This window comes from Bradyrhizobium sp. JR3.5, from assembly GCF_054057015.1.
The window spans coordinates 4,470,623-5,393,368 of the sequence record NZ_JBSRYV010000002.1; the positions used below are offsets into that span (position 1 = coordinate 4,470,623).

Annotated in this window: 734 protein-coding genes, 2 tRNA genes, 150 pseudogenes and 1 other annotated feature (2 of these 887 only partly in view); of the genes and pseudogenes, 494 read left to right on the forward strand and 392 right to left on the reverse strand. The window is 60.6% G+C overall.

Annotation, left to right across the window (positions count from 1 at the left end):
- From ACVWW1_RS38350 to ACVWW1_RS38365, 4 genes and pseudogenes are all read left to right on the forward strand, one after another.
- On the forward strand, positions 1 to 168 hold the end of the coding sequence (locus ACVWW1_RS38350) for a TetR/AcrR family transcriptional regulator (protein WP_456659460.1). The gene continues 579 nt to the left of window position 1, outside the view; only the last 168 of its 747 coding nucleotides appear in the window; its start codon lies off the left edge, out of view; the stop codon is at positions 166 to 168.
- A 19-nt stretch (positions 169 to 187) separates the two neighbouring features.
- A complete protein-coding gene (locus ACVWW1_RS38355) occupies positions 188 to 1,057 on the forward strand; it encodes an ABC transporter substrate-binding protein (protein WP_456659461.1) in 870 nt (289 codons plus the stop codon).
- A 5-nt stretch (positions 1,058 to 1,062) separates the two neighbouring features.
- A pseudogene (locus tag ACVWW1_RS38360) lies at positions 1,063 to 1,269 on the forward strand (NAD(P)-dependent oxidoreductase); the annotation flags it as partial.
- Between the two features lie 74 nt (positions 1,270 to 1,343).
- A complete protein-coding gene (locus ACVWW1_RS38365) occupies positions 1,344 to 2,126 on the forward strand; it encodes an SDR family NAD(P)-dependent oxidoreductase (RefSeq protein ID WP_456659462.1) in 783 nt (260 codons plus the stop codon).
- A 285-nt stretch (positions 2,127 to 2,411) separates the two neighbouring features.
- On the opposite strand, the gene ACVWW1_RS38370 is transcribed toward ACVWW1_RS38365, so the two are convergent.
- Positions 2,412 to 3,224 carry an enoyl-CoA hydratase gene (locus ACVWW1_RS38370; RefSeq protein ID WP_456659463.1) on the reverse strand — a complete coding sequence of 271 codons (813 nt, stop codon included), beginning with the start codon at positions 3,222 to 3,224 and terminating at the stop codon, positions 2,412 to 2,414.
- A gap of 510 nt (positions 3,225 to 3,734) precedes the next feature.
- Entirely contained in the window at positions 3,735 to 4,439 is a 705-nt protein-coding gene (locus ACVWW1_RS38375) for a hypothetical protein (RefSeq protein ID WP_207835546.1), read from the reverse strand.
- Between the two features lie 185 nt (positions 4,440 to 4,624).
- On the opposite strand from ACVWW1_RS38375, the pseudogene ACVWW1_RS38380 reads away from it, so the two are divergent.
- From ACVWW1_RS38380 to ACVWW1_RS38410, 7 genes and pseudogenes are all read left to right on the forward strand, one after another.
- Positions 4,625 to 5,246 (forward strand): annotated as a pseudogene (locus tag ACVWW1_RS38380) (class I SAM-dependent methyltransferase).
- 23 nt (positions 5,247 to 5,269) lie between these two features.
- Positions 5,270 to 5,680: a DOPA 4,5-dioxygenase family protein gene (locus ACVWW1_RS38385; RefSeq protein ID WP_456659464.1), complete on the forward strand. Its 411-nt coding sequence runs from the start codon at positions 5,270 to 5,272 to the stop codon at positions 5,678 to 5,680.
- Between the two features lie 146 nt (positions 5,681 to 5,826).
- Positions 5,827 to 8,208 (forward strand): putative bifunctional diguanylate cyclase/phosphodiesterase, encoded by a 2,382-nt coding sequence (locus ACVWW1_RS38390; protein ID WP_456659465.1) that lies wholly within the window; start codon positions 5,827 to 5,829, stop codon positions 8,206 to 8,208.
- Positions 8,209 to 8,416: 208 nt separating this feature from the next.
- A complete protein-coding gene (locus ACVWW1_RS38395; protein ID WP_456659466.1) occupies positions 8,417 to 9,457 on the forward strand; it encodes a DUF2778 domain-containing protein in 1,041 nt (346 codons plus the stop codon).
- A gap of 240 nt (positions 9,458 to 9,697) precedes the next feature.
- Positions 9,698 to 10,747: an aromatic ring-hydroxylating dioxygenase subunit alpha gene (locus ACVWW1_RS38400; protein ID WP_456659467.1), complete on the forward strand. Its 1,050-nt coding sequence runs from the start codon at positions 9,698 to 9,700 to the stop codon at positions 10,745 to 10,747.
- 8 nt (positions 10,748 to 10,755) lie between these two features.
- Positions 10,756 to 11,502: a GntR family transcriptional regulator gene (locus tag ACVWW1_RS38405; RefSeq protein WP_456659468.1), complete on the forward strand. Its 747-nt coding sequence runs from the start codon at positions 10,756 to 10,758 to the stop codon at positions 11,500 to 11,502.
- 12 nt (positions 11,503 to 11,514) lie between these two features.
- Complete coding sequence (locus ACVWW1_RS38410; protein ID WP_456659469.1) at positions 11,515 to 12,495, forward strand: PDR/VanB family oxidoreductase; 981 nt, start codon at positions 11,515 to 11,517, stop codon at positions 12,493 to 12,495.
- Between the two features lie 22 nt (positions 12,496 to 12,517).
- Here the strand turns inward: ACVWW1_RS38410 and ACVWW1_RS38415 are convergent.
- Positions 12,518 to 14,481 (reverse strand): annotated as a pseudogene (locus tag ACVWW1_RS38415) (putative bifunctional diguanylate cyclase/phosphodiesterase).
- Positions 14,482 to 14,748: 267 nt separating this feature from the next.
- On the opposite strand from ACVWW1_RS38415, the gene ACVWW1_RS38420 reads away from it, so the two are divergent.
- Together ACVWW1_RS38420 and mhpA are read left to right on the forward strand one after the other, a co-directional pair.
- Entirely contained in the window at positions 14,749 to 15,744 is a 996-nt protein-coding gene (locus ACVWW1_RS38420; RefSeq protein ID WP_456659470.1) for a VOC family protein, read from the forward strand.
- A 37-nt stretch (positions 15,745 to 15,781) separates the two neighbouring features.
- Complete coding sequence (gene mhpA, locus ACVWW1_RS38425) at positions 15,782 to 17,377, forward strand: bifunctional 3-(3-hydroxy-phenyl)propionate/3-hydroxycinnamic acid hydroxylase MhpA (protein WP_456659471.1); 1,596 nt, start codon at positions 15,782 to 15,784, stop codon at positions 17,375 to 17,377.
- On the opposite strand, the gene ACVWW1_RS38430 is transcribed toward mhpA, so the two are convergent.
- The 4 genes from ACVWW1_RS38430 to ACVWW1_RS38445 are packed head-to-tail and all read right to left on the reverse strand — an operon-like array spanning position 17,367 to position 20,941.
- Positions 17,367 to 17,840: a GlcG/HbpS family heme-binding protein gene (locus ACVWW1_RS38430; RefSeq protein WP_456659472.1), complete on the reverse strand. Its 474-nt coding sequence runs from the start codon at positions 17,838 to 17,840 to the stop codon at positions 17,367 to 17,369. The genes mhpA and ACVWW1_RS38430 overlap by 11 nt on opposite strands.
- 40 nt (positions 17,841 to 17,880) lie before the next feature.
- Positions 17,881 to 19,377, reverse strand: coding sequence for an aldehyde dehydrogenase family protein (locus tag ACVWW1_RS38435; protein ID WP_456660776.1), 1,497 nt, complete (start codon positions 19,375 to 19,377; stop codon positions 17,881 to 17,883).
- A gap of 20 nt (positions 19,378 to 19,397) precedes the next feature.
- Positions 19,398 to 20,123 carry a hypothetical protein gene (locus tag ACVWW1_RS38440; RefSeq protein ID WP_456659473.1) on the reverse strand — a complete coding sequence of 242 codons (726 nt, stop codon included), beginning with the start codon at positions 20,121 to 20,123 and terminating at the stop codon, positions 19,398 to 19,400.
- Complete coding sequence (locus tag ACVWW1_RS38445) at positions 20,045 to 20,941, reverse strand: hypothetical protein (RefSeq protein WP_456659474.1); 897 nt, start codon at positions 20,939 to 20,941, stop codon at positions 20,045 to 20,047. Before ACVWW1_RS38445 ends, ACVWW1_RS38440 begins: the two co-directional genes overlap by 79 nt.
- 310 nt (positions 20,942 to 21,251) lie before the next feature.
- On the opposite strand from ACVWW1_RS38445, the gene ACVWW1_RS38450 reads away from it, so the two are divergent.
- From ACVWW1_RS38450 to ACVWW1_RS38485, 8 genes and pseudogenes are all read left to right on the forward strand, one after another.
- Positions 21,252 to 22,019, forward strand: coding sequence for a TenA family transcriptional regulator (locus ACVWW1_RS38450; RefSeq protein WP_173641155.1), 768 nt, complete (start codon positions 21,252 to 21,254; stop codon positions 22,017 to 22,019).
- 20 nt (positions 22,020 to 22,039) lie between these two features.
- Complete coding sequence (locus ACVWW1_RS38455; RefSeq protein WP_456659475.1) at positions 22,040 to 22,384, forward strand: 2Fe-2S iron-sulfur cluster-binding protein; 345 nt, start codon at positions 22,040 to 22,042, stop codon at positions 22,382 to 22,384.
- 3 nt (positions 22,385 to 22,387) lie between these two features.
- Entirely contained in the window at positions 22,388 to 22,684 is a 297-nt protein-coding gene (locus tag ACVWW1_RS38460) for a ferredoxin (protein WP_092124473.1), read from the forward strand.
- 12 nt (positions 22,685 to 22,696) lie between these two features.
- The gene (locus ACVWW1_RS38465; RefSeq protein WP_456659476.1) at positions 22,697 to 23,026 is read left to right on the forward strand and encodes a 2Fe-2S iron-sulfur cluster-binding protein; all 330 of its coding nucleotides are present in this window, start codon (positions 22,697 to 22,699) and stop codon (positions 23,024 to 23,026) included.
- A gap of 127 nt (positions 23,027 to 23,153) precedes the next feature.
- Positions 23,154 to 23,306, forward strand: a pseudogene (locus ACVWW1_RS38470) (GntR family transcriptional regulator); the annotation flags it as partial.
- Between the two features lie 34 nt (positions 23,307 to 23,340).
- Positions 23,341 to 23,832 carry a GntR family transcriptional regulator gene (locus ACVWW1_RS38475; protein WP_456659477.1) on the forward strand — a complete coding sequence of 164 codons (492 nt, stop codon included), beginning with the start codon at positions 23,341 to 23,343 and terminating at the stop codon, positions 23,830 to 23,832.
- Positions 23,822 to 23,965: a hypothetical protein gene (locus ACVWW1_RS38480; RefSeq protein ID WP_456659478.1), complete on the forward strand. Its 144-nt coding sequence runs from the start codon at positions 23,822 to 23,824 to the stop codon at positions 23,963 to 23,965. The genes ACVWW1_RS38475 and ACVWW1_RS38480 overlap by 11 nt, the downstream gene beginning before the upstream one ends.
- Positions 23,966 to 24,143: 178 nt before the next feature.
- Positions 24,144 to 25,775, forward strand: coding sequence for a GMC family oxidoreductase (locus ACVWW1_RS38485; protein WP_456659479.1), 1,632 nt, complete (start codon positions 24,144 to 24,146; stop codon positions 25,773 to 25,775).
- 155 nt (positions 25,776 to 25,930) lie between these two features.
- Here the strand turns inward: ACVWW1_RS38485 and hemE are convergent, their stop codons facing one another.
- Complete coding sequence (gene hemE / locus ACVWW1_RS38490) at positions 25,931 to 26,977, reverse strand: uroporphyrinogen decarboxylase (protein ID WP_456659480.1); 1,047 nt, start codon at positions 26,975 to 26,977, stop codon at positions 25,931 to 25,933.
- Positions 26,978 to 27,098: 121 nt separating this feature from the next.
- Here hemE and ACVWW1_RS38495 point away from each other — a divergent pair, with 121 nt between their 5' ends.
- The gene (locus ACVWW1_RS38495) at positions 27,099 to 27,284 is read left to right on the forward strand and encodes a hypothetical protein (RefSeq protein WP_456659481.1); all 186 of its coding nucleotides are present in this window, start codon (positions 27,099 to 27,101) and stop codon (positions 27,282 to 27,284) included.
- A 224-nt stretch (positions 27,285 to 27,508) separates the two neighbouring features.
- Here the strand turns inward: ACVWW1_RS38495 and ACVWW1_RS38500 are convergent, their stop codons facing one another.
- From ACVWW1_RS38500 to ACVWW1_RS38510, 3 genes are read right to left on the reverse strand one after another with little or no spacing between them, the layout of a single operon-like run.
- Entirely contained in the window at positions 27,509 to 27,799 is a 291-nt protein-coding gene (locus ACVWW1_RS38500; RefSeq protein ID WP_456659482.1) for a PilZ domain-containing protein, read from the reverse strand.
- Between the two features lie 35 nt (positions 27,800 to 27,834).
- The gene (locus tag ACVWW1_RS38505; protein WP_456659483.1) at positions 27,835 to 29,493 is read right to left on the reverse strand and encodes a pilus assembly protein TadG-related protein; all 1,659 of its coding nucleotides are present in this window, start codon (positions 29,491 to 29,493) and stop codon (positions 27,835 to 27,837) included.
- Position 29,494: 1 nt separating this feature from the next.
- Positions 29,495 to 29,908, reverse strand: coding sequence for a TadE/TadG family type IV pilus assembly protein (locus ACVWW1_RS38510; protein ID WP_456659484.1), 414 nt, complete (start codon positions 29,906 to 29,908; stop codon positions 29,495 to 29,497).
- Between the two features lie 398 nt (positions 29,909 to 30,306).
- Here ACVWW1_RS38510 and ACVWW1_RS38515 point away from each other — a divergent pair, with 398 nt between their 5' ends.
- Complete coding sequence (locus ACVWW1_RS38515) at positions 30,307 to 31,194, forward strand: LysR family transcriptional regulator (RefSeq protein ID WP_456659485.1); 888 nt, start codon at positions 30,307 to 30,309, stop codon at positions 31,192 to 31,194.
- A gap of 28 nt (positions 31,195 to 31,222) precedes the next feature.
- On the opposite strand, the gene ACVWW1_RS38520 is transcribed toward ACVWW1_RS38515, so the two are convergent.
- Together ACVWW1_RS38520 and trhO are read right to left on the reverse strand one after the other, a co-directional pair.
- A complete protein-coding gene (locus ACVWW1_RS38520) occupies positions 31,223 to 31,438 on the reverse strand; it encodes a SlyX family protein (protein ID WP_456659486.1) in 216 nt (71 codons plus the stop codon).
- A pseudogene (trhO, locus tag ACVWW1_RS38525) lies at positions 31,431 to 32,184 on the reverse strand (oxygen-dependent tRNA uridine(34) hydroxylase TrhO). The gene ACVWW1_RS38520 and the pseudogene trhO overlap by 8 nt, the downstream one beginning before the upstream one ends.
- A 195-nt stretch (positions 32,185 to 32,379) precedes the next feature.
- On the opposite strand from trhO, the gene ggt reads away from it, so the two are divergent.
- The 5 genes from ggt to ACVWW1_RS38550 all read left to right on the forward strand — a co-directional run bounded on the left by ggt (position 32,380) and on the right by ACVWW1_RS38550 (position 36,882).
- Positions 32,380 to 33,966, forward strand: coding sequence for a gamma-glutamyltransferase (ggt, locus tag ACVWW1_RS38530; protein WP_456659487.1), 1,587 nt, complete (start codon positions 32,380 to 32,382; stop codon positions 33,964 to 33,966).
- Between the two features lie 129 nt (positions 33,967 to 34,095).
- A complete protein-coding gene (locus ACVWW1_RS38535; RefSeq protein WP_456659488.1) occupies positions 34,096 to 34,389 on the forward strand; it encodes an FAD-dependent oxidoreductase in 294 nt (97 codons plus the stop codon).
- A complete protein-coding gene (locus tag ACVWW1_RS38540; RefSeq protein ID WP_456659489.1) occupies positions 34,349 to 35,305 on the forward strand; it encodes an NAD(P)/FAD-dependent oxidoreductase in 957 nt (318 codons plus the stop codon). The genes ACVWW1_RS38535 and ACVWW1_RS38540 overlap by 41 nt, the downstream gene beginning before the upstream one ends.
- Positions 35,306 to 35,369: 64 nt before the next feature.
- Positions 35,370 to 35,828, forward strand: a complete 459-nt coding sequence (locus ACVWW1_RS38545; protein ID WP_173641166.1) for an FKBP-type peptidyl-prolyl cis-trans isomerase — start codon at positions 35,370 to 35,372, stop codon at positions 35,826 to 35,828.
- Positions 35,829 to 35,874: 46 nt separating this feature from the next.
- Positions 35,875 to 36,882 carry a D-2-hydroxyacid dehydrogenase family protein gene (locus tag ACVWW1_RS38550; protein WP_456659490.1) on the forward strand — a complete coding sequence of 336 codons (1,008 nt, stop codon included), beginning with the start codon at positions 35,875 to 35,877 and terminating at the stop codon, positions 36,880 to 36,882.
- A 66-nt stretch (positions 36,883 to 36,948) separates the two neighbouring features.
- On the opposite strand, the gene ACVWW1_RS38555 is transcribed toward ACVWW1_RS38550, so the two are convergent.
- Both ACVWW1_RS38555 and ACVWW1_RS38560 read right to left on the reverse strand, forming a co-directional pair.
- Positions 36,949 to 37,164 (reverse strand): CsbD family protein, encoded by a 216-nt coding sequence (locus ACVWW1_RS38555; protein ID WP_176533220.1) that lies wholly within the window; start codon positions 37,162 to 37,164, stop codon positions 36,949 to 36,951.
- A complete protein-coding gene (locus ACVWW1_RS38560) occupies positions 37,157 to 37,381 on the reverse strand; it encodes a hypothetical protein (RefSeq protein WP_456659491.1) in 225 nt (74 codons plus the stop codon). Before ACVWW1_RS38560 ends, ACVWW1_RS38555 begins: the two co-directional genes overlap by 8 nt.
- On the opposite strand from ACVWW1_RS38560, the pseudogene ACVWW1_RS38565 reads away from it, so the two are divergent.
- Positions 37,319 to 37,831, forward strand: a pseudogene (locus tag ACVWW1_RS38565) (cupin domain-containing protein); the annotation flags it as partial. The gene ACVWW1_RS38560 and the pseudogene ACVWW1_RS38565 sit on opposite strands and share 63 nt — an antisense overlap.
- Positions 37,832 to 37,885: 54 nt before the next feature.
- Positions 37,886 to 38,623: an enoyl-CoA hydratase/isomerase family protein gene (locus ACVWW1_RS38570; protein ID WP_456659492.1), complete on the forward strand. Its 738-nt coding sequence runs from the start codon at positions 37,886 to 37,888 to the stop codon at positions 38,621 to 38,623.
- Positions 38,624 to 38,732: 109 nt separating this feature from the next.
- Here the strand turns inward: ACVWW1_RS38570 and ACVWW1_RS38575 are convergent, their stop codons facing one another.
- Complete coding sequence (locus ACVWW1_RS38575; RefSeq protein WP_456659493.1) at positions 38,733 to 39,296, reverse strand: hypothetical protein; 564 nt, start codon at positions 39,294 to 39,296, stop codon at positions 38,733 to 38,735.
- Positions 39,297 to 39,300: 4 nt separating this feature from the next.
- Between ACVWW1_RS38575 and ACVWW1_RS38580 the strand changes: the two genes are divergently transcribed.
- From ACVWW1_RS38580 to ACVWW1_RS38590, 3 genes are all read left to right on the forward strand, one after another.
- The gene (locus tag ACVWW1_RS38580; RefSeq protein WP_456659494.1) at positions 39,301 to 40,314 is read left to right on the forward strand and encodes a hypothetical protein; all 1,014 of its coding nucleotides are present in this window, start codon (positions 39,301 to 39,303) and stop codon (positions 40,312 to 40,314) included.
- Positions 40,315 to 40,476: 162 nt separating this feature from the next.
- Complete coding sequence (locus tag ACVWW1_RS38585) at positions 40,477 to 41,493, forward strand: alpha/beta hydrolase (RefSeq protein ID WP_456659495.1); 1,017 nt, start codon at positions 40,477 to 40,479, stop codon at positions 41,491 to 41,493.
- A gap of 58 nt (positions 41,494 to 41,551) precedes the next feature.
- A complete protein-coding gene (locus tag ACVWW1_RS38590; RefSeq protein WP_456659496.1) occupies positions 41,552 to 42,037 on the forward strand; it encodes a VOC family protein in 486 nt (161 codons plus the stop codon).
- Positions 42,038 to 42,114: 77 nt separating this feature from the next.
- Here the strand turns inward: ACVWW1_RS38590 and ACVWW1_RS38595 are convergent, their stop codons facing one another.
- Both ACVWW1_RS38595 and ACVWW1_RS38600 read right to left on the reverse strand, forming a co-directional pair.
- Complete coding sequence (locus ACVWW1_RS38595) at positions 42,115 to 43,287, reverse strand: sensor histidine kinase (RefSeq protein ID WP_456659497.1); 1,173 nt, start codon at positions 43,285 to 43,287, stop codon at positions 42,115 to 42,117.
- Positions 43,288 to 43,560: 273 nt separating this feature from the next.
- Positions 43,561 to 44,232 (reverse strand): response regulator, encoded by a 672-nt coding sequence (locus tag ACVWW1_RS38600; protein ID WP_050401724.1) that lies wholly within the window; start codon positions 44,230 to 44,232, stop codon positions 43,561 to 43,563.
- Positions 44,233 to 44,701: 469 nt separating this feature from the next.
- Between ACVWW1_RS38600 and ACVWW1_RS38605 the strand changes: the two genes are divergently transcribed.
- The 3 genes from ACVWW1_RS38605 to ACVWW1_RS38615 all read left to right on the forward strand — a co-directional run bounded on the left by ACVWW1_RS38605 (position 44,702) and on the right by ACVWW1_RS38615 (position 47,306).
- Positions 44,702 to 46,471: a glycosyltransferase family 39 protein gene (locus ACVWW1_RS38605; protein ID WP_456660777.1), complete on the forward strand. Its 1,770-nt coding sequence runs from the start codon at positions 44,702 to 44,704 to the stop codon at positions 46,469 to 46,471.
- A 196-nt stretch (positions 46,472 to 46,667) separates the two neighbouring features.
- Positions 46,668 to 46,910 (forward strand): helix-hairpin-helix domain-containing protein, encoded by a 243-nt coding sequence (locus ACVWW1_RS38610; RefSeq protein ID WP_207835571.1) that lies wholly within the window; start codon positions 46,668 to 46,670, stop codon positions 46,908 to 46,910.
- 66 nt (positions 46,911 to 46,976) lie between these two features.
- A complete protein-coding gene (locus tag ACVWW1_RS38615; protein WP_456659498.1) occupies positions 46,977 to 47,306 on the forward strand; it encodes a hypothetical protein in 330 nt (109 codons plus the stop codon).
- A gap of 65 nt (positions 47,307 to 47,371) precedes the next feature.
- Here the strand turns inward: ACVWW1_RS38615 and ACVWW1_RS38620 are convergent.
- Both ACVWW1_RS38620 and ACVWW1_RS38625 read right to left on the reverse strand, forming a co-directional pair.
- Positions 47,372 to 48,473 (reverse strand): annotated as a pseudogene (locus tag ACVWW1_RS38620) (hypothetical protein).
- A 47-nt stretch (positions 48,474 to 48,520) separates the two neighbouring features.
- Positions 48,521 to 49,231 (reverse strand): FecR family protein, encoded by a 711-nt coding sequence (locus ACVWW1_RS38625; RefSeq protein WP_176533210.1) that lies wholly within the window; start codon positions 49,229 to 49,231, stop codon positions 48,521 to 48,523.
- A 237-nt stretch (positions 49,232 to 49,468) separates the two neighbouring features.
- Between ACVWW1_RS38625 and ACVWW1_RS38630 the strand changes: the two genes are divergently transcribed.
- Positions 49,469 to 50,773, forward strand: coding sequence for a phospholipid carrier-dependent glycosyltransferase (locus ACVWW1_RS38630; protein WP_456659499.1), 1,305 nt, complete (start codon positions 49,469 to 49,471; stop codon positions 50,771 to 50,773).
- Between the two features lie 153 nt (positions 50,774 to 50,926).
- On the opposite strand, the gene ACVWW1_RS38635 is transcribed toward ACVWW1_RS38630, so the two are convergent.
- Positions 50,927 to 51,559: an OmpA family protein gene (locus ACVWW1_RS38635; RefSeq protein WP_456659500.1), complete on the reverse strand. Its 633-nt coding sequence runs from the start codon at positions 51,557 to 51,559 to the stop codon at positions 50,927 to 50,929.
- 162 nt (positions 51,560 to 51,721) lie between these two features.
- On the opposite strand from ACVWW1_RS38635, the gene ACVWW1_RS38640 reads away from it, so the two are divergent.
- The 22 genes from ACVWW1_RS38640 to ACVWW1_RS38745 all read left to right on the forward strand — a co-directional run bounded on the left by ACVWW1_RS38640 (position 51,722) and on the right by ACVWW1_RS38745 (position 79,424).
- Entirely contained in the window at positions 51,722 to 51,964 is a 243-nt protein-coding gene (locus tag ACVWW1_RS38640) for a hypothetical protein (protein WP_456659501.1), read from the forward strand.
- 310 nt (positions 51,965 to 52,274) lie between these two features.
- Positions 52,275 to 53,438, forward strand: coding sequence for a winged helix-turn-helix domain-containing protein (locus tag ACVWW1_RS38645; RefSeq protein WP_456659502.1), 1,164 nt, complete (start codon positions 52,275 to 52,277; stop codon positions 53,436 to 53,438).
- Positions 53,439 to 53,686: 248 nt separating this feature from the next.
- Positions 53,687 to 55,009 (forward strand): MFS transporter, encoded by a 1,323-nt coding sequence (locus tag ACVWW1_RS38650; protein WP_456659503.1) that lies wholly within the window; start codon positions 53,687 to 53,689, stop codon positions 55,007 to 55,009.
- 356 nt (positions 55,010 to 55,365) lie between these two features.
- Entirely contained in the window at positions 55,366 to 56,472 is a 1,107-nt protein-coding gene (locus ACVWW1_RS38655; RefSeq protein ID WP_456659504.1) for an efflux RND transporter periplasmic adaptor subunit, read from the forward strand.
- A gap of 134 nt (positions 56,473 to 56,606) precedes the next feature.
- Entirely contained in the window at positions 56,607 to 59,744 is a 3,138-nt protein-coding gene (locus ACVWW1_RS38660; RefSeq protein ID WP_176533202.1) for an efflux RND transporter permease subunit, read from the forward strand.
- Positions 59,745 to 59,765: 21 nt separating this feature from the next.
- Entirely contained in the window at positions 59,766 to 60,374 is a 609-nt protein-coding gene (locus tag ACVWW1_RS38665; RefSeq protein WP_173641186.1) for a TetR/AcrR family transcriptional regulator, read from the forward strand.
- A gap of 162 nt (positions 60,375 to 60,536) precedes the next feature.
- Entirely contained in the window at positions 60,537 to 61,160 is a 624-nt protein-coding gene (locus ACVWW1_RS38670) for a flavin reductase family protein (RefSeq protein ID WP_456659505.1), read from the forward strand.
- A gap of 232 nt (positions 61,161 to 61,392) precedes the next feature.
- Positions 61,393 to 62,658, forward strand: a complete 1,266-nt coding sequence (locus tag ACVWW1_RS38675) for an SMP-30/gluconolactonase/LRE family protein (protein ID WP_456659506.1) — start codon at positions 61,393 to 61,395, stop codon at positions 62,656 to 62,658.
- A gap of 380 nt (positions 62,659 to 63,038) precedes the next feature.
- Positions 63,039 to 65,306 carry an acyl-CoA dehydrogenase gene (locus ACVWW1_RS38680; protein ID WP_456659507.1) on the forward strand — a complete coding sequence of 756 codons (2,268 nt, stop codon included), beginning with the start codon at positions 63,039 to 63,041 and terminating at the stop codon, positions 65,304 to 65,306.
- Entirely contained in the window at positions 65,306 to 66,589 is a 1,284-nt protein-coding gene (locus ACVWW1_RS38685) for an acetyl-CoA C-acetyltransferase (RefSeq protein ID WP_456659508.1), read from the forward strand. The genes ACVWW1_RS38680 and ACVWW1_RS38685 overlap by 1 nt, the downstream gene beginning before the upstream one ends.
- 2 nt (positions 66,590 to 66,591) lie before the next feature.
- The gene (locus tag ACVWW1_RS38690; protein ID WP_456659509.1) at positions 66,592 to 68,688 is read left to right on the forward strand and encodes a 3-hydroxyacyl-CoA dehydrogenase NAD-binding domain-containing protein; all 2,097 of its coding nucleotides are present in this window, start codon (positions 66,592 to 66,594) and stop codon (positions 68,686 to 68,688) included.
- A gap of 89 nt (positions 68,689 to 68,777) precedes the next feature.
- A complete protein-coding gene (locus ACVWW1_RS38695) occupies positions 68,778 to 69,131 on the forward strand; it encodes an acyl-CoA thioesterase (protein ID WP_224924806.1) in 354 nt (117 codons plus the stop codon).
- A 165-nt stretch (positions 69,132 to 69,296) separates the two neighbouring features.
- Positions 69,297 to 69,491, forward strand: coding sequence for a hypothetical protein (locus ACVWW1_RS38700; protein WP_176533195.1), 195 nt, complete (start codon positions 69,297 to 69,299; stop codon positions 69,489 to 69,491).
- 82 nt (positions 69,492 to 69,573) lie between these two features.
- Positions 69,574 to 70,248 (forward strand): HAD family hydrolase, encoded by a 675-nt coding sequence (locus ACVWW1_RS38705; protein ID WP_456659510.1) that lies wholly within the window; start codon positions 69,574 to 69,576, stop codon positions 70,246 to 70,248.
- 145 nt (positions 70,249 to 70,393) lie between these two features.
- Entirely contained in the window at positions 70,394 to 71,224 is an 831-nt protein-coding gene (locus ACVWW1_RS38710; protein WP_092124510.1) for a DeoR/GlpR family DNA-binding transcription regulator, read from the forward strand.
- Between the two features lie 343 nt (positions 71,225 to 71,567).
- Positions 71,568 to 73,112, forward strand: a complete 1,545-nt coding sequence (gene glpD / locus ACVWW1_RS38715; protein WP_456659511.1) for a glycerol-3-phosphate dehydrogenase — start codon at positions 71,568 to 71,570, stop codon at positions 73,110 to 73,112.
- Positions 73,109 to 74,248: an ABC transporter ATP-binding protein gene (locus ACVWW1_RS38720; RefSeq protein WP_456659512.1), complete on the forward strand. Its 1,140-nt coding sequence runs from the start codon at positions 73,109 to 73,111 to the stop codon at positions 74,246 to 74,248. Before glpD ends, ACVWW1_RS38720 begins: the two co-directional genes overlap by 4 nt.
- Positions 74,249 to 74,260: 12 nt before the next feature.
- Positions 74,261 to 75,346, forward strand: a complete 1,086-nt coding sequence (locus ACVWW1_RS38725) for an ABC transporter ATP-binding protein (protein WP_176533190.1) — start codon at positions 74,261 to 74,263, stop codon at positions 75,344 to 75,346.
- Positions 75,346 to 76,248: a carbohydrate ABC transporter permease gene (locus ACVWW1_RS38730; RefSeq protein WP_092124514.1), complete on the forward strand. Its 903-nt coding sequence runs from the start codon at positions 75,346 to 75,348 to the stop codon at positions 76,246 to 76,248. Before ACVWW1_RS38725 ends, ACVWW1_RS38730 begins: the two co-directional genes overlap by 1 nt.
- Complete coding sequence (locus ACVWW1_RS38735; RefSeq protein ID WP_021075985.1) at positions 76,248 to 77,054, forward strand: carbohydrate ABC transporter permease; 807 nt, start codon at positions 76,248 to 76,250, stop codon at positions 77,052 to 77,054. The genes ACVWW1_RS38730 and ACVWW1_RS38735 overlap by 1 nt, the downstream gene beginning before the upstream one ends.
- Before the next feature lie 192 nt (positions 77,055 to 77,246).
- Complete coding sequence (locus ACVWW1_RS38740) at positions 77,247 to 77,573, forward strand: DUF2160 domain-containing protein (RefSeq protein WP_456659513.1); 327 nt, start codon at positions 77,247 to 77,249, stop codon at positions 77,571 to 77,573.
- Positions 77,574 to 77,681: 108 nt separating this feature from the next.
- Positions 77,682 to 79,424, forward strand: a complete 1,743-nt coding sequence (locus tag ACVWW1_RS38745; protein ID WP_171948230.1) for an ABC transporter substrate-binding protein — start codon at positions 77,682 to 77,684, stop codon at positions 79,422 to 79,424.
- Here the strand turns inward: ACVWW1_RS38745 and ACVWW1_RS38750 are convergent.
- Positions 79,417 to 79,596 (reverse strand): hypothetical protein, encoded by a 180-nt coding sequence (locus ACVWW1_RS38750; protein ID WP_456659514.1) that lies wholly within the window; start codon positions 79,594 to 79,596, stop codon positions 79,417 to 79,419. The genes ACVWW1_RS38745 and ACVWW1_RS38750 overlap by 8 nt on opposite strands.
- On the opposite strand from ACVWW1_RS38750, the gene ACVWW1_RS38755 reads away from it, so the two are divergent.
- Positions 79,595 to 80,305, forward strand: a complete 711-nt coding sequence (locus tag ACVWW1_RS38755) for a hypothetical protein (protein WP_456659515.1) — start codon at positions 79,595 to 79,597, stop codon at positions 80,303 to 80,305. The two genes, ACVWW1_RS38750 and ACVWW1_RS38755, sit on opposite strands and share 2 nt — an antisense overlap.
- On the opposite strand, the gene ACVWW1_RS38760 is transcribed toward ACVWW1_RS38755, so the two are convergent.
- The 5 genes and pseudogenes from ACVWW1_RS38760 to ACVWW1_RS38780 all read right to left on the reverse strand — a co-directional run bounded on the left by ACVWW1_RS38760 (position 80,294) and on the right by ACVWW1_RS38780 (position 85,564).
- Positions 80,294 to 81,115, reverse strand: a complete 822-nt coding sequence (locus tag ACVWW1_RS38760; RefSeq protein ID WP_456659516.1) for a tetratricopeptide repeat protein — start codon at positions 81,113 to 81,115, stop codon at positions 80,294 to 80,296. The genes ACVWW1_RS38755 and ACVWW1_RS38760 overlap by 12 nt on opposite strands.
- Before the next feature lie 278 nt (positions 81,116 to 81,393).
- Positions 81,394 to 82,500: pseudogene (locus ACVWW1_RS38765) on the reverse strand (alkene reductase).
- A gap of 88 nt (positions 82,501 to 82,588) precedes the next feature.
- A complete protein-coding gene (locus tag ACVWW1_RS38770) occupies positions 82,589 to 83,449 on the reverse strand; it encodes an SDR family NAD(P)-dependent oxidoreductase (RefSeq protein WP_456659517.1) in 861 nt (286 codons plus the stop codon).
- Positions 83,450 to 83,556: 107 nt separating this feature from the next.
- On the reverse strand, positions 83,557 to 84,060 hold the full coding sequence (locus ACVWW1_RS38775) for a DUF1993 domain-containing protein (protein WP_456659518.1): 504 nt from the start codon (positions 84,058 to 84,060) through the stop codon (positions 83,557 to 83,559).
- Positions 84,061 to 84,246: 186 nt separating this feature from the next.
- A pseudogene (locus tag ACVWW1_RS38780) lies at positions 84,247 to 85,564 on the reverse strand (lytic murein transglycosylase).
- A 216-nt stretch (positions 85,565 to 85,780) separates the two neighbouring features.
- Here ACVWW1_RS38780 and ACVWW1_RS38785 point away from each other — a divergent pair.
- Positions 85,781 to 87,433 (forward strand): ATP-binding protein, encoded by a 1,653-nt coding sequence (locus ACVWW1_RS38785; protein WP_456659519.1) that lies wholly within the window; start codon positions 85,781 to 85,783, stop codon positions 87,431 to 87,433.
- A gap of 231 nt (positions 87,434 to 87,664) precedes the next feature.
- Complete coding sequence (gene htpX / locus ACVWW1_RS38790) at positions 87,665 to 88,597, forward strand: zinc metalloprotease HtpX (protein ID WP_456659520.1); 933 nt, start codon at positions 87,665 to 87,667, stop codon at positions 88,595 to 88,597.
- Between the two features lie 206 nt (positions 88,598 to 88,803).
- Here htpX and ACVWW1_RS38795 read toward each other — a convergent pair.
- Both ACVWW1_RS38795 and ACVWW1_RS38800 read right to left on the reverse strand, forming a co-directional pair.
- Positions 88,804 to 89,761: pseudogene (locus ACVWW1_RS38795) on the reverse strand (aldo/keto reductase).
- Positions 89,762 to 90,011: 250 nt separating this feature from the next.
- Complete coding sequence (locus ACVWW1_RS38800) at positions 90,012 to 90,437, reverse strand: cupin domain-containing protein (protein WP_224942881.1); 426 nt, start codon at positions 90,435 to 90,437, stop codon at positions 90,012 to 90,014.
- A 370-nt stretch (positions 90,438 to 90,807) separates the two neighbouring features.
- On the opposite strand from ACVWW1_RS38800, the gene ACVWW1_RS38805 reads away from it, so the two are divergent.
- Complete coding sequence (locus tag ACVWW1_RS38805) at positions 90,808 to 91,143, forward strand: GYD domain-containing protein (protein WP_176533180.1); 336 nt, start codon at positions 90,808 to 90,810, stop codon at positions 91,141 to 91,143.
- A gap of 264 nt (positions 91,144 to 91,407) precedes the next feature.
- On the opposite strand, the gene ACVWW1_RS38810 is transcribed toward ACVWW1_RS38805, so the two are convergent.
- A complete protein-coding gene (locus ACVWW1_RS38810; RefSeq protein WP_456659521.1) occupies positions 91,408 to 91,881 on the reverse strand; it encodes a nuclear transport factor 2 family protein in 474 nt (157 codons plus the stop codon).
- A 129-nt stretch (positions 91,882 to 92,010) separates the two neighbouring features.
- Here ACVWW1_RS38810 and ACVWW1_RS38815 point away from each other — a divergent pair, with 129 nt between their 5' ends.
- The 3 genes from ACVWW1_RS38815 to ACVWW1_RS38825 all read left to right on the forward strand — a co-directional run bounded on the left by ACVWW1_RS38815 (position 92,011) and on the right by ACVWW1_RS38825 (position 94,008).
- Positions 92,011 to 92,889, forward strand: a complete 879-nt coding sequence (locus tag ACVWW1_RS38815; protein WP_456659522.1) for a S1 family peptidase — start codon at positions 92,011 to 92,013, stop codon at positions 92,887 to 92,889.
- Positions 92,890 to 92,967: 78 nt separating this feature from the next.
- A complete protein-coding gene (locus ACVWW1_RS38820; protein ID WP_176533178.1) occupies positions 92,968 to 93,399 on the forward strand; it encodes a hypothetical protein in 432 nt (143 codons plus the stop codon).
- A gap of 351 nt (positions 93,400 to 93,750) precedes the next feature.
- Complete coding sequence (locus ACVWW1_RS38825; RefSeq protein WP_456659523.1) at positions 93,751 to 94,008, forward strand: high-potential iron-sulfur protein; 258 nt, start codon at positions 93,751 to 93,753, stop codon at positions 94,006 to 94,008.
- 32 nt (positions 94,009 to 94,040) lie between these two features.
- On the opposite strand, the gene ACVWW1_RS38830 is transcribed toward ACVWW1_RS38825, so the two are convergent.
- On the reverse strand, positions 94,041 to 95,483 hold the full coding sequence (locus ACVWW1_RS38830) for a helix-turn-helix domain-containing protein (RefSeq protein ID WP_456659524.1): 1,443 nt from the start codon (positions 95,481 to 95,483) through the stop codon (positions 94,041 to 94,043).
- 241 nt (positions 95,484 to 95,724) lie between these two features.
- Between ACVWW1_RS38830 and ACVWW1_RS38835 the strand changes: the two genes are divergently transcribed.
- The 3 genes from ACVWW1_RS38835 to ACVWW1_RS38845 all read left to right on the forward strand — a co-directional run bounded on the left by ACVWW1_RS38835 (position 95,725) and on the right by ACVWW1_RS38845 (position 97,637).
- On the forward strand, positions 95,725 to 95,934 hold the full coding sequence (locus ACVWW1_RS38835) for a DUF4170 domain-containing protein (RefSeq protein WP_016839740.1): 210 nt from the start codon (positions 95,725 to 95,727) through the stop codon (positions 95,932 to 95,934).
- 288 nt (positions 95,935 to 96,222) lie between these two features.
- The gene (locus ACVWW1_RS38840; RefSeq protein WP_176533175.1) at positions 96,223 to 96,798 is read left to right on the forward strand and encodes a hypothetical protein; all 576 of its coding nucleotides are present in this window, start codon (positions 96,223 to 96,225) and stop codon (positions 96,796 to 96,798) included.
- A gap of 74 nt (positions 96,799 to 96,872) precedes the next feature.
- Positions 96,873 to 97,637 carry a glycine-rich domain-containing protein gene (locus ACVWW1_RS38845; RefSeq protein ID WP_456659525.1) on the forward strand — a complete coding sequence of 255 codons (765 nt, stop codon included), beginning with the start codon at positions 96,873 to 96,875 and terminating at the stop codon, positions 97,635 to 97,637.
- Here ACVWW1_RS38845 and ACVWW1_RS38850 read toward each other — a convergent pair.
- Positions 97,634 to 98,521: a metallophosphoesterase family protein gene (locus tag ACVWW1_RS38850; RefSeq protein WP_456659526.1), complete on the reverse strand. Its 888-nt coding sequence runs from the start codon at positions 98,519 to 98,521 to the stop codon at positions 97,634 to 97,636. The genes ACVWW1_RS38845 and ACVWW1_RS38850 overlap by 4 nt on opposite strands.
- A 147-nt stretch (positions 98,522 to 98,668) precedes the next feature.
- Here ACVWW1_RS38850 and ACVWW1_RS38855 point away from each other — a divergent pair, with 147 nt between their 5' ends.
- The 3 genes from ACVWW1_RS38855 (at position 98,669) to ACVWW1_RS38865 (ending at position 100,141) form a co-directional block, all read left to right on the forward strand.
- Positions 98,669 to 99,157 carry an NUDIX domain-containing protein gene (locus tag ACVWW1_RS38855; protein WP_456659527.1) on the forward strand — a complete coding sequence of 163 codons (489 nt, stop codon included), beginning with the start codon at positions 98,669 to 98,671 and terminating at the stop codon, positions 99,155 to 99,157.
- Between the two features lie 39 nt (positions 99,158 to 99,196).
- Positions 99,197 to 99,709, forward strand: coding sequence for a GNAT family N-acetyltransferase (locus tag ACVWW1_RS38860; RefSeq protein WP_207835642.1), 513 nt, complete (start codon positions 99,197 to 99,199; stop codon positions 99,707 to 99,709).
- A 114-nt stretch (positions 99,710 to 99,823) separates the two neighbouring features.
- A complete protein-coding gene (locus ACVWW1_RS38865) occupies positions 99,824 to 100,141 on the forward strand; it encodes an EthD family reductase (RefSeq protein WP_092124536.1) in 318 nt (105 codons plus the stop codon).
- Positions 100,142 to 100,298: 157 nt separating this feature from the next.
- On the opposite strand, the pseudogene ACVWW1_RS38870 reads toward ACVWW1_RS38865, so the two are convergent.
- From ACVWW1_RS38870 to ACVWW1_RS38895, 6 genes and pseudogenes are all read right to left on the reverse strand, one after another.
- Positions 100,299 to 102,666, reverse strand: a pseudogene (locus ACVWW1_RS38870) (TonB-dependent receptor).
- Between the two features lie 112 nt (positions 102,667 to 102,778).
- Complete coding sequence (locus ACVWW1_RS38875) at positions 102,779 to 103,201, reverse strand: DUF2946 family protein (protein ID WP_456659528.1); 423 nt, start codon at positions 103,199 to 103,201, stop codon at positions 102,779 to 102,781.
- Between the two features lie 163 nt (positions 103,202 to 103,364).
- Positions 103,365 to 105,428: a hypothetical protein gene (locus ACVWW1_RS38880; protein WP_456659529.1), complete on the reverse strand. Its 2,064-nt coding sequence runs from the start codon at positions 105,426 to 105,428 to the stop codon at positions 103,365 to 103,367.
- Position 105,429: 1 nt separating this feature from the next.
- Positions 105,430 to 108,240, reverse strand: coding sequence for a DUF4159 domain-containing protein (locus ACVWW1_RS38885; RefSeq protein ID WP_176535178.1), 2,811 nt, complete (start codon positions 108,238 to 108,240; stop codon positions 105,430 to 105,432).
- Entirely contained in the window at positions 108,240 to 109,181 is a 942-nt protein-coding gene (locus tag ACVWW1_RS38890) for a DUF58 domain-containing protein (RefSeq protein WP_207835647.1), read from the reverse strand. The genes ACVWW1_RS38885 and ACVWW1_RS38890 overlap by 1 nt, the downstream gene beginning before the upstream one ends.
- Positions 109,181 to 110,185: an AAA family ATPase gene (locus tag ACVWW1_RS38895; protein WP_176533166.1), complete on the reverse strand. Its 1,005-nt coding sequence runs from the start codon at positions 110,183 to 110,185 to the stop codon at positions 109,181 to 109,183. Before ACVWW1_RS38895 ends, ACVWW1_RS38890 begins: the two co-directional genes overlap by 1 nt.
- Before the next feature lie 229 nt (positions 110,186 to 110,414).
- Between ACVWW1_RS38895 and ACVWW1_RS38900 the strand changes: the two genes are divergently transcribed.
- The 5 genes and pseudogenes from ACVWW1_RS38900 to ACVWW1_RS38920 all read left to right on the forward strand — a co-directional run bounded on the left by ACVWW1_RS38900 (position 110,415) and on the right by ACVWW1_RS38920 (position 114,014).
- The gene (locus ACVWW1_RS38900; RefSeq protein ID WP_456659530.1) at positions 110,415 to 111,071 is read left to right on the forward strand and encodes a DUF1285 domain-containing protein; all 657 of its coding nucleotides are present in this window, start codon (positions 110,415 to 110,417) and stop codon (positions 111,069 to 111,071) included.
- Positions 111,072 to 111,103: 32 nt separating this feature from the next.
- Positions 111,104 to 111,739 carry a CoA pyrophosphatase gene (locus ACVWW1_RS38905; RefSeq protein WP_456660778.1) on the forward strand — a complete coding sequence of 212 codons (636 nt, stop codon included), beginning with the start codon at positions 111,104 to 111,106 and terminating at the stop codon, positions 111,737 to 111,739.
- Positions 111,736 to 111,999 carry a DUF6111 family protein gene (locus ACVWW1_RS38910; RefSeq protein WP_212315578.1) on the forward strand — a complete coding sequence of 88 codons (264 nt, stop codon included), beginning with the start codon at positions 111,736 to 111,738 and terminating at the stop codon, positions 111,997 to 111,999. Before ACVWW1_RS38905 ends, ACVWW1_RS38910 begins: the two co-directional genes overlap by 4 nt.
- Positions 111,996 to 113,252 (forward strand): CCA tRNA nucleotidyltransferase, encoded by a 1,257-nt coding sequence (locus ACVWW1_RS38915; protein ID WP_456659531.1) that lies wholly within the window; start codon positions 111,996 to 111,998, stop codon positions 113,250 to 113,252. Before ACVWW1_RS38910 ends, ACVWW1_RS38915 begins: the two co-directional genes overlap by 4 nt.
- A pseudogene (locus ACVWW1_RS38920) lies at positions 113,249 to 114,014 on the forward strand (TSUP family transporter). Before ACVWW1_RS38915 ends, ACVWW1_RS38920 begins: the two are co-directional and overlap by 4 nt.
- 71 nt (positions 114,015 to 114,085) lie before the next feature.
- Here ACVWW1_RS38920 and ACVWW1_RS38925 read toward each other — a convergent pair.
- From ACVWW1_RS38925 to ACVWW1_RS38950, 6 genes and pseudogenes are all read right to left on the reverse strand, one after another.
- Positions 114,086 to 114,343, reverse strand: coding sequence for a DUF2158 domain-containing protein (locus ACVWW1_RS38925; RefSeq protein WP_456659532.1), 258 nt, complete (start codon positions 114,341 to 114,343; stop codon positions 114,086 to 114,088).
- A 138-nt stretch (positions 114,344 to 114,481) separates the two neighbouring features.
- Positions 114,482 to 115,223: pseudogene (locus ACVWW1_RS38930) on the reverse strand (HAD family hydrolase).
- On the reverse strand, positions 115,214 to 116,110 hold the full coding sequence (hemF, locus tag ACVWW1_RS38935) for an oxygen-dependent coproporphyrinogen oxidase (RefSeq protein WP_456659533.1): 897 nt from the start codon (positions 116,108 to 116,110) through the stop codon (positions 115,214 to 115,216). The pseudogene ACVWW1_RS38930 and the gene hemF overlap by 10 nt, the downstream one beginning before the upstream one ends.
- A gap of 2 nt (positions 116,111 to 116,112) precedes the next feature.
- Positions 116,113 to 116,478 carry a 6-pyruvoyl trahydropterin synthase family protein gene (locus tag ACVWW1_RS38940; protein WP_456660779.1) on the reverse strand — a complete coding sequence of 122 codons (366 nt, stop codon included), beginning with the start codon at positions 116,476 to 116,478 and terminating at the stop codon, positions 116,113 to 116,115.
- 34 nt (positions 116,479 to 116,512) lie between these two features.
- Positions 116,513 to 117,145 (reverse strand): 7-carboxy-7-deazaguanine synthase, encoded by a 633-nt coding sequence (gene queE / locus ACVWW1_RS38945; RefSeq protein WP_456659534.1) that lies wholly within the window; start codon positions 117,143 to 117,145, stop codon positions 116,513 to 116,515.
- Between the two features lie 10 nt (positions 117,146 to 117,155).
- Positions 117,156 to 117,656, reverse strand: a complete 501-nt coding sequence (locus ACVWW1_RS38950; protein ID WP_456659535.1) for a tRNA (cytidine(34)-2'-O)-methyltransferase — start codon at positions 117,654 to 117,656, stop codon at positions 117,156 to 117,158.
- 277 nt (positions 117,657 to 117,933) lie between these two features.
- On the opposite strand from ACVWW1_RS38950, the gene petA reads away from it, so the two are divergent.
- The 3 genes and pseudogenes from petA (at position 117,934) to ACVWW1_RS38965 (ending at position 121,450) form a co-directional block, all read left to right on the forward strand.
- On the forward strand, positions 117,934 to 118,464 hold the full coding sequence (petA, locus tag ACVWW1_RS38955) for a ubiquinol-cytochrome c reductase iron-sulfur subunit (protein WP_092124547.1): 531 nt from the start codon (positions 117,934 to 117,936) through the stop codon (positions 118,462 to 118,464).
- A gap of 72 nt (positions 118,465 to 118,536) precedes the next feature.
- A pseudogene (locus tag ACVWW1_RS38960) lies at positions 118,537 to 120,610 on the forward strand (cytochrome c1).
- A gap of 165 nt (positions 120,611 to 120,775) precedes the next feature.
- Complete coding sequence (locus tag ACVWW1_RS38965; protein ID WP_456659536.1) at positions 120,776 to 121,450, forward strand: dienelactone hydrolase family protein; 675 nt, start codon at positions 120,776 to 120,778, stop codon at positions 121,448 to 121,450.
- Between the two features lie 145 nt (positions 121,451 to 121,595).
- On the opposite strand, the gene ACVWW1_RS38970 is transcribed toward ACVWW1_RS38965, so the two are convergent.
- Positions 121,596 to 122,594 (reverse strand): VOC family protein, encoded by a 999-nt coding sequence (locus ACVWW1_RS38970; RefSeq protein WP_456659537.1) that lies wholly within the window; start codon positions 122,592 to 122,594, stop codon positions 121,596 to 121,598.
- Between the two features lie 331 nt (positions 122,595 to 122,925).
- Between ACVWW1_RS38970 and ACVWW1_RS38975 the strand changes: the two genes are divergently transcribed.
- Positions 122,926 to 125,091: an anthranilate synthase component I gene (locus ACVWW1_RS38975; RefSeq protein ID WP_456659538.1), complete on the forward strand. Its 2,166-nt coding sequence runs from the start codon at positions 122,926 to 122,928 to the stop codon at positions 125,089 to 125,091.
- A gap of 114 nt (positions 125,092 to 125,205) precedes the next feature.
- A pseudogene (locus ACVWW1_RS38980) lies at positions 125,206 to 125,746 on the forward strand (adenine phosphoribosyltransferase).
- Positions 125,747 to 125,758: 12 nt separating this feature from the next.
- On the opposite strand, the pseudogene ACVWW1_RS38985 reads toward ACVWW1_RS38980, so the two are convergent.
- The 9 genes and pseudogenes from ACVWW1_RS38985 to ACVWW1_RS39025 form a co-directional block, all read right to left on the reverse strand.
- Positions 125,759 to 126,700: pseudogene (locus tag ACVWW1_RS38985) on the reverse strand (IS630 family transposase).
- A gap of 144 nt (positions 126,701 to 126,844) precedes the next feature.
- Complete coding sequence (locus ACVWW1_RS38990; RefSeq protein ID WP_176533153.1) at positions 126,845 to 127,513, reverse strand: P-loop NTPase family protein; 669 nt, start codon at positions 127,511 to 127,513, stop codon at positions 126,845 to 126,847.
- Positions 127,514 to 127,618: 105 nt separating this feature from the next.
- Positions 127,619 to 128,363: pseudogene (locus ACVWW1_RS38995) on the reverse strand (hypothetical protein).
- A gap of 163 nt (positions 128,364 to 128,526) precedes the next feature.
- Complete coding sequence (locus ACVWW1_RS39000; protein WP_456659539.1) at positions 128,527 to 129,759, reverse strand: M48 family metallopeptidase; 1,233 nt, start codon at positions 129,757 to 129,759, stop codon at positions 128,527 to 128,529.
- A gap of 34 nt (positions 129,760 to 129,793) precedes the next feature.
- Positions 129,794 to 130,358 (reverse strand): annotated as a pseudogene (locus ACVWW1_RS39005) (LemA family protein).
- A gap of 246 nt (positions 130,359 to 130,604) precedes the next feature.
- Positions 130,605 to 131,570: a small ribosomal subunit Rsm22 family protein gene (locus tag ACVWW1_RS39010; RefSeq protein ID WP_456659540.1), complete on the reverse strand. Its 966-nt coding sequence runs from the start codon at positions 131,568 to 131,570 to the stop codon at positions 130,605 to 130,607.
- A 122-nt stretch (positions 131,571 to 131,692) separates the two neighbouring features.
- Positions 131,693 to 135,157 carry a chromosome segregation protein SMC gene (smc, locus tag ACVWW1_RS39015; RefSeq protein ID WP_456659541.1) on the reverse strand — a complete coding sequence of 1,155 codons (3,465 nt, stop codon included), beginning with the start codon at positions 135,155 to 135,157 and terminating at the stop codon, positions 131,693 to 131,695.
- Between the two features lie 347 nt (positions 135,158 to 135,504).
- Entirely contained in the window at positions 135,505 to 136,161 is a 657-nt protein-coding gene (locus ACVWW1_RS39020; protein ID WP_456659542.1) for a DsbA family protein, read from the reverse strand.
- 123 nt (positions 136,162 to 136,284) lie between these two features.
- A complete protein-coding gene (locus ACVWW1_RS39025; protein ID WP_456659543.1) occupies positions 136,285 to 136,764 on the reverse strand; it encodes a DUF721 domain-containing protein in 480 nt (159 codons plus the stop codon).
- Between the two features lie 141 nt (positions 136,765 to 136,905).
- Here ACVWW1_RS39025 and mutY point away from each other — a divergent pair, with 141 nt between their 5' ends.
- Both mutY and ACVWW1_RS39035 read left to right on the forward strand, forming a co-directional pair.
- Positions 136,906 to 138,018: an A/G-specific adenine glycosylase gene (mutY, locus tag ACVWW1_RS39030; RefSeq protein ID WP_456659544.1), complete on the forward strand. Its 1,113-nt coding sequence runs from the start codon at positions 136,906 to 136,908 to the stop codon at positions 138,016 to 138,018.
- 68 nt (positions 138,019 to 138,086) lie between these two features.
- Positions 138,087 to 138,506, forward strand: a complete 420-nt coding sequence (locus tag ACVWW1_RS39035) for a PaaI family thioesterase (RefSeq protein ID WP_456659545.1) — start codon at positions 138,087 to 138,089, stop codon at positions 138,504 to 138,506.
- Positions 138,507 to 138,668: 162 nt separating this feature from the next.
- On the opposite strand, the gene ACVWW1_RS39040 is transcribed toward ACVWW1_RS39035, so the two are convergent.
- Positions 138,669 to 139,937, reverse strand: a complete 1,269-nt coding sequence (locus tag ACVWW1_RS39040; protein ID WP_456659546.1) for a flavin-dependent oxidoreductase — start codon at positions 139,935 to 139,937, stop codon at positions 138,669 to 138,671.
- Between the two features lie 172 nt (positions 139,938 to 140,109).
- Here ACVWW1_RS39040 and ACVWW1_RS39045 point away from each other — a divergent pair, with 172 nt between their 5' ends.
- Entirely contained in the window at positions 140,110 to 140,730 is a 621-nt protein-coding gene (locus ACVWW1_RS39045; protein WP_456659547.1) for a glutathione S-transferase family protein, read from the forward strand.
- A gap of 68 nt (positions 140,731 to 140,798) precedes the next feature.
- Here the strand turns inward: ACVWW1_RS39045 and ACVWW1_RS39050 are convergent, their stop codons facing one another.
- On the reverse strand, positions 140,799 to 141,713 hold the full coding sequence (locus ACVWW1_RS39050) for a LysR family transcriptional regulator (protein ID WP_207840733.1): 915 nt from the start codon (positions 141,711 to 141,713) through the stop codon (positions 140,799 to 140,801).
- A 152-nt stretch (positions 141,714 to 141,865) separates the two neighbouring features.
- Here ACVWW1_RS39050 and ACVWW1_RS39055 point away from each other — a divergent pair, with 152 nt between their 5' ends.
- Complete coding sequence (locus tag ACVWW1_RS39055) at positions 141,866 to 142,309, forward strand: nuclear transport factor 2 family protein (protein ID WP_207835685.1); 444 nt, start codon at positions 141,866 to 141,868, stop codon at positions 142,307 to 142,309.
- Between the two features lie 249 nt (positions 142,310 to 142,558).
- Positions 142,559 to 142,735 (forward strand): DUF1127 domain-containing protein, encoded by a 177-nt coding sequence (locus ACVWW1_RS39060; protein ID WP_456659548.1) that lies wholly within the window; start codon positions 142,559 to 142,561, stop codon positions 142,733 to 142,735.
- Between the two features lie 67 nt (positions 142,736 to 142,802).
- Here ACVWW1_RS39060 and ACVWW1_RS39065 read toward each other — a convergent pair whose 3' ends face one another.
- The 3 genes from ACVWW1_RS39065 to ACVWW1_RS39075 all read right to left on the reverse strand — a co-directional run bounded on the left by ACVWW1_RS39065 (position 142,803) and on the right by ACVWW1_RS39075 (position 145,397).
- Positions 142,803 to 143,489 carry a glutathione S-transferase family protein gene (locus tag ACVWW1_RS39065; protein ID WP_176533140.1) on the reverse strand — a complete coding sequence of 229 codons (687 nt, stop codon included), beginning with the start codon at positions 143,487 to 143,489 and terminating at the stop codon, positions 142,803 to 142,805.
- Between the two features lie 133 nt (positions 143,490 to 143,622).
- Entirely contained in the window at positions 143,623 to 143,949 is a 327-nt protein-coding gene (locus ACVWW1_RS39070; RefSeq protein WP_092124568.1) for a hypothetical protein, read from the reverse strand.
- A 314-nt stretch (positions 143,950 to 144,263) separates the two neighbouring features.
- A complete protein-coding gene (locus ACVWW1_RS39075; protein ID WP_173641249.1) occupies positions 144,264 to 145,397 on the reverse strand; it encodes a site-specific DNA-methyltransferase in 1,134 nt (377 codons plus the stop codon).
- Positions 145,398 to 145,777: 380 nt separating this feature from the next.
- Here ACVWW1_RS39075 and ypfJ point away from each other — a divergent pair, with 380 nt between their 5' ends.
- Positions 145,778 to 146,710 (forward strand): KPN_02809 family neutral zinc metallopeptidase, encoded by a 933-nt coding sequence (ypfJ, locus tag ACVWW1_RS39080; protein WP_229164855.1) that lies wholly within the window; start codon positions 145,778 to 145,780, stop codon positions 146,708 to 146,710.
- 123 nt (positions 146,711 to 146,833) lie between these two features.
- Positions 146,834 to 147,397, forward strand: coding sequence for a molybdenum cofactor biosynthesis protein B (gene moaB, locus ACVWW1_RS39085; protein ID WP_456659549.1), 564 nt, complete (start codon positions 146,834 to 146,836; stop codon positions 147,395 to 147,397).
- A 62-nt stretch (positions 147,398 to 147,459) separates the two neighbouring features.
- On the opposite strand, the pseudogene ACVWW1_RS39090 reads toward moaB, so the two are convergent.
- Together ACVWW1_RS39090 and ACVWW1_RS39095 are read right to left on the reverse strand one after the other, a co-directional pair.
- Positions 147,460 to 148,402, reverse strand: a pseudogene (locus ACVWW1_RS39090) (bifunctional helix-turn-helix transcriptional regulator/GNAT family N-acetyltransferase).
- Between the two features lie 93 nt (positions 148,403 to 148,495).
- Positions 148,496 to 149,065, reverse strand: coding sequence for a glycosyltransferase family protein (locus ACVWW1_RS39095; RefSeq protein WP_173641253.1), 570 nt, complete (start codon positions 149,063 to 149,065; stop codon positions 148,496 to 148,498).
- 163 nt (positions 149,066 to 149,228) lie between these two features.
- Between ACVWW1_RS39095 and ACVWW1_RS39100 the strand changes: the two genes are divergently transcribed.
- From ACVWW1_RS39100 to ACVWW1_RS39120, 5 genes and pseudogenes are all read left to right on the forward strand, one after another.
- A complete protein-coding gene (locus tag ACVWW1_RS39100) occupies positions 149,229 to 150,407 on the forward strand; it encodes a PA0069 family radical SAM protein (RefSeq protein ID WP_456659550.1) in 1,179 nt (392 codons plus the stop codon).
- A 120-nt stretch (positions 150,408 to 150,527) separates the two neighbouring features.
- Positions 150,528 to 151,678: pseudogene (locus tag ACVWW1_RS39105) on the forward strand (IS110 family RNA-guided transposase).
- A 529-nt stretch (positions 151,679 to 152,207) separates the two neighbouring features.
- The gene (locus ACVWW1_RS39110; protein ID WP_456659551.1) at positions 152,208 to 152,654 is read left to right on the forward strand and encodes a VOC family protein; all 447 of its coding nucleotides are present in this window, start codon (positions 152,208 to 152,210) and stop codon (positions 152,652 to 152,654) included.
- A 79-nt stretch (positions 152,655 to 152,733) separates the two neighbouring features.
- A pseudogene (locus tag ACVWW1_RS39115) lies at positions 152,734 to 153,511 on the forward strand (ribonuclease HII).
- 325 nt (positions 153,512 to 153,836) lie between these two features.
- The gene (locus ACVWW1_RS39120; RefSeq protein WP_456659552.1) at positions 153,837 to 155,342 is read left to right on the forward strand and encodes a glycosyltransferase family 39 protein; all 1,506 of its coding nucleotides are present in this window, start codon (positions 153,837 to 153,839) and stop codon (positions 155,340 to 155,342) included.
- Positions 155,343 to 155,435: 93 nt separating this feature from the next.
- Here ACVWW1_RS39120 and ACVWW1_RS39125 read toward each other — a convergent pair whose 3' ends face one another.
- A complete protein-coding gene (locus ACVWW1_RS39125; RefSeq protein ID WP_456660780.1) occupies positions 155,436 to 156,245 on the reverse strand; it encodes a uracil-DNA glycosylase in 810 nt (269 codons plus the stop codon).
- Between the two features lie 192 nt (positions 156,246 to 156,437).
- On the opposite strand from ACVWW1_RS39125, the pseudogene ACVWW1_RS39130 reads away from it, so the two are divergent.
- The 8 genes and pseudogenes from ACVWW1_RS39130 (at position 156,438) to ACVWW1_RS39165 (ending at position 166,376) form a co-directional block, all read left to right on the forward strand.
- Positions 156,438 to 158,097: pseudogene (locus ACVWW1_RS39130) on the forward strand (electron transfer flavoprotein-ubiquinone oxidoreductase).
- A gap of 317 nt (positions 158,098 to 158,414) precedes the next feature.
- Complete coding sequence (locus ACVWW1_RS39135) at positions 158,415 to 158,798, forward strand: hypothetical protein (RefSeq protein ID WP_456659553.1); 384 nt, start codon at positions 158,415 to 158,417, stop codon at positions 158,796 to 158,798.
- A gap of 46 nt (positions 158,799 to 158,844) precedes the next feature.
- Complete coding sequence (locus ACVWW1_RS39140) at positions 158,845 to 159,804, forward strand: hypothetical protein (protein ID WP_456659554.1); 960 nt, start codon at positions 158,845 to 158,847, stop codon at positions 159,802 to 159,804.
- A 305-nt stretch (positions 159,805 to 160,109) separates the two neighbouring features.
- A complete protein-coding gene (locus tag ACVWW1_RS39145) occupies positions 160,110 to 160,595 on the forward strand; it encodes a type I restriction-modification system subunit M N-terminal domain-containing protein (RefSeq protein WP_456659555.1) in 486 nt (161 codons plus the stop codon).
- Between the two features lie 16 nt (positions 160,596 to 160,611).
- Positions 160,612 to 161,568 (forward strand): HsdM family class I SAM-dependent methyltransferase, encoded by a 957-nt coding sequence (locus ACVWW1_RS39150; protein WP_456659556.1) that lies wholly within the window; start codon positions 160,612 to 160,614, stop codon positions 161,566 to 161,568.
- 32 nt (positions 161,569 to 161,600) lie between these two features.
- The gene (locus ACVWW1_RS39155; protein ID WP_456659557.1) at positions 161,601 to 162,794 is read left to right on the forward strand and encodes a restriction endonuclease subunit S; all 1,194 of its coding nucleotides are present in this window, start codon (positions 161,601 to 161,603) and stop codon (positions 162,792 to 162,794) included.
- Positions 162,791 to 165,118 (forward strand): EcoAI/FtnUII family type I restriction enzme subunit R, encoded by a 2,328-nt coding sequence (gene hsdR / locus ACVWW1_RS39160; protein ID WP_456659558.1) that lies wholly within the window; start codon positions 162,791 to 162,793, stop codon positions 165,116 to 165,118. The genes ACVWW1_RS39155 and hsdR overlap by 4 nt, the downstream gene beginning before the upstream one ends.
- A gap of 31 nt (positions 165,119 to 165,149) precedes the next feature.
- Positions 165,150 to 166,376, forward strand: coding sequence for an HNH endonuclease (locus tag ACVWW1_RS39165; protein ID WP_456659559.1), 1,227 nt, complete (start codon positions 165,150 to 165,152; stop codon positions 166,374 to 166,376).
- A 428-nt stretch (positions 166,377 to 166,804) separates the two neighbouring features.
- Here ACVWW1_RS39165 and ACVWW1_RS39170 read toward each other — a convergent pair whose 3' ends face one another.
- The 4 genes from ACVWW1_RS39170 to ACVWW1_RS39185 form a co-directional block, all read right to left on the reverse strand.
- Positions 166,805 to 167,068: a hypothetical protein gene (locus ACVWW1_RS39170; RefSeq protein ID WP_456659560.1), complete on the reverse strand. Its 264-nt coding sequence runs from the start codon at positions 167,066 to 167,068 to the stop codon at positions 166,805 to 166,807.
- A 389-nt stretch (positions 167,069 to 167,457) separates the two neighbouring features.
- A complete protein-coding gene (locus ACVWW1_RS39175) occupies positions 167,458 to 168,168 on the reverse strand; it encodes a hypothetical protein (RefSeq protein ID WP_456659561.1) in 711 nt (236 codons plus the stop codon).
- Positions 168,169 to 168,238: 70 nt separating this feature from the next.
- Positions 168,239 to 168,445 (reverse strand): hypothetical protein, encoded by a 207-nt coding sequence (locus ACVWW1_RS39180; RefSeq protein WP_456659562.1) that lies wholly within the window; start codon positions 168,443 to 168,445, stop codon positions 168,239 to 168,241.
- Positions 168,442 to 169,143: a hypothetical protein gene (locus ACVWW1_RS39185; RefSeq protein ID WP_456659563.1), complete on the reverse strand. Its 702-nt coding sequence runs from the start codon at positions 169,141 to 169,143 to the stop codon at positions 168,442 to 168,444. Before ACVWW1_RS39185 ends, ACVWW1_RS39180 begins: the two co-directional genes overlap by 4 nt.
- A 380-nt stretch (positions 169,144 to 169,523) precedes the next feature.
- On the opposite strand from ACVWW1_RS39185, the gene ACVWW1_RS39190 reads away from it, so the two are divergent.
- Positions 169,524 to 170,048 (forward strand): hypothetical protein, encoded by a 525-nt coding sequence (locus tag ACVWW1_RS39190; RefSeq protein ID WP_456659564.1) that lies wholly within the window; start codon positions 169,524 to 169,526, stop codon positions 170,046 to 170,048.
- Between the two features lie 74 nt (positions 170,049 to 170,122).
- On the opposite strand, the gene ACVWW1_RS39195 is transcribed toward ACVWW1_RS39190, so the two are convergent.
- From ACVWW1_RS39195 to ACVWW1_RS39230, 8 genes are all read right to left on the reverse strand, one after another.
- Positions 170,123 to 170,566 (reverse strand): hypothetical protein, encoded by a 444-nt coding sequence (locus ACVWW1_RS39195; protein WP_456659565.1) that lies wholly within the window; start codon positions 170,564 to 170,566, stop codon positions 170,123 to 170,125.
- Positions 170,566 to 171,036: a hypothetical protein gene (locus ACVWW1_RS39200; protein ID WP_456659566.1), complete on the reverse strand. Its 471-nt coding sequence runs from the start codon at positions 171,034 to 171,036 to the stop codon at positions 170,566 to 170,568. Before ACVWW1_RS39200 ends, ACVWW1_RS39195 begins: the two co-directional genes overlap by 1 nt.
- Positions 171,037 to 171,137: 101 nt before the next feature.
- The gene (locus ACVWW1_RS39205) at positions 171,138 to 171,920 is read right to left on the reverse strand and encodes a hypothetical protein (RefSeq protein ID WP_456659567.1); all 783 of its coding nucleotides are present in this window, start codon (positions 171,918 to 171,920) and stop codon (positions 171,138 to 171,140) included.
- Between the two features lie 265 nt (positions 171,921 to 172,185).
- On the reverse strand, positions 172,186 to 173,721 hold the full coding sequence (locus ACVWW1_RS39210; RefSeq protein ID WP_456659568.1) for a hypothetical protein: 1,536 nt from the start codon (positions 173,719 to 173,721) through the stop codon (positions 172,186 to 172,188).
- Positions 173,722 to 173,816: 95 nt separating this feature from the next.
- Positions 173,817 to 174,905: a hypothetical protein gene (locus ACVWW1_RS39215; protein WP_456659569.1), complete on the reverse strand. Its 1,089-nt coding sequence runs from the start codon at positions 174,903 to 174,905 to the stop codon at positions 173,817 to 173,819.
- A gap of 59 nt (positions 174,906 to 174,964) precedes the next feature.
- Positions 174,965 to 175,210: a hypothetical protein gene (locus ACVWW1_RS39220; protein WP_456659570.1), complete on the reverse strand. Its 246-nt coding sequence runs from the start codon at positions 175,208 to 175,210 to the stop codon at positions 174,965 to 174,967.
- 90 nt (positions 175,211 to 175,300) lie between these two features.
- Positions 175,301 to 176,437, reverse strand: coding sequence for a hypothetical protein (locus tag ACVWW1_RS39225; RefSeq protein WP_456659571.1), 1,137 nt, complete (start codon positions 176,435 to 176,437; stop codon positions 175,301 to 175,303).
- Between the two features lie 119 nt (positions 176,438 to 176,556).
- Entirely contained in the window at positions 176,557 to 177,717 is a 1,161-nt protein-coding gene (locus tag ACVWW1_RS39230) for a tyrosine-type recombinase/integrase (protein ID WP_456659572.1), read from the reverse strand.
- A gap of 623 nt (positions 177,718 to 178,340) precedes the next feature.
- On the opposite strand from ACVWW1_RS39230, the pseudogene ACVWW1_RS39235 reads away from it, so the two are divergent.
- The 5 genes and pseudogenes from ACVWW1_RS39235 to ACVWW1_RS39255 all read left to right on the forward strand — a co-directional run bounded on the left by ACVWW1_RS39235 (position 178,341) and on the right by ACVWW1_RS39255 (position 184,962).
- Positions 178,341 to 180,129 (forward strand): annotated as a pseudogene (locus ACVWW1_RS39235) (tetratricopeptide repeat protein).
- Positions 180,130 to 180,398: 269 nt separating this feature from the next.
- Positions 180,399 to 181,287 (forward strand): annotated as a pseudogene (locus tag ACVWW1_RS39240) (4-(cytidine 5'-diphospho)-2-C-methyl-D-erythritol kinase).
- Between the two features lie 338 nt (positions 181,288 to 181,625).
- On the forward strand, positions 181,626 to 182,552 hold the full coding sequence (locus ACVWW1_RS39245; protein ID WP_456659573.1) for an SMP-30/gluconolactonase/LRE family protein: 927 nt from the start codon (positions 181,626 to 181,628) through the stop codon (positions 182,550 to 182,552).
- 143 nt (positions 182,553 to 182,695) lie between these two features.
- Positions 182,696 to 183,289 carry a GNAT family N-acetyltransferase gene (locus ACVWW1_RS39250; protein ID WP_456659574.1) on the forward strand — a complete coding sequence of 198 codons (594 nt, stop codon included), beginning with the start codon at positions 182,696 to 182,698 and terminating at the stop codon, positions 183,287 to 183,289.
- A gap of 28 nt (positions 183,290 to 183,317) precedes the next feature.
- Positions 183,318 to 184,962, forward strand: a pseudogene (locus tag ACVWW1_RS39255) (GMC family oxidoreductase).
- Between the two features lie 168 nt (positions 184,963 to 185,130).
- On the opposite strand, the pseudogene ACVWW1_RS39260 reads toward ACVWW1_RS39255, so the two are convergent.
- From ACVWW1_RS39260 to ACVWW1_RS39275, 4 genes and pseudogenes are all read right to left on the reverse strand, one after another.
- Positions 185,131 to 186,634: pseudogene (locus ACVWW1_RS39260) on the reverse strand (flavin-containing monooxygenase).
- 72 nt (positions 186,635 to 186,706) lie between these two features.
- Positions 186,707 to 187,549, reverse strand: a complete 843-nt coding sequence (locus ACVWW1_RS39265) for an AAA family ATPase (RefSeq protein WP_092124583.1) — start codon at positions 187,547 to 187,549, stop codon at positions 186,707 to 186,709.
- A gap of 105 nt (positions 187,550 to 187,654) precedes the next feature.
- Positions 187,655 to 187,900, reverse strand: coding sequence for a GlsB/YeaQ/YmgE family stress response membrane protein (locus tag ACVWW1_RS39270; RefSeq protein WP_176533122.1), 246 nt, complete (start codon positions 187,898 to 187,900; stop codon positions 187,655 to 187,657).
- Positions 187,901 to 188,014: 114 nt separating this feature from the next.
- Positions 188,015 to 189,913, reverse strand: a complete 1,899-nt coding sequence (locus ACVWW1_RS39275) for a diguanylate cyclase (protein ID WP_456659575.1) — start codon at positions 189,911 to 189,913, stop codon at positions 188,015 to 188,017.
- Between the two features lie 182 nt (positions 189,914 to 190,095).
- Between ACVWW1_RS39275 and ACVWW1_RS39280 the strand changes: the two are divergent.
- The 3 genes and pseudogenes from ACVWW1_RS39280 (at position 190,096) to sseA (ending at position 192,746) form a co-directional block, all read left to right on the forward strand.
- Positions 190,096 to 191,272 (forward strand): annotated as a pseudogene (locus ACVWW1_RS39280) (vWA domain-containing protein).
- A gap of 55 nt (positions 191,273 to 191,327) precedes the next feature.
- Positions 191,328 to 191,741, forward strand: coding sequence for a rhodanese-like domain-containing protein (locus tag ACVWW1_RS39285; protein WP_016847778.1), 414 nt, complete (start codon positions 191,328 to 191,330; stop codon positions 191,739 to 191,741).
- Positions 191,742 to 191,888: 147 nt separating this feature from the next.
- Positions 191,889 to 192,746, forward strand: a complete 858-nt coding sequence (gene sseA / locus ACVWW1_RS39290; protein ID WP_456659576.1) for a 3-mercaptopyruvate sulfurtransferase — start codon at positions 191,889 to 191,891, stop codon at positions 192,744 to 192,746.
- Between the two features lie 10 nt (positions 192,747 to 192,756).
- Here sseA and ACVWW1_RS39295 read toward each other — a convergent pair whose 3' ends face one another.
- Positions 192,757 to 193,599: a hypothetical protein gene (locus ACVWW1_RS39295; protein ID WP_456659577.1), complete on the reverse strand. Its 843-nt coding sequence runs from the start codon at positions 193,597 to 193,599 to the stop codon at positions 192,757 to 192,759.
- 328 nt (positions 193,600 to 193,927) lie between these two features.
- Between ACVWW1_RS39295 and ACVWW1_RS39300 the strand changes: the two are divergent.
- A pseudogene (locus ACVWW1_RS39300) lies at positions 193,928 to 195,171 on the forward strand (L,D-transpeptidase family protein).
- A gap of 75 nt (positions 195,172 to 195,246) precedes the next feature.
- Here ACVWW1_RS39300 and ACVWW1_RS39305 read toward each other — a convergent pair.
- Positions 195,247 to 196,209 (reverse strand): D-2-hydroxyacid dehydrogenase family protein, encoded by a 963-nt coding sequence (locus tag ACVWW1_RS39305; protein WP_456659578.1) that lies wholly within the window; start codon positions 196,207 to 196,209, stop codon positions 195,247 to 195,249.
- 127 nt (positions 196,210 to 196,336) lie between these two features.
- Complete coding sequence (locus tag ACVWW1_RS39310) at positions 196,337 to 196,579, reverse strand: hypothetical protein (RefSeq protein ID WP_456659579.1); 243 nt, start codon at positions 196,577 to 196,579, stop codon at positions 196,337 to 196,339.
- Between the two features lie 271 nt (positions 196,580 to 196,850).
- On the opposite strand from ACVWW1_RS39310, the pseudogene ettA reads away from it, so the two are divergent.
- Positions 196,851 to 198,501: pseudogene (ettA, locus tag ACVWW1_RS39315) on the forward strand (energy-dependent translational throttle protein EttA).
- A gap of 166 nt (positions 198,502 to 198,667) precedes the next feature.
- Positions 198,668 to 199,252 (forward strand): TIGR00645 family protein, encoded by a 585-nt coding sequence (locus tag ACVWW1_RS39320; RefSeq protein WP_456659580.1) that lies wholly within the window; start codon positions 198,668 to 198,670, stop codon positions 199,250 to 199,252.
- 30 nt (positions 199,253 to 199,282) lie between these two features.
- Here the strand turns inward: ACVWW1_RS39320 and ACVWW1_RS39325 are convergent, their stop codons facing one another.
- Positions 199,283 to 200,395: a toll/interleukin-1 receptor domain-containing protein gene (locus ACVWW1_RS39325; RefSeq protein ID WP_456659581.1), complete on the reverse strand. Its 1,113-nt coding sequence runs from the start codon at positions 200,393 to 200,395 to the stop codon at positions 199,283 to 199,285.
- Positions 200,396 to 200,638: 243 nt separating this feature from the next.
- Between ACVWW1_RS39325 and ACVWW1_RS39330 the strand changes: the two genes are divergently transcribed.
- The gene (locus tag ACVWW1_RS39330) at positions 200,639 to 201,871 is read left to right on the forward strand and encodes a lytic murein transglycosylase (RefSeq protein WP_456659582.1); all 1,233 of its coding nucleotides are present in this window, start codon (positions 200,639 to 200,641) and stop codon (positions 201,869 to 201,871) included.
- An 87-nt stretch (positions 201,872 to 201,958) separates the two neighbouring features.
- On the opposite strand, the gene ACVWW1_RS39335 is transcribed toward ACVWW1_RS39330, so the two are convergent.
- Together ACVWW1_RS39335 and ACVWW1_RS39340 are read right to left on the reverse strand one after the other, a co-directional pair.
- On the reverse strand, positions 201,959 to 202,243 hold the full coding sequence (locus tag ACVWW1_RS39335; RefSeq protein WP_029084043.1) for a hypothetical protein: 285 nt from the start codon (positions 202,241 to 202,243) through the stop codon (positions 201,959 to 201,961).
- Positions 202,244 to 202,481: 238 nt separating this feature from the next.
- Positions 202,482 to 202,787 (reverse strand): hypothetical protein, encoded by a 306-nt coding sequence (locus tag ACVWW1_RS39340; protein ID WP_050422015.1) that lies wholly within the window; start codon positions 202,785 to 202,787, stop codon positions 202,482 to 202,484.
- Between the two features lie 385 nt (positions 202,788 to 203,172).
- Between ACVWW1_RS39340 and ACVWW1_RS39345 the strand changes: the two genes are divergently transcribed.
- The gene (locus tag ACVWW1_RS39345) at positions 203,173 to 203,445 is read left to right on the forward strand and encodes a (2Fe-2S)-binding protein (RefSeq protein WP_016843730.1); all 273 of its coding nucleotides are present in this window, start codon (positions 203,173 to 203,175) and stop codon (positions 203,443 to 203,445) included.
- 228 nt (positions 203,446 to 203,673) lie between these two features.
- Positions 203,674 to 204,162 carry a bacterioferritin gene (bfr, locus tag ACVWW1_RS39350; RefSeq protein ID WP_050406821.1) on the forward strand — a complete coding sequence of 163 codons (489 nt, stop codon included), beginning with the start codon at positions 203,674 to 203,676 and terminating at the stop codon, positions 204,160 to 204,162.
- 97 nt (positions 204,163 to 204,259) lie between these two features.
- Here the strand turns inward: bfr and ACVWW1_RS39355 are convergent, their stop codons facing one another.
- From ACVWW1_RS39355 to ACVWW1_RS39375, 5 genes are all read right to left on the reverse strand, one after another.
- Positions 204,260 to 204,673: a hypothetical protein gene (locus tag ACVWW1_RS39355; protein WP_456659583.1), complete on the reverse strand. Its 414-nt coding sequence runs from the start codon at positions 204,671 to 204,673 to the stop codon at positions 204,260 to 204,262.
- 177 nt (positions 204,674 to 204,850) lie between these two features.
- Positions 204,851 to 205,204, reverse strand: a complete 354-nt coding sequence (locus ACVWW1_RS39360) for a hypothetical protein (RefSeq protein ID WP_050406823.1) — start codon at positions 205,202 to 205,204, stop codon at positions 204,851 to 204,853.
- 154 nt (positions 205,205 to 205,358) lie between these two features.
- A complete protein-coding gene (locus tag ACVWW1_RS39365; protein WP_456659584.1) occupies positions 205,359 to 205,706 on the reverse strand; it encodes an MmcQ/YjbR family DNA-binding protein in 348 nt (115 codons plus the stop codon).
- Between the two features lie 17 nt (positions 205,707 to 205,723).
- Positions 205,724 to 206,785, reverse strand: coding sequence for an alpha/beta fold hydrolase (locus tag ACVWW1_RS39370; RefSeq protein ID WP_456659585.1), 1,062 nt, complete (start codon positions 206,783 to 206,785; stop codon positions 205,724 to 205,726).
- A 110-nt stretch (positions 206,786 to 206,895) separates the two neighbouring features.
- Positions 206,896 to 207,297, reverse strand: a complete 402-nt coding sequence (locus ACVWW1_RS39375) for a nuclear transport factor 2 family protein (protein ID WP_456659586.1) — start codon at positions 207,295 to 207,297, stop codon at positions 206,896 to 206,898.
- 139 nt (positions 207,298 to 207,436) lie between these two features.
- Here ACVWW1_RS39375 and ACVWW1_RS39380 point away from each other — a divergent pair, with 139 nt between their 5' ends.
- Positions 207,437 to 208,126 carry an ArsR/SmtB family transcription factor gene (locus tag ACVWW1_RS39380; RefSeq protein ID WP_456659587.1) on the forward strand — a complete coding sequence of 230 codons (690 nt, stop codon included), beginning with the start codon at positions 207,437 to 207,439 and terminating at the stop codon, positions 208,124 to 208,126.
- A gap of 17 nt (positions 208,127 to 208,143) precedes the next feature.
- Here ACVWW1_RS39380 and ACVWW1_RS39385 read toward each other — a convergent pair whose 3' ends face one another.
- The gene (locus tag ACVWW1_RS39385) at positions 208,144 to 208,389 is read right to left on the reverse strand and encodes a DUF2188 domain-containing protein (protein WP_173641286.1); all 246 of its coding nucleotides are present in this window, start codon (positions 208,387 to 208,389) and stop codon (positions 208,144 to 208,146) included.
- A 119-nt stretch (positions 208,390 to 208,508) separates the two neighbouring features.
- Here ACVWW1_RS39385 and ACVWW1_RS39390 point away from each other — a divergent pair, with 119 nt between their 5' ends.
- Together ACVWW1_RS39390 and ACVWW1_RS39395 are read left to right on the forward strand one after the other, a co-directional pair.
- The gene (locus ACVWW1_RS39390) at positions 208,509 to 208,775 is read left to right on the forward strand and encodes a DUF2277 domain-containing protein (protein ID WP_173641287.1); all 267 of its coding nucleotides are present in this window, start codon (positions 208,509 to 208,511) and stop codon (positions 208,773 to 208,775) included.
- A gap of 98 nt (positions 208,776 to 208,873) precedes the next feature.
- Positions 208,874 to 209,101: a hypothetical protein gene (locus ACVWW1_RS39395; RefSeq protein WP_456659588.1), complete on the forward strand. Its 228-nt coding sequence runs from the start codon at positions 208,874 to 208,876 to the stop codon at positions 209,099 to 209,101.
- A 56-nt stretch (positions 209,102 to 209,157) separates the two neighbouring features.
- Here the strand turns inward: ACVWW1_RS39395 and ACVWW1_RS39400 are convergent, their stop codons facing one another.
- Positions 209,158 to 209,685 (reverse strand): collagen-like protein, encoded by a 528-nt coding sequence (locus ACVWW1_RS39400; protein ID WP_456659589.1) that lies wholly within the window; start codon positions 209,683 to 209,685, stop codon positions 209,158 to 209,160.
- A 129-nt stretch (positions 209,686 to 209,814) separates the two neighbouring features.
- Between ACVWW1_RS39400 and ACVWW1_RS39405 the strand changes: the two genes are divergently transcribed.
- The gene (locus tag ACVWW1_RS39405) at positions 209,815 to 210,801 is read left to right on the forward strand and encodes a GNAT family N-acetyltransferase (protein WP_456659590.1); all 987 of its coding nucleotides are present in this window, start codon (positions 209,815 to 209,817) and stop codon (positions 210,799 to 210,801) included.
- Between the two features lie 3 nt (positions 210,802 to 210,804).
- Here ACVWW1_RS39405 and ACVWW1_RS39410 read toward each other — a convergent pair whose 3' ends face one another.
- Together ACVWW1_RS39410 and ACVWW1_RS39415 are read right to left on the reverse strand one after the other, a co-directional pair.
- Positions 210,805 to 211,065, reverse strand: coding sequence for a helix-turn-helix domain-containing protein (locus ACVWW1_RS39410; RefSeq protein WP_021076090.1), 261 nt, complete (start codon positions 211,063 to 211,065; stop codon positions 210,805 to 210,807).
- 169 nt (positions 211,066 to 211,234) lie between these two features.
- Positions 211,235 to 212,002 carry an SDR family NAD(P)-dependent oxidoreductase gene (locus tag ACVWW1_RS39415; protein ID WP_456659591.1) on the reverse strand — a complete coding sequence of 256 codons (768 nt, stop codon included), beginning with the start codon at positions 212,000 to 212,002 and terminating at the stop codon, positions 211,235 to 211,237.
- Between the two features lie 126 nt (positions 212,003 to 212,128).
- On the opposite strand from ACVWW1_RS39415, the gene ACVWW1_RS39420 reads away from it, so the two are divergent.
- Positions 212,129 to 212,602 carry a hypothetical protein gene (locus tag ACVWW1_RS39420; protein WP_456659592.1) on the forward strand — a complete coding sequence of 158 codons (474 nt, stop codon included), beginning with the start codon at positions 212,129 to 212,131 and terminating at the stop codon, positions 212,600 to 212,602.
- 85 nt (positions 212,603 to 212,687) lie between these two features.
- Here ACVWW1_RS39420 and ACVWW1_RS39425 read toward each other — a convergent pair whose 3' ends face one another.
- Positions 212,688 to 212,942, reverse strand: a complete 255-nt coding sequence (locus tag ACVWW1_RS39425) for a hypothetical protein (protein ID WP_456659593.1) — start codon at positions 212,940 to 212,942, stop codon at positions 212,688 to 212,690.
- Between the two features lie 272 nt (positions 212,943 to 213,214).
- Between ACVWW1_RS39425 and ACVWW1_RS39430 the strand changes: the two genes are divergently transcribed.
- The gene (locus tag ACVWW1_RS39430) at positions 213,215 to 213,655 is read left to right on the forward strand and encodes a lipid-binding SYLF domain-containing protein (RefSeq protein WP_176533100.1); all 441 of its coding nucleotides are present in this window, start codon (positions 213,215 to 213,217) and stop codon (positions 213,653 to 213,655) included.
- Between the two features lie 407 nt (positions 213,656 to 214,062).
- Here the strand turns inward: ACVWW1_RS39430 and ACVWW1_RS39435 are convergent, their stop codons facing one another.
- The 4 genes from ACVWW1_RS39435 to ACVWW1_RS39450 form a co-directional block, all read right to left on the reverse strand.
- On the reverse strand, positions 214,063 to 214,644 hold the full coding sequence (locus tag ACVWW1_RS39435) for a GDP-mannose pyrophosphatase (RefSeq protein WP_456659594.1): 582 nt from the start codon (positions 214,642 to 214,644) through the stop codon (positions 214,063 to 214,065).
- Positions 214,645 to 214,663: 19 nt separating this feature from the next.
- Complete coding sequence (locus tag ACVWW1_RS39440) at positions 214,664 to 215,104, reverse strand: GNAT family acetyltransferase (RefSeq protein WP_456659595.1); 441 nt, start codon at positions 215,102 to 215,104, stop codon at positions 214,664 to 214,666.
- Between the two features lie 14 nt (positions 215,105 to 215,118).
- A complete protein-coding gene (locus ACVWW1_RS39445; RefSeq protein ID WP_456659596.1) occupies positions 215,119 to 216,549 on the reverse strand; it encodes an FAD-binding oxidoreductase in 1,431 nt (476 codons plus the stop codon).
- Between the two features lie 102 nt (positions 216,550 to 216,651).
- Positions 216,652 to 217,647, reverse strand: a complete 996-nt coding sequence (locus tag ACVWW1_RS39450; protein ID WP_456659597.1) for an L-threonylcarbamoyladenylate synthase — start codon at positions 217,645 to 217,647, stop codon at positions 216,652 to 216,654.
- Between the two features lie 79 nt (positions 217,648 to 217,726).
- Here ACVWW1_RS39450 and ACVWW1_RS39455 point away from each other — a divergent pair.
- A tRNA-Pro gene (locus ACVWW1_RS39455) sits at positions 217,727 to 217,803 on the forward strand.
- An 8-nt stretch (positions 217,804 to 217,811) separates the two neighbouring features.
- On the opposite strand, the gene ACVWW1_RS39460 is transcribed toward ACVWW1_RS39455, so the two are convergent.
- The 8 genes and pseudogenes from ACVWW1_RS39460 to ACVWW1_RS39495 all read right to left on the reverse strand — a co-directional run bounded on the left by ACVWW1_RS39460 (position 217,812) and on the right by ACVWW1_RS39495 (position 222,853).
- Positions 217,812 to 219,059 (reverse strand): tyrosine-type recombinase/integrase, encoded by a 1,248-nt coding sequence (locus ACVWW1_RS39460; RefSeq protein ID WP_456659598.1) that lies wholly within the window; start codon positions 219,057 to 219,059, stop codon positions 217,812 to 217,814.
- 444 nt (positions 219,060 to 219,503) lie between these two features.
- A pseudogene (locus ACVWW1_RS39465) lies at positions 219,504 to 219,860 on the reverse strand (PIN domain-containing protein).
- Entirely contained in the window at positions 219,854 to 220,069 is a 216-nt protein-coding gene (locus tag ACVWW1_RS39470; protein WP_456659599.1) for a ribbon-helix-helix protein, CopG family, read from the reverse strand. Before ACVWW1_RS39470 ends, ACVWW1_RS39465 begins: the two are co-directional and overlap by 7 nt.
- Positions 220,053 to 220,211: a hypothetical protein gene (locus ACVWW1_RS39475; RefSeq protein ID WP_456659600.1), complete on the reverse strand. Its 159-nt coding sequence runs from the start codon at positions 220,209 to 220,211 to the stop codon at positions 220,053 to 220,055. Before ACVWW1_RS39475 ends, ACVWW1_RS39470 begins: the two co-directional genes overlap by 17 nt.
- A 241-nt stretch (positions 220,212 to 220,452) precedes the next feature.
- Positions 220,453 to 221,229, reverse strand: coding sequence for a bestrophin-like domain (locus ACVWW1_RS39480; RefSeq protein WP_456659601.1), 777 nt, complete (start codon positions 221,227 to 221,229; stop codon positions 220,453 to 220,455).
- A gap of 381 nt (positions 221,230 to 221,610) precedes the next feature.
- The gene (locus tag ACVWW1_RS39485; RefSeq protein ID WP_456659602.1) at positions 221,611 to 221,961 is read right to left on the reverse strand and encodes a hypothetical protein; all 351 of its coding nucleotides are present in this window, start codon (positions 221,959 to 221,961) and stop codon (positions 221,611 to 221,613) included.
- Positions 221,962 to 222,020: 59 nt separating this feature from the next.
- Positions 222,021 to 222,542 carry an AAA family ATPase gene (locus ACVWW1_RS39490; RefSeq protein ID WP_456659603.1) on the reverse strand — a complete coding sequence of 174 codons (522 nt, stop codon included), beginning with the start codon at positions 222,540 to 222,542 and terminating at the stop codon, positions 222,021 to 222,023.
- Positions 222,500 to 222,853 carry a hypothetical protein gene (locus ACVWW1_RS39495; protein ID WP_456659604.1) on the reverse strand — a complete coding sequence of 118 codons (354 nt, stop codon included), beginning with the start codon at positions 222,851 to 222,853 and terminating at the stop codon, positions 222,500 to 222,502. The genes ACVWW1_RS39490 and ACVWW1_RS39495 overlap by 43 nt, the downstream gene beginning before the upstream one ends.
- Positions 222,854 to 222,987: 134 nt before the next feature.
- On the opposite strand from ACVWW1_RS39495, the pseudogene ACVWW1_RS39500 reads away from it, so the two are divergent.
- Together ACVWW1_RS39500 and ACVWW1_RS39505 are read left to right on the forward strand one after the other, a co-directional pair.
- Positions 222,988 to 223,341 (forward strand): annotated as a pseudogene (locus ACVWW1_RS39500) (ATP-binding cassette domain-containing protein); the annotation flags it as partial.
- 24 nt (positions 223,342 to 223,365) lie between these two features.
- Complete coding sequence (locus ACVWW1_RS39505; RefSeq protein ID WP_456660781.1) at positions 223,366 to 224,331, forward strand: acyl-CoA dehydrogenase family protein; 966 nt, start codon at positions 223,366 to 223,368, stop codon at positions 224,329 to 224,331.
- 293 nt (positions 224,332 to 224,624) lie between these two features.
- On the opposite strand, the gene ACVWW1_RS39510 is transcribed toward ACVWW1_RS39505, so the two are convergent.
- The 5 genes from ACVWW1_RS39510 to ACVWW1_RS39530 all read right to left on the reverse strand — a co-directional run bounded on the left by ACVWW1_RS39510 (position 224,625) and on the right by ACVWW1_RS39530 (position 227,462).
- Positions 224,625 to 224,879, reverse strand: a complete 255-nt coding sequence (locus tag ACVWW1_RS39510; protein WP_456659605.1) for a hypothetical protein — start codon at positions 224,877 to 224,879, stop codon at positions 224,625 to 224,627.
- Positions 224,872 to 225,996, reverse strand: a complete 1,125-nt coding sequence (locus ACVWW1_RS39515; RefSeq protein WP_456659606.1) for a styrene monooxygenase/indole monooxygenase family protein — start codon at positions 225,994 to 225,996, stop codon at positions 224,872 to 224,874. Before ACVWW1_RS39515 ends, ACVWW1_RS39510 begins: the two co-directional genes overlap by 8 nt.
- A 92-nt stretch (positions 225,997 to 226,088) precedes the next feature.
- Entirely contained in the window at positions 226,089 to 226,496 is a 408-nt protein-coding gene (locus ACVWW1_RS39520; protein ID WP_456659607.1) for a hypothetical protein, read from the reverse strand.
- A complete protein-coding gene (locus ACVWW1_RS39525) occupies positions 226,387 to 226,974 on the reverse strand; it encodes an acyl-CoA dehydrogenase family protein (RefSeq protein WP_456659608.1) in 588 nt (195 codons plus the stop codon). Before ACVWW1_RS39525 ends, ACVWW1_RS39520 begins: the two co-directional genes overlap by 110 nt.
- Positions 226,938 to 227,462 carry a hypothetical protein gene (locus tag ACVWW1_RS39530; RefSeq protein ID WP_456659609.1) on the reverse strand — a complete coding sequence of 175 codons (525 nt, stop codon included), beginning with the start codon at positions 227,460 to 227,462 and terminating at the stop codon, positions 226,938 to 226,940. Before ACVWW1_RS39530 ends, ACVWW1_RS39525 begins: the two co-directional genes overlap by 37 nt.
- A gap of 291 nt (positions 227,463 to 227,753) precedes the next feature.
- On the opposite strand from ACVWW1_RS39530, the gene ACVWW1_RS39535 reads away from it, so the two are divergent.
- The 10 genes and pseudogenes from ACVWW1_RS39535 (at position 227,754) to ACVWW1_RS39580 (ending at position 237,379) form a co-directional block, all read left to right on the forward strand.
- Positions 227,754 to 229,175, forward strand: coding sequence for an LLM class flavin-dependent oxidoreductase (locus ACVWW1_RS39535; RefSeq protein WP_456659610.1), 1,422 nt, complete (start codon positions 227,754 to 227,756; stop codon positions 229,173 to 229,175).
- A 6-nt stretch (positions 229,176 to 229,181) separates the two neighbouring features.
- The gene (locus tag ACVWW1_RS39540) at positions 229,182 to 229,952 is read left to right on the forward strand and encodes an ABC transporter ATP-binding protein (RefSeq protein ID WP_456659611.1); all 771 of its coding nucleotides are present in this window, start codon (positions 229,182 to 229,184) and stop codon (positions 229,950 to 229,952) included.
- Positions 229,953 to 229,959: 7 nt separating this feature from the next.
- Positions 229,960 to 230,841 carry a branched-chain amino acid ABC transporter permease gene (locus tag ACVWW1_RS39545; RefSeq protein WP_456659612.1) on the forward strand — a complete coding sequence of 294 codons (882 nt, stop codon included), beginning with the start codon at positions 229,960 to 229,962 and terminating at the stop codon, positions 230,839 to 230,841.
- A 3-nt stretch (positions 230,842 to 230,844) separates the two neighbouring features.
- Complete coding sequence (locus ACVWW1_RS39550) at positions 230,845 to 231,903, forward strand: branched-chain amino acid ABC transporter permease (protein ID WP_456659613.1); 1,059 nt, start codon at positions 230,845 to 230,847, stop codon at positions 231,901 to 231,903.
- Positions 231,904 to 231,980: 77 nt separating this feature from the next.
- Positions 231,981 to 233,330, forward strand: coding sequence for an ABC transporter substrate-binding protein (locus ACVWW1_RS39555; protein ID WP_456659614.1), 1,350 nt, complete (start codon positions 231,981 to 231,983; stop codon positions 233,328 to 233,330).
- A gap of 20 nt (positions 233,331 to 233,350) precedes the next feature.
- The gene (locus ACVWW1_RS39560) at positions 233,351 to 234,142 is read left to right on the forward strand and encodes an ABC transporter ATP-binding protein (protein ID WP_456659615.1); all 792 of its coding nucleotides are present in this window, start codon (positions 233,351 to 233,353) and stop codon (positions 234,140 to 234,142) included.
- A gap of 16 nt (positions 234,143 to 234,158) precedes the next feature.
- Positions 234,159 to 235,163, forward strand: a pseudogene (gene sfnG, locus ACVWW1_RS39565) (dimethylsulfone monooxygenase SfnG); the annotation flags it as partial.
- Between the two features lie 14 nt (positions 235,164 to 235,177).
- Positions 235,178 to 235,444: pseudogene (locus ACVWW1_RS39570) on the forward strand (transketolase-like TK C-terminal-containing protein); the annotation flags it as partial.
- A 36-nt stretch (positions 235,445 to 235,480) separates the two neighbouring features.
- A pseudogene (locus tag ACVWW1_RS39575) lies at positions 235,481 to 235,681 on the forward strand (glyceraldehyde 3-phosphate dehydrogenase NAD-binding domain-containing protein); the annotation flags it as partial.
- Positions 235,682 to 235,933: 252 nt separating this feature from the next.
- Positions 235,934 to 237,379 carry a sigma-54-dependent transcriptional regulator gene (locus ACVWW1_RS39580; protein WP_456659616.1) on the forward strand — a complete coding sequence of 482 codons (1,446 nt, stop codon included), beginning with the start codon at positions 235,934 to 235,936 and terminating at the stop codon, positions 237,377 to 237,379.
- A 419-nt stretch (positions 237,380 to 237,798) separates the two neighbouring features.
- Here the strand turns inward: ACVWW1_RS39580 and ACVWW1_RS39585 are convergent, their stop codons facing one another.
- Complete coding sequence (locus ACVWW1_RS39585) at positions 237,799 to 238,314, reverse strand: methyl-accepting chemotaxis protein (RefSeq protein WP_456659617.1); 516 nt, start codon at positions 238,312 to 238,314, stop codon at positions 237,799 to 237,801.
- A gap of 297 nt (positions 238,315 to 238,611) precedes the next feature.
- Between ACVWW1_RS39585 and ACVWW1_RS39590 the strand changes: the two genes are divergently transcribed.
- From ACVWW1_RS39590 to ACVWW1_RS39625, 8 genes are all read left to right on the forward strand, one after another.
- Positions 238,612 to 239,574 carry an NADH-quinone oxidoreductase subunit B family protein gene (locus ACVWW1_RS39590; protein ID WP_456659618.1) on the forward strand — a complete coding sequence of 321 codons (963 nt, stop codon included), beginning with the start codon at positions 238,612 to 238,614 and terminating at the stop codon, positions 239,572 to 239,574.
- A gap of 59 nt (positions 239,575 to 239,633) precedes the next feature.
- Entirely contained in the window at positions 239,634 to 241,232 is a 1,599-nt protein-coding gene (locus ACVWW1_RS39595; protein WP_456659619.1) for a nickel-dependent hydrogenase large subunit, read from the forward strand.
- A 99-nt stretch (positions 241,233 to 241,331) separates the two neighbouring features.
- Positions 241,332 to 241,643, forward strand: coding sequence for a hypothetical protein (locus ACVWW1_RS39600; RefSeq protein ID WP_456659620.1), 312 nt, complete (start codon positions 241,332 to 241,334; stop codon positions 241,641 to 241,643).
- 43 nt (positions 241,644 to 241,686) lie between these two features.
- Positions 241,687 to 241,896, forward strand: a complete 210-nt coding sequence (locus ACVWW1_RS39605; RefSeq protein WP_456659621.1) for a hypothetical protein — start codon at positions 241,687 to 241,689, stop codon at positions 241,894 to 241,896.
- Between the two features lie 242 nt (positions 241,897 to 242,138).
- Complete coding sequence (locus tag ACVWW1_RS39610; RefSeq protein ID WP_456659622.1) at positions 242,139 to 242,624, forward strand: hydrogenase maturation protease; 486 nt, start codon at positions 242,139 to 242,141, stop codon at positions 242,622 to 242,624.
- Positions 242,624 to 242,932: a hypothetical protein gene (locus ACVWW1_RS39615; protein ID WP_456659623.1), complete on the forward strand. Its 309-nt coding sequence runs from the start codon at positions 242,624 to 242,626 to the stop codon at positions 242,930 to 242,932. The genes ACVWW1_RS39610 and ACVWW1_RS39615 overlap by 1 nt, the downstream gene beginning before the upstream one ends.
- A 105-nt stretch (positions 242,933 to 243,037) precedes the next feature.
- Positions 243,038 to 244,051, forward strand: coding sequence for a hypothetical protein (locus ACVWW1_RS39620; RefSeq protein WP_456659624.1), 1,014 nt, complete (start codon positions 243,038 to 243,040; stop codon positions 244,049 to 244,051).
- Between the two features lie 28 nt (positions 244,052 to 244,079).
- Positions 244,080 to 244,289, forward strand: coding sequence for a hypothetical protein (locus ACVWW1_RS39625; protein ID WP_456659625.1), 210 nt, complete (start codon positions 244,080 to 244,082; stop codon positions 244,287 to 244,289).
- A 26-nt stretch (positions 244,290 to 244,315) separates the two neighbouring features.
- Here the strand turns inward: ACVWW1_RS39625 and ACVWW1_RS39630 are convergent, their stop codons facing one another.
- Positions 244,316 to 244,477: a hypothetical protein gene (locus ACVWW1_RS39630; protein WP_456659626.1), complete on the reverse strand. Its 162-nt coding sequence runs from the start codon at positions 244,475 to 244,477 to the stop codon at positions 244,316 to 244,318.
- Between the two features lie 95 nt (positions 244,478 to 244,572).
- On the opposite strand from ACVWW1_RS39630, the gene ACVWW1_RS39635 reads away from it, so the two are divergent.
- The 13 genes and pseudogenes from ACVWW1_RS39635 (at position 244,573) to ACVWW1_RS39695 (ending at position 258,551) form a co-directional block, all read left to right on the forward strand.
- Entirely contained in the window at positions 244,573 to 245,427 is an 855-nt protein-coding gene (locus tag ACVWW1_RS39635; RefSeq protein WP_456659627.1) for a NifU family protein, read from the forward strand.
- A gap of 2 nt (positions 245,428 to 245,429) precedes the next feature.
- Complete coding sequence (locus ACVWW1_RS39640) at positions 245,430 to 246,632, forward strand: NHL repeat-containing protein (RefSeq protein WP_456659628.1); 1,203 nt, start codon at positions 245,430 to 245,432, stop codon at positions 246,630 to 246,632.
- A complete protein-coding gene (gene hypF, locus ACVWW1_RS39645; RefSeq protein ID WP_456659629.1) occupies positions 246,629 to 249,088 on the forward strand; it encodes a carbamoyltransferase HypF in 2,460 nt (819 codons plus the stop codon). The genes ACVWW1_RS39640 and hypF overlap by 4 nt, the downstream gene beginning before the upstream one ends.
- Complete coding sequence (locus tag ACVWW1_RS39650) at positions 249,058 to 249,339, forward strand: HypC/HybG/HupF family hydrogenase formation chaperone (RefSeq protein ID WP_456659630.1); 282 nt, start codon at positions 249,058 to 249,060, stop codon at positions 249,337 to 249,339. The genes hypF and ACVWW1_RS39650 overlap by 31 nt, the downstream gene beginning before the upstream one ends.
- A gap of 13 nt (positions 249,340 to 249,352) precedes the next feature.
- A complete protein-coding gene (locus ACVWW1_RS39655; protein ID WP_456659631.1) occupies positions 249,353 to 250,045 on the forward strand; it encodes a D-sedoheptulose-7-phosphate isomerase in 693 nt (230 codons plus the stop codon).
- Complete coding sequence (gene hypD / locus ACVWW1_RS39660; RefSeq protein ID WP_456659632.1) at positions 250,042 to 251,169, forward strand: hydrogenase formation protein HypD; 1,128 nt, start codon at positions 250,042 to 250,044, stop codon at positions 251,167 to 251,169. The genes ACVWW1_RS39655 and hypD overlap by 4 nt, the downstream gene beginning before the upstream one ends.
- Positions 251,166 to 252,233, forward strand: coding sequence for a hydrogenase expression/formation protein HypE (hypE, locus tag ACVWW1_RS39665; protein ID WP_456659633.1), 1,068 nt, complete (start codon positions 251,166 to 251,168; stop codon positions 252,231 to 252,233). Before hypD ends, hypE begins: the two co-directional genes overlap by 4 nt.
- An 8-nt stretch (positions 252,234 to 252,241) precedes the next feature.
- Positions 252,242 to 252,583, forward strand: a complete 342-nt coding sequence (locus ACVWW1_RS39670; RefSeq protein ID WP_456659634.1) for a hydrogenase maturation nickel metallochaperone HypA/HybF — start codon at positions 252,242 to 252,244, stop codon at positions 252,581 to 252,583.
- Positions 252,583 to 253,749 (forward strand): hydrogenase nickel incorporation protein HypB, encoded by a 1,167-nt coding sequence (gene hypB / locus ACVWW1_RS39675; protein WP_456659635.1) that lies wholly within the window; start codon positions 252,583 to 252,585, stop codon positions 253,747 to 253,749. Before ACVWW1_RS39670 ends, hypB begins: the two co-directional genes overlap by 1 nt.
- 114 nt (positions 253,750 to 253,863) lie before the next feature.
- A complete protein-coding gene (locus ACVWW1_RS39680; RefSeq protein ID WP_456659636.1) occupies positions 253,864 to 254,577 on the forward strand; it encodes a HoxN/HupN/NixA family nickel/cobalt transporter in 714 nt (237 codons plus the stop codon).
- 446 nt (positions 254,578 to 255,023) lie between these two features.
- Positions 255,024 to 256,848, forward strand: a pseudogene (locus tag ACVWW1_RS39685) (TonB-dependent receptor); the annotation flags it as partial.
- Positions 256,849 to 257,118: 270 nt separating this feature from the next.
- Entirely contained in the window at positions 257,119 to 257,370 is a 252-nt protein-coding gene (locus ACVWW1_RS39690) for a helix-turn-helix domain-containing protein (RefSeq protein WP_456659637.1), read from the forward strand.
- Positions 257,370 to 258,551: a HipA domain-containing protein gene (locus ACVWW1_RS39695; RefSeq protein ID WP_456659638.1), complete on the forward strand. Its 1,182-nt coding sequence runs from the start codon at positions 257,370 to 257,372 to the stop codon at positions 258,549 to 258,551. The genes ACVWW1_RS39690 and ACVWW1_RS39695 overlap by 1 nt, the downstream gene beginning before the upstream one ends.
- A gap of 247 nt (positions 258,552 to 258,798) precedes the next feature.
- On the opposite strand, the gene ACVWW1_RS39700 is transcribed toward ACVWW1_RS39695, so the two are convergent.
- The 3 genes from ACVWW1_RS39700 to ACVWW1_RS39710 all read right to left on the reverse strand — a co-directional run bounded on the left by ACVWW1_RS39700 (position 258,799) and on the right by ACVWW1_RS39710 (position 260,944).
- A complete protein-coding gene (locus tag ACVWW1_RS39700) occupies positions 258,799 to 259,272 on the reverse strand; it encodes a hypothetical protein (protein ID WP_456659639.1) in 474 nt (157 codons plus the stop codon).
- Positions 259,273 to 259,623: 351 nt separating this feature from the next.
- Positions 259,624 to 260,565: an ImmA/IrrE family metallo-endopeptidase gene (locus ACVWW1_RS39705; protein ID WP_456659640.1), complete on the reverse strand. Its 942-nt coding sequence runs from the start codon at positions 260,563 to 260,565 to the stop codon at positions 259,624 to 259,626.
- Complete coding sequence (locus tag ACVWW1_RS39710; RefSeq protein ID WP_456659641.1) at positions 260,552 to 260,944, reverse strand: helix-turn-helix domain-containing protein; 393 nt, start codon at positions 260,942 to 260,944, stop codon at positions 260,552 to 260,554. The genes ACVWW1_RS39705 and ACVWW1_RS39710 overlap by 14 nt, the downstream gene beginning before the upstream one ends.
- A 163-nt stretch (positions 260,945 to 261,107) precedes the next feature.
- Here ACVWW1_RS39710 and ACVWW1_RS39715 point away from each other — a divergent pair, with 163 nt between their 5' ends.
- The 6 genes and pseudogenes from ACVWW1_RS39715 to ACVWW1_RS39740 form a co-directional block, all read left to right on the forward strand.
- A complete protein-coding gene (locus ACVWW1_RS39715) occupies positions 261,108 to 261,449 on the forward strand; it encodes a multiubiquitin domain-containing protein (RefSeq protein WP_429033582.1) in 342 nt (113 codons plus the stop codon).
- Between the two features lie 3 nt (positions 261,450 to 261,452).
- Positions 261,453 to 261,854 (forward strand): E2/UBC family protein, encoded by a 402-nt coding sequence (locus tag ACVWW1_RS39720; RefSeq protein WP_429033585.1) that lies wholly within the window; start codon positions 261,453 to 261,455, stop codon positions 261,852 to 261,854.
- Positions 261,851 to 263,269, forward strand: coding sequence for a ThiF family adenylyltransferase (locus ACVWW1_RS39725; RefSeq protein WP_456659642.1), 1,419 nt, complete (start codon positions 261,851 to 261,853; stop codon positions 263,267 to 263,269). Before ACVWW1_RS39720 ends, ACVWW1_RS39725 begins: the two co-directional genes overlap by 4 nt.
- A gap of 191 nt (positions 263,270 to 263,460) precedes the next feature.
- Positions 263,461 to 263,640, forward strand: a complete 180-nt coding sequence (locus ACVWW1_RS39730; protein WP_244443473.1) for a DUF6527 family protein — start codon at positions 263,461 to 263,463, stop codon at positions 263,638 to 263,640.
- Positions 263,641 to 263,806: 166 nt separating this feature from the next.
- Positions 263,807 to 264,097 (forward strand): annotated as a pseudogene (locus tag ACVWW1_RS39735) (TrbI/VirB10 family protein); the annotation flags it as partial.
- Positions 264,094 to 264,246, forward strand: a pseudogene (locus ACVWW1_RS39740) (DUF2274 domain-containing protein); the annotation flags it as partial. The pseudogenes ACVWW1_RS39735 and ACVWW1_RS39740, both read left to right, overlap by 4 nt.
- Positions 264,247 to 264,313: 67 nt before the next feature.
- On the opposite strand, the gene ACVWW1_RS39745 reads toward ACVWW1_RS39740, so the two are convergent.
- The 10 genes and pseudogenes from ACVWW1_RS39745 to ACVWW1_RS39790 form a co-directional block, all read right to left on the reverse strand.
- On the reverse strand, positions 264,314 to 265,231 hold the full coding sequence (locus ACVWW1_RS39745) for a LysR family transcriptional regulator (RefSeq protein ID WP_456659643.1): 918 nt from the start codon (positions 265,229 to 265,231) through the stop codon (positions 264,314 to 264,316).
- Positions 265,232 to 265,682: 451 nt separating this feature from the next.
- Complete coding sequence (locus tag ACVWW1_RS39750) at positions 265,683 to 267,059, reverse strand: aminotransferase (RefSeq protein ID WP_456659644.1); 1,377 nt, start codon at positions 267,057 to 267,059, stop codon at positions 265,683 to 265,685.
- Between the two features lie 28 nt (positions 267,060 to 267,087).
- Positions 267,088 to 268,582 (reverse strand): annotated as a pseudogene (locus ACVWW1_RS39755) (NAD-dependent succinate-semialdehyde dehydrogenase).
- A gap of 158 nt (positions 268,583 to 268,740) precedes the next feature.
- Positions 268,741 to 269,238, reverse strand: a complete 498-nt coding sequence (locus ACVWW1_RS39760; RefSeq protein ID WP_456659645.1) for an Lrp/AsnC family transcriptional regulator — start codon at positions 269,236 to 269,238, stop codon at positions 268,741 to 268,743.
- Between the two features lie 855 nt (positions 269,239 to 270,093).
- Positions 270,094 to 271,608 (reverse strand): porin, encoded by a 1,515-nt coding sequence (locus tag ACVWW1_RS39765; RefSeq protein ID WP_456659646.1) that lies wholly within the window; start codon positions 271,606 to 271,608, stop codon positions 270,094 to 270,096.
- 492 nt (positions 271,609 to 272,100) lie between these two features.
- Positions 272,101 to 272,916: a Crp/Fnr family transcriptional regulator gene (locus ACVWW1_RS39770; RefSeq protein ID WP_456659647.1), complete on the reverse strand. Its 816-nt coding sequence runs from the start codon at positions 272,914 to 272,916 to the stop codon at positions 272,101 to 272,103.
- A 580-nt stretch (positions 272,917 to 273,496) separates the two neighbouring features.
- Positions 273,497 to 274,808: pseudogene (locus ACVWW1_RS39775) on the reverse strand (glutamine synthetase).
- Positions 274,798 to 275,667: a MurR/RpiR family transcriptional regulator gene (locus ACVWW1_RS39780; RefSeq protein WP_456659648.1), complete on the reverse strand. Its 870-nt coding sequence runs from the start codon at positions 275,665 to 275,667 to the stop codon at positions 274,798 to 274,800. Before ACVWW1_RS39780 ends, ACVWW1_RS39775 begins: the two are co-directional and overlap by 11 nt.
- A 304-nt stretch (positions 275,668 to 275,971) precedes the next feature.
- Positions 275,972 to 276,583, reverse strand: coding sequence for an enoyl-CoA hydratase-related protein (locus ACVWW1_RS39785; RefSeq protein WP_456659649.1), 612 nt, complete (start codon positions 276,581 to 276,583; stop codon positions 275,972 to 275,974).
- 359 nt (positions 276,584 to 276,942) lie between these two features.
- Positions 276,943 to 278,625: an AMP-binding protein gene (locus ACVWW1_RS39790; protein WP_456659650.1), complete on the reverse strand. Its 1,683-nt coding sequence runs from the start codon at positions 278,623 to 278,625 to the stop codon at positions 276,943 to 276,945.
- Positions 278,626 to 279,283: 658 nt separating this feature from the next.
- Here ACVWW1_RS39790 and ACVWW1_RS39795 point away from each other — a divergent pair.
- The 12 genes from ACVWW1_RS39795 to ACVWW1_RS39850 all read left to right on the forward strand — a co-directional run bounded on the left by ACVWW1_RS39795 (position 279,284) and on the right by ACVWW1_RS39850 (position 289,990).
- Complete coding sequence (locus tag ACVWW1_RS39795) at positions 279,284 to 280,165, forward strand: N-formylglutamate amidohydrolase (protein ID WP_456659651.1); 882 nt, start codon at positions 279,284 to 279,286, stop codon at positions 280,163 to 280,165.
- Positions 280,152 to 280,817, forward strand: coding sequence for an isochorismatase family cysteine hydrolase (locus ACVWW1_RS39800; RefSeq protein WP_456659652.1), 666 nt, complete (start codon positions 280,152 to 280,154; stop codon positions 280,815 to 280,817). Before ACVWW1_RS39795 ends, ACVWW1_RS39800 begins: the two co-directional genes overlap by 14 nt.
- A 130-nt stretch (positions 280,818 to 280,947) precedes the next feature.
- The gene (locus ACVWW1_RS39805; RefSeq protein WP_456659653.1) at positions 280,948 to 282,075 is read left to right on the forward strand and encodes an ABC transporter substrate-binding protein; all 1,128 of its coding nucleotides are present in this window, start codon (positions 280,948 to 280,950) and stop codon (positions 282,073 to 282,075) included.
- 232 nt (positions 282,076 to 282,307) lie between these two features.
- Positions 282,308 to 283,267, forward strand: a complete 960-nt coding sequence (locus tag ACVWW1_RS39810; protein ID WP_456659654.1) for a M20 family metallopeptidase — start codon at positions 282,308 to 282,310, stop codon at positions 283,265 to 283,267.
- Entirely contained in the window at positions 283,176 to 283,628 is a 453-nt protein-coding gene (locus ACVWW1_RS39815; protein ID WP_456659655.1) for a M20/M25/M40 family metallo-hydrolase, read from the forward strand. The genes ACVWW1_RS39810 and ACVWW1_RS39815 overlap by 92 nt, the downstream gene beginning before the upstream one ends.
- A gap of 32 nt (positions 283,629 to 283,660) precedes the next feature.
- Positions 283,661 to 284,896 (forward strand): ABC transporter substrate-binding protein, encoded by a 1,236-nt coding sequence (locus tag ACVWW1_RS39820; RefSeq protein ID WP_456659656.1) that lies wholly within the window; start codon positions 283,661 to 283,663, stop codon positions 284,894 to 284,896.
- 73 nt (positions 284,897 to 284,969) lie between these two features.
- Positions 284,970 to 285,725, forward strand: a complete 756-nt coding sequence (locus ACVWW1_RS39825) for an ABC transporter ATP-binding protein (RefSeq protein ID WP_456659657.1) — start codon at positions 284,970 to 284,972, stop codon at positions 285,723 to 285,725.
- Positions 285,722 to 286,219, forward strand: a complete 498-nt coding sequence (locus tag ACVWW1_RS39830; RefSeq protein WP_456659658.1) for an ATP-binding cassette domain-containing protein — start codon at positions 285,722 to 285,724, stop codon at positions 286,217 to 286,219. The genes ACVWW1_RS39825 and ACVWW1_RS39830 overlap by 4 nt, the downstream gene beginning before the upstream one ends.
- On the forward strand, positions 286,143 to 286,454 hold the full coding sequence (locus tag ACVWW1_RS39835; RefSeq protein ID WP_456660782.1) for an ATP-binding cassette domain-containing protein: 312 nt from the start codon (positions 286,143 to 286,145) through the stop codon (positions 286,452 to 286,454). Before ACVWW1_RS39830 ends, ACVWW1_RS39835 begins: the two co-directional genes overlap by 77 nt.
- The gene (locus tag ACVWW1_RS39840) at positions 286,451 to 287,335 is read left to right on the forward strand and encodes a branched-chain amino acid ABC transporter permease (protein WP_456659659.1); all 885 of its coding nucleotides are present in this window, start codon (positions 286,451 to 286,453) and stop codon (positions 287,333 to 287,335) included. Before ACVWW1_RS39835 ends, ACVWW1_RS39840 begins: the two co-directional genes overlap by 4 nt.
- A complete protein-coding gene (locus tag ACVWW1_RS39845) occupies positions 287,335 to 288,420 on the forward strand; it encodes a branched-chain amino acid ABC transporter permease (RefSeq protein WP_456659660.1) in 1,086 nt (361 codons plus the stop codon). Before ACVWW1_RS39840 ends, ACVWW1_RS39845 begins: the two co-directional genes overlap by 1 nt.
- A gap of 262 nt (positions 288,421 to 288,682) precedes the next feature.
- Positions 288,683 to 289,990 carry an aspartate aminotransferase family protein gene (locus ACVWW1_RS39850; RefSeq protein ID WP_456659661.1) on the forward strand — a complete coding sequence of 436 codons (1,308 nt, stop codon included), beginning with the start codon at positions 288,683 to 288,685 and terminating at the stop codon, positions 289,988 to 289,990.
- Between the two features lie 1,018 nt (positions 289,991 to 291,008).
- Here the strand turns inward: ACVWW1_RS39850 and ACVWW1_RS39855 are convergent.
- The 4 genes and pseudogenes from ACVWW1_RS39855 to ACVWW1_RS39870 all read right to left on the reverse strand — a co-directional run.
- A pseudogene (locus ACVWW1_RS39855) lies at positions 291,009 to 291,253 on the reverse strand (transposase); the annotation flags it as partial.
- A gap of 431 nt (positions 291,254 to 291,684) precedes the next feature.
- Complete coding sequence (locus tag ACVWW1_RS39860; RefSeq protein ID WP_456659662.1) at positions 291,685 to 292,605, reverse strand: hypothetical protein; 921 nt, start codon at positions 292,603 to 292,605, stop codon at positions 291,685 to 291,687.
- Between the two features lie 879 nt (positions 292,606 to 293,484).
- A complete protein-coding gene (locus ACVWW1_RS39865; protein ID WP_456659663.1) occupies positions 293,485 to 293,766 on the reverse strand; it encodes a hypothetical protein in 282 nt (93 codons plus the stop codon).
- A gap of 377 nt (positions 293,767 to 294,143) precedes the next feature.
- The gene (locus tag ACVWW1_RS39870) at positions 294,144 to 294,446 is read right to left on the reverse strand and encodes a hypothetical protein (RefSeq protein WP_456659664.1); all 303 of its coding nucleotides are present in this window, start codon (positions 294,444 to 294,446) and stop codon (positions 294,144 to 294,146) included.
- A 358-nt stretch (positions 294,447 to 294,804) separates the two neighbouring features.
- On the opposite strand from ACVWW1_RS39870, the gene ACVWW1_RS39875 reads away from it, so the two are divergent.
- The 4 genes from ACVWW1_RS39875 to ACVWW1_RS39890 all read left to right on the forward strand — a co-directional run bounded on the left by ACVWW1_RS39875 (position 294,805) and on the right by ACVWW1_RS39890 (position 300,883).
- On the forward strand, positions 294,805 to 296,634 hold the full coding sequence (locus ACVWW1_RS39875) for a hypothetical protein (protein WP_456659665.1): 1,830 nt from the start codon (positions 294,805 to 294,807) through the stop codon (positions 296,632 to 296,634).
- 617 nt (positions 296,635 to 297,251) lie between these two features.
- Complete coding sequence (locus ACVWW1_RS39880; protein ID WP_456659666.1) at positions 297,252 to 297,965, forward strand: hypothetical protein; 714 nt, start codon at positions 297,252 to 297,254, stop codon at positions 297,963 to 297,965.
- Positions 297,966 to 298,248: 283 nt separating this feature from the next.
- Entirely contained in the window at positions 298,249 to 298,935 is a 687-nt protein-coding gene (locus tag ACVWW1_RS39885; RefSeq protein WP_456660783.1) for an isochorismatase family cysteine hydrolase, read from the forward strand.
- A 1,714-nt stretch (positions 298,936 to 300,649) separates the two neighbouring features.
- Positions 300,650 to 300,883 (forward strand): hypothetical protein, encoded by a 234-nt coding sequence (locus ACVWW1_RS39890; RefSeq protein ID WP_456659667.1) that lies wholly within the window; start codon positions 300,650 to 300,652, stop codon positions 300,881 to 300,883.
- 125 nt (positions 300,884 to 301,008) lie between these two features.
- Here ACVWW1_RS39890 and ACVWW1_RS39895 read toward each other — a convergent pair whose 3' ends face one another.
- The 6 genes and pseudogenes from ACVWW1_RS39895 to ACVWW1_RS39920 form a co-directional block, all read right to left on the reverse strand.
- Entirely contained in the window at positions 301,009 to 301,134 is a 126-nt protein-coding gene (locus ACVWW1_RS39895; RefSeq protein ID WP_456660858.1) for a hypothetical protein, read from the reverse strand.
- A 320-nt stretch (positions 301,135 to 301,454) separates the two neighbouring features.
- A pseudogene (locus ACVWW1_RS39900) lies at positions 301,455 to 302,751 on the reverse strand (glutamine synthetase).
- Between the two features lie 4 nt (positions 302,752 to 302,755).
- Complete coding sequence (locus tag ACVWW1_RS39905; protein WP_456659668.1) at positions 302,756 to 303,625, reverse strand: MurR/RpiR family transcriptional regulator; 870 nt, start codon at positions 303,623 to 303,625, stop codon at positions 302,756 to 302,758.
- Between the two features lie 493 nt (positions 303,626 to 304,118).
- The gene (locus tag ACVWW1_RS39910) at positions 304,119 to 305,129 is read right to left on the reverse strand and encodes an IS481 family transposase (RefSeq protein ID WP_456659669.1); all 1,011 of its coding nucleotides are present in this window, start codon (positions 305,127 to 305,129) and stop codon (positions 304,119 to 304,121) included.
- Between the two features lie 552 nt (positions 305,130 to 305,681).
- Positions 305,682 to 307,064 (reverse strand): annotated as a pseudogene (locus ACVWW1_RS39915) (MFS transporter).
- Between the two features lie 1,388 nt (positions 307,065 to 308,452).
- On the reverse strand, positions 308,453 to 308,719 hold the full coding sequence (locus ACVWW1_RS39920) for a hypothetical protein (RefSeq protein WP_456659670.1): 267 nt from the start codon (positions 308,717 to 308,719) through the stop codon (positions 308,453 to 308,455).
- A gap of 97 nt (positions 308,720 to 308,816) precedes the next feature.
- On the opposite strand from ACVWW1_RS39920, the gene tnpA (ACVWW1_RS39925) reads away from it, so the two are divergent.
- The 14 genes and pseudogenes from tnpA (ACVWW1_RS39925) to ACVWW1_RS39990 all read left to right on the forward strand — a co-directional run bounded on the left by tnpA (ACVWW1_RS39925) (position 308,817) and on the right by ACVWW1_RS39990 (position 332,218).
- Positions 308,817 to 309,137 (forward strand): IS66-like element accessory protein TnpA, encoded by a 321-nt coding sequence (tnpA, locus tag ACVWW1_RS39925; RefSeq protein WP_456659671.1) that lies wholly within the window; start codon positions 308,817 to 308,819, stop codon positions 309,135 to 309,137.
- 75 nt (positions 309,138 to 309,212) lie between these two features.
- Positions 309,213 to 309,560: an IS66 family insertion sequence element accessory protein TnpB gene (gene tnpB / locus ACVWW1_RS39930; RefSeq protein ID WP_247356782.1), complete on the forward strand. Its 348-nt coding sequence runs from the start codon at positions 309,213 to 309,215 to the stop codon at positions 309,558 to 309,560.
- A 45-nt stretch (positions 309,561 to 309,605) separates the two neighbouring features.
- Positions 309,606 to 311,258 (forward strand): IS66 family transposase, encoded by a 1,653-nt coding sequence (gene tnpC, locus ACVWW1_RS39935; protein WP_456659672.1) that lies wholly within the window; start codon positions 309,606 to 309,608, stop codon positions 311,256 to 311,258.
- A 187-nt stretch (positions 311,259 to 311,445) separates the two neighbouring features.
- Entirely contained in the window at positions 311,446 to 311,661 is a 216-nt protein-coding gene (locus tag ACVWW1_RS39940) for a hypothetical protein (RefSeq protein WP_456659673.1), read from the forward strand.
- A 1,299-nt stretch (positions 311,662 to 312,960) separates the two neighbouring features.
- On the forward strand, positions 312,961 to 316,332 hold the full coding sequence (locus ACVWW1_RS39945) for an autotransporter outer membrane beta-barrel domain-containing protein (protein ID WP_456659674.1): 3,372 nt from the start codon (positions 312,961 to 312,963) through the stop codon (positions 316,330 to 316,332).
- A 1,684-nt stretch (positions 316,333 to 318,016) separates the two neighbouring features.
- Positions 318,017 to 325,659: pseudogene (locus ACVWW1_RS39950) on the forward strand (shikimate kinase); the annotation flags it as partial.
- A 408-nt stretch (positions 325,660 to 326,067) separates the two neighbouring features.
- On the forward strand, positions 326,068 to 326,337 hold the full coding sequence (locus tag ACVWW1_RS39955) for a hypothetical protein (protein ID WP_429034129.1): 270 nt from the start codon (positions 326,068 to 326,070) through the stop codon (positions 326,335 to 326,337).
- Between the two features lie 472 nt (positions 326,338 to 326,809).
- The gene (locus tag ACVWW1_RS39960; protein ID WP_456659675.1) at positions 326,810 to 328,039 is read left to right on the forward strand and encodes a hypothetical protein; all 1,230 of its coding nucleotides are present in this window, start codon (positions 326,810 to 326,812) and stop codon (positions 328,037 to 328,039) included.
- A 636-nt stretch (positions 328,040 to 328,675) separates the two neighbouring features.
- Complete coding sequence (gene tnpA, locus ACVWW1_RS39965) at positions 328,676 to 329,149, forward strand: IS66-like element accessory protein TnpA (RefSeq protein ID WP_456659676.1); 474 nt, start codon at positions 328,676 to 328,678, stop codon at positions 329,147 to 329,149.
- Positions 329,130 to 329,360 carry an IS66 family insertion sequence element accessory protein TnpB gene (tnpB, locus tag ACVWW1_RS39970; protein ID WP_456659677.1) on the forward strand — a complete coding sequence of 77 codons (231 nt, stop codon included), beginning with the start codon at positions 329,130 to 329,132 and terminating at the stop codon, positions 329,358 to 329,360. The genes tnpA (ACVWW1_RS39965) and tnpB (ACVWW1_RS39970) overlap by 20 nt, the downstream gene beginning before the upstream one ends.
- A 179-nt stretch (positions 329,361 to 329,539) precedes the next feature.
- Positions 329,540 to 329,719: pseudogene (locus tag ACVWW1_RS39975) on the forward strand (IS66 family transposase); the annotation flags it as partial.
- A 527-nt stretch (positions 329,720 to 330,246) separates the two neighbouring features.
- Positions 330,247 to 330,516, forward strand: a complete 270-nt coding sequence (locus tag ACVWW1_RS39980) for a hypothetical protein (protein WP_429034127.1) — start codon at positions 330,247 to 330,249, stop codon at positions 330,514 to 330,516.
- A 148-nt stretch (positions 330,517 to 330,664) separates the two neighbouring features.
- Entirely contained in the window at positions 330,665 to 331,306 is a 642-nt protein-coding gene (locus tag ACVWW1_RS39985) for a hypothetical protein (RefSeq protein ID WP_429034126.1), read from the forward strand.
- Positions 331,307 to 331,393: 87 nt separating this feature from the next.
- Positions 331,394 to 332,218, forward strand: coding sequence for a hypothetical protein (locus ACVWW1_RS39990; protein WP_429034125.1), 825 nt, complete (start codon positions 331,394 to 331,396; stop codon positions 332,216 to 332,218).
- 569 nt (positions 332,219 to 332,787) lie between these two features.
- Here ACVWW1_RS39990 and ACVWW1_RS39995 read toward each other — a convergent pair.
- The 6 genes from ACVWW1_RS39995 to ACVWW1_RS40020 form a co-directional block, all read right to left on the reverse strand.
- A complete protein-coding gene (locus ACVWW1_RS39995; protein WP_456659678.1) occupies positions 332,788 to 333,072 on the reverse strand; it encodes an EscU/YscU/HrcU family type III secretion system export apparatus switch protein in 285 nt (94 codons plus the stop codon).
- Positions 332,957 to 333,844: an EscU/YscU/HrcU family type III secretion system export apparatus switch protein gene (locus ACVWW1_RS40000; RefSeq protein WP_456659679.1), complete on the reverse strand. Its 888-nt coding sequence runs from the start codon at positions 333,842 to 333,844 to the stop codon at positions 332,957 to 332,959. The genes ACVWW1_RS39995 and ACVWW1_RS40000 overlap by 116 nt, the downstream gene beginning before the upstream one ends.
- A 5-nt stretch (positions 333,845 to 333,849) precedes the next feature.
- Positions 333,850 to 334,638 carry a type III secretion system export apparatus subunit SctT gene (gene sctT / locus ACVWW1_RS40005; protein ID WP_456659680.1) on the reverse strand — a complete coding sequence of 263 codons (789 nt, stop codon included), beginning with the start codon at positions 334,636 to 334,638 and terminating at the stop codon, positions 333,850 to 333,852.
- 106 nt (positions 334,639 to 334,744) lie between these two features.
- Positions 334,745 to 335,668, reverse strand: a complete 924-nt coding sequence (gene sctR, locus ACVWW1_RS40010) for a type III secretion system export apparatus subunit SctR (RefSeq protein WP_456659681.1) — start codon at positions 335,666 to 335,668, stop codon at positions 334,745 to 334,747.
- A complete protein-coding gene (locus ACVWW1_RS40015) occupies positions 335,665 to 336,651 on the reverse strand; it encodes a FliM/FliN family flagellar motor switch protein (protein ID WP_456659682.1) in 987 nt (328 codons plus the stop codon). The genes sctR and ACVWW1_RS40015 overlap by 4 nt, the downstream gene beginning before the upstream one ends.
- Positions 336,648 to 337,124 (reverse strand): hypothetical protein, encoded by a 477-nt coding sequence (locus ACVWW1_RS40020; protein ID WP_456659683.1) that lies wholly within the window; start codon positions 337,122 to 337,124, stop codon positions 336,648 to 336,650. Before ACVWW1_RS40020 ends, ACVWW1_RS40015 begins: the two co-directional genes overlap by 4 nt.
- 1,101 nt (positions 337,125 to 338,225) lie before the next feature.
- On the opposite strand from ACVWW1_RS40020, the pseudogene ACVWW1_RS40025 reads away from it, so the two are divergent.
- A pseudogene (locus tag ACVWW1_RS40025) lies at positions 338,226 to 339,346 on the forward strand (IS630 family transposase).
- Positions 339,347 to 339,523: 177 nt separating this feature from the next.
- Here ACVWW1_RS40025 and ACVWW1_RS40030 read toward each other — a convergent pair.
- Positions 339,524 to 340,867: an IS1380 family transposase gene (locus tag ACVWW1_RS40030; RefSeq protein ID WP_456659684.1), complete on the reverse strand. Its 1,344-nt coding sequence runs from the start codon at positions 340,865 to 340,867 to the stop codon at positions 339,524 to 339,526.
- A 645-nt stretch (positions 340,868 to 341,512) separates the two neighbouring features.
- Between ACVWW1_RS40030 and ACVWW1_RS40035 the strand changes: the two genes are divergently transcribed.
- Positions 341,513 to 342,355, forward strand: a complete 843-nt coding sequence (locus tag ACVWW1_RS40035) for a phosphatase domain-containing putative toxin (protein ID WP_429034287.1) — start codon at positions 341,513 to 341,515, stop codon at positions 342,353 to 342,355.
- 282 nt (positions 342,356 to 342,637) lie between these two features.
- On the opposite strand, the gene ACVWW1_RS40040 is transcribed toward ACVWW1_RS40035, so the two are convergent.
- The 7 genes from ACVWW1_RS40040 to ACVWW1_RS40070 all read right to left on the reverse strand — a co-directional run bounded on the left by ACVWW1_RS40040 (position 342,638) and on the right by ACVWW1_RS40070 (position 348,389).
- Positions 342,638 to 344,077 (reverse strand): secretin N-terminal domain-containing protein, encoded by a 1,440-nt coding sequence (locus ACVWW1_RS40040; RefSeq protein ID WP_456659685.1) that lies wholly within the window; start codon positions 344,075 to 344,077, stop codon positions 342,638 to 342,640.
- On the reverse strand, positions 344,052 to 344,657 hold the full coding sequence (locus ACVWW1_RS40045; protein ID WP_456659686.1) for a hypothetical protein: 606 nt from the start codon (positions 344,655 to 344,657) through the stop codon (positions 344,052 to 344,054). Before ACVWW1_RS40045 ends, ACVWW1_RS40040 begins: the two co-directional genes overlap by 26 nt.
- Positions 344,658 to 344,865: 208 nt before the next feature.
- Positions 344,866 to 345,408, reverse strand: coding sequence for a hypothetical protein (locus ACVWW1_RS40050; protein WP_456659687.1), 543 nt, complete (start codon positions 345,406 to 345,408; stop codon positions 344,866 to 344,868).
- Between the two features lie 47 nt (positions 345,409 to 345,455).
- The gene (locus tag ACVWW1_RS40055) at positions 345,456 to 346,559 is read right to left on the reverse strand and encodes a hypothetical protein (RefSeq protein ID WP_456659688.1); all 1,104 of its coding nucleotides are present in this window, start codon (positions 346,557 to 346,559) and stop codon (positions 345,456 to 345,458) included.
- A gap of 42 nt (positions 346,560 to 346,601) precedes the next feature.
- Positions 346,602 to 347,573 (reverse strand): hypothetical protein, encoded by a 972-nt coding sequence (locus ACVWW1_RS40060; RefSeq protein ID WP_456659689.1) that lies wholly within the window; start codon positions 347,571 to 347,573, stop codon positions 346,602 to 346,604.
- Between the two features lie 19 nt (positions 347,574 to 347,592).
- Positions 347,593 to 348,084, reverse strand: coding sequence for a SycD/LcrH family type III secretion system chaperone (locus ACVWW1_RS40065; RefSeq protein ID WP_456659690.1), 492 nt, complete (start codon positions 348,082 to 348,084; stop codon positions 347,593 to 347,595).
- Positions 348,085 to 348,116: 32 nt separating this feature from the next.
- Complete coding sequence (locus ACVWW1_RS40070; RefSeq protein ID WP_456659691.1) at positions 348,117 to 348,389, reverse strand: hypothetical protein; 273 nt, start codon at positions 348,387 to 348,389, stop codon at positions 348,117 to 348,119.
- Between the two features lie 781 nt (positions 348,390 to 349,170).
- Between ACVWW1_RS40070 and ACVWW1_RS40075 the strand changes: the two genes are divergently transcribed.
- From ACVWW1_RS40075 to ACVWW1_RS40165, 19 genes and pseudogenes are all read left to right on the forward strand, one after another.
- On the forward strand, positions 349,171 to 349,653 hold the full coding sequence (locus ACVWW1_RS40075) for a hypothetical protein (RefSeq protein WP_456659692.1): 483 nt from the start codon (positions 349,171 to 349,173) through the stop codon (positions 349,651 to 349,653).
- Entirely contained in the window at positions 349,653 to 350,087 is a 435-nt protein-coding gene (sctI, locus tag ACVWW1_RS40080) for a type III secretion system inner rod subunit SctI (protein ID WP_456659693.1), read from the forward strand. The genes ACVWW1_RS40075 and sctI overlap by 1 nt, the downstream gene beginning before the upstream one ends.
- Positions 350,084 to 350,869, forward strand: coding sequence for a type III secretion system inner membrane ring lipoprotein SctJ (gene sctJ, locus ACVWW1_RS40085; protein ID WP_456659694.1), 786 nt, complete (start codon positions 350,084 to 350,086; stop codon positions 350,867 to 350,869). The genes sctI and sctJ overlap by 4 nt, the downstream gene beginning before the upstream one ends.
- Complete coding sequence (locus ACVWW1_RS40090; protein WP_456659695.1) at positions 350,866 to 351,591, forward strand: hypothetical protein; 726 nt, start codon at positions 350,866 to 350,868, stop codon at positions 351,589 to 351,591. Before sctJ ends, ACVWW1_RS40090 begins: the two co-directional genes overlap by 4 nt.
- A complete protein-coding gene (locus ACVWW1_RS40095) occupies positions 351,570 to 352,196 on the forward strand; it encodes a FliH/SctL family protein (protein ID WP_456659696.1) in 627 nt (208 codons plus the stop codon). Before ACVWW1_RS40090 ends, ACVWW1_RS40095 begins: the two co-directional genes overlap by 22 nt.
- The gene (gene sctN / locus ACVWW1_RS40100) at positions 352,193 to 353,572 is read left to right on the forward strand and encodes a type III secretion system ATPase SctN (RefSeq protein WP_456659697.1); all 1,380 of its coding nucleotides are present in this window, start codon (positions 352,193 to 352,195) and stop codon (positions 353,570 to 353,572) included. Before ACVWW1_RS40095 ends, sctN begins: the two co-directional genes overlap by 4 nt.
- 11 nt (positions 353,573 to 353,583) lie before the next feature.
- Positions 353,584 to 353,997, forward strand: a complete 414-nt coding sequence (gene sctO, locus ACVWW1_RS40105; RefSeq protein WP_456659698.1) for a type III secretion system stalk subunit SctO — start codon at positions 353,584 to 353,586, stop codon at positions 353,995 to 353,997.
- Positions 353,998 to 355,178: 1,181 nt separating this feature from the next.
- Positions 355,179 to 357,272, forward strand: a complete 2,094-nt coding sequence (sctV, locus tag ACVWW1_RS40110; protein WP_429033824.1) for a type III secretion system export apparatus subunit SctV — start codon at positions 355,179 to 355,181, stop codon at positions 357,270 to 357,272.
- Positions 357,269 to 358,651, forward strand: a complete 1,383-nt coding sequence (locus ACVWW1_RS40115; RefSeq protein WP_456659699.1) for an FHA domain-containing protein — start codon at positions 357,269 to 357,271, stop codon at positions 358,649 to 358,651. The genes sctV and ACVWW1_RS40115 overlap by 4 nt, the downstream gene beginning before the upstream one ends.
- A complete protein-coding gene (locus tag ACVWW1_RS40120) occupies positions 358,648 to 358,902 on the forward strand; it encodes an EscE/YscE/SsaE family type III secretion system needle protein co-chaperone (protein ID WP_429033820.1) in 255 nt (84 codons plus the stop codon). The genes ACVWW1_RS40115 and ACVWW1_RS40120 overlap by 4 nt, the downstream gene beginning before the upstream one ends.
- A gap of 1 nt (position 358,903) precedes the next feature.
- On the forward strand, positions 358,904 to 359,122 hold the full coding sequence (locus tag ACVWW1_RS40125) for an EscF/YscF/HrpA family type III secretion system needle major subunit (protein WP_429033819.1): 219 nt from the start codon (positions 358,904 to 358,906) through the stop codon (positions 359,120 to 359,122).
- A 126-nt stretch (positions 359,123 to 359,248) separates the two neighbouring features.
- Positions 359,249 to 359,605 (forward strand): LysR family transcriptional regulator, encoded by a 357-nt coding sequence (locus tag ACVWW1_RS40130; RefSeq protein ID WP_456659700.1) that lies wholly within the window; start codon positions 359,249 to 359,251, stop codon positions 359,603 to 359,605.
- Between the two features lie 8 nt (positions 359,606 to 359,613).
- A complete protein-coding gene (locus tag ACVWW1_RS40135; RefSeq protein WP_456659701.1) occupies positions 359,614 to 360,288 on the forward strand; it encodes a LysR substrate-binding domain-containing protein in 675 nt (224 codons plus the stop codon).
- A gap of 12 nt (positions 360,289 to 360,300) precedes the next feature.
- Positions 360,301 to 360,452: pseudogene (locus tag ACVWW1_RS40140) on the forward strand (IS110 family transposase); the annotation flags it as partial.
- A 346-nt stretch (positions 360,453 to 360,798) separates the two neighbouring features.
- A complete protein-coding gene (locus ACVWW1_RS40145) occupies positions 360,799 to 361,173 on the forward strand; it encodes a radical SAM protein (RefSeq protein WP_429033815.1) in 375 nt (124 codons plus the stop codon).
- Positions 361,174 to 362,537: 1,364 nt separating this feature from the next.
- The gene (locus ACVWW1_RS40150; RefSeq protein WP_456659702.1) at positions 362,538 to 365,231 is read left to right on the forward strand and encodes a hypothetical protein; all 2,694 of its coding nucleotides are present in this window, start codon (positions 362,538 to 362,540) and stop codon (positions 365,229 to 365,231) included.
- Between the two features lie 26 nt (positions 365,232 to 365,257).
- Positions 365,258 to 365,740: a hypothetical protein gene (locus ACVWW1_RS40155; RefSeq protein WP_456659703.1), complete on the forward strand. Its 483-nt coding sequence runs from the start codon at positions 365,258 to 365,260 to the stop codon at positions 365,738 to 365,740.
- Between the two features lie 45 nt (positions 365,741 to 365,785).
- Positions 365,786 to 367,222 (forward strand): hypothetical protein, encoded by a 1,437-nt coding sequence (locus tag ACVWW1_RS40160; RefSeq protein ID WP_456659704.1) that lies wholly within the window; start codon positions 365,786 to 365,788, stop codon positions 367,220 to 367,222.
- 67 nt (positions 367,223 to 367,289) lie between these two features.
- Positions 367,290 to 369,539 carry a di-heme-cytochrome C peroxidase gene (locus ACVWW1_RS40165; protein ID WP_456659705.1) on the forward strand — a complete coding sequence of 750 codons (2,250 nt, stop codon included), beginning with the start codon at positions 367,290 to 367,292 and terminating at the stop codon, positions 369,537 to 369,539.
- Between the two features lie 106 nt (positions 369,540 to 369,645).
- Here the strand turns inward: ACVWW1_RS40165 and ACVWW1_RS40170 are convergent, their stop codons facing one another.
- From ACVWW1_RS40170 to ACVWW1_RS40190, 5 genes and pseudogenes are all read right to left on the reverse strand, one after another.
- Positions 369,646 to 369,804: a hypothetical protein gene (locus ACVWW1_RS40170; protein ID WP_456659706.1), complete on the reverse strand. Its 159-nt coding sequence runs from the start codon at positions 369,802 to 369,804 to the stop codon at positions 369,646 to 369,648.
- A gap of 698 nt (positions 369,805 to 370,502) precedes the next feature.
- Positions 370,503 to 371,036, reverse strand: a complete 534-nt coding sequence (locus ACVWW1_RS40175; RefSeq protein WP_429033808.1) for a hypothetical protein — start codon at positions 371,034 to 371,036, stop codon at positions 370,503 to 370,505.
- Between the two features lie 1,315 nt (positions 371,037 to 372,351).
- Positions 372,352 to 373,621: pseudogene (gene ectB, locus ACVWW1_RS40180) on the reverse strand (diaminobutyrate--2-oxoglutarate transaminase).
- A 491-nt stretch (positions 373,622 to 374,112) separates the two neighbouring features.
- Complete coding sequence (locus tag ACVWW1_RS40185; RefSeq protein ID WP_456659707.1) at positions 374,113 to 374,769, reverse strand: hypothetical protein; 657 nt, start codon at positions 374,767 to 374,769, stop codon at positions 374,113 to 374,115.
- Between the two features lie 485 nt (positions 374,770 to 375,254).
- Positions 375,255 to 375,764 carry an avidin/streptavidin family protein gene (locus tag ACVWW1_RS40190; RefSeq protein ID WP_456659708.1) on the reverse strand — a complete coding sequence of 170 codons (510 nt, stop codon included), beginning with the start codon at positions 375,762 to 375,764 and terminating at the stop codon, positions 375,255 to 375,257.
- A 1,360-nt stretch (positions 375,765 to 377,124) separates the two neighbouring features.
- On the opposite strand from ACVWW1_RS40190, the gene ACVWW1_RS40195 reads away from it, so the two are divergent.
- The 3 genes from ACVWW1_RS40195 (at position 377,125) to ACVWW1_RS40205 (ending at position 380,256) form a co-directional block, all read left to right on the forward strand.
- Entirely contained in the window at positions 377,125 to 377,283 is a 159-nt protein-coding gene (locus ACVWW1_RS40195; RefSeq protein WP_456659709.1) for a hypothetical protein, read from the forward strand.
- Positions 377,284 to 377,543: 260 nt separating this feature from the next.
- Complete coding sequence (locus ACVWW1_RS40200) at positions 377,544 to 378,449, forward strand: TauD/TfdA dioxygenase family protein (protein ID WP_456659710.1); 906 nt, start codon at positions 377,544 to 377,546, stop codon at positions 378,447 to 378,449.
- Positions 378,450 to 379,161: 712 nt separating this feature from the next.
- Positions 379,162 to 380,256, forward strand: a complete 1,095-nt coding sequence (locus tag ACVWW1_RS40205) for a KamA family radical SAM protein (RefSeq protein WP_456659711.1) — start codon at positions 379,162 to 379,164, stop codon at positions 380,254 to 380,256.
- A 295-nt stretch (positions 380,257 to 380,551) separates the two neighbouring features.
- Here the strand turns inward: ACVWW1_RS40205 and ACVWW1_RS40210 are convergent, their stop codons facing one another.
- Together ACVWW1_RS40210 and ACVWW1_RS40215 are read right to left on the reverse strand one after the other, a co-directional pair.
- Positions 380,552 to 380,977, reverse strand: coding sequence for a GNAT family N-acetyltransferase (locus tag ACVWW1_RS40210; RefSeq protein ID WP_456659712.1), 426 nt, complete (start codon positions 380,975 to 380,977; stop codon positions 380,552 to 380,554).
- 957 nt (positions 380,978 to 381,934) lie between these two features.
- On the reverse strand, positions 381,935 to 382,144 hold the full coding sequence (locus ACVWW1_RS40215; RefSeq protein WP_456659713.1) for a hypothetical protein: 210 nt from the start codon (positions 382,142 to 382,144) through the stop codon (positions 381,935 to 381,937).
- A gap of 716 nt (positions 382,145 to 382,860) precedes the next feature.
- On the opposite strand from ACVWW1_RS40215, the gene ACVWW1_RS40220 reads away from it, so the two are divergent.
- The 7 genes from ACVWW1_RS40220 to ACVWW1_RS40250 all read left to right on the forward strand — a co-directional run bounded on the left by ACVWW1_RS40220 (position 382,861) and on the right by ACVWW1_RS40250 (position 391,103).
- Entirely contained in the window at positions 382,861 to 383,532 is a 672-nt protein-coding gene (locus ACVWW1_RS40220; RefSeq protein ID WP_456659714.1) for an iron-containing redox enzyme family protein, read from the forward strand.
- 15 nt (positions 383,533 to 383,547) lie between these two features.
- Positions 383,548 to 384,504 (forward strand): 2-hydroxyacid dehydrogenase, encoded by a 957-nt coding sequence (locus ACVWW1_RS40225; protein WP_456659715.1) that lies wholly within the window; start codon positions 383,548 to 383,550, stop codon positions 384,502 to 384,504.
- Positions 384,505 to 384,509: 5 nt separating this feature from the next.
- Complete coding sequence (locus ACVWW1_RS40230) at positions 384,510 to 385,112, forward strand: hypothetical protein (protein ID WP_456659716.1); 603 nt, start codon at positions 384,510 to 384,512, stop codon at positions 385,110 to 385,112.
- Positions 385,113 to 385,247: 135 nt separating this feature from the next.
- A complete protein-coding gene (locus ACVWW1_RS40235; RefSeq protein WP_456659717.1) occupies positions 385,248 to 387,815 on the forward strand; it encodes an SUMF1/EgtB/PvdO family nonheme iron enzyme in 2,568 nt (855 codons plus the stop codon).
- Position 387,816: 1 nt separating this feature from the next.
- Positions 387,817 to 388,536, forward strand: a complete 720-nt coding sequence (locus tag ACVWW1_RS40240) for a class II aldolase/adducin family protein (RefSeq protein WP_456659718.1) — start codon at positions 387,817 to 387,819, stop codon at positions 388,534 to 388,536.
- Positions 388,533 to 389,540, forward strand: coding sequence for an FAD-dependent oxidoreductase (locus tag ACVWW1_RS40245; RefSeq protein ID WP_456659719.1), 1,008 nt, complete (start codon positions 388,533 to 388,535; stop codon positions 389,538 to 389,540). The genes ACVWW1_RS40240 and ACVWW1_RS40245 overlap by 4 nt, the downstream gene beginning before the upstream one ends.
- Before the next feature lie 726 nt (positions 389,541 to 390,266).
- Positions 390,267 to 391,103 carry a Crp/Fnr family transcriptional regulator gene (locus tag ACVWW1_RS40250; RefSeq protein ID WP_456659720.1) on the forward strand — a complete coding sequence of 279 codons (837 nt, stop codon included), beginning with the start codon at positions 390,267 to 390,269 and terminating at the stop codon, positions 391,101 to 391,103.
- A gap of 189 nt (positions 391,104 to 391,292) precedes the next feature.
- Here ACVWW1_RS40250 and ACVWW1_RS40255 read toward each other — a convergent pair.
- Together ACVWW1_RS40255 and ACVWW1_RS40260 are read right to left on the reverse strand one after the other, a co-directional pair.
- Positions 391,293 to 392,968: pseudogene (locus ACVWW1_RS40255) on the reverse strand (MFS transporter); the annotation flags it as partial.
- A gap of 612 nt (positions 392,969 to 393,580) precedes the next feature.
- Complete coding sequence (locus tag ACVWW1_RS40260) at positions 393,581 to 394,057, reverse strand: Lrp/AsnC family transcriptional regulator (protein ID WP_456659721.1); 477 nt, start codon at positions 394,055 to 394,057, stop codon at positions 393,581 to 393,583.
- Positions 394,058 to 394,213: 156 nt separating this feature from the next.
- On the opposite strand from ACVWW1_RS40260, the gene ACVWW1_RS40265 reads away from it, so the two are divergent.
- The 6 genes and pseudogenes from ACVWW1_RS40265 (at position 394,214) to purU (ending at position 402,969) form a co-directional block, all read left to right on the forward strand.
- The gene (locus ACVWW1_RS40265; RefSeq protein ID WP_456659722.1) at positions 394,214 to 395,728 is read left to right on the forward strand and encodes an NAD-dependent succinate-semialdehyde dehydrogenase; all 1,515 of its coding nucleotides are present in this window, start codon (positions 394,214 to 394,216) and stop codon (positions 395,726 to 395,728) included.
- A 10-nt stretch (positions 395,729 to 395,738) separates the two neighbouring features.
- Positions 395,739 to 397,139, forward strand: coding sequence for an aminotransferase (locus tag ACVWW1_RS40270; RefSeq protein WP_456659723.1), 1,401 nt, complete (start codon positions 395,739 to 395,741; stop codon positions 397,137 to 397,139).
- Between the two features lie 454 nt (positions 397,140 to 397,593).
- Positions 397,594 to 398,530, forward strand: a pseudogene (gene folD, locus ACVWW1_RS40275) (bifunctional methylenetetrahydrofolate dehydrogenase/methenyltetrahydrofolate cyclohydrolase FolD).
- Positions 398,531 to 398,811: 281 nt separating this feature from the next.
- Positions 398,812 to 399,013: pseudogene (locus ACVWW1_RS40280) on the forward strand (Hsp70 family protein); the annotation flags it as partial.
- A gap of 525 nt (positions 399,014 to 399,538) precedes the next feature.
- Positions 399,539 to 402,050 (forward strand): annotated as a pseudogene (locus ACVWW1_RS40285) (GcvT family protein).
- A 70-nt stretch (positions 402,051 to 402,120) separates the two neighbouring features.
- Positions 402,121 to 402,969 (forward strand): formyltetrahydrofolate deformylase, encoded by an 849-nt coding sequence (gene purU, locus ACVWW1_RS40290; protein ID WP_456659724.1) that lies wholly within the window; start codon positions 402,121 to 402,123, stop codon positions 402,967 to 402,969.
- Positions 402,970 to 403,419: 450 nt separating this feature from the next.
- Here the strand turns inward: purU and ACVWW1_RS40295 are convergent, their stop codons facing one another.
- Entirely contained in the window at positions 403,420 to 403,896 is a 477-nt protein-coding gene (locus ACVWW1_RS40295; RefSeq protein ID WP_456659725.1) for an Lrp/AsnC family transcriptional regulator, read from the reverse strand.
- Positions 403,897 to 404,110: 214 nt separating this feature from the next.
- On the opposite strand from ACVWW1_RS40295, the gene ACVWW1_RS40300 reads away from it, so the two are divergent.
- The 3 genes from ACVWW1_RS40300 to ACVWW1_RS40310 are packed head-to-tail and all read left to right on the forward strand — an operon-like array spanning position 404,111 to position 405,315.
- Positions 404,111 to 404,482 carry an FAD-dependent oxidoreductase gene (locus ACVWW1_RS40300; protein WP_456659726.1) on the forward strand — a complete coding sequence of 124 codons (372 nt, stop codon included), beginning with the start codon at positions 404,111 to 404,113 and terminating at the stop codon, positions 404,480 to 404,482.
- On the forward strand, positions 404,403 to 404,981 hold the full coding sequence (locus tag ACVWW1_RS40305) for an NAD(P)/FAD-dependent oxidoreductase (protein WP_456659727.1): 579 nt from the start codon (positions 404,403 to 404,405) through the stop codon (positions 404,979 to 404,981). The genes ACVWW1_RS40300 and ACVWW1_RS40305 overlap by 80 nt, the downstream gene beginning before the upstream one ends.
- Positions 404,950 to 405,315, forward strand: coding sequence for an FAD-dependent oxidoreductase (locus tag ACVWW1_RS40310; RefSeq protein ID WP_456659728.1), 366 nt, complete (start codon positions 404,950 to 404,952; stop codon positions 405,313 to 405,315). Before ACVWW1_RS40305 ends, ACVWW1_RS40310 begins: the two co-directional genes overlap by 32 nt.
- Here the strand turns inward: ACVWW1_RS40310 and ACVWW1_RS40315 are convergent.
- The 6 genes from ACVWW1_RS40315 to ACVWW1_RS40340 form a co-directional block, all read right to left on the reverse strand.
- Positions 405,291 to 405,959, reverse strand: coding sequence for a tyrosine-type recombinase/integrase (locus ACVWW1_RS40315; RefSeq protein ID WP_456659729.1), 669 nt, complete (start codon positions 405,957 to 405,959; stop codon positions 405,291 to 405,293). The genes ACVWW1_RS40310 and ACVWW1_RS40315 overlap by 25 nt on opposite strands.
- The gene (locus ACVWW1_RS40320; RefSeq protein ID WP_456660784.1) at positions 405,956 to 406,324 is read right to left on the reverse strand and encodes a tyrosine-type recombinase/integrase; all 369 of its coding nucleotides are present in this window, start codon (positions 406,322 to 406,324) and stop codon (positions 405,956 to 405,958) included. Before ACVWW1_RS40320 ends, ACVWW1_RS40315 begins: the two co-directional genes overlap by 4 nt.
- Positions 406,222 to 406,548, reverse strand: a complete 327-nt coding sequence (locus ACVWW1_RS40325) for a tyrosine-type recombinase/integrase (protein WP_456660785.1) — start codon at positions 406,546 to 406,548, stop codon at positions 406,222 to 406,224. Before ACVWW1_RS40325 ends, ACVWW1_RS40320 begins: the two co-directional genes overlap by 103 nt.
- A gap of 194 nt (positions 406,549 to 406,742) precedes the next feature.
- Entirely contained in the window at positions 406,743 to 407,186 is a 444-nt protein-coding gene (locus ACVWW1_RS40330; RefSeq protein ID WP_456659730.1) for a hypothetical protein, read from the reverse strand.
- Between the two features lie 300 nt (positions 407,187 to 407,486).
- Positions 407,487 to 408,227, reverse strand: a complete 741-nt coding sequence (locus ACVWW1_RS40335) for a tyrosine-type recombinase/integrase (RefSeq protein ID WP_456659731.1) — start codon at positions 408,225 to 408,227, stop codon at positions 407,487 to 407,489.
- Positions 408,224 to 409,309 (reverse strand): site-specific integrase, encoded by a 1,086-nt coding sequence (locus ACVWW1_RS40340; RefSeq protein ID WP_456659732.1) that lies wholly within the window; start codon positions 409,307 to 409,309, stop codon positions 408,224 to 408,226. Before ACVWW1_RS40340 ends, ACVWW1_RS40335 begins: the two co-directional genes overlap by 4 nt.
- A gap of 263 nt (positions 409,310 to 409,572) precedes the next feature.
- On the opposite strand from ACVWW1_RS40340, the pseudogene ACVWW1_RS40345 reads away from it, so the two are divergent.
- The 8 genes and pseudogenes from ACVWW1_RS40345 to ACVWW1_RS40380 form a co-directional block, all read left to right on the forward strand.
- Positions 409,573 to 409,725 (forward strand): annotated as a pseudogene (locus tag ACVWW1_RS40345) (transposase domain-containing protein); the annotation flags it as partial.
- A 116-nt stretch (positions 409,726 to 409,841) separates the two neighbouring features.
- Positions 409,842 to 409,988, forward strand: a pseudogene (locus ACVWW1_RS40350) (UPF0149 family protein); the annotation flags it as partial.
- A 112-nt stretch (positions 409,989 to 410,100) separates the two neighbouring features.
- On the forward strand, positions 410,101 to 410,358 hold the full coding sequence (locus ACVWW1_RS40355) for a hypothetical protein (RefSeq protein ID WP_456660859.1): 258 nt from the start codon (positions 410,101 to 410,103) through the stop codon (positions 410,356 to 410,358).
- A gap of 496 nt (positions 410,359 to 410,854) precedes the next feature.
- Positions 410,855 to 412,078 carry a M81 family metallopeptidase gene (locus ACVWW1_RS40360; protein WP_456659733.1) on the forward strand — a complete coding sequence of 408 codons (1,224 nt, stop codon included), beginning with the start codon at positions 410,855 to 410,857 and terminating at the stop codon, positions 412,076 to 412,078.
- Between the two features lies 1 nt (position 412,079).
- Positions 412,080 to 412,325, forward strand: coding sequence for an MlrC C-terminal domain-containing protein (locus ACVWW1_RS40365; protein WP_456659734.1), 246 nt, complete (start codon positions 412,080 to 412,082; stop codon positions 412,323 to 412,325).
- Positions 412,326 to 412,594: 269 nt separating this feature from the next.
- The gene (locus ACVWW1_RS40370) at positions 412,595 to 412,795 is read left to right on the forward strand and encodes a hypothetical protein (protein ID WP_456659735.1); all 201 of its coding nucleotides are present in this window, start codon (positions 412,595 to 412,597) and stop codon (positions 412,793 to 412,795) included.
- Positions 412,792 to 413,607 carry an amidase gene (locus ACVWW1_RS40375; RefSeq protein ID WP_456659736.1) on the forward strand — a complete coding sequence of 272 codons (816 nt, stop codon included), beginning with the start codon at positions 412,792 to 412,794 and terminating at the stop codon, positions 413,605 to 413,607. Before ACVWW1_RS40370 ends, ACVWW1_RS40375 begins: the two co-directional genes overlap by 4 nt.
- On the forward strand, positions 413,513 to 414,139 hold the full coding sequence (locus tag ACVWW1_RS40380; RefSeq protein WP_456659737.1) for an amidase family protein: 627 nt from the start codon (positions 413,513 to 413,515) through the stop codon (positions 414,137 to 414,139). The genes ACVWW1_RS40375 and ACVWW1_RS40380 overlap by 95 nt, the downstream gene beginning before the upstream one ends.
- An 80-nt stretch (positions 414,140 to 414,219) precedes the next feature.
- On the opposite strand, the gene ACVWW1_RS40385 is transcribed toward ACVWW1_RS40380, so the two are convergent.
- Entirely contained in the window at positions 414,220 to 414,402 is a 183-nt protein-coding gene (locus tag ACVWW1_RS40385) for a hypothetical protein (protein ID WP_456659738.1), read from the reverse strand.
- 546 nt (positions 414,403 to 414,948) lie between these two features.
- Entirely contained in the window at positions 414,949 to 415,296 is a 348-nt protein-coding gene (locus ACVWW1_RS40390) for a hypothetical protein (protein WP_456659739.1), read from the reverse strand.
- 65 nt (positions 415,297 to 415,361) lie between these two features.
- On the opposite strand from ACVWW1_RS40390, the gene ACVWW1_RS40395 reads away from it, so the two are divergent.
- The 4 genes from ACVWW1_RS40395 (at position 415,362) to ACVWW1_RS40410 (ending at position 418,738) form a co-directional block, all read left to right on the forward strand.
- Entirely contained in the window at positions 415,362 to 415,505 is a 144-nt protein-coding gene (locus ACVWW1_RS40395; protein WP_456659740.1) for a hypothetical protein, read from the forward strand.
- A 78-nt stretch (positions 415,506 to 415,583) separates the two neighbouring features.
- A complete protein-coding gene (locus ACVWW1_RS40400) occupies positions 415,584 to 416,825 on the forward strand; it encodes an ABC transporter permease (protein WP_456660786.1) in 1,242 nt (413 codons plus the stop codon).
- Positions 416,822 to 417,661, forward strand: a complete 840-nt coding sequence (locus ACVWW1_RS40405; protein WP_456659741.1) for an ABC transporter permease — start codon at positions 416,822 to 416,824, stop codon at positions 417,659 to 417,661. The genes ACVWW1_RS40400 and ACVWW1_RS40405 overlap by 4 nt, the downstream gene beginning before the upstream one ends.
- A 357-nt stretch (positions 417,662 to 418,018) precedes the next feature.
- Positions 418,019 to 418,738 (forward strand): SDR family oxidoreductase, encoded by a 720-nt coding sequence (locus ACVWW1_RS40410; protein ID WP_456659742.1) that lies wholly within the window; start codon positions 418,019 to 418,021, stop codon positions 418,736 to 418,738.
- Between the two features lie 658 nt (positions 418,739 to 419,396).
- Here the strand turns inward: ACVWW1_RS40410 and ACVWW1_RS40415 are convergent.
- From ACVWW1_RS40415 to istA (ACVWW1_RS40430), 4 genes and pseudogenes are all read right to left on the reverse strand, one after another.
- Positions 419,397 to 419,582, reverse strand: a pseudogene (locus ACVWW1_RS40415) (ISNCY-like element ISBva1 family transposase); the annotation flags it as partial.
- Position 419,583: 1 nt separating this feature from the next.
- Positions 419,584 to 419,847, reverse strand: a complete 264-nt coding sequence (locus ACVWW1_RS40420) for a DUF6788 family protein (protein WP_456660787.1) — start codon at positions 419,845 to 419,847, stop codon at positions 419,584 to 419,586.
- Positions 419,848 to 420,224: 377 nt separating this feature from the next.
- Positions 420,225 to 420,995, reverse strand: a complete 771-nt coding sequence (gene istB / locus ACVWW1_RS40425; RefSeq protein WP_456659743.1) for an IS21-like element helper ATPase IstB — start codon at positions 420,993 to 420,995, stop codon at positions 420,225 to 420,227.
- Positions 420,996 to 421,182: 187 nt separating this feature from the next.
- Positions 421,183 to 422,788: pseudogene (gene istA / locus ACVWW1_RS40430) on the reverse strand (IS21 family transposase); the annotation flags it as partial.
- A 424-nt stretch (positions 422,789 to 423,212) separates the two neighbouring features.
- Here istA (ACVWW1_RS40430) and ACVWW1_RS40435 point away from each other — a divergent pair.
- The 3 genes and pseudogenes from ACVWW1_RS40435 to ACVWW1_RS40445 all read left to right on the forward strand — a co-directional run bounded on the left by ACVWW1_RS40435 (position 423,213) and on the right by ACVWW1_RS40445 (position 426,842).
- Positions 423,213 to 424,433 (forward strand): IS701 family transposase, encoded by a 1,221-nt coding sequence (locus ACVWW1_RS40435; protein WP_456659744.1) that lies wholly within the window; start codon positions 423,213 to 423,215, stop codon positions 424,431 to 424,433.
- A 300-nt stretch (positions 424,434 to 424,733) separates the two neighbouring features.
- A complete protein-coding gene (locus tag ACVWW1_RS40440) occupies positions 424,734 to 425,594 on the forward strand; it encodes a tyrosine-type recombinase/integrase (protein ID WP_028153988.1) in 861 nt (286 codons plus the stop codon).
- Between the two features lie 56 nt (positions 425,595 to 425,650).
- Positions 425,651 to 426,842: pseudogene (locus ACVWW1_RS40445) on the forward strand (IS91 family transposase).
- A 913-nt stretch (positions 426,843 to 427,755) separates the two neighbouring features.
- Here the strand turns inward: ACVWW1_RS40445 and ACVWW1_RS40450 are convergent.
- Positions 427,756 to 427,887 (reverse strand): hypothetical protein, encoded by a 132-nt coding sequence (locus ACVWW1_RS40450; RefSeq protein ID WP_456659745.1) that lies wholly within the window; start codon positions 427,885 to 427,887, stop codon positions 427,756 to 427,758.
- Here ACVWW1_RS40450 and ACVWW1_RS40455 point away from each other — a divergent pair.
- The 4 genes from ACVWW1_RS40455 to ACVWW1_RS40470 all read left to right on the forward strand — a co-directional run bounded on the left by ACVWW1_RS40455 (position 427,874) and on the right by ACVWW1_RS40470 (position 430,345).
- Complete coding sequence (locus ACVWW1_RS40455; RefSeq protein ID WP_456659746.1) at positions 427,874 to 428,287, forward strand: hypothetical protein; 414 nt, start codon at positions 427,874 to 427,876, stop codon at positions 428,285 to 428,287. The two genes, ACVWW1_RS40450 and ACVWW1_RS40455, sit on opposite strands and share 14 nt — an antisense overlap.
- A 152-nt stretch (positions 428,288 to 428,439) precedes the next feature.
- Entirely contained in the window at positions 428,440 to 428,712 is a 273-nt protein-coding gene (locus ACVWW1_RS40460) for a hypothetical protein (protein ID WP_456660788.1), read from the forward strand.
- A 353-nt stretch (positions 428,713 to 429,065) separates the two neighbouring features.
- Positions 429,066 to 430,094 carry a M20 metallopeptidase family protein gene (locus tag ACVWW1_RS40465; RefSeq protein ID WP_456659747.1) on the forward strand — a complete coding sequence of 343 codons (1,029 nt, stop codon included), beginning with the start codon at positions 429,066 to 429,068 and terminating at the stop codon, positions 430,092 to 430,094.
- Positions 430,088 to 430,345 (forward strand): hypothetical protein, encoded by a 258-nt coding sequence (locus ACVWW1_RS40470; RefSeq protein WP_456659748.1) that lies wholly within the window; start codon positions 430,088 to 430,090, stop codon positions 430,343 to 430,345. The genes ACVWW1_RS40465 and ACVWW1_RS40470 overlap by 7 nt, the downstream gene beginning before the upstream one ends.
- A gap of 513 nt (positions 430,346 to 430,858) precedes the next feature.
- Here ACVWW1_RS40470 and ACVWW1_RS40475 read toward each other — a convergent pair.
- Positions 430,859 to 431,152, reverse strand: coding sequence for a hypothetical protein (locus ACVWW1_RS40475; protein ID WP_456659749.1), 294 nt, complete (start codon positions 431,150 to 431,152; stop codon positions 430,859 to 430,861).
- Positions 431,152 to 431,535, reverse strand: a pseudogene (locus ACVWW1_RS40480) (IS66 family transposase); the annotation flags it as partial. The pseudogene ACVWW1_RS40480 and the gene ACVWW1_RS40475, both read right to left, overlap by 1 nt.
- On the opposite strand from ACVWW1_RS40480, the pseudogene ACVWW1_RS40485 reads away from it, so the two are divergent.
- A pseudogene (locus ACVWW1_RS40485) lies at positions 431,534 to 432,052 on the forward strand (IS5/IS1182 family transposase); the annotation flags it as partial. The pseudogenes ACVWW1_RS40480 and ACVWW1_RS40485 sit on opposite strands and share 2 nt — an antisense overlap.
- Before the next feature lie 42 nt (positions 432,053 to 432,094).
- Here the strand turns inward: ACVWW1_RS40485 and ACVWW1_RS40490 are convergent.
- The gene (locus ACVWW1_RS40490) at positions 432,095 to 432,577 is read right to left on the reverse strand and encodes a MarR family winged helix-turn-helix transcriptional regulator (protein WP_456659750.1); all 483 of its coding nucleotides are present in this window, start codon (positions 432,575 to 432,577) and stop codon (positions 432,095 to 432,097) included.
- Positions 432,578 to 433,044: 467 nt separating this feature from the next.
- On the opposite strand from ACVWW1_RS40490, the gene ACVWW1_RS40495 reads away from it, so the two are divergent.
- The 3 genes from ACVWW1_RS40495 (at position 433,045) to tnpB (ACVWW1_RS40505) (ending at position 435,793) form a co-directional block, all read left to right on the forward strand.
- On the forward strand, positions 433,045 to 434,577 hold the full coding sequence (locus tag ACVWW1_RS40495) for a porin (RefSeq protein WP_456659751.1): 1,533 nt from the start codon (positions 433,045 to 433,047) through the stop codon (positions 434,575 to 434,577).
- 581 nt (positions 434,578 to 435,158) lie between these two features.
- A complete protein-coding gene (gene tnpA, locus ACVWW1_RS40500; RefSeq protein ID WP_456659752.1) occupies positions 435,159 to 435,551 on the forward strand; it encodes an IS66-like element accessory protein TnpA in 393 nt (130 codons plus the stop codon).
- Complete coding sequence (gene tnpB / locus ACVWW1_RS40505) at positions 435,548 to 435,793, forward strand: IS66 family insertion sequence element accessory protein TnpB (protein WP_456659753.1); 246 nt, start codon at positions 435,548 to 435,550, stop codon at positions 435,791 to 435,793. The genes tnpA (ACVWW1_RS40500) and tnpB (ACVWW1_RS40505) overlap by 4 nt, the downstream gene beginning before the upstream one ends.
- Here the strand turns inward: tnpB (ACVWW1_RS40505) and ACVWW1_RS40510 are convergent.
- The gene (locus ACVWW1_RS40510) at positions 435,764 to 437,881 is read right to left on the reverse strand and encodes a recombinase family protein (RefSeq protein WP_456659754.1); all 2,118 of its coding nucleotides are present in this window, start codon (positions 437,879 to 437,881) and stop codon (positions 435,764 to 435,766) included. The two genes, tnpB (ACVWW1_RS40505) and ACVWW1_RS40510, sit on opposite strands and share 30 nt — an antisense overlap.
- Entirely contained in the window at positions 437,878 to 438,180 is a 303-nt protein-coding gene (locus ACVWW1_RS40515) for a hypothetical protein (RefSeq protein WP_456659755.1), read from the reverse strand. Before ACVWW1_RS40515 ends, ACVWW1_RS40510 begins: the two co-directional genes overlap by 4 nt.
- Positions 438,181 to 438,251: 71 nt before the next feature.
- Between ACVWW1_RS40515 and tnpC (ACVWW1_RS40520) the strand changes: the two are divergent.
- A pseudogene (tnpC, locus tag ACVWW1_RS40520) lies at positions 438,252 to 439,241 on the forward strand (IS66 family transposase); the annotation flags it as partial.
- Positions 439,242 to 439,385: 144 nt separating this feature from the next.
- Here the strand turns inward: tnpC (ACVWW1_RS40520) and ltrA (ACVWW1_RS40525) are convergent.
- From ltrA (ACVWW1_RS40525) to ACVWW1_RS40535, 3 genes and pseudogenes are all read right to left on the reverse strand, one after another.
- Positions 439,386 to 440,561 (reverse strand): group II intron reverse transcriptase/maturase, encoded by a 1,176-nt coding sequence (gene ltrA / locus ACVWW1_RS40525; protein ID WP_456659756.1) that lies wholly within the window; start codon positions 440,559 to 440,561, stop codon positions 439,386 to 439,388.
- Positions 440,542 to 440,865 (reverse strand): hypothetical protein, encoded by a 324-nt coding sequence (locus ACVWW1_RS40530; protein WP_456659757.1) that lies wholly within the window; start codon positions 440,863 to 440,865, stop codon positions 440,542 to 440,544. The genes ltrA (ACVWW1_RS40525) and ACVWW1_RS40530 overlap by 20 nt, the downstream gene beginning before the upstream one ends.
- Positions 440,866 to 441,591: 726 nt before the next feature.
- A pseudogene (locus ACVWW1_RS40535) lies at positions 441,592 to 441,738 on the reverse strand (transposase domain-containing protein); the annotation flags it as partial.
- 245 nt (positions 441,739 to 441,983) lie between these two features.
- Here ACVWW1_RS40535 and tnpA (ACVWW1_RS40540) point away from each other — a divergent pair.
- Complete coding sequence (gene tnpA, locus ACVWW1_RS40540) at positions 441,984 to 442,397, forward strand: IS66-like element accessory protein TnpA (RefSeq protein WP_456659758.1); 414 nt, start codon at positions 441,984 to 441,986, stop codon at positions 442,395 to 442,397.
- Here tnpA (ACVWW1_RS40540) and ACVWW1_RS40545 read toward each other — a convergent pair.
- Both ACVWW1_RS40545 and ACVWW1_RS40550 read right to left on the reverse strand, forming a co-directional pair.
- Positions 442,300 to 444,717, reverse strand: coding sequence for a recombinase family protein (locus ACVWW1_RS40545; protein WP_456659759.1), 2,418 nt, complete (start codon positions 444,715 to 444,717; stop codon positions 442,300 to 442,302). The two genes, tnpA (ACVWW1_RS40540) and ACVWW1_RS40545, sit on opposite strands and share 98 nt — an antisense overlap.
- Positions 444,718 to 444,749: 32 nt before the next feature.
- On the reverse strand, positions 444,750 to 445,088 hold the full coding sequence (locus ACVWW1_RS40550; protein WP_456659760.1) for a hypothetical protein: 339 nt from the start codon (positions 445,086 to 445,088) through the stop codon (positions 444,750 to 444,752).
- Between the two features lie 201 nt (positions 445,089 to 445,289).
- Between ACVWW1_RS40550 and ACVWW1_RS40555 the strand changes: the two genes are divergently transcribed.
- The 3 genes and pseudogenes from ACVWW1_RS40555 to ACVWW1_RS40565 all read left to right on the forward strand — a co-directional run bounded on the left by ACVWW1_RS40555 (position 445,290) and on the right by ACVWW1_RS40565 (position 447,145).
- Positions 445,290 to 445,451, forward strand: a complete 162-nt coding sequence (locus tag ACVWW1_RS40555; RefSeq protein WP_456659761.1) for a hypothetical protein — start codon at positions 445,290 to 445,292, stop codon at positions 445,449 to 445,451.
- A gap of 250 nt (positions 445,452 to 445,701) precedes the next feature.
- The gene (locus tag ACVWW1_RS40560) at positions 445,702 to 446,067 is read left to right on the forward strand and encodes a hypothetical protein (protein WP_456659762.1); all 366 of its coding nucleotides are present in this window, start codon (positions 445,702 to 445,704) and stop codon (positions 446,065 to 446,067) included.
- Between the two features lie 339 nt (positions 446,068 to 446,406).
- Positions 446,407 to 447,145 (forward strand): annotated as a pseudogene (locus ACVWW1_RS40565) (IS5 family transposase).
- A 132-nt stretch (positions 447,146 to 447,277) separates the two neighbouring features.
- On the opposite strand, the pseudogene ACVWW1_RS40570 reads toward ACVWW1_RS40565, so the two are convergent.
- The 3 genes and pseudogenes from ACVWW1_RS40570 to ACVWW1_RS40580 all read right to left on the reverse strand — a co-directional run.
- Positions 447,278 to 448,521: pseudogene (locus tag ACVWW1_RS40570) on the reverse strand (IS701 family transposase).
- 194 nt (positions 448,522 to 448,715) lie between these two features.
- Positions 448,716 to 449,891, reverse strand: coding sequence for a M24 family metallopeptidase (locus tag ACVWW1_RS40575; protein WP_456659763.1), 1,176 nt, complete (start codon positions 449,889 to 449,891; stop codon positions 448,716 to 448,718).
- 242 nt (positions 449,892 to 450,133) lie between these two features.
- Positions 450,134 to 450,301: pseudogene (locus tag ACVWW1_RS40580) on the reverse strand (aspartate aminotransferase family protein); the annotation flags it as partial.
- A 420-nt stretch (positions 450,302 to 450,721) separates the two neighbouring features.
- Between ACVWW1_RS40580 and ACVWW1_RS40585 the strand changes: the two are divergent.
- Positions 450,722 to 450,976: a hypothetical protein gene (locus ACVWW1_RS40585; RefSeq protein WP_456659764.1), complete on the forward strand. Its 255-nt coding sequence runs from the start codon at positions 450,722 to 450,724 to the stop codon at positions 450,974 to 450,976.
- 230 nt (positions 450,977 to 451,206) lie between these two features.
- Here ACVWW1_RS40585 and ACVWW1_RS40590 read toward each other — a convergent pair whose 3' ends face one another.
- The 3 genes from ACVWW1_RS40590 to ACVWW1_RS40600 form a co-directional block, all read right to left on the reverse strand.
- A complete protein-coding gene (locus tag ACVWW1_RS40590) occupies positions 451,207 to 451,485 on the reverse strand; it encodes a M20/M25/M40 family metallo-hydrolase (protein WP_456659765.1) in 279 nt (92 codons plus the stop codon).
- A 1,090-nt stretch (positions 451,486 to 452,575) separates the two neighbouring features.
- Complete coding sequence (locus ACVWW1_RS40595) at positions 452,576 to 453,664, reverse strand: IS630 family transposase (RefSeq protein WP_456659766.1); 1,089 nt, start codon at positions 453,662 to 453,664, stop codon at positions 452,576 to 452,578.
- 319 nt (positions 453,665 to 453,983) lie between these two features.
- Positions 453,984 to 454,358: an aminotransferase class III-fold pyridoxal phosphate-dependent enzyme gene (locus ACVWW1_RS40600; RefSeq protein ID WP_456659767.1), complete on the reverse strand. Its 375-nt coding sequence runs from the start codon at positions 454,356 to 454,358 to the stop codon at positions 453,984 to 453,986.
- A gap of 806 nt (positions 454,359 to 455,164) precedes the next feature.
- Here ACVWW1_RS40600 and ACVWW1_RS40605 point away from each other — a divergent pair.
- Positions 455,165 to 456,055: a 3-keto-5-aminohexanoate cleavage protein gene (locus ACVWW1_RS40605; RefSeq protein WP_456659768.1), complete on the forward strand. Its 891-nt coding sequence runs from the start codon at positions 455,165 to 455,167 to the stop codon at positions 456,053 to 456,055.
- 34 nt (positions 456,056 to 456,089) lie between these two features.
- On the forward strand, positions 456,090 to 456,644 hold the full coding sequence (locus ACVWW1_RS40610) for a thioesterase family protein (RefSeq protein WP_456659769.1): 555 nt from the start codon (positions 456,090 to 456,092) through the stop codon (positions 456,642 to 456,644).
- Positions 456,645 to 456,917: 273 nt separating this feature from the next.
- On the opposite strand, the pseudogene ACVWW1_RS40615 reads toward ACVWW1_RS40610, so the two are convergent.
- Positions 456,918 to 458,041: pseudogene (locus tag ACVWW1_RS40615) on the reverse strand (IS630 family transposase).
- A gap of 636 nt (positions 458,042 to 458,677) precedes the next feature.
- Here ACVWW1_RS40615 and ACVWW1_RS40620 point away from each other — a divergent pair.
- A complete protein-coding gene (locus tag ACVWW1_RS40620; RefSeq protein WP_456659770.1) occupies positions 458,678 to 459,703 on the forward strand; it encodes an NAD(P)-dependent oxidoreductase in 1,026 nt (341 codons plus the stop codon).
- A 298-nt stretch (positions 459,704 to 460,001) separates the two neighbouring features.
- On the opposite strand, the gene ACVWW1_RS40625 is transcribed toward ACVWW1_RS40620, so the two are convergent.
- Positions 460,002 to 460,253, reverse strand: a complete 252-nt coding sequence (locus tag ACVWW1_RS40625; RefSeq protein ID WP_456659771.1) for a hypothetical protein — start codon at positions 460,251 to 460,253, stop codon at positions 460,002 to 460,004.
- A gap of 5 nt (positions 460,254 to 460,258) precedes the next feature.
- Entirely contained in the window at positions 460,259 to 460,846 is a 588-nt protein-coding gene (locus tag ACVWW1_RS40630) for a transposase (RefSeq protein ID WP_456659772.1), read from the reverse strand.
- 478 nt (positions 460,847 to 461,324) lie between these two features.
- Here ACVWW1_RS40630 and ACVWW1_RS40635 point away from each other — a divergent pair, with 478 nt between their 5' ends.
- Complete coding sequence (locus tag ACVWW1_RS40635) at positions 461,325 to 462,203, forward strand: CmcJ/NvfI family oxidoreductase (RefSeq protein ID WP_456659773.1); 879 nt, start codon at positions 461,325 to 461,327, stop codon at positions 462,201 to 462,203.
- A 124-nt stretch (positions 462,204 to 462,327) separates the two neighbouring features.
- Positions 462,328 to 463,257: a CmcJ/NvfI family oxidoreductase gene (locus tag ACVWW1_RS40640; RefSeq protein WP_456659774.1), complete on the forward strand. Its 930-nt coding sequence runs from the start codon at positions 462,328 to 462,330 to the stop codon at positions 463,255 to 463,257.
- A gap of 306 nt (positions 463,258 to 463,563) precedes the next feature.
- Here the strand turns inward: ACVWW1_RS40640 and ACVWW1_RS40645 are convergent.
- Positions 463,564 to 463,704 (reverse strand): annotated as a pseudogene (locus ACVWW1_RS40645) (transposase domain-containing protein); the annotation flags it as partial.
- Positions 463,705 to 464,206: 502 nt separating this feature from the next.
- Here ACVWW1_RS40645 and ltrA (ACVWW1_RS40650) point away from each other — a divergent pair.
- Positions 464,207 to 465,508 (forward strand): group II intron reverse transcriptase/maturase, encoded by a 1,302-nt coding sequence (gene ltrA / locus ACVWW1_RS40650; RefSeq protein ID WP_456659775.1) that lies wholly within the window; start codon positions 464,207 to 464,209, stop codon positions 465,506 to 465,508.
- A 141-nt stretch (positions 465,509 to 465,649) separates the two neighbouring features.
- On the opposite strand, the pseudogene tnpC (ACVWW1_RS40655) reads toward ltrA (ACVWW1_RS40650), so the two are convergent.
- The 5 genes and pseudogenes from tnpC (ACVWW1_RS40655) to ACVWW1_RS40675 all read right to left on the reverse strand — a co-directional run.
- Positions 465,650 to 467,167 (reverse strand): annotated as a pseudogene (gene tnpC, locus ACVWW1_RS40655) (IS66 family transposase); the annotation flags it as partial.
- Between the two features lie 47 nt (positions 467,168 to 467,214).
- A complete protein-coding gene (gene tnpB, locus ACVWW1_RS40660; RefSeq protein ID WP_456659776.1) occupies positions 467,215 to 467,562 on the reverse strand; it encodes an IS66 family insertion sequence element accessory protein TnpB in 348 nt (115 codons plus the stop codon).
- Positions 467,559 to 467,960 carry an IS66-like element accessory protein TnpA gene (tnpA, locus tag ACVWW1_RS40665; protein ID WP_456659777.1) on the reverse strand — a complete coding sequence of 134 codons (402 nt, stop codon included), beginning with the start codon at positions 467,958 to 467,960 and terminating at the stop codon, positions 467,559 to 467,561. Before tnpA (ACVWW1_RS40665) ends, tnpB (ACVWW1_RS40660) begins: the two co-directional genes overlap by 4 nt.
- 105 nt (positions 467,961 to 468,065) lie before the next feature.
- The gene (locus tag ACVWW1_RS40670) at positions 468,066 to 468,212 is read right to left on the reverse strand and encodes a hypothetical protein (protein WP_456659778.1); all 147 of its coding nucleotides are present in this window, start codon (positions 468,210 to 468,212) and stop codon (positions 468,066 to 468,068) included.
- A 60-nt stretch (positions 468,213 to 468,272) separates the two neighbouring features.
- Entirely contained in the window at positions 468,273 to 468,518 is a 246-nt protein-coding gene (locus ACVWW1_RS40675) for a hypothetical protein (RefSeq protein ID WP_456659779.1), read from the reverse strand.
- Positions 468,519 to 468,895: 377 nt separating this feature from the next.
- On the opposite strand from ACVWW1_RS40675, the gene ACVWW1_RS40680 reads away from it, so the two are divergent.
- The 4 genes and pseudogenes from ACVWW1_RS40680 to ACVWW1_RS40695 all read left to right on the forward strand — a co-directional run bounded on the left by ACVWW1_RS40680 (position 468,896) and on the right by ACVWW1_RS40695 (position 472,302).
- Complete coding sequence (locus ACVWW1_RS40680) at positions 468,896 to 470,203, forward strand: ABC transporter ATP-binding protein (RefSeq protein ID WP_456659780.1); 1,308 nt, start codon at positions 468,896 to 468,898, stop codon at positions 470,201 to 470,203.
- Complete coding sequence (locus ACVWW1_RS40685) at positions 470,200 to 471,267, forward strand: ABC transporter substrate-binding protein (RefSeq protein WP_456659781.1); 1,068 nt, start codon at positions 470,200 to 470,202, stop codon at positions 471,265 to 471,267. Before ACVWW1_RS40680 ends, ACVWW1_RS40685 begins: the two co-directional genes overlap by 4 nt.
- Before the next feature lie 127 nt (positions 471,268 to 471,394).
- Positions 471,395 to 471,605 (forward strand): annotated as a pseudogene (locus ACVWW1_RS40690) (IS630 family transposase); the annotation flags it as partial.
- A 559-nt stretch (positions 471,606 to 472,164) separates the two neighbouring features.
- Positions 472,165 to 472,302, forward strand: coding sequence for a hypothetical protein (locus ACVWW1_RS40695; RefSeq protein WP_456659782.1), 138 nt, complete (start codon positions 472,165 to 472,167; stop codon positions 472,300 to 472,302).
- Positions 472,303 to 472,598: 296 nt separating this feature from the next.
- Here ACVWW1_RS40695 and ACVWW1_RS40700 read toward each other — a convergent pair whose 3' ends face one another.
- Together ACVWW1_RS40700 and ACVWW1_RS40705 are read right to left on the reverse strand one after the other, a co-directional pair.
- On the reverse strand, positions 472,599 to 473,339 hold the full coding sequence (locus tag ACVWW1_RS40700; RefSeq protein ID WP_456659783.1) for a helix-turn-helix domain-containing protein: 741 nt from the start codon (positions 473,337 to 473,339) through the stop codon (positions 472,599 to 472,601).
- The gene (locus ACVWW1_RS40705) at positions 473,336 to 474,721 is read right to left on the reverse strand and encodes a recombinase family protein (protein ID WP_456659784.1); all 1,386 of its coding nucleotides are present in this window, start codon (positions 474,719 to 474,721) and stop codon (positions 473,336 to 473,338) included. Before ACVWW1_RS40705 ends, ACVWW1_RS40700 begins: the two co-directional genes overlap by 4 nt.
- A gap of 370 nt (positions 474,722 to 475,091) precedes the next feature.
- Between ACVWW1_RS40705 and ACVWW1_RS40710 the strand changes: the two genes are divergently transcribed.
- The 7 genes and pseudogenes from ACVWW1_RS40710 to ACVWW1_RS40740 form a co-directional block, all read left to right on the forward strand.
- Positions 475,092 to 475,301 carry a hypothetical protein gene (locus ACVWW1_RS40710; protein ID WP_456659785.1) on the forward strand — a complete coding sequence of 70 codons (210 nt, stop codon included), beginning with the start codon at positions 475,092 to 475,094 and terminating at the stop codon, positions 475,299 to 475,301.
- 135 nt (positions 475,302 to 475,436) lie between these two features.
- On the forward strand, positions 475,437 to 475,901 hold the full coding sequence (locus tag ACVWW1_RS40715) for a hypothetical protein (RefSeq protein ID WP_456659786.1): 465 nt from the start codon (positions 475,437 to 475,439) through the stop codon (positions 475,899 to 475,901).
- Between the two features lie 260 nt (positions 475,902 to 476,161).
- Positions 476,162 to 477,588 (forward strand): annotated as a pseudogene (locus ACVWW1_RS40720) (IS701 family transposase).
- Positions 477,589 to 477,656: 68 nt separating this feature from the next.
- Positions 477,657 to 478,988, forward strand: a pseudogene (locus ACVWW1_RS40725) (IS1182 family transposase).
- A gap of 246 nt (positions 478,989 to 479,234) precedes the next feature.
- Positions 479,235 to 480,513 (forward strand): annotated as a pseudogene (locus tag ACVWW1_RS40730) (aminotransferase class I/II-fold pyridoxal phosphate-dependent enzyme).
- Positions 480,514 to 480,896: 383 nt separating this feature from the next.
- Positions 480,897 to 481,757 (forward strand): MaoC/PaaZ C-terminal domain-containing protein, encoded by an 861-nt coding sequence (locus ACVWW1_RS40735; RefSeq protein WP_456660789.1) that lies wholly within the window; start codon positions 480,897 to 480,899, stop codon positions 481,755 to 481,757.
- Between the two features lie 449 nt (positions 481,758 to 482,206).
- Positions 482,207 to 483,100, forward strand: a pseudogene (locus tag ACVWW1_RS40740) (IS630 family transposase); the annotation flags it as partial.
- A gap of 954 nt (positions 483,101 to 484,054) precedes the next feature.
- On the opposite strand, the gene ACVWW1_RS40745 reads toward ACVWW1_RS40740, so the two are convergent.
- Complete coding sequence (locus ACVWW1_RS40745) at positions 484,055 to 484,306, reverse strand: hypothetical protein (RefSeq protein WP_456659787.1); 252 nt, start codon at positions 484,304 to 484,306, stop codon at positions 484,055 to 484,057.
- 407 nt (positions 484,307 to 484,713) lie between these two features.
- On the opposite strand from ACVWW1_RS40745, the gene ACVWW1_RS40750 reads away from it, so the two are divergent.
- Complete coding sequence (locus tag ACVWW1_RS40750; protein ID WP_456659788.1) at positions 484,714 to 485,604, forward strand: crotonase/enoyl-CoA hydratase family protein; 891 nt, start codon at positions 484,714 to 484,716, stop codon at positions 485,602 to 485,604.
- A gap of 503 nt (positions 485,605 to 486,107) precedes the next feature.
- Here ACVWW1_RS40750 and ACVWW1_RS40755 read toward each other — a convergent pair.
- Positions 486,108 to 487,230, reverse strand: a protein-coding gene (locus ACVWW1_RS40755; RefSeq protein ID WP_456659789.1) for an IS630 family transposase whose coding sequence is annotated in 2 segments (ribosomal slippage) — positions 486,108 to 486,557 and positions 486,559 to 487,230 — 1,122 coding nt in all. Because the reading frame shifts where the segments join, the coding sequence is not laid out codon by codon here.
- Here ACVWW1_RS40755 and ACVWW1_RS40760 point away from each other — a divergent pair.
- The 3 genes from ACVWW1_RS40760 (at position 487,229) to ACVWW1_RS40770 (ending at position 492,724) form a co-directional block, all read left to right on the forward strand.
- The gene (locus ACVWW1_RS40760) at positions 487,229 to 487,570 is read left to right on the forward strand and encodes a LexA family protein (RefSeq protein WP_456659790.1); all 342 of its coding nucleotides are present in this window, start codon (positions 487,229 to 487,231) and stop codon (positions 487,568 to 487,570) included. The two genes, ACVWW1_RS40755 and ACVWW1_RS40760, sit on opposite strands and share 2 nt — an antisense overlap.
- 598 nt (positions 487,571 to 488,168) lie before the next feature.
- Positions 488,169 to 489,821, forward strand: a complete 1,653-nt coding sequence (locus ACVWW1_RS40765; protein WP_456659791.1) for a class I adenylate-forming enzyme family protein — start codon at positions 488,169 to 488,171, stop codon at positions 489,819 to 489,821.
- Between the two features lie 2,144 nt (positions 489,822 to 491,965).
- On the forward strand, positions 491,966 to 492,724 hold the full coding sequence (locus ACVWW1_RS40770; protein WP_456659792.1) for an alpha/beta hydrolase: 759 nt from the start codon (positions 491,966 to 491,968) through the stop codon (positions 492,722 to 492,724).
- Positions 492,725 to 493,503: 779 nt separating this feature from the next.
- Here ACVWW1_RS40770 and ACVWW1_RS40775 read toward each other — a convergent pair.
- Both ACVWW1_RS40775 and ACVWW1_RS40780 read right to left on the reverse strand, forming a co-directional pair.
- On the reverse strand, positions 493,504 to 494,379 hold the full coding sequence (locus ACVWW1_RS40775; protein WP_456659793.1) for a phosphoribulokinase: 876 nt from the start codon (positions 494,377 to 494,379) through the stop codon (positions 493,504 to 493,506).
- 448 nt (positions 494,380 to 494,827) lie between these two features.
- Entirely contained in the window at positions 494,828 to 495,040 is a 213-nt protein-coding gene (locus ACVWW1_RS40780; protein WP_456659794.1) for a hypothetical protein, read from the reverse strand.
- Between the two features lie 939 nt (positions 495,041 to 495,979).
- Between ACVWW1_RS40780 and ACVWW1_RS40785 the strand changes: the two genes are divergently transcribed.
- Positions 495,980 to 496,294, forward strand: a complete 315-nt coding sequence (locus ACVWW1_RS40785; RefSeq protein ID WP_456660790.1) for a tyrosine-type recombinase/integrase — start codon at positions 495,980 to 495,982, stop codon at positions 496,292 to 496,294.
- Here the strand turns inward: ACVWW1_RS40785 and ACVWW1_RS40790 are convergent.
- The 5 genes and pseudogenes from ACVWW1_RS40790 to ACVWW1_RS40810 all read right to left on the reverse strand — a co-directional run bounded on the left by ACVWW1_RS40790 (position 496,249) and on the right by ACVWW1_RS40810 (position 498,917).
- Positions 496,249 to 497,115, reverse strand: a complete 867-nt coding sequence (locus tag ACVWW1_RS40790) for a tyrosine-type recombinase/integrase (RefSeq protein ID WP_456659795.1) — start codon at positions 497,113 to 497,115, stop codon at positions 496,249 to 496,251. The genes ACVWW1_RS40785 and ACVWW1_RS40790 overlap by 46 nt on opposite strands.
- Positions 497,115 to 497,722: pseudogene (locus ACVWW1_RS40795) on the reverse strand (tyrosine-type recombinase/integrase). The gene ACVWW1_RS40790 and the pseudogene ACVWW1_RS40795 overlap by 1 nt, the downstream one beginning before the upstream one ends.
- A complete protein-coding gene (locus tag ACVWW1_RS40800) occupies positions 497,631 to 498,317 on the reverse strand; it encodes a hypothetical protein (protein WP_456659796.1) in 687 nt (228 codons plus the stop codon). Before ACVWW1_RS40800 ends, ACVWW1_RS40795 begins: the two are co-directional and overlap by 92 nt.
- Before the next feature lie 172 nt (positions 498,318 to 498,489).
- Positions 498,490 to 498,714: pseudogene (locus tag ACVWW1_RS40805) on the reverse strand (transposase zinc-binding domain-containing protein); the annotation flags it as partial.
- A gap of 95 nt (positions 498,715 to 498,809) precedes the next feature.
- Positions 498,810 to 498,917, reverse strand: coding sequence for a tyrosine-type recombinase/integrase (locus ACVWW1_RS40810; RefSeq protein ID WP_456659797.1), 108 nt, complete (start codon positions 498,915 to 498,917; stop codon positions 498,810 to 498,812).
- A 253-nt stretch (positions 498,918 to 499,170) separates the two neighbouring features.
- Between ACVWW1_RS40810 and ACVWW1_RS40815 the strand changes: the two genes are divergently transcribed.
- The 6 genes and pseudogenes from ACVWW1_RS40815 (at position 499,171) to ACVWW1_RS40840 (ending at position 507,582) form a co-directional block, all read left to right on the forward strand.
- A complete protein-coding gene (locus ACVWW1_RS40815; protein WP_456659798.1) occupies positions 499,171 to 500,061 on the forward strand; it encodes a 3-keto-5-aminohexanoate cleavage protein in 891 nt (296 codons plus the stop codon).
- A 13-nt stretch (positions 500,062 to 500,074) separates the two neighbouring features.
- Positions 500,075 to 501,079 carry a 3-hydroxyacyl-CoA dehydrogenase NAD-binding domain-containing protein gene (locus tag ACVWW1_RS40820; protein ID WP_456659799.1) on the forward strand — a complete coding sequence of 335 codons (1,005 nt, stop codon included), beginning with the start codon at positions 500,075 to 500,077 and terminating at the stop codon, positions 501,077 to 501,079.
- Between the two features lie 19 nt (positions 501,080 to 501,098).
- Complete coding sequence (locus ACVWW1_RS40825; RefSeq protein ID WP_456659800.1) at positions 501,099 to 501,548, forward strand: thioesterase family protein; 450 nt, start codon at positions 501,099 to 501,101, stop codon at positions 501,546 to 501,548.
- Between the two features lie 1,729 nt (positions 501,549 to 503,277).
- Positions 503,278 to 504,138, forward strand: coding sequence for an acyl-CoA thioesterase II (gene tesB / locus ACVWW1_RS40830; protein ID WP_456659801.1), 861 nt, complete (start codon positions 503,278 to 503,280; stop codon positions 504,136 to 504,138).
- 815 nt (positions 504,139 to 504,953) lie between these two features.
- Positions 504,954 to 506,193, forward strand: a pseudogene (locus tag ACVWW1_RS40835) (IS701 family transposase).
- A gap of 164 nt (positions 506,194 to 506,357) precedes the next feature.
- Positions 506,358 to 507,582: pseudogene (locus ACVWW1_RS40840) on the forward strand (IS701 family transposase).
- A gap of 171 nt (positions 507,583 to 507,753) precedes the next feature.
- On the opposite strand, the pseudogene ACVWW1_RS40845 reads toward ACVWW1_RS40840, so the two are convergent.
- The 3 genes and pseudogenes from ACVWW1_RS40845 to ACVWW1_RS40855 form a co-directional block, all read right to left on the reverse strand.
- Positions 507,754 to 508,492, reverse strand: a pseudogene (locus tag ACVWW1_RS40845) (IS5 family transposase).
- A 423-nt stretch (positions 508,493 to 508,915) separates the two neighbouring features.
- Positions 508,916 to 510,105: pseudogene (locus ACVWW1_RS40850) on the reverse strand (IS91 family transposase).
- Positions 510,106 to 510,161: 56 nt separating this feature from the next.
- On the reverse strand, positions 510,162 to 511,022 hold the full coding sequence (locus ACVWW1_RS40855) for a tyrosine-type recombinase/integrase (protein ID WP_028153988.1): 861 nt from the start codon (positions 511,020 to 511,022) through the stop codon (positions 510,162 to 510,164).
- A 132-nt stretch (positions 511,023 to 511,154) separates the two neighbouring features.
- Here ACVWW1_RS40855 and ACVWW1_RS40860 point away from each other — a divergent pair.
- The 3 genes and pseudogenes from ACVWW1_RS40860 to tnpB (ACVWW1_RS40870) form a co-directional block, all read left to right on the forward strand.
- Positions 511,155 to 511,753, forward strand: a pseudogene (locus ACVWW1_RS40860) (transposase); the annotation flags it as partial.
- Between the two features lie 79 nt (positions 511,754 to 511,832).
- The gene (locus tag ACVWW1_RS40865) at positions 511,833 to 512,171 is read left to right on the forward strand and encodes a transposase (protein ID WP_456659802.1); all 339 of its coding nucleotides are present in this window, start codon (positions 511,833 to 511,835) and stop codon (positions 512,169 to 512,171) included.
- 94 nt (positions 512,172 to 512,265) lie between these two features.
- A pseudogene (tnpB, locus tag ACVWW1_RS40870) lies at positions 512,266 to 512,415 on the forward strand (IS66 family insertion sequence element accessory protein TnpB); the annotation flags it as partial.
- 30 nt (positions 512,416 to 512,445) lie between these two features.
- On the opposite strand, the gene ACVWW1_RS40875 reads toward tnpB (ACVWW1_RS40870), so the two are convergent.
- From ACVWW1_RS40875 to ACVWW1_RS40900, 6 genes are read right to left on the reverse strand one after another with little or no spacing between them, the layout of a single operon-like run.
- Positions 512,446 to 513,381 carry a GGDEF domain-containing protein gene (locus tag ACVWW1_RS40875; RefSeq protein ID WP_456660791.1) on the reverse strand — a complete coding sequence of 312 codons (936 nt, stop codon included), beginning with the start codon at positions 513,379 to 513,381 and terminating at the stop codon, positions 512,446 to 512,448.
- A complete protein-coding gene (locus tag ACVWW1_RS40880) occupies positions 513,378 to 513,854 on the reverse strand; it encodes a hypothetical protein (protein ID WP_456659803.1) in 477 nt (158 codons plus the stop codon). The genes ACVWW1_RS40875 and ACVWW1_RS40880 overlap by 4 nt, the downstream gene beginning before the upstream one ends.
- A 4-nt stretch (positions 513,855 to 513,858) precedes the next feature.
- On the reverse strand, positions 513,859 to 515,154 hold the full coding sequence (locus tag ACVWW1_RS40885) for a recombinase family protein (RefSeq protein ID WP_456659804.1): 1,296 nt from the start codon (positions 515,152 to 515,154) through the stop codon (positions 513,859 to 513,861).
- A gap of 48 nt (positions 515,155 to 515,202) precedes the next feature.
- Positions 515,203 to 515,496 carry a recombinase family protein gene (locus ACVWW1_RS40890; protein WP_456660792.1) on the reverse strand — a complete coding sequence of 98 codons (294 nt, stop codon included), beginning with the start codon at positions 515,494 to 515,496 and terminating at the stop codon, positions 515,203 to 515,205.
- Between the two features lie 13 nt (positions 515,497 to 515,509).
- Positions 515,510 to 515,725 carry a hypothetical protein gene (locus ACVWW1_RS40895; protein ID WP_456659805.1) on the reverse strand — a complete coding sequence of 72 codons (216 nt, stop codon included), beginning with the start codon at positions 515,723 to 515,725 and terminating at the stop codon, positions 515,510 to 515,512.
- Positions 515,703 to 515,894, reverse strand: coding sequence for a hypothetical protein (locus tag ACVWW1_RS40900; RefSeq protein ID WP_456659806.1), 192 nt, complete (start codon positions 515,892 to 515,894; stop codon positions 515,703 to 515,705). Before ACVWW1_RS40900 ends, ACVWW1_RS40895 begins: the two co-directional genes overlap by 23 nt.
- A gap of 883 nt (positions 515,895 to 516,777) precedes the next feature.
- Between ACVWW1_RS40900 and ACVWW1_RS40905 the strand changes: the two genes are divergently transcribed.
- Positions 516,778 to 517,482, forward strand: a complete 705-nt coding sequence (locus tag ACVWW1_RS40905; RefSeq protein WP_456659807.1) for a hypothetical protein — start codon at positions 516,778 to 516,780, stop codon at positions 517,480 to 517,482.
- Between the two features lie 83 nt (positions 517,483 to 517,565).
- Here ACVWW1_RS40905 and ACVWW1_RS40910 read toward each other — a convergent pair.
- Positions 517,566 to 518,516, reverse strand: a pseudogene (locus ACVWW1_RS40910) (IS481 family transposase); the annotation flags it as partial.
- A gap of 332 nt (positions 518,517 to 518,848) precedes the next feature.
- Here ACVWW1_RS40910 and ACVWW1_RS40915 point away from each other — a divergent pair.
- From ACVWW1_RS40915 to ACVWW1_RS40930, 4 genes and pseudogenes are all read left to right on the forward strand, one after another.
- A complete protein-coding gene (locus tag ACVWW1_RS40915; protein WP_456659808.1) occupies positions 518,849 to 519,064 on the forward strand; it encodes a DUF6788 family protein in 216 nt (71 codons plus the stop codon).
- Positions 519,065 to 519,069: 5 nt separating this feature from the next.
- Positions 519,070 to 520,472: pseudogene (locus ACVWW1_RS40920) on the forward strand (ISNCY family transposase).
- Positions 520,473 to 520,644: 172 nt separating this feature from the next.
- Positions 520,645 to 521,814, forward strand: coding sequence for an IS110 family RNA-guided transposase (locus tag ACVWW1_RS40925; protein WP_456659809.1), 1,170 nt, complete (start codon positions 520,645 to 520,647; stop codon positions 521,812 to 521,814).
- Positions 521,815 to 522,418: 604 nt separating this feature from the next.
- Positions 522,419 to 522,753 (forward strand): annotated as a pseudogene (locus ACVWW1_RS40930) (AMP-binding protein); the annotation flags it as partial.
- Between the two features lie 69 nt (positions 522,754 to 522,822).
- Here the strand turns inward: ACVWW1_RS40930 and ACVWW1_RS40935 are convergent.
- A pseudogene (locus ACVWW1_RS40935) lies at positions 522,823 to 523,002 on the reverse strand (SDR family NAD(P)-dependent oxidoreductase); the annotation flags it as partial.
- A gap of 251 nt (positions 523,003 to 523,253) precedes the next feature.
- Here ACVWW1_RS40935 and ACVWW1_RS40940 point away from each other — a divergent pair.
- On the forward strand, positions 523,254 to 523,406 hold the full coding sequence (locus ACVWW1_RS40940) for a hypothetical protein (protein WP_456659810.1): 153 nt from the start codon (positions 523,254 to 523,256) through the stop codon (positions 523,404 to 523,406).
- Positions 523,407 to 523,461: 55 nt separating this feature from the next.
- Here the strand turns inward: ACVWW1_RS40940 and ACVWW1_RS40945 are convergent, their stop codons facing one another.
- The gene (locus ACVWW1_RS40945; protein ID WP_456659811.1) at positions 523,462 to 523,647 is read right to left on the reverse strand and encodes a hypothetical protein; all 186 of its coding nucleotides are present in this window, start codon (positions 523,645 to 523,647) and stop codon (positions 523,462 to 523,464) included.
- Positions 523,648 to 524,341: 694 nt separating this feature from the next.
- On the opposite strand from ACVWW1_RS40945, the gene ACVWW1_RS40950 reads away from it, so the two are divergent.
- Complete coding sequence (locus tag ACVWW1_RS40950; RefSeq protein WP_456659812.1) at positions 524,342 to 525,391, forward strand: alpha/beta hydrolase family protein; 1,050 nt, start codon at positions 524,342 to 524,344, stop codon at positions 525,389 to 525,391.
- A 337-nt stretch (positions 525,392 to 525,728) separates the two neighbouring features.
- Here the strand turns inward: ACVWW1_RS40950 and ACVWW1_RS40955 are convergent, their stop codons facing one another.
- Positions 525,729 to 526,064 (reverse strand): hypothetical protein, encoded by a 336-nt coding sequence (locus tag ACVWW1_RS40955; RefSeq protein ID WP_456659813.1) that lies wholly within the window; start codon positions 526,062 to 526,064, stop codon positions 525,729 to 525,731.
- Positions 526,065 to 526,262: 198 nt separating this feature from the next.
- Between ACVWW1_RS40955 and ACVWW1_RS40960 the strand changes: the two genes are divergently transcribed.
- Entirely contained in the window at positions 526,263 to 526,433 is a 171-nt protein-coding gene (locus ACVWW1_RS40960; protein ID WP_456659814.1) for a hypothetical protein, read from the forward strand.
- Between the two features lie 55 nt (positions 526,434 to 526,488).
- Here the strand turns inward: ACVWW1_RS40960 and ACVWW1_RS40965 are convergent, their stop codons facing one another.
- From ACVWW1_RS40965 to ACVWW1_RS40990, 6 genes are all read right to left on the reverse strand, one after another.
- Entirely contained in the window at positions 526,489 to 526,983 is a 495-nt protein-coding gene (locus tag ACVWW1_RS40965; RefSeq protein ID WP_456659815.1) for a 3-keto-5-aminohexanoate cleavage protein, read from the reverse strand.
- 13 nt (positions 526,984 to 526,996) lie between these two features.
- A complete protein-coding gene (locus ACVWW1_RS40970; RefSeq protein ID WP_456659741.1) occupies positions 526,997 to 527,836 on the reverse strand; it encodes an ABC transporter permease in 840 nt (279 codons plus the stop codon).
- Entirely contained in the window at positions 527,833 to 529,074 is a 1,242-nt protein-coding gene (locus ACVWW1_RS40975) for an ABC transporter permease (RefSeq protein WP_456660786.1), read from the reverse strand. The genes ACVWW1_RS40970 and ACVWW1_RS40975 overlap by 4 nt, the downstream gene beginning before the upstream one ends.
- A gap of 78 nt (positions 529,075 to 529,152) precedes the next feature.
- Positions 529,153 to 529,992, reverse strand: coding sequence for an ABC transporter substrate-binding protein (locus tag ACVWW1_RS40980; protein WP_456659816.1), 840 nt, complete (start codon positions 529,990 to 529,992; stop codon positions 529,153 to 529,155).
- A gap of 19 nt (positions 529,993 to 530,011) precedes the next feature.
- The gene (locus ACVWW1_RS40985; RefSeq protein WP_456659817.1) at positions 530,012 to 530,221 is read right to left on the reverse strand and encodes a hypothetical protein; all 210 of its coding nucleotides are present in this window, start codon (positions 530,219 to 530,221) and stop codon (positions 530,012 to 530,014) included.
- A gap of 78 nt (positions 530,222 to 530,299) precedes the next feature.
- Entirely contained in the window at positions 530,300 to 531,394 is a 1,095-nt protein-coding gene (locus tag ACVWW1_RS40990) for an ABC transporter ATP-binding protein (protein WP_456659818.1), read from the reverse strand.
- A 595-nt stretch (positions 531,395 to 531,989) separates the two neighbouring features.
- Here ACVWW1_RS40990 and ACVWW1_RS40995 point away from each other — a divergent pair.
- The 3 pseudogenes from ACVWW1_RS40995 to ACVWW1_RS41005 all read left to right on the forward strand — a co-directional run.
- Positions 531,990 to 532,304 (forward strand): annotated as a pseudogene (locus tag ACVWW1_RS40995) (IS66 family transposase); the annotation flags it as partial.
- A 96-nt stretch (positions 532,305 to 532,400) separates the two neighbouring features.
- Positions 532,401 to 533,660 (forward strand): annotated as a pseudogene (locus tag ACVWW1_RS41000) (IS256 family transposase).
- A 6-nt stretch (positions 533,661 to 533,666) separates the two neighbouring features.
- A pseudogene (locus ACVWW1_RS41005) lies at positions 533,667 to 533,838 on the forward strand (IS66 family transposase); the annotation flags it as partial.
- A 378-nt stretch (positions 533,839 to 534,216) separates the two neighbouring features.
- Here the strand turns inward: ACVWW1_RS41005 and ACVWW1_RS41010 are convergent.
- From ACVWW1_RS41010 to tnpC (ACVWW1_RS41025), 4 pseudogenes are all read right to left on the reverse strand, one after another.
- Positions 534,217 to 535,086, reverse strand: a pseudogene (locus tag ACVWW1_RS41010) (IS91 family transposase).
- 52 nt (positions 535,087 to 535,138) lie between these two features.
- Positions 535,139 to 535,402 (reverse strand): annotated as a pseudogene (locus ACVWW1_RS41015) (transposase zinc-binding domain-containing protein); the annotation flags it as partial.
- Positions 535,403 to 535,433: 31 nt separating this feature from the next.
- Positions 535,434 to 535,727, reverse strand: a pseudogene (locus ACVWW1_RS41020) (tyrosine-type recombinase/integrase); the annotation flags it as partial.
- Positions 535,728 to 535,731: 4 nt separating this feature from the next.
- Positions 535,732 to 536,461 (reverse strand): annotated as a pseudogene (tnpC, locus tag ACVWW1_RS41025) (IS66 family transposase); the annotation flags it as partial.
- 1,086 nt (positions 536,462 to 537,547) lie between these two features.
- Between tnpC (ACVWW1_RS41025) and ACVWW1_RS41030 the strand changes: the two are divergent.
- From ACVWW1_RS41030 to ACVWW1_RS41050, 5 genes and pseudogenes are all read left to right on the forward strand, one after another.
- The gene (locus ACVWW1_RS41030) at positions 537,548 to 538,630 is read left to right on the forward strand and encodes a carboxyl transferase domain-containing protein (protein WP_456659819.1); all 1,083 of its coding nucleotides are present in this window, start codon (positions 537,548 to 537,550) and stop codon (positions 538,628 to 538,630) included.
- Positions 538,630 to 541,176: a CaiB/BaiF CoA transferase family protein gene (locus ACVWW1_RS41035; protein ID WP_456659820.1), complete on the forward strand. Its 2,547-nt coding sequence runs from the start codon at positions 538,630 to 538,632 to the stop codon at positions 541,174 to 541,176. Before ACVWW1_RS41030 ends, ACVWW1_RS41035 begins: the two co-directional genes overlap by 1 nt.
- A 946-nt stretch (positions 541,177 to 542,122) precedes the next feature.
- On the forward strand, positions 542,123 to 543,013 hold the full coding sequence (locus tag ACVWW1_RS41040) for a crotonase/enoyl-CoA hydratase family protein (protein WP_456659821.1): 891 nt from the start codon (positions 542,123 to 542,125) through the stop codon (positions 543,011 to 543,013).
- Between the two features lie 653 nt (positions 543,014 to 543,666).
- On the forward strand, positions 543,667 to 544,431 hold the full coding sequence (locus tag ACVWW1_RS41045) for a hypothetical protein (protein WP_456659822.1): 765 nt from the start codon (positions 543,667 to 543,669) through the stop codon (positions 544,429 to 544,431).
- 425 nt (positions 544,432 to 544,856) lie between these two features.
- A pseudogene (locus tag ACVWW1_RS41050) lies at positions 544,857 to 546,204 on the forward strand (aspartate aminotransferase family protein).
- Between the two features lie 399 nt (positions 546,205 to 546,603).
- On the opposite strand, the pseudogene ACVWW1_RS41055 reads toward ACVWW1_RS41050, so the two are convergent.
- A pseudogene (locus ACVWW1_RS41055) lies at positions 546,604 to 546,787 on the reverse strand (transposase); the annotation flags it as partial.
- Between the two features lie 257 nt (positions 546,788 to 547,044).
- On the opposite strand from ACVWW1_RS41055, the pseudogene ACVWW1_RS41060 reads away from it, so the two are divergent.
- From ACVWW1_RS41060 to ACVWW1_RS41075, 4 genes and pseudogenes are all read left to right on the forward strand, one after another.
- A pseudogene (locus ACVWW1_RS41060) lies at positions 547,045 to 548,339 on the forward strand (aminotransferase class I/II-fold pyridoxal phosphate-dependent enzyme).
- Positions 548,340 to 549,153: 814 nt separating this feature from the next.
- On the forward strand, positions 549,154 to 549,948 hold the full coding sequence (locus ACVWW1_RS41065) for an SDR family NAD(P)-dependent oxidoreductase (protein ID WP_456659823.1): 795 nt from the start codon (positions 549,154 to 549,156) through the stop codon (positions 549,946 to 549,948).
- An 86-nt stretch (positions 549,949 to 550,034) separates the two neighbouring features.
- On the forward strand, positions 550,035 to 551,012 hold the full coding sequence (locus ACVWW1_RS41070; RefSeq protein WP_456659824.1) for a CoA transferase: 978 nt from the start codon (positions 550,035 to 550,037) through the stop codon (positions 551,010 to 551,012).
- Positions 550,909 to 552,050: pseudogene (locus ACVWW1_RS41075) on the forward strand (CaiB/BaiF CoA transferase family protein). Before ACVWW1_RS41070 ends, ACVWW1_RS41075 begins: the two are co-directional and overlap by 104 nt.
- A 1,623-nt stretch (positions 552,051 to 553,673) precedes the next feature.
- On the opposite strand, the gene ACVWW1_RS41080 reads toward ACVWW1_RS41075, so the two are convergent.
- Positions 553,674 to 553,955 carry a helix-turn-helix domain-containing protein gene (locus ACVWW1_RS41080; RefSeq protein ID WP_456659825.1) on the reverse strand — a complete coding sequence of 94 codons (282 nt, stop codon included), beginning with the start codon at positions 553,953 to 553,955 and terminating at the stop codon, positions 553,674 to 553,676.
- A 105-nt stretch (positions 553,956 to 554,060) separates the two neighbouring features.
- On the opposite strand from ACVWW1_RS41080, the gene ACVWW1_RS41085 reads away from it, so the two are divergent.
- The 4 genes from ACVWW1_RS41085 (at position 554,061) to ACVWW1_RS41100 (ending at position 555,851) form a co-directional block, all read left to right on the forward strand.
- Positions 554,061 to 554,555, forward strand: a complete 495-nt coding sequence (locus tag ACVWW1_RS41085; RefSeq protein ID WP_456659826.1) for a hypothetical protein — start codon at positions 554,061 to 554,063, stop codon at positions 554,553 to 554,555.
- 56 nt (positions 554,556 to 554,611) lie between these two features.
- The gene (locus tag ACVWW1_RS41090; RefSeq protein WP_456659827.1) at positions 554,612 to 554,887 is read left to right on the forward strand and encodes a DNA -binding domain-containing protein; all 276 of its coding nucleotides are present in this window, start codon (positions 554,612 to 554,614) and stop codon (positions 554,885 to 554,887) included.
- A 243-nt stretch (positions 554,888 to 555,130) separates the two neighbouring features.
- Positions 555,131 to 555,259, forward strand: a complete 129-nt coding sequence (locus tag ACVWW1_RS41095; protein ID WP_456660793.1) for a transcriptional regulator domain-containing protein — start codon at positions 555,131 to 555,133, stop codon at positions 555,257 to 555,259.
- Positions 555,260 to 555,317: 58 nt separating this feature from the next.
- Complete coding sequence (locus tag ACVWW1_RS41100) at positions 555,318 to 555,851, forward strand: DUF2285 domain-containing protein (protein WP_456659828.1); 534 nt, start codon at positions 555,318 to 555,320, stop codon at positions 555,849 to 555,851.
- 310 nt (positions 555,852 to 556,161) lie between these two features.
- Here ACVWW1_RS41100 and ACVWW1_RS41105 read toward each other — a convergent pair whose 3' ends face one another.
- Both ACVWW1_RS41105 and ACVWW1_RS41110 read right to left on the reverse strand, forming a co-directional pair.
- Positions 556,162 to 556,515: a hypothetical protein gene (locus ACVWW1_RS41105; RefSeq protein ID WP_456659829.1), complete on the reverse strand. Its 354-nt coding sequence runs from the start codon at positions 556,513 to 556,515 to the stop codon at positions 556,162 to 556,164.
- Between the two features lie 533 nt (positions 556,516 to 557,048).
- Positions 557,049 to 557,330, reverse strand: a complete 282-nt coding sequence (locus ACVWW1_RS41110) for a helix-turn-helix domain-containing protein (RefSeq protein WP_456659830.1) — start codon at positions 557,328 to 557,330, stop codon at positions 557,049 to 557,051.
- An 897-nt stretch (positions 557,331 to 558,227) separates the two neighbouring features.
- Between ACVWW1_RS41110 and ACVWW1_RS41115 the strand changes: the two are divergent.
- Positions 558,228 to 559,734, forward strand: a pseudogene (locus tag ACVWW1_RS41115) (porin).
- Between the two features lie 596 nt (positions 559,735 to 560,330).
- Here ACVWW1_RS41115 and ACVWW1_RS41120 read toward each other — a convergent pair.
- The 6 genes and pseudogenes from ACVWW1_RS41120 to tnpA (ACVWW1_RS41145) all read right to left on the reverse strand — a co-directional run bounded on the left by ACVWW1_RS41120 (position 560,331) and on the right by tnpA (ACVWW1_RS41145) (position 566,327).
- Positions 560,331 to 561,244 (reverse strand): annotated as a pseudogene (locus tag ACVWW1_RS41120) (LysR family transcriptional regulator).
- Positions 561,245 to 561,630: 386 nt separating this feature from the next.
- Complete coding sequence (locus ACVWW1_RS41125; RefSeq protein ID WP_456659831.1) at positions 561,631 to 562,503, reverse strand: isocitrate lyase/phosphoenolpyruvate mutase family protein; 873 nt, start codon at positions 562,501 to 562,503, stop codon at positions 561,631 to 561,633.
- Between the two features lie 11 nt (positions 562,504 to 562,514).
- Positions 562,515 to 563,714 carry a pyridoxal phosphate-dependent aminotransferase gene (locus ACVWW1_RS41130; protein WP_456659832.1) on the reverse strand — a complete coding sequence of 400 codons (1,200 nt, stop codon included), beginning with the start codon at positions 563,712 to 563,714 and terminating at the stop codon, positions 562,515 to 562,517.
- Between the two features lie 181 nt (positions 563,715 to 563,895).
- Complete coding sequence (gene tnpC, locus ACVWW1_RS41135) at positions 563,896 to 565,467, reverse strand: IS66 family transposase (RefSeq protein ID WP_456659833.1); 1,572 nt, start codon at positions 565,465 to 565,467, stop codon at positions 563,896 to 563,898.
- A 52-nt stretch (positions 565,468 to 565,519) separates the two neighbouring features.
- Positions 565,520 to 565,873 (reverse strand): IS66 family insertion sequence element accessory protein TnpB, encoded by a 354-nt coding sequence (tnpB, locus tag ACVWW1_RS41140; protein WP_456659834.1) that lies wholly within the window; start codon positions 565,871 to 565,873, stop codon positions 565,520 to 565,522.
- Complete coding sequence (gene tnpA / locus ACVWW1_RS41145) at positions 565,854 to 566,327, reverse strand: IS66-like element accessory protein TnpA (protein ID WP_456660794.1); 474 nt, start codon at positions 566,325 to 566,327, stop codon at positions 565,854 to 565,856. Before tnpA (ACVWW1_RS41145) ends, tnpB (ACVWW1_RS41140) begins: the two co-directional genes overlap by 20 nt.
- Positions 566,328 to 567,412: 1,085 nt before the next feature.
- On the opposite strand from tnpA (ACVWW1_RS41145), the pseudogene ACVWW1_RS41150 reads away from it, so the two are divergent.
- A pseudogene (locus ACVWW1_RS41150) lies at positions 567,413 to 567,545 on the forward strand (ATP-binding cassette domain-containing protein); the annotation flags it as partial.
- Between the two features lie 326 nt (positions 567,546 to 567,871).
- Here ACVWW1_RS41150 and ACVWW1_RS41155 read toward each other — a convergent pair.
- Positions 567,872 to 569,434 carry a phospholipase D-like domain-containing protein gene (locus ACVWW1_RS41155; RefSeq protein ID WP_456659835.1) on the reverse strand — a complete coding sequence of 521 codons (1,563 nt, stop codon included), beginning with the start codon at positions 569,432 to 569,434 and terminating at the stop codon, positions 567,872 to 567,874.
- A gap of 58 nt (positions 569,435 to 569,492) precedes the next feature.
- Entirely contained in the window at positions 569,493 to 569,915 is a 423-nt protein-coding gene (locus tag ACVWW1_RS41160) for a hypothetical protein (RefSeq protein WP_456659836.1), read from the reverse strand.
- A 759-nt stretch (positions 569,916 to 570,674) separates the two neighbouring features.
- On the opposite strand from ACVWW1_RS41160, the gene ACVWW1_RS41165 reads away from it, so the two are divergent.
- Both ACVWW1_RS41165 and ACVWW1_RS41170 read left to right on the forward strand, forming a co-directional pair.
- A complete protein-coding gene (locus ACVWW1_RS41165; RefSeq protein WP_456659837.1) occupies positions 570,675 to 571,880 on the forward strand; it encodes a tyrosinase family protein in 1,206 nt (401 codons plus the stop codon).
- A 14-nt stretch (positions 571,881 to 571,894) separates the two neighbouring features.
- Positions 571,895 to 572,911, forward strand: a complete 1,017-nt coding sequence (locus ACVWW1_RS41170; RefSeq protein WP_456659838.1) for a hypothetical protein — start codon at positions 571,895 to 571,897, stop codon at positions 572,909 to 572,911.
- A 354-nt stretch (positions 572,912 to 573,265) separates the two neighbouring features.
- Here the strand turns inward: ACVWW1_RS41170 and ACVWW1_RS41175 are convergent.
- Positions 573,266 to 574,269 (reverse strand): annotated as a pseudogene (locus ACVWW1_RS41175) (tyrosine-type recombinase/integrase); the annotation flags it as partial.
- Positions 574,270 to 575,043: 774 nt separating this feature from the next.
- On the opposite strand from ACVWW1_RS41175, the gene ACVWW1_RS41180 reads away from it, so the two are divergent.
- Entirely contained in the window at positions 575,044 to 575,361 is a 318-nt protein-coding gene (locus ACVWW1_RS41180) for a hypothetical protein (protein WP_456659839.1), read from the forward strand.
- Here ACVWW1_RS41180 and ACVWW1_RS41185 read toward each other — a convergent pair.
- The 4 genes and pseudogenes from ACVWW1_RS41185 to ACVWW1_RS41200 all read right to left on the reverse strand — a co-directional run bounded on the left by ACVWW1_RS41185 (position 575,358) and on the right by ACVWW1_RS41200 (position 579,248).
- Positions 575,358 to 576,465, reverse strand: a pseudogene (locus tag ACVWW1_RS41185) (IS3 family transposase). The gene ACVWW1_RS41180 and the pseudogene ACVWW1_RS41185 sit on opposite strands and share 4 nt — an antisense overlap.
- Before the next feature lie 121 nt (positions 576,466 to 576,586).
- Positions 576,587 to 576,967: a hypothetical protein gene (locus ACVWW1_RS41190; RefSeq protein WP_456659840.1), complete on the reverse strand. Its 381-nt coding sequence runs from the start codon at positions 576,965 to 576,967 to the stop codon at positions 576,587 to 576,589.
- Between the two features lie 14 nt (positions 576,968 to 576,981).
- Positions 576,982 to 578,442: a nucleotidyl transferase AbiEii/AbiGii toxin family protein gene (locus ACVWW1_RS41195; protein WP_456659841.1), complete on the reverse strand. Its 1,461-nt coding sequence runs from the start codon at positions 578,440 to 578,442 to the stop codon at positions 576,982 to 576,984.
- The gene (locus ACVWW1_RS41200) at positions 578,439 to 579,248 is read right to left on the reverse strand and encodes a type IV toxin-antitoxin system AbiEi family antitoxin domain-containing protein (protein ID WP_456659842.1); all 810 of its coding nucleotides are present in this window, start codon (positions 579,246 to 579,248) and stop codon (positions 578,439 to 578,441) included. Before ACVWW1_RS41200 ends, ACVWW1_RS41195 begins: the two co-directional genes overlap by 4 nt.
- A gap of 270 nt (positions 579,249 to 579,518) precedes the next feature.
- Between ACVWW1_RS41200 and ACVWW1_RS41205 the strand changes: the two genes are divergently transcribed.
- From ACVWW1_RS41205 to ACVWW1_RS41215, 3 genes and pseudogenes are all read left to right on the forward strand, one after another.
- Complete coding sequence (locus tag ACVWW1_RS41205; RefSeq protein ID WP_429034108.1) at positions 579,519 to 580,163, forward strand: hypothetical protein; 645 nt, start codon at positions 579,519 to 579,521, stop codon at positions 580,161 to 580,163.
- A gap of 240 nt (positions 580,164 to 580,403) precedes the next feature.
- Positions 580,404 to 580,663: pseudogene (locus tag ACVWW1_RS41210) on the forward strand (transposase); the annotation flags it as partial.
- Between the two features lie 1,212 nt (positions 580,664 to 581,875).
- Positions 581,876 to 582,952, forward strand: a pseudogene (locus ACVWW1_RS41215) (IS630 family transposase).
- A 423-nt stretch (positions 582,953 to 583,375) separates the two neighbouring features.
- Here ACVWW1_RS41215 and ACVWW1_RS41220 read toward each other — a convergent pair.
- From ACVWW1_RS41220 to ACVWW1_RS41230, 3 genes and pseudogenes are all read right to left on the reverse strand, one after another.
- Positions 583,376 to 583,672 (reverse strand): annotated as a pseudogene (locus ACVWW1_RS41220) (UDP binding domain-containing protein); the annotation flags it as partial.
- Positions 583,554 to 584,687, reverse strand: a complete 1,134-nt coding sequence (rfbF, locus tag ACVWW1_RS41225) for a glucose-1-phosphate cytidylyltransferase (RefSeq protein ID WP_456660795.1) — start codon at positions 584,685 to 584,687, stop codon at positions 583,554 to 583,556. The pseudogene ACVWW1_RS41220 and the gene rfbF, both read right to left, overlap by 119 nt.
- Positions 584,687 to 585,070, reverse strand: a complete 384-nt coding sequence (locus ACVWW1_RS41230; protein WP_456660860.1) for a hypothetical protein — start codon at positions 585,068 to 585,070, stop codon at positions 584,687 to 584,689. The genes rfbF and ACVWW1_RS41230 overlap by 1 nt, the downstream gene beginning before the upstream one ends.
- A 755-nt stretch (positions 585,071 to 585,825) precedes the next feature.
- Here ACVWW1_RS41230 and ACVWW1_RS41235 point away from each other — a divergent pair.
- Both ACVWW1_RS41235 and ACVWW1_RS41240 read left to right on the forward strand, forming a co-directional pair.
- Positions 585,826 to 586,038, forward strand: coding sequence for a hypothetical protein (locus ACVWW1_RS41235; RefSeq protein ID WP_429034012.1), 213 nt, complete (start codon positions 585,826 to 585,828; stop codon positions 586,036 to 586,038).
- Positions 586,039 to 586,387: 349 nt separating this feature from the next.
- Entirely contained in the window at positions 586,388 to 586,765 is a 378-nt protein-coding gene (locus tag ACVWW1_RS41240) for a hypothetical protein (protein WP_456659843.1), read from the forward strand.
- A 41-nt stretch (positions 586,766 to 586,806) separates the two neighbouring features.
- Here the strand turns inward: ACVWW1_RS41240 and ACVWW1_RS41245 are convergent, their stop codons facing one another.
- A complete protein-coding gene (locus tag ACVWW1_RS41245) occupies positions 586,807 to 587,046 on the reverse strand; it encodes a hypothetical protein (protein ID WP_456659844.1) in 240 nt (79 codons plus the stop codon).
- Between the two features lie 675 nt (positions 587,047 to 587,721).
- On the opposite strand from ACVWW1_RS41245, the gene ACVWW1_RS41250 reads away from it, so the two are divergent.
- The 5 genes from ACVWW1_RS41250 to ACVWW1_RS41270 all read left to right on the forward strand — a co-directional run bounded on the left by ACVWW1_RS41250 (position 587,722) and on the right by ACVWW1_RS41270 (position 592,739).
- Positions 587,722 to 588,195, forward strand: coding sequence for a hypothetical protein (locus tag ACVWW1_RS41250; RefSeq protein ID WP_456659845.1), 474 nt, complete (start codon positions 587,722 to 587,724; stop codon positions 588,193 to 588,195).
- A gap of 107 nt (positions 588,196 to 588,302) precedes the next feature.
- Positions 588,303 to 590,333 (forward strand): NACHT domain-containing protein, encoded by a 2,031-nt coding sequence (locus ACVWW1_RS41255; RefSeq protein ID WP_456659846.1) that lies wholly within the window; start codon positions 588,303 to 588,305, stop codon positions 590,331 to 590,333.
- Entirely contained in the window at positions 590,281 to 591,831 is a 1,551-nt protein-coding gene (locus tag ACVWW1_RS41260) for a hypothetical protein (RefSeq protein ID WP_456659847.1), read from the forward strand. Before ACVWW1_RS41255 ends, ACVWW1_RS41260 begins: the two co-directional genes overlap by 53 nt.
- A gap of 444 nt (positions 591,832 to 592,275) precedes the next feature.
- Complete coding sequence (locus tag ACVWW1_RS41265; protein ID WP_456659848.1) at positions 592,276 to 592,545, forward strand: hypothetical protein; 270 nt, start codon at positions 592,276 to 592,278, stop codon at positions 592,543 to 592,545.
- On the forward strand, positions 592,542 to 592,739 hold the full coding sequence (locus ACVWW1_RS41270; protein WP_456659849.1) for a hypothetical protein: 198 nt from the start codon (positions 592,542 to 592,544) through the stop codon (positions 592,737 to 592,739). The genes ACVWW1_RS41265 and ACVWW1_RS41270 overlap by 4 nt, the downstream gene beginning before the upstream one ends.
- Positions 592,740 to 593,018: 279 nt before the next feature.
- Here the strand turns inward: ACVWW1_RS41270 and ACVWW1_RS41275 are convergent, their stop codons facing one another.
- The gene (locus tag ACVWW1_RS41275) at positions 593,019 to 594,092 is read right to left on the reverse strand and encodes an IS630 family transposase (protein ID WP_456659850.1); all 1,074 of its coding nucleotides are present in this window, start codon (positions 594,090 to 594,092) and stop codon (positions 593,019 to 593,021) included.
- 30 nt (positions 594,093 to 594,122) lie between these two features.
- Here ACVWW1_RS41275 and ACVWW1_RS41280 point away from each other — a divergent pair, with 30 nt between their 5' ends.
- Positions 594,123 to 594,434, forward strand: coding sequence for a hypothetical protein (locus ACVWW1_RS41280; RefSeq protein ID WP_456659851.1), 312 nt, complete (start codon positions 594,123 to 594,125; stop codon positions 594,432 to 594,434).
- Between the two features lie 66 nt (positions 594,435 to 594,500).
- Positions 594,501 to 595,076, forward strand: coding sequence for a hypothetical protein (locus ACVWW1_RS41285; RefSeq protein ID WP_456659852.1), 576 nt, complete (start codon positions 594,501 to 594,503; stop codon positions 595,074 to 595,076).
- Positions 595,077 to 595,565: 489 nt separating this feature from the next.
- On the opposite strand, the pseudogene ACVWW1_RS41290 reads toward ACVWW1_RS41285, so the two are convergent.
- Positions 595,566 to 595,895: pseudogene (locus ACVWW1_RS41290) on the reverse strand (transposase); the annotation flags it as partial.
- Between the two features lie 763 nt (positions 595,896 to 596,658).
- Here ACVWW1_RS41290 and ACVWW1_RS41295 point away from each other — a divergent pair.
- From ACVWW1_RS41295 to ACVWW1_RS41330, 8 genes and pseudogenes are all read left to right on the forward strand, one after another.
- On the forward strand, positions 596,659 to 597,219 hold the full coding sequence (locus tag ACVWW1_RS41295) for an aminotransferase class I/II-fold pyridoxal phosphate-dependent enzyme (RefSeq protein WP_456659853.1): 561 nt from the start codon (positions 596,659 to 596,661) through the stop codon (positions 597,217 to 597,219).
- Positions 597,116 to 597,805 (forward strand): aminotransferase class I/II-fold pyridoxal phosphate-dependent enzyme, encoded by a 690-nt coding sequence (locus tag ACVWW1_RS41300; RefSeq protein ID WP_456659854.1) that lies wholly within the window; start codon positions 597,116 to 597,118, stop codon positions 597,803 to 597,805. The genes ACVWW1_RS41295 and ACVWW1_RS41300 overlap by 104 nt, the downstream gene beginning before the upstream one ends.
- Positions 597,805 to 599,289 (forward strand): alkaline phosphatase family protein, encoded by a 1,485-nt coding sequence (locus ACVWW1_RS41305; protein WP_456659855.1) that lies wholly within the window; start codon positions 597,805 to 597,807, stop codon positions 599,287 to 599,289. The genes ACVWW1_RS41300 and ACVWW1_RS41305 overlap by 1 nt, the downstream gene beginning before the upstream one ends.
- A 999-nt stretch (positions 599,290 to 600,288) precedes the next feature.
- Positions 600,289 to 601,467: an ABC transporter ATP-binding protein gene (locus tag ACVWW1_RS41310; protein WP_456659856.1), complete on the forward strand. Its 1,179-nt coding sequence runs from the start codon at positions 600,289 to 600,291 to the stop codon at positions 601,465 to 601,467.
- Between the two features lie 158 nt (positions 601,468 to 601,625).
- Positions 601,626 to 602,438 carry a carbohydrate ABC transporter permease gene (locus ACVWW1_RS41315; protein WP_456660796.1) on the forward strand — a complete coding sequence of 271 codons (813 nt, stop codon included), beginning with the start codon at positions 601,626 to 601,628 and terminating at the stop codon, positions 602,436 to 602,438.
- Positions 602,435 to 603,284: pseudogene (locus tag ACVWW1_RS41320) on the forward strand (carbohydrate ABC transporter permease). Before ACVWW1_RS41315 ends, ACVWW1_RS41320 begins: the two are co-directional and overlap by 4 nt.
- A 120-nt stretch (positions 603,285 to 603,404) precedes the next feature.
- Positions 603,405 to 604,673, forward strand: a complete 1,269-nt coding sequence (locus tag ACVWW1_RS41325) for an extracellular solute-binding protein (protein WP_456659857.1) — start codon at positions 603,405 to 603,407, stop codon at positions 604,671 to 604,673.
- The gene (locus tag ACVWW1_RS41330) at positions 604,674 to 605,789 is read left to right on the forward strand and encodes an alpha/beta fold hydrolase (protein WP_429034040.1); all 1,116 of its coding nucleotides are present in this window, start codon (positions 604,674 to 604,676) and stop codon (positions 605,787 to 605,789) included.
- A gap of 461 nt (positions 605,790 to 606,250) precedes the next feature.
- Here ACVWW1_RS41330 and ACVWW1_RS41335 read toward each other — a convergent pair whose 3' ends face one another.
- Together ACVWW1_RS41335 and ACVWW1_RS41340 are read right to left on the reverse strand one after the other, a co-directional pair.
- The gene (locus ACVWW1_RS41335; protein WP_456659858.1) at positions 606,251 to 606,556 is read right to left on the reverse strand and encodes a hypothetical protein; all 306 of its coding nucleotides are present in this window, start codon (positions 606,554 to 606,556) and stop codon (positions 606,251 to 606,253) included.
- On the reverse strand, positions 606,543 to 607,076 hold the full coding sequence (locus tag ACVWW1_RS41340) for a class I SAM-dependent methyltransferase (RefSeq protein ID WP_456659859.1): 534 nt from the start codon (positions 607,074 to 607,076) through the stop codon (positions 606,543 to 606,545). Before ACVWW1_RS41340 ends, ACVWW1_RS41335 begins: the two co-directional genes overlap by 14 nt.
- 997 nt (positions 607,077 to 608,073) lie before the next feature.
- Here ACVWW1_RS41340 and ACVWW1_RS41345 point away from each other — a divergent pair.
- Entirely contained in the window at positions 608,074 to 609,102 is a 1,029-nt protein-coding gene (locus ACVWW1_RS41345; RefSeq protein WP_456659860.1) for an aminotransferase-like domain-containing protein, read from the forward strand.
- 265 nt (positions 609,103 to 609,367) lie between these two features.
- Here the strand turns inward: ACVWW1_RS41345 and ACVWW1_RS41350 are convergent, their stop codons facing one another.
- Positions 609,368 to 609,637: a DUF3551 domain-containing protein gene (locus ACVWW1_RS41350; protein ID WP_429034044.1), complete on the reverse strand. Its 270-nt coding sequence runs from the start codon at positions 609,635 to 609,637 to the stop codon at positions 609,368 to 609,370.
- Between the two features lie 746 nt (positions 609,638 to 610,383).
- Between ACVWW1_RS41350 and ACVWW1_RS41355 the strand changes: the two genes are divergently transcribed.
- The 6 genes and pseudogenes from ACVWW1_RS41355 (at position 610,384) to ACVWW1_RS41380 (ending at position 615,071) form a co-directional block, all read left to right on the forward strand.
- Positions 610,384 to 610,707 (forward strand): Kazal-type serine protease inhibitor family protein, encoded by a 324-nt coding sequence (locus ACVWW1_RS41355; protein ID WP_429032543.1) that lies wholly within the window; start codon positions 610,384 to 610,386, stop codon positions 610,705 to 610,707.
- A 113-nt stretch (positions 610,708 to 610,820) separates the two neighbouring features.
- A complete protein-coding gene (locus ACVWW1_RS41360) occupies positions 610,821 to 611,516 on the forward strand; it encodes a hypothetical protein (protein WP_456659861.1) in 696 nt (231 codons plus the stop codon).
- Positions 611,517 to 612,083: 567 nt separating this feature from the next.
- Entirely contained in the window at positions 612,084 to 612,506 is a 423-nt protein-coding gene (tnpA, locus tag ACVWW1_RS41365) for an IS66-like element accessory protein TnpA (protein ID WP_456659862.1), read from the forward strand.
- The gene (gene tnpB, locus ACVWW1_RS41370) at positions 612,500 to 612,853 is read left to right on the forward strand and encodes an IS66 family insertion sequence element accessory protein TnpB (RefSeq protein WP_456659863.1); all 354 of its coding nucleotides are present in this window, start codon (positions 612,500 to 612,502) and stop codon (positions 612,851 to 612,853) included. Before tnpA (ACVWW1_RS41365) ends, tnpB (ACVWW1_RS41370) begins: the two co-directional genes overlap by 7 nt.
- Positions 612,854 to 612,904: 51 nt before the next feature.
- Positions 612,905 to 614,471: pseudogene (gene tnpC, locus ACVWW1_RS41375) on the forward strand (IS66 family transposase).
- Positions 614,468 to 615,071, forward strand: a pseudogene (locus ACVWW1_RS41380) (plasmid pRiA4b ORF-3 family protein). Before tnpC (ACVWW1_RS41375) ends, ACVWW1_RS41380 begins: the two co-directional pseudogenes overlap by 4 nt.
- A gap of 341 nt (positions 615,072 to 615,412) precedes the next feature.
- On the opposite strand, the gene ACVWW1_RS41385 reads toward ACVWW1_RS41380, so the two are convergent.
- The 5 genes from ACVWW1_RS41385 to ACVWW1_RS41405 are packed head-to-tail and all read right to left on the reverse strand — an operon-like array spanning position 615,413 to position 618,565.
- Positions 615,413 to 616,036 carry a hypothetical protein gene (locus ACVWW1_RS41385; protein ID WP_456659864.1) on the reverse strand — a complete coding sequence of 208 codons (624 nt, stop codon included), beginning with the start codon at positions 616,034 to 616,036 and terminating at the stop codon, positions 615,413 to 615,415.
- Positions 616,033 to 617,013, reverse strand: a complete 981-nt coding sequence (locus ACVWW1_RS41390; RefSeq protein WP_456659865.1) for a hypothetical protein — start codon at positions 617,011 to 617,013, stop codon at positions 616,033 to 616,035. Before ACVWW1_RS41390 ends, ACVWW1_RS41385 begins: the two co-directional genes overlap by 4 nt.
- Before the next feature lie 23 nt (positions 617,014 to 617,036).
- On the reverse strand, positions 617,037 to 617,693 hold the full coding sequence (locus ACVWW1_RS41395) for a hypothetical protein (RefSeq protein WP_456659866.1): 657 nt from the start codon (positions 617,691 to 617,693) through the stop codon (positions 617,037 to 617,039).
- Entirely contained in the window at positions 617,690 to 618,055 is a 366-nt protein-coding gene (locus tag ACVWW1_RS41400; RefSeq protein WP_456659867.1) for an HNH endonuclease, read from the reverse strand. Before ACVWW1_RS41400 ends, ACVWW1_RS41395 begins: the two co-directional genes overlap by 4 nt.
- Before the next feature lie 42 nt (positions 618,056 to 618,097).
- Positions 618,098 to 618,565: a mobile mystery protein A gene (locus ACVWW1_RS41405; protein WP_456659868.1), complete on the reverse strand. Its 468-nt coding sequence runs from the start codon at positions 618,563 to 618,565 to the stop codon at positions 618,098 to 618,100.
- Between the two features lie 179 nt (positions 618,566 to 618,744).
- Here ACVWW1_RS41405 and ACVWW1_RS41410 point away from each other — a divergent pair, with 179 nt between their 5' ends.
- Both ACVWW1_RS41410 and ACVWW1_RS41415 read left to right on the forward strand, forming a co-directional pair.
- Positions 618,745 to 619,848, forward strand: a complete 1,104-nt coding sequence (locus ACVWW1_RS41410; protein ID WP_456659869.1) for a type IV toxin-antitoxin system AbiEi family antitoxin — start codon at positions 618,745 to 618,747, stop codon at positions 619,846 to 619,848.
- A 1-nt stretch (position 619,849) separates the two neighbouring features.
- On the forward strand, positions 619,850 to 620,743 hold the full coding sequence (locus ACVWW1_RS41415; protein WP_456659870.1) for an antitoxin: 894 nt from the start codon (positions 619,850 to 619,852) through the stop codon (positions 620,741 to 620,743).
- Between the two features lie 20 nt (positions 620,744 to 620,763).
- On the opposite strand, the gene ACVWW1_RS41420 is transcribed toward ACVWW1_RS41415, so the two are convergent.
- The 10 genes and pseudogenes from ACVWW1_RS41420 to ACVWW1_RS41465 form a co-directional block, all read right to left on the reverse strand.
- A complete protein-coding gene (locus tag ACVWW1_RS41420; RefSeq protein ID WP_456659871.1) occupies positions 620,764 to 621,756 on the reverse strand; it encodes a hypothetical protein in 993 nt (330 codons plus the stop codon).
- A 46-nt stretch (positions 621,757 to 621,802) separates the two neighbouring features.
- Entirely contained in the window at positions 621,803 to 622,531 is a 729-nt protein-coding gene (gene istA / locus ACVWW1_RS41425) for an IS21 family transposase (protein ID WP_456659872.1), read from the reverse strand.
- Positions 622,532 to 622,950: 419 nt separating this feature from the next.
- Positions 622,951 to 624,157: pseudogene (locus ACVWW1_RS41430) on the reverse strand (IS91 family transposase).
- A gap of 11 nt (positions 624,158 to 624,168) precedes the next feature.
- Positions 624,169 to 625,053: a tyrosine-type recombinase/integrase gene (locus ACVWW1_RS41435; RefSeq protein ID WP_456660797.1), complete on the reverse strand. Its 885-nt coding sequence runs from the start codon at positions 625,051 to 625,053 to the stop codon at positions 624,169 to 624,171.
- Positions 625,054 to 625,348: 295 nt separating this feature from the next.
- Positions 625,349 to 626,344 (reverse strand): tyrosine-type recombinase/integrase, encoded by a 996-nt coding sequence (locus ACVWW1_RS41440; protein ID WP_456659873.1) that lies wholly within the window; start codon positions 626,342 to 626,344, stop codon positions 625,349 to 625,351.
- Entirely contained in the window at positions 626,334 to 627,278 is a 945-nt protein-coding gene (locus tag ACVWW1_RS41445) for a tyrosine-type recombinase/integrase (RefSeq protein WP_456659874.1), read from the reverse strand. The genes ACVWW1_RS41440 and ACVWW1_RS41445 overlap by 11 nt, the downstream gene beginning before the upstream one ends.
- Positions 627,275 to 628,498: a tyrosine-type recombinase/integrase gene (locus ACVWW1_RS41450; protein ID WP_456659875.1), complete on the reverse strand. Its 1,224-nt coding sequence runs from the start codon at positions 628,496 to 628,498 to the stop codon at positions 627,275 to 627,277. The genes ACVWW1_RS41445 and ACVWW1_RS41450 overlap by 4 nt, the downstream gene beginning before the upstream one ends.
- Positions 628,499 to 628,586: 88 nt before the next feature.
- Positions 628,587 to 628,958 carry a hypothetical protein gene (locus tag ACVWW1_RS41455; RefSeq protein ID WP_456659876.1) on the reverse strand — a complete coding sequence of 124 codons (372 nt, stop codon included), beginning with the start codon at positions 628,956 to 628,958 and terminating at the stop codon, positions 628,587 to 628,589.
- A gap of 235 nt (positions 628,959 to 629,193) precedes the next feature.
- Positions 629,194 to 630,456: a type II toxin-antitoxin system HipA family toxin gene (locus tag ACVWW1_RS41460; protein ID WP_429032519.1), complete on the reverse strand. Its 1,263-nt coding sequence runs from the start codon at positions 630,454 to 630,456 to the stop codon at positions 629,194 to 629,196.
- A gap of 17 nt (positions 630,457 to 630,473) precedes the next feature.
- Positions 630,474 to 630,788, reverse strand: coding sequence for a hypothetical protein (locus ACVWW1_RS41465; protein WP_456659877.1), 315 nt, complete (start codon positions 630,786 to 630,788; stop codon positions 630,474 to 630,476).
- 330 nt (positions 630,789 to 631,118) lie between these two features.
- Between ACVWW1_RS41465 and ACVWW1_RS41470 the strand changes: the two genes are divergently transcribed.
- Complete coding sequence (locus ACVWW1_RS41470) at positions 631,119 to 635,384, forward strand: HTH domain-containing protein (protein WP_456659878.1); 4,266 nt, start codon at positions 631,119 to 631,121, stop codon at positions 635,382 to 635,384.
- Positions 635,371 to 637,194 carry a hypothetical protein gene (locus ACVWW1_RS41475; protein WP_456659879.1) on the forward strand — a complete coding sequence of 608 codons (1,824 nt, stop codon included), beginning with the start codon at positions 635,371 to 635,373 and terminating at the stop codon, positions 637,192 to 637,194. The genes ACVWW1_RS41470 and ACVWW1_RS41475 overlap by 14 nt, the downstream gene beginning before the upstream one ends.
- Before the next feature lie 232 nt (positions 637,195 to 637,426).
- Here ACVWW1_RS41475 and ACVWW1_RS41480 read toward each other — a convergent pair whose 3' ends face one another.
- Positions 637,427 to 637,717, reverse strand: a complete 291-nt coding sequence (locus ACVWW1_RS41480) for a hypothetical protein (RefSeq protein WP_429032512.1) — start codon at positions 637,715 to 637,717, stop codon at positions 637,427 to 637,429.
- A gap of 497 nt (positions 637,718 to 638,214) precedes the next feature.
- Here ACVWW1_RS41480 and ACVWW1_RS41485 point away from each other — a divergent pair, with 497 nt between their 5' ends.
- The 3 genes and pseudogenes from ACVWW1_RS41485 to ACVWW1_RS41495 all read left to right on the forward strand — a co-directional run.
- Entirely contained in the window at positions 638,215 to 638,424 is a 210-nt protein-coding gene (locus ACVWW1_RS41485) for an antitoxin MazE-like protein (RefSeq protein ID WP_429032510.1), read from the forward strand.
- Complete coding sequence (locus tag ACVWW1_RS41490) at positions 638,405 to 638,740, forward strand: type II toxin-antitoxin system PemK/MazF family toxin (protein ID WP_456659880.1); 336 nt, start codon at positions 638,405 to 638,407, stop codon at positions 638,738 to 638,740. The genes ACVWW1_RS41485 and ACVWW1_RS41490 overlap by 20 nt, the downstream gene beginning before the upstream one ends.
- Before the next feature lie 215 nt (positions 638,741 to 638,955).
- Positions 638,956 to 639,198, forward strand: a pseudogene (locus ACVWW1_RS41495) (IS66 family transposase); the annotation flags it as partial.
- 110 nt (positions 639,199 to 639,308) lie between these two features.
- Here ACVWW1_RS41495 and ACVWW1_RS41500 read toward each other — a convergent pair.
- From ACVWW1_RS41500 to aepX, 6 genes are all read right to left on the reverse strand, one after another.
- Positions 639,309 to 641,270 carry an FAD-dependent oxidoreductase gene (locus ACVWW1_RS41500; protein ID WP_456659881.1) on the reverse strand — a complete coding sequence of 654 codons (1,962 nt, stop codon included), beginning with the start codon at positions 641,268 to 641,270 and terminating at the stop codon, positions 639,309 to 639,311.
- Between the two features lie 51 nt (positions 641,271 to 641,321).
- Entirely contained in the window at positions 641,322 to 642,869 is a 1,548-nt protein-coding gene (locus tag ACVWW1_RS41505; protein WP_456659882.1) for a hypothetical protein, read from the reverse strand.
- A 209-nt stretch (positions 642,870 to 643,078) separates the two neighbouring features.
- The gene (locus ACVWW1_RS41510) at positions 643,079 to 643,684 is read right to left on the reverse strand and encodes a CDP-alcohol phosphatidyltransferase family protein (RefSeq protein ID WP_456659883.1); all 606 of its coding nucleotides are present in this window, start codon (positions 643,682 to 643,684) and stop codon (positions 643,079 to 643,081) included.
- 10 nt (positions 643,685 to 643,694) lie between these two features.
- Entirely contained in the window at positions 643,695 to 644,486 is a 792-nt protein-coding gene (locus ACVWW1_RS41515) for a phosphocholine cytidylyltransferase family protein (RefSeq protein ID WP_429032496.1), read from the reverse strand.
- Positions 644,487 to 644,531: 45 nt separating this feature from the next.
- Entirely contained in the window at positions 644,532 to 645,725 is a 1,194-nt protein-coding gene (locus tag ACVWW1_RS41520) for an aminotransferase class I/II-fold pyridoxal phosphate-dependent enzyme (RefSeq protein ID WP_456659884.1), read from the reverse strand.
- Positions 645,726 to 646,035: 310 nt separating this feature from the next.
- Positions 646,036 to 646,896 (reverse strand): phosphoenolpyruvate mutase, encoded by an 861-nt coding sequence (gene aepX, locus ACVWW1_RS41525; RefSeq protein WP_429032548.1) that lies wholly within the window; start codon positions 646,894 to 646,896, stop codon positions 646,036 to 646,038.
- 717 nt (positions 646,897 to 647,613) lie between these two features.
- Between aepX and ACVWW1_RS41530 the strand changes: the two genes are divergently transcribed.
- The 8 genes from ACVWW1_RS41530 to ACVWW1_RS41565 all read left to right on the forward strand — a co-directional run bounded on the left by ACVWW1_RS41530 (position 647,614) and on the right by ACVWW1_RS41565 (position 653,564).
- Positions 647,614 to 648,126 carry a type VI secretion system ImpA family N-terminal domain-containing protein gene (locus ACVWW1_RS41530; RefSeq protein ID WP_429032492.1) on the forward strand — a complete coding sequence of 171 codons (513 nt, stop codon included), beginning with the start codon at positions 647,614 to 647,616 and terminating at the stop codon, positions 648,124 to 648,126.
- Positions 648,127 to 648,608: 482 nt separating this feature from the next.
- Positions 648,609 to 648,800, forward strand: a complete 192-nt coding sequence (locus ACVWW1_RS41535; RefSeq protein WP_429032490.1) for a transcriptional regulator domain-containing protein — start codon at positions 648,609 to 648,611, stop codon at positions 648,798 to 648,800.
- A gap of 58 nt (positions 648,801 to 648,858) precedes the next feature.
- Positions 648,859 to 649,380, forward strand: coding sequence for a DUF2285 domain-containing protein (locus ACVWW1_RS41540; protein WP_429032487.1), 522 nt, complete (start codon positions 648,859 to 648,861; stop codon positions 649,378 to 649,380).
- A 120-nt stretch (positions 649,381 to 649,500) separates the two neighbouring features.
- Entirely contained in the window at positions 649,501 to 650,019 is a 519-nt protein-coding gene (locus ACVWW1_RS41545; protein WP_429032484.1) for a hypothetical protein, read from the forward strand.
- Between the two features lie 253 nt (positions 650,020 to 650,272).
- Entirely contained in the window at positions 650,273 to 651,151 is an 879-nt protein-coding gene (locus ACVWW1_RS41550) for a radical SAM protein (protein ID WP_456659885.1), read from the forward strand.
- On the forward strand, positions 651,111 to 651,299 hold the full coding sequence (locus tag ACVWW1_RS41555) for a hypothetical protein (RefSeq protein ID WP_456659886.1): 189 nt from the start codon (positions 651,111 to 651,113) through the stop codon (positions 651,297 to 651,299). Before ACVWW1_RS41550 ends, ACVWW1_RS41555 begins: the two co-directional genes overlap by 41 nt.
- A gap of 130 nt (positions 651,300 to 651,429) precedes the next feature.
- A complete protein-coding gene (locus ACVWW1_RS41560; protein WP_456659887.1) occupies positions 651,430 to 652,809 on the forward strand; it encodes a hypothetical protein in 1,380 nt (459 codons plus the stop codon).
- A 233-nt stretch (positions 652,810 to 653,042) separates the two neighbouring features.
- Positions 653,043 to 653,564, forward strand: coding sequence for a hypothetical protein (locus ACVWW1_RS41565; protein ID WP_456659888.1), 522 nt, complete (start codon positions 653,043 to 653,045; stop codon positions 653,562 to 653,564).
- A 182-nt stretch (positions 653,565 to 653,746) separates the two neighbouring features.
- On the opposite strand, the gene ACVWW1_RS41570 is transcribed toward ACVWW1_RS41565, so the two are convergent.
- From ACVWW1_RS41570 to ACVWW1_RS41585, 4 genes and pseudogenes are all read right to left on the reverse strand, one after another.
- Complete coding sequence (locus tag ACVWW1_RS41570) at positions 653,747 to 654,475, reverse strand: hypothetical protein (protein WP_456659889.1); 729 nt, start codon at positions 654,473 to 654,475, stop codon at positions 653,747 to 653,749.
- A gap of 222 nt (positions 654,476 to 654,697) precedes the next feature.
- Complete coding sequence (locus ACVWW1_RS41575; RefSeq protein WP_456660861.1) at positions 654,698 to 654,871, reverse strand: hypothetical protein; 174 nt, start codon at positions 654,869 to 654,871, stop codon at positions 654,698 to 654,700.
- Positions 654,872 to 655,626: 755 nt separating this feature from the next.
- Positions 655,627 to 657,637 (reverse strand): annotated as a pseudogene (locus ACVWW1_RS41580) (acyltransferase family protein).
- A complete protein-coding gene (locus ACVWW1_RS41585) occupies positions 657,627 to 658,622 on the reverse strand; it encodes a hypothetical protein (protein ID WP_456660798.1) in 996 nt (331 codons plus the stop codon). Before ACVWW1_RS41585 ends, ACVWW1_RS41580 begins: the two are co-directional and overlap by 11 nt.
- 421 nt (positions 658,623 to 659,043) lie before the next feature.
- On the opposite strand from ACVWW1_RS41585, the gene ACVWW1_RS41590 reads away from it, so the two are divergent.
- Together ACVWW1_RS41590 and ACVWW1_RS41595 are read left to right on the forward strand one after the other, a co-directional pair.
- Complete coding sequence (locus ACVWW1_RS41590; protein ID WP_456659890.1) at positions 659,044 to 659,655, forward strand: hypothetical protein; 612 nt, start codon at positions 659,044 to 659,046, stop codon at positions 659,653 to 659,655.
- Positions 659,656 to 659,844: 189 nt separating this feature from the next.
- On the forward strand, positions 659,845 to 660,273 hold the full coding sequence (locus ACVWW1_RS41595) for a DUF736 domain-containing protein (RefSeq protein ID WP_456659891.1): 429 nt from the start codon (positions 659,845 to 659,847) through the stop codon (positions 660,271 to 660,273).
- Here the strand turns inward: ACVWW1_RS41595 and ACVWW1_RS41600 are convergent, their stop codons facing one another.
- Positions 660,274 to 660,843: a UPF0149 family protein gene (locus ACVWW1_RS41600; protein ID WP_456660799.1), complete on the reverse strand. Its 570-nt coding sequence runs from the start codon at positions 660,841 to 660,843 to the stop codon at positions 660,274 to 660,276.
- A 29-nt stretch (positions 660,844 to 660,872) separates the two neighbouring features.
- A pseudogene (locus ACVWW1_RS41605) lies at positions 660,873 to 661,127 on the reverse strand (transposase domain-containing protein); the annotation flags it as partial.
- Positions 661,128 to 661,534: 407 nt separating this feature from the next.
- On the opposite strand from ACVWW1_RS41605, the gene ACVWW1_RS41610 reads away from it, so the two are divergent.
- From ACVWW1_RS41610 to ACVWW1_RS41630, 5 genes are all read left to right on the forward strand, one after another.
- Positions 661,535 to 662,347 carry a HipA domain-containing protein gene (locus tag ACVWW1_RS41610; protein WP_456659892.1) on the forward strand — a complete coding sequence of 271 codons (813 nt, stop codon included), beginning with the start codon at positions 661,535 to 661,537 and terminating at the stop codon, positions 662,345 to 662,347.
- A gap of 464 nt (positions 662,348 to 662,811) precedes the next feature.
- On the forward strand, positions 662,812 to 663,054 hold the full coding sequence (locus ACVWW1_RS41615; RefSeq protein WP_429032456.1) for an MATE family efflux transporter: 243 nt from the start codon (positions 662,812 to 662,814) through the stop codon (positions 663,052 to 663,054).
- Between the two features lie 17 nt (positions 663,055 to 663,071).
- Entirely contained in the window at positions 663,072 to 663,443 is a 372-nt protein-coding gene (locus tag ACVWW1_RS41620) for a type II toxin-antitoxin system RelE/ParE family toxin (protein ID WP_429032453.1), read from the forward strand.
- Positions 663,419 to 663,706: a Fis family transcriptional regulator gene (locus ACVWW1_RS41625; protein ID WP_429032450.1), complete on the forward strand. Its 288-nt coding sequence runs from the start codon at positions 663,419 to 663,421 to the stop codon at positions 663,704 to 663,706. Before ACVWW1_RS41620 ends, ACVWW1_RS41625 begins: the two co-directional genes overlap by 25 nt.
- An 87-nt stretch (positions 663,707 to 663,793) precedes the next feature.
- A complete protein-coding gene (locus ACVWW1_RS41630; protein ID WP_456659893.1) occupies positions 663,794 to 664,213 on the forward strand; it encodes a hypothetical protein in 420 nt (139 codons plus the stop codon).
- 326 nt (positions 664,214 to 664,539) lie between these two features.
- On the opposite strand, the gene ACVWW1_RS41635 is transcribed toward ACVWW1_RS41630, so the two are convergent.
- The 4 genes from ACVWW1_RS41635 to ACVWW1_RS41650 all read right to left on the reverse strand — a co-directional run bounded on the left by ACVWW1_RS41635 (position 664,540) and on the right by ACVWW1_RS41650 (position 666,042).
- A complete protein-coding gene (locus tag ACVWW1_RS41635) occupies positions 664,540 to 665,100 on the reverse strand; it encodes an AbiU2 domain-containing protein (RefSeq protein ID WP_456659894.1) in 561 nt (186 codons plus the stop codon).
- Complete coding sequence (locus tag ACVWW1_RS41640) at positions 665,042 to 665,254, reverse strand: hypothetical protein (RefSeq protein ID WP_456660862.1); 213 nt, start codon at positions 665,252 to 665,254, stop codon at positions 665,042 to 665,044. The genes ACVWW1_RS41635 and ACVWW1_RS41640 overlap by 59 nt, the downstream gene beginning before the upstream one ends.
- 72 nt (positions 665,255 to 665,326) lie before the next feature.
- Positions 665,327 to 665,674: a helix-turn-helix domain-containing protein gene (locus ACVWW1_RS41645; protein ID WP_429032441.1), complete on the reverse strand. Its 348-nt coding sequence runs from the start codon at positions 665,672 to 665,674 to the stop codon at positions 665,327 to 665,329.
- Complete coding sequence (locus tag ACVWW1_RS41650) at positions 665,671 to 666,042, reverse strand: type II toxin-antitoxin system RelE/ParE family toxin (RefSeq protein WP_456659895.1); 372 nt, start codon at positions 666,040 to 666,042, stop codon at positions 665,671 to 665,673. Before ACVWW1_RS41650 ends, ACVWW1_RS41645 begins: the two co-directional genes overlap by 4 nt.
- Positions 666,043 to 666,199: 157 nt before the next feature.
- Between ACVWW1_RS41650 and ACVWW1_RS41655 the strand changes: the two are divergent.
- From ACVWW1_RS41655 to tnpA (ACVWW1_RS41695), 9 genes and pseudogenes are all read left to right on the forward strand, one after another.
- A pseudogene (locus ACVWW1_RS41655) lies at positions 666,200 to 667,054 on the forward strand (tyrosine-type recombinase/integrase).
- 23 nt (positions 667,055 to 667,077) lie between these two features.
- A pseudogene (locus tag ACVWW1_RS41660) lies at positions 667,078 to 667,858 on the forward strand (IS91 family transposase); the annotation flags it as partial.
- A 395-nt stretch (positions 667,859 to 668,253) separates the two neighbouring features.
- Positions 668,254 to 668,571, forward strand: a complete 318-nt coding sequence (locus tag ACVWW1_RS41665; RefSeq protein WP_456659896.1) for a hypothetical protein — start codon at positions 668,254 to 668,256, stop codon at positions 668,569 to 668,571.
- A gap of 210 nt (positions 668,572 to 668,781) precedes the next feature.
- Positions 668,782 to 669,142 (forward strand): annotated as a pseudogene (locus tag ACVWW1_RS41670) (transposase); the annotation flags it as partial.
- 47 nt (positions 669,143 to 669,189) lie between these two features.
- Entirely contained in the window at positions 669,190 to 669,456 is a 267-nt protein-coding gene (locus tag ACVWW1_RS41675; RefSeq protein ID WP_456659897.1) for a hypothetical protein, read from the forward strand.
- 177 nt (positions 669,457 to 669,633) lie between these two features.
- On the forward strand, positions 669,634 to 670,155 hold the full coding sequence (locus tag ACVWW1_RS41680) for a hypothetical protein (RefSeq protein WP_456659898.1): 522 nt from the start codon (positions 669,634 to 669,636) through the stop codon (positions 670,153 to 670,155).
- Positions 670,070 to 670,675, forward strand: a complete 606-nt coding sequence (locus tag ACVWW1_RS41685) for a hypothetical protein (RefSeq protein WP_456659899.1) — start codon at positions 670,070 to 670,072, stop codon at positions 670,673 to 670,675. Before ACVWW1_RS41680 ends, ACVWW1_RS41685 begins: the two co-directional genes overlap by 86 nt.
- Positions 670,557 to 671,777, forward strand: a complete 1,221-nt coding sequence (locus ACVWW1_RS41690) for a hypothetical protein (RefSeq protein WP_456659900.1) — start codon at positions 670,557 to 670,559, stop codon at positions 671,775 to 671,777. The genes ACVWW1_RS41685 and ACVWW1_RS41690 overlap by 119 nt, the downstream gene beginning before the upstream one ends.
- 146 nt (positions 671,778 to 671,923) lie before the next feature.
- Positions 671,924 to 672,436 carry an IS66-like element accessory protein TnpA gene (gene tnpA, locus ACVWW1_RS41695; protein WP_456659901.1) on the forward strand — a complete coding sequence of 171 codons (513 nt, stop codon included), beginning with the start codon at positions 671,924 to 671,926 and terminating at the stop codon, positions 672,434 to 672,436.
- A 178-nt stretch (positions 672,437 to 672,614) separates the two neighbouring features.
- Here tnpA (ACVWW1_RS41695) and ACVWW1_RS41700 read toward each other — a convergent pair.
- Positions 672,615 to 673,085: pseudogene (locus ACVWW1_RS41700) on the reverse strand (transposase); the annotation flags it as partial.
- A 729-nt stretch (positions 673,086 to 673,814) separates the two neighbouring features.
- Between ACVWW1_RS41700 and ltrA (ACVWW1_RS41705) the strand changes: the two are divergent.
- On the forward strand, positions 673,815 to 675,116 hold the full coding sequence (gene ltrA, locus ACVWW1_RS41705) for a group II intron reverse transcriptase/maturase (RefSeq protein WP_456659775.1): 1,302 nt from the start codon (positions 673,815 to 673,817) through the stop codon (positions 675,114 to 675,116).
- A 93-nt stretch (positions 675,117 to 675,209) separates the two neighbouring features.
- A complete protein-coding gene (locus tag ACVWW1_RS41710; RefSeq protein WP_456659902.1) occupies positions 675,210 to 676,097 on the forward strand; it encodes an ImmA/IrrE family metallo-endopeptidase in 888 nt (295 codons plus the stop codon).
- Here ACVWW1_RS41710 and ACVWW1_RS41715 read toward each other — a convergent pair.
- Positions 676,072 to 676,296, reverse strand: coding sequence for a hypothetical protein (locus ACVWW1_RS41715; protein ID WP_456659903.1), 225 nt, complete (start codon positions 676,294 to 676,296; stop codon positions 676,072 to 676,074). The two genes, ACVWW1_RS41710 and ACVWW1_RS41715, sit on opposite strands and share 26 nt — an antisense overlap.
- 122 nt (positions 676,297 to 676,418) lie before the next feature.
- On the opposite strand from ACVWW1_RS41715, the gene ACVWW1_RS41720 reads away from it, so the two are divergent.
- The 6 genes and pseudogenes from ACVWW1_RS41720 (at position 676,419) to ACVWW1_RS41745 (ending at position 683,853) form a co-directional block, all read left to right on the forward strand.
- The gene (locus ACVWW1_RS41720) at positions 676,419 to 678,881 is read left to right on the forward strand and encodes a type IA DNA topoisomerase (RefSeq protein WP_456659904.1); all 2,463 of its coding nucleotides are present in this window, start codon (positions 676,419 to 676,421) and stop codon (positions 678,879 to 678,881) included.
- Positions 678,871 to 679,167: a hypothetical protein gene (locus ACVWW1_RS41725; RefSeq protein ID WP_456659905.1), complete on the forward strand. Its 297-nt coding sequence runs from the start codon at positions 678,871 to 678,873 to the stop codon at positions 679,165 to 679,167. Before ACVWW1_RS41720 ends, ACVWW1_RS41725 begins: the two co-directional genes overlap by 11 nt.
- A gap of 49 nt (positions 679,168 to 679,216) precedes the next feature.
- Positions 679,217 to 679,558: a hypothetical protein gene (locus ACVWW1_RS41730; protein ID WP_456659906.1), complete on the forward strand. Its 342-nt coding sequence runs from the start codon at positions 679,217 to 679,219 to the stop codon at positions 679,556 to 679,558.
- A 494-nt stretch (positions 679,559 to 680,052) separates the two neighbouring features.
- Positions 680,053 to 681,600 carry a Fic family protein gene (locus ACVWW1_RS41735; protein ID WP_456660800.1) on the forward strand — a complete coding sequence of 516 codons (1,548 nt, stop codon included), beginning with the start codon at positions 680,053 to 680,055 and terminating at the stop codon, positions 681,598 to 681,600.
- Positions 681,601 to 682,371: 771 nt separating this feature from the next.
- Entirely contained in the window at positions 682,372 to 682,989 is a 618-nt protein-coding gene (locus tag ACVWW1_RS41740) for a type IV toxin-antitoxin system AbiEi family antitoxin domain-containing protein (RefSeq protein WP_456659907.1), read from the forward strand.
- A 160-nt stretch (positions 682,990 to 683,149) separates the two neighbouring features.
- Positions 683,150 to 683,853: pseudogene (locus ACVWW1_RS41745) on the forward strand (nucleotidyl transferase AbiEii/AbiGii toxin family protein).
- A 41-nt stretch (positions 683,854 to 683,894) separates the two neighbouring features.
- Here the strand turns inward: ACVWW1_RS41745 and ACVWW1_RS41750 are convergent.
- Positions 683,895 to 685,116 (reverse strand): annotated as a pseudogene (locus tag ACVWW1_RS41750) (IS701 family transposase).
- Between the two features lie 819 nt (positions 685,117 to 685,935).
- On the opposite strand from ACVWW1_RS41750, the gene ACVWW1_RS41755 reads away from it, so the two are divergent.
- Positions 685,936 to 686,691: a hypothetical protein gene (locus ACVWW1_RS41755; protein WP_456659908.1), complete on the forward strand. Its 756-nt coding sequence runs from the start codon at positions 685,936 to 685,938 to the stop codon at positions 686,689 to 686,691.
- A 152-nt stretch (positions 686,692 to 686,843) separates the two neighbouring features.
- On the opposite strand, the gene ACVWW1_RS41760 is transcribed toward ACVWW1_RS41755, so the two are convergent.
- Positions 686,844 to 687,143 (reverse strand): hypothetical protein, encoded by a 300-nt coding sequence (locus tag ACVWW1_RS41760; RefSeq protein ID WP_456660863.1) that lies wholly within the window; start codon positions 687,141 to 687,143, stop codon positions 686,844 to 686,846.
- Between ACVWW1_RS41760 and ACVWW1_RS41765 the strand changes: the two genes are divergently transcribed.
- The 5 genes from ACVWW1_RS41765 to ACVWW1_RS41785 all read left to right on the forward strand — a co-directional run bounded on the left by ACVWW1_RS41765 (position 687,058) and on the right by ACVWW1_RS41785 (position 692,320).
- Positions 687,058 to 687,969, forward strand: a complete 912-nt coding sequence (locus tag ACVWW1_RS41765) for a glycoside hydrolase family 18 protein (protein WP_456659909.1) — start codon at positions 687,058 to 687,060, stop codon at positions 687,967 to 687,969. The two genes, ACVWW1_RS41760 and ACVWW1_RS41765, sit on opposite strands and share 86 nt — an antisense overlap.
- A gap of 1,645 nt (positions 687,970 to 689,614) precedes the next feature.
- The gene (locus ACVWW1_RS41770; RefSeq protein WP_456659910.1) at positions 689,615 to 690,088 is read left to right on the forward strand and encodes a glycosyltransferase; all 474 of its coding nucleotides are present in this window, start codon (positions 689,615 to 689,617) and stop codon (positions 690,086 to 690,088) included.
- 102 nt (positions 690,089 to 690,190) lie between these two features.
- Positions 690,191 to 691,459 carry an MFS transporter gene (locus tag ACVWW1_RS41775; RefSeq protein WP_456659911.1) on the forward strand — a complete coding sequence of 423 codons (1,269 nt, stop codon included), beginning with the start codon at positions 690,191 to 690,193 and terminating at the stop codon, positions 691,457 to 691,459.
- Positions 691,456 to 692,082 (forward strand): alpha/beta fold hydrolase, encoded by a 627-nt coding sequence (locus tag ACVWW1_RS41780; RefSeq protein ID WP_456659912.1) that lies wholly within the window; start codon positions 691,456 to 691,458, stop codon positions 692,080 to 692,082. The genes ACVWW1_RS41775 and ACVWW1_RS41780 overlap by 4 nt, the downstream gene beginning before the upstream one ends.
- Before the next feature lie 34 nt (positions 692,083 to 692,116).
- Complete coding sequence (locus tag ACVWW1_RS41785) at positions 692,117 to 692,320, forward strand: hypothetical protein (RefSeq protein WP_456660864.1); 204 nt, start codon at positions 692,117 to 692,119, stop codon at positions 692,318 to 692,320.
- A gap of 156 nt (positions 692,321 to 692,476) precedes the next feature.
- On the opposite strand, the pseudogene tnpB (ACVWW1_RS41790) reads toward ACVWW1_RS41785, so the two are convergent.
- Positions 692,477 to 692,923: pseudogene (gene tnpB / locus ACVWW1_RS41790) on the reverse strand (IS66 family insertion sequence element accessory protein TnpB); the annotation flags it as partial.
- 327 nt (positions 692,924 to 693,250) lie between these two features.
- Here tnpB (ACVWW1_RS41790) and ACVWW1_RS41795 point away from each other — a divergent pair.
- Entirely contained in the window at positions 693,251 to 693,439 is a 189-nt protein-coding gene (locus tag ACVWW1_RS41795) for a hypothetical protein (protein WP_429034270.1), read from the forward strand.
- Between the two features lie 237 nt (positions 693,440 to 693,676).
- Complete coding sequence (locus ACVWW1_RS41800) at positions 693,677 to 693,949, forward strand: Wadjet anti-phage system protein JetD domain-containing protein (RefSeq protein ID WP_429034271.1); 273 nt, start codon at positions 693,677 to 693,679, stop codon at positions 693,947 to 693,949.
- 789 nt (positions 693,950 to 694,738) lie between these two features.
- On the opposite strand, the gene ACVWW1_RS41805 is transcribed toward ACVWW1_RS41800, so the two are convergent.
- A complete protein-coding gene (locus ACVWW1_RS41805; RefSeq protein WP_429034272.1) occupies positions 694,739 to 695,101 on the reverse strand; it encodes a hypothetical protein in 363 nt (120 codons plus the stop codon).
- A gap of 1,460 nt (positions 695,102 to 696,561) precedes the next feature.
- Between ACVWW1_RS41805 and ACVWW1_RS41810 the strand changes: the two genes are divergently transcribed.
- From ACVWW1_RS41810 to ACVWW1_RS41825, 4 genes are all read left to right on the forward strand, one after another.
- Positions 696,562 to 697,941 carry an outer membrane beta-barrel protein gene (locus ACVWW1_RS41810; protein ID WP_456659913.1) on the forward strand — a complete coding sequence of 460 codons (1,380 nt, stop codon included), beginning with the start codon at positions 696,562 to 696,564 and terminating at the stop codon, positions 697,939 to 697,941.
- 785 nt (positions 697,942 to 698,726) lie between these two features.
- The gene (locus ACVWW1_RS41815) at positions 698,727 to 699,647 is read left to right on the forward strand and encodes an outer membrane protein (protein ID WP_456659914.1); all 921 of its coding nucleotides are present in this window, start codon (positions 698,727 to 698,729) and stop codon (positions 699,645 to 699,647) included.
- A gap of 137 nt (positions 699,648 to 699,784) precedes the next feature.
- Entirely contained in the window at positions 699,785 to 700,432 is a 648-nt protein-coding gene (locus ACVWW1_RS41820; protein WP_456659915.1) for a hypothetical protein, read from the forward strand.
- 210 nt (positions 700,433 to 700,642) lie between these two features.
- On the forward strand, positions 700,643 to 701,062 hold the full coding sequence (locus ACVWW1_RS41825) for a hypothetical protein (RefSeq protein ID WP_456659916.1): 420 nt from the start codon (positions 700,643 to 700,645) through the stop codon (positions 701,060 to 701,062).
- 94 nt (positions 701,063 to 701,156) lie between these two features.
- Here ACVWW1_RS41825 and ACVWW1_RS41830 read toward each other — a convergent pair whose 3' ends face one another.
- The 3 genes and pseudogenes from ACVWW1_RS41830 to ACVWW1_RS41840 form a co-directional block, all read right to left on the reverse strand.
- On the reverse strand, positions 701,157 to 701,996 hold the full coding sequence (locus ACVWW1_RS41830) for a Crp/Fnr family transcriptional regulator (RefSeq protein WP_456659917.1): 840 nt from the start codon (positions 701,994 to 701,996) through the stop codon (positions 701,157 to 701,159).
- Positions 701,997 to 702,865: 869 nt separating this feature from the next.
- A protein-coding gene (locus ACVWW1_RS41835; RefSeq protein WP_456659918.1) for an IS3 family transposase occupies positions 702,866 to 704,097 on the reverse strand; the annotation gives its coding sequence in 2 pieces (ribosomal slippage) (positions 702,866 to 703,806 and positions 703,806 to 704,097; 1,233 coding nt in all).
- Positions 703,697 to 703,813, reverse strand: a sequence feature (AL1L pseudoknot). It overlaps the preceding gene by 117 nt.
- 40 nt (positions 704,098 to 704,137) lie before the next feature.
- A pseudogene (locus ACVWW1_RS41840) lies at positions 704,138 to 704,589 on the reverse strand (Lrp/AsnC family transcriptional regulator); the annotation flags it as partial.
- 2,916 nt (positions 704,590 to 707,505) lie between these two features.
- On the opposite strand from ACVWW1_RS41840, the gene ACVWW1_RS41845 reads away from it, so the two are divergent.
- A complete protein-coding gene (locus tag ACVWW1_RS41845) occupies positions 707,506 to 708,753 on the forward strand; it encodes a glycoside hydrolase family 18 protein (protein ID WP_456659919.1) in 1,248 nt (415 codons plus the stop codon).
- A gap of 563 nt (positions 708,754 to 709,316) precedes the next feature.
- On the forward strand, positions 709,317 to 711,182 hold the full coding sequence (locus tag ACVWW1_RS41850) for an alpha,alpha-trehalose-phosphate synthase (UDP-forming) (RefSeq protein WP_456659920.1): 1,866 nt from the start codon (positions 709,317 to 709,319) through the stop codon (positions 711,180 to 711,182).
- A gap of 141 nt (positions 711,183 to 711,323) precedes the next feature.
- Here the strand turns inward: ACVWW1_RS41850 and ACVWW1_RS41855 are convergent, their stop codons facing one another.
- Positions 711,324 to 711,806: a hypothetical protein gene (locus ACVWW1_RS41855; RefSeq protein ID WP_456659921.1), complete on the reverse strand. Its 483-nt coding sequence runs from the start codon at positions 711,804 to 711,806 to the stop codon at positions 711,324 to 711,326.
- 48 nt (positions 711,807 to 711,854) lie between these two features.
- On the opposite strand from ACVWW1_RS41855, the gene ACVWW1_RS41860 reads away from it, so the two are divergent.
- The 6 genes and pseudogenes from ACVWW1_RS41860 (at position 711,855) to ACVWW1_RS41885 (ending at position 717,147) form a co-directional block, all read left to right on the forward strand.
- On the forward strand, positions 711,855 to 712,622 hold the full coding sequence (locus tag ACVWW1_RS41860) for an acyltransferase family protein (protein ID WP_456659922.1): 768 nt from the start codon (positions 711,855 to 711,857) through the stop codon (positions 712,620 to 712,622).
- Positions 712,606 to 713,475: a hypothetical protein gene (locus tag ACVWW1_RS41865; protein WP_456659923.1), complete on the forward strand. Its 870-nt coding sequence runs from the start codon at positions 712,606 to 712,608 to the stop codon at positions 713,473 to 713,475. The genes ACVWW1_RS41860 and ACVWW1_RS41865 overlap by 17 nt, the downstream gene beginning before the upstream one ends.
- A 222-nt stretch (positions 713,476 to 713,697) precedes the next feature.
- Positions 713,698 to 713,904 (forward strand): cold-shock protein, encoded by a 207-nt coding sequence (locus tag ACVWW1_RS41870; protein WP_429034158.1) that lies wholly within the window; start codon positions 713,698 to 713,700, stop codon positions 713,902 to 713,904.
- A gap of 651 nt (positions 713,905 to 714,555) precedes the next feature.
- Positions 714,556 to 714,972: a hypothetical protein gene (locus tag ACVWW1_RS41875; protein ID WP_429034159.1), complete on the forward strand. Its 417-nt coding sequence runs from the start codon at positions 714,556 to 714,558 to the stop codon at positions 714,970 to 714,972.
- A 1,569-nt stretch (positions 714,973 to 716,541) separates the two neighbouring features.
- Positions 716,542 to 716,864 (forward strand): annotated as a pseudogene (locus tag ACVWW1_RS41880) (type II toxin-antitoxin system RelE/ParE family toxin).
- 61 nt (positions 716,865 to 716,925) lie between these two features.
- Entirely contained in the window at positions 716,926 to 717,147 is a 222-nt protein-coding gene (locus ACVWW1_RS41885; protein WP_429034161.1) for a helix-turn-helix domain-containing protein, read from the forward strand.
- A gap of 21 nt (positions 717,148 to 717,168) precedes the next feature.
- Here ACVWW1_RS41885 and ACVWW1_RS41890 read toward each other — a convergent pair.
- Both ACVWW1_RS41890 and ACVWW1_RS41895 read right to left on the reverse strand, forming a co-directional pair.
- Positions 717,169 to 717,734 (reverse strand): annotated as a pseudogene (locus ACVWW1_RS41890) (IS5/IS1182 family transposase); the annotation flags it as partial.
- Positions 717,735 to 718,590: 856 nt separating this feature from the next.
- Positions 718,591 to 719,055 carry an Lrp/AsnC family transcriptional regulator gene (locus ACVWW1_RS41895; protein ID WP_456660801.1) on the reverse strand — a complete coding sequence of 155 codons (465 nt, stop codon included), beginning with the start codon at positions 719,053 to 719,055 and terminating at the stop codon, positions 718,591 to 718,593.
- 164 nt (positions 719,056 to 719,219) lie between these two features.
- Here ACVWW1_RS41895 and ACVWW1_RS41900 point away from each other — a divergent pair, with 164 nt between their 5' ends.
- Complete coding sequence (locus tag ACVWW1_RS41900; RefSeq protein ID WP_429034163.1) at positions 719,220 to 719,969, forward strand: aspartate/glutamate racemase family protein; 750 nt, start codon at positions 719,220 to 719,222, stop codon at positions 719,967 to 719,969.
- Positions 719,970 to 720,250: 281 nt separating this feature from the next.
- On the opposite strand, the pseudogene ACVWW1_RS41905 reads toward ACVWW1_RS41900, so the two are convergent.
- Positions 720,251 to 720,313, reverse strand: a pseudogene (locus ACVWW1_RS41905) (hypothetical protein); the annotation flags it as partial.
- A 324-nt stretch (positions 720,314 to 720,637) separates the two neighbouring features.
- Between ACVWW1_RS41905 and ACVWW1_RS41910 the strand changes: the two are divergent.
- Both ACVWW1_RS41910 and nolL read left to right on the forward strand, forming a co-directional pair.
- On the forward strand, positions 720,638 to 720,967 hold the full coding sequence (locus ACVWW1_RS41910; RefSeq protein WP_456659924.1) for a hypothetical protein: 330 nt from the start codon (positions 720,638 to 720,640) through the stop codon (positions 720,965 to 720,967).
- A 1,212-nt stretch (positions 720,968 to 722,179) separates the two neighbouring features.
- Positions 722,180 to 723,296: pseudogene (gene nolL / locus ACVWW1_RS41915) on the forward strand (nodulation factor fucose acetyltransferase NolL).
- A 146-nt stretch (positions 723,297 to 723,442) separates the two neighbouring features.
- Here the strand turns inward: nolL and ACVWW1_RS41920 are convergent.
- A complete protein-coding gene (locus ACVWW1_RS41920; RefSeq protein ID WP_456659925.1) occupies positions 723,443 to 724,033 on the reverse strand; it encodes a carbohydrate porin in 591 nt (196 codons plus the stop codon).
- A gap of 17 nt (positions 724,034 to 724,050) precedes the next feature.
- Complete coding sequence (locus tag ACVWW1_RS41925; RefSeq protein ID WP_456659926.1) at positions 724,051 to 724,977, reverse strand: hypothetical protein; 927 nt, start codon at positions 724,975 to 724,977, stop codon at positions 724,051 to 724,053.
- A gap of 1,262 nt (positions 724,978 to 726,239) precedes the next feature.
- Between ACVWW1_RS41925 and ACVWW1_RS41930 the strand changes: the two genes are divergently transcribed.
- Entirely contained in the window at positions 726,240 to 726,752 is a 513-nt protein-coding gene (locus tag ACVWW1_RS41930) for a hypothetical protein (RefSeq protein ID WP_456659927.1), read from the forward strand.
- 375 nt (positions 726,753 to 727,127) lie between these two features.
- On the opposite strand, the gene hemN (ACVWW1_RS41935) is transcribed toward ACVWW1_RS41930, so the two are convergent.
- Together hemN (ACVWW1_RS41935) and ACVWW1_RS41940 are read right to left on the reverse strand one after the other, a co-directional pair.
- Positions 727,128 to 728,462 carry an oxygen-independent coproporphyrinogen III oxidase gene (hemN, locus tag ACVWW1_RS41935; protein WP_429032881.1) on the reverse strand — a complete coding sequence of 445 codons (1,335 nt, stop codon included), beginning with the start codon at positions 728,460 to 728,462 and terminating at the stop codon, positions 727,128 to 727,130.
- A gap of 255 nt (positions 728,463 to 728,717) precedes the next feature.
- A complete protein-coding gene (locus ACVWW1_RS41940) occupies positions 728,718 to 728,972 on the reverse strand; it encodes a hypothetical protein (protein WP_456659928.1) in 255 nt (84 codons plus the stop codon).
- 15 nt (positions 728,973 to 728,987) lie between these two features.
- Between ACVWW1_RS41940 and ACVWW1_RS41945 the strand changes: the two genes are divergently transcribed.
- On the forward strand, positions 728,988 to 729,146 hold the full coding sequence (locus ACVWW1_RS41945) for a hypothetical protein (protein ID WP_456659929.1): 159 nt from the start codon (positions 728,988 to 728,990) through the stop codon (positions 729,144 to 729,146).
- Between the two features lie 109 nt (positions 729,147 to 729,255).
- Here ACVWW1_RS41945 and ACVWW1_RS41950 read toward each other — a convergent pair whose 3' ends face one another.
- The 6 genes from ACVWW1_RS41950 to ACVWW1_RS41975 all read right to left on the reverse strand — a co-directional run bounded on the left by ACVWW1_RS41950 (position 729,256) and on the right by ACVWW1_RS41975 (position 733,643).
- The gene (locus ACVWW1_RS41950; protein WP_429032886.1) at positions 729,256 to 729,567 is read right to left on the reverse strand and encodes a hypothetical protein; all 312 of its coding nucleotides are present in this window, start codon (positions 729,565 to 729,567) and stop codon (positions 729,256 to 729,258) included.
- Positions 729,568 to 729,948: 381 nt separating this feature from the next.
- On the reverse strand, positions 729,949 to 731,601 hold the full coding sequence (gene tnpC / locus ACVWW1_RS41955; protein ID WP_456659672.1) for an IS66 family transposase: 1,653 nt from the start codon (positions 731,599 to 731,601) through the stop codon (positions 729,949 to 729,951).
- Positions 731,602 to 731,646: 45 nt separating this feature from the next.
- Positions 731,647 to 731,994: an IS66 family insertion sequence element accessory protein TnpB gene (gene tnpB, locus ACVWW1_RS41960; RefSeq protein WP_247356782.1), complete on the reverse strand. Its 348-nt coding sequence runs from the start codon at positions 731,992 to 731,994 to the stop codon at positions 731,647 to 731,649.
- A complete protein-coding gene (tnpA, locus tag ACVWW1_RS41965; RefSeq protein ID WP_456659930.1) occupies positions 731,991 to 732,386 on the reverse strand; it encodes an IS66-like element accessory protein TnpA in 396 nt (131 codons plus the stop codon). The genes tnpB (ACVWW1_RS41960) and tnpA (ACVWW1_RS41965) overlap by 4 nt, the downstream gene beginning before the upstream one ends.
- A 22-nt stretch (positions 732,387 to 732,408) precedes the next feature.
- Positions 732,409 to 732,900, reverse strand: coding sequence for a hypothetical protein (locus tag ACVWW1_RS41970; RefSeq protein WP_456659931.1), 492 nt, complete (start codon positions 732,898 to 732,900; stop codon positions 732,409 to 732,411).
- 491 nt (positions 732,901 to 733,391) lie between these two features.
- Entirely contained in the window at positions 733,392 to 733,643 is a 252-nt protein-coding gene (locus ACVWW1_RS41975) for a hypothetical protein (RefSeq protein ID WP_456659932.1), read from the reverse strand.
- Here ACVWW1_RS41975 and ACVWW1_RS41980 point away from each other — a divergent pair.
- The 3 genes from ACVWW1_RS41980 to ACVWW1_RS41990 all read left to right on the forward strand — a co-directional run bounded on the left by ACVWW1_RS41980 (position 733,642) and on the right by ACVWW1_RS41990 (position 737,312).
- Positions 733,642 to 733,827 carry a hypothetical protein gene (locus ACVWW1_RS41980; RefSeq protein ID WP_456659933.1) on the forward strand — a complete coding sequence of 62 codons (186 nt, stop codon included), beginning with the start codon at positions 733,642 to 733,644 and terminating at the stop codon, positions 733,825 to 733,827. The genes ACVWW1_RS41975 and ACVWW1_RS41980 overlap by 2 nt on opposite strands.
- Positions 733,828 to 735,838: 2,011 nt before the next feature.
- Positions 735,839 to 736,087 (forward strand): hypothetical protein, encoded by a 249-nt coding sequence (locus tag ACVWW1_RS41985; RefSeq protein WP_456659934.1) that lies wholly within the window; start codon positions 735,839 to 735,841, stop codon positions 736,085 to 736,087.
- Positions 736,088 to 736,586: 499 nt separating this feature from the next.
- Positions 736,587 to 737,312 carry a LuxR family transcriptional regulator gene (locus tag ACVWW1_RS41990; protein WP_429032987.1) on the forward strand — a complete coding sequence of 242 codons (726 nt, stop codon included), beginning with the start codon at positions 736,587 to 736,589 and terminating at the stop codon, positions 737,310 to 737,312.
- Between the two features lie 2,052 nt (positions 737,313 to 739,364).
- Here ACVWW1_RS41990 and ACVWW1_RS41995 read toward each other — a convergent pair.
- The 11 genes and pseudogenes from ACVWW1_RS41995 to nodD1 all read right to left on the reverse strand — a co-directional run bounded on the left by ACVWW1_RS41995 (position 739,365) and on the right by nodD1 (position 750,824).
- Positions 739,365 to 739,610 (reverse strand): hypothetical protein, encoded by a 246-nt coding sequence (locus ACVWW1_RS41995; protein WP_456659935.1) that lies wholly within the window; start codon positions 739,608 to 739,610, stop codon positions 739,365 to 739,367.
- A gap of 1,005 nt (positions 739,611 to 740,615) precedes the next feature.
- Positions 740,616 to 741,221, reverse strand: a pseudogene (locus ACVWW1_RS42000) (LLM class flavin-dependent oxidoreductase).
- A gap of 432 nt (positions 741,222 to 741,653) precedes the next feature.
- Positions 741,654 to 742,922, reverse strand: coding sequence for an IS256 family transposase (locus tag ACVWW1_RS42005; RefSeq protein WP_456659936.1), 1,269 nt, complete (start codon positions 742,920 to 742,922; stop codon positions 741,654 to 741,656).
- A 63-nt stretch (positions 742,923 to 742,985) separates the two neighbouring features.
- Positions 742,986 to 744,045: pseudogene (locus tag ACVWW1_RS42010) on the reverse strand (IS630 family transposase).
- 62 nt (positions 744,046 to 744,107) lie between these two features.
- Positions 744,108 to 744,362, reverse strand: a pseudogene (locus ACVWW1_RS42015) (transposase); the annotation flags it as partial.
- An 842-nt stretch (positions 744,363 to 745,204) separates the two neighbouring features.
- A complete protein-coding gene (locus ACVWW1_RS42020; RefSeq protein WP_456659937.1) occupies positions 745,205 to 745,426 on the reverse strand; it encodes a hypothetical protein in 222 nt (73 codons plus the stop codon).
- Between the two features lie 422 nt (positions 745,427 to 745,848).
- On the reverse strand, positions 745,849 to 746,562 hold the full coding sequence (locus ACVWW1_RS42025) for a MerR family transcriptional regulator (protein ID WP_429032990.1): 714 nt from the start codon (positions 746,560 to 746,562) through the stop codon (positions 745,849 to 745,851).
- Positions 746,563 to 746,683: 121 nt separating this feature from the next.
- Positions 746,684 to 746,893, reverse strand: a complete 210-nt coding sequence (locus ACVWW1_RS42030) for a hypothetical protein (RefSeq protein ID WP_456659938.1) — start codon at positions 746,891 to 746,893, stop codon at positions 746,684 to 746,686.
- A gap of 1,053 nt (positions 746,894 to 747,946) precedes the next feature.
- A pseudogene (locus ACVWW1_RS42035) lies at positions 747,947 to 748,703 on the reverse strand (IS5 family transposase).
- 138 nt (positions 748,704 to 748,841) lie between these two features.
- Positions 748,842 to 749,806 (reverse strand): annotated as a pseudogene (locus tag ACVWW1_RS42040) (IS630 family transposase).
- 73 nt (positions 749,807 to 749,879) lie between these two features.
- Entirely contained in the window at positions 749,880 to 750,824 is a 945-nt protein-coding gene (nodD1, locus tag ACVWW1_RS42045; protein WP_429032904.1) for a transcriptional regulator NodD1, read from the reverse strand.
- Positions 750,825 to 751,647: 823 nt separating this feature from the next.
- Here nodD1 and ACVWW1_RS42050 point away from each other — a divergent pair.
- From ACVWW1_RS42050 to ACVWW1_RS42110, 13 genes and pseudogenes are all read left to right on the forward strand, one after another.
- Positions 751,648 to 752,280, forward strand: coding sequence for a NodA family N-acyltransferase (locus tag ACVWW1_RS42050; RefSeq protein WP_429032992.1), 633 nt, complete (start codon positions 751,648 to 751,650; stop codon positions 752,278 to 752,280).
- Complete coding sequence (gene nodB, locus ACVWW1_RS42055; protein ID WP_429032906.1) at positions 752,277 to 752,936, forward strand: chitooligosaccharide deacetylase NodB; 660 nt, start codon at positions 752,277 to 752,279, stop codon at positions 752,934 to 752,936. Before ACVWW1_RS42050 ends, nodB begins: the two co-directional genes overlap by 4 nt.
- 17 nt (positions 752,937 to 752,953) lie before the next feature.
- The gene (gene nodC / locus ACVWW1_RS42060) at positions 752,954 to 754,330 is read left to right on the forward strand and encodes a chitooligosaccharide synthase NodC (RefSeq protein ID WP_429032909.1); all 1,377 of its coding nucleotides are present in this window, start codon (positions 752,954 to 752,956) and stop codon (positions 754,328 to 754,330) included.
- Positions 754,331 to 754,341: 11 nt separating this feature from the next.
- Positions 754,342 to 754,971: a nodulation methyltransferase NodS gene (gene nodS, locus ACVWW1_RS42065; RefSeq protein ID WP_456659939.1), complete on the forward strand. Its 630-nt coding sequence runs from the start codon at positions 754,342 to 754,344 to the stop codon at positions 754,969 to 754,971.
- Between the two features lie 13 nt (positions 754,972 to 754,984).
- A pseudogene (gene nodU, locus ACVWW1_RS42070) lies at positions 754,985 to 756,696 on the forward strand (nodulation protein NodU).
- Between the two features lies 1 nt (position 756,697).
- Positions 756,698 to 757,619, forward strand: a pseudogene (nodI, locus tag ACVWW1_RS42075) (nodulation factor ABC transporter ATP-binding protein NodI).
- A gap of 3 nt (positions 757,620 to 757,622) precedes the next feature.
- The gene (locus ACVWW1_RS42080; protein ID WP_429032921.1) at positions 757,623 to 758,411 is read left to right on the forward strand and encodes an ABC transporter permease; all 789 of its coding nucleotides are present in this window, start codon (positions 757,623 to 757,625) and stop codon (positions 758,409 to 758,411) included.
- A gap of 303 nt (positions 758,412 to 758,714) precedes the next feature.
- The gene (locus ACVWW1_RS42085; RefSeq protein WP_456660802.1) at positions 758,715 to 760,754 is read left to right on the forward strand and encodes a carbamoyltransferase family protein; all 2,040 of its coding nucleotides are present in this window, start codon (positions 758,715 to 758,717) and stop codon (positions 760,752 to 760,754) included.
- A 54-nt stretch (positions 760,755 to 760,808) separates the two neighbouring features.
- Entirely contained in the window at positions 760,809 to 761,924 is a 1,116-nt protein-coding gene (locus tag ACVWW1_RS42090; protein WP_456659940.1) for a nodulation protein NodZ, read from the forward strand.
- Between the two features lie 954 nt (positions 761,925 to 762,878).
- Positions 762,879 to 763,715, forward strand: coding sequence for an SDR family NAD(P)-dependent oxidoreductase (locus ACVWW1_RS42095; RefSeq protein ID WP_456659941.1), 837 nt, complete (start codon positions 762,879 to 762,881; stop codon positions 763,713 to 763,715).
- 245 nt (positions 763,716 to 763,960) lie between these two features.
- Positions 763,961 to 765,719 (forward strand): annotated as a pseudogene (gene nifA / locus ACVWW1_RS42100) (nif-specific transcriptional activator NifA).
- A gap of 872 nt (positions 765,720 to 766,591) precedes the next feature.
- Positions 766,592 to 767,429, forward strand: a pseudogene (locus tag ACVWW1_RS42105) (electron transfer flavoprotein subunit beta/FixA family protein).
- A gap of 2,008 nt (positions 767,430 to 769,437) precedes the next feature.
- Positions 769,438 to 769,818 carry a hypothetical protein gene (locus ACVWW1_RS42110; protein ID WP_456659942.1) on the forward strand — a complete coding sequence of 127 codons (381 nt, stop codon included), beginning with the start codon at positions 769,438 to 769,440 and terminating at the stop codon, positions 769,816 to 769,818.
- A gap of 266 nt (positions 769,819 to 770,084) precedes the next feature.
- Here ACVWW1_RS42110 and tcuC read toward each other — a convergent pair whose 3' ends face one another.
- A complete protein-coding gene (gene tcuC, locus ACVWW1_RS42115; protein WP_456659943.1) occupies positions 770,085 to 771,437 on the reverse strand; it encodes a tricarballylate/proton symporter TcuC in 1,353 nt (450 codons plus the stop codon).
- 1,101 nt (positions 771,438 to 772,538) lie between these two features.
- Here tcuC and ACVWW1_RS42120 point away from each other — a divergent pair.
- Both ACVWW1_RS42120 and ACVWW1_RS42125 read left to right on the forward strand, forming a co-directional pair.
- On the forward strand, positions 772,539 to 773,789 hold the full coding sequence (locus ACVWW1_RS42120) for a GFA family protein (protein WP_456659944.1): 1,251 nt from the start codon (positions 772,539 to 772,541) through the stop codon (positions 773,787 to 773,789).
- Positions 773,782 to 774,447, forward strand: coding sequence for a 2OG-Fe(II) oxygenase (locus tag ACVWW1_RS42125; RefSeq protein ID WP_456659945.1), 666 nt, complete (start codon positions 773,782 to 773,784; stop codon positions 774,445 to 774,447). Before ACVWW1_RS42120 ends, ACVWW1_RS42125 begins: the two co-directional genes overlap by 8 nt.
- A gap of 380 nt (positions 774,448 to 774,827) precedes the next feature.
- Here ACVWW1_RS42125 and ACVWW1_RS42130 read toward each other — a convergent pair whose 3' ends face one another.
- The 10 genes from ACVWW1_RS42130 to ACVWW1_RS42175 form a co-directional block, all read right to left on the reverse strand.
- Positions 774,828 to 775,013 carry a hypothetical protein gene (locus tag ACVWW1_RS42130; protein WP_456659946.1) on the reverse strand — a complete coding sequence of 62 codons (186 nt, stop codon included), beginning with the start codon at positions 775,011 to 775,013 and terminating at the stop codon, positions 774,828 to 774,830.
- Positions 775,014 to 775,732: 719 nt separating this feature from the next.
- Positions 775,733 to 777,031, reverse strand: a complete 1,299-nt coding sequence (locus ACVWW1_RS42135) for a preATP grasp domain-containing protein (protein ID WP_456659947.1) — start codon at positions 777,029 to 777,031, stop codon at positions 775,733 to 775,735.
- 174 nt (positions 777,032 to 777,205) lie between these two features.
- The gene (locus ACVWW1_RS42140) at positions 777,206 to 778,741 is read right to left on the reverse strand and encodes a class I adenylate-forming enzyme family protein (protein ID WP_456659948.1); all 1,536 of its coding nucleotides are present in this window, start codon (positions 778,739 to 778,741) and stop codon (positions 777,206 to 777,208) included.
- Positions 778,742 to 778,894: 153 nt separating this feature from the next.
- Complete coding sequence (locus ACVWW1_RS42145) at positions 778,895 to 779,158, reverse strand: hypothetical protein (RefSeq protein ID WP_456659949.1); 264 nt, start codon at positions 779,156 to 779,158, stop codon at positions 778,895 to 778,897.
- A 968-nt stretch (positions 779,159 to 780,126) separates the two neighbouring features.
- On the reverse strand, positions 780,127 to 781,251 hold the full coding sequence (locus ACVWW1_RS42150) for a M20 family metallopeptidase (protein WP_456659950.1): 1,125 nt from the start codon (positions 781,249 to 781,251) through the stop codon (positions 780,127 to 780,129).
- A 359-nt stretch (positions 781,252 to 781,610) separates the two neighbouring features.
- Positions 781,611 to 782,177, reverse strand: a complete 567-nt coding sequence (locus tag ACVWW1_RS42155) for a flavin reductase family protein (protein ID WP_456659951.1) — start codon at positions 782,175 to 782,177, stop codon at positions 781,611 to 781,613.
- Positions 782,178 to 782,397: 220 nt separating this feature from the next.
- Positions 782,398 to 782,532, reverse strand: coding sequence for a hypothetical protein (locus tag ACVWW1_RS42160; protein ID WP_456659952.1), 135 nt, complete (start codon positions 782,530 to 782,532; stop codon positions 782,398 to 782,400).
- Positions 782,533 to 782,829: 297 nt separating this feature from the next.
- On the reverse strand, positions 782,830 to 783,846 hold the full coding sequence (gene trpD / locus ACVWW1_RS42165; protein ID WP_456659953.1) for an anthranilate phosphoribosyltransferase: 1,017 nt from the start codon (positions 783,844 to 783,846) through the stop codon (positions 782,830 to 782,832).
- A 536-nt stretch (positions 783,847 to 784,382) separates the two neighbouring features.
- Entirely contained in the window at positions 784,383 to 785,990 is a 1,608-nt protein-coding gene (locus ACVWW1_RS42170) for an acyl-CoA carboxylase subunit beta (RefSeq protein WP_456659954.1), read from the reverse strand.
- Positions 785,960 to 786,175, reverse strand: a complete 216-nt coding sequence (locus tag ACVWW1_RS42175; RefSeq protein ID WP_456660803.1) for a biotin/lipoyl-containing protein — start codon at positions 786,173 to 786,175, stop codon at positions 785,960 to 785,962. The genes ACVWW1_RS42170 and ACVWW1_RS42175 overlap by 31 nt, the downstream gene beginning before the upstream one ends.
- Between ACVWW1_RS42175 and ACVWW1_RS42180 the strand changes: the two genes are divergently transcribed.
- Together ACVWW1_RS42180 and ACVWW1_RS42185 are read left to right on the forward strand one after the other, a co-directional pair.
- Positions 786,096 to 786,266, forward strand: a complete 171-nt coding sequence (locus tag ACVWW1_RS42180; protein WP_456660865.1) for a hypothetical protein — start codon at positions 786,096 to 786,098, stop codon at positions 786,264 to 786,266. The genes ACVWW1_RS42175 and ACVWW1_RS42180 overlap by 80 nt on opposite strands.
- A gap of 32 nt (positions 786,267 to 786,298) precedes the next feature.
- Positions 786,299 to 786,448 carry a hypothetical protein gene (locus ACVWW1_RS42185; protein ID WP_456660866.1) on the forward strand — a complete coding sequence of 50 codons (150 nt, stop codon included), beginning with the start codon at positions 786,299 to 786,301 and terminating at the stop codon, positions 786,446 to 786,448.
- Positions 786,449 to 786,497: 49 nt separating this feature from the next.
- On the opposite strand, the gene ACVWW1_RS42190 is transcribed toward ACVWW1_RS42185, so the two are convergent.
- Positions 786,498 to 787,967, reverse strand: a complete 1,470-nt coding sequence (locus ACVWW1_RS42190; RefSeq protein ID WP_456659955.1) for an acetyl-CoA carboxylase biotin carboxylase subunit — start codon at positions 787,965 to 787,967, stop codon at positions 786,498 to 786,500.
- Between the two features lie 3,526 nt (positions 787,968 to 791,493).
- On the opposite strand from ACVWW1_RS42190, the gene ACVWW1_RS42195 reads away from it, so the two are divergent.
- Both ACVWW1_RS42195 and ACVWW1_RS42200 read left to right on the forward strand, forming a co-directional pair.
- Positions 791,494 to 791,664 (forward strand): hypothetical protein, encoded by a 171-nt coding sequence (locus ACVWW1_RS42195; protein WP_429164942.1) that lies wholly within the window; start codon positions 791,494 to 791,496, stop codon positions 791,662 to 791,664.
- Positions 791,646 to 792,065, forward strand: coding sequence for a DUF7694 domain-containing protein (locus ACVWW1_RS42200; protein WP_456659956.1), 420 nt, complete (start codon positions 791,646 to 791,648; stop codon positions 792,063 to 792,065). The genes ACVWW1_RS42195 and ACVWW1_RS42200 overlap by 19 nt, the downstream gene beginning before the upstream one ends.
- 767 nt (positions 792,066 to 792,832) lie before the next feature.
- On the opposite strand, the gene groL is transcribed toward ACVWW1_RS42200, so the two are convergent.
- Entirely contained in the window at positions 792,833 to 794,473 is a 1,641-nt protein-coding gene (gene groL, locus ACVWW1_RS42205) for a chaperonin GroEL (protein ID WP_456659957.1), read from the reverse strand.
- An 85-nt stretch (positions 794,474 to 794,558) separates the two neighbouring features.
- Positions 794,559 to 794,873 (reverse strand): co-chaperone GroES, encoded by a 315-nt coding sequence (gene groES, locus ACVWW1_RS42210; protein ID WP_429032979.1) that lies wholly within the window; start codon positions 794,871 to 794,873, stop codon positions 794,559 to 794,561.
- 279 nt (positions 794,874 to 795,152) lie between these two features.
- Here groES and ACVWW1_RS42215 point away from each other — a divergent pair.
- A pseudogene (locus ACVWW1_RS42215) lies at positions 795,153 to 795,411 on the forward strand (FkbM family methyltransferase); the annotation flags it as partial.
- Between the two features lie 1,155 nt (positions 795,412 to 796,566).
- On the opposite strand, the gene ACVWW1_RS42220 reads toward ACVWW1_RS42215, so the two are convergent.
- The 3 genes from ACVWW1_RS42220 to ACVWW1_RS42230 all read right to left on the reverse strand — a co-directional run bounded on the left by ACVWW1_RS42220 (position 796,567) and on the right by ACVWW1_RS42230 (position 800,246).
- Complete coding sequence (locus ACVWW1_RS42220) at positions 796,567 to 796,692, reverse strand: hypothetical protein (RefSeq protein WP_456659958.1); 126 nt, start codon at positions 796,690 to 796,692, stop codon at positions 796,567 to 796,569.
- 1,743 nt (positions 796,693 to 798,435) lie between these two features.
- Positions 798,436 to 798,738, reverse strand: coding sequence for a hypothetical protein (locus ACVWW1_RS42225; protein ID WP_456659959.1), 303 nt, complete (start codon positions 798,736 to 798,738; stop codon positions 798,436 to 798,438).
- Between the two features lie 284 nt (positions 798,739 to 799,022).
- The gene (locus ACVWW1_RS42230; protein WP_456659960.1) at positions 799,023 to 800,246 is read right to left on the reverse strand and encodes an IS701 family transposase; all 1,224 of its coding nucleotides are present in this window, start codon (positions 800,244 to 800,246) and stop codon (positions 799,023 to 799,025) included.
- A 105-nt stretch (positions 800,247 to 800,351) separates the two neighbouring features.
- On the opposite strand from ACVWW1_RS42230, the gene ACVWW1_RS42235 reads away from it, so the two are divergent.
- Positions 800,352 to 800,528: a hypothetical protein gene (locus ACVWW1_RS42235; protein ID WP_429032981.1), complete on the forward strand. Its 177-nt coding sequence runs from the start codon at positions 800,352 to 800,354 to the stop codon at positions 800,526 to 800,528.
- 658 nt (positions 800,529 to 801,186) lie between these two features.
- Here ACVWW1_RS42235 and ACVWW1_RS42240 read toward each other — a convergent pair.
- The 5 genes and pseudogenes from ACVWW1_RS42240 to ACVWW1_RS42260 all read right to left on the reverse strand — a co-directional run.
- Positions 801,187 to 801,363: pseudogene (locus tag ACVWW1_RS42240) on the reverse strand (branched-chain amino acid ABC transporter substrate-binding protein); the annotation flags it as partial.
- 88 nt (positions 801,364 to 801,451) lie between these two features.
- Positions 801,452 to 802,213: an IS21-like element helper ATPase IstB gene (istB, locus tag ACVWW1_RS42245; RefSeq protein ID WP_429032526.1), complete on the reverse strand. Its 762-nt coding sequence runs from the start codon at positions 802,211 to 802,213 to the stop codon at positions 801,452 to 801,454.
- Between the two features lie 15 nt (positions 802,214 to 802,228).
- Positions 802,229 to 803,767, reverse strand: coding sequence for an IS21 family transposase (gene istA / locus ACVWW1_RS42250; protein ID WP_429032529.1), 1,539 nt, complete (start codon positions 803,765 to 803,767; stop codon positions 802,229 to 802,231).
- A 165-nt stretch (positions 803,768 to 803,932) separates the two neighbouring features.
- Positions 803,933 to 804,893, reverse strand: a pseudogene (locus tag ACVWW1_RS42255) (branched-chain amino acid ABC transporter substrate-binding protein); the annotation flags it as partial.
- Positions 804,894 to 805,936: 1,043 nt separating this feature from the next.
- Positions 805,937 to 807,649, reverse strand: a complete 1,713-nt coding sequence (locus ACVWW1_RS42260; protein WP_456659961.1) for an MFS transporter — start codon at positions 807,647 to 807,649, stop codon at positions 805,937 to 805,939.
- A gap of 689 nt (positions 807,650 to 808,338) precedes the next feature.
- Here ACVWW1_RS42260 and ACVWW1_RS42265 point away from each other — a divergent pair.
- Positions 808,339 to 808,726: pseudogene (locus ACVWW1_RS42265) on the forward strand (Glu/Leu/Phe/Val dehydrogenase dimerization domain-containing protein); the annotation flags it as partial.
- 301 nt (positions 808,727 to 809,027) lie between these two features.
- Positions 809,028 to 810,171: pseudogene (locus tag ACVWW1_RS42270) on the forward strand (8-amino-7-oxononanoate synthase).
- 820 nt (positions 810,172 to 810,991) lie between these two features.
- On the opposite strand, the pseudogene ACVWW1_RS42275 reads toward ACVWW1_RS42270, so the two are convergent.
- The 3 genes and pseudogenes from ACVWW1_RS42275 to ACVWW1_RS42285 form a co-directional block, all read right to left on the reverse strand.
- Positions 810,992 to 811,746, reverse strand: a pseudogene (locus ACVWW1_RS42275) (carbonic anhydrase).
- A gap of 11 nt (positions 811,747 to 811,757) precedes the next feature.
- On the reverse strand, positions 811,758 to 812,468 hold the full coding sequence (locus ACVWW1_RS42280) for a thermonuclease family protein (protein ID WP_456659962.1): 711 nt from the start codon (positions 812,466 to 812,468) through the stop codon (positions 811,758 to 811,760).
- A 1,630-nt stretch (positions 812,469 to 814,098) separates the two neighbouring features.
- A complete protein-coding gene (locus ACVWW1_RS42285; RefSeq protein ID WP_456659963.1) occupies positions 814,099 to 814,947 on the reverse strand; it encodes a nodulate formation efficiency C protein in 849 nt (282 codons plus the stop codon).
- Between the two features lie 575 nt (positions 814,948 to 815,522).
- On the opposite strand from ACVWW1_RS42285, the pseudogene ACVWW1_RS42290 reads away from it, so the two are divergent.
- Positions 815,523 to 815,854, forward strand: a pseudogene (locus ACVWW1_RS42290) (5-methyltetrahydropteroyltriglutamate--homocysteine S-methyltransferase); the annotation flags it as partial.
- A gap of 730 nt (positions 815,855 to 816,584) precedes the next feature.
- On the opposite strand, the gene hemN (ACVWW1_RS42295) reads toward ACVWW1_RS42290, so the two are convergent.
- From hemN (ACVWW1_RS42295) to ACVWW1_RS42325, 7 genes are all read right to left on the reverse strand, one after another.
- Positions 816,585 to 817,943 (reverse strand): oxygen-independent coproporphyrinogen III oxidase, encoded by a 1,359-nt coding sequence (gene hemN / locus ACVWW1_RS42295; RefSeq protein WP_456659964.1) that lies wholly within the window; start codon positions 817,941 to 817,943, stop codon positions 816,585 to 816,587.
- 707 nt (positions 817,944 to 818,650) lie between these two features.
- The gene (locus tag ACVWW1_RS42300; protein WP_456659965.1) at positions 818,651 to 819,280 is read right to left on the reverse strand and encodes a hemerythrin domain-containing protein; all 630 of its coding nucleotides are present in this window, start codon (positions 819,278 to 819,280) and stop codon (positions 818,651 to 818,653) included.
- Between the two features lie 163 nt (positions 819,281 to 819,443).
- On the reverse strand, positions 819,444 to 820,127 hold the full coding sequence (locus ACVWW1_RS42305) for a helix-turn-helix domain-containing protein (protein ID WP_456659966.1): 684 nt from the start codon (positions 820,125 to 820,127) through the stop codon (positions 819,444 to 819,446).
- A gap of 865 nt (positions 820,128 to 820,992) precedes the next feature.
- Positions 820,993 to 821,826, reverse strand: a complete 834-nt coding sequence (locus ACVWW1_RS42310) for a universal stress protein (protein WP_456659967.1) — start codon at positions 821,824 to 821,826, stop codon at positions 820,993 to 820,995.
- A 1,120-nt stretch (positions 821,827 to 822,946) separates the two neighbouring features.
- Positions 822,947 to 823,552 (reverse strand): response regulator FixJ, encoded by a 606-nt coding sequence (fixJ, locus tag ACVWW1_RS42315; RefSeq protein WP_456659968.1) that lies wholly within the window; start codon positions 823,550 to 823,552, stop codon positions 822,947 to 822,949.
- 9 nt (positions 823,553 to 823,561) lie between these two features.
- Positions 823,562 to 824,980 carry a PAS domain S-box protein gene (locus ACVWW1_RS42320; RefSeq protein ID WP_456659969.1) on the reverse strand — a complete coding sequence of 473 codons (1,419 nt, stop codon included), beginning with the start codon at positions 824,978 to 824,980 and terminating at the stop codon, positions 823,562 to 823,564.
- A 341-nt stretch (positions 824,981 to 825,321) separates the two neighbouring features.
- Positions 825,322 to 825,663: a hypothetical protein gene (locus ACVWW1_RS42325; RefSeq protein ID WP_456659970.1), complete on the reverse strand. Its 342-nt coding sequence runs from the start codon at positions 825,661 to 825,663 to the stop codon at positions 825,322 to 825,324.
- Between the two features lie 545 nt (positions 825,664 to 826,208).
- Between ACVWW1_RS42325 and ACVWW1_RS42330 the strand changes: the two genes are divergently transcribed.
- The 24 genes and pseudogenes from ACVWW1_RS42330 to ACVWW1_RS42445 all read left to right on the forward strand — a co-directional run bounded on the left by ACVWW1_RS42330 (position 826,209) and on the right by ACVWW1_RS42445 (position 851,895).
- Entirely contained in the window at positions 826,209 to 826,478 is a 270-nt protein-coding gene (locus ACVWW1_RS42330) for a hypothetical protein (protein ID WP_456659971.1), read from the forward strand.
- A gap of 255 nt (positions 826,479 to 826,733) precedes the next feature.
- Positions 826,734 to 826,961 (forward strand): hypothetical protein, encoded by a 228-nt coding sequence (locus ACVWW1_RS42335; protein ID WP_456659972.1) that lies wholly within the window; start codon positions 826,734 to 826,736, stop codon positions 826,959 to 826,961.
- Positions 826,962 to 827,371: 410 nt separating this feature from the next.
- A complete protein-coding gene (locus ACVWW1_RS42340) occupies positions 827,372 to 827,728 on the forward strand; it encodes a hypothetical protein (protein WP_456659973.1) in 357 nt (118 codons plus the stop codon).
- 68 nt (positions 827,729 to 827,796) lie between these two features.
- The gene (gene ccoN, locus ACVWW1_RS42345) at positions 827,797 to 829,449 is read left to right on the forward strand and encodes a cytochrome-c oxidase, cbb3-type subunit I (protein WP_456660804.1); all 1,653 of its coding nucleotides are present in this window, start codon (positions 827,797 to 827,799) and stop codon (positions 829,447 to 829,449) included.
- 8 nt (positions 829,450 to 829,457) lie between these two features.
- The gene (gene ccoO, locus ACVWW1_RS42350; protein WP_456659974.1) at positions 829,458 to 830,192 is read left to right on the forward strand and encodes a cytochrome-c oxidase, cbb3-type subunit II; all 735 of its coding nucleotides are present in this window, start codon (positions 829,458 to 829,460) and stop codon (positions 830,190 to 830,192) included.
- 14 nt (positions 830,193 to 830,206) lie between these two features.
- Positions 830,207 to 830,371 carry a cbb3-type cytochrome c oxidase subunit 3 gene (locus ACVWW1_RS42355; protein WP_429033336.1) on the forward strand — a complete coding sequence of 55 codons (165 nt, stop codon included), beginning with the start codon at positions 830,207 to 830,209 and terminating at the stop codon, positions 830,369 to 830,371.
- A 6-nt stretch (positions 830,372 to 830,377) separates the two neighbouring features.
- Entirely contained in the window at positions 830,378 to 831,250 is an 873-nt protein-coding gene (gene ccoP / locus ACVWW1_RS42360; protein WP_456659975.1) for a cytochrome-c oxidase, cbb3-type subunit III, read from the forward strand.
- A gap of 78 nt (positions 831,251 to 831,328) precedes the next feature.
- The gene (gene ccoG / locus ACVWW1_RS42365; protein ID WP_456659976.1) at positions 831,329 to 832,798 is read left to right on the forward strand and encodes a cytochrome c oxidase accessory protein CcoG; all 1,470 of its coding nucleotides are present in this window, start codon (positions 831,329 to 831,331) and stop codon (positions 832,796 to 832,798) included.
- 23 nt (positions 832,799 to 832,821) lie between these two features.
- Complete coding sequence (locus tag ACVWW1_RS42370; RefSeq protein ID WP_456659977.1) at positions 832,822 to 833,322, forward strand: FixH family protein; 501 nt, start codon at positions 832,822 to 832,824, stop codon at positions 833,320 to 833,322.
- Positions 833,323 to 833,334: 12 nt separating this feature from the next.
- A complete protein-coding gene (locus tag ACVWW1_RS42375; RefSeq protein WP_456659978.1) occupies positions 833,335 to 835,521 on the forward strand; it encodes a heavy metal translocating P-type ATPase in 2,187 nt (728 codons plus the stop codon).
- Complete coding sequence (gene ccoS, locus ACVWW1_RS42380) at positions 835,521 to 835,688, forward strand: cbb3-type cytochrome oxidase assembly protein CcoS (protein WP_429033348.1); 168 nt, start codon at positions 835,521 to 835,523, stop codon at positions 835,686 to 835,688. The genes ACVWW1_RS42375 and ccoS overlap by 1 nt, the downstream gene beginning before the upstream one ends.
- A gap of 1,294 nt (positions 835,689 to 836,982) precedes the next feature.
- Complete coding sequence (locus tag ACVWW1_RS42385) at positions 836,983 to 837,168, forward strand: hypothetical protein (protein ID WP_429033351.1); 186 nt, start codon at positions 836,983 to 836,985, stop codon at positions 837,166 to 837,168.
- Between the two features lie 859 nt (positions 837,169 to 838,027).
- A complete protein-coding gene (cysD, locus tag ACVWW1_RS42390; protein WP_456659979.1) occupies positions 838,028 to 838,927 on the forward strand; it encodes a sulfate adenylyltransferase subunit CysD in 900 nt (299 codons plus the stop codon).
- A pseudogene (gene cysN, locus ACVWW1_RS42395) lies at positions 838,927 to 840,812 on the forward strand (sulfate adenylyltransferase subunit CysN). Before cysD ends, cysN begins: the two are co-directional and overlap by 1 nt.
- 753 nt (positions 840,813 to 841,565) lie before the next feature.
- Positions 841,566 to 841,821, forward strand: a pseudogene (locus ACVWW1_RS42400) (hypothetical protein); the annotation flags it as partial.
- 868 nt (positions 841,822 to 842,689) lie between these two features.
- Positions 842,690 to 845,131, forward strand: coding sequence for a 2-aminoethylphosphonate--pyruvate transaminase (locus tag ACVWW1_RS42405; RefSeq protein ID WP_456659980.1), 2,442 nt, complete (start codon positions 842,690 to 842,692; stop codon positions 845,129 to 845,131).
- Positions 845,128 to 846,187: pseudogene (gene rtxC, locus ACVWW1_RS42410) on the forward strand (dhydrorhizobitoxine desaturase). The gene ACVWW1_RS42405 and the pseudogene rtxC overlap by 4 nt, the downstream one beginning before the upstream one ends.
- Positions 846,188 to 846,216: 29 nt before the next feature.
- A complete protein-coding gene (locus ACVWW1_RS42415; protein ID WP_456659981.1) occupies positions 846,217 to 847,005 on the forward strand; it encodes a gamma-glutamyl-gamma-aminobutyrate hydrolase family protein in 789 nt (262 codons plus the stop codon).
- 129 nt (positions 847,006 to 847,134) lie between these two features.
- Positions 847,135 to 848,037, forward strand: a complete 903-nt coding sequence (locus ACVWW1_RS42420; RefSeq protein ID WP_456659982.1) for an EamA family transporter — start codon at positions 847,135 to 847,137, stop codon at positions 848,035 to 848,037.
- Positions 848,034 to 849,320 carry an ATP-grasp domain-containing protein gene (locus ACVWW1_RS42425; protein WP_456659983.1) on the forward strand — a complete coding sequence of 429 codons (1,287 nt, stop codon included), beginning with the start codon at positions 848,034 to 848,036 and terminating at the stop codon, positions 849,318 to 849,320. Before ACVWW1_RS42420 ends, ACVWW1_RS42425 begins: the two co-directional genes overlap by 4 nt.
- A 333-nt stretch (positions 849,321 to 849,653) precedes the next feature.
- The gene (locus ACVWW1_RS42430; protein ID WP_456660805.1) at positions 849,654 to 850,658 is read left to right on the forward strand and encodes a glutamine synthetase family protein; all 1,005 of its coding nucleotides are present in this window, start codon (positions 849,654 to 849,656) and stop codon (positions 850,656 to 850,658) included.
- Between the two features lie 89 nt (positions 850,659 to 850,747).
- Complete coding sequence (locus ACVWW1_RS42435; RefSeq protein WP_429033376.1) at positions 850,748 to 850,942, forward strand: hypothetical protein; 195 nt, start codon at positions 850,748 to 850,750, stop codon at positions 850,940 to 850,942.
- A gap of 25 nt (positions 850,943 to 850,967) precedes the next feature.
- Positions 850,968 to 851,267, forward strand: a pseudogene (locus ACVWW1_RS42440) (ParB/Srx family N-terminal domain-containing protein); the annotation flags it as partial.
- Positions 851,268 to 851,604: 337 nt separating this feature from the next.
- Positions 851,605 to 851,895, forward strand: a complete 291-nt coding sequence (locus tag ACVWW1_RS42445) for a hypothetical protein (RefSeq protein WP_456659984.1) — start codon at positions 851,605 to 851,607, stop codon at positions 851,893 to 851,895.
- Positions 851,896 to 852,053: 158 nt separating this feature from the next.
- Here ACVWW1_RS42445 and ACVWW1_RS42450 read toward each other — a convergent pair whose 3' ends face one another.
- Positions 852,054 to 852,722 (reverse strand): hypothetical protein, encoded by a 669-nt coding sequence (locus ACVWW1_RS42450; protein ID WP_456659985.1) that lies wholly within the window; start codon positions 852,720 to 852,722, stop codon positions 852,054 to 852,056.
- Positions 852,723 to 852,969: 247 nt separating this feature from the next.
- On the opposite strand from ACVWW1_RS42450, the gene ACVWW1_RS42455 reads away from it, so the two are divergent.
- The 3 genes from ACVWW1_RS42455 (at position 852,970) to ACVWW1_RS42465 (ending at position 855,770) form a co-directional block, all read left to right on the forward strand.
- Complete coding sequence (locus ACVWW1_RS42455; RefSeq protein ID WP_456659986.1) at positions 852,970 to 853,899, forward strand: ABC transporter substrate-binding protein; 930 nt, start codon at positions 852,970 to 852,972, stop codon at positions 853,897 to 853,899.
- A 54-nt stretch (positions 853,900 to 853,953) separates the two neighbouring features.
- A complete protein-coding gene (locus tag ACVWW1_RS42460; RefSeq protein ID WP_429033383.1) occupies positions 853,954 to 855,186 on the forward strand; it encodes an MFS transporter in 1,233 nt (410 codons plus the stop codon).
- Between the two features lie 89 nt (positions 855,187 to 855,275).
- Positions 855,276 to 855,770 (forward strand): PaaI family thioesterase, encoded by a 495-nt coding sequence (locus ACVWW1_RS42465; RefSeq protein ID WP_429033385.1) that lies wholly within the window; start codon positions 855,276 to 855,278, stop codon positions 855,768 to 855,770.
- A 33-nt stretch (positions 855,771 to 855,803) separates the two neighbouring features.
- Here the strand turns inward: ACVWW1_RS42465 and ACVWW1_RS42470 are convergent, their stop codons facing one another.
- Complete coding sequence (locus ACVWW1_RS42470; protein WP_456659987.1) at positions 855,804 to 856,445, reverse strand: TetR/AcrR family transcriptional regulator C-terminal ligand-binding domain-containing protein; 642 nt, start codon at positions 856,443 to 856,445, stop codon at positions 855,804 to 855,806.
- Between the two features lie 230 nt (positions 856,446 to 856,675).
- On the opposite strand from ACVWW1_RS42470, the gene ACVWW1_RS42475 reads away from it, so the two are divergent.
- The 4 genes and pseudogenes from ACVWW1_RS42475 to ACVWW1_RS42490 all read left to right on the forward strand — a co-directional run.
- Positions 856,676 to 857,674: a fumarylacetoacetate hydrolase family protein gene (locus ACVWW1_RS42475; RefSeq protein ID WP_456659988.1), complete on the forward strand. Its 999-nt coding sequence runs from the start codon at positions 856,676 to 856,678 to the stop codon at positions 857,672 to 857,674.
- A gap of 39 nt (positions 857,675 to 857,713) precedes the next feature.
- A complete protein-coding gene (locus ACVWW1_RS42480; RefSeq protein ID WP_429033393.1) occupies positions 857,714 to 858,247 on the forward strand; it encodes a cupin domain-containing protein in 534 nt (177 codons plus the stop codon).
- Between the two features lie 21 nt (positions 858,248 to 858,268).
- Complete coding sequence (locus ACVWW1_RS42485) at positions 858,269 to 859,144, forward strand: 3-keto-5-aminohexanoate cleavage protein (RefSeq protein WP_456659989.1); 876 nt, start codon at positions 858,269 to 858,271, stop codon at positions 859,142 to 859,144.
- Between the two features lie 257 nt (positions 859,145 to 859,401).
- Positions 859,402 to 860,025 (forward strand): annotated as a pseudogene (locus ACVWW1_RS42490) (integrase core domain-containing protein); the annotation flags it as partial.
- 484 nt (positions 860,026 to 860,509) lie between these two features.
- Here the strand turns inward: ACVWW1_RS42490 and ACVWW1_RS42495 are convergent.
- Genes ACVWW1_RS42495 through ACVWW1_RS42510 form a run of 4 tightly spaced genes read right to left on the reverse strand, consistent with a single transcriptional unit; the run spans position 860,510 to position 864,011 of the window.
- A complete protein-coding gene (locus tag ACVWW1_RS42495; protein WP_456659990.1) occupies positions 860,510 to 860,902 on the reverse strand; it encodes a hypothetical protein in 393 nt (130 codons plus the stop codon).
- A complete protein-coding gene (locus ACVWW1_RS42500) occupies positions 860,877 to 862,067 on the reverse strand; it encodes a helix-turn-helix domain-containing protein (protein ID WP_429033400.1) in 1,191 nt (396 codons plus the stop codon). The genes ACVWW1_RS42495 and ACVWW1_RS42500 overlap by 26 nt, the downstream gene beginning before the upstream one ends.
- On the reverse strand, positions 862,060 to 863,439 hold the full coding sequence (locus ACVWW1_RS42505) for a 7-cyano-7-deazaguanine synthase (RefSeq protein WP_456659991.1): 1,380 nt from the start codon (positions 863,437 to 863,439) through the stop codon (positions 862,060 to 862,062). Before ACVWW1_RS42505 ends, ACVWW1_RS42500 begins: the two co-directional genes overlap by 8 nt.
- Positions 863,436 to 864,011, reverse strand: a complete 576-nt coding sequence (locus ACVWW1_RS42510) for a hypothetical protein (RefSeq protein WP_429033406.1) — start codon at positions 864,009 to 864,011, stop codon at positions 863,436 to 863,438. The genes ACVWW1_RS42505 and ACVWW1_RS42510 overlap by 4 nt, the downstream gene beginning before the upstream one ends.
- 296 nt (positions 864,012 to 864,307) lie before the next feature.
- On the opposite strand from ACVWW1_RS42510, the gene ACVWW1_RS42515 reads away from it, so the two are divergent.
- The 5 genes from ACVWW1_RS42515 to ACVWW1_RS42535 all read left to right on the forward strand — a co-directional run bounded on the left by ACVWW1_RS42515 (position 864,308) and on the right by ACVWW1_RS42535 (position 867,024).
- Positions 864,308 to 864,586 carry a hypothetical protein gene (locus ACVWW1_RS42515; protein ID WP_456659992.1) on the forward strand — a complete coding sequence of 93 codons (279 nt, stop codon included), beginning with the start codon at positions 864,308 to 864,310 and terminating at the stop codon, positions 864,584 to 864,586.
- The gene (locus ACVWW1_RS42520; protein WP_456659993.1) at positions 864,555 to 865,121 is read left to right on the forward strand and encodes a type IV toxin-antitoxin system AbiEi family antitoxin domain-containing protein; all 567 of its coding nucleotides are present in this window, start codon (positions 864,555 to 864,557) and stop codon (positions 865,119 to 865,121) included. Before ACVWW1_RS42515 ends, ACVWW1_RS42520 begins: the two co-directional genes overlap by 32 nt.
- Positions 865,121 to 866,260: a nucleotidyl transferase AbiEii/AbiGii toxin family protein gene (locus ACVWW1_RS42525; protein WP_456659994.1), complete on the forward strand. Its 1,140-nt coding sequence runs from the start codon at positions 865,121 to 865,123 to the stop codon at positions 866,258 to 866,260. Before ACVWW1_RS42520 ends, ACVWW1_RS42525 begins: the two co-directional genes overlap by 1 nt.
- A 304-nt stretch (positions 866,261 to 866,564) precedes the next feature.
- Entirely contained in the window at positions 866,565 to 866,687 is a 123-nt protein-coding gene (locus tag ACVWW1_RS42530) for a hypothetical protein (protein ID WP_429033414.1), read from the forward strand.
- A gap of 127 nt (positions 866,688 to 866,814) precedes the next feature.
- Positions 866,815 to 867,024, forward strand: a complete 210-nt coding sequence (locus tag ACVWW1_RS42535; protein WP_429033416.1) for a hypothetical protein — start codon at positions 866,815 to 866,817, stop codon at positions 867,022 to 867,024.
- A 549-nt stretch (positions 867,025 to 867,573) separates the two neighbouring features.
- On the opposite strand, the gene ACVWW1_RS42540 is transcribed toward ACVWW1_RS42535, so the two are convergent.
- Complete coding sequence (locus ACVWW1_RS42540) at positions 867,574 to 868,071, reverse strand: hypothetical protein (protein WP_456659995.1); 498 nt, start codon at positions 868,069 to 868,071, stop codon at positions 867,574 to 867,576.
- Positions 868,072 to 869,186: 1,115 nt separating this feature from the next.
- Between ACVWW1_RS42540 and ACVWW1_RS42545 the strand changes: the two genes are divergently transcribed.
- A complete protein-coding gene (locus ACVWW1_RS42545; protein ID WP_429033421.1) occupies positions 869,187 to 869,813 on the forward strand; it encodes a hypothetical protein in 627 nt (208 codons plus the stop codon).
- A gap of 90 nt (positions 869,814 to 869,903) precedes the next feature.
- On the opposite strand, the pseudogene ACVWW1_RS42550 reads toward ACVWW1_RS42545, so the two are convergent.
- The 7 genes and pseudogenes from ACVWW1_RS42550 to ACVWW1_RS42580 form a co-directional block, all read right to left on the reverse strand.
- Positions 869,904 to 871,167 (reverse strand): annotated as a pseudogene (locus tag ACVWW1_RS42550) (IS256 family transposase).
- A gap of 904 nt (positions 871,168 to 872,071) precedes the next feature.
- Positions 872,072 to 873,109 carry a hypothetical protein gene (locus tag ACVWW1_RS42555; protein WP_456659996.1) on the reverse strand — a complete coding sequence of 346 codons (1,038 nt, stop codon included), beginning with the start codon at positions 873,107 to 873,109 and terminating at the stop codon, positions 872,072 to 872,074.
- A 1,507-nt stretch (positions 873,110 to 874,616) separates the two neighbouring features.
- Positions 874,617 to 875,120 carry a hypothetical protein gene (locus ACVWW1_RS42560; RefSeq protein ID WP_429034275.1) on the reverse strand — a complete coding sequence of 168 codons (504 nt, stop codon included), beginning with the start codon at positions 875,118 to 875,120 and terminating at the stop codon, positions 874,617 to 874,619.
- 258 nt (positions 875,121 to 875,378) lie between these two features.
- The gene (locus tag ACVWW1_RS42565; RefSeq protein WP_429034274.1) at positions 875,379 to 875,600 is read right to left on the reverse strand and encodes a hypothetical protein; all 222 of its coding nucleotides are present in this window, start codon (positions 875,598 to 875,600) and stop codon (positions 875,379 to 875,381) included.
- A 182-nt stretch (positions 875,601 to 875,782) separates the two neighbouring features.
- A complete protein-coding gene (locus tag ACVWW1_RS42570; RefSeq protein ID WP_456659997.1) occupies positions 875,783 to 876,901 on the reverse strand; it encodes an IS630 family transposase in 1,119 nt (372 codons plus the stop codon).
- A gap of 1,148 nt (positions 876,902 to 878,049) precedes the next feature.
- A complete protein-coding gene (locus ACVWW1_RS42575) occupies positions 878,050 to 878,979 on the reverse strand; it encodes a COG3904 family protein (protein WP_429034277.1) in 930 nt (309 codons plus the stop codon).
- A 1,263-nt stretch (positions 878,980 to 880,242) separates the two neighbouring features.
- Positions 880,243 to 881,587, reverse strand: a pseudogene (locus ACVWW1_RS42580) (IS1380 family transposase).
- Positions 881,588 to 882,172: 585 nt separating this feature from the next.
- On the opposite strand from ACVWW1_RS42580, the gene ACVWW1_RS42585 reads away from it, so the two are divergent.
- The 4 genes from ACVWW1_RS42585 to ACVWW1_RS42600 all read left to right on the forward strand — a co-directional run bounded on the left by ACVWW1_RS42585 (position 882,173) and on the right by ACVWW1_RS42600 (position 886,695).
- Positions 882,173 to 884,092: an esterase/lipase family protein gene (locus ACVWW1_RS42585; RefSeq protein ID WP_456659998.1), complete on the forward strand. Its 1,920-nt coding sequence runs from the start codon at positions 882,173 to 882,175 to the stop codon at positions 884,090 to 884,092.
- A 196-nt stretch (positions 884,093 to 884,288) separates the two neighbouring features.
- Entirely contained in the window at positions 884,289 to 884,609 is a 321-nt protein-coding gene (locus ACVWW1_RS42590; RefSeq protein WP_456659999.1) for a hypothetical protein, read from the forward strand.
- Positions 884,587 to 885,390: a hypothetical protein gene (locus tag ACVWW1_RS42595; RefSeq protein WP_456660000.1), complete on the forward strand. Its 804-nt coding sequence runs from the start codon at positions 884,587 to 884,589 to the stop codon at positions 885,388 to 885,390. The genes ACVWW1_RS42590 and ACVWW1_RS42595 overlap by 23 nt, the downstream gene beginning before the upstream one ends.
- 12 nt (positions 885,391 to 885,402) lie before the next feature.
- On the forward strand, positions 885,403 to 886,695 hold the full coding sequence (locus ACVWW1_RS42600) for a hypothetical protein (RefSeq protein WP_456660001.1): 1,293 nt from the start codon (positions 885,403 to 885,405) through the stop codon (positions 886,693 to 886,695).
- On the opposite strand, the pseudogene ACVWW1_RS42605 reads toward ACVWW1_RS42600, so the two are convergent.
- Positions 886,598 to 886,900, reverse strand: a pseudogene (locus ACVWW1_RS42605) (IS5 family transposase); the annotation flags it as partial. The gene ACVWW1_RS42600 and the pseudogene ACVWW1_RS42605 overlap by 98 nt on opposite strands.
- 152 nt (positions 886,901 to 887,052) lie before the next feature.
- Here ACVWW1_RS42605 and ACVWW1_RS42610 point away from each other — a divergent pair.
- The 4 genes and pseudogenes from ACVWW1_RS42610 (at position 887,053) to ACVWW1_RS42625 (ending at position 893,826) form a co-directional block, all read left to right on the forward strand.
- Positions 887,053 to 887,146 (forward strand) — tRNA-Gln (locus ACVWW1_RS42610).
- A 291-nt stretch (positions 887,147 to 887,437) separates the two neighbouring features.
- Positions 887,438 to 890,549, forward strand: a pseudogene (locus ACVWW1_RS42615) (DEAD/DEAH box helicase).
- Between the two features lie 807 nt (positions 890,550 to 891,356).
- Positions 891,357 to 892,929, forward strand: a pseudogene (locus tag ACVWW1_RS42620) (porin).
- A gap of 585 nt (positions 892,930 to 893,514) precedes the next feature.
- Positions 893,515 to 893,826, forward strand: coding sequence for a hypothetical protein (locus ACVWW1_RS42625; protein WP_456660002.1), 312 nt, complete (start codon positions 893,515 to 893,517; stop codon positions 893,824 to 893,826).
- A gap of 332 nt (positions 893,827 to 894,158) precedes the next feature.
- On the opposite strand, the gene ACVWW1_RS42630 is transcribed toward ACVWW1_RS42625, so the two are convergent.
- On the reverse strand, positions 894,159 to 894,518 hold the full coding sequence (locus tag ACVWW1_RS42630; RefSeq protein ID WP_456660003.1) for a hypothetical protein: 360 nt from the start codon (positions 894,516 to 894,518) through the stop codon (positions 894,159 to 894,161).
- 241 nt (positions 894,519 to 894,759) lie between these two features.
- Between ACVWW1_RS42630 and ACVWW1_RS42635 the strand changes: the two genes are divergently transcribed.
- Positions 894,760 to 896,334, forward strand: coding sequence for a porin (locus ACVWW1_RS42635; RefSeq protein WP_456660004.1), 1,575 nt, complete (start codon positions 894,760 to 894,762; stop codon positions 896,332 to 896,334).
- A gap of 511 nt (positions 896,335 to 896,845) precedes the next feature.
- Here the strand turns inward: ACVWW1_RS42635 and ACVWW1_RS42640 are convergent.
- The 5 genes from ACVWW1_RS42640 to ACVWW1_RS42660 form a co-directional block, all read right to left on the reverse strand.
- Positions 896,846 to 897,880 carry an LLM class flavin-dependent oxidoreductase gene (locus ACVWW1_RS42640; RefSeq protein ID WP_173641427.1) on the reverse strand — a complete coding sequence of 345 codons (1,035 nt, stop codon included), beginning with the start codon at positions 897,878 to 897,880 and terminating at the stop codon, positions 896,846 to 896,848.
- Between the two features lie 224 nt (positions 897,881 to 898,104).
- A complete protein-coding gene (locus ACVWW1_RS42645; RefSeq protein ID WP_456660806.1) occupies positions 898,105 to 898,554 on the reverse strand; it encodes a glutathione S-transferase C-terminal domain-containing protein in 450 nt (149 codons plus the stop codon).
- The gene (locus ACVWW1_RS42650) at positions 898,479 to 899,030 is read right to left on the reverse strand and encodes a glutathione S-transferase N-terminal domain-containing protein (protein WP_456660005.1); all 552 of its coding nucleotides are present in this window, start codon (positions 899,028 to 899,030) and stop codon (positions 898,479 to 898,481) included. Before ACVWW1_RS42650 ends, ACVWW1_RS42645 begins: the two co-directional genes overlap by 76 nt.
- 112 nt (positions 899,031 to 899,142) lie before the next feature.
- Positions 899,143 to 899,901 carry an SDR family NAD(P)-dependent oxidoreductase gene (locus tag ACVWW1_RS42655; protein WP_456660006.1) on the reverse strand — a complete coding sequence of 253 codons (759 nt, stop codon included), beginning with the start codon at positions 899,899 to 899,901 and terminating at the stop codon, positions 899,143 to 899,145.
- Between the two features lie 37 nt (positions 899,902 to 899,938).
- The gene (locus ACVWW1_RS42660; protein ID WP_176532891.1) at positions 899,939 to 900,508 is read right to left on the reverse strand and encodes a TetR/AcrR family transcriptional regulator; all 570 of its coding nucleotides are present in this window, start codon (positions 900,506 to 900,508) and stop codon (positions 899,939 to 899,941) included.
- A 103-nt stretch (positions 900,509 to 900,611) separates the two neighbouring features.
- Here ACVWW1_RS42660 and ACVWW1_RS42665 point away from each other — a divergent pair, with 103 nt between their 5' ends.
- Together ACVWW1_RS42665 and ACVWW1_RS42670 are read left to right on the forward strand one after the other, a co-directional pair.
- Positions 900,612 to 901,400, forward strand: coding sequence for a crotonase/enoyl-CoA hydratase family protein (locus tag ACVWW1_RS42665; protein ID WP_456660007.1), 789 nt, complete (start codon positions 900,612 to 900,614; stop codon positions 901,398 to 901,400).
- A gap of 211 nt (positions 901,401 to 901,611) precedes the next feature.
- Positions 901,612 to 902,463, forward strand: coding sequence for a division plane positioning ATPase MipZ (locus ACVWW1_RS42670; protein ID WP_456660008.1), 852 nt, complete (start codon positions 901,612 to 901,614; stop codon positions 902,461 to 902,463).
- A 114-nt stretch (positions 902,464 to 902,577) separates the two neighbouring features.
- Here the strand turns inward: ACVWW1_RS42670 and ACVWW1_RS42675 are convergent, their stop codons facing one another.
- From ACVWW1_RS42675 to ACVWW1_RS42690, 4 genes are all read right to left on the reverse strand, one after another.
- Positions 902,578 to 904,035, reverse strand: coding sequence for a hypothetical protein (locus ACVWW1_RS42675; protein ID WP_456660009.1), 1,458 nt, complete (start codon positions 904,033 to 904,035; stop codon positions 902,578 to 902,580).
- 109 nt (positions 904,036 to 904,144) lie between these two features.
- Positions 904,145 to 905,005 carry a sugar phosphate isomerase/epimerase family protein gene (locus ACVWW1_RS42680; RefSeq protein ID WP_456660010.1) on the reverse strand — a complete coding sequence of 287 codons (861 nt, stop codon included), beginning with the start codon at positions 905,003 to 905,005 and terminating at the stop codon, positions 904,145 to 904,147.
- Between the two features lie 3 nt (positions 905,006 to 905,008).
- On the reverse strand, positions 905,009 to 906,355 hold the full coding sequence (locus ACVWW1_RS42685; RefSeq protein WP_456660011.1) for an MFS transporter: 1,347 nt from the start codon (positions 906,353 to 906,355) through the stop codon (positions 905,009 to 905,011).
- Between the two features lie 77 nt (positions 906,356 to 906,432).
- The gene (locus tag ACVWW1_RS42690; RefSeq protein WP_456660012.1) at positions 906,433 to 907,305 is read right to left on the reverse strand and encodes a phytanoyl-CoA dioxygenase family protein; all 873 of its coding nucleotides are present in this window, start codon (positions 907,303 to 907,305) and stop codon (positions 906,433 to 906,435) included.
- Positions 907,306 to 907,403: 98 nt separating this feature from the next.
- Here ACVWW1_RS42690 and ACVWW1_RS42695 point away from each other — a divergent pair, with 98 nt between their 5' ends.
- Positions 907,404 to 908,414, forward strand: a complete 1,011-nt coding sequence (locus ACVWW1_RS42695) for a LacI family DNA-binding transcriptional regulator (protein WP_456660013.1) — start codon at positions 907,404 to 907,406, stop codon at positions 908,412 to 908,414.
- Positions 908,415 to 908,568: 154 nt separating this feature from the next.
- Here the strand turns inward: ACVWW1_RS42695 and ACVWW1_RS42700 are convergent, their stop codons facing one another.
- The 8 genes and pseudogenes from ACVWW1_RS42700 to ACVWW1_RS42735 form a co-directional block, all read right to left on the reverse strand.
- On the reverse strand, positions 908,569 to 909,102 hold the full coding sequence (locus ACVWW1_RS42700; RefSeq protein WP_207835934.1) for an NADH-quinone oxidoreductase subunit B family protein: 534 nt from the start codon (positions 909,100 to 909,102) through the stop codon (positions 908,569 to 908,571).
- A 12-nt stretch (positions 909,103 to 909,114) separates the two neighbouring features.
- Positions 909,115 to 910,627 (reverse strand): annotated as a pseudogene (locus ACVWW1_RS42705) (hydrogenase large subunit).
- A gap of 17 nt (positions 910,628 to 910,644) precedes the next feature.
- Positions 910,645 to 912,093 (reverse strand): hydrogenase 4 subunit F, encoded by a 1,449-nt coding sequence (locus ACVWW1_RS42710; protein WP_456660014.1) that lies wholly within the window; start codon positions 912,091 to 912,093, stop codon positions 910,645 to 910,647.
- Entirely contained in the window at positions 912,090 to 912,755 is a 666-nt protein-coding gene (locus ACVWW1_RS42715; RefSeq protein ID WP_456660015.1) for a hydrogenase-4 component E, read from the reverse strand. Before ACVWW1_RS42715 ends, ACVWW1_RS42710 begins: the two co-directional genes overlap by 4 nt.
- Positions 912,755 to 913,711 carry a respiratory chain complex I subunit 1 family protein gene (locus ACVWW1_RS42720; protein ID WP_176532880.1) on the reverse strand — a complete coding sequence of 319 codons (957 nt, stop codon included), beginning with the start codon at positions 913,709 to 913,711 and terminating at the stop codon, positions 912,755 to 912,757. The genes ACVWW1_RS42715 and ACVWW1_RS42720 overlap by 1 nt, the downstream gene beginning before the upstream one ends.
- Positions 913,702 to 915,718 (reverse strand): annotated as a pseudogene (gene hyfB / locus ACVWW1_RS42725) (hydrogenase 4 subunit B). Before hyfB ends, ACVWW1_RS42720 begins: the two are co-directional and overlap by 10 nt.
- Positions 915,715 to 915,987 carry a helix-turn-helix domain-containing protein gene (locus ACVWW1_RS42730; RefSeq protein ID WP_176532878.1) on the reverse strand — a complete coding sequence of 91 codons (273 nt, stop codon included), beginning with the start codon at positions 915,985 to 915,987 and terminating at the stop codon, positions 915,715 to 915,717. The pseudogene hyfB and the gene ACVWW1_RS42730 overlap by 4 nt, the downstream one beginning before the upstream one ends.
- Positions 915,988 to 916,150: 163 nt before the next feature.
- Complete coding sequence (locus ACVWW1_RS42735; RefSeq protein WP_456660016.1) at positions 916,151 to 917,041, reverse strand: CHAD domain-containing protein; 891 nt, start codon at positions 917,039 to 917,041, stop codon at positions 916,151 to 916,153.
- A 286-nt stretch (positions 917,042 to 917,327) separates the two neighbouring features.
- On the opposite strand from ACVWW1_RS42735, the gene ACVWW1_RS42740 reads away from it, so the two are divergent.
- The 3 genes from ACVWW1_RS42740 to ACVWW1_RS42750 all read left to right on the forward strand — a co-directional run bounded on the left by ACVWW1_RS42740 (position 917,328) and on the right by ACVWW1_RS42750 (position 919,606).
- On the forward strand, positions 917,328 to 917,762 hold the full coding sequence (locus ACVWW1_RS42740) for a MarR family winged helix-turn-helix transcriptional regulator (RefSeq protein ID WP_176532877.1): 435 nt from the start codon (positions 917,328 to 917,330) through the stop codon (positions 917,760 to 917,762).
- A 77-nt stretch (positions 917,763 to 917,839) separates the two neighbouring features.
- Entirely contained in the window at positions 917,840 to 918,607 is a 768-nt protein-coding gene (locus ACVWW1_RS42745) for an enoyl-CoA hydratase-related protein (RefSeq protein ID WP_456660017.1), read from the forward strand.
- A 108-nt stretch (positions 918,608 to 918,715) separates the two neighbouring features.
- The gene (locus ACVWW1_RS42750; RefSeq protein WP_456660018.1) at positions 918,716 to 919,606 is read left to right on the forward strand and encodes an aldose 1-epimerase family protein; all 891 of its coding nucleotides are present in this window, start codon (positions 918,716 to 918,718) and stop codon (positions 919,604 to 919,606) included.
- Positions 919,607 to 919,618: 12 nt separating this feature from the next.
- Here ACVWW1_RS42750 and ACVWW1_RS42755 read toward each other — a convergent pair whose 3' ends face one another.
- The 3 genes from ACVWW1_RS42755 to ACVWW1_RS42765 form a co-directional block, all read right to left on the reverse strand.
- Positions 919,619 to 919,819 (reverse strand): hypothetical protein, encoded by a 201-nt coding sequence (locus ACVWW1_RS42755; protein WP_176532874.1) that lies wholly within the window; start codon positions 919,817 to 919,819, stop codon positions 919,619 to 919,621.
- A gap of 184 nt (positions 919,820 to 920,003) precedes the next feature.
- The gene (gene trpS, locus ACVWW1_RS42760; protein ID WP_456660019.1) at positions 920,004 to 921,005 is read right to left on the reverse strand and encodes a tryptophan--tRNA ligase; all 1,002 of its coding nucleotides are present in this window, start codon (positions 921,003 to 921,005) and stop codon (positions 920,004 to 920,006) included.
- Positions 921,006 to 921,319: 314 nt separating this feature from the next.
- Positions 921,320 to 922,054: an SDR family NAD(P)-dependent oxidoreductase gene (locus ACVWW1_RS42765; RefSeq protein WP_456660020.1), complete on the reverse strand. Its 735-nt coding sequence runs from the start codon at positions 922,052 to 922,054 to the stop codon at positions 921,320 to 921,322.
- A 199-nt stretch (positions 922,055 to 922,253) separates the two neighbouring features.
- Between ACVWW1_RS42765 and ACVWW1_RS42770 the strand changes: the two genes are divergently transcribed.
- Together ACVWW1_RS42770 and puuE are read left to right on the forward strand one after the other, a co-directional pair.
- On the forward strand, positions 922,254 to 922,670 hold the full coding sequence (locus tag ACVWW1_RS42770; protein WP_456660021.1) for a DUF3830 family protein: 417 nt from the start codon (positions 922,254 to 922,256) through the stop codon (positions 922,668 to 922,670).
- Between the two features lies 1 nt (position 922,671).
- Positions 922,672 to 922,746, forward strand: the 5' portion of a protein-coding gene (gene puuE, locus ACVWW1_RS42775; RefSeq protein WP_456660022.1) for an allantoinase PuuE. 864 nt of this gene lie beyond the right edge of the window; the window shows 75 of its 939 coding nt (coding positions 1-75); its start codon is at positions 922,672 to 922,674; its stop codon lies off the right edge, out of view.

Consider the following 922,746-nt stretch of genomic DNA (forward strand, 5'->3'; position numbering starts at 1 on the left):
CGCGTCTCGCGCCTGTCGCGCGGCAGCGCCGACGGCACCGATGCCGGCCATGCGATCGAAGAGCTGGTGCGCGCGACGGTCGCCGCGCTGCAAGCCGCGCCGCTCGATCAACCAGCGCCTGTGCCGCGCAAGGCCGCAAGCGTGAATCCAGGGCGCGCGCTGACCTGACCCCGCGGAGTTCGTCGCCATGGAGAAACTTCGGCTGCGCTCGGTGCTTGGCAATCACCCGCACGTCCAGGCGGTGAAGAGCGGCGAGCTGCGCTCGGAGCTGTTCGATCTCGACTTCACCGAGTTCACGCCGACCAACGCGGCGTTCAAGCCGATGGTGCGCGAGCAGGCGTTCGACGTCTGCGAGATGGCGATCGTGACCTATTTGATGGCAAGGGCGCACGGCAAACCACTGGTGCTGTTGCCGGCTGCGATGGTCGGCCGCTTCCAGCATGGCCACGCGCTATACCGCGCCGACCGCGGCACGCTGATACCTGCCGATCTCGAAGGCAAGCGGGTCGGCATCCGCTCGTTCACGACCACGACCGGCGCATGGATGCGCGGCATCCTCGCCAACGATCATGGCGTCAACCTCGACCGTATCGACTGGGTCACGTTCGAGGACCCGCATGTCGCCGAATATGTCGACAGCACTGAACGGGCGCCGAAGGGCAGGGCCATCATCCAGATGCTGAAGGACGGCGAGCTGGATGCCGTGCTGGGCGAGACCTCGAGCGATCCGGCGCTCAGGCCGTTGTTCGCCGATCCGACCGCAGAGGCGGCGCGGTGGTACGCGCGGCATGGCGTCGTGCCGGTCAATCATCTGGTGGTGGTGACGACGCAGCTTGCGACATCGCGCCCGGACGTGGTGCGGAGCCTCTACGAACTCTTCAAGCGCGCCAGGGCGAACGCCGGTCCGCCTGATGTGCCGGACCTGCTGCCGTTCGGCGTCGAAACGAACCGCAAGCCGCTCGAACTGATGATCGACTATTGCGTCCAGCAGGCGTTGATCCCCCGGCGGATCGCGGTCGATGAGCTGTTTGACGACACGACACGGGACTTGAACTGATGACAATCTCCAGCGATCCGCGGCAGTGGCAGGTCGGCATGCTCGGCTATGGCGAGGTCGGACGCATCCTTGCCGAAGACCTGCGCAAGCGGGACGTCAAGGTCGCCGCCTACGATATCAAGCTGGACCGCGAGGAGGGCGCGCCGCTGCGTGCGCACGCGGCGGAGACCGGTGTCGCGCTTGCGCAGTCCCACACCGATCTCGCGACGCGGGGAATCCGCCGCGTTCCCTGCCGACGCGCAATGCGCTATTGCTCCGTGAACAGTTTTGGTCTGGAGGCACTCCCATGAAGAATTCCGGCAAGGTCGTCGTCATCACCGGAGCGGCGCGCGGTATCGGCAAGGCCTGCGCCGCGCGGTTCCTGTCCGATGGCGCCAGGGTTGTGATCTCGGATGTCGACGCTGCGGGGCTCGTCCACGCCGCCCAAGAACTCGGACATGAGGATCGGTTGCGGGCCGTCGAGGCCGACGTCAGCAAGCGCGCCGATGTCGATGCCATCGTGGCTCACGCGGTGAAGGAGTTCGGCCGGCTCGACGTCATGGTCAACAATGCCGGCGTCGCGCGCAACCGCGACTTCCTCGATATCAGTGAGACCGAATTCGACGACGTGATGGGGATCAATCTCAAGGGCGCGTTCTTCGGTGTTCAGGCCGCGGCGCGCCAGATGATCGCGCAGGGCGGTGGCGGCGTCGTCGTCAACATGTCCTCGGTCAACGCGCTGCTCGCGATCCCCTCGCTTGCGACCTATGCGATGTCCAAGGGCGCGATGAAGCAGCTCACCTCGGTGGCCGCGGTGGCGCTCGCGCCGCACGGCATTCGGGTCGTGGCGGTCGGGCCCGGCACGATCCTGACCGAGATGGTGGCGACGGCGATCTTCTCGTCGGAGGACGCGCGGCGCAGCGTGCTGTCGCGCACCCCGGCCGGCCGCTGCGGCGAGCCGAGCGAGGTTGCCTCCGTCGTGGCGTTCCTCGCCAGCGACGACGCCTCCTACATCACCGGCCAGACCATCTATCCCGACGGCGGGCGGTTGATCCTCAACTACACGGTACCGGTCAACGAGAGGAAGTAGGGCGCAGGTTCAATCGCGAGCACACTGCCAAAATATCGAAAACAACCCCATGCAAAGTAGCCGGCGGCTGCCGGCGTTCGACCAGGCTACTTGACGCGTCGGGCAAATCAGGGATATTCTTCTAATATCCAGAAATTGCTCGACATCATCATCTGTCATCGCCCGGTTTAACCGGGCGATGAGTGTATTGCGTGGCAACGACGATGGCGGGTTGGACCACCGCTGTTACCGCACTCTCAGCTGCCACTACCCGCGAAGGCGTGCGCGGGTGATGACACGGGATGGCTACCGGCCCTTGAACTGCGGCTTGCGCTTTTCCATGAAGGCGTTGCGGCCTTCGCGGAAATCCGCGCTGTCCATGCAGTCGATGCCGATCTGCTTGATCGCGGCCATGTCGCGATCGGCGGGATCCTTCAGCACCTGCGCGATGGTGATCTTGGCGGCCTTGATCGCCAGCGGCGCGTTGCCCGAAATGGTGCGCGCGATCTCCATGGTCGCATCCCACAACTCGGCATCCGGCAGCACGCGATCGACGAGGCCGATCCGCAGCGCTTCCGCGGAGTCGATCCGCATGCCCGTGTACATGATCAGCCGCGCCCAGGACGGGCCGACCAGCGACACCAGGTGGCGCAGCCCGTCATAGCCGTAGGCGATGCCGAGCTTGGCGGCAGGAATGCCGAACTGCCCGCTGGCGCCGGAGATGCGGATATCGGTCAGCATCGCGACCTGCATGCCGCCGCCGAGGCAGAAGCCGCGGATGCAGGCGATGGTCGGCTTCGGGTAGTCGGCGAGCAAGGCGCGCTGGGCGGCGCTGCGCCGTGAATATTCCTCGGAGGCTTCCGCGTTGTGGCGGGTCTTCTCGAACTGGCTGATATCGGCGCCGGACACGAAGGCCTTGTCGCCAGCGCCGACCAGGATCACGACACGGACAGCCGGATCGTCGCGCAAGGCGGTCAGCGCCTCGCCGAGCCCCTCCCACATCTCCAGCGACATCGCATTGCGCTTGTCGGGATTGTTGAAGGTGATGACGCCGACGCCGTCGATCACGCCTTGCAGGATCTTGCCGTCGGCAAGCGACTTGTCTGAAAGGTTTGGCATATGAGGATCCGGTCTGATTTCGGCCAAGGCTGGCATCAAAAGGCTGGCATCAAGGTTGAGGCTGGCACCAAGGCTAGCACCGGATTGAGCGGGCCGCGGCAGGCGGTTTAGGGCACTGCGCGATTGCAACGGCGTGCGGCAACTCTCCCGGTGGTTGTACGGCTCGCAAAATAAACCGACGCGACGTGCCTGTCGTCGGCAAGGTCGGCGACCGCCGTATTTCGAGGAGTTTCGGCAAGCTCGAAGGCTGCATCTCGACACGATGAGCGGCAGCTCCCTGCTCGAGCTAAGAATAACGCCTGCAATGCGCGAGAAGGTCGCCGACAAGCTGGCCTGCGTCGATTTGCGCAGCAAATCGGGTGAGGGGTTACGGTTTATCGAGAGAGCAAGAGCCTCACCCGGATTGCACCGGACGATGCTTCGCATCGCCGAGAGCAATCCGACCTCTCCCCGACGGGGAGAGGTGAACCGAAACCGCGCCAAGCCGATTCAACCAAACCTCATCCCGCTTTACGTCAGCTGTTCCGGATCTTCGGCCGCGCGCATCCGCGCGATACTGTCTTCTGTCGCCGCCGCGCCGGCCGCCGCGATCGCGATCTCGCGCGCCAAATTGGTGCATTCGGCCCACAACAGGAAGAACACCAGCGGCGGCCGCTCGCGCGCCTCCAGCATCTGCCGGCAGCGCTCCGCGGCGCCGTCGAGCGCCCACCACTGCCGGGCGACGACCATGACCTTGCGGAAGCTGCGCAGTGTGCCGGAGAATTTCTGCGGATCGGCACCCACGGTGGCGCCGCAATGGTTCAGCCAGTTCAACGCCGCATAGATCGCGATGCCGTAGTCCTCGATCGCCGTTCCCGTGAAATCGATGACGGTGTTGTCGTGCGCGCGCTGGCGCAGGAAAGCGTCGATCATCTCGGTCTGGCGCGCCGGATCGACCAGCAGCGAGGTGTCTTTCCGCGGCACCATCGGGACATAGCGCATCGCCTCGAGCCGCGTGTGCTCCCAGATCGCCCTGCTATCGCCGAGCAGGTCGCCGGGCTTGCGCTTGCAAGCCGGATAGACCAGCACGCCGTTGTCGGCGAGATCGAGATAGCGCGGCACCACCTTGTCGAGTGCGGCGAGAAACGCGCAGGGATCGGTGAGGCCGCGCAAGTCGCTGGCGGCGTCGTCCGTCTGTGCAGGCTTGTTGCCGCGTGTCCAGCCGAAATTGGCCATCCCCGGACGCCCCGATCTCAACCTCGCCATCAGGTTAAATGGAAAATGTGGCGATGCAAATGTGGCATTTGCTGCTGCGCGGCCGTGTGTGTCGGCTGCTGCCGGTTGACGCGGGAGACCGCCGCGCCTAGCTCATGGTTAATGGTGCGCAACGTGGGTTGCTGCCGCTTTCGGGACCTATCGCCGTGACCGCTCCTGATCGCCAGTCGCATTGGCAGACCGTCTATTTGACCAAGGGCGAGCAGCAGGTGAGCTGGTCGCAGGCCGATCCGCAGCCATCGCTGGGCTTGATCGAATCCGTCGCGCCCGGCCGCGATGCGTCGATCATCGACATCGGCGGCGGGGCCTCGCGCCTCGTCGATGCGCTGCTGGCGGAGGGGCTTTCATGATCTGACCGTGCTCGATCTCTCCGAAGCGGCGCTGGCGAGCGCGCGGGAACGGGTCGGCGCGCCCGGCGCGGCGGTGCGCTGGGTGGCCGACGATGTGACGGTCTGGCAGCCGCAGCAGCCTTTCGACATCTGGCACGATCGTGCGGCGTTTCATTTTCTCGTCGCGGAGAGCGACCGCGCGGCCTATCTCGAGAGACTGCATCGCGGCGTCAAGGCAGGTGGCCACGCCGTGATCGGCACCTTCGCGCTCGACGGTCCGGAAAAATGCAGCGGCCTGCCGGTGCAGCGCTATGATCCGGCAACGCTCAGCCGGACCATCGGTCCGGCATTCGAGCTGATCGCGCATGAGGCGCACCGGCACGTCACGCCCTGGGGCGCGACGCAGTCGTTCCAGTTCAGTGTACTGCGGCGGAAGTGACCGGCCGTGGAAGGAGAGGCGAGATGACGGACGGGCCACGGACGATCGGCGAGATCGCGAGCTATCACGCCCATGTCTATTACGACCCCACCTCCGGCCGTGGCGAGGCCGAACGCCTGCGCAACTGGATGGGCGAGCGTTTCCTGGTCACGCTCGGGCGTTGGCACGACGTCAAGGTCGGCCCGCACGACCAGGCGATGTATCAGGTGGCGTTTGCGGCCGAGCTGTTTCCGACCCTGGTGCCGTGGCTGATGCTGAACCATGGCAGCCTGAGCATCCTGGTCCATCCCAACACGACCAATCCGCGCCGCGATCATCGCGACGATCCGCTCTGGATCGGCACACCGCTTGCCGTCCATGCCGACAAGCTGCCCGAGGAGGCCGAAATGGAGCAGGCGCCGACCCCGAACACGTCGCCGACATTGCGACCCTGAGCGCGAGCTCCGGTCGACGCGATGAGTAAAGTTTGACGCAATTGCGTTACAGCCAAGTCGTTTCAAACTCGTCGCGTTTTGCAACGTGAGGTTAAGCCGGCATTCCTAGGCTTACCCGACATTTCAGGGTCGGTCGCGCATTGGGCATGTTCTTTTCGTTTCGAAGCTGGTCACTGTGGCGGGTGGTTGGCCCTCTGCTCGCGATCGTGTTGCTGCTTGGCGGTCTGTCGGCCGGCAGCCTGCAGGTGATGTCCGCGGTGCGGGCCTATGTGGCGGGCGAGAGCCTGTGGTCGAAGGGACAGAAGGACGCCATTCACGACCTCCAGATCTATGTCAGCACCGGCGCGCCGCTCTATCTGCAGAAGTTCGATGCCGCGATCGCGGTGCCGCTGGCCGATCGCACGGCGCGGCTCGCGCTGGAAGCGCCGGGCAACAACGACGCCGTGGCCCGAGCCGGCTTCGCCAAAGCGGGCAATCATGACGACGACATCGGCGGCCTGATCTGGCTGTTCAAATATTTCCGCACGATGCATCACGTGGCCGGCGCGGTGACGGCCTGGCGGAATTCGGATGCCCTGCTCGATCAGCTGATCGAAATCAGGAACGAGGCCGCCAACGACGTCGCGCTGCATGATCCCTCGGCTGCGACCATCAAACACTGGGCGGAGCGGATCGGTGCGGTCGACGCCGCACTGAGCACGCTCGCCGTCGATTTCTCCGACCATTTGGGGAAGGCGTCGCGTCAGGTCTCCGCGCTGCTGTTGCTGGTCAATCTCGTGATCGCGGCCTGCCTTGCCGGCATCGTCCTGTTCCATACGCGACGGATGCTGTGGCGGCGCTGGCTCGCCGAGACCGCGCTCGCCGTCGAGAAGGAGCGCGCTCAGCTCACGCTGGCCTCGATCGGCGACGCGGTCATCGTGACCACGCAGGACGATCGCGTCGGCTACATGAACGGCGCCGCGCAGCGGCTGATCGCGTCGGGGCAGGACGTAACCGGATGGCAGCTCTCGTCACTATTCAACATTGCCGAGCAGCCGGTGCGGGGATCGTTCCAGAGCGCCGATTCCGACGACGAGAGCCGGCCGCAGCAGCGGCTCCTGGTGCGGCCGGACCATTCCAGCGTGCCGGTCTCGGTGGTCGAGACCCCGATCGTGCATGCCGGCGAACCGGCCGGCCGCGTCATGATCATTCACGACATGACGGCCGAGCGGCGGCTGGTCGAGGAACTGGCGTGGGCCGCCTCCCATGACGCACTCACCGGCCTTGCGAACCGCCGGCAGTTCGAGTTCGAACTGCACAAGGCGATGTCGGGCTCGCCGGCCACAGGCGCCGATCTGATGCTGATCGACCTCGATCAGTTCAAGGTCGTCAACGACACCTGCGGCCACATGGCGGGCGACCGGCTGCTGAAACAGGTAGCGAGGCTATTGGCGGCTGAAGTCGGCGGCAGCGGGCTGGTCGCGCGTCTCGGCGGCGACGAGTTCGGCATTCTGCTCCACGATGACGGCTCCACCGCGCATGACGTCGCCACCGACGTCGCGGAGCGGATCAGGGCAGTGATCGAGCAGTCGAACTTCGTCCATGAGGGCTCGAGCTTCCGGATCAGCGCGAGCATCGGTCTGGTCGCGTTGGCCGACAGCGCCGGCGTGCAGGACGCGTTGCGCCTCGCTGATGTCGCCTGCTTCCTCGCCAAGGACAAGGGACGCAACCGCGTCCAGGAGCACCGTCCGTCCGATACCGGCATGGCGGTGCGTGTCGCCGAGATGAGTTGGGTCAATCGCATCCGCAAGGGATTGGACGAGGGGCGCTTCTGCCTCTACGAGCAGGAGATCCGTCCGATCAACGGTGCGCTGAAGGGCAATGAGCGGCGCGAACTGCTGCTGCGGCTGCGCGACGAGAGCGGCGCGCTGGTGCCGCCCGGCAGCTTCCTGCCTGCGGCCGAACGTTATGGGTTGATGCCGCTGATCGACCGCTGGGTGGTTCGCCGCGCCTTCGAGATCATCGCCGAGCGCAAGCATCATCCGCGCAGGATTGCGAGCTACGCCATCAATCTCTCCGGCGCCACGATTGGCGACAGCGATTTCGTCGACTTCGTCGCCGAGCTGTTCGCGCAGCATGATTTTTCGCCGGCATTGGTGTGTTTCGAGATCACCGAGACCAGTGCAATCTCGAATCTCGACGAGGCGCAGACATTCATCGCGCGGCTGCGCAAGATCGGCTGCAGTTTCTCGCTCGACGATTTCGGCACCGGCATGTCCTCGATCGCGTATCTGAAGCACCTGCCGGTCGACACCATCAAGATCGACGGCTCGTTCGTGAAGGAGATCCTGAACAGCAAGGTCGATCGCGCGATGGTCGAGATGATCACCAAGACCGCGAAGATCATGCAGAAGCAGGTGGTCGCCGAATTCGTCGAGAGCCTCGCGATCCTGGACGAGCTGCGCCAGATCGGGGTCGACTACGCGCAAGGTTACGCCATCGGGAAGCCGGTCCCGGTGCTCACCCTCCGGGAAGAAAAGATCGCCTGAGTCGCCGAAATTGTCCCGAATCGGGACTTTTTCGGCCATTTCAGCTCGTCCAAGGCTGATTCTCTGGCACTTTCCATCCGAAAAACGTTTAAAAATCCTGTCGTTGCCCGCTCCGTCTCGATTATGCCTTACTCTAATTCCCTGATATGATGAGCGAACGGTGAATTCACGTGGGCCGGGTAACAGGCCCCAGAGCACCGACTTGGGGATGATGGGTCAACGTACGACGAAAGCAGCCGCGCGCAAGTCGAACCGCGGCGTGTCTCTGGTGGGCAGCACGGCGTTCGCCGTGAGCGCGCTCGTCCTGTCGTCTGGCCTTGCCGCCTGGATGGTTGGCATCGACCCTACCGCATGGCTGCATGGACCGGCACTCGCCAACACCACCGCCTCGTTGAATTTCGACGATCGCTTCGGCTCTCGCTCCACGATCAACACGGCTTCGCTCTATTATCCTCTGCGCCGCGGGTTCCGTTCGAGCCGCGGCGATTTCAATTCCGAGTTCGGTCAGATCGAGGACGCGCTGGCCGGCCAGCTGCGTGACACCCAGACCGAACTGCCGGCCAGCCAGCCGGCGTCGGCATCCGTCGCGGCCACGACCACGACCGCAGCATCTGCCGTGCCGATGCCGCGATCGCGACCGGCCGAAGCCAATCTGCTTGCGCGCAACGATCAGCCGCTGCCGCCACAGGCGCCGGTCCAGCAGGGCGACAACCGGACGTTCCTGCAGAAGATCGCCGACATGATGCCGGGCAAGCTGCAGCTTGCCTCGATCGATCCGAATGATGGCTTGTTGTCCGGCCCTAGCCCCAATCTCGGTGCGCTCGGTTATGACAGCACCACGGCGGTCTACGACATCAGCGGCCGCATCGTGTACATGCCCGACGGCACGAAGTTCGAAGCGCATTCGGGGCTCGGCAATCTGCTCGATGATCCGTCGCATGTGAACGCCCGCAACGCCGGTGCGACGCCGCCCGGCGTCTACGAGATGAAGCCCCGCGAGAAGCTGTTCCACGGCGTGCCTGCGCTGCGCATGACCCCGGTCGATGGCAGCGACACGTTCGGGCGTGTCGGTCTGCTCGTGCACAGCTACATGCTCGGGCCGAATGGCGACTCCAACGGCTGCATCTCGGTCAAGCACTACGACAAATTCCTGCAGGCCTATCGCAGCGGCACGATCAAGCGCATCGCCGTCGTGGTCAGCATCAAGGACGTCAAGTCGGCCTCGACCCGCGCGGCGTCGAACTCGTAAGCCGCACACCGGCGCCGCCGGTTCAGCGAATCCGTCAATCACAGTGAGTCTCCGGCGCGAAAGCGCCGGGCGATGCGCGGTTGGCGTGGCGGAATGCGCCGGAAAAATCTCGCGGCTTCTTATCCCTTCAGGGTTGTATACATAAATCCACCTCGTGGCGGACTATAATACCTTTAATTGCTAATCTTGGGAGAATGATGTATACGTCAGGTATCCGAACCGAACCCGAGAGGGCGACCGATGCCAAGACCTTTTCCGATGAACGCGTGGTACGCGGCCGGCTGGGACGCCGAGATCAAGCACGCGCTGTTGCCGCGAACGATCTGCGGCAGGCATGTCGTGATGTACCGGAAGGGCGACGGCGAGGTCGTGGCGCTCGAGGATGCCTGCTGGCATCGCCTCGTGCCGCTGTCCAAGGGCAGGCTCGACGGCGATACCGTGGTCTGCGGCTATCACGGCCTGAAATACAATGCGCAGGGCCGCTGCACCTTCATGCCCTCGCAGGAGACGATCAATCCGTCGGCCTGCGTGCGCGCCTATCCGGTCGTCGAGCGCCATCGCTTCATCTGGCTCTGGATGGGCGATCCCGCGCTGACCGATCCCGCGCTGGTGCCCGACATGCACTGGAATCACGATCCGGCATGGGCCGGAGACGGTAAGACCATTCACGTCAAATGCGATTACCGCCTCGTGGTCGACAATCTGATGGACCTGACCCACGAGACCTTCGTGCACGGCTCGAGCATCGGCAATGATGCGGTCGCCGAAGCGCCGTTCGACGTCACCCACGGCGAGAAGACCGTGACCGTCACGCGCTGGATGAGGGGCATCGAGGCGCCGCCGTTCTGGGCCAAGCAGCTGCAGAAGCCGGGCCCGGTCGATCGCTGGCAGATCATCCGCTTCGAGGCGCCGTGCACCGTCAATATCGACGTCGGCGTCGCGCCGGCCGGGTCGGGCGCGCCGGAGGGCGATCGCTCGCAGGGCGTCAACGGCTATGTGCTCAACACCATCACGCCGGAGACCGAGAAGACCTGCCATTATTTCTGGGCCTTCGTCCGCAATCACCGCATCACCGAGCAGCGCCTGACCAGCGAAATACGCGACGGCGTCGCCGGCATCTTCCACGAGGACGAGGTTATCCTGGAAGCGCAACAGCGCGCGATGGACGAGAATCCGGACCGCGTATTCTACAATCTCAACATCGATGCCGGCGCGATGTGGGCGCGGCGCGTCATTGACCGCATGGTGGCGAAGGAAAATCCGCCACAGCAGTTGCAAGCGGCGGAGTAGGCCGAGCCATGGCGGAACGCGAAGCCGATCGCTCAGTATCGCACACCGTGCGGGCGCAGCTCGCGCTGCGTGACCTGGTTCTCTCCGGCCGGCTGCGGCCCGGCGAGCGCATCTCGGAGCTGCAGGCGGTCGAGATCACCGGGGTGTCGCGCACGCCGGTGCGTATGGCGCTGGTTCGGCTGGAGGAGGAGGGCCTGCTGGAGGCGATCCCGTCCGGCGGCTTCATGGTCAAGGCATTTTCCGAGCGCGACATCCTCGATTCGATCGAGCTGCGCGGCACGCTGGAGGGCCTTGCCGCGCGCTTTGCCGCCGAGCGCGGCGTCTCGTCGCGCGATCTCGAGCCGCTGAAGGAGTGCCTCAGCGAGATTGACGGCTTGGTGCGGCAGGATCCGATCTCCGTCGAAGCCTTTTCGTCCTATGTCGCGCTCAACGCACGCTTCCACGCACAGCTCACCGAGCTGTCGCGCAGTCCGCCGCTGATCCGGCAGATCGACCGCGCCTCGGCGCTGCCGTTCGCCTCGCCGAGCGGCTTCGTGATGGCGCAATCGGCCTTGCCCGAGGCGCGCCAGATCCTGCTGATCGCGCAGGACCATCATCGCGTCGTGGTCGACGCCATCGAGAACCGCGAGGGCGCGCGTGCCGAAGCCGTCATGCGCGAGCATGCCCGGCTTGCGGCACGCAATCTGCGGCTGGCGCTGCGCAACCGCACGCACCTTGATCTGCTGCCGGCGCTGGCGCTGGTCACGGCCGGCTGAACGGAGCGCGCCATGCGATTCATCGAGACCTGGACATCCGCCACGCTGCTTGCGACGCGCGACCTCACGCCCGGCATCCGCGAATTCCTGCTGCGGCCGGACGATTTCACCGCCGCGCCTTATCCCGTCGGCAGCCATATCGATGTCGGCGTCACCATCGAAGGCCAGCCGCAGACCCGGTCCTATTCGCTGGTCGGCGAAGTCGATCCGCAAGGCTTCCGGATCGCGGTGCGGCACGCAGCGGATTCCCGCGGCGGCTCGCGCTATATGTGGTCGCTTATGCCGGGGGCGCGGCTCTCCGTCACGCTGCCGACCTCGCTGGTGCAACTCGACTGGACGCGGCGGCATTTCTGCCTGATCGCGGGTGGCGTCGGCATCACGCCGATCGTCGGTGCGGCACAGGCGCTGGTCCGCCGCGATGCCGGCGTGACATTGCACTATGCCGTGCGCGCGCGCGGCGACGCGGCCTACCTCGAACCGCTCGAGCGTCTGCTTGGCGACCGCCTCATCGTCCATGCCGGCGACGAGGGCAGACGGCTCGACCTCGACGGCGTCTTCGCAGGCTTGCCGCAGGATACGATGACGTTGTTCTGCGGCCCGATGCGGATGCTGGATGCCGCGCGGCGCGCCTGGGAAGCGTCCGGCCGCCCGATCACCGATCTGCGCTACGAGACCTTTGGATCGAGCGGCTTGCTGCCGACCGAGGCGTTCCGCGTGCGGCTCAGGGGTGAGGGGACCGAGTTCGTGATCCCGCGCGACCGCTCGATGCTGGACGTGCTCAACGAAGCCGGCCATGAGGTGATGAGCGACTGCCGGCGCGGCGAATGCGGTGTCTGCGCGCTTGACGTGGTCGATGTCGATGGCGAAATCGACCATCGCGACGTCTTCTTCAGCGATCATCAGAAGCAGGAGAGCCGCAAGATCTGCGCGTGCGTCTCGCGGGCCCGCGGCACCATCACGGTCGACACCTTGCATCGCGCCGACGCGCCGTGATGTGCGCGGCGCCTGATCGGCGCTACGCCGCGTGCACCGAATGCTGCGGATTGTGATCGAGCAGCGCGGAGATATCGCTGCCCGACATCGGCCGGCCGATCAAATAGCCCTGCACCTCGTCGCAGCTGGTCTGGCGCAGGTATTCGAGCTGATCCGCGGTCTCGACGCCTTCGGCCACGACGCCGATCTGCAGGTCCTGCGCGAGGCCGATCACCGATTTGACGATCGCCGCGCAATCCGGCTGGGTCAGCATGTCCCGGATGAAGGATTGATCGATCTTGATGCGGCTGAACGGCAGCTTGCGCAGATAGGTCAGCGGACGAGAAGCCGGTGCCGAAATCGTCGAGCGCGACCGTCAGGCCGAGTTCGAGCAGCCCGTTCAGGATCGCCGGCGCCGAACCGTATTTCGAGATCAGCATCGATTCGGTGATTTCGATCTCCAGCCGGTTCGGCGCGACATTCGCCTCGGCAAGCGCCTCGACGATCGTCTGCAGAATGCCGACGTTCTGGAACTGGACCGCGGAGAAATTCACCGCGATCCTGATGTCGTCCGGCCAGCGCGACAGCATCGCGCAGGCGCGGCGGATCACCCACTCGCCGAGCTGGTGGATCAGTCCGCTCTCCTCGGCGATCGGAATGAAGACGCTGGGCGGGATCAATCCACGTGTCGGATGCTGCCAGCGTAGCAGCGCCTCGAAGCCGGTGACGCGGCCTTTGCGGATGTCGAGGAACGGCTGGTAGACCAGAAACAGCTGGTCCGCTTCGATGGCCTGCTCCAGGTCGCGCTGCAGGGCGCGGCGGTCGCGCGCCGATTGGTCGTCGCTGGCCTCGAAGAAGCGGATCGTGCCGGGACCGGATTTCTTCGCCCGGTAGAGCGCGATGTCGACATGCTTGAGCAGATCGTGGGAGGTGTTGCCGTCCCGCGGCGCGAGCACGATGCCGATGCTGATCGCGCTGGTGATCTCGAACCCGTCGATCGGGAATGGATCGGCAAAGGCCGCGACGAACCGTTCGGCGATTGCTAGCGCGTCGTCGGGCCGCGTCAAATTGGACATGATCAGCGCGAACTCGTCGCCGCCGATCCGCGCGACATGCTCGGCCGCGCGCGTGCAGCGCTGCAACCGGGCCGCAAGCTGCACCAGGAGCTCGTCGCCTGCCGGATGGCCGAACCTGTCGTTGATCTCCTTGAAGCGATCGAGATCGAGCAGCAGTACCGCGAATTCCTCGCCCGAGCGCTCCAGCCGGCTCAGCGCACCATTGAGCGCCTCGTTGAAGGCGACGCGGTTCGGCAGATGCGTCAACGGATCCTGCCGCACCGTTTCGTTCGGCCTCGTGCTGGGCGATGATGCGGCGCCTGAACTCGAATGCATTGACGAACACGCCGCGCAGCAGCACGGAGCCGTAGACCAGGACGAGCACGACCATCAGCAGATAGACGAAGTCGCCGTCCCTGCCGAGGCAGATCGCGGTGCCGACGAAGATCGGCCCGGTGAAGGCAATGGCGGCGATCGGGATGGTGGAGAATGCGAAGGCGCCGCCAGCCAGCATGCCTGCGCAAAGACAGGTGATCACCAATTGCGCGCCGCTCGATGCGTTCGCGAAGAAGGCGACCGGGACGACGCCCCAGGCGGCGCCGAGCGCCAGCGCATTGCGCACCAGCCGGTACATGGTTCGGCGCGACACGAATTGCGGCTTGGCGATGCGGCGCGACGCGCGCACCTGCATGCCGAAGAACAGCGCCGCGCTGCTCACGGCAGCGGCCCACACCAGCGCGAAGGCCCAATCCGGCGATTGCCACAGCGCAACCGCGAGCACGAGCGCGTTGCAGGCGTTGGCCAGCATGATGCCGAAGGAATAGCCGAGCACGAGCGAAACCTGCTCGGCGCGGATGTGGCCGGCAAGCGCTTCGTCCGTCGGTGGTGCGCCGAAGGCCGCGAGGTCACCCGCGAACAGGGCCGCGAAATATGATCTGAGATCGATACGCATCTCACTACGTTGCCTGCATGGTCCGGCCATCGCGCGGTGCCGAAGAATTCTCTGCAAACCTTTGACAAACTATGAACTATTGGACCGGACCGTGCCACCGCGGGCGCCCGCTTCGGTTTCACCGGGAGGCATTGCTAACAAATCGATACAAATGCGTGATGTGACGTCACGGACCGGCAGAGAGGGCCCAGCGCCGCGCTGCTTGATCGCCCGCCAGTTTTTCGCAATGAGTTGGGTTCCCGCGAACGGCAAAACCAGAAGGTGCACATGAGCTTGCCGACCACGAACCACGATCCCGGGTTTCGGATCACGCGGGCCAGCCACGTGGTCCTGACCGTCCGTGACCTCGCGGCAAGCCGGCAGTTCTACGAAAACGTGATCGGGCTGATCCTGACCGCGGAAGAGGGCGATGCGCTCTATTTCCGCGGCGTCGAGGAGGCCTGTCATCACAGCCTTGTGTTGCGCAAGGGCGAAGGCGCCGTCTGCGCGCGGCTCGGCTTGCGGGTGTTCCAGGACGCTGACCTCGACCGGCTCAAGGCCTTCTTCGAAGCGCATGGCTGCGAGGCCGGCTGGGCCGAGGTGCCCTACCAGGGCCGCACGCTGCAGGCGACCGATCCGGCCGGCACGCCGCTGGAGTTCTGCGCGACCATGCCGGTCGAGCCGCGCATGATCACCCGGTTCACCCGCCATGCCGGCGGCTCGGCGCTGCGGCTCGATCATTATCAGGTGCTGACGCCCGACGTGCGCAAGGCGTGCGAGTTCTACACCGCGGCCGGCTTCCGGCTGAGCGAGTATATCGCGCCCGCGGGCACGTTCGATCTGCGCGGCGTGTTCCTGCAGCGCAAGGGCAACCCGCACGACATCGTGTTCTTCAACGGCGCGGGACCGCGGCTGCATCATTTCGCGTTCCTCGCGCCCGAGGTCCATCATCTGCTGAACGCATGCGATCTCGCCGGCGAGCTGGGCCATGGCGCGGCGGTTGAACGCGGACCCGGGCGGCACGGGCCAGGCCATGCGATGTATGTCTATATGCGCGATCCCGACGGGCACCGCGTCGAGCTGTTCAACACGCACTACCAGATCATGGACATCGAGAACGAGCCGATCGGCTGGGATCCGTCCGACCACAAGATCTCGTTTCCATGGGGACTGCCGGCGCGGCGGGCCTGGTTCGAGGAGGCGACGCCGTTCGAAGGTGTCGCGATCCGCGCGCCGCAAATGAAGCCGAAGCCGTTGACGCTCGAGAGCTACCTCGCGAAGTAGTATGCCAATGTCTCTCGCGAACCCCGGGCATGGTCCGATGTATGACGTGGCAATCGTCGGCCTCGGGCCGGTCGGTGCCATCTTCGCCAATCTGCTCGCGAAAGCCGGCCTGAGCGTCGCGGTCGTCGAGCGCACTGCCGCCATCTACGACAAGCCGCGCGCGATCACGCTCGATCACGAGGCGCTGCGCGTGCTGCAGGCGATAGGGCTCGCCGATTTCATGGAGCAGGCGATCGCCCCGCATAACGGCTCGCATTATCTCGGCGTCGACGGCGAGATCATCAAGATCTTCGACCCGATGCCGCCGCCGTATCCGCTCGGCTGGATTCCGAACGTGACGTTCGTGCAGCCTGACGTCGAGCAGGCGCTGCGCGACAAGCTTGCCGGCTATCCGCAGGTCGACGTTTTCCTTGCGGTCGCCGGCGTGGCGCTCGAACAGGACGAGCGCGCGGTGACGTTGACGGCGCGGCGCGAGCAAGGCGACGAGTTCCTGATCCGCGCGCGCTATCTGGTCGGCTGCGACGGCGCCAACAGCTTCGTGCGCAAGCAGCTCGGCATTGGCCTGGACGACCTTGCCTTCGATGAATGGTGGATGGTGGTGGACACGCTGACCAGCGACCCCGCCAAGCGGCCGGCCAGGAGTTTTCAATATTGCTGGCCGTCGCGTCCCGGCACCTTCGTGCCGGGGCCGCGCAATCTGCGGCGCTGGGAGATCAAGCTGTTGCCCGGTGAGGATCCCGAGGTGGCCGGCGCACCCGACAACGTTGTGAAGCTGCTGAAGGGCTTCACCGACATTTCCGACCTCACGATCTGGCGCTCGGCGGTCTATCGCTTCCACGCCTTGCTCGGCCAGCGCTGGCGCGACCACCGTGTGCTCCTGATGGGCGATGCCGTGCACCAGACGCCGCCGTTCCTCGGCCAGGGGCTGTGCGCCGGCATCCGCGATGCCGTGAACCTGGCCTGGAAGCTGAGGCTGGTGCTGCGCGGTGACGCCGGCGAGGCGCTGCTCGACGCTTACGAGATCGAGCGCAAGCCGCATGTCCGTGCCGTCGTCGCCAGCGCCAAGGAGTTCGGCAAGATCATCGGCGAACTCGATCCGGAGGCTGCCGCCGAACGCGACGTCCGGCTGCGCGCCGACCTGAAGGCCGGCAAGGCCGAAACCATCAGGCAGAAATTCATCCCCGATCTCGTCTCCGGTCTGATCGCGCGCGATACTGTTCTGGCCGGGCGGCTGTTCGTGCAGCCGCATGTGCGTGCGCCGGATGGGTGGACGTGCCGGCTCGACGATCTGCTGAGGCCGGAATTTGCGATCGTGACGTCGGCGGCAGAGCCGATGGCGTGGCTGTCGGACGCGTCCCGTGCCGCCTGGCAGCATCTCGCCGGCGAACGTCTCGTCATCACGACATCAGGTGAAAGCGCCGATGCCAATGGTATTCTGAGCGTGGTCGAGCGCGACGGGCTGTTCGCCGACTGGATGCGGCAACATGGCGCCGCCGCGGTCATCGTGCGGCCCGACCGCTACGTCTTCGGTGCCGCCGGCAGCGCCGACGAGCTCAATATGCTCGTCGGGCAACTGCTCGACAGTCTCGGTGCGAGACATCGGTCGTTCCCGGCGACATCAGTCACTTCTTGATGTCGGCTGCGACTAGCACGCGATGGCCGTGCAGCAGCTCTTGCAACGCCTGCAGGGCAGCGACGCCGCATTGGGTGTCCTGCTCGCCGTTGCCGCCGCTCAACCCGATGCCGCCGACAACCTCGTCGTCGACGACGATCGGAAAGCCGCCGACGAACACGGCAAATTTTCCGTCAAAACTCCACTGGATGCCGAAGGCCTCGTTGCCGGGCAGGGCAGGTCCGTTCGGTGGCTGGTTGAACAGATGGGTGGAGCGCTTGTGTCCGGCCGCCGTGAACGCCTTGTTCCAGGCGATCTGCGGGCCGGTGACCCGCGCGCCATCCATCCGCTCCAACGCCAGCGGATAACCGCCGTCGTCGGTCACGCAGACCGTCTCCGCAACGCCGATCTCGGCGGATTTGCGGATCGCGGCCGCGATCATGTGGCGGGCTTCGGCAAGTTCGAGTTTGAAAGACTGTCTCATCGCTTTGGTCCAGGATTGGAGTGAAGTCGTCGACCGCGGCTCAGGTGCCGCGGTAGACCGTCTTGATCTGGGTGTAGAATTCGAGGCCGGTGCGGCCGGACTCGCGGAAGGTCGAGGTGCTCGACCGCTTCAATCCGCCGAACGGCGCGTTGATCAAATTGCCGGTGGTGGTGCGGTTGATCTTGACCGTTCCGGACTGGATGTCATTGGCGAAATCATGCATCGCGCGCGGGTCGCGCGTCACGATCGCGGCCGACAGGCCGTACTCGCTGGCATTGGCCTTGGCGATCGCGTCAGTATAGCTGTCGACCTCGATGATCGCGATGACCGGGCCGAAGATTTCCTCGCGTGCGATCGTCATGTCCTGGGTCACATCGGTGAAAATCGCGGGCGAGACGAAGTAGCCGCCGTCATAGGCGGCACCGGTGAGCCGGTCGCCGCCATGGAGGTGCGTCGCTTCTTCTTTCCCGATCGAGACATAGCGCAGCACCGTTTCGAGCTGCCTGGCTGTGGCGAGCGGCCCCATCTCCATCCCGCCGGCGAGGCCGCTGCCGATCTTGATCGCCTTCACCTTGGCGAGGAGCCGTGCGGTGAACTCGGCTCGCACCGGCTTCATGACCAGGACGCGGCTGGTGCCGGTACAGGCCTGGCCGGCCAGCGACAGGCCGCCTTTGACGGTCAAATCGACCGCCAGATCGAGGTCGGCGTCGTCCATGACGATCAGCGGATTCTTGCCGCCGAGCTCCATCTGCGTGCGGGTCGTGAAGCTGACCGCGCGGCAAATCTGTTCACCGGCGGACGTCGACCCGGTGAAGGAAATCGCGCGAATGACCGGCGGCTCGGTGATCGCAGGCCCGATCTCGCCGGCCTTGCCGGTGATGAAGTTGAGCGCACCGTTCGGCAGGCCCGCCGCAACCAGCGCCTCCGCGAGGCGATAGCCGCTGAGCGGCGCATCGGACGATGGTTTGAACACCACCGTGTTGCCGGTGATGAGGGCCGGCGCGATCTTGCGCGCCGGGATGGAAATCGGAAAATTCCAGGGCGTGATCACCGACACGACGCCGAGCGGCTCGCGCAACGTATAGACCGTCATCTCTGCATCGTCGTTCGGAAACACCTCGCCGGTGAGCGACTGTCCCTCCACGGCATAGAACCGCAGGGTCTGCGCCGAGCGCAGCACCTCGTCGCGGGCGAGGCCGAGCGACTTGCCCATTTCCCGCGTCATCTCCCGCGCGATGTGATCTGCGCGCGCCTCGAGATGATCGGCGGCCCGGTGCAGGATGGCGGCGCGTTTGGAGATCGGCGTCCGCCTCCAGCCTTCGAACGCGGCGGCCGCGGCATTGACGGCCGCTTGCGCATCGGCGGCGGTCGATTCCTGGAAGCGTCCGACCAGGTCGCCGTTGTCGGCGGGATTGATGTTCACGAACAGTCGGCCGGACGCGCTTGCGATCCGCTCGCCGGCGATCAGATTCGGGAAATTGCTCGATCCCTGCGCTGCCCTCCGCGGAAGGGGGCGCGTTGCGTATCGTCGTTTCAGCTATCGTCACAGGATTCTCCTCAATGCCAGATCAGCACCGCGCAGACGGTCGACACCGCGAGCCCGGTCAATACGGGGACCATCGCCGTCCGCACGATCTGGAACACGGGGACGCGCGCGAAGCCGGCCACTGCGATCAGCGACGACCAGGCCACCAGGGTGCCGCCGCCGGTCCACACCGCGCCCATCTGGCCGATCGCGGCGAGCGTCGCGGGCTCCATTCCGACCGACGGTGCCAGCGCACCCGACAGTGAGCCGGTCAGCGGCAAGCCGGCAAAGCCCGAGCCGTCGATGCCGGTGATCATGCCGGCGATCAGGATGCCGAAGGCGACGAAAATCTCGTTGCCGGGGATCCAGGCTTGCGCGGTCTGGATCAACTCGAACAGGAGGCTCGGCGCCTGGGCCGCGGGCACCCCGAGGATCGGCGCAGACAGGCTCGGCTCGGCGCCGAGAAAGAAGAACCCCGCGATCGGCAGCACGGAGCCCATCGCCTTGAATGCGAAGACGAAGCCTTCGGTGACGTGGTCGGCGCTGGTGTCGAGGAATTTGCGCAGATCATCGGTGATGAAGGATGCGCAGATCATCAGGATCGCAGCGACGCCGCCGACCAGTGCGGCAGCGTCGCCGCCCTTGAGGTCGTGGCCGACGCCAAGCTTGGCCAGCACCATCACCGCGATGACGCAGAGAAAGGCGAGCGGGGTCGCAATCGCAAAGAATTTCGACCAGCCTTCGCGGCGCGTCGGCACCCCGGCGAGTTCCTTGTCGATCTGCGCCTGGGTCGCGAGCGGCCGCTGGCCGTCGGCGGTGCCGCGTGCGATCTCCGCCTTGTCGAAGCTGCCTTCCTGCTCCAGCCGGGCCAATTCGCCGTTGCTGGACTGCGCCTGCCAGCGCTCCAGCAGCCGCTCGTCGGCCTTGGTGATCGACTTGCGGATCGAAATAGATAGGCGAGCGTCAACGCGATGCCGCCCGTGATGAGGGACAGCACCAGCGCGCGGTCCGCGACGGTGGCGGCGCTGACCGCGGCGCCGGCCGCCTTGGCACTGATCCCCGGCGCGACGCCGATCACGTAGTCCGACGACAGCGCCATGCCTTGTCCGGCGATTGCGATTGCAATGGCACCGCCGAGCGGCGACAGGCCGGCCGCAATCGCCGCGGGCAGCAGCACCGCGGAGACCAGCGGCACTGCCGGCGTCGGCCAGAAGAACAGCGAGATCACATAGGTGATGGCGGCAAGCACGAAGTAGGCGGTGTGTCCGCTCTTCATAATGGCGCGGAACGGTTCGACCATGCGAATGTCCGAGCGCAGCACCTTGAGCGCGTTCAGCAGTGCGGTCATCAGCGCGATCACCAGGAAGATGTTGAACAGCTCCTTGGCGGCGGTGAAGCTCGCGTTGAAGACGCTGGCAAGCGCCGCGACCGGGCTGTGCGTCCAGGCAAACGCGACCAGGAGTGTCGCGATCACCGACGGCACCACGACGTTGGCGCGCCAGATCATGGTGAGAACGATGACGGCGACGCCGAGCAAATAGACCCAGTGCGCGGCAACGATCGGAGCGTGCTGCATGGCTGTTGCTTCCCCCCTCTAATGCCGCAAATAATGTATACTGTATTCCGCAATGGCAAGCGCAAATTGCAAGCTGACGATCCGTGCGTCGCAGAAGGATGGGAGCATCTCCGACCGCATTCTTGTGCATCAGAAGCCTAAAATAGCGGCGAATCAATGCGGTTGGTGTCGGGTGGAGGGACGGCAGGGAACCCGGCCTTCGCTGTTGACAGGCCCAGATATAGTATACAGTATACCGAAATAGCCAACCAAAATCGGACCGATGGTCCGTGGCCGGACGGCCATTTCTTCACGGCACAGGAGCGCCACGATGCAAAAGCTGATGGATCACGTGGAATTTCGAGCGGCCCTCGAAAATGCCATCAAGGGAAAGAGCGCCAACAAGGCGCCGTTCAGCGTCGCCTGGGCGAGCGGCAAGCTCAGCCGCGCGCATCTCGCGCGCTGGGCCGAGAACCACTACCACTATGTCGGTCCGTTCGCCGACTACCTCGGCTACATCTATGCGCGGATGCCGGAGCAGTATCAGGAAGCAAAGGACTTCCTGCTCGCCAATATGTATGAGGAGGAGATCGGGGGCGATCGTCACACCGATCTGCTGATCCGCTTCGCGGAGGCCTGCGGCACGACCGCGGCGCGCATCAAGAACCCCGACAACATGACGCCGACAACGCGCGGGCTGCAGAGCTGGTGTTATGCGGTCGCGATGCGCGAGGATCCGATCGTCGCTGTGGCCGGCCTCGTGGTCGGTCTGGAGTCGCAGGTGCCCTCGATCTATCGCAAGCAGACGCCGACCCTGCGCGAGAAGTACAAGTTCACCGACGAGGAAGTCGAGTTCTTCGACCTTCACATCGTCTCGGACGAGATTCACGGCGAGCGCGGCTACCAGATCGTGCTCGAGCACGCCAATACGGTCGAGCTGCAGCAGCGCTGTCTCAAGATCTGCGAGATCGGCGCACAGATGCGGCTGCTCTACACGACCGCGCTGTACCATGACTATGTCGCAAGCGACATTCCGCTGGCGGAGCTCGATCTTGCCAGCGGCGTCTCCGCTGAGGAACGCGTGCTGTTGCAGGCCTGAGCGCAGGGAGCAGCGGCGCAATGCCCAACGTCATCTTTCACCGCAATGGCGAGACCTTTGTCGGCGAGGTCAAGGAGAACACCAATCTCGTGGTCCGCGCCGGCATCCGCCAGTTTCCCTACCCCAACTTCCTTTACGGCTGCGGGATGGGGAAGTGCGGGAAGTGCGCGTCGCTGATCATCAGGGGCGGCGAGCACTTGCCGGAGCCAAACTGGAAGGAAACGAAGCGCCTCGGTGCCAGGATCGAGCAGGGCTATCGCCTCGCTTGCCAGCTCTGGCTCACGCATGACGTTGAACTGTCGCAGGAGGCAGCCCCGCTGGTCGACGTCGTCGCGCCGGCCGGCGCCGCGGTTGGGAGGACGTGACCGATGTATGTGATACTGACGAGCAAGCCGGGGCAGTTTCGCACCGAGATCGCTGACGGCCTGCGGCCGCTCGCGGCTTATGACTACCTGTTCTACGGGATCAGGAAGGCGACGTTCGTGATTGCCGAGCTGGTCGAGGAGACCAAGGTCCGGGTGATCGACGAGGCCTGGTCGCCGCCGATCGTGAACGAGGTGCCCTCGAAATTCCTCGAAAAGTTCGAGACGCCCGAGCGTGCGCTGCACGAACTCGAGCACCTCATCACATTCGGTCACATGGACACCAAGCTGCGCAAGCGCTGAGCGGATGGCGGGATGATCGAAGTCACGTTTCTGACCAATGGTGGGAAAACCGTCACCGCGGCGGAGAACAGCAATCTGCTGCGCGTCTCGCTGCGCGAGCAGGGCGGCATTCCGTTCAAGTGCGGTGGCGGCCTGTGTGGAACCTGCAAATGCCTGATCGAGAAAGGCATCGAGAACACCGATGCGATCAAGCCGAAGGAACGAAAGCACCTCAGCGACGCGCAGTTCGCCGCCGGCTATCGGATGGCGTGCCAGACCTTTCTCACCGGCAGCGTGAGCGTGTCGTGGGTGCCGAAGGCCGCAGTGCCGCCGGCTCGACCTGTAGCTGTTGACGGCGAATGAGCGCGGCTTGATGGCATGCAGCCGGCGGTCTAAATACGCAGCAGCGGTCATTCGGCCAGGAGTCTGGCAGCTCGTTGGACCTCCGGTGTCCATGCATTGAGCGAAGCGCGGCCGGACAGGTCGGTTCATGGCAGGCAAGCTCGGAAGCTCCAAACGTCTCGGCGACGACTACCTCTCCCTCCATGGCAGGGTGATCGAGGAGCTGCGGCAGGCAATCCTGAGCCGGCGGCTGAAGCCCGGCGAGCGGCTGGTCGAGGGCCGCCTCGCCGACGAGCTCGGTGTTTCCCGCAAATCCCGTGCGCGAGGCGATCCGCGTGCTCGAGTCGGAGGGGCTCGTCGAGGTGACCGCGCGGCGCGGTGCCTCCGTCATCACGATGAGCGACGAGGAAGCGCGCGAGACGGTCGAAGTCCGCGCGCTGCTCGAGGGACAAAACGCGCGCCTGGCTGCGCGTCGCCGCGAGGAGAGCATCATCAAGCGGATCGCGGCGGTGTTGAAGCAGGGCAACGAGGCGGTCGCGGGACGGCGCTACGACCTGTTGTCGGATCTCAACCAGCAATTCCATCATGAACTGGCGGAGGCCGGCCGCAACCGCGTGCTCGCCGATCTGCTGAAGCGGCTGCGCGAGCGCACGGCGATGCTGTTCTCGCCTACCGATCCGGTGCGCCAGGCACGGACCTGGGATGAGCACGCCGCGATCCTGCGCGCCATCATCGCCGGCGACGAACGCGCTGCCGCGACGCTTGCCGCCGAGCACGTGATGCGCGCCGGTGCGGATTTTCTCTCGAGCCTCCCATGTGCCCGATGAGGAGACCTCGCTGGAGGCGGCGTCGGCGAAATACGGCCTGCCGTCCGGCTCCCGCACCGATCAAACGACGGCCAAGCCGCCGCGCCGGAACCAGCAGCACGCCGGCACGCGGCGGCGCAAAGCGGAGAGCTGAACGCGCCCGTCGCGTTGATGGCTTGTGGCCCGCCGATCCCGCGGTGAAAGGTCCGGTGGTACCGCTCCGGATCGCCAGCTAACTTTCTTGACCGTATCTGCCACGCTCGCTACGTCTCTTCCCAATGCTGGGCAGGGGCGCAACCCTGCCGGCCGCGCCGCATGGCCGGGGGAAACCAATGAACAACAACAAGGATGGCGCGTCGCCGAACGACGTCACCGAATTTGATTACGTCATCGTCGGCGCCGGCTCGGCCGGCTGCGTGCTCGCCAACCGCCTGAGCGCCGACGGCAAGCATTCGGTGCTGCTGCTCGAGGCCGGGCCGAAGGACACCAACATCTGGATCCATGTCCCGCTCGGCTACGGCAAGCTGTTCAAGGAAAAATCCGTCAACTGGATGTACCAGACCGAGCCTGAGCCCGGCCTGAACGGGCGGCAGGTGTTCCAGCCGCGCGGCAAGGTACTCGGCGGCTCCAGCTCGATCAACGGGCTGCTCTATGTGCGCGGCCAGCACGAGGACTATGACCGCTGGCGGCAGCGCGGCAATGCCGGCTGGGGCTATGACGACGTCTTGCCCTATTTCAGGAAGGCGGAGGATCAGCAGCGCGGCGGCGACAAATATCACGGCGCGGGCGGTCCGCTGCCGGTGTCGGACTGGCGGCACCACGATCCGCTGTCGGAAGCTTTCGTGCATGCCGCGGCCGAGGTCGGCATCCCGACCAATCCGGATTTCAACGGCGCGACCCAGGAGGGCGCGGGCTTCTTCCAGACCACGACGCGGCGCGGCCGGCGCGCCAGCACGGCGCGGTCCTATCTGCGGCCGGCGCTGACGCGTGGCAATCTGCATGTCGAGACGTCGGCGCTGGCGCAGCGCGTCCTGTTCGACGGCAAGCGCGCGAGCGGCGTCGCGTACAGGCAGAATGGACAGTTGCGCACGGCCAAGGCGCGCAAGGAAGTTCTGGTGTCGAGCGGCGCGTACAATTCGCCGCAATTGCTGCAGCTCTCCGGCGTCGGCCCCGCCGATCTGTTGAAGCAGCATGGCATCGAGGTTCTGCTCGATGCGCCCGGCGTGGGGAACGACCTGCAGGATCACATGCAGGTGCGCATCGTCACGCGCTGCGCCCAGACTGTCACGCTCAACGACGTCATCAACAATCCGGTGCGCCGCGTCATGGCCGGCCTGCGCTATGCGGCGTTGCGCAAGGGGCCACTGACGATTGCCGCCGGCACGTCGGGGGCGTTCTTCAAGACCAGTCCGCGGCTGGCGTCGCCCGACATCCAGATCCACTTCCTGCCGTTCTCGACCGACAAGATGGGCGAGAAGCTGCATCCGTTCTCGGGCTTCACGGCTTCGGTCTGCCAGCTGCGCCCGGAGAGCCGCGGCTCGCTGAAGATCCGAAGCGCGGACCCGAGCGTGCCGCCGGAAATCCGCATCAACTATCTGGCGACCGAGACCGATCGCCGCGCCTTCATCGACGGCATCCGCATCCTGCGCAAGATCCTGGCCGCGCCGGCGCTGAAATCATACTCGGTCGGGGAGGTCGATCCCGGCGCCAAGGTGGTCAGCGACGACGATTTGCTCGATTTCTGCCGCCGCACCGGCAGCACCGTCTATCATCCAACCTCGACCTGCCGGATGGGCAACGATGCGCTCGCGGTCGTCGACCAGCGGCTCAAGGTGCGCGGTGTCGAGGGTCTGCGCGTGGTCGATGCGTCCGTGATGCCGGATCTGATGTCGGGCAATACCAACGCGCCGACGATCATGATCGCGGAGAAGGCGTCAGACATGATTTTGGAGGATGCAAGGTAACATCTCGACCCGTCATCCTGAGGAGCCGCGAAGCGGCGTCTCGAAGGATGCACGGCCCCGCTTTATTCGTGCGGAGAAAGCGGGGCCGTCGACCCTTCGAGACGCGCGCAAGGCGCGCTCCTCAGGGTGACGGTGATGGAGTGGGCTACAGGGCGTTAGCCGTTGTACGCGCGGACCCGTGCGACCATCTGCTCGACATGGGCGATCGGTGTCTCCTGCAGGATGCCGTGGCCGAGATTGAAGATCAGCCGGCCGCTGCCGAAATTCTCCAGCACATCGTCCACCGCGCGGTCGAGCGCGGCGCCGCCGGCAATCAGGGCCAGCGGATCGAGATTGCCTTGCACGGCGACGCGGCTCTGCACGCGCTCGCGGATCATCGACGGCTCGGCCGCCCAATCGATCGAGACGGCATCGACGCCGGTTTGCTCGACATAGGCCGGCAGCATGCCCGCCGCGCCGCGCGGAAAGCCGATGATCCGGGCACCGGGGACCTGCTGGCGCACCCCGGCAACGATGCGCCGGGTCGGCTCGATCGACCAGCGGGCGAACTCGCGTGGCGGCAGCACGCCGGCCCAGGTGTCGAAGATCTGCAGGCAGTCGGCGCCGGCCTTGAGCTGGCCGACGAGGTAGTGGATCGAGTTCTCGACCAGGACGTCGATGATCTTGGCGAAGGCGTCCGGATGGCGGTAGGCGAGCATCCGTGCGGGCGCCTGGTCCGGCGTGCCCTGTCCGGCCACCATGTAGGTCGCAACCGTCCATGGCGCGCCGCAGAAGCCGATCAGCGTAATGTTTGGCGCAAGCTCGCGCCGGACGCGGCGCAGCGCCTCAAACACCGGTTCGAGCTTGTCGAAATTGGCCTCGGTGGCCAGCGTCGCGATCTCGCCGGGCGTTGCCAGCGGATCGAGCCGCGGCCCTTCGCCGGCCTCGAAACGCACCGAACGGCCGAGCGCGTAGGGGATCACCAGGATGTCGGAGAAGATGATGGCGGCGTCGAAGTTGAACCTGCGGATCGGCTGTAGCGTGATCTCGGTGGCGAATTCGGGCGTGAAGCAGAGATCGAGGAAGCCACCGGCCTTGGCGCGCAGCTCGCGATATTCCGGCAGATAGCGGCCGGCCTGCCGCATCATCCAGAGCGGCGGCACGGCTTGCCGGTCGCCCGACAGGAGGTCGATGAGCGGCTTCTTGGTGGGATCCTGGGGCACGCGGAAGTTCCTGATCAAGGTCCAAATTTGGCCCCTGATACACGCTGCGGCGCAATGGGCCAAGGTGGTTCTGGAACCCTGGTTTGTGCAGGGGCGTTGTCCCCCGGAATGGAGGGACGACATGGCCGAGAAATTCGATCCTGCCGCGCATGACAAGCACGCCGAGAAGCCGCACGAGGCACGGGCTGGCGACCGCAAGGCGCGCTCCCGGTTGAAGGAGGGGCTGGAGGATACCTTCCCGGCTTCCGATCCGGTCAGTGCCACGCAGCCGGCGCCGTCGAAGCACGACGGCAATCGGGACAATTAGCTGGACTATCCCGGCGATCGCTAACCACGATGCGAAGTGAGTTCAGCCGTGTGAGGAACGGCTCACCGCGCAGCGGTGGTTCGAAGGGCACCGCGCGCTTGGCGTGGAGCGCAATCGTCGCGGCGGGAATCGCCGCGATACCGTGGCTGACGCTGCATGCGTGACATGTTCGCGGGCGGCCTCGATGCGCGAAGCCGCCCGCCTATCGTGATGCTCTGGACCGGCTAGACCGGACCGCCTTCGGGGCGCTGCACCCGGTCAAATTCGAAGGTCACGCCGAGCCGGCGCTCCAGGCGCCAGGCCAGAATGCAGTGCCGCCGGATCGGTTCGCTCTCGATCTCGAGATCGAACGCGAACGGAATTGCGACATCGCTTTCCACGGCCAGCCCCGCACCGCCGGTCGAGATGTTGAGCACAAGACATCCGATGCTGGTGTTGCGGTAGAAGATCGTTCCGCGCTTCATCAGGACGGTTCGCTGGCTGTCGATCTTGTATCTTTTTATTGTTGTACTCACGCCAGTCTCCTACCCCGATGTGATGCCCGAACGCCCTAGTTCACCAGCACCGCGCCGTCGCAGCGGATGCCCAGCACCCAGACGTCGACCTGGCCGAGCCCGATTCCAAGCGTCGAGAGCAGCGTCGCCAGCACCTGATCGATCGGACTCGTCACGGCGTTGAGGATGCTCATGACCAGCGCGCCCAAGCCCGGGATCGGAATGCCAGCGATGTTGAGCGTGAGGTTACCGAGCAGACTTGCCGTCAGCGATGACAGGAAATTGGTCGTCGTCACCGTCTTCTTGGTCCCTGCCTGGATGTCGCTGTAGCTGAAATTGACGTTGGTCGGCGTGGTGTTGCCCATGCCGGCATGGGCCAGGCCGGTGATCGTGATCCCCAGCAGACTGACCAGTGTCGCCGGCGGCGGATTGGGCTTGGTCGTGAAGTTGGTCATGTCGGCCACCGTGACGTTGCCGATCCAGGCGTCCACGATTCCCGGCGTCACGCCGATCGTCACCTGTGAGGTGTTGATGTTCGGATGGCCGCACGACACCGCATTGAGCGTCGCGGTCCCCGAGGCGACCTCGACATAGACCGGCAGATTGATCGACGCGATGCTGCCGGAGCCGAGAACGTTGATGATTGCCAGCAGTCTCGTCTGAGCGGTGTGGACGCTCACGCCCTGGGTGCCCATCGCGATCCAGCTCGAACCGACCGGCCGTTCACCGATGGTCACGAGCACTGTGACGGTGCCGAGGCCGGGCAGGCCGAGATTGACCGAGGTTGCGATCTGATTGCTGCCGTTGGCGATCTGCGCCACTGTGTTGATGAGGTCGAACACCGAAACGCTGGCGCCGACCTTCGGTTTCTGGCCCACCGTCAGGTTGGCGAAGGGACCGAGATCGATCAGCGTGCCCGGCGAAACCTTGGTCGAGGAGCCGGTGACAGCCTGGGAGATCGTCGACAGTGCGGTCGTCGCCGCGCCCGCGCCGTTGGTGATCTGCTGTGTGGTCAGCGCGGCCGCCATGATATCGCCGACCTTGAAATTACTGCTCAGGAGGTCGCTATAGGTGACGCCGGTCAGGTTGACCCGGGTTGCCAGCGCCGACAGGAAGTCCAGGGCGTCGATCTTGGCGCTGATCAGCGAATTGTAGTCCATCACCGAGAGCGACAGCGTGGTGCCGAGCATTGAGCCGAGCAGCGCGTTGAGCACGCCGCCATTGACCGAAAGCAGCCGCGAGCCGATCTCGAACGAGGCCATTTCGGTCGATGTCGCGGTGGCGGTCGTCGTGATGTTGAAGCTGCTCGCGCCGGTCAGATAGCGCGCGAAGTAAAGCGGGGTCTGGGTCGTCAACGTGACGCGCGCAGCGTTCGGAATGCCGACCGCCGGGGTCACGAAACGGGCCTGCGGCGCGACGGCGCTGTTTGCGGTGTAGGTCCCCGTCTCGACCTTGACCAGCGCGCTGGCCGGATAGTTGTTCTGCGTCACCGTCGCGGAGGCGGCGTTGACCGGATTGCTCAGATTGGCGGCAGCGACGATTGCGGCAAGGTCGGCGGTGCTCTGGGTCTTGCGCCGGTCGGCGAAGATCGTGCCGAGATCGATGGCAAGCCCGGCGCACCCGATCAGGAGCGTCATCAGGCCGGCCGAGATCATCGCGAAGTTTCCTCGTTCGTCGGCGCCGAAACGCCGCATCAGCATGAGGATGCCGCTCATGCTAGAATCCTCCGTACTGGATCGCCGCGGAGCGGACGATGGTGCTCGCCGGAGCGGGAACGAAAGGCAGCTTGTAGATGAAGTTGCCGGCCGCGTTGTAGTTGACCGTCACGACGTAGACGTTGGCGTTCAATGGGGACGGTGCGGCATTGACGGTGAGATTGCTGGCTACGAGCAGCGGATAGGTCGATGCGTTGGCATTGACGTAGCTCGTCGCGAGGCTGTTGCGTTCGGTGTCGGTCATGCCCGCGATTGACGAGCGCGCCGCTTCGGCGGCGAGTTGCTGGACGCCATGCACCATCGCGAGATACGAACCGAATACAATGACGCCGAAAATGAAGGCAAGAAACAGCGGCAGCATCAGCGCAAATTCGACAGCAGAAGCGCCGCTTCGACAACGAAAGAATCTGGTCATGGCACACCTCGAAACGCAATCCAGGGCGCCACGTTGCGAGGCTTTGATTAAGGAAAACTATGAAAACGCTTCCGCGGATCAGTGACGTCAATTCAGATGAATGGCAGCGTTCAAATTTATTGGGTGGACGACGCGTTATGGGGCGATCAGAATCTTTGATGCCGTGTCCGCAGAAATCCGAGGTCCGATGGTGTCGAGGTGCTGCGTGCGCGTGCAGATGCAGTCGTTCGACACCGTAGCACTACGGGGCAATGCACGTAACAATACATAAGGCCTGCAATTACAATAGTATCGCAGCAAATTGAAGCTAAACGAAAGTGCAACCAAATGTTAGTATAGCTGAATCACATACTATGGAGATCGTAATTGCGTCCCGTGCTGAGATTGGAGGGCTCGCGATGCACAGACCACGTCAGCATTTGAATGTTCCGACAGAGATCGTTCGCACCGTCGTTGCGATTGCAGAGACCGGAAGTCTATCGAAGGCCGGGGAGCGTCTCGGCCTCAGTCAGCCGGCGATCAGTTCGCAGGTCAAGCGACTGCAGAGCCTGGTTGGCGGCGCGCTCTTCGTCAGAACGGCGAACGGCACCACGACGACGGAGCTCGGCAAGGTCGCCGTGCAGCAGGCAAGGCGAATCCTCGAAGCGAACGACCAACTGCTTCGGCTCGGCGGCAATCACGAAGGACCGCAGCCGTTGCGGCTCGGAATGAGCACGATGCTCGCCGAGGAATTCCTCAAGCTGCATCCGGCCGACGCACTCGCCGACGTGCTGGTTCACGCCGACATGTCGCCGATCGTCATCAGAGGATTGATCGACGGCTACATCGACATCGCCTTCGTCTACAGCAACCCTTCGCTGGAGAACGAACACGAGGTGACGATCGCCGCCGAGGCCGAAGAGCGCTCGGTTTGGGTACGATCACGCGATTTTGTTCTGCGGCCGGGCGCCCCGATCCCGATCCTGGCGTGGCCGGGTGACGACTGGATGATCCGGACGCTCACCAAGCACAACATCTCGTACAAGATCGTGTTCAGGAGCCCGAACCATCAGCTGCGACTCGAAGCCGCGCGGGCCGGATACGGCCTGACGGCGTGCCCCGAGCGGATGATGCCGTCCTCGCTGATCTCGGCGAAGGACTATTATCTGCCGGAGCTTCCGTTGCAGAAGCGCCTGCTGTGTGTTCGCCCGGGCCTCGAGGGGAGCCGCGCGACGGCAATGGTGCAGCGGTTGTCCAGCCTGTTCTTCAGCGGCGCGAAGCCGATGCGTCAGGTAAGCAACATGTAATTCGATCGCCGGGCTCCGGCGGCGCCGATCAGTAGTGCGGTGGGCGCTCGTTGGCGGGGCTCGGCGCTTGGCGTTCGGCCTCCTGAAGCCGGTCGCGCAGCTGGGCGAGCTGGCGCGTCAGCGCGTCGATCTGCTTCCATTGTGCCGTGATGGTCTGGTTCAGCGTCTCGATGGCTTCGTCCTGGTAGGTCAGGCGGACCTCCAGCGCATCGATCCGTTCGCTCAGCTTTGCCGCGTCATTCATGCACGGCGTCCTCGTGCCCACGTTCACGCAGGCCGTGGCCGAGCGCGACCCGTTCGTCGAACACAAAGCAGTCGCCGCGCCAGCGGCTGTCCTGCGGCGGCGTTTCCTCGAGATATTTCAGGATGCCGCCCTTGAGGTGATAGACCTCGCTGAAGCCTTGCGCGAGCAGATAGGCGCTCGCCTTCTCGCAGCGGATGCCGCCGGTGCAGAACATTGCAATCCTGCGGTGCTTCGCGGGATCGAGGTGCCGCGCGGCAAATTCCTTGAATTGTCCGAAGCTCGCGATCCTGGGATCGACCGCGCCTTCGAAACTACCCATCGCGACCTCGAACGCGTTGCGGGTGTCGAGCACCATGATGTCGGGCGAGGCGATGAAGTTCGTTCCAGTCGCCGGCGTCGACATAGGTGCCGACCTGCCGCGTCGGGTCGACCGTGGTGTCGCCGAGCGTCACGATCTCCTTCTTCAGCCGCACCTTGAGTCGCTGGAACGGTATCTGCGCGGCTTCGGAGAATTTCAGCTCGAGATTGTCGAGGCGGCCGCCGAACAGCGGCCCGTGCCTGAGCACAGCGACGAAACCATCGATGGCTTCGTCGCTGCCGGCGATGGTGCCGTTAATGCCCTCATGTGCGAGCAGTACGCTGCCCTTGAGATCAAGCCCGGTGCAGAGCGCGCGCAGCGGCTCGCGCAATGCGCGGAAGTCGGGCAGCGCGGCGAACTGGTAGAAGGCGGCGACCTTGAGGGGCATGGCCGGGGTTTATCAGGCCGGCCGGGTCGGCGTAACCCCGCAAAGCCATGCATTACCGGGATAATCCCTCTGGCATGCCAGGCATTGCTCTGCCGGGGATGAATGTGCCATGTACTTTCCATCCCCTTGGCCATCCCCTTGGCATCCACCCGCCGCAGCAGCATCAGACCATCACGATCAAGCGAGCTCTCCGTTATGAGGAATTTCCACTTCGCCGGCCGTTCCACGGTCCACGCCCAGAACGCGATGGTTGCAACGTCGCATCCGGAAGCGGCGCTGGTGGCCATCGAGGTGATGCGCGCGGGCGGCACGGCCGCTGACGCTGCGGTCGCGGCCTGTGCGCTGCTCGGCGTCATCGAGCCGCAATCGACCGGCATCGGCGGCGACTGCTTTGCGCTGATCCAGCCGAAGGGCGAGGGCAAGATCACGGCCTACAATGGCAGCGGCCGGGCGCCGATGGCGGCCACCGCCGAGTGGTATCTCGAACGCAAGATCCATTCGGTGCCGCTGACCTCGGCGCATGCCGTCAGCATTCCCGGTGCGATCGACGCCTGGGACGTGATCCTCAGGGATCACGGCAAGTTCGGCTTCGACCGGCTGCTGCAGCCAGCGATCAAGGCCGCCGAGGAGGGCTATGTCGTCGCTCCGCGCATCGCCTTCGACTGGAAGAACGGCTTCGAGAAGCTGAAGAACGGCACCAACACCGAGCGCTATCTGCTGCCGCACGGCAAGCCCGCGGTCGCCGGCGACGTGATCCGCCAGCCCGAGCTCGGCAAGACGTTGCGCGCGATCGCACAAAAAGGTCGCGACGCCTTCTATGGCGGCGAGATCGCTGCTGACATGGTCGACACGCTGCGCGGTATCGGCGGCCTGCACACGCTGGAGGACTTTGCGGCGCATTCGACCGAGACGACCTCGCCGATCGGCACGGTGTACAAGGGCCATGACGTCTGGCAGTGCCCGCCGAACGGCCCCGGCATCACCATGCTGGTGATGCTCAACATCCTGTCGCGCTTCGACCTGACCAAGTTCAAGCCGGTCAGCATCGAGCGTTTCCACCTCGAGGCCGAGGCGGCGCGCATCGCCTACATGATGCGCGAGCAGTACATCGGCGATCCCCAGCACGCCCATGTCGATGTCGCCGGCATTCTCTCGAGGGAGTTCGCCGACGAGCACATCAGGAACATCCGGATGGACCGGCTGCTCGAACTGCCGAACGTGGCGCCGCCGATGAATCCCTCGACCGTCTACATCACGGTGGTCGACAAGGACCGCAACGTCTGCTCCTTCATCAACTCGATCGCGCATTCGTTCGGCTCGGCGATCGTCTCCAACAAGACCGGCGTCCTGCTGCAGAACCGCGCCGGCGGCTTCCGCATCCAGCCCGGCCATCCGAACTGCATCGCGCCGGGCAAGCGTCCGCTGCACACCATCATCCCGGCGCTGGCCACCAGGAACGGCCGCGCGGTGATGCCGTATGGCGTGATGGGCGGGCAGTATCAGCCGGTCGGCCAGACCCGCGTGCTGACCAACATGCTCGACTATGGCTGCGACATTCAGGAGGCGATCGACATGCCGCGCGGCCTGCATTACGAGGGCGTCTACCAGCTCGAGGACAGCGTGCCGGCGGAGATCGTCGAAGGCCTGAAGAAGATCGGCCACAAGACCACCAGCGTGGTCGCGCCGCTCGGCGGCGGCCAGGGCATCTGGATCGATTGGGACAAGGGCACGCTGACCGGCGGCTCCGATCCGCGCAAGGACGGCTGCGCGCTCGGCTACTGAATGTCGCAGGCAGCAGGGCCGGATATGCGTTGAGGAACAAGCTGTTCTCGCAGGGATTGGTGCAGGAAGCCCTTTCCCGCGAGGCCCGCCATCAACTCCCTCGATTCAGATGATACTGACCAGGCCGATTTGCGCGGCGGCGTCTCGCCCTGGTTTGCCGCCGCAACGCCACCACCGTATCCCACACTGTCGGAAAATCTCGGCTGCGATGCGCTTATCGTTGGCGCCGGCATCACCGGCTCGCTGCTCGCCGAGCGCCTGACCCGTCAGGGGCTGGACGTCGTCATTGTTGATCGAGAGCGCCCCGGCCGGGGCAGCACGGCAGCCAGCACCGCGATGTTGTTGTGGGGAGATCGACCGTCCGCTTGTCGAACTGACCGCGATGTATGGCTTCGATCGGGCTGCGCGTGCCTATCAGGCTAGCCTCGATGCCGTGACCGGCCTGATCTCGCTGGTTCGTGAGCACAAGCTGCCCGGAGAGATCAGAAAGAAGCGCTCGCTCTATCTGGCGGCCGGCAGCTCCGTAACCGGGTTGCTCGATGAGCATCGGCTCCGCCGCCGCGCCGGCCTGCCCGGCGACTTCCTCGATCATGGACAATTGCTCGAGAGCTACCGGATAGCGCGCGCAGGCGCGATCGTCTCGCCCGGCGCGGCGGATGCGGATCCGCTCCAACTTGCCCGCGGGCTGCTCCACCTCGCACTCGCGCGCGGTGCGCGGCAGTTCGATGCGGAGGCCATAGCCTTCGATCCGGCGGGCGAAGCGGTGACCGTGGGATTCGATAATGGTCGTGAAATTGCCGCGAAGGCCGTCGTGCTGGCGACCGGTTACGTGATGCCGGATATCGTTCGGTCGACGGTCCAGGCCGTGTCCTCGAGCTGGGCGATTGCGACCACGCCGCAGCCGCAGAACGTCTGGAAGGATGGCGCGCTGATCTGGGAGAACGCCAAGGATTATCTTTACGCCCGGACGACGCCGGCGGGCTGCATCATCATCGGTGGCGAGGATAGTGATGAGATCATCGCGCCTGATGACCGCGACCGCCTGATCCCGGAGAAGGCGAGCCGGCTCGTGCAACGTCTCGCCGCGCTCTGGCCGTTCGCCGCAACGGAGATCGAATACCGCTGGGCCGGGACGTTCGACACCACCAGCGACGGTCTGCCGCTGATCGGTCCGGTGCCCGGCGCGCAGCGCGTCTATGCGGCGTATGGCTATGGCGGCAACGGCATCACCTTTTCCTATCTGGCGGCGCAACTGATCGGCGATCTCATCGCAGGCGGCAGCTCGCCGTTGCTCGACGATTTTGCGCTGGACCGCGATGACGGCATGGCCGGTCACTGAAAAAGCGGCTAGGGATTTCGCCCGCGCTGGGCTAGAGACGGCCGTCCTTCACGAGAGGTGCAAGATGCGATCTTCCCGACGCACGATCATCACGACTGCGTTCGCCGGACTTGCGGCGGCAGTCTCCACGTCCGTTGCCGGCAGGACGGCAATGGCCCAAACCGCAGGAAAGCCCATGACCACAGCTTCAGGCCTTCAGATCATCGACAGCAAGGTCGGCACCGGCGCCTCGCCGAAGACCGGCCAGACCTGCGTCATGCACTATACCGGCTGGCTCTACGAAAACGGCCAGAAGGGCAAGAAGTTCGACTCCTCGGTCGACCGCAACGAGCCGTTTGAGTTTCCGATCGGCCAGGGCCACGTGATCAAGGGCTGGGACGAGGGTGTCGCCACCATGAAGGTCGGCGGCAAGCGCACGCTGATCATCCCGCCGAACCTCGGCTATGGCGCGCGCGGCGCCGGTGGGGTGATCCCGCCGAATGCCACGCTGATGTTCGACGTCGAACTGCTTGGCGTAAAATAACCGGATGGCCGTCAAGTAACCGGCCCGTAACAAGAGGGGCGCAGCGATGAAGATTTCGATCCTCGACGATTATTTCGACACGCTGCGGACCCTCGATTGCTTCCACAAGCTCGACGGCTACGAGGTCACGATCTGGAACGATCATGTCCAGGACGTCGATGCGCTCGCCGAACGGCTGCGCGACACCGACGCGCTGGTGCTGATCCGCGAACGCACCCAGATCCGCACCCCGCTGCTCGAACGGCTGCCGAAGTTGAAGCTGATCAGCCAGCGCAGCGTCTATCCGCACATCGACATCGACACCTGCACGCGGCTCGGCATCATCGTGTCGTCGGGCCAGCATGCCGATGCGCCGTCCTATGCCACTGCCGAATTCACCTGGGGCCTGATCCTCGCCGCGATGCGCGCGATCCCGCAACAGATGGCGGCGCTGAAGGCTGGCAAATGGCAGATCGGCGTCGGCCATACGTTGCGCGGCAAGACGCTCGGCATCTACGGCTATGGGCGCATCGGCGCGGTGGTCGCGGGCTATGGCAGGGCGTTCGGTATGAACGTGCTGGTCTGGGCGCGCGAGGCGGCGCTGGCGAAGGCGCGCGCCGACGGCTATGAGACCGCCGCCAGCAAGGCCGATTTCTTTGCCCGCTGCGACGTGCTGTCGCTCCATATGCGGCTGGTCGACGCAACGCGCGGCATCGTCAAGGCGGAAGACCTCGCGCGAATGAAAGACACCGCGCTGATCGTCAACACCAGCCGCGCGCCGCTGATCGAGCCCGGTGCGCTGGTCAACGCGCTGCGCGCCGGCCGGCCCGGCATGGCCGCGGTCGATGTCTACGAGAAGGAGCCGCTGCGCGACACCGCCGACCCGCTGCTCAACATGGACAATGTGGTCTGTACGCCGCATCTCGGCTACGTCTCGCGCGACGAATACGAGATCCAGTTCACCGACATCTTCGATCAGATATTGGCTTACGCCGCCGGTGCGCCGACGAATGTGGTCAATCCGGATGTGCTGGCACATCCGGATGTGCTGGCACATCCGCGCCCGCGTGGCTGATTGATCGCGGTATGAAAAGGACCGGCCGAATGGACCGGTCCTTCTCAAAAGCTGATCACCGGCAAATCAGAGCTTCTTGTTCGCTGCGGCCGCGGCCCTGTTCACGGCGTCCTTGGCGACCTCCTTGGCGTCGCCGAGCGCCTTCTGGCCCTTGCCCTTGGCTTCCTGGATCGCGCCTTCGCCCTGCATCTGCTCGGATCCGGTGGCCTCGCCGATCTTCTGCTTGGCCTTGCCCATCGCCTCGTTGGCGGTACCCTTGATCTTGTCGGTGGTGCTACCCATTGGCCTGTTCCTCCAAATACATTGAAACTTCGCAAGGGCAACGTGCGGCAGCGCCGGAACGTTCCGATTTTCCGCTCGCCTGCGCGTCAGCTTTTCGGTAGCGTTCCACGCACGAAAACTTGACCAACGAAAGCAAGAACGATGAGCGGTTTCCCACGATCACACCCATTCCCACGACCACGATCATCACCATCACGACGATGAGCGCTGGAAGCACGACGGCGTCCGGGTGATTCCGGGTAACCAGCTCGATCCGAATGTGCCGTCGACCGCCGGCATGGATCGCAAGGCCGCGATCAATTTCGCCCGGGTCGGCGCGCAGAAATTGTGGGCAGGTACCGTCAGCATCAAGCCGGACGCCAAGACCGGCGCGCATCATCACGGCCATCTCGAAAGCATCATCTATGTCGTGAAGGGCAAGGCGCGGATGCGCTGGGGCGAGAAGCTGCAGTTCACCGCCGAAGCCGGTCCGGGCGATTTCATCTTCGTGCCGCCCTACGTGCCGCACCAGGAGATCAACGCCAGTCCCGACGAGGTGCTGGAATGCGTGCTGGTGCGTTCCGACGGCGAGGCGGTCGCGATCAATCTCGACATCGAGCCGGTCGAGAAGCCGGAGAACGTGCTCTGGGTCGATCCGGTGCACCGGCATCCCGACGAGAAGAAGTGACGTCGCCGCGCAGCCGCGACGAAAGACAATAACAACAAAAGCAGGGAGGCCAGCATGACGCTCGTTCGTTACGAGAGCACCGACCACGTCGCGACCATCACGATGGCACGCAGCGAGAAGCACAACGCGCTCAACAACGCGTTGTGTACCGAGCTGCGTGACGCCTGGCTGCGGTTTCGGGACAGTGACGATCGTGTCGCGGTGCTGGCTTCGGCGGAGGAAAAGTATTTCTCAGTCGGCGCCGATGTTGGTGATCTCCCCGCCAACATGTGGCACGCCGTGCCTGGCCTCGGCGTCGAGCTGGACAAGCCGGTGATTGCCGCGACATCCGGCTGGGTCGTGGGTGGCGCCTTCGTGCTGGTCCAGATGGCCGATCTGTGCGTGGCATCCGAGACGACGCGCTTCATCTACCCCGAGGGAAAGATCGGCACCACCGCGGGCGGCGTCTCATCGGTGATGGCCCGGATGCCGCACAAGATCGCGATGGAGTTTCTGCTGGTCGGCGACGAGATGTCGGCGGAACGCGCCTTCCAGATCGGTTTCGTCAACAAGGTCGCGCCGAAAGGCCGGCACCTCGCGCTGGCGCAGGAGATGGCTGCGAAGATCGCCTGCAATGCACCGCTGGTGGTCCGCGCGCTGAAGAAGCTCGCCCGCGAGGCGATGCCGAAGGGACCTCTTGAAACAGTCGCCGACGCGCGGCGGCTGCTCGATGAGGTCAGGGACAGCGAGGATCTCAAGGAGGGCGTGAAGGCCTTCAGCGAGAAACGCAAGCCGAACTTTACGGGGAAGTGACGCAGTCATTCCGGGGCTCGCGAAGCGAGAACCCGGAATCTCGAGGCTCCCCGATGCGCAATTGCGCATCTGAGGTTCGACGCTCGCGCGTCGCCCCGGAACGACGGGCTCAAGCAAACACCCGGTGATCGATCGTCCCGTTCGGCACGACATAGCCGTAACGCATATTCGACGGCTCGGCGCCGGCCTTCTCATACTGCGCCTTCATCATCGCGAAGCGGTCGCCCTTGATGTCGAGCATCGCGCGCTTCGGCTGGATGTTGTAGAGCCGGGCATTGTTGTCGCCGAAGATCGCCGTCTTCACCGGTCCGTCGGCGGGCCCAAGCGGTGCGTAGCCGAACTTCTTCTGCATCACTTCGGGGATTTCCAGCCGCCGCAGGCCCTCGATCTGCCATTGCGGCGCGCCGGTCCACAGCGCGTCGGTACCCCAGCAGACGTGGTCGACGCCGAGGCCCTTGATCAGGGTGCCCATCAGCGCGGCGCAGACATTGGGCTCGGCGACCAGCGTGGTCGCGAACAATTGCCCGACATCGCCGTAGACATTGTTGACGCCGTATTGCGCCGGGATGTCGGCGAGGTCGGAGGTCCAGGCGATCCGGCCGGTGCGCTCGAATTCGGCCAGCGCGACCTTGGGATCGCCCCCGACATGGCGATAGGCCGAGTGGTAGATCACGAAGTTGAGCTGCGGCCAGGTCCTTGGCCGCCTGGCCGACATCGGCAACGTCGGCGAAGCCGCGCAAATTCGGATACTGCTTCTCGATCCCGGGTGGAAACAGTCCCTTGTGGACGCAGACATTCTTGATGCCCGCCTTCACCATCTTCTCATAGCCCTTGTAGACGACCTTCTCGTCGTCCAGCCGCCACGGATAGCGGCTGATCTCCTTGTGGGTGTTGTCGCCGATCGTGTAGCCCTTGCAGGATTCCGGCCTCAGCGCCAGCGCGGCATCGAGCTTGTCGAGCCAGCCGGGCTGCCCGGGCGTGAAGATCGCGTGACAGAACACGCGGCGCGAGCCGGCTTCGTCGTTCATCTTCTTGCGCGCATCGGCCATCTGCTCGTTGGTCAGGAACCAGTCCTGCTCGACATCCGACGGCGCCGAGGAGATCAGCGCGATCTTGGTGTCGGAATCGAGAAACATCTCCTTCTTGTAGTTGTTGAGCTTCAGATCCTCGATGGTCTGCTCGTGATCGTTGAGCTCCTTGTTCCAGCCGGCCTTGCCGACCGCCTTGCGCATTTCCACGAAGCCCATGATGCGGGTGTCGTCGCGCAGGAAATGCGTGTGCATGTCCATGATGAACTGGTCTTTCAATCCGTTGGCGCGCTCTTGCGCCATCGCAGGCGTTGCGGCCTCGGCCGGCGTCACGTCGAACAACGGGCCATAGACCTGGTTCATCGCGACAAAGGAAGCGGCCATGCCGGCCGCAGTCTGGAAGAACCGGCGGCGGTCGAGGCCCTGCTTGCCGCCGAGATCGTCGGCCATCGCCAGCAGATGTGCCTCGACCTCGCGCTGCCGTTCGTTCTGCGGGTCGGGATAGAACTCGTCGCTGGAGACGATCTGGGTCGGGATCGGCGTCTGGTACTGGCACAGTTCGGAGGGCATCAAGGCGGCAAGTTCTTCGTCGGTGAGATTGCTGCTCATTCTTCGCTCCCGCATCTCGCCGGATTTTTCCGGTCGGACCGCGGCGGAGACTAGGACCAAGTCCGTCTGTCGTCCGCGCCGATTGCCGGAAGCCGCGTTCACAAAATCGTGCATCGGATCAGCGGCCGCGAGATGCCGGCTTCGCACAACCGGTCAGGCGCGCTGCTATGCTCGATCGCACCGGATCGGACGAAGAAATCCGGAAGGGAGCGAACCATGATGTCAGCAGACCATTCGCGGCGCACCATCATCAAGGGCATCGGCGTTGCGACGGCAGCCGGTGTGCCCGGCGCAGCGCCGGCGCAGGCCGCGACCGCAGTTCCCGCTGAGGGAGAAATATGGAGCAACGAATACTGGGCGAAGAAGGGTGACGTCCCGCTGTGGATGTTCCGCAAGCGGATCGGCGCGCCGAAACCGGGCGAGCCGGCGCGGCCCGTGGTGTTCTTCGTCCACGGCTCGTCGGTGACGTCGAGAGTGTTCGACCTCACGGTGCCCGGCAAGGGCGAGTATTCGCTGCTCAACGTCTTTGCGCGCTACGGCTTCGATTGCTGGACCATGGATCACGAGAACTACGGCAAGTCGGGCCGCACCTCGGGCAATGCGGATATCGCGAGCGGCGTCGAGGATATGAAAGCGGCGGCCGAGGTGATCGCGCGCGAGACCGGCGAGCGGCGATATCACTTCATCGGCGAATCCTCCGGCGCGCTGCGGGCGGGTGCCTTCGCGATGGCCGCGCCCGAGCGCATCGATCGGCTGGTGTTCGCCGCCTTCACCTACAAGGGCGAGGGCTCGCCGACACTGGCAAAGCGCGCCGAGCAGCTCGCCTATTACCGCAGCCACAACATGCGCACGCGCGACCGCGACATGATCCGCTCGATCGCGACCCGCGACAGGCCGGGCACGTCGGACCCCGCGGTGATGGAAGTGTTGGCCGATGTCGAGATGCAGTTCGGCGACCAGATCCCGACCGGCACCTATCTCGACATGACCGCCAATCTGCCGGTGGTGCATCCGGAGAAGGTGCTGGCGCCGGTGCTGCTGGTCCGCGGCGAGTATGACGGGATCGCGGCGGTCCCCGATCTCGAGGAGTTCTTCAACAAGCTGCCGAATGGCGACCGGCAGTTCATCATCCTGCCCGGCACCGCCCATTCGGTGGCGCTGGCCATCAATCGTGAGCTGTTCTGGCATGTGACGCGGGCATTTCTGACCATGCCGACGCCGATCGTGACCTGAAGCAGCCTGCGGCAGGACGCCGCAAGAAAAATCTGCGCGGTGATGTCGGGATCCGGCTATGTGGTTCGTCCTCGGGGCACAACCCCGCCAAACAGGAGTTCTTCGCGTGGCCAATCCCAAAATGATCTTCGTCAACCTGCCGGTCAGCAACCTTGCCCATGCCACCGCATTCTATGAGGCGATCGGCGCGACCAAGAATCCGCAATTCTCCGACGAGACCGCCTCCTGCATGGTGATCTCCGACACCATTTTCGTCATGCTGCTGACCCACGACAAGTTCCGGCAGTTCACGTCCAAGAAGATCGCCGACGCCAAGACCACGAGCGAAGTGTTGGTTTGTCTCTCCGCCGACAACCGCGACGCAGTCGACGGCTACGTGACCAAGGCGAAGAGCGCGGGCGGCACGGCCGATCCGTCGCCGAAGCAGGATTTCGGCTTCATGTACGGCCGCAGCTTCGAGGATCCCGATGGGCACATCTGGGAAGTGATGTGGATGGATGTCGAGGCTGCGATGAAGGCGCAATCCGCGCCGGCCACCGCCTGAGCCGCCGCACAATGCAGGCATTCGAAGCCGGCCATGAGCGACAGTCGGCAGTCCGTTTGACGGGTTGAGACAGCAATTCAGATTGCGGAAATGCCGTCCGGCCGGGCTTCGGTCATGGCCTGGACGGCCTTTCTCCCCTGAGGCAGGTCGGCTTGCCGGCAGCCTGGGACCGGAAAGTTCAGTTCGACCGTGGTCCCGCCGCCGAGCGTCTCGCAGAGGGAAACGGTGCCGCCGTGAGTAGTCATCACCTGGGAGACGATCGAAAGTCCTAACCCTGTGCCTTCCGTGCGGGTGTTTCCGCGCTTGAAGGGTTCAAGCAGCAGTTCGGGCTGACCGAGTTGGAGTCCCGACCCGTAGTCAATCACGCTCAACCGCGCTGGTGCTCCGACCTCGATGAGGACGGAGCCACCGGCGCTGCCATGCGTCACGGCGTTTCGGATCAGGTTCGAGAGCGCGACGGCGATCGCGGTTTCCGAGCCACGCACCCAGACCGGGTGACGAGGCTCGGTAAACTCGATATCGCTTCCGTTCTTCAACGCCATCGGCACGTGTTCGGCCGCAACCCTGCGCGCGAGCGCCGCAAGATCCATCTCGATCAGTTCGGCAGGTTCCGCGGAGATGCGCGCGAGCTGGAGCAGCATGGTGACGATCGACGACAGCTTCTGGTTCTCGGCTATCAGCCTGGCGCGCAACGGAGCGTCCTCGACCTGCTCGAGGATGGTGCGCGCATTGGTCAAGGGCGTACGTAGTTCGTGTGCCGCATTCGACAGGAAATTTCGTTGCGATTTCGACGCGACGTCTATTCGCGATAGCGCGCGATTGAAAGCCGCGACGAGAGGCAAGAGCTCGGCTGGCGCATCCTGTTCCGGCAATCGGCGGCCATCCGAAACCCCATCGATCATCTCGGCGGCCGCCGCGACGGCCCGGACGGGACGCGCGATGAGCGTCGGCACGAAAACCATCGCGGTAAACGCCGTCGCCGCCAGGACCAGGATGATCGGGAGCGCAACAATCGTCGCATCGGTGAGCATTCCGGTCGTCAGTTGCGCGGCCGTATAGGCCACGCCGCCGGTTTCAATCCACACCTCACCCACGGGCGTGTTTCTGACGGCCGACATCTTCTTCAGATTCGTGGTTTCGCCGTCGAACGCGTAGGCGAGGAAACTCGTCCCGTCGCGCGATGTCTGAGTCTTTTGCGGACGCCACTTCGGGATCGGGCCGTAGCTGACCTCTCCACTCTTGTCGGACACGACATACCAGAATGTCGGGAAATTGCGGGGTGATCTCGTCCAGCCTCGAGGTCCGTTTGAGAGCCAGTTGCCCCGTCTCGTTGCGGATGACGGCTTCCTTCAATGCATCGGCGACGTCGGCGGCGGCCCAGGTGCCGTCATCGTCGCCGCCAAATCGGATCAGCAAGGCTGCTGCGCAGAGCAGCATGATGGTCGTCACGGCGCCGATCAGCGTCGCGGACAGCACCGCGATCGAGCGATGGACGCGCTTGAGCCTTTGCCACTTCAAAATCATCATTCGCCACTCAGCAGATATCCGAGGCCACGGACCGGTTTGATGACGACCTTGCAATTGGCCGCGCGGAGGCGCCGGCGCAGGCGCGAAACGTGAGCCTCGATCGCGTTTGATTGAATCTCGTCGTCAAAACTGTAAGCGGCAACTTCAAGGGTCTCCCGCAGCACGACGCGCCCAATGCGCCGGACCATCGCTTCCAGGATCGCCAGTTCACGCCGCGGGACAACAATGGGCGCGTGATCGACGCAGACCTCGCGATTGAGGACGTCGTAGCTCAGATTGCCGATGCGAACGATCGCCCCTCGATCCAGAAACAGACGGCGCAGCACCGCCTTGGCTCGCGCAATCAGCTCGATCGGTTCGAATGGCTTGGCCACGTAGTCGTCCGCCCCGTCGTCGAGGGCGCGCGCAATATCAAGGGGGTCATCAAGCGCCGTCAGCACGATCGTCGCGGGGCTGGGCTTCTGCTGCTTCAGGTCGCGCAGCAAGGCCAGACCGTCGCCATCCGGCAGTCCACGATCGATCACCACGAGTTCAAAGCTTCGCACGGCGACTGCGGCGCGGCCCTCCTCAAGCGTTGTGACCATGTCGGATGCGCCGAAGGCCGTAGCCAAGGTATCCCGCAGCCATGGCCCAAGCTGAGGGTCATCCTCCACGACCAGAACTCGCACCGCATTCTCCCAAGCATAAGCCACGGCCTTCTACCATTACGGACGGATTACAATAAGATTACGGCCGGCAAGAAAACCACGGTGTCCACACGAATGCCTTGATGTGATTGGCCTTTTCCTGGGGGTCGATCGGCCATTGCGAATGGCCGTGGTGATCGGATCGACAGCTGATGGGGGCCAGTCCGAAAGACCCAGTCAGGGGCGCCGCACACATCAGCACTCCAGAGCCGATCAGCGTCATGACAGCGAGCGAGCTTTCGCATGCGCATCCCCTCTCGGCGATTTCCCCGCCAGAGACGTCGATCAACATGACCGGCGAATGACGGCGCCTCGGCGCGCGCAAGATTACGTTGACAGAGGCGTGAACGGACCCACGTCAGGCTATCGTAATGGTCACTGTGAAAAAGCATGGCGGACAACGCGGCTCGCATCGCGCTTTCCGATCTCCGTCCCCAGGCTTCCGAACGATATGCCGGTCGATTTTGCGTTCTCAGCGATGGCCAAGCGGTCAGATCGCAGCCCGGCGTCATGGCGCCGTCCGTTCAATCGATGGCTGGAGGGAGTCGAGGCAGGGTGGTCGGTGCCGCTGCTGCTCGCCTGCTTCGTCGGCATCTGGACGGTGTATCTGTCAGTGGCCTATCACGGCGCCGGCCTGCATCCGGACGTGCTGGAGACCTGGACGTATGGCAGGCATTTCGCATGGGGTTATCCCAAGCATCCGCCGTTGATGGGGTGGACGACGGGTGCGTGGACCGCGGTCTTTCCGCTCACCGATTGGTCGCTGCAGCTGATGGCGATGACAAATGCGGCGTTGGCGTTGTGGTTCGTCGATCTCATTGCAAGAAGGTTCGTGACCGGGCACAAGCGCCTGATCGTGCTGCTCCTGCTGATGCTGACCCCGGCATACCAGTTTCATGCGCAGCGCTTCAACGCCAACGCCGTGTTGCTCGCGGTCTGGCCGCTTGCAACCTACTGCTTCCTGCGCGCCTTTGAAACGAGGGCGCCGCTCTGGGCGATTGCTGCGGGTGTCGCGGCGTCGCTTGCAATGCTGGGCAAGTATTACTCCATCTTTCTGATCGCCAGCTTCGCATTGTCGGCAATCATCCATCCCTCGCGACGAGCCTATTTCACGTCCAGTTCGCCTTGGATATCCGCTGCTGTCGGGCTGATTGCGCTATTTCCGCATCTGCACTGGCTGGCCACGACAGGCGCGGAGCCCATCCACTATGCCGCGACGCATGTGGGGACCGGCTTCCCTTCGTCGCTGCGGGATGCCGTCAATTTCCTGTTGGGCCTTGCCGCGGCGACAAGTGTCTCCGCCGTGGCGTGGGCGATGATAACAGGGTATCGGATCAAGCGCCTTCCGCGGGATCTCGCGGCGGCGGATCCCAACCTGAAGCTCATCGGCCACGTCGCGATCGGCACGATCGCTCTTCCTTTCATCACGTCCATGTTGCTCGGCACCGACTTGCCGTCGCTATGGGCGCTTCAGGGATTGTTCCTGCTCGTCGTGCCGGTCGTGTGCAGCACGCGTTATCGGATCGAGCAGTTCTATACGGTCAATGCAGCGCTCCTGGTTGCCGGAATTGCAATCGCCGCCGCCGTGATGGCGGCCCCAGCCCATGCGCTCTACCGCAACAGCTACGGTTATGAGGAAGGGCGAAACGTCTATCACCAGGCGGCAGACAAGCTCACCCGGCTGTGGCATGAGCAGATGGGCACGCCTTTGTCGATCGTCGGCGGCAACGATAGCCTTGGAGTTGCGGTGGCCTTCTACAGCTCCGATCACCCGCATTATGGCGTTCCTTTCGCCTACCAATATTCATTGGCATTGCCTCGCCAGGTGACACCGGAGCGCGGCTGGGCAGCGCTCTGTTTTGATGACCAGCACGATTGCCTTGAATGGACCGGGCGAATGGCGGCTCACGCCGGAAGCTATGTCAAACGCGAGTTTTCCGTTCAATCGAGCCTGTTCGGAATTCCAGGCATCAAGCGAAACCTCGTTGCATTCCTGGTGGCGCCGCTTCGTGAGCCGGACGATGCACCATCAAGCCTCGTCAACGATGCCGGTCAGGGCGGAGGACATGTTTCTCCGCAAACCGATCCGCCGCTCCGCGCGGAGCCGGATGTCGCGCTGCCGGAGAATCAGCCGCCGGGAAATGCGCCGCAGACGACCGATCCAGGAGCGAACATGCTGGTGGATCATGGAGCCGCAACGCTCTTCGTCGTGTTGCGCTGATCAGGCTTATTCCCGGAATACCGCCGTGATGATCGCACCCGTAATCTTGCGGTAATCGGCTCCCGCTTTATCGGCGGCGGGGTCAAGGGCGTCGTATCACGAAGGATAGCGGTCCATGCTTATCAGGTTGGTTTGCATCAGCCTCGGCGTTTGCGGAGTCATCGGTGCCACCGCGGTCGCGCAGACATCTCCATCAATGACCGGTTCAACTCACCCGGCAACCGCAACACGACCATCGATCAGTCGCGCCGACAAGATCAACCTCAACACCGCTCCTGTCAGCGAGCTGGTGAAGCTTCCGCACCTCAGCGTGCGCGGCGTCACTGCGATCACGGAGGCGAGAGCAAAGTCAAAGTTCAAGGATTGGAATGATTTCGTGGCCCGACGGGTTGTGCCGCGATTCGTCAGGAGCGAGCTCAAGGAGCTCGTCACGTTCTAGAGAAGCTCTGTCGATTGCTGCCAAAAAGGCGGCACGGTTGTTGAACGCGAACAAGGATATGCTTCAATGAAACGAGTAGCTGTTTTTGCCACAGTGGCGGTGATCGCTGTGGGATGTCTTGCGTCGACAGAAGCCACGGCAGGTGGCAGGCGGGGCGATGCGGTGGCTGTTGGCATCGTCGGCGGCTTGGCCGTCGGCGCGCTGTTGGGCTCCACCATGGCTGCCGGTGCGGCTCCGGCCTATGTCTACGAGAGGGACTATTATTCGCCGGCCCCTGTCGTCCACTACCATCGTCACGTGTACGAATACGGCGACGAATATTCGGGCGGATATGACTACGGTTATCGATCCGGGTACCGGGAAGGCTACTCGGACGGCTATTGGGACAACGATTGAACGCAGATCGGCGTCGTCGCTGATCCGGTTGCTCGACGGTGCGGGGCCGGACAAGCGGCCCCGTCCTAATAACTGATCCGCAGCCCCACGCCGCCGTGAAGCGTGTTGCCGACCGGCTGCGGTCCGGCGGTGCCGTTGAGGAAGAGGTCGGCGATCCAGCCCTTGGTGATGCGGAAGCCGACGCGGCCGCCATATTCGAACCAGCCCTGGTTGCCGATCGTCGGCACGATGGTGCCATCGCCGGTGACGGTGGCGACGATGCCGGAATGGGTGGCGAAGGATTGCACCCAGCCGCCATTGATGTTGGTTTCGATGTTCGATCCGAACAGATGCGTCCACTGGCCGCCGATCTTGACCAGGCTGGTGCGATCGGTGCCGTCGGCGATGGTCGCATCGAACGGATTGAAGGCAACGGCAGGATCGCTGTAGCCCTTGACCCGCTGCCAGAGCTGCCAGATCTCGACCGAAGCCGCGACCTCGTCGCGCGCCGACAGCCGGTTGATCCAGCCCGCGCGTCCATAGACGCCGTAATTCTCGCTCGAGGTCTCGCCGGTGACCGACACCGGGCCGAGGCTGGTCGCGTAGCTGCGGGTGTAGCGCACTTTCTCCGACGGCGAGAGGATGGTGCCGATATCGAAGAACGGCCGCGACGAGCCCCAGTCGACGAAGTCGTAGCGCAGCGCGAAGGCGCCGATCGGGGCGCTGGTGACGTTGTAGCCGCCCTCGCCATATTGCGTGTAGGCGATGCCCGCGAGCAGCGACAAATTCGGTGTAATGGTCTTGCGGCCGTGGATACCCGCCGAGAACGAGCCGGCCGAGCCGAAGGCACTGATGCAGTCGTCGCAATTGACCTGCTCGTTGACGCCGAGCAGCACCGATCCGAGCACGCGGTTGGTGATCATCTGGTTGAAGCGCTGGTCGGCGAGGTTGTTGATCGAACTGCCGCTCGACGGCGCGCCGGTGATCGATGTTGGCGACGGGCTGGGCGTCGGTGTCGGCGTGGGTGTCGGGCGTTGGCGATGGTGTGGCAGTAGGTGTCGGCGTCGGCGTTGGGGTCGATGTACAGTTTGACGCTGACAGCGTATCGGGATTCGTACAGTTCGGCGTCGGACTCTGCGCCTGAGCCGGCGCAGCCCCCGCCTGCAGCATCGTGAGCGACAGCGCCATGGTCAGGACCGCCGACAGGACCAGGTGATGGATATGCCGCACCATGCTCACCGTCCGCACAGCATGCCGGTCGGGTCGTCCGCGACCGGCGGCGTCACCGGCGACGCGTCCGCGAACTGGGTGACGGTGCAGAGGCCCGCGGCCTGGGTGCAGGTCGCGGCAAAGGTCCAGGGCGGGTTGTTGGTCTTCTGGATCGTGGTGCGGCCGCCGCTCGAGGTGATGATCGCGGTGTCGCCGGGCTGGGTCAGGTCGATGCATTGCCGGTTCGACGTACACACCGTCGATGCGCCTTCCTGCAACACCACGGTGGTCTTGCCGCGCTGCGACAGGATGTCGAGCACCGTGCCGCGAACGCCGATGGTCGCAAGCGGCGTCGTGATCGTGTAGGCGGCCTTGTTCGAGTGGCCAGTGACGAAGCGGAACGCTCCCGAGGTCAGGCGGATTGCAACATCGCGATAGTGATGCTCGTCGTCGAACACGGTGCGGTCGAGCTTGAGCGAGGCATTCGGTCCGAGCGACAGGTTGGTGCTGTCGGCCATCACCAGCCGGGCGGCGCTCTCGAGGCCGGTGCGCACCGTCTCGTCGCGCAGCAGCGCGTCGCCGACATTGATCGGCGTGGTCGCGGCCGCAACGCGGACAACCTCGTTCTTCACCATGGCCGCTTCGCCGACACGCGTCTGCGCCTGAACGGGATGAGCCGTCAGTGCGACCGCAAGACCGAGTGCAAGTAAGGAGAAAAAGCTGTGGCGCGAATTCATTGCAATACCGATCGACTTAACCCTCTCATCGTACCGGATCGCGGACGCAGCTGATATTGTATAATTGTCACAAGCCGTGTTGAGTTGCGCCGGATGGTTCGTGTCGATGGATTCGAAAATGCTCGTCGCTGCGGACATCAACGTGAGATTTGATCACACTCGTCACATACATCACACTCCTGGCTGTCGTAGCTCACACTTCGCTCACACTGGTTCCCCCCGCAGCGTGCTCGTCCTTTGATCATCGCATCCGAATCTCCTTCTGTTCTGCGGCGTCCCGTCGCGCGCACGGCGATCGTCGCGGCGATCATCTTCGTCGTCGCCCATGTCGTGCTGCTGCTCGGGATCACCACGCCGGACAAGCTCTATTTCGATGAGGTGCATTACGTGCCGGCGGCGCGCCAGATGCTGTTGCCGGTGATCGAGGGCCCGATCCTCAACCCGATGCATACGCCGCTCGCCAAGGAGATCATCGCGCTGTCGATCAAGGCATTCGGCGACGTGCCGCTCGGATGGCGCTATCCCGCGGCGTTGTTCGGTGCGCTTGCGCTGGTCGCCGTCTATCTCGGCGCCCTCGCGCTGTTCGCGTCGCAGGAGCGCGCCATCGCAGCCGTGCTGCTTGCCTTCTTCAACCAGATGCTGTTCGTGCAGTCGCGGATCGCAATGCTGGATATTTTTGCGCTTGCCTTCTGTCTGTTCGCGATCGCGGCCTTCATCCACGGCTTCAGGCAGAAGCGGCCGCAGCCTGCCTTCGCGCTGACGGGCGTATTCGCAGGGCTTGCCTGTGCCTGCAAATGGAGCGGGCTGTTCGTGCTCGCGACCTGCATCGCGATCGTCGCGATGGTCAGCCTGATGCAGGGCTGGCGCACGCGCTTTGCCGACGCCAATGCGGAGGACTGGTACCGGCCGGACCTGTGGCCGGACTTCCGTATTCCCCACTTCATCGCCTGCTTCGTGCTGATTCCGGCTGCCGTCTATCTCGCGAGCTTCGTGCCGCTGTATGGCCTCTCGTTCACCGACCTCGTCGAGGCACAGCGCCGCATCTTTGCCGACAACACCACGACCGCGATCGCTGGCCACACCTATATGAGCGCATGGCCGTCCTGGCCGTTCTTGATGCGTCCGGTCTGGTATCTGTTCGAGAAGGTCGGCGATGACAGGTTCGCCGCGATCGTGTTTCTCGGCAATCCGCTGATACTGTGGCCGGCGTTGATCGCGCTGATCGTCGCGCTGCGCGACTGGATCGCGACCCGCAGCCGCGATGCGTTTCTCGTGCTTGCGTTCTATCTCGGCCCGTATCTCGCCTGGGCGCTGCTGCCGCGCACGCTCGGTTTCATCTATTATTACCTGCCGGCCGCGACCACAGCGAGCTTCGTGCTGGTCTACGCCTTGACGCGCAAGGGGATGCCGCGCTGGCTGTTGTGGGCCTTCGTGGCGGTCGGATGCGCAGGCTTCATCGCGATGCTGTCGATCACGATTGCCGCCATCGGGACGTCGATGGCGACCTTCAATCGGCTGATGCTGTTCCAGAGCTGGATCTGAGTCTCTCGGAACAAGCGATCCGCCTGCCGGGCGTGACGGGCGGATCCAGAGCGTTTTCGAGCGAAGTGGACGCCGGTTCGCGTGAAGAAAACGCGTTCAGATGAAAGGCGGAGCTTCGGTTCAATCTGAACCGAAGCTCCAGGCTGCGGGAGATTACTGCGACGCCGTCTTGGTATCCATGTTGACGACCTGCACGCGGCGGTTGGTCGGGTCCATCGGTGCGCTCGGATCCTTCGGCCGGGTCTTGCCGTAGCCGACGGTCACGAGATCAGAGCCGTTCAGGCCGTAATGCTCGACCAGATAGTTCTTGATGGTGTCGGCGCGGCGCTCCGAGAGATCCTGGTTATAGGCCTCGCTGCCGATCGCGTCGGTGTGGCCGGCGACGACGAAGGTCGAGCCCTTCATGCTGGCGTCCGACAGCGCCTTGCCGAGCTCCTGCACCGCCTGGGCGGAGCCCTTGGCGATGTCAGCCGAGTTGTAGTCGAAGTGAATCTCCAGATCGATCTTCGGCTTGTTGGCGGCGATGTCGGTGATCTCCTGGCGTTCGCCCAATGACAGCGATCGGGTCTGCCGGTTACGAACGGTGTTGAGCAAGCTCGCCTCCTTGGCCGAGGCGGCCGGGTCGACCTGCGTGCCGGCGGAGAGGCCGCGGGTGGCCGACTTCGGCTTCAGCGCATTGAGGATCTGGGCGGCCGGAACGGTGTCGCTGCCGGCCAGTGCGACGCCCGCCGTCATCGATAGCGCAGCGCCGATCGTCAAAAGAGACAAGGAAAGAGAGCGGGTCATGGTTTTGATCCTTAAATGCAAGGCCAGCCAATCCGGCTGTTGTCGTTTTGATGCTGCGAATCTAGGACTGGTTCAAAGCCGCGAATGTGATCTATGTCACAGTTGAATGGACCGGCCCCTGTCTCGTGCCGTGCAGGGGCCGGCGACGGAGAGGAGAACATCTTGGCCCAAGTCAATCGTGTCCTCCGCTCGATCAATGACGAAGGCGCTTCGCGTTGCGTCGATATCTTCGTTCGCCCGGAAGGGACCATCGGTTTCGAGGAATATCGGCGGGACGTGGAGGATGGCCGCGGCTGGTTTCCGGTTGGCGGTCATTCGTCCCGGGTTTTCCATGAGGAAAACGCCGCGCTCGCGGCGGCGATGGTGGACGTTCCCTGGTTGCGGCGGGCCATTGGATCGGACTAAAGAGCGATGAGATTTGGTTGAGCTGAAACGGCGTCAAAAGTTCACCTCTCCCTTGGGAGAGGTCGATTTGCGTAGCAAATCGGGTGAGGGGTTACGGTCTATCGAGAGGGCAAGAGCCCTCACCCGGATTGCTTTGCAATCCGACCTCTCCCCGCCGGGGAGAGGTGATCCGAAACCTTGGCGGGTCGATTCAACCAAATTCATCCCGCTTAGCTGCAGCCCGGGGCGCCGAAGCGTGCACAATCGGCGGAGCTGATTTCCCTGACGCGGCTCTCCACAGCAGCGCGAATCTCACTACATTGCCTGGGCAATGCCCCGCGTCGCCGAACCCTTATCCCTGAACAATGCCGCCGCCCGCCATATCTGGCTGCGCGCGCAACGGCTCGATACGACGGCGCCGTTCGGGGACGGGGCATCAGCCGTGGCCGCTGCCGTCGATCATCTCGGCTATGTGCAGATCGACACCATCAACGTGATCGAGCGTTGCCACCACCACATCCTGTTCACCCGGATTCCGGACTACCGCCGCGCCGACCTCAAGCAGGCGCAGAGCCAGGACAAGAGCGTGTTCGAATACTGGACGCACGCGCTGTCCTACGTGCCGTCCAAGGACATCAACATCTTTCTGCCGGCGATGAAGGCACACAAGCGCGAGGGCCATAAATGGTTCGCGTCGGTGACGCCGTCGGATACCCGCAAGGTGCTGCGGCTGCTGCGGGCCGGTCCGCTGACCATCCGCGACATCGAAGACGACGTGCTGACCGAGAAGGAGCATCTCTGGCAGAGCCGCAAACCCTCGAAGCGTGCGCTGCAACTCGCCTTCTATGGCGGCGTGGTCACGATCAGCGAGCGCGCCGGCATGCTGAAGACCTACGAGCTGATGAGCAGGCATTTCGGCTGGGACAAGCCGCCGACGCCCGCACCGGCCTCGGTGCGGGTCGCCTATCTGCTCGACCGCGCGCTGCGCTCGCAAGGCATCGTCAGCCTGGATTCGATCTGCCATCTGGACGCGCCGAGCAAGAAGGCGGTGCGCAGCCTGATCGAGGCGAGGGTGCGCCGCAAGGAGCTGGTGCGGATCGCGCTCGACGGCGCCGGCAAGCAGGAGCATTGGGCGCGGCCCGAAGTGCTGGAGGAGACCGGCGAGGGTGATCCTGCCCCGGTTCACATCCTCTCGCCGTTCGATCCGCTGATCATCCAGCGCAAGCGCACCGAGCTGTTCTTCGGTTATGGCCACCGCTTCGAGGCCTATGTGCCGAAGGAGAAGCGCCTGTTCGGCTATTTCGCGCTGCCGGTGCTGGTCGGCGACGATATCGTTGCCGCCCTCGACCTGAAGACCGACCGGCAGAACCGGAAGCTCCTGATGCAGAAATGGAGCTGGGTCGGCAACGGCAAGAAGCAGGCGGGTCGCAAGGAGCTGAAGCGCCGCATCGAGGAGGAGCTCGACCGCTTCGAGCGTTTCCAGCTCGCGGATTGAGAGCGGTCCTCTCCGTTCGTCATTGCGAGGAGCGAAGCGACAAAGCAATCCATCTCACCATTCGCGGCGCTATGGATTGCTTCGCGGAGCCTGTCATCGGGCGCGCGTTCGCGCGACCCGTTGGCTCGCAATGACGCCGTGGAAAACCCCCAAGTTCCCATCTGGCCTGTGTGCTATGAGTTTTTGCCATTGCTCAAGGCCGGGCCACCCAATAATCCTCAAGGCAAGCAATAGCTTTGGGGGAACAGATGAGCCAGACCGCAACCGCTGCTGATCGCGGCGCCCGCAGCGAGATCGAGACGTCCACGATCCGCGCGATCTCCTGGCGGCTGATCCCGTTCCTGATCCTGGCCTACTTCTTCTCCTATCTCGACCGCGTCAATCTCGGCTTCGCCGCGCTGACCATGAACAGCGAGCTGAAGTTCTCGCCGGTGGTGTTCTCGTTCGGCGCCGGCATCTTCTTCATCGGCTATTTCATCTTCGAGGTGCCGAGCAATCTGGCGCTGGAGCGATTCGGCGCCAGCAAATGGATCGCCCGCATCATGGTGAGCTGGGGCATCCTCTCGGCACTGATGGCGGCGGTCTATGACGAGCACAGCTTCTATGCGTTGCGCTTCTTCCTCGGCGTCGCCGAGGCCGGCTTCTTCCCCGGCATCATCCTCTATCTCACCTACTGGTACCCGGCCGAGTATCGCGCGCGCTTCCTCGCCGCCTTCGCGCTCGCGGTGCCGATTTCGACCGTGATCGGCGCGCCGATCTCCGGCCTGTTGCTCGGGCTGGACGGCGTGATGGGGCTGAAAGGCTGGCAGTGGCTGTTCGTGATCGAGGGCATCCCCTCGGTGCTGCTCGGCGTCGTCACCTGGTTCTATCTCACCGACCGGCCGGAGAAGGCCGATTGGCTCTCGGCCGAGCAGAAGGCCTGGCTGAAGGCGAAGCTCGATGCCGAGGTCGCGGCCAAGCAGGCGGCGCAGCACTTCACGCTCGGCCAGGCGTTGTCCTCGCCGAAGGTGCTGGCGCTCAGTGCGATCTATTTCGGCTTCGTCGCCTCGCTCTACGGGATGCAGTTCTGGCTGCCGCAGATCGTCAAGGCGTTCGGTCTCACCAACGCGCAGACCGGATTCGTCACCGCGATCCCCTATGCGTTCGGCACCGTCGCGATGATCCTGTGGGCGCGCCGGTCCGACGCTACGCGGGAGCGCGTGTTTCATGTCGGCGCGCCGCTTTTGCTCACGGCGCTGGCGCTCGCCGCCTCCAGCTACATCAGCGATCCGACCATGACCATGATCGTGCTGACGGTCGCCGCGATCGGCGTGTTCTGCACCTTCGCGGTGTTCTGGACGCTGCCGACCGCCTGGCTGTCAGGCACCGCCGCCGCAGGCGCGATCGCGCTGATCAACTCGATCGGCAACCTCGCCGGTTTCGGCGGGCCCTATCTGATCGGCTGGGTGAAGGAGACGACCGGCAGCACGTCGACCGGCCTCCTGGTGCTGTCGCTGTTGCCGCTCGCGGCGGGCCTCCTGGTTTTCCTCGGCAGCCACGAAACCAAGACCGAGTTTGCGAGCGCGAAGTAACGATAACGCGAACGTCGTGACGGCTGCGTAGGATGGGTAGAGCGAAGCGAAACCCATCGTTCTTTGTCCGCGGCGAGATGATGGGTTTCGCTTCGCTCTACCCATCCTACAGATCCCGCTAACACGCGCCGCCGCCGTAGCCCGGATGGAGCGAAGCCCAATCCGGGGTCGCCGTGTGCAGACCGTCCCCGGATTTCGCTGCGCTCCATCCGGGCTACGCAATTTCCAAAATTTCCCCGCTTAACCCCGCGTTAATTACTGCGTTCCTCACGAATTGGTTATCACTGATGAATATTGACATTCATCAGTGATAAATCGATACTCTTCATCAGTCGTCAGCCCGATGGAGATTTCAGATGTTCGTTCGTTCCGTTTTGTCGAGCTATTACAGGCTCTTGACCGGAGCAACGCTGGCTTTCGCGGTGTTCGCGCTGACCGGCTGCAATGAAAAGGCAGCCGAAACCGCCGATCCCGGACGCCCCGTTCTGGTGGCGACCGTCCATTACGAGGCCGAAACGCCTGAGCGCAGCTTTGTCGGCACCATCAAGCCCCGTATCGAAGCCGATATGGGCTTTCGGGTTGCCGGCAAGGTGGCCAAGCGGCTGGTCGAGGTCGGACAGACAGTCGACGTCGACCAGCCCTTGGCCACTCTCGATGAGGTCGACCTGAAGCTGCAGGCCGAGCAGGCGGAGGCGGAATTCCGCGCCGCCACCGGCGTGCTGGCGCAGGCCGCGGCCGCCGAGCAGCGCGCCAAGGACCTGAAGGCCAAGGGCTGGGCCACCGATGCGGCGCTCGATTCCGCCAAGGCCGCCGGCGACGAGGCGCGGGCGCGGCTGAACCGCGCCGAGCGCTCGGTCGAGCTGACCAAGAATTCCCTCTCTTATGCAACGCTGGTGGCCGACACGAGGGGTGTCGTCACCGCGACCATGATCGAGCCCGGCCAGGTGGTTGCCGCGGGCCAGGCTTCGATCCGTGTCGCCCGACTTGGCGAGAAGGAAGCTGTCGTCGCGATCCCCGAGACGCTTCTCGCTCGTGCCAGGTCGGGCGTTGCCACGGTGACGCTGTGGTCGGATGCCAAGAAGACCTACGCCGCCAAGCTGCGCGAGGTCGCGCCGCAGGCCGATCCCGCCACCCGCACCTATCTCGCGAAGTTCTCGCTGCCGGACGCCGACGAGGCCGTCTCGCTCGGCATGACCGCAACCCTGACCCTGGCCGACAAGGCGACCGAACGAGTCGCCAAGCTGCCGCTGTCGGCGCTGTACAGCCAGGGCGGCGATCCCTCGCTCTACATCGTCGACGACAAGGGCGACATCGCGCTGAAGCCGGTCAAGGTGAAGGCCTATGAGAGCAACAACGTCGTCATCTCCGGCGGCGTCGACGATGGCGCCAAGGTGGTCGCCCTCGGCGTGCAGAAACTCGATCCGAGCCAGAAGGTCCGGGTCGTCTCGTCGCTGTCGTTCTAATTGGTTGTTGTTCCGTCATTGCGAGCGAAGCGAAGCAATCCATCTCGCAGCAAGACAAGTGTGGATTGCTTCGTCGCTAACGCTCCTCGCAATGACGGCCGTGGCGATAACGGTTTGGGGATTTGGAGACTGACATGAAGCGCTTCAACCTTTCGGCCTGGGCGGTCAGCCATCCGACGCTGGTGCTGTTCCTGATGATCATCCTCGGCGCCGCCGGCTTCTTCTCCTATGAGAAGCTCGGCCGCGCCGAGGATCCGTTCTTCACCGTCAAGGTGGTGAACGTCTCGGTGATGTGGCCGGGCGCGACCTCGCAGGAAATGCAGATGCAGGTCGCCGATCCGATCGAGAAGAAACTGCAGGAGCTGCCGTTCTTCGACAAGGTGCAGACCTATTCCAAGCCAGGCTTCACCGCGATGCAGGTCTCCTTCAAGGATTCGACCTCGCCGAAGGACGTGCCCTATCTCTTCTATCTGTTGCGCAAGAAGCTGGTTGACGTGCAGGGCGAGCTGCCCTCCGGCATCCTCGGCCCCGTGGTCAACGACGAATTCTCCGACGTCGATTCGATCCTCTATATGATGACCGGCGACGGCGCCAATTACGCGCAGCTCAAGAAGGTCGCGGAGGGTTTTCGCCAGCGTCTGCTGAAGGTGCCTGGCGTTACCAAGATCGACCTTTACGGCACCCAGGACGAGCGCATCTTCGTCGAGTTCTCGCATGCCAAGCTCGCGACGCTCGGCATCACGCCGCAGGCGCTGTTCGACTCGCTCGCCAAGCAGAACAATGTCACGCCGGCCGGCACGGTCGAGACCTCGTCGCAGCGCGTGCCGCTGCGCGTCACCGGTGCGCTTGACGGCGTCAAGGCGGTTGCCGAAACGCCGGTCGAGAGCAACGGCCGTGTGTTCCGGCTCGGCGATATCGCAACAGTCTCTCACGGCTATGTCGATCCGCCGAGCTTCAAGGTGCGTCAGGAAGGCAAGCCCGCGCTCGGCATCGGCGTCGTCACCGCCAAGGGCGCCAACATCCTCGAGCTCGGCAAGGAGGTCCAGCAGGCGACCGCCGAGTTCCTGAAGGCGGTGCCGCAGGGCGTCGACATCCAGCAGATCGCCGACCAGCCCAAGGTGGTCGAGCACGCCGTCGGCGAGTTCGTGCACTCCTTCGTCGAGGCGCTCGCGATCGTGCTGTTCGTCTCCTTTGTCGCGCTCGGCTGGCGCACCGGCATCGTGGTGGCACTCTCGGTGCCGCTGGTGCTCGGCATCGTCTTCATCGTGATGAACGCGATGTCGCTCGATCTGCACCGCATCACGCTCGGCGCGCTGATCATTGCGCTCGGCCTCCTGGTCGACGACGCCATCATCGCGGTCGAGATGATGGTGGTGAAAATGGAACAGGGCTGGGACCGCATGAAGGCGGCGTCCTTTGCCTGGGAATCCACTGCGTTTCCGATGCTCACGGGGACGCTGGTCACAGCCGCTGGCTTCCTCCCCATCGGCTTTGCCAATTCGGCGGTCGGCGAATATGCCGGCGGCATCTTCTGGATCGTGGCGATTGCGCTCGTCGCATCCTGGTTCGTCGCGGTGATCTTCACGCCCTATATCGGCGTCAAGCTGCTGCCCAACATCAAAGTGCACCAGAACCACGATCCGCACGCGATCTACGAGACGCGGATGTATCGCGGCCTGCGCAGCGTGGTGCAGTGGTGCGTCGATCACCGCGTCAAGGTGGTGGCGGCGACCGTCGGCGTCTTTGTGCTTTCGATCGTGGGCTTCGGCCACGTCCAGCAGCAGTTCTTCCCGCTATCGGAGCGGCCCGAGCTGTTCCTGCAGCTTCGTCTGCCAGAGGGTACTGCCTTCAATGTCACCGAGAAGGCGGTGAAGCAGGCCGAAGGGCTCCTCAAGGACGACCAGGACATCCAGACCTACACGGCCTATGTCGGTCAGGGCTCGCCGCGCTTCTGGCTCGGCCTCAACCCGCAGCTGCCGAACGAGGCCTTTGCCGAGATCGTCATCCTCGCCAAGAACGTCGAGGCGCGCGAGCGCGTCAAGGCGAAGATCGAGCAGGCTGCCGCCGACGGCGCGCTGAACGAGGCGCGGGTCCGGGTCGACCGCTTCAACTTCGGTCCGCCGGTCGGTTTCCCGGTCCAGTTCCGCGTGATCGGGCCCGACGCCAACAAGGTGCGCGACATCGCCTACCAGGTGCGCGAAGTGATGCGGCAGAACAAGAACGTCAAGGACGTCCAGCTCGACTGGAACGAGCAGTCGCCTTACCTGAAGCTCGCCGTCGACCAGGATCGGGCGCGCGCGCTCGGCCTGACTCCGCAGGACGTCTCGCAGGCGCTGGCGATGCTGATCTCGGGCGCGCCGGTCACCACGATCCGCGACGGCATCGAGAAGGTCGGCGTGGTCGCCCGCGCGGTGCCGTCCGAGCGGCTCGATCTCGGCCGCGTCGGCGATCTCACCATCACCACGCGGAACGGAGTGGCGGTGCCGCTGCAGCAGATCGCCAAGATCGAATATGCGCATGAGGAGCCGATCCTGTGGCGACGCAACCGCGACATGGCGATCACCGTGCGCTCCGACGTCGTCGATGGCGTGCAGGCGCCCGACGTCACCAACCAGATCTCGCCGAAGCTGAAGGACATCCAGGCCCATCTCGAGCCGGCCTACCGGATCGAGCCGGGCGGGGCGTTCGAGGAATCCGCCAAGGGCAATGCGTCGATCTTCATCCTCTTCCCCGTGATGGTGATGGTGATGCTGACGCTCTTGATGATCCAGCTGCAGAGCTTCTCGCGCCTGACGCTGGTGTTCCTGACCGCGCCGCTCGGCATCGTCGGCGCCTCGCTCGGGCTGAACGTCGCCAACCAGCCGTTCGGCTTCGTGGCGCTGCTCGGCCTGATCGCGCTGGCCGGCATGATCATGCGCAACGCGGTCATCCTGGTCGATCAGATCGAGAGCGACGTGTCCTCCGGCCTGACCCGGCGCGAGGCGATCGTCGAGGCCACCGTCCGGCGCGCCCGGCCTGTGGTGCTGACCGCGCTCGCGGCGATCCTTGCCATGATCCCGCTGTCGCGCTCGGCGTTCTGGGGCCCGATGGCGATCACCATCATGGGCGGCTTGTTTGTTGCGACTTTCCTGACCTTGCTGTATCTGCCGGGCCTTTACGCCCTCTGGTTCCGCAAGACCTTGGACGAAAGCGGCCCCGAGCAAGTCAATACTGCGCCGCAGCATGCCGGTGAGGGACAACTCGCATTTCCACTTGCTGAGGCGGCCGAATAATTGAAGATTGAGCAAGCCAACATGACACTGATCTCGGAACATAGCGAAACCGACACCCGCGAGCGGATTCTCGTGGTGGCGGAGCGCTTGTTCCGGCAGATCGGCTATCAGAAGACCACGGTCGCCGACATCGCCAAAGAGCTGCGGATGAGCCCGGCCAATGTGTACCGCTTCTTCGATTCGAAGAAGGCGATCCACGAAGGCGTGGCGCGCGGCCTGATGGGCGGGGTCGAGGTTGAGGCCCAGCGCATCGCGCGATCGGAAGGGCCGGCAGCGGCGCGCATGCGCCAAATGATGAAGACGATCAATCGCATGAATACCGAGCGCTATGTCGACGATTCCAAGTTGCACGAGATGGTCGAGATCGCGATGCAGGAGGATTGGCAGGTCTGCGTCACCCATATGGAAACGATCGGCCACACCATCGGCGAGGTGATCGCGCAAGGCGTGGCGACGGGCGAGTTCGAGGTCGACGACCTCGAAGTCGCCGCGCTGTGCGCCGGCACGGCGATGATGCGGTTCTTCCATCCGCAGATGATCGCTCAATGCGCCACCAAGCCGGGCCCGACTATCGACCAGATGATCGATTTCGTGATCGCCGGCCTGTCGCCGCGCATCCGCGCCAATTGAGCGCCGGCGCTGACGTTTTCGTCAGTTGACTCTTCCCGCATTGCAAGCGAAGCGAAATCGTAGCCCGGATGGAGCGCAGCGTAATCCGGGAATGCTTCCACGTGTGAGACGAGTCCCGGATTGGGCTGCGCTCCATCCGGGCTACCGTGAGAGGGGCCCAGCGTGACCGCCAAAGACCTGCATTTCTACGAGCCGAAGAATGGCCACGGCCTGAAGCACGACCCGTTCAATGCCATCGTGGCGCCGCGTCCGATCGGCTGGATCTCCTCGCGCGACAAGGGCGGCAACGTCAACCTCGCGCCCTACAGCTTCTTCAACGCCTTCTGCTACGTGCCGGCGATCATCGGCTTCTCCTCCACCAACTGGAAGGACAGCGTCGCCAATATCCAGGACACCGGCGAGTTCGTCTGGAACCTGGCGACGATGGATCTCGCCAAGCACATGAATGCGACCGCGGCGCATGTCGCGCGCGATGTCGACGAGTTCAAGCTCGCAGGGCTCACGCCGGTCGCCGGCAAGCTCGTCAACGTGCCGCGCGTCGCCGAAAGCCCGGTGTCGTTCGAATGCAAGGTGAGCCAGATCATCCAGCTTCAGGGCGCCGACGGCAAGAAGGCCGAGGCCTGGCTGACGCTCGGCGAGGTGGTCGCCGTCCATATCGACAAGGCCTTCATCAAGGACGGGGTCTATCAGACCGGTCTCGCGCACCCCATCGTCCGCGCCGGCCGCCGCGGCGACTACTTCGAGATCAGGCCGGAAAACATGTTCGAGATGATCCGGCCGGATTGATATTGTCCGTCTAGCCGTCATTGCGAGCGAAGCGAAGCAATCCATCTCCCCGCTGGGATGGATGGATTGCTTCGTCGCTTTGCTCCTCGCAATGACCAATGCGGGAACCACGACAATGTGAAATTTCGGCGTGCAGTGATGAAAAACCGTCACTCGCAACCTCCGAGCGAGCAGTCTAACCTCCCGCGCGCCAGGCCGGATCAACGGCCGGCGAACACAGTGGGAGGATGCGATGACACGCCAGGAGCGGAGCGGTCCAAACGGCGCGCAAAGCGGTCAGAAAGAAGAGCGGCGCGATCCGAACGTTTCACGTCGAACACTCGTCCAGGGATTGGCGGTGGGGGCGGCTGCTGCCGCAGCCGGCGTCGGCAGCGCGCTGGCCCAGAACGCGCCCGCGCCGGTCGGACCGCCGACAACCATCACCAGCCCGCCGCGTGACTTCAGTCCGCGTGGTGCGCCGACCACCTATTTCTGGGACCCCGACATCATCGCGGTCGATCCGTCCTTCAACGATCTTGCCCAGCCCAACACCTCGATCAAGCGCCTCTTTACGGGTGTGCTGTGGGCGGAGGGCCCGGCCTGGAGCTCGCAGGGCCGCTATCTCCTGTGGAGCGACATCCCGAACAACCGGCAGATGCGCTGGTCGGAGGACGACGGCCATGTAAGCGTGTTCCGTATGCCGTCGAACTACTCGAACGGCAATTCGTTCGACTTCCAGGGCCGCCAGCTCTCCTGCGAACATCTCACCCGCCGGGTGACGCGCTACGAGAATGACGGCACTGCGACGGTGCTAGCCGATAACTATCAGGGCAAGCGGCTGAACTCGCCGAACGACATCGTCGCGCATCCCGACGGCAGCTACTGGTTCACCGATCCGCCCTATGGCGGCCAGCTCTACGAGGGCGAGCCTGACGCGGCCGGTGGCGCGAGCAACGCGGCCGGCAAGCTCAACCCGCGGATCGGGCAGCCCGCGGGCTTCGCGCCGGCCAAGCGCGAGCTGCCGACCAATTGCTATCGCATCGATCCCTCGGGCCGCGTCGATCTCGTGGTGAGCGAGGACCAGGTGCCGGATCCGAACGGCCTCTGCTTCTCGCCGGACTACAAGAAGCTCTACGTCGTCTCGACCGGCAAGGGACCGGGCGACACCGGCCCCGGCGGCAAGGGTGACGTCTTCGTGTTCGACGTCGGCGCCGACAATAAGCCCGTCAACGGCAAGCGGTTCAGCGACTTCACGATCGACGGCGTGAAGTGCGGACCGGACGGCATCCGCTGCGACGTCAACGGCAATGTCTGGTGCTCGAGCAATGCCGGCCGCGCGGTCGGTTACAACGGCGTGACGGTGTGGTCGCCGGAAGGCAAGCTGCTCGGCCGCATCCGGCTGCCCGAGGTCTGCGGCAACATCACCTTCGGCGGCCCCAAGCGCAATCGCCTGTTCATGGCCGCAAGCCAGTCGCTCTATGCGGTCTATACCGCGACCCAGGGCGCCGGGCCGGCGTAAAGTATCCGCGTGGGAGACTGCGCTCCCTCTCCCGCTTGCGGGGGAGGGTTGGGGTGGGGGCTCTCTCCGCGAGTCGTATCGTGGAGAGAGCCCCCACCCGCCGCGCTGATTGCGCGGCGACCTCCCCCGCAAGCGGGAGAGGTGGGGAGCCTGCCGCGAGACCGGCACTTGGTTCGTCCTGCTTTCGCGGTGCTACCAGCCCCCTGCTACCTGATTGTCGCAGCTCAGCTTTCGGAACTGAACGCGTGGTCTGCCGTTAACAAACGGCGGCTTGGCCGCGTCAATTTCGCTTTATTTGAACAGCGAAGTGTTCACCGGTGAACGGCACTTTCCGATAGGATCATCACCCATCCGCGCTGCCGTTTCATGAGGACCCCACCATGAGCTTCCGCCGCGATTACCTTTCCAAGCCGATCTTCTCCTGGGCGCGTGGTGTGCTGCCGACCATGTCGGACACCGAGCGCGAGGCGCTGGAAGCCGGCGACGTCTGGTGGGACGCCGATCTCTTCACCGGCAATCCCGACTGGTCGAAATTGCTGGCGTTCGCGCCGGCCAGATTGACCGACGAGGAGAACGCCTTCCTGCACGGTCCGGTCGACGAGCTCTGCGCGATGCTCGACGAGTGGAAGATCAATTGGGAATGGCGCGATCTGCCGCCCGAGGTGTGGAGCTTCATCAAGGCGAAGAAGTTCTTCGGCATGATCATCCCGAAGGAATTCGGCGGCCTCGGCTTCTCGCCTTATGCGCATTCCGAAGTGGTGCGCAAGATTTCCTCGCGCTCGCTGACCGCGGCCGTCACCGTGATGGTGCCGAACTCGCTCGGGCCGGGCGAACTCCTGATGCGCTTCGGCACGAAGGAGCAGCAGGACAAATGGCTGCCGCGCCTGGCTGCCGGCCAGGACATTCCCTGCTTCGGGCTGACCAGCCCGGAGGCCGGCTCGGACGCCGCCTCGATGATCGACACCGGCATCATCTGCAAGGGCAATTTCGAAGGCCGCGAGGTGCTTGGGCTGAAGCTGAATTGGCACAAGCGCTACATCACGCTGGGGCCAGTGGCGACGCTGCTCGGCCTCGCCTTCAAGGCTTATGATCCCGATCACCTGGTCGGCAGCGAGGACGAGCTTGGCATCACGGTCGCGCTGATCCCGACCCATCTGCCCGGCGTCTCGATCGGCCAGCGCCATCTGCCGGCGATGCAGGTGTTCCAGAACGGCCCGAACTGGGGCCGCGACGTCTTCATCCCGCTCGACTACATCATCGGCGGCCAGGAGCGCCTGGGGCAGGGCTGGAAGATGCTGATGACGGCGCTCGCCGCCGGCCGCGGCATCTCGCTGCCGTCGCTGTCGGCCGCCGGCGCCGCCTACGCCGCGCGCACCACCGGCGCCTATGCCCGCATTCGCGAACAGTTCGGCATCTCGATCTCGAAGTTCGAGGGCATCGAGGAGCCGCTCGCGCGCATCGCCGGCACCGCCTATCTGCTCGACGCCGCGCGGCGGCTGACTTGCGCCGCGCTGAACGAGGGGCATCACCCCGCCGTCATCTCAGGGATCATGAAGCTGCACGCCACCGAGCGGATGCGGATCGCGATCGACGACGCCATGGACATCCATGGCGGCAAGGCGGTGATCGACGGGCCGCAGAACTATCTCGGCGGGCTCTACCGCTCGGTACCGGTCGGCATCACGGTCGAGGGCGCCAATATCCTGACCCGCAATCTGATCGTGTTCGGGCAGGGCGCAATCCGCGCGCATCCTTATCTGTTGCAGGAGATGAACGCGCTCAGCGAGACCGATCGCGACAAGGGCCTGACTGCGTTCGACACCGCGTTCTGGAACCATGTCGGCCACAGCTTCGCGACCATGTTCCGCGCCTGGGGCCGCAGCTGGACCTTTGGCCTGTTCGCACCGGCGCCGGATGCCGGCGATGCAACGGAGTTCTATCGCCAGCTCTCGCGCTATTCATCGGCGTTCGCGCTGTGCGCCGACATGGCGCTGCTCACCCTCGGCGGCGCATTGAAGCGCAAGGAAATGCTCTCGGCGCGCTTCGGCGACATCCTGTCGGAGCTTTACTTGCTTTCCGCCGCGCTCAAGCGCTGGCAGGACGAGGGGCAGCAGAAGGAGGATCTTCCTGCGCTCCAATGGTGCATGGCATCCGGCTTCAAGACCATCGAGAACCGCTTTGCGGAAATCCTCGCCAATCTGCCGAACCGCCCGGTGGCATGGATGCTGAAATTCCTGATCCAGCCGTTCGGCGCGCGCGTCACGGGTCCGTCGGATAGCGTCGTGCATCTCTGCGCACAACTCGTGCTGTCGCCGTCGGCAGCGCGCGACCGCCTGACGCCGGACCTCGCCTTTGTCGAGGATGACGGCGGCATTGCGCGGCTGGAAAAGGCCTTCCGCCTTGTCACTGAGTCCGAGGATGCGGCCAAGCAGCTGCGTGCGGCGCGGCTGCATGACTGGAAGGAGGCCGTCAAGAAAGGTGTCATCACCGAGGCCGACGGCGAGAAGCTCGCCGCCGCCCATGAGGCCGTCGCCAAGGTCATCGAGGTCGATGATTTTGCGCCCGAGGCGCTGTCCCCGATTTACAAGAAAACCGCCGACGTGCATCAGTTCTTCCAGGAGCTTGGTGAGCAGAGGGCGGCGAGCTGATGGCGCGACCAGTCTTTATCGTCGACGGCAGCCGGACGCCGTTCCTGAAGGCGCGCTCCGGTCCCGGCCCGTTCACCCCGGTCGACCTCGCCGTGCAATGCGGCCGGCCATTGCTGGCGCGGCAGCCTTTCGCGCCCACCGCTTTCGACCAGGTCATCCTCGGCTGCGTCAACGTGATCGCCGACGAGATGAACCCGGCGCGGGTCGCAGCCCTCCGGCTCGGCATGGGCGAGCAGATGGTCGCCTTCACGGTGCAGATCAATTGCGGCTCCGGCATGCAATCGATCGACACCGGCTACCGCTACATCCGCGAAGGCATCTCCGACCTGATCCTCGCCGGTGGCGCCGAGGCGTTGAGCCACGCGCCGCTGGTCTGGCCCAATTCTGGCGTGCGCTGGTTTGCCGGCTTTGCCGGCGCCAAGGGCATCGGTGCCAAGATCGCCGCGGCGCTGAAGGTGAAGCCGAGCTACTTCAAGCCGATCATCGGCCTCGAGCGCGGGCTGACCGATCCGATCACCGAGCTCAACATGGGGCAGACCGCCGAGAAGGTCGGCCATCTCTTCGGCATCACCCGCGCGCAGTCCGATGCTTACGCCGCCGAGAGCCATCAGCGGCTCGCCAACGCGCAGAAGCAAGGCTTCCTCAAGGGCGAGGTCGAGACCGCGTTCTCCCGCGACGGTAAGTTCTACGATCATGACGATGGCGTCCGCCCGGACTCGACACTGGAGACGTTGGCAAAGCTGAAGCCGGTGTTCGAGCGCCCGTGGGGTCAGGTCACCGCCGGCAATTCCTCGCAAATCACCGACGGCGCATCCTGGGTGATCCTGGCATCCGAGACCGCGGTGGCAAAGCACGGGCTGACGCCGAAGGCCGTCATCCTCGACAGCCAGTGGTCGGCGCTCGATCCGTCGATCATGGGTCTCGGTCCGGTGCTGTCGGCGAGCGCACTGATCAAGCGCAACGGGCTGACCTTGCAGGAAGTCGAGACCTGGGAGCTGAACGAGGCTTTTGCGACGCAGGTGCTCGGCTGTCTCGCAGCCTGGAACGACGACAAATTCTGCCGCGAGATTTTGGGGCTCGATGGCGCGGCCGGCGAGATCGACCGCGCGAGGTTGAACGTCGACGGCGGCGCGATCAGCCTTGGCCATCCCGTCGGCACCAGCGGCAACCGCATCGTGCTGCATCTGGTCAATGCGATGAAGCGGCTCGGCACCAGGCGCGGCGTCGCCACCGAATGCATCGGTGGCGGGCAGGGCGGCGCGATGTTGATAGAGACGGTGTGATCATGGATTCACGGATCATGGACGTTCTCGCCGATCGCGTGCTCGAGCTCGGGCCGAAGCCGGCCGCCGACAGTCCCTACAGGAATTTCCAGCTGACGCGTGACGAGGACGGCATCGCCTGGCTGCTGTTCGACCGCGCCGGCACCAGCGCCAACACGCTGTCCGCCGGTCTGCTCGAGGAGCTCGATGCGGTCGTCACGGCGCTGGAGAGCCAGCGGCCGACCGGCCTCGTGGTGCGCTCGGCGAAGAAGAGCGGCTTTATCGCCGGTGCCGACGTCAATGAATTTCGCGGCGCCAGCGACCCGCGGGCGGTCGAGACCGAGATCGGCCGCGCGCACGCGGTGATCGACCGTCTCGAGGCGCTGCGCGTGCCCTCGGTCGCCGTGATCCACGGTTTCTGTCTCGGCGGCGGCCTCGAGGTCGCGCTGGCCTGCCAGATGCGGATCGCGATCGACGATGCGCGGTTCGGCTTTCCCGAGGTGATGCTCGGCCTGCATCCCGGCCTCGGCGGCACCGTGCGCTTCACGGAGCTGGTCAACCCGATGCAGGCGATGACCTTGATGCTGACCGGCAAGACGATCGACGCGCGCCGCGCCAAGTTGCTCGGCCTGGTCGACGCGGTCACCCAGGAGCGCCACGTCCGCAACGCGGTGAAGGATGCGGTGTTCGGCCGGCTGAAGCGCGCCAAGCCCGGCGTGCTCAACGCGATCCTCAATCTTGGTCCGGTCAGGGGCTTGCTTGCCTCACGTATGCGCAGCGAGGCGGAGAAGGCCGCGCCGCGCAAGCATTATCCGGCGCCCTATGCGCTGATCGAGCTCTGGGAGAAGCACGCCGGCAACCGCTCGGCGATGCTGAATGCGGAGAAGGCCTCCTTCGCCAATCTGATGGTGACGCCGACCGCGCAGAATCTGATCCGCGTGTTCTTCCTGCGCGAGCAGATGAAGAAGGCGGCCGGCAGCGGCAACAAGGTGCAGCACGTCCATGTCATCGGCGCCGGCGCGATGGGCGGCGATATCGCGGCCTGGTGCGCCAGCCAGGACATGCGCGTCACGCTCGCCGACATGAAGGGCGAACCGGTCGCTGGCGCCATGAAGCGCGCCGCCGAGCTGTTCGGCAAGATCATGCGCAGGAAGATCGACCAGCGCGACGCGCTGGACCGGCTGATCCCCGACATGGACGGCGAGGGCGTCCGCAATGCGGATCTGATCATCGAGGCGGTGCCGGAGAAGCTCGAGCTCAAGCAGAAGGTCTATGCCTCGCTCGAGCCGAAGATGAAACAGGAAGCGATCCTCGCCACCAATACGTCGAGCATTCCCTTGCAGGATCTGCGCACCACGTTAGCACGGCCGGAGCGGCTGCTCGGCCTGCATTTCTTCAACCCGGTGTCGCGGCTACAACTCGTCGAGGTCGTCAGCCATGACGGCACCGATGCCGCGATGCTCAAGCAAGCGCGCGCCTTTGTCGGCGCCATCGATCGCCTGCCGCTGCCGGTGAAGAGCTCGCCGGGCTTCCTCGTCAACCGTGCGCTGACGCCCTACATGCTGGAAGCGATGATGATGCTGGACGAGAAAACCGACCAGCGTCTGATCGACGCGGCTGCCGTCGAGTTCGGCATGCCGATGGGTCCGATCGAACTCGCCGACCAGGTCGGCCTCGATATCTGCCTCGATGTCGGCGACATGCTGCGCTCGAAATTCGGCGACACCTTGCCGCCGACGCCGGCCTGGCTGCGCGAAAAGGTCGCCAAGGGCGAGCTCGGCCGCAAGACCGGCAAGGGCTTCTACACCTGGAAGGACGGCAAGGCGGAGAAGGCGCCGCTGCCGGAGACCGGTCCGAAAGTCAGCGACGAGATGATCGACCGCCTGGTGCTGCCGATCTCCAATGTCTGCGTCGCCGCCTTACGCGAGGGTATCGTTGACGACCCCGATATGGTCGACGGCGCGATGATCTTCGGCACCGGCTATGCCCCGTTCCGCGGCGGCCCGCTCAACTACGCGCGCACGCGCGGCGTTGACAGTGTCGTATCTGCGCTGCGCGCATTGACGCAGAAATTCGGCGATCGTTTCGCACCCGATGCAGGCTGGGAGACCTTCAAGTGACCGATACCCAAGCGCCCGAAACGCATGCTCACGCACCGCCGATCAGCGGCAACGAGCCGCAGGGCGACCTCTGCATCCGCACGCTGGCGATGCCGGCCGACACCAACGCCAATGGCGATATCTTCGGCGGCTGGCTGCTCAGCCAGATGGACGTTGGCGGCGGCGTGTTCGCCTCGAAGGTGGCGAAGTCCCGCACCGTGACGGTGGCGATCGAAGCGATGAACTTCCGCAAGGCGGTCTATGTCGGCGATCTCGTCTCGGTGCACGCCAATCTCGTGCGTGTCGGTCGCACCTCGATCACGGTGCATCTCGAAGCCTGGGTACTGCGCCGCCGCGAGCAGCAGTCGATCCTCGTCACCGACGGCAATTTCACCTACGTCTCGATCGACGATCAGGGCCGTCCGCAACCGATCCAGCGCGATGGTGCGACGATTTCGACCTGACGTCTTTTGCGCGAAAACGCCGCTGATTCGGCGCGAGAGAAAACGCGTCGAAACTGAGACCGGAGCGCCGCTCGATTGTAAAAAGCGGCGCTTCGTTTCGCAAAAAACTCAGGAACAAACGGGCGGCGATGCCGTTGTCGGCGCGGAATCAAACCGAGGCCGATAATGTCAGACTGCTACGTCATCGAAGTAAGTTCCGAGACCGCGGGTATCGTGGTGCGCGATACCAGGGGTTACGCGTTTTTCGCGGCTTCGCACCGGTTCCAAGCTCTCGAGGGCCAAATCTTCCGCAACGCACGCGAGGCCGAGCGCGCGGCGCGACGGCTGGTCACCGGCCAGGATCTGCAGATGGCCTCCTGATGAGGAGCCACGCGGCGCGCCGTTTGCGCGCGCCGCAAGAGTCTGTATTGATGCATCCGAACTCACGGAAATCTTTTTTCGGATGTCGCAGACACAAGGCAAGGCGCTGCTGTTCGACATTAACGGCACGCTCGCGGACACCGACCCGATTCATCTCGCCGCGTTCAACCAGGTGCTCGGCCCCCACGGACACAGCTTCGATCACGCGCGCTTCGGCAAGGAACTGCAAGGCTTCTCCAACGCGTCGATCGGCGAGCGTTTCCTCACCCACGAGCCGGCCGACCGCCGCGCCAGCATCCTTGGCGAGAAGGAGCGGATCTTCCGCGAATTGGTCTCTGGCCAGATCGTGCCGGTGCCGGGATTGATGGCGCTGCTCGACCGGGCCGATCGCGCCGGCGTGCCGATGGTGGCGGTGACCAATGCGCCGCGCCCGAACGCCGAACTGCTGCTCTCGGGACTGGGTATCGCGCACCGTTTCAAGGCTGTCGTGATCGGCGATGAATTGGCGCAGGGCAAGCCGCATCCATTGCCGTATCTGGAGGGACTGCGCCTCGCAGGCGCGTCGGCACCGGCTTCGCTCGCGTTCGAGGATTCGCGCTCCGGCATTCAGTCCGCGACGGCGGCGGGCATCGCGACGATCGGGATGCGAACTGGGCTTGGTCATGCCGATCTGCTCGCGGCGGGCGCGGTCGCCAGCGCCCGGGCGTTTGATGATCCGGAATTGATTCGCCTGGTTGCATCGGCCATGGCTTGGTGAGGAAACGGCGTGGTGAGGCAGTGTGCCGAAACGTTGCCGGCTCGACATTGCTGCAACGCAGTCCTTAACCCCAGCGATGCTTGCTCGTTGACCTCCGCGCCGAACGGTCGCACCATGGCCTATTCGCCGTTTCAAGGGGGCCGCCGTGGCCGGACTCTCCCACCGCCAGACTGAAATCCTCAACATCGCACGCGCTTTTGGCCGGGTCATGGTCGAAGACCTTGCCAAGCGATTCGAGGTGTCTGCGCAGACCATTCGCAAGGACCTCAACGATCTCTGCGATGAGCGGTCGCTGACCCGCATCCATGGCGGCGCGATCATCGCCTCGGGCGTCGAGAACCTCGCCTATGAGGCGCGCCGCTTTGTGGCCGCCGAGGAGAAGAAGGCGATCGGCGCCGCCGCGGCCGCGCGGATTCCGAACGGCTGCTCGCTGTTCATCAATATCGGCACCACGACGGAAGAGGTCGCCAGTGCGCTGACCTCGCATGAGGACCTGCTGGTCATCACCAACAACCTCAACGTCGCGATGCTGCTGTATCGCCATCCGCGCATCGAGGTGGTGGTGGCCGGCGGCACTGTGCGCCGCGCCGACGGTGCGGTGGTCGGCTCGACCGCGACGCAGCTGATCGGCCAGTTCAAGGTCGATTACGCGATCATCGGCGCGTCCGCGATCGACGAGGAGGGCGCGCTGCTCGACTTCGACTATCGCGAGGTGCAGGTGGCGCAGGCGATCATCGCCAACGCGCGCAACGTGATGCTGGTATCCGATGCGACCAAGCTCCGCCGCAGCGCGCCGGTGCGGATCGCGCATATGAGCCAGATCCAGACCTTCGTCACCGATTCGCCGTTGCCCGCTGGCCTCGCCAACATCTGCCACAGCCGCGGCATCGAGGTGGTCGTCGCGATGGACAAGCCGCAGGCCGATATCGACGACAATGGCGCTGACGCCGCACCCGCGACGCTGCGCAGCGCTTAGTCGATTTCAACGATATCGCCGCTGTCGGCCCATCGTCCCCGCACAACAACTCGCTCACCGTCACCCTGAGGTGGCCGCTTCTTCAGCGGCCCTCGAAGGGTGAACGGCCACACTGGGGCCTCGCACCCTTCGAGGCTCGCTCCGCTCGCACCTCAGGGTGACGGGTTAAGTGATCGCGCGGGGTCAGGTCGGGTGAGCCTGTCCACCATTCCGCAGTCAGTCCGCCCAAAAAATCCCCAGCGAAAGTTCCCTATTTTCACTTTGCTTTCGTTTTCGGTTGTGATCTACTCCAATCCGAAAGTAAAACCGTCAAAGCGAAAACGGTTGCCGGGGGAAGCGTTCTTTGGACCGAATTTACGACCTCGCCATCATTGGAGGCGGCGTTAATGGCTGCGGCATCGCGCGCGATGCGGCGGGCCGGGGCAATTCTGTTTTCCTCTGTGAAATGAATGACCTAGCCAGCGGGACGTCGTCCTGGTCGACCAAGCTGGTGCATGGCGGTCTGCGCTATCTCGAGTATTACGAGTTTCGCCTGGTGCGCGAGGCGCTGATCGAGCGCGAGATCCTCTGGCAGATCGCGCCGCATATCATTCGTCCGCTGCGTTTCGTTTTGCCGCACCATGCGGGCCTGCGCCCGGCCTGGCTGCTGCGGCTCGGCCTCTTCCTCTACGACCACATCGGCGGCAGGCACCTGCTGCCGGCGACGCGCTCGGTCGACCTGACGCGCGACGTGGTCGGCAAGCCGCTGATCCCGGGCCGCTACACCAAGGGCTTTGAATATTCCGATTGCTTCGTCGACGACGCGCGGCTGGTGGCGCTGACCGCGTGCGATGCCGCCGATCGCGGCGCCGAGATTCGCACCCGCACCCGCGCGGTGGAGATCAGGCAGATCGACGGCGTCTGGCACGTCACGGTCGAAGATGGCGCAACTGGCGCCCGCGACACGATCAAGGCGCGCGTGCTGGTCAACGCCGGCGGTCCCTGGGTCGAGCAGGTGCTCGCTACCGGTGTCGGCGTCAACGCGCGGGCCAAGGTGCGGCTGGTGCAGGGCTCGCATATCGTCGTGCCGAAACTCTACGACCACGACCGCGCCTACATCTTCCAGAATGCCGACGGCCGCATCATCTTCGTCATTCCCTACCAGAACGATTTCTCGCTGATCGGCACCACCGATCGCGACTATGACGGCGATCCGGCCAAGGTGAAGGCGACGCGCGAGGAGATCGAGTATCTCTGCGCCTCCGCCAGCGAATACCTTGCCAAGCCGGTGAAGCCCGAGGATGTGGTCTGGAATTACTCCGGCGTGCGTCCGCTCTATGACGACGGTGCGAGCGAAGCCAAGGCCGCGACTCGCGACTACGTCTTCGAGCTCGATACGCCCGGCGGTGCGCCGCTACTGTCGATCTATGGCGGCAAGATCACCACCTATCGCCGCCTCTCCGAAGAGGCGCTGGAGCGGCTGTCGCCCTATCTCCGCGGCGCGAAAGCGCAGGAGGGCTGGACCGGCAAGGCGCCGCTGCCCGGCGGCGACATGGATGTCTCCGCGGTCGCGGCGCTGAGCGCCGAGCTGGTTCGCAACTATCCGTTCCTCGCGCAGTCCCACGCCAACCGTCTCGCCCACGCCTATGGCACACGCGCCAGCAAGGTCTTGGGCAATGCAGCAACGGCTGATGATCTCGGCCGCTCTTTCGGCGCCACCTTGACGGAGAGTGAAGTCCGGTACCTGATGGCGAACGAATGGGCGCGGACCGCAGACGATGTCGTCTGGCGACGATCCAAGCTGGGCTTGCGGATGACGGCGGGTGAAATCGCCGCGCTCGACGAGTGGATGGTCGCCAACCGCGTGTCCGGTGAACGTCCCCTCCGCGAAGCGGGAGGACGGGCATGAGCGTTACACTGCAGAACGTCACGCGAATCGTGGATGGCATTCAGACCATCCGCGATGTTTCGCTGACGCTGGAGCGTGGCACGCTCAGTGTGCTGCTCGGGCCGACGCTGTCGGGCAAGACCTCTATCATGCGGCTGCTCGCCGGCCTCGACAAGCCGACCACCGGCCGCGTGCTGGTCGACGGCAGGGACGTCACCGGCGCCGACGTGCGGCAGCGCTCGGTGGCGATGGTCTATCAGCAGTTCATCAACTATCCCTCGCTGACGGTCTACGAGAACATCGCCTCGCCGCTGCGGGTGCAGGGCAAGCCGAAGGCCGAGATCGAGCAGCGGGTGGCCGAGGCGGCCAGCCTGTTGCGGCTCGAGCCCTATCTGAAGCGGACGCCGCTGCAGCTCTCCGGCGGCCAGCAGCAGCGCACGGCGATTGCGCGCGCGCTGGTCAAGGGCGCCGACCTCGTGCTGCTCGACGAGCCGCTCGCCAATCTCGACTACAAGCTGCGTGAGGAGCTGCGCGCCGAGCTGCCGCGGATATTCGAGGCATCGGGTGCGATCTTCGTCTATGCCACCACCGAACCGTCGGAGGCGTTGCTGCTCGGCGGCGACACGGTGTGCATGTGGGAAGGCCAGGCGCTGCAGACCGGCGCGACGCCGAAGGTCTACCGCCATCCCGACTCGCTGCGCGTCGCGCAGGTGTTCTCCGATCCGCCGCTCAACGTCATCGGCATCGAGAAGAAGGGTGACCGGGTGATCTATGCCGGCGGCGAGCAGGCGCCCGCGGCTGGGCTGTATGCCAAGCTGCCTGACGGCACGTACAAGATCGGCTTCCGTGCGCACCAGCTCGAGGTCGGGAGCGTCGTGCCCGGCCGCCACAAATTCTCCGCCACCGTGACGGTGACCGAGATCACCGGGTCGGAGAGCTTTGTGCACGTTCATGTCCACGATTCGAATTGGGTCGCGGTGCTGCACGGCGTGCACGAATATGAACCCGGGCAGGTGCTCGAGGCCGCGCTCGATCCCGAGAATATCTTTGTATTTGACGCCGCCGACCGCCTGGTCGCGTCGCCCGCGACCGCGTTTGCAAGCGAATTGTACGGCAGTTCGCTTGCGGCACGCACGTCAGCCAGCAAGAGCAATTGAGGGAGATGCCCGATGGCTCGCATTGACCTCGTCGATCTCGCGCAATCCTACAGCGGCAATGACGCGCCGCTGGAATCCTTTGCGCTGAAGCCGGTGACGATGACCTGGCGGCAGGGCGGTGCCTATGCGCTGCTCGGGCCCTCCGGCTGCGGCAAGACCACGCTATTGAACCTGATTTCCGGGATCGTGACGCCGTCGCGCGGCAAGATCCTGTTCGACGGCCAGGACATCACGCCGCTGTCGACGCAGAAGCGCAATATCGCGCAGGTGTTCCAGTTCCCGGTGATCTACGACACCATGACGGTCGGCCAGAACCTGGCCTTCCCGCTGAAGAACCGCGGCGTCGCCAAGGCCGAGGTCGATGCGCGGGTCAGGCAGATCGCCGATTTGCTCGACCTCACGCCGTACCTCAATCGCAAGGCGACGCGGCTCACCGCCGACGCCAAGCAGAAGATCTCGCTCGGCCGCGGCCTGGTGCGCTCCGACGTCGCCGCCGTGCTGTTCGACGAGCCGCTGACGGTGATCGATCCCGAGCTGAAATGGCAGCTGCGCTCCAAGCTGAAGGCGCTGCATCGCGAGCTCGACCTCACGATGATCTACGTCACCCACGACCAAACCGAGGCGCTGACCTTTGCCGATACCGTCGTCGTCATGCATGACGGCCGCGTGGTGCAGAGCGGCACGCCGGCCGAATTGTTCGACAAGCCGGCGCACACCTTCGTCGGCTATTTCATCGGCTCGCCCGGCATGAACATCGTACCCGCCGAGGTCTCAGGCCACGAGGCGCGGATCGACGGCCATGTCATCGGCCTGCATCGAAACTATGGTGTGCTGCCGGCCGGCAAGAAGATCGAGATCGGCGTGCGGCCTGAATTTGTCGATGTCGCGGCACCGGCGTCCGGGCTGCTGTCGGCCACCATCGAGCGGATCGACGATCTCGGCCGCATCCAGTTCGCCCGCGTCCGCGTCGGCAACACCAAACTCGCGGCGCGCGTGCCCCCCGGCTTCTCGATCTCCGGCGATACCGCCGGCCTGATCTTCAATCCCGCCAACGTCCACGTCTATGCCGACAGCCATTTGGTCGAAGGGGTCGCCTGATGGACAAGACCATCAACCAAAAAGCCTGGTTCCTGGTGCTGCCGGTGTTCCTGGTGGTCGCGTTCTCGGCGGTGCTGCCGCTGATGACCGTCGTGAACTATTCGATGCAGGACACCTTCGGCAACAACCAGTTCTTCTGGAACGGCGTCGGCTGGTTCAAGGAGCTGCTCGATCCCTCGACCGATCTCGGCGGCCGCTTCCTGGCCTCGCTCGGCCGCAACCTGTTCTTCTCCGCCGTGATACTTGCGATCGAGGTGCCGCTCGGCATCATCGTCGCGCTGTCGATGCCGCGCGAGGGCTGGAGCGTCGCGGCCTGCCTCGTCATCCTCGCGCTGCCGCTGCTGATCCCGTGGAACGTGGTCGGCACCATCTGGCAGATCTTCGGCCGGCCCGATATCGGCCTGCTCGGCTATGTGCTGAACCACCTCGGCTTCAACTACAACTACGTCTCCAATGAGGTCGACGCCTGGGTCACGGTGATCGTGATGGACGTCTGGCATTGGACCAGCCTCGTCGCGCTGCTCTGCTACGCCGGCCTGAAGTCGATCCCCGACGCCTACTACCAGGCGGCGCAGATCGACGGCGCCTCGCGCTGGGCGGTGTTCAAGGCGATCCAGCTGCCAAAGATGAACCGCGTGCTGCTGATCGCGGTGCTGCTGCGCTTCATGGACAGCTTCATGATCTACACCGAGCCGTTCGTGGTCACCGGCGGCGGTCCCGGCAACTCGACGACCTTCGTCTCGATCGAGCTCGTCAAGATCGCGCTGGGCCAGTTCGACCTCGGCAAGGCCGCGGCGCTGTCGCTGGTTTACAACCTGATCATCCTGATCGTGTGCTGGGTGTTCTACACCGTGATGACCAATGCCGGCTCCGAGCGTCCGGTCAAGGAAGGAGCGGCGTGATGCACTCGATCCCCGGCCGCCGCCTGATCATGGCGCTGTTCCTGATCTTCCTGCTGTTGCCGATCTACTGGCTCGTCAACATGAGCTTCAAGACCAACGCCGAGATTGTCTCGACGATGACGCTGTGGCCGCATACGCCGACGCTGCAGCACTACCGGCGCATCTTCACCGACGAGAGCTGGTACTCGGGCTACATCAACTCGCTGGAATATGTCGTCATCAACACCGTGATCTCGATCGCGGTGGCGCTGCCGGCGGCCTATGCATTCTCGCGCTACCGCTTTCTCGGCGACAAGCACCTGTTCTTCTGGCTGCTGTCCAACCGCATGGCGCCGGCGGCGGTCTACGCGCTGCCGTTCTTCAACCTGTACTCGGCGATCGGCCTGTTCGATACGCCGTGGGCGGTTGCGCTCGCGCACTGCATCTTCAACGTGCCGCTGGCCGTGTGGATCCTCGAAGGCTTCGTCTCCGGCGTGCCGCGCGAGATCGACGAGACCGCCTTCCTCGACGGCTACTCGTTCCCGCGCTTCTTCATCAAGATCCTGGTGCCCCTGATCGCGAGCGGGATCGGCGTCGCCGCGTTCTTCTGCTTCATGTTCTCCTGGGTCGAGCTGCTGCTGGCGCGCACGCTGACCTCGGTGCAGGCCAAGCCGATCGCCGCGATCATGACGCGCACGGTCTCGGCTGCCGGCATGGACTGGGGCCTGCTTGCCGCGGCCGGCGTGCTCACCATCATCCCCGGCGCGCTCGTGATCTGGTTCGTCCGCAATTACATCGCGCGCGGCTTCGCGCTCGGCCGGGTGTGAGGGATGACGATGCGATCACGCTGCGGCAGCTCAACGTCGGGTTTCACCTCTCCCAAAGGGAGAGGTCGGATTTGGCGCAAAGCGGCAAATCCGGGTGAGGGGTTTCACTCTATCGATGGACCGTACCCCCTCACCCCGGCCCTCTCCCCATGGGAGAGGGGGCGCAGTGTGCCGTACGGAGGGAGCTGAGACATGGACAGCATCGCATGGATGGCATGGACCTGGCCCACCGCGGTCTTCTTCGTGCTGCTTGCCTCTACGCTCGGGATGATGACCTGGCTCGCGATCGCCTATCCCGAGGCGGAGCGGGTCGGCGTGCTGCGCATTCCGACCACACGCGGCGACCGTCTGTTCGTCTCGCTGGTGCTGGCGGCGGTGATCCACCTGCTGTGGATCGGCCTCGTCGGCACCGATCCGATTTTCACCCTGCCGATCGGGGAGGACGTCGAGATTTCGAGCCTGTGGCTCGGAACGGTAATTTCGCTTCTTTCAGCCGTGGTGATTTTTCGCACCGTCTGAAGAACGCGAAAAAGAGCAGATCCGGGGTCTACCCGGGCCTGATTTAGTCGCTGCAACCGGAGGAATCTAATGCGACATTTACGAATGACTAAAGATAAGCTTTTGACGATGACCAGCGCGGTCGCGCTCGTCGCAGCATCGGTCACTCTTGTCGCGCCGGCCCGCGCCGACGAGGCGGCCGCCAAGAAGTGGATCGACAGCGAATTCCAGCCGTCGACCCTCTCCAAGGACGACCAGATGAAGGAGATGCAGTGGTTCATCAAGGCCGCCGCCCCCTTCAAGGGCATGGAGATCAACGTCGTCTCCGAGACCCTGACGGTGCACGAATATGAATCCCGCACTCTCGCCAAGGCGTTCGAGGAGATCACCGGCATCAAGGTCAAGCACGACATCATCCAGGAAGGTGACGTCGTCGAAAAGATCCAGACCCAGATGCAGTCCGGCAAGAACGTCTATGACGGCTGGATCAACGACTCCGACTTCATCGGCACCCACTTCCGTTACGGCCAGGCCGTCGACCTGACCGAGTGGATGAAGGGCGAAGCCAAGGACGTCACCGATCCGATGCTCGACGTCGACGACTTCATCGGCAAGTCGTTCACGACCGCACCGAACGGTCACCTCTATCAGCTGCCCGACCAGCAGTTCGCGAACCTCTACTGGTTCCGCTACGACTGGTTCACCAACCCGGAATACAAGGCCAAGTTCAAGGCCAAGTACGGCTACGACCTCGGCGTGCCCGTGAACTGGTCGGCCTATGAAGATATCGCCGACTTCTTCACCAACGACATCAAGGAGATCAGCGGCGTCAAGGTCTACGGCCATATGGACTATGGCAAGAAGGACCCCTCGCTCGGCTGGCGTTTCACCGACGCCTGGCTGTCGATGGCCGGCAACGGCGACAAGGGTCTCCCGAACGGCCTGCCGGTCGACGAATGGGGCATCCGCATGGAAGGCTGCCGTCCGGTCGGCTCGTCGGTCGAGCGTGGCGGCGACGTCAACGGCCCGGCGGCGGTCTATTCGATCGTCAAGTATCTCGACTGGATGAAGAAGTATGCTCCCCCGCAGGCGCAGGGCATGACCTTCTCCGAGTCGGGCCCGGTGCCTTCGCAGGGCAACATCGCCCAGCAGATCTTCTGGTACACCGCCTTCACCGCCGACATGGTGAAGCCGGGGATTGCCGTGATGAACGCGGACGGTACGCCGAAGTGGCGTATGGCTCCGTCGCCGCACGGCTCGTACTGGAAGGACGGCATGAAGCTCGGCTACCAGGACGTGGGTTCGGCCACGCTGCTGAAGTCGACCCCGGTCGATCGCCGCAAGGCGGCCTGGCTCTATCTGCAGTTCATCGTCTCCAAGACGACGAGCCTGAAGAAGAGCCAAGTCGGTCTCACCTTCATCCGTGAATCCGACATCTGGGACAAGTCGTTCACCGAGCGTGCGCCGAAGCTCGGCGGCCTGATCGAGTTCTACCGTTCGCCCGCGCGCGTGCAGTGGACCCCGACCGGCAACAACGTGCCTGACTATCCGAAGCTCGCTCAGCTCTGGTGGCAGAACATCGGCGATGCGTCGTCTGGTGCGAAGACGCCGCAAGCTGCGATGGACGCGCTCGCCGCGGCCCAGGATTCGGTGATGGAGCGCCTTGAGAAGTCCGGTGTGCAGGGTGCCTGCGGACCGAAGCTGAACAAGAAGGAAACCGCCGAGTACTGGTACAAGAAGGCCGAGAAGGACGGCACCATCGCTCCGCAGCGCAAGCTCGCGAACGAGAAGCCGAAGGGCGAAACGATCGACTACGACACGCTGATCAAGTCGTGGCCGGCGAGCCCGCCCAAGCGCGCCGAAGCTAAGTAAGGCGGTAAGGCTGACCGCCCACGCCATCCGCAAACTGCAAAAGGCCGGGAGCAATCCCGGCCTTTTTTGCTGGATCGACGGCTGTGGAGACCGGTTCGGGATTGTGCTCAAATGACGCGATGAGATCATATGCGTCTGCCGTCATCGCATCATGATCCCGGAGTTTCGCCATGCGCATGACTTTCCGCTGCGACCCGCGGCTTGCCGATCATCTGCCGCGGCCGTTCCCGGCCCGCACTGCGTTGCCCGATTGGCTGCGTGCGATGCCGGCGAAGGCGCATTCCGACATCCACGACCGCGAGATCCGCACGGTCAAGCAATGCCCGCCCTTCGTCGATGCGATGGCCCATGGGGTCATGATCCCGCTGCCTTGCGATGTCAGGGTCGAGCGCGGCGCCTTCGCCTGGGATTGGGACATTCCGGAGCCGGCAACGCAGGGCCATCCGCGCGCGCCGCTCAGCTTTCATCCCGTCGCGCAATTCGCCGGCGCGCCGTTCGCCAACGGGCAGGCCGCGCTGAAATTCAACAGCTTCTGGACCATCGAGCTCGAGCCGGGCTGGTCGCTGTTCGCGACGCATCCGGTCAATCGCGACGACCTGCCGTTCCGAGTGATCTCGGGGCTGGTCGACGCCGACCGGTTTCACGATGGCGGCATCAATTTCCCGGCGGTCTGGACCCAGCCTGATTTCGCCGGCGTGTTGCCGAAGGGGACGCCGGTCGTGCAATGCTTCGCGGTGCCGCGCGCGGCTCCCGAACTGGTGTTCGAGGCGTTCGACGATGCGCATCGCGAGGCCTATTCGAAAGTCGTCGGCGAGGTGCTGGCTGCGCCCAATGTCTATCGCAAGCATTTCCGCGCCAAGCGCGGCCGGCTAGTCACCTAAGGCCGCACGCAGCGCGCGCTCGTCGAGCCACAGCCGGCCGTGCGGGGCCGAGGTTAGCGCCATCGCGATCGATCCGAACAGCTGTGGACGCAAGGCATAGGCGCGGGCGAAGGCCTGCATCGCGGCGTCGGGCTCGCCGCTCTCTTGCAGCGTGATCCCCAGATTGAGTGCCGCTTCGGCATAATCCGGCTTGATCTCGAGCGCCTTGCGATAGGCGCGTGCGGCGCTGTCGTGATCGCGCATATCCTGCTTTGCGACGCCGAGATCGAACCACACCGAGGCCGGCGCCGCGCTCGCAACGGCGCGCTCGAGCAGGCCTGCGGCCTTGGCGAGGTCGCCATCCTCCCAGGCCAGCCGGCCAAGTCTTGCGTTGGCTTCCTGATGCTCAGGGATAACCTTGAGGATCGCCTCCCAGGCCTCCCAGGCCTCGCGGGCCTGTGCCTTGCGGCCGGCCAGTTCCAGCGTGCGTGCCTTCTCGAGGAAAGCTTCGCGTTGCGGCTTGAGCGCGATGGCGCGGTCGAGATGCGTCAGTGCCGCATCGAATTCGCCGCCGCTGCGGGCGAGGCGCCCCGCGAGCAGCCGCGCCGCCGCATTGTCCGGGCGCCGCGCCAGGCTGGTCTCGATATGCCTGCGGGCTGGCGCGATCTCGCCTTTGGCGAACAGCACGGCGGCGAGCAGATGGCTCAGCATCGGCTCGCCGGGCTGGCGCGCAAGGCCGCGCTCGCAGAGCTCGATCGCTTCGTCGTGCCGGCCGCTGTTGAATGCGGCGGTCGCGCGTCGAACGATATCCTCGGCGTTGTCCTTGCTCATTCCCGTGCGCGACCAACTATAGGCTTGTCCGTTATGGACCATGTTATGCGCCGCCGGGGATCATGACCAGCGCATGAACCAGCGCCTGAAGAAAGGCCGGGAGCGCTCCCGGCCTTTCTCTTTTGTCGGAATTCCAGGATTCTCTTTCGTCATTCCGGGGCGCGCGAAGCGCGAGCCTGGAATCCATCCTGACGCAAGTGATGCGGATCAGTGGATTCCGGGTCTGCGCCTGGCGGCGCATCCCGGAATGACGGTGTGGAGAGAGAGCGGACCGGGTTTCACTCCGCCGCTTCGGTCGCCTTTAGTGTCGGATAATCCGTGTAGCCCTTGGCGCCGCCGCCGTAGAAGGTCGCCTTGTCCCAGTCGTTGAGCGGGGCGCCGGCCTTGAGCCGCTCGACCAGATCGGGATTCGAGATGAACGGCTTGCCGAACGCGATCAGGTCGGCGGCACCCGCCTCCAGCACCTTCTCCGCTAGCGCGAAGTCGTAGCCGTTGTTGGCGACATAGGCCTGCTTGAAGCGCTTGCGCAGTGAGGCGTAGTCGAACGGCGCGACGTCGCGCGGGCCGCCGGTCGCGCCCTCGATGACGTGGATATAGGTCAGCTCGAGCGCATTGAGCTGGTCGACGATGTAGTCGAACAGCGGCTGCGGATCGGAGTCGGAGACGTCGTTGGCCGGCGTCACCGGCGAGATGCGGATGCCGGTACGCTCGGCGCCGGCCTCCTTGGCGACCACCTTGGAGACCTCCAGCATCAGCTGGGCGCGCTTCTCGATCGAACCGCCATAGGCGTCGGTGCGCTTGTTGGTACCGTCCTTCGCGAACTGGTCGAGCAAATAGCCGTTGGCGCCATGGATCTCGACGCCGTCGAAGCCGGCCGCCAGCGCATTCGCGGTGCCGCGCTTGAAATCCTCGATGATCCCGGGGATTTCCGACAGTTCGAGCGCGCGCGGTTCGGACACGTCGGCGAAGGTGCCGTTCACGAAGGTCTTGGTCTTGGCGCGGATCGCGCTCGGCGCCACCGGTGCGCCGCCATTCGGCTGCAGCGACGTGTGCGAAATACGGCCGACATGCCAGAGCTGGATGAAGATGTGGCCGCCGCGCTCATGCACGCGATCGGTGACCTTGCGCCAGGCCGCGACCTGTTCCTTCGAATAGATGCCGGGGGTGTCCTGATAGCCCTGGCCCTGCTGCGAGACCTAGTGGCTCGCCTCGGTGATCAGAAGGCCGGCGGAGGCGCGCTGGCCGTAATAGTCCACCGCGAGCGGGCTTGGCACCATGCCGGGCGGCACCGCGCGGTTGCGCGTCAGCGGCGCCATCACGAAGCGGTTCGGCAGCGTCAGCGGGCCAAGCTTGTAGGGCTCGAGAAGTTTGGTCGGTTGGCTCATGTGAAACGGTTCCAGACAATGATCGATGGAGAGAGATTTGTGCATTGCCGCGACGAGCGCAATGGTCGGGATATGCCCAGTTTGCAGGCTAGCCGCGCACAATTCCGCCCATGTGGCCGGCATCGAGGAACAGGGTGTGCGCGTTCACGTAGGAGGATTCGTTCGAAATCAGGAACAGCGCAGTATAGGCGACCTCCCAACCGGTGCCCTGGCGGCCGAAAGGCACTGTCACGGCGCGGTCCGATCGCCTGCGGCTGGCATCGCGGCCCATCGGCGTGTCCATGAAGCCGGGCGCGATCACATTGCAGCGAATGCCCTTGTCCTCGCCGGCCCGCGCGATCGCCCGGCCGAGCGCGATCTGCGCCGCCTTGGAGGATTCATAGGCCGGGTTGCGCCCGCCGGCGCGCTGGCTCGCCATCGAGGAGATCAGGATGATCGCGCCGCCCGGCGCCATCACCTCGAGCGCCTGCTGCGCGAACAACATATGGCTGCGCACATTGACGGCGTAGTCGCGGTCCCAGGCTTCCGCCGTCATCTTGGGCAGCGACAGGCCGGAGGAAATGCCGACATTCAGCGCCAGCCCGTCGAGCCCGCCGAGCTGTTGCGCGCAGCGCTCGACAGCGGGCGCGATCGCCGCGACGTCGGAGACATCGACCACATCGGTGAAAGCCTTGCCGCCTTCGCCCGTGATCTGCGCGACGGTGTCGTCGGCGGCTTCCTTGTTGACGTCGAGGCACGCGACTGAGGCGCCTTCGCGCGCGAACAGCACGCTCATGGCGCGGCCATTGCCGATCGGCGGCGCTTCATCGACGGTTGTGCGCTGGCCCGCACCGACCACGATGATGCGCCGGCCGGCGAGGCGGCCGTGGTTTTTCGCCAGCCCGAGCGATTCCGCATGCAGCGAGGCTGTGGGATCGATGGCTTTCGGTGCGTGGGTTGTGGTCGGCATGGCGTGCTCCCTGACGTCTTGTTGTTGTCAAGGAGCAGTAGCACGGCCGGGCGTGCGAGGCGACGTGTTCGCCGTAGCGGGAAAATCCCGCGGTGGGGAATATCGCGTCAGCTCACGCCGAGGAAATCGCGCTTGCCGATCTCGACGCCGTTGTGGCGCAGGATGCCGTGCGCGGTGACGGCGTGGAAATAGAAGTTCGGGAACGAGAAGGCGCTGAGGAATTGCTGGCCCTTCAGGGTCATGGTTCGATCTGCGCCGATCGGGAAGGTGACGTCCTTGGCGTCGGCGCCGTCGAACTGCTCCGGCTTGAACGATTTCACATAGTCGATCGTCTTCGCCAGCCGCTGCTTCAGTTCGCCGAAGCTCTTCTCCGTGTCGGGCGTCGACGGCACCTCGCTTTGCGTCAGCCGCGCACAGCCGCGTGCGGCGTGATCGCAGACCAGCTGCACCTGCTTGGTCAGCGGCAGCATGTCCGCATAGAGCCGCGATCCCAGCAGCACCTCGGGCGCGATCTTCTTCGCTTCGCAATGCGCCTCGGCCTTGGTCAGCTCGCCGGTGAGGCTGTTGAGGATCTGCAAGTAAGCGGGGACGACGGCGTCATAAAAGGACATGTGGATGCTCTTTGTTCTGATGAAATCCGGATCTGCCGAACGGCGATGCTGCACATGGGGCCGCGAAGGGAAGAATACAACTGCGGACGGCTGTAACACTTGGTCAAATATTTCGCGGCGCATTCGCGCTCCTCAGGGTGACGGTTCAAAAGCACTGCTAGCTACGCAGAAAGCCCGACGACGTCCCTACCGCATCGGCGGCATCGCGGCGTCTGCGGCCGGCTGCGTGCGGCTACCGCCGCGCATCCGCGCCACAGAGCTCCGCGGTCGGCCAGGAATCCGCCGGCAGGCCGTATTTCATCTGCATCGCCTTCACCGCGCTGCGGCTCGCCTGGCCGAGCACCCCGTCGATCTTGCCGACGTCGTAGCCGGCGCGCGCCAGCAGCGATTGCAGCTCCTTGATCTCGCCAAACGGCAGTTGCGCCACCGGCGCGTGCGGCCGCTGCATCGGCGGCGCGCCTGCGATGCGGCCGGCGAGATAGCCGGCGGTGGTCGAGTAGATCAGCGAGTTATTCCACTCGGTGTAGGCGGCGAAGTTTGGATAAGCGAGGAACGCCGGACCCATGCGGCCCATCGGCAGCAGCAGCGAGGCCGGCATCTCGTCATTTGGCAACGGCTTGCCGTCGGTCAGGCTGACACCGAGCGCAACCCATTTCGAACGCGGCAGCTTGACGGTGAGGTCGGCCTGGTCCCAAGGAAAATTCGCGGCCTGCGGCACGCGCACCTCCTGCAGCCACGGCTCGCCGCGCCGCCACTTCAATCCGTTGGCGATGTAATTTGCGGTCGAGCCGATCACGTCGGGGCCGCTGGCGAGCAGATTGCGATGGCCGTCGCCGTCATAGTCGACGGCATAGTTGAAATAGTGCGTCGGCAAAAATTGCGTCTGGCCGAGCTCGCCGGCCCACGAGCCGATCATCTCGTCGGGCGTCAGGTCGCCGCGTTCGATGATCTTCAGCGCCGCGATGGTCTCGCCCTGGAACATCTCCGAGCGGCGGCAATCATAGGCCAGTGACACCAGCGATTTCAGTGTCGGCAGATTGCCCATCTGGGCGCCGAAATCGCTCTCCAGTCCCCAGAACGCGGCGATCACCGCCGGCGGCACGCCATACTCCTTCTCGGCGCGCGCGAACGCGGCGGCATAGGTCCGGATGTATTGCTGGCCCTGCTGCATCCGGTAGTTCGCGGCCATGCGGCCGGCGAACTGGGTGAAGATCTGGCCGAACACGCGCTGGCCGCGGTCGCGGTTGACGATGCCCTGGTCGTAGACCAGGTAGGGCGCCGCTTCCGCGATCGTGCGCTGCGAGACGCCGGCGGCGACCGCCTTCTGCTTGAGCTCGGCGAGGAAGCGATCGAAGCTCTGCCCGTTGTGGCAGGACGCAGCCCTTGGCGATGCCACCGCGGCCGGGCGCGGCCTGACCGGGGCGGAGCCTGCGGGATTGGGCAGCGCCTGCTGCGCAAAGGCAAGGGAGGAGAGCGCCAGCGCTCCCGCGATCGCTGCGATCATGATCGGGGCGCGGAGGGGAGATGCTGGCATCGATGTCACCGGCTGGCAAAGGGGGATCAAGGCCCGATCTGCATACACCAGGGCGATACCGGGCAACAACGGGGGTGCCGGTCTTAGACCAATTGGGCTTCGGCAGGTTGAGACGCCGCCGCTATGATCCGGCCAGGTGATTCGCGGGCAGGGGTGTCGGCGGATCGATCACGCCCGGAGCGGCCCATGTGGAGTTTTCTCGAGCGTTTGCTGGATTCGTCGACGTTTTCGCCACACGGCATCTGCCTGTTGTGGGAGCCGGAGCTGATCTGGCTTCACGTGATTTCAGACGCGATCATTGCCGCTTCCTATTTCTCGATTCCGTTTGCGCTGGCGATCCTCGTCTCCAAGCGGCGCGATTTCCAGTTCGGCTGGATGGCCTGGCCGTTCGCCGCGTTCATCCTCGCCTGCGGCCTCACGCATGTGTTCTCGATCTACACGCTGTGGGTGCCGATCTACGGGCTCGAAGGAATAGTCAAGGCGCTCACTGCTGTCGCCTCGATCTTCACCGCGGTGCTGCTCTGGCCGCTGATCCCGAAAATCCTGGCGATCCCGACCGAGGCGCAGCTGCGCGAGGCGCATGTCGCGCTCGCCGAGGCGGGACGGCAGCGCCAGCGCTCGGAAGTCCTGCTCGAGCGTTTCCGCGAGGCCGAGGCCAATGAGAGCAAGATCCGCCAGGCGCAGAAGATGGAAGCGGTCGGCCAGCTCACCGGTGGCATCGCGCACGACTTCAACAACATCCTCACCGTCATCACCGGCACCATCGACATCCTGGCCGAAGCGGTCACCCACAACCGCCAGCTCACCGAGATCACCAGTCTGATCCGCGACGCTGCCGAGCGCGGTGCATCGCTGACGCGGCATCTGCTGGCCTTCGCGCGCAAGCAGCCGCTGCAGCCGAGCGACGTCGACGTCAATGCGTTGATGGTCGACACCATCGAGCTGCTGCGGCCGACCATCGGCGACCATGTCGATATCGATTTTCGCCCGATGCCGGATCTGCCCCGCGCGCTGGTCGATTCCAACCAGCTGGTTACCGCGATCATCAATCTGGCGCTGAACGCGCGCGACGCGATGCCGAAGGGCGGCCGACTGCGGATCGAGACCCGTACTGCCGAGCTGAAGCCATCAGACGTGCACGGCCATGACGGACTTGCCGCCGGCGACTACGTCGCGATCGCGCTGATCGACAACGGCCAGGGCATCGCGGAAGCCGATCTCGCCAAAGTGTTCGAGCCGTTCTTCACCACCAAGGACGTCGGCAAGGGCACCGGCCTCGGGCTGAGCATGGTCTACGGCTTCGTCAAGCAGTCCAACGGCCACATCGCGCTCAACAGCGAGGTCGGCCGCGGCACGCGGGTGATGCTCTATCTGCCGCGCGCGGTGGTGCAATCGCCGGCCGTGTTACCCGGGCGGCGGCAACCGGAGGTGCGCGGCGCGCAGGAGATCGTGCTGGTCGTCGAGGATGACAGGCTGGTGCGCTCCTACGTGCTGACCCAGATCGAAAGCCTCGGCTACACCACGCTGTCGGCCAACAATGGCGGCGAAGCGCTCGCCGTGCTCGACAGCGGCGCGCCGGTCGATCTCCTGTTCACCGACGTCATTATGCCCGGTGCGATGAATGGACGCGACCTCGCCACCGAAGCGCAGAAGCAGCGCCCCGGCCTGCGCGTGCTGTTCACGTCGGGCTACACCGATGACGCCATCGACCAGGACGGCAAGCTCGAGCAGGGCATCCTGTTCCTGGCCAAGCCCTACAGCCGCGCCCAGCTCGCCCGCATGCTGCGGGTCGCGCTGCGCGAGCAGGAGACCGCGCGCGCGCAGGAGCCGGCGGAGTAGCCACGATGCCGTAGCCGCAGCCCGGAAAGCGAAATCCGGAAACGGTTTCACCGCGGGATGGCCCCGGATTGCGCTGCGCTCCATCCGGGCCACGGATCGCGACACATGACCAATCGTTAACCCGCGCCGCGTCGCTGCGACGCACGCCTTCCCCTTGCGGCTGCAGCGGCAAAATCCCTACCTCAGCGGCGTCAGTTGTGGCAGCATTCCGCTCGCCGTGAGGGAACCACGATGAACTATTTCCGCACCGCGCTCCTGCTTGCCGGCCTCACTGCGCTGTTCATGGGCGTCGGCTATCTCATCGGCGGCGGCACCGGCGCCGTGATCGCGCTGATCGTTGCGGCTGCGACAAATCTGTTCACCTACTGGAATTCCGACCGCATGGTGCTGTCGATGTACGGCGCCCATCAGGTCGATGCGCGTTCGGCGCCGGACCTTTACAATCTCGTCGCCGAGCTCGCGCAGCGTGCGAGCTTGCCGATGCCGCGCGTGTTCGTGATGGACGAGGCGCAGCCGAATGCATTCGCGACCGGCCGCAATCCGGAGAACGCCGCGGTTGCCGTCACGTCAGGGTTGATGCAGCAGCTCAGCCGCGAGGAGCTCGCCGGCGTGATTGCGCACGAGCTTGCGCACATCAAGCACCACGACACACTGACCATGACGATCACTGCGACGATCGCCGGCGCGATCTCGATGCTGGCGCAGTTCGGCATGTTCTTCGGCGGCAACCGCAACAACAACGGCCCCGGCATCGTCGGCTCGATCGCGATGATGATCCTGGCGCCGCTCGGCGCCATGCTGGTGCAGATGGCGATCAGCCGCACCCGCGAATACGCCGCCGACAATTTTGGCGCGCGCATCGTCGGGCAACCGATGTGGCTGGCGTCCGCGCTCGCGAAGATCGAGAATTCAGCGCATCAGGTGCCGAACATGGAAGCCGAGCGCAATCCGGCCACCGCGCACATGTTCATCGTCAACCCGCTATCGGGTCATGGCGTCGACAACCTGTTCGCGACCCACCCCTCGACCGCGAACCGCATCGCCGCGCTGCAGCAGCTCGCCGCCGAGCTCGGTACCCAGACCGCGCCACGCCCGGCCGGTGCCAGCTATCCGCCGCGCAGCCCCTGGGGCGGTGCCTCAGGCCAGCGCGGGCCGTGGGGCTAGGGCGAGGTGAAATCATCTTGAACTGCAGCCGTACATTTCCTTCGCCTCTCCCGCTTGCGGGGGAGGCCGACGCGCGCAGCGCGGCGGGTGGGGGCTATCTCCATGATACGACTCGCGGAGAGAGCCCCCACCCCAGCCCTCCCCCGCAAGCGGGAGAGGGAGCGCTCCGCCTTTGCGGCCAGAGCCAGCAGGCCTAGCCTGCCCCGCTACGCGCTCGCGGCGTCCAGCCGCTCGACCTGACCCTTGCTCAGCTCGAGCCTCGCCGCAGCCACAAGCGTCGCGACCTGCTCGGGCTTGGTGGCGCTGGCAATCGGTGCGGTGATGCCGGGCTTCGCCATCAGCCAGGCGAGCGCGACGGCTGCCGGTTCGGCGCCGGATTCCGCGGCGACCTCGTCGAGACCGGCGAGAATCCGCATGCCGCGCGGGTTCATGTATTTCGGAATGCTGCGCGCACCGCGCGGGCTCTTGGCGAAGTCGCTCTCCGAGCGATATTTGCCGGTCAGGAATCCGGCGGCGAGGGAGAAGAACGTGATCACGCCGACGTCGTTCTCCACACAGATGCGTTGCAGCGCGCCTTCGTAGCTCGATCGCTCCGCCAGGCTGTATTCCGGCTGCATGCTCTCGTAGCGCGGCAGCCCGTTGGCTTTGGAAATATCCAGCGCGCTCTTGAGCCGATCCGCCGAGAAATTCGAGGCACCGATCGCCCTGATCTTGCCGGGCCATGGCCTTGATCAATTTGTCATAGGCCGCGAGCGTCTCTTCCTGCGGTGTGGTCTCATCGTCCTTATGGGACTGGTAGAGATCGATGTGGTCGGTCTGCAGCCGCCGCAGCGAGTCCTCGACGGCGCGCGCGATGTAGTCCGGCTTCAGGCCGACATTGCCGCCTCCCATGTCCATGCCGACCTTGGTGGCGAGGATGATGCGGTTGCGGTTGCCGCGCACCTTCATCCACTTGCCGATGATCGTCTCGGACTCGCCGCCGTGATGGCCAGGCACCCAGCGCGAATAGACGTCGGCCGTATCGAGGAACGTCAGTCCATGCTCCAGCACGGTGTCGAGCAGGCGAAACGACGACGCCTCGTCCACCGTCCAGCCGAACACATTGCAGCCGAAGCAGAGGGGAGGGACGGTGAGGCCGGAACGGCCGAGCGCGCGATGCTTCATGAGTGTTCTTTCTCTTGTTCTTGACGGGAGGCGCGGGACACTGAGGCAGATCGGCCTTGTTTTTTTGCAAGGCGCGGCGTCCGCATTGCGCCGTTTCCGAGCGAGTTACGACCACCGCCAGCCACGAGCGCGCAACGCCGCCGGCCGGCGTGGTGAGCAACGTTGCGCGTCATTTGTCGCGGGATCCGTCGGCATTCCCCTGTCGGAATGCCGACGGATGATCACGGAGAATTCGCTGCCGCCGGCTCGACTACTTGCGCTCGACGAATATCGCCTTGCAGTCGTCGCTGCTGATGTTCTCGGCGGTGTGGGAAACCACGATTGGCCCCGCAAACGCCGTGCCCGCCTTGCTGGGGCTGTCTCGCGTGGTGCCGTCGGCATTGTGCAGACGAATGGTGCAGTCGGTCAGCGGATAGACCACGAACGGCACCGGGTGCGAGTGCGGCTTGTCTGTCGTCCCCTTCTTCCATGTCGCGGCAATGACGCGGAAACTCTGGTCTTCGAAGATCACCTTGTAGGTGTCGGGATCGCCTTGATAGCTCGGCGGAGAATCCGCAGCCGCCGTCGCGGAGACCGCCGCAAGCAACCCAACAATTGAAAAACCAAATGCACGGAAATTCATATCTGAAAACTCCTGTCCAATCGCTATGCGCTCGGCAATGAGCGCCGCTGACACTTACCACAGGACGTCTCACGCCACGAGCTTCGTTCCGTCCTCCGCGTCGGGGCGTCGTTTGCGTCGGCGGCCCGCTCCGAGACGATCGGCCGTGCCGGCTTGCGCGTCAGGTCAGGCGGCCTGCCCTTCAGGGCCGGTCGACGACCGGTTGATTTTTTCAGGAGCGACGAAACGCAATTTCATTTGCCGGTCATTTGATGTAGATTGCGCGGCGAGCTGCCACCGGTTACGCCGAAGTCCGGAGAATGAGCGGCAGCGCTCATGGCCATCGGCAGGCCTTATGGTCTCATTTTCAGTACGAAGAACCTTCTGCCTGGGTCACGCCCGGGTGAAAGCTTTTTTTCATCCCCAGCCAAGTGGAGCGATTGCCATGCACTTCTGTCTCTCAGGGGAATACACACCGCGTTCCATCAACAACATCATGGAGAACCCGACCACCAATCGGTATGAGGCGGCCAAAAAGCTGATCGAGACGGCCGGCGGAAAATTGATTTCGATGTACAGCATGGCGGCCGATGGCCCCGGCGTGATGGTGATCTTCGACGTGCCGGATCCGACCGTCGCACCCGCCATCACCGGCGTGGTCGTGGCGTCCGGCGCCATCCAGAATGTGAAGCTGGTCCGGCTCTTCACGCAGGACGAGATCAAGGTGGTGCGCCAGCACGCGAGCAAGCTCAAGGCCGCCTACTCGCCTCCAGGAAGCTAGCAGGCACGAACGACGAAACGCGGCGCAGAATGATCTGACGACCGCTGTCACTCGCGCGCGGCGGCGCTTCGCAGCGTCCCGCGTCGAGACGAGGGCCGTTGAGTGCCGCCGATCCGGGGCGTTCAACGGACGGGCAGTCGCTCGGGCGGATGTCGCGCGCGCATGCCGGTTCGCAAGCCCCGGCCGGTTGTGCCGTCGCATGACGTCCGCCGCCTCGTTCAGCGTGTCTTCGGCGCGGCGATCGCAGCACCACGCCACCGCCGCTCACGAGGGCGGAGAGTCCAGATAGACGTAAAGCGCCGTGATCTTGCCGTCCCGCGCGATGATGAAATCCACGCCGGTATAGACCGGTGTTTCGCCTTTCGGCCCGGAGCCCCACGCCAGGCGTCCAGAATTGTGCAGCGCCTGCGGCGCGCCATGCGGCGTGTAAACAAAGTGCGGATGCGTCGCGCGGAGATCGCCGGCGAACTTGTCGAGCGCTTCGCGGCCCACGAGAATGCCCGGCGGTGCGTAGAGCACGCAATCTGCGGTGTAGAGCTCTTCAATTGCGGCCCTGCGGCGCACCGGATCGCCTTCGCCGAAAACCTCCGGAAGATTGCGGGTCAGCAGCGTTTCGATCACGCTCACATCTGCGCCCGCGGAGGGGGCGACACTCGTCTTGCTGGCATGCTCGTTCATCTGAGACCTCCATGTGATATCTGAAATCATGTGGTCGCAGACGCCGTTGCGAAACGGCAATGATGGAAAGTCATCGTTTCACATTTTGATGCATCGACGTGACGGCGTTGCGGTCGAAAACGCTTTGGCGCGCCTCATCGTACGTCGAGCCCTCTTCAGCCACCTTTCAGTGCGGTGTATGTACAAACGTTGCCGCCAAGCGATTTGCGCGGCGGCGTTGAAGGGCCGGCGCTTGGGGTCTGGGGTTGGGGTCTGAAGGTGCATCACTCGGTTTCGGTTTTGGGCGCGGCGTCGACGGCGCGCGCGGGATTGCTTGTCCGCATTGTCCGGCTGGCTTGCGGCCTGGTGATCGGTTGCGCCATCAATGGCTTCGCTCCGCAACGCGCGGCGGCGCAGGTGCCGTTCTCCCCGTTTCAACCAGTGCGACAGATGGAGGCTGCGAAGCCGCTGGCGCGTGAGGTCACCGGTCCGCCGGCCGCCAGCCAGCGGCTCGACGGCACCGCATTCTTTGTCGACGATCTCGGCCACATGCTGACCGCGCGTCACGCGGTCGCGGATTGCGCCCGCATTGTCGTCAGCAAGGAGGGCCGGGCCGTCGCGGCGCACGTGGTGGCGCTGGCCGCGAGCGACATTGCATTGATCAAGGTGCCGCGCACGCTGGGCCTTGCGGCGGTATTCCCGCGCGCCAACACGTCCGTTGCCAACGACATGGTGTTTGCCGAGGCCTATGACCGCCTGAAGCCGATGCTCGCGCATGGTGGATCGCTCGGCAATGCGTTCGTCGATACCACCCTGCGCGATCCCGAGCACCTCGTGCTGCGCTCGAATGTCACTTTCGGCACCAGCGGAGCGCCGGTGCTGGATTCCCGCGGCCTCGTCGAAGGCGTGGTGAGCCGCAGGACCACGGTCGATCGCGTGCTGGCGGTCGATGCCGTGCACGCGAAATCCTTTCTTGCCGCGCACGGCGTGCGCTTCCAGGAGGACGACCGGCCGCAGATGAGCGGCACCGCGTCCCGCGCGCATCGCGCCGCCAGCATCTCGGCACGCGTCACATGCCTGCAACAATGAACGACTAGTTGCTGCAAGCGCTAATACTCTCGCGTTGTCCTGTCAGCCGGCTGTCCGCGGTCAACCTTGTCCAGAACCATGCTCATCTTGCGGGGCACGCTCGCGCTCTCGTTCGGCCTCTTGATCCTGTCCCCAGCGCCGGGCCACGCTCAAGACGCCAACTTTCGCAATCCGGAACAGGCGCCGCCGTCATGGGCGCAGTTTGCCAAGCTGGTCAAATACCGGTTTGAGGAATGGATCGCGGCCGACGAGACGGTTGCCAATCGCTTCCGCAACTGGGTCATCGAGCATTCCGGCAAGGAGAACGGGCCGCCGCCGACGCTCGTGGTGCGGGCCTGGCTCAATCCGGACGGCACCGTCGAGCGCGTCACGTTTCCGGCGCTCAATGATGCCGGCGCGACCGAGGACCTGCGCACCATCCTGAAGCGCGGCAATGTCGGCGAGGCACCGCCGCCGGAAATGTTGCAGCCGCTTAACCTGCGCTTCTCGCTCAATCTGCGCAAACCCTGAGCGGCTGGCTACGCATCTGCATTCTGGGGTCCTCGCTACGCGAGCCCCGGAATGACGAGGGCGAGACATGCGCGCGCCCCTAACGCGGGTGCGATCGGCACCCGGCTTTCCCTGCGCCTCTGTTCAAGAGAGGGCGGAACGAAGAGCAAAGCTTGGACAAAACATGTCGCGAGAATGCGGAAGTATGACTCATAGGCGTTTCAACAAACTCAGTGTCGTCCCGGCGTAGGCCGGGACCCATAACCACAAATGCTGTTCGTTGCGCGATACTGGGACGACGAGTCTCGTCTACAATGTTCTTCACGGAGTATGGGTCCGGCCTTCGCCGGGACGACGCATGGGGTGAACACCATGGCCAAACAACAGTCCGAACGTTCGCGGCGCACCTTGATTCGCGTCGCCATCGCAGGAATTCCCGCGGCACTTCTGCCGCGAACGGCAGCGGCCTCCGACAAAATGACAAAACCGCAAGCCGAATATCGGGACGCGCCGAACGGCATCTACTCCTGCGGGCTGTGTACGCTGTTCGTCACGCCCGATGGCTGCAAGGTGGTGGAGGGCGCCATCGGCAAGGACGGCTGGTGCAAGGCCTTTGCCGCGGTCGATTGAGCCTTGCGCCTGCAGGGGAGAGTGGCATCGCGTCACAGCTCCCGTGCATTCGAGAATGCGAACGACGACACCCGCCGCGTGGTCTCGTCCAGGATCAGGCTGCGCGTGATCGGCGGTTCGGCGCGCTGGCTGCAGTTCTCGCGTTCGCAGAGCCGGCAGTTGACGCCGATCGGGGTGCCCTCGACCTTCTCCAGATCCATGCCGGTGGCGTAGACGAGCTTTGCCGCATGACGGATCTCGCAGCCGAGCCCGATCGCAAAGCGCGGCTGCGGCTGCGGATAGGGCGCCACCGGCCGCCGCACCGTCTGCGCGATCGAGAAGTAACGCGTGCCGTCCGGCAGCTCGATCACCTGGCTGAGCAGCCGGTCGGGCATGTCGAAGGTCGAATGCACATTCCAGAGCGGGCAGGTGCCGCCGAATTTGGAGAACGGGAAGGTGCCGGAGGAAAACCGCTTCGACACGTTGCCGGCATTGTCGACCCGCAGCAGGAAGAACGGCACGCCGCGCGCGTTCGGCCGCTGCAGCGTGGTGAGGCGGTGGCAGACCTGTTCGAAGCCGGCGTTGAAGCGCTGTGCCAGCACGTGGACGTCGTAGCTCAAGGCCTCGGCCGCGGAGTGAAATGCCTGATAGGGCATCATCGCGGCTGCCGCGAAATAATTGGCGAGCGTGATGCGGTAGAGCCGGCGCGCGGTGTCGTCGAGCGGGCCGGCGCGGCTGACGATCGCATCGATCGCGGCGCCGCATTCGACGAAGCCGATCTGCGACGCAAGCTGGAAGCTGCGGCCGGCGCTGTCGACCAGCTCGGAGATCAGCAGTTGCCGGCGATGGCGGTCGAAACGGCGCAGCGTCTCGCGCATCACGTCGACCGGCATGACGCGGGTGACGATCGAATGCTTTTCCCGCAGCCGCGTCACGAGTGCCGTGAACAGGCCTTCGGTCGGCACGTTGAGCTCGTCGCGCAGACTTTCCGCCGCGGTCTCGAGCTCCGGAAAATAGTTGCGGTTGGCCTCGATCAGGTCGCGCACCCGCTCGATCGGGTTGGCGTCGAACTGCGAGCCCTCGCGGTCGGCCATCTGCGCCGCCACCAGCGTCTCGCCGCGGCGCGCCTCGGTATAGGCGGCGTAGAGCCGCTGCAGCGCATGCGTCACCCCGGGGCACAGCTCGGCGAGGTCGCGCAGTTCCTGCTTCGGCAGGTCGATCTGGCGGAACAGGGGATCGGAGAAGATCTCGTTGAGTTCCGCGAAGAAGCGGTCCTCGTCTGCGGTGGCGAGGTCACGCAGATCGAGGTCGTAGGTTTCGGCCAGCCGCAGCAGGATCTGCGCCGTCACCGGGCGCTGGTTGCGTTCGATCAGGTTGATGTAGGAGGGCGAGATACCGAGCCCCTCGGCGATCTGGGTCTGCGACAGCCCCAATTGCTGCCGGATCCGCCGGAAGCGCGGACCGACGAACAGCTTCTTTCCGGACTCGCCCGGCATGACAGCCTTCCTGACCTATTTTGTGACAAAATTTACAAATCGACATTTATTACAAGTTCAGATGTTACATGACATCACCAATAAAAAACAAGGTATCTGTACGAACTTCCCGTTTTCGCGTTTATCTCCTGGCACGCACTTCGCGATGCTCTGTCAAGAATGTCGATACGGCGAGCAGGTCGCGAGGATCAGAATTCAGGCGGCTGAGCAAGGGCAGCAGGATTTTCAGAGGAGACTGACGATGAGCAAGGGCAGCAATTTCTGGGTGATCGGCGGCGAATTCGGCTCGATGAACTTCCACAAGCTCGTCGAAGGCTCGGCCCAGGTCCGCGGTCCGTTCAAGACCCGCAAGGAAGCCGAAGAGTGCTGGAAGGAAGTCTCGGAAGAGAGCCGCCACAAGGCCGGCGTGCGCTTCTCGATCGTCGAGGAGCCGTCGCGGGTATCGGCCTAAGCGAGCATCATCCGGAAAAGTGGGAGCCGGTTTTCCGAAAAGATCATGCTCAAACAAGAGATAACGTCACGATACGCAATCGCATTGTGACTGAGCTAAGAAACGTCCAAGGACGGCGGCCCCATCCGGTTCATCCGGGTGGGGTCGACCGCTTTTGGGACAGGGCCGGGATCTTTCATCTGGGGATAAGCGGCCACCTAAGTGCTTGGGAACCAACGTGCTTTGCGGACGTCATGGTTGCTGATAGGTTAATAGGAAAGGCAACCCGTCACCACGAGGCCGTAAGGCATGTCCGATCCGCAGAACAACGGCAGCGAGGCGCGCGAGATGCGGCCGACGCTGCGAGAGGCGCTGCGGCGGGCGCGGATCGAGGCGGCCGATCGCACCGGCGTCGTCGTCGAGTTGCGCGATGCCGAAGTGGCGCGGCTCGAGATCCTCAACGACGCGCTCGATCCCTTGTTTGCGCAGGTGCCGGAGAAGGTCGATCTGTTCGACCGCGGCATCAGCCAGGGCGAGACGCCGCGGCTGTGGATCGACGTGGTCGCGCATGTGCTGATGGGCCGCGACAAGCGCATCTACCGCTTTGTGCAGGACACGAGGTTCGGCCGCATCGTGCTTGCCGAATCGCACGACGTGGCCGTGATGGTCGATGCGGTCACCGACTATGTCGCGCGGCGCATGATCGAACGCGAGCATGCGATGGTGGCAACGCCGCTTCCGGTTGCCGAGCCGCCGGCTCCGCCGCCCGTGCCGGTGGTGGCGCCGAAGCGCCGCGGCGGGATCGGCATGTTCGTGCTCGGCTTCGTCCTGGGCGCGCTGGCGCTGTTCGGCTTCGCGCTGCTGGCGAGCTTGCAGAACTTTTAGAGCATGATCCGGAAAAGTGCGAAGCGGTTTTCCGAAAGAGATCATGCTCAAATAAGGGAAGGGCGGGGGGCACCGTGGTCGTAACTCCCGCCTCGGCATTTTTCGGCATCCTGGCGGCGGCCGCGGTGGTCGGCAGCGCCGTGCTGTTCGGCAAATGGCAGACGCTGCGGCGCGCCGAATATATCCGCACCTTCAAGTGGCCGGCCGGCCTGCTGGTCCGGCTCGAGAAGCATCACCCCGGCTTCGCCCGCAAGGACAGCGCGCTGGTGTCGCGTGGCCTGCGGCAGTTCTTCCTCGCCTATCTGATGAGCGGCAAGCGTTACGTCTCGATGCCGTCGCAAGCGGCCGACGACCTCTGGCACGAATTCATTCTCTACACCCGCGAATACGACGCGTTCTGCCGCCGTGCCTTCGGATCCTTCCTGCACCACACGCCCGCGGTCGTGCTGGTGAAGGAGCGGCGCCGGAGCAATGAAGGGCTGCGGCGGGTCTGGTGGTATTGCTGCAAGTACGAGAACATCGATCCGGTCAGGCCGACGCGGCTGCCGCTGTTGTTCGCGCTCGACGCCAAGCTCAGCATAGCGAACGGCTTCATCTATCACACCGACTGCGAGGCGCTGCGCCGCAGCGGCATCGGTGGCAACAGTCCGTATTGCGGCGGCGATTTCGCCGACTCGTCGATCGACGGATCGTCGGCGGGTTTTGGCGATGCCGGCAGTGACGGAAGCCATGGCGGCCATGGTGGCGACGGGGGTGGCCACGGCGGCGGTGATGGAGGTGGCGGTGACAGCGGAGGCGGCTGCGGTGGTGGGTGTGGTGGCGGCGGGGGCGGTGATTAGGATAGCCGCACTTGCTTCAGCTCGCGAATGCCGTCGTCAGCGCCGAGGCCGCGCACGGTCTGCTCGCAGCGCCAGCCATTGCCGTCGCGCTCGATCGAGAACAGATTGTAGGCCGCCGCCGGATAGTGCTTGCGCGCAAGCGCCGATGCCGACGGCACGCCGATCGCCGGGATCTTCCGCTCGGGGCCGTCGAACCACATCGTCGAATGGATGTGGTCGTGGCCATGCAGCACCAGCTCGACGCCGTGCCGCTTGAGCAGCGCCAGCAGCTGATGCGAATCGGTCAGCCGCTTGGCGCGCCCGTCGGAGTGTAGCGGGTGATGCACCAGGAGGACGCGAAAGGCCTCCTCCCGCGACAGCCGCGCGAGGATCGTATCCAGCGCGCCGAGCTGGGCATGGCCGAGCCAGCCGGTTGCCATCAGCGGCGGCGTCGGCACCGCCGAGGAGACGCCGATCAGCGTCACCGGCCCGCGGCGGCGCACGAACGGAAAATGCGATGCCGCGCCATCGGCGTCGCCGCGCAGATAGTCGCCGAAGTGACTGACGAAGCGATGCCGGGTCGCGCGCACATAGGCGTCATGATTGCCGGGGACCACGGTGACGTCGGCAGCGCCGCCGACACCCTCGAGCCATTGCCGCGCCGGATTGAACTCGGCATCCAGCGCCAGATTGACGAGATCGCCGGTCACGGCGACATGGTCCGGCTGCTGTGCCTGCATGTCCGACACCAGCGTGTCGAGCACGTCGCGGCGATGATATTTGTGACGGTTGCGCGTCCAGTTCAGGTAGCCGAAGGCGCGCTTGCCGGCGAGATCGCGCAGCCGCGCCGCCGGCAGCGGCGGCAGATGCGGATCCGACAGATGCGCGAGACGGAACACCGCCATCACGCGATTCCCTTCGGATTGTCGGTGAAAAGTGGCCGGCAGCCGGTCATGTCGTGCTATCCCGAACGTCCTGCCCTGTATTGGCAAGAGCTGCGCAGGCGCGCAAGGATCAAAGCACGGATCAAACGCCATGATGTCGAGGGTTCAGTGACGGTCCTGCTCGATTTACGCAAGCGCTACGAGCCGCAGATCAGGTGGGTATTTCATTTCTACTGGCGGCTGGCCCGCAGCATGACGCTCGGGGTCCGCGCCGTCGTGCTCGACGCCGACAACAAGGTGTTCCTGGTCAAGCACAGCTACGTCCAGGGCTGGTATCTGCCCGGAGGCGGGGTCGAGGTTGGTGAAAGTTTTCTCGAAGCGCTGCGGCGCGAGCTGGAGGAGGAGGGGCGGATCGAGCTCGACGGCACGCCGGTGTTGCACGGCATTTTCCACAACAGCCACGTCTCGCCGCGCGACCATGTCGCGGTCTATGTCGTCAGGAACTACCGGCAGGACCGGCTGCCGGAGCCGAATCGCGAGATCGTGGCCTGCGGCTTTTTCGACCCGGCTGATCTGCCTGATGACGCCACCCCCGGTACGCGGCTGCGGATCGCGGAGGTGCTCGAGGGCAAGCCGCCGCCGGCGACATGGCGGTGATGGACCGCGCCCGCGCCAGATGCTATCCCGCGCCCCACAATGACAGAACTGTCCCTGACCATCCTGCCCGAGACCCCGAAAGACGCCCAGGCGATCGAGCGCCTGCACGAGCGCACCTTCGGGCCCGGCCGCTTCGCGCTCAGCGCCTACCGGTTGCGCGAGCATGTCGATCATCTGCTCGACGTCTCCTTCACGGCGCGGATCGGCACGCTGCTGGTCGGCTCGGTGCGCCAACTCCCGGTCACGATCGGCGATACGCCGGCCCTGATGCTCGGGCCGTTGACGGTCGAGCCGCCGTTCCGCAGCCGCGGCGTCGGCCGCGCGCTGCTCGAGCGTGCGATCAACGACGCCCGCGCCAAGGGCCATCGGCTCATCGTGCTGGTCGGTGACGCGCCGTACTATTCGCGGGTCGGCTTCAAGCCGGTCCCGAAGGGACGGATGACGATGCCAGGCCCCGTCGACTATAGTCGCCTGCTTGTCATGGAACTGGTGGACGGCGCTGCCGAGGGCGTATCCGGGCCGATCCAGCCGGACTGGAGCAAGGCGATCTGACATCCGCGCGAGCGTCGCCCGGAACGGTTGCGCGCTGTCGGAAACTGAAGCACAGTTGAGGCAAGCGCCGGGACAAGACCGGCGCATGTCATATCAACAGGGAGAGTGCGCGCCATGATCAAGGTCAGTGTGATGTATCCGAACAATCCAGGCGCACGCTTTGATCACGAGTATTATCGCGACAAGCACATGCCGCTGGTGAAGGCGCGCCTCGGCGACGCCTGCAAATACTACACGGTCGACAAGGGTCTCGCCGGCGGCGCACCGGGGACGCCCGCAACCTATGTCGGAATGTGCCACATCTTCTGCGACTCGGTTGAGGCCTTCGCGGCGGGCATGGGCAAGCATGCCCAGGAGATCATGGGCGACATTCCGAATTACACCGATCTGCAGCCGGTGATTCAGATCAGCGAAGTCGTCGTCGGCCACTGATCGTTTCGATCGAGCGAATCTTGTAGCCTGGATGGAGCGAAGCGAAATCCGGGATCAGTTCCGCCGCGGGCGCAGTGTTCCCGGATTGCGCTGCGCTCCATCCGGGCTACGTGATTGCATATCCCTCTGCCGCAAGCGGCGGAGGGATCGGCTTGTCTCAGAACTTCAGATTGGCGAAGGCCCGCACGCCGAGGCCCGGCATCAGCACCTCGTCCTTGGTGTAGGACACCGAGTTGCGGATGTTCTGGTTGAGCAGATTGTTGCCGACCAGGCCAAGCGTCATCTCGCGCGCGCCGATCCATGATTGATTGAGCTTGGTGTTGTAGGTGATCTCCGCGTTCAGCAGATTGTATCCCGCGGTCGGCGTCTCGCCGATGACTGCGATGTCGTTCTGCGCAAACGCGTGCACCAGGTTGATCCGGGTGTACCAGTTGCTGTCGCGCCAGTAGACGCCGCCGCCAAGCCGCACCGGCGGAATCCGCGGCACGTTGCTGCCGTCGGTGAAGGTGGCGCGCACCACGTCGAACTGGTTCTCGATGCCCCAGATGCCGCCGTTGAGTGGACCGATGTCGAGCTGGCTCTGGAACTCGGCGCCGCGGAAGATCGCGTCACGCTGCGAATACACCGCCTGCCGGCCCTCGTTGCTGGGATCGCCATTGCCGCAGGAATCGAAATCGCTGCCGCACATCACCCCGGTCAAGCGGCGATAGATGAAATTGCTGAAGCGGGTGTAATAGGCGGTGACCTCGAAGCGGAACGGGCCGGTCGCCTTGCGCAGGCCGACCTCGACCGATTTCGCGGTCTCGATGGTCAGGTTCGGATTGCCGATGTCGAAGGTCGCGGTGGCATCATGCGCGCCGCGCGAGAACAGCTCGGCGGGTTTCGGCGCGCGCTCGACATACTGCGCCGTGATGCTGCCGACGAGGTCGCCGGGCAGGTTCTGGATCAGCCCGACGCTGCCGCTGACCGGCGTGTAGGACGGATTGCGCGCGACCGAGCTTTGCGGCGCGCCGTCCGGCAGGAAGTCCGCCGGGAAATCCGGCGTCGATCCGTGCAGGTCGACATGCTCGATGCGGCCGGCGACCTGCGCCTTGGTCGAATCCGTGAACTTGAACTCGTTGAAAACATACCCCGCGATGCGGTTGTTGTTGTTCGGATTCCATAGGCCGTTGAACAGCGCGCCCCGGGTTGTCCGGGCTCGGCGCGGTCAGCTCCTGATGCCCGCCCTGCAGGCCGAACGCCGTGGTCACCGTGGCGAAGCGCGCGTTGAACGGCATCATCTGCACCTCGACGCGGGCCTCCTGCTCCTTGCTGGTGAAGGTCTGGCGTACGCCGTCGCTGAACAGGTCGGTCGGATCGGCAAGCCCGAGCTCGTTGTGGCGATAGTCGGTCGCGCCGACCCAGAACCGCACGGCGTCGATTGCAGCCGCATCGGGCCGGTACTCGCCCTTCACCGCGATCTTGGTCTGGTGCGCGTCGATCCGGGTCTGGTGATCGGCGCCGTCGATTCCCGGAATGTGATAGAGCGAGTCGTTCTGGGTGATCGACGCACCGATATAGCCGCCCTGGAAGAAATAGGACGCGCCGACCGAGGCGCCGTCCGACTGCGTCGCAGAGTTCGGCTGGCGGCCGTTCACCGGCCGGGTCTGGTCGAACAGATATGGATAGCTCGGGATGCTGTAGTCGCTGGTGGTGCGGCCATAGACGTCGGCATGCACGGCGACATTGTTGCCGCCGGCGTCCAGCAGCATGCCGCCCTCGACGCCGCGATTGACCGAGCTGACGGACGTGCGGGTCTCGACATTGAGGCAACCCGGGCCGCCGGCATCGGCGAGCGGCGCCTTCACCGGCAAGCCGTAGCTCCGGAACGGCGTCGCCGCGCAGGTCGGCATCGCGTCGGGAATGCGGTTGTTGGTGGCGCTCACCACGCCGCCGATCGAGGTCGAGCCGTAGCGCAACGCGGCAGGTCCCCGCACCACCTCGATCTGGTTGGTCGAGAACGGATCGATCGGCACGAAATGATCTTCGCCGAGATCCGAGACGCCGCCGCCGCCGAGGCCGTTCTCGACGATGCCGACGCGGTTGACGTCGAGGCCGCGGATGATCGGCCGGCTCGATGCGCCGGGCGCGAAGCTCGAACCGGTGATGCCGGGTTTCGAGAACAGCAAATCGCCGAGCGTGGCGCCGCCGGAGCGCCGCAGTTCCTCGTTGGGCACTACGGTGACGGTTGCGAACTGGTCAGTGACGACGGGCAGCACGCCCTGCTGTGGTGCGGGCGCCGGTGCCGCTTGCGCCGGTTGCACGGCTGCGGCGCGTTCGCGGTTGCGGCTCGGCGCGGCCCGGACGACGTGAACCGGCGCGCGCGTCGGCGCGGTGCGGTGCCGCTGGATCGGGCTTGGCGCCGTCACCGTGATGTCAGGGAGTTGCGTCGGCGGGTCATCGGCCAGTGCGCCGCCATGCATTGCGCCGAGCAATAGCCAGCTCGCGCCTCCGATGTGGAGTGCTCGTTTCTTCTGAAGTGTCATTGTCCCGATCCAGGTACCGTCGAAATGACGGATCGATCCCGATTTGCCCTGCTGGAGCAGGCCGCAACTGTGACGCGGCCGCCCGCTCAGGGCGTGCAGCAATCAGTCGATGTCAGGACAAGGGAGGTGCGCGGGAGTGGAAGGCCGCAGGCGCCGATTTCAGATGGATGAATTCGGCATTGGTGGTGCGGAACAGAAGCTCGACGGCTTCCGGCAGCTGCAGCACCGGCGGCGCCGTGAACAGCATGCTGCTCGCGAGCGAAATAACGGCGCAGATCGCGCAATTGTCGGCCGGATGCCGGTCGTTGTCGTGCCTCGTGGGCGGCTCGGTCCCGGTCACCTGGACCGCAAGGTCCGGCGTCGCCGAGGTCCCGATATAGGCGAGATCGAGTAGCGACAGGCCGGTCTGGACCGCGGGCGCCGCTTGCACGGCCGCAATGGGGTGGAAGTGCCCGAACGACAGCACGAACTGGACGGCGAGCGCGAACAGCGCCAGCCGCGAGCCAGTCTTGATGCGTCTCCGGAACCACTTCATGCGATAGCGCCCACCCAGTCGGGAGCGCGCGAATATCCCAGCGGTCCCGATGTTACATTATAACATCGGATGGCGGACGCGATGTCAACCAACGTTCAGACACACTGTGTCGATGTGTTGCCGGTGTGGGTTTGCCGCAACGCAGACGCGAGCCCAGCCGGGCTCAGCGTCCCTCACGCAGCCAGGTTGCCGCGAATGCGCCGAGCAACAGCAGCAGGCCGGCCAAGCCGGCGAACATCGGCAGCACGCCAACGCCCTTGACCACGCTGGCGTCGCGCATCTTGACGCCGAGCCAGCCGTCGCCGCGGAAGATCGTGGACGCGCGCACCGGGACGATGCGCGGCATGTCGAGGCTCGATCCGTCGACGATGCGCCGTGCGTCGCCGCCGGTCGCCTGCGCCAGCGGCTTCAGCATGTCGGTGGTCGAGGTGACTTCCGAGAATTCCTTCGGGTTGGTCGGGCCGACATTGATCAGCGCCTTCAGCGTGCCGTCGGTGGCCTGCCACAGGCCGAGCTCGCTCGCAGGCACCGTGGCGCGCCACTCGCCGGGATCGCCGGCGGTCAAGGTCAGTTCATGCGTGGCGCCGCTCGGCGACGTCACGGTGACCGGCGTGACGGTGTCGGCCATGGTCTGCCGCACCACCATGAGATCCTTGCCCTGCACCTGCATGCGCAGCGCCTCTTCGTCGAGGTCGGGCTGCTTCATCAGCCAGTGCGACACCCGACGCAACAGATCGAGATGCGGTCCGCCGCCTTCATAGCCGCGCGCCCATAGCCAGATCTGGTCGGAGAGCAGCAGTGCGACGCGGCCTTCGCCGAACCGCGACAGCAGCAGCAGCGGCTTGCCGTCGGCGCCGGTCATGACCGGTGGGTTGATCGCGTTGCGGGTGTCGACGGTGCGGAAGAACCGGCTCCAATGCGGCGGCTCGGCATTCGAGCCTTCCAGCCCGCGCGTCACCGGATGGCGTTTCCCGGCATCGCTCAAATGCGCGTAGAACGGCTTCTCGGTCACGCCGACCGGCTCAGCCGGCAGCACCGAATCCAGCGGCGTGCGCCAGATGCTGGTGGTCGAGGCGTAATCGGGACCGGCCGAGACCAGCACCGCACCGCCGGAGCGGACATAGCGCGCGATGTTGTCGAAATAGGCGATCGGCAGCACGCCCTGGCGGGCGTAGCGGTCGAAGATGATCAGCTGGAATTCGTTGATCTTCTGCTGGAACAGCTCACGGGTCGGAAACGCGATCAGCGACAGCTCGTTGATCGGCGTGCCGTCCTGCTTCTCCGGCGGACGCAGGATGGTGAAGTGCACGAGATCGACGCTGGGGTCTGACTTCAACAGATTGCGCCAGGTGCGCTCGCCGGCATGCGGCTCGCCGGACACCAGCAGCACGCGCAGTTTGTCGCGCACGCCGTCGATCGCCACCACGGCGCGGTTGTTGACCGGCGTCAGCTCGTTCTCGAGCGGCGAGGCCTCGATCTCGACGATGTTGGGACCGGCATGCTTGATGTCGATATCGACGCTCGAGGTCTGGCCGCTGGTCAGCGTGCGCTCGTTGATCACCTCGCCGTCGCGGCGGATCGTGACCTTGGCGCGCTCGCCGGTGACGCCCTGGTCGTCGAGCCGGTAGGTGATGGTCTGGGTCTGGCCGACGATGCCAAAGCGCGGTGCGGCCGTGATCGCGATGCGGCGGTCGCGCTCGTCCTTGCGGCCGGTGATCAAGGCGTGCACCGGTGCCTGGAAGCCGAGCGCCTGCGCGTTGGCGGGAATATCGTGCACGCGGCCGTCGGTGATCATGAACGCGCCGGCGACGCGTTCGACCGGAACATCCGACAGCGCCGACGTCAGCGCGCCGAACAGCTTGGTGCCGTCGGTTTCGCCGTCGGCCTGGCCGGCCTCGACGACGCGGACCTCGAGGCCCTTGATCTGCTTCAGGCTGTCGACCAGCGCCTGCCGTGCCTTGTCGGTCTCCTGGTTGCGCGTGCCGAAATTCTGGCTCGGGCTCTTGTCGACCACCACGGCCGCGACCGAGGTCAGCGGCTCGCGGTCCTCGCGGGTGAAGGAGGGATTGGCCAGCGCAAGCAGGATCAGTGCCAGCGCGGCGACACGCACCGCGGCGCCGCGCGCGCGCGACAGCAGCAGCAGTGCCGCAATGACGACGATCGCGCCGAGCGCGATCCACAGCACGATCGAGGGAACCAGCGGTGTGAACGCGATACCGTAGTTCATGTCATTGCCCCAGCCGCTCGATCAAGGCAGGCGCGTGTACCTGGTCGGCCTTGTAGTTGCCGGTCAGCGTGTACATCACGATGTTGACGCCGGCGCGGAACGCGAATTCGCGCTGGCGCGGCTCGCCCGGGGTCAGCGGCAGCATCGGCTGCCCGTCGGGACGGATCGCCCAGGCGCCGGCGAGGTCGTTCGACGTGATGATGATCGGCGAGACGCCGTCGCCGCCGCGTGCCGGGCGCTGCGCGGCCTCCTCGTCGTCTTCGCGCGGCAGCGCCTCGACCCAGGTCTGGCCCGTGTTGAAGCGGCCGGGGAAGTCGCGCAGCAGATAGAATGTCTTGGTCAGCACATGCTCGCGCGGCACCGGCTCGAGCTCGGGCACGTCGAGGGTCGACAGCAATTCGCGCAGCGTCTGCATACCCGGCGTCTGCGACGCGCCATTGTCGCCCGGCGGCGCCTCGACGGCGTCGCGGGTGTCGAAGATCACCGTGCCGCCCTGCTTCATATAGGCGTCGATCTTGTTGATGGCGTCCTGCGCCGGCTTCGGCGCGCCCGGCACGATCGGCCAGTAGATCAGGGGGAAGAACGCCAGCTCGTCGCGCGCGGGATCGATGCCGACGGGATCGCCGGCTTCCAGCGCGGTGCGCTGCCCAAGGAACAGCGTCAGTCCGGACATCCCGGACTTGACGATGGAATCGACGTCGGCATTGCCGGTCACGACATAGGCCAGCCGCGTCTGCGACACCGCCTTGATGGCGAAGTCGTCGCTGCTGGCGTTCTGCGCGCGCGTCGGCGACGGCACCATCATGGTGGCAAGGACGAAGGCTAACGCAAGCACCGCCGGCGCGGCGCGCCGCCGGATCAGTGCGGCAAGGCCGCCGCCGAGCATCGCCACCACGATCGCATCGAGCAGGAACAGCGCCAGCGCCGTCGACAGCATGATGCCGCGCAGGTCACGCGGCTCGGTATTGGTGTAGGTCGCATGCTTCGCGCGCAGGCCGGAGGTGTCGAGCGGCGCAATGCGGTCGGCGGAAGCCAGCGTGTTGACCGCGATCGGGCTCTCGGCGGTGCCGTAGAAGCCAGGCGGGTGGTCCGCGGTGCCGCGGTCGCGATAGTCCGCCGACATCGGCTTGGCGGTCGAAGGCGGCGGGCCGAAGGCGCCGAAGCCGTCGAGCGTGCGCAACGGCGCCACCGTCTCGGCATTGGGATCACTGGCGACGCCGGGGCCGGGCTTCGAGGTGTAGCCGGACATGTCGATCAGCCGGCGCAGCATCTCGACGAAGGTGCCGGACATCGGCAGGTCCGACCAGCGCATGTCGGCGCCGACATGGAACAGGCTGACCACGCCCTTGCCGCGACGCTCGCCGGTGACGAGCGGCGTGCCGTCCTCGAGCGAGGCCCAGCTCTTGGTCGCGAGCACGGCGTCGGGCTCGGCCAGCACCTGGCGGCTGACGGTGATGTCCTTCGGCACGGTGAGGCCCGTGAACGGGCCGTCGGCGGCAAACGAGGCCATATGTTGCGGCTTCTCCCAGGTCAGGCTGCCGCCGAGCGTGCGTCCGCCGCGGCGCAGCTTGACGGGAACGAGGTCGTCATCGGCCTGCGCGAGGCGGGGGCCGGCGAAGCGCACCAGCACGCCGCCTTGCTCGATCCAGGCATTGAGCCGGTCGCGGATCTCCGGCGACAGCGTGCCGACATCGGCCATCACGATCATCGGCAGCCGCTGGTCGAGGAATTGCCCGATCACCTGCTGCGGCGCGCCGCGATCGCCGAGCCTGACGTCGGCGAAGGGCGACAGCGCGCGGGAGAGATAGAAGGTCGAGGCCAGCAACGGCTGGGCGGTGTCGTTGCTCGCACCCGAGACCACGCCGATGGCACGGCGGCGCCAGCGCCGGTCGAGCAGCTGCACGGCGCCGGCCGAATGCTCACCGGAGATTTCGAGCCGCGCGATGTCGTTGCGCAGTTCGACCGGAAGATCGAAGGCGGCTTCGGTCTCGCGCTCCTGCGGGCCGAATGCGTAGCGGGCCTCGCCGATCGGCGAACCCTTGGCGTCGACCGCGCGCACCGTTCCCGCCGCGATGCCGCTCTCGGTGCGCAACACCTTCACCGTCATCTTGGCCGCGGCGTTCTCGGCCGCGACCAGCGCCTGCGCCGACTGCGCGCCGCCGGCATAGATCGTCAGATTGCGGCTCTCGATCACCTTGCCGAGACCTTCGGTGAATTCGCTGCCGCGGCCGGTGTCGACGCCGTCGGACAGCCAGGCGATGTCGCAGTCGCCGGTCGATTTGAGGAAACGTTCCAGCGTCGCCAGGGTTTCAACGCGATCGATCGAGTGGGGCTTTGGCGCAAGCTGGCGCAGCGCGACGCGCGCGGCGCCGGCCGGCATCAGCGTGATGTCGCGCGTCGGCTCGGACAGCGGCACCAGCGCGACGCCGCGGCGGTCGCTGTCGGCATTCGTGACCAGCTCGTCCGCGGCCTTGATCCGCGCATCCCAGCTCGAGGCCGCGCTCCAGCCGTCGTCGAGCAGGATCACCAGCGGCTGCTTGCCGGCGGCAACGCCGGTCTGCGGATTCCAGATCGGCCCGGCGGCGGCGAAGATGACCAGCGCGGCGGCGGCGAGCCGCAGCAGCGTCAGCCACCACGGCGTGCGCGACGGCGTCTCCTCCTTGGGCGCGATGTCGAACAGCAGCCGCGTCGGCGGGAATTCGATCCGGCGCGGCCGCGGCGGCATCACGCGCAACATCCACCACAGCACCGGCAGGCTGACCAGCCCCAATAGCAGCAATGGTTCGGCGAAGGAGAGCGGGAGGCCTGCGATCATGCGCTGCGTCCCGCCTTGACGGTTGAGCGGCCGCCGCCCTTGCTCACCATCATGCCGGCATGCAGGAACAGCAGCAGTTCGGCCGCGGAGCGGCTGGTGGTGTGGGTCGAGAACAGCCAGTCGAGCCGGTTGGTCTCGGCACGGATCTGCTCGCGATGCAGCGCGACGCGCGCGACATAGTCGCTCGCCCAGCTCTCGGCGCGGCCCGCGGTGATGACGCTGCCGGCCTCTGGCTCGACGAATTCGACGCGGCCCGAATAGGGGAAGGTCTCTTCGGCGGGATCGACGACCTGGATCATCGTGCCGTGCGCGCCGGAGGAGGAAAGCCCGCCCAGCATCGCCGTGATCTCCGCGATCGGCGACCAGAAATCCGACAGCACGACGACTTCGGCCAGCGACGACGGCACGAAGGACGGCGGCAGGCTCGCGCGCGCCTTCTCGTCGTGCAACATAGCTTCCGCCATCTTGTCGATCACGTTGAGGCTTGCGGTCGGGTTCAGCAGGCCGGGAATGCCGACGCGTTCTCCGCCCGCAACGAGCAGCTCGGCCAACGCGAAGGCGACGATCAGTCCGCGCTCCAGCTTGCTGTCGCGGGCTTCGCGCGAGGCAAAGGCCATCGAGGGCGAGCGGTCGGGCCAGATCCACACGGTGTGCGCGGCCTCCCACTCCTGCTCGCGGACATAGAGATGGTCATCGCGCGCCGAGCGGCGCCAGTCGACGCGCTGCGACGGCTCGCCGGAGACGAAGCGGCGGTATTGCCAGAAATTCTCGCCCGAGCCGGCGCGGCGGCGGCCGTGCAGCCCATGGATGACGTTGGCGGCGACACGGCGGGCCTCAAGCACAAGACGCGGCAGCGATGCGGCGAGCGTTCGGCTTTCGCCATCGGCACGTCGAACCGCCAGGATCTCCTCGTTCCGGTGCCTGTTGTCTGCCGCCATCAACCGATCCGCGTCTTCAACTGCTTGATCACGTCAGGAATGGTGCGACCCTCGGCGCGCGCCGAGAAGGTCAGTGCCATGCGATGCTTGAGCACGGGCTCGGCGAGATCGAGCACGTCGTCGATCGATGGTGCGAGCCTTCCGTCAAGCAGCGCGCGGGCGCGGACCGCGAGCATCAGCGACTGGCTGGCGCGGGGACCGGGTCCCCATGCGATCAGCTTGCCGGCCTCGCCGCCCTCGGTACCGGGGCGCGCGGCGCGCACCAGCGTCAGGATCGCCTCGACCACGGAATCGCCGACCGGCAGGCGGCGCACCAGGCGTTGCGCCGTGATCAGCGTCTCGGCGTCCATCGACGCCTTGGCGAGCGTCTCATCGGCACCGGTGGTTTCGAACAGGATGCGCCGCTCGGCGTCGCGATCGGGATAGTCGACGTCGATTTCCATCAGGAAGCGGTCGAGCTGCGCCTCGGGCAGCGGATAGGTGCCTTCCTGCTCGAGCGGGTTCTGCGTCGCGAGCACGTGGAACGGCTTCGGCAAGTCGTGCCGCGCGCCGGCAATGGTGATGTGCTGCTCCTGCATGGCTTGCAGCAGCGCCGACTGGGTGCGCGGGCTGGCGCGATTGATCTCGTCGGCCATCAGGAGCTGCGCAAACACCGGACCCGAGATGAAGCGGAACGAACGCTTGCCGGCCGAGCTCTCGTCGAGCACTTCGGCGCCGAGAATGTCCGACGGCATCAGATCGGGCGTGAACTGGATGCGCTTGGCGTCGAGTCCGAGCGTGACGCCAAGCGTCTCGACCAGCTTGGTCTTGGCAAGGCCGGGCACGCCGATCAGCAGCGCGTGGCCGCCGGACAGGATCGTCACCAGCGTGTTCTCGATCACCTGGTCCTGGCCGAAGATGACCGTGGCGACCGCTTCCTTGGCAGCCTTGATCTGGCCCGCGACCTGCTCGGCCGAGCGGACGATCACATCTTCCAGTTTTTCGACGCTGTCTGCACCGGCCATTCGATCCGCTCCTTCTTGACGATGCGCTCGATTCTCGCGTCGTCACCACATGGACCGCATGCTAAACCTATGCGAAGGCCATGTATTCGTTGAATTAAACTATCCCCACCTTATCGGTATTTCAGGGTATGAACGGCATCACGATGTGGCGAGAATGACATCCCGACCACATCTCAGGATACGTGCACCAAATGTGCCAGATTGAGGGTTGGAAACTTCAGGGCAAACAATGGCGAAGCAAGGGCAGAGCGATTCCGGCAGTGAAACTACGGGGCTCGAAACGAAGGCCCTCGGAGGCAAGGGCCTCGAAGGGCTGACCACCGCCGCCAATCAAGCCGCGGCATCGGCTCCGGCCGGACGCAAGGGCCTGCCGCCGGTTCATCTATGGAATCCGCCGTTCTGCGGCGATCTCGACATGCGAATCGCGCCCGACGGCACCTGGTTCTACATGGGAACGCCGATCGGACGCCCCGCGCTGGTGCGGCTGTTCTCCACGATCCTGAAGCGCGAGGACGGTAAGCACTTTCTCGTGACACCGGTGGAGAAGGTCGGCATCCGCGTCGACGACGCGCCGTTCCTTGCGGTGGAAATGCAGACGCAGGAAGACGCGCGCGGCCGTTTGCTCCGGTTCCGCACCAATGTCGACGACTGGGTCGATTGCGAGAAGGGCCACGGCCTCAGATTCGAGGCTGCCGAGGATGGCGGATTGACGCCCTATCTGCATGTCCGCGCCGACCTGTGGGCGAAGGTCACCCGCGCGCTCTACTACGATCTGGTTGACATGGGCGAGGAGCGGATGGTCGATGGTCAGGAGATGTTCGGCATCGAGTCCGGCGGCGAATTTTTCGCGATGGCCGATGTCAGCCAGGTGAGGGGCGCACTTTGAACGAGCCGTTGCTGAAGGTGAGGCCGGCGACGATCAACTCGACGGAATTCTTCGCGCGAGCCCGCACGCGGCTCGATTTCGAAGTGCCGCCGGGCCTGGTCGATCCGCATATCATTCCGCGCACCGGAGATTCCGGCAACGATCGCATGCTTGAGATCGTCGCACAGGAGCAGCCGGTGCGGCCGGCCGCGGTACTGATCCCGGTGGTCGATCATCCCGAGCCGACCGTGCTGTTGACGCAGCGTTCGCCCAACCTGTCGAGCCACGCCGGTCAGATCTCGTTTCCCGGCGGCAAGATCGACGCCACCGACGCCTCGCCGCTCGATGCGGCGCTGCGCGAAGCCTGCGAAGAAGTCGGGCTGAAGCGGGAATTCATCGACCCTGTCGGCTATCTCGACCTGTATGGCACCGCGTTCGGCTTCCGCATCCTGCCGACGGTCGCCAGGGTGAAGCCGGGATTTGCCTTAGAGATCAACGAGGCCGAGGTCGTCGATGCGTTCGAGGTGCCGCTCGCTTTCCTGATGAACCCCGAGAATCATCAGATCCACACCAAGGAATTCCGCGGCATGGACCGGTCCTACTACGCGATGCCGTTCGCCGAGCGCTACATCTGGGGCGCGACCGCCGGCATCCTGCGGGTGCTGTATGAGCGGATCTACCTGTCATGATCCGCACGGTGTTGACCGAGGTCGGAATCTTCCTGATCCCTTTCGCGGTCTATGCCATCTTCCTCATCGCGACGCGGTCCGGCGTGACGCTGCCGACATCCTGGCCGCTCGACATGATCGCGAAGCTGACGCTGGCGGCGCTGGTGCTGGTCATCGTGAGCTTCGTGCTGCTCGCCGAATTGACCGGGGCGCCGCCGAACTCGACCTACGTTCCCGCCCATATCGAGAACGGCAGGCTGGTGCCGGGAGCTGAGAAATGAGCGAGGTGCGCTTGTTGTCCGACGCGCCATGGCTCGCTTCGGGGCCCCCGGCGCGCGTGCTCGGCCTACTCAATGCCAACGGCGAGGAAGCGCGGGTGATCGGCGGCGCTGTGCGCAACGCGCTGATGCGGATTCCGCTCGCCGACATCGACATCGCCACCACGGCATTGCCGGAGGAGGTGATCCGCCGCGCCAAGCGGGCGGCCATCAAGAGCGTGCCGACCGGGATCGAGCACGGCACGGTGACCCTGGTCGTCGACGGCCATCCCTTCGAGGTGACGACGCTGCGCGAGGACACCGAGACCTATGGCCGCAAGGCCAAGGTGGCGTTCGGGCGCGACTGGGTGCGCGACGCCGAGCGGCGCGACTTCACCATCAACGGCCTGTCGGTCGACGCTTCGGGCGTCGTGCATGATCACGTCGGCGGTCTCGCCGACATCGAAGCGAGGCGGGTGCGCTTCATCGGTGATCCCGCGCAGCGGATTGCCGAGGATTACTTGCGCATCCTGCGCTTCTTCCGCTTCCACGCCGCCTATGGCGCAGGCGAGGTCGATCGCGCCGGCTATCTCGCCTGTATCAGCGGGCGCACCGGACTTGCCGGCCTCTCGGCCGAGCGCATCCGCATGGAGATGCTCAAGCTCGTGGTCGCGAACGGCGCCGCCGGCGCGGTGGTCGCGATGGGCGATGGCGGGTTGCTGCTGCCGCTGTTCGGTGGCGTCGCCTATACCGGACCGTTCGCGGCGATGGTTGAGATCGAGCAACTGATGGCGCTTAAACCGAGCGCGACGCGCAGGCTGGCAGCGCTTACGGTCGCCGTGACCGAGGACGCGCGGCGGATCGCGAGTCGGCTGCGGCTCTCCAACGCCGAAGCCAAGGCGCTCGACTCGATGGGCCATCGCTGGTGGCGCCTGCCCGGCATGGACGAGGCTCGTGCCAAGCGCAGGCTCTACCGGCTCGACGAGGAGCCCTATCGCGACCGGCTGCTGCTCGCCTGGGCGCGAACCGGCGCGAACCGCGACGTCGAGCAGTGGCACGCGCTCGCCACGCTGCCGCAACGCTGGCGCGCGCCTCACTTTCCCTTGAGGGCGTCGGATTTCATCGCGCGCGGGATTGCCGAAGGACCTGCGCTCGGGCATGTACTGACCCTGGCCGAGGATGCTTGGCTTGCCGCGGATTTCCCGCTGGATCCGCAGGTGCTGTCTGGCATCGCCGACCAGACCGTTTCCCGCTTCACCCGCGATCATCGACTGTGAACTTTCTCTCCGGCTTCTCCGACATCTCGCTCCTTCAAATATTTCTTGTCGCAGCCGTTGCCCCTGTTTGCTTCCGTGATCGGAGGCCTCGCCGGCTACGGCACCGGCGCATTGATGCCGCTGGTGCTGGTGCCGATGGTCGGCGCCGAGCCGGTCGTGCCGATCATCGCGATCTCGTCGATCTTCACCAATTCCAGCCGCTTCCTCGCCTTTGTCAGATTTGCCGACCGCCGCAAGGCGATCATCGTGATCGCGGCGGCGCTATTCTCTACGGCGCTCGGCGCGTACGGCTATACGCGGCTCAGCAGCGCCGGCGCCTCGCTGGTGATCGGAAGCATGCTGATCCTGAGCGTCCCGCTGAGGCGGCTGTTGCGCAGGCACAGTGTCAGGATCGGTGAGCGGGGACTTGCGGCCGGCGCAGTCGGCTATGGCATCGTGGTCGGCGGCACCGCGGGCTCGGGCGTCATTCTGCTGTCGCTGTTGATGGCGGCGGGCCTCGAGGGCGCCGCCGTGATCGCAACCGATGCGGTGATCTCGCTCACAAGTGCCGCGGTCAAGATCTCTGTGTTCGGCTTGACCGGCGGCATCACCGCGCAGGTGCTGGCGCTTGCGCTCCTGATCGGCCTGGTCGCCATTCCCGGCGCGTTCCTGGCCAAGGCCTTTGTCGAGCGGATGCCGGTGCATCTCCACACTGCGATCCTCGATGCCGCCGTGATCATCGGCGGCGTGGTGATGATCTCGAGCGCGGTGCGCGCCTTCTGACGAGAAGCGGGAAGCGATGCTGCCGGCGGCGCGCCGGGCAGCATCGCCTGAAGACATCTCACGCAGCCTTGTCAAGCAGCCTTGCGCTTCTTCTTGCGGTCGCCGTCCTCGTCGTCGTCCTCTTCTTCCTCGTCGTCTTCCTCGTCTTCCTCGTCATCCTCTTCTTCGTCGTCTTGCTCGTCATCTTCCGGATCGATTTCGGCCGACTCGAGTGCGACGAGCGGCAGGGTTTCGCGAAACAGGTCGCCGTCCGTGCCCATCCACAGGCACTCGACCTTGTCTTCGTCGACTTCCACCACCGTGATCGGATGGCCGCCGGATTTCAGCATGACGACATCGCCTGGTTTCAGTTCCATGATTTTCCCTCCGCGCTGGATGACGCGGACGGCAAGCTAGCGACCGGTGATGACAGTGCGATCACGGCCGGCGCCTGGCACGGCCGATTTGCTGTGAAAACAGAAGCTGCGTTATTTGCGCGCGGCCGGAACCAGTTCGGTCAGCGAGCGGATGATGCGGTCGGGCTTGATCGTCGATCCCGGCGGCAACCCTGCGCCATGCACGTCCATCCAGATCGCGTAGATGCCAAGCCGCTGCGGCGCCACGACTTCCCACTCCAGATTGTCGCCGATCATCCAGGTATTAGATGCGGTGACGCCGAGCGCCTGCATCGCGTGCAGATAGGCGCGCTCCTCCGGCTTGCCGAAGCCGTGCTCGCCCTCGATCTGGATGTGATCGAAGCGATGGCCGAGCGCGAAGCGCTCAACCTTGGAGCGTTGCATGTCGGCGGCGCCGTTGGTGACCCAGCGCGAGCTTGATGCCGAGCGCCTTGAACGTATCGATCGCCTCATGCGCGCCGGGGAAGACGAACATCTCCTCCTCGCGATAGGCGGTGAAGCGATCGGCAATGCGGTCCGCGAGATCGTCGGAGAGCGCGCGGTGGCCGGCCGCCGCAAGCGCCGCGAAGCCGCCCTTCACGGTGAGCCGCCGCGCCTCGCCGAGCTTGATCCGCCAGATCGGCTCGGCCGTCGACCAGAATTGCCGTGCAGAGGCCAGCAGCGCGGTTGCGACCTGATCAGGGGGCAGGGGCGCCAGCTCCGCGGCGAATTCTGTGGCGATGGTGTTCCAGGCGATCTCCGGGCGTCCATAGGCCGACAGGATGGTGTCATCCATGTCGATCAGCATCGCGCGCGGCAGGTTTATTACGGCCATTTCACCTCCGGCGGCAGCGACGACAGGATCGAATCCACGTTGCCGCCGGTCTTCAGGCCGAAGATGGTGCCGCGGTCGTAGAGCAGGTTGAACTCGACATAACGCCCGCGACGGATCAGTTGCTCGTCGCGATCCTCCGCGCTCCAGTCGGCCTCGAAATTGCGCCGCACCAGGTCGGGATAGATCTTCAGGAAGCTGCGCCCGACGTCCTGGGTGAAGGCGAGATCGGCCTCCCAGTCGCCGCTGTCGTGCCAGTCATAGAAGATGCCGCCGATGCCGCGGGCTTCCTTGCGGTGTGGCAGATAGAAATAGTCGTCGCACCACTTCTTGTACTTGTCGTAGTCGGCGACGCCGTTCGGTCCGCTGCAGGCCTCTTTCATCGCGGCATGGAAGGCGACCGTATCGGGGTCATCCTGGGTGCGCCGCCGGTTCAGCACCGGCGTCAAATCGGCGCCGCCGCCGAACCAGGCCTTGGTGGTGACGACGAAGCGGGTGTTCATGTGCACGGCGGGCACGTTCGGATTGCGCAAATGCGCGATCAGCGAAATGCCGGAGGCCCAGAACCTCGGATCGTCGGCGGCGCCGGGAATCTGCGCGCGGAATTCGGGAGCGAACTCGCCATGCACGGTCGAGCAGTGCACGCCGACCTTCTCGAACAGCCGGCCCTTCATAATCGACATCACGCCGCCGCCGCCGGGCTTGCCGGTATGGTCGGTGCGATCCCAGGGGGTGCGCACGAACCGGCCGGCATTGCCGGGATAGAGCGCTGCGGGGGCATCGTCCTCGAGCGTCTCGAAGGCCGCGCAGATGTCGTTGCGCAGCGCCTCGAACCAGCTGCGCGCACGCGTCTTGCGGTCTTCGATGATGGTGGGGTCTGTTGGCAGCATGGCTAACCTTGCGGGCCGAAATAGGTGCAGCTCTCGTTGCAGCTGTCGCGATGGACGCTGACGCGGGTCAGCTTGCCCGCGTGTTGCAATCGCTCCCAGATGAAGCGTGAGAGATTCTCCAGCGTCGGGACACCGATCGCCTCGATCTTGTTAAGGAACTTGTGGTCGAGCGTCTTCTGCACCTCGGCCATGGCGCGTTCGAGCAGGCCGAGATCGACCACCATCCCGGTTTTCGGATCCGGCGTGCCGCGGACGGTAACCTCGGCTCGAAACGAGTGACCGTGGATCTCCTCGCTGGCGGTGCCAAGGGTCGTTCCGGACAGCGCATGCGCAGCCTCGAACCGAAACGCTTTCGTCAATTCCCACATCTCGTTCAACAATCCAGTTCTGACAAAGTAGAGTTCATCTAATGCCGAGCGTCTTGTGCGTCTGCACGCTGAGGCGCCATTGCGGGTGCTTCAGGCAGTATTCGATCGCCCGCTCGGTATTTTCGATCACGTCGGGGCCGTCCATCGGCTGCAGCGAGAAGCGCTCGAAGGAGAGGCCCGCGAAATCCTCTGGTGCGTTTTCCGGCTGCGGATAGACCAGCTTGAGTTCGTGCCCCTTGCGCACCACGAGCTCGGAAGCGGCCTTGGGGCTGACGCAGATCCAGTCGAGCCCGTCGGGCGGGACGATGGTGCCGTTGGTCTCGATCGCGATCGCAAAGCCGTGGCCGTGCAGGGCCTCGATCAGAGCTTTATCGACCTGCAGCAGCGGCTCGCCGCCGGTCAGCACCACGTAGCGGTCGGCTTCGCCCCCGGTCCATTGCGCAGCGATGGTGCCGGCAAGCTCGGCCGCGTCCGCATAGCGGCCGCCGAGCGTGCCGTCGGTGCCGACGAAATCGGTGTCGCAGAACCGGCAGACTGCGCCGGCGCGGTCCTGCTCGCGGCCGCTCCAGAGATTGCAGCCGGCGAAGCGGCAGAACACGGAGGCCCGGCCCGCATGGGCGCCTTCGCCCTGCAGGGTGAGAAAGATCTCCTTGACCGCGTAGCTCACCAAAAATCCCTTAAGTTACCGAACCGGCAGTTCCTGAGCCGGCAAGTCCTGAACCGACAAGTCCTGAACCCGTCTGCCGCAGCGCCTCTCCGACTGCCATGGCCGCGGTGACCGCCACATTGAGCGAGCGCAGGGACGGCTTGATTGGAATCAGCAGCCGCGCATCCGCGGCGGCCACGACCGGCTCAGTCACCCCTGCCGTTTCGCGCCCGAACAGCAGGACATCGGAGGCCGAATACGCGAAATCAAGGTAGGATTTCGCTGCCTTGGTCGTGAACAGGACCAGCCGGCATCCGGCCTCGGCCCGCCATTCCTCGAATTTCGACCACGAGTCGTGACGCTTCAACCGCACATGGTCGAGATAGTCCATACCCGCCCGACGGAAATTCCGGTCCGAGGTGTCGAACCCTGCCGGTTCGATGATATGGGCTGCCACGTCCAGGCAGGCGCAGAGGCGCAGAATCGTCCCTGTGTTCTGGGGGATGTCGGGCTGGAACAGCGCGATCTGCATGGTGCGGGCGACCTGTGAAATCCGGATGAAATTGTCTCAATAAAACATCGCTTGGCGCGGATTTCGTGCATTGCACGTGTGCGAGCCGATAGCGGGCTTGCGCTCGTCCGGCAAGGGTGCCAATAGAACGATTCTGGACTGCTGTTCCGCCATTTGGGGTGGGGAATAGCGGTTTTCTGCCGCCGCGGGGGCCGCGGGCGCCGGCAGCCTTTCTTGGGGCGCGTTCTGCGTCTCCGGGGCGGTTCCACCGGCTGCAGAAAAGAAAGGGCTAGGAATCGTGACGACAGCGTCTTCGGCGGACCATCCGACACGCCGTGATTTTCTCTTTGTTGCAACCGGAGCTGCCGCCGTCGTCGGCGCAGCCGCGACCGTCTGGCCGCTGGTTGCCCAGATGAACCCGGATGCCGCGACGATCGCGGCCGGCGCGCCGATCCAGGTCGATCTGACGCCGATCGCCGAGGGCCAGGACATCAAGGTCTTCTGGCGCGGCAAGCCGATCTACATCAGCCACCGTACCAAGAAGCAGATCCAGGAGGCCCAGAGCGTCGCGCTCTCGAGCCTGCCCGATCCGCAGCCCGACTCGGCCCGCGTCAAGGCAGGCCACGACCAGTGGCTGGTCGTGATCGGCATCTGCACCCATCTCGGCTGCATCCCGATCGCCCATGAGGGCAATTACGACGGCTTCTTCTGCCCCTGCCACGGCTCGCAGTACGACTCCTCCGGTCGTATTCGCCAGGGGCCGGCACCCGCCAACCTGCCGGTGCCGCCCTACGCCTTCCTTTCCGACACCAAAATCCAGATCGGCTAAGTCCCGGACCCTCCGGGATTTCGGCTTCCCCTTGGACCCATCGCGTCGTTTTTCTTCTTCAGGATCGCATCAATGAGCGGACCATCTGATTTTCAACCGAGCAACCCCGCCTTGAAGTGGATCGAACGGCGCCTTCCGATCTTCGGCCTCGTCCACTCCTCGTTCGTGGCCTATCCGACGCCGCGCAACCTGAACTACTGGTGGACCTTCGGCGCCATCCTTTCGATGATGCTGGCGCTGCAGATCCTGACCGGCGTGATCCTGGCGATGCACTACACGCCGCACGCCGATCTCGCCTTCAAGTCGGTCGAGCTTATCGTCCGCGACGTCAACTACGGCTGGCTGCTGCGCAACATGCATGCCTGCGGCGCGTCGATGTTCTTCTTCGCCGTCTACATCCACATGTTCCGCGGTCTCTATTACGGGTCGTACAAGGAGCCGCGCGAGGTGCTGTGGATCCTCGGCGTCATCATCTACCTGCTGATGATGGCGACCGGCTTCATGGGCTACGTGCTGCCGTGGGGCCAGATGAGCTTCTGGGGCGCCACCGTCATCACCAATCTGTTCTCGGCCGTGCCGTATTTCGGCGAGAGCATCGTGACCCTGCTGTGGGGCGGCTATTCGGTCGGCAACCCGACGCTGAACCGCTTCTTCTCGCTGCACTACCTGCTGCCGTTCGTGATCGCCGGCGTGGTCGTGCTGCACGTCTGGGCGCTGCATGTCGCGGGGCAGAACAACCCGGCCGGCGTCGAGGCCAAGACCGAGAAGGACACCGTGCCGTTCACGCCCTATGCGACGATCAAGGACGCGTTCGGTGTGTCGTGCTTCCTGATCTTCTTCGCCTGGTTCATCTTCTACATGCCGAACTATCTCGGCGACGCCGACAACTACATCCCGGCGAACCCCGGCGTGACCCCGGCGCACATCGTGCCTGAATGGTACTATCTGCCGTTCTACGCGATCCTGCGCTCGATCCCGAACAAGCTCGCCGGCGTCGTGGCGATGTTCTCGGCGATCATCATCCTGTGCTTCCTGCCCTGGCTCGACAGCGCACGGACCCGTTCGTCGAAGTACCGTCCGCTGGCCAAGCAGTTCTTCTGGATCTTCGTGGTGGTCTGCATCCTGCTCGGCTATCTCGGCTCGCAGCCGCCGGAAGGCATCTATGTGATCGCCGGCCGCATCCTGACGGCGTGCTACTTCGCCTACTTCCTGATCGTGCTGCCGCTGCTCGCCCGCATCGAGACGCCGCGCCCGGTGCCGAACTCGATCGCCGACGACGTGCTGGCGAAGAGCAAGGGCAGGGCCGCGACCGCAGCCTCCGTCATGCTCGCGCTGGTGGTGGCCGGCGGGCCTGTTCGCCGGCAGCACCCAGAACGCCAAGGCCGAGGAGGGCGGCGACGCCCCGCCGGCCCAGAGCTGGTCGTTCTCCGGCCCGTTCGGCAAGTATGACCGCGGCTCGCTGCAGCGTGGCCTGAAGGTCTACAAGGAAGTCTGCTCGGCCTGCCACGGCCTGTCCTACGTTGCGTTCCGCAATCTCGCCGATGCCGGCGGCCCCGGCTATTCGGAGGCGCAGGCTGCTGCGTTGGCGTCCGAGTACAAGATCAAGGACGGCCCGAACGACCAGGGCGAGATGTTCGAGCGTCCGGGCCGACCGGCGGATTACTTCCCGTCACCGTTCCCGAACGAGCAAGCCGCGCGTGCGGCCAATGGCGGCGCGGCACCGCCCGACCTCTCGCTGATCACCAAGGCACGGTCCTACAAGCGCGGCTTCCCGCAGTTCGTGATCGACTTCTTCAGCCAGTACCAGGAGCAGGGACCCGACTACGTCGACGCCGTCCTGCAGGGCTTCGAGGACAAGGTCCCGGCTGGCGTGACGATCCCGGAAGGCTCGTACTACAACAAGTACTTCCCCGGCCACGCCATCAAGATGCCGAAGCCGCTGTCCGACGGTCAGGTGACCTTCGACGACGGTTCGCCGGCGACGGTCAAGCAGTATGCCCACGACGTCACCACGTTCCTGATGTGGGCCGCCGAGCCGCACATGGAAGAGCGCAAGCGGATCGGCATGCAGGTGTTCTTCTTCCTCGTGATCTTCGCCATCCTGATGTACTTCACCAAGCGCAAGGTCTGGGCCGACGCTCACTGACCTCGGGCATGGTATCGCGCGTTTGAGAAAGCCCCTTCGGGGGCTTTTTTGTTTGCTCCCGTCATTGCGAGCCGTTGGCCCGCGATGACGGCTAATTGATTGCTTCCTGGCTGTAGTGCGGACAAAATGCCGGCCAATCGGCCGGCAAACATTGCGGAGGAACTCATGGGTACCAGCATCAACTTCAAGCGTCCGGACGGCAAGGAAGCGTCAGGCTATCTCGCCAACGCCGCGCGCGGCAACGCGCCCGGGGTCGTCGTGATCCAGGAATGGTGGGGGCTGCAGGACCAGATCAAGGGAATGTGCGACCGCTTCGCGCGGACCGGTTTCGATGCGCTGGCGCCCGATCTCTATAAGGGCAAGGTGGTGCCGTATCACGACACCGACGCGGCCGGCAAAGAGATGAACTCGCTCGACTTCATGGACGCCACCACGCAGACGGTGCGCGGCGCCGCGCAATATCTTGGCAAGAACGGCGCCAAGGTCGGCTTGACCGGCTTCTGCCTCGGCGGCGCGGTGACCATCATCGGCGCCACCAAGATCCCGGAGTTGACCGCCGGTGTGGTGTTCTACGGCATTCCGCCGGAGCAGGCGGCCAAGCCGGCGGACGTGAGAATTCCGCTCCAAGGCCATTTCGCCACCAAGGACGACTGGTGCACGCCGGCACTGGTCGATGGTTTTGAGAAGGCGATGAGGGCCGCCGGCAAATCGCTGGAGCTGTACCGCTATGACGCCGAGCACGGTTTCGGCAACGAGCAGCGCCTGTCGGTGCACGACCGCCAGTGTGCCGAACTGGCCTGGGACCGGGCGACGGACTTCTTCAAGAAGCATCTGGGGTAAGCGGCGTTCGCGATCACCATCCGTCGTTCCGGCGAAGGCCGGGACCCATACGCCGCGGCCGCGGCAATGGGCACGCTGGCAGTCATCTCGCCAACAACGCCCTGTGGTTATGGGTCCCTTGCTTTCGCAGGGACGACGGCGAGATTTAACTCTCCGCCTTTGCCCCGTCCCACCACGGGCAGGTGCCCGACATCAGCTTGAAATTGCCTTCCAGCACCTGCACCGGCGCGCGCTTGCCTTCCGAGGCGGCGCGCATCCGCATCTCGCGCGCGACGGCGCGATCCTCCGCTGACAGCCAGACGCGCTCGTGGCCCCACAGGCTCGGGCCATCATGCATCTCGAACGGCGTCCAGTTCGCCGGATCGATCTCGCGGCCGCCCCAGCCGCACTCGACCATGAAGGCCGACGGCGATTTGGCGTAGAACGAAGTCATCAGGTCATTGGTGTGGCGGCCGAGCGTGACGTTGACCCGGTCTTCCTTCATCGCGATGTCGTAGGCCTGGCCGACGTCGTCCAGCGAGAACAGCTCGACCATCAGATGATGCATGCCGTTGCTGCCGGTCTCGATCAGCGCGAGCGAATGATGGCGCGCATTGACGTGGAAGAAATAGGCGCGGAACGGTTTTTCGATGTAGTCGCTGAGGCCGAAGCCGAGCACATCGACATAGAAGCTCATGACAGGGGCGATGTTCTCGACGGTCAGCACGGCGTGGCCGAGCCCGAGCGCGCCGGTGCGAAAGCCGGAGATCGAGCGCCCCGGCCGGAACGGCGTGTCGTCGATCTCGGGGCCATGGAACGCCTCCAGACGGTTGCCGGCCGGGTCCTGGAACGAGATCAGTCCGCGGACCCGCCTGGTATCGGCGAGCGCCTGCGGCTCGGCGGTGACAGGCACGCCGGCGCGCTCCAGCCGCGCCGCCAGCGCGTCGAGGGCCGCGGCATCCGCCACCTCCCAGCCGAAGAACCTTGTCCCTTCGCCCTGCGCGCGGTCGATCACGATGCGCTGCTTGCGGTCGTCCATCCGGAAGGCGAGCAGCGAGTTGCCGCGCTCGATCGCCTGCAGCCCGACCAGGCCGGTGCCGAATTGCCGCCAGTCGTCGAGCGCGTCGGAGCCGAAGCCGGCATATCCGAGACCCAAAATCGCCATCTGCGCCTCCACCATCTGTCTGTTTTTTGGGCGGCTGGTCACCGCTATTTCGACAAATCCTACGCGGATTCCGGTCGCTTCAAACCCCGAAAATGCCGTCCCGCCTTGGGGCAGGGGTGTCGGGCCATCCCTTGACACGGCCCGCGTCGGGTGGTGAGTAGCGGCCATGAGCACCGTTGCCAGTCCATCCCGTCGTTGGTGGCCCACCTTCTCATAGGTGGCCGGTGCGTTTTCATTTCCCAAAAACGTCGAAGGTCGCCATCGCAGTGCGACGGTCTCCCTTCGTTTGTCCTGTGTGGCGCTCTCTTCCCAAGTTTCGTAAGAGGATCACATGAACAGGACAGTCTTCTCCCTGCCGGCTCGAAGCGAATACCTCACCAATGGCGGCCTTGCGGTTGCGCGCGTGGTCGAGCAGTTCACCGGCGGCGCCAACCGCCTCGACGACCTGATCGCGGTGCTCGACCGCCGCCGCGGCGTGGTGCTGTCCTCGGGCACGACAGTGCCGGGCCGCTACGAGAGCTTTGACCTCGGCTTTGCCGACCCGCCGCTGGTGCTGGAAACCTCAGGCACCGATTTCGCGTTGCAGGCGCTGAACCCGCGCGGCGAGGTCCTGATCGCCTTCCTCGGCGACGTGCTGCGCGAGCCCTGCGTCGTGATCACGGAGCGGAGCGCAACGCGGCTCGCCGGTCATATCATCCGCGGCGCCGCTCCGGTCGAGGAAGACCAGCGCACCCGCCGCGCCAGCGTGATGTCGCTGGTGCGCGACATGGTGGCGGCGTTCACCTCCAATGCCGATCCGCTGCTCGGCCTGTTCGGCGCCTTCGCCTACGACCTCGTGTTCCAGATCGAGGACCTCGTGCAGAAGCGCGCCCGCGAGGCCGACCAGCGCGACATCGTGCTCTACGTGCCGGACCGGCTATTGGCCTATGACCGCGCCACCGGCCGCGGCGTGGCGCTGAATTACGAGTTTGCGTGGAAGGGCAAATCGACCGCCGGCCAGTCGCACGAGACCGCGCCGAGCCTCTACGCCAAGACCGGGCGGCAGGGCTTTGCCGATCACGCCCCGGGCGAATACCAGGCGACGGTTGAAGTCGCGCGCGCGGCGTTCGCCCGCGGTGATCTGTTTGAGGCAGTGCCCGGGCAGCTGTTTGCCGAGCCCTGCGAGCGTTCGCCGGCGGAGGTGTTCCAGCGGCTCTGCCGTATCAATCCGTCGCCCTATGGCGCGCTGATGAATCTCGGCGACGGCGAATTCCTGGTCTCCGCGTCGCCCGAGATGTTCGTGCGCTCCGACGGCCGCCGGGTCGAGACCTGCCCGATCTCGGGCACCATCGCGCGCGGTTCGGACTCGATCGGCGATGCCGAGCAGATCCGCAAGCTCCTGAACTCGGAAAAGGACGAGTTCGAGCTCAACATGTGCACCGACGTCGATCGCAACGACAAGGCACGCGTCTGCGTGCCCGGCACCATCAAGGTGCTGGCGCGGCGGCAGATCGAGACCTACTCAAAGCTGTTTCATACCGTCGATCACGTCGAGGGCATGCTGCGGCCGGGCTTCGATTCGCTCGATGCTTTCCTGACCCATGCCTGGGCCGTGACCGTGACCGGCGCGCCGAAATTGTGGGCGATGCAGTTCGTCGAGGATCATGAGCGGTCGCCGCGGCGCTGGTACGCCGGCGCGATCGGCTGCGTGAACTTCGACGGCAGCATCAACACCGGCCTGACCATCCGCACCATCCGCATGAAGGACGGCCTCGCCGAGGTGCGCGTCGGCGCCACCTGCCTGTTCGACTCGGATCCGGCCGCCGAGGACCGCGAATGCCAGGTCAAGGCGGCGGCGCTGTTCCAGGCGCTGCGCGGCGATCCGCCTAAGCCGCTGTCGGATTTCGCGCCTGACGCCACCGGCTCGGGCAAGAACGTGCTCCTGATCGATCACGACGACAGCTTCGTGCATATGCTGGCCGACTATTTCCGCCAGGTCGGCGCCAACGTCACCGTGGTCCGGCACATCCATGCGCAGGATATGCTGAAGCAGCGCGGATGGGACTTGCTGGTGCTCTCGCCCGGTCCGGGTCGCCCGGAAGATTTCGGCATCGCGAGGACCATCGACACCGCGCTGGAGAAGAAGCTGCCGATCTTCGGCGTCTGCCTCGGCGTGCAGGCGATCGGCGAATATTTCGGCGGCCAGCTCGGCCAGCTCGGCCAACCCGCGCACGGCCGGCCCTCGCGCGTCCAGGTCCGCGGCGGCAGGCTGATGCACAATCTGCCGAATGAGATCGTGATCGGCCGCTATCATTCGCTCTATGTCGAGCGCGACACCGTGCCCGAGGTGCTGGCGGTGACCGCGACCACCGAAGACGGCGTCGCGATGGTGATCGAGCACAAGACCCTGCCGGTCGGCGGCGTGCAATTCCATCCGGAATCGCTGATGTCGCTCGGCAACGAAGTGGGCCTGCGCATTGTCGAGAATGCATTCCGGCTTAACCCGGGGGCAAATTGATTTGGACCGTCATTGCGAGCGCAGCGAAGCAATCCACGCCTCCTCCGCGGAGAGGTGGATTGCTTCGTCGCTTGCACTCCTCGCAATGACGATGCGGAAAAAGGCGAGAGACCAATGACCTTCGACCACGACATCAAGGCGACCGTTCGCACCATCCCGGACTACCCGAAGAAGGGCATCCTGTTTCGCGACATCACGACCCTGCTTGCCGATGCCCGGGCCCTTCCGCCGCGCGGTCGATGAGCTGGTGCATCCCTGGGCGGGGGCGAAGGTCGACAAAGTCGCGGGGATCGAGGCGCGCGGCTTCATCCTGGGCGGCGCGGTGGCGCATCAGCTCTCGGCCGGCTTCGTGCCGATCCGCAAGAAGGGCAAGCTGCCGCACACCACGGTGCGGATCGCCTACTCGCTGGAATACGGCATCGACGAGATGGAGATGCATGCCGATGCCGTGCAGCCCGGCGAGCGCGTGATCCTGGTCGACGATCTGATCGCGACCGGCGGCACCGCGGAGGGCGCGGTGAAGCTGCTGCGCCAGATCGGCGCCAATGTGGTCGCGGCCTGCTTCATCATCGACCTGCCCGATCTCGGCGGGGCCGCCAAGCTGCGCGCGATGGACGTTCCGGTACGCACGCTGATGGCGTTCGAGGGGCATTAGAGCATGATGTGTTTATACGGAAACGTACCCTGAATTTTTGAGATAGTTGGCGCACTCCTCCTTGGAGAAGACGTCGAGGAGTTCGCCGACCTTGCGCCAAGTCGCTTCGACATCACGCGGCTGCGCGGCTCGCATCAGGTGTTTGAGCTTGGCGAAGACCTGCTCGATCGGATTGAGGTCGGGGCTATAGGGCGGCAGGAAGAGCAGATGGGCGCCTGTGGCGCGGATGGCGTTGCGCGCCGCCTTGCCCTTGTGACTGCCGAGATTGTCGAGAATGACGAGTTCACCCTTTGCGAGGGTCGGCGCCAGCACCTGCTCGACATAGAGGGTGAAGAGCTCGCCATTGATGGGGCCGTCGATGACCCATGGCGCGCTGATCCGGTCGTGGCGCAGCGCCGCGATGAAGGTCATGGTCTTCCAATGGCCGAAAGGCGCAGACGCCTGGAGACGTTGCCCACTCGGTCCCCAGCCTCGCAGCGGCGCCATGTTGGTTTTGATCCAGGTCTCGTCGATAAAGACCAGGCGCGAGGCGTCGATCCTGCCCTGATGGGTCTTCCAGCGCGTCCGTTTACGCGCGATATCGGGACGATCTTGTTCGGCCGGCAGGATCGTTTTTTTTGAAGCTCAGCCCTTCGGATGGACGAACGTCCACACTGCCCGCACGTCGGTCTTGATCCCGCGCGCAGCCAGTTCCTGCGTCAGCTTCCGCAAAGTGAATGGGCCGGAGCGAATGCGTTTGCGCAGCCAGTCGGCATCGGTGCCGGACCGAACCGGCTTCTTGTGACCGCCGATCTTGCCGGGAGAAACGCCTCCGGTCTCCCGCCGCAGATTCTTCCACTTTGTCACACAGGAAGGACTGATCTGAAGCGCTTCTGCAATCGAACGCACGGTCTCGCCCGCGTCAGCCCGCGCCAGAGCGAGTTCACGAAGATCTTCCGAATAGGGTCGCGTCATCCATGCTGGCCCCCGTTCCAGCATGGAGTTGGAAGCAGAAATTGTCCCTTCTGGGAATCCCGATTCCGGCAAAAAACAACATGCTCTAGCGGCACTCCCTCCACACGTCGTCCCGGCTCGCGCTTCGCTTGGCCCGGACGACAGTCATCCCCGCTGCAGCAGCATGCTCAGCTCGAGATCGCGGAAGGTGGTGTAATTCCGCCGGATCCACTGATGCAGCTCGGTCGATGAGTCCTTCTCCTGGCGCAGATAGCCGGTGAAGGAGAAGGTCAGCCGGTCGATATAGGTCTTCAGGAACACCGGCAGGGCGCGGAAGCGTAGCACCCGGCTGCCGGTCATGACGGGCGGCAGCTCGCCGCGCACCACGAACTCGTTGTCGATGACGACGAGGGCGTTCGGCGGGATCATGCCCTGCAGCGTCTGGTAGCCGTGCACCGAGGCGCGGTCGGTATCGGCCACATACAGGATCACAGGCGAGACGCGCCGGCGCAGCGCCTCCTTCATCAGCCCGATCTGGTCGACCATTTTGAAGAATTCGTCGAAGGCGTGGTAGCCGAGGTCGATCACCTTGGCGATGCCGTCATTGACGATGACGCGGTCCATCAGCTGCATCTTGCCGTAGGTGTCGATCACGTCGGCGGTTTCGGTGATCCGCGGCAGATAGTCGAGCAGCGACGGCTCCTTCAGATTGATGTCGTAGCAGACGACGTCGCCGTTCTTGAGCAGCAGGAATTCGCCGAGCAGCCGCGCGATCAGCGTCTTGCCGACCTGCGGGCGGGGCGAGCAGATGATGTAAACGGGCGTGGACGACATCGCCCGCTATATCAGGCCAAATTTTCGCCCAATCCAGCCCCATCGCCGCCCCCCGGCGCGATTTTTTCGCTACCGAGCGCGACTTTTCGCTGCCTCTGCGCGCGACTATTTTTCGCCCTTGGCCGACTTGGCGCCGACCAGGTCGGTCAGCTTGATCCGGTCGTACTCGCTCCAGACATTGGCGAGCCAATGTCGGACATAGCCGCGCAGCACGAAAGAGTAGTTGGCGGCGTCGTCGTTGATGCCCTTGTTGGCGACGAATTTCAGGAACGGAACCGAGGAGACCTCGACCTGCTCGTAGGGCCATTTCGTTGAGCTTCGGGATGGTGAGGTCGACGGCATCCTTGATGCGGTGGAAGTAGGAATTGTAGGTCGCCTGGTCCCACTGGAAGAACTGGGTGTCATTGATGAAGTTCTTCACCAGGAAATACTTCGCACCGTTCATGAAGTTGGCGGTCTCGGCGATCTCGTCCAGCGAGGCGATCGAGGGGCCGAGGATGTGGAACACGGCGAAGGTGATCTGGCCGGAGCGCGCGGCGTCGAGGAAGCCGATGTCGCGCAGCGAGGCCAGTGCGGGCGACAGCAGGCCGGCGCGGACGTCGATGACGGTGACCGAGGAACCGGCGTTCAGCGTATCGAAGATCTTCATCTGGTCCGCGGTCGTCGTCATGTCGACGATCTCGGTGATGTCGGGATGGAAGCGCTTCAACGTGCCGCGCGGCGACTCGGTGTCGAACGCCCGGGTCTGCACATTATTGGCACTGAAATAGTCCAGGAGCGTCCGCGAGACGGTGGTCTTGCCGACCCCGCCCTTGTCAGCGCCCACCACGATCACAACCGGCTTTGCCATGGAAGTCCCTTAAAGCGCGCTCCCGACCGCGATGGCGATCGGCAAGTCCCCATACTGCTTTGGGCGCGAACATGGCAGAAACGAGGGAGAATTCAATTCCTTAAGGTGCCCATGACCGGCTTGGTGGGGATTTCCTTAATGGACTGAGTAACCTAGGGCACGATCAGCGGTGCGGGCCCCAGGGGCCCTGGAGCGGAGCTTGAAGCGGACCAAACGGCCCCTGCCTGGGGCCAGTGCCCGGCAGCGGCGGCGGATTGTTCGGTTGTGCGGGCTGCGTGTCACCCCACGGGCCATGGGTTTCCGGCGGGGGCTGGTCACCTGCCGTGGACGGCTGGTCCTGCGGCTCCGTCTCATCCGGCAGCGCCAGCGGTCCGGGATCGTGGCCGCCGGCGTATTTCACCAGGGCATCGACCCGTGACTTCACCGATGGATGGGTGGCAAACAGGTCGGCAAAACCCTCGCGCGGATTGTCGACGCAGAGTTCCATCACCGCCGAGGTGGCGCCCGGCAACTCGCTGCGGTTCTCGATCTTGCGCAGCGCCGAGATCATCGCATCGGGATTTTTGGTCAATTCGACCGATCCGGCATCGGCGAGGAATTCGCGCGATCGCGATAATGCGAGCTTGACCACCTGCGACAGCAGCCAGGCCAGCATGATCAATGCGACCGCGATGATGATGACGATGATCGCGCCGCCGCCCGAGCCCTTGCTGTCGCGGTCCGAGGATGATGATGACGATGAGGAGGACGACGACGACCAGCCGCCTCCGCTGCGGCCGCCGCCGTTCCACGACAGATTTGTGAACACGCGGAAGAACAGCTCGCCGAAGAAGCCGACCACGCCGGCGATGATCACGGCGACCACCATCAGCTGTACGTCGCCATTCTTGATATGGGTGAGCTCGTGGCCGAGCACGGCCTCGATCTCCTGGTCGTTCAGTGCCCTCAACAGACCCGTGGTGACGGTGATGGCGTATTGGCGCGGGTTCAGTCCGGTCGCGAATGCGTTCAGCGCCGGGCTGTCCATCACCTTCAGCTTCGGCATCGGGATGCCGCGCGAGATGCAGAGGTTTTCCAGCAGATTGTAGAGCCGCGGCTGCTGCTGGCGCGTCACGCTTTCGCCGCCGGTAACGGCGTCGATTATCTTCTGGTGGAAGAAATAGGCGATCACGATCCAGGCCACCGCCGCGATCGTCGCCCATGGGAAGGCCGAGACCAGATCGCGCGAGGCATGGGTCAGATAGTAATCGGCCGTGCGGCCGCTATCGATCATCACCTCCGCGACCAGCGCGCCGGCATAGACCAGCACGTAGATCAGCAGGAATAGCCCGGCGAGCAACAGCATCGAACGAAACTTGTTCGATGCGATGTGCGTGTAGAGACCATAGGCGGCCATGACGGAGCAGCCTCTCGCCGGCGCGCGTTGCGCCTCAGAACTTCACGCTCGGTGCCGCCTCGACCTCCGTGCGGCTGGCGCCGAGGTCGAAGAAATCCTTGCGGGTGAAGCCGAACATGCCGGCGAACAGTGCGGCCGGCATCTGCTGGATGCCGGTGTTGTATTCCTGGACCGCGTTGTTGAAGAAGCGACGGCTGGCGGCAATCTTGTTCTCGAGATCGGAAAGCTCCGAGGCGAGCTGCTGGAAATTGGCGTTGGCCTTGAGGTCCGGGTAGGCTTCCGACAGCGCGATCAGCCGGCCGAGCGCGCCGGAGAGCTGGTTCTCCGCCGCCGAGACCTGAGCCGGTCCCTGCGCCGAGATCGCCGAATTGCGCGCCTTGATGACGTCGTCGAGCGTGCCACGCTCATGCGCGGCGTAGCCCTTCACGGTCTCGACCAGGTTCGGGATCAGGTCGTGGCGCTGCTTGAGCTGCACATCGATGTCGGCAAAGGCCTGGCTGACCCGCTGGCCGAGCGCGACGAGGCGGTTGTAGGCGCCGAACGCAAACAGCACGAGGAAGAAGGACGATGACGCCGATAACGATCCAGCTGGTCGACATGACAGGGCAGCTCCTGATGGACGAAACGGCGGCACCGTAGCCCAAGATCGGGGCGCAGGGCAGCCCGCCGCGAGAAGGTGGGCAATCGTTGGTCGCGATGGTGTGCAATTAGTTCAAAGGCGTCGTCCCGGCGTAGACCGGGACCCATACGCCGCGGCCGCGGAAAGGGCACACGCGGCGTCGGCTTCGCTTCGCAACCGGATCGGTTGTTATGGGTCCGGGCCTTCGCCGGGACGACGCAAATAGCTAAACCGCATCGCCCCAGCGCCAGCGCCGGGCGCTGGCGTAATCGGCCTTGGCGCGGCGGGGCACCCTGGCGACGACGACGCCCTCCGCCGTACACAGCTTGGCCGCAACCTCGACCTTGCCGACATCGGGCTGCGCCAACACCCGCGATGGCCGGTTCTCAATGCGCGCGCGGCTCAGCGCGACATAGGCGAAGCGCTCGTCCTCGAACGGGGCATCCGCGCCCTTGACCTGCTTGTGCGCGCGCGAGCGTTGCAGGCGCTGCGAGAAATGGCACCAGTCGGGTGCGACCAGCGGGCAGCTGCCGTCATGCGGGCAGGGGGCTGTGACATGCGCGCCGGCGGCGATCAATCGGGCGCGGAGTGCGATGATCCGCGCATAGCCCGCGGGCGTGCCGGGTTCGACGACGAGCAGCGTGTCGCGAGCTTTGGACCACAGCGCATCGGCCAGTGTTGCGCGCTCGGCATCGCCGAGCTCGCCGATCATGTAGCTGGCGACGACGAGGTCGGCTGGATCGGCCTTGTCCAGCAAGGCGCGGGCCTGGCCGAGTTGGTAGCTGGCGTCGTGCAGACGTGTGGTGCGTTGAAACAGCCCTTCGGCCAGCGTTCGCAACGCGCCGTTGGCGTCGAGCAGGGTGAAGCCCTTTAGCGATGTGAACGTCTCCGCCGCCGCCCAGGTCGCGGTCGCGGGGCCGGCACCGACATCGAGCAGGCTCGCTGGCGCAAAATCCGGCCGTATTTCCGTCAGCGCATTGAGGCTCGCCACCACGGCCGCATAGGTCGCCGGCATCCGCGCCAGCGCATAGGCGAGCGCATCGGTTTCGGTCCGGATCGTCCCGGAGCCGCCGCCCTCGCGATAGGTCTGTGAGATCACCGCGGCGCGGCCGGCGGCGTCGCTGCGCGACAGGCCTTCGAGCCTGGCGTTGAGGGCGGCGCGCAGTTCGGCAGGGAGATCGGGTGAAGTCATGGTTCGCCGTCATCCTGAGGTGCGAGCGCTTGCGAGCCTCGAAGGATGACAATCACGAGTCGTGGCCCATCCTTCGAGATGCCGCGCGAATGCGCGGCTCCTCAGGATGACGCCTGAGTGCGTTACGCCACGTTCTGGTCGAGGATATCGACCGCACCCTGCAGGTCGACCGACACCAGCTGCGACACGCCGCGCTCGGCCATGGTGACGCCGAACAGCCGGTTCATCCGCGCCATCGTGATCGGATTGTGCGTGATGATGATGAAGCGGGTTTCGGTCGACGCCGTCATCTCGTTCAGCAGGGTGCAGAACCGCTCGACGTTGTGGTCGTCGAGCGGCGCGTCGACTTCGTCCAGCACGCAGATCGGCGACGGGTTGGTCAGGAACACCGCGAAGATCAGCGCCAGCGCCGTCAGCGCCTGCTCGCCGCCGGACAGCAGCGACAGCGTCTGCGGCTTCTTGCCGGGCGGCTTGGCGATGATCTCGAGGCCGGCCTCGAGCGGATCGTCGCTCTCGATCAGGTGCAGCGCGGCTTCGCCGCCGCCGAACAGCTCGGTGAACAGCCGCTTGAAGTGGTTGTTGACGGTCTCGAACGAGGTCAGCAGGCGCTCGCGCGCTTCGCGGTTGAGGCTCTGGATGCCCTGCCGCAGCCGCTTGATCGCCTCGACCAGGTCGTCGCGCTCGGTGGTCAGCGCGGTGTGCTGGGTCTCGACTTCCTTGAGTTCTTCCTCGGCGCGCAGATTGACCGCGCCCAAGCGCTCGCGGTCGCGGCGGAGCTTTTCAAGTTCTTCCTCGACCTGCGCGACCGGCGGCAGCTCCGCGCCGGGCTCGATCTCGGCCATGCCGACGACCGCACTGGGCTCGACCTCGAGCATGTCGTGGATCTCGCGCTCGATGTCGGCGAGGCGGCGGCGGGTGCCTTCCATGCGCTCTTCGGCGCGCGCGGTGGCTTCGCGGGAGGAGGAGAGCGCTTCGAGCGAGGTCTTGGCGAGGCGATCGGTTTCCGCCATCGCTGCTTCCGCCGTCGCCAGCGCATCGGCGGCGATCCGGCGATCGCCCTCGGCGTGCTCGATCTCCGTGATCAGCGCGCTGCGCTTCTCGGCGAATACTTCCGGCGCATTGGCCAGTTCCTCGCGCTCGGCCGACACCTCGGCGATACGCTCCTCGATGGTCCCGACCTGCGAGGCGGCGCTGGTCTTGCGGCTCTGCCACTCGTTGCGTTCGGCAACGATGGCCTGCACGCGGCGGTCAGCGAGCTCGGCCTCGCGGGCGAGCGCCTGCGCCTCGGCGCGGACTTGCGCTGCGGCACGGCGCTGGTTGTCGATCTCGGCGCGAACCGCGGCGAGCTGGGCTTCGGTCTCGACGCCCGGCGGCAATTCGGACAGCGCGGCAACTGCGTTCTCATGCGCCGCTTCGGCCTCGGCGCGGTCGGCGGCGACGCGGCTGTGCGCCTCGGTCAGCGCCGATTTGCGCGCAGAGTGGCGGTTGATCTCGCGTTCGGTCGCGGCATGGCGTTCACGCGCGGCGTCGGTCTCACGGCGGGCGGCACGCACGGCTTCGCGCGATGCACCCTCGGCGGCGGACGCCGAGCGCAATTCTTCTTCAGCCGTCTCCAGGGCCTGGCGCTTGGCGGCGGCATCGATGCGGGCCTGTTCCAGCTCATGCTCGATATCGACCAGGCGGGCGCGTTCGGCGAGGCGGCGGGCGGCGCCAGTTGGAGCATGGGCGTCGGCGACAAAGCCGTCCCAGCGCCAGACGTCGCCTTCGAGCGACACCAGCCGCTGGCCGGTCTTCAGCTGCGACACCAGCGCGGCGCCGCGTTCTTTGGCCACCACGCCGATCTGGGCCAGACGGCGTGCCAGTTCCGGCGGCGCCTGGACGTGATCGGCCAGCCGTTCGACGCCGTCAGGCAGCGCAGGATCGCCCGCGGCTTCCCCGACATTGGTCCAGCGCATCGGCGCAGAGGAATCCACCGGCGCGTCGAGGTCGTCGCCGAGCACGGCGCCGATCGCCTTTTCATAGCCCTTGGCGACCGTGATGCCGTCGATGATCGGCGGCCACAGATTCTTGGTCTCGCTGGTGACGAGCTTGGAGATGGTACGGGCTTCGGTCTCGAGCCGCTGCACCCGCTTCTCGGCTTCGGCGAGCGGATTGCGGGAGGCTTCCAGCGTCTGCCGCACGGCGGCGTGATGCGCCTCGCTGGACTGCACGGCCGCCTCGGATTCGGCGAGCGTCTGCTGCGCCATCTCCATGGCGGCGGCGAGCGCGTCGATGTCGCCGAGATTGCCGGTCTCCTGCGCGAGCTTGGTTTCCTCGGCCTGGACGTTGGCGATCTCCTGATCGAGCCGCGCCAGCCGGTCGCGGTGCGTGCGCGCGCCGGCTTCGAGCTGGTTGCGCTTGGCGGTCAGGTCGGCGAGCTGCGTGGTCAGTTCGGCGAACTGGCGCTCGGTCGCGGCCAGGATCTCCTCGGCCTCGGAGACGCGCTCGTCGACGCCGGAGCGCTTCTCGACGCGCGACTTGATCTCTTCCTTCAGCTCCGCGTCTTCGGTGTCGAGCCGCTGCAGCGCGATGTCGGCATCGGAGGTCTGCTGCTGCTCGCGCGCGATGTCCTGGGCGAACTGGGCGAGGCGGCGATCGAGTTCGCCGACCCGCTCCTTGGCGCGCTGCTCCTCGCGGTCGAGCATCTCGCGCGCATTGGTCAGGCGCTGCAGGCCGGCGGCGGCGCGCGCCTCGGCATCGCGCAGCGCCGGCAATTCGGCGGCGCGGATTGCCTGGATGCGGGCGGATTCAGCCTGCTCGCGGGTGCGCTCGGCCATCTCGCGCACGGAGATGTCATGGGTGTGCGCGGCGTCGTTGACGTCGGCATTGGCCTCGATCCAGCGCAGATGGAACAGCATGGCCTCGGACTTGCGCACCTTGGCGGCGACCTCGCGGTAGCGAATCGCCTGGCGCGCCTGCTTCTTCAGACCTTCCATCTGGCCGCTGAGCTGGCCGATCACGTCCTCGACGCGGGTGAGGTTGGTTTCGGCCGCCTTCAGCCGCAGTTCCGCCTCGTGGCGGCGGGCGTGCAGGCCGGCAACGCCGGCGGCGTCTTCCAGCACGCGGCGGCGCTGCTCGGGCTTGGCCTGGATGATCTCGCCGATCTTGCCCTGGTGGACCAGCGCCGGCGAACGCGCGCCGGTGGCGGCGTCGGCGAACAGGATCTGCACATCCCTTGCACGGACGTCGCGGCCGTTGATGCGGTAGACCGAGCCGGCCTCGCGCTCGATGCGGCGGGAGATTTCGAGCAGCTGGCTGTCGTTCATTGCGGCCGGTGCGGAGCGATCGGAATTGTCGATCGTCATCACGACTTCGGCGTGGTTGCGCGCCGGACGATTGCCGGAACCGGCGAAGATCACCGCATCCATGTCGGCGGCGCGCAGCGACTTGTGCGAGGTTTCGCCCATCGCCCAGCGCAGCGCTTCGACGAGATTGGATTTGCCGCAGCCGTTCGGTCCGACGACGCCGGTCAGGCCCGGCTCGATCATGAAATCGGTGGGTTCAACGAACGACTTGAAACCGTGCAGGCGGAGGCGCGTGAGCTTCATGTACACAAATCTCGTTTGGCCGGGCGCGAATCTCCCTGCCGTGACAATACCATGGATGGCAATGTCGGTGTCTGGGGTGAATAGCTGCGTGCAGCTCTCATGAGCGGCGACAATGGCGATGCCGGTGCGTCAGGGCAACCGGTTGACCAAGCTTTTCCCAAGGGGATTTGCAAGGGATTTACAGGGGTTTTGCGGCCTCTGCATGTCCTCCAGGATTCGCATCGCGCGAATCAGGTTTTCAACAACCAAATAATGCGACGGCGGCATGCCGTGATCGCAAATCATCCACAATTATTGTGTCGCGACTCGAACGCGGGCACGACGACGTCGGGTTCGCGGGCGCGGGATCAGCTCTTCAACAGCGGATCGATGTGCTTGCTGAACTCCTCGAACGAGGTCTCGCCCTTCAGGATCTCTCCGTTGACGAAGAAGGTCGGCGTCGAGTTCACCTTCAGCACGTCGTTGGCGTATTTCTGGTCGGCGGCGATCTTGTCGAGCAGCGTCTGATCCTTCAGGCAGTCCTCGACCTGCTGCTGGCTGAGGCCGGCCTGCTTGCCGATCCGCGTCAGCGTCTCGGTGGTGTTCTTGACCACCCAGTCGTTCTGCTGGCGGAACAGCAGGTCGATCACCGCGAAGAACTTCGGCGCGTCGTCCTTGGCGATGCAGCGCGCCAGCATCGAGCCGGCGGCGGCCTTGATGTCGAGCGGGAATTCGCGGAACACGTAGCGGACCTTGCCGCTATCGATGTAGGTCGACTTGATCTTCGGGAACACGGTCTCGTTGAAATTGGCGCAGTGCGGGCAGGTCATCGAGGCGTATTCGATGATGGTCACCTTGGCGTCCTGCGGGCCGAGCCCCATGTCGGGCAGCGACTGCGGCTTGGCGACCTCGGCGGCGGTCTGCGCGAACGCGTCCGTGACCAGGCGCAGCGGCGACAGCCCGGCGAGGGCGGCCAGCCCGGTCAGCGAGAGAGCGGTGGTGAAAGCGCGGCGCGTGATGATCAAGGTCAGCTCCCGGATTGGCGCATTCACGCCAGAATGAAGGGGGTCCCGAAAAAGAAGCCTTCGCTAGCTTGAAACGACCATTGTGGCAATGCCGGGGTCTCGCGGCCGAGCCTGCGAAAAGCGTCAATTTCGCTTGATCGAGGCACCCAGGCGGGCCAGCGCGGCGCGCAGATCGTCATCCTCGACGGCGCCCAGGTTTGCCGCCTCCCGGGCCACGTCTTTGGCGTCGGGCGGGCGCGGCCGGGCGGGGCGGCCGCGGCGCAAAAGCGGCGCTTGCCGGATCGTCAGGCGGCCGACCGCGTGCCAGCCGAAGAAGCGGTTCACCCGCTCCAGGATGACGTCGGAGGAATGCTGGATCTCCAGCGCCATCGGCCCCTCGACCCGCAGCACCAGCGTGGCCGGCTCCTGCGGCTGGCCCTCCACCGGCCGAGGCCACTGGATCTTCAGCGGCTCGCAATAGGCCGCGATCCGCTCGCCCGCGATCTCGGCCCAGCGCGTCACCAGTTCGCGCGCGGCAAAGCCCTGCTTGGCATAGGCGTCGGTGAAGACGTCGCTGAGCAGGATCGACAGGGGCTTTGCGCTGATCGGGCCGGGTCTGGGCATGACGGGACTATAGCAGCAGTGGCGATGTGGCCGAAACCGTGTTCATCAATGTGGCCGCTCTTCCGTCCAAGGATAAGAAAGACGTGGATGCCCGGGTCAGGCCCGGGCATGACGTCGCGAGATTTGCCTTAAGATAGGTCCATGAGCTCGCGCGTCGCCGCCAAAACCAAACCGACCGACCGGCAAGCCGACGGCCCGGCACGGCTGCTGGCCTGGTATGACCGCCATCGCCGGCGGCTGCCGTGGCGCGCGGAGGCGGGGGAGCGGGCCGATCCGTACCGTGTCTGGCTGTCCGAGATCATGCTGCAGCAGACCACGGTCAGGGCGGTCGGACCTTATTTCGAGAAATTCCTGTCGCGCTGGCCCGACGTGACTGCGCTCGGCCGCGCCTCGCTCGACGATGTCCTCAGGATGTGGGCCGGGCTCGGCTATTATTCGCGCGCGCGCAACCTGCACGCCTGCGCGGTTGCGGTGCTGAATGACCATGGCGGAGTGTTTCCGGATACCGAGGAGGGGCTGCGCGCGCTGCCCGGAATCGGGCCCTATACCGCAGCGGCGATCGCCGCGATCGCGTTCGACCGCCGCACCATGCCGGTGGACGGGAACATTGAGCGTGTGGTCACCCGGCTCTACGCCATCCAGGAGGCGCTGCCGCAGGCCAAGCCGCTGATCAAGGCGATGGCCGCGACATTGCTCGGCCCGTCCCGCGCCGGCGACGAGAACTCTCGCGCCGGCGATAGCGCGCAGGCGCTGATGGATCTCGGCGCCACCATCTGCACGCCGAAGAAGCCGGCTTGCGCATTGTGTCCGCTGAATGACGATTGCGCAGGCCGCGCCCGCGGCGACCAGGAGACGTATCCGCGCAAGGCACCGAAGAAGAGCGGCACGTTGCGTCGCGGCGCCGCCTTCGTGGTGACGCGCGGCGGCGAGCTCCTGGTGCGTTCGCGCCCGGCAAAGGGCCTGCTCGGCGGCATGACCGAGGTGCCGGGATCGCAATGGCTTGCCGGGCAGGCGGATGCCGCCGGGCTGGCGCAGGCGCCGGAGCTCAAGGGCGTCACGCGCTGGCACCGCAGGACCGGCGTGGTCACCCACGTGTTCACGCACTTTCCGCTGGAGCTCGTGGTCTACACGGCCAATGTTCCGCCGCGGACCCGCGCGCCGGAGGGCATGCGTTGGGTGCCGGTGGCGACGCTGGACGGCGAGGCGCTTCCCAATGTGATGCGCAAGGCCATCGCGCACGGGCTGGATCTCTAGCGGGAGACGACCTGCTGACACCATGCTGGCAGCAGGTCTCGGCTAGGACTTCCAAAACGGAGGCCGCCATGATCGCAACCGCGCTCGACCGCATCCCGATGCCGCCAGTCGCCAAGCTGCTGGGGTGGCACGTGGCTGACGCACGTCCGCAGGACGGCTGGATCAGGATCGTGTTCGACGGCAAGCAGGATTTCTGCAATCCGGCCGGCTTCATCCAGGGCGGCATGCTGTCGGCGATGCTCGACGACACGATGGGCCCGGCGGTGTTCATCATGACCGAGGGCAGGCTCTTCACCACGACCATCACGATGAACGTGAACTTCCTCGCGCCTGCCAAGCCAGGACCGACCACCGGCGAGGCGACCGTCACGCAACTCGGCAAGACCATCGCCTTCGTCGAGGGCCGGCTGACCGCCGCGGATGGCTCTTTGCTCGCCACCGCGAGCAGCAGCATCCGCCTGGTGGAAGCGTCGCGGGTGCTGCGCTAGGGCGGCGCGCGCGCTATAGCAAACCCGTCATGCTGAGGTGCGAGCGGAGCGAGCCTCGAAGCATGCACGGCCACCAGCGCGGGCCGTGCACCCTTCGAGACGCCGCTTCGCGGCTCCTCAGGGTGACGGAATCATAGAGCGGCGCTTTGATGCACGCAGCACTTAGGCTCCCGCCCGCTGCACGATCGGCGGCTTGGCGTTCAGCCCCTCGACCTGGAAGCCGGCGACGCGCTTGTAGTTGGCGGCGATGTCTTCCAGCTCCTGCTGCGACAACACCTCGGTGACGACGCCAAAACCGTTGGGTGCGCGCTCCTCGACGAGCTGCATCACCTGTTCCGGGCCGTTGCGGCGGTTGAGCATCACGAGATCGGTGGTTGCCGGGCGCCGTTCGGCCTCATAGGCCAATAGCGCTGCCTGCGTCGGGCCATGCGCCAGGATCTCGCGCGTCAGCGTGCGCGCATCGAGGATCGCCTGCGAGGCGCCGTTGGAGCCGATCGGGTACATCGGGTGCGCGGCGTCGCCCATCAGCGTGACGCGGCCGAAGGTCCATTGCGGGATCGGGTCGCGATCGACCAGCGGATATTCGTAGGCATGCGGACAGTTCCGGATCAGGCCGGGCACGTCGAGCCAGTCGAAATTCCAGCTCTCGAACCACGGCAGGAACTCGTCGAGTTTTGCCGTGCGGTTATAGTCCTCGCGGCGCCACTGATAGGTCGGCGGCATGTGGCGCTCGGCGACCCAGTTGATGTCGAACTTGCCGTCGGGGCCGGCCTCCTTCGAGATCGGATAGCAGACGAATTTCAGGATCTCGTGGCCGGCCATGATCATGGTGCGGCCGGTCAGGAAGGCATTGCCGCGGGTGATGCCGCGCCACAGGATGCGGCCGTTCCAGATCGGCGGCCCTTCCTGCGGATAGAGCTTCTCGCGCACCGCCGAATGGATGCCGTCGGCGGCGATCAGCACCGCTCCGTCATAGCTGCCGGCGGGCTTGCCGGTCGCCTTGTCGATGAAGTCGGCGCGGACGCCGTCAGCAGTCTCGGTCCAGCCGGTGAGATGATGGCTGGTCAGGATGTTCTCACGTCCCAGCCGTTCGGTCGCGGCGTCAAGCAGCAGCTGCTGCAACCGGCCACGATGGATCGAGAACTGCGGCCATTTATAGCCGGCCTCGAGCCCGCGCGGCTCGCTCCAGATCGGTTTGCCGTGCTTGGAGAAATAGGCGAGCTCGCGGGTCCGCACCGCGGATGCGTCGAGCACATCGTGCAGGCCGAGCTCGATCAGTTCGCGCACCGCATGCGGCAGCACATTGATGCCGACGCCGAGCGGCCGCAATTCGGGCACGCTCTCGAAGACGCGGCAGGGCACGCCGATCTGGTGCAGGCTGAGCGCCAGCGTCAGCCCGCCAATTCCGCCACCTGCAATGAGCACAGTCATGAAAAGCCCTCTCGATTGGCCATGGTCATCGCATGGCGGCACCGCCGCGGGCAAGGTCCGCGGCTCCGCGCGGGGTGGACGGCAAGGGAGGCTGCCGCTAACGTCCGCCGCATCCCAAAACAAGCCAGGCCGGGTTCGCACCGAACCGACAAGGCCCGCAGAGGACAACGACATGCTCAAGCTCTATACCGCCCCCGGCACCTGCGCCCTCGCGTCCCACATTGCACTGGCCGAGGCCGGCGCGCCCTATTCGGTCGAGCGGCTTGATTTCAAGATCAACCAGCAGAACAGCCCGGAGTATCTGAAGATCAATCCGAAGGGCCGCGTTCCGGCGCTGGTGACCGACCACGGCGTGCTCACCGAGACGCCGGCGATGCTGGCCTACATCGCGCAGACCTATCCGCAGGCGAAGCTCGCGCCGCTCGACGACGCCTTCGCATTCGCGAAGCTGCAGGCCTTCAATTCCTACCTCTGCTCGACGGTGCATGTCTGCCACGCCCACAAGATGCGCGGCGCGCGCTGGGCGACCCAGGAGACGTCGTTCGCCGACATGAAGTCGATGGTCCCGAAGACCATGGGCGCCTGCTTCAACCTGATCGAGCGCGACATGCTGAAGGGCCCGTGGGTGATGGGCGACAGCTACACGGTCGGCGACGCCTATCTCTACACGCTGACCTTCTGGCTCGATGGCGACGGCGTCGACATCGCGACCCTGCCCAAGGTGAAGGCGCATCGCGCCGCGATGGAGCAGCGGCCGGCGGTGCAGAAGGTGCTGGCTGAGCAGAAGGTGTAAGCGGATAAGCTAAGCCAAGAAGTCGGTGTCGTCCCGGCGAAAGCCGGGACGACATGTGGAGCGCGCCGCTACACCTTGCGCGTCTCCAGCTCCCGTCCGGTCTCCAGCATCAGCCGGCGCAGCCAGATCGAGCCGGGATCCATCTGGGCCCGTGTCGGATAGAACATATGCTGCTCGTCGATGCCGGGATCGAGCGGCGGCGTCACCGTCACCAGCGATAATTGTTTCGCCAGCGCGGAGATCAGCCGGCGCGGCACGAAGGCGACGAGGTCGGTGCGCGCCGTGACGTGCAGCGCCTCGATATAGCCCGGCACCACCAGCGCGATCCGTCGCTGAATGCCCTTGGCGCGCAGCCAGGTGTCGATCAGATCCTCGTTGTGGCCGCGGATGATCACGGCGACATGCCGCGCGGCGAGGAACGCCTCGCGCTTCCTGAGTTTGACGCCGGCGGGGTGACCGCGCCGCACCGCCAGCGCATCGATGTCGGTGTAGAGCCGCTGGCGGTGAAATCCCTTGAAGGAATTGCCGATCGAAATCACGAGATCGATGGTGCGGGCGAAGTCGGGCGTGAAGATCGCGGAGCTCCGCCACGGCACCACGTCGATGGTGACGTTCGGCGCCAGCTGCGTCACCTTTTCCATCAGCCGCGGCATCAACAGCTCGACCGCGAGGTCGGGCATCATCAGGCGGAAATGCCGTTCGCTGCGCGCGGGGTCGAAATCATCAGATACGAACAGCGTGCGCACCTGGTCGAGCGCCTGTGCCAGCGGTGAACGCAGCGCCTGCGCCCGCGGCGTCAGCTCCATTCGCGCGCCGTTGCGCACCAGCAGCGGATCGCCGATCAGGTCGCGCAGCCGCTGCAGCGCGTGGCTTGTCGCGGGCTGCGACAGATTGAGCCGCATCGCGGCGCGGCTGACATTGGCATCGCGCAGCAGGGCGTCGAGCGCGACCAGCAGATTGAGGTCAAGCGAATTCAAATTCATCAGGTGAATATATATCATACCACCTATCGATTGGAAGAATGTGCGCCGGCGCCGCATGATCCGGGGGCAAGGCGTTCTCACGCAAAGCGAATAGCGCTTCGCTCGGGGAAGTGCCTGAAAATCAGAGCCAATCCAACACAAGGAGACGCGCCATGAGCGCAGCCGACAACAAGAAACTGGTGCAGGAGATATTCGCGATCGCGGGCGATCCCGATCCCGCGGTGCGCGAGAAATCGCTGCTGGTGGCCAATCTCGCCGACGACGCGATCTGGACCGTGACCGGGCAATATTCCTGGTCGCGCACCTTCACCGGCAAGCAATCGATCATGAACGACCTGCACGGGCACGTCCGCTCCAGGCTGGTGGAGCGTGGCCGCACCATCGCCCACCGCTTCATCGCCGACGGCGACATCGTCGCGGTCGAGGCCAAGGGCAACAACCTCACCAAGGACGGCCAGCGCTACGACAACGATTATTGCCTGGTGTTTCGCTTCGACGGCGGCCGGATCAAGGAGATCCGGGAATATTGCGACTCGGTGCTGACCGAGAAGGCGCTTGGTCCGTTTCCGGCGGCCGCGGTTCGCGCGGCGGGTTAGGTGTGTGGTTTTTTTGTTTTTTTTTGGGTTTTTGTTTTTTTTTTTTTTGTGGTTGTTGTGTTTTGTGTTTTTTTTTGTTTTTTTTTTTTTTTTTTTTTGTTTTTTTTTTTTTTTTGTGTGTGGGTTGGGGTGGTGTGGTGTGTGTGTGTTGTTTTTTGTTGTGTGTGTTGTGTTTTTTTTTTTTGGTTTGTGTGTGTGTGTGTTGGGTGTGTGTGGTGTGGTGTGTTTTTGTTGTGTCGGGCTCGCGGCGTGTGTGTCGGGCTCGCGGCGGCGCTCGCCTGGATCAGGCAGTGGCGTGAGAACCGGCGCGCATGGCGGCAGCTTGCTGCCATGAGCGAACGCGAGTTGCAGGATATCGGTATCTGCCGCGTCGACGTCGTCGACCACGGCCGGTATGACAAGGGCAGGCCGTACTGGCCACCGTGAGAGCGAAAGGATCGCAGCATGCAGGGTGGGCATGGCGCTGTGCGTCTTTGCCCACCCTGCGCAGTGCTTACGCCACCTTGGACTTGAGGTGGCCGAACATGATGTCGCGGGCCGCGTCGTCCATTTCCGCCTTGAAGGTGTGCTTGTCCTTCAGCGCGATCGCGCGCGCCGCCGCCGGCCGCGCCGAGATCTCGTCGACCAGCCGCTTCACGTTCGGATATTTGGCGTAGCCTTCCTCGCCGAGAATGAACGGCGCCATCCGCGCCCAGCCCCAGAACGCCATGTCGACGATCGTGTAGCTGTCGCCGACCATGTAGCGCTGTTTCGCCAGGTGATCGTCGAGGATCTTGTAGTGGCGATGCGCCTCGTACTGGTAACGGTTGTTGGCGTAGTCGAGGTCCTTCGGCGCGAAATGCTTGAAATGCACCGCCTGGCCGGAATAGGGGCCGAGGCCTGTCGCGATGAACATCAGCCAGGACAGCGTCGCGGCGCGGTTGGCCGGCGTGTTGGCGGGCAGGAACTTGCCGTTCTCCTCGGCGAGGTAAAGCAGGATGGCGTTGGAGTCGAATACCAGCACCCCGTCGTCGTCGATCGCCGGCACCTTGCCGTTCGGGTTGACCTTGAGGAATTCCGGCGCGAACTGCTCGCCCTTGCGGGTGTCGACCGGGATCGCCTCGAACGGCAGGCCGGATTCTTCCAGGAATAGGGCAACCTTGTTCGGGTTCGGCGCGCCGTTGAAATAGAATTTGATCATGAAGGGACTCCCTTGGTTCTGTGACCGGCGAGATCGGGACGCGGCGGGGCAAGGCCGCTTGGCCCCTCATGCGCAAAATTCGCTGCAATGCGCAAGCGACGAGTTTGTGAATCAGGGTCGCGTGGCGCGCTGGTCAACTGCCCCAGAAGAAGCCCAGGATACCCGCGACGATCAGCGCAATTCCCGCGACGTCCAGCACGGCGGCGGAGCGGGTCGCGGCGTGCAGGTTGGAAAGCTGCGTCGCGCGCTCGGAGCCGCGGGCATAGCCGTGCACGATGATCTCTTCATTGAACTCGCCATGCGCCTCGAGGGCGAGCGTCAGGCCGACGCAGACCAGCAGGATGCCGAAAATGATCAGGCCGAAGAATCCGAGCAGGCCGATCAGCAGCATCGGAAACATGCCGAGCAGGAAGACCGGCAACAGCGGCACCAGCAGCAAGGTCTCGGATTGTCTTCGCATCGGGCGACCAATCGAAACGGCAAGTCACGGACGTCAATGTAGGCCCGGCGCCGCGGCGCAACAAGGCGGCCACGTTCAAGACAGCGTCATCTTTTGTCATTCCGCGGCGCCGCGAAAGCGGCGAGCCCGGAATCTATCAGGCCGCAGTTTATGTGGCGCGATGGATTCCGGGTTCTCGCTCCGCGAGCCCCGGAATGACAGCGATAGAGGACCGTAGGATGGGTGGAGCGAAGCGATACCCATCGATCACACGGCACGAAGGTGATGGGTTTCGCTTCGCTCTACCCATCCTGCGGTGCCGCATTCGCGGCCGCTCAGCCCACCGCCATCTCGGAGCGGATCTCGGCGCGCAACTCGTCGATCAGCCTTAGGCCGGTCTTGGTCTCGACGTGCCAGAAGGTCCAGCCGTTGCAGGCGCCGGAGCCCTGCGCGACCGCGCCGATGCGGTGGATCGAGCCGACCTTGTCGCCGAGCATGATGGCGCCGTCGGCGCGCACCAGTGCGCCATGGCGCTTCTTGGCATCGACGAGTTTCGCACCGGGCACGATCATGCCGCGTTCGATCAGTTCTGAGAATGCCACCCGCGGCGCCTCGCGTGCGGTCATGAACGGGGCCAAGGTCTCGGCCGGCAGCGGCTCGATCGCGGCGATGCGGGCTTCGGCGGCGGCGGCATAGGTCCGGTCGCGCTCGAAGCCGATATAGTTGCGGCCGAGCCTCTTGGCGACCGCGCCTGTCGTTCCGGTGCCGTTGAACGGATCGATCACGAGATCGCCGGGCTTCGACGACGACAGCAGCACGCGGGCGAGCAGCTGCTCGGGCTTCTGCGTCGGATGGACCTTCTTGCCGTCGTCGCCCTTGAGGCGTTCCTCGCCGGTGCACAGCGGGATCAGCCAGTCGGAGCGCGCCTGCACGTCCTCATTGGACGCCTTCAGCGCTTCGTAATTGAAGGTGTAGCCCTTGGCCTTCTCGTCGCGCGCGGCCCAGATCATGGTCTCGTGCGCGTTGGTGAAGCGGCGGCCGCGGAAATTCGGCATCGGATTGGACTTGCGCCACACGATGTCGTTCAGGAGCCAGAAGCCGAGATCCTGCATGATCGCGCCGACGCGGAAGATATTGTGATAGGAGCCGATCACCCAGAGCGTTGCCGACGGCTTCATCACGCGGCGGCAGGCGAGCAGCCAGGCGCGGGTGAAATCGTCATAGGCAGCGAACGACGAGAACTTGTCCCAGTCGTCGTTGACGGCATCGACATGCGATTCGTCGGGGCGCTTGAGATCGCCCTTGAGCTGCAGATTGTAGGGAGGATCCGCGAAGACCAGGTCGACCGAGCCGGCCTGAAGCTTCGACAACTCGGCCACGCAATCGCCAATGACGATGTGGCTCGACGGGGCACTCTCAAATTTAGTGCGGGGCGCCCTTGCAGACGCCCCGCGACGCGACACTACCATGACTCAAGAACTCTGACTCAGGCGACGCTGTCGGCGACGCGGGACTAAACAACCGACTGGCGCCACATTGACCCGGCAAAGTAAAAATCGACTTAATTGGAAATGTTCATGCAAAAGATTGCAGCAGCTTTCGAACGGCGTGGCGCATTGTCGTTGGCGTTGTGCTGCAACATCAGCGCGTTCGGCGAAAAATTTTGCGGATCATCAAACCGGCACGATTCGACCGGTAAATTGCCGTTGCTTGCAGCGGTTCGCACTGCAGAGGATGCGCGTCTGCGTACTAGGCAATTTTTGCCGGGCAGGATATTGATTAACAGAATGGAAATTTTAGGTTGGTGTGTCCCGCAATGGGGCGCCGACTGGAATGAAGGGAAACCGCCATGCGCTATGATGATTTCCGCCGCAGCGACGATATCGAAGACCGTCGCGACGACAGCGGAGGCGGCGGCGGTGGCGGCTTCGGGATTCCGATGGGCGGCGGTGGCGGGCTCGGCATCGGCACGGTCATCGTGCTCGGCCTGCTCGGCTATGCCTTCGGCATCGATCCGCGGATCCTGATCGGCGGCGCCGAGATTCTCACCGGCGGCGGCCAGGCGCCGAGCTACCAGACCGATCGGCAGTCGTCGGGCGGGCAGGCCAAGCGCGGCGCGCCGACCGACGAGATGGGCAGCATGATCGCCGGCATCCTCGGCGAGATCGACGATCGCTGGAGCGAGATCTTCCAGGCCTCGGGCCAGACCTACACCGGTCCGAAGATCGTGCTGTTCCGCAACGCCACCAATGGCGGCCGCTGCGGCATGGCGCAATCGGCGATGGGGCCGTTCTACTGCCCGCCGGACAAGACCATTTTCCTCGACACCGGCTTCTTCCGCGAGGTCGAGACGCGTTTCCGCGGCTGCTCGGGCAACGCCTGCAAGTTCACCGCGGCCTATATCATCGCGCATGAGGCCGGCCATCACATCCAGAACCTGCTCGGCATCATCCCGCGGGTGAACCGGCTGCAGCAGCAGGCGGGTAGCAAGGCCGAGGCCAACGCGCTGCAGGTCAAGGTCGAGTTGCAGGCCGATTGTCTGTCCGGCGTCTGGGTCAACCGCGAGGAGAAGAAGCGGCCCGGCTTCCTCGAGGCCGGCGACATCGACGCCGCGCTGACCACGGCGAACGCGATCGGCGACGACACGCTGCAGCGGCAGGCGACGGGCAGGGTGGTGCCTGATTCCTTTACCCACGGCTCCGCCGCGCAGCGCAAGCAATGGTTCATGACTGGCTACCAGCAGGGCACCGTGCAGGCCTGCAACACGTTCGGCGGCGGTTAAAGGATCGGAAGCATTTGAGCGTCATGGCCGGGCTTGTCCCGGCCATCCACGTCTTTATCTTTGATAGACTGCAAAGACGTGGATGCCCGGGACGAGCCCGGGCATGACGAGAAGATGCAAATCATGTCCTCGATCGACGAATCCAAAACGTTCATCCCGCTCAACATTGCGGTGCTGACGATTTCCGACACCCGCACGCTGGCGGATGACAAGTCGGGCACCACGTTGGTCGACCGTCTCACCGCGGCCGGCCACAAGCTCGCGGCACGCGAGATCGTCACCGACGATGTCGAGGCGATCCGCGCCGTGATCCGGCGCTGGATCGCCGACCCCGGCGTCGATGCCGTCATCACCACCGGCGGCACCGGTTTTACCGGCCGCGACGTGACGCCGGAGGCGGTCGAGCCGCTGTTCGAGAAGCGGATGGACGGCTTTTCGATCGCGTTCCACGTGCTGAGCCACGCCAAGATCGGGGCATCGACGATCCAGAGCCGCGCCACCGCCGGCGTTGCGGGCGCGACCTTCATCTTCTGCCTGCCCGGTTCGCCCGGCGCCTGCCGCGACGGCTGGGACGGCATCCTGGCCGCGCAGCTCGACTACCGCACGCGGCCCTGCAATTTCGTCGAGATCATGCCGCGGCTGGACGAGCATCTGCGCCGCCCGAAGGCCAAGGGCGCGAGCGTGTAGCCACCACCGTCGTTCCGGGCCTGCGCCTAACGGCGCATCCCCGAATGACGAGATATGAAGTTCTAAAGATCCAACTCCCACGTCTCCCCGACCAGGTCGACGCCAAAGCTGTGGTGCTTCTCTTCCTTAATCCGCTGAAAGCCGGCACGTGCATAGATGCCGCGCGCGGGCGAGCAGGATGCTCTGGGTCCACAGCGTCATCTTCCCGTAGCCCATCTCGCGCGCGGAGCGGACGCACTGGTCGACCAGCGCGCGGCCGACGCCAAGCCCGCGCGCCTTCTCCTCCACCGCGAGCAGCCGCAGCTTGGCGACCCCGTCGCCGCCGTTGACCAGGAAGACCGAGCCGACCGGCTCGCCGTCGACCTCCGCGATCCAGCAATGCTCGCAGGCCGGATCGAACGATCGCAGAAACTGCGCGCAGATATCGGCCACCAATGCCTCGTAGCTGATGTCCCAGCCATATTCCTCCGCGTAGGCGCGTCCCTGTTGCGAGATCACCCAGCCGATGTCGCCGACGCGGTGACTGCGCAGCAGGAAACCCACCGGCTTCCCGGCCGGCGGCTCCAGCGACTGCTCGATCGTGCTCATGGCACTCACCACGGCCGCACGGCGGTCGCCGTCCATCTGCTTCAGCAGCGCGCCGACCTCGTTGCGCGAGCGGCGGTCGAGATCGGCGGCAGCAGTGCGGCCCTTGGCGGTGAGGGCCACCTCGTTGACGCGCTTGTCGGCCTTTGACGGCTTGCGGGTCACGATCTGGCGGCGCTGCAGTGCCGCCAGCGTCCGGCTGACGAAGCCGGCATCGAGGTCGAGATCGCGCACCAGGTCGGTCGCGGTGCAGTTCGCGCGATGCGCGAGCTCGTAGATGATCCGCGCTTCCTGCAGCGTGAATGTCGAGTGCAGCAACTTCGGCTCGATGATGCCGAGCTTGCGGGTATAGAACCGGCTGAAGCCGCGGACTGCGGCGACCTGGCTCTCGAGGGCGGTGTCATGGGAGTTTGATTTCATCAAACATATTATTTGACGGAATCAAGTAATCCGCAAGCGCTTTCTCACGCGTTTTCTTCGCGCGAACCGGTGCCTGCTTCGCTTGAGTATGCCCTACGCCACCATGATCCGGCTGCGCAGCATGGTGCGGGAGGAGCGGCCGAGCCGGCGCAGCAGGCGCGCCTCAGAGCGGCGGGCGTCAGGCCGGTAGCCGCCGATCCGCTCGTAATGCTCGCGTGCGATCAAAAGGCCCTGTTCGGCCGAGGGGCCGGCGATCATCCGGGCGACGAATTTGAGGCCGTCGCGCAGGCCGGGGTCGGTATAGGGTGCACGGGCGTAGCGGAAGATGCCGGCGCGGTCCTTGCCGCTCGCCGCAACCATCTGGATGAACTGGGTGGTCTCCTCGATCCAGCCGGCGTCAAGCACCGCGCCCGGATGCAGGAACATCAGCCAGGGCGAACGCGCCTGCCTGGCGCCTGCCGCGAGCGCCGCGGCGCGCGTGCCCTCGAAACGCAGGAAGTGACAGCCGGCGATGTCTGCAACGCGCTCCATCACGTCGCTGTTGGTGCGGTCGACCAGCAGCACCTCGCGGATGACGCCGGCGGCCGCGCCCGGCACCAGCGCGGCCAGCGTTGCGACCGCGGTGCGCTCGACTCCGTCGGTGGGGATGATCACGCTCAGCATGATTTGAGGCTTCGCTGGCTCAAACGGTGGAGAAACTCCGGCCGTGTTATCACCTTGTCATATTCAAAGCAGCCATTTCGCCTGCAGATTTTTACGCCATCACTTTGTGGATTTTCTCAGCTCGTGTTCTTGATTTGTTCTCGGGCTGTGTTAGCTTCAAAGCATGAGCCGAGCATCCTCTCATGCCCTCAAGCACCCGCCGGTAACGGCGCCCTCCGATAACCCGGCGGGTGCACCTTCACCTGTTCCTGCCCCTTTTCCCGAGCTTGCGGTCGCGATCGAGCGCGAGCGGCGGCGCGGCCGCGGCGCGCAGTCCAACGCCAGCGGCCGCTACGAGGCCGAGGCGCGGGTTGCCTTCGACGACGGCTGGCAGAGCCTCGACGACCTGCCGCCGTTCCAGACCACCGTGGCGCTCGACACCTCGCGCAAGGTGATCACCCGCAACGATTCGCCCGATATCGGCTTCGACCGCTCGATCAATCCCTATCGCGGCTGCGAACACGGCTGCGTCTATTGCTTCGCGCGGCCGACCCACGCCTATCTCGGCCTGTCGCCGGGGCTCGACTTCGAATCGAAGCTGTTCGCCAAGCCGGACGCGCCCGCGCTGCTGGAAAAGGAGCTGGCGGCGCCCGATTACGAGGCGCGGATGATCGCGATCGGCACCAACACCGATCCGTATCAGCCGATCGAGCGCGAACGGAAGATCATGCGCGGCATCCTCGAGGTGCTGGAGCGCGCCGGTCACCCGGTCGGCATCGTCACCAAGTCGGCGCTGGTGACCCGCGACATCGACATCCTGGCGCGGATGGCGAAGCGCAATCTCGCCAAGGTCGCACTCTCGGTGACGACGCTCGACCCGAAGCTCGCCCGCACCATGGAACCGCGTGCCTCGACCCCGTCGAAGCGGCTCGAGGCGATCAAGCGGCTCGCGGATGCCGGTATCCCGACCACCGTGATGGTCGCGCCCGTGATCCCGGCGCTGAACGATTCCGAGATCGAGCGCATCCTCGATGCCGCCGTGCATGCCGGCGCCAGGGAGGCGAGCTATGTGCTGCTGCGGCTGCCGCTCGAGGTCCGCGATCTGTTCCGCGAATGGCTGATGGCGAACTATCCCGACCGCTATCGTCATGTCTTCACGCTGATCCGCGACATGCGCGGCGGCCGCGATTACGACTCGCAATGGGGCACAAGGATGAAGGGCACCGGCCCGATGGCCTGGATGATCGGCCGCCGTTTCGAGATCGCCTGCGAAAAGCTCGGCCTCAACAAGCGGCGCACCAAGCTGACCACCGATCACTTCGCCAAGCCGAAGCGCAGCGGGCAGCAGCTCAGTTTGTTCTGATACCACAGGCGTCATTGCGAGGAGCGAAGCGACGAAGATTCCATGGGGAGTGGATAGCGACCAAGTCTGAGGCCAGACTGAGGTTGCACCCATTCAACCTGGAGACGACGATGTTGCTCGATCATCCTTCCGACAAACTGGCCGCTATCCGCACTCAGGTTTGGCGCAATTTTCGCGTCATTGGAACTGAGCCGTTCGACTTGGCTGGTCACCTCGCTTTCGCCGGGCAAAGGCGAGAAGATGTCCAAACACAGCGTGGTGGCCGGCGATCTTGCGGAACTGCTGAAGCTGTTCGCGGAGCTGAAGCGCAAGGCGCAGGCGCGCACGGGCGAGAGTTATCCGATCATCACCATCCAGGAGGCGGGGCTGGATGGGTTCTGGCTTCACCGGGCCCTGCAGCAGGAAGGCATTGAGAGCCATGTGGTGGATCCGGCCTCGATTGCGACGCCGCGCCGGCGCCAGCGAGCCAAGACGGACAGGCTGGATGGGGAGACACTGTTGCGGACGCTTCTGGCCTACAAGCGCGGCGAGCCTCGGGTCTGCGCCATGGTTGTTGCTCCCTCTCCCGAAGAGGAGGATCGCCGCCGGCTGTGCCGCGAACGGAGGACATTGATCGCGGAGCGGGTCGAGCATGTGAACCGGATCAAGGGTCTTCTGTTCGCGCGCAAGGGATATCGGGTTATGCGCCGTTGCGGCGGGATCGACGGAAGCGGCTGGAGGCCTTGCGGACTGGAGACGGGCGCGCATTACTGCCGCATCTGAAGGCGCAGATCGACCGTGAGCTCGACCGGCTCGAACTGCTGCTGGAGCAGATTGCGGCGGTGGAGCGCGAGCAGGATGCGTTGCTGGCCGCGAGCAAGCCGTCGGGCGGGAAGGCTGCATCGACCCCGGTTGCGATGCTGCTCGGTCTGAAGAGTTTGGGCTCGAACTTCGCTGCCGTTCTGTGGTCGGAAGCCTTCTGGCGGCAGTTCGCCAACCGCCGTCAGGTCGCATCTTATGTCGGACTTGCGCCGACGCCCTGGCGCAGTGGTGGGATCGAGCGCGAGCAAGGCGTGTCGAAAGCCGGCAATCCGCGCCTGAGAACCACGATGATCCAGCTCGCTTGGCTCTGGGTGCGCCACCAGCCGCAATCGGCGCTGACCCAATGGTTCAAGGCGCAGTGCGGCCGCAAGCGCGCGATCGTGGCGCTGGCCCGCAAGCTGCTCGTGGCACTGTGGAAATACGTGACCGCCGGCGTCGTGATCGAGGGGGCCGAGATGAAGGCCGCCTGATGCGTGGCTTCCTGCAAGCTTAAAACCAATCTGCCGAGGTTGATCAGCCTCGGCCGATCCGGGCGGACGAACCGATGGATTGCATGGCTTCAAACGCCGCAACGAAGAATGGTCCCGTCCTCTCGAGCCTGCCCGCCGCAAGCGGAATGTTGGTGCAGTCGCCACCGAGCGACGACCGAATGTGAGTTTGATCTGGCATGCAAACCAGATTGCCCGAACTGGCTCGACCCTTGGATCGCCGAACATAGGAGGAGTTCACGCCGCACTTCCCGACCCGACGAGCCTGAAGGCGTGCTCGCTCAGCTCAAGACCAAGCCGCTTCGCGGCGGCCCTGCCGGGCCGGTCTTGACCTGATCTGCGCGCGCCTTCCAAACCGGCCCATGGTCGGGACGAAGAGCTGGCCCGAAAATCGAACAAAGAGCTGACCATAAATCTTGACACACCAAATCCCCATGTGAGCAATCCACGCTCAGGTATATGCGGTACGATGGATTGCTTCGCTTCGCTCGCAATGACGGGAAAGGTAAACATGAGTAACCCCCCGACCGCCCGCTTCACCGTCCTCACGCTCGGCGTCAGCGACATGCGCGCCAGCATTGCCTTTTATGAGTCGCTCGGCTTCACCAGAAAGATGCGCGCGACCGGCGAGGAGGTTGCCTTCTTCGACACCGGCGGCACCGTGCTCGGGCTGTTCCCGTGGCATCTGCTCGCCGCCGATGCCGGACTGCCCGATCAGCCGCGGCCTTCAGCGTTCCGCGGCGTTGCGATTACCTGGAACTGCAACGACGATGCCGAGGTTGATCGTGTGATGGCATTTGCGCTGTCGAAAGGCGCCACATTGCTCAAGCCCGCACAGCCGACGAGCTATGGCGGCTATTGCGGCTATTTCGGCGATCCCGACGGCCACGCCTGGGAAGTGGTGCGCGCACCGGGCTTCGAGGTTCTCGAGAGCGGGCGGGTGTCCATCCCGGATTAGAGCGAGCCGAATTGAATAACGGGGAAGGGCGCCGGGTTCCCGGTTGCGCTGCGGAGCCGGCTTGATCACCATCCCCCGCATGATTCGGGATAACTCCAAAAACGCGTCAAAAGCCACGTCGAAAAAGGCGCCGGCCAAATCAGCCAGGCCGGACAAGCGTGTCGTCGCCGTGACGCGGCCGAGCTTCCGGCGCGAGCGCGCGCTGATCAAGCGCGGCATCTGGCCGGTCGCCGGCTGCGACGAGGCCGGGCGCGGCCCGTTGGCGGGTCCGGTGGTCGCCGCCGCCGTGGTGCTGGATCCTGGTCGCGTTCCCAAGGGGCTCGATGATTCCAAGCGGCTGACCGCCGAGCGCCGCGAGGAACTGTTCGAGGAAATCTGCGCCACCGCAGCGTTCTCGGTCGCGGTGGCTTCGCCGGGCGCGAATCGACCGCGACAATATCCTGCGCGCCTCGCTTTGGGCGCTGGCGCGCGCCGTCCATGCGCTGCCGGAAATGCCGAAACACGTCTTCGTCGATGGCCGCGACAAGCTCGCCACACCCTGCGACTGCGACGCCGTGATCGGCGGCGACGGCATCGTGGCGTCGATCGCGGCGGCCTCGATCATTGCCAAGGTGACGCGCGACCGCCTGATGTGCGCGCTGGCGCTGGATTGCCCCGGCTACGGTTTCGAGCAGCACAAGGGCTATGGCGTCCCCGAGCACCTCGAGGCGCTGGACCGGCTCGGCCCCAGCACCCATCACCGCAGCTTCTTCGCGCCGGTCGTCGCCGCGCGGCTGAAGCATTTCCCTCGCCCGGCCGAGCCCGATCTGTTCACGGTGGATGCGGAAAGCGAAGCCGCGGCATCCGCGGCGGCATAGCGCGCGACGGCGCCAATCCATCCACCGCTGTCATCGCCCGGCTTGCCGCCTCCGCAAAGAGCTTCGGCGCGCCAGGGGGGCGTGGCCTCGTCGAAGCCTTGGCGGAGACGGGACCGGGCGATCCAGTATTCCAGAGACAGTCGTTTTCGATCGAGAAGCCGCGGCGTACTCGATGCCCCGCCTTCGCGGGGCATGACACCTGCATTTAACTTTGCACCGTGGATCCATCCGCGCCCGGTTGCCTCGACCGCCGCCGCCGTTTATCAAAACCTTCAGGGATCAGATGGCGCCGCTGACGCGGTGGCTGGGGCATTTCAGGCGTTTCATGCGGTTTACCTCCCTGGTTGTCGAACTGATCCGCGCCCGGCCGCGCCTCGTGGTGTGGGTCGTGGTGCTGGTGCAGGCCGCGATCTGGCTGCTCGTGCCGCTGATCTTCTACGGCAGCCCGCCCGGCAATCTCGCCACCGTCCTCGCCTTCGGCCGCGAATATCAGGTCGGCACCGACATGGGGCCGCCGCTTTCGTTCTGGCTCGCCGACATCGCCTTCCGCGCGGCCGGCAATCACGTGTTCGGGGTCTATCTGCTGGCGCAGGTCTGCGAGATCGCCACCTTCATCGCCTTCTACCAATTGGCGCGCGCCATCGTCGGCGGTCCGCAGGGCGTGCTGGCGGTGCTGCTGTCGATGACGGTCGTGGTGTTTTCCTCGCCAAGCGTCGAGTTCGGGCCGCTGATCCTGGCGCGTCCGCTGTGGGCGCTCCTGCTGCTGCATTCCTGGCAATTGATCGGGCTGGACCGGCGCGCCGCCTGGTTCGCCTGGTCGATCGATTGCGGCCTGCTGCTGCTGACGACGCCGGCGGCGCTTGGCATGATCCTGCTCGTGGTCGGCTTTGCGTTCGCAACCGAGCGCGGGCGACGCACGCTGCGCGCGGTCGATCCGCTCTATGCGCTGCTGGTCATCATCGTGCTGGCGCTGCCCTATCTGATCTGGCTGGTCCGCGCCGACGTGCTGGCGCCGCCGGCCTTGCCCGCGGCGGCCGATCTCAAGGCGCGCGCGCTGCGCTGGGGCGTCGTGCTCGGCGGGCTGATCGTGGCGACCGCGGCGATCGTGCTGCTGGCTATCCTCAATTCGCGCTGGTTCGCCCGCGACCGTGAGGATGCCCCGATCATCTACCGTCCGCCGGTCAGTCCGCTGGCGCAGCACTTCGTTTATTTCTTCGCGTTCGCGCCGGCAATCGTGAGCAGCTTCGTCTCCGGGCTGTTCGATCTGGACCGCGCCTTCGGCGGCGCCGGCGTGGCGCTCCTGATGTCGGGGCTCGCGGTCGTCGTCGCGACCGGCGACCTGATCCATCTCAGGCGGCAGCGGCTGCTGCGCTCGGTGTGGGCCTTCGCTGTCGCTGCGCCCGCCGCGGTCGCGCTGGCGGCGGCGCTGTTCCTGCCCTGGACCAGCACCACCGAGGTGCCGACCTCGCTGCCGGCAGCCGCGATGGGACGTTTCTTCGACGACAGCTATGAACGCCGCACCAACCACCGCCTGCGCGCGGTCGCCGGTGATCCCGAGCTCGCCAGCCTGATTGCGATGAACGGGCGCCGTCCGCATCTTTTGCTCGACGCCGCGCCGCAACGGACGCCGTGGCTGTCGGTCGCAAAATTCAACGAGACCGGCGGCGTCGTGGTCTGGCGCGCGCAGGACACCGCCGGCACGCCGCCGCCCGAACTCGCGCAGCGTTTCCCCCGCCTGGTGCCGGAAGTGCCGCGCTCATTCGACCGGCTGGTCAACGGCCGGCAGCCGGTGCTGCGGATCGGTTGGGCGATCGTGCGGCCGAAGGGGTAGGGATCAGTAGATCCGTAGGATGGGTAGAGCGCAGCAAAACCCATCGATTGATGCCCGCTGCGCAAATGATGGGTTTCGCTGCGCTCTCCCATCCTACGAAGCAAGCACCTTTGCGATCGCGCGCAGATCCTGCCACGACAATCTCTTGTACGACGGCGAGCGCAACAGATAGGCCGGATGGAAGGTGGCGACGGCGCGGATCGTGCGCGCGCCGGTGTCGTAGTCGATCCATTTGCCGCGCGTGCGCATGATGCCCTCGCGCGTGCCGAGCAGCGCCTGCGTTGAGGGATTGCCGAGCGTCACCAGCACGTCGGGATTCACCAGCTCGATATGGCGCTGGATGAAGGGCAGGCAGACCTGCGTCTCCTGCGGCGTCGGCGTGCGGTTGCCCGGCGGCCGCCACGGGATGACGTTGGCGATATAGGCCTTGCTGCGATCGAGCCCGATCGCCGCGATCATGCGGTCGAGCAGCTTGCCGGAGCGGCCGACGAACGGCAGTCCCTCGATGTCTTCGTCGCGGCCCGGCGCCTCGCCGACGAACATCACGCGCGCCTGTGGATTGCCATCGGCAAACACCAGCCGGGTCGCGGTGTGCTTCAGCGCGCAGCCGTCGAATGTCTCCATCAGCGTGCGCAAGGCTTCAAGCGTCGGCGCGGTGCGTGCGGCCGCGCGCGCGGAGGCGATTGCGGCGTCCGGCGCGATGGTGATTTCGCTGCGCGGAACGGCCGGCATCGGTGGCGGGCGCAGCGGATTGAGCGCAGCTGGACGCGGCGCGGCGGGCGGGGGAACTGGCTCGGGCTCTTCCAGCCGGTTGATCGGCTCGTCGCCAAGCGCGCAATCGACCCCGGCCTCGAGGTAAAAGGCCAGCAATTGCTGCAGTGTAGGGGTGGGCTCGGGCGTCAGGGCCATGATAGCTGCAATCTAGAGCATGGAGGAGAAAAGTGGAGGCTCGATTTCGGAAAAGATTATTCTCTGCGGTATCCGGGCCGTGCAAAGCCATGGAAGCGCAATTCCATGGTTGTCCTTCCGCCAAAAATCGGAAACAACGACTTTTGAAAAGCTTAGAAGCGTTCTCAATGGGCTGAGATCAAGATCATGAGTGCTGAAGACCTTCCCCCGCGCGAGTCTATGGAATTCGATGTCGTCATCGTCGGCGCCGGCCCGTCGGGCCTGTCGGCCGCGATCCGGCTGAAGCAGCTCAATCCCGAGCTCTCGATCGTCGTGGTGGAGAAGGGCTCCGAGGTCGGCGCGCACATCCTGTCGGGTGCGGTGATCGATCCGGTGTCGCTCGACAAACTGATCCCGGACTGGCGCGAGGACGCGGACTGTCCGCTGAAGACGCAGGTCAAGGAAGACCGCTTCTACTGGACGACGTCGCAAGGCTGGTTCCGCATTCCGAACTTCATCATGCCGCCGTTGATGCACAATCATCACAACTATATCGGCTCGCTCGGCAATGTCTGCCGCTGGCTCGCACCAAAGGCGGAAGCGCTCGGCGTCGAGATCTATCCGGGCTTCGCCGCCACCGAGGTGCTCTATGACGACAAGGGCGCGGTGCGCGGCATCGCGACCGGCGACATGGGCATCGCCAAGGACGGCAGCCACAAGGATTCCTACACCCGCGGCATGGAGCTGCTCGGCAAGTACACGCTGTTCGCGGAGGGCGCGCGCGGCTCGCTGACCAAGCAGCTGATCGCGAAGTTCAAGCTCGACGCCAACTCTGAGCCGGCCGAAATTCGGCATCGGGCTGAAGGAGGTCTGGCAGATCGATCCGGCCAAGCACCGCAAGGGACGGGTTCAGCATACGCTCGGATGGCCGCTGAACGACAAGACCGGCGGCGGCTCGTTCCTCTATCATTACGACGACAACCGCGTCGCGGTCGGCTTCGTCGTGCACCTGAACTACAACGACCCGTACCTGTCGCCGTTCGACGAATTCCAGCGCATGAAGACGCATCCCGATATCCGCGAGCTGTTCGAAGGCGGCAAGCGGCTTGCCTATGGTGCGCGCGCCATCACCGAGGGCGGCTACCAGTCAGTGCCGCGGCTCTCCTTCCCGGGCGGCGCTCTGATCGGCTGCGCGGCCGGCTTCGTCAACGTCCCGCGCATCAAGGGCGTCCACAATGCGATGGGCTCCGGCATGCTCGCCGCCGAGCACGTCGCAGCCGCGCTCGGCGCCGGTCGTGCCAACGACGAGCTCGTCGAGTACGAGAATGCCTGGCGTTCTTCAGCGATCGGCAAGGACCTGTTCAAGGTCCGCAACGCCAAGCCGCTGCTGTCGAAGTTCGGCAACCTGCTCGGAATGGCGCTCTCCGGCTTCGACATGTGGTGCAACACGCTCGGCTTCTCGCTGTTCGGCACCCAGTCGCACGCCAAGCCGGACCGCAAGACGCTCGATCCGTCCAAGCAGCACCAGCCGATCGCCTATCCGAAGCCGGACGGCAAGATCTCGTTCGACAAACTGTCGTCGGTGTTCCTGTCCAACACCAACCATGAGGAGGACCAGCCGGTCCATCTCAAGGTCGCCGACATGAACCTGCAGAAGACGTCGGAGCACGACGTGTTCGCCGGTCCCTCCAACCGCTATTGCCCGGCCGGTGTCTATGAGTGGGTCGAGGAATCGGCCGGCCCGCGCTTCCAGATCAACGCCCAGAACTGCGTCCACTGCAAAACCTGCGACGTGAAGGACCCCAACGGCAACATCACCTGGGTTCCTCCGGAGGGCGGCGGCGGACCGAACTACGAGGCGATGTAAGGCCAAGGGTGAGGCTGACGCGGCCGACCAAATTTGCGTGAGGTCGATTGCGTCTGTGCCGCAACCTGCGCTTGGCCTCCCCCCTTGTGGGAGAGGTGCGTCGTCTATAACTCTAGCAAATTCATACACTTAGCTTCGTGGTGTCTCCATAGTATCCCATTGACTATGCGGTGAGAAAATCAATGACGCGGAATGGGACTGGCATCAAAAAGGGCGACAAGCGACGGGAAATTGAGGATGACTAAACGCTAAAGTTGATCTCGGCCGCTTTTCCGTCTAGTTCCGGTGTTTCGAGCACGGGGACTGAGTTAACGAAAATGGTGTTTTTGGAGGACTTGCCGCCGCAGTGCCCACCGGCGAAGGCCAAGGGGATGGATATTGAGGGCGCCTATCGTGTGGTTTCGTGCGATAAGCCGACAATCAAGGATTTTTGGTCGCAGGCCGCACTGGGCGTCCCGCTGCGCCCGACTGCTGATGCATGCAAGTGGCGCTCATGCTCGCTGTTCCTGAAGCGCGACCAAGCTGTTGACATTGCGGGCAAGCTACCGAAATCCCGAATAAAGGACCCGCATCTTGCGCTTTTGGTGATAGAACCAAATGACGGAAAGGCGCTCACTAGCAAGAAGAGTTCCCACGTCGATCTATGGATATCCAAGAGCTTTGATCCGACCGCAGCCATCGTAAAAGTGGAGAAGGTCTAGGATGGCTCATCGACGATCAGCGACATACGTTCGTACACTCGTGTACATGGACGAGCCGCATTTAATTCTTTTAAAGACCTTCAAGACGCATGTGGTTGCGCTGGCCGTTCCTTCGCCGCCAGACGAGGCGCGCTTTATCGCCACGACTGTGTCATCACGTGACATGGAGGCATACAAGGACGGTCACGTTGATCTGAGATACCTATTCACGTATCCGAGCCGATCCATCTACACCTTCGATTTGATGAAGATGGTCGATAATAAGGTGATGATGGAGCCGTTCGAAGAACAGGTGCCAGAGCATTATCTGCCATCGCCTAGGTTCTTCTCTAGCAGTCATACGGATGATGAGGATGCTGCGATTGGATCGACCCATATCCAGTCGCTAGTCGTGGATGGTGAATGGGATATGCCGGACTTCGGCGAATTCTATGGACGCTATTCTGACGTCTACTACTTTCTCTCTGCTGCTCACGCGTTTGCGGATGACAGTGTTGACTTCGAAAAGAAACAGACGATCAAGCGGACCTTCGTCCACACGCCGTTCAAGGGCGGCTTTAGTTATGTACACTTTTATTCCGCTCTTCCCGCTGTGGTGCCACGCAACGAGCGCCTGCGTATGGAAAAAATCAAGTATGAGTCGCCTGGATATGTGGATGTAAATGGCGACGCAGAAACGTTCGCGGAGACGGAGATAATCATTCGCTCCTTTCTGAAAAATCGCGCGCCCCTCCGAGAATTGTACAACTCCCTTTACTCTTATCTGTCGAAGGGAAGATATTTGGTTATGGCTGCGGAAGAGTTCCCTGAGAACGATCCTGGGTCTGGCTACATAAAGCAAGCTGCCGCTACTCTCGCGGAGACGCTTCAAATGCCGAACATTGAGACGATTAGGTCTCTAGTAGAAGATAATCCACTAGCGTTCGCGAAGATCGTACTTTCACTTTATCGACGACTTGATGAAGCCTCGCGGTTCTTTGCGCAAGGGCGGGTCAACTTCACTTGAATTCCGGCGCACGCCAGCTTTCATAGGTTTTCCCGGCACCATTATCATCGGCAACACGGGTGCGACACGCATCAAACGGTCGCGTCAGACGACCGCAACACGCGTGGCACTGATGGGGCTCTGGCGGCAGCGTGGATAAGCCTTTTACTAGAGCTGATTTCGACGCAATCGCCGAAAGCTCCGAGACGCCGGTCGAGCCGCCAGAAAGCGATATTATGTGCCCCTCGCGGGGTCCACGCATGTTGGCAGCAGGGTGACTAGCTATCGATAGTACGATAGAAATATCGTAGGCGGAGGGGGAAGTCGTGTTCGAACAAACATTTAAAAACATCGACGACGTTCTGTGGAAGGAGGCGGGGTGCGCCACGGAACTGGACTACACCGAGCAGACCTCTTGGATTTTGTTTCTCAAGTACCTTGATGATCTTGAGCGGGCCAATGAGCAAAAGGCCGAGTTGGAGGGCAAGGCGTACCAGTCGATTATCGACGCAAAGCACCGCTGGTCCGTGTGGGCCGCGCCTAAGAAAAAAGACGGCTCGTTCGACCACGATAATGCAAAGACCGGCGATGATCTCATCGCGTATGTCGACGACAAGCTGTTTCCCTACCTGAAAGGCTTCCGCAATCGGGCGGACGGGGCAAACACGGTCGAATACAAGATCGGAGAAATCTTCTCCGAGATCGAGAACAAATTCCGCAGCGGTTATTCGCTACGCGACGCGCTTGAGCTTGTCGACCAACTGAGCTTTCGGTCACAGCAGGAGAAAACACGAGCTATCGCATCTCTATGAGGCGAAGCTTCGCAACATGGGCAATGCGGGTCGAAATGGCGGCGAGTACTACACGCCGCGTCCGCTGATCCGCGCCATGATCCAAGTGATAAAGCCAGCTATCGGTGAGCGCATCTATGATGGCGCATGTGGCTCGGCTGGGTTCCTGTGCGAGGCGTTTGAATATCTCACCCACGAGCGCGGCAAGCTATCCACCAAGGACCTCAAGACGCTTCAGGAGAAGACGTTTTTCGGCAAGGAGAAAAAGAGCCTCGCCTACGTGATCGGCATCATGAATATGATCCTGCATGGTATCGAAGCGCCAAATATCGTCCACACCAATACGCTCGCTGAGAATATCAGCGACATCCAGAACAAGGACCGCTTCGAAGTGGTGCTGGCCAATCCGCCATTCGGTGGCAAGGAGCGGCCTGAAGTTCAGCAGAACTTCCCGATCAAGACTGGTGAGACCGCTTTTCTATTCCTGCAACATTTTATTAAGTCGCTGAAGGCGGGCGGCCGCGCGGCCATTGTCATCAAGAACACCTTCCTGTCCAACACCGACAACGCATCGGTGGCGTTGCGCAAAGAGCTTCTGGAGAACTGCAACCTGCATACGGTGCTGGACATGCCTAGCGGCACCTTTCACGGCGCGGGCGTCAAAACGGCGGTGCTGTTTTTCGAGAAAGGAGCTCCGACGGGAAAAGTGTGGTTCTACAAGCTCGAACCGGGCCGCAATCTCGGCAAGACCAATCCGCTCAACGACGACGACCTGAAGGACTTCGTCTCGTTGCAGGCGAAGTTCAAGGACAGCGAGAATTCGTGGACCGTCGATGTGAAGACCGTCGACAAGGCCACCAGCGACCTCTCAGTGAAGAACCCAAACAAAACGGACGAGACGGAATTGCGCGATCCGAAGGACATTATCGCCGAGATGGTGGCACTCGATGCGGAAAGCGCGGACATCCTCGCAGAAATCGGGCGAATGCTGTGAAGACCGGGTGGCTAAGGAAAGAAATTCGTGAGGTGGCCGACGTATTCGACGGACCACACGCGACCCCCAAAACCGTGGAAGCTGGTCCAATTTTCTTAGGGATAAGCGCGCTTCAGGACGGGGCAGTCAATCTTAGTGAGACGCGACACGTCACAGAGGATGATTTTAAGAAATGGACGCGTCGTGTGCGGCCGACGGCCGGAGATATTGTGTTCTCCTACGAAACCCGATTAGGTCAGGCTGCCATCATTCCAGAAGGTCTTGAGTGTTGTCTGGGGCGCCGGATGGGACTTGTTCGTTTTCGCGATGGTCAGGTGATCCCTCGCTTCTTTCTATATCAATACCTTTCGCCCCAGTTTCGCGCATTTCTTGACGCCAACACCGTTCGTGGCGCAACCGTAGATCGGATCTCGATCAGAGACTTTCCGACTTTCCCTATCGATCTTCCTCCCTTTTCCGAGCAGCAACGCATCGTCACCATTTTGGACGACGCCTTTGCGGGACTGGCGACTGCAGCCGCAAATGCCGAAGCAAATCTCAAGAACTCTCAAGAACTGTTTCGGAGCTACTTGTCGCGAGCCTTCACGAATGAGGGTAAGTGGAAGGAAAAACATCTCGGTGAGACGTGTGTTGTGGAGCGTGGAAGCTCACCTAGACCAATAAAGAACTTTCTTACAAATTCGGCAGACGGCGTGAACTGGGTGAAGATTGGCGACACTAAGGGCGTCACTAAATTTATCCAAGCCACAAAAGAAAAGATCACGAAGAAAGGCGCTCAAAGCTCAAGACGTGTAGAGCCGGGCGATTTTATCTTGACGAACTCGATGTCTTTTGGACGCCCCTACATAATGGCGACCAGCGGCTATATCCACGATGGATGGTTCGTTCTTCGCTTAGGCGAGGGAATTCATCGGGACTATTTGTACTATCTGCTAGTCTCAGAACTTGTTCAGCGCCAATTTCGTCGGCTGGCGGCTGGCGCAATTGTGTTGAACATCAGTAGTGATTTGGTCAAGCGGGCGATTTTACCGGTTCCTCCGCTCGATCAGCAAAAGCGGCTTGCAGGAGAAATCGAACTTTACTCGGCCGAAACGGAACGGCTTCAAGCCGTGTACGAGAAAAAGCTGATCGCGTTGGCCGAGCTGAAGCAAGTCATTTTGCAGAAGGCGTTTTCCGGCGAATTGCCCTCCCTTTCTTCGCAAGTCATCAACGAGGCGGCTGAGTGAACGAGGCAGAGACCCGGGCCGAACTCATTGACCCCGCGCTGCGGGCGGCCGGGTGGGGCGTCGTCGCCGACAGCCGAGTTCGCCGCGAGGAAATTTGCCCGGGCCGGATCGAAGGGGCCGGTCGGCGAGGCAAAGCCGAAATCGCCGACTACGTGCTGACGTTTCGAAATCACAAGCTGGCGGTGATCGAGGCGAAGGCACGTGACAAAGGGGACACGGACGGTCTCGCGCAAGCGAAAACATACGCACAAAGACTGCAGGCGCGCTTCGCCTTCTCCACCAATGGCCACCGCATTTATCGAGTTGACATGGTGACCGGCACCGAAGCCTACGTCGAGAGTTATCCGACGCCGGAAGAACTTTGGGCCGAAGCTTTCAAGACGAAAAATGAGTGGCGCGACCGCTTCGCCGCCGTGCCCTTCGAAGAACGAGGCGGTGCTTGGCAGACGCGCTATTACCAGCACAATGCCATCGAGATTGCGCTGGAAGCGGTTGCCGTAGGCAAGCAGCGCATTCTTCTGACGCTCGCCACCGGCACCGGCAAGACAGCTATCGCTTTTCAAATCGCTTGGGCGCTGTTCCAAAGCCGCTGGAACCTGTCGCGGAAGCCGGAGCGGCGTCCGCGCATCCTGTTTCTTGCCGACCGCAACATCCTTGCCGATCAAGCCTACAACGCATTCTCGGCTTTCCCTGAGGATGCGCTGGCACGCATCAAACCGGACGAAATCCGCAAGAAGGGCCGTGTGCCGAAGAATGCCAGCATCTTCTTCACGATCTTTCAGACCTTCATGAGCGGCACCGACCAGAACGGTCAACCGTCACCTTATTTCGGCGACTACCCGAAGGATTTCTTCGACTTCATCATCATCGACGAGTGCCATCGCGGCGGCGCCAACGACGAGAGCAACTGGCGCGACATCTTGAACTATTTTTCACCAGCCGTGCAGCTTGGCTTGACCGCTACGCCGAAGCGGCGGGACAACGTCGATACCTACGCCTATTTCGGCGAGCCGGTTTATACCTACTCACTGAAAGACGGCATTAACGATGGCTTTCTGACGCCGTTCAAGGTCAGGCAGATAGCGACCACCCTCGACGACTATGTCTATACGCCCGACGACACCGTGGTTGAGGGCGAGGTCGAAGAAGGCAAGCGCTACGCCGAGGCGCAATTCAACCGCATCATCGAAATACCGGAGCGAGAGCGCTATCGCGTGAAATTATTCATGGACCAGATAGACCAGCGGGAGAAGACGCTGGTTTTCTGCGCCACGCAGGAGCACGCGCGCGCGGTGCGCGATGCCATCAATCAGTTTAAGACCAGCAGCGATCCGAACTATTGCGTCCGCGTGACGGCGGAAGACGGTGCACTGGGCGATCAATGGCTGCGCACGTTTCAGGACAATGAGAAGACTATCCCGACGATCCTAACCACCTCACAGAAGCTTTCGACTGGTGTCGATGCCCGCAATGTTCGCAATATCGTCTTGCTTCGGCCGGTTGGAACCATGATCGAATTCAAGCAGATCATCGGACGCGGCACACGACTTTTCGACGGCAAAGACTATTTCACGATCTATGATTTTGTGAAGGCTTACGAGCACTTCAATGACCCGGAATGGGATGGAGACCCAATTGCACCGGAGACTGGAAGCCCGCGACCAAAGGGAAACGCGAGGGACGACGAGAAGACGGGCGGTGCCGACGAACCGCCGTCCGAACGCCCGGCGCAAATCAAGATCAGGCTCGCGGATGGGAAAGAACGAACTATCCAGAGCATGATGGCTACGAGCTACTGGAGCCCTGACGGTAAGCCGATATCTGCCAACCAGATGATCGAGAGGCTGTTTGGCGAATTGCCGCTACTGTTCAAGGACGAGGACGAGCTGCGCAGCCTGTGGAGCAAGCCAGACACCCGCAAGGCGTTGCTACAGGGGCTCACCGAAAAAGGGTTCGGTCCTGAACAATTAGGCGAAATAGGCCGGATGATCAATGCCGCTAAGAGCGACGTTTTCGACGTACTAGCTTACATCGCATTTGCACTCCCGCCCATCACCCGGCTGGACCGGGTTCATGAACGCAGACTGTCCATTATGTCGGACTATGATGCCAAACTGCAGACCTTCCTTGATTTCGTTCTGACGCAGTACGTCCAACAGGGCGTGACTGAACTAGATCAGGAAAAGTTGGGAAGCTTGCTCGAGCTGAAGTATCACACGATTGACGACGCAACGTCTGCACTCGGCAGTGTAGGAGTGATCCGGGACGCCTTTGTCGGCTTCCAACGACACCTTTATGAGCGCACGACAAAAACAGGCGGGTGACGGAGCGTAGTCCTACTGTGGAGTATCGGCGGTGACCTTTAAGATTAAGACCTTTGCCGAGGCGAGATCGATACTGGATGAATTATGCCACCGGATTGATAAGAAGCCCGCATCAACGAACAAGACATTAAAGAAGAAGCCAAATCTGGATGGCAACAGTGAAGCGTGGTGGCTGGCACACGAGGGCACGACACCGGCTTTTGATAGTAATCGTAGCATCGCCTATCTAACTGCATATGTCGAAATCGCGGGGCCGCATTTTTACGGCTCTGGAATTCCTCTTGAAGACGGGTTCATGTATCCGGATCGAGGGGTGATGAAGGCAATCCTTCACGCAGGCTGCGTGACCATTGGGATAAATGAACAGGGCCTCTTCGAACTGACGCCCAAGGGACGCAAGTTGATTTCAGGAACGGAAATCGCCGCACTTGCACAGCTTCGCCCAGATCGAAAGCGTTTAGTCCTTGATATTCTCAGGGAGCTGAAGATCGATGTCAGTGACTGGGAAAACTATAATGGGCCGCCCGCTGCAAATCCAAAGTACTGCTACGAATGGGCATTCGAAAAGCCGGATAAGTTCGTAGTCTTGTGCTTATGGCACGATGAATTAGAGGAAGAGAACGGAAGCATCTTTCAAATCAAGAATTATCGCCGGAGATCGAAGACCCCTCATCCGGTTCGCGTGAGGCGTGCCGAAAGAGCCGATGAACACATCGCGAAGGCTTACAACCGAGGTCTTCCGATCCGGGTTATTGTCGTTGACGGCGGTAACAGTGTGGTCAAAGACGGCGCAAAGGGGCGCATTCTTGACGAGGTCGCCTGGGCGGTTACGTCTTATGACTTTGATACAGGTGACCACCTTCTGGAGCGCGGGGCGAAGCCGGAGAAGAACGAAGGCTACCAGGAGATTGAGTATAGTGCCCACGAGGGTGAGGCTTGGAAGCGCACTGCGCTAATTACCCAGCGAAGACGCGAGCACAAATTTCGGGCGAAGAAGATCGAAGAAGCTCTCGCTAAAAATCATGGCCGCCTGATTTGCGAGGTCAAAGGCTGCGGCTTTGATTTCTTTCGTCGATATGGTGACATCGGTCGCCACTATGCCCACGTTCACCATCGGGAGCCACTTAGCAAGGCCCCAAAGTCGGGGAAAAAATTCACACTGGCAGACCTCGCAATCGTCTGCGCGAACTGCCATGCCATGGTGCACGTGGGCGGCGCCTGTCGCGACCTCGATACTTTAATTCCGCCTGCAAAATAGTTCGGGGCTAAAGCTACGCTGTTGGGCGGAATTGGGTTGTCGATCTGCCGATCCGGCGCGTCGTCTTAAACTGGTCTTCTCATCTCAATAAGCTGACGCAAATCCTTGAGACAGTGACCGCAGAGCCCAAAATTCAGAGGCATCTCGCGCTGTGAAAAGCGGAGCGCTTCAAACCCATCCTCAAACCCCCGCCGCTCAGCACTTGCGCTTTGAGCGGTTGGGTCGGGGCCGATATATGAGCAGTCGGTTGAATGGACCGTTGCGATGCGGTTGGGCCTATTAGCGACGGCGACGTATTTGATCATGTAAAGCCTCCGATTTCCGAGGCTCTCCATTTGCTACGCCGATTTCGAGCTGTCTATGTTAGAAATGTTGTTCAGTGACAGAATGCCGCAGTAACCGCCGGAACGGCAACCACGAGGATTGAGCTAGTGTTTGCTACCCTTCGGTTCGGAAAACAGTTTGACCTCGCCTGCTTCGTAAACGGGCATGCTATCAACCGGATGTTCGTCAACAATCTCAAAATCGGGATCGAGCGAGACCCACTTCCCCGCGTCCAGCGTTCCCGGATGACCGCGATAAGCGACGCGCTTGCCATCCATCACCAAGTAAAGTTCGCAGTGCCCGGTCTCACTTTGACGGGCGCTCACTTCTTCCATGAACAGTTGCGGCGGGTTCGCGGGTAGCTTCATCTTCTGCGCTCGGCGTTGCTGTCTGTTCATTGTCATGTCGCCTTCATGTTGTCTCGTGACCGTCTCCGCATCCTATAGACTACTCACTGCACGGGGCAGGCCGCGCAAGCCGATCACGCGGCCCGATTGCGACCGCGAGCTGTACTCACTGACAAACCTCGCCGTTTAAGTGAGTAAAACGACTGCCCGATGCCGCTGTGATCAAGACGTTTTCCAGCTTGGGAACAATTTGCGATGACGAGACCTCACCAGAATAATTTATTATTCGCATTGATATGACCCCGCCTTTCCATTCCTGATCATCGCCCAATTATCCCAACAGCACGGCAGCCCTACATCCGACCTGACTTCGGCAATGCCTTCGCCAGCGCCGTCACCGACGCGCCAGATCATCGGTTCGTCGCCCGGAAGGTGTCGGCATTCTCAATGGCGCGCTGCCACTGCCTACGGCGCGCATGCTCAGCCGCCAACGCCTTCCGCGTCTCCACATCCCGGATGATCTGATCGATCTCCGCACCATCCAACGTCCGCTTGATGCGCAAGACGACAGACAACGCCATCACGACATCGCCGTAAGGCATCAGCATGTCGCGCGCAGCTAAGTCACAGTGCCTGATGAAGGCATCAATCGCCTCGCCGCTGGCGCAAATCAACAAGGCCAGTTCACGCGCCTGATAAAGGTCGTCAACAGGCGCGGCAGGTTCGCCGTCGAGGAGCATGCGCTCCGCTGCCCGACCAACCATGAACTCGATGCACTGAGTGTAGACGTGGCCGAAAACATCGGCCACTGGACGACGATCTTCTCCTGCCTGTGGCATAGCGGGGCGAAGCGCATCCCGGACATCGGAGGCATCGCCACAGCCCTCCGCGAACGCCTCTTCGTGCTCTACACCCCAGCAGAGCCCTTCGGAACCACGGACCGGGTCCGGGTTCACGGTCACGCCGCCGACCTCATGGCCCAGCAGACGCGCGCAAACGGCATGCCCGGCTTCGTGGACCGCGATCCGTTCGTCTTCATCGAATGTACGGCCGAGCGACACGAGCAAGCGATCGTAATCATCGACTTCCACATCGTCGAGGCCGCTGCCGCGTTCAGTCATGCCTCCTGCGCGGTCAGCGGCCTCCGTTTCGGCGAGGAAGGTCGCTGGTCCTTCCTCAGCCGGAACTTCCTCAGACATAACCAAGCACCTTTTTGTGCCGTGTGATCATGCGCGCACGAGTACTCGCGACAACACCATCGCTCGACTGCGGCATAGCGCGGGCGATCATCTCGGCCACGGCAGCCGGGATGCGCATTTCATCGTCAGGATCGATGACCCAACCATCGATGCGTGTGACGATCTGATCCGGTCGCCAACCGGGAGGCGCTGACTTCATGTTCGAGGCACCTCAAGCTCGATCGTGCGCGCTTCGGCGCTGCGGTCGATCACCTGAAAGTTGGCGGACGCAAGCGGATCAGTGACCATAACCGGCGAGATGTGCGCCGGGCCGATCGTGACCGTGGGTTCGGACATCGTGACCTTGGCGGGCTCCGGCTTTCGCGTCGGAATGGCCGCAGCGCCTTCGCGGATCGCGCCCACCATCGATCGCAGTTCGGCGATTGCGAACCCCGCAGCGACCTCGACCTGCGCCGCCGCGTTGCCTACAAAACGCGCCATTGCGCCGCTCTCGAAATGAAAGTGGATCTTCTCAAAAGCGTCGGCCAGGTGCCGACCAGCCGCCAGATAGTCCCGCAGCGTCCGCTCAATGGCATCGAGATCACGTGCCAGATTTTCGCTCGCGGCTTTACGTTCACCGGCGGACCGTTCGTCTGCAAGCGTCTGTTCGGCGCTTGCGATCTTCGCCCGCACCTCCGTGAGCGCATCGGCGTAGCCGTCGCGCGTCACCGCGCAGGCGGCGAGCGACGCCTCCAACTTCGCGCGAGCCCTGTCGTCGGCATCAAGATCAGCTTCGATGTTGTGACGCTGCAACTTCGACTTGGCGTCAACAAACGCCGCGTCGGCGGTGGCGTGGCGGCTGTTCAGCGTCTCGGCGCGCGCACGCAGCGAGCCCAGTTCGGCTTCGAGTTTTTCCATGGGGGATTTTCGTCGGAGGAATGCCATGCCACAACCTACTGGCCGCAAGGCGATTTGCAGAGACCGGAGTTGTGGCGCACGCCACATGGTGAACGGCTTTTTGTGGCGTGTGCCAATGCTGCGTCCAAGGGGCGTTGCGGTCTGCTTCATGCACTGCTCAGGATTATCGAGAAACCCTCCTTCCGGTCCCCTTCCCGGAGGTGTATGGTGGTAATATTACTTGGAGCTGCCAGACGGACGTGCCGAAGTCCCCAATTATTTGTAGCGGCAGCCTCAGCGCCAACGGCGGGCATTAGCCTCAATAGATCAAGTTATTCTTTGGTGATCCTACGGCACTCGATCCATCGGTGTGCTGGCAAATTCATTTTGAGGAGACTTCAATGGACAAGCGTATCATCATTACTGCTGTCTGCTCCGCCCTAGGCCCAATCGGCGCAAGCGGATTTGCGCTCGCGGAAACGGTCGGCCGATATGAATGCAACGTCGTCGGCGCGGTAAGCCAAGAACCCATCGGTGACAAGGATGGGCATCGGATCACTGGCGTCCAATATTCTTGCTCTGGTGTGGAGGGCCTGGTGAAAGGCGCAGTCTACTCAGGGACTTCGACCAGTGAATGGGATGGCCCTCAAGGAACCTATCTGTCCGGCGGGGGGACTGTCCGAGCGGCCGGGGGGCTCGCGGTCACCGAGATCACCGAAGGTAAAGGGGCCGCTGTCATGAAGGACGGCAAGCCTGCTGGCAGCGAAAGTTCCGGAAAAGCGCTGTTCAAGTTTGCTTCCGGCACACTTGCCACACTCTCAGGAAAGGCCGTTAGATGGGAAACCAAACCAGCTGGCGTTGGTCGATTTAGCATCGAATTGACGGATGACAGCGAAACGGTCGCGGTCAGTACGCGCAAGCAATAGCAGGTGCAAGTCATTTGGTAGGCTCCTGTCCTGAGTGAAGGGTGAACCCATCATCTCAGGACAGGGACGCGATGTTAGGCCGCATCTGATGGTGCTTCGGAGCCATCGGATGTTGTTGCACGCGTGGGCATCGCAGGCGGCTCCTGTGGCCGCGCCCATCCCTCATATTTTTGCGCCCGGTTCTCGGCGCGCTGACGCGCATGCGGACCACGGCGGCGGTCGAGCTTGCCCTGCTCAAGATCGTCGAGCAGTTCCAATTTACCTACCATCCATCGGTTCGCAAATTTGATCCCAAGCGGGCGTTTCGTTCCGGCCGTCAGTTCGCACTGCTTGCGGATTTTTTCGTCTGAGCACTCAGCAATGTCCGCAGCCTGTTCCAAATTCAACAGCTCACCACGGAGTATGCGGGCAACAACGCTGCCTTCGCTGTCGAACTGTCTCGCGCGCTCGGCGAGCTGTCCCACTTCGACGATGAGCCGGTCAAGCTCGGCAGCCAGCGATTTCGGGCTGTCGGCCATTACTCAACCTCAGCCAAGACGGCCCAGCACTCATCCAGCGTCCACTCACACGGCCTTTCGAAGTTGCGCATCGCGAGCCGGAAGTGTTCGTCACAACGCAAGGAAGCCCGCAGTTCGTCCTCACGACGCGCGCGCGCATCGGCGCGCATAGCGGCGTCAAGTTCGACCAGCACGACCATCAGCCGTTGGGCCTCACGGCGCCGAGCTTCGAGGTCCGGCAAGCTATCGAGCCCCCGACAGCCGGTGTCGAACGCCTCAAAGAGATCGTTCAGGGCGCCGGTCGCAGTGGGCACAACGGCACCGTTATTGCGCCCGAGGTGTCGATCGATGGCGTCGATAATCGTCTTGAGGCGCCAACGGGGCTGCTCATTCTCGTGGCCATCCGGCGCCACATGACGCAAAGCGCGGCGAACCGTTTGCCGGTCAAGTTCCAGCATGTCGGCGGCGCCGAACGCTGAAATCAGTTTCACATCCAAACTCCCTGTCGTTGTTGTAGGTCTTGGAAAATGCTGGGACTGGTCATACCGGGACCGCACGCGCGACCCGCATTGGCCGGGGCCGGAGGAAGAACCTAGCTGAGCGCGCGCCGATCAGGTTCGACCGGCGGAGGCTCCCAAGTGTTACCCTTCTTTCGGTTGATCAGGCTTTCAACAATGTCGTTCCACGCCTCCGCAGCCTGCTTGGCGAGCGTGAGCACGTCCGCAGGCACGTCGAACGTTTGCCAGTCCTTGTCAAACTGTTGCGTCCAGTAGGCGGGAAGCGAAATGGCTTCGCCGGCCATGTTCGACAAACTGCGGTGCCACCGCTCTTGCTGCGTGTTGCAGTCGGCGCAGGGTTCATCGGAAAGCAGCACGATGCGCTTAGACGGTGCTGATTTTTGCGGCTCGGCCGTCACGCGCTGTTCGTACCCGGGCATCCTGCGAGCCTTGCCGTCTTTGCCGACGCGCCTCTCAACTGGCGCAGTTTGCGCCAGTTGGTCACGCGCGCGGCGGACAGTGTCCTTGCCGACGCCGGTTTCCGCTGCGATGGCGCGATCCGATTTGCGCGGCGTCGCCTCGATCGCAGCCTTGGCAACGGCGCTCTTCGACACATGCGTCATGAGCTTTTCCAGCTCGGCGCGGGGGCGGTCGAAATAGTCGTAAACGAATTGCTTCCAGCTCTGGTTGTCAGCCTCGACGCGCTTGCGCAGCGTCACAAGCATTTCACCCGCTTCCCGGCGATGGTTGGCGGCGTCGTTTTCATTCTGATCAGCGAGCCGCAGCTTGATGCCAATCGCCTTCGCGACATCATGCACTGGCGCCGTCTCTTGCGACGACACGACACGCTTCAATTCGCGGAGATTTGCAATTGCCATTCTTTCACACTCCAATGATACGGCGGCGACCGCCCCGCGCGGCCGCGATGACCGATGACCCGACTGACCCGAAACTCTCTCTTTTCTCTAGAGCCCTATTTTCGCTCTGCTAAACGCCCCTCTTGTCCACTCTCTTCAGCTTTCTCCAGATAATGGAGGTGAAACGGTCATGACGGTCATCGTCATCGAAAAACCCAATACAATTAGATATTTGAGGTCGTGACCGGACTGATGACCGACAACAGCTCCATTCGGCTCATTCGGGTCATGGGTCAGTGACCGACGCATCGCCCCGATCGTCGCTCCGGTCATTCATGACCGTCGTGTTGTGCTGCTCGCGCATCGCAACGATACTCGGTCGATCGTCCCAGGATGCCGGGATGAGGCTATTCACCTCTTGCGACGGGTCCGTTGCACGAGCAGTCTTGCCCTCGAACAAGGCGCTCTGATAGGCGGTCTTGTGGAACTGAAGGCCGAGCTGGTTGAGCACAACCCCGCAATAATAACGATTGCCGCTCTCCCGCAATTCGGCCCGGTGAATACCAATGCGCGGATCACCAATGGACTTCAGCGCCTTGCCGACGGCTTCGTTAGACGGCAACCGCCGATCTTCCCCCTTCAAATCAAGCCACCATGCGCTGTGCGCCAAACAGAAATCCGACACCCGCACGCGGCCGAGCGGATCGTATTCGATGCAGTCGTCAAGGAACCCCGCCACGAGGTTGCTGTCCTTGTGGATCGTCTCGGCGGTCTCCTTGATGCCTTCGGTGGTCGCGATCGAACCCCGCGCCAGCGCCCGCCGCAGGCCGGCCATGGCCCAATTGAGAACGCCGGGCAGCTCGGTCGCCACGACGAATTCGCCGGGCTTGCTGTAGCCCCGGCTGATCGCCTCGGCCGCAGCGCCGATCGGTTGACCTTCCACGAAGGCCCGCGTCACTTCGATGACGATCATGCGCTCGACGATCGCGCGCGTGCTCTCCTTGAACTGCGGCTGAAAATTCGTGGCCCAGAAGATGGGCGCGCGGACGATCTGGCTGAGCATCGGGCCATTCTTGACGTTGATCTGCACGGGCTCGGCCGTGACGATTGATTTGACCGTCGCGGACAAGTGCCATTGCCCGCTGAAAGCCTCGTGGAGCACCCAGGGCGCGCGTCGCGCGAACGGCATCAGCCCATGATTGCCCTCGATCGACGGCAGCGATGCCGCGATCGGATTGCCGCCGAACAGTCCCGCGACAACGTCGAGCAGCCCCGACTTGGCGCGGTTCTGAATGCCCCAAAACACGCATGCCTTCGACAACGCGCGCGGCTTCTTGTCGATTAGCGCGGCGCCCACCAGTTCCTGCACGATGCCGATCAGCGCCGCTTGCTCGACCGGATCGCGATCGCCGAACATGTCGGTCATCATCGTCTCCCACCAGCGGCACGTCGCATCGGGATCGTAATCGACCTCGATGCACCAGGTGCAGTAGTGATCAGGCCGCGCGGCCTCCAACTTGCCCGTACGGGGATCGATCAAGCCCGATCGCGTCGGAATCTTTCCGTGCTGATCCCAGGGGATGTCATCATCGCGCCAAAGCTCAGGGCGCCGCAAAATGCGGTTACAGGCTTCCGAGGTAAGCGCGTTGGTATTCGTGACGCCCATGCCCTCGCACGCCTCCTCGATACGAACCCCCAACCACGCTTTGATGTCGGTCCGCAACTCCCAGATGCCGCCCGAATAGAGCCAGGTACACTTATCGGCGTTGATCAACGCCTCGCCGCTTGCGCGCATGCGCGCAAGCACCGCGTTGCCGATCACGACATGCAGTTCACCCTTGGCGACCCCAACGGCGCGCGGGAACTCCACCACGTTGTCGGGGCCCATCGTGGTGCCGCGATCCATGATCTTGTCCATCACCGGACCTCCCGGCGCTTGTAGTTGCGGCGCGAGCACTTCTTCACCCAGGTCTCGCACATATGTCGGACCTTGCGCTCTTCGCGGCGCCAATTCCAACGCGCGCCGTACTCGCCTGCGGCCGCCCGCGTGGCGATGAGCACTCGCTCGATCACGGCATCGATGTCCACGCCATCGTTCAGGAGCGACGCGGTCACCGAGCGTTGTGTGACGTGGATGGAATTCTCGCCACCGGCCATGTACATCATGTTGCGCAACCGCTGCTCGACGTTGATGCGCGGCTTGAAGCCCTCGCGCTTCGCGTACTCAGCGAAGAAGTCGGCCTCGCCGGACACGGTCTGTGGATCCACAGCCACATGTTCTCCCGCCGTCCGCGCGTACGCACGATTGAGGCGGAGCATGACCGGCGACTGTTCGCTGAGCCATTCCTCGATGTCGTCGAATTCGTACTGGCGCTCGGGGTGGAAGTCAGTGACCTTGACCTCCTTCCACCCGCCATTCTTGGTATTGTGCGAGCCGGGGAGCCGCATGACGCGTGAGACTTCGCAGACCGCAAGGTCACCGGCGACGATGTCCGCAAGCTGACGCAGGACCGCTTCGATGCGATCGATTTCGGACTGGGTATCCATAGGTTCCGTGAGGCGCCAATAAGCATGCACGCCGCCGCCCGACGCCACGGTGATGCTCGGCCGATGGCGAAGGCGCCCCAGATGCCGCAACACATCGGCGAGCGGATCAGCGCCCAGCAGATCGACATGCTTGAAGTCGATGTCAACGTGGAGGAAGCCGATCTCGTGGCAGTTCTCCTTGTTGCGCTTCTGCGATCCGTCCTTCTGCGTGGCGATGCAGAAGAAAAGACCGCGCCCCGGCCCGTCCCACTTCTTGATGAAGCTGGTGATCTCGCCTGGCTTGCGGCCAATGAAGCGGCGCTCGGCGCCGCGCTTGTGCTCGTTGGTGAACGTGCAAGTGTAGATCGGCCCAGTGGTGTAGGCGAACAGCGTCTTCAGAAACTCGATGGGGCCGATGACCGTCGAGCCGGTCGGGTGGTCTTGCGCAGACGCGCCAGCGCTGCTATCGGTGAGGTACATTTCGAAATGTCCTTTGAGAGAATTGAGATGAGGCGGCTGGCGGGCCGCCTTTTCTGCGACTACGCGGCGCTATCGGCCATCTGTGCCGCAGCTTCGCGCTCGCGACGCCAGGCAGCGGCGGCCTCGCGCGAGATCAACACGCGCGTGCCGACGTTGAACGTCACGGGCATCAGCCCCTGGGGCTTCAGCTTGTAGAACATCTGGGAGCTGATCCCGTGGCGCTCACAGAATTCACGGATGCTGTAAGCATCAGGGTGATGCGCGGTATCGGTCGGCTTATGGTCGGTCACTTCAGGGCGAGCCATGTTTGTCCTCCGTATGCATGTGGCTACGTAGGTCACCCTTGGCTGAAATACTGAGGGCCGGTAGTTGGACTTTTAAACGGGTTCCGGCGTTCAATCGGGTAAGTCGGGCGTGTCTCTGTATTGAACGATTATTTTGGCAATACGATCGGGCCCTGGCGCGCTGCCGGTGATGGCGCGCAACGTCAGCGTGAGAAATTCAATCAGCGGGCCGTAGGGCGTGCCGTCAAGCCTCCGGGAGAACGAGAAGTCCCCGTCAAACACATCAGCCCAGTAGGCAAGGAGACCATCCTCAAGCTGCATGCGATATGGGTCTCTCCGGCCCCGGAAAAGGGGGCCGGCGAGATATTCGTACATGTGGAGCGCGGCTTGTAAACGCCGATCCTGCTCCTCTAGATTGGGATCGGGGCCGCTGCCGCGAAGCGCGACTGGCAGCGCCTTAATCGCCGCTTGCAGTTCACGTGATAATCGCAAGGCAGTCCTCAGATCATCTCTGATTTTCACGGGTGGGCCCAGTTGCGATCTTTGGCTTTTCGACAGCCACGAATGCTGTCCCAGCAGCTCAAGTTCGTCTCGGGCTAACACCAAATCAACGTGGTCGGGCCAGCTTTCACGCACTGAACAAATAGCCTCCCATTGATCATCGGTAAATTGCTCGAAACCCGACGCAGACCGCGTGTTCAGGCGCTTTGGTAGCTCTATAGCGTCGGGCCAGTCAGCGAGAGGAGCGGCCTCCGTTATGAACGAGGCGCGATCAACGCGGTACGAGCTATAAACCTTGTCACCCACCACGACGCCACGCAGTGCTCGAACTGATGGATGTTGCATGTACGACAGCTCTGTTGCTTGCCACCCGCCGGAGCACGTTCTTGCCTCGATGCCAATGACCCGCGATAGCGGCAAAGGGTCCCACCGGGCATACCAACTATCGAGGTCTGCTTGGTTGCCCGGAGGTGCAAATGCGTCATCTCCATCCAGCAATTCCGGAGATCGCGCTACGATGGAGGCCCAAGGTTCGAAATCGTCAGCATGAAGCGTCAAGCGCAACTGAACATCGCGATGATCTCGCATTTCAGGAGCGCCCTCACTGCGAGCGGTCGCCCACAGGAAGTCTCGACCTACGAACCACCCCCTTTCTCGGCGATAGGGCCGTAGTTCATTGCCTTCGATGATCCACGGCAGCCGCGCAGTGGATGCGAAATAGTAAATCTTCGAGTGTCGGATCGCCATGAGCGCTCCGTGATGCGCCGGATTGATCGGTGCAATATTGAAAAGCTCTCAGGCGCAGCTAATGAACATCAGCGCCGACGCCGCTGCGCTTTCGCGATCCTCATGCCGCTTGCGCCAAGCTAGGCGAATTTTTCGAAGTCAAGCAACGTCTCGCGCATCATCGCGTCGCTCGGATCGCCGATGATGTATCTCGAATAGTTTTTCTCGATCATTGCAACTGAGGTGTCGTGGTAAGCGGCGACGATGCGCGTCGGTCGACCTTTCAGCAATTGTCGCGCTATCGAGCTGTGACGCAGCGCATAGGGCACGACCTCTGGTCCGAGGCCAAGTGATTTGGCAATAGGACGAAATCGACCCGACAGTTTCGGAATACGGTCGATCAACCGATCATGCGGAGCCTTGCTCTTCGCGTGCTGTCGCAGCAGCTTCGCCAATCGCTGCGATATCGGCAGCGGTCGATACTCAACCTTGCGGCTCTTGCCCTTGCGGCTGCTCGGCATCAGTAAGCGAGGAGCTACGGAATTGTCATCTTGCAGATCATCGACGCGCAGCCTCAGAACCTGGCTTTCACGCGCACCTGTCGCGGCCAGAACTTCGACAAGAACGCCTAGACGATGCGTCTCGTCGTACGATGCCGTCACTAGCGCTTTGACCGTCTCGTCCTTCAAGATCACGTTGCGTGCGACTTCGCTGTCGGGCAGCTTCTTCAAGCCGTTCTTCCACGCAGCAGCGTTGCCGATGCGCTTGTCATTGCGGGCTGCGAGCGCCAGCGCTGCCTTGAACGAGCGAGCGACGCGGTCGGCGCTTGAACGCTTCAGTCCCTGCTTGACGAGACCCGCGCGCCAGTCGCGCAGTTCGCGCTCGGTGAGCAATGCAACGGTCTTGCTGGTTAATGAGCCGAGGTGGCGACGGACGCCTGTCGCATTGTACTTGCTGCCGTCGCGGGTCTCCAAATCGGTCTCATAGGCGTCTATCGCCTCCGCGACGCTGATCGGCTGCTCGCTATCGCCCTCACCAGCGCGCGCCAATCTCTTGGCGTGTTCCAGCGCCTGCCAATAGGTCATCACGCTGTTGCCGTTCGCGTCCTCGCGATCATCGGCGAGCGAGAACCGCTTGAGCCAACCGTTGCACTTCACCGACCATGTGCCAGGGCCAGTGTTGCGACGATACGCGAGAAAAATGCCGGGCGCGATCAGCGCCGTGTACGGTTTCTTTCGCGCGGCGAGCTTCAGGCGCGCTGTACGGTTTTCGAGAAATGCGGAGCGTGTGCGACGGGCCATTGCGGTCTCAGTGTCCCTTAAAGTGTCCCAAATATGGGTATGAGCGGGCGCGTGTCGCATGTTACTCCAAGGACCACTCTTCTAGCAAATTCAATAAGATAGACTGCTCCTGGGAATTCATATAAACCCATATGCAGTGCTGAATTCTCCCCTTGTGGGAGAGGCCGGATTGCATCGACAGATGCAATCCGGGTGAGGGGTACCGGTCCATGGAGGGACTTCGACCGAAGGACAGACCTGAACCCCTCACCCGGAATTCAAGCTTTCGCTTGAATTCCGACCTCTCCCGCAAGGGGAGAGGTGGAACTGGCTGCGTGGCCAGCCTCCCCAGGCGCTTTTTGCTTCCGCACGCGAATATGCCCGGGCCGGTCACGATACCGCCATAGTGGGAGGGTCTTGCGGTGGGCTGGCTGGATCGGCAGGCCTAACGGCCTAATCTGCCAGTCGATTCGGCATGGGTTACCTTTGGGCGATCCTTGCGGATAAACGCCAAAAGCGGCATTGTCGCTCGCCGGGATGCCGCCGCTTGGGTTCGCATTTTGAGACTGATCGCAGGATCTTGTCGCGAAGATCTTGGCCGTAAATCCTTCGTGGCCTTAAACCCCTGGAGCAAGGCGACCGTGATGCTGTCCACCCGTTTCAACCGCCTGACGATTGCCGTTCTTGCTGCCGCGGCGCTTGCCGTGCCTGCGCAGCTGTCGGCGCAGACACCAGACCATCCGACCGACAACACCGCGCAATTCCCAAGCAAGGCCGACCTGAAGTCGCTGACCACCTCCGGCAGCTATCTCGCAGCCCGCCACGCCAGTGTCGAGCGCGATGCGACTTCGGCCGCGGCATTCTACCGGCTCGGCGCTGCGCACCGATCCGAAGAATTCCGAGCTGCTCGATCGCGCCTTCATCTCCTCGCTCGCCGACGGCGACATCGAGGAGGCGGTCAAGCTCGCCGACCGCATCCTGACCCAGGACAAGGCCAACCGCGTCGCGCGCCTCGTCGTCGGTGTGCGCGACCTCAAGCTGAAGAAATACGCCGCCGCGCAGTCCGACATCAACCAGTCGGTCCGCGGCCCGATCACCGATCTGGTGGCGACGCTGCTGTCGGCCTGGGCGGCCTATGGCGCCGGCGACAGCAAGGGCGCGGTCGCCTCGATCGACAAGCTGACCGGCCCCGAGTGGTATCCGATCTTCAAGGATCTGCACGCCGGCATGATCTACGAGCTGTCCGGCAAGGAGAAGGATGCCGGCGCCCGCTTCGAGAAGGTCTACAAGCTCGACGATTCGATGCTTCGCACGGTCGATGAATATGCGCGCTGGACCTCGCGCAACAAGGATGCCGCCGCCGCGACCGCGATGTACGAGGCGTTCGACAAGAAGCTGCCGCGTCATCCGCTGGTGCTGGAAGGCATCAAGGAAACCAAGGCCGGCAAGAAGCTGCCGCCGCTGATCGATTCACCGCAGGCCGGCGCCGCCGAGGCGCTGTACGGCATCGGTGCGACGCTGACCCGCCGCGGCGGCGAGGACCTCGCGCTGGTCTATCTGCAGCTCGCGCTCTATCTGCAGCCCAACCATCCGCTGGCGCTGCTGTCGCTCGCCGATCTCTATGAATCGGTGAAGAAGCCGCAGATGGCGATCAAGGTCTATGAGCGGATGCCGGCGTCCTCGCCGCTGAAGCGCAACGCGCAGATCCAGCTCGCGACCAATCTCGACGCCGCCGACCGCAGCGACGAGGCGATCAAGATCCTCAAGGAAGTCACCTCCGATCAGCCGAAGGATATCGAGGCGATCCTGGCGCTCGGAAACATCGAGCGCGGCCGCAAGAAGTTCGCCGATTGCGCCACCACCTATTCGCAGGCGATCGACGCGCTGCCGGCCGCCGGCGGCGACAAGAACGCCTGGGTCACCTATTACTACCGCGGCATCTGCGAGGAGCGCTCCAAGCAGTGGAACAAGGCCGAGGCCGACATGCGCAAGGCGCTCGAGCTGCAGCCCGAGCAGCCGCATGTGCTGAACTATCTTGGCTATTCCTGGATCGACCAGGGCATCAACCTCGACGAAGGCATGAAGATGATCAAGCGTGCCGTCGATCAGCGCCCTGACGACGGCTACATCGTCGATTCCCTCGGTTGGGCGTTTTACCGGATCGGCAATTACGACGAGGCGGTGAAGAACCTCGAGCGCGCGATCGACCTGAAGCCGGAAGATCCGACCATCAACGACCATCTCGGCGACGCCTACTGGCGCGTCGGCCGCACGCTGGAAGCCAAGTTCCAGTGGGCGCATGCCCGCGACCTCAAGCCCGAGCCGGAAGAGCTGCCGAAGATCCAGGCCAAGATCGACAACGGCCTGCCGGACGACACCTCGAACGCCGCCTCCGCCGACAAGAAGAAGGACGACGACGGCAAGGGTGGCTAGGGCTTGCGGGTGCCGCAAATTCGGTGTCGTCCCTGCGAAAGCAGGGACCCATAACCACCGATGAGTATTGTTGCAGACTGCCCGAACGACGAATCCCGTTCACAACGTCCGCCGCGGAGTATGGGTCCCTGCTTTCGCAGGGACGACGGCGGCGGATGGGGCGCCTGGGCCGGGATGCCCCCCGGAATTTCCGTGCAAACAAAGGGATAGGATCGTGAGGCGATTTACGCTAATCGCAGCACGATGTTTGTCTTTAGGGGTTTATCGCAGTGCCGGCGCTGATTGAAGAAGGGCGTGCCAAGGTCAACCTGACGCTCAGGGTTGTCGGGCGGCGTGTCGATGGGTTTCACGACCTGGAGAGCGTCGTCGCGTTTGCCGATTGCGCCGATCGTCTCACGCTCGAGCCGGGGCCTGAGCTGTCGCTCTCGATGCTGGGGCCGCTGGCCGATGCCTGCGGCGATACATCTGATAATCTGGTGCTCAAGGCCGCGCGGCTGCTCGGCGAGCGCGTCGCGGACCTCGAGGTCGGCCACTTCACGCTGGAGAAGGTGCTGCCCGTCGCGGCCGGCATCGGCGGCGGCTCGGCGGATGCCGCGGCTGCGCTGCGGCTGCTGGCGCGGCTCAACGAACTCTCGCTCGACGATAGCAGGATTATGGAGGTCGCGCTGCAGACCGGCGCGGACGTGCCGGTGTGCGTCGCCTCGCGCGCCTGCGACATGACCGGTGTCGGCGAGGGCCTGTTGCCGCTCGACCTGCCGAAAATGCCCTGCGTGCTGGTCAATCCGCGCGTGCCGGTTGCGACCAAGGATGTCTTCAATGCGCTCGGCCTGCGCCATGGCGAGCTTTTGATCGGCGCCACCGATGTCATGATGCAGGCGCCGTCCTGGCCGGACGCCGGACGCGCGGTCGACGACTGGATCACGGCGCTTTCGCGCCGGCACCAACGATCTCGAAGCCCCCGCCGCGCGCATCGAGCCCGTCATCAGCGACGTCTTGTCCGCGCTGCGTGCGACCAAGGACGTTCGCCTGGTGCGCATGTCGGGCTCCGGCGCGACCTGCTTTGCGGTGTTCGCCACCGATGCCGACGCCCAGACTGCCGGCGAGAAGCTCCGCGCCGCGCATCCCGGCTGGTGGGTGCATGCGGGCACGCTGAGCTGATGCGATCACGCGGCCTGCGGCTCCCTCTCCATCGTCATTCCGGGCTCGTGCTTCGCACGCCCCGGAATGAAAGGAGAGGTGCGGCGAGAACGCGAAGCCGCGTCCCCAACTTCAACTGTCATCGCCCGGCTCGGATCACCCGCATGCGCGGGTGATGACACCGTGGCTATTCTGCGTAATAGCCAGCGAGATTGGCACGCGACGCCAACGCCGGGCAGCGTTGCGCCCCTGATTGCTTGGCAAGCCAAACCCCGTTTGCCATAACAGCATGAAACAACAACGTTGCGCGTGCGGGACCGTTCGGAATCCGCCTGCAGCCAATGAGCCGGGAGGATGCCATGGCCAATATTCGAGTTCTCGCCACCGATCTCGAGTTTCCCGAAGGTCCCGTCGTCATGCCCGACGGTTCGGTCGTGCTGGTCGAAATCCGCGGCCAGCGGCTGACCCGGGTCTATCCCGACGGGCGCAAGGAGATCGTCGCCAAGGTGCCGGGCGGCCCGAACGGCGCGGCGCTCGGCCCCGACGGCAAGATATACATCTGCAACAATGGTGGCTTCTCCTGGATCCCGACTCGCAACATGATCATGCCGGGACCGCAGCCGGAGGATTATCTCGGCGGTTCGATCCAGCGCGTCGACCTGCAATCCGGCAAGGTCGAGACCGTCGTGACGAAGTGCGGCGAGCATGAGCTGCGCGGGCCGAACGACCTGGTGTTCGACAGGCACGGTGGCCTGTGGTTCTCCGATCTCGGCAAGCGCCGCGCCCGCGAGATGGATGTCGGCGCGTTCTATTATCTGAAGCCCGGCATGAACGAGATCGTCGAGGCCGTGCACGGCATCCTGCCCGCCAACGGCATCGGCCTGTCGCCGGACGAGAAGACCGTCTACATCGCGGAGACGCCGACGGCGCGGCTGTGGGCCTATGAGGTGTCCGAGCCCGGCACCATCAAGCCGCGCGACGTGATCTATCGCGGCGAGCGCGGCAAGCCGATCGCGGGTCTCGGCGGCTACCAGATGTTCGATTCGCTCGCCGTCGAAGCATCGGGCAATGTCTGCGTCGCGACGCTGATCTCGGGCTGCATCTCGGTGATCGCGCCTGACGGCACCGTGGTCGAACAGGTGTCGACCGGCGACCGTGTCACCACCAACATCGCCTTCGGCGGACCGGACCTGAAGACCGCCTACATCACGCTGTCCGGCAAGGGCGAACTGATCGCGATGGACTGGTCGCGGCCGGGATTGCCGCTGAATTTTCTGAACAAGTGACGTAAGAACGTCATTGCGAGCTACCCGGTCGGCGCGAAGCGCCGCCGGATGACAGGCTCCGCGAAGCAATCCATGTAGCCACGGACGCGGAGAGATGGATTGCTTCGTCGCTTCGCTCCTCGCAATGACGGAAAGGATACGAGATGCCCTGGCTTGAACCGGTCACCCTTCGCGGCGCGCATGCGCGGCTCGAACCACTTTCGCACGATCATCGCGACGGCCTCGTCGAAGCGGTGAAGGACGGCCACCTCTCTCAACTCTGGTACACCTCGATCCCGCAGCCGGAGAACATGGCCAAGGAGATCGACCGGAGGCTCGGCCTGCAGGCGGCCGGATCGATGCTGCCGTTCACGGTGTTCGATGCCGACGGGCGGATCTCGGGCATGACGACCTACATGAATGTCGACACGCCGAACCGCCGCGTCGAGATCGGCTCGACCTGGTACGCCAAGCGTGTGCAGCGCAGCGCGGTCAATACGCAGTGCAAACTGCTGCTGCTGCAACATGCCTTTGAGAAGCTCGATTGCGTCGCGGTCGAGTTCCGCACGCATTTCTTCAATCACCAGAGCCGGCGCGGCATCGAGCGTTTGGGTGCCAAGCAGGACGGCATCCTGCGCAGCCATCAGATCGCGCCCAACGGCACGTTGCGCGACACCGTGGTTTACAGCATCATCGCCAGCGAATGGCCGACGGTGAAGGCGCATCTCAACTATCAACTCAACGAAAAGCCGCGCTGACACGTTGGTCGGCGCCAGAAACGAGACGATGGAAACGTTCGATTATGTGATCATCGGCGCAGGCTCCGCCGGGAGCGTGCTGACCAACCGGTTGAGTGAAGACGCTGCTGTCCAGGTTTGCGTGCTGGAGGCGGGGCCGAGCGACTGGCATCCCTACATCCATCTGCCGGCCGGCTTCATCAAGACCTTCCACATGAAGAGCGTGAATTGGGCCTACCAGCAGGAGGTGGGCCCTTACACCGGCGGCCGCAGCATCTACGCGCCGCGTGGCAAGGACGCTCGGCGGCTCGTCCTCGATCAACGGCCACATCTACAATCGCGGCCAGCGCCAGGATTTCGACACCTGGGCGCAGCTCGGCAATCGCGGCTGGGGCTATCCCGACGTGCTGCCGTACTTCCGGCGCATGGAGAAAAGGATCGGCGAGGGCGACGACACCTATCGCGGCCGCGACGGCAACCTCACCGTCACCACGATGGACTGGCAGGATCCGCTCTGCGAGGCCTTCATGGCAGGCGCGGTCAGCCTCGGCATTCCGCGCAATCCCGATTACAACGGCCAGATCCAGGAGGGCGTGTCGTACTGCCAGCGCACCATCCTGAACGGCCGCAGGGTCAGCGCCGCGACCGCGTTCCTGCATCCGGCGCGAAAGCGGCCGAATGTCGACGTGCGCACGCATGCCCATGTCACCGGCATCATCTTCGAGGGCAAGCGCGCGGTCGGCGTGCGCTACAACCGCGGTGGCAAGCACAGCGATCCGCTCGAGATCCGCGCCACCAAGGAGGTCATCCTCTCCGGCGGCGCCTACAACTCGCCGCAGCTGTTGCAGCTCTCCGGCGTGGGTTCGCCCGACCTCTTGAAGTCGCACGGCATCGAGGTGCGCCACGCGCTGCCGGGTGTCGGCGAAGGCCTGCAGGATCACTACGCGCCGCGCTCGGTGGCGCGGGTCAAGAACATCCGGACCATCAACGAGCTGCGCCGCGGCTTCAGCCTGTGGGGCGAGGCGATCAAATGGGCGACGACCCGGCGCGGGCTGCTGTCGCTGTCGCCGACCATGGTCTACTGCTTCTGGCATTCCGGCGAGACCACCGAGAGCTCCGATTTGCAGCTCACCTTCACGCCGGCGAGCTACAAGGAGGGCGTGCAGGGCCAGCTCGAGGACGAGCCCGGCATGACGGTGGCCTCGTGGCAGCAGCGGCCGGAGAGTCGTGGCTATGTCCGGATCCGCTCCGCCGATCCGTTCGCGCCGCCGATCATCCAGACCAATTATCTCGCCGAGGAGATCGACCGCCGCGTCGTCGTCGCCGGCATGAAGCTGGCGCGCCGGCTGCTCGCCTCCGAGCCGCTCAAGCCGTATTTCGCCTATGAGGATTTTCCGGGTCCGAAGGTCACGAGCGACGACGAGCTGCTCGCGGCCGCGACCCAGCGCGGCACCACCACCTTCCATCCCGGCTGCACCTGCCGGATGGGCCCAGCCGACGCGCCCTGGGCCGTGGTCGACGACCAGCTTCGGGTCCATGGCATGGAGGGCCTGCGCGTGATCGACGCCTCGATCATGCCGCGGATGATCTCAGCCAATCTCAACGCCTCGACCTTGATGATCGCCGACAAGGCCTCCGACATGATCCGCGGCAAGACCCCCGAGGCCGCCGCGAAGCTGCCGGAATATGCGTGAGGGAAAGCTGTGCGCGCCGATGCTTCTTGATCAGCGCGCTGTGTCTAACACCGTCATGCTGAGGAGGCCGCGAAGCGGCCGTCTCGAAGCACGACGGCCCGACTGGGGCCGTGTATCCTTCGAGACGCGCTACGCGCTCCTCAGGATGACGGGACTGCTATCAGGAGCTCAGCCGTAGACGAACGCCTTGTCCTCAAGGTCGATCGCCGGGAATTCGTCCTTCTCGGCCCAGTAATCCTGGTTGTGCTGCCATTCCGGCTTGTCGCCGCGTTTCGGCAGCAGGTGCATGCCGCGCATCATGTAGCCGGGGTTGAAGTTCTCCGGATCGATCCACGGCAGCAGCGGCATGTTGTGGTCTTCGGGGCGCAGTGCCGGGGTCACCTTGTTCGCGCCGGTCGCCTTCATGTGCTTGAGCATGCGGCAGACGAAGTCGGCGACCAGATCAACGCGCAAGGTCCAGCTCGCGCGGAAATAGCCGAACACCCAGACGAGGTTCGGCACGCCGGTGAACATCATGCCGCGATAGGTCACGGTGTCCTTGAAGTCGAGCGGCTTGCCGTCGATTGCGAAGTCGATGCCGCCATTCGCAGACAGGTGGAAGCCCGGTCGCGGTGATGATGATGTCGGCCTCGAGCTCCTTGCCGGACTTGAGCAGGATGCCCTTCTCGGTGAAGCGCTCGATCTCGTCGGTGACGACCGAGGCCTTGCCGCCCTTGATGGCGTGGAACAGGTCGGCATCCGGAATGAAGGCGATGCGCTGCCGCCAGGGCCGGTAGCGCGGCGTGAAGTGGGTGGCGATGTCGTAGTCCTTGCCGAGGACGGCCTCGACCGCCGCCAGCAGGTCCTTCTTGGCGCCCTCGGGCTCGGCGAAGGTCCGCTTGGTGAAGGCGTCCTGCTCGAACAGGATCTTGCGGCGGGTGATCTCGTGGATCCAGGCCTCGTCGACCTGCAGCCTGCGCAGCTCCTCGGCGATCTCGATTGCGTTGCGGCCGGTGCGGAAATAGGTCGGCGAACGCTGCAGCATGGTGACGTGGCCGGCGTCCTTGGCCATCGCCGGAATCAGGGTCGCGGCCGTCGCGCCGGAGCCGATCACGATGACGCGCTTGCCCTTGTAGTCGAGATCATCGGGCCAGGTCTGCGGATGCACGACCGTGCCCTTGAACTTGGCCATGTCGGCCCATTCGGGCGTATAGCCCGCGTCGTGGCGGTAATAGCCCTGGCACATCCAGAAGAAGTTGGTGGTGAAGCGCAGCTGCTCGCCGGTGTCGATACGCGTTGCATCGATGGTCCAGAGATTGGTCTCGTTCGACCACTTCGCCGCGGTGATGGTGTGGCGATAGCGGATGTGGCTGCTGAGGTCGTTCTCCTCGATCACCTCGCCCATGTATTTCAGGATCTCTGCCGCGCTCGCGATCGGCGCACTGGTCCACGGCTTGAAACGATAGCCGAAGGTGTGCAGGTCGCTGTCGGAGCGGATGCCGGGATAGCGGTGCGTCGACCAGGTGCCGCCGAAGGTCTTCTGGGTCTCCAGCACCACGAAGCTGGTGCCCGGGCATTGCGTGGTCAGGTGATAGGCGGCGCCGACGCCGGAGATGCCGGCGCCCGCGATCAGGACGTCGAAATGCTCGGTCGTGACGGGCTCGGCGGCGCGGATTTGGGTCTGGACGTTCATCTTCCCTGGTCTTCTTGTTGGTTGGAGCGGTTCAGCAAAACGCCGGAGCGAATGCCCCGGCGTTTGCGTGAACTAGACTTCGCGGCGGCTGAGGAACGCCAGCCGCTCGAACAGATGCACGTCCTGCTCGTTCTTGAGCAGCGCGCCGTGCAGCGGCGGGATCAGCTTGCGCGGATCGCGCTCGCGCAGCATTTCCGGGGTGATGTCCTCGTTCAAGAGCAGCTTGAGCCAGTCGAGCAGTTCCGAGGTCGAGGGCTTCTTCTTCAGGCCCGGCACCTCGCGGACCTCGAAGAAGATGCGCAGCGCTTCTTCCACCAGCCGCTTCTTGATGCCGGGGAAGTGCACGTCGACGATCTTGTTCATGGTGTCGGCGTCGGGGAACTTGATGTAGTGGAAGAAGCAGCGGCGCAGGAATGCGTCCGGCAGTTCCTTCTCGTTGTTCGACGTGATCATCACGATCGGGCGCAGCTTCGCCTTGATGGTCTCGCCGGTCTCGTAGACGTGGAACTCCATGCGGTCGAGCTCGAGCAGGAGGTCGTTGGGGAATTCGATGTCGGCCTTGTCGATCTCGTCGATCAAGAGCACCGGGCGCTTCTCGTGGGTGAAGGCTTCCCACAGCTTGCCGCGCTTGATGTAGTTCTTGATGTCGGACACGCGCGCATCGCCGAGCTGGCTGTCGCGCAGGCGCGACACCGCGTCGTATTCGTAGAGCCCCTGCTGCGCCTTGGTGGTCGATTTGATGTGCCAGGTCAAAAGCGGCGCGTCGATCGCCTTGGCGACTTCCTCGGCCAGCACGGTCTTGCCGGTGCCGGGCTCGCCCTTCACCAGCAGCGGGCGCTCGAGCACGATGGCGGCATTGACGGCGACTTTGAGGTCATCGGTGGCGACGTAGTCCTTGGTACCCGTGAATTTCATCGATCTGTTTGCCTTGCTTCGTTCGTCGGCCGCGTGGATCTCACCTTGAGCCTCAACATGAAACGACCGCTCTCGCAGCGGCCGTCGGAAATGCAAATTGTTCGATCAGGCCCGCCTGATCAGCGACAGGATCACCAGCACGATGACCGCGCCGATCGTCGCGTTGATGATGTCGCGGATCGCGCTGCCGCCAAGGCCGACGCCAAGGCGCGGCAACAGCCAGCTGGCCACCAGCGCGCCGATGATGCCGACAACCATGTTGCCGATCAGCCCGAACCCCGCGCCGCGCACGATCAGCCCAGCGAGCCAGCCGGCAATCGCACCGATCACCAGTGCCGCAATGATGCCCATTCAAACGTCCTGCCCAATGTCTTGTCAGGCGCAATTGTAATTGAAAACGCGGGGCGGTCTAGGGCGGATTCCGCAGCGCAGCGGTACCCTGAACGGCATCCGGCGCATAGTATGTCAGGCGTACTGTTTCCGTCCTGCGGAATGATTGCCGCCCGCGAGCGACGAGGCCAGCACCGTGCGGTCGCGCCCCGAGCGTTTCGCCTCGTAGAGCGCTAGGTCGGCTTGGCCGAGCAAATCGCTCTCGTCTGCGGTCGCAGCCGACCGGCTGGCGATCCCGAGGCTGATCGAGACCACGCCGCGCCGCGCCGGCGGATTGGCGATCGCCAGCGATCGCACCGTGAGGCGCATCGCTTCGGCGACCTTCAGCGCGTCCTGCTCGCCGATTCCGGGCAGGATGATCGCGAACTCCTCACCGCCATATCGCGCCGCCAGCGCCGTCGTGTTGATGGTGGCGTCCGCGATCACGCGCGCCACGCGCTTCAGGCATTCGTCGCCCGCCTGATGGCCCTGCGCATCGTTGAAACCCTTGAAGTGATCGATATCGAGCATGATGAGGGAGATCTGCTCGCGGTCGCGGAACTCGCGCGGCAGCGCGCTGTCGAAGCTGCGGCGGTTGGCGAGCGCGGTCAGGCCGTCGGTCGTCGCAAGCTCCGACAGGCGGATGTTCAGGGCGTTGAGCTCGTCCTCCATCTTGCGGCGTTCGGTCACGTCGCGCAGCACGCCGACGACCTCGATGGCCTGATGGTCTTCCGCGATCCCGGCAAGCTTGAAGTTGATCTCGACCCAGACCTCGCTCCCGTCGGCGCGGAAGGTCTTGAATTCGACGGTCTTGGTGGTCGTCCAGTTGGTCAATTCCGATGTCGCCCTGGCGACGTCGGCGAGGTGATCGGGATGCACGAACTCAAAGCAGGATTTGCCGATCAGATCGTTCGGCTTGCGGCCGAGGATGGTCTCGACCGACTGCGACACGAACAGGAAGCGGCCGTTGCGGTCCAAGAGGATCACGACGTCGGCGATGTTGTCGGCCAGCAGCCGGTAGCGCGCCTCGCGTTCCCTGAGCATCCGCGCGACCTTGGTCCGCTTGGCGAACTCCCTGCCCAGCAGGATGGCGAACAGGATGACGCTTCCCATCAGGATTACGGCGACAAGCAGGTCGTTGCGCAAATCCTCATGCCATGCGGCGAGAACCTGGGCTTCCGGCAGGGCGACGGTGACCACGATCGGGTACTGCGACGCGCGCTCGAAGCCGAGATATTTGACGCGTCCATCGAATGGCGATGTGGTTTTCGTGTAGCCCGTCCGGTCCTGCTCGATCTGCGCCTTGAAAGCCGCGGACACCTCCTTGTTCCACTTGCCCGCCGGCCAATGCGCCAGAACGATGCCGTCGAGGCGAAGCAGGGTAATTCCGGCGTACGGACCGAATTCGAAGGCCTGGTAGAAGTTGTCGAAGTAGCTGCTTTCGATGGTCGCGAACAGCACGCCGCCGAAGCTGCCGTCTTCCCGGGTGACGCGCCGCGACAGCACGATGGTCGGATGCCCGGTCAGCCGCGACTGCAACGGCTCGCTGATATGTAGCGTCGCGTCCGGCGAGTCGCGATGGCCGATGAAATAGCTGCGGTCGGCATTGTTGTGCGCCGGCAACTCAGCGGCCGACGAGTAGATCCGGTTGCCGTCGGGATCGATCACGCCGATTTCCCGGATCTGCGGCAGCGCATCCGCGGTCTTCCGCAAGGCCGCGTTGAAGCGGTCGACGCGCGGCTTCTGGTATTTCAGCAGGTCGACCATGGCGTTCATGGCCACATCGATCGCCTGGACCGAATGCGAGGCGTGTTCCGCCAGCGAATGGGTGAGGTTGCGGATGTCGCGCTCGCCCTGGGCGAGCGCCATGGTGCGCGCCTCGACCGCCTTCCAGATCAACAGACCCAGCACGAATATGCTCATCGCCGTCACCACGGCGGCGACGATCGCCGTCGGCGAGAACAGTTTCGGCAGCTTGGCAGGGCTATTGGGCAAGTCGATCGGGTCCACGGGCAGCGTGCTACCTCCAGTGATCAACGTCCCATCTTAACGTCACGTTTCGCCGCCGGGAGCCGAAGCTGGCCGGGGTGGTTAAGTGAAAGTGAATGGCTGATCCGCAGCCGCAACCGGGGCGGGGGCCCTTGACGGCACCGGCAGGGCGGGCGATTTAAGTAAATATGTTCCTGCAGTTCTTCACATCGCTGCGCGACGCCCAGGTCCCCGTGACGCTACGGGAATATCTGACCTTGATGGAAGCGCTTGACGCCGATCTCGCCGAACAGACCGTCGAGAACTTCTACTATTTGTCGCGCGCCGCCCTGGTGAAGGACGAGCGCAATCTGGACAAGTTCGACCGCGTGTTCGGCACCGTGTTCAAGGGGCTCGAGAGCCTGCTCGATGCCATGGGCAAGGCGGAGATCCCCGAGGAGTGGCTGAAGAAGCTCGCCGAGAAATATCTCACCGAGGAAGAGAAGAAGCAGATCGAGGCCATGGGCTGGGACAAGCTCATGGAGACCTTGAAGAAGCGGCTCGAGGAACAGAAGGGCCGCCACCAGGGCGGCAGCAAATGGATCGGCACCGCCGGCACCTCGCCGTTCGGCGCCCACGGCTACAATCCCGAGGGCGTGCGGATCGGGCAGGAGAAGAACCGCAACAACCGCGCCGTGAAGGTGTGGGACAAGCGCGAGTTCAAGGATCTCGACGGCAATGTCGAGCTCGGCATCCGCAACATCAAGGTCGCGCTGCGGCGGCTGCGCAAGTTCGCCCGCACCGGCGCGCCCGACGAGCTCGACCTCGACACCACGATCAAGGAGACCGCCAACCACGGCTATCTCGACGTGCACATGCGCCCCGAGCGGCGCAACGCGGTCAAGGTGCTGGTGTTCTTCGATATCGGCGGTTCGATGGATTCGCATATCGAGCAGGTCGAGGAATTGTTCTCGGCCGCCAAGAGCGAATTCAAGCACATGGAATATTTCTACTTCCACAACTGCCTCTATGAGGGCGTCTGGAAGCAGAACAAGCGGCGCTTCACCGATCGCACGCCGACCTGGGACGTCCTGCACAAGTATCCGCACGACTACAAGGTGGTGTTCGTCGGCGACGCCTCGATGTCGCCTTACGAGATCATGGTGCCAGGCGGCTCGGGTCGAGCATGTCAACGAGGAGGCCGGCTCGGTCTGGCTCGACCGCATCACCCGCACCTATCCGCACGCGGTGTGGCTCAATCCGGTGGCGCAGAAGCACTGGGACTATTCGGAATCGACCACCATCATCCGCCGCCTGTTCTCCGAGCGCATGTATCCGATCACGATCGAAGGTCTGGAGAACGCGATGCGGGAGCTGGTGCGCTAAACGCGCAACGCGTCGCGCGCCGACGGGCGCGCCAACAACATCCAGGGAGAGCTCCATGCCCCAGAACATCCACCGCGGCATCAAGGTGATGATCGACGAGGCCAATGCCGAGATCGAGACCATCAGCGCAGCAGATGCGATTACGCTGATCGGCAAGAACGACGTCGTCATCGTCGACATCCGCGATCCCCGCGAGATCGAGCGCGACGGCAAGATCCCCGGCGCGTTCTCCTGCACCCGCGGCATGCTCGAATTCTGGATCGATCCGAACAGCCCCTACGCCAAGCCGATCTTCCAGGAAGACAAGAAGTTCATCTTCCACTGCGCCGGCGGCCTGCGCTCGGCGCTCGCCGCCAAGACCGCGAAGGACATGGGCCTGAAGCCGGTCGCCCATATGGGCGGCGGCTTCGCCGCCTGGCGCGAGGCCGGCGGTCCGATCGAGGCGTGGGAGCCGAAGAAGAAGGGCTAAGCGGCGCTGGTTCCTTATCCGCCGTCATTCCGGGGCGCGCGCAGCGCGAACTATGGTGCGCAATTGCGCACCTGAGAATCTTGCAAGACAACCTCTGGATCCCGGGTTCACGCTTCGCGTGCCCCGGAATGACAAGAAGGAATGATCATGACGACCACCGACGATCCGCTCGTTTCGACCGAATGGCTGGCTGCGCATCTCGGCGACGCCAACGTCAAGGTGCTTGACGCGACCTTCAAGCTGCCCGGCGTGCTGCCGCTGCCGAAGGACGATTATCTCGCCGCGCATCTGCCCGGCGCCGTGTTCTTCGACGTCGACGCGGTGTCCGATCATTCCAATCCGCTGCCGCACATGTTCCCGAGCGCCGAGCAGTTCGGCCGCGACGTCGGCGGGCTCGGCGTCAGCAATACCGACACCGTCGTGATCTATGACGTCGGCGGCTGGGTCGCCGCGCCGCGCGCCTGGTGGATGTTCCTGTCCTATGGCCATCGCAATGTGCGCATTCTCAACGGCGGCCTGAAGAAGTGGCGCGCCGAGGGCAGGGCGGTCGAGAGCGGCGAGGTGAAGCCGAAGCCTGCGACCTTCAAGGCGAGCTACGATCCGAAGCGCGTGCGCAGCATCGAGCAGATGATTGCCAATGTCGAAAGCCGCGCCGAGCAGGTGATCGATGCGCGCGCCGCCGAACGCTTCGAGGGCCGTGCGCCGGAGCCGCGGCCGGGCATCCGCGCGGGCCACATCCCGGGCGCCCGCAACGTGCCCTACAACCAACTGTTCGATGCCGCGACCGGCGAGATGAAGCCGCTCGACGATCTGCGCAAGTCGTTCAGTGGTGCCGGCGTCAAGCTCAACGCGCCGATCGTCACGAGCTGCGGCTCCGGTGTTTCGGCCGGTGTGCTGACGCTTGCGCTCTATCGGATCGGCGTCACCGAGAGCGCGCTTTATGACGGCTCATGGTCGGAATGGGGACAGGCGAGCGGCCCGCCGATCGCGACGGGGCCCGCTTGAGAAATACCTTCTAGCGCCGCGTAAGCGGCACCAAGGTCGGGTTGCCGAACGGGTCGAGCTGCTGCTGCTGAACGGCCTGCCGCACCGGCGGCGCGCGGACGATCCGCCGGCGCTCCTTGCGATGTACCGGCTTGCTGGTCGCACTGCGCTCCGGCTTCTTCGCCTCGGTGGCCTTCGGCGCGGCCGGCGCTTCGACAGCAACTTCGGGTCCCCCCAGCGTTGCGATCCTGCTCGCGGCTGCGATGGCCTCGGGTGACGACGGCGGTGCCGGCTCCGGTGCTGCCATCGCGGGCGCCGCTGCGGCGGGCGCGGGTTCGCTGGGTGCGGCAGGCGGATCGGCCACCGCGGCGACCTTGGCCTCGGCTGGCGCCGGTGCAGCTTCAGTGGAAACCGGTGCGGGCTGCGATGCGGGCGAGGGATCCGCGGCCGGAGGCTGTGGCGCGACCTCAGCGGACTGCGCTGGTGCAGGAGTTTCGACGGTCTGCGTTTCCACCTTCGGCGGGGCGGGCGGCGGATCATCCGCCTTCACCGCGGCGAGGTTCGCCGACTCGGCAGGAGGCGCGGCTTCGGCAGGAGCAGCCGGCTCGGATGCGACTGGCTCGGACGGCGTCGAGGGCGCCGGGCTGTCGGCCGCCGCCTTGTCTGCGGCTGATGGCTCGACCCGCACCATGGCGAGCACCGGCGGGGCCTCGGGCTGCTGCGCGAATTGCGGCTCGGGCGGGGCCCGGCGGGCCGGAATGCTGGCGAATTCCTCATGCGCCGCGCGAAACAGCGCGGCTGCCCCTAACCCGAACACCAGAAGCGACGTGGCCAGCACGATCGCGGCGAACAAGAAACGAAGGCCGGGGAGCATGGGCGCGGGTTCCCCCTTCTGCGGGAGGGTCTTTGATGTCGAGGGAACGCGGTGACCACACAAGAAAGCCGGCGTCGCGAGCGCGAATCAGGCCGATTCGAAGATATCGCAACCCTCGGAGACTGTTTGTTACAAAATGCGGGTGATTGATGACTTTGGGCAGGTGGACAAACATTCCCGACCCATGAGACATCTTTGCCGCAGCGCTGACGGCACATCACAAAAGCCCGAAACGGCCCGGATTTCGCTGATTTGTCTTGAATGCGCCGCTATCTTCCTGCATTGGGCCGTTAACAGTCCGGTGTGGCTTGGGGACTATAATAGAGCAATGATGATCAACCGCATTCTGACGATTTGCGCTGCCGCGGCTCTCGGCGTGGCGGGAACCTCGCTTGCGCGTGCGCAGCAGAGCTATCCGGCTCCCCAGGGCCCGGTCTATTCGGCCGCGCCGCAGCCCTACTCGCAGGGCAGCATGCCGGATTTCGAATCGCTCGACGATGAAGATGCGCCGCGCAATTCGGCCGCGCTGCCGCCGCCCGGCCCGGTGATGTCGCCGGATGACCCGCGCTATGGCCGCCCGATGAATGCGCCGGTCTATTCCGATCGTGGTGCGCCGTCCGGTCCGGTGATGTCGCCGGACGATCCGCGCTACGGCCGCCCGATGAATTCCCAGCCGGTCTACTCCGACCGCGGTGCGCCGACCGGTCCGGTGATGTCGCCCGATGATCCGCGCTATGGCCGGCCGATGGGGCCGCCGCCGGTGATCTATGGCGATCGTCCGGGCGCACAGCAAGCCAATCGCGACAATGGCGTTCCGGCCGCTGGTGTGTCCTACGGCGACGATCGCGGCGGCATGCGTCCGCCCGAGGGCGTGACCGGAGCGGTGCCGCAGCAGCAGGCGCCAGTCGATGCCAATGGCAAGCCGGTGCAGATCGCGGCGCTGCCGGCGGACGAGCAGCCGGAAAGACGGCCCGGCGCAACTGGCCCCGAATCTGCGGCGCCAGGAAGTGGCGTTCGCGACCAAAGAGCCGGCCGGCACGATCGTCGTCGATACGCCGAATACCTACCTCTATTACATCCTGGGCAATGGCCGGGCGATCCGTTATGGCGTCCGTGTCGGCCGCGACGGCTTCACCTGGACCGGCGTGCAGAAGATCACCCGCAAGGCCGAGTGGCCGGATTGGCATCCGCCGACGGAGATGATCGAGCGTCAGCCCTATCTGCCGCGCTTCATGGCCGGCGGACCCGGCAACCCGCTCGGCGCCCGCGCGATGTATCTCGGCTCGACCGTGTACCGTATTCACGGCACCAACCAGCCGTCGACCATCGGCAAGTTCGTCTCCTCGGGCTGCATCGGCATGCTGAACGAGGACGTCTCGGACCTGTTTGAACGCACCAAGGTCGGCACCCGCGTGGTTGTGCTGCCCGGCGGCGCCGCCCCGGGCACGACGACGGCTTCCGCCGCCGCCGCCGCCCAACCCGATGGCCCCCGCGCAGGCCCAGGCCGCGCCGCTGCCCGGCACGCAGCCGACCTCGGTCCAGCCGCTGCCCGCGCCGGTCACGGTGCGCTAAGCCAACCGGCAAACTCATCATTGAAAAAGGCGCGCGAACAGCGCGCCTTTTTTATTTGCCGATCGATGTCCGATCTCAGGCCAGCCGCCGCGGCGGCTCGCTGCCCTTGGTGAAGGCGTCGATGCACGCGACCATCTGCTGATAGTGCGTCTGCAAGCTCTCGCGCGTCGCATAGCCGAGGTGCGGCGTGATCACGACGTTGTCGAGCTTGCGGAGCGGGTGATCTGATGGCAGCGGCTCGACCGAGAACACGTCGATGCCGGCGCCGGCGATCTTCTTCTCGCGCAGTGCCGCAAGGAGAGCGTCTTCGTCGACGATCGGCCCGCGCGCGGTGTTGACGAGATAAGCCTGTGGCTTCATGCGGGCGAGATCAGCGGCGCCGACCAGTCCGCGTGAGCGTGGGCTGAGCACGACATGGATGGTGATGATGTCTGATGTCGCGAACAGCTCGTCCTTGCTGGCGTAGCCGACGCCGGTCTCCTTGCATTTCTCCGGCGTCAGGTTGGGGCTCCAGGCGATCACGTCCATGCCGAACGCCTTGGCCATGCCGGCGACCTTGCTGCCGAGCTTGCCGAGGCCGATGACACCGAGCGTCTTGCCCTCGATCTCGGTGCCGGCAAAGCTCTGCCACGCCTCGCCGGCGTGCATCCGCGCATTCTCGCGGCCGATGCCGCGGGTCAATTCCAGGATCAGGCCCATGGTCAGGGCCGCGGTGGGATCGCGGCTATATTGGGTGCCGCACAGCACCACGTTGCGCTCCTTGGCGGCCTCCATGTCGATCGCGGCGTTGCGCATGCCCGACGTGATCAGCAGCTTCAGCCTGGGCAACGCGTCGAGCAGGCTGCGCGGGAACGCCGTGCGCTCGCGCATCGCGCAGATGATCTCGAAATCCTTCAGCTTGGCCGCTGCTTCCGCCTCGCTCGCGAACGGCTTGTCGAACACGGTGACCTCGACGCGGTCCCTGATCGCCGGCCAGTCGGCCAGCGAAAGCGCGATGTCGAAATAGTCGTCGAGGATTGCACAGCGGAGCCGCGTCATCGGAAAGGTCCATTCAGGGTGAGGGGCGACGGCGGCCAGTCAACCGTCGGGGAGCCCTGGATGGTCGCGCGCAATCGGCAGGCGCGCAAGCGGCCGCGGTCTCAAAAAGAGGCGATTGCCAGATGGCTCAGGATGGCTTGCGCGTCTTCGCGGTGCGGATATCGGCGAGCATCGAGCGGACCGCCGGCGACAGCGCCATCTGCTTGGCGCGGCAGGCCGGACCCGGGCCACGCATATAGTGCAGTTCCGGCCGGTAGGGATTGAAAGCCTTGGCAACGAAAGCCCGCCAGAAGGCGCTGAATTCGGCGAACAGCGTCGCCTCGCGTTTGGTCGTCGGGCGCGAAAGAGGGGCTGAAATGATGGTAGCCATGACGTGGCCTCAACTGTTTGGTCGCGGTTCTGCCGCGAAAATCGCCGTTTTCGGCGTTGAGAACGAGTTTTGGCCTGATTTATTAAAAGATAGTTTCAATTGTCGTGATTCGGCGTTCACATGGCGTCGAACCCGTAGTCACCCGTGGCGAATGGACGGAACGTGGTGAACGGATGGAAAACGACCGCCCCGCGGTTGCGCTTTCGGGGGCCGGCCGTTACATCGGCGACAGCAAAATTTCCACAAATCGGATCAATTCCAGGGACAGCGGATGGCTCGCCAGTTCATCTATTTCATGCAGGGTCTGACCAAGGCGTACCCGACCCGCAAGGTGCTCGATAACATCCATTTGAGCTTCTATCCGGACGCCAAGATCGGCGTGCTTGGCGTCAACGGCTCGGGCAAGTCGACGCTGCTCAAGATCATGGCCGGCCTCGACAAGGAGTATAACGGCGAAGCCTGGGTCGCCGAGGGCGCCCGCGTCGGTCTATCTCGAGCAGGAGCCGCACCTCGATTCCGCACTCAACGTTCGTGAGAACGTCATGCTCGGCGTCGCCAAGCAGAAGGCGATCCTCGACCGCTACAACGAGCTGGCCGTCAACTACTCGGACGAGACGGCTGACGAGATGACCAAGCTGCAGGACGAGATCGAGGCGCAGGGCCTGTGGGATCTCGACAGCAAGGTCGACCAGGCGATGGACGCGCTGCGCTGCCCGCCCGACGATGCCGATGTCACCAAGCTCTCGGGCGGTGAACGCCGCCGTGTCGCGCTGTGCCGCTTGCTGCTCGACCAGCCGGAATTGCTGCTGCTGGACGAACCGACCAACCATCTCGACGCCGAGTCGGTGTCGTGGCTGGAAGGCCATCTGCGCAACTATCCCGGCGCGATCCTGATCGTGACCCACGACCGCTACTTTCTCGACAACGTCACGGGCTGGATCCTCGAGCTCGACCGCGGCAAGGGCATCCCCTACGAGGGCAACTATTCGTCCTGGCTGCAGCAGAAGCAGAAGCGGCTCGAGCAGGAAGGTCGCGAGGACGCCGCGCATCAGAAGACGCTGGCCCGCGAGCAGGAGTGGATCGCATCCTCGCCAAAGGCGCGTCAGGCCAAGTCCAAGGCACGTTACCAGCGCTATGAGGAGCTGCTGAAACAGGCCAGTGAAAAGCAGACCCAGACCGCGCAAATCACGATTCCGGTTGCCGAGCGCCTCGGTCAGAACGTTGTCGACTTCGAAGGCCTCAGCAAGGGTTTTGGCGACCGCATGCTGATCGACGATCTCACCTTCAAGCTGCCGCCGGGCGGCATCGTCGGCGTGATCGGTGCCAACGGCGCCGGCAAGACCACGCTGTTCAGGATGATCACCAAGCAGGAGACGCCGGACAAGGGCTCCATCACCGTCGGCGAGAGCGTACATCTCGGCTATGTCGACCAGTCGCGCGACGCGCTCGACGGCAAGAAGACGGTGTGGGAGGAGATCTCAGGCAACAACGAGCTGATCCTGCTCGGCAAGAAGGAAGTCAACTCGCGCGGCTATTGCTCGTCGTTCAACTTCAAGGGCGCCGATCAGCAGAAGAAGGTCGGCGCGCTGTCGGGCGGTGAACGCAACCGCGTGCATCTCGCCAAGATGCTGAAGTCGGGCGCCAACGTGCTGCTGCTCGACGAACCGACCAACGACCTCGACGTCGACACGCTGCGCGCGCTGGAAGAGGCGCTGGAGGATTTTGCCGGTTGCGCCGTCATCATCAGCCATGATCGCTGGTTCCTCGACCGCATCGCGACCCACATCCTGGCCTTCGAGGGCGACAGCCATGTCGAATGGTTCGAAGGCAACTTCCAGGATTACGAAAAGGACAAGATGCGCCGGCTCGGCCAGGACAGCATCATTCCGCACCGCGTGAAGTACAAGAAGCTGACGCGTTGAATCGGTTCAAGCGGTCGACGCGGCCATCTTGCCGCGTTCGACTGTTCCCCGTTTGCAGGATCGTGACGGCATCGCGGCGCAATCTGCGGCCAGTTGTCGCTTTTCAAGCGCGCGGGATTGCGTAGATAGAGCGCTCCGCAATTCTCAATTCCGCGAGCCCCCCAACATGTCCGCACTATCAGACGCGCCCGTCCGCTCGAAGGGCCGGCCGCTGCGTCCCGTTCCCATGCTGATCTTCGGATCGCGCTGGCTGCAATTGCCGCTCTATGTCGGCCTGATCATCGCCCAGGGCGTCTATGTCGTGCTGTTCCTGAAAGAGCTGTGGCACCTGTTCGCCCATGCCTTCGATTTCAGCGAGCAACAGATCATGCTGGCCGTCCTCGGCCTGATCGACGTCGTCATGATCTCGAACCTCCTGGTGATGGTGATCGTCGGCGGCTACGAGACCTTCGTGTCGCGCCTCAATCTGCAGGGACATCCGGACGAGCCGGAATGGCTCAGCCACGTCAATGCCAGCGTGCTGAAGATCAAGCTGGCGATGGCGATCATCGGCATCTCCTCGATCCACTTGCTGCGCACCTTCATCGAGGCCGGTGCGCTGTCGTCCGGCAAGGGCACCTACACCGAGACCGGCGTGATGTGGCAGACCATCATCCACTGCGTCTTCATCCTGTCGGCGATCGGCATCGCCATCGTCGACAGGCTGTCGAACGACTCGATCGAGGGTGCCAAGCAGCAGGTTGGGCATTAGCCGGGACAACTAATAATGGTTGGCGCGGCGTCATCGCGCCGCGCGCTGGCCGAACAATGCCGGCGTGGTGATCCTGCCCAGCCATTCCGGGATTTCCTCGGCCCCGCGCGGGAATCCGCGCGCCATTGCGAGGATGAATGTGGTCTGCCAGACGCCGAATAGCACCAGCCAGGCCAGCCAGTCCGGGAATTTGACGATCGCGCCGTAAACGGCTCCGGCAGCTATGGCCGCGATCCAGTTCACGACAACGCTGTCGAGCCGCCTGAAGCCGGGATTGGTCAGCAGGACGCCGAGAATTGTGATCGCGCCGCCAACGGCTCCTCCGACGCTGCCGATGACGTAGCCCATGAACGGATTATTGCCGAGCGTGTCCCTGACCTCGGCGGGGGTGGCGGTTGTGTCGGCGGTACCGGCGTCAGCGGCGGCGACAGCTCTCGAATACTGGCCGAGCGACTGAAGCGTGACGCTGCTGGCATCGTAGGCCGCGATCCAGGCCGCTGACGTCACCGCAACCACCAATGCCAGCTGGAACCGGTCCTTGACGCCAAAGATGAAGTTGCAGGTCGCGACCACCAATCCAAATATCACGCCGGGCAGGATCGTTATTCCACCGGTCGGCGTCGAATCCACGAACGAATATTGCAGAACGCCGGTGGCATACCTCACGGTAATGAAGCTGCCGACAACCGAAAAAAGCGCCAGCACGACGAAGGGCCAACTGGATCGGCCGCGCGATTGCGCGCGCTCGGCCGCCAGCATGCGGTCCACCGCGGCTCGCGTCTCGGCCGCGGCACTGCCCTGCGGCTCCAGGATCGTGACCGCCTTGAGATAGGCCGGGACCTGGCCGAGCGGGGTCGGCGCCATCATCACCGGCAGCACGCGATTGCTCGGGTTCGGCCATTTGGCTCGGGCAAAGGCGAGCTCGCTCAAGGTGTAGCGTCCCTTGGTCACCGATTCCGGGCTGATCAGGAACACCATAAAATCGCTGCTTTCGATGGCTTTTTCGACGCGCGCATCGAAGCTGTCGCCCGGCGGGAGATCGTCGTGCGAAAAGAAGACGTCATGGTCGCAATTGCGCAGGGACTGAGCGATGTTGTCAGCCTGCGATTCCAATTCGGAGGGAAATGACAAAAATATGCGCATGGCAAAACTTACCACCCAGAATTGAATTCTGACATTACCGAATCCACGTTGCAATGCCTGTTTCCGCTAGTGTGCTGAATGCGAAGTTCGTGCGATTTCGCGGCAGCCGCTTTCACGAACTTCGCATTCATAAAGCACACTAGAATCATAAGTTTGCTAGTGTCCTTATCGAATCCGAAGTTCGCTCCGAAGGTGCGGCGAATGATACGAATTTCGGATTCGGGACATTAGGTGAGATCGATCATGAAATGGCCAGCCACCATCGTCACATGCGCGGTGCTGCTGTGTGCGCCGCTGCAACGGCCCGCATCAGCCGCCGACGCCGCGTTCACCCAGTTCATCGCCTCGCTGTGGCCGGAGGCCAAGGCGGCCGGCGTGTCGCGCGAAACCTTCGATCGCGAAACGCGCTCCCTAGAGCCCGACTACAAGCTGCCCGACCTGATCCTGCCCGGACGTCCCAAGACCGGCGCGCCGGCGCAGGCCGAGTTCGTGCAGGTGCCGGCCGACTACATCAAGGAAGCCTCGATCGCGCGGCTCGCCGCGGAGGGGCAGCGGCTGCTGCAGAAGTATCGTCCGTCGCTCGACGCGATCGAGAAGCGGTTCGGCGTTCCCCCCACCATCGTGTTGGCGATCTGGGGCCGCGAGACCGACTACGGCCGCTATTCACTGCCGTACGACACGCTGCGCGTGGTGGCGACGCAGGCCTATGTCGGCCGCCGCAAGGATCAGTACCGTACCGAGTTCATCCTCGCGCTGAAGATCCTCAGTGAGGGGGCCGTGACGCGCAAGGAGCTGCGCTCATCCTGGGCCGGGGCGACCGGCTACACCCAGTTCCTGCCATCGGAATATTACAAGCACGGCGTCGACCTCGACGGCGACGGCCGGGTCGACATCTGGCACTCGGTGCCGGACGCGCTCGCCTCCGCCGCGCAGCAGCTCGTCAACAAGGGCTGGCAGCCCGGCGTGCGCTGGGCCTATGAGGTGCAGGCGCCGGGCAATGCCGATTGCACGATGGGCGTGCCTGAAGTGACCAAGCCGATCAGCCAGTGGCTGCGGGCAGGCTTCGTGCCGGTGCGCGGGCAGAAGCTCAGCGCCACCGAGCAGGCGCAATCGGCCTCGCTGCTGCAGCCTGAAGGCATCTACGGTCCGGCCTTCCTGACCACGCCGAACTACTTCGTGATCAAGGAGTACAATTTCTCCGATCTCTACGTGCTGTTCGTCGGCCATCTCGCCGACCGCATGACGAGCCCGCAGCCATTCGCGACGCCGTGGTCGGCATCGAAGCAGCTGCGCTCGGCCGACGTCGAGGCGATGCAGCAGCAGCTGACGAAGATCGGGCTCTACAAGGACAAGCTCGACGGCAAGGCCGGGATGCAGACCCGCGCCGCGCTCGGCGCCTATCAGAAGCAGGCCGGGCTGAAGGTCGATTGCTGGCCGAGCGAGGCGGTGCTGCGCGCGATGAACGGACAGCGCTGACCTCCACAAGCCTGCCTGGTGGCGAAAAACAAAAACCCGGCCGCGAGGCCGGGTTTTCGAGGGTGATGCTGAAAGCGTGTCGGTCGATCAGTCACAAACCTGAATGCGACGGAAGCGCCAGCCGTAGCCGTCCCAGAAGCGCTCACGAACCCAGCGGCACGGAGCTTCTTCGACGTAGGTCGGGGCCGGTGCAACATAGACTGGGGCGGGACGGGCGCCTGCGATCGCACCGCCGAGCAGGGCGCCGCCGATCAGGCCACCGGCAACGCCGGCCGCGACGGCGCCGCCGTCACCAGCCTTGGCAGCCGGAGCAACCGCCAGCGAACCGGCAATCGTGGTAACGGCGACAAGGGCAGCTAAAGTCTTCTTCATGTCTTTGGCTCTCCTGGAAGATGGTGGCGTCGTGGTTCGGCGCCGGGTTTAGGTGACTCACACGCTGATCTCGAACTGCTGTCTCTTGCTAAACAGCGCAGAACAGTCAACCGAAAGTAAACGTCCGCAGGCTCATCGCGCAGAAAAGCGGTTTTTTCTGGCCTTCTACAGCAGATGTCCCGGAGAAACAGTCGGTTTTCCGGGACATCTGGTTCGAATTAATCGAGATGAACGGCGATCAATCGCAAACGCGGACTCGGCGAACGCGCCAGGTGTAGCCGTCCCAGAACCGCTGGCGCTGCCAGAAGCAATCGGGACCGTAACCGGGCTCGGCGACATAGGCCGGACCGGGCGCGTAGTAGCCATAGCCCGGACCGTAATAGCCGTTCTGCGAAGCGATCGCGCCACCGACGATGGCGCCACCGATCAATCCCGCAGCGACGCCAGCGGCGACGCCGCGTTGTGCCTGGGCGGGGGCGGGCACCGCCACAGCCGAAACCGCCAGAGTGGCGGCGGCGCAAAGCGCCAGCAATGTCTTCTTCATGACCTCACCTTTCTCACGGGAGCAGGGACAGCGTACGTTGGCGATCTGTCTCGCCTCAAGGGTTCCATATTCCGCTTGAATGATCAATGAACGACGCTGCCGTATTCGCGTCCAAATGCTTGCAGCTTTTGGCATATCTTGCAACGCACAAGCTTGTAGCCGCAGTGAACCGGTGCTTGTGGCGGTGGAAGCCGGGATTGGCCCGGGAGACCGGCCTGATGGATCTCTTATTCCTGAAAGGCGGGACCGGACGATTTAGATTCATTCCAATATGAATCCCGCATCAGTTTGGAATTGCTACAAGAACGGCTTTTTCCTTTTGCATCCGGGCGGGGCCGACAATATCCATATTGGCGAGCATCACCCGTTGGACCCGCCTCCTCTGATGATTGTCTGTTCCTGTAACGTCCTCAGCGACCACGATGTCCGCAATGCCGTCAATGGCGGCGGGTCTGTGACACGAAATGCAAAGCAGGTGTATGGCTGCCTCGGCTGTAGCGCCGAATGCGGCCGCTGCGCGCGCACCATCAAGGCGATCATCGACGAGGCGCTTGGCCCCTGCGCCAAGGCCTGTTGCTCCGGCTGCCCCCACAGCGGCCATCCGCATGCCGCCAACGAAGACGCCGAGCCGGCCGAATTCGCGCTCGCGGCCTGCTAGGACCATTTTCGGTTCTGATCGACGCAGAGCCGAAGCTTTCTCGTTTCAATGCGTTTTCTTCATGCAATCCGGCTGCCGCGTCGCCGGAAGCTCTCTGCCTCCGCAAATCCCCCGAAACCGGTTATCCACGCGCTGCTTCCGCGACGGGTTGCTCTCTCCCGTAATCTGATTTAGAAGCGTTCTAAATTCAGTGCGGGCCTATCTTGGCCGCGACAGGTGGAGTGGATCATGCAAGGCGACCCGAAGGTCATCGATTATCTGAACAAGGGGCTGCGCAGCGAACTGACCGCCATCAATCAATACTGGCTGCACTACCGGATGCTCAACAATTGGGGTCTCCTGGAGATGGCCAAGGTCTGGCGCAAGGAGTCCATCGAGGAGATGGAGCACGCCGACAAATTCGTCGATCGCATCCTGTTCCTCGACGGCTTCCCGAACCTGCAGGTGCTCGATCCCCTGAAGATCGGCCAGGACGTCAAGGAGATCATCGAGTGTGACCTCGCCGCCGAGATCGGCGCCCGCACGCTCTATCAGGAGGCGGCGACCTACTGCCACGGCGTCAAGGACTATGTCAGCCGCGACCTGTTCGAGCAGCTGATGAAGGACGAGGAAGACCACATCGACTTCCTCGAGACCCAGCTCGACCTGATCAAGCGCATCGGTCTCGAGCTCTACACCCAGAAGCACGTCGGTCATCTGAAGGGCGAGGAGTCCTGATCGGCCTCGTCGCGCCCGGAGAGTGGCTTTCAAAAATGCGAGAGGCCGTCCTTGCGGGCGGCCTCTTTCGTTTTCGCGATCCGGATGAAGTGATCGGTCAGTAGCAGCGGATGATGTTGATGGTTCGATCGCCGTCGCGGCCGGGCACCGTCACGCTCTCGGTGGGGCAGCTCGACACATAGGGGCGATCCGACGGCACCACGGCCGGCGGATATCGATGCGCCCAATCCCAGGGCACATCCTGGGTGTAGGTGTAGCGAACGTCGTTCGACGCCGGCGCCGGGACCTCGGCGGCGAAGGGAACGCCGGCGACGGCGTCCTCGTAATATCCGCTTGTCCCCGGCAACACGATGCCGGGCACGCGCACATGATGACGGAAAGCCGGATGGTGCGCGGAAAACGTACCGCGCGGCGCCGTCCCGGATCTCGCATAGGTCGCGGTCGAGGAAGCAAGCAGCAGCGCTGCAACGCCAAGGGACGCAATCAGCGCCCCATATGTTCGATACGCCATTGTTCGATGAGCCATTGTTCGACAAGCCATGGCCGGCACCACTCGCGGTTACGGAGCATTTGTGCAGACGCTAGGCCGCGCCTGAGGGCGCCCGCAAACTCATCCTTAATTATTGGTTAAAAAGTAAGGTTAACAGGAGGTATCTGTTTCAAATTGGCGCGACTGCGTGGCGGCGCGTCAAACCGCGTCCGCCGGAACGAAGCAGCTGATGATGATGTTGCCGCGGTGGTGCACGTACCACACCACAGCCTCGCCGACCGGGTTGCCGCGATCGCGGATGATCGCGCGCTCCGGCACCATCATCCATTCGCCCTCGATCGGCACCCAATAGGCGCCGCCCCGAACGTCATAGCTCGTGCGATGGCCGTCGGAGATATCGCAGCACGGCACGCCGTTGGGCGCGATCACGCTTTTGAACCAGGCGCGGATATCGGGCGGTACGTTGTCGTATTGGCCGTTGTCGAACGCCAGCGCTGCGCCCGCCATCATGGCGAGCCACGCAAGCACCGCGCCGTGCGTGAGCCTTCGCATTGCATCCCTCCGCGACAGCCTTGTGACACGCGCGCAGCGTCCCGCGCGCGAATCCGATGTTTGTCCGATTAGGCCCGAACCGCGCACGAGATGCATGCCCAAAGAATCAGCGAGGCAGCGCTGCTGTCCGTGATGCAGTGCGGGATCGCCGCGTTCAGGCTTGCGTCTTTGTGCGCGTCTTCTTCGCAGGCTTTGCCGCGATATTATCCCGGGCCATTGTGAGCGCGCTACGCAACGTGACCTGGTCGGCTTTCGCGAGGCGGATATTGGTGCTGCCGCTCTTGCCCCAGCCGCCCGGCACCGGCTGGAAGATTTCCGGTTCGGCCTCGACCACGACAGCCTGTTGCTCCGGCGTCAGCTTCACCATGCCCCAATCCTTGTCGGGATAGCCGAGCGTTGCGAAGATGCGTTTGCCGACGCGAAAGTCGGCGATGCCGTGATGCGCGCCCTCAATCACCTCGGGCAGGCTCAGCGCGACCTTGCGGAAGCGATTTGCGGACATCGCCTCGCTCTCGACCGCTACATCGTTCGTTGCGGCGCCGTCTGCAGCAATTCAAGCAATTGCCTGGCATAGAATTTTGCATCGCCGGTCGTGAGGTGCCCGCGTATTTCGCTGCTCGCCGGAATCAGATCGATCTTGCCGTTCTTGATCCGCTTCACCGCCGCCTCGGTGACGCCGGTCTCCGGCGGATTGCGCTCGTCGTCGGCCGCGTTGATCGCAAGCAGCGTGGCCTCGATCTTCTCCATTCCCGCCGACGGATCGTAGTCGTGCGAGGCCTCCCATTGATAGATGTAATCATTGGCATCTGTGGTGACCGGCAATGCCAGCTGCTCATCGACCATCTTGTCGGCTTGCGGCGCGGACGGCGCCAGCGCCTGATAGCCGAGCGTGCCGCCGGCGCTGGCGAAGCGATAGGCCGCGATGGCGTATTTCATCATCCGCGGCTGGCTGGTGTAGTTGCCGCCATTGTAATCGGGATCGTTGCGGATCGTTTCCAGCATCGTCCGGCGCAGGACCCAGTTGCGTGCCGCCATCGCAGTCGGCTGCGAGGCCATCGGCACCAGGGCGTCCATCATCTGCGGATAGCGCACGCCCCAGATCCAGGTGTGCATGCCGCCCATCGAGTTGCCGATCACGAGCCGCAGATGCCTGATGCCGAGCCCCTCGGTGACCAGCCGGTACTGTGCGTCGACCATGTCGTTGTAGTCGTATTTCGGAAAGCTCGTCCGCATCGCATCCGACGGCTTCGACGATTTGCCGTGCCCGATGCCGTCGGGGATGATGATGTAGTATTTTGCTGCGTCGAGCGGCTGGCCCGGGCCGAACAGCTGGCCGGCAAATGTCGGCGTCAGCATGCTGGCGGCCGAGCCGCCGGAGCCGTGCAGCACCAGCACAGGCTGTCCGGTCGGCGCGCCGACCGTGGTGTAGTGCAGCCGCAGTTCCGGCATCACCTCGCCGCTGTGGAACTTGAAGTCCTTTGCGATCCATTCGCCATCCTGCGGCGCGGGATAATCTGCAGCCATGGCCGGTACCGACATCGAGACGAAAGCGGCCACAAGCGCCGCGCACCAACGGAACATCATGCTTCTTCCCACCCGCGGCGCATTTGTCCGGCCGCTGCGGCGCAAGCCTAGCATGAGCGAAAGCGTTGTCCGAGAGTGCGCCGCGGGGCTGGCGAAGATGTGTCCGGCTAACTCTGCTTCAGCACGTTCAGCGCATACCATCCCCAATAGACACGGTGACGCTGGATCAGGCCGTCCTCGATCTCCATGACCTCGACGAGGTCCATCTGATCGCCATCGGGGGACTGGCGCGGATATTCCCAGGTGAGGATTCGGCCGTCGCTGAAGAAACCCTGCTTGAAGCGCCGCCGCTGCGGCGGGTTGGTGCGGAACACGCGCGTGATGAACGCGCGCAGCGCGGCGCGGCCCTGGACGATCCCGTCCGTGGTCTGCATCAGGTGCTGGACGAGCGGGCTTTCGATCGAAGCATCGGGCGCATAGAGCGCCAGCGCCGCCTCGAGGTCCTTGTTGCCGAGGGCCTCGTCCCAGAGCCTGTAGATGCGTTCTGCGTCGGTATTGCTGGCTGTCATGATTGTTCCCTTGCGTTTCGTCTGATGGCACCGATTTGAGCGGAGAAGGTCGGCGCAACGTTTCAGGAAAAACTGAAATGAGTTTCACGGCACGGCGAATGCGGCTAGGACGTTGTTGCGCGATCTGGAGGACGATGCGGTGAGATCATCCCAATCCGTGCAGACGGGATTTTCGCGGATCGCCGAGGCATTGGGCGATCCGGTGCGCGAGGCCATGGTCAGTGCGCTGGCCGACGGCAAGGCGCTGCCGGCCGGCGAGCTAGCTGCGGTGGCCGGCATTTCGCCGCAAGGCGCCAGTGCGCATCTGCAGAAGCTGGTGGATGCGCGCGTGCTGTCGGTGTGGGCACAGGGCAGGTTCAGATATTACCGGATCAGGGACGACGACGTCGCGGCGCTGATCGAGAACCTGGTCGATCTTGCGGCGAAAGCCACTGCCGGGCGCAAGCGGGCGATGCCGGCCGAGCAGCTCAGGCAATCGCGCACCTGCTACCATCATCTAGCGGGCCAGCTCGGCGTGCTGCTGTCGAATGCGCTGGTACGCCGCCGCCTTGTCGTCATCGACGGCGGCGATGGTCGCGTGACGGAGCAGGGGCTGGCCTGGTGCCGCGCCGAGGAGATCGATTTCGATCCGGCGCGGCAGCCGCATCTGCGGCTCTGCAATGACTGGACCGAGCGCGTGCCGCATCTCGCGGGTCCGTTCGCCAATGCCGTGCTGGCGCGACTGGTCGCGATGCGCGGCGTTGCGCCGCATCGGATTCCGCGCGCGTTGCGGATCACCGACCGCGGGCGGGCGTTCTTCGACCGGCTCGGCGTGCAGGTTCCGTTCTGAAGCCGCCGAATGTGATACTAGCGGCCGTCCTCGACCTCGGTCTCCGGGCGGTCATTGCCGGAGGCGGTTTCGGTCAGCCATTTGCCGTCCGACGTCTCGTACTGGATCGCCTCGGTGCGCCCGGGAACACGCTGCTCGTTGGCGGCGCGCCGGGCGGCCGCAAGCGCCGCGGCGTGGGTTGGAAACGGCTCCGAGAACACCCCGTCGACGGTATAGGCCCAGCCGCCGTCGTGCTGGACGACCTTGTAAATCACGTGGCTCATCCGGAACCTCGTTTCCATCGTGGACGATGAGGCTGCCAGAATAGACCACGATGTCGTATTTTGCAGCAGCCGATCGTCCTTGAGACACGAGCCCCGAGGTGCGGGCGAGGGAGACCGACATGTGCCGCAATATCAAGACGCTGTTCAACTTCGAGCCGCCCGCCACCGAGGACGAGATCCACGCCTCGGCGCTGCAATTCGTGCGCAAACTGTCCGGCTTCAACAAGCCGTCGCAGGCCAATGAGGCCGCCTTCAACCTTGCCGTGGCGGAGGTTTCCGGTGCTGCGCGAAAACTCCTGATCTCGTTGCAGACCACGTCGCCGGCGCGCGATCGCGAGGTCGAGGCGGAGAAGGCGAGGGAGCGTTCGCGGCTGCGGTTCGGCTGAGGCCAGGCTGAGGCTCGCGCATTCCGTGATGCAGGTCACGGTATGGCGCCATGCCCCCAGGCATCATGGCCGTTCACCCCGGTCCCGGAGCAAACGCCATGAAGCCTGCCGCCCTGCTCACATTCTGTTCGATTGCGTTCGCCGTGCTCTGGACCTGCGGCATGCTGTGGTCGAGCGGCACGATCGACCTCGCCAACATTATCATCCTGTCGGCCTGCGGCGCGTTCGCGGGTGTTGCCTGGTACTACGCGATGCGCTGGGTCTTTCAGCTCATGCAACTCGCCCGGCCGTCCGATCCTCCGGCCAATCCGGGCACCGAGCGATGAGCATCGAGCGCGACACGGACACAGCTGGCCGAGTCGCGGCGTGAGGACAAGAAGGGTTACTTCTTGTCCTTCTTGCGGTGCTTCTTCTTTTTCTTGTGATCGTCGTCCTCGTCGTCATCATCAGCGAAATCGACCGCGTCGACGTCAAGGGCGATCGCCTCCGCTGCCGCGCGCTCTGCGGCATCGCGCTCGGCAAGCTCGGCGGCTTCACGCTCCTTGGTGCGCTTGTAGTCCTCCCAGGCGTCGAAGATCATGTGCAGCCACGGCATCACCTGCTCGATCGACGGCAATTGTCCGGGCGGGCCGGCTTCACCGCGTGGGCCGGCCGGACCCTGCGGCCCCTGTGGACCAGCTTCGCCGCGCGGCCCCTGCACGCCAGCCTTGCCCTGCGCTCCCGGCTTGCCCTCGGGACCTGCCTTTCCGACCGCGCCCGCCTTGCCCTGCGGACCCGGCTTGCCGCGCGCACCTTCCGGCCCGGGCCGTCCCGGATGTCCCTGCGGTCCGGGCTTTCCCGGCTCGCCCTGACGGCCCTGCGGCCCCTGTGGTCCCCGTTGCCCCTGGCGGGAAGTTGTCTCGTCAGCCACTGATATGCTCCGTCGCGATTTGAAGCCGCTTGTAACAGAGGTTGGAGGACGGCTTCAATTCTGCCTGCCGGCACCGATGCGAGCGATCAACAGTCATAATTCCATGCGCATATGACAACGGAGGGCGTGTTGCGGGTTCTGGACGGCATGTACCGCGAAGCCGCGAGCGAACCGCAATCGCTCGACATCGTCGTGACGCGACACGATGTGTTCGATGAAGCGGCCTTTCGCAGCACGGGTGTGCTCGAGCTCTATGAAGAGCTCTTTCCCGCGCGCGAGCGCGACAGCCCTAACGACATTGTGCGCTGGCTGTTGTCGGATGATGTCGGCGAGCGGCGACGCTTCAGCGTCGGCGGCCATGAGATGTCCTATCGTCTCGACTCGCGCTGCTTCATCCTGCGCGCCGGCGCCGGGCGCGCGGTCGGGTTCGGCTTCTTCACCTACGATCACGCAAGCGACCTGATCTGTTGCAACCATGTCGCCATCGCGAAGGCGTGGCGCGGCGGCGGCCTGGCGCGCGCGTTCTATCGCGAGATGGTCGCCATGCTCGATGCGCTGTTTCCGAACAATATCGGCGTGGTGCTCGAGGTCGAGCCATTCGATCGCGATCGTCTGGCCGCGATCATCGCCGATCTCGAGCGGACCGGCAGGCGGCAGCTCGCGACGGATGAGCGGGACGAGATCCGCCGATTGCTGCGCGCAAGCTGGTACCACAAGCTCGACTATTCCGTGTTCTGCGACGCGCGCACGATGCGGCCGCTTGCGTGCAGCTCGCCATGTCTTGATCCGACTCCGCCGTCATCGGGTTGGGCAAATGGAGAGGAAAACTACTGGCTGATGTGGCGGGCGCGGGCCAGCGCGCCCTCAGCGGAGCTGCGCGCAGGTCAGCTCCGGCACAAGGCTGCCACCGCAATCTATGTCGAGATACTCGCAAAATCCCTGGTTGCGGCGGATCCGAACGGCCGGCGCGACTATTGGGACTATGCGACCGCACTGGTGGCCGGGACGCTGCAACGGACTGCGACGACCGACGTGCGTCTCGCACGCTGCCTCGATGACGATGCCAGCGCGTTGCTGTCGCGCTGGCGGCGTCTTGCGATCGATCTGCCGATCTGACTCCTAGGCCGCGGCGTGCTCGCTGTGCGGCACGTCGATGCCGTCGGCCGAATATTCGCGGATCTTGTTCCGCAACGTCCGCACCGACAGTCCGAGAACGCGCGCGGCACGGGTGCGGTTGCCGTCGCAGCGCGCGAGCGTTTGCAGCACCAGTTCCCGCTCGACTTCATCGACGGTCGCGCCGATCAGCAACGGGACGATTTCATTTGGAGCCAGCGACGGCAGCAGTGCTTCCGGCGACGGTACGGTGGATGCGTAAGACATGAACTCCTCCCGATCAACGCCCGCCTCGTCGATGAGGCGCAGACATCGAGAACCAACTACCCCGTAAATCAACGGTGTGCCGGTTTGGTTAACAATTCCTTAACGCGCCCCTAACTCCCTGCTTTGTAAGCAAAATACCCAGAAATCGCCACGATTGCGGTTCCATCCGTCACAGTGTCCGGTAGCCGCCGTCGACCATCACGATCGATCCCGAGACATAGGCCGAGAGGTCCGAGGCGAGGAAGATCGCGGGGCCGACGATGTCCTCGGGCTTGCCGGCGCGGCCGAGCGGGGTGTGGTCCATGAAGACTTTCACGAGGTCGGGATTGGAGGCGCGCACCTTCTCGTTCAGCGGCGTCTCGATGAAGCCGGGGCCGATCGCGTTGACGCGCACGCCGTCCTTTCCGAGCTCGGCGGCCAATGCCTTGGTGAAGCCGAGCACGCCGTGCTTGGAGGCGGTGTAGGCCGGTGAGCTCGGGGTGCGCAGATGCACGAAGGACTGGATCGAACCGATATTGACGATGCGGCCCTTGTTCTTGCGCAGCGGTGCGAGGAAGGAATGCGTCACGTTGAAGACGCCGGTGAGATTGATCGAGATGATGTCTTCCCAATCCTTGATCACGGCCTCGTCGGCGCCGAGCATGCCGTTGCGGCGCGCGATGCCGGCATTGTTGACCAGGATCGAGACAGGTCCGACCTTGTCGGCGATTTGCTTCGCCATCGCGATGCAGGCGTCGAGATTGGTCACGTCGAGCGCAAAGCTTTCCGCCTTGCCGCCGGCGTCTCGGATCTCCTTGGCCGCTTCCGCCGCCGCATCGCCGTTCATGTCGAGCAGCACCACGCGCGCACCCTCGCGGCCGTAGCCCGCGGCGATGGCACGGCCGATGCCCGAGCCCGCACCCGTGATGACGGCGATGTGATTGTCGAGAAGGGCCATGGTGTTTCCTCGTTCTGATTTATGAGCGTTGTCGACAACACTATTCAAAACTGCGCCAACCGAAAAACGCCAAGCCGCGTTTGCGCGTTGCTGTTATCCGGATTCGGATGACAGTACGGACCGATCATGGACCCGCATATCGGACATTGGAAAGGTGCAATCGCGCGCTTCTGCGCGGCGCCTGATCCCGACTATAGCGAAATTGCCAGAATGATCGCCGAGATCGCCACGACCGACATCGACGAAACGCTGCGGCATGCTGCCGCGCAGGTGCTGCCGATCCTGCGCCAGGCGGCGCTGAAATCGGCCGACCGCCGGACCAGATCGATGGCGCTGCGCCGTCTCGGCATCGTCAGCGATGCGCTGCACATGCTGTCCGCGCCGCAGTTCGGCCGGCGTGGCTTGACGCCGAAGGCGTTGACGCAGGAAGAGCGCTACCGGCAGTTGCTTGGCCTGCCGTTCGGCCGCCGCCTCGCGGCGAACGAGGTCCACCAGGCGTTCAAGCGCGCCGCCAAGACGGTGCATCCCGACGGCGGCGGCAACGGCCCGGCATTCCTCGAACTCGCCGCAGCGCGTGACGCGCTGATCAAGCATCACTGACGCGCGATGGCGTTACGGCCTGACAGCACAAGGGCGGATGCCGCATTGTTGCCGCGTGTCTGCCCTGTGCGTGATCGGGGGGCGCTCAGAACGAGCAGGTGCCGTTGTTGAGGAGGCCGGTCTTGTAGCTGAACGCGGCGTCGAAGGTCGGCAGTTCCTCGCTGACGACGGCGAAGTTCGCCGGCCAAGGCGTGGTCGGAATGCTCTGGTCCCAGATCTGGCAGAAGCCGGTGTCTTGCCAACGGATCAGATGGTAGGGCGTGGCGCTGGCCGGGCTTGCCGCGGCAAGCACGGACACAGCGGCGGCCATGGCGGCACAGGCAATCGCAAGACGACGCATGGAAAATCTCCGGTTTGAAAAAGTGAACGCTCCGCGGGGAAATCCTGGAGCTCAGGGGCCGATCGCCCCGGACATGCAGTGAGTGTTGCAACCCCGGGAACAGGTTCAACGCCGCTTGCGCGGACATTCCCGTCACCAATGGACGCCTGCTGTGCCAAATTGCGCCTGACGACGCGCTTGCTACAGTCGGTGCATTGCGATTCGTGCCCGCGTCGCGACGCGAGCAAATCGACGTGAGCCAATCGATGTGAGAACATCCTGGGAGACCGCACATGAAACTTTCATCCACCCTTCGCGCCGCGCTGGTTGCACTGATGGCCTTCACCGGCCTCGCCGTCTCCACCGCCGCGCGCGCCGACAGCGGCTTCGTGACGCTCACGATCTACAAGGCCGGATGGTTCATCGGCGGCTCCGGCGGCAGTGGCGTTCTGACGTTCCGCGGCCGCTCCTATCGGCTGTCCACCGGCGGTCTCGACTACGGCCTGGTGTTCGGCGGCTCTAAGACCGTGCTGCGCGGCCGCGTCAGCAACATCAACCGCCCGTCCGACGTTGCCGGCGTCTATGGCGCGGCGGGCGCCGGGCTTGCCCTCGGCCGCGGCGCGCGCGCGATCGTGCTGACCAATCAGAAGGGCGCGGTGCTCGAATTGACCGGCCACCAGGTCGGCCTGATGGCCAACGCCGATCTGAGCGGACTTGCGATCACGATGCAGTAGCGCGTTTTGTCCAATCTATCCCCGTCATCCTGAGGTGCGAGCAATTGCGAGCCTCGAAGGATGCACGGCCCGGCTGGTGGCCGATTCATCCTTCGAAGCTCGCCGACGAGGCTCGCACCTCAGGATGGCGCGGCTAGAGCATTATCGAGCGAAGTGGCTACCGGCTTCGCGTGAAATAAAGCGTCAAAAGAGGAATCGAGAGCCGCGTTGCGATCCCGTCGGAACGAAACGGCTCTAGCGGGCAGTGTGTGCGCCTGCGTGATTTCGGAATATTAGAATCGTAGCCGTGAGTTGCCCGACGTGTCAAGTGGCCTGGTCGAACGCCGGCCGCCGCTGCTGGCCCCTTTGCATGGGGTTGTTTTCGACAATTTGGCAACGCGCCTCCCTGCGCGTGACCGCGGCGGTGCTTACCTGAACAGATGCAGCGCTGAGTACTGCAGCAGCATGATGGTCTTGCCGTCGACGATACGGCCGTCGCTGATCATGGCGAGCGCGTCGTCGATCGCAAGCTCCAGCACCTCGATGTCCTCGCCCTCGTCCGCGAGCCCGCCGCCATCGCTGACCCGCATCGCGGCGTCGTATTCGGCGACGAAGAAATGCAGCTTCTCGGTTACCGCGCCCGGCGTCATGAAGGCTTCGAACACCTTGCGCACATGCGCGAGCCGGTAGCCGATCTCTTCCTCCGCCTCGGCGCGGATGCGTGCTTCCGGCGCGGCATCGTCGAGCATGCCGGCGGCGGCCTCGATCAGGAGATCGTCATAGCCGTTGGCGAACGCCGGGTAGCGGAACTGGCGCACCAGCACCACGGTGCGGGTCTTGAGATTATAGGGCAATAGCGTGGCGCCGTTGCCGCGGTCGTAGACCTCGCGCACCTGGGTCTGCCATTCGCCATTGCTGCGGCGGTAGTCGAAGGTCGCGCTCTTCAGCTCGTAGCGGCGCTTCGACAGCAGCTGGACGTCCTTGACGCGGACGCGGTCGGCGATGCTCATGCGTCGATCCTCAGCTCTGTCACGGCGTAGCTTCGCGGCCGTCGAGCCATTTGGCCAGCATCACCGAGGTCGACTCCTCATAGCCGAGCGATTGGTAGAATGCGCCGGCCTTGGCGTTCTCCCGGCGCACCAGCAATTGCAGCTTCGGCACTCCGGCGTTGCGCAGCCAATCCTCGGCCGCCGCCATGATGGTGCGGCCAAGGCCCTTACCCTGGAGGTTGGGGTCGACCGCGACGTAATAGACCCAGCCGCGATGGCCGTCATGACCGACCATTGCGGTCGCCACGATCGCGCCGGCGTTGCGGCCGACCAGCACGGCCGAGCTCGGTCCGCGCCGTGCCAGCGCGATGTCGGCGGCTGGATCGTTCCACGGCCGGGTCAGGCCGCACGCCTGCCACAGCGCGACGACAGCGGCGACGTCGGCGTCGGTGATCTCTGCAACGGCGAGGGAAGAGGGCATTGTCGTCTGCACGATCACAGCACCTTGCCCGGGTTCATGATGCCGAGCGGATCGAGCATCGCCTTGACCTGCCGCATCAGCTCGATCGCGACCTTGTCCTTGACGTCAGGCAGCTCGTCGCGCTTGAGCACGCCGATGCCATGCTCCGCCGAGATCGAGCCGCCCATCCGCAGCACGATCTCGAACACCACGGCATTGACGTCGTGCCAGCGCGCCAGGAAGTCGGCGGCATTGGCGCCGACCGGCTGGCTGACATTGTAGTGGATGTTGCCGTCGCCGAGATGGCCGAACGGCACCGGCCGCGCGCCCGGGATCAGCTTCACGACCGCCGCATTGGCCTCCGCGATGAAGGCGGGAACGGCTGCGACCGGCACCGAGATGTCGTGCTTGATCGAACCGCCCTCCGGCTTCTGCGCCGCCGACATCTCGTCGCGCAGCTTCCAGAACGCCTGGCGCTGGCTCAGATTGGCGGCGATCACGGCGTCATCGACGATGCCGTCTTCCATGCCCTGGGCGAGGATCGCCTCCAGCGCGTCGCGCGCATCGTCGCGCGACGACGACAATTCCATCAGCACGTACCAGGGGTGCTTGCCCTCCAGCGGATCGCGGATATCGATGCCGTGGCGGATCGAGAAATCGACCGCGATGTCGGCGAGCAATTCGAAGCTCGTCAGGCTGCCGGCCGCCTCGTTGCGCGAGATCGACAGCAGCTTCAATGCCGCCACCGGCGACTTCAGGCCGACATAGGCGGTCTCGACCGCGCGCGGCTTCGGAAACAGCCTCAAGGTTGCGGCGGTGATGATGCCGAGCGTGCCTTCGGCACCGATGAAGAGGTTGCGCAGGTCGTAGCCGGTGTTGTCCTTCTTCAGCTTGGACAAAGCGTTGAGCACGCGGCCATCCGCGAGCACGACCTCGACGCCGAGGGCCATCTCGCGTGCCACGCCGTAGGCGAGCGCTCCGGTGCCGCCGCCGGCATTGGTCGAGAGGTTGCCGCCGATGGTGCAGCTGCCTTCGGCGCCGAGCGACAGCGGAAACAGCCGGTCGACATCGCTGGCCTTCTGCTGCGCGATTTGCAGCACCACGCCGGCCTCGCAGGTCATGGTGTTGGATTCGACATCGATGTCGCGGATCTTGTCGAGGCGCCGCAGCGACACCACGACCTCGCCATGATGCGGCGTCTGGCCGCCGACCAGGCCGGTGTTGCCGCCCTGCGGCACCAGCGCGATCCTGTGCTCGCTCGCAAGCTTGCAGATCGCGGCGACTTCGGCGGTCGAGCCCGGGCGCAGCACCAGCGGCGAGCGGCCGTGAAACAGGTCGCGCTCCTCGGTGACGTAAGGCTCGATGTCGGTGGCATCGGTCACGGCATATTTGTCGCCGACGATGGCGCGGAATTTTGCGAGCAATTCGGGCGGAAGCGGCGGCACCGCTGATTGGACGATGTTCATTTTTTCTTGGTCTTTCACTCAGTCGGGATCTTTATCGAGGCATGACCTCCGCGCAAACGCGTGGCGTTTGTCGCGGGGAAACCGGCTCGCACTCTATCCGGGTCATGCTTGCGACCGCCCAACCGCTGCGCGGCGCAGCCGGTCATTGATGGCTTCGCCGAGCCCATCCTCGGGAATGGGCATCACTGCGATAGTATCCGTGTTTCTCTTGTCGAGCGTGCGAAGGTAGCCGAACAGATTGGCGGCGGCCTCGGCGAGATCGCCGCGCTCGGACAGGTTCATCTCCACCGAGGCGCATTCGCGCCGCCCGACCTTGACCGGCCCGAACGCCAGCAAGGCTTCACCGACATGGACGTCGCTCGCATTGAGCCGGACCGGTGTCCGCGGTGCATAATGTGACGCGAGCATGCCCGGGGCGATCGACAAGGCGTCGCCTTCCGCATCAGGCGGCGGCGATTGCAGCGGATGGCCGAGCACGCGCTCGATCTCGGCGCGCGTCAGCCCGCCCGGCCGCAGCAGCACCGGATCGGAGAAGCAGCCGACGATGGTGGATTCGACGCCGACCTCGACCGGCCCGCCGTCGACGATCATGTCGATCCGGCCCGCCAGATCGCCGTTCACATGCTCGGCCGTGGTGGGCGAGACATGGCCGGAGAGATTGGCCGATGGCGCTACCACGGCACCGCCGAACGCCTTGATGATGTCGCGCGCCACCTTGTGGGCCGGAATGCGTACAGCGACGGTATCGAGCCCGGCGGTCGCGAGCTCGGCGACCGGGCAGGAGAGCGCCTTCGGCAGCACCAGGGTGAGGGGACCGGGCCAGAACGCCTCCGCCAGTCGCAACGCCTGCCCATCGAACAGGGCGATCCGGCGCGCGGCGCCGAGATCGGCGACATGGGCGATCAGCGGATTGAAGGCCGGCCGGCCCTTGGCCTGGTAGAGCCGGGCGATCGCGGCGGCGTTGCCGGCGTCGGCGCCGAGGCCATAAACCGTCTCGGTCGGAAACGCCACCAGGCCGCCCTCGGCCAGGACCCCGGCCGCGGTCGCCGTGGCGGCAGCGCCGGCGGGCAAAATGTGCGTTTTCAGACCTGTATCCACTGTGACTAGATTCCTCAATTCGGTGCCTTGTGGTCCCTTGCGGTCCCCGAAACCCGACGCTATAAGCCGGCCTCTTAGTCGGAGTGTGGCTCAGCCCGGTAGAGCACTGCGTTCGGGACGCAGGGGTCGCAGGTTCGAATCCTGCCACTCCGACCAAGATTTTCTTACGCTTTTTGTCTTCTTTCACGATACGCGGCCAAGTCAACCCCGCGATCAACCCCAGATACGATGTTCTTGTTTTGTTTCGTCGTGATGGCTGCTGCCGCCTCGCGCAAGAATTCCGGGTGGTGGTGGCCATAGGTATCGAGCAATACCTCGACCGACATCCCAAGAAACCCAGCTGACTTCCATGGATCTGCGCCGCGCTGCATCAGCCAGGTCGCGGCCGTGTGCCTCAAGGTGTGCGGCGTGACCTTGCCCGCTTCGGTGGACAGCTTGGCGACTCCAACGGCGCTTCGGAACCCCGACTTGACGGATTTGACCGCCGCGCCGTTGAACTCGACAAAGTGTGAGACGATTGCGCCCGTCCTAGCCCAGCGACGCATATGGGCGAGCAATCGGTCAGGAATTGGCGCCGGCGGCTGCCGTTTTTTAGTCGGACGCCGTCCCTGGGCGCGTCGATAAAAGATGCCGTTTTCAAGATCGACATACGATCGGCCCTTGTCACGGTACGGCGACGCTGAGGCGATCGCGCCGGCGCGCGTACCGGTATAAAGCCCGATCAAAATAAAGCGCGCGATATGACGAAGCGGGCGCTTGCCCGTCTCAATTTTTTGGTTCTTGAGAGGTCCGCGATGCCGTGTCTGGACTTCGCGGTATCGCCAGCACGCCCACAGCAGTGCAGCGGCTTCGCTGCGGCTCAGCCACCGCTCACGACCAGGTCCTTTTGCGGGAAGCGCGACGCGAACCAACCTGCGATGCAGGCCTTCCCGCGCATGATGATTGATTGCTGCACGCAGATCTTCCAAATCGCGCCGGGCTCCCCCGGGACGCCCACGAGCCTTCACATACTGCCCGCAAGTCTGCGCATTCACCTCAGCCAGCATCTTGCCGCCGAAAAAATCGTTCAGGCGACCGATCCGGTCCGCGAACTCCGTTATTTCGGACTGAGGAGAGCCTCGTTCAATGTAAATCGCCTCGCGATGAGCGTGATAGATTGCAAGTACATCGGCGACATCGATGTCTTCAATGTCGCGGACGCGACGCGGAGGGCGGTACTTCGAGGTGATATACGTTACGAGGGCGTCTTCGGCGGCCCTCGGCGGCTTTCGCTCAGCCTCGCTCGCAAGGACTCCTGTGGCAACCTCGCAGTCTCCATCGCGGATGGTCCAGACAGCGTTGGCGATGAGGCGTCCGCTTTTTCTCTTGGCCTTGCGTTTGTAGAGTCTCGGGCCTTTGCTGATACGCGGCATAGCTCCCTCATGCGCTCGATATGTGCCAGCGTCGTAAAATCCTTACCTGCGATGCGCTCGATGATCAGGCGACCGCGCAAAGCTTCCTTGCGAAGCCCAGAACTGGTCATCGACCCATCCGGAAATGCCAACGAAGCTGCCGTAGACAGTCGAATTGGATCGTTGGGAGCAATTTCGCTTCGACGGTTTGTTGGTGCGCCCATGGCAGCAGACTTGCTGGACTTCCTCGACGTTGCGCAGGCAGTTGCGCGTCGCAGCGATGTTGCCTCTCCTGACGACCAAAGAAAACGACGCTCTCGTTGCAGCTTGCCTGCCACGCATCGCATGCCAGCGGATCTTGGCGAGCTCGCTCGTAGAGAAACCTGAGCTATCAAAGCGCAGCGTAGCAAAAATACTTGCGCGTTTCGGAGGCACTCCCAACATTGGATCTCTCAATCGTTGTCTTCACAGCTTGTAAGGCGCCCGGATACCGGGGTCGTCATTCGGAAAATTGTTGCTGCGCGTGACGAGCAGCATGGAATGCTCCTGCGCTGTCGCCCAGATAACGGCATCTGGCAATTTGATCCGATGACTTCGACGAAGACCAACAGCACGCTCTGCATGTGTTCATCGACGGCGACGATATCGAAGCCGCTTAGAAAGTTGTGCGTCGCAGCTTCAACATCGGGATCGGCGCCCACCATGACTTCCATCCATGTAATGATACTGACGGCTTGTATAGCGCTGAAGTTCTGTGCGAGCTTCGGGAACAGCATTGAGGTAGTCGACCAGAATATTGGTGTCGAACAGTGCCTTCACCACTCGCGACGCACTTTCTCTTGATAGGTCAAGCCGTCCACCTTGCGTTTACCCCAGAGGCCAAACGCATCACCTTCCTGCTTGCTATGCCGCTTCGCGAGATAGTCGTCGATCGCCTGACGAATGAGAGCCGCGCGCGACCGCATGTCCTTCTTCGACAATTCGTCCAGCGCTTGGATTTGACTATCGCCGAGATCAACCAACGCTTGCATGGCACTCGAGCACCTCCGCTTGGCTGGCGTAGAGGTCGTTGATGCCCGGCGGCTTGGGCAGCGCATTGAAGATTTCGCGCGGGTTGATGGGCTTCGGCTTCGCCTTGCTCTCCCGAAGCTTCTTATAGTCGACCATCCGCACCTCTTTTCGCCGGGCGCTTAATCCGCCGACCGCATTGGCTTTCTCGCTTGACCCCATAGAGCCGCGCAGACCCCCTCACGGACATCTTGGGGGATGCTCGTCGAGGACGATTCCCTGCACGGCTTCCAGCATATCGATCTCGTCCCCGCTCAAGCGCAGGTGCTGCGAGCGGGCGCGACAGATCTACCAGCTGCGTCAACGCGGGAATGGTTTGCATTAACCGCAAGAAGCTGATGCATCCTCATTCTGCTGCGATTTTGGCGACCTCAGCCAGAGGTCCCGGTTCTACTCGGATATCACCGGAAAAAGGACGCTCTTGCAGACCAATGAGTCCCAGCGCCATCACGACGGCGCTTGAGAACACGCTTAGCGCCGTGATTTGCGCACCGGCCTTCTTCAGGTGCACCAACCCGATCGATATCTGTGTCACCACGCCAAGGATCACGACGAGAATCCATTTGGCATCGATCGTGCGGTCCGAGGCTAACGCGAGCCGCTCGGAGCGCGCGCTGCCCGCTCCGACTGCGGCATTTAGCAAGGCCGTCTGCACCGCAGCACCCGCTGCTTGACCCATCCGAGGATCGCTCACTTCTCGCAGCAAAGCGTCATAGACGAACTCAACCGAATGGGCCTCCTGGTCCTGCGCCATCGCCGGCCACTCGTCATCCACGAGGGCGGCGACGTATTTCGCAAGCGCTGAGCGGAGGCTGCCCATGTCCAAGACGGACGCTTTACTAACAGCATAAATGTTGCGCAGTTCCGCCGCCTCCGACTGCACCGCGCGGGCCGCCTGACGGTTGCGATCGGTTATATCATTGGCCAAAAATCCGGTCAGGAACGCAAACAACACTCCGACCGTGCCGAAAAACGGAGCGACCACGCCTTCTACGCGGCGCACCAGCACAACCGTTGCAGGGCTGAAACTCGCGATCACAATGACAGCGCCAGTCGCTGCGAAAAGGGCGATGAGGACCGCGAACAATTCAAATGCTGGAAGGTCCAACCAACCTTTGATCATTGGGTTAGGCGATCCTGTATTGCAAGGCGGCGAATCCGATTAGAAACATATGAGCATTGAGCCGCCCAACAATATATTGCTAGTGAAAGCACAACCAAGGGGCCGCGACGGAATGGTTCAGGGATTGGGTTTGTTCGCTTAAGGATCATTATTCTCTCAAGATTTTTTTCATGGCTTTTGCATGGCCAACTTTGGGCACGCCAGATCACGTCGCTCGGGCACTTGGTCCGCATGATGCCGCTAGTCTACGTGAAGTCTTACGTCCAGGCGCCGCCGCATGTCCGCCGATGAGCACCTCGGCTTGCGGCTTGGGCATGCCGATGTCGAGAGGGGGGCGGGCGGGAGCTCCTTTGCGGCCATAACCCAAAGCTCCTGCTCGCCTTACAGACGAAAGGCACCCGGGTTGGCGAGATCGAACATCGCTAAAACCGAAATATCGGCCAGAGTGCGTAAGCGAATGCCGGTTTTTTCGCCGATAGGGTCGGTGATGAACGCTTGCAGCTTGTCGTCGGGGACGACGGCAATGATGTTTTCTTCGATGCAGAGCGACGGCCAACGGAAGAGCAATTTGCCGAGTTTCGTGTGAAGCTTGGCCCGGCGCGTGGGATGTTTGCCCTCGTCGTCGGCGAAGTCCCCGAGCTGCAGGCCGCCGGCCGCGAGGGCTTCAAGGATGCCGAACGTCGCCTCATGTCCGCCACCATCGCTCACATGCACGCCGTGTTGTTCGAGCACGGAGCCGAACGCGCGCTCAAGGATGGCCGTGGCAAATCCGAGTTCGGTCGCGCCTTCCGCTATGATGGCGAGGCGCGAGAGGAAGGCTTCCGGATCGGTCTTGCGGTGCTTCGCGATCTTGGTACGTCGAGCGGCCCGATTTGGCCGGTATGATCCACGTACCAGATCAAGGATGTCGCCGCGGACGAGATGGCGGCCGGGCTGTGGGTGGTCAGAAACACCTGCGACGAGCCGGTTTGGAGTTTCTCGATCAGCGTCCGCTGCCGGTAGGGTTCGAGCCCGCGCTCCATCTCGTCGACAAGCGTGATCTGCGCATCGCCCTGGTTCTGCTCGGCGATGGCGAGCGCTGACAATCGGCGGGTTCCGGCTCCCCAACTCGCAAGGGGCAATTGGATGCCAGAGCGATCCGCGGTGAGGCCGATCATTGACGCGATCGACGCACCTTGCCCGCCAGTGATCGCAAGATCGAGGCCGGCAGGCAGGCTTTCTCTTTGGAACGCGGTATCGAGATTCTTGAGCTTAGCCTGTGCTTCGGTGGTCAGCTCGCTCTTGACGTCGTTTTGCGCCAACTCGCTCGCCATGCGGGAGCGTAGGCCTTCGTCGGAGAGTAGCCGATCCAGTGCAGAACCCTGACTAGCCTAAGATCGCGGTCGTTGCGATCATCGCCGCTCAGGCGGACGAGGCCGATCGCGCGTCGCAGCGCGACGGGAAAGCTATCGGTAGAACCGTCTGGCTGGACGATCCCATAAGCCAGCTCGAGGTCTTCGGTGCCGCGCACACGAACTCGGTAGACCGGTTCACCGGCGAGCTTGCCGTCGTGCTCCAGGGCAGGAACGGCTGCTTCTTCGCCGGTCCATTCCCAAGGCCAAGAGGGTTTCATCTGACCGCTCATTCCGGCGCCGGCCGGCAGGGATAGAGCAGCCTCGATGGAGAACCCGGCTTCGATCCCGGTCGTGATAGTCGGGATCGGAGAGCGTCGTTGGATTGACGGGGCTAAGGAGAAGCGCGATGGCTTCGAGGATCGTGGTCTTCCCGCGGCTGAAGGATCATCGCCGGTCGATCTCCGGGCTCACCTCGGGTGGCGAGCAGCAGATGACCGCAATCGGCCGCGCCCTGATGTCACGACCGCGCCTGTTGGTGCTCGACGAGCCGTCGATGGGGCTAGCGCCACTGGTGGTCCAAGGCATTTTCCGGGCGCTGAAGCAACTCAACCGCGAGCAGAACCTCTCAATCCTCGTCGCGGAACAGAATTCGACGATCGCGCTTCGTTTTTCCGATCATGCCGTCGTCCTTGAGAACGGCCGCAGCGTGCTGTCCGGCCCGTCTGACGCGTTACGCAACCATAACGATATCAAGGCGCGTTACCTCGGCGGCTCGTGACGTCGGCGAGAAGCCGCCTACCGCATTGGACAGGCTGATGCATCGACCGGCCTCATCTACGTCATGCATGTCGGCGCGGCCCAGACGATCAATCTGTTTGGTAACGATGACCAGAAGGAGCGCTGGCTCAAGGCGAATAACGGAGGTTTGCTTGGCACATATTCAACCAGCGAGCGCGCCACCTGGGGACACTGGTGGTATAACGTCTCCGAAGCATCACGCGATGGCGACAACTATCTGCTCAACGCCGAGAAATCGTTCACGACAAGCTCCGGTCAGGCCGATTTCTATGTGGTGCAGACCCGCACCCCTGGCGCCAAAGACCAGGCCGACATCATCTTCTTCATTGTCGACGGCAAGTCTCCAGGTATCGAATCCAAGCCCTGGGATGCCCTCGGTGTGCGCGCCAATCACTCGGGTCCGATCCGCTACAGCAACGTGCGGGTGCCGCAGCGGGATCGGCTCGGCGCAGAAGGGCAGGGGAAGGAGATCATCTACGACGGCGTATCGCCGGTCTATCTGATCGGGCTCGGCGCTGTCTGGGAAGGGGTGGCCCGCGGCGCCTTGAATGCGGCGGTCAAGCACACCACGAGTTTCGTGCACAAGGATCGGAACAAGAGTCTATCCGACTATCAGGCAATCCGGCAGGAACTCGGCGCGGCCAAGGTCCTGGTCGAAACGTCACGACCGTGGCGCCTCGAATTGGCAGCAAAACTCGACGAGCTCTGGCGGGCTGGCAAGCCGCAGAGCGAGATCCTGATCCCACTGACCGAGTTCAAGGTCCACGCCGCCGAGGTCGCAAACAAGGTCGCGGCAGCGGCACTGACCGTGACGGGAGGCTACGGCTATCATCGCGGGCCGATCGAGCGTTCCTTCCGCGACGCGCGCGCAGCCATCGCAATGGGGCCGTCGAATCTGATTGCTCGGGACTGGATTGGCAAATCGCTGGTCGGGCTGCCGCTCGAGCTGTTCTACGAAGGGGGAGAGTAGTTCGAATCCGCGACCCCAGAGCCTCGGAGACCCGAGTCTCTGAATGGGGCAGACGCACTGGACGCCCGTTCGTTTCCTGAATCGCTCGGCCCATCACCCTGCTTTGCCTTTCTCTTCGTTGGGTTAGCGGGTGAGTTAATCCTCGAAGAAGTCGCTCGGGCCAAACAAGCGTTAGAGTCACAACACTAGAGCCGCGATGTTCGGGTGGTGCGCGAGTGGCTCCTCTGCTACTTCCGCCCACCGACATCATCACCATGTGGCTTCGCTCCAACCCGAGAACGAAACCTGGTGGCTTAAGACAACACGATCACGCGCTCGAGCGCTTTCGCCCGCGCAAGTTGGCTCGGTGCCTTGAACCTCGCCAGGACGGTTTCGGCCGCTTCTCCTGCTAAATTCGCGATGAAGTTGTCTATCTGCTCTCGGCTCTGGATACCGAGCAAGGGCTTTGGCTCAGAGAGGAAATCGAAGAACGCGCTTCCGATCTTTGCGTTGACGGCAGCGGCGGGGAATAGCAGCTCAGCATGCGTCTTGTATTTTTCATCACCCAAAAACAGCCGGGTAACTTCCGTCGCTGCCTCGGCGCGATGGTCCCAAATGCGTGTTGAATTGATCCTGCAGCCATTCGTAGGTGATCTTGTCCTTGTGCTCCCTGAGCGCTCGGATCAGAAGCACGGATTGGACGGTCGCATTTTGCGCGCCCTGGCCGCCAAGCGGATCAAGGGAGACTGCGACATCTCCGATTGCAGCAACAGCGTGTCCGCTTTTGGTGCGGGCTACGGCGCGTCGAACAGTCGGCGGAACTGCGCCGAGGAGCCAGGAGTGCGGATCCTCGTGCAGGGGCTCCAGCTGATCGATCAGCTCCACATCTTCAGGAAAATAGGTCGCGAACAGTTTCACCACGGCGTCACGCGCGCTCTGAGTATCGGTCACGGTGTTGAAGATGTCGATCCACGGGCTGCCAAGCTTGGCGAACCCAATGAACGCCCGCGTGGCGCCGAGATCCTTGTGCAGATAAGGTCCGAAGAAGGTCTCGCCGAAATCGGCATGGATGTTGAACCAGTTGTGCCTGGCGCCGTCCGAGCTGCGATAGGCGAACTGATGATCGGCACGATCCAGCTCCTTGAATGTCGCGAGCAGCAGGTGTCGCTGCGGTTCGGCGTAGATAGTGCGATCCGGGTCAACCGGGAATAGGGCCGACAAGCCGCCCTTTCCTGTCGCCACGAGGGTGAGATCGGCGTCCGCCGCAATCGTGTCCAGATCTTCCGGGGTGACCGCGCGCACGGCGAATTTGCCGCCTCGCGCCAGGAAACGACTGAGGCGATCGTCGGCACGGAGCCGGGTATCGACCGCCTGCGCCCGATAGTTGAAGGCATTGTCGAATTCGATGACGGGAGTTCGGGTTTCGCCGGTGCCGGAGAATATCCGAACACTCATCCCGGTGCTGGTACCGATGTCATAAAGATCCTCGACGACCTCGGCATCGTATTCGAGGGATTTGCCGAAATAGACAGCAGTCCCCGTCGGAGGCACATCGTTGCGCAGCGACGCCCGGTCTCGATCGCTGTAAATGGTAACGTCAAATCCCGCATTGACAAGGCCGAGCCCGGCGGTCGTCCCGGCAAGACCCGCTCCGATGATCGCGACTTTGCGTTTGGTGTTGAACACGTGGCTCTCCTGAAGGAAAAATGACTCGGCGCCGAAGGCGGGATCTGGACGTGCCTCGTCTCGACGCGTGAAGCTCGCGAGAAAGTGGGGTGCTAGTTGCCCTGTTCTCCTGTCTGACGAACGCCAGCACTCCAGGCATAGGGAAGTGTCTCGCCATTCAACTCGTACGCACCGATTGCGCGGAGCTTGAAGATCGCGGGGTTGTGGGAAGCGATGGTACGTGCGTTACGCCAGTGCCGATCGATGGCGAGCTTCTCCGAGCTGAGAGAGGCGCCGCCTACTTCGAAAAGCGTGGTCACGGCGTCGAGCACGAGCTTGATGACGGTCACCTGCGCCTGCGCCGCCGCAAGTTCGGAGGCATCGAGCCGCTGAGGGTCCTGGTGGCCACCATCAAGCGTCCGCGCGAGCTCGTCGACGGCGGCGAGGACCGTTGCCCGTGCACCAAAGGGTGAACGTGCGGGTTCGCGCCTTGATCCAGTCGGTCGTATCCGCCGCGGCACGTTTCGCAATCCCCGCGAGCGTGGCGAGCAGGATCAGCTGAACGTGGGCCGTTCCAAACACCCGGCCTTCCGTTCCATAGCCGGGACCGATGATCCGGTCCTGGGTGACCGTGACATTTTTGAACTTCGCCGTGCCACTTGCCGTGAGCCGCTGGCCGAAGCCGTCCCAGTCGTCCACAACATTGACGCCAGGCTGGCTGGTGTCGACAAGGACGGTAATTCGTTTGCCGTCCCGGTCGGCCGCGACAAGCAGGTGATCGGCGTATAGTGTACCAGTCGTGTAATACTTCAGCCCGTTGAGCCGCAGCGCGGCTCCTTCCGATGTGACGGCGGTCCGGTAGCGATCGACAGCACCAAGGCCCGGCTCGGTAACGGCGACGCCGACGAGCGCGCCGTTCGCGATGGCTCCGAGCCACCGCGCCTTGACTGCCTCATCCTGGTTCAGCTGCAAGTCCTCGACCAGGTTGAAGTGTGCCAAAACGCCTGTGGCAGGTTGGAATCCGCGGCCGCAAGCTCGATAAGGAGGTTGAACGTCTGGCGGAGCGTGGTGCCGAGCCCTCCGAACTCGATCGGCACACGCAGCGCTCCGAAGCTGGCCTCCTTCAACAGTCGGATCTCCTCGATCGGCAGCGTGCGGCTTCGTTCGCGCGCCACCGCACCCGCCGCGATCGTCTCGAAGATCGGAGCGAAGCGCTTGTGAAGTTCGTCATCGCTGATGCTCGGTCTGCCTGGGTGAATGGTCATCGCGCTGCGTCCGCTCGTTCTTTGAGTCCTTGGATGGACAGAGTTTGCTGTCTCGAAGAATAGTCCGCTCTCCTGCGAGAGCCAGACTGTATTTTTGCTTGGATAGAACACGATCGTTTGCAGCGGAACATCGCACGAAGAAAAATCTGCTGCGCGATCCTGCCGGTCGATGTTTCGGGAAATGAGGTCAACGCCGCTTGCAGAAGATCGCGATGCTCGCAATCGCGTCCAACTCGAAGGGACCATTCTCCGAGGTGCGATATATATGCGGCGAATCGTGTCGGGACGCGATCGGTTCGAAGCTAATTGTTGCCTTGGATCGCATCGAGTGTGCTGCGTGACCAGAGCTTGTGGCAGCGAATGAGATTGGGAAGAGCTGGTTTCTCATCCCGCACCGAGATGCGACGAAAGATGCGTCTCGAAAACGGCTGATAAACGCGATGGACGATCGATTGCGTGTTGTGGCGAGATGGCTGCGTGGATGAACAAGGGTGACGCGACGGAGACGTGTGAATGGCGCGACAGATTCGGTTCAATGCGTTCGACATGAATTGTGTCGGCCATCAGTCTCCCGGCGTCTGGGCGCACCCGCGCGACCGTTCCTACAAGTACAAGGACCTGGACTATTGGCAGGATCTCGGGCGAACGCTGGAGCGGGGAGTCTTCGACGGCGTCTTTATTGCCGATGTCATCGGGTATTATGACGTCTACAAGAACTCGCTATCCCACGCGCTTGAACAGGCGGCACAAATCCCCGTCAACGATCCGTTGCAGCTGGTGGCGCCGATCGCGCTCGCAACCGAGCATCTCGGCATCGGCATCACAGCATCGACGTCGTTCGAGCATCCCTATACGTTCGCGCGCAGGCTCTCGACTGCGGACCACCACAGCAAGGGGCGCGTCGGTTGGAACATCGTGACCTCTTATCTGGAGAGCGGAGCCAAGAACGTGGGCCAGGGTGGGTTGCGCCGCCACGACAATCGATACGAGGTGGCGACCGAATATGTCGAGGTTCTCTACAAATTGCTGGAGGGCAGCTGGGAGGAGGGGGCCGTCCTGCGTGATGCCGGGAAGCGGATATTCACCGATCCGTCGAAGGTCCACGAGATCGAGCACAAGGGAAAATACTTTGAGGTGCCGGGCTATCATCTCAGTGAGCCGTCGCCGCAACGGACGCCGGTCCTCTATCAGGCCGGTGCGTCTGGGGCCGGCAAAGCCTTTGCGGCCCAACACGCTGAATGCGTGTTCGTCGCCGCCCCGATCAAGCCGGTTCTGAAATCCTCCGTCGCGGAGGTGCGACGGCTCGCGGCTGAAGCCGGCCGCGATCCGCGCAAGATCCTGACCTACAATCTGGTCACGGTGATTGTCGACGAGACCGACGCGAAGGCGGAAGCCAAGTTCAGGGAATATCAGCAATACGCCTCCTATGACGGCGCGCTGGTGCTCATGTCCGGCTGGAGCGGTATCGATTTCGGACAATACGCGCCGACTGATCTGGTCAAGAAGGTCGAGACGAATGCGATCGTTTCCGTCGTCGATCATCTCGCCGGCGGCAGCAAGGCCTGGACCATCGAGGAGCTTGCGCGCTGGGGCGGCATCGGCGGCCTTGGTCCGGTGTTTGTCGGTTCGGCGTCGACGGTGGCCGATATCCTGCAGGAGTGGGTGGAGGAGACTGACGTCGACGGATTTAACCTCGCCTATGCGGTGACGCCGGAGACTTTCGAGGATGTGGTCAATCTGCTGGTTCCCGAGCTGCAGAAGCGCGGTGTCTATCCGACCAGCTATCGTCCCGGGACCCTGCGGGAGAAGCTGTTCGGACAAGGGCCGTATCTGCCGTCGAACCATCCGGCTGCAGCCTATCGCGACATCCAGGCGGTGAAGCGCCGCGCGGGCGGGGCGGCGGTCGCGGCTCCGCGCCAGCCTGCCGAGGCGTGATGTGCGATGGGAGAGCCCATTCTGCAGTTGCGTAACGTCTCGCTGTCGTTCAAGGGGATCAAGGCGCTGAATGCACTCAGCTTCAATGTGGAGCGAGGCGAGATCTGCGCGCTGATCGGTCCCAACGGAGCCGGCAAGAGTTCGCTGTTGAATATCATCAACGGCGTCTATCGCGCCGACTGCGGAAGCGTCACCTTCGACGGTGAAAGATTCGCACGCATCCGTCCCGCGCGCGCTGCGCATCTCGGGATTGGCCGGACTTTCCAGCACAATGCGCTGTTCAGGCATCTTAGCGTACTCGACAACGTGCTGGCCGGGCTCATCAGGCATAGCCGCACGACTCTGATCGAACACGCCTTTGGCCTCGGTCGCGACCGTAGCGAGACACGTGCGTTCGGTCGACGTGCGGACGAGATCATTGGTTTCCTGGATCTTGCCAGACATCGCGACAGGGTTGTATCGACGCTTCCTTACGGAGTGCAAAAGCGGGTTGATCTTGCCCGTGCGCTAGTTGGCCGGCCGAGCCTTCTGCTGCTCGACGAGCCCATGGCCGGGATGAACCAGGACGAGAAGCACGAAATGAGCAGTTTCGTCCTGGAAGCAAACCGGTCTCTCCGAACCACGGTTGTGCTGATAGAGCACGATATGAGCGTGGTGATGGGCCTCTCCCATCACGTCGTCGTGCTGGACTACGGCCGGAAGGTCGGCGACGGCACCCCGGAACAGGTGCGCAGGAATCCGGACGTGATCGCGGCCTATCTGGGTACGGTGCATTGAGGTCGAGATGAGCTTCTTCGTCGAAACCTTCATCGGCGGCCTTTTGGCAGGCGTGATGTACTCGCTGGTCGCGATCGGGTTCGTCCTGATCTACAAGGCCTCGGGCGTGTTTAATTTCGCGCAGGGTTCGATGGTGCTGTGCGCGGGTCTGACCTTCGTGACCTTGCGCGACAGGGGGATCGATTTCTGGCTGGCGGGGCTGATCACGCTGACGATCATGGTTGCGATCGCGGTCGCGGTGGAGCGCGTGGTCCTGCGTCCGCTCGTCAATCGGCCCCAGATCACTCTGTTCATGGCCACGCTCGGGCTTTCCTTTGTCATCGAAGGCATTGCGCAGATCGCGATGGGCGCGAGCGTGCACGAGCTCGACCTTGGCATCATCGATACGCCGATCGCGGTCGGCGAGGTCCAGATCAGCCAGTTCGACCTGATGGCGGCCGCCACTGCAGGCGTTCTCGTCATCGCGCTGTCGATCTTCTTCAACTGGACCCGTGTCGGGATTGCGCTGCGGGCGATTGCCGACGATCCGCTGGCTGCGCGCTCGATCGGAATTCGGCTGCAGACCTTATGGCAAAGTGTGTGGGGTGTCGCCGGGTTCGTCTCGCTGATCGCAGGCCTGCTCTGGGGCGCGCGCCAAGGCGTGCAGTTTGCGCTCACCCTTGTCGTTCTCAAGGCTCTACCGGTGCTGATCATCGGCGGGTTTACGTCGATTACTGGCGCCATTGTCGGCGGCCTGATCGTCGGCGCCAGCGACAGCCTCGCTGAAATCTATCTCGGCAGCCTGCTGGGCGGCAGTGTGTCGACCTGGTTCTCCTATGTGCTTGCCGTCGGCTTCCTGCTGGTGCGCCCGGCCGGCCTGTTCGGCGATGCGCCGATCGAAAGGATATGAAGCATGACGGCGATCGGGACCGATGCGATCGAAGGATTTGGCTCGACCGACGAGACTACGCGGAGTTGGCTGCGCATCGCCCTTGCGGTTGCGCTCCTTGCGGGACTTGCCGCCGTTCCGCTCGTGGCGAATGACTATTGGCTGAACGCTGTCCTCATCCCATTCCTGATCATGTCTCTAACAGCATTGGGGCTGAACCTACTGATGGGCTATGCGGGCCAGGCTTCGCTGGGCAGCGGCGGCTTCATGGCGGTCGGCGCTTACGCAACCTATAACATCCTGCTGCGGCTGCCCGAACTGCCGCTGCCGGTCAGCCTGCTGCTCGGAGGCATCATTTCCGGGTTGGTCGGTGTCATCGCAGGTCTGCCGAGCCTGCGCATCAAAGGCTTCTATCTGGTCGCCTCGACATTGGCAGCACAGTTCGTACTGGAGTGGCTCTTCAATCAGTGTGGCTGGTTCTCGAACTACTCGACATCGAGTTCGATCTCGGCGCCGAGGCTTGCGATCCTCGGCCATGATCTGTCGAGTCCGACCGGTCGCTACCTGCTGACGCTGGCGACGGTTGCGATCGTCACAGTGGTCGCGATCCGGCTGGTGCGCAGTCAGACCGGACGAACCTGGATGGCGATCCGCGACATGGATACGGCTGCTTCCGTCATCGGCATTCCCGTGGCGACCGGAAAGCTGAAGGCGTTCTTCGTCAGCTCGCTGGTGATCGGGATCGCAGGTGCGCTCTGGGCCTTTGCTTATCTTGGCACGGTCGATGCGCGGAGCTTCAATCTGGATCGTTCGTTCCAGGTGATGTTCGCGATCATCATCGGCGGCACGGGCAGCATCAGTGGCAACTATGTGGGTGCTGCGTTCATGATCTTGCTGCCGATCCTGCTCGATCATGTCGGGGGTGGAGTGTTCGGAGGCGCGATCGATCCCGGACAACTCGAAAATCTTCAGAAGGCCCTGTTCGGCGCGCTGATCGTCTGGTTCCTGATCAAGGAGCCGAGAGGGCTCGCAGCGTTGCTGTCGCGAGCATGGACGCAACGAGCTTCGCGGTTTGAGCGCTAGCAAACAACGAATTCATCAAATGTGGCGCGAGCCCCACGGTCGAACTTGAACGTTGCAATCGAATGGAGGGTAAACAGATGTCTATACGGAAACAGAAGCGGATCACGAGCAGGGCGATCGGGCTGGCGGCGCTCGTTCTGTCGGTTGCCGTCGGCACCACCGCGTCGGCGGACGATGCGAAGACGCAATACTTCCCGCTCGCGACCTTTCGCGTCGGAGCCTATGCGTCGAGCGGCATTCCGGTCTGGGCAGGCGAGATCGATTATTTCCGCTACATCAACGAGGTCGAAGGCGGCATCAACGGAATCAAGCTGGTCTGGGACGAGTGCGAGACCAATTGGGAAGTCGAAAAGGGGGTCGAGTGCTATGAGCGGGTGAAGGCGGGCAAGAACGGGTCGCCAGTGCCGATCTTCCTGCCGCATGGCGATCCGATTTCGAAGGCGCTGACCGAGAAGTCGGTGGCCGACAAGATTCCGCTGGTGACGATCGCCTACGGCCGCACGGAAGCGATCGATGGGCGGGTGTTCCCGTACAGTTTCCCCGTCGTTTTCAGCTTCTGGAGCGAAGCCTCCTCGGCGGTCAATTTCATTGCGGAGAAGGTCGGCGGCAAGGACAAGCTGAAGGGCCTCAAGATCGCGACGGTCTATCACGACTCGCCCTACGGCAAGGAGACCCAGGTCCCGCTTGCCCATCTTGCCAAGACGTATGGCTTCGAGGACATCCAGATTCCGGTCCCGCATCCGGGCAATGAGCAATCGGCGCAATGGGCCAAGGTCCGCCAGCTCAAGCCCGACTGGGTGTTCTTGCGAGGTTGGGGCGTCATGACGCCCGTCGCAATCAAGACCGCCGCCAAGGTGGGATTTCCGGTCGATCACATCATTGGTGGCATCTGGTCGGGCTCTGAGGAGGACGTCCGCCCCGCCGGCGCCGTGGGCAACGGTTACCTGGCGATCACGCCATTCCCCGCCGGCGCGAATTTCGAGATCCATCAGAAGCTCAAGAAGTACATTCTCGACAAGGGTCTCAGCGATCTCAAGGACCCGAAGAGCTTCGGCTCGGTCTACTACAATTCGGGCGTCGACGAGGCAATCGTCGCGGTGGAGGCGATCCGGACTGCACAGGCGCATTTTGGCGTACGGCCGATCAATGGCGAGGAGGCGCAGTGGGGCCTCGAGCATCTCGATCTTTCCGAGAAGCGTCTTGCTGAAATCGGTGCCACCGGTCTTGAGCAGCCGCTGAAGCTCTCGGCCAAGGACCACGAGGGCGGCGGCGCCGGCAAGGTGCTGCAGTGGGACGGCGAGAAGTGGAACGTGGTGTCTAACGGTTGGGTGAAATCCGACCGGGAATTGCTGTTGCCCCTGATCTATGAGCGTGCCGCCGCCTACGCCAAGGAAAAGGGCATCACGCCGCGCGATGCAACCAACTGATGTTACCCTGAAGGATCGCCATGACCACGTCGCCGTTTCTCGAAGTCGATAACATCGAGGTCCTCTACAGTCACGCGATCCTGGCCTTGCGCGGCGTATCGCTCAGGGTCGAAGAGGGATCAATCGTTGCTCTTCTCGGCGCAAATGGCGCCGGGAAGACCACCACACTGAAGGCAATCTCGAACCTGCTTGGGTCCGAGCGTGGCCACTTGAGCCGTGGTGCAATCACCTGGCGTGGCGAGGCGACCAACAGGCTTGATCCGGCCGATCTTGTTGCAAGGGGGGTGGTTCAGGTTCTCGAAGGCCGTCACGTCTTTCCCCAACTCACGGTCGAGGAGAATCTTCTCGCGGGCGGGTTTGTGCGCCGGCCGAGCCGTCGTGCGCTCGCCGACGATCTCGAACGCATCTATTCCTGGTTTCCGCGGCTCAAACAACGCCGCAGCGCGCGTTGCGGCCTGACCTCGGGCGGCGAGCAGCAGATGGTTGCGATCGGGCGCGCGATGATGACGCGTCCGACCCTCGTGCTGCTCGACGAGCCCTCGATGGGTCTCGCACCGATCATCGTGGAAGAGATCTTTCACATCATCCGCGATCTCAACAGGAACGAGGGCGTCAGCTTTCTGCTGGCCGAGCAAAACGCTCATCTTGTTCTTCGATTTGCCGATCACGGCTACGTGCTCGAGAACGGCAGGGTCGCCGCGTCAGGCACCGCGGCCGACCTCGCCGGTCGGGACGACGTTGCCGAATTCTATCTCGGTGCTACAGCGGCGGGAACGGCGGCTGCGGAGCCGATCGAAGCCCCGGTTGCATGAGCAGGAGCAGCGCGTCATGGCGATTCGTTTCGGATATTGGATGCCGCTCGGCAGCGGCGGTTTCGTCATCAGCGACGTTCCGCAGCGCACCGACTGGACGCTCGACTACAACGCCTCTCTCGCACGCGAGGCCGAAGAGCTCGGCTTCGAATATGGCCTGGCGCCGGCGCGCTTCATCGCGAGCCATGGCTGGGAGTTGCAGCAGGAGGCCATCACCTGCACCGCAGTGCTCTCCGCCCAGACCAAGCGGCTAAAGCTCATCAGCGCAATTCATACCAGCTTCTGGCATCCGGCCATGATCGCGAAGGTGGGATCCACGATCGACGTCTATTCCAAGGGGCGGTTCGCGATCAACATTCTCACCGGCTGGTTCAAGGATGAGTTTCGCGCCTTTGGCGAGCCTTGGCTGGAACATGACGAACGGTATCGCCGCTCGGAAGAGTTCATCCAGGTGCTCAAAGGCCTCTGGACGCAGGACCGCTTCAGCTTCAAGGGCGACTTCTATCGCATCAACGGCGCCTGGTTGCAGCCAAGGCCGATCTCGCAGCCGCATCCGGAGATTTTCCAGGGCGGCAACTCCAAAAGCCGCGCGACGGATGGCTGCAAAATATTCGGATTGGTATTTTCTCAATGGCACCACAGTGGAAGGTGCCAAGCAGCAGATCGACGAGGTCCGCGCGCTCGCCAAGGCGGAAGGCCGCACTGTCAAGATCGGGCTCAACGGCTTCATCATCCAGCGGCCGACCGAGCGGGAAGCGCTCGAGCAACTCGAAGCGATGACCCCGAGATCGTGCACGCCTTCGCCGAACAGGTGAAGCAGGCTGGCGCATCGACCGCGGACAAGATCGGAATGTGGGCGGATTCGAGTCACGCCAATCTTGTCCAGCCCAACGACGGTTTCAAGACGCGTCTGTTCGGTCCCCCCGAGCTGATCGCGGAACGCATCCGTGCATATGAGGCCATCGGCGTCGACATGATCCTCTGCGCCTTCCTGAATTTCACCGACGAACTGCCGGCGTTCGGCCGCGAGGTGAGGCGCCATGCCTGGAGTTATTTGCTCAGCAGCCGAAGGACTATCAGAGAGCCATTCTCGGCGAATGCGCCCGTGTCGGTATTGAAGCGGCAGTGGAAGGCGGCTGGGCACGTTGGTTCGGCGGACATGGCGAATTCGTCGGGATGACCGGGTTTGGAGCGTCAGCGCCCGCAGGCGTCCTTTACCGCGAGTTCGGCATCACGCCAGAAGCGGTTGTGGCGGCCGCTATGCGGTCAATCGCGCGGTCGCGTGCCGAAGCAGCCAGCTAGTGCCGGTCAGAGTGTCAATCAAATGGATTCGGGCGAATTGGCCGCAATGTGCTGCGAGCAATTTTCGAATCGGGCCGTCACGATATCGAGGTCGTTTCGATTAACGATCTCGGGCCGCCCGAAACCAACGCAGATTTGTTTCGGTTCGATTCCGTGCACGGACGCTTGCCGCACGAAGTCAGAGTTGTCGATAACACCATAAACGTGGGGCGAGCGCCGAACGAGGTCACTTTCATCAATTCAGGGACATAGTTGCTGGTGATGACGTTCGTCAGAAGAAGCCGGCGCCGGATGTCTATGTTCTGCCCTCAGCCTTCCTGAACTTTCCAGCTCCGAATGCTTGGCCATCGAGGATTCCCGCAATGGCTTCGTCGCGGCCAGGGGCGCGGGAATTCTATCTGGGCCCGGTCAAATCTGCGAGCGGAATGGACTATTGAACGTTCTGCGCATTGTTGCTAAGAAAGTTTCCAAATAGCCAAGAAGTATTGCATGGAAACGCTGGGAACGGTCCTCATCGTCGCGCGGGGCGGTCCGCAATGGTCCGCGGCCGGGGAAGTTTTGTCTGAAGAATATGGCTACCGCGTTCTGGTCGTTCGTTCAGCGGAGGATGCGGCGCGCGCGTTGTCGGATGCTCACATAGACCTTGTTTTAGCGGAGCACGGGCCTGGTGGAGAGGGGTTGACGTTCCTCGCCAACTTGCGGGTCAGCCACCCTGATATCGTGCGCGTCCTCGCGCTTGAAGCCAAAACGGAATTGACCCAGCAAGCCATTTCACCAGCCGCGATCTATCAATTTGTGCGCAAGCCTTTGGATGCAAAGCAAATCGGCTTGGTCGTCGAGCGCGGCCTGGAATCGCGCGAGCTTTCGCGTCGCCATCGGATGCTGTCGCGTGAATTCAAGATCCCTGGCGATTCGGTAAGAGTCTATCCACGGAATGGCGCTTCATTGTATGTGGAAAGTCAGCGATTCGAGAAGCTTGTCTATGTCAGCGAAAAGCTGAGCGAACTGTGTGATCTCGCGCGCAAGGCGGCGCGAACGGAGTTGCCCATTCTTGTTCAAGGCGAGACTGGGACCGGTAAGGAGTTGTTGGCGCGCGCTATTCACTACAATTCGCCTCGCAAGACGAGTCCGTTGATGGTTCAGAATTGCGGCGGGATGTCCGATGAGCTGCTTCATTCGGAATTGTTCGGCCACAAGCGCGGTGCGTTTACAGGCGCTATCTCCGACCGCCTTGGTTTGTTTCGGGCCGGTGACGGCGGGACGGTTTTCCTCGACGAGATATCGGAGGTGTCGCCATCGTTTCAAGTGAGCCTGCTACGCTTCCTTCAGGAAGGCGAAGTCAAGCCGCTCGGTTCGGATAAGACCCAGACCTGCAACGTTCGCATTATCGCGGCGTCGAGTCGGCCGCTGCGGACTCTCGTTGCCGCGGGAAAGTATCGGCAGGACCTCTATTTCCGCCTCAAGGGTTTCGAACTTGAGGTGCCGCCACTTCGTGAACGGCCCGTCGATATTCCAGCGCTCGCGGAGTTCTTTGCTGCCAAGCATGCCGACGCTATGGGCCGGAAAATCCTCGGCATTTCCGCCGGGACCCTCGAAAAGCTGACTGCCTTCGACTTTCCGGGCAACGTTCGTGAGCTCGAGAATGAAATCCGCAGGATGGTTTCTCTGGCCGAAGATGGCGAGTATCTGACGACCAAGTATATGTCACCGTCTATTCTTGCGGCGCCGCCACGTCCGCGATTGAGCGCGGCGCTTGCATTTATGCCCCAGGGAACCACTTTGAAAGACAAGGTCGAGAGCTTGGAAAGGCAGATACTGAACGAAGCGCTGACGCGCCATCGCTGGAACCAAAGCCGGGCGGCGAACGAACTTGGTCTCTCGCGCGTTGGTCTAGCCAACAAGATCAAACGATATGGTCTTGCTGAAGCTAGCTGAGGGTTTGTCATGTCTGATGACGAGGATCCAATCAAGAGTGATTCGTCGGCCCAAATCGTCCGATTCCCGCAATCGCGCGTCACCCCAACGGGAGGTTCCGAGCCGTTTAAGGAGCTTGGGACGAGCGAGCTCTCAAGAAGCCTTGGCTTACCCGAGCGTCAGGCTACTGGACACTGGTGCAGCCGGTGCCGCGGCATCTGGTATGGATACCCGCTGGAGGTAACCTGTCCTGCGTGTGGCAATCGTCATGGATAATCGCGAACCGCTGGCCCAGAATTCGATCGCAATCGCCTGGCAGAGGGCGCCCTTAAAGACTTCCAGGTATAACGTCCAACCCAGGTGAATGCCTGTTCCCGCGAGGCGAGTGTCAAAACAAAAGACGTGAGCCTGTTCTTCGCTCAATCAGCACCGACACGGCTCTAAGCGCCGGTAACGAGAATTTGGCTTCGCAGGGACGAGGCATTGGCTTGCAGTTCGTCTCTGCAAGAGCCGAGCGATTGGGCCAGCGCAGAGAGGCTTTGGGCACTCTGTCTTGTGTGATTGTTCGTCACCTCGAATGCGCCTTTCGATCCGGCGACCGCTTGTGCAAATCTGGCAGCGTCTGGGATATAGCGATTGATCCTGCGTGCGGCATCGCCCTGTTCCCGCACGCAAGCCGTAATTGCATACCCAGCGTGGGTGATCTCGTCGATCGTTTGGCAGGTCAAATCGATGTCTTCTATCGAAGCTTCGGTCGCCCGCTCTACGGCGTCTATCTGCGTGGCGATCTCAGTGCTTGCCGTCGACGCCTGAACGGCGAGAGTTTTCACTTCCTGCGCAATGACCGCAAATCCCTTGCCGAAATCGCCGGCACGGCAAGCTTCGATCCTCGCCTTGAGCGCGAACATGTTAGTTTGTCCGGCGATCTTGGATATCATTCCGATAATCGCACCCATTTTTCCGACGGCATCGGTAATGGCTGCGCGGTGTGGCGGTTGCGCTCGACTGTCTCAGGCGATCGGCGCGCATCCATCGCGGTCGCATTGCGACCGCAAATTTGAAAACTAACTTTGCATAGCCAACTTGCTTTGCAGACGGTCCCCTTTGGGAAACGCTTCAGTATGTTCGATCGATTCGCGCTAAGTCGCTGTCATACATAGACCTTTTCAAGTTTACCTATTCCGGCACAGGTCTTGCTCCACTACTGTTCAAGCGCTGCATTGGTTGGCGATAGAACATAGTGGAGGAAATTGATGGCTAATCTTCTTTGGCTCCAGGGCGGGGCTTGTTCGGGAAATACGATGTCGTTCCTCAACGCAGAGGAGCCGAGCGCCTGCGATCTGGTGACTGATTTTGGCATCAATGTTCTCTGGCATCCGTCGCTGGGCATGGAGCTCGGCGAGAATCTTAAAAAAATGCTGCACGCGCTTGTATCCGGCGCGATGCCGCTGGACATCTTCGTGTTCGAAGGCTCGGTCGTCAACGCGCCGAACGGCACGGGCGAATGGAATCGGTTCGCGGGGCGGCCGATGAAGGATTGGGTCGCCGATCTTGCGAAGGTTGCGGGCTATACGGTCGCCATCGGCGACTGCGCGACGTGGGGCGGCATTCCGGCGACCGCCCCCAATCCGTCAGACAGCGAGGGACTGCAGTTTCTAAAGCGCAAGCACGGCGGATTCCTTGGCGTCGGCTACAAGTCCAAGGCCGGGCTGCCCGTGATCAATGTTCCTGGCTGCCCCGCGCATCCCGACTGGATCACGCAAATCGTTGTTGCGGTTGCCACGGGGCGCGGCGGCGACCTGACGCTTGACGAATTCCAGCGTCCGAAAACGTTCTTCACCAGCTTCACGCAAACGGGCTGCACCCGCAACATGCACTTCGCCTACAAGGTATCCGCGACTGAATACGGGCAGCGCAAGGGTTGCCTGTTCTATGATCTCGGATGCCGCGGTCCCATGACACATTCGCCTTGCAACCGGATCCTCTGGAATCGGCAGTCATCAAAGACACGCGCCGGAATGCCCTGCATGGGCTGCACGGAGCCGGAATTCCCCTTCTTCGATTTGATGCCAGGTACCGTCTTCAAGACCCAAACGGTGATGGGTGTTCCCAAGGACATGCCGCTCGGGGTCGACAAGGCCGGCTACATCAAGCTCACGGCGGCGGCTAAGGCGGCGTCTCCCGCTTGGGCTGAAGAAGACATTTTCGTCGTTTGAGCTGCGAAAGCTCGTCCGACACCAGACATTTCACCGTTGTAAAGTCAGGATGCATACCCATGCCCTCAGCTGTTCAAACGCTTGATATCTCCCCCGTCGGTCGCGTCGAAGGCGACCTCGATGTTCGCGTCAACATTCAGGACGGCGTCGTCGTCGATGCTTGGACCCAAGCGGAGTTGTTCCGCGGCTTCGAGGTGATCTTGCGGGACAAGGATCCTCAGGCTGGCCTCGTCGTTACCCCGCGCGCCTGTGGGATTTGCGGAGCTTCGCATCTAACATGTGCTGCGTGGGCGCTCGATACCGCCTGGCAAACGGAAGTACCACGCAACGCGATTTTGGCGCGGAATCTCGGCCAGCTTGTCGAAAGCCTTCAGAGCCTGCCGCGCCATCACTACGGTCTGTTCATGATCGACTACACCAACAAGAACTACTCGAAGTCGAAATACTACGAAGAGGCGGTGAAGCGCTGGGCGCCGTTTACCGGAACCAATTATGAAATCGGCGTCACGATCTCCGGCAAGCCGGTCGAGATTTACGCCCTGTTGGGCGGTCAATGGCCGCATTCCAGCTACATGGTGCCCGGCGGCGTCATGTGTGCGCCGACCCTCACCGACGTTACGAGGGCGTGGTCGATCCTGGAATATTTCCGCCGCGATTGGATGGAGAAAATCTGGCTCGGTTGTTCGCTGGAGCGTTACGAAGAGATTCGATCTTACGACGACTTCATGGCCTGGCTGGACGAAAAGCCGGAGCACGCAAATTCGGATCTCGGCATGTTCTGGCGGATGAGCATTGACTGTGGGATGGACAAGTTCGGCAAGGGCCACGAAAAATTCGTGTCGTGGGGCTACCTGCCGCATGAAGACAAATATCAGAAACCCACGATCGATGGCCGCAATGCCGCATTGATTATGAAGAGCGGCGTTTATGACGGAAAGTCCGACAGCTTCAGGTTGATGGATCAGAAGCATACGCGCGAAGATACGATGCATGCGTGGTACGACGAGCCCGGGGGGGTGCATCCGTTCGATCGCAAGACGGTGCCGACGCAAAAGAACACCATCAACATGGACGGTCAGTATTCCTGGTCGACGGCTGTACGCCACGAGGAGTCAGGACGACTGGAAGCAGGGCCGCTGTCGCGCCAGCTCATCGCCGGAGGACAGCACGGGGAGTCCTGGCAGCACTTTGATCCGTTGGTACTCGATATGCACAGGAAGCTGGGCGGCGCCAGCGTGATGTTGCGGCACTTCGCTCGCATGCACGAGGGTGTAAAGCTCTATCGGCAGGCGGAGCGCGCCTTGCGGGAATTCAGGCTCAACGATCCGTGGTATATCAAGCCCAGAGAACGCGACGGACGCGGCTGGGGAGCTACCGAGGCGATTCGCGGTGCGCTCTGCCACTGGATCGAGGTCAAGGATGGCAAGATCAAGAACTATCAGATCATCGCGCCGACGACCTGGAATGTCGGTCCAAGGTCCGCCGACGGCGTTCGGGGTCCAATGGAGCAGGCCTTGATCGGTTCTCCAATCAGGGATCCGCGCGATCCGGTCGAGGTAGGTCACGTCTGCCGCTCTTACGATTCATGTCTCGTTTGCACTGTTCATGCACATGATGCGAAGACAGGCGAGGAATTGGCTCGCTTCCGAACGGCCTGACGTTCGCCAATTCGACAGGCCGTGAGTATCATGGCCGGCGCTTAAATTGTCAGCAGGGACGTCGTAGACTGAGATCTTTAGAGCGAAAGGCGGTCGCACATGGCGTCCGACAATGGGGTTGTGCTCAAGGCGATCGCCGACATGCTTGAGAAAGGGCTCAAAACGCAAATCGAGCCGTTTCCCGAAACTGACAAGGAGTTCGCCGATATTCTGCTCCAGCTTCGCCAGCTTGATCCGAAGGATCTCAAAGCTAAGCTGGTGGTCGGAGGCTTCGTGAATCATCCATACGGTCCGGATAAGCAGCGGTGCCTGGAGTGCATGTATTATCTGGTGCATCGAAAATGGTGCGACCTACCTGAACTTGCAGTTCCCGTAGAGCCGGAATGGTGGTGCCGCTTGTGGCGAATCTGATCCCTCGACCGACCGCAGCGGAGTGATCTCAGGAGAGGAAGCCGTGAGCGACGGAAAGGTACGGGACGAAATCCACCTTCTTCTCACGGGTGGCCTCAAAACCGAGGTTTTTCCACGGGCCGATTCCCACGAGCAGGTTCAAGCGATCGTTTCCCGGTTGAAGGCCGCCGGTAACGAGCTGAAGACAAAGCTCGTCATCGCGGGATTCACGCGCGATCCGATCATCGCACGAGGAGATCGAGCAGCTGTGTGAAACGTGCATGTATTACAAGGGTACACCGCCGATATTGTGAGTTGCCTGAACTGTGCCGGTCGAGCCGCAATGGTCCTGCCGGCTTTGGCGCATTTAGGCCTCTATCGCCGTGCTGGCCGGCAGATCGTCACCGGTAGGTCTATGCGTCGCGTCGTTACCGGTGCATCATGGGTTGCCGATACAAAGCAATCGTTGCCAGACGCGCGGGCCCGCAGCGGTGATGAATAGCTCAGGGGTTTCCCATGATCGTGGTCATCGGATGTGGAAATCCAAATCGCCTCGATGACGGTGCGGGTATCGAAGTTTTGCGCCTATTGGAAGCCCGTGGCGCAGGAACAGACTCCCTCAATGTTCGCCTGCTGGCTGCCGGCACAGACGGCATGGCGACGATGTTTGGTGCGCGCGGGTGCCGGACATTAATCGTTGTCGATGCTTGCCGCTCGGGCTCTCAGCCAGGCGTGGTTTTCGAGGTGCCGGGCAACGAATTGGAGCGGCGCTACGAGTCATCTCTCAATCTCCACGATTTCCGTTGGGACCATGCGCTGTTCGCGGGCCGGAAGATCTTCCGTGAGGACTTTCCGTCGGATGTCGTCGTGCTTTTGATCGAAGCACAGACGGTTAAATTGGGGATCGGCCTGTCGCCGGCTGTGTCAGCCGCTGTTGCCAAGGTGACCGATCGCATCGCCGCGCTGATCGATGCCCGTCTCGCCACCCGGCGGTCGTCGTGATGGCGATCTCTGTTGTTAGAGTCGCACGTGGCGCGCTTTATCTCAGTCACGAGACTTATGATCGCTATTTTGCAGGGCTGGAGGCAGTCATTCTGCTGCGCCGCGAGAACGACCTCTGGATCATGCCAGTCCGTCACGCGGCTGCGGGCGGCTATCTCCTCAAGCATCGCAACAGCCGAGGAGATCGGGTCGTCCATGCACCAGATTTCCTTCGTGAGCACGGCGTCAATGAAAACACTGCCTTGCAACTGTCCGTCGCGTGGTCGACGGAATGCGGTGCCCTCATCGCCGTTGACGCCTTTGTGTAAACCAAGTTTACATTACGCATAATATGTAGACAGCTTCCATTTCGCCCTGCTAGTGTGGCTCGCGTACCAAGCGTGCAGCCAAAAAGCGCTGGTCGGAGGAAGCGAGTGAATACAGCACTTGTCGGCGATGAAGTGCGTGCAGCCCTTGCTGCTGCTGATGACGCTGAGGCAAGCGCCTCCGAGCGCGCCGAGATGCTGATGGAAATTGCAATGGGTCTGCAGCGGCAGCCCAAATCGCCGGATCAGCTTCATGCCGCAGTCACGCTCTATGACAAGGCGCTGGCGATCTGTCCTGGGGACATGCGGCTTCTGTCGGCTCGAATTCTGGCACGCAAAGGCACTGCATTACAGGCCATACCGGAAGAAGGTACGGCGTCGCTCGAGCAGGCGCGCTCGATGTTCGAGCAGGCCATCCCGACGCTGATCGATTGCAGCAAACCAGAAGAACTCGCCGAAGCAGAGATGAATTTCGGCCTGGTGTTGCAGAACCTGGCCGGCGCAAGCAAGGCCCGCATCACTGACGCCATTTCAGCCTATCAGCGCGCGCTGCGCACCTTCACCCGGGCTGCATTTCCGCAGGAGTTCGTGATCCTGCAGAACAATCTCGCCACGGCGTTCCTGTCGATCCCGATGACGGACGCGCGCGGAAGGATGCGTGAAGCACTTGCGGTGCAGGCCTTCGAAGAGGCGCTCAAGATCGTCACGCTGATCGATAATCCAACCGAATACGCGATGCTGCAGAACAATCTCGGCAACGCTCTGCAATATGTATCGTCCAGCCACCCGCTTGAAAACAACATACGCGCGCTCGAAGCGTACGACGAAGCGCTGAAGGTGCGTACGCGGGAGGCGACCCCGCTGGAGTACGCAAACACCATTTGCAACAAGGCCAACTGCTTGTGGAATCTGCCGGACGACCCGACCGATCCGGAGAGTGGCAACCGAAGCAACCTTATACAAGCGCGCGCCTATTACGGCGAAGCGCGGGAAATCTTCATGGCGCATGGCGAACTGGAGAAGGGAAAGGTTGTTGCGGAAGCGATCGGCCAGATCGAGCGTGAGATGCTGGCCTTGGCTCCGAGCAATGGCCATGGCGCGCGCTCATCCAAGCAATCGTGAACCCAACGAAACAGGAGCTTCTTGATCTATGACCCTTCCATCTTCTCCCGAAATGTTAGTTGTTTCCCTTGGCCTGGGCGTCGTTGCCTCGATCGGCGGGGGCGCCGCCGGAGGCGTACTCGTCGGTGGCAAGGCATTGGGGAATGAACTCGCAGCGCTGCTGGGAGGTTTTTATGGGCCCCTCGCCGGCGTCGCCGGCGTCGTCGTGGGACTCGCCGTTCTTACGATCGCCGGCTGAGGAAGATATATCATGTGGGCAATGGCTCAGAATTCCATCGTTCTGTTTTTTCGCGGCAAGTTGTTCGCCGAGCCGGGCAAGGCATTCATGATGATTTTGATCGGCGTGGTTGTGACCGCATCGTTGCTGGTCTTGATCGCCAAGCTGGGGGGCCCCTTGTGGATGGCGGCGCCCGTCGCGGCGTTCATCGGCGGTGGACTACAGCCCTATCTGTTTCGGAATCTGCGCTATCGGTGATGTTGCTGGGATTCGGCACGTGAGAACAACATGAACGCTCATCGATATGGTCTCGACCAGGCGCGAGGATCTTGCCGGCCTGGTCGGCGACATCGAGCGACTGGAGACCATATTTGCGACGTGGGACGATACCCAGCAGGCGGCAGTTGGCGCCTACAAACTGGCGATCGAGGCGCTGGAGGGTGAGGCGTTGCGGCGGTTGATCCGCGCGCTCAAGACTGATCCGGCCGCGCTCGCGGCGATGAAGAATGCGATCGCCGACGAGGTCGTCTACACGGTTCTGCGCCACCATCAGATCGTCAAGCCCAGCCTGAACGAACGGGTCGAAGTGGCGCTGGAGGGCGTTCGCCCGATGTTGGCCTCGCATGGCGGCAACGTCGAACTCATCAAGGTGAACCCGCCCAAAGTAGAGGTGCGTTTCATCGGGGCCTGCGACGGCTGTCCGGCTTCTGCACCGACGTTCCACGCCGGTGTCAAGAAGGCAGTTCAGGAGGCGTGTCCGGAGATTACCGAAATCGTGCAGGTCAAGGGCCTGGGCGGCTCCGACGACAGCGGCGTTCGCTTTGTCAGCCCATTCGCGCTGGGCGCCAAGGGTAACTGGGTGTCGGCGGGACTATTGATCGACATTCCGGAAGGCTCGGTTCGCGCGACTACCCTTGGGGGAGAGAAGGTACTGTTGTCGCGCAACGGCGCGACTGTCACTTGCTTCCAGAATGCCTGCGCACATCTCGGCTTTCCCATTCACGATGGCGAGGTGGAAAACGGGATTATCACCTGCCCGCATCATGGCTTTCAGTATGACCTTTCCAGCGGCGAATGCCTCACCGCCCCGGAGGTTGCGCTCCAATCGCACGCTGTTCGCGTCATCGGTCCGCGGGTCGAGGTGAGGATTTCGGTGTAGCCATGCAGGTTTCATTCGCCCCCAGCCGGCTGCATAAGGCTCCTCCCCGGGGCGGCGATAATCACGTGGCCCGGCCGCTCCTGGCTCGCGGTGGCGCGCGCGCAATCCTTGGCGGCGAGGCGCTGGCGAACGGTCTGGCGCAATCGATTGTGCCGGGCCCGACCACCTTGTTCGGTCCGCGTGGGGGCTGCCTTGCCAGCCCCCACGGACCGCTGTTTGTCTGCGACACCGGCCATCATCGCCTCATGATCTGGCGATCTCTGCCATCGGGCGATCAGGCGCCCGCGGATCTGGTGATCGGTCAACCGGACTTCTCCCGGGAAGGGCGCAACGGCAGGGACGATGTGGGGCCCGCGACGCTCAACATGCCGACCGGGATCGCAGCATGTGATGACGTGCTTGCTGTTGCCGATGCGTGGAATCATCGCATTCTGATCTGGCATGGTTACCCGGAAACGTCCAACCGGCCTGCCGACGTGGTGCTCGGACAGGTCGATTTTTCCAGCGGGCTTGCCAATCGCGGCGCCGACGTGTGCCGCGCGGACACCTTGAACTGGTGTTACGGCGTGGCGATCGTGGACGGAAAATTGATCGTCTGCGACACTGGCAATCGCCGTGTACTGGTTTGGCATCGTATTCCGAAGGCGAACGGGACCCCGGCCGATCTGGTGTTGGGGCAGCTCGACTTCATCACCCGCGACGACAATGCGGGGCAGGCAGGCGGAGCGGTGGGCATGCGCTGGCCGCACGGGATCGCAGCCTCCGGCAACATGCTTTTCGTGTCCGATGCGGGCAACAACCGCGTCATGGTTTGGCGGGCGTTTCCGAACTTCGTCGGACAAACCTGCGATTTTGTGCTTGGCCAGTGTGATTTCAATGGCCTCGATCACAATCGCGCCTCCTATTACCCGACCTCAAGCGCGATGAACATGCCGTACGGGCTGACCGTGCAAGGCGGCATGCTCATTGTGACCGATACCGCCAATTCGCGGCTGCTTGGATTCGAACTGGACGGGCTGGCGATGGATTCTCCTGCTATCGCGCTTGCCGGGCAGCCCCTGTTTTCGGCCAAAGGGGACAATCGGTGGCGTTCTGCCACTCGCGATAGCCTGTGTTGGCCCTACAATGCTTTGGCTAGCGGCGATCTGCTTGTCGTCGCCGACGCCGGCAATAACCGCGTTCTCCTGTGGGAGGCCGCTTCGTGAGTCATCAGAGCAACATCGCGCAACTGCATGATCGAATCGCAACGGAGATTCGCGTGCGTGGTCGCGTGCAGGGCGTCGGTTTTCGGCCGACCGTCTGGCGTTTCGCGCGTGAGCTTGGCCTGTCAGGCGACGTTCGCAACGACGCGGACGGTGTGCTGATCCGCGTCTTCGGCAGCGAACGTGCCGTCGGTATGCTCATCTCGCGCATCCAGCTTGAACCACCGCCGCTGGCCCGGATCGATGCGATCAAGACAGAACCGTGTCGTGACGATCTGCCGAAGCAATTTGTCATTGCTGAGAGCCTTGCCGGCGGCGCACATACCCAGGTGGCGCCCGACGCCGCGATTTGCGCTGAATGTGCCGAGGAAATCACCAGCCCGTTCGGGCGCCGCTATCGCTATCCTTTCACCAATTGCACCAATTGCGGGCCGCGGCTGAGCATCGTCAGTGCTATCCCCTATGATCGCGCCTGTACCACGATGTCGTCATTTGCGATGTGTGCGGCGTGCCGGGCGGAGTACGAGGACCCTGCCGATCGCCGTTTTCATGCCGAGGCAATCGCTTGTCATGCTTGCGGGCCGAGGGCGAGGTTGGTGCGTTTCGACGGCCGAGCATTCAGCTTCGACCAGTTCTCGATGATGGATGACGTCGATGCCGCCTCTGGCCTGATGAAGAGTGGCGAGATCGTCGCGATCAAGGGTATCGGTGGCTATCAATTGGCCTGCGACGCCACCAAGGCTGACGTAGTGGCAAGGCTGCGGCAATCGAAGCATCGCGATGCCAAGCCGTTCGCGCTGATGGCGCGTGATCTTGATGTGATCCGTCGCTATTGTAGCGTCAGCCTTCAGGAAGCTGCGCTGCTGACGGCTCCGTCGGGACCGATCGTCCTGCTCCGCGCCGATGGTGCCGAAAGATTGCCGGATGCCGTTGCGCCGGGCCTCGCCACGCTGGGCTTTATGTTGCCGACGACGCCGATGCATCTTATCATGTTGCGACGGATGACGAGGCCGGTGGTGATGACCAGCGGCAATCTCTCGGACGAGCCGCAGGTAATTTCAGATGACGAAGCACGCGAACGGCTTGGCAGCATCGCGTCCTATGCGCTGATCCACGACCGAGAGATTGCTAACCGCCTTGACGACTCGGTCGCGCGCGTTGTCTGCGACCGGGTGAGGCTGCTGCGCCGAGCCCGCGGCTATGCTCCCGAGTCTATCACCCTCCCAAAAGGCTTCGAGAGCGCGCCGCAGTTGCTGGCGCTGGGCGGCGAGCTGAAGTCGACCTTCTGCCTCGTGAAGGACGGTGCCGCCATCCTGTCGCAGCATCAGGGTGACTTGGAGGATGTGCGATGCTTCGATGACTACCGCAAGAATCTTGCGCTTTATGCTCGCCTGTTCGATCATGCACCGCTCGCCTTGGCGGCGGACTTGCATCCCGAATATTTGTCCTCGAAATTCGCGCGCGAGCGTTCCGTCGGCGATGTGTTGCCGTTACTCGAGGTCCAGCATCATCACGCCCATCTGGCCTCCTGTCTTGCCGAGAATAACTATCCGCTGGATGCCCCCGCGGTGCTCGGCATTGTGCTCGACGGCTTAGGCTGGGGTGGCGACGGCTCGCTATGGGGTGGTGAGTTCTTGCTCGCCGATTATCGGCGCTATCAACGGCTTGGCACGTTCAAACCGGTTGCGATGATTGGCGGAGCGCATGCGGTTCGCGAGCCGTGGCGAAATTTGTATGCTCATCTGATGGCCGAGATGAAATGGCCGGAATTTGCCATGAATTTCGACCAACTCGAACTGCATGGCTATCTCTCCGGCAAACCCCGCGGCACTCTTGATGCCATGATCAACAACGGCATCAACGCGCCACCGGCGTCATCGTGCGGCCGGCTGTTCGATGCCGTTGCCGCGGCGCTGAATATCCGCCGCGAGCGACAGGCCTATGAGGGCGAAGCCGCGGCGCGGCTGGAAGCCATGGTCGATCTTGAGACGATGCGGCATGAGGATGATGAACTCGGCTATCCGTTGACGATTCCGAATCTGGGTGGCTCGGGATTGCCTTATATCGAGCCGCGGGCAATGTGGGCTGCTGTGCTCGGTGATCTTATCCTGAATACGCCGGCGCCGGTCATGGCCGCGCGATTCCACAAGGGATTGACGAAATCGATAGTCGCGATGGCGATAAAACTCGCCGGCGGCGAGGACAATTCGACTCCGCGGCGTTTCTCGACCGTCGCCTTGTCGGGTGGTTGCTTTCAGAACAAGGTTCTATTCGAGGACGTCAGTCGTCGCCTTGACCAAGCGAATTTCTCCGTGCTGTCGCACGCGCAGGTTCCCGCCAACGACGGCGGACTTGCACTCGGGCAGGCAGCCATCGCTGCCGCGCATCTGATCGATACACAAAAGAAGTCAAGGGAAGGAAACGCGTCATGTGTCTCGGCATTCCCGGACGCATCGTAAAAATTGACGATGTGACAAGAAAGCTTGCAACCGTCGATGTCGGCGGCGTCAGGCGGCAGATCAACATCGCCTGCATCGTCAACGACGGCCATCCGGTCGATTCCTGCGTCGGCGACTGGGTGTTGGTTCACGTCGGCTTCGCCATGAGCCGGATCAACGAGGAAGAGGCGGCGCAGACCCTGAAGATCCTGATCGAGCTCGGCGAGGCCCAGGCCGAGATCGAGGCAATGAAGTTGTCGGTGGCTCAGTAAGGAGGGTTTCACCATGCCCAACGAAAGCGATCTCAAGGCGCTCTATCCATTTTTGCACGGACAACCGCAGTCGCCGGCCCGGCTCGACGCGGCGCTTTTGCATTCTGTCGAGCAGAAAGCCCGCGACTCCCGCGAAACCAACTTGCGCTTCTTCGACGAGCAGGGACCGGTTCTGGTCGCCGCCGCCAAGGCGCTCGCCGATGTCTACCGATCTGGCGGACGGCTGTTCTCGATGGGCAATGGCGGATCGAGCTGCGACGCTTCCCATGTCGCCGTGGAGTTCGTTCACCCTATCACCGCAGGCCGTCCGGCGCTTGCCGCCACAAATCTTGTTGCCGACCTCGCGATGATCTCCGCCGTTGGCAACGACCTCGGCTTCGAGCACGTCTTCGTCCGCCAGCTGCTGGCGCAAGGTAGAAAGGGCGACGCGCTGATCGGCATCTCCACCAGCGGCAATTCCTCCAATCTGATGGCGGCGTTCGCCAAAGCCAGCGAAATGGGCATCATCACCATCGGGCTCGCCGGCGGCGAAGGCGGCAAGATGAAATCGTCTGGCCTGGTCGATTTCTGCCTGGTGGTGCCGACCACGTCCATCCACCGGGTCCAGGAGTGTCACGTGGCGGCCTATCACATCTTGTGGGACCTCGTGCACACGCTGCTGGCGGACGATCGCGGATCGGCCACGACCAAGGGAGCCGCAGCATGAAATATGTCGATGAATTTCGCGACGCCGAAAAGGCCGGCTTCTTGATCCGGGAAATCGAAACGCTGGTCTCAACCATGACGCTGCCACCCGATAGGCCGATCTACATCATGGAGGTTTGCGGCGGTCACACGCACTCGATCTTCCGGTACGGCCTCGAAGGCATGCTGCCGAAGGAGATCGAGCTGATCCATGGACCGGGCTGTCCGGTTTGCGTGTTGCCGATGGGACGTGTTGATGATTGCGTGTCGATTGCCGAGAATCAGCAAGTCATCTTTGCAACCTTTGGGGATGCCATGCGGGTTCCCGGTTCGAAGAAGAGCCTGTTACAGGCCAAGGCTGATGGCGCCGATGTTCGGATGGTCTATTCGCCGATGGACGCGCTGGCGTTGGCCCGCAACAAGGATCGCGAAGTGGTCTTTTTCGGGCTCGGCTTCGAGACCACGATGCCGTCGACCGCGCTGACCATCCTGCAGGCCGAAGCTGAGGGGATCACCAACTTTTCGGTGTTCTGCAATCACATCACGATTGTTCCCACCATCAAGGCTATTCTGGATAGTCCCGGCCTTCAACTCGACGGCTTTCTTGGACCCGGTCATGTCTCCATGGTCATCGGAACAGCTCCCTACGAATTCATCGCCAAATTCTACCGGCAACCCATGGTGGTGGCCGGCTTCGAGCCTCTCGATATCCTGCAGTCCATCTGGATGGTGCTGAAGCAGATCAAGGATGGCCGCAGCGAGGTCGAAAATCAGTATGCCCGCATCGTTCCGGACGCCGGCAATAGCGCAGCGCTCCAGGCGGTGTCGCGCGTTTACGAGCTCCGAGAATTCTTCGAATGGCGAGGCCTCGGCTCGATTGATCATTCCGGCGTCAAGCTACGTGACAAATACGCCGGCTACGACGCCGAGCAGAAGTTCGCGGTTCGCAATCTGAGGATCGCCGACCCGAAGTCGTGCCAGTGCGGCGAGGTGCTCAAGGGTGTGATCAAGCCGTGGCAATGCAAGGTATTCGGCTCGGCGTGTACGCCCGAGATGCCGCTGGGCGCGTTGATGGTGTCGTCGGAGGGCGCGTGTGCGGCCTATTACCAATATGGTGGCCAGAAGCGCTACAAGGAGGCAGTATGAACGTCGCGTCGTTCATCCATGCTCGCAAGCTCGGCAAGGTTAGCGTCGACAAGGTGACGCTTGCCCACGGCGGCGGCGGCAAGGCAATGAAGGATCTGATCGACGACGTGTTCGTCGCAGCCTTTGACAATCGTTCGCTCGCGCCGTTGGAGGACCAGGCACGGTTCGATCTGGCTGAACTTGCTGTCCATGGAGACCGCCTCGCCTTCACCACGGACTCCTTCGTCGTCGATCCGCTGTTCTTCCCCGGCGGAGATATTGGCGAACTTGCGGTTTGCGGCACCGTCAACGACCTCGCCGTCGGCGGAGCGAGACCTCTCTATTTGTCGTGCGCAGTCATCATCGAGGAGGGCACGAGCGTCGAAGTTTTGCGCCGGGTCGCGCGCTCGATGGCTACGACAGCTCGGGCAGCCGGCGTCCTCATCTCCACCGGAGACACCAAGGTGGTGCAGCGCGGCGCCTGCGACAAGCTATTCATCACGACCACGGGAATCGGCGTGATCCGCAAAGGTCTTGCGCTCGGCGTCGATGCCGCAAAACCGGGGGATGTGGTGCTGGTCAGCGGTCTGCTTGGCGATCACGGCGCGGCAATTTTGTGTGCGCGCGGAGACATGGCACTCGACGCCCTGATCGAGAGCGATTGCGCCTGCCTTCATGGTTTGATCGACGCGATATTGGGCGCCGCACCCGGCGTTCGCTTCATGCGCGACGCGACGCGCGGCGGATTGGCAACCGTGCTCAACGAAATCGCGGATGCTTCGCAGGTTGCAATCGAAATCGATGAACGCGCCATTCCGATGCGCGAGGATGTGAAGGCGTTTTGCGAGATACTTGGACTTGATCCGCTCTATCTCGCCAATGAGGGCAAGATCGTGGTGATCGCGCCCCCCGAACAGGCCGAGGCTGCACTTTCAGCGATGCGGGCGCACCCGCTTGGTGCGGAGGCCGCAGTCGTCGGCAGGGTTGATCACGGAGAGGTTGGGCGCGTTACCATGCGCACGGTATTTGGTGGACAGCGAATCGTGGACATGCTGGTGGGCGAGCAATTGCCTCGGATTTGTTGAGGCTGCCCATGCACGAGCTAGGCATTACTCGCAATATTGTCGCTATCGTTGCCGACGCCGCCAAAGGACACCGGGTTCGCCGTGTCAATATCGAGGTCGGCGAATTGTCTGGCGTGATGCCGGACGCGATCGCGTTCTGCTTCGAGGCGACGGCTTGGGGAACTTTACTGCAAGGCGCGGCGCTTGAGATCAGGGAAATCGAGGGACGCGCCCGCTGCGAATCTTGTGGAGTGGAGTTTGCCACCGAAACGCTGTTCACACCGTGCACCTGCGGTTCGCGTCGGCTGACGCGATTACAGGGAGAGGAATTGAACATCAAGAGCATGGAACTTGAAGAGGAGGTCGCCTGATGTGCGGTCATTGCGGATGCGGAGATAGGCGAGGCACGACCGTCCTTAATCTCCAGACAGGAAAGGAAATCGGCATGGGCGGTCATTCCCACGATCACGATCCTAGCCTTGATGGAGCGCATCATCACCAACCCGATCATATGCATGCCGACGGCATCGGGCACAGTCATGGCCACGATCACGGTCATGACCACCAGCACGGTCAGGATCATGCCCACGCGCATGTTCACGCTGACGGCACGCGGCACAGTTATGGCCACGGTCACGATGACGGCGATCACACCCATCAACATGATCCGCAGCACCATCATACCCATGACCACGTTCACGCCGACGACACCAGCCACGGTCATGCCCATGATCACGGACATCACCAACATCATGATCGCCAGCACGAGCACGAACACGTGCACGCGGATGGCGCGCGGCATAGCCACAGCCATGGAGATCACGATGATCACACACACGAACATCAGGACAGCGAGCGAGCTGCGAATAGTGTGATCGAGCTGGAGACACGCATCCTCGCCAGGAACGACGCGCTGGCGGCAAGAAACCGCGCGTGGTTTGCAGGTCGCGAAATCCTAGCGCTCAATCTTGTCAGTTCGCCGGGCTCTGGCAAAACCACGCTTCTGGAGCGCACCATCCGCGACCTGAAATCCGAACTGAAGCTTTACGTGGTCGAGGGCGACCAGGCGACCGCCAATGACGGCGAGCGTATCCGGGCCGCCGGAGCGCCAGCAGTCCAAGTCAACACCGGCACCGGGTGCCATCTCGAGGCCGATATGATCGCGCGCGGGTTGGGCGAACTGAAGCCGGCGGCCGGTTCAGTGGTAATGATCGAGAATGTCGGGAATCTGGTTTGTCCTGCGGTGTTCGACCTCGGCGAGCGCGCCAAGGTGGTAATTCTCTCGACGACCGAAGGTGAAGATAAGCCGCTGAAGTATCCACACATGTTTCGCGCCGCAGAAATCATGATCCTAAACAAGATCGATCTGTTAGCGCATGTCGATTTCGACGTCTCGCAGGCCATCGCCAATGCGCGCAAAGTCAACCCCGACATCACGGTGTTCGAGCTCTCGGCGCGAAGTGGCGAGGGGTTGTCGGAATGGTACGGCTGGTTGCGTTGTGAATCGAGCAAGGCCCACGAGGCGGCTTTCGCCTAGAGCATTGATGGTGCTCAATCAGAGCCGGGCGCTCGCTTGGTTGTGGTGCGGACCGATGTTTAGTTCGCTCGAAAACGCGACCGGGTATCGTCTGCCGGAGAGGGCTGGGCGCAAATGTTCGGGATAATGGGTTTGGGGTTCTTGCTCGGCATGCAGCATGCGCTCGAGGCCGATCATATCGCTGCGGTCTCCAGCATCGCCGCCCGGCAAACCAATGTCGGGGATATCGTCAAGCACGGCCTGACCTGGGGGCTGGGCCATACGCTGACCCTGTTCGTCTTCGCTGGCGCAGCCATCCTGCTCGGTCACGCAATCCCCGAGAGTCTGGCGCGTCCGCTTGAAACCGCCGTTGGCGTAATGTTGATCGGCCTCGGGGGCAATGTGCTCTGGCAAATGTGGCGCGATCGCGTGCACTTTCATCGGCATGATCATGGCGACGGAACGAGGCACATTCACGTTCACAGCCACCGGAACGAAGCAATCCCGCACCGAAGAAGCACGCATATCCATCGGCACGGTTTCCGCTGGCGCTCGCTGCTGGTCGGGTTCGTGCATGGAATTGCTGGCTCCGCTGCGCTGCTGGTGCTCGCGATATCGCAGATCACCAATCCCGTTTACGGAATAGTGTACGTCGCGCTGTTCGGCATCGGATCGATGTTTGGAATGGGCGCACTCTCGATGGTCATCGCTGTGCCGCTTGCGATGTCGGCGCGCTGGCTGACTTGGGCCAATGGTGCGATCCAGGGCATCGTCGGCATTGTTACAATTGGAATCGGAGCCCTGACCATCTACACGACAGCAATCGCTTACAGTTACGCAACAAGCTAGGCAGCATTCGCTTTTGACTCGGTTTTACAAGAGTCGCCAGTTCGTACTTCAGACGATACTGTGACGTTAGGTTAGGGACAAAGCCATTGACTGAGGGATGGGCGCGGCCGAGTGGGAACAGTATAGTTAACTTTCGACTCCCTGGTTGTCGCTCGTCTTCGCTCGTCGCTGTTCTTGGAAGAAACAAGCGCATTTGGAAGCGCAGCCGTTGTGTCGGAGCGGTGCAAGCTGACAGCTGTGCGAAGGTTGGCAGGACGTGCAGGTTGTTGGGTGTATCGCTCTGCTGTGGAGTTTTCACCGCCGCACTTGGCCCGTTGGCACCATCGGTCGCGCAAGAGGTTGCGGCGGTGAGATCTATCCAGCTTCCACCAATTACGATTGATCGGCCCGGAAATTCGCTGCCGAAGCGCGTCGGCCGACCCAAGTCGTCTCAAAATCGCGGCGCGCTGGGCGTGACTACAGCTCGATCGGATCAGCCAACCGTCGGCACCCGTAGCTTCGCAGCAGGGACATCGTCCGAAGGAGCTGCCGCCCTAGAGCCTACCGCCGCCAGCGCCATGCGCATCAGCGGTACGGAGATAAATGCCGTTCCCTTCTCGCGGGTCGGCGAGGCGCTGGAAGCCGTGCCGGGCCTGGTCGTCACCCAGCATTCCGGCGAGGGCAAAGCCAATCAGTATTTCCTGCGCGGCTTCAATCTCGACCACGGCACCGATCTCGCCATCACGGTCGACGGCATGCCTGTCAACATGCCGACCCACGGTCATGGGCAGGGCTATGCCGACATCAACTTCCTCATCCCCGAGCTGATCCAGTCGGTAAATGTCCGGAAAGGCCCGTATTTCGCCGGTGTGGGCGACTTCGGCTCCGCCGGTGCGCTTGCGGTCGACTATGTCAGCAAGCTGCCGAAGAACATCGCCGAGATGACCTTCGGCAGCTTTGGCTATCAGCGTGCCGTGGCGGCCGGCTCCACCGCGGTGGGTCAGGGCACGCTGCTCGCGGCGATCGAAGCCAACAAGTATAACGGCCCGTGGGACGTGCCGGACAATGTGCGCAAGTTGAACGGCGTGATGCGCTACAGTCAGGGCACCGTCACTGATGGGCTCACGTTATCGGCGATGGCCTATTCCAACGGCTGGACCTCGACCGACCAGGTCCCGCAGCGCGCGATCGACCAGGGCATCATCGGCCGTTTTGGTCCGCTTGATCCAACCGATGGCGGCGCGTCGAGCCGCTTCAGCCTGTCCGGCAACTTTGCCCATTCGAGCGAGTACGGCCAGAGCAAGGTCAGCGCCTATGTCGTGCGCTCCGACCTGCAGCTCTACAACAATTTCACCTACGCGCTCGACAACGCCATCAACGGCGACCAGTTCAACCAGCTCGATCGCCGCACCCTCGGCGGCCTTGACGCACGTCACGCCTTTGATTGGCGCCTGGGTGGCCTCGAAACGCAAACTCGCGTCGGTGTGCAGGGCCGCTACGATGATATCCATGTCGGCCTGTTCAAGACGGAAAGCCGCACGTGGCTCTCGACCGTGCGCGACGATCGCGTGCAGGAAGGCAATGTCGGAATCTGGACGGACACCACCACCCGCTGGACCGACTGGCTGCGCACAACGGTTGGTATTCGTGAGGACATCTTTGCCGGACGCGTGCTCAGCGATACGCCGGAGAACTCCGGCAACGCGCAGGCGTCGATGACGAGCCCCTGGCAGCGTGCTCGGTCCCTGGTACAAGTCCGAATTCTATGGCAACGCCGGCTATGGCCTGCACAGCAATGACATTCGCGGTGCCACGATCACGGTCGATCCCAACGACAAGGTGACGCCGTTCGATCGCGTGCCGCTGCTGGTCCGCTCGCGCGGCGCTGAACTCGGCGTCCGCACGAAGGCGACTGAGAATCTCACCAGTTCGGTTGCGGTGTTTTTGCTGGATTTCGATTCAGAACTGCTGTTCGTCGGCGACGCCGGCACCGCCGAGCCGAGCCCGGCCCAGCCGCCGCGTCGGCGTCGAGTGGACCAACAAGTACAAGCCCGTTCCGTCGCTGACGTTTGATCTCGATGTCGCCTATACCCGCGCTCGCTTCACCGATTTCGATCCCGCGGGCGACCGCATCCCCGGCGCGCCGGTCTGGGTGGTAAGCGCCGCGGTCACCTTCGGCAGTGAGACCAGCTGGTTTGGCGCGTTGAAGGCGCGCTATTTCGGCCACGGCCGTTGATAGCGGACGACAGTGTCCGTTCGACTTCCTCGCTGATCTTCAATGCGCGCGCCGGCTAAGCTGTCAGCTCGAGATAGCGCTACGTTTGTGGGTGCGCTTCTCGATCCGAAGCCGGTGAACGCGCGCTTGCAGGACCATTCGTCGTTACCGCGCACTCATGGGGAATGAGGAGCGAGAGCTCCTGAAAGCCGCCCCGCAAGGGGGGGCTATACGCTAAAGCGTATTTATAGGTTTTATACACTATAAGGTATATCCATTTTACCCTCTGGAGCGTATATTGACATTTATCCTCTAGAGCGTATATGGCGTGCCTAGAGAGGTGCGCCGTGGACCAGATCGCCCGAACACCCAAGCAAATCGGAGATGCCGTCCGCCGGCAGCGCCGCAAGCTTGGCCTGAACCAGACCAGCGTCAGGGACAAGACAAAGCTCCGGCAGGCTACCATCTCGGCCGTCGAGAGTGGCGCGCCTGGGACTCAGCTCGGAACGCTTTGTGACATTCTCGCAGCGCTCGACCTCGAGTTCGTTATCCGTCCCAGGACGAAGGCAAAGCCGGCCGAGATCGAGGACATCTTTTGATGGCCCGCCCGCGGAGGCATATCCCGCTCAATGTGTTCTTGAACGGCCGTCTCGTCGGGCGCCTGAACAGGCAATCCAGCGGCGCAATCGACTTTCAGTACGATCCGACCTGGATCGCCTGGGAGCATGCGCTGCCCGTGTCGCTATCACTGGCTCTGCGGGAGGACCGCTATATCGGTGCACCTGTCATCGCGGTCTTCGACAATCTCCTGCCCGACAGCACGCCCATCCGCCGTCGCATGGCGGAGCGCGTCCACGCTCAAGGCATAGATGCTTACGACCTGCTTGCCGCTGTCGGACGGGACTGTGTCGGCGCATTGCAATTCCTGCCGGACGGCATCGAACCCGGCGCCGCCGGCGCTGTCGACGGCAGACCTGTTGACGACAAGGAAATAGCCCGGCTTCTCGGCGACCTTGCATCGGCTCCCCTTGGGCTTGGTGAGGACGAGGACTTTCGGATCTCGATCGCCGGCGCCCAGGAAAAGACCGCGCTCTTGTTCTGGAAAGGGCGTTGGTACAAGCCGCTGGCAACTACGGCCACGACGCACATCCTCAAACCGCAGATTGGCCGACTGCCGAACGGCATCGATCTTTCCTACAGCGTCGAGAATGAGTTCTTCTGCCTTAAGCTGACAGCAGCTCTTGGACTTCCGAGCGCCGCCATCGCGATCGAGGAGTTTGAAGGCAACAATGTGCTCGTGATCGAGCGGTTCGATCGCCGCTGGACCAGCGACAACCGTCTCCTACGTTTGCCCCAAGAGGATTGCTGCCAGGCTTTGTCCGTGCCGCCATCCTTGAAATACGAATCCGAGGGCGGACCGGGTATTCCAGCTATCCTCAATCTGCTGAAAGGGAGCGATAAGCCGGAGGCAGATCAAACGACGTTTCTGAAGGCTGTGATTGCCTTCTGGCTTCTCGGTGCCACGGATGGGCACGCCAAAAATTTCAGCGTCTTTCTCTCCCCCGGCGGCCGCTTCCGCATGACCCCGCTCTACGATGTGATTTCGGCGCAGCCCAGCCTCGACGCAGGCCAGATCAGCAGCCGCTTGAAAGCAGGTTTCGATAACGGTCGTCATTATTATGATCTTCAGGGGACACCCATCCGCCCGCCGCGATACAAGGCCGCCATTCCATCCCCGGAGGCTCTGGCTTGGCATCGCGAGCATCGGGTCGCGCGATAAGTGACGGATCCCATCGACGCGCGCATTCGACCGGCAGCGGTCGAGCACATCAAGGCCAGACCGCAAGCTGGTTGCCCATGCACCGATGTTCTCGACCTTCGAGCATTCCTCAAGCGAAATCTGATGTAGGCAAAGCGCTCGCGTCGTGGCACCGGCTTTTGCCAAAACTTCTTTCTCAAACTAGAGCTGCTCGACGTTGTCGAACGTCTTTTCGGCGCCCCGCACGAGAATGCTTAGGAGCTGGCGATCAACGTTCGGAGGCGCGTCGGCCATCTTGGGATCCTACTCGTCTGTTGTATACCGCGATCCATGCCTCGTGTTCGCCTTTAAGGTTCTCGACGAGTGCATTCACTGTCGCGTCGTTGATCGCCTGCGGCTTTCCGTGAGTGAACTCGTTTCTACGTTCGTGGATGTCTTTTAGCAAATCGGCAACTACCGAAAATCCATGCGCTCGAAGATCTTCGAAATAGTTCGTCCCAAAGAATATTTTGTACAGATCGTAGAGGCGGCTCCCGATTCCGGAGTAACGCCGAAGCTCGTCATCTAAAACTCGTTGTGGAAGCCCACGCATCGCAGTTCGGTGAAGCCGCTCGATACGAGTCTCAAAGTAGCCCCAGAACAGCAGCACTAAAGCTGCCCGAGCGGATGGACGTTCCGAATCTGCGAAATGTGAGAAGCGTTCAAACTCGACCGTTGGCCGCTCCCATTCACGCTGGAGCATCTGGAGATAGATGTAGTCCTCATAGCGACCTTCAGCACCTGCGAAAGTGGGATGGATGACCGTCCGCTCATCGTTTATGGTCCTGATGAAGGGCGAAGTATCAAACGGGTCGGAACCGCACGCGGGGCAGCACGCATCAATCCTGCGAATGCCGGGACAGTCCCCTCCGCACAACACGTAACCTGACCAGAGGCTCGTCCATGATTTTCCCGGGAGGTCGTCGCACCACATTAGATGACCCCGTAATCGGCGCCTTTGCAGCCTCCGCCAGGAAATTCTCCGGAGCTGCGCGTGGCAAGCTTCAACCAGCGCAAAAGCCGAATCGTTCTGTCGCGGCCTGAGGCCTGCCGGCTAAACGACTTTTTTGAAGCCCGGCGGAAGGATGATCGTCGGTTTGCCAAGTGCTTTCACCGGATAGAGCAGAATGATGATATTGTGTGTCGTGTCGAAAGCCTCCGCCACGCACTCGTGAGGAAGGCCGTTGCGATCCGTCATTGAGATGGTTGTAGGGCGTGTCATCTTTCGACCGATCGGAAGGATAGGGCCAAGGCAATGATCGGTCGTTATGACGGAGTCCGCAGATTTGCCAAACTGAAGGATGAAAGGAGGCGAGGGTTCGATGCGACGGACCGCAGCCCGCGCGCCATGACCCGGAACGAACTCGATAGGTTCGAGGATATATACGGCGCAGGCACGATGGTGAGTGCGGGCAAATTCTCGGGCCGAGGCGTAGTTGGATGCGCCGAATTTCTTTGCGAGCGTGATGGGCGTCTTGATGTCGAACTTACAGTCAGCCGCATAGCGCGCGTAAGTGTCGCCCTTAAAGAGGGCAAATCGGGCAAAGTTGTTGGCCTCGCGTTCAAACTGGTCCGAGATTTCGGGATCGAGATGTTGTTCACTGTCCTGGAAGAAACGAAACATGCGCTTGTGAACGGGAAGGTCGTGATGCGCGGTTTCGTGGAGCGTCAGAAACGTCTTCTTTGATTTGGACTTGATGGCGCTGTCATCGATATGAATGACCGTGTCAGCGGAATCATAGAGGCCGAACAACTTGCCAAGGGCGGATTTTACGACGGTTGCTGTTTGGATTGCCTTGCCGGCCAAGTATTCCATGACGGCGACAGGGTCGAACAGGCTGGTTTGGGCAACGCGCACATTTGCAGCGGCAAGGATATCTTCAAGAGGCACCGGGAATCTATCCCATGCGCTTGCGCGGTCGAGGAGTTGCCGTGCTCGCTCCTCGACCGCGCGAAGATCTTCGGGTTCGAGACTGCTATCGTCAGCTTTTGTCACCCGGCTTTTTCCTTGCCCGCATGAATTGAAGGTACTGCAACATCTCGGTCTCTTCCTCCGCCGACAAATTGTGCTCGGCGAAGGTCGCGATACGTCCGTGCCGCTCGGTATCGGCGCGTTTGTTGCCGGATATGTACCCGGCCATGTCCATCAGATTCTCGAAGCTGATGGCATAGAGTTCTGCGAGCGCATGCAGAATGTTCGGCGATGGCTTTTTGATCTTGTTGTTTTCGATCTGCGACAAGTAGGCGTTCGAGACCTGCTTATTCGTCGCTTCCTCGACCTCGCGCAGACTTAGGTTCCGGTCCACGCGAATCGACGCGAGATACTGACCGAGCGTCAGTTTCGATGTGTTCCTTTCATCCGTGGGGGAGAGCATGGCGGGGTGCTCCTGCAAGCTATTGTTTCTGTTGTGATTCTATTCCGGCCAACCGCTATGGTCAAGCGCGCAAAGAGTGCGCTTGATATTCTTAGCGCGCTATGCTATATGGGAACCGTGGAAAGGCGAGGTGCCCGGACACGTCCCACAGGGAGTAGATCACATGACTGACAACCTTGAAGAAAGGAGCGCCGATTCAGGCGTGGAAGAGGTGCTGGACGAGATCATCGATCTCGAAGAGTACGCCAAACTGGGCAAGCGCCCGCCGCTCTCAAAGGGCTATCGGATCCTCGTGAACGGCGACCCGTTCGTAGTGAACGAGCCGACTCCGACCGGCCGCGCCATCCTGACGCTTGCCGGCTTGCTGCCCGCGGAGAACTATACTCTTCGCGTCAAAATGGCCGGTGAAAAGCCGCATAAGGTCGGGCTCGACGATCAGGTCGATCTCCGCCGCCCGGGCGTGGAGAAGTTCAAGGCCCTGCCGCGTGATCAGACGGAGGGTTGAGCGATGACCCTCCGTCGTCAGTTTGACTTGCTGCCCATCGACCGGGAATTTCTCGACGAATACGGGCTGCCGTGGGAAACCATCGTGGACGGCTCCCAGTGGGTGCTTATCCACGATTTCCCCGCGCCGCGCGGCTACAACCACGCGACGGTGACGGCGGCGATCCGCATCGAGACCGGTTACCCGAACACCGAACTTAACATGGTGTATTTCTTTCCGGCCCTCGCGCGGTCGGACGGAAAGAAAATCGGGGCAACCGAAGCGCAGCAACAGCTCGACGGAAAAACCTACCAGCGCTGGTCTCGCCATCGCACGGGCGCGAACCCGTGGAAGATCGGGCGCGACCACATCGGGACGCATGTCATCCTGATCGAGGACTGGCTCGACCGGGAGTTCGAGAAATGATCGCTCACATCACCCTGGCTTTTTCAGGCGACCAGCACGAGCATTTGAAGAGTTTTCTCTTCCCTGGCGACGGTAACGAAGCCGTCGCGATCTTGCTGTGCGGCAGCCGCGCGGGCGACCGCAGCCATCGGCTCGTCGTGCGCGAGATTCACGGCATCCCGTACGAGGACTGTTCGGAACGCACCCCCATGCGGGTCACTTGGCCGCCGGACTATATTGCCCCAATGCTCGACCGCGCGACCGCCGAAGGCCTGTCGGTCGTTAAGGTTCACAGCCATCCCGGCGGCTATGCCGCCTTCTCGCTAACGGATGACAAGGGCGACGAGCGATTGCTGCCGATGATCCGGGGATGGGTCGAGGCAGATGTGCCGCACGGAAGCGCCGTGATGTTGCCTGACGGCCAGATGTTCGGGCGCGTCTTGAACGCGGCCGGCGGTTTCGACCCGATCTATTGCATAAGTGTCGCCGGAGACGATCTGCATTTTTGGTATGCGGACGCGGGCAGTATCGAACTGCCCAACTTCGTGGCCTCCCACGCCCAGGCATTCGACAAGGGCACGATTGAGCGTTTGCGTCGGCTCTCGTTCGCGGTCATTGGCGCGTCAGGGACGGGCAGTCCAACCATCGAACAACTCATGAGACTTGGTGCCGCCCTGATTGTCGGTGTCGATGACGACCACATGGAGGAGCGCAACGTCAATCGCATAGTCCTGAACTCCACCATGGATGACGTGGAGAACGAGCGCCCGAAAGTTGACGTACTAGCCGACGCGGTCGGGCGCACCGGCCTCGGCACTCGGTTCATTCCAATGAAGAAAAACCTGTGGGACCCCGAGGTCATCCGCGAAGTCGCTCAATGCGACATCATCTTCGGCTGCATGGATACGGTAGATGGGCGGTATCTTCTCAATGCTATCGCATCCTACTATTCGATTCCCTACTTCGATATCGGCGTACGCCTGGACGCGACCAAGGATTTCGACGGCGTGGCCTACATCCGTGAAGTTTGCGGCACCGTGAACTATTTGCGCCCTGGTCGGTCCAGCCTTGTCAGCCGCGGCCTGTTCACGATGAGCGACGTCGCCGCGGCCGGTCTGCGCCGCAACGACCCGGCAGCTCATGATCGGCAGGTGGAGGATGGCTACATCAGGGGCGTGGCCGGGCACCGACCCGCCGTCATCAGCGTCAACATGTTCGCCTCGGCGCTTGCCGTGAACGAAATGCTCGCGCGCCTGCATCCTTACCGTGAGGAGCCGAACGGCGCATATGCCGCCGTCACGTTTAGTCTTGCGAGCATGGAGCTCATCTACGACCCTGAAGAGGGAATCTGCGATATCCTGGGGGCGAAGGTAGGCTTCGGCGATACGACGCCGCTCCTGGGGCTTATGGAGCTCGCGGAAAGGCGAAAGGCGTGAGCAGGTTTAGTCGGTTTCTGCTGAATGCATATGGGCGAGCAGATAGGTTTCTGCGGGGCGCATATAGGCGCATTCATAATTGGATCGTCCCGCCGTATGCGACCTTGCTGGTCGAAGACACCCTTCCCAAGCACCTGAAGCGCCGGACCCTCTACATCGTCCAGGAGGACGGCTACCAGGAGCAGGCAGCAATGATCTGCCCGTGCGGTTGCCGCTCTGTTTTACATATGAATCTTCTCCCCGATGAACGTCCTTGCTGGCGTGTTACGCGCCATGACGACGGGACTGCCACCCTCCATCCCTCGGTCTGGAGGAAAAAGGACTGCGGTTCGCATTTTTGGTTTCGAAATGGCCGCGTCCTATGGTGTTAATCGAACGTCGCCGCGGCTGTATGCAAACGCCGGTCGCATGCAGGAGCCGATGTGGCACCGCCTGCGGCCATTGCGATTGAGGGGGCTAAGAATCACGCTCAATCACTGCCCAAAAATGATGGTTCGTGATCGAGCATGCAGATGGGGTATCGCGTGGGATTGTTGTGCAGGACTCGAGGACGAGGTCGACAACCATTGGGGCATGCTGTTCAAGGCCGCCGTTCTCTCGACCATGCTCAGCGTCGGAGCCGAGGCGGGTACGAGCCAGAACGAGAACAACCTTCTTCAAGCGATCCGCAGCGGTGCGTCCAACAGCATCAGCCAGACCGGCCAGCAGATCGTGCAGCGCCAGCTCAACATCCAGCCGACGCTGACCATCCGACCAGGATTCCCGGTCCGCGTCATCGTCTCGCGCGACCTGGTGCTGGCGCCCTACCGCGAGGGAGGAACACCGTGACGAAACTCAAGCTTGGGCCGCTTGAAGACGACAAGCCGGTCAAGCTCGCCATCGAGCTGCCGGCGGCGGTCTTCAGGGATCTGAAAAGCTACGCCGACATTCTGACGCGTAGCGGAGGCGCGACGACGCCGACCGATCCGGCCAAATTGATCGCGCCAATGATCGAGCGTTTCATGGCAACAGACCGGGCCTTCGCGAAGGCACGCCGAGGTGCCTTCAAGCCGGAGGGGGATCGGTCGAAAGATCCGGGTAGCGCTCGCGAAGCAGGTCGAGGAACGGACGCAGCGATGGATTGCTGTTGGCCTGCCGCCAATAGGCGCGGACGCTCAGCCGCGTCGGCCCCTCGGCATCATTCACCTCACGGAAAGTGACACCCGGATAGGCTGCGCCAGTCGCACTTTCCAGTACCAGCAGAATACCCCAGCCCACGGCGACCAAGGAGAGGAGGCGGTCGAGCACGACATCATGGCGAAGCAGCAGGCAAGGGTCGGAGGATCCCAATTTGCTGATGAGAAGTTTCAGGAATTCCGGTCCCTGGCCGCGCTGTGACGACAAAAGAGGTTCGCGCCTCAGTTCGCCCCAGTGGACCACGTCACGGCCTGTCAGCCGATGGTTCGCGGGGAGAGCGGCAACGACACGCTCGCTCCAGAGCAACAATGACCTGTCACTCCATTTCGGATTGGGCTCGGCCACCAAGGCGACGTCAACGGCGGAGCTGGCGAGATCCGAGATCAGATGGTCGCTCGCTCCGTCGACCAGTTGTCTATCGACATCGGGGAAGCGGTGCCGGTGCTCGAGGAGAGTGGCCCGGAGATTGCCGGCTGAGAGGGAGGTGTGGATGCCGATGGTCAACCGACCGCTCTCGCCACGCGAGCGGGTCTTGAGACGAGCGGTCATTGCATCAGTTTCGCCCACGACGCGCCGGGCAGCATCGAGGAATTCCTGACCTTCGATCGTCGGTCGCGTACCGCCATTTGTGCGCTCGAACAGAGTGCTGCTCAACTTGTATTCGAGATTGCGCAAGCGGCAACTAAGAGTCGACTGCTTGATGTTGAGCGCTTCTGCCGCTTGACGGAGGCTTCGGTGCTGGGACGCGGTAATAGCCCAGCGCAGATCTCGAAATTCCACAGGCATGGTCGAAGCCCTATGGCGAGTTGGCTGTGACCAAGTGTTTTCTTGCGCAGGTCATTCTTGCTTGCTCTGCTTCAGCGCCTCCCTCGTCAGTCCTGAAACGACCATCGAACACGCTCCCGAGTAGGACTCGTTCGCCACTTGCTATTGCCGATGGCACGGACAGGGCGGTCAACCTGCTGCCGTCTGCCCATTTGGTCAGCCGAAACTCAACGGCGGGGCTTGGGTAAGTGACGGCGTCGCGTGGGTGTCTTGTGATCAGCCATCCAGTCCGATCGGTGAGAATGGCCGGCCGGCACTCTCGACCACTCCGTATGGGCTAGCCGGTCCGATAAGTGATTAAATACTCGGTGCGGATGCGTTTGATGCCGATCCGCACAGTGGGTGGTCAGGATGCCTGGCCCGAGCGCTAACTGGCTGAAGGGCTTGTCCAAGTCGCGCCGTCAATCTCCTATCACTTGGCAAACACGGCATTGATGGCATTCTTCGTCTTCTGGACGATGATGTCGGCTTCGTTCTTCGTCAGGCAAAGCGGCGGCGCGAACCCGAGAATATCGCCCTGCGGCATTGCGCGGCCGATAACGCCGCGCTCGAACAGTGCGGCGGCGACCTGCAGACCAACCTTCTGCGACGCGTCGAAGAAGACGCGATCGTCCCTGTCTTTGACGAATTCTACTGCCGCCATTAACCCGTCGCCGCGCACTTCGCCAACGTGTGGGTGGTCCCCGATCGCCTTGGCGAGCTCTGCACGGAAATAGGCGCCGGTGTCGCCGGCATTGGCGACCAGACCCATCTCGTCGATTAGATCTAGATTTGCGATTCCGGCGGCCGCGCAGATCGGATGCGCGGAATAGGTCCACCCATGGCCGATAGCGCCGAGTCTATCGGAGCCCTTCACGAGCACCTGCCAAACGTTGTCGGAGACAATGACGCCCGAGAGCGGCGCATACGCGGAAGTCAGGCCCTTGGCGATGGTGATCAAGTCGGGCTTGATGCCGTAGTGGTCGGAGCCGAACATCGTCCCAAGACGACCAAAGCCAGTGACGACTTCGTCGGCCACGAGCAGCACATCGTATTTCTTCAGCACGGCCTGGATCTTCTCCCAGTAGCCGGCGGGCGGCGGAACGATGCCACCGGTGCCGAGAATCGGCTCACCAATGAAGGCTGCAACTGTATCGGGCCCTTCGGCCAGGATCAATTCCTCCAGCTTGTCGGCGCAGGTTTGCGCGAATTGCTCCTCGCTCATCGAGCGGTCGGCGCGCCGGAAATAATAAGGCGCCTCGGTGTGCAGGATCGGCGCGCGCGGCAGATCGAAGGCGTTGTGAAAAAGCTCGAGCCCCGTCAGCGAGCCGGTCATGACACCCGAACCATGATAGCCGCGCCAACGCGAGATGATCTTCTTCTTCTCCGGCCGGCCGAGCACATTGTTATAATACCATATCAGCTTGATGTTCGTCTCGTTGGCGTCGGAGCCCGACAAGCCGAAATAGACACGACACATGCCTTTCGGCGCGCGATCGATGATCATCTTTGACAACGTGATCGAGGCTTCTGTGCCGTGGCCGACATAGGCGTGATAGTAGGAGAGCTCTCTCGCCTGCTTTGCGATCGCCTCAGCGATCTTCTGACGGCCGTAACCGACATTGACACAATAAAGACCTGCAAAGGCGTCGAGACTGGTCTTGCCGGATTTGTCCGTAATGTAGACACCTTCGCCGCTGCCGATCAGGCGGGTTGGGGTCTCGCCGCGCGCGTGCGCGCCCATATGCGTCGAGGGGTGAAAGAAATAGTCCCGATCCCAGGCGCCGAGTTCGTTCGAATTGCCGAGCATTGCTGTTACTTTCCTAGCAGTACGGGTGTCAGAGGGTTTGGACGCAGACATATTTGAGGTCGGTGAAGGCCTCCATGCCGTGGCGGGAGCCTTCGCGCCCGAGACCGGATTGCTTGGTGCCGCCGAACGGAATCGGGGCGCCTGTGATCTTCACCCGGTTCACCGCCACCATGCCGTAGTCGAGGGCGCGTGCCATGCGCTGCTGCCGCGAGCCGTTCTCAGTGACGACGTAGGCCACGAGCCCGTACTCTGTGTCGTTGGCCCGAGCCACCACCTCCTGCTCGGTGTTGAAAGGGGCAACGGCAGCTACCGGACCAAAGGTCTCCTCGCGCATGATGAGAGCTTCGTCGGGGACGTCGATCAGCAGCGTCGGCTGATGGAAGAGGGCTCCCAGTGGCGATCGACTGCCACCGGCAAGGCAGCGGGCGCCGCGCGACAACGCATCGCGCACATGCTCCTCGACTTTATGGACGGCCCGTGCGTGCATTAGCGGGCCAATCTCGACGCCCTCTTCGAGCCCGCTGCCGAGTTTCAGCGCCGCAACGCGCTTGGCGAATGCGACACAGAAGGCCTCGTAGATCGAGCGTTGGACGTAAAGACGGTTGGCCGCGAGACAGTCCTGACCGGAGGTGGCAAACTTGGCGCCAACCGCAATCTCGACCGCCGCGTCGAGATCAGCGTCGTCGAACACGATGAAGGGCGCGTGGCCACCAAGCTCCATCACCAACCGCTTCATGGTCGGCGCGCACTGGCTGGCGATCCTGCGGCCTATCTCTGTTGAGCCGGTGAAGCTTATGGCGCGCACGCCCGCGTCGGCACAAAGCCTTTCGACAATAGTCTTCGCATCCCCTGTGACAACGTTGAAGGCGCCGGCCGGAAGACCAGCACGCTCACCAAGTTCGGCAAGCGCGAGTGCCGAAAGTGGCGTTTCGGAGGAAGGATGCGCTACGACAGTGCAGCCAGCGGCAAGCGCCGCAGCGACCTTGCGGGTCAGCATGGCCGAAAGGGAAGTTCCATGGCGTAACCACACCAACCACGCCGACTGGCTCCCGTACAACCGACATCGCTGCCCCGGGCAAGTGGCCAGTCACGCCCTCGACGCTAAGGCGCTTGGCCTCTTCTGCATACCATTCAACGAAGGAAGATGCGTAGTCGATCTCGCCGCGTGATTCGGCTAGGGATTTGCCCTGTTCAAGGGTCATGATGAGCGCAAGGTCTTCGCGGGCAGCAATGATGAGATCGAACCAGCGCCTCAAGCACTTCGATCGCTCCTGCGGCAACAGCGCTTTCCAGGCTGGGAAGGCCCTCGTCGCTGCCGCGATCGCTTCTCCTGTCTGCTCGGCGTCGAGCGAGGCCACGTAGCCGAGGATCGCGCCGGTCGCGGGATCGGTGACCTGAAAGCTCGTTGCGGCGTGACTCGCTGACCAGTTGCCGTCGACGTAGGCAAGCTCGCGCAGCAAGCGCTTGTCGCTTATACGGTCAAGCGCTGGGTGGCGGTTGGTTCGTCCAATATGAGCAGACATCGTCTGTTCCCTCTCCAGGATGCGAACCAAGTTTACCTGCACGTGGTGGAGGAAGAGGCCGAATGCCGCGCTCTGGGCAGCCCGTCGGTCTAAAATCGAACGCGGACGCGGAGAATCTCTCTCGCTCGGGGGACGCTGCGCCGTCCATCAAAAAGTCATCAGCATCGCATGCTTGGGTCGGCAAGCGTTTCGACCGGGAGGACGTCCTCATCCTTCACCGTCTTTGTCACAATGTAAGTGAAGTACCGGGCGATACCGATCTCTCGATCGAGCAAGCTGTCGACGAGACGTTGATAAGCATCGACGTCGTGGGCCACAACCTTGAGCAGGTAGTCGACGCCGCCGCCCACCGACCAGCAGGCGACGATTTGAGGGATTTCCCGAACTACGCGCTCGAACCGGTCGAAGTCCGATTGGCGGTGACTTGCGAGCGTGACCTCCATCATTACGGTCGTCATCGGCGCCACCGCGCGCAGTGAGAGGCGCGCGTGATAGCCGACGATTACTCCGGCTTGCTCGAGCTTTCGCAGCCGCATCCAACAAGGCGTTGGCGAAAGCCCCACCTTTTCCGCCAGGGCCAGCTTGGTGATGCGCCCGTCGCGCTGCACGGCGTCGAGAATCTTAAAGTCGGTATGGTCGAGTTTAAGTGACGCCATTCTGGTCCATTCAGGTAGGATCACGGCATCTTGAGCTTCTGAGGCTTATGGGTCCGTCAACCCCTTCGTCTTGTGATCTTCTGTCGTTCAGTAAACACCGCATCCCCGATTTTGCGTTCACGGTAGATTGTCGCGCTTGATGGTCTCACGAACTGTCATGCCACCTGACTGGTTTTGGACAACGAACTCCCGACTTCAGGCAATATGGGTATGAAAAAAATATATCAAATGAACAGTAAAGTCTATGTCTGATCAATGAATTTCTCTTTCCGACCGGCGTGCTGGAGGGCGGGCTAAACCCCTAGCGTCCGCGATTATCGACCGATCCGAGATCAAACATTCACCGCCTGCGGTGCAACACGGCGTCGTCTTTGACCGAAAGGAGATAATGGTGCCGAACAGCGCTTGATCATGTTCGCAAACCCGGGTGAAGGGGACGAAAGCAGTCTCCGACCCATGGTCTCGAGCAGATTACTTGTGCCAGTTGCCGTGCCAAATCGGCTTGCGCCTGTTAGTGAAAGCGACTGCACCTTCAGTGGCTGCGTGTTCCAGGGATGAAGATCAGCCATGCCAGGCCATCGTGATCACGGATTGCAGACGATGGTGATCACGTGTGCGGCGAACACGACTAACCTGTTTATGTCTGCTGGACATGGTCTCCCTGGTCAAGACGGGCGGCAGACCTTGGAGATCGTTCCAGCGGTCCATGGGAGGGGCCCGCACACAGCTGTCACCAGATTCGAAAAATTGGAGTTGATTGAAAAAGGCCTCCGGCGGGCATGCCGGAGGCCTTCTTGGAGGTTAACGTAGTTCTACAGAGCCGTTTGTTTTCTCCTTCGCCAGTTTGACGAAGACTCACCAGTTACGCTGAGCGCGGAGTAGCAGCGTGAGGCTGCTCTGGTTCTTCAGCTCATACACAGCGCCCGGTTTGGCGATACCCGACTGCAGCGGCAGCGTCACCGTGCTTCCGCTTGCATACTTTTGATCAAGCACGGTGTAGGCGAGGTCGGCCGAGAAGGTCAGGTTCTTGACGGGAGTCCAGTACGTTGCCACACCGGCAACTGCATAGTTGAAGTCGGGGTTACAGCCGGCAACACCGCTTGACAGCGCAAGCGTTGTGACGAACGCGCCGCAGATATAGCCCTTCGCTGTGCTGTTATACCGCACAGCAGCCCATGCACCGTAGATGCCGGTAGCCCAGCGCGGATCCCAGTTGTGGGTGTAGCCGCCGCGGAAGCCATAGGTCGTGGTCAATTCCTGGCCAGAGCCAGCAACGAACACGGAGTCTGACAGACCACCAAGTCCGACGCTCTGGTAGGCACCTGCGAGGCCCGTACCACCGTACATGGCATACGTGGTCGACATATAATCCTGAAAATTGTAACGGCTTGCGCCGTTCGTATAGACGCCTGTCAAGTTGATTGTGTCTCCCGGACCAGTCGGGATGTTCTTAATCGACAATGCCAGTTGACCAGCCCAGCCCCACTTGTCGGCCGGATGGCCGGTCGTTTCATCGGCGCCGTAGTAGGCGGCGTGATTGTTATGCGCGGCCGCCGACGCCTGAAAGAGACCCCAAGCCTGATCAACGCGAACCATGGCCACAAGGTCAGGAGACCACGCACCGCCGATATCGTTTGCACCGTACGCACCGGTCGTAAGACCCGCGGCCGTCGCCCCGCTCACGTTCCAGACGTTGGTCGTGTCATGCTGGACTTGATCCTGGGCAGAGAAGGACGCTGTGATGCCTTGACCGAAGTCTGCGGTATAGGTGAACTGATTGACGGGGTCCCAGCCGCTGCCGCCTGGCAGGCCATCGAAGTTGTTACCAGGATAGTTGGTCCAGGGAGCGGAGAATTGCGACTGGGCCTTACCAAACGTGAAGCCAGCGAACTGGATGAATGCGTAGTAGACGCCGAGCGTACCACCGGCGACCGTAGCTCCGCTGTAGGCGGTCGAACCATTCACGGCGGTTGTACCGGCCCCGGCATAGCCACCGGAGTTCCAGGTGAACACGCCATCGAAGAAGGTGCGGACCACGCCGTACTCGGTCGCCGTGCGCGTGTCGATTGTCAGATCTTCGCGCGATCCAGTGGTGTAGTAGTTGCGTAGGCGATTTTGCGCGCCAGCCACTCCACTATTTGCTGTGTCATAGAGACCGTTTGTGGCCAAACCGGCTTGGACACGCAGATAACCACCGAGCTTGATGCAAGTGTCAGTACCCGGAATGTAGTAGAAGCCGGCACCGTACAGGGAGCAGACCTTCACGTATTCGACCGCCTTGGCCTTGACGGGCAGATCAGCGGCCTGCGCTCCGGCTACGGCGATCACCCCCGCCGCCGAACCGAGCATCAGGACCTTCACCATCTTCATAACACTTCTCCAAATTGTTTCATCTCAAAAGTGGCCGCTCGACTGTCGCGGAAGAGATCGACCACCTTCCCCCAATCGTTCTCGACTTGCGGGGTCTTCCTCGAACGCCAACTCACAAACTGAAAGTGGACGTCGCGGTGCGGACCATTCCGCTCATCGCTCGCGTACGTTGACAGATTGTGTTGGGAGATAGATCGCGATCTTTGTGCCGAATGCACGAAAGGATCACTCTGTACTCAGACCGTGCTCTGTTGGGTTCACTATTGTGCGTTCAACACCGTATGAGCTCTCATGCGTGCATTTCACACGAAGCCACGAGTGTGCTTTAGCGTGCCGCGCAACCGAAATGCCTCGCTCGAGACCGTTGAACTGTGAATCTTCTCAAGCGGTGTTGCGGATTAAATTCATTCCGCGTGAATCCATTGATCACGCAGCCAACCACGCAAAGACGTCTCTCAAGACGTGATCTGCCCGAGCCGGTGCTTCTGCTAGCTATTCCGCGATCTCTGGATGCTCAAGGGAAGTATATGCGCCCGTGATCACTCCATGGCAGCAGCATGCCTTCTGCTCGAGGCATCCGCCGTCGTCCACCTGCAAAACGCCTCGCATCTTGCGGATTAGACCTTGCTCCTCAAATCGGATCAGCGTCCTAGTGACCCCCGCGCGATGCAATCCGAGAACGGCTGAAACATAGTCGTGTGTAATCGGAAGGACATTGCTGTCGAGCGCGTCGCACATCAGGCAGAGCCAACACGCCAGGCGCGGTTCGAGCCCGTGTCGGACGCCACATAATCCCATCTGAGCGCAATGCGTGTTGTGCGTTTGGGAATATCTCAAGAGATGTTCGAGAATTTTCGGTCGTTCAGTCGTCACGCGACGCAAATCGTTGGCATGAATTCTCAATGCGTGACCCGGAAAAAGCACAACAGACTGTTGTGTTGGAATGTTTCCGCCGACTACAAGCGAGACGCCAACCGCCCCTCGATATCCTACGACGGCCGCTTCAAGTAGACTTCCCGGGGCAACAATCCTTAGCGACACCAGCCCCGACTCTATGAAGTAGACGTGATTAAAAGGCCTTTTTGGCTCCTGCAGAACCATACGTTCTCTCAAGGCTATCGGCTCGAGGAACGTCCCGATTGCCGCCAGGTCTTGCAGAGAAAGCCTCGCCAGGATTGAATTTTTGACAAACAAGTGTCCATTCGAACGTCCGGTACCAGGCCGGAACAACATCGGCTCTGTAGCTGAACCGACCGCATCTGCGGAACTGTCAAGCGGTTTAATGACGGCAGGCACTTTCTCGGTCATAGTGCTTCTACCATGCAGATGTCTGTTAGGAGTAGCGAATCTCAAGCCTCGATTAATGCGGTCGCTGGGACGTCTCCACCCAAGTCACCGGCCTTGCGTGTACCGGTATCGTGAGGTCGAACTTGATTCGTGGACCAAGCTCGGAAACTCCAACAGTTCGGACCGCGCCAGCGACTGGTCGTCGCGTTGCAACCAGTCAATCGTCGCGTGCGCAAGTGATGTAGGCACGTGTCCATCTCGCCGTCGCAAACGATGTCGATGCCCATTTCGAATTGACGACGCACGACCGATCTCACGGGATCCACGACAACGCGGGTAAATTACGCTAAGCCGCTGGCACCTTTTGCGGCGTACGAGCGATGCCTCAAGTTCAAGCGCGCTTTTGAAATTTGCGCCCAGATCGCGGCCGCGAATGGTTTGACCGGGGGGCATCTGGCGCATGTTGGCAAACCGGATGAGCTTCATGCTCCACACGCCTCCGGAGAATTGTTACGCCATAATTTCAGCACCAAGGATAGTTTCGGCTTCAGCAATCACCTCTGCTCGGGGCTGAGGAAATTGGTCCCGGACGTTCTGTTTTTCAATAGACCTGCTCGTACAAGCTGCAGATGTCTTCTTGAGGTTTTCCCTTGAGGAATGCCATCTCACCCATCTTGTGCTTTGCGTAAGTGTCACCGAACCCCGGAGGAAACCACCCGATCACCGTCGGGTTCGCCAGCAATTGATCGAGAGCCTCCGGCAATGATTTCGGCAGGCGAACAAGGCCACGCGCCGCCAGGACCTCTGGATCAAGAAGAGAAAGGTCCTCGCTTGTTGCATCCGGTATCGGTAACCCATCTTCAATGCCTTGGCAGCCAGCGTGTACGATCGCTGCAAGTTGCAAATGTGGACTTGCCGCTGCGTCGGCAGCACGGAACTCGAAATTGAACTGGGCGGCTTTGGAAACATCGCTCAGATCAGAGACGGGGCAGATGCGAACGGAAGCTTCACGGTCACGGAAGCCGAGATTATTGAAGGCGGCGCTCCAGCGGTGCGGTGTCAGCCGAAGGTACGACACGACGCTCGGCGCCGTGATCGCGACGATCGCATCGAGATACTTGAGAATACCGGCGATGAATTGGCCAGCCGTCTTGGAAAGCTCATGTTTTCCCGTTCGGATCCCAGGTCGCCGGTTCGTCGCCATTGAGGAAGCTGAGGTGAATATGCACCCCGTTGCCCACGCCTGCTGGATTGCGGATGGGTGTGAACGTAACCTCCTTGCCGGAAGCATTCACAACCAGACGCACGAGCTCGCGTACGATCGTCGACTGATCCGCAATCGCAATCCCCCGCGATGGTCCCATCGTGACTTCATACTGCCCGGCGCCAAACTCTTTCATGAAGGTGTCTGGCTCCAGCCCTGCTGCGCGCATCGCTGCTACAAGCGTCTCAGCCAGACGCCGCTCGGCACGGAAGCCGTTTAAGCTGTACGCGTCTCCAATGAGACTCGCGGCATTCCGAAACTGGAATTCGTGTTCGAAAGCGCCGAACAGGGTCAGGCCGGCAACGCGATCCAGACGATCGAGAGCGCCCTTGAGGATCGAACGGGTGCAGTATTCCCACGGTCGGCCGTCAGTGTGGCGAATATCACCCAATGCGAAGTGCTCGACCGGTGTGCCATCACCAAGGTCGACCCGCACCCTTGCAGTTCCATCAGGAATGAGGACGAGGTCGCCAAGCGAACCGAAAGGGCTTTCAGCGATAGCGTCAAAACAGGTGATCTGCACGTTCGTCGGCGTCCAGCCGATTCCGCGCTTCGTCCGCTTGTCGAATTGCGTCGCTGGAAATGCTTTCCCGCGGACCTTGCCCGCAAGATCGGTACAACAGGCAACAATCATTTCCTCAGAGATCATCTTTGTCCCCCAACGCCTTGCCCGGCGACACCAGGCGAAGCCGATCCCAGGCCTCGAGACGCTTTTTCGTCGTGTGCCAGTTCGTTTCAGATACCTTGACCATCAACGCTTCGACGAAAGCGACGGCGCAGACGAGCGTGTCCCACGCTGTTTCAATTTCGATCGGCAGAGCGATGACGTGGTCGCTGTGACGCGCGATTGGCGACATCCATTTATCCGTGATCAGCACGATCGACGGTCGACACTCTTTTGCAACGATCTCCGCAAGTGTTTCCAGGTCGCGCTGGTAGCGGCGAAAATCGAACAAGATCACGACATCTTGCTTGCGGATCGAAAGCAGCAAGTCCGGCCAGTGCTCCGGGTTTGGTGGAAGATGATAAACCTTCGATCGAATCTGCTTAAGGTGGACCGATAGAAATCCGGCAAGGCTGTCACTCACGCGTCCGCCAAGCATGAAAATTGACCGAGAGGGATCAGCGATGAGCGCCAGGATGCGATCGAACTGTTCTTGCGGTACGCTCCCGCTCATCTCGTGTATGCGTCCGGCGGCACGGTGCGCGTAGTCGGCTAAAAAGGTCTTTGCGCTGCCTAGCTTTTCTGTTGCCTTGAGCTCCAGCGGCGAGCTTCGGGCTTCCCGGAGTTCTGCTATGAGTTGGCGCTGAAACTCTTGATAGCCGGCGAAGCCGATTTTGCTGACGAAGCGTGTGATCGACGGCGCGCTGACGCCCGTGCGTTCGGCCAGCTCCTGGATCGTCTGGAGAGCGCCGAACGGATAGTCTGCCAGCACCGCATCCCCGATCTTACGTTCACTGACCGTTAGATTGGCGCTTTCACGCCTGATTGTCTCTCGGACTATCATGCCACCTTACCGGATTTGGGGAACGCTTCACTCTAGGAGATACGGATATGAAAAAAATATGTCAAATGAAAAATTTACAGTATATCTGATCAATAAATTTCTCTTGCCCGGACGCCTCGCCGGAGGAGGGGGACCAATGCCGATCGAAGCGCCTTTATCAACGGACGCTAAATCGAACATTCATCGCGTGCGGTGCAACATAGCGTCGTCTTGGACCGAAAGAGCATCGTTTCCGACGGAAAAAAGTATGCTGCCGAGCAGTCCTCAACCTGATGACGGGAGCGAAGGCAGTCTCCGACTTGCGCTAGGTGCCACGCCAAATCGGCCTGCGTTTGCTGGTGAAAGCGACAGCGCCTTCAGTGGCGTCGTTGGATTCGATCAGCCTGCCTAGCAGCTTGTCGTTGAGCTCCCACAGGCGCTCCTGTCCCTGTTCGTTCGGAGCTTTGAGCAAGGCGAGGCTTGCTCGGATGGAGAGGGGTGCATTGCGGGCAACCGTCTCGGCCAGATCCATTGCGACGTCCGTTAATTTGACCTCCGGGACTACGCGATTCACAAGGCCCAATTGATACGCGCGAGCGGCATCAAAGAGTTCACCCGTAAGGAGTATTTCGCTCGCGATCGCGCGCGGCAGTACCTCACCCAACCTGAATGCACCGCCGGCGCCTGCGACCAGACCGCGTTTGGCTTCCGGCAGCCCGAACTGGCAGGTTTCAGTCGAAACCGCGAGATCGCAAGCCAGCATGAGCTCAAATCCGCCAGCGATGGCCGCGCCCTGAACAGCGGCGATCAATGGCTTGGTTCGTGCTCGACTGACAAGCCCACCGAAGTGACCTTCTCCGAACAAGATCTCTTCGGCTTCGCCGGCGACGAACGCCTGCAGGTCCATGCCAGAACAAAAAGACGGCGCCGTTTCCACGAATGACGCCGACTGCGAGCTCCTGATCGCCTTCCAGCCTATTCACGGCCTCGCGCAGAAGCCGGCAAGTGTGCGCGTTTAACGCGTTGCGACGATGCGGCCTGTTGATCGACACAATCCCGATTTTTCCGTAGGTTTCAAACAGAACCGTCTCAGCTGAATCTGCCCCCGCCATGGATCACCCTTCTGCTTCTGCATCAGCCAGTTTTGCTGCTTCGTTCGCTTGAACAAAGCTGCGGATTCACTCGGCGCTGCCAAGACCCGGCCGAAGTACTCAAGGTCTGTCACCTCGCGTGCGGCTGACGTCAGGATTGACGCAACAGCATCGGGAGTGGGCGAGCTCCAATACATCCGTAGCCTCAACTGCCTGCCGCAGGCCTCTCCGCTGCAGCCTCATCCTCGGCCATCTTCCGCAAGGCTGTACGAACAATTTTCCCCGTCGTGGTCATGGGCATATCATCGATAAATCGCACAACGCGCGGGTATTCATGCGCCGCGAGCCGCGATTTGACGAAGCCGGCAATATCGTCAGCCAAAGCATCTGATCCGGTATATCCGTCCTTGAGCACGACATATGCGGCTACGACCGCACCTCGCAGCGAATCAGGCTTAGCGACGACCCCGGCAAGACGGACCGCCTGGTGCGCAAGCAGGCAATCCTCGACTTCGGCAGGGCCAATTCTATATCCGGCCGAGCCAATGACATCGTCGTTGCGTCCGACAAAACGGAGCCGGCCCTCAGCATCGCGCACTCCCAGGTCACCCGTCAGGAGCCATTTCCCGTCCGGCCCGTCGACGAACTTCTCGCACGTCGCGTCGGGATTGTTCCAATAGCCGATGAACATCACGGGGTCCGGGGACAAAACCGCGATGGCGCCCTCCGTCTCTTCATCTTGGCGCCTGCCGGTAACAACATCGATCACATCAACAATGTGACCGGGCACGGGTCGGCCCATTCTGCCCGGCAAAGGTGCCTCCAGCGCCGCGCAGGAGGAAACCACCATGTTGCACTCGGTCTGGCCGTAGAACTCGTTGATCGTGACCCCTAGTGTGGCGCGTCCCCATTTGATCAATTCTGCACCCAGGGTTTCGCCGCCGCTCGCCACCGATCGGAGGTGACCATCAAGCTTTTCCGCGTCCGACAAGAGCTTCATCATCTTCAAGGCGGTGGGAGGCAGAAATGCATTGCGTATCCGGCAGGTCTTGATGAGATCGTAAGCTGCCTCTGCGGTGAATTTCGTAAACCGGCAGGCAACAACCGGGATGCCATGATGAAGCGCCGGCATCAGCACATCGAGCAGGCCGCCAATCCATGCCCAGTCCGCCGGGGTCCAGAAACGGTCTCCCTCCTGGGGGAGAAAGTCATGGCTGATCTCGATTCCGGGAAGATGCCCCAGGAGAACCCGGTGCGCATGAAGAGCACCTTTCGGATTTCCTGTGGTCCCTGAAGTGTAAATCAGAATTGCCGGATCGTCCGCACGTGTCGCTACAGGTTCGAACTCATCTGATTCTGCGGCACACAGTGCTGCGAAACTCTTGGCCGGTTCTATCGCGCCATCGACACTGATGATCAGCTCCAGCGCTGGCAGGCGCCCAAGCAGAAGTTTAAGTCGCTCAGCGCCGGAGGCGTCCGTCACGATTGCTCTTGCGCCGGAATCTGAAAGACGATGTAGCAGTGCATCGGGACCAAACAGCGTAAATAGCGGGATCGAGATGCATCCGAGTTTTGCGAGCGCGATATGCGTCACGGCTGTCTCAAAGCGCTGAGGCAGCATAACAGCCACCCGGTCGCCCATCTCTCCCGCACGCCGCCCGATGCCGCACCCTCTCAAGGCATTAGCCAGTCGGCTCGACATCGCCTTCAACTCGGCAAAGCTATATTCGCGAGTCGATTTTCCAGGCTCCACGTCGATGATCGCCAAGCGGCCGGGCTCTTTGTCGGCCCACCGGTCGCATATATCCACGCCGATATTGTAGTCATCAGGGATATTCCACTGAAACAACCTTCGAACCTCGTCGAAGGTTTTTCCACGCTTGAGCATCACTCCCCCTTTGGCTTGCGTTTTAAGAAGGCCGTTGTCCCGATCTATTCTCCGGGCGAAGCGCGACCTTCGGTTACTGTGCTGTTCCTGAAGTGCCCAACGGTCAGCTCGATCGTTTTGTTCGTCACATCGGCAGATCCTTCTTGCTAACGAGCGCGCCATTCAAGTGACCACCGCGTCTTTCGTGCATCTCGTCATCGTCGATCGAGCAAGGGTCTCTCTGCCAACGCAAAGCTGCGCCTTAAATAGAGTGAACAGGCAAAGCGAATTGTGAACGCTGGCCGCGCGAGCCTCTTGCTCTCTCGTGCATGCCTTCTAGTCGGTCTAGCGCAGAGGCCTGCGCGGGAACGAGTACGTGCAAGCCATCGACAGCGTTCGGCACTTCCGTGTGAACCGGCCCTGAGGCTCCTGACGGCCAGCAAATTGGATCCTAATGACTGGGGTGATCGATGGCGCACGACTGCTTGACTTCTGGAGAGCGCCGAATGGATGAACCGCCAATTGGGCGCGAAAGACTCCAGCTCAGTATCGGCGAGCGCAGGACGGAGCATGCGGATGTCTCTTGCACTGTCATAAGGCCCAGCGTGAGCAATTCCATGCTTCAAAAAAACCTAGTTCAAGCAATAGGTCGTGAAAAAAATATGTCAAATAGAAAAAATTGTTTGACTTTGATCGCCAAATTTCGTTCAATCCGACCATGCAGTGTGGTGATGGGTGCCATGCAGCAGCCTTGGGTGATGTGTTGCAGCATTCAGAGACCTTCGCGAGTGTGCTTTCTCCTTCTGACCCGCGCCCGGTTGAGGTCGTCAATGCCGGCGGACGTGCTGACTTTGTGCTGGTTTGCGAGCACGCGGGCGCGGCTATCCCACAACGGTTCGGAAATCTCGGTCTGCCTGCGGCCGAAATGCTCAGGCACATTGCCTACGATATCGGTGCCGAGGCTGTGGCGCGTCGCCTTGCAGATCGGCTCGATGCTCCGCTTTTCCTGCAGCGCTATAGCCGGCTCGTCGTCGACTGCAATCGTCCGTTTAGCGCGCCAGGCTGCATTCCGGAGGTGAGCGATGGTAGGGTCGTGCCAGGCAACTTGCACCTTACGGAATATCAGCGCCGGCAGCGTTATGGGGCGATCCACGAGCCATTCCATCGGGAAGTGGCGGTCTTTCTAGATCGTCGCGCGACGGCAGGTTCGCCGGCGGTGTTGGTCGCGGTGCATAGCTTTACGCCGCGGCTGGCAGGAGGACCCGGGCGACCTTGGCAACTCGGTGTGCTCTCCAATCGTGACCGTAGCTTTGCCGAGCGTTTTCTCGGCTCCTTTCAGGAGTGCAATCCGACGACGATCTGCGCGCGCAACGAGCCGTATGTCGTCGACGACGAGGGCGACTACACGATCCCGGTGCACGGCGAGGCGCGCGGCTTGCCGCACCTTCTGCTTGAAATTCGTAATGATTTGATCAGCGATCCCGAGGGGCAGCACAGATGGGCGACCTTGATCGCCAACGGGCTGATCGATGCGCGAGAGAAAAAGCATGTCAACGGCTGAATTCCCGACGACACGCGAGGTGCCGCTCAATCCGAAGCGGTCGGCGTTGTTGTTCATCGACGTGCAGAACTTTTGCGTGCGACGTGATGGCGGCGAGTTCAAGGATGTGTCGGACGCCGAGATAGCCGGCAAGTACGGCTATTATTTCGATCGCTTGAACAGCGTTGCCATACCGAACATGCAGCGGCTGCAGGCCGCGTTTCGTGCGGCGGGCATAGAAGTACTTTTCACGACGATCGAGAGTCTCACCAAGGATGGTCGCGATCGCAGCCTCGATTACAAGATCACGGGCTTCAATGTCGCGAAGGGCTCATGGGACGGAAGGGTTATCGACGAGATAGTGCCCGGCGATGACGAAATCGTGCTGCCGAAATCCTCTTCGAGCGTCTTCGTGTCGACCCACATCGATTACCTGCTGCGCAATCTCGGGGTCAAGCAGTTGGTGCTCGCAGGGGTCGCAACTGACCAGTGTGTAGAGTCTGCGGTCCGGGACGCCTGCGACCTCGGCTATCTGGTGACGCTCGTCCCAGATGCCTGCGCCACCTATAGCCAGGAGCGGCATGACAATACTCTGCGTGCAATCAAGGGTTATTGCCGTCAGGTCCCAACAGAAGCGCTGATCAAGGAAATCGACGGTATTCGGGCAAGGTAGAGAGCGCGGGAGTCGCTCAATCTTTGGGTTTCAAGCGAAGCCGGCTGAATCAAAAGACTGGCAATCGCAATCATCGATTGCACTCGCTGAGCTAATTTGGCGTGTGTGTGAGGGAGAGGGAAATACGACCATGAAAATTTCTAGTCGCCTTTGGTTGAGTCTGGGGTTTGCCGCTCTTATTGCTACGAGCCCCGCCCATGCGGCTGAGAAGGTCGCCAAGATCGGTGTGCTTGCACCGCTAGCTGGTGGCAGCGCGGCAGATGGCAGCGAAATGGTCGACGGCGCCAAGCTCGCCGTCGATGAAATCAATGCGGCCGGTGGCGTCGCCGGCTACAAGCTCCAGGTCGTCGTGGGCGACACGCAGAACATGTCAGTGGACTCGGTAACCAGCGCCGTCCAGCGCCTTACGAAGGACCCTGACCTGAATGCCATCGTCACCGGTTTCGCAGACTATAGCAACTTTGAAATCGAGTTGATGGCCGAGCAGGATATGCCGTATCTGCTCTACGGGAGCACCGATTCAACGCGCGCGATCATCGCGCCCCATCCGGACAAGTTTCCGACCGTATGGTCGTTGAACGCTTCCTACGACGCCTACAAGACGGCAATGATTCCGGTGCTTCACAGCCTGGAAAAGAGCGGCAAATTGAAGCTGCCGAACAAGAAGGTGGCTCTGATCTCCACCGACAATCCTTACTCGAAGTCAATCATGAACGGATTGAAGAGGAGCTTCGAAGAGGACGACGGCTGGACGGTCACATCTTCCGACCTTCTGCCGACCGGCGAAATCGCCGACTGGCGGACGTTTCTCGTCAAGGTTCGCCAAGACAATCCGGCTGTCGTCATCAATACAGACCCGCGGGCGGACAACGCTGCGAAGTTTCAGACCCAGTTTCTCGAGCAGCCGATCAATAGCCTGGTGTTCATCCAGTATGCGCCGCACATTCCGGAATTCCTCAAGCTAACAGGCGAGAAGGGGACGGGCGTCATCTATAATCTCATCGGTGGAACGCTGCCCAAAAATCCTCGCACGGCCGAAATCAATACGAAGTTTCAAGCCAAGTTTGGCTACGAGCCCGGCTCGAGCGGACCCGCAGTCTACGAGGAGGTCATGCTTTACGCCGACGCCTTGAAGAAGGTCGGCGACCCCAAGAACCGGCTTGCTATCGGAAAAGCCATCGGTGAGATCAATAAGCCGACCGCGCAGGGTAAGCTGTCCTTCGATCCGGCGACGCATCTTGCCGTCCCAAAGCGATGATGGTTTTCCGATCCAGTTCTACCAGGTCTGGGACGGCAAACGGGTCCTATTTTCTCCGCAGCAGCATGCCGACGGCAAATTCCGCATGCCGCCCTGGATGAAGCAATAGCGTTGCGGCCGCGCGGCGTTACCGCGTGGCCACCCCGGCATGCTGATCCACGAGACTGGCGGCCACGCGTTGGCTGCCATGACGAAGCGATAATCTATGCTGGAAATAAGGGAGGGGTTTCAAATGGGCAATTTAGATGCTGCAGTGAAGGCCGCCTGGAGCGCGATCGACCGCGAGCGGAGTTACACGACCGAGCTCACTCAAAGGTTAGTGCGAATTCCCTCGGTCAACCCGAAGTTCGTCAATGATCCAAGCCAGAACCGCGAGAGCGCCGTCCAAGATCTGGTTGAATTGGAGCTGACGTCGCTTGGCATGTCGATCAACCGGTGGGACGTCTTCCCTGACAGACCGAACATCGTCGGTCAGCTGGCCGGCTCCGAAGACCGCAGCCTGCTGTTGTGCGGCCATATCGATGTGGTCCCTGTGGGGGAGCGCGGCACCTGGACAGTCGATCCCTTCGGTGGCGAAATCAAGGGTGGCAAGCTTTACGGGCGTGGCGCCGTCGACATGAAGAGCGGCGTTGCGGCCGCCGTTGCTGCCGTTCGAGGCATCAAGGCGGCAGGTATCGAACTTGAGGGTCGTCTTGCCATCCATTCCGTGGTCGATGAGGAAGCTGGCGGCTTTGGCGCGATAGACGCTGTCAAGCGCGGTTATCTTGCCAAGGCGGCGATCATCACTGAACTCACTCAGGGCGATATCCAAATCTGCGAAGGCGGTCTGGAATGGATCCGCATCACGATTACTGGCCGACAGGGGCATTCGGCGTGGCGCTACAACGAAATTTGGCCGCAGCGCGACGCCCCTGATCGGCTGCGGCCGGCAGTGAATGCGATCGATATCGCAACCCGTTTTCTGGAAGCGCTCAGGAATTTCGAATATTTCGAGGTGCCGCATGCGTCAGCACCCACTGCTGCCGCCCGGTATGAACACGATCAATGTCGGAGCGATGCGCGCCGGCGCGGGGCTTGGGCCGGATGGCTTGCCGCTCATCATGACCAATCCCGCCATCATTCCGGATGTGGCGGTCATCGACCTCGATTACAAATTCCTGCCTCACCAGACCAAGGAAGAGATCCGCTCTGAGTTCGAAGCGTTCGTCCATCACTTCTGCCAGCAGGATCTTTGGTTGCAGCAAAATCCGATCAGGGTCCAATGGGAGCTCGGCGGCCTTCATTTCCCGCCCATGGATACCGCACCTGACCATTCACTTGTGCAATCGCTCTGGCAACGGCGAACACAACTGGGCGGCAAACCCAAGATCTCGGGGATGATTGCTGTCGTCGACGCGGCGCACTACGCCGGGGCGGGAGTTGATTGTGTGATCTGCGGTCCAACCGGCGACGGTTTCCACGGTGCCGACGAGTACGTCGAGATCGCCTCCTTAGAGGAGACGACCAAAACCTTGGCGGCCGGAATCATCGACTGGTGCGGAATTAAAGATTGATCTCATGTGCAGTGAAAGAGGGGATTGCTACCATGAAAGCTTCTAGTCTTTGGACAAGTCTGGTCGTTGCTGCCTTGGCCGCCGCAACGCCCGCCCATTGTGCTGACAAAACCGCGAAGATCGGTGTCCTCGCGCCGCTGACCGGAAATTCAGCTGCGGACGGAAATGAAATGATCAATGGTGCCAAGCTCGCCGTTGACGAAATCAATGCAGCCGGCGGGGTGACTGGCTACAAGCTGCAGGTGGTCGTGGGCGACACCCAGAACCAGTCCGCCGATGCCGTGACCAGCGCGATCGAACGTTTGGCGAGTGACCGTGACCTGAACGCCATCCTCACCGGCTACGCCAGCGGCAGCAATTTCGAAATCGAGACCATGGCGGAGCAGGATATGCCGTACCTGATCTGGGCGAATTCGGCTCAGACGCGGGACATCATTGCGCCCCATCCGGACAAGTTCCCGACTGTCTGGTCAATGGCCCCGTCCTTGGATGAGTACAATACGGCCATGGTCCCGGTTGTTAAGGGCCTTCTTGCAGTTGGCAAGCTCAAGCTGCCGAATACGAAGGTGGCGCTGATCTCTTCGGACAATCCCTATTCGAAGACCATCATGAATGGGCTGAAGAAAAGCTTCGAAGGCGCCGGCTGGACCGTAACGTCGGCAGACCTTCTGCCGTTCGGTGAGATCGACAACTGGCGAACGTTCCTTGCCAAAGTCCGCCAGGATAATCCGGCCATCATCATCAATACCGACTATCAGCCGGGCAACGCCGCGAAATTCCTGACCCAGTTCCTCGAGCAGCCGACGGATAGCCTGGTCTTCATCCAGTATGCGCCTTCGGTCCCCGAATTCCTGAAGCTGACGGGCAAGCAGGCGACTGGTATCGTCTACAATCTACTCGGCGGCACGCTCGACACGCCTGCGAACCCGCGGGCTGCCGAGGTGATCAAGAAATATCAGGACAAATACGGCCACGAACCAGGCACATACGGGCCGGCGCTCTACGAGGAGGTCATGGTCTATGCCGACGCCCTGGCGAAGGTGGGGGATCCGACCAAGCGGCTCGCTATCGGCAAGGCCATTGGCGACACCCACAAGCAGATCGTAAGTGGTAGCCTCTCCTTCGATCCGAAGACGCATCTTGCGGACCAAGGCGACAACTCAATTCCAATTCAGTTCTTCCAGATCTGGGACGGCAAACGGGTTCTGTTTTACCCCAAGCAATATGCGGACGGAGAGTTCCGTATGCCTCCATGGATGCGGCAATAGCGCTACCGCCTTGCGGCCGCGCGGCATCGCTGTGTGGCCGATTGATCCACCCGCGACCAGCGAAGAGCACACGATGCTAGAACTCAAGGATGACAAGCCGTTGCTCGAGATACGCCAGGTGACCCGACGCTTTGGCGCATTGGTCGCTATCGACAATGTGTCCTTCTCGGTCCGCAAGGGCGAGATCTTCGGTATTGCCGGTCCGAACGGCAGCGGCAAGAGCACGCTCTTCAACGTCATCACTGGGATACCATTTCCCCCAAGCGAAGGCGAGGTGCTCCTCTCCGGCAAGGCAATGCATCGGCTGAGCCCGCATCAGATCAGCCGCGCGGGCATCCTTCGCACCTTCCAGAAGGATGCAGAGTTTGCAACGCTGAGCGCGCGAGAGAACGTTTACGCAAGTGCCGCTTATTGCGCCCAGATGACCTCGACGCAAGCGAAGGATGCCGCCGAGCAGGCGCTGGATGACGTGTCGCTGGCGGTTGAACGACGGGCGAAAGCCGCGTCCGACCTCTCGGTCTTTGAGCGCAAGCAGTTAATGATTGCTTCTGCAATCGCGGGCCGCCCCAAGGTGCTTCTCCTCGATGAGCCTGCCGCCGGCCTCACCAAGCCCGAGATATCTGGCCTCTCCGACCTCATATTTACCGTGCACCGACGCGGCATCACGGTCGTGCTCATCGAACACGTTCTGCCGCTTCTTTTAAACGTGTCCGAACGCCTGATGATTCTCAATCACGGCGCTATCATCGCCTCGGGTAGTCCGGCAGAGGTGGTACGCAACCCAGAGGTCGTCGAAGCCTATCTCGGCAAACGGGAGGCGAGGCTTTGAGCAACAATACGAACGCACTCGAAATTGTCGGCTTGCGCGCCGGTTACGATGCCTCCGATGTGCTGCTCGGCATGAGCCTCCACGTCGGACCGCGGGAGCGCGTCGGGCTCTTTGGACCCAATGGGCACGGCAAGACGACGCTTCTCAATACGATTTCGCGAGTGATCCGCCCCCGAGCGGGAGATGTCAGGTTCATGGGGGAGCCGATCGACCAACTCGCGCCCCAAAAGATCGTGGCGCGCGGCTTGATTCACGTGCCCCAGGCCAATCGCCTCTTTCCCGACATGCAGATCATGGAGACACTTGAGCTTGCGGCCTTCACGCCGCGCGCGCGGGAGGGAGCTGAAAACAAATCTCGACTATGTGCTCAAGCTGTTTCCCCGGCTTGCCGAGCGCCGTCGGCAGCAATGCAAGACGCTGTCAGGCGGCGAGCGCCAGATGCTGTCAATCGGCGCAGGGCTCATGTGCGCGCCTCGCATGCTGATGCTGGATGAGCCAACGCTTGGGCTGTCTCCGAAGCTCAAGGACGAGCTTGCCGAGGCAATCTCGGAAATATCGTCGCGCGGCATTCCGCTTCTCCTCGTCGAGCAGGATATCGCATTCATCCTGTCCCTGGTCGATCGCATGTACCTTGTCGACCACGGCGAAATCAGCCGGGAAATCAACCGGAGCGGAGAGGTCGACCATCAGGAAATCATGGACATGTATTTCGGGTCGGAGGGCGCATGATCACGAGCGACATCCTTAGCGCCATTCTCGTCAGCGGCATCGTGCTCGGCTCGGGCTATGCCTTGATGGCGAGCGGACTATCCCTGGTTTGGACGACACTTGGCATCTTCAATTTCGCTCATGGGGTGCTGATGACACTCGGCGCCTATATCGCCTGGACCGTGTCGGACGCGGCCGGGCTCAATTTCGGATTGGGTGTGGCAATCGCCGTTTCAGCAGCGATCATGATTGGAGTGGGCATTCTGATCGAGCGGGTCATTGTTCGGCCGTTCTACGACCATCGCGATATCCTGCTCATCACCGTCATGACGACCCTTGCCGCAATGATATTCATGCAGAAGGGGATCCAGCTGATCTGGGGGGCAAGGCTCAAGCAGTTGGCTCCGATCGCGATGGGTAACGTACAAATCTGGCAAACGACGATTTCCGCGCAGGAGGCGCTCATCATTGTCGTGGCGCCGTTGTTGCTCGGAGCGCTTTGGCTTTTCCTCGACCGTTCGCGGACAGGACGCGGAATACGCGCGGTTGGCCAGAACCCCGATGCCGCCAGGCTGATCGGCATCGACGTCTCTCGTCTTTTTATCATTACGTTCGCCCTCTCTTCTGTCCTTGCCGGGCTCACAGGGGTGCTTCTCGGTTCGATCCGCCTGCTCACTCCGGAATTCGGCTCCGATCCGCTCGTCAAGGCATTGATCATCGTGATCTTTGGCGGGCTTGGCTCGCTGGGTGGGACGGTTCTCGCTGCCTATTTGATGGGTATCCTCGAGGCGGCCCTCGTGTTTTTCGTAGGCATCTATTGGGCACCCTCAATGATCTTTCTCCTGCTCATCCTTGTGCTGCTGGTCCGGCCCCAGGGGCTCCTCGGAAAGGTGGTGCGTTGATGATGGCCCTCCACAACGGCAAGATCCGCAACAGCAAGATATGGCTGGTTGGCGTCCTGCTCGTCGCAGGGCTCCTTGTGCCGATCTTCGTCCAAGACAGCTATCTGCGACATCTTTTCATCATCTCCTTCGTCTACGGGATTGTCGCAGCGAGCTGGGACCTCAGTCTTGGCTATGCCGGCATCTTCAATTTTGCCCATGTCGCCTTTTTCGGCGTTGGGGTTTACGCCCCGACTGGACTGACCGCAAAACTTCTCGGAATTGATCCGTGGCTTGCGATGCTCGTCGGCGGGTTTGCCGCCTCCGCGGCTGCTGCCATCGTCGCTCTGCCCGTCGTGCGCCTACAGGGCGTCTACGTGGTGCTGGTCACGTTTGCATTCAGTCAGCTCGTGATGCAACTGGTGATCAATCAGTCAAATCTCACGGGCGGAACGCAAGGCATGGTGCGCGTGCCGACGATATGGCTACCGAACTACAATTTCCTGCGCGACTACAAGCTCGGTTACTACTATGTCGCCTTTGCCCTCCTCGTCACCACGACCGTTTGTCTGCGCTGGCTGGTGCGCTCCGATTTCGGCCTCTCGATCAAAGCGCTGCGCGACAACGAGGACTACGCCGTCTCCCGCGGCATCCCGATTGCGCGGCAGCGCCTGAAGGCGCTCGTGGCAAGTGCGTTCTTTGCGGGGCTGGCGGGCGGCTTCTACGTCATCTATCTCCGCGTCGCCTCCCCGGAGATCTTCGACTTCTCGACCGTGTCGCTCATCTTGAGCATGGTGCTTGTCGGGGGCACGTCCAGCATCTATGGGCCGCTGTTTGCTGCGCTCCTCCTGACCCTCATCTCGGAAGGGCTCGCAAGTATTAGCAACTTCGCCGAAGGCCGCTTCATGCTGGTTGCTTTGGCGATGATCGTTGTCCTGCTGTTCTTTCCAAAGGGGCTTGCCTCCGCACTGCCTGCAAGTTTTGGAAAGGATGCAAATCAAAAGCGATCGCGGCAACCCCTGATGGCTGCGAAAGACCAAGCGCCGACGACTTCGACTGATAAAGAGAACGAGGCTGGAGCTGCCAGTCACTCCGGGGTCCGTTGAACGTCCGCAGTCGCATTCGGAGCGGGGCGAGGGCGAGATTGAAGCCTCCGATCCGGGAGACGATTTGAATCGCGTGGTTAGCCCCAGCATCGACCGGAGCAGGTTGAAGCGAATTGGCCGGCTCTTTTGTCCTGATGACCTCGTGGGGCATAACGTGGTGAGGCACCGCAGCGCAGATTTTGCAAGACGTCACCAACGCGCTCGGTCGCGCGCCAGGCAAATTAGCGGCGCCCATCTCCGGCATTGAACTCAGGAACGAGACATGACCCGTTTGTATGAACGTGAAGCCCAATCAATCTCGAAACTGGCTCATCTGCGCTTCTATCCGCTGGCTGTGACAGGGGGCGCCGGCGCGACGCTGATCACAGATGATGGCAGGAAACTTCTGGATTTTGCGGCTTCCTGGGGCGCTGCGAGCCTGGGTCATTCCGATCCTCGCATAAGAGTGGCGGTTGACCGCGCGTTGTCCAACCAGGCCGGAGCAAGCTATCTTTCGAGCACTAATCTAGCGACAGTGCAGCTGGCCGAAGAGCTCCTCTCGCTCGTGCCCTCTCGCGCAGCGGGCAGGATCTGGTTTGGCCATTCCGGTTCGGACGCCAATGAGACCGTCGCACGCATTGTGGTTGCGGCGACAGGCCGGCCCCGGATCATCTCCTTCTCGGGCGCCAATCATGGTGGCACCACCGGCTCTGCCGCAGTCTCCGGTCACCCATCGCAATCGATACCGAAAGCACCTGGCTTGACACTCGTGCCTTATCCCAACAGCTATGCCGAAGGCGAAGAATCCGCGGAAAAGGCGCTTGCTCAGCTCGATCGCCTTCTTGCGAGTACTGTTCCTCCGCAAGAGGTGGCCGCTTTCTTCATCGAGCCAATCCAGTCCGACGGCGGAATGCTGGTTGCTCCAGCCGGCTTCTTTGCAGAAATCGAGCGGCGCTGCCGCAAGCACGGAATCCTCCTCGTCAGCGACGAAGTGAAAGTCGGATTGGGCAGAACCGGGCGGCTGCATGCCTTTGCGCATCATGGTATCGAACCCGACATCGTGGTGTTCGGGAAGGGTCTTGGCGGCGGATTGCCGATCTCGGCCGTCGCAGGGCCAGAAACCATCATGAATTTTGCGCCAGCTTTCTCTTTTCAAACCTTACATGGAAATCCGGTTTGCGCCGCCGCAGCGTTGGCTGTGCTTGAGGCCATCAAAACCGATCGGCTGGCGGAAAATGCTGCCAGAGTGGGGGGCCAGTTGCTCTCCCGTCTCCAGGCCTTGAAGCAGAGACATCCGTTGATTGGCGACGTCCGCGGTCAGGGCCTGGCGATCGGAATAGAGCTGGTCACCGACCGGACTACAAGGGCACCGGCAAAACGACAGACCGCAATGACTGTTTATCGCGCCTTCGAATACGGATTGGTGATGTTCTATGTTGGCGTCAACTCGAACGTGCTCGAGCTTACCCCGCCATTGACGTTGACGCGAGAGCAAGCCGACCATGGTGTCGAAATGCTCGACATGGCTCTTACGGACGTCGAGGCGGGCAAAGTGAACCCCTCGCTGGCGGGAGCCTTCGCTGGCTGGTAGTCGAAGCTCGGGGGGATTGGATCTAGGACCTTTGACGCCAAGGCGGTGTCTCAGTTTGAACGTTTGAGCCGGCTTAATGATCGCGCTGGTTGCGGTGAGCTAGATTAGGTTGCAAGATACGCGCTATGGGTGGTTGGCAGAATCTAAGTTGGCTCGATGGTATCGAGCGCGTACCTGGCTGGCGCGTCGTGTCGCTCGTCCTCGTTGCGTTGTTGGCAGCATGGGTCATCATGCCCTTGTGGTGGCCGCGCTTCTCGAATACGGCATCACAAACGGCCATGAGGCCATCGTCGGCGCGTTGGTGGACCAGAGAGCTTATCTTCTTCTCGATCGTCGGCGGGGTAGGGACGTGATAACGCTCAAAGACCCCGCTCAAGCATCTTTCGAAGAGAAAGTCCGGCGCTGCTCAGATATCTGACCCGGCAAACCATTCCAACCTATCCGGAAATCGACGCTTCGATGCACCTTACATGCATCCTCAATCGGGGAATAGTCCGAAGGTCGCGGACGTGCGCCGGGCCTTGAAACCGCGGCGTCTCGGCGAGACTGCTGCGTGATTTGTCGACGCCCATTGCCGTAGAACCCACGCACATCGGTCTCGCGCCGCAATCTATCGAAGCTCTGGCCATTGTCGCGCACCGGGCATAGTCTTCCGCCGCTCCCTTCCATTTCGGGATAGTGCAAGTCCCACCAAGTTATGCTCGCTGACTGTCGAAATCTTGCCTGCGTCGAGCAGCACGGCGCCCATTTCGTGCACGTCTCCGCACGGACGAACGAATGTGCAGATAACATCGTGCACTATCAGCGTTCGATCCCGAGCGAAGTCACCAACATCGTCCGATTCATTGCATCGGAGTACTGACTCCGCCACTGAGAGAAAGTGCGTTCCACAGCGATTATTCGTATTAAGCCGTTTTAACTCCTTCATAGCCCGCGCGTGTGACGCTTCCATTGCATGAACTCGGGACTACAAGATTTGAGGAGGGGGGCTGTAGCGGCCGGGGAGTTCATCCGGCGTTTCCTCATCCGACCAGGCGGCGCTGCCAACGAAATGCAGCAGCGATGGATGCTGGGTGGCCGTCCGTTCCGGAGCCGTCACCGCCGCCATCGGCTCCACGCTCTTGCGACCGCCACGAGCCATCAGGCCGACGCAATAGTCGCGCAGAGCGGCGCCTTCCGATCAGCATGACCGATGACACCGGCAAGCCCTTCCAAATACGCCGCAAATCGCTTCTCGCTCGTCTTGGTGCCACGCCCGCTCATGTCGGCCTCATCGGCTAATGGTCCATGCTTCACCATCGCTGATTCTGGCCAGCTAGAGCCCGCAGTTTTGTGACTCGGTCAGACTGGAGCCAATCTAGCAAAACAGACTGTATGAGAACGAAAGTAAGTATACCGGCGCCGACCACCGCAATGGCCCAGAGCCTGTTACATTGGCCGGGCGTGAGGTCGCCCTTTCTCCTGAGTGCGTCCGTCCAAGGGGTAGTCCACCGTTCGCTCAACATCGCTGCTGCGAGCGAAGCAGCAACAGCGATCAGCTCTGCGGCGGTTTTCGTCAGGTTGGGCTTGCCTCGTTGGCGGCCTCTAGCCGGGGCCGTCGCGCCGATCGATCTTCAGCCGAGTGCAGCCGTGGGCAAAGTTGGTCCCCTAATCGGGGCAAAGTAGGTCCCTAACTAGATCCGCAAGGACGATATTCAACCTCCTTTAAGTCGAGGTATCAGAATAATATTCACGCCTAGCGGGTTATTTGGGCTCACTTCCCTGGACCCTCTCCCCAACTGCGCTGTATAGGGCTGGCCGCGGAGGTAGAAGTTTGTCATCGGCTGGCGCGGTGTCGGCAAAATCCTTCTTCTGTTGAGTGCACCGATGAGGATGTCTGGGGCTGGTTGGGGCCCATGGACCCAGCCAAGGTCTAGGACATGTCCGAAATCCTGCCGCGCCATAGCGTCGCGCGTTGTGGGCCACATGGCGCCATTAAAATCCGAGCCGCCGCTGCGCAAGCCTCGAGACCGCTGCGGTGATTCCGACGGCGGTGGAGATTCCCCGAACAGTTGCGTGAAGAGCGATTGTTGCGCGCAGTCACGCTGAGCGTCGTCACTCAAGTGCGAACCACCGACTCCACGAGCGGACGACGATTGCTCAGTAACGTTGGGCATCGGCGCATCAAAGGCATCGTTACGCATCATGGGCGATATGGCCACATTTGGGTCCGAACCGCCGCCTTGCAATCCCGTAGACGCCGGTGGGGATTCCGATGGCAGCGTTTCCCCGAACAGCTGGGTGAAGAGCGGCTGTACCGAGCTGTACTGGTGCGCACCGTCTCCAGCCGCCGACGGCGCCTCATCTACTTCAAGCTGCTGTTCCAGGTCCGCGGCGAACTCCTCCAGGTCTTTCGCGTGCTCCCGCAGCATCCTGACGCCAGAGTCCACGCTGAACTTACGCTTAGCCATATAGAATGCCGTGATGTCTTCTTTCAGCGAGACGTCGTTGAGGCGACCGTCTATAGCCCTTCTGCTTGTCGTTTTGAGCCACCCGCTAAACTTGTTAAGAGACCTAACTGCTTGGTTGACCCTTTTTCCGAATTCCGACAAAGGGCCAGGGCTTTTCGGCGTCAATGTTCGCCTTGGCTGCCTCGGCCGCCGCCTTGACGAGCGCAGTGTCTTGGGGATAGGGAACCTGCTGAGCGCGACGGCACGGCGCGTGATCGCGGGGCCCAAGCGCGCCAGCGTGCGTTCGAAGCATCCTCAAGCCGACTAAGTGGGAGCCCCGGCGGTGAATACGAGCGAATGTCGCAATATCTTCATCAACGGTGTTGTCACCGGGGCGGCCGGCCATCGCGTTTTTATGCTCTTTTCGGAGCCATCCGCTAAACTTGCGAACCATATAAGTTGCCTGGGACACTTGGCGCGAGGTCTCGAGTTGCTCCCAAGGATGCCCCGCCGCAATAGCGACTCTGGCCGCCTGGGCCGCCTCGTTGATCAGCGCCGCGTCTTCGGGATAAGGATCCAACGCGATTCGCAGGTGCGATGCCTGATTGCTCGACCCGGGCTCGCCACCAGGGCCGGACACGTTGACTCCCCGACTAACTGCATCGCATTCTATGCGAACGGCGGGAGCCACCAGATCTGGCGATTCAGCGCGCGTCCCGAGCGGGGCAGAACTGGAAGTTCGGCTGCATCCACCAGGGGCAAAACCCATTTCATATGCGGTCCCGCCATCCGTGCTGCCGTTCCGCAATTGAGAAATGTGCGAATTCCCTCCAATGCCTGACATATCGATCTCCGATGTGAATGAGAATGACTATGCCTCTCATCAGCAAAGGCTGTGCCGACGCGTCCACCGATTAGGTTGTAAATGCCTGACTTGGATATTTCGAGCGACGTCCGAAAGCGATCGTCCCACTTTGGGGTATGATCGAGACCTAATATCAAGGTGCCGGGTTTTGCTCCCAAGTGATTGTTACCGCATTGTTGGGGAATCGAAGGAATCGCTAATTACTTTAGCGCAAATTTCTTGATTTCCTGAGCCGCCTTGATCGCGGACTCCTGGATCTTCTCAATATCGCGAATCGTCTCGTCGTCGCTTTTCAGCGTGAAGCCGATCAACTCGGCAGACAACTCAACGCGTTGACGAGTTGGGGGGATGCTGGTCGGCGCGTTGGTTGGTTTTTCTATCACGTCTCTGGCGGTCACAATGCGGGACGTTCGGGGCGCCGAGGAAGGGAATAGTTCCAGATCTGCATACGAATCGATGAACGTTAAGTCGTGAGGCGACATCGCGTCAATTGTCGATCTGGCACCGTCACGGGTCCGATCAGAAAATTGATCAACCTGGTTTACAAGGTCTGATAGGGTTGACATGACGTAAGTGATTGTTTTGACTTATTATTTATTGTCGCCCTCGGCGCGAGGTTCACCGATTTTCGAAGAGCAATGCGAACGAATCGTTGGAAGATACGCCGTGTACGTCCCAAGCCTGCAGCGTGCGACCGTTGTCGGGAAGCAAATTCCAGAGGAAGTTCGCCACCGCGTCTTCGGTAATCGCAGCTATTCTTCCTTTCAACCGTCGGCGGGGTTGTGACGGTGATAACGCTCAAAGACCCGCCCAAGCATCCCGGGAAGGCCGGCAAAGGCACAGAGCGGGGAGCATGCTGTCAGGAGGACACACCGAGCTGTTTTGAAAGGTCCGCCGGGTGCGGTGGAGCAGCTGAGGTACGTGCGCCTTCTCCATACCTATCCGTCGCGGCGTCGCCTGGGAGCCCGTCGAGTACCTTGATCCTGGCCATCGCTACAGTCGTTCGACTTGAGGTTTTCGACAGCAAGTCCGCAAAGAGTTTCGCGGAAAGCGTGAGCTTGCAGAGATCGAAGGCCGCACCGGTATCCTCGTTGCCGCCTCGTTTATTGCTCGTCGTCAGGCCCAAATGTCTTGCGTCGTCGAGATTGTAGGCGAGTGACATATCCAGCCAGCGTCCGGTCCGTACGGAATAAATTCGAACTGAGGGGACATCGGACCCGCAATGTCTCTCCAAAAAATCGCTTCGGTGTGCTACGACTTAAAATACAGGATTGCTGTCGGCTCCGTTGTCAATACTTGTTGCGTTCAAGAGCTCTTTTTGCCCTATCCGCGCGCACACTCATCGAAGCGGGCGCGTCGCTGCAAAATGTCCCGTGTCGAAATTTCCGGCCACGTGGGGAACGTCCTCTAGCTTGGTCTTCGAGACCAGGTCCGCACAGAAATGAGCAATGCTGCCGGCTGAGCTTGTTGGATGAAACTCGCTCAGACAGGAAGCAGTCTGATTGAATCATTAGCAGAAGTTGAAGTTTAATCGATTTGCTGCCTGCCCGGCGGAGGAGACGAATTTGAGCATTTCGACTCGTCTGGGTGAATTCTCGCAGCTGTTCGTTCTGCCGGTGATCCTGATCCCAGCCTGGCTTGCGTTTGTTGCGGGTTTTTCTTTCATCGGATTATTGCCGCTGGGGGTATTGATCGTCTCGGCTGTCTCCGTGTTTGTGATTCGGGCAGCCTGCCGAAGGCACAGCGGCAACGCGGTCCTCGCCGAGGTCGGCTCGAAACTCACCACCTACTGCATGGTCACTGGCGCCGTTTCGACATGTTTCCTGTTGCTGCAGATCGGCTTGTATCTTTTCCTGACGGAGTTCTCACCGCGGCTGAGCATCGTGGTTGCCTGGTACGACAGCCTCGAGGCTGGGCACATAATTGAGCGCGTGGAGTCCTTCGCTCTGAAGGCGCGCCTTGCGATCATATTTGTTCTTGCTTTCAACCTGATCTTTTTCCCGCTTCTCGCCGCAAGGGTGGCTCGACTTTCGAAGATGGCATCGAAAAGTATACACGTCATTGGCGCCTTCTTCGTCGCGGTTCTGCTGTTCTCCTTCTACGGTTCTGCGCCTGGCGGTTTGAACGCCCTACGGGTCGAACTTCGGTCCGCTCACAATGCTATAGACAATTCATACAAACGAGCCGTTGCCCGCGCGTCCATACAGTTCGCGAAGGTCATGCTGGATAGGGCGACCCTGCAGGACGACCACCTTTTTCGGACTTCGCCGCCCCCGGCGGATTGGAGTGGTCCGCGACCCGGCGGAGCTCCTCCGGGACCGCGACCGCCGCCCCCGCCCACCACTTCGGGTATTTGGGATACCGAACTCAAGGCCAGGGTCCTGAATTCCGACGAACGGCTGAATGAGCGCATCGCGAGCAGAACGGCCGCGAACGCAGCCAAGTTCGAGGGACGCGTTCAGTCAAGCGCCATATTGAACGCGTCGCCTGCGGCAAGTTCGTCCGAACTGGCCGAGCTCGGATCCGTTCTCGATGGGCTTCGGGGGGCGCTACCGCGGGGAGTGGCCCCTCCCGGGGACGACCTCAAACGACCACGCGACGGCTCCTCTCAGCAGCGTGCGGTCAGAGAGATGCTCTCGACTGCGCTCGACGTTGCGAAGGTCCCCGAGGTCATCGAACCGGCAATATCCGAGCTGGTGAAGGAAACTGTCTCCGGGAAGGTGATCGACGAAATATTGAAGGCGATGAGCGACGATTTCCTGACTGACGGCATAAGAGTGGCCGCCGTTGAATTCGTCGACGACTTCCTCAAAGGAGTGGTGTCGTCATCGGATGCGGGATCTGAGCTCCAAAGAAGAGCATCGGCTTTGCTCGACACGAAAGTGGGCGCGGCTTTGAAAAGTGCCTTGAGTCGGATCCGAGGCTACGGATCGATGCTCTTCGATCGCATCCAAAGTCTACGCGCAGGAAGGGCCGATCCGGTGATTTCCCCGCTCGAGGATGGGATGATCGCGGAGACCAAGTCGAAGGCGTCCAGTCTTTCCGATGCCGGTGGAAGGAGCAGGATCGGCTCCGATCTCATCCAAAGGTCAAGGCTCGAAACTTCGAAGATCATCGATATTCTTTCGGTGCAAGCGAAGTCCGACGATTTGGCGGCGAGGTCCTTGCTGGATGTCGGATCAAACGTTTCGGACGTGGAATCCAAAGCCAGACGGTTGGGTGAGCTCGTGAGACTGGCGCAAGACCATGGTTACAGGACGGAGGTCGGAGTTTGCGTCGTGACAATCAGGGGCGTGGTCGTCGCGACGTTCATCTCAACTCGACAGGAATGCGAGGGTGCGAGGCGCTAAACTCGAGCGAGACGTCCGCCGCTTGGCAAGGCCGCTTTCCGTTCGCCTTTGAGCGAAGCTGGCCAGTTGAAAACCCGGCAGGCACTGCTCTCACCGAGAAGGTTGGTTTAGACTGCCTTGACAACCAGGGCGTGTTCCCTGACTACAGGAGCGCAGCTTACCCCACGGATATGAAAGTCCTACGTCGAGCGAGATGTCCGGGAAGCGTGCGTCCTGGGTCGGCGTCCACCACTCGATCAGCAATCCGATGCGGCGCGGGTTCGACAGTCCTTTCGCATAGCAGATGGGCCCGTAGGCACGCGCACACTCTAATCGGATACGTTGCGGGGCGGTGGACCAGATAACCGCGGAGTGAGAGCCTGGTCTTCATCAAATCGATGATATCGTCGATAGCACTTCACGGCCTCGATTGTCATATCGCGCAACTTGGACGCGCCGGGTCGTCGGGCGCGTCCCTCAGCCATGCCGCAGCGCGCGGCGATGGCGCCGCTGACCAGCGAAGGCCACTTCATCAAAGATCGCGCCGCTATTCTCTACCAGAATCGATAGTGTCTCGATCCTTGTCAATGCTGTAGCAGCCTAAGGGGCGCGGAGCATTACAATGGAGAGGTGCAGCAATGATGGGCGTAGCGGACCTGCTGCACGTCTCGCGCTTCATTCACAGCTATGACGCCGCCGCCGCCCGAAAAGGCATCAAGCTTTCGTTGGGAGTCGACTTTCACGAGTATATCTCGATCACACTATCAACTCCAACGAAGGGACCTACATATCCAAATTTCCGGCCGGACCGCTCGCCAATTAAACCCGGCGAGGGATTTTGGATGGTAGGCGTTGACAAGAACAACGAAGTTGCGGTCTTGCAGGCTGTTCGACTTTATGACCTCTCGCGCACCAATTTTGCAGAGCATCTTGAATCCCTGAAAACGTTCTACGCCGACCCGACCAAACATGCCCACCCTCACGACGCATGTACTTGCTGGGCAGCAAGTGCGAAGAAAATGTCCGGGAAAGTAGCATATCACGGCGATGGCTGGGTACGCAGAGACTACAGAGGAAAGGGCATTGCGAGGATCATGGCGGGGATCGCATTCGGCGTATCGTTTGCCATGTGGGCTCCCGATTTCGTATGTGGAATGGTGGCGCGCTGGTTAATTGATAAAGGCGTTGTTTCGCAATACGGATATGCGCACCATGAGAGAGGCGGGTCGATATTGCGGCTGGTGGAAGAGAATATTGTGGACGAGGACGATTGGCTGGTCTGGCTGACCGGCCAAGAGTTGAGAAGCCGCATTGTTCGTCACGAGAAAGCCGAACTGATGCTAGCCTCGTGATCCTGCCCGCGCGCCCGGGATATCTCAATTCGGTGCGAAGCCAAATTTGACTAATCCTCGCCGTCCGCAAGCATGCGGTAGTCTAGGATCATTCGGATTCCGGGTCTCGTGTGTGGGCACTTGCAGCCTTCCGAAGCCTTCTTGGATATGCGAAAGGGCGCGACGCGATCTGCGCCTGTTGCTTGAAATTCGTAAATCGTTAGAGCCGTGATCCGGAGGGGAGCGGAAAACTCGACCTTGACCGCCGGCTGGCTGTTCGATGGGTGAGAGACAAAGCATGTCAATGACGGAACTTCCGATGAAACGCGAGGTGCCGCTCAGCCCCAAGGAGGCGGCGCTGTTGTTCATTGACGTGCAGAACTTTTGCGTGCGCCGCGATGGCGGCGAGTTCAAGGATGTGTCTGAGGCGGACATTGCCGGCAAGTACGGCTATTATTTCGATCGCTTAAAAGGCGTTGCCATACCCAACATGCAGCGCTTGCAGGCGCAGTTCCGTGCGGCAGGCATAGAAGTACTTTACACGACGATCGAAAATCTCACAAAAGATGGTCGCGATCGCGGTCTGAACTACAAGATCGTAGGCTTCAACGTCCCGAGAGGGTCATGGGATGGGAGAGTCATTGACGAGATTGCGCCTGGCGATGACGAAATCGTGCTGCCGAAGTCGTCTTCGAGCGTCTTTGTATCCACCAATATCGATTACTTGCTGCGCAATCTCGGCGTTAAGCAGCTGGTGTTGGCAGGGTTGGTTACCGACGAGTGCGTGGAATCTGCTGTACGTGACGCTTGCGACCTCGGATATCTCGTAACGCTCGTGCCAGATGCCTGCGTCACTTATAGCCAGGAGCGCCACGACAACTGTTTGCGGGTGAGCGAGGGGTATTGCCGCCAGATCTATACAAACGCGCTGATCGAGGAGGTCATTGCTGCTTGCTTACCTGCCGCAGCATGCAACAGCTGCGCACGGTGATGAACAAATGGATCCAGGAAGCGCTTACGGTTGCGATGCGCTTGAGGGCGACGATTGGTGTGGCCATGCTTGGCCCAAGATCGACCGAGATTAAGGAGCTCTGTCGTCGGTTGTGCGCAGGGTCCGCATAGCTCACGTTATGGCCGATCCTCGCTTATTCTTTCGAGAATTCGTATTTTTCTGGAGGTCAGCCCGCACGGACAGCGTCCCTCGGGATCAGCCCATTCAGCGTAATCGCCGGTCCGGAGCCGGACAACGGGCATGCGGGAGCGGTGCAGGTTTGAAATAACCAGCTCTGTCGCGCTCTCATCTTTCCTCGGACTGAGCTCCGCGTAGATGAGGCCTTCATGAAGGTGGTACTCGCCAGAGCCGCACGAGGCGCATTGGAAGCCTATCGAGCCGTGGTCCGGAGTCTGAAATACAGAGTGGAAGGCCAAATTGTTCCCGAATCGCTGCACGAGTCTCGATCGAAGCTGCCAGGACAACGGCTCTCGGCCTTGAACAATGTGCCTAATCCCGGCGTAAGTCAGATCGCGAAGTTCCAGGTAGGACAGGAGCGGAAGGAGAGCACTCAAAGATCCGAGGATTGCGGTGGCGCGCAACGCTCGCATGATTTCAGCAATCTCTCCCCACTCTCTTGTAGTCCGTGACCGGTATGATCGTGCATGCCGTTCGTGACAAAGCATAGAAATTACAATAATCCGCGTGACAGCTCCCGCTCCCTCCCAGTACGAGCACCCTGTCATCGCTGGTGATGCCTGAAAGATAGTACGCCTTTCCATCGAAGCATGCGTTGTACAGCATCTCTTCATGCGTTCCGATGAGGGTCGGCGTCCTCGCTGTCCCTTCTATGGAAAGGATAACGTCAGAGCCGGGGCATGATCGGCCGGTCTCGGGAGGAACAGACGAATGCAGATGCTCAAGGTGATCGTAGACGTCCCTCACGTCCACCGTTCCCCAGGCTAACTGGATGTTGGCCAACGTCGGTTGCGCGGCCCCGGCCGGAAATTGATGCCTTGTGGCGGGATGTTGGACTGCTCTGCGCCATAGACCGAGCAGCGACCGCCGATGGTAGTCAACGCGGCTTTGAGCAGGAATGAAGTCGGCGTCAATCGGGTTGACCTTCGGGTCTATGGACGTCCTCAAGAGGATCCTCGCTTGATGATGATTATCCTGCGCGCTTGTTGGAGGCTGCATAAACTCCACAGCGCTGGAACCAAAGTCGCTGTACTAGAGAGGGTGCACAGATGCGATCTGCGATCCTCGATCAATGGGGGAGTTTTCTGTGCGGGACCTGTCGAACCGTGCTCGCATGAAGAGGACAGATGCCGAGAAGGGCCGCCTCGACGAGGCGCCGAACGCAGCACTAATTTTAGGGACAAGTCTCAAGGTGCTGCGGCGCTCCCGATGAGTTGCATTGAACCGCCACCTAAGTGCATGATTTGGGCCATGCACGTCGGCAGCAAGATCGCTGCGAGTCTTCCCGCAAAATTGTCGCGTTTGCGACACACTGGCAGATTCGCAACACCCAGATGCGGAATCCGCTCATGTCGCCCGCAGTTCCGAGATGAATCTCGCCCACCGTTCCGATTTGAAGTCGCCAGCCAATCCGAGACAATGTCGGCCATGATTGCGGGATGCGTCGACCAGATGACGAGGCTTCTCAGGCTTCTCATACGTTGCGCCCCTTTCGGCTTTGCGAAGGGGCCCCTGGATGCCGACGGAGAGGCTTGCGATGCGCCACGTGCGCTATCTGATCAGGATGAAGGCGGCCAGGCTGCCAACCCGCAAGTTTGCGCGGCGGGTCGGAGCGGCGCCCCCGACGGTGCGGCTACGATCCGCCGGTTCGAGGCCCCGGGGCCCGAACTGGCCGCCGCCGGACGATGTCACGGACGCAGTTTTGGAAGCGCGGCTGTTCGCCAGGTCCGGCACCGGCAGCCAGCACTGAAGCCGCCGCCTCGCCGAGCCCGACTGGACAGCCGTGGACGGCGAGCTCAAGCGCAAGCACGTAACATTGTCGATCCTGTGGGAGGAGTCCATTGCTGCAGAGCCCGACGGCTACTCAACCTCTGCCTACTCCAGCAAAAGCTTGCCCAGTTCCGCGGTATCGAGCATCTGCTCGGCCATCAGCTGCTTCAGCTTCGCGTTCTCTTTCTCGAGCGCCTTCAGCCGCGTGGCTTCGGAGCAGCTTCTCGTCAAATCACCAACGGGCGCCGAGCGCCCGCCGAGACAGCTTCAGCTGCGAAATTGTTTATAAGCGTATGGTCAATCACGCACTTTCTATTCAGTCGCCATCACGCACTCAGCAATCGCCAGAACGATACGCGCTGCCTCCGCAAGCGACGTACCGACACCGGTGCATTCCATGTCGTTTCGACCGCATTTTAGTTACTCATACCGGGCATTAGTTACTCATACCGGGCAGTAATTCATGTGTCCCCGCCGAAATAGCTGATGCGAGGGGGGCTCCGAAGCAGTAGCCCGATTGCCATCGGGCAAGCGGGGCTTCTAATAATCCTTCAGTAGACCTGTTCATACAGACTGCAGATCTCCCGTTGAGTTTTCCCCTCAACGAACGCCATCTCCCCCTTCTTGTGCTTTGCATATATCTCGGCGAACCCGACCGGAAACCAGCCGACTGCTGTGGGATTCCCCAGCAGGCCATCAAGAGCTTCGGGCAAGGATTTTGGCAGGCGGACATATCCGCGCGCCGCCAAGGCCGATGGATCAAGGAGCGCTAGGTCCTCGGTCGTCGCCTCCGGCGTCGGCAGTTCTTCTTCAATGCCCTGGATTCCGGCGTGTACGATAGCGGCGAGTTGCAGGTGCGGGCTCGCCGTTGCGTCGGCAGCGCGGAACTCAAAATTAAACTGAGCTGCTTTGGAGATATCACTCAAATCAGAAACGGGGCAGATGCGTACTGAAGCTTCGCGGTCGCGGAAGCCGAGATTATTGAAGGCCGCGCTCCAGCGATGGGGTGTGAGCCGCAGGTAGGATATCACGCTCGGCGCCGTGATCGCGACGATCGCGGGCAGATATTTGAGGATACCAGCAACGAATTGGCCGGCGGTCTTGGAAAGCTCATGTTTGCCGTTCGGATACCAGGTTGCTGGTCGGTCGCCGTTGAGGAAGCTGAGATGAATGTGAACGCCGTTGGCTACCCCGGCTGGATCCCGGATGGGGGTGAACGTAACCTCCTTGCCGGAAGCGTTGGCAACCAGGTGCACGAGCTCGCATAGGATCGTAGACTGATCTGCGAGGCGATCCCGCGCGACGGTCCCATCGTGACTTCAGACTGCCCCCCGCCAAACTCTTTCATGAATGTGTCCGGCTCCAAACCCGCCGCGCGCATTGCTGCTACGAGCGCTTCTGCGAAGCGTCGTTCGATACGAAAGCCGTGAACGCTATACGCCGCTCCAATCCGACCCGCGTCGTTCCGAAACTGGAACTCGTGTTCGAAAGCCCCGAAAAGCGTCAAGCCGGTAACCCGATCGAGGCGATCGAGAGCACTCCTGAGGATCGAACGGGTGCAGAATTCCCACGGTCGGACCATCAGTCTGGCGGATGTCCCCGAGTGCGAAATGCTCTGCTGGCAAATCGTCGCTTAGTTGCACGCGCACCTTCGCAGTTTCATCGGGGAATCAGGACGAGGTCGCCAAGCGAGCCAAACGGGCTTTCGGCAATCGTGTCGAAACACGTGATCTGGACGTTGGTTGGCGTCCAGCCAATGCCCCGCTTTGCGCGCTTGTCGAACTGCGCGGCCGGAAACGCTTTGCCCCGAACCTTGCCGGCAAGATCCGTGCAGCATGCAATCAGCATTTCCTCACCGATCATCTTTTTCCTCCGAAGGCTGATCCGGCGGCACCAGGCGAAGTCTGTCCCAGGCCTCCAGCCGGTTTTTCGTCGTCGACCAGTTCGATTCCGATACTTTGACGATCAAGGCTTCGACGAGGGTGAGTGCGCAGACGAGCGTGTCCCACGCTGTTTCAATTTCGATGGGCAGGGCAATGACATGGTCGCTGTGACGGGCGATTGGCGACATCCACTTATCGGTGATCAGCACGATCGACGGTCGGCATTCCCTTGCGACGATATCAGCGAGATTCTGCAGGTCGGGCTGGTAGCGACGAAAGTCGAGCAGCACCAGGACATCTTGCCTGCGGATTGCCAGCAGCTGGTCCGGCCAATGCTCTGGATTGGGTGGCAGATGATAGACCTTCGGTCGAATCTGCTTGAGGTGCACCGAGAGGAAATGAGCGATGCTGTCACTGACGCGTCCGCCGAGTACGAAAACTGCTCGGGCGGGATCGGCGATGAGCCCAAGGATCCGATCGAATTGTTCCTGCGGAACGCTTGCGCTCATCTCGTTTATTCGTTCGCAAGCCCGTCGTGCATAGTCGGCCAGAAAAGCACGACGGCTACCGAGCTTTTCAGTGGCCTTGAGCTCCAGCGGCGAGCGTCGGCTTTCGCGCAATTCTGCTATCAACTGGCGCTGAAACTCTTGATAACCGGCAAAGCCTATCTTTGTAACGAAGCGTGTGATCGAGGGCGCGCTGACGCCTGTACGGTCGGCCAGTTCCTGGATGGTCTGGAGGGCGCCGAACGGGTAGTCCGCGAGCACCGCATTGGAAATCTTGCGTTCGCTGGCAGTGAGATTGGCACTTTCGCGCCTTATGATTTCACGCACGGTCATGATGGCTGCAGAAGCTTTTGGCGAAGAATGGGATATCGATCTCCAAACACTATCGATCATGAAAAAAAATAGTCAAACGAAAAAATACGTTTGACTCTGAGCGAAAGTTTTTGTTCACCTCCAGTGGCAAGCTTTTGGCAGTCTGCGGTCCGCGGCCTGTCATTTTCGCTTGCCAGGTACTCTTGTCAGCTAGTCTTGTAGCTCCTTCAGGGAGGACTGACGGCTGGCGCGTCTGGCCGAATTTCTTGTAGGTGGCCTCCTTCCAAAGCGAGCGTGCCGCCGATGCTGGCGGAAGCGGAGTGCGGCTTCCCATAGGTGGTCGAGGACTATCCTGGACCGTCCGCTCGCCTTCAACGATCATCAATGCCGAATCTGCCGCCCGCACCGAAGCTGCTCAGAGGAACTATCGCGCCGCTAGCCAGGCTCGGATTTATTGGGCAATCGAGGTGCGAAGCCAAGATCAAGCATGGTCCGTGAACGGTCAATTGCCCTGCTACCGCCGAGCGTTACCCATCTGGATTGAAAAGCCGGCCGCCGTAGCGAATGCCCTCGAGCTCCTTGCGTTGGTGTTTGGTCCCGTGTGATTGGCGAGGGCCTGCATTGGGGCCAGGTAGCCGAGGCATTTGAGGCGAGTTCGGTTGTAGTCGTGGACGAACTTGGCGATAAAGGCGTCCCGATCGGCATGGTCGATGAAGGTGCGCCTTGCACTGCCGCGCTTTTGTTCGCGGCCAATGGCTTCGGCGATACGACGGTTGAAGCGTTCAACGAGACCGTTGGTCTGCGGGTGGTAGGGCTTGGTCAGGCGATGCTGGATGCCGCGCTGCTTGCAGAGCTGATCGAAGGGGTGGTCGCCGGACGGTTTCCCGACCGGCTTGTTCTTCTTGTCGACAGCGAAGCGGTCGGTGAACTCGGCGCCGTTGTCGGTCAGGATGGTATGAACCTCGTGCGGGAAGTCGGCCAGGAAGCGTTTGAGGAAGTCGGTCGCGGTGGCTCCGTCCCGCCTGGAATGGATCTCGACAAAGACGTAGCGGGTGGCGCGGTCGATGGCGAAGAAAGCATAGCTGGTGCGGCGTTGCAGAGCCGGCAGATACTTCACGTCGATATGGATAAAGCCGATGCTGGCGGTCTCGAAGATACCGGGCTTGGGCTTGTCAGGCTTGGCAAGCCGGCTGATGCCATTGCGCTGCAGGCAGCGGTGAATGGCGCTGCGGGACAGCTTGGCATTGATGCATCGCTGCATCACCTCGACGATGTCGTCCAGCGGCAACTGCAGCGACGTCCGCAACTCGCAAACCGCTCGCTCTTCGACGGCCGACAGGCTGGTCGTGAGGTTGTTCGGCCGGTGCGAACGGTCTCCAACCGTGGTGCGGCCGCGCCAGCGGTAGATCGTGGTCTCGCTGACCCCCAGTTCAGCCGCCAACTGGGCAACCGACTTCTTGCTGCGCTGGATGTAGGCGCGCGTCTTTGGTGTCGTGGTGGCGTTCGCGTGCAGGTTCAGTTCCATGACACGAGGTGCTCCCTGACAAAGGCCACGCCTCGTTCTACACCGATTCCATCCAGCCAATCAGCAGGGACCAAACACGTTGGCAGCTGGCGGAACAGCCATGCAAGGCAATCACGAGGTGAGCCGGAAACCGAGCTTTGGCTAGCTGCCGTGCTCAGCTGCGGATGATCGACGCGTTGACCATCGTATCACCGAACCAGTCACAGGCGGTCGCGAAGTTTAACCGAAGATTCGTTGTAACCGAAGATCCTTGGCGCGAAGTCGACCTCACCCAGGGATCGTCTTCGAGCACCCCGGGGACGGCGGCTCGGACCCCGATCTTGGCATGTCGGACAAACGGGCCATCCTCGCGTCGTGGGCGCCAGGGCGGCTCGTCGATCGCGTCCCGTTAGGCGCCACGGGCGCCCGACAGTCTGGCGGCGCCGGTAATCATCGACGAGATCCTGGATGCCGTCGATGCTCTCGCAAACCCACGGCGGCCAAAGGCGGCGATCTACATTCTTCCCGGACGACGTGAGGCGGCGCGCGATATCAGCCGGAAGGGACCCGTGATCACATTGTCCAGCGCCATGACGGGAGTCCCTTGTTCGCAGCGCTTTGAATTTTGAGCGGTGCGGTCTCGGGCATCATAAGCATCGCACAGAGCCCGGCCGCGCTAGCGAGAAGCATGTACCAGGCGGGCGCCAGCGCGTTCCCGGTAACGTGGATCAGCGAGGCGACGACGGGCTGAGCTGTGCCTCCGAAGATTGCTATCGCAAAAGCGTAAATCGTCGCGAAGCCGCCACCGCGAATGTTCTTGGGCAAACCTTCGGCCATGCTCACATAGAAGGCGCTATACGGAATGGTTCCGATCAGGGTGAGCGCGCCAAGGCCTCCGAGAAGTGCGAGGGCACTGCGGCTCTCTGCGATCCACAAGAACACCGGATAGGTCATCAGCAACGCAGTGGTCTGCGGCCATATCATGATGTGCCGGCGGCCGGCGCGGTCTGCGAGCCGACCGCCCAGCAGTGCGGCAGCAATTCCTACCGTATTGCTGATGAGCGTGGTGGCAAAGGCGAGAGGCGCAGAAACTTGCAGGGTGTTCAGCGCATAGGTGGTCATATATCCCGTGACGTAGGTGATAATCGTGCAACTGGCCAAAACGATGAATCCCAAGCTCATCATGCGGCGAGCGGCAGGCGATCTCCTTACAGGCTGAACGACGGGAGCCGGCGCTTCGGGGCGGTGCAACGTTTCGGGCAAGGCGCTCCGCAGCCAAAGTCCGAATGGCAGCGCACCGGCGCCGAGCAAAAGCGCGATCCGCCATCCGTACGCATGCAGTGCCTCGCTTGTCATGGTGAGGGAGAGTATTTCTCCAACCAACGCTCCGGCCGTCGCAGCTATCTGTTGGCTGGCAGGCTGAAACGAGACAGCAAGACCGCGGGCTTCGACAGGGGCCGCCTTCCATCAAATAAGCGGTCGTCGGACCGACTTCACCTCCCAGAGCGAAGCCCTGCACCAAACGTGCGAAAATGACCAGTAACGGAGCGGCAATTCCTATTGTCTCGTACGAGGGCGTAACAGCCAAGACAAGGATCGCGGCGCTCATCATGGCAAAGCTGGCGGTCATCGCGGGCCGGCGCCCGACCCGATCCGAGTACGAGCCGAGCACGATGGCCCCGATCGGCCTGGTTACAAAACCCGCGCCAAACGTCGCGAGCGACAGCATGAGGCTGGCGAACGGGTCGCTTGCCGGGAAGAACGCCTGACCGATCTGGATAGCGAAAAAGCTATAGGTCCCGAAGTCGTAGAATTCGAGAATATTGCCGATCGTTGCGCCCAGCACGGCGCGGCCGGTCAAGCGTTCGTCTGCGACAACGAGGACCGGCTCCACCTCCCGAGTCAATTGCCTGGCCATCCTCGATCCGTCTCGAACGCGATCGCTGGCCCGAACATTTGGCCAGCCAGGTCGCGCACGTTGCGTTTCACTTGCCCCACACGCCCTCTAACTTGATGTGGCCTGCTTCGCGCCCCTGTGTTCCACATGTGGCTTTAAGCATGTCACGACGAAGCTCATGACGATGAGCTTGCAAGAAAAATGCCTGCCTCTTGCAGCCCCATTCAAGCCTTGAACTGATTGCTGCAATCGCCAGCCAAGATGAATAAACGAACCCGCTGCAGTTTTCGGAGGCGCGCAGTCATTGTGCTCCTGTGCAATGGCGGGTTTGCGACAGCATTGGCGGGTGCCGAACAGGCGACGTCTGCTTTCACACAGAAGGGCCGCCGCGCGTGCATGCTGCGTTCAGCTGGCTGTGCGTGTGCGGAAGCGTCAGGCGATTGGCCCGGCTTTTGCTCCGCTGCTTGGTAGTTGCGTGCAGCCGCTCGCTTTGTCGGGATTCTCCCGTGCACCACAGACCCTTCGTGCGATCAAACGTAATTGGAGCTCGCATTATTGACGACACCATGAAAACAACATTACCCCGGTGCCACAGACATCAGCCGGCGACATCCGCTCGTGCCGAGCCGCGGCTCAGCGGATCGCTAATGGCAAGCGTGATGCGCCAGAGTTTGAGCTCGAGGAAGTTGAAATCAAAGGCATAAGCGATGGCGACGACACGCCTCTCGACTAGCGTAGAACTCTGCCCGCTTCCCCACCAACACATTGTTCAAAATCGCCGCGCCAATTTTTCAGACAACAATTCTAAGCCTGAGGGAGTAAAGACTGAATGAAAGCGGCTCGGAGCCAAAAACCAAAAAAAAGGTGCTGAGCCGCTCACTATATGAGGGAATAATGGGGTGGAAAGTGCCTCGTGCTACCGAAGGGTATAAAGAGGCTATCGCTGAAGAGAGAACTAGGCGGTAATCTCCCGTTTTAAGGATCAGGGACAATGCGCGCGATTGCATTCGCTATGGTACTCGTCGGGGTCTGTTCATATATTGCAATGGCCCAAGTGCCATACGCTACCGAACAGCATGAATATTACTCGCGGATTGTGGGTGGCATCAGTATCGATCACAATTCGGGAGGCGCCTCTCTACCGAGTAGTTATAGCAGTAGGCGACACGTCTCGATTTTGGTCAAGCTTGAAGAGGTCGGCAGAAGTATTTTTTTGGATAAGAAAGCGACGCGAAGACTGCTAAATCAAATATCGATTTGGGCTGACGAGCAGTTGGTCATGCAAGGTGTAATGAGGCCATCACTCACTGTCATACGGGTTAGTGATTCTCGCGGTAACTCTCCGCTTGTTGCGCATCGCGACGGGCTCAGCGAGCCATGGTGGATTATAAGGTCAGGTGAGTTGCGTCCGGACAGATGACCCGAAGTTTAGACGACAAAAGCACGGTCATTTTGGCCCCAGATGAAGCGAAAACCCCCAGACGATGAGACGATGCAAGGGGCGTTTCACGTAAAACCCACGCTGTAGCCAGGCCTGGCGAAGCGACAGGCCCATGCCTGGCTTGGGATTTGATAGGCGCCAAAGCGGCAAAGCCAAACCTTGCGGCCAAGGCGCCGAGCTCGATGAATAGATCACACAAGCAGGCAACAGCGAGCTCAAGAGCTTCGCCGACGGCACCGCAATGAGAATGAACGCGAGGGTGATGTACGCCATGCGAAGCCGCATGTCCCGTGTATTCCTCCGTTGAGGGCCGCCTTGTTTGACGGACGCGAACGCTGCAGGTCCTAGGGGTAATCCTAGGAGAAGCGCTATGACGATTTCGAGGGCGGAGGTGATCACATCGGTCGAGCGGCGGCGCCGGTGGTCGCAGGATGAGAAGGAACGGCTTGTTGCAGCATCGCTCGAGCCCGGAGCCAGTGTTTCCGAGGTGGCTCGCATGGCTGGCCTTCATGTAAGCCAGCTGTTCAGGTGGCGCAAAGAGCTTTGCAAGCACGGTGAAGCGAGTATAGCGCCGTTCGTGCCGGTCGAGATTGGGCCGTCTGTGCCGCCGCGGGAAGTGGCCGAAGCAAGCGCCACTGACGACGACGCGTCGACGGAAGAGCCTGGGTATCATCGAGATAGATCTTGGTAGCGGGCACCGCATCCGGGTCGATGGCGACGTTGATGGAGACGCACTACGTCGCGTTCTCGATGCTTTGGTACGCCGATGATCCCGGTTCCGACGGGCGCACGAGTGTGGCTTGCGACAGGCTACACGGACATGCGCCGAGGCTTTCCGTCGCTGGCACTCCAGGTGCAGGAGGTGCTGCGCAAGGACCCGCTCAGCGGTCATCTGTTTGTCTTCCGCGGTCGCCGAAGCGATCTTGTGAAGGTGATCTGGCACGATGGCCAGGGAGCATGTCTGTTCACCAAAAGACTAGAGAGAGGGCGGTTCATCTGGCCTTCGGTTGCGGGCGATGCAGTGACGATCTCGCCGGCGCAGATGAGTTACCTGTTGTCCGGAATCGATTGGCGCAACCCGCAAGAAACCCAGCGTCCGACGCGGGTCGGATAGCTGTTTTGGGTTTGAATCTGCTGCTTGATCTGATTCAATGGCTTCATGATATCGAAGCCGGAGGACCTTCCATCGGATCTTGTCAGTGCCCTGGCAGCGCTGCAGGCCGAGCGTGAGGCCCGGCTGCGAGCCGAGGCGATGGCTGCCAGCGCGCAGGCGGAGCTGTCGGATAACGCGGCGCTGATCGCGCATCTCGAGCTGCGGATCGAAAAGCTCAAACGCGAACTGTACGGGCAGCGCTCCGAGCGCACGGCGCGGCTGATCGAGCAGTTGGAATTGGAGCTCGAAGAACTCGTCACCACGGCGAGCGAGGATGAGCTTGCCGCGCAGGCCGCGGCGGCGAAGGCGCAGAAAGTCCGCGCCTTCACGCGCAAGCGACCGGTACGCAAGCCCTGGCCGGACGACATCGAACACGAGCGCGTCGTTATCGAGGCTCCGACGACCTGCGCCTGCTGCGGCGGATCGCGGCTGGCGAAGATCGGCGAGGATGTGACCAAGACGCTGGAGGAGATCCCGCGTCGCTTCAAGGTCGTCGAGACGGTGCGGGAAAAGTTCACCTGCCGCGATTGCGAGAAGATCAGCCAGCCGCCCGCGCCGTTCCACGCCACGCCGCGCGGCTTCATCGGCCCACAATTGCTGGCGACGATCCTGTTCGACAAGTTCGGCATGCATATCCCGCTCAACCGCCAGAGTGCGCGCTTCAAGGCCGAGGGGATCGACCTGCCGTTATCGACGCTGGCCGACCAGGTCGGCCACGGGACCTTCGCCGTCATGCCGCTCTTCCACTTGATCGAACGCCATGTGCTCGCGTCCGAGCGCCTTCATGGCGATGACACCACCATCCGTATCTTGGCGAAGGGCAAGTGCACGACCGGGCGGATCTGGACTTATGTGCGGGATGACCGGCCCTTCGCCGGGCCTGCGCCGCCGGCGGCGGTCTATTACGCCTCGAGCGACCGACGAGGCGAGCATCCCCAGAAGCATCTGGCCGCCTTCGCCGGTATCCTGCAAGCCGATTGCTACAACGGCTTCGAGCCGTTGTTCGACCCGCAGAAGAAGGTGCTGCCGATCACGCCGGCGTTTTGCTTTGCCCACGCGCGGCGGGGCTTCTTCGAGCTGGCTGACATCGAGAAAAATGCCCGGGAAGGTAAGAAGGGCAAACCGGTCTCTCCGATCGCGCTGGAGGCGGTCAGACGCCTCGATGCGTTGTTCGAGATCGAGCGCGCCATCAACGGCCGCGGCGCCGACGAGCGGCGCGCCGTGCGCCAGGAAAAGAGCAAGCCGCTTCTCGAGGACATGCACGCCTGGTTGTTGCGCGAGCGCGAAACCCTCTCGCGCTCCTCCGAGGTCCTGAAGCCCATGAATTACATGCTCAGGCGCTGGGCCGACTTTGCCCGCTTCCTCGACGATGGCAGGATCTGCCTCAGCAACAACGCCGCCGAAAGAGCGTTGCGCGGCATCGCTTTGGGAAGGCGCAATTGGACCTTCGCCGGCAGCCTGCGCGGCGCCGAACGCGCCGCCATCATGCTGACAATGATCACCACCTGTCGTCTTAACGATGTCGATCCTAAAGCCTGGCTCTCCGACGTCCTCGCCCGGATCGCCGATCTTCCCGCTTCGCGTCTGCACGAACTGCTGCCCTGGGAATGGAAGCTCCCGCGCCAAGCCGACGACCCCAACGATCAGCAAGCTGCCTAACCTTCACGCAGCGCCATCATAGCCGACCCGGCCCCCGCGCGCATGCGTCAATCGGGCGGCCTTCGTCGTATGCGTACTGTCCCGTCGCTGCGTCCCGGCGGCGACTGGCGTCTGTTGTTGATCGTTTCGACAAATCCACGACATCGACAATCAGACAGGAGCGCCGCAGCCCGGCGATTGAGCGCACATGTCGCAGGCCTATGTCATCGAAGTATCGGATCGAACCGCAGGTATCGTTGTTCGCGAGGAGCGCGGCTTTCGCTTCTTCTCATCCGAACGCGATTTGGCCCGCATTGACGGCGCCCATTTCGGGTCCGCCCGCGCCGCGGAACGCGCGGCCAGGACGCTTATCGAGCGTCGTCGTAGGACCGAGGACCGGGCGGCATTCGCTCTGGACCCTTGATGAGGAAGGGGCGGCTGGCCTGGTAAGCGGCGCGGGCTGCCGACAGCATTACACCCGCGCCGCGAGTTGAATTGCGTGGCATCGGGGCTGTGAGCAACGGCATCGCCATTCCGACAAGGCGAAAGCTGATTACAACTTGTCGCAAGCCGCGTGCGGAAGGACTTGCCGCTCCAATTTGAGAGGCTCCGCTGCACGTCCAACTCTCCATGAGTCCCGGCAGTGTTCAGCCCGGCCTTGAATCCGTCAGCGAGGGCGGTTCCAAGGAGGCTGCCGACTCGTTGCGGGCACCGCCATGGACGCGCATTGGATATGGAGAGTGGGTTGCCCGAGTCTGAAAAATCCGCAGCCAAACGCCGTCTTGGCTGGCGGTTGAACCGGTTATCGACGGTCGTATAAAGACCGTAGCGCTCCGGGGAGTTCTCGCCACGGTTTCGTGTCGGAAGCACATACAAAACGCCAGTGAGGGCCCGCCGGTCGTCCACTCGCGTGACCGCGTGACTTGTTCGGCAGCAAGGGCTTGGCAAAGCCCGTTCTCCGTGGCTGAGAGAAAATCCCGCCATCTCAGCCTCAATCTGTGCGGAGTGAATCAGTGCTCGCCACCTGACGGGATCCATTTTGGAGCGCAGAACCTCACGAGGCTGCAGGGTTTGCGGAATCTGCCGCCGGGACGAGCGGCCGTATCGCTTGCAACAATGTGCTTATGAGCCATTACGATCTCGATGCGCAAAGCATCCCGGTCGATCGCGCTCGAATAAGGCCCCAAGGACACGCCGACTGTAAATACTTTGTACGTGGGTGATGGGCGGCGCCTGGCGCATTTGACGCGTAGCTGCAGATTGTCAAGACACGAAGCGATCAATTCCTGAAACGTGGATGCAACCCAACCAGCCTCGCCACGAGGCCGCCAGAAAGGGCTTGAACCCTACGCAGCGTCAGGTTGTACAGTCTAAATCATGCAGGCGGTCATCGTCTTAGAAGCTTCGTGATCGCAAGGAGGGGTTTCAATGTCCCGAGTTCTAAGGTGCGCGCGAGTCTGTTGCTGCGCAGGCCTGAATCGAAGTCGGCTCGTACGGAATATGGTGGCTGTCAATTGAAGGCTGACGCGGCACGTGCAGTCCGAGATCATATCGGGGCGAAGAGTTACTAGCCGCCGACAGCCGTCTGGCTATGCCGCGAAGGCGCGCGGCCAATGTGCAACCAATGGACGGCCGCGCTCCGCTCGCACGTCTGCGTGCACACGCCCTCGAAGTTGGACGGCAAAGCCCGCCCGCAATCAAAGCCCGGAATAGAAGCTGCAGTATGAAAACGAAGACTGTTACGACTATCGTGCTTGCGGTTCACGCGTTGCTCGGTTCGCCCAGCAGGGCCGTTGAAACTTACGATGTCAGCGATTCGAACGGCGTGCCCTTCATGCGGGCGCGAATATTCGGTACCGGAGATGGTCCCTTTTGTTGTGGCGGAGATGGCGAGCCGTTGCGGAATTTACCGCAATGGGAAATAGATCATGCACTGGCGGCGATTCGGCATTGGGCCGAAATCATCAAGGTCATGCCGGGTCAATCGTCGGCCATCGTCAACATCGGCGGGGTTCGCATTAACAACGCATTTTCCGTCTCCGGTATGTCACCCGGTCGCGGCACCAAGGTGCAGGCGGCACTCACGGGTCAGGATCCGGGGGAGCTGGACTACGGCGCGCATGGCGTGATTGCGATCGGCCAGATGGGTTTTTCATCCAAAGCATACATCCCTTCGCAATTGCCGATGACGCCAGAGAGAAGTCTTACATCCGTTGCGATTCATGAGCTCGCCCATGACCTGGGAATCCAAAGTACCATTTCCGGCTATGAAGCATCGCCGTATTTCCCTGAAGCGATAAATGCCTGGACGGACCATTTGCACGATGACAATGGCAAACAAGCCAAGCCGGGACAGGCGATCTATTGTTCCGGCTGCGCGAACCCGCGAGCTGACGACGTTTTCGACTTGCGCCGCGATCAGGGTTATTTCGCTGGGAAGCATGTGGGTGAAGTGCTGGCCGGTGCCATGCCAGGTATTCCGGTGCGAGCGAGTCGGCAGGATGCACCCTTCGCCTCGCATACCGAGCTTAAAAACAGCATGATGAGCCACCAGGGATACCGGAATTACACCTCCCTGATGGAGGCGGAGATCGCCGCGTTGCAGGATATCGGCTACAGCATCGATCGGCGCAATTTCTTCGGTTACTCCATCTACGGCAACGGTCAGAATCTGGTAAACGACAATCCCTTCTTCGCTCGTAATGCTGACCGCACCGCCTATCTTCCAAATACATACAACACGGCCACGCTCGGACTGGGGCTGCACGTCTATGGCAGCGGCAACACTGTGGTCCAGCGCGCCGACCTGCTTTCACAAGGAGCAGGGGGCGCTGGCATCCGGGTCGATGGCGAAAACAATCGGATAATAATCCCGACCGGAACCCGCGTCCATGCCGACGGCGCCTATGCGCGCGGCGTCATGTTCGCCTATGGCAAGGGTCACACGCTTACTCAGCGTGGCGACGTGCAGGCCATCGGCGAGCACGGCATCGCAGCAAGTTTCGACTTTGGCAACAATAGGCAGGGCAATGACCGTGAATATCGTGGTTCGTATATTCACACGATTGGCCATAACTCGGTGCCGATGCTGAACGAGATCGACGGTCCGCTCGTCAGCACGTTCGATCTGACCGGGCGCCTGGCTGGTCGTCACGCAGCGATGTACATGTCGAAGAATGGTTATGTGGGCGAGATCAATGTGATGCGCGGCGCAATGCTGTCTGGGGACATCCTGTCTGATTACGCCCAGGTTGACGGAAACGGTTCTCCGCGCCTGACCAAATTAACGTTCGGTATGACGCCTGACGCGAATGGTCACTCAACGGGACAGCCCGACGCAGGCTTTGCAACCCGCTATGTGGGTAACATCATTGGACGCAACAACCTGTCGCTGCAGTTGTCTGGTGGCGTCGTGTTGTTTACCGGCAATCACGAAGTGTACGACGCAACCGTCGCGCAAGGCGCAGCCTTGTCCGGTAACGGCAGTTACCTGATCAATAGCGATGGCCGCTTCACCAATAGCGGTGCTGTCGCGCCGCTCATCGATGGCCTTCACAGTAGCATAACGGTGAATGGCGACTATCTGCAAACCTCGACCGGTCGCTTGCAGGTCGCCGTGAACGATGCTGGTGCGATCAGCCGCCTCGCCGTGAACGGCAATGCGACGCTCGACGGCACGCTCACGATCATGCCGCAGCGCGGCTGGTACGGCAGCGGCTTTAGCGTCTCCTCCAATCGGTGGCTGAACGCAACAAATCTCACAGGCTCGTTCACGAACGTGACGACGTCGCTGCGGTCGCCAACCTTGATGGCGAGTGCGACAGCCGAGGGCGACAACACCTACGCGTTGACACTCTCCCGCCCAACCGATGCCTATTCGCGTTATGGGGCCGATGCCAACAGCCGCCAGGTGGGCGCGGCGCTCGATCGAGTAGCTGGCAACGCGGCGGTTGCGTTGCACCCGCTCGTCGCGGCACTCGACTTCTCCGCGTCGGACGGCACGGCGGTGACATCTGGGCTGCGTCGGCTTTCGCCATCCGTCTATGCGTCGGAGAAGGGCCGGCGTGTCAATGACAGCTTCTATGCGCGTTCGGCAGTCTATAGCCGTCTCGAACAGGCGTTTGGCGGCGCGCCATTCTCGCCGGTGGCGGTGATGGGTTATGGTGCTGAGCGGAGGCCAGGCGGCAATTCTGCCTCTGCCATCGGTGCGGCCGCCCCGGCTTCCTCTGACCTGCCATCCTATGACTTGCAGCGTTATGCAGCGTGGGCTTCTGCTTTTGGCGGACGGACGACCCAATCAGGAGATGGCAATGCCGCAAGCACCAGATCCACCATTGGCGGCTTCATGACCGGTATCGACGCGCCGGTGTTTGACGACTGGCGCTTTGGTGTTCTTGCAGGCTATAGCCGTTCCACATTCAAGGTTAACGCTTCTTCGTCGTCAGGCAGGAGCGACAATTTCACTCTCGGGACCTATGCCGGCACCGAGTGGACCGTGCCAGAAGGAGCCATCGCCTTCCGCTCAGGCATTGCCTATACATGGCACGATCTTGAGATGAGCCGCAACGTTAGGTTCCCGGGGTTCAACGACAACTTGATCTCGGACTACGATGCAGGCACTTTCCAGATTTTTGGAGAACTGGGCTACAAGGTCCATGTCGGCAACTGGTCGGTGATCGAGCCCTATGTCAATCTCGCCCATGTTCGCGTCGCGACGGATGGTTTTAGCGAGAGGGGACTGAACGGAGCGGCGCTTGATATTCACGCCGACACCATGGAAACGACGCTCTCCACCCTCGGCGTCTATGCGACCACCCGTTTTCAACTTGGCCAAATAGCCGCGATTGCGCGAGCCGATATTCGCCGGCGTTATGCCGTTGGTGACCGCATTCCGCTGTCGACAGCCAGCTTTGCCGCCGGTTCCAGCGCTTTTGTGGCTTCCGGCGTATCCATTGGCAAGAACGTGGCACTCGTCGAATCCGGTCTGGACTTCCAGCTTTCCAGCAACAGCACCATTGGCATCGCCTACCAGGGCCAGTTCGGCTCAGGCGTCACCCAGAACGGAGTCAATGCCATCTTCAACGTGAAGTTCTGATGCGCACGGTCAATCGATTTTGGCCCAGCGCGCTACACGCAATGTAGTCATGTTGGTTTCAATCCAGGTCTCATCCACAAAAACCTGAGGTTATGCACAGCAAGATCGCTCATGCAGCCATGCGATCATCATGCGCGTGCTGCATTCGTACGACCGGCGGAGATGGTCCGGGAATACGCCAGGCATTGGGGCAAGTTACCGACATAGGGGTTCATGCGCCGAGAAGGTCCGGCGATAGCCGCCTCCGCGGTCGTGGATGGAATAGAGGCTACAAATAATCCGAACCTCATCTGCTTCCTTGTGCCCGTTCCATTGCTGCACGAAACGAGGGTTCAATAGCTGTGGAATATCGCTTCATAATGAACATCTATTTGTCCTGGTCGTAGGAAAGGAGCACAGAAGATTCGAATGCGACGGATGGCTGTAGTGGCGCGCTCAAGGTCGCTATTGTGCATCAAGATCACGACCAGCGCATTCGTGCTTGTATTGGAGGCGCGTTATGACTGGCATCAGCGGACTCGGGAATCGCATTTGGCAATCTACAGACGACAGCGGTGAAGCCGCGGCCAAGTCTTACACAGATGGCGTTTCTAGTGAGAACGGTCAAACGAGCAGTTCTGGCCCTGTGCGGATGGACTCTGAGCCTCAAGATTTCGAGACTTATTCTGCTCGCGTCCCTTTCGACGGTATGGCTTCGCAGCGCGAGCATGGTGGAAGCTCCGAGATCCCGTATAGATCTTATCGTCACGCACCAGGTTCGACCGAACGTTCGTCGCGTTCTGGCAGCGAGCACTGGCGGAGCGATCGAGCAACCGGAAGCTCGCGAACAGAGGCGAGCCGCCCGCATGGGCAATCCGTGCCCGACCGAGCGGCTGGATCACGAAAGCGGCGTGTCGACGATGTCGTCGCGCAGAGCGTCCATGGTACAAGCTTAGAGCGCCCTTATAGGCGTTCGAACGCACTGAATACGGCGCTAAGGGATATTGATCACGCTCACGACGTCCATGGATTCTCAGAGGTCGTCGCGAGATATGCCAGGCAGTTGCGAATGCCCGACAAGGCAACGTTCCTGCAAAAAGCCGCCGCTGATTTCCGATACAGATTTGTCGCGCGCTTGGAGCAAAATATCCGCTCTGGTGAATCATGGAGCTACGCCAGGATATGCAACGAGGTGAGCGGAGAGGCTGGCGGTCCGGAAGGCATGGAAGCTGCCAAGGCCTTGGCAGCTGGAGTATCGAGGCTCGACGACTTGATTATGTACGAAGTCGAGGACCGAGCCCTTGCGCTCTTCGCCGCATCATTCGGTCGACACTCCCGGGTGCCGGCATGCCGCAGGGGGGCGATCAGAATCGCGAAATTTTGTTGCGCTGAAAGCCACGGACTTCGGAGGCAGACTAACCAAGGGCTATCCTTACTGGTGAATGGCTTCAGCAAGTGGCCGGACGCGAGCAAGTGGCCGGACGCGACGGGCTGCCGCGAGGCTACGGTCGCGATCGCCGGTGAGGTTGCTCGCTGCCGCGACAGGCTCTCTGATATCCCGCAGGGGTTGGCGAACCTGGTGAACGGCTTTAGCAAGTGGCCGGAGGCGACGGGCTGCCGCGAGGCTACGGTCGCGATCGCCGGTGAGGTCTGTTGTCGCGCCGTGCGCACCGCCCGGCTGTTTGATTTTGCTCCGCAGGCGCTGGCGAACCTGGTGAACGGTTTCAGCAAATGGCCGGACGCGTTGGGCTGTCGCGAGGCTGCTGTCGCGATCGCCGGTGAGGTGCCTTCCCGGCTCTCCGGTTTTAACCCGCAGGCGCTGGCGAACCTGGTCAACGGTTTCAGCAAATGGCCGGACGCGGAGCGCTGTTGCGAGGCTGCCGTCGCCATCGCCGGTCGGGTGCCTTCCCAGCTCTTCCGTTTTGACCCGCAGCAACTGGCGAACCTGGTCAACGGTTTCAGCAAATGGCCGGACGCGGAGCGCTGTTGCGAGGCTGCCACCGCCATCGCCGGTGAGGTGCCTTCCCGGCTCTCCGGTTTTGACCCGCAGGAGCTGGCGAATCTGGTGAACGGTTTCAGCAAATGGCCGGACGCGGAGCGCTGTTGCGAGGCTGCCGTCGCCATCGCCGGTGAGGTGCCTTCCCGGCTCTCCGATTTTAAGCCCCTGGAGCTGGCGAGCCTGATCAACGGTTTCAGCAAATGGCCGGACGCGGAGCGCTGTTGCGAGGCTGCCGTCGCGATCGGCGGTGAGGTGCCTTCCCGGCTCGCCAATTTTAAGCCCCTGGAGCTGGCGAACCTGGTGAACGGTTTCAGCAAATGGCCGGACGTGGAGGGCTGTCGCGAGGCTGCCGTCGCCATCGCCGGTGAGGTGCCTTCCCGGCTCTCCGGTTTTGACCCGCAGGCGCTGGCGAACCTGGTCAACGGTTTCAGCAAATGGCCGGACGCGGAGCGCTGTCGCGAGGCTGCCGTCGCCATCGCCGGTGAGGTGCCTTCCCGGCTCTCCGGTTTTAAGCCCCTGGAATTGGCGAACCTGATCAACGGTTTCAGCAAATGGCCGGACGTGGAGGGCTGTCGCGAGGCTGCCGTCGCCATCGCCGGTGAGGTGCCTTCCCGGCTCTCCGGTTTTGACCCGCAGGAGCTGGCGAGCCTGGTCAACGGTTTCAGCAAATGGCCGGACGCGGCGGGCTGTTGCGAGGCTGCCGTCGCGATCGCCGGTCAGGTGCCTTCCCGGCTCTCCGGTTTTGACCCGCAGGCGCTGGCCGAGCCTGGTCAACGGTTTCAGCAAATGGCCGGACGCGGCGGGCTGTTGCGAGGCTGCCGTCGCCATCGCCGGTGAGGTGCCTTCCCGGCTCTCCGGTTTTGACCCGCAGGCGCTGGCGAACCTGGTGAACGGTTTCAGCAAATGGCCGGACGCGGCGGGCTGTTGCGAGGCTGCCGTCGCCATCGCCGGTGAGGTGCCTTCCCGGCTCTCCGGTTTTGACCCGCAGGCGTTGGCGAGCCTGGTCAACGGTTTCAGCAAATGGCCGGACGCGGCGGGCTGTTGCGAGGCTGCCGTTGCCATCGCCGGTGAGGTGCCTTCCCGGCTCTCCGGTTTTGACCCGCAGGCGCTGGCGAACCTGGTGAACGGTTTCGGCAAATGGCCGGACGTGGAGGGCTGTTGCGAGGCTGCCGTCGCGATCGGCGGTCAGGTGCCTTCCCGGCTCTCCGGTTTTGACCCGCAGCAACTGGCGAACCTGGTCAACGGTTTCAGCAAATGGCCGGACGCGGCGGGCTGTTGCGAGGCTGCCGTCGCCATCGCCGGTGAGGTGCCTTCCCGGCTCTCCGGTTTTGACCCGCAGGCGCTGGCGAACCTGGTGAACGGTTTCAGCAAATGGCCGGACGCGGCGGGCTGTTGCGAGGCTGCCGTCGCCATCGCCGGTGAGGTGCCTTCCCGGCTCTCCGGTTTTGACCCGCAGGCGTTGGCGAGCCTGGTCAACGGTTTCAGCAAATGGCCGGACGCGGAGCGCTGTTGCGAGGCTGCCGTCGCGATCGGCGGTGAGGTGCCTTCCCGGCTCGCCAATTTTAAGCCCCTGGAGCTGGCGAGCCTGGTGAACGGTTTCAGCAAATGGCCGGACGTGGAGGGCTGTCGCGAGGCTGCCGTCGCCATCGCCGGTGAGGTGCCTTCCCGGCTCTCCGGTTTTGACCCGCAGGCGCTGGCGAACCTGGTCAACGGTTTCAGCAAATGGCCGGACGCGGAGCGCTGTTGCGAGGCTGCCGTCGCCATCGCCGGTGAGGTGCCTTCCCGGCTCTCCGGTTTTGACCCGCAGGCGCGGGCGAACCTGGTCAACGGTTTCAGCAAATGGCCGGACGTGGCGGCCTGTCGCGAGGCTGCCGTCGCGATCGCCGGTGAGGTGCCTTCCCGGCTCTCCGGTTTTAACCCGCAGCAACTGGCGAACCTGGTCAACGGTTTCAGCAAATGGCCGGACGCGGAGCGCTGTCGCGAGGCTGCCGTCGCGATCGCCGGTGAGGTGCCTTCCCGGCTCTCCGGTTTTGACCCGCAGGCGCTGGCGAACCTGGTCAACGGTTTCAGCAAATGGCCGGACGCGGAGCGCTGTTGCGAGGCGGCCGTCGCGATCGCCGGTCAGGTGCCTTCCCGGCTCTCCGGTTTTGACCCGCAGCAACTGGCGAGCCTGGTCAACGGTTTCAGCAAATGGCCGGACGCGGCGGGCTGTCGCGAGGCTGCCGTCGCGATCGCCGGTCAGGTGCCTTCCCGGCTCTCCGGGTTTTGACCCGCTGGCGCTGGCGAGCCTGGTCAACGGTTTCAGCAAATGGCCGGACGCGGCGGGCTGTTGCGAGGCTGCCGTCGCCATCGCCGGTGAGGTGCCTTCCCGGCTCTCCGGTTTTGACCCGCAGGCGCTGGCGAACCTGGTGAACGGTTTCGGCAAATGGCCGGACGTGGAGGGCTGTTGCGAGGCTGCCGTCGCCATCGCCGGTGAGGTGCCTTCCCGGCTCTCCCGTTTTAAGCCGCAGGCGCTGGCGAACCTGATCAATAGTTTCAGCAAATGGCCGGACGTGGCGGGCTGTCGCGAGGCTGCCGTCGCGATCGCCGGTGAGGTGCCTTCCCAGCTCCCCAATTTTAAGCCCCAGGAATTGGCGACCCTGGTGAACGGTTTCAGCAGATGGCCAGAAGACGCGGCATGCCACCAGGCAGTAATGGACATCGCGCGCGGCCTCGGCGGACCGGGCCGACGCTTTGGTTCGTTCTCGACGGTTGAGTTCGCCACGATCGCCAATGCTCTGGGACGCAGTGTCAAAAGCGGCGAGGACGGTGGAGACGTTGCGGAGACAGCACTCCTGAAGAATAGCTTACATCAGCTGGCTCATTACCTGCACTATGCCGATGCTCGGCTGGAGCAGGCCAGTGTTCTGAGCATCGCCATCATTTTCAAGGCGCTGGCGAAGGTCGGGCTGTTTGAGGACCTCGGTTCGCTCGCACCAACAGGGCTAGAACGCCTTACGGAATTGCATCGTGCCCCTGATTTTGCCGCGGAGAATAACCTCGAAACCATGGGCAATCTTTGCGCCGCCCTGCTGCCGCTGGCGCGCAGCCCGCACCTGCGCTCGCACCGCAGGCAGGCTCTGAACCTGCTGAACGGCATCCAACCGATCGTGGAGCACAAGATCGAGGCGTATCTTAGCGCAAGCGAGGCCGAGCGGATTCGTGGGCCGTTCGCGAGCCGCTCCCCGGCGTTGTCGATCTATCAAGTGCTGAAAGCCCGTGCGGTCGTGGAGACGTTGTTCAAACGGCCGTATGTCGAGGGCAGCAAGCCCGATTTGCTCGCACGGCGGGACGAGCTGCAGCGCAAGACCAAGGAGATCCTGTACAGCACGCGCGACCTCATCGAAAGCGATCTTTCCAACATGAGCTGGAACCTGATTGCGCAGATCGAGTCGGACAATCCGGTCGACGCGCTGGACTCGTTTATGGCGCAGGACGCGGCGAGGATCCAGGCGCAACATCCGGCATCCGTCTTCGACATGCATAAGGTGCTGCGGGCGATGGATCATGAGCCCAGACCGCCGCAGGGTAATGCGGGACTGATGCAGCTGCGGGTGGTGGACCTGCAGGGGCGGCCAGTGGCGACGGAGCCTGAGCCCAGACCGCCGCAGGGTAATGCGGGACTGATGCAGCTGCCGGTGGTGGACCGGCAGGCGCGGCGAGTGGGGACGAAGCCTGAGACACGCTATTCGATTTTCCATCGCCTGACCTCCGGGGCATTACCGGTGGTCGCGGTGCAACTGCCGGGAAAGCTGAGCACCTTCATGCTGGCGCGGACGCTCACCGTCGATGGTGTGCCATACCGCATGGACCTGTTCGGCGGCAGCAAGTTGAGACCACCAAGGCTGACTGTGTCGCAGATCGCCGCGCGGCCACCCGGCGCGCAGCCAGCAGCGCCTTCCGGAGGCAAGTTGCTTGCCATTCCCTATGCCGAAACCGCTCGGGGAACGGCGTTCGAGAAACTATCGCGCGGTTGGGCGCCGTTTAAAGAAGCCTATTGGTATACCCAGCGCAGGGCCTTTGCGGCGCCGCCCGCGATCCAAGGTCTCGATTCTCACGACTACGCGCTAGAGGGCGCCTTCAGGCTGCTGCTGACGCCGGACCGCCCTACCAACGAGGCGCATCCCTTCAAACTGACGGGACCCGAAGGCCCGATCTCCCTGCAACCCCACGACGGCTGTGGCTTCATCAAGGCCTCGCTGGCCGAGTTGATGCCAGCTGTTCGGCGGGCCGGGGACCGGGAAGGTCCCGATCGGATGCTTGCCTTTGCTGAGGGACGGAGATCGTCCGTGCCGGCCTCGGCGCTCCAACATTATCCGCGCAGTGAGCAGGTGGCCGATGAGGCGCGCGAGAAGGCTAGGCGCTGGCTTGAAAGCAAGCAACAGCAAAAACAAGAGCTGACATCCGCAGAGCTGTTTCGCACAGTGACGGCAGGTCACATCGATGGTCCCGCTGCTATTGCCGTCCCGTCCAGTGACGATGACCTCCATGTGCCAAAGCTCAAAAGCGAAACATTGAGCGAAACGGGAGGCGTACTGATCGGGCGCGCGCCCTACGACAAGCCCAATCTGCGCCCACTCGCTGCCGAACGAGTCAGGTCGGCAGCTGATGGAGATCAGACTGCGGCATTCCTCGATAGATGCGTGGCCATGCAATACAGTTTCAGTGTCGCCCAGAAGTCGCGGGAGGTGCTGGCGGACGACGATCCAAGCTTCTTTGCCAAAGGCATTCTGATCGTGGTGCCGGATGAGATGTGGCCGGCCAACTACGCCGATCGTGGGCTGGTGATGTCGGCCGAGGACGTCAAGTGCCATTCGAGCTGGATCGAGCGCAAGGACCGCGCCAAGGTAGACACGCCGGTCGACTGCGTCGGCATCCTGCAGGCGACCGAGGTGTTCGCTCCGGGGTCGTTGGTTGCCGTCCCGACTAACGAGCAGAAAAAGCTCGACGGTGACTTCGACGGGGATCCCGTCGTTATCATTGGCGACCGGCCGCAGCTTTATGAGCATGTTCGCCAGTTCGATCAGAAGGAGCAAGCTCGCGGTGTTCGCTCACTCAAGCCGCCCAAGTCGCATACTCCGGCGATTGAGGATGGCAATTATCAGTTCAGTCGTGCCAGCCAGATCCTCGCGGCGACGACGAATGTTTTGGAGATCTATAGCTGCCTGCAGCGAAGCTTTCTGGCGCAGTCCCATGAAGCACGATGCTGGTTCGCCGAGCGTGCCATCTTTGGCACCTATGAGGGCACTCATCACGAGCTCAGGCACGACATCCGTGCCCTGTTCAGCAAGGAACGGGTGAGCGGCCAGAATATCCAAGACAAGCTCGAGCGGGCGAGGCGCGAGATCGAACTCGCAGACCATCCGGTCGCCCGCGAAACGGCCGAGTTGCTTGTCGCCGATCTTAAGGCATGGGCAGCGACGGCGGATGAGCAGGTCCCGCCTGAAACAGTCGGACGCGTGAGCGAGGCAAAGCTGACGGTGAGTTCAGCGCTGTCTGAGCTTTTCCCGGAACTGGCAAAGGCCTATTCGGTCGCGCCTCAGCCCCGTGACCGCATCCAAGTCTTGCTGGACCACTACCCTGCGCGCATCGAGCCCCGACCGGATGGTTACGATCTGGACGATCTCGTCCAAAGCGCAAACAATCTCCTGAGTCTTGGCATGAAGGTCGGGACCGACGGGTATAAATCCGATACCGGGGTCCGCCTCTTCCTGAAGAAAAGCCGAGAGCTGCAACGGCTGCTGCACCGGACGCCGGGCCTGACCTCCGTCCCCTTCAGCAAGAGCCTGGCGGCGACGCTCACCCAGGGCCGGTTCGACGTCGATGCTACCTTGGAGGATCTGAAGGATAATTCCACGCTGACGGCGTCAGTCATGGAGGCGTCAATCAAGCTTGCTGCGGAGAAGCACATTCTGCCCGAACCCTCTGGCCGACTGCTTACGGCTGAGGATGCCGCCATGACGGTCACGCTGACCCGCGAGGAGGCCGCGGAGCGTGCTCAAGTGGAGGCTGCCCGCGCGGAAGTCGAAGAGACAGACATCACTGCAACGGCATTCGGCGTTGCCGAGACGCTCACGCACGCGGGTATCCAGGTGCATATGCCCCATCTCGATCGCCGCTTGAGATCGGAAGCCTCCATGACGTCCCAACTCACCGGGATGAGCGTCACGTCTGACGACGCCCCCCAGCTGATCAGCAGCGCTGTTCGCCACGTCTTCGAAAAGTCCCTGACCAGGATTTTGCACGCGCCTTCAAGAAGGCCATTCTGGCCTTCGACGAGCAAGGCTACACCGAGGTGAGCACAACCAACTGGTTCAAAATGCGCGATCCAACCGTTATCGGCATCAAAACTGTGCTCGCGACCCAGGGCGACTATCATTTCGAGGTGGAGTTCCATACGCCAGACAGCTACCAGGCCAAGATTGCCAATCACGATACCTACAAGGAGCTGCAGAAGCTTCAGCAGCAAGCGAGCGGAGACGCTCTGGAGCAATCTGAGGCTGAAGAACTGGCTCGGCGTGCGCGAGAGGTGTGCAAGAAGGTGGCGATTCCCCCTGGTGCCAGGAACATCCCCCATTGGGGAGTCGAATCGGCTCGTAGAAAGCAGGCCGGTGCGGCCTTTACGGCGCGAGTTGCCGAGCCAGGAAGGCGCGAAATCGGAGAGATTAGGACAGCCCTCGGCGATCGGCCGATCGTGCTCGTCGGCATGCCCGGTGCCGGCAAAATCCACTATCGGCCGGCTTCTTGCGAAACGGCTGCGGCTGAACTTCATCGATTCCGATGCCGCGATCAGGACAGAAGCCGGCACGTCGATAAAGCAACTCTGCCAGACCTATGGCGAGCAGTATTTTAAGGACCTTGAGGCTAAGGTAATCGCGCATGCGCTCAAGCAAGGGTCTGTGCTCGCAACCGGTTCCGATTCGTTGATCCATGATCCGACCCGTAGCCTGATCCATGACAAGGCAGTCTCGATCTGGCTCAAGGTCGACGCCGACGTCATAATGCAGCGCAACAAGGGCCGCTCCGGCCGCCGGCTGATGCAGACCTCCGACACCGAAGCGACCGTCACGCAATGGATCAGGGACCGCGAGCCGGTCTATCAAACCGCCGATCTCACGATCACCTCGGGCAAGGTGTCGCATAAAAAAAATCAGGTAGATGAATGCGTGGCGGCGCTGCATGCCCACCTGCGTGGCGAGGGTGCCCCGGACCGGAGACCTGCTGGTGATCAAGATGGAGCATATGGCACTGCCGGGGCTTCGTCAGGACGTCGAGCGAGGTCTGGGCTTGCACGTCGTAAGATAATTTGAGACTGATCAGGCTTTTCGCGAAGCGAGTCTCTGGCTCATCTGGGTTGTTTAAGCAGCCTGCAGTTGATGCTGCAAGCGGCGGTTCGTGATAGTGTCGCGCTTCATGGCGTTCTACGGTAGACGCCGGCATGCGATCAACTCCCCGTTAGACGTTAGACGTTGTCTAGCAAGAAGATAGGCCGCGCACAGCCTGATTGGTTCCGGAGCTGTGTTCTGTCCCCGAAACGACGATCCCGTCTTTGCGGAATACGCATCGGATCGTCTCGCCTCCTACGGCCACAGTGCCGTCAAGGCTTGAGCCTTATAGCTAGGCTGGGCAAGGCCTTCGGCAAGGGCAACTAGGCGCCGCTGGAGGTCGCGCGAGAGTCCTCCCATGCCTGTGCCGAGATGTCGCAGGGCCGAGACGCGATGCTCAGGATCGTTAAATCCCTCCGCCAGGGCAACAAGGCGTTCCTGAACTGCGGGCGCAACCCGTGCCAGGCTTCCCCCGAGGCTCTGCAAAGCCGAAACACGATCCGCAGGGTCGTCCAGCGCCTCGGTAAGGACGACGAGGCGCTTCTGGAGCTCGGGCGCAAACTCCGCCAGGCGGCTTCCGAGACCTTGCAAGGCCACGAGACGCTCGGGGCTGTTGAACATCTCGGCAAGGCCGACGAGGCGCTCCTGGAGCGGGACGGCTAGCCGGCCTACACGCGCCGTTAGGGCCCATAGTGCCGAGACGCGATCCGTGGGCTGAGCCAGCCGCTCAGCGAGGGCAACGAGGCGCGGCTGGAGGGCGGGCTGAACCCCTCCCACATGTATTCCAAGAGCCCATAGGGCCGAGACGCGATGCTCGGGCTCGTTAAGCCCCTCCGCGAGGGTGAGCAGGCGCCCCTGGAGCGCGGGCGCGAGCCTTTCCACACCCACTCCGAGGCTTATGCAGGGCCGAGACACGATGCTCGGGCTCAAGCTGCTCGGCGAGGGTAACGAGGCGCTCTTGCAGCGGGGGTGCAACCCATCCTACGCACACTCCAAGGCTCTCCAAGGCTTGAGCACGATGCCTGGACTCGTTTAGCCCTACGGCGAGGGCGATGAGGCGCCTTTGGAGTCCGGGCGCCAAGTCTGTCACGCCCACTCCGAGGCCCTCCACGGCACAGCCCCTATGCGCGGAGTCGTGAAGTCCTTCGGCGAGAGTGATGAGACGTTCCTGGAGGGCGGGCGCCAGCTCTCCGACGCCCGCGAGGCTCTCCAAGGCTTTGGCGCGATGCTCGGGGTCGTCAAGTCCCTCGGTGAGGACGACGAGTCGCTCCTGGAGCGCGGGCGCAAACTCTCCCACATGCGCACCGATACCCTCCACAGCCTGAGCGCGATGCTCGGGGTCGTTAAGCTGCTCGGCGAGGACGAAGAGGCGCTCTTGGATGGCGGGCGAAAGCCTTGCCGCGCCCGCTCCGATGTCCCACACGGCCGACACGCGATGCTCGGGGTCGTTAAGCCCCTCGGCGAGGACAACGAGGCGCTCTTGCAACGTAGGCGCAAAATCTCCAATGCGTTCCCCGAGGGCCTCGATGACGGAGACGCGATGCTCGGGGTCGTCAAGCCCTTCGGCGAGGATAACAAGGCGCTCCTGCTGCGCGTGCGTAAGCTGTCCTGCGCGCGCTCCGAGGGCCGCGATGACGGAGACGCGATGCTCGGGGTCGTCAAGTCCCTCGGCAAGGATGAAGAGGCGCGTTTGGAGCGCGGGCGAAAGCCTTGCCACGTGCGCTCCGAGGCCCAACACGGCCGAGACGCGATGCTCGGGAGCGTTAAGCCCCTCGGCGAGCGCAACGAGGCGTCCTTGGAGCGTTGGCGCAAGCTCTCCTATGCGTTCCCCGAGGTCCTCTATGACGCAGACGCGTTGCTCGGGGTCGTCAAGCCCTTCGGCGAGCGCGACGAGGTGCTCCTGCTGCCCTCTGGTCAGGCAATTGAAGTTGGGCGCGAGCGTTCGGATCGCACCGGAATTTATCGTCACCCTGTCCCAGACGGACTGAACCCGGATAGCTCTCTGGAGCGCTTCGTGAAGCTCCGCAGACAGCTGGGCGGCATCACGCAGTTGGCGACTTGTCTGCGACGTCATCAACAGATCGATCGGGCTGAGCTGTTCAGCAATTACACCGAGTACGTCCGGCGTCAGATGAAGGCCGTGCCCTTCGATAGGCAGTGCACCAGCATTCGATCCTTGAGGGTTAGAGCGTGTCTGCTCCACGACAGAACGGGACGGGCCGCTTCCTTCGAGGTTGATCGCCGGCCCAGCGGGAGAATCGTCCGCACCATCAGCTTCGTTGGTGTCATATCCCACCATTGGCGCCTTGCCGCGTTCGTCAATACCCCTCATGATTCACCTCCTACAAAGCGGCAAAATGGATGAGTTCTTCCTATTGCTCCACAGCCATCATCATCCGCGGCTGCCGTCGACAAAGGCGCAGGCCGTTATTCTCAACGATCGCCGTTCGGTCGCTGAAGTACCCAGTCGACAAACATCTCTGCGCGCAGCGTCCACCTCGTCGAATACAGTCTAGCTAGGCAAACTGAACTCGTTTCGTCGCGCGATAGCCCGCAACGCCAGGCTTCCCCAAGCATCTCGGTACCGTCACCGTCACAGCTACTGCTATGGCCAATAAATGTCCAAGCGACCGCGACGAGCATCGGTTATTCCGGCTTAAGCTGATAAGGAGGGGACGAACGGGTCTCCAAGAGAGACCACTCGCGTCGACGTGCATCTTGGCGACAAGACGTCGAGGCCGATGGAACCGTCGCGTTGGGCGGCGCCCATGTCTTCTCCCACGTACATGAAGATAGACGCGCACTATCTCGAGAACAAATAGATGTTCGTTATGAAGCAATATCTCGTGCCTATGGCTGCTCGAGAACCGCAGATCCGTCGCACCGGCGGCATGTTTCGGGCTGTTGAACACTACGATCGTAAGCGTGAATTTCCCCGCACCTTTTGCGGTTGAGTGCTGTGATGCATGAGGTGTCCACCAAATTAGGTGGACACCTTGTGATGGCAGACGATGATCAGAAACTGCGGGTCAGGCTTGTTGGCCGGAATGGGCGCCAGCGATACGATCCCACGTCGAAGGACCGTCTTGTCGCGGCCTGCCTTGAACCTGGGGTTTCGGTATCGAGGCTTGCGCTCGAACACGGGGTCAATGCGAACCTTCTTCGGAAGTGGATCAAGAAGTGGACGGCGACCAGGTCGCTGCCGCCGTCTTCACCACCAGCGTTCGTCCCGGTTCAGCTTGAGAGGACTGCCGATCGGGCCCTGTCGCGGCAGAGCAGCGTGGCGACGGTGGATTTGCCGGCGACTTGCGATGAAGTGCGTGATTCGGAATCCAAAAGGACTGCAGCTTTTTGCTCTCCGGCCAAAGTGAGCGCGTCCCTGCCGAATGGCGTGAAGCTCGCGCTGGAATGCGGCGATGTAGATGCATTGACGGCGATCATCGGAGCACTGAGCCATGTTCAGACTGGGCGGTGACCTGCAAGTCTATCTGCACCGTGAGCCGATCGACTTCCGGGCTGGCATCAACAGCCTTGCGGTTCTGGTCCAGAAGACGATGGCGCTCGATCCGTTTGCGCCGGTGGTTTTTGCGTTCTGCAATCGCCGTTGCGACCGGATAAAGCTGCTGTTCTTCGATCGGTCCGGCTTCGTGCTGGTCCTGAAGCGGCTGACCGAGGACAAGTTCTGATGGCCGCGCCGCCAAGAGGCGGTCGTCACGCTTACGACCGAGCAATTGCACTGGATCCTCGACGGCATCGATATCGATGCGATGGTCCGCCATCCGGTGCGGCAATATCAGGTTGCCGGCTGAGCTCTCGAGTTGAGCGGTTGACGCGTCGGTACGGTTCAGATTCAGGATTCCGATGAATCGAACCGGCGAACCGAGTGTCGAAGCGCTGTTTGGCGCGCATTGCTGCGCTGCACGCGGAGAACCATCAACTCGCCGAGCGCGTCGTCAAACTCGAGGAAGAACTGGCGCTGGCACGCCTGCATCGTTTTGCGGCACGCAGCGAAAAGCACGTCGATCGTCTCTTCAATGAAGCTGAGCAGGTCGGCGGCTATCTCGCCCGCGCCTACGATCCGCCACCAGGGAATCTGATCATGTGGCGCGGATTATCGCGATTCATCGATATCGCAACGGGAGCGACACTCTGACTCAAAAATGTGGGTAATCGTAAGCCTCAACGGAGGAATACAAAACAGGCGAGTACGTTCAAAATGAGTAAAAGCGCTTTCCGGTCTTCAAGGCCAGTAGGGCAGTGCATGATCGGCTGAACCGCGACCAGATCTCGGATGCGATCAACCCCCCGTTAGACGTTAGACGTTGTCTAGCAAGAAGATAGGCCGCGCACAGCCTGATTGGTTCCGGAGCTGTGTTCTGTCCCCGAAACGACGATCCCGGTCTTTGCGGAATAGGCATCGGATCGTCTCGCCTCCTACGGCCACAGTGCCGTCAAGGCTTGAACCTTATAGCTAGGCTGGGCAAGGCCTTCGGCAAGGGCAACTAGGCGCCGCTGGAGGTCGCGCGAGAGTCCTCCCATGCCTGTGCCGAGATGTCGCAGGGCCGAGACGCGATGCTCAGGATCGTTAAATCCCTCCGCCAGGGCAACAAGGCGTTCCTGAACTGCGGGCGCAACCCGTGCCAGGCTTCCCCCGAGGCTCTGCAAAGCCAAAACACGCTGCGCAGGGTGGTCCAGCGCCTCGGTAAGGGCGACGAGGCGCTTCTGGAGCTCGGGCGCAAACTCCGCCAGGCGGTCTCCGAGACCTTGCAAGGCCACGAGACGCTCGGGGCTGTTGAACATCTCGGCAAGGCCGACGAGGCGCTCCTGGAGCGGGACGGCTAGCCGGCCTACACTTGCCGTTAGGGCCCATAGCGCCGAGACGCGATCCGTGGGCTGAGCCAAGCCGCTCAGCGAGGGCAACGAGGCGCAGCTGGAGAGCGGGCGGAAGCCCTCCCACATGCATTCCAAGAGCCCATAGGGCCGAGACGCGATGCTCGGGGTCGTCAAGTCCCTCGGTGAGGACGACGAGTCGCCCCTGGAGCGCGGGCGCGAGCCCTTCCACACCCACTCCGAGGCTTCGCACGGCCGAGACACGATGCTCGGGCTCAAGCTGCTCGGCGAGGGTAACGAGGCGCTCTTGCAGCGGGGGTGCAACCCATCCTACGCGCACTCCGAGGCCCTCCACGGCAGAGGCCCTATGCTCCGAGTCGTGAAGTCCTTCGGCGAGAGTGATGAGACGTTCCTGGAGCGCGGGCGCCAGCTCTCCGACGCCCGCGAGGCTCTCCAAGGCTTGGGCGCGATGCTCGGGGTCGTCAAGTCCCTCGGTGAGGACGACGAGTCGCTCCTGGAGCGCGGGCGCAAACTCTTCCACATGCGCTCCGATACCCTCCATAGCCTGAGCGCGATGCTCGGGGTCGTTAAGCTGCTCGGCGAGGACGACGAGGCGCTCTTGGATGGCGGGCGAAAGCCTTGCCGCGCCCGCTCCGATGGCCCACACGGCCGACACGCGATGCTCGGGGTCGTTAAGCCCCTCGGCGAGGACAACGAGGCGCTCTTGCAATGTAGGCGCAAAGTCTCCAATGCGTTCCCCGAGGGCCTCGATGACGGAGACGCGATGCTCGGGGTTGTCTAGTCCCTCGGCAAGGCTGAAGAGGCGCGTTTGGAGCGCGGGCGAAAGCCTTGCCACGTGCGCTCCCAGGCCCAACACGGCGGAGACGCGATGCTCGGGGTCGTCAAGTCCCTCGACAAGGCTGAAGAGGCGCGTTTGGAGCGCGGACGAAAGCCTTGCCACGTGCGCTCCGAGGCCCAACACGGCGGAGACGCGATGCGCGGGGTTGTCAAGTCCCTCGGCAAGGATGAAGAGGCGCGTTTGGAGCGCGGGCGAAAGCCTTGCCACGTGCGCTCCGAGGCCCAACACGGCCGAGACGCGATGCTCGGGGTCGTCAAGCCCCTCGGCGAGGGCAACGAGGCGTTCTTGGAGCGTTGGCGCAAGCTCTCCTATGCCTTCCCCGAGGTGCTCTATGACGGAGACGCCTTTCTCGGGGTCGTCAAGCCCTTCGGCGAGCGCGACGAGGTGCTCCTGCTGCCCTCTGGTCAGGCAATTGAAGTTGGGCGCGAGCGTTCGGATCGCACTGGAATTTATCGTCACCCTGTCCCAGACGGACTGAACCCGGATAGCTCTCTGGAGCGTTTCGTGAAGCTCCGCAGACAGCTGGGCGGCATCACGCAGTTGGCGACTTGTCTGCGACGTCATCAACAGATCGATCGGGCTGAGCCGTTCAGCAATTACACCGAGTACGTCCGGCGTCAGATGAAGGCCGTGCCCTTCGATAGGCAGTGCACCAGCATTCGATCCTTGAGGGTTAGAGCGTGTCTGCTCCACGACAGAACGGGACGGGCCGCTTCCTTCGAGGTTGATCGCCGGCCCAGCGGGAGAATCGTCCGCACCATCAGCTTCGTTGGTGTCATATCCCACCATTGGCGCCTTGCCGCGTTCGTCAATACCCCTCATGATTCACCTCCTACAAAGCGGCAAAATGGATGAGTTCTTCCTATTGCTCCACAGCCATCATCATCCGGGCTGCCGTCGACAAAGGCGCAGGCCGTTATTCTCAACGATCGCCGTTCGCTCGCTGAACTACCCAGTCGACAAACATCTCTGCGCGCAGCGTCCACCTCGTCGAATACAGTCTAGCTAGGCAAACTGAACTCGTTTCGTCGCGCGATAGCCCGCAACGCCAGGCTTCCCCAAGCATCTCGGTACCGTCACCGTCACAGCTACTGCTATGGCCAATAAATGTCCAAGCGACCGCGACGAGCATCGATTATTCCGGCTTAAGCTGATAAGGAGGGGACGAACGGGTCTCCAAGAGAGACCACTCGCGTCGACGTGCATCTTGGCGACAAGACGTCGAGGCCGATGGAACCGTCGCGTTGGGCAGCGCCCATGTCTTCTCCCACGTACATGAAGATAGACGCGCACTATCTCGAGAACAAATAGATGTTCGTTATGAAGCAATATCTCGTGCCTATGGCTGCTCGAGAACCGCAGATCCGTCGCACCGGCGGCATGTTTCGGGCTGTTGAAGACTGCGGTCAACCATTAACCTGAAGTCAGGACCGATAACCGGTCTCAGCCGCCAGTTTTCCAAGCGCCCGCAGAACCGTCGCGAGAGGTACAATCAGGTGCGATGGAATATACTCATCCACCAGGCCGTCCTTCAGGAGCGCGCGCGCCAGCGGAATGTTTCGCATCACCGGCACCCCCGCAGCGGCCGCGGCATCAATCATTTGCTGCGCCAAGAGATCGGTACCTATGGCATCGATCATGGGTAGGGGGGAGCGCTGGCGATCGTAGTAAATCGCCACTGCAATATGTGTGGGATTGGTGATCAACACGGTCCGCTCTACGCGACTGCTCAATCGCGTCCTTGGCTAACAGTTGCGAATGGAGGCGCCTGCGCCGGCCTTTGATCAGAGGGTCGCCCTCATTTTCCTTGGCTTCTCGTTTCACTTCGTCCAGCGACATCAAATTCTTGTTCGTGAACTGCCATCGCTGGAACGCAAAGTCAGCAATTGCCACCACAAGATAGCTCGCCCCCACATAACTTGCGATCCCGAGCAGCAGGTTACCCGTCACGGCACTTAGGCACGATATGCCACAGCTCGGCGTCCACACAAGCGCATGCACACCTTCGCGCAGCACAAGCATTATGACGAAGCCGAGTATCAGCATCTTCGCGATCGCCTTACCCAGACCGACGAGATTCTGCAGCGAGACTATCCTTCTGACGTTCTCACCGGGGTTCAGCCTTTTCAGCGACAGCGTGACAGCCTCGGGGGAGAAAATCGCCCCGTTCTGCAGGTTAGCGCCCACGCCTATGACCAGGACGACGCCGAGGAAAGGTGCGACCATACTTTGTATTTCACCGAAATAAAACTCGAGTAGCTGTCGGCTGACAATTGGGAAGTCCTCCTCAAGAAATGATACGGGCAACAGGATCGTTGCCTTAAGTCGGTCGACTAGGCCAGGCAAAGAGGCGAAGAACAGCGCGAAGAACCCAAGGGTCACCGCCGCCGACACGACTTCCTTACTGCGCGGAACCTGTCCCTTCTTGCGCAAGTCCCGCAGCCTCGTGGGGGTCGGCTTTTCGGTCTTTCTACTGGTCACGGCAGTCACCTGGCGATGCGATTGAGGATCAGAACAGACGACGGCATATGCTTATCGGCATTGGCCAAAATGATCGTGAGCGAGAGAAGCAGCAGCAGAAGGCCGACTGCACTCTTGACCGACATAGCGAGAAAGAAGACCTCCAGTTGCGGCGCGAACTGGCTGATCAGTGCCAGGCCCAATTCGCTAAGAAACATCGCAACGATGGCTGGACCGGCGAGAAGCAACGTCAGCAGCATCACGAGGTCTGCAAGATCTAACACACTGGTGACGAAGATCGGACCGAATGCAGGATGAAAGCTCCACAGCGGCCAGATGTCATGGGAGCGATAGAGCGCTTCCAATAGTTTGGAAAAGCCGCCGCTGACGAACAGCCATGTAGCGTAAAGCTGAGCTAGGAAGGTCCCAAGCGGCGAGGGCGGATTGACGCTTGCCGGGCTCAAGAGGCTTGCCATCGTGGCCCCCCTCTGGTGGTCAATGAACGTGCCCGCGGTTTCCACACCCCACATAGTCGCGGCAACTGGCATGCCCAGCAGGCACCCGAGCAAGAGTTCCTTGAGCCCCAGGCCCAGGATCGGCGCCAGACGTGTGATGTCGAGATCCGCAGGCCTCGTTGCCCAAGCAAACCCCATTACCGGGAGCGCCAATGCCATGATCACGCCGTTGCGCGCCGGCGCCGTCACCTTACCGCGTCCCAGAAAGGGCATGACCAGCACCATCCCTGTCACACGTGCCATCGCAAGCGCAAGGACAACAAGGCAAGTATGCAGGTGAGCTGGATCAAGTGGTGACATGGAATGGATTACTCTAGCGCTTGGACAGCCAGCCGGCGGCGGTCGCTGTTGTTGCGTGCCGCCCGGCGAAGAGAGGCAAATTTAGCAAGTCCCTGGGGCCTCAGACTTACATCGCGGCGATTTGGTCGAAGATGTTCACCGTATACCGGCTAAGTTCACCGAACCAATTCGCGGTGGCGACCAGTATCAGGCTCACGCATATCAGCTTCACGGCGAAAGAGAGTGCCTGCTCCTGAACTTGGGTCAGAGCTTGCACAACACTGACGATCAGCCCGGCGCCCGTAGCGACGAGGACTGTGGGCATCGACAGGACAAGTGTCAGTTTGAGCGCGCCAATGGCCATGTTGGTGAGTGTGGCGGTATTCATGGTGCTGCTCGCGCGTAGGAGAAGATCAGGCCATGAATTAGGCGCTGCCACCCGTTCACGGCAACGAACAAAAAAGAACAGCTTGAATGGCAAGGATATGGTCATTGGCGAAACCATCATCATGCCCATTGCCAGAAGGATGTTCGAAACGACGAGATCGATGACGATAAAGGGCAGAAACAATAAGAAGCCGATCTTGAACGCGTCCTCCAGTTCGGATGTGATGAAGGCCGGAATCAAAATCATAAATTCGCTGCCAGTTATGGCGGCGGCGTCCTCCTTGTCCCACAATCCCCGAGCCGCATTGACGAAGAATTTCCGTTCCTGTTGCGACGTGTTCTTCAGGAGAAAGTTGCGAACTGGCTCAGCAGCTAGCGTTATCGTCGTCTCCAATTCGCGGATATCTTGGAATGCGATTGGTTTGTCGCGCACTGCCTCATACGCTCCTTTAGCCACTGGCTGCATGATGTAGACCGACAGCAGGATGGCGATCGCATTCAGCGCCATGTTCGGCGGAATGTTCTGAACGCCGAGAGCATTACGAATGAGCCCAAAGACGACGACGAGCTTCACGTAAGAGGTGACGGTAATCGCAACGAAGGGGGCGATCGCGACGCAGGCGATTAGGGCGATCAGCGTCGCGGGATCAGGCAGCGCCGTCATCGTTCTGCTCGTGCTGATCGCAAGTCGAGCACGCGCACACCTGTTCGCTCGGCGATGCGCACCAGTTCACCGGTTGCGACGACCTGGCCATTGACGCGCAAGCTGATATTGGTAGTGGCATCAAAACCAAGATCCAGCACTTGGCCGATAGCCAATTCGCGAAGCTGCCTGAGCGGCATGGTCAGGCGTCCAGCATCCACATCAACAGGAAGATCAATGCTGTCGAAGGTTTCCGGCGGGAGCGGATCCGGTCTATCCATCATACAGTCCATAGCTGAAAGGATGGCAAGGCGGCCATTGAAGATCGAGGCGCGAAAGCAAGGACCGCCAGAGAGGCATAGAAGAACACTCATGACGCCGTCATGACCGACGGGGGTGGTATCCAGCAGGACGACATCACCTGAAGCGAGTTGACGCAGATCCGTCAAGATAAGGCTGATGCGTGCGACCAGCAGATCGAGAGAAAGGGGCAGATCATCGAGCGCGACGCACACGACGGGAAGCGTAGAGCAGCAGTCGGCGATCCATTGCAGTCCACCGCCATCGAATTCGACCAGCCCGAGGATGTCGCCCGGACGCTCCAAGCGAAGAATCTCAAATGCGTACGGAAACGCTTCAGTGCTCTCGGCCGAAGACCAGATCGGCCGATGCTTACACCATTGTTCCACCTGGATCGCGAGATCTCGGAAGACAATGTCGAGCAGGATTTCTCGCAGGCCGTCACCCGGAGGCAATGCGGTAATTTCTGGCCAATGTTGCACAGCCACCGCTGGAAGGAGCGTCGAGTCAACTGTGACGCGAATCCTGTGGCCGCGTGGGCGCATCACGGCCCGGCAGGAATCCGCTGGAAGGCGCGGAGGTGTCGAACCTGGCATGACAGCTTCCACGTCGATGCCAGCGATGTTGAAGGGGACTGGCAGACGTTTAGCAAGACGCGAAAGGGCGGTAGCCTCACGTCGGCCATAGCAGGGTAGGTCGATCATGCGCCCTTCTCAACTGTGTAGTAGAGTAGTGTCTCAAGTCCGCGAGATCGCCGGTTGCTGCCTTGTTCGTCCAACAATGAGCTGCAGGAGAAGACGACCATCACGATGCGCATTTTAAGCCGATCGGACAAGTCGCGCGCAAATGCATCGCCATGTACCTGCAGGATAGGCCAAAGCCGCTCGGACTCGATGCAAACCCTTAGGGTATCAAGCTGGAAACTGACGATCACAAGCGCATTGCCGAATAATTCGCGGTTCAGCATGACGTGCACCTCGGTATTGCCGGCATAATCTCGGCTGACCAAAGTGTGCTCGGTAATCCTCCTGGTCAACTCGACGAGTTCAACCGATCGTGACAGCTCTTCGGGCGTTCGCCGACGCAGTATAGGGCCAGGCACGGCACTGATGATCGAACCGGCAATCAACGGGACAAGACGTGGCGCTTTCGCTTTCGGCCAGATCATGCGGATCATTGTCGAAATCCTTGCAATCGGGTGCTCGATCGGATGCCTCGCAGGCATCTAGATTCGCCTCTTCGATCATTTGCGAGAACCATGCGGTATCCCCGGTACGCACACACGTCGGCACCGGGGCCGCCACCGGAATTGAACGGCCACGTGGTGTGATGCACGACATTGCAGCCCTTGTCGCTAGCTAAGTTTGACCGCTGTGGGACTGGGCCACCTGGCTCAGCCGCGTTGAAGCGCTCGGCAGGACACACCATTCACCATCACGGCGACTTACCGAGCCACAACAGTAGTTTTCACTGGGCCTACGTCTCCAGGACATCGTATTTGTCGGAACTACTTCCTAGGAGAAGAGCAGGCAGCCACTCAACGGAGTAGCATCCACTTCTCCATGTACTCACGGTCGACCAGAAGCCAATACAATTTCGATATGGGGTCAGCTGATGAGGTTATGCCTTTCAGGAACAACATGCTCAGCGTCCAATAGCCGGTTTGAATGAGCAGGGACCAGTGCGATTTTCGGAGGTCACTCACACATACGGCTGATCGGCATGACATGCCGCAATTGGCAAGGGTTTTCGCGGCGTGCTTGTCAGGTGAGACGCAGGCCATTTTATGTTTGGAGTGCTGGCCGACTAAGATCGACCCGATTTTGGAGGCAGAGGCTTGACTGGAAGCAGTCGCGCCGTTTAGCGGAGGCCGTTGAGGCAGACCTGCAAATCGTCCCGTACCTCCTGCGACCCCAATGCTGCCAAGGCTCGAGGCCGATCCGCAGGCTGAGGAAGACTCTCGGCGAGGACAGCCTGACGCCGCTGGAGCTCGCGGGGAAGCTCCGCTACGGCTGCCCCGACGCTCCGCAAGGCCAAGACGCGGTTTGTGGGATCGGCGAGTCCCTGCGCCATGGGACGAGGCGTTCCTGGAGCTCGCGTGAAACCGCTGCCACGTGCACACCGCGGCTTCGCAATGCCGAAACGCGATGCATGGCCGTCCGAGCACGTGCGAGTAGGTATAGATGAAAGCCAGATCATGGCCCTGCTTCTTGGTAGGGCGTGCGTCTGATTTTTGACTCATGGATCGAGTCCGGAGCCCCCAATAGGGAGGCGAACGATAAATGTACGGTACCGGATCGAATTGGGCCAAGCCGAGCGAGAGGAACTGACGGCGATGCTGAGCGGCGGCAGGTATGCCGCTCGCAAACTCAAGCAGGCTCAGATTTTGCTGGCGGCCGACATCGGCAGCCCCGACGAGGAGATTGCCCGGACCGCCAGAATAAGCGCCTCCACCGTCTATTCGGACCAAAACGCCGCTTCGTGGAAGGCAATCTCGATCCGGCCTTGAGTGAGGAGCCGCGTCCCGGTGCGGAGCGCAAGCTGACCGGCAAGGAGGAAGCCCTGCTGGTGGCGACCGCATGCGCCAAGCCGCCGCCGGCCGAAGGCGCTGGACGCTGGCGCTGCTGGCCGGACGTGATGGTCAAGCTCACCGATATGACGGCCTGTCAGGCGAGACCGTGCGCCGCCGGCTGGCCGATAATGTCCTCAAGCCGTGGGGTAGGGACATGTGGTGCATTCCCCATGTCGATGACGAATCCGTCGCCCGCATGGAAGATGTGCTCGATCTCTACGCTGAAGCGCCTGATCTCGAGCGGCCGCTGGTCTGCTTCGACGAAACCCCCGTTCAGCTCATCGGCGAAGTGCGCCAGCCGATTCCACCCGAGCCGGCAAAGCGCGAGCGTTACGATTACGGGTACCGCCGCAACGGCACGATCAATCTCTTCGTCGCCTTCGATCCGCATCGAGTTTGGCGCAAGGTCAAAGTCACCGAACGGCGCACCGCCGTGGATTGTGCTCACGGCATGCGCGAACTCGTCGATGTCCACGACCCCAAGGCCGCCTGCATCCGTGTCGTGCAAGACAATCTGTCGATCCATGCCCCCGGCGCCCTTTAACAAGCCTTTGCCCCGCCCGAGGCCCGCCGCATCGAGTTTCTACTACACCCCGAAACACGCCAGTTGGCTCAATATGGTCGAGATCTAGATCGGCGCGCTCCAAGGGCAGTGTCTCGGCCGGCGGATCGTCGATCCAAAACGCCTTAGAAGCGAGATCGCAGCATGGGAGCGGCAGCGAAACAAAATTCGCGCCCGTATCAACTGGATGTTTACAGCGGACAAAGCTCGCACCAAACTGGGGAGCGCTTATCCAGGCATATCCAAAGAGTCAAAGTTACTGTGACGAGCTACTAACCCGTCCTATTCGTGAGAGTGCGGTTTTGGGTCGGATTGATGCGGGCCGCACATCTCCTCTGACGAGGAGCACAGGATTGCCTTCGGCTTTTCACCGCCTGACGACCCGTACTTTGCAACGCGCTTGAGGGATGGGTTGGGCGAACAGGGGCGCACGCCCCGCCGGTCAAGGACCGAGCGACAGGAGCGCGCCTGGCAAGCAGCGGATCAAATCGGCTTCGGGACATGCCGCGGCGAACGCAAGGCGAATGCGGCTCGCGGTCTCGATGACCCGGGCGGCGATTTTCAAGAGACGAAGACGCAGCGTCGCGAACTCGGCAGTGGCCAATTCCCGGACTTTGGGAATGGCGTCGCGCACGGTCAGCATCAGCCAATAAGCGGCCGTATGGAGCACGAGACGGATCTGGTTGACGAGCGCCGAACGGCAACTGGTGCGATCGGAGGCAAGCTGCGTCTTATGCAGCTTGATCAGATTCTCGGCTTGGCCGCGCGCACAATACAGGCTGTCGTAGATCCACTCGGCCGAGCCGACATCGAGGCTGGTGACGACGAAGCGGATGTCGAGACCGAGCATCGTCGCCTCAATACGGGCGACGGTGCGCCGTTCGCGATCCCAGGACTTTGCCTCGTGGCGCGTCTCGGTATAGCCGCGCAGAACAGGCAGGTTCTCGATGGCGCGTCGCGTGCGGATGTCGTCAGCGACCTCGTCGACTTTTCTGGCGAGAGGCTTGGTACCGGACAGACCGAAGATGTAGTCGATGCCGTTGTTCTCGCACCACGTCATGGCCTCCGGCCGAGCATAGTGCCCGTCGCCGCGGAACGTAATTCGCGTCTTGTGCCATCGCGTGCGGATGTGCCGTACCAGGCGTCGAAGATGGGCACGCACCTCGACGCCGCCCGGCGTCTTGCCGGGCCGCAGCACGACCGCCACGGGCCGGCTCGTCTCCGTGTCGTAGACGTGGATCGGCAGGAAGCAGCGTTCGTCATAATGAGCGTTGAACAGCGAGAGCTGCTGATGGCCGTGGACGACATCGCAGGTGTCGTCGATGTCCAGCGTGATGGATGCGGGCTCGCACGGATAGCTATCCATCCATGCGTCGACCAAGGTGTAGGTCAGGCGGATCACGTCGCGCAGTCGCGGCGAATTCTCCAGCCGCGACAGCGTCGGTTGGGAACACAAATCCCGGCCCGTGTCCGGCAGCCGACCGCAAGCGAGCTTGAACGCCGGATCGGACCGCAGATGATCGAGGTCGTCGGCGTCCTCGTAGCCGCAGCAGATCGCGAACATGCGAGCGCGGAACATATCGACAAGGCTGTGCACGACCCGCGTCGGATCGCGCCGATCCGGGAACACCCGGGCCAAATTGCCGGCCAAGCCGAGACGCCGCTCGGCCATCGCCAGAAGCATCACGCCTCCATTCGAGGTCAGGCGCCCACCATCGAAGGCAGCTGTGACTTTCTTGGCGTGAACGGCTGGAAACGAGAATGGCAGAATCGTATCATCGGTCATGGCGGGCGTGGCGTTCGCGGTTGAAGGTGATGGGGTTGGCGTCGCAACCGAATCCTACGCCGCATCAGCGCTTTACACCACGCTCGCCAGCCTCTCAGGCGCCCTCTGGCGAATAAGACGGGCTAGCTGTGGATGAGCCCGCGCAGGATGGCTTCCGCGCGCATGGAAGCGGCCCGAGTAGTGGCGAAGCGTTAAACAGCGCCACCGCTCCCCACGCAAGCCGGTAGGTGAAGGATTTGTTTTGTCGTGTCAGGATGCGGAACGCAGCTCGCTCGTGCTTGGTTTGCCGCGCCTCGGAGTGCACGCTCCGTTCAGTGCTGGAGCTGGGTAGTGCGCGGCGACCTGCCGTACCTAGCCTGCGTCATTTTGATGGGGCTATCTTTTTGCTGCTCAAAGGAGAGACTTATGCGGTGTGGTCCCGGCAAGCCTGTCGGTCTTTCATATCAAATGCCGGCGCCAGATTCCGATCTCGGCGCTCGCGCGCCAGCCTCATCGAGCGTTGAGTCACGCACGCCATTTAGAATTCCACCGACAACAATACCGAAGAAAATACCCGCCCAAAATCCCCCAACGCTTGTATATGACACGATTGAACCCTCTACCTTTCGCGCCACATCCGATACATCCGGGATGGAGAGTTGCGACTTGACCGGGTTTGACGGTTTAAGCTTGTCTGGGAGTGAACAATTTTCTGAGCGGCAGCTAGAAGAACTAATTACACTGACACGTCCAAAACGGCTCGTCATTATAGATACTAGGCAAGAGTTCCATGGATTCGCAAATGGAGAACCAATATCCTGGTATGCTGCAGATAATTATAACTGGGGTAACGTGGAAAAGCCTGCTGACATTATTCCCGCGAAGGAGACAAAGAAGCTCGCAAAACTACCGACTAAATTTCCTTTTGGTCTGACCATAGAATCCGGGAGTGTCGTAAAAGGAAAGGCTTCTTCGGCGCCTCCAAAGGTTCTCGACTTCGGTAAAGTGAAAATAGAAACGGAAGAGGAATTAGTTAAAAGAAAGGGTGTGGCATATCTGCGCATTCCGACACCAGATCATGCGCGTCCCACCGATGCTGAAATAGATAAGCTTGTATCGGAGTTGCGAAACCTCGCCCGTGCGGGTGATGTTCATTTGCATTTTCATTGCCGGGGCGGCATAGGGCGTACAACGCTGCTGATGACCCTGGCAGACATGTTGCACAATTCCGACAAAGTGCAATGTGCGCACATCATAGAACGCCAGATAAAATTAAGAAGGCGCGACGAGTTTCCAACAAGCAAGGCGTTAAACAAGGTGTTGCGGAACGAGAAAAGCGAGCTGATGGACACATTTTTTCAGTATGCAAAAGAACAACCTCTTGAAAAAGCGGATGCCATTTCATGGACGGAATGGCTAGCGTTAAAAGCACATCATGAGCATCAGATCTTGGATACATCCAGTGGCGGTACGCCGCCGACCGCGCCTCCCAGCCATAGGATGCCGTGAAATGGACCCCTCGTGGCGCGACCGCTTCAACCGGTTTCTTAGTTTGAAAGCCGTTCACCTTGCGAAAGCTAGGTCGCATTGACGGCTCTAATCCAGAGCATCGCAGCGGTGATGTGTTCGCCGTCAGGGCTTGGCGGTGGGTCCGAACACTGGACTGTCGTCGCGTCCCTGGTCAAGACAGCAAACCTTAACGATGTCGATCCGCTTGCCCGACTCTGACGTCCTGATTAAGGTCACCGACGGCTGTCCCAACCACGACATCGTACAGTTTCTGCCCTGCGCCTACCGCGCCCAAGCCCTCAAAGCCGTGGCCCGAGAACGACGCCTACGTTGGGGCGTCAGGTGGCGGCCGAGATCGGGGGCTAGCGATTCGAACTTCTCCCGCAGTTCCTCAGTCAAAGCCCGCGCATCGGCGTCACTCTCAACCACCCGAGGATTCAGTAACACCAAGAGCTCGGTTCGGTCCTTGGCCTGCTCCGTGCTGCCGAATAGAGGTCCCAACAACGGAATGTCCTTTAGCACGGGAGCCCCGGAATCCATCCGGTTGGTGCTATCCTGCATCAAACCGCCGATCGCGATCGTGTCACCGTTTCGTGTCGATACGGTGCTTTGGAGGCGGCGTACCGAAATGACCGGGGATTGGACGTTGGTCAGTGTGTTCTTGTTCGCGGTACTGACCTCCTGAAAGGTGTCGAGCGTCACGTTACCTCCGGCGCCGATGCGGGGTGTTACAGCCAAAATGACCCCTGTGTCGCGTAGCTCGACGTCGTTCACGATTGTTGAACTTTGGCTTAGCGTGGATTGTGAGGATCGCGCGAGGATCGGGACCTGATCGCCCACCTCAATTGTCGCGGTTTGATTGTCAACTGTGAGAATACGTGGCGCCGATACGACCTTGACGTCCCCGACGCCACTTAGCGCGTGTAGCACAACGTTGGCATCCCTATTTGGGAACACATAGGACAAACCACCTCGCGAAACGGCACCCAAATCCAGCGAGGAGAGAAGATAGTCGACACCGTATCGCAAATGATCGCTCAACCGCACCTCCGCGACAATGACCTGGATCAGGACCTGCCGTGGCTTGACGTCAAGCCGATGAACGGCGGCTTCGATGATTTTGTTGTCATGCGGCGTTGCGAAGATCACGAGTGCATTTTGGCTAGGATCCGCCTGGATCCGCACCGGCACCGACAGGCCAAGACTGACTGCGGAGACCACCACATCGTCCTTTGCTTGCGTTGCTGACGCGGCCGCATCTGATCTTTCGTCCGACAGGCCGGGAACGTTTAGAGGCAAGCTCGATCGATGGGATGCGCTTCCGATTGACAACTTTCCAAACTCTCCCGCGGGCTGCGCGCGAGATACGGCACTGGGCGGCTGAGCGCCAAAGACTCGTGCTAGTACCTGCGCCACTTCGGTAGCCCTTCGATACCGAAGTGGACGCACGTGAATGTTTGCCGCCGCCTCCGACGTCTTATCCAGCGTGGTGATAACCCGACGAACTTGCTGAAGTACCGCAGGGTCGTCCGCTACCACGAGAATGCCGTTCAGCCGCTCGAGTGGCGCAAGCCGAACGCGCACTCTGCCCTGGCGATTCTGGCTGAACAAGAAACTGAGTTCTCGCTCTACCGCGGCCGGACTCGCATGAGCCAGCGTATACAGCGCAAACGATTTGTGAGCCATAGCATCGGTGTCAAGTAAGCCGATGAGTTCGCGCACGGGAACTCACCGAGCCGGGTGGCCCACTGATGGCAATACCTTGTTCTCCCGGCGCGGGTGTCAGACCCACGCTCTCCTCGACGCTTGGTCGGATCACCTTGATGACATCGGCTGGATCGACATAGCGGACGGGAACCACTTGAACATCGCTTCGCGCTCCGCCGGCGAGGTCGACCAAGCGCCCCACCCGAACTCCGCGGTCAACCACGGCCAGTCCGTAGCCGTACGGTGCCAGCGCTTGGTCGAGCAATCGCGGCACATCACTCGCGGGGACTTGGCCCGAGGTCCGAAGTGTCATTTTTCCCCCAACGCCCGGATCGATGATGACGGGCATGCTCAGAATGTCGCCCACGACGTCATTCACAACTTGCCGAATATCGGCATTGGCGTAGTCGAGGCTCACGCGAGTGCTATCGGATGTGACCGGCAGCCGCCGCTCCACCGAGGCGGTGATCGGCCGGCTCGGCGGCTGTGCCAGCAGTTCAAAGCTACGTGCTTGCAGGTTTCCCCGCTGAGAAGGAGGGCTCCGACGCATGCCAGCCGACGCTTGTTGAAGCCAGCAGAACACCGCGTTCAGCAATCGAGTCGGAGCCGGCACATCGGGTAAGCAGTAGACAAAGGAACGTCAGCAAGGTCTTGCTAGATATTGAGGAAGCGGCGTTCCCGCGGAGAATGCGCATCCATTCAACTTTCCATCCGCCGTACTTGCGTTCATTGCAACTGTGAGAACAGGTGGGCAGAACTGGGATGACTGCCCCCGTCCTGTACTACTCATTTGTTGCCGTCTCTTAACGAGAGTTGCCAATGATCACATCCTTGATCTTTTGATCTTTCGAAAGAAGGTTAGACATCAGTTCAGCAATCTGATTGAGCTTATCAAGCAGCCCTTGCATAAAAATCAACGCCATCTGCCCTTCGCTATTGGCGCTGTCAATCGCCGCCTTAAGGTTGTTGATGGCAGCGTCGAACTGCGACTGCACACCTCTCTTGTCGGAATTCTCCGTCTCGATGGAGATGTCGTTTGCCTGCATCCATTCAAACACATCCTGAGTCTTGCCTTGCGAATCGACGAAGCTGCCGTAGTCTCTAACCGCCTTTTCATCGGCAGGTCGATTGGTACGCAGGGCAGCCAACGCCTTATTCATATCTTTCAGCAAATTGTTGCGCGCCTGCATATCGTCGATTTGAGATCGGATTTGATTCTGGTAAATGGCATACCGTTCCATCAGAACCAGCGTGATAATCGAGCCCAAAGACAGGCCACCTGGGAGAACATTTCCTGCGCTGCTGGCCCACGCATAGGGCTGGTATCCAGGCATTACCTTGATCATCTTACGTCATTCTCAAAATCGGATGTGTTTTCGTCCGAACGATGCACTCAAGCCATATAGACGATCTTGCTTCTCGCCTCGGTATCGGCACGACGAATTTCTGCAAGCTTGCCCAGAAAGTCCTGAATCGTCGCCTCGTAGCTTGCCATGAATCCACTCTCGTCCTCCCTCTGCGCCCGCGCCTTGGTGCCGTCCGCCTCCAGCTTCGCCTTCTCCTCCTGGTAGTGCGTCGCGCCCATGTTCAGGCCGGCTCCGGGAAGCTTAAACGCTTCTGTCGCGATTGTGCCCATGCCATTCCACCTCATCGCCGCCTGCTGGGCTGCTGTCTGTGCCTGGACAACGCGCGTAAACTCAAGGGGGTCCGTCGCGCTATCGGGCGCGTCCAGCCTGAGCGGGTCGCCAGGTGTATTGCCTCTGCTCGATGATGCGCTCCCATCCAGACGTGTCATCTCGATGTTGTCGTCCGAGGGCCGCGCCTCGCGCTCTGGCGCTTGGGTAAATTGCGCTTTGCCGTGAGGCTCGCCGTGGAGCTCCTGCCCGCCTTCCGGTTTGTCAAAGCGCTGCGCTTGACCTGAAGGGCTGTTCGGGGCTGGCGTCTCCACACTAGACTTCGGGAGCGGCGTCTGGATCTTGGCCTTGTACAGCTCGTCGAAGCGCGCTTGAATCTGGCGAGCGCCCTTGAAGTTCACACCGGCACCTAACATCGCGCCGCCAGAGGTGGCTATTGCGCCAAACAACTGGCATAGCCCTGAATTGCGAAGCGCCTTGGCAGCAGCTTCCTGCGCAGCGATCTCGACGTTAAGCGCGGCCGACCGGTCCGACCTCGCCGCCTTGCGGAACTCCGCATTGAGCCGAATGATGAGCGCGGCGACTGCCGATATGTCGTTCCTCGTAGCAAAGTCCTTCAGCTTGACCTGGATGTTGGAAAGCTTCTTGTGGATCACAACGTCCGCGAGATCCGATACACCAACTGATCCCCAACCCCGCGCCCCCTCAACGGGATCCGCGAGTGGGCGCGGGATCTCGCCTTCCGGCACGTTTCTGCCGCGGACCGTAGCAGAGATCGGCGCCCACGGAAGTTGTTGATGCACGGCAGCATCCAACAGGTCGTACCCGCCAACGGTCGTTTCACGTTCGATCGCAAATGCCATGGCTACATTCCTCAAGTTCGATAAGTGGCCCCACGCAGCCTGTCAGGCGAAGTGCATTACGAGGTTGGCGTTGGAGTCACTCTGCCTCTCGATCGCCTCGGCAACCTTCTGTGTGGTCATCGTCCTGTCGAGAAGCAACTGCTTGATGAAGTCCATTTCATCGCTTTGCAGTTGTCTCAATCTTGCAATGCACTTGCTGATGTCCAACGTTTCCGCCTGGGCGTCCGTTGCCTCCTTCTGCTGGATGCCATTGGCGATGCCGGCGCCAGCCTCGCCCAGCGATGCCACTGCCTCGCCGACTCGAGCCGCCGTCGAAACTCCCTGGCCTATCTGAACAGCCTTGACAGAGTTAGACGGTATCAAGGCGGTGATACGCAATCCACTCGCAGCTCCATTAGCAAAGCCAGCGCCGACCGTTAGCACCGAGATAGCGAATATGATGCCAATCGTGATGATCGCGCCCAAGGCTTTGGCCTTGCCGCCCTCGATTCCGTCTTTCTCGAGACGCTTCACAATTGCCGCGGTCATCTTATCGATGCCCCCCGTCTCGATGAGAGTCGCTACTCCAACGCTCACTGCCGCCGCCATGACTGCAAGAGTTCCGCCGGTGGCAACGGCAGCCAGGACCGTCAATCCGACCGCTAGCCACCCGAAGAACTTCATGATGCCGGAGCTCTTCTTTGCTTCTGCCAATCTTTTTGCCGCTTCAATGATGCTTTTAGAGGTTTTCTCGTGCAACTGCCTTTGCTGCTCTCCCCAGTGTCGCGCGTCCTCCATTCCGGCTGCAACCTGTCCATCCGTCATCTTGGTCTTCAGAGCCAGAAACGTGGTAAGGAGGTCAATCGCATCGAACGCACGTGGTGCCGGTAAGCCTGGAATCGAACCTGACGCGACAGCCTCTCCGGAAACTGATTGCGGCAACAGGTTAGCGTCAGTCTTGCGGCCATTGCCCGAAAGACCGGTGACGGAGGCACTGAAGTTCAGCGTCCCGACTTCGGGGAGCGTCTTGCTCATCAACGCCCGCATGTTCACTCTATCCATGGTTGGACCCTAGTTGGGATTTGAGGCGGTTAAGCATCATCAGCCCACGGCCGGCCGAAGCCTTGTGTTCGGGCCTTCTGACACTCAGCGCCAAGGCATTCTCGAGTGCAGTGATGGCCGCTGTGGGATGATTTAGTTTGATGAAGCATTCGGCAGCTCGAAGCGGGATCTGCGGGTCCTCACTATTCAGGAGCCCGGCCAGCCGATAGGCGTGCATGGCGTTCTCTGGGTCCCCAAGCATCTGACTACTGGCAGCCAGGCCAAACCAGAATCGTGCATCGATGTGCCGGTGTAGGCACAAGAAGCGAAAGAAATTCCGCGCCTCCTCATACTTGCCGCAAGAATAGTAGCGGTAGCCAAATACATACAAGGCCTCAAGCTCATCATCAGTGATCCCAATGACGCTAGCTAGGTCCGCGCGCCCTGCCACGAAGTCGATGGCGAGCTGTGCCAGCCGCTCGGTGTCTGTCGCATCGTCACCCATTCAATAGCTCACCATCCGCCATCCTCATCATGTCATGCTCTGCGTGCAGACGGCTTGCTGCGTGGGCCATGCGACATCGATTCAGGCGCTGGCAGGATGTGACTGAGAACCGCCAGCTCGTCCGCATATGCTCTTTGAAACGCTTCATCCTGATCGGCGACAAATGCAGAAATTGAAGCGGCGCTCATAGCGCTGTCGCCTAAAGGGCAGGCACAACGGTCAAGTTGTTCGCGAGCCCACGTCAAGAGACTATCCATCTGTGCGATGGTCTGTCGCGCAGACTCCATCGTGTCATCGAGGTTCATTGACCCTCCCAGACGATCTGCTTGCCAACGCACCGTAGCGCCAGCAGGATTCGAAACCGCTTGCGCCACCAACCCCGCTCAAGGGGTAACGATCTGCTCTCGGGGCCGGCCGCTCAAGGCCACCGACAGGCATCGTCTGCCGATGATAAGGTATGCCAGAATCCCCTTCCTCACGACGAGAACGTTCCCGCAGCTGGCCGAATGGCATTCCTCCGTGTCCCGGTTGGATCAACAGCTCCGCACGTCACTACTAGAGGCGGCGCATGGCGCAAAATACTTGATCGCTATGAAGGCATAGGCGCCCGTGATGGATCGCGTCTCAGCGCGAGCGCTTGAGACGGCGGCGCTAACCCGGAAGTACGTGTCGTTGCGTTAAACGAGTGGTTCGGCAAGATCTCAGTCGCCGAGCCACGCGCATTTTTGGCCTTAAGCAGGTAACGATAAGGATTGCATTGGCGGCGGATTGGGTTCTGCAGTCGCCTTCGACGAAACGCCCGCGAGCAGCGCACACTTTGTGCCGGACCGAGCGGTTGACGGAGGGCACCCACTATCCATAGGCTGCCGTTATGACTCCATGCCCGTATTGTATTGGCGCCGAGCGAGAGGCCGAATTAGATCATTATGAGAATTGATCGCTTGCAGCACGCAACACCACTCGGCAGACGGTCTTGTCATGTGGTGGCGAGATGAGTGCTTGGTCGCGGGACGTGTTGCGAGCGTGCGCCCTTTAGGGGCCCAGGCGCGATGTTTTCCTGAGCCGAGGTCGGTGGCGGGATGTGACATGGATGATCAGAAAACGACACATGACTCGGTTAGGGGCAAGGATTCGGTATGTATGTCTTTGTCGTCGACTTGTGCGACACCCGACAGTCGCTCCGGCCTGCTGCGACGTCTCACCGAGGCGGCATTCTTGGCTTGTGTCATGAACGACGTGGTGAGGGCGAGGCAGATCGCGAAGGGGCTTGATGTCATTGCGCCGGGCGGTCGGGAGTGTGTCATTGCTTACGCGGTCGCAGATCTGACGGCAGGCGATATTCCAGCGGCGCTGGAACGCCTCGATCCTCTTGCCAGGGCGAATGATGCATATGGAATGGCGTTTCAGGCCCTGGCTCTTGGGCTTGATGGACGCCCAAGCGAACGCGATGCCGTGCTCAGGCGTCTGCCAAGCGGCGAGCCCGGCCTCGATGGGTTTTTTTTTTTTTTTATTTTTCTCACAGCTTTGGGCCAGACCGCGCCAGCACATACTGCAGGAAAGGACATCTAATGAGCAGCGTAGGTAGTATCCTCCCGCAAGCACTGCCAGCCTCTTTGGCGACGGAGATCCCAGCCACATCGAAAGTGTCGGCTGAATCCGTCGCGGCGTTTCAAGCCGCACTCGAGCCGCCCGTGCCATCGCCGCGAGCTGACGAACCGCCGATCATGGCTGGGAGCGGGCTGACGGAGGAGGGAGGGGGGCCGCACGTTCCTCGCCTATCCGATGATATCCTCAGTGGCTTGGAAAAACTGAACGCTGGCTTTGCACGATCCATGCAAGGCGTTCGCAAAGCCGCCGAAGGCATGAACGCGGGGAACATCCGCTCGGCTGAGTGGCTCGACGCGCAGGTCGAGCTATCGGCTATGAGCCTGCAGTACGACCTTGTGACCAAGGTGGTTGGGAAGGCGACCCACACGCTCGACACTTTGCTGAATAGTCAATGAGCCATGATGATGCGGGCGTGGCGTTTGTATTGAAGCGGGCGGTGGCACTTCTGGTGCTATTCGCCCTGGTCGGCTGCGGATCGAAGATTGAGCTCTATCGCAACCTTTCGGCGCGCGAGGCTAACGAAATGCTTGCGTTGCTTATGCGACAAGGCATCCACGCGGAACGGGCGGCAGACACCGGCGGCACGACTTCGCTAGTGGTGCCCACTGAAGATGTGCCGCGTGCTATGAATGTGTTGGACAGCGCCGGGTGGCCTCGCGATCATTTCGCCGATATGGGCACTATCTTCAAGAAGGACCGGATGATTTCATCGGAAACAGAGGAGCGTGTCCGCTACATTTATGGTGTCACACAGGAGCTTTCGCAAACTCTGTCCAGTATCGACGGCGTGCTTAACGCCAGGGTCCACACGGTCTTGCCCGAAAACGCGAGTGACGATCGTAATCCACCCGCATCGTCAACTGCTGCTGTGCTCGTCCGTTACAAGCCCGGTGCTCCGATCGACCAGATCGTGCCGAAGATCAAGGAGCTCGTCGCAAATAGCTTGAAGGGCCTGTCCTATGATCGGGTCTCGGTTGCCCTTGTAAAGGCAAATCAGGACGATACCACGTTGCGTCGAACCGAAGTGATAGCCGGGGCGTTCGAACGTAGCGGCCCATCGTACTTCTTGATCGGCCTCGTAGGCGGCATGGCGGCATCGCTGATCGGCAATGCAGTGCTCGTCTGTCTCATATGGCGGCGGCGCTTTAGCCTTAGGAACGGCATGGCAGCGTCATGAGCTTCGGCGAAGCGAACAATCCGACTATGCTCGCAACGAGCTCAGCAACAATCCAAGATGAATGGCTTGATACGCCGTGGGCGGGAGCGATGATGCGCTGCATCGCCGATCCTGCGGCCGATTTCGATGACACAATAGCCACCGGTTGGCCTGAATGGATGCCTCTGAACCTCGCTCAGTCCGACCCGTTCATCCGTGTCAAGCTCGGGCGTTGGCTGCTTCGCGGCCAAAGCAGCGAAGCGTCCGCGATTATTTCGGCCGGCAACGCACCACGAATTCGGCTCGCATTTCTGCCAGCGAAGGACGCTACACGCCTTATCTGCCTAGCCGGAGCTTGGGCCGGCGCGTCCAGCCTCGTCGGTCTCCTTCGGACGGCCGATGTTGTGGCGGCACGCGCCGTTCTCGGCGAAGAGGCCTTCGCATTCGCTTCGCATGCTGCACTGCTACCGAGACCGACCGTCGAGCTGATGTCCGCGATCAGCGCTTCCGAGATGCCGACTGCGCCTCGTGCATTTCTCTACCGCGGTGCGGCGATGTTCGGCCTTGCGATAGGCGCAATCCCGCATGGGCTGCGCGCCCGACTACGATTGCGTCGCCCCGCAGCGATCTGGATGGTGGTGGCGGACGCCTGCCGTGACGACAGTGTCGGCGAGGACGCCTTTCGTGCGACGCGACGCCTGGTCCGCAAAGAGATGCCGACATGGTCGCACTGGTTCAACTGACGGCGGGCGGGGTCAGCATCCTCGGCCCAGGGCGAGTTTTACCGGCGGCCAGCGCACAGACGATCGTGGACGCTGAGCAATTGCTCACTCAGGCGCGACGCGATGCGGACGCGCTCTTGGATGGGGCGCGCGAAACTGTAGGGATGATCGAGACGGCTGCCAAGGAAGCCGCGCTGACAGCGGCGCAGGCGACCATCGAACAACGTTTAACCGCGATCGCCGTTGCGTCGCTGCGGATCATGGAGGCGAATCAAGAGCGGATTGTCGACATGGGTCTGCAGATCGCACGTCGGGTAATCGATACCGTCGCGCCGGATGACGCTGCCCTGCAGATCGCTTTGCACGGTCTGAGATTCACGGGCCATAGCTCCCTCGTCCGCTTACGCCTGGCACCGGCGCATGTCGAAACGGTTCGCAGACGATTGAACGAACTGCTCTCGACGGCGACGTCGCGCGCCGTCGTCGAAATAGTTTCTGATCCGCGGGTCAAAGATGCCGGATGCATCCTTGAGACCGATGCTGGACTGGTCGACGCCACGATCGAAAGCCAATTGGCGGCGATCGAAGCCGGCCTGCGCAGCAGCCTAAAGGCCTCTGCAACGTGATTTCCGAGCGACCCGAGCTGCCAACGGCAGTCGCTGCCATTCATTCTTCGCACGACGATATCGATCGCTTGTTTCAGCTCGCTCGCACGGTGGTGGCGCAGGCGTCGACAATGCGCGTCTGCGGCCGAGTTCTTCAAATCGTCGGGACAATCATCCGTGCAACGGCACCTGGTGCCCGCATAGGCGACCTGTGCATGCTCCGCAATCCCGGGAACAACGGCGAATTGTCCGCGGAAGTTATCGGGCTTCAGCACGACATCGCCATTCTAGCGCCGCTTGGCGAAATACAAGGGCTTTCTAACCTCACTGAGGTGATCCCGATGGGAGAGCCTCTGACAGTGCCCGCGGGCTGGAACTTGCTTGGCCGGGTGCTTGACGGTCTTGGCCGCCCTCTCGACACATCCACTCACGGGCCCCTGGTTCCAGACGCCCGCGTTCCAGTCCAAAGCGAGGCTCCGGGCCCCTTGACCCGGCGCATCATTGATCGCGCTCTTCCAGTCGGCATACGCGCGATCGACGGTCTTTTGACGTGCGGCGAGGGACAGCGCATGGGAATCTTTGCCGCGGCGGGCGGCGGCAAGAGCACACTGCTGTCGATGTTGGTGCGTAGCGCGGCGGTTGACGTAACAGTGATAGCGCTGATTGGAGAGCGCGGCCGAGAGGTGAAGGAGTTCATCGAACACGATCTCGGCTCAGAGGCGCGACGAAGATCAGTTCTTATCGTTGCCACCTCCGATCGTTCCGCGATGGAACGGGTGAAGGCGGCCTATGTGGCGACGGCAATCGCAGAATGGTATCGAGATCGGGGACAGCGTGTGCTGCTTCTCATGGATTCGGTAACGCGCTTTGCGCGCGCACAGAGGCAGATTGGTCTGGCGGCCGGCGAACCGGCCACCCTGCGTGGTTTCCCGCCCTCGGTCTTTGCAACCTTGCCGCAACTCGTGGAACGCGCCGGCAACAACGATCGTGGATCGATAACCGCGTTTTACACTGTGCTTCTCGAGGGCGATGACGTCACCGAACCTCTGGCCGATGAAACCCGTTCCATCCTGGATGGCCATATCGTGCTCTCACGCACCTTGGCGATGTCGAGCCACTATCCCGCGATCGATATTCTGGCAAGCGTCAGCCGTGCTATGAGTGCGATCGTGTCGTCGCGGCATGAGAAGTTAGCGGGTGAGTTGCGGTCGCTGATGGCTAAATACCAGGAGGTGGAACTATTGATACGGGTCGGCGAGTACAAGAAAGGAGCCGATCCGCACGCCGATACGGCTATCGCCAAGATAGAGAACATACGGACGTTCCTGCGACAGCCAAGATGTGAACAAATTGGCTTCGACGCAATGCTTCAGGAGCTTGCCACGTGCCTGGCATAACTCCCAAGGCCGTGCATCAATTGCTTGAGTTGAGGGAATTGCGGCGTCGCCGAGCCGACGAGACTCTACGAGTGCGGCAGTCAGCCATCGACAAATCCGGTGCGTCTATCGAAGCTGCACTGGCAGTCCTTCGCGCATGGCGGCAAGACCGACCTCGACTGGAGCGCGAGATATACGATTTGCTGATTGGCAAAACCGTCGCTCTCAACGATCTGGAGGAGGCGAAGGCGAAGATGGCCTCACTGCACGATCACGAACGGCTGCTCGAACGGCGCCTTGAGGCGGCGCTGTCGGAAATCGAACAAGCGCGGCAGGCGCGTCAGGAAGCCTACAACGCCGCACGTAAGGCATATCGGGAGCTCGAGAAATGCGACCATTTGGTGCGCGCCTTGACCGCAGGCCGGCTGAAGCAGACGGATCTCTAATTGATGGATCTAATGAGCGGACCGTCTAACGGTGCGGGTGCAGCCGTTACGGGGAGGCGCAGAACTTCTATGGCGCAGCGCCTCTGTGAAAAGATAGCAGGGATCAGCGAACAGACGCCATGGGAGCCGTCCGCTGAGCTTGCAAAACGGCTCGCCGAACTGGATGGCAAACGGTCGGTCGCACCCGTGAAGGCGATAAAGTTGCGCAGTTTGGGATGGGTGGCACTCCCCGCATCACAACAACTTCATACTTGGCCACGCCACCCGCGGGCGCCGCGCAGGCCGCTTCGTCGCTTTTGCGCGCATTCTCAATCATCCCCCACACGCACAATGGTAAATTGTCGCATGGTCATGGTTGATCGACGGCGGCATAGTAGACCCAAGTCGAGTGACCAATGAACTACATCCAAATTCCGCTCATGAAACGCCGGCCACGCTCGCATTCCCGCTGAAGACAGGCCTCCTGGTTCGAGAACGGAGTCGGCATGATAGTTGCTCCCTCCAGACGAGGTCGAACTGATCTTGAAACGAGGTTTCCAAACCGAAGCTTGCGGTTTATCGAACCGTGACGGGATCAATCAAGACTGGGAGATGGCGGCATGTTTCGGCAAAACGATGATATCAGTAGGAGGATCCGTACTTGCTCTGGGGGAGCGACGGGATCGACGGTGGCTGTCCCACGGCAGCATCCGCGCATCTCCAATCGTTCCGACAGCGCGAACACTATTGTTCGCTTCCTACCACGACATTGTTTCGAAGGCGACAGTCGGGAGATTGAAAGCGTCGATTCGCAGCGATGCTTAGAACCGCCACGAAGCCTAAGAAACCCACCTGCATACGTTGCGCGACTATACTTCGTAAGCTCGGCGAATTTCTCAAGAACAAGGCCGCGCGGGGAATCGCTGCTTAGATGCGTACTGAGGTTGGCAGCTGCGACCGACAAATCGATCTCAACACCACCGGGCGCGTCGCACCGCCGAACGCTGGACATTGCGGGAAGGCCGTTGCCCATGCAAGGCGGTTTCCGCCATTGTCACGGGACGGCGAAGGCCGATTTCGACCGTCACGGGTATTAGTCGAGGCATTTCGCAAGGATCAGCGCCGAGGCGAGAACCTGTCTGCGGTTCGTCGCATCGATCATGCCGGACACGCACCTACAGGATGCAGCGCGAGTGGCTAGTGTGACGTTTCTCGACAGAGTCCGAGCGGTCGCGACCGGTCGCAATGATATTGTTCTGGTGGCGCTGCTGATCACGATCATCTTCATGATGATCATTCCACTGCCGCCAGTCCTCATGGATGTACTACAGGCAGTCAACCTGGGACTCTCGGCACTCCTGCTGATGGTGGCGGTCTATATTAGATCCCCCCTTGCATTCGTCTCCTTTCCGTCGGTGCTTCTGGTGACGACGCTCTTTCGGTTGTCGCTTGGCATCGCCGCGACACGCACAATCTTGCTTCATGCAGACGCCGGCCAGATCATCAAGACCTTCGGGGACTTCGTGGTGGCCGGCAATCTCGTGGTGGGCGCGGTCACCTTTTTGATCATGACAATTGTTCAGTTTGTCGTCATCACCAAAGGATCCGAGCGTGTGGCCGAGGTTGCCGCACGATTTTCTCTGGATTCGATGCCAGGCAAGCAGATGAGCGTCGACGGCGACTTGCGTGCCGGCAGTATTGATATCCGAGAGGCAAGTCGGCGCCGCGTTGCGATTGAGCGCGAGAGCCAGCTCTACGGTGCCCTGGACGGCGCCATGAAGTTTCTCAAGGGGGACGCTATCGCGGGCTTGATCAGCATTGCCGTGAACATCATAGGCGGGATCGCGATTGGTTCGTTTCAAAAGGGAATGGGATTGTACGAGGCGCTCGAGGTTTATGCGATCCTGACCGTCGGAGACGGGCTCGTCGGTCAGATACCGGCTCTCTTTACCGCGATTACTGCGGGGTTTATCGTCACGAGGGTTAGTGACGAAGATAACGGTGCAGATCTCGGCAATGAGATCGGCAACGAGATCAGCGCACAACCGCGTGCGCTTATGGTCGGATCGTTCATTCTCCTGCTCTTTTCGTTCATCCCTGGCTTTCCAATGGGGATCTTCATGATCTTGGCACTCGTGGTCGGAGGCGGTGGCTGGCAACTGCAGCGTAATCGGCGGCTGGCCGCACCGCCAACGCGTCGCTACTCGATGATAGGGGGAGCGCGCTCAACGGCATCGGATGAGCCGACAGACGGTGACGCAGCGGCCGACAATGGCATCACGTTCACCGTGCCCCTGATGATCGACGTCGGTCGCGACGTTCAGGCGGTCATCCCTCCCGATCTGCTAAAGAAAGCATTGGATGCAGAACGGCGAGCCCTCCTTCTTGACCTTGGCGTCCCCCTTCCAGCGATCAATGTGCGGGTCAACGACAGCTGCAAGGATGGAGCGTATGTCATCATGGTCAATGAAGTACCATGCGGTGAAGGACGACTGCGGTCGCAACATCTTTTGGCAAGTGCTACTCCCGAGGACCTTGATCTTGTGGGCATCCCATATGTTCTGGATCAACCTTTCCTTCCTCGGATCGAGACGGTCTGGGTGAATGTCATACATCGCGAATCGTTGCGCGCTGCCGACATCCCGTTCCTGGACCCGATTCAGATTGTTAGCGACCACACCGGTCAAATCCTGCGGAGGCATGCTGCTGAGTTTGTCGGAATCCAGGAGACGAAAGCTCTTTTGAACCAGATTGAGGTGCGACTGCCAGAACTCGTAAAAGAGGTACTGCGCTCAGCGCCTCTGCAGAAGATTTCAGAGGTCTTTCAGCGACTGATCTCGGAAGAGGTTTCGTTGCGTAACATGCGCACTATCCTCGCCGCACTGGTCGAACGGGCACAGAGCGAAAAAGACATTGTCCTGTTGACCGAGCATGTGCGCTGTGCGCTGAAGAGGCAACTGTGCATCCCGTATTGTATCGGCATGAACCTGTTGCCCGCGTACCTTCTCACGCCAGAAGTGGAAGATACAGTGCGCGATGCCATTCGGCAGACTTCCGCCGGCAGCTATCTCGCCCTCGACGCTCGCACCACAGGTCAGATCATTGACGCGATACGAGAGGCTATCGGCAACCTCAACCAGCAGCCGCACAAGCCGGTGCTGCTGACTTCGATGGATATACGTCGATACGTACGCAAGATCATCGAAACCGACCTCTACGGACTTCCAGTGCTGTCCTATCAGGAGCTTCCGCACGATATCTCCATACAGCCATTGGGACGGATATCGCTGCAATGAGACATGCGAACATAGAACAAGATGTTCTCACGGGTGATCAGACCCAGCTGTCCTTGCGTGTGCTATCTGGCCCCAACAGGGGGGCCGAGACATCGCTCGGCGATGGAGCGTGGCTGGTCGGTAGCCATGACGCTGACGACCTTAGCTTCGCAGATCCGGAACTGGTTGACTCACATCTTCGCATTGTCATCGAGGCCGGGCAAATCCAGATCACCGCGCTCGCACCGGGTGTGCTCATCGGCGGTAGTGATTGTCTAATAGAGTACCCGACGATCCTCGATCCACTCACTCCGGTTCAGGTTGGGCGGACGATTTTCAGTATCGGCCCGCCCGGTGGGAGCTTTCCGGAGATCGATTCCGTGGTCGAGTGCAGAAGGCTGCATGCAGAGCATGCCCCCTCAGCTCCCGAAGCACCGGCGACCCGGAGTCGAGAAGCCGGTCTTGTGGTGAACTCGATACCTCGGCCATTTCGGCTTTGCGCGGCCGCTTGCGGCCTTCTGATCATCGTCTATGGAACTTGCGCCGGGATGGCGGGTGTTGCTTCCTTTTTCACCCCGGCCCCCGTTCCGGGTACCGATCCGATCAAAATTGCCAGGAACGTGCTTCGCGATTTGAACGTCGGAAGCGGGCTCAGCATCGCGCTCTCCGATGATAACCTCATCATCGACGGCGACTTGCGACCTGGAGAAGCGACAAAGATCAAAGCAGCCCTGCGCGACGCCGGGCTGACCGCAGAGATAACACCGAAATCGGCGACCGCCACCGTCCTGTCTGATGCAAAGCTCATCGACCTGTCAGCGACTGTCCTGCGGGCATTCGGCATCGAGGGTGGTATTCGCGTGGCGAGCCCCGGAGGGATATCAGTAGCGGGATATGGCCCGAGCGATGCAATCGTCAAAGCGGCGCTTCGCCACCTGCAGCAGGATATCCCCGGGGTCCGCACAATTGATGACACGGTCGCAACGCCGGATCGCGCGCGGACCTTTCTAGAGACAGCGACGACAGCCGAACTCCGTCGCATGATTCATGTCGTGGTGAAGGCAGACGTCGTCCTCGTTTCGGGGACGCTTACCCCAACCGCCTATAGCGAATGGAAGACTGTTGCTTCCCGCTTCGAGGAGAAGTTCGCGCCCCACATTCGGCTCGAGGCACACTGTTCGCCGGGGGTCTTGCCGCTAGCGAGAGGTGTACACCTCGGCCGGTCTCCATTTATCGTCGTTCATAACGGAACGCGCCTAAAAGTCGGCGACAATATCGATCATTTCGGCAAGATCGTTGTCATCGAACGCGACGGAATGCTTGTGCGTATCGGAGAGGCCGACGTGCACGTTCCCTATCCAAGCAAGCCGGAATGGATAGCAGAGGAGGGGCAACTGTGAGCGAGCATCTGGTCGTGCTTGAGCTGCAGAAACGGCTGGTCGACGACGTCGATGGCACAGAGTTATCTGCCCTCGAGAGAGAGTTCGAGAGTTGGCGACAAGCGTTGAAACGTGAGATGGATAGCGGTGTCACGAGGCGTCATTTCGACGCATTGTACACATTACGCGACGCGATAGGTGCCGCAACAGATGTTGTCAGTACAACATGGATGCGCCACCACAGCGGACGATCCTCCGGCTTGGAGCGGTGAGGTGGATATCAAGACCATAAGTGGCGCGCTTGGCGGATCTGTTGCGGCATCGGAACGCAGCTTGAAAAGTCACGTGGCGACGATGAATCCGGAGGACACCATGGATCAGCTCAAGCTTCAGATTTCAATGAACACACACACTACACTCTTGAGCCTGAATTCGGCCGTTATCAAAGCGGTTCACGAAGCGCTTAATGGTATCATCCGGAACATTGCCTGAGGTGCGCAAGGCAGCCGCCCTCGATTCGAGTCCTGCTATCGGCGCACATTGTGTCCAACCTCCTGTGCAACCGGTGATGTGCGTCTCGGTTTTTTGGCGACTGCGTTGGTTGCGTGATTTCTTTAATTGCCGGCGGCGCACGCGACAATCAAAGGTACGAGCAACTACGGACGGTTCCAGGGTGCCATGTCTTCTAGTTTTATGCAGCTACGTCATCTGCGATATTTCACGGGCATCGTGGATGCTGGTAGTTTTTGTCGAGCAGCGGCGACAATCCATGTGGCGCAGCCGGCCCTGAGTCAGCAGATGTCTGCCCTAGAAGCCGAGCTTGGCGTCGCGCTGCTGCACCGTAGCGTACGCGGCGTTCGCCCGACTCGCGAGGGCAAGGTCTTTTATCGTGAGGCCACGTCCATTCTTCAGCAGGTTGATCAACTGCGGGGCATCATCCGCTCTACGGCAGGAGAACCGGAAGGTGCGCGGTAAGGCTCGGCATGTCCTCAGCGCTCGCCGCTTCGTTCGCCTGCGCCTTGATGGAAGCCTGCCGGACCGTGCTCCCAAAAGTGCGCCTCCATCTTGTTACGGGTGACTCTCTTCATATGAAGCCGCTCATCGCGTCACGAGCGCTTGATATCTGCGCTGTGCTTGAGGATGAACCCATCTCAGGTGTTACTCGCCGGCCACTCTTTCAACAGCGACTCCACCTGGTATGTCCTCCCGATACAGGAGAAGTCGCTCCCGCCGTTTCGCCTGAGGAATTGGCTGAGCTCCCTCTTGTATTGCCGACGCGCCCAAACACAATTCGCGACGCATTGGATCGGACGTTTGAAGTGGCCGGCGTGATGCCGAACTGCATCGCAGAAGTCGACACGTTCGCCAGTGCGCTCTCCTTTGTCAGGGCCGGTCTCGCAAATGCGATCCTGCCCAAGGGCGACATTCCCGATATTCCAGGCCACGAAGATCTGAGGCCGCTCGTGATAGATCCACCGATCCTTATGACAGCCTGCCTCATCTCCTCTGGCGACCTCGCCTCCGCCGCCGAAGCCGTGAGCGCCTTGCTGATTGCGCAGGTGGGAAAAGTGCTTCAAACAAGACCTCTTGCCGGGTGCGAGCTGATTGCGATATCTGATCTCGATTCAAAAGCCGAGGCTCTAACGGTTGCCGAGTGACAATTCAGTGGCAGGCGGTTCACATGGAAGGCGCAGATTCGTCTGACTGCTCGCTACCGAAAGCTCGCTTCGCGCGGCAAGCGAACGATGGTGATCTGCACTGCTATCGCCCGTGAACTGGCGGCTTCATGTGGGCGGTCGCCAGGCAAGTGCCATCAGCCTGATCAGGCCCTCTCATCATCGCGCATTGGCGGAGGTGGGACCACGGTAGAGGGAATGCCCGTCAGACGCTTTATGGCCGGCAAAGAACATCGACGCCCGCAGTAAGATCGGAGCAGAGTTCGGACGCACAATCGGGACTGCGGTAGCCAACCCGCGTATCTGAGCTTGATCACCGACGTCCCTCGGTTCCGTCTCCAAGCATGCGCGATCATCAACATCTACAGCCGATCAACGATCGGACGAACCTGTGCGTTCTGAGCCTTGACAACGGACATCAGAGCGGGGCTACCTTCCCACGTTTCAGTGGTGTCCGGATGGTGGTGTAGTGGCGACCCGCCCGGGAAGCTCGTGATCTTCTTTGAGGTCAAAGCTAACCTGAAGCGCCAAGAAGTGGAGAGGCTGGCTGCCGCCGGCGTCCGCTGGATTCAACTGGATATCGAAAGCCTGGATACTCGTATTTTGAAACTGATGCGCAAAGCAACGACCTCAGTGCATCATATTCTGCTCTTAAAGTGGTGCCGGCAGCAGGGCGTGCAGGTGAGTTGGAGCCTGCTGTGGGGCTTCCCGGGCGAGCACGACGCATTGTATGAGAATGGCTCCTTTGTTGCCGCTGCTGCACCATCTATAGCCGTCACCCATACGCGCATGCTGAACGCAGACGCCGAAAGTGCAGACTGGCGAGAAGTCGTGGAGCGAGCCGGAGCGCGCTCGCCGCGCCTATGAGAGCTACTCTCCCGCGCAGGTGGGCGAGCAAGCCGTCTCCTTGCCGCTCAGGATTCGGGGGTGCCCAGCACCGCCAACAGCATGACGCGGTCGTCAAATTCGTATTGACCGCTGGCGCGTTAATAGTTGACGGGTCTTTTTGCGCCGACCGCCGGATTAAAAGTTCAGTGGCTGGTCATGTCGACACCCGCACATTTGAGCGGTCCAAAGTTGACTTTGCTTGAGTTTCGAAAAGTTCCGTAGGAGATCCGTTGCAGCACCTGCTCCAAACAAGTAGCATCCTCTGTGGCCGGATCGGCAAGCACGCTTCGCAAGTCTTGTCCGGACTATTTGAGCGCGCTTTCCGCAACTTCTACCGCGCTGTGATACTCTACGCCGATCTGCATCGCGCAAGCGCCGGCAAGACGAGCGAGCCGTGCTGCCCATTCTTCTGTACTAAAATGGTCCTTTGGTTCCGCAGAGCTAAGGCCTGCATTGATCGCATTCCGATGCGCATCAAGGGCCGCAGTGTAGATGATCCGCTTTGTGCGCGGGCAATATGCCGCGATGGTAAGGCATGGCGGAATGCTCGGGTACGTTTTAGATGGCAGCAGTTAATACTGCCATCCAACATGTGTCAGCGGCGATTGTCGCGCAAGCTGTTGATTTCGGCATGCCCCAACCCGCTCAAAGCTCAGCATCGAGACGCCGCGTAATGGCGCTGTTCGAGGGCGAGGTGGCGGCGGCCGGCGCCAGGTCCGCGTGTGCAATCACGGAGACGGCGCGAAACCGCGGTTATGGGGAGCTGATCCAGCGTTTGATCAGCGGTCGTTCGCCGCTATCGGCGCACTCTTACCGAGGCTCGGATGCCGACTGCCGCACTTCCGGCCGCCGCTGGCAGCAGTGCGAGTTTCACCTTTCATAGCCAGAAAACGCAGCTCAAGAAACTGATTTCTAACCCGTCCAAGTGTCCGTAAGCGTTTAAGCACACATCCATCGATGGTGATCCACGATGAGAATCGACAGCAACATAGAGGTGAGCGGCGACGCTGTGGGTTTTTTGGCACTCTAAGCGAACTAACGAAGAAAAAATGCGCAAGCTAGCGGATATGAGGCGCGAAACATCGAGATCGCGGTTTTGAGTCATCCGCATCGAAAATCTCTTGACCGTCCAGCAGAATACATCGATAAATCGCGCCACTACTGTAGGTTAAGCTATCAATTTTCAGCGCGCTGTCCGATAGCGTGTCCCTGGTCAATTTCTTGCAGGCCGCCTGTAATCTCCGGCGTATTGCTTTCGATGAGAGCTGGTACGAGTTTTTTGGAATGCAAGCCTATTTTACTCGCTCAGGATCTCCGTTGGACAGTGTGAGGCACATGACGCGATGACTGTGCGCGAGCAGCTCTTTACATTGTTGCGCAACCTCCGGTGGATTGTTGTTCTATCGGTGGCCATTTCGATTTTGCTCTACCTGCCAGATCAGATTCAGGAGCTCTACCGGATCGCCGCTGACGACATTGGATGGCTAACCGTCAGGGAGTTTATCGCCCTTGGTGTGATCGCGATAACGATTTGGGCGGCCGCGTTTCAGCTTACCACCGCAACCCTACCCCAAATCCCGCACGCCACGGGCCGGCTGGCCCTTTATATCAAACTAGCGCCCGTTGTGCTCGGAGCGCTGCCGATAGTCGCTGCGACCGCAGGTCAAATCGCCTCGCGGCCGGCTGAAAAGATCGGTGAGGTCGAGGAAGTCGGAAGTATCTTCCGCATTCAGGACCAGGCGCTCGCCTTCGAGCGGAACATGCTGCTCATCCTCGCCTTCGCCATGTTGTTCCTGCTCGCCTGCTTCGTCATGTTCGCCTGGCGGATGGGATCAAGAGATCGCTCTACTGAGCTCGCGAGCCGGGCGAACAACGCCTATTTCATCCGCTACAGATTTCTCGCGCTCACGATCGGCGGCATCGCCCTGTTGACAACGGGATTCGTTTTGCTTCCCGATAGGCTTGCGCAGTTCGTCGGATCGTTCGGCGTGATCGCACTCTTTACGATGTGCGTGGTTGGTCTCACCACCCACTTTGCACTACTGACGATCAGGTTCAATTTTCCATTTATACCGGTTGTCTTTGGGGGCTTGTTCCTGGTTGCCTCCTTGTTTGGAAGCGACGACCATGGGCTGCGCACCGTGGCCGGCGCAATCGGGCAACCGAAAGAGAAGGCGCGCATTTCTGCCGTCGAAGCGTTTCGTGAGTGGCTTCTGCAAAAATCGCGGGTGGCCGAGGCCGAGAGGCTCGGAGAATATCCCGTATTCATTGTGGCTGCCCAGGGCGGTGGCATCTACGCAGCCAACAATGCTGCGCGCTTTCTAGCCAGGATGCAGGATCTCTGTCCGGCGTTTCGGCAGCATCTGTTTGCGATAAGCGGTGTCTCCGGGGGAAGCGTCGGTTCGGCAATCTTTGCGGCTGCGCTTCATGCTGACAATGCGCCACTTGATGGGATCGCTCCCGACGCAAAGACATGCTCGAAAATCGCGGACTTTCTGGCCGGCGTCGGCCGGGCCGAGGACATCGATGTTTCCGGACCGGTAGAGCAACGCGTTGCAAGCGTCTTGGAGACGGACTTTCTCTCGCCGTTGGTTGCCGGTTTTCTATTTACCGATTTCACCCAGTTGTTTTCACCGGTCGCGATTCCAAATTTCGATCGCGCGCGTTTTCTGGAATACACGCTGGAGAATGCTGCAGACAGAATGCTCAAGACCCACGAGGGCATCGGCGATCAATCCAATCTGCTAAAGGCCGACTTTCAGTCACATTGGACACCAGGCAACAATATGCCGGCGCTGTTGCTGAATACGACAGATGCCGGTAGCGGCAAACGGGTTGTGATCTCTCCCTTCGATATCGATCCGCTACACTCGAAAGCCAAAGACCTGTGTATCCTCGCGACGCTTGATCGCGCCGGCATCGGGATCGATCAAACCGTCACGAGCCACTCACTGCGTATTCCGCTGAGCGCGGCGGCGTTTACGAGCGCGCGGTTTCCGTGGGTGACGCCGGCAGCGACGGTTCCCTTGCGGAATGACTGTATTACCGCCAATCCGCAGGCACGCTTGGTGGACGGCGGATATATCGAGAATTCCGGAATCGAGACCGCCCTCGATTTGATTGAGCGGCTCAACAGTATCAAGGGCACCTCCGACGCGCCAAAATTCCGGATTTATCTGTTGTCGCTGGTGAGCGGTCAGTTCGAAGATCACGGGTCCTTCATGTTCGGTGAGCTCATGGAACCGGTGCGCGCGCTCTTGAGCACGCGAAGCTCTCGAACCTATGTTGCGCTCAATCACGCGACCAACATCGATCGTCGGCCGGAGAACGATGTAACTTCCAGCGTGCAACGCTTTCCAAGCTTTGGCCGAACGGACGTCACAGGCTTGTTCTACAGCCTACCGCTTGGCTGGACACTGTCTCATAAAACCGAAGATATCATCTCGCTGAGCAGCGGTCGTTTTTGGGATTGTGTGCCCAAGGATGACTTCGATCAATCGCGCGAGAGGCAGAGCAACGCTGATTGCTTGCAAGTGAAATTATTTCATCTCTTGAACGGGTCTGTCGCGTCCGCATTTGAAACGCTCAAAGATGCCAAGCTTGCCCAGGCCGCCTACGCCGACGAGCTAGACAAGGAATATCGGCCGACGCCAAAGATCAAACCGCAGCCATTGCTTGCTTGTTATGAGAGCAAGTGGTTGCAGGAGCATGGCTATCAGAAGTACCAGGACAAGGTTGCTGCCTACGAGCGCCAGTTGGCAGTATCGATCAAAGACCATTCGCCAGCTCCCCCACCCATGCCGCCATATCGAAAGAGCTATATGGCGTATTTTCAGGCCGAGCAGGTCAAGGCCTTGCTGCAGGAATGGGACCGCGTCGAGGAGACCGATCCGCGCATCCTGTGGCCTACATCCTGGGGGCGATCTCCTACGACAGCGCCGATTTTACACGCAGCAGCGAAGATTTCTCTTATAGCGCGGTCTCGCAACTGCCGCGCAAATGGCGCGATCGAATCGCCAAGAACAACGCTGGTCTAGCGGCCGCGAACAAGCCACCCGTGGGCATGGACGCATTGCTTAACCATCCGAAGGAATTGGCGGACTTTGTTCTTGGCTACGAGGACAACCCATTCGGAAACCAGCCCGGAACGGATGACGGTTGGCTCTTTCGTCCACGGGGAATGTACCAATTGGTCGGACGCGAGCAATATCAGGAAGCGCAGAATCAAATGCTCCAGGTCGGAGAGCTGGCGGGGCTCGATCTCCTCACGCTTCCGGACGCACTGCGAGATGCGAAGATTTCAGCCAAGGTTGCGTTCGCTCACTTCCGTCTCCATCCCTACCAGGACCGAACACTGTTCGAGCTGCTTACGGACCCTTCGAAGGACTGGATCGCTGTGCGCTCGCTGCAAACGGACATGGAGCATGCCCCCGCTGATAGGGAGCATGTCAGCGCAAGGAGCCAGATGTTCCTCGGCTGCATTGACGAGGCGTTACATCCTACTCAACTCAAGGCCTTGCAAAGCAAACTGTACGGTAGCGAGTGAGAAGGCTGATCCGCTGCGAGATGCCGTAACGCGGAGAGCGGAAGCTTGAAAGCGGCGCTTTGTACATCTGACATTCAACCGCCGAGCCTTAGAGGGGAATTGCCGACGATGGCAAAAGGGAAAACATGCCAATCGAAACGTCGTCAACTGCTTGCAAAGCTGTCCGCAGCGGGGCTGATGTTCGCTGTTGTTTTGGGAGCAGGAGCAGCCCCGGCCCAGACGGCATCGAAGCCGCTTTCGGCTAACGACGTGTCCATCCTATTTCCTCCGCCCAGATCGCCGGGTGACCTCGTCAATCTGATCGCGGTGTCCGATCTCACCGGCCCCACAGGGTCTGCGCAGCGGCTTTTTTCCGATGGGGATTTTTCACGTTTTATCGCAAACGCCGAAAATCCCGAGCGCCCAGGCGTGCCGGACTCGGGCGCGCGCCGCATTCAGCTGCCTGACGTCGTGAAAAGGATCGAAGCCTGGTTTGTTGCCGGCATCCGGATCGATCCGGGAGCACCGGGATTGTCTGCGGACGTCATCGCCCAGTTTGGTCGGCAACCGCAAATCCGCCTGATCATTCAGCCGGTGACCAATGGACCTGAAGGATTCAAGGTCCATGACACTGCCGGCCACCTCATCTTCAGCTTCAACCTCGATCCTGATCCGCCTCTCGATGGTTGTGCGCCATTCCCGCGATTCAAGCCTGACGACGAAGCCTTCAAGGCGATCGTCCGTGACGTTGCGTCTTTGCGCGACCAACTTGCGGCGGGAAAGTTCGGCAATGTCAAAGTCTCGACTGCCGGTGACATGAACGTGCATCCGGGCCTTGTCGGGGCGTCCGCGAAGCCGTTTCGTGATGCGGTTAAAAAAGCCTTGCTGGAAAAGCATCTCTCGCCGCAGCGCCTCAATACCATGGCTATCATGGGCATTTCACCGCCCGAACCTTGGGTTTTCGTCTCGATGCTAAGGGTCCCGCAGGCCGGGTTGATAGCGGTGCCTGGCCCGACGCTTGATGGCCTGCATGCCGCACAGATGTTCAGCATCCTCAGTGGCACCCACGTCGTCCCACGGCCTGTCACCAACAACCAAAATCCAATAACGTGTCGTCACGCGGCGCTGCAGACTCCGCCCTTGCCGCTCGCCAGTCGCAAGGGTGTTTCGACGGCCGATTTCATTGATGCCAATGTCCCCAATAGCCGCGTACTCGAGATCGTCAACATCATTGCGGATCCGAAGAAGAGTCATTTCTTCAACACGGACTGCGTGAGTTGTCACACCGAGACGGCGCAGCCACTCGCCAGGAAAGTGCAGAACTTCGCAGTGCCTGGCGTGAACCCAGCGGTTTTACCGAGGGAAAACTGGAATGTTCGCAATTTCGGTTGGTTCCCGTCGTTCTTGCATGGCGGCCCGGCGGCCGCGACCATAACGCGGCGCGCGGCAGCCGAGACCGCTGACGTGGTCGACTTCATCAATAGCCAACTGCTGAACAAATAGTGAGCGCCATTGTTTGCCAGCGTGCACGCGCGGCAGAAGGCGGTACTTGAAATAAATGGAGGGTGCTATGGGGGCGCGTTCGTTCCGCTCTTGGATGGGTGGCCGGGTGAGGCGGTGGCCTCATATCATCAGTCTCATATTCGCGATCGTGTTCGTCGCGGTGGCGTCGGCCGGCATGGCGTATTTCGCGCCGGAGCAGCTTCGCGATGCGGCTCTCAAGATCAAGAGCGACGCAAATCTGGTTGCGCAATTGCTGCCTGCTACACTGCCCGCGCCGTCGAAGATCGACAGCGCGTATTGGCTGCCGCAGAATTGGACTTCACGGCAGCGTTACTGGTTTCACCATACATCGCAGGGCACGGCGACCATTCCCGTGCCATATCGATGGTTCCTGGCTCTGGAACGTCCTGAGTTGTCGATCCATTACGCGAGCTTAACGGACGACGACTATCTGCGACGCCTCGGTTTCATCCCAAGTCCAAGCTCAAAGGATTTTGCCCGTCACGCACCCGCATACGGCTATCACGAGGATGCGTCGAAGGACGTGAGCTCCACTTGGACACCAAGCACGGCTGACAATCCAGATGGTTTGCCTGTAGGTTTTGCAATCCTGAAGGGGGGCGTCGACCCGACGACGGGAGCCATCTATGAAGATCAGATTGGCCTGACCTGCGCCGCCTGTCATACTGGTCATCTCGAGTACAAGAATGTCAGCATTCGCTACGACGGCGGGCCGGCGATGATCAATCTCGGCGAGGTTGAACGGGCCATCGGGCTGTCGATCGGCTATACGCTGATCTTGCCGTGGCGGTTCGAACGCTTCGCCAGCCGGCTTGAAAACATTGAAGGTCGAAGCATCGATCGCAACAAGCTTCGCAGTGATCTCGAGCGCACACTTCAAAAGATCAAGCAGCAAAAGGCCCTTAGTGATGGTCTTTTGGCGGGGCAGGGCGTCAGCCATCTCGACGAGGGTTTCGGCCGGCTTGATGCGTTGAACCGGATCGGCAACCAGGTCTTCTATACCAACTTTCTCGATCCTGCGACCGGAGAACTCCCCGATCCCCTCCTCAAAGGGAACTTCGCCCGCAACGACGCCCCTGTGAGCTTTCCGCCGATCTGGGACACGCCGTACTTCCTTTGGGCGCAGTATGACGCCTCGGTTCTCAACGAGCTTGTTCGCAATTCCGGCGAGGCGCTCGGCGTCAGCTCGAAAATCAATATGAGGGCTTCCGCGCCCGGACGGCCGCTTTTTGAATCGTCCATCCGTCTCACGGACATCGCGCGTTTCGAGGAGCTGTTGCGTGGCACCGATCCCTTTTCGTCAGCCGAGGCAAGCGGCAGAAAATTCAGCGGGCTTGTCGCGCCACGATGGAAAGACGCGCAGGAAAGGTTCCAAGGCGACCCGGCCTGGGCCATTGACGAAAAATTGGTTGAGAAAGGCCGCGATCTTTATCGCTCGCATTGCTTTGAATGCCACCGAGGACCGGTCAATGATCGCGCATTCGACGCAAAGTGGCCGGACGATTCGTTCTGGAAGCCCGAGAACCCAGATCGCTCTGCCAAGGGCGAGAAGAATTGGGTGGAGGTCGGGGGACGCCACTATTTCAATGTCGTTCAGGTGCCGCTGAACGCAATCGGTACTGATCGTCAACAATCCAATGTCCTGACGACGCGGCGGGTTCACTTACCCGAGTCGCTCGGCCTCAATCCAGTCGATGATTTGAACAAAGCCTGGGGTTGCGGCCTTCCGGCCGATCGGGCGGCAGATCCCTTATTTGTGCTCGCGCTGATGGATGTGGTGGGCAAGACGATCGATCAATGGAACGTTGCGAACGGCTCTTCCGAAAAAGCCAAGCAGCAGATGTGGGGGCCGAGGAAAAACTGTCAAAACCCGCGCGTATATGTTGGAGCGCGGGCGAGCCGTAACGGCAGGGACGAAGATGTTCTTGCTCTTGAACCTCATTACCGGGCGCGTCCGCTGGACGGTGTTTGGGCAACGGCTCCCTATCTGCACAACGGGTCCGTGCCTACGCTGAAAGACATGTTGTTGCCGCAGAGCCAGCGGCCGAGCTCTTTCTGCGTCGGCAGCCGCGAATTCGATCCAGTTCACGTTGGGCTTATCACGAAAACGCGAGCGAGCGATGTCTGTGCGGCCGGCTTGACGGACTTCAATGTATCGCTGCTCGGAAACAGCAATCGCGGGCATTCGTTTGAGGGCAAGGAAACCGATATAGCGAAGTTGCCGCCTGGGGTCATCGGACCAGAATTGACCGACACTGAGCGGCGAGCACTTCTCGAGTATCTGAAGACGCTGTAAGGGAGCCGTCGTCTCGAAGCGTAGCGCTGATCACGCGAAAGCAGGAGCATACCGACAGGAAATATACTGTCGACATAGACTCGCGCATGGATTGAGGAAATGTCACTCAGTATTCTGGAAGGAAGTTGCCGGACTTCATTCCGCGGATCGGATGACGGCGCCGGTCGTTGGCCCGATTCCCAGTCATTCCAGGATTCGCCAGAACCGCTCGACCTTGGCATTGGCCTGCGGCCGATAAGGTCTTGATACCGAGTTCGAGCAGCATGGCCTCAAAGGGATGTTCCTGTGGGTTGTTGCCGGAGGCGAACTCGGCGTCGTTGTCGGACAGGATTTCCTGGAAAGCGAGCCCCTAGGTGACGTTATTCCGAGCCGCCCGGGGCTTCCCTAGTCGGTTCAACCAGGAGGCCGCAGCTTTTGCCGCCTAGAGCAGAGCGCTAACGTTCTCTGTCCTGCGAACCCCGGAGGTGCTCCCGCGCTTGAACTGGGCAGCATCGCGCGCGACGTCGAACTCGCCGACCGTTTGAACCAAGGTGCCGCGCGATCGCTGAGAATGCACGCAGGTTACGCAGACATCTCCTCGGAACGTGAACTCGATGCGCACCCGATCATTTGAAAGTCAACTATCGGGTGCTGATCTTGACTGAAGTGGTACCGCCTCTGCGCGGTGAAAAAAGAGCAATATTCTCCTCCAACGGTGGACAGGATCCGTTGCTCTCAAAGGCTCTACAGAATTCGCTTCAACATGATCTTGGAAAGCACGTCAAAGCAACTTTCCGAGCGCCCGTGAAGGCCAAGCGAGGCCGCAAGTGGCGGCTGCCTTGCGCAGGAGGTGTGGCTGCTTTCGCATTCTCCCGTCGGAGGGAACGTATTCGAGGCGGCTCGAACCACACCCTCCAAGAAGTCTCTCACAGATCGGCAATGAGTCAAATGCATCTGTCTGGATTCGAACGAACCATACAGTGTTCACGTAAGAGCGCGAGCCGCAAACCGTTCGGCGCTCCTGGTGAGAGCAGAAAATGTTCCGGGGACGGCCTTGATCGCCTCTTTTAGAGCTTCGTTGATCGCTGTGATCAGCTCGAGATCGTGTGCCTCGGATAAGCTATGAGCGTTACGGCGGCAGACGTTCGCGATTGCATGTCTGATGTCTTGCAGCCTGGAAAGTAATTCATCTCGTTTCCGCGCTGCTTGAGTATCGGTTCCCTTTACATTGTTCCATTCGCGATACGTGAGCTCGTAATCTCGTAATACCTCGTGCACGGCTCTTCCCCAAAAAGAGCCCTTTGGCTCGGCCGATGCCGCACTCACAAGCGCACTGAGCAGCTCTCTAATTTTGCTGCAGACGTCTTCATCAATGCCTGATTTCTCGATCCGCTTGAGATCCAGCTGGAGGTTAACCAAGATATCAGAGCGAAAGAAGTTGATCGCGTATCCTGTGGTGCCGCGATGCAGTCCCGTTTTCGGAGAACTTACGCTGCGTGATTTGGAATCCTTTGCCACAGTTACCTCCAGGCGATTAAGGCACGAACTATAGGCGCTCGAGCGCTCTTCCCACGTGCGGGTAGACGTCCAGCATAGCAATGCAAGCGAGTATCGGATCAACGCCACATCGATGGAAATCGCAAATTGGTCAGCTCAGAAAAATCACGAATGTCGTAGCGCCGGGATGACACTATTGTTCGTTTTGTACGGTGGTGTCTGACGCCATTGCCTTGCGGGGAAGGAGTCACTTGCCAGTGAAGGCCTCGATCTTCAAGCGCGAGGCTCTGCTTGATGCAGAGATCAAGACATCAGGCTATCGGACGAGCCGTCCGAGGATGTCGCCAATCTCGCTGGAGACATCATGGTTGATGATTCGCGACGTCGTTCTGCGGCGCGGCAATCAGGGTGGAAGTCCTGCCCATCCAGATTGTCGCGCTATAGGCACCACCTTTCAAAGGCCGCAGGGCGTTCTTGAGCGTTAACGGGGCCGATTTGAGGACGCAGCTTACGGCACATGATGTCGCCAGCGCAGTTCCACGAGCTGGTAACCGTTATCGAGCGTCCGTCGTTCAACCGCCATGAGCAAGGCCCGCCATGCCCTTGCCGCGAAACACGAAGACGTCGCCGGTACCGCCTTGAGATCAGACCATAGCGCTACCACCGGCCCGAAGGGCCAACAGTACCGTCGAAAGCTCGTTCAGCTCCACGCCTGGCGCGACCCGGACGCGCGGGGCACTCACCTCGATCACGGCCAACCCGCAGCCGGTGATCTCCAAACGCCTCGCGCATGCCGACGAAAGAGGTTCGGACCCGCTGCGCGCAAATTTGGATCGACACCAAGCTCGGGGCCTTGCGGGCGTTTGCTACCGGTGCCTCCGCCGATCAGCTCGTGCCAAAGGCAAAACTCGCGATGACGAGGCGGAGGCCTTATGCCCGTTGCCGCTCATCGTTTTGCACAACAGGGTTCGACTTTACCTCGAACGAGGTCTTCGCCTGGGCCAGCGCGCACCGTGTTTGCCAGCACATCATCGCACGCGCCAAGTCCATGCAGAACCGTGCCTGCCAGAGCTTGCAGGGCCGCTTACGCAGCTGTACTCTGGAGCGAGCCTTCGTGGTGCACTCTCAATCGCGCTCGGGTGGTCCCGTGCGATGGGTGGCGAACCACAACAACATCCACCAGCACTTTGCCCTCGGCTATCAACCCAGTGGGCTATGCGGCGCAGATCACCGCATCGCGTGGTCGGCTGAGCAACCCCGACCAACTCTGCTCATCACCCGATGCTCCTCCGGCGAAGCCACGCCGTCTTCCCTCGACACTTGGCTTCACTTGGGGTTAGGTTGCTGCGAGCCCAGTTTGGTTTAGTGTTTCCGCCAACGATTCCTCGAATATCTCAAGACCTGCATTTAGTGTCTCATGGTCGATCGTGAGTGCAGGCAAGAATTTTACGACCTGATCAACGGGTCCGCATCGTTCGACCATCAATCCCTTCTCAAATGCCTTGCGTGACGTAGCCTCAGCGATTTCGGCCGTTTTACAATCGAACCCCAAGGCCATGCCCCGTCCTCGAACAGCAAAACTGTCTCCATGTTCGGATGCAATGGCCGCAAGTCGGCTTCGCATAAGTTCTCCCATGCGCTGAACACCCTCCGAGAATGTCCGACTGCGCCAATAGATATTTATAGCTGCGGTTGCAGAAATAAGCGCGAGGTTATTTCCACGAAACGTGCCGGTGTGTTCTCCTGGCCGCCATACGTCGAACGCCTCTTTGATTAACAACATCGATAAAGGCAGACCGTACCCACTTAGCGATTTCGACATTACCACAATATCGGGCGACAACGCCGCGAACTCGAAACTAAAGAATTCACCCGTTCGGCCACAGCCCATCTGGACATCGTCGACTATGAAAAGCGCGCCAACATCCCTTGCGATGGCCTGTACTGATCGCAACCATTCCTTGCTAGCTACATTTATGCCCCCTTCTCCTTGAACAGTTTCGACGAGAATAGCAGCTGGCAAATCGATACCACTGCTCTCGTCCAGCAATAGCTTTCGCAGGTGGTCAGCCGTATCAACGGCTGGCCCAAGATAGCCATCATAGGGCATGAAAGTAGCGCCAGACAAAGATACTCCGCTGGCAGCGCGATAAAAACGATTGCCGCTCGCGGCAAGCGCTCCTAAACTCGCTCCATGATATCCGTTCGTGAATGAAACGATATTTTGACGTCCCGTAACTTTGCGTGAGAGCTTTAAGGCCGCCTCAATAGCATTAGCACCTGTGGGCCCCGTGAATTGAAAACGGTATTGCAGACCCCGTTCCCTCAGTATGACGGAGCTGAAAGTCTCCATAAATTCGCGCTTTGCGGGAGTGGCCATATCAAGCCCGTGGATTACGGCATCTGAAGCTAAATACTCGGCAATAGCAGCTTTGATCGCGTGGTTGTTGTGGCCGTAGTTCAGCGCGCTAGCACCGGAAAAGAAGTCGATGACGTTTCGACCATCGTCCGTTAGCATTAACGAGCCGCGCGCCCGACTGAAAATAGCCGGAAACAAACGTGAGTACGAGCGGACCGTTTGATTCGAGGGCTTCGAAAGCTTGCATGTTGCGTAGCTCGCCAATCACTCCGGCCATGTTGGTCTCCTAGTAAGTCAAGGAACAAGCAGGTTTCTCGCACCATGCCTGAGCCGCGGACATACAGACCGGAACGTGCGTGCGTTTCGGCGGGAGCTACCTCGCACGGCGTGCTCCCTGAATAGCGCCGAAGCCGGAACGAGGAGCCTACCAAAGCTGGTAGGTTCAGAGTTTAACCATGGACCCGGCCATGTAGGCGTGTGCATTGTCGTTTTCGGAAATTGAGCGTCTTTTAATATTTCGAAGAGCAGTTCCGGAGCTGAGGCATCGGGAGCGGGACTACGATGCGCGGCTGGTGTGAGCTGCCTCCCAATCGTCGAGGCTAAACGCTCGGTTGAGCGCTTCCAAGCATGAGCGCAGCGGCCACTAAGCTGAGCAGCGTCACATCAGCAGTGTGGACGCTGCTGCCAGGATCAACGCAGAGGCTACTAGTCGATGATCATCGGCCAAGCCATCGGTTGTCACGGTGCGGTCTCCGACCCGCTCGAGTATTCCAAAACACGTCTGTGCTTATGATACGCCTTGGTTGTCGTCGGCGCCGGTGATCTGGCGAGCGCTTGCGCTCTTGCGCACAGGCGCAGAACGACGCCGTCGCCGCCCAAAACTCTGGTCACAGCCGCGCGAAGCCGAGGAGCGCCCGCTTGACTATCATCGATACCGTATTTGACCGTGAGCTGCCCCGACTTGATGCCCTTGACCCAGAGATTCCAAGTCGTCTCGATCAAGCAAAATGGCCAATCTTCGATTGGCGTGCCATTCCACCAGACTTCGGCCGGTTCGCCCTGCGGATCTTCGTTGCCGATTGCCTTCAGCGCCTCGGCGAGCTTCTCCTTAAGCAAGGCCGGGACCGTTAGTTTGGACCTCCATTGCCGGCTGCCTCGACCGATAAGACATATGGTACCGTCCGGAGCGACGTGTCGCCGGCCGCGAAAAGGTGCCGGATCCCGCAGCAGCACCAGCGGCCGTAGAATCGCATAGCCGTCCGGATATACCGCCCTGAGCGGAAGAATATCGCCCTCGCGAGGCCATTCGAAATCAAAGACAAGGCGGCCGTCCTGCAGCGCGCCTTTGTCAAGGTGGGGCTCAACGCTTTCAGCCCTGAAGGCGTCGAGCTCCATCTGAAGGCGACCCGGAAGTCGCAGATCCGACCGCGGCGCAAAGGCGCAAACTCCTGTTGCGCGGAACAATCGTGCAATTGACTCATCCCACGACACGCGGCGGAGGCTTGGGAGGCTCTGGGGGCCCAGGTGGCTTGTGAGGCGGCGGAGGAGGACGATGGCCATGCTTATCGTCTTGCTCGTGATGCTTCTCCTCTCCTGTTGGCCTTCGCGATGCTCTTGATGAGAGCCTCCGCTGTGCCGCCATTCTTCTTCTCGTGGTTGGACATATTAATTGCCTCCGTGCCTTATGCTTGAGAGCGGATTACGTTGCGCATGACGTCAGCGAGCCTCACGGCTCGCAACTGAAGGATCAGCATTTGGATCGAGGGGATGAATCCGGCAGCTCGAGCTCCCGCCACTGGCAATAATGCTTTTGGAAACCAGCATGATGGCTATCTGCGTCGCGATCCTTTGATCGATACGTTCCCAAGGAGGGTTTGCCGTTATTTTTGGCTCGTCTTTGTGTTCGAGAGCTTCTCGCCTGCGCCGCCCTGGCTAGCTGCGCCGCCACTTGACAGCAATTTTGCCCTGTCGCCGGTCTTGAATGTAAAGGTGTCGGCCCCGGCGCTGATGCCATTCCATACGACCGGCTCTGCGAGTGAGAGCAGCCAAAGTCCTTGAAAGTCCGACGCACTATTCAGCTGCCCCGTCCACACGGTCGTCGAGCCACATCCGGCGAAGTTGACCGTAAAACTGATCGCTGCGCCTTGATTGGTCTGAGCAAGCCAGCCAGTCACCGCTTGAGGCACACCTTCGTCGCAGCTATTGCTTGCATTGTTCGTATAGGTGCCGGAGATCGCGCCTGTATTCTGGTCATAGCTGTTCACGCTGAGTGTTGAGCCATATTGGTTGGTCCAGATCCAGATGGGTTGTGCCTTTGCCGGTGCCACGAGTACCAGCCCAAGGCACACCGAAGCCATCCATCGTGTCATTTTCCAAGTCTCCTGAGGCATCGTCTACTCCATTGAGCTCCGTAACGAGCCACTCATCGATCCATAAACAGGCGTCATTCAATTCTATGAGAGCTTCCAAATAAACGCAGCTTGAGATGATTTGTGCTTCGAATCTTTCCGTTCTGCTGGGGAGAGCGGTCTTATTCCGGAACTGGCTTCTAGGATAAGTACGTTGTCGCGCGGAGCGGCTACAAGCTTAGGATCTGCGCGATGAAGGATAGGGGGCGAGCAGCGGCGAGGCGCTCACGACCGCCTTTGTCCGCACATCCAAGTAACCCTTGAAAGATTTTCATTTCGGCTTGTGACGAACTTCAGCCTTTAACCGGCGCTGTTGTACGACGCGCATCTTACATCATGGCTCGGGTGCGCGGGCGCGTTGTTGCGTTTCCCGCGCATTCTTTCATCGTCTTCTCTGAAAACGTGCATTTTTGTTGCGTGTGCTACCAAGCGCCCTGGAGTTGTTTAGGGTGAGACAACGGCGCTCGCTAAGAACAATGGTGGCTTAGCTTAGCTGATGTCCTTGGATCGGGCATTCGCCTTCAGCTTCGTCCCGCCGATAGCGGTGTAGGGCTCAAAAAGCCGGCGCGCAGCGAAATTCGTGGCTCGCGATCTTAAGATCCTGACTTGTTGCCGGCCTTGTTTGCTTTGTCGCGGCCAATCGATACAGCGGAAGGGCTCGGCTGAAGCGCCCCGCATGTGCACCGGATAACTTCGAGCGGGAAGTGCATCTCGGCAGCGCCACGAGCCTTTCCGCGCAAATCAAATGGCTTGGTGTCTGACGGCTCGAATCGGGCGAGGCGGGCCTCGCGTCAGATCTTGGCCATCTGCGTGCAGCATTAGCATGATCTAAATGGAACACCCGATCGGGCCTGTTTGACGCTCCACTTTCTTTCTGTTGGCGCAGCGTGTCCACGCACTCTCTCTTTCTCAGCCGCAATCCGCCAGCTTTCTCAGCCGCAATCCGCCAGGAAAAACGTTGCGCCTCGTAAGGAAGATCTACGCCCCCGGATGGAGCAAAAACGCAAATCACTGCCCCAGATCGGCCGGCAGCCTCGGTCACGGAGGGGATCTCGCAAATGGAGGGATTGAGTCAGTTGTTAAACTGCAATGGGAGTTGCAGCGTTTAGATTTCGCCTCGCTCTCTGGATCAACGAAGTCAGAAGACTGGTCCCGATATGACAATCTGATGAAACACGCGCGTGTTGAACAACTCGGAGCGACGAATAAAAGCTTGCGGACACGTAAAAGTAGCGGTATGCTTAGATGCATCTCCTGGTAGATTTCAAGAAGTGCCATTCCTTATGGCTTAGTCAGCGCAGACGCCAATTTCCGTTCGCTATTTGTCGTGCGGATGAGACCCATGTGGATCGATTCAGTGGCGCATCCAATCGTCATCCCAAAGATTTTCCACGCCGAGTTCGGCGACGAAGCGAACGTTGCTCGAGATCGGAAAAGAAAGCAGGTTTCGTTTCATGGACTGGACATCGATGGCCGCTATAATTTGCGACGGCAAAGCTAGGCTGCATCGATGGCGGCGTTGTCCGCGAATGACTTTCGTCGGATCTAAAACCGCACTGGATGTGTCCGCCCTGAGAGGGAGTCAGATCATAAGATGATCGTGGTCTGTGTCCGACACTTCCGGCCTGGCTCATTGTGCGGCGTGAATCACCTCGCACGCAATTGGGCGCTTGTCATCAAGATGGCTCGCCGCCTCAGCCGCGGTCTCGTCGCCATGAATCGCGGAGCTTTGTTGAGACATCCACAGAGAGAGGCACCGTCATGAGTAACTCGATGACCGATGATAACGTCATTCCGAGAGCAGATATCGTCAGGCAGGCGGTCCGGCTTGGTGCCGAAATCAAGAATATCAAACTATCGGACGATCTGTCCGACGAGCTCGTTGCAGCCATTAACCGGCTGCTGCTCGAACATAAGGTCATCTTCTTCCGGGATCAGGGACATCTCGATGATGCCCAGCAGCAGCGTTTTGCCATCCGGCTCGGTTCGTTGATACCACATCCATACCGCGCCATGGCTGACACCACGGGAAGCTTGACGATCCGGGAAATGCTGTCAGATCGCGCCTGCCGTCGCATCGATCAGATGAATATGGACGATGGCTTCAGTGCCGCCCGTCCAAAGATCTCGGTGCTGCGCGGCGCGGCAATCCCGCCTTATGGCAGTGACATCGCTTGGTCGAGCACGGCGGCTGCATATCTTGATCTTCCAGAGCCGCTGCGGATGCTTGCCGACAACCTCTGGGCTGTACGCTGCGCCGCCTTCGATAACTCCGTGACAGAGGGCGCCATGGAAGCCGACAAGAAGCGCTTCGATGATGTATTCACCGGAACTATCTACGAAACGACGCTTCCTGTCGTTCGCGTTCACCCCGAGACCGGCGAGCGCATGCTCGCGCTCGGTCGTTCCGTGCAGAACTTTACAGGCCTGCAGCGGTATGCCAGCCAGAAGCTGTTCGAGCTGTTTCAATCCTATCTCACTGCACCGGAAAACACCTTGTGCTGGAACTGGAAATCAGGCGACGTCGCAATCTGGGACAATCGTGCGACTGAGCGCTACCCCGTCAATAAAGCCGGCGGTCATCATCGGGTGATGGGCCGGCTTGCGATTGAGGGCGACGTGTCGCGCATCAGAAAGCCAAGGCCACGGGCCGCTGAGGCTGCCTAATCGGATCAGGCTTGTCCGGTTTGAAAGACGCAGGCGGTTCAAGACTAATTGGCTGGCGCGTGCGGGGCCGTCCAATGTCGAGCGGGAGCCGCTTCGGATCTGCTGCAGATCTCGCTAGGGTGGTGTGCCGTGTGCCGCAGCGCGCGATCTGCTTCTAATCTTGTCCTTACCAATTTCTGAGAAAGCGCCAGCAGGCGGCGCCAATCGTGTGAGAGACGGCACGGCGCGAGCCGGTGGTTCGCAGTCCGCGGCTGGCAACTCAAAGGTGTAGCGGATCGAGTCTGGTGGTGGTCGAAAGTGCGCTTCAATACCGGTCTTGCGCCACTGAGCCTCATTAAATCTGGGGCCGGCACACACAGCTTCCTGATCACAGATGAGATCAGCCAAAGGTGCTTTTCGCAATCAGATACGGCGCTCACGTCGCCCTACGAGGGGGCGGCGGTCGCCTGTTTGTGCGAGCGGCAAACGCAGCGGGGCGCGCTTGTCGCTACCTCCGGCATGGCGTGCGCTCCGCTGTTGGGGGGCCGTTTGATTTCGCTACCGAGCCGCTACCTCGGGGTGAGTGCCAGCGCGGGGCTTCCTCAAATCTCGAGACCGATATTCCTCACCACAGTAGGTAGGTATCGGTCCATCATTGATGCTGTGTATCGTAAACGAGTAGCTCGCTGTTCTGAATGGGACGCAGCTCATCAGGACAGGACGAGGTGCAGCAATGAGAAGTACGGCTAATCCGCTGGATTGCACAGCACAAGTCTTGAAGTTCATCGAAGAAACGCGCGTCGTTAGTGAGAGTGAACTGCAAGTCAACAACATCACACCCTATCACGTCACAAAGTTCTATCGCGGACAGATTGTCAACAGCGGTTACTACGATCAGCTTAAATACATTGTGGAGCCCTCAGTCGAGGAGTTCGTGAGCCCTGGCACTTTGGATACGAGCGGCGAGCACGACAACACGGTCGCGCCGGGACTCCAGCACAAGTACGCACAGACCGGCTTGTTGCTGGTGACTGAACGCTGCGGTTCATATTGCCGTTATTGCTTTCGCAAACGCATGGTGGGCAAGGCTTCCGATGAAATCGCACCTGACTTCGCTCAGGCCGCGCGATATATCGGGCGCCACCCTGAGATGACGAACGTGCTACTGTCGGGAGGCGACCCGTTGGTGCTCAGCACCGCCAAACTCAACACGATTCTTGATCACCTGCTGCCAATCAATCATTTGAAGTCGATTCGATTCGGCACAAAAATGCTGGCCTATGAGCCAAGGCGGTTTGAGGATGCCGCTCTACCGGCATTATTCCAGCGAATCCACAAAGCGGGTAAGACTCCAATAATCGTTACACATTTCGATCACGTCGGTGAGATCTCGCCCGATGCGGCGCGCGCAGTTCGCTCTTTGCGAGCGCAGGGCGTGCAATTCCTTAACCAATCCGTGCTTCTCGCCAAAGTCAACGATGATCCCGAGATACTGGCAGCGACGTTCGCCAAATGCCACGAAATCGGAGTGCGCCCATACTACCTCTTTCAAGCGAGGCCGGTGAAGGGCGCATCTCACTTCCAGGTTGCACTGCGACGGGGACTAGAGATTGTGCGCGGCGTGAACCAACGTCTCAGTGGCATCGAGAAGACATTTAAATATATCATGTCCCATTACACAGGAAAGATCGAGATATTGGGCTTGGGAGACGATGACCGCGTGTATATGCGATACCATCAGAACAAGGCCCCCGAGACGATCGGAAAGATCTTTTCCCGACGCCACGTCGAGGCCGCCCGCTGGTTAGACGATTTGCCCGAACAATGAGACTGACGGCGCGCAATGCCGATTACGAACTCGGAGCGAGTTCGGCGCGCCGGCTGCCCTCATCGGAGCCGGCGAAGGTAGCTCGCGTTTGACGGCGGTTCGACATGCCGCGCACGAGATCACGCATTGCTTCGTTGCCTTCATCGGGAACCCATACTGCCCTCGGTTCGCCGTCCTTTCTGGCGGTTTTCCGCGCTGACGATGGCATTTTTCAGCTTCGCGACGTCCCCACCTCGGGGCATCTTGCAAGTCGCAGGGATGAATACATACCTCAACAAGAGCCCTGTGAAGAGGGCTATGAGCAGGCTTCCAGGTTCTTGGTCATAAAAACGCGGAATGCTCCGGGTGGGTCGCAAGGCGTTCGGCCGAAGGCCTTCCATCCGTTCCGAGCGTAGAAATCAGGAAAATTGACGGTGTAAAGGAAGGCCGATCGGCAGCCGCGCTGTCGGCCCTCTTCTTCAAATTTCTTCAAGATCGCGTTTCCCAGGCCCTTTCCGCGCAATTGCCTTGGCAAAAAGAACGAGTCCAGGAACAGCAGTCCTACTGATGAAAGCCCCATCGCACCGCCCAGAACGCGCTGGGTTTGGGGATCCTGTAATACCACAGCAATGGGTCGGCTGTTGCCGACACCGGTGATGACACCGGTAAAATCCTCATTACCTCCCTCGATCGCTTGTACGATGGAAGAGGCGATTACATCTGTTACGACGATGTCCGGCATTTCTCTTCCCTTACGTACAGACTGTTGCAACTGCGTAGCGCCAACCTCGACCTCAGATGGGGCTGCAATCCGAGATAAACGGCAAGCCGATTGATTTGAACTGGCCGGCGACGCACGCGAACCATGCATAAGGCTGTTGGCAGTACGGCGTTGTAAATGTCTCCTTCTTGGTCCGTCGGCCAATCTGTTGCTCAAATGCCCACAGCGACAGCATTGCGTTAGGGCAATGCGGATGTCCGTCTTGATGCATCGCGCTACCCGCGTCTTAGACGGCCTCTAGCCAAGGGCATGGACGTCACCTTCAGCGAAGTCAAATATGGGTCCATGCTTGAGGTTTGCTCAAGAGCGCTGGCCAGCAGAGTAGACATTGGGCCTGCTTCTTCATCTCCCAATCGTCTTATGAATCCGAATAATTGGACGCATGGCTCAGATTATATGGCGGGTTGCGCTTCGAAAACTACCAGCATCGATAGTCCATGTTTCATGTTTGTTGTCCCAGCATGGCCGCCGGTTGGGCGCGCCGGCCCGCACCCGGCCTGACCTAGACATCAGCGCTGCTCGATCGATTCGTTCTCGGCTGAAGGCTTGTGCTCATGGCGGTTGGCGCGGATGTGCCCATGGAGAAGCTCGCGCAAGGCGGTGGTCGAAGTGACGGAGCTGCTTCATCAGTAGGTGAGCAGGCCGAGACGCAGGCTCAGCAGGTCCAGGCCGATCGCAACGCGCAGCTGCATCAGTGCCGCTTGGCTGCCCATCTGCGGGCCATTTTGATTTCAGAGCAGGGAAAGCGTCGTGGGCCCCGCGCGGGCGCTCCCGCTGTCGCCCATCAGCCTGGTCCGCGTGACCACGTCTTAAGCCTTGGTCTTCGCTACCACCAGCAGCGGTCAGGCTTGGTCGTCCAGAGATGATCCTGTCCTGTCCTGCCTTGCCGAGCCTCGTTGGTGGAACGTAAGCGTTCCGCTAAAGCCCGGAGCGGTCCTCTGGATCCGGGGCGCCTGAGACATCCGCGGCGTGCTCCAATCGCTCGATCCTCGCGCGAGCCGCCGCACGTTCGCGCTGCAGTTCGTCAACGCGTTCCCAAAGATCGATAAGCAGAGGACCCAGGTCCAGGCCCGTTCCTCTCTTCACATCTTCGCGCAGATCGTTCGCCGTCTTCCAATCGGCTTTCATGTCAGTTTCTCCAGGCCTGTTTTTAGCTCTTCATCGAACCATCGTACGGCAGCCTCCTGGACGGCCGCTACCGTCGGGCGCCCATCACCGGCCGAAAATCGAGATAGGGAAAATGGCCGCTCTGTCCAGCCAGCTCGCGAGGTTTTCCATGTCGATGTTGTCGGCCTTCATCCTGCGCAGAGGCGGAAAAATCGGTGAATTTCTGCGCTGTTTGATCGTTTGCCTGGCAACTTCTCGTCGCTATTCCGACTACAAGAGATCGCCCAAGTAGGTAGCGAATTGCAGATGAGGCTCGATCTCGTGACTCAAATCAAAATGTGCCGCGCAGCGTCATGGATGGAACCGTCTGCAAGATGTTCAGGTTGGGCTTGACGGATTTTTGAAGCCGCTATCGGGAAGGGGTGTATTGGCAGGATAGGCGGGCATTTATCGTAAGGACCGCGCAGCGGTCAGCAGGATTGCGTTAGTGACATTGCAAATGAAGAGAACCGTGCGCCCCAAGCTCAGAACCTATCGAAAAGGGGGCGGGCTTGTGGCCCTTGAGGTGGTTGGAGTGCTGGCGAAGACCCTGGGATCGCGGGCGGATCCGCTCTTTTGATCCTGTGATGACCCCGTGACGAGCAGCCTCCTGCCAAGAATGCCGAGGGAGACATGAATAGCGATGCTTTGCCAAAGACCACCTTTCCAGTGGACAAGTATTTCCAGCCGATTGTCCATTGGCCATTGCTCCGTTCGTCGCCGAGGCAGAAGCGATCGAGCGGCGTGCTAGAATCGAGGCCCATCCTTTCTTCGAGTATGCAAAGGGCCATCCGGATGCTCTGGCCTTGTGGGCAAGCCAGGAGGCTGTTGTTACCAATCCGTTTTCGCAAGTTCTGCTTAGAGTGATTGCCGGGATTCCGAATGTTCACGTTCGCTCACTCCTGATGCCGGTCGTCCATGGCGAACACAGCCCAGTCCGTGCCGGGATCGCAGATCATTCTCACCCGTGGCTTGTTTGGAATTTGTGTAGGTCAGTTGGGCTCTCAAGCGCAGCGGTCAAGGTCACGGACGCGGTGGCGTCTTTCATCGAGGCTTTGGAGCAAACTGAGGCCGATCCAATGCGGGCGCTCGGAGCTCTTGGTGTCGGAAACGAGCAAATGCTTCTGGCCGAGTACCGAGCGGTAGAGGCTTGCTTTGATGCCGCTTTGCCGTCGGCAGACTACAGAAGCTTCCTTCACGCGAACATTGGAGAAGACGAAACGCATTCCCGCCTTATCGCAGAGGCGGCGACCGCGCTTGAAAAGCTAGGGTATGACGCGCGGGAATATCTTGCCGGCGCGGCGCACGGCGTTAGCGCCAGGGTGCGCTACTATGATGAGCTGCTGCGCGCGGCACAGCAGGGCATTTAACAAAGGGAAATTACCATGTCAGACAAGATCTTGATAACTGGCACGAGCGTCCGCAAAGAATTGCTGGAGCCGCTGAGTCAAGCGGGATTTGTGATAGAAAACCCCACTCATCTGCTATCCGAGGATGAGCTCGCGGCAGCCCTGGCCGACAAGGCCGGCTACCTCCTAGGCGGAGATGAGTTTGCAACAGCAAAGGCACTTCAAGGCGCAAAGAAGCTCAAGGTAATCGCCTTCCTTGGAATGGGGTATCAATCGTTTATCGACGCCGATGCTGCTGCGAGGTATGGGGTCGCAGTCACCAACACGCCGGGCACTTTGAGCAACGCTGTTGCTGAATTTACGATCGGTCTGCTTTTAAACTCGACTCGCCGCATCCATCAGTACGCGCTCGCCTATTCTGAGGGGAAGTCCGGCAAGGAAGAAAAGCAAAGAGATCTGGCGAACTTACATGTCGGTATCGTTGGTCTCGGCGGTATAGGCACCCGCGTTGCTGAGATCCTAAGGTGGGGCATTAATTGTCCTGTCTCCTACTTCTCGAGAACGCGAAAGCCAACCGAGGAGGCGCGCCTTGGGTTGACTTACCGGCCTCTTGACGAGCTTTCGGAGAGTGTCGACGTCCTGATTGTCATGACGCCAGGCAATACCGAAACGCGCGGTTTGATCGGGCGGAGGCAGTTTGACAGGTTCAAGCCCGGGCTCATTCTGATCAACAGCGCGCGCGCCGAGATCGTTGACCCAACAGCTTTGTTGGATGCCCTCTCGTCAAGAAAGCTCGGCTATGCAGCCTTCGATGGGTTTTACGAGCCGGCCGAGGTCGCCAATGCTGCCGAGTTGCACATACCGGCGCGGCTGATGATAACCGGCCATATTGCTTCGCTTACGAGCGATGCGCGGGATGCGATGGCCAATCGGGCGGTGGCATCAATCATCAACATGATTAAATTCGGCAAGGACGCCTACAGAGTCAGGTGACAGCAATGCACCGGCCCAAACCGCGCCGCAGCACGAATGACCAAATGGTGTTCGCGCTACTTTGGGTAGCGGTTCTGCTGCTGCTTTTCTGCTCCTTGATGCTCGGTACTCTCAATTATTGGGGGATCCAGCTCGGGGTAATTGATTATCAAAAATTCGGCTCCTGGGGGCAAGTTGTATCCGGTAGCGCGACGTTTCTGGGCGTAATGACCGCATTGGCGTCACTCCTATGGCAGTCTGGGAAGAACCGGAAAGAACAAGAGCAGAAATCGATTGATGAGCAGACCGCGGTTTATTTTTGGCTTACGTCGCAGGTCTTGAAGGAAGAAGTCACGGATGTAGTGATCGGCCGGCTGTGGGATCTCGAAATACAGAACCTGACAAAATCGCCAATCTACGTTTGGCGGGTCGAAGCGGAAGGCCGGCTACTGGTGGATACGCAAAGGCCAATTTTGCCAAGCCAAAACACATTCAATGTGCCGCTATTGGACGATCGGGACCCGAGCCTCGTTCCAGAACCCGTTATGTACTTTATGTCCCGGGAAGGTGGTTATTGGAAACGTAGCGCGACGGGAGTGCTGACTGCCCTCAGTGAATTTCCATATTAGAAATCGTAAGGACATTGCGAGGAACAGATGGATGTCCCGAGAAGGGAACGAACTCCTGAAGAGAAAGTCACCAGAGTAACGCCATCATCGTCGAATCCTATTCGAAGATCACTTGCCGACGGCGAAGCGCGGTATTTGGCTGCAGCGATCGCGAAGCTGGATAGTCTTGAGTACGGAGATCCAGGCGAATTCGTGTTCGACCGGTCTGGTCAAGCTCCGGTACGGCGTTGCAACCTCGGCGAGCTATGGGTGCCGCCGACGCTTCGGACGGCGGATGAACGAAGCGTTGAGCGGGATATAAATGCACTTTGGGCAACCCCTGAGCAATGTGCGGTCGTGATTGGACATCCGGGATATGGCAAATCGACCCTTGCTCGATATCTTACCATCAGTTTTGCGCAGGAATTTCTTGCAAACAAGCTTGACCGCTTTGCGTTTTACGTGCCGCTAGCGAATTTGAAGCTAAAAAACAGGACCAATCAGCGGGCGATTGTAGAGTGCGCACTGCGAGCCGTTGATCTGGTTCTGGACGAAGGGGCGATACTCGAGCTGGAAAAATCTCTAAAAACCGCCACGCTGATCTTCGACGGCCTGGATGAGCTTCCAACGACGCATGGGACCGATGACCTGATTCCCACCCGGATTGAGGCTGCAGCCTTGATCCGAAGCGTCAACATCCCAAACAACGAAAGCTTTCGCACGGGCCACCTCAGCACAATTGTCACGAGCCGCGTGGTCGACTGGTACGAGGACGATCGAACCAAGATAAGGCCAGCGGCCTTGTTTGAGATCTCGAATTTCTCGCCAGAACAGGCAAGGGAGGCCGTGTTTCGCTGGCACGATGCTGCGATTAAACTTCGCGCAGAAGAAGGCCTTGACATAGCGGATTTAGAGAAGCGCAAGCAGGACATTGCCAGCGCGATATCGACGAACTCGGACCTCGGTGCCGTTTGCTTGACGCCATTGATGCTCAATATTCTGCAAACGGTCTATTCGGACGAAACCCGGGATATCCCATCGTCCGTCAGTCAATTGTGCTTGAGAGCGGTTGACCGGCTGTTTATCAAAAAGCACTTGTTCGGTGACCAGAGACGGCTCGTCACCGATCATGGCAACTGGATTCTGGATGCGCTTGCGGAAGCTGCCTTCACTGCGCAAGAAAGGCTCGTAGAGGGCGGGACAAAGATCTTGACCGACGAGGACCTTCGGCTCGTCTCAAAAAACACATGCCGGCTGGCGGAAGCGACGTCTTTCGAAACCCGGGAAAACCTTATCACGAGCATTGCGGCTCATATTCGGCGCGGACACGGAATATTCTCGTCGCTGCGGCGAAATCAATACGATTTCGCGCACAATGTCTTTCGCGAGGTGCTGGCCGGACATGCGTTGGCGAAGCGGCCGGTCACGGAACGGCGCGGCTACGCATTGGTCGAGAAGTGGCATCCGCCGATACGGTATTGGGCCGGATTGCGGGCCGCAAGCGAAGAAGGAAAAAACGAAATAAACGCCTTCGTCGGTGAGTTGAGAGGAGGGCCTGGAAGCCGCACGATCGAAGCGGTCCTGGCCCGAGCCGAAATGCTCAGCGAAGTCGTATCTGTCACGCATGGTCAGAACTTGATGCGCGACCTCAAACAGAGAATCCTGGCGAGCCAATCCGACCTGCTCAAGTGGTTGAGCAAGCGTTCATTGCCCTTCTCCAGGAGGCTGCGGGTCGGCGACCTTCTGGGCACGTTGGGTGACCCGAGGCTCGATGCCGAGTTCAGCGACAGGCTATTCTGGGTAGACGCCGGACCGAAGCAAATTGGACGATCGACTGATCACATTACGAGAATAACGAAATATTCGAGCGTTCCCGCATCACCACCGATTAGGGGCGAGCTGGGCCGCTTTGCGTTATCGGCGTTTTTGGTGACCAACGCGGAATACAAGGAATTCCTGGATGACGGGGGCTACCAGCAGCGAGAGCACTGGCAGAGTGCTGAGGGATGGGCGTGGGCATGTGGCGATCGTGACGTGCGCGATACAGTGCTGAACCGCGCTCGGGCAGTCGCACCGACACACTTGACCAGTGAGGTGCTGGGACTTCGGCTAATTGCCGAAGACTTCCCGAACCAATGCGAACGAATGATCAAAAGATCTGCCCCGATGTACTGGTCGGCCCCTTCACACAACAGGCCCAATCAGCCTGTTGTCGGGGTGAACTGGTGGGAGGCGCTGGCCTATGCAAGCTGGATCGATACCCGGCTTCGCAAGGAGGGAAAGCTAGACAAAGGCCACGAGGTGCGGCTGCCGATAGAAGCCGAGTGGGAGAGTGTGGCCCGGCAGTTGAGCGGAGAGAACCCCTATCCATGGACGGAGGGGCCTCCTTGCGAAAACGCACATTTACGGGAAGCAGAAACGACCGAGGAGGCGAGAGCCCTTCGGCCGTGCGCCGTAGGGCTATTTCCGTTCAATTCGGCCCGTCTTCATGATATCGTCGGCAACGTCTGGGAATGGACGCTTTCCAAAGCAAAGCCGTACAGTGAGGAAACGTTCTTGCAAGAAGCAGATGTCTCCGGCCTGGATGATAGAGTCGCGCGCGGTTCCTCGTGGCTATCGTCCGAGATCGAGGCCGCAGAAATAACATTCAGAAGCTTTGATCCCCCATACAATGCCTATGAAGATCTTGGAATAAGGCTCTGCGTCGCGGAGCGGGGGAAGTAATATGCCCGTTGTCAACGCGAAGATGACGGATGCATGGCGGATACTTGGAGAGCTGAATTACGTCGACACAATATTCAATCACATTTCAACCGCATGGCTCGACGATGACGGACGTATCTTTGTTTCCATGAATCCCGATGGTGTACTTGCTGTTGAAATAAGACCATCGGACTGGATCACGTTTTCTCTCGATGAGGCGGACAAGCTTACTCCGGAAGCGCTCGGCGTGAATGTTGACGGATATGAGCTTCACCGGCTGATCCACAAGATCCGAGCGCGACCAGGTAGTGCAATACATACGCATTCCGAAAATGCGTTGGCTGTCGGCACTACCGCCGCAGGGCTTCTTCCAATTTCGCAGATAGCCGTCGAGTTCATTCCCGAGACGATCTGCATCGAGTATCGAGGATTGTTCCGTGAAGCAGAGAGTGATCCTGCGCTCATGCGGCTGTTCGAGGCGGGAGGAGTGGGGCTGCTGCGCAACCATGGGCTTCTCGTCGTGGCCCCAAACATCGAGGAAGCGGTCTATCTGCAACATTATGTAGAAGTTGCATGTCGAGTTCAGATTTTGGCGCTATCGCATGGCGGATCCCCATTGTTTCCTCCGGAGCACGTCGTGGCGCAGACGGCCAAGGAATTGCGCAAGGACCGGGCCGCCGCGGCAGAAAAATTGTTCAAGGCCTTTCAGCGTGTGCTCCTAGACAGGAGGGACCCTCGATGACGAAGCCGGTTTGCGTCGTCGGAGCTGGTGTCATCGGTCTTACGACGGCAATCGTGCTGGCAAGCCGGCATGACGTCCAGATAATCGCCGACAAGTTCGGGGCTGATACCGATTCGGTCAAGGCAACTGCCGTGTGGCATGTGTACCTCGTTCCAGAGACCGCTGAAGTGCTTGAATGGTCTTCGATCACGTTGCAAAAGTTGCTTGATATATCCCGTCTTTCTCCTGAAGCCGGCGTCGAAATTATTCGTGGGGTCGAACTCTTCAGAACCCAGCCGAGACATGTTCCGAGTTGGTCCCATATTCCGCCGGAGTTCGCATTTCTAACGGATGACGAGCTGCGTAAATTCAATGAGCCGGAAAGTGAGCTCTGTGGGTCCAATAGCTCACTTTCACATGCCCCTGTAAATTGGGGGTATCGATTGAAAGCGCCCGCTGCGAAAATGTCCTCTTATCTGAACTGGCTGGTCGAGCAGGCCGAGAAGAGGAACGTGCAGTTCAGGCGACAGCACGTCGACCGCTTGGCTGATCTCAGCTGTCAACACGATATCATCGTAAATTGCACCGGGCTGGGGGCCTCGACCCTCATCAACGACGAAACTTTTGAACCATATAAGGGGCAATATTTTGTGGTGGCATCCAGTGACGGCTCACCCACGGAATATATTGGAGACGATGATCATCCAGATGGAATGGCTTACGTGATACCCCGAGCCGGTGAAGTGATGATTGGTGGTAGCGCGGAGGCTGGGCTGAATGACCTCGTCGAAACGATCAAGTGGTCAGACGTAGTGGCCCGCGCCGGTCTCTATGTCCCCTGGGTTCGGGACAGCAGGCCCCGACAGCTCGTCGTCGGGGTGCGGCCAGTGCGGCCGTCTGGCGTCAGGCTTGAGCGGGAGGTCTTAGAGACCGGTACATGCGTAGTTCATAACTACGGGCATGGCGGATCCGGATTTAGTCTCTCTTGGGGATGCGCAAACGCTGTATCCGCCCTCATCGGATGACCCTATCGTATGTTGGACGAAGCCAAGGATGATACTTCCGATGCGTAGACCACGACGATCGCTCCGCTCTCGACGCTCGTGAAGCTGTCGGTGCGGCCGGTCGCTATCCAAGCGCGCACGTCCGACGCAAAGGGGATCATCGCTGCCGTCCCTCAGCCAAAGCCGTGACGGCAGTCTTAAGGGCTGCTACGTCGACCGCCCGGTGATCTGCATCAGATGCAAGCCGCAGCTCGATCTTGATTGCGCCCTGCTGGTAGGCCCACTGGACCAGGCGTTACCGCCGAGGTGCGGACCATCCTTTCTTGTAGGTGTCCCATTTGTCGCCCGGTGACATCCTTCGGGGCGGGGAGAAACGACCGTCGCAATCGGAGCAGCAACGAGCGCGAAAGCTCGCATCGCCGCGCCACAATTTGGCGAGCTGTAAGCGCTCCAGGATGCTCCCGAGCTTCCCATTCTCGGGACCAGGTCGGCACCGGCCCGCTTCCGCCACGTCGGCCGCTCGATCGGACACTATGCTCATCGCTGTCCATAGAGACAGCTCTCCGCGCGTTCGCTTCAGTCGGCAAGGCAGCTATCGTCGCTCGAATGCGTTGGAATCCGCCGAAAAGGACGGTTCAAAGCGGGATTTGGGCGTCGACACGAGGCTCATTGCACCAATCAAGATTGGAGAGTCGGTAGAGTGAGCCGGTCGGCTAGAAATCAAGGTGCCAGGAGACAGACCACACTATGACCGACCGCGTGCCTGCTGTCTTGGAAGAGCTTGGCGGCTCCGCAAATGCTGTCCTGAACCGGGTGTCGGGCACACAGCAAATGCTTCGCGGGCCTGGTACGGTATGTCGTAGTTCGCGGTCCTTTGTCAAAAACGCGATACTGGCAAAATGTTCTCCTCAAGACTTGGCGGCGATAGGGCAGTTCCTTGAGCCGATCGTCCTGAAAGAACGGACGGTGCTGCTGGAGCCGAAACGGCCTCTTGATCACGTCTATTTTGTCGAGTCGGGGCTCGTCTCTCTCAGGATTGTCGCGACGGGTAGCATCCTTGAGGTGGCGGTAATAGGATATCGCGGAGCGATTGGCGCTTCGCTCTTGGTGGGCAGACAAATTTCGACGCATCAAGCTGTTGTGCTCTTTCCCGGAAGCGCGCACAGGATCCGTGTCGAGGATTTGCGTCGGGTGATGAACGATCGTCCTGAAATCCGGGAACATCTTTCGCGGTACGATCAAGCGCTCGCCCTGCATTGCGCTCAGACAGGGTTATGCGGGGTTCGGCACGGCCGCGAAAAGCGGCTCGCGAGCTGGCTCTGTCTGGCTAGTGACGCCGTGGACGCTCATGTGCTTCCAGTTACCCATGACTATCTTTCGTCGGTCTTGGGATTGCGCCGGGCCGGGGTCACTGAGACCCTAAGCCAATTCGAAGAACAGAGGTTGATTCGCAAGAGGCGCGGCGTCTTGCAGATTGATGAACGCAAGTGCCTCGAGCAAAGAACGTGTGGCTGTTACAAGCTTGTTTCAGACGCTTATGCTTCGTCCGAGTCCGTGATTTCAGCGGAAGGGGCGGTTGACTAGAAAATCGCTGCAGGCGTTTTACTTTAGCTCTTCTGTTCAGTTTGGACTTCGGCGTGATCTTCGGCTGTTGGGAAAGGCAAGAGTTGGTTGCGCTTCAAGCTTCAAGCGATCGCCAAGGCGCGTGCCGCTTGCGCAAGTTTTCGCTTCCTTCAGAGCGTCAGATGACTTGGTTCTAAGCGGACGGCTTCTACTTCTTTCCACCGCGCTGGCAATCACCGGCGACCAAGTGTTTCACAGCTCGATCCGGAGTATCTTCCTTCCAGCGAACCGATCCGAACGGGCGCTCAAGCATGCGTCGGACGCGCACGGGCTCAGGACCGATGTGGAAAGCCGTGGCCTGCCGATCCAGCGCGCGCTCCGACTGAGTCGAACGGTTGCGCTGGCGCAAATAATCGAGCCACGTCGGGCAGTGATAGCGCTCCATCCAAAGTTCGGGATCGGCAATATCGCGAGCAAGCGACCAGCCATAGGCGCCATTGCGTTGCCGAAAACAGCTGGACCCCCTGCATCACGTTGTGGAAGGCGCGCGCATTCTCCTGCGAGACGCGATATTCAATCTCCAGCACAAGCGGCCCACTGCGTCCGGTCAGCGCCAGCCGCACCTTGGGATCTTCGAGTATCCCGGCCTCTTCGCCCCCCTCGCTAATGCGCGGCATTGGCAGCCAAAACCCGAGGATCGGGGAGGCGAACATCAAGACTGCCGAGACAAGGAGCGCCGTGTCGACCCCAGCGCCATCGGCCAGATGACCCCAACTCCAGCTGCCGATGGCAATCCCGCCTGAGCTCACCGCCTGATAGGCTGCGAGCGATCGTCCCGCCACCCAGCGCGGGGCTGACAGCTGCACGCCGATGCTAAAAAGTACCCACGCCATCATCCACACCGCCCCCGCCAAGACCAGGGCGGCCGCCGTCAGAATCGGCTCACGGCTCAGTGCCACCGCGGCAATCGCCCCGCCCATGGATAGAGCGCAGGCGCGGATCGCCGCCTCCCCGCTCATGCGCTTGCGGACGTAGGTGATTGTGAGCGCGCCCATCACCGCGCCTAGACCAAAGGCGCTGAGCATGATGCCGTAGGTCTGTGCGCCGCCATGCAGGAGGTCGCGGGCCACCAGCGGCATCAGAGCAATGATCGCGCCGCCGATCACGCTGATCACCATGGAGCGCGTCAGCACGATCTTGATCGATGGCGAGTTGATGATGTAGCGCACCCCAGAAACGATGGCGCGGTTGAGCTTTTCAGGCGGCAGACGCGCGGGTTCGGCGATGCGATTCCACAAGAAGAACGCGAACATAAGCGGCAGATAGAGTAGCGCGTTAAGCGCGAACGCGGTCACTGCGCCGGCCGCTGCGACGACGATGCCGCCGACCGCGGGGCCCACGCTGCGCGCGATATTGTAGCTGATGCTGTTCAGTGCGACGGCGGCAGGCAGTGCCTCGGAGGGCACCTGCTCACTCACTGAGGATTGCCAAGCGGGTCCCATCAGCGCCATGCCGCTGCCGACGACAAAGCAGAGTGCCAACAAAAGATTCGGCGTAGTGAGGCCCAGCCATTCAAGCACCGCCAGCGCGGTTGCACCGCAAAGTTCAATCGAGAGCGCAACGAGCCCCACGATGCGGCGGTCATGCATGTCGGAAATGGCGCCAGCCGGCATCGAGATCAGCATTACGGGCAGCATGAGCGCTGTCTGCACCAGCGCAACCTGGTCCGCGGAAGACGTCATCTGCATCATGGCCCAGGCTGCGCCGACACCCTGTATCAAGATGCCGAGATTGGTGAGCAAGCTCGCAAGCCAGATGCGACGGAAGGTCGGATAGCGCAGCGGTACGGTGATGCCGGACCGCGAGGGCTTGGAAGGATGCGTCATCTCGGCTCCTGCCCTCCTATGGTCTGACCTTGGATCAAATCAATTATGACTTGACAAGTTCGACCACTCCAGAGTGGGTAAGCAATTTTTCGGGCTCGTCTGTTTTGCGTACACTGTTTTGGAGGAAACTATGAGGCAGCATCCCTGGTAACTTGCAATTGCCGCCTCGCGCGAAGTTTGTCCCTTGTCCTGTGAGACTTACACCAAGCACTCCTCGCGCTGCCTCAATTTTGGGTCACTAGCGCCATTGCCGGGTCGAACGCGATGATGCGGTATGTTGCTTGGGAAATTGATGCCGCTCGCGCAGCGGGAGCGTACGGCAAACTCCATCTCAGTCACCTAAGGCGAGGCCGCAAGCTCGCTCAACCGAACCTCCTAAATGAACCGCCGAGCCCTATTGTTGGGATGGTCTCATCAGAGGGGAATGGTCACGCAACTGAATGAGAGACGCGATCTTCATAGCATTAATCCAATCGTGATCAATCGAAACAATACGCTCCGCAACTCTGTAGCGCCAGAAAGTAGAGGCGCAACCGTGCCGGTTTTCTGTGTTGTGTGCGAACAGGCGATGAAAAAGAGCGCGAGCGCAAGTCGCCGGGTGAAACACCCGCATCAATCCTCGGATGGAGGTTCAATTGGAACGGCAAAGCCCGCCTTCACGCGGTCCATTATAACCATCGTCTTGACCCCCTTAATGTCTGAGTTCTCATAAAAGAATCGCCGCGTGAACTGCTCATAATCTTCCATGCTACGCGCGGTAATGTAGAGGACAAAGTCGGCGTCGCCGGTGACGTAAAATCCATTGACAACTTCAACAGACGATTTGATGGCCTTCTTGAACCTGTCAATGATATCCGAACGCTCCCTCTCTAGGCTTACTAGCACAAGCATTTGAATAGGCCTTCCGACTGCCTTCGCCGAAACGATCGAGACATCAGCCTCGATGATGCCCTCCGAACGGAGCCTCTTTAGCCGTCGTTGACACGCGGTAGCAGAAAGCCCCGCCAGTTCACCGATCGTCTCGGAAGTTAGGCGGTTATTTTTTTGCACGATCTCAAGGATACGCGCGTCTATTCGGTCGTATTGCATGGCTGGGCTCCGGCCTTCAGGTGTATTTCGTCGCAAAGTCACCGTGACTTGCAGGAAATCGTCTGAAGGACGGGAAACGCGACGCAAATATCTTTGCGACATCAGTATCCTGATTGTGCTGGCAATTTCAACAAATGACCGCACGGAAACCTTCGAATGGCCTACCAAAGTGTTCGACCCAAAAGTCCTCACTGGGCCGGTCTCGCTCGGAGGCATCTGCAAACCCTGCATCGTCGAGATTTCGTTGCAGGGGCCGCGTTCATCGACGGCGACTGGATTGCGAGCGAGGGAAAAGACGTTGTCATTGATCCGGCTACTGGCGAAGAGATCGCTGATGTTGCTCGTTGTAGTGCGGGGGACATGAATCTGGCGATCGGGGCAGCCGAGCGGGCCTTTGTGGCCTGGCGAGAATTGTTGCCGGCGGCGCGCGGTGCGATCCTTAGGTCATGGGCGTCATTGATGCTCAACCATTCGGAAGAACTCGCCATCCTGGTGACGAGCGAGCAGGGCAAGCCGCTCGCTGAGGCGCGTCATGAAATTGCGTATGCCGCCGGATTTCTCGAGTGGTTCGCTGCAGAGGCGGAACGCGCTTATGGAGAGACGATCCCCAGTCACAAGGCTGGAAGTCTGCTTCAGGTCCGAATGCAGCCAATTGGCGTCACGGCGGCCATTACTCCGTGGAACTTTCCTGTCGCCATGATTACGCGAAAGGCCGGAGCTGCTCTTGCAGCCGGTTGTCCGATTATCGTAAAGCCCGCTCCCGAGACGCCGCTCTCCGCTCTTGCCGTGGCTAGATTGGCCGAAGAGGCCGGGATGCCGCGCGGCGTCTTTCAAGTCGTCGTCGGCGATCCGATCGAGCTTTCGGCGCCTCTGCTGCGCGATTCAAGAATACGAGCTCTTTCATTTACTGGATCTACGGAAGTTGGTCGTCTGCTTCTTGAGGGGGCGGCCGGTACGATCAAGAAGGTTTCGCTAGAGCTGGGTGGGCATGCCCCCTTCCTCATCTTTGATGACGTCGATATTGAGAAGGCCGTCAAGGGAGCTGTGGCCGCAAAATTTGCTACGTCGGGTCAGGACTGCTTGGCCGCTAACCGCATCTATGTACAAGGAGGCATCTACAGTGCCTTCGTCGAAGCGTTCGCTGCGGCAATAGCTCGATTCAGCGTCGGTCACGGTCTGGAGCCTGCAACAGACATCGGGCCAATGACCAAGTTGTCGGTCGCCAACAAGTGCATGACTCAAATCGACGATGCGGTAAGAAAGGGGGCGCGAGTTCTTTCCACCAATCAAAGCGCCGGTCTGGGTCCGAACTTCGTTCCTCCGACACTGCTAAGTGATGTTACTGAGAGCATGCTCATTGCGCGTGAGGAAACGTTTGGGCCAGTAGCTGCCGTACTTCCCTTCGAGTCTGAAGAAGAGGTTGTTGCCCGAGCCAATGCGAACGAAATGGGGTTGGCTGGATACATCTACACGGACAGCCTACGTCGAGCGCTTAGACTTTCTGAGCAAATCGAGTGCGGCATGCTCGGTATCAATACAACTTCATTCACGGGTCCTCCGATTCCGTTCGGGGGCTGGAAGCAGTCTGGGCTCGGTCGCGAGGGCTCACGACACGGCTTGGCGGAATACATGGAGCTGAAATACGTCTGCTTCGGCGATCTGGCGACTTAGGAGAAACGGTATGATTGATATCAATACGATCGCTGAACGAGATCGCTCGAGTGTTCTGCATCCCTTTACTCAGCTCAAGGAATTCGCAACCGGCAAGATCGGGGACCCTACGATCGTTGTTGGGGGCAAGGGCATCCGAATCGAAGACGCGCAGGGGCGAAAGTACATCGACGCTTTCGCCGGCTTGTACTGCGTGAACATTGGATACGGCCGCACCGAAGTGGCTGAGGCCATCGCGCGGCAGGCTTATAAGTTGGCGTACTACCACACATATGCGGCGCACACGACCGAAGAGCTGGCGATACTTTCAGATCGTCTCGTACGGATGGCGCCGGGTAAGGCAAGTAAAGTCTTCTTCGGACTGTCCGGATCGGACGCAAACGAAACCCAAGCCAAGCTCGTTTGGTATTATAACAATCTACGCGGTCAGCCCAAGAAGAAGAAGATTATCTCGCGCCAGCGTGGCTATCATGGTTGCTCAGTGATTTCCGGTTCGATGACCGGCATGTCATTCTACCATGATCACATGGATCTTCCCTTTCCGGGCATTCTGCACACAGGCGCGCCGCACCACTATTGGGGCGCTGAGCCAGGCGAAACGGAGGAGGCCTTTTCTCGCCGGCGTGCGGCCGAATTGGAGCAGCTGATCGTCCGGGAGGGGCCTGAAACAATTGGTGCCTTCATCGCTGAGCCGGTGCTGGGCACAGGAGGTATCACACCGCCGCCTACGGGCTACTGGCGTGCAATTCAGGATGTGCTCAGACGGTACGACGTTCTTCTGATCGCCGACGAGGTGATTTGTGGATTCGGTCGAACCGGCGCCGATTTTGGCAGTACTCTGTACGGCATCGAGCCAGACCTGGTGACAGTTGCTAAAGGTCTGACATCCGGCTACGTGCCGCTGTCGGCGGCCATCGTTGGTGAGAGAGTTTACGCAGTCATGGAGGACGCAGCGGATCGAGTCGGTGCATTTTCGCATGGATATACTTATTCCGGCCACCCGATCGCAGCCGCTGCTGCTAACGCAGTTCTCGATATTGTTGAGAAGGAACGACTAAGCGACCGCGCGAGGATCGTCGGCTCGCACCTCAATAAGCGACTTAAGGAACGGTTTGCACAGCTTGAGATCGTCGGCGAAGTGAGGGGCGTTGGTTTACTTGGCGCGATCGAGTTCGTTGCCGATCGTCAGACGAAACGGCGGTTCGACCCAAAGCTGAAGGTAGGTGCCCGTATCTCGAAGGCTGCTCGTGACCGGGGACTTATTGTACGAGCAATGCCGCACGGCGATATTTTGGGTTTTGCCCCACCTCTTGTTGTGTCCGAAGGTGAGATCGATGAGATTGTTGATTTGGCGTATCGAGCGACGAAGCAGGTAATGGACGAGCTCGCAAAGGAATCGGCAATCGCTTGAACGTGGATTCTCGTTAGCCCCTGCGGTGGCACCAATGATGTTCCCTGCGCGGCGGCAGTTGGGCACCACAGGTCCATGCGTCGCGAGCCCACGCAGTCAACGCCGTGCTCGATATCGGGATGAAGTCGGTCCTGACAATCCGCTCATTGTCGAGAGAATAGCGGCGACGGCGCGATCTTCAGCGCGCAACTCAATGGGCAGTACGCCGAGCAGGGTATAGATCTCGTCGCGGTGGTGCTCACCGCTGTCGGCTCGATCTGCGAGCGCCGGCTGGCGCACCCGATCGGGCCTGCGATTAGCCGTGACGTTCTGCGCGATTGGAATGCCGAACGGAAGACCTGAACATCTGCGTCGCGAAACCTAATCGGTGCGTCGCGCCAAAGTGATCGTTTCAAGATGCAGATCGTTTCTCGTGCCTAGCTCGCGCAGGCCCAGAGGTGGATACGCCTGAATCATGAATGCTATCGAAATCGATGGAAAGGTCATCGCCGGGGCTCTTCGGGAGCGCGTCGCGCGCGATGTGGCGTTTCTCCAAGCCGAATGCAATGTCACTCCGGGCTTGGCTGTGGTGCTAATCGGCAAGGATCCGGCCAGTTCGGTCTACGTGAAGGCGAAAGCCAGACAGGCACGGGCCGTGGGTTTTAAGTCTGAACAGTTCTTGCTGCCCAGCAATGTCGGTGAACCCGAACTGCTGGGATTAATCGAAGACCTTAATGCCGACGATTCCATCGATGGTATCCTCGTTCAGCTTCCGCTGCCTGGGCATATCGACCGTTGGCGCGTGCTGGAGGCCATCAATCCAGCCAAAGATGTGGACGGCTTTCACCCCTACAACGTTGGAAGGTTAGCGGCGGGGCGACCGACTCTAACCCCTTGCACTCCGCTTGGGGTTATCCATCTCATTAAGACCGTCGTAAGCGACTTGATAGGGCTCGAAGTTGTCGTCATTGGGTCGCTCGACTATCGTCGGAAAGCCTCTGGCGATTCTGCTCGGCGATGCCGGATGTACCGTGACGGGCGCGCAGCTTCAGACCCGAAACCTGCCGGATCTCTGTCGAAAGGCCGACATTGTTGTCGCTGCCGCCGGCTGCGAGGGGCTGGTCCGTGGGGATTGGCTCAAGCGAGGCGCAATTGTCGTCGATGTGGGCATCAACCGTTCGATCGATTCGACTGGAACTGCCAAACTTGTCGGAGATGTAGCTTTTGCCGAAGCGAGCAAGCGCGCGAGCTACATAACTCCGGTGCCTGGCGGCGTCGGGCCCATGACTGTCGCTTACTTGCTCGCGAACACCGTTAAGGCGGCAGTCTCGCGCCGAGGCTTGTCGTTGGTCTGCAATCAAGAAGCTTGCCACATTTGGCCATCTTGCAAAAAGCAAGGTCGAACTGGTTGATGTGCGACGTCAAAGGGATCCGGGGGCGTTCCATTTAGTTGCTCTGCTCGTCGCACTTAACGGAAGCGAGGTCCTGTCGGGCGACGACGCTCTCGTCCCTGACCTTCCGGCGGCAAGCTCGTTCATGGACCATGCGGGCACAGGAGTCCGACGATCATCGATCGTCTGACTGGCACGCGGCGAACAGCGTAGGTCTTCATCCCCGGGCTTGGCGCCTCGAGTTTCACCTATGTACATGCCGACCTAGAGCCCAGGCCGATCGACCGGATCAGCGATCACATCGGCACCTTGCGCCGTGCCGCAAGGCGCCGAAAGATGCAGGCGTCACCGCCGCTGAAGTCGGCGAAGGGGTGCTAGTCGCATGACCTCCGTGTCGAAGTTCAGGAAGTGCTGAAGCAGCTGTTCGGTAAGGAGCCGCACAAGAGCATCAACCCGGACGAGGTCGTCGCCATCGGCGCTGCAATACAGGCCGGCGTGCTGCAGGCGACGCCAGCGCATGTCCGCCGCCGTTCGCGCATCGCTCGACGCAACAGACAGCGCAGTGTTAGGACGGAACCTCTCGCGACTTTGTCGCGCCAGTGCCGACATTGACTATAAAAAAGCTCCGCGTTTTCCCGATCGGGCGCAGGATTTCTGCTGTACGAGCCTTCATATTAGTCAAATTCAGATCTGCGGCCCGGTAGTATTTGCGCGGGAAGTGAACATTCCGAACTTGCGGAATCAAGGCGCGCCGGAGGGAGAGAGAATCATTGTGTAATGCCGCTCACCACACCCTCAACCGCGCATGGTTCAGCTGCGAGCGGCACGCGGCAATCGTACTAAACCGCTCGACGTCGCGCCCGACGGATCATGAAACGCCGGCGGAAATAGGATGCATATCGAGCATAGTGATGCGCGGCGCAGACAATGCCGAGTCGCCATTAATGCCTACCAAAACACGAACGATATCCATCCTCTGATCCTGAGCTGTGCCCAGACCGGCCTGCAGTCATATTTCTGAGTCGCGGAATGCAAAGCAAGCTGCCCTCCCATGTGGAACACGTCGTCGTTGGCGGAGTGGAATTATAGGTCTCTCCATTGCCTATCACCTCACGCGGCTCGGGCATCGCGACGTCCTGTTGCTCGAACGTGACCAGCTCACCAGCGGTACCACCTGGCATGCGGCGGGACTTGTCACCCAGCTTCGAGCCAGCGAGAACATGGCGAAGCTGGCTCAGTACACCGCAGGGTTGTTCAAGGAGCTCGAGAAGCTAACCGGTCAGCACACTGGCTTTCGTCAATGTGGGTCGATCACCGTCGCGGCGACGCCGGCGCGGCTCGAGGAACTGAAGCGAGGTGCCTCGATGGGACGCTCCTTTGGCCTCGAGGTGGAGATGGTCGACGCCGCCGAAGCCAAACGACGTGTGCCCTTGCTCGACGTGGCCGATGTAATTGGCGCGGCATGGATTCCCTCCGATGGCAAGACCAATCCGGTAGACACCGCGCGCGCGTTCGCGGCCGGCGCGCGGCAGGGCGGGGCGAAGATCGTGGAACGCACACCCGTAACGCGGATCATGGTTCGAAAAGGGGCGCGTCGTGGGGGTCGAGACCGCGGAAGGGATTGTGCGTGCAGCTAAAATCGTCATCTGTGCCGGTATGTGGACACGGACGCTGGCTGCCGATCTCAATTGGACGGTGCCGCTGCATGCCGCAGAGCATTTCTACGTCGTGACAGAGTCCATTGCGGGTTTGTTGCACGATACTCCCACGGTGCGTGACCTTGACGCGTGCTTCTATGCAAAAGAAGACACGGGTAAATTGCTGGTGGGTTTCTTCGAGCCCCACGGGAAGCCTTGGGGCATGGACGGGATTCCGCGTCAATTCAGTTTCGAGTCACTTCCTGACGACTTCGAACATATCGAGCCGCATCTCGCCAGTGCCATGCGGCGCATGCCGATGCTTGAAAACGTGGGACTGCAACTGAGTTTCAATGGCCCGGAAAGCTTCACGCCCGACAATCGGTTCCTGTTAGGGCCTGCACCCGATATCGCAGGCCTCTATGTCGCCTCGGGCTTCAATTCGTGTGGTATCGAGTCTTCTGGAGGCGCAGGCAAAGTCATGGCCGAGTGGATGTCAACGGGCATGCCCGCCAATGACTATTGGGAAATGGACGTCCGACGCGCGATGCCATTCCAGCGCAATCGTCGATATTTGCGCGATCGAACGGGCGAGGCAGTGGGGCTCCTTTACGCCTTGCACTGGCCTCACAAATCACCTGTCACTGCCCGCAACGTGCGCGTCTCGCCGCTGCACGATCGGCTGGCAGCTGCCGGCGCGAAGTTCGGCGAGGCCGCTGGGTGGGAGCGGGCGCAATGGTTTGGCGCCCCTGAGACGCCGGCGAACGCCTATGCCACATTTGCTCGCGACGACTGGTTCAAGGAGAGCGGTGCGGAGCACGAGGCGACCCGTTCCAGGGTCACGCTATTTGATCAAACCTCCTTCGCGCATCTGCTCGTGCAGGGCCGTGATGCGCTGTCCTTTCTTCAACACCTCTCCACTAACGACGTTGACGTTCCAGTGGGTCGCATCGTGTACACGCCGTGGCTCAATGAGCGAGGGGGCATGGAGTCCGATGTCACGATCGCACGAACGGGCGATGAGGAGTTCCTAGTGGTCACGGCGACTGTACAGCGGATCCGGGATCTCGCCTGGCTGCGAATGCATGCCAAGCGTGCGGGCCATGTGTTTGTCACTGACGTGTCGTCGGGCTACGCATGCCTGTCAGTCATGGGGCCGCGTTCGCGAGAGCTGCTCTTGCGCGTGAGCCCGGCGGATTTCTCTGACACTGCATTTCCCTTTGCGACGGCCCGAGAAATCGAGATTGGCTATGGCATGGCTCTCGCTTTCCGCATGACCTTTGTCGGAGAACTTGGATGGGAGCTACACATCCCGACCGATCAGGCTCTGGGTGTCTATGATGCGCTGATCGCCGCGGGACGCGATCTGGATCTGTGCCACGCCGGCTACGTAGCGCTGAACACGTTGCGTCTTGAGGCGGGTTACCGCGACTGGGGCGCGGGACGTAAGTGATGAAGATTCGCCGCTCGAAGCGGGACTGGGATTCACGATCGCCTGGAACAAGGGTGACGATTTCATCGGGCGGACGGTGCTCGAATCACAGCGCGGGAAAATTCCGCGCCGGCGCCTTGTGCAGCTAGCCGCGCCACGGGCAGTGCCGCTCATGTTCGGAACAGAGCCAGTCTGGCGCGATGGATCGCTCGTGGGCTACCTGCGCTCGGCCGGCTTCGGCCACACCCTGGGCTGTGGCGTCGGCATGGGGTATCTCCACTCCGAGAGTGGGGTAAGTGCCGAATGGCTGTCTCAAGGGACTTTTGAAATAGAGATCGCCGGCGAAAGACACGCTGCCATCACATCCCTTCGCGCCTTCTACGATACGAATCGCACTCGAGTGAAGGGCGAATGGCGCAACACAGAAGACCTCATCGCCCCGGAGCTGCTCAGAGCACGGTCTCAGGGATGACTGTTACCTCCTGCTTTCTGCGCAGTTTACAAGGCACCGCCGGGCGGTGACTGCTATGTGCGACCGTTCCATGATCCTTGCCTTGTCCTGCCCCGATCGTCCAGGGATCGTATCGGCGGTTTCGAGCCTTCTGTTCGACGCTGGCTGCAACATCCTCGATGCTCAGCAGTTTGAGGATACCGAGGCGGGTCACTTTTTCATGCGCGTTGTCTTCCATCGATTCGAGCAGGCGAAATCAGAGGCGGAAATCGCCGCCTCGATCGAGGAGCTCGCCAAGCGCCTCGCCATGACGTTCACGCTGCGCCAGAGTTTTGCAAAAAAACGTGTGATGCTGCTGGTGTCTAAACTCGACCATTGTCTGGCTGATTTGCTTTATCGTTGGCGCATCGGCGAATTGCCAATAGAGGTGACGGCGATCGTTTCCAATCACGGCCGCGAACATCTCGCCTCGACCGATCTGGCCGGGCTGCCGTTCTTCCATTTCCCCATCACCAGGCAGACCAAGATGGAGCAGGAGGCACGAATTTGGGAGCTCGTGCAGGAGACCAACACGGATCTCGTCGTCCTTGCGCGTTACATGCAGATTCTGTCCGACGGTTTCTCAGCCAAGTTGTCGGGGCGCTGCATTAACATTCACCACTCTTTTTTGCCAGGCTTCAAGGGAGCCAAGCCCTATCACCAGGCCCATGAGCGAGGCGTCAAGTTGATCGGTGCGACGGCGCATTACGTGACCTCCGACCTCGACGAGGGACCAATCATTGAGCAGGATGTCGAACGGATATCGCATCGCGATACGCCGGACGATCTCATCCGCAAGGGGCGCGACATAGAGCGGCGCGTGCTCGCCCGCGCCGTGCGCCATCACCTAGAGGATCGCGTGGTGCTCAATGGCAAGAAGACTGTCGTCTTCACCGGCTGACCGACAGGCTCTGGTTGATCCACTATTGTCAGTGGCGAACGGTGCTCCGAGAATGAGTCGACCGCTTCAAGCGCGCCGAAGGGCCCCCTACAACTGGCCTCTTATTGCGAGCGGCTTAATAAAGGGCTACGAGTGACTTCGAAGTGAAGCGGATATACGAGGACATCGCTAAAGGCGCTAATCGAATGTCCTGCTTGGCTTTGACGTGACGGGCGATCTTGCGTCCACACGGCCCCCTTCAACCCTGTCTACTTTACGCAGTTTGCGTCCCAAAGCGTGCTCGCGCAGCTAAATGAGGCGCTCGTGGCCATCTTCTTTCGAACACCAATCCGAAGAGAACTTTCCGCAGCTCAAATGTCGACAGAGCATAGAATAGAGAATATTACGCGTTATGTACGAGTGAGCAACGAATACACGCGACGCATGGTTGTGCGGGGTGAAACACCCGCATCAATCCTCTGGCGGAGTCTCAATTGGAACGGCAAAGCCCGTCTTCACGCGGTCCATTATGACCATCGTCTTGACCGCCTTAATGTCCGGGTTCTCATAGAAGAAACGCCGAGTGAACTGCTCATAGTCTTCCATGGTACGCGCAGTAATATAGAGGGCGAAGTCAGCGTCGCCGGTGACGTAAAATCCATTGACGACTTTAACCGACGATCTGATCGCCTTCTTGAACCTGTCGATGATATCCGAACGCTCCCTCTCCAAGGTTACTAGCACAAGCATTTGAATAGGGTTTCCGACCGCTTTCGGCGAAACGATCGACACATCGGCCTCTATGATGCCCTCCGAACGGAGTCTCTTCAGTCGTCGCTGACATGCGGTAGCAGAAAGTCCGGCCAGTTCCCCGATTACTTCGGAAGTTAGACGGTTGTTCTTTTGTACGATCTCAAGGATACGGGCATCTATTCGATCGTATTGCATAGTATCGGCTCCAAGTGAAATTCGCCCCACAATGCCTGCGTGGTGCAGGAAATCGTCCGAATGGCAGGAAACTGCGACGCAGATATCGTTGCGACACCAGTATCCTGAATGCACAGGGCAATTTCAATGGGCCTTAGGATGGAGAATTTCGGGTTAAAGCAAGCGTTCGACCGGCTCGGGAAGCCCCAGGTGCAGTCCCTTGTCGACGCACGTCATGACCGACGTGACGATCGTCGGCGGTGGTTACCTGGGCTTATGGACAGCTATTCGTATCCAAGAACGCTCGCCCTCTCTGAAAATCGCCGTGGTGGACACGGGTCTGTGCGGGGCGGGCGCAAGCGGCCGAAATGGCGGATTCGTCACCAGCTACTGGGCTAAATATCTATCGTTGCACAAGCTATGCGGTACCCACGATGCTACTCGGATTGCGAAAAGCTCAGCGGAAGCGGTACTGGAAATCGGTGCTTTCTGCCGGGAAAATGGCATAGACGCTGAGTTCCGCGCCGATGGGGTGGCTCTGGACTGCGACCTCCGCAGCGCAAATCGGCTGCTGGAACGTCCTCATCGATGGGCTAGCCAAACATAATGTGCGGCCCTTTGAAGTCCTCGACAATGCGGCGGTGGCGCGCTTGGGTGGCACCGATCGCAACCTGGCCGGTGTGTTCGAACCAGATGCCGCCACGGTCCAGCCGGCCATCGTTGCCCTGGGTCTCCGAAAGCACGCCCAGAAGCTCGGCGTGGCGATCTACGAGCATTCGCCTATGCTCCGCCTGGAGCGCACCAAGGCACCAAAAGTGATAACGCAGAAAGGGTCGGTCACAAGCAAGAAGGTCATTCTGGCCATGAACGCCTGGGCAGCCCAGTTCCCCTATCTGCGGCGCAAGGTGGCGATCGTGTCCAGCGACATGATCGCGACGACGGCCAGGCCTGACAAGCTGAACGAGATCGGGTTTGTAGAAGGCGTCGCGATCTGCGATTCCCGCATGTTCCTGAACTATTACCGAAATACGCCGGATGGCCGCATCGTTTTTGGCAAAATCGCTAGGGCACTTCGTGTTCGCCGGCCAGGTAGCCGATCAATATGAACGGCTGTCGCTCAGAGCCGGCGAAGTGGAGGCAAGCTTCCGCAAGCTTTACCCGATGCTCAATGGCATGGATATCGAATCATCCTGGACCGGCCCAATCGACAGGTCCGTGAACGGTCTGCCGTTCTTCGGCCGTCTGAAAAATCGCCCGGACATATTATTCGGCATCGGCTTTTCCGGTCAGGGCGTCGGACCGACCGTTCTGGGCGGAAAGATACTCGCCTCGCTTGCTCTCGACGAAGCGAACGAGTGGTCCAAGTGTGCATTGGTCCGTAACGATGTCGACAAATTTCCGGTAGAACCTTTCCGCTATATCCATCGCAGCATGTCGTAAGTCACGCGCGTTCCACAATCGGAAAGCAAAAATCTGGGACTACTCGGGGCGCGACACAAGTGATCTCGAAGATCTGCGTAGCGTTGCAAAGCGTGTTGCGTGGAAGGATGCATGGGAACGTATCTTGTCTTACCGAACTTGGTATCCCGAATTGTCAGCACGCCGTTGATCAGGTCCACATCGTCGCGATCGAGACGCAATGCTTCGTTGGCCCGCAAGCCACTGGCCGCGTACAATCCAAAAAGCGTACCAAAGGTGTGGGGCCGCAAACCGATCGTGGACGGCAACTGCCGCGCCGCCTTGAGCAGACGAATGATCTCCTGGTCACTGTAGATGTAGAGTGCCACCCGACGGTACCGATGCGGAAGCAAATCAGGCGGCGGTACAACGGTGCGCGGATCGTTGGGGCAGCAGTAACGCGCGAAGCGGCGCACCATTCCTAAGCGGTTGGCCCACTGGGACGGCTGTGCATGGGCCGGCTGGGTTGCCCACTTCAAGGCCAGTTCGGTGGTGATATAGTCGGCGCGCGTGTGCTTGGCAAATTCGATGAATCCACGCAACAGCCTCCCTTCCACAAGCAACTTGTATCCTAGAGCGCGACGCATGGAGAGATACTCATCGAGTGCGATTTGCAACGTACTCATGACGCACCTCCCATCCACGGAAGGGCAATGCCGCGTAGCGCTTTAATATCGACCTTGGCGTAGATCTGGGTCGTCGTGGGTTGCCGGTGACGAAGCAGTTGACCGATCTCGCCGAGGGACGCACCTCGGCACAGCATCTTGGTGGCTAGAGAATGCCTCAATAAATGCGCTTCTTTGAAATCGGGGTTCAATCCGGCGCGCTGGAGGGCACGACGAACTACACAACAAATGGAAGTCTGGCGAAGGCCGCGGTGCGGGGCTTTCAGGCGGATAAAAACCTTGCGTGTCGAGCACGTTGGACGAACCTGGCGCAGATATTGAACCAGAGCCGTGCCGATACTATAGGCAACGGCAGTCGTTCCAATCGCTGGCCTTTGCCACGCACAAGGATCTCGCCGCGCTCCCAGTCCAAGTCGTCCAAGGTCATGGCCAGTACTTCTCCGCCGCGCAAACCGAGGCGAGCTAAAAGCAACAAGATTGCATAATCACGCCGGCCGGACGCGGTGCTGCGATCGCAGCAGCGCAGGAGTCGCTCGACCTGGTCGGGCGGGAGCGATTTAGGTAAATGAGACAATCGCCAGTGGGCCACCCCGAATAGGGCGGAGGCCAAGTCAGTCTTGATCCTTCCGCGCTAGCACAGGAAGCGAAGGAACGAGCGCAGGGCCGTGACCATGAGCTTGGAATAGGTGCGACTGCCGCGCGGAACTTGACGAAGAATGAACCGATGTAGGTCCTGCGGCTTCAGGTCCTGAAGGCGCAGCGCCTTGTTCCCGAAATGCGCGGTCAAGAACTTCGCAAGATGGGCAGATAGCTGATCAATGTGGCGGCCGCCAAGCCGCGCTCCGAACTTAAGAAGCTCTCGTAGTCGCGTGTGAGCTGCCCCAGAGCGGTCCGGTCCACTTTTTGCGGCAACGCAGGAACCACTCCGAGGCAACGCAAATGCTCCAACAGCTGATGACCGGTAGATACATAGCCGCGTCGTCTTGAGCCACGATGGTCGGTGTGAAACTGTTTGAGCCTCGCCTCATCGAGTTGTGCCAGTGGCACTCCACACTGCTTGAGCCAGTGGCTGAGATCCGCCACCAGTTCATATTCGGCTTTTACGGTCTGCGAAACGTAACCCTCGCCCGCGAGGGACTCCGCAAATTTATCTATATGAGCGGCGATTGAGCCGATGCACACGCGTTGGGTTGATACCGTAACAGCACTCTTGGGAGTTATCGTCATGATCTGTCTCCGCAAAGTTGGGGAAAAATCCCCAGTGCGGGACAAGAGACGAACATGACAGCAACATCGAGATCGGTATCGACAATACATGCTCGCGACGAATTCGATTCATCACCTCTTCACCCATCACCCATCACCCATCACCCATTTGTGACGGTCCTCTCGCTACCGCCTACAGATCATCTCTTAGCCTTCCCGGTGCCCTGTGATTATTCCGCCAATCATATACCCGCGCCCCCGCGATTCTCCAGAAAATGCCGCTGTAGTCCGTCAGTTGCCGGAATAATCCCGTTGCCGGAATTATGTCGGAAATCGTGTACGCGTGGCCCGCTGTGTTCGCCTGGGCGCCGCAGGCCGGTCTCGCGGGACAAGGACAAGAAAACACGATGAACATACTGGTGCCGCAATCGGCCGCCGCGCTTCGGCCACGAAGAAGTGTGTACTACAGCGCGCCCCGGGGTGAGCATCCCGCCGTTGGGCGTAGCTGCGCAGGGCCGCTCGGGTCGTCGGATGCAATGGCACGAAGCGCGATTTTCCGAACTTGCTCTCTCGGACTGTGAGCAAGCCTTCCTCGAGATCGACATCGGCACGCTCAAGCCCGATCGCCTCGGACACACGTATGCCCGTCACTGCGATCAGCACGAACAGATAATGATAAGTCCAGCGCCCCAGTCCGGTCGCAGGAGGCAGGGCAAGTGCCGCCTTCAATAACGCCTCTATCTCGGCATCGCTGTAGACGTAGGGCTTGGCCCGCTTCAGCGGTGGCAAGATCCCGACGCGCGGCACCTCCGTCTCGGGATCGATGCTTGTGACATGGCGCGCGAAACCGTGTACGTCGGTTAATCGCAAGACCCAGGATGCGTGACGATCGGGTGGCAGAGTCGCCCAGGCTACGGCGAGCTTCGTGGTGATGGTCGTGGCCTTGCGCTCCTCCATGAAGGCGACGAAATTGGCGAGCCGCCGGGCCTGCTGCTGGCACTTGTATCCAAGCCCTTGGCGCATGCTCACATACTGCTCGAGTGCGGATCGCAAAGTGGTCATTGAGCGCCTCCCGGCCACGGCAGGCTTAATGCGCGGAGTCTCTCGATATCCACCTTCGCATAGATGCGCGTGGTGTCATGACTCTCGTGTCGCAGCAACTGGCCGATCTCTGACAAGGTCGTACCGGATCGGAGAAGCTCGGTGGCAAGCCTGTGTCGGAAAATGTGGGCGCCTTGGTGGGCGTAGCCACGGACGCCGGCGCGCTCGAGGGCGGTCTTGGCGATCATCGTGGTCGCACAACCCGATGCAAAGCCGACGCGAGGCGCCAGCATGCGCAGAAACAGCCGGCGACACGACGACGTCGGGCGGCCATCACGCAGGTAGGCAACGACGGCCGCACCGACGTCTGGAGGCATCGGCATTTGCGCTCGCTGCCGACCCTTGGCACGAATAAGCATCTCGCCGGATCGCCAGTCGATATCATCCAGGGTGAGACTCGCGACCTCGCCAGCCCGTAAACCGAGCTTGGCCAGCAGCATCAGGATGGCATAATCCCGCCGTCCCATCGGGGTGACCCGATCGCAACCATCGAGGACCTTCTGGACCTGCGCGGCGGACAGATAAGTCAGCAGGCTTGCGAGCTTCCATTGCCTGATCGACGGTACGCAATCTGCCAGAGCAAGCCGGGTCAACCCTTTATGATGGAGGTATCGCAGAAAGGCGCGTAGCGACCAGCACATGCGCTTCCCGGATTCCGCGCTCCCATCCCGGGCGTGGTGCTTGATGTAGCGGGTGACGCCCTCTTGGCTGATATTGCCGAGATCGCTGCCGGCAGGGCATACCTCGCGCAGGAAGCGGCGAATGGACGGCAGGTGGCAAATGATGGACCCCGGCACCAGCCCGCGTTCCTGTCGCAGATAATCGCTGAACCCCTCGAATATGGTGATCGGCGGCGGTGGCGCGGGGGCTATCATGCCCGCTTCGCGCAACACCGATAGCAACCGCTTCAGCGCCGCCCGATCATCTGCCTGGATATACTGCTTCCCCGCTCGGTACTTAAGGTACCGAGCGGTCGCGCGCTCATTGAGATCAGTTAGCTTCAGGCCGCATCTTTTGATCCAGCTAAAAAGATCTTCGACCAAGTTCAGGCATCGCCACGTGGCCTCGCCAGCGAGCTCGTCCTTGACGAGATGCGCCGCGTACAGTTCGACGAGCCGTCCGTGTGGTCCACTCTTCAGTCGCCGGAATAGTCAGCTCCTGTCCAAATACTCTTCTGTAATCATATCCTGGCCTCCGCAGTTGAAAGCGGAGCCACAAGACAAACTATGCCGAGCCGATTATACGCCGCTCACGCTGAATCTCGGGGAAAACAAGTCCATTCGGCATAGTTCGGCAGTCGGCATAGACGGCAAAACTTCACGAACTCGACCCACAGGCCTATCTGGCCGACGTGCTCGAGCGCATCGTCTCCGGGCGAACCAAGAACCATCAGTTGCACGAACTGCTGGCCCGGAACTGGAAGGCGGCGCGCCATCGCTCCGCACAGACTGCCGCATGAGCGCGCGTCGCCGTAAAGCAGCGTCGTCGATGGCGTCAGCCGCGATGCCGCTTGCGGAGCTCGAGCGATGGCTCCAGGCTCGCGTCAATCGGCATCCTGCCGCCACCAGCATTCCCATGCTCGACGGCTATGTCGCCGCGATCGTAGCCGGACCGGTGTCGATGAGCCCGATCGACTGGATCTGCCCGCTGCTCGCGATCGATGCCGATGCGTTCAACCATGGCGGCGCACCGGAGTTTGCAGCGATATCGGCCGTCGCGCTGCGCCACAACGACATCAGAAACACCCTCTCGACCGCGCCCGATCGGTTCGAGCCGATGCACCGGCGCGAAGTCAACTGCGCAAAGTCAACGGCGATATCGATCCGCGTCCCTGGTGCCAGGGTTCTATGCCGCGATGCGGCTCAGGATATCGGCGTGGGCGTCGTTGATCGACGCCAGCAACGTCAATCACGGCCTGCTGCTGCCCATCCTGCGGCACTGTCGCGACTATCAGGGCCGTCCGCTGCTCGGACCGCCGCGAAGCGGCCGCGAGACCGAGGACTTTCTCCGCAACGCCTACGCCGACATCCCAGCGGCCGTCGAGGCCTTGCGCCAATATTGGATGCCGATCCGCTATGCACGCGCTCGCTGATCACCGCGGACGTGGGAGCTCATACCGGTTACGGTCGATCCAGGAAATCCGCCGCATCGTCATGAAGCTTGCCCAGCGGCGGCATTCGCACGCCCACACCTTCGCATGGTCGTCCTGGCGCAGGGCTCATCAGGCCAACGCGCGCAAAGCTCCATCTCAGGCAAAAATCGCAACTGTAATGCTAGATCTTTGCACTGCCATTCTGTGGTCCCAGATCGTCCAAGGGGCCCCCGACGGGATTTTCAACCCAGGTCTCGCTGAGTCGACGCTGGCAAGATGAAAGCTTCACATTCTCCAAAAGGGCGCAGAATTTTGGCTGCGTGCGGACCTAAATTAGTGAAATTCAGCTTTAGGGGTCGGCAATATTAGAGCTAGAGCTTTGGGGTTGACCAAGGTAACTGAATCAAGGGGGGATAATGAGCAAATGGTCGCTCCTTGCCAGTGGCAGTGGCAACGCAGTTAGTATAGCTCCATAAAAACCGAGAGAGAGCTGTCGATGCGCTTGTTCGCTGCTACACTTGCCACTGAAACCAATGCCTTCTCGCCTCTCCCGACCAGTCTTGCTTCCTATAAGGAATGTCTCTTCCTGCGTCCCGGAGAGCATCCCCAACAGGCGCCGCTCTGGTGCACCGAGCCGCTCTGGGTGGCTCGCCGCCGGGCTGCGGCCGAGGGCTTCACCCTCATCGAGGGGAGCTGCTTCGCAGCCCGGCCCGGCAGCGCCACGAGGCGGCACGACTACGAGTTCATGCGCGATGAGATCCTGGGCCAGCTCAAGGCGGCTCTGCCCGTCGACGGCGTGCTGCTGGGCCTTCACGGCGCCATGGTGTCACAGGGCTATGACGACGTCGAGGGTGACATTTTGGAGTGCGTCCGCGCTCTCGTCGGCCCGAAATGCGTCATCGGCGTCGAGCTCGACCCCCATTGTCATCTGACAATAAAGCGCGTGAAGCTCGCCGACGTCATCGTTCTCTATAAGGAATATCCGCACACCGACATGGTGCAGTGCGCCGAGGACATGCTCGACATCGTGTTGAAGACGCTGCGCGGGCAAGTGAAGCCCGTCATGTCGCTCTATGACTGTCGGCAGATCCAGTTTTATTTCACGACCCTGCCGCTGATGCGCGGCTTCGTCGACCGGATGAGGGCGATTGAGGGCAAGGAGCGTGTGCTCTCGATCTCGATCGGTCATTGCTTTCCGTATGCCGACGTACCAGAGCTGTCGAGTCGCGTCCTTGTCGTCATGGACAAGGACAAGGCGAGCGGCGACGCGCTCGCCACCAAAATCGGCGAGGAACTCGTCTCGATGCGCGGCAAGGTCGAGCCGCAGTATTATTCTGTCGACAACGGGATCAGCGCCGCCATCGAATTCAACGACGGGCCAGTCGCAATAGCGGATGCTGCTGATAATGCCGGCGCCGGCGCGCCTTCCGACAACACGACCATCCTGCGTCGCCTCATCGAGCGCCAAGTGGAGGGTGCCGCGGTGGGTCCCATCTGGGACCCGATCGCGGTGCGGCTCTGCTTCGACGTTGGCGAGGGGGCCCAGTTTCCGCTGCGTTTCGGAGGCAAGATCGGTCCCGCCTCCGGCGCGCCGATCGATGCCATGGTGACTGTGGTCGGGCTCAAGCGCGATTGCTGGCAGAGCTTCGGTCCGACCCGGGCGGAGCTCGGCGACTGTGCAGCGGTACGAGTGGGTGGCGTCGAGGTCGTCCTCAAATAGCATGCGGGCACAGGCTTTTGGGCTCGATCTCTTCCGCAATGTCGGCATCGAGCCGCTCGCTAAGAGGATCGTGGTCCTCAAGTCGACCAACCATTTCATGGCGGAGTATGGCCCGATCGCCAAGAAGGTGATCTATATCGATAACGACGGCCCTTTGAGCTGCGACTTCCGCAAGATTCCCTACACGCGCGTCAACCGTCCGATTTGGCCGCTCGACGAAAAGACCAGCCCGGGCCTTATACTTTGAGAGGCCGATCCCGCGTAAATGGGGCCAAGGTCAGACGATAAACGCGAAGAACTCGCTGACGGGAGGACATTCACTACCAGATCGATCCGACAATCGCCGCAACGACGGCATCAAGCTGGTCGGAGGCCGCTTGTCCTTCTGCAGCACCGATAACAACCGAGCATCGACACCGTCGATTTCCACGACGAATTCCTGCGCTAAAGCACTAATAAGGAACGGCTGGAGGGCGTTCGTTCTCCTCCCCGCCTAAATGGAATGAGGAGAGCCGAATGGCAGAAGTACCAATCGACCTCGACATTTTCAAAGCGCTCGCGCGGCGCGCCGGGCTCACACTGATGCCGGCCCAGGAGCGTAATCTCCACGGCGCCTACCCCTACGTGGCGGCGATGGCGGAGCGCGTGCGCGGACGGGGACGGGCGCCATGGGCCGAGCCGGCCGTCGTCTTCGACCCGGGTAAGGCCGCGCCATGACCGCGCCCCTGACAATCGCGCAAGCAGCGGCGCTCATCGCTGCGCACAAGCTCTCGCCCGTCGAACTCGCACAATCCTGCCTCGCGCGGATCGAGAAGTTCGACGGCACGCTTCACGCCTTCATCCGGCTCACCCCCGAGCGCGCGCTCGCCGAGGCGAAGGCGGCTGAGGTCCAGATCATGATGAGAGGCCCGCTCGGCCCGCTGCACGGCATTCCCATCGCCCACAAGGACATCTACTGCACGAAAGGTATCCCGACGACGGCGTGTTCGAAGATCCTGATCGACCACGTGCCCGCGGAGGATGCGGTCACCGTCCGCCGGCTCGCCGAGGCTGGGGCTGTCATGCTCGGCAAGCTCGCAACCTACGAGTTCGCCATTGGTGGTCCGTCGTTCGATCTGCCGTGGCCCCCGGCGCGCAATCCCTGGAACCCGGCGCATGTCACCGGCGGCTCCTCGAGCGGGAGCGGCGCGGCAGTCGCCGCCGGCCTCGTCCTCGGCGGAACGGGTTCCGATACCGGCGGCTCGATTCGCGCTCCCGCCTCGCTCTGCGGTGTTGCCGGGTTCAAGCCGAGCTACGGGCTCTGCCCGCGCACCGGCATCCTGCCGCTCTCTTATTCGCTCGACCATGCTGGGCCGCTCGCCTGGACGGTCGAGGACTGCGCCATCATGTTGCAGCCGATGGTGGGGCCAGACGCCGGCGATCCCGCCAGCGCTCATGTGCAGGCGCCCGATTTCCGGGTATCGCTCGGCGGCTCGGTTAAGGGGATGCGCGTCGGCCTTCGTCCGCCACTTCCACGACTGTTCGGTTAACGACGCGACCCGACGGGCGCTCGAGGACGCAGCTTCTGTCTTTCGCGATCTTGGTGCAGAGGTCGTCGACGTAACCTTGCCGCCGCTCGCCGATTGGACGGCGTGCGGTGAGATCATCATGTTGGCTGAGAGCTATGCCCTTCACGAGAAATGGATGAAGTCGCGGCCGCAGGACTACGGCGAAAGTTTCCGCGACTATATTAGCATGGGAGCGTTCCTCAGCGCCGCCGATTATGTGGAGGCGCAACGCATGAGGCGCGAGCTCTGCGCCGCCTTCGACGAGGCAATGCGCAAGATCGACGTGCTGCTCTGCGCGACGACGTTGGGCGAGGCGCCGCCGATCGAGGGGACCCCCACGACGTTGAGAAGCTGGATCGAGCGCCCCTGGCTCAATTACGCGCCCAACGTCCGCGGCGCTCCGGCGCTTGCCGTATGCACCGGTTTCACCGCCGCCGGATTGCCGCTCGGGCATGCAGCTGGTCGGCCGTCCTTTCGAAGACGCGACCGTGTTGCGAGCCGGCCATCACTATGAGAAGGCGACACCCTGGCGGGACAAGCGGCCGGCCCTTTATGTATAGCGTCTCAATTGTAGCGCGCCGTGGCATGATGGGGTCAAGTCGCCTGGTCTTGCTCACGGTAGTAGCCGAAGAATACGCCGGCCGAGGCGGCGAACGAAAACGGGAAGGCCAGCCGAAGCGCACGATGATCGTAGCCGAGACGCGATTCCCATGGCGACGCCGGCGACGCGGCGGCAATCCTGAGCAGGATGGTTTCGGTTAGAAATTGCAGCAGCACGTGGAGCCGCGCGCACCGATCGCCATGCGGAGCTGATCTTGCCCGTGCGCTCGGTTGCTGAGGCCAGGAGGATGCTCCTAATGCCGATGTTGCCGACAGTCCACTCACTGCTTCGCGAAGATGCAGCTTATTCCCGCAATAAGTGACGCAGCCAGGGTGTGCGTACGGCGAGGAGCTGTCGAACGGCTGCCTGTCTGCATCTGTATAGACCGATGGCTCGATCGTGCTCTCTCAGCACCGCCGATCAGAATCGCCCGTCCGAGGGTGCAGACATGATCGCCTGGAAGGGCCACGACATGCTTGATAGGCGGCCGCTGGACGGCAGAAAGGCCTTCGTGGCTGCCAATCATATGACGCGTTCGCGGCCGTCACGGAAAGGACAAAGAGCTTCACCTTGAGGCTTATATGAGATCAGTCATAGTCGCCAGCTTCAACGTACCATACATGGCCCAGATCGCCTTTCACGGTTATAGATGAGCATGAATTCTCGCACTCTGGCGGGGTGGCGCAGGATTTCGGCTATGCAATGCGACATATCAACGAAATTCAGCTGCGCAGTCCGGTAATGGTTTCCGTCAAGACAGGAAACATTCCGTCGACCCAAGGTCGGAGAGTCAAACTCAGGGAGGGAGAGTGCGCCAGTTTGACAGCCTCACGCAGGCTGATCCCTGCGATCTTGACCGCGTCCGCAAGACGCTTCAATTCGTCAAGAAAGAATATTGTGGTCTTGCCGTCGTTGGCACCGCAGTGGTGGGAGAAGCGCCGGGGCCGGGGAGGGTGCCAGGCACGAACGATGCCTTTGTGAAGTTCTCCGACGTCCAGAAGACGTATGACGGCGAAACGCTGGCTATTAAGAATCTGAACCTGGACTTTGCCCGTGGCGGCGACCCTCATGATGCTCGCGGGCTTCGAGGTGCCGACCCACGGCTCGATCCTACGGGCCTGCCAACGAGGACGCGATGTCGCTTGTTGATCCGGCGATCGTGCCCCACCTTCCGACGGCGCCCGACCATACGGCCAGTGGCCTGCAGAGAGACGCCGCCTTCTTGATTGAGAAGGGCGATGACCTGACCCAGCGCTTTACCACCTGGCTCGCGAAGTAAGAACAAGGAACGGCGGGAAGGGCTTGCGCTCTCCTCGCCGCCTGAGGAAATGAGAGAAGAGAGGTGTCGATAGTGACGATGGTCGCCCAAATCGCCGGCAGTTCCGACAGCATTCCGCTGCGCGTCAAGCTGCAGCGGGTCGAGCGCCGGCGCAAGCTGAGGGCCGTCACCCTCGTCCTGCCGCTCCTGTTGTTCATCCTGGTCGCCTTTGTCTCGCCGATCGCCCGGATGATGTTCACCGCGATTCATGACGATACACTGCTGGCGCTGATGCCGCGAACCACGGCAGCGTTGAGCGCGTGGGACGGCAAGGATCTGCCAGACGAGCGCGTCTATGCCGCTCTCGCCGAAGACCTGAAGCAGGCTTGGGTGCAGAAGACCACGGGGGCGATCGGCAAGCGGATGAACTATGAGTTGCCTGGTGTCGGCAGCCAGGTCACGTCGAGCGCGCGCAGGGCGAGCACGCTTTCCGTTGGCCCCTACAAAACGGCTTTGATCGAGATCAATCCGCTCTGGGCTCATCGCGACGTCTGGAGCTTGCTGAAGCGCGGACGCTCGGCCTATACGGCCTATTACCTGCTGCGTTCCGTCGATTTCCAGTACGGCTCCGACAGCCAGATCGTCGCCTCGCCGCCGGATAACGCGATCTTCCGCGACGTCTTTCTGCGTACGATTGGCATCAGCATCGGCGTGACCGCCGCGACCCTGCTGCTGGGTTTCCCGGCGGCCTATCTCTTGGCGACATTGCCGCTCAGGACCAGCAATCTCCTGATGATCATGGTCGTACTACCGTTCTGGACCTCCCTGCTGGTGCGCACCACGGCCTGGGTCGTGCTCCTGCAGCATCATGGCGTCGTCAACGACATGCTGATGGCGCTGCATATCATATCGCAGCCCGCGGAGCTCATCTTCAATCGGGTCGGCACTGTGGTGGCCATGACCCATATTCAGCTGCCCTTCACGCTTCTGCCGATCTATAGCGTGATGAAGACGATACCGCCCAGCCATCTCCGAGCTGCCCGCTCGCTCGGCGCCGGACCCTTCTACGCCTTCTGGAAGGTCTACTTTCCCCAGACCCTGCCGGGGATCGCTGCCGGTTGCCTGCTGACCTTCATCCTGTGCTTGGGTTATTACATCACCCCCGCGCTCGTCGGCGGGCCGACCGACCAGATGATCAGCTCCTTCATCGCCCACTACACCAACGCGGAGCTCAACTGGGGCATGGCCTCGGCCCTTGGCGCAATCCTGCTCGCCGCGACCCTGCTGCTCTACTACGTCTTCAACAAACTGGTCGGCGTCGACCGGATCAAGATGGGATGAGAACAGTGGCCCCTTCCCCCTATGCCTCACCGACGGAGAAGGGCTGGTACTATCTGCACCGGCTGATCTGCGGCGCGGTGCTGCTGTTCCTGATCGCGCCGATCCTTGTGATCATCCCGCTGTCCTTCAATTCCGTGCCCTTCTTCACCTATCCGATGCCAGGGCTGTCACTGCGCTGGTATGAGGAGTTCTTCCTCACCAACCGTTGGCTGGGTGCGCTGCAAAACTCAATCTTCGTCGCGGTGTCGGTCACGCTGCTGTCAACCGCGCTGGGCACGATAGCCGCGCTCGGGCTCAGTCGCCCGAACTTCCCCTGGCGCACGGCGGTGATGAGCCTGTTGATCTCGCCCATCGTCGTGCCGGTTGTAATCACCGCGGTGGCCGTGTATTTTTTCTATGCCGATGTAGGGCTGCTCAATACTTATACTGGGCTGATCCTGGCGCACACGACGCTGGCCACGCCCTTCGTCGTCATCACCGTGACCGCGACCCTGAAGGGCTTCGATCATTCGCTGATCCGCGCGGCCGCCGGGCTCGGCGCGCCGCCGATCGCCGTCTTCTTCAAGATCATCCTGCCGCTCATCCTGCCAGGGATGATCTCAGGCGCGCTCTTCGCCTTCGGCACCTCCTTCGACGAGGTGGTGCTCGCCCTCTTCGTCGCCAGCCCCGAGCAACGGACCTTGCCCAGAGTCATGTTTTCCGGAATCCGCGAGGAAATCAGTCCGACCATCACCGCCGCCGCTACCGTGCTGACCCTGATCGCATTTGGCATGCTGACCACAATTGAGCTCCTCCGTCGTCGCTCGGAGCGGCTGCGCGGTATCCGTAACACATGACGGATCCCATGGAGGGGGCGTTGTTGCCGGCAAGGCCGAAGATGTATGTAGGCGATGTCGTTCTCCACGCACCACTCCATCGCCTCGGGCCGTATATAAGGGCTGTCGCCGTGCCAGCCACGTGCGGGTAGTCGAATCTTTGCAAGGCCGAGTATGGGCGGTTCCTTGCGCAGCCGACTAGACGAGGGCACACGCGATGACCGGGTGAAAGTCAGCGCGGTTCTGCTTTCGATCGCAGGATTTTCGTGCGTTTGGGTCACTTTCGCGGGCATTAGGCGCACCTCCCGATTTATTAGTTGCTTGGGATGGGGCGGTGCCAAATTGAGGCAATTGGGTTCCTCAACGGAGTTTCCTTAAATGACCACAGTTCTGATCACGGGCGCGAACCGGGGTATAGGACTTGCGCTCGCGCGCCAATACGTGGCCGACGGGGCCGAAGTGATTGGCTGCTGCCGTAAACCGGCAAAAGCCGACGCGCTAAACAAGTTCGCAGCATCATCTGGTGTGCGTGTGCGGACCATGCAGCTCGATGTCGCCGACGAGGCCTCGATCGCGTCCCTCAAGCGCTCGCTCGGCGATCAGCCAATCGACATCCTCATTAACAATGCGGGGATCAACGGCACGCCAAACGCCCAGACGGCCGAACACATCGACGCCGAGGGCTGGATGACCACGCTGCGCGTCAACGCTCTCGCACCGATGCTCGTCACCCAGGCGCTACGCGACAACTTGAAGCGCGGCCGCGAGAAGAAGCTGGTGGCGATCAGCAGTGATTACGGCTCTATCAGCATCAATTGGGGCCGCGACACCAACGCGCACGAAAGGTATGCCTACCGGGCCTCAAAGGCCGCGCTCAACATGGGCATGTGCGCGCTTTCTCGCGACTGGGCTACCGACGGCGTGTTGGTTGCAATCCTGCACCCCGGGTTTGTGCGGACAGATATGACCGCCGCGCTTACTGATGCCTCCGTCTCCGCCGAAGACAGTGCGCGCCGCCTGATCCAGCGGATTGCTGAGCTTACGCCGGCAACGAGCGGTTCGTTCCAGAACTCTTGGGGCAATATAATACCTTGGTGACCTCTACTACTTACATTCCGTTTTCGCGCCCGTTACTATTTTTTTGATCTGAAAATTCGCGGGCCTGGTTCGACCCGCGGGCAGCCAACCTTTCAGCGGGAAGAGAAGATCAGGATGAGCTCTGAGGTGTTCATCACCTGTGCGGTCACAGAAAATGGATCCAATGGGAATCCGTTAGCGCGCATGTACCGCTGACGCCTGAGATTACGGACTCGGTGATCGGCGGCTGCCCGCGCGGAGGCGGTACACATCCACGTGCGTGAACCCGAAACCCGGAAGGCTCGCGGGATCCAGCGCCCGTATTGAAACCGGCAGCACCCGCCTCGACCGGTTGGGTCTCTTCTGGCCGCCAACGATCCTGACCAATGTTCCCTAGCTACTTCCCGGCGCAAAATTGATGCTTTCCAGCCTTTGGCCAACGGCATGGGGCAAAGCAAACCCGCCGGGGTGGACGGCGGGGTCTGAAGCGAGCAATGATGGGTGCGAGGTCTAGGGAGCGGCTCGGCTGCTCATCGTCCGACCGATGTTGACGAGATTGTCAGAGATCACGCCGAGGGCGACCCAGCGCTGCATTCCGGCGTCACCCTTGTATCGGCATCGATTGAGACCGTTTCGCCGCTTTACCACGCTGATGCGTCCTTCATATCCCGTGCGCCATTGCCGGCGTGCCGAGCCGACCACGACTGCGGCTCTTCGGGCACCGCTTCGCCAGTGCTTCGTGCACCGCCGCCACGATCTGCGCGTCCGCCAGCACCTGATCGGCGTGCTGCATCCACTCTTCGCGAAGATCACTCACTTCCTCGGCGATCAGCCCATCGCCAAAGCTGAGTTGCGCCCGCCGCATCTCAATCATCTCGCCGCCCCGTGCGCCTTCGATGCGGCTCTGGACGTAGCAGCTCATGATTGAGTTCGCAGATGTCCTCGATCGCCTGCTTCAGCTTCTGATAATTGTCGAGCCAGCGACGAACCTCGGCGACCCGTTCGCGACGTACGCTGAACTGCTGCGTGCGTCCGCCGGCGTATGTCACGGTGAGCACGAACACCGGGTGCCCTTCGCCGCGCGCGCATTTAGGACAGCCCTTGTATGTCGGACGGTGCGCTCCAGCAATGAACCGCGCAGTAACTCGCCGGTGGCCGGCAGCTTGCCGACGAGCTTGTCGCGCGCTCTCACGGTTCGCTCACGAATCATTCATAAGAACGAATCAATGGCGGCCAAACAAGTCAAGCGCCGATCCGTTCGACCTTGCAGTTTTCCGCCGATCGGCCGACTCTGAACGCAGACTACGTCCACCTAATTTTGCGCCGGGAAGTAGTTAGAGCCGCGGTTTTCCATGAAGAGCCCGTTTGGTCCCATTCCGACCAGTCGCGCCGTTCGACTCGCTCGATGAGTCGTCGACCAAACCAACGCGACCCCGGACGGTCACTTCAAATTCCCCCACCTGTGGTCGCGCAAACTCCCCCACTTGTGGAGCAGGACAAGAGGTTTTTAGGTTGACTGGGTTTTGCGTGCAAGGGCTTCGGCGGCTTCCTTGAGGCGGTAGCTGCGGCCGTCGAACTCAAGCAGATGACAATGGTGCATGAGGCGGTCAAGGATCGTCGTGCTCATGGTGTTGTCGCGGAGATAAGCGCCCCAATCCTGCACGACGCGATTGGACGTGACGATGACGCCGCGGTGCAATTTGTAGCGTTGATGGATCAGAGTCTGCAGCAAAGCGCCGGCTTCGTCGGGGATGGTGCGAGCGAGGAACAGATCGTCAAGCACAAGCAGATCGCAGTCAGAGATGCTCCGCAGTCGAGCTTCGCGCTGAGCGGCGGGGCTGAGAGCGTAACGGTTGAAGAAGTCATCGGCCTCGAGATACTGGACCTTGTGGCCTTGCAGGATGGCCTGGTAGGCGACGGCCTTGGCCACGTGCGATTTTCCGGTGCCGGGCTTGCCAATGAACAGAGCGTTTTCACCGACCGCGACAAACTTCAGCGCATGCAGCTGGAAGCAGGCCTGACGCGGCAGTTTGGGATTGAAGGACCAGTCGAACTCCGCGAGCGTGAGCTTCTCTTCAAGCCCGGATTGCTGGTAGCGGCGAGCGATGAGACGGGACTGACGACGATCGAGTTCGTCCTGCAGGAGCAGGCAGAGGGTCTCGATGAACGGTTGGCTGGCGCCCTGGGCCTGCAGGACGCGGGTCTCGAGCGTGTCGCGTATGCCCGACAGCCGCAACTGTCGTAGGCAGCGATCGATTTCTGGCAAGGTCATGGTCATTCCGAATGATCTCCTGTGGAGGTTGAAAGGCAGAGTTGATCGGCAATCAAGGTCTCGGCGGGAGCGCTCGCGTCGTCGGAGCTGGCCGGGATTGCGGAGACGACGCGAGCGCGGTTTGGTGCGGGCTGATCATTGCCGTTGTTGCCGGGCCGGCGCTCGATGCTGGCACGGTTCTGGGCGCCGAGGCGAAAGAGTTCGCCGTATTCGTCTGCGGGACGGATCAGTGGATGATCCTGCGTCAGAGACAGCGTGAGTTGTGGTGCCTGATCGACGCGCTCGAGCGCCCGCTCGAACAATCGCTCAAGGATGGCGCGCACCTGTTTGTAGCGATGGATGTGATGACGCATCGCGTGATCGCAGGCTTGCTCGACGAGCCGGGCGGGATACTTCTTCGCAAGTCCGACAATGCCCCACATCGCGCGTTGTCCAACGCGACCTTCGGTGTCGAACAGGTGCTGACAGAGCGCCTTCGCTTGCGGTCCGATGTCGCCGGCGCTTGCCAGCAGGAAGGCGGTCTGACGAGATGGATTGAACGGGCACTCGTTGTGCGGCAGTTTGAGCGAACCCGGCCGTGCGGCGCGGGCATGAACGCGCAGCAGCGCCTGGGTGCTGCGGTCGCGGATCTCGATCGTGGTCTCGTAAAGGCGTACCACGACCTGGCTGCCGATCGGCGCGGGGCGCGCGGCATAGTCGCTGTGATCCACCCGCACGGTGGTGTCGTCGTAGACGGTACGCACGAGCTCGGAGAAGTAACGGAAGCCGGTCGCGGGCAATGGCCGCAGATGCGGCTTCTCCTCCTGGAACATGGCCTCGACCTGACGCCTCATGCTGCCATGGATGCGTTTGGAAGCCCAGTTCGTCTCCCAGTGCTCCAGAAAGCTGTTCTGAGCCTCGAGTGATTCGAAGCGCCGCCCGGCGAGCGCGGTGCCCTGGGTGTGCTGGATCGCGTTCTCCACGGTCCCCTTGCGGTTCGGGTCCCGCACCCGTGCCGGATCGGCGACGACGCCGTAATGCGCGAGCACCGCGCCGTAGAGCCGGTTGAGCTCGGGCTCGTAAAGGTCGGGCGTGACGACGCCTTCCTTCAGATTATCGAGCACGACATAGCCGACGGCGCCGCCAAAATATCGAAAAGCCCCTTCGTGGAGCTGTGCCCAGATCTGCTGGCTCGACTTCCAGACCACCCGCCGGAAGCTACGCCGCGAGTAGCGCAGGGGTCATCACGAACAGGCGCAGCCGGCGGTAACGACCGCTCTTCGGATCACGGGTCAGCGCGCCTTCGCCATAATCGACCTGGGCTTCCTCGCCGGGGGCAAACTCGAGACGGTCAAACTGTTTGGGATCGATGTGGCGCAAGGCGCGCACGAAACGCTTGACGCTCTCGTAGCTGGCAGTGAAGCCGAGCTGATCAACCAGATCCTGGTAGATCGCCTGCGCATTGCGCTTCAGACGGACCTGCTGCTCGATCCATTCCCGATGCGGTTCACACGCTGAGCGGGCGAAATCAAACGTCTTGGCGGCCACCTTCATGCCGATAGCCGGCGGTCGCGGAGGTGGGGGAGTTTGGCCATCCGCGGCCTCGGAGCCGGCGGTCACCCCGGGGGAATTTGCCTCCGCCGCTCGCCGGGACACGAAAATCGCCTGGTAGCGCCGGATCGTCTTGCGGTCGATCCCCGTCAGCCGCTGGATCTCTCGTTGGCTCGTCTGGCGCTCAAGTAACGTAAATACGGTGCTTTGCAGATGCGGCTTCAAGACGTTCAACTCCCGGTCCCCTCTTCCCTAAAGGGGGCGAAAATTAACGTCCTGCTACGCGCTTTGCGGCCGATCAGCCGCCCAGCCAGGCGGAATCAGGTGGGGGAGTTTGAGGTGACCTCACCCGGGGGATTTTGACCGACCGTCGGGGCGCGACCGATTGCCGTCTGGCCGCGTACTTCTTCACCGGCTCAGTCGAATCGCACGAGCGGATGATCCGCGGCCTGTCAGCGGGCGCAGTCAGGCGTCAATCATCTGAAGGGCGTATCTGCCGAAAGCGCGCGAGGCCTAACCTTCTCCCGTTGAAGGGATCCGGCTCCCAGCCAGCTGGGTTTATTCTCTTGAACTGATCGAATCTGACGATGGCTCTGACACTCACGGACCGCATTTTCGGATGGGGTCATCCGCGGTGAGAGCAGCTAGCATTACAGTTGCTTTTGTTGCGGGCTTCTGAATCCATGGGCAACCATGATTCGAATGTCGTGGGCGCGGGCCGCGTCGGTTGAGGAGACGCTTGCGTTGTGGGCGGCGTCGCTTCGCGAGATCAAGCAACGGATACGTCCGTTGTTCACGCAAGAGCGTGTGGCGACGAATGCAGGTCTGTTCCTGGAAGGCCTGCTCGGAGATGAGCAGCGCAAGACCGGTTGGATGCGCGCCGAGGCGGCTGGCGATCCCGGCCCATGGCGGCAGCAGGCGATTCTGGGCCGTGGAGACTGGGACGCTGATGCGCTGCGTGATATCGTGCACGACTATGTCATCGAGCATTTGGCGGATGACGATGCGGTCCTCGTGATCGACGAGACCGGTTTTCTCAAACAGGGCAAGGCGTCATGCGGAGTGGCGCGGCAAGACACTGGTTCGGCAGGCAAGATCACGAACTGTCAGATCGGCGTCTTCGCTGCCTACGTTTCGCGTCATGGCCATGCGTTCATCGATCGCGCGTTGTATCTTCCGAAGGAATGGACCGACGATCCAGATCGTCTGGAAGCCACATATGTGCCGGCCGATGTCGGCTTTGCGACCAAACCAAAGCTTGCGACGAGAATGATCGCACGGGCGATAGCCGCGTCTGTACCATTCAAGTGGGTTGCCGGTGATACCGTCTACGGTGTTGGCAACATCGAACAGCAACTACGTCGGGCCGGCAAAGGCTACGTGCTTGGGGTCAGCAGCGCTCATGTGTTTCGATCCTGGGGCAAACGACCGCCGGTCGCCGGTACGGCCGCAGACCTCGCCCAGACGCGGCGCTCATCCGACTGGAAGCGCCTGTCGGCGGGAGCCGGAACCAAAGGACCGCGGCTGCACGATTGGTGTTATCTCGAATTGGCCGATCTCGAGGCCGAGCAGTTCAACAGTGCAAATGACGGTTTGTGGACACGCGGTCTACTGATCCGTCGTCGCATCGCGGATGATGACCTCGCCTTCTTCACCACCTGGTGCCCAGCGGGAACAGCCATTGAAACGCTGGTCGCGGTCGAAGGCCATCGATGGGCGATCGAGGACAGCTTTGAAACCGCGAAAAACGAGTTCGGGCTCGATCACAACGAGAGCAGATCCTGGCATGGCTGGCACCGTCATGTGTCCTTGGCGATGCTCGCCTTCGCCATGATGGCCGCGATCCGACATCGCGCTAATCCGCCACCGCCCAAAAAAACGAAACGGCGCCTCCCGGCAAAAGCCAAAGCATAACCACCCCACCACTGATCCGCTGGTCAATCCAGGAAATCCGCCGCATCGCTATCAGACTTGCTCGAAAGCGGATTCAACCCGCACACATCATCGCATGGTCTTTCTGGCGCAGAGCTCACCAGGCTGCCGCTCAACGCGCCCACGTCAAATCAAAAAACAACTGTAATGCTAAGGCCTGTTTACAGTCGGGGGATTGAACGAAGCCGCTGCCGCGGCGTTCGGGGCAAGGTGGCGTAGATCGCCTCCTGGCTGAGAGGATGTGGGTGTTGGAGCCCATTCGCCTCAGACAGGAGTATCGAGATGGCCGATTTGAGCCCTCTTCGCCGCCGCATGATCGAAGACATGACCGTCCGCAATCTGTCGCCGGCGACGCAACGATCCTACATCAGCGCGGTTTCGAAGTTCAGCCGCTATTTTGGCCGATCGCCTGACCGGTTAGAGCTGGAAGACGTCCGCGCCTTCCAGGTGCATCTGGTCTCGACCGGCATCTCATGGCCGGCGCTAAACCAGATCGTCTGTGCGCTCCGGTTTTTCTACGGCGTCACGCTCGGCGAGGCGCTGATCCCGGAGCGCATTCCCTATGCGCGAGAACCGCGCAAGCTGCCGGTCGTGCTCAGCGCCGACGAAGTGGTTCAGTTCCTCGAGGCCGTGTCCAGCCTGAAGAGCCGCGCCGCCCTCACCACGGCCTATGCGGCCGGACTCAGGGCCTCCGAAGTCGCGGGACTGCGGATCGAAGACATCGACAGCGCCCGCGGCGTCATCCAGGTGCGCCACGGCAAGGGCGCGAAGGATCGCAACGTGATGTTGTCGCCCCAGCTGCTGGGCATCCTGCGCACCTACTGGCGGCTCGCCCGGCCGCGGCTTTATCTGTTCCCTGGTCGTGACGAAGATCATCCGATCGATCAGACCGTGTTGCACGCCGCCTGTCGGTCGGCGGTGAAGGCTGCGGGCCTGACCAAGCGCGTCACGCTGCACACGCTGCGCCACAGCTTCGCGACGCATCTTCTTGAGAACGGAACCGATATCCGGATCATCCAGGTCTTGCTCGGGCACAACAATTTGTCGTCGACAGCGCGCTACACGCAGGTCGCCACCGATACGATCCGGGCGACGCAGAGCCCGCTCGATCGCCTGTCGCTGGAGGTGACGCCACCTAGATGATCCGCGGCGGGTGCGGGTGATGTTTCGCCCCCGACAGCCGCTCCAAAAGGCCCGCCATCGAGATTGCCGATATTCTGCGCCGGCATGGCGACACCTATCGCCGTGTACATGCCGGTCATCTCGGTCGGGTCGAGCGGCGCGTGATGAGCGCAATCGTGGCGTGCCGGACCGAGGCGCTCGGCGGCCACATGGAGGCTTGCGACGACTGCGGCACGACACGCGTCACCTATAATTCTTGCCGCAACCGGCACTGTCCGAAGTGTCAGGGGCCAGCCCGAAGCCGCGTGGCTCGCCGCGCGAGAAGCCGACCTGCTGCCGGTTCCCTATTTCCACGTCGTCTTCACACTGCCGGCTCCGATCGCCGCGATCGCCTTTCAGAACAAGGCCATCGTTTATGCGATCCTGTTCAAAGCCGCCGCCGAGGCAATGTCGACGCTCGCCGCCAATCCACGCCGGCTCGGCGCCGGGATCGGCGTCGTCGCCGTCCTCCACACCTGGGGGCAGGCGCTGACGCACCATCCCCACGTCCACTGCGTCGTGCCGGGCGGCGGCCTCTCGCCCGATAGCGCGCGCTGGATCGCCAGCCGACCAAACTTCTTCCTGGCCGTCAAACCGCTCGCCCGGCTGTTCAGACGCCTGTTCCTCGAACGTCTGACCGCCGCCTTCGACGCCGGCACCCTGAACTTCTTCGGCGATCTCGCATCCCTGGCCGAGCCTGCTGCCTTCGCAGCTCACCTCGTCGCCATGCGGCGCATCAGCTGGGTCGTCTACGCCAAACGGCCGTTCGGCGGCCCCGCGCAGGTGCTGGCCTATCTCGGCCGCTATACCCATCGCGTTGCAATAGCCAACAGCCGGCTCGTAGCCCTCGACGAGGATCACGTCGCCTTTACCTGGAAGGACTACCGCCAGAACGGCGCGACAAAGATCATGAAGCTCAAGCCCGACGAGTTCATCCGCCGCTTCCTTCTTCACACGCTGCCCGATGGCTTCCATCGCATCCGCCACTTCGGCTTCATGGCCAACGGCCATCGCGCTGCCAAACTCGCCCTCTGCCGCAAACTTCTCGATCGTGAGCGGAAAGCGCCAAACGATGGCCAGCCGTCGCCCGTGGATTCGAAAGCTCAAACCTGGACCGAGGTTCCTGCCTGCCCCGATTGTGGTGGCGTCATGCGCATCATTGAGCGCTTTCGACATAGCTTCAGACGCCCCAGCCCTCGAACATCACCGTTCCGATGCGACACATCGTGAGCCAAGTCATGCCGTGCACGACGATCATCATTCGTCATTTCGCTCCCAGCGTCTCGATCATCGCGGACGATGTCGAATCCGTGCTGTCACACGGCGCGACAACAACCGTCCGACGCAGCAAAAAGCCTATCGCGATCTCCGGCAAAGCGCGTTTGATCTCAACTCTTCCCCGACGCGCACATCCCGCGTCTCTGCCTCACGCGCCGAGCCAGCAGATCGGGCCTTGCCATCTCCAACAATCCCCATAGCTGCAAAACCGCGCATAGCCTCCCGCGCCTTCGTTCAATCCGGCTTCAATGAGGTCGCGTCATAAGCGCCTGCCGCGCCCTCGCGTGAGCGCGACCTCACAGAACCCTCCAGATTCATTAAAATCCGCAACGATCGGCACGTTGGTGCGCTCTTCACGCGATATCGGCCACGTGATTTGTGATCTGCACTTGTGATCCGCGCGACGATCACTAACCTATGATTGGCAGGGATCCGTCATCAATTGCTAACATTGGTGGTTGACCGGAGCGAAAATCTTTACCTATCGTGACGGCGTTTGCGGAGGAATTGCGGCTCTGACGCTGCTCGATGCCTGGCAGATGTCAGACTCGCTCTTGGGAGAGGCAAGCGTCGTCCGACACTGGCCAAACGCATTAGGTCAGCCGTTAGTAGGCGATATCGAGTACGGCTACTCGCGCGTCGGCGAATCTCGGGCCGGCAGCAAAGGTCCCACCCGCACTGTGGAGCTGACGGAGGATACGTCGGCGGGCACGTTGGCGGAGACTACGGCGGGACAGTATTCAGTGATCCCTACGGTCCGTCGATTTACGGCGACGTTGTCGATACCCTGTGTTCCTCGCCGGAGGCCAGAGAAGGATCTCAATTTCAAAGCCGATCAAATTATTCGAGATGCTCTGAGCCGCGTTCACACAGCAGCCTTAGCGGCGAAGGGGGCGCCAAGCTGGATTTCTATGATTCCAAAGGCGAAGCCTCCGTAGCGGTCGACGCGCTCGAACATCGAAATCAACGTGACGGTAGGGACGATGTTCTCGATCAATCCGTCGCCAAAGGAGGAGTGTGCCGTCTTCCGGCATAAAGGCATGGCGCGGATTGCCGCCGGGTTCGCCGTTTATGGCCTCCAGACCTTGCTCGTGCTGACGCTCGGAGAAGGCGTCGAAATCTTTACGCTCGATCGCGCGAAGGGTCTGTTCAAGCTAAGCCGCCGTAAGGTCGCGATCCCGCCGCGGCGGCGGAGTTCGCCATCAACGCATCGAATCAGCGCCACTGGGATCCACAAGCACGGGCGCTCATGGATGAATATCCCGCTGCAAGAATCCGCGCGGCATCAGGTTTCCCTATTGGTCGGTGCTGCCGCAAAGTTTCATGATTCGATCGTCTGCTACAGGTCGAAGCTCGATCTGGGGATGCAGCTCATCCTTACGCCGCCGATCGAGTAGCATCGCAACCTAAAGTAGCGTTGTCATTTCGGCCGTGCCGAGGGCTGACCTTAGTGCGGTCACCTATCGTAATCTCGCCAGCACCATCCGTTTTCCGGCAATCGATGTGATCGAGACGTCGCAGGCCGGTCCATCTCGACATGCTGATGGGCATGGCCGATGTCGCAACCGTGCTATTTTTGCGTTTTCTCAAATTCGATGTCGCGCATCCGGATTGGCCAGACCGCGGCCGCTTCGCTCGGTCAGTTCGGTCAGCCGCGCATATGGTTCGTCCTCTCGATGCCCGATTGAATGAGCGTGCAACCACTTATCGTGTCGTTGAGTCGGGCCCTATGAATCGCGCTCAGGGTGCGACAAAGAGCAATCGTGAAGCATCAGGGCCAGACCATGCCAGAGCTTTGATGCGGTGTATCGGATCGGGCTGACGCGACGCGTTGGCGCGGCCATCGCTGCGCGCCTCCCATCGAGATCCCGCTGAAGAATTCTGCCTCGTCGAGCACCAGCGCGATTCGCGAGCTCGTTGCAGGATTTCGGCGCACAGGACTATTTTTCGCGCTAATTAGACGCCAATCCCGTCTTAGTTTTTATTTGCAGAGCCTGAGCGGCCTAGATTGCCCTCCAATCACTGCTTAAGTCACAGGGGCTTTAATCACTGCTTAAGTCACAGGGGCTTTGTGTCGTCCGCAGCGACAAAGACGCTCGCTACGTCGCCCTGACACCAGCATGTCATCGATATTGTTCACCGCTTGTCCTGCACCAAGTTAGCAAAATTAGCTCAATGTATGCGCGCCGGAGGGCAAAACTTGAAGGTAACGTATTCACCTGCACGTGGGCACCTGGTCGAGCGTCGCGGATTAAGGATCCAAGCCGAATGATCAATCGCAGTAACAGCTTTCTGTCGGATGCCGAGCGCGACGCAGTGATCGAGCTCCGCCACGCCATGCACCGCGAGCCTGAGCTCTCCAACGCGGAATGGGAAACGCAGGAGCGGATCCGCGGCATATTGCAACAATTTGGCATCGACGGCGCCAAGGTCTTCCACAACACTGGCCTCTATGTCGATATCGAAGGCACCGCCTCTGGCCCGAAGCGATCGATCGCAGTGCGCGGCGACATCGATGCGCTCCCGATTCAGGAGGCTCGCGAGGATCTGTCCTATCGCTCCCAGGTTGACGGCGTCATGCACGCCTGCGGTCACGACATGCATGGTTCGATCGCTCTCGGCACCGCGCTCGCCTTCCACCGGCTGCGCGACAATTTCGCTGGCAAGGTGCGCGTGTTCTTCCAACCGGCCGAGGAGGCCGAGCCGCTCGGCGGACGCACGGTCGAAGAGAACAAGCTGTTGGATGGTTTCGACCGGGCCGTCGGTTTTCACGTCAGTCCGGAGATTCCCGCCGGCATGTTCGGCGCGCGCGAGGGGGCGGTAACCAAATCTGCCGACGGGTTCAAGCTTAACATCACCGGCAAGATGGCGCACGGCGCGGCACCGCATAAGGGTATCGACGCGATCACCATCGCCGCCGCCTTCGTCAACGAGGTGCAGAAAGTGATCTCGCGCGAAATGCCGACCGACGATGGCGCGGTCGTCACGGTCGGCATGATCCATGGTGGCGAGGCGGCCAACATCATCTGCCAGTCGGTGGTCATGGAGGGAACGATCAGGACCCGCAGTGTCGAGCGTCGAGCTCTGCTGTCCCAGCGCGTGCGCGAAGTGGCCGAAGGGGTTGCTGCGATGCACCGGGGTAACGCCCAATGCATCATTCGTACCGGCGAGCCCCCTGTAACATCAACGATGCCGAAATGGTGAGGCGCTTCCAGCAACTCGTCCACGACACAGTCGGTTGCGATGCGTACTTCAAGGGCAGGAAGGAGGTAGCAGGCAGCGATGACTTCGGCTTCTACGCCGCATGCGTGCCGTCAATCTATTTCTGGTTCGGCAGCCGGGCGCCAGGCAACGATTCGTATGTGCATACGCCGACATTCGGAGCGTCCGACGATCTCATCATCCCAACGACGGAGCTCACCGTCAGATACGTCCTTGATCTGCTCAATTTCTGAGAGCGGCCAGCGAGCACTGAGGTGGTGGTGATTGAAGACCGTGCCAGGCGATACCCGCCATGCCGCTCTCCCGCGAGCGCCTCAAAATTCACCATCGTTAGTTATAACAAAAAGAATTGTTGGCCGTGCGAGCACACCGTTCTCAGGTGATGGACTGATTGTCATCCGGCAGAGGCTCGAGATACCGTAAACGGGCAGCTTCGTGATACGACGGATTACCGGGGCGGCCGGCGGGAACGCCGTGCATTGGAGAGAGCCTTTCTCCTGCCTCGATCAGCAGAGCAGTCAGGGGCACTTGCTGTTGCGGTCTTCGGATCACCCCAACCGCTGCCCGATCATTAGCTACTTCCCGGCGCAAAATTGATGCTTTTCAGCCTTTGGCCAACGGCATGGGGCAAAGCAAACCCCGCCGGGGTGGACGGCGGGGGTCTGAAGCGGGCAATGATGGGTGCGAGGTCTACGGAGTAACCATGCGCTGTAGGCCGCAAGCGCGCTGATCTATCCGGTTAGCGGTTAGATCTCGTCGGATTCTTCGGTCTTCGGCTTCATCATCGCAGCGAGCGCTTGGCGGCCTTTTTCGATGATGCTGGGGGTGTCCTTGTGGATTGCGATCAGCTCTTTGAGATTCTCGATCCCGTCATCGGTGAACGCCATCACCCCGTCTTTACCGACGCCGACGACCCATAGCTGGCCATCCTCGGTGTCCATTTCTTCGGCGACCTCGAACAGCCATTCCTCGTCTTCACCGAGCATCTCAGCGACATGGCTGAGAGTGAACACGTGGCTGACTTTGTTGACGTGCCCCATCAAGCCGCCTGCGCCGCAAGGCCTTGCTGTTGCGCAGTCTTCCAGTTCCACGGCAGCAACTCATCGAGCCTGTGGGCGGGGTGGGTGGCGATGCGAGCGAGTACATCGGCGAGCCAGGCCTGAGGGTCGACGTCGTTCATCTTGGCAGAGACGATGAGGCTATACATGGCGGCGGCTCGGCGCCCTCCGCGGTCGGACCCACAGAATAACCACGACTTTCTGCCCAATGCGATGCCGCGCAGCGCTCTTTCGGCGGCATTGTTCGAGAGGCAGACGCGGCCATCGTCGAGGAAGCGCGTGAAGGAGGCCCAGCGCTTGAACATATAGTTCATGGCCTTGGCCAGATCGTGACCGCGGGAGAGCTTGGCGCACTGCCCGCGCATACACGCCGCGGAGGTCGAGTGCATCGGCAAGGGCAAAGCCCGCGCGCCTTACGAGTTCGGCTGCAAGGTCAGCATCGCCACCCCCGTGACGTCTCCGAAGGGCGACAGTTCCTGCTCCATGCCAAAGCACTGCATGGCAATCCCTTCGACGGGCACACGCTCGGCCCTGTCATTGCCGACATGAAGAAGCTCACCGACGTGAAGGCTCGCCGCATCCACGTCGACAAAGGTATCGCGGTCACAACCACCCGCATCGGTTCAGGGTCTGGATCTCGGGTCAAGTCCGCCGCGTCACGGCTTCCATCCGTCGTGAGATGAAGCGTCGCGCGGCTGTCGAGCCCGTCATCGGCCACGTCAAGGCCGAACACCGCATCGACAGGGCCGTCTCGGCGACCGCATCAACGCCGTCCTTGCCGCTACCGGCTACAACTTCGGCCTGCTCCTGAGATGGCTGGCAGAGCTTTTGCGCGTCATCCGCACCTTCGTCGAAACCGTACCGGCTCAAAACATCGCTTGAGCCGGGCGCTGCACCGGTTCTTCACGGACGACGAACTCGCGGCTACAACATGCCTATACTTAGTTTTTGCGATGCCAATCGGCTATTCTTGGCAATCGAGGTTAGTCGTCTGTTGAGATAGTCAAGCGACTCCTCATCTAGCCCGCCAAACATGGTCGAGTGGAGGGCTTGTCTTTTATCTGATAGCTTCGTGATTTCCGCCCGCGCCTTTTGAGTCAGAGACATCTGCAGGAATCTTGCGTCATCAGGCGATGTTACGCGGGCCAGGAACTCTATATTTTCAAGTTTCTTTGTCTGGTTAGTAACAAAGGCGGGATGGATACGCAGTTTATTCGCAACCGCAATTCCCGAGACACCGCGCCCTTCGTCGAGCTCGTCGATAGCCATTAGGATCAACCATTGTGGTTCGGTCACTCCTAGCATCTCGGCCCAACTCTTGTGTATCGCCTCCAGTTGGGAGTGGATCTCGACGATGTTCCAGATGAATTCCATTACGGCTCTATTAGGTTGTTCTTTTTCGGCCATGTTGGTCTTTCCGTCTCAGGTGTTTGCCCAGGCACGGGTGCTTTCTCATTAGCTAGATTGCACATATCCGCCTTGGACACCCTCCCCGACATGAGTGTCCCGTAAAGAAGATTGACTAATTCAATTAATTGGCCCAGCAATTAATTGCCCAGGATCGTGTAAGCGCCTGAACTACCGGCTTCCATCTGGACCTGATGAAGCGTCGCGGGATGCCTTCCCAAGGACGGAACCCGAGGCTTTCTTGCTGATCTAGCTCCAAATGTTGCTAAATTGGTGACACCCCTAGGGAGAGATGCGTGTCTTCAAGTAATTTATTGAATTAATTGATTGCAGTAACTAAGATTTAGGTCGACAGCGAGGGGATGGCCTCGGAGTTGTTCCGTCAAGCACCCGCCGCGTTGGCGAGGCCAGTCGCGGCGGATCTTTGAAGGACGGAAACAATATTTGCAGCTTGGAGGAGTTCATCGATGAAGCTGACAAGGAGTGTTATTCTCTGCTCTGGAGCAATGTTTGCGGGAACTGGGGCAGAGGCTGCCGATCTTCCGGTGAAGGCGAAGCCTGTCGAGTACGTAAAGGTCTGTTCGCTCTATGGTGCCGGATTTTACTACATCCCTGGCACTGACACTTGCATCAAGCTTGGTGGTTATCAGCGGGTCTGGACCACCTTGCGGTCGAATTACCCCGCTGGGGCTGCTGATAGTGGACAGGGTGGCGCACAAAACCGCATCAGCAACAACTATAACATCCGAAGTCAGGGACGTCTGGACATCGATACGCGCACCGCGACCGACTATGGCGTGCTGCGCACCTTCTTCGGAGCCGGGATGAGGTGGACTACGGGGAGCTACAGCGGGCAAGGAAACGGATCGACCGTTTACCAGTCGATCGGCGGCGTTTCGGCGCCGAACAACGCCAATCCGGGCGCCGTCGCTGGCGGTACACTCGCTGTCTACTACGCCTTCATCCAGCTCGCTGGGTTTACAATCGGTAAGTCGCAATCCCAGTTCTCGGCGCCTTGGGCCGACTATCCGGCCAACTGGTACGACCTAGTGGGCAGCGGCGGCTGGGAGCCCGTGAACCAGTTCACTTATACCGCCGATTTCGGCCAGGGCATCACGGCCTCCTTCTCGGCCCAGGATCAAGTCGTCAACTACACAACCAACATCTGGAACGTGAGCGCTGCGACGCCCGCAGGTCTCGCTACTGGTACGTACGGAGGCAACGACATTGGCGGAACGCGCGTTCCAGACCTCGTCGCCATGCTTCGTGTTGACCAGGCTTGGGGTCTCTTCCAAGCGTCAGTTGCCGCCCATGATAACCATGCGGCCTATTATGGTGCAACTGAGGTCACTGGCCATCCGGACGACAAGTGGGGCTGGGCTGGTCAGCTCGCGTTGTCGATTAAGAATCTCCCAACTGGCCCGGGGGACACGGTGAACATCCAGGCCGTATATACGAAAGGTGCCAGCCGTTATAACTTCAGTAGCTACATAAGCAGCACCTTCGCGATGTACGGCGGTACGAGCTTGGCCGGTGCTTACCAAAGCGTCGGATTTGGCGGTGTGTCTGACTCCGTGTTCGTGACTGGCTCCGGCCAGGAGTTGACCACGACCTTCGGCATTAACGGCGGCTACACCCACAATTGGGATCCACGCTGGGCAACCGCCATCTACGGTGGATTGGGCGCTGTGCGCTATAACAGCACCGCCAAGGGCTACATCTGCGGTCAGGTAGTCACAGGACTCGTATTGTCGAGCGGGTTCGCCGGCTGTAACCCCGACTTCAACTATGCGAGTGTCGGTACATACACCTCCTGGACCCCGGTCAAGGGCCTGACCTTCTTGGTCGATCTCAACTACACGATGCTGGACCAGAAGTACGCAAACGGAAGCACTGTGACGCTAACGCAACAGTCGAGTATTGCAAAGCCTGGTGCTGCGTATGAGCTGAAGAACCAAAACAGCCTCACGATGCTGCTCCACGCTCAGCGCAACTGGTGACACTCTAGCAAACTAACAGAATGTGAAGAAGCGGATCTCTAGATCTACGTTGGACCTCCAACGCCTCCTGCATGCCCGCCGGAGGCGTTTTCTTTGATCCCATTTTCGGGTGGGTGAGGTGAGACCGTATGCTCGCCTCGTCGGTCGCTCGAGGCGTAATAGACCGCCGCCGGCGGCGCAGGCCCGGCGAACGGCCGGTCATCCCGCACATAAGTCCAGATCCGCCCGGTCGTGCACTTGCCCTTCGCCAGGATACGGATGGTGGGGTGAGTAGGCCGGAGGGATTTCACCTCCGGCCTCTCGCAGAACCAGGGCGTGAGGCTGTCACCTCACCCGGCTCCCATCAGGCAAGCTTGTCGCCAATACCGAGTTGCCAATGAGCAAAGAGCCTGCGGTTCTCGCGAGCGATCGTCTCTAGGAAGATGCGAGCGCGCCCCAACCGATGGCGGAAGCGCTTGTACTTTCGTTTCAAACAGATAGCTATTGTTTGGTTGATGGTAACCCTCCGGCGAGGACCGCCTTCCGGGCGGCAGCCTTGCCCGCGATAGTTTGCTGATTGATTTGCAAGCAAATGAGCAAACGTGAGCAAGGTTTCGATTCTGTCGGGTCCGGAGCGACGGCGACGATGGTCGACGATCGAGAAGCTTCGGATCGTTGAGGAAAGCCAGACCCCTTCGGCGAGCGTCGTCGATGTGGCACGCCGGCATGATGTGCATCCCAATTTGCTGACGGTTTGGCGGCGGCAGGCCCGAGCGGGTTCATTGGGAGCCGTGGCGCCGCGGCAGGAGAGCGACGTGCAATTTGCGGCAGTCTCGGTTGCGCCGGAGCCGCCGGCATTGGCGGCTCGTGCCGGAACCAGTGGGACGATCGAGATCGCGTTTTCCAGCGGAGTGCAACTGCGGATCACGGGCGCGGTCGATCCCGCGACGCTGACGGCAGCGGTGGCTGCGCTGTCGGGTGGACGGGCCCGATGATCCCATTGCCGAGCGGGGTGCGGGTGTGGCTTGCCACCGGCCATACCGATATGCGGAAGGGCTTCGCCAGCCTGGCGCTTCTGGTGCAGGAGGTGCTGAAGCGCGATCCGCTGAGCGGCCATCTATTCTGCTTCCGGGGCCGGCGCGGCGATCTGTTGAAGGTGATTTGGCATGACGGCCAGGGCGCCTGTCTGTTCACGAACGATCTGCATTCATACTACACACCTTTCATCTTCAGCTGATAGTTTTGCCTGGCCGGCATTTTCTACGCGTGCAGCTGCCCGATCAACAAGACGGTTCCATCGGCTGCATTGCTTTTGCGGCAGATCTGAATCTGGGATTTCGTACAAGCAATAGTGCCCGTTGTAGGCATGGCTGGTGATGAGGCGGTGTTTGGCCCATCTGGTAACGGTGTGCTCGTGGATATTGAGACGCGCGGCCGCTTCCTGTTTTGTCAGCATTCCACGTTCCCGCAGGCGATCATAGCGTGAGCGCAGCTTGTATTGGTGAACGAGATAGGCCACTCGCAAGGCCGTGAAGCGAGCGTCGTGGCGACCGCGGCGTGCGGCCTCGCCGGGGCGATATCCTTGTTGGTTGAGAAGTTCGGCGATCTCGGAATAGATGTGGTCGTCGAGGAGCTTATCGACCAGTTCGACGATGCCGGGCTGCGTCTTGACCTGTTGCGCGGAAGATTTTGGGCTCATGGTGGTGAGCGTCTGGATTTTGCCGCCCTTGAATCGCACGTGAAGCTTGGTGGTTCCTTCCGCCGGCAGCTTGATGAGGGTGACATCCTCGATGATGTGGGCAAGCAGTCGCTTGCGTTCGCGGTTTGGGGTATCCGGATCTGTCCAGAGCTTGTTGAAATCCACCGTCATTGCGACCAGCCGCTCGTGGACAGCTTTGTCGAGGGTGAATTGATCGTGCTGTCGGCCGCGCTCGCGCTCCTCGCGGGCACTGGCCAACAAGCGGAGCTTCTCGTTCCATTCGCCTTCGAGCGTGTCGGCGACGAGGCGATTATTGGGATCGACGAGCATGAAACGGCGCTGGGCGAGATCGGCTTCCGTTTGAGCGCGCTCGATCGCGCGAACGCGCAGCCGATCTGCTTCTTCATGCCGTGCCTGGATCTCCTTGCGGACTTCGAGCGCCAGTTCGACAGCCGCCGACGTCATCTGCTCGGCAATCAGCCTGCCGATGGCTTCATCGACAGGAGGTCCGGCGATCGACTGGCACGAGGGCTCCCCACGATAGGTATGGGCGCGATCACAGATGTACCAGGCTTCCTGCCGACCACGCCGGGCGGCGTAGCGAACCCGGAAATGCCTGCCGCATTGCCCACACACGGCCCGACCTTGCAGCAGCGCCGGACCTTCTCTTGGGATTGACGCTCGTGCCGCGTCATATCCATGGCTGTTCGCCTTGAGAACCTTCAGGTTCTCCTGATGTTGCTCCCAGCTGATATAACCGGGATGGGCATCGGGAATGCAGGCCAGCCACTCGTCATTGCCTCGCGCACGCACCGTCTTCTTGCCGTCGATGGTGCGCCGATAGTGTCGCCGCCCATAGGCGTAGGCACCGGCATAGCGCGGATTGCTCAGGACACGCTGCGCCGTCGACACCGTCAGGGGTCGGAAAACCGTGTCACTGTTGTGCAGGCGCGATGGGAACAGAAGGCCTTCCTTGCGAAAGACCTTGACGGTCTGGGAGGCGGATCCGACACGGGAGAACGTCTCGAAGAAATGGACGATCGTCTCCCTGACTTGCATATCTGGATCAACCGCCACATTGCCGGAATGGTCATAGACCAGCCCGGTTGGCAGGGGGCAACGAAACTCGCCGCGCCTTGCCTTGTTGAGGATGCCGCCGCGCAGCCGCGCCTTGATCACATGCAACTCGGCTTCACTCATTGTGCCCTTTAGACCCAGCAGGAGACGGTCGTTAAAACCTGCCGGGTCGTAGATGCCATCTTCATCGAGGATCAGGGTGTCGGCGAGAGCGCAGATCTCCAGCAAACGCTGCCAGTCTGCATTGTTGCGTGCCAGCCTGGAGACCTCCAGGCCCATCACGATCCCGGCGCGCCCCATTCCGACGTCGCTGACCAGCCGCTGAAACCCCTCGCGCCAGGCCGCCGATGCGCCGGACTCTCCCTGATCATTATCGACGACGATGATCTGCTCGTCCCGCCAGCCGAGGGCGACCGCACGCCCACGAAGCGCATATTGCCGCCTGGCGCTCTCGACGTTCTCGACGACTTGCCGCATCGAGGATTGACGGATGTACAGGTAGGCGCCGCGTTCGAGGTGATGAGACTGGACTTTGAGGTGTGCGTTCATGGTGCTCTCCGCTCTTGGATGCTCGTGGCGATTGTCGCAAGGACGTGAACGACGGCGCTGTGTCCGCCGTGCGCCGGCCAGATGGTCGACGACGGGTAAAGCTGTTCTCGAGGAGAGCTTGCTGCTGCGATCAGCGCCTGCGCCCATCCCCACATGCCCCGGTGCAGAAAGAGCATGAGGCCGCTACGGGCCTTGAGCGGCAAAGCTTCGCCAAGGGCTGCCCCGCGCAGCACTTCATACTGGGCCGCAAAGGCCGGCGGCAGGATCGACGAACACGCCGATGTCGCGGCAATGTTCACCTGCGAGTTTTTTTTAATACCCGCTCGATCGTCCTGGGATGAAGCTCGATATCGAGTTCGCGGCGGACCAGCTTCGCCAGCCGTTGAACCGCCAGAGCAAGACCTTTGCTCGCGAGGGAATCGAGATCGATGTCTCAACCCTGGCGGATCGCGTCGGTGCCTGCGTGGTGGCGCTCGCCCCGATTATTGAGGCCATCCGAACCCACGTCATGCGCGCCGAACGCATCCACGCCGATGACACGACGGTGCCCGTACTCGCGAAACTGAAGACTGTCACCGGCCGGATCTGGACCTATGTTCGCGATGACCGGCCGTTTGGCGGCAATGATCCGCCGGCAGCGGCGTTCCATTACTCGCGCAGTCGTGCCGGGGAGCATCCGCAAGGCCATCTTGCCGGCTATGTGGACCTCATGCAGGCCGATGCCTTTGATGGATACAACCAGCTTTACAAGGCCCAGAGGAAGCCGGCTCCGATCCTTGAAGCAGCCTGCTGGAGCCACGGCCGGAGGAAGTTTGTCGACCTGGTGAAACAGGGAGAGGCGCCGATCGCCAGCGAAACGGTACGTCGTATCGACATGCTCTTCGAGATCGAGCGCAGCATTAACGGAAAAACGCCGGAGCAACGGCTTGCCGCGCGCCGTGAACAATCGCGGCCGCTCATTGCCGAGCTTGAAATCTGGATGCGCCAGCAGCGAGCGTTACTCTCCACCAAGAACGATACCGCCAAGGCGATCAATTACCTTCTCAACCGCTGGGCAGCGTTCACCCGCTTCCTCGACGACGGCCGCGTCTGTCTTACGAACAACGCCGCCGAACGAGCGTTGCGGGGTGTGGCGGTCGGAAGAAAAAACTGGACCTTCGCCGGTTCAGATGCTGGCGGTCATCGTACCGCCGCCGTCTATACCCTGATCGAAACTTGCAAGATGAATGACGTCGATCCGCAAGCCTGGCTCGCTGACGTGCTGGCCCGGCTTCCAGATCACCCCGCCAACAAAGTCGCCGACCTGCTGCCCTGGAATTGGATGGCGAACCAACAGTCCAAGGCCGCCGTGGCTGCCTGAGCGATCCTCATCGGAAGATCGCGCCTACCTGGGGTGCTGGCCGGGTGCGTACCGACAATCAGGATGAGAATTTCGCGGTAGGGACGCTCGTTACTGAGCGCCCCCAGCACAGATCCACGCGGGCGGCTTTCCCGCACGTGGCTCCTACCTCGGGTGTTTGACGGCGAAACGAACACTCGGCCATGGATGAAGGTTGCGGGGCTTGGGAAGGTAGTCGTTGGCTAACTGCGCGATCCGTTCCCACGTAGCGCCGTCCTTCTGGCTGCGTCGCTGTAGCGTGCGCCGCCAAAGGTCGATCACGCGATACCTGAACGCTGTGAGCGCTCGGATATTTGTTGGAACCGCGAAGTATGCGAAGTGTCCGCCAACGGTCTGGCTCAGCCACTTCCCCTGCTGGGGGATCGGCCAGTGCATGCGCCGCCGCAACTCCACCTTGATGTCCTTGAGCTTCGCCCGCATACGGTCGCCGCGGGTCTTCCTTTGAAGCTGGAAGCGCCCTTGGCGTGACTTTCCGCAGATGAACGTAAGCCCCAGAAAGGCAAAGGTCTCCGGTTTGCCGAGCCCGCGCTGCTTGCGGTTGGCCGCCGCGTGGCGACCAAACTCAATCAGGCGGGTCTTGTCCGGATGGAGCGACAGCGCAAACTCCTCAAGCCTCGCGCGCATCTCATCGAGGAAACGACGGGCGTCGTCCTCGCGCTCGAAGCCGACGATTACATCATCGGCATAGCGCACAATGATCATGTCGCCGGTGGCGTCGCGCTGTCGCCAGCGCTGGGCCCACAGGTCCAGGACGTAATGCAGGTAGATGTTGCCAAGGAGCGGCGATATCACCGAGCCCTGACGAGTCCCCTTGTCATCGACGGTCACGATCCCGTCTTCGAGAATGCCCGCCTTGAACCATTTGCGGATCAGGCGGATGATGCGCTTGTCGCCGACCCTGTGTTCAACGAAGCGGACCAGCCATTCCTGACTGACCGCCCCGAAAAAGTTCTGGATGTCGGCGTCTACAATCCAGTTCACCTTCCGCTTGTCGACCGCCACGCACAGTGCATCCAACGCATCGTGCGGCCCTCTTCCGGGTCGGAACCCGTATGAGAAACCGCAGAAGTCGCCTTCATAGATGGCGTTGAGCACCATGACGGTTGCCCCTTGGACGATCTTGTCTTCCAGAGCTGCAATCGCGAGCGGCCGCTGCTTGCCGTCCGCCTTCGGTATAAACGTTCGGCGAGACGGTTGCGGCCGGTACGCTCCCCGTTGAACCCGTTCATGCAGATCCTTGAGCCGGAGCTCGAGGTCTGCCTCATGGTCCTGCCACGTCATGCCTATCCACCCCGGGAGCGGCCTTGCGCCTGAGCGCGTAGAACGCCGTCCGCAGCGTGTCGACATTGATATGGTGGAAGAGCGCGGTGAACCGTTCCTTCTTCCTCAGCCTTGCGGCTTTCCGGACGCGGTCCAGCGACTGGGACATGCGAGCCCGGCTCTGTGTCCGATGCATGTGTTGCTGTTCCGCGTTCCCCTTGGTCCCCGGCCTTGGCTCCACCAACTCCGCCGCCGGTTGCCCGGCTTTGTTCGTCGGCTTCCCAGCTACTATGCCGGAGTCAGACTTCTCCTGTCCGTTCATCATCGGCTACGGCTCCTCGCCTTCCCGATGCGGACCGATGTGGCTGGACGCCACCCGGCCGGGCAAGAGACCTCCCAGGTTCCGACGCGTTCCTTTCATACGTGATGTGGCCCTAGACCCCGGCAGGGCGACGGTGCCTCGCTTGTCGGCTCCGCACGTGTTGCCTTCGACGGATGAGAACGTCTCGGCCCCTGCGATCTTATCACTATCGTGGCTCCCTCCCACACCCCACATGATTGCCGTGTACGCTTCGCCGTGGTCGTCACCTCCCACGTCGCAACACTCGCTACCGGGCGGGCGCTACCCCTTACCCAGGCCGGACTTGCACCGGCTGAAACTCGCCAGCTTGGCCTGGCGCACCCCATCCAGATTATCGCGCTACAGCACTGCAATCGGTGAACTGGTCGGCTTCATGTGGGCGGTTGCCACGCACACGTGCCCGCAACCTGATCCGCGCCGCTATTCTGTTCGCGCATGGGCGGAGGCGGGACCACGGCAGAGGAAATGCCCGTCGGACGCTTTGTGGCCGGCAAGAGTGTCGACGCCCGAAGTAAGATAGGAGCAGACCTCGGACGCGCAATCGAGTGCGGTAGCCAACCCGCGCATCAGAGCTTGATCACCGACGTCCTTCAGTTCCGTCTCCACCCATGCGCGAACATCAGCATGAAAAGCCGATCCTCGATCGGTCGAGCTTCTGCGTTCGGAACCTTGACAACGGACATCAGAACGTCATTTCAGGCCACGGCTTTGAGGGATTGAGTGCGGTAGGCCTGGGGCAGTAGCTAAGTCGATGTCGCGATTTGGATGTCCGTTGACGATTCTCGTCAGGACGTAGGTGAGATAGACAAACGGGTCGACGTCGTTGAGCTTGCAGGTTTATGCCGCCCGCCGAACTATGCCGAGTCGGGTCGTTTTCCCCAGATTTCTCGCTGACCGGCGTTTGGTCGGTTCGGCATAGTTCGTTCTGTGCCTCCGCTTTCAACAGCGGAGAACAGGAAGATGGAAGTTGAAGAGTACTTGGGCAGAGCCGGATTAACCGTAAGCGGTTCTCTGCCCCCACCTTGTCGGGTGCGCGCTGACCGGCAAGATACGAGCCGTCACATACAGTACGGTTCGCATATATGGTTGACCATATCGTTGACGCTTCGGGGCCGCGGGGCCGGGTGGATATCCAGGTCGGTGCGGGACGTCGCCGCCGATGGAGCGACGAGGTCAAAGGGCGGATCGTGGCGGAGTCGTATGCGCCGGGCGCGGTCGTGTCGGAGGTGGCGCGCCGGCACGGCATATCGCCGCAACATCTTTTCGTGTGGCGCAAGGCGGCGCGTGCCGGCGTGCTCAGCCTGCCGGCCGACGAGGCGCCACTCTTCGTTCCGGTGGTGACGGAGCTACGTGGCGCTGGGCCGGGCACGGAAGCGGCAACGCGGAGCTCGACAACGATCAGCATTGAGATTGGCGGAGCGGTGGTTCGCGCGGCGGCTGGGGTCGACCCGGCATGGCTGCGCGATGTGCTGCGGGCCGTGAGGGCGGCCACATGATCGCAGCTTCGGCGGGCGTGAAGGTCATGGTCGCGACGAGGCCGGTCGACTTCCGCAGGGGGGCCGACGGTTCTCGCCGCGCTGGTGCGCGAGCAACTCCGCCATGATCCCTTCTCGGGAACGATTTTTGTCTTCCGTTCGAAGCGCGCAGACCGTTTGAAGATTTTGGCCTGGGACGGGGTCCGGACTGGTGCTGCTGTGGAAACGTCTGGAGCATAACGCGTTCCGCTGGCCGCCGATCAGCGATGGTGTGATGCGGCTCTCCGCCTCGCAGCTCGCCGCGCTGCGAATGCCCCTCCTCGTGAGGCTCAGTGATTCTGAGATCGAGATGATCGAGCTCATGATTGCGTAGTTTTCGAACAGCCTCAATCACGCGCGACGTATTGGAGAACAGGTGCGCGCCGGAAGGGTGACGATCGATCAAGAGGCGCCCTTGCCTGATCTGAACGTAGAGCCAGTTCACGGGAATGTTCAATACGCCGGCGATTTCCTGTGCGCTGAGCAGGTCGGGTGAATGCCGCCATCGCGTACGTTGCTCGGTAAGCCCCTTGAGGCCCGCGTGCAAGCGAATGCGCTGGACGGTGATCGGCACCACTTTGTCGGGGCAAGTTGGCGACCGATGTCCTTCGCTTGTCAACATGGCAGCGATCTCGTCGTCGTGCAATTTGGTGCGGGCGAGCTCGAGCACGCGTTCTCGCATCTCCGCGCCCTGGGTGAGATTCGCAACGGAGTTGACACGCATCTTTACCTCGATCTCGGTGACGGCTCCGCCGCGCCAGACGATCCTCACCCTGACGACGTCGTGCTCGCCGCGGTCGAGGATCACCTTGTCAATGAGACAGCGCAGCAGCGCCTTGCGTTTCGCGTCGGTCGTGCTCGGGTCCGTCCAGATCTCAGGCAGACGGCCGGAGAGGCGGACGACTTTGTCGTTCAGCGCCTTGTTGCCGACGGTGATCTGAGCGATAGCCTGGGGAGACGTCAAACGGGCCAGGGCCTCCTCTGCCGCTCGGACCTCCTTCAGAGCCGCCTCCCAACGGCGCTCGAGCTCGGTGGCGACAAGCCGGTTGTCAGGATCGACGCGGTTGAACTGACGTTCGGCGAGCGCTGCTTCGTAGCGCCGGCGCTCCAGCTGCTGCTCGGCATTGCTTCGTATTGCTTTGTACGTCTGTTGCCGAGCGCGACGAGCGCACGACAACGCGTCGATCTCGGCCGGCGCCAGTGCCGTGAGGAACGCTTGCGCCACGGCGGCGTCGACGCGGGGAGCACGGATGTATTGGCATGTCGGCAGCCCCTGATGCGAACGCAGGTGATTGCAGACGTACTCGGCGCCCCCCTTGTAGCGAGCGTACATCTTGTGACCGCATCTTCCGCACCATGCGATGCCTTGCAGCAGTAGTTCGCCCTCACGTGGAGCACCCCTGGTCTTGGTGCGCATGTATTCTGCTCGGTTGTCGCTGACGATGCCCCTGATCTTCTCGTAGCTTTGCCAAGCGATATAGGCAGGATAGCGGTCCTTGACGATGATCCGCCATTGTTCGATTGGCTTCGGCTCCTTCGTCGGCGATCCTCCGTCCGATGGTTTGCGCAGTCGTGTCCGTCCGTAGACGAAGGCGCCCGCATAGGCGGGGTTCTTCAGAATCGCTGCGACCGCCGATGTTGTCGCCCGCGTCCAATGCAGATCGCCGTGACGATCGCGACGCGGCAGCTCCAGACCGCGGCCGTTGAACTCACGCATGACCTTTGCAACGGTGCGCACCTTCAGGAAGGTTTCGAACAGCAGCTCGAGCCGTTCCTGTACCTCCAGGTTCGGGTCCTTGACGACGACGCCAGAGGGATCGCGGACAAGGCCGATCGGCAAGGTGAGCGCAAGCTCACCGCGCTCCGCCTTGGCGAGAAGACCCGCCGTCAATCGACTACGTATCGTATGGAGCTCGAGCTCCGATATGGTCCCCTTTAGGCCGAGCAGCAGTCGGCCATTCGCGCTGCCGGGGTCATAGACGCCATCACGGTCGGCGATGAGGCAGCCGTGCAGTCCGCAGATATCGAGCAGCGGATACCAATCCGAGCAGTTACGGGCGAGGCGCGTCACGTCGATCGACAGGATCAGACCAACCTCCTTGAGCCCAACACGTCCGACCAGCTCCTTGAAGCCGCTGCGCTGAGCCGCCGACGCCCCACTGATGCCGAGATCAGCGTCGATGACGTCGATGCCAGCTTCGTGCCAGCCGAGCTCGATCGCGCGTTGGCGAAGCGCGTATTGCAATCGTAGACTCTCTTGGTTGGTCACCACCTGATGGGTCGTCGACTGCCGGATGTACACGACTGCCCGTCGCGCCAGGTGTATCGGCTTGACTAGCTCGGATTTCGTGACTTGCCTCCGCCAGCACTGCGGCGACCTCGTTGACGATTTGGCGCTGCAGTGCTGTTGGCAGCGTGGCCCAAAGGTCTTTCGGATCGATCGGCATCGTGTTCGAGCTGCTCAACCAGAGAGGTCAGATCTTGTAGTGCCTCGACGCTCAGCTTCGTTCGATTCTCCATCGACATCCGTGGTTCGGTTGCCGCGACCGGAATCAAAAGGCTGGCACCGTCTCGATATTCGACCTCGTACGAAAGCGGGATGCCGCCACCATGAACCGAGCGGCGAATGACGCGGAACGTGCGACCGAACAACGGATGCGTCGGTTCGCACACTGTAACTTCGATGGCAGGTGATTCGTGAGACTCCCGAGAGGGGATATTTCGATGTGCCCTCGCTGGACGGCCTCGACTGGTCGCGTCTGCATGTCCACGACGTTGCACAGCCGACAGCGACATCGTGAGCCGCTGCGACCAATTGAATCAGGCCGCTCTTCGCATGCCACAACGTCCCGCGAATCAGCTTGAGTGGTTGATGTGGACGACATCACAGCTCAGCTTCCGACCGAGATCGACGCGCTGCAGGCGCTGATGGCGGCGGCGCGCACGGAGCGCGACGCTGCGATCGCAAAGTGCGACGCTGCGATCGCCGAGCGCGCCCACGCACCCACCCGCATTGGCAGCTATCTTCCTAGGTAGGTATCGGCAGCTTGGGGACAATCTATATTCGCTGACAAAACTGAGTGTTGGCTGCCAAGAATGTTAATGAATGATTCGAGTTTCGTCCCAGAGGCGACGCGCCCGATCGTCGATCCCGACGACGTGCCGGCCTCAACGGAGGAGGTGCCGGATACCCGGCGGGCGTCGTGAGAGGCATAGTTGCGGCGGTGCTACCTTGATTTGGCCGAAGCCTCGGTAGCAGCTCCATCGACCAGGAGCCAAACGAACAATGACCATCCCGCCAGTGGCGAACACAATGAAGGAAATGGTCAACGCTCAACACCAAGAAAGTACGACGATGGTCGATAAGGTCTTTGATCGCAGCGACGTTATGTATGTCAAGCTTGTGCCACGAAAAGGCCGCGGCGTATTTGCAAATAAGCCATTCAAGGTTGGAGATGTAATTGAGTGCGCTCCAACTTGGGGATTTGATGATGCCCAAGCCAAGCTGCTAGATAGTACTGGACTCTTTGAGTACTACTTCGTGCGGGACGATCCGAATCTCAAAGGGGAGCCCCTGACAGGCTACGTTGTTTTCGGACTGATCTCGATAGCGAACCACTCCTTTAACCCGAATGCACAGATAGTGTGGTGACCGATGCAGCGTCCGGCGTTTGGGCGAGTATTGTGGCAATAAAGGACATAAAGGTGGATGAGGAAATAACACACCACTACACGAATATCTCCGCTTATCCTCATACTATCAACTTCATTGACTAAAATGCAAGATCGTGGGCTGAGTCAATCTAATAGGACCTATGGGGCTGAGGTGGCGACGACAGCTCGGCCACACGCTATCAGCTCCGGAAATCTTAGTCTCGGTACCGCAGAGGTCGGTCTTGCGCTAACTAAGGCCTGTTTATAGTCGGGCGATTCCCAGGTCGATGGAAAATTGATTCAAGGCTGAAAATGGAGATCGGCCTTGATTCGATTGATGTTGAGCGACAGCCAGTGGGAGCGGATCGCGCCGGAACTGTCGGGCAAGGCCGGTGACCCCGGCAGCAGCGGACGTGATAACCGGCTCTTTATCGAAGCCGTTCTTTGGATTGCGCGGACTGGCTCGCCGTGGCGCGATTTGCCGGAAGCGTTCGGCAAGTGGTTCACCGTCTATACGCGGTTCTGGCGCTGGGCGCAGAAGGGAGTCTGGGAGCGGGTTTTCAAGGCGCTCCGCGACGATCCTGATTTCGAATATGTCCTCATCGACGGCACACTCGTCCGGGTCCACCAGCATGGCACCGGCGCAAAAGGGGGACTCAAAATCCGGCCATCGGCCGCTCGCGTGGCGGCCTGACCACCAAAATCATGGCCCTGGTCGACGCCCTCGGCAATCTCATTCGCTTCGTGCTGTTGCCCGGTCAGCGCCACGACAGCATCGGCGTCGAGCCTTTGATCGCCGATCTCGATTTCAACGCGCTGATCGGCGACAAGGCGTTCGACCACAACTGGCTGCGCACCAACCTCAATGACCGCGGCGCCGCAGCGGTTATCCGTCCAAGGCCGATCGCGCTGGCCGGATCCCTCACGACGCCGAAATGTACAAATGGCGCCACTTGGTCGAGAACTTCTTCTGCTCTCTCAAGACATTCCGACGCATCGCCGCCCGCTACGAAAAGACCGATGCCTGCTTTGCTGGGCTCCTCAACCTCGTCGCTGCGTTCCTCGCGATCCGCTGACTGTAAACAGGCCTTAGCATTACAGTTGCAATTTGCATTTGAGATGGGCTTTGCGCGCGCTCGCCTGATGGGCCCTGCGCCAGAACGACCATGCGAGGATGTGGGCGTGCGGGATGCGCCGCTGGGCTAGCTTCATGGCGATGCGCCGGATTTCCTGGATCGACCAGCGGATCAAGAACGATGCTTCGCTTGAGGCCGCGGTCGCGTTTAGCGATGGCCCAGTGTTGGCCCGATGACGGCCATCATGGCGAAGGCAAGCATGAGGAGTGCGACATGGCGATGCCAGCCATGCCAGGAGCGGGTTTCGTTGTGATCCAGGCCGAGCTCGTTCTTGGCGGTTTCGAAGCTGTCCTCGATGGCCCAGCGATGGCCTTCCACCGACACCAGCTTCTGGATGGACGTGCCCTTGGGGCACCATGTGGGAGAAAAAGGCCAAGCTGTCGTCGGCAATGTTGCGACGGATCAGAAGACCATTCCCCGGCAAGGTCGTCGTTGTATTCGCTGGCTTCGAGATCGGCCAACTCGAGATAGGCCCAGTCGTGCCAGCGCGGACCTTTGGTTCCTTCAGCGGACGGCAGGCGGCGCCAGGCCTTCTTGGGAAGGCACTGCGCGATCGTAGAGGCGGTGCCGGCGACGGGCTGCGGCTTGCTCCAGGAACGAAACACACGATTGGACGCAACACCCAGAACACAGCCTTTGCCCGCCTTGCGCAGCAGGGTTTCGATCTCTCCGATGCCATACACGCTGTCCGCCGCCACGAACGAGAACGGCACCTTTGTGGCGATCGCGCGAGCGATCATTCGACGCGCGATCCTGGGCTTCGTCGCAAAGCCCACATCATCAGGTACATGCGATGCCTTCAGGCGAGTGGGATCGTCCGTCCATTCCTTTGGCAGGTAGAGCGCCCGGTCGATGAAGGCATGGCCATGCCGCGACACATAAGAGGCGAACACTCCGATCTGGCAATTGGTGATCTTGCCCGCCGAGCCGGTGTACTGGCGTACGACCCCGCACGAGGCCTTGCCCTGTTTCAAAAAGCCGGTCTCATCGATGACCAGGACCGCGTCCTCATCGCCCAGCGTTTCCAGCGCGTACTCACGTACAATGTCGCGCAGCGCGTCGGCATCCCACTGCCCCCGGCCCAGGATCGCCTGCTGGCGCCACGGGCCTGGATCGCCGGCCGCTTCCGCCCGCATCCAACCCGTCTTGCGCGGCTCGTTGCCCAACAGTCCGTCGAGAAACTGCCCCGCCGCGGCCGCAACCCGCTCCTGCGTAAACAGCGGACGGATGCGTTGCTTGGCATCTCGCAACGACGAAGCCCACAGCGTCAGCGTATCTTCAACCGACGCACCACCAATCATCAAATCCCGAATCATGGTCGCCCATGGATTCAGAATCTTCAGAAAGATGCAACTGTAATGTTAGTGCGAGTTTGTTGCTGGCGCGAGCGCCCGATTCGATACCTGATGCCCCATGTACGCCTCGAGAAAATTAAAACTAGAAGTGGCAAGCGCCTCAACATTGTGAGGCGCTTCGCCGAGAGTAGCGGAAAATGTTCGAGTTAATTCTTCTAGGCGGGAAGTTCGATTACCTTTCGCGGCGCATCGGTCAATAATTCAGCGCCCCTCTCGGTGATCCGGATAGTATCGCTTACCATTACTCCGAAGTCATCGTCGACCCAGTTGCCGAGATGCAGATGGAAAGTCATATTGGGCTTCAGCACCGTCATATCGCCCTCATAGAAACTGGCGGTATTCTCTCCCCAGTCGATGCCAACAGGATAGCCGCACCGCGATTCCTTTTTCACGCCCAGCTTGCCAAGGGTGCGGTGGATCGCTTGTGCAACGTCGCTACAGGTGCGTCCGGCACGGATGACGTCCATGGCCGCGTCAAACCCAGCGGTCTGGGCGTCGTGTATACGCTTCAGATGGTCAGAGGGTTCACCAACGCTAAGCGTGCGAGCCATGGGAACGGTATAAGCGTAGCGCACTCCGGCAAACTCGGTATTTATATGTGAACCGGGGCGGAAGACGTCCTCGCTCCATCTAATGTGACTCGTGCCCGTTCGCGGCGAGGTGTTTAGAAAGAAGTTCGCAAGCTTCGTCCCCGCCTTCCCGTTGATACCGCGCACAAGGGTTCCGATGATCTCGGCGGCCGCGTCCGCCTCCCGGACGCCAGGACGAATTACCTCAAACGCCCGCACCATAGCTGCATTGGTGATAGCAGCCGCTTCCTTCATTATGGAGATTTCAAGGTCTGACTTCTCCATCCGGATCCAAGCAATCGCGGTGCTGAAGTCCGATATCCGCGCATTTGGCAGGCGAGCCCTGAACTTCTCAAGAGCCCGGCGCGGCAGATCGTCATATTCAAGACCCACACCGCGGCTTCCGACGCCAATTTCATCTAGGAAATTTATAATCGCGTCATAACCATCCTTGTCCGGGGCTCCAACAAAAGCTTCAGGATAACCTATCACCTTTTCCGGAGCCAGAAATGTCAAGTAATGGCCAGCAACAACGTCCATCTTACGTAGGATCAGGGTCGGCTCTTCCTCAGACATCGAAACAACAAGTCCCTGCGGGACGTAGGCAGACAGAGCAGTGTAACCCGTGAGCCAAGCGATGTTCCGATCGAAGTTCACGACGAGAGCATCAATGTCTCGGCGAGCCATCTCAGCTTTGACCGCAGCAATCCTGCGCAGATACTCGGTTCGCGGGAAGGGCTGCGGCGCTTTGTCTATCGTCATCGTCCTGACTTCCTCGCCTTTTTTGGTAGAGGGCGCGACCTTCCGCGTCCCGGGATGAGAAAACATACAGCATTTCGCGGTTGGGTGTCGGCGAATTTGGGCCGCCGGAAGGCGGGATTGTGCGTACGAACCCAAGGCGCTAATATGTCAGGCCCAGCGCGAGTTATCGTGCGTCGAAGATGACCACGACGCCGAGCTCGGCGGTCAAGGACTGAAAAAGTCCCAGAGGCGGGCATCGTCGTGGTCGTTACCAGCCTGGGTGCAAATACAAGAATGTCGCTATGCGGCATAGCGCGAGCGATGAGCCCATGATCGCCCGCTTCCCTTGAGATGCGTGCGCCACCCTTCAACTGGAAAGCGCAACTTCGACTCCCGATGCTTACGACTTCAATGGCAGCCATCAATCCTAGCGTAGGAAGTGGCTGATTATCCTAGTTGCGCGTCCTCTAAGGCCGCCCCAGCGTGAGAGGCTCGTCACAGATACGCCACACCAAGGAAGGAAGTGACGCGGGATCGGGACGTTGTTGTCGGCGTGGCTTGCGACAGCTTCGACGCGAAGGCAAAGGGCATCTAATGGCGGCGCCGAGAGGGGACTGTCTTCGAAGGCCCGAACCGTGTGGTGCCCCAACGAAGGGACCACGACTCTCCTCGAGCAAATTCGCTGCCAGTTGAGTACTGCACTGGGCGCCAGGCTGCTTTCCCGCGTTTCGAACGGACGCCTGCGCCATTTGTGCGGATCGCCGGGCGCGCCGTGCTCCCACGGTCGCGGGAAGGACCAGTGGCTTGGCCACAACATGGGCACCACTAACAACATTATCTCCTAGCAGGCAGTGATCGAGGCCACGATCCGCTCCTTCTCGGGGACCTCGCGCGGTCTGGCGCACGAGAGATTGAACCGGGTGGCGCAGCATGTGGCCGCCGCCCACCGCGCCGACGCGGACGTGAGTATCAATCCCGGGGTTCCGGTGACCGTCTGCGACGAGTGCGCGGTGGATCTGGTTGGGCGGGTGGCGGGCGAGTTGTTCGGTGAGGCCGCTTGGCGCAAATTCGCCTTGCCGGTCATGGGAGCGGAGGACTTCGCTTAATCCCTTACGGTCCGACGATGAGCAGCCAATCAACTGTTCCTGGCGAACTTGTCGCGCAGGAAGGTTTCCGCTCGACCGCAATGAATATTTGCTGCAGAAGGTCCCCGGCGCTATGGCGTACCTGGGCACGCCTCCTGAAGGCTGCGATTTTCGGACCTGTTGCTCCCTACACTCCAATCGCGTGGTATTGGACGAGAAGGTAATGGACCGCGAGGTGGGTGCGTTGGCCGTCATGTGCAAGGCGAAAGCGGCGTCTGACAGAGGATCGAGTAGGCCATCTTCGACCGTGCATCGCGCGCCGCGGAAGCCCTACTCGCCTGGCTGGAACATGAAAGCACCGTGCTGGCGGGTGTCTCGCGACGCGCGCAGAGCGCCTTGGCGGCGCCGACGAGCATGGCCACATGCATGTCGTGGCCACTGGCGTGCATTGCGCCGGCGATCCGGGACCTGAACGAAAGGATGTTGTCCTCGTTGAGCGGTAGGGCGTCCACGTCGCCTCGAAGCAGCACTGCGCGTCCGCGTTCGCCGGACCTCTCAGCACCGCGACAGAACGCGTCGTCGATGGCCCTTCGCGGTATTCCAGCGGTAGACCAGCGAGCCTTTCGCCTTGGCCGTGGTAAGCGACGTATCTAGCCCCAACTGTCGGCTCGGCATGGATCGCCCACCTCAGGTCGATTAGCTCCGGCAACAGAGCCTCGGCGCTGGCGGTCCAGTGGACGGATGGTGACTGGTTAGTCATGGCGGGCTCCGCGGTCACACCGATTGAGCAGTGGCCGTCGAACGCACCTCAAAGTCACATCAAGCGGAACGACGGCGCAAGAACCTTACGTGCAAGGTGATATACCACTGATGTTGAGCTCAGAATCGCTGAAATTGAAGCGTGCGGGTCTAAGTTTGCAATGTTCCCGCAATCAAGTGTCATTGCCGATCTGAGGAAATCGAGGCGCGCCTTGCAGTGGATCGCGCCGTCGACGCCCAGCTGTCGAGGATCAGCAGCTGTACGGCGGCGAGACTCCTAAAGCGGCGCCCGATGCTGCCGTCGTCGTGCGCCAGGGCCAGCTCGTCGAAGACCTTCAGGACGCGGGCTAGAGTACCGAGCGATTATTGCGGCAGGCCTTGCGGCCGAGTGTGCAGAAGTCCGCCTTTTCCCTACTGCGCTCGTAGCCAAAACCGGCGGCTTCGCCCCAGGGCAACAGCTTCCTCAAGCTCAGCCGCCGCGACACTAGGCCGACGGCCAGCCCGTTAAAGACGCAACCGCACCGGTGTTGGCGCTCGACGGCCGCAGCCCGTATGGGAGCGCCTCCCTTACCCTCACGTCGTTTGGAGAAGTCGAGGCCCGCGCAGGCGTCGCCTCTCCTACGTTAGAAAGATGCGACCGACCTGCGCTGTGACGACTCAGCCGGTCGCGTTCTTCTGGAGCCAGTTATGCGCCAGGGGTATCGTCATTACGCCAAATGCCACCGCATCTAGGGGACGACCGTTCAACTCGTCGTCCTCTCTGGCCGAGTGCCCCCGCGAAAGCATCGATGCGCGCTTCTTTGTCTACTCCGACTGAGTCGGCAGGCGTCGAGACGTGTTGACGCTAGTGTTCTGACTCATTCATTTGCATCCGGCTTTAGCGATCGCGAGCGCTTTTTTGGCTCTGCGGTGCTTTGCAAGGATGGATTTGGCGCTGGCGGTCCACTTGAAGGGCTTTGGGTTTTGGTTTCGATGCTCGATCCACTCGTCAATCGTGGTCTTGAGTTCGGTGACGTCGTTGAAGGTTCCTCGCCGGATGCGCTGGCGAGTGATTTCGGCGAAGAGCCGCTCGACGAGGTTGAGCCAGGAACAGGATGTCGGCGTGAAGTGCAGTGTGAAGCGTTTGTGTCGCGCCAACCAGCGCTTCACGGCCGGTGTCTTGTGGGTGGCGTAGTTGTCGAGGATCAGATGCAGATCGAGATGTGCGGGCGTCCGGCGGTCGATTGTTTTTAGAAACGACAGGAACTCGTCTGCCCGATGGCGTGCCAGACATTCGCCGATGACGGTACCGGCCGCCACATCGAGCGCGGCGAAGAGTGTTGTGGTGCCGTTGCGCTTGTAATCATGGGTCATTGTGCCGGCACGGCCCTTTTTCAAGGGCAAGCCCGGCTGCGTGCGGTCGAGTGCCTGGATTTGGCTCTTCTCATCGACGGAAAGCACCAGCGCCTTCTCCGGCGGATCGACGTACAGGCCGACGATGTCCTCGACCTTCGCGACGAAGTCGGGATCGTTGGAGATCTTGAAGCTGCGCACGAGATGCGGCTTGAGGCCGTGTTCGGCCCAGATGCGCTGCACGCTCGTGTGGCTGATGCCCATTTCTTCCGCCATCGATCGCACGCTCCAGTGCGTGGCATTGGCGGGGCGTTCCTTCACGGTCTTCTCGACGACCTTGAGCTTCATGGCAGCGCTGAGTGGCTTTCGGCCAGGCGGCTTGGAGCGGCCCTTGACCAGACCACCGATGCCGGCCTCCGCAAAATAGTCCTGCCAGCGCCAGACGGTGGTCTTCGAAACCCCGACCTCACGCATAATCGCCACGACACCATGTCCGTCCGCCGTCATCAGCACGATCCTCGCTCGCTTAGCGATCTTCTGAGCCGTGTTTCCATCGGTGAGCAGATGCTCCAGTTCCCTGCGAACCTTGCGATCAAGTACAATCAAGTCATTTCCCATGCCGCGAGTGAATCATGTTCGCGACAAGTTGGGATTCAAATGTCAGTGACAGAACACTAGCTTGCTGCTAGCGCCGCGCGGGCGGGCGAAACGGCGGCAGAGGTCTCCCACGGCAAAGGGCGCCGCGAACTCGACTAGGGATCGCGCCCCTCACGCGCACGTCCGCGATCCCAGGCGCCTCACGGCAGGACGCAAGCCCACGGCGAAGCCCCGTGTTGATGTGGGCGACTTCGGCGCGCCACGCGCCGGTCTCGAACAGGTCGAGGAGCGTTGGCTGCGGCGCGCGCGAACGGATTGGCTATATAGGCGGGCCCACGCATCAGGGCTGACGTCGGAACATCGAACCAGTGGCGGTCGAACACGCGTCGCCGCGCAACCGCCGCCGACAAAGGCAGCGTCCCGCCCATGAGCGCCTTGGAGAGCGTGATGATGTCGGGGACCTCGCCCGCGCGCTGGCGAAGAGGTCGCCGGTGCGGCCGAGGCCCACGAAGATCTCGTCGAAGATCAGCAGCAGGTCGTGCTTGTCGGCCAACCGGCGCAGACAGCGCAGCACCTCGTAGTCGTGGAACAGCATGCCGCCGGCGCACTCGATGCGGGGCTCGACGATGATGGAGGCGACCTCGGCGAGGCGCCGATCCAGCGCCGCCTCGTTTGCCGGGTCGGTCCGCAGGTCGGCGATATGCTGGGCGGACATAACTCGGCGAAGAGGCTGTGCATGCCCTTCTCGGGGTCGCAGACGGTCATCGTCGCCAGCGTGTCCCCGTGTTAGCTGCCGCGGAAGGCCAGGAGCCGGGAGCGCCCGCGCACCTGCGGATGCGGTACTGTGGCGCCACCTTCATGGCGATATCGACGGACACCGACCGGGACTTGGCGAAGAAGACGTGGTGGAGATCGCCAGGCAGCAACGCCGCGAGGCGCGCCGCAAGCTGGTAGGTTCGCTCGTGCGCCACACCGCCGAACATCACGTGAGGCGCGCGGCCGCGAGCTGCCGCTCCAGCTGCGGAGCGGATATGCGCGTGATTCTAGCCGTGGCAGGCCTTCACCAGTCCACGGCCATCCTCCAGGACGATCCGAGCGCCTTCAGTCCGTGCGACGGGCAATAGGGCCGCTACACATGCGGGTGCCGGTTTCGAGCCATGCTGGAACGGCGCCTCCTACCGAAGTTTCCCTAAGGCAAGCCGTCGTCGCCCCAATAGGCCGCGGAGGTGTCGGACGATGCCTACCTCGCCAAGCTCAAGGCCAGAGCCTGCGGCGTGGGCTCCGCATGCCTTCGTCCGGAAGCAGGCGTAGTGTTCCTAATAGGAGGGGCACGCCACCATGGCAGGATTTGCAGGATATAACTCCACGCTTCGGACAAGACGCACACAATTTCTGCGTCGTGACCACTCTTATTAGGCAAATGCTGATCTGGGGGCTGGTACAGTTGGTCCGAGATGAAACTTGTCGCCGGTCTTGCCCGATTTGGGACTGCCAAGCTTTCAGCGAGAGGAGAAGCCGAGAATGATTTCCGAAGTGTTCATCACCTGTGCGGTCACAGGGAGTGGATCGAACGTAGATCGTAGCCCGCATGTGCCGGTGACCCCGGAGGAGATCGCGAATTCGGCGATCGAGGCGGCGCGGGCCGGGGCGGCGGCGGTGCACATTCACGTTCGTGATCCCGAGACCCGGCAGGGCTCGCGGGATCCGGCGCTTTATCGGGAAGTTGTGCGGCGCATTCGGAAGTCGGATGTGAATCCGGTGATCAACCTGACGACAGGGATGGGTGGCGACCTGGTGCTGAGCGGGCCTGATGCGCCGCTGCCGCCGAACCCAGCGCGAACGGACATGGCGGGAGCCCTGGAGCGGATTGTGCATGTGGAAGAGTTGCTCCCGGAGATCTGCACATTGGACTGCGGGTCGATGAATTTCGGCGCTGGCGAATTTGTTATGATCAACACCTATCCGACGGTGCGCAAAATGGCCGCGCGCCTGCAAGAGATCGGGGTGCGTCCTGAGATCGAGGCGTTCGATACCGGTCACCTGTGGATCGCGCGCGACTTGGTCAGGGAGGGGCTGATCACGCTGCCGCTGATCCAGCTGTGCATGGGAATCCCCTATGGCGCGCCGGGCGATTTGACCACGCTGATGGCGATGATGCACGCGCTCCCGCCCGGCGCCGTCTGCTCGGCCTTTTCGATCGGACGGATGCAGCTTCCGTACGTCGCAGCGGCGGCGTTGGCCGGCGCCAACGTGCGCGTGGGCTTGGAGGACAATCTGTACCTGTCTCGGGGGCGTCTGGCGACGAACGCCGAGCTCGTGCAGCGGGCGACGCAGATCCTCGACAGCATCGGGGTGCGGGTGATGGGCCCGGACGAGATGCGCGAGAAGCTCGAGCTCAATGTTCATACTTGAGAAGTCAACGTTCATGTCTGAAGGATCAAAGTGTATGTCTGAGGGGGGGGCGCGAGCGGTCGGCGAGACGTTCGCGCTCTGGAGGCAAAAGCTGCGCGACAGCATTCCCCAGCTCAGTAACGGTTCCGGCCCGCTGCTGATGCCGACACTAGAGATGTCCTCCGATTGGCTCGACTATAATGGCCACGTCACAGAGAACCGCTACCTCCAGCTCTGCAGTGTCGCAACGGATAACCTGCTCCGCTATATCGGCGTTGAGGGCGAGTACCTCTCGACTACCGGCAGTTATTACACGGTCGAGACACACCTGTTCCATCTCGGGGAGCTGCACGCCGGTGACCGCGTCCAGGTGCTCACGCAGCTCCTCGGTGCCGACGAAAAGCGTCTTCATGTGTTTCACGTCATTGCGCGCGAGCGAGGTAACGGGCCGGCGGCCACCGGCGAGCAGATGCTGATTCACGTCGGCGCCGGCGGCGGACGGAGCGCACCGGTGCAGGGCAAGGTACGCGAGCGACTGCTGGAGCTGGCGCGACTGCACACGGAGCTGCCCCGTCCGGAGCGTGCCGGCGCAAGCATCCGGCTGCGCTGAGCGTAAATCGCAGGGGCACGCGACGATCGCCAATCCCGCCTAGGATGGCGATCGCACGGCACGCGGCCAGCCAGCACTTGTTCGCGAGTACGGCTACTACTCCCAGATGTAGAACCAAGACTGACGGTGCGATCGGCGAAGATGGCCGCCAACCGCACTGTGCGAATGGTGGGTGTCAACACGTCGACGATCGGACTAACTTTGCCGTGCCCTTGAGCTACTCAGCCGCCACCGAGGGCGCCAGCAGATATCGTTGCATGCTAGTACCCGGAATCAGAGCTGAGTGATACGGCGGCCTTTGAAGCGGCGTTGACGGACTTTTTTCTTGGTCCAGACGAAGGGCTCAGCGTTTTCGTTGTATGCGTCGATGTAGGCATCGATGTGCTGCTCGAGCTGTTTGAGGCTGGTGAAGGAGATGCCGCTAAGCGACTGCCCTTGCAAGATCGAGAACCATACCTCAACCTGCTTGAGCCAGGACGCGCTTGTCGGCGTGAAATGAAATTGCACATTGGGATGAGCCTTGAGCCAATGCTCGTTCTTCTGGTGGGTGTTGAGGTTGTCCAGGATAACGTGAAGCTGGCGGTTTGGAAAGCCGGTGAGGCTATTCATGAAGTCGAGAAACTCGACGCGGCGGCGGCGTTTTGAGTGCGTCGCGACAACCTTTCCGGTGGCGACTTCAAGCGCCGCAAACAGCGTTGTCGTGCCATGCCGCTTGTAGTCATGGCTCTGGCCGGTCAAGGCGCGGCCATTGGGCAACTTCAGACAGCCCTGCGCTCGCTCCAGGGCCTGGATCGAAAGCTTTTCGTCCACGCATAGCACAATGGCCTTCTCCGGCGGGGCGATATAGAGGCCAACAACATCGGCGGTGCGGCGCGGCAATCAGGGTGGAAGTGCGCTTCCCATCCAGATTGTCGCGCTATACGGTGGCTTTGGCCGTAAAGTTCGGGTCGTTGCTCTCACACCAGGACTTGCGAGACGCGAGGTCGACCTTGTGGTTGCGCAGGAACCGCCAGACATATTGTACGTCAACATCGCCCAACTCCCCGGCCGGCAGCGGCCCGGTCCAGCGGGCGAACCCTTGCGGCGGCCGCTTATCCAGAAGCTTTCAGGATCCGCTTATCGGTGGCCTTCGTATAGATCGGCTGCTTGCCTGGCCGCGGCTTGTCTTGCAGCCCTTCAAGGCCATGGTCCGCATAGCGATGCCGCCAAAGACTGACAATCCGCGGCTGGACCCCAACCTCATTGGCAATCGACCGGGTGCTGCGCCCGGTCGCCGCCAACAGAACGATCCGTGCCCGCTTCAAATCGCGCTGCAATGTCACCGGCGAACGGCAACATGCCTCAAGCACCTTGCGATCTTTCCTCGAAAGGTGGACTTCTCGTGCTTCGGGTACCATCCCGATGTTGAATCACGACTCACATTCCAGGGAAAGTGAGTACGGCATGCCCGGCTCGAGCGCCGGGTCGCCGCGGATAACGATCTCCGCCCAAGCTCTTGGCACAGTTTCCAAGATGACTTGGAAATCGCAGGTAATGCCCCCTTCAGGAGCATAGCGGGGATTGAAAGCCAAATCCCCTAACGTAGGCCGTGCTGTGGCCGGAATTCGGCGCCTGATCAGGTTCGGGCGCAATCAGTTGCCCCCGCGCGCAGCCATCGCGTACATGGCGAGAAATCTCGTTGGGCGCCAGGAAACGATGTGTGAAGTCTGCGCAAAGCTGCGACTGCTCGCCTGTCTTCTTCTCAGCCAAGCCCCCAACGTGCGTAAAATGTGCACCAGGATCGACTATCTTTGAGAGGCCTTCATCGAAAGGAGTGCGATCGTGCGGCTTGGAGTTCCGAGGGCGATCAAGCTCCAGGGAGATCGTGGTGATCTGATTTTCGGGTTCAATTGGGGAACTGGTTGCACGCGGTCATGAGATCGTCGTTGAACGTGGCGCTGGAAAACGGAGCTGGCCTCACCGATGAAACGATGCGTTGGCCGGGGTCGATTAAACCGGCGGAAATCACCCAAAAATCCGGGAGAAACCGATAGATGAAAGTTCTTTGCTTGTGGCACGCGACCGAAGCCGAGATCAGTTTGATCAAGCAGAAAATGCCACGCGGTACGGAAGTCGTGGGACCGGAAGGCGAGTACTTTTCCCGATTCGAGAGCACATACTCGGACTTGAAGCGCCACGCCGTCGACGCCGACGCGTTCATCGGCTTTGCGCTTCCGGACGGAATTCCCGAAATCGCGGAGAAACTCAAGATCCTTTCCTGGCTGCATACGGGTGTTGACGATCTCAGGAGAATGGGCGTACTTGCGCTCGTGAAGCAACGCGGTTTCAAGGTGACGAATGCGCGTGGCGCCAATGCGATTGCGTGTGCAGAGCAGACGATGATGTTCCTGCTTGCTCTCGCGAAGAAGACCGTCTTCAAGAATGAAGCTTCGCGGGACAAGCGCCGGCTCTTTCCCCTGTTCGCAGACGAGTACCGATCGGCGATGCTGCATGGTCGTACGATCGGAATCATTGGCGTCGGAGAGATCGGGAGCCTCATCGCCAAGTGTGCAAAGGCATTCGACATGAACGTTCTCGGCATACGGCGCAACAAGGAGCGGCAGGTTGAATTTATCGATTCGATGCACGGTATGGACGAGCTGCATTCTGTGCTCGCAAAGTGTGACTACGTAGTCTTGGCAATTCCTAATACGCGTGAAACTTCTCAAGTTATCGGCAAGGCTGAACTGGCGGTCATGAAGTCATCCGCCTTTCTGGTGAACATCGCCCGTGGCGGGTTGGTGCAGGAGAAGCCTCTTTATGAGGCGCTGACGTCCGGTCGCTTGCGCGGCTATGCGGCAGATGTCTGGCCGATGTACGATTTCGGTAGAACCTATCCGATCAGCTGGGTGCCCCGGCTGGAGATCCAGAAGCTTCCGAATGTCACCGGCTCCATCGACCAGGCGCACAATGCGGATGACGTGCTCGAGCGGTATCTCGAGTGGGGCACCCAGAACTTGGTAGAGTTCGCGACGGGAAAACCACTCACACGCGAGGTTAACCTCGACTTGGGCTACTAGATCGCGCGTGAAGAATTCAGATTGCAGTGAGTCCACGGGGGTGAGTTGGCGTGATTGACAGGTGTTAGCGAGCCTGACTGACGAGCGATCTGGATGCCCTGCCGAGATTGATGCTTTCGCCGAACCCTGCCTCTGAGCTCCATCCGGTCACGGTTGGAGCCCAGCAGTGTCGCGCCTTGTGGCCTGGATAGAGCGACGCCGATCCGCGGAGCTGTTTGGGTCGCGTCGCCGTTAGTCCGTTGCGGAGATGGTAGCGGCATGGGCCGCGTCGACTGGGCGCGCTCGCACAGTGGGCAGGTCAGGCGACGTCGACGAGAGTGTCGCAAGGATCGAATATCTCGATTCGTGCAACAGCTCGTCGCGTGCACGCGGCCATCTTTGCCATCTTCTTCGGCGGCGGACCATAGGCTTTCTTTCTGCCGCCGACGTAAGCTTCATCCGCCTCGACGGCCTTGTTCGCACCACCAATCTCACCCGCTTCGACGGACACGGCGGCTTCGTTCAGCCAGTGAGTAAGGAGCGATGCGGCTTCGCATGTGACGTTCACCATCCGGCTTAGCTGCTGGGCGCTGATGCCTTCGAGGCTGCATTGGCTTGAGCCGAGAGCAGCCATTTATACCAAACCTCACGATCATTGATCGATGAATGCCCATTCGCGACGAGCGATGGACATGATCTTCCAAGGTTGATCGATGGGGGTGTTCCAGGCGTAGCAGCAGGATCGACGATATCGTCGAAGGATTTGAAGACGCGGTTTGACAGCCAATTCTGGCGCATGAACTGCCAGATGTTTTCCTGGCTGTTGAGTTCGGGTGAGCGCGGTGGCAACGGCAGTAGCGAGATGTTGTGAGGGATCTTGAGCTGCTTTGCCCCGTGCCAGCCGGCCTGATCAAGGATGATGATGGCGTGGGCGCCGGGGTTAATCAAGCCGTCGGGCCCGTGCTCGTTGAAGCGGATCACCCAGTCTCGAAGCGTCTGGCGGTCCATTCCGCCAACCTTGGCCGCCTCTGCCCGCGAGGCACCATCAAGCACCGCAGCGATCGCCAGCAGCCGACGCGCCTGACCGACATCCCGCGCCCGCTTTGCAAGCCGACGGACCTCGCCCGCTTTGAAATCTCCTCGAACCCCAATCGCCTGACCCATGGCAAACCTCCTCCGTTTGTCATCTTGAATCAGTTCTCATCTGATTTGGGAATTCCAAGCGTGAGTCAGTCGCTCTGCGGCTTGGTATTAGTCGTCGGGATATGCGAGCGCTCCACGACGGTCACGACCCTCACCGAGAACGGCTTGCCTCAGTCCTTGTGCTAGTAGACGCCCGGTTGCGTGCTCTTGCCCAGGAGCTTCGAAACGCGCTCGCCAGTCGCCGGGGCAGCACGGGCAGGTGGGCCCGTGCCGCCACAAGACGGCTTCGAGAGGCTCGCACGCCTTCGTTTCGTTGCTTCACACCGAATTCATTGGATCGAGCTTTGAACAGGCGCCGAAACGCCGAATTTGAGCGCCGATGTGCCATTCTTTGCATGAATCCGTACCGAAGAATCATTAATTTCGGTAAACGACAATCGTCGCCTATTTCACGTTTGGTAGGCGAAAAACTAAGCGGTTTGCAAGAGGAGACGACTAGATGGTTCAGCTAAATGTGTCTGAAACAATGCGAGCTTCGTCGGGCGCGCGAGTAAACCGTGATGACCTCGAGTGCGTGAAGAGTCAAATGGGCTTTGCACGGCGTTCGCCGGATGAAAATGCCCCAGAAGTGTTTTGGTCCCCGACGGAAAAGAACCCGCCCCCGATGGTTGGCTATGACGTCAGTATCCGCAACGCGCGACCGATCGTGAACGAATTGTCGCTCGATCGCGAGGGCTTCGTACTGGTTAAGCACAGAACGTCCTGCGCAAGCGAGCTTGATCCCGCGATTGTGACCGACAAGTATCTGGAAGAGATGGTCCCGTTCCTGAAGGACTTTTTCCATGCGTCGTGGGTCATTCCCAAACGGGTTGGCACCGGCGTTGTTGTGCGTTCTGTGGAAAAGATCTTTTCTGGAGTCAGGAGCGCCTCCGGACCCGGTCTGGCTCATATTGACTACGCGTCGATCGCCGCGCCGCTGCTTGCCGCACGCGACAGTCAGGCCCAAGGCATCCCGCTCCAGTCGTATTCGCGATTGATGATCATTCATGCCTGGCGCGTGCTCTCGCCGCCGCCGCACGATCTCCCGTTAGCGCTCTGTGATCGATCGAGCGTTCTCGATACAGATATTTTCGAGTATGACAACATTAACAGTGTTGGCGAATCGTTTAGGGGGTGCGCTCTTCACTTCAATCCGAACCATCGGTGGTACTATTTCCCGGACTTGAACCGGGACGAGCTCATTCTGTTCAAGGGTTATGACTCTGAAGAAAGTTGCAATGCGCAGGGAGCTCATACGGGGTTTGACAATCGTCGCGCATATCCCAATGCAAAGCCCCGCGAGAGCATCGAAGCGCGGTTCTTCGTGTATTTCGCCTGAGCGGACGGCTGACTGTTGCGGCCCCGCCGGCCGCCTTCGGGGTAAGAAGGCGACGAGCTGAGCCAGCCCTTTACCGTCTGGCTCACGAAGTAAGAAACTCACGAAGTATGAAAGGAGGTAGCAAATGACGTTGCCAACTCTGACCGAAAAGACCAAGGCTACACACGGCGATCCGCAGATCCTACGCGCGACCGACCCGGCGCGAGCAGATCGTGATCGCCTCGACGTTGTGAAGGGTGAGATTGCCTTTACCCGGCGCTCACCTGAGGAGCGAGCTCCTGAAGTGCCTGAAGCGGTCTTGGCCCGCTACGACGCTGGCTTGCCGCAGGTCCTCTACGACGTCGATATTCGCGATGCCCGGCCCATCGTCAACGAGCTGTCCCTGGATCTTGAAGGGTTCGTTCTCGTGCCGCACAAGACGTCTTGCGCGGACGTGCGCGATCCCGAGATCATGCGTCAGAAGTACATCGATGAAATGGTGCCCTTCATCAAGGACTACTTCAACGCATCTTGGGTCGTGCCGAGACGCAAGTACGTGGTCATGCGCTTGGCGTCGGCAACCCCTCTGGCTCCGGCCGGAGCCCTTCCCTTCAACGCGGTCCGCGGCGTCGCGTACAACGCACATATCGACTACGCTCCCATTTCCGCCCCAATGCTCGCTGCGCAGGAGAGCCAGGAGCAGGGCATCCCGATCCGGGTCTACTCACGGATGATGATCATCCAGACGTGGCGCGCCCTGTCACCCCCACCGCAGGACTTTCCGCTAGCATTCGCGGACGCCGGCACGACCCCCGCCACCGATGTTTTTGAGCACAACTTCATTAACCCTAACGGTGAGAGCTTTCGGAGCCTATCAGTTCACTATAGCCCCATTGTCCGCTGGTATTACTTTCCCAACATGCATCCGGACGAAGTTGTCTTGTTCAAGGGATATGACTCGGACCGGCACTACGACTATTGGTCGCCCCACTCGGCGTTCGACAATCGTCGTGCCTATCCCAATGCAAAGCCCCGCGAGAGTGTTGAGGCGCGCTTCTATGTCTACTTCGACTGAGCGCCCAGGAAGTTAATCCGAGCGTCGAAGCGGTGATGAACGCCATGGTTCATAGACAGTCGATAATCATCGATGGCGGAACGATGCGCAAGGACATCGCTTCGTGCGCACCCGGAAGTAAGCGCCCGATGAGGGCTGCCTTGCGACAATAGCCGGGTCGGTCGATGGTCTGCGCTGGCAGTGGGCTAACGACAGTCTTACGAACGCCCTTACAGTCGAAGGGATGGAAGGTACGCACACGACGAAGACCGCCTGATTGACGCATGCGCGCGGGCACGGCGAGCTCTATGATGGCTTGCGTGAAGGTCAGGCGGCCTGCTGACCGGCGGGCTTGTCGGCTTGGCGCAGGAGCTTCCATTCCCAGGGCAGCAGTTCGTGCAGACGCGATGCGGGAAGATCAGCGATACGGGCGAGGACGTCGGCGAGCCAGGCCTTGGGATGTGTGTCCAGGTAAGGCTGGCATGTTCAGCAGGAGACAGTCCTGCCAGGGCAAAAGTCAGAGCCCTGTAGTTCGGATAGCAGAGGAGATGGAAACAGAACCTTTGAAGCCTATCGACAAAGTCTCCTTGAGGGAGATTACGAGTCACCGGGCCGTATCAAAAGAGAACGCGTTGTGGCCTCGAAAGCTTGTGTAACCGAGGGCCGAGCCTGCATCCCAAGGGCGAAGGCAGCATGGGCAGCCGAAGACTGACTGACACGGCTACTCACCTCGGCGGGGTGGAAGCGACAGCACGGTGACAAGGACATGCGAAGCAACTGGAGAAACCCCCCTCGTCCCGACGAGAAATCGACGGAAGAAGGTAGGTCGTATAACCGGCGACACCGGGAAATCGGCCGAAGACGAGAGGGCTGCGGCCGGGTTCGTAGTAGCTGAGAGGCGGAGTAATGTTCGCGGAGCGAAGGGGCCCTGCCATTTGCAAGTCTCTGACATAAGGAAGGCAAGGACGAGATGACAAAGGCGTCCATTGATTTGCAGGACCTGAGGAGGAGACTATACGTCAAGGCGAAGGCTGAACCGTCTTGGCGTTTCTGGGGTCTATACGTCCACGTCTGCAAGATGGAGACGCTGCGCGAAGCGTATGAGATGGCGAAAGAAAACGACGGCGCTCCGGGAATAGACGGAGTGACGTTCGAGGCCATTGAAGCGCAAGGCGTGGAGGCTCTACTTGAGCAGCTACGGGACGAACTGACCGGGCGGACCTATCGGCCACTCCCGGCCCGAAAGCAGGAAATACCGAAAGACGGGGGCAGCAAAGTCCGCGTTTTGTCGATTCCGGCAATCCGGGACAGGGTGGTTCAGGGTGCGCTCAAACTTATCCTCGAGCCTGTATTCGAGGCAGACTTCCAACCGGGGTCGTATGGATATCGTCCCAAGCGGACAGCACATGACGCGATCAAGCGCGTAGCTGAAGCGATCGTCCAGAAGAAGACGCGGGTGCTCGACTTTGATCTGCGAGCCTATTTTGACAATGTCCGGCATGACCGGCTGTTAAAGAAAGTGGCGCAGCGGGTTGATGACGCGGACATCATGCATCTGCTGAAGACGATGCTGAAAGCCTCGGGCAAGAGAGGCGTTCCTCAAGGGGGTGTGATCTCGCCGTTGCTCAGTAACATCTACCTCAATGAGGTGGACAAGATGCTTGAGCGAGCCCGGGACGTCACCCGCGAGAGCAAGAACACCCGTATCGAATACGCAAGGTTCGCTGACGATTTGGTGATCTTGATCGACGCCTACAAACGTCATGACTGGCTGATCAGAGCCGTGACCAAACGGTTGCGGGAGGAGTTTGCCAAACTGCAGGTGGAAATCAATGACGAGAAGAGTCGCATGATCGACCTGGAACGAGGCGAGAGCTTCGGCTTTCTTGGGTTCGACTTCCGCTATCTCCGCAGCTTGCGCGGAAGGATGCGGCCGCACTATACGCCCAAGCTCAAGAAGCGGACGGCGCTTTTGCGGGACTTGAAGGAGGTGTTTCGCCGACACCGGTCGCAACCGATCGACAGGGTGATAAACCTGATCAATCCGAAGCTCCGGGGATGGGTGAACTACTTCGCGGTTGGGCACTCAAGCGAGTGCTTCCGCTACGTCAAAGAGTGGATAGAGAGAAAGGTCAGGCGCCATTTGGCGCATGCTCGGAAACGACAGGGCTTCTGCTGGGCGCGGTGGAGTAGTTCGTGGTTGTACAAGACCCTGAAGCTGTTCAATGACTACGGGGTGAAATACGACACGACGAAAGTCGCACCAACATGATAGGTCCCATAACCCTTGAACTGAAGCAAATGGGGGCGCGCAGTGCGGGAAATCTGCATGCTGCGTGCGAGGTGGAGGGGGCTGGAAACGTGCATGGCCACGAATGCATGGCCGTGCGGCGCGCCAGCCCTCGACCCTACCGACCTCGTTGAGGCGACAGGTCGTGATCATCGTCAGCATAATGGCGGCACGGTCGGCGCCACGCTGGCTGCCGGCGAAGGTCCAGTTGCGCCTTCCCAATGCGATGCCCCTCAATGCGCGCTCAGCACAATTGTTGGTCAAGCAGATCCTGCCATCGTCGAGGAAGCGGGCGAAGTCGTCCCAGCGCCTGAGCATGTAGTTGATCGGCTTCAGGACCTCGGAGGAGCGCGAGAGGGTTTCGCGCTCACGCAGCAACCAGGCGTGCACGTCCTCGAGAAGCGGCTTGCTCTTATCCTGGCGCACGGCGCGCCGCTCGTCGGCACCGCAGCCGTTAATGGCGCGCTCGATCTCGAACAACGCATCGAGGCGTCTGACCGCCTCCAGCGCGATCGGAGAGACCGGTTTGCCCTTCTTACCTTCCCGAGCATTTTTCTCGATGTCAGCCAGCTCGAAGAAGCCCCGCCGCGCATGGGCAAAGCAAAACGCCGGCGTAATCGGCCGCGCCTTCTTCTGCGGGTCGAACAGCGGCTCGAAGCCGTTGTAGCAATCGGCTTGCAGGATACCGGCGAAGGCGGACAGATGCTTCTGGGGATGCTCGCCTCGTCGGTCGCTTGAGGCGTAATAGACCGCCGCCGGCGGCGCAGGCCCGGCGAAGGGCCGGTCATCCCGCACATAAGTCCAGATCCGCCCGGTCGTGCACTTGCCCTTCGCCAGGATACGGATGGTGGTATCGTCGCCATGAAGGCGAGCGGCAGCGAGTACATGGCGTTCGATCAAGTGGAAGAGCGGCATGACGGCGAAGGTCCCGTGGCCGACCTGGTCGGCCAGCGTCGACAACGATAGGTCGATCCCCTCGGCCTTGAAGCGCGCACTCTGGCGGTTGAGCGGGATATGCATGCCGAACTTGTCGAACAGGATCGTCGCCAGCAATTGTGGGCCGATGAAGCCGCGCGGCGTGGCATGGAACGGCGCGGGCGGCTGGCTGATCTTCTCGCAATCGCGGCAGGTGAACTTCTCGCGTACCGTCTCGATCAGTTTGAAGCGGCGCGGGATCTCCTCCAGCGTCTTGGTCACATCCTCACCGATCTTCGCCAGCCGCGATCCACCGCAGCAGGTACAGGTCGTTGGAGCCTCAATGACGACGCGCTCGCGTTCGATGTCATCCGGCCATGGCTTGCGCACCGGCCGCTTGCGCATGAAGGGGCGGACGTTCTGCGTCTTCGCCGCTGCGGCCTGCGCGGCAAGCTCATCCTCGCTCGCCGTGGTGACGAGTTCTTCGAGCTCCAACTCCAGCTGCTCGAGCAGCCGTGCCGTGCGCTCGGAGCGCTGCCCGTACAGTTCGCGTTTGAGCTTCTCGATCCGCAGCTCGAGATGCGCGATCAGCGCCTCGTTGTCCGACAGCTCCGCCCGCGCACTGGCAGCCACCGCCTCGGCTCGCAGCCGCGCCTCACGCTCGGCCTGCAGCGCCGCCAGGGCACTCGCAAGGTCCGATGGAAGATCGTCCGGCTTCGATATCATGACGCCATTGAATCAGATCAAGCAGCAGATTCAAACCGTAAAAGCGGCTATCCGACCCGCGTCGGACGATGGGTTTCTTGAGGGTTGCGCCAATCGATCCCGGACAACAGATAGCTCAACTGCGCCGGAGAGATCGTTACTGATTCACCGGCAACCGATGGCCAGATGAACCTTCCTCTCTCGAGTCTTTTGGTAAACAGGCATGCTCCCTGGCCATCGTGCCAGATCACTTTCACAAGGTCGCTGCGGCGACCGCGGAAGACGAACAGATGACCGCTGAGCGGGTCTTTGCGCAGCACCTCCTGCACTTGAAGTGCCAACGACGGAAAGCCTCTGCGCATATCCGTGTAGCCTGTCGCGAGCCACACTCGCACGCCGGTCGGAACCGGGATCATCGGCGCACCAGGGCATCGAGAACTCGACGCAGCGCGTCTCCATCAACGTCGCCATCGACCCGGATGCGGTGTCCGCTACCAAGATCGATCTCGATGATGCCCTGGCTCCTCCGTCGACGCGCCGGCGCTGTCGTCAATGGCGCTTCGGCCACGTCCCGCGGCGGCACAGACGGCCCAATCTCGACCGGCACTAACGGCGCTATACTCGTCTCACCGTGCTTGCAAAGCTCTTTGCGCCACCTGAACAGCTGGCTCACATGAAGGCCGGCCATGCGAGCCACCTCGGAAACAGTGGCTCCGGGCTCGAGCGATGCTGCAACTAGCCGTTCCTTCTCATCCTGCGACCACCGACGCCGCCGATCGACCGTTGTGATCACCTCTGCCCGCGAAATCGTCATAGCGCTTCTCCTAGGATTACCCCTAGGACCTGCAGCGCTCGCGTCCGTCAAACAAGGCGGCCCTCAACGGAGGGATACGATGGAAGATGGCGGCAGCCTTCTGCATCACGATCCAGGTGACAGCGTTGCCAAAATCGAATGCGTCGGCCTTTGGCAGATCTCGCCTTGATTTTTTTTGATCGCACCGAGATAAATTCCATCTCGGGCCGATGCGCCTTTTGGCAATGCCATTGTAGCGATGGAAATGATCACCGCATCAAAGCCGTCCTTGTCGGGTTGGCGATAAGAAAGTCCGGATAGCCGATGATCCGGCTACGATTGATGAACATTCGATGGATCGCCGCAGGTGGAGGTGCTTTCCCCGCGACTTTCGCCGAAGCCGATTTTAGCAAGGCCCTGGGGGTGGCCTTGTGGCACGCGTAGGATGACCTCGTCACCATCCTCGAGAAAGCGACGCTCCTCGCCGGATTCGAGGCGAATTGGCTCCTGCCCGCCACGGGTGGTCTCGAGCAAGCTGCCGAAACGGTTGTTGCCGGCGCCAGATCGTCCCCGCGCCAAGAGGTCTCCTGGCTAAATATTGCAACCGTTCGAGGTGTGGTAGAGTTGGAAGCTGACCTACGGTCCAATACATGTATTGTGTGCTGCTTACGGCGATGCCATGGGGAGAGACTCTTTTGTTGTATTCCGGGTGTGACAAGAGCACATCGAGATCGAGGTGTATCCCTCTAGGCGCCGGCCCAGCTTGCAGGACGCAGATCCTCGAATTATCGCATTTAGGCGCAGTGTTTCGGCGGTGGGGCTGCTGACATTAATGAAATTCAGCTTCAGAGGCCCCATAATATTTCCGGGACAGCCAAAATACTCTCGATCCCGGGGGTCGCAGAATCAAACGCACGTAGGGAAGGAATGCGCAGTTGGACAACAGCAGATGCCTCATGCAAGGGGATCCCTGCGATCTCGACCGCGTGCGCAAGACGCTGCAATCCGTCAAGCAAGAATATCGTGGTCTTGTTGTCGGCGGCGCCGCAGAAGCGGGAGAAACGCCGGAACCGGTAAGGGGGACGATGCCAGGCATGAACAATGCCTTTGTGAGGTTTTCCGGCGTCCAGAAGACCTATGACGGCGAAACGTTGGTCGTTAAGGATCTTAACCTGGACATCGCCCGGGGTGAGTTCTTGACCATGCTGGGGCCCTCTGGCTCCGGCAAGACGACGACCCTCATGATGCTCGCCGGCTTCGAGGTGCCGACCCAAGGCAGTATCCTGCTGGAGGGGCGCTCGATCGACAACATGCCGCCGCACAAGCGCGACATCGGCATGGTGTTCCAGAACTACGCGCTTTTTCCGCATATGACCGTGGAGGAGAACCTCTCCTTCCCGCTTAAGGTCCGCAAACTCGGCAAGGCCGAGATCGAGGCCAGGATCAAGCGGGCGCTCGACATAGTCCGGCTCGGCGCTTATGGCAAGCGCCGGCCTGGTCAGCTTTCCGGCGGCCAGCAGCAGCGTGTCGCACTTGCCCGCGCCCTCGTGTTCGATCCCAAGCTCGTGCTGATGGACGAACCGCTCGGCGCCTTGGACAAGCAGTTGCGCGAGCAGATGCAGCTCGAGATCAAGCATATCCACGAGGATCTCGGCGTTACCGTGGTCTATGTGACACATGACCAGGGCGAAGCGCTGACCATGTCGGACCGCGTAGCGGTGTTTAACGACGGGGTCATTCAGCAAGTCGCCGGGCCCGCCGAGCTGTACGAGCGACCGCAGAACGCTTTTGTCGCCCAGTTCATCGGCGAGAACAACCGGCTACACGGAAAGGTCGTCGCGATGAATGGTACAACCTGCAAGGTAGACATTTCGGGCGCTGGCAACGTGCAGGCGTTGGCGATTAATGTCGAGGCAGTCGGTGGGCAGACCGTGCTGTCGTTGCGGCCGGAGCGGGTGAAGCTAAACCCCACGCCAGGCTCGCTGCCCAATGTCTTCAGCGCGCGGGTTGCGGAGGTGATCTATCTGGGCGACCACGTGCGCACCCGCGTCTCGGTGTGCGGCCATGATGACTTTGTGATCAAGCTGCCGAATTCGGAAGGCGTGGTGCAACTCGAGCCGGGTGTACAGCGATCACCATCGGCTGGAAAACGGAGGATTGTCGGGCGCTCGATGCGCCATGACGACGACCAAGGCTTCGCCGCGAGCAAGGCGGGCCTTCGGCAACGCCGCCGGGATGGCAAAGCAGGGGAGAGCAGACGATGAGAAAGCTATTGAGGATTGCGAGCGCCTTGGCCCTAATCGGCCTGGCGACGGGTACGTTTGCGGCGGTGAAATCCGCCTTTGCGGACGAGCAGCTGACGATCACCTCCTTTGGCGGGGTCTACCAGGCGGCCGTGCGCAAGGCTTATTTCGAGCCCTTCTCGAAGGCGGCCGGGATCAAGATCATCGAAGACGAGTACAATGGTGAGTCTGCTAAGATCCGCGCCATGGTCCAGTCCAAGAGCGTGAGCTGGGACGTGGTCGACGCGGACTCCGTCGCAGCCATACAACTGTGCGACGAGGGCATCATTGAGACGATCGACTGGAAGAGGTTGGGCCTCGACCGGGCCAAGTTCATGGGTGGCGACAAGTACGACTGCGCGGTGCCGTACGAAGTTTCTGCCTCGATCATCGCCTACGACAAGGATAAGCTGCCGAACGGCCCGAAGACCATCGCCGACCTGTTCGACACCCGGAAATTCCCCGGCATGCGCGGCCTGTGGAAGGTTTCTCCCGACATATTTCTCGTATGGGCGCTGATCGCCGACGGCGTGGCCCTCAAGGACGCCTATAACGTCCTCAACACACCCGAGGGGGTCGACCGCGCCTTCAGGAAGCTCGACACGATCAAGAAGGACGTCGTCTGGTACACGTCCAACGCCCAGCCGGCGCAGCTTCTGGCTGATGGCCAAGTCGTCATGACCCAAGCCCCGAACGGCCGCATCTACGATGCCGTCAAGAACTCCGGCAAGCACTTTGAGATCATGTGGGATGCCCACACGTGGGGGGTCGGTTACTGGATGATTCCCAAGGGTAGTCCGCATCGGGACGCCGCCTACAAGTTCCTCGCCTTCGCCGGCTCGCCCCAGGCGCAGGCTAACCTGACGCGCTACCTGCCCTACGGGCCTGCCAACGAGGACGCGATGTCGCTTGTTGATCCGGCGATCGTGCCCCACCTTCCGACGGCGCCCGACCATACGGCCAGTGGCCTGCAGAGAGACGCCGCCTTCTTGATTGAGAAGGGCGATGACCTGATCCAGCGCTTTACCACCTGGCTCGCGAAGTGAGAACAAGGGGCGCCTTCATCCTCGTCCCGCAGCTACTGCTATTCATCCTAGTCGCCTTCGCCTTGCCGATCGGCCGGATGATTTCGAGGCGGTCCATGACGATACACTGTTGACGCTCATGTCGCGAACGTTGCGCGGACTCGTCGCCGAGCTTGCCGGGCGCGGCCTGAAGGTCGACTACCGCTCGGTGTTGGAGTTCGTCCATGCCGAGAAGCTCAGCTTCAAAAAAGCGTGGTGGCTGGCGAACGCGATCGTCTCGAGGTCGCGCGGCGGCGAACCCAGTGGACGAAAATCAAAATCGCGTCGAAGCTGAGCGGCTGGTCTTTATCGACGAAAGTGTGTTGCAGAGCAGCGGAAGGAGTTCAACATGAACTAGAACCGATTGTGAAGCTGCGAGAAAAATATGGGCTGGCCCCCGAGATCGGCTTTCAGGAGCGGGCTTCAAACCAGCCCGAGCTGCTGCGGTAAAAAGCCGTGGTGGTGAGCGTCGGATCATAAGTTCGGATCAAACCGAGCAGGTGAGTGTTCGAAAGACGAAGAAAGTGACCCCTCCGAGGACGCGTCGTTATGAATCCAAGTGTCGTCAAAACCAGGACCGTCTCGTTATCCTGGGGCAAGTCCGTCAGATGCCTGATGACCGGGCGGACGGCGACCGGCGTAGAAGGGGGCGTGAGTCGGACACAGGCTTTGGCGTGGAACTGCAGGAACCAGGCTCTTGATGCCAGGGGAGAAGCGCAAGCGGCGCCAACCGTGAGGCGAGAGTACCCGATGCAAGAGATTGGGGCGGACCGATCCACTCGGAGCGCTAAGGGCCCTGTAATGGGGTCGGAGCAAGGGATCGGGTCAGGTAATCGTACTCTTGAACCAACTGGAAACAGGATGACTTCGAACGGTGCGATGAACAAGGCGTTCTCGATTGAGAAGCGGCGAGTGTACGAAGCGTACAAGGCGGTCAAATCCAATCGCGGTGCGGCCGGAGTGGACGGACAAACCTTGGAGATGTTCGAGACAGATCTTGCAGGGAAAGGGTTTTAGGGGGGCCCACTATCAGCGATCGGATCGCGCAGATGGTGGTCAAGCAGATGATTGAGTCGGAACTGGAATTCATCTTCCTGCCGGACTCTTATGGATACAGGCCGGGAAAATCGGTTCTGGACGCCGTGGGCGGTGCTGGAAAGATGATTGGGTCCTGGAGTTCGGCATCAAAGGACTGTTGGATGTTGCGTCATACTACACCTTCAGTTTTTTTGAGAGGGTCGAAGAGGTCCGGAGCAACTGCAGGTACCTAAATTCGTATGCCTTTTGCCCGTCCGCGATAGACGTGAACGGCCTTAAGCTCGCCGCGCTTTACACGTTGCAAGATGGGTTTGCCGCGAGACGCCGAGTAGATTCATGGCCTTGAACATCTTCACGTAACCTTCGGGCGCACTCTCCACAAAGCGCGACCGCGACTCGTCATTGATACGGATGCGCCAAGGCGCGCCAGGTGTGATCTGCTCTCCGGCAATGAAGCCATCGTTGAGGCAGCGATGCAAAGTAGAGGGTGCGATCCCGAGAGCGCGCGCTGCTTTCTCGATCGTCATGCACTCGCCGTCCTGCACTTGCTGTTTCGGCTGGAAGCACGGGATCTCCCAGTGCGTCCGCAGGCTCGACACACGATTTGCCGTAAACGACAGTCCTGTGGCCGTTGTACGGCCTTGGCGATTGAGGATGCCGGCGATCTTGGTGTCGGGATAATGTGCAGCCAGTCGCCGCAGCAGATCGATCGTATCGTCGGCGGTGCGGATCGGCGATGGATGCGAGTGCGGCAATGGGACATTAACTTCACCGAAGAGACCGCCGCGCCAACGCAGCGTCAGGTGAGCGTTGTAGTTATCGCGCTCGACTCTCAAGGTGACATCCTCGAGCAGCGTGCGGAGCAACTCCTTGCGATCGCGATCGCTCGTCGTGGGAGCGAACCAGATACGCTTGAGGTCTTTACCGAGTGCAAGGATCGCGTCGCGTTCTTCGTGCGTAAGCGAGCGCGGTCGGGCATGTTCGCGGTCCGAGAGTTCGGATGCGGCAGTCTTCAATTCCAGCAGAGTGCTTTCCCATTCTGCTTCGAGTCCACGCGCGACGAGTCTATTCTCCGGGTCCACGGCGCGATAGCATCGCTCGGCGCGCTGCGCATTGTAGCGCGCACGCTCGACGTCGCGACGGAACTCGCGAGAGTCGTCTCGTGATCGGCGTCGAATTGCTCGATCGCCTGGAGCGAGGCTTCCAGGCCTGCGGGCGCGAGAGCCGCAAGGAACGCTTCGGCGACAGCCGCATCGATCTGCACACCGCCGATGTTGAGGCAGTACTCGCCCCGGCCGTTGACGATGTTCTTGCCGGCGCAGTGATATCCGGGCGCCGAGAACCGGCCGCTGTAGTGTACGGCCAGGCGCCGACCGCAGTGTCCGCATACGGCGAGGCCTTGCAGGAGTGCTGCGCCTTCTCTCACGGCACCCCCGCTCTGGTGCGGTCGAGGACGGATGTTCTGCGCCAGGCGCTTCTGGTTCGCCTCGAAGGTACTCCAATCGATGTATCCGGCATGATGGTCACGAATGAACACCGGCCACTGCTCGCGGTCGCGTTGTCTGATGCGCTTTCGGATTCGACCGCCCGCATCGAGATAGCATGTCTGCTGGGTGCGGCCATACACATAAACGCCGGCATAGAACGGGTTGGTGAGGACCTGGTGGATCTTTGTGTAAGTGGGGGCGACCCAGCGGAGATCGACAAGGCTGTTGGAGTGCAGCGGAAAGCGCAGGCCTTGCGAGCGGAACCACAGCCACACGCGTCGTGCCGAGCCGAATTCGGCAAAGCGGTCGAAGACAGCATGGATCGCGGCTTGCACCGACTCGTCAGGATGCAACAGCACCTCCCCGTCGGCGTCGCCCCGTACCAGACCCACCGGCAGCCCGCGGTGCAGTTCTCCGCGTGCGGCCTTGTTGCGGATGCCACCGAGCAGCCGCGCACGCAGCACATGCAGCTCTGCCTCTGACATCGTACCTTTGAGCCCGAGCACCAGGCGGTCATTGAACAAGCCCGGATGATAAATCCCATCTCCATCACCGATGAGCGTGTGGGTCAGGCCACATAGATCGAGCAGACGGTACCAATCAGCATTATTGCGCGCTAGTCGCGAGACTTCCAAGCCGAGCACGATGCCCACCTGGCCGAGGCCGACCTCCGCAGTCATACGCGCGAGACCGGTGCGCTCGGAAAGGCCGGAACCGGAAATACCGAGGTCCTCATCGATGACCTTCACCTGATCGCGTCGCCAACCAAGCCGCGCGGCGCGTTCGGCTAACTCGTACTGCCGGGCAGTGGACTCGCGATTATGCTCGATCTGCGTCGTACTGGACTGACGCACGTAGACGATTGCGCATCGGCGTAGGTGCTCAGCGGTAATCTTGCTCAGTTCGTTCATCGTTGTGATCTCCGGCAGTGGCGATTGCTCGGGCGATTAGTCGGGGCGAGTCGCAGCACGAGATGTGCACGCTGCTCTTTATCGAGGGCCTCCCATACGGGTACGGCCCCGCGCTGAGGTGGTGGGTCGAGAAAGCTTAGCTGCTGCATGGCTGTCCTCCGATTCCGGTGGCAGGACAGTATGCGCGGCATCCAATTGCCGCAGCAAAGCGTCGACGATCGTCCGGGCGTGCAGCAACTCGGCGTGGGAAGCCAGGAATGCCGCTCGAGCGCATTGCGGGCTTGCACGCGGTAAATGTTGTGCGATAGGCAGATCTGTCCACGCGGCCGGTACAAGGGCACGGGGTACCATCGGGCAGTACAAGCGTCAGATGAAGTTCGCCGCGTCGATGACACCAGCCAAGCACATTAAGCGCAGATCCCTCAAAGGGATGGCGCGATCGAACGATGGTTACCTGATCGGGATAGTCGTCGAGATGATGAGCGCGGTGGTGGGTAGTCTGTCGAGGAGTCCTTCGGGAGTCTCGATCATGATTGGGTCCTCCGGTTTGTCGAACATCGAGTGGGTGGTCCACGCCTGATCAGCTTGATCCGGCGCTGGTTGAAAGCGGGCGCCTTGGAAGACGGAGCGGTGCACTCGAGCGAACAAGGAACAGGACGCCTTGCGTCTTCGGTTGGGGAAGTGCGGCCTCACTCTAGAGCCGACCAAGACCAAGTTGGTCGAGTTTGGTCGGTTCGCGCAAAGGCACGCGGGCAAACGCGGCAGAAACCGCCCGGAAACAATCTCCTTTCTGGGACTGACGCTCTATTGCACGCGAAACCAAAAAGGCAACTTCAAGGTTGGGATGCGCACCGAGAAATCTCGGCTAAAGCGCAGCCTTATGTCTCTGCAGGAGCTGATGCGGCGAATACGGCATTACAAGATCAGTGACCAGGCCGGTGAAATCAACGTCGTCCTGCGCGGCCACTATGCCTATTACGGCGTCGCCGGAAATCTCCGGAGTCTCGTAAAAGTTTATCGGGCCGTGGAGCGTTACTGGCGCGGAATGCTGCGCAGCCGCAGCTGGGCGGGTCGACGCCTCACTTGGGACGCCTTCAACCAAATCAAAGAACGGACACCGTTGCTGAAGCCTAAGCTGCGCCTCCCTTATCGGGAGCTGCAGGCGCTTGCAGTGCTGTGAATCAACTGTCGAAGAGCGTCGGTGCGGGAAATCCGCACGCCACGTTCTGTGGGAACCGGGGGCGGGCGACCGCCTCCGGTGACCCGGTGGGTGGCGTCGCGAGACGCCCCACTATCCCGATCAAACACGACTCACGTTCCAGGGAAAGTGAGTACTAGTCTTACTGAGTCAGAAAAAGCGTCTGATTCAAAAGGTCGCGGGCGAGGTCCTGTCAGAATCAGTTACCGGTTGAGATTCAGGCATCGGCAACGGGGGCTGATATGGATCTCCGGACATCAGACGGCAGTGGATCGCGATTTTCGGCTTTTGTCGAGGGACTTGTGAGCGTGATCGGACATGCGGACCGGGCCCGGCCGTTGTTTGATTATTGCATCGGCTTAATCATGCCGGGGGAGCGTAAGAGCGTTGAGCCGATGGCAGCGGTGACGGCACCTGATCGGACGGCGGCACAGCATCAGTCGCTGCTGCACTTCGTCGGTCAATCGGCTTGGTCTGACGAGGGTGTTTTGGCCAAAGTGGGTGAGATGGTACTGCCGGCGATAGAGCGCCATGGACCGATCGAAGCGTGGATCATCGATGACACCGGTTTTCCCAAGAAGGGAGCGCACTCAGTCGGTGTGGCGCGTCAATACTGCGGGCAGCTCGGCAAGCAGGATAACTGCCAAGTCGCGGTGTCCCTGTCGCTTGCCAATCACCACGCCAGTCTGCCGGCGATGTATCGTCTCTATCTGCCGGAGGAATGGGCGGCAGATAAGAAGCGTCGGCGCAAAGCGGGCGTGCCCAAGGAGATCAGCTTTAAGACCAAGCCAGAGATCGCGCTTGAGCAGATCGACGCGGCCTGCCGAGCCGGGCTTCCTCGCGGCGTGGTGCTGATGGATGCCGGATATGGCTGCAACACGGACCTGCGGACCAGCATCAGCGCGTTGGCGTTGACCTATGTGGCCGGTATCTTGCCAAACACCACGGTGTGGACGTCCGACACGGCGCCGCTGCCGCCAAAAAATGGTCGGGCAAAGGGCGACCACCAAAGCTGCTGCGCCGCGACCACAAGCATCAACCGATTTCGGTCAAGGAGCTTGCTCTTTGCCTTCCTAAGCGGGCCTGGCGCACGATCAAGTGGCGAGAGGTGCGGCCGAGCGGCTATCGTCGCGCTTCGCTCGCGCGCGCGTTTGCGTCGCGCATCGAGATTACCAGCTCACCGAAAGCCGACCGGAAGAATGGCTTTTGATCGAATGGCCAGAAGGTGAGGACGAGCCGACCAAATACTGGCTTTCAACGTTGCCGGAAACGATCACTTTCGGCAGGCTAGTCGAGCTAACCAAGCTGCGCTGGCGCATCGAGCGCGACTATCAGGATCTCAAACAAGAGGTTGGGCTCGGGCATTTCGAAGGGCGAGGTTGGCGTGGCTTCCACCACCACGCCACGCTGTGCATCGCGGCCTACGGGTTCCTGGTCTCCGAGAGGGAGACGATTCCCCCCCTCGGGATCTCGTTCCACCAGGCCGTTCAAGAAACTTGCGGTTCCCAACGGTTACCGACCCAGAGGCTCCGCCGCTGCGACCCGAACGTCACATCCCGAACTCGATCGCGACGATGCGGCGAAGACTGATCGTTGCCATCGCCCGGAACATCTCACGCTGTCCCTGTTGCACCCGGCAGACGAATCGCCTTCTTTTGTGACACAGTAAGACTAGGAGCGTGTCTGAGTAATCGGATGTTTCTGGACGAGGAACGAGCGTGGTGATTCAAACGGCGGATGAGCAAGACATTTCGACCTTGGGACGTTGATCAGGTTTGGCTGCTGCCGCCGTCGATCCAGGATTTGGTGCCTTCCGGGCACGTGGCCCACTTTGTTCGCGACACGGTTCGCACGGGCTTGGACCTGTCGCGGGTCATGGATGTCTACGATGAGGAGCGCGGCTTTCCGCCCTATCATCCTGGCATGATGGTGGCGCTGCTGCTTTATGCGTACAGCCAGGGGATTTACTCGTCGCGCAAGATCGGGCGGGGCTGCGAGGAGCGGCTGGATTTTGCGGCAGTAACGGGGATGCAGCATCCGGACTTCCGCACGATCAGCGAGTTCCGCAAACGGCATTTGGCGGCCCTCTCGGGCTTGTTCCGGCAGGTTCTTGCGCTGTGCCGCGAAGCGGGCTTGTGAAGCATTGGCCATGTGGCGCTCGACGGCACCAAGATCAAGGCCAATGCCGGGATCAACAAGGCGATGAGCTATGGCCGGATGAAAGAGGCGGAGCCGAGGCTTGCGGCGGAGGTTCAGCACTGGCTGGCTCAGGCCGCCCAGACCGACAAGGCTGAGGATCGTCAGTTCGGAGCCTCGAAGCGTGGCGACGAGATGCCTGAGTGGATGGCCAATAAAGAGAAGCGGCTCGAGAAAATCCGTACCGCCAAGGCCGCGCTGGAAGCTGAAGCCAAAGCCAAAGCCGCCTCGAAGCCGGACGACGACGGCTCCGGCGACGGCGGCAAGGGCCGGCCGGGACGCAAATCCAAGCCCGTCACGGCAGAGCCGAGCGAGAGGGCACAACGCAACTTCACCGATCCCGACAGCCGCGTGATGTCGACCAAAAACGGCTTCATCCAGGGCTACAACGCACAGGCCGCCGTCGATGGCGCCCATCAGATCATCGTGGCGCATACGCTGACCAACTCGCCGAGCGATCAGGCGCAGCTTGCGCCATTGCTCGATGCCATAAAAGCCAATCTCGGGAAGAACCCGGATGAAGCATCGGCCGATGCGGGCTATTGCTCGCAAGCCAATCTTCGCACGCTCATCCGACGCCGGATCGAGGGCTACGTCGCCACCGGACGGCAAAAACACGGCACCAAGGCGGCCACGACAAAAAGGAAGCTCAAATCCGGCACGCTCATCGCCAGAATGAGCACAAAGCTCAAGCGCGCAGGCTATCGAAGCCGGTATCGATTGCGAAAACAGATCGTCGAGCCCGTCTTCGGCCAGATCAAGCAGGCAAAAGGCTTCCGCCAGTTCCTCCTGCGCAGCATCGACAAGGTCAAAGCCGAATGGGCCATGATCTGCATCGCTCACAACCTCGCAAAACTCGCAGCCGCACGCTGAGGAGAAACTTGTCTCCCCAAAAAGCCGCTTCAGAACTCGCTTCGCTTGATCCCAAGTCCATTACCGGGACAGGCTCCTAGCCCTATATGATTCGGTAGCTGCCCAAGCGATTTAGCCAGTGGTTTAATTCGTTTGGGCAAGGGGCGCGATCGAGCTGCCTGTACAGAAGCTTCAGTTCGGCCCGATGTCGCCAAGCTCCCGTGCGGCGCAGCTGAGTGGTCTACTGCATATCCTTGGCAAATCAGGATGGAGAATGAAATGCAGCAGCGGATCACTCCGTCCGATAGCGGTTATCCGACTGGACGGAATACTGCCTACCTGATCAGCGATAGCAGGCCGTATTTCGATGCAGCCGACACGGCCGGTCTCATAGCCGTCCAGGGACGTACGACCACCGGGCGCACCTTTTTTATCGGCTCCGGTCCAATTGATAGTCGACTGGAGATAATTGATTTCGCGCGATGCTCCTACCTGGGCTTGGACAATCATCCCGTGATCGTCGCTGGCGCGATCGAAGCGATCGAGGCGCAGCGGTCAATGCATTGGTCCTGCGCACGAACGCGGCTCAATTTCGATCTTCTGGGAGAGCTTGAAGAAACGCTGTCCGAGATGTTCTGCGCACGTGTGCTCGCCTTTTCCAGTGGCATGCTCGCCAATATGGGCGCGATGCCCATCCTTGCTTCGGGCCAATTGATGGGCGGTAGGAAGCCGGTCGTCGTGTTCGATCGCCTTGCGCACATCTCGTTCGCGTATCACAAGCCGGTGGTGGCTGATGAAACGCCGGTGGAAACGATAGGACACGACGACGTCGACGCACTCGAACGTTTGTGCCGAGAAAATCCGGTGGTCGCGTATGTTTGTGATGGTGCTTACTCCATGGGAGGCCATTCGCCGATTAAGGAACTGCGTCAGCTCCAGGAACGTTATGGGCTCTTTCTCTATATCGACGATGCTCACGGCATATCCATCGTCGGACGCCAAGGCGAAGGATTTGCTCGCTCTCAGTTTCCGCAAGCGCTCGGTGATCGAATCATCCTAGCAGCCTCGTTAGCCAAGGGCTTCGGCGCATCGGGTCGGTATGTTGATGCTTGGAGCGGCCGATCACGAGGCGCTGTTTCGACAGTACTCCGTTGCCTATGCGTCTTCGGTGGCGTCCAATCTGGCGGCGGTTGGCGCGGCGCTCGGCTCGTGCAAGATTCACCGCTCGCCAGAACTCAGCCAGCGGCAGGGGCGATTAGCACAACGCATCGACCTCTTTGACCGTCGGGTTGTAACCGCCGGGCAACGCAATTCACTTCCGATCAGAATGGTCGCCATCGGATCGGAGGCCAATGCGATCGAAATCGCTAGAGTTCTTCTTGAGGCCGGCTTCTACACCTCGGTGACGTTCTTCCCGACGGCCGCGCAAGGAAGGGCAGGGATCCGGGTGTGCATTACAGCGGAGCATGAGGTCCACGACGTAGAGCGGCTGTGCGACTGCATCTTGGAAAAAGTCGCTGAAACAACCGGAAAACCTACCCTCTGAGGTAATGTGATGATTCGGCGGACGATTTCATAGAGCTACTCGTTAGGACCAAGGTACTGTCGATTGGTTCGGACGGGAGAGATGGAGGCTTGTCAACCCTCGAGCTGTTGCGACGGAGAGCGCATCTATCTCCGAGATACGCAGATCCTCGTTCAGTTTGTCCCAAAGAGTCTGTCTCAGACTGCGGACATTGACGCACTCCAGGTTAGGCCTAACGTCTTCGGCGATCCGGAGTCAGGTCCTTTCTGCTCGATAGACATGATAGCTAGATGACTTTAAGCGTTTCGCCGCCGATCTCGCGATTGCAGGGCAAGCTCGTCGGTCCGCAGCGCGTTCCACGCTCGCATGAGCGTAAAGGGCAAATGACAGGAAGGGAAGGGCCGATGCCAATTGATTATCCCGCGGTACTTACTCTCAGGACCGAAGCCGCTCGCTATTCGTGGAGCGATCGCGAGGTGATGCTTTATGCGCTTGGCATTGGCATGGGCTCCGATCCCCTGAACGAAAAGGAACTGCAGTTCGTTAATGAGGCATTTGCAAGACCCAAATCGCTGAAGGTGGTTCCCACCTTTGCTTCGGTCTGCGTCTGGGGGGCACGACCAGGAGTCATAGACCTCAACCGCGTCATGGTCGTAGATGGCGAACGCGACATTACATTCCATAAGCCGATTTCTGTCGCTGCCAGCGTGACTGCGGATGCGCGCGTACGTGGCGTGTACGACAAAGGCAAGGAGAAAGGTGCGATCATTCAGAGCGAAATCGTTGTCAGAGATGGCGAGGGTGACAAGATCGTCACAATCGTTTCTTCTACCTTTGCGAGGGGCGACGGCGGCTTTGGAGGACCATTGCAGGGAATGCCCGAGCCGCACCAGGTGCCCTGCCGAGCGCCGGACAGATCAATCGATATCTCGATCCGGCCCGACCAAGCGCTGATCTATCGTTTATCGGGTGATCGAAATCCCTTGCATAGCGATCTGGAATTCGCGCGTCGGGCCGGTTTTCCGAAGCCGATTCTCCACGGGATGTGCACCTATGGACTGACCTGCAGAGCCGTGTTGCAGACGTATGCCGACTACGATCCCTCTGCCTTCCATCGTCACCGCGCCCGCTTTTCTGCCCCGGTGTTCCCGGGCGAGGTTATTACGGTCAATCTCTGGAAGGACGGCAATTCCATCTCATTCGAGGCTCATGCTCGAGAGCGCCAAGTTACCGTCGTCAAGAACGGACAGTCAGTGCTGGGCTGAGGCTTTCCCGACGCGCTCCGGTAGCAGGAGCTCGCAGCAAATCGCCAATGCAGCGTATAGCTGCAAGGTAGAACCATCACACCAGAAGGCCAAGCTGACATAGAACATTCGCGACGGGATAACCAAATTGGCCCCGGCTTCCAGGGTAATACTAGCGTAAGTTCGATCACAAGATGGGCTATTCGATAAAACTTTGAGGAGCTTCGTTGAGAAGCGTTCCTCGTCAGCCGTTAATCCAAAAATCCCCCCTGGCGGTGCGTGTCTACTGGCAGGTGATGTTTTCCTGCCTCATAGCTTCATAGCTCGCTCGTTGGCGGGAGCTCGAAACCTTTTGCGGCCGTCATGCCGGATGAGCGCCACGGTCTCAATGCTACTAAGTGCTAGACTAGTCATCTGGAATGCAAGTTCGTCACATAAAAAAGCGCTGGGACCTCTGAAGGATAGAGCTTGTGGCGAATGCAGGTATGAGAGGCCGGCCGATCGCGCCGTTTGTGCTGAGTCAGCAGGCGCGGGCGTACTTGAAGAGGCAAGTTCGTCGTCATCGTGTTGCCTTGTCGTTATCTGAGCGATGCCGCGCTATCCTGCGATGTGCGGATGGCTTGCCAAGCAAGTCTATCGCTGCCGAACTCGGCCTCCACGAACAGACCGTTGGCAAGTGGCGCCGCCGATTTTTGAAGGATCGCTGTGATGGCCTGCTTGACGAAGCCCGCCTTGGCCGCCCTCGAACCATCAACGACGATCAGGTGGCCGCCGTGATCGAGCGGACGTTGCATACGACGCCGGCCGATGCGACGCACTGGTCGATCCGCTCGACGGCTGCGGAAACTGGCTTTTCCTACACCACGATCCGCCGAATATGGGCAGCATTCGGCTTGCAGCCGCACCGTAGCCAAACATTCAAGCCGTCGAGCGATCCGCTGTCGTGTGCGCGCTATCGTCGGGCTTTACCTATCCCCACCAAACCGAGCCCTTGTCCTCAGCATCGATGAGAAAAGTCAGATTCAAGCACTCGATCGCGAGTAGCCGGTCTTGCCGATGATGCTTGGCGTACCGGAACGTCGCACGCACAGCTATGTGTGGCATGGCACGACCTCGCTGTTTGCTGCACTTGATGTCGCGTCGGGGTTTGTCATCGGTAAATGCTACAAGCGCCACCGGGCGGTCGAGTTCTTGAAGTTCCTCAAAGAGATCGACGCTCACGTTGCTGAATGGCTCGAGTCGTCATGGATAATTGGGCCACCCACAAGACACCCAAGATCAAAGCGTGGCTCGCCCGCCGGCCGAACTATCATGTCCACTTCACGCCGACATCCGCGTCATGGGGCGGGCGAAGCTCGGTGTGGTCGAGATGACGGTCGGCAAGCGGCGTCGGCACTTTGTGCGGGACCGCGCGGAGGGCCTGCGCGACGAGCCAAAGGCCGGAGCCCCCGGACGATCGATAGTGCGCGCATCGAAGCCACCATCGTAAAAACCTTGGAAAGCCTTCCAAAGGACGCGACCCACTGGAGGTAGCGCGGCACGGCGAAGTGAAAGCGGGCTGTCGGTCTCAAGCGTGGAGCGCATCTGGCGAGCCTTCGGTTTGCAGCCTCATCGGATGGAGACGTTCAAGCTCTCGACCGACCCGGATTTCGTGGCCAAGGTGCGCGATGTGGTCGGCCTCTACGTCTCCCCGCCCAGCCGTTGTCCTGTGTGTGGACGAGAAGTCCCAAATCCAGGCGCTCAACCGCAGCCAGCCCATGTTGCCCATGCGCCCCGGTCACGGCGCAGCCAGGCGGGGCGGAAAAAAGAATCAACAGACCTCCACCTCAACCAAGTTGCCGGTGGTACGCCAGGCCGACGTCAATCTCATTCTTCGACCGTCGACTCAGCGATGCCGATATTGCAGAAGACGAATCCGTGAAAAACAGCGGCGTAAATGAATCTGCCAAAGTAGTGCTAAACCAGCTACGCGTCCCAGTGCTGACCGCTCCCGATTGCCTCAGCTCGGAAACCGCTTAATCTTGGCTAGGACGTGCGTACCGTAACTAACGGAGCACTATCGACCTTGGTAGGTTCGTTGTTCCCGATTCTCGGGTAAATAAGTGGAGGCACTGAAGCAGACTAGTGTCCAAGTTGCGAGATTACGACGCTTAGACTTGAGTATTGTAGCGGCAGATCGTTCGATGGAAACGAGGATGTCGTCGGCAGACTTGGTCCGTTTGAATGGCTTGGGATTGACATTGTGAGGACTGAGGAAGTCGATAATATCGGCGTGCGGAGTCTGGACGCCTGCGATCGATACCGCGCGCCGGATCCTTTTATCGGTGATGAGCTCGAAGAAGGCCTCGGCCTGATTGAGCCAGGAGGAGCTGGTCGGCGTGAGATGGACATGCCAGCGGCCGTTTGTAGTTGTCCATGACGAGATGGACGTCGAGACCGCGCGGCACGGCCTCGATCTCATCGAGGAACTTGCGGAACTCGGCGACGCGGTGGCAGGAGTAGCATTTGCCGATGATCTTACCCGTCGGCATGTCGAGCGCCGCGAAGACCGAGGTCGTGCCGTGGCGCATGTAGTCGTGGCTGCGCCGCCGGCTGACCGGGACGCGTCGGCAACGTGGGCCGGCTGCGTCGAGCGCTTGGATTTGGGACTTCTCATCTACCCATAGGACGACGGCATGCTCGGTTCTGGCTACCTTCCGCCCAGGCCAGAACGATCCGGGCCCTTACTGCCAGGGCTTGGGCCGGCTTGCGGCGGCCCGCCAACGCCTTCAGCTTAGTCCGTTCCTCATCGCTTAGGATCAGGGCAGCAAGTTGCCGCGCCATCGAATGCTTCATTCTGTTGTCACCAATAGACATGTCACAGCGATGCGACTCTAACGCGAATCTAATGATGCGAAGTTGTGACGCAGGACACTAGAGTCGCAATGATCTGACCGCCGCTACTCACACACCCAGGCAAAAAGCGAAGGAAAATGCCATGACCTATGAGACCATCAAATATGAGCTCGTCGAGCAGATCCTCACGATCACCTTGAACCGGCCGAGGAAGCTCAACGCCTATACTGACACCATGGAGAGCGAACTGATCGACGCCTTCGACCGCGCCGATAGGGACGACGACGTCCGCGTGATCATCGTAACAGGCGAAGGTCGCGCATTTTGCGCCGGCGGCGATCTTTCGGGGGGGGGCGGCTCATTTGACACCGACGCGCAGCGCGGGCCCGTGAAACGGCTGCCCGATGGCACCGTGGATTACGGCGATCCGAAGGTCAGCGACAGCGGCGGCCATCTCACGTTGCGGATCTTCAAATGCCTCAAGCCCGTGATCGCCGCGGTGAATGGGCCGGCCGTCGGCGTGGGAGCGACCATGCAGCTAGGCATGGACATTCGCATTGCTTCTGAAGCCGCGCGCTTCGGCTTTGTATTCTCCCAACGTGGCATTGTACCGGCGGAGGCCGCGAGTTGGTTCCTGCCGCGCATCGTCGGCATCGCACAGGCGCTCGAGTGGTGCTACACCGGCCGCGTCTTCCCGGCGTTGGAGGCGCTTGCGGGGCGGCTAGTCAGCAAGGTGGTGCCGCCTGATCAGCTACTCCCGACCGCTCATACGCTGGCGCGCGAGATCGCCGAGAAGACCGCGCCGGTGTCGATCGCGCTGATCCGGCAGATGATGTGGCGTATGCTGGGCGCCGACGATCCCATGGAAGCCCACAAGATCGACAGCCGCGGTTTCTATACGCGCGGCCGTTCCGCCGACGCCAAGGAAGGCGTGATGGCGTTCCTGGGAAAGCGGCCCGCGGTGTTCAAGGACAAGATTTCGGTCGACATGCCTGATTATTTTCCGTGGTGGACCGAACGGGAGTACAAATAATCATCCATCGTTCCGGCGATGCGAAACGCGAGCCGGATCGCGAGTCTGTGATGGCAGCAGGTGAAAGTCCATCCCATGTGGGGGCATGCGACATGAAGCCGAAGGCTGGCGTCGGGTTTGTTCCTGGCAGTTCGAGCTTACGCTGATCATCGCGGACAAGGAGGTGACGGCGGCATCTTGGTGGGCACGGGCAGGCTTGCTCTTCGGAGCCGATATCTGACCGCGTAAATGCATGAGTTATGTAAGTGTCGCCTTTGAAGCTCTAAATCGTGCCGACCCGCCGATCACCTTTTCAGCCGGTCGGTGGTCCGAGAAGATTGTCTGAGAGGAACTTCAGGTGCCGCGGACTCTCCGGCGCCTTTCGGTCGTGGGTCCGCTCGCTGATCACGCTACATACCCGCGGATATGCTCGCGCACGTCCTAACGCGATAGGTGAACACCGACAAGCCAGATTTTTCGCATCGAAGAGAATTGGAATTGATCCTAGTACCTCGGCACCGTGATTATGACTCTTTGGCCACGAGAGGATAGGCGCGGCCCATTTTGGCGCGGGCTTTGTCGGTTGTGAACATCCATTTGATGCGAGCGCCGGCGGCATTTCGTTGTCGTTCCCATGCTTCGATTTTGCGGCGGAGCCAATTCGGGTCGTCGATTCTGCGGTCCAGGCACTGACCACGCAGCACGCCGATCTCGATCTCGACCATGTTGAGCCAGCTGGCATGCTTGGGGGTGTAGTGGAACTCCAAACGCTTCAGAATCCGCCGAGCCTCGGCGGGCGCAAAGGCCTCATAGAGGGCACCGGCCGAGTGGGTCGACAGGTTGTCCTGGACGACCCGGATGCACGCGGCATCGGGATAATGGACATCGACGAGTTCGCGCATGCATTGAGCGTAATCTTCTGCCGCCCGCCGCTCGGTGACCTTGACCTTGCGCCAGGGCCGATGCACGTCGAGGCAGAACGAACAGATTGACGGTGCCGTTGCGGCGGTACTCGCAATCGTAGCGTTCGAGCTGGCCCGGCTCGGCCGGGATCGGTTGGCGAACCTCGCCGATGAGCTGGACCGGGCTCTCGTCGAAGCAGACCATCGGCCGGGCGGGATCTGGCGCCTCGGCATAGAGGTCGAGCACGTCTTCCATGCGGGCGACGTATTCGCCGTCAACCTTTGGAATGCACCACATCTCTTTGCGCCAGGGCTTGAGGCCGTTTTCGGCCAGCCGCCGGCGCACCGTCTCACCCGACAGGCTCTCGTGGTCGGTAAGCTTGACCATGGCGTCGGCCAAAAGCTCCAAGGTCCAGCGGGCGCGACCCTCGGGAGGGTTTGCGCAAGCCGTTGCCACCAACAGGGCTTCCTCCTTGCCGGAGAGCTTGCGCTCCGCCCCAGGGCGCGGCTCCTCGCTCAGCGCCCGTTCAAGATTGCCTTCCACGAAGCGCCGCTTGGTCCGGTACACGGTGGAACCGCTCACCGCCACGGCGCGGGCAATCTCCTCATCGCTGCGGCCGGCATCGGCCGCCAGCAAGATCTGGGCGCGCTTGAGCTTGCGAGCGGCCCGCTTGCCCTTGCTCAACATCGCGGTGAGCGCATCGCGTTCGGCTTGGCTCAATTCGACCCGATAACGTACATTCATGCCGACCTCCCTGTTGGAGGGCCGGACGAATCGACAAATGAATCGAAAATCAGGCGCCGCTCGCAGCCTCAGCGCTCAAGCTTTCACCGAAAAGCAAGGTCAGTACCTGGCTTTCATCTACACCTACTCGCACATGTTCCGGCGCCCGCCTGCCGAGACCGACATGCAGCGCCACTTTCAAGTCAGCCCGCCCTCGGTCCACCAGATGGTCGTGACGCTCGAACGAAATGGTCTGATCCGGCGTCAACCTGGCGTACCCCGAAGCATCGAGATCCTCGTGGCTCCGCAGGACATCCCCGTCCTGAGCTGGCTCCGAATCGACCAGTCAAAACCACTGTGACGAGCTACTAGTTGGCTCGACGAGATCGTTAATGATTGACGCGTGTCCTTAGTTTTCAGTGTCGGCGGCACGAACGGCGATAGCTTGTGCGCCCTGAGGGATGAACATGGTTTTTAATCGTTGGTCGCCTGAATTCCGTGCGACGCGATCCGCGCCAGCAATACGACGTCCATCGTCTCGAAAATCCATCGCTTCGTCGAGGAAGATGCGGCGATCGTGGCTTATCGATTTGCTCGATCGTGAGTGCTGGCTGTCTCACAGCGCTTGAAGGGCGGGTGACTCGAAACGGTTGCGAGCTCGTCGGATTGGTCCACCCGAGTAGGTAGTATCTCGATCCCTGTTCATGATGTACTAACAATCACAAGCTGACCGTGTAGGCCATAGTGTAGCTCGTCGATAGAAGGTGAAGCAAAATGGCAGGCGTAGTTCAATTCTGTCGCCTCTGTCACACGCATGCTGGGCGGGCAGGCCGAGGTGTGGGAAATCACCGACGTCAAGACCCGATTTTGGCAAAAAGGCGGCCTCAGCGAGCAGACAAATGGAAGGGTTGCGCCAGTTAGCAGACTTTTCCTTATTTCCCTGAACAAGGTTTCCAATGATGACCTCTCCAAAAGGGACACAAACTCAGCTGCAAGAGCGCATGGCAAATGTGTTGCGCAAGATCGAGAAGCTGGAATCCGCTTATGAAACCATCACGATCGGACAGCTGGTTTCAAGGCGTGCGAGAACGCACGGCTCGACAATCGCAATCGACGTCTTCGATCGCGGTCAGCAAGCGACCTACTCTAAGATGGATCGATCGTCCAATAAATATGCACATGCGCTGCGTGCATTCGGCGTACGCAAGGGCGATCGCATTGGGGTGATGTTGCCCAATCGCATCGAATTCCCGATCCTTTGGTTCGCGATTGCGAAGCTAGGTGCCGTGATGGTCTCGATCAACATGCGATACACCGCGAGGGAGATCGAATACGTTCTCAGCGATACACAAGCCAAATTCGCCGTCATCGATGAGTCCGCATGGTCAGTGTTCTCGGCGATGGAGCCTTGGCCGCAAGATCTCGCCAAGAAGCGAGTGCTTCTCGTTGAACAGTCTTCCGACGGGACGGCCACTACCCTCTATCATTTGCTTAAGGACGTCGACGACTCTCCGGTGGCGGAGAATATCCACCCCGACGACCTGTTGAACATTCAATACACCTCAGGGACAACAGGCTTTCCGAAGGGCTGCATGTTGACGCACGACTACTGGGGCGTGAGCTCCTACCAGTGGGCCTATTGGGACGGGCAGCCATACCAGAGGTATCTGTCTGCACAGCCCTTCTTCTATATCGATCCGCAATGGCATCTTCTGAATTCGTATCGACAGGGCGGCACACTCTACCTAGCACCCCAAGTCAGCTCGACGCGCTTCATCGGTTGGATCAAGCAGCACCGTATCGAATGGTGCCAGTTTCCCCAGCTCGTAGCGCGCCAGGCCGAGGTAGCCGACGAAGACGGGGCGACATGCCTGAAGCAGACAATGAATTGGGGCTGGAGTCCCAATACCGTACGCCAATTCCGGAACCGTTTTCGAGTGCGCACCCAAGACGCTTACGGGATGACGGAAATCGGTTTCGGCACACGAATGACGAACGAACTCGATGAGCTGGCCGATTCGGGTTCGGTGGGGATTCGTGTTCCTTTTCGGACGCTACGCCTGATGAACGAAGATGGCAGCCCCACACCGGTGAGCGGCGTCGGCGAGCTGTGGGTGAGGGGGCGCGGGATCTTCAAGGGCTATTGGAACAAGCCGGAAGCAAATGCCGCCCTATTTGAAGGCGAATGGTTCAAGACCGGTGATCTAATGCGTCGCGATGAACTTGGCCTTTATTGGCTGGTGGGACGCACGAAGGACATGATCCGCCGCTCGAGCGAGAACATCGCTGCGGGCGAGGTGGAGGCTGTCATCCGCGAGATTCCCGAGATTGCGGATGTGGCCGCCGTGCCCGTTCCCGATGTGAAGCGCGGCGAGGAGCTTAAGATTTGCGTCGAACTGAGGGAAGGCATCACGCCAAACATTCTGGTCGTGGAGCGTATTCTCGAGCATGCTCGTGCGCACCTTGCCGCGTTCAAGGTGCCGCGGTACATCGCCTTCAGTTCGGCGCTTCCCAGAACCACCTCCAGCAATAAAGTGCTCAAACGTGAGCTGATGGCCGTGAGCGATCCACTTGCTGGCACATACGACACCGAGGAGAAGCGGTGGCGCTGAAGCCAAAGGCTTTCGCTCCAGCTCTTACGCGCGCGCAGTCGCCGATACAAGCGACCCAAAGCACCACCTGCCCACGTCCGGCCGCCGACCGAGCATCAGTGTGAAGCATGCCAAGATCACCGCATCGGGCAGATAATCTCCTGGTCGGCGCCAGACTGGTCGGAGTCGCGGTCTCATTGATGATGCGCGCTGCCAAGACTGTGTCCGTCGACGACGATCCCGTAGCCGGTGCCTTGATGGGGGGTACGTGCTGGTCTATTATGGCCAGGAATGTCCGCAGTTGCACAAGGCACGCATGGTTGAGTGACTTCTGAAATCCGCCCCCTTCGAGCACGGAGTGTTCCTGCGCTTATATCTGAGGCTCCTTCGTCGTCCGCGAAGAATGCCGATCGGCCTGACGGATGGGCAGAAGTTGCCTGGATGAAGTATCCGATTTTGCAGGAAAGGCGGTGTTGGGCGTTTTGGGATTTGTGGTGCCGCGCCTCCACTGTGGGTCGACAAACGATGCGCCAACGTCGTCGCGCGTACAGTGTCGGTAGCACCTGCGGAAGGGATTGTGGCGGATTCACGGATTGGCGACCTCACACGGCGTGCGCAGCACGAATTTTCGTGATTTCGGGGAGAGTCCCGTCGCTGGGTTTTATCGCCTCGAAGCTATTCACATCGCGGGTTAGACGCTCTTCCAACATGCGCGCGTCGCGACTGCCCAACGCCCGCTTTAAGGGCATTTTGCCGAGAAAGGGCAGTGCTGCTCGGGAACCAGCACGGCCCCCGGAAGCTGGAGCGGGTGCGTCACGGCACTACCAGCCAGAAACCATGACGTCGGACGATTTCACTGATGTCGAGCGCGCCGGCCGTGGTGTTCGAATCGGCCCGAGGGCGACCGGCACACGTGGCTCCATTTATCGTGCGAGCCGTGACCGTTTCACACGGCATTGTCGGAACGCGGACAGAAGCTGCTAAAGCATGATGACATTAAGTTCGATAGCCTGAATTTTTGAGATAGTTGGCGCATTCTTCGGGCGTGAAGGCTTGGAGGGCTTGGCCGATGGCGGCGCATACGGCGTCGACGGTTTGCGCAGCGGCCTTTCTGATGAGATGCTTGGGCTATGATCGGCACTGCAGGCAAGCTCGTCGGCGACTTCTACATCTACAATGGCGAAGATTCAGCCTTCGTTTGCGAACGCGGCTGAGTTATTCAACAGCCTGCTAGATGGCGAGGACATGTGCTCCGACTCACACACAGACTCTACTAGACTTAGTAGCTTCGTTGTTCCCGGTTCTCAGGTAAAGTGAGCGGAGCCGTTCTGGGGGACAAGCGTCGTGTAACATAAGGCCCGCCGAGACGCGCGGCAGGTTCCGGTCACTACGTCCACAGCTCGCTCAATCTGAGAGAAGCGTGTTTGTTCATTGAACCACTTGCTTGCGGAGGAGACGACCATGGGTGGAGCGATTAGCGAGCTACGTAAAATGCAGGGTTTCGAAACCCTAGAATCAAACGTCCGCTCGTACTCACGTTCGCTTCCGGCTATTTTCAGTCGGGCGCGCGGCTCCATTATGTTTGATATTTCGGTCCGCCCATAATCAACACATGCTTGCGATTCCTCGGAAGAAGAGCGCGCGCGCTTATTCGTTGTTCGTTGTGGCTTGGAACGCTGAAATGAGGCTGGCCGCTGTCATCGGCGGCTGGTTGATGGCGTTCTGGCCCATTCACAATTCATTGTTGATGGGCTCATCAGCGCCATCTGCGCAGTGACTAGTCTCTTCTGGGCGGTTGTTGAGCGTTGGGGAGCGGCAAACGTGCATCTGGACGCCAGTATTAGTGTAAAACAACTTCCGTCGCCAATCTCATTCATGCAAATCCGCGCCAACTATTTGGAACTGAAAGGATAGGAACGTGAACACCACCTGTTACCATGCGAAGATGGGAGATTGGCGAAATCGTCCGGTGCAAGTCGAAGAGTTTATGATCACTGCTTATGATGCAGGCATAGAACTTTATGTCAGAAACAAGTATTTGGCTTCAATGTGCGAGTGGCAAGCTGAGCGTACCGTGGTGTGCATTCACGGATCGACATATCCAGGGCATGCCATGTACGACACCCCGCTTGAGGGGTTCTCATGGATGGATTACTTAGCGGGACATGCTTACGACGTTTACGTTCTTGATATTCGCGGTTACGGGAAATCAACTCGTCCTGCCGAGATGTTACAGGATCCGAACGATAACTCCGCGATTGTGGATTGGCGAAACAGCCGTCCGCGACATTTCGGCGGCCGTGGACTTTGTTCTCGCCCGCCGGCAAATATCACGGCTCGCCCTGATCGGATGGTGTTGGGGCACAACCCTAGCGGGACGCTATGCGACAGAGAATCCAGAGAAGATAGAGCGGCTGGTGTTTCTCGGGTCAGTTTGGTTTCAAGTACCCGCGTTGCCGGACCCCTATCCTGATAAGATCCCGGCCTATCGTATCGTGAAGCGAGACCGCGGCCTTGCTCGATGGCTCACTGGAGTTCCAGATCACAAGCGAGAACAAATTTTGCCCCCTGCTTGGAGCAAAACCGTCTTGGACACTATTTGGTCGAGCGACCCGCTTGGGGCGACAGCCGATCCCCCCTTCATCCGCGCTCCAAATGGCGGCCGTAAGGACTGGCGGAACTATTGGTTTGCGGGAAAGCCTTTCTACGACCCTGCAAAGATTTTAGCTCCAGTTCTTTTGGTACAGGCCGAACGGGACGCCGAAACGCCACCTTATATGGCTCACACATTGTTTCCACTTTTGGCCAATTCGCGAAGTAAGCAGTACATCTGTTTTGGTGAGGGAACACACCTTTCGCCCTTTGAACGGGACCGTCTGAATGTATTCGCGGCCATTCAAACTTTTCTGGACGGAATCCGCTAACGAGCGCCATAGCCTCACTTAGGTGCTGCAATCTTGCCCGTACCCGCGGAGAACGAAGTTCAAACGTCTGAGCGCAAGGCGAGCGCTTGATCGTGCGGAGAAAGATGTACTCGGATTTCTGGACGCTCGTTCATCACACGACGCAAATCCTCGATACGGATTTTGTGCGCGCTTCCAGAAGAGCATAATAGATTGGTGCCTCGAAAGATGCCCTCCTACCAAGAGCGAAGCGCTAATCACAGCGATATCCTATTACTGCCGTTTCAAGCAACTTCCTGCCGGGACAGTCCTCAGGGAGACGAGGTCCGACTCAATAAAATAGACGTGATCAAGATTCCTTTTCGGCCTGCGGCGCGATGCGTTCGCTCAGGACGATCCACTCAAGGAACTCCCGTGTCGCCGCAAGGTCTTGAAGAGAAACTCTCGCCACGAGCTGTCAAGCGCTTCCAAGACGGCTGGCACCGGTCGGTCATAGTGCGGTCCGTCTCCTGGCATCTGGATTTCTGCGGCCGAGCGACGCACTGTAATGACATTATTTCGATCTTGATTAATGCAAAATCTTGCCTTCAAGTATCCTTTTCGATGGATTCCGTCCAGCGACGGCCGACTTGCCGAGTAAGGCGAGTGTTGAGAATTGTCTCTTTGCTTCAAGCGGCTTGAAGTGGTGGAGGCGCGCCGACGCTAGCCCGAGCAGGCTGCTCCGACAAACATGGTATGCAACGAAAACTCCTACTGCTCGCCCGAGTGTGTCGTCGTAGTCCCAGGGTGTTTACGCCCCGTCATTTCAGCCTCCGCTTGCGTTCGATCAGCTGCATGATCAGCGGCGTCAGGAGCAACTGCATGGCGAGATCGAGCTTCGATCCGTGGCAGACGATCGAATTCGCGCGAGACATGAAGCTGCTCGGCAGCATCGCGAGCAGATAGGGAAAGTCGATACCGCGCGGATCCTTGAAGCGGATTACGACCATCGATTCATCCAGCGTGGGGATCCAGCGCGCGACGAACGGATTGGAGGTATCCACCGTCGGCACGCGCTGAAAGTTGATATCCGTCTCGGCGAATTGCGGGCAGATGTAGCGGATGTAGTCCGGCATGCGCCGCAGGATGGTGTCGGTAACAGCTTCGGTCGAATAACCACGCGCGCTCCGATCGCGGTGCATCTTCTGGATCCACTCAAGATTGATCACAGGCACGACGCCGATCTTGAGATCAGCGTAATGCGCGACATTGACCTTGTCGGTGATGACGGCGCCGTGCAGGCCTTCGTAGAACAGTAGGTCTGAATTCTCCGGCAGTCTCTTCCATTCGGTGAAAGTGCCGGGAGGCGCGCCATGCAGCGCGGATTCCTCGGCGTCGTGTATGTAATGCCGTGTCACCGTGGTGCCGGTCTCGCCATATTCGCAGAACGCCCGCTCCAGCTCGTCGAAAAGATTGGTCTCGGGGCTGAAATGGCTGAAGTGCTTGTTGCCGCGCTCGGCCTCCTCCGCCATTCGCTCGCGCATCTCAGCGCGATCGTAGCGATGGAACGCGTCGCCCTCGATATAGACGGCATTGACGCGTTCGCGGAAGAAGATCTGCTTAAATGTCTTCTTGACGGAGGTTGTGCCTGCGCCCGAGGAACCTGTGATCGAGATGATAGGATGCTTTCTGGACATACGCCCCCTCTTTTACAGACGGAAGAAGACCCTGTCGCGCAAACAACCGTGCGGAGACACTCCCGACCAACAGAATCGCAGTGCGATTCCTCGACGTGCCGCACCTCATGGCTTAAGCCCATGGTCATCGGCACGCGCTGGTGCAGATTGTGTGCGGCCAGGATCGAGGATGCGCTCGCGTCCGGTCGAGCCGAACCCGCCAGATCATCGGGATGCGCCTCGCATGTTCGTCGCCATAGCTTGGGCCCGCCTTGGGATGGAAAGAGAAATACGCTGCCACGGGTAGGGATGCGATGGGCCTCCGCGCCCAGCCGAGCCGATCCAACGTAAATTGACACTGCGGTTCGCAGGACCGTCGACGCCGGCGACACGTTTGTCGATGAGGGCACGCGCCGGCGGATTCCAATGCCACCGATTCGAAGCATTGATCGCGAACCCCTCAGATAATTCAGAACTCTGCACGCCCCCGCGTGAGGCGGAGCAGGTGGCCACACGGTCGACGGGAAGATATCGTCTCCCTGACGAAGGTGAGAACGAGCGACGTCAGCGGGCCATAGATCACGAGGCCGTCCGCAGCAAGCTGCGCCGTGCTGCGCTGGTGGAAGGCAAGGCTGAGATCGTCTAGCGTCGGCAGGATCGGGAAGGTTGTGACGGCCGTCATGTTGATGTCGATGTTGGAAGAGCCGTAAAGGGGATCTATCGCGACGCAGATCTTGCAGCGGATCGACAAGCTCCGCCGTGCGCGCCTCCTCTGGCGCGAGTGCGGCGGCTAGCGTAACCTCCCAAGGACAGCGGCAAAGGATGGCATCGGTTCGGCCGCCGAAGTTCTTCTGAAGCCCGGTGCGGCCGAGCGCAAATCCGCACACGAACAATCGGCCCTTGCCAATCAGTTCGCAATCCCCCCGCGCAGTTGCGGTGACCGCGTCAATCGCGACTTCGCAGTCGCGCAGAAGGTAATCCTTAAGCGCGTGTTGCCGGGTCATTTGCGGGAGCGCAATTTTCGCCGATCGCGCGTGCACCTGAGCCCGCGACTTATCGTCGGCCTTACACCTTGGGTGCTCGTTCCCAGCGATGTAGAGCCTTGTCCTTGATGCTTCTGAATTAGCCCTGTCGCATCAATCGGCCCTCTCTTGCCACTTTGGCCGGCAATAGGTCTGTCTTCGTCGGCAGCCATCATGGCGGCTCCCATCAAGTTGCTACCGGTCGACAGTGCGGCGGGGCCAGTTGTTGACGGAAATACTACTTGGACTTGGGGCCGAGTTTCCGCAACGACGGCGCCCCTGTGTAGGGATTTCTGCGCCTGAGGAGCTAGATGCAAAGGTTTCGTGCGCTAAGGCAAGCCTCAGCTTGTCGTCTACCTACTTTCCAGCGCAAAATTGACGCTTTGCGGATCGTCACAAACAACGACCCGGAAACGCAAAACCCTCCCGGGGGGGCGGCGTGCTTATCGAGACCTTCATGTGCCTCGGTGATTAAGGAGCTGCCAGCTGTTCCATGGCGCGACCGATGTTAACGACATTGTCGGCGATGACGCCGAGGCCGACCAAGCGATTCATTCCGAGGCAGCGGACGACGCGATCGTACCCTGTTGCTGCTGGCCGTGCAGACCGGATTGCGCGCAGCAGAACTCACCGGCTTGCGCTGTGAAGACATCGCCTTGGGTACCGGTGCACACGTACAGTGCTTGGGAAAAGAACGCAAAAGCCGGTGCACGCCGCTTCGCAAAGAGACCATCCCAGTGCTGCGCAGTTGGCTGCGAGAACGTCAGGGGCAAGCTTCCGATCCAGTCTTTCCGACGACACGAGGGCATGCCTTAGGTCATGATGGCTTGGAATACCTGCTCAACAAGCACATGGTCGTGGCTCGACGTCATTGTCCCTCCCTGAACAAAAACCCATCACGCCCCATTCCTTGAGACACTCGCTCGCGATGAACCTTCTTCACCACGGTGCTGATACCCCCGCGAGTCTCCAGAAAATGCCGCTGTAGTCCGTCAGTTGCCGGAATAATCCCGTTGCCGGAATTATGTCGCAGATCGTGCAGGCGCGGGCGGCGCCTCGCCGTCGGTGCGATCCCTGCCTTGCGGACCAACCTGTCGAAGGTCTCCTTGACGGCAATATAGCGCAGCGCACCGCCATGCTTGCCGATGAACACCGGATCATCGTTCGAGCGAGGCCGGCGGCGCGCCAAAGAGCGCCGCAGGCCCGCGGCGGCCGTGTCGTGAAGCGGAACCAGGCGGGTCTTGCGGAACTTGGTCTCGCGGATCAGCAAGCCGTCGCGCGTCACGTCGGCGACCGTCAGCCTCAGTGCCTCGGAGAATCTCAACCCGGTAACCGAGAGCAGGGCGATCAAGCTCGCATAGGTCAGTGAGCGCAAGCCGCCCTTGGGCCCAAGCCGCAGTGCGGCCTCGATAAGGCAATTGAACTCTGCATCCGAGTAGATATGCGGCGGGCGCCTCCTCTTGTGGGCGCCGAAGTGACTGGCCGGCGGGAGCTTGTGCCGGCCGTCCTCGATCTGGACGTGGCGTACGAAGCGGCGGACGGCCTTCAGCCGGGCATCGCGCTGCGCGATGGACGGCCCGAGCGCTGCCCAGTCGATGGCAGTTTGCGCGTGCACATGCGTTTGCCCGCGCTCGGCCGCGAAAGCGGCGAAGCTCTTCAGCAGGTACTCCGCATTCGACATCGAGAAGCCAGTGGCTCGGCGGAGGTCGAGATAAGCTTCGATGGCCTTCAGCATCAGAGCACCTCCGGCCAGGGCTGCGCGATCTGCTTCAGGAGCGCGACATCGGCCTTGGCGTAATAGGCGGTCGTGTCGATACCTCGGTGCCGCAGGACCAAGCCCATCTTCTCGAGTGCCACGCCATGACGCAGCATCTCGGTCGCCGCCGTATGCCGCAGCGCGTGCGCGCCCTGAGCGGCGTAATGATGCCGGCCCGCTGCATAGCACGCCTTACCAGCGACGAGATGCCGTCGCCCCGCTGGAAGGATCCGTATGGCGCGATTGTGCGCAGGAACACATGAGCGCTCGCATGGTGCTTGGGCCGGCAGTCGACATAGGCTGCAATCGCATCGCCAACGTCTTGCGGCAGTGGCAGACGAACCTCTGTGCGGGACTTGCCCGCGACCCGCAACGAGCCGGTCTCCCATTCGATGTCGTCGAGACGCAGTTGCGTAACGTCACCGGCCCGCAGCCCCACACGCACCAGGAGCAGGATGATCGCGCGATCGCGACGCCGCGCTGGAGCTTCGCCGTTACAGGCCGCGATCAAACAGTTCACCTGTTCTGTCGCCAAGATACCGTGGCATGTCGGCAAGCCGCCAATGGGCGTAGGCGGGAACCGCACTGTCGAGACCGGCCCGGCAGCGACCTTCGACCGCCAAGTAGCGCAGGAAAGCACGTAGGCTTGTCGTCATCTTCTCGATGGTTCCGCGCCCGCTCGTGCTCGCGAGATCCATGAAGGTGGTGCGAACGGCGGCGGCATCCCAGGTCGCCGGATCGTCCCCGAGTGCCGTCAGCAAGCGGGCGACGTCACGTGCGTAGAGCCTGATGATGGCGTCGGAAGCTCCGCGGTGCCTCCGCAGCCATGCTTTGAAGCTTGTGATTAACGACGGCTCGACGGGCGTCGCCGTCACTGCGGCGGGGCGACACACGCCGATTTCGACGAGGTACCGGCGAAAGAGCCGGGCGCCGTAGATGGTATGGTGATTGTGACGGCCGCCCTTCGCGCGTGGGCAACGACAGGTACCCAGATGTTCACTGAAAGCCTGCAGATCGATGTCGCGCGGCAATCCTCCGCGCCCCGCCAGGACATGGCCGAGGTGCGCCGCCGCCCGCACGTATCGAACCGCCGTGTCGTCGGTATAGCCCTGGCGCTTAAGCGCCGCAGCGAAGCCATCGAGGTGCAGCCCACTCGGCCCGCTGCGCAGATGGCCCAGCATCTTCGATGCCGGAAGTAGTTGTCCAACATGTCGTCCCCGCTTGTGACCGGCCAACAGTGGCCAAGCCGACCGGGGCGCAAAGGCGTCATGTTATGGAGAGTGGAGCGATGCAATTCACAGGAAAATCTGAGCGTCGTCACGCCAGCTCCCCATTACCGGATCTGCCCATAAGACAGGAATTATAGGCGACGCGTGTCGTGCCGCAGTCGTCGCAAGCCTCCATGTGGCCGCCGAGCGCCTCGGTCCGGCACGCCACGATCGCGCTCATCACGCGCCGCTCGACCCGACCGAGATGACCGGCATGTACACGGCGATAGATGTCGCCATGCCGGCGCAGAATATCGGCATCTCGATGGCGGGCCTGTTGGCGCGGCTGTCGGGGCCGCGGACCATCCAGGTGGCGTCACCTCCAGCGACAGGCGATCGAGCGGGCTCTGCGTCGCCCGGATCGTATCGGTGGCGACCTGCGTATAGCGCGCTATCGACGACAAATTAGACCTGGATGATCCGGATATCGGTTCCGTTCTCGAGAAGATGTGTCGCGAAGCTGTGGCGCAGCGTGTGCAGCGTGACGCGCTTGGTCAGGCCCGCAGCCTTCACCGTACATGCGTTTTCTCCCGTCGGGCAAGCCGCCGCTGGGATTCCGTGCGTGGCACGCCGATTGCTTGATGAGGACTTCCGTAGCCCAGGCGTTCCAACTGCTCTTCGCCAGAAGTTCTTGATGATCCCAGTCAATGCGCTGGCGCTGTTTACACTCGGAACTCCAAAAGCGATGAAAATCATAAGATGAAACTTGTCGCCGGTCTTGCCCGATTTGGGACTGCCAAGCTTTCAGCGAGAGGAGAAGCCGAGAATGATTTCCGAAGTGTTCATCACCTGTGCGGTCACAGGGAGTGGATCGAACGTAGATCGTAGCCCGCATGTGCCGGTGACCCCGGAGGAGATCGCGAATTCGGCGATCGAGGCGGCGCGGGCCGGGGCGGCGGCGGTGCACATTCACGTTCGTGATCCCGAGACCCGGCAGGGCTCGCGGGATCCGGCGCTTTATCGGGAAGTTGTGCGGCGCATTCGGAAGTCGGATGTGAATCCGGTGATCAACCTGACGACAGGGATGGGTGGCGACCTGGTGCTGAGCGGGCCTGATGCGCCGCTGCCGCCGAACCCAGCGCGAACGGACATGGCGGGAGCCCTGGAGCGGATTGTGCATGTGGAAGAGTTGCTCCCGGAGATCTGCACATTGGACTGCGGGTCGATGAATTTCGGCGCTGGCGAATTTGTTATGATCAACACCTATCCGACGGTGCGCAAAATGGCCGCGCGCCTGCAAGAGATCGGGGTGCGTCCTGAGATCGAGGCGTTCGATACCGGTCACCTGTGGATCGCGCGCGACTTGGTCAGGGAGGGGCTGATCACGCTGCCGCTGATCCAGCTGTGCATGGGAATCCCCTATGGCGCGCCGGGCGATTTGACCACGCTGATGGCGATGATGCACGCGCTCCCGCCCGGCGCCGTCTGCTCGGCCTTTTCGATCGGACGGATGCAGCTTCCGTACGTCGCAGCGGCGGCGTTGGCCGGCGCCAACGTGCGCGTGGGCTTGGAGGACAATCTGTACCTGTCTCGGGGGCGTCTGGCGACGAACGCCGAGCTCGTGCAGCGGGCGACGCAGATCCTCGACAGCATCGGGGTGCGGGTGATGGGCCCGGACGAGATGCGCGAGAAGCTCGAGCTCAATGTTCATCGCTGAGGGGGAATAGGTCATGTCTGAGAGGCGGGTGAGAGCGGTCGGGCTGCTAGGGGGCGGGACTATCGGCGGCGGGTGGGCCGCACGGTTTGTCCTCAACGGAGTGGACGTGCGGCTGTATGGCCGGTCGTCTGGTGCGATCGAGCGCGTGCAGGAGAAGCTAGCCAACGCGCGGCGGGCATATCGGCGGCTGACGTTGGTCCCGCTGCCGGAAGAGGGGGCGCTGACGGTGGTGGACTCCGTCGCGGATGCGGTGCACGGCGTGGAGGTTGTCCAGGAGTCGGTGCCAGAGCGCCTGGAGCTCAAGCAGCAGCTGCTCGCAGCCGCCAGCCGGGCGGCGGCGCCGGGGACTCTGATCTGCTCCTCGACCTCGGGGTTGCCGCCGTCGTTGCTGCAGGCGGGGATGGACCATCCCGAGCGCCTGCTTGTCGCACACCCGTTCAACCCGGTGTACCTGCTGCCGCTGGTTGAACTGTGCGCCGGGCAGAGCACCGCGCCCGAGGCGCTGGCGCGGGCGGCGGAGATCTATCGCGCGGTGGGCATGCACCCACTCCTGGTGCGCAAAGAGGTGGACGGGTTCATCGCGAACCGGCTGCAGGAGGCGATGTTGCGCGAGGCGCTGTGGCTGGTGCACGACGACTTGGCCACTGTGCAGGAGGTCGATGACGCGATTCGCTACTCCTTCGGGCTGCGCCGGGCAGTCATGGGCCCCTTTCTGGGCTCTCGCATCGGCAACGGCGAAATCGACATGCGCCGCCGTATGGAGCAACTCGGATCCACGCTGAAGTGGCCGTGGACGAAGCTCACCGACGTGCCCGATCTCACCGATGCGTTCCTCGACAAACTTGCCGAGCAGTCAGAGGAGCGAGCCGAGAACCTTACCGGTCTCGAGCTAGAACAGAAACGCGACGACTGCCTAGTGGCCGTGCTGCAGGCGCTGCGCGCTCAGGGCTACGGCGCGGGCGAGACGCTCGCGCGCTGGGAACAGGGGCTGCGCGACCGCGTTTCTCCCGTTCACTAACGGCTCGGGCCTGCTGCGTGTGCCCACGCGAGAGATACCGTCTGATTGGGTCGACCATAACAGCCGGGTCAGCGAGAGCCGTTACCTCCAGCTCTGCGGCATTGCCACCGACAACCTGCTCCGTGATATCGGCGTCGTCGGCGAGTACCTCTCAGACAACGGCAGTTACCATACGGTCGAGACGCATTTCTCGCATCTTCGGGAGCTATGCGCTGGCGACCGCGTCCAGGTGCTCACGCAGGTCCTCGATGCCGACGACAAGCGCCTTCATCTTTTCCACACGTTGACGCGCGAGGGTGATGAGGCGCCGGCCGCCACGGGCGAGCAGATGCTCGTTCATGTGAATGCCGGCAGCGGACATAGCGGACCCGTGCAGGGTAACGTGCGCACACGCGTGCTGGAGCTGGCGCGGCTGCATGCAGAGCTGCCCCGGCCGGAACGCGCCAGCGCAAGCATCCGGCTGCGCTGAGAACTCATCGGCTTCAAGCCGGCCCGGGGAATGAGGGGCGCTCACTAGGTTTCGGGAAACTTCAGCAGAACCCTAGTGGCCCGCAAGGATCGCCGCTGCGGGGGCTGAACCTCGGGTTGCTACGCAAACCGTGCGTCCGGACAACTCGTGCGGCGAGCGGCCCGTCCGGCAATGATGTCGCCCAGTTCCGCGAACCAAACGGCCCGCCGCCACAATCTCATATTCCAGCTCGCACGCACGTCAACGCAAGCTGGTCGCAGAGGTGGCGGGAAGCTTCACGAGACCATCTCTCGCTAAAGGTCCTGCCGCGTATCACCGTCCCTCCTTGATCCAGGAGCTTAGGTGCCTAAAATTTGGTGCATAGCAACATTCGGATCACTGCGATGGAACCGGATACAGAGCACAAGGAGATCGCACCCGCGGCTATCGAAGATCACGTCAAATAGGAGTTACCAGGTGCGATTACCGGCGCATGACGCTCGAACTGCGCTAGCGAGGAAATCTCGTCAATCATAGGCTGTGGCGCGAGTGTCGGTGTGACGACATCACGTTATATGTTGCAGCTCCGCATTTCTGAATTTGGCGCTGAATTTCAGCACCCGAGCAGACGTAGCCTCCGGGGAAAGCTTGTTCTCGGTGCCGGAGGTCAGCGGCTTGCCATGTGATGTTGCTTAGGTTGCAACCTAACCTAGGAAAGGGCGGCAGTTTCGGAGTCTCTTTTTCAGCTGTCGGAGGGCAGGTCGAGCCCTACTAGGTGGCGGTGGATCGTCAAGCAACGTGGGCTTGATTTGGACCAATCAGGCAACTTTCATTTGAACTCCTGGGCCTGTAACTGCGGGGGCCGATGCAGTCGTAACGGATCCTTCACCCGTTCTATAGCAATCGGCGTGCCGGCAAAGCGGTTGTGCCAACTTGCTCGACGAGGCAAGTCTGTGCATTTCATGTCGCGCCGGTGGAATCCTTAAGCCTTAGTGTCAGACACCATAGACACCGTAGACGAATTCCACCGATCGCATGCTTCGCGCTGGCGGCGAAGGCTAGGTGCACCAGCGGCACGATCTCGGCTCTCTCTTCTGAACAGGGCTTCAGCCGCCGGAGCCCGCACCAAACGAACATGACCGCTGCTGAACGGCAATAGACTCTGATCAAACATGCTCAAATGTCTCCTTTCTTACAAGCCTCGTAAATCAAGAGAAATCAAGGCGCCGGGCGTCGAGACCAATGCTGGTTCCTCGAAAGCGGAATTTCGGCGCCTATGTCCAAGTCGGCTGGCTGTCTAACACGCCGGTGTCAAAATGCGGTTACGGTCGCTATGAATTGTCTGATTCTGCCCCAGATATCTGGCGCCTCGGCCGACGCGCTAACTGTCGCTCGGGCAATTGCCCGGGTGCGTTGGTCGAAACCGGTTCATGGGGCAAGTCCATTCCCAATGTCTGCGGATATATGTTGCCGCCCGAAATCGGCGCGAACGCGCGGCATGTGCTTATGTCTCAAAGCAAACGCGTTTCATGGGCCAACGTGTTGTAAACGCGACGTTGGCAGGACCACGCAAATATCAATCCGCATCACCGGCGTTGGCCCAAATCCTGCAACGCTACAGCTGCGTGAAATTGCACAGCACAACGCCTAGCGGACCAATACCGGCATTCTGGGGTCGCTGCTCCGGTATATCGAGCTTTTGCAGGTTCATGGCTGTGCCGCGCTCTGACGCCAGACCGAAAGCACATCAATGTCCAAAAGCCTGCTCGACCTGCTCGCCATCTTCGACCTTGAGCCGATCGAGGTGAACCTCTTTCGCGGCAACAGTCCGAACCCCAGCTTGCAACGGGTGTTCGGCGGGCAGGTCATCGGGCAAGCGATGGTCGCCGCATCCCGCACGGTTGACGGCCGGCTGCCGCATTCGCTGCATGGCTATTTCATCCAGACCGGCGATCCGCGGGTGCCGATTATTTACCAAGTCGAACGGCTGCGCGACGGCAAGAGCTATTCGACGCGGAGCGTCACCGCGATTCAACATGGCAACGCGATATTCTCGATCATGATTTCATTTCATGCCGAGGAGCAGGGCGCCTTTGACCACCAGGACAAGATGCCCAACGTACCGTCGCCGGAAAAGCTAACCGCCGAGGAATTGTCTAAGCGGCCGATGTTTCCCGAGGTGCCGGAACGCATCCGCCGCTATTATGAACCCGATCGTCCGGTTGAATTGCGCCCGGTCGAAATCGGCCGTTATGTCGGTGAGAAGGTCGACGACGGTCGCATTCATGTCTGGATCAAAACCGCCGAGAAGCTGCCCAATGATCCGGCACTGCATATGTGTGCGCTGGCCTATGCCTCGGATTTGACGCTCCTCGATGCGACGATGGCGCGCTATGGTCGTACGCTTTTCGACGGGCGCATGATATCGGCGAGCCTCGACCACGCAATGTGGTTTCATCGCCCATTCCGAGCCGACGACTGGCTACTCTACGCCAAGGATTCACCGAGCGCGCAAGGTGGACGCGGCCTCACGCGCGGAATGATTTTCAAGCCCGACGGCACGCTGGTGGCGTCCGTCGCCCAGGAAGGCTCGGTGCGCGAGCGGCGTTGAGGCCTCAGGCGCACAAACGCCCCTCGTGATCACAGTCGTTTCGACACTCGCGCCTGGGTACGGATTGCACAATCGCTCACCACAATCGACTCGTAACAATTGTGAGAAGTTGAATATCGCGGGGCTGTGCGTGCCGAACGCCAACTCCCTGGGAGGTCTCGGAGCGCATCTATTGGACGCCTCATGGGTGAGGGGAAAAGAGCTAAGAAGCCGCAGAGAGTGCCCTGGAGGTGGTGATACTGAACCAAGGTCAAGTGGTCTTCTATCTGCAGGGCCTGGTTTGGCATCCGTGACGAGCGGGTGCGCGCGGCGATGTATGAATTTCTATCGAACCTTATTGACGGAAATGGAGTACATCAAGGAGCCGCCCAAAAGGATTGGGGCCCCGTTAGAACGCGCCCAAGCGCACCTACGCCGGCTAGGCGGCGAGGGCGACGATCGGTTCAGTACCCAACGACCAATTCGAAAAGAGCTCAGAACCGACCCAACGTAATATTCGCCGGTCGCAATCTTCTTTGGAACCCTCATCTCAAAAGAAATCTCCTCCACTGAGTAGTAAGGCAACGTAGGGGATTCGCAGGGTGGAGTTTTTGCGTTTCATACGAGGCAGCGAGGAAAAGAGTAAGCGCTTAGCCGCAGGAAAATAACCGCTTACAATAGACCGGGAGGTGCTGGCGTTATGCTGAGCTGAGGGGAGCCCGACGTCTGCCTCTGTTATTGGAATCCTGCGCTAGATGTGAGGCCTCAACAAGTTGTTCCTGGTGAGCGAGTCTGCTGATGGATGGCATCGAGCCAATACTCCGAGACTCTAACCGCTGCTGGACGAAAATTCAGTGGCAGGGTCAAGACCGTTATTGCTGACGCTGTGGGCTTCGTCGTTGCGAGATGCCAAGCAACGCATCCGTCCGCTGTTTACGCAGGAGCGGGTTGCGGCCGCGGCGGGGCAGTTTCTCGACGGACTGTTGGGCAACGAGCCGCGCAAGACGGGTTGGATGCGGGCGGAAGCGGCCGGCGATCCAGGCCCGTGGCGCCAGCAGGCGATCCTGGGCCGGGGGCAGTGGGATGCCGACGCGCTGCGCGACATTGTACGTGAGTACGCGCTGGAAACGCTGGGCGATGAGGACGCGGTCCTGGTCATCGATGAGACCGGCTTTTTGAAACAGGGCAAGGCCTCGTGCGGGGTCGTACGCCAGTACACCGGCTCGGCGGGCAAGATCACCAATTGCCAGATCGGAGTGTTCGCCTCTTATGTGTCGCGGCATGGCCATGCCTTCATCGACCGGGCGCTCTACCTGCCAAAGGAATGGACGGACGATCCCACTCGCCTGAAGGCATCGCATGTACCTGATGATGTGGGCTTTGCGACGAAGCCCAGGATCGCGCGTCGAATGATCGCTCGCGCGATCGCCACAAAGGTGCCGTTCTCGTTCGTGGCGGCGGACAGCGTGTATGGCATCGGAGAGATCGAAACCCTGCTGCGCAAGGCGGGCAAAGGCTGTGTTCTGGGTGTTGCGTCCAATCGTGTGTTTCGTTCCTGGAGCAAGCCGCAGCCCGTCGCCGGCACCGCCTCTACGATCGCGCAGTGCCTTCCCAAGAAGGCCTGGCGCCGCCTGCCGTCCGCTGAAGGAACCAAAGGTCCGCGCTGGCACGACTGGGCCTATCTCGAGTTGGCCGATCTCGAAGCCAGCGAATACAACGACGACCTTGCCGGGGAATGGTCTTCTGATCCGTCGCAACATTGCCGACGACAGCTTGGCCTTTTTCTCCACATGGTGCCCCAAGGGCACGTCCATCCAGAAGCTGGTGTCGGTGGAAGGCCATCGCTGGGCCATCGAGGACAGCTTCGAAACCGCCAAGAACGAGCTCGGCCTGGATCACAACGAAACCCGCTCCTGGCATGGCTGGCATCGCCATGTCGCACTCCTCATGCTTGCCTTCGCCATGATGGCCGTCATCGGGCCAACACTGGGCCATCGCTAAACGCGACCGCGGCCTCAAGCGAAGCATCGTTCTTGATCCGCTGGTCGATCCAGGAAATCCGGCGCATCGCCATGAAGCTAGCCCAGCGGCGCATCCCGCACGCCCACATCCTCGCATGGTCGTTCTGGCGCAGGGCCCATCAGGCGAGCGCGCGCAAAGCCCATCTCAAATGCAAATTGCAACTGTAATGCTAACATTACAGTTGCAATTGATTGAGGGTTCTGAATCCATGGGTGACCATGATTCGGGATCTGATGATTGGTGGTGCGTCGGTTGAAGATACGCTGACGCTGTGGGCTTCCTCGTTGCGAGATGCCAAGCAACGCATCCGTCCGCTGTTTACGCAGGAGCGGGTCGCGGCCTCGGCGTGGCAGTTTCTCGACGGACTGTTGGGTAACGAGCCGCGCAAGACGGGTTGGATGCGGGCGGAGGCGGCTGGCGATCCCAGGCCCGTGGCGCCAGCAGGCGATTCTGGGCCGAGGGCATTGGGATGCCGACGCGCTGCGCGACATTGTGCGTGAGTACGCACTGGAGACGCTTGGCGATGAGGACGCGGTCCTGGTCATCGATGAGACCGGCTTTTTGAAACAGGGCAAGGCCTCGTGCGGGGTCGCACGCCAGTATACTGGCTCGGCGGGCAAGATCACCAATTGCCAGATCGGAGTGTTCGGCTCCTATGTGTCGCGGCATGGCCATGCCTTCATCGACCGGGCGCTCTACCTGCCAAAGGAATGGACGGACGAGCCCGCTCGCCTGAAGGCAGCGCATGTGCCGAGCAATGTGGGCTTTGCGACGAAGCCCAAGATGGCGCATCAAATGATCGCTCGCGCGATCGCCGCAAAGGTGCCGTTCTCGTTCGTGGCGGCGGACAGCGTGTATGGCACGGGAGCGACTGAAACCCTACTGCGCAAGGCGGGCAAAGGCTATGTTCTGGGCGTTGCTTCCAATCATGTGTTCCGTTCCTGGGGCAAACAGCAGCCTGTCGCCGACACCGCCTCCGCGATCGCGCAGAGCCTTCCCAAAAAGGCCTGGCGCCGCCTGTCGTCCGGCGGCGGGACCAAAGGACCGCGCTGGCACGACTGGGCCTATCTCGAATTGGCCGACCTTGAAGCCAGTGAATACAACGACGAGCTTGCCGGGGAATGGACGCGGGGTCTTCTGATCCGCCGCTACATTGCCGACGGCAGCTTGGCCTTCTTCTCCACATGGTGCCCCAAGGGCACGTCCATGCAGAAGCTGGCGTCGGTGGAAGGCCATCGCTGGGCTATCGAGGACAGCTTCGAAACCGCCAAGAACGAGTTCGGCCTTGATCACAATGAAACCCGCTCCTGGCATGGCTGGCATCGCCATGTCTCACTCGTCATGCTTGCCTTCGCCATGATGGCTGCCATCCGTCACCGGGCCAACACCGGGCCATCGCTCAAAAAAACGCGACCGCGGCCCCGACCGAAGCATCGTTCTTGATCCGCTGGTCGATCCAGGAAATCCGGCGCCTCGCCGTGAAGCTAGACCAGCGACGTATCCCGCACGCCCGCGTCCTCGCATGGTCGTTTTGGCGCAGGGCTCATCAGGCAACTGCGCGCAAAGCCCATCTCAAGAAAAAATTGCAACTGTAATGCTAAGGCCTGTTTACAGTCAGCGGATCGCGAGGAACGCAGCGACGAGGTTGAGGAGCCCAGCAAAGCAGGCATCGGTCTTTTCGTAGCGGGCGGCGATGCGTCGGAATGTCTTGAGAGAGCAGAAGAAGTTCTCGACCAAGTGGCGCCATTTGTACATTTCGGCGTCGTGAGGGATCCGGCCAGCGCGATCGGCCTTGGACGGATAACCGCTGCGGCGCCGCGGTCATTGAGGTTGGTGCGCAGCCAGTTGTGGTCGAATGCCTTGTCGCCGATCAGCGCGTTGAAATCGAGATCGGCGATCAAAGGCTCGACGCCGATGCTGTCGTGGCGCTGACCGGGCAACAGCACGAAGCGAATGAGATTGCCGAGGGCGTCGACCAGGGCCATGATTTTGGTGGTCAGGCCGCCACGCGAGCGGCCGATGGCCGGATTTTGAGTCCCCCTTTTGCGCCGGTGCCATGCTGGTGGACCCGGACGAGTGTGCCGTCGATGAGGACATATTCGAAATCAGGATCGTCGCGGAGCGCCTTGAAAACCCGCTCCCAGACTCCCTTCTGCGCCCAGCGCCAGAACCGCGTATAGACGGTGAACCACTTGCCGAACGCTTCCGGCAAATCGCGCCACGGCGAGCCAGTCCGCGCAATCCAAAGAACGGCTTCGATAAAGAGCCGGTTATCACGTCCGCTGCTGCCGGGGTCACCGGCCTTGCCCGACAGTTCCGGCGCGATCCGCTCCCACTGGCTGTCGCTCAACATCAATCGAATCAAGGCCGATCTCCATTTTCAGCCTTGAATCAATTTTCCATCGACCTGGGAATCTGGAGGGTTCTGTGAGGTCGCGCTCACGCGAGGGCGCGGCAGGCGCTTATGACGCGACCTCATTGAAGCCGGATTGAACGAAGGCGCGGGAGGCTATGCGCGGTTTTGCAGCTATGGGGATTGTTGGAGATCGCAAGGCCCGGTCTGCCGGCTCGGCACGTGAGGCAGAGCTGCGAGATGAGTGCATCGGGGAAGAGTTGAGATCAGGCGCGCTTTGTTGGAGATCGCGATAGGCGTTTTGCTGCATCGGACGGTTGTTGTCGCGCCGTGTGGCAGCACGGATTCGACAGCGTCCACGATGATCGAGACGCTGGGAGCGGAATGACGAATGATGATCGTTGTGCACGGCATGACTTGGCCTCACGATGTGTCGCACCGGAACGGGGATGTTCGAGGGCTGGGGGGCGTCTGAAGCTATGTCGAAAGCGCTCGATGATGCGCATGACGCCACCACAATCGGGGCAGGCAGGAACCTCGGTCCAGGTTTGAGCTTTCGAATCCACGGGCGACGGCTGGCCGTCGTTTGGCGCTGTCCGCTGATCGAGAAGTTCGCGGCAAAGGGCGAGCTTGGCAGCGCGATGGCCGTTGGCCATGAAGCCGAAGTGGCGGATGCGATGGAAGCCATCGGGCAGCGTGTGAAGAAGGAAGCGGCGGATGAACTCGTCGGGCTTGAGCTTCATGATCTTTGTCGCGCTGTTCTGGCGGTAGTCCTTCCAGGTAAAGGCGACGTGATCCTCGTCGAGGGCGACGAGCCGGCTGTTGGCGATGGCGACGCGATGGGTGTAGCGGCCGAGATAGGCCAGCATCTGTGCGGGGCCGCCGAACGGCCGCTTGGCGTAGACGACCCAGCTGATGCGCCGCATGGCGACGAGGTGAGCTGCGAAGGCAGCAGGCTCGGCCAGGGATGCGAGAACGCCGAAGAAGTTCAGGGTGCCGGCGTCGAAGGCGGCGGTCAGACGTTCGAGGAACAGGCGTCTGAACAGCCGGGCGAGCGGTTTGACGGCCAGGAAGAAGTTTGGTCGGCTGGCGATCCAGCGCGCGCTATCGGGCGAGAGGCCGCCGCCCGGCACGACGCAGTGGACGTGGGGATGGTGCGTCAGCGCCTGCCCCCAGGTGTGGAGGACGGCGACGACGCCGATCCCGGCGCCGAGCCGGCGTGGATTGGCGGCGAGCGTCGACATTGCCTCGGCGGCGGCTTTGAACAGGATCGCATAAACGATGGCCTTGTTCTGAAAGGCGACCGCGGCGATCGGAGCCGGCAGTGTGAAGACGACGTGGAAATAGGGAACCGGCAGCAGGTCGGCCTCTCGCGCGGCGAGCCACGCGGCTCGGGCTGGCCCCTGACACTTCGGACAGTGCCGGTTGCGGCAAGAATTATAGGTGACGCGTGTCGTGCCGCAGTCGTCGCAAGCCTCCATGTGGCCGCCGAGCGCCTCGGTCCGGCACGCCACGATTGCGCTCATCACGCGCCGCTCGACCCGACCGAGATGACCGGCATGTACACGGCGATAGGTGTCGCCATGCCGGCGCAGAATATCGGCAATCTCGATGGCGGGCCTTTTGGAGCGGCTGTCGGGGGCGAAACATCACCCGCACCCGCCGCGGATCATCTAGGTGGCGTCACCTCCAGCGACAGGCGATCGAGCGGGCTCTGCGTCGCCCGGATCGTATCGGTGGCGACCTGCGTGTAGCGCGCTGTCGACGACAAATTGTTGTGCCCGAGCAAGACCTGGATGATCCGGATATCGGTTCCGTTCTCAAGAAGATGCGTCGCGAAGCTGTGGCGCAGCGTGTGCAGCGTGACGCGCTTGGTCAGGCCCGCAGCCTTCACCGCCGACCGACAGGCGGCGTGCAACACGGTCTGATCGATCGGATGATCTTCGTCACGACCAGGGAACAGATAAAGCCGCGGCCGGGCGAGCCGCCAGTAGGTGCGCAGGATGCCCAGCAGCTGGGGCGACAGCATCACGTTGCGATCCTTCGCGCCCTTGCCGTGGCGCACCTGGATGACGCCGCGGGCGCTGTCGATGTCTTCGATCCGCAGTCCCGCGACTTCGGAGGCCCTGAGTCCGGCCGCATAGGCCGTGGTGAGGGCGGCGCGGCTCTTCAGGCTGGACACGGCCTCGAGGAACTGAACCACTTCGTCGGCGCTGAGCACGACCGGCAGCTTGCGCGGTTCTCGCGCATAGGGAATGCGCTCTGGGATGAGCGCCTCGCCGAGCGTGACGCCGTAGAAAAACCGTAGCGCACAGACGATCTGGTTCAGCGCCGGCCATGAGATGCCGGTCGAGACCAGATGCACCTGGAAGGCGCGGACGTCTTCCAGCTCTAACCGGTCAGGCGATCGGCCAAAATAGCGGCTGAACTTCGAAACCGCGCTGATGTAGGATCGTTGCGTCGCCGGCGACAGATTGCGGACGGTCATGTCTTCGATCATGCGGCGGCGAAGAGGGCTCAAATCGGCCATCTCGATACTCCTGTCTGAGGGGGGCTCCAACACCCACATCCTCTCAGCCAGGAGGCGATCTACGCCACCTTGCCCCGAACGCCGCGGCAGCGGCTTCGTTCAATCCCCCTCGGCTGGGCGGAGCGACGAACGATGTGGGCCTCAAACTTTTCGGACGCCCAGGAGGCGTTCATCCTGAAGCAGGGCAACGACGGGGTTGCGGTGGCGGAGATCTGCCGCAAGGCCGGGATCAGCCAGGCGACCTATTTCAACTGGAAGAAGGGTATGACGGATAGCTGCCGCGGAGATGCGGCGGCAGCTCGAGGAGGAGAACGGCAAGCTGAAGAAGCTGGTGGCGGACCTGTCGCTCGCTATGAGGCCTGGCCGGAAGCGCAAGCTGGTCGACGAAGTCCGCAGCGAATGGCAGGTCTCGACCCGCAGGACCTGCGCGGCCCTCGAGTTTGACAGGCGCGAGTTGGGCCAGCAACTGCGCAACAAAACGCCCAAGCGCCGGGTCAAGGCCAAGCTGCGCGATGACCGCAAGCCGGCAACGCGGTCCAACGAGACCTGGGGCGATGGACCTTGTCCATGACCAGTTGGCGACAGGACACAGGCTTCGCGTGCTTACCATTGTCGATATCTTCTCCCGCTCCTCGCCGGCGCTGCAGCCACGGTTCACCTTCCGCGGCCCCGACGTCGTGGCGGTGCTGGAAAGGGCCTGCAAGGACGTGGGCTTCCCGGCGACGATCCGTAAGCGGTGTTTTTCGGTCACTTTCCGGATGATGTGCTGATCTGCGAGCCTGCGGTTTGGTTTTGACTGTTGGGCTTAGGATGGACACAGTGCGTAGTGCTATCACGGAGCCGGTCCGAAGGCTGGAAGTCTTCACTGGAGCGGGTCGGCGCCGGAAGTGGAGCGACGAGGACAAGGCATGGATCGTTGCAGAGATCGTGGCGCGTGGTGACTCGGTCTGTGCCGTGGCTCGGCGCCCTGGTCTGTCGCCGCAGCAATTGTTTGGCTGGCGCCGTCAACTGAGAGAGGCCGCGGCCAGGCATTCTGACGCGGAAGAATTGCAGTTTGTGCCGGCGGTGGTGGATGCGGGCGCGTCGGCACCGTGCTTCGCCGGCGGCGCAAGGTGCCGCGATGCAAGTCCGAGCCCAATGTCTGGATGATCGAAGTTGAGGTTGAGGGCGTGACGATACGGGCCAGCCGCGGCGCGGACGCAAACACGATCGCGGCCATCGTCCAGGCGCTGAAGGCGAGCCGGTGATCGGCCCAACGGGTGCGGTTCGGGTGATGGTGGCGACGAAGCCGGTCGACTTCCGCAAGGGTGCCGAAGGATTGGCGATGTTGGTACGCGAGGCGATGCTAGCCGATCCGTTCTCAGGCACGGTCTACGTATTCCGGGCCAAACGTGCACAGCTCGTTTCATTGTACGTCCCTTCGTCAGATTCCGGGCAGGCGGATCACCCTATCGTATTGATAATCAATGTAGTTTTTCGGCCTACGTTCGATCACGTGCTGCACCGCTACACGTACGGCTTCCGAACTCAGCGCGTCGACAGGAACCAACCATTGCGAGCCCTTGATTGCTTGTGTTGCCGGCAAGATGCCCTTCAGAACCAGGTTCTTTGCTGATCCGACGCAAATTCCAAAGCGTGCCGCAGCTTTCGCAAGGCTGATCATTTTCCCGTCGGTCCGGAAGCCCGAGCTCTCATAAACGAAGTTCGATTGCTCGACCACGGCCCTGATCCGCTCCGCGATATCGGTGGCGGTTTCACGCCCGCTCGCGTTGCCCTCGCGCAGCAGGATACCGAACTCGTCACCGCCGAGACGCGCGACCAGCCCGCTGCTACCGACTTCGCCCGCCAGCAGCTTGGCCACCTGTTTCAGCAGCCGGTCGCCGGCCATATGGCCGCAGGTATCGTTGATGATCTTGAACTGGTCGAGATCGATCAGCATCAGATCAGCGCTCGCCTCAGACGATCCTGACATCGACTTGTGAAGCTCGAACTCGAACTGCCGCCGGTTGGCGAGCCCAGTGAGGGCGTCATGCGACGCGGCCCATGCCAGTTCCTCGACCAGCCGCCGTTCCGCCGTCATGTCATGAATGATCATGACGCGGCCGGCCCAGTGGCCGACATGCGTGATCGGGGTCTCGACCACCGAGACCGGCACGCTGGACTGGTCGGGCCGTAGCAGAAGCCGCTGCTGCGGATGACTTTCGCCGTCAGCCTCGGCGGTCCGGAACGACCCCTGCACGGGTTGCTCGCTGATGCTGAACAGCGACGCGAGCGGCCGGTCCGTCACATCTTGCCCTGCCGCGATCAGCCGCTGTGCGGCCGGATTCATGTAGCTGACGCGATCGTCCGGCGTCGTCACGATGACGGCGTCGCCGATCGAGGCCAAGGTGAGCTGGGCGCGCTCCTTCTCCTCGGCGAGCGCGGTCTCGGCCAGCAGCGGCGCAGCAGCATCCGCCGCGTGTGGACCAGGACGATGCCGGCGAGGCACGCCGCAATCACGACATTGACGAGCAGCAGCAGCGACGAGACCTGGCGCGACGCCCGCCCCAGATGATCGGAGAAGTCGACGGCGAGCGCGCTCAGCGCAGCGTCGACAACGCTGATCCGCTCGGCCCAGTGCTTGATGGTCGCAGCGGACGGATCGTGCAGCGCAACGTCGTTTGCGGCCTCGTTGCGGATCTCGATGAGCTGATCGAGCAGCGCGTCCGAATTCCGCCACGCCGTGACTGCGCCGGCGACGTGATGCATTTTGCGGAAATATTTGAACAGCCAGATCAGGCCGCCGATGTCGTCGTCATGATTGCCCGCTTTGGCGAAGGCGGCACGCGCCACCGCGTCATTGTTGCCTGGCGATTCGAGGGAGAGCCGCGGGATCGTAGTCCGGCAAGCCCAGGCGTTCGCGCATTTCCCGCGCCCGTACGGTGGTCCAGGTCTCGCCGTCACCGGTTTTGCAGCGCATCCGATTGAGCGACACGGCGAGCTCTCGGTCAGGCCAATGACCAGCGAGTTTGCGAAGCGCGTCGACGGCAGTGGGCGCCATGTCCCCCGGATATCGACCCGTCTTAACGCGAGCAACACGAACCTCCGTGTGCCGGCCGCCGGTCCAGTGGATGAGCAGAACGGCCTCGTTGGCGTCCTCATCGAGATCGCAAACAATCTCTCGGACCACGATGTGAACCAGCCGCTGCTTGGTGCGTGTGTCCGTGGACGGTGCATTCCAAACCCGCGGCAGATCATGCGCAAGTTGCAGTAGCAGGGCGCGGTCGATCCTTGGACTTTCCGGCGATGCGGCGCGCAGCTCCTTGATCCGCCTCTCAAGCTCGGCAACCCGCTCCAATGCGCCATTCCAGCGCGCCTCGAGTTCACGGGCAACGTGACGCTTCGCCGGATCCACAAGCTCGTATCGGCGTGCGGCAAGAGACGCTTTGTAGCGTCCGACTTCAAGCTCCCGTTCGACGGCGGCGATGATTTCTTGTCTCGACCGCTCAACCTGGTCGGACGCAAATATCGCTGCTTCAACAGCTCGATCGGAGACAGCCTCAAGGATTTGTAGCGCGACCGCACGATCGACCCGCACTCCGCCGATGCCGATACATAGGCCTGCACCGACATGGGCATCATCGCCGCGACATTGATAACAATGGGCATTCCCTTTGGCCTGGCCATAGACAACACGCATCATCCGCCCGCAACATCCGCACCGCATCAAGCCGGTCAGCAGTGCGCGTCCCCCGCGCGCCGATTTACGCGAGCAATTCTTCTTCATGTGGGCGTTTTCCAGCAGCAGCGTCTGATTGTCTTCGTACTCCTGCCAACCGATATAGCCAGGATGATTGTCGCGCAGGAGAACATTCCAATCCTCCCGCGGCTTTTTGAAGCCGCTGACCTTACGGGCGCGACCGTCCACGATCCGTGTCTTCTGAGCGATTCGGCCAAACGCATAGGCGCCAGCATAGAGTGGATTGTGCAGGATCTGCATCACCGTGTGATAGGCCGGTGCCTTCCAGCTGAGCTTGTAGATTTGAACGTTCCTCAGGACCACAGGCATTTTGATGTCGGCGGCGCGCGGCCAAAGAAAGACCTGCCGGGCGCCGCCGAGCTCGCGGAACTTCGTGAAGACGAGTCGAACCACCCCCGCCACATGTTCGTCGGGATCGATTTCGATCTTGCTAAGTTCATTTCAACAAAATCCAGGTGGAAGCATGAAGCGGTACTCGCCGCGCTGGGCCTTGGAGTCTCGAGCGGCGATTCCACGTTGGCGAAGCAGGCTCAGCTCATACTCCGACATCGTCCCTTTCAGTCCGAGAAGCAGGCGGTCGTTGACGAGCCGCGGATCATAGGCGCCGTCGGAATCGATGACCAACGCGCCAGCGACGGCGCATAGGTCGATCAAGTCATGCCAGTCGCGTCCATTGCGCGCCAGCCGCGACGCCTCGATGCAATAGACGGCACCGACGTCGCCCGAACATACCATCGCCACAAGCCGCTCAAATCCAGGCCGCTGAGTGCTGCCGGAAACCTGAGCGGCCTAAATCGTCGTCAATTACCGTCACCGACCTAAATCCGGCGGTTTCCGCGGCCTGCGCCAGGTCATATTGCCGCCGCTGGCTTTCGAGATTCCCCATGACTTGGGACATTGTCGATTGGCGAACATAGACGACAGCGGCGCGACCGAGGTGGTCAGGCGTGATCTTGATGCTCACGGTCACCTCCCGACACCTGAACGGCCTCGATGCCCGCCACTTCCAGCAAGAGATCGGCGAGCGCTTGGATCAGACCTTTGGGATTGCTGCCCAGCGGGTGCTGGGGAATTCGACGACCCAGATCCAGACCCAGTTGCATCGGCTCGCGATATTGGCTTTTTCTGCGCACGTCCTTTCTCCCTCTTCATCGAATGAGATCGTGCGCCCGACACCCGATTCGGGCCGAGAAGCTTCAGAACGACGGCAAGTTCGTTCAGCCCATCAATACTGACCTGCGGCGGTCCAAGCGCCATGCCGGCACAGTAGCTGTCGTCGAACATCCAATTGGGCACCTCACGACTAAACCCCCGCCGTTCCTCCATGTAGATGCACTTCAAATCCTTGCCGCGTCGGAACGGCGCAACTTGAAGCGTTCGTCCAAAAAGGGGACGTGCATTCATACTACAGCTCCTTCAGCTTCAGTTGAGGGTTTTGGCACCGTTGCCGTCTTGAAGGCGGCGGCTCGATCGACAAGACGATTCCATCGACTGCATTGCTTGCGCGGCGGGTTCGATGCGGGAATCTCGTACAGGCAATAGTGCGCATTGTAGGCATGCCAACTGCCTCGAAACCCGACCAGCAGGCCCGAAAGAATGCCCTACGCGCCGGGTCCGCACCTACTGTGATGGTTCTGTGAGATATCCGGGCTAGACATGCGGCGTACGCTGGCTAGTTCCAGTTCATATTGCGGGGAGCGCCGCATCTTCCCGTTCTTGTGAACGCTCGTCGGCGGGATTTGGACGATGCCGGCCGCACATCCGAAATTGCGGCCCTTTCTCCCGTTCAGAGGCGCAGCTTCTCGTGATTCGCGCTGTCGATCCGTCGTACAGGGCATCCAGATATCTGTGCCTCCGCCGGAACACACCGGCGTCCATCCTGGGAGACCTTGACCGAAGAAGGGAGGCGTTGCTGGCACTGACGCGGTGCAACGTACAAAGAATCTCGCATTATTTCTGCTCCGGCGCTCGGAAAAGCGCCAAAATTCGGTGCAGAAGTCATGCCAAAGTTTGTGCATGACAGAAATCAGCCGCTGCCTCGGAATTCTAAATCTCGACTTGGGCTTCTCGCTTAGCGAGCCGCCGCGCCCGCCCCGGCCTCGTTCGTTGATGAATCCAGCAACCTTCAATCTGCCGGTTATCTCCGAAGCGGTTCCCGGAGCGACGGTGGAGAAGGCTGTGCAAGGCGATCCATCTCTTGAGCCGGCCATCCTCTTAGCAGCCCAACGTCTCCTCGAAAGAGGGGCGATTGTAATTAGTTCGAACTGCGGCTTCTTCGTGCGTCATCAGGGGGCCGTTGCTGCTGCGGTCAATGTTCCCGTGGTGCTCTCGAATCTGCTACTGGCGCCTACGCTTCTTCTTCAACTGCCGGCCTCTGCGAAGCTTGCCGTCGTCACTTACGACTCAAGGCATTGCACGGAGGATCTGCTCGGTGTGAATGACCCCGAACAGCGTAAGCGCGTTATTGTCGGCGGCATCGAAGGCGGCAAATACTGGCACGACGGCATGAAGCGACCCCTTCCGCCCACCGACGTTGAAGCCATCGAGAATGACGTGCGCGCGTGCGTCACACGTCTACGGACATTGCATCCGGAGATCGCGGCTATCCTGCTCGAATGCACCGCGTTCCCTCTCGCCGCCCCGGCCCTCCGCCGCACCGAGAAGTTGCCGGTCTACGATATCACAGACCTGTGCCGGATGACGATCGCCTCACTCGCATGAGCTGCTGCGCCGCGGCCCGTTCTCACCATCTCTTCGCGCAATCGGAATTCAACTGGTCCGACCTGCTGCGCCATCAAGTGGGTGTGGAGCCTCAGGAGGTTGTACTTGGTCAAACCGAACCTGCTGATCGGCGTTTGAGATTTTCTGCCCCCGTGGGGTCGATGCCAGTTGTATTGATGCAGCCAGATCGGCTGCTCTTGGGCGCGCCGATCTGACGTTGGATCGGCTCGGGATACGCCGATTTCCCAAGCGCGGTCTGGATGAAGCGCTCGGCTTTTCCGTTTGTTTTGGGAGTGTAAGGCTTGGTGCGGATGTGCTTGATGCCCAGGTCTCGGCAAGTGTTCGCGGAAGGCGAACGCTTGGTAGCAACTCCCGTTGTCGGTCATGACGCGTGTGACGGCAATGCCGAGGCTATTGTAATATGCCACAGCTGCCTTGAGAAAGGAACAGCACCGTCCGGCCGTCTCGTCGGGCTTGATCTCGGAGAAGGCGATGCGGGAATGGTCGTCAATGCAGACGTGGACGAAATCCACCCGACGCCGCGGCTCTTGTTCGGACCAGTCCGATCGCCGGTGTTGCGATGGCCGACACGCTCGAAACGCCCGAGCTTTTTGATGTCGATGTGAATGATCTCGCCTGGGTTCTCGCGCTCATAGCGGCGCTCTGGCTCGGCCGGGCTCCAGATCGCGTATCCGGTTTAATCTCAAGCGGCGAAGAATGCGGCTGACGGCGGCCGGTGACGCTTCGACCTCGGCTGCGATTTGCTTGCCGGTGTGGCGCTGCCGACGCAACGTGTCGACGGCCTTGCACGTGATTGGCGGGGTTTGGCTCGACCATTAATGGGGTCTGGAGGAGCGATCACGCAACCCATCCACACCTTCTGCGCGGAACCGCTTGACCCATTTGGCGACGGTCTTCGCCGTCGTGTTGAACTGGTAGGCCGTGTCCGCCTTGCTCAGGCCGCCCTCGACCACGCTTCGCGACATCGCCTCTCGACCTTTGGGCGTCAAAGGCGCATTCTTCTGGACGTTCATCTGGTCTCTCCTTGAACACGGAAGCTTCGCAACCTCAGCTTCCTCGGTCCAGATCAGATGGACAACCTCCTGAAAGACACACCGAGCTACTTCCCGGCGCAAAATTAGGTGGACGTAGTCTGCGTTCAGAGTCGGCCGATCGGCGGAAGACTGCAAGGTCGAACGGATCGGCGCTTGACTTGTTTGGCCGCCATTGATTCGTTCTTATGAATGATTCGTGAGCGAACCGTGAGAGCGCGCGACAAGCTCGTCGGCAAGCTGCCGGCCACCGGCGAGTCGCTGCGCGGTTCATTGCTGGAGCGCACCGTCCGACATACCAAGGGCTGTCCTAAATGCGCGCGCGGCGAAGGGCACCCGGTGTTCGACTCACCGTGACATACGCCGGCGGACGCACGCAGCAGTTCAGCGTGCGTCGCGAACGGGTCGCCGAGGTTCGTCGCTGGCTCGACAATTATCAGAAGCTGAAGCAGGCGATCGAGGACATCTGCGAACGCAATCATGAGCTGCTACGTCCAGAGCCGCATCGAAGGCGCGGGGCGGCGAGATGATTGAGATGCGGCGGGCGCAACTCAGCTTTGGGCGATGGGCTGATCGCCGAGGAAGTGAGTGATCTTCGCGAAGAGTGGATGCAGCACGCCGATCAGGTGCCGGCGGACGAGCAGATCGTGGCGGCGGTGCACGAAGCACTGGCGAAGCGGTGCCCGAAGAGCCGCAGTCGTGGTCGGCTCGGCACGCCGGCAGAGGTGGTGTTACGCCTGTTGATTCTCAAGCACATGCGGAACCTGAGTAATGGTGCTCTGGAACGAAAGGTGCGCGCCAACCTCGTGTACCGCGACTTCTCGCGGGTGGGCAGTGGCAAGATGCCGGACGCCAAGACCATGGGGCGGTGGGGTCTGGCGGTCGGGCCTGAGGTGCTCAAGCAGATCCACGATCGATGGTGACAATAGCGCAACGGCGTCCTTGCGGGCCGGCGGATGCGCGTGGACACGACCGTGGTGGAAACCAACATCCACCATCCGACCGACAGCACATTGCTGGGGGACGGCGTGCGGGTGTTGGACCCGGACCATGAGGAAAATCACAGACATTGTCGGCGCGGTCGGAACCAAGCTGCGTGACCGCAGCCGGAGCGTGAAACTGCGGCTGTTCGAGATCGCACGAATAGCGCGCACCAAGGGTCTGCTCAATCGCGATCGATTGCAGCAGCGGTATCGCCGGCTGCTCGAGACGACGAGCCGGGTGGAGGGACAGGCGAAGCGGTTCTCGAAGGAAATATCCAAAGGAGTGAAGAAGGCCACGGACATTCTGCAGCAGATCGCACTGGAGGGACTCCGCGAGGAGCTCGACAGGATGTTGCCGCTGGTGCTGCGGGTGATGCGTCAAACCCGGGCGCGCATCTTCCACGGCGACACCCATGTGGAAGATAAGGTTCTCAGCGTGTTCGAGCCGTCGACCGAGATCATCCGCAAGGGCAAGGCCGGCAAGCCCAACGAGTTCGGCAAAATGATCAAGCTGCAAGAAGCCGAAAACCAGATCATTGTCGACTACGAAGTCTATGCCCGGCGCCCCAATGATTGCGATCTGTTGATCCCGGCCATCGCAACCCACCAGGTCAAGCTGGGGCGCGTGCCGCGGCTGGTGGCGACTGACGCCGGGTTCTACTCTGCCAGGAACGAGGCCGCTGCGAAAGCAATGGGGGTCAAGCGGGTATGCATTCCCAATCGATCGAGCAAAAGCCCTGAGCGCAAGCGCGAACAGAAGAAGCGCTGGTTCCGCGATGGCCAGAAATGGCGCACGGGACGTGAAGGACGCATCAGCGTGGTAAAGCGGCGAAACGGTCTCAATCGATGCCGATACAAGGGTGACGCCGGAATGCAGCGCTGGGTCGCCCTCGGCGTGATCTCTGACAATCTCGTCAACATCGGTCGGACGATGAGCAGCCGAGCCGCTCCGTAGACCTCGCACCCATCATTGCTCGCTTCGGACCCCGCCGTCCACCCCGGCGGGGTTTGCTTAAAGCATCAATTTTGCGCCGGGAAGTAGATCTCCTATGCAGGCGCGACGGACAGGAGGTTTGTGTTACCGCTTCGGTTTCTACCTTCCCACCAGGTGCATAGGAGAGACGCTGATGGAAACCCGGACAGTGAACAACCTGCCGCCCGCCGCAACCCATGATGACGCCGTACGCTGTCTTCTTGCAATCGAATTGAGCAAGAAAAGTTGGATTGTTGCCGTCAACACGCCCTTGTCGGACAAGGTCAGTCGCCACACGTTGAAGCCCTGCGATGGGAAGGAGCTGTTGGATCTGCGCGAGCGGATCCGGACGCGAGTTGCCAGAGAAACAAAGCAGCGCGTGGAAATCATTTCTTGCTACGAAGCTGGCTACGACGGCTTCTGGCTCCACCGCCTGCTCGAAGCACACGGCATCCGCAACTACGTCATTGATCCGGTAAGTCTGCAGGTTGATCGTCGGGCGCGTCGCGCGAAGACTGACCGCGTCGATGTCGAGCGATTGCTCCGATCACTGATGGCGTATCTGCGGGCTGGGCCGAAGGTTTGGAGCGTTGTGCGCGTGCCAAGTGTCGCCGAAGAGGACAACCGTCGGCTCCATCGTGAGCGTGGTCGGTTGATTAACGAACGTATCCAACATGTCAACCGGATCAAGGGACTGCTCGCGATCCATGGCATCTATGAGTACCAACCCCTGCGCCGCGATCGGATGCAGCAGCTGGAACGGTTGCGCACCGCTGATGGTCGGTCGTTGCCGCCGCGGCTCATGGCGGAAATCCTGCGCGAACTGCAGCGGTTGGAGCTTGTCATCGGAATGATCAAAACGATCGAGGCGGAGCGCGATGCCATTGCATCGGCCAAGACTGAGGCGGAGCATACGAGCGCAAAGAAGATCCAGGATCTGGCCATAATTAAGTGCATCGGGCCCGAATTTGCGAACACACTTGTCGGCGAAGTGTTCTACCGCTCATTCGACAATCGCAAACAATTGGCGAGCTATGTCGGTCTGACGCCAGCGCATTTCCAGAGCGGCGCGACGTGCCGTGATCAGGGGATCAGCAAGGCTGGCAACGCCAAGGCTCGCACGGTCATGATTGAGCTCGCCTGGCTGTGGTTGCGGCATCAGCCTGGCAGCCCCTTGAGTATCTGGTTCCGCGATCGTGTTGGCAAACTCAAGGGCCGCATCCGGCGGATTACGATCGTCGCCGTCGCACGCAAGCTGCTGATTGCGCTCTGGCGCTATCTTGAGACAGGTCTGGTGCCTGAAGGCACCGCTCTGAAGGTGTGACTAGATTCACTGAAAGAGGACGAAAGGAACATTACCGATTCCAAGGCGGATGTGTGACCGGTAGCCTAGCCTGGCTGCAATACGCCGCAAAGTAGAATGGTCCCATCCTCCTTTGAGCCCTGCGCCCTCGCACTGTTGCATGAGGGACCTTGGTGCGGGCTCGTCCCGACCGGATATAAGTTGATGCGGCGAGCGCCGCATAGCGAAAGGGGCTCCGCCTTGGGTCAATTGAACAAACGTCATCGGGAACGTCAAAACGGGGAAAGAGGATCAACAGAAACGCAGTTACGTTTGCAGCGTAATGGGCCGGACACCAATTGTAGCTCGGCGCGCGCTTTCGCCGTCAACCCCTCGCGCCTTCCGGCGCGACCCTCCGGGCTCCGGGCGGTTGACCGCTCAGCGCGGCCAGGCAAAGGGGCCTGCCGTACCATCAATGCAGAACTGCGCTCGCACGAGCCCCCCTCTTGAAACGTAGGAAAAGAAGAAATGTTGATCGCGAAAAACTTCTTGACACGCCAAGCCCTGACCTCTCCATGCGGCCCAATCTTTGGGTGACCTTAGTTAGCTCCGTTTCCGGAACCAAGTATGACTTCCGTCGATCCCCGTCATCGGACAGGATCGCCCCTCGATCGGTCTGCTTGCTTGCCCAATCTTCACGCCTGCCGGCAGCCCATGGGCAGTCCCGATGCGGGCTTTGAAGAGGCGATTAGTGAGGCGTCCCGAGGTGATTGCCTTCTTGAGGCGTGGGCTTGAGGCGCACAATGCCTCTGTCGCCGGTGCCAGCAGCCGCAGGATCGGGCGCGCTGATGGTCGAGCCGCCTTCGATCGACGACGATGAGCTCACATACGAGGGGTACATTAACCAACGGACGGCGCTTGAGCGCCGCCTTGGTGGGGCGGCTCTATGTCGATCCACCTGATGAAGCGGTAATCATCTAAAATGGACGGAAGACAGCTTCAGAAGGAGTCGGATCGATCCCAAGGAGGAAATTCTCTTTGAGACCGACACACGTCCTTTTCCGAACCCGCATTCGCTGTCACGGCATTTTGGAAGGCCGCCCGTTTTCTTCACCTCCCCGACGATGTCGGCAACGGCTTCCGTGCGGCCGACCGCGATCAGTTGCGCACCCTCCTTGGCAAACAAAAGCGTTGCGGCGCGGCCGATGCCGCTGCCGGCGCCAATATGATGACGGATTTGCCTTTGAGGCGGCCCGCATCTAGCCGTGGGCCTTCCGCCGCGCGGAGTTTTCAAACGCCAAATAAATCCTCAGCGGCTTCCCCGTTTCCGACATCGTGACGTCGAGTACTGATAGCTGGGCACTGGTTTTCGATCCGCCCGTTCTAGTTCTTGAAGAGCCGTTAGACGTGCCGGACAAGAAGCTGCGCCAGTATCTCAGGAACGACGATCAAGACCCTACACAAGGGAACTGGGTAAGACCATGATCTCCGTCACGCACGATCATAACGATGCGCTCGCCATCTCTGATCGAGGGTGCGGTGATGCACGAAAGCCGGATACGATAGGTTTCTGCGCTGCCGGGCATCCATCGCAGACCGCCGACTTGTTCGTCGCGATTCTTGTCAATCGGTGACATCAATTTCATATCTGCCAAGCTCAAACCCGACATCGTTCACGATCCGTAGGCCTCACGTCGCCTTGTTCGCCGGGCGCTTGTACCAGGCCACACGAAACGAATGCAGCGGCCATGCGAGTTCCGTCGCGTCCTTGACCGCCACAGCCGATTCACGATCTCCAAAAAAGGCAACATCGACCCAATCGTCTAGCCAGAGCAGGCATTGGACCTTGAATCTAACGGGCATGATCATCTCCATCTAGTGGCTTTCCACTTCCGTCGGCCCGATGGCGGCACGACGCCGGTCGTTCAAAAGGCGACGAACTGCCGATCCGTGCCGACGAGCTGAGAGCATAAAGTACAAGTTCTTCATGCGAGGGCGGCACTGGATGCGGCGGGGCGATCGCTCGCTTAGCCTGCAGGTTAGCACGCTCGCTGACGTATTTCTTGCGTTCGAAGTGTCCCAGTGCAGGGATCCTGCATCTAGACCGGCTTTCGCGTGGCCAATTATGGAAGTGACGCCCAAGGCGCCTACCCCCGCGAATGTCTGCGGGGCCTGATCGGTTGTGCGATTATTGATGTTCTTCCCGCGCGATTTTAGCGCCGGGCAAAAAACGCGGATCACCGGCTGGCGTCGGCGTTGGCATCGATGGGTCTCGACAAAAGCTCAGATCCCGTCTCGTACCTTGCTCGCGCAAACCCAGAGGTGACCTCACCGCATGAAAAGCTGCGCGTTATCCCCGTAAGAAGCAGAGTTTCGGCGACCTAAGGTCCCACATTAGGGAGGATCGACTTGGCAGCCAGGTAATACTTGTACACGAAGTGCAAGCAAGCTGAAGCCGACTATGTTACCGATTGAGTTGATGCGGCTGCTGCTCAGCTTCGTACTGACGACTACGCTATCTGGGCGATACTGAGCGGATAGTGGGGAACCGCACCAAGGGGCGAATCGCATGTTGTGCGATACTTGGCCTTACGTAAGAAGCGATCTTGCGTCCACCCGGCGAGCCGCCGCGGCGTTTCTAGACGATCTCGAGGACAACGATGGGGTCGCAAGTCGGCGGAACTGGGTCGCAAGATGGACTAACATCGGAGATGCCCACTGCCGTGTTGGTGACCTGAATATCGATAATGGAGCCTTCGATGAGGCGACCGATGCTTGGCTTTGCGCACTAACCGCGTTTGAAGTTGCTAAGCGGTTAATGGATGAAGACGATCCACATAGTGGAGACGTGTCGGCTAAAGTAGAGATCGCCATTCAGAGATTCGGATCTCTGGCGCCGAAGGTGGACCGGGTGAGAATTGCGTGCTCCGATCAATGTGAATTTCTGGCCTACTACTTGCCTGCTGGCGGTCGCGATTTATGCGCGCCGGCGGTCATTTGCATCAGCAGAGAAGAAGATACAGGAGCCGCACTGCTCGGAAGGCTCTTGCCTACCGTGATTGGGCGGAGCATCTCGGTTCTCATTGTGTCTTACGACGACGTCAAGAATCGGTGGCTTGGTCAATCGGAAATCTTGTTGTCTTGCTGTTTGGATTATTTGTCAGCGCGGCCCGACGTTGATGCCGCTCGGATTGGCGTCTTCGGAGAAGGGCTGTCAGCCGTTCTAGCTACTGATTTCGCTTTATCTGATCGTCGCGTTGCTGCGGCGGTTTGCGACGGTGGCCTTTGGAACTGGGTGCGGACTCTGGCGTCTGTCGACTGGATGACGAAGACTGCAAAAGCACTGGACGACGACGTGGTGCCGGCGCATCGCTCGCGATTGGTGCGGCAACTGAGATGCCCGGTTCTCGTGCTCGCCGGTGGGCGTGGCACTGTCAGCCTGTCGGAGGCGACAAAACTACAAGCTGACTGCACGGCAGCGCGTATTGATTTGGAGCTGGCCATGCCCCGGAAGGGCCGGCCATCTCTGGGGGAGATCGAAAACTTCGTGACTACTGACGATTGCATCTTCGGGTGGCTAGAGCATAAGCTAATGCGCCTAACTCCAGCGTCATTGTAGGCTAACGTCGTGTGTATACTTCGTCGAGGTCAATGCCGGAGCAAGTGATTCCAACCTGTGAAAGCGGAGATCACCAGGATGCTCGCGAGCGCATTAGCTACCTTGGGGTCCCAAAAGCAAACCAGTCGTGGCGACGGCACGGCGATATGGCGTGTTCTGGATTACCTTACACTGGCGCGGAATGATCTCCAGCGGTCCGATCTTGCGCAATCGGCTATCACCACAGCATGGGCGGCTGGCTGGTACCGGATAGACGACCCGCCACTGTGTTTTCATCCAGCGGCGGTTAGAGTCTCGGGATTTTTTGCAGCGAGACGGAAGTTTGAACCATCCAGAACTAGAGTTTTGCGCCTCTGATCACGCTGGCGGGCTGGTTGCGCCGACGTCGTTTTGCAGCAAAATCCGCGCTCGATTGCCGATCGCCCATGGGGCCGCTCTTCGTTGTACAGCAACGTTTGAGAACGCCCACAGGACTGTTCTTCGCGAGGTTCTTTATCGACATCATCCCTGGTTTGGTCGCCGAGTTTACGTTCACGGAAGGGTCGACAAGGCTGACGATGTCGCTTTCCGCTGCTCTCTGGATGGATCGCAAACAGATCGTTGGCTGGAGGTTCCAGCCTGGTGTTCGACCGGACGGCATGCCTTGAGGCTGAGCTTTTGGCAGCTCGGCCATTTGTCAGCATAACCGCACTTGCAGCGCTTTGTGCGCTTCTCGATCTGGCGTTGAAGGATCGAACGCCATCAGCTGCCCCGCTTTCTGGCGCATCCAGAGCCTCTCACGACCAGAATCGGGCAGAGACCCATGTCATGGCAGACGGCAATGCCAGGGAGCGGATACCGACACAATCGACAACCGCGGCCGCAGCCGCAGATGGATCTGTTCGGGAGCGGCCTGTCGAACGGCGCCATCGGCGCGCCAGCATGGTCGGAGCTGCCAGCGGAAGCCCGGGCGGTCCTCACGAGCCTGATGACGCAGTTGATCCTCGACCATGCTGCGATGACAGCAATGCCGCCCGCGAAGGAGGTCGATCATGATCTCTGACAAGGTCAGGCCTTATCATCTGGAGCGCAAGGCGATTCTTTACGTGCGCCAATCCTCAGCCCATCAGGTGTTGCACAATCGCGAGAGCAGCGCGTTGCCCCTCCCTGACCAAGTCGCGCGCGATCCACAGGTGACCGGTATCGAACGCCTCGATCTCAGGACGCCCCCCGATCTCTTGCAGGCGCGCGGCCATTTTGCGCACCGTCGGATAGGTGTTGATCATAACAAATTCGCCAGCGCCGAAATTCATCGACCCGCAGTCCAATGTGCAGATCTCCGGGAGCAACTCTTCCACATGCACAATCCGCTCCAGGGCTCCCGCCATGTCCGTTCGCGCTGGGTTCGGCGGCAGCGGCGCATCAGGCCCGCTCAGCACCAGGTCGCCACCCATCCCTGTCGTCAGGTTGATCACCGGATTCACATCCGACTTCCGAATGCGCCGCACAACTTCCCGATAAAGCGCCGGATCCCGCGAGCCCTGCCGGGTCTCGGGATCACGAACGTGAATGTGCACCGCCGCCGCCCCGGCCCGCGCCGCCTCGATCATCATCCGACGGGATCCGTCATGTGTTACGGATACCGCGCAGCCGCTCCGAGCGACGACGGAGGAGCTCAATTGTGGTCAGCATGCCAAATGCGATCAGGGTCAGCACGGTAGCGGCGGCGGTGATGGTCGGACTGATTTCCTCGCGGATTCCGGAAAACATGACTCTGGGCAAGGTCCGTTGCTCGGGGCTGGCGACGAAGAGGGCGAGCACCACCTCGTCGAAGGAGGTGCCGAAGGCGAAGAGCGCGCCTGAGATCATCCCTGGCAGGATGAGCGGCAGGATGATCTTGAAGAAGACGGCGATCGGCGGCGCGCCGAGCCCGGCGGCCGCGCGGATCAGCGAATGATCGAAGCCCTTCAGGGTCGCGGTCACGGTGATGACGACGAAGGGCGTGGCCAGCGTCGTGTGCGCCAGGATCAGCCCAGTATAAGTATTGAGCAGCCCTACATCGGCATAGAAAAAATACACGGCCACCGCGGTGATTACAACCGGCACGACGATGGGCGAGATCAACAGGCTCATCACCGCCGTGCGCCAGGGGAAGTTCGGGCGACTGAGCCCGAGCGCGGCTATCGTGCCCAGCGCGGTTGACAGCAGCGTGACCGACACCGCGACGAAGATTGAGTTTTGCAGCGCACCCAGCCAACGGTTGGTGAGGAAGAACTCCTCATACCAGCGCAGTGACAGCCCTGGCATCGGATAGGTGAAGAAGGGCACGGAATTGAAGGACAGCGGGATGATCACAAGGATCGGCGCGATCAGGAACAGCAGCACCGCGCCGCAGATCAGCCGGTGCAGATAGTACCAGCCCTTCTCCGTCGGTGAGGCATAGGGGGAAGGGGCCACTGTTCTCATCCCATCTTGATCCGGTCGACGCCGACCAGTTTGTTGAAGACGTAGTAGAGCAGCAGGGTCGCGGCGAGCAGGATTGCGCCAAGGGCCGAGGCCATGCCCCAGTTGAGCTCCGCGTTGGTGTAGTGGGCGATGAAGGAGCTGATCATCTGGTCGGTCGGCCCGCCGACGAGCGCGGGGGTGATGTAATAACCCAAGCACAGGATGAAGGTCAGCAGGCAACCGGCAGCGATCCCCGGCAGGGTCTGGGGAAAGTAGACCTTCCAGAAGGCGTAGAAGGGTCCGGCGCCGAGCGAGCGGGCAGCTCGGAGATGGCTGGGCGGTATCGTCTTCATCACGCTATAGATCGGCAGAAGCGTGAAGGGCAGCTGAATATGGGTCATGGCCACCACAGTGCCGACCCGATTGAAGATGAGCTCCGCGGGCTGCGATATGATATGCAGCGCCATCAGCATGTCGTTGACGACGCCATGATGCTGCAGGAGCACGACCCAGGCCGTGGTGCGCACCAGCAGGGAGGTCCAGAACGGTAGTACGACCATGATCATCAGGAGATTGCTGGTCCTGAGCGGCAATGTCGCCAAGAGATAGGCCGCCGGGAAACCCAGCAGCAGGGTCGCGGCGGTCACGCCGATGCTGATGCCAATCGTACGCAGAAAGACGTCGCGGAAGATCGCGTTATCCGGCGGCGAGGCGACGATCTGGCTGTCGGAGCCGTACTGGAAATCGACGGAACGCAGCAGGTAATAGGCCGTATAGGCCGAGCGTCCGCGCTTCAGCAAGCTCCAGACGTCGCGATGAGCCCAGAGCGGATTGATCTCGATCAAAGCCGTTTTGTAGGGGCCAACGGAAAGCGTGCTCGCCCTGCGCGCGCTCGACGTGACCTGGCTGCCGACACCAGGCAACTCATAGTTCATCCGCTTGCCGATCGCCCCCGTGGTCTTCTGCACCCAAGCCTGCTTCAGGTCTTCGGCGAGAGCGGCATAGACGCGCTCGTCTGGCAGATCCTTGCCGTCCCACGCGCTCAACGCTGCCGTGGTTCGCGGCATCAGCGCCAGCAGTGTATCGTCATGAATCGCGGTGAACATCATCCGGGCGATCGGCGAGACAAAGGCGACCAGGATGAACAACAGGAGCGGCAGGACGAGGGTGACGGCCCTCAGCTTGCGCCGGCGCTCGACCCGCTGCAGCTTGACGCGCAGCGGAATGCTGTCGGAACTGCCGGCGATTTGGGCGACCATCGTCACTATCGACACCTCTCTTCTCTCATTTCCTCAGGCGGCGAGGAGAGCGCAAGCCCTTCCCGCCGTTCCTTGTTCTTACTTCGCGAGCCAGGTGGTAAAGCGCTGGGTCAGGTCATCGCCCTTCTCAATCAAGAAGGCGGCGTCTCTCTGCAGGCCACTGGCCGTATGGTCGGGCGCCGTCGGAAGGTGGGGCACGATCGCCGGATCAACAAGCGACATCGCGTCCTCGTTGGCAGGCCCGTAGGGCAGGTAGCGCGTCAGGTTAGCCTGCGCCTGGGGCGAGCCGGCGAAGGCGAGGAACTTGTAGGCGGCGTCCCGATGCGGACTACCCTTGGGAATCATCCAGTAACCGACCTCCCACGTGTGGGCATCCCACATGATCTCAAAGTGCTTGCCGGAGTTCTTGACGGCATCGTAGATGCGGCCGTTCGGGGCTTGGGTCATGACGACTTGGCCATCAGCCAGAAGCTGCGCCGGCTGGGCGTTGGACGTGTACCAGACGACGTCCTTCTTGATCGTGTCGAGCTTCCTGAAGGCGCGGTCGACCCCCTCGGGTGTGTTGAGGACGTTATAGGCGTCCTTGAGGGCCACGCCGTCGGCGATCAGCGCCCATACGAGAAATATGTCGGGAGAAACCTTCCACAGGCCGCGCATGCCGGGGAATTTCCGGGTGTCGAACAGGTCGGCGATGGTCTTCGGGCCGTTCGGCAGCTTATCCTTGTCGTAGGCGATGATCGAGGCAGAAACTTCGTACGGCACCGCGCAGTCGTACTTGTCGCCACCCATGAACTTGGCCCGGTCGAGGCCCAACCTCTTCCAGTCGATCGTCTCAATGATGCCCTCGTCGCACAGTTGTATGGCTGCGACGGAGTCCGCGTCGACCACGTCCCAGCTCACGCTCTTGGACTGGACCATGGCGCGGATCTTAGCAGACTCACCATTGTACTCGTCTTCGATGATCTTGATCCCGGCCGCCTTTCGAGAAGGGCTCGAAATAAGCCTTGCGCACGGCCGCCTGGTAGACCCCGCCAAAGGAGGTGATCGTCAGCTGCTCGTCCGCAAAGGCGGATTTCACCGCCGCAAACGTACCCGTCGCCAGGCCGATTAGGGCCAAGGCGCTCGCAATCCTCAATAGCTTTCTCATCGTCTGCTCTCCCCTGCTTTGCCATCCCGGCGGCGTTGCCGAAGGCCCGCCTTGCTCGCGGCGAAGCCTTGGTCGTCGTCATGGCGCATCGAGCGCCCGACAATCCTCCGTTTTCCAGCCGATGGTGATCGCTGTACCCGGCTCGAGTTGCACCACGCCTTCCGAATTCGGCAGCTTGATCACAAAGTCATCATGGCCGCACACCGAGACGCGGGTGCGCACGTGGTCGCCCAGATAGATCACCTCCGCAACCCGCGCGCTGAAGACATTGGGCAGCGAGCCTGGCGTGGGGTTTAGCTTCACCCGCTCCGGCCGCAACGACAGCACGGTCTGCCCACCGACTGCCTCGACATTAATCGCCAACGCCTGCACGTTGCCAGCGCCCGAAATGTCTACCTTGCAGGTTGTACCATTCATCGCGACGACCTTTCCGTGTAGCCGGTTGTTCTCGCCGATGAACTGGGCGACAAAAGCGTTCTGCGGTCGCTCGTACAGCTCGGCGGGCCCGGCGACTTGCTGAATGACCCCGTCGTTAAACACCGCTACGCGGTCCGACATGGTCAGCGCTTCGCCCTGGTCATGTGTCACATAGACCACGGTAACGCCGAGATCCTCGTGGATATGCTTGATCTCGAGCTGCATCTGCTCGCGCAACTGCTTGTCCAAGGCGCCGAGCGGTTCGTCCATCAGCACGAGCTTGGGATCGAACACGAGGGCGCGGGCAAGTGCGACACGCTGCTGCTGGCCGCCGGAAAGCTGACCAGGCCGGCGCTTGCCATAAGCGCCGAGCCGGACTATGTCGAGCGCCCGCTTGATCCTGGCCTCGATCTCGGCCTTGCCGAGTTTGCGGACCTTAAGCGGGAAGGAGAGGTTCTCCTCCACGGTCATATGCGGAAAAAGCGCGTAGTTCTGGAACACCATGCCGATGTCGCGCTTGTGCGGCGGCATGTTGTCGATCGAGCGCCCCTCCAGCAGGATACTGCCTTGGGTCGGCACCTCGAAGCCGGCGAGCATCATGAGGGTCGTCGTCTTGCCGGAGCCAGAGGGCCCCAGCATGGTCAAGAACTCACCCCGGGCGATGTCCAGGTTAAGATCCTTAACGACCAACGTTTCGCCGTCATAGGTCTTCTGGACGCCGGAAAACCTCACAAAGGCATTGTTCATGCCTGGCATCGATCCCTCCCATCCTGACACTTGTCCCGTGGCGCTCCATCATGAAGCCAAGATGGTTTTCTCGACGTATCCAGTTTTCTTGAACGCCCGGTCGAAATCCAGGGACACGCTGCATAAGGCGCCTATGGTCGAGCAGACGGCTCATTGTTTCCTACCCTGCGCTTTGACTTCGCGACATTGCGTTCGTCGAAGGTTTCAATCTTTTACGGAAATATTATCGAGCCTTAAGAGCTGAATTTCATCAATGTGTCCAGGCGTATCGCCGAAATCCTGCGGCGACCAAGGCGAATTTAAAGGTTTATGTCGGTTGGGGGAAGCGCCGATGAATGATACGCGAGGTGGTAGCCGCTTGTGTCAAGTGACGAAGCGGAGAGCACGGTGACATGATCTATCCCGGTCCACTGCGGAAAATACGAGTGCTTGTCATCATCGACAACTGCGACTCCTTTGTGTCTTACGTTGCTCGACGCTTCAGTAGGCTTGGTGAAGCGACGGCGGTGATCCGGAATGACGCTGTCAGCATCGGCGATCTTGTTGGCATCAAGTCGCGCACCACGGCATCTAAGTGCCGGCAAACGGGGGCGTCCACTCCATCGGTTCCAGCGCTTATCCCAAGCTTGCCTATCGCGGCGAGGTCGAGCTCGCATTCTGCTGGTGCACATGCGGCGCAACTTCTACGAACTCGCGGCAGCCGGCCCCGCTCCGATCGCGAGTGAGGCCCTCAAGCACATTGCCGCATTCTATGCGATCAAGAAGGAGATCCGCAGCCGCAGCACGGAGGAGCGCCGTCTCGTGTGGCAGCAGAAAAGCCGGCCGCTCGCCGATGCCTTCGAGGCATGGCCGCGCGGCAGCTCTCATCAGCCAAAAGATCAAGCTCGCCGACGCCAACCGCTACGCCCTCTCGCGCTGGAGCTATGCGGGAAACTGGGTGATGACGGGTTGAGAGAGGCGGCGCATCGAGGCGGGTGTCGAGCCTGCCAGAACCTCTCAAGGAGAGCGATACGCCATCAACGAGACTACCAACATCCTTGCCTTCCGTCAGCCGTCTGCGGTTGACGATCCACTGACAGAAATTCTGCGAAACGGAGCCCGTGAGCTGCTCGTCCAGGCCGTCGAGATCGAGCTGCAGGCATTTCTGGAGACGACGGCGGAGCTGAAGCTGCCGGATGGCCGTGCCAGGGTGGTGCGGCACGGCTTTGGCCCTGCGCGTAAGATTGCCACGGGGATTGGCGCGATCGAGGTCGCGCGGCCCAAGGTCAGAGACCGTGGTGCGACCGGAGCTGATCGGATCCGCTTCACCTCGGCAATCCTGCCGCTGTGTGCGCGGCGGACGAAGAGCCTGGATGCCCTGCTGCCGATCCTCTATCTGCGCGGCATCTCGACCGGCGATTTCCAGGAAGCGCTCTCGGCACTGCTCGGCAAGGACGCGCCGAACCTGTCGCCATCGGTGATCGCAAGCCTGAAGGCGCAATGGCAGGGCGAGTACGAGCGCTGGCAGAAGCGCGATCTGGCGGCGCGGCGCTATGTCTACGTCTGGGCCGACGGCGTCTTCCTGCAGGCCCGGATGGAGGACCACAGCGAATGCATGCTGGTTTTGATCGGCGCGACGCCCGAGGGTAAGCAGGAGCTGATCGGCTTCCAGGTCGGCGTGCGCGTGAGCGCCCAGAGCTGGCGCGAGCTTCTGATCGACATTCGCCGGCGCGGACTGTAGGTCGCGCCTGAACTGGCGGCCGGCGATGGTGCACTCGGCTTCTGGAAGGCGATGGACGAAGTCTTCCCCGGCACGCGGCGGCAGCGCTGCTGGCAGCACAAGACCGTCAACGTGCTCAACAAGGTTCCGAGCTCCGTGCAGAGCGGCATGAAGAAGGCTTTGCAGGACATCTCCATGGCGCCGAGCCGGGCTGCTGCGGAGCTTGCACTCGAAGCCTTCGCCGAGAAATACAGTGCAAAATATGCGCGCGCGGTCGATTGCCTGGTCAAGGATCGAGAGGATCTGCTGGCATTCTATGACTTTCCAGCACTGGGTCCACTTGCGAACCACCAATCCGATCGAAAGCGTGTTCGCCAAGTGCGACACAGGACGGTTCGGACCAAGGGATCGTTGTCGCCACAGACGGCCAGGCTGATGGTGTTCAAGCTGATCGATGCAGCCTCGAAAACCTGGCGTCGATTGAAAGGGACAAATCAGTTGCCGAAGATCATCGCCGGTGTCAGATTCGCCGACGGCATCGAGGTCATTCCGACCCAGCAAAGCCACGCCGCCTGATCGGCTCTGTCACCCAGATTCAGGCATAGCTCCTCGCGCTGGCAGGGGATGACCAGCTTCATCGATGACGGCCGCATCGAACTCGACAATAACACGTGTCGAACGATCGATCCGCTACGTGCTGTTTGCCGGATCCGACGGCGGTGCCGAAGTCCTCGCGTCCTTGATCGAGTCCTGTCTATGCCACGCGCGGCATAGAGAGCGTTTTTAGATTGGCAGCGCGTGGTTCGGTACCCAACACGAGCACTCGCGAGGGGCGCCGGTAATCGAAAAACGTGTTGGACGAAGCCGCGGGCACGCCGCTGCAGCTATGGGTGTTGAATCACTGCGCCGTTATTTGTGGACGTCGTGATCTGGACTGGAGACGAGTCCAAAGCGGACATTATCACGAAAGTACTGGGTGGAAGCGACATCTGGGAAGCGAAGTAGCCGAAAAATGCGAAGCGCCGGAGGTTTGACGTCGGAAGAACGACAACAATGCATCTATCGGCTGCCACGGCGGCCGGAAGAATTGCGAAATGGAAGGTGGCGGTTCTTGGTTGATCGATGTCTCGCATCAAGAAGTGTCCGGTGAACGAGCGGCACTGAACGAACCTGGCTGCAATACCTCGACGCACACCATATGGCCTTGATGACAGGATGGACATTGACGCAAGGAAGCGGCATTGCAGTGCTCAGCCTTCTCGGGGCAATCGGGTGGCTCTTTTGGCTCCGAATGAGCATCGGCGGATATCATTCCGAGCAGTTCACGGCAGCGAGCGAGCTTTTGCTTGCGGTAGCGGTTACTCAGAAAACCATAGTAGCGAATACGTTTGAAGCCTTCGGGCAGGACATGGATGAGGAAACGCCGAATGAACTCCCGGGCGTCCAGCGTCATTACTTTCTGCTGGCTTCCGTGGCGGTAGTCCTTCCATCGAAAGCGCACTTTGCCGTCTTCGATATCGATGACACGGCTGTTGCTGATCGCTACCCGATGCGTATAGCGGCCGACATAGTGCACAACCTATTCGGCGCTGCCAAATGGCGGCTTGGCGTAGATAACCCAATTGATTCTGCCGACATCGTTCAGATAACGCTGAAACGCAGCCGGATCACGCAACGGTTCCAGCGACGAGAAGAATTGTAGCTCGCCGGTATCGAACGACTTTTGCAAGGCGCTGAGAAATAGGCGCCGGAACAGACGGGAAAGCACGGCCACGGGAAGAAGAAGCCGGGCCGGCACGCGATCCAGCGGCTGCCATCGCGGGGACAGTCCTCCTCCAGGAACGACGCAATGGAGGTGGGGATGGTGAAGGAGGTTCTGGCCCCAAGTATGAAGGACAGAAAAGAACCCGATCTCGGCACCGAGGTGCTTGGGGTCGGCAGCGATAGTCCGCAAAGTCTCTGCAGCTGTGCGGAACATAATATCGTATACGGTGCCAGGCATGCTGGAATGCGATCGCTGCGATTTGGTCGGGTATGGTGAAAACAACGTGAAAATACTGCGTATCGAGAAGCTCCGCTTGTCGGGCCTCGATCCAATCTGCCCGCGCGAGCGATTGGCACTTGGGGCAGTTGCGCGAGCGGCAGCTACTGTAGGAGATCCGCCGCTCTCCGCAGTGATCGCACTGCTCGACATGGCCACCGAGCGCGGCTGTTCGGCAGCGCTCGATCGGCGTCATTGCTGCACGTCGTTCGGTCGATAGAGACCTCCAGTGCTGCTCGCGCCAGGCAGCACCATAGCGGCGGAAGATATCCGCCACTTCCGGACCTGAGCGTCCTATGGGGCCGCCGTCAGAAATGTTCAGGCGGCGGCGGTGGTGGTGGTGCCTTAGGGATTGGGCGCGGCAGCAGCTCCAGCGGGCTGGTCGCCGCGCAGATTTTGTTCGTGGCTATCCGGAGATATTGCGCGGTTGTGGACAGGCTGCGATGGCCAAGCAAGAGCTGGATGGTGCGAAGATCGGTGCCGGCCTCGAGTAGATGGACGGCGAAGGCATGCCGCAGCGAATGCGGCGTCACGGGCTTGGCAAGGCCCGTTAGCCGATGCGCCTTGCTACAGGCGTCCTGCACCGCGTTGGTCGATATCGGCTCGTTGGGGATACCCGTCGTAGGCGTCGGCCTGCAGGATGCCGGCATACCGGGCCAGATGCGTCCGGGGATGCTCGCCTTGCGGTCGCGTGAGTAGTAGAACATCGCCGCCGGCGGCCCCGCGCCACCAAACGGCCGGTCGTCCCGGACGTAGATCCAGCACCGACCTGTATCTGACTTCCCCTTGGCCAGCACCGGACGGTCGTATCATCGGCATGAAGGCGCTCGGCTGCCATCACATGAGCTTCCAACAGGTGCAGGAGGGGATCCAGGACGCGCAAACTGATTCCACGGCGTCCGCCACGGTCGACAGCGCGACCGGGCACCTTCCAAAGCGTAGCGCTCGGCAGGGCGGTTCAGCGGCTGGTGCTGGCCGAACTTCTCGAACGTGATCATGGCCAACAGGCTCGGACCGGCCCAGCCTCGTGCGACGGCATGGAATGGCGCTGGCGCCTGGCTGATCTTCTCGCAGTCGCGGCAGGTAAACTTCTAAACTTCTCCCGCACCGTCTCGATCACCTTCCACTGGCGCGGCACCACTTCCAGCGTGCGCGTCACGTCCTCGCCGAGCTTGCGCAGACGATTGCGGCCACAGCACTCACAAGCCGCCGGTGGATTGATCACCACTTGTTCCCTGGGAAGGTGCTCAGGGAAGGTCTGGCGCTCACCGCACTTGCGCGTAAATCCCCAGACCGTCGTCGTCTTGGCGACAGCCCGTTCCGCCATCAATTCGTTCAATTACGCCGGGCCGTTCCACATTGGGGGCAAGGTCATGTGGTAAGAAGATCGTGATTGCTTGGCATTGCGGAACAACGCGAGAGCCCGTGCCCTTTCCGACTTCGAGCGTGGCTCGCCAAACCTTATTGTCAGTAGACGAATTAGGAATTTCCATGGCCGAACTGAAATTCGATTAATCAGGAGCGGAGAGCTTCGGGTGACGTGCGCAAAGCTGATGAGGCCAGACTCGCGTCGCATCATGCGTTGCTTGGAATTCTGTGTGCACGTTGCATCGGAGTCCTCGTCAGGAACGATAGAGTGATCTAGCGATATTGTGTGCTAGGCGAAAACCGACCGCGCAAATTGATCGCAAACGCGGAGGCGTGTGCGTTCACGTCGCTCAAGGAAGACGAACAGTCAAGGTGCTTCGTGTGTTTCTATCGTGAAGGCGCGTCATGCTTGATTGAACAGTAGACATCGCAGGTATTTCACGCCTGCGTTGCCCGCGAAGCGATCATTGCTCTCCGTCAAAAATAAAGTTGATTTCATTTTACTGACTGTACATCTATCACCTGTACGATTTGCAGGGGCGAAGCGAGGTAGTTCATTGTGTCCAAGCTGCGGGCGAGTAATGCCTGCTGCTTGAGATTGCCTCGACTTTCTCCGCCGTCGCTCCTGCGACCGGCGCGCAGCGGAGCGTCATTCAGGGGACCTCGATTATGAGAATGTGATCATGAGCAACACTACAATCATTGATAATGTCGTTCCGCGCACAGACGTCATCAAGCGCGCCGTTCGGCTTGGCGCCGGCGGCGCCGCTACCACCGACGTTCCCACGCTATCTGATTTGGTAGTGCCCAAGCGCAGTAACCTGTGGTTAGTTCGTTTGAACCACAGCGGCCGCCCGCAAGCTTGGAACGTTCAATTCGGCCCGATGTCGCCAAGCCGCGCTGTCGTACCGAGTCGCCCGAGCGTCGGGTGCTTATTCCTGGCAGATTAGAATGGAGAACAAAATGCCCAAAATGCAATGGCGGACGGCTCGGCATGATCCTCGATGGTCTGTCTTCGAGATAGTGTGCCAAGCGTTTCGACCTCGTGCCTGTCATGGCATTCGTTTCCGGCTACTGCTTCGGTAGCACTGCGGCGATGTTGGGCTATTGCGAAGTTAACATTGGGACGAGAAACACCTCGATCGGCATAGCTAGACCAGCGATGATCGAAGACGGCTGCGTTCGTATTTACCATCATGCCGAAGTGGTCCGGATCTCTTTCCTGTCTCCAAACGGCGTCAACGTTCTCGTCGAAGGTGAGCGGCAAGGGACGTGCACTCGCGCTGAAACGCATATTGTATTTCGAGGCCCCGAACGCGGAATGAAAAATGGTGACCAGCGGCTGCTGCGGTCGTCAATTCCGGAGAATCTTCTGAGTGTCTATGACTTCCGGGCGGGGATCGATGTTATCACCGACGAGGATCCGATGGTCGAATTGCACCACGACGTGGGCCTCGGTATGAGCTCAGCGTTGGTTCGCATCGAGTGCAAGCCATTCGGCTCTATCCCGAACAAACCCAGGCATCTCGGCGTCACTATCGATTTCGCCTTACGAGGTAAAGCCGCGCGTTTTCTGCAGCTTTGGGACGCATTCGACTTGCCAATCGTATCGCTGTGCGGCACGTTCGGCTTCATGGTGGGGACCGAGGCCGAAAAAGCTGCCGTCGTGCGTCACATGTCGTGTATATTGGCTAGCGGGGTGAGCCTGCTCGTCGCGCTGGCCGGTATTGTGTTGTGCAAGGGCCGTGGTCTACGTACGCAGTCAGGGATCGGGAGCGACTTTCATGCTTTCTTTGCCGCTCCGCAGCGAACCGGAAAATTCGGCGGCATGGAGCTGCAGAGCTTACTTGCGGCACGGCGTCCTCCAGCAGATGGAGTCCGTCGCCGGCCCCGAGCGCAAAGAACATTAATTGAGAAACGGCGCGGACCTGTATGTGAACGGCAAGCCTCGTATCGATTGCGTCGGTGTTTGAGGTCGAAGAGCTTAACGATTTCGCGAAGACAAGACTTCGGATCGCTGCGGCTCTGCGATATGTCCGAGCGCCAGCATCTCGCACCAATCGCAACACCCATGTATCTGTGCATGGAGAGCAGCGCGGCGTTGCGATGTCGACGGGCAGGTTCGCGTGACAAATGATGTCCCTGAGCATCAGCATGGCTGAAAAAATGGATCGCTCGATGGGAGTGCTATCGCATCTGCGGGTCATCGAGATCGGCAGCTCGGCCGCGACCAGCTATTGTACCCGGTTGTTTGCTGATTTCGGCGCCGATGTGCAGAAGGTCGAGCCGCCAGCAGGAGATCCGCTTCGCCGCAGCGCGCCACTCACGGGTGATGGCCAGAGCGCGTGGTTCGCATTCCTGAACTTTAACAAGTCCAGCATCATCATAGATAGCGCCAAACCCGACGCGATCGCGCGGTTGACGGCACTGATCGAGGATTGCGACATTCTGGTCGATGGGCGCGATGTTGATCCCGCGGATTGCCCGTCCGTTGATATCATTGCGATCCGGCAGCGACGTCCCGGGTTGATCTACCTCGAAGCGAGCTGGTTCGGCCGCGAGGGTCCCTATGCGGGATTCACCGCAACGGATTCCACCGTCCGTGCGCTCGCAGGCCTCATCAAGCTGACTGGGTCAGTCGAGGGGCCGCCATTGTACGCGCCGGATTTCCAGACGGGTATTCTTGCCGGCCTGTGGGGCTTTATCGCGGCAGCTTCTTCGACACTTTCGCGAATGCAGGGCGGGGCAGGCCGGTCGTGGTCGCTCAGTATCTTTGAATCGAGTCTCGCTCTCAGCGAGGATTTCGTGTTAGGGGCGTTTGTGCGCGGCGATGTGATGCGCCGGATTGGCGTTAACCGCTTCTGGCCGAACTTTCCGTCCGGCATCTACGAAACCAAAAAAGGTTGGCTTGGTGTTACGACGGTAACGCCTGCACAATGGCACGCGTTCTGCAACATGCTCGGCTTATCCGAACTGCGTGATGATCCGGCCTTGGTCCTCGGCGAAGATCGATTGCATCATATGGAGCAGATCGAGCGACAGTTTATGCCGAGGCTGAAGACGCGGACAGCGCAGGAATGGTTTGCGGAGGGACTGAAACGCAAGATTCCGATCGTGCCAGTACCCGAAATATCAGATCTGCTTCAGGACGTGGAGAAAAGGGAACGCGGCGCAATCGTTCCCATCCTGCTTGGCAAAGAGGAGGGCCTGACGGCTGGTTCGATGCAGCGGCTGACCTTGACGCCGCCGCGTCGGGGCGGCAAGGTGCCAGCTCCCGGCGAGCAGCAGGCTTTTGCGGATACCCGAAGACAGCTGAGGGGCGCGGCGTCGGCGTCATCGGGCCGCATCAATGCCGGCGGGCTGCTGCCACTGCAGGGAATTCGTGTCATCGATTTCACGATGGGCTGGGCAGGTCCATTGTGTACGCGCACCCTGGCCGATCTCGGTGCGGACGTCATCAAGATCGAGGCCATCCAATATCCCGATTGGTTTCGCGGCGTTGACCGGCGACCTGCTTACGTCGACGGTCAATTGTACGAGAAAACGATACGCTTCTGCATGATGAATCGAAACAAGCGCGGTATCACTCTCGACCTAACACGGTGCCAAGGTCGCGCTCTCGTCAAGCGGCTCGTAACTGGAGCTGATATTGTCGTCGACAATTATTCGGCTGACGTGCTGCCAAAGCTTGGGCTTGGCTATGAGGTGCTCAGAACGGTCAACCCGCGGCTCGTCATGATGTCAATGTCAGCCTTTGGCACGAACAGCGTCCATCGCAATTGCCGAGCCTACGGCTCGACCCTCGAGCAGGGGTCGGGGTTGCCGAGCGTGGTCGGAAATGCCGGCGATTCGCCTGTGATGAGCCACGTCGCGTTCGGGGATGCGGTCGGCGGGTTGAACGGCTGCGCTGCAGTTCTGGTTGCACTGAGTCATGCCCGCAACACCGGGCAGGGACAGTTCATTGATCTATCGCAGATCGAGTGCATGATGCCGTTCGCGGCGCCGTGGATCACCGTTCATTCGATCGGCGGTACGCCGCCGATAAGATACGGCAATCGACATCCGCAGTTCGTGCCGCACGGCTGCTTCCGGTGTGCGGGGGAGGACAACTGGATCATGGTAGCGGCGACAGATGAGGACATGTGGCAGAAGCTGGCCATCCTCATTGGCCGGCCAGACTGGGCCACGGACGCATCGCTGAAATCTGCTGAAGCGCGCCGCGGCATCGAGGATGTGATCGAGAAAGCCATCGAAGCTTGGACGCTCACCCGTGATGCGGATAAGGCTATGTGCGAGTTGCAAGTTGCAAAGGTTGCGGCCGGTGTGGCCCGCCTGCCGATCGACCTGCTCAAGGATAGACATCTCAGGTCGCGCGCATTTCTGCAGGAAGTCGAACGCGCTTTCATGGGCTTACATCCGCAGCCCTCGATGCCCATTCGCGAGGGCGTAGGGCCATATGCGATCCGCACAGCGGCGCCGACGCTGGGACAGCATAACAGAGAGATCCTATCAGGCCTTCTCGGACTCTCCGACGCCGGGATCGCGGAATTGGGCAGGGATGGCATCATCGGGGGGATGGCATCATCGGTACAGCGATGCTGTCCGAAGGAGAGCTCGCAAAAAAAGCAAGAAAGGCATCATAACTCTGATAAATTTCCCAGATTGACGACCCACTTATGGTAGATTGCCTGCCGCTGATAGCGCAGCATCAAGTAGGCAGACGGAAACAATCTCCGCTGTCGTGAAGACATGACCAATGCTGCACTATTGCATCGTAATGATGCTGGTGCCTTTCAGGCACCCAGCATCGGAGCAAAAGCGGGCGACGATTGCCCTTCGCATCCCAGTGATAAGGTCAAGATGACGGCGGGAAAACCAGCGCCCCGGAGAGCGGCGTAGTCCATCTCGGCGGCAGTTGGCTGATAATGTTCGCTGGCCTCTCGTCGTTCGCATTCGCATCAAGGAAGCTTGGCGCCGCGCCCGCGGCCACCGTATCGTTCAATGCCGAAATCGTCGAGTAGCCGGGGGAGGTAATTGATCGAGGCAGAGGGTGATGTCGTTCCGGCCGGGCGCGCTTTTACTCTTCTAATTCTACTCTCCTAAGCTGTGTCCCGCGTTGCGCTATTCTGGACTTGTCACGAGACTATCGAAGTCCGGATGAAAACCTCACCGAAATCCGACGTTCGCGCGGACTAATGCCAAGCGGCTTAAATCAGCTGCGCATTCCCGCGCTAGCCGCTCCCGATTGGCTCAGTTCGAAGACGGCCTATAGAACGCCGAAAGATCGTTTCGGTTCCGAAGTCGACAACCTGCATCTATATCGTACATGTGCAGCTCTGGATCAAATACTACAAGCCTTAGTAGGTTTGTTATTCCCGGTTCTGACGTAAGTGAATTAAGCCGATCTGACAGCTGCGCTACCGCACGCAAGGCATTTGAGAAGGGATTACTTATCGAACGATGCGGGCCCATTGATCAGGTCATAAAATTTTTGCCTGCACTCACGATCGACTCTGAGACGTTAGATCAAGGCATTGAAATATTCGACGAATCTTTGGCCGAAGCACTGAAGCAGACTAGGTCGTAGTGACCGGATCCCGCTGTCATCCACACCCGAGAAGGAAACATCATGGCTTACGAGACCATCAAATATGAGGTCGTCGAGCAAATCCTCACCATCACCTTGAACCGACCGGAGAAGCTCAACGCCTTCACTCTCAGCATGATGCGCGAATTGATTGACGCCTTCGACCGTGCCGATAAGGACGACGATATCCGCGCAATCATCGTTACCGGTGAAGGCCGAGCCTTTTGCGCGGGCGCCGATCTTTCGCATGGCGCCAACTCATTTGACACGGACGCGCTGTTCGGCTCGGTGAAACGGCTACCCGATGGCTCGGTTGATTACAGCGATCCGAAGCTCAGCGACATCGGTGGCCAGCTCACGTTGCGGATCTTCAAGTGCCTCAAACCCGTGATCTCTGCGGTGAACGGGCCGGCTGTCGGCGTGGGATTGACCATGCAGCTCGCGATGGACATCCGGATCGCGAGCGAGGTCGCGCGCTTCGGCTTTGTGTTCTCCCAGCGTGGCATTGCACCGGAGGCTGCCTCGAGCTGGTTCCTGCCGCGCATCGTCGGCATCGGGCAGGCGCTGGAGTGGTGCTACAGCGGGCGGGTGTTTTCGGCTCAGGAGGCACTCAGCGGCCGGCTGGTCAGCAAAGTGGTACCGCCCGATCAACTGCTTCCGACGGGGCATGCGCTCGCCAGCGAAATTGCCGAGAAAACCGCGCCTGTGTCGATCGCGCTAACCCGGCAGATGATGTGGCGCATGCTGGGCGCCGATGATCCCATGGAAGCCCATAAGATCGACAGCCGCGCCGGATATGTGCTTGGCGGTTCCGCAGACGGCAGGGAGGGCGTGATGTCATTCCTAGAGAAGCGGCCCGCAGTATTCAAGAACAAGGTATCCGCTAACATGCCAGACTTCTTTCCCTGGTGGAGTGAGCAGGAGTACAATTAGTGAGCATTCCGGCCACGCGAGCGAAAGCGAGGAGGGTGCGACGTTGTAATATCTAGGTGAGGTCCATCCTATGTGAGGTCGCGCGTCACATTTAGTCTATTGCAATTTCATTGTGAGGTGGGCGGCGAGCAGCGCGGAGGCGAACGAACGTCCTGACCCCCATCTCCGGGTACTGGTGCGCCGAGTCAGCAAATATCCGACCGGGCACGCGCAGCAAGACTCGTCAAAGGGAGGGCTGGAGGACGAAGATGCATGCGTAAAGTGCGACGGTGGCTTGCTCGATGTCAGAATGCCATTCCGCCGCCTGCGGTTTTTCTTGGAACCTCGAGATTTCCCAAGAAGGGACCCAATTGCGATCAGGGCGGTGGCAATAGCGGCATCGTCGGCCCGGCGAATTGAGGTTCCCGGCGTCGGAATAGTGAGGGCCAACTCGTCGCTGGAGCGCAAACGTGTCCTCAGCAGTGCGGATCGTCGCTGTCGAGGCAGTGCGAGGTCGTTTCCGGTCAGTGGGCAGGCTTCCATCGTATCACCCAATGCGTATCGCGCTCAACTTTGACGAAGACCTACTCAGTGAAACTGGTAACTGCCAACACAGCCTCTTTAATCGTCAGTCCAACGTTCCTCACCAGAGTAGGTAGTGTCTCGATCCATTGATGATGCAGTACCATCGGTTTGTAACTCGCCGTATTGGGCAGCAAGCAGTTCGCCGCGATAGGGCCAAAGGCGCAGCAATGATAAGCCCAGTGAATCCGTTGCAAGTCTCACGCTTTCTCCAAGCATACGACGACGCCGCCGCCCAGAAAGGCATCAAGCTTTCGATCGGATTCGATTTTCATGAGTATGTCTCGATCACACGGGCCCTTCCAACAAAGAGGCAGACACAGCCAAGTTTTCGGCCAGATCGCTCGCCAATTGAGTCAGGCGAGGGATATTGGATGATAGGGCTCGACAAGAATAACGACGTCGTGCTTGTAGAGGCTGCTCGATTGTATGACCTTTCGAAGAGCAACTTTGCAGAACATCTTGAATCGCTGAAGGCGTTCTACGCTGACCCCGCCATACATGCACACCCCCAAGACAGTTGCACTTGCACGGCACCAACCGCGAAGAAGATTGCCGGGAAAGTAGCGTACCATGGGGATTTTTGGTTGCGCAGAGACTTTAGAGGACAGGGCATGCCCGAGATCATGGCTGGAATACTACGCGGCGTTTCCTTTGCCTTGTGGGCTCCAGACTTTCTATGTGGACTTGCTGGGCGCTGGGTACTGGATAAGGGCGTTCTTGCGCAATACGGACACGCGCATCATGAACCCGGTGGGGCGATCTTAAGACTGGTGGAGGAGAATATTGTGGACGACGATTTGCTTGTTTGGCTAACCGGCGAGGAGTTGAGGAATCTTGTTTATCGTCGCGACTGAAGCGACCCGAGCTGGCTTTAGGCCCGGGTATCTCACCAGCATGACCAGGCGGTGCTCAACCGGTATGACGATATTCGACAGCAATAGCGAGAATTCGAATTGGCTATGCCGGCCTGCGCGTGCGAGATGCGACTGTCCGCGTCGTCTCCACCTCCGTGCTTGAGATACATGGAACTGAACGATTTGGCGGGAGTTCACTGCGCGAGCCGAATGCCAGCGTGTGGCAAGACAGGCAGCCAATTCAGATTGGCGCCTACTTTCACGTTCAGGTAAGCATCGCGATTGCTCAGATCAGCTCCATCTCACTTAGAGAAGCGCAGCAGTTCGCCCGCCAAATGCAAGTGCCGAAAGAAGTGGGCCGGAGAGAAGTAGCGTTCGGCCTAAAGGAATGACAAATAAATCGATAAAGGGGAGCAGAATCTACTATGGTGACAATCGCGAGTGTTGGGAAGAAATCTAAGGATAACTTTGCCCGTGCGCGCCTGGTTTTTCCTGACGGTACCTCCAGAGTAACCGTCGAGCGGGATCCTGAGCCACTGTATATCGACTGCGGAGAGGGCAGCTATCTCTTCGACGTCGATGGCCGCCGGTTTCTCGACCTCAATTGCAACTTCACCGCGTTGATCCACGGTCAATGCCTTCGCACCCGTCGTAGACGCGCTAACGCGTCAGCTCCAGCGCGGCAGCTGCTTCGCAAATCCGACAGAGAGTGAGATCGAACTTGCCGAGCTACTATGCGGCCGGATTCCACAGGTTGATCGTGTTCGCTTCGTCAATACGGGGACTGAGGCCGTGCTATTTGCGATCAAAGCTGCGCGTGCCTTCACCGGACGTTCAAAAATTGCCAAGCTCGAGGGCGCCTATCATGGCGCCTACGACTGGGCCGAGGTCAGTCTGGCGGCAACGCCGGACAATTGGGGGGATCCGCTCGCGCCTAAGTCGACGGCTGTTTATCGCGGGATGCCTGCGAGTGTGCTCAATGAAGTGGTTGTGCTCCGCTTCAATGAAGCTGAAGTCGTGCGCCGGTTATTGTCAATGCATGGGCCCAGCCTTGCAGCCGTTATTGTGGATCCAATGCCAAGCCGCGGAGGTCTAATTCCGCCGAAGCCTGAATTCATTGCTGCGGTTCAGGAAACTGCTCGTACCCACGGCATTCTGGTGATTGCTGATGAAGTTCTGAATCTCAGGCAGGGTCTCCAAGGGGCATCCGCCCGCTATGGGCTTGTTCCGGACCTCGTCACGATGGGCAAGATCATCGGCGGCGGTTTGCCGATTGGAGCAATCGGTGGCCGCGAGGACGTGATGAAAGTTTTCGATGCCTCAGCGGGCCGGCCACCGCTTCCGCAAGGAGGCACATTTTCCGCCAACCCTCTATCAATGACAGCGGGTCTTGCGGCAATGCAGCATCTAGATCATACGGCTTTTTCACGTCTTGAAACGCTTGGAAACATTGTCCGAGACGGTATCGGTCGGGCAATCTCGAACCGTGGCGCGCCTTTCTGCGTAACCGGGGCCGCCTCACTCTTCCGCATCCATCCTATGGCACTAGTGCCGAACGACTATCGTGAGGCGCATCCCGCCCCCGCCGCAGCAACTCTGACGAAGCAGCTCACGCGCTTCTTTGCGGACAACGGGATCATTCTGCCACTTGGCGCTGCCGCTTCGATCTCGACACCGATGACCCGCGCCGACGCTGAGCTCATCGTCGATACCTTTGCACTATTTCTCGATAGCCATCGAGACTTGCTGGACGCCATTGAGGTGCGCGAATAGTCCCTGGATACTCGATCGGAATTGCGGGCGCGACAGCTCGGCTACCAAGTGAAGGAATGGGCCATTGTTCGCAGCCTATCGATGAGTCGATCCGGGTAGATTAGGTAGTCCGTGTCGACTGTTTCCGTCGAGCATCGCTGGAGCAACGGTTCCCCTTCCGCAGCGCCGACGTCGTGATGGTGTTGGACGCGCCTGGAAGTAAGCTTACCGGCGCTGGCGGGCTGGTTGCACCGGCGCGGTTTGCGGCAAAATCGGCGGTCGATTGCCGATCGCCCCATGGGGGAGAAACGGGAGAAGATATCGATCGTAGCGCACGAGGTTTGTATCCTGTCCCAAATTGGTCGTGGAAGAAGTCCATCACCCCCGGTCTCGTTTGATCGTGTGGCAGGTCGTCTGCAGCATCTGCTCCTTGTCGAGCGACAGGTCGGCCACCAGCTTTTCCAGCTTGCTGTTCTCCGCCTCTAGCTGCTTCAACCACCTCATCATCTCTGTCCGCAGCAATCCGTCATGCTTCTTCTTTCCATTGAAATGTGTCGGCTGGGCTGATCCCGACCTTGCGGCAGATCTCCGCAACCGCGCAACCCCGTCGCTCTGCTGCTTATGAAGTCGGCGGCCATCTACTTCATAGCTACTGCGATACGGCGGCGGTATTGCCGCGATGTGCTCCAAGCACATCTGCCCTATCCAATCTGATAGCTGTCCAAGCGAAGTAGCCGGTGCTTTATTCGGTTGCATCAAGGGGGCCATCGAGCTGCCCGTAACATTTGAATCTCCAGTGCGACCCGACGTCATTGTGCCGCCTGCTGTGCCACTTATCTGGGTCGGATGTAGGTTGATGGAATGGAGAACGAAATGCAACAGCGGAGCGCGCTCTCTGACACTGGTCGGCCGACCGGTCATTTTCGGAATACCGCCTACGTGATCAACGAAAGCATGGCGCATTACGACGCGGCCCATGCGGCTGGTCTCATGGCCGTCCACGGACGTTCCCTGACCGGACGCGCTTTTGCTTTGGGCGTCGGCCCGCTTGATGGTCGACCTCATGTAATTGATTTCGCGCGATGCTCTTACCTGGGCCTGGACAATCATCCCGTGATCGTCGCTGGCGCAATCGAAGCGATTGAGATGCATCAATCATTGCACTGGTCATGCGCACGAACGCGACTCAATTTCGATCTTCTGGCAGATCTTGAAGTAACCCTATCGGAGATGTTTCGGGCACGGGTGCTCGCCTTTTCCACTGTTATGCTCGCCAATCTAGGAGCGATGCCGCTCCTTGCGTCGGGCCAACTGACAGGCGGAAGGAAGCCGCTCGTCGTGTTCGATCGCATTGCGCACATCTCGCTCGCCTATCACAAGCCCGCGTGGTCGCTGATGAGACGCGAGTAGAAACGATTGCACACAACGACCTCGAGGCTCTCGAACGTTTATGCCGCGAACATCCCGTAGTCGCCTATGTATGCGATGGTGTTTACTCCATGGGAGGGAATTCGCCAGTCAAGGAGCTGCGTCGGCTTCAAGAACGTTATGGGCTCTTTCTCTACATAGATGATGCCCACGGCATATCGCTGTTCGGACGTCAAGGCGAAGGATTTGCTCGGTCTCAGTTTCCGGAAGCGCTTGGTGACCGCACGATCATAGCAGCCTCGCTGGCCAAAGGATTTGGTGCTTCAGGCGGCATGTTGATGCTCGGAACGGCCGACCAGGAGAACCTGTTTCGACGGTACTCGATTCCGTATGCGTTTTCGGTGGCCCCCAATCTGGCGGCGGTTGGTGCAGCGCTTGGCTCCTGCAAGATTCACTGCTCGGCAGAACTCGGCGAAAGACAGGACCGGTTGGCTCATCGGATCAAAGTCTTTGATCGTCGTGTCACAACAGCCGAGAAGGGCAACTCATTTCCGATCAGAATGGTGGGCATCGGATCCGAAGCCAAGGCGATCGCAATCGCAAGAGAGCTTCTTGGCGCCGGCTTCTACACATTGGTGACGTTTTTCCCGACGATCGCCCAAGGAAAGGCAGGGATACGGGTGTGCATTACAGCCGATCACGAAGTTCGCGATATAGAGCGGCTATGCGACTGCATATTGGAAAGGGTACCTGACAGAACGGCTATCGCATCGGGGCCGCCTGAGTGATGTCGGCGATACAGTGGAGAGAATTCATGGCGCTCGCCGGTACGACGAAGTTGCTACCGCGTGTGAAGAAAGAAGAAGAAGGCTCTTCAGTCATCGATCCATTGTTCAAGGGCATCTTTGAATCGTTAAAGCCAACGTCCTCGGTGCGTCCGTACGGTAGGATAAATACTTCCGGAGAGCGCATTGATACCCGACTGAGATATGCGCTCAGCGTCGGCGCCCTAGGCTCGCGCCTCATGTTGGCGCGACACCTTAGCTTGCCATTCTCGATCGCGACATCATGCTGTCGCATGTCGTACTGCCCTAGAGTCAGGGAGCTGCATAGGGTGAGGGCGCTGGCAGTCGCTAAGGTTGGTGAGGTGAAGTGCCTGGCCACGCACCTTGGGTGTATCTGGTGCCGCGTCGGACAACCCGTGTCTATGGCAACTGGTACGGAAAGCTGGCGCTACATCACGAGCCATCTACAAATAATGATGGCGGCGATGGAATGGCGTTGGCTTAAACAAGGGCGCAACCGCGTGCTCTGTGAGACCTCTGCGGGGCTAGAAGCCGGCTCCAGCACTGGCCGGCGAACTGCCCGCGCCAACAGCTCACGCGGATTGCTGGGCATTCCTCCGGAGAAGCTTCGACCAATTGCGAATGACGAGACGAGGAGTCATAGGTGCTGGAAAGAAAGACGCGACGGCTCCAACCCGAGCCCGCAGTTCGCCAGATGGACGAGGGAACGACAACGACGATATTACCTAGCGAGGCATACGGCGCTGCCTCATCCCAGCGCTGTGGACCCGTTCGTCACCCTTCTTACGACCGTTTGATGGTTATGCTGAAATCAGAAAACCTCATGGGCCGAAGAGACGGGCGCGTTGCTCTCGTGACCGGAGGAGCACGCGGGATTGGCCTTGCGATTGTACGCCGGTTCCTGGCCGATGGCTATCAGGTCGCTTTTGTCGCGACAAGATCGGAGAATGTGGAGCGGGCGCTTCATCTTCTTAGCTGTCCGGGAGATCGGCTTTACGCTGAGGCGATCGACGTAACGCAACAAAACGATGTGGGAAGATTTGTTGATCGCCTTCGAGCGCGCTGGGACGACATTGCGATTTTAGTCAACAATGCAGGCATTTCCCCCAAGCGCGCGGACCAGGATGCACCTTGGCTTTCTCAGACGCCGCTTGAAGAGTGGGCGCGGGTCATCGATGTTAATCTCCGCGGCCCCTTTATTCTCATGCGGCTCTTGGCGCCAGCAATGATGACGAAAGGATATGGACGCATCATCAATGTCGGGTCGGTCGCAGGCCGTGCCGTGCCGTTGATCGCAGGGCCTCATTATGCCGCGTCGAAGGCGGGATTGGTCGGATTGACCCGCGCCGCAGCGCGTGATCTCGCTCCATACGGTATTACGGTCAATTGTATCGCTCCTGGGCGGATTCTCAGCGATCTAACTGGACCACCAGAGGCCGCTGTCAACCGCTCTGCGCTCAGCCGGATTCCGATTGGCCGTTTTGGAACGGCTGAAGAGGTGGCGCAGGTCGCAGCATTTCTAGCCTCGCCGACAGCGGGCTTTATCACCGGTGCAACCATCGATATCACGGGCGGCGAGTTCGCCGCCTAGCGCCATGCAGTCTCGATGGCCGTGATGTTGATCCGACGGATTGTCCGCCCATTGATATCGCTGCGATCCGGCAGCGACGTCCTGGGTTGATCTACCTCGAAGCGAGCTGGTTCGGCCGCGAGGGACCCTATGCAGGATTCGCTGCAACCGATTCGATCCTCCGTGCGCTCGCTGGCCTCGTCAAGCTGGTTGGGCCGGTCGAGGGCCCGCCGTTGCACGCACCGGATTTCCAGACGGGTATCCTGGGAGGCCTGTGGGGCTTCATCGCCACTGCATCTTCGGCAGTTGCGCGACTGCACGGCGGCACAGGGAGGTCGTGGTCGCTCAACATTTTTGAATCGTGCCTCGCACTGTCCGAGTATCTGATAGTCGAAGCGTTTGTGCGCGGCGATGTGATGCGCCGGATTGGCGTTAACCGCTTCTGGCCGAACTTTCCGTCCGGCATCTACGAAACCAAAAAAGGTTGGCTTGGTGTTACGACGGTAGCGCCTGCACAATGGCACGCGTTCTGCAACATGCTCGGCTTATCCGAACTGCGTGATGATCCGGCCTTGGTCCTCGGCGAAGATCGATTGCATCATATGGAGCAGATCGAGCGACAGTTTATGCCGAGGCTGAAGGACGCGGACAGCGCAGGAATGGTTTGCGGAGGGACTGAAACGCAAGATTCCGATCGTGCCAGTACCCGAAATATCAGATCTGCTTCAGGACGTGGAGAAAAGGGAACGCGGCGCAATCGTTCCCATCCTGCTTGGCAAAGAGGAGGGCCTGACGGCTGGTTCGATGCAGCGGCTGACCTTGACGCCGCCGCGTCGGGGCGGCAAGGTGCCAGCTCCCGGCGAGCAGCAGGCTTTTGCGGATACCCGAAGACAGCTGAGGGGCGCGGCGTCGGCGTCATCGGGCCGCATCAATGCCGGCGGGCTGCTGCCACTGCAGGGAATTCGTGTCATCGATTTCACGATGGGCTGGGCAGGTCCATTGTGTACGCGCACCCTGGCCGATCTCGGTGCGGACGTCATCAAGATCGAGGCCATCCAATATCCCGATTGGTTTCGCGGCGTTGACCGGCGACCTGCTTACGTCGACGGTCAATTGTACGAGAAAACGATACGCTTCTGCATGATGAATCGAAACAAGCGCGGTATCACTCTCGACCTAACACGGTGCCAAGGTCGCGCTCTCGTCAAGCGGCTCGTAACTGGAGCTGATATGTCGTCGACAATTATTCGGCTGACGTGCTGCCAAAGCTTGGGCTTGGCTATGAGGTGCTCAGAACGGTCAACCCGCGGCTCGTCATGATGTCAATGTCAGCCTTTGGCACGAACAGCGTCCATCGCAATTGCCGAGCCTACGGCTCGACCCTCGAGCAGGGGTCGGGGTTGCCGAGCGTGGTCGGAAATGCCGGCGATTCGCCTGTGATGAGCCACGTCGCGTTCGGGGATGCGGTCGGCGGGTTGAACGGCTGCGCTGCAGTTCTGGTTGCACTGAGTCATGCCCGCAACACCGGGCAGGGACAGTTCATTGATCTATCGCAGATCGAGTGCATGATGCCGTTCGCGGCGCCGTGGATCACCGTTCATTCGATCGGCGGTACGCCGCCGATAAGATACGGCAATCGACATCCGCAGTTCGTGCCGCACGGCTGCTTCCGGTGTGCGGGGGAGGACAACTGGATCATGGTAGCGGCGACAGATGAGGACATGTGGCAGAAGCTGGCCATCCTCATTGGCCGGCCAGACTGGGCCACGGACGCATCGCTGAAATCTGCTGAAGCGCGCCGCGGCATCGAGGATGTGATCGAGAAAGCCATCGAAGCTTGGACGCTCACCCGTGATGCGGATAAGGCTATGTGCGAGTTGCAAGTTGCAAAGGTTGCGGCCGGTGTGGCCCGCCTGCCGATCGACCTGCTCAAGGATAGACATCTCAGGTCGCGCGCATTTCTGCAGGAAGTCGAACGTGCTTTCATTGGCTTGCACCCGCAGCCTTCGATGCCGATTCGCGAAGGAGCGCGGCCCTATGCGATCCGCACAGCCGCCGCGACGCTCGGACAACATAACAGGGATATTCTATCAAGGCTTCTCGGCTCTCCGACGCTGACATAGCGCAATTGGAGAAGGAGGGCATCATCGGCACCGCTATGCTCTCCGAGAGGGATCTCGCAAAAGCAAGCAAGGCGTCGTCAGATTGACAAGTCGACGCGACCTCCCAGATAGTGAGCCTTGGGCTGTTAATGACTTCATGTGCTTGCGGTGCGTCTGTGCGTACGATGGCGCATAGGTGCGGGCGGAAGTGACGTTGCGGCCAGTCCGCCCCCCAGAGCAGCTGTTTCGGTCTGAGCCCCTCGAGAAGCTGACCCGCCGCTGCATTGACCCAGCCATCTGCGAGGCGTCCGATTCCTGACAACTCGACCGACACCTCGGCGCCTGCAGCGAGTGCCAGAAGCCGTCGCAAGCGCGGATCCAGGCTGGATCGCGGGTGCTGTCCGCAAGTCCGAAGTCTCGGAACACCGGGCCATGACCCTTGGCCATGAGCAATTTTACGAGGCGCTCTCGTCCTGCAACACCGCGGGACACCTCCAGGTCGAAGCCCAGTTCAAGGGCAGCCTTGAAGGACTCGGCCAGCGGATCAGGATCATCGAGGGCTTGCGCCAAACCCACTGCGCTCGATCGGGCCCCACTGCTCCAAGAGCTCAAACGCCAGCGGTTGCACCAAAGGCGGTCAGCCTCACCGGCAATTCGGGTCTGGCTCGACTGGTCGGAGAGCTCCGTCGGGACCACGTGCAAGAACGCTGGTTGGATCAGGGCCAGGCCGGTCATCGCGCAGCCGGGCGCGACGTTTTCCAGCTTTCCAGGGGCCGTCGATGACGGGTGCCACAGCCCCAGGCCTTTTGGCGGAAGGCGTGGAACTTCGCATTCGATCCACATGGCACGCTCTCGCTGCAGAACGCAACCGGCGGGACCGTAGTTTCACTCGAACTGCAGGTTGTTGATAACCGCCCCACGGTCGCAGACACTCTTCAGCTTCGGCCCGAGCTTGCGGCGGGCGATGCTCTACTGTGCGTCAAGGCTGTGGCGCTCGGCCTTCAATAGGGCGTCCTTGATGGAATGCTCGCGCGCCATTGCAGTACGGGCTGGCCGTCTATGGTCAGTTGGTCAGCTGCTCAGGATTTCCAACCTTGGCTTAGTTCCACTTAACGCGAACTAGAAGCAGAAACGATGCCACCAAAGAGAACAGATCAAGCGGTTCGTACGTTTCGGACAAAGGTGACGCGCAAAGTCGGTACGTTAGGTACGGACCGCCTTCTTGAGGTCTTGAGGCTAGGAACTTGGCGAGTTCTACAGCCCTCAATGACGCTAACAACACCTCTCGCGCTCGCGAAGTGGCGACCAGCCGATATCGCCAGACATGATGTTAACACGTCCGGCAATTACTTCGGGCTTGACAGTCGTGTGATCGGGCGATGGCGCACGCGGCTCTTCGCCAGCTGCATAGCCGTTCGAGCAATACATCTCAATCATTACAGTGGAGTACGCCGACCACGATCCAATTAACGTTTGTTGAGTAAAGCGATGACGCGGCAGAGCCCGTTCTGCGTGCGCTTTTCTGCTTCTGCAGCGTGGCAAGCTTATGGCTCGGGGACTTTTCGCTACTTCATCTCAAGAAGGACGGTCTCCCAGCGCCATTGCTGGTCCACGAGGCATAAAGTGGCTCTTCCGTGAGGAGTGCTATTTCTTTTTGCGACGTGGACGCTTCGGCTTGCGACCTTTGGGCAAGGTCTTCGGGGACGTCGCGCCTCTGGGTGGCTGAATAAAGAGCTCAGACAAATGAACACCTAGCGTTTCGGCGATACGGTCGAGAAGATCAATTGTCGGGTTTGCTGATTGCCGCTCAAGGCCACTCATGTACGAGCGGTCAATGCCTGCATCGTAAGCCAATTGCTCTTGCGGAACGCCGCGATCTACGCGGATCCGGCGCACATTCCAGGCCACAAGCGCGCGAGCTTTCATGCGCTAAGGCAGCCATTCAGCTGGCCATCAAACCACTGGCTATAGCCCTCCCATTGCGGTAAGTTCGCTCGATGCAGATGAGCAGAGCCCGCGCGCAAAGCTTCAATGAAAAAGCCGAACTTAGATCCAGATGTTGCCGATATCGCGCCAGTTGAGCTGGTGCTGACGACCTATGACGGGGAGCATCTGATGACGCATTGGCGACTTCTTGATGTGGAATCCGACCTGCCTCCTGGAAAGACGTCGCTCGGATCGTGCCACACCATCGAGGGCCCCGGCGCGCTCGCGGTGGGATTGGTAGGCATTTGGCGCGCGCAGGATGGATGGCCGGCCACGATTACCGCCGCTTACTTCGCGGCGGCGCGACCAAATAGCAAGATCCGCCGCCCGGAGTTTGCAAATGACAACAGTGTTCCCCAACGGGCCCGACCGAGTAGCGTAGTCAGAAATCGGTCAGCGAACAGGCACGAGTTAGCCTTCAAAGCGCGCCAACCCCGCCAGACAAGCAAGAAGCGAAGCCGACGCATGCCGGACGGTAATCGATTCCGGCGGGAACTTTTCCTGCATAACGACAATCGGATCGCTACCATGATCCTCTGAATACCGCTACCATCCATTGGATTAACCAGTTTTCAGTTTGTAGGGAGCTTCAGGCAGTGCCGCCGGATCCCAAGATCGAAGATTTGGCGCCCAGCGCGCCCGAGCTCACGCCATACGACGAGCAACACGCCGTTACCTATATGCGCCTTCTTGATGCCGAAGCCGATAATGCTGATTGGCGCGAAGTGGCGCACATTGTGCTTTGTATTGATCCAACCCTTGAACCGGATCGCGCGCGCCGGGCTTTCGAAAGTCATCTCGCTCGCGCCAAGTGGATGGCGCGTCACGGCTATCGTGACCTTTTGCGCGGGGGTTGGCCCAAGAGTGAATAGTAAGGACGTCTGAAATGGCCGTGATCTCCTTCCAATCCCAAAAGTAGATCGTTCCATCGAGTAACTCCCTCAACGGCGAATAAGTGCACGAGCGCAACCAGAAATCGTCACAATTGTCGGACTGCAATTCCGTTGCGTGTGCCTTTCTTAAGAACGTGCGGGGAAAATTGTACGATGCGACCGGGTGCTGACTGGAGATCAGAGGACGCATATACCGAGGTCAAGAAAGCAGAAAATGCGGATATGGCCTGGGAGTGGCTACGCCGCGATCGCGAGTATCAAAATGACTATAGGGGCCTCCTCAGTAGCGAACGCTCCAGCGCGATGGCGGGCCAGTTCCGGCGGAAGTGGGGGCTTTCGTTTCGCAGCTGATCCGTACAAGACGTTCGACGAACAAGCTGTTTTCTGGGCACCTGAGGCGCTTTCGACCGTGCTACACGTCCGCGCGGCTACCTGCTCGGCGGCGCCTGAACGGTATAAGCTCGATCTTGCCAAACTTTCGGACAGCGAGCTTCGTCATGCGCCAGATGGATGGCATGCTATTGTGCCGTTCGGAGGAGCGAAGCATCGCCTTTGGTTGAGCAAACTTCCGTCGAGCGGCTCACCGGTTGCCGTCGACCTGCCGCTCGACCGCAACTTCGACATCCGTCTGCAGGCAGCACATCGATTTTGGCTAGCGCTCGAACACCGCCCTCTCGGGCCACCCCCTCTTGCTCTATCGATCCTAAGGCGGCAGCGGCTCACCCTCGCTCTGCGTGCAGTGGATGGGTGGTTGGAAGGAAACAGCTATCGCAAAATCGCGCAAGGCCTGTTTGGCGCGCTTCGTATTCCCGATCGAGGCTGGAAAACACACGATCTGCGCAGCCGGACTATTCGCTTGGTCCAGACGGGGCTGCGTCTCATGCGAGGCGGCTATCGCGCATTGCTCCGTCACAAGGGCAAAGGTAAGTACGACGCGTCCTGAGCTCTTCGCTGGCCGGCCGGCTGCACGTCGCGCCGCTCGAACATGACGCTTGGATCGAGCGATGTCATCATTGCCCGCGGTATCCTCTCGGCATCGGCTTCAGTTCGGCCATCGCCGCGGCGGGACGGCTCATAGTCAAATGTAAAGGGGGCCAGCCGGTTTGCACTATTCATCTCGCCGCTTGAACGGGCAATGCCTCTACCACCGCGAAAGATTGCACTCCAATCCAAACCATCGATCGAATCTCTGATATCGGCGGATCCGTTGTTAGGCAGCAGTTCCGGAATGGCGGCCTTCTCACAGAGCCGGGCTACCCGTCGGCAAAATCTATACGAGCGATTTCGGAATGGCCATTGCGATCGACTGTAGGCCCGATACTACATACCGTTGGAGTGCGCGATCTCAGTACTACATGCAGCGCGTCGGCGGGTACAAGATCGCTCACAATGATTTCGGGCGATGCCGGTAGGCATTTTCCCGTCATGACCGCTGGCAACATCTTGATTACGCTTGATGTTTCTCTCATTGAACCGGCCGACGATTGAGAAATCCGCAGTGCTCGCATGCGCAGGATCTCCAAATCACGTCCAAATTGTCGAATCATATCGGCGGAGACAATATCGTCGCAGAATCCGGCCGCGCAAGCGAGCTTGCTCCAGGCCATCGCACCTATTGGATGGGCAGAGATCGCGGCGCCTGGTCGAAGCGCTCCGAGGTGGGCCGCGATTGCCTTGCTCAAGCTGGACGATGCGTCATTCAATGCGCCGGCTGACGCGAGCCTGTTCGACGGCGAGGGTGGCGAAGACTGCGCACTCTCTTGCCGCGGCCGAGGGAGACGGGACCTAAAAGCCAGTCCAAAGCCCCGCCCGACGAGAACGAGGGGCGCCTTTCTGAGTGTGCGGCTCGCCCAAGCTGCCAGTGAATCCTCGCGCCCATCGAGCCTCACGATATTCGCCCAGGACCTTGCGGCTTCGACAGCGTCACGCAGCGAGATCGGGCCGGTCACTATCCAAATCGCTGACAGTGTTGTTGAGCAAGCCGAAGGCTGCGGATAGTTTGTCTTGCGTGAACTTTTCTGCTCCTGCGGCTCGGCAAGCTTATCACTCTGCAACTTGCGCCACGTTCAACTCGAGTGGAACTGCCGCCCAGGGCGGTTATGGCGCTGCGTGCCATAAAGTAATTCTCATCTGAGGAGTGCTATTTCTTCTTGCGGCGTGGACGGTTCGGCTTGCGACCTTTGCGCAAGGTCTTGGGAGCTGCCGCACCCTTGGGTGGCTGAACAAGCAATTCAGACAGGGGAACATCTAGCGTTTCGGCGATACGCTCGAGAAGATCAAGGGTCGGGTTCGCCTTTCGCAGCTCCAGACCGCTCATATAAGAGCTGTCAATACCTGCATCGTAAGCCAATTGCTCCTGCGGAATGCCGCGATCTACGCGGATCCGGCGCACATTCCAGGCCACCAGCGCACGAGCTTTCATGCGCCAAAGCAGCCATTAGGCAGGGCATTAAACCACAGGCTATAATCCAGATATTACAGTAAGTTGGTTCCTGATACAGATGAGCAGAGCCTGCGCTGGCGGCTAGATTTTCGCGCATCTTGATTGGGTATTGGCGACGACGCGTCGCTCGAGAACCCCCAAAGCCCCGAACAAATCCATCTCCAATTCGGAACCATCGATCGCATTAGTCGATGTCTGTCACCTGACCATTGCTCCCCCCACGATAGTGCGTCGGTGAAACGAGCGCGGTCCTGGAGGACAGAGGCATGGCATTTTCGACTGAGTGCGCTGACTTACATCGTTGCAACGTTGCGCAAGCTGGAGTTGACGGCCGATATTGTTCTTCCTCATTGAATTGCGGGCGCGCCGACAGAACGTCGTACGAGCCCGCTTTGCAGAAGCCGCACGGTCAATTCACGTGCGCACCTCATTTTGTAGCCGCGGATGTCGCGGTGAAGTCCAGGTTTGAATACGAGCGTTCCGTCACGCGTGAGGAATCTCGGCAGCCACGCAGCAAGGAGCAGGCGTTGTCCGGTCACAGCGAACCTGGGCGGCCTGAGGTGTAGCGCTCTCGTTTCTCGCTAGCTGGGCGCGGCGCGCCGAGGGCGAAAACCGACATCTATGAGTTTGTATTTTCCTACGTGAAAAACATAGGGACCTATGTTTGCGTACTTTGAGTGGAGGACTTCGGTGCTGAAAGCAATCTTTGGACTAAGATCGGACGAAACAACCCGGTATCCAACATTATCCCGACCACCGTCATTGGTTGGCCCTCACGAGGGGCATCGGGATCCGCCAGCCCTAATGACCGAGAGGCAGCCAAGCTTTGTTGTGGTTGAGCTCAACTCTGATGAGACTGCACATTGTTCGAACACGATCATTAAAAAGGTCGTACTGACTTCAGCGGCGGGCCTGATCGCGTTGGGCGGTGCAGAGGCAGCTGATCTTCCCGTCAAGGCCAAACCGATCGAGTACGTGAAGGTGTGCTCCGCGTATGGTGCCGGATTCTATGACATGCCGGGCACCGACACCTGCATCAAGCTGGGTGGTTTCCTGCGTGCCGACGCGATGCTGGGCAGCAATAGTTTTGTCCTGAACCCGGTTTCCGGTGTCGGTGCTGCGCACAACCGTCTAGGCAATGCCTATACCGCTCGTTCTCGAGCAGATCTCAGCATCGACACGCGCACGGCAACCGAATATGGCGTGGTGCGTACCTTCTTTGAAGGGAACTTCACCTGGAAGACCGGCTCGACCAGTGCGGCCGGAACGGGCGCTACATCGTATTCGGGTGATGGCGTCGGGCTCGGTACTCTCAGCATCTGGTATGCCTTCATCCAGCTCGCGGGCTTCACCATGGGAAAGGCGGTCTCCCAGTTCAGCGCTCCCTGGACCAACTATCCGGCCAATAACTTCTTCGACGGCCTCCCGGGCGGCGGCGGCGATGCCTCGGGCGTCAACCAGTTCAGCTATACCTCTGATTTTGGTCAGGGCATCACGGCGACGATGTCTGCGCAGGATCCGACTGCCTATTACCAGACGAATATCTGGAACACGACCAATGCCACGGCCGGTGGTATCGTGACGGGTGCCTACGGATCGCAGAGTTACGGTGGCACCGTGGCTCCTGACATCGTCGGCATGGTGCGGATCGATCAGGCGTGGGGTCTCTTCCAAGCATCGGCCGCAGCGCACGACAACCATGCCGCGTACTACGGTGGGAGCGAAGCAACTGGGCACGCCGACGACAAATGGGGCTGGGCAGGTCAGCTGGCGCTATCGATCAAGAATATCCCGACAGGGGCGGGTGACACGATCAATTTGCAGGGCGCCTACACCAAGGGTGCGAGCACCTTCAGCATCCAGGAAAACATCCCAACCGGGTGGGCTATGTACGGCGGCACCCGCCGAGCTGACGTGTACCAGAGCATCGGCTTCGCTGGCTTTTCTGATGCCATCTACTCCGGCACGACGGCAGCAACAGGCACGGCTTTTCAGCTGACCACGACATATGGCTTCAACGCTGGTTACATTCATAATTGGAATCCCTACTGGAACACTGCGCTTTATGGCGGGTGGGCTGCCGTCCGCTACACAGACGCGGCCAAGGCTCAGATCTGCGGCAGCGCTGGCATGGCTGCACTCGGGCTGACGGGTGTTTGCAACCCGGATTTCAACATCGCGGCCGTTGGCACCGTCACGCGCTGGACGCCGGTAAAGAAACCTGACGTTCTCGGCCGACATTTTCGCCACGTTCCTCGATCAGAAATATTCTGGCACTATTACGGCGCCGGCGGTTGCGGCAGTCGCCAAGCCGGCTGCAGTGTATGAACTCAAGAACCAGAGCGCGGTGAGCATGCTGGTGCGCGTTCAGCGCAACTGGTGAGGTCCGTCCTGGAACGGAGAGAATACCAAGCTTGCTAGGCGCAAGCCGGCCTCCCTCGGTCAGCGGCTGGCTCTGTGCTAAATCACCTGGGAAGACCTCCGACACGCGCGTTGGAGGTCTTTCGGACAATCAGGTTGCGTGTCGCGGGCAATCGTCCCGCGCGTTCGCTTTCAGCGCGCAGCGCCTCCAGAATGCCGGATTAAAGCTGAAATTCATCAATGTCGCATTGGCCCGCTAAGATCCACTCAAGTCCGTCCAATCACGACGGCTTCTCGCGACATAGTGCAAGCGGCGTTGGTGCTATGAGCCGCGGCAACTTTTCGCCGCATTGAGCCCTTGATGTCCGCCCGCATCCGATCGAAGTGTTGCGCCTGGAACGTCGGCCGCCCCTGCTTCACTCGCATTCGGGCGCAGCACGTGGCTGCTCGGGGCGGTGACCCTGGCCAATGTTGCACGCCTGGCATCTGATGGATACTGACCGGACCTGGCGCCGTATACCGGCAATTGCCGCGCACGAGCGGTGAATCCATCCTTGGGAGCGGCTTCGCCGTAACGATTGATGCCGCCGCAACTGGGTCATTAGCTCCACTGCGACGTTAGCCGGGTTCCAGAATTGCGGCCTTCTTACAGAGCCGGGCCAGCCACCGGCAAAAGGCGCGGGCGATTTCTGGCTTGTCACTGCGGTCGACCGCATAGGCCCGATATTGCATGCCACTGGGAGTGCGCGATCCTGGTATCACTTGCAAAGCGCCCCCGCGCACGAGATCGCCGACCAGGATTTCAGGCGTTACCAGAAGGCATTTTCCCGTTATCACCGCCGGCAGAGCAAGGTAATTGTGATCATATCGCGCCCCCGGCTTGATGTCCTTGGCGGACAGGTTCATCGCTCGCAGCCATGTGGGCAGTATGTCAGGCCGCGACGTGATGTTCAGAATTGGCATTGAACGAACGATTGAGAGTGCTCTTCCCGCTACGTGATTTGGAGAGCCCACGCAGACGACTGTCTCATTGTAGATTTCCCAATCGTCAGCCGGTTCAATGACGGAGAGATCGCGGGTAATCAAGATGTCGAAATTGTCGGAGGATGTCGGCGGAGACAATGAACTGATCACGTCGACGATGACGCCGCCCATCTCAGCAGAGAACGCCGAAAGATTCGGAATCAGAAAGGAGTGAGCGAAGGTGGAAAGTGACGTGCGGACCACAATCCGGTTGCCGTCCGTTTGAGTCCGGCGCCGCATTCTTTTTGCGGTGAAGCACACTGTATCAAGCGGTTCGGCGACGGTGTTCACAAAAAGCCTTCCGAATTCTGTCAACTCGCTCCGCCGACCTCCCCATGCCGTTTCACAAGATCTGTCCCGAAGTAGTCCTGTAACACCGCCAGATAGCGGCTGACCGAGCTCTGTGTCGTTCCCAATGTGCTGGCTGCGCGGGTTACGCTTCCTTCCCGGGCAATGGCCACAAACACCCGGATTGCATTGAGGGGCACTTCATCGTGTTCGATAGCCATCTTCCGCTCCGGTCGCTTCCTCAATGTCCGCTAGTTGCCCCGGCAGGCTATTGCAAACAGAAAAGGCGAATGCTCGATCACATTATTCGATGTGTTTAGTCGGATTACCGCTCAATGACGATTTTGTCGCGCGCAAGAACGCATCTCGGTACGATTCGTACAGTTTGACTGATGACGTCGTTTGATTGTCGGCGCGGCGTCTCAGATGGCGCTCGTGAGGAGGGCGGCGCGATCACCGTGTTGCAGTCTCCAGCGCGCAATTTTTCTGGAGGACAAAGCCCTTTACTCAATTGCTCCCAAGGGCCGCAGAATAGGGCCTGAGCGGCGCTCGGGGCGCGCAGTATCGCCTTCAGATCTAGGTCGCTATGGGGAGCTAAACGCGGCGTTTAGCGAAGGAAGCGAGCTTCAGCCGCCTTAACCTCGTGCATCTTCTGCAGCCTGAAAATCTCATCCACCGGCAGAATGTCCTTGTGGACGTTCTGGACCCCGCCGTCAGCAATGATCCGGCGGAAGGTTTCCTGCATGGCAGTCGCAGCAGCGCGGATGCCGTAATTGCCATAGATCATCATACGAACATTGCCCAGCGTCTTGACCCGTTCGGCGTCAAGATCCGGGTAGGCGTTCGGCACGATTACCAGCGGCACCGATCCGGTCCAAGCGCGCGAGAAGCTCTCGATCTCGGACGGATCCTTCTTTTTTGAGTGGATCAGGATCAAGTCGGCGCCAGCCTCCACATAGGCTTGCGCCCGATCCAGGGCTTCCGCTTCGCCGAGGCCTGCGATCAAGGCTTCGGTGCGGGCGATGACGAGAAAATCCGGGTCTTGTCTCGTCGTGACGGCAGCCTCGATCTTGCCCTGGAATTCCTCGACGCGCAGCAGTTCCTGACGTCCATCGGCAGCAAGGCTCGTGACCTTTGGAAAGGTCTTGTCCTCGATGACGACGGCGCTGGCCCCGGCACGCTCATATTCGCTGATGGCATGGATGACATTGATCGCATTGCCATAGCCCGTATCGATGTCGGCGATGATTGGCAGCGTCGTGCGTCCGGCGATCGCCCGCAGCATATCCAGATGCTGCGTCATCGAAATCAGGCTCATGTCCGCCAGGCCGTAAAGCGCCGACAGTTCGAAGCCGGAGGCCCACAGGCCATCAAATCCGGCTTCTTCGGCCAGAATCGCTGAAAGTGGGCTATGCGCAGCCATGATGTGGAGCAGGCTGGTCTCGGACAGGCGGACACGGAGACGTCTGGCGGGGGGCATCGATAGATCCTTCAGGACAGGGCCGCGCAGGCGGCGATGATGCGGTCGCAGGCGCGGGTGAGGTCCTCGAGCGAGGAGGCATATGAAATGCGGATATAGGGCGAGGCCATAAAGCCGCTGCCGGGCACGACGGCCACGGCAAACGCATCGAGCAGATACATGGCGAAATCGGTGTCGGTTTCGATCACCTTGCCGCCCGGCGTGCGCTTGCCGATGACGCCCGCGCAGGAGGGGAACACGTAGAAGGCTCCGTCCGGCACACGGCACGAGAGGCCCTCGGCCTGGTTCAGCTTGCCGATCACGAGGCCGCGGCGCTCCAGAAAGGCGCGCGCGAATTCATCGATATGGTCCCGACCGCCGGACAATGCCTCAATGGCGGCGTATTGCGAAATCGAGCTGGTGTGCGACGACGTCTGGCCCTGGATGAGGTTCATGGCCTTGATCAGTGCGATGGGCCCCGCGCCATAGCCAACACGCCATCCAGTCATTGCGTCGGCCTTGGACACGCCGTTGACGGTCAAGGTGCGCTCATAGAGGTCGGGCGCCACAGCGGCCATGGTCGCAAAGTCAGCGTCATAGGTCAGCTTTTCATAAATGTCGTCCGACAGCACATGAATTCGTGCATGCCGGCGCAGCACCGCGGCGAGCGCAAGCAGCTCACTTCTGCTGTAGACTGCACCGGTTGGATTGCATGGCGAATTCAGCATCAACCACTTGGTGCGCGGCGTGATCGCCGCCTCCAGCACCCCGGGGCGGAGCTTGAAACCATGGCGCTCATCGCAGGTGACGAGAACCGGCTTGCCGCCGGCGAGCACCACCATATCGGGATAGGAGACCCAGCACGGCGTCGGGATCACAACCTCGTCGCCCGGATCGAGGCTGGCAAAGAGTGCGTTAAACACAACCTGCTTGGCGCCGCAGCCCACCGTAATCTGGTCCAGACCGTAATCGAGCCCGTGGTCACGGCCGAAGCTCTCGCGGATCGCCTGACGTAACGGCTTAATCCCGGCGACCGCAGTGTACTTCGTCCGCCCGCCGCGGATTGCCCGGATGCCGGCTTCGCAAACAGCGGCTGGCGTATCGAAATCCGGTTCGCCCTGACTGAGCGTGATCACATCGACGCCTTGATCGCGCAGTTCGGCGGCGCGCGCTGTCATGGCTTTGGTTTCAGAAGGGCGGACGGCGCGGAGGCGTCTTGCAACGAGAGACAAGATAGAGGACCTGCGGACTTGGAAAGACAAACTCTTTGCGGTTCCTACCCGCTCCTACACGGTCTAACCAATCGGACAATCATGTTTTTGCATGAAACAATCGTAAGCGCGATTTTCCCCGCACGTTGACGCCTGCGCTTTTGACGGATGGCCTTCGTATCGGGGGCGGCGTCTGGCCTGTTCAGGCAGTGGCGGTTTTGGGGAAGTTGAAGGGCAGCAGGTCGGTGATATCGGCGTCGCCCGCGCGCTGAGGCAATTCGGTGAGGACGTGGCGCAACCAGGCTAACGGCTCGACGCGTGAGGCGCGGCAGGTCAGCATCAGGCTGTAGACGACGGCGCTGGCCCTGGCGCCCTCGACGGTGTCGCTGAACAGCCAGCTCTTTCTGCCAGTGGCAAAGATTCTGATATCACGCTCCAGGAGATTGTTGTCGATCGGCATCCTGCCGTCCTCGGCGTAGCGCGTCAGATATTCCCATTGGTTTCGGGTGTAGGATATGGCGTCGCCAAGCTTGCTGTCCGGCAAGACCTTCGGGGCGATTTGATCGAGCCATTCCTTGAGGGCGTTCAGGACGGGAATGCTGTGTTGCTGGCGGAAGCGGCGAATGCATTGATCTGGCGTTTCGCCTCTGTCTGGTTTTTCGTCCCGCGCCTGCCTTTCAACCCGGTAAAGCTGTTCGAAGAACCGCAGCGCCTGCTCGGGCGGACCGCCGCCTTTCTTCCTCGCCTTGAGGGCATCGACAAAGCGTCGCCTGGAGTGGGCCATGCATCCAATGTGGGTTGCCCCTTCCAGCGTGCGCCAGGCGGTATAGCCGTCACTCATCACGATGCCACGGTAATCGCCGAGAAAGGCCTGCGGGTGGATTTGGCCACGGCCTGGCTGATAATCGAGAAGCACGATGGGCTGGTCGCTGTCCTCGCCGCTGCGATAGGCCCACATATACGATGTGCTGGTGGCCTCTCTGTCCTTTTCCTTGAGGACCTGAACCGTCGTCTCGTCGCCATGGATGAGGGGCTGCGATCTGAGCCGCAGCTTCAGGGCGTCATAGATGCGGGAGAGACGCTTCTCGCTTGAGCCGATCACCCAGTGGCCCAGAGCGCCGCGGCTGACAGCAACACCGGCGCGTTCGAATGCCTGCGCCAGGCGGTAGAGCGGCGTGCCATCGACATATTTATGAACCAGCGCGAACGCCAGCGTTGAGGCTGTGGCAACGCTGCCCGGCAAGGGCTGCGTCGGCATCGGCGCCGTCACGACAGGTGCGTTGATCCCGGTGCGATCGCAATGGCGGCACCCATATTTGAAGCGCACATTCTGTAAGACCTTCGCCTTCACCTCGATATGAAGTTGCTCGGTAACGGCCTCGCCCATGCGATGCATCTGGCCACGGCAACACGGACAGGCCTTCTGATCGTCGGGCAGGTCATACTCGACGCGCTCGCGCGGCAGGCTTGCCGGCAGCGGTCTGCGCCCGCGCTTTTTTCCTGTCGTGCTTTCGACGGGTGGCAAACCTGTGTCCGGAAGTTCGGCGATATTGTCCGTATCACTGCCGGTGTCATCTTCGTCCGCGACCTGCTCAGCTTCATTGAAGAGACGATCGACGTGCTTTTCGCTGCGTGGCGCAAAACGATGCAGGCGTGCCAGCGCCAGTTCTTCCTCGAGTTTGACGACGCGTTCGGCGAGCTGAAGGTTCTCCGCCTGCAGCGCGGCAATCCGCGCCAAAAGCACATCAACACTCGGTTCGCCGGTTCGATTCATCGGATTCTTGAATCTGAACCGTACCGACGCGTCAACCGCTCAACTCGAGAGCTCAGCCGGCAACCTGATATTGCCGCAACGGATGGCGGACCATCGCATCGATATCGATGCCGTCGAGGATCCAGTGCAATTGCTCGGTCGTAAGCGTGACGACCGCCTCTTGGCGGCGCGGCCATCGGAACTTGTCCTCGGTCAGCCGCTTCAGGACCAGCACGAAGCCGGACCGATCGAAGAACAGCAGCTTCATCCGGTCGCAACGGCGATTGCAGAACGCAAAAACCGCCGGAGCAAACGGATCGAGCGCCATCGTCTCCTGGACCAGAACCGCAAGGCTGTTGATGCCAGCCCGGAAGTCGATCGGCTCACGGTGCAGATAGACTTGCAGGTCACCGCCCAGTCTGAACATGGCTCAGTGCTCCGATGATCGCCGTCAATGCATCTACATCGCCGCATTCCAGCGCGAGCTTCACGCCGTTCGGCAGGGACGCGCTCACTTTGGCCGGAGAGCAAAAAGCTGCAGTCCTTTTGGATTCCGAATCACGCACTTCATCGCAAGTCGCCGGCAAATCCACCGTCGCCACGCTGCTCTGCCGCGACAGGGCCCGATCGGCAGTCCTCTCAAGCTGAACCGGGATGAACGCCGGTGGTGAAGACGGCGGCACCGACCTGGTCGCCGTCCACTTCTTGATCCACTTCCGAAGAAGGTTCGCATTGACCCCATGTTCGAGCGCAAGCCTCGATACCGAAACCCCAGGTTCAAGGCAGGCCGCGACAAGACGGTCCTTCGACGTGGGGTCGTATCGCCGGCGCCCATTCCGGCCAACAAGCCTGACCCGCAGTTTCTGATCATCGTCTGCCATCACAAGGTGTCCACCTAATTTGGTGGACACCTCATGCATCACAGCACTCAACCGCAAAAGGTGCGGGGAAATTCGCGCTTACAAACAATCGAAAGTCGCGATGCTTAATCACCGCACCCGCCGGACATGCCGCTTTTGCGGATTCTCTTCAGCGGGCAGAGGAAGGCACCGCCGGGATTCGGCATTGATCAGCCGCTTGGGTTCGGCACTCGAAACCGCCTGTCGGCCCACGTGTCTGCGTACGGCGAGGAAACTCCGCGGAAAGCGCGTCGGAGATGAACCTTTTGGGAGGCGACAGTTGAGGCTCTGATCGTCATCAGCAGACGTGATGGATCGTTGTTGCGCCGGTGCACGCCAGGCACGGTTTCCTCGCTCTGTTTGTTCACGGCGGTGGGAAGGTGTCCTAGAGTAACGGGTAGCCGCCGGATAGAGCGCGCAGCGCGGCACGCCCGCCGGTGGCGACTATTGCGGTCCGCCCACGCGGACCAGATGTCCATTACATCATAGATGCTCAACGGTCCGAAGGACGACAGCAATGGCTTGCGCGTGATCGATGCATCGAAGCTATAGGTGGTCGTGTACATGCATGGCGAGCTGATGAGTTGATTGTGCACGAAACCTGCTGCGCATATGTTGTTGAATATAGGACCTTTTTCGTAAGCGCAGAGACGGTAGGGGGCGCCAATAGGGGGCTGCAAGAAGTGACGGTCCGTAACGATCACGCTACGTTGCGGGCTCTGTTCTTTGATCACCCGTGCTCACCAAGCCAAACTATTCAGTGCTGGATCATCTGAATGATCAATCCATCCCATCCCCAGTCTCCGTCCCTTCAGCGGAGCTTGAGCGACTGGAAAGGGACTTGCATGACGAGCTTCGCGGACGACAGGACGATCACGTTGCTCAGTCGCCCTCCGTCGATCCAGAAGAGTTTACTTTCAATCCAAAGCAGTTCTCTCCAGGCCGGCTTCAGCGAATGCTGGATGATCGATCCATCCCGTCGCCAGTCCCCGCCGGTCCAGAGTACTTCGCTCTAAATCCAGAGCAGTTCTCTCCGAAGGAGCTTTGGGGCGAAAGAGGTCATCGGCTTCCTACGTCTCGACGACGTTCCGACCGCTTTGCCGGAACGCTGCCCTATGGCGTGCAGAAGCGGGTCGAGCTTGCGCGTGCGCTGGTGCTCCCCCAAAGCTTCTGCTGCTGGACGAGCCGTTTGCCGGCGTAAGACGTATCCGCCTCGCTTGGTCTTCAGCTCGACCGGTGGTTTGCGGACGAGGACTACCAAGCGCTGGCTCACCACCTGCTCGACCATAATCGGTACGAGGGCAAGCTTACGGTCGTCTGCTGGCATCACGGCAACATTCCTAACCTCGCCCACAGCCTGGGAGCGCCTCATGGCGAATATCCCCCTTCCTGGGATCCGGCCATCTTCAATCTGATCCTGGATATCAGTTTTCGCGACGGAGTGCCGTCCGTCCGACAAGTCAGCGAGCCATTTTGAGAGAACGATTTCCATCACTCGCGCCACGCCCGGCTTGATCAGCGTATCGTTACCGCTTCTTCTTCGCTATCTTCTTTTTCTTCGCCACTTTTCTGGTGGCCCCTTTTGCGGCCTTTCGTTTGGCGGTCTTCTTGGTCGTCTTCTTGCCTTTCACCGACTTCTTCTTTGGTTTGGCGCCTTTCGCGGCAGTTCCACGCGGTTTCCCGGTCCGACGCGTCGTTGAGGGCGCCGGCCCAGCTACGCCGCTCCGTGCCGACGAGAGCCAAAAGCGAAGTTCTGGCGCTTTTTCGTCGGCTCCAACGATGTAATTATCTTGCCATCCCGCGTCTTCGCGGAGCGGCTTTCCGAACCGGTCGGGATACTTGTGTAGCCAGTACCGCCACGCATAGTGATCGTAGACGTCGAGCACGTGGCAAGCATAGGCCTGCGCCAGACTGCGATGGCCGTGAATGATCACCATGTTCTCGTCGTTGTTGCTGGAGGCTCGATATCCCAAGTTGTGGGAGCCGGTGATCACCGTGCAATTGTCGCTGAAAGGATCGATGACAACAATCTTGTTGTGAATGATCGCATGACCGTACTTGTAGAGTTCTCCTTCCCAGGCGCCGAAGGCGTCGTTTTTAGTTAGCGAGCCCGCCGGAATGGCCCGGTAGTCCACGGCGCTGTTCGGCTTCTTCTTGCCTTTTGCTTTCTTCGCGGCTTTTGGCGTTCTCTTCGATATTCCCGCTTCACCGATGACGGCGACATGCATGTCCTCGCCATCGCCATGATCCGATTCCTCACCGCGATGCAGAGCTTGACTAAAATTTCCGGCGCGTTGCGTGCTGGTCAGTGCGCCGCGCACAAAGAGATTGGGATCTTTCGCAAGCGCTTGCCCTGCGGCGTCGAGAATTGAATTATTGCCGGGATCGAATGCGAGAAACAACACTGCTTGTTTGGCGCCGGCGACCAAATCGAACATTCGTTTGACGTCGTTTGGTACTTCCTTGGGCGGGCTCGCCAGCGGATTTTTCGTGTTTGGCGAGAACATCACCTCGATCTCGGTCGTGCCGTCTTCCAACTGAATCCGAGCGTTGTTGTTGTTCGTGTGTGTCCAGCTGCGCAGAGCATCTCCTTGGAGTGCTTTTTGGTTTCCGGCCGCTTGATCAATATCCTTCTTCAATTCGGTCCAATAGTCGATGTAGCGCTCCGCGACGCGCTGCGATTCGATCACGAGAGCGTTGTTGGTTTGCGTGCACAGTCCGCTGCTGGTCCAGTTGGTCGAGCCGGTCAAAACTGCGGCGGGCTTGCCAGTCGAGGTCAGAACCATAAACTTGTTGTGAGGAATGCGGCCTTTTTGGACGATGCGGTCGATAACGGGAACGCCCGCTTTTTTCAGTGCCTTTCGGTTGTCGGCATCGGCGTCCTCGATATCCTCACCCGTCGTGTCATCGTGAAGCCACTCGTTGCCGAGTATCACGGTGCGGCTCTTGGGATCGCCCTTATCGGACGCCTGCAGGCGGACCTCGAGCCCCCGCGGGTCATCGAGCTCATACAAGGCGGCATTAATGGTACCGCGCGACGTGTCAGCGCGATCAAGCAGCGACGTGACACCCTCGAATATCTGACCCATCAACCGGGCTCGCAGAGGGTCTGCCGGATTGGTGATATGGCCCTTGAGAATGTTGATATCAGCCTTGTCGCCGAGCGCGTGAATAACCGATTGCGAAGCGACGATGCCACGGTTGAAATAGGCCTTGAAGGGCGGGCTGGTCCGGCGTGAGCGTGATATCGTTGCTCACAAGCGGCTCGACGCCTTCAAGCGGCTTTAGCGCCCCTGGTGTCCCGCCCATCGGCACAATGCGATAGCGGTAGGCACTGCCACGATGCGCATAAAGATCTTTCCACCAGAACTTCTGGACCGGGGCTTGTTCGGTCGTAAAATGGGCTTGGGCGTCCTGCGATGCGAACCGTGCGAGCGCGGGTAGGGCGACTTCCACGTCAGTCGCGAGATCATGCTGGTACACGGCGAAGCCAAGGCAGCCGTCGAGCCGCTTTTCAAACGTCCAGGCCACGACCGCAATATCGTTATTGGCAAATGCAAGGGCGGGCATGTGAGATCTCCAATGAAATAAACAATAAGGATCTACGATCCACCTTGACGATCTTTGCGCGACTCCGTACGCTTTAGCAACTTGACGTTTTCCGCACGCTGGCAGATGACACGCGACTTGGTGCCGCAAGTCTCGTGCAAGAGTTCTGTGGCTTCTAATCTGTGCTTCCGGCGTCGGATGCTTCTCGGCCGGCAGCGACTTCCACATGACCAAAGTTGTTCCGTGCAGAGGTGGGCCGGGTTGACCGGCACAAGAGGTCCCCGACCACAGCAGATCACGCCGCATTTCAATCATCACGGTGGCGCGTCGGCGTCACTGTCGCGGTGGCAGTAAAAGGAAGTCACTCTAATTAGGTGGAAACCGGAACCTCTCCGCCGCCATTTGGTTGCGGATGTATCGAAGTTGCAATTTGGGAGAATACCCCCCTTGACGGGAAGCTTCCCGGTGTTAACTTTTGCGCATTGCTGCAATGTGTCTTGTTTTGTTTACGCCGCTCTTGCTCCGACCTTTCATTTTCCATCTGGCACCAAGTTGTGAAGCTCCATGCGTCATAAAATCGTCGCGTGTTTCTTTTTGCTCGCTGGAATCCCTGGCCTTCTGCCGGCCCCTGCCAAAGCGCAGGCTCTTGCCGAAATCCAAATCCGCCAGACCGCGAGCAAGGGAGATGACTTCATCTGCTGGACGCCCGTGAAGTCGAGGATTCGGCTACTCCCTCCTTCGACAGGGCCCGCGGACACGCCCATCGTTCTAAGCGCGTCCATGAACCCGCCGATCGCCGGAGACGCGGGATTTCTATCGTCAGCGTCTTCACTTGATGCCGTGCCTGTCGGCAACCTCGACTTGGTGCTCAAGGGCGATGGAAGCTGGACCGAGTTTTATGTCGTCGGCCTCAAGCCGTCATTCGGTGCCAAGGATGTCACGATCCAGGCGAAGCGGACGGACGGGACTATCGTTGCCTCGAATGCCATCATGGTGCGCGTTCGCAAGAACGCCGAAAAACTGTCCCAGCTCGAAAGAAATGCGTTTTTACGCGCGCTAGCGTCTTGGAAGACAAAGCGTGGCCAGGCGAGACCGACACGCTACGAAGACTTCTATACGGCGCATGCCGACGCATTCAATCTCGGCATTCATTCGGGCTTCGGCCAATTTGTGAGCAACTTCCTGCCTTGGCACCGGGCATTCCTTTTGGATTTCGAGAGAGAGCTGCAGGAGATCGATCCGACGGTCTCATTGCCATACTGGAAGTTTGACGCGGCGGCGCCCAAGCTTTTCGATCAAGATTTCATCGGCGGCCTCACTCCCGGCAGCACGGAAGTTCAGTTCAGCGCAAACAATCCAATCCGTGGATGGAGCAAGGCCGGCCAGACCATCCGCCGCTTCAAGGTTTTTCCGGACACGGCCGCGGTGAGCGCCAAAAACCTAGACAATATTCTCTGTCTCGCAAACCCGGCGAACTGCCCCAACCGGGCAGAGAAATATCGCCCGACGACGGATTCCTTCGAGCTCAACTACCATAACAACGCACATGCGGCAGTCCTGGGCTGGCTCGGCGGCGCCGACTCTCCGAGCGACCCTCTGTTCTTTTTGCTTCATGCCAACGTCGATCGGGGATGGGCCCACTGGCAGGCTGCCTATAACCGGTTTACCTCCAATGGGGCCGATGAGGCTTCTTATGCTCCGACCGGTCAGTACCCCGGGGCAGCCGCAAATGGGCGTGTTCGTAAAGGCTTATATGCCATGGACGAGATGTGGCCTTGGGGCAAGGCGGCGACCGGGACCGATGAAATGGCAACGTGGTTGCCCTATTCCTTTGCGTTCCCCGCCTCCGAAGGTTTACCATTGACACCGGACTCTCCCCCTTTTCCCGCCAAGATGGTAGATTATCTAGGGAAAACGAATTTGGAGAATGCCAACGGAGTTTGTTACGACGACATCGGATTTCGTGGCGAGCTCCTGAACAACTAGCGATCGGACGAGCGATGAGCAGCTCATGGAAAATTGCCGCCAGTTTTTCAATAGCCGCCAGTACGTTGTGCCTGCTGTCGACGCAATCGACCGCGCAGACGGCCGTTCCGGCGGAACTCCAGGGCTATTACGATGAAAACCAGGCCGCGATAAAATCTCTCATTGCGACGATCTCCGACACAAAGGTGACCGCCGAACAACGGCTCACGGCGTTCGATCAGTTGCGCGTTGGTTATCCCCGCGCCGCACTGGATCCAGCGATCATTCTGCTCGGAGATCAGAACGTCGGTCTGGCGACCTCAGCGGCAACATATCTGTCTTCGATTGTCGTCATGATGAACCACGGACCGACGCTGGACTCTCATATGCATGGCGGAGACCAGTCCGTTCCCAAGGCGGTCGCCGCTCTTCGCAAGGCGATGCAAGATTCCCGGCAGTCGGTTCGCGAAATCGCGGCGGCAAGCCTGGCGTCGTTGAACGACGAGCCTGCCTTGCAATCCGTGCAGACGTCCTACAAGGAAAAGAAGATTTCCGATGTCGAGGCGATGCAATACATCACGCTTGCAAAGCCTGAAGTTGGCGCGAGTTATGCCGCAAGCTTCCTGGACAAGAGTTCGCTCAAGGCGCAATCCGAGGCGATTTCTTATCTTTCGTCAACCTCACAGTACCACGCCAAGATCAAGACTTATCTGCTTAACGAAGCCGCGCCCGTCGAAGTTCGAGCGGCGGCCGCAAAGGGACTTGCGCGCAACGATCCCCAGTTCGGAGCCTATGCGCCGGCACTTGTTGCCAATACAAAACTGCCGTCGCTCGTGTTTGACAATCTGGTTTCCGAGATGGGAAGCAGTTTGCCTGCGGCTGACGTGAAGAACGTTCTGTCAAATGCCATCAAGGCGCAGGCCAATAAAGGAAAGCTTGATACGATCAAAATCGAAACCATCAAGGATTCGATCACGCGCTACGAAGCGGTTCGTCCCGAGCTGGATTCGACCGGGTTGCAAAACTACTTGAAATCACTCGGCCGCACGTAAGAGACGGTGCAGGTTTGCAGCCTGAGCGGCGCGACAAATCCGCCGATACTCGTTGCGCTGCGATCGCCATGAGGCCGATCCTTGGCGCGTCTGCCTTCCAGGCTCCACGGCGGTAAGCCTCTATTTCGCGAAGAGGCTGTCCGCTCAAAACCGAAGCTTGGCTAACTGGACCGTCGGCGTGGCGATATCCGCGGCACCCGTTTTCTCGTCCGCTTTAGGAAGTGGCGCCTGTAGACTTCCTTATGCCGCAACGCCAGCGGTTCCTCGGAGCCTGGAGCTGCATGCGTTCTTGGGCGGCGTTGTGTCCTCGGGCCTGCAGTCGTTCAGGTCAAGCCGGCCGTCGCACCCCGACTAGGGGATCACGCCGCGGTCCCGTTGGCGCCAAACGAAGCTATAGAGCGTACCGTGGCTTACGGGCTTGGATGGGTCCTTCGCTGAGGGAAAGAACCAGCCGTATTTATTTGGCTTGATCGACTCAATCAGCTCGGTGGCGAGCGACGGCATTGGAACGGCATGCGGCTGAAGGTTCTTGGTCTTGGACCAGTCGATGATCCTCTCCGGCGCATCCCATTGATCGACATGCAGGCGCGCGATTTCCTCGACGCGTTGACCGGTCAACATGATCAGCTGCACAGCGCGAGGATAGGAGGGATGAACCGGCGTATCGGAGCATTCCAGCCAGCGATAGAGTTGCACGAACTCTTCCTCATTAAGCCAGCGCGTGCCCTGGACCTTGGGTTCGGTCGGAATTTCCGAGGCTGGATTGTATGGGATACGGAAGCGGCGCGGGGATGTATTCCGATAGTCATTGTCCGATTTCATCCCTCAACTATAAGCCGCGTGGATGTAACATCGCACGTGATCGGCCATCGAGCGGGCGCCACATTCGTAGATCGGCCGGATAAGCTCGACGATCTCCTCAGACTCTATCTCGCGCGCGAGTCGGTTGCGCCCCAGCGTGTCGGCGATCTTGTTGAGGCCTTTCTCTGTCTCTTTCCAAGACGGCTTGCCGGCGGCCTTGAGCGACGCGACATAGCCCTCGAACAGATCGGCGACGGTGCCGGGGCGGGTGTCTGTTGCGATCTTGATGCTCCATCACATCGGCGTAGTCGCGCTTGAAGATCTCACGCGCCTGAGCCAAGGACGTCGACGGATAGGCGCCGAGCTTCTTTTTTGCTGCGTTTGCCGTCGCGCCATTGCGCCATCCAGTCGGCGGTCACGCGCTTCGGCATCGGCTTGAGGACGAGGACGAGACGGTCGGTGCCGCGGCCCTCGCCATCTGCGAGGTTTTCTTGTTTCCGGCTGAGTTCGACGCGCTTCAGCGCGTGTCGGATCGCGGTCTCGGTCAGGCTTGGCATGGCGTTTTTTCTGTTCCGCACTGGGATCGGTCGAGGAAGAACAGGGGGTCGTTTGCAGGGAGCGGAAGCCCGTTCCTATCCCTCAAACCGCTCGCAATTTGCCTACTTATGCAACGAAGGACGCTCACTGGCGCCCTGAAGCAGTCGTGGATCGGCTGTGGTGCAATTGAAACGCGCGATCAAGGCGTCGATGGCGGCAGCTTCCTGAGCGGCTATCCTTGCTTGATCCAGCTTTAGCGCTGTCTATTTCGGTAGTGGTGCCGGCGCTAAACAAGAGCATCAAAGCAACTTCTCACCGGCGGCCCCAAATGGGGCGGCCGCTTTTTTGCCCGGCGGTCATCCCAGTTGGTGGCTCCTATCATTGTGATGTCGCTTGTTCGCCGATCTCGGACCTCGCTCGATGGAGCTTAGAATGTCTGCTGTTGGCGCTAGAGGCGACTTGCGTTCGTGAGCGCGACTGATCAAAATTCCTTTTGCGAGAGCGACCGTGAGGAAACGTGATGATCACAAACCGTCACAGCTTACAGTCCCCTGTTGGCGTCCCCTGCTACAACTGCACGCGCGAAAACCATCGCTTGTTCAATGTGATGCGCGTACTAGTGGTTTCATCCACAACCACCCCACTACCCCCTTTTCGATCATGTTGGATCATACTCGATCCCTCTGAAACACCTATAATATTGATGCTTTACTCGCGTTGCGCACTGGGGGCGGACCAGACTTTACATCCCGTTTGATGTCCCGAGAGCACAGAACGACGCTAGGTGACATCCGATGACTCCAATCAAAGCCGAGCCGATTGAGCCAGAAATCAGCAAACGTCTTTTTCAGACAAAACGGCTGAGGTTGAACAACAGGGACGAACATCTCGATCCGAATTCGTTGGCATTCCTCATCAAGACTAGGGTCGGTATCGATACCGCACTTTGTCGTCAGTGGATTGTTTGGATCCCTGACCGCTCTTCCTGGCCGCGCCTGCGTCGTGTAAAGAGAAAATCCAATTCTCGGTTCGGTTGCTTGTCCTTTGTCGATATGCTCCATGTCGCCGTTACAAGTCTTGAGCTGCACCCGGTTCTGTTGACACCGGCTTAAGCTAATCCGGCCTTCCGTTCGAACTCCATAGGGCTCAGATATCCGATCGTCGAGTGTCTTCGTTTCGGATTGTAGAAGCGCTCAATATAGTCGAACACGTCGGCCTTGGCGTCATCCCTTGTTCGGTACACTTTGCGCGCTGTTCGCTCGGTCTTGAGCGACGAGAAGAAGCTCTCCATCGCCGCATTGTCCCAGACGTTGCCTGAACGGCTCATCGAGCAGACGACGCCGTGATCGACCATCAATCGCTGGAACTGCTCACTGATGTATTGGCTGCCGCGATCGGAATGATGCAGCAGCGCGTCAGGTTTGCCCCGTCGCCAGATTGCCATCACCAGCGCGTCGGTGACGAGCTGTGCCGTCATGGCGGTCTGCATCGACCAGCCGACCACACGCCGCGAGAACAGATCGACGACGGCAGACACGTAGAGCCACCCCTCGGCCGTCCAGACATAGGTAAAGTCGGCAATCCATTTGCGGTTGGGAGCGGCTGCTTCGAAGGAGCGGTCGAGCACATTGGGAGCGACGGCGGCGGCCTGCCGCTCACCCAGATCCGGCGGCAGACGCCGCCGTCGCGGGCGTGCTTTGAGGGCCTGCAGCCGCATCAATCGTTCGATCCGATGCAGCCCGCACGATACCCCTTCGGCGAGCAGGTCGTGCCACACGCGCCTGGCGCCATAGGTCCGGTCGCTCCCAAGGAAGCTGGCACGGACTTTCGCGCCGAGATCCTCGTTACTCTGGACGCGACGGCTGCGTGGCCTTGTCAGCCACGGATAAAACCCACCTCGCGAGACACCGAGCGCCTCGCACAACCATTCCGCCGGCCAGACCCCCCGGTGCTTCGCAATGAAACCGAACTTCACGTCGATTCCTTCGCGAAGTAGGCCGCGGCTTTTTTTAGGATGTCTCGTTCGGCCTTCAGCTTGGCGACCTCGCGCTTGAGACGCGCGATCTCCGACTGCTCGGGCTTCATTTGACCTTGGCCAGGGAACGAATGCTCCGGATCATCAGCCAAAAAGCCTTCACCCAGTTACGCAGCTGCGTCGGATGAACGCCCAAATCTTCTGCGGCCTGGGCGTACGACACCCCACGGTCCTTGACCAGCTTGACCGCCTCAAGCTTGAACTCTCGCGTGAACTTCCGTCTCTCCGTGACACACCTCCTGCTCCATAAAACACCTAACTTGGTGTCTTCGGAACCGGGTGCAGCTCACCAACTATATCCGTCATTGCGGATACAATCCGCTTTGATCGCAACACGCTCTAGCCTTGATATTATGGCTAAGTTTACGCCCGTCGTCCTTGATCAAGCTCGCTTTGATCAGATGCTCGGTCGCAAATTTCAAGGTGAGCTCGATTGCGTGCCGTGCGTTGTAAAGGATCGGTAGCACCAGCGTATCGCGCTTCCCGATCAGTTGCTTCTCAAAAATTGCGTCCGCGAGTTCAATGGCTGCTTCTATGTACCCGTCGATATAGTTCTCCTCGTGCCCTTGTCTGTCGATACAAGCGTTCCACGGGCCATCGAAGAACCTCTTGAAGAACGGATCGTTTTCATACGGATCTGTCTCGTCCGCGTCCCTGCCGCCAGGTTTGTTCTCTTCAACCATTGACCGCGGTCTCGCTAGTATTTCGTTCTTACGAAGGTTCCGAACGTGCCGAAACATTCATAGCCCGTCCGGTTGTTCTTGTGCTTATTCAACGTCGCGTCGTAGCTCTTCTTATTGAAGGTCTTTCCGCAGACTGAGCATTTGAATACGTAAGTTGGTCCGCTTGTGCCGGCAAAACTTGCGCTGCGCGTCGGTTTGCGGGCGGGCGAACGCCGAATAACCGGCGCATAGCGTACGCCGAAGCCCTCTCCTGAGCCCGAGTTCGTCGCCTGCGGAATGCTCTGAGGGCCAGATGGCGTAAGTTCGATCGGGTAGCGCGGCGAGAATGGCGTCTGGGTAGTTGTGACCCCAAGGATGCTATCGACCAGATAGCTGCGCGACTGCCCGTTGTCGGCGCGCACGGCCATGAGGAGTACGTCGCCCGCCTGCGAGCGGCGGAGGGAGTAGGCTTCGATCGCACGCGTGGACCGGTTGCCTTGCTTGTCCCGGTAATCGATTTCTACAAGGAGCCGGTTAGCCGCAGCGAAGCGGATCATCTCGATATAGTTCTGGCCTCGGCCGCCGGTAGGCAGGTCGATGATGCGTTCGCGGATAAGCGTGTCACCGGCGCCGATAGGCATCGCCGCGAGGGGATGCGGGACGGCGCCTTCGAGCCAGGCGAAGATTTCTGGGAGCGCATCCCAGAAGGTTGCCACGGGAAGGAGCGCAGGAAGCTGGTGTTCCAGCATGTGGATCCAGCCCGACTCAAGATCCGCACGGTGAGGCTCAAGGTCAGCTATGCTCGGAATACCGATGCCCTTGAATTCGCATTTGGCGCGTAGGACTTCCATAAAGCGCCGCGGTTCCGGGCGCGCCTCGCCGTTTCGGTAAAGGTTCACGACGTCGTAAAGGTCACGTGGACGCGTTCGCTCGGCGAGCGCTCGGAATTTTTCGGCGAACGCCTCGATGTAGTCGTAAGCCAGGACGTTGATGCCCTCGTCTGGAGCGTCGGTGTACGGGTGAAAAATCTGCGCGCGAACGGGCGGTAGAACGACACGCTCGTCAGCTGTCAGGTCAAGTTTAATGCGCGGAAGGCCGTGGGTCGATGAGACAGGTCCCTTATAGCTGATCTTGCCTTGGCACGAGATTTGTCCGCGCGGGTTCTGATAGATCTCGAACTCCTGCTTGTCGGCTGGAATCTCGATGCCGGTCTGTTCGTAAATCCACTCAGCGATTTCAGAAAATACGGTCTTCAAAAAGCCAGCGTCGAGCTGCTCCGGCTTAATAAGCGTGAAGTCGAGGTCTTCGGAGAAGCGATAGGTCTCGAAAAAACACTTTTTCAGGCACGTGCCGCCTTTGAACACCCAACTTTCCGCGAGATCCTCGTGCCCGTAGATGCCGGCGAGCATCCATCCGAGGACATAGTCCTTCTCAACGACGTGTGGCGTGAGGGACGTCTGCTGGGCGACGGCGAGGATTTCGCGCTTATCGATCATGTCGTTCCCTCGCGAGCCCAGCGTTGGGGCACGCGCAGCCGCCACTTTGTCACCACATGCGATCCATCCTGGGTAGGGTCGAGCTTCGCATGGCCGCCACTGAGATGGTGCTCGCAAAGGCGGGCGAGCTCAGCACCGTCAGGCAAGCGCTCGGCCAAAAATCCGAGGCGCTTAAAGACGGCGCCGTTGCCGAGACGCACTGCGTACTCGATGAGCTTCTCGTCGTCGCGATCGCCGCGTCGCAGATAGGCAGCAAGGCAATCGGCTACGTGCTGGATGCCGCCGCCGACCGCGGGATCATCCAGCATGTCGATGACCGTGCGGTGCACGTCGGATACGGGCACGCGGGTCTGATGGCGCCAGACGCTCTTCGTGCCAAAGAGCTTCCGTTCATCGATGTGCTTCAACGAAAACAGCGCGCCGTGCCGTTCTTGGCGCTTCTGACGCAAGGCTTGTGCGGTCATCACGAGGATGTCCTTGAAGATTTGCTCGGTGAGATCCCAATGCTCGGCCGCCGTATGCCCGCCGATGTATGCTGGCGCGAAGAGCGCGGGGACGAGAACCCAGGGATCGTCAAGGACGCGGTCGGACCCCATAGTATCGATCGACGCAGCGACATAGGTCCCCCGGCCCACGCGTCTCAGCCAACCTTGCTCGGTCCAGCGCGAAAGGCGCTGGGCGGCCGCGATGCGGTCGAGCTGAAGGGCGTCGGCGACGTCATCCACGTGGATCACGTCTCCCGCGGTGGATAGGACGCGGACTAGCTGTGCGCGGCCTTGAGGAAGACGGGGAGGGCTTTGTTCCATATGCAACACTTGGCGGAAAGTGCGAATTTAAGCGCACAGGATAACAGGTGGTCAGCGACCGTGTCCATTGCTTTATCAGCAACAATTCGCAAAAAACGTTAATTACAGATGACAGACAAACACGGCCCACTTCGATAAGCAAGCTACCGGGGTAAAGCGGCAGGCTCACGTGCAGCCTCGGCAGTGTCTTCTAGAGATATGCGATACCTTGATCGAGAAGGTGGCCCAGCACGTCCGCCTTTGGTCGGCCTGGCGCGCGAGGGACAAGAGATGGCTGCAGCGTTGAGCTTCGTCAAAAAGGTTGTGCCAAAATCAATTGATGCGATGGCGGTCACGGAAGTGGTCGATCGAATCGAGACCCTGAATCAAGGCATCGCCAAGTTCTGGTCGAAGAGCGACGGCTGGGCTCCTGTCGTCGCCGCCGGCCTGCTCGGAAAGTCACGTCTCGATTGGCAAGCGTCTTTGTCGGGCTCGCTGCGGCTCTGGATGCGCGAGCCATCCAACGCGCTCACCCCGGCGGAACTCATCCTGGCCTGGGCCAACTTGGGAAGTCTCGTCGAAGGCACGATCAAGACGCTCCTGTCAGTGTGGTACGAAACTTACAAAACAGACATCGACAATCTCAAGAAGGCAAACGCCTACGACAACGCAAAGCAAGTGGCGCACGCCCCGGACGGCCTCGGACTGGAGAAGCTGCGCAACTATTGCAAAGCGCAAAAGCTGCTCGGCGCCGAAGGCGACGCGCTTGTCGAACTGGTGCAGCAGCGTCGAAACGCTATTCATGCATTCAAAGACCGACCGATCGGTGACGGAATCGAATTTCAGAAGGCTGTGCGCAGCTATCTCGCGCTCCTTAGGACGATCAACGGCAGACTTCCATATCCGGATGCTATGTATGAGCCGCGCGAGCGCTAGGTGAACTTTTGCGAGATCTGAGAGACTTAACGCCGCCGGAGCTGCTCGTGATGCACGCCGCGGTATCGGAGGAACTTCGCCGGCGCGGCGTCATCCGCAGCTCGAACAATCCCGTCGGCGATCTTGCCGAGCATCTGTTTTGTCGCGCCTTCGGTTGGAAGCAGGCGCCGAACTCGATGCGCGATGCCGACGCCACCGATGGCGCCGAAGTGCGATATCAGATCAAGGGCCGGCGGCTAACGTCGCACAACCGCTCGCGGCAGCTCGGGGCGCTTCGCGATTTGCCGGCGCAGGGCTTTGATGTGCAAGGCCACGGTCCACAAGGTGCTCAACGCCAGTTGGCAGCGTTGCCGCGTGCACTTCATGCGCAACGCGCTGGCGCATGCCGGCAAGAGCGGGCGGCGTGTCGTCTCTCCGCCTTCATCGCCACCGCGTTTGCCCAGGACGATGCCGAGGCCGCACGAGCCCAGTGGCGGAAGGTCGCCGACCAACTCCGCCCCATCGGGGGTCTTCTCCACGAGCGTGCGCAGGTTCATCATCTCATCGGTCATCGGTGGTTCCTCGGTTGCGTTGGCGTGTCGCAACCCGATCCTACCGGCGAATCGCCGGTGACCACCGCAAAGCCGCCCGCCCGCTACGGCGCTATTTGAGGCGCGCGTCCGGGCGGCTTTGCTCTACCGAGCTACACCATCACCGGGGACACGACCCGGCTAGTAGTTCACTAAAGCTGCGAATTCAATTGGTCCCGAAACCGCTATCAAAGTCAAATCTGCGATCAAATGAAGGACTCAATTGCATCGCGTGAGCTGCTGTCGAAACGACTCGGCAGACTTCTCAGTCGGTTGGGTCATAAGTGCGAGTTCGGGTCGAACTCTAACTCGATGTCTGGGAAATACCGCACGACTTGCACCAGTGCTGCTTGTCGCGCGCGATCAACGCGGAAGTTCGATCGGAGAACCAGATGTTACCGCCCGTGCGAGGGGGGAGGCCGGGTGTTTCGTCGTCCCGCGCCATTCGCAGCCGCGCCGCCAATCCGACCCGGTGTAGATGAGTACGAAATAGCCATCCATCTGCACGTCGTAGCGCACGGCGCGAAAACCGTCGACATTGTATCTGTATCGTCGCCGGTGCTTCACGATGGTCGGCACGACGGGTTGGGTACGACTGCGCCAGTAGTAGTGTTTGCGTTCGTTCAGCAGGTCGGGGGATCTGTTAATCTAGGTGGTCTCAACATCGAACCGCTCCTTATGCTCGCACCGTTCAAGGAGCACCACCGCGAAAGTGCGAGTATTAGGCAAGCATTACTTTGACTTTCTTCTGCTCATGCTTTTTGGAATAGAACCTTACGACAGATCGTCCGACACGCGCAGCTAGGTAGTATCCATCCAGTGCAATCACCGCATTGAAAATGATCGCCCTATAACTGGGCGAGCTAGAGTGCGGAATCGGATTGTTCTGTAAGCACTGAAATGTCCATCCTAATTAGTCCATGTTGGGACGCGGTGGTAGTGGATGCTTTTCCGTGATCGTAACCGCCCCAACGCTAGCTCGCGTTCAGTCCTTTCGATGTATTACAAATCACAAGGTTCTTTCGATCCCACGCGTCAAGTTCGTCCACCGGGTATAATACCAATCCGCTGAGGTGCTGACTCACGGCGGCATTCCCAAATCAGAGGATCGATGATTCAACATGGCAACTGGAGGGAGTTGCCATGGGCCAGCCGATTGCGGTTCGAAGGGATTTTGCAGCGGTTGAGGTGCGCCGGCTCGCGCGGCGAGCGAAGGACAGCAATCAGGTCCGGCGCCTTCTGGCGATCGCTGCCGTGCTCGATGGCGCATCGCGGGCGGAGGCCGCCAAGGTCGGCGGGATGGACCGGCAGACGCTTCGCGACTGGGTGATCAGATTCAACGAGCAAGGGCCTGACGGTCTGATCAATATTCCCGCGCCAGGTGCGCCGGCGAAGCTCAACACGAAACACCGGGCGTTTCTGGCGCGGATCGTGGACGAAGGGCCGACTCCGCCGATCCATGGCGTGGTGCGCTGGCGGGCCTGTGACCTGATCATGCGACTGTATGAGGAGTTCGGCATCTCGGTGTCAGACGATACGGTCTATCGAGCCCTCAAGGACCTCGGCTTCTCACACGTCAGCGCCCGGCCGAGAACGTACAAGCAGGATCCCGAGGCGATTGAGGCATTTAAAAAAGTTCCACGCTCGCGTGGAGGAAATCCGCAACAGCCTTGCGCCGAACACGCCGGTAGAGGTGTAGTTCCAGGATGAGATGCGGGTGGGGCAGAAGAAACAAGCTCACCTATCGCTGGGCTAGAAAGGGATCGCGGCCGCGGGCCGCTCACAACCAGCGTACGCAGTCGACCTACCTGTTCGGGGCCGTGTGCCCGGAGCTCGGAAACCGGCGCGGCACTGGTTCTGCCCTTCTGCAACAGCGAAGCCATGCAGCTTCATCTCAACGAGATCGCCAGCAAGGTCAGCCCTGGCGCCCACGCCATCGTCATCGTCATCCTCGATCAGGCCGGGTGGCACGGAGCGAAGGAGCTGAAGGTCCCGTACAACATCTCGCTGATGCCCTTGCCGCCGCGTTCGCCCGAGTTAAACAGCCAGGAGAATATCTGCCAGTTCATGCGCCAGAATTGGCTGTCAAACCGCGTCTTCAAATCCTATGACAACATCGTCGATCACTGCTGTTACGCCTGGAACACTCTCATCGATCAGCCGTGGAAGATCATGTCAATTGCGCGCCGCGATTGGGCCTACATCGGTCGATCAATTTGAGGATTGGTATAAGTGACTTCCGGCGGATGGGTATGGGCCTTCCCGCGGCTAACAAGGATTCGAGATGGGCCCGACACAGAAGCGAGCGCGTCGCGTTGATTGCTGGAATGGCCGTGACGATCTCCGTGGCGACACATCGGCAAGATAAGCTTGGGTTTACGAGAACATGCCAAGCCGGCCGCCGCTGCCAACACGACTGGATGACTGGATTGACCCTTCTCAAGCACACCCACGACCTTTTCGATGAAGCGCTGTGCGAGCGCTGAAGTCTTGATTTGGCGGAACCCCGTCGCCAGGCCGCGGGCGCGCCGAACCTTTCGGCGCAGAAGATGCGGGGAAGAAAGCGGCGATCGACGCCGCGAGGCTCGAGGCTGACGAGAAAAGCTCTCGATATGGGTGTCAGTTCGAAGATCATGGCCCGACTCAATTCAGGCGGCGGCCAATGGTAAGGTAGTCCGCCGGGGCTACATCGGCTGGATTGATCAGTCGACGCGCGTCGAACACCGTCTTGCCGGTGACTCGCAACGAGGTGAGTTCGCCGTATTCCTGTGTCCGTGTCGCAATGATGACTATCTCGGCCCACTCGACCTCGCGCCGCCAGTCAGACGAGAACTGAATACGGTTCGCGGCGATCCCGATGGCGAGCTTGAAGTTCTCCGTCGCGAGCGGGTCGTAACACCTGACTTCCGCTTCGGCCCGCAGAAGATCGCGAACGATCTTGATCGAGGCGGATTCTCGGACGTCGTCGGTGTTCGGTTTGAAGGAAAGGCCGAGAACGAGGGTTCGTCGGCCCAACAAGGCTCCGAGCTTCCGCTCGAGGGTAGAGACGATCTGGCCCGGCTGCGCGGCGTTCACGTCGAGAACGGCATTCAGCACGTTCATCGGGAGGCCAAGGCTCTCGCCTTGTGTGCGCAGCGCCTGTACGTCCTTTGGAAAGCCCGCCGAACCCACAGCCCGGAACGAGATAAGTCAGGATCTGTGGAGCAAGGCGGCCCAAGGGAGTGATCGGCGACCAGCGTTTGTCGAGATGGACTCCGCGCATGACATCGAGGGCGTCGACTCCTCCTACCGCAGTGCAGAGATTTGCTACCTCGTTCACGATGGAGATCTGGGTGGCCAGAATTGCGTTGTTGGCGTACTTGATCATTTCGGCCGTGCGGGCGAAGAAGCCACCATTGATCATTTCCCCATCATCCCGAGGTTTTTCCTTGAAGCTGGCGACAGGGTGATCACCACAAATTTTGAAGGCGCCGAAGCGGCTAGGCGGATAGGTCGCGGTTAGAGTGGCGAGCGTACCCTGGCGATGGTGGAAGGCGATCGATGCGGTTATGTCGATGTCTCCCACACCATCGCCATAGGTCAAGCAGAAGGCGTCCTCATCCGTCAGGTAATTAGCAACTCGCTTGAGCCGACCACCCGTCATGGTCTTCTCGCCGGTATCGACGAGCGTCACCTTCCAAGGTTCGGCATGATGCTGGTGGACTTCCATACGGTTTTTTGTCATGTCGACGGTGACATCCGACACGTGTAGGAAGTAGTTGGCGATGTATTCCTTGATCAGATAACCCTTATAGCCACAGCAGATCACGAAATCGTTGATGCCATAGTGCGAGTAGATTTTGAGGATGTGCCACAGAATCGGCTTGCCGCCGATCTCGATCATGGGCTTGGGCCGAAGGTGGGTTTCCTCGGAGATTCGGGATCCGAGGCCGCCCGCGAGGATCACAGCTTTCACTACTGGCTCCACTTCCGGCCATTGTCGCCTGAGTTCACGGCAGGATTGCTCCGCCAGCGCGACGGGGCGTACGGGCTTGAACAGAAACTGCCGAGCATGTGGAGACCTCCCGTCGAGGACGGGGAGATCGAACGTAGCGGCGGCGACGTAGTTCGCCTGCCCAGCCCCAAAGCAAGCCATGACGCTGGCTTGGTCAAGATGATCGGGCCATCCGGCTCAATCAGTACCCATGCTTTGGCCAGATCGGCGCAGTTCTCAAGTCCGCGCGCTTCCACCGCGGCCGCGTTGCTGCCCCCAAACCTGTCGTCGAGCCATAGTAGACCGAGCGCCCGCGTCTCGGGGACATACGGCAGGCTCCACGCGAGGCCAGCGAGATCGACCAATGGGGCACCGACTTTACGAGCTTGGGCTCTGGCTGCGACCGGATGGTCGTTGCCTCAAGAAATCTCTAGTTGATTTTGGCCCCGCAATCTCCTCCTAGAACTGGTAGGATCCATCGCCGTCGCAGCCAGACCTGAATAGGCTGATGAATCAGGTATTGGCTGGCCACTTCGCCGACTCTGCGGTCCCGACCAACAGGGGGGCTGTTGCGGGGGCCCGTACCTCACATGCGGGACCGCATGGACACAGTGGCATGTGGTTCTTTTTTAGCGCTCGTCAGAGCCTTGCAGGTGGCGGCCCGACACTTGAACCGCATTCTCTAGTTAGACCTTCACGCTTCGTTCGCGAGGCCGGTAGGACTTCATACATCAAGCAGGCAGACGACGGCGACGAGCTCGGATCATCACTGTGGAAATGTGTCCGATGGACCGAAACAGCGGCTTGTTGCTCGCCGGTGGGTTGTGTTGTTTCAATCCTTGTCGCGTTCGAGGAAGCGCAAGCGCGTCGCCGCGCCAAATATAAATTACCATTTCACTGACCGACTCGTCAGAGCGCTCGATAGTGACGTTGCGGAGATTACTCTGCCAAAGGTTATCTGCATGAGAATGGCCCAAACACCGGCAACCGGCCCAGCGCATAAACGCATGGCACGACGTTGCTTCTCTGCGGCAACCGGCGCCTGTCGCTAACCCATCTTAAAACCAATTCCGATCGCATCTTTAGACAGGAGCGCTGGCAAGTCGGCGAATGAACCATCATGTCCAACGCCTACATCATCGAAGTCGAAAGCCGTACTGCGGGCATCGTCGCGACAGACGAGCATGGCTACCGCTTCTTGTCCTCAGATCGGATCTTTAACAGTCTCGAAGGTCGCGAGTTTCGCTCTCCGCGCGCTGCCGAGCGTGCGGCGCAGGCGCTATTCCTAGAGCGGCATCATCTGGTCAGCGGACAATCGTTCGCCGCCTTCTGATTGATCGCCCGAACGAAAAAGCCGGTTGGCGGCCGGTAGGGCACTCACACTGGTGAGCGGCTAAGCAGGGGCAAAATGTTCAACCGCGCCGTTTATCCGTTAAGGGTTAGCGAGCCGGTGCTGTTCGGCACAATCTGTGCGGGTCTCGCGGATTGACAATCCGACCACAAAAGGAAAAGGCTCCCGTTAGGGAGCCCTTTCGGACAGAAATAGCTGTTTAGACTCAGGTCGTGGCTTTTGACAGCGAATGTCCCCGACGCGACAACACTCCCGGAGTGCTGAGGGCTGCGTGTATCGCAAACTCCCTTGGCGGTGTCAAGTTCCATTTTCGAGAGCGTTGAAAGACTAAATGCCTGATACCTCGTATGAATTTTTGGTTAAGTTCTTCGAGAACTATTTGCCGTTCACTCCGACCCCGGGACAAATTGCTGTTTTTCAGAATGATCTCTCCTTGGTCAGTCCCTACCTTATGGAAGCGGCTCTGGTCGAGCTGAAGAATGGATCCGCAGGAAAACGACCAGGCATCGCTGGGGAATGGCGGCCAGCTCTTTTCCAGGTTTACAACCGCAAGGTGGCAGAACACGCCCAATTGTTCGGGCTGTTCCATTCGTTCGAAACCGCTTTTCGGTCCACCGTGGCCGTCACACTGGAGCGGCATTACGATCACCAGCGGTGTGGCGGAAGATTTATGATGAGTTGCGAAATGGCAGCAAAGCTCGATCCGTAAAGAAAATCGGAAATGTGCCAATACCATCCGACGCTGCACACTCACTCGGCGAGATCATCTACGCCATCGACGGAGACCGATTTCAGCGAAATCTCGTTGGTGGATTTGTGAATGGTTTCCAGTTTGTCGAGACCTGCGATCTTAGTCACATAGCGCGTCTGATTGAAGATCACTGGTCCATCTTTTCTTCGCGATTCGTGCGCGGTCCAAACCGCCTCTCGCTCGATCACTTCAAGCGGAAATTCAAAACGGTTCGTGATGCTCGAAATGACGTGTATCACCACAGGTCTATCGCACGGATGACCGATGTCGTCTTCAACGCAGAAGATCTACTTGATTACCTGGACTTCTCTCTGAATTTCGTGTGCACAAAAATCGGTGAAGCTACGCCCGCAAATTTGAGGTTCGCCGTAGCCGTTGAAGTTCGTCACCGAACTTGGTGAATGTCCACTATCGGGATTGCGTCTCCTTCGCCGTGAAGGCCACTGATCATCTGCTCGAAAGATCGCTGCTTCATGTTCGTCGCTGGCCGCCTTTGTCGCGATAGGCGGCAAGGCCGCCGAACGCACGGATGTCGCGTATTCCGCCCTTAAATGCGCTTTGAGGGGAAAGCCTTCCTCTACGCCCGAGCCCGGGGGGTCTCGGCCGACCCCTTCTGCGGGGAGAACCCCGCAACGCCCCCGTTAGAGTGAGAGGGCGGACTGGCGCAACCGGGCGATCTCCGAAGCCTGGTCCGGCGGCATCGGCGTCGCCTGCGTGGTGGGGCGCCACGCCGCCGATCGTTACGTCCTCGTCAAGTCGTTCGGCGATGGGCGCGTGCTACGAGCGGCACCGTCCATCAGCCAAGGAGCCGGGCGGCGGGCTACACGCTAACATGCCCGGGGCTTCCTAGTGCCGCACGAATCAGCGTAGCTGAACTCCCGACGGAGTTTGCCCTGTCCGAGGATCATGATCTTATGTCAACGGAGGATGGCGGCATAGCTGAAGTGGCCGGGGTGGATGCACTGCCACAAACGATAAAGAGATGCCTCTCGAGTCAAAGAGGGGAAAGCCCCTTTCATCAGGACTTTGGCACGCGCTTCGCCGAATATTTTCGCCTGCTCGCAGGTTCGTCCTGGTTCAAGCAAATTCTGAAATTGGAAGTCATCCGCCAGGCCGCAATCCCCTACATTGATCCTCTAGATAATCCCCAATACGCGCCGTTCATGTGCGTCGAGCGAATTTACGGAATCGAACTGCTCGCTGATGCCGCTTCTAAGAACTGGCTGCTTATTCGGCTTGACCTCGAAGTGAGAGGCCTTGGGCGATGGCAACGCGAACTGTCCATTTGTGTAGCCGAGGAAGAGGTGAAATGGCCGTCTTGGGGTGAATTGATGGCTGGCCCTCTAGATCTGATACAGTCCCGAGAAGTGGAAGCGCTTCAGCGGTGATCAGTGTCCCGTTCTTTGCTCCTGACGTGCTGCGCATCGAAGGAATATGACGACCGGCGATTGCGAAGCGCCGCAACGATCGCCCACATTGGAAGGAACAATTCTGAATGGCGGAAGCAGGCGGACCGGCCAATCAGGCCGGAATTTTCTTCCAGAACACGATAGCGGCCTTATATCTCGGCCGGATGGTGGACCTTCGGCCCCGTGCAAGACGGGATCGAGTCTTGCATGTGCGCGTGGAAGCACCTGAAGCCGTCGACGACATTGTGGTGCTACTTGGAGATGGATCGCGACGCTACATCCAGGCGAAGCGTTCGATCGACGTTTCATCCGACGCCTGGGACCGCGTATGGCAGCAGTTCTGGGAGCAACTGGCTCGGCCTGCGACGGCACTTGAGGATCGCCTGCTTTTGGCTTTTGGAGAGCCGTCAAAAATAGCTGCGGACCTGGAAGAATGCTGCCGCCGAACAACCGACGCCGTAGACCACGAAGAATACATTACGAAGCGGCTCAACGAAGGGCAACGCGCGCTGTTCTCCAAGATCGAAACCGCACTCGCGGATTACGCCGTCACCGCCGACGACATTCGCGCGTTGCTTTCGCGCGTCGATGTGGAAGTCTATTCTCACGCCTTGATAGAGCGTGATCATGCACCGTTATGGATGCCGGATTCAAACCGGGATCCCTCGTCGTTGCTCGCTCTACTCCGCGACATGGTCGGCGGGGCGTCAATCGTACGGGGAACCTTCGAGGCTGCAAGGCTCCTGGAGCGGTTAAGGAGCGGGGGAGTGGTGATCGGCGAGCCCAAAGGATGGGGTGCCGATAGCTACCGCGCCGTCTTGACAGGCAAGGCCGTGATTGAGGTTCCCGGTACCGGCGTCGTCAAGCCAATCGACGAAACGTTCATCTGGCCCCGCGCTCATCGGTACGATCGTTCACATCGCGCAGACTTCGATGATGAGGTACCGAATCCCTGGTATGGCATCCGGCCGGACTCTGTGGACTTGTCGAATTTTCCGTCGGCCGGGTTCGACCGCGTCGTGGTCGTATCGGGCCCTGGATTCGGCAAGAGCACCTTGAGCCTGTCGTTGGCCAAATCCGCGGCAGCGCGCGGACTACTTCCCGCGATCATCTCCATTCATGAACTGTCAAAGCAAGAAGGCGGCGTCGGCCGTTTTCTTCAGGATCAGCTCAATGCGGAGTTCGAAGTCTCCGTTGATTGGACCAGGGCCGCGGAAACGGGGCTACTGGTGCTCTTCTTCGACGGGCTAGACGAAGTCTCGATCGACCGTCGCGCCGTCATGCTCGAGCGTGTCAAGACTTTCTCCCTACGCTATCCGGCCGTGCCGTGGCTTCTGACTGTTCGCGACGCCGCGGCGCTGGCGGCGCCGACGGACGCATTGCTTGTTGAATTGGACGCGTTGGATACCAACGATATCGGCAGGTATATTTCCTTCTATCGCCCGAACGAGGCCAGCTTTAGAGAACGATTGCAGCAAGCCTTCACAGCTCGTCCCGATCTGGAGCGGCTGACCCGCATCCCGCTTTTTCTCGCCATCCTGCTCTGTTCGGGTCTTGAAGTGAGCGAACTTCCGTCGAAGCGGACCGAGTTGCTCGAGGTTTATCTTGGCCTGCTGTTCCGTCCGGAGCAGTTCAAGGGAGCGGTCAATGCCGGGGTCGACCCGGCCGCGCTACGGCCTATCGCAGAGTTGATCGCTTACGATTCTTTAGAGCGCGAAGAGATCGGCGTGGACGTGCGGCGTTTGGAGGCCTCAGTTCGAAACGCTCTCGGAGCAGGCCAGTCCGTGCAGCCCGCGCTAGACAGGCTGATCACATGCGGCGTGCTCCGCCCGAGTGGACCCGCTCGTTTCGTGTTGTCCATTCCCTGTGGTCCAGGAATACCTCGCTGCGTGTTACATACTGGATTTTCGCATGGAAGGAATCTCCGGGCGACTGTCCTCGGCATCGAAGAGGCCGTGGGCACAGACGTTGCAGTTCGTGCTCGAACGGCATCCGCATCCGATTCCGCTGGTCACAAACTTCCTGGCGCAGGAAGACGACGCATTCGGTACCGGGATGCGCCTCATGGCCCGCTGTGCCGCGAATGGTATGAGCGTGACGCCGTCGCAGAAAACTGAACTCACGCGACGATTGTGTCGACTATGGCCTTCAGCCGCTTGGCGGCTGCGTGATCGAATCGGAGCGCTGATTGCTGCCGCCTTCTGTGATCCAATGATTCCTGAATTGCGCGCGTTGTTGTCCAACCGTTGGCTCCTGCACCATGGGGCCGGGACCATCGTCGCACAGATCAAAACCCCGGATCTGACCCGTTCGATCCTCGCGGATTTTCTTGCCGGAGATATCGATCATCTACTCAATCTTGCCGAGATGCAGCCTGCAGTGATCGCGCTCGGTAATGAAGCTCTCGACATGTATGTCACTCGTGCCCGTCGCGACGGTGCGTCCGAAAAGGACCTAGAGGCTATATCTTCGCTCATCGGCCATTTAGATCCGACACAGCTATCCGACGAATGTCTGCTGGCGGTCGCGCTTGATGAGCGCTTGCCGATCTACATGCGTCTGGAAGCTTTCGGCCTTCGTTCCACGCCGGTGGACCCTCGAGCGATGCCGCTCGTCAAGACCGCGCTGGGAATGCCGGGATATCACACGCGCTCCGCCGCCATCGAAGTCATCATGAAGCTGAAGGATCCGGTCCCGTCTCTGAGGGACGCCTTGATGCGGTCCGACCTGGAGATGAAGGAGAAGCTTGACCTTTTGGACTATCTGCCGCGTAGACATCTCTCGGCACAAAAGGCCGAAATCTGTCGAACTCTCGCTCAAGAAGACGGCATTCCTGGCGAATTACGCCGGCGACTATCGATCTTTGCAGCACGATATGGCGACGCGGATTCGATGTGCGCCTTGGTCGCGGCAGCGGATCGGCTGCCGATCAAGGATCTCCGCGCGACGATTGCGATCTTCGGTCATCATCGGTCCCGATCGCTGGTCGAGACCTTGATACGACGCCTCAAGGAACGCACTTTCTCTCCATCAGATAGGGCGCGATTGACCAGCAGCATCGTACTTGGAATGACAGCGCTTTTTCAAATGGACGTGTTCGAGGGAGGGGTCATCGATGCTGCGCCGCTGCACCCGGGCGCTGACCTCTTCCAGCCGCTGTTGGAGGAGTGGGCGGTCATGGAAGACTATGACCCGATCGACGGGCTAAACTTGGCCGGGGGATTTGCGCGATTCGGATCCGACGCCGCCTTGTCGGCGATCGAACGGAGATTGAAGCAGGTGCTTGGTTCGAGCGATATCGATCTTTTAGATTCTGACACGGCAACACATGTTGGGCATGCACTGACGACGTTGCGTGAAAGACAGCGTCTTCTGCCACTTCCATTTCTCGAGAGAGTGGTCGCCCGATGTTCTTACAACGGAGCATCCGGAGCCGTCTCTATGATCGCCGCGCACGGCACGCAAACTGCGCTCGATGTATTGCTGGAAATCCACACGGGCGCTACCGCCTCGCTCAAGGGAGCGGTTATGGATTCGTTAGAAACGCTGGCGGGCCGGTTGGGCGTACGAATTCGGCTGACCGGCAACGGCAGACTTGAAGCAGCAACCATTTGAAGTGGCGAGAAATCGAAGGTACTACTAGGAAGTGCGATAGACCTCCCGTCGTTCGTGGCGTCACAAAGCAGTCGTTCTATCCTTGATTGGAAGGCCGCTTTATGGTCCTTGGTCCTTCGTCCTAGGACAATGGACGGCAGCGAATCTATATGAAAAGTCAAGACCTTGTTATATTGCTGAAGCTCCTGAACCTTGAGCAGGCCAAAAAAGAGGGCGATGCGCATCCTGGGAGGCTGCGCATCAGGATGACCCGTACTCAGTACGCAGCCTGGAATCAGCCCTTGGTATCAGCAAGACAGAGGTCAATGCCTCGATCAACCGGAGCGTTTCGTCGGGCCTTGCGGTCAAGATCGGGAATCCGGCCAGGCAAAGCCCAACCGCCGCAATCTCTATAATTTCGTAGTGCACGGATTGAAGTTCGTTTTCCCGGCTAAACCGGGTGCGATGACCCGGGGCATCCTCACCGCCTTTGCGGCCGCCCCGCTTAAAAATCTTCTGATCAGCGCAGGAGAGTACATTTACGCCTGGCCGTACGCCAAAGGCAAAGACATGGGGCAGGCGGTAGACCCGCTGTTCAAAAGCGTACCCCAGGCCGTTCAAAAAGACGATCGTCTGTATGAGTATCTGGCCCTTATCGACGGTGTCCGGCTTGGAAATCAAAGGGAGGCTGGGCTCGCGACCGAGCGTCTATCGGAAAGGCTTCTCAGAAAATGACCACCGTCAAAGGCCAATTGCTTCAAATGTTGCAAACGGTCGCGCAGTCTCTGGGAGATGAACTGCGCGCGCGGCTGGTGTTTGTTGGCGGTTCTACAACAGCCCTTTTCATGACGGACGAGATCGTGCTCGAAGGCGTTCGGACAACCGATGACGTGGATCTCATCGTTGATCTCGTTGGACATGCGCAATAGGCTCAACTGCAAGACCAGTTGCGTCAGAAGGGGTTCGTGGAATCTCCGGAAGACGAGGTCATTTGCCGCATGCGGCTCGGCGAACTCAAAGTCGATTTCATGCCGGATGATCAAAGCATTCTCGGCTTTAGCAATAGCTGGTACGCATCGAGACGGCGGTCACGTGTCCCCTGAGCGAGGCACTGAACATCAAGCGCCTCACGCCGGAACTGTTCGTGGCGACAAAGTTGAAACATATCTCGGCCGCGGCAACGATGATCTGCTAGTGTTCTGACTCATTCATTTGCATCCGGCTTTAGCGATCGCGAGCGCTTTTTTGGCTCTGCGGTGCTTTGCAAGGATGGATTTGGCGCTGGCGGTCCACTTGAAGGGCTTTGGGTTTTGGTTTCGATGCTCGATCCACTCGTCAATCGTGGTCTTGAGTTCGGTGACGTCGTTGAAGGTTCCTCGCCGGATGCGCTGGCGAGTGATTTCGGCGAACAGCCGCTCGACGAGGTTGAGCCAGGAACAGGATGTCGGCGTGAAGTGCAGTGTGAAGCGTTTGTGTCGCGCCAACCAGCGCTTAACGGCCGGCGTCTTGTGGGTGGCGTAGTTGTCGAGGATCAGGTGCAGATCGAGATGCGCGGGCGTCTGGCGGTCGATGGTTTTCAGGAACGACAGGAACTCGTCTGCCCGATGGCGCGCCAGACATTCGCCAATGACCGTACCGGCCGCCACATCGAGCGCGGCGAAGAGCGTTGTGGTGCCGTTGCGCTTGTAATCATGGGTCATTGTGCCGGCACGGCCCTTTTTCAAGGGCAAGCCCGGCTGCGTGCGGTCGAGTGCCTGGATTTGGCTCTTCTCATCGACGGAAAGCACCAGCGCCTTCTCCGGCGGATCGACGTACAGGCCGACGATGTCCTCGACCTTCGCGACGAAGTCGGGATCGTTGGAGATCTTGAAGCTGCGCACGAGATGCGGCTTGAGGCCGTGTTCGGCCCAGATGCGCTGCACGCTCGTGTGGCTGATGCCCATTTCTTCCGCCATCGATCGCACGCTCCAGTGCGTGGCATTGGCGGGGCGTTCCTTCACGGTCTTCTCGACGACCTTGAGCTTCATGGCAGCGCTGAGTGGCTTTCGGCCAGGCGGCTTGGAGCGGCCCTTGACCAGACCACCGATGCCGGCCTCCGCAAAATAGTCCTGCCAGCGCCAGACGGTGGTCTTCGAAACCCCGACCTCACGCATAATCGCCACGACACCATGTCCGTCCGCCGTCATCAGCACGATCCTCGCTCGCTTAGCGATCTTCTGAGCCGTGTTTCCATCGGTGAGCAGATGCTCCAGTTCCCCTGCGAACCTTGCGATCAAGTACAATCAAGTCATTTCCCATGCCGCGAGTGAATCATGTTCGCGACAAGTTGGGATTCAAATGTCAGTGACAGAACACTAGCAGCCGTGACATCGAGGATATCCTTCTCGTCGTTGACGGGCGAGAGGAACTCGTGGCTGGAAATCCAAAACGCAGACGATGATGTTCGCTGCTACATTGCAGAGAAGTTCAAAGCGCCCTTAGGTCATGAGGAACTTGATCATTTTCTCGAAGGCAATATCAAGGGACCTGAAGGCCGGGTCGATATTGTACGAGAGCGCTTTGTCACCATAAGCCAGAGCGATGCTGGCGAGCGAGAGGGGAATGGAGATCAACTGGCGCAGTGAGCAAGGAAAGAGGACGCGCGATAACCGGGATTGCGGGGGAGTCGGAGTGCGCGCCGATGCCGTGTTATGTCTCCTTCTCGACGGTTCAACCTCTGGCCAACAAGCGATGACCCTGCCCGCCAGATTATCCGCGATGTCGTAGACTGGTATGTCGCCACAGACGAAGCCGCAACGCCAGAAAGCCTCAGCGCGCAATTGCGTCGCACTCATCGCAGTTTATCTCTGCGATTTCCACGGGACAGCGCGAGCTACGTGCTCGCTCTTATAGCGAACGCAGGGGCGGCGCTCGTTCTGCACGCTGGCGATTGCCTGTTAGGAAGCCGCGAGCAAAGCGGCGGGGTCCATTGGTTCACCAAGCCGCATACGCTGCCCAATCCGATAGGTGAAGTTCCGTTTGACGAGATTGCCAGGAGTCCTGCCAGGAACCGGCTGACACGAGGCTTCCGAGCGAGGGAGTTCATTCCGGCTGAGGTAAACAAAATCACAGCAGAGCCGGGCAAATCATTTCTCCAGCTTGAGTTTGTCCTGGTATACGCCAATCCGCTTCTTCGCTCGCTCAATGACGTCACCGAAGTGGAGCAGTTCAAAATAGGTCTCACCCAACGCTGCGGAGTGCGAGGGTCCAAAACGGCGCTCGATTGAAACCATCCCAGGCCGACTGAAAACGGAGTCCAAGTTCCGCTCAGACGCAGTGGATTGACAGTGTCGCCGATGAGATATCCATAAAATCTCCTCAGCCGGCCTCCTGACTTCGCCGCGAGCAAATGAGCGTACTCTGAAAGGTCGCCGACATGCCCGTCCATCGATACTCCCGGGGCCTTGAATTCGACGATGATGGCTGAACCTTCTTTGCTGAACAGAGCAATGTCTGGCCGCTTGCTGCCGTTGTCATCCGCGCGCTTGGCAAGCAGCTTCTGAAGTTCCTGGTCGATATCACTTTCGAAAACACTTTCGTTGTCATTCCAGCGGATGCTTGATAGCCTCACGTCTGAGGCAATGTAACCGTAGTAATGGTATTCCTCACTTATGGCGGATCCCCTCGACCGATAATTTTCGGGAATAGTAGCTTGCTTGAAGATTTTGGTGGCGGCTGTTGCTGAGGGGGAAATCGTTTCTCGCTCCGAGACCAGGAAATCCATAAGCGGCGATGCACAGCGTTGCGTGATGGTGGAAGCCGCGCCAACCCCGCCCCTCGAAGTGGCCAAGCCCGACCTCCTGTTTGAGTTCGTGGTAGTCGCGCTCAATGCGCCAGCGCAGCTTGGTGATATCGACCAGCTGACGAAACCCAATGTTGGCCGGAAGCGTAGAAAACCAATATTTGGTCGGTGCTGCCTCGCCCTCTGGCCATTCGATCAGCAGCCATTCCTCCGGCCGGCTTTCGGCGAGCCAGTAATCTCGATGTGCCGGACGGACGCGCACACGAGCAAAGCGCGAAGACAAGCGTTCTGCCGTACCCTCACGCCGTGGCGCGCCCTCTTCGTGGGCAATCTCTCCGAAGGCGTCCATAGCATTGAGCTCCAGCTCGACATCCCTTCTGGAATATTAATCGCATATTACGTTGTTCACATCGAATTATTCACTGACTGTCATCCAACTGTAGCGGTCCGGGTTTTGAAGCTCCTAGTCATCGGCGGCCGATGGAACGAGAGAAGCGATCTAGGTCGCGTTCGCCGCGAGTTTGCATGACGATATGGAAGAACCGATTTGGAATCCGAATTCGTTGACAGCATCTGACCACGCAGCTCGCGCAGCTCTTCAGCTGGCGATCTCGGATCGTGATCTTCTGATGTCAGGGGCCATCGGGATATCGACTGCACTCCTCATCCTGCCCGTACCCGGGTCGGCCTCCTTTTTCGTCGTCACACGTCGCGGCGCAGGCATTCGTGTCTCTGGGCGCCGTGAAAGTGTGGACCCAGCGAGGGCCCGGTCACGCTATGAGGTGCTGCCGAAGCGGTTGCGGACCGTGAATGCGAGCGCTCCGTTGAGGGTGTCGCACCGGATCGCGATGTCTGGGGCTCTCTCTGAGCCTCTCATGAGCTCCACGCCGGGCCCCGGATCGACGAGCGAACTCATCTGCAAATCGTTCATGGTGACTGAGGAAGATGGTGACCGACGGTGCTGTTCGCCGGAGGTCATTCGCGGCACGTCCGCGGATGCACTGCACGAGTGATCCCCTTGAGCGTCATATCACGACAGATGCAATCACAAACGATGGAATGACCACATGTCTAGAGATAATCAGACCCGAACGGCGCCTATTAGCCTTGAACGGTCAACTCCACCGGCGTCCGCGAACCTGAAAGAGACAGTCAAAGAGGGCCTGCGTGCACTCAGTGACTCAACGGAGATCCAAAACGGTGTAAGACAGCATCGGTTTTCTGGAACGGAAGCGGACAAAGTCTATGCGGCGAACTGGCTGGCCTCGCGCTTCGAAACGGCTGTGGATCCGGAACGGATCATCCTCACCAATGGTGCCCAGAACGCGATGGTTCTTGCCCTCGCGTCTGTCGCCGCGCCGGGCGATACGATCCTGACGGAAGCACTCACCTACTACGGTTTTCGGAAACATGCGCATCTTCAGGGCATCCGGACCGAAACAATAGCGATGGATGACGATGGCGCCGAACCTGAGGGCATTAGAGACGGCATGCCGCAAGTTCGCGCCCAAAGCACTTTTTCTGATGCCGACGGTCCACAACCCGACGACGATTGTCATGTCGCTCGAGCGGCGGCAACAGATCGTTCAAATCGCAAGGCGATATGGAGTGCGCATCATCGAAGATGATGTGTATGGAGTGCTCCCGGCGAGTGTTCCAGCTCCCTTTGGGGCGTTGGCGCCTGAGTTAACATGGCATATCACCAGTTTTGCCAAATGCGTCGGCCCCGGTGTTCGGGTTGGCTACCTCGTGGCGCCTCATGGAAAGGCGGCGCAAACAACGCTAGACCGCTTCTACGGTATGTCGACCTGGTTTCCCGCGTCTTTCTCTGTCGAACTGGTGAACTTCTGGCTCGCCAATGGTTCGATGGAAAAGATCGTAGCCGGCGTCAGAGAAGAAGCGGTCGCCAGACAGAGGATTGCCACGCAATGGCTCACTGGCATCCCATTTCGGACCAGGCCAGATGCGCTCTTTCTTTGGGTCGATCTTAAGGGGATCATCGATCAGGACGAACTGGTTGCGCAATGCGCTTCAAGACACGTGACCATCCGGCCTGGGCGGATTTTTGCATCTGATCCGACGTTGTCTCTAAACCATGTCCGTCTTGTCATCGGCAGCCCCGAGAGCCGCGATGAGTTGGAGGCGGCGATGGCCGTGGTGGGAGGTTTGCTCCAAGCTGCCCGGGGTTCAGGATGTATGGCGGGCGTTCGCTGATGTATCGCGATCACCGTTTCATTGTTGTAAGCTTTGATGGCTTGCGCCCGGACCTGATTGGCCCGGAATTGACCCCTCATCTTTGGCGCATGAAGGCGGCCGGGGTGACGCTGGCGAAGCATCGCACCGTCTATCCGAGCGAAACCCGATCCGCTTTCCCGAGCCTTGTCACCGGCGCCACGACCAACCGGCATGGCATGGTCGGCAACAAATACCTCGATCGAGCCGTGACCCCGCCGCGCTACATCGACACGTCCGATGCGGTTCTGCTCCGCCGGCTCGATGTCGAGAGCGGCGGCCGGCTTTATTCGGCGCCATCGCTCGGCGAGATCTTGGCGGGGAACAGGCGGAGCCTCGCGGTCCTCGCCACCAATACGCCGGGTACCACCCGGCTGTTCCACCACAAGGCCGAGGATTTCGGCCATGTTCGTCTGTCCGGTCATTTTCGCGAGGCCTGTACGCCGGGCGATGTGCTCACCGAAATCGAAACCCGTGTCGGTCCGTTACCTCCAGCTCCGCCCAAAATCGAGCCGGATCGCACCGGACAGGAGTGGATTACGTCCGCCTTTCTCGATGTTGTTTGGCCGAAATATCGTCCCGAGGTCACGATCCTTTCCTATGGCGAGCCGGACGTCACCTCGCATTTCCACGGCACGGGTGCCGGAGCGACGCGCTCCATCATTGCTCATTGCGACCGCCAGTTTGGTCGTGTGCTCGACTGGTGGGAGGCCGAAGGAAAGCGGGCTGGGGTTCAGATTTTCGCGATCTCGGACCACGGCCATATCACCGGCCATACGCGTGTCTCAGTTGCCAACAGCCTGCGTGCGGCAGGGTTCAACCCCGGCACGGCGCCGTCTCCCGATGTTGATGTGGTGGTGGTGCCAGGCCAGGTGGGCGCTCTCTATCTTGCTGATCCGGATCAGGCGAACGTCGCGCGGCTGGTTGCGGCCCTTACATCCGAGCCATGGTGCGGGCCGGTGTTCACGCATGCGAAGGACGACGTCAATGGCATCGCCGCCGGGAGCCTCTCAAACCGCCTGGTTTTCGCGGATCATCCCCGTGCGCCGGACGTCGCGTTTTGCTTCCGCGCCGACGATACCGTTGACCCGTTCGGCCTCGTAGGTGGCACCTTCTATGACAACGACCGCCGGGCGGGTCTCGGCCTTCACGGCGGGCTCCATCCGAAGGAGCTCGCAGCAGTCGGTCTCATCGCGGGATCAGTTTTTCCGAACGCCGGATGCGCATCTTTCCTTGCGTCAGGGATTTGCGATATCGCACCGACAATTCTCTATCTGCTCGGCATTGATGCACCGCATATGATGAGCGGACGGGTGCTCCATGAACTGCTGCGGCCGTCCGAGGCCTTCGATATTCCTGTACGCGAGGAGAGCTTCGAGACGCGTCTCGGAGACTACACGCAGTTGCTCCGGCGCGAGCACGTCGGCCCAGCCTGTTACATTGCCGGCGGTTGGAATTTTTGTTGAAGTACCGGGCCGCATGGGGTCAACGCCAAGCGCCCATCGCGGATCATGTGAATGTGTCTGACCCTGCCCTCATTCGTTGAGCAATGGATCAATGCGATCAACAGGAGCAGGACGGGCGATAGTGGCCTTGAGCTGTTGGCAACGCTACGCCAAGGCGCTGTCCTCTGGAACTCAGTTGAGGTCAGCGTATCCGTCTAATTGTCGCAGACGGCGCGAAGCCATGCCTTGGATGTCGCCGGTCTCTTCAGGTTCGTGTTATGCAGCCGCTGGAAGCACATCTCGCCTGCAAGCTGCCGCTGGCAGCCGGATGGTGCGTAGCACGGGAAGGCCAGGCCAGCGGCGTTGTGGCACCGACGCAGACCGGTTGATCATTATCGATGTCCAAAGGACCAGAAGCGCGACAGCATAAGTTGGCGCGTGATCGGCATGTCGACGCTGAGTAGGCATCGAGCGCAGGGACGTTGAGCTGACGAATCACGGCTCCTGCCCATGTCGCATGAGTGCCGGAAGGTTCGAAATGAGTTTAGACGTCGGTCGTGAGAGCTCTGCACGGGCGTTCGCTTCGCTTCCGTTTTGTCGTGCGGACGCGTGCACCAAGGGGGCCACAGAGTCACTTTCCCTTGGCTAGGCGAGGGGGCAGCGAAGCGCCGGCCGATGTACGGTCAATTCGCTGTTGTCGCCGCGCGCTCGGACTGCATTTGGCCGAGGTAGATTTCCAGCGTCGCGAGCTATGGCCTGACGATACGTGTCGCGCCTTGTTCGATTGCGATCTCCACCAAGGCCTTCACCGCTTTACGCGTTGCTCCTTCGACACATTCTCTTACCAAACACCAGACGGCATCGTATACGCGCAACCTCACATCGAATTATTCGATGTTCGTCATCCGGCTGTAGCAGCCCGATCTTTTAAAGGTCCCGCATAACAGCGGACACGTCCAAACGGGATAGGCGATCTCATTGCCGTGCTCAGCAACGCTTCATGATGGGGGAGTGACGGCGATGGCATCTGTATTGATTGACAGGATCGTTAAGAACTATGGCCCGACGCCCGTCTTGCGTGATGTCTCACTGTCGATAGCGGACGGTGAGTTCTTGACGCTGCTCGGACCCTCGGGGTGTGGGAAGTCAACGCTCTTGCGCGTGCTGGCAGGGCTCGAGGCGCAGGATGCAGGGTCGATTTTGATCGGCGGACGGGTGGTCGACGGCCTCAGGCCGAAGCGGCGGGACGTGGCGATGGTGTTCCAGTCCTACGCCCTCTATCCGCATATGACGGTCGCTTCCAACATTGCACTGCCGCTGCGGATGCGGCAGCTCACGGCCATCCAGAGGCTTCTCTTTGTCGGCTGCCTGCTTCCAGGAAGGGCGCGGACCGCTGCCGAAATCGACGTCGAAGTCACCCGTACCGCCAAGTCGCTAGGCATCGGCCATCTGCTGACCCGCAAACCGGGGCAGCTCTCCGGCGGCCAGCGCCAGCGCGTGGCGGTCGGCCGGGCAATGGTGCGCCATCCGGCTGTCTTTCTGATGGACGAGCCGCTGTCCAACCTCGACGCTAAGCTGCGTGTGCAGATGCGCGCCGAGATCAAGGAACTGCACCAGCGTCTCGGTAGCACCTTCGTCTACGTCACCCATGATCAGGCCGAGGCCATGACGCTGTCCGACCGGGTCGCGGTGATGCTCGACGGCGAGTTGCTGCAGGTCGCTCCGCCGCAGGACATCTATGGCGATCCTGACGATCGACGCGTCGCAGAATTCATCGGCTCGCCCAAGATCAACATACTCGACGGCGCGATGCGCGAACGCGGCCTGATCGACGTGGCCGGATCGACACTCAAGATCGATGCGGCTGCACTCCCCGGTATGCATCTCAGCCTCGGAATCCGCTCCGAGGCTTTTCATCTCGCAGACCAGGGCGGGCAGGGCGCGCTGACCGGTTCGGTTCGCATGATCGAACATATGGGCTCCGATCTGTTCGTCCATCTCGATTTGGCGGGCCCCGACCAGCCGCTGGTGGCGAGGCTTCCTGCCGAATGCGCGCCTCGTATCGCCTCCGGACAGACCTTGCATGTCGGCGTCAGGCCGGACCGGGTGCTTCTCTTTACCCGCGATGGACGGCGTTTGCGCGGGCAAGTGGAATCCAGCCGGGCATTGGTCACGCCGCTCCGGGAGGTCGCTCGATGAGAGGGCCTCGTGCGATTTCTGGCGCCTGCGGCGAACTCTCCTCGGCCTGTGGTGCTCAAACATTTCGATCTCCCGCCGCCTCCCGGGCGCGCAGTCGTGGCCTTCGCGAAGCCCTGGCGGCTTGGATCTTGGCCGGGCCGGCAGTCTTCTTTCTGCTCATGCTCTTCTGCCTGCCCGTGATCGGCGTCTTTGTCATCGCGCTCACCGACTGGCAGTTCGGCGCGCCGAAGCTATCCTTCGTCGGACTCGACAACTTCCGCGAGGTCATTGCCGACGAGGGATTTAGGACCTCGCTTCGCAATACCGTCATCTACGTGCTGATCGTCGTGCCGGGCACTGTCAGCCTCGGTCTTCTGATCGCTCTCCTGATCGAAAGCGGCAAGTCCTGCCGCTCCCTGTACCGCGCCGTTCACTTTTTGCCCTTTATGGCGACGATGTCGGCCATGGCGATCGCCTGGGAGGCGCTGCTGCATCCGACGATCGGTCTTGTCAACCAGACATTGTCTGCAATCGGCCTGCCGGCCCCCAACTGGCTGCGCGACGAGCACACCGTTCTGACGGCGCTCGCCGCGATAGGCATATGGCAGAATCTCGGCTTCGCAATGGTGCTGTTCCTGGCGGGCCTCAAGAGCATCCCCCAGGACATCTACGATGCGGCCGACGTCGACGGTGCGGACCTGTGGCTGGACCGCCTGCGCACCGTCACGCTGCCGATGCTCGGCCCGGTCTCGATGTTCGTTGTCATCGTTGTGGCGCTGAGGGCGTTCGCTTCCTTCGACACCGTAAAAGTGCTTACGCAAGGCGGCCCGGGTCACGCCTCCGAAATGCTGCTCTACACGCTGTATCGCGAGAGTTTCGAGTATCTGCGCACCGGATATGGCGCCGCAATCGCCGTCGTCTTTCTGGCCATCGTCGTGACCCTCACCCTCGTTCAGGCCCACCTCATGGACAGGAAGGTGCACTACCAATGAGCACCAGAGCGCTTCGCACTTGCCTGTTGTCGCCGGCCGCGGTCTTCCGGCATGCCGCTCTGCTCGCCACCGGCGCGCTCATCCTCGTGCCTTTCGTCTGGATGGTGTCGCTGTCAATCAAGCCGCCGTGGCGAGATCTTCCGGACCAGCTTTTCCTTCTGGCCCGCCCAGTTCTACGGGCTCGAGAACTACACAAAGGCGCTGACCCAGGCGCCGCTTCCGCGCTACCTGGGTAACGGCTTCATCGTCTCCGCGTTGATCCTGGCACTGCAAATCCTTGTCTGTGCCCCGTGCGCCTACGCGCTCGCCAAGCTCCGCTTTCCCGGTCGTGGTGCGCTCTTCGGCCTGGTGCTGATCGGCCTCCTCCTGCCGCATCAGGTGCTTTCGCTGCCGCTCTTCATCCTCGGTTATCAGCTCGGCGTCCTCAATACCTATGCGGCGCTCGTCTTGCCCTATGTGGTCTCGCCGTTCGGCATCTTCCTGTTCCGGCAGTTCTTTAAGACCATTCCTGATGACGTGGTCCACGCCGCGCGGCTCGATGGTCTGTCCGAAATTGCAATCGTGTGGACAATCATGGTGCCAATGGCATTGCCCGCCGTGATCGCCTTCGCAACTTTCTCGATCGTCTCGCATTGGAACGATCTGTTCTGGCCGCTGATCGCGGTGCACGATCAATCACTGATGCCGCCGCCGCTCGGCATCATGGCCTTCAAGAGCGAGGAGGCCGGCACCGACTACGGCCCGCTCATGGCCGCAGCAACACTCGTCGTCCTGCCCCTCATCGTCGCCTTCCTCGCCGCACAGCGTTGGTTCGTCGAAGGTTTGGCGGAAGGGGCAATCAAGTAACAGAAAAAGCCTCGCTGAAGTCGGCGAACACCGCCGCAAAGCGTAGCGCGCCCTCAGAATCCGCTGCGGCGAGGAATACAGAATATTCCCCAAAATGGAGAACGGCAGATGTGGCCCTCTATGAAAATGATTGTCGTCGCCTCCGTCGCTACAGCACTTGTTGGAGCCATAACGAGTCCGGCGAACGCAGAGGACGGCAGAACGTTAAGGGTAACCGCAGCCTCCTCCGACCTTAACGCCATGTGGGTCGAACTCGCGAGAACCTTCGAGAAGGAACATCCCGGCGTCAACGTCGAACTGGATAATTCGAACAGAGGCTACGATGACCTCGTTCAGGCAACTCTGCGCGCTTCGCTCACAGGTTCGTTGCCGGACGTGTCGTTCCAGGGCGCCAATCGTCTGCGGATCTACACGGATCGAAACCTTGCCGTTCCGCTCAACCGTTTCCTGAATGCCGACACGAGTGACAGCCGCAAGGCGCTGTCACCAGCTGTTGCAAAAATCGGAGCGTCCAAGGGTGATACCTATGCACTAGGCTTCGGCGTCGCTGAGCCTGTCGTCTTCTACAATCTCGACCTCCTCGCCAAAACTGGCGCTGATCCTTCTCACCTCCCGACGACCTGGGACGAGATCATCAGACTTGGCTCGAGTATCACAAAGCTGGGCGAGGGGAATGTAGGACTTATTTTTCAGTACGATAGTGAGGATTTTTTCTGGGACGCTCTGCTTTTTAGTCAAAATGCGGCGATGATGAACTCTGATGAAAGCAAGATATCTTTCGATGGCCCGGAAGGCCTGAAGGCGTTGGAGATCATCAAGGGAATCGGAGAATCGGGACAAGCTTCAGTTGACATGTCGAAAGACCAGGCTCGCTCTCTGTTTGCCGCCGGGAAGGTCGGCATCATTTTCGACTCCAATTCAAATCAGCTGCGTTTTGAAGAGGACAGCAAGAGCAAATTCAAGCTGGCTGTCGGCAGGTTTCCGCTGATGGCACCGAACGGGACACTTCCCGCGGCCGGATCGATCGCAATGATGTTTGCGACCAAACCCGAGCAACAGAAACTCGCGTGGGAGTTCATGAAGTTTGCGAGCGGGCCAGCCGGACAGAAAATTGTAGCACTTAAATCCGGATGGCTGCCGGCGAACGACTTCGCTACCCGCGATTCAAAAGAGCTCTCCGATCACTTTGCTAAGAATGCAAACTATAAGGCCAGCCTCGATCAGCTACCCATTCTTCAGGGTTGGTACGCTTTTCCAGGAGAGAACGCGGCAAAAGTGACCAGGGTCATCGTGGACGCTATGCGCTCTGTCATCACGCTTCAGAAGCCGCCCGAAGCGGGGCTCCAGGCAATGGCGTCCCAAGCTCGAAAGCTGCTCGGCGTCAAATGAGTGTTCAAGCTTAGCAAGCGAATGGAAACGATGGTTGGTGCAGGCCTTTATCCGGACGAGAGATATGGGATGGCTTGCGCCATCCCGTATATCGAATGGAGCCGTCCTGGGAAAAAAGAGTCCGCCTTGGTACTCTTTTTGACCGGCGGTGGTCATTTGGGGCGGATTTCGTATGGTTATCCTGACGGTGACCCCAGGGATTTTCTCGCCTACTGGCTAACTCTGATGGGGTACAATTTGGTTGTGCCATCGCCTCCGATCGAACACCCTCTGTTCAACTCTCCTGTTCCCGGACTGGACATCACAACCTGGTCGGAAGTCCTGATCGATCTGGTGGAGGCGAAGCTACAAGCATGGAAGCTGAGGCCGCGTGTCCTGGTCGTCGGCTGGAGTATGGCCGGTAGATTTATTTCGCGTCTGGCTGCCACGGCCTCGACCAGAGGCATTACCGTGGAGGCATTCGTAAGCCTGGCGGCAACGCCGCCGCTTCCAGGTCTCTCACCCGTGAATCTCGACGAAACACCACTATCGAGGCATGGCTTTCGATCCTTCCTCGGCCCATCCGGGACGGACGCCCTTACGTCAGTCAATCGATCCTGGCTGGCTTCTCTATCGGAACAGGATTGCCTGGAGGGGAGATCAATCATTCCGTCTGAGGTATACTTCAAAGAGTTCGTTGGTAACTCACCGTTGAACCTGCACGGTGAAGCTCACCGCTGGCGCAATGAGCGGATGCAACATTCCCTGTCAGATGCGGCGAAGGATGTTCTGGCCATGGAATTTCAAGGTGCTCCGCTATGCGCAGCCATCATTCCGACTGCATCGAGTGATAGGCACCACCTGTTAACGGATCAGGCCAACTGGTCGTTCTTCAATGCCAACGTGATCGCGGCTCGCGCCGCCTCATTCGCCCCCAACGCTCTAGATAAGGTCCGGGCGGTCGTCGAGTCGTTGCCGCAGCGGTTGTCGCGAGAGGCAGTTGGAGGACATTTCTTCTTCGTTGGCGCGAAGGGAGCCCGCGCCGCCGCGCAGGCAATCCTTGCACTTCATACCGAAGCGCTCGTTGTCGAGTCTGAACTGAAAAGCTGCTCGTGCAGAGACCAGTGTGAGCCGTAGCTCGAAGGGAGCCCGTTCAATTCCCGCAATGAATATCGAGCGGCAGCGGCGGGAGAGCAATCCCGCAATGCTGGATGCAGCGTTGCTGCTGTTGATCCAAGCCACCGAGCGCCCGAGTGCGCTTTGCTTTCGGCGGACTCTCATGTGGTTGACGCGGACTGCCGTAAGCCGCTCTCTTCAACGTTGCCACGCCATTTCGTTTGACTTGATTCGTTTGCGGCAATGATCGAACCAAGGCGTTTGCTACGCATTCAGAATGACGGACTATTGCCGATCGAGCCAAACGAAAGTCGAAAGGAAGTGCTCATGTTTGGTGCCAATCTTGGCGGCAGCGCTGTCGCCGGTGATTGAGCAACAAAGCGGCGGCAGGCGGCATCGGTAAAGCGCGGCTCCAAGCGTCCGCTGCAGTTTTCCGATTACTGGGGCTTGCTGGTATGCACAAAGAGCGTCGGGCTGAGATATCATTGAGCGACGGGTAGGGCGATCGTCACCTCTGCTGACCACGGAAACTCGACCGTTCCATCCGTTGCAGCATATCGCTCAAAGAGCAAGCGGTGCCATCTCATCGTATCTTCCAGGCCGCTTATCTCGACAATCTTCTTAGTGTCGCTACGGGACAAACTCAGGCCCTCGAACTGCTCCCATGTTAACAGGTCGTTCCAATAGAGTGCGAAATGGCGGACCTTGCGAAACAGAGATGATGATTTCAGCTCATGCACGAAATTGGCAGGTGCATAGTGTCCGTCGCTGCCCTCAAAGCCACCCATCACGAACACCAGGAATGTACGTCTCGTGGTAACGCTCGTAGTCTCGAAGCATCTCGCTTCTATCCAAATCCCTTCGGATCATGAGCACCGCGATAAGCCCTGATGGACCCAGGACCCGGTTTGCCTCCGCATAGAACTTGGGTCGATCAAACCACGTTGCGGCGCTCGCTGCTGTCACCAGTGAAATCGTTCCGGCCTCGGCTGGAAGCCGTTCCGCGCTGCCTGGCACGTGCTTGATATTCTCGATGCCCGCAGATCTGGAGACGGCTTTCTGACGCATATCGGCGTTCGGTTCGAGGGCTATAACGTTAGCATAACGAGGCAACAGCCTCGCCAGTTGTCTTGTAAAGATTCCTGTGCCACTGCCGATATCGAGCACAGAGAGAGCGCAAAGTCCCGCAGGCCTCGCGCGCTCCGCAACGAAGCCGACTATTTCATCCGGATAATGAGGCCGATAGCTATCATACGCATCAGCAAGCCCAGTGTAGGAAGAGTGCGTGTCCGCCGGTTGACTGCGCATCTCTCACCTCCGGTCGCTTGTTGCGGAACGAGAAGAGCCCGCTTGGATGGATGCGCCGCAGCTCCTGCGATGGTCTCCTAGGCACCGTTTAGAACAGCAACGGTACTTGGACCTGCGAGGCCGATCCGGCCGTCTCCGGGGCGGCTTGCCGCAACAAATCCGCCGCTTGTCGAAGTCGGATGGCCGGGCAGCGCTTTGCGGAGCGGTTGTTTGCGCTCCTCGGGGGCTACACATGAAGAACGTCCCGGTTCTGTTACAAGTTCATCACGCGACAGCAGAGTTACGTTGATGGAAGACTCGTCCGCAACCAAATGCCGCAGCGCAGAGCCACAGCCTCTCTGGTCGTCTCAATGGTTCACATACGTCTTATCTAGATCGACTACCCACGTCGGTAGTTGATTGGGATGCGAATTGCTTCATCTACTGCGTCAGGAGTTCCGATCAGGCGTGTCAGGGAATGTCCAAAAGAACGCTCAGCGCGCGGCCAGAGACCTGTCAATTGAACCATCTTGGTGGATTAATGCTGTCTTACAGCGCGTCGCGCGTCCTTGGGAGCGGGCGGCGCGTGACAAAGTTTGATATCTCTCGCATTTTGCGGCCGCGGGGTTCTTGAGCGCGAGGAGGCGAGTTTGGATCCTGGAGTTGGTAGGCAGCGTGGCTGGCGACCGTCAGAGGCCGCGGGTCGCTTCGGTCGCTTCGGTCAGGGAATATGAAGACCTCTTTGACCATATTGGTCTTCGCGAGTCGCTTGGTACGCCTCTTCAGCGAGCGCAGTCCTGCGGTTCATTTTGATCAGTCCAACTCGTTTCTGAAGGCTATTGCGAAGGCAGTCAAACAGGCGAGTCCAGAACGTGGATAGTCCTGAACTGGCAAGCATAGCGTTGTCTCATTGCACTGTTTACCTCAATTGGAATCGCCAAAGATGAATCGTCAACATAGGGAGCCAATCAGCCTTATAAGAACCACGCCGCCGACACCAGACTGGATGGGGGCGGAGTTGTCGAGAACGCTGCTTGAGATATCTGAACGAAGCGATGTCGCCACACTGTTGAGGTATCACCGCTTTCGCGGCACGGAATCTGATCGTCAAGCGGGAGCGGTTTGGCTTGCCAAGCGCCTCGGGGTTGCGCCGTCGATTGACCGGATCATCGTCACGAACGGAACTCAGAGTGGCCTCCTCATCACACTGGTGAACGTGGTCGGTAGCGGCAATGTGCTGCTGACAGAATGCTTGAGCTATTACGGAGTGCGGCGGATTGCCGGCTTCCTAAACATTTCCGTCAAGGGCATCGCGATGGATGACGACGGAGCGGTGCCGGAGGCGTTCGAGGATGCGTGCAGAAAGCTCAATCCCAAAGCGTTATTTCTTACGCCGACGCTTCATAACCCGACGACTATCACGATGTCGCATGCTCGGCGGCTCGCGCTCGTGGATGTCGCAAGGCGATATGGCGTCGTGATTATTGAAGACGATGTTTACGGGCTGCTCCCACCGGAAGCGCCGCCTCCGATCAGCGCGTTAGCGCCGGACATCACTTGGTACGCCGCAGGCCTTGCCAAGTGCATTGGCCCTGGTTTGAAGATTGCCTATCTCTTGATGCCGTCCCGTGAGGCAGCCACAAGCGCGTTTGATCGTTTTCAGACGACCTCCACGTGGCATGTCACACCCCTGTCTGCGTTGGTCGCTCAAAGCTGGATTGCCGATGGCACCGCTGCGAAAGTGCTGCTCGCCGTACGCAGTGAAGCGGTAGCGCGGCAGGAAATGGCTGCGAAGTTGCTCATTCATGCAACCTATCTGGCCAAGCCGGAGTCACTACATATGTGGCTGACTCTTCCGCGCAGATGGACGCAGCGGAGCTTCGTCGCAGCGGCAGCCGAGACTGGAGTACTGGTTCGATCCGGAAGCATGTTCGCGCTCGATGAAGAGACGTCCCCCAAGGCCATTCGTATCGTCATAGGTAGCCCCGAAACTCGTACCAGCCTTGGAGAAGCGCTGACTGCGCTCTGCCCCCTTGTGCAGGAGTAACTCGCTCGGAAATCGGAGACCGGCTCGAGTGCCGATCGAGCGTTTCGATATTGCGAAGTCGCAGCAGGATATGCTCTGCCTCGAGCCGCTCAAGGCTAATCAACACGGGTGAGGGCGATCATCCAGAAATGCCTGCTGGTAGAACGAAAAGCCCATGTCATGCTCATCCCGGACAAACGAAACGGCCCGGTTTGCGGTCTCGCCGCCGGGCGAACCCGAACTGAGCCTGGTCCTCAATTCGTCGGCTATCAGCGACCTTGGTTCATTAGCGCGGTTGCCATCGGTGTTGCTCGAAGGCGTAAACTGGATTGAGACGGCAATAGCCACCTGTACCGGATGCTGTGGCCATGCACTGGCCATAGGTCGAGAACTGGCAAGTGCCAGGATATCCCCAGGCACGCCCTTGCAGACAATAGATGTCTTGTATGGCGGGAAGCACGTATTCCGCACGATCTCGGGCATCGGCGGTCGAATGCGATCCAAAGCCGGCCAGGACGGAAACTGCGATCGCAATTATGAACTGAAGGTAGCGCATGGACGCCTCCATATCCGTAATCTTATTCCCTATAACTTTTATTGAAGCCCAAACGGTCCGAATTGTACATTCACACCTTGGTCAAGTCGGAATGTCCGGCCGCGGTCTGCAGGCTGCAGATCTCTTAGGGGGCGCGTTCTCTTCGACTGAAGGCAGAAACAAGCAGGCTCGAGCAGAGCACGGAGCCGCAATCAGTGACGCGAAGCCGGCAACAACATCATTTGTTGGACGGCATAAGAGAGAGGATCAAGTGCTCGCACCGTTGACGGGTTAATTGTAGCCGCTGACGCAGGGACTATGCATTATTCCATCTGCGGACAATGAGATGGCGCATTTTGCCGCGACTTTTGCAATCCGCGGCGCAGGTATACCGCGGTCGTGACCGCTCCGCTGATCCTGAGCCTGCGTGAGGGCGTTCTGCTCCCACAGAGTTTAAATGAGAGCTTGGTCTATTCTTGAGAGAGACAGGATTGCGCTGTCGCAAATGTCGCCCCGCCAAAATCGGCAGCCGAGCTGCGGGTTGGCGAACTTCGCGAGAAAGTTCAAAAATGGACATGACAAACTCTAGGTAGTTATTGTATGGTTCTACCATCTTTTGAGAAATGCCCGTTTCCTTCTTCGACGTCATTTGCCTTCAGGCAAACGCTGTTCTGATCTTCTCGCGCCTAGCTGCCGAATTGATGAGCGCTCCCCACTTATAGGTGGGTGGGCGAAGTGTTTTCTGTTCATTGCACGGAGCGTCACAAATGTCCCTCAAGAGCGTACTTTCCTTCATGTTGTTCCTTGCGGTGGCTTTTGGTGCCCCGGCTTCCTCGCAAGCTGCAAAAGTGGGTGAAGCGTGCGGTGGCTTCGGTGGGATCAAGTGTGATCGGGGACTTTGGTGCGATCCAACGCCTGGCCAATGTGGCTTCGCTGATGCATCGGGCGTATGCGTCAAGGTCGGTCAGTTGTGCCCACAATCGCGTGCGAAATCGGTGATCCCAGTGTGCGGTTGTGACGGAAAAACTTACAACAATGATTGCGAGCGGCAGAAGAAGCACGTCGGTAAGAAGAACGACGGAAGCTGTTAATGCGGATCCGCGTCTCGTCAACGACGCGCGGCCGCCCTTAATAACGCTCAGTAGGCTTGCGTGGCTCACGTAGCCACGATCGTTATCAGATATTTTTCGCGGATGAGGGCAAGATGATTTCAGCAAAGATAATTGGAGCATGTAGTGCACTTCTAGTTTTTGGAGCGGCTAACTGTGCCGTTGCCGCCGATCTTCGTGTCTATCGCCCCGATGGCAGTTTGCAATGCAACGAAGGCGAGGCCCGTACTCTCGATCAAGACAAGGCCGTGCTGGAAAGTCTTGGAGCTCACGTTATTGGCCAAGAAAAGAAGCAGTTGCCGTTCAAGATCATCCAAATGTGCGGGGCTCCGACCGGGCAGGCCAACACCTACGTGATCAGCGAAGCCGATTGGGAAAAGATCCGGCGCGGATTTGTCGGTCCAGCGAAGTTCGGACTATGGATATTCGAATCAAAGACTGCTGTTGTCTACAAATATGACGGAACCATCCTTTGTGCCGAAGGCACTGGGATCAAGCTTGACGAGATGGCCAAAGAGCTCACGCGCGCCGGAATTGCAATTGTCAGTCAAAAGAAGGCCGCTGACGGGTTGATGCACATACAGCTGTGCGGATCGATCACGGGCAGCGTGAACGCCTACGAGATTGCATCTTCCGACTTGCAGAAAGCGCTGGATCTCGGCTTCTCTTATTTGATCACGCCTCAAACAGCGCCATCCATTGTCGGCGAACCGGCTTCCAAGAAAAAGGCGCTTGCTGCACCTGCCGCGCGAAACGGAAGTTGGCCCTTGCCTTGGCCATTCCCGTGGTAGGCGCGTCCATTCTGATGTGCGTTGTTGAAGGAGAAAGAGCGATGTTCATTCATCCTACGATGGCTTTGGTCTTCGCCGTAAGCATGTTTAGCGTTGGCTTTGCGTCTGCTGATCAGCGCACCGATAGATTGTCGCGTATCAGGATCGCTCAGGAAAAGACCACTTGCCCGCAGGTCATACATTGCGGAACCAAGAACGGGGTGGTCAAAGAGTATCCCACCCGCTGTGCCGCAGAGGAAGATGGAGCTACGAATATCGCGCCAAAGACGGGCCCCACGTGCCCAGCGGCGCAATAGAAAAGCGCCGAGCGCTGCCGCGATTGTCGGGTCCGGCTGTGATGCGGGTGGGATTCCAGGCTTGTGCGCCTCGGAGCGATTGGCCGGATACACGCATGAAAGCCTTCGCAGCCATGAAATAGGGCGCGATTACGATCAGCAAGGCGATGACCACACTCGACGAAAGCGGGGCTCACATAGACCGTAAGCGTAGCGCCGAGGCCCTTCAGATTGTTTGTGCGCAGTCCTGGCAGCACCGTTAGAAGAGTCATCTTCGGCAAGGGTGCTCACAATGGACGACCATTCGGACGACATAAGACGACCGTTGTCGCCGCGTATCGAAGTGTATGCTGGCGTAGGTCGAAAGCACTGGCCGGATGATTTGAAGGCACAGATTGTCGCGGAAAGCCTCGAGCCAGGCGCGGTTGTAACAGATATCGCACGCCGCCATGGCTGCCGGCCACAGCAGGTGCATGACTGGCGGCGCCGGGCGCGTTTAGGTCAATTGGTGCTGCCGGCTTCGGCGGACACAATATCATTCGTGCCTTTGGTCTCGGAAGCGTCGCTACCGGCGGCTGCGGAGCCCTCCGGATCGCCGGAAGCAGCCGCTGTTACGGTCGAGTTCCTGGGTGCACGGGTGGAGGTGCGCGGAACGCCCGGCCTTGCTGTGTTGAGTGATGTGTTTTTGGCGCTCCGACGGACACGTTCATGCTGACGACACCCGCGAGCCTCATGATTTACGTTGCGACCCAACCTGTGGACTTCAGAAAGGGTGCGGAAGGCTTGGCGCTCTTGGCGAAGGAGACGCTGGGCCATGACCCAATGAAGGGCGTGGCGGTGGTCTTCCGTGCAAAACGCGCCGATCGGGTGAAGATTGTCGTCTGGGATGGCAGCGGCCTTGTGATGTACTGGAAGCGGCTCGATGGCAGCGGCTTCAAATGGCCTCCCATTGCGGCCGGCGTTATGCGGATGAACGCCGCGCAGCTGTCCGCGCTTTTGGCCGGCATGGATTGGACACGCATGCACGCGCCTCGAATCCCGCAGCCGAAAGCACTTGCGTAGGAAATAAAATCTTCGCTGCATCGGGGCGCGAAGCATGGCAGACTCGGGCCAATGAGTGATTTGCCTGATGAGCTGCCGAGCGATCCAGCCGAGCTGCGTGTCTTTGCCGCGGCTCTGCTGGATCGCTGTGCCAGGCTCGAGCGGTTGCTCAAGCTTGCGAAAGATGCGCAGTTCGGTCGATCGTCGGAAAAGCTTGACGCTGATCAGCTACAGCTTGTTCTGGAGGATATCGATGAGGCCGTTGCGGCTCTCGAAGCAGCGGAGGAGCGCGCCGATCCCAAAACATGCGAGAGGAGAACTGCCGAGCGCAGGGCCAATCGTGGCAAGCTGCCGGAGCATTTGCCACGCATTGTCGAAACCCTGCTGCCGGCTGAAACCTGCTGCCCGTACTGCGAAGGCGTTCTTTTTGAAATTGGGAGCGATGAGAGCCAGAGGCTGGACGTGGTACCGGCACAATATCGTGTGATAGTGACCCGCCGGCCCAAACTGGCGTGCCGCGCCTGTCATGGCGTCGTCCTCCAGCACGCCGCGCCCGAGCGATTGATCAAGGGTGGACTGCCGACCGAGCGGCTCGTCGCGCATGTGATCGATGCCAAGTATCATTGGCATTTGCCGCTTTACCGCCAGGCGCAGATGCTGGCGACCCACGGTATCGCTATTGACCGTTCCACGCTCGCCTTCTGGGTCGGCTATGCCGCCCAGGAATTGAAGCCCTTGTAGCATCGTCTGCGCGAGCTGCTGCTCGAGTCCCCGAAGCTCTGTGTCGATGAGACCCCGGCGCCGGTGCTGGATCCGGGGCGCGGCAGGACCAAAACCGGCTACTTCTGGGCGCTCTCGCGCGATGACAGGCCGTGGGCCGGGCCTGATCCGCCTGGGGTGGTCTATGCCTATGCACCGGGCCGCGGCGCCGTTCATGGCTTGAGACTGCTCGAAGGCTATCGCGGCATCATCCACTGCGACGGCTATGAGGCCTACAAGACCATGACCCGGACGACGCGTGCGGACGCGCTGTCCGGCACGCTCGCCTTTTGCTGGTCGCATCTACGGCGCCAGTTTGTGAAGATCGAGCGCGAGGCTTCGCCGGCGCCAGCTCCGGTTGCCCGCGAGGCTCTCGAGCGCATCGCCCAGCTCTACGCGGTCGAGAAAGCACTCCGCGGCCGATCTGCTGCCGAGCGCAGTGCCGGCAGGCAGGCGCATGCCCGAGCCTCTGGCCGCAGCCTTGAAGCAGTGGTTTGAGGCAACGCTTGATCACCTTGCGCAGAAGAGCGACACGGCGAAGGCTTTGCGTTATGCGCTGCGTCATTGGGACGGCCTGACGCTTTACCTTGATGACGGGCGCATCGAGATGGACACGAATGCGGTCGAGCGCGCGATGCGGCCGATCAAGCTCAACGCCAAGAACTCCCTTTTTGCCGGTTGCGACGAGGGCGCCGAGAGTTGGGCAGTACTAGCTTCGTTAATCGAGACCTGTAAGCTCAATAGCGTCAGCGCCGAGCACTGGCTCTCCGACGTCCTCGCGAAGCTCGTTAATGGCTGGCCTGCGGCGCGACTGGACGAACTGCTTCCATGGGCGTCGACCTACACGATGCATGCACACGATCCGAGGCTGGCGGCGTGAGCCTCAACACGACCGCCGTCCGGATCAAGGTGACCCTCAAGGATGTGAAACCGGAGGTGATGCGATGCCTTGTCGTGCCGTTCACCGCTGCGCCTTGATCGGCTGCATCTGACGCTTCAGGCGGCATTTGGCTGGACGAATAGCCATCTCTTCGAGTTCCTGGCTGGCGAAGGACGTTGGGGCATCCCTGATCCCGATGGTGATTTTGATCCCCAGCCAATCGATGCCCGCAAGGCGCGGCTCTGCGATATCGTTCAAGAGACGGGGGCCAAGACGATCCATTATCTCTATGACTTCGGCGACAGCTGGGATCATGTGATCAAGCTCGAAAAATGGTTCGACAACACGTCGACGGACGGTCTTCCATTCTTGCTCGAGGCCGCCGGTCGTTGTCCTCCGGAGGACGTCGGCGGTGCGCCAGGCTATGCCGAATATCTCGATGCCATCGGCGACCCCGCCCATCCGGAGCACGAACAAATGCGTCTCTGGGGCTCGGAGCGGTTTGATCCCAACGTCGTCGACCGGAAGGCGCTCGAGGCCGCCGTCATCGCTTTGTCCGACAAATGGAAGCCGCGGCGTCGCGTCACGCGGTCAAAATAGACGTCAAGCACCAATCAAAAGGGCCGCAGAGCTACGCTTACCATAGACCGGCAGGTATAAGACATTGAACCACCATCCTGTGTTGTCACGACGGCGCCGCCGATCTCCCCGATCGTCTGTGTAAGGTCGCCGACGAAGCGATCGATTCCACGCTCGACGGTGGCTTAAGGCTGATCCGCAACATAGCCGGCATCGTTCGAGACGTAAGCGTCTTTCTCGACAGCGAGGATGCTTGGCTATCCGTGATCCAACCCTGCTTCGTTCGCCGGCGAAGATCGGTTGCAGCAATGCCCAGCTCTTGAAGCTTGCCTTTCGCAGCCATGAGCTTCTCTGGCCGAGTCTCATCCAGCGAAGTAATCCACGCTGTCACGCAGGCTTCCTGAGCGGCGGTCAGCGCATCTTTCGTGAACTCCTTGAGGTCGACGTTCTCCTTCCGGCGGTCGCGCGCTACCGCAAATCTGTGAGCGACCCACAATCCCAAGACCGGACCGACCACCAACGGCGAAGTGCAGCGGGCTGGGCAGTTCTCGCGCTACCTTGTTCGGGAACCACTCTCCGGCACCGGCGTCGAGAAGTACGACCAGCGTCTTACCGGAGGCATAGGCCGCGCCGCCCTTTCCCCGCTTTTGTTCGATGGCATTCAAAATGAGCGCTTTCGCATCCAACCCGTCAGCCGCGCTTTGTCTCGGCACGAGCACGTGTTCGGTTGGCCAGGTCTGGCCAGTTGCGCCGTCCTGAATGATGCCGTCGCTCCCGATTGGATCGCTGGAAAACATCAATTCTCGCTTATCGACCGCGTTGATGGTGGCGCAGAGCAGCCAGTTCGCCAGCACCTCGCGCGAACGCATTCCGCTCAGCTGCTTGAACGGCTTTCCCGTTTGCAGGTGAGTGCCGTTCTTGACGAAAGGCTCCATCTCTTTCAGCGCAATTTCCATGCTCTTGAAGCGAGTGATGGGATATTTCATGACGCCGCTTTGTCTGCCTTCGCAGCGCGCGCCAACCCTGTGTCCACGCCTTCAAGATAACCGTCGCGCTCGGTGCTCAGTCTGTCCCAAAAACTGTAGGCGTCATCCTTGCGATCCGCCTGCATCGCTGGCTTGTCCAGATTTTCAAGCAAATCGAACTGCGCGGTCGGCATCAGGCTGTTCAAGCGGCCTCCCGCGAACAGGATGTAAGCCGAGATTGCCTCGGTCACACGCGCGAGTATCCTAATTGCGTCGGTGATCTTGTTCGTCGTCACCATCGCGTCTGCGATGCGCTCTCTGTTTTCTCGACTGCCTGCGTGGGCGAGATAGGCATGACTCCATTCGGCTAGACCGTCCGCGCCGCTGGAATCGAGCCATCCTTCGATCGTATTCAGCAGTGTGATCGGGAGACGATCCTCGCGCCCGCGTTTGGTTACGTCGATTCCCGCAAGCTTATCGAACTGCTCATGGGCCATTTGCGATGTTCCATGCGCGTCTGGACCCGTTGTGGCGCCCCAAAAGGCGCCTTTTCCGACTCTCGCGGCCATCTCCCTCTGCATGACCGCTTCATAGTCATAAGGGAGTCCGTCGTGGCAGACGTAATTTTCCCGGGTGAAAAGGCTGAAATTGCTGCGCATGTCCTTAATCAGCCTCCGCAACGATATAACATCGCGCCGATTATCGACGAGTCTCCGGATCGCCAATACCTGCGTCGCGACGTGTCCGCTAATGATCTGCTCGGCCACGAGCGTATTACTGAGGCAGCTTGTTTCGTCCTCGGCAGCGAACTGCGCCAGTGTTCTGAACGAAACGTCCGTCCAGACCATCCCCGATATTGTGGTCCAGATCGCATGATGCTCGTCGGTGTCCAGCCACGCGAGCCACTCGCGGCGCTTGGCGCGGTAGGCTTCAAGCGCCGCCCGCCGCTCTTGCGGCACGTCGCATTGGATGATCCGGAATAGATAATTCTCAGCCATCCGTGCAGCCCGCTTTCGTCAAATCAAACCTGCCCGGCGGACGAAGCCGCAAACCTTTGGCGATAACGCTCAGCGAAGACCTTCTCCAGCTCGTCGCGAAAATGATCTCGCAACTGTTCTGCGTCGGCAACACCGAGACCAATCGACTTCCAGTCTTGCCCTTCAAACTCGGCGGGGTCGATTGAGAATTCACTGCTCCTGTCCAACTGACCGAGAACGTCATAGGCGTAGATATGCTCTATTAGCACGGAGGGTCCGCCAGCATCGGCGAAGACGCCTCCGACCTTGAGCATTCCAAGAATTTCGATGAATGCGATCAGTTTGCCGGTTGCTGGTACGGATCGGACAACGATCTTGTGTCCCAATTGTATGTCTGGGCCCCTGAGCCCAGGAAATCCTTGGATAGGGTATCGAAATGTCCCGCCATGCGTCTGCATGGCTTGCACCACCTCCAACAGCCGGTCCCACTCCATAAAGCCACGACCGGTCGTATGCGCTAGATAGAGCCAGAACGCAGTCACTATCCCGCCGAAAACCGCTTCGGGGCTGAAATCCAAGCTCATTCTCAGTTCATCGCCGTCCTCAATGCCGACCGCGCGCGCATGTTGTTCGGCAACTTTTGGGTCAAAGGTCGGGAACTGCTTTTCAGCCCGATTAAGCAGCTGGCGGAAGGTCTTCATGTTGCGCCAGCCGCGATTTGAACCTTGTGCCCACCTGCAACGGGCGCGATATCATACTTAACCTCAGCAGATGTCATTGAGCCGTCGGCTTCTAGCCGAACCCTGCGACCGTTTCGGGTCTCTATGAGCTTGGGCGGGTTCGAGCCGCGGTCGCGCGGAATATCAAGAAGCGTTGGCCAATCGCCGAATGCTTTGATGAGCGCGTTGTCCGTAAGCTTATCCAGCTTCGTGTTGCAGTCCCTGCAAATGATGCCTTTCGGCTTGAGCCGTCCGCCCAAGGCGTTTGGAATTATATGAGCCTCGGAGTCGTTATCCTTGACCAGAACAGCTCCACATCCTTTGCATGTTTTCTGCGTGTTCATTTGTCTCTTACTCATCCACCCCGTCCGGATATTCAATTGCCGTCATTTATCGCTCCAAAAGTCTGGAGGCATCTCCTGCGCAATTTCGCGCGCGAGGCGCTCAAGCTCTTGAGTGATCTTGTCCTTTGGCGGAGTCTGGCTTTCCAAGGCCATGTGTGTGCTGGCCGTGCCGACGAGAGCCATGGCCTTTTTCCGAGCCTGGGCCATGATTACATCCTCGATGCGCTTTTCGGGAACGATGGCGTACACGAACCGGCAGCCCATGGCCTCGGCTGCTGCCTGCATGGATTTCAGGGATGATCCGCCGCTCAGTTCGGCATGTTCAGCTTGGGCAACACGGGCACGCGTGACGCCCATCCTTTTTGCGAGCTGAGCACCAGACATGCCGAGAGCCTTGCGCACTGTCCGCATCCAACCCTCAGACGGTGTTTGCAGACTCGCATGGCTCGCAGCGGCTTCCACGATGCTTTGATACTGCTGATGCACGATTGGTTTGGCTGCCGTTGTCAACTTATATGTTTACATCCGCCGTAAAATGTATACATATAACTATACAAACTCGGAGAATTTGTCAATATATAAGTGATGCCAGCTCAGCCCAGGCCATTCTTCACTGCGCAGTGAATATTGCATTTTGGTCGGAAATTCGGCATAATAATAATCTTATTCACTGCCCAGCGAAAATTGGAATGCGAACACAAATCGGGTACGAACGAGAAAAAGCCACCCTTGATGCGCTAATAAAGGCGATTCAAGAGCTCCCCCACGCTCACGCCTCTTTCCTAAATGTGCAGCATCCGCCCGTCAGTTCGAATTCCCGGCTGGACGCGACAATCGATCTCGCTGTTGCAGACAGGAATGTGACGCTCCTTATCGAATTGAAAACGACGGTCTATCCCCGCGACATCCGGGAAATTCTTTGGCAGCTCAGCCGCGCTCCGAATGCTGACATGTACAGGCGGACGGACAATGTCATTCCCCTGGTGGCAGCCGAGTCCATTTCAATAGGCGCAAGAGACTTGCTCAAAGCCGAGAACATCGGCTTTTTCGACACCGGAGGCAGCCTCTTCATCCCTGCCAAGGGCGCATATCTCTATGTGGAGCGGCCCGTTCCCAAAACAGTTGAAAAATCTATTCGATCCTTCTTCACCGGCAAGCGGTCACAGGTTCTACACGCGTTGCTTGTCAAGCACCGCGACTGGATGGGCGTCACTGAGCTTTCACGCTTGGCGGAAGTCTCTCCCGCCACAGCATCCGAGACCCTTAAGGGACTAGAGCGGATGGAATGGGTCTCTTCGCGTGGCCATGGCCCCTCCAAGGAACGCCGCCCTATCGACGCATCCCGGCTACTGGACGAATGGCGCACGCAAATCTTTGCGTCGCGGCGGCCTTTGGCTCGGCGAAGATATTATGTACCCGGACGGGACAGCAGCAAATTGGCCGATCAGCTGGCCGATCTCTGTGAATCTGCGAGAGTCGAATACGCGCTTACGCAGGAAGCTGGCGCTCAGCACTACGCCCCCTTCCTATCCAGTATTTCCCGCGTTGCCTGCCGCACGGCTCCAGGTAAAGCGTCCGATGAGATTATTGCGAGGCTTGACGCCCGTGTTGTTACCGAAGGCGCAAACCTCGACATCATTGAAACGAAGTCACGCGGCGAGTTCCTGTTCAAAGAGCTGAAGGGTTCGCTTTGGCTGGCGAGCCCGGTCCAGGTCTATCTTGACCTGCTACGCGGTGACGGCCGTGCTCGCGATATGGCCGAACATTTGAGGAAGGAAGTATTGGGTATTTGAAATGCCAAAGCCGTTAACAGCCGAAGGGTATGAGAACGAGGTCACCGAAAACTGCGAGCGTGTGCTGGTAACGCTGATACGCGGCCTTGGCCCGTGGCGTGACTCTATCTTCCTGATTGGAGGACTCACCCCGCGTTACTTGATAGCCAAAAAGCCGCCGGACGTTCCGGCCCATGCCGGAACAGGCGATGTCGATGTTGTCATTCAGCTGCGTATGCTCGCAGACACCGAGGCCTACCACACGCTGGAAGACAATTTCAAAAAGCTGGGGTTTACGCGCGGAACCAACAGCAAGGGCAAGCCTGTCTCATGGCGATGGGAAACCAGAGCCGATAACGGGACGAAGATCATTGTCGAGCTCCTTGCTGACGACCCTGAGAAATCGGGCGGCAAGGTGATGGAATTGCCGACTGACGGCAACGTCTCGGCATTGAATATACCCCACTCCGCAATCGTATTCGATCATCACAAGAAAACAGAGATCACGGCCAATCTTCTCGGCGACAATGGTGTTGCCACAGTAATTCTCCAATACGCCGATCTGGTCGCTTTCACTTGCCTGAAGGCCTACGCGGTTGACCAACGAGACGAGCGTAAGGACGCCCATGATTTGCTCTACTGCCTAGAACACTATGAAGGTGGTGTCGATGCAGCAGCAAATGACTTCCGTGCCGCATTAGGCGGGAAGCACAGTGCGGTTGTCAAAGAAGTCCTTGGCCTTCTCGCACGTCATTTTGCGGACGACGAAAAAACCGAGGGCCACCTCAAAACGGGTCCCGTTGCCGTCGCAAAATTCGAACTTGGCGAGGACGCGGAGTCACGCGACGCTCGGATTTTGAGGCAGAGAGACGTTGCAGGCCTCGTCATGGGCCTGCTGAACTCAGTTGGCCTATAGCTTCGTCGGAGAGCACGCGGTTACGACACGATCTTGTCTATAAAACCAAGCGTCGTCGCGTTCTCCAAAAGGGTACGAACTTTCGCACGGTCGAGCCCCGCTGGTGCCTCAGCATCAATTTCCAGCTTGAGAGCAACCTCACAGCCTGGAAGCGTCGTGAGCTGCTCGACGATGGCTTCCACGATCTGATGAATGTCGCGCGCAGGCCTATCCGCAGAGATCATGACGGTTCCGACAAAGCGCGTTGGAAGATTCTCTGCTCCAGGTGTTTCGGTCTTACCTGAACCAGCGCTTACTCCGCCTGCGGGCATTGGCGAACCAACGCCCCTGGCAGGTGGAGACGCGACCGGAATCACCTGCGCTTGCGCGGAGAAGTAAGCCAGTGCGATTCCCGGCGCTATGATAACGCTCTCACTGTCGATCACGACCGGGACGTTCGAGGACTTGTCGATAGCAACGCCACGGTACGCCTTATCCGCCTCATCCCATCGCTCCGCATAGGCGAACGGGCCTGGCAGCATCCCCGTAATTGACGCTTGTACAGCCTTGACCAAGACAGCTTGGTTCTTCAAACGCGGCAGATATGTGTACCGGTTGAGATACTCCCAGAGATCCTTTAGCAGGAGATGCGGCTTGTCGCTCCAGATGTATTTCCGAAGGTCCCTATCGAGTCGAGCCGGACCCAGCTTCGGCATGAGTGCTTCGTCGCTGACCAGCTTCTTGCTTGCCCGCGACAGAACTCCATCCTGAGCGGGAATTTTCCCCGAGGTCCATTCGACCTCGGACTGCGCCGTCTCCTGCATTGGGCAAATTAGATAGCACCACGCCTCCTCGAGGCGCGTCTTCATGGTTTCGTTGGCCTCAGTTGATTTCGCCGCCGCCAGTGCGCTGTCGCTTGGCGGAAGGTTAAGGCGCGTTGCGTCCTTAACGATCTGAGACCATGCGATTGCGGCGCGAACAGATTCTTTGAGGCTATCGAGCTGGCGGGCCTCCGCCGCGAGGAACACAAGCATGTTTCGGTATACACGCGGCGTAGCGCCGCGCTGCATAAGGATGTCTTTAGCCTCCTTTAGCGCGTCCGATCCTTCGCGACCTGTGTGAGAATGGGCAACGCCAAGCACGACTGCGCGAACGCCCCCAGCTTCGTCCGGCACATCGCCTGAACCAGACGGCGCGACTTTGCACAGCGTCGAAATGGCCGCGATCCCCAATGCTGTTGATGTACTTGGTCAGCTCCTGGCCAATGGTCATCAAGACAAGAGCTTCTTCGAGCTGGGCGGCCTGGTCCGCTGCGATGCGGTTCAGGCTCGCAGACATTGAGTACCAGTATCGCCCCAAGTCACCGTGCATGAACTTGGCTTGGTTGGTCAGCCGCGCCAAAATCCATCGCTGAACGATGAGAACCGCCGCCTCGACCTTGGCCTTGTCGCGCGGCTTGCGCGGCCGCGCCGGCATGATGGTGGTGCCGTAATGGGCCGCGAGATCTTGGTAGGTCCGGTTGACCCCCGGCTCGTAGCGGCTCGCCGTCGTGACCCCGGCCTTCAGATTGTCGCAGACGAGCGCCTTCGGCACCCCGCCCAGGAAGGTAAGCGCATCCACATGGGCGCCGATCCAGTCGGGCAACGCCTCGCTGAACCGAGCTTGGACGAATGTGTAATTCGACGCTCCCATGACCGCGACGAAGATCTTGGCGGCGCGGACCTCCCCGGTGAGCCCGTCGAACACCGGCACGGTATCGCCGGCGAAGTCCACGAACAGCTTTTCGCCGGTCGCGTGGGTCTGCCGCATGGTCGCCGTGATCCCGTGGCGCCATTCGACGTAGAGGTCGCAGAACCGGCTGGTATGTAATCGTGAACATATTAGAGAGCGTTTTTAGATTGGCGGCGCGGTGCCCGAAGCTCCAAAGTGCGCCGCTGTGAGTGCGCCGGTAAGCTAAAAACGTGTTGGACGAAGCCGCCTAGCGCGCCGGTGCCGCTATGGAAATTGGATGCTGCATCCCAGCGGACAGTGCCGTCGCTGAGGCTGCGGGAGATGCTGGATGCGGTCTTCATGGCGAAAGATTCTAATCGAGATATGGTCTCGCGGACGGAAAGACCGGCGAAGCCTGCGCCTGGAGGGCTCGATGTCGGAGGCGTGACAATAGGATGCATGCTGTCTGCCTTGGCAGACGGAAAGAACGATGATCAATGATTGGAAAAGCCCGACAGTCATGAAGTGTCCAGACGAGGTGTGTCTTGTGACGCAACGGGCGCGAGCACCTCAATGCACACCATCTGCCCTTGACGGCAGGAGGGACATTCCCGCAGGGAAACGCCGGTCAGTTCCTCAACCTTGTCGCGATAATCGCGCCCTTCCTTCGGCTTCACGGGAGCATCGGACTGCTGCATTCCGAGCAGTTCGCGGCAGCGGGCGAGCTTTTGCTTGCGGTAGCGGTTGCCCAGGAAGCCGTAATAGCGGATGCGCTGAAATCCCTCGGGCAAGACATGGACGAGGAAACGCCGGATGAACTCCCCGGCGTCGAGCGTCATCACCTTTTGCCGGTTCTCATTGCGATAGTCCTTCCACCGGAAGCGTACCTTGCCATCCTCGATATCGACGATCCGGTTGTTGGCGATTGCCACCCGGTGTGTGTAGCGTCCGACATATTCCAGAACCCGTTCAGCGCCCGCGAAGGGTGGCTTGGCATAGACTACCCAGTTGATCTGGCGGGCGGGATCCAGATAGCGCCGGAATGCGACGGGATCGTGCAGCCGTTCCAATGACGAAAAGAATCGCAACTCGCCGGCCTCGAAAGCCCTTTGCAGGCCTTCGAGAAACAATCGCCGGAACAGTCGGGAGAGCACGGCGACTGGTAGGAAGAAGCTGGGACGGCACGCGATCCAGCGACTCCCGTCCGGCGACAGCCCGCCGCCGGGCACGACGCAGTGGAGATGGGGATGATGGCTGAGATTCTGACCCCAGGTGTGAAGCACCGCGAAAAACCCGATCTCCGCGCCGAGATGTCGCCGATCGGCAGCGATGGTACGCAACGTCTCGGCGGCTGCGTGGAACAGGATCTTGTAGACCGTGCTGGCATTCTGGAAGGCAATCGCGGCGATCTCGTCGGGAACGGTGAAGACGACATGGAAATACTGCGTATCGAGAAGCTCCTCCCGCCGAGCCTCGATCCATTCCGCTCGGGCGAGCCACTGGCACTTGGGGCAACTGCGGGAACGGCAGCTGTTGTAAGCGATCCGTCGTTCACCACAGCGGTCGCACTGTTCGACATGGCCTCCGAGCGCTGAAGTTCGGCAGCGCTCGATGGCAGTCATAAGCTGCGCGTCGTTCGGTCGATAGCGAGGCCCAGTGCTGCTCTCGCCAGGCAGCACCGTAGCGACGGAATATATCCGCGACCTCCGGACCTGAGCGGCCCATGAAGCCGGCCGTCAGAAATGTTCGGGCGTTGGTGGCGAGGAAGCCTTGGGGATCGGACGCGGCAGCAGTTCAAGCGGGCTCGTCGCTGCGCAAACCTTGTTGGTGGCGATCCGCAGATATTGAGCGGTCGTTGCCAGGCTGCGATGGCCGAGCAGGAGTTGGATGGTGCGGAGATCGGTTCCAGCTTCGAGCAGGTGCACCGCAAACGCGTGCCGCAGGGAATGAGGTGTTACCGGCTTGGAGAGTTTCGACATCCGATGTGCCTGGCGGCAGGTGGCATCCACGGCGCTTGTCGATATCGGTTCTCCAGCAACGGCGCCGGGAAACATCCATGCCCCGGTTGGTCGCACGGCGCGCCAATAGTCCGTCAGCACCTCCAGCAACCTGGCCGACAGCATGACGTAGCGGTCTTTCTGTCCCTTGCCCTGCTCGATGCGCAGCACCATGCGCTGGCGATCGATAGCCTCAGGCTTCAGCCGGGTCGCCTCGGAAATACGCAGGCCGGCGGCATAGCATGTCGTCAGGATCGCCTGGTGTTTGAAGCTCTCGATGCAGCCAAGGAAGTGCAGCACCTCCTCGGGGCTGAGAATGACGGCCAGCGTCTTTGGCGCCTTTGGGCACGGAATGATCCGGTCGAAATCCCAATCGAGGCCGAGCGTGACGCGGTAGAGAAATCGAAGCGCTGCGACGGTCACTTGCACCGAGCGTGGCGCCAGCTTCTTCTCGTTCGTCAAATAGACCTGATAGGCGTGGATATCCTCCGGGCCGAGCAAAGCCGGCGATTTAGCGAAATGCCGGGCGAACTGCGAAACTTGCAGCAAATACGAATCCTGCGTGTGTCGCGACAGGTTGCGGACCTGCATGTCTTCCATCATGCGTAACCGAAGCGAGGTCATAGCGAACTCCTTGACAAGAGGGACGCTGCGCGCGGGCAGCAACACCATCTTGCCAAGGGCAAGCGCTTCTGAAATGGGGTGGATTACGTCGCTGTGCGGGTGGTGCCGGGGTCAGAGATACTGGCTGGCTTCAAGGGGGAATACGCCGCGCTCAACGCGGATACGCTCCCGCGGAGCGGGTTCGTCCAACAGCCGTTATGTTGCGGCCAGATCTATGTTGTCGCTGCTGGAGTGAGCCAAGGATTTCGCCAACCTCCCCGGCTCGCTCCGCAACATAAGGGTGTGACCTTTCGGCCTACAGGGTCTTCAGGAATGCCATCAACGACGGGAGAGAGGGTTGCCGAGGCGGCGGCCTCAGGCTGCTGATATCGACCCTGGCTAACGCCTCTGCTTTCATCTCCAGGTCGACTTCAGCATAGATGTGCGTGGTATCTAATGACACGTGGCCCAGCCAAGCACGGATCGTGTTGATGTCGACGCCGGCGCGCAGCAGGTGCACGGCCGTTGTGTGCCGAACCGTATGTGGGCTCACGCGCTTCGTCGCCAACGTCGGCACCGTTTCGCCCGCCATAGCGGCATATTGCGTCACGAGACGGTGTATTCCGAAGCGCGTCAAAGGCTGGTTCGTCCGCCCGAGAAAGACCGCTTCACTTTTGTTCCGGTCGGCCACAAGACGAGTCAACGAGGTTGCCGTCGTTGACCACAATGGACAGATTCTGATCTTGTTTCCCTTGCCGTGAAGTCGCACTGACGGGGACGCACCCAGTTGGAGATTGCCGACCGTCAATTTTGCTGCCTCATCGGCGCGAGCACCGCTGTTGTATAGGAAAAGCAGCAGAACATGGTCGCGCACCCCAAGACTCGTGCGTCGGTCAGGTTGGTTTAGCAACGCGTCCATCTCGGCCTTTTCGAGGTATCCGATCGCGGTCTTGGCCGCCTTCTTGAATGGCACTGCCCGTATCTCGGAACACCAGGCCAGGTGGACCGGCGAACGCGTTCCGATAAAGCGCGCCAGCGAATGGATGGTCGCCAGCCGTTGGTTGCGGGTGACCTCGCTGCACTGGCGATCGCGCTCCAGGTGGTCGAGGAACTTGCGGACGACTTCCGGCGTCAGCTCTTCCACGGTCATGCGATCGATGGCGCAGCCTCCCTGCTTGCTGGCAAACGGCAGCAACAATGTCAGCGTGTCGCGGTAGCTGGCCTGGGTGTTGCGAGAAAGATTGCGCTCGGCGACCAGATGTTCCAGCAAGAACCGCCGGATCCACGGACCAAGCAGGCTCTTATCCTTCATGGTCGGCCTCCATCGCGTACAGAGCAAAGCGCTCGCTGGCCGCCTGGAGAAGATCCGGCGTCACCTGCAAATAGCGCTGGGTTGAACGGATATCGATGTGGCCAAGGTAGGTTGCGAGTTGCGGAAGCAGTCGCTGCACCTCCTGGCCGGAGCGATACCATGCGATCACCCGGTGCACCGCGGCTGTGTGGCGAATATCGTGCAGCCGTGGAGGTCTAGGCTCGCCGACAGGGCAACTGATTCCGGCGGCTCTGCGGACATGCTGAAACCAGGAGATGACCCGCACATAGTGCCACGGTCGACTGCCGCGCGTAGTGAATAATGGAGATTCTTGCCCGCGCGGCAGAGGGAGCCGGCGACGGCACTCGACGTATTCGACCAGTTCCTGGTTGAGCTTTGGTCCGATTGGCACGAGGCGCGTTTTGAAGAACTTCGTGTCACGGACGGTGATGACCTGATCAGTCAGATCCACGTCTTGCAAGACCAAACGAAGCGCCTCGCCAATGCGCATGCCGCTTCCGTACAGCAACAAGAGAAGCGTACGGTACATAGCTGGGACGTGAGGGCGATGCCCAACCTTCAGAATCGAGGTCGCATCCAACAGGCGGCGCAGTTCTTCCGTGGAATAAACATAGGGCGTTTGTTGCGGCGGCAGCTTTGGAAACGTTGTCGGCAGTGGGGAGGATGCCACGTACCCACGACTGATGGCGAAACTATAGAGACCGCTCAAAACCCTATATCGCAGCATCCAAGTGGCACTGAGCGATCCTTTGCCTTGGAGGAACTCGGCCACCGCCTCTGGGGTGACTCCGCCGATATCTCGATTGCCCATCGCTCGGCAGAATCTGCGGAGCAGAACCTCAGCGGACTCGAAACGCGCCCCCAGTGACCGGTGCTTGGCCAGATAGGCGTCGACAACATGGGTCAGCATCATTGGAGGCCTCCCAGGTCGAACGCTCCGACCTCGCGAAGCGCCTGCATGTTCACCTTGGCGTAGATGCTGGTTGACGCCGCGCTGCGATGTCCCAAATGGTCCCCGATCTCCTTTATCGACAGACCTTCGGCAAGAAGCCGGGAAGCGCAGGCGTGGCGCAACGCATGGCCACCACGGTGAGCAGCGTCGATTCCAAGTGCAACAAATCTGCGGTTGGCGACATCATAGATGCTCCCTGCCTTCAACGGCCGACGGGGCGCTTGCATGCGGAGGAATACTTCCGGGCACGATGACGACGGCCGCACCGTGTCGATGTAGCGGGCGAGCGCCTCAGCCGCAGAGGAGACCAGCGGGTAGATTTGCGGCTGGCGGCGCTTCAGGCGGAAAAGCCGTAGCGTCCTACCGGCCCAGTCAATCTGATCAAGGCGCAATGCCGCCACTTCGCCGCTGCGCAGCCCGTAGACTGCGAGCAACAGCAGGATCGCACGATCACGGATGTCCCGGGAGTTGTCAGTCTCGGCGTCGGCCAACATGCGCTGCACGTCGCACCAATCTGGGGCATACGGCAGCGACTCCTGACGATAGAGTCGAGGCCGACAAATCGAGGCCGCTAAGCGGTCCGTACACATTCCCCGCTTTGCCGCGTAGCGCAGAAATCCTCGCAAGGCAGAGGCTGTGCTGGCCACCGAAACGCGGGACCATCGTCCCGTGGCCTGGGCGATGAAATAGGCGTCGACGTCTTCAGGCTGAAGATCCCTGAATTGCCGGTTGGTCTTGTCGCACCAGCGCAGGAACCTGCCGACGATCCGGCTCCATTGCTCCACCGTCGATGGCGTGAATCCGCGCTCATTGCGCATCCATGTCACATACTGGTCGAGTTGGCGCTGGTATTGAAACACGACGGTCGGTTCACTCCACCAACCGAGAAATCGAAGCCAAGGTCGTCCGATGTCGACCACTCTTCGTGCTGCGGTGACAGCCCCCGTCAGGCGCAGACGCTCGGTCGCGATCCGTTGGAGCGCCTCGATATCGATGCCCTCCGAAGCATCTCGATCGAGATATGCCGCAATCCGCAACAGCTCGTTCCGCTTGAGTCTGAGAGAAGCTGCGGTCGCGCCGGCTTCTGCACAGTGGCGAAGGTACCGGTACCGCTCGTCGGTGAATGGTGCGTCATCACGGTGGGGCACGGTCAAGGGGATGGAATAAATCGTCTGATCCATAGCGAGCCTCCATTGGACAAATGGTTCGCTACCCAGACCTCAAATTATGTTGCGTGAACAATGCCCACAGTGTTGACGCTCCCCGCAATTATAGCTCTTTGCACAACATAAATCTGGCCGCAACATAACGGCTGTAGCCGTAGCCGTCGGGATGATGCCCGCGGTATTCCTCCCACAGCAGCGCCAGCGTTACGCTGCGGCGGCGCAACTCGGCATGGACACGCCCCCAATCCGGAAGCGGCTTCGATCGCGGCGGGTTGTAGCCGGCCGGCGCAAACAGCTTGCGCTCCAGCGCGGTGTCGTCGAGCTCCTCCGGGATCGGCCAAGTGATGCCGATCACCGCGGCGCGGCGGACATACTCCGCAATCGCCGTGCGACCGATCCCGACAGATCGGGAGATCACCCGATCGCTCGTCCCACAGGAATACTTCAGGCGTAGAACTTCTCGAATCTTCCGCATCGGCAATCTCTCGGCGGGCATCGGACCTCCCATTGCGTGAACCGCAAAAGGAGGGACCTTGCCCCGTTCAGATTGCCGACAACGCCCCCCGTCTCCGCCATTCGGCAAAGCTATCGAAGCTTGGAAAGCTGTCGGGCTTTCCAGGCATTGGCCAAGGGACGCAGAACGACCCAGCGTCCCCGCGCAGTGGCACAATCGAATCCAAGTAGTCGGTGGGAAGCAATCGTCCCTCGCTCTATTCCGTCAGAAAGCCGGGATATACGAAGGCGCCCTTGATCGTTTCGGCGTCTTTCTCGCTGACCCCTTGACCGCGAACAACATCGTACCACGAGGCGCGCACCTGTTCGGTCATGTTCGAGACAATCGCCTTGGCGTCTTCGGCATCTAGCAGAAAGCGGGCGTGTTGCGACAGCACGTTCTTTGCATTTGCAAATCGCCCCTGGTCGCCAACCTCCAGGGCTAGATCGCGGTGTTCCTGCGAGATAACCGGGGACGGCGTCAGGTCATAAGCTGGCGAAAGCTGCCATTCCAGCTCTTTGGCGACCAGCGCGTGGTTGCGAGGATGATCATCCAGGTTGGAGATCAGCGCATTGAACGTCATGCGTTGGAAAAGTTCCTTGGCATCCTTTTCCGGCTCTTGCGTAACCCGGCGCATCTCTTCGGCCATCAATACATACGACCAGCGGTCTCGCATCTCGAGTGCTTCCTCAGCACGCAGCACGGTTAGCCCGCTGATCATCCGCGAACGCAGGTATCCCTTATCCGTCTTCGTTCGATCGAACCGCTTGACGAGAAGAACGTCCTTCGCTCCGACCGTGGCGACACGGCTCTCAGCGACGCGAAGGCCGCAAGATTTGGCCAACTCAAGCATCGCGCGCTCGACGCGCGTGTTGTTCCAGCGGTCGTCGGGGCGGTTGAATTTCGCGATCCAGAGTCCGTCGTCGTCCTCTACGACAGCTTTCGGACGGGCTCCCCCCATGGAGGTGCCTAGGAGCATCAAGTCTTGGACCTGTGCTGCCTCCTCGGTTTTTACATCTTCCTCACGCATCAAGGCTTCGGCGATTTCCTGAAGCTTGGCGAGTTCGAGCGTTTTGTTGAATTTACGACGCGGTGCCGGAGGTTGTTGACCAAGTCCAAACCCAAGCGCCCCTGCGCGGTCGTCGGCTGAATTCAGCAGGTAATCGAGTTCACCAAGTTGAGGAACTCCGGCATGCTTCTCGATGACACGGCGACCCCAATAGTCCGGTCCTGCGTCGCGCAACGCGCCAAAGACACCATTCAGTCGGCCTGTTTCGTAGGTCTCTCCCGAGAGTTTAAGCTCGACCGGATCAATCGATACCGCATCTCCGCGTGAGAGGTACGACTTGCCGTAAACGAAGCGGCCCAGAGCGTTGCCACGGCGATCCTTGGCAAGCTGGAAACGGCCGGCGGTCACCGCTTCAGTCTGACCGGGCAGCGTGATGTAGACGAAGCATTCGGTGTTGCCTTTAGAAGTCATTGTCTAGCCCCCTGGGTTTACGAGCCCGCTTGCGCTCCCGCGTCGCTTGCAATGCGATTCCTTCTTTGTCTTTGGACGGATCCGCAAGTTCTTCGAGGGGGCTGGAGCATATCGTAGAGCCACAGCAGTCCGGCATAGACCACGATACCCGTCGAGGCTTTGCCCTTTTCGGCATCCATAACGGCCCGCAGTCCCGTTCCAATTCTGCTGGCTGCATCCTCCATGGTCATGTTGCGGCGGATGCGTGCAGTGCGCAGATCAGCTCCCAATTGCTTGAGGGCCCGCGACACGTGGAAGGGCGGTGCCTTTTGAAGTTTGTTGGTCGCTACCATGCTCTTAAAGGCCCGATACTCGATTTATAGTGCTTTTAAGAGCATGCATCAATTTGCTGCGTTTTGCAATTATTTGCTTTTAAGAGCCCATAATAAAAGATAACTGGCTCTTAAGAGCATTTATACCGTTTGGCTTCTTCTTTGAGGTAGTTAGTAGTAATATCCCAGATTTATCAACCGGTTATTGAGTTCCAGGTGCAGCTATGAGTTGCGATGGTTCTTGTAATGTTCTATTTGGGCAGCCCTTTTGGCTCGGTCCCAGGCACACCCCAGACCAGCACGAGGGCTGCCATCAGTCACGAATAACAAGGCGGGTCGGAATTCAAAAACATGTCTGACGCCAACAACGAACAGCTTCGCCCGCCGCCGAGCTGGGACAAATTCGAGGAAATCTGCGCTGATCTTTTTTCGCGCATCTGGAAGGACAATCAAGTCGTCCGCTACGGCCGCACCGGGCAACGACAACACGGCGTCGACATCTACGGGAAGGATAGTGAGGCCGACGCCGGGGTTCAGTGCAAAGGCAAGCGCGATTGGCCACCTACCAAACTGACGATCCCCGAAATTGACGCGGAAATTCAAGAAGCCAAGAAGTTCGATCCACCACTTCGCACCTATATCTTTGCAACCACGGCTGACAACGACGTCTACATCACGGATCACGTCAATGCCGTTTCTGCCAAGCAGGCTGAACAAGGACTCTTCCGCGTAACCGTCTTCGGATGGAAAGAGCTTACCCGCCGCCTCTACGACTACCCCGAGCTGCTTGAGAAGCATTTCAGCATCTACACGCTTCGTCAGATGAAGCGTGAATTGCCCGGCGAGATCGTCACCCGCGTCGTCGAGGAATTGCTAAACACCAGTCTTGTCGCCGGTCCTAGCCCCGCGCAGGTCCCGACTGGCCAGTCCGGCCCGCTGGACGACCGGTTGACTGATGCGCTCGAGCGCGATTACGCCGCGCGCTACGAACGCCTTCTCCAGCGTTCGGTCTTTCCTGAACTCAACAAACGAGATGAATTCGCGCCGCTCGCCTCTGAACTCCTGGAAACGAAAGGAGCGCCGTCTTCGAATTTGAGACGCAAGATTCTCCTTCGGGCCTCGCGGTCGGCATCGATCCATGGCAATCTTGATGACGCGCGCCGCTTCCTCGCGGAGGGCCGAAAGCTTTCGGGATCCGAGCCTGATGAACTCGCGCGGGCGCGTCTAGCCGTCGCGGAAGGTCGGGTCGACGAGGCTATCCAGCTCCTGCGCGACAGAACCGATCCAGATTCGCGAACCGTTCTGTTCACCATACTCGCGAATGAGCGCGGCGCCGAGATTGCCACTGATTGGTTGGCTGAGAACAACCTTTCGCCGGCGCTGCTTACGCCCAATGGCGTACTCAGCTTGTGCTACGTCTATTTGAAGCGCAACGATCTGGCTTCCGTCAACCGGATACTTTCCCAGGCAAACCTCTCGCAATTCGCGCAGCTCCCCTACCTCTATTTTCTGAGAGGTGCCATGAGCTTTGCGAGCGTGCTCCCGGTGCCGGAGCAAGCGAGCGCCCTCAGCGGCTTGCCCTTAGACGTGAGCAATGCGTCGCCCATCATAGGCGATCCTGACCTCTCGAAAGCGCTCGACGCGGCTTTGAATGACCTGCGTCAGGCGTTGCCCTATGCAAGGACCCTCGAACTACAGCACGCTCCGCAGATCATCGGTTCCTACATCGTTTGGTGCGAATTGCTGCATCCCGCGCGTAAAGAAGCCGCGCTTGCTCAACTTCGACGCGATATGGAAGACCATGCTCTTGCCGTGTCGCTCGTCCAATACGCGCTAGCCTATCTAAAGGGATATTCGCCGGCAGGTCTGGAAAATTATCTGGCGCGTCGTGACGCCCTTGGCGGTTTGACCAACGAAGAGCTCCGCGCTGCCTTTGTCATCAAGATGCATGGCAATGACGCAGCCGGTCTCGCGTCACTGATCGCCTCGAAGCGGCTCCAGGTAGAAGCGATCTTGGGAAAGAGAGAAGCCTTTTCGGTCGAGATCCAGGCGTTGGCCAAGAGTGGGGATGCGACCTCCGCGAATATTATCCTAGAGGATAATCTGAGCCGCTTTGCGGCAAGTCAGATCGCTGGCCTTCGCGCCGAAATCGCGAAGGCGCAAGGCGCCGATCCGGTCGCAGAACATCGGCGCCTCTATGAGAACGATAAAACGACCGAGGCGCTCCGTGCCCTTGTGAGTGAGCTCGCGCGGAAGAAAGATCATGCCGCCATCGCTAGGTACGCCGAGCTTCTTTACGAAGACACCAAAGACCCGCGTATCATCGCGCTCGCTGCTGAAGCCGCAATGCATGCGGGCGATGGTGACAATTTTGTTCGCCTTGTCGAGAGCCATCCGGAGCTCGAGGATCGCGACGTTCGTTTCTTGCGTCACTACGGCTGGCAACTATTTCGCCTGGGTCGTCTGGGTGAAGCAAAGGACGTTGCCGGGAAGGTAGTGAGAGACCATCCCGCCGATCGTGATCTCCAACTTGAAGTTGCCCTCGCGATCGAGACCGGGGAATGGGAACTGCTGGCGGCCCCGCTCGCGGCGTCGCTCGAGCCCGCCCGCAATCTCGATGGACTTTCGCTTATTCGCGCCGCGCACCTCGCGCAAGCGTCGGGACAGGGTTCGCTTATGGATCTTGTTAATGCGGCCATCGCCAAGGGTGGCGACGATCCCCACGTGCTGCTCGGTGCTTACCATCTGTTCGTGGAGCAAGGTCTCGAAGAAGATCGTCCCGAGGCCCACGCGTGGTTTCAAAAAGCGCTTGCGCTCTCAGGTCCGGACGGGCCGATTCAGACCTTCGAGATCAAAGAACTTCTCGCGCAGCAGACCGAGTGGGACCAACATACACGGTCCATCACCGAAAACGTCGTGCGTGGAGAACTGCCGATTTTTGCGGCCGGCGCCGGATTGCGCACCACCCCGATCGATTTGATTCTACGCAATCTCATCCGCAACGCCGCGCCGACCGACAGCCGGCGGCGGGTCGCGCTTCCTCTCTTCGCCGGCAGACGTCTGCCGCTGCCGATTGGCGCACCAGCGGCTCTTGCTTTGGACATAACGGCGCTTCTCGTCCTTGGTTGGCTCGGGATTCTGCCCGTAGTCCTTGAAGCGTTCCCAAATGTCGTCTTGCCCGCAGGCGTGCTTGCCGAACTGTTCGAGGGACGTCGGCGTATTCGCCGGGGACAAAAGACGCGGCTTCGAAAGGCAATGGATGTTCGGGACGCCATTGCAAAGGGACAGTTTATGAAAGTCTTGCGCACCCCCGATCTTGCGCGTGATCCTTTGTCTGAGGAGGTCGGCGTTGAATTGAGCGCGCTGATCCGAGAGGCCAAAGCCACGAAGGGGATCGTTATTCGCCCCGCGCCGGTTAGCCGAGCAAGAATCTCGGAAGACGGCGTTGCCGATATGAGCGCGCAGAGCGACTATCTGTGTGATATGCACGGACTGCTCAAGGCGATAACCGAGCTAAACGCGATCGATGAAGAGGCGGAAACAGCAGCCCGGCAGTATTTCAACCTGCAAGACAAAGGCTGGCCTTCTTCTGTTGCTCCGACGCCAGAGCAGCCGATTCTCCTCGATGGCCTCGCGCTGGCTTATTTGCAGTATACCAAACTCCTGCAAGCCTTTCTGCGTACCTTTCGGAATGTCTACATCCATGGATCGACAGAAGACGAAGCCAATGTTCTGATCGATGACGATCGGAACGTCGCCCAGGTTTTCCAGGTCATTGATGATATTCGATCCGCAATCCGCCAGGCGAATGCTGCCGGTCATGTGTCATTTGGATCTCGGCGTCTCAACGCGGACGAGACCGAGTTTGATGGGCCCCAGTCGACGGTAAGCCTGTTCGTCGATTTCAAGGGGGCCGACGTTGTTGTTGTTGACGATCGCGCTCTTAACAAAGAGGCGTTTGGTGCCGATACAGCCGGCCGGCGCTCGCGCGTGGTGTCAACCCTCGACTTGATCGAAGAGCTTTTGAAGCGCGGTGTTCTGTCCGGTGACCGATATCGGGCAATTCGCTATCGTCTTCGCGAAGCCGGGGCCCTGCTGGTTCCCTTGACGACGGCGGAAGTGGTAGCGGCAGCCAAACGAAATCGACAGAATGAAGCGCCCGAAGTTAGGGCTATTCGCGATAGCTTCGACCTCGCGAGAATCTCCGAGATACCGCAATTTCCAGCTGAAATGCGGTGGTTCATGACCTATGTCCAGGCAATCCGGGGAGCTATTTCGCAAATCTGGGTTGAAGAGCCGGACGAACAGCGCGCCCGCGTGATCGCGTCGGCCATCTTCGAGATGCGGATTGTGCCCGAAGATTGGCTTGCCCGCTGGGGAGGGCAGCCACCACCTGGTTGGATCGGCGCCGTTCATCGCGCACTTATCGGCGGTTTTGCCTTGCCGGTCGAAATTCTCGACGACAAGAAGATCGGACCGTATCAAAGGTGGCTTGACGACGTTCTGATGTCGGAAGTTCGTCTTGTATCTCCTGATCTTTACCAGCAAGTCGTTTCCTACATCCAGGAGTTCGCTTTGATGCCATGGGGGACGGGGGGTGATGATGACGAAGAATAAGCCGGATCTAACGCCTGAAGAACTTGCTCGCTACAAGGTTCTTTATGCGCTGCGACGCATCGGGCCAGAGATGCAAAGCGACGTGCTTGCTGACGGCGTGATCGTTAGTCGGAGCGGCATCGGTGTCTCAAATCCGATCAAGCTTCCTGAAAATCTGGTGCTCGACCGAGATGCGCTGTTCGCGGCTTTCAAAAAGGCTGCCGATGGCGAGCCGATTCCGGAATTGCGGGACGTGGGTGGTGGCATCCGCGACCTGAAGCTCGAAGTGGGTGACCAGCGCGCGTACGTTAGTTATGGAAATCATAGGATTGCCTTTCCGCATGCTGCCCTGCTGTCAGAAAAGCTAGCGAGACGGCAGCGCGCCATGGCGGCGATCTTGAAGAGCAACACGCTCGCGACACAGTGGCGAGATGAGCTCCTGGCCGTTGTCAACAAGCCCAACTACACCCAAGCGGACTTCTTCGCGGCTCGCACGATCTTAGCCGGATCGCCTGAAACATTTACGCCTTTGCTGCGCGAGGCAGCTAACCGAGGAACTATTGGGCGGAAGGATCTACTTCCCTCCGAAATGACGCACTGGGAGAACCTCACGGCAAAGCGGCTCACCTCGGAACTGCTTGTCGATTTCGTGCGAGATGAACTTGCCGCTCAGCGAGCATCACATTTCACCCAAGATCTCAAGGATGCCCTTGACGTCGTTTCGCTGACGTTTGGCAGCCCTGAGCTTGTGCCCTTGGAGACTTTAGGTCAATTCAATGAGGACGAGCTGCTCGAAGCTTTGAGGCATCTGGTTCAGTACACAGATCCCTTTGCGCTAGCAGGTGCATTCGATATTTGTTCCAATCGTGCCGATTCCGATCCTCGATTCGTTACTGTGGGAGAGGAAATTCTTGATCGGCTGCTAACCGATCCCAAGCGACTGCATGGCGAACTGACGACATTCGCCACCGGATTTGTTGTCGCGACCGCCTATCTTGCCGAACATCAGACACTGCGTAGGCAACCCGTGTTTTGGCGGCGCCTTGCGGCTGCTTCTCATGCCGCCCTCGTCACGCGTGTTCTCGGCGGTAGCAATGACGAGGAAGGCTCGTTGCTCAATTGGGCCATGCGCAATACGGGAAAGAGTTTCTATCTTTCGGTGATGAATGATTTCGATGTTGAACCCCGTTGGCGTCCCGACTGGATAAATCCGAACTTTATCGCTGCCGATGTTTACGGCCGTCTCCTGGCATCACTGGAGAAACTTGGCGACACGGCACCCGAGAGCTGGCGCAAGCGGCTGGAGGACGCCCGATCCTCAATTACGGACGGTGCACCCCCGATGGCGCGCATGTTCCCTGCGCTCTTGCAGGGATGGCGGGTGCCCTCCAGCGATCAACCCCCTGCCGACACGCCCGTCGGCAAGTTGTTCACTGAACTTGGGAAAGCGCCAACCGTCGAGAAGTTTCTTGAGTTCATCCAGCTTGTTTACATGTTCGGATTTCCTCCCGAAGCCCGATCTTCAGTCCTCAAGGTTATGGCGACCCTTCGCTCCGAGTTGGCAACGACCAATCCCGACTTCGCCCAAGCGGCCCTCGATTTGGCGGCCCTCATCGCTGCGCGGAATCACGATGCGGAATTGGCCGAAACCGTTGCCGTTGTTGCTATCGAACGACTCGTGACGGAGCACGGAATTTGGGCGTCTGTTGCCGACAATCTCCGTGTTGCTGGAATGCGCGGCTGCGATTGCGGATCGGAGGGAGGCGCTAGCAACGCTCGCCCGTCGCTTGGAAAATCTCGCTTTCGTCTCTCCAGCTGGTTGGTTGCCTGACGCTCTTGATGCGTTCCGGCTTCTTCAATCGATCAACGAAGACTTGGCTCCTCTGCTCGGGCGCGCCACCGCGACGGCCCGCCTTGGGCTGCCGCGCGGCAATGCAGCTTGACAGCACGTGGTGCCCGTCAGCCCGGCGGCTGGGAATCCTCGGCGGGCCGCGAACCAGAGTGCTGGTGATACGAAGAGCCTAACGTTATGCGGCCTCACGCTGAAGGCTAACCTGCAAGAATCATCTCGACCAACCGTAATCGTAATACGGGTAGTCGGAGTCGAGTCCGTTCTCGTGCATGCCGCCGATGCTCCGAAACAGATCAACAGCCGTCTGGAAGGTGTGCTCGACCGCACGCCAGTGGTCGCGCGCGCGGTCCGGAATCCGGTCGAGAAAATCGCCTGACCTTGTGTCGGTCATGTAGACGCTGATCATCATATGCATGTGGCGGTGATGCGTTGGACAGAGCCAGATGAAATCATGGATCGGCTTTTCGATCCCGAGTTTGACCGCGCTTGACCTTCTGGTCATGGCTGCCGCCGCGCTGCCAAGCGTTTGCAGCCGTCTTCCGCGACATCGTTCAACTGATCCCAGGGGAACCTTGGGCGAATACGCCCGAGAAAATCAAGCAACACGATCTTGCCAATGACCATTGAAGCCGTGGCGCGGGAGGGAGGGTACTCGCGCCGGTCCAGACATACGTGGCGCCGAGTCCAGCCTCGGTGGCACAAGTCCAAACTTAGGGGGGATCCTACAGTGAAATGGCGCGCCACGGCCGATGAAGATGGGCACTACTGTTTCGCCGTGGCGCTATGATGCCGTGCTCGAGTCTACCCCATCGCGTCCGGGAAGTTGCCGATCTTTGCGTGGGCGCTACGAGCAAACGCCACAGAACAGCGAACGCAGCCGACCGTCCGACGGAACAGCGGAGTTGCAGCAGTGTTCGGCCGTGCCCGCGACTTCGAATTGACCTTGCCTCCCGGCCTGTAACGCGTGACGCTGTCACGCGTTACAGATGGGGAAGTCTCATGACCGCAGCCGAAAGGATGAAGATGATGCGGCAGCGGCGGCGCGCAGGGGGATTACGCGAATTGCGTCTCGTGGTAGCCGATGCCCGCTCGCGGGCGGTGCGACGACGGGTGGCGAAGCAGGTCGCCCGTCTCGACCCTGATCGCGAACGCGACGCGCTGGAGTGGATCGAGTCGGTCTCCGAGTTTGATGCAGATGCAACGCGGTGACGTGATAGTTGTTGCCGCGGCCGGTGACTATGGCAAGCCCCGCTCAGCGGTCATCGTGCAGACTGACGCCTTTCCGCAGAGCCATGCTTCTGTAGTGCTTTGCCAGTTGACTTCCGAACTGGTAGACGCTCCGGATTTTCGCGTCACCATCGAACCAAAGCCCGATAATGGATTGCGACTTAGATCGCAGGTGATGGCCGACAAGCCCGTCACCGTGAAACGCGAACGGGTCGGGCAGAAGATCGGGCGTCTCGGCAACCAAGACATGGCTCGGGTCGGGATTGCTTTGGCGTTTGTCTTAGGGCTAGCGGATTAGCAATTCCGTCGGTCACGTCGATAGAGGGAAGGTATCGGGCGGCGCCGATGCCAAGATGCAGCAATTTCGGCCGCCTGGCAGCGATATCGTGCAAAATCGTAAAATGGCGCAGCGCAGGCGATTCGAACCTTGGGCTGTGCTTCGTAAGCGCTTCATGTAGGAGTAAAATCTGCGCGAGGCGCTATGCATATCCCGCTCAACCGCCAGAGCGCGCGCGCTTCGATGCGTTGTTCGAGATCGAGCGCGCCATCAACGGCCGCGGCGCCGACGAGCGGCGCGCCGTGCGCCAGGAAAAGAGCAAGCCACTTCTCAAGGACATTGCACGCCTGGTTGCTGCGTGAACCCTCTCGCGCTCCTCCGAGGTCCTGAAGCCTATGAATTACATGCTCAGGCGCTGGAAAGATTTCGCCCGCTTCCTCGACGATGGCAGGATCGCCAACGAGACGGACGACTCCGAGGTCGTCGACAACGGCCGCCTACAGATTGATCTGCTCGGTTGACCGCTGTCTCTAGCTATCTCTTGTAATCACAGTTTTGTATCCATGATCCTATTCCCGGCCCTTGGTCGCTACTTGGACGGTCTGGTTGACAGCGTTTGCTCACGCCAATCGGCATCTTGCGCAATTGATCGCCTCGGCCGATAGGCGCCTAGCTCGATGGTCTCATTCTCTTCCACCATTTCAGATGCGACGAGGCGTCCTGCTAACGGACCAAGGGTTATTCCGCCGTGCATGACCGCTACGTATATGGTGCGGTCTTCGTCAAGAGCGCCAATCATCGGCCGGCCATCCGCCGGCATCGGACGTACACCAACTGTCCATCTTTGTCCCATTTCCGCAAAATTCATGATCCACTCGCTTGCGGAACGAATCAGAGAACGGCGCTCCTCCTCCATTCGCTCATGCTCGGGGGCGTCACCAGCGACCGCAGCGACGCCGGCCAGAAACCCTCCGTGGTCGCCCGGCCTGACATGGAGCTTGTCGGCGTAGACAGCCCGTCGCACGCCTTGCGAGCCCAGCGAACAAGAGAGGTCCACAAGCGGCCCGGGTGCTGCTGTCAATCTAAGTGGGATGAACCCGGCAGGCGTGAGCAATGCATTGGTGTCATTGCCGGCCGCCAGCACGAGGGAGTCGAATACCTCAGTTCCTGTCGTAAGGCGCAGTCGTGCCTTTGACTGAAGGCTCTCAAGACCTAGTACTTGCTCCCGCCGATACCGAACCGCAAACTGTTTAGTAGAGAAGTCTATCAGAGCCCGGCATAGCGCTCCTGCATTCACCCATCCTTCTTCCGGAACCAGAACTGCTTCGGCGGCCGATTCAGTCCTGATAGCTGGCTCAAGGCGACTTGCTGCGGCCGGTGAAATGAATTCCAACTGACTTCCGTACTTGGAAAGAGCCTTGGCATTCTGTTCGAGCTTTGCAGCATCATTCCCGGAGGAGGTGAGCCGCAACGTTCCAGTCGTGTGGAGGTGGCGCTCGCTTCCGACTTCGCGAGCGATCATGCTGTGGTACTTGATAGCGTCGAGCCTAAACGGCAGGTCGGCTTCGGCTTGGCCAAACGCATTAAGACATGCAAATGACGTGGAAGACACGCCATTGCCAGGATCGCCGATGTCGAACACGGTCACTCGGGCGCCGGCCTTTCCCAGGTGATAGGCAATGGAGCTGCCAATGATACCAGCCCCAACGACTCCGATTTTCATCGGCTCCTCCCTCCTGGAAAGTTTGCTCAGGCACTGGCGGTGAGCCCGCCATCGATGCGAAGAATTTGGCCCGTCACGAAGCGGGATAGCGAAGACGCGAAGAAGTGCACAGCGCCTGGCGACATCCTCAGGCGTAGCCAATCGCCCAAGGGGAATGTTCACGGTGGCTCGCTTGAATGCGGCCGGGTCATCTAAGGCTTCTTCGTTCTTCTGCGTCCGTACCAGCCCAGGCGCGACACCATTTACGGTGATGTCGTACGGCCCCAATTCCGTTGCCAGTTGCTTCAACAACACGGCGAGCCCGCCTTTGGCGGCGCAAAAGGCGCTATAGCCGCGGTTTCGGAAACCAAGCGATGAGCGCACGGAAAGGAGATGGATATGACTCCCGCCTCTTCCGGCGGATAATTGCTGAGCAGCGACCGCCTGGGAGAGAAACATTCCGGCACGCAATGTCCTGGAATAGACCTCATCGAAGGCTTCCGGTGTCACCTCGAACAGCATCTGCTCCTTGTTGAAGCCGGTGCAGTTCACCAGAATATCTATAGAACCATGTTGTTGCTTCAGAGACGCAGAGAGCGCATGCACCGCGCCGACATCGCACGCGTCCAGCTCGATAGCACGGGCTGAGAAGCCTCGCGTGGCCAGCTCAGCGGCAAGAGCCCGCGCCCGGTCCCCGTTTCGTCCCGCAATAATGCTGGTCGCACCGGCAAGGGTCAACACTTCGGAGATTGTTGTGCCGATCGCTCCGTAGCCGCCAACGATCAACGCCACTTTGCCATGCAAGCTCAACGGATGCTGGGATCCCACTTCGATCGTCTGAACGTTCATTTCAACCTTCCTTGGATTTTCGGCGCGATAATGTCCATGACCTCGGTCGAGCTATCCGGTGTTGCGCGGACGTTGCGATGCATGAAATTCCGCCGAACCGTATTGGCCCTTGAAAACCGGTCCGAGATGGTCTTTGGCGCTGCCACCGAGCTGGACCGTTCCACTGATACTGCCGTCTTCGGCGATTTTGCCCTCGAAGCCATAGAACAGGGACATCGGTATCTGCTCGTGTGCAGCCTCGAACCGGAGATGGTCGCCGTGAATCTCACCGGAAAGCCCGCCGGAAGATGATCCGGTGTGATGGACACCAGATATCAGCACCTCATTCTGCTGAAGATCGAGATGATGTGTCGCCGAGCCATGAAGGAACTGAATTTCGATACGCCAACTCCCTGAGACGTCGGCTTCTGCCCGAAGGATTGAGGGCAGTTCAGCAATGCACCTGGGCTCATAAAACGCGCTTGCCAAAGCACGGCCGACGATCTCCGCCTCGTCATCGCCGAGATTGACAGGATCAAGCACGATCGAGGTCGGCGTGGACCAAAAATCGTGGATAAGAATCCGTGGTCGCTGCCGTAAGAGCGCAAGCCGTAGATCTTCCGCACTGAATGGAACGACTTTCTCGTCCCAGCTCACCTTGAGCCGAACTGCTGTGACAGAACCGGGCCAGGACAGCACCTCGGTCGTGACGCCTGGCAGAAAGTTGAGCTGCGCCTCAATCCGCTTTAAGCGCGGAAGCCATTGGTCACGGTCGTGTTTGGCTGTTTGAGAATTGATCCAGCGATCGAGTGCGACGACAGCACCCACAATCTCCTCCTTGCCCACCTTCATCGCCCGGCCGAAGGCCTGGTGAGGCGCTCCGTTCCACCAGATTGCCTTGCATAGCCGTTCACTCCCAAGCACGATCGCAGTCGATTGTGGAGCCCGGATATATTTGCCGCCCGCATAAACCACCAGGTCAACGCCGCATTTGATCCAGCGGTCCGGCTTTTCTGGCGAAAGCCCGGCAGCATCGACGAGAATCGGCACGCCATGGGCACGCGCGAGAGACAGGATTGAGCTTAATGGCAATACGGACGCTGCGTCCATGCGGCCGAGCAGGCAGATCATCGCGACGCTTCCGTCCAATGCCTCTGCCAGCCTTTCTACAGTGGCAACACTCACAATCTCGCCGCCTGCGATACGGATTGCCTGTTCATAGGCAAACCGTTGATCAGAGGGGATCAATACCTTGTTGCGCAGCCCCGATGTGTCCGGCAATCGCAACATCAATTCCGGATTGTTTCCGGCGATGCACGCCGCAGTGGCTAACGCCAGTGTCGCCGCAGTGCCGGCGGTAATCACACCCCATTCGGCGCCCGTGAGTTCAGCGAGCCTTTTACCTGCCGCGCCGGCGAGCTCGTCCGTGTCGACGAAAGCCTCTGCAGCCGCGTTCATGGCTGCGATGACTTCGTCACTCGGATTGCTTGCTCCATATAACGTGCGCACCCCGGCGCATTGAATGAACGGTTCGACGCCGAGTTCCCGAAAGATCCAGCCTCGTACGTGATCTCGTTGACGCAGATCAGGTGCTTGCAAGAGTTCAAGCCGAATGGTCATACCAGCCGCCTCATTGCAAGTACGATGGATGCCCTAATAAACATCTCACGGCCCTGTACGTAATGCTGCCCTTTTTCGCCGGTCAGTGAGGCACAACATTCAGGAAAACGGCTACGGACTTGTGCTTGGCGGATTGTCCTACCAGAAAGCCTAGCACGTGCACCGATCATGCCTCTCTCCGTACCCTTCGTTAATCTGCCCTCGGCTGGTCAAAGAGAACGGCTGGCTAAGACCGCCGAAGACGTCGCGGCGAAGATGCTGATTGCCGCATACATTGCCGGGTTCGGTGACGGCACACGAATGGATGCCACGTGAGCGATGGCAAGCAGCAAGAAGCAGATGTTCACGAGCCACTCAAATAATTCGGCTCCGATGAGAGGCTGGAGAAGGAACAAGAGAGCCATTAGCGGAACGTCGTACGACAGGGGCACACCCAAGAAGCGCCCGTCGGACGATCGGCCGAAATTTGCAAAATAGCTAAGCCTGATTGCTCCCGCCACGAGTAGAGCAGTGGCGGTCGCCAGGGAAAGAATGGAGGTGTGGCTGAGCTGGATCACAACTGCTGCAGGCAATACGGCTCCGTAGATAATGTCGCCGAACCCGTCCAGGCTCTTGCCCATTTTGGCAGCGTCTGGATCACGATTCGCTGTGCGGGCGGCCACGAAGCCATCGAGGTGATCTGACAGGACAGCCCAAAGAGCCACCGCCACTGATAGCTCAAGGTGCCCGGACAGAGCGAGGAACAGGCTGGCGGATGACAAAACAAGACCCCCCGCTGTGATGGCATTCGCCGGATCCCAAAGGTATTTTAGCATTGGCACCTCACTAATCCTGCTGGTCGTACGATTGGCCGAGGGCATGCGCCGGTGAGAAAATGCGCTCTGCAATGCGCAGATCTTCGGTGCTATCGATTTCGCACCACCTGAGATCATCGCATCGCGCCGCTGCGAGCTGTAGGCCGCGCTTCTCCACCAGATAGCCAAGAAGCTCTTCGGTGTAGGCCTGCGTAGCTCCGGACCCGATGATATCGTCCAGGGCTGGAACGATCGTTGCCTTGAGGGTCGGGGCCGAGAAACGTAGTAGGTTCATAGTTTTGAAAAGCCGCGGGCCATCCGTGACAAGGTTAGCCGCCGTTTGCTTCATGCGGAAACCTGTGATGAAGCCGTTATCCGACAAAAGAACTGCAGACCCTTCCATGGATTCATCGAAGGGAGCTACTGCTGCCAGATCGGTCGCTGGGCCGATCAGGCGGCGCAATGCATCTTGCTCGAAGAAAACGTCTCCCTCGAGGAGAAAGCAGTCTCCAGAAAGCAGCGCGTCACGCGCCAGCCACAGGGAATAGGCGCTACCGGTGCGATCGAAAACTATCGATTCGACGTAGTTGATCGCAAGCCCGCCGAAGCGGCTGCCGCACGCATATTGAATGGCGTCCTTGCGGTAGCCGACGACGATCGTCACCTCGTCGACGCCGACTGCCTCCAGGTTCCGCAGGGCGTTGTGCAGGATCGGCGTGCCGTTGACCTCGACGAGTGGCTTTGGCCGCAGATCCGTCAGCGGCCGCAGGCGTGAGCCGAGACCAGCCGCAAGGACGATGGCACGGCGTGGAAATTCGGGCATAATGCTAACCTTCTGCAATTCCAAGCACGCCGAAGAGCCAGGAATTCAGTTCCACGTGTTCAGAGTTGCGCACAGACGTCGCAATCCCTTGTCGAGCGAGCCAAGATCAACGCCGTAGGAGAGCCGGACCCCGGCTGGATCGCCGAAGACCGTACCCGAAACTGTCGCGACACCAGCGTCCATCAGCAATACGTTAACGACGTCATCGGCGTTGAATTCGGGGCCGGGGCCCTTGGTGCGCCGCTGCCAGCCTTTGAGATCGAGATAGAAGTGAAATCCGCCTTGGGCAGCAGGTTGGGGGATTGATCTTAGCGTCGACAGGATGAAGAGCCCAAGCGTTCGCGCGTCGCCAACCTGACGTTGAAGTTTTTGTTGGAAGGCGTCATCACCGCAGTTCAACTGATGGAGCAGTGCATGCTGTGCAATGAGGTTCGGGTTGTGGGTCGTATCGCGTTGTAGCGCCTGCGCTGCGCTGATAACGGCTCTTGGGCCGGCGAGATAGCCAATCCGCCAGCCGGTCAGGGCCAGGGATTTGGAGAAAGAATTAACGATCAGAGTGCGGATGCGTGCCGCAGGAGCGACCGAGACGATCGGATGATGGATGTGTGGGGCATGGGCGAAAGCGGCATAGCATTCATCGAACACAATCCAGAGATCCCGCTCGATAGCAAGCTGGGCAATTTCAGCAAGAGTTTCGCGGTCGTAAATCGTGCCAGTCGGATTGTTCGGGCTGTTGACAACGATCGCTTTAGTCTTTGATGTAACTGCCGCAGCTAGATCTGAAAGCTTCGGCACGTAGTTGTTGTCCCTTGTCTCGATGAAGATCGGGGTGCCGCCAGCCAGAAGGATCTGCGCGGGGAAAGAAGTCCAATGTGGGACGGGGATGAGCACCTCGTCCCCGGGATTGAGAAGCACCATAGCCGCGTTGAAGAGTGCATGTTTGGAGCCGCCCGTTACTGCGACTTCGTCCGCCGACCAAGGTTGACCGGTCTCGGTCGAAATTTTGCGAGCGATCGCGTGGCGGAGCTCTTTCGGGTCGCCTGTCTCGGTGTTGTGGTCGACATTGCGATTAATCATCGCGATGATGGTGCCCTCTCGCACCATCGGCGCTAGGTCACTCCGGATCTCTTCAGCGGTCAAATCGATGATTTGCTCAGCGCTCGCGGCAGCTGCTTTGGCCGCGGTCCACGCCGCGGCGGTGTCCGAAGACTTGAACAGGGCTGTGCGCTGCGCCAGCATGTGCGCTCCTCCGTTAATCCAACATGTCACGATTAGTGCTGCGGCGCGAAGCGTGCCCGCTACAAAAGGAGGACCTGCTCATATTGAGGGTGACGGTTCATCGTCCCATTGACTGTTTGGATGATTGGATGGTCGCTGAAACGGCGAGGGATTGCCCCAAGGATGGTGAGTGGCGGAAGAGCTGCCGCGCCGTTTTACTCTATATCCGATGTGAGGGCACATCGCGTCGTTTGCGCTGGATCGTATGGCAGAAGGTTTCATGTCAGCTGCGCCCTGCGGAATCGCTGCCGTCGTGTGTATGAAAGGCGTCTCATCCCAGCTCAGGCGAATATCGCGCTTCCGCTCGGGCCAGTTCGTCGTATCGTTGCAGTTCGAAGACCTCGTCGAGCGTCGCAATATTGAGCTCAATGCTCGCAGTGTTCTCTTCAGCGAAGATGCGACCGCAGACTTGGCGCATAGCGGCTATTGCGGCCCTCATCGAGTGGTTGGCCCAGATCACCGTGGAAATGCGGGCTTTGCGATAGGCAGAGACTGGCGTTCGATAGTATTTCGTCGGAACAATCACCACCGGCAGCCTGTTCCGCCAGGCGCACACAAACGCAAGGATCTCGTCGGCGGTGGTCCGTCGCGAGTGAATGAGGATCGCATCGGCTCCAGCGTCCGCGTAAGCGTGAGCGCGCGAGATTGCTTCGTCCATTCCGTGGCCATTGATGAGCGCTTCTGTCCGGGCCACAAGGACGAAGTCGCCCGCGACTGTATCCTTCACGGCACGCAAGCGGCCAGAGAATTCATCGATGTCGGCGAGGGGATGCAGATCACCAACGAACGAGTTCATCTTCGGAAAGCAGCTGTCCTCCAGCGCGATCCCGGCAGCGCCGCGCTGACAGAGTTTGCGCGCCAGCAGGCGAGCGTTGTTGAAGTTGCCGAACCCACCGTCCCCATCGACCAGAACCGGCAGCTGGCTCGAATCCACGATCCGCTCGACGACGTCGACAAGTTGACTCCACGATCCTTCATTGGCGTCGCGGTAGCCCAGAGAGGAGGCTATCGATAGGCCAGATGCCCAAAGGCCGTTGAAACCTGCGCGCTTAGCGATCGCGGCGGAGAGACCGTCATGTGCTTCCATGAGGAACGAGAGTTCGCGGCTGCAGCAGATCTGAGCGCGCAGCATTTCGGCGATTGACGGATCACCAGATTGAACGGAGCCGTCGGCGAGGACAGATGGTGATTGGTCTTGCATGCCGAGTCCTTGTGTGCTTGGCCGACCGACGATCATCAGGGAACGTGACATGTGTCTGTCATCCAGATCAATTGTGCGGGTTAGTAGTTGACGAGACCTCAAACTGTGGGGTCTCGCCGTAGATGCGCAGGAACTCCGGCTAAGGCCAGACCATCACCAGATGATCATCGTTTCTGGCGGAAGCTGCGTTCTCTTGCAGTGCTCCTGCGGTTTTGAGGCCGCCCGTGTCAGTTTACCAGCATTCCGCGAGCCTCGATCGTTCAAACGTTCGGGACGAACGAGGGGGCATGGTGTGTCTGAGCCTAAGACGCTCGAGGGTTAATGATTGAGCCTTCCCGAGGGCTCTGATGCCAGCTATGCAACGTGCTGCCGCTCCCACGACACTTCCGATTGAGCAAATTGCATTTTCAAATCAAACTATGCGATTGGCATAAGACTTGATTGAGCTTGTACGGAGCAGCGCCTGTGCAAGGAGCGGCAGTGGTGACTTACAAAAGCGTCGGCTCTGACTGGATTGTCTGGGACGAGCACGAAGTCGACCGTTCCAATGACGCGACGCCTCGCAACGCGCGTGTGGTATTGTCAGCATGATCGATTATTTGGTCATGGTTTGCGACAACATCGCTGCGCGCTCGCGCCGCTGCGCCTTTGCCGGGTCCGGAACCTGCCGGCATCGATATTCGTGATGCAGCCGAATTCAAGTGGATCGAAGGCGAGGTTCGGCGGATGGATGCCGGCGGACCAACTGGGGTTGATTGGAACAACGTCGGCACGCTGTCGCTCAATATCTTGGCGAAGCAGTCAAAAGACATTCTGGTCGCTTGTTGGGCGACTATGGTTTGTTTCGGGTCGAGGGATATGAGGGTCTTGCTGGCGGCCTTGGCGTCTTGCGCGGCACGGTGGAGGCGGATTGGGAGGGGCTATTTTTCGCCGATTGGCTCGTTGGTCGCCTTGGTCCGGGCGGTGGCCGGGATTGTGCCGATCGCGGCCGACTCTCCGGCGGTCGTCGCCGCCTATGATGCGCTTGATGATCTCGCTCGCCCACTCAGCGGAAAGCTGGTTCAGCGAGCAGGTCACTTTGGAGGGGATGCTCCGGGCGCTGCAATCATAATACGAACAGGCTACGTGCGCGCTGGTCACCGCTACCAAGCATGGGGCTGAAGCAGTGCGAGCTGCCGAGCCCGGCCGGAGCCGCATTGGCGGAACACATATCAGCCCGGCTGAGGCTGCTCCACCAACAGCACGGAAGGTAGCGCTATCCCTTGCGCCATTTGCATTGGGCTGCTTCTAGAGAAGGTTGCCAAATATATGCTGCGGCAAGCTGCGGCCCTCCCGCGCGTCGCGCCCTGGCGACTCTTCAGAGCATTCGGCGTGCCAGGATTCGACCTTTTCGCAGGCGTCACCCAGATCCGTTGACCGCGCCGTGGACAGCGCAGGCTATCGCAATCTCCTGCGCCGGGGTGCCGAAAAGTAAAGACTGAAGGTATCTGAAGCGGACGTGAGTCCTTTCAAATCGCAAAGGTCGATCGTTCCATCGCGTAAGTGCATCAACTGTTGAATAACTGCATGAGCGCAACCATAAATCGTCACATGCCTGCAGTTTCCTTGCGTGTACATTCGGAACACGCGGGGAAAATAGTGCGATGTCAGGTGTCGACTGGAGATCAGAGAGCGCATACCACGATGTCAAGAACGCAGAAACGGTCGACATTGCTTGGGAGTGGCTACGTCGCGATCGCGAGTATCAAAAAGACTTCAGGACCCTGCTCGGCAGCAAACAATCCAGCGCGACTGATCACTTCCGACGGAAGTGGGGACTGACGTTTCGCGGCTGATCCGCAAAAGACGTTCGACAAACAAGCTGTTTTCTGGTCGCCTGAGGCGCTGTCGACCGTGCTAACCGTTCGCACGGCGATCTGCTCGACCGCGTCCAAACCGTACGAGCTTGATTTCGCCGACCTGGCAGGCAGCGAGCTTCGTGAAGCGCCGGATGGATGGCATGCCATCGTGCCGCTGGGAGGGGCGAAGCATCGGCTTTGGCTAACAGAACTTCCACCGAGCGGTTCATTGGTTGCCATCGACTTGCCACTCGACCGCAATTTCGACCTCCGTTTGCAGGCTGCATATCGATTTTGGTTGGCGCTCGAACAGCACCCCATTGGGCCACCCCCTCTTGTTCAATCGATCGGAACCCGGCATCGGCACATCCTCGCTTTGCGTGCAGTAGATGGGTGGCTGGAGGGCAACAGCTATCGCAACATCGCGCAAGGCCTGTTTGGCAAGCCTCGCATTCCGGATCGAGGTTGGAAAACACACGATCTGCGCAGCCGGACCATTCGCCTGGTCCAGATGGGGCTGCGTCTCATGCGGGGCGGCTATCGCGCATTGCTCCGTCGCAAGGGCAGGGACAGGTAACGGCGCTTCCTGAGCTCTTGGCCGATCGGCTGGTCGTCGCGCCACCTTGCAGCACTGACTGCAGCCATGGAGGCTCAATCTGCCTCGGTTTCACTTGGGATCGTAAGACGAAATTGGCGGATGACCGGCTTGCTCAGCCCCGCATCCTCCATCCCTGGCTGCAACAGCGCTTTGCCGTCACTTGCCCTGCGCAATGTCGACGTCTGCAAACTGTCTTGGAAAGCGCCTGCCTACCACAGCGTAATGCAGATCCTGCTCAATCCGCCCTCGCATACGTCTTCGGTTGAGGCAGAGAACGCGCGTAATCCCCGCAAAGTCAGCGGCGTCGACAAGCGCCGAGAGGGCGTGGAATGTCCTGATCAAGGACAACCACGAGGGCTACATCAGCTGGCAGGAGTATGGGACAAGCGCGCCATGTCGCCCACGAACAGGAGGCGCGTTGGAACCGCGCGAAAAGATCGAAGAGCGCGCCGGCGGCCAGACCGTATCGACGGCACGTCCGAAAATCGATCGGGCCCTGTTTCTCAAACCAGCCTAAGACCTGCCGGCGGTCTGGAATGCGCCGTCCATCGACATGCGCACCAGCCGCGCCTGATCCGCATCTTCGTGCGCAAGATCATCTACGAGCTCGACGAGTAGCCCCCGGCCGATCGTGTCGCATCGGTCACAAAGGCGTCGGGGCGGGCGGCTTGTCGAGAATCCCAATATCAGCTTTTGGCTTGCGCGGAAGCATTGGCGTGCTTCTGTCTGAAAGCAAACGCGCCTGATGTCCAGAACCCGCCAAGCTGTTTGGAGCGCGACATTGCGCCCCTAAAAGCTGGTCGTTTTCCGTAGCGTCCCCGCTGGCGCAGATCATGCTTCGTCCTCGGTGAGACAAACCCAGGAGGGCGCCATGCCACTCGACAATCCGCTTCCTATTGTCTTCGACCACATGAGAATCAGCATATCTTTGTACTGCAATCTTCACTGCGACCACTGCTATATTCCCGAAGAATATCGAGATCAATACAAGAGGCTCTTGGAGCCATCACAGTTATCGATCGAGGAGATGACAAATTTCGTCGACCTGCTCGTCGACAGATATTCCCTGAGAAAAATCACCATAACTGGTGGGGAGCCGCTTCTCAAAATCGTGTTTCCGCGCTCCGCAGCCTTGATGGCCCACGCGAACAAGCGAGGCCTTCACGTCCAGTTGAACACAGGGGGGCTCGGCCAAATTCCCATTTCTGATGTCGTCTCGCTCTTCGACGGCCGAGAGAAGTTGGTCTTCCAATTCAGCTTTGACGGTGCAAAGAGGGACACCGTGGACCGTTTCCGCCGCAAGCCGGGCGTTTACGAATCTGCACTCCGTCAGATGTCCGAGGCAGTCAATTGCGGGGCCTTGGTGCAGGCCAGGATGACCGCCAATCGGCACAATGTCGGTGAAGCGCTCGATGCGTATCGGCTACTGTCATCGATCGGCGTCGACTCGTTTAAAATCAGGCCGATGTTTGCCGCAGGTGTCGCCATCGACAACCAGGATGCGCTTTTAGGCTCAGCTGAGGAGCTGAAGGAGCTGCAGGAGGCCCTGATCGCAATGGCTGCGCAGAGCTCGGTACGCCTCGAACTGCCGCCGCCGATTTTCGTCGACACGACGAAGCCGCGGCCGAACGTTAAATTCATTGAATGCAATTGTGGGGTCTGCCTCGGGCTACCTCTCTACAAACGGCGACGTCTATCCGTGCGTTTACGTGGTCGGGGATCCCGAAAGCCAAGAATTCCGCGTCGGTAACATCCGATCGCCGGGCTTCGACCTCGAGACTGCTTGGCGAACCTCGCCGGCTCTCAAGAAGTACCGGGCGAACAGCGGCTGCGCCCAATGCCCGACCCAGGTCGCCCTCCTGAAGAATGTCGAGAACCGTGCGCTTGCCTGCGCATGATCCGCCCACCCATGAACCGAAGCCATCTCCGTGTCGGCGGTTCTCGGTGTTCGAGGAGGTAACGTCCCGCCTTTCAGAGGCTGCCGGGTCGACCCGGGGTCTGCCCTGACGCGAGAGCATATCAGAAGACATGAAAGAACTCATCCTCGTCGGGCTCGGTCCTCATGCCCGGGCCAAGTATATTCCTCTGATCGAGGACGCCGTTGCCAGCGGCCGAGCATCGGGGTTCCATGCCGTCGAGCTCGAGAGCGCGCGAGATGACTTGGATTCCTTCTTTCTGACCCGCGCATGCAAGCCGCTGAGCATCTCATATGTACCCGATCTTCGACGACAGGGGATCTGGTATTCCGGCCATGGGAAGGACATCCTTACGGCCTTGGCAGGTCCAGGCGCAAAGGTAATTATCTCGACCGAGCCGAAAGCCCATCTAGGCTATCTTCGCGCGGCCCTCGATCTTGGCCTTGATTGCCTGGTCGACAAGCCCATCGTTCTTCCCATGGATTCGAATGGACGCCCCGCAGCGAACCGTTTGGTTGGTGCGGTTGCGGAGCTCAAGGAGATCTGCAATCGGACTGGCGGCGGTTGCGTCGTAATGGCGCCGCGCCGCTACAACGCAGTCTACGAATTGATTGGACGGTATGTGCGCCGCGCCTCCCGCAGTCTCGGGATGCCGGTCACCTATATTGGTATCGAGCATCACGAGGGGGTGTGGAACACGGAGGAGGAAATTCTCTCTCGGGAAGACCATCCCTACCGTTACGGCTACGGAATGCTTTGCCACTCCGGCTATCACTACGTCGACCTTCTCTCCAGCTTCCTAGCCCACAATGAGGACAACTTTGGGAGCCTGACGGTCGAGCTCGATGTCCACCGAGCGACAGCGGCCGACCAGGTCAGGCAGATCGGACCTGATCTCGTGCGTCGGCTTCGCGGTGACGCTTCAGTCCCTGGACTGTTTCCCTCCCCACAGTTTTGGGGAGAGACGGACCTCGTCTCGTCTGGAGCCGCACGCTGTCGCGGGAGCCGCAATACCGTCTGCCTCTTCCGGCTCGACCTTCTGCAGACCAGCGTATCGCTGCGCAGCTGGCGGCAATTGCCAAGCAATGTTTACAACAAGAACGGGCGGTACCCGTCCGAGACCATTCGCTTGAATATAGGTCCCTTCGCTGCGATTGAGGCTAGAATCCTGAAGCGGCTGCAGTTGGGCACCGAAGGTCATCTGGAATTGACCAAGCATGCGCACATCATGCTTTGGCGGAACGGTGGTTTCCTCGGCCGCGCCGCCTTTCGGGAGAAGTTCTATCCCGCGCGCGACACACTCATCCGAAACGCCGACCTCGGCGCTAGCCGCAGAAGACTGTTCGACGATTGGCTGGCAGGCCGCACCGGTAAGAGTACCCTCGAATCGCACACCCGGACGATCTCGCTCTTCGCTCGCTACCTGGCGGCGGTCACGACGGATCGAGGAGAAGCTGCCGCATCACCCGCTATCGACAAGGTTCCGGCATGAATGTCGTTGCGTCAAGTTCGGCGCGCTCTGGGCTTTTGGGCTTGCAATATCGACGGCGATAGGGTCGCGGGACTGGAATTGCAGACTGTAATGAAGCGTCCTTGTCTCGTCGTGTCATCGGCCCAGGTCATGGCCCGATGCGGCGTGAGCTCCGCTGCTCGTCTGGCTTCGAGACGTCAACAGTGCGCGGCGCTTCGCTCATCAGATCGAGCTGATCGGCTTCGGAGGCGTTCATGTCGATCACAGGAGATCCAAAGATGAACGTATTCCGAAGCCACACCCATATGCTGAACAATCCGATGGAATTCTTTGGACGCATTCGGGCAATTAAGCATCGTGTCCACGACCCGGATTTCGTCGCCGTGGCCCGTACTGAGGCCATGGTCTGCGCGTTTGAGGGCGAAGTCGGGCCTGAGCGGTGCGACGGCTGTCGGATGGCCGGTGCCGACGCGGTTCTCGTTCACGCGAAGAGATGTGATGCCGACGAGGTCAAGGCATTCACGCAAGAATGGCCACAGCCCTGCCCCGATTTTGTCGTGCCGGCCACCGATGCCTCTGCCCCGATCTCTTCCGGCGAGAGTCGCCTGCCAGATCTCCCAGACCGGCTAGCCTGCCTTCTTCGAGCCATTGGTCGACCGATCGTCGAGAAGGGGAGGGAGGATAGGATCACTCGCCGTCGAGCTGTCACGGCCCTATGTTTGAGCGTCGGCACCACCGGGTACGCCGGCGCGCCACGGTTCTGGCTGCCGTCGTGATCTTTTCCGATTCTCGCACCGCCGAGTATCCGGCGGCGGTAGCGCTACCGTCTGCTATCCTTAACACGGACCGCCTATGGTCAGCGCCATCGACCGACGACGGTACATCATTCAGATCCCGTGCCTCCGACGAGATTCTGGACGTGTCGGTGCGTCGACTGCACGGATGTTCACCCTCGCCATCAGGCCGGCGACCACCGTGTCGTATCAACAGCCGACCTTCTCGGTCCACTGGCCGCTGTTCTCGCTGAAAGCGGCGTGACGTCGACCATCGTGCTGGTTCCGGCAGCACCGAAGATGAAGCGCTGGATGATGCGTTCGCCACGCCGGAAATACATTCCCTGAGCAACCGGGAGACGATGATGAACGACATCCTCTTTGACGCTGGCCATCCTCTGCCGAGCAACTACCGTGCGTATCGGCACTCGGTTCATACGCGCCTGCTCCGCATCCTTGGACAAAATCCGGGATGCCGCTTTCTCGAGATCGGCGTAGGACCAATCTTCAGACAGGAGCGGTTCAGGACCATCGACAACCTCGGCATCCACTATGTGGGTTTGGACTTCGAAGACGTTTGCGCCGAACGTCGAGCCGACTTGGCCGCGGCCGGCATCGCGGATCGAGACATCAGGTTTTTGGGAAATCACGTCGGGACATACCTGTTCAACCTGATCAGGTTGGCCAGGAATCGGGAGACTTTCGATATCATCTATCTCGACGGCAGCCATTCGATCTATGTAGATCTGGCGGCTGCCATCGCAGCAGTTCGGCTGTTGAAGCCTTGCGCCCTGTTCCTTTTCGATGATGTGAGGTTCGCCTTCGGAAGGAGACATTTGATCCAGGCGACCGCTCGATATGCCGATGGAGAGGAGACCAAAGGGTTGACCGAGGATGAGGCCAACGAACCTCATGTCACGATCATCATCAGGGACTATCTGATCCCTTTGTTCAGCTTTGAGGTGGAGCGGTCGTGGTCAGATCCTGATTGGATCGCACTTCGAGCCCCCAGGTCCGCTCCGTGGATACGGATTTGAGGGTTTTCGCGCTATCCGGCTCCTCGTCTACCCCCGATCATGCCGGCAGGGTTCGCCATCTTGGCAGGCTTGAAGTTGCGGTTGTTCGCAGCCCTGAACTTACAGACCGCTCGCCGAGCCCTCGTCCTTTCGAAAATCGTTGACCGACTTATGATCAAGAGCCGGAGGGCCAATTAACCAGATCGCCTCGACATTACCCGCTTCGTGCTCAAAGCGCCGACTGAGGCCGAGATCGTACAGCGCTGCAGACAGCTTGTTGCTGTGCTCGGTCACGGCCTTTCGTTCCTGAACGATTCACATTCAGGTCTTTTTTTCCAAAGTGCCCCGCTCACGTGCCTTTCTAAATTGAACGAGGCCCGTCCCGCCCATCCTGTTGATGACTTTGACGTCCCCCAGCAAGGATCAGGATGGCGTTGCTGGTGAGTTCGCTTCGCTGCCGTAGTCGCGGACCATCATCTTCAGCTTGCCCGCTCAATCACCAGCCGCTCTCGTAAGCACGGGTGTCGGCCACCGCCGCCAGGCCCGCGGTGCAATCATCGATCACGGCCAGGACGCGGAAGTGCGTTCAATCGCGCCAAAAACGCTGAATTTCTGTGCCACTTGACGGCTCCCTTGCGAGCGGCAGGAAAACAAACCTGTCCCCGATTTGAAAGGTCGCACGAGTAAGGAGATTGCTAACGAAGATTGATGTTCCCAAGAAATCAAGACGCACGGATGTCGTGTGGCCTTGCTTGGAGCCGTCCGCCGACATGTGGCGGTCGCCCACAGCGTGGCAATCGAGAGCAATGCCGGCGCTGGCATTGGATTCACGCAACCAAGCCAGACTCGGGAGCGATACATTGGCCGATTTCTTTGAAATCGATTTTTTGGGCGTTGAAGCGAACAGCAGTGGGACGCCATTGCATCCGCTATGAGCTGAACGGTCAGACCTTCATTCATGTCGTTGATGGATCGGAAAGATCATCCCGCCACATCGTTTGCAGCGGCGGGGACCACTCGATCGCCGGAACGAGGTCCATCATCCATTCCTACGGCGGCATCCCTGCGGGCGATGATTGATGGGGAAGCGGCACAGCCGGGTTGAGCATTTCGTCCGATGCCTGGCCAACCAGGAACATTGAGCCTGGCACCGTGAGATGACCGGGGTCGAATGCGGTCAATTCCGACTCGTTTGGCCCGATCCGCGTCAGGCAGCCGTCGTCATTGCAGAAGATATTGCGCACCGAGATGTAGTGGATGCCGAGCTCGTGCGACAACGCGCTCAGCATCGCATCCCTGCCGCGCGTCCACTCGTCATTCGAGCGATAGAAGGTCCGCGCCGGCAGGACCGTTCCTGTTTTCCTGTAGTAATCAAGCACATTCGCCGACAACCCCGCGCCTTGCCAGCTTGGCGGCGGCCCCATGAGAACGATACGTGCGATATTCGCAGCCTTGAGCTGTGAGATCGTACGCGGCAAATCCGTCGCGTAGCGTCGGCTCGGCCTGTCCCCAGGTCGCGTCGAGAATGACGACATCGGGATGCAGTTTGCCAATTCGCGCGACGACATCGTCATTGATGCTTCTGCAGAACGGCCGCTCCGCGAGCGTGTATCCGATCAATGGCGGGCAGGCCGAAGCGGTGTATTGGGCAACGTCATACCCTCGCTCACGCGCAAAGTGGAGGAGTCCGGGATAGAGAGCCGCACCATACGAATCTCCCCAGATTAATAGCAGCGGATGACCGCCGTTACCGGCGCATTCGGGAGCGAACTCCGACGCTGGCTGCAGCGCCAACAGGCACGTGCCCCGTCGCCAGGAGATCGAGGTTTCGCTGCCCGACAGCATGAAGCCACGAATTGATTCCGGGAAGCGCACCGGCAGGCCGTGCGTATTGACGGCGACAATTCCGATCAACCAGGTACCCACCATCGCGGCAATCAGAGGTGCGACCCTCAACTCGATCGTCGACTTGCCAAACCTGATGGGTCGCTCGACGAAGCGATAGGTCAACCACGCAAGCAAGAAGCTGAGGACGAGAAGCCCGCACATCGACAGCGCGGGCACCGCTGCTACACCGGCGTTCAGCTTGGCAAAGGCGATGAGCGGGAAGTGCCAGAGATAAAGCGGATAGCTGATGAGGCCGATGAAAACCATCGGCCGCGCCGACAATAGACGACAATGAACCAGCGTGCCCGCTGTCACGATCAAGGCCATCGCTGCCAGCACGGGAACCAATGTCAGGATGCCTGGCCAAGGCGAGCGGCCGCTGAGCCCACAGAACGCGAAGGCGACGCCGGCCAGTCCGGCAAAGGCGAGAGCGGTGTCGAACCGACGACCGACGACACCAGAGTCCTTGCGTGACCACAGTGCGAGCAGAGCTCCGGCAAGAAGCTCCCACCCTCGGGTCGTCGGCGAATAGAATGCCCAGGCCGAATCGACCGGAGGCGTCAGAACGCAGACAACGAAGGAGCCGAGCGCAAGGGCCGCGACAATGGCCACGCACCGCGCGGGCCAACGCGAGATGAGCCAAAGCGCCGCCGGCCACACGATATAGTACTGCTCCTCGATTCCGAGTGACCACAGATGCAGCAGCGGCAGGCGCTCCGCGTTGGGATCGAAATATCCGACGATCTGCCCGTGAAGCACGAAATTTTCTATGAACGCCGCCGCGCCGCTGATGTCGGCTCCCAACGCTTCCATCTCGCCCGCCGGCAAGACAAACCAGCCGAGCATGAAGGGCGCGACAATGACGACAATCAGGGCCGGAAATATTCTCAGGATGCGACGGGCGTAGAAATTGGCGAGGCTGAAGCGCTTGTCCAGCATCTCGCGGTGAATGATCCCGGTGATCAGATAGCCAGAAATGACGAAGAAGATATCCACGCCGGCGAAACCGCCCGGAACCAGTCGCGGAAAAGCGTGATAGGCGAGCACCGCAATGACCGCGACCGCGCGCAATCCGTCGATGTCGGGGCGATATCCGCGAAAATGCGGCGTGCGGGCACCAAGCGTGCACACGCCACCGACCTTGAGCTCGCCTGCTCCACCGCTAATGTGCATCTTTGCTCCTCAAGGCGCGAAACGCAGTTGTCTTCTCTAGCGCGCTGACGAGGTCGCGCGTGAATTCGGCCGCACCGTTCCTGTCGAAATGCCCGCCTTTTCCGCGATTTCCCGCCGGCCACAATCCGCCGGTGAAAATGGCTCGCGATCTTGATTGCCACGCCACACCGGAGGCCATCGCAACCACGCGCGAGTTCGTTCGCAGCTTAGGCGCGCCCGTTGTGCTGAACCCTTTTGGCGGCGAGCCCATCGAGATTGTGAACGTGGAATTGTGAATGCCGACATTCTTGCTGCGGCGACATTGAACGAACGCATCCATGCGGCATCCGGCGAGGCCGAGCTGGAACCTTATGAACGGCAGTACCTCAGTGACCCGCGGCTGCGCCGGCTTGGTTTCTCGCAGACCAAGACGCCCGCTAAACAGCTGAAAGAAATCCGCTTTCGCTCCAACCACCCGGACGCAGCAATGCTTAATCAAACGGCTGAGATAAATGGCGATTATCAACTTAATGAGGGAACCCGGTTCGACCTCAGTTATGGCTGCACGTCCAAAAATAAGTTTGGCGATCTCTGTGCGGTTGGCAGGAGTTCGCATATTCGCCGGTAATGCCGCGACTGCTTCATCAAAAATTCGTCCCAAAGCTGAGAGCTGATCTGGATCGTATACGCTGCTGTGTTCCTGTTGGAGTCGCGCCGCTCCACCACCCAAGATCGCGCTGCCGGTTCGCTCGTCGCGTTCCGGGCAAAGCCCGAGCCCTGCCGCTATTAGCTCGCTTGTGAGCTCGTTGAGCAGCGGGGTCGCCACCGCGTCCTTGTCTTCGTAGATCAGTCTCGCAACCCCTGCGATTTGCAGCCCGATGGTCTGCTTAAGGTGCTGGACACGCGAATTGCAGCGATGAAGGTGCGCAGCACGTTCTACTGAGTGCGGTCCAGTGAAGTTCAGACGTGGACCAACCTTACACTCGAAAAGCAAGTTGACGAGCATGTGCAAAGGCAAGGTGAGAAATCGAAGTGGTTTGCGCGCAAAACGCTGTCACCCGATATGCTCGTTTCAGGCGCTCTACTGGCCCGGTTTTCCTAGATCCGTACTCTGTCATAGTCATTGCCGCCTCTTGCAGCGTTCTGGTATCCGAATTCGGATTCGATGCACGCCGCCAATTCGCTGTCGTGCAATGTCAGCTTCTGTATTGAGACATGCCGGCCCGCAGGGGCGCGCACGCCAGACCGATGGCCCTCGGCAATCGACAATCAATTTTCACGAGCTGCTATGCCCTCAATTTTATCTCGGCCGGCGCTTTGACTAGCAGCGTTCGATGTGATCGGTATAATAGATTTTTCTAATTGAATGTATTCACCCGGTGGATACAAGAAAAAAGCCAATGAGCTTGCTTATACGATTCCAGAGAATGAAAAGTGCGGCGTTTTTGAAGGCTTTGTTGGACGGCGGACAAATGCACGACCGCTGTCGCGGGACAGGAGATTTGAGAAGCCCTCCCCAAGTACAGATCAAGCACAGGTACACCGCGTGTTCGTCAGACGCCCAGACGATCGAAGCTCGGATGCTCGCGTGGCCGACGCGCGGGCTCTTCGTCAATGAAGCCTATCGCGGACGCTTCGCGCGCGCGACAGCTGGTTCGACGATCCAGTCTTGCTGCGTCATAATTTTTGATATCTACTTCGACTTGCGATTGTGCCTGATGCAGCAAATGGCATTCGAGATAATGCGGGCGCGAGAGCAGCGTTCATTTTTCTTCGAATGGCGGCAATCGAATTTGGAATGTGTCGTTCAGGCCGCAATGGCGGATCCCCTCGGTCAAGGGGTTTTGGGAATTGCAACCTCCTTGAAGAGCTTGGTGGAGGCTGTTTCTGAGGGGGATCGCCTTACTGATCGCGTCGCTGTTGTGCATGGCACTATCTACGGGGATCTTCGTTGCCATCCGATTGTCGTTCGGCACCTTGCCTTACCGCGCATTACCGACATGTCCTGTCCATTCCGCTCCCCCCGACCGACGACTTAAGGTTTGTTCGCCCCATGTTGCAGCAACCGAACAATGACGCGCGATGCGCGCCCTTCGGGAACGCAATGAGAGGATTTAGGCCTAACGCCTGTTTCTGACATTTTCACATTGCCGTTTCCGTTCGTCCGCAGCGGTCAGAGGCAACAAGACCGTCATCGGAACGGTCGCGCAACCTAAATGGAGACGAACGTGATCATTGGTAACTTTGCCAACGACGCCAAGGCGGACACCTATCTCGCGGGCATTCTGACCCTCAACTTCGACATCGTGCGGGTCCCGAACGAGAAGAACAGTGACAAGGAGCCCGACTACCGTATTATGGCTCCAACCGAGAACGGCAACGTCGAACTCGGCGCGGGTTGGAAACGCACCAGCGAGCGCAATAAGGACTTCATCTCGCTTTCGCTGGACGGTTCGTTGCTTGCGGCTCCGTTCAACGCCGTGATGTTTATGGACGAAGACCAAAAGGCATCCTCGGTCTGGACCCGCTCCAGGCCGAAAGCCGTCGAAGCTGCGAATACCAGCGTGAAGGCAAGGGCCAAGAAAGCCGCCTACGCCAACCGCGCAGATGACCGTCGCGTCAAATTTAACCGGTATGAGCTCCCACGTCCGGGGTGATCAGCGGCCGCGCGGGTAGCGGATCGGCATCCAGTACTGGCGCAGCGCCTCCACAGCCGCTGAAATATCGGCGTAGATGTCAGGGCTGTTTGGTGGCGGCCCGAGCAGCGGACGGCCTTGATCGTCGCGACAGTGCCGCAGGATGGGCCGCAGCAGGCGGTGATTGACGTTGCTGGCGTCCAGTAACGGCGCCCACGCCGGCAGCCTGAGCCGCATCGCGGCGTAGAACCCCTGGCACCAGGGACGCATGTCGACATCGCCATTGGCTTCGCGCCGGTGCATTGGCGCGAACTGCTTCGGCGTGCTCGAAAGGGTCTGGCTGATCTCGTTATGGCGCAATGCGACGGCGGAGATCGCCGCGAATTCCGGTGTGTCGCCGTAATTGAACGCATCGGCATCGATGGCGAGCAGCGGGCAGATCCAGTCGAGCGGGCTCATCGACACCGGTCCGGCCACGATCGCGGCGACGTAGCCGTCGAGCGCGGGAAGGCTGGTGGCGGCGGGCTGCCAGTCGAGGCGAGCCTGGAGCCATCGCTCGAGTTCCACAAGGGACATGGCGGCGGCCGCCATCGACGACGAAGCTTTGCGGCGACGCGGGCTCATGCGGCTCGCCGGTGCTCCACCTTCCAGTTCCAGGCAGCAGTTTGTGCCGCTGATGACTCCTGGTTCGCCCGGAGACGATGCGCTCCAGCACGTCGGTGAGATAGGCCTGCGGATCGAGTTCGTGGAGTTTTACGGTGTTGAGAATCGAGCTCAGGATCGCCCAGCTCTCGGCGCCGCCTTCGCTGCCCGCTGAACAATGAGTTGCGTCTTCCTATGGCAATCGGGCGCATGGAACGCTCGACCGTATTGCTGTGTGTGCCTTGATAAGGTGCACTGTCCTCCCTGGTGGAAATCCAGGCACCGGCAAACTCTCGCTGCAGTCGGAAGTACTCGGGGCGGGTCAGGAGGCGACGAATGGCCTAAAGCACTCTCAGAAAAGGCCCCTTTTGGGGGTCATCGGTCCGCGCGGGCCGCAACTTGCGATTGAACACCGAGCAGGCTCCGAAAGCGTCATCGTGGGAGTCGACCCGCCGTAACAACGGGGAAGGCCGACGTCCGGGGGGAAGCGAGCGAGAAAAGCACCCAGGAATCCCACCGGGGTAGTGGTGGCAGCACGCGCGGGACATGGACAGTGGGCAACAAGGGAAGTCTGCCGTCGAGGAAGGATGACGAATCCTGACAACGACGAACCCGTGAGGGCCAGCGTCGGCGGCGGCAGATGAGCGCGCGGCCCAAGGCCACTATCGAAGACGGAGACTCGCTTTGGTTGGCGAAACTCCCTCATCGCGACGATAGATGGAACAACAATCGGGTCGAGCACGCCATGTTGACCTTGGCCCACGAGTGCGGGATCTCATGTGCCGAAAGCCGAATGACGACGATCGGCGACAAGGACGTCGTACTGATCAAGCGGTTCGATCGCCACAAGGCTGAGAAAGGCTATTTCCGCAGCAGGATGGTCAGCGGCCTGACGCTGCTCGACGCGGACGACTCTCCCGATACCGTCGATAAGCGCCAAAAATGGTCCTATCTTCTGCTTGCCGATGAAGTACGGCGAGCCGCCTCCGGAAGCCAGGCGAGGGATCTGCCAGAGCTTTTCCGTCGATTGTGCTTTAACGCACTCATCTCCAACACCGATGATCATCCACGTAACCATGCAATCTTGGCAAAGGACCAGGCCTGGTCGCTGTCGCCGGCATACGACCTAACTCCGAACCCGATGATCTCACAGGAGCGCCGTGACCTGGCGATGCCATTTGGCAATTGGGGGCGATATGCGAACCGGGTCAATCTGTTGTCGCGGTGCGAACGCTTTCTGCTGTCCAAGGAGGAGGCCACAACGATCGTCGATGGCATGAAATTGACGATTGGGGAGTCGTGGTACCGCATATGTCAGCAAGTCGGTGTCAGCGAGCGCGATTGTGAACTGATCCGCAGCGCGTTCGTTTACGAAGGGTTCGGCTACGATTTGGAAGATCCGACAATCGCGACTGACGACGCCAATGAGCTGCCGACCACTCGCCCGCGCTAAGCGATCCGGAACTCTCCAAGAAACGCGAAGATCGCGGCCTCGTTGGGCGAACGATGAATGGGCTGTCCAGCGTGTCCGCTACATGACGCTGGAAACCATCGCGCCGTTGAGCGATGATCCAACCGTCAGCCTTCCGGCTATCGCCGCCTGACCTGCCCGGCTCTTTGCCGACGAAGGCGGTGCCCACCGCGAGTTACACCACGCCCTTCTTGGCTGGGTTTGTGGTTCGCGCGTCGCCCTTTCCGTGACTACCGCGTGTGCTCGCATATCTCTGGCGCTTCGATGGGCCGCTGATGCGGCAGGTCATCGTGCTCGGAATGCCGATCTCGATCGCCATTTTCATGGAAGCCGGACTTTTCTCTGCTATGGCGCTCCGATAGGCGTGATCAGACCACGGCGGTTGCCGCCCACCAGATCGCGTTGCAGGTGGTCACGATCCTGTTCATGATCCCTTTTTGCATCGTATGGCGGCGAGCGTTCGGGTTGGGCACGCAGTAGGCCGCAACGACGCCTCAGGCGTAAAGCGGGCAGGTTTGGCCGCCATGTTGCTCGGGGTCCTGATCGCTGCAATTCTTACACTTGCGGTGATCGCCGCGCGTTTTGAGATCGCCGCGTTGTTTGTCGGCAAATCGGCCAGCAATGCCCGGAGAAAAACCCCAAAAACAGCTCTCCTCGAACGTGCGCTTGCATTTTTGTATCTTTTTTGATACATTGCCCCTGGTGAATGACCAAGAGCCTCAACCCTATCCCTCTCGTATTTTGGCGCTCGGCGACAGGCCGCGAACCGGTGCGGGAATGGTTGAACGAGTTATCCCGCGAGGATAAGCGGATCATCGGCCGCGACATTGCCAAAGTGCAGTACGGCTGGCCGGTGGGGCTGCCGCTTTGCCGTCCTTTGAGCGGTGGCTTGTGGGAGGTTCGGGCAACGCTTCCGAGCAATCGCCAAGCTCGTGTATTTTTCGGGTTTCACGATGGGATGCTGGTCGCCTTGCACGCCATCTTAAAGAAAACGCAGAAGACCCCGACGGACGATCTCGCGCTGGCGAGACAGAGATTTAAGGAGTTGCAGTCATGGCAAAGAAAAACCCCCACATAGGTTCCAGCTTCGAAAGCTGGCTCGATGAAACCGGAATCCGCGAGGACGTCACGGCGGCCGCGATCAAGGCAGTGATTGCGCGCCAACTTGCCAGCGAGATGAAGAAGAAGGGCATCACCAAGCCGAAGATGGCGGAATTGATGAAAACCAGCCGCGCACAAATCGACCGCTTACTCGATCCCGACAACGGCAGCGCCACTATCGAGAGCCTCCAGCGCGCCGCAAAAATCGTCGGCCGCGAATTGCGGTTACAACTGGTGTGACAGCGCTAATCACCGCGGGCCGCATTACAAAGATAACGATGCGCGGCCCGGTTTTTTACGCAACTTTATTGCAACCCACGAATTCGCATGAATGACGAAGCGATTGCCGAAGAATTGCAACGCCAACGCGAGCCAGCGCGGCGGTGCTTCGAGCATTATGCCAGGCAGGAGCGACTCAGCATCCTGCTTCCTGCGCCCAAGCCGGGTCTGGAGGAGATCGCCGCCTCGTTAGCCGCGCTTGTCACCCAGCATCCAAAATTCGGGCAGCCGCAAACGCGATTTTACGGCGAGAAGCAACTTATGCTCCATCCACAATTTCTGCCACGTAGCCTGCTCCAAGTCGCGGCGCAGCGAGATGGTGCCACGGCTGTTAGCTGGCTGCATAAGGTATACGGCACGGCGTCAACCGATTTACGTTTTGTCGCTGCGGTGCATGGCCTCGAAATCACGCAGCCGATCACGTTGGGAAATGGTTGTCACGATCATCCCGTTGAACAGCGTTCTTAATTCGCCAAATGCGCAAATGCTCGCGCGCCAGTTTGAAATCAGGCCCGGGTTCTTGCCCGTGAACGGGTTTAGCCACCCCCCTAATGCAGCGGTGCTCGAAATCCGGGGCGTCGCGGCTTCTCCCGAGCCAGCAAAGCCGGCGGCCGATTTCGCCTACGATATCGTGGTCAACTCCATCAAGGCGTTTACCCTGGCGAACGGCGGCGCGCCGGGCTTTGCGTCGATCTGCCCATTATGCAGATTAATCAAGTCAAGTTGCGATAGAAGGCGCTGGTGCGATGCATCAATCTGGAATTCGCCATTCGGATTTCGTTCCCCGAGGGCCTTTACGTGGTCGATGACATTCTTTGCGAGAGAGCTAATCCATCTTTCAGCTTTGCAAACAATTCGGCCTCCGATTTCTCCTTTGGCAGCATGTTGTGCCGTTCGTAGCAGCGGGTCTTAACACCATCGTTGAGTACGTAGAGCAGCGCTACCGCGCCGTTGTACCTGGTGGCTAGGTCGTAGCCGGTTTGCGAATCGAAATACTGCCCTTCCACCGCGTCCATCACGTCCGCAATCGCCTTGAGCGCATCCTTGACCCGCTTGCGGCTTGCGTCAGCGAGCGGCTTTGCCGGTTCGCCAATTGCCAGCTTCAAATCCTTGTGGCCGATGCGACGGTTGCGCCAAACCTGGCAAAACTCCATCGTCTTGATCGCGACATCGGCCAGGGCAGAAACTTTGGCTTTGGCCGCAGCGTCAGGAACGAGATCGGGGAGGTTGCGGATCGTTAGATTGGTTTTACCGCCAGTGGCTGATGCGTTGGTAATCCGCGCAATATGCAGCAACCTACTTTCCCAAAGCTCCTCCTGGATCATATGAAAGAAAGATGGGGCTGCATTGTTCAACAGCTCGATACGCGAGGGTTTTTGCCGAACAATTCGGTGTATTCGGCCCAAGAATGGCAAGCTCCTGCCAGAGCGCCGTGAATTGCGTTCGCAGCCGCTCGCCCATTTTTTCAATGTTGCGCTCTTTGACTTCCTCCGCGGATAGATCCGTCACGACACAGCTCCCAACGCAAAATGTCGCAGACGGTACATTCCATGAATAGGGGGCACGCTCGCCCCCTATGTATCAAGTCGCGGCTGGAATGAATGTGATCCGTCCGGCCTCGCCACGTTTCCGATGAGGCTTCACCGTGATTTCCACATCTTGAGCGAATGCCGTCAACATCCGCATCAGCTTCTCTACTGAAACCAGCCGGAAATCGCCCCTGAGCAGCTTCGATAGGTCGGGCTGCTTCATTTCGATCAGCTTGGCGGCTGCCGTTTGGGTCAACTCCCGCTCGGCTATTAGCCGTTTGAGTTGCACTAGAAGGGCAGCTTTGAGCTGGTGTTCCTCGGCATTAGGCAGACCGAGGTCCGCGAAAATGTTGCCAGAGCCTTTTTCGTGGGCTGGCAGTTTCTTCCTGGTAGTCATCATCGGTCTCCCTTTGTTGCTTTGTGAATGGTCTCAGCATCCTTTAAGCGCTTCCTGACCATTTCAACGTGTCGCTGCGGGGTGGCAATCCCGCTCGTCGATTTCTTTTGAAAGGCGTGTAGGACGTACAGGACGCCCTCAAATCGCACGGTGTAGACGGCCCTATATGTATCGCCGTCAAAGTCGTCGCGGATTTCGAGGACCCCGCTAAAACCCTTCAGGGGCTTCGCGCTATGTGGATGATCCCCGAGTTGCGCTTCAAAAAGGGCCTGCCCGATCTCGCCGCGAATGGCCGCAGGGAACGCCTGCAGGTCTTTCCGACTAGAGCCCACGAAAATCGCGGGCTTCAGCGAGCGCAACAGATCTTTCACTGGACTATAGTAATATACCTATAGTCGAAAGTCAATACTGACACGTCGCAAAAAATCGTTGCTGCCACTGGCGTGCTATTGCTCCTGTAATGGCGTGCCTACCGGCCGGGCTCTGAGCGTTGCCCGGAGCCGCTCCCTCTCAGACAGGAGTATCGAGATGGCCGATTTGAGCCCTCTTCGCCGCCGCATGATCGAAGACATGACCGTCCGCAATCTGTCGCCGGCGACGCAGCGATCCTACATCAGCGCGGTTTCGAAGTTCAGCCGCTATTTTGGTCGATCACCTGACCGGTTGGAGCTGGAAGACGTCCGCGCCTTCCAGGTGCATCTGGTCTCGACCGGTATCTCATGGCCGGCGCTGAACCAGATCGTGCGCTCCGGTTTTTCTACGGCGTCACGCTCGGCGAGGCGCTGATCCCGGAGCGCATTCCCTATGCGCGAGAACCGCGCAAGCTGCCGGTCGTGCTCAGCGCCGACGAAGTGGTTCAGTTCCTCGAGGCCGTGTCCAGCCTGAAGAGCCGCGCCGCGCTCACCACGGCCTATGCGGCCGGACTCAGGGCCCGAAGTCGCGGGACTGCGGATCGAAGACATCGACAGCGCCCGCGGCGTCATCCAGGTGCGCCACGGCAAGGGCGCGAAGGATCGCAACGTGATGCTGTCGCCCCAGCTGCTGGGTATCCTGCGCACCTACTGGCGGCTCGCCCGGCCGCGGCTTTATCTGTTCCCGGGACGCGACGAAGATCATCCGATCGATCAGACGGTATTGCACGCCGCCTGCCGGTCGGCGGTGAAGGCTGCGGGCCTGACCAAGCGCGTCACGCTCAACACGCTGCGCCACAGCTTCGCGACGCATCTTCTCGAGAACGGAACCGATATCCGGATCATCCAGGTCTTGCTCGGGCACAACAATTTGTCGTCGACAGCGCGCTACACGCAGGTCGCCACCGATACGTTCCGGGCGACGCAGAGCCCGCTCGATCGCCTGTCGCTGGAGGTGACGCCAGCTGGATGATCCGCGGCGGGATGCGGGTGATGATCGGCGTCGTCGCCGTCCTCCACACCTGGGGGCAGGCACTGACGCACCATCCCCACGTCCACTGCGTCGTGCCGGGCGGCGGCCTCTAGCCCGATAGCGCGCGCTGGATCGCCAGCCGACCAAACTTCTTCCTGGCCGTCAAACCGCTCGCCCGGCTGTTCAGACGCCTGTTCTTCGAACGTCTGACCGCCACCTTCGACGCCGGCACCCTGAACTTCTTCGGCGACCTCGCATCCCTGGCCGAGCCTGCTGCCTTCGCAGCTCACCTCGTCGCCATGCGACGCATCAGCTGGGTCGTCTACGCCAAACGGCCGTTCGGTGGCCCCGCGCAGGTGCTGGCCTATCTCGGCCGCTATACCCATCGCATTGCTATCGCCAACAGCCGGCTCGTCGCCCTCGACGAGGATCACGTCGCCTTTACCTGGAAGGACTATACCGCAGAACGGCGCGACAAAGATCATGAAGCTCAAGGCCGACGAGTTCATCCGCCGCTTCCTTCTTCACACGCTGCCCGATGGCTTCCATCGCATCCGCCACTTCGGCTTCATGGCCAACGGCCATCGCGCTGCCAAACTCGCCCTTTGCCGAAAACTTCTCGATCGTGAGCGGCCAGCGCCAAACGATGACCAGCCGTCGCCTGTGGATTCGGACGCTCTGACGTGGCCCAAGGTTCCCGCCTGTCCTGAGTGTGGTGGCGTTATGCGCATCGTCGAGCGCTTTCGACACAGCTTCAACCGCTCCAGTCCTCAAACATCCGCGTTCCGGTGCGACACATCGTGAGCCAAGCATGCCGTGCACAACGATCATCATTCGTTATTCCGCTCCCAGCGTCTCGATCATCGTGGACGCTGTCGAATCCGTGCTGCCACACGGCGCGACAACAACCGTCCGATGCAGCAAAACGCCTATCGCGATCTCCGGCAAAGCGCGCCTGATCTCAACTCTTCCCCGATGCACACATGTCGCAGCTCTGCCTCACGTGCCGCGCCCGGCAGACCCGGCCTTGCGATCTCCAACAATCCCCATAGCTGCAAAACCGCGCATACCCGCCCGCGCCTTCGTTCAATCCGGCTTCAATGAGGTCGCGCAACTGCGCATGCCGCGCCAGCGCGTGAGCGCGACCTCACAGAACCCTCCAGATTCCCAAATCAGTCGAGGTGTGATTCGATCCGGGAATGTTCATCGAGACGATTCCCAATCGAGGCTCGCCGCCTGCGGTGCTGTTGCGGGAGGCGTATCGCGACGAGCATGGCCGCGCGCAGAAGCGGACCTTGGCCAATCTGAGCAACCTGCCGGTGGATTTGATCGGCGGACTGAAGGCTCTGCTCAAGGGCGGCACGGTGATTGGCAGCTTCCGGTCCATGAAAACCATTGATCTCGAAATACGGCCGATCCGCCACTGGACGGCACAGCACGTGCGGGCCCATGTCTTCCTGTGCATGCTGGCCCATCACGTCGAATGGCATCTGCGAGAAGCCTTGGCACCGCTGTAGTTCCACGACACCGACCTTGAGGCCGCCCGGGGGAACGGACGTCTCCCGTCGCCAAGACCGAACCATCTGAGGCGGCGAAGGCCAAGAAGGCAACAAAGCGATCGGCCGATGGCCATCACGTCATGAGCTTCTATGCGCTGATCGCCCATCTCGGCACGCTGGTCCGACACACGATGCGCGTGCCCCTTCATACCAAGCACCGCTTCACGCTATCGCCACGGCAGCCGGACGCGGTCGCGGACCGGCACGTTCGGGCCGATCGAGATCGCGGTGCCGCGTGCCCGGCTGACCGCGTCCGAGGGCAAGACGACGGAATGGAAGAGCTAAGCACTGCGGGCCTATCAGCGGCGCACGCTTGCCGCCGATGCGCTGATCGCGAGCAGCTATCTCGCCGGCACCAATACGCGACGGGTACGTCGCGCGCTGGCGGCGCTGTTCGGCGGGACGGTCGGTAAAGACACGGTGAGCCGGACCTGGCGCAAGGTCAAAAGCGACTTGGGACGCCTGGAACAGCCGCTCGCTGGCCGAGGAGCCGATCGTGCGCCTGATCCTTGACGCCACCGTCGTTCGGGTACCGCAACCAGATCCTCCAATGCTTCGACGCTGAGTCTGGTGCGCATGGCGCTGCTCGCTCACATCATTGAGGATGTCACCCTCATCAAAATGCCGGCGGAAGGCACCACCAAGATCCACGTCCGCGTCAAGGGCGGTAAGATCCAAACGCTCATCACGATGAGCCCAAGATCTTCCGCGCAGCAGGTGAAGACGCCGTCCGGCATCGTCGAACTGGCCGACATGCGCGGGATCTGCAGAACGAGAGACGAGGCCTGCGGGAGATCGCGGCGCTTGTGGGTTGCCACGCGTCGACGGTGTCTCGCGCCTTAGAATATCAAAAAGGAGAGGAAACGATCGCATGCTCGCGGCGAATTCATAATCCCGTCAGCTTTTCGAAAGCTTGCGGCTGCAAAGATCGCAAATCTGATTGTCGCTGAACGGCTGCCACTTTGCCGATGTAAGCCGTGTGGATTGCGGCAGGGCCTGTACCATCACAAGGAGAGCAGGATGGATTCGATTAACCCATTGTTCCGTTCAGAAGCCTGGATGCAGGAGTACGCTGCCCAACAGGCGCGGCCTGAGCATCGAGCGGGCAACGCAGGCCAGCAAGGCGATTTTGAGCGGCGGATGGAGGATCTGCAGCTCGATTCTACTGACGCGAGCTCTGCAAAATCAACTTCGCGGGATCCGGCTCCCGCAGGAGGCGGTCGAGCGGTCCGGCGGGACGATTTCGGCGGTTCGATGCGGATGCCGCCACACTCCGCTTTAAGGGAGAGTGCGGTCGGCGGCACGCGGCGGAACGTAGACATTCCCCGCCTTCAGCTTCCAGCTTCGGCGCAAGTGCCGCAGTCCAGTCTGCGGGATGATCTGTTCAGCAGCGCGCGCTACAGCTTTCCGGACCCAGAGCCGGCGGCTGTGGGCAAGAGCGGCAAAAGCAGCGCGATTGTGGTCACGCTTCAAGTCAGGGATCGGCAAAGCCTTTGGCGGAAGCAGCAGCGAAAAGTTCTCGCGCGATGCGGAGCAGCCTGACGTCATTTCAACGAAATTCAGGGTGGATTACGCCAGGCAGCCGGGCCGGACGCGCGGGGTTTCTGCGGCGGATGTGGCGCTCATTGAAGACTTCAGAAACAAGGCAACGGGCAAACTGAGCGACGGCACCATCAAAAATGCGGCGGCCGATCTGCGCGATTTGAGCGCGCGCCTGAGCGAAGCCGGCAGGCCATCAATTGCCGATCGAATCGACCGCGAGCTGCAAAACGCGCAATTGGAAAATCCGGAGGCGGAAAACCACCGGCTGGAAGCTGAGCTCGATGAGGACGTGGACGTCTATGCAAAGGACCGCGGCACGCGCATCAAGGCGGCTTTGAAGAAGCTGCGGGGCGTCCGTGCCGGAAACACGTTGGCAGCCAATGTCCGCCGCCTGGTCCCCCATGGCGCGGACCGCAACCCTGATCGGCAGCTGGGCCGCGGCGGAAAAGACGAAGACGATACACAGGGTCGAGCCAGCGACGGTCGACAGGCGCGTTCGCCGCCTGTCCAGGCTGAGTGAGTGGCTGCAGACGCACGACAAGCAGCCGATGGCCGGCCGACTTTTCACCCCTGAGTTCGCCCAGGATGTCGAGAAGTACAGGCACCAAACCGGGGACAGCCAAATCAACCCTGATTTACTCAGGCTTGGGCGCTACCAGCAAATCCTTGAGGCGAACAGGGCGCTCGGATTACAGCCTCCTGAGGACGCGGGGCAGCCTTTCGGGGAAGCTGCTCGACAGGCGCACTCGCCGCAGGAGCTTCCCGCAACCCCAGCCACGCCGAGCGCCGGAGCCTGGAATTGGCTCGGCGAGCAGATCCACGGACCCGCCTCACCCGTGCCAGCGCCGCACTGGGCCATGCAGCCCAATCTGCCGCTCGAGCTTCCTGCGACTCCAGCCACCCCGAGCCAGGGAGCTTGGGATTGGTTTGAGCAACAGATGCAAGAACTGGCATCGCCGTCGTCCGTGGGGCCTCGGTCGTCAAACATCTACGGCGGTCTCGATCCCCTGGTTGATTTGGATCCGCCCACACCGTACGACTTGCGCGACGACGCGCGCTCTGCGCCAGCACCTGAATTTGCCGGAGCGTCGTCGTTCGCGGAACCGCCGGGGGCCGCTCAGGAGCTGCGGGATATTGGAGCGATCGTTGGCGCGGACTGGCGCCACGGCTCTCAGGCGGCCTCAGACGTGTTGATTGATGTATTGGGCAACATCAATCTGTTGCCAGACCAGTTCGGGCCAAGTCAGTTTACGATCAACGGTGAGCGCTATTCGGCCACGTTTGGACCAGGAGGGCGCAGGGATGTTCGTCTGATCCATCACCCGCGCGCCGGCGGGATGAACGAAGCTGGCCCATCCCGGGCGCTCCATCGTCCCCCGCAGATCGTCAGGGCCGCGCAACCCGATGAAGATGCGTTGGATCTTGGGCATCTGATCCGCGGGGGATGGGAGCATAGAGAGCGGTTCCTTCCGCCTTACCTCGTCCGCGTCCTGGAAGGCCAGCGCATCATGCCGGAGCCCGGGCGCCCAACCTATTTCGAGATCCGGAAAGTGCCTTACAGGGGCGAGTTGGTGGAAAGCGAGGGCCGCCAGCGCGTGCGCATTTATCCTGAACGTCGCTGAACAACGTGCGTGGGCTGCAAACGAAGAGTGAGCGGCGCAGCTCACGCGAGGCGTTCTATAGCCGGGCCTTTCCGGCGCGGAGTATCGCTCCGGCGGAGGCCGCCTTGTGCGGTTTGGCGGTTCGTCTGAGGATTTGGCGCCCGACGATGAAGTTCGTGGCGACCAAGACCGCGGAACAACTGGATCTGCAGGTTCGTCTGATTGAAGAGACGTTGCGGGCTGGCGAGCCTGTGTGCGGCGTCGCGCGCCGAAATGGAATGGCGCAGAGCCTGCTGTTTACTTGGCGTCTGCAAGCGCGCCAGGGCCGCCTAGGCAGCGAGGGCGTGCCGGCGCTTGTTCCTGTCGAGATCGCATCCACGCCGGCTCCGGCACCCGCGTTCGGGCCGCAGCCGTCTTCGCCTCCTGCACAGCGTCCAAGGGGCGCAATGATCGAGATCGAGCTTGGAGGCGGCTGTCGCGTGCGAGTTGACCGGGAGGTTGACACTGAGGCGCTGCAGCGTGTGCTTGAGCTTCTCAGGCTGTGTGAGAAGTCGCGGGTTTTACGATTGGCGGACGCAGCGGTAGCTGCGGGGCACAAAAATCCTCGTCAGGCTGTGGCGGGCTCAAGCGCTTGCAGCAGCGCCGGCACTCCTAACATTACAGTTGTTTTTTTGATTTGAAGTGGGCGCGTTGAGCGGCAGCCTGGTGAGCTCTACGCCAGAAAGACCATGCGATGATGTGTGCGGGTTGAATCCGCTTTCGAGCAAGTCTGATAGCGATGCGGCGGATTTCCTGGATTGACCAGCGGATCAGTGGTGGGGTGGTTATGCTTTGGCTTTTGCGGGGGGCGCCGTTTCGTTTTTTGGGCGGTGGCGGATTAGCGCGATGTCGGATCGCGGCCATCATGGCGAAGGCGAGCATCGCCAAGGACACATGACGGTGCCAGCCATGCCAGGATCTGCTCTCGTTGTGATCGAGCCCGAACTCGTTTTTCGCGGTTTCAAAGCTGTCCTCGATCGCCCATCGATGGCCTTCGACCGCGACCAGCGTTTCAATGGCTGTTCCCGCTGGGCACCAGGTGGTGAAGAAGGCGAGGTCATCATCGGCGATGCGACGACGGATCAGTAGACCGCGTGTCCACAAACCGTCATTTGCACTGTTGAACTGCTCGGCCTCGAGATCGGCCAATTCGAGATAACACCAATCGTGCAGCCGCGGTCCTTTGGTTCCGGCTCCCGCCGACAGGCGCTTCCAGTCGGATGAGCGCCGCGTCCGGGCGAGGTCTGCGGCCGTACCGGCGACCGGCGGTCGTTTGCCCCAGGATCGAAACATCCGTCAAAAGCGCGGGCGTCAACGTGCGGAGAAAATCGCGCTTATCTGCGCGCGATCTAGTGCCACTTATCGGGAGTCGAGCCAAAGTCTCTGAAGTTCTCTCTGGTAAGCGGCAGATTACCATGACGATGGCGCGCGCCCTTCATGAGCACCTAGGCATTCCGAGTGACGTTCTGCTCAAAGCAAGCTCCGTGGGGGGCAATCAAGAGTTCGGGATGTGTGTCCAGGTAAGGCTGGCATGTTCAGCAGGAGACAGTCCTGCCAGGGCAAAAGTCAGAGCCCTGTAGTTCGGATAGCAGAGGAGATGGAAACAGAACCTTTGAAGCCTATCGACAAAGTCTCCTTGAGGGAGATTACGAGTCACCGGGCCGTATCAAAAGAGAACGCGTTGTGGCCTCGAAAGCTTGTGTAACCGAGGGCCGAGCCTGCATCCCAAGGGCGAAGGCAGCATGGGCAGCCGAAGACTGACTGACACGGCTACTCACCTCGGCGGGGTGGAAGCGACAGCACGGTGACAAGGACATGCGAAGCAACTGGAGAAACCCCCCTCGTCCCGACGAGAAATCGACGGAAGAAGGTAGGTCGTATAACCGGCGACACCGGGAAATCGGCCGAAGACGAGAGGGCTGCGGCCGGGTTCGTAGTAGCTGAGAGGCGGAGTAATGTTCGCGGAGCGAAGGGGCCCTGCCATTTGCAAGTCTCTGACATAAGGAAGGCAAGGACGAGATGACAAAGGCGTCCATTGATTTGCAGGACCTGAGGAGGAGACTATACGTCAAGGCGAAGGCTGAACCGTCTTGGCGTTTCTGGGGTCTATACGTCCACGTCTGCAAGATGGAGACGCTGCGCGAAGCGTATGAGATGGCGAAAGAAAACGACGGCGCTCCGGGAATAGACGGAGTGACGTTCGAGGCCATTGAAGCGCAAGGCGTGGAGGCTCTACTTGAGCAGCTACGGGACGAACTGACCGGGCGGACCTATCGGCCACTCCCGGCCCGAAAGCAGGAAATACCGAAAGACGGGGGCAGCAAAGTCCGCGTTTTGTCGATTCCGGCAATCCGGGACAGGGTGGTTCAGGGTGCGCTCAAACTTATCCTCGAGCCTGTATTCGAGGCAGACTTCCAACCGGGGTCGTATGGATATCGTCCCAAGCGGACAGCACATGACGCGATCAAGCGCGTAGCTGAAGCGATCGTCCAGAAGAAGACGCGGGTGCTCGACTTTGATCTGCGAGCCTATTTTGACAATGTCCGGCATGACCGGCTGTTAAAGAAAGTGGCGCAGCGGGTTGATGACGCGGACATCATGCATCTGCTGAAGACGATGCTGAAAGCCTCGGGCAAGAGAGGCGTTCCTCAAGGGGGTGTGATCTCGCCGTTGCTCAGTAACATCTACCTCAATGAGGTGGACAAGATGCTTGAGCGAGCCCGGGACGTCACCCGCGAGAGCAAGAACACCCGTATCGAATACGCAAGGTTCGCTGACGATTTGGTGATCTTGATCGACGCCTACAAACGTCATGACTGGCTGATCAGAGCCGTGACCAAACGGTTGCGGGAGGAGTTTGCCAAACTGCAGGTGGAAATCAATGACGAGAAGAGTCGCATGATCGACCTGGAACGAGGCGAGAGCTTCGGCTTTCTTGGGTTCGACTTCCGCTATCTCCGCAGCTTGCGCGGAAGGATGCGGCCGCACTATACGCCCAAGCTCAAGAAGCGGACGGCGCTTTTGCGGGACTTGAAGGAGGTGTTTCGCCGACACCGGTCGCAACCGATCGACAGGGTGATAAACCTGATCAATCCGAAGCTCCGGGGATGGGTGAACTACTTCGCGGTTGGGCACTCAAGCGAGTGCTTCCGCTACGTCAAAGAGTGGATAGAGAGAAAGGTCAGGCGCCATTTGGCGCATGCTCGGAAACGACAGGGCTTCTGCTGGGCGCGGTGGAGTAGTTCGTGGTTGTACAAGACCCTGAAGCTGTTCAATGACTACGGGGTGAAATACGACACGACGAAAGTCGCACCAACATGATAGGTCCCATAACCCTTGAACTGAAGCAAATGGGGGCGCGCAGTGCGGGAAATCTGCATGCTGCGTGCGAGGTGGAGGGGGCTGGAAACGTGCATGGCCACGAATGCATGGCCGTGCGGCGCGCCAGCCCTCGACCCTACCGATTGGACTAAATTTCCGATCACCGAAATGGTGAAACGTAAATGGCTTCCAAAGCGCCCGAGGGCGGTTCAGCATGCTGAAGAAATTATGCGGGGGCTGATGCACCGAGCCGGGAGAACGAGTCTAGTTGTTGAGGCTATGTACCGAAAGAATGACCATGTTCGTGCAAATGCGAAGGCTGATCCGTTCGCTTTGAATGCGTGGTGTTTGCAGCTGCTGGCGCTGGCCTCAGAGACGAAGCTGCCTAAAGAGTATAAGCCGGGAACCGTAACTCCGGATTTCCTGAGCCAAGTAGCGAAGTTGAGCTGGTCCGAGAACGGTCCGCTCCTGGCCAAGGAATTTCTTGAAAAGAACGGCATTCATCTCATCGTCTTGGAGCATCTTCCGAAGACGCACTTGGATGGAGCCGCACTGAAATTAGCCGATGGCACGCCCGTTATTGGGCTGACTCTGCGATATGACAGGATTGATAATTTCTGGTTCTGTTTGCTTCACGAACTGGCGCACGTCGGAAGACACTTTGAGAATGCGGTAGACGTTGGGTTCGTTGATGATCTCACGTTGCGTGAAAACGCCGGCGTGAGCCGCGATGCAAGAGAGGAAGAGGCTGACCAATGGGCTGAAGAAGCATGTGTTCCTCGGTTCATTTGGGACAATAGTGACGTGCGGTTTCATCCCACTGCAACAGGGGTGATCAATCTGGCGGGTGCGCTTCAGATCCATCCCGCTATCGTCGCAGGTCGAGTTAGGCATCAGTTTCGAAATTATCGTTTGTTGTCGCATTTTGTTGGCACAGGTGAGGTGCGAAAGCATTTCAAGAATTGTGAACAGCCCGCTTGAGAGCGAGAAAGCGATGTCGGGTCAACTCGCGGTCGATCAAGCAGTTAATGGCGACTGCGCCGACGTGACAATCTTTGCGGGATAACGCCACAGCGCGCATTACAGCGGCGTTTGGATTGAAACATTCCGTGGGTTCGCCAGGGCAATCCCCGTCGGCGGCGACGAACGGCAGCGCGACAAAACAGGTGACTTCAGCCATGGCCTGACTCCAACTGCTTGACCTGACCTGCGAATAATGTTCTTGATATGTTCCTTTGTCAATCTGGCCTGACCATGACGAATAAGCGACCCGCAAGCTGGCGAATGCCCTCCGCGAAGCAGATGGAAAAGCTGGCGTCGGAGGCTGCTCGTCGGCGCGATATCGAGAGGCCGGATCCGGCAGCGAACCGCATGGTGCCGGGTCAATCATGGGATGGAGTCCTGGCCGATCCACGCGCCGGTCTGGCAGATCAGATCGTTATCACCGAGAAAACCAGCCAGGCCAAAGACGTCCGCGCCGCAATTGGTTCGCGCTACGGTGATGTTCTTCCAGCAGAGGGCCATTTGTTCGATCTCCTCGAACCAGAGGAGGTCGTCCCGGCCTGGAAGCGGTGGTCGCCAATACTTCTGCGGCCTGAAGGTCTTTACGGAACGCGCCCGGCAGAGGGTGGCAACAAGGCCGCTAAGCTCAAGGCTATTCGCGAGGCGTTGCGCACTGCCAAACGAGTTTGGCTTGCAACCGATTGTGACCGCGAGGGCCAGCTAATCGGTCAGGAAATTCTTGAGCATTATAAGTATCGCGGTCAGGTGATGCGGGTGCTGTTCACCGCGCAGGATTCGCAGACCATCCGCGACGCATTTGGTCGCGCAAAACCTAATATCGAATATGCCCGGCTGTACGCCGCCGCTGTGGCGCGCCGACAGGCTGATCAGATTTACAATCTCTCACTCACTCGCGCAGCAACCGTCATCCTGGGGCAGGGCGCGCGAAGAGTGATTGGAGTTGGTCGTGTAAAGACGCCGACATTAGCCATTGTATGCAAGCGCGAGTTGGAAATTCGAAACTTCGTGCCGCTTGCCTATTTCGAAATTGTCGCCACCGCGAAGGTTGCGGACGGGCAATTCCAGATGCGGCATGCGCCGCAGGACCGAATTGTTAAGCGCGAAAGGGCGGAGGCCGTTGTCAAGGCGGCTGAAGGTTTCGAGGGCGCGCTTGCCGTGCGCGTCGAGGATAAGCGGCAAGGGCCACCCAAGCTGCATGATTTGCCGTCGTTGCAGAAAGTCTGCGGCTCGCGCTTCGGCTGGTCAGCCAGCAAAACGCTCGAAGTGGCGCAGGAGCTTTATGACGGCCAGGGCAAGAAGATTGTCACCTATCCTCGTGCCGAAGTGCGTTACCTGCCGCAAAACTTGATATCGGACGTGCCGCGAATCATATCCGCACTGCGGGTGGGCCAATCGTTCGGCGCGATTCCTGTACCCGAGCCGCCGATGATTCGTAGAGGTACGAGCGGCACTTTCTACGACAAGGGGCTTGACGGTGCGAGCCATCATGCCGTCATTCCCAACGTCAACACCATCGACAAACTGCCGGAGGTCTGGCCCCGTCTGTCATCTGACGAGAGGAAGCTCTTTGACGTCATCGCGCGGGCATATCTAGCCGCCCTGATGCCCGACTTCCGTTACCGGCAGACAACCGCAACGCTCGATGTGCGCGGCTTCGAATTCCGCGCAGCCGGTCGCCAGCCTATTGATCTCGGCTGGCGAGCCGCATTCCCGGAGTGGCAACCCGCCGACGAAAAGGGCGATGAGGCGCAATTGCTGCCACCGCTGCGCAACGGCGAGACCGCGCAACTGCAAGATCCAAAAATTGAGAACAAGGAGACCCGGCCGCCGCCGCGTTATAACGAAGGTACTCTGATCGAGGCTATGCAGAATGCCTGGCGTTTTGTTGATGACGAGGTTCTGCGGGATCGCTTGAAGGAAGCCAAGGGTATTGGCACGCCTGCGACCCGAGCCGAGATCATCGGTGGGCTTAAGAAGCAGGGTTTTCTGATTGCCCAGGGAAAGAATATTGTGCCGACCGAGACCGGCCTGTCGTTGTTCGGCGTTCTCAAACAAGCCGACCCGGCGCTGGTCGATCCAGGCGTGACGGCGCAACTTGAATGCCTGCTCGACGACGTCGTTGTAGGTAAACAGGAGATGGTCGGCGCGATTGACGCCGTATGCGAGGTCGCCGAGCGCATTATCAGAAAGCTGAAAGAGGGTGCTACCGCGGGGGTGCCTTTTTTGCTTGGCAGTGCAGGGGACAATGGCACAGGAACGTATCCACCGACGCCTGCCATGAAACGCTTTGCTGACAGCCTCGTCCGGCAAAAAGGCATCAAACCACCACCCGGCTACAAGACGTCGATATCGATCTGCCGCAAATTCCTTAGCGAACATGCGCCTAAAAAGTCCGACTGTGAAACAGCCGGTAAGCTCGGCCTCAAACCGGTAAGTGCAGCACAGTTGCTGTACGCCAAAAAGCTAGCGCAGCGGAACGGACTCATCATACCCGATAATGCGAGGGTCAACTCGGCCGCGATGTCTGCATGGATCGACGCAAATCGAGGTAAAAAACGCCGCAAGGTTAATCGCAAAACCTCCAACGGGCCGGTGGGGTCGGCTGCACCCCAGGCTGTACCGCCGAAGAGGTCTCGAAAACGAAAAGTTAGCGCCGCTTCGACGGCTCCCGTATCAGCAAACTCAAGCGTGACGCCGCTGCGGATTCCTTATGGCAACAAGGAACCGCATCGTGTACGATAGAGTGAGCCGATACGTCTGCTCCGAGCGTGTCGAACTCCATGAGCAGCGACCGCAGCAATTGGCCAACCAGATCGCCCAAAAGGTACGTTCCTCCGAGACGTCCCTTCACCATCAGATCGAACATCTAATCTCACGGCCGGTCGCAGACGATGGACCGGAGAGGTTCGATCCGATTCGCCGCGAGCGTCTCTACGGGCGCGCCAAAAGGCCGATTGATGCGATGGCCGCGATGGTCGGAATAGAGGCTTGGAGCCAGGGCGCTCAGGTGCTGTTCGTAAGCGCGTGATCCCTCCCGGCTCGAGCAGCGAAAGGGCCCCATTCAGCGTATCGGTCAATTGCGCGACATGATCCACGTTGTGAACATGCGCTATGCCGGCACCGTTGAAGATGACGTCTACTCGGTCTTGTCCGAGCGGTTCAGCGATATCTTCGCGGCGCTGGGACAACTGCCGGACTCGTTCGAGGACGCATGGGTGGACGCTGTCCTCAAGGACCGTGAGGCAGTCCGTTTTCTCCCGCAGCGGGTCCTCTTTCCGAAACGCACGCGATCATACTCGTCGACAAAGACGGGCTTCGACTTAGGACCATGGTTTGGCATGGTTTCGGGTCTTTCGGCTGCTGCGGGACCTGCGGCCGCTGGTTCGTTCCCTCGAATACTCAGGAACCCGGATGGTTGAACCACCGGCCTTGGCGGCCGGATTGCGGGAATGGGGGCCGATGACGACACTGGTATTTTGGTTGATTCAGATTCAAGGAACTGAAGCAAGGGAAGGCACGGCGTATCCTGACTTGCGAAGTCCATTATCCCCAGCGTTTATCACAGAACAAAAAGGGAGCATTTGCGAGCGCCGCTTTTGATTTCCAAAAATTACGTCGTGTTCCGCTAAGGAATATTGCATCTCGTTAAGAATTCCACGTCGACTTGTGGTCAGGTGCTGCGTGCTGAACAGTTGAAAGAGGGCCCTGCACCGCCTGTCACTTGGATTGCTGACTATCAAGGGGTTCCCTTGGGGCCGAGGTCGAGGGGATACTCCTATGCTCCGCGCGTGAAGACTTTTCATGTTTATCGTATTGCGTGAATGTTTTTCGCGGTATAAGCGGTATTTTCGGCTCGAAGGCTAAATTGAGAGTGAAATTCACGACCGAGAATGTTTTTCACGGATTCGGTGCCATGCAGACAAGGTTTTCAGGACCCGTGAGCGTTTTTCATGACCGGAGGCTGCCGGAGGTGGCAACTCCTGTTGGCTATGCTGCGCTGATAGACGCCTACAATCTATCCGTCCCGGTCCCGCGTATGCTTTCCGCCATAGGAAAAAAGCACCGTATCATTGAGCAAGGGGGATGGCGCATCTACACGCCGCGCCATGCGCCGGACAAGACACTTGAGGGACATCTCACCTTCGCTCTCAAGAATGAAGGACTCGACCTTGCAATCCTGAAGCGGCTTTTCCTCGTCGTGAACGAGGATCAGATTGCGGACCTTGTGAGACAGAAGCCGACCGGTCTGTACACGCGTCGCATCTGGTTTCTCCATGAATGGCTACTGGAGCGCCAAATCGATCTGCCTGCGGCAGATAAGGTCTCTTACGTCGATGCCGTCGATACCGAATTTCAATACGCTACCTCCGGGCAGAATTCGGCACGACACCGCGTTCGCAACAATCTGCCAGGAACACCGGAATTCTGCCCGCTTGTTTTCAAGACTGCAGCGCTGAGCGAATTTATTGCGAAGGATCTCAAGGAGCGCGCCCGCGTCGTGGTGAGCCAAGTTCCGAAAGATCTGCTCGCACGAACCGCCGCCTTCCTTCTCCTCAAGGATTCAAAGTCAAGCTACGTCATTGAAGGAGAAAGACCGCCACAGGACCGTATCCAGCGATGGGGCAGGGTTATCGGTGAAGCGGGACGGGCACCGCTCGATGAGGCGGAGTTTCTACGCCTGCAGCGTATCGTGATCGGCGATGAGCGCTTCGTGAAACTTGGTTTCCGTAACGAAGGTGGTTTCGTCGGCGAGCATGAACGCGAGACGCAGAGACCTGTCCCTGATCATATCAGCGCGCGTCACGAAGATATCGCCTCCCTCGTGCACGGACTGATCGCGTTCGATCATGCGGCGGAAAATGAGCTTGATCCCGTCGTGGCTGCCGCCGTGCTCGCCTTCGGGTTCGTTTACATCCACCCGTTCGAGGACGGCAACGGACGCATTCACCGATACCTGATGCACCATGTTCTGGCACGGGGCGGATTCAATCCCGGTGGGATCCACTTTCCGGTTTCTGCCGCAATTCTCGACAAGATCGGCGAATACAAGAGCGTGTTGGAAAGCTATTCGACTAGATTGCTTCCATGTGTTGAATGGGAGTCCACCCCACAGGGCAACGTCAAGGTCTTGAACGATACCGGTGATTTTTATCGTTTCTTCGACGCGACGCCGCACGCCGAGTTTCTGTACGAATGCGTGCAGAGGACCATCGAACAAGATCTTCCGAAGGAGACGCAATTTTTGCGGAGCTTCGATGCCTTCCGCGCGGGCATCGAGAACATGATCGAAATGCCGGAGCGGATGCTCAACAACCTCTTCGGATTCCTGCAACAGAATGGAGGCCGAATCTCAAAGCGTGCCCGCGACAATGAATTCTCCGAACTAACGCCGGATGAAGTCACGAGGATTGAGGAGCTTTATCAAGCAGCTTTCTCGGAAGACTCTGGAACGGCGAGTTGACTGTGTCAGAGTGCAACCTTCATTGAATTGGGGCTGTCGGATCAGGATGCCGGTCGAGCCCGTGATGAAAAATAACGCCATCTATAGGCGTAGTCGCAGCTAAGACGCGCCGCATCGGTGAGTTTTGATCTTAGGAGGTTATTAATTTTCTTCTTTATCCGCATCCGCCAGAGCTTCCCCGCAGAGGACTGTACGCGCGTCTCGCGTGGATTCATTGAGCATAAGCATAAGCCCTCATCGCCGTGCATCCCTCGAATTTGATTGCATTGATGCCGACTACGTCGATGGCGGCGGACCGCAGCCCTTGGACGAGTTTCGTGCTGAACAGACCAAACCATTCGCGCTCCTGCGCGTAGTGACGAGAGCTCAGCAAGGATGGCCCCGCCAAAAGGGCTGTCCGGATTCCCCCTCGACCCCCCACCTTTCAGAAGGTTTTTCGCAACGCCCTGCTGCTCAAGCCGGTAGACAACCCCGCGAATTTCGTCCGGAACTACGTCCTCGACGTCCAGCCGATCCAGGTCGATCGACTCCGGCGCAGTATCGAGCACTAGCGCTTGCTGACTTCCAGCATCGAGGAATTGAAGGCACAGAGCGCGAGCCTCACCGCGGTCCTTCGTGTCGTCGCCCATGACGATGCTGTCGTCGTCCGGCAGCCTCTCGGCCAGCTTCGAAAAGGGTGGTGGTGGACGAAAACTCGGGGATTCCCAAGTCAACGATGTTGTGATAAAGCCTCTGCTATATATTTCTTGATCAGAGGAAACGTCACCGTCCATGCCATCCACTAGCGCCCAGCGGCTTCGTGCGCTGAAGCTCCTAGAATCCCGGGGCATGCTCCGGCTGAAGGAGTTCGTTGCCGAAGGCATCGGCCCGGAGACGCTTGCGCGCCTTGTCCGGGAGGAGGCGGTCATCCGTCCGGCACGGGGCCTCTATCAACTCCCCGACGCACACGTCGAGGCTGCCCATACGCTGGCTGAGGCGGCGGTTCTGGTTCCCAAGGGCGTGGTCTGCCTAACCTCAGCCCTCCAATACCACGAACTGACGCTGCAGATGCCCTCGACTGTATGGATGGCGATCGACCGTGCCGCCTGGCGGCCCAAGATCGATTATCCCCTTCGGTTCGTACGCTTCACTGGATCGGCACTGACCGAAGGGGTCGAGCGTCACCGCATCGAGAGTGTCGACGTTCCCATCACGGACCCGGCGAAGACAATTGTCGATTGCTTTCGCTACCGGAGCAAGATCGGCCTCGATGTTGCGATGGAGGGGCTACGCGAGGGCCTCCGTCGTCGCCGATGCAAACCGGATCAACTCTGGCGTTACGCGCGCAAGGCGCGGGTCTGGTCGATCATGCGGCCTTACGTCGAGGCAATGGTGTCTGATGCCGCGTGAGCCTCGCAACATCGGCGCATCAGTGCGAGCGCGGCTCCTCGATCGGGCACGTGCCGAGCGACCGGATTTCCAGATTCTCCTGGCGCGATATGCCCTCGAGCGTCTGCTCTACAGGCTAAGCGCGTCGCCGCACCGCGACCGCTTCATCCTCAAAGGCGCGATGCTCTTCGTGACCTGGGTCGCCGATCCGTTTCGGCCTACGCGCGATCTGAATCTGCTTGGCCACGGCGACAGCGACGCCGAGGCCATTGCCGAAGCCTTCCGGGTCATTTGTGCGCAGCCGGTCGCCGATGACGGTGTGACGTTTGATGTCGCCGCGCTGATGGCGGCCCCGATCCGTGAGGAAGTGGAATATGGTGGCGTGCGGGTCCGCACAACGGCAACCATCGCCGGGGCGCGTATTCCGATCCAGGTCGACATTGGTTTCGGCGACGCCATTACACCTGCGGCCGTCGAGACTATCCCACGCTGCTGGACGCCCCAACGCCGCGCCTTCGCGCATATCCGGTCGAAACGGTGGTGGCCGAGAAATTCGAAGCGCTCGTAACGCTCGGCGTAGCCAATAGCCGCCTCAAGGATTTCTATGATCTCTGGGTGATCTCCCGAACATTCGAACTTCGCCGGGCCACCCTTGTCGAGGCAATTCAGCGGACCTTCGAACGACGCGGAACGGTCCTCCCATCCGTTGTTCCGGTCGGTCTGACCGATGAATTCGCGGAAGCCTGGGCCGCTCAATGGCGCGCCTTCCTAGCATTACAGTTGCAATTTTTTCTTGAGATGGGCTTTGCGCGCAGTTGCCTGATGAGCCCTGCGCCAAAACGACCATGCGAGGACGCGGGCGTGCGGGATACGTCGCTGGTCTAGCTTCACGGCGAGGCGCCGGATTTCCTGGATCGACCAGCGGATCAAGAACGATGCTTCGGTCGGGGCCGCGGTCGCGTTTTTTTGAGCGATGGCCCGGTGTTGGCCCGGTGACGGATGGCAGCCATCATGGCGAAGGCAAGCATGACGAGTGAGACATGGCGATGCCAGCCATGCCAGGAGCGGGTTTCATTGTGATCAAGGCCGAACTCGTTCTTGGCGGTTTCGAAGCTGTCCTCGATAGCCCAGCGATGGCCTTCCACCGACGCCAGCTTCTGCATGGACGTGCCCTTGGGGCACCATGTGGAGAAGAAGGCCAAGCTCGTCGGCAATGTAGCGGCGGATCAGAAGACCCCGCGTCCATTCCCCGGCAAGCTCGTCGTTGTATTCACTGGCTTCAAGGTCGGCCAATTCGAGATAGGCCCAGTCGTGCCAGCGCGGTCCTTTGGTCCCGCCGCCGGACGACAGGCGGCGCCAGGCCTTTTTGGGAAGGCTCTGCGCGATCGCGGAGGCGGTGTCGGCGACAGGCTGCTGTTTGCCCCAGGAACGGAACACATGATTGGAAGCAACGCCCAGAACATAGCCTTTGCCCGCCTTGCGCAGTAGGGTTTCAGTCGCTCCCGTGCCATACACGCTGTCCGCCGCCACGAACGAGAACGGCACCTTTGCGGCGATCGCGCGAGCGATCATTTGATGCGCCATCTTGGGCTTCGTCGCAAAGCCCACATTGCTCGGCACATGCGCTGCCTTCAGGCGAGCGGGCTCGTCCGTCCATTCCTTTGGCAGGTAGAGCGCCCGGTCGATGAAGGCATGGCCATGCCGCGACACATAGGAGCCGAACACTCCGATCTGGCAATTGGTGATCTTGCCCGCCGAGCCAGTATACTGGCGTGCGACCCCGCACGAGGCCTTGCCCTGTTTCAAAAAGCCGGTCTCATCGATGACCAGGACCGCGTCCTCATCGCCAAGCGTCTCCAGTGCGTACTCACGCACAATGTCGCGCAGCGCGTCGGCATCCCAATGCCCTCGGCCCAGAATCGCCTGCTGGCGCCACGGGCCTGGATCGCCAGCCGCCTCCGCCCGCATCCAACCCGTCTTGCGCGGCTCGTTACCCAACAGTCCGTCGAGAAACTGCCACGCCGAGGCCGCGACCCGCTCCTGCGTAAACAGCGGACGGATGCGTTGCTTGGCATCTCGCAACGAGGAAGCCCACAGCGTCAGCGTATCTTCAACCGACGCACCACCAATCATCAGATCCCGAATCATGGTCACCCATGGATTCAGAACCCTCAATCAATTGCAACTGTAATGCTAGGCCGGGACCGGATGGCAGCCGCACCAGATGCTTTCGCCGCTACCGTCGCCGATCTTCGCCTCTTCTTGATGCCGCTGGTTGCGGTTTGAAGGAAGAACGAATTTGGCCGCCGAGCGGGCCGTGGTCGCCGGGGACAGCAATCGATGAGGCATAGCGGAACGATAAAATTACTCCGTTCCGCATGGCGCGATTGACGAAGAAAAGAGCCGCTGTCGCGGTTTGGGAGGAAGTATGGATAAGAAGCACTTTTATCGCGTAGGCAGCCACTCAGGCGCTTGGGATGATCTACCCAGATGAACTGGACTCCCTGACCAATAGTGCTCGAAAGCACATCGAGCCGTGGCTCTCTGCTGTCTTCCAAGCAGAGCACCTCAACCTATTGCTCGGCAGTGGGTTCACCCACAGCGGTTGGTTACCTCGCAGGCGTAGGGGCCACAGGCATGGCTAAGGTTACATTGGCACGTCCTATGACGCCGCCATCGATGCGCACGCTCAGGCCGGAGCGACAGCCATGCAACGAGGTGCGGCAAACATCGAAGATCAGTTTCGAAGTGCGCTTGCTTTGCTCGAGGCCTGGGAGTCATAGACAAGGGAGCAGAAAAAACTCTCAAGGATGGCATTGATGCCCAGATGTCTGGCTTCCTCACTTCATTGTTAAAGACGGAAGGCGGGATTGTTGCTGGAAAGAATCCGACATCGAAAGAAGCTGCCCAAGGCGCTCTGCAATCATTCCTGTCGAGTTTTGCGAGCCGCCTGCATCCCGTGAACGTTTGCACGTCTTCACGACCAACTACGACCGCCTGATCGAACATGGTTGCGACTTTGCGGGTCTTCGGATCATCGACAGATTCGCCGGCGCGCTGAATCCGGTCTTCCGCGCGTCGCGCGTTGAAGTTGATGTCCACTACAACCCACCCGGCATTCGGGGAGAACCGCGGTTCATGGAGGGCGTCATTCGCCTGACTAAGCTCCACGGCTCACTGGATTGGTTTTTTGATAAGCACGAGCGGCGAATCTATCGCAAGGGCATCCCATTCGGAGCGCCTGCGGATCATACCGACATTCCCAAAAAACCCGTCGACACGGTCATGATCTATCCCAATCCTGCGAAGGACGTCGAAACAACACAATATCCCTATGCGGAGCTCTTTCGCGATTTTGCGGCGGCAGCTGGCCGACCTAACGCCGTTGTTGTGACCTATGGCTATGGCTGTCGGCGACGATCACGTCAATCGAGTGCTGCTCGATATGCTCACGATCCCGTCGACCCATTTGGTGATCATGGCCTATTCGGCTTTGATCGCCTCAAAGCATTCGTTGAAAAGACGCGAGATGCGCAGCTCTCGTCGCTGATCGGGCCTCATTTCTCGGATCTTGCAACATTGGTCGCAAACTACCTGCCGAAACCGGCACTCGACTACATATCGGGCCGAATGACCGAATTGTTGAAGCATCGTCCAGGCGATCCAAAACTCAGCGACCCGCCTGCCGCACCGCTTTCAGCGACTGCAACCGGGCCGGTATGAGGCGATCATGACAACTCCAATCGAACGATTTTCGGGCCTTGTTGTCGGTGTCGTCGAGTAGGTTGTGCCTGACGAAGTTCGGGTGCTTCTTGAACTGGACGCTCCGCACTCCACGGTATTGAATACCGGAGTGCCGGCGGGGTTTCCTCGTCTCAATGGGTATGGGGCGTGATGCGTTTTTTGTTTAGGGAGGGACAATGGCGGCGAGCGACGACCATGTGCTTGTTGAGCAGGTATTCCAAGCCATCATGACCTAAGGCATGCCCTCGTGTGGTCGGAAAGACTGGATCGGAAGCTTGCCCCTGACGTTCTCGCAGCCAGCCGCGCAGCACTGCGACGGTCGGCAATTTCGCCCAACTCGCCGAATTGAAGCAGCACAGTCCGGAGCTTCGAATCCTGATTTCGTTGGGCGGTTGGAGCGGATCGAAATATTTCTCGGTCGCCGCTGCCACGCCGATGTCGCGCGCGCGGTTCGCACAATCAGTCATCGAGACGTTCTTTCGGCCGTATCCGGGCCTGTTTGACGGTGTGGATGTCGACTGGGAGTTTCCCGTCTCAGGAGGACGGGCAGGCAATCTCGTGCGCCTTGAGGACCGGAATAATTTTACACTCCTGATCGCGGAGCTCCGCCGAAGACTCACCGAGTGCTCCGTATCCGAGCGCAGGAAGCTGGAGCTCACCATTGCCGTGTCAGCCGTCCCGGACAAGATTGTCAATCTGGAGGTCGCCGCTCTGGGTCGGCTGGTCGACCGGGTTCATCTGATGGCCTACGACTATTACGCGGGCTCGGCCTTTGCCGGATTCAATGCTCCGCTGTTCGCCTGTGCCGGCGATCCAAGTCCCGAACTCAATGTCAATGCAAGTGTGAATGCCTTGATCCGGGCCGGCGTACCGCCGGCCAAGATCACGCTCGGCGTAGCCTTCTATGGCCGAGCCGTTGCGAACGTGTCCCAAGAGAACGGGGGACTCTTCCAAAAGGGGGCAACGGCAAGCGAGGAGTGGGGAGGCAGCGACGGCATCGATTACCGGGATCTGATTGCCCGGCGACCGGAAGAGCAGGGTTTTCGTCGGTATTGGAGCGACGAGGCCCAGGTGCCGTGGCTCTATGACGCCGAACGGCGCATATGGATCAGCTATGACGATCCGCTCTCCATCGCACGCAAGACGATGTACGCGCACGCCCATGGGCTCGCCGGGATCATGTTCTGGGACCTGTTCGCCGACGATGGTTCGCTGCTCGCGGCATTGCGCGTCCTTCCCGCGCGAAGGTCCGATTAGGAGTGTGGTCATCGCGTCGCGTTGAAGCGCGTCATCCGTGCGCCTCGAGCGAACTCAGCCGCGAAGTGCGTTCGATGCCGTGAGATCAAGGCCACGTCGGTTGAAACCGGCAATGTCGGACATCTGACAACCGGCAGCCTCGTTCGAGAGGCATGCTGGCGACAAAGTGTGTTTCTTGTCGTGATGCGACGTGCGCACCGGATTGTGGAACGAATATGGCCCTGGGCGGCGAGGTTGTAGATCTCGGTCGGTTGCGTCAGGCGGATCAGATTCGTGGAACCAGTGCAGTTGGCGGCTTGTGTTCTCTCCCCCGAAATCAGGAATGCGCGGAGATGCACTTCGCCGGCGGCAGATTGGAACGAGCCCTGCGAGACCGCTAAAAACAGCTTGAATCGGACGTGGCGTCAGATTGTAGGTTCGAGGCTATCACGAAAACGACACGCGGCGTCAATGAATCATCGGCAAGTCACGTTCGAGCTTCACGTCTCTCTTCAAGAGATCCGTACTTCGACGCACCAAAGCGTGAGGCGCTTCGTCGCGGTGCGTTCGGTCGATTTCGCTTCGAGAGGTTGCGCCACTTCGCTCCAGTAGATCGAAACAAATTTGGTCAAAAAACAGATCGAGAAGACCTCGTCAACAAGAAGACGCGGCGCACTGTGGAAGGTCGATGGAATGGGTATGACTGGCGCACGTCGGAAGCTCGGAGCGTTTGTGTCATGCGGGTAACACGTCTCTCGTCTCCCGCTTGCTGGACTGCTCGCGTGCAGCGTCCTGGCCTAGCGCGCGCGAACTCGAGTTGCGCCTGCATGACGAGGGCTGCAGATTTTCTGAATGCGCGACTGCGAAGGGGGCATCGGTGACTTCTTACAGTTTTCTCTTCGCCTCGTGGGGCACGTTGGGAAATCTCAGTCCGCTGCTTACAGCGGCTCGCCGATTGCGCCGGCATGGTCATCATGTTCGGGTGATCGCCGATCCGGCCATGCGGACGGAAGTCGAGGCCGCCGATTTCGAATTCGTGACATGGTGCCGCGCCCCAAAGGGGGAGGCCGCGGACCCGACGGATGTCTCAGACCTGCGAGATCGGATGCGCAGGAGGTCGTCTTTGAGCCTTGCTCTGCCTACGCGGCCGATATTCGCGACGAGATTGGCCGCGTGCCAACAGATGCGGTCCTCGGTCTCGACCTCCTGTTTGGCGCGGCGGTCGGGGCGCAAGCATGTGGCGTGCCTTTCGCATTTCTCTCGCCTCACGTCAGCATTCGGATTCTGCCGGGAATGCCGCCTGCGACGTCCGGATTGGGGCAACCGAAAACGCCGCAGGAGCGCGCCGAAGTCGGGGCGGCCTCGGCCGCGCTCGCTGCAGCGATGAACGCGTCCCTTCCTATCCTCAATAGAGCCCGCGTCGATTTCGGCCTTCCTGTTCTTTCAGACGCTATGGACCTGTTCGACCAGGCAGATCGCGTTCTGCTGGCAATCAGTCAGGCCTTCGACTTCGAGGCAGACTCTCTTCCGGGCAGTTTCCGTTATATCGGGCCCTTGCTCGATGTGCCGACTTGGTCCAGGTCGTGGCAGGCTCCCTGGACCGCGGGACCCGATTGCTCCCCGCGCGCTGATCGCCTGCAGCACGGGTGCCCAGGGCCAGCGCGACTTGTTTCAACGCGTCATCAATGCCGTCGGCGCCATCGATATCGAAGCTGTTTTCACAACAGGTCCACATCTGGACATAGCCGATCTTCGTGCTCCGAAGAACGTCCATCTGGTGTGCGGCGCGCCCCACGACTCCGTTATGAGGGATGTTTCTCTTGTCATATCCCAGGGCGGCCACGGGACCGTCACCCGTTCAATCATCAATGCTTTGCCGCAACTCATTCTGCCAATGGGACGAGACCAGTCGGCAAACGCAGCGCGGGTCGAAGCAAAGGGAGTAGGGCTTCGATTGGGACCGACAGCTTCTGAACCGGAGATAGCGGCCGCGATAAAGCAGCTGATCGCGGGACCGCAATTCAAGGTCGCAGCCCGAAAGCTCGGCGAAGTTATCAAAGCTGATATCGATACTTCGCCTCTTGTTCAAGAGATGGAGATTCTTGCCGCGATCGGACGACGGCGACGAAGCCGCTCGTGACGAGCTACGTCTGGCGCCGATCCGACGATCTCGGGGCGGGCGCCTGGTCGATGCATTGTCTCCCTGACGAAAACATCTCGAAGCTGCGACATGGCGCCAACCTTGACGCCGATCAGGAGAAATACGGCCGTGCGCATTCATCCCAATTCGTTCGCCTTCACCTTGTTGCTTGGTCTTCTGGCGTCGCTGCCGACATTCGGCATTGACATGATCCTGCCAGGCCTTTCGGCGACGGCAGCCGATCTCGGCGCGACGTCGGCCGATGTCGGTCTGGCGATGAGCGTCTATCTCATGAGCATGGGAGCGGCGCTTCTTGTCTATGGGCCGATATCGGATCTCCTCGGCCGCAAGCCGATCGTTGTGTTTGGCTGTGCACTTGTCGTCGTCGCAAGCCTGGGCTGCCTTTTGTCCGTTTCGCTGCCGCAGTTGCTGTTCTTTCGCGCCCTGCAGGGAGCTGGCGCGTCGGCGACCGGGATCGCTGCCGTTGCGATTGTCAACGACCTCTTTGAGGGCGAGGCCGCGGGGGCAAAGATGGCCAACGTGGTTCTGGCGATCTACATCGTCCCGATGATCGCGCCCACCGTCGGCGCGGCGCTGCTTGCGCTAGGCAGTTGGCGGACCATTTACCTCGTGCCGACCGCAGGCGGATTGGTCCTGCTCGTCGCGATGTTCGGTTTCAGCGAGAGTGCGACAATCGATCCAAAGCTTCAGCTCAGCCATGCGACAATCCTTCGAAACTATCTTCGCGTTCTGCGGCATCCACTCTGTGTGGGCTATATCCTTTGCAACGCCGCGGCTGCGGGAGCCATGTTCGCCTACGTTGCCGGCTCATCGCTGTTCTTCATCAATGGCCTGGGTCTCAACCCGTATCAATTTGGTGTGATCTTCGGAGCCAGTTCGCTGTCCGTCATGCTTGGCACCCGCGTCAACAGGATTCTCGGCCGTCTGGGCCTGTCGCCGGCGCCAGTGATTTTGGCCCGGCCTCGCACTCTCGACCTTCCTGGCCACGTCCCTGGTCATCATGACGCTCGCGGGAGGCAAATCGGCTGTTCTGGTGGTGATCGTGATCGTCGGCGTCGCATTGTCATTCGGCTTAGTCTCGCCTCATACCACGAACGAAGCGGTGCGGCCGATGCCGGAAATCGCGGGGACCATCACTGCCGCGAGAGCGTTCGTGCAAATGGTTGGCGCCGCGTCGTCCATCGCAATGGTCGCTGCGCTTTACGACGGGCATTCGGTATTTTCGATGGCTGCGGTGATGCTTGGCTTTTGCTTGTTGGCATTCGCCATCTATGTTGGCGTCGTTCGTCCGGCCGAACATCTCGTCTCAGGTGCTTGAATGCCAACCAGGTTAGGGAGGAAGGACCGTGAGTTCTTGTGGCACGTTGAAGCCCGTCCTGTTGTGTCGCGACGGCGTACGTTTGGCACATGTTGAGGCCGGACCTACAGCCCCGCAAATCCCTCCGCTGCTCCTGATCAACGGCTGGACGGGAGACCACGGCATCTTCACGCCGCAGATCGCCCATTTTGCTCAAAGCCGCCGTGTCGTGGCCGTCAATATTCGCGGCCACGGCGCCAGCGATGCGCCCGAGCAGGAGTACACCATCGCAGGATTTGCTGACGATATCGCTTGGCAATGCGCTCAACTGGAACTGCTCAAGCCTGTTGTGATCGGCCACAGCATGGGAGGCCGGATCGCGCTCGAACTGTGCGGCCGCTATCCTGACCTGGCCTCAGGCGTGGTCATGATCGACACAATCGTCATGCCGCCTCCGATATTGCGCGAATCCCGCGAGCTTACAAGGCTGCTGGAAGGCATTGGCGGACCCAACTATCTGGCGGTCTTAAAGGCAAACGCGTGGGAGATGGGCTGCGATTTTGACGATCCCACCCGGCGAAAGATGATCTACGAGACTTATGTACTTCCGTCTTGCGAGAAAACGCCACAGCATGTGGCCTATTCGATGATACGGAACGCCAACCTTGAATTATGATCCCGTCCCTGCCGCAGAAGCCTGCCGGATTCCCATGGCCTATATTTCCGCAGATGTTCCGCTGGTGAACGTGACGCGCGACCTGGATCGGCTGCAGGAGATCTGTCCACAGCTGGTAATAGCGAAGACAATGCTTGCCGGACATTTCAACACGATCGAGGTTGCAGACCAGGTCAATACCATGCTGGATCGCTTCTTGGCCGTCGGCCTCCGCCGTGGAGGTAGAAGCCTTGAATAGATGCGGAAATCGAATTGGCTGTGATCGCGAGCTCGATTGGTAGCGAGCCAATTGGTCCTGTTGGGTTCGGTGCTCGACGCCTTTTCTGCAACCTTCGCCGGCATCACGTGTTGCACCGGTTTTCGGACCGCGGCACGAAAAGTTCGTTACCAGCACCATGCCGCCGCCGTCCCACGGCAGGAGTTTCCCTCTGTCCATGCGCGTGCCGCGGAACACGAAGGCGTCGCCGCAATACGGGTTCGCGCGCAGTGCTTCGCTCACCAGCGCCGACGGCGTATGCACCGACTTGCGAAAATTGACCGGCTGTGCCGCCAGCACCACTTTGAGGTCGGACCTCAGTGCAATCACCGGATGCCCCGAAGCACCGTCGAAAGCGTCGCCAGTTCCACACCCGGCTCGACCGGATGGCGCCCCGCTCAGCTCGATCTCGATTACCCCGCAGGCCCTGGTCGGCGACGCGCTGATCTCCTTTCGACGAAATACGCTCGTCGGCTGCGCCGCTGATCTCGGCACCATTTTGGATTGGCACAGAGCTCGGCACCTTCGCGACCGCCGCCGCAGCGACTCCGCAAGACCAGGCAGCGGAATGACGGACGTCCGCATGAGCGACCGGCGTCGAGTTCCTCGAACGTCTGCTGGAACGAAGCGAGCGAAATCCGGATCGGTCCCGGCCAGCGTCCGCCGCTCCGCAGTACCACAACCTTTCTACGACGCAACAGGTTGGCCGCTTTCACGATCTCATGGCGGCGGCGGAGAGGTTCGGCGCCGTCGAGGTGCAGCGGGGCCGGAGAGACCGCGGCTATCTGATCGAGCGCTTGCGTGTCCGAGATCCCGATCTGCTCGCTCGCCATCTGGGCCGCCCGACCGCGAGCGCGATGGCGCAGCGCCCGGGAGGAACTGCTACCGGTAGCCGCTACGGGAGAGCCTTGGGTGGCCAACTTGTTGGACGAGATGACAGGCCGTTGGGCGAGGGGCGAAGCCGCCTACCGGCTGACCGCCGCCCAGACGGAGGCCGCCAAGGAGTTCTTCACACTCCTGGCATCCATTTCGCGGCAGGAAGCCCGAGGGCTCGACGCACGCACGTTCTCTTTTCGAGCAACGAACGACAAAGGCCTTTGACCGCCACGCCTCCCGGCTCGCCGCGACTGTTGGTGTCCAAACTGGCCAGCCTGACGCTGCGGCTGATGTGATCTGGACCAGCATCGGGTTGGAACGCTTCAGCCACTCCGTCCACCTGAAGGGGCCAGTGGTCGTAGAGGGCCCAACCGGTCTCCTGGTGGACGGCACCGCCAAGCCTTCGCATCCATACACCCGGAAATGCCGCCTTCGTTGAGGATTAGTCGTCCGCCAGCGTATGTGCTGACCATCGAGAACTACGCGAGCTTCAATCGGCAGGTCCGGGAGATCGAAAGCGACGGTCTGATCGTCTGCCTCGGTGGATTTCCGGCTGCCGGCGTCATCGCACTGCTTGATCGCGTGCTCGCCGGAATTCAGGGGACCGTCCCTTTTCTTCACTGGGGCGACATCGACAGCGGAGAACTGCGCATATTCCGACTTCTCGAAGAGGTTTTGCCCCGGAGGCCGACGCCGCATTTAATGACGCAGCAACTGGCGGAAAGTGCCGGATAGCCAACCGCACCAGATCCAAGCCTAGTCTCGATCGCACGGTCCGACAGCGCGATCGCCGCATTGGCTCTATGGCTTGCGTTCGATAAGGCCCCAATGGCTTTGGAGCAGGAAGCGCTCGATCCGGTGTTGCCATGTTAGTCGGACCTACTGCCTCATGAAGCGTTCATAGGTATTCTCCAGAGCCCCGCCCTCGTCCCGAGCCTTTGGTTCGGCTCCTCCCAGGTGCAGCAGGGTGTAGGCCGTGTCATACTTCTCGCTCCTGAATGAAAGTTCTGGCGCGCGCTCGTTGAAACCATACTCCCGTCGGGTGATCGACGCCGGCGTGGACCTCCGGCGTGAACTGCGCCTGTGCGACGGCGGATCCAGCCGGCAAGGCGGCGGGGCCGCGGCTTGGCGGATGAACCCACTACTGACCAGCGCAGGTCTACTCGACCATGACCATCTGACGAATCCGTCAACTGAAGTGACAAGCAGCGCCCTTCGTTCGGTGTACCCAACCATCTTAGAAGGACCGACGATCGTTACGACGGCAATAATCACCGCCAAGAGGATCAAGTAGCCGCGGCGGCGGCATACCCGCTAGTTCTTCGATCGGCGCACACCTTGCGGCTGAGATCGTCATTGGCGCTGTCCGCCCTAGGATCGAGCTCGCTCACTCAAGGTGCTCGGCGGGCGCGAAGAATAGGCTGCCAGAAGAAAAAGAAGATCTCCGACAGCTATAGCGTTCGCTGGGCGGCGGGCCGCGAAGGCGCTCGCTCTGCAAAAATGCGCTCCGCGATACGCAGATCTTCAGTGCTGTCGATTTCGTGCCATCTGACGTCGTCGCATCGCGCCGCAGCAAGTTGTAGGCCCGCCTCGTTCCACGAGATAGCCAAAAAGCTCCTCGGTGTAGGCCTGCGTAGCTCCCGACTCGATAATATCGTCCAGCGCCGGAATGATCGTTGTCCTGAGGGGCGGCACCGAGAGTCGTAGCAGATTGATCGTCTTGAAAAGTCGCAGTCCTTCCGCGGCAAGGTGTGCCGCGGTTTGCTTCATGCGAAAACCTGAGATGAGGCCGCCATCCGATAACACAACTGCCGACCCTTCCATCAATTCACCGAAGGGAGCGATGGCAGCCACTTCCGACGCTTCGCAGATCATCAGATGGAGCAACGCATCCTCCTCGAAAAAAAAACGTCGCCCTCGAGAACAAAGCAGTCCGGCGCGCCTGAACGTCGACAATAATCAGTTGACCAGGCTGCCCGATCCGCTTCCGGCCTCTCTCCGGCGGCTCTACGCCGGCGGACCGAACCAGTTGTCCGTCCAGACACTTCGTACGCCAAAGCTGTTTGGCATAACGACTGAACGTCCCCGCTCATGGCAAGGCATTCAGGTTGTCGGCGCCGGTGACAACCACGTTTCTCGTCCGCGCCGCTTGCGTTTCGGGATGTAAGAGGCCTGATATGGAATGTAAGAGGTCGGACATATTGTCACGCCCGACCTTCGTTGGGTTGAACCGCACGTAGCGTGAGGTCGCACAATCCTGAAAGTGGATGGCGATGGCCCCAAAGCTTCACGATGGATAACAAACGTTGCGAATATCACAAGTGTTGAGCTGCAGGCCGCCTGAAGCTGTTGCGCACTCTTCGGGGGTGCTTGGTGCGCCAAGCCGTTTATGCACCGCATCGGTGGCGTCGGTGCGCTTGCCACCGGAGCAGGGCGATCAATTCGGGGACGTGAACGATGATCCGAAAGTACCGGGGCGGTGGCGCCTAGCCGCAAGAGCGCATTCGCTGCTTCGATGCTTTCGTTGCGTCGACCTGCGTTCCGAGAGACGGTGATGCTGGGCATTGCGCTAGAAGAAACGCGGATTGGGAGAGACATGATGAGCCAGAGCCAGCGCACGTGTTGGACCTACTGAGCACATCGATGTGCGACAGCCGTCGCGGTCCTTGCGACAACAACCGCTTGTGCACGAAGCCGGCACGTCCGCCGATATTGTTCAGTTGGTCCACCGGCGGGCAGTGATTGCGTGAGTAGCTGTCATCCTAACTGTGCTGCGTAGTCGTTATGAAGTCATGATGCGATCTGGAGTCTTGACGCTACCCCTCGTACGAAGTGCCCGAAGACCAAGACCCTGCAATTCGGCTCGGCTCGCGGCTTGCTTCGTTCGCGGCGTCATCACCAATCGCGGTGCGGTCATCTTCGAGGCGGACTCGGCGCGTATTGCCGGTAGCGTCTGGGTTTGCTGTGCGGCGATAACGTAAGGCGCTCGGTTGTGGGCCGAGACAATGCAAGGGAGTGTATGATGCGATCTAATGTGAGGAAGTCTTTGATGCGATTTGGAGTTCTTTTTTGGCGAGCCACAACAATTGCGCTCCTCCCAAGCGGTGCAGTCCATTCGGCGGACGTAGAGCGTGCAATTGGGCTGCCGGCAGCGGTGTGGAGTTGGTCCGGAGGATATATTGGCGGGCACGTCGGCGGTGGGTACGGCCGGACCTCCTTCAGCAATCCCTACGGTTCGTCAATCTATGGGGGCGTGGTCGATACCCCTTCGTTTCTGGCAGGTGGTCAGACCGGCTACAACTGGCAAATGAGCAGCTGGGTCGTTGGCGTCGAACTGGATGCCAGCGGTGCAGGCCTCCGACGGCGCAAATACCTGCTTCGCCGCCTCCGGCAGGATTGTGAGCGCAAGCTGCAAGGCAAATCCAAACGTCTTTGTCAGCGGGACCGGTCGCGTCGGTTATGCGTTTGGCGCGCAAGGCCACACGTTGGCCTACCTCAAGGGAGGCGTAGCTTGGCAAAACAATCGGGGCGACGTCGCCAATAACAAAGAGCCTGGCAATTGGCCAGAGGAGAAAGTTCATTTCGACTATGGTCGCGTCGGTGAGGTCATCGGGCTGGGCGTCGAGCAAGCGCTTACGCCTGCATGGTCCGTCAAATTTGAGTATGATTATCTGCATTTCGGCGGGCCGAGTGTCGCGACCCCTCCGACCGTGCAGGGTCCGCCGGCTGCAGTTCTTCCGGCGAACACAACCAGCCTATCGAGCAACTACCACATTGGAAAGGTCGGGTTGAACTACCACTTTGGCGCCGACCCGCGCGCGTCGCAATGGTTCGATGCGCCGCTGTATGCAAAGGAACCCAGCAGCGTGCCGCCGATTGCGTACGCCGCCGGTTGGTCAGTCGAAGGCGGATCGCGGCTCTGGCTCAGCCGGGGAAGATTCCAGTGGGACCACGGCATAGACCCGAGCATTCTCATATCGAGGCTCACCTATCACGGACTAGACGGACTCTCGGGAGAACTATTTGGCCGTCTTGACAGCCCGTGGGGAATATTCCTGAAGGGCAATATTGGCCTCGGGCGCTTCAACAAAGGAAACATGAATGACGAAGATTGGAGCATGCGCGAGGGCGCCTACAGCAACACCGTATCAGGCCAGGCAAACGGAAACTTCACGTACTACACGGCCGATGCCGGTTACGACTTCCTGCGCGGCACCAACTACAAGGTCGGCGGATTTATCGGTTGGACCTATTACGGCCAAAAGTCGGACTCGCTAGGAGCCGTGCAGATCGCTAACCCCATGATGGCATCCCGGGTACCGGGTGACAGGGTCGTCGTCAGCCAGGATACTCAGTGGAATGCGCCTCGTGTCGGCCTAAGCGCCGAAACCATGCTCACCGAGCGTTGGCGCTTAAGCAGCGACGTCGCTTACCTGCCTTGGACCGATTTCAGGGGGCGTGACAATCATCTCTTGCGCGAAACGACCCACTTCGATGATCAACGCGGGGATGGAGGCGGGGGGGTCCAGCTTGAGGGCGTGTTGTCTTATCTCGTTACCAGCAACTTCAGCGTCGGCGTCGGTGGCCGCTATTGGGCAATGTGGACCAAAAAGGACAGCGGTAACACATGTACCGGCTGCCGCCCGCACCCGATCAGTATTGGGGGGCAGAGGTACAGCATGGAGCGCTGGGGTACGTTCTTGCAGGCCTCCTATAAGTTCAATTGAAACGCTCAACCGTAGCCAGGCTCCAGAAGAGCAGCTACCGCGAAAAGGTCGACCGGGCCGAGCAGATAGGACGCGAGAAGGATGTCGACAATCGTCATCCTCACCGCATGCTTAGAGCGGGTTGGGTTCGAATTGCATCGCAGGAGAGTCCCAAAGTGAGCGAAGCGTGATTCATCCTTGTGGCCGGGAGAGAGGCTCGCAAGGATGGCCCATGCAGACGCTTCGGATTCGGGTGATCAAGGCTGTTGTTGAGGACGGTCTTTCGCGGAACGAGGCGGCTCGGATTTTCCGGGTCGGGATCGCGAGTGCGCTTCGTTGGGTGAGCGCGTTCGAGGTGACGCGCCGCACGACGCCTTTGCCAACCGGCGGGACCGGCGTTCCGTGCTGAGGCCGCACAGGGATTGGCTCCCGGAACTGCGGCGCAATGAGAACGATCTGAGGCTCGATGCGATCGCCGAGCGTCTGCTTGGCACGCACGGCGTGTGAGCAACTGTCATCCTAACAGTGCTGCGTGGTCGTTCTGAAGTCATGATGCGACCTGGAGTCTTGACGGCACCCCTCGTACGAAGTGCCCGAAGACCAAGACCATGTGATCCGGCTCGGCTCGCGGCTTGCTTCGTTCGCGGCGTCATCACCAATCGCGGTGCGGTCATCTTCGAGGCGGACTCGGCGCGCATTGCCGGTAGCGTCTGGGTTCGATGTGCGGCGATAACTTAAGGCGCTCGGTTGTGGACCGAGACAATGGAAGGGAGTCTTTGATGCGATCTAATGCGAGGGAGTCTTTGATGCGGTTTGGAGTTCTTTTTTGGCGAGCCACAACAATTGCGCTCCTCCCAAGCGGTGCAGTCCATTCGGCGGACCTAGAGCCTGCAATTGGGCTGCCGGCAGCGGTGTGGAGCTGGTCCGGGGGATATATTGGCGGGCACGTCGGCGGTGGGTACGGCCGGACCTCCTTCAGCAATCCCTACGGTCCGTCAATCTATGGGGGTGTGGTCGATACCCCTTCGTTTCTGGCAGGTGGTCAGACCGGCTACAATTGGCAGATGAGCAGCTGGGTCGTTGGCATCGAACTGGATGCCAGCGGTGCTGCCTCCGACGGCACAAATACCTGCCTCGCCGCCTCCGGCAGGATTGTGAGCGCAAACTGCAAGGCAAGTCCAAACGTCTTTATCAGCGGGACCGGTCGCGTCGGTTATGCGTTTGGCGCGCAAGGCCACACGCTGGCCTACCTCAAGGGAGGCGTAGCTTGGCAAAACAATCGGGGCGACGTCATCAATAACGACGAGTTTGCTCAGTGGCCACAGGAGAAGACTCATTTCGACTATGGTCGCGTCGGTGAGGTCATCGGGCTGGGCGTCGAGCAAGCGCTGACGCCTGCATGGTCCGTCAAAGTTGAGTATGATTATCTGCATTTCGGCGGGCCGAGTGTCGCGACCCCTCCGACCGTGCAGGCTCCGCCGTTTGCCATTCTTCCGGCGAACACAACCAGCCTATCGAGCAACTACCACATTGGAAAGGTCGGGTTGAACTACCACTTTGGCGCCGACCCGCGCGCCTCGCAATGGTTCGATGCGCCGCTGTATGCAAAAGAACCCAGCAGCGTGCCGCCGATTGCGTACACGGCCGGGGGGGGGGGGGTTGGTCAGTCGAAGGCGGATCGCGGCTCTGGCTCAGCCGGGGAAGATTCCAATGGGACCACGGCATAGACCCAAGCATTCTCATATCGAGGCTCACCTATCACGGACTAGACGGACTTTCGGGAGAACTATTTGGCCGTGTTGACAGCCCGTGGGGAATATTCCTGAAGGGTAATGTTGGCCTCGGGCGCTTCAACAAAGGAAACATGAATGACGAAGATTGGATCTTTGAGCACCTCGCCTACGTCAACACAGTATCAGGCCAGGCAAACGGAAACTTCACGTACTACACGGCCGATGCCGGTTACGACTTCCTGCGCGGCGCCAACTACAAGGTCGGCGGATTTATCGGTTGGACCTATTACGGCCAAAAGTCGGACTCGCTAGGAGCCGTGGAGATCGCTAACCCCATGATCCAAAGCTTGGCACCGGGTGACGACAGGGTCATCGGCAGCCAGGATACTCAGTGGAATGCGCCTCGTGTCGGCCTAAGCGCCGAAACCATGCTCACCGAGCGTTGGCGCTTAAGCGGCGACGTCGCTTATCTGCCTTGGACCGATTTCAGGGGGCGTGACAATCATCTCTTGCGCAAAACCACCACCTTCGATGATCAACGCGGGGATGGAGGCGGGGGGGTCCAGCTTGAGGGCGTGTTGTCTTATCTCGTTACCAGCAACTTCAGCGTCGGCGTCGGTGGCCGCTATTGGGCAATGTGGACCAAAAAGGGCAGCAGTGAGACATGGATCGCCGGCTACGGCCCGCACCCGATCAGTTTTGGCGGGGAGGTTGGCGGTGAGAAGTACAGCATGGAGCGCTGGGGTACGTTCTTACAGGCCTCCTATAAGTTCAATTGAAACGCTCAACCGTAGCCAGGCTCCAGAAGAGCAGCTACCGCGAAAAGGTCGACCGGGCCGAGCAGATAGGACGCGAGAAGGATGTCGACAATCGTCATCCTCACCGCATGCCTAGAGCGGGTTGGGTTCGAATTGCATCGCAGGAGAGTCCCAAAGTGAGCGAAGCGTGATTCATCCTTGTGGCCGGGAGGAGGCCCGCAAGGATGGCGCATGCAGACGGTTCGGATTCGGTTGATCAAGGCTGTTGTTCGGTCTTTCGCGGAACGAGGCGGCTCGGATTTTCCGGGTCGGGATCGCGAGTGCGCTTCGTTGGGTGAGCGCGTTCGAGGTGACGCGCCGCACGACGCCTTTGCCAACCGGCGGGACCGGCGTTCCGTGCTGAGGCCGCACAGGGATTGGCTCCCGGAACTGCGGCGCAATGAGAACGATCTGAGGCTCGATGCGATCGCCGAGCGTCTGCTTGGCACGCACGGCGTGGAAGCTGACACGTCGATGCTGTCGCGCGCTTCTTCGCCGCCGAGGAGATCAGCCTCAAAGAAAGCGCGCACGCCAGCGAACAGGATCGTCCCGACGTCGCCGAGCGGCGGCAAGCGTGGCGGAGTGCGCAGCCGAGCCCCGGCCGCCGGTTGATTTTGCTCGACGAGGGCGTTTCCCCGCCTATGTCGAGCTAATTCTCGTCCCCATTCTGCGCGAAGGCGACACGGTGAACGCCGTTCGCAAGTTGCTAGCCCGCCTGTTCTTCGCTGTGGGGACGGGCTGATGTTGCGGCATAAGCGCCTGAGACGAGCTTGTAGCAACAGCATGCCTTTTCTTCGAGCGATTTGCGGTCATCGATCTGCAAGACGCCGCGCATCTTGCGAATCAGACCTTGCTCCTCGAAGCGGATCAACGTTTCCGTTACCCCAGCGCGGCGCAGTCCCAGCACTGACGAAAGGTAATCATGCGTAACTGGCAGCACGCGGGTATCAACAGCTTCGCTCGCAAGGCACAGCCAGCTCGCGAGCCGTTGTTCACGATGGTGCCGGACCCCGCATAATCCTGTCTGGACGCACTGAAACGTCAGTGCTTGAACGTATTCAAACAGATGGTCTCGGACCTCAGGATGCGCCTTCATCACGCGACGCAAATCCTCAACCCGAATTCTGTGCGCGCTTCCGGGGAAGATGACCACAGATTGGTGGGTTGAAAGATGTCCTCCCCACAAAAAAGAAGTGCCAACCACGCCCCGATAGCCTATGACTGCCGTTTCAAGCATACTGCCCGCGGCAACAACTCTCAGTGAGACGAGGCCGCTTTCAATAAAGTAGACATGCTCGACCGGCCTTTTTGGCTCTTGCAGAACCATTCGCTCTTTCAAGACGACCGGCTCAAGGCGCTCCCCTATTGCCGCAAGCAGTTGGATAGAAAGACGCGCTAAGATCACGTTCTTCACAAAGGGCCGCTTCGCAGGACGCACCGGAAGAGAACGTTGAAGCTCCGGTCGAGTGGTGCCGGGCAGCTGCTTGAGAGCTCGATCTGCGGAGCAGTCAAGCACTTCGAGGATGGCGGGCACGCGATCGGTCATGGTTCCTCTCCTGGCCCGAGGCTTTTGTTAGCCTGCGCGCTGACCGTAACGAGAACGTGATTGCAACTGTAGCAAGATCTTCATCTTGATTGATGCAACCAGTAACCCATCGACGCTCAAATCCCGCGTTGAGAGGCCTATATTCGACGAATTTCAACCAACCGAATCCGCGGGCGTGTGCCGGCTCGGACTAAAGGCACCACATTCTTGCTTTTACACCTGTCGCTATCACCGCGCTGAGTGCGTCCCACAACATTGCGTATGATCGGGCGCTATGTCGGTAGCAAACCGAGACAGCCGAGCAGACCAAGCCAAGCTCGGAAGCATGCCTGTCAAGCAATTGGCGGGTTGGCGAGTTACGTGGGGCGCCAAAGGAACGGCCTCTAAGCCCTGACGAGCGGCTTTCCGTCTCGAGAAAGAGTGGCGTCCATCGAAAGCAGACCTCGTCCTTTGTAGCTTGCATCGGTTAACCGCAATGGCGCGAGCTGACATCCCGTCAAAGTCGTCTCGGCTTAAGAATGTCCGCAGGAGCAACATGACCCGAGCGAAGGTCACCGAATAGGGCTCCTTGCTGTCCGGCGACAAAGACGGCCTTTGGCGCTCAGCGGGTCTGCGGTCGCGCTTCATCAGGCCAACGGCGTCGATAGGGTTCACGCACAATAGCGCATTGCCAAAAAGAGTGCGTCCTTGTCGATGCGTGCCCGATTGAGATCATTAAGAGGCCACGGCAGAGTGGAGCGGTCAAGTCAACGCCTCGATTGAGGGGGCGAGACGCTCGCCCGCATCATTGCGATTAGTCGCCCGAGGGAAGCTCAACTGGAACAGCAAAGTGAACCGCCCCGGGATTGCCGGAGGCGATTTGGTTTAAGTTATGCCGCCATGGCGGGTTGTTCCAGCATGGCGTAGTAGCGTTGCTCGGCTTCGGCCGGCGGGATGTTGCCGATGGGCTCCAGGAGCCGCCGGTTGTTGAACCAGTCCACCCATTCCAGGGTTGCGAACTCGACGGCCTCGAAGTTTCGCCATGGCCCGCGTCGATGGATCACCTCTGCCTTGTAGAGACCGTTGATGGTTTCGGCGAGAGCGTTGTCATAGGAATCTCCGACGCTGCCGACAGAAGGCTCTACGCCAGCTTCAGCCAGACGCTCGGTGTACTTGATAGAGACGTATTGGCTGCCCCTGTCGCTATGATGCACGAGCCCGCCGCGGTGGACCGGCCGCCGATCGTGCAGTGCCTGCTCCAGCGCATCGAGCACGAAGCTGGCGTGCGCCGTGCGCGAAGCCCGCCAGCCCACGATCCTGCGGGCATAGGCGTCGATGACGAAGGCGACGTAGACGAAGCCGGTCCAGGTCGCGACATAGGTGAAGTCGGAGAGCCACAGAACGTTCGGCCTCGGCGCCTTGAACTGACGGTTGACGTGATCCAGCGGGGATGGCGCGGCCTTGTCGCTGATCGTGGTTCTGACGGGCTTGCCGCGGATGACCCCTTGCAAACCCATGTCCCGCATCAATCGCGACACTGTGCAACGGGCAACATCGAAGCCTTCGCGCTTGAGCTGCCGCCAGACCTTACGCACGCCGTAGACGGAGAAGTTCTGATCGAACACGCGCCGGACCTCGATCTTCAGGGGAGTATCCTGTCTGGCGCGCGCCGACAGCTTGGCCGGATCGCGCCGCTTGGCGACATGGGCGTGGTAGGTCGAGGGGGCGATCGGCAAGACCTTGCAGATCGGCTCGACCCCATGCGCCCCACGATGATCGTCAATGAAGGCGATCATGGCTTGGACCGGCGGTCGAGCTCCGCCATCGCAAAATACGCGCTGGCCTTGCGCAGGATCTCGTTGGCCTGCCGAAGCTCGCGGTTCTCCCGTTCCAGCGCCTTCAGCTTCTCGGCCGTATCCGTCGGAACGCCGGCTCGCTGCCCGCTGTCGATCTCGGCCTTCTTGACCCAGTCATGCAGTGTCTGCGGGGTGCAGCCGATCTTGGCCGCAATCGAGGTCACTGCCGCCCAGCGCGAGGGGTGCTCGCTGGCGTGATCCAGAACCATCCGGACCGCACGGTCCCGGACCTCGGGAGAGAACTTGTTCGTTGTCTTGCTTGTCATGGCTCCACCTTCTCAAGAGTTGGAGCCTCCGGCAATCCCGGGGCGGTTCAAAGCCTATCTTTACACGATCCAATATGACCATTGTCTTGAAGCCCTTGATGTCGCGGTTTTCATAGAAGAAGCGCCGCGTGAACTGCTCGTACTCCTCCATGGTCGGCGCGGTAATGTACAGGACGAAGTCGGCATCGCCCGTGACGTAGAAGCCATTGACGACGTCGGCGGATGATCTGATGGCTTTCTTGAATCTATCGATGATCTCGGCACTTTCCCGCCCAAGGTCACCAGCGCAAGCACTTGAATAGGTCTTCCAACAGCCTTCGGCGATACAATGGACACATCCGCCTGGATGATGCCTTCCGAGCGAAGCCTCTTCAACCGTCGTTGGCACGCGGTAGGGGAAAGCCCGGCCATCTCGCCGATCACATCTGAAGTTAGACGGTTATTCTTTTGCACGATCTCGAGGATGCGGGCATCTATCCGATCGTATTGCATGATCACCTCCAGCCTGAGGCAAATTTCGCCGCGAGATGATCACTCAGTGCAGGAAATCCTCCAGGGTGAAAAATACGAGGAGATCTTCCGTGACAAAACCGCACGTTGGGTTGGTCTTGTCGCATCGCAATATCCGAGTAGGGGTGAGGACGGCCGCGTTCGGATTCCGCGACGGGAGCGGAGCAGCCGCCCGGGCTATTCTGTGGCCCGGGGTTTCGTTGTCGAAGAAGATGTGAACCAAAGTGAAGCCGAAACACAACCGAGACGCCGATTTGTAAATTCGTACGGAGGCGGCAGCTTGATTGAGCTCAGACAGGTATTTGCCCGCTGACAGGCGCGACGCAAGGCGCCTTTCTTGGCTCTGAGAGGCGAACTTCAGGTCGACTTCGTCCTCCAGGTCGATACAACTGAACGAGCCCTTCCAAGCGGTGTCCCTACCAAGCATTGACGCAAGGTGGCTATGTCAGCGGGATTGCCGCGGGTGAGCTTCTGCTCCTTTGGTGTCCCCACGGAAAGATCGAGACGGTGCTGCAGTGCATGCCGTTCTCTGCAGAATCACACTCCCAGCTCATCCGTACTTGGTCGCCCGCCGGAACTGCGAGCACCACATACTCCCTGTCACCCGAACTGCTCTCAACTCCAAAAAATAGCATGCGTCCTCCCGTGCGCTTTGCTCCAGGCACTTTGTTGGGATTGTCTATAGGATGACGCGCATGATGCGAATCAACCTTTGTTCTTTGAATCGGATTAACCTCTCCGTTAGCGCAACGTAGCTCGATCGCCACAGATAAAGGTGCCTCGGCCGCCTGGCGGCACGCGAGCCTCGCCAGCATCACTGGCGCAGTTGAATTGTCCTGGCGAAGGGCCAGCCCTACGTGTTTTCTCAGATCGCCCTGGCTGTGCTCCCATGTGGCGTGTCGTGCCGCTTAAGCGTCCCCTGAATGATCGTACTTGCTGCGTCTCCATCCGTTCCGCGGTTGAGCTTCGCAACCCGAATGTTCTTTCGGAACCAGTTACATCGGCGATGTTCGCCGCCGTGCAGACAGTGCGCTTCGGCTCAACTATGCAACCCGAGCAAACAAAATTGAACCACGAGTAGCGCGGGCCACGACTGGGATCGCCAATGGGCCTAGTAGCTCTGCACAGTGATTTTGACTGGTTAACACTATCGGAGAGTTGCCAGCAATCCACGAAGAGGGAACGAGCCGGTACAAGAAAAGACGTGACAGCGGTTCGTCAACAAAGCGCAGCAGATTTGACGCAAACCGCGGGTTAGCTGTTGTCGCCTGGTTGGGCCTGATGTCCTATGCCTCCGCGACCGAGCCGTTGCGCGCCGCCAACCGACTTGCCGAGCAGTCTCTCTACGATGTCAAGCCGCTATCCCTGGACGGAGCGGCCGTCGCGAGTCCACCAGGTGCCATTGTCCGGTGCAAGCAGGTTCTACGATCAAATTCCTCGGGCAATTGAAGCGTCTCCGCACTGAGCGAGTATGCCGCAGGCGGTTGGCACAACCGTGACGATCGGGCATTTCGGGTCAATTGGTCACGATGAAAATCGATCGGCGATCGTGATAGCGGTGATCTCTCACCATACCCTCGCGTAGCGCTCATGGCTCATCAAGACGTCGAGGGGAGCCACAAGGTTCTGGTAGGTCAAATTGGGCTTGAAGCTGACGTAAGGCCATATTGTAGCGTCGCCCGCGAAACATGACCAACAGCAGGCTCAATCCGATAATGCAATTTAGATTTTCAGACTTCGACGACGTGCGCACCGCAAACAGAGCATGTAGCAAGGCCTCGGGAGTAGGTTATCGTCACGGTAAACTGCGCGGGACGCCGGATCTCGAGCAGCAGGCAGCTGCAGCTCTTGACATATGGACTTGGTGTCTGTCGCCTCAAGAAAGGATCAGCTACATCCGAAAACATCGTTCCCAATTCCGGTTTGACAGCTACGGCCAGATGATCGGTGTCGTCCGCGGTCGTTACTTCAGTGGTTGCGCATCCGACCTCATCAAATGGCGAAATCGATTCAGGGCCAACACGTGGCGTGCTGTCGTGTTGTTTTGCGTTGGGACTTGGGCAATCCTCATTTATGCTGCCCTCCGAGTGCTTGATATTGTTCACAATTGACTGGAGTTCCCATAGTAGGGCCGTTCACCTCCGCGTGAATTGAAAGTCTTTGGTATGCGCGTGAACGGTTGCAAGCCGACTCGTGTCTGCAGCCGTCGCTCGGACTCGTCCCATCTTCGGCGCGTTACGGATTGGGTTCACGTGCCATCGGATAGTCATGAGATTGCCGCCCACGAACAGGGCCCCGTCTCGGTTGGTCGTCTGATGATCCAATCTTGATCAGAAACTCCTGCCGGAGCTGATCCGACCGTCGGACCCAACCTTGTCAAAATCACTGTGCAGAGCCACTAGCTGGCCGCTACGTTGCAACCCAGAACGCCGAGCGGCTTCCCCAGCACGACGCAAACTGCAAGCGGCCGAGGCAGAAGCCTGCTGGTAGCCTATTTTGCTGGAGGCGCGAAGGGATGCGTCCGACGGCTCGATTTCTGAGCGAAGATGTTGCTATCGACGCACAAATCTGTACGTAACGGGCGGTGCATATGCATTCTCCGCCGACGTGCTTCAACCCATGCCGATTTGTTCAAAGAGCCGAGCTGCAGTTTCGTTCGTTTGGCGCGTGATCGAAAACGCCCGCATTGTTTGTGCCTTCCGGCAGAGCGATTTAAGAGTCGGCGACCTTGGCGCCTTACCATTCTCGGTAATGAGAAGCGGTTATGTCATGGAGGTCGGCTATCGGCTGGGGCAGGGGGCACGATGTGACAGAGAGCCAAGGTGGTGATCCGTGACAGTTGATAGAAGAAGCTTCGCTGCAGGAGGGTTTTCTACGCTCGCATTCGGATACGCGCTGATGCGCCAGGGGCGGACTACGCCGGCCAGGCGCCCCATCGTCGCCGGCTATATTGCTCCGTGGAAGGCGCCGGCGGGCGGTCCAAGCATCAAGACGATCCCGGCGCGCGAGCTGACCCATTTGATGTACGCGTTCGGCAACGTTTCGGCGCAGGGACTGGCTGAACTTGCGGATCGTTGCCTCGATGCAGGAGCCTGTGACGGAACCTCGCCACCGCGCCCGTTCGGCGGCAATTTCGCTCAACTCGCCGAATTGAAGCAGCACAGTCCGGAGCTTCGAATCCTGATTTCGTTGGGCGGTTGGAGCGGATCGAAATATTTCTCGGTCGCCGCTGCCACGCCGATGTCGCGCGCGCGGTTCGCACAATCAGTCATCGAGACGTTCTTTCGGCCGTATCCGGGCCTGTTTGACGGTGTGGATGTCGACTGGGAGTTTCCCGTATCGGGAGGACGGGCAGGCAATCTCGCGCGCCTTGAGGACCGGAATAATTTTACACTCCTGATCGCGGAGCTCCGCCGAGGACTCACCGAGTGCTCCGTATCCGAGCGCAGGGAGCTGGAGCTCACCATTGCCGTGTCAGCCGTCCCCGACAAGATTGTCAATCTGGAGGTCGCCGCTCTGGGCCGGCTGGTCGACCGGGTTCATCTGATGGCCTACGACTATTACGCGGGCTCGGCCTTTGCCGGATTCAATGCTCCGCTGTTCGCCTGTGCCGGCGATCCAAGTCCCGAACTCAATGTCAATGCAAGTGTGAATGCCTTGATCCGGGCCGGCGTACCGCCGGCCAAGATCACGCTCGGCGTAGCCTTCTATGGCCGAGCCGTTGCGAACGTGTCCCAAGAGAACGGGGGACTCTTCCAAAAGGGGGCAACGGCAAGCGAGGAGTGGGGAGGCAGCGACGGCATCGATTACCGGGATCTGATTGCCCGGCGACCGGAAGAGCAGGGTTTTCGTCGGTATTGGAGCGACGAGGCCCAGGTGCCGTGGCTCTATGACGCCGAACGGCGCATATGGATCAGCTATGACGATCCGCTCTCCATCGCACGCAAGACGATGTACGCGCACGCCCCATGGGCTCGCCGGGATCATGTTCTGGGACCTGTTCGCCGACGATGGTTCGCTGATCGCAGCACTCCGCATCGCTCCTGCGCGAAGATCCGAATAGCAGTGAGGTCATCACGTCGCCCGGAAGTAGGTCTTCGGTGCGCCTCGAGCGAAGACCGCTGCGCAGTGCGCTCGATACTCTGAGACAGACCAGAGCCGCATCCGGTTGAGAACGGAACGTCGGAAATCCGACGAGCGGTCGCGTCGTTCCAGAACCACGACTGTGACGTAAACGTTTCCATTGTCCGGCGCCCTCCTTTGTCCACATCGCAGCTGTGACGGCGCTGGTCGATCACGGTTACTTGTTCCATATATCTCAGGACGCCGCCGATGCCGGCGGCCAGACTCTGCGCCGTTCCAAGGCAGATCAACTACGCCAATGCTTGCCGATTCGCGCGGGCGGCCCTCAAGTGATGATCACCTGCGCTCAAGTGGGTATCACTACAGCGCTCGGACTCCTTGATGGCGTCGAGGGCTCATCATGTCCTCGCCGAGACCGCCTATGACGGCAACCGTCCTGCTCCGACGCGCCGGCGCCTCATCCGCCACAATCGGGCCGAAGTCTTGGATGGGACCGATGCGGCGATTTGGTTCGGCGACTCGTCAGCTTCCCGAAAGCTGGATCTGCCAGACTGGCGAAGTGGAGACATCTCGGGGCTGATCTGCAAACTGCATCAAACGCAAACATCGTCAAACGGAGTTACGAAATGGATCGAATCCATGACACTCTCGATGCGGCAATATCGGCTTGCGGCGGTACATCACGCCTTGTTCAGCAACATGAAATCGTAGATCAGGCGGCCGACCTGCACCTGGACGAGATGCCGCTTGGGCCGGAGCAACAAGCCGGTGCAGGTCCTTCCCATCCAGTTGTCTCGGGCGACCAGGAGGATCGCCTCCATGTGGAAACCCGGCAACCCGACATGAAGCTTGTCGTTATTTCGAACCGCGTTGCGCCCTTCGACCCGACCAAACCCCAGACGGGTGGACTTGCCGCGGCCCTCGAGCCGGTCGTCAAACGGTCCGGCGCGGTCTGGATCGGCTCCTCGGAGAACCGGGGCGACGGGACTGAGCAGCCCCTGCCACTCGTGCAGACTGGCGAAGGCCATGTGGCAAGGCTCGACCTGCCAGCCGCGCACTATTCTGGCTACTATCGAGGTTTTTCCAATTCGACGTTGTGGCCGGCATTGCACTCCCTGCCCGACCGGATGTCGGGCTCGGAAGAGGATTACGGCAGCTATCGAAAGGTCAACGATTTTGTCGCGCGCGCGGCGTTCGGCTTGCGGGATAGGGGCGCATTCTGGGTGCACGATTATCATTTGCTTCCGCTCGGGGCCGATCTGCACAAGCTCGGCATCGAGCGGCCGACCGGCTTTTTCCTGCATACGCCATGGCCGGCGCCTGACATCATTGCGCACGTACCCAATCACCGCGAACTGATGACATCGATGCTGGAGTACGATTTGCTCGGCTTTCAGACGAACCGGGATCTGAACAATTTTCTCGCCAGCCTCCATTCCCACCTCGGGTTGGAGAGCAGCGACGGGGTTGTGGTCACGGAGCGCGGCCGGACCAGGTGTCAAAAGTTCCCGATCGGTATCGATCCAAGGCAGTTCGCACAATATCTTGCTGTAGGCTTGGCTGGTGCGGAGCAGGAAAAAATCTCGTCCTTGCTGGCGAACTTTGAGGGTGCGAGGTTTGCGATCGGCGTCGAGCGGCTCGACTACACCAAGGGTATCGACAAGCGGGTCGAAGCTTTCAATCAGGTTTTAACGAAAGCTGAGCCGCGCAGCATCTCGCTCTTGCAGATCGCGCCCTCCTCACGCGCCGACGTCGAAGAGTACCGAAAGTATAAGGACGATGTGGAGAGCCTGATCAACCAGGTCAATGCCGAGCACGGCACGGACGAGTGGCGTCCGATCCACTATAAAAACGATTCGTTCAGCCAGGCTGCACTCGCGCATCTTTATCGCGCTGCACATGTCGGCGTCGTGACGCCGTTGCGTGATGGCATGAATCTCGTGGCGAAAGAATATGTTGCGGCACAGGATCCGAACGATCCCGGCGTTCTGGTATTGTCGAAGTTTGCGGGGGCCGCTGAAGACTTCAACGAGAACGAGGCGCTGCTGATAGATCCGGAGCGACCTAACGAGATCGCGGACGCGATTTTGAAGGCGGCCAACATGCCGGTTGAGGAGCGTGTCACGCGCTGGCGGTCGATGATGGACAAACTTGAGGCCTATGCGATCCACGACTGGTCGGCGGACTACGTTCGGGAGCTGGACAAAAGTCGGGTCACGGTTCCGGCTGATTACTTCCGGCATCTCGGTTTCGGCTGGACAAACGAGCATCAGATGCCCCTGTACCCGAACTTGGCCGAGGCGGTGGCCGCCTACGATGAGATCGATCCCGCGAATGCCGGGTTGAAAGAGACAGCCTATACCAACGTGAAATCGGCTTCTGACGCGTTAGCGGCCCCACTGAAGCATACACAGGATAGACTTTGGGACCTGCCGACGGCGAGAGCTCCGCTCAACCGCCGCTACGGACAACAGCCCGACGCGAGGGATTGACTGGGCGAGACGCCTATCACGGCGGACTACACGCTCCCGTAGTGGGAGCTGCAGAGCGCAATCCGAAACCGGCGCGTGGACCCACTCTTGCAGCCCGCGCGATCCGGTTCGATGCTGTGGAGGGATCGTGAAGGAGCTCCATCAAGCTTCCATGGAAATGGTCATCAGTGCGGCCGAGACGTTCGGCTGGGTCCTTTCGCGTTTACGAGACGGCTTTCTGGTTTTCCAATCAGCTTGCACGACGAGCTCCAGACATCCTTGCCGATATGTCGACTTCGCCTCGGCCTCAAATTGCCTGCAAACCGCCCTGAGCAGAAAGCTTTCCGGAGAGCGAATGCGCAGTTCAGTGAATTTGACGCTCACCGCCATGCACCACACGCGCTCAGGCAAGGACCGTGGCCTTGATCCCGGCCACCCTACCAGAAGACAGAGGTTCAGCTCCAGCTGGCTTCCCGATAAAAGCTGCGCAGGCGGATTGAGCGTATTGACAACGCCAAGGAGTTTTTGCGGATCCCGCCCGGCATGGCACGCATCGCCCGATGCGAGGGGCTTTCTTTGCCTCTCTTGCTCTCTCGTAGGTGCAATTGAAGGCGTGGGCCCGGCCAGACTGTTCTTTGCACCCATCGAACAGGTAGAGAATTTCGACGCACTGCCGCGACTGACGAGACATCGATGGTGAAGCAGATACCTGCGTTGACCGGCATCCGGTTTATCGCGGCAGCAGCAGTAGCATTATCTCACGGCGGCAGCTTGTTCGTCGATGGCACCAGCCTGGCACTCGATATCATGGTCGGGACACTGGGCTTGCTCGGGATGTCCGTCTTCTTCACGCTCAGTGGTTTTGTCATTCAATACAACTATGGCAGGTCGGTTGCCGACAGTCCTCGCAAAGCGATCCCGGACTTTCTCGTGGCGCGCCTGGCACGAATCTATCCCCTCTTTGTCGTTCTCTTCCTTTTTGAACTGCTGACCGGTCCGATGGTCTGGCCATCGCTTCTAGGAACGCCAAGGGCGACAGAGGGATTTTCGTGGCACATTGTTCCTTTTCAACTCGGGATGATCCAGACTTGGTTCTTCGCCAATGTAGCTGGTGTGGCGCCCGTCTGGCAGTACGAGCCGATTGGCATGGTCAGTTGGTCAGTGAGTACCGAATGGTTCTTCTATCTCGTTTTTCCGATCGTTTGCCCGGTACTTGCGCGCATCAGAACTGTGCCTGCCGCGATGATGTGCGCGGTCGGCGCAGTGACAATCGAGTTGGGTATCGACGTTGCAGTGTTAATGCTTCAGAGCCGGATCAATCTGTTTGCGCTTCATGCCTATGGGACGGAGGCGGCTCTGCCGAACTGGAAAAACAGTCTCATCCTCTGGATCGTGTACTTCGCGCCGTTTTTGCAGGGTTTGGGAATTCGTTCTTGGCTGTTGTTTGGCGAAGCTCCATGAACTGTGGCTGGCGCAGGATTTTAGGCCACCCCGAGCGCTACTTGATGGCGCCGCATTGATTGGCGTCGTGGCGATAGGCTGGGTTTTCTGGTTCACCGCCCATAAACCGCCATTCGGGGCGTTGATGAGCCTGTTCGATATTGCACGCAATAATATCGCTCTGGCGGCACCCGTTGCGCTCATCCTCATTACCGCGGCTCAGCCCGTCTGCAGTGCAGGGCGGTTGTTGTCGGCAAGGTGGCTTGTCTTCCTGGGAGAAGCCAGCTTTGCCCTTTATCTTGTGCACATCATCATCTACCAGCGTTTTCCGGAGGTGCGCTGGGAAACTGGTAGCGAACTGCTCGGCCATCTCGGTGCGCTGGCTCTTGCTTTCACCCTGGCTACTTGCGTCGCGATCCTGCTGCATTTCGGATTCGAGGTGCCGGCGCGAAAGCTAATTCGTGGATGCTTTCAATCGGCCTCGCCAGAACAGCGCAGGCGCCTCGTTCGATGGGCCAGTGTGGCCTTTGCCCTGCTTGTCGTCGCAGCCGTAACGTATGCGCTGCGGGACGCGACCCGAGATGCCGTCACACAACCAGGTATTTCAGTAGTTGCGGGCACGTATGGCGGCAACTGTCGTTGGATCTCGGCGCGCGGCAACGCCACGCGTGAGCTTGCCGCGGCCTGCAGTGGCAAAGACGAGTGTACTTTCAAGGTAAGCATCGACCAGATTGGTGATCCTGCTCCGGGCTGCGCGAAGGAGTTTACGGCCGCCTGGTTCTGCAAGGGTGACCGGACGATCCGCTCCAGTTCGGTGCGTGGCATTGTCTCGGCTCTGCAACTTGCCTGTAACCGGCAAGCCGGCGACGAATGACAGGCAAGTCAAAACCGCCTCAAATACTGAAGCCTCAAAGCGAACTGTCCTCCAGGCGAAGCCTTGCTGGCAGCTCCCCACGCAAAGCGGCGGGACCTAAGCCGTGCGGCAAAAAAAGCCGAGGACGTGACCTACGCGGCAGGCCGTGCGTCTCCTGCCACCCATCTTGATGGCTGCGAGACTCTTCGTTAGATCACAATCGTTCAATTATGGAGACAAGCCGTGGCAATGGGTATTGTGAAGTGGTTCAATGCGACGAAAGGGTATGGCTTCATTAGGCCGGAGGACGGAGGTCCCGACGTCTTCGTGCACATCAGCGCCGTCGAAAAAGCCGGCTACGCCAGCCTCGAAGAGGGCGCCCGGGTAAGTTACGAACTCAAGGCTGGGCGTTCGGGCAAGATGTCAGCCGAGGATCTGCGGGTTGGCTGATCCAATTCGGCTCTGGGAAACTGCCGCCTGCTAGGCCTTCTCGCAGCTGCATCCCGCGATGCCTCGTCACGGACGCGCCGGGCGTCTGCGTACTACTATCTCTTTTGCGCATCAGGCTGTGTGACAAACTGCATGATAGCTTAATCTCTTAAAGCCGCAGATCGACCAATGCCGCGGGAGTTTGAGGCTTTATCGGCGAGCTGTGGTGTGCTGTGGCAAGACATTCCTGTCAATAGGCTCAGAACGGTCCGAACCGTACGCTCCTCTGCGTCCAATAGCCCAAGCTGGGCATGCCGCGCATAGCGCCGCAAGCAACAATGCCATCGGCTGGTGCTCCCGATCGAAACGCGATGCTGTAGCTCATGAAGGAACGCGTCCAGTTGAGTTCGTAAGTTATGGACGATACTTGCCGGCGGCGTTGCAGCTCGAGGGCAATTTCCGCTACGCTGATGTCTGTGCCTTTCGAGGATCGATGCAGACGAACTCGTGCATTTGGCTTGATACGGCGCGGCGACGTCAAATCTGGAGCGCCAGCGCTCGCGGTTAGCCAATATTGTTGAGGTTAACCGCGCCATGTTGTTGACGGTGCGCCCCTAGCCTTGATCCATTGCACCGGAACTGCATACGCCCAGCCCATCGGAGACACGGGAAGTGTCCTTCCAGCTGACTGTCCTAAAAGTACTGGCCGGCCAGCCCGCCGGGCGGGCCTCCGTTGCCGAAGTTCGACGGGCCGTTGAAATCCTGATGAACAGCGGCCATGACTGGACCGATCGCATGAAGCGGTTGGCAGAATATGCGCCTGACCTGAATATCTTCTCGGCCAGGTTTGTCTTTCGCGATGATCTCGGCTGGGAAATCACGGAAGAGGGGCGGCAATTCCTCTCTGCGCTCGAAAAGGCCGCCGCCGATCAGAGAGAGTTGCCTCGATCAACCAGCGATGCCTCATCCAGCGAAGTCACTGCGCAACCCGTCACGGATGCGGCAAAATCACTTATTCCTCCCCGTAGTCGCCGACAGAGGCCGCGGCGTCGCCGCAGGAAAGGCGGATCTGATCGACATACAGCATGACGTGGCGCCGCTTTAACTTGTCACCCGGCTTCAGGCGGAGGTGCGCGGCACTTAATCATTAGTAGAATGCAATATTTCTCGCAGCATCGATCAAATTTGCGCAAGCTATTGGTGGCTCGGACATGATTGTCCTTTCCGACAGGCGAAAGCCTGCGCGCAATCCGTCGCTGGATAACGTCATGATCAGGTTTGCTCAACGGGACCGCGACTTCTTGTGTGCGCAGACCGAGACCGACGACCGTCCCCAGGCCAGGCATTGGAGCGGCTGGCGGAGTTGGATGCCGCTCGGCACGAGGCCCCGGAAATGCCAGCGACCGATCGTCATCGTCGGCAGTGCCGGCGGCGCAGCAGGAAATGAACCCAGGAAGAGGGTCGCCTGGCGATCATCGGCGCCACACGACGATCGGCATGATGCTGCCGCTCGTCGGCATGATGACCATGATCGTCCCGGCAAAGTCACCAGCATCGTCATCTCCAGCCGTACCAGCAGCAGCACCAGCGGCAATACCATGTTCGCGTCGCGATCTGCGCCGCCGGAATTGCCGATGGCCCAGCGGCTGCTGGCTACTCCACATCGATCAGCTTGGTTGTGATCACCGCAAAACCGCCTACCAACACTCACGGTGAAATCAGCGCAGGCTAATGTTGGGTTCGAGCTTTGCCGCCGATTTTCGATGATCTGGCTGCGACTTATAAAATCGAGTCAATTCCTAGAGCTCGGAATCGAGCCGTTCTTATGGTGGACCAAACAAGGCGAACGGGACCTATGCGTGCAATGTCGTCTGGCGAAGAGGCGCATGGGTGGGCGTCGCGTTTGTGACTGAGCGACACGAGCGCTTGCTTCCAAAAGCGTTGGGGAATTGCGGGAAAACTATCGCAATGTAACCTACATCATATGCAGCCCAGCAGTTTGACTGGCACTATCCTGCGGCGATCTCAGCGGGATGCGTTCGACGTATCCTTAGCCCTCGCGTCGCCATCGGCATCCGTGTCGGCGAACTGCTCCAGGAAAGAGCCTGTCGAAATAACTGCGGTAGTAAAAAGCAGAAGGTATGCGTTGGATCCAGCTCTGCCCGTGGCCTTATAATGAGCCAACCAGATACGCACGGACCTCCAGAAATCGGTCGAAAGATCCGAGAGACGGTCGCCGTGCGCTTTGCGTTTGAGGGAAGCCAACGCAATTCGGCCGTCCGCTGCCACGAATCAACGTCGTCGTTTCGCTCGATGTAGACGACGCAGTCTTCAGGAAGCGCCAAAATTCTTCAACAGAGCAAATCTGGGTTGGAAAATGTAGCCAAGCCCTTGCTCTGCAGCCGAAAACGGCGAGCCGGTCTCAGACATGCAATATGCGATGCATTAAAGATATAGGATGCTCAGATCCTCGCCCGAGCGCAATAAAGCGCCGATATTCATATTACATTCGTGTCCGCCACAATAATTTCGATGCGGCTCTTTTGGCCGCGTGCAGTGCGTTGCGGCGAGGGGACGCCCCGACGACTAGGCGCGTCCCACTTGTCCGGGGCTTGAGAGAGCCCGGCCTCGATGTATCGATTCTGATACATTTGGTGTATGAAGCCCATTTCGTTCCTCGGGGACAGCCGGGATGCCCATTCGCGACTTCCCCGACGGCGTTCGATACCGGGCTGGCGTCGAGCTTCGTGCAGTGCAGAACGGCTTGGACCCGAACGATTGGAAGCCGAAAGGCGGTCGGCTCAGGCGTACGTGAAATCAGGATCAGGGACGCATCGGGAGCGTTCCGCATCATCTATCTGGCGGCGCTGGCGGATCGGATCCTCGTGTTCCATGCGTTCCAGAAGAAAATGCAGCAGACGGCGCAGCGGGATATCGAACTGGCCGCAAAACGGCTCAAGGATTGGAAGGCACAACAATGAATGTGGAGACCTTCGATAGCGTCTTCGACGTTCTGGCGGATACTCAGGCGGAGGCGGCAACATGACCGCTCGCGCCGATTTGCTGTTAGCTATCCGCGAGCGGATAAAGGAATGGAATCTCACGCAGGAGGATGCGGCCGCGCGCCTCGGGCTGACGCGGCCCCGCCTCAACGACCTGATGCGTGGCAAGCTCGACAAGTTCTCGCTCGACGCACTCGTCAATATCGCTGCGGCCGCCGGATTCAGGCTGCACATCGAGCTTGAGGACGTGAAGGCAGCCTGAAGGCTTCACGTCCAACACGGGTCATCTATTGAAGCGCATCGTAGTTTGTGTGATTAGTCGACCGTGAAGAACTGAGATTTTGGCCGGGGTGAGCCGCGGTTCGAGGCTGAGCCGAGCGAGGATTTCCGACAGCAGAAGGCTCAGCCATTTGATGAGGCGACGGAAGTTGTAGCCGGCGGCGGCGAGGACGGCGTTAACGGCATCGCCAGCCCGGTGCCAGAAACAGTTGGGGCCCAATCGATGCTCGGGTTTGAGATGGCCGATGACCGGCTCGACGGCGGAGCGCCTGCGAAGCTCGCGCTTGATCTTTGGCGTGACCCGCCGCTTCTGGCCCGAGGTGAATACCCTGAACTTGTAATCGGGCGGGGCGTTGTGGCAACGATAGCCCTTGTCGAAGAGAACGCGCTCGATGGTGTTGCCGATCAGCGCCTCCATCTCGGGGATGATGGTGGCCAGCGTGTGGCCATCATATCGTTGCCGGGCAGCACCTTTACGTGAGCGACGAACTGCCCGCCTTTGGCGTGCGATAGCGTCGTGGCGACGCAGACTTTGACCCCGAACTCGTAAGGCCGGTGCGCCTTGCCTTTCTTCGCGACGAACTCTTCCAGATCGTTCGACGTGCACCTGGCCTCGTCCGGATCGTGCGGCCAGTTTCGGCAAGCGTCGAGCACGGCGATGCGGGACGCGGCGCCACTTGCGGCCTCGACGAAGGCGTTCAGGCCTACGGCGGCGGTGTAGCGCAAGCCAGCGGCGGTCGACGGGAAACTGAAGTCAACCGCAAGGAAGTAGCCGCTGCCATGGCGTTCGACGGCATGGCCGGCGAGATAGATCAGCGCCAGTTCCGCGCTCTGCGCCGCTGGCCTGAAGGCCTTGAGGGCGGCGTCGATGGCCGTCAGGTTAGGATCGAGGACGATCGACGCCGAGAAGCCCCGCGCGCGCCAGCGCGTCCGCCACGCGGCGGGCGTCGCCGACGGCATTGTCAAATTCCGTGCCGGGATAAGCGATCGCGCCAATCACCAGCGCATGGCGTCCGTTCATGATGTTGCGGGGCCTCCTTTTTTGGCCAGAGCTCGCATTTGTAGCCGTCTGGCAGGCAAAAGGCGCTACGTCCGCTCCTACTAACGCCGGTCGTTCGTCGCGAATACGACCCAACGGCGGGAAGGTCCCAACTACCGACATCCTGCGCTCTGGCCTCGCGAGCAGCCAATGTCCGCTCTGGGTACCCGATGCCGTTCATCTTCACCTCGACCAAGGACGACCGCGTGCATCCTGCGCACGGCCGCCGCGAAGCTCGCCACGCCTGGTCAATCTTATTTTTACTATGAAAACATCGATAAGGGACATGGCACCGCCGCCAAACTCGTCGAACATGCGCGCCGGCTGGCTCTCGAATACACATATGTATCCAGGCGGCTTTGCCCTTGAGCCGCCGGCAACCACACTCTAAACATAGGTCAAGGGTACAGTGGTCGTAAACTTCAGCTCCTCCATGCTGATGAACGAGCTGACGTCAGCGAAGTCGAGCCGCGTGATCAGCTTCTTGTAGACCGCATCATAGACCTCTACGCCCGGCACCACGAGGCGGAGCAGATAATCGGTTTCGCCTGTCAGGCGATAGGCTTCGACGATTTCCGGAATATCTGCAATGGCGCGGCGGAAGTCCTCGAGCCACCCGATCGAATGATTCGACGTGCGTACACCCATGAACACAGTCATCGGCACGTTGGCTTTGCGTCGATCAACCAGTGCGACGCGCCGGCAGATCAGCCCGCTGTCCTCCATGTGCTTGATGCGCCGCCAACAGGCGGACACCGAAAGATTGGTCGATTCGGCAAGCGTTGTGACAGGAATTGCTGCGTCCAGCTGTAACTTGTCCAGAATCTTCCGGTCGCGATCGTCCAACGGCATGTCCTTTCCGCCGGCTTCGGGCTCGGGCGAGAAGAGTTTTTGTAATTGGAGAGATAAGGCCTTTGATTTGCACTTTCCAGAGACATTGCGCGAAACAACGCCGGGATTTGCCGCCGAAAGCGCGGTAAGCCTGTGTCGCCTTCGCATGAAGTGGAGTTCTCAAAGTGCAGCAGACGATCGGGCTGATCGGAGGGATGAGCTGGGAAAGCACGGCCATCTATTACAGGGAAATCAATGAAATCGTCCGTCAGCGCCGCGGCGGCCTCGCCTCGGCCGACATCTTGCTGCGCTCGGTTGACTTTGAGGATATTGTCGTCCTTCAGAAGGCAGGAGAATGGAATCAAGCCGCTGTCTACCTGGCAAGGATCGCCAGGCAGCTGGTGGACGCGGGTGCCGACTGCATCCTGATCTGCACCAATACGATGCATGTGATTGCCGACGCAATTGCTGCGGAGCTGAGTGTCCCGCTCATCAACATTGTCGATGTGACCGCTGCGGCTCTCGTCGCCGCTCCCGTCAGGCGACCGCTGTTGCTGGCGACCCGCTACACGATGGAGCAGCCGTTCTATTGTGATCGCCTGCGGGAGCGGTTCGGCCTTTCACCTGTCATACCGGCGCAGGACGACCGAAGCCGGATCCACAATGTCATCTTCGATGAGCTGTGCTGCGGCGCCATTTCTGATCAGTCGCGCCAGGCCTTTATCGACATCATCGCGCGCGGTCGTGCACGGGGCGCCGACGCGGTCATCCTCGGCTGCACGGAGATTGGTCTTCTCATCGGCCCCGAACATACAGAACTGCCGGTGTTCGATTCCACCAGGCTGCACGCCAGGGCGGCAGCTGATTTCGCTGAGGGCAAACTGTCAGCTGGTGCTGTGCCCGGTCGAAGCCTCACAGAAACGCGCGGCCGATGATCTCCTCGCCGATCGAGACCAGATCTCGCGCTGGGTGGTGACGCCGCCGCCGGCGTCAGCGGGTTCTCAACGCCGCTGCACCTGGCCGTGCCGCGCCGTCCGGTGCTCCAGGAACGGCAGTTGATGCCGATGCAAAACGGGATCATGAACAGGGCTGTTGCAACCTGGAACGCCATCTGATGGGCGGGGTGCCGGCAAGATGCCCCAGGCGAGTCCGAACAGAGATATTGCTGGGCAAGCCGTGCCATGGCCGGGTCGTGGCCGAGCGTCAGCATAATTTCCTCCCCATGCACCGGCAAAGCCGTGATTGGCGCCCACATCGCGACTGCAACCCACAGGCCCATGCGGAGCGAACGCCGTACCAGTGCTGCGTTCGCGGCACCACATGCTTGCGCCGCGAGCGGCCCGCAGATAACCGCCGCTCTCGAAATCCCCCGATCGGATTGAAGGCGCTTGCCCGGCTCCAGGATCGATGACGGCGCAAGACCCTTGTTGCGTTCGAGCGGGCTCTGGCAGCAACTCAAATTCAGGCACGCTGTGGTTTGCTATGCCTTGCACAAGAGATCAATGCGATCGGCCTTGCTCGCGGCGAATTCATATTCCCGTGAGCTTTTCGAAAGCTTGCGGCTGCAAAGATCGAAGATCTGATTGTCGCTGAACGGTTGAGCGTGGCCGGCAGGCCATCAATTGCCGATCGAATCGACCGCGAGCTGCAAAACGCGCAATTGGAAAATCCGGAGGCGGAAAACCACCAGCCGGAAGCTGAGCTCGATGAGGACGTGGACGTCTATGCAAAGGACCGCGGCAGACGCATCAAGGCGGCTTTGAAGAAGCTGCGGGAAGTCGGTGCCGGAAACGCCTTGGCAACCGATGTCCGCCGCCTGGTCACCATGGCGCGGACGCAGCCCTCATCGGCAGGTGGGCCGCGACGGAAAAGGCGACGCACAGGATCGAGCCAAAGACGATGGACAGGCAAGTTCGCCGCCTGTCCAGGCTGAGTGAGTGGCTACAGACGCACGACAAGCAGCCGATGGCCGGCCGACTTTTCACCCCTGAGTTCGCCCAGGATGTCGAGGAGTACAGGCACCAAACCGAGGACAGCAAAATCAACGCTGATTTACTAAGGCGTGGGCGCTACCAGCAAATCCTTGAGGCGAACAGGGCGCTCAGATTACGTCCTCCTGAGGACGCGGGGCAGCCTTCCGGGAAGCTGCTCGACAGGCGCACTCGTCACAGGAGCTTTCCGCAACGCCGGCCACGGCAAGCGCCAGGAGGATGTGGGAAAGCTCGCCAATAACGTCGGTTTGCTGACGCTGGCTATTCGTGATGGCAAGGCCGAATCCTTTTGGGTTCGAGGCGGTGCTGCGCGAGCTGCAAGCATTTAGGCCTTCATGCTCGAGTTTGGTATTGCCGCTATGGAAAGTCCTCGCAGTGCGTTGCAAACAACTCTTCCGCTCGCTACACCCTGCAAGATGTCCGCTCGATCTGGCGAGCCGATCGAAGTGAGGTGGACTTAGATCGGTAAACCCTCGTATAGCTCGTTCCATCTTTCTTTATACCGATCGCCCACCTCCATATAATTGAACATTGGCGCCCAGCCAGCTATCGGAGCGTAGACGCTAGCACCCGGAATCAGAGCTGAGTGATACGCGTCCGTCTGGGAAAGAAGGGCTTCTCTTGCTCTCAGAATCCTCCTGACCTTGAATCGCGACTCACGTTCCAAGAAAAGGGGGTACTAGATGGCAATTGCCTCCACGATCATCGGTCGGATGGACAGCAAAAGCGGCAGCGGCGAAGTGCTTTTCATAATAGGAGGTTGACCACCGGATACCGATGTTCGGCCGCTCAGCCTATCTCTCTTGGACCGGGCATCCCTTGCTCCCGTATAGCGCGGCATCTCATGAAACTTGGCCCTAAGAAAAATGGTAGATCTGGCGTCGTCTTGGACGCCGTCAGGCCGCGGCCGACCTTCGTACGCCTGGTTCGCCAGCGCCCCGATATTCCAGCCGACCTGAACGGCTAGCTTCAAAGCCGCGTTCCGGAGAGTGGACCTGCGACGACAGGGATGTCTTTGATGCTGGCTTGCGACTACGAATTGATGAGCATGATGGATCACCGGCTTGATGATGCAGCTTCCGGCCAGTACTTGGTGGCAGCAGCTATGCCAACGTCAGACGGGTATCCGGCTCGTTGGAAAGAGGGATGTCGAGATGCTTGATACATCGCGAAATGTAACTGGATCGACCGTGCCTGATACGCCAGAGGCAAACGATCGCGATTTAGGTTTGGATTTCGCCAAAGGAGTGCTCATCATTTTGGTGATCGTCGGTCACCTGATCCAATATATCCTCTACCCAGCGGAAGGCTTTTGGGATTCGCCATGGTTCAAATGGATCTACATGTTCCACATGCCTCTCTTTATGGCGATAAGCGGATATCTTTCTTGCCGAGCGCTGTTGCGAAAGTCGTTGACGCAAGCCATCGGTGATCGGGCGATGCAGCTCTTGGTGCCCATGCTGTTTTGGTGCGTTCTGCTGGAGACAGCAAAGTTGGCCGTGCTTCCCCGTGCGCCTGACGCATCAGGGAACATTTTGCAATTATCTAAACGATTTCGCCGGCACATACTGGTTCATCTGGGCCGCGTTCGTTTCTTTTCTTCTCGTCAAAATTCTTTCGGTCTTCAGTCATAGGTCGCTCTGGGTCTTATTCGTATCGGTCATTCTGGTCGCACTTGCACCTCTGACATTCTCAATATTTCCTGTCATAAAGTATACTTACCCGTTTTTCTGCTTGGGATACTCATTTGCGCAGTCGAGAGACTGGTGGAAGAGCATAACGCGATCACTCAAGCCGCTCTTGATCGTGCCTCTCTCGATAGCGGCTTTGGCGTGCTTCCTAGCCTGGCGCAAAGACACTTACGTCTACAACAATCTCGTCCTGGTCCAAGATATGCAGTCGGCAAAAAACGTGCTTCTGATGTTCTTTGGCTCTGCAGCGGCCTCAGCGATCATGATTGATCTCTTCCTTCAATGCTGGAGAGTTGGCCGATCAAATCGAGTGGTCCGCTTTATCGCCGTGGAAATGGGACAGAGCACGCTGGTGCTGTACTTGATCCAGGGCACGGTATTTCGTCTTATGGATTCGATGCAGTACGGGGAACTTTCGGATCTCACAACCAGGTTGGCCGTGGCGGGAATTCTCGGAACAGCGATTGTTCTCGTCGCGCTAATGGTTCGCCGGACCGTGCGCGACATTCCCTATCTGTCTCAGCTGATTCTTGGAACCTCACCCCGGCTCCCCTTGTCTAGCGGGGCAGCCTGCGGATAAGGAGCTGTAGCCGAAATCTGGTCAGGACGCTCTTAGATCACTGGAGAGCCGGCTGCTGGTTCGTCTCGTCGGTGCGTTGAAAGAACTTGCGCGCAATTTTTCCGAACCGAGAGGCTGGCAGCCGAATTGTGGGCATCCTCGATGAATTAGAAGAATATCAAGGTAGACACCAACAGATTGAGGGCGTGTTCTGTTTTGGGCGTGTGTGTAACGCTTGCCGGGTTATGCACGTATGACAGTCCGACGCTTGCATATATCCCCGGAGCGAAATGCGCGGTATATGTTCCCGTAATTGCAGTGGTATCGCGATGCGCAAGCTGCCCTTTTGCCAAGGCAGCATCCACTGCAAACTTGCTCCAGGCGGTGTTGGTGGCAACGAGAGCAATCAGATCACTGGGCCGGCTATCAAAAGGTCCCTTCGCATAAAGACGAAGCTCGTAATACTGGCTGATCCTGTTTAGGTCTGGCGGAGCTCCCATGATGGAGAATCCGCCATAGATGCCGCGAGATGGCGTTCCCTGGACGTCACTCTGCCAGAGCTGCCTATCAGCCGCGATGTAGTAGAAATCGTTCGCGGTATGCCTTTGTTGATCCGGATCCGCCAAATTCTTGTAGCGGCTGCTGTTGAAACCAGCGCCCGCCCGCAGCCACGTGTCCGCTACGCCGGGAGCAGCCTTACTCTTGTAGCCAAGTTCATCAACGAAAAGAATGCCTGTATTGGCCGTGCTCCAGTTCAAGCCGGTGGGATTCTCGGTTATCTGGGCATAGGGCCCACATCTGGACTGATCGAGCGCTGGACGGAGACTTTGTTGTACAAGCGATCGTCAAAATTGTACTTCAGGTTGACCGCCGGCGTGGGTGCGGCATTGGTGCTCATCCCTGCCTGGAGCAAGGCAGACATGTTCGATCCTGTAATCCCTCCGAACAATGTGCCGGTGAACTCATTTTGATTTCTCAGATAACCAAGTTTGAGTTCGAGTTTTCTGTCGAAGAAAGTTTGGTAGTAGGCGAGCGTATTGAGTCCCACTCTATCCGGCCCCGGACGATCCCATGTCGAGTACTGCTGCTCGGCTCCTACGACAATCTGGCCATCGGGAATACCAAACCGGCTGAGATCGTAGGTGAGGATCAGAAAGTTCGCCGAAGCAAATGTCGGATTCTGGCCCATATAGAGCTGGTTTGCGATAGTGCTTCTGGCTGCATTCGGCAGCTGGTTGTTTGCAAAGGTGTTATGTGTCCAGCCGATATAGCCGATGCCGACATCCGCCAGCGCGGATCTAACGCCGCCCGTGTCCTGGTCAATCGTATCGGCAGGGCCAGGTATGTTGAGCCACATCCCTTTTTCACGCAGATTATCGTAGCTTGCGAAGGGGTCGATCGTCTTTTGCGCTCTCGTCCGAGCAATCCTGTCGGCATTGCTGCGCTTTGCGAGAGGCATATCGGGACTTGCGGCTGGCGCCAAGGCACGGGGGCCGGTTGCCTGACCGATCAGGCCGGTCGGGAACCTTGTGGCCCGATCGGAAGCCCTTTGAGTTCTGCTTTTGCTGGCCTGATCCGCAGCGTCGCTCTTGGGCTCAAGCTCGTTAGCGGTTTGTGCCGGCGCGGAATTGCCGACCAGGCAAGCCGCCAGTGAAAGTGCGATAGAAAGCCCACGTTGCTTCCCGGTCGGTCGAAAGTTCAAAGCAAGTGCTGCCGTTGCCCAGTATGTCTGAGGCGATGTCGTCCTGGGACGGCAATCAGGCATAGTGTACTTCTGGTCCGTGTCTGCTAGCCATGAATGGGTTGAACTCCGGCTTGATTGGCCCCGAGTGGACACCCAACTGTTCGCGTGAGAGGGCGGGGGGTGTCGCCCTAAAATAAGAGGCCGTCGATCTCGGCGAGATCCGCTTAGTCTTCGTGGATTTCGTCACTCGCGGGCGCGACCATGGTCTGCAACCTGTTTGTGCATCATGCGCCGTCGCGCGGAGCGAGCGGCGCGCTGGATCGGCGAGACGCTGACGACGAGCGTGCGGAGCCTCGCTGTCTTGCCACCAAGACATCGCGAGCGAACGCTTTGCTCGGCCATTGGGTAGAGGAGTGTGGCGCGGCCGGGCATCTTGGTGGAAGGCGTCTTTCTCGACGAAACGGCGGTCGGCAAAAAGCAGGGCTCGCTGTGCGCGAGGCGTGGCTTGATGAAGCTCCGTTGGAATCGTGATCACCGCGAGAGGAGACGATTGATAGGCGCGAAGCCCAGAGAGCGTTGCAAGCTGTTCTGTCGGCGATCGCACCACAACGTCCCATCATGGTGGCACGGGAGAACGGACGAATTACCCTTCGAGCAGCTTTGATGGCTGCGAGCGAGCAGTTGGTAAATCCATCGGCTCCGTTGGCGCGGTCAAATCCGTCTTGCATTCCGAGTCCTTGACGTGCGCGGCGTTCGTTGCTCCCGCTTGCCAGTGCCCGTCATCTCGAGCAACCTGCCGAGATTGGTAGTTGCCCATTTGCAATCCTTGCCGGTCCAATCTGGCATTGTGGCTCGAGCGCTCAGCGCTCGCGCTTTGCGTGGCGCGTCCCGGATGAAGTTGCTGGACACGGTAAGGCGGAAGGCGGAGAGCTCCATCGCGAAGACACTTCAGTGGCCGGCTCGCATTCGGGCGCCGGCAAGGTAAGAAAATCTGCAAGGGGTCTTCTGAATGACGGGAAAATGCTGCGACATCGCCGACGAAGACGAGAGCTATTACTCATGGGTGGCATTATGATCCAGGTGTCCCGCGCAAAATCTCTGTTTGCGTTGCTCAAGAAGTGGCGCTTCATAGGACCCAAAAGGGGCTCAAACCATCGGGGGAGATTGCGAAGAATGATTCTGTCGACGCTCGCTTCGCCCTGGAGCGATGAGCATCGCAAGCTCTCGCGTCGACCAAACAAGCGTATCGGAATGGGGATGTTGGGCGAGGGACGATGGGGATGATTGATCAAGCGGCCGCTTCGGATTTGCCGCCGCTCTTGCACGGCCCCTCAAGACCCATTTTCCGGGTTTCGGTGCTCGTACTTGTCCTTCTCGGCTCGTGTGCTGCTGGCGCATGGTTTTGGGCCAACCTCGAGGTGTTTGTCGAGACGCCGGTAGCCCGCCAAGTCGCTTCAACGATGGGCCTGTCAATGGAGGACAGGGCATCCCTGTCCGAAATAAAATGGGCACAGCAGAAGGCTGGCGATGAGATCGCAGAACTCAACCGCCGGATCGATGCCCAGCGGGAGGACCTCAAAGGGATCCTGGATCAGATCACCGTGCTGACGTTGCGGATCGTCTCGTTGCAGAATCTGGCACCTGTCACTTCTGCTCCTTTCGTTGCTCCTTCGTCGCCGGCCCAGGCGGTTTCGAGCCCGGCCAGGAAACGCCTCGGGCGGTCCAAACTACAGGGAGCTGTTTCCGTCGGAGGCGCGCCAGTGATCGCACGACCGAAGGTAGGCGAGCTTTGATCTCTCGGAACGCTACAGGCATGGTCGAGTCCCTGGCTGCGCTCGAAGGGGTGGGCCGTAGTCTCGCAAAGCGCCTTGTGGCCGTAAGATACCCGAAGCTTGCGAGGGCGCCGGCGTCCCCAAGGGCGCGTTCGCCCAGGACGTCACCATCGTTCGAGAGCACTCTGGGGCAGGTAGGCAGACCGCATGATCGAGGCACGGCCCTGCACGGCGGAATCCGCCGCGCCGCTAATCAGCCCTCGGCCTTACCTGAAAGATCGTGTCATCCCAGTGCACTGCATCCTCGAAATCTCGGCTGGCTGCCGGAGTCGCTTCTTCGATCGCTTGTTCGCGAAGAGTTCTTACGTTGCGGACCTGCTCATATGCGTGGCTTTGTCAATAGGGTATGCGGTCGAGGTAAGCGTCGAACGCGGCGGCAACTGCGCGAATGACAAAACGGTGCTCCTGCTTGACGCGGATGAAACCCCCTTTGATGTCCACTATCCCGTCGTCAGCAAGCATTCCCAGGCGGTCAGCTGAATCGAGAAAGGGAATCGGATCAAATCCGTGGGCAGCGCAGATCGCCGGTACGTCGGCCTGGAAATCGCACATCAGACGCTCGATGATTGCGGCCCGGAGGCGATCTTCAGCGGTGAGGCGGTGGCCTTTTGAGGTTGCCAGACGGCCAGCTCTGATGTGTTGGTTATAGGAAGCGGTTGCGATCTCGTTCTGGACGTAACCATTCTGCAGCCGGCCGATGGCCGACGGACCGAATCCGATCACGGTCTTGCACGTATCAGCCGAATAACCCAGGGAGTTGCGGCGCAGCTGACCGGCTTTCTGCGCCAGCGCGAGCTCGTCGTCCGGCAAGGCGAAATGGTCGAGCCCGATTTGGCGGTAGCCGGCGGAGACCAGCGTATCTGCCATGGCCGCGGCTTGCTCGGCACGGGCAACGCTGTCCGGCAGCGCCGCCTCGTCGATCTGGCGCTGACGTTTCATATAGGAGGGAACGTGGGCATAGCCGAAAACGGCCAGCCGGTCGGGCCGCATGGCCACGGCCGTCCTCGCGGAATTTACGCAGGACTGTACCGTCTGATGCGGCAGTCCGAAGAGGAGGTCGAAGTTGATGCGGCTAATTCCATGCTGGCGAAGGCTTTCGACGGCAGAAGCCACCTGCGCCTCGCTTTGCAGGCGGTTGACTGCCCTTTGAACCATGGGGTCGAAGCTTTGCACGCCGATGCTCGCGCGGCCGATCCCGGCCGCTCCTAAGGTTTCGGCCATGTCGGCCGTGAACGCGCGCGGGTCGATCTCGATAGCGAGGATAGCCGATTTGCTAAACGCGAAGCAGCTGCGCAGCAGCTCCATCAAGGCCAGGAAATCCGCGGGCGCGATAGTGGTCGGCGTTCCGCCGCCGAAATGCACGTCGTTGACGGGCAGAGAGCGCGGCGCTTGTTCTGCGACCAAACGAATTTCCTCCCGCAGCACCGCCAAATAATTGCGGATCGGCCGTTCGCTGCGAGCGAGGCTCGTGGGGAAGCCGCAATACCAGCAGATCGAGCGGCAGAACGGAACGTGCAGATAGAGCGATACGGGTTCGTCGGGTGGCAGCCGACTCAACCATGTCTCACAAGTCTTGGCGGCGACCGTCGCGGAGAAATCCGGTACGGTTGGGTAGATGGTGTACCAAGGCACGCGAGCATCGCAATACTTGTTCAGGAGTGAAGTCTGCAAGGCTTAACTTTCCCATGCTCATACAGTATAAAGCTGGCCGATGCCGTCTCCTCTGTCCTTGCGCTATGTCAACGCGCCGCCCATTTTGTTCATAAGATCGGGGGTCCATCTCTCGATGTGCCCGCCAGCGGGCGGATGAGCGACAGAGCGCGGCAGCGAGAGCCGCTCGCTGGCAATCATTTGGATGCTGGTGGCAGAATGAACTCCCCACATCAGCATGGCTGAAGCGACTAGAGGTCCCCGCGCGCGCCAGTTTCAGCCGTCGACGCGCCTGAGCACCTCCTTGGCGGCATCGGCGATGGCGTGGACGCCGATGGTCACCAGGCGCTTGGCATTCTCCAGATGAGACTGACTTGGCGATCGCCTCGCAATAGAGCACTCGTTTAAGAATACATCGATGTTCCAGTGCTCGAGCCGGGTGGGCTCCTCGCGTTCGCGCGCTTCGGGAGTCGCCGCAATGCCATTGCCGGGTGCCTTGCTACGCGCGAGAAAGAAAATGTTCAGTATCACCACGAGATCGGACAGATGGATCGCGCGATCGCGCTGGTCGAGGTCGCGCTAGAACCGGGCCTGCAGATTGCCGGCGAGTGCCGCCCTTCGGTCTTTAACCCGATGACGAGGCCGAACGCCCCCTGTTCGACGACAGGACGGCCGTATTGCCTGACGCGAATGGAGGCGGCATAGAGCGATGGCTCGGTACTATCCCGGTCCGTCGTGGTCCGTGAAAAATGCAGATAGGTCTGAGGGATCGGAAAAAGTCATCTGGATAAAGTATCCACGGCGCGGTGCACTTTCACGGCACGCCGAAGAGTGCCGGCTGATCGCCCGTTTCGTGGTTCGAAGGCGCAAGCCGAAAATCGCACCTGTTTTTCGGGAAATAGGAGATCTCGTCGCGTACCGCGAGTCTCGCGCCAAAGGCCTGATTAAAGAAGTCAGGCGTGATGTTTTCAGCGGCCTTGATGTTTGCAGCTTGATACTTCTGGACCTCAACGTGTTGATAAACGGCGCCGCCCGCCCGGCGAGCCAATCTGCGCTTGGCAGCGCCGAATACGAGCTCGTCCAGCAGAGCAGGGCCGCGTGAATCTCTTTCAACCACAACGCTCACGCAGTATCAGATGTGGTTCGATTTATGGCCGATCTCCTGCGCTTGGCTTCATCTCATCGAAGACGAGATCTTCGACAGATTCCAGCCAATTTAGTTGCTTGTGCTCTGCTGTAAGAAAGTTCCCGAACTGAAGTATCGATTTGCCTTGAGGTGCTACGCTCGCAATTTTCGGTGCCGCCGCCGATTGCCTCTGCTCCGCGCTATTTATCGTAATTAGCCTTTTTTTGGAATCTGCCCCACGAGCGCGCGAGCAGTGTCGAGACATGTTTCCTGCTCATGTTCCCATCCGGGCTTGATGTCGAGCGTACGCATACGACGAAGGCCGCCCGATTGACGCATGCGCGCGGGGGCCGGGTCGGCTATGATGGCGCTGCGTGAAGGTTAGGCAGCTTGCTGATCGTTGGGGTCGTCGGCTTGGCGCGGGAGCTTCCATTCCCAGGGCAGCAGTTCGTGCAGACGCGAAGCGGGAAGATCGGCGATCCGGGCGAGGACGTCGGAGAGCCAGGCTTTAGGATCGACATCGTTAAGACGACAGGTGGTGATCATTGTCAGCATGATGGCGGCGCGTTCGGCGCCGCGCAGGCTGCCGGCGAAGGTCCAATTGCGCCTTCCCAAAGCGATGCCGCGCAACGCTCTTTCGGCGGCGTTGTTGCTGAGGCAGATCCTGCCATCGTCGAGGAAGCGGGCAAAGTCGGCCCAGCGCCTGAGCATGTAATTCATGGGCTTCAGGACCTCGGAGGAGCGCGAGAGGGTTTCGCGCTCGCGCAACAACCAGGCGTGCATGTCCTCGAGAAGCGGCTTGCTCTTTTCCTGGCGCACGGCGCGCCGCTCGTCGGCGCCGCGGCCGTTGATGGCGCGCTCGATCTCGAACAACGCATCGAGGCGTCTGACCGCCTCCAGCGCGATCGGAGAGACCGGTTTGCCCTTCTTACCTTCCCGGGCATTTTTCTCGATGTCAGCCAGCTCGAAGAAGCCCCGCCGCGCGTGGGCAAAGCAAAACGCCGGCGTGATCGGCAGCACCTTCTTCTGCGGGTCGAACAACGGCTCGAAGCCGTTGTAGCAATCGGCTTGCAGGATACCGGCGAAGGCGGCCAGATGCTTCTGGGGATGCTCGCCTCGTCGGTCGCTCGAGGCGTAATAGACCGCCGCCGGCGGCGCAGGCCCGGCGAAGGGCCGGTCATCCCGCACATAAGTCCAGATCCGCCCGGTCGTGCACTTGCCCTTCGCCAAGATACGGATGGTGGTGTCATCGCCATGAAGGCGCTCGGACGCGAGCACATGGCGTTCGATCAAGTGGAAGAGCGGCATGACGGCGAAGGTCCCGTGGCCGACCTGGTCGGCCAGCGTCGATAACGGCAGGTCGATCCCCTCGGCCTTGAAGCGCGCACTCTGGCGGTTGAGCGGGATATGCATGCCGAACTTGTCGAACAGGATCGTCGCCAGCAATTGTGGGCCGATGAAGCCGCGCGGCGTGGCGTGGAACGGCGCGGGCGGCTGGCTGATCTTCTCGCAATCGCGGCAGGTGAACTTTTCCCGCACCGTCTCGACGACCTTGAAGCGACGCGGGATCTCCTCCAGCGTCTTGGTCACATCCTCGCCGATCTTCGCCAGCCGCGATCCGCCGCAGCAGGCGCAGGTCGTCGGAGCCTCGATAACGACGCGCTCGTGTTCGATGTCGTCCGGCCAGGGCTTGCGTACCGGTCGCTTGCGCGTGAAGGCGCGGACTTTCTGCGCCTTCGCCGCCGCGGCCTGCGCGGCAAGCTCATCCTCGCTCGCCGTGGTGACGAGTTCTTCGAGCTCCAATTCCAACTGCTCGATCAGCCGCGCCGTGCGCTCGGAGCGCTGCCCGTACAGTTCGCGTTTGAGCTTTTCGATCCGCAGCTCGAGATGCGCGATCAGCGCCGCGTTATCCGACAGCTCCGCCTGCGCGCTGGCAGCCATCGCCTCGGCTCGCAGCCGGGCCTCACGCTCGGCCTGCAGCGCTGCCAGGGCACTGACAAGATCCGATGGAAGGTCCTCCGGCTTCGATATCATGAAGCCATTGAATCAGATCAAGCAGCAGATTCAAACCCAAAACAGCTATCCGACCCGCGTCGGACGCTGGGTTTCTTGCGGGTTGCGCCAATCGATTCCGGACAACAGGTAACTCATCTGCGCCGGCGAGATCGTCACTGCATCGCCCGCAACCGAAGGCCAGATGAACCGCCCTCTCTCTAGTCTTTTGGTGAACAGACATGCTCCCTGGCCATCGTGCCAGATCACCTTCACAAGATCGCTTCGGCGACCGCGGAAGACAAACAGATGACCGCTGAGCGGGTCCTTGCGCAGCACCTCCTGCACCTGGAGTGCCAGCGACGGAAAGCCTCGGCGCATGTCCGTGTAGCCTGTCGCAAGCCACACTCGTGCGCCCGTCGGAACCGGGATCATCGGCGTACCAAAGCATCGAGAACGCGACGTAGTGCGTCTCCATCAACGTCGCCATCGACCCGGATGCGGTGCCCGCTACCAAGATCTATCTCGATGATACCCAGGCTCTTCCGTCGACGCGTCGTCGTCAGTGGCGCTTCGGCCACTTCCCGCGGCGGCACAGACGGCCCAATCTCGACCGGCACGAACGGCGCTATACTCGCTTCACCGTGCTTGCAAAGCTCTTTGCGCCACCTGAACAGCTGGCTTACATGAAGGCCAGCCATGCGAGCCACCTCGGAAACACTGGCTCCGGGCTCGAGCGATGCTGCAACAAGCCGTTCCTTCTCATCCTGCGACCACCGGCGCCGCCGCTCGACCGATGTGATCACCTCCGCCCTCGAAATCGTCATAGCGCTTCTCCTAGGATTACCCCTAGGACCTGCAGCGTTCGCGTCCGTCAAACAAGGCGGCCCTCAACGGAGGAATACTGTCGAGCTCTGCAAGATCGGCTTTCAGGTGGTCGAGGCGGATGCTGTTGACACGTTGAAGGAGGTCATTCTTCTTCGAATCGACTGCACCTAAATTTGCGACGAGGGCGTCGCCGTCGATGTTCTTGACGACTGCGAGATCGAATATGTCACGAAGCTTCAGCATCGTCGCCCGATGGCACATCTTCTTGAGCGCGATTTCGACCGGAGGCTCGACCATAATCTTGCCTTCCATCGCGGTCGAATTGACGTCAGGTCGAATTCTCTTTCGACAGGATAAAGGCCCGAAAATGCGTCGCTGACGATGAAGTCGATTTTCACCCTCGGGATATCTGAGCTTGAGATAGTGGGCGGCCTGTCCCATTCGGTGCAGTTCCACACGTCGGTGGGTCTCTGGTGACAACAAGGCAAGATATTGGGTCGTCGATGAACGCATCAATGTCCCGACTCAGCCGGTGATCGGCGCAGAGCATGAGGGCTCTGCTGCCGCCGCCCAGCACCCAATCGGGGACCGGCTGGCGCCGCTGCTTGAGGTCCGAGAGCCCGTCGAGCGTTCGACCAAGCAGTTTACGCCAGCCCTTCCAGTGCGCTCTCGAGTGCAGGACTGCTTTCGGCGGTGGCCGACTTGATCGATCCATAACAGGCAGCCAGGTGGTGGATGGGAATAGCGTGGAGCCGAGCAAACTCTAAAACAAGCTCGGGCCGCACTTCCGTAAGAACATTACAACATGTGCGATCCAATTTTGCCAATCCATCGAGGTGATGCACGCCACACGATCGATCGCACTCATCGTTCGGCGGTATCGAGCGTTCGTGGTGCCGAGAACGAGTTGATTGAAGTTATTTGGTCTGCAGGCGCGATTGGAAGAGCGTCGGACGTTGTCCTCGGATTTCGTCGCGGGACCTGCGGGTCCGCCCTCCTCTGCATCAGAACCAAGCGCCCGCGCGAAGCCGCGCTGGCGATGCTCGAGCTGCTTCAGGATGATGACGTCGTTGGCGAGAATCCGACAGTGCGTTCCGACCAACCGGGAAAGGGAGTTCGCCCGAATCCATCCGCCGATAGACCAGCGGCCGTGAGATGCCGAGAATTTCGGCCGCCTTCTCGGGCGAGATCTCGGGGTCTGATTTGAGAAGGAGAACCTCACCTGTTTCAGCCAGCGCTGTGAGAATGCTTTTCATGGCACGTAGCAGGGACGGCGGCATTTCTGCCGCAAGTGGCATCAGCGTTGATGAGGAAACGACCACCGTGTTCGAGCATCGCGGCGCGGTCCAGAAAGTTGGCTTCCTTACACGTCTTGTCGCGATCGCTACCTTCAATCTTCAGGCGGTCGAAGTTTCTACCACCAGCGATCTCAATCTGTAATAAACGAAACACACGTAATATCTGAGAGATCGCTGACAAGGGCAATTCGTGCTCTTTACCGTCGAATTCGGGAGCCCAACCGACCATCGACTGCCGCCAGCATCGCACAAACTGCATTTGCGCTCTGGCCCGAGCCTCTCCAGTTTCGCTACGATCGTCTTAATGTGAGCGAAGGAACTGCAACTGGCGCTTCGGAGGCCACCAGGCAAAAGCACCAAGATCGAAGTTCGCTGCGAAAATGAACGTCTTGATCATCCATGATAACGTTGAGCGACGAGATACTTTCGCGCGGCCCCGCCAACCGCCTGTTGCGCTGCGAGCGGCGGGTACGATCCAGCCATCTCGTCTCATCGCAGCGAGGCATGTCTAGTGCAAGTCCGCGAAGCGAGTCGCCATGCGCAGCACCGCTCCGGCCGATGCCACGAGCAGCATACACCCCGTTCCAAGCCTGGCGGTGTCGGGACAAGAAGTTGCCTGTTAGGTGAAACCGCCGAGTGCGAGATGGTACAACCTGACGTTACGTGAGATTCAAGTCGCTATGAGCCGTGCATGAAAACATTTTTGGCTCCACGCTAAAAGAATGGATGAGCCTCAGTTCCGCCACGCTGCTTGTTTCATTTCCGCAAGCATCGTCACGGATGTACTGATGATGTTGGGGCGGGCCCGGCGCACTTCCAACCCCTGCAAAGTGCGTCGGGGCGCCTTGCTTCGGCAGCGTTCCGTCGCCAAATCCAAGCAGCGCGCCAATTCACAACCAGGTTTCAGGCCCGGACTTATCGCGAAGACGAGCCGGCCAGCTTTCTCACATGTGGACACTATCTGCGCTAGTTTGTTCTGCTTCAGCACTTCATGTCATTTGTTTCTGCGATCGCTCATGCAGCTATCGATGCTCGCGAGAGCCCGCGCAATTATGCAGTGCGGGTCCTCATTGGCGATGCCAGATCAATCCGATGCACATGCAGCTCTCACTGTTTCGCACGGGCCGCCAAGTGAGGCGTCGATCATCCCGTCCGTCTCGGTGCCAACGGCATCAAGTGGAAGATCCCGAGCGTTGGCGCAGGACGAGGTTAGAACGATCCCACAAGTCCAGCTGATTGAGGTCGATCCACAATGCGCCAGCAAACGCCGTTCTGGTTCTGCAATGGCGCGAAGGCGTCGAACTCGTCAGCGGGGCGCGTCGGGTGAACGGATGGGGCGCGGCTGATTTCATAAGAGACGTGCGCGGACATTTGACTGCTTCGTGGCGGTGCGGCTCTTTGCCGCGCCTTCATCTTTCGCCAGTTTCGAATTGATTGCGACCTCCTGGCGCCCAGCACGTCATTATCCCTGACATCTCCATAACGAGCGGGCCGCAAGCATGGACCTAAGCTAACTTGCTCAGAACCTTGATTGCGAAGGCTTGCAGACCGTCTTCACCAAGCTTCTCGACATAGTTGACGCGCGAGCCGGCAACGAGATTGGCGCGGCCTTCTGCGTGTTTTCGGGTCAGAGTTGGAAGGCTGCGGCAGGCGCACTGGCGAGCTGGAGGCCAAGAGAGACCCGAGGCGCCCGTCGCTATAGAGCTGCACTCTCCCTGATCAAGGTCAACTAGTGCCGCGGCTCGCGCAAATCGCGCTGTCGCGTTTCCTCCCGATGTCATAATTGCTTCAATGCGCTGAATGCACGGAACCGAACGTCCGCCTTTCAAGCCCTTGTCGGGACGTTTGATTCTCGCGAACCCAAAAGTTGGTACGACACTTGCTGTTGTGATCCCACGTTCTCTCCCTTCTGGAGATGCGCATGCAAAGTGTCCTCTGCATCAAGCACGTCTCGCGACTCCGCGTATCTCCCGTTGCGCCCCCGACGCGGCCATTATCTACCCCTTCGGTTCATTTGCGCTCGCCCTGCCCAATGGACCCGCTCAGACGCCGGGCAATCATGCTGGGCGGTTACCTTCCGCGTCGACTGGTCCCTGTTGCTCACCGAGCGCGTTCTCGATGCCGGAAGGCGGAGGAACAACCACAGGCTTGCGATGCCCATGCGCAAGATGGGGCAGAAAAATGACGCTCGTGTCGTGTTCGCCGGCAGGGTCGATGCCGATACCCCGCAGGTCGAGCTCGGCCGCGCCAATCGCGTCAGCGTGCTCTACCTCACCTGGATCGCGAAGGTCAGCGCCCAGGACCTCCTCGTGCTCGGCGTTGAGACAAGGCGAAGCGCTCTTCGGGCAGAACCCCGGCGTCCTGCAATCCAATCTGAGAAGTGTCGATGTCGTAGCCGCTGATGTTGTTTGGTGCCTATCGCCAACTGAGTCTCCAGGGGACGTCGGATCGTGTCCGATCGGCTGGTCGGACAGCTCGGCCAGACCAGCCGTCAGATCTTCTGTCACTGCCGCTATTGACGGGACAATTGCGCGTCAGCTCGGCATCGAGGGCGCCGACCATCAACACAGACGACGCCGCGGCGATTTTCGGTTTCGCCAGTGCGTCATCGGCGCTCCGGACAGATCACATTGAATGGGCATCGGCGCTGTGGCTTCGGCGTGCAGCCTCCGACGAAAGATAGCGGCGGCACCCCGCCTGTGTGATGGGGATGATCACGCGCCGCAGCTGACGGCAGGCAACGAATTCGGCAATGACGTCTGACGCAGCATGCGAGCGCTGCAGAGTTCACGAAGAGCAAACCCAAGAGTTCAGGTCATGCAATGGAACTTGGCTCCGCCTGAAACAAGCGTAATCGAACGCCGTGACACCGACCTTAATCGGCGTCCTGAGGCGCCCACCATGGACCTTTTCTGCTTCACTGAATGCGCAAACCAGACGCATTCGCTCAGAGCACTATTCGAGCTTCTTGTAAGCTGTGCGACCGAAGAGGGCTTCAGTGAAGTGGCTTACAGCGCCCTCAACTTCATCGAGCCACTTCGGTTGGCGGAGTATCCACCCCCGACCGTGGCTGTGAAGTGGCCGCCAGAGTGGTGCGACCGATACTTCAAACGCAAATACCATACTATCGATCCGGTGGTCCGGCGGACCCCGATGCTTTCAAGGCCGTTTTTGTGGGATCAACTAGCCGACCACTATCAACTTCAACCCGACGAGAAGCGTGTACTGGACGAGGCGAGAGAGGCAGGACTGAAGCATGGCATGAGCGTGCCATTGTTTGGTCCCCTGGGCCGAGTATCTGTGGTGTCGTTTGCATCGCCGTCCGATGATACTGATCCTCAGGACCGCATCGGTCATCTTAACGCACTGGCCTGGCACTTTCACACCGCCTATGGCGAGATCGCTCGCCCCTGCAATAATAGCGGTGAGAAAAAAGTTGCACTATCGCAACGGGAGATCGGTTGCATGCGGTGGGTGTCAGAGGGCAAATCGTCTTGGGAAATTGGGAGGATACTGCAAATCAGCGAGAATACAGTCAATTTTCATATCAAGAATGCGATGCGAAAGCTGGGCGCGACCAGCCGGATCCAGGCGATCGTTATGGCCATTCGCCTCAATGTTCTCTAAATTCTTGGGCAAGCGCCAACTGGCTAAATTGCTGCTCCCTGCCTCTGGCAAGTCTCAGCATGATACTATCTACCGAAACTGCAGACGCAGCGCTCCGTCGAGACAACCGATATTAAATCTCACGCCGCGTCAGGTTGTTGAGCTCCGTAAACGTCGATGACGTGTCGGATCAACTGACTTGGAGCGCCACCGTTGGAGGCCCCGGGGACGTCGTGCCATCCAGCCAGTGATCTAGCTTGGACCAGCTCGAGCCTGGTGCTTCGGACAGTGCAGCAGGGGGGCCGTTGGAAGTGCCTGAGGGAAGAGCCCCCACCGATGGTCGGGGCTCTCGATTCACCGCCGCGTGGCGATCACTATTGGGCAAACACCGGACCGAACTTGTAACTGAGTCGTGCCGTGATGAGCTCGACGTCCCGGCGGATGCGGTCGGCGCCAACGGCTGTTAGAAAGGTTACGTTGCTGCCCTGCATGAACAGGTGGTCGTACTCGACGCCGGCTGACTAGCTCGGTGTGAGGCTGACTTCGATACAGGCGCCGAGCGCGCCGCCCCAGCGCACATCGTTGATTCTGGCAATCTCGGCCTAGCAGCCACTGAGTTGACGTGATAGGTGTTGCTGGTCACCGCGGCACCGCCCTTGGCGTAAAGCAGCACGGCATTGAACGCGTAGCCGATGTGGCCGGTGAGCAAGCCGAAGGCACCTGCCTTGGTACCAATGGTGTCTGCTGGGAAGGCGGTCCTGACATTTGAGCCGCTGAAGTCGGCCCAGTTGCCTTCGATGCCATAGACCGTGTTGAAGATCTGCCAACGATAGCCAATATGGCCTCCGATGGTGCCGCCAGTCGAATTATAGCCGCCCTCGGAAGTGACGCCGTTGAAATCCCAGCGATTGTGGCTCGAGCCCCAGCCACCATTGATACTAACCGGTCAAGTCGTTGACTGCGGGTGCGATCAGCGCGGGGCGCCTTGATGTTGCCGGGCTGCACGGCGAAGTCCGCGCCAAATGCGGGAGCGGCCGCACTGAGTGCGCCGATGCTTGCAGTCAGGGTCATCAAATTCTTCATTTCGAGTGTCGTTCTTTTTGATCCCCGGCACCGTGCGTCTTAACAACATCATTGCGATTGCTGAAACTGCGGCACAAAACTCTTTCGGAAGAAGTGGGTCGAATCGAATGCCGCGTCAGATTGTGGAGCGCGCAACCATCGCCATGCACAGCCTCGAGCGAGGTGCTATGACCTGAGAGGGAGACAACTTCGCAGTGCGGGAAAGGCGAATTCAGATCAAACAACGTTGAAAGGAGCGACAATCTTCAATCGTGCAGCGTATTCCTTCTTAGAGCGTGATCCATTCATGATGACCATATGACGTGCTCGGCTCGCACGTCACTAACGAGCTCCAAAGCCAAGCTCCGCAAGACTTGCCGGTGCTCGGTCCTGTTCAGCGAGTGTCCTCACAGACGAAGAGCGCTGATCAAAACACGCGTTTGGGGGCGATCAAGCTCATCCCAAGTGCACGACGGCGATGCGACCGTTTGCAATCGGAGCTGGCGCGGCGATCACCGATCCAACTCGCAAAGATCTCGACCTTTGGACTAGATGGTTCGACGTTTTGCATGGTGTTCCCTGATCTTGACGCGCTCGGATGGGCACTAAAGATAATGCTCCGAATTACAGCCCGGCTCATTCTTTAGCCATTGTTTTGCTGAGCGTCGCTTGGCGACGCGGCGCACTTGACGAAGCGCCACCTTTGACGTTGGGCAAGTCCGTGCTGGACCAAGGGCAGGAGTATCGCATCCGTCATCTAGCGAAGTAGGGAAGCGCGCCTATGCCGGCTCGTCGCAGCGGTCCTCTGGCTTCGGGCTGACTAAATCTCGCGGGCCGCGAGAGATGCACACGCAACTGTGGTCGAGGACGTGATCGCCTCCAGCGGGCGCAGAATATGAGCGGGGGAAACTCAGCTCGCACACGACCAATCCCGGCTTTTGTCTGCTGCATAACACCGCAGCGAACCGTAATGAAGCCGGTCTTTCCCGCAAGTTGAGGTACCGGGGAACCCTATTGCTTGGGCGACGACGCCAGTTCGGCGCGTAAATTGCGTATTGCCTCGTTTGCAAGATGCACTGTATTCCGCTCGCCGTTCCTTACCGAACGCTCCAGGAAAGCGCGCAATCGGCTATGAAGGACCGTCTTGAGATTGTGCGCCAGGAACGGATCCTTTTCAACAAAGCGCCACGCCTTGTCAAACGCAACGCTCACGAGAGCCTCTAGCGCTTGGACTTGTTCGGATAAGGTCTGGTCCATCTCAAAACTCCACTCGAGGTCCAGATACGAGGCGTGTGGGCTGGCCCAGCACGTAAGAGGTCGGGTCGCTCGCGTATCGAGCTGCTCTCGGCCCTACACTGACGATTATATAGGCGCTTGTTGAAGTTCGGATGACCGGGCGTCTTTATGCCACACTCAAGTCGAATGGCTCTGCATCGCGTGAAATAGACATACGTTGTCGCATGCTTCGCCGCCGGATTTCACGTGTTGTCTGGAGTCGATCAATAGCGGTAGCTCTTCTAGGCAATCGGAAGATCGGTCGTGCTAATCGCTGCTACAACGACATCGCGCAGTGACCGTTCAGCACCTTTCGCAGCCTCAAGATAAGGAGCGTTCTAACCGCAGTACTGTCCGCTTATTGTGATCCTTGGTTTCCAGTCGCGTGGCATATTTCGGACACTGCTCGTCTGCTTTCCGACATGTGTCTGCGGCGTGCGGGCGTTCTGTTGTTCGATTCTTGCGCGTTGCCCTGTGCGTTTGGTGCCGCGTCTCCTCCAGGCCGGGGGCACCGGAGAAGAGGGTGGCGAGGCGCACTTCAGCCGGCGACATCGGTCGAGTGGCCGGCAGACGGTGCTCGAGGCGGCGCTCCGGTGTCCTTATTTTGGTCTGTGGACCGTCACCTGAGCAAGGCAGGTGGCCCTGATCGTAGGCCGATACGCGTTTTCGGCAGGACGGCCGATGATAGACGGAGGTCGCGATGCGCGGTCCACATTATCAGCCAAAGCTAGCCATGATTTCGGATTGGATTGTGGTTGCGGTGTAGAGAGAAACCTCCAGCGGAAGGTTCCCGAATGCAAGCTGGCAAAGCAGGTAGTTGGCACCTGCTTCCTCCATCTGATCAAGAAGAAGCTATCGGACGGAAGCCGGCGTTCCGACGACGCACAATTCGCTCTCAAGCGCTGCATCGAAGCTCAGCGCCAGGGTAGGCGGTGTCGGAATGGCATTCAGCTAGTAAAGGAATTTAAAGCGCTCCAGCCATCTTCGCTAAGCAGTTTCGGCGGCCGCATGAGCGTCTTGGTCAGACTGCGCAATCACGATCATGCGAACCAGCCCAAGAAACGGCTCTCGCCCGTCCGCGGTTGCATTGTGCGCTCGATGGGAGCGGAACGCATCCGTAACATTTCGGACAACACAGGAGTGGCCTATGCAAGCCAGATTGGCACCATTTGCAGCGGCCCAATGTGCCGACTCGGCCCGATTACTCGCGATCCAGGTTGGCGGATATGGACGCTGATGAGGCCTCAAAGTTAAAGGAATCTTGCTCAGCTCAAAATGGTGTCCCTGATAGGATAACGTATGCCATTCAGCGCAATATTGAGGATTTCGCTGGCCTCCTTATAACGGCCTGGCGCCGCGTCCGCACTGATGCCGAAATGGCTCCATTCGATCGGCTCCGACACCGATCTCGAGCCTGCCGCCGCTCAATTGGTCAAGCATGCAGATCTCTTCGAATGCGCGCAATGGATGATAGAGGTTGAGCAACAGGACAAGCGGACCAACGCGCAGTCTCAAGGTGCGTTGCGCGACGCTTGATAGGAACAGAGTTGGCGACGGCCCTCTGCCATGTGGCGTGCAGTGGTGCTCGGCCAGGTGATAAGCCTAAAAGCCCAGAGAATCGCATACCTCCGCCAACATGAGACGATCTTCGTATCGTCGTGCGACATCGCGGCCGTCGTCGTCCAAGTGGTCGAAAATGCCGCAGGTTAGTCTTGAAGGGCAGGCCGCTTTTCACTCGATCATCTCCGATTGTAGGACGGGAGTCCTGGTTGCTTCATGCCGTCGCGCTCGAAGACAGTTTCGTGCGTCATTTGACCGCCTAGGGTCGTTCTCTTCGGGGACGTCGCTCTGAGCTTGCACGACGTGATTGGGTCATGAGGAGCTGCAGATGGCGGTCCCGACCACTAGTGTTCTGACTCATTCATTTGCATCCGGCTTTTGCGATCGCGAGCGCTTTTTTGGCTCTGCGGTGCTTTGCAAGGATGGACTTGGCGGAGCTATGCGGAATTGTGGGTGACGAGGCGATCAGGCGGCGTGGTTTGCCGGCATGTGGATGACCTCGATGCCGTCGTTGAATCTGACACCTGCAATCACCTTCGGCAACTGAGTTGTGCCTTTGAGCCGCCGCCAGGTCTTTGATGCGGCGATAACCAGCTTGAACACCATCAGCCTGGCGGTCGTTGACGACAGCGATCCTTTCGTCCGCACGGTTCTGTGCCGCACGGTCGCGAACACGCTTTCGATGGGGTTGGTCGTGCGCAAGTGATCCCAATGCTCGGCCGGGAAGTCGTAGAAGGCCAGCAGCGCGTCGCGGTCCTTGGCGAGGCATTCGACCGCCCGGCCGTACTTGGCGCGGTATTTCTCGGCGAAGACATCGATCGCCGCTTCGGCGGCCGCCCGGTTCGGCGCCCAATAGACCTCGCGCAAATCCTTCTTCATGTTGGCCTGCACCGAGAGCGGGACCTTGTCCAGGACGTTCACGGTCTTGTGCACCCAGCAGCGCTGGTGCCGCGTGCCGGGAAAGACTTCGTCAAGCGCCTTCCAGAAGCCGAGCGCGCCGTCACCAACGGCAATTTCCGGGGCGATTTGCAGCCCGCGTTGCTTCACGTCGATCAGGAGCTCACGCCAGCTCTGCGTGCTCTCCCGGACGCCGACCTGAAAGCCAATCAGCTCCTTCTTGCCTTCCGGCGTCGCGCCGATCAGCACCAGCATGCACTCGCCGTGGTCTTCCATGCGTGCCTGCAGGAAGACGCCATCGGCCCACACATACACGTAGCGTCGCGCCGACAGATCGCGCTTTTGCCAGCGCTCATACTCGCCCTGCCACTCGGCCGTCAGCCGGGAGATGACCGCCGGCGACAGGTTCGGCGCGTCCTTGCCCAGTAGGGCCGTCAGCGCCTCCTGAAAATCGCCCGTCGAGATGCCGCGCAGGTACAGCACCGGCAAGAGCGCATCCAGGCTCCTGGTCCGCCGCGCCCACAGCGGCAGAATCGCCGAGCTGAAGCGGATCCGCTCGCCGTCACCGGCCGCTCCGCGGTCCCGAATCTTCGCCCGCGCGACCTCGACCGGTCCGATGCCGGTCGCAATCGTTCGGGCCGGGCCGTAACCATGCCGCACGACACGGGCGCGTCCGTCGGCAAGCTTCAAATCCTTCACCGTGGCAAGAAACGTCTCGACTTCGATCTCCACGGCCTGCGCCAGAAGCTGCCGCGCTCCGGCTCGCAGGATATTGGTCAGTGGATCGTCGATCTCGTCGGGCTGACGAAGGGCAACAATATTGCTAGTCTCGTTCATGGCGTATCGCTCTCCTTGAGAGGTTCTGGCAGGCTCGACACCCGCCTCGATACGCCGCCTATCTCAGGCCGTCATCACCCAGCTTCCCGCATAGCTCGATTTGGCGCTGGCGGTCCACTTGAAGGGCTTTGGGTTTTGGTTTCGATGCTCGAATCCACTCGTCAATCGTGGTCTTGAGTTCGGTGACGTCGTTGAAGGTTCCTCGCCGGATGCGCTGGCGAGTGATTTCGGCGAACAGCCGCTCGACGAGGTTGAGCCAGGAACAGGATGTCGGCGTGAAGTGCAGTGTGAAGCGTTTGTGTCGCGCCAACCAGCGCTTAACGGCCGGCGTCTTGTGGGTGGCGTAGTTGTCGAGGATCAGGTGCAGATCGAGATGTGCGGGCGTCTGGCGGTCGATGGTTTTCAGGAACGACAGGAACTCGTCTGCCCGATGGCGCGCCAGACATTCGCCAATGACCGTACCGGCCGCCACATCGAGCGCGGCGAAGAGCGTTGTGGTGCCGTTGCGCTTGTAATCATGGGTCATCGTGCCGGCACGGCCCTTTTTCAAGGGCAAGCCCGGCTGCGTGCGGTCGAGTGCCTGGATTTGGCTCTTCTCATCGACGGAAAGCACCAGCGCCTTCTCCGGCGGATCGACGTACAGGCCGACGATGTCCTCGACCTTCGCGACGAAGTCGGGATCGTTGGAGATCTTGAAGCTGCGCACGAGATGCGGCTTGAGGCCGTGTTCGGCCCAGATGCGCTGCACGCTCGTGTGGCTGATGCCCATTTCTTCCGCCATCGATCGCACGCTCCAGTGCGTGGCATTGGCGGGGCGTTCCTTCACGGTCTTCTCGACGACCTTGAGCTTCATGGCAGCGCTGAGTGGCTTTCGGCCAGGCGGCTTGGAGCGGCCCTTGACCAGACCACCGATGCCGGCCTCCGCAAAATAGTCCTGCCAGCGCCAGACGGTGGTCTTCGAAACCCCGACCTCACGCATAATCGCCACGACACCATGTCCGTCCGCCGTCATCAGCACGATCCTCGCTCGCTTAGCGATCTTCTGAGCCGTGTTTCCATCGGTGAGCAGATGCTCCAGTTCCCTGCGAACCTTGCGATCAAGTACAATCAAGTCATTTCCCATGCCGCGAGTGAATCATGTTCGCGACAAGTTGGGATTCAAATGTCAGTGACAGAACACTAGTCTGATAGCCGCTCGCGAAGCGCCGCCACAACGAGCATGTGCTCGACCATAAGCTTCTTGAGATTCGCGTTCTCATCTTCCAGGGCCTTCAACTGCTTGGCCGCAGAAACGTCCATGCCGCAGAACTTGGCTTTCCAATTGTAGATCGCAGCTTCAGTGGTCCCGTGCGTGCGAGCTAAATCAGCTGCTTTCGCGCCAGCCTCAAGCTCCTTCAATATCGCGACAATTTGCTCTTCCGTGAATCTTGATTGCTTCATCGGTCCGCCATTCTTTGGGCCGGACTTGCACTCCAGCTGGAAGAAATACTCAATGAGAGGTCATCTGCCGCACGCTCTAGCATGAAGCGCGTGTCGGAAGGCGTTACAGAAAGCTCGAGTTCAGCGAAGTCGGCTGCAACTGCCTGGCGTTCATGCCGGATAGGCCGACGGTTGTCCTCGAGAGCACAACGATGTCCAGGGATGCGGAGGCCGATGGTATGGCTGATCACATTCATGTTGAAAACATTCTGGATCTTGTAAAGCCACCCGATTGGTGCCTCGCCATGGGCGGCCTGGCGGCTGTTTGCCTCAAGGTGAAGTCGTCCCTTGGATATCGGCAGTGCCGTTCGATGGCGGCAACCAGTGAGCCTTGCATTAGGGCGTCGGGCAGCGGGAATGGGTTCTCATTGATGTCGGGGTATGGCAGAACGACCAACGGGCGACCACCGGAGCGCCATGGAAGCATACAGTTTGCAGTGTTTCGCAGCACGTGGACTCCCTAAAGTTTCGTAGTGCAAGTGCATTTGTCAGCATGCGAGCTCGATAGAGAAATTGTCGCTGCAAATCGAGTTTCATAGCTACTGTTGTGTGAAGCATAACCGCGAGCACTTCGCGACAGCGCCCATCAAAACCGCTGCAGACAGGATGGATGAGCTGATTTGAAGAAGAAGCCGATGAACCAACGCGGCCAACATCGGCCGATCAAAAGGCTTGGCAAGGACGAGTAGCAACACTGAGCCTTGGCACGGGTACTATCTGTCTATCATCGGACGTAGCTCCTCCTCGCCGACATCGGGTAGCGCTACGTGTCAGTTCCGGCACTGCTGGTGATGTCCCAGAACTCAGAAGTCATCAACGTTCGCCATGACGATGAGGCCGGCAGCTGCGTCTGACGACTGGCTTACGATCAGTCCAATTTCGGTGTGATTTCCGCCGATATAGGCGACCCCACCCCATCCTTCTTGGAGTCTTGAGACCAGCGCCGCATAATCCCTTTCGCCGGTTACATCGGCTTTGCCGAATGATGTGTGCACCCGATCTCTGAAGCTGTGCCGCAACCACATCGGCAATGCCCTTACCCGCGGACGCAGAAGAGAAGCGCTGCACTTGCAGCTGAAGCGTAATGCCCATTAAACATTGTAGATCTCCCAATGCTCACCTGAAGTGAACCGCCAGCCTTGCGGTCAGACGTGCCTGCAGGTCGATGCGGTCTGCCAAGCGAAGCCATGCGTCAGTTCGGCCAGGCTGCAACCACGGTAGAGCCTACAATCTGACGTTACGTGCGGTTCAAGCCCCTTTTTGAAGGGAGCGTTCGATCAATGCGTCAGGGGAGGGCGGATCGACAGGCCATGGCCGGGAAGATCTGCCCGGTTGAGCCGTAAAACTGCCAGCGGACATCAGAGCCGCCAGATCAATCGACACGTCATCGCGCTTTCATCTTGACCAAGGCCAATCGGCAATCATGTGCGCAGCCAGCGTGAGGCCATCAGTAGGGCTGCTCCTCCAATCCGGCGAGAGCGAGATTGAGATATTGCATCAGGCAGGGATCCCAACCGGCCAGACTGCGGGGGGCACTTAACCGTGCAAGGACCTTCAGGATCGTCGAAACGCGTGAATCGGCTCCGGCGATTTCGGTGATCAGCAAGCGCGCCGCAGCCGCGACAGCCTTTGCGCGCTCGCCGCAAGGAGGCTCGCCCCTATCCATGCAATCACGGAGGTCATCGCGAATCCGTCGCCACCGCTCCTCGCGATCTGCGGCTAACTTGCATGGGCATCGGGACGTCCGACTACGCGCCTCGACCTGGGACATCGCATCCAAAGTGGCAGGCAGCTCATCTACACTTACCTGGATTTCACTGTCTGTCGTCATGTTGCGTATACGATCTCGCAACAGGGTTGCATGAACGACCTGACGTTCAATCCCCTCCAAATGTTTGCGCAGTAGGTCCGTGAGCGAAGCCGTGCCATCCATAGCTTTACGGATCTCGCCAAGTGAGAAGCCAAGCCCACGTAGCGCCCGAATCTGATGAACCCGTTGAACGCTTTCGCGGTCGTACATCCGGTGGCCGCCGTCCGTACGCTCTGAGGCGGCTAGGAGTCCCGTGTGCTCATAGTGATGCAGCGTGCGTACCGTTACTCCGGTCGCCTCCGCAAGTTCGCCAATGCGCCATCGACGCCTTCGTGGTGTAGCTTTGCTCATGTTGTTCAATTTCAAAGCCTACAACCTGACGTGACGTATGATTCAAGCTATTTCAAAGCTCTAGCTGGATCGTCTTCCATTCCAGCGCAAGAGTGGTGACTATCCTCATAATGGCGGGCGATCAACCCTGAGGGGAAATGGCGACCAACAAGGTCATCAGGCCTTGCAGTTGGAAATCGCCAGCCGCTGTACGCTCCAAGATGAGTTTGGCGATCACTGTTCGATTTTCAGGAGTTCGCATCGGTGGCGGTAACGCCGTGACTGCGCCATCAAAAAGGCTTCCCAAGGCGGAGAGTTCTTCGGGATCGAATACACCGCTGTATTGCTCCAACGTTCAGCTCCTTGTTTGTCGTTGCGGCAGGGATAGCGGACGTCGTCAAGGCGTTTGGCCGCGGTGGGGCCAAAAGAAGTCAGACCGGCGGCGCAGCGCAATGAAGATGCGATGCACTCTAAGGTGATGCGACAGGGCAACAGGTGCGTGAATCCTTCGCTTCGAAAGCGCACGGCAATTGTCGTCATCTGCTCAATCGATCAGAACCGCGTTCGCCGTGCGTGATGGTGCGACTCCGGCGAAGCCGAATCGTCTCCGCTCATTAGGAGCACTACTGATTCTGAGAGTTGACGGCGAGCAGCCCGAGCGGGCCCTGGTGTGTGTATCGAGGCTGGTGCGCCCGGAGGCCGGGCAGCAACGTAAAGACCTAGCTTGAGCGAGGCAGCGCGCGCCTCGCGTTCCGTCTCTGCTGCTGGACCCTTTAAAACCAACGGCAACAGTCGGCTTAAGCCGCCGTTCGCACATCAGGCCCGATGCCGACGTGCGAACGAGCTAAACAACGGCAATGATAGCCATCCATGCAGTGAAACTACCGGACCATTATCCAGCAACAATCGGTTCGAGCACAACAAGCCTAAATTGCGCGCATTGAGATACGCGTCCGGATACAAGGTTCGCGCACTTTGCGAGCATCCTTACGGTAACGGCGAGACAGATCTTGCGAAGTCTCTGTCAGTATTCGCTAGTCCCGAAGCGCAGATGGTGGAGCCTCGTCACGCGCGGACCATCGCAAGAACAGCGAGCAAGCGATCGGCTGACCGCCAGTTGCCTGGAAGCCTCCGGGGGCCCTGAAGCTGATCGATCTCGCCGCTCCGGCGACGCTCGCAACACGACCCGGCCAATTTATTGTTGGCAGACCAGCCCCAGTGCGTATCGGGCCAGAGCCGTAAGTTCGCCAATGCGTCCCTGTCCATGGCCGCGTACCGCAGCGTTAGTCACGGCGGGCAGCCTACATCCTGACGCGGTGTGAGGTTCAAGCGGTTTAGTTAGCGAGCCAAACAGGCTCAATTGAGTCTCGATCCTAGAGATCCTTCGACGTGCGCGGCCGCCTTCTCATTTCATCGTCTCGCACGGCGCGAGAGCGGCGAGATGAACAGCGGTCAAGAAATTCCGGGCGAGCTTGTCGTATCGGGTGGCGATTCGCCGGAGGCCCTCGAGCCTGCAAAGCAGCGCTCGATGACATTTCGGCCTTTGTAGGCGCGCTTGTTGAAGCGATGGATGACGACGCGGTTGGATTTGTTGGGAATGACGGGCTTGGCGCCGCGACGCACGATTTCGTCGCGAAGGTTGTCGCTGTCATACCCTTTGTCGGCGAGGAGCGCGCTCATCGGCGGCGCGAGCGCCAAAACATCGAGCGCCGCCGCGGCATCCTGGCCGGGGGGCAGATGCAGGACGACCGGTCGGCAGAGCGGATCGCTTAGCGCATGGATTATTGTCGTGCGGCCCCGCGCGAGCGGCCGATGGCTTGGTTATGCTCTCCCCCTTTTGCGCCGGAGGTACACCGGTGAGCTTTAATCAAGGTCGAGTCGAGCGACAACGCGACGGCATCTTTGCCGGGCTTGGCCAGTGCGTCAGAGATGGTGCACCATCGCCCACGCTTGGCCCAGCGGTTGAAGCGATTGTAGACGGTCGTGTAAGGACCGTATTCGCGAGGGCAATCGCGCCATCGCGCCCCCGACTGCAGCATTTGAGTGATCCCGCTGATGATGCGGCGGTCGTCGTCCCGCTCCGGTCCCTTTAGCCCCGTCGGCAGATGAGGCTCAATACGCGCCCATTGCCTATCATTCAGCCAAAACAAACCCGCGCGCATTCGCTCACCCTCGAATCAAAACGTTCAAGGCAGGCGAATCACGCGGCGCTTATTAGGTACAGACCCTAGTAGTATACCTGCAACGTGCCGAGAGCGGCTCTTGGTAAACCGAGAGCGTTTTCCACTTGATATGGGCCGCTACGCGTATTCGGCATGCGAAAGTAGTTCGCGCACTGCTCGGGGTGCAAATGTTCTGATGAGCGTGCCGATCAGCTTCATCAGCGTTGTCACGGTGCGAGCGGCACCCTTGCGCAGCGCCGTCGTCAGCTTCGAGAATGCCATTTCGATCGGATTGAGGTCCGGCGAGTGGGCCGGCAAATAGCGCACCTTGGCGCCGACCGCTTCGACCGCCTGGCGAACGCCGTCGATCTTGTGGGTGCGCCGGTTATCCATGAAGACAATATCGCCTTTGCGCAGCGTCGGCGCGAGGATCTGCTCAACATAAGCGAGGAACGATGGCCCATCCATCGCGCCGTCAATGACATAAGGCGCCGTCAGGCCATTGATGCGCAACGCGGCAACGAGCGTCAGCGTCTTCCAGTGGCCGTGCGGCACGCTCGCAACGAGACGCTCGCCACGCGGTGAGCGGCCGCGATGTCGGACCATCTTGGTCGTAACCGCCGTCTCGTCGATAAAGACGAGGCGCGGCGCATCAAGCTTGGATTGCTCGACCTTCAGCTCGGCACGCGCTGCAGCGACATCAGGACGATCCTGTTCGGCGGCGTGCAGAGTTTTTTTTGAACGTGATATCGTGGCGTTCGTAGAAGCGCCAGATCGAGGTTCGCGCCGATTTTCAGCCGCTTCTCGGACTTGAGCCGCGCGCGAATCTCTTCGAGCGTCAAGTCCGGCTCCGCTGCGACCAGATCAAGCAGCCATTGGCGATGCGCCTCGAGCGGCGAGCGACTGTGGACCGTGCCGGGTAGTGCCGCGACACTACCCGTTGTCGCCCAGCGCTCGATCCAGCGGATTGCGGTCGAGGCGCCGAGACCGAGCGCTCGCGCCGCTTCCCGTCTGCTCTCGCCGTCCTCGACAAGCGCGACCGCCCGCGCCCTGAGGGTGCCTCGAGTCCCTTCGCCATCGCGTGACCTCGTCGTTGCTGTCAAAGCAACTCGAATCTGATTGGCGCGCCTCTGGGAACCCCCTTACTGTTCCGATCCAGATCAACCGAAAACCGCTCTAGCAGCGCCTGCGATTTGGGGGCTCTTGACGCGCAGAGTCCATGTTGGATGCCTCCTCCAACAATATCCGCCGCATCCAAATGCTCGCTGGATCGGTGTTGTGCAACGTAGGCCACTGCACGGCCTCGGTGAATGCGGGCAGGGGGAGCGGTGGCTCGACGATCCGCAGGGGCATCCGCTTTTCGAAGTATCTGGCGAGCCGTAAGGGCATTGTCCCTATCCGGCAGGTGTCTAACAATATCGGCGGAATCAGGCTAAAGCCCTGCACAACGACCTCAATGCGTCTCTTGAGGCCGTGCTCAAGCAAGAACCATTCTTCGATGTTGGGTCTCAGCGCCCGTCCGAACTTCGCCGTAACGTGCCCCATCGAAATATATTTCTTGAACGTAAGCTGTTGTGGCAGCTGCTTGTTCGTGCGGCATCCCACGCATACGAGGGTCTCGTCGAATAGCGTGGCCTTAGGATGCGCGCTCGACATGAACAATTCCGGCAGAATGAGAAAGTCGACCTCGCCCCGGCGGAGCAGCTCGTCCGGTTCATCGGAAAATGGCAGCAATTCGAAGCGGACTGCGGGAGCTTCCTGTGCGATACGATCCACAATTCTCCGAAAAAAGACGATTGTCATGAAATCGGAGAGAATGATCCTGAAGCGACGGCTCGACTGAATCGGGTCGAAGGCGTCCCGCGAAATGATCGAAAGCTGGATGTGCAGCAGGGCCTCGCGAACCGGTCCCGCAAGGGCCTCTGCGCCAGATGTTGGGACGAGTTCGCGACCCCTCATCGTAAACAGTTCATCGCGGAAATAGGTGCGCAGCCGCGCGACTGCTGCGCTCATAGCGGGCTGGCTCAGGTTAATCTTGCGCGCCGCCGCTGTGAGATTGCGCTCCGTCATCAGAGAATCGAGCGCAACGAGAAGGTTTAGATCGAGTCCCTTGAACCGCATGCTGTGAGTCCATCCATCGTGTGAATGTGTTCTATCGAAAGAATCGATTTTACCAAGTTGCGGGATGTTCGATAGCAAACATCAGTTTGGAAAGGCATACCACGATGGCTGCTGGTCGTTGCGCGGGCTCCGAGAAAAACTCATGGACGTGCGAGCACCTGCCGCATCGGTTTAGGCGGCGGCTATCGGCGCACCATAGGGGTTGCGTGCGTCTTCTCGGTGCGACGAGCGCTCGATGCGACGCTAGGAAGGTCCCGATAAACCATCGTATGTGTATTTCCTTACCCGCGTACACTTGGAAGCGCGCCCAACCTCACCTTAGTGTCGTGACCGGGCGGCAGGCGCGAATTGCGGATGCCAAGTCCATCCGGCGACAGTTCAACTGGCTCGCCTGTCAATCGCATTCGGGGTGTGTCGAAGATGCATAAGAACCAGGTTGATCTGCTGACAATCGGACGCGCCCTCGATGAGGTCTCACGCATCGAAGGCCTGTCCTCAGACTGCGCAGCGTCGATAGCGATCTTGGACGAGGCGGAGCCGTTCCATGCTGCAGATAGGTTCTGGGCAATCCAATCGCCTCGTCGGCCTGTCCTGGCATATCTCCGGCAGGCATTGGATGGGACGATAAGCGCGAACCGTGCGATCAGCTCGTCTATAGCGAAGACGCCATTCCAAGCAGTGTGTTCCGACGCGGTGCTGGCGATGGGAGCGGGCTCCGATGCCGCATGGCCGCGCGTTTCAGTATTGATAGCAGCGGTTCGGCGACTAGCGAGCTCACGTGACCATCTCCGTTGTTGACCTCACTGGCGCAGGGAAGCCCGCCATGAACATTGCCGTATCCCGGACTGCGCAAGCGCCTTCTGCGCGCTCTCAAGTCCAGTGGAGCGTTCGCTGGGAAAGCGAGCTGCGGCTCGCCGATCATGCCGAGCTCGCCGAGTTCTTCCGCAAGAGTTACGGGCCGACCGGTGCTTTCAATGCGCAGCCATTCGAAGGCAACCGAAGTTGGGCCGGTGCAAGGCCAGAGGTCCGCGCGATTGGTTACGACGCGCGCGGGGTGGCTGCTCACATCGGAGCACTCCGACGGTTCATCAAGATTGGTGCGGTCGATCTACTCGTGGCGGAGCTGGGGCTATATGCGGTGCGGCCGGATCTTGAGGGGCTTGGAGTTAGCCACTCAATGCGCGTGATGTATCCTGTGCTGCAAGAGCTTGGGGTCCCATTCGGCTTTGGTACTGTGCGGCCAGCGCTCGAGAAGCATCTTACCCGACTGGTTGGAAGGCGGGGGCTGGCAACCCTCATGTCCGGCATCCGCGTCCGGTCCACGCATCCGGATGTGTATTCCGACTTGTCGCCGATCCGCCTCGAAGAGGTGCTTGTGCTGGTTTTCCCGGTTGGATGCTCACTAAGCGAGTGGCCTGCCGGCACGATCATCGATCGGAACGGGCCTGAGCTGTGAAAGAGATCGTCCCGCTGTCTGCCGTCCGTTGCGACTACGCTGACCTGAGCGGAGGCCGTTCTGTCTATTTGACCTTCGACGATGGGCCAAACCCTTTTTGCACGCCAGAGGTCCTTGACGTGCTCACGCAACATCAGGTGCCGGCGACGTTCTTCGTGATCGGCACGTACGCGGCCGACCGGCCTGAACTCATTCGACGAATGATCGCGGAAGGGCACGAAGTTGCAAACCACACGATGACGCACCCGGATCTGTCGAGATGCGACCCAGCAGAGGTCCACGATGAACTGCTGACGGCGAGTAAGGCGATCCGTTCGGCATGCCCGCAGGCCTCACCCAGGCATATGCGAGCACCCTACGGCATATGGACCCAGCAGGTGCTGACCACAACAGCGAGAGCTGGCCTTGCAGCTGTGCACTGGTCGGTCGATCCGAGAGATTGGTCGCGTCCTGGGATTGATAGGATTGTGCGCTCAGTGCTGGCGGCCGTTCGCCCGGGTGCAATTGTGCTCCTGCACGACGGACATCCTCCTGGCGAGGAGACACCGTGCACTGATGCCGCCCTGCGCGATCAGACGGTGGCGGCGCTTTCATACCTGATCCCGACATTACAACAGCGCGGGTTTGTAATCCGTCCGCTCCCTCAACTTCACTGAACAAAAACTGGCACCCTATGGACCTGCTCGCTACAACCAGCGCTGTCGCTGTTTCGTCTTATGCGCTGCTCTCGACTGTCTACAAGAGCGCGCAAGCGCTTTATGCGCGGCCCGCGAACACCTCATTGCCGCAAGACGATCCGGAACAAGCCGAGCTGGCTCCGCCCAGCGTGGATATCATCGTGCCTTGCTTCAATGAGGATCCAAACACGCTCGCCGAATGTCTGGACTCGCTTGCAAGTCAAGACTACGCGGGAAAACTGAAAGTCTATGTGGTCGACGATGGATCCGCAAATCGCGACCTTGTCGAGCCTGTACACAGCGCCTATGCCAACGATCCGCGGTTCAGCATCATCTTGCTGGCCAGAAACGTTGGAAAGCGCAAGGCGCAGATCGCTGCAATACGCAGCTCATCCGGGGACCTGGTGCTCAACGTCGACTCGGATACGATACTTGCCGCTGACGTCGTCACGAAGCTTGCATTGAAGATGCAAGACCAGGAAATCGGTGCGGCGATGGGCCAGTTGATTGCGAGCAATCGCGGCGAAACCTGGCTGACCAAGCTGATCGACATGGAATACTGGTTGGCGTGCAACGAAGAGCGCGCGGCACAGGCTCGCTTCGGTGCCGTTATGTGCTGCTGTGGTCCATGCGCGATGTATCGTCGCTCTGCGCTCGCTCTGCTGCTTGATCAATACGAAGCGCAATTCTTTCGTGGCAAGCCAAGTGATTTCGGCGAGGACCGCCATCTGACGATCCTCATGCTCAAGGCGGGGTTTCGAACCGAGTATGTACCGGACGCGATCGCGGCAACAGTTGTCCCGGACAGCCTTGGGCCATACCTGCGTCAACAACTCCGCTGGGCACGCAGTACCTTTCGGGACACCTTTCTTGCATTGCGCCTGCTGCCAGAGCTAGATGGCTATCTAACCCTGGACGTTATCGGACAGAATCTCGGTCCCTTGCTTCTCGCCTTAGCATCACTGGCTGCACTCGCCCAGCTTGCAGTCGAAGGGTCGGTGCCCTGGTGGACGGGATTGACAATCGCAGCGATGACGATGGTCCGGTGCAGTGTGGCAGCCTCTCGCGCGGGAGAACTGCGGTTTCTCGGCTTCTCGCTTCACACGCCGATCAACATCTTTCTCCTGCTTCCCCTGAAAGCCTATGCACTTTGTACATTGAGCAATAGCGATTGGCTGTCGCGTACCGTTGTCAACGTGCCGACCGGAGGGGATAAGCAAGCCGTCACGCCGCGCCCGAAAGCTGGACCAGGCCCTGTGAGTACAGGGGGAGTTTCCGGCGCGATTCGTAAGTCGGGGTTTCCCGATCGTCCATCGCGCTTGGCGGCGGCGGAAAGTGTTTGCGGTGACGATCGATCGACTGCCTATAAATAGGTGATGGACTCATGACCCTGCACAAGAACCGTCAGCTACTGGAGCGCGAGTTGGCTGTGGATGATCCATGGCACCTCGACAGCAGTTCGTTCGAGCAGGAACGGTACGCGCAAATGCTCCGGATGTCGTGTTGTAACGGGGATGTTGCGCATGCCCTCGAAGTCGGATGCGCAGCCGGTGCATTCACGGAAATACTGGCGCCGCATTGCCAACGCGTCACGGTGGTCGATGTCATGCCGCAGGCGATTGAGCTAGCGCGCGTGCGGACTAGCAGCCGGTCACATATCACGTGGGTAACCTGCGACATTCAACAGTTCTCGACCGCTGAGCAGTTCGATCTGATCGTCGTCGCCGAGGTACTCTACTATCTCAACGACGTTGCCGAGATGCACGCGGCGGTCTGCAACTTGATGAGCATGCTTGCTCCAAATGGCGCTCTGGTGTTCGGGTCTGCGCGTGATGCCACGTGTCAACACTGGGGTCATGCTGCTGGTGCCGAGACGGTGATTGCTCTCTTCAAGGAACGCCTGTCGGAGGTCGAGCGTCTGCACTGCCATACCGGGTCGGTCAGCGAAGACTGCTTGCTCGTCTTGTTCCGGAATTCGAGTCACTCATCAGAACAATCAAATTTCGGCCATTAGGCCAGGGGGTCGTATGCGCATTTGCGGCATCAAGTTGACACATGACGGGGCGATTGCCGTCGTCGAGGACGGGCGGCTTGTCTTTTGCACCGAGCAAGAGAAGCGCGGCAACAATCCACGCTATCAATCCGTCGACAATCTCGATGCAGTCGTGCTTGCTTTGGCGGAGCACGGCCTGGATCCGCGAGATATTGATCGGTTCGTCATCGACGGCTGGGATGGAGAGATTGAATCGCGATTCCAGGTGCTTAGCGGGGCCGTGCCGATCGCGCTGAAAGGAGCGCCATATGTCGAGCGCCATGCCGGGGGTCTTCTTGATTCGGTCGACGGCTTTGGCCTGATCCTTAGCGACAAGGTGTTTCCCTATAAAAGTTACCCGCACGTCACGGGCCACGTCGCGTCAGCATATAGCACCAGCCCGTTTGCCAGTGCCGGAAAACCGGCGTTCTGTCTGGTCTGGGATGGCTGCATCTTTCCGCGTCTTTACTATGTCGAACCTCGCGGAGCGCGGCTCATTGGATGCCTGTTTCCAATGATCGGTCACGCCTATGCCGCCGCGGGCCTTCACTTCGGGCCCTACCGGCAACCGAGTCGCACCAATTGGGGACTTGGGTATCGCCGGGAAGCTGATGGCTTACATCGCGCTTGGCTCTGTCGACGAAAGCATCGTCGCGGTGTTTCAGGAGCTCTACAAAAAGCGCTTCGCCGCAGACACGGAGCAGGCTCGTCGCTACCGCGCGGACATCAACAATCCGGAAGCGTCACTTGCAGCTATGCACGACTTCTTCGAAGCTAGCGCACTGCGACTGAAGGGCAAGCAAGCGGAGGATGTGCTTGCCTCGTTCCACGTGTTCCTGGAACGCCTTATTGTGCAGGAAATTGCGATGGTTCTGCTGCGGCACTCCTCGCTTCCGGGAGCGCGAAATCTATGTGTAGCCGGTGGGTGCGGCCTCAACATCAAGTGGAATAGTGCGCTTCGCGAGACGGGACTGTTCGATGAAGTGTGGGTGCCGCCTTTCCCGAATGACAGCGGCTCGGCAATCGGTGCTGCTTGCGCAGCGATGGCCGTGCAAAATGGGTTTGGACCACTGGAATGGTCTGTTTAACAGTGGTCCGGCTCTGCAGGCCAGCGAGATTCCGTCGGAATGGGAGGCCGCGCCGTGCAGTCTGCAGGAGCTTGCGGCCATTCTCGCCGACAACAAGCCGGCAATCTTCCTGTCCGGACGCGCCGAGCTTGGACCGCGCGCGTTGGGTGGCAGAAGCATTCTCGCAGCTCCGACGTCCCCGGCAATGAAGGATCATCTCAATGACATCAAGCGTCGCGAGCACTTCCGGCCTGTGGCGCCGATTTGCCTGGAAGATCGGGCGCCAGAGATCTTCAGCCCGGGTACGCCAGATCCTTACATGCTGTTCGATCACCAGACCCGGCCGGAATGGTGCGGCAGGATCCCCGCTGTCGTCCATCTGGACGGCTCTGCGCGGTTACAGACAATCTCCCGCAACTCTCCGCACAAAATCGCCGAGCTTCTCGTTGAATTCGAGCAACTCACGGGCATTCCACTGCTCTGCAACACGAGCGCAAACCTCCACGGGCGTGGATTCTTTCCGGACGCTGCCGCGGCCTGCCAATGGGGACGTGTTGAGCATGTCTGGTGCGACGGCCTGCTCTGGACCAAACCGGTCGTAAGCAAGTCATCGTCGGCTGAACGACTTCTGTCAGCCTAAGGTGAACATGTCCACCTTGGCAATCGAACTTGCCGGCGTCAGAAAGTCGTTTGGCGACAGGATTATCGTCAATGAGCTGTCGTTCTCGGTTGCGCGCGGAGAGTGCTTTGGCCTGCTCGGGCCCAACGGCGCCGGCAAGAGCACGGTCGCGCGTATGCTCCTCGGCATGATCTCGCCGGACGCGGGAAAGATAACGGTACTCAATGAGCCTGTGCCAGCGCGCGCTCGTGTGGCACGCGTGCGCATTGGCGTTGTGCCGCAGTTCGATAACCTTGAACTTGAGTTCACCGTACGAGAGAACCTGCTGGTGTTTGGCCGCTACTTCGGCATGAACGCTCGCAAGATCGAGGCGATCATACCATCGCTGCTCGAGTTCGCGCGCCTCGAAAGCAAGGCGGACGCGCGGGTCTCTGAGCTGTCTGGTGGCATGAAACGGCGGCTGACCCTGGCGCGTGCGCTAATCAATGACCCGCATCTGCTCGTGATGGACGAGCCGACGACTGGTCTGGATCCGCACGCACGCCACCTGATCTGGGAACGCCTGCGAGTGCTGCTTGCGCGTGGCAAGACGATTCTCTTGACGACTCACTTCATGGAAGAAGCCGAGCGCCTGTGCGATCGACTGTGTGTCCTCGAGGGTGGACGCAAGATCGCCGAAGGCAAGCCCGACGCGCTGATCGACGAGCATATTGGTTGCAACGCGATTGAAGTCTATGGCGGCGATCCAAACGAGCTCTGTGAGCTGATCAGGCCCTATGCGCGACACGTCGAAGTGAGCGGTGAGACGCTCTTTTGTTATGCGCCATATCCGGAGCAGGTGCGCGCGCGCCTGCGAGGGCGAGCGGGCCTTCGCATTCTGCAGCGCCCACCGAATCTCGAAGGACGTGTTTTTGCGGCTGACCGGACGCGAGATGGAGAAGTGAGCAATGGGTGAAAGTTATGCGGCGGTGATGCCCGCTAACGCTTACAACTGGATCGCGGTGTGGCGCCGAAACTTCCTGGCGTGGAGGAAAGTCGCACTTGCATCGGTTCTCGGCAACCTCGCGGATCCCATAACCAATCTGTTTGGCCTTGGCTTTGGCCTTGGACTAGTCGTCGGACGCATCGAGGGGACCTCGTATATCGCATTTCTGGCGGCGGGCATGGTCGCGACCAGCGCGATGACTTCAGCTACGTTTGAAACGATGTATGCAGCGTTTGCACGCATGGACGCCAAGCGCACCTGGGAGGCAATCCTGTCAACACAGCTCACGCTTGGCGATATCGTTCTAGGTGAGTTGGTGTGGGCGGCCAGCAAGTCCGTCCTGGCTGGAACAGCGATCGGGATTGTCGCTGCCACGCTCGGTTATGCATCCTGGCCGTCCATTTTCTATGTCATTCCAACAATCGCCCTTACCGGGCTTGTCTTCGCCAGCCTGGCCATGGTCGTCATATCTCTTGCGCCAAGCTACGATTACTTCGTCTTTTACCAGACCCTTATCCTTACGCCCATGGTGTTTTTGTGTGGCGCGGTCTTCCCGATGAGCCAACTGCCCGGCTCATTTCAGCACCTGACCGGCTTGCTGCCGCTCGCACATTCGGTCGACCTCATTCGCCCGGTGATGCTTGAGCGCGGCGCTGGCGGCGCTGGCATGCATGTCGTTGCGCTTTGTCTTTACGCGGTATTGGCTTTCTTCGTGTCGACGGCACTGTTTCGGCGCCGCCTGCTGCGTTGACATGAAGTCCGGAGAAAGCCAGAGAAAATCCAGTTGATGCAGTGTCACGACACCTCATTCGATCGCTTTGAGGCACGCCCGACTGCCACGGCCGCGGCTGCATTGGCCTTCAGGTCTTCGGTCAAGCGACGTCGGCCGCCGTCTGTTCGGTCGATCGGTAGTGCGCCTGTGGCGAGGCGCCGAGACGGACTTTGCTGACCTTGGTCGTGCTGGGTGGTTCGCGCAGCCGAGGGAGCGGGATAATGGAAACTACGCTGGTGGAACGGCAGTTGGCTGTTCTGCCATGATCAGATGGAGAACGAGATGTTGTGCCTCGGAGTGAGTGGCGGTCTTGACAGAATCTATGAAAGCTCGCCTGACCTGCCGAATACGTTTCTACACGATGGCGCTGCGGTTCTTGTCCGGGATGGCCGCGTGATCGCTGCGGTCGAGGAGGAGCGCCTCAATCGGGTCAAGCATTCCAACAAGTTTCCAGGCAATTCGATCCGATACTGTCTCTCCACTGCTGGAGTTGAGCTTGCGGAGATAGACCGTATCGCGTTCTACGCGACTGAAGCTTACTGCAATACCATGCTCGAGCGCCTGTTTGTTTCTCAGCCCGTCACGCTGGATGCCAAACTGTTGCTGCGACAGCTGCTGGCACGGGAATTCGGTGCTGAGATCGATGCGTCGCGGGTTTCCTTCGTTAATCACCACGAAGCGCATGCCGTCAGCGCGTTTGCCATGTCCGGGTTCGAGCGAAGCCTGATTTTTGCGATCGATGGCGGTGGCGATTTTCTTTCGGGTCTATTGGCGGTGGGATCTGGCACCGAAATTACGCAACTTGCAGGCTTTCCCGAGCATAACTCTCTGGGGTTGTTCTATCTCGAGACAATCCGATATCTCGGCTACGGGTTGTTTGACGAGTACAAGGTGATGGGGCTTGCCCCCTACGGTGATCCAGCTTCCTATCGCGAGCTCTTCACGCAGTTCTACGAGTTGCTGGACAACGGTGGCTATCGCGTCCACCTGGATCGAATCGGTCCGGCCCTGCTTCGCAACATCCAGGTCCGGCGAAAGGGAATGCCATTCACACAGCAGCATCGAGACGTCAGCGCTTCGCTGCAGGAAGCCTTGGAGCGCATCGTGTTTCACATCCTGCGGCACTATCGCGAAGCGACGGGAATGACGCGTTTGTGCCTCGCGGGAGGTGTGGCCCACAACTGCACGGTGAACGGCAAGCTGCTTTATTCGGGGCTTTTCGACGACATTTTCGTCCAACCCGCAGCGCACGACGCCGGTTGCGCACTCGGCGCCGCATTGATGATGTCAAACGAGTTGGGCAGTCCAGCGCCGCGCGAGCGACTGCCGCACGTCTATTGGGGACCCGATCTCGGAAGCGAACAAGCCGTAGAAAACGAGCTCAATGCATGGGCGGGGCACCTTGATGTTCAACGTAGTGATGACATAGCGGCCAGTGCGGCCGACTGGATGGCAAATGGCGCTGTGATTGGCTGGGTTCAGGGCCGCTCGGAGTTCGGACCTCGCGCGCTTGGTAATCGCAGCATCCTTGCGGATCCACGGCCAGCGGATAACAAGAACCGAATCAACGCGATGGTCAAAAAGCGTGAGGGCTATCGTCCGTTTGCGCCGTCTGTACTTGAGGAGGATGCGAGCGAGTTCTTTGAGCTTCCAGGCGGCACAAGCGAGCTCCCGTTCATGAACTTCGTGGTTCGCGTGCGTGAAGCCCAGCGTAGCGTGCTCGGTGCGATCACGCACGTTGATGGCACCGCTCGGCTGCAAACAGTATCGCGCAAGACAAATCCGACCTATTGGGATTTGATCAATGCGTTCAAGAAGCGAACCGGAATTCCGGTTCTTCTGAATACGTCCTTTAACAATAATGCCGAGCCGATCGTTGACTCCGTCTCAGATGCGATCGTCACGTTCTTGACGACCGACCTGGACGGACTTGTGGTCGGGCCGTTCCTGGTGAAGAAGCGGACAGCAACGCTGCGGGATTGGAATGCACTGAGCGTTTCATTGCCACCATATGCGTCACTTCATCGTGTTCGGTCTTACACAGCGGGAGATCGTCAGGAAACGGTCAGCGAAATCCGTACGGGACATTCGAGCCGGGATAGTATGCGTATCTCACACGAACTCTTCGAGCTGCTGATGCAGATCGAGGGCAAGGCGTCGCTCGGCACCCTTCTCGACGCAATTGCGCCGGACCAGGCCGACCGTGACGATCTCGTGAAGGAATTGCGGCTCGTGTGGGAGCAGCGGGGCGTGCGGTTGCATCCGCCTGGCGCCGCTTGTGACGGCAGCAATCAAGTATGTCGAGTTAACGTGGCTGAGTAGAAGAACACACGGAAAGCGTCGAGAGATCCGCCGGCATCCCAGGAATCGGCTGCTATGAAGGTTTACCGAAGCAACTCGCCGGCGGCACCGCGATCGCCGACCATGACGTCGGACGAGATGAAACGTGAGATGTCTCCAGGGATGTCTTTGGCCCAACCAGGAGCCCGGAACGAGGTAATGCAGATGCTTGGCGGTTCGATGAACGATCGGTTCGTTATCTCCCGACGACACACGGGATTCGGCGACTGCCTGTGGTCGCTGGCGGCAGCCTGGCGTTTTGCGCAGCGGACCGGGCGGAGCCTGGTCATCGATTGGCGGGGGTCCTGCTATCTCGATCAGCCGTTCATCAATGCCTTTCCAGTGTTCTTCGAACCAGTTGAAGAGATTGCCGGCGTACGGGTGATTTGCGACGATCAGATCAATCAGCGCTCTTTTCCGGGACCATTCTTCCCGGCTTGGTGGAACAAGCCATCGATCGACTGCGTGTATCGGCCGGACGAGCAGATTTTCCGGGAGCGCGACGAACTCGATCAACTGTTCCAAAGTCAGCAAGATAGTGACGCTAATACTGTTGTGTGTGGTGCCTGCCTGATGTGGCGCTGCGATGAAGAAGCAGAGCGAGAAATTTTCCGGAGCATTAAACCGCGATCTGAAATTCAGGCTCGGATTGATGCCGTCTACCGCGAGCACTTTGCGCCGTACAGCGTAATCGGCATTCATGTTCGGCACGGAAACGGCGAGGATATTATGGGGCATGCTCCCTACTGGGCCGACCCGGAGCGCGCCTTGCGACAGGTCTGTGACGCCCTTGATAAGGCCAGGGCGTTACCGCACACAAAACCTGTGAGGGCTTTCCTGTGCACGGACAGCGCGCTCGTCCTTGAGAAGGTTTCGACTATATTTCCTGATGTTTTCACGATCCCAAAACGTTTCCAGGCGCCTCAGGCCGGGCCGTTGCACAGCGCCGCGCTCGGGGCCGAGGGCGGCTTTTCCGCCCTCATCGAGATGTATCTCCTTGCCCGATGCGACACTGTGATTCGCTTCCCGCCGACGAGCGCCTTCACGCGCTATGCGCGCCTCTTTGCGCCGCGCGTGATAGAATTCGATTTGAACGATCCGAGCCGATTGATCTTGATTGAAGAAACCTCGCAAGATCTCGTGGCTGTATGAAAGTTGCAACTTGCGTCATCGACCTGATGGCCGCTCTTTGCATCCAGCAGTAATTTTACTTTGTTTCTGGGCGGCAATTTATTGTTTTGCCCAAACTGACGCTCCGACGCGACGTTCCACTGGAGAAGAGAAAGATGCGGCGGCCGAATGCCGTCCGCTGAAGCACGAACTCGGCAACAGTGGCCTTAACGTGCTGCCACCGGCTAAACAGGTGGAACACGTCTTCGTGTTCACCTCGCGCGGACCCGCAAGTGGACGCTTCTCGGTGGCCAATCGCGAAGTTTCCGAAAAGTTCTCCGTTGAGCCGGCGAGTTCCGTCGCGGCGGCCGGCCACTGCTTGCGGGGACTGGCGCATTCGGGATCGACTATGTGGGGCTAAAATTCGGTACGCCAGTTCGTGGTCGCGAAATCAATCTGCGCGGCGACGTGCCACTGCTGGACACAACAGGCTACAGTGCGGTGAAGTCAGCACCAGTTGCGGGCAAGCTTGAGGCCGAGATGCGCAGCCAAGCGAGTCCCGCGCGACATCCCGAAACTTGAGCGCTAAAAATAAATATTGCTTCCGCAAAGTCGGCTGCGTGATGAAAAGCGCCGACGCGATCCTAACGTACCAAGCTGGTAGCGTCAGGTTTCGATCGCACGCGGAACTAGGCGCGGCGGCTATCCTAACTGCTCGTCGCTCCGACGAGAGCCGCTGTCCATCGCCTCGCTCCTCCGCTCACGCGATCGGGAAAGGGAGCGCTGTAGCCCGATTTTAGCAGAGGCGAGTGGGCTCTTGGCGCTGTGTAGGTGAGGCACCAACGCTGTCCCAAAGCAAACGCACCATGTCTCAAATCGGCCAAGCGTTCCGCGAGCGCGACATTAGGACGCAAAACCGGAGCGCGTTTGTGTGCATCGCGGTGGCTAAATTCCTGCTAGGCGTTTACCAGTGGCGCTACAGGAGAGGAGGCGGGCGTGGATCTCGATCTGCCAAATGACGATCTGGTTGGAGGTCCGCTGCCCAAGACACAGTTGGGGTGTCCCTTTCACGCCGATAAAGCCCGCGTCCATCCGGGAGAACGCAAGGCGATGCTGCTGACCGGGGCATCGCGCGGAATTGGTCATGCCACCGCCAAGCTGTTTTCGGAGGCGGGCTGGCGCATTATTTCTTGCGCGCGCCAATCGTTCGACGGCGAGCGGTGCCCGTGGGAGTCACGGAATGAGGATCATATTGAGGTCGACCTCAGCAACCATCGAATGCTGCCGCGCGTGATCACCCAGGTTAATGAACGCGTGGCGAGCGCACCTCTGCACGCGCCGGTGAATAATGGCGGCATCTCACCGAAAACGCCCAACGGTGACCGGCTGACGTCACTGACGACGTCAACAGAAATCTGGATGCGGGTGTTCCATCTCAATCTGGTGGCTCCGATCCTGCTGGCGCAGGGTTTGTTTGACGAGCTGAAAGCCGCGTCAGGATCGATCGTCAACGTGACTTCGATCCCGGGCTCGCGGGTGCACCCGTTTGCCGGCAGCGCCTATGCGACGTCGAAAGCTGCGCTTGCAAGCCTCACGCGCGAAATGGCCCACGATTATGCACCGCATGGCATTCGCGAGAATGCAATCGCGCCCGGCGAAATCAGGACGGATATGTTGTCGCCCGACACAGAAGCGCGTCTCGTGCCAAACATCCCGCTGCGCAGAGTGGGAACGCCAGATGACGTTGCTAAGGTCACCTTCTTCCTATGTTCGGATGCCGCGAGCTACGTCACGGGGGCCGAGGTCCGGATCAATGGCGGACAACACCTGTGAATTGGCCAGGCCTGGCAATGCAGCTGACTTGAGTTGCAGCAGTTCTACTGCTGACGTCGCGCATCCATTCCGCAAAAAGAATGAACTCAAGGCAATGTCAGTTTACCGTCGTGCCATGAAAAGCTGTTACGCTTCCATGTCATCTCGTCAACACTTGGCGTTAGATCGAGAATGACATGCAAAACGAAGCTCGCAAACCCGAACAAAGTGCCAAGGCGGATGATCAAAACAACGGAGAGCGCCTCATGCTGCATATCGCTTCCGCACGCGAAAGATCCGCATCACAACCGGAGACGGAGCGCGAGCTCTCCATCGAGCCGTTGCGCGAGAGCGCGCTGACCGGCATATTCGAAATTTCGAAAATACTTACGGCTCCTTGCCGGCTTGAAGTCACGTTGGCCAGCGTCGTCGATCTTCTGCAATCGTTCGTGCAGATGCGACACGGCATCGTCTCCCTGTTCGACGATGACGGAATGCCAGAGATTACCGTGGGCGGCGGGTGGAGCGAAGGCAGCGACGAACGCTACCGGATGCGCCTGCCAAAGGCAATCGATCAGATCGTCGCGACGGAGAGGCCTCTTGTCGCCGAGAATGTGGTAGCCGAGCCGGCATTCAGCGCAGCGGACCTCGAAGTGCTCGGCGCCTCCGATAATATGCCAGTGTCGTTCATCGGGGTTCCAATCCGCATCGACCCGAAGGTCGTAGGTACGCTGACAGTCGACCGTATCCGGGACGACAAATCGAGTCTGCGGCTCGATCACGATGCGCGGCTGCTCGCCATGGTCGCCAATCTGGTGGGACAGACAGTGAAGCTGCATCGCCTGTGCGGTTGCGACCGCGAGCGACTGATGGCGGAGAAGGGACCGGCCACAAAAGCAATTATTTGAGCTTAGGCAGCCTGCGCGGGAGCGTAAGAAGCTACACGCCCATGGCATCATTGGCGATAGCCCCGCGCTGCGTGGGCTGCTCGAGAAGATCGCGATCATAGCCAAATCGAACAGCACGGTCCTGCTGCGCGGCGAGTCCGGCACCGGAAAGGAACTCGCAGCCAAAGCCATTCACGAATCATCGTCTCGCGCCAAGCGGCCCTTCGTCAAGCTGAATTGCGCGGCACTGCCTGAGACGGTCCTGGAGTCCGAATTATTTGGTCATGAGAAAGGCGCCTTTACCGGCGCGTTCAGCTCGCGCAAGGGGCGCTTCGAGCTCGCTGACAAAGGGACGCTATTTCTTGACGAGATCGGCGAGATCTCGGCGCCGTTTCAGGCGAAGTTGCTGCGAGTCCTGCAAGAGCAGGAGTTCGAACGCGTGGGCAGCAACCAGACCATCAAGATCGATGTTCGTATCATAGCGGCGACCAACAAGAAAACCTTGAAGAGGCCGTGGTAAGGAGCGAGTTCCGCGCAGACCTTTACTATCGGATTAACGTCGTTCCCTTGCTCCTGCCACCGCTGCGCGAAAGGCGCAGTGATATTCCGCTGCTGGCCAGCGAATTCCTCAGGAATTTCAACAATAAGAACGGACGCACGCTGACGTTGGAGGCGAGTGCGATTGATGTGCTGATGAACTGCGGCTTTCCAGGCAATGTCCGCGAGCTCGAAAACTGCATTGAGCGCACAGCGACGCTGTCCGCCGGACCATCAATCGTGAGAAATGACTTTGCTTGTTGCCACGGCCAGTGCTTTTCCGCGACATTATGGAAAAGTACATCGGACAAGATGATAATGCCGCCCGTACCGAGCATGCCGGTGCCCGCGAGGTCCATCACTCCGCTATCTGAAGCGACCGCGCCGAGTCCGATCGTCGGCAGCGAATTGGCCTCACTGACTCCTCCTCCCGGCACAGCCCTCGTAGGTGGCGCGAAGATGGGCCGATCGCGAGCGGGTCATTGCGGCCATGGAAAAATCTGGTTGGGTGCAGGCAAAGGCAGCGCGCTTGCTGGGACTAACGCCGCGCCAGATTGGCTATGCGCTGAGGAAATACGGAATCGAGATCAAGCGATTCTGAACGCAAGGGCCAGCGCGGTCGAAGCTGCGACCATCACAGTTGAGGCGAATAGCTGTGAGGGGACATCTTGGCTGGCTTGCGTGCGTCCAATTTCATCGATCTGGATGGGACGATTCGCCCCACGGCGTCGCCTTGGGTGCGAGCGGAACGATCCCGCCCGGGTCGCGGTTGCGACGCGAGTTGAGTTGGCTTGGCAAGAGGTGGGGCTTGTTGGCCACGACTGCAGAGATCACCACGAGACGGTCCAGGAGTGCTAACGGATGGCCCCCTGACCGACACCAACCGACGTATCAAGGAAATTCGTCGATCGACCTCGGATTGGTGAGTGGCAATACTCATGCTGCCTTCGTCTTCGGTTCTATGCGGATCGAGGCGGCCAGTGCCGGCGGCTTGAAATGTGGACGGCACCACCGTTGAGCAACCGCGCCCCCAGCGTCGCCTCTGTCGTCTGGTTACGAACGTTCTTGAGCGCGAGCATCGCTGGCGCGGCCGCGATCGAATCTGTCTTTGTCCAAATTTGTTCTCAGGTTGCGCCCGCCTCACGACGTTTCTTTCGCTTGACAGGCCAGACGGCCTGACGCCGATGCCAGGTGCGCTTCGTTCGCCATCAACCGATCCGCCGCCGCTCGTGATGAACGACGGTAATCTGCCGCGAGATATCCTGGCGTCACTCGGCTGACGTGCCCGGCGGAACGGCGCTGTCGCAGCCCCGACGCGTGTCGGTCGGTATTCGCTCGTCACGAACACCGGGCGAGGGCGCCGTATCGGTTTCGTCCAAGCCTCTGTAGTAGCCAGCGGATTCCAAAGTGGGCCGGGATGGTACAATACTTGCTGGTTCTCTTCGCAACTGTCGCAACTTTTGGAGCAACTCCGTGCACAATGTCGTCTGCATCAAACAGGTTCCCGACTCTGCGCAGATCCGCGTGCACCCCGTGACCAATACGATCATGCGTCAGGGCGTGCCGACCATCATCAACCCATATGACCTTTTCGCGCTCGAGGCCGCGCTGGAGCTGCGCGATCGGTTCGGGGGCGAAATAACCGTGCTTACAATGGGCCCGCCATCGGCGGAAGACTCTTTGAGAAAGGCGCTGACCTACGGCGCCGATCGCGCCGTACTGCTCACCGATCGTTGCTTTGCGGGCTCCGACACCCTGGCCACGACGTATGCACTGGCAACAGCCATCCGAAAAATTGGTAAGGAATATGGCCCGACAAACCTCATCTTCACCGGCAAGCAGACCATCGACGGTGATACCGCGCAGGTTGGGCCCGGCATCGCAAAGCGGCTGGGCGTGCTGCAGCTAACCTACGTCGCCAAGGTCAGATCGCTGGATCTCGCCGCACGTACAATTGAAGCGGGAACGACGCTCCGAAGGTGGTGTCCAGGTGCTGCACACGAGGCTGCCCTGTCTCATCACCATGCTGGAGGCGACAAACCAGATCCGGCGCGGCGCGATGGCGGATGCCTTACGTGCCGCACGTGCGCCAATCGTGAAATGGAGCGCGCACGATGCCGGCGTCGAGGACGTCTCCAAATGCGGTCTCAAGGGCTCGCCAACCGTCGTCAAGCGAGTGTTCGCTCCCTCTGCGCGCGCTGAGAAAGCGGCGCTTGTCGAGGCAGCAGGGCAACCGGCGCAGGCGTTGATAGACGCTATCTTCACACACCAACCCAAGCTCGAAGCCGACCTTGCGGCGTCAAGTTCGTGATGCTTGATCTGGAGAGCCATGCCGACGACAAATCAAAGCGATCGAAGGATGCGCCATCCCGACAGGCAGATGCGCGTTATGCGCCCCGAAGCGGCTCAGGCTGGACTTGCCGGTTACGCCAGTACGAACAGCCAGGATGATCCGACCATCGTTTCACGGAGCCAGGAAAGACGCTCCGCGAATTTGTTTCGCGCATGGTCTTCAACGTGCTTTGCGGCAACACGGATAATCAAATCACGCAGCCTTCCGGCAGGGCCCGAATCTGAAACTTCCACCGGCCTGTGATACCGGTCAGCAAAGTCGCGCAAGGGAGCGAGGCGACGCAAGCGATGCTTGTTTGGAGCCCGGACTGACACAGCCAAATTGCGTCTTGCCTTAAGTTCGCCCCGTCGTTTTTTTCGACGAGGTCGAAGGATAGCGGCCGCTATGGACCCTGTCGGCTAGATCGCGAAGATTAGCTTCGAGGTCTGGCCCGTAGGATTCCACTGTCACCCCGTCTACCCCGGGCGCCGCCTGCCGCCGCAGCCGTCGATACGCCCTTTCGAGCGCAGCGACGTCAACGTGGTGCAGCAGCGCCGTGAACCTGGTCTGGCGCGACCGTTTGGCCGCCTCATTCACCCTGGTGAGATTGGCTGGCGGGATGACCCGGCTCTGTGTCCGGTCCCGTGCCTGCTCACCGGAGTTTCCCATCAGTCGGGGCCTTCCCTCCGGTCGACTCGTTGCCTTCGCCGCCATCGACAGTACTACGCCCCGATCCGCCACCCTGCCGTGCCTGAGGAAGCTTCTGCTTTTCGCTCGACCAATTCCCCCTCCGGTGACGAGCCGGAGCACACGACAGGGGTTCTCAGGTTCCCATGATTTCTGTGCGCGCGTGATGTGGTCTCCGACCCCGGCGGCCCAGAACCTGCTCGCCTCTAGCGCAGATCCCGGTGTTGCCTTCGACTTTTGAAGCAGCCTCGGCGACCGCGACGATCCCATTACGTGGCCCAATACACACCCTGCACGCTTGCTGTCTACGCTTGGTCCTGCCGTTACCGGTTCGGACTCAAGACTTGCTACGAGGCGTCTGGCTAAGACTTACCTCGGCAGAACTTTCATCCGCTAGACATCATGAGCTTCTCCTGACGCACTTCAAATCCTGGACACGCAACCACCGACACCGGCATTTGTTGATGATGGGTATCTGAGGAGCGAGCGCTGATCCCGGAGTGTATTCAGCTTGGAAGTCGCCGGAGTCCTTAGCGTACTCAACAGCCAATCCGACATTTTGCAGCCTTCCGGTCGATTGAGATCATCTCGTCTGGCAGGAGCGTTTCCGCGCTTATGACGAAGGACGGCTTGTAGTCCAACGCTAGCGCGCTAGGCTTCGCCTCATCGTCCCTGACGCGCAATCACTAGAATTGCCGCTTCGTACGGCAGTGCGCGAATCCGAATTTTGGAGCTTCGCTGCTTGCATCGAACAGGCTCGGTCGTACGGACAATTAACGACTCAGCTTTATCTCATGGGCATGGTGATCCAGCTAGGCAAGCTACTGCTTCAAGGTGGGATGCGCGTACTGGCCGCGAGCCTGGCGACCGCGTGTATCGCCGGCCTGCTCTACTTCGTTGCAACCTATGTTCAATCCGAAAAGCGAACGGCTGCCGTAGCGTCGTCAAAGCCAAGCTGCCTGCCCAGCCACTGCCGAGCGAAAGCGCCGGGCGGTCGATGATCGTCCGAGATCTACGCTAAAAATCATTCGCGTAAGGCTGCGCCCAACGAGCTGCCATTTCCTTGCGATCGAATCTGCCCCCATTCCAAGCACTGGCGCGCGATGATGCTGTCGAGGCCCGGGGCTTCATCCCCACTGAATGCAGTTCAGTGTGTTCATGCCTGCGGCAATCCGACACACTGCGACAGGTCAACCGTCATCAACAGCGCGGGGACTAACCTTTTAGCGTGGCTGGTCTGACCGCAGTGGGAAAAGGCTGCGCAGCCGCCGCAGCCGAACACCTTATATGGAACGTCTCCATGTCCGACACCCATACCCGCGACCCCTCGTGGAAAACCGATTTGATCTGGCACTATTTCCACACCGTCACTACGCCGGCCAAGGCGCCCGCCTATCGCAAGTTCTACAGCAAACAAGACCCCAGCGACGAATTGGACAACCGCCATCGCGTCTATGAAATGCTGGTGGATGAGCCGCTGCACACCCATCCTACCCTGTCAACGACCTCGACGGACGAGTCGATGGAAAAATACAAGAAGAGCAAGCTGCCGTGGAACAAGAACAATGGCGGATTCCTCAAGGCGGTGAACAATGAATATTGGTGCGGTTCGATCGGTCGAAGCCATGGCGGTCGCGGTTCATCAATGAAGAGATCAAGCATCGCTGGGGGTCGTCTGTGATGAAGCGGCGCCTGGACAAGGGACCGCAATTTGCTCTGACGCCGTCAGTTTCCTCAATCCTGACGTCTATCCAGGCGCGGCTCAGGCTGTCACCCGGCCTGGTCAGCTGGTCCATCGCGGACCAGCCGCATCGACAAGCAGTTGGCTTATGGATTTAGAGCACAATACTGCACAAGCGTATGGTCGTGTTCACAGGCGTCGAGACCACAGCTTCGCACGTGGTCGTGACGACGAAGATGGAGCACGTCTGCAGCCGGATCATCATGCTAGCGCGATGCGGTTTGCACGCCCAAGGGGCTATCATGCGGTTCAGGGCGCGAAGGCACCGCAGCTCTGGATGGCTTGGCGGTCCCCCGATAGATAGTCAGTGCCGCGATGATGCCGAGCGCGGCTGCAAACATCAGCCAAAATCCGGGTGAAGCCTTGTCGTTGGTGCGCTCAATGAGCCAGGTCGAGGCCAGTGGCGTAAAGGTACCAAACAAGGCGGCCGCGAGGGCGAAGGCCAGCGAAAAGCAGGTTGTGCGCACATGCGCAGGCACGACCTCAACCAGGGCACCCAGCATAGTTCCGCTATAGGTACCAAAATAGAACGAGAACATCATCGCGACCGCCAGCATCTTGCCGAAAGTGGGAGCGCTTACCAGCCAGTTCAAAGCCGGATACGCGGTCACCAACGCAAGCCCGGCAATGGTGAGCAGAACTGGCTTGCGACCGATACGGTCGGAGACGGCGCCGCCAATTGGATTCCAGATGAAGTTGGTCAGGGCGACCAGGAGCGTCACCAAGAGGGCGTCCTGGCCAGACAGCTTCAAGACGGTCTTGCCGAACGTGGGCGTGTAAACCGTGACGAAATAAAAGGTCGTTGTGGTCAGGGTCGCCATCATCATCCCGAGGACGACAGTGCGCCAGTTGACCAGCGCCGAGGCAAAGATCTCGCGGGCCTTGGGATGCTTCTTCATCGCCAGAAACTCCGGGGTTTCCTCCAGTGTTCGACGAAGAAAGAAGATAAGCGGGATGATAAGGCAGCCGAGAAAGAACGGAATGCGCCACCCCCAGGAGGCCACGGTTTCCGCCGGCATCGATTCGTTCAGCAGGTAGCCCACGGTCGCCGCGACAAAGATCGCGACCTGCTGGCTGGACGATTGAAACGAGGTATAGAGCCCGCGATTGCCCGGGGTTGCGATCTCCGCAAGGTAGACCGAAACGCCGCCGACCTCGACGCCGGCAGAAAAACCCTGCAACAGCCGTCCGGCCAGAACGACAATCGGGGCGGCAATGCCGATTGTCGCATAACCGGGACAAAAGGCGATGATCACAGTGCCAATCGCCATGATCGATAGTGTGATGATCAGGCCTTTTCGCCGGCCGATCTGGTCGATATAGGCCCCCAGGACGACCGCGCCTACTGGACGCATTAAGGCGCCCAGCCAGAACACGCCGAAGGTGTTGAGCAACGAGACGGTTTCGCTCCCCGATGGGAAGAAGGCTTGTCCGATGGCGCTGGCGTAAAAGCCAAACAGGAAAAAGTCGAACTGCTCGAGGAAATTGCCGCTGGTCGCACGCAGGATCGCGTTGATGCGCGATTTAACCGTCCCGTGCTGAATCAACGTTTGTGACACGCGAGTTTCCTTCCCGTCAAAAATGGCCGGTTGCGGAAAACCTCACGCCAGCCCAATTGCATCAGGCCGTGACTTTGTCGTTGGAGACATTACCGACCGACCGGAAGGCGCCTGATCTTTTCGGCATATTTTTGGCGACAGCCAATCGGTGCACAGATTTCAGGATTTGTTCGCGGAGCAACCAGCTCTTCTCACCATCAATCGCCGCAAATTCCCTCTACTTCAGATTAAACTTGACGGCGCCTGAGGTTCTTCTTTCGCCAACTCATGGCCAGCTATCAGGCATGCTCGAGCAAGCTCCGCGATCAATTCCGTATGCCCCTCGTGAGCAGGGGCTGCACTTCTTCTTCCCTGTTTGCTTTCCCACAGTCACGCAAATCCTGTCAGGCTCGATACACTGCAATGACGAGTCGGCGCGAATGTTTTTATCAAGGTAATTCAATAGCTTAAGGACTGAGGCCAGGTTTGGCACGGCGATTGCTGGAAAGGTACAGGAACACGGGGGCGGACGAGTGGACGCAGAACGCGCAAGAACCAGCGGCGGTCTTTTCGAGACTCTCGTGCCGGCCAGCTGCCGACAATCTCGCGCAGATGACGGCCGAAGGCCCCAAGAGCCCGGCAGATGCGATTCGTTCCGGCCTTCGCGTACCAGGCTCGCAGAGAGCCATGAACCGGCAGTGAGCAGCAACCGCGAGGGCTTGATCCATTTCACGACGGGTCCCCAGCGGCAAGCGCTCGCGCGATCAGATATCCCATTGCCTCATGTGGCATGAGCGCTCCCGATGGCGTGCGCGGCACAATATCTCACCATGATTCTGCACGCGATGCCTGGCCGCACGGGCCATTCACGGCATCGGACTGCCCTGGATCGGAATCCGACGGGATCGTCGCCGCTTCAATCAATGGACATGTTCCCATGCGTGAACAGGACCGGGCTCATGATGCCCCGCTATCTGTGGCCGCGAAGGTGCGCAGAAGGGAATTTCGCCTGGATGGTTGAACGCGATCACAAGCCCCATCGAGCCGGCGAGCCCGTTGATCTCGACTAGCCAGTAGTTGGTGCCGACGGCAAGTCGCTTCTTCAGGGCTCGTTCTCTCCTCATGGCCAAGGTTCAAATGACGTCTTCTCAAGCTTCTCAATTTACACCAGATCAGCCTCCGCAGATATTCTGCGAGTATTTGACTGAGCGCGCGCGAAATCTGTTTGGCCCACATCCGTTCGCTGCAGAGATGTCCGAAGAGCAGGTTGCCAGCCTGCTGCCTGAATACCTGGCGATGTCACAGGCGTTCCCGTACCTGCAGGCGGGGTCGCAAAAGGATCTCATATTCGATACAATACGTCACAATCGAGATCTTCCGAGGGACATTGAACTGACCAGCGTGGTCGCAAATTTCATCTGTTGGGATGAGACGGGTGGTTATAGCCGAGTTATCCAGGGCGGCAAGGCGGCGCTGCCCGATATTCTGGTGACTGAAAGCTTCCACTCGAACCTGCTTAGAAAGGATGCATCGCGACTACTCGGCAGGGCAATACAGCCCAGCTATGGCGCCACAACGAAGCGATACCTGCATTCGCTCTACGTGGGGTTGTCAGCGAAAGACCCTCTGGTGCGTTGCGCCAGCATGGTCGCTTTCGAGCTGCATGCTGCGGAGATGATCCAGTCGCTGTGGAGCACTCTGGTCAAAACCTTTGATGCCCGGTTTGACGATCTCGAGTACTTCAGAAACCATGTCGGCGGAGAAGATCCCGCGGAGAAATATCACGCAGATATGACAAGCCGGCTCATCGGCGAACTTGTGCCGGCTGACCGTCATCGCTGTTTCTTGCGTGAATTCGATCGAGCCTATCGGCTCAGCTTGCAGTGGTGCCGCGATCTGCTCCGAATTGTCTCACTTGAGGGAGATTGTCGAGCGGAGATCGAACACCGTGGTCGTTGTCATTGTGGTTCTGTCAAGTTCTACGTCCGAGCGCCGCGAGAGCTGTCTGCAGTTCGATGCAATTGCTCAATCTGCCAAATGTCCGGATTTCTGCACCTGCTCGTACCTGGCGATAAGCTTGGCATCGAGTGCGGCGAAGAATTCCTCACTGCGTACCAGTTCAACAAGAACATTGCTCGGCACACCTTTTGCCGGATTTGCGGCGTTAAGCCATTCTACAGGCCGCGCTCGAACCCCTCCGGATTCAGCGTGAATATTCGATGCCTGGATAAAAGAACGATCGAAAGCATAGCAATAGACGAGTTCGACGGCGAGCATTGGGAGCAAGCGTTCCGCTCGATGCACCGGGACCTGGGATGCTCTCTTGAAAATCAAAACCTGGAGGTGAATTCGAATGGCTCGCACAATGAGTGACAAATCCCGTCTTCTATCAGAAGAGGCTCTGACGAGATACCGCATAGAGCTGTTGGTGAAAGGTACGGTCGTGATCGGCCCCCAGACGTTATTCACCCACGATGACTTGACGAGGATCGATCAGCTGCAGGCTGAGATTCCCGAAGAAGAAGTGCGGCAGGGAGATGCCGGTGACTCGCACAACGTCTTTGTCAAACGCGTGAGGGTCGATCCGCCTGGTCGCAATCCTGCCAATGTGAACGGTACAGCGCCGGCGCAGATCATCGAACTACTTGAAAGGAAAGACCGTAGCTTCGCGCTAAAAAAGATCCTGGGAGGATCGCCAGATTTCGTGATTCGCCGATGCCAGATGCATCGTATGCCTCCTGGTTCTTTCGTTGGCATCCATTTGGATGCCGACAGCGACCCTGATTTTGAGTACTCAGTGATTGTGCAGCTCGCGCGAGACTTCGAGGGCGGTGAGTTCGTGGTGTATCCAAGCGCGTACGAACACCAGGTATTTCGACCGCCATTTGGGGCAGTGCTTGTTACCACATGTAGGCTCCGGCATGAGGTGAAGCCCGTACACACCGGCGAGCGCCGATCGCTGGTCTACTTCTGTTCAAAACGGAGCGGTGCAAACCGCCGCGTCATCGAAAGCTCTACCACTGTGAGGTGAGTTAGCGGGAATGGCCTTTGAATGAGTCGAGTAACGGGTGAGCTCTCAAGAGGTGAGATCGGCAGATCGACCCATCTTGCCGTGGATGTCCTGCGGGGCGTTTGTCGCTGTGCAATATGGGCCTTCGCTCAGGCTCGTTAAAGGTCGTCGGCTGAAGCCGCTCGGAAGCTTTGACCCTTCACGATCCGTGTCGCGGGCTCGCGCATTGAACAGTGCAGCCGGATTTTGCCAAGTTCCACTGGACCGAAGCGGCGCCGGGACATTAGTTCAAGGCGGGAAGCCGGGTTCTTCGACCAGGCGAACATCTCTAACCAGGTTCATCGTTTCGACGAGCAGCGAGGCGACCAGCGCGCCGGGACACTCTGGACGGCGCCGTCAATTCAGCTGATCCACTTGATGGAAATTGCTTTGACGCTCGTGAAGGTGGACGGCTTATCGGCGGGACGCAACTGCTCTGCGCGTTCTGCCTCATGGAGTTGCCGCGAACAGGCCGGCGACCAGCTGTCCTTTGCGAGGCCAATGTTGCTCGGCCTGCGGCTAACCGCGATGCCTGCAAAGGCCACCACGCGGAGTATCCCGGCGAAGGCTCATCGCCCGCCAATGCCCCAAGGGATGTTCCGGGGCAAGATCGGGACAAGACATCGTCACTGTCCTGGGCAGGTTTGCCGACGCGTGCGCGATCGTGTTCTCGCGCCGGGCGCAGGAAGCCCAGCGGTCATCAGGTTCTCGACAGCTACCACAACTAGCAAAACAGCCGGATGCTGGGGGCGCTTTGCGACGGCGTGTGCGGGACCGGGTTGTTGCAGGGGTCACGCGCCAGAAACGGACCCCTCAGCTGAAGCCTCTGCCTATCATTATGATTCCTCCGGCTCCCGCAACAGCACCGTTGCAGAGCAGCTCGCCACGTCTCGGCTCCCGCCTGCAACCTGCCGGCAAGGCCCGGCATCGGAACGGCCATGATTGCGGAGTGCTTGTGGTCGACGCCACGCGAGCGCTGATCGGACCATTGGCGCAAGGCGAGCGGCCAGACGATGAGCCGCTGCACCTCGAGCGCCTCATCGCCGATCGGCCGGCACACTTCGGGACCGGCTCAGGGCTGAGGGGTTTGGGCTGACAGAGGCCACTGGACCGATTCCGTCCTCACCAGGCCGGGCGGCCGGCTGAACAGCGCATGAGCGCGACCACAGGCTCCGCCTTGAGGAGCGCTGATCTCTCGATTTGGTTTTGCAGGCACAGGGCCGAGTTCGAATGAATGGAGGAGCTGGACAAGCCCCCGTGATCTCAATCAAGCCATCGACAGCAGCCGGTGCTGCAGATCGCGCGACGCGGGCCTGTCGCGCGCAATCACAACGCATTCCACCGTGCCGGCCTCCTGGTCGGCGGCAAGCGGGATCACACCCTCCTTGCGCGTGCGGTCAAATAGAAACCCGTCCTTGGCGAAACGATCATGCGCGATCTGGAGGGAGCTTGATCGAACGTTTCTCACGGATAAAACAACGTGGTAGCCGGAATAGTCGAAGCCCAGCAGCCGGACGGCAATGCTGTGTAACACCGAGCCGCCACCCCACCGGCCGTTCGCTTCATTAAACAGCAGCCGTCCGTCGTTCGAGAAAATGGCATCAATGTTGATCATTCCGCGATATCCCAGTCTACGAGCAAGGGACACAAATCGGTAGGCGTGCGCCTGGGCAGTCAACCATTGCTCATTCCCCAGGTCGCTTGGAAGCTCAAGTCCTGTCCAGATCAGAGCCCGTTCAGATCGATCCGTGCTCCGACGCAGTCGAATGTTCCCACTGTTGATGAAAGCGATCGAGCCATCACCCTCGATTTCATACTCGAGATAGAACAGAGATCGCGCCAGGTGGTACGATTCAACGACCAGCGTCTTGCATGATGCATTTGTCATCTCAGACCAAAGTGCGTCAGAATCAAACGACGGCCAGGCAATCCGCCGGGTATCTCTTGCCCCGGGTAGCGGACCGCCTTCATTGCTGGTCAGGATGACATTTCCGGCCCCACCGGCTCCATTGTCCAGCTTTACGATGACGCTGCCGGTCTCGGACCGCAGCGAGCTGACCGCTCGGAACAGTTCGTTTGAATTCGTCGTTATGGAACCATTGGGCAGCGGAAGTGCGACACTTGTCGCCAGTTGGCGGAAGTGGCTCTTGCGGTTCAACAGATCAGGCCCTCGCTGCAGAGCGAAGTCGTCCCCGGTCTGCGGTATGCCCAGCACGGCCGCCAGGCGTGCGACGCCTTCACTGGAGTAGCAGGGATACATGCTCCAGGATGATTTCTGACGAATATGGCTGTTGATTCGCTCAACAATGCTGTTGGACAGCAGTATGCAATCATTGAGGACCGGCACTTCGCGGCTGCCTTCAGGTACAAGCAACAAAAGAGTCGAGGCGTCGAAATTAAGCGTCGCGCCAACATAGGAGAGCAGATCCGCCGGGATGGATAGCGGGGAGACTATCAGGTCGCCCTCCTGAGCAAACCACGCTGAACGATAAGCCGAGTTGGCGGCCAACGAAAGTTGAGTTGCTGTCAGATCGGAGCCCGACATCTGGGCCGTACCGGCATTCATGATTATAATCCGCGGCATCAGTGACCTACGCACATTCGGATGTGATCAGAGAGGGGCGGCCAAAGTGGGCTGCCGCGCAACCTGTAGTGGCCATGACCGAAAAGGTCTTTTCGCGCCGTCACGATGTCACCTGCCGTGTCGCTGGAAGGTACGCTAGCCTGCAATCCGCCGACCTCAATTGCCGTCGCCTTTCGAGCTTGATTGGGTGCCGGCTTCCTTCAGCATAAAATGCCGGACCTTGCCCAACGCAGTTTTCGGTAGCTGTTGCGTAAAAATGATCTCGCGCGGTACCTTGAAACGGGCGAGCTGTGACTGGACATGCGCCATCAGCGCTTCCGCTTCGATCCGGGCGCCCGGTCGCCTGATCACATAAGCGACCGGTACTTCTTCCCAGCGCGGATGCGGTCGACCTACGACGGCGCAATCTGCAACATCCGGATGGCCCACAAGCACACGTTCCACTTCCGCCGGATATATATTCTCTCCGCCGGAAATGATCAGGTTCTTCTTGCGGTCATGGATCCAGAAATATCCATCGGCGTCGCGGCGACCAATGTCGCCAGTGCGGTACCAGCCCAGATTCAGAGCCTCGTGCGTTGCCTCTTGATTCTTCCAGTATCCGCAGAAGACGTTGGGCCCACGTACTGCGATCTCGCCTGGATCACCGGGCGGCAGCTCGCTGCCAGCATCATCTATGATCGCAGCTTCGCAGCAAAGACCGGCGAGCCCGCTTGACCCCTCAGGCACGAGACCCCCGCCGAGTTTCGTATACACAGCGATCGGGCAGGTCTCCGTCGAACCGTAAACCTGCAGGACCGGCACGCCACGCGCGACAAAGAGCTCGACAAGGTGGTGGGGCACCATAGTAGATCCGGTACAGATTGCTCTGAGCCCGGACAGGTCGGTGCTGCCCCATCGGGCATTGTTGGTCAGGGCTTGCATCATGGCTGGCACCAGGACTGCCAGCGTGGGCCGGTCACGCTCGAACGCATCGAGCGTGGTCTCCGGTGTAAAGCGGCTGTGGATAGTGACCGTTGCGCCGTGATGCAAACTCGGCGTCGTCTGGATGTTCAGGCCACCGACGTGGAAGAGCGGCAAAACAGTCAAGGCGTGATCGGTCGAGGTGAGGTCATGCATGTGCTGACTCATGATGCCGTTCCAGAGCAACGCTTCCTGACGCAGCACGGCGCCTTTCGGTCGGCCTGTGGTGCCCGAAGTGTAGACGATCAGAAGGGGGCAAGACAGGTCCGCACGTCGATTGCGTCCGTCACCACAGTCTGCGTCCAGGAGATCGTCCAGCTTGTTTCCGCCGAGAGGCGCAAAGTCCAACCCGACGAGAGAAGCATCGGGCAGGTGCCTCGTCACAACAGGCAAGACTGCGTCGAAGGCCTGCTCAAGCACCAGCACCTGTGCCCCGGAGTCGGACAGAATGAAAAGCTGCTCGGCGGCCGCAAGGCGCCAGTTTAACGGTACGAGAATTGCGCCGAGCCGCGCGCAGGCATAGAGCAGCACGAGATAATCAGGTCGGTTGAGGCTAAGGATCGCGATCCGGTCTCCTCTCTCGACGCCGAGCTGGCTCTTGAGGGCGCGAGCGACCCGCTCGATCCGTCGAGTGAGGCTGGCGTAGCTGAGAGTCTGTCCTTCGAAACGTATCGCGGCTTTGTCGGGAGCATACGCCGCGTTGCGCTCAACCAGTGTGCAGAGATCCAACTTATTCCCCGTATGCCTCAGCTCCGCACAATACGTTCGTTTCGATGCGCTTCAGCCGGAGCTCGGAACTGCTTCGCGGGACATGCTCCGGCTCCCCGTTGCAGAGGCTATGATCACGCAGACCTAGCAGGACAACACAGTTATTGATGGTTGTCATGGATCACGAACAATGGATATTGCTTGAGGAATCTCGGGCGATTGATCACCCGATCTGTTCTGCTCGGCAGTGGTCGTGTGCATCTGCGCGTGGTGATAGGCGCACCACGACGACTGTTTCTTGCCTGGTTTTTGACAGACAGGCTCGCCGCACATATAGGCAGCTCTGGTATCTCCATCCTTGAAGCCGATGATGGCCCGGCATTGGCCCTCAATATGGTCGAACAACAGGACCTTGTTGACGCCGTCGGGCTTTTTCAACCTGCTACTCCAGAATGCCAGGCAATCTCTTCGGATGCCGCGCCGGTCGCGCCGAGCGATACTTGCAGCTCAGGCCCCTTTGAAAACCTCCGCAGGCTCATGGTCTGTCGCACATTTGCGCGATGAGAATGCCCTGCCATGGAAGGCGGTATGAACAGAGCGAAAAGCCGGTCCGGTGAACTGATTCTGGCGCGGTGTCCCGCCAGAGGAGGGGTCGGCTTCAATGTCGGGAAGCGGCGGCGCCCTGCGGGGGCGCTGCATCGAGGTCTACATTGATCTCTTCTGACCTCACCTGCTCGCTGCTGACCCGGCTTACGGCAGCCACATAGTATCGGTTCTGGAATGCTCGACCATTGGCAGCTAGCTGCGAGCCGTAAGGTTGCGGTCAAGACGCGCTGCATAGCTGTTTCGACCGACACGCCGTCGGGAATGAAGATCATGACCAACCAATGCGGGGCGGCTCTGACCAGCTGAGACATTCGTCAATCCTTCACAATCCCGGCGGCGGAGGAAGATGCGTGCCAACCTCAAGATCGTACAACTTAACGTTAGGTCCGATTCAAGCCCTTTCTGGCAATCTCTGTGAACATGCCAAAGGGTTTGGCGGGACCGACCGCCGGGGTGAGTGGACAGCTTGCAGCGCGCGATCTGCGTCAGAAAGTCTGCCCTCCCGTTAGTTTCGCAGCCGACAAGTCCGTTGTCGGAAACGTTCGCGCGTCCACGATCGGGTGCTCGCTGCCTGCCGCCAATTGCGCGCCGACGTCCGCTGTACCATTGAACAGCTCGGTCGCTTCTGCCCGCAGCCGAGCTGCCGTGCCAAGTGGTGGATCTGATCATCGTTTCGATCAGGTCGGCGTGATGGTCGGGCAGCGTATGGCACTTGCGGCTTCGCGGGACGAGCCGTTGCGATGTGCCGCCCGCTCTCTTCCAACGTACGTCGCGGTCGCGGACTTCGCCTGTTGCTTGAATTAGCGTAGTGTCTGATAGAGGCGATACAGCAGCCGCGCGCGAGGTTCAATCGATGAGGTGTAGAGTTGCTCATAATGCGTATGCGCGCCCTTGCCGTCGACGCCAAGGCCGTCGAGGGTCGCGGTAAGCGGCGCGGTGAAATTGCCGTCGGAGCCGCCGCCGCTGAACGCGTCGAGCAGTTCGAATCCCATCCCGGCAGCAAGCTGCCTGGCGTGTTTGTAAAGCGCGGCGCCGGCGTTGCTCTTTTCATACGGCGGACGGTTCAATTCGCCTGACACCTTCACGCTGACGCCATCGGTGCGCGAAGTCATGCGGAGGATCCTCGGCACCAGCTCGTCGGCATGAGCCATGGTCGGCACCCGCATGTCGACTTCCGCATACGCCTCTTCGGCGATCACGTTCGGCTTGGTGCCGCCGCGGACGACGCCGACATTCACGGTGATGCCGCGCGTGAGATCGTTCATCGCCTCGAGTGTCTGGATCACATGGCCGAGTTCCCGGATTGCGCTGCGGCCGTCCTTCCGACGCGTGCCGGCATGCGCCGGTGCGCCCTTGATGGACACCTTGAAGCGGCCAACGCCCTTGCGTCCGGTGACGATCTTGCCGCCCTCGCGCGCGGGCTCGGTCACCAGCACGTATTTGGCCTTGCGGCCCTCGGCCTCGATCAGCGTCCGAGAGGTGGGGCTGCCGATCTCCTCGTCCGATACGTAGAGCTGGGTAATGCCGAGCGGCGGGCGTGCGTCATCGGCGCAGATCTGCCGGAACGCATGATAGGCGAGATAGGCGCCGCCCTTCATGTCGTAGATGCCGGGGCCGAACGCGCTGTCGCCTTCGATCTTGAATGGTAACCGTTCGATGAATCCTATCGGATGAACGGTGTCGAGATGGCTCAGCACCAGAATGCCCGGAACGTCCTGCCCCCAGGACGAGCGTGCGGCCAGGTGATCGCCGCAGCCGTTGCGCCCCGCAACGCGCTCGACGCTGGCCGGCAGGTCGCGATAGCCCGCCGCGACGAGATCAGCCAGCTTGTTGACCTGATCCGGCCGCTCCGTCGGGGACTCGATCTCGACCCAACGACGGATGCCGTCGAGGATCGCGGAGGTTTCAAACGGGTTGCTGGACATAGTTGTCTGGCGCCCTCGAATTCGACTTTCATCGCTCGCGCAAGATCATGGTACGATCCACTTGCCCGCATCAGGATCGCGCACGGAGATCTTCAGATTGGCCGATTGTTGTGACGCAGTGTGACTTCGAACCCTGATCTTGCCGCGGCAATGATGCTACGCGCCTGCCGACGATAACTGAGCTACCAAAGCTGGTAGTTTTCGTCGGGACTATGCAGGCTCAAGCTGCCGTACGGCGTTAGTTAGTCGCGAGGTGCGCGGACTTTTCAATACAAGCTGAACCCTGTAAAAGACCAAATCCATCCACCAGTTGCCCGGACGATTGTTCGATGACTACCGCTCCCCTATCGATCGTCCGTTCAACGCTTCTGCCGTCCTGACGGCATTCTGTACAACCGCACTCGATCAGGCGGCAAGGGTCGAAGCGCGCCCTGGAAGTTGATCAATGGATTGCCGTGACCAGCCCGGGCCGCGACAATTCGTCCGATAAAGATCGTATGTGTGCCAATCATCTTATGATCATACAAAACGCATTCGAGCGCGCAAAATGCGTTCGCCAATAGCGGTACATCGAGGACGCCCTGATCCCAGGGAGCGGTATTGAAGCGGTGAACACCTTTCGCCGCCTCCTGACCGCCAAAACTCAGCGCAAGGTCCTTCTGATCACCGCGGAGAAGACTGATTCCAAAACTGCCGCTCGCGAGTATCTCATCATGCGCCTCAGAGCGGGCATTGATGCCGACGAGCAGGCACGGCGGCTCCATGCAGATGGACGTTACAGAACTCACCGTCAGTCCACGTCGTCCGGCGGCCCTTCCGGTCGTTACGATGGCCACACCGCTGGCCAGATTTCGCATGGCCTGACGGAACTCTGCCGGCTGGACAGACGGCATGTCCCCAACCACAGGAACGAACTGCTGGCTCATGATCTGCCTCTGGAGTTATGCTGCATTTATGATTCCTCCGTTACCAGAGATGACTTGGATTCCTCTTGCGCCTGCAATCGGGCGCGCGGTGTCGCAATGTGTGACCAGCGTTCACGGATTGAGACCGGGTATGACATCGATGTCCTTTAGATCAGCTCAATGATGACCTGACGGACGTGCAATATCTCGCCGCGTTGCGGCATCGGCGCGCTTAATGCACTCATAAGAGAACACGCTTTTTTGCATCGAGAAGATGCTCATCGAGCGTCGCGTGCAGAACACGCCGCAGCTCCGGCGGGATGGAGCTATCTTTATCGATCAATTCGCGAAACTTCCGAATGATGCGTTCGATCATTGCGATAGATCCGTGTGCTTCCACGTTCTGCGAGGACATCATCTGATTCATCTCCTTTGGAGCGCAGCGCACGCCGTTGGGTCCCCACCTCGGCAATAGGGGACTGCAATAGGCTCTCGCCGATGAACAGGGTTGGCTCCCGCACCGCGCCCTTAACGCGAATTGCTTTGATCACGGCGCGGGCAGGTGGCGCATGCTCCTCGATGTCCCGCGGAAGCGACGCCCATTCGTAGCTGCAATCTGTGCGCGCTTGTGAGCGTCGGCCTTCGTCGGAACTTTGGAACATCTACTCGGCTGTCACGCGTTGGAAACCGCGATCAAGCGCTTCAGTCGAGCGGCTGCCGCGCCACGGTCAAGCGCATCTTGTCCAACTGCTACGCCTTCCTGCAGCGTCGAGGCCCGGCCGGCCACGATCAATGCCGCCGCCGCGTTCAAAAGTGCTGCGTCGCGAAATCGACCTGGTGAGCCATCGAGCACGCTTTGCAACGCGACGGCATTAGCCTCGGCATCGCTGCCGCTCTGCAGCGCGTCGTTGCGGCAGCGGGGAAGCCCGGCTTGTTCCGGCGTCACTTCGAAGACGCGGACTGTACCCGCCTCAAGCGCGGCAACAAAGGTCGGGCCGGTGAGGGTTATTTCGCCGAGCCCGTCCGAGCCATGAACCACCCATACCGATTCGGCACCGAGGTTCTTCAACACGTACGCCAGAGGCTGGATCCATTCGCGAGAGAATACACCAACGGTCTGCCGCTTGACCCTGGCCGGATTGGACAGGGGCCCTAGCAGATTAAAGATTGTGTGGATCCCAAGTGCCGTCCGGATCTGGCCAACGCGCTGCGCCGCCGGATAGTGGGCTGACGCAAACAAGAAGCCAATGCCGGCTTCGTGCACACAACGTGCAACGGCCTCAGGCTTAAGATCGACCTTGACCCCGAGACGCGCCAACACGTCTGCTGCGCCTGAACCTGAGGACGCAACGCGGTTGGCATGCCTGGCAACAGGAACGTCGGCGCCGGCGACGATAAAGGAGGCGCACGTCGACACGTCGACCGAATAGGCAACGGTGTCGCTCGTGCTAGCGATATCGATGGGGTCGCATGCCGCCTCGACCTGCGGCATTCGCTTGCGCATTGCGGAGGCTGCGCCGGTGACTTCTTCGACCGTTTCGCCCCTGACTCGCAATCCCATCAACAAGCCACCGATCTGGGAGGAAGTCGCATGACCCGACATCATGCTGTCGAATGCTGACGCAGCTTCCTCACGCGTCAGAGTGGCGCCGTTGGCAACTTTGCCGATGATCGATTTAAGCGCTTCCATCGAACTTCACACGTTCCTTGTCCAAATCTGGGGCTCTTCCGTTCGACGGGGCTTTCGTTGAAGAAACATCGGCTGCCTTGATGAAGCTGACCGACCCATCCGCGCGCTGCAGATGCGTCGTTGACGCTTGAGGTATCGGTCGGTTTGGCCGCCGGCGTCCTGGGAAGGCTACAACCTGACGCTACGTGAGAGTCAAGCTGTCCATTTCGTCGTGCCTTCGACAAGAGATCGGCGGCCGATGAGAACAGTGCAGTCGCATGGCGCCAGCGCCGACGGCAGTGTCTGCTGCCGCGCTTGTGCGTCAGCAGCGGACTCTTGATCAGGATGTTCCTGCCGACACCGCATCCTTCGAAGCCTTGCGGCTTGCCGGTACCACCGTCCTGGCGCGTTGAAGTGGCTTCGGTGCTGATCTCGCTCCCACAAAACAGCCCCGCCAGATTGTAAATGAGTGTGCGCAGGACGCTACCTTCATACAGCAATGGAGACTTCCGCCGATCCGCCTGTGTCGGGGCGAGCCGCAAGTGTTTGGTCCTGCTTTACAGTCGGAATACGCCGTACTGCGGCGCGTCGATCGGCGCATTGAGCGAAGCGCTCAACGCGATTGCGAGGGCGGTTCTGGTATCGACAGGATCAAGAATGCCATCGTCCCAGATTTCGGACGTCGCATAATAGGCGCTTGACCGCTCGCGATATTCTTCAAGAACTGGCTCTCGAATGGCTGCCAGTTGCTGCTCCGAGAGGTGGCGCCCGGCGCGAGCCAATTGTCTCGCCTTGACATGGGTGAGAACACCGGCAGCCTGTTCGGCACCCATCGCAGAGATCTGGGAATTCGGCCAGCTGAACACAAATCGAGGATCAAACGCGCGTCCCGACATGGCGTAAGTTCCTGCGCCGTGGGAGCTATTACAAATGATTGTAAACTTTGGGACAGACGCGCCGGACACAGCCATGATCAGCTTGGCGCCGTCCTTGGTGATCCCACGCCGCTCATATTCGCGGCCAACCATGAAGCCCGTGACGTTCTGCAGGAAGAGCAGAGGCGTCCGGTTCCTGTCGCATAACTGAATGAAATGAGCACCCTTTAGCGCGCTGTCGCCGAACAGCACGCCATTATTGGCAATGATTCCGACTTGATATCCATGGAGCCGGGCAAAGCCGCATACGAGTGATGTCGCATAGCGTGGCTGGTACTCATGAAATCGACTGCCATCGACCAGACGAGCGATGATCTCCCGCATATCGAACTGCGCTCGCGTGTCCTTTGGAATGATACCGTAGAGTTCGGACGCATCATAGGCGGGCGGCTCTGGGGTTACGTGATCGATCCGGGTCTTCGCCGGCTGGTGGAAGCGAGCGACGACGTTGCGGGCAATCGCGATTGCGTGGATCTCGGAGCTTGCAAAGTAATCACTGGTGCCCGACACGCTGGTGTGCATGAGGACACCGCCCAGCTCCTCGGCGGAGACTTGTTCGCCTGTGGCAGCCTTCACGACCGGAGGGCCGCCGAGAAAAATTGCTCCCGTACCTTCGACCATAATGTTATATTCACTAAGCGCCGGGACGTAGGCCCCTGCCGCGGTGCAGTGGCCCATGACGATGGCGACCTGCGGTACTCCCATCTTCGAGAGAATGGACTGATTGCGCAGAATGCGACCGGCATGGTAGCGATCAGCGAAGAACTCCGCCTGCAAAGGCAGGAAGCCGCCGGCGCAGTCGCACAGATGAACCACCGGCAGGCGATTTTCGATGGCTATATCCAGGGCTCGCACGATCTTCTTGACCGAGAGCGGATACCACGCGCCGCTCTTCACGCTGGAATCGTCAGCGTGAACAATCACTTCGCGACCTGCAACGATGCCGATGCCGACCACCTGGGCGGCGCCGGGCACTTCACCGTTGTAGGCCTTGTTAGCGGCTAGCGTGGAAAGCTCCAGGAGCGGAGTTTCCGGATCGAGCAACGCCGCGAGCCGCTCGCGAACAAACAGTTTATTCTGCCGGCGCAGCCGCTCGAAGTCCCGCTCGGGTCTGTGGAAGCGGGCGAGGCGTTGGTGCTCCTTCAATTCGGCGGCGAGTTGTCTGTTATGGAAGTCGTTGCGACGAAACTCCTGCGAATTCACGTCCGCCGCAGAACCGATCCGCTGCATTTCAGAGCCCTTCGTTGAACAGCGTGACGAGCACGGCGTCGTGCTCGAAGCTCTCGCCTTCCTTGACGTGAATTCGCTCGACGATGCCATCCCCGGGGTGATCGTATGATTGTTTCCAGCTTCATGCTTTCAATCATCATCAGCGCCATTCCCGCCGAGACTGATTCACCAGGCGAAACCGTGATCGCAACAACCACGCCGGGCATCGGCGCCCGGGCCACCAGGGGAGGGGTCTCGCTATTGCCGGAAGCACAGGTTCGCAGTGGATCGCTGTAGCGCAAAATGCGCGTTCTGCCGCGGATATGGAGATGGATGCACTCCCCGTCGATCGCGAACCTGACCGGTTCGCTCTCACCCGCAATGGTCAGGATTCCGCTACTGTCGCTGCGCTGGGTAAACGCGACGGGGGCAATCACCTGGTCTCGCAAATGGAGGCGGTAGCCCTGCTGGCTGGCTGAAAGCCACAATTTATGATCTACGCCGTCGACCTCGAATGAGTGATACACGTCAATTTCTCCAACTGCCGAGCGCTGAGTGAAGCTCGGGAACGGCATCGGCCGAGTCGCGCACCGGCTTCGTCAGGAGAGCCGCCGATGCCAGGAACGCAGACATTCCGGCAGCAGAATTGCCTGCTGCGAGATGCGGGTTTTCTTCAAGGTATCCCGTATGAAACTGACCGCCGAGAAATGCCTCGTCGGAAAGGATCCGGGCGAGCAAGTTTGCGTTGGTCTCGCACCCAAGTAGAACCAGTTCGCGAACCGCCCGATGGGCTTTCAGAGCAGCCTCTATGCGGCTTGGTGCATGCAGAATAATCTTGGCGAGCATGGGATCGAACGCGGGCGTGATGTCCTGACCTTGCATGATGCCACTGTCGATCCGTACGCCATTTGGATACTCGAGAAGAAGTACTTTGCCGGTGGCAGGAACGTATCCGCGTTCGGGAGCCTCCGCGTACAGCCTGAGCTCGATTGCATGCCCGCTTGAAACGATGTCGGACTGCGAGAATGCAAGTTCGCGGCTTGCTGCCGCATAGACCTGTTCGGCGATCAGATCGACGCCAGTGATCATCTCGGTCACCGGATGCTCGACCTGAAGGCGTGTATTCATTTCGACGAAGTAGAAATCTCCTTCGTTGAGGATGAATTCGACGGTTCCTGCATTCCGGTAGTTCGCTGCACGGGCGATGCCGACCGCGGTATCGCAAATTCGAGTCCGCAATTCCGGTGATAGCGCAGGCGAGGGCGTTTCCTCGATGATCTTCTGGAAACGGCGCTGCACCGAACACTCGCGCTCGAACAGATGGATCAGGTTACCAAAGGAATCACCGAGCACCTGTACTTCGATATGCCGCGGGCTTTCGATATATCGTTCGACATAGAGTCGGTCATCTCCAAAGTAGCGGCCCGCTTTACTGCGCGCCTGCTCGATGGCTGCCTCCAACGTATTAAGGTCGCGTACAATCCGCATGCCCTTGCCGCCGCCGCCGGCTGATGGCTTGACGAGCAAAGGAACTCCCATCGCCTGCGCTCTCGAAACAAATGTCGCCGGATCATCTTCTTCGATGGCACAGGGCGCGACTGGAAAGCCGTTGCACTGAGCGAAATTGCGCGCGCGGATCTTGTCACCCATCAGTTCGATAGTTTCTGGAGCGGGACCGATGAACGCGATACCGGCCTTGATCACCGTCCTGGCGAACTCCGCATTCTCGGAAAGCAGCCCATAACCGGGATGCAGCGCGCCCGCGCTCGCCTTGTGGGCGGCCGCGATGATCTGCGCAATGTCCAGATAACTTGCGATCGGCGTGTGGCCGCTGATCGGAATCGCCAGGTCGGCCATGGAGATGGCGGGGGTCTTCGCGTCAACCTCGTGGTAGACAATTGCAGAACGTAGTCCAAGCTTGCGTAACGTTTTGACGATGCGAGCGGCTATCTCGCCCCTGTCGGCGATCAGAACTGTATCGAAGGGCAATTTGTGCATTTGCCTATCCGGATGAGCGCGATGGGACCAGAGCGTCCGTCAGTTGTGAGCGGCCGTGCTCGTCGCCCCGCCCGGCCTCGCGTGACCGTCCTGCAGGTTCAGCCAGGGCCGTTTCCGGGCGTGAGGCAAGCGAACAGGCCGCCCGATCCTTCACTTCGAGTCGCTGTTTTTCTTGCCAGTATCTCGCGAGGAGATCACGTAGCGACATTGCTGACTGAGGCTCGCGTGCTCCGACCTGAGACAAGCACTGATAGCGACGTGATCCGGTATGTGCTTGCTGCAAAGGCGGAACACGTCCTCCATACAAGCCTCTCTCTCCTCGGCGGTCGCGGCTTGATCGCGAGCGTTTACCTGCTCCGGGATTACAGCTGTCACTGCGACAGCAAGAGCGATGGCGCAGCAGGTTTTGAGGAGCGAAGCCAAACAGGGCCGTTGGTCTTGAGTCATGTCATTCCTTCAGTTGGTGGGTCTGCGGTATTCGCTTTCCTGCGTGAAGCGCAACATGGTCTGTCAATCGGGCCACAAACGCGCGTGCTGGTTGGTGCGATGCCTGCGAGTTCCCGTTTCGCGGACCTAACCACGCACGGCGCTGGTCATCTGTGCCGGCACGACAGGATCTCCCTTCCGTAGTGGGGGCCTAGCCCCGGCCAGACGGGACACACTGGCAGCTGAGCTGGCCGAGTAAGCGATCATTTGAGCTTCCGGGTGACTGTGCGGTCGGTCTGGCATGCCTAGATGTTCTGAGGCATTGATTGGGCGTGGCACGGCTCAAGGTATTTGGGCTCAGCCGACCCGCCAGCCGACGAGTTAACGCCATAGCTGGCGCGACGCGGGATCGAACAAGACGTGCGGCCGGGACCGGGGTATATCGAGGCGGAGAGATGAGGCAAAAGCTAGGTGGGCTCAAGCGATTGTTGATGATGCTCCTGATCGTGCAGAGCGAACCCTGATGGCGCGCCTCCAGGTCATGTCTGGTGTAGTCGGCCTGTACTCTACTTGATGTGAGCGGCGAGTGGGATTTCTGAGAAAGAGCCTTTGCCGAGCGTGCGCTCCGGCGCGGCGACTGTGATGGGAACGCCTCCCGTGGAGATCTCGAGACGCGCGGTTTCGTCCAGCAGCGACGGAAGCAACCTCCGATAAAGTGTAGACAAGCGCGCATTCGCAGAAGCTTATAATCCTGAGTGAGCTGAGCTTAGATGTTTGACACATTCGCAATTCTCATTACCTGTCAGGAAGCGGCTGGATCTCGGAGGCGGTCCCGACTTGTCCAGGATCGTACAATCTGACGCTAGGTGCGATTCAAGTCCATTCTTGGGTCAAATCGTCCGAGGTTGTCTGGGGTGTGCACATTGCGAGCCTCGGCTGCGACGCCGAGTCTTTGCGTTTTCTGAACGGCCGTGACTGTATATGGCGCGAGGCGGCGCAGGCAAAAGCCAGCGCGTAGCATTGGGCAATTGCCGACTTGGACAACCGGGGCCACCAGGCCTTACGTGATTATACGGAGCGCCGGTGTCGCATTTTTTTGATCTACGAATTGCATGCTCATGGCATGAATCCGAAAAGTAAACTCTACCAGCCCGACCACTGGCGAGGCCGCGCGGAAGCAACGCGAAAGAAAGCCGAAGCGCTCGCGTACGGTAAACCTAGAGACAGGCTTCTTAAGATTGCCATTGAGTACGACAAGCTGGCTCGGCGTGCCCAGCAGTGGCAGACGCGCAGCAACGAGGACGAAGCATGGTCCGAGCGAGAGTTGTAGAGCTTCGCTGCGCCTCGGGGCGCTTCTTCCTGGTTCAGTTGCGGACGCGGAGAAGGACGAATGGCCCAGAATCAAGCTGGCTGGTATATCAGCTCGCCAATTCGAGACATCTGCGTCATGCCTCCGGTTATCTGGGTCGCGGCGCATTCATATCCAGCTAACCGCGCCAAGCCTGGACCGTAAACCAGACCTGTGAAAGAAGTCTCCACTGCTAACTGACGGTAGGCATATTCGTCAATTGGATCGTTGAAGTCGGGATATGCGAGAGGCATCAACAAGCCATCGCCGACCCGACGCAGCATTTCTTGTGATTTGTCAGTTCTGCGAGGTTCTTTCACTCATAAGAGCGCTGCGATGGTCCAGCAAATGCCGGCCCAGAGCAGCGCATTCAGGAGGAACGCGGCCAGCGGCCACAGATTCCGTCGCCGTTGCGCCTGCAAACAACGGCAATCGGCGCCGTACGGCTTGATGATTGGGTGCTTTGGTGCGCGCCAATGGGTCATTGACCACGTGCCGCGCTGGTCCACGGAGAACGGCTGGTTTTTGGATGCATCGTATCATTCATAAGTCCGCAGTCTTCTTTTCAAGGCTAGGGTTGTCGGAATCTTGTCTATTGCGGGACGTGCATCCAGCCGATGATATTGCCGCGCAGCGTCGGTCAGGGGACGTGCCACGACAATCGATGAGTGCTCGGCACTGCATCGCTCAGGACTAAACAAATAGCCCATTGTGAGTGATGCCTGGATATAGAGCCCCATTGGGTTCGCGCTTTTCACCACAGCAATCAGCATGCCATGAGCGGGGAAGTCCAGCACCGCTTTGACGCAACTAAGAAGCGTGTCTGTCGGGTTTAGCGACACGGATTAGCTGCCCATGGTCGGAGTTGCGACCTTGATGTCCGAAAGACAACACGGGGAACTGGCAGAAGGTGAGAGCTCGCTCGCGACATGCCAGAAACAATACGTTAGGAGTTGCATCGTAGTAACGCGGCAAAAGGTCAACCGACGGCACCGCAGTTGTAGTCCGTCGAGATAGACTAATCAGCTTCTCTCACCGCTACCTTATGCCGTCACTGAGATGGCGGGCGATCCCGGACGTTGTCGGCTCAATCAGGGATCCGTTATGCCAAACCGCCGCGGCCTGATGCGAGCCAGTTTTGATTTTGCTCTCGTACAAATCAATCGTGGTCACATAGATGACGCATTGGCACTGTTTCAGGTTCGACGAGCAGAGAGCTGTGAACGTCACAGAGTACTTGATGAAGCAGCAATATCGCCTTTGAGAAGCGTTACCCAGGATAGGCAGCCAAACGTGGTGCGAGCCCATAATGGAATGTAGAGCCAAAGGTCATTTTGGAGAGGCATGCCAGGATGGCAATCGATCTGTTGGCCATGAGGTGACGAGCCGCGATTCGCCGATTTCATATAATCAAGTGCATCTCCGCGAGATCCGAATGAGCGCGCGCAATGAACCTTGTGTTTCATGTGCGATAGCGCAACGGCAGATGGTCCCAGTGCTGAAGCGCGCTTTGTTCGGCGATGTGCGCTGGCGTCGATGAGCAAGGTGCTCCGCGTGGGGCTCGTTCGGTGATCGAGTTATCGGGCCGGCGTACCTGCGGGGTCTTCATGAGCGGGGAAGTCCACCTGTGAGCCGAGTCACTATCGAGCAGATCGTCGACGGTTTGCATTCAGGCAATCAAGGCGCCATGAAAGGGGTCGCAAGCTCCCTGGAACAGGGCGTGAGCGTCCAAAAACTAATGGAGAACGAGTGATGATGGACATCTGCGGCTTTCTCAGCAAATGGTTCGCTGAAGAATGGTACTGGAGCGCCTTGCCGAGGACCGAACCGACGCCGCGTGGTGAGCCGCGAGAGAACGTCATCTACGTCGACTTCAAGGCGATCAACGAGGCAAAGGAGGGGGCGTGCGGGCGCAGATCATAGAGAAGCTGGAAGCCGGCCGCCTACAATACGGCCAGTTTGCCAGCGTTCCAGCATCGGGCCCTTGCGGCATGTTCGTTGTGCAGGGGCCTTGCGGGTGTGAACTCAAGATCAGCGGATTAATCCGTCCTGGCTGGGAGCATGTCGCTGTCTCGACGCCGCGGCGTTGCCCGAATTGGGAAGAGATGTGCTTCGTCAAAGACCTGTTCTGGGATGAAGAGGAATGCGTGATGCAACTGCACCCGCCACATTCGCAGTATGTGAATAACAGCCGGTATTGCCTGCATCTGTGGAGGCCCACTCATCGGGACATCCCAATGCCGCCGCCGAGCTTTGTAGGCATCGTTGGGCTGGGACCATCGGAAGCGGCAATGTTGTTTGCGCGGATGAGCGCGATGGCATGATGAGGCAGGTCAACGATCGTCCGCATGGAAGGTCAGGCCGGGCGGGTGTAGAAGCAGCGGCGCGTCGCCGCCGGAAGGCGGCGCCGCAACAGGATATGTCGGGTTCTTCCGCCTGGTCTAACGTGCAGGGGTTCTCAGGCTAGCGAAGCAGGAGGCGATGACAGTACACTGATCCGGTTAAAGCGAGGTCTCGTGGCGGTCAGTCCCATTGTGGCCGGAACGATAGAATTGGGATTGGACCCTTGCTGCGTTAAACCAGTGTGCGGAGCCGCGCTGAATGCGGGCTTGGGAGCAACAATTGCATCCCACCGAGGACTCTGGCGTTGCCGCTTTTCCCAGGTGAGTGAAGGGCGTGCAGCAGGCTCGTGGCACATGTCTCAGCAGGGTTCTGCGAACCGGAGGAGGAGCCTCGATCAAAGCGACGGTGCTGGCTATCGACAATCGCTGGCTCGGCTGCTTCGGCTCTCGGCGCACCCCCACGTGGACGACCTGCACCATCCCGCCGAGTGGACCTTGGTGATTTCCCCGCATCGATCCTTACGAAATCCGGCTCGATCGATATCGGAGCGCTTCCGAACCACGACGCCACGCTGACCACACGGTACACGGCGTTCCCAACGACGAGTCACGCGCCGCTTTGCTCGCAAAAGACATCCCGGGTCGCCTGCCGATCCAGCTCAAAAAATGTCCGGATAGTTCGCTCGAAGTCGAAAAACCCTGGCATTCCTGCCAGGGTTCCGCATCTTTAGACGCTTTGACAGGCGGGATCAGAAGTCCATACCGCCCATGCCGGCGCCCGGAGGCATTGCGGGACCGGCCGCGGCCTTCTTCGGCAGCTCGGCAACCATTGCTTCCGTGGTGATCAGCAGGGCCGCCACCGAGGACGCGTTCTGGACCGCGATGCGCACGACTTTGGTCGGGTCGATGATGCCCTTGGAGACAAGATTGCTGTACTCGCCAGCCTGAGCATCGAAGCCGTAAGAGTACTGCTCGTTTTCGAGGACTTTGCCGACCACGATTGAGCCGTCTTCACCGGCGTTGATCGCGATCTGGCGGGCCGGCCAGGACAGCGCCTTGCGCACGATCTCGACACCGGTCTTCTGGTCGTCGTTCGTGGTGCGCAGGCCCTTGAGCTGCTCGGAAGCACGGAGCAGGGCGACGCCGCCACCCGGCAGGATACCTTCCTCGACAGCCGCGCGGGTCGCGTGCATCGCGTCGTCAACGCGATCCTTGCGCTCCTTCACCTCGACTTCGGTCGCGCCGCCGACGCGGATCACCGCGACGCCGCCTGCGAGCTTGGCGAGACGCTCCTGCAGCTTCTCACGGTCGTAGTCCGAGGTGGTCTCCTCGATCTGCGTCTTGATCTGGGCAACGCGGGCGTCGATGTCGGCCTTCTTACCGGCGCCGTTGACGATCGTGGTGTACTCCTTGTCGATTATCACCTTCTTGGCGCGGCCGAGCATCTGCAGCGTGACGTTCTCGAGCTTGATGCCGAGGTCTTCCGAGATGGCCTGGCCGCCGGTCAGGATCGCAATGTCCTGCAGCATGGCCTTGCGACGATCGCCGAAGCCTGGAGCCTTGACGGCCGCGACCTTCAGACCACCGCGGAGACGGTTCACAACGAGGGTGGCCAGGGCCTCGCCTTCGACGTCTTCAGCGACGATGACCAGCGGCTTGCCGGTCTGCACCACGGCCTCGAGCAGCGGCAGCAGCTCGTTCAGCGAGGAGAGCTTCTTCTCGTTGATCAGGATGTAAGCGTCGTCCATCTCAACGCGCATCTTGTCGGCGTTGGTGACGAAGTAGGGCGAGATGTAGCCGCGATCGAACTGCATGCCCTCGACGACGTCGAGCTCGGTCTCGAGCGACTTGGCTTCCTCGACCGTGATCACGCCCTCGTTGCCGACCTTCTTCATGGCGTCGGCGAGGAACTTGCCGATCTCGGCATCGCCGTTGGCCGAAATGGTGCCGACCTGGGCGATCTCCTCGTTCGAGGTGACCTTCTTCGAGTTCTTCTGGAGGTCCGCAACGACGGCTTCGACCGCGAGGTCGATACCGCGCTTCAGGTCCATCGGGTTCATGCCGGCGGCAACCGACTTGGCGCCTTCGCGCACGATGGCAGCCGCAAGCACGGTCGCAGTGGTGGTGCCGTCGCCGGCGGCATCGGCCGCCTTGGCAGCGACCTCGCGCACCATCTGGGCACCCATGTTCTCGAACTTCTCCTCGAGCTCGATCTCCTTGGCGACGGCGACACCATCCTTGGTGATGCGCGGAGCGCCGAACGACTTGTCAAGCACCACGTTGCGGCCCTTCGGCCCCAGCGTGACCTGCACGGCGTTGGCGAGGATGTCGACACCGCGCAGCATCCGGTCGCGCGCGTCTACTCCGAATTTGACTTCTTTGGCTGACATAAGGAATTCCCTCAGTTTTTATTTCTCTCATCCCTTCGGCGCGCCGGGCAGGCGCTCGCCGGAGGTGAGCTGTGCGAGCGCCGGGTCAGGCGGCCTTCTTCTTGGAAAACACATCGGTGAGAACGCCCATGATGTCGCTTTCCTTCATGATCAGCAGGTCTTCGCCGTCGATCTTGACCTCGGTGCCCGACCATTTGCCGAACAGCACGCGGTCGCCGACCTGGACATCGATCGGAATCAGCTTGCCAGTCTCATCGCGGCCGCCCGGGCCAACAGCGATGACTTCACCTTGCGAGGGCTTTTCCTTGGCTGTGTCGGGAATGATGATGCCGCCAGCAGTCTTCTCTTCAGCGTCGATGCGCTTGACCACGACGCGGTCGTGAAGCGGACGGAAATTCATACAGGCCTCCTGAGCGTTTGAACAACTTGGATAAGCAGATTGTGACCAGCCCGGTCATAGCAAGAGACAGGCCAAAGATGAGCGGACCAATCAGTGCCTGCGGTTCTGCTGAATCGCACACCTGGCCTGTGCGTGTGTTCGTTCGGAAATAGACGCCATCATGTACACAGTCAGCCAAGCTGTTGCGAAAATAACATTGCGTTTCGTCAACACAGCCACATTGACCCCACGGCTTTTTCGAAGATGGTAGTGGCGGCGGCTACATTGATCGGGGCTGCATGGTGCAGCGAAGCCAGGCTGAACACGGTCGATTTCACCTGGATGGATGTTCAGGGAGCCGAAGCCGATGTCGTCGCCGACGGCATGAAGACCTTGAACAACACCCGCTTCATCCACACGGAATATAGCGACCGCGAACTCCATGGAAGGGCGGCTGTCCCTGCAAGCCATTCTTGACCTGTTAGCGTCATTCGAAATGGCGGCCCATTATCCCCGCGCGGTGGAAGGTGATGTATTGCTCAAAAATACGCGCTTCTAGCGGCTACCTGGATCCGGCGCCTTATTAATCTCCGGAAGACTGACCAGCGCAGTCTGCCGCCCAAAGCTGCACAACGAGTGATCAATAAGGCGAACAAGTATCGATGGCCGGGACAGGCTCGCGACTGTCCGTTTTCGGCTGTCATCGCAAATCCCGCAGACCGCGTCCACGTGCGAGCGAGGTTTGGTGGGTTGCTGACAGTCACTTGCTTAGCGAGCCGGCACGAGCGACGACTTCGCGGTCAGCAGCCCGAGCTGTTTCAGATGCTTGGATCAACACTACCAGCTGGCACTCGAAGCGTTTAAGCGTCTGAACGGCTGCTGTGTGCTCTGGCCCTCTAGGAAGCTGCTGTACTGCTTCGAACAAATGCCAAAGCAATTGCAGCAGTTCTCGTAGCTCCTTGAGATGGGCCGATTTCGTCACGCGCTTGGTGTCGCTACTGTTGGCTCAATCGGAGAGCGAGCTGAAGCTTGTTGTTCAGTCCAGATCAAGATCGCCGTGAGGCGGTGCTGGAAAGATCGTCGTTTCTCATCGGAGGCAGCACGTCGCATGGCCTCTCGCCCGCGAAGCTCATGGGAGTGCGACAACATAGATGCCGTACCGCTGTAGTTGATGCTCACGCCGCGCCCTGGCTTCTCTCTTAGAGTCTTTCGAATGGGTTTGCATCTGCGGGACAAGTCGGTGGTAGCAAGCCTCATTTGATGGTCCTCTATCCATGCGAGCATAACTGCAGCAGCTGATGATCCTGCAGGCCCCTCGGCCCTGCAGGGACGAATTCATCTCCTGGCCCAGAGCTTGGCAAGGACCGTGCCATCGCCAGCTCAGTGCGAAAAAGGCATGTGAGGATGCTAGCTCGTCGATAGACCGCAAGGTCCGGGTTGTTGTAGATCTGACATGCCGGTCAGCGCTGTGCCTGTAACCGTCGGGACTGCGCTCATCTTTTGTATAGCCTTGATCATCGCCCTAACCTCTCGCAAGCCGTCCGCGAGCAAATTCGCCCGAACCAGAGATCTGAGGGCTGACAGGGCGTAAGTGGCGCTAACGGCATTGTTGACGATCGGCCTCCTTTCGGGAGCTTTTGATCACCAAGGCCGAAGGATCGTAATGGTAACGCGAGCCGGTTCTTGGCCAGAAAAGGCGGACTCACGGCGCTGGTCAGTCAGTTGAAAATCGCGGCAGCGGACGAGTGCCGCTAATCAGATGGGCTTGCGCCGCCACTTCAGCAAGATAGTCATCCATCGCGGTTCGCGCGACGGCGGCGCCAGGGTAACGGAAGTTCACGGAAATTCCGTCCTGCCACCGACTGACCCAAAGGTATGTCTCGCAAGCATCAGAACTACGACTGATCAGAAATCGTGTCCGCCATGCGGCCAGCAGTCTGACCCTGGCACCGTCCGATTGTCCATATAAGATACCATGAAGCGGTCGCGCAGTGCGGTGCCGAGCAACTCCATCGCTTTTCAAAATGACACCTGAGCGGTTTTCTTGGCTCGTTTTAGTTCGAGCCGGGCGGCGCGCTGCATTTCCGGCAACGTATCGGCCATCCGGAAACTCACTGGACTCGTCCCGACATACCATCCAACCGAACGCGACCGCAGATCGTATCGGATGTGAAACGGCGCAACGGCGTGGAATTGTTGTTTGGTTCGCCAGTGTCTCTCCGGCCAACGCCAGTGGTGCTACCGGACACGTAGCCGCTGATATTAAACGAGATGCCACTGCCGACCATGCCGGATGCGTTGCCGATGCCGTTGGGCGCTGCCCGTTGCGCCGACCGTAGCAGGAGGGCGGCAGACTGCACTGCGTTGCCGGCGAGGACCACGCAGCGCGGGCGCGGACCCCAGCGCGTTGTCGGTTGAGAGTGTCCACCCATTCCACCGAATCCGCGCGGCTGACGTTGCCGAGATCGATGCGTACGGCCTTGCTGCCGAAGGCAATCGTCAGCGCGTCGCGCGCCAGGGCGACACCTGTGAACGGCGAGCGTGCGTCGGCCCTCGTGCCGGTTCGGCACAGATGTTCGTTGCACGGTCCCTCGCAGCGGCAGGCTGGCCGGCCGCGATATGGCACCGAGTTGATCGCCAATGGGGTGGGGAACGGCAGCTGGCCGAGGCGTCTGCCGGCATCGGCAATCAACTGGCCCTGCACACTATACCGATGCGGCGGCAAAACGGGAGGTGGCCAGAACACCCAAGCAGCCCTTCATAGACGGCAAAAAAAAGCCCGGCCTCATCGAGGCCGGGCGGAAGTCAGTCTCGGGGAGCGAGGCTGCTAAGCATCGCGCCAGCTTCCATCGACAGAGGGAGGGCTGCCGACGGTTATTTGCGGTAAGGCTCTCACCGCAAACTCAAATTGCGAAAGGATCAATGTCGGATAAATCTGGCATCGTTTCTCCTCTTTGAAGACGATATTGATGGAATGCGGCTCAACACTGGCTCGTACAAGCTCGCAAGCGCGTATCCTTCGTTGTCCTCGCGGGACCGTTAAGGTGATTGGATGAGCGGAGCCGAATAGAGACAACCTGCAGTTGCGTCGGCAACGTGGCGCCCGCAGACGGCAGCAAGGCAGCATTCCCTGTAGACATCGTCCGGTGATGGGCTGCGAAGAGGCACCTTGTTCGCACGCGAGTACTCCGATCCCATTCGCGCGATCTCATAGGCGATGATTGGGGCACTGGCATTGCTCTCTGTTGTACACATTCGACCACATTGGCGTCTTCGTCTCACCAATGGCAGCAAACGGTAAGTCCCATTGTCAGCTACTTCTGAGATGGTACAACGTGACGCCACGTGCGATTCAAGCATGTTTGGTGTGACCCGCATACAATTAAAGCTGATGGCCTCTCACAGGCAGCTAAATGATCCGCGAGGGCCAGACCAGACCTGCGTGTCGCATTCTTTCTATCGATTGGCTTGTACCACGTGGCGCTCAAGGCACGTTGCACGTCATACTCTCTATGTGATCTCACATGTGTTGGTCTTTCCAGAAGCTCAAGTGCTCTCTGATTGGCGGCCCTAAATCGTCAAGTCACCATTTTGAAGCGTTAGCTATCCGAATGGCGCGGCCAGCGTTGACGATCTCATGACCATTTTTTTCAGGAGTGGACAGGATTTGTCCGAGCGCGACTCCGCACCGCAGGCGCTCGGCTTTGACACCCTGGAACCAATCCAGTGGACCAGCGATCGCCTCGTCAACCTGGGAGGGGTATCGTTCCAGCTTGACGGGCCCAGTTGGCAATGTGACCTGCAAATCAGGCTGCAATACAGATCCGATGTGATCATTCGTCCGAGAGCCGGCTCGAAGAGACACGCTCGATGTCGTGCCCGTCATGCCAGCTAGCTTATGTACGCGACGCTCCGATCTGTGGCAGGAATGGCACATTAACTGGGCCGCGAGACGGTTAGGTCGCTGCGTACGATGTTCAGTGGCGTAGAAAGTCCGGTCTGCGGTACAATCCTAGCATTACAGTTGCAATTTTTTCTTGAGATGGGCTTTGCGCGCAGTTGCCTGATGAGCCCTGCGCCAAAACGACCATGCGAGGACGCGGGCGTGCGGGATACGTCGCTGGTCTAGCTTCACGGCGAGGCGCCGGATTTCCTGGATCGACCAGCGGATCAAGAACGATGCTTCGGTCGGGGCCGCGGTCGCGTTTTTTTGAGCGATGGCCCGGTGTTGGCCCGGTGACGGATGGCAGCCATCATGGCGAAGGCAAGCATGACGAGTGAGACATGGCGATGCCAGCCATGCCAGGAGCGGGTTTCATTGTGATCAAGGCCGAACTCGTTCTTGGCGGTTTCGAAGCTGTCCTCGATAGCCCAGCGATGGCCTTCCACCGACGCCAGCTTCTGCATGGACGTGCCCTTGGGGCACCATGTGGAGAAGAAGGCCAAGCTGCCGTCGGCAATGTAGCGGCGGATCAGAAGACCCCGCGTCCATTCCCCGGCAAGCTCGTCGTTGTATTCACTGGCTTCAAGGTCGGCCAATTCGAGATAGGCCCAGTCGTGCCAGCGCGGTCCTTTGGTCCCGCCGCCGGACGACAGGCGGCGCCAGGCCTTTTTGGGAAGGCTCTGCGCGATCGCGGAGGCGGTGTCGGCGACAGGCTGCTGTTTGCCCCAGGAACGGAACACATGATTGGAAGCAACGCCCAGAACATAGCCTTTGCCCGCCTTGCGCAGTAGGGTTTCAGTCGCTCCCGTGCCATACACGCTGTCCGCCGCCACGAACGAGAACGGCACCTTTGCGGCGATCGCGCGAGCGATCATTTGATGCGCCATCTTGGGCTTCGTCGCAAAGCCCACATTGCTCGGCACATGCGCTGCCTTCAGGCGAGCGGGCTCGTCCGTCCATTCCTTTGGCAGGTAGAGCGCCCGGTCGATGAAGGCATGGCCATGCCGCGACACATAGGAGCCGAACACTCCGATCTGGCAATTGGTGATCTTGCCCGCCGAGCCAGTATACTGGCGTGCGACCCCGCACGAGGCCTTGCCCTGTTTCAAAAAGCCGGTCTCATCGATGACCAGGACCGCGTCCTCATCGCCAAGCGTCTCCAGTGCGTACTCACGCACAATGTCGCGCAGCGCGTCGGCATCCCAATGCCCTCGGCCCAGAATCGCCTGCTGGCGCCACGGGCCTGGATCGCCAGCCGCCTCCGCCCGCATCCAACCCGTCTTGCGCGGCTCGTTACCCAACAGTCCGTCGAGAAACTGCCACGCCGAGGCCGCGACCCGCTCCTGCGTAAACAGCGGACGGATGCGTTGCTTGGCATCTCGCAACGAGGAAGCCCACAGCGTCAGCGTATCTTCAACCGACGCACCACCAATCATCAGATCCCGAATCATGGTCACCCATGGATTCAGAACCCTCAATCAATTGCAACTGTAATGCTAGGCAAGGCGTGGGCTTGAGCCGTCGTTCGCGGTTACCCGATCGGATAGAGGTTCAACATGAATCATGCGGTTGGAACCCGCTATGAATTGTCGATAATGACAGATGAACAGCGTGAGTTGGCGCGGTGCAGACAGGAGATAGCGCGTCTCGAACAGCTGGTCGTGCAGCTTTCTGAACTCGTCTTGCGCAATGTCACGGAAAATGCCGAGGGCCGAAAGTCGCAATCTGGGTGACGCGCTCGGCCGTACACCGAATGATCGATCGGCAGATGATGGACGTTAGATTATGGCCATTGTGATCTGCAGCGCGGCGTCCCCCTGGGGGTAGGGGAGCGGCCCCGCCCTTGTTCTCCATGGGGCGGGGTCGCGTTATTTCCGGTCGAACCGCTTCGCGTATCGATGGAGATGAGCGATACGTGTCCCACGCAAGCATGTGGGTCTGCAGTCCGTCGAGCAGCCGACTCATCTTGCCGACCGCTCAAAGATCTGCATTGGCTAGGCAAGCCTAACAAGCTCCATTGAGTCCAACCCGTGAGGCGTTGAATCCGGAGGAGCGGACTGTGCATCGATCGGGTAAAGATACAACGATCAGCGTATGCACGCGGTGCTCGCTTAAGCGGATGGCGATCGGCGGATACCAAGCCCCTCGACGGCGAGCTTTGATATCTGTGCTGGATCGCTAACCCCGCTTGCGCCGATCTCGATAACTTTCTTTGCCACGATCTCGGCGATAGGGTCGTCTCGATCAACCAAGCAAAGCGAGTGCATAGGCCAAGCCCAGACATTCAATTTCTTCCGGCCGTAGCTTACTGCCCTGGAGTAGTCGATCGATCGGCATTGATCACCGCCCCCGGGGGACACGCCAGCTTCGATGGTGTCAGACTAAAATGTGTCAGAACGCGCTCGGGTTAGTCTCGCTATAGCCGCCCTTGTCGTCCCACCTATAAACGACATAGTCGAGCTGCTTGATGTCACCCTTGGCGTCGTATTCCAGATTTCCAATCACCGTGTCCCAGGAACCCGCTTTGATCATGTCCATCACCTTCCTCGGATCCGTGGTTGCGCATTTCGCTGATGGTGAGCGGCGATTTCAGCGCATCGTGAGCAGCTGTTTCGCGCGATGGTGAGCAGCCGCTTTGACCGACATGGTGATTGGTTCAGGGGTTTGAGGTGGCGTCAAGAGTTTGATTGCGGGCGTTCTGCTTTCGCATGCTTTCTCCGGTGAGTTGCAGGCGGTGAGCGTTGTGAACGAGGCGATCCAGGATGGCGTCGCCGAGGGTTGGGTCGCCGATAACGTCGTGCCAATGTTCAACAGGGACCTGGCTGGTGACGATGGTGGAGGCGCGACCGTGGCGATCATCGAGGATCTCCAGAAGGTCGCGCCGTTCGGGCGGATTGAGAACCGACAGACCCCAGTCATCGAGGATCAGGAGTTGAACGCGGCCGATAGTTTTGAGCAGCCGGCCATAGCGGCCGTCGCCGCGCGCCAGGGCGAGCGCCTCGAACAGGCGTGGGACGCGATGATACTGGACCGAACGGTTGTCGCGGCAGGCTTTGTGGCCGAGGGCGCAGGCAATCCAGCTCTTGCCGAGCCCGGTTGCTCCGGTAATGAGCAGGTTCTCGTTGCGGGCGATCCAGTCGCCGCCGACGAGTCTGGCGAAGACGGCGCGATCGATACCGCGTGGCGTGCGCAAATCGACGTCTTCTACGCATGCGCTTTGGCGTAGCGCAGCGAACTTGAGGCGGGTCGTGAGACGTTTGGTGTCGCGCTCGGCGGCTTCGCGATCGACCAGCAATCCGATGCGCTCCTCGAACGGTAGGGCGTCGAGATCCGGCGACCGTCGCTGCTCTTCGAAGGCTTTGGCCATTCCGGTCAAGCCAAGCGTGATCAGGCGTTCATGGGTGGGGTGTGTCAGCATTTGAGTCTCCCTGGTTCAGTGGAAATAGCCCTGACCGCGGATGTTGCCGTGGCGCAGGGGCTGGTGGTCGGACGTCTCGTCGAGGAAAGCGCGATCGAGGCCGCTCTTGAGGATCGAACGGATCGAGGCGACGGAGCGAGCCTTGATCAGGATGCCGCGTCGGCAGGCCGCATCGACGCGCGCATTCTCGTAGCTCCTGGCCAGCGACAGGATACCGAGGCAGGTGCGAAAGCCTTGCTCTGGATGCGGCCGGGCCTCGATGACGACCTGGAAGAACGCCGCGGTCGATGGACCGATCTTCTCGCCGGCGGCGATCAGCCCTCCGGGCGTCCACTTGCCGTAGCGGCGGTGGGAGCTCGGCATATGATCGGCGATGGTGGTATGGCCACGCCGGTTGGGCGCACGGGCGTGGCTGGCGATCCTCTGGCCCTTGTGGAAGACCTCGACGGTTTTGTCGGCGATGCGGACATCGACGAGTTCACGGATCAGGCGGTAAGGGGTGGAATACCAATGGCCGTCGATCTCGACGTGATAATCGGGAGCGACGCGGCAGCGCTTCCAGCGTGCAAAGACATAGGGCTGGTCCGGCAGCTCCCCCAGCTTGGGACGATCGATCTCGGCGAATAGTTCGGCCCGGCTGGAGCCGAAACCGCGCATTTGGCGGGCGTTGAGTTCGACGACGAGCCCGCGGATGGTGGCATTGAGCTCCGCCAGCGAGAAGAAACGCTGATTGCGCAGGCGGGCCAGGATCCAGCGCTGCGCGATCTGCACGGCGACCTCAACCTTGGCCTTGTCCTTTGGCCGCCGCGGTCGTGCCGCCAGGATCGCGGTGCCGTAATGGCCGGCCATCTCGACATAGGTTCGGTTGATCCCGGGATCGTAACGATCGGGGTTGGTCACTGCGGCCTTGAGATTATCGCAGACCACGAACTTCGGCACGCCGCCGAGATACCGGAACAGGCTGGCATGCAGGCCGATCCAGTCGGACAGGCTCTCGCTTGGGCAGGCCTCGGCGTAGGTATAGTTCGAGGCCCCCATCGCCGCGACGAACAGCTTCATCGCGCGCACTTCGCCGGTGATGGGATCGAGGATATCGATGGTGTCTCCGGCAAAATCGACGAACACCTTCTCCCCACCAATGTGGGTCTGACGCATGCTCGGCCGCGCCCGCTGCTTCCAGGCCTCGAAGGTCGTGCAAAACCAGGTATAGCCAAAGCCGTCCGGATTGGCGGCGCGATACTCCTCCCACAACAGCAGGCGCGTCACGCTGCGGCGGCGCAGCTCCTTCTCAACATAAGCCCAATCCGGTGCCGGGCGCCGGTCGCTTTGCGAGGCTGCTGCCGGCGCCGGGAACAGCAATAGCTCCAGGCCCTCGTCGTCCATGCCCTCCGGCAGCGGCCAGGTCAGCTCCGCAAGGCGGGCGCGACGCACGTAGCCATGAACGACGCCGTTGCTCACCCCCAACGTCCGCGCAATGACGCGCTCGGTCAGGCCCTGGTGCCTCAAACGTAGAACTTCTCGGATCCGGCGCATCGACAATCTCTCGGTAGGCATCAGGCTTCCTCATTGGCTGAATGAGAAACCCGTAGCCCGGTTGAGTTGTCGGCCGAAGCGTCCGGCACCGCCAAACGGTGCTCACGATCGTCTGAAATCGCTGCTCACGATCCTCTGAAATCGTTGCTCAGGATGCGCTGAAATCCGTGCTCACGATCCCGCGAAACGCGCATCCGTGGTGCCGGCTTTGGTTGCGGCTTGCATCCAGACCTGCACCGCAGCGTAGGTGTAGAGCGTGTAGCCCTCGGGGTCGATACTCCTGGCCCTGAATTTATTGACGATGGCAGCCGCCGTCGGCTTCTTGCGTGGGTCGGGCCCGAAAGTGAAGAGCGTGCCTGCTCCAGCTGCTCCCGAGATCGATGCAAATTCCTTGTCGGCCAAGGCGTCACCCGACATCAGTACGGTCTTCAGGCCCTGATCGCGCATTTGGCGCAGGATAAGGCCTGCTTCCTGGTGATAGCCGCCGACATAGACGAGGTCGATATTATCACGCTTCAGGCGCGAGACAATCGCATTGAAATCCTTGTCGCCCTTGTTATAGGACCCGTACATCTTCTCGATGATGCCGGCCTTGTTGAGGGCCGTCTTCGTCTCGTCGGCAAGCCCCTAAGTGGTCTTGTCGTTGAGAATGGCGATGTTCTTGCCCTTGAAGTGCTTGGTGATGTACTGGGCAGCAACCTGGCCCTGCTGGTCGTCGCGGCCGCAGACGCGCGCCACATTCCATAGCTTGCGCTCAGTGAATAGCGGGTTGGTTGAGGCGGGCGTGATCTGCAGGACGCCACCGTCCGCATAGGCTTCCCGAGGCCGGGATCGACGACGAAGAGCAAAAGTGCCCGGCAACGAATGGGATCTTGGCGGCGGCGATCTTCTCCGCTACCGATCGCGCCTGCTTGGGATCGCAGGCATCGTCCTCGATGTCGAGGGCGAGCGTCTTGCCGAGTGCGCCACCGGAAGCGTTGATCTGCTCCACCGCCATCTCGGCGCCGTTCTTCATTTGCCGCCCGAAGGCGGACTCACCCCCGGTTATCGGTCCAGCGACGGCGATGGTGATGTCCTCCGCCAATGCCCCGGTGGACAGCACAATCAATGCTCCAAGTGCAAAGCCGATCAGCTTGAGCGATTTCATGGATGGTCCTCACAGGGTCAACGCAGCAGCGAGTAAGCTCGAGCAGAGCAAAGCGAGCCCGGCAGCGGTCGGCGCCAGAAAGCAGCCGGAGATAAAGTCATGGTCGCGCATCATTCGATTGCGCTGCCATGACAGAGCAGCAACTCCTTGACTCGGTGAGAAAACCGTCCGTCCCGCCGAACCATATGGAGGATTGGGGGATCTATCGGCAGGCAGCTCATCGCTCGAAAACAGTACATGGACATTTGCCGATGCCGTTCCAGCAGAGCAATGAGCCGGGCGCGTAGGCAAGGGCAGAGAGCCGTATCAACGAGCAACGTCAACGTACAAGCGTTCGTCCCATCTCATCCTCGCAGCGCATTACCAATCTCATACCGCCCCGCTAGATCAACGCACACGGTTGCCTTAGATGGACACTAGCTGAATCGTGCGTCTAGGAAAGAAATAGGTCGGTCCGTAACGTACAGAGCTCGCCGCATCCGAAGCGCCGCCACGCGAGAGGGAGGCCGTCGGCCGAGACAGAGGTGAGGCGATCGCTCACACCGTCCGCGACCAGCGCGCTTGTTTCAAATGAAGGCAAAGGCGAGCAGGCTTGAGCAGAGGAGCGCGAAGCTGGTCGCGGTCAGTGCGAGGAGGCTGCCGGAGACAAGGTCATGATTGCGCATGAATCACCGCCTCGATTGCACCTATGAAGAGACACAGAGTGGCAGTTCGCTGCCCTGGGACTCGCAAGCAAATCATTAATCGATTCTGACTGCACTATTCCTGCTTCGTCTGGGTGATGGTATATTTTTGCAGCGCTATTGCTGCGTAGCTCGTTGAAATGCTGCGTGACAAGGTCGGATGGAGTTCGAAACTCCCAGAAAATGCATCAATGCTCGATTGGCACGTCAGACGAGGCTGGCCTTTGACCAGGAAATCGGATTCGCTGATAGCCGGCTCGTCACACTTTGAACTGGCCGCACAGTTTTGCCAGAAACTCAGCCTTCTCGATATTCGAGCACATCCGTCGGCGAAGGCTCCGGGCTCCCGGCAACCCGGGGCTACTTGGTCGGCCGCAGCGGTCGGCTACGTGCTTTTGCCGCGCTTGCCATCTCCGGCCGCGTTCCCGCCGTCGCATGCTCGGGCGTGTCGTCCTTCCAGCGTACCGAGCCGAATGGCCTCTCCAGCATGCGGCGCACGCGTACCGGCGCAGGGCCGATGTGGAACTGAATTGCCCGCTGTTCCAGGGTACGTTCCGACCGGGTCGAGCGGTTGCGCCAGCGCAAGTAGTCGAACCAGGTCGGAAAGTGATAGCGCTCGGTCCATAATTCGGGATCGGCAATGTCGCGCGCGATTGACCAGCCATAGGCGCCGTTGCGCTGGCGAGACAATTGCACGTCTTGCATGACGTTGTGAAACGCGCGGGCATTCTCCTGCGCAATCCGGTATTCGATCTCGACGACAAGCGGTCCGCTGCGTCCGGTCAAGGCGAGCCGTACTTCGGGATCGGCGAGCAGCTCAGCCTCCTCACCGCGCGCGCCGACACGGGGCATGGGCAGCCAACGGCCGATGAGTGGTGAGGCCAGCATCAGGACGGCCGCCACCAGCAGCGCGGTTTCAACTCCGGCCGCATCGGTCAGATGGCCCCAAGCCCAGCTGCCGACGGCAATCCCGCCCGAGCTCGCCGCCTGATAGGCTGCAAGCGAACGTCCGGTCACCCAGCGTGGCGCCGACAGCTGCACCCCAATGTTGAACACCGCCCATGTCAGCATCCAGACGGCTCCAGCCAGGACCAGTGCCGCCGCGGTCAATACCGGTTGGCGGCTGAGCGCGACGGCGGCCATCGCCGCGCCCATGGACAACGCGCAGGCGCGAATCGCGGCCTCGCCGCTCATCCGCCTGCGGATCTCGGCAATGTTCAGCGCGCCGACCACGGCACCCAGGCCGAAGGCGCCGAGCATGATGCCGTAGGTCTGGGCGTCGCCATGCAAGACATCCCGCACCACCAGAGGCATCAGCGCAGTGATCGCGCCGCCGCCGACGCCGGTCACCAGAGTGCGAAGCAGCACGACCTTGATCGATGGCGAATTGCTGATGTAGCGCACGCCAGACACCATCGCGCGGCTCAATCTTTCGGGCGGCAGGCGTGAAGGGGCGCTGACGCGTTTCCAAAGGAATAACGCGGCGATCAGGGGCAGATAGAGCAACGTGTTGAGCGCGAATGCGGCCACTGCACCGGCGCTAGCCACCACCACGCCGCCGATCGCCGGGCCTACGCTCCGTGCGATATTGTAGCTGATGCCATTCAGCGCGACGGCCGCAGGCAGCTGCGCTTCCAACGGCACTTGTTCGCTTACCGATGATTGCCAGGCCGGTCCCATCAGCGCCATGCCGCTGCCGACAACGAAGCAGAGTACGAGCAAGACGTTCGGTGTGGCCAAGCCAAGCCAGGCGGCTACCGTCAGGCCGGTTGCGCCGGCGAGCGCGATGCCAAGCGAAACCAGCGCCACGACGCGGCGATCATACATATCAGCGATCGCGCCCGCTGGCATCGAGATCAGCATCACTGGCAGCAACAGCGCGGTCTGCACCAACGCGACCTTGTCAGCCGAGGACGTCATCTGCGTCATCGCCCAGGCTGCACCGACACCTTGAATCAAGCTGCCGATATTAGACAGGAGGCTCGCAAGCCAGATACGGCGGAACGTCGCGTGCCGCAGAGGCGCCGTGATGCCGTGGGCGCTACGCGACTGGACTTTGGCTGAATCGGTCATGTCGGATCGTGATGATCTACCATGATTTGATTCTGGTGCGGATCACAAGGATGTTCCCGGCGCGATATCGCGACCCCCGCATGGTCGTGAATGAGACGCGCCGATCGCATAACGGTGTTCTGCCGGCTGCCGATCCTCTATTCCAGTAAGAACCTTTTCCAATCGTAGCGCACGGCGCGCTGTCGATCGAATGAGTTAGGTCTGCATCATGCCTATTCGCTCCAGCGCGTCGCTTGCATGGTCACGTTGACAGACGGTGCGTCGCCCGCGTGCAAAACCTTGTACGTAACGGACCAACGAGCGAGGTCCACGAGTGCGGAATCATTTGTCGCGAGATACGGTGAACCGCGCTCTCACTGCTAGGGAGCCGAAAGCCCATGGAGCCGAAAGCCCATGTCACGGGCTATCGATAGTTCGATGCAGCGTTGGCGGAACTTGCTGTCGATCGGTGAGCTTTTACGTGTCAGTGCAGGGCGCCCGGTTTACCCCCATACTGCGAGATGGATGCGCAGCGAAGGATCCCCATCGAGAACGCAAAGTGGTGCAACAGATCGGGCCACTGAGGCCGAGGCCAACAATTGTTGCCGCCACAGAGAGCGGGTCTGTCGCAGGCCGGATGAAATATTCGAAAGCTGCGATGCTGCTCCACCGCTTGATCAGCATATAACCTTCACACCGGGGAAGCCAACGTGACGGCATACCGTGGGCCAGTCTTTGACATGGCCGTGAAGCAATTCGAAGTAATCGCAGACTACGCAGGACGCGAGAGCCCGGCTCCTGATGCCCAAGCGCCCGGTCACGGTCTCTTATCCGACTCACTGCGATGACGGCACGACGGCCGTCTTCGAAGGCTATCGTGTGCAGCATCACCTGACGCTTGGCCCCACGAAAGGTGGTGCGCGGTTCGCGGCGAGCGTTGATCTCGGCGAAGTCGCGGCACCGGCCATCTGGATGAGCTGGAAGTGCGCACTGGTCGCACTGCCGTATGGCGGCGCGAGGGGAGGAATCAACGTCGATCCGTCAAGCTTGCCCGAACGCGAACTCGAGGTGCTTTCGCGCCGATATATGCGCGCGCTGCCGCGCGGGCAGGATAGTTGATCAGCGGGCACGACCTGACTTGCAAAAATCGACCAAGGCGCGGTCACCTGCGTGATCGAAGCACTCCCGAGTCGGGAATCATGTGTTTGATTAGTGGGCGTGCGACTTGCTGCAGTTATGCGTCCTTCGAGGGAGAGAAAAACGTGCAGTCCGCGCGTCCTGCTGGCTGATTGGACAAAGCTGCGTCTGCCCTGCTGAACAGTGCACGGCGGATCATCCATCTTTCTTTTTTGGAGCCATCATCGTCGCTGCAGGATTGTGGTATTGGGCGAATTGAGCAATGAACCTAACCGATACAGGCAAGCTTAACGGCTATGCTGTGGCTCTGGCGGCCTTGAAAGAAGCCGATCGGCTGCGCGCCCTGAAGCCGCGCGCAGGGACTCATTTTGCCTCGAACGATTATCTGGCGCTGGCGAGCGCGCCGCGTATGAAGAAGGCTCTCTTCACCGCGCTCGACGCCGGCACGCCGGTCGGCGTTGGTGGTCACGGCTCCTGCGCGGCAATTGCGAGGAGCACGAAGCTCTCGAAGCGGAGGCGGCGCAGTTCTTCCGGGCGAAGACAGCGCTTTTCTTTGGCGGCGGTTACATCGCAAATTTCGCTGTTCTGACAACAGTGCCGCAACGGGGCGATCTGCTTGTTGTCGATTCGCTCGTGCACGCCAGCCTTCATGAAGGCGCTCGAGCGGGCCGAGCCGAGTTTCGGATAAGCGCCCATAATAATCCCCAGTCGATTGAAGACACGATTGGCGACTGGCGCGCCAGGGGCGGAGTGGGGCGCGTCTGGATCGTGGTGGAGAGCCTCTACAGTATGGACGGTGACTTCGCGCCGCTTGAAGATCTGGTCGCAATCGCCGAGCGCTACGAGGCCATCCTGGTCGTGGACGAGGCTCATGCCACAGGCGTTTACGGCGATCAGGGACGGGGGGCTCACCGCGCTCGATGAGGGAGGCGAAGATCTCTTGGTGATCCACACCTGCGGAAAGGCGCTGGGTGCAGCGTGGGCGCTTGTCACTGCTTCCGGCGTATTGTGCGACTTCATGGTCAATCGGTGCCGTCCATTCATTTTCGCCACCGCGCCATCGCCCCTGATAGCCGTCGCTGTCCGAGAAGCACTCTTGATCCTGCAGGACGAGCCTGAGCGGCAGCAACGCCTGATCGACCTTATCGATTTTGCACATCGGCAGCTCATTGTGTGCGGCCGCCGAGCCGTTCGAACTCACAGATCATTCCTTACCTCGTGGGCGACAAGTCCCGCGCGATGCGGCTCGCCTCTGCAGTGCAGGCACGTGGCTTTTGATACGGCCGCCAACAGTCCCTGTGGGCACGGCAAGGTTGCGGATGTCGCTGACGCTTAATGTCGGACAAGATGATGTATCCGATATGATTGATGCGCTGGTCGAAGAGACCTGGGGCCACGTGCGATGAGGTCGCCGATCATCATCGTGAGGCTGATATCCGGATCGCTAAAGCAATCTTCAAAGGTGCGCGCCGGCGCGCAGATGCTCCTTTTCAGATGGCGCACTTGGGAAATGTCAATGACAAGCCCGCACCTGCGCCGAGCGAGGAGGGCTCTCTGGATGGCACCTCAAGGCGTCTGTCGATCGGGACTGCAGGCTTGACGAACTCAGGCGAGGGTGCAGAAGATTGTTATCTACTACAATCGATGATCGCAATAGTTGTACGGGCGACACTTCCGGTATATGTGGATCCGAAGTACGAGCTCTGGACAGATCCAACGAGGCTGCTCTTCCGACACTGCGGTCTCTTCGTTGGTCGATGCAGGAGAGACCGTCCGATGCCGACGCGAGTAGCATTCTTCTTAGCATCGGCCGGCTGGGCAGCCATCGTGGTCGTCATCCTGCTCTATGTGATCTTCAGCCCTGGTTGAGCCGGTTGACCTGAGCTGGACCATCTGTATCGGTGTCAGGGCGGATAGGCCGGGATTCTGCTGGAATTCCCGCCTGTTCCGGAGACCTGGCTGAGATCCCGGCGTGTCCTGCGGCGCAATCTGCCGCTCGAATCAACTCTGTTGACTTTGGGCTCCAACGTGGAGGCATGGACGCTGCCGGCCGCGGTATGAGTGTTTCCTGGTGCCGGCCGCGCGTTGCCAACATGAGTACGAAGAATAGGAGGAGGATCAAGAGACCGCGCATACCAGAGTTTTTCCCGAAGCTATGACAATCATGGTGCGGATCACATCCGGTGCATTTGCTGCAGCCCGATCGACGAGTGAATCTCGCAGCAGTCAGCGGAAGTCCGGCCAGGCCGCACACGACTGGGCGGCCGTGCGAAAGTGCCAGCTCAGCCCAGGATCGACCCTGCCCGTGTCGAGCCGATATAGACCTCCGACTATCTTCAGTCTGTTTTGCTCAATTGCTGAGCTCAGAATTGGGCTGGCCGATTTGAGTTTATTGATGTTGTCAATCACATTTTGCCGGGTCGCATCGGCGAACGTATCTCCGGTTTGCTGGCAAGATCCTTTTACCGCAGGCGCAGCGACGATGAAATATGCCCCGGCGCGGGCCTACCCTCGTGGAGCGACTTGATGGTGGCGTCTATCGCGCCGCAATGATCGTGACCAAGTACCAGGATCAACGGCGTGCTCAGCACGGCGACCGCATACTCCATACTGGCGAGTGTGTCGTCGTTGGCGAAGTTGCCGGCGAGGCGGCAGACGAACAGATCACCAAGTCCGCTGTCGAAGGCAAGTTCGGGCACCACACGAGAGTCTGCGCAGCTCAGAACCGTCGCATATGGATTTTGCCCATCGACCAAAACCTGGCGCTCGCCTTTGAAATGGCCACCTCGTGATGCGCCCTGGACATAGCGATCATTACCTTTCATTAGCCGCTTCAGCGCAGCCTCCGGCGAGAGCAGAGTCGCGTCGACAATATTGTCACCAAGCCGGCCAACCGCCGAAACAGCCAAAAGCAACAGCGAGCGGCGCGAAGGCGCGATCGTGACCGGATAGGACGTGTTCTGGGAACGACCTGCATGCATGCGTGTTCACCTCATCGCGAGGCCCTACGCCATCCCGTGGCTTCGGCCTCCGTTTCGCTGCAGAACCAGCGTTCAGCCGGCTTTTTCGTCATGTCGATTTGTCCGTAACTGAGTTGCCCGGGCAAGTGATAAGTGCGCTCGCCGTTGCGGCCCACGGTGCCCTTTATCAGACACTCGGGCGAGGGCGGGTCCGATAGCAGAGCGGATCCAAGCAGGAGTTCCTGCGCGTCGGTCGGCACCGAGCTCGCGCCGACGATGATCGTCCCCTTGTTGCGGCGACGCCAGTCCCAAGGCGCGATGAACGCCCCCGACCACAGAGCCGCGTAGGCATTGCTCGCTATCACCTCATAGATAGTGTAAGTATGGGAAGATGGACCCGATGACAGTGCCCAGCCCGAGCTTACCATCCAGGCGTTCACGTCCTGGCCTTCGATGAAGCAACTGCCGAGTGACCTCCCGTACTTGTCTACTCCCGCGGTCTGACAATCCCACGTTCGTCCGTTCGAGTACTTGATAAGCGCGTCGCGAGCAGCTACGCCGCAAGCCCATTTCCGGTCATGGGCGTCGAGGCAAATCTGATCAGTCTCTGGCGCCTCGATATCCGAGAGCCGAATTCTGGTTTGCTCGATCTCGATCGTATTGCCGTCGACGATGTGCGGCGGGCCGCTGAGTTTCGCCGCGCAAACCGGAGATGTAATGAGAGCGAGCAATGCCGTCATCATTACGCGGTGTTTCATTCCTACAACCTTTTGCTGTCGGTCGATCAGCTCAGAAAGTCGCGATCCGGCGCCGCCACATTCGACTGCTTGACCGCACCATGTTCGTTATCCGGCTTGCATCGTTCGACGTTTGCTTTGTGAAAGTTTGGTCGTGAGTCAACCTACGACCTGACGCGACGTGAGTTTCAAGCGATTTCTTCCGGTGTGCATTTTGCGATATGCTTCCGGCCTTGCCGGTCTCTCTCAGTGGGCGCGCACCGCACCCCCTCGACCGGAGGGGGAGATCCCCCGTGCTGAGCGCCGAACTCGCGATGTAGGACAAAGCCGAAGCTCGGGACTCTGTTTCTCATTCGGTTGAGAATAAAGAGTGTCCGTCCGCCTTTCGGCGGCGGAGCGAAGGTCAGCGCGGATGGACCGACGTTGCCAAAACATCGCTCCAACTTCCATTAGAGAGAACTGCGGATGCTTCTGCTGCGACGAGGACATTCACAGTAGGCTAGGCTCTGTTCACGGAGGGGCCGACCTTTGAACGAAATCTGTTCTCGCTTGCTCTGTCCGATTTGAACAAGAGCGCCATTTCCGCGCTTCGCCACAATACTTCCTGGTACCGCTCCGTTCGTATAAACAGACAAGAATTGTCAAGGGAGAGGCGCGACCGCAGCGTTTTTTGCGCCACCATCGGCCACAATTGGCGCGCCACACCGACCAAAGGCCTGGCCATTCCTGCAAAGCCGGTGCGATGGTTCGGACTTGAGCCGTGCCGCTCAATCTTCGGCAGCACCATCTCTCGAATCTTGACCAAGACCTTCTCGGCGAGGTGATCGCTGCCATCAGGGCATGGGCGGATGGTCGGATCGCCCGAGCCACGGCGTGCAGCACCGCGTTCGCGAGCCCTGCATGCGCGAAATGTGTAGGCAACCGTAACCAGCCTTGCACGATCGTCTCCCAAAGAGCTTGAATCGTACCTAGCGTCAGCTTGCATAGTCTCAAGCTGACCAGCTCGCGCAATCCAGAAGGCTTCATGATCAAATGTGAAAAGCTCAATGCCTTAAGTTCTAAATATGCGAGAGGTCGCTACTGCGAAACCCTGACGCAAGGCTGGCCTACATCCGATGTGCGCAGTCAAAGGAACTGCCGGAGTGGGACGCGCAGTTCGAGATCAGTCGGACGACTTCGGATTGCCGCTGGGGCGAGGCCAAAGTACAAATCCTGATGTGCCCCATGCCGCTCTTTCCGGAGAGCTAGAGGCAATCGGTGCTGCTTGCGACGGCGCAACTTTGCTCTGCAAGTGCCGGCCGCAAGTTGACTCGAAGCCTCGTTGCGAGCGGCGCCGGTCATTTGGTTGTGGTCGTATCAAGCGGATTTTGAGCAGCACCTCCAGGCGAGTTCCTCTGATGCTCGGCCGGCAGAGGCACATGTCCTCTCACTGCGTTGCGTGCGGCGCAGGCCAAACCGGCTCTCGCACGCTGGCACGCCGCTGCTGAGCTCGCGGAAAGGCCGAGAGCAATCGTGCTGCCTGACTTTTCCCATGGCGTGCTGCGGTCTGCGAGACAGGCTCGACTCGCCGAGGCATAATAGCACACGCGAGTTTGAGAGCGCATGTGCCTTGCTTTTGCCCCGAGCCGCCGAGTGCTCAAGGAGTCGCGGCGCGATCTTGCTGTGAGCGATCATCTACCGAGGCCTTTCGCGTCCAATCTAACGCTTCCCGTTCATTTGGCTCTATGCGATCGAACCAGGAGCCGGGAGGAAAAGCCGCGATGCGCTTGGCAAAGAAGGATTGCGGCTCCCAATCTTGTCCGTCGCTCTTCTCGAAGGCGATGACCCCGTTATGGGTAAAATAATGGGGCCCTGGTATATTACAGTTCACCAACAGCAGAACGCGCCGCAGATTACCTTTCTCGGTCGGCTTGTCATTCGCCTCCGGTATGTAATCCACCCCGACGGGCTCGATGATGTGACAGCGGCCGTGCCGCAGAAGATTCCCGAGCTTGCCTTGCGCCGTCGTCACGAAGTTGAAGTTGTCCGGATTATGTAGAAAGCGAAGGTTTGCGTTCTTTTCGCCGTCTGCGACTTCACTGGCGATCAACGAAAGCGCCAAGGCGCGCCAGCCCAATTCAATGGGTTTTGCATACGTGGACGCAAGTTCGATCGTCCCATCGAGCGCGATCTTCCAGGTAATGACGTACTTTTCGTCTGATGGATTGTCCTGGTGCCTGGTCCACGAAAAGAAAACATATTCAGTTCGGTCAATCCCTTGAGCGACCCCCCATGTTCGAGGGACGAACTGCGCCACCCTCGAGACGTTGGAGATAATTTGTTCTATCGTCTCACCGTCTTGCGCTCGCCACGTCGACTTGACCCGTTCGACAAGGGCGCTATCGTTGGCGCGAACACTGTTGGTCGTCGCAGCCAGCCCAGCCAGACAGAACAGCGATCGACCGAGGCAAAACCAAAGCACGCCTCTTCCAGGTATTTTCTTCATACGCCGACCCATCTGGTTTTCATCCACGCGTCAATATACAAAAACGGGCAACCTTCAACCTGTCATGCGCGATCGTAAGAAGTTAGAGGCGACGTGACGCGGGCGCCCACTGCTGTCCCGCGCGAGCAGGCGCGTCCCCTCTATGTCACGCGCCGCTAACTTCAGTGGCCAGCCACAGCCTCAAATTGCTGGACCTGCCCAGGAGGAAAAGCCTGGGCATGCCGAGGACTTGCATTCTTCGTGCTAGGCAATAGCGAGCAGTTCGCGCTGGATTTGTGTCGTCTTTGTCGAGTTTCCGACCCGCGCGCGCTTCAATGTTTCCATTCAGCCTATCCACCCCGGCTTGTTCATTCTTGTCACGCACGGAACATTCGACCGCGCAGGCGAACGCCTTGCTGCCAGGTTCCTGATGACAATCGGAAGCAGGTTTGCCGCCATTGAGCCGCTTGGGTATCGTTGCCGGAGTGTCGGCTTTCGACCTCTACGATGGCTTTCGGCACTTGCGGCCAAAGGGGCCACTGCGCGTACGTGCTCGTGCATGGCGAGTTTGAGCGCAATGACATGGTGCAGTACTCATCATCGGGGCGATTGCTGCAATGGACGCGGATGTCATCTCGATCGAGACCTCGCGCTCGAAAATGAAACTGCTCGACGCGTTCAGGAGCTTCAAATATCCGAATCAAATCGGGCCGGGCGTGGACGACATCCATTCTCCACGCGTCCCCGAGACGGGCGAGATGAGGGAGCTCATGGTGCTGGCTCGCAAGCGGCTGCAGGATTCCCAGCTCTGGGTCAATCCGGACTGTGGCCTGAAGACGCGCAAATGGGAGGAGGTTCGCCCGGCCTGGTGAACATGGTCGCTGCCGCCCGCGAACTGCGCGCTGCATCCGATCCGGTCGGCCGTTGATCCTGCGCTTGGGCCTTCTCGAAAAAGCTGATCCGCTTGTAGGTCATTTGCGCTCTCGATCATCTCGATAGAGCTTTGTATGAGTACAAAAAAAGCCCGGCCGCGCTTAGCGGGCCGGGCGGAAGTGAAGTCCGGGAGGAGCGACGCTGACGCATCGCGCCGACTTCCAACGGCGGAGGGAGGATAGCCGATGGTTCGATCACCGGCGGGGACACTCGCCGAAAATCTGAGCCAGATTAAAGCACCGGCTCGGGGTAGCTCAATTATGCCGTGGTATGCGGCCGATATAGCCGAGCATTAGAAATCTACACCAAGGTTTGTCGCTGATGAGCACTCACAACGGTTTGCCGCGTCGAGCAACGGGGCCGGTGATGCCTGCGCTCGCGGCATCGACGGGCACTAAGCGCAATTGCCGGCGCTGTCCTGCCTGCAAACGATACGCTCGATCAGCGCGACTATACGAAAACGCGACTGCAAGAATCTCATAAGCATAGCCGATGCATAAGCGACTTGGTATTGTTTTGAACCCTGCTCGGGCAGTCGCTGGTCCGGTTCCGCCCGATAGCCAGGTTTCGGCTCGAGCCTCTTTGGAATCGATGAGCGGATCGACGCGGGAGATGTCACGAGCTTGAACGTGGCGGGATGCCAATCGCGTGCTCCTCGCCAAAGCATAAGCCAGTTCAATGATGCCGGACTCGGATCCGAAACGACTCCGTTCGGCGCAGCCGGTTCAGACCGCCCGACTATGCGTAGCGCCGCACTGAGGAAGGTGTGCGTCGAACGCCGATGCGACGCTCCGGACCAGGAACTCAGCGCCATCGGCTACCGAAAGCCGGCCATCGCCAACCACAACGACGCCATCTGCGATAAGGCTGTCGAGTCGAGAACGATCGACGATGGCTAACTCCGGATCCCTGCCGTGACGGCGGGATGTCTCGGCGAGATCGACTGTCATGTCGCACATGATTCGCTCGATGATCTCGGCGCGGAAGCGATCGTCATCCGTCATCAAATAGCCTTTCGCGGTGGCGAGCCGATCCTCGGTGATGCGAGCGAGGTATTCCCTTGTCGAGACAGCGTTCGCGACGAACCCTTGTTGCATGTGGCCGATCGCGCTGGCGCCAAGGCCAATCAGCGCGTCCGCGCAATCGTCAGTATAGCCCTGGAAGTTGCGCCTCAACCTGCCATTCTGCCTCGCCAGGACGAGGTTGTCGTCCGGCAGGGCAAAGTGATCGATACCGATGCGTACGTATCCAGCATCAACCAAGGCTTCGGCGATCGTTTCGGATTGGAGGTACCGCTCGACACTGTCGGGCAAAGTGGATTGATCGATCTTGCGTTGATGCTTCTTGAATGCAGGAATGTGCGCGTAGCCAAAGGCGGAAAACCGGTCCGGATGCAGCTCGAGGCATTTGGCAAGGGTGTCCAGGCACGAAGCGACTGTCTGCCGGGGCAGACCATAGAGCAGGTCGAAATTGATCCGGCCGACGCCGGCGCGGCGTAACCGATCGACCGAAGTCGCGGTCTGCCCGAAGCTTTGCAGACGATTGATGGCCCGCTGAACAACTGGATCGAAGCTCTGGACGCCAAGGCTCGCCCGGTTGACCCCGCAATAGCCCAGCGCCTCGGCCATCGGCTCGCTCAACGAGCGTGGATCGATCTCCACGGCGATCTCGGCATCAGGCAGGACAGCGAACGAATAACGCAACGAACCGACCAGATCAGCAAATGTTTCAGGTGTCATGATCGTCGGCGTGCCACCCCCGAAGTGGATATGAGAGATCGGTTGTCGTTGGCCGACGGCTTCTGCAACGAGGTAGGCTTCAGTGCGCAGTCCAGCCGCATAGATCGCGATCGGATCGTCGCGTTTCGTCACAGATGTGTGGCAGCCGCAGTACCAGCACATGGTTCGACAAAATGGCACGTGCACGTAGATCGAGGCTGACGCTGACTGCTGGCTGCCCAGGGACTTGAGCCACGCTTGATAGTCCGACTCGCGAACTGACGCTGAGAAATGCGGGGCCGTCGGATAGCTGGTGTAGCGCGGTAGCCGGTGCTGCCCGTAGGATCGTGCCAGGTCCGGTCGCATTCGGATGCCTTTCTCGCTCTCCAGGCCCGATTATCGGACAGGCGCCGGATAAGCTTTGCGCTGCCTCAAAATATCCCGGTTGCTGATGGCTGTGGTGACTCTGAAACGTAATTGGTAGGGCATGCCCGCGGCGCATACATGGTGCTTTGAACCGCGAAGATGCGGTCACAGCTCAGGAATGAGCCTCCTTGACGATGCGGGCCCCATAGCTCGTCGTGCTCGACTCGCGCCAGCATTGGGCGAGGCGAACGAAGCAGCAAGCGGTGTCGATGTCGAAGGTGACGTCCTGCGCCTGCTGTTCGTGCCGAAAGTTCCGGCTTGGCGGCCGCTCGCAGTTGGCGTGCGACGAGCCGAACCGGCTCGGGGCGGATGATTGAGACCGTGCCGGGCGGGGCTTGAGGAGGGGAGTATTTCGCCGCATCCGGCGTGGCCGCAATCGTCTGTCCTCATCGGTCGCTATGAGACGCGCCCGTTCGCGCGATATCAATGCGGTGTGGGCCGAGCCTGCCATCCCTGGCGACGATCACGCTGGAACCAGAGATCCGAGGGAGGTTCGGACATGCCGTTTGCGCCGGCAATTGAAGCAAGCGATCATCGAGCGCACAAATCATCCTGACGCTTCGGCAGCCTGCGAGCCGGCGAAGCATCGCCATCCTCATTTCGACAGGATGAGCATGACGTCCACTTGCCTCCTCAAACGGCAGCGATCAATACGGGCCATCCGTCGCGGCGCCGTGTCGCGGGTTGCCGGCCATTGCGGACGAAAACGCGACTGAGCTCCGTTCGGCTTCAGCTTCTTGTTCCAATTGTAGAATATGCGCTCTTAGCGCATCGGAAGTCGCTTCCGCTGTCTCGCTGAATAGCGGATCTCCATGATCGGTGAGCGCGGAAGCGACTTCGGTCCAATCATGAGCCGATAGAGCCTCAAGGGCGGCGGGGAAGAAGTCTCGTTCTTCCCGCATCATGTGGTGCCGCTCGCTTGCTATAAAGTCGCGTACGATGGTGCCGACATCTTGCCGAAGGACTTCACGATCCGCCAGGACGCCATCAATGGCGCGAGAGCACTGGTGCAAACGGTCAATGACTTCTTGGTGCTCATGCGCGAGATCGCCGACCATTGCAGCCGCATCCGGATCGCGCGTCTTGAGCTTGGAAAAAATCAAGTCTTCCTGAGGATGATGGTACATCTCCGGGTAAACCTCGAAGTAGCTGATAATCGCGCGGATCACCTCATAGTCCGGACGAATCCCATGCTCAAAAATCTCCAATTCGTGTTGAAGGGCGACCAGAAGCAGATCAATATTGCGATGCTCTCGAAGCAAAAGATCGATGATCATTGCGGTGCTCCATGGAGGAACAATGTAAGCTAGAAGCGATTCTGTCATTTGTGCCAGATCGCCGAAGCTGAAGTTCGATGTCTTTCGCCGCAATTTGCCGGCGCTGCTTGGCGCACGGAAGTTGCGCATTTCGCCCCCGTGCCTGGAGCTGGAGCAAACCGCCCTAGCCAAAGTTCTGCCCAAAGCGGTTGGACAATTTGTCCTTGCGGAGCTCGACCCGGCGCGAGGTCGGCAGGGCGATCGCGCCATTCTGCTCAAGTTGAGTAAAGGTGCGCGACACCGTCTCAATCGTCAAGCCAAGGTAATCTGCAACATCCTGCCGTGACATGGGCAGTTCGATGGCAGCATTCTTCGTAGCCCGGCGAGACATATCGAGCAGGAACGCGATGACCCGCTCTTCTGCGCTGCTGATCAGGAGCATGTGACGCTGCTGGAAGCGGCGCAGCTCGAGCGCCATCGCGTCCCAGAGCTGCCTTGTGAGTTCCCTTTCGTGACTGGCGCGAAAAATGAGAGCGGAGCGCTTCACCATCAGCAGGTGCGTCTCGCAGATCGCCTCGGCTGAAGAGATATGGCTTCCTTCGGCCTCAAAGCCGAAGATGTCGCCGGGCAGATAAAACGCACCGATCTGACGACGTCCGTCCTCCAGAATCTTGTAGGTTCGCACAGCACCCGACACCACCTGATGCAGATATTCGGCAGCCTCGTCCTCTCCGTATATCTCGCGATTGCGCGTGAACCGCATCGGTGTCGCAATCATACCAAACGGTCCACAACTGTGAGGTTGCCCACGCAAGACGCTATTCGGATGGCGGCTGGTCTCAGTAAAACTGGCGCCCTGGGCGTGCATGGCGGACCCTCTCTTGCGAACGTCGATGGGACGCAGATTGATCGCTGCTGACAAACCGTGAAATCCGGATGTTTTACCTAAGTAGAAACCACTACGTATTTACACGTAGGTCCATGAGGAGGCCGTCTTGAACGAGGGCGGCGCGGCTCCCTGGTTGCTCGAACATACTCAAATCAGATCAGGCGACCTTTGGATCGGAAGTTGCATGCTGACTTGGTCGGCCGCGCCCATGGATACAATCGAAAGCGCACTGCCGCACCCGTGAAGAATTCCAGCCGGGGCGAAACGCTGTCGTCTACCGCCACTTTCGGCTCGCCGCAGGAAGTGTCCATCGGACACCATAGCTCTGATCCCCGTCAACACCGGTCGGCCACAGAGGTGACGAGGCGGATCATCCCGATCGATGTACGCTGGGCGACCTGGACGACGTGCCCGGTCACCATCTGCTATGTGCGCATATGGACCGACTTGGAGAGCGATCATAGAGCTCGGCTCGCACGTGATATTGACCTGGCTCAATAGCTGGCCTTACGGCTCTCCAGCAATTTTAGAAACCGGAGGAAATCGTGATCTGGCCTGGCCTGAAGCTGAGCTCGGGCATCGTCGGATGGCCGGTGACAGACTGTCCGCGAGCAGTTCATGTAGCATCTCGACCAGTAGAGCGGGTGCAGCGTTCGGAGCCGTGGCGCTCGACGCCCGGCTCGGCCGCACCTCGTCGATGGAGCGACGGAGGGACGCATGAGAGCCCCGACAGGGGGCGCTCCTGTTCCTGATCGCGCGGATGGGCTCGCCATGACGCCGATCGCGACGGCGTTCCGACGCATGCTGGCGGGATGGCGACATGTCGCACGTACAATTCGTGCCCTCAGTGCGACATCAGAACCGGGATGTTGATCGTACGAAGCATATGCCCGGCGGCGGCGCCGAGCAGCTTTTCCTGCAGCTGAGAGCGACCGTATCCCCCCATCACCAGCAGGTCGAGGCTTTCGTCGGCCGCAAGCGACAGGAGGGCGCGCTGCGCTGACCGAGATGTCGGAAGTGATACGACCTTTGCAGGGAGTCCTGACTTTGCAAGGTACTCTCCTAGATAGGCAGTGGAACTTTCCGCCGGGACCTTGTCCGGAGCGGTGGTCGCGATGATGGTGAGGGCATCGGCTTTGCACAAAAGCGGCATCGCGTCGTGCAACGCGCGGGCCGCACGGCGGCTGCCGTCCCAGCAAATCCCTACCCGTCTGATCGAAAAAGCGCCGTGGAAGATATGTGGCAGGTACAGAACAGGCCCACCAGCCTGGAAAAGGATCTTCCTGGGAATCAGATTATCGTAACTATTGTAGCCGCTCTGGGGCTGTGTGACGATGGTCATGTCGTGGACTCGCGCGCTGGCGCAGATGATCCGGCGCGCCTCGGCGGGAATCGCGCTCAGCGCGCGGCTCGCGTAGGAAATGCCCGCATTCCGTGCCTGCAGATCGAAGACACGAAGTGCCGCTTCGGCCCGCTCCAACGCACGCGCCTGCTCGACTTCGAAAACAGAAGTGACTGCCGCCACGCCGAGGGCAAGGAGCTGAGTGTTGGTTCTCTCGTAACCGATCGCCACAACGTCAAGATGCGCGTCGGTGCTCAGTGCGAAGGAAATCGAACCGTTGACCACAGCCCGCACCGGGAGCTCCGTGGGAAGATGGACCAATATGTTCCCAAACATTGCCGTTCTCCGAAGTGAAAGACCTGCTGCTGTCGGGGCACAAATCCAGGCCGGCAATTGATCTGATTCATATGCCGCGTTGAATTTTCTTGAGCACGATCAACTGGCAAGGAGCAGTTCTCGCGATGGTCCGTAGCAGGAATCAGCGTCGCCTGTGTTGCATCGGTGATGTTAGCCGCGGTGCTGCAGGATTCGTGCTCAGCCATTTTGGTGCGATACCAGCGCAGCGATTGGGTTGGCTATGGGATCGCGGAGGCCGTCCATTCCTCACCATGCCCTCTTCATGTCTTGGCAAACCAGGCCTGCTGGAGGAACAACGAGCCAGCAACCGAAGGTCATGCAAGGCCTCGTTCGCCGCGTGCCCCGGATTCTTGAACTGCGGCTGGAAACTCGATCAGCGCGGCTCGCCGGTGATTGATGAAAACGGCCGGCAGTCCCGTCGGGTTCGTTTCGGATCGTGATTCCTCCTGTCGCTGGATCAGTCCTGTCGTCGCCGGGAGTGTTTTTTCCGCAGCGCCGGTACTCGTCCTCATCTCGAGCGAAGCGGACCCAAAAATAAGCCTACTCCGCGCCGTCGGACAAGTCGTGGCTCTATGCACCGCGGCAGGCATGCGACAGCCGAACTGAGGCGTGAGGATTTTGGCGTGCTGCACGGAGTCAGCACCACCGGCCGAGGTGGTATGAGACACCTCCGTGACTATCCGCTCAAGGACTGTCAGATCGGGTAGTTGGATGACAAGCTCGGCAACCTTAACATTGAACCACCCGCAAACACATGGAGGTAGTAAACCTATGGAGCTAGTAAACACATGGAGGATATGACGCCGTGGAGGTGAGAGAGCCAAAAAACGGGGCACGGATGACCTAGAATGTATACGCAGTCTCTCTCGGGAGACGTTCCGTGACCTTAAGGGAGCGGAGTTCACCGTTGCAAGATTGACGAAGGAGATGGCGCTTGCCCACACTCAAGAATCGTCAGTTTTCACAATCAGATCCCCTTCCAATTGTGGACCGATGTGCTTGCTGAAAGCGACGAACGTCGGTCCTACACTGACAAGTGGACTTTCGACCGCGCAGCTTGAATGCCTGAATACGCCATTCCGCGCCGCCTGCGATGCTGCTAGAACCCGGCGGAGATGGCGATCCGCATCAACTCGGACATGCTGCGGACATTGGTCTTGGCCATGAGGTTCGCGCGGTAAACCTCGACCGTCCGGGGGCTGATGCCAAGATCATGGGCGATCACTTTATTGATCTTGCCGGCTAGCAGTCCCTGCAAGACGTCACGCTCACGCGATGAGAGGTCCGCGAGGCGGGCTTCCGCCTGCAGTTTCGCTGCGTCATCCGCTGGCTTCGTTGGTCGCGCTTCCAGAGCGCTATTGATCGCACGCAATAGCACCTCGTCCTCGAACGGCTTCTCGATGAAGTCGGCCGCGCCCGCTTTCATCGCTTCGACTGCGAGCGATACGTCGCCATGACCAGTGATCAGGACGACGGGACAGTCGACGAGATCGGCGTTGAGTTTGCGGACCAGTTCGAGGCCGCTCATGCCCGGCATGCGGATGTCTGATACAATGCAGTCAACCGGACCGCTCGCGACGTCACTGAGAAACGCGGTCGCCGTCTCATAGGTTGCGACGTAGAAACCGCCAACATCAAGCAGAAACGCGAGCGAGTCCCGCATCGCGGCGTCATCGTCGATCACAAGAATGCGACGCCCGATCATGCTTCTTCACTAACCGTCCGCAAATGGCAAGGTAAACTGAAAGACCGTGCCGCCGCCCGGATTCGCTTCCGCGACGATGTGGCCGCCATGAGACCCGATGATCGTCCGGCAGATTGATAGTCCCACACCCATGCCATGCTCTTTGGTCGTGACAAAGGGCTCGAACAGGCGGTCGGCGATATCAGGGCTGATGCCGGGGCCCGTATCAGCAACGGTAAACCTGGCGAGGCCATCGACCTTGGCAACTCCGACGGTTAATTCGCGACGCGGGCAGCAAGCCATCGCCTCGATTGCGTTGCGTATCAGGTTCAGCGCGACTTGCTGGATCTGGATCTTGTCGACGATGATCGATGGCAGATCGCGATCGCTGCGGATAGCCACCCGTACGCCTTGCTCCCTGGCGCCGAGCAGGGCCAGAGCTACAGCCTCTTCAAGGAGCGTGAGCGGATTCTCCACCGTGTGCTGCGTCTCGCCTTTGGCAACGAAGTCTCGCAGGCGCTTGATGATATCGCCGGCGCGCAGAGCTTGTTGGGCGGCATGTTCGAGGGCATCACCAATGCGGTTGGCGTCCGGCTTGTCTGACGACAGCAGAGCCTTTGCGCCGCGCATGTAGTTTGTAATTGCGGAGAGCGGCTGATTGATCTCATGGGCGATAGACGATGCCATCTCACCCATGGCGGTCAGCCGTGACACGTGCACGAGCTCGGATTGCAGTTCTTGCAGTCGCCGTTCCTGCGCCCGCCGTTCGGTGAGATCTCGGATGAAGCCGGTAAAGAAACGTTCGCCGCGCACTTTGGCGTCACCGACGGCAAGCTCCATCGGAAAAGTCGAGCCGTCGCTCCGCTCGCCGACCACGATGCGGCCGATGCCGATGATGCGCCGCTCGCCGTTCGTCAGATAACGTTCGATGTAGCGGTCGTGCTCGGCGCGGTATGGCTGCGGCATCAACCTGGATACATTCGCTCCGACCACTTCGTCCGGAGCCCAACCAAATAAACGCACTGCCGCGGCGCTGAACGAGCGAATGATGCCCTTCTCGTCAATCACGATCATGGCTTCCGGCACGGTGTCCAGGATCGACTGCAGATGGGCTTGCCGATACCGCGCCCGCTCTGATTCCCGCCGCAGCCGATCGCCCATGAAGCCGAGGAGGGGACCAAGTACCGCGAATCCCGCGATATCGATCATGTTTGCGGAATCGGTGATGAGGCGTCGCCCAAGAAATGCCGCGCTGATGATGAGGCAGAGCAGCGTAGCGAAATTGGCCGGTCCACGGCCAGCGGCGAAAGCGGCAAAAACCACGACCGGGAGGTAGATGATCGTGAACGTGCGGTCCTGAAGATACGGATTTAGCGCCGCGCGCAGCACAAGGGCCAGCGCGGCGGCTGTCGCGGCAGTGCCATAGCGGTACCAGATGTGATCGGACATATTTTCCGGCGGATCCTCTTATTCGATCGACTCTACATCGTTGTTCATGGGAGGCCATCGGAGTGGCCGCATATCAGTTTGCGCCAACTGTGTGGTGCAGGATGGTCGCCGCTAGCCGGGCCAAATGCGCCAGTGCGTCGGCTGCACAGCGACATGTTCCCCGGTCTTGGGCCTGATCCAGCCGCCGAATATCCGGCGGCAGGGAAAGACCAGCCGGTGAATGGTATTACCCTCGATCACGGCAATCTCCAGGTCCCGGTCAAAGGGCGCCGTTTCGATCCGCTCCCAGGTCAGGTTGCCAATAGATCCTGGAGGGTGTTCATCGCCGCGGGCTGACAAATTCAGGCAACCTTCCGCACACTACCGACCAGATCGCTTCGCCGCTGCGCGAACAGGCTCAGCCCAATATTGCCCAAGCGGCGCATGATCTCGATCGCGCCAGTTGCGGTCCGGGTGCTTTGGGTCGTGGCGCCGCCGAAGCTGTCGTGCTGGGACACGATCCGCTCGCCAATCGAACTATCAGGACTGGCGCTGCGAAACAACTCCCAGGATGCGCTCGAGTCGATCCGGACCAGCTCAAGCCGGCGCCGGTTGGTATCTGTTGCTGTTGTACAGAAGCCGGACTGGACTACCGCTCCCGCAATCGCGCCCGCGGCGGGACAAGTGTCGCCGTGGTCTGTCATGTCAAACATCCTTCGTTAGTCGGAAGTCTCCCTGTCCCACGGCGTCAGCGTGGAGCGTTGGGTGTTGATGGCGTCAACTGCGCCCTTGCGAGCCTGGCGGCGTCTCCAGGCGAGAACCGGGGCGACCTCGGTATTCGCTTGATGTCATTCGGATGGACTGGCTGCGCTCGGCCCGAGCATCGCGCCGATCCGCAGGCCGATGAAGTGGCCGGCATCACAAGCGACGCAGGTTATCGGGTGCAGCTCGGAGGTGTCCCGCAGCAGTCTTTTAACCCAATCGCGGGTATTGGGACACGAAAAGATGATGGAGCGCCGCGTCTCTCTGTCTGCCATGCGTCTGACCTTGACTCGAAGGTCGTTTCTATCCGCAAGCCGTGGCCGCAGTATTGATGCAAGTCAAAAAACTCTGATGCGCGCCTAGAACGGCCGGGGGCGAGCGACCGCTGCGAGCGGGTTGCAGGTAACATGTACCAACCCGGGTAATTCGCCAGGGCCGCGTGTCGGTCGCTGCACGCCAGCGCGTAGCCGGGTTGATGGAAATCAAAATGCACGACGCGCAGTTGTGCGAATATTGGGACGCACCGCACGCGCATTGGGCCATAACAACGTGTCATCAATGCTGCGAGAGCCGCGAAGGAGATGGTAAATTGATTGCTCGCCTCACATTGTCGTTGGTCTTGCCGGGGCTGATCGCGGCCATATGCTTTGGCGCTGAAGTGTTAAACCTTGGGCTTATCGAAACTTTGGCTGCGACTGGCCTGATCATCGGCTTTGCCGTTGAGTCCCCGCCTCAACTCGTTCGGTCCAGCGCATGAGCAGACGAGAAGCTGCTGTTCCTGAGCCACTTCAAACAGAGTGTGATCCGCCAAACCTGGACGGATAGCGATTGCAGATTCTGCAGGACAAAAAGAGCGCTCGCATCACGCTGCCCAGTCTCGACTTTATCTCGACGAACGGAGCAGACAATCTCTTCGGGATGGCGCTTGAGACAGATCAAATACTCTCCTGGCGCGAATGGCAGAATGGGGGATAAGCAGACGCAGACGCAGACGCAGAGGAAGAGGGGTCTCATGCCTTCATTTAGCGTTCGGTTCATTAAGACCGTTTGTGACGATACCGGTTACGAGCATCATGCGTGTCAGGCAGCGTTCAGGGTGGATGCCGCCTCGCTGAGTTCTGCTGCACAGCAGGCAGAGACCGATTTCTGCAAGGAAAAAGGTGTCCGCGATTGGACCATCTTCGCCGATGCGATGGAGCTTCGAACCCCGCCTGCATTGCCGCCGGCATGGGGTGGTTAGCCTGAGTTCAGCTAGGGTAGTCCGCGAATCTTGATCGCGGGGACAGTCTGCAAATCCAGGTGCGATCCTGGAACACATCTTCCGAGCGTCGGTTCGAGAGAACAGCCCGCGACATTGCCGCCAACTGAGCAGGCCCCTGTTGTCCGCGACATCAGAGCGGACCGCGCCCGACATTTGGCGGCCTGCGGTTCTGCGGGCTCGTTGCAGCGCACCGCCGAGCCTCGTCCGGGCAGGGCGATCCGGATCGAACGATTTGCTCCCACAGACGGGTCTTATTTGATGCATGTCAAAAGCAAGTCTGCGTCCGGCAGCTATGGCTGCTTCGAGGAGTATAACACATGGTTAGCCAATCTGCGTATATCGGTGGCCCGTGGGGGGTCAGGAACCTGCTCAGCCGGTTACGAGCGAGCATGTCCCGGACAGCCGAACTGGCCTATTTGAGCCCGCAGGACATCGACGCGATCGCACGTGAGCTTAACCTGTCCACGTCCGACTTTCGAAGAATGGCGCAAAGTCCGGGTTCTCCTGAACTCTTAAGCAAGCGTCTCACACTTGCCGGCTTTTCGGAGAATACGCTTGCCGCCTGCCATGGAGACGTATTGCGCGATCTGCAGCGGGTATGCGGCCTGTGCCAGACCAAGGCTCGCTGCGCCGCCGACCTCGAGCGGCATAAGTCTGTAGATCCCCTCAAAGGCTGCCCCAACGAACAAACCCTGCGCGCGCTCGCTCGTGAGATCGACAGCGTCCCGCAGCGTTTTCGCGATTGATCGCGCTCAATGTTTCCGTCGTCGAAAAATGTGATTCCCGAGCAAGCCGCTTTCAAGAAGGCCAAGACATGACAAGCCCATCCCCCGCCTCGAAATCCATGACGATGGGTGAAGCAGGCCTGATGTCGGTATTCGCTGTTTCTGCCTACGTCTTCTTCTTCGCAGGGGCGATGGGGCACGATTCTGCGTTTAGCTTCCACGCATTGCTCGCTTCCGCCGCCAGTCTGGCGGCCGCAGCCGTCATCCTCAATCGCTACTATGAACGCCCGGCGCAATTGCCGCCGGCGGAGATCAAAGGCCGGCCGAATTACAATCTCGCTCCGATCAAATTCGCCTCGGTGATGGCAATGTTCTGGGGCATCGCAGGCTTTTCTGTCGGTGTTTTCATCGCGTCACAACTTGCCTGGCCCGCACTCAATTTCGGTCTGCCTTGGACGAGCTTCGGCCGCCTCCGCCCACTGCATACATCGGCCGTCATCTTTGCGTTTGGCGGAAACGTGCTTATCGCGACCTCCTTCTTTGTCGTGCAGAAGACCTGCCGCACGCGCCTCGCTGGCGACCTTGCGCCGTGGTTTGTGGTGGTTGGCTATAATTTTTTCATCCTGATCGCAGGCACCGGCTATCTGTTCGGCGCCACCCAGTCGAAGGAATACGCCGAGCCGGAGTGGTACGCCGATCTCTGGCTCACTATCGTCTGGGTCACTTACCTCATTGTGTTCCTGGCGACACTGGTGAAAAGGAAGGAGCCGCATATTTTCGTCGCCAATTGGTTCTATCTCGCTTTTATAGTCACCATTGCGGTGCTCCACCTTGGCAACAATCCCGCATTACCGGTCTCCGTGTTCGGCTCGAAGTCCTACATCGCCTGGGGCGGCGTGCAGGACGCCATGTTTCAGTGGTGGTACGGCCACAACGCAGTCGGTTTCTTCCTGACCGCCGGCTTCCTGGCGATCATGTACTACTTCATTCCGAAGAGAGCCGGGCGCCCGGTCTATTCCTACCGCCTCTCGATCATCCATTTCTGGGCGCTGATCTTCCTCTACATCTGGGCGGGCCCACACCATCTACATTATACGGCGCTGCCGGATTGGACGCAGACCCTGGGCATGACGTTCTCGATCATGCTGTGGATGCCCTCATGGGGCGGCATGATCAACGGCCTGATGACGCTCTCGGGTGCGTGGGACAAGCTGCGGACAGACCCGGTGCTCCGCATGCTCGTGGTCTCGGTTGCCTTTTATGGCATGGCGACGTTTGAGGGCCCCATCATGGCAATCAAGGTCGTCAATTCGCTCAGTCATTACACGGATTGGACCGTCGGCCACGTGCATTCTGGCGCGCTGGGCTGGGTCGGCTTCGTATCATTCGGCGCGCTCTATTGTCTGATTCCCTGGCTTTGGAATCGCCAGCTGTATAGCCTCAAGCTCGTCAACTGGCACTTCTGGATCGCCTCGATCGGGATCGTGCTCTACATCTCCGCGATGTGGGTGTCCGGCATCCTGCAGGGCCTGATGTGGCGCGCTTACACCTCGCTTGGTTTCCTCGAATATTCGTTCATCGAGTCGGTCGAGGCTATGCATCCCTTCTACATCATCCGTGCCGCGGGGGGCGCAATGTTCCTGATTGGTGCGCTGATCATGGCCGCCAATCTTTGGATGACGGTAAATGCAAAGGAAACCGATCAAATCCAGGACACTGGTGCGCTCCAAGTCGCGGAATAGGTCATCGCATGTCTCTCTGGAACCGACACAAGATCTTTGAGAAGAACTCGATTATCCTGATCGCAGGGATCCTTGCCGTGATAGCGGTCGGGGGGCTGGTCGAGATTACGCCGTTGTTCTACCTCAAGAGTACGATCGAGGCGGTAGACGGCGTGCGGCCGTATACGCCGCTCGAGCTTGCGGGCCGCAACATCTACGTACGTGAGGGGTGCTATCTGTGTCACTCGCAGATGATCCGGCCATTGCGTGACGAGGTCGAGCGCTACGGTCATTACTCGCTCGCCGCTGAGAGCATGTATGATCACCCGTTTCAATGGGGTTCGAAGCGTACCGGCCCGGACCTCGCACGCGTCGGCGCGAAATATTCCGATGAATGGCACGTCACGCATCTGATCAATCCGCGCGCCATCGTGCCGCAGTCGGTGATGCCCGGATATCCGTCGCTGGCGCACACCGAGCTCGACCTGACCGACATGGTCGCACATCTGCGCACCAGCCGGGCGGTCGGTGTCCCTTATACTGAGGAGCAGATCAAAAACGCCATCGCCGACTTGAAAACCCAGCTCGATCCTGACAGCGCGGACCTCGCCTCGTTCCAGAAGCGCTATCCCAAGGCGGCTGTCCGCAACTTCGACGGGAGCGTTGGCAATCCGACCGAACTCGATGCGCTCGTCGCCTACCTGCAGATGCTCGGCACGCTGATCGATTTCAAGCTCTACGACGAAAAAGCCAATCTGCGCTGAAGGAGGATCACGTGATGAAAGCCGTCATTTCCATCGAGAGCCTCGCGTCAAGCTTCATCGTGACCCTCTGGACGCCGCTGTTCGTCACCATCTTCATAACCATCGTCGTTTACGCACTCTGGCCCCGCAACAAGAGGCGTTTTGATTCTGCGGCGCGCATGCCGCTGCGTCGGGATTGACAGATCATGACGGACCAAGACGACTTTGATCGCATCTCCGGCCGCTCCACCACGGGACACGAATGGGATGGCATAAAGGAGCTCAATACGCCGCTGCCCCGCTGGTGGATTCTGACGTTTTACGCCACGATCCTTTGGGCGATGGGCTATTGGGCAGTTTATCCAGCCTGGCCGCTCCTCTCTGGCTACACGACCGGCGTGTTTCATTATTCGACGCGCGCCAGCGTCGTCAACGACCTTGCCGGCCTCGAGAAACTGCGGGGCGAGAAGATGGCGCTGCTCGGCAACGCGTCTCTTGCAGAGATCGAGCGGGATCCGGCTCTGCTGGCACTGGCCCGCGCCCGCGGCAAGACGATATTCGCGGACAATTGCGCGCCATGCCATGGGAGCGGCGGCGCTGGTGCCAAAGGCTATCCCAATCTCAACGACGATGACTGGTTGTGGGGCGGATCGCTTGACCAGATCCTGCAGACCATCCAGTTCGGCGCACGTTCCGGGCATGCCCAGGCGCATGAGGGACAAATGCCGGCCTTCGGCCGCGATGGCATCCTCAAGAGAGATGAGATCGTCACGATAGCGAATTACGTGCGATCGCTGTCAGGCCTGTCAACAGCGGCGAATTTCGATGCTGCAGCCGGCACAAGGATCTTTGCCGAGAATTGCGCGGTCTGCCATGGCGAGAACGCCAAAGGCAATCAAGCACTCGGCGCGCCGAATCTGACGGACCACATTTGGTTGTACGGCTCGGACGAGGAGACGCTGGTCGAGACCATCAGCTATGGTCGCGCCGGCATCATGCCGGCCTGGAGCGGGCGGCTCGATCCCATCACAATCAAGGCACTTGCCGTCTACGTGCATTCGCTTGGTGGCGGACAATAGGCGAGATGAGTCGAGAAGCCCAGGGGCCCATTGACCTAGCTCTACGTCAGTCACCTGCGCCAGATGTAAGGTCGGGCCATGAAGCTCGTCGTGAACAAGACCGTTTCGCGCGATGACCTGCCGGTCGGCGAGGACGGGCGTCTTTATACAGCTCATAAGAAGGTCTATCCGCAGAGCGTCTGCGGCACTTTCCGCGCGATCAAATGGCGGCTGATGGTGGTGTGTCTGGGCATCTACTATCTGCTGCCGTTCGTGCGCTGGCGTCGTGGCTTAGGCGCTCCCGACCAGGCGGTGTTGCTCGACTTCCCGAACCGGCGATTCTACTTTTTCTTCATCGAGCTGTGGCCGCAGGAGCTTTATTACTTCACCGGGTTGCTCGTGCTTGCCGCCCTGGCACTGTTCTTGATGAACGCGCTGGGCGGACGGATTTGGTGCGGCTATCTTTGTCCGCAAACGGCCTGGACCGACCTGTTCTATGCGGTAGAGCGTTGGGTCGAGGGCGACCGTCGCGCGCGGCTGAAGGCCGCCGCACGGCCAATGACAGTGAGGATCGCGGCAAGGCGCGTGCTGAAGCACGCCATCTGGCTGATGATCGCTTGGTGGACCGGTGGTGCCTGGGTGCTCTACTTCGCCGACGCGCATACATTGGTGCGCGATCTGGCAACCTTCCAGGCGCCCGCGGTCGCCTATATCTGGATCGGAATCCTGACTGCTTCGACGTACCTATTGGCCGGCTACATGCGCGAGCAAGTTTGCGTTTATATGTGCCCCTGGCCGCGCATCCAGGCCGCGCTCACCGACGAGTGGGCGCTCAATGTCACCTACAAATACGATCGTGGCGAGCAGCGCTGCTCATTGAAGAAATCGTTCGATCTGCGCGCGCGCGGCGAAAAGATCGGAGACTGCATCGATTGCAATCAATGCGCGGCAGTCTGCCCGACCGGAATTGATATCCGCAATGGCGCCCAGCTCGGCTGCATCCAGTGCGGGCTGTGCATCGATGCCTGCGATGCCGTCATGAAGAAGATCGGGCGCAAAACCCGCCTGCTCGGTTACGACAACGACATCAATATCCGGCGCCGCATGGAAGGCAAGTCGGAGGTCTTCAAGCCGGTACGCCCGCGCACGATCGTCTATGCGTCTTTGATCGCGCTCGTCTGCGCGATCATGCTCTATGGGCTGTTGTCGAGAACGCTGCTCGATCTCAGTGTGCTGCACGATCGCAATCCCGTGGCGGTCAGGCTCAGCGATGGTTCGATTCGCAACGGCTACACGGTGCGCTTGCTCAACAAGCGTGCCTTCGACCGTGTCATCGCGATCGACATCGATGGGCCGCCCCGAACGTCCGTCCACGTCGTCGGCGTAGATTCGGTGACGGTGGAACGACCGACGATTGTCCTGGCTCGCGATACCACTACAGAATTGCGCATATTGGTGACTGCGCCGGCCGACGACAAGTCGGAACGGTCAATGCCGGTGAGGTTTCGGGTCACCGACATTGGCCTTGGCGAGGCCGCCTCCGCAACGGATCATTTTGTCCTGCCTTAAAGGCCACTAAACGGGAGCTTACCATGACCGCATCAATTCCGGCCGCGCGGCCCATCACTGGACGCTTTGTCCTGATCGCCATGCTCGCCTTCTTTTCCGTCGTGATTGGCGCCAATTTGGTCATGACGCGCTTTGCCATCACGACGCTGCCGGGAACAGAGGTTGACAGCGCCTATAGCGCGGGCCTCGCCTATCAGCGTGAGATCCTCTCGGCACGGCAGCAGAACGAGCGAAACTGGCAGGTGCAGGTACATATCCAGCGGCAGTCCGGCGGCGCGGCTGTGCTTGCGATCGAGGCGCGCGACCGCGCAGGCGCGCCTCTCGCCGGAATGAATTTCGTGGCCCGGCTCGAGCGACCGGTCGACCGCCGGGCCGATCGCGCGATTGACGTGGCGGAGGGAAATGCTGGAACCTACCACGGCAGCGCCGAGGGGGTCGCTGTCGGGCAGTGGGATCTCTTGATCGAGGGCGAGGCTGACGGTCGCCGCATGTTTCTGTCGAAAAACCGCATCGTCCTGGACTGAGAGCACATTGGCATGCAGGCGGACATCGACTTTTCGCACTATTTGAAGAGGACAGGCACGGGCCTCGTCCAACTCGACCTCGCGGTCGAGGGCATCGATTGCGCGGGCTGCATGGGCAAGATCGAGCGCGATCTGTCGAGCATTCCGGACGTGACTTCGGCACGCGTGAACCTCACCGATAACCGGCTGGCGCTCGAATGGAAAGCAGGCGCGCTCGATCCAGCGCTATTCATCAAGCGCCTCGCCGAACTAGGCTATCGGGCATATCCGTTTCAGCGGGACAATGCGGAGACGCTGGAGGCGGAGCGGGCGCAGGACTTGCTGCGGCGGCTGGGCGTCGCTGCCTTTGCCGCGATGAACGTTATGATGCTCTCGATCCCGGTATGGTCTGGCAATGTCTCGGATATGCTGCCGGAGCAGCGCGACTTCTTTCATTGGCTCTCCGCGCTGATCGTGCTGCCGGCCGCGGCTTATTCTGCGCAACCGTTCTTCTCTTCCGCTTTTACCGCGTTACGGGCGCGCCGCGCCAATATGGACGTGCCGATCAGCATCGGCATCTTGCTCGCATTGGCGACCTCGGTGATCGAGACCATCGCTCATGCCGAGCATGCATATTTCGATGCGGCGGTCATGTTGATCGCCTTCCTGCTCGCAGGCCGCTATCTCGATCAGAACATGAGGCGGCGCACCCGTGCCTTCGCCGGCAACCTTGCCGCACTTAAGGCGGAGACTGCCGCGATGTTCATAAGCCCGACGGAGATCAGAACCGTTCCGGCGGCAGCGATCAAGCCGGGGGACGTCGTGCTGGTGCGACCCGGCGAATGCTGTACCGTCGACGGCAGCGTGATCGAGGGACGCTCCGAGGTCGATCAAAGCCTCATCACCGGCGAGACCTTGCCGGTGATCGCGACGCCTGGCTGCGCGGTGTTCGCCGGCACATTGGTGCGCTCCGGTACCCTGCGCGTCCGCGCGGCGGCGGCCTCGGAAGATACGCTGCTCGCCGAGATTTCCCGCCTACTCGATCACGCTCTGCAAGCGCGCTCGCACTATCTGCGCCTCGCCGAGCGCGCGTCGCGGCTCTATGTACCGATCGTTCACGCAACTGCCTTCTTGACGATGCTAGGTTGGCTTGCCTGTGGTGCCACCTTCCATGATTCGATCGTCACGGCGATCGCGGTCTTGATTATCACCTGCCCTTGCGCGTTCGGCCTGGCTATACCCGCGGTGCAGACGGTAGCCTCCGGCGCACTGTTCCGTTCCGGCGTGCTGCTCAATGCCGGGGACGCGATCGAGCGTATTGCCGGCGTGGACCGGGTGATCTTCGACAAAACCGGCACACTGACACTGCCGGAGCTCGATGTCGCCAATCTCGCCAGCATTCCCGACGACGCCGTCAAATTGGCAGGCCGGCTTGCATTGTCGAGCCGCCATCCGGTCGCCGCCGCCGTGGCGCGAGCTGCCGGCGCAAGCGAGCCGCTGGCCGATATCGAAGAGGAGCCGGGGCGGGGCGTCCAAGGTTACTATGAGGGGGCGGAGATCCGGCTTGGCAACCCCTCCTTCTGCGGCGCTGACAGCCTCGCTGACGAGACCCTGTGCTGCGATCCCGAGGCCTCTGTCGTCGCCTTCAGCCACGGTGACAGTAAGCACGTCTTCGCCGTCCGGCAACGGATGCGGCCAGACGCGGCCGAAGTCGTCGCGGGCCTCGCTCGCCTTGGCGTCACGGTGGAGATTGTGTCGGGCGATCGCGAGCCAGCAGTTCGGCGGACGGCCGAAACGCTCGGCATTCATAAGTGGCGCGCCAACGTCTCGCCGACGGATAAGGTCGCGCGGGTCGAGAGCCTGATGAGCCAGGGGTACAAGGTGTTGATGGTCGGCGATGGCTTGAACGACGCGCCCGCGCTCGCAGCGGCCCATGCTTCGATGTCGCCTGTCACCGCCACCCATATGAGCCAGGGGGTCGCTGATGCGGTCTTCCTCGGTGAGCATCTCCGACCCGTGATGACGGCGGTTAGGAACTCGCGCAAGGCTCTGCGGCTGATGCGGCAGAATCTGTGGCTCGCTGTCGTCTACAACGTCCTGGCGGTGCCGGTTGCGATCGCCGGCCTGGTGACGCCGCTGATTGCCGCCGCGGCGATGTCAGGTTCGTCGGTGCTGGTCATGCTCAATGCGCTGCGGGCGCGCAGGAGCGGGGCAGTCTGATGGAAGTCCTGGTGTATCTGGTTCCACTCGCCCTTGCGCTCGGCTCTATCGGTCTGCTCGGCTTTGTGTGGTCGCTGAACAGTGGCCAGTATGACGATCTCGATGGCGCGGCCTGGCGCGCCGTCGCCGATGACGAGGCCAATGAGCCCTCGTGCCGGTCCAAATAGTGCAAATGGACCAGCGCGATGCGCAAGCGGCGGTCAGCGGTGCAGGTGAGTGCTAACTCGGGCGTTCCAGTGGTTTCCCGGCGCAACCGCGAGACGCGCGATCGTAAAGTCGGCCAGCGAGCAGCCTGTTGATGGAGGCAAACCGATGCTCGGCAGGTCGGACCACGGATGGCGGCAGTATCTACGACACCAAGATAGCTGCATAGTCGCGCCTCGAGAAATCGCCTTCGCAGACTTAACGAAAGCCGGGCCGCTGCAGCCTCGCATCGATTATGGCAATTTCGATCGATCGCGTAATCAATCCGGCTGGCACGTCGCATAATCCGGCAAGGTTGAGCCGGCCGAGCAGTGAGGAGAATGCTCGGTGGTACGGCCGCTTCGGATCCGAGAGGCTAAGCATCGTATCACGGGACTGACGTGGCCCATGAGGCGGCTGCATCTGTCGCAACGCAATTCGGCGTGCGTTGCGCGCTGCGTGTCCCCCGAACATCGGCGCGCATCGATCAGGCTCGATGCGTGCCTGACAGCGGCGATCCAGGGCTATCAAGCGTCAGCTTTGTCTCTCTGGCGAATATATATACATCACATAAAAAGCGAATTGGACGAAGAGCGGGCCATCAAGGCTGAAGCGTTGGCCGTTGATCTTGACGTCGGCCGAAGCCTCTCCCTCTCTCGTGCGCGCTCTAACGGATCATCGCGACGCTGAAACCACAACGTTGTTCCGTTTTCCATCCTTCGTCAAAAGAACTGAAGCTGTTCATACAAACACACGTTGCCTCTCGGACACGTTGAGCCGAGACCGGACGACGGACACAATGACGAGATCCGATTTGGTGTCCTCGTCCAGCACCAAGGGAGGCTCTCGGAATCTAGACGACGCAGCGCGCTCAGCGAAGGGCGAGCATAGTAAAAAGACCGCCAGGACGTCTCGTAGCGTCTCGATGATGATCCATCAAGACCTAATACAAATCAGGAACCTGCCCGATTTGGAGCTGTTCAGGCTCAATGCAATTTACTTGCTCATCTCTTTCTAGCAATATGTTTCAATCTGCGAGTCTGGCTTCGAAGAAGCGGGTATCGATTGAGGGCTTCATTCGCCAATTCATGGTGATGCCTCTCAACGCGGCACCCGCATGAAATTTAGAATCGCGCAGCCACCAGTACCGAGATCTTGTCTTCTGAACACATGACGAGCTTGCAGCATGGCGCGAGTTCCTATGATTGCCTCCCTTTTACGGTCGTCGCTCCAAAAAAACCATGTTACAAGCCGCTCCTCTCAAAAGGAGCATTCATTGTGAAAAAAGCAACCAAGAAACGCGTTAAGCGGCGCGAGTGGACCAAGGCAGAGATCAAAGAGCTCAAAGTCCATTCGAAGGCTCGGACTCCGGTCATAAAAATAGCAAAAATGACCAAACGCAGCGTCGGTGCGCTACGCCAGAAGGCCTTAAATCTCGGAATCGGACTCGGACATCAGCGGTAGCTTGCTGAGCCGCGCTGGTAACTGGCATAGTAGGGCGGCTCGCGGGCCGCCCTTTATGGCCATTGAAATCATTTTGCAAATCGGCTCTCCAACTGCGCTGAAAGAGCTTTTTCTTGGCACGTGCCGGATGGCCTTTCATTGTCGCGGAGCAGGCTCCAGCGCGTCGGCATCTTTGACGAGGTGTCTTGAAAGGCGATACCGACGGCGAAGAGTCACTTTGCGCGGCAGAGAGTGAAGACATGGCCTTATCCATAGCCCTGTTTCGAAGGTTTCCCGGCCTGGGCATTGCCTCGACGGGCGCTCGACGCGTCGTCGAATATTCAAAGAATAGCAACGGATCGTTACCGAAAGCCCCGATTGGCCACGTAACGGGGAGGCGCGACCGAGCCAATTGTGCGAATCGGAACGAATCCAGCCGAGGTCGACTCGATGCTTGAATCATGGCGGACCAGGTGCCGCCATGTTGAACATCCACGCCGGCGCGATCGCTCCGCGTCCGACATCTCCATAGCGGCTGGCGAATTCTTGCGAGGCGAGGTCGCGCAGCTTGAGCAGATCCTCAATATCGCTTAGGGTGATCTGGATGCTTGCGATCAAAACACGCTGGCTGATTTAGCCGAGATCCTTGGCCCGCAACGAGCCCGATCTGCACGCCGATAACGTGCAACGCGGGCGTCGGCCTGCACCAGCGGTTGAATGCGATAGGCTGCCGACGATGTATGTCTGCTCTCCAACGGGCACTTGACCTGATAGACGAGCCATGCGCCTTGGCTAGCCGTTTCCGCCGCGGATATTTCTCCTCTGGGCTGGTGCCGTAGAACGGCGAAGAACAGCGATCCTGCATCGAAAGAACATATATATGCTGCCGAAACATCTGCGCCGTCTCGAAGCTGAATCGATCGAAATCATGCGTGACGTGGTCGCCGAGTTCAAAAGGCCGGTCATGCTTTACTCGATCGGAAAAGACTCGAGCGTGATGCTGCACATTGCGATCAAGGCGTTCTATCCGGCAAAATTGCCTTTTCCCCTGCTTCACGTCGACACGACCTGGAAGTTCCGCGAGATGATCAGCTTCCGGGACGCGACAGCCAAGCGGCTCGGCCTCGACCTGATCGTCCATGTAAATAAGGAGGGCATCGCGCGCGGGATCAATCCGATCGACTCCGGCTCCGTGCTTCATACCCAGGTGATGAAGACCGACGCCCTGAAGCAGGCGCTCGACCTCCACGGATTTGATGCCGCCTTTGGCGGAGCCCGGCGTGACGAGGAAAAGAGCCGCGCAAAAGAACGGATACTCTCCTTCCGTTCGGCCGGACACGTCTGGGATCCCCGTAACCAGCGGCCGGAGCTCTGGAACCTGTTCAACACACGGATCCGCCAGGGCGAAACCATGCGCGTGTTTGCGATGTCAAACTGGACCGAGCTCGACGTGTGGGAATACATCATGCTCGAGAAGATCCCGGTCGTCCCGCTCTACTTCGCAAGGCAAAGACCGATAGTGTGTCGAAATGGCGCGACGATCATGATCGACGATAGGCGATTGCCGCTCAACTGCAATGAGACGGCGGAAATGCGGATGATCCGCTTTCGCACGCTGGGATGTTATCCTTTGAGCGGGGCTATTGAATCCGATGCGACGACGATCGAAGACATCGTCGCAGAAATGCAGACTGCGAAGGTGTCGGAGCGCCAAGGACGCCTTATTGATACCGATGAAACCGCTTCGATGGAGAAGAAGAAGCGGGAAGGCTACTTTTGATGGCTTCCAAAGCGACATCCGGACCTGTCGAGCCTGGCACAAAGGACCAGCTGCGATTCATCACATGTGGCTCGGTGGACGACGGAAAATCGACGCTGATCGGCCGGTTGCTGCACGACAGCAAGATGATTTAACCACGATCAGCTCACGGCGCTGGAACGCGACAGCATCAAGCACGGCAGCACCGGGAATGACATCGATCTCGCGCTGCTCGTGGACGGGCTCGAGGCCGAACGCGAGCAGGGCATCACGATCGACGTCGCCTACCGCTTCTTCACGACGTCGCGGCGCTCCTTCATGGTGGCCGATACTCCCGGTCACGAGCAGTACACCCGCAACATGGCAACCGGCGCCTCGAATGCCCAGCTCGCCATCATCCTGATCGATGCCCGCAAAGGCGTGTTGGTTCAGACCCGCCGCCACTCCTTCATCTGTTCGCTGCTCGGTATTCGTCATATCGTCCTGGCGGTGAACAAGATCGACCTTGTCGCATACAATAAGGAGTGTTTCGATCGGATCGTCGGCGACTATCTGGCCTTTGCTGCCGGTCTCGGCTTCACCTCGCTCGTTCCGATTCCGATCTCGGCCCGCTATGGCGACAACGTCGTCGACCGTTCCGCACATACCAACTGGTACTATGGTCCCTGCCTGCTCGAGCATTTGGAGAGCATCGATATCCAGTCCGGCACCGCAAGCCAGGCTTTCCGCTTTCCGGTCCAATGGGTGAACCGGCCCAACCCGGATTTTCGCGGCTATGCCGGGTCGGTGGCGTCCGGGAGGATCTCAGCAGGAGACGAGATCCTTGTCGCCGCATCTGGACGAACCACGCGCGTCAAGCGAATCGTGACCCAGGATGGCGACCTTGCGGGCGCTGAAGCCGGCGATGCCATCACCATTACACTGGAAGACGAGGTCGATATCAGCCGTGGCGACCTTCTGTCGCGACCGGGCGAACGACCGAAGGTCGCCGACCAGTTCGCCGCCTATCTCATCTGGATGGACAAGGAGCCGCTCGCTCCCGGACGCAATTACGTCCTGCGGATTGGATCGCAGACGGTTTCCGGCAGCATTGCCGCAATCAGACATCGGATCGACGTCAACACTTGTGAGCATCTGGCGGCCGGGACGCTTTCCCCTCAACGAGATCGCCTTCTGCGATGTTGCGACCGCGCTGCCCGCGGTATTCGATCCTTACGATGTCAATCGCAAGACCGGATCATTTATCGTCATCGATCGTTACACCAATCGTACGGTCGGTGCCGGCATGATTGCCTTTCCGCTACGGCGGGCCACCAATATTGCCAGGCAAGCGCTATCCGTGGGCAGGGGGCAGCGCGCCGCGCTCAAGAATCAGAGACCTTGCGTCATCTGGTTCACGGGCCTGTCTGGCGCGGGAAAGTCGACAATTGCCAACCTCGTTGATCAAAAGCTGTTTGCAATGTCGCGGCATGCCGTGCTGCTGGACGGAGACAATCTCCGGCACGGATTAAACGCCGACCTCGGCTTCTCGGAAGCTGACCGGGTGGAAAACATTCGGCGTGTCGGTGAAGTTGCCAAGTTGATGGCGGACAGCGGCTTGATCGTGATCTGCTCGTTCATCTCGCCCTATAGGGCCGAACGAGACAGGGTGCGCAGTCTGCTTGGTAAGGAGGAGTTCATAGAAGTCTTCGTCGATGCGCCGATCGAGGAATGCGCGCGGCGCGATCCAAAAGGCCTCTATTCAAAGCTGAAGTCCAGCAAAATAAAGAACTTCACCGGGATCGATGCGTGCTACGAAGCGCCGATAACGCCGGAGATTCATCTCAGGACCGTGGACCAGAAGCCTGAGCAATCAGCGGAAGCCGTAGTGGATGTCTTGATGGCGCGCTCAATTCTCGACGGCTAAACGTCGCACCATCGATTTTGCACAATATCCCCTCACCATCCTGCTGGCCCGGCCAAGCCGACGCGGCTTAGGCAGGGCCATCGATCGGACTTGTCGCTCTAAAGGAACAAAATGGTCGCCCCCATTCGTCGATTGCCCGCTTCTGGTTATGTGCTCGAAGTCGACGGACAATTCAAAACCGAATTCGCGACCAGAGATGGAGCATGGGCCGGAGCGGAGGAGCTCAAGAAGCGCCGTCCCATGCTCCAAATCAGAATCTACGACGCTATGACAAAGGTCCGAGAGGAAGTCCGACTTCCAGTAGCTTGAGTTTTTCGCTTAGCGCTTTTTCCTGTGCGTGCGGCTAGCGCCGCACCGAGCGCTCGTAAAACCGAGCCGCGGCGTCTCGGTAGGGCTTCGATCTCTCGCGCACGATGAGGGGGGCCTGGTTTTTCCGAGCCTGCCGCATCCGGCGAGCTGACACTTGCTTCCTGGTAGCTTGACCGATCTGGAACAAGAAGTCGGTCGCGACTCCTTTCGCGGCCATGCCGTTTGGGGAATTTGCTTCCCTTTGGCCCACCGCTCGTCGGCAGACACCGCCTGCGCGCGCCCCGCGCCTTTGCATCGCGAGACAAAATAGCCGCGAACTTTGCCATCTCGCGCTGACGCTTCGGCCCTGCGCGGCGCTTCGGGTTCTGGTCCGTTCCGCCTGCCGTCGGATGATCGCCATCAAGGCCGCGATGGGAGCGGCCGAACAGGCAAGGGAGCTCACCCATGGCAAGCGACCATGACGACATCGACTTCGAACCGCCGCACAGTTCATCCCCGACCACTCACCCTCTCAATGAGCTGCAGCTCTATGGCTTCCGTCCCTCGCGCGAAGAACTCAACCCGGCCGCTTCCCGACGGCTGGGCGATCGCTCGCGCCATCTTCGACGTTTTCGACGCCCTGGTCCCGAGTTTTAGCGACACCCGCCTCGCACCGGACCTTGAAGATCTGCTCTGGTCAACCGTCAACCTGTTCCACCGCGTGAAGCGAGAAGATCAGGCCAATCTCACCTACCTGCAGGCATCGAGCTTGCAAGCGACGATCCTGATGTCGAACTCTCAAATTCTTAGCTAGCTCGCCGTGAATCTCCGCACTCTGCCGCCCACGTCGGCTTGTCGCCGCCAGATGGAGGTGCGTGTCAGGAAAAATTCACGCGAAGGAATCACGGAGGGGGTTGAAACGCACCTAACGTCAAGTTGTACGATCTCGAAATGGACAGCGACGGTCATCAACGTCCCAAAACCTCCAACGAGCGACAGTGTGCGAATGTCCTCAAGTCTCAGGTTCACGCGGAAAGAGTCCCGTTACCAACGACAATCATCAAGTGCGCCATGCCCGGATCTGTATCCGTGCGCGCTGATCCGACGTGCATCGTTATCCTAACTTCAACCTTTTGCCCGAATGGCGCAGGTCGCACGTAGGCCGATCGGCCGACCTGCCGGTTCACGACGAACGCGACCGCGCTCAAACCTGTGCGTGCGTGATGGCCGGACAAGAGTGCGTCGTGCAAATTGCGTTCGAAGGCGCGGTCGCAAAGCTAATTCCTGGGGGATCTGAATGACATCGGTGAGGAGCTTTGTGAAAGATCGCTCTGCATCTGCGACGAGATGTGGAGCTTGTCGTCCGGCAGGCTTTCAGACGCCGAACGGAAGCGCGACCGCGATCGTTGGCGTTTGACCCAAAGCTCTTGAACGGAACAAGCTGAAGCTCGCCATAGGGGCTCTCCCCCGGTCGGGCGATCGTGCTCCAGATCCATTGACCAATACAACTTGAGGGGAATGGTGTGACAAGACAGCGCTCTCTGCTGACGCCTGGTCCATTGTCGTTGTCGCCGGCGGTCAGGAGCCAGATGCAGCTTGATCTTGCATCGCGCGATTGCGAGTTCAAGGGCGTGACCGCCCACATGAGGCGGCTGTTGCTCAATCTGCTGGGAAATGCTGACGACTATTCGGTGGTTCCTATTCAGGGAGGCGGCTCTTTTGCGATGGAAGCCGCTCTGTCTACATTCGTGTCTAGAGCCCATAAGCCGCTCGTTTGCGTAAATGGCATCTATGGCGAGCGCATTTTCAAAATCTTGCGGCTGTGGGGCGTCGAAGCACTGAAGCTTGTCAAGCGAGCGACGGAGCCTTTGGACGCTCAGGAAGTTGCCGAGCATCTGAGCCGGAATCCCGGCGTTACGCACCTATGTCTTGTGCATTGCGAGACGACGACCGGAATCGTCAATCCGCTGGACGCGGTCGTTCAAGAGGCGAGGCGACGTGGTGTGAAGACCATCATCGACGGGATGAGTTCCTTTGGCGCCATTAACATTGACTTGAGCCAAGGTGGACCTGACGTCCTGGTCACGTCGAGCAACAAGTGCATAGAAGGGCCGCCGGGAGTAGCGTTTGTCATCGCGTCTCGCGAGCTGCTGGAGAAAGCGGTTCAAGACCCAAGGTCATTTGTGCTCGACGTGAGAGATCAATGGCTCTCGCTCGAGCGCACAGGTGAGTGGCGATCGACCCCTCCCACCCACATTGTTCAGGCAACGACAAAGGCGTTGGAGATTCTGTACGAGGAGGGCATTCATGCCAGGCGCCGCAGATATGAGAAGGTCAGAGACGATCTCGTCAAAGAACTTGAAGGAGTAGTGTCCCCGCTGCTGTCCGCGGACTTGCAGTCGCCGGTCTGCGTGGCGTTCAGTGCGCCGTCCGGAATCGCGGACCAGGCAGGATTTGATGGGCTATATCGCCACCTGGCGGCCCACAACCTTTACATCTACTCGAAACTGCACCTTGCGACGCGGAGTTTTCGGGTCGGCTGCATCGGCGAAATCCAATCCAGTTGGATCGAGCAGTTGGGGTGCGCTTTTCGTACATATTTCCGGTCCGGTCAGGCTCCGTCGGCGGGATCGGTGTCAGCTCGGGAGACTTGCGGGTCTCGCGTAGAGATGTCGCCTGCACGCACCTCACAGCTGCCATTTTCCGTCGAGACTGCTGTCCTGCATGCGGGCTACCGACGCGACCCGGTGACGAAAGCCGTCGCAGTGCCGATCTACCAGAATACGGCTTATGAACTCGATGGTGATCTAAACCACATTGCTGACGTCTACAACGTCAAGGCTGATGGGTTCACCTACACGAGGATCATCAATCCGACGACCCGCGCGCTGGAAAGGCGGTACGCTGCCGTCGATATGGGAAGCGACTCGCTCGCCGTCGCATCAGGTCAAGCGGCGACATTCCTTGCTATCGTCAACTTGTCAAGTGGCGAAGTGGGAGACAATGTCGTCGCCTCTCCGTATCTATATGGCAATACCTGGAACCTGCTCCACAATACATTAAAGCGTCTTGGGATCAGGGTCAGGACGGCAGATCCTCGAAGGCCCGAGGCGTTCGAACGTGCCATTGATGATCGCACGATATGTCTGTTCGGAGAGGTGATTTCAAATCCTTGTCTGATTCCGCTCCCCGTCAAGCAGCTGGCGGAGATCGGCCGAAAGTACGGCGTGCCCTTGGTCGTGGACAATACGACGACGCCACTGGTATGCCGGCCGTCAGATCTCGGCGCCGCGATTACGACGTACTCCGCAACGAAGTATATATGCGGCCATGGCACGACGCTCGGCGGACTGATCGTCGACAACGCTAAGTTTAGCTACCGGGGAGGCTCTCGCTTTCCCTTGTTCAACAGTCCTGACGACGCGCATGGCGGGATTGTCTGGCGCAATGCGCTGCGCGACGTCGACGATCTTGGAAAAAGCGAGTTTCTCCTAAAGGCTCGCATGACCTGGTTGCGCGATACTGGCGCGGCCATCGCCCCGTTTGCGAGCTTTCAACTGATCCAGGGGCTTGAAACGCTGCCCCTTCGCATGAAGCAGCACTGCGCGAATGCCAGGATCGTGGCCGATGTTCTTAAGGAGCATCCAAAAGTGCGCCGTGTCTTCTACCCGGGGCTCTTTGAGGGAGCTGATCGGGAAACCGTCGACCAGACACTCAATCCCGCATACGGACACGGGGCGATGGTCATGTTCGAAGTGGAGGACGAACAGGCCGGGCGCAAGTTCATCCAGAACGTCGACTTGATGTACCACGTTTCGAATGTAGGGGATGCCCGTACGCTCGTGACCCATCCTGTTTCTACGACCCATACCACCGTCCCGCGGGAAAAGCGCGAAGCCGCCGGCATATTTGGCGGCTCGATCCGACTTTGCGTCGGCATCGAAGATGTCAACGACATCGTAACGCGATCTGGACAAGGCCCTTTCCGCAATCTGACGACCTGCAAGGCGATCAGGAAGAGGTTCTCATGAATCATGCAGACGCTTGGAAACTGAGGTCATCACGCTATGAGGCCGCTCAATTCAGCCGCGAGATCAATAGGCAGCTCTCCGCGCTAAGGCCCGACAACATAACGGGAGCCGCTTATATCGCCAAAGATCACGCTGTCATCGCAGCGTGCATGCTCGCGACCGTGTCCGTCTCATGGTGGCTCTACCCGCTGGCCGTTCTTCTCATTGGTGCCTATCAGCGCGGCTTGACAACCATCGCTCATGATGCGGCTCACCGCACGCTTGCGAAGAATACGAGCTGGAATTATGTCCTCGGCATTCTGTTCGCTGCCTATCCCCTGTTCCAGCGCCACTGGGCCTACCGGATCTCACACGTCTACTTGCATCATCCCTATCTCGGCGACCCGGACAAGGATCCTGACCTGAAGTTCTTCCTGGCCAGCGGCGTTTACAACGTGCAGGCTCCGGAGCGGTACGCTTTCAACATCATCTGGAAGCCGATATTTGGCGGCGCGACAGTGGCGTATCTGAAGTATCTCTGGACCAATCGGTTTTCGATAACAGATGCCGAGGATCAAAGCCGCTCAGGCATACTTGTCGACAAGTATGGCTTCTATCTCTTCTGGATTAGCCTGCTGGCCGGGTCATATGCTGTTGGGCTACTCCACATCGTGATCCTGTTTTGGATCGTGCCCTATCTCACCACGTTTCAGATCCTCGGCTGGTTTATCGAGCTCGCCGAGCACTCACCTATGTGCGAAACCGAGACGCAGAACGTCTATCTAACCAGGAATCGGAAAGGAAGTTTCCTCGAGCGGGCCATCCTTGGGCAGAATCTGGATGAGTACCATCTTGAACATCACCTTTCGCCGGGTATCCCGTTTTGGCTGTTGCGCAAAGCTCAGAAAATCCGAATGCAGGATCCGAACTACGCGAAGGTTGCCGCAACCTGGGGGAGGGCTCTTCGTCAAAGGACCTCAAGGTCAACCTAGCGTTATAACTCAGTTGAAGGAGCGAAATCGACGCTTGTATGAGCAGTCCGTTGCCGACGCTCGCACGAGGGGGCAAGTGGCGTGACATTGCTACAGCCAGACAGAGCCCGAGCCGTGGTCGGCGTCACTTCGAACCGTCTTTTGGTCGACGGCGTGCATCGCGACTGGTTGCGACGCAAGTATGTGCAGGCGCTCCTTCGTCATGCGGGAGTGGCGTGCGTCATATTGCCGACGATCGACGCGGAAGATGCAAGCGGTGAGGCCGGCCCGGCGATCATGCGCGGGCTCGACGGCCTGGTGTTGACAGGAGATGAATCGAATATCGACCCTGCGGTCCTGAGAGCGCCTGCGTGCTTAACAGAGGCTGCCCGGCAGGACGTTGAGGTTGGGATCCTTGACCGTCCGCGGGACAGACTCTCTGCTGTAACGATTAAGAACGCCATCGCGCTTGGAATGCCTATCCGCCTGGGCATCTGCCGTGGGCTCCAAGAACTCAACATCTATTTCGGCGGCACACTCCGCCCATCGCTTGCGGAGTGGAGGCCTGAAAGTGGCCAGATGCACGCCGAGAAACCAGATCGTCCAAGAGACCGGCAGTACGACGCCGCGCACAGCGTGAGGATATCCTCCGATGGTGCGCTCTTCCCGGTTGCCCGCGCCATCGAAGCGCAAGTCAACTCCCTGCACAATCAAGGCATAGAGGTGCTTGCCACCGCGCTCAGGCGGGAGGCGTGGGCGCCTGACGGTCTGGTCGAGGCGGCTTCGATCATTGGCGCGCCGACGCTGCAAATCGGTGTGCAATGGCACCCCGAATGGCACGTCTCAACCGATCGCCTCAGCAAGCAACTGTTCACGGCATTTGGAGAGGCGTGTGTTGGGTACTGCCGGACAAAGAAATACTAGAGGCGGATTGTGACATTTCAAACGAAACGCGGTCCGTCCAGGTCGAAAGGAGAGCCCCTCGAAGCCGATGCACGCGTCTGGTTCTCCGGCAGCCGTGCGCCGCACCGCGGGCACAGGAAGAGCGGGCGATTGACAAATCGATTCGCCATAGGCGTTCTCTTTGTGGCGCTTTATGTCGTCGTGAGCGCGGGAGGCGAGGTTTATGCGGCGTCGTATTTTCAGCAAGCAGATGTGTTCGTCGCTCTCCTGCTTGCCTTCGCTGCGGTTTGTCTGACGTTCAATCTCCTGGCTCGCTACGAGGCAGGCGAGGCAAGGGTGGTGAAATGGTCGCTTCTGGTCTTTGTCGCGCTCAATGCGGTGACTGCGATAAGCTGGATCGGCCTATTTATCGGACTGAAATACGCTGAACCTGCGATTGTTGTCGCCTTCATGGTGGCACTAGGGCCCACCGCAACAGTTTGGTTAAACGCACTGATCAGGCGCCAGGGCACCCCTCCAGCATCCGATATTGTCGTGAGCGTTACGATTGCGACGATCGGGAGCTACATGATCTGGATCTCGGCCAGCGGCAACGCGGGCGTGCAGTGGGGGGCTCGATCGTCCTTTGGCATCGTCCTGGCCATCGCGGCCGGCCTGTCGCTAGCCCTTACAAATATACTTGTCAAACTGCTGTTTGATAGCGGATTTTCTGGCCGACAAGTGCTGGCACATCGCTTTTATGCAACGATTCTTTTGCTGCTGGGACTGGTCGACCATTCATCGATCGTGCCTGGGATCTCACAGCATTGGTTTGCGATCGCAACGATTGGGATATCCACGATCATTGCTCCTTTGCTCTTGATCCAGGAGGGCATTCGGCGCGTCGAGCCTTTCACAGTCAACATGGTCCTGTCCACCGCTCCTATCATTACGTTCCTGTTCCAGTACTTTGATTCTCGCATCGCGCCGTCGCCACATACGTTCGTTGGAAATATTCTCATTACGGCTGTTGCTGTCGGCAAGGTCTACTTGCAGTATCGGAGGTCCGCATGAACGAACGGAATTGTGCAATCGTCGACGCATACTCTACCGGCCGATACCTGCCGGAAGAATTCAAGCGTTATGGAATTGGAACGGTGCATGTGATGTCGGCTGCACAGATTCCACCCGTATTCCAATCGCATTTCAATGCGGATCTGTATGATGAAGTCATTCGCCCCCGCGAGCCCATGGGGTACGACGAGATCGTTGAATTTCATCTTCAGGCTCTCCGTGGCAGGGAGCTGGAGTTCGTTATAGCAGGCTGCGAGACCGGAGTTGAGCTCGCCGATTCTTTGTCGGAGCGGCTGGGCTTACCTTCAAATGGGACCGCGCTGTCGGCTGCTCGGCGTAACAAAGCGCGTATGTCTGACGCGCTGACCTCTGCAGGCGTGCGATCGATCAGACAAGTCGTGTCCGACGATGCGGAACAGGTAGCAAGCTGGAAAGATCAGGCCGGTTTCGACGAAATCGTGATCAAGCCGCTGAACAGCACGGGTACCGAGGATGTGTTCTTTTGTTCGACAGATGCTGATATTCAGCGGGCTCTAAGCGCAATTGTCGGGAAGACCAACCGTGTCGGAGCGTTGAATCGTTTCGCGCTCGGACAGGAGAAAATAAACGGCCAGCAATACACCGTAAATGCCGTATCGATCGACGGGGACGCTTTCGTTACGGAGGCCTGGACCTATGACACTGTTCCTATTGAGGGCGCGTCGTCGGTCTGCTCACTTGAGAGGTTATTGGGGGGCAGAGAAGCAATCGTTCAGGAGCTGTCCGACTACTTGGTGCGTGCGTTGCAGGCGCTTCAGATCGTTGACGGACCGGCTCATGCTGAGATCATCGTTGATCATCGCGGGCCGGTTCTGGTGGACTTCGGAGCGAGGCTTCAAGGGACCATGTCGGCAAAAGCGCGAACGATGGCGTTAGGGCACAACCATATGACGTTGACCGCATGGCGCTACGCAGATCCCAAGGGCTTTGGTGAGTATATGAGACTGCGCGGGTCCTACAAGCGGCAGACTCAGGCACTGTGCGTTTCCTTGATCTCCGATATGGGCGGTGTTGTTACCGGTTACCCGGGACTCGAAGCAATCCGCAAGCTCCCGAGCTTCGCGGATGCCATTGCATTCGTTCCGATTGGTCAAAAGCTGGTTCCGACGATCGACTTAGCGTCGACGCCGGGAATTGTCTATCTCGTGAATGACGACTTGATACAGCTTGAGGATGACTATCGCAAGTTGCGAGCAATGCGGATGGACCAGGTGTTCGATTTAGTGACGCAGGATCGCAACTAATGCCAACTGATGCCGGGATGACTGGAGCGAATCCAGCCCGCGCCGCGATGATCGGCGTGAGCGACTTTGATGGCGTCCTTCGAGGCAAACACGTCTTGGGTGAAGATCTCTCGGATGGAGGTAGAACCGTCAAGTTCTCTGAAGCGGTGCTGGCCTGGGATTGTTCCGACCGGGTCATTCCGGCGAGTTTCACGCAGAACCCGCTGTCAGCATTCGGAGACGCCGATCTGCGTGTTCTGTTGGGCAACCGGCCGTTCGGTGTCTTATGTCGGCGATCAGTGTCTCTACCTCGCCGAGTTTACGGGGGCGCATCAGAGCCTCTGCCCGCGTGGGATGCTGCGTAAGGTCCTACGAAGGGCTGCTGACCACGGATACGGCTGCACTGTGGGGTTCGAGTTTGAGTTTATGCTGTTCAAGGAGAACGCCGATACAATTGAAGACAAGCCGTTCCCCGAATGGACTCCTTTAACGCGGGGCCCGTTCGGCTACTCGATTGCGCGTTCTGTCGCGCATCATGAGCTGTTCGGTGAGATCCTGGCGCTTTGTGAGAAGGCCAGAATACCTCTCAGCGGGTTGCACTTTGAAACGGGACCTGGCGTGATTGAGGCGTCACTTCGTCATTGTGATGCGCTGGAAGCTGCGGATCGAGCAATCATATTCAAATCGATGATAAAGGCCTGGGCGCAAACGCGAGGCATGATGGCTACGTTCATGGCCAAGGTTTCCGAGAAATGGCCCGGCCAGTCCGGCCATATTCACATCTCGATGTCCTCAGATGGTCAGAATGCGTTTTACGACAGTGAAGCGTTCCGCAACGTCTCGAAGCTTATGAGGCAATTCATCGGCGGACAACTGAAATACATGAATGATTTCTGCGTGCTAGCTGCGCCGAACTTCAATAGCTACAAGAGATTGGTGCCTGGCTGCTGGGCACCAATCTGTCCAAGCTGGGGACTCGACAACCGCTCCTGTGCGGTTCGGGCCATTCCGGGAGAGCCGTCCGTACATCGCCTCGAGTATAGGCTGGCTGGCGCAGACGTGAACCCATATCTCGCCCTCTCAGGTGCCATCGGTTCTGGCATACTGGGCGTCGAGACAGATGCGGCATTGCCGGCTTCGATCGCCGGTGATGCAAGCGTGGAGATGTGTCTCCCATCCGGGAGACTGCCTCAAAGCCTATCAGAGGCAACATATCGGTTTGCAAAGTCTCCAGCAGCCAATGATCTCTTCGGAGAAAGGTTTGTTGAAACCTTTTCTTGCTCCCGCCGTTGGGAATGGGAAGCCGTTCAACATCGGGTCACCGACTTTGAACGTCGGAGGTACTTTGAGATCATTTAGCTTGAGCTCTTCGATAGTTTGCATCTCAGGTTCTGTGGTCATCATGTGAATGGCACCGGACGGCCGGTGCGGTTGCCTGTGCGGGCGCGATGTTCGACTTCGAACAGAGCGAATGCGCGTCACTCGTTAACCGCCGGGCCCTTGGCGAAGTTGAGGAGGTCTGCCGCGGTCTGCTCTGTGGCCGCAACCGCGATTGCTCCGATGCGGTGCCGGTGATCCCGCCGAGGAAGAAGGCCACTTCCATTCGCGTCGATGACGACGTGCTCGACTTCTTCGAGAGCTAAGGCGAAATACATGCGCAGAATCGATATGACGAAGGCTGTCCAAAGCATCACCCTGTCGCCCTCACGCGACATTCCGTTCAACACGCTGGCGCTGAGTCCATCCAACGTCCGTCATGTGAAGGCGGGGATTTCGATCGAGCAACTCGCCGAACGCATCGCCGCGCGTACGCTTCTACAGAGCCCCAACGTTGGTGCCGTCGTTGATGGCGAGGGGAACGAGACTGGTACGTTCGAAGTGCCTGCAGGCGGCAGGCGCTATCGCGCGCTCGAACTGCTTGTGAAGCAAAAGCGCATGGCGAAGACGCAGGCTGTTCCTTGCGTCGTTTAGCAAGCGCGGCTTTGCGATGACCTCCGGCCTTGGCGGCCCATGGCGGCACGTATAGCGATGGGGACGGCAAGACAATCGTGATCAATCCGAGCTCCGGGCGCGGCGACGTCGTCGCCGAAAGCGATGGTATACGCATCGTGGCGGGGTGCAAAGGCGGCGTTGTCAACACGCGGCATGCAGGGCAGCTTTCGCGGCTGCGTCAGGGTCTGTGCGAAGCGATTGGACTCTCGCTTGCGACGCCGCTCGTGGAGGGGCGGCACCAGTTCGCGGTCGTGCCGCGGACGAAGGTGGCCGAGACATTGGCGGGACGCATGGCAGCGAGGGCACTGAGGCCGTGGCGACCGTCATGACGGATCTCGCGGAAAGCATTGAGGGTCAAAAGCTCGCTGCCATGTCGGCGCATTTCGAGCGCGCTTGCGGCCAGCGAGCCGGCTATCTGCTCGATCGGCTCGGTCATACCGAGCGCGCCAATGCGCTTCACGACCGGCTCTTTGAAAAAGAGGCGATGCCCTGGGTCACGCTCGAACCGGAGCGTCGAAAGGATGGGAAGACGCAACGCACGCCTGTCGAGCGCAACAAGCATTGGCGCGTGATTGTGCAGCGTTATCCGGAGATCGATGAATGATCCCCGCTCAAAACATCATCGCTTGGTCAAAGAATGCGCCGTGGGCTGAGCAGAGGCAAGTCGAACAAGACCTCATCATCGCACGAGCGCTCGTCGAGCTTTTCAACGATCCGGAAACCATGAGGGCGGCGTCGCCTGAGACAAGGCCAAGCTGGACATTATTGCGGTTCCCGTTGCTGGCCGCCGGGATGGAGGAGGCCGCCGAGAATGCGAGCCCCATCGAGGCGTCCGATAGCCGCGAGATGTTCAAGCGCACGCAACGCGTTCGGTCCGAAGGCCACAAGCCAAGCCTTGGGAAGCATGGCAAGGTCGACCGCAAGGTTCCCTTCGATCATACGCCCCATGAAGGGGCGGGCCGTAATGCGGCTGTCTCCGGCGTAGTTGCCGGATTTCTTCAGCACCGGATAGCGCAGGGCCGATGTAAAATGCGCTCGGCGCGCGGCGCTGACGAAGAGATCGAGCGTTGACGCAAGGCCGAAGAGCCGGTGCAAATCGAAGTGATCCATCAATCGCTCGCCAAGTGGGCGCATGCTGCCCTTGAACGACGCGGCCCTTTTGGCGCGATGCGCCGCCTCATCAAGCGAGCCGCCAGCAGCCAGCAACGCGCGAAAGCTCAGCAGGGCTTCGAGCGCCTGTTGTGTGCCGGGCGTGACCCCGACGATGACAATATCGGCTTCGTCGTCGATCCAATCGAACGGCGCGAAAAACGCGCTGTAGCCGGCCTCCTGGACGAGGCCCAGCGCCTCATCGCGCAAGGCCGACGGGCCGCAAGACATGACGGCACGGCGAACGTCATCCTCGGTCGCGCGCGTGATCACCGGGCGCATGCGCTCCAAGAGGGCGCGGGAAAGCGACTCGATCCGAAGCGTGGTGGCCTTCTGATCTTTGTCCGACTTCTCTCAGGCGATCCGCTGGCAGACCGGTCGTCTGCTTTCCGCCCGAATGGGAACTGACCGCCGGACCACCGGCGGCCCGTTTTTCACCGTCGTCGGCTTTCCACAGCCCGCCGGGCGCTTCGAATGCTCCAGAATTAGCTTGCAATATACGAAACGGATCGTATCGTAGTTCGTAAGATTGCGCTGCAGTCCGCGCCGACGGCGCGGACTTAATGAACAAGCGCAGAATTCGGATTGGGAGGGCCGGTGCAAAAGATCAGACAGACCGTCTTCGTTCTGCCCAGCGCCCTGGTGCTCGCTGAGCGCGTGGGACTGGTCGACGATCTCGCGATCCTCACCAACTTCACGAAGTCATCGCTCGAAAGCTCTATCGAGCGAGGATGTCGATCTTGCCATCACGGCGATAGACAACATCATCGCCTGGAATGATCGGGGCGGCGACTTTGTGCTCGTCGCCCAGATCGAACAGACGACACCACTGACGCTGCTCGCTCGAGCACCGGTTCATACGATCGGTGCGCTGGCCGGAAGCCGCATCGCGGTAGATGCGCCGGACAGCGGCTTCGCAATTCCTTTGCGAGCCATCCTCAAACGTCAGGGCGTTCTGTTCGAGGATGCTACGTGGCTGCTTCTGGGCGGTGTCAGAGAGCGCTACGAGGCTTTGATCGCGGCTCGTTGCGACGCGACCTTGCTCGGGCCGCCTTTCGATCTTGCGGCCAAGGCCGCCGGTTTCGTACCGCTTATTGAGATACAGCAAGTGTGGTCCGACTTTCCTGGCCAAGGGGTGGTCGCTTCACGCAAGGCTCTGAGAGACAAGTCCACAATTTTCGAGACGTACCTGTCGACCATCGCCCGAGCCGCTTCATGGGCCCGCGAAAATCCGGATCAGGCTGAGGCAATTCTTGTTCAATCATCGCCTTCGCAGGAGATGGCTCGCGCCATGCTCCGGGCGATGCCTAACGATCTCGTGCCGTCGCAAAGCGGCGTAGATCGGCTGATCGAAACTCGATCCGAACTCGGTCTCCTCGCTCCCGGAACCCTCAAGTACGGCGATCTCGTCGATCGTACGATCGTCGCACGACTAGCGGGGACCAACCGCAGGGAATGAAGAAGGGGAACGTGTGGACCAACGAACCAAGAAAGACGATGGGAGAAAAAACGTATGAGTGGCACTGTCCGATCTGAGAACGAACTCTGGCGCGGACGCGGTCTCATCGCCGGATGCCTGATCGGCATGATGATGAGCGTGTCGTCGATCTATTTCTATACAACCGGACTATTCTTGAAGCCGTTGGCCGCCGAGTTCGGCTGGACGCGCGGAATGGCATCATTGGGTCCCCTTGTGGGCATCCTCGCCATTGGAGTCGCGTCGCCCTTTGCCGGCAGGTTGGTGGATCGCTTCGGCGCCCTCAGGATGGCCATTCTGTCCGCAGCCGGACTAGCGGCTTCCTTTGCCTTGCTGGGCACGGCGACCGCGGGACTCGTCAGTTTCCTTCTGATCACGCTCCTGGTCTGCGTCGTCGGCAGTGCAACGACTCCGGTATCCTATGGACGGATCGTCGTCGGAAAATTTCCGACACGGCTCGGTTTGGTCTACGGAATCGTTTACTGCGGTCCCGGATTGGGCGCTCTGGTCTTCCCCGTGTTGGTCGGCCAATTGCTCGGCACTTACGGTTGGAGAGAAGCTTATTTCGGACTGGCATTCATCACCCTTTGCACGATTCCCATCATCGCGTGGTTGCTGCGGACGGAGTTCGTCCGGGATCGGACGCAGATTGAGCGCCAACCATGGAACTGGCGCCTCTATGCCAACCGTCGGTTTGCGCTGCTCGCGGTCATCTTCTTGCTCGCCTCGACCGGAATTTTCGGAACCATCGTTCATTTCGTCCCGATGTTAACCGATCGCGGAATCGCTCCAGCCACCGCCGCAAGCATGGCAGGACTGATCGGTTTCGCCGTAATCGCAGGGCGTCTGATCACAGGCTACCTTCTCGATCTGGTCGAGACCAACCTTCTCGCGACGGCCGTGTTTCTTCTGTCGGCCGGCGGAGCTCTCATGCTTTCGACAGGCAACACGGCATTGATCTTGCCCGGGACGCTGGCGATGGGTTTCACGATCGGGTCGGAGTTCGACCTCGCTCTCTTCCTGATTGGCCGACGTTTCCCGCCTGCCCATTTCAGCACGCTGTTCGGCGGCATCTACCTCGCTGTTTCACTCGGTGGTGGGGCCGGTCCAATTTTGGCCGGAGCGCTTTTCGATGCCACAGGCAATTACCTGAGCTGGCTGAGCGTGGCGATCGGCTGCCTGGTGGCATCCGCCGGCCTCTGCCTGCTTGGACGATTGCCGGCGTTCCAGGCAGGCGTCCACGAAGGGCTCGAGCCCGCGAGCACTTGAAGTCGCCGAACGCTCGGCAGGGCAGCAGAGAGGTCAGCCGGCTTTGACTGCGGCTGACCTCGTTTCGACAGCATTTCCGGACTCTCAGAATGAATCTTGATCAGCAACTGCTACGTAGACTTTCCTCTGGCAGGGAATTGCCTGCCGCCGTCGCTTCGAGCGCCCTGGCTAGGGCTCTCCAGACGCAGTTGAAGGAGATCGATCCAAAAACCGCCAGCGTCGAACTATTATTTGTTGTGGGAGACGACTTCACACAGGCGGAAGACGTTGTTCACGGTGGAACCGTAGCGACTATGCTCGATTTCGCCATGGCCTATGCCGCACTCATGGCCGTCGACGACGGCCTCTCGGTGGCCACGATAACCATGAACGTATCGTGCATACGATCCGCCAAGCCTGGCGCCTACAGGGCCCGCGGGGAAATCGAACGTTGCGGTAGAAACATCGTTTTCGTGCGCGGAATTCTCTCCGACGGCGAAGGACGCCTCGTCGCTACCGCCGCTTCCTCGCTGGCGATCGTCAGTCCTCGTCGCATGACGGAACAAGCCGCACAGAGAGAAAGTCCCACCGCCAGGACGGTTTAGCCGAGATGCGGACCTCGACCGAGATCGTCGTCCCTACTGCTTGGTCGATGTGCGAGACGCCTTTGACGGCGGCTGCGCTATCAACAGATCGACGGTATCGCATAGGCGGCCGATGAACTCCGCATCTAACGGGATCGCGAACATAAGACGCCGATAGATCGGCGCATAAAGAAGCTCAACGATCCAGCTCGCATCTAGGTCAGTCCGGAATTGCCCCTCGGTCTGTCCGCGCTCAACCGTCTCTTGCACGAGCCGCCGCCGGTTTTCGGTGAAGCGCCTATTGAATTCGGCAAACAGCGCTTTATCGTCGCGTCCCTCGCAAAGTATTTGGACGACGAGGGTGCCGGCGCGGCCATTGAAGTACTTTGCCAGCGACGTCAGATGCCGTTTGATGGCCGAGCGGGGGTCCATCGCTGTCGGCATGGGGGGGTTGCTGAAGTGGGAGTCGAGGAATGCCTCGATCACCAGCGCCCCTTTACTCGTCCACCAGCGATAAATCGTCGCCTTGCCTACCTTCGCCTCTCGGGCGACCGCTTCAATGGCGAGATCGGCAACGGAGACCGTCTGCAAGAGTCTCATCGTGGCCGACAGGATAGCTTGCCTGGATGCCTGGTCACGAGGCCGACCGGTTCGGCCGGAGTCGGAAGTTTCATCTTCGACGAGCCGCTTCTGCAACCGGTCAGATCGCGGTTTGAGCGACCGGCGCGCTTGAGCCGTTGATGCCATTGTCCTCGATGCACTCATGTTAGGCCCGATTCGATCCGGGCAGGATCGTCTCTGAGTATCACAGCCGGAACTCCCCCGACAGGCGCAGCACCCGCAAGATCACACATGATCCGGCGCGCTTGACAAGGGGATACCCGGATATTACGAAACGTATCGTATCAAAACAAGGGGGGACCGAAATGAAGCTCGGACGCATTGCTGTTGAAACGCCATTCGGTCCGGTCGCCCGCCTCGTCGCGGTTGATGTCCAAAAAAACGCGGTCGTCGATCTCGCTTCGGCGGAAGTCCTGCGGCGCTTGGCAAAGGGCGCAACCCGTGAGGCGGCTCAGCGCTACGCTTCGGCGCTGTTTCCCGGAAGCATGTCCGCGGCGATCGGACTCGGCGACGCCTTCCTTGAAAATGCGCGGGAAGCGGCTCTTTCGCGCGCTGACGACGCCTCGAAGCCCATTTCCGAGATCAAATGGCTGAGTGCTACGGACCCTTCTGTAATCCGTGACGGTCTGACGTTTCTCAAGCACATCAAACAATTTCACGAGCGCGTTGGGGCAGAGCCGGCGTCCGCTTTGTTGGAGATTCCCGGCTACTTCAAGGGTACGCCTCATACGGCAGTCGGTCACGATGCCGAGGTCGCCAAGCCCTTCTATACGGAATACTGCGACTACGAGCTGGAGCTGGGTTACGTCGTCGGCCGTGCTTGCCACAACGTCACGCCCGAAGAGGCCAAGAGCGCGATTTTCGGAGTCACGATCTTCAACGACTGGAGCGCGAGGGACGTCCAGAAGATCGAGCTTGGAATCGGAATGGGGCCCGGCGAGGGCAAGGATTTCGCATTCGGTATCGGCCCGTGGATCGTCACGATGGACGAAATTGGACGCACGGACGATCTCGAGATGATCGTGCGCATCAACGGGGAGGAGTGCTCCCGCGGAAACAGCGCCGAGACGCTCTGGAGCCCCGAAGAGCTGCTGGCCTACATGTCCATCTCGGAGACCGTGCAGCCCGGAGATCTCATCGGTTCGGGCACCGTCGGGAATGGCTCGGGTCTCGAAATCGGTCGAAAGCTCGAGGTCGGCGACGTCTTGGAATTGGAAGTGTCTCGCCTGGGGACGCTCCGAAACAAGATCGGGCCGGCCGAGCAAAGGCGCTGGTGGCCGGAGAAGCGCAAGAAATTCTGGTGAGTGAAAAGTGCGCCCATCTCTCAGTGAGTTGAAATAGCCATGGCAAAGCCAATTCGTCGCATTGTAACCGGTCATCGTGCGGACGGTCGGTCCGTCATTCTCTCCGACGACGCCGCGCCTAGCGTCCACGTGGTGCCCGGTACTCCCGGGTTGGCGGGAACCGTTCTGTGGGTCGCCGACAGGAGCCCGGCGGATATCGTCGAGCAAACGGAGACAGCCCCTGCCGACCGCAAGCTGGCGATCGAGCCGCCAGCAGGCGGCAACATGCTGCGCATAGCCGAGTTTCCGCCGGATAGTCTCTATTCGCGCGAAGAACTCGAGAAGTTCAGGCGTGAAATCGGAAGTCCACAGGCATTCGACACGAAGGCCAGGCACTTCTTCTTCCATAAAACCCCCACGCTCGATTACGCAATCGTGCTCGAGGGAGAGGTGTGGGCGATGATGGACGAAGGCGAGACGCTGATGAGGCCGGGCGACGTCCTCATCCAGCGCGGGACGAACCACGCCTGGTCCAACCGTTCGGACAAGGTCTGCCGGGTCGCCTTCGTGCTGATCGACGCCGAACATCACTAGAAGCAAAGCTGGCCAAGATCGATGTCGAATCCGACCATCATCACCTGCGCGCTGACCGGTGCCGGCGACACAGTTAGCAAGAGTCCCGCGGTTCCCGTCACGCCGAAGCAGATCGCCGACCAGGCGATCGATGCCGCAAAGGCAGGCGCGGCTGTCGTGCACATTCACGTTCGCGATCCGGCTACAGGTGCACCGTCCGTCGAGTTCGCACACTACTCGGAAGTCGTCGAACGAATACGGGGATCATCGACGGACGTCGTCGTGAACCTGACCAGCGGTCCGGGTTCGCTATATGCGGCGGATGGTCTGCTGCTCCATCCGGCTCCAGGCGTGAACCCACCGATGACGCCGCAACAACGGCTGGAACACATCCTGAAGCTGAAGCCGGAAGTCTGTAGCCTGGATGTAGCCACGCTGAATTTCAGAAGAATCGCGATGATCAATCTCGTTCAAGATCTTGAGGTCATGGGACGGGCGATAACAGACGCAAACATCAAGCCAGAAATCGAGGTGTTCGATCTGGGTCACATTCGGCTGGCCAAACACCTGCTGGAAGTCGGGATTCTGAAATCTCCAGCGTTCTTCCAGTTCTGTCTGGGCGTTCCTTGGGGAGCGCCAGCGCAGTCGGACGTGCTTGAGGTCATGCGCGGCATGCTTCCTTCCGGAGCCCTCTGGAGCGCATTCGGAATCGCGCACGATCAGTTCAAGATCGCCGCTGCGGCATGTGAACTCGGAGGCCACGTGCGCGTAGGTCTCGAAGACAACCTGTACATCGCAAGAGGACAACTTGCGTCGAGCAACGCGCAGCTCGTCGAGGAGGCCGCTCGGGTCATCACGCGCCAGGGGTCGAGACCGGCATCCCCGGCCGAGGCACGGGAGATCCTGCTCGGTGGGTAGTCGGCCTTTCGAACCCAAAAGGTAGCCAAGCCCGGTATCAAAAAAAGAGCGGGCACTTGCAGGCAGGATGGGATGGTCGAGCGGACGCGGTCCGAGATCACCGACGGAATGCGCATCGACTGGGACGTAGGTATCCGCATGGATGATGGTGTTATCGTGCGTGCCGATGTCTTCCGGCCCATCAGCGAAGGAAAATACGCTGCGCTCCTGTTCTATGTCCCTACGCGAAAGGTTTGCACTTCGAAGACGGCTATCCGGACGAGCATACGCCAGCGATCAGCACGGTTCATGCCGTGCTCAATCGCCATGGCCTGGTCAAGCGCCGAACCAGACGACGCAACAGGGCTGAGGGCACCACTCTCTCTCGCCCGGCCCAGCGCAATGAACTGTGGTGTGCCGATTACAAGGGCGAGTTCATGCTTGCCGATAGGCGATATTGCTATCCACGGACCATCACCGACTTCGCCTGCGACGCGCTCTCTACCACCAAGGAAGCCCACGCTTTCTCGGTGTTTGAGGCCGTATTCGAGGAATTTGGCCTGCCGCGGGCCATCCGCACCGACAGCGGCGTTCCCTTTGCTAGTCCAATGCCTGTTCGGATTGAGCAGACTGTCGGTGTGGTGGCTCAGGCTTGGCATCGAGATCGAGCGCATCAAGCCCGGCCATCCGCAGCAGAATGGCAACCATGAGCGGATGCATCTGACCTTCAAGCTGAAGGCCACCAAGCCGGCCGCCAAAACTTCCTGCAGCAGCAGGCCAGGTTCGACGACTTCATCGATTGCTATGACAATGAGCGGCCGCACCAGGCCCTCAAAATGCAGTGCCCAGCACAATGCTACCAGCCCTCGTCACGGCCGTACTGCGGCTTGCCAGACCTCGACTAGACGATTCGAACGTGTAACCTCCACCCTTCGCAGGGGACGCTCTATCTCTGGCGGAAGCGCAGCGCATCCCAACGCGCTGCGGCTTGCCATGGAAGGGCATGGGTAAATCTGCTCCTCGTTCACGCCTTAGCCGTCCAGCGACCCAATGAAAGCAATCCGCTAGGCTTCTGTTGCGACATCGTCAAACCAGTGTTCGCTGTTCACTTTAGATTTGGGAGCTTCGCGCGGTCGGCAGAATTTACAGCGGCGGCCCCAGAGTGCTCGTCGAAAAATCGCTCTCGATACCCAGGGAGGCAAGTGCAATCGCGTGAACGCTCCATCCCTATAAGCGCGATAACGCCTTCCACTCTTTGTAATGGAATTCGCATGCGCCCGTCGCGAAGAGCGAAATACATCGCTTGGATGACAGGTTGGTCGCCGAGGACCGCGATGGCCGTTGGATGATGTAAGATGTCTAACGACCAGCCTGGATTTCGCGTTTTCAATAGCGCGCTGGCGCGGCTTCGTCCGCGCCGTTCATCGATAACCGGCAGGAGAAAAATCTTGCTGCCGCGATGGCGATCGTTGCAGCTTCGCCGTCGTCAAGGGAGGGCGAGGTAGACGTGAGTTCATGAAAAATCTCGTATTCGGCGTCGGTCATAGTGGCGAGCGTCACGATTCCACCAGTCACGAGATCTAGCAGAAAGCGGTGCTCGCCGTTCTGCCGGCTCGTCTCGTGCTCCAGCTCTCCAGCCACGATCTCGGACACGAGGACATCGTTGGGAATGGACGCGAGGATGCGCTCGCCATACTTGCAAGCGTGAAGGTTGATCAGAACACTCGTGTCGAGAATCAGCGGATCCGCGATATCAATCAGGGAGCTTGCGCAACTCATCCGTGTCTCTTTCCTCAAGCTCGATCTGGTCGATAACGCCGCGAAGCTCCACTCGGCCCACCTTCAGCAGCTCCGCCAATTGTCCTTCCGACATGAGCTCGCGCTTCCAGGCGGCATGCGCCATCAGGCTCAGGCGGTGGGAGATGGGTCGGTCCGCGTCGCTCTTTGCGGGATCGCGGCGACCGGCCATTTCGCCGAGGACCTCTCGGACATTGTCATCGGTGATGCCGCCGTTGTTTTCGAACCATGCCCACGTGCCTTTCTTGGCAAGGCCCAATTCCTCGAGCCGCAGCCCGCAGGCTTGGCGCGAGATATTATATTGCTGGGCGAGGAGAATGATCAGGCGCCGGGTCGTTTTGCCGGTGATCTCCTTCAGTTGGCGGAAGCTTTCCGAGAAGCTCTCGGCTGGCGTCAGGAATGCACGGCCAAAGACGTTAGCATAGCGTTCATCGCGTGAGAGGAACTTCTCATCGTCTTCGAGCACTTCGGGAATCTGACGGGTAGCATAGAAGTGGCCGACCTCATGCGCCGCGGACTGGATGCGCCGCGGCAATGGGTGGTTGGCGTTTAGAAGTATGCAGGCGCCGACACTTTCATCGTAGGTGAAAAGGCCAGCAACCTTTGAACTGGATGAGAGACGACGCTGATACAATCGGATGCCAAGACCCAGTTCGATGACCGAGAAGATGTCGGCGATCGGCCCCGGACCGAGACCCAGCCAGTCGCGCAATTCCTTGGCATGCTTTTCTGCGAGGGCCGCAACGTCGCCCTCGTTTATACCGTGTTCCGGGGGGTAATTTCGACGTCGGTGGATGCCGAGGACATTCTCCATTTCAACGTCCGCTTTAATCAGGTCGTTGAATAGCTGAACGGCTTCAGTGGTGTGCGCGTCCTCCGTCTCCCGCAACTTGCGGAACCGAGGCATCAGATCGGTATGCACTGCCTCGCGGCGGAGGAGGGCGTTGACCGATACGCCGTAGTGGCGCGCGAGCGTCTGGATTTCCTGGATGCGCACACGGCGCACGCCCTTCTCGATGGATACAAGGGTGGGGCGGGACATGCCGATGACCTGGGCCGCGTCATCCTGGCGGACGTCTGCGTTCTCCCGTGCTATCCGCAGCCGGCGTCCTATTTCCTGTGCGCTCAGCTCATTCAGATCAGCCATTGCGCCCTCCATCCATCCAGCTTTTCAAAAAGCTTTGATCTCCTTGCGCGGACAAAAATGCCCGCCATTCCTCGGCATGAGTTACCAACATCGTCCTCAGTTTCTTCAGAGTGTCTTCGTAGTTTTCCGCTATCGCAGCTGAGAATTGCGAGGCGTGAACGCGAATGTTCTCGTCAGGCAAGCCGCTCATGTCCGCGAGATGCTGCAGGTGACGCGCACCGACGCTTCCGTATTCGACCATGATGTCCCGATCAGCCTTTTGGGGTATAATCGATAAAGCATCGGCCGCGTCAGAAGCGGCAAGGTCGGACACGATATACGTACCAGGCGCCTCGTTAACGCCAGCGGCATGCAGGCTGAGGCGTCTCAGCAAGCAAGCCGCGCACAGGCCACACTGCTTTCTACCGCCTACATTGACGACCCGGCGCGTTTGCCAACAGGAATGGGTACTCGTCAGATGCTGTTCGGACTTTCCGATCATGTCCAGAAACGCGCGCAACGTCTGACCTTTCGTCGACCAGAGGCGTGGCTGCTCAAACCGCACTCGGTAGCCCAGCACTGCCTTGATGAAGCGCTCCATCTTCCGAAAGAACGTCGGATGGTTGCGATAGTCGGCGTAGACGTTGTGCAGCGGGAGAAGTACCGGCCCAAGCGCGCCCTGGCCGCTCTCCGGAACAATGACGCGCGTCACGTTTGAGAGCTGTGCAGCAATCGCCGTCACCGTCGCAAACTGAAATCCCCGCGAGCGGAAGCTGCTTTCGTTCCCGCGATATCCCTTCACCTTGAAGGGAATCTGCGTGAAATAACTATCCCCGTTTTTGCGCCGCTGGCGATTGCCCGCGACCCGGATACACAGTGCCTCAGCCTCGCTCCCGCTCAGAGCGGAGACGGCACGCGAATCCAAACCATCGCTGTAAGCGACGGCGAAGGTCTTGGCCTTGCCGAAGTCCAACGGCATCTGCCGCGTGCCGATCGGCGAGAAGTTCTTTGCCTGGACAAAGGTCAATCGCCATGCGTCGCCGGTCAGGTGGTTCAAGACGCCGTGCAGGGCCTTCAGAACCTCCGGCTTCTGCCAAGCCTTAAGGTCGATGACTGGGATCGCCACATCGAAGGTTCGGCGCCAGCCCAACGGACGCTTCCAACGCCGGTCAGCGAACTCGATGGCGGCGCAGAGAACAAGCATATCGTAGTGCAGCGGCTCGAAGCCCTTTACGTCAAAGCGATCCAGAACCGCCGGATTAAAGCAAATGTGACGGCCGACCTCCGCGATCACAGCACCCTTCGGGAGGATGCGGCGGCTGCGCTTCTGTCCCTTTTCGATAACGATCAAGCGCTTGTCTTGCATCGGTGAGCATTTCGGATTGGCGCTCACTCTTCGGGCCCCTCATCTACGCCGGCTTTCTTCTCAACCGCCTGCCTGAACGCGCGCTTGTTGCCGGTGGCCAAGGCGTCGCAGAGTTCGCTGGGCTTGATGGCAGCGAACGTCTCGCGGTTCCGCTCGATTCCCTTCTGGTAATCTTCGCGGCTCATGTCGCCGAGCTCGCGGGCACGAATGCATTCTTCGTCGAGCCGGTTTTTGGTGGTGCCGATCCATTCTTTTGTCGTGCTGTCGAGCGCCTGATCGAGCGCCTTCTCGGGAGGGAGTTGATCCCGGAGATTCGCAATCAGATGTCTTTGCAGGGTATCCGCCAGTGGCGACGTTGGATGAGTCTCGAAAATCGTTTCGACCGCCGTGACCGGGTCTAAGTCCATTTGGGGGCGGTCGGCATGAGCTTTGAGTTCATCGAAAAGGGGACTGAACGTCTTCATGTCCACGTCACCAATCATGCTGTGGCACGCCTGCGTCGTTCGCTCCTCACGGCTCGTGGCGTCGCTGACCAGGTCTTGGCCATAACGCTTCCAGCTGCTGGGCAACTCCGCATTTCTGAATGGTCCATCGCTCATGGCCGCCTCCTACGTCGGCAACATAGTAACAAAATCTGACAATGTCAATATAACAGTGTAAAATGTCTGACATTGAAGATCCGGCTAAGGAAACCGCTTAGTTCGCCTGATGCGGTCCTTTCGCGGGGCGGCTTGTTCTAGAAGTGTGCGCCGGAAGGGATAATTTTTAGCCCATACGGGCGCGTTTTCGCCATCAAGGCGATGGCCCGTCGGCCCGCTTTTCTCAGGAGGATTTGTTGACAGATTTGCGTCAGACCGGCTATTTATTACCCACTTCGGAGCAAAATTGAAGACTTATGCAACCCCGCCAGCACAAAACGGCCAGCTTCCTGTCGGCTCATCCGGTCTTCACCCGGGCTGAGTTCGCGGCGGCCTTCGGCCATCCGGCGAGCGCGGCCAATGTCACCAGCCTACTTAGACATCACCTGCGCGCTGGCAACATCAAGCGGGTCAGTCGCGAGGTGTTTGCCGCAGTGCCGGCCCACATGGCGGCGGACCGGATGGTGATCGACCGCTTCGCCGCGGCGAGCAAGCTGCGTCCCGATGGGGTCCTTGGGATTTCACTCAGCCCTTGAGCTGCACGGCATAGCCTATTCCGAGTTCAACGAGGTTCAGCTTATCAGCGCCGGACGGACCGAACGCGTGGACCTGCCATTTGGTGCTTGCCGCTTCGTCACGCCGGCGAAGGCGTTGGCGGCGACAGGCAAGGCCAACTACCTGACCGCGACTATGGACCGCCAGGGCGTGACGGTCCGTGTGACGGCGGTCGAACGCACGGTCGTCGATGTCCTACATCGGCCAGAACTCGCAGGCGGCGGCGAGGAAGTTCTGAAGTCGCTGGATCTGGTGCGCTATCTCGATCCGGCGAAGGTCGCCGACTATGTCGAGCTGCTGGATAATCGGTCGCTCGCCTCGGTTTCCGGCTGGTGGCTCGAGAAGCGGCGCGCCGCGCTCGGCGTCTCCGACGATGTCCTGGCGCGCCTGCGAACACGGCTTCCACGATCAAAGCATTATGCGCTGGGTGCGGAACCCGGTCATGCGGTGCTCGTCGAGCCATGGCGCGTGCTTCTCCCAGCGCAGGCGGTCGACGCCGCCTTTGAAGGCGTTTGATGGTCGCGTCGCGAGAAACGCTTCAGGAAATCGCGGCCGAGCGGCAGCTCCAGCCTGCGACACTGGAGCGTGTGATCCGGCTGATCGACATTCTCGATGCCTTCGGCGCCGACACGCTGATCGGGCCGCGCGTCGCCTTGAAGGGCGGCACGGCACTCAACGCCTTTCATTCCGATCTGGACCGCCTCTCTGTCGATATCGACGTCAACTATGTCGGCGCGGTCGACAAGGAACAGATGGACGCCGACCGCCCGGGATTGGAAGACCGGATCGAGCGCTTGATGGAATCGAAAGGGTACGGCGCGCGGCGTGAGCCGTCCGAGCACGCTGGCGGCAAATGGATTTATCGCTACGCCTCTGCGCTGGGCGGCGCGGGGACCATCGAGATCGATATCAATTATCTCTACCGCGGCCCGCTCTACGGCGTGGATCGCATGCCATCGGTGGCAATCGGATCCTACCAGGCCACGAATGTTCCGGTCCTCGATATCCACGAGATCGTCGCTGGCAAGATGGTCGCGCTGATCACGCGGCGCACCGCGCGCGATCTGTTCGACGCCCACCGGATCATCGCCATGCCGTCTCTCGACTGGGCGAAGATCAAGGCGGCCACCTTGATGATCGGGGCGAGCGCCAAGAGCTTCGACTGGCGCACAGCCTCGCTCGAGGCGATCGGATGCGAGGTCGGCGACATTACCGGCAAGCTGACCATGTGCCTGCACGATCGGTATTTCGACAGCTTTGGCGGCCCAGCAGCTTGGATCGAGAGCGTCACGACTGAATGCCGGGAGAAGCTCGCGCCGCTGTTTAAGTTCACAGCGGGGGAGGGCGCATTTTTGGATGCCGTGCTGGACCGGGGTGAGATCGCCGCGTCTTCTCTGGAGGTGCCAGCAAACGTGCGCGCCTCGATAGAAGCCAGTCCGGCCCTGCGGTGGAAAGCGCATGAATGTCAAAGCTTGGAAATCTGGCGACAAGTTGCTGGCGGCACGTACAAGACGAGCAGCGCGGCCACGTGGAGAGACCAGGTGAATACTGAAGTGGATACCTGTCGAAAATTCGTTGTTCCGCGCCTGCCAACGGCGGGTTGGGAAGGCGACGCGGCTCGCCGGGGTAGGGGTTTTATATCGAAGAGATTTTGAAGTGGGTCCGAGAGGCCGCTGTCCAGCGCCAGTGGCCTCTCTGTATTCCCTAATTGTTCGCGGGAGGTGCGTTTAATGCCCACGCAGGTATGGGGTGTTGCCACGTCAATCGGCTGGACAGTGATCGTGGGCGCTATGTTGCTCTATATGATCTTCGGCCCTGGCTAAACCCTGCAACCGAGCATCTGGCCCATTTGGGTATCGGCGGCGATGCATCGCAGGGGCGCTGAGCTACTGCGCGTCGTGGGTGTGGAAAAGCGCGAGTGTGTCGAATCCCGTTATCGAGCGGGGGGCTCCGGCCACAATGGAAGAACTAAAGCATCACGACTTCATCGACTATGTCGATGATCTGGTGGCAATCCAGCCAGTGCAATGGCTGCTCAACGGCTTCATCATCCAGCGGCCGACCGAGCGGGAAGCGCTCTAGCAGCTTGAAGCGATCATAGCGGGCGCTGACCCTGAGATCGTGCAGGCTTTCGCTGAACAGGTGAAGCAGGCTGGCGCATCGACTGCGGAGAAGATTGGAACGTGGGCGGATTCGAGTCACGCCAATCTTGTCCAGCCAACGCCGGTTTCAAGACCCGTCTGTTCGGTCCCCCGAGCTGATCGCGGAACGCATCCGCGTCGATGAGGCCATCGGCGTCGACATGATCCCCTGCGCCTTCCTGAATTTCACCGACGAACTGCCGGCGTTCGGCCGGGAGGTGATTGCGCTCTTGAACCCGGCCAAAGCCAACAGGGCCCACGAGCCCGAACCTGCTTGAGCCGGCTGTGTCAAGATCAAGATGTAGAAGAGGAATGAGCTGAGAGCACAGGCCCCTCCAAAACGAGGCCCTCGCAAGAGCAGCGATCGGCGGCATGCGCGTCGCTATTTTTGCGACTTGCTCGACAACTTTGGAGATGATGAGGTCATCATGACGTATCGACCGACACAACAGCCGAGATAGACGCGCTAAGGATCGCGCGATGCCATTTGACGAACACGGATCGCCAAACGATAAGATTGGCGGTCGCGCTTGCGTCGCAAACGGCTGCAACCTATGCCCCGGGAACTGCAATCGGGTATCGAAATCGTCTTATGTGAACGCCTTGATCATCTCGCGGGCTTCTTCAATGCGCCCGGTAGGAAACTTGCGAATCCGCAGCAGGTCGCGCAAAGGTAGAGCCGCTGTCGCTGCCCGGCCCTCGCCCGACGCCCTCCCAACTGATCATGGCGGTCGGCGAGGCGTACCCTGCGCTGACGAGGGATCGGGCTTTTGGTCTACCAGAAGATGGCCGGCCGTCCCGTCGTATCCCGGACACGTCCAATCCGATCATTTGCAGGCGATCTCTAAGTCGTCTAGGTCACGAGCTTCGTTCTTTTCGCTGGTGCCTGCACCAATGAACTTCATGCTGATCTTGGGCGGCACGGCGAAGTCAACGTCAAGGTAAGCCGTTCCCATCTTCATTGTGCTTTGAATGCGCTTTGCCATCGCGGCGCTACTGATCAGAGTGGACACCAAGAGGCCGCCGCCGCCCGTTTTAGCGGCGATGGCATTCACCTTCTGAACGTCCGCGTTTCCGCTGGACTTCAAACGCAGCCGACCTTTCGGCGGCAAACCCCACGTCACCCGAAACGTCGTGACCTCGTAGCCCATTTGTTCGAGGATCGGCAGTGCCTCACCGATTTGCTGCGTAAAAGCACTGAACTCACCGGTGAGCTTTCCCGTCGCACCCGAAAAATCGGGCAGCGATAGATCGGGTATTGATGGTAGCGAGACGGCTGGCATCGATGGCATCAAATCGCGAGCGGATTTTGTGATGCTTTTCAATTCGGCTAGGAGACGCTTTGTCCTCGGCCTGAGCGGGGCCGATACTCGATGAGAATAGCGCGACAAGCAGAGCAAACCTGTGCATCCAATACTCCTTGCGTCGCAATCGACGAGTAACTTTCAGCCTCAACGCGACGCCTGCCTCAGCCGATACGAATCGATCATCGCAGTGGTCACGTCGCTCGCGTAGCAGAGTGGTGCAGCGCCGCCGGGACGCGAGTGCGCGCTCCTCGCGGCGCAAGATCGACCGTTGCGCATTGTGTCATCCGGGCACGCGCAAGGCTTGCCTGTCGCGTGATACTGATCCCGGCTCGCCTTGATCAGGATCGCCGCGATGGCGGCGGCGGTCAGAGCGGCCTCGACCTTGCGCTTGGGCTCAGGCGGCGGAGAGACCTTGTCAGGTGGACTGCTTGTGTTGGCCGGTGCGGAGCTTGGGATGGATGATGGCGACGACGAGATGATTGTCGGCCTTAGCAGCGTAGCAACGACCGGTGGAGCGGTGTTGGTGAGCGGCTTCGCTATCGCGGCAGATTGCAGCGCAACAGCTGGGGCGGGCGCGCTTGTCGCTGGCGCACCCTGACGACCAATCGAATAGGCTCCGAGGGCCGTAACGCCCAAGAGCAAAATTACAACCCCGCTCCGCATAATCCGAAAACTAGAGCGCAACCAACAGGCGAGATCAATAGTGCGCGCCACGCCGTCGCACTAGACCTTAGTTGTGTGCGCGCGAAGGAGTTTCATCTTGTGATTGAGTGGCGCTTCTAGGATTTAGAGGCCTCGTCTCAATTTTGGGGCGTTCAAGGAGAACTGCATTGAAGAAAATAATGATTGTCGCAGTCGCGCTGCTTTGCTCAACGGCGTTTGCACAGGCCAGAGGCGGCGGACACGGCGGAGGCCGCGTTTCCTACGGTGGGGGTCATCACACCTCTAGCCACGGCGGTTCTTACCTCGGCGGATCAGGATCGTCTCACAGGGGCGGCTCCTATCGGAATTTCAGCACCGGCAACCGGTACGGCACGCACAGATAATTCACTCATCATACCCCGGCATCGAACTCTCGGCGCCGGGGTATGGCCACGGAGGGCGACTTTTGACTGTTCGCGATAATGCATCTGATGAAGGTGCAGGGGATCGAACTATACCCGACCGACGAACTGGGGCAAATCGCGGCGACCCGAGCGGAAGCGGCCCGAAATCTCGGTACCGTGTCAACCGGCATTGGCTTCATTGGCTCTCCGGCATGGGCTATCGGCGCCAGCGCGGCACTTGGCTTCATCGAGTCGGCCGTCGCCGAGGCAAACAAGAAAACCGGGCTCCGCTTGCTCGCCAAGGCTGAGGAGATGTGGACCGCGACGAGCACCCGTGGCCTCCTATTTCGCATTCTCGATATCAACCGGATCGACCGACCGGCGCCAAGCGCTTGGTTTGGAAGCGTGCCAGCCTCGGAGCATGTCTTCGTCGGTGCGATGGGGCGAAAGAAAAAATGCCAGTTTCTCGAATTGCATGGCAAAACCGACGCTGATGTGGTGAACGACCACGTCGAGCGCCGGATTTCGAGATCGTATGTCCACCATGGCGATGACTTCGTCATGGTCGATACTGAATTCGGTTTGATGAATGTCAGATGGTCGAGTGTGGTGGGCTATGTGGCCCCGCGCCGAGCAGCCAGCCATCCGCCGCCGATACCAACAATTTTGGAGGCGAGGGCGTGTGCGCCCATTAAAGGAGGACACCAGTGTTAACCGCGCAAGAGATTTCGGAAGCTCGGTGCCGTCCGGAATGCGGTTGGAATTCGGCTTGGCGAATTCTCCGGGTAACATGAAGTTATCGTTTCAGGCGGCAAGGTCAATTGGCTGATCGATGGGTTTTGTGGCGAGGTTTGCCAACCATCGACTTTGCGCATGCTGATCTGCCCCGAGGCTAACAGAGCCCAGAACATCATCGCGGCGGTATCTGCCGACGGCAACACGGTTTGGGTTTTGATCCGGCGCTTGAACTCCTCGTGCAATCGCTCGATCGCATTGGTCGTGCGCAGGCTGCGCCATTGGCTCGGCGGCATGCGCGCGAAGGTGAACAAGCGGTCGCCTGCTTCCTCCAGGCTGTCAGCAACGGCGCGGTGCTTGAGCCGCCATTTGCGGATGAAGGCCTTGCGGCGAACGGTGATCTCCTCAGGCGTCGTCGCATAGATCATGTCGTTGTAATCTGCGGTGATCTCGTCGTGCAGGCGCTCCGGGGCATGTGCCAGCAGGTTTCTGTGTTTGTGGACCGTGCAGCGTTGCACCGGCACGCCTTCCCAGACGACTGCAATGGCCTTGTCGAGCCCCGGTGCGCCGTCGACGATGAGGAACTCGGGACGCCTGAGCCCGCGCTTGATGAGATCGTCCAGCACCGTGCGCCATGCCTCGGCGCTTTCGCCGCCCATGCTCTTGATCGCGAGCAGAACCTTCTGGCCGTCAGCTCGCACGCCCAGCACAACGAGCAACGAGATCGAGGTCGCCTTGCGGTCGAGGCGCACCCGAACGACGGTGCCTCGAGGATCAGGCGCACGATCGGCTCCTTGGCCAGCGAGCGGCTGTTCCAGGCATCCCAGTCGCCCTTCACCTTGCGCCAAGTCCGGCTCACCGTGTCCTTGCCGACTGTCCCGCCGAACAAGGCCGCCAGCGAGCGACGTACCCGTCGCGTATTGGTGCCGGCCAGGTAGCTGCTTGCGATCAGCGCATCGGCGGCAAGCGTGCGTCGCTGATAGGCCCGCAGCGCCCGGCTCTTCCATTCCGTCGTTTTGCCCACGGATGTGGTCAGCCGGGCGCGCGGCACTGCTATCTCGATCCGCCCGAACGTGCCCGTCAGCGACCGCGTCCGGCTGCCATGACGGTGGCCCGTGACGCAGAGGCCTGCTTCATTGCCGGCCATCTTGCTTCGTTCGTAACGAGGCCGTGCCAGCGCGGTATCGAGTTCGCCGCGGATCAGTTCTTCGATGAACTGACGAGACCGAGCCCGCACCTCGGCCTCGATCGGGTCAAACCAGTTGTCGAAAAGATCAACAGCCAGCTCAGTCGTAAGCTGCGAGGAATCAGGCTCCGTGGTAGGCTTGTTCATGGCGTAGTCTCCAGTCCGACGCTTCAACGCCGGATGATTCGAGGTTGATCACCCCGGAGACTACGCCAACCTCAATTCCTACCAACTCCGCGACGGCACCACCGGCTCGGGCTGAGGACTTTGTTCGAGTGAGCGACGCAAAGCCCCCGCCCTCTGGGTATGACGCGCACCTATTGAGGCCGCTGCAATTCTCGCGATGCCAGCCAACCGGCTGCTCTTTCCGTAGGATCAGGCACCTCAACGGTCTTCGCCCGCTCGCATACAGGACACTCGAACGTCTGCAACTCGAAGCCGGCGCGGCTCGGCCGGCAGTGCGCGAGCGCCATGCGGACGCTGCATCTTGGGCAAACCGGGACGGTCATGATATAACCTCCTTGAGAGGCAGCCTTGCCCTTATCAACTCAGGGAACTGTGTCGCGGGTCCCGATCAAATTCGCGTTTCAATCCGGAAGAACGTAGGAACCTTGATGCGCGCCATCGCAAAATGAAGGGCCCGAGCAACCTGCCCGGGCCTCTTCATTCGATGATGGTTTGATGTGCTCAGCGGAAGTAGTTGCGGATCACAGTCGCATCAGCTTGGCGCGGGGTGACGAAGCTAACCGGAAATGGGCGGTCGCTCACACATCCGCCGCGTCCGCTTTAACCTCGAAGGGCGACGTAGCAGCTGACATGCTGCGCATGTCGGCATTTGGGCCACAAGCGGACTCGCTGCCCCCCTTTAGATCTCCTCTTCGAGAGACGTCCAGCTCTCTCACCTCATTCATTGCTTCGGGACGCCTCCCTTCCGCAGTCCATCGACTATGTCGTCAAGCTCACGCCGAAACTGTGGGTTAGTTGAGAATGCATATACAACTTGACTGTACGCCTGCACGGTGAAGTTTGGTCGGACCTTGTTCAATTTCGGCTAACGCCTGCCGTGCCTGCTCCAATTGCCCCGTAGCTGCGTAACGTCTCCACCGTCCTCGCCGCTTTTGACACTGCGTCCCAGAGCATTGGCGATCGTGGCGAACTCAACCGTCGAGAACGAACCAAAGCGTCGGCCCGGTCCGCCGAGGCCGCGCGCGATGTCCATTACTGCCTGGTGGCATGCCGCGTCTTCTGGCCATTTGCTGAAGCCGTTTACCAGGCCCGCCAGTTGCTGCGGGTCAAAATCGGAGAGCCGGGAAGGCACCTGACCGGCGATGGCGACGGCAGCCTCGCAACAGCCCGCCGCGTCCGGCCATTTGCTGAAACCGTTGACCAGGTTCGCCAGCGCCTGCGGGTCAAAACCGGAGAGCCGGGAAGGCACCTCACCGGCGATGGCGGCGGCAGCCTCGCGACAGCCCGCCGCATCCGGCCATTTGCTGAAACCGTTGACCAGGTTCGCCAGCGCTTGCGGGTCAAAACGGGAAAGCCGGGAAGGCACCTCACCGGCGATGGCGACGGCAGCCTCGCGACAGCCCGCCGCGTCCGGCCATTTGCTGAAACCGTTGACCAGGTTCGCCAGCGCCTGCGGGTCAAAACCGGAGAGCCGGGAAGGCACCTCACCGGCGATCGCGACGGCAGCCTCGCGACAGGCCGCCACGTCCGGCCATTTGCTCAAACCGTTCACCAGGTTCGCCAGCGCTTGCGGGTTAAAACCGGAGAGCCGGGAAGGCACCTCACCGGCGATCGCGACGGCAGCCTCGCGACAGGCCGCCACGTCCGGCCATTTGCTGAAACCGTTGACCAGGTTCGCCAGCGCTTGCGGGTCAAAACGGGAAAGCCGGGAAGGCACCTCACCGGCGATGGCGACGGCAGCCTCGCGACAGCCCGCCGCGCCCGGCCATTTGCTCAAACCATTCACCAGGTTCGCCAGCGCTTGCGGGTCAAAACGGGAAAGCCGGGAAGGCACCTCACCGGCGATGGCGACGGCAGCCTCGCGGCAGCCCGCCGCGTCCGGCCACTTGCTGAAGCCGTTCACCAGTAAGGATAGCCCTTGGTTAGTCTGCCTCCGAAGTCCGCGGCTTTCATCGCAACAAAATTCCGCGATTCTGATCGCCCCCCTGCGGCATGCCGGCACCTGGGAGTGTCGACCGAATGATGCGGCGAAGAGCGGAAGGGCTCGGTCCTCGACTTCGTACATAATCACGTCGTCGAGCCTCGATACTCGAGCTGCCAAGGCCTTGCAAGCTTCCATGCCTTCCCGACCGCCAGCCTCTCCGCTCACCTCGTTGCATGACCTGGCGTAGCTCCATGATTCACCAGCGCGGATATTTTGCTCCAAGCGCGCTACAAATCTGTATCGGAAATCAGCGGCGGCTTTTTGCAGGAACGTTGCCTTGTCGGGCATTCGCAACTGCCTGGCATATCTCACGACTACCCCTGAGAATCCATGGACGTCGTGAGCCTGATCAATATCCCTTAGCGCCGTATTAAGTGCGTTCGAAGGTCTATAAGGGCGCTCTAAGCTTGTACCATGGACGCTCTGCGCGGCGACATCGTCGACACGCCGCTTTCCTGATCCAGCCGCTCGGTCGGGCACGGATTGCCCATGCGGGCGGCTCGCCTCTGTTCGCGAGCTTCCGGTTGCTCGATCGCTCCGCCAGTGCTCGCTGCCAGAACGCGACGAGCGTTCGGTCGAACTTGGTGCGTGACGATAAGATCTATGCGGGATCTCGGAGCTTCCACCATGCTCGCGCTGCGAAGCCATATCGTCGAAAGGGACGCGAGCAGAATAAGTCTCGAAAACTTGAGGCTCAGAGTCCATCCGCACAAGGCCAGAACTGCTCGTTTGACCGTTCTCACTAGAAACGCCATCTGTGTAAGACTTGGCCGCGACTTCACCGCTGTCGTCTGTAGATTGCCAAATGCGATTCCCGAGTCCGCTGATGCCAGTCATAACGCGCCTCCAATACAAGCACGAATGCGCTAGTCGTGATTCTTGATGCACAATAGCGACCTTGAGCGCGCCACTACAGCCATCCGTCGCATTCGAATCTTCTGTGCTCCTTTCCTACGACCAGGACAAATAGATGTTCATTATGAAGCGATATTCCACAGCTATTGAACCCCTCGTTTCGTCCAGCAATGGAACAGTGAAATGGACCCGGTTTTTGGGACCACGTGCTCGGTTGGAAGAGGCCGCTCCGTTTGATAGACGGGGAGCATGATGACGACGAAGGCGAGCCGCAAGATCGACGCGACACTAAATCAGCAGATTCTCGCGCCTTCGGGTTGGTCAAGGTTGCTTACTAAGTCTACACCCTCTCTAGTTGTTGCTTGGACAATCGTCGGTTCTACGACGTCCGAATAGATGGCCGGTTGGGCTCAAACGCCGATGGCCGCATACTGACAAACCTTGGTCCGCTACCGCTCGAGAAGCAGACTTTGCCCTAGCAATCCTGATCAAAAATGCAAGAAGCAGAAAAACGCAGACTGATAAGCCCTTTCTCATTTTCTTATCAGTCTGCGAACCGACTCCGTTGCGATCAAAGCTTATCAGTCGCGCATCTCCTAGGATTCGTCTTTTTGAAGATCGGGGTCGACAGGGGAGCGGCCGCTCGCTTCACGCTGAACGCCGATTGGATCGGTCTTTTTCCGCGGTGACGGCGCCGCCTCTGACGACGGCTTCGGGGAGGCTGAAGTGATCTTGCCGAATCTGTTACCGGTTGCGCCGCGGGCTCGCTGGGCGGCAGATCGGTGGCTGATCGAGGCGGCTCTCTTCGAACGGCGTCGGCCGTTTCGAGCGCAGACAGGAATTGCCGCCCTTCTTCCGTTATTTCCCAGCCGCGAGGATCGCGAAGCACAAACTTGGCCGAGAAAATGTTCAGGTCAGGCGCATGTTTGGCCAAACGCTTCAACCGCTTCATACGATCTGTCCAGTCTTTGCCGCTGTTCATCAGGATTTCGACCGCTTGCCGGACTTCGGCAATGGAGGCCCGCCCGGCGGGCTGGCCGGCCAGCACTTTCAGGATGGTCAGCTGGAAGGACACTTCCAGGTCTCCGATGTGACTGGGCGTGTAGAGTTCCCGGCGCAATGGATCAGGCACCAGCGCGCAATATCAACAACATGGCGCGGTTAACCTCAACTACAAACGGAAGCTATGTCGTCGGAAGCCGTCACGACGCTGCGGGCTGACTTGCCCGCAACTGTCCTTTCGGTAGCCAGAAAGGCGAAGTCAGCTAGGATGCTTTAGCTGTTCAGGAGGTGGCCATCAGGCCGCGCTATTCTCCCAGTCAATTGAGATGGGCTAACGCTGATGTCCGAGTCCAATTCCAAGGACCAGTGCCTTCTGGCGGAGTGCGCCAATACTGCGCTTCGTCAATTTGGATATCTTCGTAACCGGCGTGCGCGCTTTTGAGTGGGCCTTGAGCTCCTTGATATCTGTCTTCGTCCACTCGCGCCACTTCACGGCTTTCTTGGTTGCTTTCTTCACAATCATTGCTCCTTCGAGAGGAGCGGCTTTTAACATGGCTTTTCTGCAATGGCGACAGTCAAGAAAACGAAACGATCACCGGAACTCGCGCAGCCGCGCCAACTCAACTACATGCTCGCGAGATAGCACGCCGGTTACTAGAGGCGGTAGTGGCGTGCAGTGATTTCGTAGATGGCGCGCTGATAAGGGCTTCGCCATCAATTCTTGTATGCGGCCATCTAGTGTCCTGAACCGGAAGTTCGCAACATCGCGTGGTGTTCTGCCGGGGCATTGTATCGGCAGAAACGCTCGATGGAAGCAAGGATGTCATCGGCGGATTTGGTCCATCGGAACGGCTTGGGATCGGCGTTGTGTCGGTCGATGAACGAAGTGATGTCAACCCTGAGGGCGGCGACGCTGCGATAGACGCCGCGTCTGATCTTCTTATCGGTGAGGAGCGCGAAGAAGCGCTCGACCTGATTGAGCCATGACGAACTGGTCGGGGTCAGGTGCACATGCCAACGCGGCCTTCTAGCGAGCCATCGCCGGATCAGCGGGGTCTTGTGGGTGGCGTAGTTATCCATGACGAGATGGACGTCGAGTTCACGCGGCACGGCGGCCTCGATGTCGTCGAGGAACTTGCGGAACTCGGCGGCACGGTGCCGTCCGTAGCATTTGCCGATGACCCGTCCGGTCGCGATGTCGAGGGCGGCGAACAGCGATGTGGTGCCGTGCCGTTTGTAGTCATGGCTCCTTCGGGCCGGCTGACCGGGACGCATCGGCAAGATCGGCTGACTGCGGTCCAGCGCCTGGATTTGCGACTTCTCATCCACACACAGAACGATGGCATGCTCCGGCGGTGAGACATAGAGGCCCACGACGTCGCGCACCTTGGCCACGAAGTTTGGATCGGTCGAGAGCTTGAACGTCTCCAGCCGGTGCGGCTGGAGCCCGAACGCCCGCCAGATGCGTTGCACCGTCGACACCGACAGGCCGCTGGCCTTCGCCATGCCGCGGGAACTCCAATGGGTGGCGTTCTCGGGGCAGTTCTCCAGCGTCCGCACGATCACGGCTTCGATGCGGGCATCGTCAATCGTGCGCGGCGCTCCGGAACGCGGCTCGTCGTGCAGCCCGGCCATGCGCCGCTCTACAAAACGCCGCCGCCACTTGCCCACGGTCTGCCGGCCCAGCCCCAGCTTGGCCGCCACTTCGTTGTTCTGACCGCCTTCCGCGCAGGTCAACACGATCCGCGCTCTCAGAGCCCGCGCCTGCGCCGTCTTTCGACGCATCGTCAGCGACCGTAGTTCGGCACGCTCATCATGGCTCAATATCAGGGCTGCAAGTTGCCGGGCCGCCATCAGATCCTCCGTCGCTGTTGCAGCCGCCATCTCTGGCACAGCGACGCGAATCTACTGCGAATCTACCATTGCGAACTTGTGACTCGGGACGCTAGCGTGCCATCAACGACCGTATGTGGACCTGAACCCGCAGCGCGGCGCTCATTGTTGAGCGAGGACCACTTGCAAAGAGTTGCTGGCGCTTGGAAGTTGATCTGGGCGTCATCGCTATTCATTTTAGCCTGCCCGATAAAATGGCCTGCCTCAGTCGGCGGTCTCCGTCACCCGGCCCTTGCCTCCGCACACCTTGCACTTTGGCGGGTAAACTCTCCGGCCGTCATGTAGCTGCTGCACAATCGGCTCAAGACCTGAGCCGCCGCATGCGGGACACTTCCTCTCGGAGACTTTCAGTCTAGCCTGTTTCGTTGCTTTCGAGACCATGGCGCGCGCCAGTGATTAGATGCGACGCGCAAGAGTGTCCGGTTTCGTCTCGATCAACAACAATGGACGCGAATTAACGTTGATAGCCCCGTAGTTTTGCGGGCGGCGCTGCGCATGCTCGGGACAAATCCGCTTTGCTCTTGAACTTGGACATCGTTCGACGCGGTGGGGCGTCTCGAACGGGCCAAAACCGGAAGTGACACCGCGCCGCAGTCAGAATCGAGGCATTTTTGCGGCGCGAGACCGTCGATGATCGCTGCATCGACGGTCACCATTCATCGTAGAACCACTCCCTTGCGATTCGAGGCCGCGCTCTTGCGTACGGCGGCTGAGACGTCCGCTCGGGCTTGCTCACGGCCGGAGTCGGCGGCGTGCCGACTCGGCAATCCGTCAGGGTCGATCAGCCTCCAGCACTCCCTTCAGCCTTGTCCAAAGAATGGCCGGATGATAGCGCGTTTGAGGTCTCGTGATAATGGGCGGGATACGGCAATGGCGGCGAGGAGCGGAGCGGTCATGGCGCGACGTCCAAATCGACGGTGCTGCACAGCGCGTGGGTGCGGAAAGTTGACGCTGCTAGAACGCCCGAAGTCTATTCATCTGCAATCTTTGACCAGCCGCCTGCGCTGTCCTTCATATCACGGTGCATGGTGCCATTGTCCCAGTTGACGCAGGTCCGAACGTCATTGAACTCATTCAGGGTGCACGCTTCACGTGCTATAATTTTGCCTTTACATATCTTCTTCAGTTTTCAAAAAGGCGATCTTTCCCTTGTTGTCCACGTAGGTCAGACCCGTGATGCAGACTTTATGCTCGGGCTGACAAGAGCGAGAAAAAAGCGGATTTCCATTATTTTGACTCGCTGACTTCTCCATCGCTTTGTTCAGTAGTTCACCCCAAGTAGGCACATCATTGTTGGAAGAGCGAGAAGCAGCTGCGTTTGCGCCTGATGGCGCTGACGACATTGGCCCGGTCGGCGGAGTTTGCTGCAAGTTGGCGACAGGTGGACTAGCCGTTTGAGATGGGCGCCCCATCATGGTCGTGCCCATGGACTGAAGATCTTGCGGACTCAGCCAAACCATGTCGCTCGGCGCGGTGACGACCATTCTCCCGATGATCGCCGGTGGGACTCCAAGCTCCTTCGCCATCTTGGCCATAGAGACTGTTGCCGCGCCCGAAGCGACTGTCTCCTCACCATTTTCACCGGATGCCCCGTGAACGCCGATTTGAGCGCCATAGCTCACATTCTTTGCTGATCCGGCAGCGAACATCAGGAAGCACGCCGATGCGCAGATTGCCGTCTTCCCCACGTTTGTTGACATTTTGCCGAACCTGATCGAGTCCGCGATCTTCGCTCCCTCAAGCAAGTTGCCGCCGGGAGAATCAAGCCGGACGTTCGCAACGTACTTCCCGGCGTCGTTCGCCTGCTTCACGGCCAGCGAAAACTTGTCTGAATCGCCGGGAAGGATCTCCCCAGTGATCCAGATGGCCGCCTGGCCGGACTTGCCGATCCCGCTCTTGATCTCGGCGGATTGACCTGCCTGGAGGTTGAAGAACATGGCCAAGAGGGCGCAGGCTGCCGCGCCGGCATTACGTTTCGCACTCATAAAACATGCCCCAATAAACAGCGAGATTTTCCCGCAACCAAAAAGCACGGGCAAGCCCATTCACAATAAGGCGGAGGGATACTTTCGGTGGACAGTGGCGCGCGGGAAGGGCACCACAGCGCCCAGCGCCCAGCGCGCTCCGCTGGCGAGCTTTTGTCGTCCGGCGCTTGGGCGCCTCCGCCGCGAAGCTATGGATGAGATCGAGCGGCTGCTCGCCCTTCTCGATGAAATGGAGCCGGGCTCTGACCTCGAGCCGTCTCTCGGCGCACCCGGCGCTGTCCCAATTACGACACTCGTGGTTCCGGCATCGGAACACCGTGTTCTCCCGGAGTCCACATAGATTGTGGAAAACTCTAGTCTCATCGTTGCCGGGGCTGGACATTTCATCCCGATCTTATTTTCGAGAATTCTCCCGGTAAGGGGTCGCGGCGTGAGCGGCCCCTTTCGATTCGGCGGAGCGGCGAAGCGGCCCCAGCATCGACCCAAGGGCGCTGGGCCCGTTTCATTGATGCTCAGCATCGGATCATGTCTCTCCCGAAGCATTCTGAATTGCTCGGTAACCTATTGATCCGATTAGACGCCGAATCGTTCCGTAATTCAGGACCGACGTTGATATTGCTCGAAATCCTCCCGGATTTCCGCGCCGCTTGACCACGGTCAAAGCCCGCGACGACCGACGGCAATAGGGTCGTGTTTGAATGCCCCTCTTCGAACATCGATTTACCTGAGGCAGGTGTCGCGATCGTTTCGGCGGAATTTCCTGATATCGGGGCAATTCACACCGAAGCTTTGGTACTTCCTCGGTAATTAATTGCGCTCGGACCACCTACCGTGTGGGTCCGGTGTCCAGTTGTGAACGAAACGTCGATTGTACCCACGCGTTTTCGCTGTGCGGCAGGTTGTCGGACCGCCGCAGGCTCAGAGGCCTTTGTCTGAAACCCATAGGGGCTTGAGCATGCGGATCGTGCGTCCGGCCCTCGGTGCGAAGACCGTCAAGCCTTCGTCCAATCGGGTTTTGGCACCCCCTCGGCCGGATCCCCCCAAAAAAAGTCGCAAGCGACTTCTCAAGCCCTGACGTGCCCCGGATGCCGTCCGCGATCGACCGCATCAAGCCCCGTTCTGGGGCTTCACATCGAAACAAGCCTATCATGAGCAACTAGCCCGATCTATTCACGAGAGCACGGTCGTTCTTGACGTCTGACGGGGGCTGGCGGCTGGCGTGGGCGACCGTCCGGCCTTTTCTCACCGGTTTCTTCATCAAGCTGTTTTGTACGCGTTGGAGGAGTGGGGTGGGTGAGCGGGCGCAGGCCCGGTCGGTTACGGACCGAGCGCGAGCAGCGCGCCGGGCAAGCTGCGGAAGAGGTCGGCTTCGGGGCATGCCGCGGCGAACGCAAGGCGAATGCGGCTCGCGGTCTCGACGACCCGGGCTGCTATTTTCAAGAGACGAAGACGCAGCGTCGCGAACTCGGCAGTGGCCAATTCCCGGACTTTGGGAATGGCGTCGCGCACGGTCAGCATCAACCAATAGGCGGCGGTGTGGAGAACGAGTCGGACTTGATTGGCGAGCGCCGAACGGCAACTGGTGCGATCGGAGGCGAGCTGCGTCTTATGCAGCTTGATCAGATTCTCGGCTTGGCCGCGCGCGCAATACAGGCTGTCGTAGATCCACTCGGCCGAGCCGACATCGAGGCTGGTGACGACGAAGCGGATGTCGAGGCCGAGCATCGTCGCCTCAATACGGGCGACAGTGCGCCGTTCGTGATCCCAGGACTTTGCCTTGTGGCGCGTCTCGGTATAGCCGCGCAGAACAGGCAGGTTCTCGATGGCGCGTCGCGTGCGGATGTCGTCGGCGACCTCGTCAACTTTTCTGGCGAGAGGCTTGGTACCGGACAGACCGAAGATGTAGTCGATGCCGTTGTTCTCGCACCACGTCATGGCCTCCGGCCGGGCATAGTGCCCATCGCCACGGAACGTAATTCGCGTCTTGTGCCACCGCGTGCGGATATGCCGTACCAGGCGTCGAAGATGGGCACGCACCTCGACGCCGCCCGGCGTCTTGCCGGGCCGCAGCACGACCGCCACGGGCCGGCTCGTCTCCGTGTCGTAGACGTGGATCGGCAGGAAGCAGCGTTCGTCATAATGGGCGTTGAACAGCGAGAGCTGCTGATGGCCGTGGACGACATCGCAGGTATCATCGATGTCGAGCGTGACGGATGCCGGCTCGCGCGGGTAGCTATCCATCCATGCGTCAACCAAAGTGTAAGTCAGTCGGATCACGTCGCGCAGGCGCGGAGCATTCTCCAGCCGCGACAGCGTCGGTTGGGAACACAGATCGCGACCGCTGTCCGGCAAGCCGTCCGCAGGCCAGCTTGAATGCCGGATCGGACCGCAGATGATCGAGGTCGTCGGCGTCCTCGTAGCCGCAGCAGATTGCGAACATGCGCGCTCGGAACATATCGACAAGGCTGTGCACGACCCGCGTCGGATCGCGCCGATCCGGGAACACCCGGGCCAAATTGTCGGCCAAACCGAGACCCCGCTCGGCCATCGCCAGAAGCATCACGCCCCCATTCGAGGTTAGGCGCCCACCATCGAAGGCAGCTGTGACTTTCTTGGCGTGAACGGCTGGAAACGAGAAGGGCAGAATCGTATCATTGGTCATGGCGGGCGTGGCGTTCGCGGTTGAGGTGATGGGGTTGGCTTCGCAACCGAATCCTACGCCGCATCAGCGCTTTACACCACGCTCGCCAGCCTCTCAGGCACCCTCTCGCGAATAAGACGGGCTAGCAACCGACACTGATTGCCTACAGCGTCAAAGAACGCGAGGGTAAAGTCGCCATTTGGAGCAAGATTGGAGCCGTCTTCCCGCACACTAAAGGTGCCGGCATGACCATCCAGCTCGACGTCCTTCCATTGCGGGCCGCACGCGCGAGCCCAAGGCCGACGAACCAGCAGAGGCTCAGATTCCGGTTCGAGTCAAAGGGAAGGCGCTCTCCCAGCGCCTCCCTACCTTGGCTGAAAGCGAAGCCGTTCGGACGCGACGGGGTTGTTGGAAAAAGCGCTCCTGTTCAATACGTGCGGCGGAGCTTTGCGCTCGCTTGCCATTGGCTCAGTTGCATGGCGCAATTACATTTGGTCGATTTCAATGTAGATTGCGCGCCGTCGGAGCGAGCGCGAGCCTTTTCTCACAGGGCACTTGCTCGGTGACAGCTGCAGGGGGACAGAAATGGCTTGCCGGACTGGTTGGGTGCTCCGCATCGTTGTCGTATCGCTCCTCGTGATGCTGCTCCCCCTCATGTCCGCCCAGGCCGCCAGCATGGCATTTCGGATCAATCCGCCCACCATCTCGGCGCTAACCGACGCCAGGGAGAGCCTGAAGCCCGCGGAGCAGGCGATCGTCGGGACGGCGGTAAAAAAGGCAATGCCGGTCTTCATTTTTATCCCGGGCATTCTCGGCTCCGCTCTCTCACGAACCGTCGCCGGACGTGACGTCATGTTCTGGGGAAAGTTCTCCGCAAGTGACTTTGTTCAGGACAACCCGGCCTTCAAATATACGGACGGTGAGACGGTTACCACCAATGTGCTGGATACGCTTTACGCGCCTCTCAAGAATATCGACATTTACGGCAAAGCTTATGCTGAACTCAGCATGATCATGGGTCCCGCGAATGTGCTGCGGTTCTCCTATGATTGGCGGCAATCGAACATTCGTAGCGCAAACGATTTGTCGCGCTGGCTATGCCGGGACGACGTTCGGAGCATCGTCAAAGGACGGCCTGTTGTGTTCCTCGCCCACAGCATGGGCGGCCTCGTGCTCAAATATTGGCTCGAACACATCTATGCCAGCGAGCATTGCCCGGCCGATGGCGAGGTCTTCGAAGCCTGGATGCCTATCCAGAAGCTCGTTTTTGCCGGCACCCCGAATTATGGCGCCCCCAAAGCCGTGCTGTCCTTCTCGCGAGGTGAAACGCTCTACGTCGATCCCGCCAATGACGGTCCGTTGTGGAACGCGCTCGTGGCGCTCGACATGAACACCATCTCGCGCAATCTCAACAAATACGGCATCCGCTATCCGAGCGCCTATCAGCTGCTGCCGGTCGTCAATACGACCGCGTGTTTCTCCCGGCCCGGTTGGGAGACCGACCTGGAATTTCGAACGCCGAATAACGTCCAGGCGAACATCGATATCTTCGAACCCCAATCCTGGAATCTGCTCGGTTGGCCGGCGCAGCTGTCCGCTCAGGAGCGCAGCGCGTTCATCGCCAATGAATTGCCGTCGCTTCTGAACGAAGCGCGGGCGTTTCTGTGCGACGTCGCGGCCTATGACGTGGATCACGCCTTCGAAGGCAAGGTCGTGCATTTTTCCGGTCTGGACCAAAAGACGGTTTGCAAGATCGTCTTCAAGGCGCCGGATTACCAGGGCGATTACGTTCCGGGCATGTGTCCCGGCGATGGCACCGTTCCGAACTGGATTGCCGCCGATTTTTATCACCTCAAGGCCGGACAACCTTCCGATCGGCAGCACCACGCCGCGCTGATGTCCGCAGTCGAGTTCTCGACATTCCTGGCGCAGCTGCACAACGAGATCTATTCCAACCTCACGCTGAAGGCGACCGAACTAGAAGGAGGAGCGCAGACCATCACCAAACTGTTCACCCAACTGCGTTATCTGCCGCACGCCGATCCCACGATGCCCACACAACAGACCGCCGTGATCGCAAAGGTCGCCGATCAGGTGGTGGCCGATCTCGCGCTCTCACCCGGCAAAGACATCCTGCGTTTCGCCGACGATAAATCGGTCCTGCCTACCGACCGCTCGAGCGCGCTGTTGATCTATTCGACCCTCTCGGGCGTCACGTCGGCCCAGCGGGCACAGGCGATCAATAGTGCTGCGGAGATCAAGCTCGACACCCAAGACTGGTATCAATCCTTCGAACTGTCGAAAAGCGCGCTCATCTGGGCAGATGCCGTGCCAAACTCCGATCCTGCATCCGCCAAGATGCGTACCGTAAAGTCGCAGGCTGCTTTCACGGCGGCAATCGCCTCCGCGCGCCTTGGCGATCGATCCGCGGCAACGCAGTTTCGTCGCCTGGCCATCGAAAGCGGAAACAAGAAGGCGCTCAATGTCCAGCTGCCGTTCCCGGCTGCCCCCGGTACGCTGCAATGATCGGCCGACCGCGCTTCATGCGGCTCTTGTTGCGTCCTGAGGGTTTCCGGCGTTCGCCGCCGCCGATCGCGCCGCGCGAGCCGTTGCTCGGATGCCGTTAGAGGATCGGTTAACAAAACATTAAGTTGTTGCGTTCCGGATACAGCCAGAACGTGCGCTGCTTGCTATGTTCGCTCCCATTTGAGGGAGTAATTTCATGACGAGCGGGCGCATTTTGAGCGCCGGGCGGAGCTTTGCCTCGCTTGGTGTAGTGCTGGGCTTGATGGGGTGTGCGATCCATCCGGTGCCGGAAGACGTGACGGGCGCCACCACCTATCAGATCGCCCGGCAGATCCGCTGCGAAACTCGCGCAGCCGCCAAAGCCCATGTGATCGGCTTCTTGCGGCAATTCGGCAACGACAGTCCTTACGCGGCTGGCGATCTCAGAGCCAAGCAGCTGCTGGCGCTCTATGACGAAGGCGGCTCCCAAGGACATCAGTACGTTCCGGCCGGGTTTGTTCGCAGGCCCGTACTATGAGGAGGTACGCAACTATCTCACGATGATCTACACGACCGCGGTCGCCTACAGCTTTGATCTCACCGGCGATGTGCAGAACAATATCGGCACCACCGTGAACCTGGTTGGGCCATGGGCCAACAACTTCACGCTCGGGATCTCGGCCGACGCCAATCGCGAGCGGCAGAACGAGCGGGTGTTCACTCTGACCGATACGCTCGGCGACCTGTTGATGAGCCTGAGCAAGCCGCAATATGGCGTCCCTTATTGCGGAGCCGAGCAGCTGGTCGGTCCAAACTATCTCTATCCCGCCGCGGGCAATATCGGCGTCTACGAGACACTCAAGACATTCTTCGAGCTCAACTCCTTCACGAACGTCACGGCAACCGACGGTTCAAAAGCCGGTAACGTCGCCGCGACGGCGCCAACCTTCACCGACAAGCTGACATTCACGACCACCGTCGACTTCTCGGGCTCGCCAAAGGTCACGTTCGCGCCGGTCGGCAGCCGCTTCCAGTTCGCGGACGCTATGGTGAAAGGTTCAGTGCAGCGCACCGATACCCACAAGGTGTATGTCGCCCTGGCGCTGGAGCCGGCAGGCGTGGTGAGCTCGGCCGCGCTGCATAATTTCCAGTTTGCATCTCCCGTGCTCGTGACCGCAGGAGGCAAGCGAATTGCGAAATCCAAGACCGTTGTCGGAACGACCGTGACGGCCCAGATCCGGACCCGGGGTCAAGAGATTGCTGTTTCTGCGGTCGATCAGCTGCAGAGCAGGGAAGTTCAATTCATTCTGTCTCGATAGTGGAGAAGAGATATGCCGCAAACGCCCAAGACGGCCGCCAAGGGGGCTGCGATCAGCAAGGGTCGATTTCCAACGATCGCGTTCGTGAACAAGGCCACAACCCCGCTGGGTGTACCGCTCGACAAGCTCGTTGCGGCGCTCACGAGGCAATTGGAGGAGCATTTCGTACCCGTCTGGGGCTATCATGCCGAACTGTATGTCACCGCCGAGCCGAAAGCCGGCGAATGGCAGATCGTCTTCCTGGACGATGCGGATGCCGCCAATGCGCTCGGCTATCACGACCTCACGAAAGATGGTCAGCCGATCTCCAAGGTCTTCGTCAAATCCACGCTGGCGGCCGGCCAGAAGGTCAGCACGACCGCATCCCATGAACTTCTCGAAATGCTGATCGATCCCGGCGCCACGCTCTGGGCGCAGGGAAGCGACGGCAGGTTCTACGCTTATGAGATGTGCGATGCCGTCGAAGGCGAGGAATACGAGATCGACAATATTGCCGTCAGCAACTTCGTGTACCCTTCATTTTTTGAAGCTTGGCGGCAGCCGCGATCGGTCCGGTTCGATCATCTCAACAAGGTGTCGCAGCCGTTCGAAATCCTGCAGAACGGCTACCAGATCATCAACGATGGCCTGTCGGTCCGTGAAATATTCGTCTCGCGCGCCAAGGAGCGGGACATTCCGCACGGTCGAGGTCCGCACCCAGCACCGCAGCGAATACCGGAAGATGATGGCTTCGGATGGCAATGCAGCGCAGCCACCATCCCCGGACATGGAGGACCATGCCGCGGTGCTCTACCATGCCGGGCAATTTCTGACGGCCTTGGCGGTGAGCAAGAAGCGAGGGCCCGTAAGTCCGTTCAAGTGGCCCTGGAATCTCTACCCGCCGGGTTCCCCGTGGCCTTCTCCGTGATCGATCGGCGAGCGACTCGCGGACGAGTGAGGGGTTGGGCCGGTTCATCTGTCACGGGATGGAGTATCGGCGGCGCATCGCGAACCTCGCCGTACGGCGACGGAAATTCCGGCCTCAGGCTGGCTTGCCGTCGCCGCCGCCTCGCTGGGGCCGGTCCCGGCACTCGTGGCGTCCAGCTCTTGGGCGCCGCGCTCAACCATGGCGGTCGAGTCATTGAAGCGCTGCACCGCCAAAAAGGAGGCATAGGAAGACGGGTAATATCGCAGCGTGATCCACATCGGTATTCTCCGGGCTTTCCATCAGTGTGGTGGAATCGACGATCAGATATTCAAAGTCCGGATCATCGGACATCGCCTCGAAGATCCGCCACCAAACACCCTTCATGCTCCATCGGCTGAAGCGCCGGAACACGCTGTTCCAATCCCCGAATGCTTCCGGAAGATCGCGCCAGGGAGCACCGGTACGCACGATCCACAGCACGCCTTCCACGAACATCCGGTTGTCGCGCCCGGTCGAGCCTTTCTGGTCAGGCCGGCCTATGATCAGCGGCGCTATCCGCTCCCACGCCGCGTCGCTCAAAACCAACCGCTCCATCACACCCAAGACTGCCTCTCCAAAAGCAGCCTTGAATCTGATTTGCTCCGAAATGGGAATCCCTAGAGTCCACACCACCTAGTTGTCAGATCTGGTCGCATTGTCTGTCCCAAGACGTTCTGAATTGCCCTGTAACCTATTGATCGGATTAGACGCAGAACTGGTCCGTAATTCAGAACTGATGTTGATACTGCTCGAAATCCTCGCGGATTTTGATTCCGCCATTCGGAGGTTCGATCCCTCCCGCCCCAGCCAGCAAGCAAGCCATTGATTTCGATGGAGGAATCGATTTCACCGATCGAGGCCTTGCCGCTATTTCGGGCGGGATTGCGCCTTCCGTCTGGAAATCCGTGCCGCTTTGGTTTCCATGCCGGTGGGCGACAAGCCCCGAGTCGCCCTGAAATCCTGTCACCAGGCGATCGGACTTTACGACATAACGATGGATTTGACGTGGCGAATACCAAGAAGGCCCGCCCGGCTGCTGGCGCGAAGAAGAAAAGCAAGGGATTGACGCGTTCCGGGATCTCATCCTCCTCGCCACTCGGCATGCTGGCGCTGCATCTTCTCGAGCAATGGAAGAAGTCCGGGCGTGACGGCATCGTCTTCCTTGCGGAAAGCGAGAACCGGGCGGAGCGCCTCGGCAGCGTGCTGCATTCGCTCGATCCTTCGCTCGAGGTGCTGGTGTTCCCGAGGCTGAATACCTTGCCGTTTGACGGGCTGGAGCCGTCGCACGAGATCGCCGGCAGGCGGAGCTCGGTGTTGCGGCGTCTTGCGAAGAGCAGGAAGCCGGTCTTCCTGGTGTCGACGGCCGAGGCGATCATGGAACGGTTGCCGCTGCCCGCGAGCTGGGGCCGCCTTAGCATCAGCCTGAAGGTCGGTGCGCGCTATTCCGAGCAGGATCTCAAGGATCGTCTGGAAGCTCTGGGATACGATCTCGACGAAGAGGCGGACTATCCCGGAAGCGTCCTGTTCCACGGAATGACGTTCGAAGTGTTTCCTGCCGGCGCCCTTGGGCCGTACAGGATCGAGCATTCCGGTGGCGTGATCCGCAGGATCGCGGGCGTCGATCCCAACGAACACGACGTCGTCTTCGATACGCAGGAGCTGCTGATCGATCCGATGTCGGAACGGATCGCGTTGGGAGGCAAGCGAGCACAGCGGGCGGCGCTGCCGGAGTGGATTATTGCCCGCGCGCCCGCTGGATCGCGGACGCGGGAGTTGCAGGTCATGCCGATAGCTGGCTGAGCACGATCAAGGAGGCGGCCGGCCGCAGAGAGACGGAGCGCGAGTACTTCGGCCCCGTCGATTGGAAGCGGCTGACCAAGCGCATGAGTGCGCTGCCTCGCAAGGCGGCGTTCACCCCGACGCCCGATTTCTCGACGGTCGCCTCGTCGCGAAGAGCGCTCCGCGCCTTTGTCGCCGACACGCAGCGCGCCGGATCGCGGCTGCTGCTTGTTGCGGCGCTCGAGGACGATTTGCGCACGATGGAGCGCATGAGCGGGATCAAGGCGGAGCGCGTCACCGACTGGAGCGAGGCGGCGAAGGGGCGGGGTGGTGAAGCGGCGCTGCTGGCTGACTTCGATACCGGTTTCATCGGTTCGGGCCGCAAGCCGCTTGTCGTCGTCACGGCGACCGACGTGCTCGGCAGCCGGGCTCATCATCCGCAGCCCATGGCCAGAGCCTGGGGTGCGGCATTCGATCATCCCGACGTGCCGGAGCGCGGCGCGGTGGTCGTTCATCTGCCGCGCGGGCTGGCCGTGCTCGATGGCTTGCAAACCCTCGACATGGGAAAGGGATCATCGCGCGAGATGATCAGGCTGGGATTTGCCGGGGATGATGCCGTGCTGGTTCCGCCCGCCGATCTTGCGCTGATCTGGCCGTATGCGGCGGAGCGCGGCAAGCTGACCTTGGACAAGGCGGACGGAAGCACGTGGTGGGCGCGACGGACCAAGGCGGAGCAGGAGATTCAACTTGCCGCCAAGACGCTTGCCAAGCACATCGCGCAGCGACGCCGCCGGCGCGCTCCCAAACTGGTTGCTCCCGGTCCCGCATATGAGCGGTTCGTCGCGCGCTTTCCATATTTCACGACAGTCGACCAGGCGAAGGCGATTCGGGACGTGCTGGATGATCTGGCGTCGGGTCATCCGATGGACCGGGTCGTCTGCGGCGACGTCGGGTTTTGGCAAGACCGAGGTTGCCTTGCGCGCGGCGGCGGCCGTTGCCCTGTCAGGGAAGCAGGTTGCCGTCGTCGTCCCGACGACCGTCCTGGCAAGGCAGCACGTCGCGACGTTCCGCAAACGGTTTGCCCCGCTCGGCATCGAAGTGGGAAGCTTGTCGCGCGCGACGTCGGCTGCGGAGATGAAGCAGACGAAGGAAGGCCTGCGAAGCGGAAAGATCAAGATCGTGGTCGGCACGCAGGCGATCGCGTCGAAGGACGTGAAATTCGCCAAGCTGAGCCTGGTCATTGTCGACGAAGAGCAGCACTTCGGGGCGGCGGAGAAAGCGAAGCTTTCGGGCCTGGCGAAGAGCGTCCATACGCTTTGGATGAGTGCCACGCCGATCCCGCGCACGCTTGCGGCAGGTCTCGCCGGATTCAGGGACCTGAGCGTGATCGCATCCCCGCCGGTCCATCGGCTTCCGGTCGTGACCAAGATCGCGCCACTTTCGGACGCCGCCATTGCCGCTGCGCTGCTGCGCGAGCAGCGGCGTCACGGGCAAAGCTTCCTGATCTGCCCACGCATCCAGGATCTGGATCCACTGTTGGCGCGCGTGCAGGCGGTGGCCCCGGAGCTCCGCATCGCTTGCCTGCATGGCAAGCTACCGGCCGACGAGATTGATGATCGAATGATGAGCTTCGTCGAAGGCGAGGCCGACGTGCTGCTGGCGACCAACATCGTGGAAAGCGGTCTCGACATTCCGCGGGCGAACACCATCGTGGTCTGCTGGCCGGAAAAGTTTGGTCTGGCACAGCTCCACCAGCTCAGGGGGCGGGTGGGACGCGGTGGCACGCGCGCCTTCGCGTACATGCTGACGGAATCGAACTCGGAGCAATCCGGCAAGCGTTTGGCCGTTCTCGAGGAGTTCAGCAGACCGGGCGCCGGTTTCGCGATCAGCGAGCGCGATCTGGATCTCAGAGGTGCCGGAGATCTGCTTTCCGAGCGGCAGTCCGGCCACGTGCCAGGTTTTCGGACCGGTGCTCTACAGCCACCTTCTGAAGCAGGCCTCGGAGAAGACCAACGACCGGGCCGCGGATCTTTGGGTGCCCGATCTCAACCTTCCACTCGCCGACCTGCTGCCCCGGAGTTATGTGCAATCGGAATCCATGCGCCTTGAAATCTATGGCCGCGTCGCGAGGTGCCGGAGCGAAGACGATCTGGAAGATCTGGAGGAAGAGACCTCTCGCCGCTTCGGCAAGCTGCCGCCGGCCGGCCGGGATTTCTTCACCGCGGCAAGGCTCAGGATCGATTGCAAGCGGCGAGGTATCGTGAGGCTCGACGTCGGGCCGGAGGCCGTCGCAGCGACGTTTCTGCCGGGGAGGCTGCCTAAATCCAGAGCACGATCGCTACAACGCGACGGCGATCGCGTCTTTTATCCTGGCAAGACAAACGAACCGCCGTTCGAGCGGATCGATGATCTGCTCGACATCTTGGACGAGTGAGTACGACGTTACTCCTGGCCAAGCCTTCGTCGTCGGCCTGCTCTGATGTGAACGATCGCGCCGCCGCTTCGCGGTGCCGCCTGACGTTCGTCAGATGCGAGTCTTGTGACTGCTCGGAGCGCATCGCCCCTTGTGAGTGCATCGCGCGGGCAGTGGAGATATTTCATCGTGCGCCGGCTGCGGAGAACAAATCGACTGATTCCGTGCGCTGACATCGCCGTGACATGTAGCGCCGGTAGTGCACCTGTGAGGCGGTCCGTCCCGTCGTCAAGCCTGCTCCGAACAATCGGAATGCCCCCTTCCAGGCGCGAGTCGACGGTATTTGGGGCGGGCTATGTCGTTCAGATACCGGCATTTTCGAGCCGAAATTTTGAGCACGGAGCCGGAATCAGTGGCGTCGGAACGGCCTCCGATTTTCGTTTTATCGGCAGGACGACGCGTTTTGCACACCGTTCCGCCCGCTGTTGCCCAAGCTTGCGCCCGCTAGCGGTATCTCCAATATTATCGCTATATTTCAATAACTTGCCGAAATGCCGCAGTTCAAATACCCGTGATATTTGTGCAACATTTGCCCGAAAACAGCCGCAACTTACCTCAACGCGAGCGGTCTTTTGTTGCGTGATCGGGGGCCTTCTGTCTCATATGGAACTGCGACGGAGGGGGGCATCCCAAGGTCGTCCCGTTTTAGGTGGTTCGCTTAAGTCCACCATCGTTACGAGGATGCGTTGATTTCCAACGTCTTTTCGCGGGCAGTTTCACAGGCTTTGTACGGCAGATTGTACAGAGCGAGCAACTTGGAGGTTTAACATGAACTTGGTTAAGAGCCTTATCCTCGGCTCGACAGCGACGTTGCTCGCCGTCGGCGGAGCTCAGGCTGCTGACCTTCCCGTGAAGGCGAAAGCCGTTGAATACGTGAAGGTTTGCTCCCTGTATGGTCCCGGTTTCTATTACATCCCGGGCACCGACACTTGCATCAAGCTGGGCGGCTATCTGCGCGCAGACGTCATCATCAACTCGAACTCGGACTACACGGGCAACACGTCGGGTGCCGGTGGTGCGAACAACCGGTTCACCAACGGCTACACTTGGCGTTCGCGTGAAGACCTCAACATCGATACGCGCACCGCGACCGAATACGGCGTGGTTCGCACCTTCTTCGATGCGACGTTCTCCTGGACGTCGGACACCTACGCTGGCCAGGGCAACGGCGCGACCGTTTACTCGCCCATCGGCGCGGTTCAGGCTCCGAACAACGCCAACTCCGGCGCGGTTGCAGGCGGTACGGTAGGCGTTTACTACGCCTTCATCCAGTTCGCCGGCTTCACCATGGGTAAGGCGGTCTCGCAGTTCTCGGCTCCGTGGGCCAACTACCCGGGCAACAACTACGACGGTCTCGTCGGCGGCGGCGGTACGATCACTGGCGTGAACCAGTTCACCTACACCGCGCAGTTCGGCAACGGCGTGTCGCTGTCTCTGTCGGCTCAGGATCAGTCGGCCTACTATCAGGCTGGTGTGGTTAACCTCGGTGCTCCCGTTAACTTTGGCGTGCCTGGCAACACCAACGTGTTCGGCATCAGCGATTATGCCGGCACGGTTGCGCCGGACCTTGTCGCGATGCTGCGCGTCGACCAGGCTTGGGGTCTGTTCCAGGCGTCGTTCGCGGCGCATGACAATCACGTGGCCTACTACGGCGGCACTGAGTTGACCGGTCATCCGGACGACAAGTGGGGCTGGGCTGGTCAGTTGGCTTTGTCGATCAAGAACATCCCGACCGGACCGGGCGACACCATCAACATGCAGGGGGTCTACACCAACGGTGCGACCCGCTATAACATCCAGGACCTCGCCGGTTCGGCTGGTGCCAACACCATTTTCGGCGGTACCAACATCCCTGGTGCCTACCAGAGCATCGGCTTCGGCATCGCGCCGGACAGCATATTCGTGACTGGTGGCTCGCAGCAGCTGATCACGACCTACGGCTTCCGCGGTGCGTACGTGCACAACTGGAACCCGAATTGGAAACACCAGCATCTACGGTGCCTGGGCCCAGGTTAACTACAACAGCACTTCCAAGGGCTACATCTGCGGCCCGGCTGGCAACGGCGTGGGTGGTTCGCTCAGCAACTTCTTTGGTGCTGGTTCGGCCCTGACGTCCTGCAACCCCGATTACAGCATTGCGCAGATCGGCACGCAGACCCAGTGGACCCCGATCAAGAACCTGACCTTCTCGGGAGACTTCGTCTACACCCGTCTGGACCAGAGCTTTGCTGGTACGGTCGCGTTCCCCGGCAGCCCGTCGATCGGCAAGCCGGGCGCTGTGTACGAGCTGAAGGACCAGAACACCTACCAGCTGATGCTTCGCGCGCAGCGCAACTGGTAATACCGGTTGATCTGATTGCAGGCTAACAGAGCCCCCGGTGGAAACGCCGGGGGTTTTGCTTTATTCGGCGATGCGTCTGCGGCGTGGCAGCCATTTTTTCTTTCGCACGATGTCATATTTGGGTCATTGACGCGGGCCAACCCGGGATGGACGTTTGGCGAGCCATGACGGTAGCCCAACAAATAATTCGCATAATCCGCGAGCAGCCAGGTCTTACCGAGCGCCAACTTGCCGAGCGGCTGTTCGGCAAGGGAGGTACCATACAGCGCGTCAATCCAGCGTGTCGAAAGTTGGTGGCAGCCGGCTGGCTGGAGCGGCACGGCCGAGGGTGGGCGGCGGACCCCTTCACGTATCATCCTGCGAAGCCTGATCGCTGAGCCAGGCACGCGCCTGATCTCATTATTTCACGTGGGCAAGCTAGGGCTCCTCGTGGAGACACACGGCACCCTACGGCCGTCACTCGTCTTCTCGCGCGGCTCTCGCAACAGGCGCCCGTTGAGCTTCCGGTTGGCGATGCCCCATTGAGCGCCTGTGGATGGGCGTTGGCATACGCGCAGAGCGTGAGAATCAGGTAAGCACGTTCCTATGAGCGAGGACCCCGAAGACGACGAAGAACTGCTCGAAGAGGGTGCGAATGACGACATTTCGTTACGCCCCAATGATAACGCCGATGACCGCGTGCTCGTTGAGCGCTTGGTGCCTGCGAAGATCATGGAGAAGTACGAGATCATCAGCTACCGCAACGCCGCTGTGATCTTGTCCCAAGCCCGGAACGGAGAGTTCGAGGACATCCTCAAGGCGCTCGAAGACTTCACCCTAACCACAACGATGAGATACGGTGCTGGAGCACATCCACCTCAACATGCCCGGTATCCGCCAGGTTACTTGGGACTTTGAGCCTGATGGTCCTAAGGTGTACGCGCCGCGCAGCAGCTCAGCTAATGAAGCAGTTATCAGCCTCATGCGGGACCGGAAGCCAGGAACAGTGCCACTGCCTTACGTCCAGCGAGAACTATCGTTGAGCAAACGGCAGCTAGGACGCCTAAAGGAAGAGCTGGCTAAGGCCACGAGCAAGATCACGGCGGCGCTGCGTGAGATTGGGGTGATGTACAGGGTAGAAGGAAGAGGCAGAGGCACGAACAAGCTACCTTGTGAAGGCAGCATAGCCCACGGACAATGGCCGCATCAGGTTATCCCAGCTAAGGGAGCCCGGTGCGGCCGTTTTTTCCTTATTGGTTGCAGGTCGTGTTAGTGCCGCCGATGCCATTGGGCATGGTGGAGCAGTGAACCATAGGTGGGTTGGCGCTCTGCATTGCTTCACTGGCCCGCTGCAACCTCTGCCCAAACTCGTGGATGCGAGCTTGCCGGTTCGCTTCTTCTGCGGCCGCTAGCTGTTGATCTTGCAAATACAGACTTTCTAGACACTTGCTGTAATCGGGCGTGCCCACCGTGGGTTCAAGGTAGAACTTTTCCTCCCACGCCATGCCATAGCGAGAAGCATATTCGGAGCGAACGTCCTTCGGGATAGCCTTCCGGGCAACATAGGCCCCCGTGGGGGACCGGCTTAGCTTCGTCATTAACAGCGCCATTTTGTACGATGCCTTGTACGTAGCGGCATCCAAATAGCGTTGGCAATCAATAACTTATTGATATTTAGAACTATGGCGCTCCGGTTCCCCGGATCGCTTAAGTCCCTCGCGTTCATGCGGGTGTGTCCGAAGGCGCGAAGCGACTGAGCGGGGATTTAAGGGACAAAGGGAACCAACCTGAGGGTGTTTTACCCGGCGGATCCGGAACCTTCCCTGAGATAGAGCAACTTGGAGGTTTAACATGAAGATGGTTAAGAGCCTTATCCTCGGCTCGGCGGCGGCTCTCGTCGCGGTCGGCGGAGCTCAGGCGGCCGATCTTCCCGTCAAGGCCAAAGCGGTCGAGTACGTGAAGGTTTGCTCCCTGTATGGTCCCGGTTTCTACTACATCCCGGGCACCGATACCTGTATCAAGCTGGGCGGCTATCTGCGCGCAGACGTTCTGGTGAACACCAACTCGGACAACACCGGCAACACCTCGGGCGCCGGCGGGGCGAACAATCGCTTCACCAACGGCTACACCTGGCGTTCGCGTGAAGACCTCAACATCGATACGCGCACCGCGACCGAATACGGCGTCGTCCGCACCTTCTTCGATGCGACGTTCTCCTGGACGTCGGACACCTACGCTGGCCAGGGCAACGGCTCGACCGTCTACTCGGCGATCGGCACCGCTTCGGCTCCGAACAACGCCAACTCCGGCGCGGTTGCAGGCGGTACGGTCGGCGTCTACTACGCCTTCATCCAGTTCGCCGGCTTCACCATGGGTAAGGCGGTCTCGCAGTTCTCGGCTCCGTGGGCCAACTATCCGGGCAACAACTACGACGGTCTCGTCGGCGGCGGCGGTACGATCACTGGTGTGAACCAGTTCACCTACACCGCTCAGTTCGGCAACGGCGTGTCGCTGTCTCTGTCGGCTCAGGACCAGACGGCCTACTATCAGGCTGGTGTGGCCAATCTTGGCGCCCTTAGCCCGATTGGCGCCGCTATCGGTGCTACCGGTCCCTTCGGCGCGAGCGACTATGCCGGCACGATTTCTCCGGACTTCGTCGCGATGCTGCGTGTCGACCAGGCTTGGGGACTTTTCCAGGCTTCGTTCGCGGCGCATGACAACCATGCGGCCTATTACGGCGGCACCGAGTTGACCGGTCATCCGGACGACAGGTGGGGCTGGGCTGGTCAGTTGGCCTTGTCGATCAAGAACATCCCGACCGGACCGGGCGACACCATCAACATGCAGGGCGTGTATACGGACGGTGCGACCCGCTACAACATCCAGGACCTCGCCGGTTCGGCAGGTGCGAATACCATTTATGGTGGCACCAATCTGGCTGGCGCCTATCAGAGCGTAGGGTTCGGCATTGCGCCCGACTCGGTGTTCGCAACCGGAACACAACAGCAGCTGATTCAGACCTGGGGCTTCCGCGGTGCATACGTGCACAACTGGAACCCCTACTGGAACACCTCGATCTACGGTGCTTATGCCGCTGTTATGTACAACGACACGGCCAAGACTCTCGTCTGCGGCGTTGGCGGCGTCGGTGGCTCGATCCGGAGCGCACTTGCTCCTGCGGGCAGCGGAGCTGCTATGACCACCTGCAACCCCGACTACAACATCGCGCAGATCGGTACGCAGACCCAGTGGACCCCCGTCAAGAACCTGACCTTCACGGCAGACCTGACCTACACCCACCTGGATCAGAAGAACGCAGGCACGGTCGTGGCACCCAGCGCTCCTATCGGCAAGCCCGCAGCTCTCTACAAGCTGAAGGACCAGAATACGGTTCTCCTCCTGCTCCGCGCTCAGCGCAACTGGTAATACCGGTTGATCTGACTGTGATCTAACAGAGCCCCCGGTGGAAACGCCGGGGGTTTTGCTTTGTTCGGCGATGCGTCTGCGGCTCGGCAGCTATTTTTTCTTCGCACGATGTCATATTTGGGTCATTGACGCGGACCAACCCGCGATGGACGTTTGGCGAGCCATGACGGTAGCCCAACAAATAATTCGCATAATCCGCGAGCAGCCAGGTCTCACCGAGCGCCAACTTGCCGAGCGGCTGTTCGGCAAGGGAGGTTCCATACAGCGCGTCAATCCAACGTGCCGGAAGTTAGTGGCAATGGGCTGGCTAGAGCGACATGGCCGGGGATGGGGGGCGGACCCGTTCACCTATCATTCTACGAAACCTAAGCTCTGACTCGAGAGCACGGCTGAGGCGACTGTCTCGGTAGCAGATGCACATGCTGCGTCCCGGTTGATCTGACTGCGATCCAACAGAGCCCCCGGCGCCAAAACGCCGGGGGTTTTGCTTTGGTGGGCGCGCTCTCGCCGATCAGCCGGCGAGCATGTCGCGCACCATCGGCACCACCTTGCGGCCGTAGAGCTCGATGCTCTTCATCAGCTTCTCATGCGGCAGCCGGCCCGCCGAATATTTCAGCTGGAAGCGCGCCGCGCCGAGCGCCTTCACGGTCGCCGCGATCTTGCGGGCGACGGTTTCCGGCCCGCCGACATAGAGCGAGCCGTGTTCGGCCTCGGCTACGAACTCGTCGCGGCTCATCGGCGGCCAGCCGCGCTCCTTGCCGATCCGGTCACGCATGACCTTGTAGTCGGGCCACAACTCCTCGCGAGCTTGCGCGTCGGTCTCGGTGACGTAGCCCGGCGAATGCACGCCGATCGGCTTCGGCGTCCGGCCGAACTGCTGGTAGGCGCGCTGGTGCAGGTCGACATAGGGCGCAAAGCGCTTGGGATCGCCGCCGATGATCGCGAGCATCAGCGGCAGGTCATAATGCGCCGCGCGCACCACCGATTCCGGGCTGCCGCCGACGCCGATCCAGGTCTTCAGCCGGCCGTGCTCGACCGGCGGATAGACCGACTGGCCGCTGAGCGGCGGCCGCAGCTTGCCTTCCCAGCTCACCGGCTCCTGCTTCAGGAGTTCGACGAACAGGTCGAGCTTTTCCTCGAACAGCTCGTTGTATTGCCTGAGGTCGAAGCCGAACAGCGGGAACGACTCGGTGAATGAGCCGCGGCCGAGGATCACCTCGGCGCGGCCGTTCGAGACCGCATCGACGGTTGCGAAGCGCTGGAAGACGCGGATCGGATCGTCCGAGCTCAGCACGGTCACCGCCGAGCCGAGGCGGATGTTCTGGGTGCGCGCGGCGATCGCCGCCAGCACGGTCTCGGGGGAGGAGATCGCGAAGTCGGCCCTGTGGTGCTCGCCGAGCCCGATGAAATCGATCCCGAGTTGATCGGCCAGCACTGCCTCGTCGACGACGTTGCGGATCACCTGGGCGTGGGGCAGCGGCGCACCGGCTGCGTCCCTGGTGACGTCGCCGAACGTGTCGAGCCCGAATTCGAGAGAGGTCGTCATCAATCAGTCCAGTTGTCGGCGTGGCGAAGCATCCGCCACGGGCCACCCATCGCACGCAGGCCGAAAGGTCGTATTGCTGCGGAGATGTCCGCAAGCCTGCGCTGTGGAGCCTTCTGTTGGAGATACAGCTGAGGTATTGCCTGTTCGCCGATCGGCAAGGTCACGCCGCGAAACGCAGCGTTTCCAGGTCGCCTGTATCCGGCCTGCGGCCGAGGCTGCGGCGATCAGCCCGGCATGACCAGGAAGCCGGCCCGTGGGAAATGCACCACGACCTCGCCTGTGCGTTCGTCGGAGCGGCGGATCGCGATGTGCTGTGCCGACAGCGAGACGATCTCGCCGCGGACCGGGATCTTGCCGTAGTCATCCGGCATCACGCTGACGATGTCGCCGGGCTTGCGGCCGTTCGGATCCAAAGGGTCGCCGAAAACAGGCGACTCCGGCCGCGACTTCGCCGCGATCTCGAGCGCGTCGGCCGACGACATCTCCTTGCGCGCGCCGTGGCCAATCGCGCGGACGCGCTCCTCCCAGGCCGCAGTGCGCGGCAAGGGCTTCACGATCTCGTCGATCGTGGCGACGCTCTGCCGTGCGTACCACACGTTCATGTAGGCGCTGACGTCGGCGAGGCTGAACTCGCCGAACAGCCACTGTCGGCCGTCACCGAGTTGCGCCTCGATCCAGTCGACATTGGCGAGCGGAACTGGTCGCGCATCTGCGGCAGCGCCGCGGCCATGGCGGCGACGTCGAACTTGGCGCCGCGCAGCTTCTCGCGATCCTCGATGAAATCCTGCGGGACCTTGTCGCCGATGAAGCCGAACGCGAGGGTGACCGTGTTCTGGAAGAACGGCCGGTCGGTCCACATGCCGAGCGCCCAGGGCATCCCGGCATTGCCTGCCGGAAACAGCGTCGGCGTCGGATAGCGCCGCTCCAGCTCGCGGATGATGATCTGGGTGTCGCAATAGATGTCCGCGCCGATCTGCATCGTCGGCGTACGGCGATAGCCGCCGGTCATCGGCATCAAATCCGGCCGCGGCATGATCCGGGGAATCCGTACCGAGTTCCAGGCAAGCTTCTTGAATCCGAAGATGACGCGGATTTTCTCGGAGAACGGCGATTGATCGAAATGATGCAGGATCGGCGTGGGCTGCGACATGGCCTTCTCCCGGGATAGGGGTGCGATCTCCTCGGACCTTGTCGCACAGCCTGACAAGATTTCGGCGGATCGCAACCCATTTCCTCTGGAGAACGACGACGGCGCCGTGTCGTCAGAACGACTCAGCCCATGGCCGCAGGTCGAGCTCCAGCGTCCATGCGCTGCGATGCTGGTGATGCAGCACCCAATAGGCGTCCGCGATGGCTGCGATGTTGAGCAGCCCGTCCGGCCCGCGGTCGTCCTTCAATTGCGGACGCATGCTCAGCAGGCGATCGCCTTCGATGCCGCCATCGACCACGACATGGCCGACATGAATGCCCTGCGGCCCGAATTCCCGCGCCACGCTCTGCGCCAGCGCGCGCAGCGCGGCCTTGGCGGAGGCGAATGGCGCGTAGTTGGCCTTGCCGCGCAACGAGCCGCTGGCGCCGGTAAACACCAGCGTGCCGCCGCCGCGCGCAAGCAGGGCAGGGATCGCGGCTTGCGCGAGCTGGAATCCGCCGAGCGCGTGTTCGCGCCAGTGCTCCTCGAAGCGCTGCTCGGTGACCTTGAGGAACGGCGCCGGCCGGTTGGAGCCTGCATTGTGCACGGCCATCGCCAGCGGCGCGAGCTTCCCGGCAGCCTCGACGAAGCGGGCAACATCCGTGGCTTTTGAGGCATCGCCGACGACATGGATGACTTTGGCGCCGGTTGCTGCGAGTTCGGCCGCCGTCGCGGCGAGCTTCTCGGCGTTGCGCCCGGCGATCGCGACGGGATAGCCACCGGCGGCAAAACGACGCGCGATCGCGGCGCCGAGGCCGTTGGATGCGCCGACGCCGGCAATCAGCACGCTTCCCTGCACGGCGGTCGGCTCGAGGCCGGATCGGTCGTTCATGGCTCACTCCATCAAGCTGCCCGCGGCGCGGGCGAAATCATTGGTCGGACGCCATCGCGACGATGGCATCGCGCACCGTGCGCAGAATGGCGTCGGACCGCTTCGGATCGGTGATGACGCGCGAGATCGCGAGTGCGCCGACCATCGCGCTCACCGCGACGATTGCGCCGCTGTCGCCATCGTCGCCGAGCGTCTCGGCGACCTTGGCGATGAAGGCTTCGATGTGCGGCTCCATGACCGCGCGGCACTGCTCGTCGGCGCGGCCGACATCGGAGATCAGCGCGCCGATCGCGCAGCCCGACTTCGGCTGGTCGCGATGGCTGCGGCTGAGATAGCTTCGCACCAGGGAGTTGACGCTGACCGGCTTGTCGGGATCGCGCGATGCGCGCGCCGACGCCTCGCCCAAGGTCAGCGCCTGTTCCAGCGCCGCGGCGATCAGGTCGGAACGCGAGGCGAAGTGGCCATAGAAGCCGCCATGGGTCAGCTTCACCTGCTGCATCAGGCTTCCGATGCTGAGCGCGTCGAGCCCCTTGTCGCGGATCTGCGTCGCAGCCTCGTTCAGAATGCGCTCACGACTCCTGGCCTTGTCGGCCTGGGAATGACCCATTTCGCATAGCCCTGTTTGACTCTCCATCTGGATTATGACCATCATGCATCTGGATGACAAGCATCATTCAGAAAATTGTCAGTCACGAAGCAGGGAGGAACAGATGTCGGGCAGCGCGAGCGAAGGGCGGGTCCGCCACGAGCGGCATGATCAGATCCTGAAGATCATCATCGACAATCCGGCGAAGAAGAACGCCTTCAGCCCGGAAATGATGGCTGAGCTGTCCGACGTGCTGACGCTGCTCGACAATGACGACGCTCTCTGGGTTGGCGTGCTGTGTGCCGCCGGCGACAGTTTCACCGCGGGTCTCGACATGCCGAAATTCTTTGGTCCGACGGCAAGCCGCAAGCCGCTGCCGGAGGGCAACGTCGATCCCTTTGGACTGTCGCAGCGGTGCCGGAAGCCGATCATCACGGCGGTGCAGGGCATCGTGTTCACCGTCGGCATCGAGATGATGCTGGCCGGCGATATCGTCGTTGCCGCGGACGACAGCCGGTTCTGCCAGATGGAAGCCAAGCGCGGCATCGCGCCGCTGGCCGGCGCGCATTTCCGCTACATCAGCCGCGCCGGGTGGGGTGATGCGATGTATCACCTCTTGCTGTGCGACGAGTTCAGTGCCGCAGAAGCGCATCGGATCGGCCTCGTGCAGGAAGTCGTGCCGGCCGGTCAGCAGATCGAACGCGCGATGGCGCTTGCGGAGATCATCGCACGCAACGCGCCGCTCGGAATCCAGGTGACGAAAGAGGCGGGCCGCAAGTTCATCGAAGCCGGCGAGCAGGCGGCAATTGCGATCATCCCGCAGATCCGCGAACGCGTGCTCAACACCGCAGATGCGGCCGAGGGCATCAAGTCGTTCGTCGAGCGCCGCGCCGCGGTGTTCCAGGGACGCTAGTCCCCCGGGGAAGCTGGTCTCAGCGGCGCTCGCTGCGTTCACGATACGTGCTCGAATTGCCGTTGTGACAATGTTGTCGCAGCCGCATCAATTTCGATCACAGCGATCGTGCGACGACTCTTGTCGAGATTCGTCGAATCAGGGAGATTCGAATCCATTCATTACATTCAATTTCGTCCTGCTTTCACTCAAGCGTCAGGTATGGATTCCCATGACAAACGCACGAGTAATAGTTGTCGGAAATAACAAGGGCGGCTCGGGCAAGTCGACAATTGCCATGCACGTCGCCATCGCGCTGATCAAGGCGGGTCAGCGTGTCGCCACCATCGATCTCGACAATAAGCAGAAGTCGCTGACGCACTACGTCGACAACCGGCGGGACTGGGCGCGGGAAACCTCGCTGGATCTCGGTATCCCCGCGCATATGTGCTTCGAGACAATCAGCGGCGGAAGCAGTGAGGTCGAGACGCTCGGCCGCAGCGCGCTTGCCGAGATCGTCGAGCGGCTCAGCCGGTCGCACGATTTTGTCGTCATCGACTGCCCCGGTCACGACACCTATCTGACGACGTTCACGCATTCGCTGGCGAACACGCTGATCACGCCGCTGAACGACAGTTTCCTCGACTTCGACGTGCTCGGCACCATCGATCCGAACGACTTCAAGGTGACCGGCATCAGCCACTATTCGAAGATGGTGGAGGAAGCGCGGCGCCAGCGCAGCGCACATGATCAGCCGGCATTCGAGTGGGTGGTGCTGCGCAACCGCCTCTCGACGATCGGTTCCCGCAACAAGCGGCTGGTCGGCGAAGCCCTCAACGAACTATCGAAGGCGCTGAATTTCCGCCTGGTCGATGGCCTGGCCGAGCGCGTGATCTTCCGCGAGTTCTATCCGCGCGGATTGACCGCGGTCGACGATGTCAATCAGCTCGCGCTCGGCGGCCGGCCGACCATGTCGCATGTCACTGCATGGCTTGAGATGGAGCGATTGATGACCGCGATCATGCTGGGTCATCTGGTGTCGCGCCCGGCGGAATCTGCCGACGTCAGCCGCGACGCGGCGTAGGCGAGGTTGGATCGCTAAAGCATGATCCGGAAAAGTGCGTAGCGGTTTTCCGAAAAGATCATGCTCAAACAAAGAGCTAATGCGCGATGACGATTCAATCTAATCTATCGCGCTTTAGCGGCAGTTGGCGTTGCCCGCATTGGCAACGGTCAGGAACGTGATCGTTGCGGGAGCGAAGGCGATCGCTCCCGCTGGGGCCGGCTCGCCGTCCAGGGCGGGCATCTGGTCGGAAGGTCCAAGCACAAGCGTGCTGCCATTGAGCTGAACATTGCCGCCGACAGGTTTTTCGCTCGCCAATGTGTAGCGTTGCGATGCCGCTGGCAGCGTCAGCTTGCGCCGCGTCCGCCGATCATTGTTGATGACGAGCAGGGTTATTCCGTCTGGCAGGTCACGCGCGCAATGTGCATAGACGTGGAGACCGGGTTGCTCGCCGACGCCGGCATCGAGCACGGTGGTTCCCATGAGCCGTCGCCATAGCAGCGCGGCCCAGTAGTTCGGCCGCGGCAGATGGGTTCGCTCGTCGAGCAGCCCGTAGTCGCTCGCGGCAAGCGTGTTGTGCATCACCACCTGAACGCCGGCCTTGGCGAGCCGCCCGAGCTGATCGAGATAGCGGAACGTATCGGTGAAGGTCGCGGCCCAGCGATTGCCGCCGCATGCGGTCTCCGCGGTCTCGGTCAGCCAGATCGGCTTGTCCGGCGCAAGCCGGTCGCGCAGCGCCCGGTAGAAGGCGAATGTCTTGCCGGTTCGTGCCAGCCATTGGTCCGACAATGCCTGCTGTGCCGTGCGATCGCCGGAGCATCGCGCCGAGAGCGCGCCATAATGATGGTAGGAGACCGCGTCGATGCCCGCCGCTGAAACCGCAAAGAGGGCTTTTGTATCCGCGCCGGTGCCGATCGTGCCTGGGCCGAGGATCGTCACGTCAGGGGCGGCGTCCTTCATGAATGCGCGGAACGTTGCAAAATCGCGGCCGTAAGCTGCGGCATCGTAGTGCTCTGGGGCGCCGCCGATGGCCGGCAGATCGGGCTCGTTCATGAATTCGGCTGCGGCGATTTGACCGCCGGTCGATTTCGTGAAGGCGAGAAGCTGCCGGGCCTGTTCGGAGGTCCATCGCCGCCCAGCGTCACGCGTGCCGGCGCTGATCGCAAAGGACATGACAATGGGAGCGTCGACGGCATGCGAGAAGTCGATCACGTCCCGCCACCGCTGTCGCGTCAGCACACCCTTAGAGCCGGCCGGCGCTGCAGCCGGTGGCGCGTCGGAATCCGCAAAGAACGTGCTGTTGGCCCAGGTTCCGCTCACACGAAGGTAGGCGGGAGCGAGTGCCGTGGCGAGCTTGCGCAGCCTGCCATCGTACAGATTGATCGGCGTCCGCGCCGCGAACCGTTCCGGCTTCGCACCCGGCCGTGCGGCGGCATAGGGCTTCCAGAACCGTCCGCCGGTCACCTCGACCATCTCGATGTTGTAGGACTGGAAGCGCGGGTCGATGGCCGCGACCCGCGACATGGCTGCGACATCAAGCGTCAGCTCTGCCGCGGCGGCCTTCGCTTGGGCAAAGGCCGCAATGGCCAGCACAACGACGCATGCGAGGCGTCGAGGAGGAAGGACCCGATGGTCGCGCATAAGGGCTTCGCGGCGTTCTGAGTGGCGCTTCGCCGTAGCATGCCGCTGCAGCTGCTCTGGATCAACTCGATGGTGTGCCGTGCGGCTCGTTCGCGATGCGATCCCATAGCGCGCGGATCATATCCTTCATGACCAGCGCGTCCTGCCAGCGATCGGACAATTCCCTGCCGTCGGGTCCGGTGATGGCATAGGGTGGGGGGCCGAACTCGCACAGGAAGGTCAGGGTCGCATCGGGCCCGGCGCGCTTCCGCCAGGGGCGGATGCCGTAGTCCCACCAGTCCATGAACAGCGACACCCAGCCCTGGTGCTGCGGAAAGCCGAGCGAGATCTGCACCTGCTCGCGGCTCGCGATGCGGCCGTGGATGCCCCAGGCATTGTCGAGGATGCGGTGGATCATCGCATGATTGACGTCGTCGACCGGCCAGGCGAATTCGCGGCCGACCAGATAGTGGGAGAGATCGGCAGTCAGCCGCAGATCGGGAAAGCGGTCGAGCAGATCGAGCATGAAGAACAGGTCGGTCGTCATGCGGTCGCGATGGGTCTCGACATGCACGGCGACGCCGGCCTCCGCGGCCAGGCGCCGCCAGCCGTCCAGAAGGGGAATGCAATCGGACAGCCGACGCGGCCGGATGTCCGGCTGCAGGTTGACGTGATCGGCGCCGAGCTCGGCGACCAGCTCCAGCACCGGCCTCAGGTCGTCGACGCCCTTCGGATAGCATTGCGCCTGCCAGATCATGCCATGCGCGCGAAGGAAGCTCGTTACTTCGCGCGCGAAGGCAGGATCGATGAAGCGCACGCCGGCGCCGTCAAACCCGGCATCGCGGATCATCACGAGCTGGGTTTGCAGCGGCCATTCGCTCTCGTCCGCCAGCCGCCGCTCCATCGCCCAGAGCGACTGCAGGACGCGCAGTTGCTGCGCCACCGATCAGGCCCGCGCCGGGATCGCCGCGGGCAGCTCGGCCTGCTCGCTTGCGTCCTCGGCGATGTTCTCCTGATAGGTCTCCGGCCCGATCCAGATCGCAACCACCGTGCAGGCCGACAGAAACATCGCGTAGCAGGCGACCGGCCACCAGGTGCCGTAGGCCGCTACCAGCGCGGTGGCGACGAACGGCGCCGGGCCGCCCGACAGCAGCGAGCCGAGCTCGCGGGCGAAGGCAAAGCCGGCGAAGCGGCGCTGCGGCGGGAACAGTTCGGCGAAATACGCCGCCTGCGGTCCGAACATCGCCGCCGTCACCACGGCGCGCGCCAGGATGAAGGCGAGCGCGATCATGATCCACTCCTTGGTGCCGACCATCCAGAAGAACGGGAAGGAAAGCGCCACGCCGGCCAGCGCGCCGAACATGTAGACCGGCCGCCGTCCGATCCGGTCAGACAACGCCGCAAAGCCGAGGATCGCAAACAGCTCGACCGTGAAGGCCAGCATCAGGGCGCTGAGCGCCTCCGCTTTCGGCACGCCCAGCGTGGTGATGACGTAGCTGAGACCAAACACCGGGAAGAAATAGCCGAGCCCGTTCTCGGCCATCCGGGCGCCGAGCACGACGAAGAAGTTGCGCGGGTGCCGGCGCAACGCCTCCATCGCCGGATTGCTCTCGACCTTGCCGCGCGCGACCACCGCCTGGGTGTAGACCGGCGTCTCGGTGATCCGCATGCGGACGAAGATGCCGACGACGATCAGGAGGAAGCTTGCCAGGAAGGGCAGGCGCCAACCCCAGCTCATCAGGTCCTCACGCGGCAGCATCGTCACCAGCGCGAAGGCGGCGGCGGCGAGCAGATTGCCGACGGAGACACCGAGCGGCGCGAAGCCGCCCCAGAAGCCGCGATGCTTCGGCGGCGCGTTCTCCACGAGGTAGATCACCGCGCCGCCATACTCGGCACCGGCACCGAGACCCTGGATGACGCGCATCGCGACCAGAAGGATCGGCGCCCAAACGCCGATCTGCGAATAAGTCGGCAGGAAGCCGATCGCGGTGGTGCCGATGCCGATCATCAACAGCGTTGCGACCAGCACCGGCTTGCGGCCATAGCGATCGCCGAGGATGCCGAACAGCAGGCCGCCGAACGGCCGCACCACGAAGCCGACGCCGAAAGTCAGGAACGACAGCAGCGTGCCGACCACCGGATCGCTCTTCGGGAAGAACAGCTCGCCGAACACCAGCGCGGCCGCGGTGCCGTACAGGAAGAAGTCGTACCATTCGAGCGCGGAGCCGATGCTTGCGGCCAGGATCACACGCAGGCGCGATGTGCGAGCGCCATCTCTTGCCATCTCGATCATTCGTTTCCCCGTTGTTTTGTTTTTTATGTATTGAAAGCAGCAATGCCCGCGGCTTGCCGCGGGCACTGTAGTCAGTCTCAGGCGGCGCGCGTGAAGTAGGACTTCTTCGCCGCCGACTGGGTCTCGTAGATCGATCCCTGCCGTTTGGCCGGCGGCAATGGCATCCGCACCGGCACGTCGGTCAACCGCGGTGTGACCACCGGCGGACCTGCCAGCAGGCGGCTGTTGAATTCGTCGAAGTCCTTCACGCCCATCAGCGGCCAGGCGTCGCTGGCGGCCACTTCATAGAGCAGCAGGTTGCGCGGCCGGTTCGATGTGTTGGTCGCCGAGCCGTGCAGCGCGCGCACGTGGTGGAACGACATGCTGCCGGCCTTGCCTATACAGGGGACCGCGCGCTTGATGTCGTCCTGAATCTGGTCCGGATCGATCAGGCCGGCGAAGCAGCCGTCCTCGCCGTGATGATCCCACATCGTGCTGCCGGTGTGCGATCCCGGCGTCACCAGCATCGGGCCGTTCTCGATATCGCAGTCGTCAAGCAGCACGCCGATCGCGAGGATGTCGTCATTGGTGTGCGGATAGAACGCCCAGTCCTGATGCCACTCGACCGGCGAGCCGTATTGCGCCGACTTCATGTTGAGTTTTGAGCCGTGCAGGCGAAGGCCGGGACCGATCAGCTTGGTCAGGATCGAGATCACGGCGGGGCTGCGGACGATCTCGTCGAAGATCGGGTGCACCTTGTGCGGCGCCTTGATGCGGCGGACGCGCGGGGTCTCCGGCGTATGGCCTGGCTCGAGGTCGTAGACGTCGGTGTGCTCGCTTACGGCGGCGGCGCCGGCCACCAGCTCGGCGAGCACCGTGCGAAGCTTGCCCAGCGTCTCCTGGTTCAGCACCTCGGGGACCACGATCACCCCGTCGCGCTTGTAGGCTTGGGCCTGCTCGTCTGAAATCATGCCGTTTCTCCCATTTTGTTCCATGTTAGCGCTAACATGTGGCGATGCTAGCGCTAACATAATGGCTTGGCAATCCGGAATCGTGCAGGGTCCGGCCCATGAGCTCCGACCTGACCGAACCCGGGACCGGCCCGTCCGGTACCGCGCCCACCCTCTCAGAGGTGGCCAAGCGCGCCGGCGTTTCCTCGATCACGGTGAGCCGGGTGGTGCGGATGCCTGACCTCGTCGCCCCCGAGACCCGGGCGCGGGTCGAGCGGGCGATGCGCGACCTCGGCTATGTCCCGAACCTGGTCGCAGGCGCGCTGGCGAGCGCGCGGACCAATTCGGTCGGCGTCTTGGTGCCGACCATCGCCAACTCAATCTTCGCCGACACGGTGCAGGGCCTGTCCGACAAGCTCGAACCGCTCGGCTTCTCCGTGATCCTGGCGCAGTCGCGCTATGACGCGGTGCGCGAGGACCGCGTGCTGGCAGCGCTGCTGTCGCGTCGGCCGGAGGCGATCATCATGGTCGGCTCGCCGGCGACCGAGGAGGGCAGCCGGCTGCTGCGCAATGCGCGGATTCCGATCGTCGAGACCTGGGATCTGCCGGCCAACCCGATCGATGCGGTCGCGGGCTTCGACAATTACAAGGCCGGTGTCGCTGTCGCGAAGCATCTGGTTGCGCAAGGGCGCAAGCAGCTCGCCTTCATCGGCGGCGATGATCCGCGCGGCACGCGGCGCTGGTTCGGCTTCAGGGACGAGGCGCTGGCAAGCGGCCTATCCGAGCCGCGCCGGCTGATCCTCGACCGCAAGGACTCCGGCAGCGTGGCGGCGCATGCGCGCCTGCCCGATGTCGATGCGGTGTTCGCGGCCAACGATGCGCATGCGATCGGCTTCATGTCGGGGCTGCGCAAGGCCGGCCTGCTGCGCGACGGGCCTGCATCGGCCCAGCCGGTTGCCGTGATCGGCCTCGGCGATCTCGAAATGGGCCAGCTGATCTCGCCGACGCTGAGCACGATCAGCGTGCATGGCGATGCGATCGGCCGCACCGCGGCGACGCTGGTGCTGGAGCGCGGCGGCGAGCGCCGCATCGATCTCGGCTTCGAGCTGGTGCTGCGCGACAGCGGCTAAAGCGCGATGAGATCAGGTTGAATCGTCATCGCGCTTTAGCTCCTTGTTTGAGCATGATCTTTCCGGAAAACCGCTTCGCACTTTTCCGGATCATGCGTTAGCAATCGCCGCAACCAAGCAGGCGCCGGTCGCTAACGCATCTCTCTGCATGCTCTCATTTTGCCGCGACGTCGGCGTCCACAGCCTCGAGCAAGCCGATGAGGCCACGCAGAATGGCCATCGGCGAAGGAGGGCAACCTGGAATATGGAGATCGACAGGGACAACCGCCGAGACCCCGCCAACCACCGCATAGCTGCCGGCAAAACATCCGCCATCCCTGGCGCAATCGCCTACGGCGACGACCCATTTGGGATCCGGGGTCGCATGGTAGGTGCGCTCCAGCGCTTCGCGCATGTTCTTGGTGACGGGGCCCGTAACGAGCAGAACATCGGCATGACGCGGTGAGGCGACGAACCGGATTCCAAACCGTTCGACATCGTAATACGCATTGCTGAGCGCGTGAATTTCCAGCTCGCATCCGTTGCACGAGCCCGCATCGACCTCGCGGATCGAGAGGCTGCGGCCGAGGCGTCGTCTTGCGGTGCGGCCGACCATGGCCCCGAGCTCCGCGAGCGCAGCGTCGTCCGGACGCGGCGCTTGCTCGGTCAATGGCTGGCGAAACAGGCCCTGGAACAAAAGTTTGCGCATCGCCTGCGGTCCTCAGAGGTCCTGCCCCGAATAGGAGCAGTTGAACGACTTGTTGCAGAGTGGGAAGTCCGCCACGATGTTGCCTTCGATCGCTGCCTCGAGGAGGGGCCACTGAAACCACGACGGATCACGCAGATGACATCGCTCGATCCGATCTCCGTTGAGGCGTAGCCAGGCCAGAATGTCGCCCCGGAAGCCTTCAACCACCGCCATGCCTTCGGAGGGTTCGGTCGCACCTTGCAGCGACACTCTGACGGGGCCGGCCTCGAGGCCGATGAGGATCTGGTCCGTCAGCGCAAGGCTCTGCTCGACTTCCCGGATCCGGATCCAGACGCGGGCGTTGACGTCGCCATCGCTGAGAACGGGGACTTCGAAACGCAGACCATCATAGGGGAGATAGCCGGGCCTGCGTCGGGCGTCATGGTTGCGGCCGCTTGCGCGCCCGACATACCCACCGGCTGCGAATTGCCGGGCGAGCGCCGGGGTAACGATGCCGGTGGTGACGGTGCGATCCTGCAACGAGGCGGTGTTGTCGTAGAGTTCGACCAGCGCAGGGAACTGCCGGCGGATCTGGTCGAGCGCGGCCCGGATTGCGTCGGGTCCGTCGCTGGCGATGTCGCGCGCGACGCCGCCGGGAACGACAAGGTCGCGCATCAGGCGGTGGCCGAATGCAGCGTCGGCAGCGCGCAGCACGCCCTCGCGCAGCACGGCGCAATGTGCCTGCATCAGCGCAAATGACGCATCGTTGCAGATCGCTCCGATGTCACCGAGGTGATTGGCCAGTCGCTCGAGCTCGGCCATCAGCGCACGCAGCAAGAGCGCGCGGGGCGGCACGGCAATCTGCTGCGCGGCCTCGACGGCTTGCGCGAATGCCAGTCCATAGGCGACCGTACTGTCGCCGGAGACCCGGCCGGCGAGCCGCGCGGCCTGCTCGACGGTGCTGCCCGCCATCAGCCCTTCGATGCCCTTATGGGTGTAGCCGAGCCGCTGCTCCAGGCGGACCACGGTCTCGCCGCTCGCCGTAAAGCGGAAATGTCCGGGCTCGATGATGCCGGCATGCACGGGGCCGACCGGAATCTGATGCAGGCTGTCACCTTCGGCCGGAAGGAATTGATAAGGCGCCGCATCCGGTGACGGATCGAGACGTTCGCCGAGTGGGAAACGCATTTGCCATCGACCATGATCGAGCCAGGGACGGGGATCCGGCGTGCCCGCGGCCTGAAGCCCGAACAGGTCGTGGACGGTGCGCTCCAATCGGACCGCCGGAGGATGATAGGCCGCGACCGACGGGAATTGGCGATCGGGACAATCCAGGCTGATCACGCCGATATCGGAGGTGTGGTCGTCGAGGATCGCCATATGCACGCACGATGCTTCGCCCCATAGCCCGAGCAGGCTCAAGCCGCCATCGGCGAGCGCGCTGGCGGCGGAGCGCCAGACATCGTCGTCCACCACTGCGCGCGGGCCATGGATGATGCCGTTCGACCTTGCGGCCCGCCTGCATCAGATCGATCAATTTCGGCATATCCCGTTCTCCCTCGCCTAGCCCAGGAGGTTGGCGACGTGCTGGAACCAGACGACCAGCGGTCCCGGAAGGTAGATGCCCGCGGTCAGCACCAGCGCGAAATGCGCGAACATCGGCAAATAGGACGCCTCCGCCGGAGCGGCATTGCCGCGCGGCTCGCCGAAAGCAAGGCTGGTCAGGCGCAGGATCAGCGCGCCGAAGGCGAGCAGCAGGCCGAAAACCAGCGGAATGGCGAGCAGCGGCTGGCGTGCAAAGGTGGAACTGACGATCAGAAATTCGCTCATGAAGATGCCGAGCGGCGGCAGGCCGGCGATCGCGACCACGCCGATCACGAGACTCCAGCCGAGCGCCGGATGGGTTTCAGTCAGGCCGCGAATGTTGGCGATCCGCTGCGTGCCCTTCACCTGTGCGATGTGGCCGACGGCGTAGAAGATCCCCGACTTGGTGAGGCTGTGCATCACCATGTGCAGCAGGCCGGCAAAGTTGGCGAGCGGGCCACCCATCCCGAACGCAAACACGATGATGCCCATGTGCTCGATCGAGGAATAGGCGAACAGCCGTTTGATGTCGCGGCGGCGGTAAAGCATGAAGGCTGCGAACAACAGCGAGGTCAGCCCCATCGTCACCATCAGCGGGCCCGGCGATATCGCATCCGGATTGGCGGCGAGCAGGATCTTGAAGCGGAGCACAGCGTAGAGCGCAACGTTGAGCAAGAGGCCGGAGAGCACGGCGGAGATCGGGGTCGGGCCCTCGGCATGGGCATCCGGAAGCCAGGCGTGCAGCGGTGCCAGGCCGACCTTGGTGCCGTATCCGAGCAGCAGGAAGATGAAGGCGACGTTGAGCAATGCCGGATCGAAGGTTGCGGCGCGGCTGACCAACACCGTCCACACCATGGCGTCTTGGCCCTCGCCGATGACCGGCCGCGCCGCCATGTACACCAGGATCGTGCCGAACAGCGCGAGCGCGATGCCGACGCTGCCGAGGATGAAATACTTCCAGGCGGCCTCCAGCGCCGCATGGGTCCGGTAGATGCCGACCATCAGCACGGTGGTCAGCGTGGCGATCTCGACCGCGACCCACATCAGGCCGATATTGTTCGACACGAATGCGAGGTTCATGCCGAACATCATGACCTGATACATGGCATGGTAGAATCGCAGATAGCCCGGCGTCAGCCGCCCGGTCTCGAGTTCGTGGGCGATATAGCTCGCGCTGAACACGCTGGTCGTGAATCCCACGAAGGTGTTGAGCACGATGAAGACGATGTTGAGATCGTCGATCAGCAGGTAGTGGCCGGGCTGCGGGCGCTCGATCACGAGCAGCGAAAGTGCGGCCAGCAAGGTGCCGAGACTGGCCAGGATATTGAGCCCCGCGGTCAGCCGGTAGCCGGGCAGCGCCGCAAGCACGGCCGCGGCACAGATCGGTATCAGCAGAACCCAGGCGACGGCATCCGACGCCGCAGTCATCGCCGCTCTCCCCTGAATTCATCGAGCGCACCGACGTCGACGGTGTCGAACCGCTCCCGAATCCGGAACAGGAACACGCCGATGACGATGAATGCGATCAGGATCGAAAACGCGACGCTGATCTCCACGACGAGCGGCATACCCTTGGCGCCGGTCGCGGCCAGCACCAGGCCGTTCTCCAGCGACATGAAGCCGACGACCTGGCTGACGGCGTTGCGCCGCGTCACCATGACAAGCAATCCCAGCAGCACCACCGACAGCGCGAAGGCGAGGTCTTCCCTCGCCAGCGGATCGGCCGCGCCGGTCACCCGGAGCATCAGCACCATGGAGAGGGCGACGAGCCCCATGCCCGCCAGCATGGTCAGGCCGATACCCACCGCGGTCTCGATATCGCGATGAATCCCGAGTTGCTTGACGATCCGGTGCAGCGCCACCGGGATGATGATCGCCTTGAAGACCAGCGCGATCATCGCCCCCGTCACATAGAGATGCGGTGCGTTCTGGACGAACGCCTGCCAGGCGACCGAAAGCGCGAGTACCACTGCGTGAAGCGCGAAGATGTTCAGCAGCGCATACAGGCGGTCCTGGTACAGCATCATGAAGCTGATCAGCACGAGCCCGCCGGCGAGCAGATGGGCGATGTCGAAGGCGAGGTTGTGCATCAGAAGCTCCGTGACACGAATCGAAGCAGCGTGCCGAGCAGCCCGAGCATCAGCGCGGCGCCGAGGAACTCGGGGACCCGGAAGACCCGTACCTTCGCCGTCGCGGTCTCGAACACGGCAAGGAGGAAGGCTGCGATCGCAAGCTTGACGATGTAGGCGGCGACGCTCACCAGATAGGACAGCGGACCTGCGCCTTCGGTGGTGATCTGCCACGGGAAGAACACGCAGATGATCAGGGAGATGTACAGCAGCAGCTTGAGAAAGGCGCCGAACTCGATCATGGCAAGATGACGCCCGGAATACTCGAGGATCATCGCCTCGTGCACCATGGTCAGCTCCAGATGCGTCGCCGGGTTGTCGACCGGGATGCGCGCGTTTTCGGCAAGCGCCACCATGATGAGGGCAATCATCGCCATGCCGAGCGAGACGCGCAGTCCCACTTCGGACGACGCCATGAAGGTCGCGACCGTCGACAGCTGGGTGGAGCCGGCAATCAGCGCGACGCAGAACACCATCAGCAGCATGGCGGGCTCGGCCAATGCAGCGATCATCACCTCGCGGCTGGAGCCGATGCCGCCGAAACTGGTGCCGACGTCCATGCCGGCCAGCGCGAGGAAGAAGCGCGCGCTGCCGAGCAGGGCGACGATCGCGATCAGGTCGGCGCTCCAGTTGAATTCGAGGCCGGTCGCAAATGTCGGGACCAGCGCCGCCGCGACCCAGATGGCCGCGAACGTCACATAGGGCGTGACACGGAACAGCCAGGACGCGTTTTCGGCGAGCACGACCTCCTTGCGAAGCAGCCGCAGCAGATCGCGATAGGGCTGGAAGATCGACGCACCTTTCCGGCGCAACAGGCGGGCCTTGACCTTACGCACGACGCCGGTCAGGAGCGGCGCGAGCAGCAGCACCAGCGTCATTTGGCCGAACTGAACGAGGATGTCCGAGATCACGACCATATTGCGAGCGCCAGCAGCAATGTGATGAGGGTTGCGAAGACCAGACTGAGGTAGCGGCGGATGGTCAGGAACTGGAGCTGGTTCAGCCGATCGGCGAAAAACCAAACGACTTCAGTCACCGGCGTGTACAGCCGCTCCCAGACCAGATCGTGCATATCGACCCTGAAGCGGGCTGGCCGCAGTTCGCCCGGCGCAGGCATGTCGACATGCTCGCGGGCCTGGAACACCAACGTGCCGAACACCCGGCGGATCGGCTGGACGAAGCTCGCCCCGGAATACTGCGCCGCCGGTGTCGGATCGGTGAAGCCACAACCCCAGGCCGGTCCGCGCCTGATCGCGCGCGACGCGAAGCGATGGATGAAATACACCGCCAGTGATGCCGCGGCCGTGATGAAAGCAAAGACGAGCAATCCGTTGTAGGAACTGCGGCTCTCCTCGATCGGCACGATCGAGAACCAGGGGTCGTTCGCCTGAACCGGCATCCGGTGGCCGATCATGGCCTGCGCGACGGGCGAGAGCGCGTCGATCACCAGGCCCGGCAGAATGCCGGCGAGGAAGCAGAGCAGGGCGAGGCTGAACATCGCGGCAAGCGAATAGCGATCGACTTCGCCGGCGGCTTGCGCGGCCGGGCTCCGCGCGCGGCCGAGAAACGTGATTCCGAAGGCCTTGACGAAGCATGCGGCGGCGAGCGCCGCCGCCAGCGCCAGCAAGGCGCCGACCGCGGGCACCATGATCTTCAGTAGCCATTGCGGCAGATCGGGGCTCTGCAGGACGGCCTGGAACATCAGCCATTCGGAGACGAACCCGTTGAACGGCGGAAGCGCCGAGATCGCGACACAGCCGACGAGAAAGACGAAGCTGGTGAGCGGCATGCGGTGGATCAGGCCGCCCAGCTTCTCCATGTCGCGTTCGCCGGTCGACGTCAGCACGGCGCCGGCTCCGAAGAACAGCAGGCTCTTGAAGAACGAATGGTTGAGCACGTGAAACAGCGCCGCTGTGAAGGCGAGCGCCGCGGCCAGGCCGAGGCCGTTGGCCTGAAATGCCAGCGCAAGGCCGAGACTTGCGAAGATGACGCCGATGTTCTCGATCGTGCTGTAGGCGAGCAGGCGCTTGAGGTCCTTCTCCATCAGCGCATAGAGGATCCCCATCACGGCGGTCGCACCGCCGAGGATGAGAACGACGACACCCGCCGACCAGCTGGGCGGCCCGAGCAGATCGAACATGACCCGGATGAATCCGTAGATCGCGACCTTCGTCATCACGCCGCTCATCAGCGCCGAGACATGGCTCGGTGCTGCGGGATGGGCCAGCGGCAGCCATACGTGCAACGGGACCAGGCCGGCTTTCGACCCGGCGCCCAAGCAGCATCAGCGAGAGCACCAGCGCGGCTTCGGAAGGCGTGTGCTGGGCGCTGCGGATGGCCGCAAAACTGTAGCTGCCGCCAGCTCCCGACAGCAGGCCGAAAGCGAGCAACAAAGCCAGCGTTCCGAAGCTTGCCATGACGAGATAGACGTAGCCCGCTCGTGCATTGTCCGCTTCGCGGTGGTGCGCCATCACGAGCGCCCAGGACGCAAGCGACATGAATTCCCAGCACAAGAGGTAGGTGAACGCATCGTCGGCCAGCACAACGAGGTTCATTCCGGCCAGGAATGCCGGAAAGAAGGGAAGGACCCGCGCCGGCGCGGATTCGTGGCTGCCGTAGCCGAGCCCATACAGACTTGCAGCCGCACCGCCGAGGTTGACCACGGCGAGAAAGAATGCGGCGAGCGCATCGAGGCGGAAATGCGATCCTAGCCAGGGCAGGCCGACCGGCAACGTCAGCTCCGTCGCATTGGTGTGGGCGATCAGCGAGCGCAGCGCGCCGGCCAGTGCGATCGTCGAAATTACAAGAGTCGCGCCGTAGATGATCGCTGTCGATCGGCGCGATCGGCTCGTTGCGATCGCGAGAGCGGACGTCCCCAGCAGCGCGGCCACACACCAGATCTGCTGGGTGACCGCCGCGATCATGTCTGCACCTTCGGCGAGCCTGACCCGGCCTTTAATCTTACCCCGCGGCCGCCGCCGCTGCTGACCGCGCCCTCGCTGATCACCTCGACGCCGGCGGTGCCGAGCGCGTCGATCAGTTTCATGAGCGAGTCGACATTGCCTCGAATGGTGCCTTCGCTCGCCTCCATACGTTGGATGGTCGGCACCGAAAGTCCGGACAGCTCGGCGAGCTGCCTTTGGTCGATGCCAAGCAAGGCTCTGGCAGCTCGTAGCTGCGCTGCGGTGATCATCGATTGAGGTCGTCGATTGAGAGTCGGGTCTATTTGAATGTCATTTATGCACGCTAAGTAGTGATGTTACAAGAGCAATAAGATGATGTTTAATACATCTATTTTGGCGAAGCGTTCAGCCCCGGGGGCTATCGGCGCGCCGACGAGGTGCGCCGATGCGCGCTCAGCTGGAGATTTTTCGATAGACCGCCGCGGCGCGGCGCAACAGCCGGCTCTTGCGCTTCCGCTCGTGCACGCGCCGGTGCTTGGCCTTGCGCTCGTGGGCGCGTGCATCGACGCTTTCGAACAGCTTTCGACGGACCTCGTCGTCATTCAATTCGCCGAGCAGTTGTTGCCCCTTCCGAAGCTGCTTCAGGACGGTCCGCCATGACGCGTATTCGTCGGGGGGCAATCCGCCTTCCGAGAACTCGATGGCGTAGCGCAGCCGCTTGCTGGCGAGCCGAACGCGGTGGCGCTTGTTCTTGCCCATGCCCTGCAGCCCGCGGCTCTTCTGGCACAGCTTGCCATGCCAGCGCGCCAGCCGGCGCGCATGAAACACCGACACCGGCACGGCGCGCCGTTGCGCGGCACGGCGGTTCTGCCGCGTGGTCCAGGGGCCGCTGCCGACCCAGTCCCACATGCCGTCGAACCATTGCCAGTAACGGTCGCTCTGCAAGGCTTCCTTGAGCGCTTCGAACGCATCGGTTCGCGCTGTCTGGAGCATGCGCTCTTCCGGCAGCCCTTTGCTGTTGTCGATCGCAACGTCGAGGTCTCGCGTTGCGCTGAGATAGGCGCTCAGCCATTTCAGCTCGGATTTCAGCCGCGTCCATTCGGTGTCCGCCACCATCGGGCCGTAGAAGGCGATCGCCGCCTTCAGCCGCGTCAGTGCAATGCGGGTCTGGTGGAGCGCGGCCGGATCGCCGGAGCTCAGGGCCTCGTGGTTGGTTGCGACTTCCTCGAGGCATTCCGACAGGATCAGGCGAAACGCGGTCTCACAACGCATGGCTTCGCTGAGATGGCGTAGCCGCTTCGGGCGGACAACGCGGTCCCTGTCCGAACTTGCCGCTGACGTCATGACACTCTCGTGACCCCGCCCGAGCCGCAATGCAAACCGCGGCTCCTGGAAGGAAGATTTCCCGTTTGGTCGTTGTCGATCAAGGGTTTTCTGCTGGAGCGCAGTGTAGCGATCCGGCGTCGCGATCAAAATGTCGCAATCAAAGCGGTTGAGAGGGCTCATTTGTGTATTTTACGGGCCTTGGATGCCGGTGCATTGAGGCGCCGCAAAAAGGCAAACGGGTATATCAAGATAGTTCGCGCACGAAATATCTTGATATTTCGCACGCGAAATATATAATAGCGGCATGAAAGCGGAACACCGGCTGATCTTCCTTCTGACCGTGGCCTATCGGCGGCTGCAGCGCGCCATCGAGCAGGAGACGGCCGCGCACGATTTGACGTCGGCGCAGGCGGGCGTGCTGTTCTTCCTCGGGCGCAATGACGGCGCGCTGATCGGCGACGTCTCGCAGGCGGTCGACATCGTGCCGTCGGCGATGTCCGGGCTCGCCGACCGGATGGAGCGTGCGGGCCTCGTCAAGCGCCGGCGCGACGGTGAGGACGGGCGCAGCCAGCGGCTCCATCTGACCGTGGCCGGGCAGGAACTCGGCAAGCGTGCCGCAACGCGGACCAGGGTGATCAACAACCGCCTGATGGACGGATTTTCGGAAGCCGAAATCGACGTGGTGTCGCGCTGGCTGACCAGCCTGCAAGCGAAATTTCCGAAAGACAAAGATGGCTAGCGCGTTTTCAAGCGAAGTGGGGACCGGTTCGCGTCAAGAAAACGCGTCAAACGCGAAGCAAGCAACAGGAGTGAGACATGAGTGAAGTGGTCGTAGCGCTGGACGGTGGCGTTCTCACCGTGACGATGGCGCGTCCGGACAAGAAGAACGCGATCACCAACGCGATGTATGGCGCGATGGCCGACGCGCTCGAACGTGCGGAAGGCGATTCTACAATCCGCGCCGTGCTGTTGCAGGGCGACGGCGACAGCTTTACCGCGGGCAATGATCTCGCCGATTTCGCGGCGGTGTCGCGCGGCGTGCAGGGCGAGCGTCACGTGACGCGCTTCCTTAGCTGTCTTGCCAGGGCGACGCGGCCGCTTGTCGCCGCCGTGCAGGGCAATGCCGTCGGCATCGGCACCACCATGCTGCTGCATTGCGACCTCGTCTATCTCGCGCCGACCGCGCGGCTGATCACGCCGTTCGTCAATCTCGCGCTGGTGCCCGAGGCGGCGTCGACCTATCTGCTGCCGCAGCGCATCGGCTATGCGCGGGCCTATGCGATGTTCGCGCTCGGCGAGCCGGTCGAGGCGGAGACCGCGGTCTCCATCGGTCTCGCGAACGCCGTGGTGCCGCTTGCGGATCTCCGCGCCAAGGCCCGCGCGGCGGCGGACGCACTGGCGAAGCGGCCGTTCGGCTCGCTCCAGCACACCAAGGCGTTGATGCGCGATCCGGCCAGGATCAGCGCGCAAATGGCGCGCGAGGGCGAAATCTTCCAGCAGCGGCTGATGAGCGCGGAAGCGCGCGAGGCCTTTGCCGCCTTCGCCGAGCGGCGGCAGCCTGACTTCTCCAAGATCGCCGGGTAAGCCAAGTTGGGGCCGCCACGCGCGGGCGGCCCCATCGCTTTGGGGTTGACGGCTTCGCCGGTATCGAACATCTCGTGTCAGGGCATGGCGCAACCGGCGAGGCGAGGCATGAGCGACAGTCATACGCTGCGCGGCGATGGAATTGCCGCGACAATTCAGGCACAGGGCGCTGAACTGTCGTCGCTCAGGAATGCCGACGGAACCGAGTTGCTGTGGCAGGCCGGACCGCAATGGCCGCGCCATGCACCGATCCTGTTCCCGATCGTCGGCCGGTTGAAGAACGACACGCTGCGTCACCATGGCCAGACCTATCCGATGACGCAGCACGGCCTTGCGCGGGATCGCCGCTTTGTCTGGCTGGAGCAGGGACCGCGATCCTGCAAGCTCGCGCTCACCGACGATGCGGAAACGCCGGCACGCTATCCGTTCGCGTTCAGGCTCGAGGTCACTTACACCGTTGATGGCACCGATCTCGATGTCGCCTTCGATATCATCAACACCGGCGACGAGATGCTGCCGGCCTCGCTCGGTGGTCATCCCGCCTTCAACTGGCCGTTGGTGCCGGGGCTGCCGAAGGAGGCTTACACGCTGACCTTCGGCAAGACTGAACTTGCGCCGATCCGGCGGCTGAAGGATGGATTGATGCGGCCGCAGCCCGAACCCAATCCGGTCAAGGGCAGAACGCTCGCACTGTCGGAGGAGCTGTTCGATGACGACGCGATGGTCTTCGATCAGGTCGCAAGTACATCGATCCTCTTCACGGCGACACTAGGCCCGGCAGCAGCCACACAAGGTCCTGCGATCGAGATGTCGTGGCGCGGCTTCCGCGAGCTCGGTATCTGGTCGAAGGTCGGCGGCGCGCCGTTCCTCTGCATCGAGCCGTGGCACGGTTTTGCCAGCCCCGCGGAATTCGACGGCGAGTTCGCGGACAAGCCCGGCTTGATGCAGATCGCGCCGGGCGCGCGTCGGTCGCTGGGCTATCGCATTCGCGTGAGCTGATCGAACATCAGATCAATGCGCGCGGGAGCTGAGCGCGCTGGTGATCGCGCCCACCGATGGCGGGTTTTCATGCGCCCAGGTCTCATGTGCGGCCAGATCGCGGTAGTGCTCGGCCATGCGCAGCAGCCGCTCGCGGATGCCGGCATCTTCCTCGCCCTTGGCCTGATCGGCCAGCTGTGCGGCGCGTTCGAGAAGCGTTTTCGGATCGATCACGACAGGCTCCAAATCCGGTTTCGCCTAGAGCGTTTTCGAGCGAAGTGGATACCGCTTCGCGTGAAGAAAACGCGTCAAGACAAGAGTCTAGGGCCCCGCTCCGATTCAATCGGAGCGGAAAAGGCTCTAGCGGACAACTGTCATAGTCAAGCACAGTTCCTGCCACGCTTTGATGACGGCGCGTTCAGAGTTGGAACAAGCCAAGCCCCTCCATGACGTCGCGCCTGGTACGCTCCGTAATCTCCCGCGCTTTCAGGGTTCCGCGCCTGATTACCTCAGTGACGTGGTCGCGATCGTTGGCCAGCTCAGCGCGCCGTGTCCGGATCGGTGCGATCAGGGCTTGCAGGATATCCTCCAGCCGCCGCTTGACGGTCGTATCGCCGAGACCGCCGCGCCGATAGCGCGCCTTCAGTTCCGCGACGGCGTCGTGATCGTCGTCGAACGCGTCGAGATAGGTGAAGACGACATTGCCCTCGACCTTGCCGGGGTCGGCGACACGCAGATGATCGGGATCGGTGAACATCGCGCGCACCGCGGCCGAGATGTCATCGGGTGAAGCCGAAAGCGGAATCGCATTGCCCGCGGACTTGCTCATCTTCGCGCGTCCATCGACGCCGGGCAGCCGTCCTGCGCGCGGGATGATGGCTTCGGCTTCCGGCAGCAGCGCACGGCCCGCGAGCGCGTTGACCCGCCGGACGATCTCGTTGGTCTGCTCGATTAAGGGTGCCTGATCCTCGCCGACCGGCACGATTGTGGCGCGAAACGCGGTGATATCGGCGGCCTGCGCCACCGGGTAGCACAGGAAGCCCGCCGGGATGTCGCGTCCGAAACCGCGCACGCGGATCTCGTCCTTGATGGTGGGGTTGCGTTCCAGCCGCGCGACGGTGACGAGGTTGAGGTAGAGCATCGACAGTTCCGCCAACGCCGGGAGTTGCGATTGCAGGCAGATCGAGGTTCGGCCGGGATCGATCCCGACGGCAAGATAGTCCAGCGCGACCTCGATGACGCTGCTGCGGACCTTGCCGATGTCGTGCGCATTGTCGGTCAGCGCCTGCATGTCGGCCAGCAGCAAGAACTGCTCATGGCTGTCCTGAAACGCCAGGCGGCTTCGGAGCGAACCGGCGTAATGGCCGAGATGCAGCGGACCGGTGGTGCGGTCGCCGGTGAGGATGATCGGTTTGGTCATTTGTATCTCCATTCGGTTGAATGGGGACACCGCATGCGGGCTGGATGAAGCCAAACAAAAAGGCCGGCCCAATGCGGCGGCCCCGAAAATGCATGAACGCGTTCGGCCCGCCTGTCAGTCGGCGAGCCACCAGAAATTGGCGATGAGGTTCGATCGGTTCATGCCGCAAGCGGTAGGGCAAACCCGCGACGCGGTCAAGGCATCGACGACGCTAGAGCCCTTTCCGTTCCGATTGAAATCGGAACGGGGCTCTAGATTTTTGTCTTGACGCGTTTTCTTTACGGGAACCGGTACCCACTTCGCTCGAAAACGCTCTAGTTGAACGCCATGCCGCCGCTCATCGCAATCGTCTGTCCGGTCATGTAGGGATTGTTGACCAGCAGCATCACCGCCTGCGCGACCTCCTCGGCGGTGCCGAAGCGGCCGATCGGGATCCGGCTGACGAGGCCGCTCTGTCCCTTCATCATGTCGGTCTCGATCAGCGACGGCGCGACGGCGTTGACGGTGACGCCCTCCTTGACGAGGCGCGCGGCATAACCGCGGCTCAGGCCCTCCATCGCCGCCTTCGATGCGTTGTAGTGCGGCCCGATCGCGCCGCCGCCGCGTGCAGCGCCGGAGGAGATGTTGACGATGCGGCCCCATTTTCGGGTGCGCATCATCGGCAGCACCGCTTGCGTGCAGAGAAATGCCGATTTGAGGTTGACCGTGATGGTGCGGTCGAAATCCTCTTCGGTGAGGTTGTCGATACCCCTGACGATCGCGATCCCCGCATTGTTGACGAGGATGTCGACCGGGCCGAGCTCGGATTTGGCGCGCTCGACCAGGCGGGCGACGGCGGCTGCTTCGGAGACATCGGCGGCGATAGCGACGGCGCGGCCGCCGGCGGCGGTGATACCCTTCGCCAGCGTCTCCGCCTCGGCCGAGCGCTCGCGATAATTGATGGCGACGGCGGCGCCGGCTTCCGCCAGCATCTTGACGATGGCCGCGCCAATGCCGCGCGATCCGCCGGTCACCAGCGCCACATGTCCGTGCAGACTGTTTGTCGTCATTGGCCGTCCTCCTTTGCGAGTGCAGAGAGGTTCGCAAAGCGGGAGGCGGGGTGCAACGCAACCCTGCTCAAATCTGCGTTGCCGCGGATGCCATTGCGGCAAAAAACCGGCATCTGGGGCCGGAATCGGCCTTGCGTCCGGCGCGGGCCGGCGGCAATGGTTGGGGCATCATTCCGTCCAGCCCACCCACGAGAGTTCGATGAGCAAACTGATTGTCCGCGCCGGCGAGTTCACCTTTGACGCCCGTTTCGAGGAGCAGCTCGCGCCGAAGACGGTCGCCGCGTTCCGCAAGGCGATGCCGTTCGAGAGCCAGGCGATCCATGTGCGCTGGAGCGGCGAGGGCGTCTGGATGCCGCTCGGCGATCTTGATTTCGGCGTCTCCTACGAGAACCACACCAGCTATCCGGCGCCGGGCCAGATCATCCTCTATCCCGGCGGCATCAGCGAGACCGAGATCCTGCTCGCCTATGGCGGCGTGCATTTCGCCAGCAAGATGGGCCAGCTCGCCGGCAATCATCATTTCATCACGCTGACCTCGGGGCTGGAGAACCTCACCGCCTTCGGCAAGACTGTGTTGTGGAAGGGTGCGCAGCAGATCCGCTTCGAGGAAATCTGATGTGACCGAGGCCCGCTACCCGCGCGATCTCCGCGGCTACGGCCGCACGCCGCCCGATCCGAAATGGCCAGACGCT

Bases quoted from the DNA above. Each gene is read 5' to 3' on its own strand.
- ACVWW1_RS38355 (WP_456659461.1), top strand. From the start codon at position 188: ATGGAGAAACTTCGGCTGCGCTCGGTGCTTGGCAATCACCCGCACGTC.
- ACVWW1_RS38365 (WP_456659462.1), top strand. From the start codon at position 1,344: ATGAAGAATTCCGGCAAGGTCGTCGTCATCACCGGAGCGGCGCGCGGT.
- ACVWW1_RS38370 (WP_456659463.1), bottom strand. From the start codon at position 3,224: ATGCCAAACCTTTCAGACAAGTCGCTTGCCGACGGCAAGATCCTGCAA.
- ACVWW1_RS38375 (WP_207835546.1), bottom strand. From the start codon at position 4,439: ATGGCCAATTTCGGCTGGACACGCGGCAACAAGCCTGCACAGACGGAC.
- ACVWW1_RS38385 (WP_456659464.1), top strand. From the start codon at position 5,270: ATGACGGACGGGCCACGGACGATCGGCGAGATCGCGAGCTATCACGCC.
- ACVWW1_RS38390 (WP_456659465.1), top strand. From the start codon at position 5,827: ATGTTCTTTTCGTTTCGAAGCTGGTCACTGTGGCGGGTGGTTGGCCCT.
- ACVWW1_RS38395 (WP_456659466.1), top strand. From the start codon at position 8,417: ATGATGGGTCAACGTACGACGAAAGCAGCCGCGCGCAAGTCGAACCGC.
- ACVWW1_RS38400 (WP_456659467.1), top strand. From the start codon at position 9,698: ATGCCAAGACCTTTTCCGATGAACGCGTGGTACGCGGCCGGCTGGGAC.
- ACVWW1_RS38405 (WP_456659468.1), top strand. From the start codon at position 10,756: ATGGCGGAACGCGAAGCCGATCGCTCAGTATCGCACACCGTGCGGGCG.
- ACVWW1_RS38410 (WP_456659469.1), top strand. From the start codon at position 11,515: ATGCGATTCATCGAGACCTGGACATCCGCCACGCTGCTTGCGACGCGC.
- ACVWW1_RS38420 (WP_456659470.1), top strand. From the start codon at position 14,749: ATGAGCTTGCCGACCACGAACCACGATCCCGGGTTTCGGATCACGCGG.
- mhpA (WP_456659471.1), top strand. From the start codon at position 15,782: ATGTATGACGTGGCAATCGTCGGCCTCGGGCCGGTCGGTGCCATCTTC.
- ACVWW1_RS38430 (WP_456659472.1), bottom strand. From the start codon at position 17,840: ATGAGACAGTCTTTCAAACTCGAACTTGCCGAAGCCCGCCACATGATC.
- ACVWW1_RS38445 (WP_456659474.1), bottom strand. From the start codon at position 20,941: ATGCAGCACGCTCCGATCGTTGCCGCGCACTGGGTCTATTTGCTCGGC.
- ACVWW1_RS38450 (WP_173641155.1), top strand. From the start codon at position 21,252: ATGCAAAAGCTGATGGATCACGTGGAATTTCGAGCGGCCCTCGAAAAT.
- ACVWW1_RS38455 (WP_456659475.1), top strand. From the start codon at position 22,040: ATGCCCAACGTCATCTTTCACCGCAATGGCGAGACCTTTGTCGGCGAG.
- ACVWW1_RS38460 (WP_092124473.1), top strand. From the start codon at position 22,388: ATGTATGTGATACTGACGAGCAAGCCGGGGCAGTTTCGCACCGAGATC.
- ACVWW1_RS38465 (WP_456659476.1), top strand. From the start codon at position 22,697: ATGATCGAAGTCACGTTTCTGACCAATGGTGGGAAAACCGTCACCGCG.
- ACVWW1_RS38485 (WP_456659479.1), top strand. From the start codon at position 24,144: ATGAACAACAACAAGGATGGCGCGTCGCCGAACGACGTCACCGAATTT.
- ACVWW1_RS38495 (WP_456659481.1), top strand. From the start codon at position 27,099: ATGGCCGAGAAATTCGATCCTGCCGCGCATGACAAGCACGCCGAGAAG.
- ACVWW1_RS38505 (WP_456659483.1), bottom strand. From the start codon at position 29,493: ATGAGCGGCATCCTCATGCTGATGCGGCGTTTCGGCGCCGACGAACGA.
- ACVWW1_RS38510 (WP_456659484.1), bottom strand. From the start codon at position 29,908: ATGACCAGATTCTTTCGTTGTCGAAGCGGCGCTTCTGCTGTCGAATTT.
- ACVWW1_RS38515 (WP_456659485.1), top strand. From the start codon at position 30,307: ATGCACAGACCACGTCAGCATTTGAATGTTCCGACAGAGATCGTTCGC.
- ACVWW1_RS38520 (WP_456659486.1), bottom strand. From the start codon at position 31,438: ATGAATGACGCGGCAAAGCTGAGCGAACGGATCGATGCGCTGGAGGTC.
- ggt (WP_456659487.1), top strand. From the start codon at position 32,380: ATGAGGAATTTCCACTTCGCCGGCCGTTCCACGGTCCACGCCCAGAAC.
- ACVWW1_RS38540 (WP_456659489.1), top strand. From the start codon at position 34,349: ATGTATGGCTTCGATCGGGCTGCGCGTGCCTATCAGGCTAGCCTCGAT.
- ACVWW1_RS38545 (WP_173641166.1), top strand. From the start codon at position 35,370: ATGCGATCTTCCCGACGCACGATCATCACGACTGCGTTCGCCGGACTT.
- ACVWW1_RS38550 (WP_456659490.1), top strand. From the start codon at position 35,875: ATGAAGATTTCGATCCTCGACGATTATTTCGACACGCTGCGGACCCTC.
- ACVWW1_RS38555 (WP_176533220.1), bottom strand. From the start codon at position 37,164: ATGGGTAGCACCACCGACAAGATCAAGGGTACCGCCAACGAGGCGATG.
- ACVWW1_RS38570 (WP_456659492.1), top strand. From the start codon at position 37,886: ATGACGCTCGTTCGTTACGAGAGCACCGACCACGTCGCGACCATCACG.
- ACVWW1_RS38585 (WP_456659495.1), top strand. From the start codon at position 40,477: ATGATGTCAGCAGACCATTCGCGGCGCACCATCATCAAGGGCATCGGC.
- ACVWW1_RS38590 (WP_456659496.1), top strand. From the start codon at position 41,552: ATGTGGTTCGTCCTCGGGGCACAACCCCGCCAAACAGGAGTTCTTCGC.
- ACVWW1_RS38605 (WP_456660777.1), top strand. From the start codon at position 44,702: ATGCCGGTCGATTTTGCGTTCTCAGCGATGGCCAAGCGGTCAGATCGC.
- ACVWW1_RS38610 (WP_207835571.1), top strand. From the start codon at position 46,668: ATGACCGGTTCAACTCACCCGGCAACCGCAACACGACCATCGATCAGT.
- ACVWW1_RS38615 (WP_456659498.1), top strand. From the start codon at position 46,977: ATGAAACGAGTAGCTGTTTTTGCCACAGTGGCGGTGATCGCTGTGGGA.
- ACVWW1_RS38625 (WP_176533210.1), bottom strand. From the start codon at position 49,231: ATGAATTCGCGCCACAGCTTTTTCTCCTTACTTGCACTCGGTCTTGCG.
- ACVWW1_RS38635 (WP_456659500.1), bottom strand. From the start codon at position 51,559: ATGACCCGCTCTCTTTCCTTGTCTCTTTTGACGATCGGCGCTGCGCTA.
- ACVWW1_RS38645 (WP_456659502.1), top strand. From the start codon at position 52,275: ATGCCCCGCGTCGCCGAACCCTTATCCCTGAACAATGCCGCCGCCCGC.
- ACVWW1_RS38650 (WP_456659503.1), top strand. From the start codon at position 53,687: ATGAGCCAGACCGCAACCGCTGCTGATCGCGGCGCCCGCAGCGAGATC.
- ACVWW1_RS38655 (WP_456659504.1), top strand. From the start codon at position 55,366: ATGTTCGTTCGTTCCGTTTTGTCGAGCTATTACAGGCTCTTGACCGGA.
- ACVWW1_RS38660 (WP_176533202.1), top strand. From the start codon at position 56,607: ATGAAGCGCTTCAACCTTTCGGCCTGGGCGGTCAGCCATCCGACGCTG.
- ACVWW1_RS38665 (WP_173641186.1), top strand. From the start codon at position 59,766: ATGACACTGATCTCGGAACATAGCGAAACCGACACCCGCGAGCGGATT.
- ACVWW1_RS38675 (WP_456659506.1), top strand. From the start codon at position 61,393: ATGACACGCCAGGAGCGGAGCGGTCCAAACGGCGCGCAAAGCGGTCAG.
- ACVWW1_RS38680 (WP_456659507.1), top strand. From the start codon at position 63,039: ATGAGCTTCCGCCGCGATTACCTTTCCAAGCCGATCTTCTCCTGGGCG.
- ACVWW1_RS38685 (WP_456659508.1), top strand. From the start codon at position 65,306: ATGGCGCGACCAGTCTTTATCGTCGACGGCAGCCGGACGCCGTTCCTG.
- ACVWW1_RS38690 (WP_456659509.1), top strand. From the start codon at position 66,592: ATGGATTCACGGATCATGGACGTTCTCGCCGATCGCGTGCTCGAGCTC.
- ACVWW1_RS38695 (WP_224924806.1), top strand. From the start codon at position 68,778: ATGCCGGCCGACACCAACGCCAATGGCGATATCTTCGGCGGCTGGCTG.
- ACVWW1_RS38700 (WP_176533195.1), top strand. From the start codon at position 69,297: ATGTCAGACTGCTACGTCATCGAAGTAAGTTCCGAGACCGCGGGTATC.
- ACVWW1_RS38705 (WP_456659510.1), top strand. From the start codon at position 69,574: ATGTCGCAGACACAAGGCAAGGCGCTGCTGTTCGACATTAACGGCACG.
- ACVWW1_RS38720 (WP_456659512.1), top strand. From the start codon at position 73,109: ATGAGCGTTACACTGCAGAACGTCACGCGAATCGTGGATGGCATTCAG.
- ACVWW1_RS38725 (WP_176533190.1), top strand. From the start codon at position 74,261: ATGGCTCGCATTGACCTCGTCGATCTCGCGCAATCCTACAGCGGCAAT.
- ACVWW1_RS38730 (WP_092124514.1), top strand. From the start codon at position 75,346: ATGGACAAGACCATCAACCAAAAAGCCTGGTTCCTGGTGCTGCCGGTG.
- ACVWW1_RS38735 (WP_021075985.1), top strand. From the start codon at position 76,248: ATGCACTCGATCCCCGGCCGCCGCCTGATCATGGCGCTGTTCCTGATC.
- ACVWW1_RS38740 (WP_456659513.1), top strand. From the start codon at position 77,247: ATGGACAGCATCGCATGGATGGCATGGACCTGGCCCACCGCGGTCTTC.
- ACVWW1_RS38745 (WP_171948230.1), top strand. From the start codon at position 77,682: ATGACCAGCGCGGTCGCGCTCGTCGCAGCATCGGTCACTCTTGTCGCG.
- ACVWW1_RS38755 (WP_456659515.1), top strand. From the start codon at position 79,595: ATGCGCATGACTTTCCGCTGCGACCCGCGGCTTGCCGATCATCTGCCG.
- ACVWW1_RS38750 (WP_456659514.1), bottom strand. From the start codon at position 79,596: ATGGCGAAACTCCGGGATCATGATGCGATGACGGCAGACGCATATGAT.
- ACVWW1_RS38760 (WP_456659516.1), bottom strand. From the start codon at position 81,115: ATGAGCAAGGACAACGCCGAGGATATCGTTCGACGCGCGACCGCCGCA.
- ACVWW1_RS38770 (WP_456659517.1), bottom strand. From the start codon at position 83,449: ATGCCGACCACAACCCACGCACCGAAAGCCATCGATCCCACAGCCTCG.
- ACVWW1_RS38775 (WP_456659518.1), bottom strand. From the start codon at position 84,060: ATGTCCTTTTATGACGCCGTCGTCCCCGCTTACTTGCAGATCCTCAAC.
- ACVWW1_RS38785 (WP_456659519.1), top strand. From the start codon at position 85,781: ATGTGGAGTTTTCTCGAGCGTTTGCTGGATTCGTCGACGTTTTCGCCA.
- htpX (WP_456659520.1), top strand. From the start codon at position 87,665: ATGAACTATTTCCGCACCGCGCTCCTGCTTGCCGGCCTCACTGCGCTG.
- ACVWW1_RS38805 (WP_176533180.1), top strand. From the start codon at position 90,808: ATGCACTTCTGTCTCTCAGGGGAATACACACCGCGTTCCATCAACAAC.
- ACVWW1_RS38820 (WP_176533178.1), top strand. From the start codon at position 92,968: ATGCTCATCTTGCGGGGCACGCTCGCGCTCTCGTTCGGCCTCTTGATC.
- ACVWW1_RS38825 (WP_456659523.1), top strand. From the start codon at position 93,751: ATGGCCAAACAACAGTCCGAACGTTCGCGGCGCACCTTGATTCGCGTC.
- ACVWW1_RS38830 (WP_456659524.1), bottom strand. From the start codon at position 95,483: ATGCCGGGCGAGTCCGGAAAGAAGCTGTTCGTCGGTCCGCGCTTCCGG.
- ACVWW1_RS38835 (WP_016839740.1), top strand. From the start codon at position 95,725: ATGAGCAAGGGCAGCAATTTCTGGGTGATCGGCGGCGAATTCGGCTCG.
- ACVWW1_RS38840 (WP_176533175.1), top strand. From the start codon at position 96,223: ATGTCCGATCCGCAGAACAACGGCAGCGAGGCGCGCGAGATGCGGCCG.
- ACVWW1_RS38850 (WP_456659526.1), bottom strand. From the start codon at position 98,521: ATGGCGGTGTTCCGTCTCGCGCATCTGTCGGATCCGCATCTGCCGCCG.
- ACVWW1_RS38860 (WP_207835642.1), top strand. From the start codon at position 99,197: ATGACAGAACTGTCCCTGACCATCCTGCCCGAGACCCCGAAAGACGCC.
- ACVWW1_RS38865 (WP_092124536.1), top strand. From the start codon at position 99,824: ATGATCAAGGTCAGTGTGATGTATCCGAACAATCCAGGCGCACGCTTT.
- ACVWW1_RS38875 (WP_456659528.1), bottom strand. From the start codon at position 103,201: ATGAAGTGGTTCCGGAGACGCATCAAGACTGGCTCGCGGCTGGCGCTG.
- ACVWW1_RS38880 (WP_456659529.1), bottom strand. From the start codon at position 105,428: ATGAACTACGGTATCGCGTTCACACCGCTGGTTCCCTCGATCGTGCTG.
- ACVWW1_RS38890 (WP_207835647.1), bottom strand. From the start codon at position 109,181: ATGGCGGCAGACAACAGGCACCGGAACGAGGAGATCCTGGCGGTTCGA.
- ACVWW1_RS38895 (WP_176533166.1), bottom strand. From the start codon at position 110,185: ATGGCCGGTGCAGACAGCGTCGAAAAACTGGAAGATGTGATCGTCCGC.
- ACVWW1_RS38900 (WP_456659530.1), top strand. From the start codon at position 110,415: ATGGCGAAGCAAGGGCAGAGCGATTCCGGCAGTGAAACTACGGGGCTC.
- ACVWW1_RS38910 (WP_212315578.1), top strand. From the start codon at position 111,736: ATGATCCGCACGGTGTTGACCGAGGTCGGAATCTTCCTGATCCCTTTC.
- ACVWW1_RS38915 (WP_456659531.1), top strand. From the start codon at position 111,996: ATGAGCGAGGTGCGCTTGTTGTCCGACGCGCCATGGCTCGCTTCGGGG.
- ACVWW1_RS38925 (WP_456659532.1), bottom strand. From the start codon at position 114,343: ATGCTGAAATCCGGCGGCCATCCGATCACGGTGGTGGAAGTCGACGAA.
- hemF (WP_456659533.1), bottom strand. From the start codon at position 116,110: ATGCTGCCAACAGACCCCACCATCATCGAAGACCGCAAGACGCGTGCG.
- ACVWW1_RS38940 (WP_456660779.1), bottom strand. From the start codon at position 116,478: ATGTGGGAATTGACGAAAGCGTTTCGGTTCGAGGCTGCGCATGCGCTG.
- ACVWW1_RS38950 (WP_456659535.1), bottom strand. From the start codon at position 117,656: ATGCAGATCGCGCTGTTCCAGCCCGACATCCCCCAGAACACAGGGACG.
- ACVWW1_RS38965 (WP_456659536.1), top strand. From the start codon at position 120,776: ATGGGTACCAGCATCAACTTCAAGCGTCCGGACGGCAAGGAAGCGTCA.
- ACVWW1_RS38970 (WP_456659537.1), bottom strand. From the start codon at position 122,594: ATGGCGATTTTGGGTCTCGGATATGCCGGCTTCGGCTCCGACGCGCTC.
- ACVWW1_RS38975 (WP_456659538.1), top strand. From the start codon at position 122,926: ATGAACAGGACAGTCTTCTCCCTGCCGGCTCGAAGCGAATACCTCACC.
- ACVWW1_RS38990 (WP_176533153.1), bottom strand. From the start codon at position 127,513: ATGTCGTCCACGCCCGTTTACATCATCTGCTCGCCCCGCCCGCAGGTC.
- ACVWW1_RS39000 (WP_456659539.1), bottom strand. From the start codon at position 129,759: ATGGCCGCCTATGGTCTCTACACGCACATCGCATCGAACAAGTTTCGT.
- ACVWW1_RS39010 (WP_456659540.1), bottom strand. From the start codon at position 131,570: ATGACTTCACCCGATCTCCCTGCCGAACTGCGCGCCGCCCTCAACGCC.
- smc (WP_456659541.1), bottom strand. From the start codon at position 135,157: ATGAAGCTCACGCGCCTCCGCCTGCACGGTTTCAAGTCGTTCGTTGAA.
- ACVWW1_RS39025 (WP_456659543.1), bottom strand. From the start codon at position 136,764: ATGCCCAGACCCGGCCCGATCAGCGCAAAGCCCCTGTCGATCCTGCTC.
- mutY (WP_456659544.1), top strand. From the start codon at position 136,906: ATGAGCTCGCGCGTCGCCGCCAAAACCAAACCGACCGACCGGCAAGCC.
- ACVWW1_RS39035 (WP_456659545.1), top strand. From the start codon at position 138,087: ATGATCGCAACCGCGCTCGACCGCATCCCGATGCCGCCAGTCGCCAAG.
- ACVWW1_RS39040 (WP_456659546.1), bottom strand. From the start codon at position 139,937: ATGACTGTGCTCATTGCAGGTGGCGGAATTGGCGGGCTGACGCTGGCG.
- ACVWW1_RS39045 (WP_456659547.1), top strand. From the start codon at position 140,110: ATGCTCAAGCTCTATACCGCCCCCGGCACCTGCGCCCTCGCGTCCCAC.
- ACVWW1_RS39050 (WP_207840733.1), bottom strand. From the start codon at position 141,713: ATGAATTTGAATTCGCTTGACCTCAATCTGCTGGTCGCGCTCGACGCC.
- ACVWW1_RS39055 (WP_207835685.1), top strand. From the start codon at position 141,866: ATGAGCGCAGCCGACAACAAGAAACTGGTGCAGGAGATATTCGCGATC.
- ACVWW1_RS39065 (WP_176533140.1), bottom strand. From the start codon at position 143,489: ATGATCAAATTCTATTTCAACGGCGCGCCGAACCCGAACAAGGTTGCC.
- ACVWW1_RS39070 (WP_092124568.1), bottom strand. From the start codon at position 143,949: ATGCGAAGACAATCCGAGACCTTGCTGCTGGTGCCGCTGTTGCCGGTC.
- ACVWW1_RS39075 (WP_173641249.1), bottom strand. From the start codon at position 145,397: ATGGTAGTGTCGCGTCGCGGGGCGTCTGCAAGGGCGCCCCGCACTAAA.
- ypfJ (WP_229164855.1), top strand. From the start codon at position 145,778: ATGCGCTATGATGATTTCCGCCGCAGCGACGATATCGAAGACCGTCGC.
- moaB (WP_456659549.1), top strand. From the start codon at position 146,834: ATGTCCTCGATCGACGAATCCAAAACGTTCATCCCGCTCAACATTGCG.
- ACVWW1_RS39095 (WP_173641253.1), bottom strand. From the start codon at position 149,065: ATGCTGAGCGTGATCATCCCCACCGACGGAGTCGAGCGCACCGCGGTC.
- ACVWW1_RS39100 (WP_456659550.1), top strand. From the start codon at position 149,229: ATGAGCCGAGCATCCTCTCATGCCCTCAAGCACCCGCCGGTAACGGCG.
- ACVWW1_RS39110 (WP_456659551.1), top strand. From the start codon at position 152,208: ATGAGTAACCCCCCGACCGCCCGCTTCACCGTCCTCACGCTCGGCGTC.
- ACVWW1_RS39120 (WP_456659552.1), top strand. From the start codon at position 153,837: ATGCGGTTTACCTCCCTGGTTGTCGAACTGATCCGCGCCCGGCCGCGC.
- ACVWW1_RS39135 (WP_456659553.1), top strand. From the start codon at position 158,415: ATGGTGTTTTTGGAGGACTTGCCGCCGCAGTGCCCACCGGCGAAGGCC.
- ACVWW1_RS39140 (WP_456659554.1), top strand. From the start codon at position 158,845: ATGGACGAGCCGCATTTAATTCTTTTAAAGACCTTCAAGACGCATGTG.
- ACVWW1_RS39150 (WP_456659556.1), top strand. From the start codon at position 160,612: ATGGGCAATGCGGGTCGAAATGGCGGCGAGTACTACACGCCGCGTCCG.
- ACVWW1_RS39170 (WP_456659560.1), bottom strand. From the start codon at position 167,068: ATGAAGCTACCCGCGAACCCGCCGCAACTGTTCATGGAAGAAGTGAGC.
- ACVWW1_RS39175 (WP_456659561.1), bottom strand. From the start codon at position 168,168: ATGACTGAACGCGGCAGCGGCCTCGACGATGTGGAAGTCGATGATTAC.
- ACVWW1_RS39180 (WP_456659562.1), bottom strand. From the start codon at position 168,445: ATGAAGTCAGCGCCTCCCGGTTGGCGACCGGATCAGATCGTCACACGC.
- ACVWW1_RS39185 (WP_456659563.1), bottom strand. From the start codon at position 169,143: ATGGAAAAACTCGAAGCCGAACTGGGCTCGCTGCGTGCGCGCGCCGAG.
- ACVWW1_RS39190 (WP_456659564.1), top strand. From the start codon at position 169,524: ATGGACAAGCGTATCATCATTACTGCTGTCTGCTCCGCCCTAGGCCCA.
- ACVWW1_RS39195 (WP_456659565.1), bottom strand. From the start codon at position 170,566: ATGGCCGACAGCCCGAAATCGCTGGCTGCCGAGCTTGACCGGCTCATC.
- ACVWW1_RS39205 (WP_456659567.1), bottom strand. From the start codon at position 171,920: ATGGCAATTGCAAATCTCCGCGAATTGAAGCGTGTCGTGTCGTCGCAA.
- ACVWW1_RS39215 (WP_456659569.1), bottom strand. From the start codon at position 174,905: ATGTACCTCACCGATAGCAGCGCTGGCGCGTCTGCGCAAGACCACCCG.
- ACVWW1_RS39220 (WP_456659570.1), bottom strand. From the start codon at position 175,210: ATGGCTCGCCCTGAAGTGACCGACCATAAGCCGACCGATACCGCGCAT.
- ACVWW1_RS39225 (WP_456659571.1), bottom strand. From the start codon at position 176,437: ATGGCGATCCGACACTCGAAGATTTACTATTTCGCATCCACTGCGCGG.
- ACVWW1_RS39230 (WP_456659572.1), bottom strand. From the start codon at position 177,717: ATGGCCCGTCGCACACGCTCCGCATTTCTCGAAAACCGTACAGCGCGC.
- ACVWW1_RS39245 (WP_456659573.1), top strand. From the start codon at position 181,626: ATGGCCAATATTCGAGTTCTCGCCACCGATCTCGAGTTTCCCGAAGGT.
- ACVWW1_RS39250 (WP_456659574.1), top strand. From the start codon at position 182,696: ATGCCCTGGCTTGAACCGGTCACCCTTCGCGGCGCGCATGCGCGGCTC.
- ACVWW1_RS39265 (WP_092124583.1), bottom strand. From the start codon at position 187,549: ATGAAATTCACGGGTACCAAGGACTACGTCGCCACCGATGACCTCAAA.
- ACVWW1_RS39270 (WP_176533122.1), bottom strand. From the start codon at position 187,900: ATGGGCATCATTGCGGCACTGGTGATCGGTGCGATTGCCGGCTGGCTC.
- ACVWW1_RS39285 (WP_016847778.1), top strand. From the start codon at position 191,328: ATGCCCCAGAACATCCACCGCGGCATCAAGGTGATGATCGACGAGGCC.
- sseA (WP_456659576.1), top strand. From the start codon at position 191,889: ATGACGACCACCGACGATCCGCTCGTTTCGACCGAATGGCTGGCTGCG.
- ACVWW1_RS39295 (WP_456659577.1), bottom strand. From the start codon at position 193,599: ATGCTCCCCGGCCTTCGTTTCTTGTTCGCCGCGATCGTGCTGGCCACG.
- ACVWW1_RS39305 (WP_456659578.1), bottom strand. From the start codon at position 196,209: ATGACGCGGCTCCGCTGTGCAATCCTCGACGACTATTTCGACATCGCG.
- ACVWW1_RS39310 (WP_456659579.1), bottom strand. From the start codon at position 196,579: ATGGCTACCATCATTTCAGCCCCTCTTTCGCGCCCGACGACCAAACGC.
- ACVWW1_RS39320 (WP_456659580.1), top strand. From the start codon at position 198,668: ATGTCCGCACTATCAGACGCGCCCGTCCGCTCGAAGGGCCGGCCGCTG.
- ACVWW1_RS39325 (WP_456659581.1), bottom strand. From the start codon at position 200,395: ATGCGCATATTTTTGTCATTTCCCTCCGAATTGGAATCGCAGGCTGAC.
- ACVWW1_RS39330 (WP_456659582.1), top strand. From the start codon at position 200,639: ATGAAATGGCCAGCCACCATCGTCACATGCGCGGTGCTGCTGTGTGCG.
- ACVWW1_RS39335 (WP_029084043.1), bottom strand. From the start codon at position 202,243: ATGAAGAAGACTTTAGCTGCCCTTGTCGCCGTTACCACGATTGCCGGT.
- ACVWW1_RS39340 (WP_050422015.1), bottom strand. From the start codon at position 202,787: ATGAAGAAGACATTGCTGGCGCTTTGCGCCGCCGCCACTCTGGCGGTT.
- ACVWW1_RS39345 (WP_016843730.1), top strand. From the start codon at position 203,173: ATGATTGTCTGTTCCTGTAACGTCCTCAGCGACCACGATGTCCGCAAT.
- bfr (WP_050406821.1), top strand. From the start codon at position 203,674: ATGCAAGGCGACCCGAAGGTCATCGATTATCTGAACAAGGGGCTGCGC.
- ACVWW1_RS39355 (WP_456659583.1), bottom strand. From the start codon at position 204,673: ATGGCGTATCGAACATATGGGGCGCTGATTGCGTCCCTTGGCGTTGCA.
- ACVWW1_RS39360 (WP_050406823.1), bottom strand. From the start codon at position 205,204: ATGCGAAGGCTCACGCACGGCGCGGTGCTTGCGTGGCTCGCCATGATG.
- ACVWW1_RS39365 (WP_456659584.1), bottom strand. From the start codon at position 205,706: ATGTCCGCAAATCGCTTCCGCAAGGTCGCGCTGAGCCTGCCCGAGGTG.
- ACVWW1_RS39370 (WP_456659585.1), bottom strand. From the start codon at position 206,785: ATGTTCCGTTGGTGCGCGGCGCTTGTGGCCGCTTTCGTCTCGATGTCG.
- ACVWW1_RS39375 (WP_456659586.1), bottom strand. From the start codon at position 207,297: ATGACAGCCAGCAATACCGACGCAGAACGCATCTACAGGCTCTGGGAC.
- ACVWW1_RS39385 (WP_173641286.1), bottom strand. From the start codon at position 208,389: ATGAGCCACGTGATTTACAAGGTCGTCCAGCACGACGGCGGCTGGGCC.
- ACVWW1_RS39390 (WP_173641287.1), top strand. From the start codon at position 208,509: ATGTGCCGCAATATCAAGACGCTGTTCAACTTCGAGCCGCCCGCCACC.
- ACVWW1_RS39395 (WP_456659588.1), top strand. From the start codon at position 208,874: ATGAAGCCTGCCGCCCTGCTCACATTCTGTTCGATTGCGTTCGCCGTG.
- ACVWW1_RS39410 (WP_021076090.1), bottom strand. From the start codon at position 211,065: ATGTCTTACGCATCCACCGTACCGTCGCCGGAAGCACTGCTGCCGTCG.
- ACVWW1_RS39415 (WP_456659591.1), bottom strand. From the start codon at position 212,002: ATGGCCCTTCTCGACAATCACATCGCCGTCATCACGGGTGCGGGCTCG.
- ACVWW1_RS39420 (WP_456659592.1), top strand. From the start codon at position 212,129: ATGGACCCGCATATCGGACATTGGAAAGGTGCAATCGCGCGCTTCTGC.
- ACVWW1_RS39425 (WP_456659593.1), bottom strand. From the start codon at position 212,942: ATGCGTCGTCTTGCGATTGCCTGTGCCGCCATGGCCGCCGCTGTGTCC.
- ACVWW1_RS39430 (WP_176533100.1), top strand. From the start codon at position 213,215: ATGAAACTTTCATCCACCCTTCGCGCCGCGCTGGTTGCACTGATGGCC.
- ACVWW1_RS39435 (WP_456659594.1), bottom strand. From the start codon at position 214,644: ATGAGCATCGCCGACCGCGTCCGCGTCAAGGACGTCCAGCTGCTGTCG.
- ACVWW1_RS39440 (WP_456659595.1), bottom strand. From the start codon at position 215,104: ATGCCCTCTTCCCTCGCCGTTGCAGAGATCACCGACGCCGACGTCGCC.
- ACVWW1_RS39445 (WP_456659596.1), bottom strand. From the start codon at position 216,549: ATGAACATCGTCCAATCAGCGGTGCCGCCGCTTCCGCCCGAATTGCTC.
- ACVWW1_RS39460 (WP_456659598.1), bottom strand. From the start codon at position 219,059: ATGCCGCGTATCAGCAAAGGCCCGAGACTCTACAAACGCAAGGCCAAG.
- ACVWW1_RS39470 (WP_456659599.1), bottom strand. From the start codon at position 220,069: ATGCAAGCGTTGGTTGATCTCGGCGATAGTCAAATCCAAGCGCTGGAC.
- ACVWW1_RS39480 (WP_456659601.1), bottom strand. From the start codon at position 221,229: ATGATCAAAGGTTGGTTGGACCTTCCAGCATTTGAATTGTTCGCGGTC.
- ACVWW1_RS39490 (WP_456659603.1), bottom strand. From the start codon at position 222,542: ATGGCGAGCGAGTTGGCGCAAAACGACGTCAAGAGCGAGCTGACCACC.
- ACVWW1_RS39495 (WP_456659604.1), bottom strand. From the start codon at position 222,853: ATGAGCGGTCAGATGAAACCCTCTTGGCCTTGGGAATGGACCGGCGAA.
- ACVWW1_RS39535 (WP_456659610.1), top strand. From the start codon at position 227,754: ATGGCGCGACAGATTCGGTTCAATGCGTTCGACATGAATTGTGTCGGC.
- ACVWW1_RS39540 (WP_456659611.1), top strand. From the start codon at position 229,182: ATGGGAGAGCCCATTCTGCAGTTGCGTAACGTCTCGCTGTCGTTCAAG.
- ACVWW1_RS39545 (WP_456659612.1), top strand. From the start codon at position 229,960: ATGAGCTTCTTCGTCGAAACCTTCATCGGCGGCCTTTTGGCAGGCGTG.
- ACVWW1_RS39550 (WP_456659613.1), top strand. From the start codon at position 230,845: ATGACGGCGATCGGGACCGATGCGATCGAAGGATTTGGCTCGACCGAC.
- ACVWW1_RS39555 (WP_456659614.1), top strand. From the start codon at position 231,981: ATGTCTATACGGAAACAGAAGCGGATCACGAGCAGGGCGATCGGGCTG.
- ACVWW1_RS39560 (WP_456659615.1), top strand. From the start codon at position 233,351: ATGACCACGTCGCCGTTTCTCGAAGTCGATAACATCGAGGTCCTCTAC.
- ACVWW1_RS39580 (WP_456659616.1), top strand. From the start codon at position 235,934: ATGGAAACGCTGGGAACGGTCCTCATCGTCGCGCGGGGCGGTCCGCAA.
- ACVWW1_RS39585 (WP_456659617.1), bottom strand. From the start codon at position 238,314: ATGGGTGCGATTATCGGAATGATATCCAAGATCGCCGGACAAACTAAC.
- ACVWW1_RS39590 (WP_456659618.1), top strand. From the start codon at position 238,612: ATGGCTAATCTTCTTTGGCTCCAGGGCGGGGCTTGTTCGGGAAATACG.
- ACVWW1_RS39595 (WP_456659619.1), top strand. From the start codon at position 239,634: ATGCCCTCAGCTGTTCAAACGCTTGATATCTCCCCCGTCGGTCGCGTC.
- ACVWW1_RS39600 (WP_456659620.1), top strand. From the start codon at position 241,332: ATGGCGTCCGACAATGGGGTTGTGCTCAAGGCGATCGCCGACATGCTT.
- ACVWW1_RS39610 (WP_456659622.1), top strand. From the start codon at position 242,139: ATGATCGTGGTCATCGGATGTGGAAATCCAAATCGCCTCGATGACGGT.
- ACVWW1_RS39615 (WP_456659623.1), top strand. From the start codon at position 242,624: ATGGCGATCTCTGTTGTTAGAGTCGCACGTGGCGCGCTTTATCTCAGT.
- ACVWW1_RS39625 (WP_456659625.1), top strand. From the start codon at position 244,080: ATGACCCTTCCATCTTCTCCCGAAATGTTAGTTGTTTCCCTTGGCCTG.
- ACVWW1_RS39630 (WP_456659626.1), bottom strand. From the start codon at position 244,477: ATGAACGCCGCGACGGGCGCCGCCATCCACAAGGGGCCCCCCAGCTTG.
- ACVWW1_RS39635 (WP_456659627.1), top strand. From the start codon at position 244,573: ATGGTCTCGACCAGGCGCGAGGATCTTGCCGGCCTGGTCGGCGACATC.
- ACVWW1_RS39640 (WP_456659628.1), top strand. From the start codon at position 245,430: ATGCAGGTTTCATTCGCCCCCAGCCGGCTGCATAAGGCTCCTCCCCGG.
- ACVWW1_RS39650 (WP_456659630.1), top strand. From the start codon at position 249,058: ATGTGTCTCGGCATTCCCGGACGCATCGTAAAAATTGACGATGTGACA.
- ACVWW1_RS39655 (WP_456659631.1), top strand. From the start codon at position 249,353: ATGCCCAACGAAAGCGATCTCAAGGCGCTCTATCCATTTTTGCACGGA.
- hypD (WP_456659632.1), top strand. From the start codon at position 250,042: ATGAAATATGTCGATGAATTTCGCGACGCCGAAAAGGCCGGCTTCTTG.
- hypE (WP_456659633.1), top strand. From the start codon at position 251,166: ATGAACGTCGCGTCGTTCATCCATGCTCGCAAGCTCGGCAAGGTTAGC.
- ACVWW1_RS39670 (WP_456659634.1), top strand. From the start codon at position 252,242: ATGCACGAGCTAGGCATTACTCGCAATATTGTCGCTATCGTTGCCGAC.
- hypB (WP_456659635.1), top strand. From the start codon at position 252,583: ATGTGCGGTCATTGCGGATGCGGAGATAGGCGAGGCACGACCGTCCTT.
- ACVWW1_RS39680 (WP_456659636.1), top strand. From the start codon at position 253,864: ATGTTCGGGATAATGGGTTTGGGGTTCTTGCTCGGCATGCAGCATGCG.
- ACVWW1_RS39695 (WP_456659638.1), top strand. From the start codon at position 257,370: ATGGCCCGCCCGCGGAGGCATATCCCGCTCAATGTGTTCTTGAACGGC.
- ACVWW1_RS39700 (WP_456659639.1), bottom strand. From the start codon at position 259,272: ATGCTCCAGCGTGAATGGGAGCGGCCAACGGTCGAGTTTGAACGCTTC.
- ACVWW1_RS39710 (WP_456659641.1), bottom strand. From the start codon at position 260,944: ATGCTCTCCCCCACGGATGAAAGGAACACATCGAAACTGACGCTCGGT.
- ACVWW1_RS39715 (WP_429033582.1), top strand. From the start codon at position 261,108: ATGACTGACAACCTTGAAGAAAGGAGCGCCGATTCAGGCGTGGAAGAG.
- ACVWW1_RS39720 (WP_429033585.1), top strand. From the start codon at position 261,453: ATGACCCTCCGTCGTCAGTTTGACTTGCTGCCCATCGACCGGGAATTT.
- ACVWW1_RS39725 (WP_456659642.1), top strand. From the start codon at position 261,851: ATGATCGCTCACATCACCCTGGCTTTTTCAGGCGACCAGCACGAGCAT.
- ACVWW1_RS39730 (WP_244443473.1), top strand. From the start codon at position 263,461: ATGATCTGCCCGTGCGGTTGCCGCTCTGTTTTACATATGAATCTTCTC.
- ACVWW1_RS39745 (WP_456659643.1), bottom strand. From the start codon at position 265,231: ATGCCTGTGGAATTTCGAGATCTGCGCTGGGCTATTACCGCGTCCCAG.
- ACVWW1_RS39750 (WP_456659644.1), bottom strand. From the start codon at position 267,059: ATGCTCGGCAATTCGAACGAACTCGGCGCCTGGGATCGGGACTATTTC.
- ACVWW1_RS39760 (WP_456659645.1), bottom strand. From the start codon at position 269,238: ATGGCGTCACTTAAACTCGACCATACCGACTTTAAGATTCTCGACGCC.
- ACVWW1_RS39765 (WP_456659646.1), bottom strand. From the start codon at position 271,608: ATGAAGATGGTGAAGGTCCTGATGCTCGGTTCGGCGGCGGGGGTGATC.
- ACVWW1_RS39770 (WP_456659647.1), bottom strand. From the start codon at position 272,916: ATGACCGAGAAAGTGCCTGCCGTCATTAAACCGCTTGACAGTTCCGCA.
- ACVWW1_RS39780 (WP_456659648.1), bottom strand. From the start codon at position 275,667: ATGATAGTCCGAGAGACAATCAGGCGTGAAAGCGCCAATCTAACGGTC.
- ACVWW1_RS39790 (WP_456659650.1), bottom strand. From the start codon at position 278,625: ATGCTCAAGCGTGGAAAAACCTTCGACGAGGTTCGAAGGTTGTTTCAG.
- ACVWW1_RS39800 (WP_456659652.1), top strand. From the start codon at position 280,152: ATGTCAACGGCTGAATTCCCGACGACACGCGAGGTGCCGCTCAATCCG.
- ACVWW1_RS39805 (WP_456659653.1), top strand. From the start codon at position 280,948: ATGAAAATTTCTAGTCGCCTTTGGTTGAGTCTGGGGTTTGCCGCTCTT.
- ACVWW1_RS39810 (WP_456659654.1), top strand. From the start codon at position 282,308: ATGGGCAATTTAGATGCTGCAGTGAAGGCCGCCTGGAGCGCGATCGAC.
- ACVWW1_RS39815 (WP_456659655.1), top strand. From the start codon at position 283,176: ATGACCAATCCCGCCATCATTCCGGATGTGGCGGTCATCGACCTCGAT.
- ACVWW1_RS39820 (WP_456659656.1), top strand. From the start codon at position 283,661: ATGAAAGCTTCTAGTCTTTGGACAAGTCTGGTCGTTGCTGCCTTGGCC.
- ACVWW1_RS39825 (WP_456659657.1), top strand. From the start codon at position 284,970: ATGCTAGAACTCAAGGATGACAAGCCGTTGCTCGAGATACGCCAGGTG.
- ACVWW1_RS39840 (WP_456659659.1), top strand. From the start codon at position 286,451: ATGATCACGAGCGACATCCTTAGCGCCATTCTCGTCAGCGGCATCGTG.
- ACVWW1_RS39845 (WP_456659660.1), top strand. From the start codon at position 287,335: ATGATGGCCCTCCACAACGGCAAGATCCGCAACAGCAAGATATGGCTG.
- ACVWW1_RS39850 (WP_456659661.1), top strand. From the start codon at position 288,683: ATGACCCGTTTGTATGAACGTGAAGCCCAATCAATCTCGAAACTGGCT.
- ACVWW1_RS39865 (WP_456659663.1), bottom strand. From the start codon at position 293,766: ATGTCGCCTCACGACTTAACGTTCATCGATTCGTATGCAGATCTGGAA.
- ACVWW1_RS39870 (WP_456659664.1), bottom strand. From the start codon at position 294,446: ATGTCACTCGCCTACAATCTCGACGACGCAAGACATTTGGGCCTGACG.
- ACVWW1_RS39880 (WP_456659666.1), top strand. From the start codon at position 297,252: ATGATGGGCGTAGCGGACCTGCTGCACGTCTCGCGCTTCATTCACAGC.
- ACVWW1_RS39885 (WP_456660783.1), top strand. From the start codon at position 298,249: ATGACGGAACTTCCGATGAAACGCGAGGTGCCGCTCAGCCCCAAGGAG.
- ACVWW1_RS39890 (WP_456659667.1), top strand. From the start codon at position 300,650: ATGCCGACGGAGAGGCTTGCGATGCGCCACGTGCGCTATCTGATCAGG.
- ACVWW1_RS39905 (WP_456659668.1), bottom strand. From the start codon at position 303,625: ATGACCGTGCGTGAAATCATAAGGCGCGAAAGTGCCAATCTCACTGCC.
- ACVWW1_RS39910 (WP_456659669.1), bottom strand. From the start codon at position 305,129: ATGGAACTGAACCTGCACGCGAACGCCACCACGACACCAAAGACGCGC.
- ACVWW1_RS39920 (WP_456659670.1), bottom strand. From the start codon at position 308,719: ATGGCGTACATCACCCTCGCGTTCATTCTCATTGCGGTGCCGTCGGCG.
- tnpA (WP_456659671.1), top strand. From the start codon at position 308,817: ATGACGATTTCGAGGGCGGAGGTGATCACATCGGTCGAGCGGCGGCGC.
- tnpB (WP_247356782.1), top strand. From the start codon at position 309,213: ATGATCCCGGTTCCGACGGGCGCACGAGTGTGGCTTGCGACAGGCTAC.
- tnpC (WP_456659672.1), top strand. From the start codon at position 309,606: ATGATATCGAAGCCGGAGGACCTTCCATCGGATCTTGTCAGTGCCCTG.
- ACVWW1_RS39940 (WP_456659673.1), top strand. From the start codon at position 311,446: ATGTCGCAGGCCTATGTCATCGAAGTATCGGATCGAACCGCAGGTATC.
- ACVWW1_RS39945 (WP_456659674.1), top strand. From the start codon at position 312,961: ATGAAAACGAAGACTGTTACGACTATCGTGCTTGCGGTTCACGCGTTG.
- ACVWW1_RS39955 (WP_429034129.1), top strand. From the start codon at position 326,068: ATGCTCAGGATCGTTAAATCCCTCCGCCAGGGCAACAAGGCGTTCCTG.
- tnpA (WP_456659676.1), top strand. From the start codon at position 328,676: ATGGCAGACGATGATCAGAAACTGCGGGTCAGGCTTGTTGGCCGGAAT.
- tnpB (WP_456659677.1), top strand. From the start codon at position 329,130: ATGTTCAGACTGGGCGGTGACCTGCAAGTCTATCTGCACCGTGAGCCG.
- ACVWW1_RS39980 (WP_429034127.1), top strand. From the start codon at position 330,247: ATGCTCAGGATCGTTAAATCCCTCCGCCAGGGCAACAAGGCGTTCCTG.
- ACVWW1_RS39985 (WP_429034126.1), top strand. From the start codon at position 330,665: ATGCTCGGGGTCGTCAAGTCCCTCGGTGAGGACGACGAGTCGCCCCTG.
- ACVWW1_RS39990 (WP_429034125.1), top strand. From the start codon at position 331,394: ATGCTCGGGGTCGTCAAGTCCCTCGACAAGGCTGAAGAGGCGCGTTTG.
- sctT (WP_456659680.1), bottom strand. From the start codon at position 334,638: ATGTCACCACTTGATCCAGCTCACCTGCATACTTGCCTTGTTGTCCTT.
- sctR (WP_456659681.1), bottom strand. From the start codon at position 335,668: ATGACGGCGCTGCCTGATCCCGCGACGCTGATCGCCCTAATCGCCTGC.
- ACVWW1_RS40015 (WP_456659682.1), bottom strand. From the start codon at position 336,651: ATGATCGACCTACCCTGCTATGGCCGACGTGAGGCTACCGCCCTTTCG.
- ACVWW1_RS40020 (WP_456659683.1), bottom strand. From the start codon at position 337,124: ATGATCCGCATGATCTGGCCGAAAGCGAAAGCGCCACGTCTTGTCCCG.
- ACVWW1_RS40030 (WP_456659684.1), bottom strand. From the start codon at position 340,867: ATGACCGATGATACGATTCTGCCATTCTCGTTTCCAGCCGTTCACGCC.
- ACVWW1_RS40050 (WP_456659687.1), bottom strand. From the start codon at position 345,408: ATGATCAAGGTAATGCCTGGATACCAGCCCTATGCGTGGGCCAGCAGC.
- ACVWW1_RS40055 (WP_456659688.1), bottom strand. From the start codon at position 346,559: ATGGCATTTGCGATCGAACGTGAAACGACCGTTGGCGGGTACGACCTG.
- ACVWW1_RS40060 (WP_456659689.1), bottom strand. From the start codon at position 347,573: ATGAGCAAGACGCTCCCCGAAGTCGGGACGCTGAACTTCAGTGCCTCC.
- ACVWW1_RS40065 (WP_456659690.1), bottom strand. From the start codon at position 348,084: ATGGGTGACGATGCGACAGACACCGAGCGGCTGGCACAGCTCGCCATC.
- ACVWW1_RS40070 (WP_456659691.1), bottom strand. From the start codon at position 348,389: ATGAACCTCGATGACACGATGGAGTCTGCGCGACAGACCATCGCACAG.
- ACVWW1_RS40075 (WP_456659692.1), top strand. From the start codon at position 349,171: ATGGATGATCAGAAAACGACACATGACTCGGTTAGGGGCAAGGATTCG.
- sctI (WP_456659693.1), top strand. From the start codon at position 349,653: ATGAGCAGCGTAGGTAGTATCCTCCCGCAAGCACTGCCAGCCTCTTTG.
- sctJ (WP_456659694.1), top strand. From the start codon at position 350,084: ATGAGCCATGATGATGCGGGCGTGGCGTTTGTATTGAAGCGGGCGGTG.
- ACVWW1_RS40090 (WP_456659695.1), top strand. From the start codon at position 350,866: ATGAGCTTCGGCGAAGCGAACAATCCGACTATGCTCGCAACGAGCTCA.
- ACVWW1_RS40095 (WP_456659696.1), top strand. From the start codon at position 351,570: ATGGTCGCACTGGTTCAACTGACGGCGGGCGGGGTCAGCATCCTCGGC.
- ACVWW1_RS40115 (WP_456659699.1), top strand. From the start codon at position 357,269: ATGAGACATGCGAACATAGAACAAGATGTTCTCACGGGTGATCAGACC.
- ACVWW1_RS40135 (WP_456659701.1), top strand. From the start codon at position 359,614: ATGTCCTCAGCGCTCGCCGCTTCGTTCGCCTGCGCCTTGATGGAAGCC.
- ACVWW1_RS40150 (WP_456659702.1), top strand. From the start codon at position 362,538: ATGACTGTGCGCGAGCAGCTCTTTACATTGTTGCGCAACCTCCGGTGG.
- ACVWW1_RS40155 (WP_456659703.1), top strand. From the start codon at position 365,258: ATGGACGCATTGCTTAACCATCCGAAGGAATTGGCGGACTTTGTTCTT.
- ACVWW1_RS40165 (WP_456659705.1), top strand. From the start codon at position 367,290: ATGGGGGCGCGTTCGTTCCGCTCTTGGATGGGTGGCCGGGTGAGGCGG.
- ACVWW1_RS40170 (WP_456659706.1), bottom strand. From the start codon at position 369,804: ATGCTGCTCGAACTCGGTATCAAGACCTTATCGGCCGCAGGCCAATGC.
- ACVWW1_RS40185 (WP_456659707.1), bottom strand. From the start codon at position 374,769: ATGGAGCTCGACGCCTTCAGGGCTGAAAGCGTTGAGCCCCACCTTGAC.
- ACVWW1_RS40190 (WP_456659708.1), bottom strand. From the start codon at position 375,764: ATGCCTCAGGAGACTTGGAAAATGACACGATGGATGGCTTCGGTGTGC.
- ACVWW1_RS40195 (WP_456659709.1), top strand. From the start codon at position 377,125: ATGTGGATCGATTCAGTGGCGCATCCAATCGTCATCCCAAAGATTTTC.
- ACVWW1_RS40200 (WP_456659710.1), top strand. From the start codon at position 377,544: ATGAGTAACTCGATGACCGATGATAACGTCATTCCGAGAGCAGATATC.
- ACVWW1_RS40205 (WP_456659711.1), top strand. From the start codon at position 379,162: ATGAGAAGTACGGCTAATCCGCTGGATTGCACAGCACAAGTCTTGAAG.
- ACVWW1_RS40210 (WP_456659712.1), bottom strand. From the start codon at position 380,977: ATGCCGGACATCGTCGTAACAGATGTAATCGCCTCTTCCATCGTACAA.
- ACVWW1_RS40215 (WP_456659713.1), bottom strand. From the start codon at position 382,144: ATGAAAGCCGATTGGAAGACGGCGAACGATCTGCGCGAAGATGTGAAG.
- ACVWW1_RS40225 (WP_456659715.1), top strand. From the start codon at position 383,548: ATGTCAGACAAGATCTTGATAACTGGCACGAGCGTCCGCAAAGAATTG.
- ACVWW1_RS40230 (WP_456659716.1), top strand. From the start codon at position 384,510: ATGCACCGGCCCAAACCGCGCCGCAGCACGAATGACCAAATGGTGTTC.
- ACVWW1_RS40240 (WP_456659718.1), top strand. From the start codon at position 387,817: ATGCCCGTTGTCAACGCGAAGATGACGGATGCATGGCGGATACTTGGA.
- ACVWW1_RS40245 (WP_456659719.1), top strand. From the start codon at position 388,533: ATGACGAAGCCGGTTTGCGTCGTCGGAGCTGGTGTCATCGGTCTTACG.
- ACVWW1_RS40250 (WP_456659720.1), top strand. From the start codon at position 390,267: ATGACCGACCGCGTGCCTGCTGTCTTGGAAGAGCTTGGCGGCTCCGCA.
- ACVWW1_RS40260 (WP_456659721.1), bottom strand. From the start codon at position 394,057: ATGCAATACGACCGAATAGACGCGCGTATCCTTGAGATCGTGCAAAAA.
- ACVWW1_RS40265 (WP_456659722.1), top strand. From the start codon at position 394,214: ATGGCCTACCAAAGTGTTCGACCCAAAAGTCCTCACTGGGCCGGTCTC.
- ACVWW1_RS40270 (WP_456659723.1), top strand. From the start codon at position 395,739: ATGATTGATATCAATACGATCGCTGAACGAGATCGCTCGAGTGTTCTG.
- purU (WP_456659724.1), top strand. From the start codon at position 402,121: ATGATCCTTGCCTTGTCCTGCCCCGATCGTCCAGGGATCGTATCGGCG.
- ACVWW1_RS40295 (WP_456659725.1), bottom strand. From the start codon at position 403,896: ATGCAATACGATCGAATAGATGCCCGTATCCTTGAGATCGTACAAAAG.
- ACVWW1_RS40300 (WP_456659726.1), top strand. From the start codon at position 404,111: ATGACCGACGTGACGATCGTCGGCGGTGGTTACCTGGGCTTATGGACA.
- ACVWW1_RS40305 (WP_456659727.1), top strand. From the start codon at position 404,403: ATGGGGTGGCTCTGGACTGCGACCTCCGCAGCGCAAATCGGCTGCTGG.
- ACVWW1_RS40315 (WP_456659729.1), bottom strand. From the start codon at position 405,959: ATGAGTACGTTGCAAATCGCACTCGATGAGTATCTCTCCATGCGTCGC.
- ACVWW1_RS40330 (WP_456659730.1), bottom strand. From the start codon at position 407,186: ATGACGATAACTCCCAAGAGTGCTGTTACGGTATCAACCCAACGCGTG.
- ACVWW1_RS40335 (WP_456659731.1), bottom strand. From the start codon at position 408,227: ATGACCACTTTGCGATCCGCACTCGAGCAGTATGTGAGCATGCGCCAA.
- ACVWW1_RS40360 (WP_456659733.1), top strand. From the start codon at position 410,855: ATGCGCTTGTTCGCTGCTACACTTGCCACTGAAACCAATGCCTTCTCG.
- ACVWW1_RS40365 (WP_456659734.1), top strand. From the start codon at position 412,080: ATGCGGGCACAGGCTTTTGGGCTCGATCTCTTCCGCAATGTCGGCATC.
- ACVWW1_RS40370 (WP_456659735.1), top strand. From the start codon at position 412,595: ATGGCAGAAGTACCAATCGACCTCGACATTTTCAAAGCGCTCGCGCGG.
- ACVWW1_RS40375 (WP_456659736.1), top strand. From the start codon at position 412,792: ATGACCGCGCCCCTGACAATCGCGCAAGCAGCGGCGCTCATCGCTGCG.
- ACVWW1_RS40380 (WP_456659737.1), top strand. From the start codon at position 413,513: ATGTGCAGGCGCCCGATTTCCGGGTATCGCTCGGCGGCTCGGTTAAGG.
- ACVWW1_RS40390 (WP_456659739.1), bottom strand. From the start codon at position 415,296: ATGAGGGTCGCCGCCACGGGCAAAGTCCAGGTTCAGATTCTTAATAGC.
- ACVWW1_RS40395 (WP_456659740.1), top strand. From the start codon at position 415,362: ATGTCGCTTGTTGATCCGGCGATCGTGCCCCACCTTCCGACGGCGCCC.
- ACVWW1_RS40400 (WP_456660786.1), top strand. From the start codon at position 415,584: ATGGTCGCCCAAATCGCCGGCAGTTCCGACAGCATTCCGCTGCGCGTC.
- ACVWW1_RS40405 (WP_456659741.1), top strand. From the start codon at position 416,822: ATGAGAACAGTGGCCCCTTCCCCCTATGCCTCACCGACGGAGAAGGGC.
- ACVWW1_RS40410 (WP_456659742.1), top strand. From the start codon at position 418,019: ATGACCACAGTTCTGATCACGGGCGCGAACCGGGGTATAGGACTTGCG.
- istB (WP_456659743.1), bottom strand. From the start codon at position 420,995: ATGACCATGACCTTGCCAGAAATCGATCGCTGCCTACGACAGTTGCGG.
- ACVWW1_RS40435 (WP_456659744.1), top strand. From the start codon at position 423,213: ATGATTCGAATGTCGTGGGCGCGGGCCGCGTCGGTTGAGGAGACGCTT.
- ACVWW1_RS40440 (WP_028153988.1), top strand. From the start codon at position 424,734: ATGGCCGATTTGAGCCCTCTTCGCCGCCGCATGATCGAAGACATGACC.
- ACVWW1_RS40455 (WP_456659746.1), top strand. From the start codon at position 427,874: ATGTTCTCGATCAATCCGTCGCCAAAGGAGGAGTGTGCCGTCTTCCGG.
- ACVWW1_RS40460 (WP_456660788.1), top strand. From the start codon at position 428,440: ATGGCCGATGTCGCAACCGTGCTATTTTTGCGTTTTCTCAAATTCGAT.
- ACVWW1_RS40465 (WP_456659747.1), top strand. From the start codon at position 429,066: ATGTATGCGCGCCGGAGGGCAAAACTTGAAGGTAACGTATTCACCTGC.
- ACVWW1_RS40470 (WP_456659748.1), top strand. From the start codon at position 430,088: ATGGTGAGGCGCTTCCAGCAACTCGTCCACGACACAGTCGGTTGCGAT.
- ACVWW1_RS40475 (WP_456659749.1), bottom strand. From the start codon at position 431,152: ATGGGGCACGTCAACAAAGTCAGCCACGTGTTCACTCTCAGCCATGTC.
- ACVWW1_RS40490 (WP_456659750.1), bottom strand. From the start codon at position 432,577: ATGGCCGAAAAAGAACAACCTAATAGAGCCGTAATGGAATTCATCTGG.
- ACVWW1_RS40495 (WP_456659751.1), top strand. From the start codon at position 433,045: ATGAAGCTGACAAGGAGTGTTATTCTCTGCTCTGGAGCAATGTTTGCG.
- tnpB (WP_456659753.1), top strand. From the start codon at position 435,548: ATGATCCCATTGCCGAGCGGGGTGCGGGTGTGGCTTGCCACCGGCCAT.
- ACVWW1_RS40510 (WP_456659754.1), bottom strand. From the start codon at position 437,881: ATGAACGCACACCTCAAAGTCCAGTCTCATCACCTCGAACGCGGCGCC.
- ltrA (WP_456659756.1), bottom strand. From the start codon at position 440,561: ATGACGTGGCAGGACCATGAGGCAGACCTCGAGCTCCGGCTCAAGGAT.
- ACVWW1_RS40530 (WP_456659757.1), bottom strand. From the start codon at position 440,865: ATGATGAACGGACAGGAGAAGTCTGACTCCGGCATAGTAGCTGGGAAG.
- tnpA (WP_456659758.1), top strand. From the start codon at position 441,984: ATGGTTGACCATATCGTTGACGCTTCGGGGCCGCGGGGCCGGGTGGAT.
- ACVWW1_RS40560 (WP_456659762.1), top strand. From the start codon at position 445,702: ATGACCATCCCGCCAGTGGCGAACACAATGAAGGAAATGGTCAACGCT.
- ACVWW1_RS40575 (WP_456659763.1), bottom strand. From the start codon at position 449,891: ATGACGATAGACAAAGCGCCGCAGCCCTTCCCGCGAACCGAGTATCTG.
- ACVWW1_RS40595 (WP_456659766.1), bottom strand. From the start codon at position 453,664: ATGGGAAATGACTTGATTGTACTTGATCGCAAGGTTCGCAGGGAACTG.
- ACVWW1_RS40600 (WP_456659767.1), bottom strand. From the start codon at position 454,358: ATGTCCGCCCAGCATATCGCCGACCTGCGGACCGACCCGGCAAACGAG.
- ACVWW1_RS40605 (WP_456659768.1), top strand. From the start codon at position 455,165: ATGATTTCCGAAGTGTTCATCACCTGTGCGGTCACAGGGAGTGGATCG.
- ACVWW1_RS40610 (WP_456659769.1), top strand. From the start codon at position 456,090: ATGTCTGAGGGGGGGGCGCGAGCGGTCGGCGAGACGTTCGCGCTCTGG.
- ACVWW1_RS40620 (WP_456659770.1), top strand. From the start codon at position 458,678: ATGAAAGTTCTTTGCTTGTGGCACGCGACCGAAGCCGAGATCAGTTTG.
- ACVWW1_RS40625 (WP_456659771.1), bottom strand. From the start codon at position 460,253: ATGGTGAACGTCACATGCGAAGCCGCATCGCTCCTTACTCACTGGCTG.
- ACVWW1_RS40630 (WP_456659772.1), bottom strand. From the start codon at position 460,846: ATGGGTCAGGCGATTGGGGTTCGAGGAGATTTCAAAGCGGGCGAGGTC.
- ACVWW1_RS40635 (WP_456659773.1), top strand. From the start codon at position 461,325: ATGGTTCAGCTAAATGTGTCTGAAACAATGCGAGCTTCGTCGGGCGCG.
- ACVWW1_RS40640 (WP_456659774.1), top strand. From the start codon at position 462,328: ATGACGTTGCCAACTCTGACCGAAAAGACCAAGGCTACACACGGCGAT.
- ltrA (WP_456659775.1), top strand. From the start codon at position 464,207: ATGACAAAGGCGTCCATTGATTTGCAGGACCTGAGGAGGAGACTATAC.
- tnpB (WP_456659776.1), bottom strand. From the start codon at position 467,562: ATGATCCCGGTTCCGACCGGCGTGCGAGTGTGGCTCGCGACAGGCTAC.
- tnpA (WP_456659777.1), bottom strand. From the start codon at position 467,960: ATGACGATTTCGCGGGCAGAGGTGATCACAACGGTCGATCGGCGGCGT.
- ACVWW1_RS40680 (WP_456659780.1), top strand. From the start codon at position 468,896: ATGCAAGGGGATCCCTGCGATCTCGACCGCGTGCGCAAGACGCTGCAA.
- ACVWW1_RS40685 (WP_456659781.1), top strand. From the start codon at position 470,200: ATGAGAAAGCTATTGAGGATTGCGAGCGCCTTGGCCCTAATCGGCCTG.
- ACVWW1_RS40695 (WP_456659782.1), top strand. From the start codon at position 472,165: ATGAACAAGGCGTTCTCGATTGAGAAGCGGCGAGTGTACGAAGCGTAC.
- ACVWW1_RS40705 (WP_456659784.1), bottom strand. From the start codon at position 474,721: ATGAACGAACTGAGCAAGATTACCGCTGAGCACCTACGCCGATGCGCA.
- ACVWW1_RS40710 (WP_456659785.1), top strand. From the start codon at position 475,092: ATGAAGTTCGCCGCGTCGATGACACCAGCCAAGCACATTAAGCGCAGA.
- ACVWW1_RS40735 (WP_456660789.1), top strand. From the start codon at position 480,897: ATGCCAATTGATTATCCCGCGGTACTTACTCTCAGGACCGAAGCCGCT.
- ACVWW1_RS40745 (WP_456659787.1), bottom strand. From the start codon at position 484,306: ATGCGCCACGGCACGACCTCGGTCTTCGCGGCGCTCGACATGCCGACG.
- ACVWW1_RS40750 (WP_456659788.1), top strand. From the start codon at position 484,714: ATGACCTATGAGACCATCAAATATGAGCTCGTCGAGCAGATCCTCACG.
- ACVWW1_RS40760 (WP_456659790.1), top strand. From the start codon at position 487,229: ATGCCGACCTCCCTGTTGGAGGGCCGGACGAATCGACAAATGAATCGA.
- ACVWW1_RS40765 (WP_456659791.1), top strand. From the start codon at position 488,169: ATGACCTCTCCAAAAGGGACACAAACTCAGCTGCAAGAGCGCATGGCA.
- ACVWW1_RS40770 (WP_456659792.1), top strand. From the start codon at position 491,966: ATGCTTACGACGTTTACGTTCTTGATATTCGCGGTTACGGGAAATCAA.
- ACVWW1_RS40775 (WP_456659793.1), bottom strand. From the start codon at position 494,379: ATGTCCAGAAAGCATCCTATCATCTCGATCACAGGTTCCTCGGGCGCA.
- ACVWW1_RS40780 (WP_456659794.1), bottom strand. From the start codon at position 495,040: ATGACGGCCGTCACAACCTTCCCGATCCTGCCGACGCTAGACGATCTC.
- ACVWW1_RS40790 (WP_456659795.1), bottom strand. From the start codon at position 497,115: ATGCTGAAGGCCATCGAAGCTTATCTCGACCTCCGCCGAGCCACTGGC.
- ACVWW1_RS40800 (WP_456659796.1), bottom strand. From the start codon at position 498,317: ATGCTGGGCCATCTGCGCAGCGGGCCGAGTGGGCTGCACCTCGATGGC.
- ACVWW1_RS40815 (WP_456659798.1), top strand. From the start codon at position 499,171: ATGATTTCCGAAGTGTTCATCACCTGTGCGGTCACAGGGAGTGGATCG.
- ACVWW1_RS40820 (WP_456659799.1), top strand. From the start codon at position 500,075: ATGTCTGAGAGGCGGGTGAGAGCGGTCGGGCTGCTAGGGGGCGGGACT.
- tesB (WP_456659801.1), top strand. From the start codon at position 503,278: ATGTCCAAAAGCCTGCTCGACCTGCTCGCCATCTTCGACCTTGAGCCG.
- ACVWW1_RS40855 (WP_028153988.1), bottom strand. From the start codon at position 511,022: ATGGCCGATTTGAGCCCTCTTCGCCGCCGCATGATCGAAGACATGACC.
- ACVWW1_RS40865 (WP_456659802.1), top strand. From the start codon at position 511,833: ATGGACACAGTGCGTAGTGCTATCACGGAGCCGGTCCGAAGGCTGGAA.
- ACVWW1_RS40890 (WP_456660792.1), bottom strand. From the start codon at position 515,496: ATGGTATGTTCGGGCGACGTCGGTGCCGTCTATTGCATCGAGGCGTCG.
- ACVWW1_RS40905 (WP_456659807.1), top strand. From the start codon at position 516,778: ATGACAGAAATCAGCCGCTGCCTCGGAATTCTAAATCTCGACTTGGGC.
- ACVWW1_RS40915 (WP_456659808.1), top strand. From the start codon at position 518,849: ATGCGCGCGCGGCGAAGGGCACCCGGTGTTCGACTCACCGTGACATAC.
- ACVWW1_RS40925 (WP_456659809.1), top strand. From the start codon at position 520,645: ATGGAAACCCGGACAGTGAACAACCTGCCGCCCGCCGCAACCCATGAT.
- ACVWW1_RS40940 (WP_456659810.1), top strand. From the start codon at position 523,254: ATGATCTCCGTCACGCACGATCATAACGATGCGCTCGCCATCTCTGAT.
- ACVWW1_RS40945 (WP_456659811.1), bottom strand. From the start codon at position 523,647: ATGGAGATGATCATGCCCGTTAGATTCAAGGTCCAATGCCTGCTCTGG.
- ACVWW1_RS40950 (WP_456659812.1), top strand. From the start codon at position 524,342: ATGTTGTGCGATACTTGGCCTTACGTAAGAAGCGATCTTGCGTCCACC.
- ACVWW1_RS40955 (WP_456659813.1), bottom strand. From the start codon at position 526,064: ATGGCCGAGCTGCCAAAAGCTCAGCCTCAAGGCATGCCGTCCGGTCGA.
- ACVWW1_RS40960 (WP_456659814.1), top strand. From the start codon at position 526,263: ATGGATCTGTTCGGGAGCGGCCTGTCGAACGGCGCCATCGGCGCGCCA.
- ACVWW1_RS40965 (WP_456659815.1), bottom strand. From the start codon at position 526,983: ATGATGATCGAGGCGGCGCGGGCCGGGGCGGCGGCGGTGCACATTCAC.
- ACVWW1_RS40970 (WP_456659741.1), bottom strand. From the start codon at position 527,836: ATGAGAACAGTGGCCCCTTCCCCCTATGCCTCACCGACGGAGAAGGGC.
- ACVWW1_RS40975 (WP_456660786.1), bottom strand. From the start codon at position 529,074: ATGGTCGCCCAAATCGCCGGCAGTTCCGACAGCATTCCGCTGCGCGTC.
- ACVWW1_RS40980 (WP_456659816.1), bottom strand. From the start codon at position 529,992: ATGGTCCAGTCCAAGAGCGTGAGCTGGGACGTGGTCGACGCGGACTCC.
- ACVWW1_RS40985 (WP_456659817.1), bottom strand. From the start codon at position 530,221: ATGAGAAAGCTATTGAGGATTGCGAGCGCCTTGGCCCTAATCGGCCTG.
- ACVWW1_RS40990 (WP_456659818.1), bottom strand. From the start codon at position 531,394: ATGCCAGGCATGAACAATGCCTTTGTGAGGTTTTCCGGCGTCCAGAAG.
- ACVWW1_RS41030 (WP_456659819.1), top strand. From the start codon at position 537,548: ATGGCATTCGTTTCCGGCTACTGCTTCGGTAGCACTGCGGCGATGTTG.
- ACVWW1_RS41035 (WP_456659820.1), top strand. From the start codon at position 538,630: ATGTCCCTGAGCATCAGCATGGCTGAAAAAATGGATCGCTCGATGGGA.
- ACVWW1_RS41040 (WP_456659821.1), top strand. From the start codon at position 542,123: ATGGCTTACGAGACCATCAAATATGAGGTCGTCGAGCAAATCCTCACC.
- ACVWW1_RS41045 (WP_456659822.1), top strand. From the start codon at position 543,667: ATGATGCAGTACCATCGGTTTGTAACTCGCCGTATTGGGCAGCAAGCA.
- ACVWW1_RS41065 (WP_456659823.1), top strand. From the start codon at position 549,154: ATGGTTATGCTGAAATCAGAAAACCTCATGGGCCGAAGAGACGGGCGC.
- ACVWW1_RS41080 (WP_456659825.1), bottom strand. From the start codon at position 553,955: ATGAAAGCTCGCGCGCTTGTGGCCTGGAATGTGCGCCGGATCCGCGTA.
- ACVWW1_RS41085 (WP_456659826.1), top strand. From the start codon at position 554,061: ATGAAAAAGCCGAACTTAGATCCAGATGTTGCCGATATCGCGCCAGTT.
- ACVWW1_RS41095 (WP_456660793.1), top strand. From the start codon at position 555,131: ATGGCCTGGGAGTGGCTACGCCGCGATCGCGAGTATCAAAATGACTAT.
- ACVWW1_RS41105 (WP_456659829.1), bottom strand. From the start codon at position 556,515: ATGGCCTGGAGCAAGCTCGCTTGCGCGGCCGGATTCTGCGACGATATT.
- ACVWW1_RS41110 (WP_456659830.1), bottom strand. From the start codon at position 557,330: ATGAAAGCTCGTGCGCTGGTGGCCTGGAATGTGCGCCGGATCCGCGTA.
- ACVWW1_RS41125 (WP_456659831.1), bottom strand. From the start codon at position 562,503: ATGCCCCCCGCCAGACGTCTCCGTGTCCGCCTGTCCGAGACCAGCCTG.
- tnpC (WP_456659833.1), bottom strand. From the start codon at position 565,467: ATGAATCGAACCGGCGAACCGAGTGTTGATGTGCTTTTGGCGCGGATT.
- tnpB (WP_456659834.1), bottom strand. From the start codon at position 565,873: ATGTTCAGACTGGGCGGTGACCTGCAAGTCTATCTGCACCGTGAGCCG.
- tnpA (WP_456660794.1), bottom strand. From the start codon at position 566,327: ATGGCAGACGATGATCAGAAACTGCGGGTCAGGCTTGTTGGCCGGAAT.
- ACVWW1_RS41155 (WP_456659835.1), bottom strand. From the start codon at position 569,434: ATGGGTCAGATATTCGAGGGTGTCACGTCGCTGCTTGATCGCGCTGAC.
- ACVWW1_RS41160 (WP_456659836.1), bottom strand. From the start codon at position 569,915: ATGCCCGCCCTTGCATTTGCCAATAACGATATTGCGGTCGTGGCCTGG.
- ACVWW1_RS41165 (WP_456659837.1), top strand. From the start codon at position 570,675: ATGAACCCGCCGATCGCCGGAGACGCGGGATTTCTATCGTCAGCGTCT.
- ACVWW1_RS41170 (WP_456659838.1), top strand. From the start codon at position 571,895: ATGAGCAGCTCATGGAAAATTGCCGCCAGTTTTTCAATAGCCGCCAGT.
- ACVWW1_RS41180 (WP_456659839.1), top strand. From the start codon at position 575,044: ATGACTCCAATCAAAGCCGAGCCGATTGAGCCAGAAATCAGCAAACGT.
- ACVWW1_RS41190 (WP_456659840.1), bottom strand. From the start codon at position 576,967: ATGGTTGAAGAGAACAAACCTGGCGGCAGGGACGCGGACGAGACAGAT.
- ACVWW1_RS41195 (WP_456659841.1), bottom strand. From the start codon at position 578,442: ATGATCGATAAGCGCGAAATCCTCGCCGTCGCCCAGCAGACGTCCCTC.
- ACVWW1_RS41200 (WP_456659842.1), bottom strand. From the start codon at position 579,248: ATGGAACAAAGCCCTCCCCGTCTTCCTCAAGGCCGCGCACAGCTAGTC.
- ACVWW1_RS41205 (WP_429034108.1), top strand. From the start codon at position 579,519: ATGGCTGCAGCGTTGAGCTTCGTCAAAAAGGTTGTGCCAAAATCAATT.
- ACVWW1_RS41235 (WP_429034012.1), top strand. From the start codon at position 585,826: ATGTCCAACGCCTACATCATCGAAGTCGAAAGCCGTACTGCGGGCATC.
- ACVWW1_RS41240 (WP_456659843.1), top strand. From the start codon at position 586,388: ATGCCTGATACCTCGTATGAATTTTTGGTTAAGTTCTTCGAGAACTAT.
- ACVWW1_RS41250 (WP_456659845.1), top strand. From the start codon at position 587,722: ATGTCAACGGAGGATGGCGGCATAGCTGAAGTGGCCGGGGTGGATGCA.
- ACVWW1_RS41255 (WP_456659846.1), top strand. From the start codon at position 588,303: ATGGCGGAAGCAGGCGGACCGGCCAATCAGGCCGGAATTTTCTTCCAG.
- ACVWW1_RS41260 (WP_456659847.1), top strand. From the start codon at position 590,281: ATGGCCCGCTGTGCCGCGAATGGTATGAGCGTGACGCCGTCGCAGAAA.
- ACVWW1_RS41265 (WP_456659848.1), top strand. From the start codon at position 592,276: ATGACCCGGGGCATCCTCACCGCCTTTGCGGCCGCCCCGCTTAAAAAT.
- ACVWW1_RS41270 (WP_456659849.1), top strand. From the start codon at position 592,542: ATGACCACCGTCAAAGGCCAATTGCTTCAAATGTTGCAAACGGTCGCG.
- ACVWW1_RS41280 (WP_456659851.1), top strand. From the start codon at position 594,123: ATGTTCGCGACAAGTTGGGATTCAAATGTCAGTGACAGAACACTAGCA.
- ACVWW1_RS41285 (WP_456659852.1), top strand. From the start codon at position 594,501: ATGTCTCCTTCTCGACGGTTCAACCTCTGGCCAACAAGCGATGACCCT.
- ACVWW1_RS41295 (WP_456659853.1), top strand. From the start codon at position 596,659: ATGTCTAGAGATAATCAGACCCGAACGGCGCCTATTAGCCTTGAACGG.
- ACVWW1_RS41300 (WP_456659854.1), top strand. From the start codon at position 597,116: ATGCCGACGGTCCACAACCCGACGACGATTGTCATGTCGCTCGAGCGG.
- ACVWW1_RS41305 (WP_456659855.1), top strand. From the start codon at position 597,805: ATGTATCGCGATCACCGTTTCATTGTTGTAAGCTTTGATGGCTTGCGC.
- ACVWW1_RS41310 (WP_456659856.1), top strand. From the start codon at position 600,289: ATGGCATCTGTATTGATTGACAGGATCGTTAAGAACTATGGCCCGACG.
- ACVWW1_RS41315 (WP_456660796.1), top strand. From the start codon at position 601,626: ATGCTCTTCTGCCTGCCCGTGATCGGCGTCTTTGTCATCGCGCTCACC.
- ACVWW1_RS41325 (WP_456659857.1), top strand. From the start codon at position 603,405: ATGAAAATGATTGTCGTCGCCTCCGTCGCTACAGCACTTGTTGGAGCC.
- ACVWW1_RS41335 (WP_456659858.1), bottom strand. From the start codon at position 606,556: ATGGGTGGCTTTGAGGGCAGCGACGGACACTATGCACCTGCCAATTTC.
- ACVWW1_RS41340 (WP_456659859.1), bottom strand. From the start codon at position 607,076: ATGCGCAGTCAACCGGCGGACACGCACTCTTCCTACACTGGGCTTGCT.
- ACVWW1_RS41350 (WP_429034044.1), bottom strand. From the start codon at position 609,637: ATGCGCTACCTTCAGTTCATAATTGCGATCGCAGTTTCCGTCCTGGCC.
- ACVWW1_RS41355 (WP_429032543.1), top strand. From the start codon at position 610,384: ATGTCCCTCAAGAGCGTACTTTCCTTCATGTTGTTCCTTGCGGTGGCT.
- ACVWW1_RS41360 (WP_456659861.1), top strand. From the start codon at position 610,821: ATGATTTCAGCAAAGATAATTGGAGCATGTAGTGCACTTCTAGTTTTT.
- tnpA (WP_456659862.1), top strand. From the start codon at position 612,084: ATGGACGACCATTCGGACGACATAAGACGACCGTTGTCGCCGCGTATC.
- tnpB (WP_456659863.1), top strand. From the start codon at position 612,500: ATGCTGACGACACCCGCGAGCCTCATGATTTACGTTGCGACCCAACCT.
- ACVWW1_RS41385 (WP_456659864.1), bottom strand. From the start codon at position 616,036: ATGAAATATCCCATCACTCGCTTCAAGAGCATGGAAATTGCGCTGAAA.
- ACVWW1_RS41390 (WP_456659865.1), bottom strand. From the start codon at position 617,013: ATGGCTGAGAATTATCTATTCCGGATCATCCAATGCGACGTGCCGCAA.
- ACVWW1_RS41395 (WP_456659866.1), bottom strand. From the start codon at position 617,693: ATGAAGACCTTCCGCCAGCTGCTTAATCGGGCTGAAAAGCAGTTCCCG.
- ACVWW1_RS41400 (WP_456659867.1), bottom strand. From the start codon at position 618,055: ATGAACACGCAGAAAACATGCAAAGGATGTGGAGCTGTTCTGGTCAAG.
- ACVWW1_RS41410 (WP_456659869.1), top strand. From the start codon at position 618,745: ATGCGAACACAAATCGGGTACGAACGAGAAAAAGCCACCCTTGATGCG.
- ACVWW1_RS41415 (WP_456659870.1), top strand. From the start codon at position 619,850: ATGCCAAAGCCGTTAACAGCCGAAGGGTATGAGAACGAGGTCACCGAA.
- ACVWW1_RS41420 (WP_456659871.1), bottom strand. From the start codon at position 621,756: ATGCTTGTGTTCCTCGCGGCGGAGGCCCGCCAGCTCGATAGCCTCAAA.
- istA (WP_456659872.1), bottom strand. From the start codon at position 622,531: ATGCGGCAGACCCACGCGACCGGCGAAAAGCTGTTCGTGGACTTCGCC.
- ACVWW1_RS41435 (WP_456660797.1), bottom strand. From the start codon at position 625,053: ATGACCTCGCTTCGGTTACGCATGATGGAAGACATGCAGGTCCGCAAC.
- ACVWW1_RS41440 (WP_456659873.1), bottom strand. From the start codon at position 626,344: ATGAAGGATAAGAGCCTGCTTGGTCCGTGGATCCGGCGGTTCTTGCTG.
- ACVWW1_RS41445 (WP_456659874.1), bottom strand. From the start codon at position 627,278: ATGATGCTGACCCATGTTGTCGACGCCTATCTGGCCAAGCACCGGTCA.
- ACVWW1_RS41450 (WP_456659875.1), bottom strand. From the start codon at position 628,498: ATGGATCAGACGATTTATTCCATCCCCTTGACCGTGCCCCACCGTGAT.
- ACVWW1_RS41455 (WP_456659876.1), bottom strand. From the start codon at position 628,958: ATGCGGAAGATTCGAGAAGTTCTACGCCTGAAGTATTCCTGTGGGACG.
- ACVWW1_RS41460 (WP_429032519.1), bottom strand. From the start codon at position 630,456: ATGACTTCTAAAGGCAACACCGAATGCTTCGTCTACATCACGCTGCCC.
- ACVWW1_RS41465 (WP_456659877.1), bottom strand. From the start codon at position 630,788: ATGGTAGCGACCAACAAACTTCAAAAGGCACCGCCCTTCCACGTGTCG.
- ACVWW1_RS41470 (WP_456659878.1), top strand. From the start codon at position 631,119: ATGTCTGACGCCAACAACGAACAGCTTCGCCCGCCGCCGAGCTGGGAC.
- ACVWW1_RS41475 (WP_456659879.1), top strand. From the start codon at position 635,371: ATGACGAAGAATAAGCCGGATCTAACGCCTGAAGAACTTGCTCGCTAC.
- ACVWW1_RS41480 (WP_429032512.1), bottom strand. From the start codon at position 637,717: ATGACCAGAAGGTCAAGCGCGGTCAAACTCGGGATCGAAAAGCCGATC.
- ACVWW1_RS41485 (WP_429032510.1), top strand. From the start codon at position 638,215: ATGACCGCAGCCGAAAGGATGAAGATGATGCGGCAGCGGCGGCGCGCA.
- ACVWW1_RS41490 (WP_456659880.1), top strand. From the start codon at position 638,405: ATGCAGATGCAACGCGGTGACGTGATAGTTGTTGCCGCGGCCGGTGAC.
- ACVWW1_RS41500 (WP_456659881.1), bottom strand. From the start codon at position 641,270: ATGAACGTTCAGACGATCGAAGTGGGATCCCAGCATCCGTTGAGCTTG.
- ACVWW1_RS41505 (WP_456659882.1), bottom strand. From the start codon at position 642,869: ATGACCATTCGGCTTGAACTCTTGCAAGCACCTGATCTGCGTCAACGA.
- ACVWW1_RS41510 (WP_456659883.1), bottom strand. From the start codon at position 643,684: ATGCTAAAATACCTTTGGGATCCGGCGAATGCCATCACAGCGGGGGGT.
- ACVWW1_RS41515 (WP_429032496.1), bottom strand. From the start codon at position 644,486: ATGCCCGAATTTCCACGCCGTGCCATCGTCCTTGCGGCTGGTCTCGGC.
- ACVWW1_RS41520 (WP_456659884.1), bottom strand. From the start codon at position 645,725: ATGCTGGCGCAGCGCACAGCCCTGTTCAAGTCTTCGGACACCGCCGCG.
- aepX (WP_429032548.1), bottom strand. From the start codon at position 646,896: ATGCTGCGCGCTCAGATCTGCTGCAGCCGCGAACTCTCGTTCCTCATG.
- ACVWW1_RS41535 (WP_429032490.1), top strand. From the start codon at position 648,609: ATGTCAGGTGTCGACTGGAGATCAGAGAGCGCATACCACGATGTCAAG.
- ACVWW1_RS41545 (WP_429032484.1), top strand. From the start codon at position 649,501: ATGACCGGCTTGCTCAGCCCCGCATCCTCCATCCCTGGCTGCAACAGC.
- ACVWW1_RS41550 (WP_456659885.1), top strand. From the start codon at position 650,273: ATGCCACTCGACAATCCGCTTCCTATTGTCTTCGACCACATGAGAATC.
- ACVWW1_RS41560 (WP_456659887.1), top strand. From the start codon at position 651,430: ATGAAAGAACTCATCCTCGTCGGGCTCGGTCCTCATGCCCGGGCCAAG.
- ACVWW1_RS41565 (WP_456659888.1), top strand. From the start codon at position 653,043: ATGTCGATCACAGGAGATCCAAAGATGAACGTATTCCGAAGCCACACC.
- ACVWW1_RS41570 (WP_456659889.1), bottom strand. From the start codon at position 654,475: ATGAGGTTCGTTGGCCTCATCCTCGGTCAACCCTTTGGTCTCCTCTCC.
- ACVWW1_RS41585 (WP_456660798.1), bottom strand. From the start codon at position 658,622: ATGCTCGTCAACTTGCTTTTCGAGTGTAAGGTTGGTCCACGTCTGAAC.
- ACVWW1_RS41590 (WP_456659890.1), top strand. From the start codon at position 659,044: ATGAAAAGTGCGGCGTTTTTGAAGGCTTTGTTGGACGGCGGACAAATG.
- ACVWW1_RS41600 (WP_456660799.1), bottom strand. From the start codon at position 660,843: ATGGCGGCCGCCGCCATGTCCCTTGTGGAACTCGAGCGATGGCTCCAG.
- ACVWW1_RS41610 (WP_456659892.1), top strand. From the start codon at position 661,535: ATGAGCGCGCGGCCCAAGGCCACTATCGAAGACGGAGACTCGCTTTGG.
- ACVWW1_RS41615 (WP_429032456.1), top strand. From the start codon at position 662,812: ATGGCGGCGAGCGTTCGGGTTGGGCACGCAGTAGGCCGCAACGACGCC.
- ACVWW1_RS41620 (WP_429032453.1), top strand. From the start codon at position 663,072: ATGACCAAGAGCCTCAACCCTATCCCTCTCGTATTTTGGCGCTCGGCG.
- ACVWW1_RS41625 (WP_429032450.1), top strand. From the start codon at position 663,419: ATGGCAAAGAAAAACCCCCACATAGGTTCCAGCTTCGAAAGCTGGCTC.
- ACVWW1_RS41630 (WP_456659893.1), top strand. From the start codon at position 663,794: ATGAATGACGAAGCGATTGCCGAAGAATTGCAACGCCAACGCGAGCCA.
- ACVWW1_RS41645 (WP_429032441.1), bottom strand. From the start codon at position 665,674: ATGATGACTACCAGGAAGAAACTGCCAGCCCACGAAAAAGGCTCTGGC.
- ACVWW1_RS41665 (WP_456659896.1), top strand. From the start codon at position 668,254: ATGTTCATCGAGACGATTCCCAATCGAGGCTCGCCGCCTGCGGTGCTG.
- ACVWW1_RS41675 (WP_456659897.1), top strand. From the start codon at position 669,190: ATGGCGCTGCTCGCTCACATCATTGAGGATGTCACCCTCATCAAAATG.
- ACVWW1_RS41680 (WP_456659898.1), top strand. From the start codon at position 669,634: ATGGATTCGATTAACCCATTGTTCCGTTCAGAAGCCTGGATGCAGGAG.
- ACVWW1_RS41690 (WP_456659900.1), top strand. From the start codon at position 670,557: ATGGCGCGGACCGCAACCCTGATCGGCAGCTGGGCCGCGGCGGAAAAG.
- tnpA (WP_456659901.1), top strand. From the start codon at position 671,924: ATGAAGTTCGTGGCGACCAAGACCGCGGAACAACTGGATCTGCAGGTT.
- ltrA (WP_456659775.1), top strand. From the start codon at position 673,815: ATGACAAAGGCGTCCATTGATTTGCAGGACCTGAGGAGGAGACTATAC.
- ACVWW1_RS41710 (WP_456659902.1), top strand. From the start codon at position 675,210: ATGGCCACGAATGCATGGCCGTGCGGCGCGCCAGCCCTCGACCCTACC.
- ACVWW1_RS41715 (WP_456659903.1), bottom strand. From the start codon at position 676,296: ATGGCTGAAGTCACCTGTTTTGTCGCGCTGCCGTTCGTCGCCGCCGAC.
- ACVWW1_RS41720 (WP_456659904.1), top strand. From the start codon at position 676,419: ATGGAAAAGCTGGCGTCGGAGGCTGCTCGTCGGCGCGATATCGAGAGG.
- ACVWW1_RS41735 (WP_456660800.1), top strand. From the start codon at position 680,053: ATGCAGACAAGGTTTTCAGGACCCGTGAGCGTTTTTCATGACCGGAGG.
- ACVWW1_RS41740 (WP_456659907.1), top strand. From the start codon at position 682,372: ATGCCATCCACTAGCGCCCAGCGGCTTCGTGCGCTGAAGCTCCTAGAA.
- ACVWW1_RS41785 (WP_456660864.1), top strand. From the start codon at position 692,117: ATGGCCTATATTTCCGCAGATGTTCCGCTGGTGAACGTGACGCGCGAC.
- ACVWW1_RS41815 (WP_456659914.1), top strand. From the start codon at position 698,727: ATGCGGTTTGGAGTTCTTTTTTGGCGAGCCACAACAATTGCGCTCCTC.
- ACVWW1_RS41820 (WP_456659915.1), top strand. From the start codon at position 699,785: ATGAATGACGAAGATTGGATCTTTGAGCACCTCGCCTACGTCAACACA.
- ACVWW1_RS41825 (WP_456659916.1), top strand. From the start codon at position 700,643: ATGCAGACGGTTCGGATTCGGTTGATCAAGGCTGTTGTTCGGTCTTTC.
- ACVWW1_RS41830 (WP_456659917.1), bottom strand. From the start codon at position 701,996: ATGACCGATCGCGTGCCCGCCATCCTCGAAGTGCTTGACTGCTCCGCA.
- ACVWW1_RS41845 (WP_456659919.1), top strand. From the start codon at position 707,506: ATGCGCCAGGGGCGGACTACGCCGGCCAGGCGCCCCATCGTCGCCGGC.
- ACVWW1_RS41850 (WP_456659920.1), top strand. From the start codon at position 709,317: ATGGATCGAATCCATGACACTCTCGATGCGGCAATATCGGCTTGCGGC.
- ACVWW1_RS41855 (WP_456659921.1), bottom strand. From the start codon at position 711,806: ATGGGTGCAAAGAACAGTCTGGCCGGGCCCACGCCTTCAATTGCACCT.
- ACVWW1_RS41860 (WP_456659922.1), top strand. From the start codon at position 711,855: ATGGTGAAGCAGATACCTGCGTTGACCGGCATCCGGTTTATCGCGGCA.
- ACVWW1_RS41885 (WP_429034161.1), top strand. From the start codon at position 716,926: ATGACCGCTCGCGCCGATTTGCTGTTAGCTATCCGCGAGCGGATAAAG.
- ACVWW1_RS41895 (WP_456660801.1), bottom strand. From the start codon at position 719,055: ATGCCGTTGGACGATCGCGACCGGAAGATTCTGGACAAGTTACAGCTG.
- ACVWW1_RS41930 (WP_456659927.1), top strand. From the start codon at position 726,240: ATGATTGATCAAGCGGCCGCTTCGGATTTGCCGCCGCTCTTGCACGGC.
- ACVWW1_RS41945 (WP_456659929.1), top strand. From the start codon at position 728,988: ATGGATCGCGCGATCGCGCTGGTCGAGGTCGCGCTAGAACCGGGCCTG.
- tnpC (WP_456659672.1), bottom strand. From the start codon at position 731,601: ATGATATCGAAGCCGGAGGACCTTCCATCGGATCTTGTCAGTGCCCTG.
- tnpB (WP_247356782.1), bottom strand. From the start codon at position 731,994: ATGATCCCGGTTCCGACGGGCGCACGAGTGTGGCTTGCGACAGGCTAC.
- tnpA (WP_456659930.1), bottom strand. From the start codon at position 732,386: ATGACGATTTCGAGGGCGGAGGTGATCACATCGGTCGAGCGGCGGCGC.
- ACVWW1_RS41970 (WP_456659931.1), bottom strand. From the start codon at position 732,900: ATGCGTTCATCGACGACCCAATATCTTGCCTTGTTGTCACCAGAGACC.
- ACVWW1_RS41980 (WP_456659933.1), top strand. From the start codon at position 733,642: ATGGCACGTAGCAGGGACGGCGGCATTTCTGCCGCAAGTGGCATCAGC.
- ACVWW1_RS41975 (WP_456659932.1), bottom strand. From the start codon at position 733,643: ATGAAAAGCATTCTCACAGCGCTGGCTGAAACAGGTGAGGTTCTCCTT.
- ACVWW1_RS41985 (WP_456659934.1), top strand. From the start codon at position 735,839: ATGCCCATGCGCAAGATGGGGCAGAAAAATGACGCTCGTGTCGTGTTC.
- ACVWW1_RS41990 (WP_429032987.1), top strand. From the start codon at position 736,587: ATGGACCTTTTCTGCTTCACTGAATGCGCAAACCAGACGCATTCGCTC.
- ACVWW1_RS41995 (WP_456659935.1), bottom strand. From the start codon at position 739,610: ATGGACCAGACCTTATCCGAACAAGTCCAAGCGCTAGAGGCTCTCGTG.
- ACVWW1_RS42005 (WP_456659936.1), bottom strand. From the start codon at position 742,922: ATGAACGAGACTAGCAATATTGTTGCCCTTCGTCAGCCCGACGAGATC.
- ACVWW1_RS42020 (WP_456659937.1), bottom strand. From the start codon at position 745,426: ATGTGGTTGCGGCACAGCTTCAGAGATCGGGTGCACACATCATTCGGC.
- ACVWW1_RS42025 (WP_429032990.1), bottom strand. From the start codon at position 746,562: ATGAGCAAAGCTACACCACGAAGGCGTCGATGGCGCATTGGCGAACTT.
- nodD1 (WP_429032904.1), bottom strand. From the start codon at position 750,824: ATGCGGTTCAAGGGACTCGATCTAAACCTTCTCGTTGCGCTCGATTCT.
- ACVWW1_RS42050 (WP_429032992.1), top strand. From the start codon at position 751,648: ATGAACATTGCCGTATCCCGGACTGCGCAAGCGCCTTCTGCGCGCTCT.
- nodC (WP_429032909.1), top strand. From the start codon at position 752,954: ATGGACCTGCTCGCTACAACCAGCGCTGTCGCTGTTTCGTCTTATGCG.
- nodS (WP_456659939.1), top strand. From the start codon at position 754,342: ATGACCCTGCACAAGAACCGTCAGCTACTGGAGCGCGAGTTGGCTGTG.
- ACVWW1_RS42080 (WP_429032921.1), top strand. From the start codon at position 757,623: ATGGGTGAAAGTTATGCGGCGGTGATGCCCGCTAACGCTTACAACTGG.
- ACVWW1_RS42085 (WP_456660802.1), top strand. From the start codon at position 758,715: ATGTTGTGCCTCGGAGTGAGTGGCGGTCTTGACAGAATCTATGAAAGC.
- ACVWW1_RS42090 (WP_456659940.1), top strand. From the start codon at position 760,809: ATGAAGGTTTACCGAAGCAACTCGCCGGCGGCACCGCGATCGCCGACC.
- ACVWW1_RS42110 (WP_456659942.1), top strand. From the start codon at position 769,438: ATGTCCGACACCCATACCCGCGACCCCTCGTGGAAAACCGATTTGATC.
- ACVWW1_RS42120 (WP_456659944.1), top strand. From the start codon at position 772,539: ATGGCCAAGGTTCAAATGACGTCTTCTCAAGCTTCTCAATTTACACCA.
- ACVWW1_RS42125 (WP_456659945.1), top strand. From the start codon at position 773,782: ATGAGTGACAAATCCCGTCTTCTATCAGAAGAGGCTCTGACGAGATAC.
- ACVWW1_RS42135 (WP_456659947.1), bottom strand. From the start codon at position 777,031: ATGAATGCCGGTACGGCCCAGATGTCGGGCTCCGATCTGACAGCAACT.
- ACVWW1_RS42150 (WP_456659950.1), bottom strand. From the start codon at position 781,251: ATGTCCAGCAACCCGTTTGAAACCTCCGCGATCCTCGACGGCATCCGT.
- ACVWW1_RS42155 (WP_456659951.1), bottom strand. From the start codon at position 782,177: ATGAGCCAGCAGTTCGTTCCTGTGGTTGGGGACATGCCGTCTGTCCAG.
- ACVWW1_RS42160 (WP_456659952.1), bottom strand. From the start codon at position 782,532: ATGATCGAACGCATCATTCGGAAGTTTCGCGAATTGATCGATAAAGAT.
- trpD (WP_456659953.1), bottom strand. From the start codon at position 783,846: ATGGAAGCGCTTAAATCGATCATCGGCAAAGTTGCCAACGGCGCCACT.
- ACVWW1_RS42170 (WP_456659954.1), bottom strand. From the start codon at position 785,990: ATGCAGCGGATCGGTTCTGCGGCGGACGTGAATTCGCAGGAGTTTCGT.
- ACVWW1_RS42180 (WP_456660865.1), top strand. From the start codon at position 786,096: ATGATTGTTTCCAGCTTCATGCTTTCAATCATCATCAGCGCCATTCCC.
- ACVWW1_RS42185 (WP_456660866.1), top strand. From the start codon at position 786,299: ATGGATGCACTCCCCGTCGATCGCGAACCTGACCGGTTCGCTCTCACC.
- ACVWW1_RS42190 (WP_456659955.1), bottom strand. From the start codon at position 787,967: ATGCACAAATTGCCCTTCGATACAGTTCTGATCGCCGACAGGGGCGAG.
- ACVWW1_RS42195 (WP_429164942.1), top strand. From the start codon at position 791,494: ATGATGGACATCTGCGGCTTTCTCAGCAAATGGTTCGCTGAAGAATGG.
- groL (WP_456659957.1), bottom strand. From the start codon at position 794,473: ATGTCAGCCAAAGAAGTCAAATTCGGAGTAGACGCGCGCGACCGGATG.
- groES (WP_429032979.1), bottom strand. From the start codon at position 794,873: ATGAATTTCCGTCCGCTTCACGACCGCGTCGTGGTCAAGCGCATCGAC.
- ACVWW1_RS42225 (WP_456659959.1), bottom strand. From the start codon at position 798,738: ATGACGGGCACGACATCGAGCGTGTCTCTTCGAGCCGGCTCTCGGACG.
- ACVWW1_RS42230 (WP_456659960.1), bottom strand. From the start codon at position 800,246: ATGATTCGGGATCTGATGATTGGTGGTGCGTCGGTTGAAGATACGCTG.
- ACVWW1_RS42235 (WP_429032981.1), top strand. From the start codon at position 800,352: ATGAATCATGCGGTTGGAACCCGCTATGAATTGTCGATAATGACAGAT.
- istB (WP_429032526.1), bottom strand. From the start codon at position 802,213: ATGCTGACACACCCCACCCATGAACGCCTGATCACGCTTGGCTTGACC.
- istA (WP_429032529.1), bottom strand. From the start codon at position 803,767: ATGCCTACCGAGAGATTGTCGATGCGCCGGATCCGAGAAGTTCTACGT.
- ACVWW1_RS42260 (WP_456659961.1), bottom strand. From the start codon at position 807,649: ATGACCGATTCAGCCAAAGTCCAGTCGCGTAGCGCCCACGGCATCACG.
- ACVWW1_RS42280 (WP_456659962.1), bottom strand. From the start codon at position 812,468: ATGATGACGGCATTGCTCGCTCTCATTACATCTCCGGTTTGCGCGGCG.
- ACVWW1_RS42285 (WP_456659963.1), bottom strand. From the start codon at position 814,947: ATGAAGAAAATACCTGGAAGAGGCGTGCTTTGGTTTTGCCTCGGTCGA.
- hemN (WP_456659964.1), bottom strand. From the start codon at position 817,943: ATGCGACCGGACCTGGCACGATCCTACGGGCAGCACCGGCTACCGCGC.
- ACVWW1_RS42300 (WP_456659965.1), bottom strand. From the start codon at position 819,280: ATGATCATCGATCTTTTGCTTCGAGAGCATCGCAATATTGATCTGCTT.
- ACVWW1_RS42305 (WP_456659966.1), bottom strand. From the start codon at position 820,127: ATGCACGCCCAGGGCGCCAGTTTTACTGAGACCAGCCGCCATCCGAAT.
- ACVWW1_RS42310 (WP_456659967.1), bottom strand. From the start codon at position 821,826: ATGTTTGGGAACATATTGGTCCATCTTCCCACGGAGCTCCCGGTGCGG.
- fixJ (WP_456659968.1), bottom strand. From the start codon at position 823,552: ATGATCGGGCGTCGCATTCTTGTGATCGACGATGACGCCGCGATGCGG.
- ACVWW1_RS42320 (WP_456659969.1), bottom strand. From the start codon at position 824,980: ATGTCCGATCACATCTGGTACCGCTATGGCACTGCCGCGACAGCCGCC.
- ACVWW1_RS42325 (WP_456659970.1), bottom strand. From the start codon at position 825,663: ATGACAGACCACGGCGACACTTGTCCCGCCGCGGGCGCGATTGCGGGA.
- ACVWW1_RS42330 (WP_456659971.1), top strand. From the start codon at position 826,209: ATGCACGACGCGCAGTTGTGCGAATATTGGGACGCACCGCACGCGCAT.
- ACVWW1_RS42335 (WP_456659972.1), top strand. From the start codon at position 826,734: ATGCCTTCATTTAGCGTTCGGTTCATTAAGACCGTTTGTGACGATACC.
- ACVWW1_RS42340 (WP_456659973.1), top strand. From the start codon at position 827,372: ATGTCCCGGACAGCCGAACTGGCCTATTTGAGCCCGCAGGACATCGAC.
- ccoN (WP_456660804.1), top strand. From the start codon at position 827,797: ATGACAAGCCCATCCCCCGCCTCGAAATCCATGACGATGGGTGAAGCA.
- ccoO (WP_456659974.1), top strand. From the start codon at position 829,458: ATGTCTCTCTGGAACCGACACAAGATCTTTGAGAAGAACTCGATTATC.
- ACVWW1_RS42355 (WP_429033336.1), top strand. From the start codon at position 830,207: ATGAAAGCCGTCATTTCCATCGAGAGCCTCGCGTCAAGCTTCATCGTG.
- ccoP (WP_456659975.1), top strand. From the start codon at position 830,378: ATGACGGACCAAGACGACTTTGATCGCATCTCCGGCCGCTCCACCACG.
- ccoG (WP_456659976.1), top strand. From the start codon at position 831,329: ATGAAGCTCGTCGTGAACAAGACCGTTTCGCGCGATGACCTGCCGGTC.
- ACVWW1_RS42370 (WP_456659977.1), top strand. From the start codon at position 832,822: ATGACCGCATCAATTCCGGCCGCGCGGCCCATCACTGGACGCTTTGTC.
- ACVWW1_RS42375 (WP_456659978.1), top strand. From the start codon at position 833,335: ATGCAGGCGGACATCGACTTTTCGCACTATTTGAAGAGGACAGGCACG.
- ccoS (WP_429033348.1), top strand. From the start codon at position 835,521: ATGGAAGTCCTGGTGTATCTGGTTCCACTCGCCCTTGCGCTCGGCTCT.
- cysD (WP_456659979.1), top strand. From the start codon at position 838,028: ATGCTGCCGAAACATCTGCGCCGTCTCGAAGCTGAATCGATCGAAATC.
- ACVWW1_RS42405 (WP_456659980.1), top strand. From the start codon at position 842,690: ATGCAGCTTGATCTTGCATCGCGCGATTGCGAGTTCAAGGGCGTGACC.
- ACVWW1_RS42425 (WP_456659983.1), top strand. From the start codon at position 848,034: ATGAACGAACGGAATTGTGCAATCGTCGACGCATACTCTACCGGCCGA.
- ACVWW1_RS42430 (WP_456660805.1), top strand. From the start codon at position 849,654: ATGCTGCGTAAGGTCCTACGAAGGGCTGCTGACCACGGATACGGCTGC.
- ACVWW1_RS42435 (WP_429033376.1), top strand. From the start codon at position 850,748: ATGTTCGACTTCGAACAGAGCGAATGCGCGTCACTCGTTAACCGCCGG.
- ACVWW1_RS42450 (WP_456659985.1), bottom strand. From the start codon at position 852,722: ATGCGCCCGGTGATCACGCGCGCGACCGAGGATGACGTTCGCCGTGCC.
- ACVWW1_RS42460 (WP_429033383.1), top strand. From the start codon at position 853,954: ATGAGTGGCACTGTCCGATCTGAGAACGAACTCTGGCGCGGACGCGGT.
- ACVWW1_RS42465 (WP_429033385.1), top strand. From the start codon at position 855,276: ATGAATCTTGATCAGCAACTGCTACGTAGACTTTCCTCTGGCAGGGAA.
- ACVWW1_RS42475 (WP_456659988.1), top strand. From the start codon at position 856,676: ATGAAGCTCGGACGCATTGCTGTTGAAACGCCATTCGGTCCGGTCGCC.
- ACVWW1_RS42480 (WP_429033393.1), top strand. From the start codon at position 857,714: ATGGCAAAGCCAATTCGTCGCATTGTAACCGGTCATCGTGCGGACGGT.
- ACVWW1_RS42485 (WP_456659989.1), top strand. From the start codon at position 858,269: ATGTCGAATCCGACCATCATCACCTGCGCGCTGACCGGTGCCGGCGAC.
- ACVWW1_RS42495 (WP_456659990.1), bottom strand. From the start codon at position 860,902: ATGAGTTGCGCAAGCTCCCTGATTGATATCGCGGATCCGCTGATTCTC.
- ACVWW1_RS42500 (WP_429033400.1), bottom strand. From the start codon at position 862,067: ATGGCTGATCTGAATGAGCTGAGCGCACAGGAAATAGGACGCCGGCTG.
- ACVWW1_RS42510 (WP_429033406.1), bottom strand. From the start codon at position 864,011: ATGAGCGATGGACCATTCAGAAATGCGGAGTTGCCCAGCAGCTGGAAG.
- ACVWW1_RS42515 (WP_456659992.1), top strand. From the start codon at position 864,308: ATGCAACCCCGCCAGCACAAAACGGCCAGCTTCCTGTCGGCTCATCCG.
- ACVWW1_RS42520 (WP_456659993.1), top strand. From the start codon at position 864,555: ATGGGGTCCTTGGGATTTCACTCAGCCCTTGAGCTGCACGGCATAGCC.
- ACVWW1_RS42525 (WP_456659994.1), top strand. From the start codon at position 865,121: ATGGTCGCGTCGCGAGAAACGCTTCAGGAAATCGCGGCCGAGCGGCAG.
- ACVWW1_RS42530 (WP_429033414.1), top strand. From the start codon at position 866,565: ATGGAAGAACTAAAGCATCACGACTTCATCGACTATGTCGATGATCTG.
- ACVWW1_RS42545 (WP_429033421.1), top strand. From the start codon at position 869,187: ATGAAGGTGCAGGGGATCGAACTATACCCGACCGACGAACTGGGGCAA.
- ACVWW1_RS42565 (WP_429034274.1), bottom strand. From the start codon at position 875,600: ATGTTAAAAGCCGCTCCTCTCGAAGGAGCAATGATTGTGAAGAAAGCA.
- ACVWW1_RS42570 (WP_456659997.1), bottom strand. From the start codon at position 876,901: ATGGCGGCCCGGCAACTTGCAGCCCTGATATTGAGCCATGATGAGCGT.
- ACVWW1_RS42590 (WP_456659999.1), top strand. From the start codon at position 884,289: ATGACGAGCGGGCGCATTTTGAGCGCCGGGCGGAGCTTTGCCTCGCTT.
- ACVWW1_RS42600 (WP_456660001.1), top strand. From the start codon at position 885,403: ATGCCGCAAACGCCCAAGACGGCCGCCAAGGGGGCTGCGATCAGCAAG.
- ACVWW1_RS42625 (WP_456660002.1), top strand. From the start codon at position 893,515: ATGAGCGAGGACCCCGAAGACGACGAAGAACTGCTCGAAGAGGGTGCG.
- ACVWW1_RS42630 (WP_456660003.1), bottom strand. From the start codon at position 894,518: ATGGCGCTGTTAATGACGAAGCTAAGCCGGTCCCCCACGGGGGCCTAT.
- ACVWW1_RS42635 (WP_456660004.1), top strand. From the start codon at position 894,760: ATGAAGATGGTTAAGAGCCTTATCCTCGGCTCGGCGGCGGCTCTCGTC.
- ACVWW1_RS42640 (WP_173641427.1), bottom strand. From the start codon at position 897,880: ATGACGACCTCTCTCGAATTCGGGCTCGACACGTTCGGCGACGTCACC.
- ACVWW1_RS42650 (WP_456660005.1), bottom strand. From the start codon at position 899,030: ATGTCGCAGCCCACGCCGATCCTGCATCATTTCGATCAATCGCCGTTC.
- ACVWW1_RS42655 (WP_456660006.1), bottom strand. From the start codon at position 899,901: ATGAACGACCGATCCGGCCTCGAGCCGACCGCCGTGCAGGGAAGCGTG.
- ACVWW1_RS42660 (WP_176532891.1), bottom strand. From the start codon at position 900,508: ATGGGTCATTCCCAGGCCGACAAGGCCAGGAGTCGTGAGCGCATTCTG.
- ACVWW1_RS42665 (WP_456660007.1), top strand. From the start codon at position 900,612: ATGTCGGGCAGCGCGAGCGAAGGGCGGGTCCGCCACGAGCGGCATGAT.
- ACVWW1_RS42670 (WP_456660008.1), top strand. From the start codon at position 901,612: ATGACAAACGCACGAGTAATAGTTGTCGGAAATAACAAGGGCGGCTCG.
- ACVWW1_RS42685 (WP_456660011.1), bottom strand. From the start codon at position 906,355: ATGATCGAGATGGCAAGAGATGGCGCTCGCACATCGCGCCTGCGTGTG.
- ACVWW1_RS42690 (WP_456660012.1), bottom strand. From the start codon at position 907,305: ATGATTTCAGACGAGCAGGCCCAAGCCTACAAGCGCGACGGGGTGATC.
- ACVWW1_RS42695 (WP_456660013.1), top strand. From the start codon at position 907,404: ATGAGCTCCGACCTGACCGAACCCGGGACCGGCCCGTCCGGTACCGCG.
- ACVWW1_RS42700 (WP_207835934.1), bottom strand. From the start codon at position 909,102: ATGCGCAAACTTTTGTTCCAGGGCCTGTTTCGCCAGCCATTGACCGAG.
- ACVWW1_RS42710 (WP_456660014.1), bottom strand. From the start codon at position 912,093: ATGACTGCGGCGTCGGATGCCGTCGCCTGGGTTCTGCTGATACCGATC.
- ACVWW1_RS42715 (WP_456660015.1), bottom strand. From the start codon at position 912,755: ATGCACAACCTCGCCTTCGACATCGCCCATCTGCTCGCCGGCGGGCTC.
- ACVWW1_RS42720 (WP_176532880.1), bottom strand. From the start codon at position 913,711: ATGGTCGTGATCTCGGACATCCTCGTTCAGTTCGGCCAAATGACGCTG.
- ACVWW1_RS42730 (WP_176532878.1), bottom strand. From the start codon at position 915,987: ATGATCACCGCAGCGCAGCTACGAGCTGCCAGAGCCTTGCTTGGCATC.
- ACVWW1_RS42735 (WP_456660016.1), bottom strand. From the start codon at position 917,041: ATGACGTCAGCGGCAAGTTCGGACAGGGACCGCGTTGTCCGCCCGAAG.
- ACVWW1_RS42740 (WP_176532877.1), top strand. From the start codon at position 917,328: ATGAAAGCGGAACACCGGCTGATCTTCCTTCTGACCGTGGCCTATCGG.
- ACVWW1_RS42745 (WP_456660017.1), top strand. From the start codon at position 917,840: ATGAGTGAAGTGGTCGTAGCGCTGGACGGTGGCGTTCTCACCGTGACG.
- ACVWW1_RS42750 (WP_456660018.1), top strand. From the start codon at position 918,716: ATGAGCGACAGTCATACGCTGCGCGGCGATGGAATTGCCGCGACAATT.
- trpS (WP_456660019.1), bottom strand. From the start codon at position 921,005: ATGACCAAACCGATCATCCTCACCGGCGACCGCACCACCGGTCCGCTG.
- ACVWW1_RS42765 (WP_456660020.1), bottom strand. From the start codon at position 922,054: ATGACGACAAACAGTCTGCACGGACATGTGGCGCTGGTGACCGGCGGA.
- ACVWW1_RS42770 (WP_456660021.1), top strand. From the start codon at position 922,254: ATGAGCAAACTGATTGTCCGCGCCGGCGAGTTCACCTTTGACGCCCGT.